The sequence below is a fragment of the Planctopirus limnophila DSM 3776 genome, assembly GCF_000092105.1.
GTDB lineage: Bacteria > Planctomycetota > Planctomycetia > Planctomycetales > Planctomycetaceae > Planctopirus > Planctopirus limnophila.
Genome location: NC_014148.1, coordinates 3,737,058 through 4,659,803, shown reverse-complemented (window position 1 = coordinate 4,659,803; position 922,746 = coordinate 3,737,058). Strand labels below are relative to the sequence as shown.

Genomic DNA, 922,746 nt, shown 5'->3' with positions numbered 1-922,746 from the left:
TCCCCATGCAGGCAATATGCAATTTCGGCAGCGAAACTCCTAAATCGCAGTTCCCTTCATTCGTGCAGACGACAAAGCCGCCTGTCTCGGCAATTGCGAAGTTCACCCCTGTGATGCCGGCTTCCGCACCGAGGAACTTCTGCCGCAATTCGACACGAGCAGCATTCACAAGGTAAGGAGGATCGGTGGCTCCCTTTTCCGTTCCCAGATGTTCATGGAACAGCTCGCCCACTTCTTCCCGCTTGATGTGAATGGCGGGCATGACGATATGGCTGGGTGGTTCATGCAGAAGCTGGACAATCCATTCCCCCAGATCGGTATCAACCACTTCGAGGCCATGCCGCTCGAGAAACGGATTGAGATGGCACTCTTCCGTGAGCATCGATTTGCTTTTCACGACTTTTTTGACGCCGTGCTTCTGCAAGAGGCTTAAGACGATCTCGTTATGCTCGGCGGCATCCTTGGCCCAATGGACGACGGCTCCACGTTTGGTGGCTTCGGCTTCGAACTGTTCGAGATATCCCGCAAGGTTCGAGAGCATGTGTGTTTTGATTTGTGAAGCCCGCTCACGCAGCAGCTCCCATTCCGGCAATGTCCAGGCGGCTTTATCCCGCTTGGAGCGCACAAACCAGATTGCCTGATCGTGCCAGTGGGCACGCGGCTCATTATCGGTGAACTTCTGGGCGTTGGTCGGGTGATCGTGCTTGGCAGCAATCATCTCGGGCTCCGAGGAATGTTCGATATCTCTGAGTAATCGTTGTTTAAAAGGGCTTGAGGCAGTCTCGATGAATCAAAAATCGTGCATTAGGTCACGGCTCGACCGGCAAAAATCTGAGCGAGATGCATGATCTTGATCGGTTTTTTCTGACGGACCAGCAGTCCCTGTAAATGCATCAGGCACGACATATCGCCAGCGGTCATCACTTCGGTTCCAGCCTCTTCGTGATCGTGAATCCGGTCATTCCCCATCATGCACGAGACGGCCTCTTCGTTAATGGCAAATGTCCCGCCAAAGCCGCAGCATTCATCCACCCGCTTCAGTCCCACCAGTTGCAGCCCGGGCATGGTTTTGAGGAGTTGTTCGGCTTTGCTGTAAGCGGGTGAGACCAGTTCACTGCACTGGCCCAGCCTTAATTCGCGGAGGCCATGACAGCTTTGATGCAGGCCGACCTTGTGCGGAAAGGGAACATCCAGCGACTCGACCTTGAGGACATCGACCAGAAACTCGACGAGTTCGAGTGTGTTCTTTTCGACGTGTTTGAACTTGGCTCGATCGACCCGGCCCGCTTCAATTTCATCGTGAAGCAGATGTTCGTAATGACTGCGAATCATGGCCACACAGCTTCCCGAAGGACAGACAATGTGGTCGTAACTGGCGAAGAGCTCGATGAATTTTTTGGCGACCGGGATGGCGTCGACGGTACAGCCGGTGTTGGCCATGGGCTGGCCGCAGCAGGTCTGGTCTTTGGGGAAATCGACTTCGCAGCCAAACCGCTCCAGCACATCGCAAGTGGCGAGGCCGACATCAGGGTAGATCTGATCGATATAACAGGGGATGAACAAACCAACACGGTGCATGCGCGAATTCCTGTGGTGCGTACCATTTGCAAATACATTGTAGACCACACCCGGCCCCGCTGCATCCATAGAGTTTGATTCGTTGATTTGCCGGTAAAACGCAAAGACCTCACATCGCGAGGATATGAGGTCTTTAACAAGCGCTGGATCAGCAATTATCGGCCATTGAGTTAGAACTCGCCGACGACGTTGCCATCACGAATCGAGATGATGTTGTCGAAGAGGCTGTTAGGAGTGTCCGTTCCGTCAGTTCGGCCCGGGGAATGGTCGATGTTCTCACTCACGAAGCGGACTGATCCATCGAACAGGACAAAGTGGGCTCCACCCGTGTGAGCACTGCTGAAACTGCGGACCCAATCCCAGTCGGCTCCGGAATTGCTGTCTTCATTAATACGGTTGCGGCCAGTTCCCGCAGTGTCGTAACCGAAATCGTTCTCATGATCTCCGTCGATCGTGCCAATCCAAACGGCTGCGGAAGCATTTTCGTTCTGTTTGTAGCGGCGTTCGCCTGCTGCGACAGTGTTGGAAGTTCCATCCGTGATGTCGCGTGTCGAAGTGCGGCTGTTGGGGAAAAAACCACCGGTGGGAGTTTTGCTGCCGCGATCGGGATCAGTAGCGACCAGCGGGTTGATGGTGGTTTCGTGATCGTGTGCCGCCACATAGTTGGAGGTGGCTGCTTCCCAGCCATTTTCGGTCTGGCGAGCCCACATCGAACCGGCATTAATCGGGCCGGCAATGTCCGATGGGCACATATAGCCTGCAATGGGAGTACGAATCAGGTTTTGGCTGTCGAGAGGGAAGCGGGTCGAACCCACTCCGAGGGAGGAATAAAGTGGTGCCTGATCGATGTAGGGCAAAAGAAACGCCATCCAACCCCAGCCAGGTGCCATATTGGCCGAGTTCGCTCCGGTGGCCGTCGCGTGATTGGTCGAATTCGTTGGAACTACGGGCATCACAAACAATGGCGGGAAAGCCCCGTAGTTGTCGTGGTAGTTGTGGAGTGCCAGGCCCAACTGCTTGAGGTTGTTACGACATTGTGTTCGGCGGGCGGCTTCGCGTGCCTGTTGAACTGCTGGGAGCAGCAAGGCAATGAGGATCGCAATAATTGCGATGACCACGAGCAATTCAATCAGTGTGAATCCTCGCCGATGAGATGATTTCGACTCGATCGTTTTTCCCGGCATGAAAACTCATTCCTTATAATTTGATATTAGTCCTGGATCGAATGCTTGATCCTCTTTTCATTACACCAACACATGATAATACACTGATTGTTGCCGTGCTATCTATTCTGGAAAGCACTCATTGCTGTCGGTAATCACACGTAACACACAATTTTTCATAACATCATGAAATACAATCGGTTACGAATCTTCATGTTGCCCAGGTGCGACAAGCGGCCGGGCATATGATGAAGCTCAGACGGCGAAAAGTCGCCACATGCCGGGTTCAGTCGCTGAGATGCTAAGTGGAGGAAAAGAAATTTTTCCTCTCCAACAGTCACCCGGCAGAAGCCGTAAATCTAAGAGCGTCGGTCATCACAACTCCAGTTCACCTCTGGCCAGAAATGGAGTTGCCACAATGAGTTTCGTTCCAAACGGACTCTTGATGACTGGTCGATGGCCAAAAGATAACAACCTCGAAAGTTTTTCTGGTTGAAGTCGGTTCTGGCTGAGTTTTTATGATGAACGGAAGTTTCAATTACCAACACCAGGCCGCTCGGGCGGTTTCTGAGTTGTGAAGGAGTGACGGATGAGTTTTCTCTCTCGATTTGGCGGCAGTCTGGCCACACTTTCCGCTGGAGCAATTGTCGCGGTGGCCTCGATGCAATACGCAGAACATACCCAGGCTGTAGCGGTTCCCCGCGTCCTCACGCCGGGCGAGTTTTCGATGGCGTTTCGTGAAGTCGCTTCGCAAAGCCTGCCAGCGATTGTCTCGATTCGGACACTCAGCAAAGGGAACGCGGCTAACGTTGGCAGCCTTCCGGGCGGCGACGACATGCCACTGCCAGAATTCTTCAAGAACGATCCCCGCTTCCGTGACATGCTCAAAGCACCGCGCCAGCAGCGTGCACCCATGCAACGTGGGATGGGGAGTGGCTTCGTGATCGATGCCAGCGGGATCATCATGACCAATAACCATGTGGTCGATGGGGCCGACGAAGTGATCGTGACGCTTCAGAACGGTAAGGAATACGTTGCCAAGGATATCAAAACTGATCCTCGGACAGACGTGGCCATTCTGCGGATCGAAGGAGCCAAAGACCTCGTCGCACTTCCTTTAGGTGACAGCGACTCGGCACAGCCGGGCGACTGGGTGATGGCGATTGGTTCTCCCTTTGGACTCGATACCAGCGTGACAGCCGGGATTGTCAGCGGTAAAGGCCGTGGGATGGGGATTACCGAACGCGAAGACTTCATTCAGACCGATGCGGCTGTGAACCCTGGCAATAGTGGCGGGCCGCTGATCAATCTGCGTGGTGAAGTGATCGGTATCAACACCGCGATCTCGTCCCGCAGTGGCGGTTACGATGGTGTGAGCTTCTCGATTCCAATCAACATGGCGCAGTGGGTCAGCAAGCAACTGGTGGCCAGCGGACAGGTCAAGCGGGCTTATCTGGGCACATCGATTGCCCCTGTGGCCGAATCGATTGCACTCAAGCTGGGTGCCAATGCGGGTGAAGGTGTTGTGATCCAGATGGTTCGCCCCGATTCACCTGCTGCCAAGGCAGGCCTCGAACCAGGCGACGTGGTGATCTCGGTCAATGGTGTGAAAGTGAACGATCCACGTTCCTTGCAGTCGGCTGTCGAACGGCTCGATATCGGCAAGTCCTACCCGATTGTCGCCAAGCGGCAAGGTAAGGAACTCAACCTGAGTGTGGTGGCCGAAGAAATGCCCAGCGATTTTTCACGCTCGCAACTGGCTCAGTCGGGTAAGCCCAAGAGCCAGTCGCTGGACAACATCGGGATGTCGATTGACCGGCTGACCCCATCCATTGGTCGCCAACTGGGTGTGACTGGTGAAGGTGTCGTCGTGACTGAAGTGGCGGGTGATTCTGCCGCTGAAGCTGCCGGTGTGAAGGTGGGTGACGTGATCGAAAAGATTGGCGACAAAACGGTGGCTCAGCCCGAAGATGTGAAAGCCGCTCTGGCCAATGTCGATCTGAAAGAAGGGGTCATCCTGCACCTGCGAAATGCGGAAGGCAAGCGATTTGTGATCCTCAAGAGTGTCGATGAATAGTCTTCATCACACCTGAAAATGGCTTGAGTGAGCCATTCTGATCACAGGATTGACACCACGGAAGGTGTCCGGCAAGGACGCACAATTTCGACAGACCCGGCGGTTTTTCGCCGGGTCTGTCACTTCCCACCCAGTCCGCCACCCCCTGGCGGCAAGGAAGAGGCAGGCTCACCTAACCAGTGACCTGCCTCTCTCTTTTTGGATTGAGGGTTGGCGTTTGGTGCTCGGTATTTGGTATTTGGTATTTGGCGTTTGGTATTGTTGATGAAGACTGAGAACTCATCGATTTCAAGTGCCCAACATCAAACATCAAATACCCAACATCAAATACCAAACCTCCCCATGACCCAACAGCTTTCCGACATGTTCGATCACGTTTTGCAGCCTCATGATCGATGGATGCGGCAGGCGCTCGATCTGGCTCAACAGGCCTTTGCCGAAGAAGAAGTGCCGATTGGTGCCGTGATTGTCAAAGACGATCAGATCATTGGAGCGGCGTGGAATCAGCGTGAGCAGCTCAAAGATCCGACGGCCCATGCCGAGATTGTCGCGATTACTCAGGCCGCCGAAGTGATTGGTGACTGGCGGCTGGAAGATTGCACGCTCTATGTCACACTCGAACCATGCCCGATGTGTGCCGGTGCGATTGTGCAGGCCCGCATTCCGCGCGTGGTGTATGGGATCACAGATCCGAAGGCGGGAGCTTGCCATACTCTCTATCAGATCACCGACGACGCCCGGCTCAATCATCGCTGCGCTGTTCTGGGCGGTGTACTGGCTCAGGAATGCAAAGAGATTCTGCAGGAGTTTTTTCGATTACAAAGATCCCGCGGAAAAAAGTGAGCCGCCGGATGATCAAGTAAGATTGACGAGTGGCCCAGGTCACAGCAAACACGCGGGAATGTGCGGCATGATTTTGGTGGGGTGCATGAAACATGCCTTCGCGAAGACATTGGTGGGTTGCGCAGAGCCTTAAGCCACCCTACTCGGCTATGATTCCCTTACATGACAATACCCCGTAATTCTCTCAACATTCACGAATCGGGCACAGCAGTTCATTTGCATCGATGTACCCACAAATTTCACACAGACGCCTTCATCACTTCTGCTCATCATTATGTCACCAATGTTATTCACACCCCAGCCAAGTACATTTAACTGACTGACATCTGTAAGGACCAATGTAATTTGTGCCTGATCGAATTTCTGGACAATCCATTTCCGGGGAGGATTGTCAGGGTACTCAGCAGGATCGAATCGTAACGATACTCTTGGCCCATCTTGGTGGAACTGCATTTCGTGCAGTCGTACGTCGACCAGCGACGGAATCTTTGTGTAAATGGATTCAATTGGGATCTTATTGAGAAGAACGTCCGTCCATTTCATTTCATACACCCTCATCAGGGCCAGATAGTGGTTACATACGATAAAAGCTGATGGGTAAAGGCGTGGAGAAGACCTGGTGGGTTGCGCAGAGCCTTAACCCACCCTACGCGGCTACGATGGAAAGGCAAGTATTTTGTTAAGGTTGAGGTTTGAGTAACTCGCATGCCTCAGTAAACTCATACCGTAGAGCCATATTATATGGTGTGCCATCTCTATTAGTCGCGTTGCGGTTTGCGCCATACTCTAGAAGCAATCGAATAATCTCTACGCTCGGGACTGTTCCCATTTGGTATGCACCGTCAGCTTCCGTGTCAACTGCCCAATGAAGAGGAGAGATCGTCTCAGCGGCTTGATAATTGACGTCCGCACCATGTTCACACAATAATTTTACAAGGTTTACATCGCCTCTTTCTATTGCGCAGTATAGCGGAGGCATGTTTTTGCTGGAGTACACATTCAGGGGGGCTCCACTATCAAGAATCTGTTTTATTATTTGTGCGTCTCCGAGCCTTGTGGCCACTGACAATGCATAGTTAAGCTCTGTTTTATTGTTTACGTGGGTATTTAGGTAGTCGTGCAGTAAGTCAGTGTTGTTGTTCATTACAATATCCTCGATGTTCATTATTGAGCTCCTGGAAGGGGTGTGAGCCGCTGTCAGGTGTGAAGACATGCTTGCCCAGAGCTGCAAGCATGGCACATAGAGCAAGATGATTTCTTGGAAAGCGTGTCAGCCAGGTGAATCAGACGCGGGGATTAGTATTTGAGCGAAAGGCCTATCGTACGCCGAGTAAGCGGAGGCGGAGCATGTTGAGGGCGGCTTTGGCTGTGCGGCTTTTGGCAATAGCCGGGTCGCCGAAGTGAGTGACTTCTTCGAAGATCAGATCTTTCTTCGTCGCGAGGGCGATGTACGAAGCGGGGACGGCCTGCGAAGCGTCTTCGGCCTTGAAGCTCGGCCATTCCGTTACTGCCAGTGCAAAATCCGAAGTGAACCGACGGCGGCAGGCACTGGCCAGTGCCATAGCGGTTTGCGGGCTGATGGCTCCGTAATGCTGCATGACCCGGGGGTCGATTTCGAGCATTGACAGTCGGGCCGCTGTGGTGGGGACGACATAGCCGCCGCCATAACTGGAATCGAACCCGGGGACACTCGTTAATCGATGCGCCAATAGACCGCCAGTCCCGGATTCTGCGGTCGAGAGTGTCTTGCGCTGCTGGCCCAGCAACCGAATGACGGCATGTTCCAGCTCTTCATCTTCTTCGCCAAAGACGAGTGTTCCCATCCGGTTGAGAATGATTTCACGGGTCGAACTGATTTTCTGTTCGCATTCGTGAGTGCTGGTCCCTTTGGCGACGATCCGCAGGGTGATGGTCGCTTCATGCACAGTGATGCCGACTTCGGGATCGCGGCCGCGCGCTGTCAGATCTCCCAGAAGCTGTTCGGCGGCAGATTCCCCCACGCCGAAGCAGTTGATTCGCGCCCGGCGAATCATGTTCGAGCCGGTCTCCAGCCGGGGGACTACCTGCTCTTTGAACATCGGTTTCATTTCACTGGGAACGCCTGGTAAGGCGGCGACCCGGCAAGGTGGGCGGCCATTGCGGGGGATTTCCATCCAGAAGCCGGGGGCTGTGCCGCGGGCGTTGGGAATGGGTTCGGCTCCCTGAGGAAACTGGGCCTGAATCACATTCCGTTCGGGCATGTCTCGCTTGCGCCGGGCGAACATGGCCTTGATTTGTGCCAGTGAATGCTCATCGACCACCAGCGGGACGTCGACACATCGTGCGGCGGCTTCACGAGTCAGATCATCGAGAGTGGGCCCCAGGCCACCTGTGATGATGATCACATCAACCCGCTCGGCGGCGATTTTGAGTGCAGCCACCATCCAGTCGAGTTCGTCGGCGACGGTCGTATGAAACAAAACCGAGATGCCCAGATCGGCCAGCGCCAGGCTCAGCCACTGGCTGTTGGTGTCGAGCTTGGCACCCGTTGTCAGCTCAGACCCGACAGCCAAAATTTCTGCGTACATGGAGTCTTCTTCAAAAAATGATGCAGAAGTCGATCGATTTGGATAGCACCACTCGAATCATTAAACGCTGATGAGTCATCCGGCGGATTCATTTTTCAAGTGGCAAATGATGCATCTTGGCAACAGTGGGGCGTTCCGGCAACTTCGAAATGAAAGCGAAATTCCACTCACGAGTCGATCACGCTATACTTCTGTAATCGCGATCAACGGGGAATTTTCTTCGACGGTCGATTTGCCGTTTTGAGTGGTCATGGGATTGGCCACATTTTGATTCTATTTGCGAGGAATTCGACTTATGGCGACAGCCACACTTCACGAACAGGCCAAAACAGACAAGCTGCCCTACTGGGTCAAGGATATTTCTTTGGCCGAACTGGGCCGCAGGGAAATCGAACTGGCCGAAGTCGAAATGCCAGGCCTGATGGCACTTCGCGAAAAGTACGGCAACACCAAGCCACTGGCCGGGGCCCGCATTGCCGGCTGCCTGCATATGACTGTTCAGACCGCTGTGCTGATCGAAACGTTGACCGCCCTGGGTGCCGAAGTCACCTGGTCGAGCTGCAACATTTTCAGCACGCAAGATACTGCTGCTGCGGCCATTGCTGCCGCTGGTATTCCTGTGTACGCCAAGAAGGGGATGACCAACGAAGAGTTCGACTGGTGTATCGAACAGACCCTCTTCTTCCCGGATGGTCAGCCGCTGAACCTCATTCTCGATGACGGTGGCGACCTCACCAACATGGTTCACGACAAGTACCCCGAGCTGCTGAGTGGCATTAAGGGTCTTTCCGAAGAAACGACCACGGGCGTGCATCGGCTCTATCAGCGGATGGAGCAGGGCAAGCTGGGTGTTCCCGCGATCAACGTGAACGACAGCTGCACCAAGAGCAAGTTCGATAACCTTTACGGCTGCCGGGAATCGCTGGCCGACGGGATCAAGCGTGCGACCGATGTGATGGTTGCTGGCAAAGTCGTCGTCATCTGTGGTTATGGCGATGTGGGTAAGGGTTCTGCGGCTTCGATGAAGGGCCTGGGAGCCCGCGTCATCGTCACAGAAATCGACCCCATCTGTGCGCTGCAGGCCACGATGGAAGGCTACCAGGTCACGACGCTCGAAGAAGTCGCTCCTTATGCCGACATCTTCGTGACGACGACAGGTTGCCGGGATATTATCCGCGCAGAGCATCTCGATGTGATGAAGAACAACGCGATTGTCTGCAACATTGGGCACTTCGATCTCGAAATCGAAATCGCCTACCTGAATAACCGCAAGGATATCAAGAAGACGCGGATCAAGAGCGATCAGGACGAAGGCGGCCCTGTGGATCGCTATGCGTATCCTGATGGCAGGGGCATTATCGTCCTGGCCGAAGGTCGTCTGGTGAATCTGGGCTGTGCCAATGGTCACCCCAGCTTTGTGATGTCGAACAGCTTCACCAATCAGGTGATGGCTCAGTTGGCACTCTGGCAGGATACCGACCGGTTCGAGCTGGGCGTGCACCGCCTGCCGAAGGAACTGGACGAAGAAGTCGCCCGCCTCCACCTGGAAAAGCTCGGCGTCAAGCTGACCAAGCTGACCAAAACGCAGGCCGAATACCTGGGCATCCCGGTTGAAGGCCCGTACAAGCCGGAGCATTATCGGTATTAAGGGTGGCCTCTTCTAGCCTGTTTTGGCATTTTCCTAAATTATTGCCGGACTTTCGTCAGTTAACACTGATGCAAGTCCGGTTTTTTGTTGGACATTTACAACTTGCTCTTACCCCTTCAAATCGCACACAATAGCAGCTCAGTCGAATTGGTAATCTTAGTAAGTGGCGATCATGGAAAAAGTAGACTCATCTGTATCTTTTCATCCTGAGTTGATGATTGGACTTTTGCACGCTGTAGGGACAGATAGTGATCGATTCATCCGGGATCTACAAAAGTCACTGGAAAGAGCCTCCTATACAGTTGAAGTTATTCGCGTTTCTAGCGATGTGATGAGCCGTATGTCAGGTGACAATACGCCGTACAAATCGGAATACGACCGAATCAACAAGATGATGGATGCCGGGAATAAGTCAAGGGCGGAGCACGGTGACTCAGTGTTGGCACAAGGTGTTGTCGCGAACATATATTCACGGCGATTGAGTAGCAACGAGACAATTCAGCCAAAACAGAAAGCCGCATTTATAATCAGTTCCCTAAAGCGGCCAGAGGAGGTCGAATTTTTAAGGGTGACCTATCCATCCGGTTTTCTGCTAATTGGTGTTCATCAGAGCGAGCAGGATCGGCGTCAAGAGCTCACTCGTAAGGGGTTGTCAACCGAACAGGTTGATCGACTGCTTGATCGTGATGCTGACGAAAGTGAAGATCCGCATGGACAGAGGTTGCGGAAAACATTTCATTTGGCCGATTTTTTTATAGATCTCTCTTCTAATCAATCGCAGCTTGCGTGTGACATCGACCGTATTGTCGATCTCTGGTTCGGCAATCCTTTCCAGACGCCAACATTCGACGAGCATGCAATGTTTATGGCGTTTTCGTCAGCGCTTCGCTCCGCAGATCTTTCGAGGCAGGTAGGAGCCGTTGTCGCTAAGGATAAGCAGATACTTTCGACTGGAGCTAATGACTGCCCCAAGGCAGGCGGAGGTCTGTACTGGCCAGATCGCCATGATGGCCCGTGTATTCGAGATTTGGAAGATGGTAGAGACTACATGAGGAAGGATGGCGATTCTAATCGAGCTGAACAGGTAAGAATGATTAACAGTATTGCTAATTCAATCGGCCAGAAGTGTAATGTTGATACTAAGATGGTGGCAGCTTGCCTTGAGGGTAGTCCGATTCGAGATCTGACTGAATTCGGTCGAGTTGTTCATGCGGAAATGGAAGCAATTCTTAGCTGCGCCAGGAATTGTGTTTCAACTGTTGGAGCAACACTTTACTGCACTACGTTTCCCTGTCACAATTGTGCGAAACATATTGTAGCGGCAGGCATTGAGAGAGTCGTTTACGTTGAACCATATCCAAAAAGCAAGGCTTTGGAGTTTCACGACGACTCAATTGCACCTCCCGGAACAAAAAGTGAGCAAGTGAACGGACGAGTGAGATTCGAGCCGTTTGTCGGAATCGGCCCTCGACGTTTTTTTGACTTATTCTCCATGCAACTGGGGTCGAGCTACCCACTAGTGCGCAAAAATGATGAAAGTGGACAGAAGATAAACTGGTCTATTCAAGATTCTCGTTCTAGAATACAGATGGCGCCGCGTTCTTATTTGGATTCCGAAACGGAGGCGGCTACACTTTTCCTTCAGTCAATTAACGCCGCAACTGGGAGTGGAAAAAGTGACTGATGCCGAATTCCTTGAGAAGCTAGAACGTGCTGCGGCAGTGGTCAGAGAATGGCCAATTTGGAAAAGACACATCCTTTTGCAAAGTTTGCAACCATCTTCTGTGGCACCATTGGCACCGGAAGATATCATTCTCGACAAACCAAGACATGAGGTTGTTTGTCACCCTTGTGCACGCAATCAAGCTACTCACGATGAGTAGTAATGATCAATTGATTCCGTCGGGTGGTCAGGGTTGAGATTCAGATTTCTGTTGGGATGGCCACGTCGCAAAATGTTATGGATCTCTCTGCTTCACTGAGTTGAACTTGAGGATCTTCGGCAGGGAAGGACAATAGACGTTCTCTAGTAGCCGACTGTCTTCTGCCTAAGGAATACAATTAGGTCGGTGACAACAAGGCTGGGTCACTCTGGCATGTTGTGTGCCACGTACCAGTGTGGGTGCAATGCCAAGTGCATTCCGTGCTGCGTTATGGCTCTTGGGAGAGTTGTCTGGTGAAGCGGCAGCGGGGGTAGGATTTGCAGCCGAGGAAGGTGTTGCCGGCATTCGGGCCGCGTTGGGATTGCCGCTCGATGAGATCGTTGCCGCATTTGGGGCAGCGGGTGGTTGAGGAGTGGCGGTCTGCGAGTGAGGCCATGTGGGTGGCGTGGTTGAGAGTGCGATCGCGTTTCAGTTCCTGGATGGCGGCGATGATCCGCTCCACTTCGTCTTCAGATAATAATGGCTCGCGATGCCAGCGGATATAGCTCGACAGGCCGTGAGTGAGGACGTTGCTGGGCATGGGGGTCTTCAGTTCCGCGTCGCCGATGAAGAAGATAATCGAGTGCATGCAGGTTCGGGGCAGGCCCAGGTGCTCTTCGAGGCAGCAGAGATGCCGATAGTTCTGCTTGAGCGGGTTCTGGAAGCGGAACGATTTTTTATAGAACTTCTGCGTCCACTGGCTGTCTTGCTCGTTGCCATAGATCCAGCCATTCATGGTCTTGGTTTCAATGACGAAGAGGCCGTAAGTTGAAACGATCAGGTGATCGATCTGTGTCGTGCCGTTGGAGGTGGGGACGACGACGTTGTGGAACTGGCGGTAGGTTCGCGAAGGGAGCCTGAGCCACAGGCCCAGCCGGGTGCAGATTTCGCCAAACCAACCTCGGAGATGGCTCATGGGGGGCCTGATGTTGCTGTGAGCTGAACTGGTGGGTTGCGCAAAGCCTTAGTCCACCGTAGCTTTCCGCAAAGCTGCCATCAACCGCTTCCAGTGGAAGATCAGTCTCGATGGGTGGCCATGTACATCCTCGACTCACTTTCTGACGAGCACTGCTGGGCGAGCCAACAGTGGCACCCGGACGAGAAGGTTTCATTTGATGCCAGTCAGCTATAAAGAGGATGGCCGAACTGGTGCATTGGCATGCACCCTACTTATGAAGATGCTACCAGTGGAACGCGGGATATGGTCCGCATAGCGGACCCTCCGCGTTTGGCAGGCACACAACAAGTCGGCGATTACCAGGCGAATGTGCCGTCGGTTGTGGGTGGGGTGAGGTCGAAGTAGGAGGGAGAGATGGGTGTTTTTGTCAGTTTTAAACAGGCAGCGGCGAGAGCGAAGGCGCGGTCGTCGTGGAAGCCGGCTTCGTTTCGATGGTCAAAACGCAATCGGCCCGAAGGCGACTGTCGCAGCAAAAGTGTCGCCAGTTCCTGAGCCAGATCGTTCTCATCTCCCGGCTGCGTCGTCGTCTCGGGATTGATCAGCGCTTCTGCAGGAGTGGGCCCGTGGGAAAAATCGAGTTGATCGAATTGCGGTGAGCCGCAACCGGGGTACCAGAGCACCCGGCGTTCGATAATCAGTTGCCGCAATAACATCGCCAGAGCGTGATTCCCGGCTCCACCAGCGAACGAAAAGCGTTCGAGTGCGAGTTCTGCCGAGCGATGCTGGATGATGGACAATAACTGATATTCATCGAGCACGAACTCAATATCATCAAAGGCACCCGCTGCCCAGGTGAGCCAGTTATCGACCCACGCGACAGGTGTGGGCCGCCCGGGCTGTGGAATAGCGACATCCATGCGATCGACAATCAGGCGATCTCCCTCGGCATGCAGAATGACAGCGACTGTCCAGTCGTGCTTCTCGGCATAATCGATGGCCGCCACATAATGGATGCCTGGTGAACCATGCTCTTTCCTCGCGAGTGAGGGATCGATACAGGCCCGGGCTTCGTCGAGAGTGACGAAGTCGCCTTCCGCCTGTTGCCACTGATTGAGCCACAAGCGGGCAAAGACGGTCGCGGGGAGCAAACGCTGCTGCTCGGCCAGTGTTTCTGGGGTAATCCAGCTCGCCTGAGGGCCATGGAGCGATGAGAAGTACCACTCGGGAGAAGTGCGGGCAGCCTCGCGAACCTGCCATTGCCAGGTACGGCCCACACCAGCATTACTCATCACAGCGAGCAGGGTGTGCGGCTTTTTCGCCGATGCAGAAACGAGCGAATGCCACAGATCAGGCTTTGTCCAGTGGCAGAGTTCGTCACAGATGACGAAATCGGGGAGCAGGCCCCAGGAGCTGGCGACATCGGAAGAAATGACATCGAGCCGGCTGCGTGTGTGCGTGTGGATCACCCGTTCCTGCTGCACCTGCAGATGGCCCAGCAGGTGAGGATTGAGACGCACGAGCCTCGCAATGGCCTGCAGGAGCAACTGGGCCTGTTCACGATCAGCAGCCGCTGCAATGCCAGTGACGGGTTCCTGCGCGAAGGCGAGTATCCAGGCGCAGGAGAGAGCGATATCGGTGGTTTTCGAGTGGCCGCGCGGTCGCTCGAGATAGGCCCTTCGAAGAACGTGGGGAGCGTTCGAAGTGGTCGCGTCGGCCTGTGATAACGAAGGACGAGAACCGAAAGCCAATTTGCGCCAGGCGGGGTCGAGGGCTGCGAAATCGGCCCGTTGCCACGATTCGAGTGTGGCCTGCCGCGTTCGATCGGCGGCAGAAAGACGGACCACATGCCGGAAGCTGTGAGGATTATGCCTCGAGATCAGGAGTTGCCAGGCGCGCAGTGAGTTCAGGCGGGAAATCAAGTCCTGCCTCTCGGCAGCGGTCAAAGAGATCGGCATCGCTGAGGTCTTGTCCTTCCAGTGGGCTGGCAGCCAGTCGCCAGTCGGCTGGTGGCTGATGGCGCAGCCAGAATTGCTGAGCTGTGACATTTCCCTTGAGGGCCGCCTGATAGAGCATGGCCACCACGTTCTGGCCTTGAATCTCCTTGATCGCCTTGAGCTTCTCGGAAAATTCGGCATCTTGCGCGAGCGTGAGAGCCAGTTGCAGTTGCGAACATTCCAGCTTCTCACAGGCACCGAAGGGACTGGCTCCTTTGGTGAGAAGTTCGAGAAACTCCGCCTGTTGATCGCTGGTGAGCAGAGCGGGTTTCAGAAGCTGTGGTGTGGTTTCGAGTGATTCATTCCAGAGCATGGGATGGGGGACTGTTGGCGATTCTTCTCTGGCAACTGGCAAGGTAGGCGGGTGAGTTTCGATTATCGAAGAGGAAGTAGACGGGGTGAGCATGTTGGCTTTTGCGGAACGTTTCATGAGTGATCAATCGCTTGCGGCCCGAAAGTGAACGTGTGCCGTAGATTTGGGAGTGCTGCTCACGATGGTCTGCGGCAGGTGCCTTTGGGGAATGGGTTGCGGACTGACATTCCCCGAGATTGAGGAACCCGGCTTTCTCGAAGAAGGGGTGGAACTGCCCCATCTCGGCGAGCGATTCGATCCACGGCCAGGGAACATGCTGGCAACTGGCGCGAACAAAAGGAGCCGCCAGCCCGGCTCCTCGATACGTGGGATGAATCACCACGCGGGCCAATCGGCAGAACTGTCGATCGATGGCCTGGAGGCCGGTTCTTGTCCAGCGGCCGGAAAGACCAAAGTACTGGTTGCGCAAACGCAACGAGAGTGGGGCACTGGTGAAGACACAGATGCCTATGGGTTCGTGGAGATGCCAGAGGATGGTGACGAAGCGGACAATGCCGACGGAGTGCGAGCGGTAATGCCACCGAGCAAAATACGCCCAGTCGCGTTTCGTTCCGGTGGTGAGGGCCAGTTCGTGGAAAAAGCTGATTTCTTTTTTTTTACAGCGGGCGTGGGGGCGTCGGCCTCCCGTAGGGTCCGCTGTGCGGACGATGTTGCGGACGAGAATGTCGGCGAGGCGGCCAGGCCGGAAAGCTGAGGCGGCGCGTCGTGACTGCAGGTGACGATGAGGTCGGGCTCGAGGTCGTCGAGAATATCGGTGTGTGTGGTGGCCACGAGGCCACCGAGGCGATGTTGGCGCAACAGGGAATGCCAGTTGCGGGCCATCACTTTGGCTAGCGTGCGATCGAGTGGCGAAGTGAACTCATCGGCCGCGATCCAGGTGCCCTGTGATGAATGCTGACTTTGGCGACGAAGCGCCTCGGCCACACTTTGTGCGAGGCGAAAGCGAAATCTCTGGCCGTCGCTCAGTTCATCAGGTGTTCGCAAAAGAAGTTGTGGCTCAGCCAGACCGCACTGGGCCAGAAGTCGAAAGGCATCCAGTGGTGGAAGTGCCAGGGCGTCGGCCACGAGTGACGCAACCTGCGGCAGATGATCAAGCCACAGAACATCTCCTTGGCCCGATGACTTCAGCTCTGCAGCGACGGCCCGCATGAGTGACGATTTGCCAGAGCCCGAGGGGCCGACGAAGGCAATGAGGTTTCCGGAAGTGACCGGGAGTTCGAGATCGCGGGCAATCACCTGCTGCTGGCCATCAAGTGTCAGGCCGAAGTGATCGCAAACCATCGAGGCCTGAACGGTGGGTGCCTTAGGGGCGATGTGGTAGCAGATATTGAGCAGCATGTCGGGAGATCCAGTAAGACCGGCGTGAACGATGAACACAGAGAACTGATGGGGCCATTCCACGATCGGCGATTCAACGAGGGTCGATTAATCGAGCTGCCACTTGAGGTCAATCATGCGGGGCAACTCGATAGTGAGAGATTGCGTGGTGGCTGTGAGCCCTTCAATCGATTGTTCGACAGGAAAGATGTTCGACATCCGGAACTGGGGATATGGCTTCTCGAAATCGAGATGGAGCGAGTTTTGTTGTCTCGATAAGCGAAACACGAGTGGCCAGTAGAGCCGGATGGCTGCTGATTCGGTGAGTGAAATGGTGGTACTGGCTGGCAAGCTGCCTGAAGCCTTCTGGCTGGCTGGCAGGAGACGGCCTTCGAACATCAGTCCCGCTTCGAGCAGAGGCCGGGTCGATTCCAGCAGCAGGGCCACTTCCCGAGACGTATTGGACAAAGTGCCCATCGAGATCGCACTGACTGGCTCATGGCTGGTGAAGCTTCGCTGGTCACGAACTCGAGCAGCGGCTGCCAGATAGCGGTCTGCCAGGAATTGCCGCCCCGGATACGATGTGTGCCGCTCGAGGACTTTCCCCTCATGCATAAGCACAAAGGTGGGCCAAGCTTCGATCTGAAACTGTCGTGCCAGCGACTGTTCGCGATTGGCGTCGATCAAGCGGATATGAGCCTGGGGAACTTCGCTCACCTCCCAGCCACTGGCCTTCAACCAGGGCTGAAAATCGTGAATAGCGCGCATGCAGGGGACACACCCCGGGCCATAAAACACCAGCCACTGCAACGCACGAGAATTCTGAGCTGTATTCACAGGACTCGCGGGGCTTGCTGCCTCTGCAAAGAGTGATGGCCATGCCGCTTTCGTTGACTGCGAAAGAGCTTCTTCAGCCATTACATGAGGTTGGGCCCCTGCCTGCGGGCCAGTGGCCAGCCACATGATTAGCCCGGCAGGATAGATCAGCGAGAAGGTGATGCTCCGGAACATGATTCTCCCCTGAAACAAAGGGTGTGTGGAAACTGGATGTCAATAAAATCCGCGAGCCGCTCAGCAGGTGCGGGGCTCACTCAAAGATCGATTTTTCTCGCCAGGGAATGGGTCTTGGTGTCGGCAGACTGAGATCCGAGAGACCGACCATGACAGTCCGGCGATCAGCCAGCATCGATTCCACCGCCTGCGGAGCAACCTCTGCCCAGCCGTCATCTCCCCACTCCTCTGACCAGCTGTTGGCCAGCCAGAGATAAGGTCGTTGCTGGGCATCGCGCCGCCGGCTGTATCCCAGAAATGCGACGGCATGCCCGCCACCGCCCGGGCGATAACTTTCAATACGCCCCTGACGTGGCGTGAGGCTGCTGTTCCAGCCCAGGCCAGCCACCACACCTCCTTGCCCGGCTGCGAGAAATGACCAGACATCGTCATACGAGGTGCACACAGTGTGCGACCGGATGCGAAATGGTGCCGCTGCGGGCCAGGCTTCTTGAGGAATCACACCGGTGTAGCGCAAGGGGACGGGGTTCGGGAACACCTCCAGCGGGCAGAAGCCATATTGCCGGGCACATTGGACACCCCCTTGAATGGTGCTCCCCTGATCACGTCCTAAAAGCCCATCGATCTGCTGAGTGGCGTAATAGGCAAACAGAGGTGAGAACTGCGTCACGCGCCCACTGGCGAGGTGATAGGCCATTTCTCCCACGCTCGACAGGGCATGCCCCTGGCAGCTTCCCAAAGATCCCTGCATTTCAATGCGATGCCATGGGCGGGGATCGATTTCTTGTGGAGCATCGCTGACAGAGAATGACCTCGTCAGCGGAGCTTGAGAAGATGCCGACAACAGCAGACGCTCTTCCAGATCATCGCGCCAACCAAATTGATTCATGAAATGTTCCCCACAAAAAAGGCCGGGTGGCTGGGGTCGGATGTCTTCATTCGCCCCCAGGTCACTCGAGGACCACAGGACACATTGCATCCGCAATGTTCTTCATGACTCTCCATGAACGTCGCCATGAAGTGCCAATGTCAGATGACCCGGGGGCAAACGAGGACGTTTGACCCCTGCCACCCTTGGGAGCCTCCCCCTAGAAAAGTTGTGTGAAATCGACCGCCCCAAGCTGTCAGCAGGGCACTTAGAGGACTGTCATTTCGTGGAATGCTTCGACGTCAAAACGCGAAGACCATGTCGCGTGTTGTGATGCAAAAACTCACTTTGCTTCTGGGATCGCTGCGGCAAAGCCTTGAGAGAGTCCTTTCAACAGGTTGCGGGCCTGAAGCTCATCGATTGGCTGGCGATTCATGACCTCTTCGAGCCGGGCATCAAGGGGTGCGAAGGCGGCACGTCGGATGCTTGAAATGCGTGCGCTGAGATCTTCGTGCAACTCAGCCGGGCGAAGTTCTGATCGCTGGCTCGCTTCGTCAAAGGCTTGCTGCAGACCGACGGCATAGGTTCGCAAAGCCTTTCGGGCCAGCTCTTGATCAGCAGCCAGCGGAACTTCGGGACGCGGGTGATCATCGTGCAGGGCGGGTGTCAGGCAGCCAGCGAGGGATGCGAGGAGAAAACATCCCATCAGGCCGACGAGCAAGCGTCGGGCTGTCGCTGGAAGCACGCGTGTCGGGGCACAGGCAGGCCCGGGGGAGAAGGGAAACCCCATGGTGGGAACACGCGGCAACAGGCACGAGAGCAGGGCGCGTGGACTCTCGCACTTCGAAGGAGCGGCTTCGAACCATCCAGCGGCGGCAGCACACTGCACCCGCCCTGCACGAAAACAACGTCGAAAGACCATGAGACAGGTTCTCTGAGTAAGGACTGGGAGATGAAACCAGAGATTCAGGAAGCCGTGGATGAAGTCTTGGGTCCGCGCACGCAGCCGCGAACTGATTTCCTGGCTGTCGCGGATCTCTGGCGGTTGTCGTAACGCTGAGCCATGGCGGCTTTCGCCAGCTCCTGCAGCTGTTCTTGAGCCGGTGAGGAAGCGGGGAAGTAGTGATGCAGCACATCCAGTGATTGCACGACTGGCTCGAAGGAGGGCGTTTTCACATTGCCTTCTTCAGCATCAGGCGTGGGCTTGTCAGAGTTCAGCCAGCGAATGAGGGGCCAGAGCACGATCACCACCACCCACGGAAAAACGGTCAGCAGATAGTTGCCGAGCGAGCGCTCCGCCATCCCTGTGACCATTTGCATCACATGCCAGCCACCAGCCAGACACAAAATGACTGCCAGAACCGACAGACCACGAACAAACACCAGACGAGTGAACATGCTGAGAGCACCCCACGAAAACAGTGGCTTGACCAAAGAGACAGGCACAAAATCAACAGGCGGTTGACGACAACTGGCCGAACATCACGCTGGGTCAATCGCGCCAGGGGTGTGTCACGCGGCGGGTATCGGTGCTCCATTGCTGCACCAGTCGAATGACGACGGTGAACACAGCCGTAAAGAAGGCGTTCCAGGTGCCAAAGTGGAACGAACTGAGAATCTCCAAGAGCGCCACCAGTGCTGCCGACCCACCGGCAATCGCAACAGTGCGGGCAATCTCCCCCGCATCACTTGCCGCCAGCGCGAACCGGGCACTCCCGCAAAACTGTTCCTTTTCTCCAGAATTCCCCGGCTGGGGAACATTCGCTTCCATCGATTCATCAACCACAGGGCGCATGAGACAGGCCTCCCGAACAACCACGATTTTTCGGGCAGACACTTTTCCGCCCCCTCACCCTATCACCCCCTGTTGCGCCCCTCGCGGGGTTGGTGGCAGCGGATGGGGGCCTGTCGTTCACCCACGTTTGGGTCTTCCGCTGCCAGAATGCGAATCAACGGAGAGGTTAGAAGCGGGGCTGGTGGCAGCGGATGGAGGCCTGTCGTTCACTCACGTTCGGGTCTTCCGCTGCCAGAACGCGAATCAACGGAGAGGTTAGAAGCGGGGCTGGGGACAGCGGATGGGGGCCTGTCGTTCACCCACGTTTGGGTCTTCCGCTGCCAGAACGCGAATCAACGGAGAGGTTAGAAGCGGGGCTGGGGACAGCGGATGGAGGCCTGTCGTTCACCCACGTTTGGGTCTTCCGCTGCCAGAACGCGAATCAACGGAGAGGTTAGAAGCGGGGTTGGTGGCAGCGGATGAAGGCCAGTCGTTCACCCACAACTCTTCTCGCGGCACATGCCCCTCTGGAACCCTCGCCCGCGTCTTTGTGGGAGAGGGGAGAAGATCCTCATTATGTCAGATCGCGTGGTAAGCCCGCCTTGTGAGCGGCCAGTTGTTGTGAACAGGGGCGATCCGAGCGACTGAGCGATCTCAGCAATGTGCCAAACACACGCAAAGCATCGCAGACGGCGAGCTCTTTGCGCAAAAGCCACCATTGGGGAGAGCCATTAGTGCCGAGTAAGCATTTTCGACTCGTGAGTGCTTTCGTCATCGTCTGGATCGATGGGCCACCATCGAGACTCACAAATCCCCACCGTTCGAAATCGGTGTGCCAATGAGCCCAGGCCGTCGTTGTCAGACAGATTTCTAAAGGTTCTTGCGAGGGAGAAATCAGACGTTCCTGAGCCAGTTCGATCGCCAGTAACAACGTCACATCCGGCATCGAGAGCCACTTCCCCTGCTCATCGACAGCAGTCAACGTTTCACCATCCGGTGCGAAATAGCACCCCAGATGAGCCTGCTCCTGACGAACGGTCTCTTCCAGAACTCTCAGCGAGGCGGAAGTATGACTCGATAAATCCCGATGCACAGCCGGCAGCGAGAGCGGAATCAACCGGCACGGATGATGTTCCGTCAATCGCTTCAATCTCTGAAAAAGAAGTTCATTCTCACTCCCGCAAACCACAGTCAGCGGGCGCAGCGCATGAAACTCTTCCTGTAAGGTCTGATCCTGCTCAAAGTGGAGAAGAGGTGAGTATCGACCCAGTTGTTTAGCGTGAGCATAAATTCCCGTGCGAGATTCCCCACTGAGCCAGCGCAATTCCTCAATCGATGGCCAGGCCAGGCCATCCGGCCCGATCAGGTCAAATCCCGTCCAGGCAGGGCCATATCCCGAACCAGTAATGAAGATCGCCAGCACATTTTGGAACGATGACATCGCCAGGGTCAGATCGGGCTTTCGGCAGAACCCCAGGTCAGCAATATCCAGCCCCTGCTGTCTGAGGCCTTTCACCAGCCCGGCGGCAATCTCTGGCGAACTGACACGCTCATCATGACCAATCACCACTGTTAATGTCGTCCCGGCAGTCGAGGCTACTCCCCCGAACGCCCCCTCGCTCAAAGCCTTGCCAATCGCCCTGCCCCACTCCACCGCACGAGTGCGATGCATCACATTCAGATAAACCGCCCGGACGCCACCCTCCGAAAAAATCTCTTCCTCACGGTTTTCAAGGATCGGCGCTACAGGGAAACTGATGGGCAGCAGTCCTTGTTCGTCGCGAGCCGGGCAATTCCTACAGAGGGGATAATGAGCCGCCAGTCGCGCCAGATGCACACTGCGGCTGATCGAATACGTTTCCTCCGGACAGCGATACGTTCCCCCCGGTAAAGCGCCTGGGGCCAATGCATCGATGGGCTCAGCCACTGCATCGATCGAAGGAAAAGTTTCTGATGGCTCGTCCGCCGGTGCCATGGAACAATCTCTACAACTGCCGGCCACTCACAAGAACACACCCACACGATCACACAGAGGGAATCTTATACAAAAGCCGACAGGGTGGCTGGGGTCAAACGTCCTCGTTTGCCCCCAGTTTGTTTGACGCTGATCGCTTTTGACGAACGGCGTTAAAAGCAATAAATGTATGTTTCGGATGCATTTGCGCTGGTGAACTTGATTGACCAGGGGGCGGATGAAGACATCCGACCCCTGCCACCCAGCCGCGATCAATCTGTGACCGTAGCGCGTGACCATCGAAAAATTTCTCACGCAGGAGCTTCTTCTCCATCGGCTGGCTGTTCTGACTCTGTCGTGGCATGCACTTCTTCGGTGGGCTTCGCAGCGCGTGCTCTTTTCTCGGGCGGCAGTAAACGATCCAGAATGCCGTTCACAAACGAGCCGCTATTCGCACCGCCAAAAGATTTGGCCAGTTCGAGAGCTTCATCGATCACCACGCGGTGGGGCGTATCGGTCTGCAGAAGTTCATAGGCACCTAATCTCAGCACGTTGCGATCTGTGGGTGCCATACGACTGAGCGACCAGTTGACCGCTGCTTCTTCGATTTTCTTGTCCAGCGCCGGGCGGAATTCCATCGCCCCGGAAAAGAGCCCCCAGGCAAAGCGAGAGAGCGTTTCATCCGGCAACTCGGCCTGAATCATCTGACGAATCTGCTCGAAGCCCACATCGGGATTGAGATCCTTCAGATACAGCATCTGAAGCACGACTTCACGGGCTTTGTGGCGGCGGGACATTGACATGAAACATCCGAGGTACAAATCACGGGCGGAAACAAATGATGATAACAACCTGCAACCAGGAAGAAACTCTCAGCGATTCGGAGCATTCCTTCAGGCCGCTAAACAATATGGATTTGAACACGCAGGCTGTTCATGGTCACATCAGATGACGGGCCGGAATTGATGACCCTGAGTCGGCAGGCCATCGATCGTATTCCCCTGCAGATGATGTGCGCATGATCGATTCGTGAGAGTTATTTCTCATGGCGGGAAAGTTCGATGAGCACGTTGCGGGTTTCAATCGCTGCCAGTGCCGCCTCGACACCTTTGTTCCCCGCTTTCCCGCCCGATCGATCCAAAGCATGATCCATCGTGGGGCAGGTCAGCACACCGAACGCCACCGGGATACCACACTCCAGAGCAATCTTCTGCAGGCCGGCGGCCACCTGCTGATTGATGTATTCGTGGTGCGTGGTCTCTCCCTGAATCACAGCCCCCAGGCAGACAATCGCACCATATTTCTGCGATTGTGCCAGCTTTTGCGCGACGACAGGCAGCTCGAATGACCCCGGGACATACACCACCGTGATCTGATCTTCGGGCAAACCGTGTCGACGATACGTCGAAACGGCCCCTTCCAGCAGGCGGTTGGTCACGAGTTCATTGAACCTCGAGACGACAATCGCTACAGGTTCTTGAGGAGCAAGCAGTTGAGCTTCAATAGTGCGCGTCATATCAGTTTTGATACTGGAAAGAGTACGGATTCAACAAAGAGCCATCAGTATTCGATCGACTCGAACAGAACATGATTCTGCTCAGGTATCCATCAACTCAGGCATCCATCAACTTAAATTCATTGTATTCAGAAACTCTTCGTTCGTCTTGGTTCGCCGCAGCCTGGATGTCAGCAGTTCCATGGCTTCCACGGGGTTCATATCACCCACGACTCGGCGCAAAATCCAGATTTTGCGAAGTTCTTCTTCGTTAAACAGCAATTCTTCCCGGCGTGTCCCCGAACGATTGATATCAATCGCGGGCCAGACTCGCTTTTCAACCATCCGGCGATCCAGGTGCAGTTCGGTATTCCCTGTCCCCTTGAACTCTTCAAAGATCACATCGTCCATCTTGCTGCCGGTATCAACCAGAGCTGTGGCGATAATCGTCAGGCTGCCCCCTTCTTCGACATTGCGTGCCGCACCAAAGAATCGCTTGGGATGCTGCAGAGCGTTCGCATCGACACCACCTGTGAGGATCTTTCCCGAATGAGGAACTTCCGAGTTCCACGCGCGGGCCAGTCTGGTGATCGAATCGAGAAAGATCACCACATGCTGACCGTACTCGACCATGCGTTTGGCCTTCTCAATGACCATCTCCGAAACCTGAATATGTCGGCTGGGAGGTTCATCGAACGTACTCGAAATGACTTCGCAATTTCGCCCTTTGACCTGCCGTTCCATATCGGTCACTTCTTCGGGGCGCTCGTCAATCAGCAGCACAATCACATAGACATCAGGTTCATTGGCAAGGACAGCTTTCGCCAGATTCTGCAGCAGAATCGTCTTGCCAGCCTTTGGTGGCGAAACAATCAGTCCTCGCTGTCCCATCCCGATGGGAGCAATCATATCGACCACGCGTGAGCTGTAATCGGAAGATATTCCCGCCAGCTTCAGTCGACGCTCGGGATGCAAAGGCGTCAGGTCGTCAAAGAAGACCTTCTCCGTCAGCAGATTCGGATCTTCACCGTTAATCGCCTCGACCCGCAACAAAGCAAAGTAGCGCTCGTTTTCCTTGGGCGGACGAATCTGACCAGCGACAGTCGCTCCATTCCTCAGCCCGAAGCGGCGAATCTGGCTTGGTGACACATAGATGTCATCCGGGCAGGGCAGATAGTGATAATCGGGGCTGCGCAGAAACCCGAAACCATCGGGAAGAATTTCGAGCGTGCCTTCACCGAACATCAGGCCATGCAGCTTGGTGCGTTCTTTGAGAATCTTGAAGATCAAATCCTGCTTTTTGAGCCCGGTGTACTCGGTAATGTTCTCCGCTCGGGCAATGTCGATGAGTTCTTTCATCGTCAATCGCTGGAGTTCAGCGACATGGATTTCGTTTTCGCCGTTTTTCGCCTGCTCGTACTTGTCGTCGCCGGGAAGTGGCTGGTCGTCGTCATCGGGTGGCAGAGCCTGCGATCGAGCGAGTGGTGGCGCACTGAACTCTTCTGTTCGACGATCGGCACGATCCTGGTCTGGTTCGCGCACAGGTTCACGGCCGGCAGCAGAACTACTTGTTGCCGTTGCACGACCTGACTGAGATTCCCTGCGGAAGGAACCTAAGGGGATCGGCGGGGCCTCTCCGGTGGCAGAGGCTTCTGTCGAACGATTCATCGAGGCACGAGGTTTCATGGTCATGGCGAGGGCTGCCTGACTAACTGAGAGGTAATTTTTAGTGGCTGGTGCCAGATTGACAGGTTGGCACACCACCACGCGCTTTCAAAGTTTGTCAACGAACGTACGAGTGGCCAGGCCATGCCAGAAAAGGGCGCAGGCTCGTCACATGGCCAATTCACAACACACAGGCTGGCGGCATTTTTTACGAAAGATGAAACACCATTCTGAGAAGCCGCTTTTCCCGGCTCCTGCGCGATCGCCTTGACATCGGACATCTCCGCGTGAGACGACGTGACCGGTGGTGTTTTCAACCACGATTGAATCGCGTCTCTGAGAGCCGTTGTCGCTGCATTCGTTTTGAGGTCGTTGAAAATGACCAGATCGGCCACGGATCGCTTGGCATCCAGTGACCACTGGCTCGCTTCCCGTCGGGCCAGATCTTCCAACGACCAGCCACGCCCTGCGATCTGTGCATGACGATCGACTTCATTCGTATCGATGTAAACCAGCAAATCGCAAAGTGTACGCCAGCCAGTCTCCAGCAGGATCGCTGCATCGAGAATCACAGCCGCGTATCCGGCATGAGCCGCATGTTCGATCTGTTGGAGTAGCCGCGATCGAATCTGCGGATGCACCACCTGTTCGAGTTGTTTTCTCGCAGCCTGCTGAGTGGGGAGTTCTCCAAACACCTGGGCCGCCAATTGGCGACGGTCAATTTCACCATCGGCACCAAGAATCTGACTGGTGAACAGTTCGACCAGCCGGGCGCGAACAGCCTCTTCCCGTAGCACCTCATGTCCCGCACGATCTGCATCCAGCACCAGCCACGGCGGTTCCACATCGACGGCAGCACTCCGCGCGACGAAACTCTTCCCGGAGCCAATCGCTCCCAGAATTCCGACGACAGGGACTTTTCGAGTGCTGATCGCAGACTGCGATGTCATGGAAGATTACCAGCAGTGCTTAACTAAGGAAGGTGGTTTGGAATTGCAGCGAGAGATGACTGACGACGGGTTCGATGAATTCATCCAAGGTTATGAAGGAATGATGCCAATGTTGGACACGCAGGTGATGAGGTGCAGTTGAAAGTGCTTATGGGGCGAACTCTGGGAACGTTGATCAATAGAAATGGTTCGTTGTGAATGATTCGTTGCAGGTGGGTTGGTGCTGTATTGATATGGCAGGCGATGTTATCGACAGGTTCCCATTCAGGATTGCCAGAAGATGTCGTGAGAAGTCAGAACAGGATGGGAAAGTCGGTAGAATCGAGGGACAGATCAAGACGACACAAGGACTTGTGCTCAATTGGGTGAGTTGGACTGATTTCAGAACATGACCAGGGAATCACACAATACGGATGACTGCGTTCTCATTTGAAGTTGGCTCCTTGCCAAATTCAGCGACAAAACACTGGAATCACGTACCTTATTACCTATATCCTGCCCCTCCACACCGCGAGTGTCAACCAAAAAGCAGGTCATCTCACTCCGCAGCATCACACAATCACATGCTTAATCATTGATGAGTCTGCAGCGTATGACAGCCAGTAACATTGCTCGAACTTTGGAAACTGCTGCTGCTAACAGGCCAGATCAGGTCGCCATTTACGCTCCGCCATCCGGTCGAACACCACTGCGGGTGGAGAATTATCAAACGCTCACTTTTCAGCAGCTCCATGAATTATCTGTTGAACTGGCCTCCGGGCTGAATGCGATCGGCATTCGCCGGGGGACACGCATTGCGCTCATGGTGCCCCCTTCACCGGAATTCTTCGTACTGACTTTTGCCCTGTTCCGGCTGGGGGCCGTCCCCGTCCTCATCGATCCCGGCATGGGGCTCAAAAATCTGGCACAATGCCTGACCGAAGCCCGTCCCGAAGTCTTTATTGGCATCACCAAGGCTCACATCGCGCGCTCTTTGCTGGGCTGGGCGAAAGGCTCGCTGCGCCAGTTGATTACCGTCGGCCGTAAGCTTTGGTGGAGCGGGCGGACTTATGACGAACTGCGACGACTGGGCCAGAAAAGCTCACAGGTTCCCATGGTCGATCTCCCCCGGGATGAAACAGCCGCCATCCTGTTCACCAGTGGCAGCACAGGAATTCCCAAAGGAGCCGTTTACACTCACGAGATCTTCTTGAGCCAGGTGGAACTGTTGAAAGAGGCTCTGAAGATCTCTCCGGGCGAAATTGATCTTTGCACTTTTCCTTTGTTCGCACTCTTTGCCCCGGCCCTCAATATGTCCGCGATTATTCCGCGGATGGATTTCACCCGTCCTGCGAAGGTCGATCCTCAAGAAATCTGGCAACCCATCGAACTCTTTCAAGTCACAAATCTGTTCGGTTCTCCCGCTCTGATCCGCAGGCTGGCCATCGCTTCACAACAAGCGGGAAAGACCTTCCCCACACTTCGGCGTGTGGTTTCTGCCGGCGCACCAGTGAACCCGAAAATTCTGGAACTGTTCCAGCCCCTTTTATCGCCGGGGACACCCATCTACACACCTTATGGTGCGACGGAATCGCTCCCTGTGGCTGTTGTTTCGAGCCAGCAGATTTTAGGTGAAACCCAGCAGAAAACTGCCGCTGGAGCGGGGATCTGCGTCGGTCAAGTGGTGACCGGCATGGAGGCCCGCGTCATTCGCCTGAGTGATGAGCCGATCCCCGAGTGGTCGAACGATCTGATCCGCTTACCAGGTGTGATTGGCGAAATTGCCGTCTGCGGGCCAGTCGTCACCAAGTCTTACGATGCCCGACCCGAACAGACAGCGTTGGCAAAAATCATCGATCCACACACGGGGGAACTCTGGCATCGCATGGGAGATGCCGGCTACTTTGACGAGCTGGGCCACTTATGGTTTTGCGGCCGGAAATCACAGCGGGTTGAATTGCCGGCCGAAGCTGGTGTCCCTGCACAAACCCTCTTTGCCGATCAGTGCGAAGCGGTCTTCAATGGGCATCCCGCAGTCGCCAGAACAGCTCTGGTCGGTGCTCTCATTGACCAGCGAATCATCCCTGTCCTGTGTGTTGAAAGGAATCCGGGCGACCGCACACCGTTTGCTCAGCTCGAAGAAGAACTTCGCTCGCTGGCCATCAGTTGCCGGGTCACGGCAGCGATTGAACACTTTCTCGAACACCCGGCGTTCCCCGTTGATACCCGGCACAATTCCAAAATCTTCCGGGAGAAACTCGCCCCCTGGGCCGCAAAACAATTGAGCAAAAGTCAGCGTAAACCATAACCGCGCTATCAACGAATGCTGCGTTTGGGCAACCCGTCCGGATGGATCATCGAGTTCACTCTCAACTCAGTCATGGGTGGCACTGTCTTGGGTGGCACGACCTGAAGCCCCTAAAAAAACAAAACAGTGCGAAAGGGCGTGGTCTTTACGCTTTTCTACTTCATGTTTTCACATTGCCGGGTGGCAACGGTCGGATGTCTGCATCCGCACATTGGTGAATTCAGGTCACCGGCACGAATGCATCTGCAAACATGCTTCATGGCAGTTGAGAAAGGTCGTCAGGGATGACCAAAGTCTCATGACCTGGGGGCAAACGAAGACGTTTGACCCCAGCCACACAGCCACTTGCCACACCGCAGATTAATACAGATGCAAAGTTGTGTGTAAAAGACAGCGGCTCTGGGCAAGCATGCCTTCGCAACCATCACCACGCTGTTAGATCAACGGAACCGTATCGGCTGAAGACACACTATGTTCCCAGCTTCAGGCTGGTGACAGCTCCCAGATCATGCACGCACAAAGCCTCGCGACTCCCGATTGGCTCGCCATAAGCTTTTCCGATTGCCCAGCCCCAGTAGCGGGCCCGGTCACGAATATCATCCAGAGCCGTCGGAAAGGTGAGTGTGCGACCTGTGATGAACTGGCTGGCATAAGCCTCGACGGCCCGCATCTTCTCATCGATCGTCTCGCTGATATCGACGACAAATGCCGGCTCTGGCTGAATTTTGAGGTGAATGCTCCAGTAGTAGAAGATTCGGGGAGGGTGATAAGGCTCACCCGCCATGGTTGTTTTCGTCAGTTTCGACCAGAACCGTGCCGCCTCGATCATCTGTGTCGCTGCCACATGATCGGGATGGGCATCCTCAGGCCACGGTGCCAGAATGACCTTGGGACTGGTTAATCGAAACACCTCCGCCACAGCCCGACGATGATCCAGTGTGGCTTCGAGCGCGCGATTCGGTAAACCGAGGTTCAAACGAAAATCCAGCTCCAGAAGTTTCGTCGCCACCTGGGTTTCTGAGCGTCGAATTTCAGGTGTTCCGAAGGGGGTGGGTTCACCCGAAGTCAGATCGAGAACACCCACACGCTGCCCCATCCGATGCCATTTGAGCAGCGAACCTCCCACACTGATCTCCGCATCATCCGGATGCGGTGCCACACACAGGATGTCCAGCGGCTCGAAATCGACAGGTATTTCTGCAAGGCTCGAAGACAAGGATGACGCTTCCTGACAGAGATAAGGAATCTACGATTCAACGCTCATTCACACAGCTTGCTTTAGTATGTTGATTCGAAGTGAGGCTGGGGTCAAACGTCCTCGTTTGCCACCAGATCGGCTGACGCTGGTTATTCATTGCAGTTTAGCTCCTTCTCCCGTTCTGACGGGAGAAGGCTGGGATGAGCGGAGCTCGCACGTATCGGGCGTGCAATCCACGAGTCGCTTCATCGCAGGACGCTTTTCATCTCTGGCCTGGAGCAGACAATTGGCACTCCGGCGGAGGCCATTGTAGTTGTTGAAAATCGATGAGGAAGACCCTCACTGTGCCCTCTCCAACGAAGACGCGGGTGAGGATTAAAGAAGCAGCTTTATTTGAATTCTCAGCATTCTTCGTTGCATAAGTCGTTCAGGTCTGTTTCTGGAAATGAAATGGCCTTTAAGAGCGCCACACTGCGTCTTCGTATATTTTTTGGTATCTCTGCGTGCATATCACTCATTCTTCGTATTGTCCAATTGTCACCAGCAGGCACTCTAATTTCCTTCATGGTGTTTTCTGCGTTTTTGCCTTTAGGCCCTGTCGTCCAAATTTCAGCAATACATTTTTCAAAATGACGAGAATTGTCTTTCAGCCATTTCTTCAATGCTGGTACGGTTTCCGTAAAAAACTTTTTTACATCGGAGTCAAGAAGAGATTTTTTATGGTGATAGGCTTTACATTCCACAATTCTCAACTCATTATCCGCACGAATCCCAAAAACATCTACATCGCGAGATGTACTACCCCATGGAACGACTCGACCGAGCTCTAGTGAAGTGAATCCATTTGATTGCAGAATCAAAGCAGATATTAATTCAAGACCAATTGCTCGTAAATCTGCTACAATTGGATTCACCTTTAAGTCTTCTATCAGTGTAGCCACTTTATTATATTGATCTTGAGAGTTTTTTGGATCGGACTGGCATATTCCGCAAAGCAGTTGTTCAATCTGAATCATTACATTCAATGCTTCATCGCCGAACAATTGGCGAAAGCTAACAGTCATTAACGATTCTTGACGAGCTTTACTCCACGCCTCCGTTTCGAAGTCGCGTGCGGCAATTACGCCCAAGATGGGCTGCTGTTTGCGGCCTCGATAGGCTGCTCGTTGAATTCTTTGAAGCAAAGATTCAACCTGAGGTAGGGAGCACATATCGTGGTAACAGTCTATAACGACTGGACATGAAGTAGGAGTTCGGTTTCCATCTTTCCACCGCCTTAGAGGTCCAAGATAGGAAAACCCATATGCTGTGAAAACTTGCCCATTGAAAACAACGTATGGCTTGTCAAAGTCCGCGATATCGATGCAGTTCCATGATATGAGATTCTGCTTTCGAAACCGTTCAGTTAAAATCTTTGCGAGAAGTGTTTCAACTCGAATTCGGCTTAAGGCAATCACTGCAAGAGAATCTAGGTCTTCACCGGTTTGCACAGCCTGTGGTGCCACAACTGACTCTAAAGCTGTTCCACGCTGAATGATTTTTGCTCCAAGTTCTTCGAGCGAGCGGCACTCCTCCTCAAATGAGAGTCTTTGCCGACTTCCTGACAGGGCGGCATCCGTTGATGATGTCACAGCGAGGAGACGTAGCAGATCCATGCGATGAAGCAGCTTATGCGTACCAAGAGCTGCGACACTTCTCGCTATTCCATGCCGTTGTGTTGACCTTAGTTTTTCTCCGATTTGTGCGAAGAAGGATGGCGTTCCAACCAATCCCAATCGAGAAAATAGTCGTTCATCTCTCGGTAATTTGAGCGTTTCTGAACGCCAAAGGCTCTTTTTTTGTGACTCGCGACTGAGGATTTTGCGAGCATTTGGAGTGCTAAAACCTTCAGCGTTGAGCTTACCAATCAACTCTGAAGAAGTGTACACACGGTCATCATTTATGATTTCGATTCGTTGATCGCCCACTTTTTTTTGCATGACGTAACCATCTTGATTGTTGTCGTGTCACACTGCGCTTATTTTAATTATATCTCTTACGAGATATTACCGCTAAGCGTGTCGAAAAATCATCCTGAAAAAATGGCAAAAGTTCAGTTTTTTAACGGCAAGATGTCACGGTGATTTTGAGTGCAGCTCTCCAGATTCGTATAACCATTGTAGACGGTCGATTCCCTGCGCTTTTGGTTAGTTACGCGAAAGGTGGCGCAACAGAGTGGGATTGGGTAGAGAGGCTTCATCAGGGTGCACCTTGCAGGTGGGATCTGCCCGCTTGTGATTCCGGACCGAAGTTTCTCCCGTGGCTCGATCAGAGCCCATCCTGTGCGATTGACACCTCAAGGTGTCAATGGTGGGAGTACTGCTTGTGGGTACTTCCCCTCGAATTCGAGTGCTACGGTCAGTAGGGAACTGAGTCAGTGACGAACAGACTTTGTGATGCACTGAACGAAAATGGTCGCGAGCTGCATTCGGAAAAATCGACAGCGAATGAAGCTTGAACATAAGACGATTGAGAAATCGGGCTAGCTGGCAGTCATGACGGGCGAAGGTGACTTCGTTGGTCGTGGCTGTCCAGGATGGGCTGTGATTGAGGCTGGAATACGGATGACCCCTGACGACTTGTGAGAGTCGTTGGGGGTTGTTTTTTTTGGTGGTTGGGAGTTGGAGAAGAGCTGGTGGCCGGGTAAGCCAATGGCCAGGAAAATGTCTATCGCGAGCAGGACGTCGGCAATCTACAATTTCAGTTGAGGGGGACTGCTCCAGTGGTTTTCAGAGTCTCTTCCTCCAAAGAACATAGAAAGGAGTGCGGACTGATGACTGGTTACACGGTGCATACGGGGGCGACGGCTGAGTTTTCTGATGGGTGGGATCGTATTTTTGGCAAGACGACCAGCAGTTCGAAAACTGCAACGGGTGCTAAAAATTCATCGAAGACAAAAGCTAAAACGCCTGGCCAACCCAATGGCAAGCTGTCGAAATCTGCTTCAGGAAAGTCTTCTGGCAAAGCTGCCGCCAAGCCAAAGAAGAAAGCTCAATAGCGGGAGGTCGATCCCGGGCCGATCAGTCTGCCTGACCGCTAAAGTTTGACAGGCTTGTCAAAATGAACCTGTTCTAGCGAATGGATCGAAGCCAGAAGTTCGTTTCGCCGGGATCGTTGGTGGCGATGGTTTTGCAGTGCAAAGCCCTGAGAGTGACAGCCGATACCCAAGGCACTGCAGGTCTTCTCAGAAATGAAGGATATGTAGCCTTCGGTCAAGAAGATCTTGCTTCCAGTGATCTCAATGGAGGGAGAAACCTGTGTCTGAAGATCTCGAATTCGAAGAAATCTCGAGCGATGAAGTGGATCGAGTTGTGGCTGCTCTCGAAGAGTTAGCAGGATCGGTCACGAGCGAAACCATTCGATCGCACATTGAAGAGCTTTCGAACACGATTTATTACCTCGTCTACGACGAAGACGAAGAAGAGCTCTCAGAAGCTGCCTGATTGCTCTAACTGTTAAAAGAAATTGAGCCCGCTGATCGATCTTGATCAGCGGGCTCATCGCTTTGCCAATAATCGCTTTGACAGTGATGCTCTAGGTCCACTTGTAGAGGGTTAGTCCATTCAGGTCGCGGATCGCAATCTCTTGGCCAGCCACCGCCAGGTGAGCCCAGCTGTTGTCTTTGAGAGATCGAGAGCTGATCTGCTCGAACTTCTCGGGTGTCATGAGAATCAGCCGCAACTCACCGGTTTCGTCCAATGTCAGCAGGCGATTGCCGATGGCGACGAGGCTCCAATACTTGCCAAAGGGCTGCGTGATCCAGGCTTCTTTACCCGTCTTGAGATCAATGCAGGCAAATCGCTGATTCCGCAGATGCAGATAGGCATGGTCGCCGGAGACAATCGGGGTCGACATATATCCTTGAACTTTGTTCTTCCAGACTTCGTTGACCGTCCATTTGCCGGGCGAAGTCTGCTCTGGCTTCATGAGGAAGGAACCACCGCCATAACTGCTGGTAAAGACACAGCCATTCCAGACGACGGGGGTGGTGATGTTCATGCCGCGAAATGCGGGGATCGGAATCTGCCAGAGGACTTCTCCTGTTTGGGGGACCAGCCCGGCCAGTTTTTCGCGGGATTGAATCAGCAGTTGTGTCTGACCATCGATCTCTGCCAGAAAGGGTGATGAGAAGGCGCTGCCATTCATGCCGCCGCCATCATCGAATGATCGCCAGAGGAGGTCTCCCTTTTCTGGATCGAGAGCACAGACAGCTCCGCCCGCCTGCACGAAGACCATTTTTTCCGTTACCAGAGGTGAAGCCACAAAGCCGAAGGTGGGGAGTGCTGCCTTGAACTTCGACACGAAATCGAGCTTCCAGAGAATCTCGCCATTTTCTGCATTCAGGCAGACCAGCAGATCTCGAATCCCCGGGACATACAGACGCGAGCCAGCCAGGGCGGGTGTCCCGCGAATCCAGTCACCATTCGCTTTGGCAAAGAAGGGGACGGAGATGGCACCCTCCCACGATTGTTCCCAGATTTTTTTGCCCGTGGTTCGATCGAGCCGGTAGACGTGTTCGGTCTTCTGGCCCACTGTGGCGGTCGTATAAACGGCATTACCTGAAATCAGAGGGCCGGAATAACTGGGTTCGAGAGGGACATTCCAGAGGGTCTGCAGATGCGATTCATCGAGTGAATCGGGTGTCGAACTTCGGGTAGCAAAACCGGTTCTCTGTGGCCCGCGCCACTGATTCCAATGATCGCTGGCCGATGAATCGACTTCGGCTGCTGAAATTTGCCCAGCTGCAAAGCCGGCAGCAGTGCTGCTCAAGACTGCACAACCACCTAACCAGGTCAGCTGGCTGATGAATTCTCGTCGGCTCGATTGTGGCATGCGCTCGTCTGGGGAGTGTGCAGTGGGCATCCTTCAAGTCCTTAGAAGGGAGGATCGCGGATCGAATCACTTCATATTGTAGAGAAAAATGCCAATCGTCGATGCCAGGTTTTCCAATCGATGGTCCATCATCATCGATCAATCCGCATGGGCTGACAAACGCCCCGGCGAATGATTACGCTATTCCATCATGACGCCCGGCACAGAATTGTTCGATGGGAGCATACCATGCACGCGACGGAGTTTCTGGCTGATGCTCAACCGACGTTGCCGCCGGTGATCATTTGCGTGGGGACTCAATGGAAGCTGCGTCAGAATGTGCTGGCCCGGCTGATCGAGCTGGCATTGGGCGGAGACGATGCGTCTCTCACCAGGCTTACTGGTAAAACGGCAGAGTGGCCGAACGTCAAAGACGAACTTTCGATGGTTTCGATGTGGGGCGACCGCCGCCTGATTGTCATTGAAGAGGCCGACGATTTCGTCTCGAAGTATCGTGGCTCCATCGAGAAATATTTCGAGCAGCCCGCTAAAAAATCGATTCTGCTGCTGGAAGTGAAATCGCTCCCCAAGACCACGCGCATCGCCAAGCTCTGTGCCTCGAAAGGCCTCGAAGTTGATTGCAGCGAACTCAAAGGGCCGGCACTCAACAAGTGGCTGACCAATCTGGCCAAGGTTCAGTTTGGGAAAACACTCACGCGCGAGGCGCTCTCACTGCTGGTGGAACTCGTCGGCGAAGATCTCGGAACTTATGAGCAGGAACTCAGTAAGCTCTCTTCATACACAGGAGCGAGAACACAGATTGAACTTGAAGATGTCCGCAGTATGGTCGGGGGGTGGACCACCGAAACCACCTGGTCAATGACCGATGCAGCCCGAGATGGCCAATTGGCACGCAGTCTCGAATGCCTGGAAGACCTGCTGCGCGCCAATGAAGCTCCCCAAAAGCTGCTGGGTGGGATTTCGTTCGTTTATCGAAAACTGGCGATTGCAGCCGAACTTTCGCGATCGATGCCACTACCTCAGGCGATGAAAGAGGCGGGTGTTTTTCCGCGCGATCAAGGGGCTGTGGAGGCTTATTTCCGCCGGATTGGCAGAGCACGGGCCGATCGACTCTACCAGATTCTGCTGGAGGCCGATCTCGGTCTTAAGGGTGGCAGCAAACTCCCGGAACGGATTCAGATGGAACGTCTCTTGATGCAGCTTTCAGGGAAATAATGCCCATCGCTGAAATCAATGACATTTGGAGAGTTTATTGAGCATGCCTGCTCAGAGCCGCAAGCATGGCACAGAAAGCATGGGACGGGTTTGTCATCAGCTGGCTTTTTTGCGTTTGGCACTGGCTGGCTGTTTGATATCCAGATCTTTCACGCGAAAAATTTCGTCTTCCTTGGCCAGAGTGAAGACCAGAGATTCTCCCGACGTATTCTGCAAAGTGACCGTGCGAGTCCCTCCCTTGGGTTTCACACTGAGCAGACGAACTTCACCAAATCGCTTTTTCAGGCTCTGGATTTCGTCTTCCGATACGGCACCGTCTCGAATCTGTGCCAGCAATCCATCGGCTTTTTCACTGATCACGCCATCGAGCCCGGTGTATTGACCTGCCGCTACTGAGAGACAGATTTTCTGCACGGCATACTCGGCTGTCCCCAGAGGAAAGGTGGGTGCCTGAGGAATGCTGTTGGCAGGATTCTGGCCGTCAGCACCTGGAATTGCTCCACCCGGATTTGCGCCACCAGGGTTGGCAGGATTATTTCCTTCACCTGCTGGTGGAAGGCCGGCTGGTGCATTGGCCATTTCACCATGACCATTGGGAGTCTGTGGCCTGGGGATGTTATTCCCTCCCGGGGCCTGGCCTTCAGGAGCATGACCTGGCGGAGTGGCGGCCTGTTCTGGCAGCGGCATGGGAACCGGTGTCTCACTTCCATGACCTGCCGGTGTTGATGGAGGAGTTGTCGCAGGAGCTGCATGTGGGGCTGGAGCTGCCGACTCATTGTGTCCACCGGAAGGGGTGCCGGGTGTCGCTTGAGCGAGTTGCATCTCGGGAGCACCATGCTCTCCGTGAGGCGTTCCATGAGCGGGAGCTGAATTGGTAGAAACGGCGACCGCCTGATTCCCTGAAACCGGGCCACGAGAGGCCAGGGTATCTGGTGTTGAAGGAACCTGAGCAATGCGCCAGGTGCCTCCTTGCCGCACGAAATTCAGTGGCTCGCGATACTTTTTGCCATCGACGGTATAGCGGGCTTCGGCTGTACAGCGATCACCGTCGTATTTGATACTGGCCAACGTCGTGTTCGGATCCTGGCCGATGCGGGAGAACGACGCCAGAGCGGCTGCTCCGCCGGGATTCTGTTTTTGCAGGCGATAACTGAAACCCAACACTTCGACCAGGCACTGGTATCGATCTGTGAGTCGATCGACAATTTGGGTATTAGAGGTTCCGGGATCTAACTTCTGGAGATCGACGCCGTACCTCTTGAAGATATCGATAAACTCCTTGCCAGGCCCGGTCATGCCGAGAATCGCGATCTGTGGCCTGAGCGCTCGCAGCATGGTATCGAGCGTGTTGTTGACGGTCTCTGTCGACAGGCTGTCTACGACCAGCTGGAAGTTTTCACTCCGGACGCCATTAACGAGCTTCTGATACGCTCCATTGGGTGACTCCCTTGTGGAGCAACCTGAGATCATCAATCCCGACATCAAGGCGAGGAACATTGCCAGAGAGGTATGGATTGAAGGCCGATTTCCAAGACGACTTCGAAGTCTGGGGAGAGTGCATGGGCACATCATGTCAGTGTTCCGAAATGATCAGACAGGGTTTGCTGAATCCATGTCCCGTGGATGAATCCAAGTCACGGGATCGGTGCAAAGAAAGGAGAATTGCGATGAAATGTTCCGCAAATATGCAGATTCTTTGATGTTAAAGCAAGAGGCAAGTTTCCTTGATTTCGCGACGAGCAACCTGGCGTCAACTGAAACTTACAAAGACCAATCATCTGGCAAGCGATTTGAAGGGGTTGATGAAGTGCTGTGGGCAACCTATGGACTGGCTGTATGTGTTGCTATAGTCAATGACGACTGATTTCCAAGAGTTAAGTCTCACGCGAGACCTTTTGCATGAAATAACAGCACTGTGTTGGTTGAGAAGACATGCTTGCCCAGAGCTGCAAGCAGGGCACACAGAGCCAGAATCATTCTCTCCAGTAGTGCGATCGCAGCTTGTTACCGAAGGATCGTCGGCTTATGGGCACTAAGCCACTTCTGACTGGATCGCCGACACGAAATTCGAAATTTGTGGGTGTGAAACTCGCGATCCTTCTGCCGTGGTTTCTGCTGGTGGCGCTTTTGCTCTCTTGGGGAAGTGACCGGGTTCCTGCCGATCTCCATCAGCCAGTCGCGATTTTCCCGCCACCTGCCGATGGAGACTTATCTCCAACAGCGGTCGATTTGCCACAAGCGGACTCCACCAATCAGCCAGTTCTCTTTGAGGTGGCTACGTTCAATTTGCATCGCGGCAAAGGGGGTGATCAACCAGCGAAAATCGATGGCTTTCGCCAGCTGCTCGATGGCTGTGACATCATTGCCCTGCAGGAAGATGTACTGATCAATGGAAAAACGTTCTCGCGCCAGTTGGGCGCATCCATGGGACTGTGGGCCATGGAATTTCCCACAGAGTTTCAATGGGGCCAAGTGAATGGCGGGAATGGTCTATTGCTCAGCCGCCCTCCTGGCCAGATCGCGACGATTCCACTCCCTAATGCGAAAGGTAAAGCCTTCCGACAGATCGCACTGATTCCCGTCTCAATGGGTGAAGTTCGCCTGACAGTTCTCGCCACGCATCTCGACAGCACGACGGATCGACCCGCACAATGGCCCATTCTCATCGAGCTGTGGAAGTCACTGGCACCCCCTTGCATCCTGCTGGGGGATTTGAACACACGTCCCGAAGATCCTTTGATGAAACCGTTACTTGCTGTGGAGGGAACAGAAGATCCGCTCGAGATTATCGCCCGAAGAAATGGCAGCACTCAGGCCGCTCATATCGACTGGATTTTGACCCGCGGCCTGAAAACGATCTCGGCCGAAGTCATTCCAACCAAGCTATCCGATCACCCTGTCGTTCGTGCCAGGCTGGAATGGCCTGAAGAGCCGAAGCGATAAGTCGCTTTCGGTGAAATCATTGTGATGTGTTGGTTGAAGAGGCCATGCTTGCCCAGAGCTGCTGCTTCGTACACACAACTTTGCCGAAAGGTGTTTAGACGTGTGGCTGGGGTCAAACGTCCTCGTTTGCCCCCAGTTCATGGGGCGTTGACTGTTCATGGCAATAGTCAGGGGAAGGGACAATACAGGTGCAATCGTGCTTGCGAACTTTGATGACCTGGGGGCGGATGAAGACATCCGACCCCTGCCACCCGCGCAAGAACGACGCCCTTTCGCTGTGATTTGTTTTTTGGGGCCTCCAGGGTCGTGCCACCCATGGGTGGGTGAAAAGTTGTTTGTAATGGACAGCCCAGAGCTGCAAGCATGGCACTTAACAAAGTGCCTGAGCCATAAGTCAGCCGATTTCTGACTCAAAGATTCCTTAGAATCGTTACATCCGGTGGGCAGGTTGCATTCGGCAAGAGTGGAATTCCGCAGATTTTGCCGATGCGTGACGACCACCTTCCCGATACTTAGCGATGAAAGAACAGTCTGTATCACTCAGCAAGGTTCTATTTCCTGCGCATGAGTCTGACCTGTTGCCTGCCTTTCCTGCTTAAGCCTGAATGACGTTCGTTTTCAGCAGGCTTCAGCGAACCATCACCTGATGTTGACCGTTTTGAATGGAATTGATGCCCTGAATTGTGCAGGCCCCGCAACCTGTCCAATAACCTGGGCATCAAGTCCACTGACTGCCATCGTCATCCTTTCCCCCTCAGGATGGCGATGGCGGTCTTTTTTTGCGAGCCGTGCAAAGTTACTCTGATTATTGCTGTGGCAATCGTCTGGCCCGAAACGCATCACCAGCGGGGATGTTGTTCAAAGGCGGATTGCCAGGCCTTCTATCGGAAGGAGAAGTGCACCAATTGCAAACGCATGATCAATCCCTCAGAGCGATGAATCGCTGTGTCCCACAGGACGGCTCGACAAGAGGGTATGACCTCGGTGCCATTAGGGCCAAAGCGCGCCTGGCCTGCTCAAGCCTCTTATGGCTGGCCATGATCTGTGGTTTCCAATCGTTCGCTCTTCAGCCAACGTTGGCACAGCCGCCTGCCAATTCAGCAGACCTGAGTGACTTTAATAACGGCGTGGGATTGTACCGCCAGAGTCGTTGGGGAGATGCTGTCGAATCCTTTCGTCAATTCATCAAAGCCAACCCTCAAAGTCCGCGAGTCCCGGAATCGCAAATCTACATTGGTCTGGCTCTGATCAACCAGCAGAACTATGTCGAGGCCCGGACCGTCCTGCGAGAGTTTCTTAAAAACTTCCCCGAAAACAGCAACGTCGCTCAGGCACGTTACCGGGTGGCGGAATGCAGTTTTTTGCTCAATGATTTCCCGGCTGCGAAGCAGGAACTGCAAAGCTATCTGGAAAAGTATCCCCAGGATGCCCTGGCACCACGGGCACTTGCTTATCTGGGAGATGTACAGCTCCAGCTCAAAGACCCGCAAGCTGCGATCACCACCTTCGAGGAAGCCCGTAAGCGTTTCCCAGCTGGTGCCCTTGCGGATGACATCGAGTATGGACTGGCTCAGGCCTATTCAGCGGCTGGCAAAACCGCAGAAGGACAAAAGCTGCTCGATGCCATCGCCGCCAGACAGAATCATCCTCATGCAGCTGATGCTTTACTGCTGCTGGGAAATCAAGCCTCGACAGCCAAGGATTATCCCGTTGCCATTCGCCAGTTTGAATTGCTGGCCGAGCGATATCCTCAAAGCCCGCTCGCAGAGACAGCACTCACTAACCGCGGCTATGCGCTCTTTCAGACCGGTCAGTTCGATGCCGCAGCCGCGCAGTTTGAAAAACTTGCCGCTCAGTTGGAAAAGACGTCATCGACATGGACGCCTCAGCAGAAGCAACAGGCGGCGAGCTATCTGTACTGGCAAGGGTTGAGCCAGAAAAATGGCAATCAACTGGAAGCTGCCCTCGTTACTTTTGCAAAGAGCTTTGACCTGGCCGGTGGATCGTCCATCGCGGAAAGCGTGTTGTATCAGCAGACACTTACCGCCAGACAACTGGGACAAACACAAAAGGCAGAAGCGCTGGCACTCCAGCTTGTAGAGAAGTGGCCGCAAGGTGATTCCGCCGATGATGCGTTGCTGATGGTGATTGATCTCTCGCTGGATCGTCAGGATGCCGCCAAGACTCAGAGCTTGATCGCGCAGTTTCGCAAGTCCTTCCCGGAAAGCTCACTCAAATGGCATGTGCGACTGCTGGAAGGTCGGCGGGATCTTGAAGAAGGGACCCGCACGAGCAATGTGGAAGCTCTCCAGCGGGCTCAAGTGGCCTTTGAAGAAACGCTTCAAGGAGCCACATCGATCGAACTGAAAGATCAGGCCAGATACTTTTCAGGACTGGTTCTGCAACTGCAGGGCAAACTTCCCGAAGCGCGGGAAATGATTGCCCCTCTGGCGGCACAGATCAATGCACAAAGTGTTCGCCCGGAGATTATCGAATCGCTCGTGATCGAGATGTCAGTCCTCTTCAGCCTTGGCGACTTTGAAGCCAGTGCTGCGGTCGCAGGTAAATACCTGAGTATGTTCCCTCAGGCCACTCAGCGAAGGCGGGCCTATGCGCTGCAAGGCCTGGCATACGCCAAAGCGCAACAGTGGGCCAAGGCCGAAGCTGTGATCAAGCAGTTTGAAGCCGAGTTTCCTGGTGATCCTGCGGTCGCTGCCGCTTTGATGGATCAGGCCGAAGTGGCAGAAGCTGCCAAGCAATGGCCAGTCGCTCTCGCTGACTTCGAGAAACTGAAGCGACTGGCCGCAGGTACGACCAATGAACCATTTGCGTGGCGAGGAACAGGCTGGTCGAGATTTCGTCTGGGCGATTACAAACTGGCGGCTGAAGAATTTGCCCAGTTATCGGCAAAATTCCCGCAGCATCCGCTTCAGGCCGAGGCGATGTATTACGAAGGGGAGTCTTGGCTGCTGGCGAAAGAGACCGAGAAAGCACTCAAGGTCTTTCAACAGGCTTTTGATCGCTTCACGCCCAAAGACGCCGCCAGCGTGAAAGAGGAATTGAAAGCCCCGGTGCTGTTTGGATATCGCTCGGGCCTGATGATGGCCCGCACTCTCGAACAGACCGGGCGACTTGAACAGGCCGATCAAGCGTACGAAACCTTGCTCAAGAAGTTTCCCAAAGCGGAAGTGTTTGATCAGTTACTCAATGAATGGGCTCTGATCAATTATGAGGCAGGTCGATTTGAGCAGGCCGACAAGATTTTTGCGCGCTTAGTCGCTGAATGTCCGGAAAGCCCACTGGCTGATAACGCGAAGCTGAGCCTGGCGGAGAGCGACTTGATTCAAGGTGAATTTGCGCGGGCGAGAAAATCACTCGAAGAACTGCTGGAAAGTGAACAGTCCGATGTCAGTGTGAAAGAACGGGCTCTTTATCAACTCGTCGTGCTCGCCATCGAACAGCAGCGCTGGGATGACGTCAGAAAACTGGGTGGTCAGTTTGTGGCCACCTATCCCGAAAGCCCCCAAAAGCTGCAAGTCGCAGTGGCACTCGCTGAATCTCAACTGGCCACTGATCTCAGTGTGGAAACTGCCACCGCGCTACTTCCCCAACTTGATACTCTGCGCGAAACCATTCGTGCTGCGAGAAAACAGGGCGAAATCGAAGACTGGCATGGCAGGCCCTGGGTACTCTGGGCAGAGGCCCGGTTACGCCATCGCAACTATGAAGGTCTGACAGACGCTGCGGAAGAACTTGATGGCTGGCAACCACCCGGACCTGCCCGCTGGCAGATTCGAGAAGTTCTTGGCCGAGCCTACAAACAGCAAGCCAAATTTGATGAAGCCCGAGCAGCTTTTCAGATCGTGACCAAGGACCCGCAAAGCCAGCAGACAGAACTCGCTGCCAAGGCCCAGTTTCTGCTCGCAGAGACCTACTTTCTCCAGGAGAACTGGAAGCAGGCATTCCTGGAATACCAGAAGGTCTACTCCAATTACGCCTTCCCCGAATGGCAGGCGGCCGGTTTACTTCAGGCAGCCAAATGCGACGAACAGCGTAGCCAGTGGAAGGAAGCCATTGCGACCTACGAACGGCTGCTGCGCGAGTTTCCGAATGTCAGTTACGCCACCGAGGCGAAAGAGCGACTGGAAGCGGCTCGCAAACGCAATTGAGCCGATGTTTTTCAGTCGTCTTTCAGCCTGCCTGCGGGATGCATGATCGATGTCATCCCACAGCAGATTTCATCACGACGCTCATCGACCTATTCGACCTTGTAACCCTTGGCCAGTTCTTCGAAGACATCGATGTTCTGGTCTGTCAGGCCCATATCCCGAACGATTTCAGTCGAGGCGGCCTTGCCACTGACAAGTTCCCGTGCAGCCACAGCAATTCGACCTGTCGATTCGTAACTGTAGGTTACTTCGACTGGTGAACCAGCCGGGAGATTTGCCGGCAAGCCTGTGATGCGGAAATCACCAATCTGCGTACAGGCTGCGGGATCTTTCGCATCCCCTTCGAGAATGTAAACGTGAATCGTTTTCTGATTATCAGCATTCGTGCGGAAGCGCTGCGTCAGGCTGTAGGGAATGTTCGTGTTCTTGGGAATCATGATGTGATTGATCTTCTTGGCCCGGTCTTCCGGACTGGAGACCTTCACTCCCAGCGAATGGGAGTTCACATCCAGAGTCGTCACGTTGTTGAGCCGCTTGCGAATGGCATCGACCACTTGCGAGTTCTGGACACCAGCCCGCGCTTCCAGAATGGCCGCATGAATAGCAGCCCCCTGGGCGACCGCTTCTTCCGGCCTGAGATCTCGCGAAGGTTTACGGCCGCAAGTCTCTGCCAGCATCTTCTCGACAGCAGGCATGTAAGTCGAACCGCCCACCAGCACAACATCGTCCAGTTGCCCCATGGCTACGCCGGCCTGTTGCAGCACGAGTTCGGTCGTATCCTGTGTTCGCTGGAGCAGATCAGCCGTCATGCGTTCAAAATCAGTGCGTGTCAACGAGACTGACAGCGTTTTCCCGCGGAAGTAAACGGTCACCGGGACTTGTGGCTTGCTACTCAGATCCCGCTTGGCCTGTTCACACTCCCGGTTGAAATCGCGAATGGCGTCGGCATCCTCCCGGGGATCTTCGCCAAACTTGCGCAAGAACTGTTCCGCCACATGGTCGACAAGTCGTCTCGTCCAGTCGAGACCACCCAGCATCACGTCACCGTCCGTCGCCAGAACCCGGAATTGTGTTGGCGTGTATCGCACGACGGTCACGTCGAACGTACCACCACCCAGGTCGTACACGAGAATGGTCTTCGGCTCCTGGATCAGATCTGTCCGGCCCAATTCCCCCTTCATCCACGCATACGCAAGCGTCGCGGCTGTCGGTTCGTTGATAATGTCGACCACGTTCAGACCCGCAATACGACCTGCGTCCTGTGTCGCTTTACGACGAACATCATTGAAGTAATACGGGACTGTTACGACGGCATTGGTGATCGGGCCGATCTCTTTTTCCGCGTCCTGTTTCATCTTTTTGAGAATCAGGGCCGAGATAAACTCAGGTGTCAGCTTCTTACCCTGATAGACCACATAGTAGTCTTTATTGCCCATCTGCCGCTTCACAGCTTCGACAATATGATCGGCCGATTCTAACGAGGCACGCTCAATTGAGGGGCCGACGACTACTGAGCCGTCGTCAGCCAGCAGCACCACCGAAGGCGTAATGTTGCGACCATCAGCATTCTGCAGCGAGGTCGGCTGGCCATCGGCACCAATCCGTGCCATCGCAGAATAAGTCGTGCCAAGGTCAACGCCAACGGTGTTTCCTGCGAGGAACTTCATGAGTCTTGCTCTATAAATGTTGCGAGGTTGAAACCTGTGACATACAGAAGGTCAATCGAAATGATGCATTTCGATCAAAGTGGCGTTGCAGCTTCGCCACGTCAGGACTGGTCTCGACAGACCGTTTGAGAGCATCCTGTGGGAAGCCAGCTGGCTGAAATTGACTTCGATCATTCTGCTCCCGGAGAACCCCCAAACGCAAGTATGGCCTGTCTCGACTTGCCGTGAAATTCCTGCACTCCAGCCCGATTGATCCTTTTAACCGTTAATTTGCCCCTGTCGGTCAGCTCTCGATCGAATCACCGTCCCTTCGACATCTGATGAACTGTACACAGCAACCCCTCATCGAAACACAGGTTCAGGTCGCTTCCTGTCTGCCGCCGATTCGAACAGCTGACAGATTCCAAAACTCCTCCCCCAAAACACCTCTTGGAGATCTGCCTCAGGCATGTCAAGATTCCCCTCGCCAGGGAACCGGCTGCAGGAGAGCAATCAACTATGAAATCCCATCCATCATCCAAGCATCGAAGTGAAGCCATGGCGAGTGCTCACTCGCTTGATCATTTGGCATGCAGAGCTTGTGAACATCAGAGCAAATCCACCTTACAGGAATCATTCCCTGTTGCCGGGCGAGATATTCTCTTCGCTGATCGTTGGCCCAATCGATGTCGAACCCAGCTTGCATTCATCCTCATGCTCGTTGTCGGCATGGCGGTGGCTGGTTGCCAGCAGGCGGAAGATCCCGCTTTCAGTGCCAACTCATCAGAAGCGCCCACTCAGGAAGACGCTTCCGTGTCAGGTTCGCAGGCTTCACAAGATGACTTCCCTGTGCTCACCATTGCACCAGTCACAGAAGCCAACTCAGGTTCGGCAGTGTTGACGATCCCCGCCGCTGTCCCTGGCCAACTCCTGTTGCCTGTGCCAGAAAATCCCACCATGGCGACGGGTATTCGCAATAGTGGATTGCCAGAAAGTTCTCCGGCAGCTGAAGCAGCCTTTGCTGAACTGCTGCAGGCTGCACGCGGAGGTTCGACTCCCGATCAATGGCAGATTGCCGAACAAAAACTGACACAACTGGGAACCACAGCCCTTGGAATTTATGTTCGCCACTTGAAAGACGACGATCTGATGGTTCGCGAACTCGCCTCGATGTTCCTGGCTCAATTGGGCCCCGAAGCAGAATCGTCGGCACCGGAGATTGTCAGCTCATTGCAGGATCAGTCTCTGTTTGTGCGGGCCAATGTGGCTTCCGTCCTCTCTTCGATTGTCGCATACGAATCGAAGGTCGCACCTGTGCTCCTGGGACTTCTCGAAAGTGATGAAGTCAACATCCGTATGATTGCTGCGACCTCGCTGGGCAATCTCACTTCACAAGCTGATCTCGTCGCTCAGATTGAGCCTGCACTGCTGAAGCTGGTTGATGATCCTGCTGTCGAGGTCAGGCAAGCCGCCATTCGCAGCCTGGCACAAAGTGGCTCAGGGACTCCTGCGATCCGCAGAACATTACAAGCCATTGCCAGACAACCCGCCGATCCTCTACAGGAAGAAGCAGCCCAGGCCCTGCGTCGGCTGGATGGTGCGCCCAAACCGGGAGACGCCACACCCGCCAGCAATAGTGACGAATAAGGATTTTTTACTCCTTCTCCCGTTCCGACGGGAGAAGGCCGGGATGAGGGCGAGCTTGTGCTGCGATCCAACAAGCAGGCCCGGCTGCAGATTTTGCAGCCGGGCCTGCCGGGACAGTTCAGCGGTCGTGATGACGGGTCGCGTTCAGGTGACCTTGGTGCAGTGATAAAACATCATTGCATCCACACGATTTAACAACACGATCGCTTAACGAGACAAACACTGGGTGAGAACATGAAATCTGGCTCAGGACACAGAACAAATCCTGTGGCCTAAAGATCTGCTGCCATCGCCAGGCGGCGACCCGGCTGCCGCGATGCTCGCGAATGATGTTTGCGATGCAGTTTGGCCAGGGCCTGTTCCATGCGATCGACTGTCCGCGAAAGAACACGCTGCAGATCCGATCCGGTTTCCTCAATGAGAACTCGTGTGCGTTTGGTGTTACCGACCCGCAAGCGACATCGCTTATCCTGACCGCCCCGAGGACCGTTGATATCTTCGAGGGTGATCTCGACATCAGCCGGCGAAAGCTGAAAACGGTCGAGTGCGAACTCCAGTTTGCGATCGACAAATTCTCTGAGACCTTGAGGAAGAACCAATCCACGCGTGATGAGATTCGTATGCATTCATCGCCTCTCTCTCGAAAACTCTGGAAGATAAACAGCCGCGAATTACGGAAGACTTCACAGAAAACCGACTCGAGTTCCTGCGGGCTGACGAAACGATCTGTTGTTCAACTCCCCAACTTCCAGGATTCCCACGACCTGTCACATGAAACAAGCGTTGAGGATCGCGAAGACATGCTTGCCCAAAGCTGCAAGCATGTCACGACAAGCACTGCGCATTGATCACTACTGGAAATAGAAACGTTGAATCAGAGATTGAAACGACACTGCCCGCTGATCAGAAAGCTGGCTGATGCGGCCACATCTTCAATCGACATGCTCAATCAAAAGCATGTTTGTTGAGTGAGGCAGAGAACCTGCCAGCTTGCACGATCACATCAAAGGCAGGCACAACACGGAAGGATGTCTTCGCTCGATGAATGATGCCGCAGAAATAATCCGGGGAACGTCATCCGGCCTGCCTGGTGTGTCGCATGGCGAGGCCTGGCGTTTCCTGGCGTGTTGTGTCTGCATGTAATCTTAACGTACTAAGATGCTGGGGTGGATGACGAAAATCAGGGAACCGATCAGAATTTTTTGATATCGACGGAACTCCCCAATTGGCATTGATTTGTGTATGACTGCTGGTCACATTTTCATTTTCAAAACCCTGAAGTTCTCGCAAGGCACGGATGCTTACCATGCATGTTCTCGTTACCGGTGGTTGTGGATTCATTGGTTCAGCCCTTGTCCGTCATCTGGTGAGGAACACCGATTGGACAGTGGTGAATGTCGATTGTCTCACTTATGCGGGGCATGTTGAATCTTTGGAAGAAGTAGCGACCCATCCGCGACATCTCCTGATCCAGAAGCATATTGCTGACCGGGAAGCGATGGATGCGGCTTTTGCGAAGTATCAGCCAGCCGCTGTGATGCATCTGGCAGCTGAGAGCCATGTGGATCGATCGTTGACCGGGCCGGCAGAGTTCATCAACACCAACATTGTGGGAACCTACACATTGCTGGAAGCGGCCCGCACGCATTACGGGAAGCTCGCGGCCAGCGACAAAGCGAAGTTCCGCTTTCTGCACGTTTCGACGGATGAAGTGTTTGGTGCGCTGGGGGCTACCGGCCAGTTTACCGAAGAGACCCGCTACGACCCGCATTCCCCTTATTCGGCCAGCAAGGCCTCTGCCGATCATCTGGCGCGGGCCTGGAATCATTCGTATGGGTTGCCAGTGCTGGTCACCAACTGCAGCAACAACTACGGGCCCTTCCAGTTTCCTGAAAAGCTGATTCCGGTCGTCATTCGCAAAGCGCTGGCCGAAGAGCCGATCCCTGTTTATGCCAAGGGAGAGAACGTGCGCGACTGGCTGCATGTCCAGGATCATGTTTCGGCTCTGCTGCGAGTTCTCGAAACCGGCATGATTGGGGAAACGTATGCGATTGGTGGCCGGGCGGAAGTTCGCAACATCGACCTGGTCCATGTGATCTGCAAAGTGCTGGATGAGTTGCGCCCCAGGCCACAAGGTGGCCGGCATGCCGACCTGATTACGTTTGTCTCCGATCGTCCCGGTCACGACTTCCGCTATGCGATTGATTGTTCGAAGATCGAGCGGGAACTGGGTTGGAAACAATCGGTCACATTCGAGCAGGGGATGCGGGCGACAGTCGAGTGGTATCTGGGCAATCAGGCCTGGGTGAACGCTGTACTGAAGTAGGCTCCTGGGGTATCTCGCAGACGGACAAGGTTTAAAGATGGCGAATGAAATCAGCCTGGAAGCACTGTGCCAGGACGTTGTCGCGAGTGCGGAAGCGCAGGTTGGTCGAGAAATCAGCGATCGATTGAGGAACGCATTCAATGCGTTAGCGGAGCATCCCGATCGTCGACAAGCCGTCACGATCCTTGCGGACGCGATCCCACAGGTCGGATCGCCGGTGGGATGTGGAATTCTGGCTGTCAGTCTCGGGGCGGGTGTCGAGCATGGTGCTGATCCTGACTACGCGATTCCACGGTTGATCGAAGCGTTACGCGGCTGGATGGGCAAGATCCCGGACGATCTTTCGGAACCTGTCTCGTCCGAGTTATCGAGTGGTCTGGAGTTTCTGGGGCAAGGGATTGTGGCCCATATTTCACGCAGTCCCACACGCTGGGCGCAGTATCGCCAAGACGAACAGTTGATGCAGGAACTGCAACGTGTTGAAGGGGTGTCGGCGGGTTGCAACTGGGTCTATGAACTCCTGTCTCGTACCAGTGGTTCATTGATTGCCATCGATGTCGCGGAACGTCGCGCCTTTCGCGTGGAGTACAAGAACCTTTCCAACTGCTTTCATTTGTTTACACTGCTGCAGATCGAGCTGGCACCGCGTCTGACTTACGCTCCACGTATCTCACAGGAACTCGTGGAAGTGGCGACTGGCCCGGCTATGCACGATGTGACCGATGCGGCGTGGTGGCATTACGGAAATGGAACCAGCAGCCAAGCGAATATTCTCGCCTCGATCTGGGGAGAATTGAGCCCCAGCACGATCCCGATGATCGACTCACAGCAGATCGTGCTGTTATGGCCACCGATGCTGGAGAGCCGGCAGTGGGATGGCAATTTCTTCCGGCCGTTCCTGATGGCAGCACCACCATCACTGCGGATTGTCGAAGAGCTACCAGCCCCGGAAGTCGATCAATGGTGGCAAACCTTAGAGCTTCCCGCACGCCTGCCGGAAGGAGTCGCCAAGGCCAAAACATCACCTACTGAAGAACTGAAACGGCCCTGGTGGAAGTTCTGGTAACGTCTGGGGTTTAACGAATTGATACTGCCGGGTGGCAGGGGAGGTTTTGCTGCCGGATGAACGGTTGTGGGGGTTGCTGAAAACTCAGTTGGGATTCTGTGGGAGGTGTGGTGGTGCAAGAGACCTCTTGTGGCTTGGCAAACCTGGTAAAAATCAGAATTTCAATCGGGGCCAAACTGCGATGTGGTATGGGCCGTAAGAAGGAAATCTGACATGGCAATCGATTTATGCAAGACAAACAGAAAGAGCGGTGAACCGACATTCACCCCAGTTTGCGCTGCAAATACGTTTGTCACCTATTGGTTGCCGCCCGCAAAGGAACTTGGGCTACAGATGATAGAATGTCTTCCGGCGTTAGTCATAAGGCAGGAGTTTAAGGATCAGTTTATCGAAGAGATTTCTCAACTTCGCAATTGGATCGATTTGCATGCTCCCGTCGGCATTCGAGAGTCAATATTGGAATCCATCGACCGGGTTATGGATATTGTAAGTTCTACCTCGCTTGATGAATATGAACTTTCGACGGGGTAGAGGTAGTGGTGCCGACAAAATCAATGAGTTCTGACCCCTTCGTGTTGTCTCAATCCAATGAGTCCTCCCTACCCCTGAAATAGTTGCTGATGGGTTTGGAGTCTTCTGAGTTGGTGGGTTGCGCAAAGCCTTAACCTACTCTATTTGACTAAAAGTCTTCAGGCGCAGACCAAACGAAGTCACTTTCAACAAACCCGTCGGGTGGTAGAGCCTCACGAGCTTCCGCTACGAATCTTGTAAGCAAGTCAGTTAACGCTTCGTCTGGAGTATCGCCAAGTCCAGCAGTGCCATCAGGTTGTCCGGTTACACGATCACATCGTCGCAAGTTCGTGAACGCGGCAAAATCATTCCGTCGTTGAATGACTTTCACTCTCATTTTGGGGACTGGAAAAAGACTGGCATCAAGCCATGCGTCGTATTCGGCTACAACCCTATCAAGCCGAATGATTCCAGTTGTTGCATTTATGTTCATAGTCATCGTGATCCAGAAGAAGAACTTGTTCTATTACTGTCGATGCTACTTTATGGTTACTATGATGTATATATTTAAACCTGCGAGGTTAACCCGCTGTGGGTTGCCGGAGGCAGTTGAGATTTGCTGCTGGAAGGACTGTATTACGTATTTTTGAGAAGCTTTGATAAGATTCTGTACGAGGTGCGGATCTGCCAGTGACCTCGTGTAGTGTGGCTACTTTGGTAGACATCAGAATATCGGCCCGTGGGTTCTACGGGAATTGGCGTATTTTGTACAACGATTTCTTGTGACTGGCGTCACCCAGACGTGCAGAGCCACGTCTGGGCCACCCTGCCAGCCTGCGAAACGGGACACAGCGACCTCGTTTTGCATGATCTTTCTATTGATCTTGGGTTATTCGACTTTGGCCAGGAGTGGCAGTCGTTCGCGAGAAGATACCACCACGCCGCCTGGCTTTTCGATCGTAACTGCGAACATATACGCGTCTTGAACATACAGCTTCGCGTTGATCGGGATGACAACTTCTTCGGTCGATGTGATGTCGAACACCCCGCCATCAATCGGCGTCGTGTCACTTTGATTTCTGGCGAAAATCCACAACTGATACTGCTCCTGGCTGGGCGTGTTGACCGGCAATCCTCGAAAGCGCATGAAACCCTGTTGCTGCGAAGCACTCCAGACGATGTCGCCTGTGGCACCTTCGCTGGGCGTCGGCCCTGGTGACCATTTTGCCTGCACAAGCCCCTGGTTCGCAGTGAGCAATTCAGCTTGCAGTTGAGCGACGTCAGGGCGTACTTTCTCTATCGGTCGGTTATCGAGCCAGGCAAACACCGCAAACATCAGGCAGAGAGCTGAAACAAACCAGGGCAGATATCTGTTTCCGCGAAGGGTCGCCATAGCATAGGTCGAGGGCTTGGCCAATGACACAACAGGCTTTGCGGCCAATTCCTGCGAGGCTCGAATTCGGATTGCGTGGCGTAGATGTTCAGGCAGTGGTTCCGTTTGCATGTCCGCCCAAATCACATCAAGAGAAGCGACAACCTGATCCAATTGTTCGAGTTCTTCGACAGGGATTCGACTCGCAATACTGTCGTACTCCGTCTTCTCTTCCTCGGTCAGACCAAACAGCAGTCGTGTCACCTGGATTTCTTCCCAACGATTCGTCTCAGGGTTTGAATGCCTGCTCATACGACCTCAACTTCATTCGCACGTCGCTGGTTGCGGACTTGCATGCAAACTCGGAGTTGTAACAACCCGCGTCGTGCAATGGTTTTCACTGTGCCCAGTGCCAGCCCCGTTTGGTTGGCGATTCGCGTTTGCGGCAAGCCATGATAGATCGAGAGTTCCAGCACTTTCCGTTCATCTTTTCGCAGCCTCTCCAGACAAGCCGCAGCTTGGGCTACTTCTTCCGCCAATTCTACGGGGGAAGTCTGCAGGGGAGCCGCATGTTGCAAAGCAAGCTCATCGATCGGTCGTGATTCCAACTCGCGTCCGGACTTGCGGAGCCGATCAATCAAACGCCGCCGCGCTATCATTGCCACAAAGGTCGCCTCACCAGCAATCTCCCCGCGATAACGATCCGCATTCTTCCACAAGTCCACGAAGACTTCCTGAACGGCGTCTTCAGCATCAGCTAATGAAGAGGAGAGTCGGCGGGCGAGCGACCACACGAGCCCACCATAGCGGTCGATACATTCATCAACCGCTCCGGTATCACCGTTGGCAATGCGGGTTAAAAGCGGGACTTGCAAATCAACCTCCTCTCACTGGGCGTGCAAAGGGACGGGATCGGTAAGCAGACCGACCCCGTCCAAGTTGCGTTAAGAGCTATGAGGCATACTACTTGGGCAACATGACTGCGTCGATCACGTGAATGACGCCATTGCTGGTCACAATATCGGTCTTCACCACGTTCGCACCGCCGACGCTCACTTTGCCACCTTCAACAGCAATTTTCACGGCAGAACCTTGCACTGTCTTCGCCTCGGTGAGATTGACAACGTCTTTGGCCATAACTTTGCCGGGGACCACGTGATAGGTCAGGATAGCAATCAGTTTCTCCTTGTTTTCGGGTTTCAGCAACGATTCCACCGTACCTTTGGGAAGCTTGGCGAAAGCTTCGTCGGTCGGTGCAAAGACAGTGAATGGTCCCTTGCTCTTCAATGTATCCACCAGATCAGCCGCCTGGACGGCAGCGACCAGCGTTTTGAAGCTGCCTGCACCTACCGCAGTATCCACGATATCCTTCTTGTCCTGGGCAGCGGCAAATGACGAAGCTCCCAAAACAACAGCCAACGACAAGACAGCGGCAAAAAACAATTTCATGTTCAGATTCCCTTTGACAATGGTTCAATAGCTTGAGATTCGAAAAACGATGCTGTCGACAGTTTTGAGCGGCTCATGTTTGCATTCGCTGAGATCTCATTGGCGGATTCAAAATAATTCCAGAATCGATTTCTTTTCGCAGATTCAACACCGGAACCCCGATGCACCCTCACGAGGGAATTTCGAAAGACCTGGAACCTGAGGCTTTCTGCCTGGCATTGCTGTGTCAATTCGGCATGGGGCGCTTCGCGGTGATCCCATGGCGGACCGGCATCCGGAAGTTTCGCCACGCCGCGGAGATCGGGTTTTCGACATGCCAGAACTCCCAAACCTGTTAACAATCCTTCCACGTGAAAGACTCGATAAGTGGTTGGGCTCGATTTTGATTAGACTATTGTCTTGGGACGGAACGAAGTCTTGCTCCTGTATCGACGAATGATACGCATGCCAATCTATTCGGTGGGCTACCTGAGGATCAGCAGTCACCTTTCTTCGCCGCCGCATGAGCTCACCCCTGGGCAGGAGTTCTCGCGGGGCGTTTGATGCGCGGTCGAACAAAGCAAGCCAATGGCCCTTGTCATGAAATCGATTCCTCACACCTTTTTTCCGCCCTAACAGTCAGACGAAACCATTGGCTACTTTTTGAGAAACGAACTTTTTTGAATCCGCGCACATGATTTCAGCGAACTCATGCGCATAACCCTCTTTGGGGTTCGAACGGAAGTGCAAAGTAACTCAACGGAACCACAAAGATGAGAAGATCGAAAAGACTCGGTGAAATCATTGTCATGGCACTCGCGTTGATTTGCTTGGCCAGCACGCACGCGCAGACTACCGCCCCTTCGAAACCTGCAACCAACGAAAATCAACTTCCCGCCGGCGTTACGCCAAAGCGTGTTTCACCAGCCGAGTTCAAGAAGGAGTATGCCTTAATCGGAATGCCCCAAACGATGCACAGCATCACTTACCTGGGTCAGCGTGATGGGCGCTCTTACATCAATCATCGTTCCAAATCCGTTATCAGCGGGAAGTGGTCGGACCGCGTCATCTATGTGGACCTTGCTGAACTTGATGCGAAATTTCGGGACTCCCTCCCGAAGACAGAGATGAATGCACAAAGAAAAGAAGCCAATCCAGACACCGTCGATGCCGCTGGTGCAGAGGCTTACGCAAAGCTCAAGGGAAACCGTGCTGGCGAGGAGCGTGAGTTCGAGATCGCGCCCGGAATGAAGATGACCTTCTGCTGGTGCCCGGCGGGTGAGTTCATGATGGGGAGCCCGCCATCCGAGAAGGCCAGGGAAAGTCGAGAAGATCAGGTCAAAGTCACCCTGAGCAAGGGCTTCTGGATCTCAAGAACCGAGGTGACCCAGTCGCAGTGGGCGGCGGTGATGGGGAGCAATCCACTGGATGGCATTGGCCCCTACGGCAAGCCTCACCCCGAGAAAAACAAAGGGCCTAATCTCCCCATCGTGGGCGTCAGTTGGGACGACGCCCAACTGTTCATGGAGAAGGTCAATGCCAACCTTGGGAGCGACGATGGCGGAAAGATGTCTTTGCCGACCGAAGCGCAGTATGAATACGCGGCGCGAGCGGGTGAGACAGGAATGTACCCCGGAGGCAGCCTTGATGAGGTGGCGTGGCACGATGGAAACAGCGGCGGTTATTTGAAGCCGGTAGGCACTAAGAAGGCGAATGCCTGGGGCCTGCACGACATGAACGGGAGTACCTGGGAGTGGGTTCAGGACTGTTACTACGAGGAATTGCCGGGCGGAACGGATCCGATGGCGAAGGAAATCGGTGCGGATCGGGTGATCCGGGGCGGCTGCTGGTTCAAGGAAGCCACCCGCTGCAGACTGGCGACCCGTAGCTATCGGTGGCAGGGGGCTAGTCAATGTTTCAGCATCGGGGTCCGGATTGTCCGCAATAGCTGGCCAGCAGAGATTACAAAATCAGCCATCGACCCTGAGATCACCGGTCGCAACGTCTCGAAGGTCACCTATCAGGGCTCATCCCCAGAGAAGTCGCTTGAGAAATCGTTCGAGCAGATCGGACCGAAGAGCTGGACGAGCGGGGAGGTCATCTACAGCGAAGTGAAACGAAACGAGTGGAACGTTTACCTGAAGCGGGCCGCTGCGGTAGACGAGCGAGTGCAAATCGATCTCTCCCAAATGAAGATTCATTTTCGCAGCCAGGGGCCGAAAGAGGTCCTCCCGATCCTGAGTGCGTCAAAACAACTTTCTGCCGCTGCCGAGGCGGCGATTGAGCAGGATCGCCTGAGCAATGCTGAATCCGCACACGCTCAGGCTGATCATGGAATGACAAACAGCATGGGTATGAAGCTGGTACCGATCACCAGGGGGAAATTTCGGATGGGCTCGCAGGTTAGAGCTGTTAGAGAAGTGGGTTACCAGTTCACGGAGCGTCAGCACGAAGTGACACTCACTCGGGACTACTACCTGGGCGCCTTCGAGGTCACTCAGGCCCAGTATCTGAAGGTGATGGGCAACAACCCGAGTCACTTTCAAGGTGATCAGGTCAATGGCGTTGACAGCTCGAATCATCCCGTCGATCAGGTTTCATGGGAGGATGCTGTCGAATTCTGCAAGAAACTTTCGGAGTTGCCCGAGGAGCGGGCGGCCGGTCGGGTGTATCGCTTACCGACAGAGGCGGAGTGGGAGTACGCTTGCCGTGCTGGCAGCAACGCGCCGTTCGGGTTTGGAGGGCTGGAATTAGCTGATGATTACGGCTGGTTCAACTCGAACAGTCAAGGCTTGTCGCAGCCGGTCGGCAAGAAGGAGATGAACGCCTGGGGACTGTATGATATGCACGGCAATGTGATGGAGTGGTGCAGCGACCGGGCCGGTGATTACCCCGAGGGCGCGGTCAGCGATCCCACTGGCGCAAAGGAGGGGATCAACCGCATGATCCGTGGCGGCGCCTGGTTGACTCCCGCCGTGTTAGGCAAGTCAGGGAGCCGGGCCTTTCATTTCCCTCCGGACACTCGCTCCAACTACGTCGGCTTTCGCGTGGCTGTGAGTTCGCCAGAACTTTCCAAGTAATAGAAGCCGTCGCAAGACAAGTCCCGTAGTCACGCTGGGTGCGTTAAGGCTTTGCGCAACGCACTATCTTCCTTCGCAGCATCTTCCTGATCACTGAACTCGTTGCAACTCGATTGATACGTGCGGCTTCATTTTAGTGGGTATTCGTCCGCCTGCGCGAAACCTGGAATGAACTCCAAGGCCACGCGGTGACGCGGTTCACCAGGCCGTGCTTCAGTGGATTGGGCATTTCGATAGGAAACAGAATATCAGCCGGGGCGTTCCACGGGAATTGTTATGTTTTGCGCGACGATTTCTTGTGACTGGCGTCACCCAGACGTGCAGAGCCACGTCTGGGCCACCCGGATGGGTAAGAATCGGGTGCAACACGAAGGTCGCGAAGAGCACGAAGGTTGGAGGAGCTTCAGGCAGGCAGGCGGGAGCCTGCCCTACTTGGGCGGGAAGAAGTGAGTCATGCTGATCTTCTTCGAGAACTTCGCGGCTTCGCGTGAGGATGAATTGGAAGTTCGGGGAGCTCGCGCGAAGGCAGAGAAGGGGGAAGAGTTGGTGCATTTCGCTGGCGCTGCATGGCACCCTACTGTCGGAAGAATTTTGAAGACCCTCGCATTGCCCTCTCCGACGAGGACGTGGACGAGAGTTCCAGAAATGGCGGGCCGCTCTGGGCTGATGGTGCAAGGATGTGTGTCATCGACAGGGATGAGAACAGGAATCAGCGAAGTGATTTCCGCTGTTTGCCTTTGGCGGTACTGGGGGCACTCATGGTGGGTTCGGCGGCACCGTCGAGGGGATCGCCTGGTTCGATCGATTCGAGCCGCTTGAGGCCGTGAGTCACGTACTGCTCGCTGATATCGAACCCGAGATAGTTGCGGCCCAGCTTCTTAGCCACGGCCAATGTGGTGGCACTTCCTGAGAAGGGATCGAGCACCAGTTCTCCGGGATTTGAGCACATGCGGATGATCCGCCCCAGAAGCTGTTCGGGCATCTGGCAACCATGAAAACCTTCGCGCTCTTTGAAGGTGCCGGCCACACGCGGGAAGTACCAGGTATCTTCCGTGGGAGTAAAGCGATCGGCCAGATCCTGTGGCCGGAGAACCCAGGTGGCACTGGTCTGGCGGGCCATCTCTTCGACAGTGGGGGGGATGATCCAGGTATCGTCTGGCAGGCGACCTTTTGGATTGGCCCGCTTATCGGCATAGACCAGCTGCCTGGCGGAAGGGATGCGGTTGGCAGGATCTTCGCTGTTGAAGGTGAACTTCTCGCGATCCTTCACAAAGTAAAAGATGTGTGCATGCGAGCGGGTGAATTTGAATTTGCAGTTCACCCCAAAGGTGTAATACCACACGACCCAACTGCGCGTATGAAAACCAATTTTCTGGGCAGCAACTTTCAGCTCGGCCGCATATTCATCGCCAATGGCCAGCCAGAATGTTCCATCAGGCCTAAGTGCCCGGTAGACGGCAGCGATCCATTCTTCGCACCAAGCCAGGTACTGCTGGCTTTCTTTGGAATCGGCATAAACGTCGTAAGTGTAGCCAATGTTGAAGGGAGGATCGGCAAACGCCAGATCGACCGATCCTGCAGGCTGTTGAGCCAGACCCGTGATGCAGTCTTCCAGCAGCAATTGATTCAATGGAGACTCCTGCAATCGTACACCGACCGGGCCACGAAAAGGTCTGATGGCTTTGAGCAGATGCCGATCGTGGCCGCTGATGGTAAGAAAATCAACAAGCCAGAGCACTGGACATTTAACCACATCTGGAGGTTTGGGTAAGCCGGGTGGGTCTGGAGGAGCTTACCGAAATGAGGCAAAGTCGGTCAGTTTCTGGCGGTTTAGCGGTTGCTCGTGGCATTGACAATTTTTTTTCGCTAGCATTTCTGAGGCCAGTCTATATCCCGATATGTGGCGGCTGAAGACTGGATGACAGCCCCCCACAACGAACGATCGATATTGGTAAATTACGATGAGCGGTGACGGTGAAAACAAACCTGTGGATGCCAGCCTTTCGCCTGAGGCATCTTCTCCAGCAGAACCTGTCTCTCCGGCAGAACCTGTCTCTTCTGTAGAGGCAGTTGCTCCCACAGAGCTTTCGAGTGCTCCCCAGGTTGTTCCCGGCGACACCCCGGTCGCTTCTACTCCAGCGGCAGAAGCTGTTTCACCAGAAACTGCGCCAGTGGTCACGGCTGCTGCGGAAGCTGCACCAATCGCAGCAGAGGCACCTCGCAAGCGAGTGGAACTCAATCCGACACTCTCGTCCAAAGATGGACTGGCCATTCCCACTTACGCTGCTGATGGACAGACGCCGGGCGTGCCCCAGGTGGCGACGATCCCTCAAGCGGGCCCGGTGGAAATTCCCCGGACCGAAGAACTTGACCCCGCACTGGAAGCAGAACTGGCTGCCGCGATGTCGGGTGGAGCACCGACAGTGGCTGGTGCCAGTGAGATTGTGGGTGCGGGCGATAACGCTTCCGTCGCTGCACAGATTACTTCCGAAGACCAACTGGCACCGGGCATGAAGCTCAAGGCCAAGGTGCAGTCGGTCTCACCCGAAAACACGTTTGTCGATCTCGGCTTCCGCTCGCCCGGCATGCTCCCCACGCGAAACTTTCCCCAGGGAAAGCCGCCACATCCTGGTGAAGAGCATCTGGTCATCGTGGAAAAGTACGATGCCGAGCAGGGGCTGATCTACGTCAATCTGACCAAGTCGACCCGTCGGGCCCGTGGCAACTGGGATGAACTCCAGAAGGGTCAGATCGTTGAAGCTTATGTGACCGCTGTGAATAAAGGCGGGCTGGAAGTGGCTGTGGGCCAGATTCGTGCCTTCCTGCCAGCGAGCCAGGTGGAACTTGGTTTTGTCTCCTCAATGGATGCTTTTGTGGGGAAGAAGTTCCCGGTGGAAGTCACAGAAGTGAATCCCGCCAAGCGGAATCTCGTGGTCAGCCGCAAGGCGATTCTGATTGCGGAGCGTAAAGAAGCTGCTGCCAGTTTCTGGGATAAGGTCGAAGTCGGCCAGAAGTTCACAGGGACGATCAAGACGATCAAGGATTACGGGGCGTTTGTTGATCTCGGTGGGGTCGATGGCTTCCTGCATGTGGGCGAGATGAGCTGGACTCGTATCAAGCACCCCACAGATTGTGTGCGTGAACAGCAGACGGTCGACGTGGTGGTGCTGTCGCTCGATCGCGAAAAGCAAAAGATCGGTCTGGGCATGAGGCAACTCGTGCAGAACCCGTGGAACTCGGCCCCTGAGACATATGCCGTCGGCAAGACTGTCACAGGTAAGGTGACACGCATTACCGATTTTGGTGCGTTCATTGAGCTTGAGCCGGGTGTGGAAGGAATGATCCATATCAGCGAGCTGGACTACAAGCGGGTCAAGCGTGTGGCTGATGTGCTTAAGGAAGGTCAGCAGGTCGATGCTCAAGTGCTGGAAATTCAGCCTGAGCGTCAGCGGATCAGCCTGTCGGTCAAAGCCCTCAAGCCGAAGCCTGAAGTGGTGGCTCCACCCAAGGATGAAGACCTTGCCCCCGGTAAAGGCCAGCAGTACGAGCGCAAACGCAAAGAGCCGCTGCGTGGTGGTACGACAGGGAATACTGGATCAGGTGGTCTGTTTGGTGACCCCAACTCCTTCCGCTAAGTATTGCTGCCTGATTTCATATTTCGCGCACCCTGAGCTGAACATCGTTTGGCTCAGGGTGTGTCATTTGCGGCGGCGGTCGCTTGATCGTGAACGCTGTGCAGGCTGACATGACATGTGACGTTGAAATGCTTAATGACCACGCCCTTTCGCAGTGTTCTAACCTTTGCGCCTGCAAAGCGTGCTACCCGTGAGAAGGCGATGAACATGCTTGCTCGGTTTCACTCAAGACGGGCTGCAAGCAGGGCGCGAAGCCTGATCAAGACGGTTAGGAGATGCGGAAAAGGCCCTCACCTTGCCCTCTCCCACGCAGACGCGGGCGAGGGTTCCAGAGGACGCTGGGGCACCCCAACTCCCAACTTCATTGAACACGTTATGAGCGGGGTTGGTATGGTAGTTTTCAGCATGGAAATTGTATCAGTTGCCGTCGGCGGGGGGATTTTCGGCGGCTGGTTCGGTGCCGGGTTCGGGTTCGAACTCGGGCATCAGTGGCAGGCGGTCTGGATAGCGGTGGAATGTGGGATAGGGCCGCCCGGTCGGACGCAGGCAGACCACGGTTCCATTGGCGGTTGACAGATACAACCTGTCAGTGCGGTCATTGGCCACGCGATAGGTGTAGTGCCGCACTGGCAAAGAACCTGTCACTTTACCATCAGATCGGGAGAGCATCAGGAGGTTCATATTGGCATCGCTGGCATAGACACTGTTGCCACCAACTGCGACAAATTGCGTGATCGCTTTGTTCCACCATCGCTGGGTTCCTGCGGAGGTTGACATGCAGTACATGCCGCCGCGATCTGGAGTGACAAAGAGGTCGTTTCCGACGACATGAGGTGCCTTGCGGATAGGTAACCCTGTCGAGAAATCCCAGTTCACACTGCCGTTTTCTGCATCGATGGAATAGAAGGTGAAGTCTTCGGAAGCGAGATAGAGCGAGCGGCCGGAAAGTGCCATAGGAGCGACAATGGGTGCGTCGGTCTCGAACTGGAAGGCTAATCGACGATCACGGGCTGAGACAGCATAGACCGAACCATCTCGACTGGCGAACTTCACCAGGCGGCCACCGGCAATGGGTGTCGAGGTAATTTCACCAGCGGCTTTGTACTTCCAGACAAACGCATCATATGACCATTGAGGCAACCGCTGTTCGAGATAGAGTTCGCGAATCCGCTTCAGGCTGAAAGCGTAGACACTGCCGTTGAGTGTCCCGTAGTAGACATGGTCATCATCGACGGCGGCACCTGTCGAAGGGGCACCTGGCAGGCGAAGCGTCCAGAGGATTTTGCCTGTTCGTTTCTGCAGGCAGACCATTTTGGTACCGACGATGACAATGCATTCGGTCTCGTTCGCAGCGACGGGAAACATGGGGTCGTCATTTGAGCCCAGAAGAACGGCCCAGAGCTTGCGGCCATCTTCGGCATCGAAGGCGGTGACGTGGCCAGACGTGGCCTGCACGTAAAGGTTGTCTTCATCAATGACGATGTGGGCAATTTTGTCGCGCGAAGGATTGAAGACAGCCTGTCCCCACCAGGCACGCTCCAGACCAATGGCCTGTGCCTGATCCTGTGTGATGAGACCTGAAGTCTGCTGGGCCTGCACTGGAGTCAGATCACCGAAGCTGCTGACCAGCAACAGTGCGGGAAGGATGGCCCAGACGGCGCGGCGAAACCATACAAGGCTGCGAAGTCCGGGCAAAGAGGCCAGAACACCCCAGTTCGCCAAGCGGCGACTCTCGACGGGAATGACTGCTGTACCGAGAACGTCTGCATTCATAGAACAACCTGAACCGTTATATCTGGCAGGAATCACTTTGCAGGAGATCAAACTTTCCGCCACACACAGGCAGCCGGAAAATCATGACAAACCACTGGATCCGTACGACTGAATTCACCCGGAAACTTCTGGCCATCGACTCAATGAGAGAATCTCATGGATGCTGATAGCCTTGTGGAAGATCCCTTTCGAAACCTACCACAGAATCGACTGTACAAGAGCAATCCCAACCAAAAGGGAGTCGGGCCTTGAAAAAACCGCGCCTCCAGGCTGCAGATTTCCACCAATCCCCCCAGCTCGACATGAGTGATTCTATCGCTCGCAGAACACCAAACGCCAGCCGCATCCATCGGTGAATTTGAGCTTTCATCCAGTTGTTCCGGGCTCGATTCGCCCGTGGTTTGGCAAAATTCTGGCGCTTTTGCCGATTGTCGGGTTCTTGCGGGTTGTCTGGTGTGAATTTGGAGTTTGGCCTTCTCGAAATTTCGGGTGATTCTGCCGGTGGAAGTTCATGGTGAATTCGCTCTTCTGGTGGAGAGTCGAACCGTTTTTCCATGACTCAGATTCCGAAAAGTATTTACAATGCGGTTGGCTTTTTCAGGCATGTGGATTTCGTCATGGTTCGAATGCTTCGCGAATTTTGGGACCGAACAGCAGGGTCATTCGCCTGCGGCATGGGCCGCTGGGTGCGTGGCCATGTCGTGGGTGCGCTGTGCGCGCTGGTGGGTATGGGATTGCTGGTTTCTTCGGCACAGGCAGATGTGATTAAGCTGGTAACCGGAGGTGAGATTCGCGGCAAGCTCAGCAAGCCGCTGTCTGTTGCCAAAGCGGTGACTCACAGCAAGCCGGCTCCCAACAAACCCGATCCAGGGACTCCAGAGTCTTCCTCGTCGGCACAAACTCCACCGGTTCAACCTGCGATGGTCGATGAGCCGGTCACGATTCTGCTGGCGACGGGTGGTGAGGTGACAATTCTTCGGTCGCAGATTGCGTTTGTCACGCCGCGTTCACCAGTGGCTGAGGAGTATGAAACCCGGGCCGAGGAGGTCGCTGATACTGTTGAAGCGCGGTGGGAGCTGGCCAACTGGGCACGTCAGCGTGGTCTGACCAAACAGCGGGAAGAACAACTGCGTGAGATTCTTCGTCTCGATCCTGAGGATGAAAAAGCTCATCAAGGGCTGAACCATACGTTTCAGGAGGGCAAGTGGGTCGATCGCGATGAATGGATGATGGCCAAAGGTTATGTGAAATATAAAGGTCGCTACATCACTTTGCAGGAGCTTGAACTTCTGGAGCGGAGCAAAGCCGAACTTGAAGCGGAGCAGGCCTGGTTCCCGAAAATCCGTTTGTGGATGAACTGGCTGGCGAGTGAAAATCCGCAGCGGAATGCCGAAGGTCTGTTCCAGTTCGAGCAACTGACTGACCCGGATGCCACAGCGGCGATTGAACGCTTTGTGATGAAAGATGCCCGCAGGAACTTTCGTCTCGTGGGGATCAGTTCTCTCTCGAAGCTGAAGGGAGAACGTCCTGCGACAGCACTCGCCCGTGCTGCCCTGTTCGACGACGATCTGGAGATTCGCTACAGCGCTGTCAGTGGGGTTGCGGAAGAGTTTCTCCCCCAGGCGCGCGGCTTCTGGGCTCGTCATCTCAGGCATGATCTGAATGCGGTGGTGTGCCGGGCAGGGCGGGCATTGCTGGTGAAAGGGGATGATTCATCCATCGACCCGCTGATTGAGGCTCTGGTGACGAGGCATCGATATCAGGTGCAGGTGCCGGTGACAGATGGTGCCAGTGCTACTGGTTTGCGTTCGGGTGGATCGACATCGTCACCACTCATACCAGGGGCCAACAACCGGATTTTTCTGCCTGATGGTCAGGTCATCAATGGAGGGGGGACCATTGTTCCCGATACGATGACGCCCCGTCCGATGAAGACGATCACTGTCGAGCAGGTACATCAGAACGAAGAAGTCCGCGAGGCGTTGATGAAGCTGACGGGCCAGAATTTCGGGTTCGATCAGCGGACCTGGCGCCTGTGGCGATCGGCTCAGAAGGCAGGGGCATTACCCCCAGCGTGATGCCGGCATTGTTCTGCAGTGGCTATGAGATGTTCGGCACAAAGAGATAGGGAAAAGCCGTTCAACCGGCCCTCTCCCACGCAGACGTGGGCGAGGGTTCCCGACTTGGCTCTTTCGCGAAGACTGGGCGAGGGTTCCCGAAAGAGTTCTTCCGCGAGGAGACGCACTAGCCGATCTTGTGCGGGACTGATATTTTGACAGTGCGCTCAGGGAGGTTGAGGGATTGATCAGATTTGACGATCTAAGGAATAGTGCAAGATGACTGGTTTGCCTGCGACGACTGCACCCGCAAAGCCTGAGACATTTGACTTTGATGTCCTGGTGATTGGCTCTGGGCCGGGTGGCGAAGGGGCGGCCATGCAGGCCGCCAAGCATGGCAAACGGGTGGGGATGGTCGAGAAGTACCATCAGATTGGTGGCAACTGCACTCATCGCGGCACCATCCCTTCGAAGGCTTTGCGCTATGCGATCTTCCAGATGATGGAAGTGAATTCGAACAAGCTGTTTGCGGAACATGGTCTGTCGGCTCATTTGAGTTTTCAGAAGCTCCGCCGGACAGCCCGGGCAGTGATTGAACGCCAGGTGCAGATGCGCAGCACCTTTTATGAGCGGAACGACGTGCCTGTCCTCAAGGGGACTGCCAAGTTCATCGATCAGCATACGATTCTGGTTACAGAACATGATGAAGGTCATAAGCTGGTGACCGCTGAACATATTGTGGTCGCGACGGGTTCGCGACCTTATCGACCGGCCGAAGTCGATTTCAACCACCCGCGAGTCTTTGACAGTGATACGATTCTTGATCTGGCTTATGACGTGCGCTCGGCCACTGTCTATGGTGCGGGGGTGATTGGCTGTGAATATGCCAGCATGTTCCGGAACCTGGATTGCAAGGTGAACCTTGTCAATACACGCGACAAGCTCTTGGAGTTTCTCGACGAGGAGATTGTCGATGCTCTCAGCTATCACTTCCGCGATCGCGGCATGCTGATTCGCCATCATGAAACACTCGACTTTGTGGAACCTCGCGAAGATTGTGTGATTGTCCACTTGAAGTCGGGCAAACAGCTCAAGACCGATATCCTGCTGTACGCTGCTGGGCGAACGGGTAACACAGATGATATGAACCTGGAAGCGGTGGGGATCACGCCCGATCAGCGCGGGAATCTCAAGGTCAATGACCATTACCAGACGGCTGTCCCCACGATTTACGCAGTGGGAGATGTGATTGGCTTCCCGGCTCTGGCGAGTGCGGCCTATTCGCAGGGCCGACATGCCGCCTCGCACCTGTTGGGGGAAGATCAACTGGTGGGGATTGGCGAGATTCCTACCGGGATCTATACGAGCCCGGAGATCAGCTCGATTGGAAAGACCGAACGCGAGTTGACGGAAGCGAAAGTCCCTTATGAAGTGGGACATTCGCAGTTCAAGAGTCTGGCTCGTGCACAGATTACGGGGCAGACGACGGGGATGCTCAAGATCCTGTTCCACCGCGAGACGTTGGAGATTCTCGGGATCCACTGCTTTGGTGCCAACGCGAGCGAGATCATTCACATTGGTCAGGCCATTATGGCCCAGCCGGCCCCGAACAACACGCTGCTCTATTTCATCAACACAACGTTCAACTATCCGACGATGGCCGAGGCGTATCGTGTGGCGGCATTGAATGGGTTTAACCGGGTGGCGTGAAGGTGGGTGGGGAGTTGATGGTTGGGAGTGGGGATTGTCTCACGCGAAGATGCGAAGGCTGCGAAGGGAAGAAGGCGGAAAGGCAGGAAGCGTAGGAAAGTGAAATGGAACAGAGTTAGTGGTGATTGATATCGCGGGGACGTAGGGTGCATGGAGTCCTCGGAATGCACCAGCCATGTAGAATTAAGCCGTGATTGGTGCATTGGCATGCACCCTACTTTTGAAGATGGCGCGGGTGGTGGTGGGCCGAATATGGTCCGCACAGCGGATCAAACGGTACCTTCGATCAGCGCATTCGATGATTTTGAAGAGTGCGACGAAGAAATCTGTGATTGTTAATCATCGATCAAGTTTGTCATTGCGAACGTGGTGCAGTTGACAATGCTCGTCTATATCACTTCTTCGGTGATGAAGGATTTCAGGCTGGGATAAAGTGCTTCATAAATTGGAGAGATGATTTCAGGTACGTCCAGTTTCGATCGGGTAGGGCCTGAGAAGCGGGGATTACTGATAATGACGTGGATGAAAGCGGCCGCTGGACGAAGATTGCATGCTTCGATGACTCGTTGAAGTGCGGTTAAATGAGTTCCATTTTCTATCGTTAAGTTTCCGTTCGCAAACGACTTCCACTCGGTCTCGCTATCAGTGCCTGCAATCGCTGCTTGTAAATGAAAATCTTCGAATACTGCATTGAACCACCAGATTCGATCAGGATTTGGAGAGTTCTTCTCGTGTGCTACGTTCGCTGCAAGATCGGCGAGACCGCGAAGAGTTTTGAAGTGAAGTCCCTGAGATTTGACAAGCAGACCAGGAAATAAGTGGGCCGCCTCAATCAATCGCTGATTCATTCGATGTTGGCACCAGTCACCCGAGAATAGGTCTCGGTCAATTGACAATCGGAAAGTCGTTCCTCTTTCTGAAGTATGTCCTACGATATGCGGCGGGCCATTACTTATTCCTCTGGAGAAAGACTGTTTCCAAGCAAGATGATTTCTTGAGCTGGTCACTTCGCATGTTTCTGTCAAGGCAGTGATTATCCGAAGCCCACACCCCCATCCACTCAAGTGGATATGCGGGGTGTGATTGTCAGCTGTGGGTGTGTCGAGACGAATGTGAGTAAGGTAATAATCTGCTAGAGATCCTGAATGAGGACCCGGCTTTTCGAAGGGTAAGCCTGGTCCATCATCAGTGAATTCCAGAATCTCGCCACTGGTGTGAACTTCGACATAGGTTGCTTGATTGGCAAGATACTGATCAATAGCGTTGTCAAGCAGCTCATTAAACAAATGATGCAGGCCGTTGACGTCCGTACTTCCAACGTACATGGCAGGGCGTTTGCGGATTGCTTCGAGGTCTGTGAAGTCCATTGTCTTTATCTCGCAGTCTGACAATCAGAATCGACTGGTAGGTCTTCAACAGAAGATGATTTATTCATGAAGGTTTTTGGGAAATTACCGACGAGACCGAAGGTTAAGGGCCGTGTTTCATAGAGAATTTGTTTAAGCAACAATTACAGTAGCATGTGTGCTTTATGAATATGGAGAAACTACTTACAAGTTTCTAATGATGTCTTCATCTCAGTGAGCTATCCATCATCGCATAAAAAAAAGTGATTTACGGCTCTAAATTGTCGCATGCTAGCGGCTAGGAGCAAGCATGTTTTCTTATTTCTGCGGGAAGTATTATTCACGCAAACCGGCATGCTCACTCCGAGCCGTGAGCATGGCACGAAGATGCTGAAGGCCCTCACCCTGGCCTCTCCCGGCAGAGCGGGTGAGGGTTCAAGACGGGGGCAGGAGTGGCTTGAGGCGGGTGGCGAAGGCGGGGAGGGAGAAGTGCTTTCTGGCGTGGCTTTCCAGAGTCTGGCGAAGGGATTGGCAGGGGGCGGGCTGGGTGATCATCCAGTCGAGATCGGCGGAGAAGTCGGTGGGGGAATGGCATTGGCCGCGTTGGCGTAAGGTGCGGGCTTTCGCTGGAAAATCGTTCAAGGGTGGGAACTGTTCGCAGAAGCCGCCCTGGGCATCGCAGATGGGAAATGTGCCGGCGAGCATGGCTTCGGCCAGGACGCGGCCAAAGCTCTCTTTGATCGCGGGCTGTGTGTAGAGCCAGGCGTCCCATTCACAAAGCCAGTGCCGGGCGGACCAGCCGGCGGGATGGAAAGAGATGCGTCCCATGCAGGCTTCGGTCAAGGCGGGCTGGCGAAGAGTGGGGCAGCCGACGAATTCCCACCAGATCTGCGGGAACTGTTTCGCCCAATGGGCATAGAGCGGGATGAGTTCTACGGGAAATTTCTTCACTGTGGGAGTGCAGAGGCGGCCCACGCGGAATGCACCGGCTGGCGGGGTGATGGATGAGGCGATTGGTGGTGGAATGTCGTGAGGATCGGGCACACCTTGCCAGAGGACTGTTCCTGCGAGCCGGGCCTGTTGTTTGAGCCAGTGGGAACAGACGACGAGTTGATGGGCCTTGACCAGTGAAGTGTTTGAATGCGCGTAAATCAGCGTGGGGCAAGGCCAGCGTGCGAGTTGCCAGCGGGCATGAGTGTTGTGCAGGAGGAGTTGGGGCTGTTGGCCCGCGTCTCGAATTTGATGGACATGTTCGCACAGTGCCGCTTGAAACTGGGAGAGATTGCCACCGGCGAGTGATTTGATGGGAACGGGAGCAAAGGCTGCCTGAGTTTCGCGTGAGATGGGACTGAGTGAAAAGAGGCTGTGCTGAACATCGGGAAGTGCCCGCGTGACAGACCAGGCACAGGCGGCTGTGCCACCCACAATCTGGCCGACGTTGATGACTTGAATCAGGTGCATGGTCGATGGCCTTCAGGCTGCCACTTCTGGAAGTAAGCGGTTCGATCGAGAGCGTAGAGTTGTGAGCGAGCGGGGAGATGTCGGGTCGAGGCGTGGAGTGCGTGACTCAATGGGAGTGTGTCGATGCAGCGGATAGGACTTGTGGAAGTGTGATCTGCGGAGGAGCTGGCCAGCAGACGCTTTTGGAAATCGGTATCGGAATACCAGTGACGGAAGCGTTCGTCGAAGTGTCTTAAGTAGTGCCAGAGTGACTTGCGGAAGGCGAGGCACCAGCCGGCGAGCAGGCTTTGGGCCGGCATGCCGACACTGGCTGAGGCAGTGGGCGATTGCCAGGCAGCACCAGTGAGTTGAGCGGGCACAAAGTGTGGTGATTCTGACTTCTGCAGTGGTGCGAGGATCTGGTCGATCCAGGGGCCGCTGGTGATGACATCGCTGTTGAGCAGGATGACGAGGGGTGTGCGGACGACGGCGATGCCGTTGTTCCAGGCCTGGGTGACGCCGCAATGGGGTTGCCGGATGATTTTCAAGCCGGGCATTGAGGCGAAGTGCTGGAGTGTGCCGGGTGGGTTTCCGTCATCGATGACGACGATGGGAACATGATGCCAGGCGAGGAGTGAAGTGAGGCATTTCTGGAGATGATCGAGGCTGCCATAGACCGGGATGACGACTGTCACCTGGCGGGCGAGGGGGTTGTGCATGAACGGGGGCCGGAGAAGGGAAGAAGGTTGGAAGAGAGGAAGGTCGGAAAGGCAAGAAGGGAATGAGGTGGGAAGGCAGGAAGGTGGTGCATTCCGCTGGTGCTGCATGGCACCCTACAACAAAGGCAGAAGACCCTCACCCTGCCCTCTCCCGGAAGACCGGGCGAGGGTTCCAGAGGGGCAGTTGGACGGGCCAAGCGGCTGGACATCAGAGTTGATGTAGAAAAACCTAAAGACCACGCCCTTTCGCAAAGCCTTCAGGGACGTGCCACCCAAATTCCAAATACCGAATACCCCATGTCTCGTCACGCGTCAGAAGGTGAAACGCATGCTGGTGACTCCTTACGCGATGGGGGCTTTGAGGTCGCGCATGGGGCAGGTGAGTTGTGGGGCCAGGATGGGTTGGCCGGTGTAGAGGCCGCGGGTTTGCTGATGTGCGGGTGGGCCTTGGATGTGGGCGAGATCTTCGAGGGCGTGTGCGATGGTCTGATAGGGGAAGAAATCGTTGAGGCGACTGTGAGGTGTGACGGAGATGAGCTTCAGGCCCGTTTGGGTCAGTGCCTGGCGTGAGAGTCTGAGGAGTTGAACGGTGCGCAGGTAGTGGTCGTCGGTACGAAGGGTCGCTGCCAGGGGCTTGGCTTCATCAAAGTGATATTGAGGGCCGGTGATGGCGGTTTCCGTGAGTTCCGGGGCGATGTCCTGGCTGCGGCAGGCTTCGAGAAAGAGCCTTAGCGATTGGCCGGGCTGATAAATGAGGCCGTGTTGCTGAGCCTGTTGCTGGAGTTCCGTCGAGGGAGCGATGTAGAGTTCGCAGCCTGCGAGGTAGATGGTGCGAAAGCCGAGATGCAGGAGCAGATCGAGGGCCTGAATGAAGGAATCATTCCAGTCGAGAATGCGTGTGGCGGCTGACGAGAAGGAGCGGGAGTGGTTGCGTTTTTCGTGTTCGAAGAAGACCACACCTGGGCATTCGCAGAGTTTGAAGGTGTCGCCGGGAAGGAGATCCATGGCCCGTCTTTTGTGAATGAATTTGAGAGTGCGGGGAGTGCGATAGTTGGCCGGGAGGAAGCGTGTGGTGGGGTCGTAGGCTGTCCAGAAGTCGGGGATGATGTGGCCATGACCTGCGAGGTTGATGGCCATGATAGGAGCGAGCGACGAGCGAATTTTTTCGAGTGGAAGAGTGGTGAGTGAAGGGCCGCCACCTAAGAGCCAGCAGGCGGAACCTTGCGGTCCGGCGTAGAGGTTTTCGAGATCGAGCGGCGACCATTGCTGATCGGTGGTCGAACGATAGAACATGTCCGTGGCGCTTTCGAGGTGGGAAAAGAAGATTCCGAGAGAGGTTGCTGATTGGCTTAAGGGAGATCTTCAGAAGGAGCGCTCGCGGGGGGTTCTAACGATTCGCTGGCGGTGGATGCGGAGGATTCAGTGAAGGGAGATTCGGACTCTTCACTGCTGATCGTGAGGGGAGCGGTCTCTGTCGAATCGAATGAGTGAGGGGGTTCGAAGGATGTGGGTGAATCGGTGGGAGGTGAGAGGGTGGAGGTTGGTTCGTCCGTCGGAAGTGCGAATGATGTGGGGGTGGCTGCTGATTCTGTGCTAGAGGGTGTTTCTTCGCTGGAGGTGGTTTCTTGGTTGGAGGATTGACTTGAAAGGGGATCGCTGGAGAGCGAATCGCTGTTCGATGATGAATTTTCGAGAGACTCAGAAGAAGACCAGAGCGAAGAGGAGTGCCAGCTGGAGGAGTTTTCTGTGCTGCTGGATGTGGCCGATGAGGAGTGACTGGCATCGCTGCTGGTGAAGGTTAAATCGCCAGTTGAATCGCTGGTGAGCCACGAACTGGAATCCGAGGAACTGTCGAGAGTGGATGAGGCCTCACTCGAAGAGAGCTCGAGCGAGGAGGAGAGTTCGTCGGAGGTGAGAGAATCGTTGCTGGAGGAAGAACCGCCGCCACCACCACCGCCGCCGGGAGGCCAGGGGAGGGGGATGTCTTCGCCACCAAAGCCAGAGGGGAGTTCGCTGGTGGGTGCGAGGGGCCAGCGTTCATCGTGATCGGGTTCTGGCCAGAGAGTTCGCGGATTAACGGGCCCGAGTTCGAGCCTGTAGACGGGTGTTTCATTGAACTCGATGCGGAGCTTGTCGGCCTGCCAGGTGGCTCCGGTGGATCCCGAAAAGCCTTCCATCTGATAGCGCGTTTTCCAGGGGGGCAACCATTGGGTCGAAGCGACCGACTCCACCTGCAGGCGGCCTGTGGGAAAGGCATATTGCGAAAAGAATTCCTTGAGGAAGCCACGGGCATCCTGAGCCGTACGAATCCAGGGCACCCACAAGCGAATGCGGCGTTCGCCATACAAAGCCCGGCTGGTGGGTTCTGTATAGTTGCCGCGCCAGCGATAAGGCTGGCCATTGGGAAGATAAAGGTAGGCCCCGGTCAGCAGGACGCGATTGAAGATCTGATCGAGACTGCGGGAGTGTTCAAGCTGGATGATCGAAGTTCGAGGAATGGTCTGTGTCGCGAATTCCTGCCCGGCACGGAAAAAGAAGCGGCCCATTTCATCGACACCCCAGGGAGCATTGCCAGCCCTCAGAGCGAGATCTTTGAAAATCGAACGGAGCGATTCTTCCCCATGGAACTTGAAGCTTTCCAAAGGGACGGGAGTAGTGGTGTTGGTGATTTCTTCGGACGGGAAAGCGATCTGGGTGCTGGCAATCTCTTCGAGTTCGAGCAGTTTGCGGACGACGTCTTCGGGCCGTGAGGCGAAGGCGAAGGATTCGTTGCCGTAATCGGGATCGAAGGAGAATCCACCTTCGGTGAGGCCCAGTCGATAGGGATCAGGAGCATCGCTTTCGTTGTTCGCGAAGCCACCGGGGAAGACTTCGCCCAGTTCAACTGCGAGGCCTTCCAGGCGAATAATGGCGCGGTTGGGCCAGCGGGTGAGATGTTCTTCAATGCGTCCGAGGTACCAGCGGGTGCCGAGATGATCTTCGATCGAGACGAAATCGCCAGGTGCGAAGAGTGGGCTGTCGAGCGGGAGATTGCATTCGAGTTCGCCTGGGCCGCAGCCCCCTTGCCGAAGCCATTCGAACCAGCAGCCAGAGACGAGGCGATGGTCGATGAGGAGAGGTGCTGCTGAGGGGCTGCCGGCATGGAGAAAGATGTTGCGCATGAAGTGAGCCGGGGTTGGGGGAGTTGTGGGTTGTTGGTGGAGGGTTGGGAGTGGATGGTTTCGCGCGAAGGCAGCGAAGGGAAGAAGGGGGAAGTTTGATGTTTGATGTTTGAAGTTTGAAGGTTGGTGCAGGTTACTGGCTCTGCATAGCGCGTTAGATCAAGACGTTTAAGAAATGGGGAAAAGACCCTCACCCTGCCCTCTCCCGGCAGACCGGGCGAGGGTTCCAGAGGGGGACATGAGACACGAATTCTGTGGCATGCGGGAGCATGCCCTACAGAAGAGTCGGCTGATCTTTTTGGAGAACTTTGCGGCTTCGCGTGAGGATGATTTTTCGTGCAGAGGTTTCTCAGGCAGTGTGAATCTGGGGATCGTCGGCCTGGATCGTGAGGGAATAGGTGTAGAGGCTGGCTTCGGAGAGATCCCATTCCAAACGGGTCGTCGAGCACTCCTGGAAGTATTGCCGCTCGTGGGTGACGGGATCGAAAAAGAGCACAAAGTCGAACTTGGGCTGTGACTCGCCCACATGCAGGGCCTCACGCAAAGAAAGCAGTGTGGCCAGCATCTCGGCTTCCGTGAAGCGAACTTCGCCCGCCTGGGCAGCGACCTGTCCTTGAATGACAATCGTCGAGCCACCTTGCGAATGACCGACCGTGCGCTGGCCATCAATCAGTGGAGACTTGAATCGCTCGGAATCCCAAACGTCCTGCACACGAAGAGAAACGATGGGCCGCGGGAGCGAGAACCAGGCGGTCGATCGGGCGATCGCCGGGTGGAATTGGAGGGGCATGATGTCGTGAGCCGATGAGGATGGGGGGAAGAGAAGAGATGAATTCAGAGGTCTCTCGCGAAGCCGCAGAGGCAGGAAGGGCAGAAGGCGGGAAAGCAGGAAGGAAGAAAGGGACAGAGTCGGTGGTGAAAGTGGGGATTAAGAAGCGTGGCTGGGGTCAAACGTCTTCGTTTGCCCCCAGGTCTTTTGGTGTGAGTAGTGAGGAACGTACTGAATGCATTCGTGCTGGTGAAATCGAAGGACCAGGGGGCGGATGAAGACATCCGACCCCTGCCACCCGGCGCGAAGACATGCTTGCCCAGAGCTGCAAGCATGGCACACAACACAATAAGAGAGTGAAAAGACCCTCACCCTGCCCTCTCCCACGAGGACGTGGGCGAGGGTTCCAGATGGGACATGAGACACTCATACTGATCTTCTTGGAGAACTTCGCGGCTTCGCGTGAGGATGAGTTTTCGTTCGATCGTTTCGCGCGAAGACGCGAAGGCTGCGAAGGGAATCAAGAGGCAAAATTTGGCGACAGGTAGAAATGGGAAAAGGATCTTAGCCGCGGCGATGGCGGAGTCTTTGGGCATCGGCGGCCAGATTCTCGGTGAACGATGCGAGATCCAGGGTCTGTGCCATGTGAACGTGCAGTTCGCCAATCGATTGATGATGGGAATTCTGCACGGTGGCTGGTGGAGCGATGGCTCTTGAAGAGCCGGAAGCAGCGGCTGAAAGTTGAGACAGATTTCCGAGCCCGAGTCGCTGCACGACTTCGGAACTCAGGACGTATTCACCAGCCGTGAGGAGAGCCGGGATGCGGTCGATGCCGGGTGGGCCCGTGACGAGGCCACCCGTGGCAAAGCGGCGTGTGTTCGTCGTCGAGCCACCACCATACGAGGAACCGGTGCCAGTCGGCAGGAAAGAACCTGTGCCCAGGGGGAGATAACCTGAGCCAGTCATCGAAGGGAATGTCGAGACTTGTCGGGCCAGTTGACTGAGTGCTCGGCTGACGGAAGCAATGGCCGCCAGAGCCGGGCTGACATTGAGGTTGAGGGGTGTGCCTGAGATCTGCTGAACCTGGCGCTGGAGGGCTTGCAGGCTCCGGCTGAGACGTTCGACAGAGTTCATGGCACTGGTCATTTGAAACGCGCCAGTTAGGCGGGAAGCAGATGAAGAGAGCCGATCTGTCGAGGATTGCAAAGAGCTGAGTTGCCGCCCGAGATCACCCAGCCGCGATTCCAGCTCGGAGCTATCGGCGAGAATGCGGAGGGTTAAGGATTCGGAGTACATGGGGTGACTCGATGAGGGAGTTGTGGGTTGTTGGTGGATAGTTGGGAGTGGGGATTGCTTCGCGCGAAGACTGCGAAGGGAGTGAAGGGAAGAGGGCGGGAAGGCAGGAAGGCGGGAAGGAAAAAGGGGGAAGTGTTGGTGCATTTCGCTGGCGCTGCATGGCGCCCTACGGGAAGAGGAAAACGAAGTGTTCATTCCGGGGTGGAGCGGGTGATTTGTGGTGCTGTCTGGAAGGCGCGGCCGGCGAAGGCGATGGTGTTGGCTTCAGCCCCTTCGGAGAGTGTGAGAGTTTCGCGATAGACATTCAGAAACGTGACGACTTCGCTGGAGCCGCCCGCGGGATCGTGAATGGTGAAGACGAGTTCGAGTGTCTGTTGCTGGCCGGCGGGTGACGTGCTGGTGATGTTGGCTGGTGGCTGAAAGGTGAGGAACTCGTAGAGTGCCAGGGGATCGGTTGGTTCAATCGATTGACTGAGCAGCTGTGTCCACTTGGCAGTAAACGAGAGCGAGACCGATTCGTCGTCCCCTTTGCGGAGATGGCCTTGTGCAATTGAGCCACGATCTTTGATCTCGATGGTGCGTGAGCGTTCTGTCCAGGAAAGATCCCCTTCATCGAGCAGGACAATGAGCGATTTGGGTGTGGGAGTCGTGCCATCGCGAATGAGAAGTTCCCCATCGCGAAGATTTCGAACGAGAGCCGAGGTGGGCATAGAGTGCCTCAATAGGAAGAGATATTGGGGGTGGGAATTGACGAGGATCGCGAACGATCCTCAGGACGTCGACTTCAGGAGGTGCGGGCCGTGATGAGGAACTCGCGCCCCAGGAGTGTGGGAGATGATGTTTCGATCGATCGAGACGTGAGGTCGGCCACGCGCAGATAGCCGATGATGCTGGCGGAATTCTCAGGAAGATCATCCACGATGGGAATCGTCTGTTCGTGCCAGGCCTGAGTGACGACTGTCTGAAGTTGTTCCAGTCGGCTGTGCAGAGAAGGGAGAGTTGCCTCCGGGGAAGAGGCGATCTGCCTGACAAAGAGCCGGAGAGTGATGACGCAGGCGATGTGAGAGCGACCGAGCCTCTGGATGGGCTGTGTCCAGCTATCGACGCGGAGTTCGCACCATTGCTGCCACGATTGAGGATCGGCTTTGCGGCCTGGCCAAAGCGTGGGGAGTTCATCCGGGCAGACCGATTGCCAATAGTCGATGAGACTGTGCTGGAGTTGGGCAGGTGAGGGCATGAGGGGAGTTCGCCTCCAGTAAAAGATCAGCGGATCTGTTCGAGTAGTGCCCGCCGGATCATGGCGAAGGGAGACATCTGGCTGGTTCCCAATTCGAGAAAGGGCATGTAGGGCACCTGATTGACAATGGTGATGATGGAAAGCGAACCAATTTTTCCTTCCGTGATCTGCAGATCGGGAGTTGCGGTATTGGCGGCTGTTTCGGGCTGGAGTTGTTGGGCAGCGAGCAGCCAGCTCGATTGAGCCCGGCCTGTATCGACAGGAGTCAACTGGGCAATGCGCTGCAGCAGTTTTCTGGCTGTCTGACGAACGAGTCGCTGGCGGAAAGGAGTGAGCTGATCGCGCTGAAAGTCGGGAAAGATTCCCGGAGCGGGTGGAGGTTGGAGCACAATACGGAGTGCCAGGGGTTGGTTCATGGTTGGATGAGATCGATGGGGAAAAGAGAGAGAAGAGATCTTCAATCGGCAGGGGCCAGATCACGGGCTGAAATCACCAGGAGTTCGGAATCCGGGAGTGGATGGATCTGGGTGACGGCCCAGCTTCCATGGGGAGTCGATAATTCCAGCAGTGCGCCGGTGGGCAGGACAGGCCATGTGCTGGCTCGGACGAAGAAGCGGGTTTCTGGCGTGACTGCTGATAATGTGCCTTGAGGAGAGGACGCGGGCTGATTGGCCAGTGTGTGATCGGGCAGGACAATGAGTGGCGCGTCGTTCGTCGTCAGCCAGGTGCGGCTGGGTGGCTCGTGAGGCGACGTTTCGAGCACAGCCAGCAATTGGGCGGGTTGGCCCCAGTCGTGAAACATGAGGAGCAGATCGGCGGACACCAGATCTGTGAAGGCAAGTGCGGGCATGATGACCTTTGAATCGAAAGCGTCGAAGAATGCTCAGATGCGGGTGAACCACTGCGTGATGGCGACAGTCGCCATGGAAGTGATCAGAAAGACGAGGCCACCCACGAGTGGTGTCAGCCTGTGCTGATGAGTTTCTACGAGGCGCAGGCGTGTTTCGTGGTCTTTGGAAAGCTCGACCAGCACTTCGAGTGAGACCCTGAGCTGTTCGAGCTGAATGGCCAATGACTGCAAGGTGTCGAGCAGGCGATCGAGTCGTTCGTGAGCCGGTGGGGGTGGCATGAAGTGAGATCCTGAAAAGAAGGGATGTGCCGGGGAGTTGGCGTTCAGGTGTGGCTGAGATCGGCGGCGGAGGTTTGCCAGAGCGGCAGACTGTGGAGGAGTTTCTGATAGCTTTCGCGGGCATTGAGGAGAGCCTGAAGGTTGGCGGCACGATCGGTCTGCGGGCCGGCTCCTGGGGCTGAGTATTTGAGAGCGGCGAGTTTTCCATCACGGAGGAGATTGAGGATATCGAGATCGATCTGGGCGAGGATGCCGCAGATTTGGGACTCGGTGAGTGGCTCGCCTGTGGTTTGTGAGAGATCGGGGAGATCGGTCATGCTGAGGCCATGGGAAGGTGATGGGATGGATGGTTTCGCGCGAAGATGCGAAGTGGGAGAAGGGAAGAAGGGAAGAAGGGAAGAAGGGAAGAAGGAAAAAAGGGATGGCAGAAAGGGGGGGAAGGGAAGAAGTTCGAGGTGAGCGTGGTGATTAAGAAGCGTGGCTGGGGAGTTGTGAGGAAGGTTGCCGATGCATTTGTGCTGGTGAACGCTTTTGACAATGGGGGCGGATAAAGACATCCGACCCCTGCCACCCGGATGAATTAGAGATCGGGAGATTTGCGGAAGTGGTGAATCATGCAGATCTTCTTGGAGAACTTCGCGGCTTCGCGTGAGGATGAGTTTGAAATTCGGAGAGCTCGCGCGAAGACGCGAAGGCTGCGAAGGGGGAAAGGCGGGTAGGACAGAAGGAAAAATGGGGAAGAGTTGGTGCATTTCGCTGACGCGGCATGGCACCCTACGGGAGAAGGGGGATGTTGATTCTTAAATTGCATCTTCGGCCTGGCGGAGGAGTTCGTAGCCGAGGAGGCGGATTTGTTCTTCGAAACTCAGTTCGTAGAAGCTGGCTTCTACAAGATGGAGTCGTTCACAACAGCGGAGGATGTAGTAGTTGATCGAGCGGGTGGTCGATGCAGGGTTCAGCCGGTCGAACTCCCACTGTCCGAGAAAGAGGCTTGAGCTGCCACCAGTCGATCGCTGATCAGATTGCTCAGACGTGTGATCTCTGTGCAGGACGCCAGGAGATCGCCCGCCAGCCAACCAGCAGAGACCAGCGTCTCGAAGAGTTGATCCGCCCAGGCCGTCCATTCTCCGACGGGCGGTTGCTGCAGCACTGGCCAGCAACCTGCTAGAGGTGATGTGGGGTCGTGCCTTAAGGCAAAAGCGACCGCCAGGACTGCGATTCGCTGGTGATAGAGTTCACACTCATTCTGATAGGTGTCGTTGGTTTCATCGATCAGGCGGACGGGCTGACCCTGGGCATCTTTGACCGGTTTGCCATGACTGTCGCGAGCCAGACGCATCGGTGGAGTCGGGGCGATGATGCCATGCCGCTTGAGCAATTGCTGGAAGCCGAGTGGCAAGGGCCTCAGATCGAGTAGGACGGGATCACTGTGGGGTCGAGGAAGGCAGAACGGCATGGCCCAGAAACCTGCACGAGGATGGTTGAAGAGTCTACAACAGAGGGATTGAAAGGTTCAGTGAACGATTATTCTTCGCTGCCATCGACCTTGGTGACAAAGACGGTATCGACGGCTGAAACTCCGCCGAAGTAACGGGCTTTCACCCGCAGGACGACATCGCGATCGAAAGCCCCTTCGCTCGTTTCCCGCTGGAGGAAGGTTTGCACGGGCCAGATTTCTGTCCAGACGAACTGGCGCTTGAAATCGCCCAGATACCACGCAGAGAGGGCACTGCCTCCCTGCTCATCAATGAACGGGGACGAGAGGACTTCGAACTGATCGCGAATAGGGTTGGCGAGGCGGGTTTCGCGGTCTTCGGTGGTGACGATGATCTCGCTGGCATGCACGAGGCTGCGCGCGGTGCCGCGTAGTTTTTCGGGGACAAGTATCTGCCGGGCAGGAACGAGAATGGGTCGCGGAGCACCATCGATGCGATCGTCTTTGATCTGTGTCGCGCGGTAATTGAGCACTTTGTCGATGTCGTCCCAGTTGGTGAGCGGGAGACTTTCGGCAAAGTCGATCGAGGTGATGTTGTCTGGCCCGATGACGTTCTGATGCGAACCATCAGCCTTGTAGAGCACCTGGCCCTGCCCCGAAGGTCGATAGACAAATCGCTGCTGGCCCGCGTCGGCATCGGTCACTGCCCGCACAATCGTCCGCTCTCGCTCCTGACGCAGATAGAAGCCCAGGGCCAGTGCCCGGCGGTTGATTTCGCCCGTCTGGTCAAAAGCAATCAGCTCTTCATTGATCGAAAGAATGCGGCCGCGCTTGGCTTCTTCGGTCGTGATGAATTTTTCACTGAAGGTCGATTCTTCATAGGGATGACCTTCCGAGACTTCCGTCGGGCCGCTCAAGGCGCGAAAGCCCGCGAGCTTCTGCGATCTTCCCCGGCTGGGAAGAACCGTGACAAGACGATCGCCAATGAAACCGGAATCATCTTCGTAGCCTTCGAGAACTTTGCGGCCAATGAGTTCGGCCGTAACGACTTGAAAGAGCGACGAGTTCACGCCCGGGTTGGATTCTCGCAAGAGTGCAGGAATGGGTAGATCGGTAGCGAGTGGTCGCGTCGAGCGCAGCTCCGGGAGGACACCACAGGCCTCGGCAAGTTCGTAATAACTGAAGTCATCGACAGAGAGCTGCTTCTCATTGAGCAGCGTGCAGACCTTGTGATAGAAGCCTTCGGGGCCCAGTGAAGCGATGAGTGGTTGCAGGTGTGGCATGTGTGGGGTTCTTGGTAGGCGAAAAGAGGGGAAGGTGAAAAGGGGAGAAGCCAGAGGGATGAATCAGGTGGATGAGAGGCAACTGCGAGAGTGGTTTACGCTTCGGATGCAGGAATTGGACCGAGCTGAGCGTGAATGTTGCTGCTGGCGACGCTGTACGCACTGGCAAAATTGACACGCAGTGTCGTCGCGCTGCTCACCGATTCAGCCGCCCGGGCCATGGCAGCCGTACTGACAGAAGGGGCTAACTGCTGCTTCGACAAGGCACTGGGAGCCCCATGAACTGCGATCGTCTGGCCCACGGTGTAGTTGCCGGATGAGACCGCATATTCGTAAGTGGCGAGCGGGCTGATATCGACTGAGACGGGAGCATTTTGCCCCGCTGCCGAAGCCTGATGAGCCACACCCACGAAGGCAGCGGCAAAGTTTGTCTGAGTGGTGACGAGATTGGTTGTCCAGGGGAATGACGAAGCGGGCTTGATCGAGGTGCCATCGAAATAGACGAGATCGCCTGGCTCGATGACAGTTTCACTGGCAACGGGCCAGCGCTGGAGCTGAACCTGACCAGAACGGAAACGAAGTGCTGGAAGCATGAGAAGCCTTCAAGAGTGAGAGAAAGGAATCAGGAGATGAGCATTGACTGAGAGGGCGTGACTAGCGGGAGAAGCGTTTGCGGATGGTTTCGATAATCGAGGCGTCCGTCGGGTTGGCAGAGCTGTGAGAGGTTCGTGAAAGGCTGTGCGGGGTGGGTCTCCATTGTCGGGCGAGAGTGATGCGTTCCTGGATGAGAGCGGGCCTTAGGCCCAGAGGTGTTTTCTCCAGCAGTTGGCGGAACTCGGGAGTGAGCAGGTCGGGTGGCAGTTGGGCCGCTTCGAGCAGCGTCTGGACTTGTTGAGTTTGCAGCAGGTCGCGTTGCGATTCCTGCAGTCCCTGGATCTGCTGTCGCAACTCGGCATTCTCGTGCTGCAATTGCGTCAGTTCACTGATTTGCGGCTGGCAGGCGGCACACGAATTCGCACAAGACGGGTTTGCGTGACATGTGGCGCTGGAAGTGGTTGATTCAGGCGGAATCGCACTTTCCGATTGCTCGGCAAAGGTGGCGGCTGTGGCGGGAAAAGCGACAGCATCGACACTGATGACATCGACAATCGCTGTAATGGTTTTGGCAGCCGGATCCTGCTGGGCAAGCACGACATGGCTCATCCCCAGGGCCGGGCTTTGAGTTTCCACGAGTCCTAAAAAAATGCGGCCTGCTTCGGTATCGACCACTTCAATGTCGCCGCGAATGCGGCCTTCGACGTAGCGTGCCGCACGAATGGTTCCCACCAGATCGCGCATACTGCGATCGCGGGGACGATGGGCGGCGGGAGCATGATCAAGAAAGACAGGCTTTCGCTCGTAGAGCGGGACTGCACTTTCCAGAGCTTCGGGGAGATAGCGATAGCCATTGGCCGATTCAGCGGCCGTCAAAGCGACGTCATAAACCATGCGGGCATCGCGATCGACACGGAGGCTGGCCGAATGCCAGTCGTGCAGATGTTCAACAAGTGGTGTGGGCATGTGGAGACTTTTGACAGGAAGTGAGGTGGTGGAAGGTGAAAAGGAGAGAAGGGGAGAAGGGAAAGAAGGAGGAAAGGAAAAGAAGGGGAGTGGGAGAGTTTCCAGCTCGTCTGGCGGGCATCAGGAGACGGATCATACGGATGTCAATAAACAACTACGCGGTGGGTGGCTGGGGTTGAGTCTTCGAACCCCCAGCGATTTTCGGCATGAACTGGGGGTTCGCGAAGACGCTCAACCCCAGCCACCCCATACCAATGAACGCAGTTGAATACTGCAATGGGTATCATGCAACTGGTGCGGCTTCTTCATTGAGTTCACGCCGCATGGTCTGTGGGTCGGCGTGATCGCGGCGGGCGACTTCAGCCCGGCTGAGAATCCCTTGCTCAACCAGTTGCACATCAGCCAGCCGTTCGCGGGGACGATCTCGATTGACGAGCTGTGGAAATGACCAGTGAGGCACAATTCGATCGAGCAGATCTTCAGGCCAGCCGCGTGTGATTGCAGCGGCTCGTAACACGGCCCTGCTCAACTGCTCGAACTCACGGGCAAAGAACTGCTGCTCACTCTCAAAGAGCTTGACGGCCGGGCCTTCCGCCACCATCGTCGACGAGTACGAGGCATTCGAGGCGTCGCTCGAAAGCATGAACTCCGGCAGACCTGCACCAGCCGCCACACAAAGCAGCAGCAATCGACCCAGCGGGACGGCATCACCAAAGTTTGTATTGGGCGAAAGGAACTGCAGATCGGTGGTATGGGATGTCGTCAGGATACTTCCCGGCAGATAACGTTCGCGGGGAGTATGGCCACTCTCAGCCATTTGAGAGAGCTGGGCCGGTGAACCCTGAATCTTACGCCATAAGACCAGCGAAGCCTGCAGCTTGCGGGCTGTCAGTTCGGTCTCCAGCCAGTGATCAAATCGGGACAGTGAATCGATGATAGGAGCGAAGAGACTGATGCCGCGCCGTTCGTTGGAATCGATGCCCATTCGCGTGTGAATCACTTCTTCCGCAGGAAGGTCACCTTGCCACTGGCCCGTGAGTGGATCAACATGATGATAGGCCACCACCGATTCGACATCGCCAGGTAAAGTCACAATCCCTTCGTCTTCCGGAGCATGAGGCAAAGGAGCGATCGCTTCGGGGTCGATAAATCGAACTTCGAGTGAACCATCGGGCATGGGGAAAAGTCGCAGGAAGACTTCACCATCACGCCAGGCTCGGCGGGCATATTCGCGCGGCGAGAAGTGGCGGGAGTTCCGACTGAGAAACTCCTTCCACAGCCGGGTGGCTTGATTAGCAAGTTCCTGATCTTCCGGACGATGCGCCTGAAAAGTGAGTTCAAGACCGGCACCCACCACATAAATCTCCATGAGCCTCAGCAGGTTGCGAGCATGGGGATTTTCCGTCACCAGTTGCCGGGCTTGATCGCGCAGATGCAGCTTGCGGGAGGCCCGCCAGGCACTTGCACTCCCGACGGGAAGCGAACTCTGCGGTGTGGAGCCCGAGATCTGCTGCCATCCAGCCACATCGTCGTCTTTCAGCGAGGTTTTTCGCTCGACCAGTTGAAGCAGCTGTTCACTCACACGGCGCCGGTAACGGGCCTGTGTCTGCCAGCGAGCCAGGGTATCTGCCAGAAATGTGAGCATGGAGCTTTCCGCCGTTAGAAGTGTGAGTGAACGGGCCTCTCACCCTATCAGCGGTTGTTGCGCAAAATCTGGCGGCAATGTCTCCTTTCTGGCGATTCCCTTGAGTGATCGGGCGAACCTTTCGAGAGCTGCATCTGTCAGTGGCGAAAAGCTGTCCGGGAAACTTTTTGAAGAGGATTTCATCACGTATGACTATCCGCCGGAGTTTCCCTCCAGCGTTATTGCGGATACAACAAGAGGACAAGTTCACCATCCCGACTGCCCCCAGGATTGTTCGTCATGCCTTTGAAAATCTTCCTTTCGGATCGCCTGGTTGACGAGGCCGATGCCAAAGTCAGTGTCTTCGATCACGGTTTGCTCTATGGCGACGGCGTCTTCGAGGGGATTCGGGTTTACGGCGGCAAAGTCTTCCTGCACGACGAACACATCGAACGCCTCTACGAAAGTGCTCGCGCCATTCGTCTCGTCATCCCCATGGAAGCGGCTGCCTTGAAGAAGGCGGTCGAAGAGACTGTCGCCGCCAACAACCTTTCGGATGGCTACATTCGTCTGGTCGTCACCCGTGGTGCAGGGAGCCTGGGCCTCGATATTCGCAAGACGTCGAATCCGCAGGTGATCATCATTGCCGATACGATCACGATGTACCCTCCCGAGACCTACACGAATGGCATGAAGCTGGTGACCGCCAGCACCATTCGTAATCATCCCGGTGCTCTCAGCCCGCGGATCAAATCACTCAATTATCTCAACAACATCATGGCCCGTATTGAAGGGACAGATGCCGGCATGGTCGAAGCGCTGATGCTCAACCATAAAGGCGAGGTCGCCGAATGCACGGGCGATAACATCTTCATCATCAAGAAGGGAGTCCTGCTGACTCCTCCCAAGGATGCAGGCATTCTCGAAGGGATTACCCGCAATGCCGTGATGCGCCTGGCTCGCGAAGCGGGCTATCCTGTTAAGGAAGAACCACTCACCCGGCACGATCTCTACGTGGCTGACGAATGCTTCCTCACAGGGACAGCGGCCGAAGTGGTGGCTGTGGTGAGCCTCGATGGTCGCCCGATCGGCACTGGTAAACCCGGCCCCGTCACTAACGACCTGCTCAAGCGATTCCAGGAACTGACCAAAAAGGGCGGCTTCTAAATCAGCCACTCACTCCACTCACCCGATTCACAAGCGTCGGGTGGCTGGGGTCAAACGTCCTCGTTTGCCCCCAGGTCATTGGACTCTGATCGTCCCTGGCAAACTTTCTCAACCGTCATGAAGCATCTTTTCAGATGCAATTCTGCTGGTGACCCGGATTGACCAGGGGGCGGATGAAGACATCCGACCCCTGCCACCCTTCGACATGTGAAGGCTGGGATGAGGGCGAGTCCACACGTATTGGACGTGCCATCCACAACCGGCTTCATCGCGGGATGGGTGGCTGGGGTCAAACGTCCTCGTTTGCCCCCAGGTCATTGGACTCTGATCGTCCCTGGCAAACTTTCTCAACCGTCATGAAGCATCTTTTCAGATGCAATTCTGCTGGTGACCCGGATTGACCAGGGGGCGGATGAAGACATCCGACCCCTGCCACCCGTCGACGGGATACTCTTGACCTTTTGCCACTGCCAAACAATCAGCGCTCCAGCAAAAGCCTGGCTAGTTGCGTGGAGGGGCCATGTTGCTGCTTTGACGGGGAGCATTGCCTGAAGGGGCGGGCTGCTGATTACCTGCCGGGACAAGCTCGGCATCAACCTTGGGAGCCACTTGAACCATCTTGTAGCCATTCAAAGCCGGCTTAAACGGATCGCGTCCCCACAGATTGGCCATGGCGGCTCGAATGCCCGCCTGGTTGGGCTGGAGATCGCTGAAAACGTAGACCGTTTCGAGCGTACCGGCTGGATCGATCAGCTTGACAGCACTGGGCAGGAACGACTTGAGATCGAGCATGATCTCGGCCCGTTTGTAGTTATTGGCATCCATCTGCAAGCGAGGAATGACTTCAATCTTGGCCAGTTTGTCATTGGCAGCGAGTAAGGTCAGCGAAAACCTGCGGCGAGCTTCATCGACCTTCATACCAAACAGAAAAGGCAAAGGCCCGTTGATGATGTTCTGACCCTGCATATTGGGTGGCAAAGGGTAGATTTCGTAGGTTTTTTCCGTGTCGTTGATCTGCAGAACTTCCTGGCCGGTGCAGATCCAGCGTTCCTGCTTGTCAGCTTCGATGCGAAAAGGCTTACCCGAAGCGCCGACGCGGCGTGAGACCGCATCACGTGTGGGCTCAACACCTTTCATGTCGATACGGCCCTGATCGGGCTGTTCGTAGAAGAACTGGCCTGTCGAGCGACGTTCGGTTTCAAAGACAACGTTGTAAACAATCCGGCTGTGCTTACCCGTGAGTGTTTGAATTCGGGCCGAGTTGTATTCCCAGTCCTGCATGATCTTCAGCAGGTCGGCTGGCAATTCTTCGACCACCATAGGATTGGGAGCAGGTCTTTGCAGGCGAACTTCACCAGCAGGGGTTGGGGGCACCTGTGCGGTGGCCTCCCGAATTCCGCTGCCGGAAAGGTGCATCATGCCTGGTAAAACGGCGGCGAGTGCCAGACCAAGGAACTTGGCTGACGATTTTTTTGGCGCATTCATCGGAGCGCGGATCCTTCCGTAGCCAGGCAGGAAATTGACCGAATCCATTCGGAAATCTACTGCCTGCGGCCCGACAGTCTGTGGTGAATTTGATTCTCCAGAAAGGAACCAGAAACTGGCGCCTCCCTAGAGAACGGTGAGTTTAGCAGCGCACTTCAAAACCGGCCAACCCCACTTTTGACAACTGAAAGCTGGATCTTTCGCGAGGCTGGTGCATGGCTTTGTCAAAACAAATGAAGACAGTGGAAATGATGTCAGCGATGGGAGTTCGGTGAGCTAACGAGGTGTTTCCGGTACCAGATGACTGGCTTGTCGCAATGGTGCTTCCAGAGACGGTGGTACAGAAAAATCTGTGGGAACTGGTTGATCAAAAAGTAACTGCACATTCCGCAGCCAGTTTTCTTCAGACGCTGTCTGATCAGGTAAGGCATCGATGGCGAGGAGCCGTGGCCTGTTGAGATCTGACGTGGGCGTTGCCTGTTGAATGGCAAAGGAGGCTGGGGTTAGATCAGGGTCGGGATGTTGTATCTCAAAAGTATCAAGCGTCCCTTGAAAGGCTCTGGAAAACGCATCCGACAGCGGGAGTTCTGCCGGCTGACTTTCCAGCATCGCGATATGAAACTGAAGAGGTTCAATGGCGGAACTGGAACTCCAGTTCACAATCACCGAGGGCTCAAATTGTGCGTTGGGAAAGCGCGCCTTAATTTGCGTTGCAAAATCATCGGCATCCTCGCCTGCTTCCCAGACAATCATCCCGCCCGCAGATAAAAAGGCTTCGTCGTTGAGCCAGAGGCTCTTTTCAGGATCAAGATCGACATACACGCGCGATTGACCTGGTAAATAAAAGGCCACATTCCCTGCCGTCCACCAGGGGCCGGCAATGATCGGCGGTGAACCTGTGTGATTGCGTGCCCAGATGCGATCAATTTCCTGAGCGAGTTGTTCGCCGGGAAAATTGACGCGGGAGCCTTTACCAAGGACATAAGGAGAAGCCATCCGCGAGGTGGTAAAGATGGCCACAAAGATCAGACTCACCACGGTAAACGAAGGCCAGAGCTGCTGTTCTTTCCAGGAAAGGTGATGGGCTCTGGTCACGACCAGGAATGTCAAAGGTGCGAACGTCCACATGGGTGCTCCCCACATGGTGAGAATTTTGGCACCCGTGACAAACGACAGCAGCAGGACGAATCCGCAGGGAACAAGCGTGACGAGCAGCAGGTATTGTCGAATCCAGAGCTCATGGCTGCCAGTGGGATCCTGGGGATCGGGATCGATGTTGGAAGTGGCCAGAGTGACAGCCGAGAGCTGATTGTGCCGACGAGTCCACCACCAGCAGGAGGCAATCGACGGGCCAATCGCCAGAAGTTGGGCGATGAAGAACTTGGACGGATGTTCGAGATGATCAAACCAGTTTTTGCTCCCTCCTGATCGCGCGAGGAAGTAACGAAACGTGGGGAAATCGTTGGCTGCCACCCAGATGAGATGCGGCAGAAAGACAACCAGAGAGATCGCGAGCAACAGCCAAGGGCCGGATGTTCGCCAGCACGATCGCCCTTTATGGGTGAACAGGGCAAATCCAAGGATGGCCATTGCCAGAAGTGCGGTGTCGTACTTGCTGAGCATGCCTAAACCCAGGCCCAGCCCTGCGAGCATCCAGTATCTGGGTTGTTGCCTGAGAACTCCAAAAAACAAACTGCTGATAGTGATCGCCCAGCAGCAGCGGGAGACAATATTGTTATTGAATTCAGGCGTGGTGAGTGTGAAGTAGTAAGACAGTTCCAGCGAAACCACCGCCAGTGCTGCAATGGACCGGGGGGTAATGACTCGAGCCACGCACCAGACACACCACATCGTGATAACAGTACAGATTTGAGAGGCCAGGTAAATCGGCCATTCGCTGTTATCGCTCAGAGAAGAGAAGGCCTTGGCGATCCAGGCTGGCAGAGGCGGATGCTTGTAATAGCCCAGTTGCCATTCATGCCCCCAGATGGCCATTTCGATGCAGTCAAGAGGCAGATTGGGCTGGATCATCGCGGGAATGGCAGTCCAGACAACGAGATGCCCCAGCAAAAAGGCAAGGAGAATACGGGAGTATTTCCCCTCGAACATCTAGGCGGCCCTTCGCTCGGGGTTTGCAGAAACTTCTGCAGCCGGTGGAAGTTCAAAAGTAACTGGCGATGTTCCCGATTCCTTCTCAATCACAAATTCGGGTGCGGGAGTAAAACTGCCTCGCGACAGATAGATCCGCGCCAGTTCGCCAATCGCTTTGAGAAAGTCACTGGGTTTCAGTTTCGATCCCGCTACTTCCTGCCACGAATCCAGTGGGAATTCGTAAAGTCCCTGCTGGCTTTGCGGCTTCAGATCAATCAGCCTCGAAATCACTTCCACATCGAAAATCCAGCGGGAAAGAAACGGTCGGCTAAACGCCATCTGCATTTCCGGTGTCACTCTAAAGAGTTTGGCACCACACTGGGTATCTCGAAGTGCGACTCCCAGCACCTGTGATGCGACTGTGCTGAACAGCCTGCCGAGAACACGACGCTGGCGGTTGCGATCAATGTTCCGCCCCTGGAGTTTGAGACGGGTTCCAATAACGAGCTCAATCTGAGGAAGCCGGTGGAGGACATCGATAAAGCTGGGAATCGCTCCCAGTGGCGTCGCCAGATCGGCATCCCAGTAACCGACGAAATCGACCGATGTTCGACAGGCGGCGAGCACACCTTGCCGGACAGCTTCGGCTTTCCCTCGATTCTGAGGGAGATCGAGCACCGAAATGCGGCCATTCGACGCCGAAGCCATATCTTCCAGCAGCGTAATGGTTGCATCCGAACTGCCGTCGTTCACCATAAGCAGGTGAACATCCGTCGATTTGCGAATGAACTGGAGAAATGCCAGAGGCTTCAGTCGCACCGCTTCATTGAAGCAGGGGATGACAATGGTCGTGGTGGAGTTTGACACAGGTCATCCTTGACGGCTGAGTCGGATCGGATAGAAAATTCATAGCCAAGACGGGGCGAATTGCCATTACTCAGGCCATTCTTGCCTGAAAGTACTTCGCTGTAGCAGAGAATGCCCCAAAGCTGCAAGATCAGGTTTTTCCGACATGTGCGGAAAAGTCAACGTCGGTCGTGGAAACACTAAGATTTCCGCGTGTGCGACTGAGAATCCGATTAGCCCATAGCTTCCAGTGTACTGAGCGAGATTTCGGCGTCGTCCATCACCGGGAGCGTGCGGAGACCTTTGGGTTCGAGCCGCCACAAGCCAGCCGCACATGGTTCAAAAAACTGCCGGAACCAGAGCATGCTCTGCACATTCGGCTGAGGATTGAGCAGATAGAACTGCACTTTGCGTTTTTCGAACCAGTCGAAAAGCATGCCAAAAAAGCCGCTGGGAATGTACTTCACAAAAGTCATATCCACAGCAATATCGCGATCGCGGTCGCGTTCAATAATCTGAGTGAGGCCTTCGCGCAAGAGAGCCAGATCGGCACCGTCCCAGATTTCCATATCGCCGATGTGCAATAAGGTATGCCCGGCATGCGGTTCAATTCGCATCCGCTTAAAGAATCGCTCAACCTTCATGGTGGCGTCTTCCGTCACGTTTATCGCCTTGTGTAAACGATCGTTCGAGCGAGCAATCATGGTTATTCCTGACAGCAAACGTTGGGCCGACACATCACAAGCTGCGATTTCACGTCGAATCGAGCGGCAACGTTTAACTTTAGCACTGGAATTGCCGCGTGCTGGAAATCTGCGAAAATGTCTGATGTTGTTTTTCAGGAACGGGATGTTGCTGAATGACAACACCCTCCGATCAATCGATCCTTCGTGCTCAACAGGTAGATACGTCACGATCCGCCAAATCGTTGGCCACTGCGAAATTGGTGCAGATCGCATAAGCTGTCGAACGAAGGCGCAAACGCAGGAAGTGGAGCCGCTCAGGATGGAGACTCTGATTCGGACAGGGCGGACACGAGTGGGATCAGGCAGGGAATAAGTCATGACGCGCGGTCAACGACTGGCAGAAACGAATCCGGAATTTATCCACAGGCTGGCCAGTCTGACTCTGGAAGAGGCCCGGCAGATGCTGGGCCCTCAAGGCGATGCCCTGCTGAAGGAGGTTGAAACAGAACCTTTCGACGGTGAGCAGGCTTATCTCGCGGATGGTTTGTTCCGCGTGATGATTCCTCAACGAAAAAATGATGGCAAAGCTTCCCGCCGCAAGGTGGTCGTGGCTGTCCGGCCTGATCGCAGACAACCTTCTGGCCTGGCACTTTCCTGCACAGCGTGCAGCGATGGTTGTACCCATCAGGCATTAGCCCTGCACTACCTTCTCGCTTACAAAGTCGAACTGGGGCTCATGCCCCCGACTGAAGAAGCGTTGCTGCAACTGGCACCGGAACCAAGTCCCGAAGAGTTGCAGAATCAGGCGATTTCGGATCGTCGTGAGCGCGCCCGACTGGAATCGATGGAGATTCGCCCCCTCGCCCCGGATGTTGTCTGGAGTGATTATCTGGTGACCAGCCGCAAAAGCGGGCGGAGCTATCGTGTCGCCCTTCGCGGGATGGAACCGGGAGAATCGTATTGCAGTTGCCCCGACTTTCGCGCCAATACGTTAGGCCTGTGTAAGCATCTGCTTCGAGTCCAGGAACATGTGAAGCGAACTTACTCAGCCGAAGCCCGGTCGAAGAAGTTTGTTCCGGAAGAGATTGCTGTCCATTTGACGTATGGCGAGCTGGTCGAAGTTCGCTTGCTGATCCCTGAAAACTTACCAGTCGAGATTGCCCCGTTACTGGAGTTGTACCGTGATCGTGCGGTGACCGATTTGAGCCATCTGGTGCATACTCTCGCGAAGGTTCGCATGGCTCAGGTGCCCGTGGTGATTTACCCGGATGCCGAAGAATTTCTGCAGCAGGAGTTTGATCGCCGCCGGATGAAAGCGATGACGGAATCGCTAGGTCATGACGCGGAAAATCACCCCTGGCGGACGGAATTACTCACCACACCTTTACTGGGATATCAGTTGGAAGGGGCCGCGTTTCTCGCCTGTGCAGGCCGCGCCATCCTCGCCGACGAAATGGGGCTGGGGAAAACCATTCAGGCACTGGCGGCAATCGAGATTCTCTTTCGAGAACTCGATATCTCGAAGGTGCTCGTCGTTTGCCCGGCTTCTGTCAAATCGCAGTGGCGAAATGAAATTTTGAAGTTCACCACGCATTCCGTGCAACTGGTGGGTGGCTCGATAGAAACCCGCCACGAGCAATATGGGGCAGCTCCGTTCACGATCTGCAATTACGAGCAGGTGCTGAAAGATCATGTCAGCATTGCTGCCAAACGCTGGGATGTCGTGATTCTCGATGAAGGACAGCGCATTCGTAATTGGGAAACCCGCACTGCCCAGGCCATCAAAAGTTTGCGATCTCGCTTTGCCTTCGTACTGACGGGAACACCGCTGGAGAACAAACTCGACGACCTCTATTCGATCATGCAGTTCATTGATGATCGCCGACTCTCACCCGCCTTTCGATTTTTCCCCAGGCACCGCATGATCGATCAGAAGGGGCGATTTGTCGGCTATCGCAATCTTGACGAACTGCGCGAGAGGCTGGCACCGGTCTTTCTGCGTAGAACAAGATCTCAGGTTCAACAGCAGTTGCCTCCCTGTACTGTGCATCAGGTGCTGATCGCCCCGACATCGGCTCAAAGGCAGGTGCATGCCCGGCATTTTGCCCAGGTTTCGAGAATTGCCCGCAAGCCGCACCTCCATGAACTTGACCTGATGCTCTTACGGAAAGAGCTGTTGTATTGCCGACTGGCGGCGAACAGCCCGGAACTCGTCGATGATCAAATCGTGGGAGAATCATCGAAACTTGACCGACTGAGCGAGATGTTCGATGAGATGTTTGAAGGGCACTTTGAGAAAGCGATTGTCTTTTCCGAATGGACACGCATGCTCGATCTCATTGAACCATTACTCGACAGCCGCAATCTGCCGTATGTCAGGATCGATGGACAGGTCTCGCAGCGTGAACGGGCAGCATCTGTCTCGCAGTTTGAGGACGATCCCGGAACCCGCGTGCTGCTGGCCAGCAATGCGGCTGCGACGGGTCTCAATCTGCAGGCCGCCAGCATTGTGATCAATGTCGATCTCCCCTGGAACCCGGCAATTCTGGAGCAGCGCATCGCGCGGGCGCATCGCATGGGACAGGAAAAACCGGTTCAGGTCTATGTGCTCGTGACGGAAGAGACGTTTGAAGAGCGGCTGCTCAAGACACTGGAAGGGAAAGAACAACTCGCTCGTGCTGTGCTTGATGAAGGTGCCGAGATCAAGGAGGTCTGGCTGACCAGTGGCAGCGACAGTTTGAGGGCTGAATTGCAAGGCCTTCTGGAGCCTGATCCCGCGACGACCGGTGAACGACAGCCAACGTTTCCCTCTGCGGGAATGCTCGTTGATCAGGCAACATCAGCCCAGGTGCACGCCATTCGCGACCGGTTGAAGCATTATCTGGAACGCGATCCCCAGGGCCGCTGGCAATTACGCATTCCTCTCGCCAGTGAAAACGCCCTGGATGAACTCGCGAAAACATTCCAGCAATGGGTGGGCGAGGCGATTGATTAAATGATCAGTCTTGCAGTCTGCAAGTCATGTAGGGTGCAAGCAGTTCCTACGGATTGCACCATCTTCTACTGATACAGAACAAATCAGCTAGCGCCATGATTCTCGACATGAAACTTAAAGCGATTCAAGATCGCCTGCCAGCCATCTCGCTGCTGTTCAATACTGTGAGTCTCTTCGCTATCAAAGGAGACCTGGACCTGCACGCCTGCGGGGACTTCCTGGAATTCGACCACAGCTTGCCGATCACCAAAGGCATATTCGATGCGCTCGTTGGTGATGATCGTGGTGTAGGTCCCCTCAAAATCAAAGCCGAAGCTTCCGTCTTTGGCCTCCATCCGCGAGGAAAACTTTCCGCCGGGACGAAAATCGACAGTCGATTTCGTCGTATGCCAGTCCTCCGAGGCGGCATTCCACTGCACGATATCGTCCGGATTACTGTAGGCTTTCCAGACCGCATCCATGGGGGCAGCAATGGTTGTGGCCACGGTGATTCTCATGAGGAACTTTCAGTTGGCTGATACCCGGTGGAGTACTAACGATTGACGACCGGGTGGCAAGGGTTAAGTCTTTGGTCGGGTGGCTGGGGTTGAGTCTTCGAACGCCCAGCAATTCACGGCACGATCTGGGGGGTTCGCGTATACGCTCAACCCTATACACTTCATACTAGGGATTGCAGTTGATTATTGGAATCCGTAGGAGCTTTCCCGATGAAAGACTCATCCTGAATCCATACAAAACAACCTCTTGAGGTGTCGTAGCATTTCGATGTCACGATTATAAACGATCCTGAAGAATCCATGTCAGATGTCAGCCAGAGGTTGTTCGTAGTCTCATTTTTCCAAAGCACGAGTGACTTGCTCATAAGTTTTCCCGAGGTCGCGTCCTCGAGCAAAAACGCTGCTCCAAGCGATTTCTCGAACCGTCGGGGCACATCCATCATGTTGTCTGCATCCGCCATGGACGATTTGTAAAAGCGAGGGATTCCCCTCTTGCTTCTGGACTCCGCTGACTTTCTGATGACAGTTGAAATTCACGTCAAAAACCTCAGCGAGAGACTTCTGATGATGGGCCATCGATTCGCCAGACCTGCCTTGTTATTCACCATCTTGCTCTTGATCAGTCATTCCATGACGGCGTACTCCCAGGAAACGGCAAAGCGTGCCAAAGGAGTGAACGATCTGCTGCCGGATCCCGACCCTCGACCCGCCGAGATGACTAAGCCCGTGAAGGTCTTCATTCTCATGGGTCAGTCGAACATGCTCGAAATGGGGAAGGTCGCAGGTGATACCGATGGAACACTTGAGCACGCTGTCAAACAGGAAGGGCTTTACCCCTTTCTCATCGACGATGCGGGGAAATGGAACACCCACGCCGATGTGCGGAATGTCGCGGTGATGGGGAGTGGCGGGCCTGGCAAAACGCAGTTTCGCATCAATGCGTGGCTGACCGTCGGCAACAAAATCGGTGTCGAGCAGGGGATCGGGCATCAGTTGGGGAATGCTCTCGATGAACCTGTGCTGCTCTTGAAGAGTGCCATTGGCAATCGAAGCCTCGGTTGGGATCTATTGCCTCCGGGTTCAAGTTCTTATGAATTTGTTGATCCGAAAGATGGCAAGACCTACATCTACGCAGGTTATGGTCAAAGCCCCGATCGCTGGGAAAAAGGGACCGAGCCCAAGGCCATTAACTGGAAGGCAGGCCTGCAACTCGATGGCGATATTGCTCGCGCTAAAGAAGTTCTTAATGATCTGGGAAAGTATTATCCCGGGGCGAACGAGTATGAGATCGCGGGCTTCTTCTGGTGGCAAGGTGATAAAGACCGGTACAACGCCGGCCATGCCAGCCGCTATGAACAGAACCTGGTCAACCTGATCGCCACACTTCGCAAAGAGTTTAACGCACCTCAGGCGAAGTTTGTTTGTGCCACCTTGGGCCAGACCGATCGTGACAATCCCACGGGAAATGAAAAATATCTGCTGGAAGCCAAGCTGGCCATCAGCGACCCGCAGAAACACCCGGAACTTCAAGGGACGGTCGCCACGGTTTATACGCACCCCTTGAGCATGGGAAGCAGCTCGAATGCCCACTACGGCAACAACGCCAAAACTTATATGAACGTCGGACTGGCGATGGGCGAAGCGATGGTCAAGCTGCTGAAAGAGCAGAAGTAGTCATCGACCTTAAAAAGTGGACAGTCTTGAAAACAGATCGTGAAATCCTTGGAGCAATTTGTATCGTTCAGTCAGCCCCAGGGTGAACTTTTGATCGAGAGGATCTGATCATGCCCAACACCGTCCGCCTGCATCGTGTCCTGCGAGCCGATCCAGAGCGGGTTTACAAGGCTTTCATCGACGCTGATGGCCTGTCGAAATGGCTGCCACCATTTGGATTCACTGCCAAAGTGCATGAAATGGATGTTCGTGTCGGAGGTGGCTATCGCATGTCATTCACACACTTCGCCACCGGCCACACACACTTTTTCACGGTCAAGTTTACAGAACTTGTCCCTGGTGAACGCTTGCAACACATAGACCGCTTCGATGATCCGAATCTGGCCGGTGAGATGCAGGTGACGGTGACGTTCACAAAAGTCAGTGTGGGCACAGAATTGCAGATCGTGCAGGCTGGGATCCCGGATCTGATCCCAGCCGAAAAGTGCTATCTGGGCTGGCAGGAATCGCTGCTCCAACTCGCCCGCCTCGTCGAACCAGATATCCCCGGCTAGATTTACGAAATCAATTTGTATAGCCAACCTGGAGGCGTTTTCATCGCAGGTTGTGATTACTTCAGCAACTCCCTGCGAATCACATCGAGAGCACGTTTTAATAGTAGCGTCTGGAAGCGGTAGCTGTTCCAGACGAGGGCAATGGTGCGTTGCGGGCGGTCTCCCTGAAGTGGGCGATAGGCACAGCGGCCTTCACGATCGAACGCCTTGCACATGTTCGGAATAAAACTCACACCCTGCCCCCGGCTGACAAGCTCCATAATCGTCGTCAGTTGCGCCAGGCGGCCTGTTTCCAGAGGTGCCATGTCTTTCCGGCGGCAATACTGCGCGACGTGCTCCGTCAGGCAATGAGCTTCACCTAACAGCAGTAATGTCTCGCGGTCAATCTCTTCAACAGGAACTTCTGTCAAGTGTGATAATCGATGCCCCGGAGGGACCGCCAGCCATAGCTCTTCATCAAATAACGGCTCAACTTCCAGATGCTCAATCCGTACCGGGAGAGCCGCAATTGCCAGATCCCATTCACCCGCCTGAACCTTTTTGAGGCATTGCTCGGTGACATCTTCATGGATCTTGAGGGTCACCCTTGGCACCACCTCACGAAACCGGCTGACAATCTGTGGCAACAGATAAGGCGCAATGGTGGGGATTGCGCCGATGGTGAGCTGGCCTGTCTCGCCATCATCGGTGATCTCCCGCCGAGCCTGATCGACGAGCGAAACAATCTGCCCGGCCCGGCTTTGCAGCAGCTTTCCGGATTCGGTGAGTTCAACACCACGCCCCGAACGCTCGAAGAGTGGCTGCCCCAGTTCCTGTTCGAGCTTAATGATCTGCTGGCTGAGTGATGGCTGAGAAATGAAACATTCAGCGGCAGCCAGTGTAAAGCTTTTGAGTTCAGCCGCCTTGAGAAAGTACCGCAACTGGTGAAGTTCCATCCGGCTGACCTTCCTCACTTCTGGATTGACGGGTAATTGACTGTCAAAGGGAGAGGCGTGTTGCCAAGAGTATACACTCTCCAGAAATCCGTGGCGCTTGGAAGAGTTTTTAAAGGCAGCCTTGCTCGGTATTCACTGAAGACAGGCCGCACGCACGGTACGAAGTGGAGGTGACTGGAAGAAGTCTGTCGGGGATTTCTTGGAGAACTTCGCGGCTTCGCGCGAGGATATCTTTTGTTTGGAGGTCTCTCGCGAAGGCGCGAAGGGAATTCAGAGACAAAGTTCTGTTGAGTAGCAGAAACAGGGAAAAGACCTTCACCCTGGCCTCTCCCACGCAGACGCGGGTGAGGGTTTCAGAGGAGATAGGCATCACACTTGAATCGCTATTCAGTTCCCGAATCCCGGAGATCGCGTGCAGAAAGTTCTAAAGAAAGCAGGCGAGGGGTTTAGCCTCGCCTGCTGCAGAATCGTCGGTATAAAGGGGAACCAATCGAGTGGATTAGCACTCGACCAGTAGTTTGAAGGCATCGCTGAGGAGGCTGGTCAGTTTCACGACAAAGCGGGCCGCATCAGCCCCGTTGACCACGCGGTGATCGTAGGAGAGCGAGAGTGGCAGCATCAAGCGTTCTTTGACCTGCCCATCGACCAGTTGCAACTGATGGAAGCTGCGTGACATGCCGAGAATGGCCACTTCGGGGTAGTTCACAATCGGTGTGAAGGCCGTTCCGCCAATGCCACCCAGGTTAGTGATAGTAAAAGTACCGCCCTGCATATCCTTGATTTCGAGCTTGCGATTGCGGGCCTTCTCGGCGATTTCGGTCAGCTCGGTCGCCAGTTGCAGAATCGACTTCTTATCGACATCGCGAACCACCGGCACGACGAGGCCATTGGGGGTATCGACAGCAATACCGATGTTGTAATAGCTCTTGAGGATCACTTCGCCACGAGACATATCGATGCTCGAATTGAAGTTCGGGAAGGCCTTGAGAGCAGCGACGGCGGCCTTCATGGCGACTGCTGTCATAGTGACTTTGGGGCCACCTTTAGCCACTGCTTCCTGGAATCGCTTGCGGGCCGATTCAGTCTCGGTGATGTCAGCGAGATCGTGCTGAGTCACATGCGGAATGAGTTGCCACGCTGCCGAGAGGTTGTTGGCACTGGTCTTCTGCAGCTTGGTGAGAGCCTGGGCAGTGATCGGGCCATACTGAGAAAAATCGGGGAGAGGCGGAGCGACGACACCACCACCGCCGCCACCTTGCTGGGCAGCGTAGGCGCGAGCCACATCTTCCTGAGTGATACGACCACCGGGGCCAGTGCCACGCAGACGTTCGAGCTGCATGCCCAGTTCACGAGCCAGGCGGCGAGTGGCCGGGCCGGCAGCAATGGGAATCTCGACAGTTGATCGAGTCGGTGCAGCCACGGCAGCAGGGGCTGGTGCGGCTTTAACCGGTGCAGCAGGAGTGGCCTTCGCCGGTGCTGCTGGAGCACTGGAAGAGGCGGCTGGGGAAGCGGGCTTGGCCGATGTTCCGTTACTGGCTCCGGAGGCTTCGATGCTCAGAAGTAACTGACCGGTTTTGATCGTTTCGCCAGGTTTGACGTGGATCTTGCCGATCTTGCCCGCATGGGGGCAAGCCAGCTCCATGACAGCCTTATCGGTCTCCAGTTCCATGACGATCTTGCCGGCTTCGATCGTGTCGCCAGCCGAGACCAGGATCTGTGCGATATCTGCACTGTCGATACCTTCCGCCAACTGAGGCAGCTTGAATTCAACACTCATGGAAGAGAACCCGCTTTCGCGCAATAGTCAGGAAAAAAGCTATTCGAGTTTACGTTACAAAAGACCGTTGATCAGGCGGAGAGTTTATGCCGTGGCGGGATCGACCTTTTCAGGATCGATACCGAGTTCCTGCAGCACCTTGGGCAATCGCTTGGCATCAAAGTGCCCGTCTTTGGCCAGAGCCGACAGAGCCGCGAAGACAATGCACTCGGCATCGACTTCGAAATGGCGACGCAGCACTTCGCGAGCTTCACTCCGACCGAAGCCGTCACAACCCAGAACAGTGTAGCGCCCAGGGAGATACTGCCGAATCTGCTCAGCCACGAGTTGAACGTTTTCACTGGCCGAGATGAAGGGCCCCGTGACTCCAGCCGTCACCTGATCAATATGGCTCTGCTTGGGTTTCTTGTCGGGATGGAGAGCGTTCCAGCGTGCGACTGCCTGAGCATTGCGCTTCAGTTCGTTGTAGCTGGTCACACTCCAGACATCCGCTTCGACGCCGTACTTTTCCGAAAGGATCTGCTTGGCTTTGAGAACGTACTGCATGATCGGCCCGCTCCCCAGCAGCTGCGGCCGGTGCGTCCGCTTCTTGGCAGTGACGCTCGGCTCTAAGGGATACAGACCGGCACAAATCATTTCCTGTGTCACGCCAGCAGGGATCGCGGGCATGGGGAAGGTGCCATCGTTGTAGACCGAGAGATAATAGAAAACGTTCTCGTCTTCGGCATACATGCGGCGCATCCCATCCTGAACGATGGCCGCCACTTCATAGCCAAAGGCCGGATCGTAAGCCAGGAGGTTCGGTACACTCGATGCAATGAGCTGTGAGTGTCCATCCTGATGCTGCAGACCTTCGCCGTTGAGCGAAATGCGGCCCGAGGTTCCACCGCACAGGAAGCCCTTGGCGCGGGAATCGCCGGCCAGCCAGATGAGATCGCCAACTCGCTGGAAACCGAACATCGAGTAGTAGACGTAGAAGGGGATCATGTTCAGGCCGAGGTTGGCATAAGCCGTTCCCGCAGCCACGAATGACGACATGGCACCGGCTTCGTTGATCCCTTCCATGAGAATCTGGCCGTTGGTTTCTTCGCGATACCAGACCATCTGACCGGCATCAACCGGTGTGTACTGCTGGCCTTTGCTGCTGTAGATCCCCACCTGAGCAAAGAGGGTGTGCATCCCGAACGTCTGGGCTTCATCGGGGATGATGGGGACAATGCGTTTGCCGACATTCTTGTCGGTGCAAAGCCAGCCCATAATCCTGCCGAGAACCATGGTCGTGGACCATTCTTTGCCCACACTCCCTTTGAGTGCAGTCTGGAACTGGTCAAACGAGGGAATGGTGAGCCGCTCGCTCGTCGGCTTGCGAACGGGGAGGAAACCCCCCAGTTCTTTTCGCCGTTCGAGCATGTATTTGACTTCGGGGCTCGAAGGATCTGGCTTGTAGAACTTGGCGGCTTTGGCCTCTTCGTCCGAAAGTGGCAGTTCAAAGCGGGTGCGGAACTTGAGCAGATCGTCTTCTTCGAGTTTCTTCTGCTGGTGTGTGGTGTTCTTGCCTTCGGCAGATTCACCCAGGCCGTAGCCCTTAATGGTATGGGCAAGAATGACTGTGGGGACACCCTTGTGATTCACAGCCGCATGGTAAGCGGTATAGACCTTCTGGGCATCGTGACCACCACGACGGAGATCTTTAATCTGGTCGTCGCTCAGATGCTCCACGAGCTTGAGGAGTTCGGGGTTCTTACCGAAGAAATCCTGCCGGATGTAGCTGCCTGATTCGACAACGTACTTCTGGAACTGACCATCGACGATTTCGAGCATCCGCTTTTTGAGCTGGCCCGATTCATCATTAGCGAGAATCGGATCCCAGTCGGCACCCCAGATGACCTTGAGAACATTCCACCCGGCACCCCGGAAGAGGCCTTCGAGCTCCTGAATGATCTTGCCATTCCCGCGGACGGGACCATCGAGCCGCTGCAGGTTGCAGTTGATGACCCAGGTGACGTTGTCGAGATGTTCGCGAGCCCCCAGAGTGATAGCACCCAGAGTTTCGGGCTCATCGACTTCCCCATCGCCAATAAAGCACCAGACGCGCGACTGGCTGGTATCGAGCAGGCCGCGATGCTGCAGATAACGAAGGAACCGGGCCTGATAGAGCGAGCAAAGTGGCCCCAGACCCATCGAAACCGTGGGGAATTGCCAGAAGTCAGGCATCAGCCACGGATGCGGATAGGATGAAAGACCCTGGCCACGCGGTAACTCGCGACGGAAGTTTTTCAGATGGCTTTCGTCGAGACGGCCTTCCACGAAGGCTCGTGAATAAACGCCCGGCGAAGCATGCCCTTGAAAATAAACAAAGTCGCCAGTGTGCGACTTTGAAGGAGCATGAAAGAAATGGTTGAACCCGGTTTCTACCAGGCACGCCGAAGAGGCAAATGTCGAAATGTGACCACCAACACCGGTGCCACTGCGCGCAGCCTGTACGACCATGGCCATCGCATTCCAGCGGACAATCGAGCGAATCTTGCGTTCGATCTTGCGGTCACCCGGATAGCTCGGCTCAGCATCGACGGGAATCGTATTAATATAAGGAGTCGTCAGACTGGCAGTACCCGTGACACCTTTGGCCGAAGCCCGCTGCTGCAATTCGAGCAGCAGAGCGCGAACTTCTTCTGGCCCATAACGATGGAAGACATCATCGAGTGATTCGTACCACTCGGCCAGTTCATCGGTATCCAGCCCTACCGCAGGGAGTTCGCCTAACTCTGTTTGAGACTCGGAAACAGCATGTCCGTTAGAAGCTGCGGAACGGCTCGAATCTGTCATCATACCCGCCATGTGTGTCGTACTCCCGAGTCGTTGTGACAGGCCATGCCAACCGGCCACAAACTTCCAGCAGTGATCCCCTTAGAACGAAGAAGGGATCGCCGCCCATATCGAATGACTGATGTGATCTGGTTTGTAATCTTCTTGATCGTAACGGAGAGGCCCCAGTCCGCACAGTGAGGAACAGGCAGACTGTCTGGCAAATTATGACGATTCTCTGCGAATCTGGCAAAGCCGGGAGAACAGGATTCGGTGTTCACCAGAACAGAGCAGCGACAGCTTAGTCAACGCAACAAACAGGCTTCTGGCTCAAAAACAGCCTGATTTCAGGGCTGACAAGGCCGCATTTCTCGCAAAATGCAGCCTTAAGCCCCATAAGCACTGTATCTGCGTGCACCAAAATAAAACGCCAGGCGAACCAGAGCCCACAAAAAGAGACACCAGCCACAGGCCGCCAGCAGTTCCATGGCCATTTCTTCGTGGGAATATCGCTGCAAGGCGACTGCCGCAGGAAAGTAGGCCAGGTATTTGAAGGGCAACCACTGGACGATCTGGCCGAATGTCCCCGGGAGCCAGTCGAGGGGAATCATGTGCCCACTCAAAATGTAATTGAGGAGCATGTAGACAAAGACGAGCGAACTCACTTCCAGAAACCAGAAGGAACAGAGGCCCAATAGCGTCTCGATGAGAAACCCCAGCAGAAAGGCCAACACGAGCGAAGCCACGAGCGTCGCCCAGGTGGCAGCATCGGGCCAGCCGGGGAAATAGGCCCGGCACAGCCAGAAGACCAGTGCAAAGGGCCCAGCGGCGACGGCGTAGTAGACCAGCTTATGTGCCGCCCGGTGCCAGAACAGAAACTCGACCAGATCCACAGGCTGGGTGAGGAATTTCTTGATCGTGCCATCCCGCACATCGCGGGCAATTCCTGTCGTCAGGCCCGGCATACTGCTGAAGGCGCGGCCCAGCATCACCAGCAGAAAATAGGCCACCATGTCGGCATAGGTGTAGGTATTGATCTTCCGGGAATCACTCGCGGACTTCGCATCGAAGATCGCGCTCCACAAAAAGATCTGCGTGATAATCGGCAGAAAGCGAATGAGTGTCGCAAAGGCAAAATCACCGCGATAGGCCAGACGCTCCTCAATGCTTGTCCGCAGAATAAACCAGCGCAAACGCCATTGCGCCAGCCATTCGGCAGACCATGAATGCTCATGAGCCTCTACGCTTGCCGGTATTGCTCCAGAATTGGTGGTTGGCAATGACATGAAGACTCACAGATCGTACGAAAATGACCAGTAGCTCAAAAATCTCACGGTCGCAGGATTCGAAGTTCAAGTAGTCGGCTATTCCGCTGGTTTCATTTTGGCTAAACGCTGAAGAACTTCCACCCCTCGCTGGAGTGTGGCATCTTCTGTCGCGAACGAGATGCGGAAGTGGGTATCCCGCTGGCTGAAGACGTTGCCGGGAATGATCAGCAGTTCATTTCGAATGGCTTCTGCGACAAACGTGCTCCCTGTTCCCCAGGGGGCTTTCAAGAAGAGATAGAAGGCTCCCTGAGCGCCATGAATTTCAAAGTACGGGCTGAGTTCGCGCACCATAAAATCCCGCTTGCGTTTGTAATCGGCGACGCGGTCCGTGATGTCGGTTGTCCAGGCTTCCACACCGGCCCACTGCACAGGCTGGGGGGCGCAGACAAAGGTAAACTGCTGCAGCTTGATCATCTGCTGAATCAGTTCTCGCGGTCCATGGGCAAAGCCGAGTCGTAAACCGGTCATCGAGTGCGATTTGCTGAAGCCATCAATGACAATCGTTTCGCGATTCCACTTGGCCGGGCTGATGAACTCATCGTCGTATTGAAACGCGCGATAGATCTCATCACTCAAGAGAGCGACATTGTGGCGGGCTGCCAGTTCAGCCAGACCTTTCAGTTCCGCCGCCGTAGCAACAGCACCGGTAGGATTCCCTGGCGAATTGCAGATGATCACCTTGGTCTGTGGAGTGATGGCTGCTTCGACCTTCTCCAGATCAATCCGGAAATCAGGGTAGGTATCAATCAGCTTCACCACACCGCCACAGAGCGTCACAATGTGCTTGTACATGACGAAGTAAGGGTCGAAGACAATCACTTCTTCGCCCGGATTGACCAGTGTCATTAAAGTCAGCATGAGGCCGCCACTTGTGCCGCTGGTGACGAAGACTTCGCGATCAGGATCGTGGTATTCGGCCTGAACGCTGGCATTCAAAGTCTCCAGCAAGGGCTTGATCCCTTGCGACTGGCTGTAAACATTTTTACCGGCATCGACTGCCGCCTTGAGTGCCAGTTTGACATTCTCTGGGGTATCGAAATGGGGCTGCCCGATGCTCAGGTTGATCGGGTTCTTCATCGTGGCTGCCAGATCGAAAACCTTGCGGATTCCCGAAGCATCGATCTTGCGCAAACGATCCGAAATCCATTGTTCGCTCATTGTGGGCTCAAATTCCTGTGTCGATTTCATCACCAGAATTCAGGAGGCGATGAGGAAAACTTGGTGATCTACTGAAGGCAAAGTATGCAGCGTTATTTCCAGGGATGTTCGATCCGCTGTTCATCGAGGAGTTCAATCCACATCTGCTGGTGGGCCAGGGGGACTTCAATCGTGTCTGGTAACGTGGGTGATTTCTCAAGGTGCTGAATGGCACGGGGATGTTTCATGGAACTGACAAAGGCCGCGAGCCGCTCGGGCGGGAAGCGTTCGGCCATTTCACTCGATGGCTCGATTGCCAGCAGAAGATGTTCGGAGTCATCGCCGAAGGGAGATTTCTTGGCTCGTTCGGTGGGTAAACGGCCATCGCTCAGTGCCGCCAGCAGCAGGCCACATAACAGGCCGTACTGCAGATCATGCTCACCAGTTAACAAGCCGAATGTGCGAGCAGAGTTCCAGCTTCGGGCGGGCTGGCCTTCTTTATCAAACGCGAGATCAGCCGCTGGTTGGCCCTCGGTTTGTGCCGGGTCGAGCAGCATGAGCGAATCGAGACTCGCCACCTGTGTCGAAATGAGAGTCAGACTGCTTGCGGCTGGCAAGCACCAGGCACTGCGATGCCCTGCCACTCGCGGCGTGCGATCTCCCACCGGGCTGAACTCGGCCCGGCCTGTACTTGAGACCATGAAGCCGATCAACCCGCGGTGTGCGAGATTCGCGACGACAGCTTCTGGTCGATCAATGGCCGAGCTATTGCGAATGACGGCGCCTGCGATACCGGTGGCCTTTGCCTTTTCAACGAGCAGTTCTGTCGCATAGGCCATCGCCACCGACCCTGCAGCGCGACTGCCATCGAGATGCACCAGCGATGGTTGATCGCGTACTGTCAGAATGCGTCCGCGGGGATCAATTTCCCCCAGATCCATGGCCCGTACCATCGACGACAGGTAGGGGAGATGGAGCCCACCCCAGGCAGGCAACCAGGGCGAGAGGATATAATCGATGACATGCTGCGAATCGGCCCCGAACAACCCTTGCCGGGTGAGAACCTTCAGGATGGATTGCTGGAGATCCGCCACCTGAAGGGAAACGGTTTCTACCGCACAGACTTCTGGCGGCTCCACATGATCAGAGGGGTTGGAGGCTTGATTCATGGGAATGTTGCTTTCTGAGTTCCAACCGGCACTGAATTCCACAGACTAACAGGCAGAGATCGATTTCCAGACACAGGGCCAACCTATTCTCACTGACCTGAGGCCGTTTTGTCGAGTGGATCGAAGCGATAGGCCCGAATTCTCCAGGGGCCTTTGCCTTTGACAGACAGGCGGTACTCGCCCCCTTGGCCGATATAAACGCCGCTGCCGGTGCGGATCGGCTTGCGGTGCATGGCGACGACTTCGTTCGATTTCCCCTCAGAATTCGTCCAGCGGATCATGTCCAGCACCGTAGCGTACTTATCGTGGCCATCAAAATCCCAGCGCAGCTGCCAGTTGTCGGGTGCCTGAAAACTCTGGCTGCTTTCGAGACTTCCTTCCCCTTCGATCTCGAAAATCAATTGTTCTGGCTGAGGCAGAATCGGCTTTAACGTTCCGGCCGAAAGAGTGATGGCGACGACGACCGCAAACGACGCCATGGCCACACCGAAAGCGATCAGCAGTTTTTTGTTGTTCGACATGCAAGGCATCCAGAATTCGAAGCAGCGATGGAAACCGGTGGGCGTGGCGAAAGTCGATCAGGAGATCGAAGTTGCCAGTATCTAATTCTAGCCAAATCCTCTGGCGGCAGCGCTGGCGGAGGTGGTTGATCTACGTGAGGATCACGACATCTCATACCCTTTCCATGAAACTATGGCGCTCTGTGTGGCATGCTTGCAGTTCTGGGCAAGCATGTTTTCGCAACCAAAAACGGGCTTTTGTTTCCTGGGCACCGTATCACATACAGCCGCCCTGAGGTGTGGCTTTGCACGGAACCACCAGATGGGTTTTGTCCTGCACAAATCTTGTAATGCATCGAGGTCAGGTAACGGGTAAAGTGCCCGGGTCATCGCTGCTGCCATTCCGGCTGGCGAATCTTTTCTCAGGCATTCATGACGAGGTAAACGATGGGTCTCATCCACGAATTCAAAGAGTTTGCCATGCGTGGCAATGTGATCGATATGGCTGTGGGGATCGTCACGGGAGCGGCCTTTACCAGTATTGTCACTTCGCTGGTGAAGAACATTATCACACCGCCGATTGGAGCGCTGCTCAAAGGGGCGGACTTCAGCAAGCTTTCAATCAACATTCCCGTTCCTGCAGTGGCAGCCGGGGAAGTGGCTTATGTCCCGATCAGCTATGGGCTGTTCCTGCAATCTGTGTTTGATTTCGTGATCATCGCCATGGTGCTGTTTATGGTGCTCAAGGGGATCAATACGCTGAAACGCAAGCAGGCCGCCGAAGAGGCGGCACCACCCGTCCCGACCCGCGATCAGGAACTGCTGATGGAAATCCGCGACCTGCTCAAAGCCCAGTCGAGCACAAGAGAGAACGAATAAACGTTGGTTTCGCAAAGCCTGCTGGCTTGAGTGAAGGGGCGAAGGCTGGAAGGAAAGAAGGGGGAAAAGAAAAGGAGAAGCCCGGGTGGCCCAGACGTGGCTTTGCACGTCTGGGTGACGGCAGTCACAAGAATTACCTATCACAACGCAGCATGGATTTGGTCATGTAAATGGTATATGCCTTCCCGAAGTCCAGGTGGGTTGCGCAGAGCCTTAACCCACCCTACATGGCTGATCTCACGATCATATACATTATTTTTCAGTGACGAAGAGTGAGTGACAGATGGGAGAGATCCAACAGAATCGAGTAGCTTGCAGTGCGAATGGCCGTGTGATGGTCATCTCGCATTTACAAGAGATCCTGATTTACTCGGCGATTGATGGGTCACCAATCTGGCGACAACAATGTCAAACAGAAATCAAGAGCGTAAGCGCTAATGCCGGTTTTGTTTACGCGCTCGACAACAGCAAACAGATTCATCGATGGGAAGCACTTAAAGGCGAGATTCATGAATCGCTTTCCCTACCCGAACAGCCCTTGGGAATGGCGGTTAGTGCGGAAGGAGATTGCGCCGTCTTCTCACCAAATCACTTGTTTTTGCTGCGCGACCTCAAGATCGTGCAGTCCATTGATCGTTCATCGATCAGTGCCGTCGGTTGGGTAGACGATGCTGGAGACATCCTTGCAATCGGCGACCAAACAGGGCAACTCTGGTTTTTTGAATGGCGTATGGACTCAGGGATGAATCTGCATCCCGCTGGTTACCTGAAGTTGAATTGTTCGGTCGAATATATCCATTGGGATCATTGCCAATCCTGGGTTGTGGTCGCCGGAGGAGAGATCTGGCAAATCAGTCGCAATGGACAAAAGTCGAACAAAATCATCGATATGTTTCAGCAACCAATACATCATTTAGCAATTTCAGTTGATGGCAATCACCTTGCCGTCGCCGTTGGTCAGCAAACTGTACTGGTTTTTCGTCTGGGTAAGGCACAAATAGGAAACCCTGGTCAATTCGATTATCAAGACCGAACTATTGCCGGTCTCGGGTTTGGATTGGATGCCACACTATTCATTGGTTTGGATACCGGTGATGGCAATATCTTTGACCTAAGTACATCAGAACTAACTTTTATTCGCACGGATCCGCATCCCGGTCGCCCACTGACCCTATGGACACTGTCATTCGACTTACTCAATGTCCTTCCGAACCCAGAAGTGAGTTATGATCGAAAGTCGAAAAATCCGCTGACTGCCTATCTCGCTACGAGAGAAGAGATATCCCGGCAGGTCAGCACGAAAAAATATCCGGCTTGGATTGGCCCAATCCTCGGAATGATTGCAGGTCTCGTCTTTGGTGCCCGTCTGGCCAAAGATCTTCCCGGCAACGAAGTATTGGCTTTTGCGGTGGCGATAGGGATTGGCGGTTTCGCTGGCAGTATTGTCATGCTGCTCGATCTCATGAAAAGGAAATGACTTGAGTCTCCCCCAAGCAGACTATTTCTGGCGTAACTCCCTGACAAACCCGGTGGCCCAGGCGTGGCTTTGAACGTTTGGGTGATGAGATAAGTGTTGGTGGATTGCGCAGAGCCTTCATCCACCCTACGGGGTTTACCCTGTGCGGCGATGTCATATCCTGTATGTAGCAAGACGGAAAAGACCCTCACCCTGCCCTCTCCCACGAAGACGTGGGCGAGGGTTCCAGAGCGGTGTTTGCTAAACGCTGGCGAGGGTTCCAGAGGGTGGCTTGGGGGATTGCTTGCCAGCTTGCTACGGATTACGAACGAGGGAGTTCGTCGAACTTGATCGCGGGCTTCTGGTCTGCGGTGGATTCTCGTGTAAAGATCTCGCCCACTTTGCCGGTCTCGTTAAAGAAGCCGCAGTTGGACATGAAAAACTGTGTCCCTTTAGCGCCGCCGTTGTAATCGAGCCGATGTCTGCCGCCGCCTGTGGGATCCACACTGAAACGGGCCTGGGTGCATTCGTGCCACTGGCCATCGACATCGCAGACCCACACGTTTCCATACAGAGCCCCGCGGGTTTTATGCCCATAGCTGGGGTTAAAGTTCTCCAGAAATGAGTGGAACCGCCTCAGATACGTCTGTGTTTTCGGTCGGCGGAAGCTGGCCATGAGCTTCCAATCCTGCTTGTCTTTTTCACAAAACCACGAGGTATAAAGCGTACTGTCCGGCCCATCCGGTTTCACTTCGGTCAGGAAGCTGTAAGTGACGTCAGCCTTCCAGGGATAGACCATAAAACTTTGTCCGCCCGAACCTTCGTTGCCAAACTCACCCACGCGGACGTTGGCCCCCGAGGCGAGTTTGACAATCCGTTGATCTTCGGGAATATCCTTCGGGTTGTCGGTGCTGAAGGGACTCCAGATGGAAAAGAGGACCCGCCGCTCGTTGGGCCCGTTGACTTGAATACCGAAGTATCCTTCACCAAATCCATTGGCCATGAAGTACGAACCCATCGTATCCTGGCCTGCGGGGACGGTGAGTTCGCTGTAGCCGTACTGAACCTTGATCTCCTTGGGCATCTGATAAGTAAGATGAACAGAAGGCCCCCGGCGGCCCCAGTAGAACATGTTCCCTTCGTTGTTGCGGACATATTCGACCTTGAGCCCCGGTGTTTCGGAGGTCACGACGACGTTGGCGATTTCGGCAAAGACTTTGCCTGTGCGTGCTTCGCCCTGGAGATCGACGCGGACATAGCCTGGCTCGGTGATTGTGAGCTTTCCGACCACATGATTTTTGAGTTCGTTGCCGGTGAGCGTGATGGTCCATTTCTGGTCACCCGAAGAGACCAGCAGGCTTGACGTTCCCTCGGGAATCAGTGCATTCAGTGACAGTTGGACTTCGGCCGGCTGATCGACGCGAAAGTAAATCGAGTATCGGTCGCTGGCATTCGACCAGGAGAAGTTGCCGCCACGGCGGGAAATACGGACTTCATTCTCTGGATCAATCGAATAGATGTTCCCCGCAATGGGAACTTTCCATTCCGCAGCCTGGGCCAAAGCCCCCAGCGTGCTCAAGGCCCCTAGCGTGCTCAGGGAGAGTACAGCAAAGCCCATGAAAATAGATCGCAGCACGGCATTTCTCCCTTGGAATTCGCTCATCGAAACCTGATGAGGAAATCATGGGGCGAAAGCGCGCCAGGTGTCAACCATTCGGCAGGCAGGTAGGGACATAATATCAATTGTCTTGACTTTACGTGGGTGTTCGTTTTGGGAAGAAGATGGAGATTTTTCTTGTGCCAAAAGATTCATAGCGGTGGGAAGATGTTTACCAATCGCTTGGAAAATAGAATTGAACGATAACGGCCACACAATCGATTCTGAAAATGCAGTCGATAGAAATCATCCAGTTATCGTCGATCATCGACGTACTATTTCCAAAGGACGTGAGATTCCCATTGGTCGATGAAGCCCATGGAACGTAATGGAATCTTGGGGAACTCGTTCAGCAACCCCTTGAGACCCTGCCCCCATTGACTGTCGGGTGAGATCAGATTCAAGCAGAACTTAAGCATGGTGAGTACTATAAACACACGATTGTCCGGTAGTGGTTGCGCACTGGCACCAACTCCATGTCTCCATTGATGATCCTTATTGGGAACCATGGGTTTGACGCCCAATTCACGATTCCAAAGACGACCGTGGTGTGCACAGACATTGCGAACCATATTCAGCGTCACAAGCCATGACTCAAAAACGATATCAGAAAGCTTGTATCGCCTGGCGACGATCTTTTGGATGTCCCGGTGGCTAGCTCTGTAGAAAGTCAGCAGGTGGCCAAAAGTCATAACTTCGCATGCGGCCCAAATGGGAAGTGATCGATGATGTGAGCCGTACTTTGTCTTAAAGTGTTTGACAAAATCTTCGTGAGGCTTGCTTTTGGCCAACGGCTCTTTCAGTGCTTCGAGCAGCCTTTCGCGATCTTCCTCACTTTGCACATTAGGCAGCGTACCAGTGTCATCTGCGTAGCCAAATGGGCCGTGCTTTTCAGCATGCAGGTATGTCAGGTTTGTCCGAATATCGACTTCAATGCGTTCGATCGCATCCATAACTAGGAGTCGTAACCTGCGGTCGAAAACATATCTCGACCAGATGTCATCGAAAGTGGTTCCGGGTACCAGGTCTTCACGGATGGGGTCGTTCGGGGAGCTTTTCTGACGAAATGGTCGAACGTAAGCACTTATTCGGTAATAACTTACTGACTGAAGATGCTGAATGAGAATTTCACGATCTGCTTTCAAACCCCGTTGAATCAGAAGATCGGCTTGCTCTGAGAAGGTGAGAAATTTTTTCTCGTACTCCATTGTCAGGCCCGATGAATGGAGAGGATTCAATGTAAAAAATTACATCTGAAAACGAAAAGACCCTCCGAAGTGTGCATGCGTTGCCGCAGAGGCCCGGAGGGTATGCTGTATAGTAGATTATCGGTTTCTTGAAGCGTTGTCTAGAGTATACGTCGAAGATGTACCGGATGTTTGGAAAAGTGACTTATCTGGTTACGCTTCTAACCTAAGCGATTTTGGTGCGCAATTGTCAATTTTACCAGATACTTTTCTGTGCACAATATCAATTCAGTCTTGAGTTGTTTTGGTCACAGAAGGCCTTGCCATCCCAAGTTGCCCATACAACTTATTTCATCGCCCCACAAAGAGTTCTGTCTGGTACTTCATCAGCACCTCGCCATCTTTGGCATGGCGGGCAAAAATGGAACGTAAGTCAAGAAGCATATTGGCATGTCCCGGCTGGGCTTCGAGGGGCACATACGAGGCCGACATCAGCAGCCCTCGCAAATCTTCATAGGTGAGCCACTTTTCGTGGGCGACTTCGAAGGTTTGGTAGCCGCCGTTGCTGCCGCTTTGTCCATTGCCAAAGAACTCTTCGAGACGCCGCTGGTCCCGATGAGAATCCCGGATGGCGGCGTAATCCCGGCCGTAGGTACAGAGTAGTTGTTCGTACTCTTCGAGAAACTTTGAGCCCTGCGTTTGTCGATGATTCCAAATGAGCGCCACCCAGCCTTGCGGTTTGAGAATTCTTCGAACCTCCAGGCGAGTGGCCGGTATGTTGAACCAGTGAAAAGCCTGCGCAGCGACGACCAGATCGATGGCAGCATCTGGCAAAGTGGTCGCTTCCGCAGTTCCTTCGACGATGTGGAGGCGCGCCTGGTCACCGAAAAGCTCCCTGGCGGCCTGACGCATCGATCGATTCGGTTCGACAGCATAAACCTCGTTCCCATGCTCCAGAAAAAGCTGCGACGAAATCCCCGTTCCCGCACCGAGATCCGCCACCACCCACTGCGTGTTGAACCCCGTCACCCGCTGCAGGACCGATAGCACCTCTGGCGGATACCCGGGTCGATACTTACGGTAGTTTTCGACTCGATTGGTGAATCGATTCAAAGAATCGGTCATGTCAAGTTTTCTTCTGGGATGACTGGCGGAAATGTCGGGCGAGTGATCGATATCATTAAAATTAACGACGATTCTGCTAACTGGATTCATCGTATCGTTTGTGGGTGTGTCTCGTTCTCAACGAAGAATTGCAAGTTGAGTATAGTTTTCAATAGGTTCAGAACCCGTGAAGCAGTTGAAGGGAATGGAGTCACCACAAGCAACATTGATAACCACTCGTTCGTACCACCAGTTACCTGTGTCGATACAAGGAAAGCGGCCATTGTATTCCACTGAAGCCCAACGGTTCCATGGAATCTTAATCGAGTGCTCGGGTGCGACGGGAGTTCCTGATTGATCAAAGAACTGGCGTGCTGGTGCCCCTGTCTGATATCGGTAAATCAGGATTGCATAATCATCGTGTCGTTCAACCTCTGCGTTTTTGCATCCAAAACGATTGTCTTCGCAGTGTCCTGTAACGCGTACGCTTGTCGGAACAGCGAATCTGTTGCATTCAGAGTATGCAACCGAGTGCCAAACAACGTTTCTAAAGTCATCTGGCACACTTAATGGAAGGCGTTTGGGTACGCAATTTCTCAGCATGGCAAGTGAACCGCCACGCGACGATTTTGTCCACGACGTTGAGATTGTCTGTACCGCGATCATGTCAATAAGGTGTATTCACCTAACGTGTGATTGTTCCGAAAACTTGCGACGAGAATACAAGGCGGACTTTGGCAGTCAATGTCAACAGGTTCAGTGGGATGTGTTGAGTTATGCCGCATGAGTGAGCTGCAAATTTCTTGCTCGGAAAAATCCATTGCATGCAGCTCGTCGATTCATCGTTCGCCGACTTTAAGCAGGGTCGATACTTACGGTAGTTTTCGACTCGATTGGTGAATCGATTCAAAGAATCGGTCATGTCAAGTTTTCTTCTGGGATGACTGGCGGAAATGTCGGGCGAGTGGAACTGATGCATCGATTGTACGCTGAATCCCCAAGTGAATCGTAGGTGATGGCCTGCGGATTCTCGTGCAGAATCAGCATGAGGGGCTGTTCACAGGTCGGGCGGGGACTTTATGATCTTGTCTTGCTGGTTGATTGCCCCGTGATGGTCGACAGGTCGCTTACTCCCATCTTTGACTGCTTTCTGAAAGCCATGTTGCCATGCCTTCGTCTGCTTGCCGAACTTTGCCTGGGGATTTTCGCGCCTGGTGCTGCTCCTGGATTGGTGCCATGGTTGTGGCCTCGATGGTCCTCGGGTCGATGATCCTGGGGTCGCGGAGCCTGCAGGCTTCCGATTTGAATCTCACGCGAATCTCGGGGACATGGCAGGTTGATTCGGCCACGACCGATGTGCTGCGTTCGACCGTCCTCCCTTACAAAGATTACCTGCTCAAGATTGATGGAAACAAAGTTCGGATTGAAAGGCCCGATTCGATTCTGCCCGTTGCGACTTTAGGTCTGCGGGTCAAGCCGGGTCGTTTGCTTGATGAGCCGATGCAGTTCGACTTGTACGATGCCCAGAATAACCATGTCTATCAGGGCATTTACCGACTGAACGGTTCGCAACTGGAGTTGTGCCTGGCCCCGTACGGAAAAACAGCAGTGGATGACAACCGACCCGAAAACTTTATCCCCAAAACGGGCGATGGTGCGACACTCGTCCGTCTGCACTGGGTGAGAAGATAAGTCGGCGTGAGACGGTAAGCCGGGAATTCGACGGCTGACTATTCGATACAACTCAGCGTCGATATTCGTGAACTAAAGGCCCGGCACGAAAGGGTTACCGAGCCTGGTGCATTCCGTCGGGACTGCATGCACCCGACATGAGGAAATGCAGGTTCACCACTGCGTTTTGCAGAGTGTTTCGAGTGACCGTTGTCATCCAGGCTTTCAAAGCGATGTTTGAGCCACCCAGTCTATGGGTATGCGGGAGACTGTATTGCTCCTTCTCCCGTTCCGACGGGAGAAGGCCGGGATGAGGGGAACTCGAACGTATTCGGTGTACTATCCACTAGCGGTCTAAACGCAGCATGCTCTTCATCTCTGGCTACCAATCGTCAATCAGCGCTCCTGCGGAAGCTGTGGTGACTGTTGCACATCGCTTGGCAAGACCCTCACCCGGCACGGAGGTATGCGCAGGGCACGCTCAGTGAGGTCGATGCTCGAAGCCGAAGTGATAAGAGTGGCGACGATTTACGCCGGCTTGAAGCAGTGCTGGATCTCGTGCTGATGTTCGAGTAACCAGTCGATCGACGGCTCGTGCTTCATGGCTTTGGCAATCGCTTTGGCTGTGGCCTGACGGTGAGTGTCGAACAGAATGTTATGGTCAATTTCGACCGAGGTGACCGACGGGTCGAGCCAGACCGAGATGATGATCCCCAGATCGTTGGCCTTTTCTTTCGGAATATCTCCCTTGCGAACAGCATCCAGCACACCATTCGCAATGGCGGCCTGCACTGTCCCCATCAGAATGTTTGTGTAAGCTTCACTTTTGACAGTGACCTTACTGACCATGAGTGTGGCAGGACGGACTTGAACATCGCAGTTGAGAATGGCGAAAACGCGTGAGTGGCCTTTGATCTGGTCACCTAACAGATTGGCCATGGCATAGCCGACTGGCCCATCGAGTTCCCCAATCACGACTTCGGGTTCAGCAGCAGACCAGGCGGGCTCAGCCTCGACCAGTGCTTCGCCAGTGCGCATGACAATGCGATCAACCGCGGCAGGTTTTGTTGGTGGCGCAACCGCTTTGAGCTTTTCGGCGGCTTTAGCTGTAGTGGTTTTCGCAGGTGCGGGAGCAGCCTTTTTAACAGCTTTTTTCTTAGCCATGCTGGTCTTTCCTGTGTATTCAATGGATGCGGTGAGTCTCTGGCAGCAATTTGATCGTTGAAAATCCCGCTCAAGCATGTGAGCTGGCTACAGGATTTGTCAACATTTGCCACAGCAGATTTGCCACAGAACTGTTGTCGTTCAGAGGCTGTGGCAAAAGATCAGAGAGATTATCCATCGGCTAACCGACACTCACACTCCGCATCTGGATGAGTTCTTCGTAGGCTTGAAGTTCTAGCAGTTTCCGGCGTTGTAAACGGCGGTACTCGGCCAGTCGATTGACGGCATCCCGATATTGTTGTGTCGCCCGGTGCAAAGCCAGCCCGGTATTCCCCTGGACGACCAGATGATGGAGTGTTTGAAACACGGGAAAAAACTCATTGTGTGCGTATTCGAGCATCTCGGCCGTATTGACTTCGATCTGCCGGGCTAACTCTCGTACCGATTGCCGGTCATGCAGGCGCTCGGCATTGGTCATCTGACGCATCACGCCGGAACTGTCGGAAGTGTTGCCTTGTGCGGCTTCCTTCGGATCGACCAGTCTGCCGAAAGGGCTGATTTTGTTCTTCAGTTGCTGCGACAGACTTTCTGCTTTTTCTAAACCCGAGAGGGCTTTGGCAAAGCCCGGCTTGACTTCCAGCGACTTTTTAAAGTTCTGAATGGCCAGTGGATAGTTCTGCATTTCGAGATAGACGTTGCCCAGGTTTTGATAAGCCTCAGCAAAGGCTGGGTCGAGGCGAATCGCTTCCCGATAGGAAGAAATCGCCATCTGCCATTGTGACTGCTTGCGATGCGCGATCCCCAGATTGTAATAACCTTCGGCACAGCGTTTATCGCGATTCAAACCTTTGCGAATGATCTCGACCGCTTTGGCATATTCACCCATGCGATTGTAGATGGCACCGGCATTGAAGAGCGGCTTACCATCGACGGGCTTGAGTGCCGCCACTTCCAGAAAACAGTTGATGGCTTCCTGATAAAATTCTTGCACGAAGTAGATCGTTCCCAAACCATCGTAAGCCGCAGTGTTGGACGGATCCTGAGCAATGACCGCCTGATAGATTTGCGTGGCGGCAGCAAATTCTCTCTGGCGGGCGAGTTGCCTGGCCTGATCGAGAAGTTCATCAATCGAGGGAGCGGACATGAAGCTTCCTCCCGAGGAATCGTCCTGAACTGCAGATAGGTTCTCAACACCGAGGGGGAGTGGATGTTACTACAGAGTTTTCATCCACACGTTCAAAATATGTAAGATAGAGATGTGACGTTACGGTCAGAAAGTAAATTTTTCGTGGAGAACGTACGAAATCCTGATCGTCTGGACACGTGACCATTGACTGTTTTGAACCCTAAAGGTGTGTCCTGTCAGGCATCTTCGAGCGTCGGCTCCTGAGTCATGCCATCGTCTGCCTGGACACTTTTGGCAATCGCTTCCAGCAGTGGACTGATTTCTTCGAGTTCTTTATCGGGCCCCTGCACTAAAGTCAGCAGGGTACGCTCTCCCGTGCGGAATGCGTGCAGAGAAACAGTCGTCACCAGATCGAGGCAGACAAAATCAAGCTCCCGTGCTGCATGCATCCCCGGGGCTGCCGACGGGGTAAAGAGCGGATACTCATCCATTTCGGGATAGATTTCGCGGTAAGTTTCGACAATCTGCTCGATGACATCCTCGGGATCCTGAGGGGGATCCATCACGACGACCGAGAAAAACGAACACCCCTTCGAATTGACGGTGATGGTGACCGTTTCGTCGTTTCCCTCTTCACTGACAGGCCAGCTGACCGGGTAAACGAACTTGATGCCATGTCCTTCGAACGTCGCCAGATCGCCAGTCATACCAACAACCTTCTATAAATTCGCCCATTCATGATCCATCGGGCAGAAGCTCGACGGATTCTCGCTGACTGGAGATCGCCGAGAGAGTTCCTGCCAGTGGATTGATCACTCGCAGACTCGCCTGCTGCCGGTCGTCTGGATCCTGCTGAGGTATTCCGCAGAGGTATTCCACAGCCCGATACGATAACCTGCGGGCTGATCTCTGAGGAGTGTGCCGCCATGTCCAAGCATCGATCGCAGACAATTTCGAGACCTCCCCAGGAGACGCCTGCCACAGGCCGGGCCATGGTTTCTGTGCTGCCCACGCGTGAAAAGATGCTCCTTACGGCCAGAGATCTCTGGCCAGCCTGGGTTTTAGGAATTGTGGCCACTCTCTGGGTGCTGTGCCAGCTTGATGCGGGAGGTCTACACCCCACATGGCCCGAAGGCCCTGGCCTGACGATTGATGAATCGTTCAATGTTCAGCAGGGTGTATTTCTGAGTCGAGCTTTAGGAGCTTATGGGCTGGCGCTGCTGAATCCCTTGAGCCTGTGGGAGATTTTTCAGGATGAGATTTATCTGGCCGATCATCCCCCTCTGGGCCGGCTGTGGCTGGGTCTGCATCATGATTTTCTGAGATATGTCGTGGGGATCGAGAGCCTCGGGCAGAAGCGGTCAGAGATCGACTACACCCTCGGAAGAGCTGGTTCTGCGACAGCCTTTGGCCTCACTGTCATGCTCGTTACCTGGTGGGGCATGAGATGGGCTGGTCGATGGACGGGCATTGTGGCAGGGTTGGGTCTGATGACGATGCCACGAGTCTTTGCGCATGCCCATCTGGCTTCTCTGGAAACGGTGACGAACCTGGCCTGCACGGGCTTTGCACTGGCGGCTGCGAGCTGGTGTCTGCGTGCACCAGCAGCAGTTTCCAGCCCTCTGGATGAACAGAGCGAAACCGTCAGGCCATTACCCGACTGGCTGCCCGTCGCTGCGGCTGGAGCGATTTACGGTTTAGCGTCACTGACAAAAATACAGGCCGTCCTGCTGTTACCACCGATGCTGCTCTGGTTGTTCGCGATCTATCGGCTGCGGGCGGTGCGATTGATTCTGGTGGCTGGGCTGGCTGCGGGTGTGGTCTTTTTTTGCTGGCCCTGGTTGTGGAGTGATCCTGCCCACAGGACTTTGGAATACCTGGGCCGCGCAACGAAACGGGCGACGTTGTCAGTCTGGTATTTTGACGAGAAGTTTTCGGATCGGTTGACTCCGTGGCATTACCCGTGGGTGACCACCGCCATCACGATTTCCTTACCTGTGCTCATCCTGTGCTTGTATGGTTCGTGGCAAGTGATTCGTGGCCAGATGCCACACTCGGTGCAAGACAAGCAAACCGCGACTCTCCGTGGTCGTTTGCTGCTGATGTTTCTTGTGACGCCTTTGATTGTCTTCAGCTTGCCTGGCGTGGCCGTCTACGATGGAGAGCGGCTGTTCCTGACGATTTTTCCACTGGTGGCGTTACTGTCAGGTCTGGGGCTGACCACACTTCTAGAACGCTTCAAGAAGTTGGAGAATTGGCCATTCCCGAGGGCGATTGTGGGCTCATTGTTTGGCCTGCTGGCGATCGTCCAGTTATCGTCCAGCCCCTTCTGGTTATCGACCTATAGCGGCGTGGCAGGAAGTACTGCGGGAGGTGCCGCCCTGGGCATGGAAGCCAGTTACTGGGGAGATGGTCTCACGCGCAGTTTCTGGAAGGAATGCGAAGGAAAAATTCCACGCGGAGCTCTAGTCGCTGTGGCCCCGGTCCTGCATCAGTTTCAACTCCCGGATTGGAAATCGCAGGTTCCTGCCATTCTGAGGAATGACTGGAAGCTAATCCCTCTGGCGGATGTTTCTGGTGCAGAGTTCACAGCCGTCGAGCAGCCGAGGTTCGTCGTGATCTTCTGGCGAAAAGCCGATCTTGCGGCCCCACTGCAGCAACAGCTGCTTGCGCACACCCCACTGGTGCAGAGGAGTATTGGCGGTGTGCTGATCGCTGGTTTGTACGAGCTTCCTGCGATCACGTCGACCACGAATGAGAAATGAGGTGAGTGGCGCCGCAGTCTGCAAGTCATGCTGGCCCTGTAACCCTCGCCCGCGTCTTCGTGGGCGAGGGTGGCACGGAGTGCCGGATGAGGGTCTTTCCCATCGATGTGAATTGATCACAAGAGTTTCAGAACCAGTGGCGACCCGCTGAACTGGCATTGACTCACCTTTCGAGGTGGATGATAAGAACAGTTTCAAATTCCTTCTCCCTGCCATTTTAACTGTCCACGAAACGGCTCCCATGGCCACGCACTCCTCGACTGCCGATGCCCATGGTCAGCATGGCAAAAAAGAAGGCCATGAGCAGTCCGCAAAATCAGCCGGGAAGATTCTGGGTCTTCCCAAAAGGCTAGCCTTTCTGGGAGCTGGTTTGTCAGGAGGGATTCTTCTGCTGGCACTCGTTTGCTGGTGGCTCTTTCCGGGCGAATCGACCGAAGCGATCCATCTGGCGAATGCCGTCAAGTTATTGGAGGAAGGTCATTTTGAAGAAGCGACCGAGCTGCTCCAGCCACTGATCGAATCGCAGTTTCTGGATGATGAGGCACCGGGTCGGATGGCTTATGCCCAGGGGTTGCTGGGATATCAGGAGGCACGAAACTCCGAAAAAGAGATGGAGTTACCCAGACTGGCATCGGCCATTGCTTTCTTGCGGGATGCTCAATCCCGCGAGCCCGAGATCAGAAAGAACCCGACCTGGCAAAATGCCATGGCTCAATCGCTCTACCGCACGGGTGCCATCGAAGAAGCCCGCCCCTGGCTGGTTCAGCTCTCGACCATCGAAAACTCTTTTCAACCCCAGTCTGTTGATACGCTCTGCGCGCTCGATCTCTCTTTGGTCGATATCAATCGTGTTGCACCACCAGCCCCAGCTCCTGCTCCGGAAGTTCATTCATCACAGCCCCACGCTGCTGATGCCCATTCCCAAGAGCCTCATGCCGACTCACACGATTCGCACGCTTCCGAAAAAAGTCACTCGCACGAGCCTGCAGCAGCGGGCCACAGCAAAGCTCATCCTCCTGCTGCCAAAACAAAACCCGCTTCAGATCATGGCACTGGACATGGAACTGGGCATAGTGAGAAACACAGCCCAAATGAGCCGGAGGGCCATGGCCACAGTAAACATGACGGACATAGTGACAGTGGCGGGCATGGCCACAGTGCAGGACACGGGGATGACGCCGCCGAAGCTGAGCCGGAGGAACCTCCGTTTATCGATCCTTATGCCAGCCTCCCCATGCTTGAAGGAGATCTGAAGCGTCTGGCCAATCTGCTCGAAGGCCAGAAACTTTCTCCCGAAGATCGCACAATGCTGCTCCTGAGACGTGCCGATGTCCTGCTCGCACTCGAACGGACTCTCGAAGCCGAAGCCGCCATGCAACTGGCGCGGAACTCTTCGACCGATCCCGATGGTCTGGCAATTCAGGAAGCCCGCCTCGCGATGGCCAAACGCAAGTTCGCCGACGCAGAAAAGCATCTATTGCCACTGACGGAAGGGAAGCGTCCCAACCTCCGGCATGTCAGTACCGCTCTCTATCTGCTCGCTCGTTGTGCGCTTGAACAATCGTCGGCCGAGAGTGCTCTCAATGAACAGTTAGCCCTGCGTGGTCAGGGAATGAAGCGTTTACGCGATTTACTGGTGCGTTTTGTCGGTACCGAAGAAGCCGTCGTCGGAATGCTCGACATGGCCGACATCCATCGTCTCGAAGGGAACACGGAGCGGGCCATCGAGCTCTATATCGGTGCTGTTCGCACCATTGTGCGGCTGGAAGACTATCACAACCGCTGGCTGAGTCAGACAGCCTTTCGCGATCGTCTGCGAAATGCGTGGAAACTCTGGGTGGAAGGTGGCAAATATGCGGAAGCACTGGCCCTGGCAGAATCGCTACCGCCACTTTTTGATCGAGTCGAAACCGCCGAACTGGTCGCCAATACCACCCGTGCCTGGGCCATGACTCAGCAGGAGGAATATGACCAGCTGCCAGAATCTCTCAAGCCACCCAAACTGGCACAGGTGCGAAGTCGTTGGAAAGCCAGCGCTCGCGCCTGGTATCAGTTGGCACAAACTCGCAAAATGAACTTCAGGTATCCCGAGGACCTCTGGGAAAGCTCTTCGGATTCCATCGCTGCCGCAGATTACAAGTCGGCACTCGAGCGTGTTGATGAATATCTGGCCACTCTCCCGCGCGAAATGCTGGCGACGGCACTCGTGCGCAAAGCGGGCCTGATGATGGATCTGGATCGACTCGATGAGGCGATCCCCATTCTCGAATCTGTCCAGCAGAAATTCCCCTCCGATCCTTCCAGCTACAAAGCACAGGTACGACTGGCCAAAGCCTTCACCGAAAAAGGGGATCTCTTCCGTGCTGAGACTCAATGGCGTGCCATTCTGGCCTCAGAAACTCTGACACCTGAGGCTTCTGAATGGAATGAAGCACTTCTTAAACTTGGCTGTCTGCTGGTGGATCGCGGGATCCTGCTGCGGCAGGAAGCCGACAAGAAAGGGGCGAAAGGAAATTCACCCACCCCGGCTCAAACAGTTTCCGTCTCGTCAAATGCCAGTGACTTGCCAGGAACCTACATTCCCGATGCCGGGATCGACAGCATTCGCGCTGTTCAAATTGAAGCCTCCTCCCGCCTGACAGAATTCCTGGCACGTTATCCGAATGATCCCTCCGAAGTGCAGGCCATGTATCAACTCGCCCGTTCCCAGCGGGAGCAGGCCCGGCTGATCCGCAATGCCTTGAAATCACCACTGGCTGAAGCCGTCAAGCTCCGTCTGGCCGAACAGCAGAAGATTCTCGATGAGCAATCTCTCGATAATCTCGTCAAGCTGCGCGACACTTTGAATAAGCAGGCCAATCAGACAGGGTTAAATACGCTGCACGAAGCGATTCTGGCCAATACGGCTTTTGATGTCGGGCATCAGCTCTTTGAACTCCGTCGAGATAAAGACGCCATCATGGCGTACAACACAGCGATCAATCGATATCGCAACAACCCGCAGGTCCTTTCGGCATTTCTCCAAATGGCCGAAGCTTATCGCCGCATGGGGAAACCTGCCGAAGCCCGCAGCATGCTCGAACAGGGGCGGGTCATCCTCCGGCAGAAGCAGATTCCAGACAGTGCCTTCGACAACCTGGGTTCAAGCCTCACTCGCGAGGAATGGGAACTCTGGCTGGAAAAAATCAGCCAGCTGGGTCACTGACATAATCTTCCCGGCTTTCTCTATTCTTTAAGTCGTCCGCACGACAAAGGTTGGCACCACGTATCGGGTGGCACGCCCCGGGAGCCACAAACATGAAAACAGTGCGAAAGGGCGTGTTCCCCTCAAAAACCCTCGCCCGCGTCTGCGTGGGAGAGGGTGGCACGAAGTGCCGGGTGAGGGTCTTGCCGCTGGGCATGGATTAATCGCCAAGACTTCCGCAGGGGCGCCTATTGTCTGTCAGTCGCCGGAGATGAAAAGCATCCTGCGACGAGGCCGGTGGTGAATTGTTTCCCCCATAGGTGCGAGCTCGCTCTCATCCCGGCCTTCTCCCGTCAGAACGGGAGAAGGAGAAACAGCCGCATTCATATTAAGTGAGGCAGAGGTCAGATCGATGCCACAGGATCCACCGGAGCAAAAAGTCTTCAAATGATTCGAGGCCAACGGTACTGCAATCTGTACTGCTCATGGCCACTTCCATTCGCTTTGGCAGGATCTGCCGGAGTTTCAACCACTTGATTGGCAAGGTCATTCCACCCTGCTTAGCAGGTACAACAGGAACTCTGGACGAAGGGCGGCGAGCACGCTTCTTACCCCTGTTACAAGCGGCACTGTGGGTGCATTCGCTACACCAGCAACAGTCACACACAAGAGCCCCGGTCTCGTTAATCGTTAAGGTCAATGGAGTGTTGGTAAGCTTTGACGACGAAAATTGCCCGCAAAGTCACCCTTGTTTTACGGAACCGGAACAACCGGCATATTTACATGGCCGGAAGACACAAATCCTTGCTCAATTAGCGGTTTGGGAAACTCAAGCGATCGTTCCAGTGGGGCCGATGGAATAGGCAACTTCGCCCGAGCAGTCCGTATCACCGGGTGGTGATGCGAGGAACTGCTCGGAAGAAGACAGCGACCTTGCCACTCGAGATCGCCCGCAACGATCGAAAAGTGGTACGGGGCCTGGTCAGCCGGACATGTGAAGGATTCAGTTTGGTGTGACGCGACACGGGTCGCGGGGCGGGGCTGACAGCTCGGCGCCTTAGGTGAGCACCGCCTGCCAATCCACTGCTGACCGACACTTGTCTCGCGGGTTGGGAAGACCCTGTTTTCGAATCCCTAGGGAAGGAGATTGAGACTCATGCGATGGATCAAGTTTTGTGGAACCATGCTTGCTGCGATGAGCATGGCCTCGCTGGCTGAAGCCGGCCTTTTCCGCGGCCATGGCTGCGGTACCGAAAAGGCTTGTGGTTGTGCTTCGACCAGTCAGCCTGCCTGCTGTAAGCCCGTTATTGTCAAGCCTTGCTCGCCAAACGTTTACGTTTATCAGCGCAAGTGCTCCGACATTAAGCCCCCCTGCTGCGATACATGTGCTCCAGCGACTTGCTGTGCACCTGCTGCCGCCGCTCCTGCTTGTGCTGCTCCTGCAGCCTGTGCTCCAGCCCCAGCCGCTTGTGCTCCAGCCTGTGCTGCTCCTGCAGCCTGTGCTCCAGCTCCAGCTGCTTGTGCTCCAGCTTGTGCTGCTCCTGCAGCCTGTGCTCCAGCTCCAGCCGCTTGTGCTCCAGCCTGTGCTGCTCCTGCAGCCTGTGCTCCAGCCCCAGCTGCTTGTGCACCAGCCTGTGCCGCTCCTGCAGCCTGTGCTCCAGCTCCAGCCGCTTGTGCTCCAGCCTGTGCTGCTCCTGCAGCCTGTGCTCCAGCCCCTGCTGCTTGTGCTCCAGCTTGTGCCGCTCCAGCCCCAAGCACCTGCGCTCCAGCCACCTGTGCTCCCAGCTGCACTCCAGCTGCCAAGCACTGTGGTCTGTTCGCTCGCTTGAAGGCTAAGTGCGCCAAGCCATCGTGCGGTTCAACATGTGCACCTGCTCCTGCAGGCTGTGCTGCTCCCGCTGCCTGTGCTCCAGGCTGTGCTGCTCCAGCTCCAACCAGCTGTGCAACCACAACCTGCTGTGACGTTGACCCTTGCGAAGTTGCCAAGCTGATCTACACCTCGCAGACAGCTTGCTACGCCAAGGATCGTCGTCATGCCATCCACAAGCTGGGTGACAAGTACAACTGCGTCTGCAGCCCAGAAATCATGTGCGCCTTCATCTACGCCCTCAACGATACCGATGAACGAGTTCGTCTGAAGGCTGCCGATGAAATCGGTGACCAGATCCGCAAGCACTGCTGCTGCTCGCCAGAAGTTGTCGCTGCTCTGACACACGCTTTGGGTGATTGCCACAAGCCAGTCGTTCGTCAGGCCAAGCAGGCTCTGGAACTCTGCGGCTACGAAGTTGTTGAAGGTAACTGCGATGCTGTCTGCTCGACAAGCTGTGCACCAGGCACCTGCCCAGGCACTGCTCCAGCAATGGCACCAGCCCCTGCCCCAATGGCTCCCGAAGCTATCCCAGCTCCAGTTCCACCTGCTGCTCGCAAGAACAGCGAATATCGCCAGCTCTTCAGCTTCAACAACTAGTTTGTGTCGGCTGAACAGTGAATCGATAACGGCAATAGACTTCTGACGGTGTTACAACGAACAGCAGCCCCCGATCGCAAGACCGGGGGCTGTTTTCATTTGTAAGGGAGGTGTTGGGTGTTTGGTGTTGGGTGTTTGTCGAGCCAGCTATTTCAGCGATTTATACAGCATCTTTCCAACAGACAAATACCAAAGACCCAACACCAAACACCAATCCATCCAATTACTTCAGCGACCACGGTGCCCGATACGGACGATTCACCAGAGCGATGGCTTCAGGATCATTGCCCACAATCTTTTCGTTGACGGGATCCCATTCAATCTTGCGGCCCAAACGAATCGCAATGTTCCCCAGGTGGCAGGCACTGGCAGTCCGGTGGCCAATCTCGACATCGCAGATCGGCAGTTCGCGCGACTTGATGCAGTCGAGAAAATTCTTGTGATGATTGCTCGAAACATAGAGCGATTCGTCACCGCTCGAAAGTTCCTGCTCGATCAACTCGGCTGGAGTTCCGCGCAGCACGCCGCGATTGACGAAAATCGTCCCTTTCTCACCAATGAATGTCGTGCCGCCAGGAATGTCTTTCTGTTCCTGTCCCACAACGATTTCGACGCCGTTGCCATACTTGTGAGTGATGCGACAAGCCGTCGAGACTTCAAACCACTTCTCGGGATGGAACTCGGCTGTCCCTTCTGTGCTGACTGGCCCGGTATGGTCAAAACCGAGTGCCCAGTGAGCAATATCAATGTGATGGGCACCCCAGTTGGTCATCTGCCCGCCCGAGTAATCCCAGAAGAAGCGGAAGTTGTAATGGACTCGCTTCTGGTTATATGGCCGTTGTGGTGCCGGCCCGAGCCACATGTCGTAGTTGAGTTCGGCTGGCGGCTCAGAATCAGCAACAGGTGGGCCACCAAAGTTCGACTTGGCCAGACCGACCAGAACCTTGTTCACCTTGCCAATTTTTCCATTACGCACCAGCTCACACGCCTTACGGAACTTGGCATCGGATCGTTGCTGTGAACCAGTCTGCACAATGCGGTTATGAGCACGAGCCGCTTCCACCATGGCCCGGCCTTCGGGAATCGTCAGCGTGAGTGGCTTTTCGCAATAAACATCTTTGCCCGCCTGGCAACCATGCACGGTCGGCAAGGCGTGCCAGTGATCCGGAGTGGAAACGACAATGGCATCGATATCTTTGCGTTCGAGCACCTTGCGGTAATCGTCGTAACCGTCGACCTTGAAGCCCTTCTCGCTGACCATCTTGATCGTGCTGGCCAACCGCTTGGAATCGACATCGACAATCGCGGCCGGGGCGACACCCTGACCCATAAACGCCTTGAGATTTCCCGAGCCCTGACCGCCAATCCCGATGTGTGCAGTAACAATTCGCTCATTGGCACCAAACGCCCGCGCGGGAATAATCAGTGGAGCCGCAAATACGGCGGAAGCCGCCAGGAAGGTGCGTCGGGAAAGCTGCTGTCTGCTCATGAAAATACCCTTTCCAGTTGTCAATACCCGGTTGTCGAGAGTTTGAAAAGATAGTGCCTGCTCGGGATGTCTGCCGTCCGAAATTGACGAAAAGTGCCAGCTCGATGAATGCCATATCAAGGAATCGTCCTTCATCCTAACAATCGATTTCCACCCATCGCTACCCGCTGATTGGCAGTTCGAGGAAATCTTGGGTACGGAATCCAATAATCAACTGGGCTCCTTGGTATGGGGATGGCTGGGGCCACACGTCTTCGGGAACCCCCAGATAGTGCCAAAGATCGCTGGGGGTTCGAAGACTCAACCCCAGCCACCCGCCGCGCGGACGTTTATTGGAATCCGTAATGGGGAAGGTTTTTCCCGTTGATTTCCACAACAGATCGCCGGGTGAAGGGATTCACAGAAAATTTTTCCAGTGGTCGATTCGCCAAAAAGGATTCCTGCGGGTATTCTTGACTGATTGATCCTTCGCCGCTCTTTGCGAGTGGCCAGAGTACTTGCCCCAGAACCTATGAGCGAAGACCACCGCCAAACGCGCACACATCTGACGGAGCTGTTTCATAAGCTCCGGATTAATCCGCGCGGTGATCTGGGTCAGAATTTTCTGATTGATATCAATCTGGTGGAACTGGTGGCCCGCGAGGCCCAGTTATCCAAAGATGATGTGGTTCTCGAAGTGGGGACCGGGACAGGCGGTCTCACGATTTTCCTCGCTGCAGAAGCGGGCGAAGTCGTCTCGATCGAGTACGACCCGAACATGCATGCGATTGCGACAAAACAGCATGCCGGCTTGTCGAATGTGCAGTGGGTGAATACCGACGCTCTCAAGAACAAAAATCAACTCCATCCTTTGCTGGTCGAAAGTGTCAACACCGCCCTGGCCAGACGGCCCGGCTCGACCTTAAAGCTGGTGGCCAATTTGCCTTACAACATTGCCACTCCGGTCATTTCCATGATTGTGGGAAGCGAGTGGCCCTGGTCGCGGATGGTGGTGACTGTCCAGTGGGAAATGGCCGTGCGGATGCAGGCAACGCCAGGGAGCAGCGATTACAGCGGGCTGTCGATCTGGTTACAGTCGCAATGCGATATCGAAATTCTGCGCAAGCTCCCTCCGGATGTCTTCTGGCCCAGGCCCAAGATTGATTCTGCCGTAGTGCTCGTCACACCGGCACCAGCCAGGCGAGACCGCATTGCCGATCCGGAATTCTTCCATAACTATCTGCGAGCGATCTTCATGCACCGGCGCAAGCTGTTGCGTGGTGTCCTGTGCAGCACCTATTCCCAGGTGGCTAAACCCCGCATCGATGAATTGCTCCAGCAGGCAGGGATTACTCCACAGGCACGGGCTGAAGAACTACCGACTGAGATTCATGTGGCCTTGGCCAACCTGCTATACCACGAAACTAATCCATCAACACCCGCCGCGGGTCTTGATTCACTGAAAACTGCGAACTGAAAACTGCCTCCTGCCAGATTCTGGCAGCAGCCGGCTCTGTCGGAGAATCTCATTACCATGCAAGATCGAATTGCCTATCAGGGAATCACCTTCGACGATGTTCTGCTCGAACCGGGCTATAGTGAACTCGTACCTTCCGATGTCGAAACATCTTCTCGACTCACCCGCAATATCCGGCTGAATGTGCCGATTGTTTCCAGCCCCATGGATACCGTGACGGAAAGCGACATGGCCATTGCCATGGCGCAGGAAGGGGGCATGGGGATCATTCATAAAAACCTCTCGATCGAACAACAGGCGTTGCATGTCGAGCGGGTCAAACGCAGTGAACACGGCGTCATTGTCGATCCCGTGACTCTCCCGCCAGAGGCGACAGCGCTGGCCGCCTGGGAAATCATGGAGCAAAGGAACATTGGTGGTGTTCCGGTCACTCAAAACGGTCGGCTCAAAGGGATTCTGACACGTCGCGACCTGCGGTTTCTCGCGTCGAAAGATACGCCGATTTCCGAAGTGATGACCAAAGAGAATCTCGTGACGGCGAAAGAGAATACGACTCTCGAAGAAGCCGAGCGGATTCTCCTCGAAAACAAGGTTGAGAAGCTGCTGCTGGTGGATGACGAGTTTCAGCTCAAGGGGCTGATCACGATCAAGGATATCGATAAAAACCTGCGTTTCCCGAAAGCGAGTAAAGATCGACGTGGACGTTTGCGCGTCGGTGCCGCCGTCGGCGTGTTTGACTTTGAGCGTGCTGCGGCCCTTATCGACAGGGGGGTTGATGTGCTTTGTGTCGACAGCGCACACGGACATAGCCAAAACGTGATTCAGACCGTTAGCGAGGTGAAGAAACGCTGGCCAGAGATCGATGTGATAGCAGGGAATGTTGCCACAACGGCAGGAGCCCGAGATCTCCTGATGGCGGGGGCGGATGCAATCAAGGTGGGCATTGGCCCAGGCTCGATCTGCACGACGCGAATTATTGCCGGTGTGGGTGTTCCTCAGTTAACGGCGATACACAATGCCTCATTGGCAGTGGCCGGGACTGATGTTCCGATCATTGCCGATGGTGGCATCAGGTATAGCGGTGATATCACCAAGGCTTTGGCTGCTGGTGGTCATTGCGTGATGCTGGGAAGTTTGCTGGCGGGTGTGGATGAAAGCCCCGGAGAAGTCATTCTTTTCCAGGGCCGCAGCTACAAACGCTACCGGGGCATGGGCTCGATGGGTGCCATGGTCAAAGGGAGCAGCGAACGCTACCGGCAAGGGAAAGTTGACGAAAGCAGTCCAGGGCGTGGAGCAGGGAAGCTCGTTCCCGAAGGCGTTGAAGGGCGAGTGGCTCATAAAGGCTCGCTCCACAATCTGGTTTACCAGTTGATCGGTGGCCTGCGGGCCGGCATGGGATACTGCGGTGTGCCCACGATTGATGATCTGCGGACAAACACGCGGTTCATTCAAGTCTCGGCTGCCACAGTGAGGGAGAACCATCCCCATGACATTACGATTGTCGAAGAATCTCCGAATTACACCGTTGAGCACGCCCATCGCGAAGGCTCGTAAGCAGAACTGGTATCAGCCGGCTCTGGCCGTCGCACTGGCAGGTGTGCTGATCACTCAGGCACCAGCCGGCGACGCCTCCCGCAGTCCGCTGGATACCTTGCGCGAACGTTCTCCGGAACAGCGCTGGACCAAAGTTCGCGAAGAGGACGCCGTGCAGAAATTGTCCCGGCAGACAGTGATCTCCAGCGAGACACAAGCCTTTACGAACGTCGGTTCGTCAGGTTCCGGCACTGCTCCAGAGCGTCTCCCTGTCGATCGAATCCAGGAAGGCAAATCGGCTGCGCCCGACATGCCAGCCTCGATTATCGATGCGGCTCCCACAGCAAACTCCAAAGCTGTCGTGGCGTTCCCTGAATCAAACACTCCTCCACAAGCCGCCACTACTCCTCCGGCCTATCCATTTCTGGATCAACCCGAGGTACTCGTGCAGGGTGATCATCAGTGGATCTTGCCAGCTCCTTCAGCGGAGCAGATCGTCGCTGCAGTGAGCCAGAATTCTCAGGCACCAGTTCCAAATGCCGTTCAGTCGGGCCCGACACCAATTGAAGTGAATGCAAATACTTCTAACGGTGTGAATGCTCCTGCACAGGTCGAAACACAAGCCACTTCGCCATCAGCCGCCAACTTGCCACCCGTTCCACCGCTGCAAAAGGAGTCGGAGCGGGCCATCATTGCTGATGAACGGCTGGCACCAGCCCTGCCGAATCTCGGGATTCGCCGTATTTATCAGATTGTTCCCTTCGGTGATCCCGTGGCGGATGAAGATATTCGTCGATATGCCCTTGAGCAGCAGAATAAAGTGGGTCTGCATATCGATAATAGCCCTGCGCCTCCACGGAACTATCCTGACCTCCTGGCCTTGTGGGAACCACCCAACCTTTATCACCAGCCACTTTACTTTGAAGATGTGGCACTGGAGCGATATGGGCACCACTATCCACCTGGTATTCAATCCGCCGTGTCACTCGGGAAATTCGGTGTTCAGCTGATTGGCTTCCCTTATCAGGCGGTCATTCATCCCCCAGCATCCAAGCAGTATGCTCTCGGCTATTACCGACCTGGCGAAGTGGCACCCCGGCTCACCTATCAAATCCCCTGGAATGCTCACGCCGCCGCTGTGCAGGCCGGAGCCGTGGTGGGCTTTATCTACATGATTCCGTAAAAGTCACCACTTCAGAGATGCAAGCAGCTCTGCTGCAAGCAAAGGCTTTTACTCCTTCTCCCGTTCCGACGGGAGAAGGCCGGGATGAGGGGAACTCGAACGTATTGGGCGAGCAATCCACAACCGGCTTCATCGCAGTACACTCTTGGCCTCTCGCCACTGTGAGTCAATCAGCGCTCCTGCGGCAGCCCTGCTCTCTGGCCTTCTTCCCCTTCCGACCTTCAACCCTTTTCACCTTCGCCCTGACTCTCTTCAACGGATTCACTGCAAGGCACTCTCTCAATTGGCCGAGGGTTTCCTGCCGACCTGATAGAGGTTCGTTCGCGAGCGGAGATACATCAGGTCATCACTGACTGCGGGCGATGCCATAAAGCCGTCGCCCAGCTGGCTTTCTCCCAGTTCTTCAAACTCACGAGACGCCTTGAGCACCTTGATCTTTCCCTCCTGGCTGAAGAACCAGAGTTTTCCATCCGCATAGAGTGGTGTGGCGGTATAGTTGCCACCGAGCCGCTCCTGCCAGAGCTGTTTGCCAGTGGTGGCTTCGAAGCAGGTGGCGGCACCACCATCGTGCACCATAAAGAGCAGATCGTCGACCAGCACATGCGTGGGCTTGGAAGGGATGCCTTTGGCAGCACTCCAGCGAACGTGGGTTTCGGTCACATCGCCTGTTCCTGTCGGATCGACAGCATGCAGGGCTGCCTTCCCGAAGCCGGTATTGATAAAGACCAGACCATTCCCGTAGACCGGCCTGACAGTGGCTGAGAATTCCTTAAAGCGAATCCGCCAGAGCTCTTTCCCCGTCCGCGGATCCAGGGCCAGACTCGCCTTGGATGTGGGGCTGATCAGTTGTGGTTGCCCGTTGACCTGAATGATGGTGGGAGTACAGAAGGCTTTCTTGAAGTCGCCATTTTCAGAGCCATATTCGACCTGACGATCGACTTTCCAGACGGTCTGGCCTGTTTCCTTGTCGAGAGCTACCACATACTGAAAATCAAAGCCGTCCATGTGCAGAATCAACAAATTCTCGAAAAGGATGGGCGAACTTCCCGGGCCACGAAAATGCTCGCAAGGGAGATCACGCCTTTGCCAGAGCACTTCACCCGAGCGGCCCGCCAGGCAGGCCGTGCCATAGCTGCCAAAACTGATCCACGCCTTCCCGTCTTCCAAGACGGGCGTGGGTGAGGCGTAGCTGTTGAAATCGTGGATTTCGCTGGGCTTCTCGACTTCGAACAACAGCTTGTCGAGCACAATCTTTCCCGAGGGCTTATCAACGCAAATCACCGAGAGCTTGTGTCCATCGGGAGTCGCCGTCGTCATCCACAGGTCATTGTTCCAGATGACGGGCGAAGACCAGCCTTTTCCATGAATGGCGGTTTGCCAGAAGATGTTCTCCTCGCCGATCGTGACGGGAAGTTTCGTACTCTGAGCATAAGCATTTCCTTCCGGCCCGAGAAACTGGGGCCAGTTGTGCTGCGCCTGACTCGTGGACAATAGCCCAATCGCCAGCACCCACAAAGCCAGCAGCCCGCGGCTCAAAAACAGTCCCGCCTCAAAAAACCGCAGATCAATCAATGGACGTCGCATGGAGAAAATCCTTGAATCCGAAAGCAGCCACAGCTTCAGACCGTGGACTGGACAAAGTCGCGATGGCTTTCTGCAGTTCGATCATCCCGGAGATCGGGCCAGTCGGTATGCTTTAAGAACGCTGTTCGTGAGAACATATCAATAAATCCTTGCGCAGAATAATCGGCGGCATGATCTGACGCCACTGGAATGGTTTTCTCTGATGGCCAAGCGACCGAATGCTCGACTTCTGGAACTGCCTCTCCTGCAGAACTGGAGCTGCCACAATTGCGGCGGCTGCTGCAAAAAACATCTCATTGAAATCACGGAAGCTGAGCGCCAGCGCATTGACAGCCAGGGCTGGAATGCAGCCGAACTTCCGGAAGGCTTGCCTCCTTATGTTCCTCTGGGTCGAACTTCCGAAGGACGTTACCGATTATCGCAGCGAGCCGATGGCGCGTGTGTGTTTTTGACGGATGAAGGTCTCTGCCGGATCCATGCGAAATTTGGAGAACCCGCCAAGCCTTTACCCTGCCGGCTCTATCCGTATGTGTTTCATCCGACAGGGAAAGGGCTGGTCGTCGGCTTGCGCTACAGTTGTCCTTCTGTCATTCGCAATGCCGGTCGTGATCTAGTGTCTCAACAGGATGATCTCAAGCAACTGGCCCAGGAGACGATCGCCGATTGGCCCGAGGAGATCCCTGCACCCAGGCTTTCCGATCGCTCACCTGGAGCCTGGCCATTGGTCGATGTGCTGATCGCTGCGCTGCTGGACGAACTGCAGCAACGCGACGTCCCTCTGCGTTTGCGCCTGGTTCGCATGGCGGCATGGACGGAGCTGATTTCAACGACCAATCTGACCGATCTGACTGTCGCTCAATTGCGGGAGACGATCCGCGTGGTTCGTGAAACAGTGGCTCAGTTGCTCCCGGACGAACAGACGGTCATGGTCGCTCCGGCTGATCGTTTGACGCTGGTGGGCTTTACGCAACTGGTGGCCTACTACACGCGCGAAGATACCATTGTGGACCAGTCGAAGGGCTGGGCTGGTCGCTGGAAACTGCTGCAGGACATTCTGGTTTACACCTTTCGCAGAGGTCGCCTGCCTGATCTGGCGACTGACTGGAAGGGAATTCCCATTCGAGATGTCGAACAGGCATTACCCTGGAAGACTCCCGCCGCCGACGAACTGCTGACGAGATACGTGGTCACCAAGCTGCAGAGCCGGGCCTTCTTCGGGCCGGCTTATTATCACGAACCAGTCATCGAAGGGTTCTGGAGCCTGTTGCTGACAATTCCTGTGACGATCTGGCTGGCCCGCTGGCATGCTCTGGCCCGCTGGCAAACTCAGGCCAGGCGGCAAAACGCCGGGCCAGACATCACCTCCGAACCCTGCTCGATTCAAGCCGTCGATCTGGAAGCGGCTCTCGCACGCGTCGATCATAATCATGGCTATTCACAGGCTTTAGGGATGCGCAGTGTCAAATCGCGGCTGCGCAGTTTTGTCCGTCGTGATCAACTCACCAGCCTGATCTGGGACATCACCCGGGAATCGTGAACACTTAAGAGTCAGGATTTTAGAACCTGAAGAATCCTGGCGATCCTTGCGGGCAGGTTCTTCGCTGCATTCGAATAATGTGCTGGTGCACGATCTGGAAATGCGGCAAGATAATTCGCGGTCGATAATGTAACGACTCAATCCACTCGAACCCGTTCGCGGCTGCCATTCGGCTGAGGAGGAGACCATGAAAAGACTGCTCCTGTTACGACATGCAAAAGCCGTCGCTGAAGATGCCAGCGGACTCGACCATGAACGTGCTCTGGCACCGCGTGGCTGCGAAGACGCGACCCGCTTGGGAGAGTGGATTGTCCGTCAGGGTCTGATCCCGCACTTCATCATGTCGAGCAGTTCACGCCGCACAGTCGATACATTGCGGCTGGTGGGGAGTGCCTTTGGACATTCTCCTTTAGTGATGATCCGACGCCGGCTCTACATGTGCCACGAAACGGATTATCCGCCACTCCTGCAGGAAGCACCTTCCGATTGCGAACTGCTGCTGGTTGTGGGGCATAATGAAGGGTTGCAGGAGTACCTCACCCGACTGACAGGAACGGGCCGGGCGGTCCCCACCTGTACGCTGGCTGTCGTGGAACTTCCGATTTCGGAATGGCCGGAAATGACGCTGGCTGTGCGTGGGAAACTGGTCCAACTGGTGACTCCCGACGATCTTGATCCGAAGTGATTCAACGGCCTCGAACGGGTTGCCAATAAGGTCTCAGCTTTCAGTTTTTCCGGGCAAGTGGATTGGTTATGGCTCGTCGCTGGAATCATTACGATCTGTCGTTCGAGATGTACTTGAGAGACAGAGGGATTCCGTACATTGCGGTCGATGAAACCCGCCGGGCGCTGCTGGCACAGGCCAGTCTGAAATCGATGGATTACATCGTGTATGGTGCGCGGGGCCAGAACCTGCTGGTCGAAGTTAAAGGTCGCAAAGCGCGCACCAGCCAGCTCTCAGAGAACTGGGTGACTGCCGACGATCTGATCAGCCTGAGGCGGTGGGAAGAAGTCTTTGGGAAAAGTTTTCGGGCCGTGATGGTCTTCGCCTACGATGTGACTGAGAGAACACCTGCACTGCAGCGACTGGCCACCACTTCCTCGCATGAAGCGGTTGGCGAGCCGAATCTGGCCAGTGAACCCTGCTTTACGCATCAAGGTCGTGACTACATTTTTCATGGCGTCTGGATGGAAGATTACGAGCGGCAGGTGAAAGTGCGCTCGTCCCGCTGGGAGACGCTATGGGCCCCGGCGGCGGCCTATCGGGAAGTTCGTTTCTCGATGGAAGATTTTCTGGTCGCCCCGGTCCTGTCGTCAGACACCTTGTCCGGGGTTCATGCTGCCAGGGCAACTGTGCCATTGCCAGCCGCCGCCCAGTTCCACTTGCAGGCTGAGTTGAATGAGTGATTTGCCTGAATCGAGTAAGTGTTAAGTGGGCCTCGTGATCAATCTGGCGAGGGTTCTTTGCTCCTTCTCCCGTTCCAACGGGAGAAGGCCGGGATGAGGGGAGCTGGGACGTATTTGGCGAGCAATCCGCTACCGGTCTCATCGCAGCATGCTCCTGATCTCTGGCGGATGACAGTCAATCAGCGCCCCGGCGGAAGCCGTGATGACTGTTGCACATTGCTTGGGAAAGACCCTCACCCAGCACTCCGTGCCACTCTCTCCCACGCAGACGCGGGCGAAGGTTCAAGATGGAAGCGAATTAGTTTCCGAGTGCTGGGGAATCGTTGACTGTGCCGGGAGGGCGGACTCCGCTACCTTTGCGATTGGTCAAAGCGTCACCCAGTTCATTACGGGCGACCTCAGCATAGGCCTCCAACTGCTTGACGATTTCAGGGTGCTGGCTGGCCAGATTCGTCGTTTCGCCAATATCAGAATCCAGATTGTAAAGTGCCAGCTCCGTGAACTTCCGGTTGACGAGCTTACCGCGCTGGCCGTCGTTTCCCCGTTCGACGGGATGGACGTAAGTGTGCGGGAAGACGAGCTTCCATGGGCCCGAACGCACAGCAATCAGATCGCGGCCATAGTAGAACCATAGCGCCTGGTGGGGTTGAGCTTTCGAGGCACTGGTTAACTGAGGCCAGATATCGACGCCATCAATGGGATGATCAGGAAGTTTAGCACCGAGCATTTTGGCAAAGGTGGGAAAGAGGTCGTAGGTGGCCATGGGAAGATCGACCGTCGTATCGGGCGGAATGACACCGGGCCAGCAGGCCACAAACGGAACGCGGGCACCACCATCCCACATTGTTCCTTTCCCTTCGCGGAGCGGCCCTGTGCTGCCGGCATGATTTCCAAAAACCAGCCACGGGCCATTATCAGAAGTAAAAATCACCAGTGTTTTGCGAGTGAGTTGATGCTTTTCGAGTGTCTGCCGAATGGTTCCGACCGACCAGTCAATCTCGCCGATGACATCTCGGTAAAGTTGGGCTCTCTCACCGCTGTTGCGCTCTTCGCTGACAAAGATCGGCGTATGGGGCATGGGGTGAGCCAGATAGATGAAGAAGGGTTTGTCGGCGTGCCGGTCGATAAAGGAAACGGCTGCCATCGTGAAGTCAGTCGTGAAGCGGGATTGATCGGTGTCATGGCCAATGATCTCAGCGGGTGAATCCCCTTTTTGACGGAAAAGAGGCAAGGGCGGGAACTTGCCATAAGGGTTCTTCGACCACATATCGTTCGAGTAAGGAATCCCCAAGGCTTCACCAAATCCATGGTGACCCGGCAGGAACTGAGCCTGATAGCCCAGGTGCCATTTGCCATACATGGCGGTGGAATAGCCTTGTGACTGAAAGAGTTCGCCCAGAGTCACTTCGCTGTCGGCGATGCCGTTCTTCGAAACATGACTCAGCGCCCCGAGAATTCCGATACGATTCGGAAGGCAGCCTGTGAGCAGGGCTGTGCGAGAAGCCGAGCAAACCGCTTGCGCCACGTAAAACGAAGTGGCTTTCACCCCTTCTCTCGCCATCCTGTCAATCTCAGGCGTCTTGCAGATCGTAGCACCAAACGCCCCCACATCGGCATAACCCAGGTCATCGCAGTTAATAATGACGACATTCGGTTTTTCAGGCCGAGCCTCGGCTGCCATCACTTTTGTGATCGAGTCAACCTGCCAGAGACACAGCGATAGACTGATCGCCAGGTGACACAGGAACCAGGAAATTCGATGCCCACCCCGGTCTTCTCGATGATTTACGGGCTGGCGGGTCATCAATTCATGACGCATGGAAGTCTCCCGGTCTAAAATCTGCAGGGGTGCGAGTTTTCGAAAGTCAACACATCTCAGTCGGTGAAATCGCCCTCGTTCACGACTTCCCTCTGGCAGCCACTCAAGTTCTCGATCGTTATCGGATCTGCTGAGTGGTTGAGACCGTCTCGACATCATGAGTGATTTTTGCATGCATATCTACACGACTGAACGATTTGTGCTCCCTTTGCCGCCCGGCCATCGATTTCCCATGCGGAAATATGCCGCCCTGCGCGAGCGGATTGATCTGGCTCTGCAAAGTGGTGAAATTGATCCGCAGACCATCGAGCTTTTGGAACCACCCGCTGCCACCGATGCCCAGATTCTACTGGCGCACAATGCCGACTACTTATACAAGGTGTCGGCAGGTGAAATGACTCGCGACGACATCAAGCGGCTGGGGTTCCCCTGGTCGCCCGAGTTGATTGAGCGATCACGGCGATCCTCAGGTGCCACCATTGAAGCCGCCCGCTCGGCTCTAGTACATGGGTTTGGCGCGAATCTGGCCGGTGGAACTCATCATGCCTATGCCGACCGGGCCGAAGGTTTTTGCATCTTTAACGACAGCGTGATTGCCGCCCGAGTGCTGCAGAAGGAACAATTGGTTCAGCGAGTGTTGATTGTCGATGGCGATGTCCATCAGGGGAATGGGACAGCTGCCATCACCCGGCAGGATCCCTCGATTTTCACCTTCTCGATTCACAGCGAACGCAACTATCCGTTTGTGAAAGAAACCAGTGATCTGGATTATGGCCTGCCCGATGAAACCGGCGATGACGCCTATCTGGCGGCTCTCGATGAGGGATTAGCCGCCTGTGCCAGGCGCTTTCCGCAACCCGATCTGGTGTTGTTTCTGGCGGGTGCTGATCCCTTCGAGGGAGACAAAATGGGACGGCTGGCGTTAACGAAAGCCGGGTTACGGGCTCGCGACAGGCTGGTGTACCGATTTTGTGAGCAGTACGGCCTGCCCGTGGCCATCAGCATGGCGGGAGGGTATTCGCCTCGAGTGGAAGATATTGTCGAGATTCACTTTGCGACCGTTCTTGAGGGGATTCGCTGGAATCTGCAGCGACGTGACAGGCGCTGACCAGTTTGTGAGAATTGAGATCCTGATCCTGAGGGAATACCAGCAAAATCGTTCTCAGGAGTTGGAAACGTGCCGTTGATCCCAATTCTGACGTGCAGTGAGGTTGTTTTTTCAGTCATAATTGGGGCATGCAAGAAAATACGATCCAGACTGACGCACTGCTGAAGAACCTCCGGGAAGGGAATGACAAAGCTGTCAATGAACTTCTGGAGAGACACCGTACACCCTTGCGCCGGATGATTGAATTGCGGCTGGATCGGCAGATGGCTCGCCGGGTCGATGCCAGTGACGTGGTCCAGGATGTCTTTATGGAAGCCTCCGGGCGACTGCGGGAATATCTGGAAAATCCCCGTCTGCCATTTCATGTCTGGCTGAGACATCTGGCGCGGGACCGCATGATCGATCTGCATCGCCGGCATCGCGGTGCACTCCGGCGGAGCATGGATCGCGAGCAGGCCTTGCCCGTCAGCCAGGAGAATTCCGGCGATCAACTGATGGATCAGTTCAAAGATGATGAACTGACACCGGCGGCTGAGAACATTCGCCGCGAGTTCGAGGAACGATTTCTGCTGGCACTCGAACAGCTTGAAGCGGATGACCGCGAGATGATCCTGATGCGTCACTTTGAACAATTGGGGAATAACGAAGTGGCCGAGATTCTGGGGCTCACGCCACCAGCCGCCGGCATGCGCCATTTGAGAGCCCTGCGCAAATTGAGAAATGTTCTGGGAGAAGATGGACTCAGCCTCCCAGGGACCTGATCACTCGGATCAACACATTTCCTGTAGAAATACCCGTTTACTGGCTGTGTGCCATGCTTGCGGCTCTGAGCAAGCATGCTTTTGTGACGATCAACGCGCCAATAAAGTTGTGATTCGTTTTACCTGCTGTCCGGCAGTGGGCCGTAGCTCTGGTCGAGGATGTCCATGACGTGCATGACGGGGATGCTGGAATTGGCTTCCGAGAGGCAGGCTGCCATTTGCAGCGCACAACCGGCATTCCCTGTCAGCACAGCCTGCACGCCTTGAACTTCCAGGATATGCCGCACTTTCCGTTGTCCGAGTCGATCGGCCATTTCCGGCTGAGTCAGATTATAACTTCCTGCTGCGCCGCAGCAGATTTCGGCCTCTTCAATCGGGGCGATCGTTAATCCGGGAATCATGCTCAAGAGTTGTCGGGGCTGTTGTTTGACCTTCTGAGCATGGCAGAGATGGCAGGCATCGTGATAAACCGCTTTCAGGTGCACCGGATGCTGCGGCTCGATTGGCCCCAGATCGACAAGAAACTCGGAGACATCTTTGATCTTATGGGCGAATGAAGTCAGTTCTTCCAGCAACACAGGATCAATCTGCGGATCTTCTTCCCCAATGTGGCCATAGTCTTTGAGCATCGCACCGCAGCCAGCGACATTGGCAATCACGGCATCAATATTTCGCCACGGAAAAGCCCCCAGATTCTGACGTGCCAGACGCATGGCCTCGGTTCGATCGCCATTGTGATAATGAATCGCACCACAGCAGGCCTGCGTCTTTGGGATCAGAACTTCACAACCGTTGTGCTGCAGGACGCGGATCGTGGCTCTGTTGGTTTGCGAGAACATCGCTTCAGCGACACAACCTGTCAGCAAGGCGACGGTTGCCCGCCGGGGGCCCACCGGGGCGAAACGATCCGGCAGCGCACCTGCAGGGGGCGACAACTTCGGCAACAGGCGGTGCATCCGCTGCAGAATTTGCGGTGTGACTGCTCGTGCGGGCCAGCTCTTCGCCAATCCATCGACACCCAATGCCTGCATCCAGCGGGCAGGCCACAACGCCCATTGGGTGAGACCTGCAGAAGGAAACAGCTTTGTCAGTAAGGTACTTGTCAGCCATTGGCTGGCCTGACTGGCCAACCCCGGTTGCTCGTCTGTGCGCGTGGCTTCCATGGCCACGCGGAAGGGCTCGATGAGCCGCCCGTACTGGACTCCTGAAGGACAGGCCGTTTCACAAGCCCGGCAATCGAGGCAGGCTTCGAGATGGGAGGCGATTTCATTGGTCAGGCCGGTCCGTCCTTCGGCCACAGCACGCATGAGATAAATGCGCCCTCGCGGGCTGTCGTTTTCATCTCCGGTTTCGAGATATGTCGGACAGGCCGAAAGACACAGCCCGCAATGCACACAATCAAGAAATCGCTTCTGCGGGATCGAGGCCTGCAACTGAGTCTGCAAACCGGCAGGCAAGCTGCTGTTTGCTGGACTTTGTCCCGATGCCGGCACAGCCTGATTGGTACTCATGTGAGAAACTCTTTCGCTGCATCAGGACGTTTTTCCAAGTTTGCTGACCTGATGATGACGATGTTTCATGGCTCAATGCAAACTCCCGAGACTCGAAAGAGTCCCGGGAGTTTGGCGTTAATGGTTCAGAGTTTCACGCAGATAGGCCAGCTGTGTGCCATGCTTGCGGCCCAGTGCCATGCTTGCAGCCCTGGGCAAGCATGTTTTCGCACTCGTCAGAACAACTGGTGGCAGGGGTCGGATGTCTTCATCCGCCCCCTGGTCAATCAAGGTCACCCGCACAAATGCATCTGAAACATGAATTCATGACTATTAATGCTGTTCACCAAAAACGCTGTGAGCCAAATGATCTGGGGGCAAACGAGGACGTTTGACCCCAGCCACCCTGAGACGTGCACACAGGTAAGGTTATGTGTACGAGCAACACTCTGAGCAAGCATGTTTCTGCACTTTGTCAACTCGCCATATTCAACAAACGACTCGATTTACTTCCCACCAGCGGCAGCAAATCGCTTCGAGACTTCAGGCCAGTTCACAATGTTCCAGAATGAAGCAATGTAATCCGGGCGGCGGTTCTGATACTTCAGATAGTAAGCGTGTTCCCACACATCGAGCCCCAGGATCGGTGTGCGGCCTTCCATCAGGGGGCTGTCCTGATTGGGTGTGCTCTCCACGACCAGACCACCCTTGGAATCCACACTCAGCCAGGCCCAGCCACTGCCAAAACGGGTGGTGGCGGCAGCGTTGAACTTTTCCTTGAAGGCGTCGAATGTCCCAAACGTGTGGTTAATCGCCGCTTCGAGTGCTCCGGTCGGTGTACCACCAGCACTCGGTGCCAGGACTGTCCAGAAGAGCGAATGATTGGCATGACCACCCGCATTATTGCGGATGACTGTGCGAATCCCTTCAGGAACCTTGGAAAGATCGGAAATGAGCTGCTCCGCGGTGAGCGCAGCCAGTTCGGGATGACCTTCCAAAGCCTTGTTGGCATTGTTGATGTAGGCCTGATGATGCTTGCCGTGGTGGATTTCCATCGTCTGGGCATCGATGTGCGGTTCAAGAGCTGCGGGGGCATAGGGCAAGGCTGGCAATGTGAAAGGCATAATCGATTCTCCTTCAATTTCGTTTCGATGGCTCAAGCAGATGCATCTCTTCAGACGGCAGGCCACCTTCAGGTTCATAACTGGCGGGAATCTGCCATAAACCCTCAGGCCTTATCGAACCCTGTGGGCGTTTGTCAGGCAAACGTCTGGTCGTACAGCGATGGTTCCAAAGGCAGTATCAGGCGACAGATGCCTTTTTCACCACGCTCGCGACTTGTGCTCTATTCTAGGGAATCCCACCTTGTGAACAACACTCTCAAGAGGCATATCTCATAAAGCTCTCCAAAGTTCTGCTGAGTCTCGCTGGCATGAAAAAGCCCTTTTCAGCAGATTGACGGGTGTTGGAAACCTTACCAGAGGAGCGGTCGAAGGAGATTTTCACGCGAGGTACCGCAGGCGGCAGTGAGGATGAAACTCGCCCGAAACGGTCTGATCGTTCGCCAGCGCAGGTAACTGGCGATATATTCAATGTATCAGCCGGTTTCCGGAAGGTTGACGGTGCGTCGATCGTCCGTCAGCCTGAGGAAGTTCTGGCTGCTCGCCAGAGATTGGCCATCCACCTGTCTGTCGATGTCACTGCGGTTACCATTACTTTCATCGTGAATCTTTCATCAGGAGACAATCAAGCATGCGACAAGTCAGGGCGTGCGGAGTCATCCTGTTTCGTAAAACTCCACATCTGACCTATCTTCTGCTGAAGCATCGGCATCGTTTTGACCTTCCCAAGGGGCATCTGGAAGAGGGTGAGAACGATCTCCAATGTGCCCTGCGCGAGATGGAAGAAGAAACCGGGATTCCCCGGACAGATGTCGTGCTTGACCCCACTTTCAGTTACTCCGAGACCTATCATCCCGTCGAAGCGCGCTTTGGTCCCGAGCCTGTTGAAAAAACGCTGATGATTTATCTGGGCTGGCTGAATCGCGATCGGCCACTGAAGCTCACGGAGCATGTCGGTTACGAGTGGCGACTCTGGACGCCGCCTCATCACATTCAGCGGTACACGATCAATCCGCTCCTGGCAAAAATTGAAGAACATTTTACCTCCAATCCGGAAGTGCTGCGTGTCGATCCTCCAGCGGCCTCGTGAATTGTCACAGGTGGCGCGATGTCCTTGATGATCGACGGTGATCGATCGAACCCTGGAAAAGTGATCATGTCATCTCCTCCGAAGATTGATCCGCTGTCGATGCTCCAGCCGGGCAGAACCATTCGTGGAGCGTCGGCCATCCTGCTGCCCATGAGCGACCAGACCACCATCGACTGGGACGCCTGGGAAGCTCATTTGATCCGTACGGTGGAAGCTGGTCTCACTCCTGCAGTGAATATGGATACGGGGTATATCAACCTGCTGGGAGTTCCGCTCGAAGACGAGATCCTGCAGCGAACGCAATCGATTCTGGGTGGGAAACCATTCATTGCGGGTGCCTTTGTACGTGATGAGCCGGGTGCGCCATTTAATGGTGCTCATTATGCATCACGCATGGAGGCGATTGCTCGAGCCGGTGGGTTGCCAATTGTGTTTCAATCGTTCGGACTCACCACAGGGACCAGCGATGAAATCCTGAGTCGCTATGAGCAACTGGCCCGTGGCTGCGATCGGTTTCTAGGTTTTGAACTGACGACCGATCTCGCCCGCTTTGGCAAAGTTTACGATCTGGACACATTCCGTGGCCTGCTGAAGATCCGGCAATGCGTCGGTGCCAAGCATTCATCGTTTCACAGGCTGCCTGAGTTCGAACGACTCGTGATTCGTAATCACGAGCGGCCCGATTTCATCCTCTATACCGGGAACGACCTCGCCATCGACATGGTGATGTATGGCAGTGATTATCTCCTGGGCCTGAGCACATTTGCCCCCGATCTGTTCGCTTTGCGCGATCGTTACTGGGCCGAGAGTGACGCCCGGTTCTTTGAACTCAACGATCAGCTTCAATACCTGGGAGCGTTTGCTTTTCGTCACCCGGGGGCGGCGTACAAGCATACGGCTGCGCAATTCCTGAAATTGCGTGGCTGGGCGAGGACTGATCTTACTTATCCAGGCAGCCCGACACGACCTGCCTCCGATCTGCCTGTACTCGAGGAAATCGCGAAATCGATGGGGCTTGAAATCCTCACGCCTGCTCATTCAGCACCTGCCGGTGGAATGGCATGAATCTTTGGCTGCCCGATGTCATTGGGCCTGACAAATGACCGGAGAATCGACGCTTTTTGCTTCCAATCGGTCTTGAATCGATACAATGAATGTCATGTTCAAGCGAGCCTCCCTGCTGAAAACCAGTGAGTTGGCCGCACGAATCCTGGAATTGTGAGCCCTGCGATGACTGAAGAACTCCCACTCGAAACGAACTGTTCCCTCGTTAAGCAGTGGCTTGACGAAGGAAAGCCATTTTTACTGATCGACTGTCGCGAACCGGATGAACATCTGATTGTGCATCTCGAAGCAGCACTGCTGCTACCGATGAGTCAGTTACAGGAACGAGTGAGCGAACTTGCCGGGCAGAAGGAAAACGACATTGTCGTGCATTGCCACCATGGTGGCAGGAGCCTGCGCGTGGCCCAATGGCTCAGGCAGCAGGGTTTTCCGAAGGCTGTGAGTATGGCTGGTGGAATCGATCACTGGGCAACGGCCATCGATCCGACACTCCCTCGCTATTAAAGATTTCCGCGAGACGTAGTGAAGAGGATTCCGCCACTCAATTGAAAACAGCCTGGGTCTCTTGCGGCGGGTGGCTGGGGACAAACGTCCTCGTTTGCCCCCAGTTCCTTAGACTTGGGTCGTCCGTGGCGAACTTTCTCAACTGTCATGAAGCATGTTTTCAGATGCAATTGTGCTGGTGAGCTCGATTGACCAGGGGGCGGATGCAGACATCCGACCCCTGCCACCCGCCGTAGGAGATACAAGCCAGCTCGCCTAAAGCACGAGTGACAGGCCGACGGCACTCTTCTTCACCCCTTCTCCCGTTCCGACGGGAGAAGGCCGGGATGAGGGCGAGTCCAAGCGCAATGAGCGTTCTATCAACCTGCGGCTTCGTCGCAACATGCTCTTGACGTCTGGCCGAAAGCGACAATCAGCGCCCCAGCGGAAGCCCAAGCGATACCTATCACCCGCCTGCAAATAAAAACAGCCTGGGTCTCTTGCGAGATCCAGGCTGTCTTGGAGTCGATCATTTGCCTGTCCCAGCCCGCAGCCAACTTCTTGAGAGTTGACCACGAGAGTCGGGCTTAGTGGAAGCGGTCCATTTCGCAGTACTCGCCACCTGCTGCGGGAATGTAGCCCTTCATTACGTAATCCATAACCTGACGATCGCTGTTGAATCGCCAGCCAAGGGTACGGACTGACCGCTTCATGTGCTTGATCCAGTTGTGTGGCTGGCCATGCTCGTCGCGGTCGTAGAAGAGCGGAATCACTTCTTCCTGAAGAACCTTCATCAGCGACTTCGCATCGCGCTCATCCTGAATTTCCTGGTTCGAATGAATACGACCATTCCCAATCGCGAAACCGTTGAGACCATCGTAAGCCTCCGCCCACCAGCCATCGAGAATCGAGCAGTTAAGGCCACCATTGAGGACCACCTTCTGACCACTCGTCCCCGAAGCTTCCAGAGGACGTCGTGGGTTATTGAGCCACACATCCACACCTTGAACAAGGTGCCGGGCCAGGTTCATATCGTAGTTCTCGACGAGAACCACTTTCCCCTTGAACGCCGGGTCTTGCGACATCTTGAAGATCCGCTGCAAGATCCCCTTGCCGAAATCGTCGGCCGGGTGGCTCTTACCAGCGAAAATCAGTTGCACAGGACGCTCGGAATCGGCCACGATCCCTGCCAGCTGAGCCACGTCTTTCAGCACCAGATCGGCTCGCTTGTAGGGAGCAAACCGGCGGGCAAAACCAATCGTTAATGCTTCCGGATTCAGCAGCGATTCCAGCTCGATCAACTCTTTCTTGTCGTGGTTGAGCCTTTGAGCACGAGTGATCATCCGGCGGCGAACCATCGCAATCAGACGCTGCTTGAGAGCTTCGTGAGCTTCCCAGAATTCCCCGCTCGAAATGCTCTCAAAGTTCTTCCAGGTGTCGGCTTCACCACTGCGCTGCTTCCAATCCGGTGGCAGCACGCGGTTGTAGACTTCGGCCAGCTGCGGCGCCAGCCACGTCCCCAGGTGCACACCGTTCGTAATGTGACCAATGGGGATTTCGTGCTCGGCTTTATTGGGCCACAAGCCCGTCCACATGCGGCGACTCACCATACCATGCAATGCCGAAACCCCGTTCGCCCGGCGACTGCACTTGAATGCCAGCACTGTCATGGTAAATGGCTCATTGGCATCAGCCACATTCACGCGGCCCAAACCAATCAGCCCCACCGTGCCAATACCCAGTTGATCAGCCGTTGGCCCCAGGTGCTCGTCGATCATGTCGTAACCGAAACGGTCATGACCTGCGGGCACGGGCGTATGTGTGGTGAAGACACACATTTCCGTCGTTTCACGCATGGCGTCTGTAAAGGACATGCCATCATCATTCATCCGCTGGCGAATGAGTTCGAGTGTGGCAAAAGCCGAGTGGCCTTCGTTCATATGGACAACATTGGGAACAATCCCCATCTGTGCCAAAGCACGCACGCCACCAATCCCGAGGATGACTTCCTGACGGATACGAATCCGCACGTCACCGCCGTAAAGACGGGCTGTCAGGCGGCGATCTTCGGGTGTGTTCTGCTCGATATTCGTATCCAGCAGGAACAGACGCACGCGGCCCACATTGACTTGCCAGGCCTGCGCGTAGATTGAACCCGTGCGGGTATCCACTTTGACGATCACATCCTTGCCATCCAGACCTTTGGCTTTCTGGATGGGGAGCCGGTGATTACTGACAGGATCATAAATTTCGCGCTGCCAGCCATCTTCATCGATCTGCTGCGAGAAATAGCCCTCATTATAAAGGAGCCCCACCGCCACCAGAGGAACACCCAGGTCAGATGCACTCTTGAGATGATCCCCGGCCAGCACACCCAGACCACCGGAGTAATTGGGCAGCGATTCGTGAATGCCGAACTCAGCCGAGAAATAGGCCACCGGCTTCTGACCCAGAATACCGGCATTGAGCGCCCCCCACGTATTCTTATCGTGCAGGTATTCTTCGCACCGGCGGTAAGCGTAGTTGACGCGTGAATGCAGCACAGACTCGCGAGCCCGCTGTTCGAGGAGATCTTCCGTCAAACTCTCCAGCAGCAGAACCGGGTTGTGATCGAGTTCGCGCCACTTGGCAGCGTCGAGATCACGAAAGATCGAGGTCACATCTGGTTGCCAGCACCACCAGTAATTGCGTGCCAATGCGCAGAGCTTGTCCCGAAATGTCTTGGCCATGTACAGCTCGTCCTCTTTTGCAGGGGTGTCTTGTTTCCAAATGTCTCTTGCTGAGCCAACTGCTGTTCACAGGATCTCCGGGAGACTGCCAGGTCGAATATCCACAGTCGAATGCCCACAGTCGATTCTGTGACGGCAGTCTAACGGCGGGAGAAAAGGATTTCTCCCGGAAGATTGGGAAATCGACGTGAAAAGTCATCAGTCGCAAACGGAATGCCTATTCATCCAGCAGTCAGCGCTCCATCAGGTCACGATTCGCTCTGACAGCCAAGAATTCAGCCAAATTGACCCCATAAAAACCGGGCTCAAAGAAAAGTGGCAGAGAAATTCGCACAAAACATAGGCACAGGTGCGGAGATGAGTTGCAGCTTCGAAACCCGAGGATTTCCCGTAAGGAAACTCAATTGGGGAGACTGAAAAACACAAGTTTTCGAAAAAGTTCCGCGCAAATTCAGGGATTAAAGGTTTTTTTACAAAAAAAATCGGGATGTGGCCTCCAACAAATTGACGCATAGATCACTATCGATACGATAAGGAGATGCTTTATTGGTGATTCCACCATCTTCCATTCGGAAATGTCTTCTCTCCCTACTTTTCTTCGGAGTCTCACATGTCCCATTTCCCCCGTCTTAACCGCAGAGGGTTCACACTCATTGAACTCCTCGTTGTGATCGCGATTATTGCGATCCTGATTGCCCTGCTTCTACCTGCCGTTCAGCAGGCCCGTGAAGCGGCTCGCCGCACGCAGTGCCGCAACAACCTCAAGCAATTGGGTCTGGCCCTCCACAACTACCACGACACTTTTGGTATGTTCGCCCCAAGGCAGGCAGGTCCCGGGATTCCACTGGGTGGTCAGCCTGAATCTCACCTGCGTTCACGAATTAGTGGGATGGTGAGCCTGTTGCCATATCTTGACCAGACCCCTCTCTACCAGCAGATTCAGACAGGAACTCAGGTTCCCTGGGCCGGCGGAACTTACTGGGTGCGCGATCTGCCCGCTATCATGTGTCCATCAGACACGCTGTCTGGCCCACCGGCAGGTGGTCTGATTGGCCGGTACAATTATATGTTCTGCAGCGGTGACAGCATTTCTTCATCGGGTGGAAATGGAAGTTCAGCCACTCCAATTGTGGTTCAATCCCGCGGCATGTTCGGCTCCCTTGTCTGCTACGGTGTTCGCGACGCCCTTGATGGTACCAGCAATACCATTGCGATGGCCGAAGGTGTTCGACCTACCGGTACCAACACCCGCGGTATGGTCTCAGCCACTGCCGGTATTGCTAACCCGGCAGCCTGCACGGCTCTCTTCGACCGGGCCACAGGGACGTTCCCTGGTGGTGGCTGGACGGGCGATACTTCGTGGGGTTATCGCTGGGGTGATGGAGGCGGCTTCTTTAATGGCTTCACCACCGCCATTGCTCCCAATGGCCCTTCCTGCACGCAGAATGCTGGCCACAGCCACTGGAACGGCACTGTCAACACGGCTGGCAGCCGACACACAGGCGGAGCCCATGCTCTCATGACTGATGGTGCCGTCCGGTTCATCAGCGAAAACATCAACACTGGCGATCAGTCCGCCGCCTGGATGGGCTCGACCGCTGGCGGCCCATCGCCTTACGGCGTCTGGGGCGCCCTTGGCTCTCGCGCTGGTGGCGAAACCACAGGTGAGTTCTAATTTCGCCGGTTGACTAGTCTCATTTATCCTGTGCATGTTTACCCAGGGTGCCATGCTTGCAGCATAGAGTTCTGCTTGCAGAACAGTGCCATGCTTGCAGCCTTGGGCAAACATGAATAAGTGATACTCGACACATACGATGCGTATCAACCCGCGATGATCATACGGCTTAACGACCCTCGCGATTGATACGTATCAGCTTCTCGACCCATCTCACCTCGAGCGTTAAGGCATGTCCCCTTGGATCATCGAGGGGTATGTGCCTTAACGTCTTTCTGACGTTTCTATACGAATAACACCGATGGCTATCGATCGATCCATTGGCAGCTCAAGGATCACCTGATGCGAAACCTTGCTTTACTCGTCTGTCCTCTCGCCATCGTCCTCAGCCTGGGTTGCGGCGGTGGTAATGATAAGTTCAAAGCCCAAAGACCGAAAACCGTTCCCGCCCAGGGGGTTGTCACCTATAACGGCGAGCCACTCGCTGGTGCCATTGTGATCTTTGTACCACCCACCGGCGGCACAGCGGCGTCCAGTGCCACCAACGCCGCGGGTCAGTTTGATGCGAAGGCTTTCCCACCTGATCCCGGTGCAGTTCCAGGGACTTACAAGGTGACTGTCACCAAGAATGCCCCGATGCCGGAAGCCCCCTCGACACCGGCCAGCCACGATTCACCGGCCATCCCCGAAGCCAAACCCGTCTCGCTCGTGCCTGCGAAATACACCGACGCCAAGAAAACCCCATTAACCGTCACCCTCGACGAAAAAGGGAACACCGACATCAAGCTCGAATTAAAAGCCGATTGATGGCCAGTAATGTAGCAAGTAGGGCAGCAATGTAGGGCAGGCTCCTGCCTGCCGATGGAATTGAAGGCCTTGTGCCAGCACGTGGCCTTCACAATTGAGAGTGATCACGTGTGGTTGCGCCATCATTCGTACCAAGGCGTTTGACAATCAACCGAAAGCTGCCGATTGCGATGATTCCAAACAGAATGGAATTCACCTAGATATCGTAGGGGCAGATTCTGCGCTCACGTTGTTCCCGGTTCCCCCATTGTGCGAGCATGATCCAGCATCGCCGCACTAATATGCTGTTCTCCCAGCGCCTGGAGCGCTTCCCCCGCACCGAGGATGTCCCGCACCTCCTTGTTCTGGCTCAGCTTCGATTTGCCAATCAGGCGGGTGACTTGGATCTCGATGCCGACGATCCCCTGGAGGAGCGTGTTGATGAAGCTTTCGGAACTGTCGCTCATGCTCCACGGGATGGCCTGCGACGCTTCGTGCCGGCAGGTCAACCGCTCGACGACTCCCCGGATGTACTCAGCGTTGTCGCGGATGGTCACCTTCCCATGGGCGTGCGCGACGATGTAGTTCCAGGTGGGAACCTGCTTGTGGCGTTCGTGCTTGCTGGGATACCAGTTGGGCGATATATAGGCCTCCCCCGCCCGGAAGACGACCAGCACCTCGTCGCCGTCAGATAGCTCCCGCCAGACCGGATTGACCCGCGCGACATGGCAATGCAGCACACCCAACGGCCCCCCGTCGCGTTGCAAATCGAACGGCAGATGATTCGCATCCAACCCGCCGCCGCCATGCGTGACGAGCACGCCGAGCGAGTGCCGCTCGATCAAATCGTGCAGAACTCCCACCCGCGTCTCCTCGAAGTACGACGGCGTATACATTCTCATTCCTTGTTGAGTGCAGCAACTTCGTCGGGCAGGCTCCCACCTGCCGGTTCGGCTACACGACTATGCAATATAAGGCTTGCCGGCATATCTTCGTAGAAATCACCTTTTTTGATGAGGCCGAATTATTGCCGCAGGCACGCAATCTGGAATCTCGACGCTGCGTCGTCCGTTGTAAACGAACACATCCATATCGAGGCGGTCTGCCACAACCTGTGGCAACCAATCCGGGAGTTCATCGATGTATGAGTCTGTCGAGCGATCCCAGCCAAAAAAGTAAACGGGTCCAGGTTTCACAAGAGTATTCAATCCTTCAGTGGTCGCGGTAGATTCGGTCTCATCGTCAATGCCAGCCCATCCATGTTCGCGAGAGACATTCAACGCAAACGGCAGATTTTTAAGAGTCAACCACATCCACTCGTAGACATTTTCAGAGTCATGCTCAAATGACTCCGAATTGGTTTCTTTAGTAAGCCGCATGCCCATGAGGGGGAGTTCAAGAGCACAAAAAATCTTTAGGTACACGAAGACTTCCACAATTGTGTGACAATAGTAATATTTAAATTATCGATTCACTCGAGTAATGAAATCATAGCTGCCAAACTCCGGATAAGCTTCCCAGTTCCGGTCGACATTCACCTATGTCTTCTTGGTAGAAACCACAGCGGTCGAAAAATCTTCCGTCTCTATGGTTAAACCGCCGTCCGCTTGAAAGTAGTACGTCGTCCCTTCGATGATATGGTCGCCCTCGCCTTCGAATTTTCGATGGTTTGCCATAGTGAGAAAAAGACGTCCGGCTTCAACCTCCTGAAACTGATAGCTCAGAAACTCTCTCTTATGCTCATCCAGAAATCCGACACCAACATAATCGCCTCCTATCTCCAGGAAGCAACGCGGAATATTTCCACTTTCAATCAGGACTGCATAGGGTTGCTTCTCCCAATGAGCTCGCATCGCCTTTTCTTCGTCCCAAACTTCAATCATACGATTCTTCGCCCGAAACCAGCGACTTCCATAGATCATCGTTATTCTGCTTTTGTTTGCTCGCACCGTCGTTTTCTATAGCTATCTTGCGAATCGTGTATTGCCTCTTCGGCCATCCAACCCGGCAGGGTGCCGTCCTCTTCGAGCAGTTCAATCGCAGCGTCACGGCAAATCGCGCAGGGCGTGTGGAAGTAAATGACTTGCGCGAGTTCCTCCACTCGGGATTCCATGTTCTCTTGCAGGATATTCCGAATATCCATCAGAAGGCTGTGTCGTTCTTCCGCGTCATCGGGAGTCTCCACGAAGTCACAGAGGAGTTGTTCGTCACCGGCTTGGAAATTCCGTTGAAGCAGTGGAACGGCATGGATGTTTCGATCAGGCCCTGTGATTTCTTCAACAGCGAACAAGCGAATTCGGGAGTCAGTGTTTTGCCCCAAAGCGATAAATGCCCGCTCCCGCACATCGCCATCAGAATGTTCGCAAAGTTCAATCAGCCGTTCATCAAATTGTGGCAATGCCCGTCTGCGGAAGACCTTCAATAAGTGGGCCAGCACCTTTGGCTCGGATGCGACTCGAATCACTTCCCAAACCTGATTCAAGTCATCTTCACTTGCGGATTGGCCCCAAGTGATTAACCAATGGCCGCGAGGTTCCTCCCGAGCTGCGGCCACGACATCGGCCACCGATTTGACTTGCGTATCATTCAACCTGGGACGATCTTTCTGTTCCTCTTCGGCTTTCTTTTCGCAATGGTATATCTCCGCGAAACGCAGTCGGTCAGGGTCGGAAAACGTCGCCATGATCTCAAGGATCCGCTCTTCGCCGCAGATTTCCATCGCCTCCGTCACCACATGAGCATCGTCCCAGTCGGCGGCATTTGTCTCCAGATATCGCCCGCGGGTGAAGGCAATCAACCGGAAAGCGGCTTCGCCATCCAAAGCGAGTAATTGACTTTCCCCGATCGACCGATTGTCGGGCAGTGGTGTTGTCGCGACAATGGAGTAGAGGACATCACGAAACTCTTGTCGCCCCCTCTTTGCATAGTGGAACGCCAACTCACAGAGCTGTCTCGCGGCTTGATCATTCTCAGGCGATAGACTTCGCAGTGCTTGAAGAAGTGGTGCTTCGAATTTTTCGATCACGCCAGCGGCGGTAACCAATCCCCACAGCCATTCACCACGACAACCTTCACATTGGCGATCGTATCGCAAGTCTCGCAGACAAGCATTGATAAGCACATCATGATCAAGACATCCCCGCTCGGCCCACAACCGGGCTCGACCAAGTCCCTTTTGCAGCGCATCCCGCTGTTGCTCTAACGTGGGCATTGGCGGCGGTGAAAAGTCGACAAACTTCAATCACACCTCACTTCAATTAACGATCATCACATTGTCGGTAACGTTTTGATACCTGACGCAAAAGTTGTGTCAAGGTTCACCTTGCACATGCTCCGGCAGTGTCGCCTACAACTGTGATGATCGCTGAATTGGTGCATTCCGGGGACTTCATGCACCCTACAAATGGCACTCCACAAACGGCTCAACCGCCCTTCTTCTGGATCTTGGCCCATTCATCCTTCAACGTCACGGTGCGGTTGAAGACCAGCTTTTCGCTCGTGCTGTCGCGGTCGAGGCAGAAGTAGCCGAGGCGTTCGAATTGGCAGCGGTAGCCGACGGCTTGCGTCTTCACCGAAGGTTCCAGCTTCGCATCGGGGATTACCACCAGCGACGTCGGGCTGAGGTAGGTCTTCCAGTCCTCGGTCTCGGGGATCGAGGCCAGATCCTCGACACTGAAGAGCGGGCTGTAGAGCCGCACTTCCGTGCTCAAGGCGTGCGGGGCCGAGACCCAGTGGATCGTCGATTTGATCTTCCTTCCGTCGGGTGTGTTCCCTCCCTTGGTCTCAGGATCATAAGTGCAGCGCAGCTCGACGATCTCGCCCGTCGCGGGATCCTTGACCGCCTCTTCGCACTTGATGACATAGGCCCAGCGCAGCCGCACTTCCCGGCCGGGGGCCAGACGGAAGAACTGCTTGGGGGGATCTTCCATAAAGTCATCCCGCTCGATATACAACTCCCGGCTGAACGGCACCTTCCGGCTGCCAGCCGACGGATCTTCCGGGTTATTGATGCAGTCGAACTCTTCGGTCTGACCTTCGGGATAGTTCGTCAGCACGATCTTGAGCGGTTTCAACACACCCATCACACGCGGGGCGGATTTGTTCAAATCATTCCGGACGGCATTCTCCAGCACCACGAGATCGGTCATCCCGTTAAAGCGGGTGACGCCGATCGTTTCGCAGAAGTCGCGCATCGCAGCCGGTGTGTAGCCGCGCCGGCGGATACCGGCGATGGTGGGCATACGGGGGTCGTCCCAGCCGCTGACAATCTTCGCCTCGACCAGTTCGAGCAATTTGCGCTTGCTCATCACGGTGTAAGTGAGATTCAGCCGGGCAAACTCGATCTGCTGGGGGTGATAGATCCCGACGGCTTCAATCAGCCAGTCGTAGAGTGGCCGGTGGATTTCAAATTCGAGCGTGCAGATCGAATGAGTGATCCCTTCGATGGAATCGCTGTAACCATGAGCGAAGTCGTACATCGGGTACAGACACCAGGCATCCCCTGTGCGGTGATGGTGGGCGTGCCGGATGCGATAGATGACCGGGTCGCGCAGCAGCATGTTGGTATGGGCCATATCGATCTTCGCCCGCAGCACATGCGCACCATCCGGGAATTCACCGGCCCGCATGCGGCGGAAGAGATCCAGGTTTTCCTTGACCGACCGACTGCGATACTGATTCGCGATACCAGGCTGAGTCACTGTCCCGCGCTGTTCGCGAATCTCGTCGAGTGTCGAGCTGTCGACATATGCCTTACCCTTTTCAATGAGCAATTCCGCCCACTGGTAGATCTGTTCGAAGTAATCGCTGGCGTAGTACAGGCCGTCCCATTCAAAGCCCAGCCAGCGGACGTCTTCCTGAATCGAGTTGACGTACTCGATGTCTTCTTTGGTGGGGTTCGTGTCGTCGAAGCGGAGATTGCATTTGCCGCCGTACTTTTTGGCGATGCCGAAGTTCAGGCAGATCGACTTGGCGTGGCCAATGTGCAGGTAGCCATTGGGTTCTGGTGGAAAGCGGGTGTGCACTTTTCCGCCGAAGCGCCCCGAGGCGTTATGGCCATCGATGATCTCGTGGATGAAGTTGGTAGGGGCGGCGGGAGGAGTTGTCGGATCCGTCGACATAGTAAAGCTTTCCGAACGGGCATGGGTGTACTGCAAAGATATCGTACACCGAACCGGCTGAATTTTCTGAATCGGCAACACACAAAAAACGGTGCTGTTGAAGCTGTTGTTGTGGCCGAATTGGCAGATCGAATCAAGCACGGCTGGTCGAGAGTACCGATTGCGCTCGATTTTCCTTCAGTTACGAAGGGTTGGGGGCCGAAATGTTAAGGGCTGAAGGGCATTGATCGCAGCGTACGGCAAAAACTGCCGAGGTGGTCAATTTGCCTGCTCTGCAAATGGAAATTGTCCCGTGGAACATCTCCCGATCACTCCCATGCTCTCGGCAGATCAAGTGCTGGAGCTGCTCTTTCGCACATCGCATGTGTTGAAAATGGAGCTGGATTCTCAACTCGGCGAATGGAACATGACTGAGGCCCGCCATGGGCTGATGAAGCTGCTGGTGGATCGCCATCCCGATGGGCTCCTGCAAACAGAACTGGCCCGGCTGCTCATGCAGTCGGAATCGAACATCTCGATGCTGGTCGATCGATTGCAGGCCGACGGCATTCTCGAACGCATTACACCCAAGGGTGATCGCCGCAAACGATTACTCTGTCTGACACCGGCTGGGCTCGAACTGTGGAACGTGGTCGAGCATGTCCGTCAGCGGTGGGCCGAATCGTGCTTCCGCAGTCTGGGGGAAGATCGAAAAATCCAACTGGGCGTCTGGCTGAAGTCGATTCTGAGAGAAGTGCGTCCTGAAGAAGTTCCTGCACTTCCAGCAGCCAGATTCTGGCGACGGGAGGCTTCCTGATGTCTAGCAAGTCGCGAGCAAAATACGGGCCTCGTCCCGCGCGAACAGCAGGGCTTTCGACACGCGCCGCCATTGTCGCAGTGCTCAGTTCAGCGCTGTTGGTAAGTCTGTGCACAGGCTGCTCGCGAAACTACTGGCGGACTCAGGCCGATTTCGACACTTACAACGAAGTTCTCAAGAAGACGCGCGATCCGCGCTGGGATCTGCCGCGAGTGACTGTGGAAGCTGATCCTCGCAGCCGGTTTTTTGATCCATTTGACCCGGATCATGAGCCGTTGCCGCCCGATGATCCTGCGGCTGCGCAGTACATGGTGCGCGCCAGTGGTTGGAATGGCTACAAAAGCTGGCACAAGCTGGGTGAATCGCTCACCGTCGAAAACCCGCAATGGCTGGCAAACTTTGGCTTCTCACCGGAGATGATTCCCGGGAAGAGCAATGAGTTTCTGGCCACGGAAAAGCAGGCGGCTGATGTGCTCGATGAAGAGACACCCGGCCCGCTCCCGATGAATGCTCCTAATGGCATGACACCTGGACAATCAGCCCAGGGCTCGCCAGCAAGCAGTCAAATCGCAGCGCTGGGTGCAGGATCGAAAGCAACGACACAAAAGTCAGCGATTCAACTGGTGAATCACGAAGTGATGGAAGTGGCTCAGGGCGGGGCGGAATTGCCACCACCACCTGTGCCACCAGTTCCCAATGCTGACCCGTTCCCGGAAGTTCCTGGTGCTGCACCTGCAGCGAACGAGGGGAACATGCCCGCCATGTTGCCGGGAGCCAATGCTGATGGTCAGGTCGCTCAGAACACAGATGATCCCATCACGACCGGCCGGCAGGTTCCGACCATTGATCGACTCACTCTGGAGCAGGCGATTGAACTGGCGAATCTGAATAACCGCACGTACCAGTCGATTATTGAAGATGTTTATCTGGCGGCACTGGATCTGACATTTCAGCAGTTCCAGTTCAACGTGCGCTATCTGGGCTTCAGTGGTGAACCGAATGGTGGGCTGGAGTATCGCAACACGCCGGGCGGGCCCAATAATCTCGCGATGAACGGGCGATTTGGAGTCAGCCAGTTGCTCCCCACCGGGGGCCAGTGGGTGGCTGAGTTAACGAACAATACGTTGTGGCTGTTCTCGGGGCCTAATCAGACAGCCAGCGTCTCGGTGTTGAGTTATTCGCTGGTGCAGCCTCTACTTCTGGGTGCTGGTCGAAAAGTGGTCATGGAAAACCTGACGCAGCAGGAACGTCAGGTGCTCTATTCTGTCCGAACTCTGGCGCGCTATCGGAAGATCTTCTTCAGCGATACGGTCATCAACGGGCCGGGTGGCGGCTTTCTGGGGCTCTTGCGTCAGTATCAGCAGGTGCGTAACCAGAAAGACAACATTCAGGCGTTGATTGTGCAGGTCGAACGATTGCGGGCTTTGAACTCGGCCAAGCCTCAGGTCTTTTTGCAACGCGTTGAACCGTTCCCTGTCGATCTCAATCCCCCCGCTGAGTTTGCAGCACAGCTCGTGTTGAACCCGGCTCGATTAGAAGTGGGCTGGCGCGGCCCGATGACTGCCGAAATGCGTGATCGGCTGATGGCACTCTCCACCAGTACTGCCTGGCGTGAAGCGATCAACAATGCCTACCGTCAGCTCGAGACCGAAACCATCAGCCTCGATATCGCACAGCTCGTCACCCGATTGGCGAACTCCGAAAACGCACTTCGGTCGGCAGAGCGTTCCTTTCAGGACAATCTTGATCAGTTCAAGCTGCAGCTCGGCGTTCCGACCGATTTCCAGATCTCGATCAAGACCGATATTCTCAAACAGTTCGAGTTGATTGATCCTCTGCTGAATGCCCGCGAAAACGAAGTGATCGCTTTCGTGAATGATGTCAGCCTGCTGGATGATTCCGTCGTTGATGTGGCCACGCTGGAACGCGTCACCAGCCTCTTCGATGAGATGATGGATCGGATTGAGAAAGACAGCTTAGAGACGGTTCGCATCGATTTTGAACGTGTGGCAGCGAACGAGGCTTATCGACTGGCTCATTTGCCGACGCTGAATCAACGGGAACAATACCGCAAGAACCTGGAGCGCGACGCTCAGATTTTTGCCTCACAACTGAAAGATTTCGCCGGTATTCGAGAACGTATTGATATTGTCCGCAGCCGACCAGCCAATACTCCGTGGACACCTGCACAATGGCGGGATGCGGTTTTTGAAATTAAGAACTGCCGCGAAGATTTATTACAGGTGACACAGAGTCTGAAAGTGGTTCAACTGGGTTTAAGAGTGGAGCTGATCAAGCTGGCCGATTTCGACCTGGCATTTGATCAGGTGGTCGAACTGGCCATGGAGAACCGGCTCGATCTCATGAACCAGCGAGCCTTTGTGGTCGACAGCCGGCGGCAGATGGAAGTGGCTGCCAACCGCCTCCAGGCTCAGGTCAATCTGGTGGCAGAAGGAGATGTTGGAACATCTGGCGGGAATAAACCGTTCGATTTTCGAGGAACAAACAGCCAGTACCGCGCGGGTGTTCAGGTTACTGCGCCGCTCGATCAAATTATTGAGCGGAACAATTATCGCGAATCGCAGATTAATTATCAGAGAGCCCGTCGTGCGTACATGGCTCTGGAAGACGATGTGAAAGCTGATGTTCGTGCCGAGTGGCGGCAACTCTCTGTTTTGAGGCAAAACTTCGAAACAGCCCGGCAAACACTCCGTTTTTCGGCCATGCAGCTCGATCTTGCTATTGAGAACAATAACGCTCCGACGAATGCGGCTGCCGCCGGGAATGCCGGTCGTACCAATCAGGGCGGAAATACAGGTTTGAACCTGCTGAATGCCTTGAATGCGATTCTGGGTGCTCAGAACGACTTGATTGGAATCTGGGTCGATTACGAACGGAATCGCATTAACATTTACCGTGACATGGATATCATGCAGGTGGATGAACGGGGAATCTGGATAGACGATATCTACCAGAACCGGACATCTCCTGCCGCATCTGATAACAACGAGCCCGCCTATGACACCGCCAGCCTCCCCCCAACAGCCGCACTCCTCGTCTCCGTGGGAACTGAAGAGCTCCTCCAGCGGGAGCGAAGTTCCCGCGTTCGAACTGGGCGAATCAGCCTCCCTGCACCCGGCGTCGTCGCCGCGGTCAGTGGATACGGAAACGGCTCCACAGCGGACAGCAGCTTTGACCAGCGAAACTCTGGTGCCATCCAGCAAGTCCGCTTCGAAGAACCCTCCCGCAGCGCCAGCAACTCCCATCCGGTCTTCGACAGTCGAAGCACCCAAACGGGAACTGGCCAAGAAGCGCAAAGGGGGCTGGGGCAAATGGATCGCACTGACACTCCTGCTGGCAGCCGGAGTGGGTGGCGCCCTCGCGTTCCCACAGTTCGGGATGATCAAAGCCGCCCCTGATGAAGCCGAAGACGGAGTGATGACCACTCCCGTTCGCAAAGGCGATATGCAGGTGACAGTGACGGAAACGGGGACACTCGACAGTGCCCGCAATGCCATCCTCACTTGCCAGGTCGAAGGCTCGACAACAATCATCAGCATTGTCCCCGAAGGCACCTTCGTAAAGGAAGGGGATATCGTCTGCGAACTGGATGCTTCGGCTCTGGTGGATCGCGAAACCACACAAAAGATCAGTCTCACGCAGGCCGAAGCGCTGCTTTCACAAGCCCAGGAAAATGTCGAGATTCAGAAGACTCAGAACGAGAGCGATGTGGCGGCTGCCGAACTGAAGCTCTCGCTGGCACTTCTCGATCTGCGCAAGTTTGAAGAAGGCGAGTTTTTACAACAGGTCAATGAGCTTTCCGGAGCAGTGACTCTGGCGCGAGAAAACCTTTCGCGTGCGGAAGAGTCGCAAGCATTCGTGAAGCGAATGGCCCAGAAAGGCTACCGCAGTCAGAACGATCTCGAAGCCGAACGGATTGCCGTGACAAAAGCCGAGATCGATTTGAAGGTGGCCGAAGAAAAGCTCAAGGTGCTTAAAGATTTCACCTATGTGCGCACGCTCGAAGAATTGCAGGCCAATGCCAAAGAGTTTGAGCGGGAAATTCAACGCGTGAAGCGAAAGTCTGTGGCCGCACTTTCTCAGAAGCAGGCCGAACTTTCGAAGTGCGAACTGACATTCAAGGTCGAGAAGGACAAGTACGAACGTATCGTGAAGCAGATTGAAGCCTGCACGATCCGTGCGCCGCAGGATGGGCAGGTCGTCTGGGCCAATGCCCGTGATCCCCGGCGTTCGGATGCTCCCGTGATCGAAGAAGGGGCTGTGGTTCGTGAACGACAGGCGATTATCAACCTGCCTGATTACGATGCGATGAAGGTCAATGCCCGGATTCACGAAAGCCGTATCAGCCTCATCAAGACAGGTCTGCCCGTACGGGTACGCATCGATGCCTATGCTGGCGAAGTCTTTGCCGGTGTGGTCGATACTGTTTCTTCAGTTCCACTGTCGAACAGTTCGTTCTCTCGTGGCGACGTGAAAGAATACGAAGCCAGCGTGCGACTGACCGATGCCGTCGAAAAGGTGAACAAGCTGAGGCCCGGCCTCTCCGCCAACATCGAGATCATTGTGGCTGAACTGAGCGATGTGCTTCTGGCTCCCGTCCAGGCCATCGTGACGATTGGTCGCGATCAATACGCCTGGGTACGAAGTGGCGATAAGTACGAGCGGCGAACGGTGAGAATTGGTCGCACCAACGAACGTCAGATCGAGATTAAAGAAGGTCTGGCCGATGGCGAGAAAGTGGTCATGAATCCTCGAACCCTCTTCGCCAAAGAAGTGGGTCAGCTCGAGAATGAACTCGCGAAAAAGGAAGCGGAACAATCGGCCGAAGGTGGCCCACGCCGTCCAGGTGGCCCGCGAGGTATGGGTGGTGAACGTCGCGGCCCCGGTGGGCCAGACGGTGCCGATGGTTCCAGCCCAATAATCCCGGGTCGACCTGGCATTCCCGGTGAGCGTGGCAGTCGTGAACCTGGTGCAGGTGAATCTGGCCGACCACAAGGCGGGCGTCCGGATGCTTCCCAGCTCGACGCCGGTCGGGTCCGTCCCCAGAATGAAGGTAGTGCGGGAACACGTGGCCCTGCCGATTTTCCTGTCGAGACAAAACCTGCGGAAGCCGGCGCGACGTCATCAGAAAATCGCCAGGCACCCGCTCTGCCTTTGCCCGCCGCCACGAAGTAACTCCCGCCATCGATCAGCGATTTGCATCCGCTGGAGAGGGTTCAATTCATCAACGATTTCGAAAACTTTCCGCATGAAGTATGCCGCCCGATTAATTGACATTCACAAGACTTACCAACTGGGCGAGCACCTGGTGCGGGCCTTGCGCGGTGTCTCTGTCGATTTTCCCGAAGGCGATTACGTGGCCATCATGGGTTCCTCCGGAAGCGGCAAAAGCACCATGCTCAACCTGCTGGGGGCTCTTGACCGCCCTACCGATGGACATTACATCCTCGCAGGTCACGATGTCAGCGAACTCGATGACGATCAGCTCTCTGAAATTCGTAACAAGCTGATTGGCTTTATTTTTCAGTCGTACAATCTGATCCCGCAATACACGGTGCTCGAAAACATTCAGGTGCCTCTGCACTACCGCACCCATCAGCGCACTATCAGTTCGTCCGATATGAATCGTTGTCTGGATCTGGCGGGACGTGTGGGATTAGCCGAGCGTCTTGATCATCGACCATTCCAGCTTTCGGGTGGTCAGCAGCAGCGTGTGGCGATTGCTCGCGCACTCATCAACGATCCCGAAATCATCCTCGCCGACGAACCGACAGGAAATCTCGATTCGACAACCGAGCAGGAAATCATGCAGCTTCTGGGCGAACTCAATGCCGAGGGCCGCACGATCATCATGGTGACGCACGAAAACTCCGTCGCACGCAAAGCCAAGCAGCAGATCATTATGAAGGATGGCCTTATCGCCGGCTTTGGCCTCTTCTCGGATGATACTCACAGCAAGTAGCTCGTCCGCCTGCCGGGTATCTATGTGTGATGCTCTGTGCCATGCTTGCGGTTGTCATTACTCTTCACACGCCACTGTGTGGCACGACCCTGGAGCCCCAAAAATCAAAACAGTGCGGAAGGGCGTGGTTCTTTACGCTTTTCAACTTCACGTTTTCATACTGCCGGGTGGCAGGGGTCGGATGTCTTCATCCGCCCCCTGGTCAATCGAGTTCACCAGCACGAATGCAGCCGTGACATGCCTTCATGGCTTTCAAGCACGTTCGCAATCAGCAATGAGAGTCCAATAACCTTGGGGGCCAACGAGGACGTTTGACCCCAACCACGCAGATCAGTTGAACCATACCGCAAAACCAAAGAACTGCCCGCCAAAGACTCGCTGCAATTCGTTCCAGCTGGCCTCTGACGAAAGTGGCCCTTCTTCGATAAATGGAGCGGCCCCTGTTCCTGATATCCACAGCACCATGTCAAAACGCTCTGGCTTTTGAAACACTTTGGCCAGATTCACTCCCCGCCCCATCACTCCACTCGAATTGACCAGGCTTCCGCGCCAAAACGGAATCAGCTTCTTCCCCAGCAGAATCGCCTCCATCTCATCCAGCGCTTTGTGCCAGCCCGTGATCTGCTCGCGTGAGACTCTCAAACCAATGACGACATTCTGCTGACGATCATTCGGAATCCACTCGGCTTCATCATCAGTTTCAGCCTCATAAAGCTTCCAGCAGATCCGGCTCAACCGCACCATCTCCAACAGATGAGCATGCGCACTGGCCATCCGGCTCGCATCGACCACTTCAAAATTCACCAGATGAATCATCGCAATCAGGTCAGCAATTCGAGAGAAGGAAAAGCTGCCATTTTCGTTGGGTTCTGGTTCCTGATTCCAGGGGTAGGGCGTCACGGGTTTGGCGTAAATCATGTGGCCAGCACGTTCAAACATCTCCTTCGTGTTGTAGGCAGCTGAAAGATCACAGATCGCCATCAGGAAGTGGCAATACCCTCGCAACCAGACGGCATCCCCTTCATCAATCTGCAGGAGAAACTTGTCGGCAGGAATCTCTCGTATTGCCGGATTGACTGCTGAAAGGAGTTGCCAGAATGATTCGTCATCACCCACTTTTCCATCTCGATTGAAGTCGAGCGAAATCTGTCCCGGACGGAAAGGAAGTTTCACTCGCTGCGTTTCCAGCCCGGCCAAAGTCTTTTCAGCCACCGCGATCTGCTTCCCGAGTTTCGAGAAAATCTCCTGCGTTTGAGCAAAGGTCACCGGGGCTGGTTGCGGATTTTCAGGGATGCCTCGAAAAAACGGTAAACTCAAACTTCGAGCAGTTCCTCCACCCGCCCCAAAGTGGTATTGGCTGGCTGCAAACTCATCGACGGCCCCCAGAAACTGCAGCAAACCCAGCGCAAAACGCAATTCGGCATCTTCGGGTTTCTGTTCTAATTGGGCCTGTAGGCGGGCGATACCTTCTTGAAATCGAGCCTCTTTCCCTGCTTCTGCCAGAATGTCGGCAGCCGTCTCAGCCCCTTGCAATCGATGGAAATCTCCCCCACTCAGGATCATCGTCACGACCGTGATCACATAAGCCATTCCCGTCATCAGTCGCGACATCGTCAACCCTCCCAGGTGAAACAATCAGCACAGTTTAACCACAGTTTACTCGCGACTTGTCATTTACGTTTCGTCGCTTCTTCGCGGCACAAGCTTATGGAGAATTCATGTGCACATTCTGGCTCGGTGGTGTACTTTGCAGAGAACTGATAAAGATCGTTTGACGCCGGTTTGAGACTGGTGTCAGAAATTCAAAGCTGGATTTGTCGTTTCGAAAAGGGAAGTGATCATGGTCAATGCCGTCGAACTGGTTGGGTCTGGCAATCTGCTGATTGTACGCGTGACAGGTAAACTCGATGCCGCCGCCTATGAGCAGTTCGTTCCAATGGTCGAAAAGATGGTCGCGGAGCACGGCAAACTGCGACTGCTCTTCGAAATGCACGACTTCCATGGCTGGACCATGGGCGCCTTGTGGCAAGACATCAAGTTTGATTTCAAGCACGGCAAAGACATCGAAAAGCTCGCCATTGTCGGCGAAAGCAAATGGGAAGAAGGAATGGCCGCCTTCTGCAAACCATTCACAGGAGCTTCAATCAAGTACTTTGATATCTCCAAGCTGGAAGAAGCCAAAGCCTGGATTGTGGCCTGATGCGAACGCCTCGCGTGCCGCCTCAAGCAGCTGAAGTTCGACGCTGCCCAAGGTTTTTTCAGTAAACATTCATTAGAACTCATTGTGAAGTTGCATAAATTTTACGTGAGGACGAAACTTTCCCCCGGATGAATCGGCAGTCGGCTGAATCCTTCATCCGCCGGGGAGAGTTCTGATGTCGCTGTGGTTTGGCTTGAGCAGTCTGGGGTGGCAGGGAAACTCTCTGGCCGTGGCAGGGAGCGGTATTTCTGCAGTCCTCATCATCTGGTGTGTGCTGGTCGCCTGCAGTTCACTTCTGGGTGGCTGGCTTCCATCGCTGATGCGAATCACCCACCAGCGCCTGCAACGCATCATCAGTGCTGTCGGTGGTTTCATTGTCGGCGTGGCTTTGTTCCATCAGGTGCCCCATGCCATTCATGCTCTGGGCGATGGCGGGGTCAAAAACCCTGTTGATCTGACGATGCTCTGGGTCGTCATTGGCCTGGTGGCCATGTTCGTCATGCTGCGAGTTTTCCACTTCCACTCGCATTCACATGGGGAAGACGACGCAGGACATGCACACGACCATGGTCATTCTCATGATCACTCTCACAATCACGACCATGGGCACAATCACGACCATGCTCATGATCATGCCCACTGCCAGTCTCACTCCCACAGCCACGATCCTCACGTGACATCGGCTGCAAACGCTCCCGACTCTCAGTACGCTGACCAAAACCTCCTGCCGATCGTCTCGTCAGCCGTCGTGGCGGATACGTTACTTCCAGTGCTGGATCCATCCTCCAGTTCGGCAACTCAGGCTCCTGTTCCTCCGGCGGCGCACGATCTCAGTTGGGTCGCCATGACATTCGGCCTGGTCATTCACACGCTCGTCGATGGCATGGCTCTCGCTGCTGCTGTCAAAACGGATCAGTTGCATCTTCCGGCAGGTTCTCTCTTTGGGTTGGGAACCTTTCTCGCCATTGCTCTGCATAAACCTCTCGATTCCCTCTCGATCACTTCGCTCATGCTGGCCGCTGGCAGCCCCGCCAGGTGGCGAACTCTGGTCAACTTCGGTTACGCACTCATGTGTCCAGCCGGTGCCCTCTTGTTCGTACTCGGAGTGGAACAGCTTCAAGGCCAGCAGGCTTTGATCGTCGGTTGTGCCCTGGCGTTTTCTGCGGGCTCATTCCTGTGCATTGCCCTGGCCGATCTTCTCCCTGAAGTGCAGTTTCACTCCCATGATCGCTGGCAACTGACATCTCTACTCATCGCAGGCACCATTGCCGCCTGGGGGATCGGCTTCCTTGAACCGGCTCACTCCCACGGCAATCACGACAGCCACGATCACACGGGCCATGATCACACGGGCCATGATCATGCTCACGGCTCTGGCGAAGTTCAGCAGCTCAGGCTGAAGGTCAAGTAAGCACCCATCCCAGGAATCATCGCTTTGTCCCATGCTTGTCGCTCTGGGCTGTCAATTCCAAAGAACTCTCACCCAAGCGTGGCACATCCCTGAAGGCTTTGCGAAAGGGCGTGGTCTTTGCACCCTTCGACCTCAAATTCTATGTAAGAGCAGGGCGTTTCGGGTTGAATGTCTTCATCCGCCCCCTGGTCAATCGAGTTCATCAGCCTGAATGACAGCCGGGTGCGCCACTCAGCCCGGTTTTCAAGCCTGTTGATCACCAGTCAGTTTCCATAAGATCGCCTCCAACCGGCGGGTGGCCGTTTGAATCGAATACTTTGTGGCCACGTGTTCCTGGGCTCGAATCGAAAGCGCTCGCGCAGGTGCCGGGTCGTTAAGAAACTCTTCTATCGCCTGGGCCAGTTGAGCTGGTGCCTGAGGCTCAACGAGGCGGCCGTATTCACCACCTGCCAGAATCTCTTGCGGGCCACATGGGCAGTTGGTGCTGATCACCGGGCAGCCAAGTGCCATGGCTTCCAGCAACACATTGGGTGAACCTTCGCTATGCGAAGGCAACACAAACAGATCGGCCCAGCGGTAACAGGGGAAAGGATTCGACAGTGACCCCCAACAGGAAAGTGTCAAATTCTGAGGAAACTCCTTCGCCAATTGTTGCAGTCGTTCCTGCAGCGGGCCTGTCCCAACGATCGACCAGATCAAATGCTTCGATGGATGTCGTCTGGCCACTTCGATGAGTGCCTGAGCGAGATCCAGATATCCCTTGGCTTCGTCAATACGCCCCACAGTCAGGATCTTGAGTGGTTCTGCATGACCCGCCGTCGAGGCAAAAGCAATCTCGGGTAAGGGGATAACCTGCCGGGAGAGTTCCGAGATCTGCTCAATATCAATCCCATTGACGAGCACCACCAGCTCTTCGGCGGGCAGGCGCAATTGACGGGCAACCTGGTCTTTCAGTTCATTCGAATTGGCAGCGATGACAGCCGCCGTGCGATAAGCCCATCTGGCAAAATGCCACGACACCCACGGATGGATTTTCGCATAGCGTTCAATTTCTGCCTGTTGATCCCCCACACAGACCGAAACTCGCGGAATCCGCCTCCACCACGTCGGCCACGAAAGATCCAGTGTCAGGTTATAGACTCGCTGATAAACGATATCGATCTTTTCATCCATCAGCAGTCTGCTGTAAGCCAGCCAGCGGGATAACCGGCCGCAACCCGGCAGTTTTCCCAGCCAGCGGCTGAGGCGATGGTTCTGCACGATGGGGGCCAGTTCCATCACCTGCACATCCTCCGGTACAGAAGAACGCAGCGGCCCTGTGCCATCGAGCACGACAATCAGTGGCTCGAACAGCCTTCGATCCAGATGACGGATCAGTTCAATCGTCTGCCGCTCAGCTCCACCGGGATGAAACGACACCAGTGCAAACAGCACTCGCCGGCGAACCTGCTGGGACTTTTTCGAATCGGCGAATGCAACCTGGGGAGATTCGTCGCTCATCGAGAGCCCTGAACATCACCACGGGTCATCGGTACGGCTGGTGGTTGAAAATGTTCCGCCAGAAACTTTTCCACCAGCCGTGCATGTCGCCTGGCCTCCACCTCACGCCGCTCCAGGGGATCTTCTCCCTCCCATAACTCCGGGGCCAACCGGCTGAAGAGATAAACCTTCAACAAAGGTTCCGTCCCCGATGGTCGCAAAGCCAGTGCGACTTCGGCACCCTCGATCGTATGGCCAAACAGCCAGCACATATCAGCCACCGGATAAGGCTCCACCAGTGGTCGAGCATCACCAGTCGATGTGACGGAAGTGGCCTGTGCTTCCCAGGTCTTGCGTTCCAGCAGATCATCCATTTGTTGCCACGAAACATCATCGTCGAGATGACAGACTGCTCGACTCACTGGTGGATTGAGTCTTAACTGCTGCATGCGCAGGCGGATCTGCTCCACCACCTGATGAGCCGCTGACGGAGTGGCCTCTTGAGGTTGTGCGCTATCTGCAAACTGGCGAATCGGCCAGAGCGATTCCACATCGAGCCCATGACTTTTGTAGATCTGCCGCAAGCGGTCCAGCAAGGTTTCGCCCCGGGCTTTCAACATCGCCGCCAGTTCGGCAGTCCATAACGTTGCTAAAGCTGCGTCTTTATCGCGAGCATAATTCCCTGCCAGATACCCCAGCGATTCCTCGGCTCCAAAAACGAATCCCGCCGGGCCTTCGGCATCAATCGTTTCGCCAATGTATTTGAAACCGACCGGGAGTTTATCGATCACTCGCACTCCCTTCGATTTCGCAATCCGGCTGATCAACGGAGACGTCACCATCGTCTGCACAACATACGCATCCTGGGGCCAGTCGCGATATGACAACGCAAAATCAACCAGCAATGCGCCCAACTGATTCCCCGATAGGAGTACCCAGGGTTTTACTTTCTGGCTGCTGGAAAGATCGCGCACAGCCACCCGCAAGCGATCGGCGTCTGGATCGGTCGCCATGATCAGATCAAAACCCTGCCCCTGGGCTTGGCTTTGATTCGCAAACTCGATGGCATCCTGAAACACGGCATCCCGCTCAGGATTGGGAAGATGATCCTTCACGAAGGGAAAGCCACCATCCAGCGCGCTTTGCAATTCGAACAGCTTCGTCCCCGAAAACCCTTCCCGGCGTAAAACTTCACCAGCCGAACTGTTCCCCACTCCATGCAGCGGCGTGTAGAGAATCCTGATGGCTGCGCGATCCTCATCACTCAGGCGAAGAATCGATTGCTGGGCCAAAGCTTCGAGGTACGCATCGTCGAGATCACTCCCCAGGAAGTCGATGAGTGCTGATGCTCCCACCTGTTCCGTACGAGGAGGTAACGACTGGATCTTTGCAATGCGCTCGAGAATCTGCCGATCATGGGGCGGCACAATCTGCCCGCCATTCGACCAGTACGCCTTGAATCCATTATCCGCGGGCGGATTATGCGAAGCCGAAATGACAATCCCGGCATCCGCCTGGAGATATCTCACGGCAAAGGAAAGTTCGGGAGTCGCGCGTGGTTCTTTGAAGAGTTTCACCCGGCAACCAGCACTCGCACAGACTTCGGCAGATAACCGGGCAAACTCCAGCGACCGATGCCGCGAATCACAGGCAATGACCACCACCGGTGGCTGAGCTTCGCCACGCTGGGAGAGAACTTCCCGCAGATAACTCGCCAGTCCATAGGCCGATTCGGCAATCGTGCGGCCATTGATGGTGGCTGTCCCATAAGGACTCATCACTCCTCGTCGGCCACCTGTGCCAAAGGGAAGAATTGTCCCAAAAGCCGCCTCGAGTTGGGGCCAGTGTTGCCTTGCAAGATCCTCTTCGATGGCCGGCTGGTACTCCGCATACTGGTCGTCTGCCAGCCATTTTTCGATTCGCAACCGTGCCGATTCCGAGAGTGCCCCCGAATCCAAGGCACTCTGACAAAGTTCGCGAATACGGGCAGATCGTTCCACAGCCAAAACCATCTCTTGCCAGGTGATCAGTACCAAAACTCAACAGGACCAGTCGAGATTCCACGCTCGGGATTCGACACGAACATCAGCGATTTCGAGAATTGATCTGCCCGGCAATCAGCAGCACGATCACGGCACCAATAATCGACATGATCCACCTGGAAGGCTGCAAAGCGGGGCCACTCCCGAAATTACCGAGTTCAGCAGCCCACCGGCAAATGAACCGGCAATCCCCAGCCCGATGGTCAAAAATAACCCCAGTCTTTGCCTTCCCGGCACAAAGAAGCGGGCAATCAGCCCGACCACCAGTCCAAAGCCAATCCACAGGAACAAGTCGATAAGGTTTTCGAACATTGATTCTCTCCAGTTTTGGGGGTGAATGACGTTGGCCGAGCCACGTTGAGAATTCGCCCAATTGCTAAGCTGCCTCCAGCTGAATTGATTGTCCACATCGAAACCAGACTCGGCCCAGATTTTTGCTTTCGTCTCATCGCGAGAGTGCGATTTTTCAGGAGACAACGATTTCAGCAACTCTCAGACCACTCATAGAACGGGCATTGAAGGGGACTTCTAAAACCGGAAAGCTCAACTCTTCTGCTGCCTGAGCGACCACCTCGCCTTGACAGCTGTTTTCGTGCCGACTGATTTTCGGCCATCGACTGGCGGCTCGTCATTCAGCACTGCGGTTCTGAGGTTAATAACAAAATATCACGCCCCCATCGAAAATGCCGTACCTTCATACCTGACAATCGTTTGCGTCAATCATTCTGAATTGACAATCAAGTTTGGCACCGCGGTTGCATCGGAAAGTAACTTCGCAGCAGGGAACCAGTGATGCCCCATCAACGACTTGCTGATTCCGCAAACCGAAGAACACGAAAACCCATCTAAGCCAGTGGCAGGTCGCCAAAACTTATGGCTTTTCTTATCTCCGTGACTGACTTCCGAGGCTATTCAGAGAGTGGATCATGCTTCACTGGGCGCTGACATTCTTCATTCTTGCGATCATTGCCGGGCTTCTGGGCTTCAGTCAGATTGTCGGTACTGCGACATGGATTGCTCAGGCTCTGTTTGTGGTTTTTCTGATCCTGGCAGTGATCTCGCTCCTCACGGGACGTAAGCCCGTGATGTGAATTTGCCCATAGGCTGAGGGGCCGTGAGGTGATGATCACCTTTCGCTCGTCAAACTTCAGGCTCGTCAAATTTCCAGGTGCGAGTTCGCTTCTGAATTTCTCGCATCATTTCGAAGTCGCCCTCGATCGGCTACTGGTTTTCGCTATAGGAGCGATGGCCTGTCTCAACACTTAATGGGAAGGGACGAAGCCCTATGATCAGCACTCTCCACAGTTCGGGAAAATCTCTTGACCGTCATATCGCGACGCTGCATGTGGCCCGGGAGATCGATAAGAGGCTGCATCGATCCCCTTACAAGGAGTTGCAAAAACTCAACGTAACCTGCGAAGATCGCGTGGCCCGCATAACCGGCTTCGTCAGTTCGTACTTTACGAAACTTATCGCTGCGGAAGAGATTCAAATGGTGACACCAGATGGTTGGCGCGTGTACAACCATGTAGTTGTTCGCTCACAGTCTGAAGAGACAAGGTCATAAGGATGTTCGCGGAGCAGTGAAATGCTCAGCGTGAGACCTGCCGGGAAGGTCTTCACCCTCAGGGTGTTGGCAAAGGAATGCTCCCTTTCCATAACACTCTGGCGGTGGGCAGAAACTTTCACCTTGATTGTTACTTTCGGTTTGAGGCCTCATTCGTCCGGTATGACAATGACCTCAACCGAACCTTCCCGGAGATTCCCGTCATGCGTAAGTTTTCGATGTCAGCCGCCCTCCCGGCTCTGTTGTGTGGATTCGCCCTGATTGCTGGTTGTGCCGATAAGCCAGCCGCCACCATCGACAAGGCCGCCGAAGGTGCCAAGCAGGCCGTTGATGGTGCTGCAGAAGCTGCGAAAGAAACTGTTGAAAAGGCTGGCGAAGCTGCGGAAGCCGCCAAGGAAACCGCCGACAAGGCTGCTGAGGCCGTGAAGGAAAAGACCGGCGAAGCCGTTGAAGCCGTCAAGGGAGCTGCTGACGTGGCTGCCGAGAAGGCCAAAGAAGGCGCTGAAGCCGCCAAGGATGCTGCTGCAAAGGCCGTCGATGCCGCCACTCCAGCAGAACCAGCCAAGCCCGAGTAATCAGCCAGTCCGTGAAACCTGTCAAATGGTTTTCTGGCCAACACTGATAATCTGAACGAAAAGAGCCCGGCGTGAATCTCACGCCGGGCTCTCTCGTTTTCTGACATCATTCTTTATCGAGAGATAACCAACCCTGGCAAAGACGACATCGTAAAGTCCACCATCAACTCCCCACCATCCACCCACAATCCCCTACTACCCCGCCTGCCCTAAGAACTGATTCTGCGGGGCATAACGCCTGGCAATCGTCTCAGCCATGTTGCGGGTGGTGCTGTCTGTGGCCAGCTTCACAGCCGCCTGCATATCGTAATCCACCGTATCCATTGCATTCTGTGCCAGAGGAACTGCGACATCTGGAATCACACCCTGACCTGCCATTTCCCGGCCCGAAGGAGCGTAGAATTTGGCCGTCGTCAGCTTTAATCCTCCATTCACCGTCTTGAGTGGAAACTGTGTCTGAACGGAACCTTTACCATAAGACCTTTGACCGACAACCACGCCACGCTGATGATCCTGAATTGCGGCGGCAAAGATCTCACTGGCACTGGCACTGTTGTTGTCGATCAGCACCACCAGTGGCACTTTCCAGGTATTCGGGTAGTTGGCCACTTCCTGACTGTTATCCGCCTGGTTACGCCCTTTCGTACTGACAATCGTTCCACCTGGCAGAAACCGGTTGGTCACTTCGATCGCTGTGGTCAATAAGCCGCCGGGGTTTCCCCGCAAGTCGAGAATCAGCGATTGCATCCCCTGCTGGTGCAGATTCATCAAAGCCTGATCCAATTCCCGGCTGGTTGTTTCGGCAAACTTGTCGAGCTTGATGTACCCCACCTTGTTGACCTGATCTTCCATACGAACTTCAGCCACGCTTTGAATCTGCACTCGGCTCCGCATCAACGACATATCGGCAATGTAGTCACCTCGTTTCACCTGAAGCTGCACCATCGATCCGAGTGGGCCCTTGATCAGATTGGCCGCTTCATCGAGTTCCATACCGGCAATCGACCGCCCGCCAATCATCGTAATAATGTCGCCTCGCTTGATGGTGGCCTGTGCTGCCGGCCCGCCAGTAATCGCCTTGAGCACTTTGAGTCCTAAAGGATGAGCTTCGATTTCTACGCCAATCCCCACCAGGCTTTCACCCAATTGTGTACTGGGCCCGCCACTGACTTCATTGGGCATGAAGGTCGAATATTCATCGAGTGTTTCCAGTGCACCATAGGTAAACTCCATCGCGACAACTTGAGGACGCAAACCGACGATTTGCTGACTCATTTGTGCCACCTGCCGCATGACCTGAATCGCTTCCTGTGCATTGCGTGGTTGAGCTTGTCCACCGATCTGTGAAATCGCCTGCTGAAAGGCAGCCCGCTGTTGAGGAGCAACCTGCAACCGGTTGGCATTCACGAACTCCTGGTTATCCACCGCGACATACAGGTTTTCTAACGCTTTTGCTGTTCGAACCGGATAGGCCGAAGGAGCTAAGGCCCGGGCATCGATCAGTTGAGCCGTTTCCAGATAGAACGATTCAGCAGCCTGTGGCGACATCGAGCTTAAAGTCTGCAAGATTCTCTGATCACGATACCGCCTCGAAATCAACTGCTGGATTGTGGGGTGATTCTTCTGCAAAGTGGCAGGAGCGGGTTCCAGCCGGGGATCCTGCGGCATGTTGCTGCTATTGTTCCAGTTGCTGTTCCGATCCCAGCTGCTGGGAGCTGTCGGCACAAAATCTCGGCTGCGATCACGGGCATTGTTCCAACGGGAATCAAATGGGAGGTTCCGAGAATCATCGTTACGGTACAGCTCTTCGCGATAGCGAGTTTCATAGCGACTGCTATCGTAGCGGCCATTGTCGTTAGGACCCGTATCATAGCGACCGGTACCATAGGGCTGAGTGCTATAGGGAAATGCATCGCGCTCACGATCGCGGGAGTCGCTGATCAGATCCGACGATGGCCGACGGGCCGGCTGTTGCCAGTCATTTGATCGGACAGGGTCATTCAATCCTCCATAGTTCCTGCGATCGTCGAACAAACGGTCTTCGATCTGCTGGCGAGAAAGCGAATTGCTCACCGGGTTCGGCCAGTACATCTCATCGCGTGGATCAACAGGGCGATCCAGCTGCGGGCGTGTCCGCTCAGATCGATCATTCGACCAGGTGCTATTCCGCCCTTCATAAGCAGGAAAGTCGTTGCGACTTCTGGTCTCATCGGGCCCATAGTTTTGAGCCTGTGCCTGAATCCCCAGCAGTGCCACAACAGCCCCCGCGAAGATCAGTCGAGTTGCGAAAACCCCGGTTGTGCGTGCCATGACTTGAAACAGCTTCATGATGCATCCTTCCTTGTCAAAAGGGCCCATTGATCTCAATGGCCCGAAAGTGAAAAACCCGAAACAGAAACCAACCCCATACAACCCCTGCATTTCCGACCGTCCACAGCAGTCCCTGCGAATTAACCAGCGGCCAGTAACGTGGCGGCGGCTTCGTGGCTCACTTCGACTCCCTGGGAACCCAGTGCCGCAGCGAGTCGCTGCTGAGCCAGTTCACCACGCACAACGGAGACTTCCCGTGGGGCTTCAATACCAATCTTGACCGCACCTGTGCTTGTGTGAATCACTCGGATAACAATATCCTGGCCAATTTGAATCGTTTCATTTCGTTTGCGTGTCAGTACCAGCATGATCGCATCCTCTCGTCTTGTTGTGGTTCCTGGCGAGGCTCCTTGCCGTTCGCCATGCCTCCACCCTAATGCAGAGACCGTGCCATTCGCTTTGGCACAGCGATAAATCCCCTGAAAACGTGTCAAAAAAGCAATTTGTGATGAGAAATCGGCAGGACCCGCCGAACGACTGACACCCGGGTTGTAACTTTGGAAATTCTGCCATCCCCTCCCTGAAAGAATTACGAACCACCAAAATAGGGGTGTTATCAATACGATATCTTCAAGACGTGGTGGTGTGTATAAATGATATTTGCAAGTGTAAGAAGTTCAGTGGGTCTGTGAGGATGGAGGGGAGTGCGTAGAGTTTGACGGTGCGTACACCGCTGCGGAATAGTCGTCGAACGGATTTTTTCGATTGGCACAGATGGTGCATAAAGGATTCGACGTTCCCGCCAAGGAGACACCTGGCGAAAGAACATCAGTCGCAGCTCTTCGGCCTGTGCTGCATCACAGGGAAGATCCACGCGGCAAACTCTTCATAGAGGAAGCGAATCATGACCTTCAAGACACTCTTCTCAATGGCCGCTCTGACAATCGGATTGGCTGCATCGTCAGCTCAGGCTCAATGGTTGCCGAACATGGGGCTGGGCATCCTCCAGCCACCTGCTAATAACTGCAATACCGGGAACTGCCCACCAGCCGTGAATCGCTACCAGCCAGTCAGCTATGCACCAGCCTATAACAATGGCTATGCCCGTCCTGTTTCGTACGCTCCTGTCTCTTACCAGAACAACACAGGCGTCTATGGAAACTGCCCGGGCGGTGTCTGCCCACCGGTCAACTGCGCCAACGGCCAGTGCTTCCCCGCCAACAACGGGTACTACGGCAACAGCAGTAACTTTGGCCAGCCGGTTTACGCTCCCGTGAATTACAGTCGGCCATACCAGTACCAGGCACCGGTCAATAACTATAACTATTCGACACCTTCGAACTACTACAGCAATGACCGATACCGAACCTACCCATCGGCCAACAACAGCTACCGCAACAACAACAGCCCGTTCTATCCATAACTTGAAAGAGACTATTCTTGAGAACGGCCGCATTGATATCTGACAAGTGATCTGAAAACTTCCATTAAAAAACGCCGCGTGGCCTGAGCCGCGAGGCGTTTTTGCTTTTTACCAATTGTATGTCGAAGTCACGATCACATGGCCGCCCTCAACGAGGAGGAAGTCGCTGGTCGAGTTCTTTCAGCAATGCGCTGACAATCTCAGGTTGAGTCTCGGCGATGTTTCTTGTTTCACCCGCATCAACGGCATGGTCGAACAATTCCATCGTTCCGGCTTTGTCGGGATGAGCAATCAAGCGGTAGCGATCTGTCAGTATCGTCCGGGTTTTCCCCGAGTACGAGAAAGCGGCATGTCCCGTAGCGTTCGGATCATTCAACTGGGGAACCAGGCTCACACCCTGCACAAACGCGGGCTTTTCCAGCCCGGTCAGCTCGCACAACGTGGGGAAAATATCGATCGTTTCGACGACGGCTTCCGTCGCTTCCCCCGGTTGTTTCAACTGACCGGTCGAGATCAGCAGCGGCGATCTCAACGATTCTTCAAACAAGGTATGCTTTCCCCACACCGCATGTTCACGCAGATGCCAGCCATGGTCTCCCCACAGCACGATAATCGTATTGTCGGCCCCTTTCGTGGCAGCCAGCTTTTCCAGCAGGCGGCCCACATTCGCATCGGCATAGGTCACACAGGCGTAGTAGTGCCGACGAATTTCATCAGCAAATGATGGATCTTTGAGAGGATCTTTCTCCCACAACTGGTATTGCCTCAACTCATTCGAGCCATGCCACGTCGATGGCCAGGTCGGCTTTTCCGGATGAGGAATGGGCAATAAGGGGAGTTGGCTCACTTTCTCGAAGTATTTTGCAGGAGATCCAAACGGCAGGTGAGGCCGAATCAATCCCACCGCCAGAAAGAACGGTTTGTCTTCGCTGGTCAGCACATCCAGTTGTCGGAGTGACTCTTCGACAATCAGACCATCGGGATAAATGTCATCGGTCCCTTCAGTCGCCTGAAAGACCGCCATTTTCCCTTTTTCCGATGCCCGAATTTCACCATGTGCCAATCCGTGCATGGCTCCCCGGGGATGCTTCCATAGGCCGGTGGGCATGAGATGTCGAGTCCAGGCGCCGGGCATTTCGTTCAGGTTGTCATCATCCCAGTTGGCTCCGCCGCGACCACCGGGATGATGCGAAACTTTTCCGACCGAAACCGTCGTGTACCCTTTTCCACGAAAGTATTCGGGCATGGAAGGTGGTACCGCTTCGCCATCCTGTTTGCGGCGTTTGGCCAGTTCAAAGAGTGCATTGTTTCCAGCCGGGCCATACCGGCCGGTGAGCAGCGTACACCGGGAGGCCCCACAGGTCGGAGCCTGCACATAGTGCCGGGTAAACAACCGGCTGCGACTCGCCAGCGCATCGATGTGCGGGGTCGAAACACTTCGCGAACCATAGCAACCCAATTCAGGCCGCAGATCATCGACACAAATCAACAGCACATTCGGCTGCGCAGCCAACGCGTAAGAGATCAGGGAGACCCAAGCCAGCACCATCAATGCGAATTGTCTCATGGGGATTGTCTTTTAAGAGATTACAGTCAGAGATCGCTCGGACCGTTGCCTGTCCGATTCATTCACACAGGTTCCCATGAATGGGCGTGCATAGTCAAATCGATAAGCGTTTGCAGAGACACAGAAACAAAGGGGTCAGCAGAAACAGAGAAACAGCGCAGAAACAAATGGGTCACAGAAACAAATGGGTCAGGACTGATTGTTTTGTTTCGGGTGTTTGAAAGCCTGCTGCGATACCAGGAATACTAGGAGCCTGTGAGGCGGGTGAGTTGTATCATGCACTCGCAGGGTGGCCCCGGTTGATATCCTGAGTTCTACCGGGGTGGTGAAGCCACAGGAGGGTTCTGGCTCTATTGCAGTTCTGAAAGATCACGATCTACCATGAACAGTGATCCGCATCCGGACTCTTCCGGCAACGAAGCCTCTTTTGCCTCCGGCACACAGGGAGCTCGCGGACGAGCAACCTGTGCCACCCTGCGAGGGGACAGAAGTTATTGTTATCTATATGAATAAAAGTGGTGAATAGATAGAGCTGACGTACAAATGGAAGCGAGTATTCCATGATGCATCACTATCATGACGGGGGAGGCTGATATGTCGCTATTTGACTCACTGATGTCTGCTGGAGGGGCTGTTGCGTCAGTCTTGTTAACGCTCATCAACTTATGGCTTCTTTTTTGGTTATTCGTTGCGACGATCTTACCCTCATTTGTGGTAGTCATGTTGGGTAGATCTGGATTGATTGCTAGTCTTCATTTCTTGGTTCAGGGTTCTATTTATACGGTTATATATATAGTTATTCTCTATATTTCCATCTTAGTTGTTGGCAGATTTGGGCCTCCTGATGATAGATTGTGAAGCACTGCCTAGCGGCAAGATGGTATCGTGGGCGCATGTTATTCGTGGGAAGGCGGGATCCTTTATTGTCTTGCGAATGTGAATAGCGCTTTGATACTTAGGCAGAGACAAAGGGGTCAGGACTCATTGTGGTGGTGGCCGCAGCCGGTCGCAGGAATTCACCACCGATCCATGGGTCAATCTCGCAGGCTATGGGAACTGGGCGATTCATGCCATGCAACTGGGAGTGGCTGAGTTATCTGCTGGAAGGACGGCAGGCGGGAGCCTGCCCTACTAACTACTAACTACTAACTACTAACTACTAACTACTAACTTTCATCTCTCGTTCCGGCGATAAGCCCAATATGGTCCGCACAGCGGACCCTACGGGGGACGGAACGGTCACCCCTACTCATCATTCCCCGTGTCCAGCACGGAGAGGAAGGCCTTCTGGGGGATCTCGACAGAGCCGAACTGCTTCATGCGCTTCTTGCCCTCTTTCTGCTTTTCCAGCAGCTTGCGCTTGCGGCTGATATCGCCGCCGTAGCACTTGGCAGTCACGTCTTTACGAACCGCAGAAATAGTCTCACGGGCGATAATTCGTGCCCCCAGTGCGGCCTGAATGGGAATCTCGAACTGATGCCGGGAGATTTCCTCTTTGAGCCGCTTACACAAAGCCCGGCCCCGCCTTTCTGCCGACGTCCTGTGGACGATTGTGGAAAGCGCATCGACCCGCTCGCCCTTCACGAGAATATCCATCTTCACGAGATCAGCGGCACGGTAGCCGATAATCTCGTAGTTCATAGTGCCATATCCCTGAGTGATACTCTTGAGCTTGTCGTACATGTCGAACACGATTTCAGCCAGTGGAAGTTCCCACACCAACTGGGCCCGCTGCGGGCCTAAGAATTCGGTGGTGACAAAGACACCCCGGCGGTCGGCACACATCTGCATCACCGCGCCGATCTTGTCACTCGGCAGAATGAACGCGACTTTTGCAATCGGCTCGCGAAACTCAGTAATCGAACCCGCATCAGGGACTTCCTGAGGATTATCGATAAAAACTTCTTCTCCATTGGTCTTGAGAATCTGATACGTCACGTTGGGTGCCGTTTGAATCAGATCGACATTGGCTTCCTTTTCGAGCCTCTGCTGGATGATCTCCATATGGAGCATCCCCAGAAATCCGCAGCGGAAACCAAAGCCCAACGCTTCGCTCGTGTCGGCGGCAAAACTGAAGCTGGCATCATTGAGGCTCATGCGGGCGAGTTCTTCCCGCAGATGCTCAAAATCTGAGGCATCAATCGGGTACATCCCGCAGAACACCATCTGCTGAGGAATCTCATAACCGGGAAGTGGAGCGGCTGGTCGCCTCAGATAATCGCAGACGGTATCCCCGACATGCACGTTACCCAGCACTTTAATGCCAGTGACGATGTAACCCACCTGGCCAGGTCCCAGTTCTTCACAAGGGAGCATATGGGGCCGGAACTGACCGATTTCCAGAATTTCATGGGCTGTGCCTGCCTTCATGAAATAGATTTTCTGGCCCTTGGAAATCGTCCCTTCCTTCACACGGATGTAAGTGACCACACCGCGGTAATGATCGTACTTGCTGTCGAAGACCAGTGCCCGTAATGGATCGTCCGGCTTCCCCTTGGGTGCTGGTATTCGCTCGACAATGGCCTTAAAGACATCTTCAATCCCGATCCCGGCTTTTGCAGAGACTTTGAGTGCATTCGATGTATCCAGCCCCACCACCGATTCAATTTCTTCCATCACTTCCGGAATGCGGGTGACCGGCAGATCGATCTTGTTGAGCACCGGGATGATTTCCAGATCGCAACCAATCGCTGCATATGCATTGGCGACTGTTTGAGCCTGCACTCCCTGAAAAGCATCCACAACCAGCAACGCCCCTTCACAAGCGGCCAGACTTCGCGAGACTTCATAATGAAAGTCCACGTGACCGGGCGTATCGATCAGATTGATCTCGTATTCCTGACCGTCCAGCGTGTAATGAATAGCCACCGCCCGGGCTTTGACCGTGATGCCGCGTTCTCGTTCCACATCGAGATCATCGAGAATCTGCTCGCGGAATTCCCGCTGGGTAATGGCTCCACTTTTCAGCAGAAGCTGGTCTGCGAGTGTGCTTTTCCCGTGATCAATGTGGGCAATGATCGAGAAGTTACGAATAAATCGCTGATCAAACATGGACTGCCTGAGCCGGTTTTGTGTGGATAGTTTTGTTCAGTGGAACCAGAGTTCAAGATGAATTCGGGTTCGTGAAAAATGATCTAAATGATGATACAGGAATAGTTTGCGATACCTGGCCATGGCCGAGATGCTGGCTGCACAAAAGTCTGCTATCCAAGCCGTTTCGTAGACAACGTCCACGCCACAGCCTGGATTTCCCATCGCCAGGCCAACTTCAGTGTCGCGAGCCTGCCGATTGGGGTCAAGCAGCCTGGCTGGCTCCCCACCGACAGATTCTCTGTTATCGCGAAGTATTGTAGCGGATCGGCTCCGATTCACAGGCCTCTTTTATTGGCTGGCAGTTGTTAGAAGTCAGCCGATTTCGGGGTTCGCGGGAACGGAATGCAGTCGCGGATATTCTGCATGCCGGTAATCATCTGCACGGTTCTTTCCAGGCCCAGCCCGAAGCCACTGTGAGGAACTGTGCCGTACTCCCGCAGTTCGAGGTACCACCAGTAATCGGCCGGATTCAAACCGCATTCCTGCATGCGGCTGATGAGGACTTCGTGTCGCTCTTCACGCTGACTCCCACCAATGATTTCGCCAATTCCAGGGACAAGCACATCCATGGCCCGGACGGTTTTCCCGTCATCGTTCGCCCGCATGTAGAATGATTTAATCTCTCGCGGATAATCCGTCAGGATCACTGGCTGCTTGAAGTGTTTCTCGGTCAGAAACCGTTCATGTTCCGATTGCAGATCCTTCCCCCAGCCGACTGGATACTCAAAGCTCTGTCCCGATTTCAGCAGGATCTCGACCGCCTCGGTGTATGTCAGCTTGATGAAGTCATGTCCCGAAATGTTCTCGAGTGTCGCCAGCAGCGTCGGCTCAATGCGATCATTGAAGAACTGCAGATCATCCGGGCAGCGCGCCAGCACATTCTTGATCACTGACCGGACAAAGTCCTCGGCCAGAGCCATGTTGTCTTCCAGCTCATAGAAGGGCATCTCTGGCTCAATCATCCAGAACTCGGCCAGATGCCGGGTGGTATTGCTGTTCTCTGCCCGGAACGTCGGCCCAAACGTGTAGCAATCCCCCACAGAGCAGGCAAAGATCTCGCCTTCGAGCTGACCACTCACTGTCAGACCGGCTTTCTTGCCAAAAAAGTCTTTCGTGTAATCAATCTCGAAAGGCTTGCCAGCTTCACTGCTTCTGGAACCCTGCAACTGTCCCAGTTTTGCCAGATCGAGCGTTGTCACCTGAAACATGTGACCGGCTCCCTCACAATCACTCGTCGTGATGATCGGCGCGTGAATGTAAAGAAAACCGCGATCCTGAAAGTAGCGATGAATGGCGTCGCAAATCGCATTGCGTACGCGAGCCATTGCACCGAACGTATTGGTGCGCGGCCGCAAATGAGCTTTTTCCCGCAGAAACTCGAAGCTGTGCCCCTTCTTCTGCAGCGGGTACTTCGCGGCATCGGCCTGTCCCAGCACTCTCAAAGTCCGGGCATGCAGTTCCACCTTCTGCCCTTGCGCTGGCGACTCCTTGAGTTCCCCTGTCACTGCCAGACTCGCCCCGGTCTGCACCAGCTTGATCAATTCCTCGTAATCCGGCAGCGACTTGTCGGCCACAATCTGCAGATTGGCAAACGAACTTCCATCATTGAGTTCAATGAAGGCAAACCCCTGTTTCGACTCCCGCCGCGTTCGCACCCAGCCACGCACATCGACAATCGTTCCAGGAGCAGTTTTCTTCAGGCAATCAGCAACTTTCGTCCGCATGGCAGGCACACTTTCATCCGTGAGGTCGCCCCTTAAGGGCAACAGGCATTGAATTCTTCGAGCCCGAAACAAAACTCACACCGGTACGAACTCACACCGACTTTGTCCAGATTCTCCCGCGAAGTGAGTCAAAAGAACAGCCTTGGCAAAGCAACGTTTCGCATCGACAAATCTTGTGAGTTCGAAAGTGCTTTTCGAGCAGCATTCGGTTGGCACCGATTGAAAAAAACTGTTTCGAATATTTCGAATATTGCGTTGGCTTCGATTGTGTGTATGATTGTCCTCTGAGGAGTGCGTGCTGATGTCAAAACAAAAAAACGTCACTACCGAGATGATCACACCGTCATCCGTCGATGCACGACTCGCGCTCGAAGGCTGCCGGCAATTGGCCCATTACGATGTGACCAGCCCCAACTTGTCGCTGCAACTGAGAATTCAATCTCAAGAACTACCGGAAGAGACGCTTTCAATTCCAGTGGCAGCGTTGCAGCTTCTCAAGGATATCCTGGCACAAATGGCTCAGGGGCATGCTGTGATGCTTGTTCCCATCCATGTGGAACTCACCACTCAGCAGGCAGCCGATATTCTCAATGTTTCTCGGCCCTATCTCATTGAGCAATTGGAAAACAATCTCATTCCCTACCGAAAAGTTGGCTCCCATCGCCGGATTCTGTTCAAGGATTTAATGGAATACAAACAGGCGATGGACCAGCAGCGACTGCAAGCACTGGATGAACTGGCTGCCCAGGCTCAGGAATTGGGGATGGGTTACTGATGTGGCAAACCTGACGGTTCTTTGCGATGCCTGTGTGCTTTACCCGGCTCCATTGCGCGATCTGCTCATGCATCTCGCTGTGATGGGCCTGTTTCGACCCCAATGGACGCCGACTATTCACGAGGAGTGGATCAGGAATTTGCTCATCAACCGCCCCGATCTGAAGCCCGAGCAACTTCAGCTAACTCGAGCACTCATGGAAGCCTCTGTTCCGGACGGGTTAATCACAGGCTACGAACAGCTCATTGAAACTGTCGCACTGCCAGATCCAGATGATCGACACGTTCTGGCAGCAGCAATTTTCTCCAGAGCCAACACAATCCTGACATTCAATTTCAAGGATTTCCCTGAGACATCTTTGAAGCCATACGGCATCGAAGCATTACACCCAGACAACTTTCTTATAAGTCTGTTTGAAACAACGCCAAGTCAGGTTTGCATCGCTGTCAAAAGGCATCGATTGAGTCTCAAAAACCCTCCGAAAGGTGTCGAGGATTATCTCACCACCATGAATGCGCAGGGGTTAACTCAGTTAGTCACTCAACTGCATAAGTTCACAGAATGGATTTAACCGGATGAACTTATGGTTGATAGTTAACAATTGACACGAATCGAGGAGCAGCATGGCTCAATCGTTGCCATCCTACGTCAAAGGATTCAGCACCATTCCCGAGCGCAACTTGGGGTAGAAGTAGGTCGATTTGGGAGGTAGCACCTCTCCGCCCTGGGCAATCATTTCCACCTGGGTGACACTCGTCGCAGGAACCAGCACTGCCAGACCGGCACTCTTTTCTTCGATGGCGCGGGCGGCTGTCTGATCTTCGTGGACGTATTCCAGATTGGCTTCTTCCCGTGGATGCACCAGTGGTGCCAATCGTGGCAGCACCAGTTGATGCAGCACACTGACTGGTAACTGGCACCACTCAGCCGATTTGCCGGGAGAAGCCAGCCGCATCGAGGCCACGTCTTTCAACTCGGCCACCACCCACGTCGAATCCGCAGAAGTTCCCAGAGCGAGGGCACAGCCATTCCCACAGGATTGTGCCAGATCCCACGCATCCTGGGCTGCTGTCGCATGACTCCCGACCACATCCACTTCAAACACTGGCGTTAATGCCATGCCGATCTGCTGAGCCGTCAACCCCTGCCAGTTTTTGACGATGCGATGTGTCGGCAACACGATGAGCCCGTCATCTTCCGAAGCGACGAACATGCACATTACCGAGTTCGCGGCATGCAGTTCATTTGTGATCGTGCCTGTTGCCACCAGTTCCTCGCGATAGGCGAGGGCGGTTTCATAGCGATGATGTCCATCCGCAATCACCACCGGCCGACTCTTCATCAGCGAGGTCACTTTCGACATCACCTGCGGGTCGGAAATTGGCCAGAGCTGGTGCAGGACTCGCTGTTCGTCGATCAGCTGTACCCCCGTTTGACCTGCCAGGGCTGTGGTCAGCACCTGCTCGACCTCACCGGCCGGGTCTTCATACAAACCGAAAATGGGCGAAAGATTGGTCTTTACGGCACGAAAGAGCTTCAACCGATCCGCCTTCGGTGCGGCCAGCGTGCGCTCATGCGGAAAGACCTGACCTTCACCAAATGGCGAGAGCTTGAGCCGCCCGAGAAACCCTTTTCGCACATATCTTTCACCAGCGATCTCGAAGGTCTGGTGATACACGTAATAGGCATCTGCATGATCACGCGCCAGGATGCCATCGAGCTTGAACTGTGCCAGAAGTGCAGCTGCCCGTTGATAACGTTCATCGGGACCAGGATCATCAGGCAGCGATTCCGGCAGGATCAAATGGACGATATTCGCCGGATGTTTCTGCCGGAACTGGATGAGTTCCTCCGGCCCAATCACGTCATAGGGGGGCGCTGTCACATCGGCCAGATCACCGACTTGACCCAGTTGATAACGCCATCCACAAAACGGACTCACATCGACCATATCAACCTGGCACATTTCACAAAGGACAAACAAGCGGCCCACAATCATCCACGATGGGTCACTGCGGCCAGATAACCCTCTGCGAAGTGTGGCAGAAGTCAGCCAAAAGTTCGACCCTGTCGCTCCGGGTCAGTTTTTCCAGCCTTTACGAGGTGACAGGGCTCAACCACGGCAAACGATCAATCGCCACCCGGCGAATTCCATGGAAATACGCATCTTTGTCGATCGTGGTAAACTCCCCCGAAGCAAACTCTTCACCGTCGAAAATCGTCATTCGCCCTTTGCCCGCAATGGGTGAAGCAGCTGCCGATCCTCCCACCAGTTTCGGTGCAATATACGCATGCACTTCATCGATCAGATCCAGATCCAAAAATGATCCCAGAATGCGTGCGCCCCCCTCAACCAGAAGATGGGCCATGCCGGCAGCGCGCATCTTATCCAGCAGATGAATCAAGCACGGGTGATGCGCCAGACCAATATCTGTCGAGCCACAGGGCAGCGACCACACCTGGCAACCCGCGGCCTCCAGCACTTGCCGCCGTTGCTGCCAGTCGGCTTCTCTCTCGGCCATCTGCAGATGTTCCGGGCCGATCGTGGCCACAATCGTGGGGATCTTCCTTGCTGTCTGCACCAGTTGACTATGCGGGCTGATCGATAGCCGCGAGTCGAGAACGATTCTCGCGGGTGTTCGTCTTGGCCCTTTCCAGTCTTCCGGCAGGCGGACATTGAGTTGGGGATCATCCACCAGCACAGTGCCAATCCCGACCACGATGGCATCGACACGCCCCCGCAGTTCGTGGACAGTCCGCCGCGATGCCTCGCTCGATATCCAGTGGGAATGCCCGGTCTTCGTCGAGATTTTTCCGTCAAGCGTCATCGCCCACTTGGCATGCACCCAGGGCCGATTGGCACACTGAAAGGCGACAAACGGGGCCAGCAGTTCACGGGCTTTGTCCGCGCAGCGACCAACATTCACCGTGATGCCGGCTTGTCGCAATTTTTCAATTCCCTGGCCCGAAACATGAGCCGCAGGATCGATCACTGCTGTCTCTACATGTCGAATCCCAGCCGCAATCAGTGCGTCGGCACAGGGAGGTGTTTTCCCAAAGTGAGAGCAGGGCTCGAGAGTGGTGTAAATCGTGGCGCCGCGCGCTTTCTCACCAGCCTTGGCCAGGGCATGCACTTCGGCATGAGGCCCGCCAAACTTTTCATGCCAGCCCTCGCCCAGAAGTTGCAGATGTTCGTCCACCACCACTGCGCCCACAGCCGGATTGGGCTCGACAAACCCGACACCACGACGAGCCAGCATCAGGGCATATTCCATCACAGCATCTGGGTTTGGAAATCGCATGTTCTTCCTTTGGCCCCGTTATTGGTTGCCCGTGATCAGTGCCATGCCTGCTCAGTGCCAAGCTCTTTCAGTGCCATGCTTGCGGCTCTGTCTTAAGTTAATACCAAGCAAGCATGCCTCCCACGACTCGGAGGCTGGAATCAAACGTCCTTGTCCGACCCCCAGGTCATTGGACTCTGATTGTTAATGACAAACATGCTCTCAAGTCAGGAAAACATATCGCGGATGCATTCGTGCTGGCAACGCATTGTTACTGGGGGCGGATGAAGACATCCGACTCCCTCCTATGCAGTGTTACATTAAATGTAACGTTGAAGGGCACGAAGACCACGCCCTTTCGCACTGTTTGGATTTTTGGGGCTCCAGGGTCGTGCCACCCTTGGGTGACGTTATGTGAAAAAGACAGCGGCTCTGAGCAAGCATGCCTCCCACAATGTCTTGGCTTCATCCTGTCAGGACTGATGGACTCTACGTGCAAATCCTAAGCGAGATCGTCTCCAAAGGAGGGTGGCTTCATGAGAAATTCCTTGAGATCCAGTTTCCCCGCTTGCTCCGCTTCCATCAGATGCAACCGCTGTTCCAGCCGCGAAAGCCGCATCTCCAACTCAGGATGTGTCTGGGCCAACTTGAGAGCACGTTGCGGCCTGGGAACTGCCGGATATCCCAGTTGCCTTTGCAGTGCCGCGAACAGATAGAGCGGATCCTTGCCATGATTCGCTTTGGCAATTCGCCCAGCCGCATCGCTGAAGAGAATTTCTTCTCCTTGAGGTGCCCGACTGGTCGTCGAATTCACCTCGGCAGCCTCATTCCCACTTTCCTCAGGCTGCGAAAGCTGTTGGATCGAGGCCTTCTGGGCCGCTTGTTTCTCGCGATTCTTAGCTGCCAGTTCCGACCGATGATACAGCAGGTCCGCGAAATCGACAGTTCCCAGGAGCGCTCTTAAACGCTTGATCCAGATCTTCCATGCTTCGTTATAAATCGGATCACCAGCGATCGCATCGAGGCCGCGATCATACCCCAGCCGATTGCGTGCCAACGATTCAAACTGAAACACAAACAATCCCGAAGCCAGCGACTCTTTCGATTTATAGTCGGCTTCACGTTCGAGAATTTCGAGTGCCAGCCAATGATCAAACCGACTCCCTTCCTGCTCGGCCTGCTCCATCACAAACGCCTGGAAGGACGTAAAATAATGGCCCAGTTGCCTCATCCCGGTGAAGATCACACCACTGTGCAATAACTCGGTTCGCAGATGATTGACCGCCATGGGCAGCCTGGTCGAAGCGAGCAGTTCGTCCTGCAGCGCCTGGAGAATCTCCTGTGTGGGCAAATCCTCTTTCAGCCGCTCGCGGAACGTCCGAAAGAAGTAAGCCTGCTCGATATATTCTTCCCGAGCCAGCAGGGCAGGCATCTTGGCACCAGTTCCATTCAGTCCAGAAATCAGACATCCATCAGATTGGCGATCTTCAACACAATCATCGCAATCACTTGATTCACGAAACAGGATCTGCAGCAGACTCCGGCTCGCCGGATACCGAGGCCTCTGCCGGAGCAGCGTTCTCAGCCGAAAGATCCCGATGAATGTTCGACAAGGCGAAATCCCACTCCATCCACATCCGCATGACAGACCACAGGCTGCGCATTCTTGTCAGTTGAGCCATAGGGAGCTGAGCTGCCTGTGTCAGCCAGGTCTGCGCTGCCGATGTCAAACCCCACATGGCCGCCAGTTGCTGACAGATTCCGTCAGCCGACAAATCGGGCGTTGCCTCTCCACTGGTCAAACCCGCTTCGTAAGACAACTTGAAAAGCTGAAACAATTCGCGATGGTAAGGATCCACTTCCAGCGGGCGCGTCTGCGATTCCGCCAACTGAATCAACCGGTCAATCTCACCAAGAATTCTCTGGGCAAATAGATCACTCGCTGATCGACTCATTCGACGGCACCCTGTTCAAAACTAACGTCATCCAACCCATCACGGTCCATCAGTTCGCACGGAAAACAGCCCGTATTCTGCCTGCAGAATTCCATTGTAACGTCCGGCCGCTGGTTGTTCCGCTCCACCACATTTTTCACTCTTCAAACAGAGCATTCATGTCTTTGAACCATGAGTGACAGCTCCGATCATTCGCAAAAGTCCAACAGACTTCGCAAAATCTCTTTTGATACGGATTCCAATCAACAACTGCGGGGCGGGTGGCTGGGGTTGAGCGTCTTCGCGAACCCCCAGTTCGTTCCGAAAATCGCTGGGGGTTCGAAGACTCAACCCCAGCCACCCCATACCAAGGAGCGCCGTTGAATATTGGAATCCGTATGAGAGCAGTATTGCAGGTCATCGACTCGATGAAACTTTTGCATCATCGATCGTCATTCCACTATTCCCGATCCTTAAGGCAGAAACTGTCCATGCCGCATTTCTCGACCCAGCGCCGAGTGGAGTTCTATGAAACCGATATGGCCGGAATTGTCCACTTCTCCAATTTCTTCCGGTACATGGAGCAGGCCGAGCACGAATTCTTTCGCTCGTTAGGGCTGAAGATTTCAGGAAAGACGGCCGAAGGGATCGAGATCGGCTGGCCGCGAGTGGCTTGCCAATGCGATTACCGGGCGCCGGCCCGGTATGAAGAAGTCATCACCATCGATGTGACCATTATCCGGCAGACGACGCGCTCGCTCACCATGAGTTACGTTTTCTCGCGAGATGGCAAAATCCTGGCCAGCGGCGAAATGACCACGGTCTGCTGTACGATGCAGGAAGGGGCCTTAAAAGCCATTGAGATTCCCCCTTCGTATCTCGATCGACTTCCCGCTGTGAATTTTGCCGGCACTTCAAACGATGCTCCATAAGGTATTGCCCAGACAGGTTTGATCACTCTTGACGGATTGAGTGCATCGATTCAGGCCCACAGTCACGATCACGAGTTCACGGATGACAACCGATTCCCCACAGACAGCCAGCCCTCCATCAGTTCCTTTAGCAGATCTTTCCCGTTGGCAGCAGGATCTCAATCCCGAGCAACGGGCCGCTGCTCAGGCTGGGCCGGCTCCACTGCTCATTATTGCCGGTGCCGGGACAGGCAAAACCACAACTCTCGTCCATCGGGTCGCTCATTTGATCGCTACAGGGATCGACCCTGGCGAAATCCTGCTGCTGACTTTCACTCGTCGAGCGGCTGCTGAAATGATCCGCCGGGTCGAGCAACTTCTCGCGGTGGCTGCAAAGTCGCCGGGCATTGCACGCATTCATGGTCGCCATGTCGTCGGTGGGACGTTCCATGCCATTGCCACCAGACATCTGCGTGAATTCGGTCAGTATCTCGGACTCGACGCCGACTTCACGATTCTCGATCGCAGTGACGCCGAAGATCTGATGAACCAGCTTCGCTCAGAACTCGACATCACACGCCAGGAAAAGCGGTTTCCTCTCAAAGGCACCTGTGTCGAAATCTATTCCCGCTGTGTTAATACCCGTCAGCCCTTAAGCCTCGTTCTGAAAGAGACTTTCCCGTGGTGTGCCGAGCATGAGGCCGGGCTTAAAGCCTTGTTTCAATTATTCACCCAGCGAAAGGAAGAGCAGCGGATCCTCGATTACGACGATCTCCTTCTTTTCTGGCTGGCACTCCTGCAGGATAGCCCTGCTGTCCCACTTTTAAGACAGCGGTACAAAGCTGTCCTTGTCGATGAATATCAGGACACCAATGCCCTGCAGGGCGAAATTGTACGGGCACTTCGTCCCGATGGTCAGGGTCTGACGGTCGTCGGAGATGACGCCCAGTCGATCTATTCGTTTCGAGCCGCCACGATTGAGAACATTCTCCGGTTCGATCAGGAATATCCCGGCACCAACGTCCTTACGCTCTCACAAAATTATCGCAGTTCTCCCGAGATTCTCGCAGCCAGTAATCTCGTGATGTCACTGGCGACCGAAGGCCGCAAAAAGCAACTATGGACCAACCGTCCACCACAAGGGAAGCCGCTACTCGTCAATTGCCGCGACGACAATGAGCAGAGCACACTGGTCGCCGAGCGCATTCTGGAACTGCGAGAAATGGGGGTTTCCCTCAAAGGACAGGCCGTCCTTTTTCGTGCTTCGCATCACAGCGCCACTCTCGAAATTGAACTCTCTCGCCGAAATATTCCCTTCATCAAGTTTGGCGGGCTGAAGTTCGTCGAAGCAGCTCATGTGAAAGATGCCATGGCCATGCTGAGGCTGGCCGAAAATCCGCGAGACATTGTCTCCGCACTGCGTGTGTTATTGCTGCTGCCCGGGATTGGCCCTAAAACGGCCCGTCAACTGACAGAACGCCTGGGATCAGGGAGTTCTGCCTTTGAACCCTGGCGCGAACATACCCCAGCCGCAGCGACGAAAATTCATTGGCCGGTCTTTGTGGCTCTGTTACGGACGTTGGTCAAAGGTGGTCAAACCACAACTCCTCTTCCCCTGCAACTCGCGCAGGTTCGCCAGTTTCTCGCTCCCCTGTTAGAACAGAAGTACGATCACGCACCCGCTCGCCTGCGCGATCTTGAACAACTCGAAATCATTGCCGCCCGGTATGAATCCCGCAGTCAATTTCTCGCAGAACTGACTCTCGACCCACCCACTTCCACGCAGGATTTTGCTCAAGACCCACTGCTCGATGAAGACTGGATCACACTCTCAACGATTCATTCTGCGAAAGGTCTTGAATGGGATGCCGTCTATGTTCTGCATGCGGCTGACGGAAACATCCCGGCCGATATGGCGACACGCAACCCGCGCGAAATCGAAGAAGAGCGCCGCCTGTTTTACGTCGCTCTCACGCGCGCGAAAACGCATCTGCAGGTTTATCATCCACAGCGATATTACTTTCACGGCAAGAATCAGTCAGACCGCCACAGCTACTCCCAGCGCACCCGCTTCCTGCCGGATGACATTCTGACAGCCTGGCAAGTCGTCACACCCCGCATTCAAGAGCCTGCAAGTCAAACCCACATCGCCAACGGACTGACAACCGCCGATGTCCGCAAAAAAATCGGCCGCATGTGGGAATAAGCGATGTCACGGGTTCTTAAGGTGATGAGCAGACCTGTTGCCAGCGTCAATGGCTTCACTTGCGTGCTTCTGAAGCCTTTTGAAGAGATCCAAGCGGCAGAGAAGAGGCCATTTTCAATGCCAGTTGTTTTACTGGCTCAATAAAGGTCTGATTTGATTCAATCGCATGAAATACTTTCTCGCGAGTGCTCTTTGGCTGAAATACCGAATTCAGCAGGCACATGGCTTGTTGCTGCAATCGCAATTCATCTGTCCATGGTCTTGCATCCCAGATGACTAGCGAATTGTCCATATGCGCCGAGAAAAGTCGTGTGCCGTCAGGGCTGAAAGCGACCTCATTGACAAACTTTGGAGAGGTGGCCTTCTGATGGAATTTTTTGAGTAGCAGTGTCTCCTCGCCTGTCGAAATATCCCAGAGTTTGATTGTTCCATCTGTGGACGCTGCAGCAAGACGAGTACCAACGGGGTTAAATTCGAGACTATTAATAAATCCCGCATGACCCGTAAGTGTTTTCAATTCTTGACCAGAGATCGGATCCCAAAGCTTAATGGTACTGTCCCAACTTCCAGTCGCGAGCAAGGTGCCATCTTTACTAAACTGTAAAGCAGAGACGACTGCTTCATGCCCATTAAATGTCATCAATTCTTGACCGGTACGCGCATCCCATAGTCTCGCAGTTTTGTCATCACCTCCAGAAGCAACCCTGTTCCCATCGGGGCTGAATGCGACAGACATGACGAGTTTATTGTGTCCTTTGAACAGACAAATCTGCTTCGCCTTTGCAACATCCCACACTCTCGCCGTCATGTCATTCGATGCTGATGCAATTCTCTGACTATCGGGACTGAAAGAAATATCATCTATAAATCGCTCATGACCACTCAGTGTAGCGATCTCCTGATAGGTGGTTGAATTCCAGATCTTGATGGAATGGTCGCGACGGACTGGATTTCTGCGAGTATCCATTCCCGCAGCAGCAATCATGGATCCATCAGGACTGAATGCCACAGCCCGAACAGACCCTGGGTACCCTTTAAGCGTCGCAAGTTCAATGCCGGTAGAAGCATCCCAGATCTTTACCAGTTCATCCTGGCCGCCGGTAACAATTCGGCTGTTATCAGGACTGCATGCGACACAATTGACTGATTGAGTATGCCCTTTACCGACAATGGAATTGAAAGTCAGCGATGCATCCCAAAGCTTGACGGTTCCGTCATCGCCTGCTGATGCGATTCTGGATCCATCAGGGCTAACTGCGACTCCGAGAGTCGCACCACCCATCGGTGCATTGGAAGCACTAGCAAAAGAAACTAATTCGCTCCCTGTCACTACATCCCAGACTTTAATGGTTCTGTCCACACTCCCAGAAACAATCTGGTGACCGTTTGGGGTGAAGACAACATCGGAGACAGCGCCCAGATGTCCCTGGAACGTCTTGACTTCTTCATACGTCTTTGTGTTCCAGATTTTAATAGTGCGATCCGCGCTGGCTGAAGCAATTTGTGCTCCATCGGGGCTAAATGCGATATCAAATATTGCGTAGGGATGACATTTGAAACTTGTTATCTTTTCATAAGTGGTTGCATTCCAGAGAGTTATTTGACCGTCACCACCTGCTGCGGCAATGATCCTGTCATCGGGACTGAACTCAATATCAAGTACCCCATCTGTGTACCCTGAAAGGGTAATAATTTCATTTCCTGTAAGGACATTCCAGATTTTCACTGTGATGTCTTTATTCGGGAAAGACAGTATGTCTCTACTCGAAGAGGCAAGCCGCATTCCATCCTGGCTGAATGCCACTTGCGATACTTCATTCGAGTGCCCGATAAGTGTTCGAATTAGCTGCCCGGTTGATGGATTCCAGAGTTTAATGGTCTTATCGCCGCCGGCAGTAGCCAGAAGGCTTCCATCCTGACTATAAGCGACCGTCTGTAGGTAGGAAGTATGACCTTGCAAAGTCACGATTTCCTGCCCAGTCGAGACATTCCATACCCTGGCCGTTGAATCACCACCTGCTGTAGCGAGTTGTTTTCCGTCAGGACTGAACGTAACACTATGCACTCCAGAGGCATGCCCCTGCAGAGTCTTGAGCTCTTCCTTTGCCTTGCGATCCCAATAGTACCATTCAAAATCACGACATTGATCAGCATATGTTCCGGGGGCAGTCTTTTCCAGAATTTGTGTCAGCTGAAATAGTCTGGCTTCTTCCCAGGCATGGCGAGCGAAGTTCATGTTGCCGATATAAAGACGACGGCGAGACTCGAGCTCTTTCTCTTCGGCAGTTTTCTTCGCATTGAGGGCGTTGTTCTTGGCAAGCTCTTCTGACCTGGCGTACTTGTCGGTTCGTTTACGCTCAGCGTTGATCCACAGGGTGGAAATCAGAGCCAGAATTGCAATTAAGGAAGCAGAAACCAGTCCAGCCCGGAACCATGCACGATGCTTTCTTTCAAGACGCGATAACTGATCGGACCAGGTGTCCGAATAGGCACTGACTGGCTCATCAGCGAGCCATCGTTCAATGTCATCTGCAATCTGCTGCGGAGAGCTATAGCGTTGCTGAGGATTGTGAGCCATCGCTTTCAGGCAAATAGCAGCCAGGGCGGGAGGAACGCTCGAGGCGATATCTCGGGGATGAACAAGCTCCCCTTTCTGAACCTTATCGATCACTTCATGGATCTTACCATCGAATGGCGACTGGCCTGTCAGAAGATGATATAAGGTAGCCCCCAGACTATAGACGTCTGTTTCCGGGCCAAGTTCATCCAGCTTCCCTGCTGCTTGCTCAGGACTCATATAGGCGGGAGTTCCTAATGCAGATCCCGGGCGAGTCTTTCCGGAACTGCTGATGGACGACGAAGGAACTAAAAGCGATTCTTCAGATTGAATTTCCTGATGCCCGAGAACTTTGGCGAGTCCCCAGTCTACAACCAGAGTCTCGCCATATTTTCCCAGCATAATGTTGCCGGGCTTTAAATCACGATGCAGAACTCCTCGACTATGGGCGTACTGAATCGCCTGGCAGACATCAATGAAGCGTCCCAGTAACTCTCGGAGTTCCAGTCTTTTTTCTGACGGAATTGTTTGTCGCTGTTGATTGGCTTTGTGATGGGAGTCGATGGCATCTTTCAGGCTGTGACCGCGAATAAAACGCATCGCATAAAAAGGACTTCCATCCGGGAAGGTTCCCAGTCCATAAACGGGAACAATACCCGGATGCTGCAATCCACCAGTGATTTCGGCTTCCTGTAAGAATCGCTCACGACTGGCAGGATCACCCAGATACTTTTTCTGAATCTCTTTTAAGGCCACTTCCCGATTCAGTTCTTGATCTAAAGCGACAGATACCTCACCAAGACCACCTTTAGCATGCGGTCGAATGATTTTAAAGCGAAGTTTCGATGAGTCAGAAGTCTCTGATTCTTTGTGAACAGAGAGAGAGGAAGCTGGTTCTAAAGATAAATGCCGCTGAAGGCGAACAGTAAGTTCAGGATCCTGCAATTGATCGAGATCTTCCCTGATCGACGAGATAGAACTTAATGCGTCCAGACATTTGTGCAGGTCGTTTTCATGTTGTTGAAGCAAGGCATTAATGAGAGCTTCGAGCATCTTGTGGTGCTCGACGGTCATTGCGCCAGTTGCGACAAGAATCTCACCTAGTGGTCGCGCATCGTTGGCTGACGACGCTTTCATTGCCGAAAGAAAATGGTCACGTGTCACGAAATTCATCTGAACAGCAATTATCCCAAACAGCAGGTTCCAATCTGTGTTTTGAATCTGGCTGCTTGGTTGATCAACGGTTTTCTCAATTGATCGAGCGGAATCTGTTTGATCGTGAGTCATCGTGTGTTTTACGACATGAAATCATAAGCCAGGCAAGGCGAGCTCTCGGCATAAAGCTCAGGTCGTGATGAGATACCATAAAAATATGGCATCCGATATAAAATTCTTATTTTGGAATAGTGCCCCGAAGGCGTGCCAATTCGACACTTAACCTGGACTTTCTGATTTCCAGAGTCGATCAAATATCACTTGACATTCGATACGGAACAGTTGTGCTGGTAGAGCATTCTGGAATTTCTGAATGGACTTTTAGACGAAAACTCCCGTTGAAAAGTCCTCCAGAATGCCGGCAATTACTCTATGCGCAACTTCTGCAAGGCTCGAAGTTCCTTAGGCAGCGGAAAGGAGACGTGCTCTTCGCGGATGGTGCGTTCATCCACCTTCGCACCGAAGTTGGTTCGCAGGTATTCGATACAATCCTGAACAACAACCTCGGGAGCACTGGCACCAGCCGTGATTAGCACGCATTCGACATTCTCAAACCAGGCGTGATTGAGTTCGTGAGCGCCATCCACCAGATACGAAGGTTTGTTGCCTCCACTGCCAAGTTCCATCAACCGGCGGCTGTTCGAACTGTTCTGGCTTCCCAGCACAATCACCAGATCGGCCTCGGCCGCCAGTTGAGCCACAGCTTCCTGTCGGTTGGTCGTCGCGTAGCAGATATCTTCTTTTGGCGGAGATTTGATGTGCGGATATCGCGCCTTCAGGGCGGCTACCACTCTCCCGGCTTCCTCGACCGAAAGTGTTGTCTGAGTCAGGTAAACCAGCGGATCCTCTGCTGTGAAGGGTAAACTGGCCACATCTTCGTCGGTCTCGACCAGGGTAATACTCTCAGGAGCTTCACCCATCGTGCCGATCACTTCGTCATGACCTTCATGGCCGATGAGAATAATATTGTACTTTTCCCGGGCGTACTTGATGGCTTCCAGATGCACCTTGGTCACCAGCGGGCAGGTGGCATCAATCGTCTGCAGTTTTCGCTCACGGGCTGCCTGCCGAATGACAGGCGAAACACCATGGGCACTGTATAACAGCACTGAACCTTCGGGGACTTCTTCGACCGAGTCCACAAAAGTCACACCCTGACGTGTGAATCGATCGACGACATACTTGTTATGAACAATCTCGTGGTACACGAAGACATGCGGCCCGAACATGCGGATCACTTCGTCCAGGCACTCAATGGCCATGTTCACACCAGCACAAAAGCCACGAGGATTTGCCAGAAGTATCCGCATCCGTCTTTCCCGCCAGGCCATCACTTGGTTCGTTGAGGCCAACTTGGGACACTTTTCATACCCATGGCCTGCAAAACTTTATTACCAATATTCTAGCAGGAAGGGCTCGTTTCCAGCAGAGATCCTGTCAGTCCAGATGAGATTTTCCTGGCCCAGGGATCACAAATCGAAGCCACTCCTGGCTTTTCAAGACTGAAAGGGGCAGTTTCTCACTTGAGAAAGTCAAAACAGGACATTGCTCTCTTGCGTTGCCTCCAGCAGATTGATTCGATGATAATTCAACGCGAAACCGCCCTGTTCGCAGTACGCCTCTCCAATTTGCTGAACGATTGCGGTTGACCAAATCAGACTTGACCCCTCGACGAAACAACCAGCCGGAGTGAACCGTGGCCATTGACGTTTATAAGGAATGGTTGGGAATTCCCGAAGGTGACCGTCCGCCCGATCATTATGCTCTTTTGCGGGTCATTCAATTCGAGGATGACCCTGACAAAATTCGCAAGAACTATAAAAAACTCAACGGCCATGTCCGCAAGTATGCCACCGGTCAGTACGCGACCGAATCGCAGGAACTGCTGAACGAACTGGCCAGAGCCATGCTCTGCCTCACCGATCTCGAACGCAAACTCGATTACGATCGCTCACTGGGAAGGGAGATCGACGACCGCGACCCCAGCACCGGCCGGCGGCCAGTAACAGCCTATCTGGTGGATCAAGGTGTCATCTCGCAGGATCAGGCCAAAGAAGTCAAAGCCTTCGCAGATCGCTCGGGTCTCACACTTAAAGACGCTGTCGTTCAATTGAAACTGGCCGACGGTGAAACCGCGGCCCGGGCGCTGGCCAGCGAATTGGGGCGACCGTTTGTTGACCTCAATGAAATGCTCCCCGACGATTCCATTCTCGATCTTCTCCCCCGGCAGGTGGTTCGCCGGCATACCTGTCTGCCGTTGTTCGAAGACGACGGACAGATTCTCGTGGCCTGTGCTGACGATCCCCCACAAGAACTCGAAGACGAAATTCGCCTCCGCTACGACAAGCCCATGCGGCATGTCATCGCTTCCCAGCTTGGCATCAATCAGGGCATTTCCAAATACTATGCCAACGGCATGCGCAAGGAAGTTGCCGAACCCACCCGCAAAAAGGGGAGTAAGTCATCTGCCAGCAAGCCCGGCGCTGCCGCACCTCGCAAACAGGCTGCTGAAAAGCTCACGGATGATGAATACGTCGAACAGCGGAACATGGGGATTCTGATCATCTGCGGCACATTGATTGCCGGTTTCAACCTCGATACCTGGATCCTTTGGCCTTACGTTTACCAAAACCGTATTCCAGGCTGGGTCTTTTTCCCACTGACATTCCTGGTCGCACCACCTGTGATCTTTTTTGCCTATATGAACTACATCAAACGAAAGTGATCTCGCTCACACAGCATGTTCATCGGGCTGGACAACCACTTTGAGCCGTTTTCCAGCCTGATGCCGCTGTTACTAAAATCACATAAGTGGAATCAAATCGCGTACGGCAAGAGATAAACACCTGCTGCCGCGTGATCGACTCACAAAGCGAGTGGCTGCACAGATCTGCTGAAATTCAAGAGGCTATCTATGACCAATGCACAATCTGACCGTTCGATGGCGACTTTAGCAGGTGGCTGTTTCTGGTGCCTCGAAGCAGTTTTTGAGAATGTCATTGGCGTCGATCGTGTCGTTTCTGGCTACATGGGTGGAGCCACCGTCAATCCGACTTATGAGCAGGTCTGCACAGGACGAACCGGACACGCGGAAGTTGTCCAGATCGAGTTTGATCCTCAGATCATCAGCTACAGCGACCTGCTGGAGATTTTCTTCGCCATCCACGACCCGACCACAAAGGATCGACAGGGAAACGATATTGGCACGCAGTATCGCTCGGCAATTTTTTTCCATGACAGCGAACAGCAGACGGTTGCTCAATCCAGGTTCACTGAACTCGAAGCGGCTGGGATCTGGCCTGGAAGATTTGTGACGCAGATCGTCCCCGCGGTCACTTTTTACCCGGCAGAAGACTACCATCAAGGCTACTTCCGCGCTCACCCGGCTCAGGCCTATTGTGCGGCTGTCGTGGCCCCGAAAGTCGCCAAGTTCCGCCAGAAGTTCAGCCAGCGGCTCAAAAGCCGCTAGGCTGAATGGTTGCAGGCGTTCCATCAATCGAGACGAACGATGTGAGGCGTTTGTTCGATATGGCCATTGATATCCTCAGAGATGGCCGTCAATTCCATGGGGCCGCTAGCTGGAGCTTCCAGCACAATTTCCCATTCGGCAAAACTTCCCCGTAACGAGCGGGCTTTTTGACCATTGACGAGCACGTGTCGAATATCGCTGGTATCTGCGACAGAGCCGCAGACTTTCAATAACTGTCCCTGGCGTACAATGGAAGTGATGACGGTTACGGGCGGTAATTGATCTTTAAAACTTGAAACTGAAGCTGGCTGCAGCCGAGCTTCATAGGCGTATCCTTCGTCATTTTCGCTGGCTGTTGAAGTAGGAACAGCACCCATGCTGATCGGGCCATGAATATCGTTCACACGCATTTCACGGGAAGTCATCCGGCGGAAACCTGACCGATCCATCACTGAACGCCAGATAGCGACATCGCAGCGGTAGGAGTTGAGCCCGTCGATAAAGACACCTGTCGTTCCTAAATGGACGGACCAGTTGGCTTCCCAGGCTTTGAAATCTTTAATCCAAAAAGGTGTTCCATTGGGTGGTAGAGCTTCAGCAGCTTCGCGTGCCAGCGTTTGATTCTGCTCGACAAAGTTCAGGCGGCCACCCTCCGGACGAGCGATTCCCCGCAGATTCAGGCAGAAGAATCGCATGGTGTGGGCTTCGTTACCTTCAAAACGTATAAAGGGCAGAATACGTGTATCAACACTCTTGACCGATCCATCCGGCTGACGGACAGACAGGATCGGATCGAAGTCTGCAGTTTTCTTGTTTTCAAAGCGATAGCCATACTCGGCACATTCTGCAGCAACATTTCGAGTGAACTGATTGTGACAATTCGCCCACCAGAAGCCTGCACCTCGATTCAGATCGAATGGTACCACCTGATCCTTTTGAGTTTTGGCAGGGAATACGAGAGCTGCCAGGTTATGATCCAGGATGTTATTGACCTCTGTGCCATCCTCCAGAAAATACCCATGTCCGACACTCTTGTAGCCCACGCAGTCACGAATCACGAGAGCATTCGTACCGTGAATCGTAATCCAGCGGTTATGGCTGTCCCAGATGGATGCGCCAATCACGGAACTGCCACGCATCGTTTCGCCACAGAGATGGAAATGAATGCTGTATCGACCTAGCTCATCTCGCTTACCGAGATGTCGGAATTCGGCATAGCTGATTGAACCCGCTGAGTGCCTGTGGTACATCGTATGCCCTCGAACTCCATCTGGTTCCGCTGATTCAACGACGACATTTCGAGTGAGATTTGCAACTTCGGCCTGAAAGTTCTCATCAGCGAAATGAGCATGCTGCAATGGTTTATCGAGAGTTAATGGATATCCGCCCGTAAAGTCCTGGCTGCCTGTCCGCACGACCCTGCGAACTTCTGTTTGTGCACTACTGAGAAAATCGCCGTCTTCGCGATCCCGCTGACGATGTGTGCTGGTGACTATAACCTGGTCGCCTTCTTTCCAGCCTTCGACATTCTCCATTAAAGAGAGCGTCGTGGCACCACGTCCGGTCGATTCCACTGGATTCACAGAGCGTTTCAGCTTGACCCAGGTGCGTGCGATTGGCTGACCATGAATTTCCATACGTCCGCCGCAGCACACGAGAGCCGGGCAGGAAAGTTTATTCATACCTTCAAAGTACCGTAGACGGATCTTGGCCGTATATTCAGCCGGTAAAGGAGCGCCGGGTTTGCCGACATAAAGTGCCGGACGCCTGCGACCTTCTCCTACGGGAGGTGGAGTTGCATGACAGTCAAAGCCTTCTTCGGAGGGGTCTTCACTGGAGATAATCGTAATGAGTCCTGCTTCGAGCAAGGTATTCTGATCAGTAGCGAACTCGAGTTCTCCTGCAATCTGAACCAGTCGAAAGCTGGGAGTTCGGCCCTGGTGGCCAATATCATAAATCACATGGTGGCCTGAGCGGATCACAACCCGATCTCCCGTTTCCGGGAGATTCCCTGAACTCCAGGTTTCTTTTGAAGACCACCTTCCCGATTGTGTGGAAAAGATCGTTTTAGAGTCATTGCTGAATGCTGCTTCTTCGGAAAGCATTATGACCAAAAAAGCGAATAGAGCATAAATGGCATATCGATTCGTTATCATTGAAAGATCCTAAAGAGAATATTCTTTTGCTATCGAGAGGAGATGTTGATCGCAGGCGGGTAGTTCTCGCCAGTGGAAACAGTGATGAGAGTCAACGGGTTCAAGGAATCACGGTACTTTCCCCTCAGGCGATCTTCACCCTCAATCGTTTCTTCAGTATTTCGGATAATCTTGGGCCAGAACGCTGTCACAGCATAGCGCCCCGCGACAGGCAGCTTGGCGAGGTAATGTCCCGAATGATCAGTGCGGGCTGTTCCAACGACATTGCTGGAATGCTCTTGATGAAAGAGCAGATAAACTCCATCAACGAGTTGGCTGTCGATGGTCACCTGGCCTGAAACGAGGCATTTCTGATCATGTAGAGAACATCCCGAACTGATCATCACCAGGTTCAATGAGACGAGGGCTGCAAAGAGAGGTCGACATTTCATTCAGAAATCACCTCGCCACCGTCGCGGGTCACCATCCCCATCAGAATCACGTTTGATAGACTCTCGGGCAAAAACCGTACGCTTCCATCACCCATGGCGACAGTGGCGCCGCCGGCATGAAAACCAAAGATCCCCTGTGAGTTGTTACAATTCACAGTACAGCCTGTTCCCGACGGGATGTTAGATAAGTTCGTGGGATAGGTATCGACTGTATAAACTGGATATGTCTGAATCATATAGGCACACCAGCCAAGCCATGTTCCCCATGCGCCGGGCTGATCAAGAGTCAAGTCTGTGGCCGGCATGGGCATGCCTACTCCACGTACATAATGAACATCATAGCCTGCATGCTCACTGACGAGGATTGTGTTCGACAGGCCATCCGTGACGTCACGCATGCGAGGGCTTGTCCCCTTGAGGATCGGGCTGGGAGATATCCCCGTCGAATAGGCAAGTGTATAGCTGGAACTGTTAATCCCATGATTGACCCAATAGTCGTTGGCCCAGCCTGTCATAATCGACGGATCGTTAGGATCAGTCGTGGAGCCTGTGCTGGTGATGAAAGATCCGTAGCTTGTCCCTGTGGAACTGCTGTTCCTCATCTTGATCAGGCCCGGGACAGGATTTGATGGACAGCGAATCATTGAAACCGGTGTATTCGCGACCTTCTGGTTCACAGGGTCTGCGAACCCCCCTGGTGCTGTCACATCGAACAGGCGAGAGAGATTCCCGCCTTCGAGATAGGGGAGCAAGGCCACCATCTGACCATACTTGGGAGTGCTCGAAAGCCGAGCCGCCGGAAAGCAATTATGCACATCATGATAATTGTGCATGGCCAGCGCAATCTGTTTGAGATTGTTCCGGCATTGGGTTCTACGGGCTGCTTCCCGCGCCTGCTGGACCGCCGGCAAGAGCAAGGCAATCAGCACGGCGATAATCGCAATGACGACCAGCAACTCGATCAGTGTGAAACCTGTCTTTTTCTTCATCGAGACGATATCCAATATTCAGGACCTTAATTCAGGAGTTCGAGTGATGGCTCGTGAGCCTTTGTCGAACAAATTGTCGCTCGCAGTGCCTCGCCTGTCGTAAATTCTGACAGGCTGAGCCCCTCAAACACTCGGGAAGTGTTTGAGAGTGAACCCCATACAGACAAAGCAACTTTCAGACCTTGAACCGGAGGTCTGGATGACAATCTCGTGATCCGGGAATGGCGACGAGTGATCGACATGAGCTGGTTGTCGATGAAGCTCATGCAGAGATCGCAGTGGCCATCTCCCATTCTTCCAGGCCTGTGGATGGTTGACTTTGAGAAGTCCTGCTTTCGCACCAGCTCGATGACAATCGTGATTCGTACTGAGAGATCGAGAACCTTCTCACATCGTGACTTATGGATGCGACCTGTCAGGAATAGCCGCAACATCCACAGCGTTGGGGCTTTGCGATCGTTTTCGGCTTGCAGTCAGATCGGGAAACTTCAATACTCTTGCGGTTGCAAAGTTTGGGCGGGCGAAGACTTGTGCTCCCTTTTCCCGCTGATTGAAAGCCGCCTGTCTTCTTGCGGGCTTTTTGATCGTCGATGCAGAGGTTTTGGGTGGGCTGGCTGCTCCAGCCCTGTTGAGTGGGCTCCATCAAGGGGATGTGTCAGTGCTGATTGCGTGCGTGATTGCATACATGGTGGGCACACTGGCTTTAGGCGCGTATGGCGCCCGCATGGTGGGGAGTGCCAAAGACTTTATGGTGGCTGGTCGTTCACTCCCTTTGGGAATGAACTTTGCCTGCGTGTTTGCGACGTGGTTTGGTGCGGAAACCGTGCTTTCGGTTTCTGCTCGTTTTGCTGATCAGGGACTGGGATTTGTCTCGGGTGATCCCTTCGGCGCATCGGTTTGCCTGGTGCTCGTGGCCATCTTCTTTGCCCGCACCTTTTACAGTCTCGAGCTGTTAACAATTGGCGACTATTACCATGTGCGCTACGGCCGATTTGTGGAAGTTCTCACGTCGCTGGGGATCGCTGCATCGTACATGGGCTGGACGACAGCACAGCTCTCGGCCTTCGGGCTGGTGATCAATGTCCTGTTCCCCGAATATGTCACGTTGAATCAGGCCATCATCATTGGTGCGGTGATCGTCACGCTCTACACCTTCTTTGGCGGGATGTGGTCGATCGCTCTCACGGATGTGGTGCAGACTGTCGCCATTGTGATTGGTCTACTGCTAGTCGCATACATTCTGGGTGAAAAAGCGGGTGGATTTCAGCCCGTCGTGGCCGCCGCCGCTCAGGCAGGGAAGCTGAATCTGTTTCCACACGTGACAACTGCCGCCTGGCTGATTTTTATTGGTGAATTTCTCACGATGGCACTGGGTTCGATTCCCCAGCAGGATGTGTTCCAGCGTGTGACCAGTGCCCGTAACGAAGCCACCGCCCGAGCGGGGACACTGTTAGGCGGGCTGTTCTATTTCGGCTTTGCTTTTGTGCCGATGTTCATCGCCTTTTCGGCCACGATGATTGACCCAGCGGCGGCTGGCCATTTCGCGTCCGAAGACGCCCGCGAAGTCCAGAAAGTCCTGCCAGTTCTGATCCTGAATCAGACTCCACTCTGGGTCCAGATTTTGTTCTTTGGAGCCGTCCTTTCGGCCATTCTGTCAACGGCAAGTGGTACCTTGCTGGCACCAGCCAGTATTCTCACAGAAAACGTGCTGCGTCAGTTCACTCTCAAGATGAGCGACAACATGCTGCTGTGGCTGGTGCGTACCATGCTGGTGCTCGTCTCGATTACTGCCACCACCATCGCCGTGAACTCGGAAAGCACCATGTATGAGATGGTCGAGAGTGGCTACAAAGTGACTCTGGTGATCGCCTTCGTGCCCCTGGCCTTTGGCATTTACTGGTCGAAAGCCACCACTCAAGGGGCGGTTTTTTCGATCCTGTTTGCTCTGCCAGTCTGGCTGGGAACCGAGTTCATTCATGATGAAGAAAGTGCCAATCTATGGCAGGTGGTTCCACCACAGATCTATGGCCTTGTGGCATCGATTTTCGGAATGATTATTGGTTCCGCCATGCCCAACTGGATCAAGCACGTTCCTCGACATCCCGCCGATCTGGCACAGGAACGCCGCAGTGTGGTGAGCCACTGATCCTGTCATGACGTCGATCTTCGAACAACTGCACGTTTCAGAGGAGATACCGGAGCGATGTTAGTTGCCAAGACATGCTTGCCCAGAGCTGCAAGCATGGCACGCAGCAGGCATGGCACGCGGCAGGCAAACGTTCGCACGCATCACGTTGTTAATTCATCCAGCCCGAATGTCACAAAGACGATCGACTCGGCGTAGTTGGCTTCACCCGCTTCAAACAGGCAGCCGACTTTTCCATCAGGAAGTAAAGCCAGGTCAGAATAAGCCGCTGGGCCCGTATACAGAACTTTGCTGACAGGCCAGGTCTGGCCGTCATCCCGACTGCCGCGAACTGTCAAATTTGTGCGGCTAGTGGTGCTGGCAGGGTTGCTGAAGAGGATCCAGCCCGGCTCTGACCTGGCAGGCCAACTGGCTCGCAGGATGGCTGCCTGGCAGACAGGCTCGATGAGTGCCGCGTCAGATTTCAATTCACTCCAGGTGAGGCCGCCATCCTCGCTCATACTCGTTTGCCTCTGCCTGCTGGCACTGGCATTACGCATATTGAGCAGCAGTTTTCCCCCAGTCAGTTCGACAACCTCGCATTCATTCACACCGGCGGCTGGCGTGCTTCCGCCAAGTTTCCAGGTCTGCCCATGATCATCCGAGTAGATCACGTGCGAGTAGTACTTTTTCGTTCTGGCTTCAATATGGTCACAGGGTATGACCAATCGACCCGCGTGGGAGCCCTGCTGAATTTGAATTCCGCCACCCGGCCCTGTCGCATACCACGTCCAGTCGGGTTGTTTCACATCTTTGGTGATCTCCACCGGCTGGCTCCAGGTCAAGCCGTCGTCTTTGGATCGCAGAACGTACACACGCCGGGTATCGCGGCTGGTTTGGGCAATGATCTCGCTCTCGTGATCATCACCCAGGTTCCAGGTTGCCAGGAGCAATAATTCTCCGGTCGTTTGATCGACGACCAGGCACGGATTGCCGCAAGTATTCTCGCCATTATCCCAGAGGACGACGGGCTGGCTCCATGTCTTTCCTCCATCGGTCGATCGCTTCATGACGAGGTCGATATCGCCGCTATCGCCCGTCGAGTTTTTTCGTCCTTCGCAAAGGGCCAATAACGTTCCCGAGCGCGTGGTTGTCAGAGAAGGGATCCGAAAGGTGTGATAGCCCTCCGTTCCACCTGCAAAGCCACTTGGAAACAAAGGCTCAGGTGGTGCTGGCAACTCGTAAAGATTTCCTTTGATCGAGAAGTCAAACACCGCCATCTCATTGCGCCACGGCCGCAACCCCACTCGACCGACAGAGCCTTTCCAGCCATCTAGTGTGTAGACCGACTGGCCATTGATCAGAAACCGGGTTTGTTCATCCTTTCGAATCACTTCAAGCAAGAACGGAGCACCCGGCTGTACCAAGTCTGCGATTTTGAGCGTCGCAGCTGGTTGATTGCGAAAGAGTGGCCCTTCAACAAACAGCAGGCCCGCTTTGCCATCGAGACCAAAGCGGCTGCTTCCGAAATCGAAGGCGGCAGCCGTTCCATCCAGTTTGGCCAGCTGCAGCCGCACTCGAATCTGAAAATCACCTGCGCCAATCCCGCTTCGAGAGAGCAGCCATCGATTCTGACCACTCGCCAGCAGTGCGCTCGTTGAGCCCTTGGGATCCTCGATCGATGCCCAAGGCTTACCAATCCATTTCAACTCAGCCGCCTTGCCGGAATAGACAACGACCGAAGTTGTGACCTCTGGCTCTGAGGCCATCAAACCAAGCATGTTCATCGAGGTCATGCAGCCCAGTGTGACCGCCAGGCAGATCCTCGTCAGCAGGCATTGCATGCGCTTCCTCTCCGAAGGCAGGTTGGGTGGGGGAGTTCAAGTCAACTCATCGTAATCATCGAGCATTAGCCAACTGTACTGGGCTGACGGTTTTTGAGCGAAAGTGTCCTGAGTGCCAGCCAGGCACAAGCACTCAGTATCATTTGTGCTCCAAAAATCGCCAGCAGCAGGACGAAGACGATGTCCCGGGCTTTGTCATCCGAGTAAATCGCGGGATAGGGCGGCGTGATCCACCTTGCCAGGACCGACCAGATGAAGAGTGTCAGCACGGCTCCACTGATGGTGGAAGCCATCGCTGCCCAGAGCGACTTTCGACCAATCAGATATCCCAGAACAACCATGAGAAAGTGGAAGATCCACAATGGCGCTGTATGGGGCATCAGTTGGCCGAGTTCAACAGTGTGGGTGAATGCCAGGCCCAGCAAAATCGAAATGGGAAAGATCGTAATCCACGCCATAATGGCGAGATTACTCATGATGATAAACGTGGCGGCATCGGCAATTCGCGCGGGATGCCGGGCTGCTCGCCAGAGGCGTGTCTGCCAGTTGGGCCCGGTCGCCAGCACCGATTCATGCGACAGAAATCGCGCCAGATCCTGTGCCAGTTCCTGCGGCGTGGCATAACGATCTTCCGGCAAAAAGCTGAGGGCTTTATCGCAAACTCTGACGAGATCCTGGGGAACATCCCGACGAAACTGGCTGACGTGCGAAATTTCGCCCTCACGGATCGAAGCCAGAATCTCAATGACAGTTTCTCCTTGGTTAGGCGGCTTTCCTGTGAGACATTCAAACAGAATCGTCCCCAGCCCGAACACATCTGTCGCAGGGGTGCAACCGCGAAGCCCTTTTTCGAGTTGCTCCGGCGCCATGTAATGGGGCGTTCCCATAATGACGCTGGAGCAGGTTTCGACCAAAGTTCCTTCGAGCACTTTTGCGAGACCAAAATCAGTCAGTCGCGGAATGAATGGAAACTCTGCTTCGGAATTTGCGAAAGCATCTGTGATCGGGAACAACAGCACATTTGCCGATTTCAAATCGCGATGAAGCACACCCTGCTGATGGCTGTAAGCGACCGCTCGGCTCAATTGCATCACCAGTTCGGCAGCCGCACGCGGGGACAATGGCCCATGGCGATTTAACCAGCGAAACAATGTGGGCCCATGGCAGAGAGCATAAGTAATGTAGGGCAACTCACCGGCTGAACCCGTTTCAAAGGTGGGCACAATGTGCGGATGATCCAGCCTGGCGGCTGCCTGAGCTTCGAGAAGAAATCGCTGCCTCGCATCGGGTGTCAGTTGCCGATACGGCAAAGGCACCTTGATGGCCACTTCACGGTTCAAGTGCGGATCATGCGCTGCATAAACGACTGCAAACCCGCCTCGCCCCAAAACCTTGGTCACTCGATATCGACCGATCGATGGTGGGAGATCGACCACATGCAGTTCTTCGGTCGAAGGAGGTGTCAATCCGGGAGCCAGATTCTGCAGAATCTGCTGCATACGCTGCAAAGTTTCCGGACTGATTTCAGTCGTCAACACTCCAGGCTGTGTCATGAGCAGCGTTTTTTCGATATCGCGACTCAAGGAAGCGATCTGCTCGATGGAAACCAGAATTCCCTGTGCTTCTCCATTTCCCGAAAGCACCTCATGACCTGACTCAACATGTTCCGTGCGGAAATCTTCCGGCATTCAAGTTCCTGGTCAGTTGCAACCGCCGCCACCAAATTCACAACAGTGATCACTCGACGCTTTGAAAGACGACATCCTGATCAATCATCAAGAGGAAGTCCCAGATGTTCAAATGTAAACTGTGAGTGATGGGCAATTCAACCACAATTGGATGAATGCCAAGAGTTCGTAGTGAGTAGGCTTTTGCTGATGACAACCCGTGAGCTGCAGACTGCGGCGCCTGCCTATCGGCAGGAGGAAGATGTTCGGCTTCGATCAAAAATCATAGGTCGTGCGAGATTTGTCGAGAAAATAGAGCCCTAACATCATCGACACAAAGATATTGAACAGCAGCCAGGCGGCAATCACCGGTGCAGTTTCCAGAAATGCAAAGAATGACTGCTGACGAATCAATGGAAAGCAAACGAACCAACCGAGGTGATTCATCAGTGAGATCAGTTGAACGGCCACTCCCCAATTCCGAAAGAAACGTCCTCGAACGGCATACAAGAACCAGTTTCCCCAGACAAAATAGCCGGTGATCGCCAATGGGGCGCCCATGACTGACAATAGGACATCCCGGAGATGGTATTGGTACTCAGGGGAGAATATACCCAGAGGTGCAAAAATCAGCACCCAGGTGAAAGGTGCGAATACAATCCCACCGAGAAACTGGAAGCCCGCAAGCAGTCGCAGTGGCAACCCAAAGCCATTTCCAGGCTGATCATCAGTGACGATCTCTCGAGGTGACATCAGGGCAGGTCCTGCGGTTCATCAGCCAGGAGGTCTTTGGGGACTATTGAAAGATCTCTCTCCTGGAGTGCCTGCTCCAGGTGCTTCAGTGCGTCATCAACTGGTAAACCCATGATTTTCTGCTTGCGGAGAATCTGAATCTCCAGTGGAAGTATATACAAGAAATAAGATTTTGGCTTTGGAATGCCGATTTTCTTCTCTTCACCAAGTAGCCATTTCAGACTTTGAATCTGCATTTCGATATAGCAGAAATGAGAATTCTGCTTTAACCACTGGTCGATTCCCCCAGCATGATCAAAAAGATTGGCACAATCCTGGGGTTGGCGATGAATCTTGCCACCTCGTCCTAATCGAGAATATCCATGCCTTGAGTATTCTTCGGGGAGATCCACCAGTTGAGAATAGATATTCCAATAGCAGGCGTTTCCAACAGTAAACCTGCCTCCCATGGCACCGTAAGGGAAACTGAGTGAACTGCGCTTGTCTTTCAAATGCTGAACCAGCAACGGGAGTGATTGCACCCGATAATCTTTGAGTTTCTGGTAAGCATTCTGCACCTTTTGATATGCGGCATCCGATCCGTCATACGGATATTCTGCAATCAGTTCATCGAATGAATCTGATTCCTCCCCGTCCGAAACAAACTCAAGCAGGTCGATCAGTTTTGTGATCTCTTGTTGTTCTGCGTGTGTGAGTCGGATTTCAAGGTATTGAACCTTCAGAGGATCACTGGCTTCGTCGGCAGATAGAGCAACCAGTATGAATGCTGTGACCACCAGAATCAGCGGGTTAAGGATTGATCGTAGTCGCCAGAAGTAGAAAATTGGTCTCGGGAACTGATGAGAAAACTTAGCAGCCCATATGACACAGCGAAACATGGACTGAACTCCACAGGACGATGGCGATAGTTTCTATTCGCAATCTGTATCATCCAGATTTGCAAATGATTGGACTGCTGCCGGGACAAAGCGGTCTTGCATCTCCGGATCCGTCAAGAATTTCAATCATCGGGAGAGCAGGGCACTCAATGTCAGCGAGAGGGCCACATTGATCCCCAGATAAATACTGGCAGCGATGGCCGCACGCTGGACAGACATGCCACACAAAGCCGATATCGCACAACCGGCGCAGAAGGCACCGACTGCTAAACCGACGAGGAACAATTCGGGCGGCAGGAAGGCATTCAAGATGGCGGCTGGGATAACGGCGGCCAGCACACAAACGATCATTTTCCCCCAGCCGGGAAACTCTCCTTCCTCCATGATCGAGATGATCAGGCCCAGAATGGCAGCACCAAGAAACAGACCCAGCATCAGTGATCCCCTGCCACAAACGACTGTGTTTTTAAAAACTGACTATCGGAAACAAGCTAGTCGGTGAGTGTTTATCGGTCCAGTGTTTATTTTGTGGATTCATGAGAAATCTGTGGACTGGATCAGCCAACGTCAAACGCCGCAATGGGTGGGCAGGGTGCGCTCAAAGATCACGGCGCAAAGGCCAGAAGAAATGCTTGAAGAGAGGTGACTCGAAAAGGAAAAGCCCGAGACCACAATCGAGTGATCTCGGGCTTTTCAAGTGGCGGGGGCAGGATTTGAACCTACGACCTCGAGGTTATGAGCCTCGCGAGCTACCGGGCTGCTCCACCCCGCGTCAATGTTGATGAAACAATTAGATTTCTTAACTGTCCACCGTGTTCGAAGTGTATCGGCATGTCAGAGAGCCGACAAGGAACTCACACACGATTCCCCGGAAAAGTTCGCCGAGAACACCAATTCGAACCGGATTCATCGGTGCGAAGCAGGTTTTGGACGTTCATAAACAAGGCTGCGATGCAGAAGAATGTCGTTGGGTGTTCGTTCTGTCAGGAGAATGGTGTATTCCGCTGCGCTCCAGGAGACCCGACGAGCGTTCAGTGAGTGACCATGGCTAATTGAGAGTCTCTTCCAATGAGAATAGGCGACCTGTCTGGGCACTTCGTGCGACGGCTTCGGTAAACTTCATATACTCCAGTCCGGTCGCAAACGATGTGAGGCGGACAGGCTCTTCCCCCCGAATGGCACCAATGAACTCCGCTTCCACACGCCATTTGCCGAGTCGCTCGGCTGGAATTTCCACCTCGACCAGTTGCGGTTGACCGGGCCTGCCCACCAGCAGTTTCTCAGTGGCCCCGAACTCCACACGGATTGTTCCCGTACTGCCATACAGGTGAATCTGCTTGACGGGGGCATGGAGAGCCATCCCTGAGAATTGATAAACTCCGCGGGCGTGGCCTTCCAATTCTGTCAGTACGTGCACCAGTTCGGGTGTGGTGACAGGGAGATTTTCGTCGGAATGGGGGTTTGGCCGGGTGGGTTCAAAGATTTGAGTTTGTGCAAAGACCTTGTTCGTGGGAGGGATCCAGCGCATGGCGGTTTCATGCAGAATCCCCATCGTCAGTGCGTTCAAACCACTTTTTTCGGAATCCTGACGCCAATGCAGGTTCTGCGAGTAATCATAAAACTGATCGTCGAGACCAATCACGACAACCTGCCGTAAATCTCCAATAAAGTTTCGTTCGAGGAGACTTCGAACTTCGGCATCAACCCGCAAGCCGAAGGGGCTGGGAACCAGCATCGCCACCTGTTGGGGTCGTTCCTGACTGGCATGTAACATCTGACGGGCTTCGGCCACATTGCGAGCCATGCGGGCTTCGCACAGCACATGCTTACCAGCCTTTAGTGCCGCACAGGTGATCTCGGCATGAGTGTCGGGCCATGTCCCGATACAGACAGCGTCGATTTGAGGGTCTGCCAACAACTCTTGCCAGGTGCTGTACGTTGTCGGGATCGCATGCTGCGTGGCAATTTTCTGGGCCGAGGCCAACGTTCGATTGGCGACAGCCGCGATCGTTACGCCGGCAATTGCTCGAAAACCGGGAATGTGCCTGGCGACAGTATTTGCTCCAGCACCGATTAGACCAACGCGAACAGGCAAGGCAGTCATGGAAACATCATCCTTCACAAAGTGATGAGGATTTTAGCTTTGTCGAGCGGCTCTCGCCACGGTGAGTTGCGAGTGCTAGCACCACTCAACGTCATCTCTGAAGTGCAGCGATTGGCTGCTCACTTGGCTCGGGCGGATTTTGTGACGCAAATTATTTCTGCGCAGTGTTTTATGTTCAAACACCCAGTGCAGAAACGAGCTTGGCGACACATCAGATTTGGCAATCGTCGCATCAGGCCGGAAGAGGCCGGGGAATCTTTTCGTTTTGGCCAAAGCGATTGCAGGGTTTCATCTGTTCATGTTTTCTCGGATTGAAGTCCGGCTCCTGCCGCCAGTTCTGCCGATTTTCAACAGTTGGTGGCAATTCTTGCTGAAACCACGCCTGGCACGACTTTCACTTCCGCAAGGTTGGGTTCATTCCTGGCTTTATGCCGGTGGACAGGTCTGGGCAAGAAACCTGAACTCCGATAGAACAGGATTGCTCGACAACCAGCTTTTCCTGTCTTCATCCTCAACATCCTGTCCTCCCTGCCGGCTTCTATCGATCTTCAGCGATTTCAAAATCACTGCGCGGCTTGGTCATTCCCGTCCGAACCTTTTCCACAATCCATTCCCTCCAGATATGTCTCTGCATGGCAAGACCAATGGTGGTCGCTTCTGTAGCCTGCGGCACATCTGCTTTTGACGATGAAACCAGCATAATGGCACACGACTGGTCACAGCGGTTTATTGCCGCCGCCTGTTGCAAGGTAATCCTGGCGGGGCAGATGCGTGCATTCGCAGGTTGCCTGGCCATGATTCCCGCGCTCCTGCTGTTCAGCACAGCGTCGATGGCACTGGCACAAGTGAACGGCCCGCCATTGCCTCGAAATCCGCAAGGGCGCAATTCCGCTCTCCCTGTGGATCCCCGCTTCAAGCGGAGTCCAGTTGCAGAAACAAGTCCGCGTTCAACAGCGATCCCATCGGTCGGTAGCAATGATCCGTTCTCTGGAGAGTATCAGACACTCCCCACCATGGAACTGAATCTCAATGAAGTCGGGCAACGAGAAATTTCGCCAGTTTCCTACCGGCAGATTCCCGGAAATTCAGAGAGTGGAATTCCTGCACCACCAGGTAGCTATGACGAGACGACAGCAGACGACTCCGGATCAATTCTCAATCCGTTGAGTTCTCCGGCACCAGCCTCATCGATGAATGCCGGGCCGTGGGCTCCAGCATCTCCGAATGCCTACCTGCCCGAAGCTGCTCAACCGGTGTGGGATGCTGACGAACCCTGGTCATGGCATATCGTCCCAGAAGGTTTGATGTATAAATCGTATATCGCCGGTGAAAAAGAACCTCGCATGTCGACGTCGTGGCTATTCCCCACCAATGGCGGCCAATCGTACTGGGATTCTGTGCTTGGCGGTCGATTTGGTCTCTTGCGCTATGGTACAGCACGCGGAATCGATCCCGAAGGTTGGCAATGGGATGTCGAAGGTGGTGCCTTCTTGCGAATGCTCCCCGAAACTGAGCGGGATGTCATGGCGACTGACTACCGCATTGGTACACCAATTACCTATCGAGAAGGTCCCTTCCAGTGGAAGTTCGGCTACTACCATATCAGTAGCCACCTGGGTGACGAATTTATTCTGAAAAATCCGACTTTTGTTCGTAGGAACTACAGCCGGGATTGTCTGGTAACAGGCGTGGGATACTTCCCCGTTCCTGAGTTAAGAACCTATTTTGAGGTTGGCTATGGCTTCTACCTGACTGATGGAGCAGGCCCCTGGGAAGTTCAGTTTGGGGCAGAGTATAACCCGCCTGGTCCTACGGGATTTCGCGGAGCACCGTTCGCAGCCTGTAACGTCCATCTCATGGAAGAGAATGACTGGGGCGGGAGTATTAACATTCTCATCGGCTGGCAGTGGCGCGGCGACACGAGTGACCACACCTTTAGAGCTGGCTTCCAGTTTTACAATGGTGCCGATAACCAGCTTTCCTTCCTGGGGAATACGACTCAATTGACTGGCCTGGGAATTCGTTACGACTACTGATTCTGGAAACTGCCCGAACTGACCTCGTGCATACTTGTCGCTCAAGACCATGTGTTGAATCATCGTATTTACAAATGACTCAACTGAATGACTGTGGCGATCTTTCATGAATCGATCTGAATTAGAGCGAAACTATGGGCCTTACGATCACCATCTGCCTGTTGATCGCACTACTGTCAATCGAAGTTGTCATTCGTATTATTTATGTACGAATTGTCCTTTCGACATTTGATATCAAACCGCCATTTAACGTGGCACAGGTTCTTCCTGATCCTGCAGCAGAAAGAATCACATTCAAAACGACTCTCGGTCTGACGTTGCGAGGTGCGGTTCATCGACCGCCAGCTGGTCTGCCTCGGGGAGTGATTTTGTTCTGCACCGAGCTGGATGGCACGCACTGGTTGGCGCGTCATTATTGCGATGGCCTGATCCGAGCTGGTTTTGCTGTGATTTCATTCGACTTCCGCAGTCAGGGAGAGAGCGACTCTTTAGCAGGCTATGAACCCAACCAGTGGATGACTCGCTATGAGATCGACGATACGATTTCAGCACTGGAGTGGATCGAGAGTCATGCGGAATTCAGCAGTTTGCCACTGGGTGTGATGGGGGTCAGTCGAGGTTCCACAGCGGCACTCTGGGTCGCAGCTCGATATCCGCATGTTCTCGTGGCCTGCTGCGATGGTGCCTATTCGCTTTCCATGCTGGCATTTCATTTTGTTTCCCGCTGGGCATCGATTTATATGCCTCAATGGGCCGAATCGTTGATTCCCGATTGGCACTACCGTTCCACAGTGGCGATTGTCCAGTTTTTGAGTGCCCGGCGGAGAAAGGTTCAATATGTCCACATTGAATCTTACTTAAAGCGACTCAAGTCGTGTCCGACGTTGTTTATTGCTGGTGAGAAAGATAATTATGTTCCTTACTACTTGAGTCAGGAACTGATGCGTCGGATCCGTTCGCCTCTGGCAAAAGTCTGGATTGTCCCCAAGGCTAAACATAACAAGGCCCGTCATACAGAACCCGGCCAATATGATCAAATTCTGGTTCAGCACTTCGAACAGATGTTGCCTCAAATAGCAGAAGCACGACTCTCGAATCATGAATCAACTCATGCGTTGAAGCCTCATTTTGCGGATGCGTTGAGAAATGCAGACGCGAAACGTCGAGCGATGTAGCAAACTGGTGGAACTGTGTGCTGGAGTCGATCAGCAGAGGTTTGATCACTCTCAAGAGAAGCTGTCGAAGCAGCCGTCTGGCACGAAAATGACACATCGCGGATTCAGCGAGGTGGTAAACCGGGAATCGTAGCAGGCTTGCCAGTGTTCGTGGATTTCAGTGGGGTTCCTGGCGCGTCAGTTTCTGGTAATTCCAGAGTGACATCACCACGATCGCCGGGTCGAAGTGACAATTCCGGGTTGGGAAGTTCGATCCAGATCCGCACCTGTTGACCGACAGGATCGACTTCGGGATTGATAAAAGTGATCTTCCCTTCCAGTGCTTTCACTTGGGAAGGCTGATTTCCTGTTTCTTTCGACGGATCGATGGGAGATTTTTTACCGGCCACAGGGAGGAATTGAATTGTCTGCCCGATCCGCAACAGTCGGGCCTGGCTGGATGGCAGAAAGGTGTCAATCCGCAAAGGATTTAATCGCACAACTCTCACGACAGGTGTCCCGGCATCCACCCATTCGCCGCGCTGTTTTTTCCAGTTCACCACTGTGCCAGAGAGGGGCGATTTGATTTCACGTCGGGCGACCATTAACTCGGCTCCTGCCAGTTCCTGTGCGCGAATCTCCTGTTGGAGTGCCAGTTGCCGCTGATCAAACTCAGCCTGCTCGACCTCGAGTTCGGCCTTCTGGGCAGCCAGTGCCAATTGGTCGAGTTCGGTCTGCGAAACGCTCTTCGGATAACGCGCAACCGATTCAAGTGATCGCGTCAGTTCGGCTTTCGAGACTTCGGCGTTCTTGCGGGCAAATCGCAGCTTGAGGTCACTCTCTGTCAGTGCCTTGGCTAAGGCCAGTTCGGCACGGGCTTTGGCAGCCGCCAGTCTGGCGACCTGGTCATCAATCTGGCCGATCTTCTGACCTTCTTCGATGACTTCGCCTTCGCGAAAAAGTCGCTCGACGAGTGTGCCTGATTCTAAAGCCGGAATTTCCAGCTGCTCTGCGACTGTGATTTGAGCTGCCCGAATGGTGATGGTTTCTGCCAAAGCTGTTGAAGCATTCATCGCTAAAAACAGACTCAGGCCAAACGTAATGGCTATAGCAATCCGAGGGAGACGGTCGCTCTCAGAGTTCAATAGAAGTTGGTAAGAATTTGGCATGATCGCAGCTCTCGCACCAGACAGTCTGACCCATCGCAATCATAATGAATGCTTTAAGTCTACCGACGGACTGACTCCATCAGAGCGAGAATTAGAAGTTTCGCCCAGAAATTGAACTCATCGATGTGAAAGGGTCGGTTTGTGGAAGCTGGTAGAAGCTGGGAGACTTTTCGGGACAAACTCAGCGGGGCGCGTGGCCATTCGATATCGACGCCATGATAAAGGCGAGTCGCTAGCGGGCGATGGTTTTCGTCTGCAATCGGGCAGCAGTGAGTGTGTTTTTGAGAAGCATCGCAATGGTCATGGGCCCCACACCACCTGGAACGGGTGTGATGGCAGCCGCCTTTTCAGACACTTCAGCGAAATCGACATCGCCGACCAGTTTGCCATCGAGTCGATTGGTTCCCACGTCGATAACGACTGCTCCTTCACGAACCATATCGGCTTTGACAAACAGCGGCTGGCCAATGGCTGCCACCAGAATATCAGCCTGACGGGTGAAGCTCGCAATGTTGCGAGTGCGGCTATGGCAAAGTGTCACTGTCGCGTTACCACCGGGCCCTTTGAGAGCCAGCAGATTGGCGAGTGGTTTCCCCACGATGTCACTACGACCTAAAACGACAACGTGGGCACCATCGGTCGAGACGCCACTCGCTTCAAGAAGAACTTGAACACCGTGAGGTGTGCAGGGAAGATACCTTGGGCGACCTTGAATGAGCAGCCCGACGTTCTCGGCATGGAAGCAATCGACATCCTTCATAGGATGTGTCGCATCGAGAACGGCTTCGGGATCAATATGCGAGGGGAGCGGCAGTTGGACGAGGATGCCGTGGATCGACGGATCGTGGTTGAGGCGATCCACGAGTTCAAGTAACTCGGCCTGAGTGGTCGTGGCTGGTAAACGAAACAGATCAGAGGCCATGCCAACATTGGCACAGGCTTTCTGCTTGCTGGAAACATAGACCTGGCTGGCGGGATCATCGCCCACGAGAACTGCAGCCAATCGAGGGGTCACGCTTGTCGCGGCGGTGAACTCAGCGACCTGAAGAGCCAATGCTTCGCGAGACTGCTGGGCAATCAGTTTTCCATCAATGATACGGGCAGGCATGTCGATTCCAGGGCTGGGGCAGAACTGTCGGCGAATAAGAATCTGCCAGCATGTTCTTGCACCAGCCTGGCGTCGTCAATCGAGGTGCCATTTTCCTGAGGTTCGAAGCGATGAAACGAGCGATTTGCCTTTGGGAAAATGACACAAAGTTCTGACAATGCCACTGTGACTAGGCCACTGTGACTAGGCCACTGTGACCGGGCCGTGATTATCGCAATGGCCTGCGTGCTGATGATGCAGGTGGCCATCGACGAGGTAATCGACATGATCGCCGTGAGGAACGGCTGGGTGGCCACAGTTTTCACCATGGATGTGATCGGCTGCATGGCTGGTACAGGCATGGCCTGATGTGCAAGCTGCGGGATTGGTCGCATTGACTTCAAATTGATGTTCAGTCACTTGGCCTGCTTGTTCCTGATGATGCAGATGGCCGTCGTGGAGGTAATCGACGTGACCATTGTGCTGAACGGCTTTGTGGCCGCAGTTGGGGCCGTGAACATGATCGTGGCTGGTGCATGAATGAGCCATTTGTCTGGTCTTTCTGTTGGGCGTGTTTTCAGGAATGGTCGTGAGGCTCCGTAACGTGCGCGAGCGCATTGGTCACGAGGTCTTTCACATGATGATCCGAGAGGCGGTAGAAGATGTGCTTGCCTTCCCGGCGGGCACCTACGATGCGCTCGCTTTTGAGAAGCTTGAGCCTTTGTGAGACAGCCGAGAGGTTGTCTCCTAAAGCTTCGGCAATCTCAGTGACACAGAGTTCATCGTGGATGAGCAACGAGAGCATCCGCAGACGGCTGGGATCTCCCAGAGCGCGAAAGATATCAGCCGCCATCTGACAGGCTGCCACATCGGCGATGGGCAGCTTGCGTGGAGAATGTGTGTGCTCGTGAAGAACTGGTTCGGCTTCATCCATTCAGGCTACCTCACTCTGTCGATTCATCAATTGAATAATATCTAAAGTGTTCATGTGAGTCAAGGCATGATTTCTCACTATGCGTTGCACTTGCATAGCACATCGTTTTTTGGCTGTGTGTGCCAGACGAACACGGACTTTTCGTGGCAGACTGGCAATTCACAACCCGAGCGAGCAAGCTCAACTGCGAGGATCATCTTACTCTTCCAGAGAAAATTCGTACGTCGGGATGGAAATTTCTATGACGAATCTATCAACGCCGTCAGGTCACCCGGCACTCGTCGTCCAGGATCTCTCGCGTGAATTCTCGAATGGCTCCGAGACGCTGCACATTCTTCAAGGTGTCGGATTCACTGCCAATACAGGAGAGGCGATCGCGATTACCGGCCCTTCAGGATGTGGAAAGAGCACTCTATTGCAGATCCTGGGTGTGCTCGATCATCCGACATCGGGAACAGTCAGTCTTGATGGCGAAGATCCCTTTGCGATGGATGTGACTCAACAGGCTCAATTTCGAAACGAAAAGATTGGCTTCATCTTTCAGGATCATCACCTGTTGCCTCAGCTCACGGTGCTGGAGAACGTCCTGTTACCAGCTTTGCCGCATCGTGGCATCTCGAATGAAGTCCGAGAGCGGGCTTTGATGTTACTGGATCAGGTCGGGCTGACAGCGCGGATGGACCATAAACCGACCCAGCTTTCAGGGGGGGAACGACAACGGACGGCCGTCTGCCGGGCGCTGATCAATCGCCCGCGGCTGCTCCTGGCCGATGAACCGACAGGGAATCTCGATCCTGCGACGGCCGAGACAGTGGGGAAGTTACTGGTCGCTCTGGCGCTGGAGTCACACAGTATTCTGCTCTGCGTCACTCATAGCGAAGCCATGGCTCAATCGTACCCCCGCCGCTGCTATTTGAAAGCAGGTCAACTCGTTGAGAATCAGTGACGCACTCCAAGTTGACTGCAAGCGTGCTGCGATGAAGCTGCTTGTGGATCGATCCCCAAGTACGATCGAACTCGCTCTTGTATCTTGAATAAGTGTGCGTCATCGCCTTAGATGGAGTAGGCCCTGACTTAGCCTGCTTCGCTACACTCAGTAGGCTCCGTCCGGGTGGCAGGGGTCGGATGTCTTCATCCGCCCCCTGGTCAATCGAATTCACGAGCAGGAATGCATCTGCCAAATTCCTCCGCATGAAAAACAGTATGAACAACCAGCGGCAAACACCCTGGGGGCAAACGAAGACGTTTGACCCCAGCCACCCGGCTCGCGATGAAGCTGCTTGTGGATCGATCCCCAAGTACGATCAAGCTCGCCCTCATTCCGGCCTTCTCCTGTCGGAACGGGAGAAGGGGGCATGAAGTCTGGCTGGACATCTTGAAGTCCATGTCTGCTTGCCAGTTGTGTTTCGTAGAAAAGCCAAACACCCGAAGCCTCGCAGATGCGAAACTTCGGGTGCTAAGAGTCTGATGCTCTGTCGGACAAATTGATTACTGAGGAGTGGCGGGGCCTGCACAGCGGATGAGGTGATCATGGTCAATGTAGACCACTTCGATCGATTCATCCTTGTGAGAGAAGGGAACTGGCCAGCCTGAGCGAATGGTCTTGTCGAAGTAGATGGTCGCTTTGTAGTGGCAATGCTTGAGACGAGCAGGGCCTACCATCGGGAAGAACCGGCAATCGTCGATTCGGTCAACAATCGGTTCCACCACGATGCGTACGTTGTTCATGCTGGTCTCAGCCAGGAAGACCCACCCACCCGACGTGATGTTCGGCATGGCCCGCATGACTTCGTCTTGTGAAGGAGGATCCTGACAGAAGATCGGAGCATGCTCGCCTTCGACGGGATCGAGGACGGGCACTTTCTCGTAACGCTCTTCGCGGATGTAAGCATCCTCGATGAGTTCACTGTAATAAGGGCTGACAGGGATCAGCGGGGTGGTATCCCAGAACCCAGCAAACTGGAAGGCAGTCCCCAGGAAGCCATCCCAGAGAAGGAGCTGGCAGCCACTGCTGGATAGCGTCGTCATGCCAACGACGACGACGAGCGCCAGGCGCTTGAGCCATCCGTACTTGGGCATCTTCTCACTCCGAAGGGGCAAACTTGACGATGAATGGTAGATTGAGCGATCTCAAAGCTGTTGGATCGCACCGATTGCACCTTCTGTATCGATCACTCTGCCTGTCAAACTGTGGGGTTTTTTCGGATTTAACGGCTGGGAGGTCGCAACTGCCCTTGACGCAGAGTTTCTTCGGCGGTCATTGCCGGGTGCTGCATTCAAGACGACGGGAAAGAAGATGTCTGCCATCAGTCGTCTCGAAAGTGAATCGTTTTTGGCTGATGGCAGGAGCAATGCTGGACGAGCCAGCAGTGGCACCCGGCTAAGAAGCGAAGAAGGGAAGAAGGGGGAAAGGGACGAAGGGAAGAAGTCGGATGTAAGAAGACGATGTCAGGGCGGTGATGGGAGATGGTGGTTGAGACCTTAGGGAATGCCATGGAGATCCAGGATGCTTTGCTTCCTGTTGATGGGGAAATTCAGCAGGCAGGGAAATTCAGCGGACGGAGATATAGAAGAAGAGAAGAGAGAAGTGAACCTGATGGCCAGCGACGGGGCTTCAAAGCTCGGGCAGCTCACACACGCTTGCTCTCCGCTTCATGACATCGCTCTTCTCGCCGCCAGCGTTTTCCAACAACCCTCCGGCTTCTCCCCTTCTTGACTTCTTTCCTTCTCTCCCGCTCTGCTTTCCAGCTTCTCTCCCGCTCTGCTGCGTGCCAGTATCCCCACGCCGCGCCCGATCTTCTCCGGCACATGCTGCCGTTAACCGGCTCTGGGAGGTGGAGGATGGCTGAACATCGGCGAATCCCGCAGGCGTTACAATGGTTAGCGTCGAAAAAAACGGAATAGTCTGTGCCTGAGGAACCATCCCACCCGATGTAACGTGACAGGTAGAGATTTTGCCCGCAGGGATTGTGAGGCAGGCTCTTCTGAAATCATGACAGAGGCGAACTCGATCGCCTTTCCGCCCGCAGCAGAATTCGACCGAAGGCCATTCTCGGTGTGTTCCGTCTGCACGGAGTTTTGAGATCGAGACATCCCGGCAGTCGGATCATAACCGGTAAGGAGACCAGTTCATGCGTAAGTACGGTCAGTGGGTGTTGACGCTGGGATTGCTGGCAAGCATCCCGAATGTCGGCACTGCCGCCCCCTGGTCGTCGAAGGACGAGCCAGCCGCAACCAAGTCGACAAGCAGCAATCAGAAAATGGCCGAAGATGTGGCCGCCGCTCTGAAGCAGGCTCGTCTGCAGGGTTTCGACATTGAAATTGCCTGTAAAGGTGGTGTGGCCACTTTGAAGGGTAAAGTGACAGACCCCAAGCAGCGCGACAAGGCCTCACAGGTCGTGGAGCGCGTGCCCGGTGTCAAGAGTGTGAACAATGAACTGGTGGTGGTCGATGCCAAGGCTGTGGCCGCCCGCAAGGGGGCACAAGCTGCCGGCCCGTCTGCTGCACCTAAGCAGGCCGTGGCCCGTAATGAAATGCCACCTGAAGATTTCGGTCGTGGTGTGCAGCAGGCCGGTGGTGCCATGAATGCCCCACGTCAGAACATTCAGCAGGTGAACTTCGAAGCTGGTGTTTCGAATCAGCAGATGGCTGAGCAGATTGCACAGTCGCTGACTTCCGCCCAGCTCGATGGATACGATATTGAAATCCGCTATCAGAGTGGTGTGGTGACACTCGATGGTTCTGTGCCAACCATGGCTCAGAAAGCCGCTGCCACCCGTGCCTGTCAGGCGACTTCGGGTGTGGCCCAGGTTCAGAACAATCTGGTCTGTACAGAAGAACGTGCTCCTGCCGGTGGTGCTCAGCCTGTGGGCTATCCACAGATGGCCCCTCAAATGGCCCCTCAAATGGCACCTCAGATGGCGCCACAGATGGGTCGGCCAATGGCCGGTCCTGGAATGCCACCACAAGTTTACGGCGCTGCCTATCAAGGTGCTCCACAGGGTGGCCCTGGAATGGGCGGCCCTGGAATGGGTGCCATGCCCGGCCCCATGGGTGGCCCAGCCGGTATGCCGATGGCCATGGGCCCCGGGATGCCAGGTGGCGGTGCCCCAGGTGCGATGTATAACAACGCTTCGATGCCAGACCATGCCTGGCCAAGCTATGCCCAGTATCCCAACTATGCTGCCGTGACTTACCCACAGCAGTACAGTGCCAGTGCCTTCCCTTACATTGGACCGTTCTATCCATATCCTCAAGTTCCACTGGGATGGCGTAAGGCCAGCCTGGAATGGGATGATGGATACTGGAACTTGAAGTTCCGCTCACGCACCGACAAGTGGTGGTGGTTCCTCAGCCCGAACAACTGGTAATGCATGATTGACTCTCCTCTTGAGGAGAGAAATCCGAGAATGGCCGGCCCGCAACAGTGATTCACTGCTGCGGGCTTTTCTCGTTTTCCAGCCTTTGCATCAGGAAATAGATGCAGATAACTGAAAATACAGCCTGTGGAGTTGGGCCTGTAGCAGTCGTGACAAGATGTTGCTTTTCTGCACAGCGGAAATGGTGCCCTTCGAGGTAAAACTGAAGAAATCGAAAGCTTCCAACTGCATATTCATTGTCAATGTGATCGTCATGAAACTTGATGACTGGCGAAACGTCACCTGACAAGGAATGAAGCATGTCGATAGCGATTGATGCAGTTGCCGACAAACGGAAGAGTTCTTCGGAATGGTGGGATCGGGCTTATTTTGAGCAGGGTCCGACATCGATGGACAAGCTGATCTCGAAGGATGCCTCTTGGAATGAGATCGTCGATTCGGCTGAACATGATCTGGTCGATGCGTTCGCCGTCGGCGGGATGAATCTCGACAACCAGGGCGACGTGCTCGAAATTGGTTGCGGTGTGGGCCGGTTGTCACATGCTCTGGCTCGTCGAACCCGGCATGTGTTCGCTGTCGATATCGCCCAGAAGTTGCTGGAAGAGGCACGCAAGAAACAGACACTGGCAAACATAGACTACTATCTGCTCGATGGTCAGCGACTGGTGACTAATGAACTGAGAAGTGCATTGGCTGTCTCTCGGCAGCAGGGGCATGCTCTGCAAACCGTTTTTTCGTACGAAGTGCTCTACTATGTCCCAGTTCCGCTGTTGAAAACTTATTTTGCAGATGCCTTCGAAGTTCTGGCGCCTGGTGGAGAACTGGTTTTTCAATTGAACTGCGAGCCGATCAGTGCCAGAACCCGAGTGGGGTTCAAACTTCGTGACTGGCTCTATGCCTGCGGGATTACCCAGTGGCGCGGATGGCCGACGCATCCTGATTTTCGCCGACTGGTACACCCTGCTGCCGATGTTTGCCAGTGGCTCAAAGAAATTGGCTTCGAGCAGATCACGTCGTGTGGTACTTTGCGGCAAAAATGGTTCCGCGGTGTGAAGCCTGCGTAGAGTGATGCCGGCACATAGAGTGATGCCTGAAAAAAAGAAAGCCCCCGTCTAATTTCGGGGGCTTGACTTAAATTTTAATGAGCTTATCGGCCGACGAAAACAACTCGACCTCGCTGCCAGCGATTACTGTCTTTCTATGTCATGGTTCATGTGAATTCAGCAGTTGATAAGTGCCACTAGCTTGTGAAACGGAAATCGAGAAGGCGAGAGATGTTGACTGGCAGTATTTTGCCTTTGACAAACTCAACCGTGCACCCGATCCCCAGTACGAACTGAAGTATGGCCAAATGGCCAAAAGTTCCTAACAGCAAGATGGACACAAGTCGTCACTAGACGAGTTCTGGTGTGCGACTATGAGATTCAATTCCCAAGTCACAGCTTCCACTCAAGTGTTCGACCTCTGGCAGATCGAGGACAATTTCTTGCCGTCGAATGCTGACTTCAGCGGGTGCAGTAATCCCGAGCCGCACACGGTTGCCTTGGACAGCGACAACAGTGACCTGAATCCCTTCGCCCAGAAGTCCTTGGCCGATCAGCAGTGACTCGCCAGCTTTTCTTGATAATACGAGCATCTTAACCTCCTTGTCCGACATTCAAACATTGTTACCTGCAAAACATGACCACAGCGGTTGTGTTGCAGGCAGTGGCCAGCACTCCTTTATGCCAGCCGCTCAATAAGTTCACAGTGAATGAAAACAATTCATTAGCCGATCACTTATCCTTGGATCGGTGTACATTCCAGCACCCCGGTCCCAAGCCTCAGGACTCATCGCATTCCATCGATTCATCCTGCATTAGTAAACGTACCCGTTCCCTTGTAAGGTTTACGAGATTTTCCAAGATTTTAGTAGAAAATCCGGAAAAAACTGCCGATTCACGGAAAATTTTTCCTGCGACATTAATCTGAAGTAACCAAGAGGCTTGGATTATACAGGGACTCTGGAGAAGCTGCGTAAGCCGGGTTCTGTCGTGGGCAATCATTTCTCTAGGACGATTGTTGCCAACCGTCTCCTGCAACCGACCCGGACGGTGAGGCCAGATCGGAGAGATCTGGATCAGCGTGAAGCTGAATTCCGTCCTGCTTGGTCTTGCTCCCGGCGGGGTTTGCCCTGCCAGTCTGGTCACCCAGACTGCGGTGCGCTCTTACCGCACCATTTCACCCTTACCCCCAGCGAACTGGAGGCGGTATCTTTTCTGTGGCACTTTCCCGATCCTCACGGATGGTGGACGTTATCCACCGCCGCCTCCTAAGGAGCCCGGACTTTCCTCTCCATCACGAACAAATCACAGAACTGTGTTTTGCCGCATGCAGCGATTGCCTGCCTCTTCTCCAGAGTCAAACTGATAGTAACATATTCTCAAGCGCCATGTGCTCTGGAAGATAAAACCTGGAAAGATCGAGAACCTTCGACAGTATTGACTGCTGAGACAATAATACGAGGAACTCTTTGCGGAGATCAGAGAGGTTGACCTCTACCGTATTCGATGGTCTGTCAAGTTGCTCTGGATCATGCGCCAGCTTCATCGCCAGCACTGGATTTCTTTCTATGTCTTTTTCTTTATTGCCTTTAGCACCTGTTGATGTCGCGCAGATTGCCGAAGTGCAAGCTCTCGTTTATCCCGCGGAATTCTGTGAATCTGGCGATGTCTTTCGCAAAAAACTGGCTCTTTCCGATGCATACGGCCGCGCCCCGATCGCGTTTGGTCATCGAGATGAGGAGTTCGGACTATTGGTCAGCTATGCCATTGCTCATCCCTGGCATGATGCCGCCCCGCCTCCTTTGCACGCTGATGACTGGGAATTGCCTGCGGAATGCAATGTGCTGCATGTGCATGATGTGGCCGTGGCACCCACCTTCCGTGGACAGAAGCTGGCCACTTACCTGGTGAATCGCATCTCGGAAGAAGCTCAACAGGCAGGCTGGCAAAAGTTGACATTGGTGGCTGTTCGCGATTCGTGGCCTTTGTGGGAACGTTTTGGTTTCCGCACCATCAGCCCTCATCAGTATGCCAATGAGCCTGGCTTCTGGATGTCGCGCGAACTCAGCCCCGGCAACGGCTGACGACCGACAGCATTCTGGATTTGTGTCTGTATTAACCGGGAGAAGATTTCGCCTCTCGAGCCTACACCCACTTTGTTTGTGGACACCTGTCCCTCCCCTCCTTTACAGTCAATTTGAGGGTTGAGGGTGGTTTTTGGGGGGGGAGCTGACGATGTTCACAGGAATTCAACGCAAAGATCCATGGTTCGTTCCCTGGAACAGTTTTGCCTGTTTGTTATCGATGATCTTCAGTGTGGTTTTGTCTGGTTGCGGATCGAACGAGTTCCGTGCAACTCAGCCCGAATCTCGATTGACCATCGATCAGCCTTTGGATCTCTCGGCTTCAGCAGTCACGACTCCTCATGGAGCAGATCCGCACACTTCGATGAAGTCCAGGCTCTGGCAAAACGTCGGAGATGCCCTCGTCATCGAGGCCGACATTCCTGAGGATGGCGATTATGCTCTGGTTCTTGATGGAACGGTGGGCAATGCCAAGCTCCAACTGAAGTCCACTTTGGGAGAAACCACTCGAAAAACGCACCCCGAACCCCACAGTGCCTGCACCTATCTGGGCCGCTTTCCTGCCAAAGCCGGTGTGCAGCCTGTACGCATCGTACTGGGTTGGATTGATCCCAATGCCACTTCATCCACAACCCAGGCGGCTCAATCGTCGCACCAAACCCCAGAAGAAACAGGCTCACGGTTCACCGATTTACAGCAACTCCGCCTCGTCAAACTGGCGGGAAGTCAGGTCAGTGGGCCTCTTGCACCATTGGGATTCACCTGTCATATGGGTTATCCCGATCAGATGAAGCGTGCACCAAAATCTGTGGATCGCATCGCCGAAGTGGGGAGTCCAGCTGTCGAATTTGCGATTGGGATTCAATGCGAGCTGGACGAAAACCAGCGGGTGCAGCGCTGGGGTCTGCGATTCCCTCAGCCTCCCGATTGGAAAAAAGACATCCTCAAGCCTCTTGAAGGGCAGACGGCTGCTGACTTTCAAACGTGGATGAAAACAGCCTTTGCCCGTGCGGTCGAAAAGCAGCTCGAAATTGCGATTCTGCTCCACGTGAATACCAGCGGCCCGGTGTACGTCTGGCGGAATGATTTCGATTTCGATCCGCTAATCCCTTGCGAAAATCAGGCATATGTCGATGTCGGGCCGCTGGCGGTCATCCAGGCTTTGAACGAATCAGTCCCTCCCGATTGGCCCGTCCGGTTTTCGATTACTGGTGAGATGGGGACGACGATTACCCGTTATCCCCAAGCGTGGATCACTGTGATCGAACGTCTGCGAGCCGCCTCGAAACTGAACAACCTCCAATTGGGGATTGGCCTCAACCACACCTTTAATCGCGGGAAAGTTCCCTATAGCGAAGCTCAGGGTGCTGAACTCGCCCGGCTGTGGCAAACGTGCGATTTCCTGGGGGTCTCTCTCTATAAAGATCTCGAAATTCCCGCGACTCCTGAGGATTTTCTGGGCCACCTCCTTTATCTGGATTCCGAAATGCAAGCTCTGGGAGCCCCTTTGCCTCGCAATAAACCGCTCGTTGTGACCGAGTTTGGTGTGGGTGGATCGGGCATGCTCGATGGGGGAAAAGTGGTGCACCCCGCCGAAAAAGTCGAGCACATTGCCCGCACTCCCTGGGCGATGACGATGAAGATTTCTGAAAACCCGTGGACAAATTCAGAGTACACCGCGTACCGCCGGCAGGTTCACGACGCATTTTTAAGGTTTCTTGCCGATCAAAAATCTCCCTGGAAAATCCCCGTCGCCTACTTGTGGGCCTTAGGTTCATGTGATCCTGTAGGGATTGAAAATCCGGGTTTTGAAGATCCGGAGATTGCCCGGATGATCCGAGCTCACAATCAGAAAATCGCTGAAAAACCGGCAAAAACAGCAGAATCAAACGGCGCAGATGAGTAGCTCAGCTCTCTCTCAATGACGCTCGTCACGCCGGCGGATTGCAATGCCTTGTGTAAAGCAGGTCGCATCAAGTCATCAGTGACTTTTGATCACCTGTTCGAAAAACCAGGTGTGCGTACACTTGATCCGCAAAGTTTTTGTGGTTTACCGTGTTTGACAGTCGCGTCAGGTCGTCTGACACGAATTGGACTTCTGAGCCTCACTTCCTGGTCACTCATCGATCAAGGTTGTTAAGGATCGGCAGTCTTCTTCCACAGGGAGGGATATCGAATGAAGTACGGAATCGTTTGCGCGGCGCTGGTTTCAGTGGCATGCCTGTTCGGACACACCACCAACGGTGTCGCCAATGACTACAGCTATCTGACTCAGCACCCAACGATTCAGCGACTGGTGCAGCTCACCAACGCTCACCGCGGTCGTATGGGGCGGGCTCCGCTCGCTCTGAATCCAGTCATGTGCGCGCATGCCCAGCAGCATGCTAATTACATGGCGACAACTGGTGTGTTTGCTCACAGCGGTCTGCCATACATGGAAGTCATCTTCCAGGGTGTGACCTCGGCCGATGCCGCAGTTCAGGGGTGGATCTATTCACCTGCTCACCACTCGATTCTTTTGAGTGGTTCTGAATGTGGCTTTGGGTACATGGTCTCTGGCGGGCGTTACTGCTGGGTGGGCGTTGTTCGTTAATCGATTCCGTGCAGTCGGCTCTACGATCACGAAACCAATCCTGGAGAGTTCGCCTCTCGGGTTAACTCTCAATACCCGTTAATGTCCCAAATCGAGTGATCTGGCGAATTTTCGTTCGTCAGATCACTTTTTTTCTTACCTGGATAAGACTCGATAGCGCCAGGCTTTCGTCCTCTCCTGTTGTTCAAACTGGGTGGATTTGAGAGACTTTACCGCCGATCCACGAATCTGGTCTGTTGATGAGAGCCTGCCGAGGAAACGAACATGGTGCGATCTGATGTCGTCATTATTGGAGCCGGAATTGTCGGCCTGGCGACGGCGTATCGCCTGCTCGAACGCTTTCCCAAAGCGGTGATTACAGTCCTCGATAAAGAGCGCGAAATCGCCCAGCATCAAACCGGGCATAACTCGGGCGTCCTGCATACCGGTATCTATTACAAACCCGGCACCATGCGGGCCATCAATGCCCGGGAAGGGAAGTTACTGCTCGAACAATTCTGCGATCAGCACGATATTCCCTACGAGTGTTGCGGCAAGGTGATCGTGGCTACTCAAGAGGCCGAATTGCCACAACTCGACAAACTCTTTGAGCGCGCCATGGCCAATGGTGTCCGGGCGGAAAAGATCACTGCCGAACGACTTCGCGAGATTGAACCTTACGCCAGCGGTGTGGCCGCACTGCATGTGCCGGAAGCGGGCATCATCGATTACCGGCAAGTCTGCGACAAAATGGCCGAAATGATCCGACAGCAAGGAAACACAATTCTGACATCTGCCCGTGTCTACGGCATGTACCGCGACGGGAATTACATGGTCGTCGAAACCACTCGCGGCCCTGTGGAAGGCAAAACCGTGATCAATTGCGGGGGCTTACAAAGTGATCGACTCACATGGCTCTCCGGACAAATGCCACCCGCTCAGATTGTCCCGTTCCGAGGCGAGTACTTTGAGCTGAAACCTTCAGCGCACAAACTCTGCCGGGGCTTGATCTATCCAGTTCCCGACCCGAATTTTCCCTTTCTGGGTGTGCATCTGACCCGCATGATTCACGGCGGAGTCGAGTGCGGCCCAAACGCTGTGCTGGCCTTTTCTCGCGAGGGCTACCATAAAACCAGCTTCAACCCCTACGATCTTTTCGAAACGATCACCTATCGTGGCTTTTTGCTCCTGATGCTCCGTAACTGGGATGAAGGGTTGCGGGAACTCTGGCGTTCACTCAGCAAAAAAGCCTTTGTCACAGCGCTTCAAAAGCTGGTTCCGGATATCAACTCCGACGACCTGATCCCGGCACCAGCCGGGGTGAGGGCACAAGCCTTACTGCCGACGGGCGAACTGGCGGATGATTTTCTGATTCAGGAGCGCGACCTGGTTGTCAACGTCTGCAATGCTCCGTCACCGGCAGCGACGGCTTCGCTCAAAATTGGCGACTTTGTTGTCGATCAGATTGCCAATCGGCTGGCCTCCTGAATATGGCCCGCTCTTCCGTCACCGCTCCCATCACTGGATCGGCCCGGTGAATTTGACGGCTTTTCCACCTGTAGGGTTTGTGTGGGCTTGATAGCCACTTGAGTGGCTTGAATAAAAATCGGTCGAACGGACTTCGCGTCAGGATCGAACAACTTTCCGGTGAGTTTTTCACTTCCCCATTTCCCATCTGGCGAGACGTGTTTTCTATGGGGTATCTTATCGATAAGAGAAAATGTAACGCCTCAGGGACGGGCACCTCCACACCATCCAAATCGCTCCTTTCAGGAGTCTGAAGCGACCCGTTGGTATCGAATAGCTCAGAATGACCGTCACTTCGGCCTTAAAGGGCTGACTGACAGGCATCGTTCTGAGTGAAGTTGTTCCACCAGGACTTGCTCTGATCTCTCTGGAATCGCGCTGGCACCGAGTATTTTTTGTGTAGCTGATTCAGCCCTCAAGCTGCTGAATCAGAGGATTGACCATGGAAAAAAAGTTCTTCACTGCCGACGAAATCATCTCCACGTTTGGACTTTCGCGAGATCAGATTGAATCTCTCGTGCAAGAGGGCCAGCTCAAAGCCCTGGCCGATCGAGGGACATTCAAATACAAGCGTGAGGAAATCGAAGCACTGATTGCGGGGGGATTGACTCCGGCGAATCCCGTTGCGAATTCAGGCAACTCCGATTCGGATGTCATTTCGTTCGATTTTGATGGAGATTTTTCTGCCAGCCCGGATGCCGTCTCGTTCCTGGAACTGGATGAAGATGCTTTGGCGACCGCTCCCGTGAAAGGGAACGATTCTTCGAGCGATGTCTCTGTTGTCGATGACGGAGACGATCTTATGGATTTCCTGTCTCAACTCGAAGATGTACCCGCTGCTGACGAACCCACGATTGCCGATGAACCCGCCCAGGTACAGACGAAAAACAACTCCCTGACAGATCTGTTCAGTGACGATGATTTTGATGAAACTGCCGGCGGTACGGACCTGGATCTCGGTGATGCGGCTGCTCAAATCCAGCCCACCCCAGTTGCAGAAACCTCCAGTGGTTTTGTCCAGAACCTGATGACTGGCAGTGATGATACCTCCAGTGTGCATGGTGACGAACCCGCGCTTCAGGATGAATCGGGCATCGGGCTCGACTTTCCTTCGGAAGCGGCTGCCATGTCCGCCAACAATCTGGATTTTGAAGATTCCAACGAAAGCGAAGAGACTGGCATTCGTCTCGAACTTCCCGAGGAGGCGGGCACAATCATCGATGATGGCTCACTGGCCCTGGGGATGGAAGACAGCGGACTCTCGCTCGATACGGGCGAACCAGCGGCCGACGAAAGCGGTTTCATTCTCGATGCATCGAGCGATAGCAGTTTGCGGATGAGCACAGCCGACAGCGGGCTTTCACTCGATACCGGTGATAGCGGATTGTCTCTCGACACAGGCGACAGCGGTCTCTCGCTTGATACTGGTGACAGCGGCTTATCGCTCGATGTGGGCGACTCCGGCCTTTCGCTCGATATGGGCGATTCGGGTCTGTCTCTCGATCTGGCTGCTGACGATGCGGCTCCCGCACCAGATACCACCGGCACACAGCGTATGACGGTCAGCTCATCAGCCGATGATGATTTTGATCTCAGCGATGAACTTTCGCTGCAGGATGAAGAATCGCTGGTGGAATCTTCCTCGACCCAGCGTCTGGCACGAGAAGAGCAGTTCCAGGAAGAAGACCTCTTTGCCACTCAATTGCAGCAGGACTCTGCTGACGAAGTCTCGGAAGAAGACGTGACTCAGATGTTGATTCTGGGTGAAGACGACGATGCTGAGCCTGTGACAAAAGGGAGCGGCAAAGCGAAAGGCCGCAAGCAGGGCATCTCGGATCAGTTCACTCTGGGCGAAGAAGTCGAAGATCTCGAACTGACAGACGACCTCGAAGAAGCCGTCATTGACAGCTTCGACGATGACGACGAAATCGAATCTTTAGGCGGTGACGATCTCGTCATGGAAGACGATGATGAGGATGCGGTTCTGGCTGATGACGAAGACTTCTCGGAAGAGGCCATGCCGACGCGAGGTTCTGCACGAGCCGAGTCGGCAGCTTATGCACTCCCTTCGTTCGGTGTCCCCACGACCATTGCCTTGTGTCTGGGTGGACTATTCGTCGTCCTTAACGGCTGGCTGGTCTGGGAAGCGACTGCCACCATGTGGACAGGGGCCGAACCATCGGCTGCAGCCGCCTCGATCATTAACTCGCTGGCAGGTCTGATTGGTTAATGAACGCGAGTGCCCGGATGGCCAGCTGATGGGGGGCCTTAGATTCCCATTCACGATCGGGAAATGCACTCGTCAGACAATATCTGGCACAAACTGGCGATTTCGGGTACATCCACATCATTCAGCAGATTCCGTCCTGTTGACGACTGATTCTGCCGGCAGCGAGCAAGGAGGCTCGAACCATGTGTGGGATTTGTGGTTGCGTCGAAACCATTGGTCATGATCAAGCGGGAATCGCCAGCACAAAGGCCAAATCCCGTGTCGAATCGATGCTGCGCCAACTCGCTCATCGCGGCCCGGATGGTTCCGCGACTTTCTCGACGAACTTTGCCAGCCTGGGTCATGCACGTCTTTCGATCATCGATCTCGCGGGTGGTGCCCAGCCACTCTTTAACGAAGACCGCACACTCGCACTTGTTGCGAATGGAGAAATTTACAACCACCAGGAAATCCGCCAGGAACTCCTCTCGCGTGGTCATCACTTCCGCACGGGGAGCGATTGCGAAGTCATTGTCCACCTGTACGAAGAAGTGGGCACTGCCTGTCTCGATGAACTGCAGGGGATGTTCGCCTTCGCGATTCTCGATACCAGGCAGAAAACACTCTTTGCTGCCCGCGACCGCTTTGGTCAGAAACCGTTCTATTACTCGTGGCAGGCTGAACGATTCTCATTCGCCTCAGAAGCTTCAGCACTGCTCCCAGTCGGCGAGGCAGTATCTCAAGAACCCGCTCCCATCGATCCTGTGGCGCTGGATCAATACCTTTACTACCAATTCGTCCCTGCTCCCCGGACGTTGTTTGAGAATGTCAAAGCACTCCCTGCCGGTCATGCCCTTAATCTCCAGTTCAGCGAACCGGCAGCCGATACAGCCACTTCGGAACTGAGAACCTGGGCGTGGTGGTCGCCTCCTGTCCCGAGGCGTTGTTCTGCGACGTCATCGACCGCAGACTTCTGGCTCAACGATCTTGAAGCAGTCATCGATGAGGCCGTTCGCTCACATCTGCTGGCTGATGTCCCTGTGGGCCTCTACTTGAGTGGTGGCATTGATTCTTCACTTCTGGGAGCGTTGGCCTGCAAGCATATCCATGGCCGGATGCCGGCCTTCTGCATTTCGTTCCCTGGCTCATCGATGGATGAACAGGCCGCGGCTCTCTGTGCCGCCCGGCATCTGGGGTGCGATCTGGAAGTGGTTGAGTTTCACGATGAAGACTTTGTGGAACTCGTCGAAACCAGCGGGCAGCTACTTGATCTTCCCCTGGGAGATGCGGCGTTACTTCCTTTACTCAAATTGAGCCGCGTCGCCAGCCAGACAGTCAAGACAGTGCTGACAGGTGATGGTGGTGATGAACTGTTTGGTGGATACCGCAAGTACCGCGAGTCCGCGCAAGTTCCTCAATGGTGGCAGAATCTGCATAACATCTGGGGAGCTGCGCTCCCTGTTGAGCGACTCCTCTCTGTCGACGGCTCCTTCAGTGTATTCCGTCATTTCGTCCTCTGGAGTGCGCGGAACATTTTCTCCAGTCGGCGAGCTGATCTTCGCAAGCGAGGTTTCGACCCTCGGCAGCGTGCCAGCCTTTATCGATCAAGTTTTAAGGCTTTGCTCGGAGAGACGTTTGAGCTTCCCGAGCGAAGTCGCCATGAGGGCTTGACGTGGCTCGATCGGGCATTGCTCGACGATCAAGGCACGAATCTGGCGGATCGACTCCTCTTCAAGGGAGATCGCGCGACGATGGGCTATGGTGTCGAAGCCCGGGCACCATTTCTGGATCATCACGTGGCCGAATTCGCTGCGACACTTCCGGCGAACTGGATGATTCGCAGCAAAGAAACCAAGTACGCTTTGCGAGCACTGGCCCGCCGCCATTTGCCTGCCGAGATCACCGAGCGACGCAAAAAGGGTTTTTCGTTGCCACTCAAGACGTGGTTTGCCACATCGCTGGCCGATTGGCTGCATGACAAACTGCTGGCTCCTCACTCACTTTGGGATGAACTCTTCGAACCCTCTGCCATTGAGCAGCTTTTGCGCGAGCATCGCTCAGGCCGCGATAACCACGCCGACAGACTCTATAGTCTGCTCGTACTCAAAAACTGGATGTGCCAGAAGGCGACATGTGCAGCCACCGATCAGCACTCGCCGAGCTTCATGCCCGTCGAAAAACAGGCCGCATAGAGCAACTCGCCAGTCATCAAGGCGTCAATTCGCTGGCCTTGCGACCCACTTTGTCGCACAAGAAACGGGTTTTGGCTCGACAGTGACAGTGCAAACTTGCATCATCGTAGATTGATGTGAGTCTGGCAATTTCCCGTTAGCGATTCTCCAGCCCGCATCAATGTGTCTCCCGCTACGAAATTTCATTTGAGATGACGCGTATAGAGGCATGTAACAACATGCTTGCCCCAGGCTGCAAGCATGGCACAAAAAGCAGGATCGACCGGGCGAATGATCGATCTTCATCTTTGAGATCACACTTTTGAGTTCACAGTTGTTGTAGGGCGAGGGTTATGGCCGAGCGTTGTTATCTGGCAATCGATCTGGGTGCCGAGAGTGGTCGTGTCATCGCTGGCCTGCTGGATGGACGTAAAATCCGTCTCGATGAACTCCACCGGTTCGCCAATGGCCCGGTTCATCTGGGCGATACGATGCGCTGGGATGTCGTGCGCCTGTGGTCAGAAATCCAGACGGGTCTGGCCAAAGCCGCCCAGAAGTATGGCGACTCGATTGTTTCTGTCGGCGTTGATACCTGGGGTGTCGATTATGTCCTGCTGTCAAAAAAGGACGAAATCCTCGGCCAGCCTTATCACTATCGCGATCCGCGGACACGCGGCTTGATGGATGCAGCGATCAGCCAGCTCTCCCGCAAAGAGATTTTCGAGAACACAGGTCTCCAGTTCATGGAGATCAACTCGCTTTATCAGTTGCTGGCTTCCCGCCGATCCAGTCCCGAACTCTTCGATGTGGCTGATCGTTTCCTCATGATGCCCGATTTCTTCCATTGGCTGTTGTGTGGCAGCCGCGTTGTGGAATTCACCAATGCCACCACCTCGCAATGCTTTCACCCCACACAAAAGACATGGGCGTTCGACATGCTGCGCAAGCTCGATATTCCCACGCACATCTTCCCGGAAGTGGTGGCCCCCGGGACATCGCTGGGCCAGCTTCGCGAAAGTGTTGCCCGTCGCTCGGGCTTACCAAGGCTGAATGTCGTCGCACCCGCGACACACGATACCGGTGCTGCCATTGCTGCTGTTCCCGCGGCACTCACAGGAAGTACAAAATGGGCCTACATCAGCTCGGGAACGTGGTCACTCATGGGGATCGAATCGGCTCATGCCATTCTCACACCCAAGGCTCTCGAACTGAACATCACCAACGAAGGGGGCATTGATAACACATATCGAGTGCTGAAAAACATCATGGGGATGTGGCTCGTCCAGCAGTGCCGTAAATCGTTCGAAAGGCATGGTGCCAGCTACGATTATGGTCTGCTGACACAGATTGCCCGCGATGCCAAATCGTTCCGGGCCTTTATCAATCCCGATTCTCCCCTCTTCGTCGCCCCGGAGGACATGCCCGCAGCGATTCGGACTTACTGTCAGAAGACCAATCAGGAAGTTCCTGATGACGAAGGAGCTGTCATTCGCTGTGCACTCGAATCGCTGGCACTTAAATACCGGCAAGTCCTCGAAAGGCTGGAAGGACTCTCGGGCGAAAAGACAGAAGTGATTCACATTGTGGGAGGTGGCTCGCAGAATGAACTGCTCAATCAGTTCGCTGCCGACGCCTGTCATCGCCCTGTGATTGCCGGCCCGATCGAAGCGACAGCGTTAGGGAATGTCCTCGTGCAGGCACGCACCTCGGGAGAACTCTCGAATCTGGCCGACTTAAGAGCCGTCGTCCGCGAATCGGCCAGTGTCCGGCATTACGAACCTCAGAACTCAGCGGCCTGGGATGACGCCTATGCCCGGTTTATTAATCTCCCCGCTTTGCCAGCCTGAAAATCACCGATTCGCCTCACTTCAAAACACGACGACTCTCGAGCCTGCATCACGATCAGCACTCCAGCAGAGTTCCTATCGAAAGAGAATTTATGAATACCGTCCGATTTGCCTTAATTCTCAGTCTGGGCTGGCTGGCTCTCTTCTCTCCTGATGTTCAGATCTCACCTGCTATGGCGGCAGAAAAGGCGGCACCGCCCAACATTCTGTTCATCTTCAGCGATGACCTTGCCTATCAGGCCATCAGTGCCTATGGAGACGAGCGAAAGCTCCTCGAAACACCTCATATCGACCGTGTGGCGAAAGAGGGGATCCGCTTTGATCGCTGTGTCGTCACGAACTCGATCTGCGGGCCTTGCCGTGCCACCATTCTGACAGGCAAGTACTCGCATAAAAACGGGTTCTACAACAACACCAACTCACGCTTTGACAGCACCCAAACGACATTCCCTAAGCTGCTCAAATCGCAGGGGTACAGCACGGCACTCATTGGCAAATGGCACCTCATCAGCGAACCCACAGGCTTTGATCATTGGGAGATCCTGCCAGGGCAGGGCATCTATTACAACCCGCCCATGATCGCCAATGGCCAGAAGGTGCAGCGAGAAGGCTACGTCACCGACATCATTACGGATCGATCGATCGACTGGCTGAAAAATCGCGACAAATCCAAGCCCTTTCTGCTGATGGCACAGCATAAGGCTCCGCATCGCGAATGGTCGCCTGCACTCAGGCATCTGGGGTTCAACAAAGACAAACCGTTTGCCGAACCCGCGACGCTCTTTGATCAGCACAAAGATCGCGCTCAGGCAGTCGTTGATCACGATATGGGGATCGACCGCACCTTCACCAAGCTCGATGCCAAACTCGTCCCGCCTCCCGGCATCAACAGCACTCAACTCGAAGAATGGAACAAGTACTACCTGCCGCGTAATAACGCCTTTGAAGCAGCCCATCTTCAAGGTCAGGATCTCGTGCGCTGGCGCTATCAACGGTACATGCACGATTATCTGGCCTGTGTGAAGGCCGTCGATGAAAGTGTGGGCCGATTACTCCAGACGCTCGATGAAGAAGGCCTTGCCGAAAACACACTCGTGGTGGTTTCATCCGATCAGGGCTTTTATCTGGGTGAACATGGCTGGTTCGATAAACGCTGGATCTTTGAAGAATCTCTGCGGACACCTCTGCTCGCGCGCTGGCCAGCCGCTATTCCTGCAGGCCGCACGAATGGACAGATTGTCTCGCTGCTCGATATTGCCCAGACATTCCTCGATGTCGCAAAAATCGACGCACCAAACGACATGCAGGGGGCCAGCCTCCTGCCACTGCTGAAAGGGGATACGCCCGCTGACTGGCGAAAATCGCTCTACTATCGCTACTACGAATACCCTTCACCTCACCGCGTCAAGCCGCATTATGGCGTGGTGACTGATCGTTACAAACTCGTGCATTATGAAGGGACTGGTGAAGGCGAATGGGAACTGCTTGATCGACAGGTTGACCCCCAGGAAGTCAAAAGCTTCCATAACGACCCGGCCTATGCCCAGACCATGACAGAACTCAAAGACGAAATTCGACGTCTCCAGAAAGTGGTTGACGATCAGACGCCACCTCCCGCTAAGGCTTATGGGAATGCTCCGCTCGAATGGTCCCCCTTCGGCCCATTGAAGTAATTCGCATTCCCTTTGAAATAGCGATCTTTGTGTTCTGAGTGCCATGCTTGCAGCTCTGGGCAAGCATGTCTTTGCAATCTTCAACACGCGATTTCATTTTGCGATTCGTATATCTTGCCGGTTGATTAACCGTTTGATGACATTCAGTTCTCACAGAGTCGGAAGTTTTTCTCTACACCATGATCGATTATTCTCACGAGTTATCGCTGGCGCTCACCGCTGTCCGCAATGCAGCGGAAATCTGCCAGCTTGTCCAGCGGCGGATTGGCCATTCTGCCATGGCCAAGTCTGACAAAAGCCCCGTCACGATGGCCGACTTTGCCAGCCAGGCGGTCATTCTCGAAACCATCGGCCGAGCCTTCCCGAACGATTGCCTCGTCGCTGAAGAAACTTCGACCGAACTGCAGCAGGAGCCGGAGCTGCTTGGTGAAGTGACGGCTCTCGTTCAGCGATTTCATCCGCAGGCGACCAGCCAAAATGTCTGTGAGTGGATTGATCGTGGCGACGGCGAGGGAGGTTCTCGCCGCTATTGGACACTCGACCCGATTGATGGCACCAAAGGCTTTCTTCGCAAAGAGCAGTACGCGATTGCTCTGGCCCTGTACGATGATGGGCAGCTCGTTCTCGGTGTGCTGGGTTGCCCCAATCTCCCGGCTGATCCCGCCCGAAATCTCATCAATCCCGAAATCACTCCCATCAATCAGGCTCAGGGAGGATTGTTTTATGCTGTCCGTGGAACAGGGGCCTTTGTGACCTCGCTCGATGGCCATCATCTTCCCCGGCCCATTCATGTTTCCACATCGCACAATCTGCACGAGTACCGCGTGTGTGAATCCGCCGAGGCCACCCACAGTCGGCACGATGCTTCCGCCACGATTGCCCAGTCTTTAGGAGTCGCTGGCGAACCCGTGAGAATGGACAGCCAGGCCAAGTATGCCTGCGTGGCCAGTGGCAGGGCAGAGATCTATCTTCGCCTGCCCACTCGCGCCGGTTACAGGGAATGCATATGGGATCATGCGGCTGGTGTGATGGTCATTGAAGCCGCCGGTGGCAAAGTGACGGATACCACAGGAAAAGAACTCGACTTTTCACAGGGCCGGCATCTTTCCGCCAATATTGGAGTTGTTGCCACAAATGGAATTCACCACGAGAAAATCGTGGCCGCCGTCGTGGCACAGCAGCAGAGTTTGGCAGCTCAGCAATAATCCGTAGTGAGCAGAACGGGCAGTAAACTTCGCATCTGTCGTCTGATTGAGAATTATCCATGTCAACATCGCGTGCTGAAATCCTGAAGGCGATTCGCCGACACCTGCCGGAATCTTCCCCTTTGCCACCTCTCGACGGGCCGTGGATTCAGTACCCCGATCCCAGGGATCAATTCGGCAATGTGCTGCAGATGATTGGCGGCCGAATGGTGCATGTCCCCCATCTGGAAGCTGTCGCGAACGATCTGCAAAACCAGGCACTCTTCGCTCAGTCAAAAAAGGTGCTGTGCGAAGTGGAGGGTTTAACATTCTCTCCAAGTTCAGCGATGAGCCTCGTGGATGTCGACTCCGTGGTGGCTGCCGGCACCATGGCCGATGTTGATTTTGCCATTCTTCCGGGCGAGTTCGCTGTGGCCGAGAATGCCGCTGTCTGGTGTGAAGGGAGCAAAGTGCGCCATCGGGCTGAATACTTCATCTGCGAACATCTGGCTCTCGTGGTGCCAGCAGGAAAAATCGTGAACAACATGTTCGAGGCCTACCAGCACCTGAGCTTTCTCACACGCGGGTTTGGTGCCTTTATTGCCGGGCCATCGAAGACGGCTGATATCGAGCAATCACTGGTCATCGGCGCCCATGGCCCGAGATCGCACACGGTCTATTTTGTCGATCAGCTCTCAGAGAGATAATCGACATTCATGGGACGCTTTGTGCCATGCTTGCAGCACTGGGCAAGCATGGCACAAATAACACCGCGTTATGATTTCCACGAAAACGTGTAATGCAATTAAGGGGCTGTGGTGGCCAGGTTGTTTTGCACGTTTCTCACGCCGGGCTCCAGCCTGACTAACTGTTCGGCCAGACGCCTTTGATCTTCACTGACCACGTTGCCAGTCAGTACCGCGACACCGTCGGCATTCATGGCAATCTGCACACCAGCTAAAGCTGGCTGCTTATAGGCCAGCTTGTTGAATCGGGCTTGCGTGTTCAAAATGATCTGGTTGGCGACAGGCTTGGGGAAATCAAACGCAATTCGCTGCTGAGGGCGAATGACAATCTGCTGGCTCGCGCCACCACCGTTCTGACCGCCAAAATTGTTCTGGCCACCAAAGCCACCACCATTGAGCTGCTGCTGAATCGCGCGATCAACGCCGCCCCGCTGATTATTCTGGTTACCACGCTGGTTCTGACCCTGGCCATTGGCGGCATTGGCCTGGCCCACAAAGTTAGTGGCGCCAAAGTTCTGCCCCACGAAACCACCGGTCCCCGTCCCCTGTTGTCCAAAGGCCGAGAGACCAGCCCCAATTCCTGTCAGTGGAGTGCTCCCAAAACCTGTCCCGGCAGCCGACTGGGTACTGCCGCCACCGCCACCCATTCCGGGCATGGAGCTGCCACCAAAAGCTGAGCCTTGACTTGCGCGCGGTGCGGAAGAACCACCGGTCGTACTACCGCTGGAACGATTCATCTGTTGGGCGTGACAGGTCGTCATGAAGGCTGAGGTCATGGGCAGCAATAAGGCCGCCGCTAATCCGCAGTTCAGGATTCCTCGAACCATTTTGGCATTCCTACAACAATTCGCACTATCCGCGACCAAAATCCCGCACGTCTGACATTCAGCACTACCTTCATCGGATAGTCTCGCGCGCGATCCCGGATTTGAACACCTGAATTCGGCCTCTGTTTCGAGAAATTCCTGTAGTCGCCCCATCACTCACGCAGGTTGATCACCCACGTGTCACACTGTGAGGAAAGTTCTTTTCGACAATTCGTCGGCAGCATTCGTGGAATGGACACTGTTTTGAGAGTTTGCAACATCATGCTTGCCCAAAGCTGCAAACATGGCACAAAGATTGATCCTTGTTTTGTAACATTAGGATTCAATAAAGGTTACGCAGATTCAGATCTACTTGATCTGGTCAATCAGAGCGGCGGTTTTCTCGTCATTCCAGAGGTTGGCCTCAATCTGGAATTTGATGTCGATGTCACCCACTTTTCCCGGGAATCGAGCCGTGATCTGCACATAGCGTGTCCGGGAGGTCATGGCTTCCCCTTCGAGAATTCGAATGGGAACCTCACGATTGCCAATCAGTCGCTTCACGATCTGCTCTTCGGGAGCATTGAGTGGCTCCAGTTGTGGATAATTGCTGTCCACCTGTTCGAGCGCCGCTTCGAAGGGTGTTGGCTTTTTGCCTATATCCGGGCCAATGGCTCGCGGCTGGAACTGGAAGATCCTCAACCAGCCCCGTCCATCCTGCTGGCGGTAGAAGATCGCCCGCATCAGAAAGAGAAAGTTATCCATCGACTGTGCAGAGTCAGGTGTAAACCCTTCTGGCACATTGAGTTCCATCACCTTGGCGAGTTCTTCCTGAACCTGCTCAGGCTGATTGACCAGACTGGGATTCATGACGTTATTGAAGATCAGGCCCATGCCGCAGCAACCCACAATCCCGACGCCCCCCACGATTCCGAGGATCATCAATGTGCGGCTGACTCGGCGTTTGGGCCGTGGTGCCAGAATCACGTCTTCGGTTCCCGTCGCCATGTCGAAATTCCTTCGTAACATTTGATTGACAAATGTTTTATATCGATTTTCAGGTGCTGAATGCTGCTGATTTGTCGCTGCCGGTGACCCTGCTCAGTTCTTTCAGATCACTTTCATGGAGCATATCGCCCCTTGCCAGAGGCTGCCAATCTCGTCCGCGCGGCTGGGAGTCTTCGTTTCGTCACCCGTTCAGCGAACAGGGAAACGTTCAATCTCATCCAGGATTGTAGCCCGCAGGTTTTGTCGAGAACCTGGCACGGGCTCGTGGCGTCTTTTTCTATGGAGGGGAAGGGCTGTCAACGTAGGCCAAATGGCTTCCAGAGACAGAAGTTCCTTGGCGATCTACAATTCTTGCGGTTTCGCAGAGCGGTTTGCCCCCTGCATCAAGAACTGAGACAATGGTAAAGCGACCTTCCGTCCCGAGTTTTTCGAGACAGGGAAAGATGATTCCCTGTTCAAAATCTGAGACGAAGTACAACTTGAAATGAACCTCAAAAAGCCAGCAAAACCCCCAAGCTGCAAGCATGGCACACAGCACTGTTGGCTTGTTTCCCGTTGGAATGCATCGAAGTTTTCACGAGTCTTTGACCTTCAAGGCCTGTTATGAGTCTTTTTCTGCCGCATATTGAACGAATTTCTGGCTATGTCCCGGGCGAGCAGCCTCAGGAAACAGGCTGGATCAAGCTGAACACCAACGAGAATCCATATCCCCCTTCACCCAGAGTGGCAGAAGCCATTCAGGCTGCTGCGACCAGTCGGCTGAATCTCTATCCCGATCCTTTAGCCACCAACTTCCGCCGCATTGCCGCCGAAGTTTATGGCGTTGATCCCGATCAGATTCTCCCCACAAATGGCAGTGATGAAGTCCTGACCATCATCACCCGTTCGTTCACCGGGACGGGTGATCTCATGGCTTATCCCTATCCCAGTTACATTCTTTACGAGACTTTGGCTGATCTGCAGAATGTTTCTCACCAGCGGCTGATTCTCGATAATCAGTGGAACTGGTCGAAAGAGCGTGTCGGGCCGGTCGTTCACCGGGCCAAGGCCGTCTTTGTCCCCAATCCGAACAGTCCTTCCGGGAACTGCTGGACGACTTCTCAGATTGCGGAACTGGTGCCGCCGGAAGGTGTGCTGGTTCTCGATGGGGCCTATGCCGATTTTGCGGATGAAGCTCAAACAACAGAGATCCTCAACGCCGATTTCGGCGACCGGGTGGTCATGACACGCACCTTCAGCAAATCGTACAGCCTCGCGGGGATTCGTTTTGGCTTTGCCATCGCCCGGCATGACATGATTGCCGGCCTGCGCAAGGTGAAAGACAGCTACAACTGCGACAGCATCTCGCTGGCAGCGGCCACCGCAGCCATTGCTGATCAAGCCTGGATGCGGGCCAACGTCGCACGAATCCGCGAAACACGAGCCTGGCTGACAGATCAATTGATTCAACTCGGGTTCACTCCCACGCCCAGCCAGGCCAACTTCGTCTGGACGACACACCCCAGCAGCAAACATCACGACATTTATCTGGCACTGAAAGCTCAAAAAATCCTCGTGAGATACATGAAGTTTCCCGGCGTCGATTGGGCGGCAGATCGCCTGCTCGATGGCCTGAGAATCACCATCGGCACTCGTGAAGAAGTCGCCGCCTGTGTCGAGGCGTTGAAGCAGATCGTCTAGCTGGATCGCGCCAAAGAGAGAAACCACGAACTATTGAATAACATCCCGATGAATCCTCTTTCCTGATGAATCCCACGTCAGGTAGTCTGCCGTGTAGTCCGCAGCTGATTGACCCGGGACGGAAAAATCTCAAATTCCTTCAACGAAAATCGAGTTATGTCTTCTCCACGCCAGGCCACCATTCAACGCAATACGTTCGAAACCAAAATTCGGCTGTCACTCAACCTCGATGGCAGTGGCCAAGCCCAGGTGGCGACTGGCGTTGGTTTTCTCGATCACATGCTGACGTTATTTGCTAAGCATGGTCTCTTTGATCTCGAAGTGACCTGCGATGGCGATACTCACATCGATGACCATCACTCGACCGAAGATATCGGAATCTGCCTCGGCAAAGCTCTCCTTGAGGCTTTAGGCAACAAAGCGGGAATTGTCCGCTATGGCAGCATCACCTTGCCTATGGAAGAAACACTCGTCACTTCGGCACTCGATTTGTCGGGGCGTGTGAAATTCATCTACAAGGTCGAATTCCCCACCGAAAAGATCGGTACGTTCGATACCGAACTTGTGGAAGAGTTCTGGCAGGCTGTGGCGGCCAATGCACTTATGAACCTGCACCTGGTGCTGCATCACGGCACCAACAGCCATCACATCAGCGAGGCCATTTTCAAAGGCACAGCCAGAGCCTTAAGACAAGCGGTGGCAATCGATCCTCGACAAACAGGTGTCCCTTCTTCCAAAGGGACGTTATCAACTTAGGCCTGACTTCAAGACCCTTTCGTGAAGTCTGTTCGCTGACAGCCCGGACGAGTCATGGTCGGGTTTTGTACGAATTGCGCATCGTTCATCAACAAACCGTACTCGCCTCCCCATTCAAAAAACGAGTAGTCTCGTTCTCATTCGCGATATTCGAGTTTGATCGTGAGCTGAGTGAATCCGGGGAGCAATATGGTGATTCGATGGAGCTCTAATACGCTTTCCATGAAAAAATGGCGCTCTGTGTGCCATGCTTGCAGCTCTGGGCAAGCATGTCTTCTCAACCAACACCGCGCAATTATCTCCCGGGAAACATGTAAGCGAGCGATTTACCTCGCTGCTTTCCTGCTCATCCTCGTGTGTCAATCAGATCGATTCACGCAGGCTGACGATGTGACGGTCATCGCGGCTCCCATCCCCGTGGTGACATCGGATCGATCCGGGATCTTCCCAGAATCCTGGCTGAAGCCTTCCATTGCTGCCAGTGGTGGCGCACTCCCGGCAGCAGAATTTGAGCGTGTCCAGCGGATTCTTGTCCCGGCACTGGCGAAGTACCCCGAAGCACTTCTGAAGCAGCACCTCAAAACGATTTATGTGCTCTCGGAATTGAAATACAGCGGGGTCATTACAAGTGGTACAAACTCGCGGAATGCGGTCTATCTCAAGATTGGCGATGTCAATAAAGGCTTCACCGATGCTCATAACGAAGCCGTCTTTCATGCGGAGTTATCGAGCATTCTGTTGAGGAATCAGTCGAAATTCCTGGCTGAAAATGCCTGGAAGTCGGTGAACCCGCCCGACTTCAAATATCTCGGGAGTGGTGTGGATGCTGTCAAGCAGAAGAAGGCCGGCTTGAAGCTCGATGAAAAACTTCACGAGCAGGGGTTTCTCAAGGAGTATGCTCAATCCAACCTGGAGAATGACTTCAACGCCTTTGCAGCAATGATTTTCGCCGGTGACGGATCGATCTGGCCGATTGCCGAGAAGCATGCCGCCATTCGCAAGAAGCTCGATCTGACCATTGGCTTCTACCACCAGCTCGACCCGGTGTTTACCGAAGACTACTTCCGTAAGCTCGGCGCGTCATCTGCTGCTCCATAGCCTTAAATCGCAGATTGGGCCGCTTCTTTCTGGGCCAAAGCCAGATCGGCTTCAACCATCAGTCGTACCAGCTCTTTAAAGTTCGTGGCAGGCTTCCAACCCAGCTCTTTCTCGGCTTTGGAATAGTCGCCTTTGAGGACTGGAACTTCACTAGGTCGAAAGAAAGCCGGGTCAATCTCGACATACTCTGCCGGGTCGAGATCCAGCAGTCGAAAGGTCTCTTCGAGGAATTCCCGCACCGTGTGTGTTTCATTGGTCGCCACCACGTAATCGCCCGGCACAGGTTGCTGCAGCATCAGCCACATCGCTTCGACATAATCTTTCGCAAAGCCCCAATCACGCTGAGCATCCAGATTTCCCAACGCCAGCTTCTTCTGCAGGCCCACTTTAATGCGGGCGGCACCCAGAGTGATTTTGCGCGTCACAAACTGCTCACCACGCCGGGGTGATTCGTGATTAAACAGAATCCCGTTCGCCGCATAGAGCCCATACGCTTCGCGGTGATTGATCGTCTGATGGTAGCCAAACACTTTGGAGCAGGCATACGGGCTGCGGGGATGAAATGGCGTTTCTTCGTTCTGCGGAACGATGGTCGCATGGCCAAACATTTCGCTGGAAGCGGCATTGTAAAACCGCACTTCCTGTGTTTTTGCGAGCTGAATGGCCGATTCCAGAAGCCGCAATGTCCCCAACGCGACGACGTCTGCGGTATAGAGCGGTTGCGTGAAGGAATGATGGACATGGCTTTGTGCCCCGAGGTGATAAATCTCATGGGGCTGAGCTTCTTTGAGCACACGCTGGATCGAGGTGGTGTCGCCCAGGTCACCAGTGTGCAGCACGACTCGGGGTTGATTCCCACAGAGAAGATGCTCGATCCTTTGTGTGCTGATGGAACTTGTCCGGCGCATCAAGCCGTGAACTTCGTAACCTTTTTCCAGCAATAGATCGGCCAGATAAGAACCATCCTGTCCGGTGATTCCAGTGATCAGGGCTCTCTTGGCGGAAGTCATGCTGCAGAATTCCTGTCTCTTGGCAAGATGTCAACTTTATCGATCAGGCTGCGTAAAAGGCAAAGTGTAACACGATGCCCTCAGGATATTCAGTCATTGGCACATGTTCGTCGAACAGAAGTTCGGACCGTTCAACTTCTCGATTTTTGGTGAAGCTAACCCGTGCGACTATGGCTGGCCGGGAATCGCCCACGGATTTTCTGGAGCACCTGCCTTAATGTCGGTGCCCCGGGTAAGAGTTCTTCGAGTTTCGCGCATCCATGCGAGACGGTCGTATGGTTTCGATCACCAAAGAAACGCCCAATTTCCTCGAGTGTGGCAGCGGTCATCTGCCTGGCCAGCAGCATGGCACAATGCCTCGGGAGGACCACCGATTGATGGCGGGACTTACTTTTCAGAGCTTCGATGGTGACGCCGAACTCTTCCGCAACCTGTAAAGCCACCTGATCGATGGTAATTGTGGGAACAAGAAGTTCACCCTGCAGATACCGCTTGATCAAAGAGAGATCGGCTGTCGAATGTTCCCGTCGCGCCATCAGTTCAATCTGCTGGATGGCGATAATCAACTGTGCTGGTGAGCCTGCCAGATTCTCCGCTAGTTCCAGAGCGGCGGCTTCACTCATCGGGAGATGCTTCTGGTGAGCGAAATGGAGAGCCAGTTGCTTGCGGCTGTCAGTGCCAGGCCACTTGAGTAACGCACACAATCCTCCGTGACAACGGTTGACCAATCGAGTGGAAAGCCCGCGCAGCTCACCCGGTGCTTTTTCACTGACGATGAGGATATGTCCGCCGGCATCGGCCATGAGATCAATGACACAGAGCAATTGCTGCTGCAGGTCGGCGCGATCCTGCAATTCATCAAAGCCATCGAGAATCAGAACTTCGAGACTGCGGAGTTTCTCGTGGGCTTCGACGACAGCTTTCTGATCGTGAGCTTCCAGCAGCCACTGGCAGAACTCATGGGCATTAGCCAGGAGGAGTTTGCCACGGGCCAACCGCTTCAAAGTTTCGCGGGCCACATGACGCACCAGATGAGTTTTGCCACCACCCTTGGGGCCGTACACCAGCGTGATGCGTGGCCCTTGCACCGCCATCGAACCCATCGGTTCGACAATTCGCATCGCTGCCGTATAGGCAAAATGATTCTCCGGGAGCACGAGAAACGGCTCCTGAGAGGCGAGTGCAGATTGGCTGCGCGCCAATAGTGCGGCGAGCATGATCCGGGTCCGACATCATTGCGGACTGAAGGTAAGGTCTGGCAACCGTCCTTTTGCCTCGGATCATCCCTGGAGCGAATTCGATTGATCGGCACTTTCACCCATGCCGATCAAAGTTTGCCAAAAGAAAAAAAGCTGTCCTGGCTTTCTCTCAATACAAGCACATCACCGATCAAAGATCGTCCGTCAACAATCTTCTCACAACTCAAAAGCGAATCACAGACTGGCCGCTGAATAAATCGATGCGGCTGCACACGGATTGTAACGATTTCGCAGCCCACCACTTCACTCGAACCTCCCAGAGGCAGCAAAGTGGCTCACTCAATTCCTCAGAAAACCCTGATGATCAGTTCATGTCAGGGTACTTCCCAGGGATTTGAGAAAAGCGAATTTGTGATTCATTTTCGCTTAACGGGCGAAACGGCGACCAGCACGCGGCAGATTGGCGACGACTGGAATTTCTGATTTCTGACCAGTGGGTGCAAAACTTTTGAGCAGTTTGTGATGAGTCTGCATGGCATTATCTCGCAGTTTTCTTGGAAACACATTGCCAAGTGCCAATGATGCAAGCGACATGCCAATTGAGCTGGCAATTGTAATTTGTTTCAATTGTGAAACATCGAGACGACTCGCCGGACATAGCCAACCTTCTCCCGTTAGAACGGGAGAAGGGGTCAGGGCTAGAGCAATCAGTGAGTTACAGATCGAACATCGGTCGTTGAGTGGGTAGCTGGTTGAGCTGCTCGACGAGCTGGCGGATCTTGAGTTCACTCGAAAGTTTTTCCTGCAGCCAGCGCTGCCGCTCATTTTCGCGAATGGCGTCGGCCTCGGCCTGTGCAATCGCTTTGGTCGCGAGTTCACTTTCTCTCAGACGAATCGATTCATCGCGTTCAGTAATCCAGCGCATGAGCTGTTGCCGCTCCTGCTGGAATTCGAGCCTTTGCTGTTCAAACCGCTCGAAGGCAGCCCGCATTTCCATACGCTGTTCTTCGAGTGAGTTCTGCAGCATCTCGTAATGCTGAGCAATCGATAATCTTGAACGTTCAACGCGTTCTTTCGTGCGCTGTTCGCCGAGGCTTTCCGAAAGCTGCATCCAGGTCTCTTCCAGAGCCAGGCGTAATTCGAGTGTCGAGCGATGAGTCACTTCCAGCTCAGCCCTTAACGCCTCCAAACGCACCCGGCGTGTTTCGAGACTTTCTGCATGAACCGTGAGCAACTCCTGCTGACGGCGAACTTCGGCCTGCTGGAGTGAACGCTCTTGTTCCCAGGCCTGCTTCTCCATCAAAAAGCTCTGGCGGTCTTTATGGACGCTGTTTTCGATCGAACCCCGCTGCTGTGCCAGCAGTTCGCGTTCACGAGCCAGTGAACCAGCTTTTTCGTCGAGCGCTTCCCGATAAGCCGCCAGTTGCCTCGAACGCCGTTCGAGCTGCATTGTGTCGTCTTCCAGCCGCTGACGTTCTCGCTGTCGCGTCTCGCGGAACTGGTTCTGTGCAGCTTCCAGTTCCTGTTTGACCTTTTCGAGATGATCCTGCTGAAACTTCAATCGATTGTCGAGCAGTGCCCGCTCGCGATGATAGTTCTGTTCATCCAGCGCGAGCTTTTGCTCCCAGGCGACCTGCTCTTCGCGCAGTCGAGCCGTTTGCTCTTCCCGCAACGCGGCAAATTCCTGCAACTGAGCCTGTCGGGCAGCACTCAGTTCGTTATCGATCTCGCCTAATGCTCGATCGTAAATTTCTTTCTGACGGTCGAGTCGCTCGCGTTCGGCATCCCGTTCGGTACACCATTCGGCCTGCTGCCGTTCGAATTTGATCCGCTGTTCTTCCCATTCATCGGCGAGCTTTTTCCAGAGATCTTCCCGCTCCTTGCGGAAGTCTTTTTCCAGCTTCTCGGCACGTTCAGCCAGTTGCAGCTCGTGAATCTCGATCAACTGGTTAAGTTGCTGCTGACCACGCGCGAGTTTTTCTTCCCCTTGCGCCAGTTCTTTACGCCTTGTTTCCAACTCGGCCTGCATCTGCTGACGCAATTGCGAGCGCTGACGTTCGACCTCTCCGGCAGCAGCTTCCAGTTCCCGGCGTCGCTTCTCGAGCTGGCCGATCTGTGCTTCAAAACTTCCCCAGCGAATTGCCACTTCTCGTTCCCGCTCGCGCAGTTCGAGTTCGCGTTCATGCAGGCTCGCCTGCTGACTGGCCATGAGTAACCGGAAGTGACGCTGATCTTCTTCGAATTGCTGGATCTGCGAGGCCACCAGTTCTTCACGGCGGGCGATATCAGCAATCTGCTGCTGTAACGTTTCGACAAGCTGCCCGGCTTGCCACAAAAGCTGTGAATCTGGTCTCTGGGGAGACTCCGGATATGGGGTGGTCTCGGGATGATGAGATTCGTGGTGTTGACGCGTGGCCAGAGTATCCGCTGAAGATGCACTGGCGTGGCGTGAGCCGCGCATCGAAAAGTGCGGGCCGTCAAAACGCGGGGTCAATTGACCATCCACAGCGCGTGTTCCCACTCGCTGCGAGCCCGCTGGGAAGGCACCTTCCTGGGAAGACGTTGAATCAGAAACAGACATAAGGGAATCCTTTCCCTGAAAAGATCAGTCGGCCTGCCCAAAGCTTTTGCGCTGAGCCTGGCCAAATAGGAATTCGTCAAAATGGGGCGTCGTAGCCTGTAGTATGGCCCAGAGACCTGTGAATCGACAATGAGAGTTTCGCTCAGAGGGAGAGAGATTCTGCCCGGCCTGCAGAATCAAGCCCTCGACCGGCGATTTCTGCCGGATTGCCGTCAGGTTCCCTCGGGAGTCTTCGCATCCACAGGGATGTTCGGCAGCAGTGCTCCATCCTTCTGCAGCACGCTATACCACTTCTGGAGAGCCGCTTCCCGCCGGCTGGGATTGTCGAGTGGACGGTAATCGAGGCGTTTTCCCGTGAGCTTCTGGATGTAATAAAACGCCATCTCGCGGATCTCGACGCGGCCATTCCCCAGGTAATCCACTAATTCCTGAGATGTGAGGCGATTGCGGGCATCGGCAGGAGAATAACCCCACAAGAGCCGGTAGACAGAATTGGCCTCGGCTTCCGCATATTCGCTGGAGAGTTCTTCGCGAATCACGCTTCCTGCCGCTGGCAAATGCCCCAGCCATTCCCGCAGCATGATGAAGGCACTCATGCGGGCTTCTTCATGTTCGGATTTTGCCAGAGCTTCCACCAAGCCATCCATCCGTCCCATGAGCCCTAACGTCTGCACACCAAGTTCAGCCATTTTAGGGCGGGGATCGACGACCAGTGCCAGCATATTCAGATCGATCGCTGCACCTACTGCGAACTCCTTTTCGAACAGTGATGCGAATCGCTTAATCGCGGGAGAAAGAGGTCGCGAATCGACCGTCAGCCATTCGGGCAATGCCGGTGAAATTGGTGGTGTGGCTGAGAGATATTCCGGCTGCTGGCTGATATTCGTCAGCGTGGTGAACATCCCCTGGGAGACTTCTCGAGCTTCACCTTGCCCGACGATCACGTTGGCGCTTCCCCGGGCGATGTACAACCCACCGGTGAGCCGATTCGGCCCCAAATCCTGCTCAAATCGCGTCGGCTCGCGCCATTGAACTTCAACACCCGCAATAAGATCGGCTGATGTGGGGACAATTCGTACGACGGTCGAACCGACCTGAAAGGCCCACTCGATTTTACCCAACGCAGCTTCCTGCCTCGAGATCCCTTTGAGGCTCACACGTCCTCGTTCAACCAACAGCGAAGCGGGAGCATTGCCGACGGCTCCGCCCCACCGAATGACAGAGCCCGGGAGGACATCCAACTGCAAGTCTGCAGCTGGGCGAGCTTCCGGGGAAACAGCCGCCCCTGCACGTGGATTGACTGCCACTTCAAAGCGGGCCTCAAAGGGTTCTGGCACCACGAGCACAGTCCCCACAGTCATCTGTTGTTGAGGAACGACCCGCTTCCAGCTGGCGGTCTCTTCATCACGGGTAATAGCCACGCTCTCGGTCGAGGCATAGGTGATCGTGGTTCCGGGAAGGAACGATTCGCCGGGAATTTCCGGCCTGGCTGTACTCGTAGACTTTATTGAATTCACAGAGTCAGGGGCTGTCGTGGCAGGGAGAACTGCGGCGGGTAAAGCCGCACTCTGCATAGCTGCCGGGAGATTGGCAGATGCTGTCGCTGCATTGCCTGTATTGGCGGCTACCGGAGTGGCATTGGCTGGTGAGTTGACGGTCGATGGTTTTCCGGCCTCCGGGTTGGAAGTCCCGGGAGACATCGCCACGACATTGGCTGGATCTGGGGTTGCCGTCGCAGGATTGGCTGGAGGATTGACCGATGAATTGCCAGCGACAGCCGGTGCTGTGCCACCCTCGACTTGAGGAGTAACCGCTCCTGCTGGCCCATTCCCACTGGCTGCCGCTACTTCAGGGCGATTGATCTCTGGAGCATTCGCTGGAGAAGCCGCATTGGCAGCCAGTTCGCCTCCAGAGCTTGCTGTTGTGGCAGAGCTTGCTGTTGTGGCCTGAGTTCCTGCGGGCTTGCGTCCGGTGACACCTTCTTTAAGTCCCGGATCACGCAACAGGATCGCCAGCCAGGCCACACCGACGGCGGCAACAGCCACCATTGGAAGGACCCGGCGTGACCATCGGGATTCCTCGACTGGACGGGAGAAATCCAGTTCAGCTTGAGCACTCAACTTGTCCCGCTGTGGCTGTTTGCCTTCGCTCCCTGTTGTAGCAGGCGACACTTGCCGCGAAGTGGCAGCGACACCCGCGGAACGACCTGCGTTGGTCCCCAGCTTTTCCAGATCAATCCCTGTCGTTCTGCGGGAATCACCAATTTTGAAGCTATCGCCCGCACCATTTGCTGGAGAATCCGCCTTGGCTTCATCTGCGGCCTCAATTGCCGCCGGACGACCAGCAGTGGAGGCACTGGTTGTGGCAGCATTCTCGACTTCGATGGGTGTCCCATCCATGAGGGCGTACAAACGTTCGCGGGCCGCCGTGGTGAATGTCACCGGTTCGGCCGCAGCAAGTGTGAGAATCTGGTGGCAGGCTGCCACTTCTGCTAGATGGACATCCGATTCCAGGCACAGGCTCTCAATGGCCACAACCTGTTCAGGAGTCAGAAGATCGTTCAGATATTCGGCCACAAAATTTGCATCGACATGATTCTGACCCGAACCATCAGGAAAGATCGCGGGGGCGTTCAGACGCCGCTTGCGGATCACTTCTCGAATGCGGCTGACAAGTTGCTGGACGTCATCACTTTCGCGAATCCGCTCTCCCAGGGCTTTCGCTGCAGCGGGTGGCAACACATCATCCAGATAAGCCAGAAGTGTCCGTAAAGTCAGTCGCATCATTGCGCCCCGCAAAATCGTTGTCATCGACAGAATTTGAACTGGCATGCTCTCCAGCCAGGCTCCACACTATAGAAGTGGGGATCGACCAGCCGATCCGTTCAAAAATCCGTAGAGACAGCACCGATTTTCAGGAAATCCAGCTACGACCGGTTCCACACCCGCAGGAACTCTGCAATTCGAGAGGAGTTGCGACGATCGCGGCTTGACCCCCTCTGGCTGACGTTTCTATATCTAGGAAGATCGTCCACCTTGAAACTGAGTGAGATTGGTTGACTACTCTGCTCAGGTCAGAAGTCAGGTCAATCGGGTTTCGCAGACATTTCCTCGCTATGACTGATTGTGAGACAGCCAGACCCGCACAGGATCTGCTGATCGGAGCTTTGCATGACACGCTTGAATAACGACCAGACAGCAATCTGCCGGGCGAACTCTCTCGTGAACACAATTGTTGGCTCTGCCCCATGGGCTGGAAAAGCTGTGAGAAGCCTGCTGGCTGTGACTGCACTCAGCACAGGCCTGCTTTTCACGCAAGAGGTATCAGCCCAGGTGCTGCTGGGTGGCGAGCAACTCGTCAAAGGTGTTTCGACAGCCGAAGAACGTGTGGCCCAGAGTGATCTGTGGGTCATGGATATCGCTTTCAAACCCATGCGGCAGATCGTGGTCGAAGTGACAGATCCAAAAACGGGTGAAAAGAAGCCCGAATACATCTGGTACATGACGTATCGCGCCTTCAATCGTCCGATCGCTCAACGGGAAGTCGACAACCAGCCTGTCAACGAGTTTGATCCGCCCGTTCTGCCACCCATGTTCGTTCCCGAATTCACATTGGTGACACAATCGGAAACTCCCGAAGTGATCCAGGATACCATTAGCCCCGAAGCACTGGCTGCCATCAACAAACGCGAAAAGTTCACCTTCCAGAATTCTGTGGAAGCGGTCGCTCCGATTCCTCCCGCCGCAGAGCCCAAATCACCCGATGAGCAGGCGATCTCTGGTGTGGCGATTTTTCGCAACGTGAATCCGAAGGCCAAACGCTATACGGTTTATCTCACCGGATTTTCCAATGGGATTCGTACCATTGAGGGGCCCGACGGACAGCCACTGGTGCAGCACAAAACTCTGATGCAGAAGTACTGGCGTCCCGGCGACGAATTTGATCAGAAAGAATTCGAAATCCGCCTCGATGGCGAACCCGAGTGGATCTACCGCTGAACCTGGGCAGATTGATTGTCAGCTGCTCAAAAACATCAGTCATTCCGTCAGCTTTCCTGCTTCGATCCTTCCATCGATGGCATGGAAGAATGCACCTCATTTGCAAACATCCTTGACAAGTGCCGCGAACTCTCGCCAATGTCGCTGAGAATTCGGTCGTGGAGGATTCTCCGACCATCTCTCTTCCGATCACTGCCATTGAGGTTTCGCCCAGATGACACTTCGACAGACGACCACCTGGATTCTGACCATCTGCGCCCTTGCAGTGATGCACGGCAGCGAACCTCTTGTCGCTCAGCAGGCTGTCAAACCCGGGCTCATTGGTCGCTGGGATGTGACTGTGAAATCTGCCGATGGTGCCACGTTCCCTTCGTGGCTGGAGTTCGAGAAATCTGGACGTAAAACCATTGTGGGTCGATATGTCGGGCAGTTTGGCTCGGCTCGTCCGATTTCGGAAGTTGTCGTCGATGGCAACAGTTTCCAGTTCGTCGTTCCTCCTCAGTGGGAAGGGGGTTCGCAGAACATTCAGATCAAAGGTTCGCTGCAAGGAAATCTCCTGCAGGGCGAACTCACAGGGAGCCAGGGCGAAGTCCTGACCTGGAATGCCGAGAGAGCACCGGCCCTCGATAATGCTCCTCCAACCGCCTGGGGCACGCCAATCAATCTCATTCCCAAAGAAGGTCTTGCCGGCTGGAAACCACAGTTTCCCAAGGCCGACAATGGGTGGCAGGTCATTGACGGCATCCTCACCAATGCCAAGCCGGGGAATAACCTGCTGACCGAACAGACGTTTGAAGATTTCCAGCTACTGGCCGAATTTCGTTACCCAAAAGGCAGCAATAGCGGCATCTACCTGCGCGGCCGCTACGAAGTGCAGATTGAAGACCATTCGGGAAAGGCCATCGACAGTCATAACATCGGCGGGGTCTATGGCTTTCTCACACCTTCCGACAATGCAGCTCTCGGGCCTGACCAGTGGCAAAAACTGGAGGTCACACTGGTGGGCCGCCGGGTGACTGTGGTGTTGAATGGCACACGGGTCATCGATCGTCAGCTGATCCCGGGAATTACCGGTGGAGCACTCGACAGCCACGAAAGCGAGCCCGGCCCGCTGATGCTCCAGGGAGATCATGGCCCGGTCGAGTTTCGTCAGCTTCTGATCACGCCAGCTGCCAGATAGCTCTGTGTGATCGGTCTCGGAATGACAGCGACTTTCGAGGTTCAAGACGCATCGCGAAAACATCAATGATTCGTTATGCTTGCCGGGATTTCCTGTGGACTTCTCGAAGAAAACGAACTCTTTGATGTTCAGCGAGTGGCTATGTCTGAAGAACTTGCGGCTTACGATCCTTATGCACTCCCGCCGGAAGATGTGCAGGAACCGCCCAGGTCACTCGGGGCGGCACTCCTTAAGATTGGCCCGGGAATCATTCTCGCTGGAACAATCGTCGGCTCTGGCGAGTTGATTCTCACCACATCTCTCGGCGCAAAAAACGGCTTTGTCTTCTTGTGGTTGATCCTCTTCAGCTGTGTGATCAAGGTCTTTGTGCAGGTTGAATTAGGCCGATATGCCATCTCATCGGGAAAGCCCACACTGGGGGCGCTCAACGAATTGCCGGGGCGCATCTTTCCGACGCATTGGCTGGTCTGGTGGTGGTTCGGGATGATGCTCTGCACGGTCATGCAGTTAGGAGGCATGACGGGCGGTGTGGGGCAGGTTTTACAGCTGGCATTCCCGGGATTTTCCGAACAGATGACAGCGGGTATTGTGCATCTCGTTCCTGCGGCAAAAGGGTTGTTTGCTGCTCGTCCAGAAATGATCTGGGCGATTGTCACCTGCCTGGCAGCCATGCTGCTGATTTATCAGGGCGGTTATCGGCGGATTGAATGGCTCACCACGATCATTGTGGTGAGTGTGACGACAATCACCATGCTGGCTGTCGCAGCTCTGGCGTGGACAGACTACTCGATCTCCTGGAATCAACTGGCGAGCGGCTTTCGATTTCAAACGCCCCCGGCAGGCATGATGACTGCTTTTGCGGTCTTTGGCATTACCGGCGTGGGTGCAACGGAGCTGTTTTATTATCCCTACTGGTGCCTGGAGAAAGGCTATGCCCGCTTTGTGGGCCGGTGTGATGGCTCGCCGGAATGGGAGGCCCGGGCGAAAGGCTGGATCAAAGTCATGCAGCTCGATGCGTGGGTCAGTATGGTGGTCTTCACCATTTCGACTGTGGCGTTTTATCTGCTGGGAGCTGCTGTGCTGCATCCACAGGGCCTGCATCCCGAAGGGAGCCAGCTCATCAATACGCTGGCCGATATGTATGCCGGGCCCTTCGGCCAGTGGACGCGGATTCTGTTTCTCGTGGGAGCAGGGGCCGTCCTCTTCAAAACGCTTTACCTGGCCTGCGCAGCCAATAGTCGGCTGGCGGCTGATTTTGTGATTCTGGCAGGTGCAGCTCCTGCCGGAGTCGCACAAGTGCGGCTCAAGATCATTCAGCGGTTCTGTCTCTTCTTTCCTGTGCTGGCGCTGGTCTTCTACTTCATGCTGCATGATCCGAAGCTGCTGGTGCAACTGGGCGGGATTGCTCAGGCGATTACACTGCCGATGATTGCTGCCGCGACGATTTACTTCCGCTACCAGAAAATCCACCCCGCACTTCAGCCCAGCCGGTTCACCGATGGACTGCTCTGGGTGGCGACGATCGCCATCTTTTTCGTGGCCTCGATGATGATTCCTCAGCAATTCCGTGAGCTCTCGAGGCTCGTCGCCAACCTGTTCTGAGAGATGATCGACTGGTGAAAATGATTGCATCTCGCTTGTGTGTTGATAGTTACGACAATTTTCAGCGATGATTGTGACTGAATGATTTTTGACAACAATCGCTGTTTTTTTTCGTAAAGGTGTTGACGATCCTTCGTGGAACCCCAATACTCAAGGGTGACTTCTGACACTGAGTCTCAATTGCAGTCTCCAGCCTGATTCTCCCGCCTGTGTTGGACTGAATTTGTTCATGACGATTTCTTTCCCCATTGATGATGGTCATGTGCCACTCACCGAGGCTTGCGCTACGGTGAGTCACTGTGATTCTTCACAGAGTTCAGCGACTCTGGATTCATCCTCCGCACCATTCGCCGCGGGACAATCGTCCGAGTGTCCCAGCCCGCAATACTGTGAGATGGAAGGTACCTGCGGAGCCAGCACTCCCTGTGGATCAAGCACACCTTGTGGTGCCAGCACTTCCTGCCTGACAGATTCAACGTACGGGCGAGAGTCGGCTTGCCGGGTTTCTCAGGTGAGCCAGAGGCGGTACCTGTGCCATTGCCTGCGAGTCTCGGAAGATCAGGTGCGCGAATCCGTTCAGATCGGTGAATTGCAGACGGTACGGCAAGTGATTTCGGCATGTGGTGCAGGGGGTGGCTGCATGGCCTGCCACCGGCACATCAAACGAGTCATCTCCGAAGAGTCAGCCAATCGGACCTTGGCCATGGCTGACAGCTATGCGCTGCAAACTTCGTCGCTGTCCATCAGCCAGTAATGGCAAACGCTCGCACTGACCTCGCTGGCCTCAGGTCTTTCGGACGTCGCCCCTCAAGATTGTTTGACAAGTCAACTGCGCCTTGAGTGCCATGCTTGCGGCTCTGAGCTGTCTATTACACATCTTTTGCCGAAAGGCTTTTTGAAGTGTGGCTGGGGTCAAACGTCCTCGTTTGCCCCCAGTTCTTTGGACTTTGATCGTTTTTACGAACAGCATGAAAAGACATGAATCTATGTTTCGGATGCATTTGCGCTGGGGAAATCGATTGACCAGGGGGCGGATGAAGACATCCGACCCCTGCCACCCGGGCAAGAACCACGTCCTTTCGCACTGTTTTTATTTTTGGGGCTCCAGGGTCGTGCTACCCATGGGTGGGTGAAAAGTTACGTGTAATAGACAGCGGCACTGAGCAAGCATGCCTCACAGAACCTGAGCGCACCATGTATCTCTGTCCGAGTCATCTCGATCCGGGTGGCCCGGCCAACTTGTGGCCGGGTTGTCGTGAAAGCCACGACAACAAGAAGCCGCGCCATGCGTGTACCATTTGTCTGGCAACTCCTCAGTGTAGCTGGCGTCAAACATCACGCCGTCTTACCCTGCAAAGGCTGCGCGGAGCATCGCGAGGCTTTGTGGTATGGCTACGGAAGCATTCGCTTTGCCCTCGAATTCCAGCGAGACAAATCCGCGGTATCCTGAGGCCTTGATTAACTGTGCATAGCGGGCGTAATCGAGGTCGAGTGTGTACCAGTTCCCGCCGCCGTAATAAGTCTTGGCCTGTATCAGCACGGCGTGCGGCAACAGTTTTTCGAATTGCGTGTACTGCTCTTCCAGAAAGTTGCCCGTATCGACCGTCGCCTCCAGCCACGGAGATTTGACCGCATCAATCACCCGCAACACCCCTTCGGCCGTGCGGCCCAGCCCCCAGTGATTTTCCAGTCCCATCACCACACCCAGCTTTTCCGCAGCCCGGGCACATTCACCAAACGCATCGATCACCCATTCAAAACCTTGATCAACGGTGTAGCCTTCCAGAACTTCCTCGATCCCTTTGTGAGCCATCAGGTCGTCGAAGTTCTTGCGTGTTCCCCAGGTGCCGGTGTTGACGCGAATGGTGGGAATGCCCAGGTCGTGTGCCAGTTCGAGGCAATGAATCGTGTGCTCGATATTCTTTGTACGCACTTCAGGCTTGGGAGAGACAAATGTCTGATGGGTCGAAAGTCCAATCAGCGGAATGCCTTCTCGCAGGGCCACTTGCTTGATGGAGCGCAAGCCCGCGGATGTTTCGTCAGTCATCTGCCGGTGCAGAATCTCGACACCATCAAAGCCGTAGGCGGAAGATTTCTGAATGCACTCTTCAATCGAAAGTTTCTGATCTGGTTTGAACTGCCAGAAGGAATAGGTCGAAACGCCAATCGGTTGCCTGCGCGCAGCTTTTGGGGGGGCATCTTGCACTTGCCAATCGACTCCGGCGGCATGAGCTGGCTGTGAAGTGAATGCCGCTCCTGCAGTGATAGCAGTCGCTGCCGTGGTGGCGATCCATTCCCGGCGTGAAAGAGGTGCAGGCATTTCGAAAGAGCTTTCTTTGAATTGGAGTGACCTGATCAAAAAAATCTGGCGGCTCCCACTCTGGTAGCCGCCAGGATTTTCTCAGCCAGCGATGAAAACATGTCGATGGCCGGGCCGTTAGAAGTTGTCGCCAACATTCTCGCGGCCATTGCGTGTCTGCAAAGCGCGGAAGATCGTGCTGTCGATGGCTTTTGAGATCGACTTACCAGAACCATCGGCCATTGCAAAGTTAGCAATCTGGCCATGATTGCTGCCAAAGGAGAACAGGTTGATTGTTCCATTGGCGGCATGGAAATCAAACAATTGTTGCTGACCATCCGGGTAAGAAACGCAGCAGCTGTAACCATCCGACCAGAAGCCAAAGAGCGAATCGCCAACGACAATCGTCTGGCCCAGGCCATCTGTCACATCGCGCTTGCCGACGGCACTGTTGCGATAGAGCATGCCATTGTAGCGGGGGCCATTGGAATCCGAGGTACCGGCAGCACCACGGTAGGTGGAGTAACCGTAGTTGTTCGGGCGAGCATTGGGCAATGTCGCACTGGGGCAGATAAAGATATCGATCTTGGTCTGTGCGGCCTGCAGATTCTGGGCGACTGGCGTGCAACTATTATTGGAATCGAGCCGGGGGATGCCAAAGTTGATATTGATGGTCGATTGGTCGAGCTGTGCCAGGACCAGAGCATTCCAGGCCCAGAAATCGGGCATGGTCCAGTTGGTCAAAGTGAGCACCTGATTGCCAGCGAGGGGAATTTGAGCAGGTTCAGGAAAGGAAAGTGCTTCGGTACACACATTGCCAGAATCGAGCCACCCGGAAGGATAGGAACGATGGGCACTTTCGTAGTTCTCGAAGGCCAGAATCAGGTTATGCAGAGCACTCAGGCATTGAGTACGCCGAGCGGCTTCGCGTGCCTGTTGAACGGCAGGTAATAGCAGGGCGATCAGCAGGGCAATAATGGCGATCACCACCAGCAGTTCAATGAGAGTAAATCCACTGCGACTTCGGGACGGGCCACGTTGTGCCAGAGCCGAAGGGAAAAGGGGATGATCCGCAACGGGTGAGCCATTCATAGAAGATTCTCCGCAGTGAAGATGAGCTGGTGACTGTTGAATTTTTGAAGAGCATCGAACGGTCGATGGCGGTTGATAAATCATGTGGACTACTGAATTCTGGTCAAAGTTTAGCGGTAAATCAAAAACAAACCTAATCTGAATTTCATTCTCATCATCCTCTATCTCCTCAGGAAAGTTTTTGTTCGAGGATGAGGCTGGTGATCGACTCTAAAAACCGGGATTGGTTTTGGTATTCGACTTCTCTGTGTTGGTAGCGGCGGGCTTCCCTTTCTTGAGCGGGCCAATTTCCTCCAGCGCCTCCATCGTGACACCCAGGGGGAGTTCTCCCTCGCCCGCTTTAGCGGCTTTGGCAGCAGCAGAAAGCTGGAATTGGCTGGCGAGCAACTCTTTCCATTCTCGCGGCTGCGAGGGCCAGTTTTTCGCAAACGTCACGAACCCGGGTGACATGATCAGATTGGTGTTCGAGGGGTTCGTCCACGCTTTTTGCCACGCAGTGGATTCCAGGGGAATCTGTCGTCTGGCTGAGCGAATCAGCAGATCAGGGAGTGGCCCGATCGCTGTTTCACGACTATGCCATTCAGCCCAGCGGGTGAGATCGGCCAGTTCGGGAACTTCGATCAGTGCCGCCGGCTGGCCCGAGCGGCCAAAGCCACTGAGTTTCCCCAGGATACTGGTATCTGTCACGATGCGAACACTGCCCTGGGGCTTTGACTTCCGCTGATCATCCGGTGTGATGACCGGTGGATAGCGAAAATCCTCTGCGGTGCCAAACAGGCGAAAAACACCTTCTCCTGCCAATAACGTCGCATGCCTGAGATCGATCTGATGCCAGTCTGTACCACTCGAAAGACCCGGCTCCACATGAAAATTGGCCACACCACTCACAATGCCAGATTGCAGCAGCAGGGCTGAAGATTGCACACCTTGCAAAGCTGCAAATCGACCGGGAGATTGAGCCACGGATTCGACAAAGCCCAGATTGAGTTCGCCTTTGCCACTGCCGGTCAAATGGAAGATATCTTTCGGTTGCCAGTCTTCGGTCATCCCGCCTTCGATTTTCACATGGCGGCAGATGATGGTGCCACCTCGACTGACGAAAAAGTTCTCGGGTGCCGGTTTTCCACCGCCAACTCCTCTTAGAACTGCATGACGAATTTCCAGCGAGCCTCCCTCGACTTCAAAGAGGCCTTTCTTATCACCAGCAGGTTTGGGTTGGATGACCAGCGGGGCTTTATCCGGCGGAGAGTTAAACGTGAGGATCAGCCGTCGATTCTTGAGAATGACAGGGGTCATCGTCCTGATGCCAAACCCGGTGATTTCCAGATGCCCGTTCTGAGGTATATCCGACCGCGAAAGGAGCTGGCCCAGATCGTTCCCGTAAGTGGCAAGATCGAGTGTGGTCGTCTCTTTAGGATTTGCAGGGTCCAGTTGCTGCCTGAGTTTGAGCAGTGGTGTCGAAACTTTTGACCAACTCTGATCGGTCAAAGCTGGGGTCGAAAGAAGAGTGACATCACAGCCCAGTATGGCTGAGATTTTCGAGAGCGGAGCGTCTGGGATGGCCGATGTATCGACCAGTGCCGGCGACCATTTTTCGATTTCAGCAGGATTCACCGGGAGTGAATTCCCAGGCCACAACTCTGGTCGAGCCTGCCCATCAAAATCAGTGGCAAAGAATCTTCTCCAGGTCAGAGGGTCTGTCACCTGCAGCCCTGTGCTTTCACCCGAGTCGTATAATCTCGATAATCCACAACACAGGTTGCGTTCGCTGGCAATCGAAAAATCGACAAGGCGCGATTCATCGGCCTGACGATTCGGATTCTGCGGCCAACCAGCCGCTCGAATCAGCGATGAAGTCTTCTTACCTGTCGACATCCCAGCAAACACGCTCTCCGACAGACCCAGCCACAAACCATCAACAGGTTGACCATCGGCAGGTGGCTTAATCTCAACGATCGAATCACTCGTCAAAGCGGTGACGTGCTGGAGAAGCAATGCCCGGCGAACTTCGGACCCATTGGTGCCGACATTCGGGCTGCCGTTCGAACCGGCAGGATTCATTCGCACCAGCGGAACAGCACCACCTAAAAACAAGGATTGCCTCAGCACGCTCTGGCTGGCACCGCCAGAAATGGAGACTGCCCCCAGTTGTGCACCACGAGTGAACAACGTATCGATCAGCAATTGTCCGCCACGGTCGAACGTGGCACCGTTCGCTGTGTTCTGCCAGTCAACTGCAGTGAGCAGACTCTCCGGCGCACGCTCTTGATTGGCATTGGATCCGAGGAGGGCCGTCATTGAGGATTCACGGACTGTCAGCCGGGGGGATTCAACACGAACCAGTGCATTCAGGCTCGTTGAGACATCCGCCTCCGCCAGCCAGTGCAATTTTTCCAACTGCACTTGTTTAGAAATGATGGTCAGGCCAGAGACGAGTGGCTTAACGCCATTTCCTGGAGCAGCTTCGCCTGTGGTGTTTTTCTTTCCCGAGGTCTCGGATGAAGCATCAGATTCGGGGAGCAGATGAATTGTGGCAAAGCCTTGATCACCCGTAATCAGCAGCCGTTCGGTGCGAATGGATAAGCCAGCGGGAAGGTCGTGACGCTCTTTCGAGGAGAGCTTCAGGATCGCGCCTGCCGGAGGAATTCGTTTGATCGCTTCAGTGATGGTTTTGGCTGTCCCCGGGCCGGTTGCCGAGGTAGAGACAGTAATCACTGGCAAACCGGTTTGAGAAAAAGGTTCGAGTGTCCAGCGGGGAAGTTCTGTCAGCGAGGGTTTGGGAACTTCCGCAATTCTCGCTTGCTCAGGCACGATGAGCGGAGCCGTCGTGGCCGGAGACATGTTGTTGCTTGCCCCGGCCTGTTGAGCTTGAGCGGAATTCTGACCTGTCGATGGATTCGTACCTGTCGCAGACTGGTTTGCACCGGCTGCAGCTTCAGCCGGTGTCACCTGAGTGGGAGTGGTGACTTCCGTCTCTGATCCATTGTTTTCAAAGAATGAACCCTGTACGGGTGCCGGTACGGGTGTGCTGCCAAGTCCAAAGACATTGCCAAAATCGGCCAATGTCTTTCCGAACCAGATGAGTGCTCCCACACCTGCAATCGCCACCAGTGGGATGACGAGCTTGCGGAAGTCAAAAGAAATCGGGGTGGAAGGATCGCCCCCAGCCGGTGCACGCCGGGGTGGCAAGGTCGAGGGCTTATGACCTTCTTCCCGGCCATCGGCATTTCGGGATTCTCGATGTTCAACGGGTCGCGAGTACCCACCCGACGACGATTGTCCTCCAGCAGTGGCAAGTTTTTGTCGACCGGAACTGGAAACGTTTTCCCTGGCAGGCGTCAGAGCTTCATCAGATTCCAGTTCTCGCGCCACTTCGCGGGCAATTTCATCAGCCGCACTGACTCGCTTCAGTGAAGGGGCATCGAGATCTTTGAGAAGTTCAGCAGGCGTCTGATATCGGTCGGCTGGCTTTTTCGCCATCATCCGCTGCAGAACCGCGACAAAACCTTCAGGAACCTCGGGATTGATATCGCGTGGATCAGGAATGGGTTTGACCGCATGTGCATGCAATTTGTTGGTGACAGCACCTTCGGCATAAGGAGCTGTCCCTGTGAGCATGTGATACCAGGTGCACCCCAGTGAATAGATATCACTGCGGATATCGGCCAGCTTGCTGTTGCGGGCTTGCTCGGGAGACATGTAATCGACCGTGCCGACCGTGGTACCGGCACGCGTGATATTTGTTTCGAGTGTTTCATCAATCGAACGGGCCAGACCCAGATCGGTGATTTTGACAACACCATCCCGCCGGATCATCAGGTTCGAGGGTTTGATATCTCGATGAACAATATTCTTTTCGTAAGCATGCTGCAGCGCCAGTGTGGTCTGGCGGATGATGTCCAACGATCTGCGGGGAGCAATGCGTCCGCGCTTTTGAATCAGGTCAAAGACATCCGGGCCATCGACATATTCCATGGCAATGTAAAGCAACCCATCCTGCTCACCACTGTCATAGACTGTCACAATGTTGTCGTGTCGCAGTTGAGCCGCTGCCTGGGCTTCGGCACGGAAGCGTTTGACAAGAATCGGGTTCTGGGCTTTGTCTTCGGGTAGGATCTTGATCGCAGCCAGACGTTTCAGTTCCGTATCCCTGGCCAAGAAGACAGTTCCCATGCCTCCCTGACCGAGCTTGCGCTCGATTTTGTAGCGGCCGAGTTCTTTGAGAGCATCCAAACGTTCGCGGGCAGAGACAATAGGAATAGAGACAGGCGTCGCATCTTTGGGCGCGCTCTCGGGAGACTTCGGTGATGCCGGTCTATTCTCGGCGGGCATTTCTCGTCCTGACGAGTCGGAAAAGGGGACTGCATTGCTTATTGGGAGTCAATGAACCCCGAAACCAGATTTTCACTTTGAAACAGAAGGCCAAATCGACAGGAACAACCTCAGCATGGACGACAGAAACATGGTCTGAGGAAGCCTTCCGTTGCCAGTCATTGACCAAACTGACAAGTGACTTCCCCACAAATCAGTCTCCAAAACTGCGCACTCCGATACAAGCGCCTGGGTTCACGAAGTTGCTGGAGCTGGAAGAATTGACAGCCTTTGTGGCACTTTTGCTCCGGGGAAGACTCTGTATCGATGAATTTTCGAGGGATTGTCTTTGACGATGGGATCGAACAGTTTTCTGCATCGCGATTAGCATCTGTAGAGACTTGTTGATCAGGCCCTGCTCACTGGAGTTGCTGATCCCACGAGATGGCCCGATCACTTGCTCCTGAAAAAGTTGTCATCGAGACGATATTCGGTGAGAGAACAGCCGTTACAGACGATTTTTCCGGTAAAGTGTCAAGAGAACTGCACAAATCTGTTCAGTCGTGCAGACACAAGACTGTGATAATTGCGCAATTCTGTAAAGATTCGCTGACTTTGACGCCGTGTGGTGTTTTGGCAACATCTCAAAGAAGACGGAGCCTATGATCTTACGCATCGGGCTCCAAACGCCAGAAACCTGTCAGGCGGCCCCAAAAATCCTTTTGAATCAATCTGTGGCACTGCGAGAACAATGTAACAATTTCAGTGGTGTAAAGGTTGTGAGGTGAGATCGGTATTTCCCCGTAGAATGCTCTTCTGCCAATTCAGGAAATGATTTCTGACCAGGCCGGCAGTCGAATCGTTAGCCCGGTGGAATAGCCTGGTGGGAATAGCTAGAAAACTCTGAAAACTGGCACCTCTGATTCGCAGCGAAAACATGCACCCAGCGGAAAACATGCACATCAGGAAAGATATCATGAGACAACTCTGGATCTCCTTGAGTCTGACAATCAGCCTGCTGGGCTTTTCCGGTAGCCGCGAGGCCTTTGCACAACCATTCCCGGCTGATCCGGGCCTGCCGCTGACTATTGAGCAATTGGCAGTCGCACAGGTTCCAGCCGGGCTGGCAGCCAGCGGCCAGTTCTACACACGCGAAATCAAAGACGATTTGGGAACCCACAAGTACACGGTCTTTCTTCCCAAAGGCTACGAATCAACCAAACGATACCCGACTGTCCTCTTCCTCCATGGAGCCGGTGAGATTGGGAAAGATGGTCTGAAGCCACTCTCTGTCGGTCTGGGACCAGCCGTAACGGCCCGACGAGAGACCTTCCCGATGATTGTGGTCTTCCCGCAAAGTGAAGATGAAACCGGTCGATTAACCGGTGGCTGGCTGGCCGGAACACCCAGCGGCGAACGCGCCATCGCCATTCTCGATGCAGCTTCTAAAGACTTTGCTATCGACCCGAAAAAGATCACACTGGCCGGCTGGTCAATGGGTGGCTTTGGGGCCTGGTCGTTGGGCGAAAAGTATGCGGATCGTTTCCAGAGTGTGTTGATCGCTTCCGGCGGTGGAAACCCGGCAGATGTCGGCCCGCTGAAAAATACACCCGTCTGGGCACTGCACGGTGCCAAAGATAAGCTGGTTCCTCTAGCCAGTGGCAAAGCCATGGCCGATGCTCTCGCCGCAGATGGCGGATCTGTGACATTCACCGAGTTCCCGGAATCTGGCCACGATCTGACGAACGAAGTCTTCAATAATGATTCGGTCATTGAGTGGCTGAAGAGCCCCGCTGCCAAACCCGCCTATCAACCCACGACCGCAGCTGCCAAGGCGAAGCTGGCCGCTTCACAAGCTGCTCGTCCCTTTACACCGGCTATCGAAATTCCCCGTGCCATGGCGGTGCGATTAGGCAATCGCGTGCTCGACAGCGTCGCAGCTTCGGCACCACAAATGGTGGGTAACAACGGTGTTATCTATGGACGAATTGCCGATATCTTTGATTCGACAACAGCCTCAGGCCGACAGTTCAGCGTCCAGTTCTCGAATATCAGCTATAGCGCTCGACTGGAACGAGTCGTGGTTCAAGGGGTTGCTCCCGAACGACTGCGGATTCAACTGGGACTGCGGAACGCCACCCTCACCATTGGTGGAACTTACATTAACGGTGCCCGGCATGCCGCCCAGACCAGCGCTATTGGAATCTACATGGGCTTCAACCGACCCGAGTGGCTGACTGTCGATGTGCGGCCTTATCTGGAAAATGGACGCCTGCGATTTCAGACATTGAATGTTTTTTTCAGCATTGCTCCCGATAACTGGTCGATCTCGCAGCCCGGCTATGTTTCCGCCCAGGGATTTGGTCTGACGCAGGAGATGGTGCGAGAAAACCTGATGAGTGGTCTTTACAGCCGCAAAGGACGCATTGAAAGCGAAGTCCGGAATGCCGCACCTACCATTGTGGCTCAACTGGAGAACCAGTTGAATCTCAATGCGTTTGGTGATGCCAGTGCACTGGTCTCAGCCGTCTGGCCATTGCCCACCAGCACTCCGCAAGTGCGATTGATTCCCCAGGAGATTGTGACCGACGCTCAGGGAGTTTCCATGGTGATGGCACTTCAGGCCGCATCGCTGGATCCTTTGGCGAAACCAGCTCGTCCCGAAGTTGTCAAAGGGGGTGAGTTATCCGTCAAGAAGATCGATCCAGGTCTGGATCTGCGTGTGGCCGTTTCTCCAGAGGTTCTGGGGCCACTCACACAGTTGGCGATCGACAGCGGTCTTTCGCGGGTCAACGTGATGGATGCACCGGAACCATCGTTTGCCAAACTGGCTGATCCTGAGTTCCTGAAGACAATCCTTCCAGGGTTACGACAACTCCCCGCAGGTTGGGAAGCGAACACTGTGTTTGTTCTGACGGAACCGATTCAACTGGCCACGGCGAGTGATCTGGCGGGAGCCTTGCCAGCCTCAGAAAAGGTCTCGGCTCCGCTGGTTCTCAAGGTCAACCGGGCTTTACTGAAAGTGGGGACACGCACCGACGCGACCGCTGCTTTCAAGCCCACAGCCGAGTTTGAATTGTCGATTGCCATGCCAGTACAGGTTGTTTTGAAGGACCTGCCGAATGGCACAACGACGCTGCAACTGGTCTACCCCGCGGAGACTCAGGTCACTGCGAATGGCAAGTATGCACCCGACTTCAAAACGGATGAACAGACGATTGAGAATCAGTTGCTGGCTGACCAGCTCTCTTCGTCCTGGACCAAGTGGATTTCCACAGGAGAGGCAGCGGCCTCGGCACTTCCTCCGGTCCAACTGGGGCAGGCGAGTTACCAGATCAGTCAGATTCAGGCCACGAACGAAGAACTGGCAGCGACTCTCGAAACCCCCAGCATTCGCATTACCAACAAGTCCGAGGAAGCCTTTACATACGAAACCAAAGGTCTGGGTGTCGCCTGGGGTGGGCCTTACACACTCAAACCTGGTGAGACACACCGCTATCGCATTGCCTCACCTTTAACCTACCGCCGGCTGGTGGGCTCGACCTACGAAACCTACACCTTGATGCCCGGCTCACGTTCCGAATTCCGCGTTCCGAGAGAAGGTGGTGCTCCCCGGTTATACGAAGCAAAAAAGTGAGCCAGCTTTTCTTGGAAGATTGACTGAGTGCCATGCTTGCGGTTCGGAGCAAGCATGCCTGATCGACTCTCCACGTACCATGGATCTCTTGGGTCGGTGGCATCGTTTGGCGGTACCCCAGACCTCCCCAAGGAACGGCTTTAGGTAAGACGACTCAATCAAGGGGTGCTGGCTCATAGTCTGTGGGATCAACCCAGCCGGTATTCAGCTTCTCGCCCTTGATAAATCGTTCGTAAAAGCCGCGATGGATTTTGTTCGAGTGCGGGTATTCATCAAAAAGATAACCCTTGCCATCCATGCGAGGATCCTGCTCCTCCTTCAACTGGGCAAAGAGACGGTTTTTGAGTGCTTCCATGCGAGCTGTCAGAGTCGGGTCATCAGCCAGATTTTGAATGCAATCGCGGTCCTGCTGGAGATCATAAAACTCTTCCCGTGGCCGCTTGCCAAAACAGAGTGACCAGTAAGGATCGCTTCCAGCTTTCCGCCGGGCTTCCAGAATGACCGTTTTCGTCGCACCCGCATCACAATTGAGATAGCCCGTTTCCGGATTGCACGCGGGCCAGCGATCAGGCTCAAAATTGTGCAGATAGAGCGACTCATGCGTGATGATGCCACGAATGGGATAACCGACATCGAGCGGGCGACCGATATCGTGCCGCTCCATACCAATCAGCACATGATCGCGCGCTGCATCGACCCGGCCTGATTGTTTCGATTCGAAGATGTCTCTGAGTGATCGACCGGTCGCCGGTGCCATCCCGGTTTCATTCCACGGGATTGATGCCACATCAAGAATGGTCGGTGCCAGATCAATAAAGCTCACGAAGTCGTCGATGGAGCGCCCCGGTGCTCGAATTCCTTTGGGCCACATCATGGCCAGCGGGACATGATTGGACGCTTCGTAGGCGCCTCCTTTGCACCTGGGAAACGGCATGCCGTGATCAGAAGTGACGATCACCAGTGTATTTTCCAGCAGCCCCTTCTCTTCAAGAGCCTTCAGCATCCGCCCCAGATGTTGATCGAAGTGTTCCACCTCATAGGCATAATCAAGCAGATCCGTGCGAACCGTTTCATTGTCGGGCCAATAACCCGGCACATGATCGATTTCACTCAGTTTTTTGCCCGCTTTTTTGATCCCCGAACCAAACTCATAATCGCGATGGGGCTCAATGCTCCCATACCAGAAACACCATGGCTTACCAGCAGGTGCACTCGCCAGAAAATCCCCAAAATTCGAGGCATAATCATTAGGCCCAATTCCCTGGGCAGGCGGTGTGAGCTTCTGCTTGTTGAAGGGTTGCCCTGTCATAGCTCGGGGCTTGCCAGTCTCGTCTTTCGCTTCGCCAGGCCCCCAGCCTTTGGTTGTATAGCCCACATGCCAACCCTTCTCGGCCAACGCTTCCCCCCATGTTTTGAACTCCGTGGGGAAGTAGCACAAATGGTTGGCCGCCTCTTTGAGTTGCCACGAGTTTCGGCCGGTGAGAATACAGGCTCTCGAAGGTGCGCACTTGGCATTGGGCGTATATGCCTGCTGAAAGAGTAACCCCTCGCGGGCGACACGATCAAAAGCGGGTGTCTTCACCCACTGGCAGCCATAAGCACTCGCATGCCCATAACCCCAGTCATCCGCAATGGCGAACAGAATATTCGGTGGCGCCGGCTCCGCAGCCATAGCACCCCGGCAAGTCAACAGGAGCAATATCGCCAGAATCAGTCGATGAATTCTCATGTATGTATCTCCAATCCCGTAGGGTCCGCTGTGCGGACCATGTTTACCGCCCCTATGTTTTTTCAATATCGAGCTGTATTTACGCAATGGCGAGTATTAAACAAAAAAATACCTAATATGGTCCGCACAGCGGACCCTACGGTGATCGCTTCGATTATGGTGGGTGGAGTCGATACAGCTCGAAGAGGGCTGTTTCTTCCTTTGATTCATCATCTCTCCGCACAATATCGCTTACTCGAACTGATGATTCGTTTTCTTTGGTGAACAGCATCCCCGACTGCTTCCACGCTTCGAGAAATTGCGAGTTTCTTCGGGCGTGCGGCCCCACGACCAGCCAGACCTCAGCCGGTGAGTCGCGTTCAATAAATCTTAAATCCTGCACCGGGCCTGTGAGTACAAATCCTTGCGCTCGCAATTGCCAGAAAATGGCGGGCTCACCGTAGACGTAAATGATCGCTGGCTTGCCGGAAGGTGTCTGCCTGCGAACCGTCTGCAGGAATGTGCGACTTGTTTCCAGCATCGCAGTCCGATCCTGCCACGCATGGAACGGAAACTCTTGCTTCTTCAAAAGTGGTGAAAAGCTTCCCAGCAGGAGCAGGGGTGCCAGGACCAGAAGCTGCTTAGCGCGAGAGAGCATCTTCCCAATCAGCACTCCTTGATTCAGATAAATATTGGTTCTCGTGGCGATGTAGCGATGGTACCCGTACGAAAACAGGAGAAACGCTGGTGGCAAGATCGGTGTCAGCAGTCGTGGATAGGATCGATACATCGGGATCGAGAGCAATAACCCGGTCATCCAGGTCAGTAAAAACAAGACGGCGATCCTCGTAACTTCGATGGGTGCGACGGCTTGTGTCATGCGAATTTCGGGGATTTCTGATTCCACTGCCGCAAACTTCGGCTGCATCAGTCCCCAGTAAGCACCGATGAAGCCGCCAATCATCCAGATGGTGAGATCACCTGTTCCCAAGGCCAACACGCAAAAAAGTAATAACCAGTTGCAGTGTAAGATTGTGAGCCCGCCAACTCGAAGATAACCCGCAGCGACAATGCACGATGCCAACAGAGCCAGCGAGAAGTAGGTCGAGTAGTGCCGAATCGTCTCCCATTGATTCTGGAATTGCGTGAACCACTGCCCCAGACCCGTCACATATTGGGCATGATTGGCCGAGACGGCTGCATATCCACCAGTGGCTTGCAGTCCCCAGAGCACAGGGAGCCACAGCACGACGGCAATCGCACAAATGCTGACGGTCATCTTCTGCACCCGCGCAGCCGGCAGGACATGGCATTTGAGGATCCAGCCGGCAAACTCAGCCGCCAGGAGAATCGCCAGTGGCAGCCAGCCTGAGTATTTGATGCTCCATCCGAGAGCGGTCCAGCCTCCCGCAGCGAAGATGGATCCCCAGGGGAAGTTTTTCTGTGCCGGAGTAGTGAGCGAGCGGATCATGGCGCGAACCGCCAGCAACATGCAGAGAGTCACGGGAATATCGGTCAAACCTGTGCGTGAGTAACTTGCCAGCAGATCCGAACAGGCGGCCATCAATCCCGCGATCAAACCCACTTGCTCACAGAAAAACTCTTTGCCAAAAGAGTAAATCACTCCACACAGGGCAATACCGCAAAGAATGCCCGGCAGCATGACCAACCAACCGGGATGCCCAAGGCCCAGCATGGCACCGATCAGTTGTGTCCATTCGAGCACCAATGGCCAGAGTGGGGGCGCATAGAAAAACCGGGCCGGATATTCGTAACCCTGGTCAGGCCCGAACCAGATGTTCGAAGCGTAAACTCCTTCATCAAAGTGTTCGACGCTTTGATTCCATATTCCCCAGCATCGAATCACTGTGGCGAGGCCAATCACCAGCCAGAAAGCCGGCGTGAGCTGTGCCAGCTTCGACAACATACCGGGTGCTGGTTTGTCGCCCGCTGAGCGGACGGGGCGTTTTGCAGGCTTGCTCTCTTGACGCGGATTCACAGGTCTCGCCACTCAATCAGTCGTTATCGCACACGCCATCCCGTGAGCTTCATGCTGTCCATGACACATAACCTGGTGCCATCGTACTTTGTACGATGAAAGGAAGCCGCGCCATGCGCATGTCCTGTTAGGTGAACCATGAATTCCAGCTCCCCTTGAGAGAGCTTACCTAACAAAAAAGCCCTCTGCCATTACCTGACAGAGGGCTTGGAGAGTACTTACCATCCGCGTGGTAAGCAGAACTCAGTCTGAACTACTTGGGATCTGCTTCCTTGAGAGTGAATTGCACGCTCAGTGAGCCACTGTCGTCGTTGGTCGAGTAACCTGCGGAAGATCGCAGATACTTGGCCAGTTTTTCGAAAGGTGGCAACTTCTTGAAGTCGAGCCCTTCCGCTTCAGCAGCAATCCCTTCACCGGCTCGGAGTTGCTCGTAAATCGTCTTGAGCTGTGCATCACCCTTCTGGAAGGTGATCGCCGAGACTTTCGCCGGGAAGAACTTCGAGAGCTTGCTGTAAGTTGGCGAGGTCGACAAAGGAGTGCGCGTCCCGCGAACAATCCCTTCGATCACTTTGACGTCGGCTGTGATCACAATCGCGTTCGCAGTGACTGCCAGAGCGGGAGTGATGCCTTCCTGAGGAGTTTCGAATTCGTAAATCTTCTGACCTTCGAAATCACGGGTTTCGTGTGGGGCCAGTCCCAGATCGAGCAGCTTCGCAATCAGCTTGGACGCCGCACTGGTATCTTTGACTTCGATTGCCAGCGTCAGGTCACCAACAGGATTCTCTTCCGAGATCCCGGTTCCTGTGGAAGTGAAGTGCAACTTTCCACTCAGAAGATCAATCACATCCTTCTTCAGGTGGATATTCGGTGGCTGCTGGGCCACCGAATCCATAAAACGGGCGCAGGCACCACCACCAGCAAATGAGTCATACAAGGCTTCGCCAGCAGCATACGCTGCCTGGAAATCCCAGTTCAGACCGGTGTACATCGCGGCATTGGCACCGACCCACTTGGGAGGTGTCATCGCAATCGCAGGGAACTTGAAGAAGTTGATCACGCCGGAGGTTGGCTGTTCCACATGGACATAAGTCTTGACGATCGAATCGAAGTCGTCTTCGTCGATAATCATCGAACCGCCCACACCCTTGAGCTTGTCGAGCCCCAGCACTGGGAGCATACCAATGACTGACTGAGCCTGTGGCTGCTGTTCCTGAACAGCGGTAGCAATCTGCTCGGTCAGCAGAACGGGATTCACGAACCACTTGAAGTCGGGCTCAATGCTGTCATCCTTGCGACCGACCTTATCCATCACCAGAGTGAAGGCTTCGTTCTTCGCAAACACGTCTTCGTTCTCACCATCCCAGCGATCCAGAATGGCCGCAGCGGCATCCTTCGAAGTGGCGAACACAAAGGTTCCTTCGCTGAGGAAGTATGCCAACTGCTTCACAGGGCTGTCTGCCACTTTCTCTTCTGGCAAAGTGACAATCGTCACGCTGACATCATCCATCTTCTCGGCAGAAATCTCGGCACCTTCTTCTTTGAGGGCCGCTTCCATCTTGCCGATGAGCGTCTTGATGGTCTCTTCCGAGTCACCATAATCCGCCATCAAAATCCCCGAGATTTCACCACTTTCCGTGGGAAATACGGCAATCGCCACCTGACCTTGAGGGACTGAAAGAAGCTCTTCCAGCGTCAGTCCCAATTCTTCCTTCAGCTTGCTCGAACCTTCTTCAATTTTGGCCTTCACATCGTTCAGAAATGGCTGAAAATCAGGATCCGCCAGCAGCTTGCCAAAGGTCGAAGCCTTAACACCTTCGACCAGGCCGGGAACATCAGGAAAGGCCACGAAAAATGATGTCTGGGGCGGCACGAGAAACTCGGCGGCCAGATAATCATCCTCTTCTTCGGCTGCAGCGGCGGCAGCACCTTTGGTCGCTGTCCCTTTGGTTGCTGTCCCCTGGGCCATGGCCTCAGGAACACTCCAGAAACCCGTGGCAGCCAGCATCAGGCTAAGTGCAGACATCCAGAACAGTTGTCTCATGAAACCCATTCTTTCGAATCTTCAGGAATCGTGTGGAATTCAAACCATTTGCTGCATGATGGCAAACATCCGCTGCCCAGAGAAAACTCTGCTGGAAGCTCTGTGTCCCCATCAGCGAAATCACCAGTAGCATGGCGTGTTCAGAATGTGAACACAATTGAGAAATTGTTGAGACAATCGATCGTCGCAAAATCTCTCGGTTTGTTCACATTTCGTCCACACACTCCAACAACTCTCGATTTCGCGTGATCAACTCGATCATGCATGCCACAATTTCTGTTTACCCATAAGACTCAGCTTCGGTTTCATGAAATACAATCTCAAGCTGGTTCAGCAACAGAGGACTCTTCCAGTAGCGAAACCGGCTGAATGACATCCATCGGAACGTGCTTATCCGATGTCCGGGTGGGTGTTGAGAATTCCACTCGCGCCCCATGAAGTCAGCTTCCCAACTTCGATCAGAAGTCACTCGGCAACAACCGCCCGTCCTGGCGATCCATCAACATGCGAAACGTCTTCATATCGATGTTTTCGCTTAAGAACCGCACACTCCCGTCACCTAGGGCAAAATGACAACCCCCGGTGTGAAGACTCGAAAAACCACCGGTTGCAGGCCCTATCTTGGCCACAATTCTGTCGATTTGAGCCTGTGTAATCTCCTCAGGTGTCAATGTCTTCTCGGGTTCACCGGCCGATTCCCCGGGTTGAGCCACAGGATCGCTCGTTGCCTCGTCGGGGGTCTCTTCGCTGGTCGTTTCGTCGATCCAGCCCGGAAGCATTTCACCGGCATTCTCTTCGCCTCCCAGTGGATTCATCGGCCCCTGGAACTGATTCGATATTTGTGATCTCCACTCATTGATTCTCAAACCACCATTCCTTAGTGAAGCCCGAGTCCCCGACATCCAACTCAAATTGACCAAGAGAGTCCCAGGGCCATAATCACGCGGGTCTTCATACTCACCCAGAAACAACGTATTCGAACTCCCGTCTTCAATTTCTTCATAGCGGACTGAACTATTTAAAAAGAAAACTCCCAATTGACCGGAGTTGACATACGCCCCGACAGGGTGATGCACTCCCGCATACGATGTACTCCCCCCCCAGCTTTGCGGCAGGCTTTCGTCAGAAAATGTATTTACAGAACTGGGGCACTGCATCACGCTGAACGCTCTCCCCCGCACTGGCTGGTTGGCTTGTGAATAGACTGAGCTGGTAAAGTCAATGTGTCGAAAAGCTGCTGGTTGCTCAATATAGGGCAGAATCTGTGTCATCCAGCCCATGTGATAGCCATCTGGCAGGTTATGCACCGGCCCTGTCGCATTCTGACTCCCGGGCGGCAAAACTTCATGTGCCGCCATATAGTTGTGGATCGCCAGCACCAGTTGCTGAAGATTATTACGACATTGAGTTCTTCGAGCCGCCTCACGAGCCTGCTGCACTGCCGGCAACAGCAACGCAATGAGTATGGCGATAATCGCAATCACCACCAGTAACTCAATCAAGGTAAATCCCGTGCGGATAATCTGCCTCTGCCGAGCTGTCACGGGCGTTCTAAAAAATAAGAGTCCTCTGTGTGCCATGCGTGCAGCCCCGGGCAAGCATGCCTTCGTCAACTTATGCCTGGTAATCATTGACTGCATCCATAATCTGATCATGAGAGACGACCTTGATCTGTAAACTATTATTGAATGTTGATCTGTTTTTTAAATGTCAATCGATTCGCAAATCACTGATTCGGTGATAACCATAAGTAAGATCGCCGCGAAACAATCTTTTTCTCACGAATCATGAGTTCAACCTGGATTTCACAAAGTTGGCTCTCAGGCTTTTCTTGCGGAGTCAGGTGCTCCTCCCGGATCAGGCGGTAAGTAATGCGCGCCCGTTCCTGCTCGCGTCCGGTCGCGAGTTCCAGAACCTGCTGTGGTTGACTCATCACGCCATCTCGCTGCTGGCTCTCCGCAGAGAACATCCCCTGGGGATTTTGCCTGAGTACCTCTTCGGCTCCCCGCTCAAGATAATCCATCTGGAGTGTCCGGCGCGTACTTTCACCCTGCTGTAATAACATTACGGCTGAAATCACCAGAGCAGTGGATGTCAACCCAAAAAGCACCAGTGCAGCGACAACAAACGTCGTCGCCGATCCACGTCGCGACCGCGTATCAATTCGTACTTGACCCTCAGAGAAAGACTTCATGGCTTGACTCCCTGAAGATTCTGCGCTGGTGGAGCCTTTTGGCCCCGGTTCTCGGGAGTCGTGGCGTCGGCTGGCTGCTGAATTAGTTCATCCTCGTGAACCTTCGTTTGATCACCCAGCCATTCTCGCTTGATCGGGGCACGAATCATCTGAGATTGCCCGGCTGTCGCGGAGATTCGGGTCTTCCACAATTTCGGAGTGTCCGCACTGCCGCTCGATCCCGTGCGAGTAGTGACTAAAGGAGGTGGCAAGGAGATTTCCAGACTGACGAAGGCCGATTCAGATCCTTCACCGGCCCGCACCTTTACATCAGAAACAATCCATTCCGCAGTCGCATAGGGAAAAATATAGCGATCAGAAGTTGCCGTACCGCGAGCATCAGCGGGCGAGTTATCATCCGTCTGGCTTCCTGAAACTTCTCGATGAACCACAAGCTCATGGGGCCGTTGTTCAATGCGGTAGGTAATGGGGAGATCGGCTTTTCGCGTCATTTCGGGATGAGTGATGGCCGGAGTCTGGAGCTGAAGGGTCTTGGCTTCAGCCGAGATCTTGACTTGTGAGGCACTCCAGACATCCCGCCGGAAATCTGTCGCCAGCCGACGCAGGCTGATCATGCTCATCATGCGATCTGCCTGCCCTGCCTGGGCCTGCAACATCGTCACCATCATCGTGAAGACGAGTGGAATAATCATCCCGATCACCGAGATCGCCACCAGCATCTCAATCAAGGAATGCCCACGCCGGGGCGAAGTTCGCGTACGACTCACTGCTACATCGGCACACACCAGCTTGCCAGTCACTTTCCGCTGCTGCAAAAGAGTTATCTTCAGCATGCTCATTGAACACCCTCCTCAACAAACTCCTTGCTGGCAGTGGCTGGTGGCTGAGATTTCATCTCTGCCGATGTGGCCGGAATCCAGCCACTCAGTCTGAGTGGAGCATGCCTCTCGTGCGAAGTTTTTGCACCTTGTGTGATCTGCCAGTCAATCGCGACCTCCCATTGTTCAAGTGGCCCTGCATCGAATGGAGCCACCTGAGCATCGTGCTGCCACTGGAACTGACCCGGACTCCGGGTCAACTGCAGCTTTGCGACTGGCAATCTTTCGCCAGCAAGAAGACTGGCGAGCAGCCGCTCGCGAAACGAGTCACTCAATCCGGCCTCAGGTTGGAGAAACTGAGCCGGCAATTCCTCCAGATAACACCCTTTTTCCAATACTTCATACACGGCATCGCGATCTTTTACTGAGGCAGCGATGATGTCATCGAGACAATTCGCTGCGATCTGACAGGCGAGCTGTTCCTGATACGCCAGCCGCCGCGAACGGGCGACAAACGAAAACATCGGCACGAGGCAGCCCACCATCACACTGAATAAGATGATCGCGATGAACAGATCCTGCAGAAACAGACCCGCTCTCGCTCCTCGATCAAGGTTTCGAGAAACCATCACTGACTGACCTGCGCTATGGCAATGAAGCGAACCATGAATTCGCGACTCCCCGTCGTAGTTTTTTATGAGTTGTTGATTCATGACAGGCTGCTCATCATCGTCGTTAAGCTGCTCATAATTCCGTAACCGAGAAACAGTCCACACACACCAATCATGATCACAAAGATTGGACCGACAAACTCCGCATACCAATTCCAGATGCGACTTTGTTGACGCAATTGCATCTCGGCGATTTCCCGCAATGTAAATGCCACCTGCCCAGCTTCCCGTGCCGTCAATATCAGCGGTAACTCATGACTTTTCAGAAATCGATACTTAACCAGTGCCACGGGCCAGTCATATCCCTGGCGGATCGCCTGTGCCACCATTCGCAATCGATTCGCCAATCGCGTAGAAACCTCGACATCGGCCAGACGATCAAGGTCATCTTCAATACTTCGTCCACCCTGAATCGTCGCAGCCAAACCCCGCAAAATTAATGGCCGCTTCAGTTGATAAAAGATCTGCCCAAACACGCCCAGCACCCACGGTTGCTCGCCGGTAAAACCGCGATGCAGAATCCCCAGGACAAGGATTGTCGCCAGTAACGACGAAACCATAGCACCCGCGAACAAGAGGATGTGACCTTTCACAGAGATCAACATCTGCAATGACCACGGGGTCTCGATATCAAAGTCGTTAAAGATCCTGAGTATCTTCGGAATGATAAATACACCAATAAATCCATAAACTCCCGCAGCCACCAGGAGCGTCATCAGAAAAATTTCATAAAGCTTATGAGACGATTGTCGCAATTCACTCTGGAATTCATTGAGACTCTGCTGCACATCCTGCCGGAGCGACTTGGCTAAGGCCTGAGGCGAAGCATTCGCTGCGAGAAACGTATCTGGCGAGTCGAGAATCTCTGTACTGGCCGCCAACGCAGGCACCCATTCAATCCCGTAATCCATATCTCTCGAGATCGCACTCATCTGCCGACGGACTCCCCGTGAAGGGAAATCATCCCAGCCCACAAGTTCATCGCGCACATCCTGCCCACCGCTGAACACGCTGACCAGTGCCCAGCGAGTGCCCAGTTGTTCCACCCGATTCTGGAATCCATACCAGGTGATGACACCCATCAAAACGGTCATCAGCAGAATCCAGAACATAAACGCCCCCAGACCCAGCACGGGAACGATACTCAGGCAGATCACCAGCAGACAGATTTGATTGACCGCCAAAAATCGCAACTTGAGCCGGGCACTTTTCAGAGTGCGGTGGTGGAGTAAATCGTAGCGCAGGGCAGGATCCCGCTCGACGTTCCAGCGGATATAGGCGGCACGCCAGCCAATAATCCCGATGGCGATCCCCGGAATCGATAAAAATACCGCCAGCAACAACTTGAGGAGAAGCCAGACATCGACCAGCATCCAGGGAGTCATGAAAGCCAGCATTCCCAAGATAAAGACAATCGCACTCCCTGCAAACAACAGGATTGAGTTAATGATTGGCCAATGGGATCCCTGGATCGTTAATGATCTGCCTGCCGCAGGGAGACGTAAACCGGCTATCATTAAAAAAGAAATGAGTAATAGCGGCACGTTGAGTAATACCAACATCGCTAGCAGCTCAAACAGATTTCGAGGACTCAGTCCCGTCGAAAAGCTGATCAGGTCCATAATGATTGATCCACAACCTCAGTACTCACGACGACCTCCTCAGTAAAATCCTGCCCGAAAGCCTTAACAGACGTTGCATTATGACAAATCGTTCAGCAGCATAAACAATGGTGAAAACATGGCGAACAACACAATCCCGACGGTCAGTACGCAAGTCAGTACCATCAATTGAGGCATACAGAAGACGCCGATCTTTACATGGGCAATGGCCCGGATGACAAACGAGGCTGCTAATAACTTACAGGCATCCTGCAAACCATGAGGCGAAGTCTTCAGGCGGAATAAACTGGCAATTGAAGCGGGAAGAAAGGTCTTTTCACCAAACGCATCCTGAGGAGCTTTTCCCTGTTCCATCTGTTCAATCCACTCTTCGGTCGACTCTTCAAAAAGCGGCTCTTCGGCGATCAAAGCCGCAAGCCGGGCCACCACGGGGAGCGGTAATGACCAGGGCAAAGTCAGGCTGAAGACTTCTGTATAGGTCGCTGACTTTAAATGATATATCGGGCGGCCTATTAGAGGAACATAGATCATCAACCGGCGGTATAAACGCCCGAAGGTTGTGAATCGCGTCAGGATCACGCAACTGCCGATTGCCAGTGCGACCAGGAAAAGCAGTATCAGCGAATAGCCAGCCAGAAAATCATAAAATCCGATCACCAGGCTGGTAAATATCGGGAGGCGAGTTCCGAAATCATCAAACATCATTTTGAATCGAGGAACAATAATTGTCCCTGCAGCCACCAGAATCATGACGGTGACGATATACCATAAAAACGGGGTTCCAATCTGAAAGAAAATCCGCTGGCGAAACAGTTTTTCTCTGGCCCGTGCCAGCATCAATTCGCGTAAGAGGGCCGTTGTCAGACGACCATCTTGTAAATAGTTAAGGTAGACTCCCAGATCGGCTGGTAATGCCGTACCGGCAAACTGAATCGTGGCCGCGAGATCCTGATCATGTCGATAACGTTTCCAGGCATGCAGCAGTTTTTTGCGGTCTTTGCGGGACGGGCTTTCTTCTGCCAGCAGGCGTAAACAGAGTTCCGGCGGGATCTCCGTCTGTGCCGGATGATCGGTCGTGACTTCAGGGAAAATCGGAAGTACTGCGAGCCCGAACGACTCCAGGCGATCGGCGCGCTCAAAACTGATCAGCTCCAATCCCTCTTCACGCAGCAATTCCCCCAGCAGATTGTCGCTGGCCGCTTTCATCCTCCCGCGGATGATTTCGCGTGTTGCCGTTCTCGACAATGCTCCAGGCGAAGGATCGCTCGCCTTGATCGCTTGATAGAGATATTCAGGCATCTCACATCCTCTGTAAAACCCCACCCGCGAGATCGCCGATGATAATTATTGACTCAACGTTCGATGGGCATCTGCATACATGTCTGTCTACTACATACTTGGCTTTTTTATTGATGACACTGGATTTCCTTGTCACGATTGGAGCGATAACCCTGACCAGAAGACCATGAGTGGCCCGAAGACCGCGACGACATAAAGCACTCCACAACCTCCCCCGATCAGCAAGGTTAACACCAGCGGAATCAATCCCGATAACCATTCGAGGCGGGACTGCAACTGACGAAACATCACACCGGTCGACAGCTCCAGAGCCACTGGGAGCGAATTGGTACGCACGCCAATCTCAATGGCATCGGCCACAAAGGGGGGCAGATCACGAATTCGCAACAACGCTGCCTCCGGGCTGATACCGGCGGAAATGGCCTGCAACGCTTCCCGCGAATCTTGCTGCATACGCCCCGTTCCCAACAGATAATTCGATGATTTTAAACATTCTTCTATGGGCAAGCCTTCTTTCGTCAGCAGGCCGCAGATATGCAGCCATTGCACCCACCGCACTGCATCCGGAAGACCGATCAGCCATGACAGTGCGCCACTCACCACCTGCAAACCAGGCCAGACACTGGCTCTCGTCTCCAATAGACCTGCCCGGACAATCGATGTCCTTCCCGCAGCCCAGAGGACAATCATCGCCAGGATCGGTATCGCAGGCATCCAGTAACTGGCGTAATCATGGATCAGGCGCAAAGCGACCTCGATCCAGCCCCCCTGAATACGAAACATCTCCAACGTCAGGAGCCAGCGGGGTATAAACCAGATTGCCAGTCCGCAGATTAACAGATACGTCAACACGACAACGATTGTCGGGTAGATCGCGACTCTGTGAAACTCTTCACGAACGGCTGACATCTGATCACCCAGATGTGCCATCGATTCGAGCATTTCCGGAAGCCGACCACTGCGAATCCCGAGTTGGACAATCGTGGCGTAGAGCCGAGCTTCCGGCGTGTTTTCTGAAGCAATCGCGAGATCGAGGGCCTGTCCCTGCTGCAATCGCTCGCCAATGCGTTCTGCGAGGCGGGCCAGATCACTCGATGAACCTCGCCCCAGTTGCTGAAACCCGATTTCTAAAGGAATTCCTGCCCGAATCAATAGGGCCAGTTCTTGATTCAGAGCCCTGAGTGCCGCAGAAGAGATAACAACAGCCGGTGTGGCAGACATGATGCGCCCGCAGATTTTCTAATGGGTCACGGTATATCAATAAAATATGTATGTTTAACTTATACAGATGGCAGTGTTCGACTGCGCTCCTTGGCATGGGGTGGCTGGCGCCAAACGTCTTCGCGAACCCCCAGTTCGTGCCGACAATCGCTGGGGGTTCGAAGACTCAACCCCTGCCACCCGCCGCCGTTGTTTATTGGAATCCGTATGATGTGTTTATCTTATCAATATTGAGAGTTGATACCATCAATGCGATTACATATCCATGATCTGAATCTATAATTCCTCAGCAACATCCCGGCGTTCTTCCACTGGTCGAGTCCCGAGAATTCGATAAACTTCGGGCAAGTCGGTCTTCCCGGTACGGACAGCCTCTTCGAGCGCCTCCCGTAAGGGAACGAAACCATGCCGGGCTGCCAGTTCCTCAAGACGCTTGCCATTCACTTTGCGCATAATGGGTCGAGCCAGGTGATGCAATTCCGGCTCCATCAGTTCCGCAGCGACAAAACGCCCCTCATATCGCCGGGTTGATAAGGGAGTCTCTCGATCTTTGACCAGTCGTTTGACGAGTCGCTGGCACAGCACGGCAATCAAGCCGGTGCGGAGGAGAAAAGGTTCAACTCCCAGATCTGTCAGCCGGCAAATCGCATCTCCGGCTGAGCCCGCATGAAACGTGGAAATCACCAGATGACCCGCCAGTGAGGCCTGAAAGGCCGTCTGTGCCGTCTCGGCATCGCGAATTTCCCCCACAAAAATCACATCGGGATCTTGCCGTAAAAGTGACCTTAATCCGAGGGCATAATTGAATTCCGTGCCCCTGCGAACCTGTGTCTGCGAAACTCCCGGAAGAAACGCTTCGACGGGATCCTCCAGCGAGACCAGACTGCATTGCCCTTTCCGATAGGCTTGCAGCCACCTCAAACAGGCATAAGCGCTCGTCGTTTTTCCACTCCCGGCTGGCCCGGTCAACAGCAGCATCCCGCTGGTCTGCAATAATGCCTGCTCCAATCCGAGTTGCACCTGAGGTGTATAGCCCAGCTCATCCAGCACTCGATACTGCCCGGAACCAATAAAGAGGCGCACCACTACCTTTTCGCCATGAATGGTCGGGAAAGTACTCGCCCGCAATTCCCCCGGAAACTCGGGAAGCCTGAGGCGGCCTTCCTGAGGCAGATCCGTCCGATAAGTCAGCAGTTGAGCCAGAACTTTGATGCGATTGATGATCAGTGGCGAAACCTCAGGTGGAAAGCTCCCCATCGGCTCCAGCAAACCATCTTGCCGGAAGGCAATCTGCAATCCTGCAGGGGAGGGAACCAGGTGCACATCACTCGCACGCTCATCAATCGCCAGGCGAAGCAATTGTTCGACGGCCCGCACAGCAAAGTCAGCGTCCTGCAGATTCAGGTTCTCCCACGGCAACTGACATCGAGCCAACGAGCCATCAATCTTCAAATCGTTTTTGGTTAATGGATGGAGAGAAATCGACATGCACATACCCAGCAACGGTTCAACGCATCACACGCAAAGACTACGGCCCAACTCTCTAGAGATCTCTGCAGAAATCAAAATTGTTTACCAATCCCTCCAAAACTCATCATTATTGCCAAAATGAATTTTTTCGTTCTTCGTTCAATAACACCCCTCCCTTCTTCCGGGTGGCAGGAAATGTGGTTTTCAGCGAGCATGTTCTGCAGAATTCCAGCAAAGTCTGGCAATTGGTCGTCCCTCTGGACGGTTTCCTCAGATTGAGACGACGCTAAACTCAGAGGCGGCCGATGGACTGCAACGATACGAAGACTGCAACGATACGAATCTGAGAACTCAGACTTCAGGCGAAGGAACAGAGTGACGCACACCACACAGGAGCCAGAAACAACACCTTCACGAACGCATCTTTCACTGGCGGATGGTGTCAATCTCATCGTGGCGATTGTGATTGGCAGTGCGATTTACTTCACCTCGCCCACAGTTCTCTTTTTGAGTGGCAGCCCTCTCATGATGATGGGCCTGTGGGTTGCCGGCGCACTCATCTCACTGATGGGCGCTTTCTGTTATGCCGAGCTGGCCACCACTTATCCGCGAACAGGGGGCGAATACTGGTATCTCACACGCGCCTATGGGCCTGTCGCAGGTTTTCTGTTTGGCTGGTTGCAGCTCACCGTCGTGCAGACGGGCAGCATTGGGGCTCTGGCGTGGATTTTCTCCGAGTTCGCCAATCGAATGTTCTTAACGGATCTCGCTACCACCCCGGCTGCTTCTCAAGTCGCCTGGGGTGCCATGCTGGCAGTCGCCCTCTTGACGGTGATCAACCTCATCGGGATTCAGGCCGGTGCTCTGGTGCAATGGATTCTGGTCTCGCTCAAAATCCTTGGGCTGAGTGCCTTGATTGTCGCAGGTCTTTGTTTCGGCAGTGCCGATCCGGGATTCAGCCAGCCGGTCGTCATCAGTGAGATTCCCAATCTGGGAGTCGCCCTGCTGCTGGTGATGTACGCCTATGGTGGCTGGAACGATGCGGGCTTTGTGGCAGCCGAAATTCATCACCCGGGGAAGAACATTCCTCGCGCGTTGTGGATTGGGCTGGGGCTGGTAGCAATCCTCTACCTGTTAATCAATCTGGCTTATTTACGAGGGCTGGGGGCCGCTGGTTTGGCCGCATCCAAAACACCACCCAGTGATCTCTTTCGACTGATGCTGGGGGATTACGCCGCCCGGGCCATGCATGTCGTTGTGGCGATCTCCGCCTTCAGTGGATTGAACAGCTTGATTCTGGCCGTCGCACGTGTCCATCAGGCGGTTGGTCAGGAACATCGGCTACTCGCGCCGCTGGGTTGGCTTTCACGACACCGGCAATCGCCCTATATCTCGTTGATTGTGCAGGGGATCGTCAGCAGTGGGCTGATTCTGCTCTTCGGCACGAAAACCGGTCAGGAAGCACTCAATCAACTCCTTGAAATGGCTTATCTTCCCACGATCACCTGGAGCAACTTTGACAGTGGTTTTTCGACGCTATTCGCCATGTCGGCCCCACTTTTCTGGCTGTTTCTGGGCCTGACGGGTCTGAGTGTCCTGATCCTCCGGCAAGTCGATCCGCACCGCGAACGTCCCTTCAAAGTGCCTGGCTACCCGATTGTGCCGATCCTCTTCGTCGCGGTCTGCATGGCCATGCATCATCTGGCTGTCAGTTATGCCGATCGACTGCTGCTGATTGTCCTTCCTGCCGTTGCATTGGGACTGATTCTCTCCATTTTCAGTGGCTATCACTCCACAGAAGAAACCACAAATATTCCCTCATGAAAAGACCTGGTGAACCTCACCAGCTTTTGCGCTGTCCACTGAATTCAAATCGGCTGGCTACTATCGACTGATGGATCAATACCAACGGAACATCGACGACAACTTCACAGCATTCCGTGCTTGAGGTGTCTGTTTCACGCTTCTTTTTGCCTAACCATGGGTGGTATGACCTTAGAGACCTCAAAACACAAATGACAGCGGAAGAGGCGGTTCTTGCCCGGGTGGCAGGGGTCGGATGTCTTCATCCGCCCCCTGGTCAATCGAGTTCCCCGTCGCAAATGCATCCGACACATGAATCCTTGACGTTTCACGCTGTTCGTCAAAAACCATCAGAGTCCAATGGCCTGGGGGCAAACGAGGACGTTTGACCCCAGTCACACAGTCTTCAGCCACGAATCCAATCAGCCTCCCGCAAAGTTGTGTGTCACAGACAGCATGCCCGCTGAGGGCCAGTCCAACAGAATTCGGATGATCAAGATGAACACTTCTCAACTGCATAAAATCGGTGTTCCCGATCATGCGATCGTCCCTGCCATTCAGACCATTCAGCAGATCAAGGCCAGCGAACACGGCCGCGAAATCAATGTCAAAACTCTGCTGACCGAAGTCGTGGCCAATCCCGCAGCTTTTGTCGAACACGAGTTCTGTGGCGCTTTGGCCCAACTGCTGATCAGCGAACCTGTTACCAGCAAGCGCGAAGTTCCTGCCGCTTACAAAACCTGGGGTGAGGAGATCGACCCGGCTGCACATGCCCAGATGCGGACGGCCTGCTTGCTGCCCATGGCTCACGGTGCCGCCCTGATGCCAGATGCTCATGTCGGTTACGGGCTGCCCATTGGAGGTGTCCTGGCTCTTGAAAATGCCGTCGCGCCTTATGCCGTGGGTGTGGATATTGCCTGTCGGATGAAGCTTTCCGTACTGGATGTTCCACCATCGGAATTGGCGACGAATTTTGAACGCTTTCGCCATGCGATTGAAGCTGGTACGCGGTTTGGTGTGGGATCTGTGCACGAAAAGCCGCAGGATCATGCCGTGCTGGATGCCGACTGGAACATCACGCGCATTACCCGCGAACATAAAGACAAAGCCCGTCGCCAACTGGGAACCAGCGGCTCAGGCAATCACTTCGTCGAGTTCGGCGAATTGACTCTCGCAGCAGCCAGTCCGGAACTGGGCCTGGAGGCTGGAACTTACACCGCTCTGTTGAGCCACAGTGGCAGCCGTGGCCCGGGAGCAGCGGTGTGCGATACCTACAGCCGGATGGCGCAAGCCCGTTTGCCGCGTGGCTGTGAAGATTTTGGCCGCCTGGCCTGGCTGTCGCTCGATAGTGAAGCTGGCCAGGAGTACTGGGCTGCTATGAATCTGATGGGAGATTTCGCTGCTGCGAATCACGATGTGATTCATCGTCTGGTGAGCAAAAAGCTTGGTGGACGGATTATTGCTGGAGTGGAAAACCACCACAATTTTGCCTGGAAAGAAGTCCATTTTGGTCGCGAGTTGATTGTCCATCGCAAAGGAGCCACTCCTGCAGGTCAAGGTGTTCTCGGAGTGATTCCCGGCTCCATGGCCGACCCGGCGTTCATCGTGAAAGGGAAGGGGGTCGTTGAAAGTTACGAGTCAGCTTCTCATGGGGCTGGCCGGGTGATGAGCCGCACCAAAGCCCGCGATCAATTCAACTTTTCCAAAGTTCGCAAAGAACTCGAAGCGAAGGGCGTTCGCGTGATTTCAGCCGGTTCTGATGAAGTGCCCGGCGTTTACAAGAACATTCTCAGCGTGATGCAGGCACAGTCTGATCTCGTCGAGATTCTCGCTCGCTTTGATCCCAAAATTGTGAAAATGAGCGACGATGGCAAAGCCGAAGATTGATGAAATCCCCATCGACAACTTCGAGCCCACGACCATTCCACTCCGTCAACAATTGGGAAGTCAGCCTTTCACTGGATATACTCCGTGATGAGTTCGATGTGAAAACATACTTCTCGTGGGCCTGCAAACCGCTGGTGCATGAGAAGTGTGTTCCCAGTTTCTCAGTGGAAACGTCCCATGATCCGGCCCACCACCTGCCCGATTTGTCAGCATGTGGCTCCACAAGCCAGTGTGAATACGTATTTCCCGTTTTGCAGCGAACGGTGCAAGCTCGTCGATTTTTCCCGCTGGTGGGATGGCAAGTACCAGATTGTCGATCATCTCGACGAAGACCGCCTTCTCGAACTTCAGGAACGGACAGATTCCAATTCCCAACACGACTCCGGAGATGCCGAAGAGTACTGATCACATCCTCAGGTGTTTTGTGCCAATTGCATCGCATTGAAACACTTTTCCTTGGGGAAACTTGCTCGGGCAGATCGTCGAACCCTCTTGTCTGCCTCTCCTGCTGGTACAATATCTTTAAGAAGCGTTCGCCTGATCCAGGTTGAACACGACTTTGCCTATTTGAATTCACCAGCCAGATTTTTCCATGCCCACCCCGACCCCGAATTGGAGCCAGATTGCGAGATCGTCGTCGGCGCTCCACTTCCATCTATTGGGAATGGTTGACTTCGACTCGGGCCAGAGGCTGCAGGAACAACTCCTCGAAGAACTCTTCGCCCGCGATGACACCAAAGGCTATGCCCTCTTCTGTGAACATCCCGCCACTGTCACGATTGGCAGGCAGGGCAGCCGGGCGGATCTCCTCGCCGAGCCCGTGGATTTCACCGCTCGCGAAATGCCCACACATTGGCTCAATCGACCGGGCGGAACCTGGGTTCACACTCCCGGCCAGCTCGCTGCCTACGTGCTCCTGCCCATCGACCGTAAAGGCTGGTCACTCCTCGAATACCGCACCAGACTCGAGACTGCTCTGGTGGGATTAGCCACCGAATTCAAAGCCCCCGCTCTATCACACCCTGAATCACCTGGACTGGCCGGCCGCTGTGGACAGTTTGCCTTTATTGGCACAGGCTGCCGAAGGGGCATCACTCATCAAGGTATGTTTATTAACGTCTCTATCCCCCCGCCAGCCTTGCGACTGGTGGATTGGGGAACCCATGATGGACGTGTCTCCACGCTGGCTGCTCACCGACGGGCACCGACAGCTCTCTCGAGTGTTCGCGAAGCTTTTGTGCGTCATTTGGCTGCCGCTCTCGATTATCCCCGCTATCATTTGACGACCGGACATCCTTCACTCCGGCGTACTGTCAGGAAAGTTTATGTCTTCACCCAACCTGCTGCCCATTCTGCCTAACGGTTTCGAAGCCAGTGGTTCTTCCGCCAGCAGTTGCGGAAGCAGCGGCTGCGACAGCTCCGCCACTCCGGCTTCAACCGCTCAACCCAGTTCCTGCGGGTCAGCAGCCAGCCCACATCTCGAAGCGGTGACTACGACGCGTCTCAGGCTTCCCAAGTGGCTCAAACGCCCACTGCCGCAAGCCGGCATGCAGTACACCTCGGATGTGATCGCCGACCTCAAACTTGAAACGGTCTGCGAAAGTGCCAAGTGCCCCAACCGCACCGAATGCTGGTCGGCCAAGACCGCCACATTCATGGTGCTGGGGAATGTCTGCACCAGGCCCTGCGGCTTCTGCTCCGTCCCTCGCGGCAAAACCGAAGTCGTCCAGCTCGATGAGCCTGGTCGCGTGGCTGAAGCCGCCGCTCGCCTGGGGCTCAAATACGTCGTCATCACCTCGGTCACCCGTGACGATTTGCCCGATGGTGGTGCCAACCACTTCTATGAATGCATTCTGGCTGTCCGCGAGCGAACGGGGGCTCAGGTCGAAGTTCTCACTCCCGACTTCAAAGGGAACCGCGCTGCGATATCGAGAGTCATCGAAGCCCGGCCCGATGTCTTTAATCATAATACCGAGACTGTCCCCCGGCTGTATCACCGCGTTCGCCGCAATGCGGAGTACCAGCGCACTCTCAATCTGCTGGCACAAATCAAAGAAGAGGCTCCCGATATGCTCACCAAGACGGGCCTGATGCTCGGTCTGGGCGAAACCCGGGACGAACTCCTGGAAGTTCTGGCCGATCTCCGGGCCGTCAATTGCGATATGCTCACGCTGGGCCAATACCTGCAACCAACCCCCGACATGCTGCCGGTCGAGCGGTATGTCCCTCCCGAAGAATTCGACGAACTGGGTGAACTGGCTAGGGGCCTCGGCTTCTCGATGGTCGCCTCCGGCCCCTTCGTCCGCTCCAGCTACCACGCGGGAGAAATGGCCCACGTCGCTGGTCAGGCGTAACTCCGTCCACCCTGCTGACAGCGAAAATGCAAATCCGTCTGGACGGATGTTGAGCAGACTTCGTAAATTCCCGGCTCGCAAGGCCAATTGCACCGGGAAGGAATCGCGATGCCCAATCGTTTCGCTCTGTTGAACGCAACTCCAGTGAACGCAGACCATACTTCGGGCGGAACATTGCCTGACGATATGCGACCTGAAGGCTCAGCCTCACTCCCCCTCTGGACACAGTCTTCACGCCGCTGGACTCCGGCTGCCACCTGGGCCTTGTGGGCGATCCTTGCGATGGTCATTTGCGGCTTTTATCTCAAGCAGCAGTATCGCTCGGTCGCCATTAACTATCGCAATGCCGCCATGGCGTGGCGGGCCAGCGAAGAGATGTACAACACCCACGGCGACGGCTTTCTTTACTTCCCCCAGGCGGCTCTCGTCTTTCTGCCACTCACTTATTTGCCGGTTCCCGTTGGCGATGTCATCTGGCGATTGATCGGCATGGCCTGGCTGGCTCTGGCATTGCGTGGTCTATGCCGGCTGCTCCATCCTGCCGCCAGCGATGCCATGTTCTGGATTGTCTCACTCGTGACGTTGCCTCTCGCCTTCAGCGCTTTGCGCAATGGTCAATCGACTATCCATATGACAGCCGCCATGCTTTCGGCCTCCCTTGCGCTGGCTCAAAAGGAATGGACGAAAGCCGCCTTCTGGCTCTGTCTGGGTATGGCCTTCAAACCACTGATTGTCGTCATGCTCCTCCTGGCGGGTGCCGTCTATCCCGCTTTGAGGCTCCGGCTGGTCGCGGGAATCGTGCTGCTCGCTCTCTCTCCTTTCCTCATGCAATGGCCTGCTTATGTGGTGGATCAATATCAGGATATGCTCGCCATGCTGCGCATTTCGTATCAGGTGGGTGAATCCCAGGCCCTCTATGCCCACTTTTTTGGGGCCTTTGCCGCGTTTGGCTGGAATGCCCCGGCATGGTTACAAACGGCTACCAGGCTCTTCGTGGCAGGTCTTACGCTGGGTGGCTTCTGGCTGACTCATCAGAAGCTCTCTCAAGTCCGTACAGCCGCCTGGCTGTTCCTGATGAGTGCGACATACCTCATGCTGCTCAATCCACGGACGGAACCGAATACCTATGCCTGCATTGCCCCCGCCGTCGGCTGGATGCTTTTTGAAGCGGCACTCCGTGGCTCACGTGGCTTAACGATACTCTATGCGATTCTCGCAGTGCTGATTGTGGGCAATTTTGAAATTGGTCGACTCATCACCGCTCAGGAGCGCGCTGTCTGGCTCGCCCCTCTCGCGACGACCCTGTTCGCCGCTCTGGCCTTTCGGCAATGGCTCCAAGAACTCCGCGAGGCTTCGAGGGTATCCGAAACAGCCACTTCGTTAACCCCAGCCAAAGACCTCGCCGCTTGAGTATGAAAGAACGATAGCCATGCGATAGCAGATCAATACTCAACTCCTGGTAACCTCTGAAGTAGGGTGCATGGAGTCCTCGGAATGCACCATCTTCGCTCTTCCCTCTCACATATTGTGATACCAGTCACGTCAGGCTGTATGAATGATATCCTGATCCGTCCATCGCAAGTCGTACAGGCGAGGATGATTCACTCCGGCAATCTCCTGAAAGAACCACCTCAAAGGCTGGCGGCTTTTCCCTATTGTGCAGCCATCGATGATGTTGAAAGCCAGGAACAGGTTCCAGTCTTCAATCGCCTCGATGAGAGCCTGGAGTCTCTCCCGGTTGTAGGTTCCTTTGGAACTCACCTGCCGCCAGAGGGCAAAGGGTTCATCGTGATACTGCACCATGGCCAGCAGGTCAGCATCGTCACAGAACTCCGCGAGGAACGACCGGGCCAGTGAGGCATGGCTCGCCGCGTGAGTAATTGGCACCCCGCCTTCTGCTTCGGCTTTGAATGAGTCGTGCGTATGGATCAGCAGCCGTAATTTGTCGATCTCGACGGGGCTGAGTTTCGGCGCGAGCCGCTCCAGATGGGGCTCAATCTCGGCAATATGAGCACGAACCGTCCCCTCCGGATGCCCCGCCCGCGGCTTCCCCCAATCCAGATTCCGCTGATAACGCGCATCAGCCTGCACAGCTTCCAGGGCAGCGGCATAGTTCATGGGTGGATGTTGTAGTTGTTCGCTTGAATGGTGGGTGTTCATTGACCACGTGGAGGTATCTCAAGACGAAAGGTTCGCTACTTTTTCGGAAATCGCAAGGTCTAGTCCCGCTGGAGATTTCGAATGCGGTCGGTGTCAAGGAGTTGATGCCGTTGTTGGGCTTCAGCCCAGGTGTAGGGGAAGTCGCAGCATTCGTGCAGCACCGCTGACAATCTGGGAATATGGCCTCCTGGTCGTCAGTACGATATTCTTTTATATCGTAATTGGATTATGAATGGTAGAAGGTGTCTTTTCAGTATTTCACATTTGCTGGAGAACGTCGCGATGACGACCATTCCGCGAAATTTGCAGAAATTTACACGTCCGCTCCGTTCGTTGATCGTGCTGGTGGTTTGTCTGGTGCCGACGACCGTGTCGTCGCAGTTTCGCGTTGCGCCAGCGGCCAAGGACTTCAAGTCGGTCCAGAGGTCGCTGTATGGCTTTGATAAGGATTACGTCGCGACGATCGGAGGCGAAACGCCACTGCTCAAACCCGGCATGACTGTCGATGTGACGCTTCTGAACGGATCGACGCAATCATCGGCACTCATCACGATCATCAAGTTCGGCAAGGAGCCGACGGTGCTGCAGACCCTGACATTCAAGCCGGTGTCGCACCGAGCGAAATTCACAACCCGAGATATTCGCTCACTGACCATCGACGGAAAGTTATACGATATGGTCTTCGATACGAAATCCAAGGGGTGGGCTCTTCTGGATCGTGCGAAACATGATGAAGTGGTGTCAGAACGGTTGAAGTCCCGCAATTACCAGCTTTATCGCCCCGATACTCCGGAAGAGTTGGAGAAAAAACAGTCTGTCTACACCTTGAACATCAAAGCGCTCGAGACACATTGTCCGGGCGTCGACTTTGTATCCTACGAAAGCCGCGACTTTCAGATTTATAGCGACTTACCGGCGAAGGATGTGGAAGTTTTTCAAGATAAAATGCTGGCAAGTTATCAGCTTCTTCAGAAGATGTATGGCATTCCCGAAGATTCAGTCTGTTTTTTGCGGAAAACTCCATGTCTTCATTTTTAAGAGTCGTCAACATTTTATTGACTATGCTAAAAAGCAATGTCATTGGGAAGATCAAAGCGCCGAGGCTACAGATATTGGCTATCCAGGTGGCCAGTTTTTCGTGTTAGCCAGCGGTGAACGGGAAGTCGATTCGATCGTCTGTGACATTGTCTGGTATTTGACCAGTGTGTTTCAATTCCGCATCCGTTCAAACAGTACTCATATACCGAAATGGCTGTTCTATGGGACTAACGATTTTGTCTGGCGCATGGTGCTCTATGAAAAGTATTCACAAGAGTCATCCCTCAAGGATGTCTTGCCTCACATTCGCAACGATAAGAACCTGGGAGGGTTGATTACCGAAAACGAATATGCAATCGACTATCAGCCCGTGTCGGGAATGTTGGTGGAGCTTCTGGTTGATCGTGATGCAAATGCCTTCCGCGAGTTGTTCGTCGCCGTTAAGGAAGGAGTGGATGTCAAGGTCGCTCTCCAGGATATCTACGGATGGAACGACGAAGAGTTGGTCGAGGCCTTCGGTCGAAAGATCAAGGTTCCGAATTTGAAGCCGTAGTCTGATGCGGATTTCTTGTGGGGTGAGCCCAACAACCCACGCCGATTTCCGTTGACCCTCCCTCCGAAACTGTCGGTGACTCATCGAACTCAGGTGAGTCGCAGGTTGCAGACGATGGCGTCATCAAGATCCTGGCCACCAAATCAGCCAGCATTGATAAACCATTTGAAGTTCGGCCCATTGAGGTTTGGACACTCGGGGCATCGTTCTCCCCGGATGGTCGCTGGTTGTTCACTTCAGAAAACAGGTTGTGCTGGTATTGAATGACAAGGAAATCCGGGTATGGAACATCGAGTCGTTACTCAAGTGAGCTTGCGCGTGGCGGGCGTTTGGTCTAGTCCCGCTGGAGATTTCGAATGCGGTCGGTGTAAAGGAGTTGATGCCGTTGTTGGGCTTCAGCCCAGGTGTGGGGGAAGTCGCAGCGTTCGAGGAGCACCTCTTCGATGGCGGCCCGCATCTGATGGGCGCAGGTGTTCGGGCCGACACGACCAATCCCAGTCCCCAATCCCGGAAATGCGACCGTTTGCACGGCTGAGGCCACCGGTTCGCCTGCCAGAATCCCCGTGGGTACAATGCCATGCCGAATGAGGAGTAGCACTGCCCGGGCGGCGAGGTAAGGATTGACCGTCTCGGTAAGAATCATCGGCACCCGCATTGTGGGGGCCGCGATGACGTACGGGATGTGATTGGATTTCGTTTCGACAATCTCGGCAGCACCGACGAGCAGTTCTCCATGATGCCTGGTGCGAATCAACTCCTGCAGCCGTTGCTGAAGCTCCCAACCGAAGCGCTCGGAGTAGCGGAGATCGATCCCGCCATCCATGAACCCGAAGCTGTTGGCCGGACTGACCACGGCATCAACCGCAAGATCAAGGATCGATCCGCGATGAATGGAGACGCCAGGAAGATCGCCACAATGCTGCTCCCAGGCATCGGCGAGATCGTGCTCAATGGCCGCGAGAATGATCTTCAAGGGTCTTTCGTCTTGGGAACTGCTGGCCATTAATCCCTCAGTAGAATCAATACTCAGTGAAATTGAAGATCACAAACGATGATTCGACCATTCACAGCTGTACTCTATCCACTTTAGTTTGGAAAGCTGCTACTTGGTAAGGGTTTGCCGCCGTTCACTACCGACAATTTCTTTTCTGCCCATCTTCCTTTCAATCGGCAGGGAACAAATTTGTCAGGGAGAATCTTGTATCCGCCAGACGACAGCTCACTTGAATGAACGCTGGGCACTCAGGTCGGAGTCACCTTTTTCAGGCGAATGTCAACTTCTCGATCCACAAAACTCCACTCGCGAGTCGAACGCAGCCTTTCCAGCATGCGATCGAATAACGGTTCGTCGCTGGGTGCGAAGTCAAAAAACGTCAGGAAATCAAAGGGCTCTTTGCTTTCAAGATCCCGGCAATGATGCAGCCGGCGGGCAATGGCCGGGAGATAGTCCATACCGATCTTGATGTGATGTGACTCTTCCTCAAACATGGCACGCCGCTCGTCCTGAGTCATCGCCCACCAGGGGGCGGACTTTCGGATGGGAATCAGCGCTGCGTGTGTGGCTGTCGCTCTCCCAAGTGGTGCCTGCTTCGCTAACAGGAGTTCTTTCTCGGGTCGTGTGACATAGCGGTCGTTACTCGTCACCCCGCGAAGACACCACTTTGTGCCTGATGACAGAGCTTCATGGGCGGCACTAACTCCCTGATGAATTTGCACTCTTTCCGCATCGGGCAGCGTTTCACCACAAATTGCCCGGATAGAAGTCACCATCCAGTCACCTGCCAGCCCTCCGCAAAAACTGAACAAACGCGAGTTCACGGCATGCACGACTTCCACCTTGCTCTGGTCAACGCCTGAAATGTTGGTGGTGGCCGACTTTCCCTCAGGGGGTGACGCAGCCACGCTGGCAGAGGTCTGTAAGCCGACCACCAGCCCCGCCACTCCCCCGCCCAGAAAACTTCTTCGCGAGGAGTTCGTGTTTTCAGAGTCCTGTGGTCGTTCAGTCATTTGGCACCCTCCTGCAGGTGAGATGCCGCCAGAAGATGGCCGGTGACAAGAAATGCGGCAGAATCTTTCTGATTTGAAAACACCAATGACGATTCCTCAAACTCTTTTGTATGGAAAGTCATCATGCTTTCGAATTCCAAAGAAGAGCAGCATTGCGATGTCAGAGATTCATGTCGGCGACACGATCTTTCTTCATGGCCGGGAGACCGGTCTGCTGGGTGAGTTTGTGATCAGGGAGGTCAGATCAGGCGTCTGGTGTGGCGACCTCACTCCGGCACCGGGATACTCGCAAGTCCGAGATCTCTTTATGGAGTGGACGCAACTGGTCAATGATCAGTGCTTCAGTCTTTTGGATGAAGTCGATGACAAGATGACCGCGATTGGCATTGTCGCAGTTCGGAATGGCGAACTATTACCAATCACTGATTTGCAGCTGCATGACGAGGGACGTTCCGTCAAGGGAAGCTTCCGATTAGTGATATTGCAGTAAGCTTCGTCAAATTCGACAGTCACCCTCTGCACCCGCGCGCATGCCTTTGACGGTAAAAACTCGCCCTCACCCAAGCCCTCTCAGACGATTGGGCGAGGGTGGGAATGCAGGTGCCCAGCGTTTGGGGCAATATTTCGGTACCTGAATATCGACGGATGTACTCCTTGCGTAGGCTCAAACATCGTCGTCAGAAGGAATAACTTGGACGCATGGATGGTGCTGGGATGGAAGCACTTCAAGTTCAAATGTTACCACACTCACTGCCAAGCGAATGTATATCACCTGAGATTAAATCAAGGCAAATAGCAGTGATTTCGTTGTCGTGGTCTTCGAGCCAATTGTTAAGATCGCGATGCAGTTTGTCGCTTGTTCCTGTTTCTATTTCCATTCCGGAACGGTATCTGTCAGCCAATTCATCCAGGCCATATCTCGTTAGTGCCTCCAATATGTTGATATAATCCTCCTGTGAAAGTGCCTCGTAGTACTGGGATATCCCGTATTCGCTCCAACAACACCATGCGTAAAGGCGTTGTGCCAGCCAAAGCCTTTCGGGAAGTGCACGCAATTTGCTAATGGTGTCGATTATTGAGCAAAGTTCATGCACATCGCCGCTATGGAATAGTCGTTCTATATACGTTTTGCTAAAACGAACTTCCATGTTTAGAAATTACCGCTGGTCAAGATGTGCGTTGATGAGCAGATCTTAGCGGCAGAGCTACAGGTGCCGCCAAGATCTGTTGCCGTTATGTGCGGGATGATTGCTGTTTAGCTGGAGGTCCGAAGGAAATACTGATTGCCTTTTTGGTCACCGCTAAAGCAAATCGGTGGCGAGTTCGGCGAGTTGGGAGCGTTCGCCTTTTTCGAGCGTCACGTGGGCGTAGAGCTTCTGGCCGACCATGCGGTTGATGAGGTACGACAGCCCGTTCGAGAGCGAATCGAGGTAGGGATGGTCGATCTGGTGGATATCGCCCGTCAGGACGATCTTTGTTCCTTCGCCTGCCCGCGTGATAATGGTCTTCACTTCGTGCGGTGTCAGGTTCTGCGCTTCATCGACAATGAAGAAGACCCGCTGCAAACTGCGGCCGCGGATATACGCTAGTGGCGTAATTTCGAGCCGATGATCTTCCTGCATCTGCTGGACGAGTTTCGCCGTATCGCCTTCATGGTTCTGATGCTTGATGACCGAAAGGTTATCAAAGAGTGGCTGCATGTAAGGGTCGAGCTTGGCATGCACATCCCCCGGCAAATAGCCCAGGTCTTTATTCGAAAGTGGCACGACAGGCCGGGCGAGCAGAATCTGGCGGTAGTTGCTCCGGCATTCGAGAGCCGCTGCGAGGGCGAGTAACGTTTTCCCCGAACCGGCTTTGCCGGCAATCGTCACCAGCTTGATGTCATCATCCAGAAGTGCCCGCAAGGCGAAGTGCTGCTCGGCATTGCGAGGCACCACGCCCAGTGCGGTGGTTCGTTCCACACGGTGGAATGCATTTTCTTCTGCGTTGTACATGGCCAAGACCGAGCGCGAACCATTCCGCAGAATGAAGTTCTCGTTAGCGCGAGGTGTGGTTACTTCCGGCAGGCTTTCTGCTGACACGCGGCCACCTTCGGCATAGAAGGCGGAAACACTTTCGCAAGGCATGTTCGTGACGAGCCGCTTTCCGGTGTAGAGCTTGTCGAAGCTTTCGACCTTATCGGTCGAATAATCTTCGGCGGGCAGCCCGAGGGATTTGGCCTTCATCCGCAGGTTGGTGTCTTTTGAAACCAGGATAACGGGCTGGGGAGCTGACGTTTCCTGCAGAGTCAGTGCGGCATCGAGAATGCGATGATCGGGGCCGTCGGAGAGAAAAGTTTCCCGCATGCGGGCGGTAAAGTGGCCACGCAGCACCACACGAATGCGGCCTAAGCCATCGCCTAAGGCTGCGCCATCTGCAGAAAGAACATCGCCCGCGAGTTCGTCCAATCGTCGGAGGAACGCACGGGCCTGAAAGTTGATGTCGTCGTTACCTTTTTTGAATCGATCGAGTTCCTCCAGCACAGTGATCGGTATGGCGATGTCATTCTCTTCGAAGTTAAATAAACACCCCGCATCGTGAAGGATGACGTTGGTGTCGAGAACGAAGAGCTTGCCTTGCGTCGAACTGTGCTCCAGTCGCATGCACTACCCCTGTGTGTGTCGAGCCGCATCATTTCGGCCGGGCCATCCGGCCTGCTTTCTTCAGTATGACTAGAATCGTCAATTCAGCAACAGGGGATTTTCTCCAGGCGTGAATTTCCAGTGAGAAAAGTAAAACTCCATCAGAAGTTCGCGGGAGTTTCATCAAAGAAGATCACACACTCGCGGGAAGTGATCCGCCAGTTCTCAACAAATGCTCCGAAAGCTCAATCAGCGATTCTTCCAGCCCTGCTTCTCGCATCTGCTCCACGGCCCGGCTGATATCGTAGGGGACTGTCCGGAAGGAGACTTTTCCCTGCTCGATAATGGCGTAATGTGCCTCAGGAACTCCATTGCGCGGCTGGCCCACACTGCCGGGGTTGATCACTTGTGTCTGGCCGAGATCCAGCTGCATCGGCTTGTGGGTGTGGCCTACGCACACAAAGTCGGCTTCGATAAAGGAGAGCCGCTGTTGCCAGGCATGAGCATCCTCGGGCAGGTACTCATCCATGGGGTCGCGTGGAGTCGCGTGCACGAGGAAAAACTTCTGGCCGTCGAGTTCGAGACTTCTCGTCAGTGGCATCTGCGAGAGAAACTTGCGGTGTGAAGCGGTGAGCACACGTTCGTTGATCGCTCGTGTGGCGGCTGCCAGCCTTCGTAAAGGAGAGGCCCCTTGTGATTGCACTCTCTGGGCCGTTGAATGATCGTGATTGCCCCGTACGACGGCTGTTGCATGCCCTCTGATCCAATCGAGGCAAGGGGCTGAATCTGTGCCGTATTCGACGGCATCTCCGAGAAACAGGCAGGCGTCGAACGATTCCTGAATGGCGGAAAGGGCCACAAAGTTGGCATGAATATCCGCGATCAGAAGGATTCTCATGTCAATGGGCCATAGGACTCGACGAGGATTTGATGAAGTCGCCAAAAATAAATTAGCAATTCTGCATACAGAGTGATCTAATTTTTACAGAAGTTTGCAGATGATTGAAACACCCAGGCTGCGGGATAGATCTTTGCGGTGCTGAGAACCAGCCGGATGTGAGCAGCGGGAGTGATGCCGATGAACGTTCCACGATCCAGCACTCTTCGATTGGAGGAGATGACTCTGCGGGAAAAACTTCGCGAGGCCGAGCGCCTTTCACGCGACTTTGAAGAGCATCTCAAACAGGGCTTTTCTCCCAAAGTTCACGAACTGCGAAAACTCTGCAAGCCTCAGGAATCTGATCTGGGCGGCATCCCTGATATCTCGATTCGTCATCAGATTCAGCAGGTACTGGCCAGCGAGCGCTACAGCGGTGAACTCTATGCCACGCTGGAGCATGGGCTCGTTCTGATTGCAGAAGATCTTCATACGCTTCTGGAAAGTGACCAGTCGGCCTGACCAGCGGCTGTGGATTCTCTGAATTTGTGGTCTCTGTGCTTTCCCCGGCTCGATTTGCTGTCACCGTACGCAACCGTCGCTGCACAATCTGATCGGCGAGAAGGTCATTACCCTGCCGGATGTTCGATTTTGCAAATTTTGCCATTTTTAAGGCTGCCACCTCGGGCAGAAATCGATGATTCCGCAGTGATTTCATCTTCTGAAGCACTAAGTCTTTGTTTGGCGCAAAGATTGCAGCCTATAATTGTATTGTCCTTTTGTCGGCTGTCTGGCAATCGCCCATCGACGAGTATTTCCCGCTGATGTCCGTCCCTTTCAAAGCAACTTTGCTCACAAAATCAGTTCGACAAATCAACATGCAGTAACGAGTCGATCGTTCCAAATCACCACTCTTGGGAATTTCACCCGTTGAAGAGAACTTTCTGCGGGTCTTTCGCGTCCATTTGTCGTTAAGAATCAGAATTCAGGAGAGCTTCCTCTGCTCTGAGGGGGTTCTTCATCATGCAGAGTCAACTACAATCTTCCGAACGGGCGAAACAGTTCTAATCGACGAAAGGCAACAGGTTCTCGCATGGCGGATCGTGGCTCCAAATCGCAACTCGCCTTCCCTCACCGGGCAGGCGAAGCTGCATCTGGATTTTCACCCACTTCCGCTCCACCGGGCTCAAGTGATCCTCATGCCGAATCTGGTGTTGATCCTCAGGCCGGGCAGTTCCCAGGTCAGTTCCCCTGGCAGCATGACATGGCCCCAGCCGAACCTGAAACTGTCGTGCGGCTTCCTCAGCCCGAACAACTCTCCCGGAGCCACTCAAAAAGTTCTGCTGTGACTTCCCGTTCTGGTTCCAGAGCTTCTGATCCCCGATCAGCCGGTGGGAGATCAGCGGACGGGGAGCCTGTTGAAAACGGTTTGCAGGACGAGCCGGGCGAGCTCTCGGGAACTCGCACTGTCAATGCGGATTCCTATCTGCTCAAGCGGCTCTTCCCCAACTTGGCAGAGAACAACGCCGGTGCTGATCAGCAGCCCTTCGAAGAGATGTCACTGGCTCACTTCCAACTCATCTCGAGGCTGGGTGTCGGCGGGATGGGTTCGGTGTTTCTGGCAGAAGACGAAGTTCTGCGGCGTCAGGTAGCCCTGAAGATTCTATCTCCTGGACAATCGCGCGATGAGTCGAGCGTCGCCCGCTTTCAGAATGAAGCACGCGCTGCTGCCTCACTCGATCATCCCAATGTGGCCCGTGTCTTCTCGAGTGGTGAAGATCGTGGTCTGCATTACATTGCTTACGAGTATGTCGAAGGTAGAAATCTGCGAGATCGTATCCGGCAGACAGGCCGCATCGATCCTGAAGAGGCCGTCTACTACACGATTCAACTGGCCGAAGCGCTGGTTCATCTTTCGGCCATGAATGTCGTGCATCGCGATATCAAACCCTCAAACATCCTGATCAGTCGCAATGGTCGGGTCAAACTGGTTGACCTGGGGTTGGCCCGCTGCCAGCTCAGTGAGGAATCGGTAGAACTCACGGTCGCGGGAACCACACTGGGCACGTTTGATTACATCTCACCGGAGCAGGCCAAAGACCCCCGCACTGTCGATGTCCGCAGTGATATCTATTCACTGGGGTGCACGCTCTATCATATGCTCACGGGTGAGCCACCCTATCCTGAGGGGACCGTGCTGCAGAAGCTGCTGGATCATCAGGGCCGGGAATCTCCTGATCCTGCCGTCAAGAACCGCCTCGTCTCACCGGCACTCTCGATGCTGGTCCGGAAGATGATGGCCAGTGACCGACGCAAGCGCTATTCCTCAGCCGAAGAACTGCTGGGCGATTTGACAATCCTCGCTCGGCAGATGGGTATTCCCACTTCGGGATCGGTGGTCATGGCGCCGCCGCGCAATCGTCTGCAGGATGGAATTCGACAAAACATCGGCTGGCTGGCCACGGTCGCCCTGCTGGTGATGGTCGTTGTACTCCTGGATCGCTTTCCACAGCTCTTCCCCGTGAAGAAAGATGCTCGTAACAACACCTGGCAGTCCGATGGCCAGAGCGATTCTTTAACTCCTGTTCAGGTGGGAGCAACCCCTCTCAACCCGCTGGAGCGACGTCCCCTTCCAGACACGCGAAGTCCTCTGCTGGCAAACACCCCGACGGGTGGTACTGCGCCTCTCGCTCGTGCTCAATCACAAATCGCTGAGGGGCTCAGTTCCCGTAGCAATACTTTCTCGCAAGACAGCAATCTCGGGGCGAGCAACCCGGTTTCTGGCCAGGAGCGCCCGCCAGTTCCGGCACCTGTTGATCTGACAGGGCAGGGTGGAGCAAGCACTGGTCTTGCTCCTCAACTCCCGGCTGATCAAATTCGTTTTCCCGCCGAGATCACATCTGGAGCCGTACGTTTCCCGATCACGTCGCAGCGATCAAACTCAGAGGGGATCACTTCCACTGACTCGACGAATAATCCTGAGGCTGCCATCTCGCAGAATTCCAGTGGCAATTCATCAAGTCGTGTGAACCCGATTTCGCCACTGCTGATCCCATTCGATGATTCATTCGGCACTTCCAGTTGGCTGGAGAACATCTTTTCGACCAAGCCTTCCTCCAGCGCAGGTCCAGCCAATTCAGGGGGATCACTTCCCAGCGTAGCACTACCCAGTGCAGGAACCGGCCAGTCGAGATCACAGACAGAAAATCGAACCGGTCTCCCCGAGAGTTCACTTCCTCGCTCTCTCAATGGGCTGTCGGAAAGCACGAATTCGGGGAAGTCAGTTGCTGCGACAACGGGTTCTTCCAGCACTGCACCCTTAATGGGTAGTTCTGCGGCGACGGATCTGAATGGCAGCCCAGATCGCACTGGCCCAGAGCGCATTGGCCCAGAGCGCATTGGCCCAGAGCGTGCTGGCCCAGAGCGTGCTGGCCCTGATCAAAGTCTGGCGGAACGATCTCTGATCGATCGCTCGACAGCGGCCTCCAGTCTCGTGGCGGCACCAGTGCGGATTGTCGATGGCAAAAGTTTTGACAGTCTGGAAGCAGCCTGTGTCTCTGCCAGATCAGGCGATGTCATCGAATTGCGGTATCAGGGGCGTCTGCTCCCTTCCGAGAAACCGATCCGACTTTCGGGAAAATCACTCACCATTCGGGCAGCGAAAGGGTTCCGCCCCACAGTCCGATTTGCTCCTCAAGACAGTCTCCAACCCAGCATGATCACCATGACGGGCGGGGCTCTGGCGGTTATCAATGTCGATTTGGAATGGGATCTCCCGGAAACGGTCACGGCCGATTTGTGGTCTCTATTCAGTACGCAGCGAATCGACAAACTCTCATTGCAGAATGTCCGGATCACAGTCCGCAATCCTCGTCAATCGGCTGCCACTGTATTGAGGCAATCGGCACCCGCCGGGCAGGCTCCTACGATGATTGCAGGGATGAAGACTGGTCCCGGAGCAGCCAGTACTCCCGAAACCACATTGTCCAGCTGCCTGATTCGTGGCACTTCAAGGTTCTGCACTCTCGATGATCCTGCCCCCGCCCGGTACGTCGTCGAGAATTCGGTGATTGCTGTCGATGATGATATTTTTCGCTCGATGGGTCTTATGGATGTCATGGCGGAAGTGGACCGCGTGGAAATCAATTTCAACCACGTGACCGTCTTGACCCGACAACACTTCCTGAAGCTGGGGAGTGGAGATGATTTCTCTGTGAGCCTGACTCCACTGGCAGTCACGCTGCGCAATTCGATTCTGGCGGTCGGGCATGGAAAGCCACTGATTCTGCAGCAGGGAATGGCTGGTGAAACCGATCTCCGCAGGTTCCTGTCCTGGTCGGGTGAACGAAATTTCTATGATGCCATCGAGCCGATCTGGCAGACTTCCAACGCGGCCTACAAAATGAAATTCGATAAATGGAAGCAATTCTGGAGTGTCGGTGGAGAACTCTCATCCTCACAGAACCTGGCCATTGAATGGCGCGGACGCTGGATGCTCAAACCCTTCGATACGCTCATCCCTGAAGATGTGGAACTCGACGCCACCAGTGATTCCAACCCGCTGCTCAATGCTGCGACCGATGGCACTGATGTCGGTGTCAACTGGCAGACACTGCCACATCACTACCCCATCGAAGCCCCATAAACTTCAACTAGCGAACTCAGGCAATCCATCGCTTCCGGGCTTTTTGTCACGGCTGGATGATGACTCTGCCGCCAATCATCGAGCGCAGTGTTGTCGCATAGCAAAAGTACGCGCATGGCGCTTGCCCTGCCACCACTGTCGACTTTGTCTTGGTTGGCACGACTCTGGAGCCCCTGAAAAATCAAAACCATGTGGCATGGCTTGGTCTTTACCCGGGTGGCAGGGGTCGGATGTCTTCATCCGCCCCCTCGTCAATCGAATTCACCAGCGAAAATGCATCCAAAACATGCCTTACTGACTTTCCACATGTTCGCCATGAGTAATCAAAGTTCCATGACCTGGGGGCAAACGAGGACGTTTGACCCCAGCCACCCCGTCGCAATCACTTTTGTCGGGGTGACGACGACACAAGGATGCGTGTGCATGGACATGCTCGCTCAAAGCCGCGAAGCATGGCACTGGAACGTACCGCAGGGCACAGAGCCGGACCGCAAGGCACGCTGTTGCAAAGCTGCATGAGATGTGGCTGGCTGTCGCGAGGTCGTACTGAATTCTAAGCAACCAGCTCGGAACGATGGGCTCATGGAGCGCAGCGTTTCTTTTGCAGAGCTGACTCTGCCTGTCTGTTGTCGCGTAACTTCTTACCTATGCAGTTTTTGGAGATTTTTCCTGGGATCCAGCGGCAGCACTTTCTGGTGGATTTGGTCCTCACTGACTGATTTGCAACGCAATGGCGCGCGATTCGCGAACTCATTCAGTTCAGATTTATGCAGGATTCGTGGAGTCGAAATTTCACTGGCTCGTGAATTCAAGGATCTGATGTTGAGGTGCCATTATGCGTACTGTGCTGGTGGTCGAAGACACGCCCGCCATGCAAAGATTTCTGGGGGAAGTCTTTGTGCGGAATGGAGATCGTGTCGAACTTGCAGGGAATGGCATTGAGGCAATTGCCAAAATTCGCAGAAAGCCATTTGACGTCGTTATCATGGATCTGCAGATGCCCGTCATGAATGGCTTTCAGGCCGCCATCGCGATTCGACTCATGCCCGATGAGACGCGAGCATCGGTTCCCATCGTGGCGATCTCGGCGCACAGCGAACCAACTCTGGCTGTCTCCTGTATTGATGCCGGTATGGATGATCTCTTGTTGAAGCCACTGACAGCCGAAGTGCTCCTCCAGAGTGTTGAACAAATCGCAGTTCGATCACGTCAGCGGGAACAGTGGAGATTACTGCACCCGGATTATATTCCTCAGGCGAAAGCATTCGCAGAATCTTTAGGCGGCCGAAATCACTCCAGCAAAGAACCCGCAGATCCAACTCGCTTAGTCAAAAAGAAGTCCTTTTTCGACAACAATCATGACTCACTCCGGCAGCAAACGATGAACCAAAGGCCACAGGAATCAAGGCCTTTGCAAAATCGATCGCGCGAAGATTGGTCGGAGAATTCCGAGTCGCATTGTCGAGAATTGCAGGAATTCACACCTCGCTTCTCGTATGAAATGTCGGATCGGCAGTCTCAGTCTGAGACCTTAACGACCAGTCAGCCGCTCTTCGATGCGGAACGTGTGATGAGGAATCTGGGAGTCGACCGCAATCTGCTCATGATGCTGGCGGGTTTCTTTATCGAATCTGTGCCACCTATGCTGCAGGATCTCACATCAGCAAATGAACGGCAAAACGCTGCTGATATGCAACGGAAAGCTCATAGTTTGCGAGGACTTGCGGCCACATTCAGCCCGCCAGAGATTCTGGATCTGGCCCGACAGATCGAACTCGCTGCTCAGAACGGCCATATCGAGGAAGCCGCAGAATTGTTGCCGTACCTTCGTCAGGGATTAGCACAGCTCACAACCGAATTGCAGTCTTATCGACAATCGGAACTCGATGACTCTCAGTCGTGAGTGAACTCAACCTGTGTTGATAGGTTTCTGCAAATCGGGGTTCGGCATGGCACACAGGCCAGTGGACGATCAACTGGGTTCTTGAGCCGGTTCGACCTTTTCTTCGTGTGGCGGAGCAGGGACCACAAACGAGGCTCCAATTCCTAAGCCCAGGAAGACCGCAATCACAAAGAGCGAAACAAAAGGCGAGAAGACGATGTAATGGTGAGCCAGCATTTTGGAGCCGACAAAGAACAGAATGGCAACCAGGCTGTACTTCAGAAACCGGAAGCGATCGAGCAGATCAACGAGAGCAAAGTACAGCGATCTCAATCCCAGAATCGCGAAGACGTTCGAGCTGAAGACCAGAAAAGGATCCTGGGTGATGCCGAAGACCGCAGGAATCGAATCAACAGCAAAGAGCAGGTCAGTGCTTTCCACCATCATTAAAGCGACAAAGAGTGGGGTGACAGCCAGTTTGCCATCGAGTTTTGTGAAGAAATGATCCCCCACAAAACCGGGGTACACGGGGATGATCCGCCGGATGAATTTGACGAGGCGATTCTGCTCAAGATCGAGTTCTTCGTCGTGAGCAAAGAGCATCTTGACGGCAGTGTAGATCAGCAGAGCGCCGAAGATGTAAATGACCCAGTCGAAGCGCTGAATGATGGCTGCTCCCAGGGCAATCATCACTCCACGCATGACCAGTGCACCAATGATTCCCCAGAAGAGGACGCGGTGCTGATAAGCCGCGGGAACCTGGAAGAACGACAGAATCAGCGCAATGACAAAGATGTTGTCCATACTCAGGCTCTGTTCGACCAGATAGCCCGTAAAGTACATGATGGCTGCTTCACTGCCATTTTCTGGCAAACCTGTCGGCTCTTCGTCGCTGTCGCCACTGCTGGCCGAAGGTTCGAAGGGAAACGCAATCTCTAACCGGTGATGTTTCGCACGGCCCGAAGAATTGGAGTGGGCAGGAGAGGACTCGGCAGATGTGGAATGAGCATCCGTGGGATGAGCATCAGTCGATGGCCCTCCAGCCGATTGACTCTCGGTGAGCTGGCCAGATTCCGGTGGAGTGGCGGCAGTTTTTTTGTCTGCTGTGCGGTTCTCGACGGAGGCGGTGGCTTCGGTCGAAGTGGTCGTCAAGGCCTTTTCGCTGGAAGATTCCGGGCTGGCTGCGGCTTCTGCGGTCGAAGTTTCCCAGCGGCCCAATTCAAACCAGTGATTTTCGTACGCGTAGTAAACAAAGACTGTAAACAGGCAGGAAAGTGCGAAATAGACACCTGTGCGGAAGAGGGCTTGCCGGGCACTGATGACTCGATGCGAGCCTCGACTGAAGGCCCCCAGGTCGAAGGCCAGGATCAACAGCACGAGGATGATGAATCCAGCCCAGACCAAAACCGTCATGACAAATCCTGCTTAGAGTATCTTAGGTGTCTCAATGTGTATCAAAATCAGCCATGGAACTGATTCGGGATTCCGACGATCCGCCTTAGGCCGTGGAGCAGGCTGGTCACCAATTTCCAGAGGGCCTGATTCACTCACGGGCCACGCCGGAACAACTGGAATTTCCCAAACTTCTTGTCAGCCACAGCTTTTCTTCCGCGAACGGAAGCTTCCAGATGATAAGCAGACAGCGTCTCAGAATCTTCTGTCAGGCCAGAGAACGGCTGTTTTGCCTGAAAAGATCACTGACAATCCAGGCTGCTCCACGAGTTTTTTCAACCTAACAGTAAGTCTGGCAAAGAGTTCCTGACCTGAACACCACGTGATTGAAAGTGCTGAAATCGAAAAATTCAGATGAAAAAGACAAACGTCATCAACACGAAAATCGGCAGCAGAATCAATCCCGAGTAGGCCATATATCCAAAGAACGAGGGCATGCGGATGTTGTTTTCCTCGGCAATCGCTTTGACCATAAAGTTAGGCCCGTTGCCAATATATGTGTTCGCCCCCATGAGGACGGCTCCACAACTGATGGCCGCCAGAATGGCGTGAGCCTCGGGACCGGTCTCCAGAAATAGCCTCAGGTAAGGCCCCTCCAATGGGACATTGGCAATGCCGGCGGCAGTGGCGGCAAATGTGAGGTAGGTCGGCGCGTTATCCAGAAAGCTGGAAAGAATGCCCGTCGCCCAGAAGTATTGCCACTCGGTCGAGAGCCCCAGGTTCTTGCCTTCAGAGTTCAGAATGGCCAGAGCCGGAATCATCGTGACGAAAATACCCGCAAAGAGCACGGCCACCTCGATAATCGGCCCGAATCCGAAATGATTTTTTGCTCGCAGAGCAGGGCTGGTCATGAAGTAACTACCCAGCAACAGGAGCAGCATCAGCAGTTCCTGAATTCCCCATGGCCAGGCTTTGCCTCCATTCCCCAGGCCCTGGCCGCTGGCATAGATCACGACGACAATTCCCAGCAGAAAGGCCAGATTGTGCCAGCCTTCGAGCCCCAGGGCTTCTTTGGGGGTTTGCGACTCGCTGGACGTGCCTGGCAGATGAGACTCTTTCCGAAAAGCGATCTGATCCCACAGGAAATAGACCACCAGCAGAATGAGATTCACCATGAGCCATTGAGGCCAGAGTCTGAGTGTCCATTCAAAGGGAACACCCTTCAAGAATCCAAGAAACAATGGGGGATCGCCCAAAGGTGTCAGCAGGCCGCCACTATTCGAGACCATGAAGATAAAGAACACCACCGTATGCGTGACGCGTGTGCGGGAACTATTGGCCCTGAGTAGCGGGCGAATCAGCAGCATCGATGCGCCCGTTGTTCCGACAAAACTGGCAATGGCGGTTCCAAAGCCCAGGAGCAGACTGTTCACTACGGGCGTACCGGCCAATGACCCACGCACATAGATGCCCCCACTGATGACAAACAACGAACCCAGCAGCAGCAGGAAGGAGACATATTCTTTACCACTGTGCTCGAGGGTATGCAGACCGGCTTCCCCAAACATGGTGAGATAAATCGCCACGGGGATCGACAGGATCGCGACCACAATCCCTTTGTTCGAATTGTGCTCCCACCAGTGCGGATTGATCAGCGGGAAGGCGGCAATGGAAAGCAGCAACAGGGCAAATGGAACTGTTGAGAACTTCGAAACCAGCTTCCCCAACGGTTCATGCCCGGCATGTGCATCACCCGTATGAGAATCTTTTTCAGAATGGTGTTTATCCGATTTTGTGTGATCTGCCGCATGAGGTACAGATTCCTGAACCGGTGACGTTTCCTGCGCTAAGGCCGAACTTCCTTCACTCAAGAACAACATTCCTGCGAGCAGCAGGCCCATGATTGCAAGGCTCAACAAAGTTCGCGGGAAAACGCGTGTGGCTCCTGCATTGCAATTGGCCAAGGGGTTCATAGATCTTTCAGGCAAAGCCGAATTCAAGGCGATATCCTTAGATTCAGTGGTTTCAAACGAAAACTCCTCAGGGATGATCTACAACACCCCGCCTCTCACAGCAACTCCCTGTAGATGTCATTCTCGTGAATTCGAATAGATAAACCGACACTTATCAAAGAAGCCATATCCGGCCTTGTCGACTTTTTTCAGGTTTCCTAAACTTTATAGATCATAGAAGTTACAGTGTTTTGTCCAATTCCGAATAGGCTGTCCCCAAAGCTGATCAGGCAACTTGGCTTTTCAGCAGATCGTGACCGGAGAAGCCATGGCCTTTTGTCTTCCTGAAGGTTGTACCCATTGATGAAGCAGATTGCCCTGCTGGGTTCAACTGGTTCGATCGGCTTAAGCACACTCGATGTGGTCCGCAGTGACCCAGCATCGTTTCAACTCTTTGCACTTGCCGCTCATCGTCGCGTGCAGGAACTCGCCTCGCAATGCCACGAATTTCATCCGCGCTATGCCGTCATTGCCGATCCATCGCTGGCGGGTGAGATCGATCGATCGCTGTTTCCCCCTGAGACTCAACTGCTGTTTGGCGAAGAAGGGATCGAGCAGGTCGCAACCGATCCTCAGGTCGGGATTGTCGTTTCGGCAATTGTCGGGGCCGCCGGCCTCAAGGGAACCTGGGCCGCCGCACAATCGGGCAAACGGGTCGCTTTGGCCAATAAAGAAAGCCTGGTTGTCGCTGGTGCACTCGTCACCAATGCGGCGAAGGCTTCTGGCGGTGAAATTCTGCCTGTTGACAGTGAACACAGCGCGATCTTTCAGTGCCTCGCTGCCGGGAATCGCCACGAGGTGGCCCGCATTCATTTGACGGCCAGTGGTGGGCCTTTTCGCAAGTCCTCACGTGCCGAACTCGACAAGGTGACAGTTGCTGCTGCCCTCGATCATCCCACCTGGAAGATGGGTCCGAAGATCACCATCGACAGTGCGACAATGATGAACAAGGCCCTCGAAGTGATCGAAGCCCGCTGGCTGTTCGATGCCAGCGTGGACGAGTTAAACGTCGTGGTGCATCCCCAATCGATCATTCACTCGCTGGTGGAATATGTGGATGGCTCGATTTTGGCTCAGCTTTCTCCGCCCGATATGCGCCTGCCCATTCAATATGCGTTATCATGGCCCCAGCGAAAATCTGGTTTTGCTCGTAAGATGAACTGGTTCGAATCTCAGACGATGGAGTTTTTCCCCCCTGATTTCGACCGGTTTCCTGCCTTGAAGCTGGGTTTTGAAGTTGCTGCAGCCGGTGGCGGCAGCGGAGCAGTGCTGAATGCGGCCAACGAAGTCGCTGTCGAACGATTTTTAAATAACGATTTGAAGTTCATGAAGATTCCCCAGGTTTGTGGGGAAGTACTAGCCGCGCACACGCACTCCACCAATCCTTCACTGAGTGAATTGTTGGCACTGGATGCCTGGGCACGCGAGGAGACGCGACGTTGGAAAGCTTAGATTTGATCCTTTTGCTCAATCCCTGCCTGATGGCTCTCACTCTGGGCAGCCTTCAGAATATCTTGTACGTCGCCCTCGGCCTCGGGATGGTGATTTTCTTCCACGAGCTGGGCCACTTTGCCGTCGCCAAGTGGTGCGATGTGCACGTCGAACAATTCAGCATTGGCTTCGGCCCGGCGATTCTGGCCAAAAGATGGGGCGAGACTGTTTATGCACTCAGAGCCATTCCTTTTGGTGGTTATGTGCAGATGCTGGGGCAGGACGATGCCGACCCCAGCCAACTGACCAGCGAAGAAATCGCGGCTGATCCGCGGTCGTTCTCGTCCAAACCCGTCTGGCAACGCATGGCGATTATCTCGGCTGGTGTGATCATGAATCTCATCACGGGGCTGATCTTCTGTGCGATTGCGTTTGCCATGGGTGTGGAATCTGTCCCCGCGATTGTCGGCAGTGTAGAACCTGGTCATCCCGCCTGGGTGGCTGGGCTCGAACGTGGCGACAAGATTGAGAAAATGGGCGGGCGAACCATCCGATCGTTCGAAGAAGTTTCCATCAGTGCTGCTCTTTCGACGGGCCCGATTGATGTCGAAGGTCGCCGACGTGACGACACACCGTTCAAAACTGTTGTCGTCCCCGATACCAGCGGCAACCGTCCATCGATTGGTGTGAGCTTCAGTTCTTCTTTGCGATTGATGAAGTTCTTGAATGGTGATCCCACTGTGATGCCGGGTACGCCCGCCGCAGCTGCCGAGCCACCACTTCAGGGGCTCGACCTGATCACACACGTGGATGATGTTGAAGTGAAATCCTTCCAGGATCTCGAAGATCGACTTGTATCTAAAGGTGGTGAAACGGTCACGCTCACCGTTCGCCGCCCTCCCGTGAATGCCGCCGGCGTTCCCGATCTCGATGCTCCTGGTGAAGAGATCAAATCACGCGTGGGCCCAGGTTTCTTCCGCACTCTGGGGCTCTCGATGGATACCGGCCCAGTTACGGCTGTCCGCCTTGGTTCCCCTGCACAAAAGGCCGGTTTTCTGGCCAAGGATAAGATTGTGAAAGTGGGCGACCGGGCGATTGGCACGGCTCTCAATCCGTTGCGTCTGCCTGACGAATTAAGCCAGATGGCTGGTAAAGAAATCGAAATCACAGTCGCTCGTCAGAAGGATGGCGGCGGTAATCAGGAAGTGGTTCTCAAGGTCACTCCCGAGTCCAGTCCTGGCTGGCTCGATGCGCCTTTGCGTGCCGGCGATGCACTGGCCATTCCTGCGATTGGTGTCGCCATTCAGGTTGTGCCCGTCGTCCTGAGTGTTGATCCCGGTTCTCCTGCGGAAGCTGCGGGGATCAAACCCGGTCAGCGGATCCTCAAGCTGGCTCTGCTTCCTCACCCGGATGAAGGATCAGGCCCGGATGCCAAAACGGTTGAAGTCGATCTGGGGAGCGATAAAGAGAAAAACGTCAACAACTGGGCTTTCGCCTTCGTGCAACTTCAGAGGTATCCACTTCGCAAAGCGACGTTGACCATCAAGGAAGATTCCGAAACTCGAACGATTGATCTCGAACCTGTGGCCGATAAGGAATGGCCTTACCCACGCCGTGGATTTGCGATGTATCCGGCTCGCACGACCCAGCAGGCGAAGTCTTTCAGCGAAGCGTTCAAGATGGGCTATGCCAACATGGAGAAGTCTGTACTGAATATCTACATGACTTTGCGCAGCCTCTTCACCGGGCATTTGAGTGTCTTTGAATTGCACGGCCCCTTAGGGATTGCCCGCGCTGCTTATGAGATTTCCAAACTGGGAATTTCGTCACTGCTGATTTTCCTGGGCTTTTTGAGTGCGAACCTGGCGGTGATTAACTTCCTGCCGATTCCGATGCTCGATGGTGGACACATGGTCTTCCTGGGTTACGAAGCGATCACCCGCAAAAAACCCAATGAAAAGGTGCAGATTGCTGCCACTTATGCCGGCATGGCCTTTGTCCTGGGACTGATGCTCTTTGTCATCTGCCTCGATCTGTTTGTCCACAAGTTCTAAACCTGATTTCAGGTCGGTGTAACGGCTAAGTGCCATGCCTTCTCAGTGCCATGCTTTCTCAGTGCCATGCTTGCGGCTCTGAGCAAGCATGCCGCTAGACTTCCCGTAGGGTGTCATGCAGCGCCAGCGGAATGCACCAGCTCTTTCTACGAGTGGTTCAGCCATCGCTGAATGTCACATTGATAAAGAATCAGATCCGGAACCGGAGCCATGCCACCACTTCTGGATATTCCTGCCGCCTTAGAACTCATCAGTACCTCGGCGCATGCACTCGCCGAAGAGACCGTGCCTCTCCATGAGGCTCTCGGGCGAGTGACGAGCCAGGCGATTCTCAGCCCGGAACCTGCGCCTCTCTTCGATAAAGCTCTGATGGATGGCTATGCCATCCGGGCCGAAGATCTCGCACAGTCTGCCGGGTTATCTACTTCCTCTCTGAGCCCATCACTTCGCGTGACAGGTCTCATCTGTGCTGGCCAGACACCTTCCAAGAGTCTCGCAGCGGGTGAAGCGATCCAGATCATGACGGGGGCACCGCTCCCGTCCGGAACCACTGCAGTTGTCAAAATCGAAGGGACCACACGGAAAGAGGATCTGGTTTTCATTCACGAATCCACAGCCGTCGGTGCTAATCTGATCCGGCGTGGAGCCGTCATGCAACCGGGCCAGCTGGTATTAAGTGCTGGTCAAAGGTTAGCTCCCCAGCATCTGGCAGGTCTGGCCGAACTGGGGATCGTGACCATTCCAGTCAAACAAAAGCCAACACTCGCCATTCTGGCCACGGGGGATGAACTGGTTCCTCCCAGCGAAAAGCCAGGCCCCGGCCAGATTCGAAACTCGAATGAGACTTTGCTCGCCAGCCTCGCGTTGCAAGCCGGCTGTGAAGTGCAGAGACTCGGCATCGCCTCCGACTCGTTGGACGAACTCACGCTCAAGATCCGCCAGGGCTTGGCAGCCGATCTTCTCCTGTTAACCGGGGGTGTCTCCGCAGGTATGCTCGATCTCGTCCCACAGGCACTCACTGCTGAAGGTGTCGAAAAGATCTTTCACAAAGTCGATATCAAGCCTGGTAAGCCCATCTGGTTCGGGATCAAACGGCAGCCAAAAACCTGCCTCGTCTTCGGCCTTCCCGGCAACCCGGTCAGCAGTCTCGTCTGCTTCGAACTGTTTGTGAAAACCGCCTTGCGAAAATTTTCGGGGATCACTCCCACCATTGCTCCAGCCATCGAAGCTCTGGCTGCGGTCGACGAAAAGTACACGAGTGACCGGCCCACGTATCATCCCGCCTTCATCGACTCCACCGGCTCATCCACCACGGCCCGCACCATCCCGTGGCAGGGCTCATCTGATCTGCAGGCCACTCTCTCAGCGAACGGGATGATTTACTTCCCGGCGAATTCCCCGCCACCAAAAAAGGGCGAAACACTCCTCGCTTACCGCTGGTGCTGATCTTCTCCACTCAAAGGCCTAATTGCGGCGAAGATCGCAGAATTCTGCGAAGGCATGATGACAGATTCTCGCCACACCGTTACATCTATTAGTCTTGGGGAATCGCTGTCATCCCCTGGTCATCGGACCAGCCCGTGGGAATAAATGACGTTAAAGACGACAGCTGGGCCGTAGGGATCATTCGGCTCGCCAGAGAAGTTTTCGCAAAACGCTTGCTCGATAAGGCGTTGTTCACCAATACATGGAGGTCGCCTCGAATGTCGGTTCCTGTCCGTCAAATGTGGACGATCGCCAGCTATGTGCTCAAACAGCGAATGCTGGGCAACAAGCGATATCCGCTGGTTCTGATGCTCGAACCTCTTTTTCGCTGCAATCTGGCCTGCGCTGGATGTGGCAAGATCCAGCATCCCGTCGAGATTTTGCGCAAGCACCTTTCTCCCGAAGAATGCTTCGCTGCCGCCGATGAATGCGGTGCGCCGGTCATTTCCATTCCCGGTGGAGAGCCACTCCTGCACCCGCAAATCGGCGAAATCGTTGCCGGGCTGGTGGCTCGCAAAAAGTTTGTTTACCTGTGCACGAATGCCATCCTGCTCGAAAAACATCTTCACAAATTCCAGCCCAGCCCGTACCTGACCTTCTCGATTCATCTCGACGGCCCGCAAGAAGAGCACGACTTTGCCGTATGCCGTGAAGGGGTGTACGACGTCGCCATCAGTGCGATCAAAACAGCCATCGCGCAGGGCTATCGGGTGACGACGAATACGACGGTCTATAACAACGCTCAGCCCGAAGCCCTGCGGGAAATGTTTGATACTCTGGCTGATCTGGGTGTCGAAGGGATGATGCTTTCCCCGGGGTACCAGTACGAGAAAGCCCCGATTCAAACGTTGTTCCTGCAGCGACAGCAGACGGTTTCACTCTTCCGGAAGCTCTTTTCGAATGCCAAAAAGCGGTGGAAATTCAACCTTTCACCACTCTTTATCGAGTTTCTGCAAGGTGCCTGGAATCTGGAATGCACACCGTGGGGGAGCCCCACCTACAACCTCTTTGGCTGGCAGAAGCCCTGCTATCTGATGAATGAAGGCTACACCAGAACCTTTAAAGAGCTGATGGAAACTACTCACTGGCCAGATTATGGCCGCGCCAGTGGCAACCCCAAATGTGCCAACTGTATGGTTCACTGTGGCTACGAACCGACAGCCGTCGCACAGACATTCGGTAGCTGGAACGGCTTGTATCACACAGCCATCCGCACCTTTTTCGGCCCCCGGCAAAAGAATCTGCCGCCACTCGACGAACCCCCTTCGAGTGCTGATTCAGGGTCTGGAACTCGCCAACCTCTGGGAGAGTTCGTTGCCTTATCGCCACTGGGCAATGCGTCATCTTCGGGATCTTCATCGAGATCCAGCGAACTTGCGGGCGTGGCCTCGTGCCAGTTGAATAGCTCGCCAGCAGCGGCCTCTTAAAGCTTTCACACCTGAACTCTCACTCGCCATTCTCTCAGAAGTTGCTCCCATGCCGCTCATTCCGGTGAGTGATCTGCTCGACAAAAACCTGGATGTTTATCGCGATGTGAAAGCTCAGAACGCGATGCGACATGGCAAGTACTTCATTGTCGAGGGTGTGCGTACTGTCGAGAGATTACTGGCCAGTAAGTTTGAGACAGCGTCCATTCTCGTCACTCAGGAAAAAGTCGCCGCCTGGGCAGGGCTGATTCCACCCGAGATTCCCGTCTATATCATGCCGACCGAGATGGCCTCTCAACTGATTGGCTTTCATCTGCATGTGGGTGTCATGGCTTGTGGTCTACGGCGACGGACAGCTTCTCTGGAACAGCTCCTGGGGCTTCCCGAACCTCCCAAAGATCAACGACTGGCCACAACAACCTCTATAGAGAAGTACCACGAGCTAACTGCCTTCCAAAAGCCGCTTCTCATCGTCTGCCCGAATTGCGACAACCCGGAAAATCTGGGTGCCATCATTCGCATTGCCAGTGCTTTTCGAGCGACAGGTCTCTTATTGGGCAAAGCCTGTTGTGACCCGTTTTCCCGGCGGGTCATTCGCGTTTCGATGGGCAATATCTTTGGCCTGACGATTCGCGAAAGCCGCCATCTAGACCACGATCTGCAGCGTCTTAAAACTGAGTTCGGGTTTGAAACGATGGGCGCAATTCTCTCGGAATCGGCTGTCTCCCTGAAGAACGTCCAGCGGCCCCATCGCCTCGCACTGCTGCTCGGGAATGAAGCTGAGGGGTTAACGACTGAGTGGATGGACCACTGCAATCATCTGGTCACGATCCCCATGCCTCCCGATGTGGACAGCCTCAACGTCGCTGTCGCCGCCGGCATCTTCCTCTATCAACTCACCAACTGATACGGCTTCCAGGAAACCATTGCGCGTTATTGGTTGCGAAGACATGCTTGCCCAGAGCTGCAAGCATGGCACACAGCTGCAAGCATGGCACACAGGCCAACTCCCAACTCCCAAACACCAAAACAAAAAAACACGTCCCTCTTTCGAGAGACGTGCTTGATTTCCCATCGTTGCCGTCTGTTAAGAACGACTTCGATTACCGGAGGAGCTGGGCGATGGTGCTGGGCCCCTGATTGGCAATCGACAGCACCGAGATACCAGCCTGTACCAGAACCTGAGCCTTCTGCAGGTTGGCTGTTTCAGCAGCAAAGTCGGTATCGACAATCTCGCTGCGGGCAGCAGAAATGTTTTCCAGTGCCACACCCAAAGTCGAGATGTTGGTATCGATCACGTTCGACTGCACAGCACCAATCTGAGACCGGAGAGTCGTCACTCGTTCCAGCGATTCATCGATGATGCTCACAAGATCATCGTAAGTGATCTTCGGGCCCGAACCATCGAGGCTCTTGCGAACGTCTTCGAGGCTCTTGCCGCCACCGGAACCCAGTTCGGACAGTTTGCCGGTGATACCACCCAGGCGAGAAGTGTTGACCGCTTCAATCCCCAGGCCAATCTGACCGGCGGAAGTGGCCTGTTCACCAATCTGGAAGAGTGCACCACCACCGACGATGTTCAAAGTCGCTGTGGCGTTAGCTTCGTTGGAATCAGTCGCAAAGGTGAGCGAAGCAGCGACGCTGGCAGTGCGGAAGCTGGCCTTGAGACCATCACCACGGGCTGCCTGGCCGTTGATTGTCACGCCGATATCAGCACCGAAATCGCGAGTTGTATAAGTCGTGTCGTTCTTGCCTGTCGTCTGGAAGCTGCCAGACAGGGCGGTCACGTTGACCTTGGCTGAAGAGCCATACTCTGAACTTTCAAGAATGATATCGCCATTGGTCAAGCTCAGAGCTGTGCTCGCCACATCATCACCCAGTGATGTTGAGTCGCCACGTGTCGAAGCCAGCAGCACTTCCGAAGCATCTTCATCATCATTGATCAGAGTCGCGATGTCTGCGAGAGTCGAGGTCACGACACCGTTAGCATCTGTGGCTGCAGTAATCGTGATGACCTGGTTGCCATCGTTATCTGCTGCACCCACGCTGACACCCAGTGTCTGGCTGTTGCCAGTGGCATCGACGACAACACTCAATGTGCCGTTGGTTCCTACCGTGCGGTTATCTCCCAGCCGCAGGATGCCCTGATCAGTACCACCTGTCAGCGTATCAGCGGCTTCAGCGGCCTGAACACCCGAACCGTCGCCACTGGCCACACCCGTAACAAGCGAACTGGCAGTCGTATCACCAGCGACAATGGCAACCACGTCGTCGGCAGTGGCACTGACAGCACCGTTGGCGTCTGTTCCCAGAGTCACAGTTACAGTGCGATTTGTTGTTCCTGTAACAGCCACCGATGTCGCCACGTTGTTACCTGAACCGGCGACGTAAGTCACCGAAACAGTACCACCCAGCGAAGCATTCGTTCCCAGCTCGGCAGTCCTGCGAGCGTCAGTGAAGGTCACCACACCGTTGGCGCCTGAGCCTTTTGTTGCGGTGTTGGCAACAGCATCAACTGTCAGCTCAAAACCACCGACTACTGTAGCCACAACACCTGTGGTGTCCGCAACGTCGTTGATCGCGTCAGCAATGTTGGTGACCGTGCTGCTGCCACCCAGTGAAATCGCCTGGTTGCCGGTAGAACCGCCAATTTCCACTGTGGCAGCTGAAGTCAAAGCCCCGCCGCTGTATCGCAGCGATGCCTTTTCGGCGGCAGTGTTCACTGTCGCATTCAAAGCAATGCTGGTGCGTGAGCCGAAGACAGCCTGGTTCACCTGGAAATCACTGAATTTGTCCAAATCGCCGACTGAAACCGATGTCTGGAAGCCTTTGCTGCCGTCAATCAGTTTGTCACCAGCAAACGTGGTGTTGGACGAGATACGGTTGATTGCAGAAAGAATTTCGTCGATTTCGCCCTGGTTAGCCGTTGTTTCGCTGGAGGAAAGGGCACCAACGTTCAAACCTTCCTGAACCAGCCCGCGCAGCTTATTGAGCTGACCGCTGATTTCGCCCAGAGCGGCATCAGCCGTTGAGAGCACATTGTTGGCTCGATTGCTGTTCGAAATCGATTTCTCAATGGTGGTCGTCTGCAGTTTCAGTCGCTCACCAGCGAACAGACCGGCGGGGTTATCCCGGCCACTGTTGACCTTCACACCGGTCGAAAGTCGGGTCAGCGCCGAGTTCTGCTGACTGGTGGCTTTCTGAAGGTTGCGCAACCCACGGAGCGCATCAATGTTTGTGTTAATTCTCGTCATCGCACTTAGCCTTTCGGGGGGTGAGAGCGCTCCGTCGTATGCTTGGCCCGCCGTGCGCGATGTAAAGCTGCGCCTGCGCGGTTGTCCTTTGAAATACAAAGTCTCATCTCTGGCTTCGTCCGGAAGTTCCTGCCGAATTCACCATTGATTGATCGCCTCTCACAACCCGATTCGTCGAAATCGTCGGGAAGACACGATCGATCGGCATCGTCGTCATAGCCGGAACCTCAGTAGTTCCACCCACGAGAAAAACGCCTTGATAAACTCAGCGAAATCGTTAAAGCCTTGCGTGAGTACGAACAAACCCTAGTTCGCATTTCGCCACACGTCGGTCGGTATTGAAGATTTTTCGCAACATCTTCGTATTTGCGGGTAACGCCGCAAAACCGGTCAAATTGAACAGGCTGCTCTCAAACGATCACTCACGAGCTTGCCCTGTTCGCGCTGACTGCTATACACACCTTCCCAGTGAGCCCATTTGATTGATGGATTCAGGTGGCGTGGCTGGGGTCAAACGTCTTCGTTTGCCCCCAGGTCATCTGAGGTTGGTTAATCATCTCAAAGTTGGCAGGAAGTTCTGAGGAGCGCTACGGATGCATTTGTACTGATGACCTCGATTGACCAAGGGGCGGATGAGGACATCCGACCCTTGCCACCCGAAAGTCAAAACTTCGCATCACTCAATACAAAGAAGTGTGGGCAACCAGCCTGTTGTGGTGGCAAGTGACCTGATGCTGCGAGAATCAGCCCTTCAATAAGGGAGCGAAGTGCCGCACCACTTCCCGGGCACTGCGCAAGCCATCGACGGCTGCACTCACAATCCCGCCCGCGTAGCCGGCTCCTTCACCGACTGGGTACAGCCCGGGCATTCCCGGTGCCACACGCGTCTGCCGGTCTCGATCAATCCGGACAGGTGAACTTCCGCGCATCTCCGGCCCGACCAGCACGGCATTCTTCAAAAAGTTTCCATGCAGCTTGGCATCCATCAAGGGCAGGCTTTTGCGAATCGCCTGAGTAATCACCGGCGGCAACACCAGATCCAGTGCCAACGGCTTGACGCCACGCTCGTACGAACATTCCACGCGATCATCGGCACGCGGGGCTTTGCCATTCACGAAATCAAGTCCCCGCTGAATGGGACACGCGTATGTCCCTCCCAGAAGCTCGAAGGCGGCTGATTCATACTGCCGCTGTAAATAGACTCCCGCCAGAGGATGATTCGATCCGAACTCATTCGTCTCCAAAGTCACCACAATGCCGCTATTGGCAAATGGGGTATCGTGACGACTGTTACTCATTCCGTTCGAACAGAACATGTTCGGCTCGGAAACACTCGGAATGATGATCCCCCCCGCACACATGCAAAACGTAAAGACATCGCGAGTCGAGCGGGCCTGCAGGGTGTAATCAGCTGCTCCGAGCATCTCCAGATACTCGGGCCGGCCATACTTATGCTTGTTCACCTGCTCCTGGGGCTGTTCAATCCGTACACCCAGTTGAAAGGCTTTCTGCTGAATCGGTGCCCCTTGCTCCAGCAGCTTTTCGTAGGTGTCTCGCGCACTGTGGCCGATCCCTAAAATCACCACATTCGAGTACATCGGCCCGCTCGAAGTCTCAACTCCGATCACCTGTCCATCCCGCAGGATCAGACCTTCGAAGCGGCAATCGAACCGATACTCGCCACCCAAAGCTTCAATCTTGCGTCGGAAGTTCCGGCAGATCATCGGCAGCTTGTTACTTCCCAGATGGGGGCGATTCTCATAGACAATCGATTCGCGACCGCCACACTCGACAAAGCGCTCGAGCACCCAGTCAACATCCGGCCCTTCCATGCGGCAGGTGAGCTTGCCGTCACTGAAGCAACCGGCCCCGCCTTCGCCAAAAAGATAATTGTTCTCACGGTCAAACGCACCACCGCGATCAAACTCCCGTACGGCAGGGACACGTTCTTTCACCGCTTTGCCACGCTCGATGACAATCGGGCAATACCCCTTCATCGCCAGATAATGGGCAGCCAGCAATCCTGCCGGTCCCGAACCAATGACCAGTGGCCGACCGTGCAACTCTCCTTCGCCAGGTGCGGGATTATCAAACACCGGCGGCTCAAAAAACATCAGTTCCGGGCCCAGCCGCTTTTGCAAAGCTTTCGACTGCGCTATTTCGGAAGAGATATCGACCGATGTCGTATAAACAAAGTGCAGTTCGTCGCGCTTGCGCGCATCGAGACTCCGCTTTAAGATCCGATACCGGGAAAGATTTTCCTTCGGTAAACCTGTGGCACGAGCCAGATAACCAGGAAGTTCGGCTTCAGGAGTCCCTAAAGGGAGACGAAGGTTGGCAATTTTCAGTGGCATAATGTTTCATAATCAGTGTGCGAACGAGCTATGTCCGGACTAAGCGATAATATCGCACGCCACCCCACGGCGCACAAGTCGCCAGCTCTTCTGCTCACCAATGAGTCGATCACACTACCTTTGACCTCTGTTGATGGTTCGCCAGTATGCCCAGGAAGTCCAAAGCTCAACGGTCGAGTCTCAGCGTCAATCCCTCGCTGGCTGCCAGTAAGCCTGCCCGCCGCCGCTCAGAAGTTTCGCCAGAAACCCTCGCAGCTCTCGAAACGGGAAAGCTCGCCACACGGAATCTTGTCGAGTGGCTTGCTATGGATCAATTGCGATTGTTCACGCACCTGCTTGATGACCTGAAGCTCGAAACCACTCCTGAACTTGAGCAGGAACTCGAATCGCTGCGAAGCGTCGGGGTCATGCAAAAGTCGTGGGGATTGGGATCGTTACTCGCCCGGTTCATCACCCGGCATCCCAGACACCCGGTTATTCTGGAGGAGTTGACGACTCATCCCTCCGATGCCGTCCGCATCTGGACGATGACCGCGATCCAAAGCCCGACAAAGCTCACTCTTTCCCAGCGGCTTACAGCGATCCGCCCTTTTGCGGCGGATGAACATTTTGGTGTTCGCGAATGTGCGTGGATGGTCGTGCGACCAGCACTTGTTAACGACTTGCCCAAATCGATCCATCGCCTGCTCCCCTGGGCAAAACATCAGGATGCCAATCTGCGACGGTTCGCCATCGAATCGATCCGGCCTTGCGGCGTGTGGTGCGCACACGCCCCTGTTCTTAAGGCCGAACCGGAACTCGCACTACCGATTCTGGAGCAACTCCGTAGCGACGAGGCCCGCTACGTCCAGCTTTCCGTCGCCAACTGGCTCAACGACAGCAGCAAGTCACAACCCGAATTCGTCACCAGCCTGTGCCACCGCTGGCTCAAAGAATCTCCGACCAAAGAAACTCAATGGATCACGCACCACGCTCAACGCACTCTCAGGAAGCAGGGAGTGGGGAGTTGATGGTTGGAAGTTGGGAGTTTGGAGTTTGGAGTTGGGAGTTGGGAGTTGATGGTTGGGAGTTGGTTACCAGTGTGCCACTGCTGGCTGGCCAGCAGTGCTCCTGGCACTTGCCCAAAATCATCTCAAGCTAGGGCGGTTGAAACGAAGTCAGCTCGTTGGCGAAAGTTTTATCGTGCTTCACGAGCGCGTATAGGCTTACGGATGACCAGTCCCACAATTCCCCCCAAAAGTGCACCGAATGGAGCGGCGATCCTCGTGATATGCATCGTCGATTGAGAGGCCGCTCCTTTGCCCTGGTGATACGGCCAATCGCCATTCGCGAACGCCGCCGTATGTCCTGCAAGGACGGTAAGTGCCAAACCAATAACCGCTCCCCAGATGAATCCTCGCATGAGATCGGCCTATGCAGCTTCAATAGTCCGCCGATATGCGTCGGCTAGAATGAGAAGACAATTTGACGAGAAGGCTCACCACTCACTCTTTCTTCGGGGCTTTCTCCAGGAGGGCTTTGAATTCGGGGTCGTTTTCTAATGGCTTTAAATCCGGGTCTTTTTTCACCCAGTCGAAGTCATCAAAACCGCGCTCAATACTCGCCTTCAGGTCTTTGAGTGCCAGCCCCTTGTAGCGGTTGATCACCTCTTCTCCCGCCATAGTCTTCATCGTATGCTCCATCGCCCGGCTGTAAACGCAAGCGGCATTGTAGAGGTATTGATCATCCTGCTGATGCTTGGTGCGAATCTTCTCCAGTGTGCTGATTCCCTTGTCTGTCTCACCTGTTGTGACCAGGCAGATGGCATACCCCGTGACTGCCAGCGCATTCGTCGGGTCGAGTGCTACCGACTTCTCAAAATCGCCCCGCGCTTCGGGAATCTTGCCCTCCTGCAACCGCAGGTTTCCACGACCTGCCCACGCCTCTGGCAGATACTCATCGACTTCCAAAGCAATCTCAAAGCACTCCAGGGCCGATTTTTTCTGCTTCTGCTGGAGATAATGCTGGGCCTGATAAATGAACTGGTAGCCGGGCGACCTTTGCCGCAGATTTAATAGTGCGGCATTGGCATAGTCGCGGCGAGTATCGTCTTTGGCTTCATCACGCAGCTTGAGGAGCAATTCGCGTGCAGCCGGTGTTCCCACCTGACCAATCATCTGCATCAGCTGCTGCTGCATGTTATTGCTGTCCTGCTTGCGAACCGCTTTTTCAAGTATCGCCAGCAGATCTGGCGGAGATTCCTGCATCAATCCTTGCAGTGCACTCGAAGCCTGCGAAAAGTCGCCCGATTCAATGCAGCGAATCGCCAGGGGCAAGAACTCGGGTGCCTTGAGTTCTCTCAAGGCCAACATGAGCTGATTGCGTTCTTGTGGCTTGAACGAATCAAATCGATCGGCCAGTTCCTTACCGGCCGAAGCATCCGCAATCGCACCAATGAGTCGAATGGCTCCGGAACGATCGGCAGTTGAGTTTGTACTGGAGTTATCGAGCCGGGCCATCAATTTCGGCAGCACGCGCGGATCGCGCACCTGTCTCAAAAACTGTTCGAGCAGGGGATCGAACTCTCCTCGATCGAGCGAAGCGAGGGCGTAATCCATCGCCAGTTCCCGGCTTTTGCGATCGGATCGGCGAGAGAGGACATCGAAGGCAAACTTCCGTGTGGTCGCATTATCGCTGCGAATGGCTTCTTCCAGAAGTCCTTGTGCCGCTGGATGCCCTAGCACCACCAGAGCCGAAAGGACTTCTGTCCTGATTCCTCCCTGAGGCTGATGCGTATAGTTCGCCAGAACATTGGCCCAGGCAGCCTTCGGTGTTGCCGAGAGGACGGTCAATATGGGATCTCGACGCTCAGGTTGCACATCCTTTAATAGCTGCAACAGGACATCCTGATGCTGGCGATATCGAGACGTGGCTAAAGCCTCGGCAGCATCCGGCACGAGTTCCAGCTTTCCACTGGTGATAATCGCTTTCAGCTCATCAATCGCTGGTTGCTCGCTGAATTCTCCCAAAGCCAGCACTGCCGACTTGGCCAGTGGCTGATCCTCACTGCGTGTCAGTGCAATCACACGCGGTACTTCCGAAGAGGGCAATCGAGCCGCCCCATGCAGCAGGGCGGCTGGTTTCGCCAGAGGATGTCCACTCTCGATCTCACGCAGAATTTCATCGGCAGGTAAAAGTCGATAAGCATCGGCCAGCGCTGCAGAGATCGCATCGGCTGCCGTGGGATGCACGACTTTGGAACTATTCCCACGCTTCGACTGATCACGCTGGTTGGGGATGCTTGCCAGTTGAAGTTCCTGAATGGCGGCAGGAACTTCCGGCAGATAATTGATCTGTGGTCGGTTCCCTGGTGGTTGCTGGGCCGTGGTCATCAGCCAGCTCAGCAGCTGCGAGTTGACCTGCTTCACACTGAGATCCCAACAGGTAACGGCCCGCTCGACCTTCTTCAGCGACAGCTCTTCATAACCCCGGCACAAATCCTGAGCATTGACGGTATTCAGAATCCCCGAAATCGTCATCAGCCCCAGGACAGCACGCGGGCCCACCAGTTCGATCCGGAGCTTCAAAGCCGACCTCATCTGCCGATTGACATCAATCACAACGGGGCCAGCCGACGACTTCATCGTAATGACGCTGGGAGGAACATTGTTGTCTGTTTCCAGTTTGGCGAACACCAGCCAGACATTGCTGGCTGTTCCGGGAGCGATGCTCAACTCTGCAAATGGTTCAGCCCCTTTGAGAGAAATCGATTTCTCTTCGTACTGGAACTGCATGAGCTTCAATCGCTGCGGGAGATTACCAAACGGGTAATCCTTTCCTCCAATATTGGCACTGACATCGTCTTTTCGAATGACAATTGGCTCGGCACCGCCGTTGTAGATCGAAACATTGACTGCCAGATAGCGCATCAGGCCGGTTCCATCGTTCCACCAGCCATAATTGGCCATCTCAACGAGGGGAACAATCTGTTTCTGAAAGGACGTCGCCTCCGCCACTGGTCGTGGTGGATCGAAAAACGATGGGCGATCCCATGCTTCACGCTGTGCCCAGCTCTCCAGCAGTTTGCGGATCTCTTCTTCGGTGTTGATCGATTTGATCTCACTGGCCGGTGCAGCGGGTTGGCTGGGGGTAGCTGCACTGTTGCTACGCTGCGGTATTTCATTCTGAACCAGGATCACGTTCCCAGCTACGGCTCGAGCTTTGCGATTCGCCGGAACCACATCACCAGCGGCACTCACTTCCTGTCGTGCGCTAATCAACGTCAGTAATACAGGCAGCAGCACGACAAGCCTGCGAACTGACAGCAACAGCAGATACCGAGGGTGGTGACACATGTTCGAGTCATCTCGCTGTAAAAAACTTCTGTTCAGAAAACGATCGTTCGGACGGAATCAAGCCGCGATGAACCTGTCGGTCGCTCTGTGTTCCGCGTGATCTTTAGTAGCCGTGGCCAGCTGTTTTGAGGATGGCCATCTTTATTAAAGATTCTCACCATGCCACCGCAAACTTGCCACCAGAATCGCTGGATTCATCCCTGACGGTTTCTTCGTTTTCTTCAACAGGCACTGAACTTGTATACATGTTCTGCTCGCCCCTGTTAGTATTTTTCCCGATTTGGTTCATCAAGATTTGCTCGCACGCTTCGATTTCTGGCCTATGTTTCCACCGCAGGGCGTTCTCGAGAATCGCGGGCCACGAGTTTCGACACCCTCTTATCGACCTGGATTGGAGCAGCGGATGTCGGCTGAAGGTAAACTCTCACCGGCTGAGTATTTGCGTCGTGTCGGCATGGGCGTCGCCAATGCCCTGGGGCAAACTCCAGCCGGACCTCGGAAAGATCCCGTCGCATCTGGTGAAGGGCACCGCCAGCCTCCCGTAAATTCTCCAGCCACCAAATCTTCCCCACCAACTGACAATTCGCAGCGATTTTCCCCGGAGCGTTCTGCTGGCCAAGCCTCCGCTCAAGGGCCACGCACATCATCGCCCGCTTCGGCTGAGACACCAGAAACTTCGATCAACGCACTGCAGGCTGATATTCGCCAACTTCTGAAATCGAATGCTCAAACTGTTCGGCCCAACATCCCGCTCGATCCGATCAGTTCACGCGAGACTGAAGCTCCGCCATTAAGCCCTGCTTCTGGTGATCGAAAGCTCAATTCCCTGTTCGAGAGAGTTGAGAATTTACTCGGGCCACGCAAAACAGCTGGCGAGAACGAATACTTTCCTCCCGAACCCACCACGCTTTACGAAACTCGACTGACCGAAGACGAAGTCGAACGATTAATTCTCAAATTCCTCCTTGCCAAGGGATCCTCAACCGGCAGGCAAGTGGCTGGTCAGCTCAAACTTCCCTTTGCGCTCATCGAACCGATTGTCAAAGGTCTGAAGCAGGACACTCTGCTGGCTTACCGCAATACTGCCGAGATGGGCGATTACGAGTACTGCATTACCGATGTGGGACGCGAGCGCGCCCGCAGGTTTATGGAAGAATGCACCTATTTCGGAGCTGCTCCCGTTTCGTTACGAGATTACCTCCACGCGATGGAGGCTCAGTCGATCACTCGCCATTATGCCACCGAAGAGAGCCTCAAAACCGCTTTCAAAGACCTGCTGATCAATCCTTCGCTGCTGGAACGCCTGGGGCCCGCTATTAACTCAGGCCGCGGGATGTTCCTCTTCGGCGAGCCTGGCAATGGAAAAACCAGCATTGCGGAACGTATCACACGCTGCTTCGGCAGTACCATCTGGATCCCTCGAGCATTGGGGATCGATGGTGATGTCATCCGCCTGTTCGACCCTGGTATGCATGATGAAGTCGAAACGCCGCCTCAGGAACAAGGGCTTTTCAATCTCACGGGGATCGATCAGCGCTGGGTGCGGATTGTCCGCCCGACCATTGTCGCTGGTGGTGAGCTCACCATGGATCAACTGGAAGTCACACAAAACCAGACAACCAAAATCTGCGAAGCCCCACTGCAGCTCAAAAGCAATTGCGGCACATTTGTGATCGACGATTTCGGTCGCCAGCGCATGCCAGTCACCGAACTGCTCAATCGCTGGATTGTCCCGCTCGAAAAGCGCTACGACTTTCTGAATCTTCCCAGTGGTAAGAAGATTCAAGTCCCCTTTGATCAACTCATTATCTTCTCGACCAATCTCGAACCGCGTGATCTCGTCGATGGGGCCTTTCTACGACGAATTCCTTACAAAATTCAGGTTCCTGACCCGACGGAAGCCGAGTTCCGCGGCATTCTTCAGCGGTTAGCTCCTCATCTGGGTTTTCAGTACAACGAACAGGCCGTCTCGTACTTGATTCAGAAACACTACTTCGAGGTCAAACGTCCCTTCCGGTCGTGCCAGCCGCGCGATCTGTTGCTACAAGTTAAAAACTACTGCACCTACAAGAACATTCCCAAGCAGATGACCCCCGAGGCATTTGACTTTGCCGTCGCTAACTATTTCTCGGTCATGTAGTAACGCCCAGTGCATTGATCAGTTTTCTCATATCAGCCTATCGAGAAAGTCTCCACGAGATATGATCGATGAACCTCTGATAATCAACTGCACTTTCTGGCAATTCAATAACATTCGACAGCATCAATCGTCATTGAGTTCTCGATAGTTTTTTACATCAGCAGACTTGACAGTTCAAAATTGAGACATAGGTTTCGTAATGTCCACATGGGGTTAGCAGCATCATATTCTGCAACCTATCACAAGTTTTCTTGAACCAAACTCGGAACCCACTCGGAACCACATAGGGAGCTGCTCAATGTTTGTCGGAACTCGCATCAAGAAGTCGAACCCCCTCACATCATCACGCCGTAAGGGGTTCACACTCGTTGAAGTGCTGATCGTGGTCGTGATTCTTGGGATTCTGGCTGCAACGGTGTTGCCTCAGTTCACAGCAGCCACTGATGACGCCAAAGAAGCGTCGCTGCGTCAAAATCTCTCGCTGATGCGCAGCCAGATTCAAATGTTCCGGTTCCAGCATGATGGCAAGTTCCCTGGCAGTGGCTCGACAGATCCCACAAAGATTGTGGAACAACTCACTCTGGCCTCCAAGGCCGATCTGACCACTGCTGCACCAGGAACAGCCGGTTATCCATTTGGCCCGTATGTGATCGGTCAGTTGCCAGTCAATCCTTATTCCGGCGGACGGGCCGTGAAGATCGTGACCGACGTGGCTGCTGCCACTCCTGATATGGCCGAAACCATTGGCGACGAAAAAGTAGGCTGGATCTACAATCCTGCGACTGGTGAAATCAAGGCCAACGCGACTGGCAACAGTGCTGACGGTAAAGCTCTCGAAAAGATGTAAGACTGACAGCCATCTTCTTATCTGAGCCAATAAATAAGTAAGCCGCATTCGGTTCATAGCTGAATGCGGCTTGGCTATTTCTACCAATAATAATCGTGCGAAATGAGGTCTCTACTTTGCGTAGGGTGCATGAAGTTCCGACGTAATGCACCAATCATTCCTTGAACTTCTCACCTACTCCAGAAACTATGTTGCATAGGGAGTCTTTTAAACATGCTTGCTCCGGGCCGCAAGCATGGCACACAAAATGTAAGTAGATCGTGAAAGCCATATCTATTAAATGCTCATCGCATCATGTTCTTGAGCTTCTGCCACTGCTTCACCAGCTTTCGAGTGGTCACGGGCACGGCCAGCGAATCGAGCGATTCACACCCAAACCACCCGCCATGCGACTTGAGCTGTTCATAGAGTGCTTTGCTTTGTCTGCTGGCCACTCCATCCGAGAGATCGCAGCCAAAGGCATGCAGAGTGATGCGATAGCGAGTCACTCCATGAGTCAGCCGTGAAAATTCAGTGACTTCGCCTGGATGTACCGCCAATTGTTCCTGCACACGAGCCTTGAGTGACAAGGCCAGTGCTGATGTCGAGACGTCTTTTTCTTTCTGAAACTCTTCGCTGGTATTCTCGGGATCAAAAAGCGTATAGCGTGGAAAATCCCATAATCCGGCCCATCGCTCAGGCTTCTCGCGTTGCCGGAGAAATAGCTCCCCCTGATACTCGATCAGCAATGTGGCATCAACCAGCGGTGTAATGACTGGTCTGGCCTGTGCTCGGGGAATCTCGGCTTGCCTTGCTTCCTGAAATGCGCGGCAATGCTGCTGGACCGGGCATTGATCGCACAAGGGGTCGATGGGTTTACAAACAAGTGAGCCCAGTTCCATGAGGGCCTGATTGATCAGATCGGGTTCTTTCCCTGAAACAATCGATTCTGCGAATCCCCATAAGGCTTTTTGTCCTGCTGCATTTTTCAAGTCGCCATCATATCCCAGAATGCGGGCATACAACCGCTGGGTATTGGCTTCGACAATGGGAGCCGGCAGGCGAAAAGCAAAGCTCGAAATGGCGCCAGCCGTATATCGACCAATCCCGGGCAACTCGAGCAATTGCTCGACACTTTGCGGAAAAACCCCTTGGTATCTTTCCATCAACACTCGGGCAGACTGATGCAGATTGCGGGCTCTTGAGTAGTAACCTAACCCCTCCCACAGTTTGAGCACCTCTTCTTCCGGAGCACTGGCCAGCGCCTGCACACTGGGGAATTTCGCCATGAATCGTTCGAAGTAAGGGATCACAGCGGTCACGGTGGTCTGTTGCAGCATGATCTCACTGATCCAGATCGAATAAGGATCATGTGAGGCTCGCCACGGCAACGGGCGACCATGCTTTGCATACCAGGCGAGAAGTTGCTTTTGAAACTTTGTCTTTTGCATCCCGTCTACTGTCTATCGCCATGGGCATCAGCAACGCATCAGGCAACGTGAGCTGGATGCTTCAAGATCCTCGGCTCATCATCGTCGGTCGCAGTTTCGTCCGCGAGTGTCGGTACTGGATGTGTCCCAAAATCGGCGTCATTAACATCGATCGTCATCTCGGGCTCAGCATCGTGCAGAATCGACGGGCTTAAGCGGGCCAGGAGTGCCAGAATCGCGGGTAATGGCACCAGCGAAATGAACAGGCAGCAAGTCACGCCGATCGTCAGGACAGCCCCGAGGCTGAACAACCCCCTGTGCGCAGCAATCATCATTGCGCCAAAGCCCACCATGGTCGTCGTGACTGTCAGCACAATCGCATTCACCAGGCTGGGAGTGACTGTGTATGGGCCAGGTGCGCGATGGCGAAAATCGTGAAGTAGATGCACTCCACTATCGACACCCAGCCCGATAATCAAAGGCAGCACAATGAGATTCGCCGGGTTGAGAGGCATCTTGATAAGTACGAGAATCCCGAAGGTCATGGCGAGGCTCACCACAGGTGGCATCAACGCGAGAAGCGTCAATCCCACGCTTCCTGGTGATCGCCACATGGCGGCCAGCATCGTTATGAGACTGGCGGTTCCTACCATAATCAGTGGTGTATTCTCGAAGAGCCAACGCTTGCTCCAGAGTGGCAACTTTGCAGAGAGTTCAGGGACTGCCTGGCAAAGTACGGCCAGCACACCCACACCTAGTGCGAACAGCATCCCTGGGATCAGGCAACGCCAGATCAACTTCCCAGGCAGGAAATCAATCAGCAGCACCAGCACAATCACTGCCAGTGCATACATGGCAGCAATCTCATAACTGTGCTTGATCTGCAAAGCCGCTTCAAAATTCTGCAGCGGTGTCCCTGTGATATTCGGATCGACTTTTCGCACAGCTGTCACAAACTGCGTCAAAGGTTCCATATCCCAGATCTGCTGGGCGGGATAAACCTGCAAGAGCCACTGGTCTTTCCCATTTTTGGGCTGAGCCACAAATCGGGAAGTCAATTCAGCAGGCAGATCATTCAAAGAGACTGGTGCCGGGTTGGCTGCGGCCCGCAAGGCCTGAAACTGAGCCAGTAAGGCGTAGGACATGCGATACTGGAACTCACTCAAAATCTGCATCTGTTCTGGCAGCTCTTTCTCGGCCAGTTGATTGAGCGTTTGATCGAGCTTCTGTGAAAGTGCCAGAGATTTTTCTTCGGGCCGGCTCTTCAGATGGGCAAAGAGATCATCCAGGGCATGCCCGACTCGACCAGGATTTGAAGTCTTGGGTGCGGGCAGTTTCTCGGGAAGATGTTTCAGATGCGCATGAAACCCTTGAACAAGGAGTCGGGTTTCATCGGCCGAGTGATCGGGAAGTCTGGTCGCGATTTCTTCGACCTTGCGAACTTCTGGTAGCGCTTCAAACTTCGCCTTGAGTTCTCGCACCTGAGCTGGCGAGTCTGCCAGCGAGATCGCGAAGAGTAACGAATGATCGGACGAGGCAAAAATGCGATTCTGCGTCTCGACCGATTCCAATCCTCGCGCCTGCAGGTTGAGCAGATTGTGATCGTATGTCACCAGGCTCGTCAGTTGGCCATCTTTCCAATCCACGACCTGCACGACGAGCAGCAGTATGACCACGGCTGAAAAACTCGCCACGGTTCCGGGTGCATGGAGAATCGCCTTGCGAAGAAGTTCACCTTGAAACGGAGTTGGTAATTGTGCAGCCGATCGATGACGATCAGAGATCACCAGCATGGCCGGCAAGAGTGTAAACGTCGCCACCACACAGAGCAGAATTCCGGCTCCAGCAATCAGCCCCAGTTCAGCAACACCCAAAAAATCGGTGAATGCTGCACAGAAAAACGCCAAAGCTGAAGTGATCGCCCCCGTCAGGATGCTGACACCCACTCGACCGGAAGTATTGACCAGTGCCGAGCGAATCTCCATCCCTTGTTGGCGATGTTGAATGTACCTTGCGAGAAAATGGATCCCAAAATCGACACCCAGCCCGATGAGAATTGTCACAAACGAGATCGAGAGAATATTCAGATGACCAATCGTTAATGTCGTGAAGGCAAACGTCCAGGCGGTTCCGGCTGCCAGCATGATCATCCCGATGATGGGATGCCTGACACCTCGAAAACAAATCAGCATCAGAATCAGCACACCGGCTTCCGAGATCATCGAAGCCCAGCCCATGTCGGCTTGTGACCTTCGCATTTCGTCATTCTCAAGGACCGGGATACCCGTCAGGCTCATCTGCACTTCCGGAAGGTTCGATGTCACATCCGACATCAGTTCCCGCAGTCGATCAATCGATCGCGTGTGTCCTTCAAACGAACCGGCATCTTTCTGAACGGGTGAGGTTTTCAAAAACCCCATCGTTCCCGCGTCATTAATCAGGTAAACCGTCTGGTTCCCCTGGGCCTTCATCTGCGGGTCGAGTGTCAGCAAGTCGGGCCAGGGGTTGGTGAACTCGCCATCTTTCTCGACACCATGTGCCAGGCTGCTGACCAGTCGATCCACATGGTGGAGCAATCCGTGGATCTGCTCTTTCGTCGTCGCACTTTCCAGTTGCGTCTTGAGGATCAGTGCGACAGTTTCCAGCCGTACCAGATCCCAGTTGCCAGCCAGAATGGGACGATACTCGTCCAGTCTCTCGAGGCCCATGGCCAGTTGGGCGGGTGCCAGGTATTGCAGTCCTTTGCTGCGAAGCTCTCCGGGCTCGACCTTGTACAAAATATTACTGAAGAATTCTGGTTCCTGATGGAGCAGGGCCGCCAGTTCATCGAGCGACTGCTTGATCCGTTCGGGAGACTTCCCTTCGACGACGACCACCAGGTCGTTGGCTTCGCCGAAACTCTGCGTATACTTCATCCATCGCTGATGAAAATCTGCCGAAGGATTGATCAGATCGGATCGATCGGTTTTGAACTGGAGAAAGGCGACGCTGATCAGTGCAGAGATCACTACCGAAACGGCAGCAATGCCAATTGTGGCCCATGGTCTTTTGACACATGACCCGGTCACTTTCGAAAGGAAATGACTCAGTCGCGAGTGCTCTGGCTGAACTGACTCATCGGTGCGCATGGGCATCACACCGTTGGGGTTCGATCCCAAAGGTCGTGATGGATCTGTTGGTGGAACATCACTCTTCATCAGGCGATCCGGTGCCTCTGAAGGTGTCTGGTGGTGATGATCATGTCTTCACTGGATCTTGCGGCCACTGGCCAGGCAGACTTTGGTGGAACTTCTGGATGACCAGAAAAGCCGAAAGGGATCAGAACATTCAGGAGCTGACTCAGGTTTATCCTAGAAGAATGTGACGTTCTCTGTCATCACCACTTCTGTCAATGTGGGTGTTTTGTAAGCTCCGTGGCAGCCTTAGCATTTGGTAATATTTTTCGCAGATTCTGGAGCGATTTTCGTCATTAGGGCCCAAGATTTTCCTGCGCATGGCAACCATAAACCTTATTGCCAGCAATGTTTCGATAAATGGCTTGGTTCCGGAACGTCCAGTGGCTTAGTATGAATTGATCCCCGCAATCGCATTTCGAACGGCAAAATCTGCAGATGTCTCAAGGCCCCGCGACAACTCCTGCGCAAGTTCCGCCACTCCCTGCAGCAGCGAGTGCGGATTCTCATCCTGCAGGCAGCCAGGCCCCGGCGTGGCTCAAATCGAAACAACAAAAATTGTCGAATAAGCCGGAGACCTCTCCTGGCATCGATCTTTCCGGGGTTGCACCACCCTTAAACGATCAAACCTGGGCCCGCCGGCTGTTGAATTACTCGTTGACCTCTTATGGCCTGTCACTGCTGATACATCTGGCAGCGTTGTTTGTCCTTTCGTTCTGGTTCTTCAGCACCAATCTGCCTCAAGGGCTGCAGCTTTTTGGGGGATTGGCGAATGCTCCCGAAGATCAATTGATCCTCGATACAGCCCTTTCAACCATCGATAACACACCGGCTGCCCGTATTGATATGGCCCCGATTGATGCCCTCACACAATCAGCCGTCGGATTTGATCCCCTCGATGCCGCAGCCAGCGCCAAAGAAGGGACAGGCGATAACCCCGACGGTGAAGGCGTTGCCATGCCCAGTGTCGGTGTCCCCAGCTTCGCCATTACCAAAGGGAGTTTCAGTGTCTGGACAGAACCGAAAGACCCCAAACCCCGGCAGAATTACTACATCATCGTGCATATCAAACTCCCGCCCAATCAGACAGTCTATCCCAGCTCTGACCTGACGGGCGAAGTCATTGGAACCGACGGCTATCGTCTGATTATCCAAAGGGCAATCAAGGAAGCCGACACCCCGGCTCGTATCAAAGTCAAAAATAATGGCGTTCAACTCAAAATCTTTGTGCCTGGTGCCGAGCGGTTGCTACGCGATGAAATCCGTGTGAACTCGCGGGTTCTCAAAGAAAAACAAACGATTGAAATCGAGTTTTAAGCACCCGCCCTTCTTCGCACGTTCTCGCAAAGCCTTGTTCCATGTCTTCCCCACTTGAAGTTCCACACATCGGCCCCATCGTCTGTTTTGGGGAAGCACTGCTCCGCCTCGATACACCTGGCAACAAACGTTTCATCCAGGCCGATCAATTCCTCGCCTCGTATGCGGGTGGTGAAGCCAACGTGGCTGTGGCTCTTTCCTATTGGGGATTACCTGCCCGGTTGGTCAGTAAAGTTCCGGCACACGAACTTGGTGCCGCCTGCCTCAAGGCCTACCAGGCTTATGGAGTCGATACCAGTCACGTCATTCGCGGCGGGAAGCGGCTGGGCATCTTTTTCGTCGAAAGCAGCACCTCTTTGCGCGGGCCGCAAGTTCTTTACGATCGCGCGGGAAGCAGTTTTGCCGAATCGAAACCCGAGGAGTACCACTGGCCAGATCTTCTGGATGGGGCCCGTTGGTTTCACTTTACTGGGACTGTCCCCGCAGTTGGCGCAGAGACCAAAGCTGCACTTCTGGCAGCTCTCAAGCTGTGCCGCGAGCGAGGCATTGTTGTCAGTTTTGATGTCGGTTATCGCAGTGCGCTGTGGTCGGTCGAAGAGGCGGGGAAAGTCTTTCGAGAACTCATTCCGTGGGTCGATGTCCTCATTGGTAGTGAACAGGATGCGACTCAGTTCTTTGGAATTCCCGCAGCGACGGCCGGCCTTTCGACACCGGAGAGCCGGGAACTGAGCCTGCGTGCTCTGGCAGATCGCACTTCACTTAAGGCGATTCTTTACTCCCATCGCACAGTGAACAATCTGGGCGTCCATCGATACTTCGCTTCGTTACTCACACGCACCAGCTCTGAAGAACCAGCCTCGGTGGTTCATACGGCGAATCAGGAGCTGATGCCCGTCGATCGGATCGGCACTGGCGATGCATTGGCCGCCGGGTTGATCAGGGGCCTGTTGCTGGGCCATGCTCCGCGCGAAGTGCTCGATTTTGCCTTTGCGGCTGCTCTTCTGAAGCATTCGATCGAGGGGGATTTTGCTCTAGTCAATGTGCCAGAAATCCAACGCCTCGCCACCGGCGGCTCCCTTGCTCAAGTCCGCCGCTAAACTTGCAAAACGCGTATGATGTTGCCCTGAACATATCATTGATTGTCAAATGATGTTGGGCGATATGATTGCAACAGTTCGAAGAGTCAGGCTGTAAAAGCTTACTTTCCGCTTCGATTCAGAGTTTTCAACAAGTTCAGTTTGAATTCAGGAAATAATCCTTCAACTGAAGCATCCTCATATCTGTAGAATCACATGTGGATATTCCGATTGAGCATTTCCACAGACGTTCTTGAAAAATGATCTCCTTTCCAAATCTCATCGACACTCTTGGTCGAAATCGGTGATAAGTTTCCCATCAGTCTTTTTCCATGTCTTCACATCTTCGGAAAGGAATGCAATGCGTTTCCCAGCGTCTATTTATCGTCGAGGTTTCACGCTCATTGAGTTGCTGGTGGTCATCGCCATCATCGCCATCCTGATTGCACTGCTTCTCCCCGCCGTTCAACAAGCCCGGGAAGCAGCACGGCGGACACAGTGCCGCAACAACCTCAAGCAGTTAGGTCTTGCCTTCCACAACTACCACGATGTCCACAACCAGTTTGCCTTGTCACAACTGGGGCCTACGACGACTGGTAACGAAGACTGGCGCGGGAACGGCCCACATGTTGGCATCCTGCCCTTCATTGATCAAACTCCGCTCTACAACACCTACAACTTCAATGCCAATGCCTGGTGGAGTACCTCAGCTTCCGGCCAAGCCCACAATGTCTCCGCTGGTAACAGCCCCGGACGTCAGGCCATAGCTGGCTACCGTTGCCCGTCGGATCCCGCCGTTAAGTCCGATGGCACAGGTCGCCGCCCGGGAAACAACTATCCCGTTTGTCAGGGGGCTAACGCCGGCATGTTCAACGATGGTGTCGCTGGTGGCTACAACGCCTCGAAAACCAACGGGATGTTCAACATGCGTGTGCCCGTCACCATGGCGAGTGTCACCGATGGCACATCGAATACCATCCTGGCTGGTGAACAGGCTCTTTCTGGAGGCAGCGGAACGATTGGAACACTGGCGAACCTCCGTCAGGCAATTGCTATTCCTTCGGGATGGGACGGAACATTCCTCACACAGGCTCAGGTCGATGACTGGGGCAGTCGAGCAGCGGCTGCAACAAGCAACATCCGCTCAGAAACGGGAGACTTCTGGAACGCTGGTGTGCATGAACAAGGGACATTCAATACTCTGTTCCCCCCGAACTCTCGTTATCCGAACGTGACGGCACACTGCGCTGGCTGCGCTCCCGATGGCCCCGCCTCGGTCCCAGCTCGCAGCTATCACACAGGTGGCGTGCATGTGCTGCTGGCTGATGGCACTGTTCGATTTGTCAGCGACAACATCGACCTGACCACCTGGCAGCGACTGGGCGCCCGTAATGATGGCCAGCAACTTGGTGAGTTCTAAATCTTCCTGAATCAACTTGTTTTTCTCAACAACTCATACGCTTTCTATGAAGTAACAGCGATCGTTGTGCCATGCTTGCAGCTCTGGGCAAGCATGTCTTCGCAGCCAACTCAGCGCTGTTATCTTCTGAGAAACATATCATCAGGAAGTTCCAGAAATGAATCTTCGATATCAGATCCTCTGCTTGGGTTTGGGACTCTCTTTCTGCGGAGTTGCACTCTCGGGCTGCGGCGGTAGCACCGTCAAAGTCGAAAGTCAGTCTCAACCTGCCGAAACCAGTGGCAAAGAGAACCTCAAGAAACGTCTCCAGGCCATCGCTGAGACCGGCTCCGGGGGAAGTGGTCTTTCGGGTATGCGCGAGTCCATTCTTGAACTCAAAAAGACGGAGCCCGAACTGGCTAATCAACTCCTGACAGAACTCGGCAAACTCGAAAAGACATCCAATGCGGATGTGATCAAGAAAGTGGCTTCTGGCATGATCGAGAAGCTTTAGTCTGTTCTCTAGCTTCCTTGAGTGATCAGCAGCCGGGCTTACTTCAAACATGAGGTAAGCCCGGCTTTGTTTTCATAGACAATTAAGTCCAGACAGGTTCGATTTTGTTGATCATCCCCGCATGGGATCGACATCATCTTCCCAACCATTGATCCCAGATTTCTCTCGGGAAGGTGACTGGGTGTTTGGGAATCTTGTCCCAGGCGAAATCAGCAATCAGCTCTGCAGGAGAAATCGGGGCGTCGTTCTCTCTGAGTCCCAGTGAACAGGCCAACCAGCCCATCACCACGCGAGAGTCCACATCCGCTTCCCGCAAGATTGACAGTCGCGAATCGCCGTGCCGCTTGGCCAGTCTTAAACCATCAGGCCCTTTTACCAGCGGCACATGGGCGAACTCTGGCGCAGACCATCCCAGCACCTGATACAAAGCCAGTTGCCGATAAGTGCTCGGGATCAGGTCATCACCCCGCACCACTTCTCTCACCTCCATGTCGTGATCATCGACTACGACGGCCAGTTGATACGCAGGAGTTCCATCCGCTTTGGCAATTACAAAGTCGCCCAGAGCGTATGGAAGCATGGCACTCTGCTCACCGGCAATTCGATCCTTCCAGCCCATGAGCTCAGTAAAGCCTGCCGTGCGAAATCTCCAGCAGTAGGAACCCTCAGCCAGTTGATCGGCATCAGCCGCTTGGCGATGCCTGCATGTTCCCGGATAAATCGCGGGCTCGTGCCCCTGATGGGGCGCACTGGCGGCCTGGCTCACGTCAGCCCTTCTGCAAGTACAAGGATAAACCCATTCGGCATCCCGCAAGGCGTGGAAAATTTCCGCATATCGAGCCAGTCGCCGCGACTGCACAAAGCCGTTCGAAGCGGGATCATCAAACCAGTTCGATGTCTTGCCGCTGTTCGGATCGCTCGCAGAAAGTTGGGTGTTGGGCCCCTCGTCCCAATCCAGCCCCAGCCACGCCAGATCCTCAACCGCCTGTGTCATGGCCCAGGGCTTGACTCTGGGTGAATCGAGATCCTCAATCCGGAGAATCAACCGCGAACCTGTCGATCGCGCCGCCAGCCACGCCACCAGAAAGGTGCGGGCATTCCCCGGATGTTGTGCCCCGGTGGGTGATGGTGCGAGTCGACCTGTCGCCATATTCTTCCTGAGACCATGCCTCGTTTCACCCGCAAGCTTCAAAAAGCCACGCAAGGTTTAATGCTATGGTTGCAGCTCTGGGAAAGCATGATCAAGCCATCACGCAACGCATCTTGAATGACTGAACGACTGGAAAGTGAAATTCGTGACTCACCTTCTGAACTCTCGATCACAGTCTTTGGCATCTTGCTCGGCTCGAAAGCGATAGAAAACTGTTCACCAGTCCACACCATTTCGGAAACTTCACTTTCGCTAAAGCCAGCAAAAGCGGTAAACTGCGAACAACTGGCAGAAACTGCCGAACTTCCCTTGGACGGAAAGGATTCCGATGACACAGTTCAGGCCCATGCGGTTTCTGCATGCCGCCGGCTTGATGCTGGAGCGGCCACTTCTCGAAACGGGCGAACTGGCCGGAGATCTGGCAAAGACGGCCGCCCATGCCACGCTCTTTGCCTGGGAGCGACTGGTCGATCTGGCCATTGCCAAAGATGTCGATTTCGTCCTCCTCACGGGTGACACCTTCGACTTCCGTGAGGCCTCACTCGCTGCCGAAGTTGCTTTTCGACAGGGCGCCCAGCGATTAGACGCCAAAGAGATCCCTCTCATTATCGCTCCCGGCCAGCTCGATACAGCCAGCGGCTGGGCCGCGATCCCCGCACTTCCGGAAAACGTCACACTCTTCGAACATGCCGAAGACCCGGCCATTGATCTGACTGTCGGCGGACAGACTTACTGTGCCATCGTGCCCATTACAGATTCCACCAGTGTCGATCCGCCTGAACTTGAACGCTTGCGCGCCCGTGTGCCGAAAAAAGGGCAGGTGAATCCTTTTGTCGTCGGGGTTGTCTGTCATCGTCTCCCCAGCCAGAGTATGGCGGAAGCCGGGGCCACGCATGCGGCTCGTCGATATGTATCGGTTCATTATCTCGCGCATGGTGGCCGCCAGTCCCCCGAGTTGTTGCCGATTACCGAAGGGCTCGTGCACTCCCCGCCATTACCAGTTCCGTTTCGACGGCGCGACCTCACCACAGGTGCCACTCTGGTCGATGTCGATTCGACAGGTCGCATTCAACTCACGAATCAACCACTTTCTCCTGTGCGTCGATTCCAGTTCACGATGGATATCAGCCCACTGAAGTCACGGTCACAGCTTGTCGAAAAAATGTTCGCCATTGTGCAGGAGCAGCAGCCTTTACCGCACGAATCTCTGCGGCTGGCTCACTGGTCATTTGTGGGGACCAGCGACGTGCTGCAGGATCTCGCCAGTGATGCGGCCATTGCCAATTTATTGCGACATCTCACCGACTGGACTGATCAGCTCGAGACCGGCAAGTGGCGACACACCTGTCTCCCACGTTATGGCAGTCACTGGTACTGGCTGAATCAGGAGAACTCGCTCGAAGCCAATGCCCGGGAAGTGCTCGATCGAATTGAACCTAAAGATGATGACACCTGGCAGACCTGGATGCTCGATCATCTCCCGGAACAGGATGACTTTTTCGCTGGCCTTCTGGCCAGTGTTGGCCCCCTCGACGAAGAACGAATTGCCGGTCAGGCTCGACAACTCTGTCATGAATGGCTCAGTGACCTTGCCGATCTGACTGCTGCTGGAAGCTCTTCTGCGGACGGACAAACGTCGGGAGATGTAACCCCGTGAAGATCTCGAATATCCATATTGATCGGTTCGGAGTCTGGGAAGATTTCGACCAGACCATCAAGCCCAATGGCCTGACGGTTTTCTACGGAACAAACGGCACTGGTAAAACCACACTGCTCAGGTTCCTCCGTTCCATGCTCTATGGCTTCACCATTGATGACCGGCAGATTGCCGACCGCTGGCGAGACCGCTTCAGCCGGGAAGGTTCGCTGGAAGTCCAGCATCAGGGGCGGACGCATCGACTGCATCGTATGGCGACACTCGAGGGCGATGCCGGTCGTTTAACGATTGATGGCCTCGATACCGCTCATGCAGCGAAGCCGCTTTACGAAGAACTCATCGGCCATCTCGACGCCCGCTTGTTTCAATCGGTCTTTGCACTCGGTCTGCCAGAACTTCAACAACTCGGCACTCTCGAAGACGAAGCGGTCGCCCGGCATATCTACGCCATGACTTTAGGCCCACAGGGTCGTCAGTTACAGGATGCTGTGCCCAAGCTCGAAAGCTATCAGCGAGCCATTCGCAATCCGCAGGCGATGTCGGGAAAACTCCTCGAACTGGCTCAGCAGAGAACACGTTTGCGCGCTCTCAATGAAGCCGAATCGACTCGGCTCAAGCGGCACCGCGAACTTCTCCGCAAGCGGGAGCAACTCGAAACCCGGCAGGAGAATCTCACTTCCCGGCAGACCAATCTGCAGGCCGCGTTGCTCGAAGCCCGCCATCTGCAACGTGTCTGGGAACCGTGGCGACTTGTCGGCCAGTGTCAGCGTGAGCTCAGTGGTTTGCCAGAACTGCAAGCTATTGCTCCGGATACGATCTCGAAGCTCGATCGGATCGAAGCAGCCATTGTGACGCTTGGGCAGGATCGCGACACAGCCAGATCGCGTGCGCTTGCCATCGAAGAGAAGCTCAAATCGGCCCGCAAACTGGCTGATTTCGGACGTTTTGGCCCGAGTCTCCATGCTCTCTGGGAACATCAGCCAGCCTGGCAGAATCAGGATACCCATCGTCTGGCGGCCGAACAGGAACTCAATACCGTCGAGCAGGATCTCACGCGGCGGCTTAAAGAACTGGGCCCCAAATGGACCAGACAGCGGCTCAGTGAAATTGTCGATACTCCCGCGACTCATGCCGAGCTTCTCAGCTCGGCCCGTGGTTATCAGGATATGCGGGCCCGGCAACTGGCCAGGCAGCGTCGCTATCGCAAAAAGTCGAGTGTCTGCCACGACCGCGAGTTGGCGCTGCGTACGACTCTTCTTGAACTGGGCATTCAAAGCGAGACCATCGAAGAGCCTTTGCACTTTGCTCGCCAGAGACTGGCTCATGTCGTCGAACTGGGCCGCTTGCGGATTGCTGCTGGCGAACATCTCGAACGAATTCGCGAAATTGAAAAGCAGCTCGAACGGATTCGCGTTCATTCCAGCATGCCCCCCTGGATTTTTACACTGCTCTTCCTGTTTCTGGCGGCTGGCGTCGGGCTCCTCTTCTGGGGAGCATTAACGTCGATCACCACAGGTGTGCTGGTGGGGACGATCTATGCCCTGGTGGGGGTCATGGCCATCAGCCTCTCGTATGGACTCAAGGTTCAATTCGAGCGTGATGCGGAAGATCAACTGCGTGCCATTCGTGAAAGTCGCCGGGATTATCAGGTGCGTCTGCACGAAGCCCGCGAGCAGATGCGCGATCTCGCCCAGACCCACGACCTGATGGATGCTGCTGAACTCGAGCAGTGGATGCAGGGGGCCAATGATGGCGGTCTGATTGCGCAGGCCGCTGCCCGCCTGGCGGATCTTGAAAAACTGCAGCGGCAATTTCAGGAAATTCGCCGTGTCCGCAAGTCGTTAAGTGCCGCTCGTAAGAAACTTCAGGAAGGCCAGCGCGAACTCGCTCAGGCCCGGCACGACTGGAGCCGCAAACTGGCGGGTATCGGTCTGGATGAAACCACTTCGGTCTCCAATGCCTACTCCAGTTGGGAAAGAGTCCATGGTGCCTTCGAGCAATTGGCACGTTCGCGAGAGCTGAGTCATCGCCTGAACGGGATTCGTGCTGAGCAGCAGGTCTTTCGGCAGAAAGTTGAAACTCTTGCTAAACGGATGGGCCAGAGTCTGCCGGCCAATGCCAATCTCTGGCTGCCACTGGAGAACTGGCGTAAAGATCTCACGACCGCCCTGGAAAAACGGAAGGCCAAACGCAAGCTCGACCGCATGCTCGAAAGTCGGCAGGAACTTCGCTTCCAGCTTGATCGCAAACTTGAGCAGCAGCATCTGGATCGTACGGCGATGCTCAGTGCTGCCGGTGTCCGCGACCGCGAAGGCTTGATTGATCGAATCAAGACTTGGGAAAAGCGTAAAGAATGGGAACTGCGCCTCAAGCAGGCTCAGCATGATCTTGAACAGGCTGTGCAGTCACAACCCACACTGGCCATCACCGAAGATGTGCTGCAGAAATTCAATCGCACACAGAACGATCAAAGGATTGGTGAACTCACCAAAGATCTGGCAATTGTCGAGCAGGATCTCAAGAAGCTTTACGAAGAACTGGGAAGTGTCAAACAGGAGACCAGGACTCTTGAAGCGGATACTTCCGGCATGACGCGCCGGCTCGAACTGGCCACACTTGAGCAGCAGATGCGTACTGGTCTTGAGGACTGGTATGCAGCGGCTCTTGCCGGTCAGAGTATGGAAGAGTTAAGGCAGCGCTTCGAGCGCACCAATCAGCCTCAATTGCTGGCCGAAGCTTCGCCATTCCTCTCGAAGCTCACCTGTGGCCAATACCCGAATATCTGGACACCACTGGGACAGCATGCGCTGTGCGTCGATGATGATCGTCAACAGCCGTGGCCCGTCCAGATGCTTTCTGGCGGCACCCGTGAACAACTCTTCCTCGCCATTCGACTGGCCATGGTGCGAAGGTTTACGGCCCGAAATATCGAATTGCCCATGATTCTTGACGATGTGACTGTCAACTTTGACGAACACCGCTCAGGTGCTGCCGTCGATACGCTCATCGATTTTGCTTCGACTGGGCAGCAGGTCCTGGTCTTTACCAGCCACATGAGTTTTGCCGAGCAGTTCCAGTCTCGCGGGGTTGAACCTGTCTGGCTCTCACGATTGGAAACGCAGGCCCGTCGGGCTGGTTGACCTCATTTTGCAGTTCGTACAGATTCCACAATTCCACTGCGTTTTGCGTGCCATGCTTGCGGCTCGGAGCAAGCATGTTTGATTGCCTTTGTGTATCGAGTCTTCGGAGCAGTTGATACTCAAATCCGTGAGGAGAAAAGAACGACAGGAAACCACACAGGAATCCTCGAAGTTCTTAAAGCCCCTGATCCTGAAAGGCTTTCAAGAGTCCATCCCAGAGTGCAAGGCGGTGCTCAATGGCTCTTCCGGCGGCTACGAGTGCCTGTTGTTGCCATTGAGCATTCCCTTCACAAAGATGCTCCATGGCCAGACGAGCCAGTGGCCCGTGACGATCTCCGTCTAACTCAACATGTCGATGAAGATAATGCAGCAGGCGACCGACAGGAACCTGCTGCGGTTCGAGTACAGGAATCAACCGGCTGAACATCTCGGGAATGATGTCTTCCCGGCTGTAAAAGAAGACCGCGGCAACCTCATGAGGCTGCCCCACCCGGCACAACTGCAACGTAAAGCGGACAAACTCTTTGGTCGCGGAAAGCACGGGCAGCTGCTCAAGGACTCGATAGGTATCGGCACCGTTCCCGATACGGGAAACCAGTTGCTGAATCGGCTTCGGATCCGCACCCAGTTCGGTCATGGCTTCAAGATACAATGCGTAATGGCTGATGTAGCCACCACGACCATCTTCATCACACTCTTCACCGAGCACAATTTCATTGATAAAGCGGCTCAGTTCCGGTCGAGGCGAAGGGACCCACGGAACTGTGGTGCAGGTACAAAGTTGCTGCATCCGTTTGAGTAACGACATGAAATCCCACACAGCAAAAGCATGTTCTCTCATGAACAGGCGAATGCGGCCCAGCGAGTTCACCTCCTGATAGATCGGATGCTGGATCAACCGCTCACGCAAAGCTTCCAGTCGATCGAGAGGATTTTCCTCCGGAGCGGGTTCACTGGCAGCAGCCGATGTTTTCAATGAGCCAATGGCGGTGTTCATCGCGAAATCTTCGAAGATTGTTGGAGATCGAAAAAATGGCTTGCAGGCGAGTGTAAAAATTGGCTTCGCTAAAGGAATTATCGCAGAAAGCGACTCAGCGTCGACTCTGTGGCCGATTTTTCGAGGATTTCCAACCATTGGGAAGTTCTTTGGATCCGCATTCTCCAGTGCTCGCGCAGGGCCGAATCGTGCTGAGCCAGCCGAAGATCCTGAGCAAAGAGTTCGACTTCACTGGCAGGTGAAAATTCTTCGGCACGCGGAATCCCCCGGGCATCATGCACCCAGAAGCGAGGCTTGGCTGCTAAAGAAGGGTCAAGAAAACCATCGACGACTAATGAACCCGCAGGGCCAACTGCTTCACACCAGGCACGCGGCGGCAAGCCTGTGGCCACTTCCAGCGTGATAATTTGTCGAAGCGTTGAGATCGTCCACACAATCAGGTGTTGGTTCGATGCAAGGACCTCGGGCGTCATAGCAGTTTGAATGTTGACGGCAGCGACTTTCTCCAATGGCCCCCAAAAGTGGGCCAGCGTCGCGGCCCCTTGCCACTTCAATCGATCGAGGTGGCCAGGGATTGCTGAAGGACCAGAAAGAGCAATACTCATTCTTCGCAACAACCCCAGCGGTGATGACTGCTCCTCCGAAAGCTGAGGATCCAAATCGGGATTGATCCATGTGGCTAACTGCTTCGCCAATGGATGCGAAAGCCAGGGTGTGACATCGACCACGATCTGATAAGCAGTCGAATGTTCGACAAATCGGGCGGCATCCTTTCGGCCATCCAGTAAATGAATTTGTCCTGCCTTCAACCGCGCTTCATCCCAGAGATCTTCTGGTGCCCACCATGTGATCTCTACAGAATCAAGCATCTGGCTCAAGTCAGACTGGAGTTGGCGACAGGTCATCTCTGGCTCTCCGCTCAAGTGGCTGAAACGACGATCTGCATGATTTTCGAACCACAAGCACTCTCACACAAAGCAAAAACTCCCTGGAGGACTATAGGAGCCTTTCCAGAGAGTTCATGAAATTTATAGAAACACGCAATGAGCGATTAGCCTTGAACGGCAGGCGATGCGGGCATCTTCTCAAGGATTTTATCGATCAGGCCATAGGACTTCGCTTCGTCCGGCATCATGAAATTGTCGCGATCGGTGTCTCTTTCGATCTGGTCATAGGTTTGCCCGGTATGCTTGAGCAGAATCTCATTCATCCGGCGCTTCACGCGGAGAACTTCCTTCGCGTGAATCTCCAGTTCGGTCGCAGTCCCCTGCATCCCCGCCAGAGGCTGGTGAATCATGATGCGGCTGTTGGGTAGAGCATGACGCTTACCTGCAGCACCGGCAGTCAGCAGCAGAGCACCCATACTGGCACACTGGCCAAGGCAATAGGTGGCGACATCACATGAGAGATACTGCATCGTATCGTAGATGGCCATTCCTGCAGTGATCGATCCACCTGGCGAGTTAATGTAGAGGTGGATATCCGCTTTGCTATCTTCAAATTGCAGAAAGAGCAATTGAGCGACGATCGTATTCGCTACGGTATCGTCAATACCACTGCCGAGAATAATGATGCGGTCGCGGAGCAGACGGCTATAGATATCCATCGCCCGTTCGTCGCGACCGTTCTTCTCGATGACGTAAGGAACCAGATTAGTCATGCTGAATTCTCGCACGAGAAAGGGACGGTGATGAAAATACGATCTGAGAGAGTTCTGTTGGTGCCGGGTCACCGATGGACATCGCGCACCACAAATGTTCGCTACGAAACGGTTGTGCCGGGAGCAGATTCACCTTCAACAGGCTTATTAGCTGGGATCGGGATACCGACTGGTGGCTTCTTCGGGTTCGAGAGGACTTCATCGACGATGCCGTAATCTTTGGCCTGATAGGCATTCATGTAGTAATCGCGTTCGGTATCCCGAGCGATGATTTCGATGGGCTGATTGCAGTGGTGGGCCAGAATCTCATTGAGCACGCGGCGTGTATCGAGAATATCGCGTGCCTGAATTTCGATATCAGAAACCTGTCCGCCAACTTCACCGTAAGGCTGGTGAATCATCACTTTGCCGTGAGGGAGGCAATATCTTTTGCCTTTGGTTCCACCGGCCAGCACAATCGCCCCGCCACTGGCCGCCAGGCCAACGCAATAGGTGGCGATATCACATTGCAAAAACTGCATCGTGTCGTAAATCGCCATGGTCGCTGTGACAGAGCCACCAGGGGAATTGACGTAGAAGTGGATATCCTGGTGGCGATTCTCTGCCTGCAGGAAGAGGAGTTTCATCACAATCAGATTGGCACTCGCGTCATGAATCGGGCCATCGAGAAAGATGATCCGATTTTCCAGCAGCAGGTCACCCAGACCCATCTGACGCTGCCGGGAATACCCCCCGGATGCACTTGCTGCCATCCACTCACCCAGACCGGAATCAGGTCGTCCCACGAGAGGCACTCCTTCTGAATGTTGCTGGTTGTCGTGGCCAATACCATCGACTGTCACGAGTTTAAATCATCAAGGCTTCGAGTTTTCAGATTGTCTTTATCAGCATGTCTTCATCGGAATGCAGGTCGAGAGTTATCACCTACTTACTCGACTCATCAGACCGAGCGATTCGAAAAACTCACTCCCGATTTTCGCGATCGCATGGGCTTTCCGTCTGATCATGGCTGCATTCGCCGTTCTCAATTCACTCGTGGAGTTTCGAGAACATTGATCAGCCGGAAAACTTAAACGAATTGTCTCTGATGCCGGTTTGTGAATCGAAAAGTGCCACTTCTTCCGAAGTGGCACTTTTCCAGATCGGCGAAGGATTATTCCTCACTGTCCTCTTCCTGACTATCCTCAATTGTTCCAGCGACTGATGTCCCGGCAACTGAGTAAGGCAAGGCGAAGGAGGTTTCCGTCTCAGAGATCTCCATCGGGATATCTTCAAAAGTGGCATGAGCCAGGATGTGATCCACAGCCTTGCGTTCGCGAATCTGAGCTTCGAGATTCTCAATCATGCCGTTCTTCTGCAGGCGGGCACGCAGCTTACGTGGTGTTTCCATCTGCTGGTAAGCCATGAGGCCAATCTCGGCATCAATTTCGTAAGGCTCGACTTCAATCGATTCCTTCGTAGCCACACGATCGAGAACAAAATGTTCCTTGAGTGCCTGGCGAGTGGTTGTCAGCGACTTCTGACGCAGTTCGTTTTCGCGAGCACGAATTTCATCGAAGGAAAAACCAGCCTGCTGCATTTCGAGCATTTCGCGACGCAGGGCGTTCTCCACCTGACGGCGAACCAGCGATTCGGGCAGTTCCCAATCAGCAGAGGCCGTCATCTGTTCGAGAACCTGACGACGTGTTTCCTGCCGCTGACGATATGTCACCTGGCGTTCCAGCGTCTTACGGACTTCATTGCGAACTTCTTCAGCCGACTCCAGCGCGAATTCCTCGGCAATTTCATCGACTGACTTCAGATCGAACTCAACGACATTCACCACGGTGACGTTGACCTGGATGGTTTCGCCACGCAGTTCCACGTTTTCCGCTTCCGGTGTGACCACGAGGCTGGTGGTCAGGACATCGCCAGCCTTTGCTCCGATGAGCAGCTGGTCAAAACCGGTAATCTCGCCATCACGCAATTTCAGTGAGGGCCGAACGACCACGCGCTGATTGGAAACTGTCGAGAGTTTGTTATCAGCATGTCGGAATTCAAGAGTCACGCGAGCGTAATCGCCGGCAGCGACAGGTCGATCAACGACACGTTCCGTGGCCCGTTCGATCTGGTAATCGCGAATTCGCTTCTCGATTTCGCTTTCTGACACAGTATGCACAGGTCGCTTGATCGACAGGCCCGAGTAAGCCGGAATTTCAAACTCGGGGCGAACTTCGACATCGAATTCATATTCAAAATCGCCAGTGTCAGGGATCTGCAGGCTGGCCACATCGAACTGTGGTTCGTCAATCGGTTCAATCGACTTATCTTCGCCCAGCTGCTCGAGGCTCTCGATGAGGAGCTTTTCGCGAATTCGCTCGGAAATCTCTTTATTGAAGCGGCGTTCAATCAATCCTGCGGGAACTTTGCCGACGCGAAAACCAGGGACAGCAGCAGAAGTTCCAAACTCTTTCACACACTGCTTGCGGGCTTCCTGAATTTCTGCTTCCGCGATTTTCACGCGAACATGACGCCGACAGGGCCCGACCGTCTGAACATCGACTTCGAGTGCCAGCTTCCGCTTGTTGTCCGCATCAGCCACTGCCGCAACAGTTTCAGTCGACATAAATGCCACCTTCAAATCAAGAATTTCATTCGGCAGCAGTCGTCGACTCCTGCCAACATTCCCAGTAATTATTGACTGTACAAAGTCTTTGACGAGCATCCATGCAGACAGCGTTCAATCAGCCGGAAAAATTCCGCCTGAAAACGATAAAGGCGACCCGGACCTTGCTTTCCGCAGCTGACATCACGCCAACATGCGGTCAACTTCGTGCCAAGCCGCCTTCCTGCATCCGTCACGCAACTTACTATGGAAGAATTGCCCTACAACAATTCATTCCATAAATCTCAAAGCGGACGAAGGGACTCGAACCCTCGACATCGACCTTGGCAAGGTCGTGCTCTACCAACTGAGCTACGTCCGCATTCATGAGACTTGTCACAGGCCCTCGCCTGCCAAAGTCCACCACGCATGATACGCACAGGATTTCATCCGTCAAGGCAACGGGCCAGGGAGACTTCACCACCTCGCCAGATTCCACCGAATTGGCTCCCAGGCTCTGAAAGCTCGATCCTCTCGGAATGAACGATGCGTGGCGGATCGACAACATGGTGTCATTCGTAAACATTCGCCGCAAGTCAATACAAAATAACATGTTGTGGAACAACGCTCAGATGCAGGCGAGTTCCTGTTTCCCTTTGGCATCCTTCGTTGACAGAATCATGCACGGCATGCCGAACCACTTCGGCACCATCTGAAGATGTCCTAAAATAATACCCAGAAATAACTTATGGAGAAGTGTTGTGCCTGCCGGAGAGGTTTGTTGTTGATGCCGACAAGAATTGGCATTCAAGCTGCTTTACAGATCATTCACTCTGCGAAACAAAACGTCTCATCGCGAGTCACACACAATTAGCGACGATTGTCGCCAGAAAGGTCACTCTCATGTCTCTGATCATCAACGCTCTCTACCGTGACGAAGCCGGTTTCATTGTCTCTGCCGAACTCGTGCTGGTTTCCACCATTGCAGTGCTCGCCATGATTGTCGGGCTCTCTGAGGTCGCCTTGAACGTCAACAACGAACTCGAAGATGTCGGCAGTGCTTACGGCAAAATGTCTCAAGCTTATCAGTACTATGGTCTCGAAGGTCACAACGCCTGCTTCAGCGGCAGCAGCTGGTACGAAGTCATCGACTTCTGTGACGAAGACAACAACATTGTTCCCAACAACGACTTCCTCGGCGAACGCATCTAAGCGAAAGTTCTGGCAATCGTTGTGATTGGTCGATTCGTGATGTCAAACATCAGGCCGGAGAGTATCTTGTTCACAAGGGACTCTCCGGCCTGCCGCGTTTTTGGTCATTCGTTTCTGCATCAGATCTCACCCGAAAAACACATCGGCAAGGGGGTCGAGAGTGATTCTGAGATCATCTCACGATGGATTTTTGTGGAGTAACGAGTGCCTTCCTCCCGGTTCCGCATGACTCGCACCCATCTGGTGCTCCTGATCGTTTTCGTGAGCTTGAGTCTCGCGTGGCAGTTCGTCGTGGAGCGACAACCTGCCACATCGTCGCCTCCATCAACAATTCAGAATCCTGCACCAGCGACTGAAGCTGAATCCGAAGAGAATCACACCTTGACGGAGGCTTCGAATCCGGCAAATGCCGAGGTCCGACAAGGTGCCTCACAGTCCGTTCAGCAACCAGAGGCATTGAGAAACTCTCCGGCTGATGCATCTCCCGTCATACGACCGAATGCAGGGAATTCACTCGGGAATTCCAAGGTCGCTTCGCCTGAGAAATCGCCCACTCCCTCTGCTGAAAAGCGCTGGATTGTTGCCAAGCAGACGGTCAAGGATTTGCAGGGGAAGGTGGTTTATCGAGGTGATATTGATCTGACCGAAACGATCACCCGGATCGAAGCGGGCGAGAAGCTGCGGTTTCGAAATGATGGTTCTGTGTTTCAAAATCGCGAACGCCGGTTGCCAACTCGAGAAGCAGGTTATTATCGCGAGTGGGTGCATCCCACAGCGGAACTGGATGGGCCTGGCCCTCAGCGAATCATTACGGGAAAATCGGGTGAGATTTATTACACTGCCGATCATTACGGCAGCTTCAAGAAGTTGAAATAGTTCTGCTGCCAACTCGCCTTCCCAAGCCCGAATTACGCGATGGTTCAACGACGTCAACCGGCAGTGAGGACTCATGTCATCTGAAAATCTTCCCTACGCCCGTTGCTTTGAGCCACTCAGCCCGGTACAGCTTGCAGTCGGTGTGTTCATAGTGACCATTCCTGCAAGAATTTCCTCGAAGCAGACACTTCTGGATATTTACAGCCAGCAACTGGGCTGCCCCTGGTTTGGTCACAACTGGGATGCTTTGGCAGATGCCTTGAATGATCTTTCGTGGCTGCACGATCGACCGGTGGTGATTCGTCACGAGGATTTGCCCTTTGGGCCAGGACGACGGAGCAGAAACGTCTATCTGGATGTCCTGGCGGAAGCCGTCTCCCGCTGGCAGGTTGATGATCCCGGGCGATTGCGAGTATTGTTTCCAGAAGCTGATCTGGCAGATCTTTGTGATCTCGCACATCGTTTCGATCAGTCTCAGTGACAGACTGTCAATGAGATTTCTGTACGGGCATTGAGAGATCTCTCGGTCTCGACTGGCACTGCAGAATGGGATCGATCCATCTTTTCAGGTCGACACCCCGCACCGGGTTGGTCTCAAGATGTGCCACTCCCAGTTCGCGAAGCACCCATTCAAGTGGAGCCAGACGTTCATCACCAATCAGTATCAGTCGAGCTTCTGGATGACGATGGCGTAATTCTTCGACCAGTTCGACGCAACGTTCGGGACGCCTGCGCAGATCGACAACGACGCAGGCCGTCGTTTCATGCGGTGGGCCTGCTCTCTCTGCTTGAGAAGCGACATGTCTCTGCCGCTCGTTCCCGGCAGTCATCGAGACGTTCTCACCTCCGTACTGCCTCTGCAATTCCGGAAGAAACCACGGCGACGGCTCATAAACGAGAATGCGGGCCATGAAAAGCGATTTCCTCAAACAACATCGATCTCTGAATGCTGTTCGACCTTTTATCAGGTGAGAATGGCTGATGCGTGGAGTTACAGCCAGAAAACGATGAGTCTGAAGACTCATGCTGATTGGATACTCGATTGCTCTGAATGATAGACCGAAAACGACTACAAGTTTAGGGTCGAAATCATCGGTCTCAGTCGAATCTAAGATTTGAGAACTAGACCCAATAGCAGACCCAGAGAGCTTCGCCTACTTGGTGGCGTTGTTTGCGCCAGCCTTCGCGGTGTCGAGGCCGAGTGGGTAATCGGTTTCGATGACGGCACTGGCGAGCATGGCGTCGAGGATTTTGCGGGGGTTGGGAAAACGGGTCGGCTCGATTTTCTTGTGGATTTCCTGCTGGACCTCTGCAAAGGGTCGCATGCCCGCCGATTCCCGCTCTTCCACAAACACAACCTGATAGGCCCGGCCGATAATCGTCACATCGCTCAGTTCGCCAACTTTGGCTGTGAAGAGGATCTCTTCCAGCTTTTTATCGCTCAGGCTTCCTTTCTGGGTCCAATCCCAGTGCCCACCCTCTTTCGCAGTTACCCCATCGGAGTACTTCCTGGCGACATCCTCAAAGGACTCGCCATTCGCGAGTTCTTCGAGTGCCGATTTCATCTTCACCCGGGCCTGCTCCTGATCGCTCTTCAGGAACGAACATTGAATCTGTTTCCACTTCACGCGGGATTCAAGGCGGAACTCTTCGGGATGCGATTCATAGTACTCCACCAGATCTTTACGATTGATCGGCTCAGGCTTGCCGGCCTTGACTGCCAGATACTCCATCGCAATCCGGTTGTTCTGGAAGGATTGCCGGACATCTTCCAGGCAGGTCCCGCGCTTGTTGAGTTCGTATTCCAGCTCGGGCTTGGTTTGAACTTTCAGCTGCTCTTTCAGCTTGACCATTTCTTTTTCGAAGGCGGCATCAAGATACCCATCCAACTGCTTCAGTTGATCGGGCTTCATGTCCGCTCGCATGCGCTCGACAATTAACTGTCGCTCAACATGTGCTCTCAGATTTTGGGCGATAATGTTTTCGCGCAGCAGATTGAATTTATCGGGCGGGAGTTTTTCGCGGGCCTGAGCCAGAACTTCGCCATACCGCTCGAGGACTTCACTGGCAAAAATTGGGGCGCCATTTACCCTTGCCACCACCTGGGCACCGAAGACCGCATCATCATTCTGGGCCAGAATCGTTTCTTCCCCCGATGTCTGCACGATATCGCTGGCAGCCGCCTGCTTCAGCTTGAGGGAACCTTCGGCCAGCGCTTTATCGGCGGCATTGGCTCGCTCATCATTCAGTGACACTCTCCGGGGAGGAGGAACCATCACGGGATTATCGACTTTTTTGGTCAGCGAATTGCAACCACAGGGAATCACAGTCAAACAGAGGATCGTTCCCAGAATGAGGCTTCTGGTGCAGGGCGGGACGATAGGCAGCATTCGGTCTATCATCGAGGAAGCTGCCTCTGCAAAAGAAGGAATGTTGACAGTAAGTATCTTGGCATTGCCGAATTCGATGAGCCTGCCGGGGGATACAGATCGGCGAACTGTAGATCGATCAAAAGAGTGCTGCAATCCCGAGTTCACGCCCGAATGTCAGGTTTCACCCGCAATTTCTGCCTGTCGCGATTTCTTTCGCCATAACACAGATCAGGTTGTTGATGGAAAGTCGATAGGTGTTCATGCGATAAGTATCTGATGGTTCCAGTGGGGATTCTCGCTGTTTCTCATGAAAGAAAGCCGATTGCCGGTGGAATTTCCTCATAGGGGAACAAGCCTGGCAAAAACTTGCGAATGTTTGGCCAGGAACCGTTTGCCTTTGGCCCGCATGGCTTTTATGCTCGCCAGCGACAATTCATCAACAAGTTTGGATGAATGAGTGGGTGAATCCTGTGGAGAATCCTCAGGTTTTCCCGCGACCGAATTGTCTGATCATCCGTGTACAGGACTTTCGGCGATTCGAATTCAGCTTTAAACTTGTTTAGACAACTGTTTGCATCGCCAGTTCTGACTGTAGAATTTCAGTCTCGACTTTGCCCCACACTTTGTTGCCTGCCTGGAACCAATGCATGTCTTCTTCACCTGCGGGCCTATTGCCACCTCCGCCAGTTCCCATGGATATGACCCGCTGGCTGATTTGCATCATTGCAGCCATTGGCTTTGCGTTCGACATTTATGAACTGCTGATGTTGCCACTGATTGTCCGTCCTGCACTCTTGGAACTGGTGGGTGCACAGCCTGGCAGCCCCGAGTTTTTGATGTGGGTGGGGCGACTTTTCTACATTCCTGCATTTGCCGGAGGAGCATTCGGCCTTCTGGGAGGATACCTGACAGATCGCCTCGGTCGCCGCAGTGTGTTGACCTGGAGTATTCTGCTGTATGCGGGCTCAGCTTTTCTCGCTGGCTTTTCCACGAGTATCTGGATGCTGCTCTTCTTCCGCTGCACCATGTTCATTGGTGTGTGTGTCGAGTTTGTGGCTGCGGTGGCGTGGCTCGCCGAGTTATTCCCGAATCCTCACCAGCGAGAAAAAGTTTTGGGTTATACCCAGGCATTTTCATCGATTGGCGGCTTGCTAGTCGCCATCATGAATGGTCTGGCGATCCGTTTTGCTGCTGATTTGCCACCAACGTTCATTCCCGAATTTGCCGCAGGCTTCTGGGGAACTATTGAACCGGCACATCATCACGAAGCGTGGCGATACACGTTGATGTCGGGGCTGATCCCTGCCATTCCCCTCATTATCATCAGGCCCTTTTTACCAGAATCGCCCGCCTGGAAAGAAAAAGCCACTGCAGGAACTCTCAAGCGGCCCAGCATTGCGCAGCTCTTTTCGCCTCAGTTGCGTAAGACGACCATAGTGACCACGTTAATGTTCGCCATGAGCTATGGGGCAGCTTTCGGTGCTATTCAACAGATTCCACAAATTGTCCCTGGCCTGGCTGATGTGAAGGAAAAAGCGATCGCTGCAGCCGACAAGGCCAAGTTGCCACCTGATCCTGAACTGGCGAAAAAAGCCAAAATGGGTGCCATGCGGCAATACGAGCAGAAGATCGCCAGTGAATACACCAAGGTTCAAGAAATCGGCGGTCTGGTTGGTCGCTTCCTGCTGGCATTACTGGCTGTGCGAATTCTCAGCCGGCGTAAACTCCTCTGGTGCCTGCAGATTCCCGGCTTGATCATTCTCCCGGCCGTCTTTGCCCTGTTTTTGCAGGTGGAAAATCAAACCTTCTTTGAAATCAATCTCGAAGCCATCTTTTTGGGTGTATTGCCCATTACCACCGTCTCACTGGGTGTCTTTATGGCCGGCCTGTTTGTCGTGGGACAATTCAGTTTCTGGGGGAACTATTTGCCTCGCGTCTATCCACTCCATTTGCGTGGTACGGGAGAAAGCTTTGCTGCCAATATTGGTGGCCGGATGATCGGTACCAGCTTTGCCCTGGTCACGACCACGATTGCCGGGTTTTTGACAGCCAATGCTGGTGCCGCCGGTGGTTTCTCGCCGCCGATGGCCTTCTCAATCGCAGCGGCCAGCGTGGCCGGATTTGTCACGTTGGTGGGCTTTGCTTTGAGTTTCTTCCTTCCCGAACCATCTGCAACAGATATGGATTAACTCAGTGATTCAGCGTTCGAATTCGGGATTTTGATAATTCTTCGAGACGCTCAATTCCTGACTTCTAAAATCAGACAATAGTCAAAGTTTTCAAACACAAAACCAACTCTCAGGAACTGTGATGGCTATGGTTGATTCTGCCAAGATTGCTGCTGCCAAAGATCGACTTGATCAGCACACCGTGGAAACGATTCACTGGCATTTCAGCCCGGAGACAGGTTCTCCCTTCTGGCTGGAAAAGGCCAAAACTTTTAACTTTGACCCTGTTAAAGAGGTGAAAAGTTTTGAAGACCTCAAAAAGTTCCCTCACTTTGAAGACGACTGGCTGCGTGGCGGGCCGATCAGCCGCTGGGTTCCCAAAGGCCTGGCCGGTAAACCTGTCTATGTTTTCGAAACAGGCGGAACGACAGGTCTGCCCAAAAGCCGCATGGTCATTGAAGATCATTGGATCGATTATGAAGAGTTTTCCAAAACCTTGGACGACAAATGGTTTCCACCAGGATCCAACTGGCTGATGCTCGGCCCGTCAGGCCCGCGTAGACTGCGGCTGGCCATTGAGCATCTGGCTCAATATCGCGGCGGGATCTGCTTCTGTATTGATCTTGACCCACGGTGGGTCGTTAAGCTGCTCAAGCAGGGACGCATTAAAGAAGCCGAAGATTATAAGAATCACTGCATTGATCAGGTGCTGACAATTCTCAAAGGTGGGCACGATATCAAGTGCGCCTTTATGACTCCTAAACTGCTCGAAGCACTGGCTCTCAAGCTGATTGATAATGGGAGCAGTATTGCCGAAGAGGGGATTACGGGGATTTTTGGCGGCGGGACAGAGTTTTCTCCCCAGTGGTATCGCTACTGCTGTGAAGAACTTCTCGGGCCGGATGTTTTCATGACCCCTACTTACGGCAACACGCTGATGGGCCTGGCCTGTAGTAAGCCGTTCGATCCTGCAGATAACTATAAAATCACCTACCATGCACCCCAGCCGCGGGCAGCCATCGAGGTGGTCGATTTCAAGGATTACAACAAGGTCGTGGATTACGGCCAGACAGGCCGCGTGAAGCTCTACACGATGACAAAGGAACTCTTTGTGCCGGGCTTCATGGAACGCGATGAAGGCGAACGCGAACTTCCTTGCGATAAGTTCCCCTGGGACGGCATCAGCGGCACCCGCCCATTCCATGAAATTGCGAAGAGTACCACTGTGGGGGTTTACTAGGCCATAGAATCATCCATTTTTGCCTGGAGGTTTTACATGTCCTCTGCAACAGACGCGACGGCCGATAAGGCCAACTGGCTTTTCGAGCATCGTATCGCTAGTCAGTTAATTGGCGAAAATCCGGAACTGTTTATCGCTATCGATGTCGAATCTGGTGATTATGAAGTCAACTCCAAAGGGATATTGGCAATACAGCAAGTTCGTGCGAGACATCCGGAAAGTAAGCCATTTCTCAGGAAAATTGGTAGCCCTCTGGCTTTCTCAATGGGCTCGTGGCGTCGTGTTTCGTAGTTGATGGAAGGATCTTGCTTGAAGGGATACATCAACGACCGACTCGAACCAGTACTGCCAGTGTACTTGCTGGGGAATGACGATCGATCTCTTCGGGTGGAAGCGATCATTGATACAGGTTGTACAACCTATCTTGTGCTAGATCATGGCGTCATACAGGAACTGGGGCTAAGTCCAATTGGCACTGGCCAATATCTCACTGCTGATGGAAGTCTGGCTATTGGAGACATCTTTCAAGTTGATGTTGTTACTGAGTTTGGTCGTGCCACTGTCGAGGCCTATGGTGGCGGCACCACTACACTCATTGGTATGGCTTTGCTGGCAGGGTTTTCACTTCGAATGAATATTTTCGCAGGTGGTGAGGTTGTACTGGAAGCTCTTGAAGACATCTGAAGGTTGAGCTGAAATCACTCCCACACGATCATTTTAAAAAATATATTTGCTTACTCTTACATATCGAGTACCACCATGTTCGACGTACCCATCCTTCGCTTTGGCAAACCTTACGACAGTATGGAAAAAGTGGATATTAACCACTTTGAAACCGGCGAAACTCTGGCCAGACTGCATCAGGCCACAGGGGCCATGGTGAAGATGGACCTGCGGAAAGCCCAGCAGTCGCGCGAAGCACTCCGCCAGTTTTCGATCGACGATCTGATTGAGAAATGCAAGAAGGCGGCCGACCTTTACCTCAATGCCGAACTTCCCTGCGGCACCGGGAAACTCACTCCTGAGCAGTTCTGCAACATGCAGTCCGCAACGACCGGTATTCCCATTTCGCTTTGTGCCTTCAATATGCGAAAGAATGCGTACGTTCTCTCGCACATGGGCGAAGTGATCGACGCTCTCACACGCGGCCTGCCCCACGAGATTCTCTCGAAGGGCTACGGCATGGAATCGCGGGGAGTCATGGTCAGCTATCAGGCCACAACGCCGATTCTGGGGGCTGTTCTCCCCTCGAATTCGCCGGGAGTTCATACACTCTGGCTCCCAGCGATCCCCATGCAGATTGGTTTGATGCTCAAGCCCGGCTCACAGGAGTTCTGGACACCTTATCGCATCACGGAAGCATTCTTTGCTGCAGGCATTCCTCGCGAGGCCATTTCGCTGTATCCCGGTGGTCATGATGTCGGCGGTGGACTGCTCAGCGACGCTCATCGCTGCATGATCTTCGGCAGCCAGCAGACTGTTCAGCAGCATGCAGGCAATCCCCGCGTCTCTGTTCATGGCCCGGGCTTCAGCAAGATCATTCTGGGCGACGACCTCGTGGATCACTGGGAAGATTACCTCGATACCATGGTCGATAGCGTGGCGGCCAATGGTGGTCGCGGGTGTATCAATTGCTCCAGCATCTATGCCTCCCGGCACACGAAGGAAATCGCCCAGGCAATCGCGAAGAAGATGTCCGAAATTGTGCCTCTTCCCGCAACGGATCCCAAAGCCATTCTCGCAGCATCCACAACAGCGGGTGTGGCTGAAAGTGTCTCGAACCAGATCGATGAAGGTCTGAAGGATGGCTACTCAACCGATGTCAGTGCGGCTTTCCATGGCGGTAACCGCATCGGGAAACTGGGGAAGTCCGAATACCTGCTCCCGACGGTCATTCACTGCTCGTCGCCCGAAGCCAAACTCGCGAATGCCGAGTACATGTTCCCCTTTACTTCGGTTGTCGAATGCCCGCAGAATCAGACGATCAAGGCCATTGGCCCCACACTGGTCTGCACAGCGATCACGGAAGATCCCAAGTTCAGCCAGCAACTGCTCGATGCGTATAACATCGACCGGCTGAACATTGGCCGGGTCAAGACGGTCCAATTGAACTGGCTCCAGCCGCACGAAGGAAACCTGGTCGAGTTTCTCTTCAGAAACCGCGCCTTCCAGAACAGCCCGCCACCAGCCCATTGATACCAACGTATCAAAAGGTAAAACGCCATGTGTCACTTCAGGAATCATCCTGTGATGGCATATGGCGTATTTCCTGGTAGTCAGAGGCATTGTTTGACGTGTATCGTCACTACTTGGTCTTCATCTCAATGTCGAGATTGGGCTATCCAGAAGTTACATAAACAGTGAGATCACTCGCAATTTGCATCGAGGTGCCTTTTAGGCACGATCTGAGCCATTTCGGTATGGCTGGCATATCAGCATCACCCGGCTTACAACCAAAAGCACAACGTTTGTTTTAGAAGAGAAAGTCGCAGTCTTGTTAGAAATTGAGCAATCGACGAATTCTCAAATACACTTAAAGATAATGATGAATTGCTCATACAACTAGGGTATGAGCTTTGCGTCAACAGCCAATGTATAAACACCCTCAACAGCAGGATCAGCTGATAATATTGTATAATTAACACCGATTTGTCCTGTAATGGAAACAGAATCACCATCTTCGAGTACTACGTTCTTGCTCACTACAATTTCAACATCGTCATTGCTGGGGTATGATACAGAAATAACACCATTATTCGAAATCCATTCACCTTCATACTCATCAAAAGTCACTTCAATAACCTCACCCCCTGCCTCTATCTTAATAAAGAAAGAGTCGCCATACTTTATCGAACTACCCGCATAACCAACTTTTGAAGGGAATGCCATCATCTCCATTGTTGACATACCTCCCGTCGCCAACATTGAATGAGAAAGCGATATTTCGCATTGCACTGTGTACTCATGAGAAAAATCGCGAAGCCCACCCTCATCATCTACGACCCACTCAACATCCCATTCTGTTAAAACCCCCACACTTCCATTGACGGTTCCGGTCCCCGAATCCTCAAGTAGAATAACTCCTTGAGATAATAAAGGAGTTGAGATTAATGTTTGACCATCAAGACCTACGCCAATTGCAGAGTCCGCTGTAGAGAATGAAGAAACACCACCTGAATCAATCGCTGCTGTCGCATCCCCAACAGCACTATCAACCCATCCACTATTATATTCAACAGTGTCAAATGGAGTGCCGCCGTAAATGATTCCACCTGCGGTACTTTTGATTCTTGTACGCATTCCGTCGCCTGCTGCCCTGAGAAAACGCGGAAGAGTAGCTTCAGCATCACTAACTACAGTGACAACATGGATGAGTAGCGCCAGACCAATAAATGCATGTTTCATCATCGCGGGCTCCTGAAATTCTTGTGAACACAATTTCTTTTGGTGAGCGTGGGAGTGATCATTTCACAAGTAATTTAAAAGTCAACGACAATTCCTATCTCATTTAAATTTTGTTACTAAACAACAAATGAACAAGAAAACATAAGATTAAAGCATTGACTTTCTAGGCTTTGGTGCTGACCGAATGGGCTTGTGATTGCATGAAGTCGTCAGATCGTGGACGGCTTATCTCACGAGAGATAATTCCGCCCCCATTAAAAACTGCGAAAGAAGCGTGGCTGCTCTCTCGAAGCGATCTCCTCGTGTGTGAGGCGGTTATTGACATTTCGCCTTTTGTTTTGCTAAGGATGCGCGTTGCACTTTTCTTCCCTTAGAATGAGCCCTGCCAGTCGCCTGAGGTTTGCTGTCTGGGTAGACTGGGGGGCTGTTGCTGCCAAGAGCTACGCCTGGATCTATGAACAGACGTGAGCCAGTTTGAAATTCGACTTTTGAATGATCTGACGCCCAGTGTCTCAACGTTCCCCAAGCTCTGCTGATTCCCATGAGAAAATCGCCATTGTCGGCCTGGGAGGGTACTTTCCCGGAGCGGGCGATTTGCGTGGCTTCTGGAGCAATATTCACTCAGGTGTTGATGCCGGGAGAAATGTTCCGCAGGGTCGCTGGAGGTTGGAGAGCCGCTATGCACTGGGGCCGTTTTCTCAGCCGGATAAAGCCCTCTCGACCTGGGGCTGTTATCTCGATGAAGGGGTCTGGAATCTCTTTCCCCACCGGCCGTCCATTTCCCAACATCTGCCCTCCATCACTGAAGCCGAATGGAACGGGCTCGATCCCCTCTTTCGCCTCGGGCTGAAGACGGCCTTCCAGACGATCGAGAGCACACAAAACTCACTGCTGCGGGGGACAGATCAGAACAGGCCAGCCGGCTCGCTGAACCTGCAGACGTTTGACCCGGCCCGCTGTGGTGTGATCCTCGGCAGCATCGCTCTCCCCATCGAATCCATCAACGATCTGTGCTGGGATGTTCTCGGTTCGAGATACCTCTCGAAAGTGCTCGAGGCCTCCACGGGAACAAAATCACCTGGGCCCCACGGCTCGGCAGATTCCCAGCGCTGGTCTGAGCAGAACCGATACGCGCTGAGCTTGCCTGCAGCGATCATTGCTCGCGAACTCGGCTGGCGTGGCCCGGCATTCACACTCGATGCCGCCTGTGCCTCATCGATCTACGCCGTCAAGCTGGCGATGAATGAACTCCGCGCGGGACGGGCCGACGTGATGCTGGCGGGAGGGCTTTCCCGACCCGATTGCCAGTACACACAGATTGGATTTTCACAGCTCAAGGCGCTCTCTCAAGGGCAGAAGTGCCGTCCACTCGATGCCCGCGCCGATGGGTTGGTCGTCGGTGAGGGAGCGGGGATGTTCCTGTTGATGAGGCTCCAGGATGCGATTGCAGCCGGCCTGGAAATTCATGCCGTGCTGGTGGAGGCGGGGCTTTCGAATGATCGGGGTGGCAGCCTGCTTTCACCTCGGGCGGAAGGCCAGTTAAGGGCCATGCGGGCGGCTTATCAGCGGGCGGGATGGTTACCCGAAAGTGTTGATCTCATCGAATGTCATGCCACGGGAACACCAGTCGGAGATCAGGTCGAGATTGCCAGCCTGCATGAACTCTGGCGGCAGGCAGGCTATCGCTCATCCCGGGCTGTGCTGGGAGCAGTGAAATCGAATGTGGGCCATCTGCTGACGGGTGCCGGTGCGGCTGCTCTGATGAAAGTCGTGCTGGCTCTCAAGCATCAGATATTGCCCTGTACTGCCAATTATGAGCAGCCAGCCGGTCTGCTCCAGGAACCACATTCTCCCTTTGCAGTTTTGCGCGAGAGTCAACGCTGGGAAGCCCCAGGTCATGGTCTCCCCCGGCGTGCCGCTGTGAATGGTTTTGGATTTGGCGGCATCAACGGGCATCTGCTGGTGGAAGAGTTTCTCGACGAAGAATCTGGAAAGGAGACAGATTCCCCCTCAACTCATCACCCGGTCCAGGTGAGTGTCGCCACCGAACTGACAACGCCACAGCCGGAACAAGAGCCAGTCGCGATCATCGGTTTCTCGGCAGCACTTGGCGAAGCATCGATCGAGCAACTGTTCGAGCGGTGGCAAAGCCGACATCCCGAACGGGAAGCTGTACCAACGGAAGATCCTCAACTCTCCTGGCCTGTGCAGCGTTTTCGGATCCCTCCCGTCGAGCAGCAGGATATGCTCCCTCAACAGGGTCTGATGCTCGATGTGGCCAGCGAAGCCAAAGCACATGCGGGTCTTGAAGGCTCCTTAGGAGATCGCTGCGGGCTGTTTGTCGGCATTGCCCTCGATATCGAATCGTCGAACTTTCATTTACGCTGGCGACTCGAACAGGAACTGCGCGACTCGGGAATCTCTGCGACCGAAGATCACGCAGCCGTCATCGAATCTTTGGTGAATGGGCTGCATCCTCCGCTCACCCCCAATCGAGTGATGGGAAATCTCGGTGGGATTGTGGCCAGTCGCGTCGCCCGCGAACTCGATTGCGGCGGCCCCTCGTTTGTCCTTTCGAGCGAAGAGGCCAGCAGTTTTGAAGCCCTCCGTCAGGCCAGCGAGGCGCTACGATTAAGAGAAATCGATCTGGCTCTGGCGTGCGCTGTCGATCTGCCGGATGCTGATCAAACCGGGTTGTGGAAGAGTACGCTTCCCGACAACTCGACCTATGGTGCCGGTGCTTTCGTCCTCAAACGGCTCTCGGATGCCCAGCGCGATGGTGATCAGATCTATGCCTTGATCGAGAATATCACGTCTGGTGCCGGTGAGGCTCCATCTCAGGAACTACCACACGTCTTTCCTTCAATCTCGGCTCTTTTGGGGCCTGCGGGTGTGGCTTCCGGGATGATCGACGCGATTGCCGCTGTGGCTTGCCTCGCGACGCGATCACTCCCACCCGGTGCAGCCGATGCCCTCGGGAAAAGCGCCAAGGGCTGGCAATACTGGTTGAGAAATCGAGCTGAAGGTTCGCGCCAAGCCACCATCAGATGTGAATCTCCGACAGGCTTGTGGAGTGTGCTTCGGCTTAAGGAAGCTCCACAGCCGGTGTTATCATCGCTGGAAGCGACCAGGCCACACTTAACCGAATTGCCGCTGGTGATCTGGCCTGAGCCACAAACATTTGGTAACGAGGCAGACAGCATTGCAGAAGCTTCGCCTGCTCACCTGACAACCCAACATCAACTGGCAGAGCGGGCGCGTTCGTTACTGACTGCGTGGGAGAACTCGGCTGTCAATGGTTTGAGTGGGCGGCATGTGGGGCCCAGCCGGTGGCGGCACTTTTGCGAGGTGTATGCAGTCCGCCCGCAAGGAGTAACGCGACCACTCGCCATTCTGATGGTTTCGTCGAATGCATCAGTGGTGAGCTTGCTGGAGCAAATCACGACCGCTTCAGGCCAGGAAGAGTTGAGCCAGGAGGGTGTGCTCTACCTTTCTTCAGCACCTCAGAATCCTCAGCTGGCCTTTGTTTTTCCAGGTTCGGGGAGCCATTTTCTGGGGATGGGACGAGAGCTTGGGCAGGCTTTTCCGGAGATCCTCGAACAGCAGGATCGCGAGAATCTGCGACTGGCCGATCAGTACCGGCCTGACTTGTTGTGGAATGGTGAATCGTCAGCAGCCATAGCGGGCGATCATCGGGCGATGATTTTCGGACAGGTGACGCTGGCCACATTGATGTGCGATCTCCTGGCCCGCTTTGGAGTCGTTCCTCAAGCCGCGATTGGTAACAGTCTCGGGGAATCCTCAGCACTCTTCGGATTAAGAATCTGGACAGCCCGCGATGAAATGCTGTCGCGCATGCTGGCCTCGCGACTGTTTACCGGTCTATTAACACCACCGTTCGATACGGCCCGCCAGGCATGGAACATTCCTCCCGATGAACCTGTCCCCTGGACGAGTGGAGTGGTCGAATGCCCGGCTGATCGACTCTGGCCAGCCATTGCCAGAAAACCAAAGGTGGCATTACTGATTGTACTCGCTCCGCAAAAATGCCTGATTGGCGGCGATGCAGCGCAAGTGACCGAAATGCTGGAAGAGCTTTCGCTCTCGATCACACCTTTGCCGGCGCCCAGTACAGTCCATTTGGGTTTTGTGCAGCAGGTGGAAGATCAGTGGCGGGCACTGCATCTGTTGCCTGTTCAACTGCGACCAGAGATCACGGTCTACAGCACAGCGACATCGAAGGCCTACATCCCTTCCACGACGGCCTGTGCGGAAGCAATCACTTCGCAGGCACTGCATACGATTGATTTCCCGGCAGTCATTGAAGCCGCCCGCCAGGAGGGAACTAATCTGTTTCTGGAGATTGGCCCGGGCAGCACCTGCACGCGTTTGATTGAAACCATTCTCACAAACCGTGATCAACAAGTTTCCGTGCGGAGCGCCTGCCCGCTGACAGCTCATCCCGTGCGACATTTTGTCCGTACACTCGCGTGGCTCGCTGTCCGGGGAGTGGCTGTCGATTTGGCTCCACTCTTCGCACCATGCCAGCTCACGAAGCTCTTTGAAGGAAAACGAAAGACTGCGAGCCTGCCCAACAGCCCGCAGATCGAGATCCCGATCCGACGCTTGAACTGGAAGCAGATCCCCGTTGTGACAAGCGAAGTCGCGGGTGTTCTGCAAGAATTACTGCGGAATGAAAGTTCTCGCTCAGAGTCTCACCCTCACCCTGGCCCTCTCCCTGAGGGAGAGGGAATAAATAATCGGCCTCTCCCTGAGGGAGAGGAGATTGCTGCTGAACAACTGATTGATACCAAGACATCAAGTGCGACGCCCATGACGATGAATTCCCCAGAAACTCTCGATGCTGCTGAAGCGGCCTATCTGGCTTTTGAAGAGCGGTTAGCCCGTTTGCAGGCAGAAGGTGAGTTCGAGCTCGCTCCTCATCAGGAAGTGGTTCTGAGTACGAATTCGGCTGCCTCGAAACGCGATAAATCGACACCGCCGCGGAGTCTCTCGCGCGAGGAGTGTCTGGAGTTCGCGATTGGGAAAATTGGCGAGGCACTGGGGCCACTCTTTGCAGCGGCCGACCAGTACCCCACGCGTGTGCGGCTGCCGGATGAGCCACTCATGTTGGTGGATCGAATCACGAACATCGAAGGCGAACCACTGTCGATGTCGCACGGCTGCGTGGTGACAGAACACGATGTGCACGCAGCGCGGTGGTATCTGGATGGTGGACGAATCCCGACCGCGATTGCGGTAGAATCAGGTCAGGCCGATCTCTTTCTCGCGGGCTGGCTGGGGATAGATCTGCAAACCCGTGGCCTGGCGGTTTATCGTCTTCTCGATGCGATTGTCACATTCCACCGGGGTCTGCCAGTTCCTGGCGAAACGATTGTCTATAACATTCGCATTCTCAAATTCTTCCAGCAGGGTGAGACCTGGCTGTTCAAATTTGAATTCGATGGAACAGTCAATGGCGAGCCACTGATTACGATGCGCGAAGGGTGTGCCGGGTTCTTCACCGAATCGGCGTTGGCAGCAGGGAAAGGGATCATCCACAGCACACTCGATCTCGCACCGCGGCCTGGCAAGCTCCCGGCCGATTGGCTCGAACCCGTTGCCATCACACCAGGGAATCTGAGTGACGCACAGGTCGAACAGCTGAGAGAGGGAGATCTTGTCGGTGCTTTTGGTCAGGCATTTGCCGGGCTGCCACTGCACAAGCCTTACACCATTCCGGGTGGCAAGCTGAGACTCGTGGATCGAGTCCTCGAGATTGAACCCGGTGGTGGGAAGTATGGGCTGGGACGGATTCGTGCCGCACTCGATATCCATCCCGACGACTGGTTCCTCGAATGTCACTTCTGTGATGACCATGTGATGCCGGGGACGTTGATGTATGAGTGCTGCCTGCACACGTTGCGGATTTATCTGCTCCGCATGGGGTGGGTGGGGGAAACGGGTGAGGTGGTATCGGAACCGGTCGTGGGGATCGAAAGTCGGCTCAAGTGCCGGGGGCAGGTGCTGGCCTCAACGAAAGAGGTCTGGTACGAAGTCACGATTCGCGAGCTGGGTTATGGGAGAGAGGGTTCCCATGGAGATGCCTATTGCCTGGCCGATGCGCTGATGTTCGCAGATGGCAAGCCGATTGTGGAAATCAGCAACATGTCGCTGCGGTTCACGGGGCTGACGAAAGCCCGTGTGGAAGCGATCTGGGCGGGAAGGAAGATTGAAGACCCTCACCCTAACCCTCTCCCAGAGGGAGAGGGAATAAGAGAAGTTAAGAAGAGCGGGGCGAGTGGAGGAAACACTCCACTGTACGATGTGCGGCCAGCCATCTATCCTCTCGAAAGGATTACGGCTTATTCGATTGGCAAGCCTTCGGAAGCTTTCGGGCCCGAGTACACAGTCTTCGACCACGATCGCAAGATTGCGCGACTGCCCGGCCCTCCGTTTCAGTTTCTGGATCGGATTGTGGAAGTCGGTGGGCCACCTTTTGTCATGAAGGCTGGCTGTCATTGCGTTGCCCAGTACGATGTCCCTGTCGATGCCTGGTATTTCAGCGCGAATCGACAGCCCGAAATGCCATTTTCAGTGCTGCTGGAAACAGCTTTGCAACCTTGTGGCTGGCTGGCGGCTTATGCCGGCTCAGCACTCACCAGCGAAACCGATCTCAAGTTTCGCAATCTCGGGGGCAAAGCGACTCAACATCGGCCCGTGACTCCCGAGATTGGTACGTTGACCACCACAGCCCGCATGACGCAGGCTTCGATGTCAGGCGGCATGATCATTCAGCACTTCTCGATGGAGATGTTTGCCCGGGATGAACTCGTCTACTCGGGAACGACTTACTTCGGGTTCTTTTCAGCGGCATCACTCGCCAATCAGGTCGGCCTGCGAGATGCCAAGCGTGTGGTGCTGGAAAATTTCGCTGCCTCGGAAAGCTTCTCACAAGCGCCACCTTTTCCTGAAGCGAGTTATTCGTTTGTCGATCAGATCACACATTGTCTGGTCCAGCAGGGCAGTGTTCCCGGACGGCCCGAGCTGGCTGGTTTTGTCCGTGGGGAGGCGCAAGTCAATCCGGCAGCATGGTATTACAAGGCGCACTTCTACGAAGACCCGGTGATGCCTGGATCGCTGGGGCTGGAAGCCTTTTTGCAGGTGATCAAGCACTGGATGGTCAAAGCCGAAATCGTGAGTACGCATGGTGGAGTGAACTTTGAAACACCTGTGTGTGGTACGCCGCAGGCATGGGTCTATCGTGGTCAGGTGATTCCCAAAGACAGCCTGGTGACGATTGATGCCGAGATCGTTTCGATTGATCGAACAACCAATACGGTCATTGCCAATGGCTGGCTGGAAGTCGATGGGCGGGTGATCTACCAGATGACAGGTTGGGCAGTGCGGGGTGTCGGTTGATTGTCGAGTCCCTGCGATGAGTTGTCAGGCGAGGGCACACCTGCGAATCTGTACGCGGTTCGAGCGTTGAATCCTCCCTTGTGGAGATTCGAAACGACCGGCTCCGATTCCTGAAAACGGATCCTTTCATCGATATGCGTTATTCCAAAGTCTTTATTGAAACCATTGGTTACGAACTGGCGCCCGAAGTTGTTTCTTCGGTTGAGCTGGAAGAACGCCTGGCACCGGTTTACGAGAAGCTCAAAGTGAGCCCCGGGCAGTTGGAAGCCTGGACAGGGATTAGCGAACGCCGCTGGTGGCCGGAAGGCTATAAACTCACCAGTGGAGCGACAGCAGCGGCCCGCAGGGCACTCGAACAATCGAACGTTTCGACGCGCGATCTTGGTGTGCTGATTTATGCGGGTGTCTGCCGGGAACAGTTTGAGCCGGCAACCGCCTGTGGCGTGGCAGCGAACCTTCGTCTGACCGATGACGTGGCGGTCTATGATCTCAGCAATGCCTGTCTGGGTGTGCTCAATGGAATCATCGATATTGCCAACCGGATTGAACTGGGGCAGATTCGTGCAGGGATGGTTGTTTCCTGCGAATCGGCTCGCGAGATCATCGAGTTCACGATCCAGCGGTTGCTCGAAGACCCGACGATGGAGAATCTGACACACTCTCTGGCCACGTTAACGGGTGGGAGTGGTGCCGTCGCTGTGATCCTCACCGACGGATCCTTCTCGCGAGCGCGTGGGCACAAACTGCTGGGTGGCAGCTTGTTGGCTGCTCCCGAGCATCACGAACTCTGCCGCTGGGGTTTTGAATCTCTTTTACCTGCGGCTGTGAACAAGGTCGAGCAGGTGCTTCCCAGTGCTGTGACACAAACGAGGCTGGGGTCACTCATGCCGCAACTGGTGCAACAGAAAGTGAGCGGGATCTTGCCCGCCAAGCTTTCGCACGCCTTCCACCAGTTTATGCAGACCGATTCGATTTCCGTCATGAAGTATGGTGTCGAACTGGGAGTCAAAACGTGGGCTTCGATGCTGGCCCGATTTGGGCTGAAGCCACAGGAAATCGACAAAGTCATCTGTCATCAGGTGGGGAAGGGACATCGCGAACAGGTTCTGAAATCGCTGGGAATTCCGCTGGAAAAAGACTTCCCGACCTTTCCCTTTCTCGGGAACATGGGGACAGTCTCTTTGCCAATGACCGCTTCACTGGCGGAAGAGCGTGGTTTTCTGAAGAAGGGCGACCGCGTGGCATTTCTCGGGATTGGGAGCGGTCTCAACTGCCTCATGCTGGCGGTCGACTGGTAGTGGTGGAAATGTCGGCCAGGCCACTCCCGTGATTGGTCTAAAAAACTCTCATGTTTCGTAGAACTCGTTCCAGATAAGTCCAGTTGATATGTCGCGAAACTTCATCAGCGAAAGCCTCTCCCACGATCCGATTCACGGTTATATTCCGTTCATTTCGCGTGGGGGTCTGCCAGCGGGAGAGACAGCTGAGCAGGATATCATTGATCATCCGTGGGTGCAGAGGCTCCGGCATATTCATCAGTTACAGACGGCCTGGTGGGTTTTTCCGGCGGCTGAGCACATGCGGTTTCAGCATGTGATGGGGGCCATGCATCTGGCCTCTGTGGCCATTGACTACTGGTACGATTCACTGTGCGATGCGTGCCGCAATGTCCCTTCGCGGCCTTATGTCGAATCGCTATTGCGCATGGCGGCTCTGCTCCACGACGTAGGGCATGGGCCGTTCGGCCATTTCTTTGATGATCATTACCTGGCACAGTTCGGTGTCACTCACGAAGATGTGGGAGGCGTGATTATCGAGCAGGAACTGGGAGAACTGCTGCGGGGGATCCGGCGGAATCCCAAAGGAGAACTCAAGCCCCTGGAAGAACTCGATCCCCGGCAGATTTCGTGGCTGATCCGCCGGCCCAGGCCAGGTTCCCCCGATGACGAAGGCCATCCCGACTGGCTCAAAAAACTGCGGGCCATGTTCAGCGGTATTTATACTGTAGACAACATGGATTTCGTCTTGCGCGATGCCTACATGACGGGCTATAACGTGCGGGCGTTTGATATCTCCCGGTTGCTCCACTATTCGTTCTTTACTCCTCAGGGCTTAACGATTCATATTCGTGGCTTGCCCACATTGATCAATTTCATCGAAACCCGTGCCAACCTCTTTCGCACCGTCTACTTTCATCGCACTGTGCGGGCCATCGATCTGGCACTGGAAGATCTGTTTCCCGAAACGATGCCTCACCTGTTCCAGGGGAGCCCGATTGGTCAGTTGGAAAACTACCGCCGGTTGACGGAATCGTCATTTCTGGTCGATGTGGATCGCTTCTCGCAATCAACCGATCCTGCGACACGCCAGTTGGGCGAGCGCTGGCAGAAGATTCTTTCGCGCGAAGTCCATTGGAAGATGGCGACAGAGCGCACCATGGGGTACTACACCAGCAGTGCCGAGCGGATGTCGATCTTCTCGGAACCTGACCTCATCGAGCAGCGCTTGCGCGGCCGGTTGCCAGAGGATAAGAAGTCGATTGAAATGCGAATCGATGTGGCCCGGCATTATCATCGGCCCAGTGGCAGGCTCCCAGTGGGTGGTCAAAATCATCTGTTTGATCCAGCGGCGAATGGGATCACAGAACTGTCGGATGATGAACTTTTCCGGCAGTTGCCACTGAGTCTGTCGGTATTCCGCGTGTACAGTCGGGATCACGCGAACGATAAGGCCATTACGATGGCTTTGCAGAGCCTGCTGGGCGATGCCGGCGACGCCAAGACAAATATGTAATGTGTTCACTTCGCGTGGAGAGCTGTCGAATTCTTCAGTCTTCCGCGAAACTCGTCTTGTCGGGTTGGGCATCTTCTGCTATTCCCACCCGTTGATCAATAATTACATGCCTTTCTTTCGACCTTCGATCTCACCTCCATTCACTTTCATCGATCAAAAATGAGCCTGCATACAGGCTCTACTCCCCGGCTTTTGCTCTCCCTACAGTTCTGAACCCTTCCTGATCCCTTGCCCTACATCTCAATGACTGGCAATCAATCGAACCAATGGCTCTCACCAAGAGCGATCGGTCCGAAGTTGTTTGTTTTTGAGTTAGCAATCCTTTTCTCATCTCCTGCCCAGTTGTCCCTTCCTATGAAACTCTGGCAACACCCTGCTTTTGGCATGACGATTCTGACAGTCACTCTTCTCGCGAGTGCACTGGCGGAAGAAGTGCGCAGTGATGCCAGGTTTGTGGTACTCAAATCGGGTAAGGTCATCGAGGGACAGGTGCGGCCTGTGACCGGTGGTTATGCTGTCGAGCGAGGTGGCAGCACAATTTCGCTGCCGGATGAGCAGGTGACCTGCGTGGCCAGTTCCATGGCAGATGCCTATCAGCAGATACGAGCCCAGCGGAAAAAGCCAGGCGAGCGCATTCCGACGGTCGAAGATCATCATCAACTGGCCGAATGGTGTCTCTCGCAAAACTTGTATCGAGAAGCCCGCGATGAGGTTCGACTGGCGTTGAAGCTCGATCCCGAACGGACTGCCTTGCGCCGGTTACTCATGCGCATTGAAGAAATGCTCGATCCTGCTCCTGTGGTTCAACAACCGGCCTTACCCAGAACAGACGCTTTGGGTTATCAGACCCGAAATGTCGAATCGCTGGGTGGCTTAACAAGCGCGACCGCGACCGAGTTTTCACTCAAAGTTCACCCGATTCTGATGAACAAGTGCGGCTTGGGAAGTTGCCACGGAAACTCCTCGAAGTCCGAGTTCCGCCTGAGTACCACACGCGTTTCCGGTGGGAGCCATCGCTTGTACGCCGAGCGCAATCTGGCGGCTGTGGCGAGCCTGATCAATCTGAGTGAACCCGAACAAAGCCAGCTTCTACTGATGACTCGCCAGATGCATGGCGGGATGAATCAGCCTCCACTTCAGGGGTCTGCAGGCCGGCAGCAGATCGAAACACTGGAGCGGTGGGTGCACCGATATGCTGTCGAACGTAATCCGAAACTGAGTGAAATGAATGCTTATGCTCAAGGCGGATTGAATCGCCCGCAGTCCGCCGAAAGCATGGAATCGACCGGGCAGATGCAAGTCAAATCGGGCGTGATCGAGGAGGGAGGCCTGCTTCCCCCTGTTCGCCAGACGCCACCTGATGAGGTTCAGCCGAGCCATCCGGGTCGTGATGCTGATACTGCAAAGAATTCAGTTTCCTCCGAGGAAGAGGCACCCCGCCGACATCGTCCGGATGCTTTTGATCCCGATGCGTTCAACCGCAGGTATCACGGCCGTGAGGTACTGCGAGACCGAGCTTTGCGCGATCGCCAGAGTTCTCAAGCCGCTGGACAAGCCGCGGGTTCAGCCCCGCCTTCCGCTACCAACAACGAATCGTCTGCTTCGAAAGGTCAGCCATGATCACCAAGGTCAACACTCATCCGCTTGTGGTTTGGAGCGTCAAATGGCTGATGCTGGCTGTCGCTTTTGCCTGGCTGGTCGGTTGCTCGACGATGACGAAAAGCATGCAGGATCCATTTCTGAGTTCCACGAACCCTGATGAGTTTTCTTGCGGAGAATCGCACAAAGCTTCCGCTCGAAGTTCGCGCAAAGCCAACGCCTCGCAGCAGGCATCAAAGCAGCCAGGCTATCCACCGATGGGTGCTTATCCGCCCGTTGATGGTGCCTATGCGCGTTCGGCTCAGGCCAATCGTGCGGGAAGTATGCAGTATGGTATGCAGGTTTCGAGTGGTATGAATCCTTCCATGCCCGGGCAGATGTCGGGTGAGTATGGTGCAGCTCGTCCTCCCGCCAAAACAGCCTCGACCAAAAAGAAAGCGAAGGGAGACTTTGAAGACCCCTTCGCCACAGAAGAATTCGCCGCCAGCGAAGAGACCGGCCGGGCCTCTTTATGAACTGAACACGACTTGAGGTACGCATGGCTGAATTCGTGCTCTGCAAAGTGAATTCGCCAGCATGCCGACACAGGACATGCCGACATGAAGTCTGTTCGTTTGCCTGCATTCCATGATCAACCTTCGATTTTCCGCTGGCCATTGACCCGCATTGTCATGGGCTATTGCGTGGCGATGGTCGGGATGAGCCTCTGCCCGGCAGTACTGTTAAAATCTCTCGTAGCGAGTGAGCCTGTACTTTCAGCAGTCACTCCCCTGCAGGATGATGCGACGTTAAGGGCGGTCTGCACTGTAGGCAAAAAACATATTTTCGCGGTGGGTGATCGTGGCGTGGTCTGGATCTCGAATGATGCCGGAGCCACGTGGCGGTTCTCACTGGCTCAGAGTTCATTGGCTCAGAGTTCGCATGCCCAGGGAACGGGTTCACCCAGGCTGATTCATTTGAAGTGTGCCCAATTCGTGACAGACCAGATCGGCTGGGTGGGCGGATATGTGGGTGAACCTTCCGATCATCATCTGCAAGGTGTTCTGCTCTCGACCACAGATGGCGGCATGACCTGGCAGGAACTGGGGGCTGGTCAGCTTCCGCCTGTGCAGCATGTGCAATTTTTTGATATGGATCAGGCCGCAGTGGTCGTCGCTGCCGACGATGATGTCCCCACGGGTGTGATGCGGACTGTCGATGGTGGCACCACCTGGCACCGGTTAGCTGGTCAACGGCAGGGCCACTGGAAAACAGCCGCCTGGTTCAGCCCGGAAATGGGGCTGGTTGCGGGGAGTGACCTGAAGATTTCACTGGTGGGTGATGAGCAGCTGTTGCCTTCCAAGATGCCGGGTGGCAGCTTGCGAACACTCCGCGGAGCTTTCGTAACGAAAGATGAACGCGGCTGGCTGGTGGGTGATGGTGCCACCGTGTTGACAACCACGAATGGTGGGATTGTCTGGGATCTTCCTCAGGGTGAGTTTCCGCCAGCAGCACGCAGGTTAATGGATTTTCGAGGCGTACATGGTCTGGGTGAGCATGTCTGGATTGTGGGTTCTCCCGGCTCTGTGATCTGGCATTCCTCCAATGCAGGTCAAGCTTGGGAGAACATCAGCACGGGCGAGACGGCTCCTTTAGAAGCCGTCCGTTTTGTGCCGACGACGGCCGATCAGTTGGAACATGCCGCCACGGGCTATGCCGTCGGACATCTCGGGTTGATTCTCAAGACGACCGATTCGGGCAAAACCTGGAAGGCCTTGCGGGGCGGTGGTCGCCGAGCCGCACTGACGATCATGCCCGCTCGCACAGAACGCATCTCTTCGTGGGCATTGGCGAAAGCCAGTGGTGAGCAAGGGTATCGATCGAGTGTGATTCTGCTTTCGGCAGGACTTGATGCAAAACTGGAGCATGAAGAGGGGCTGATTCACAGTGCCAGCAATGAAGAACTCCGGCGGGCAGGCGTGCTGCTGGCCGGTGGTAACGCACTGGAAGAAGGCTGGGCCTTCCCACTTTCGACACCAGGCATGCAGCACAATCGCGACGCTCTCTTTCGTGACTGGATGCTCAAGACAGAAAACAAACTGCCCGAGATGTTGCTGGGACAGATTGTGCGTCATCTGCGAACCTGGCGGCCCGACGTGGTGATGCTGGATCAACCGGCGGCTGATGATGCGGTCGCTCAGTTGCTGTTTGCAGCGATGTGCCGGGCCATTCCTTTGGCGGCTGACGCCACGCGATTGTTCGAGCAACAGGAAGTTGTCGGGCTCGCACCGTGGTCTGTCTCGCGGGTTCTTCTGCGATTGCCGGATGGCAGTGTGGGTGATGCTCAACTGGAAGCGTTTGAGTTTTTGCCGCGAACGGGTGTCTCAGTCAAAACAGCAGCGGCGAGAGCCGATGGGCTGTTAGAGATTCAAAGGCAAGGTCTCCTGCAGCGCGAGGCTTATCGGCGACTTGACCCGGCTCAGCTTGTGGGTGGCATTGGTTCGTTGCCAGCCGTCAGTGCACAGGCTTCGCAGGATCTGTTCGCGGGGCTGTCGATATCCCCTGGGACGGCGGCTCGTCGAGGCTTACTCCCTGTCGATGATCAGATTCTGGCTGAGCGCATGAAGGCAGCCGCCAAGCTGCGGAATGTCGAGTCGTTCACTGGCCAGCAACTGGGTGATCCCCGTGTGGCGGGCCAGATGCTGGCACAGGTGGGGCCCATCCTCGCTGGTCTTGATCAGGCTCAGGGAGCCGCATTTCTGGCACAACTGGCCCGCGATTATCGACAGCATGATCAGTACGACCTGCTCGAGCAGACTCAACTCGAATTGATTCGCAGATACCCCACTTCGCCAGAACGGACTTCAGCATTGCGATGGCTGGTCGCTTACTGGACGAGTGGAGAAATGATGTACCAGCTCTCACGAAAAGAAGGTTCTCTGACCAGTGTGGTGACAGCCGATACAAGGCCCACGATTCGCCGGGTGGGTGCCAATGGTGAAGAACTCGCGAATGACGATGGTTCGTATAGTTCGCGGGATCGCTCGCCCATTGTGCAGGCTCGGGCAGAAGGTCGAATCCAGTCGGGTCGGGGAGATTATCAGAACGATCAGCTCAAAGGACGACAAAAGCGTGCTGCAGAACTTCTGGCAATGCTGGAGCTGCAGGAACGGAGGGTGTTTCAATCCAGTGAGGTTCAGTTTCCACTGGCGGCACTGAAAAGACATCGAGGATCCTTTGGAGAAGCCGATAGTATTTATCGCTCGCTGTTGATTCGCCAGCAGGCCCAGAGTGCAGAAGCGTCGGCCACAATCTCGACAGATCCGATTCATCAGATTGCTGCCATGGAGATGTGGATCACGGCGGCGACGGGAGCATCGCCGGGAACAATTGCGACCTCACAGTATGTTTCGCATAAGCCCGTGCTGGATGGACTCCTTTCCGATGATTGCTGGCAAGTGGCCAAGGATCTGTCATTACAGAAGCCCGGGTTATCGAACCTGGAACTGGCGGATCAGCCTCGCGATTTTGTGATGATCGCTCACGATCGGGAATTTCTTTATCTGGCGGGGAAATGTCATCGACATCCCGGGCATCGAGCGAACCCGGTCGAGACGAGTGGCCGGACGTATGATGCTCCTTTAGAAGAACTCGACCGGGTGAGGATTTCGCTCGATATCGACCGCGATTATGTCTCGGCTTATCACTTTGAGATTTCGGAAACAGGTGCGGTGAGTGAGAGTTGCTGGGAGCGGGTGCGCTGGAATCCGGCCTGGTTTGTGGCCGTCGATGGCGATGCTGAAGGCTGGAGATTTGAAGCCGCCATTGCGTGGAGCGAACTGGCTGCGCAGGCTCCGGCGACCAATCATGTCTATGCCGCCAAAGCGATGCGTATTCTCCCAGCCATTGAAACCCGCCACTGGCCCCCCGCGACGACCGATTCCTCGGCCAATGTGCCGATTGGCCTCATTCGATTTGAGTAACGATTCCTGCAGATGCGAAGGGTGACGTTCCTGAGTAGACTGGTGTCAGAGAGAAGTGAGCACCATGACACTCGTCGATTCTTTTGGACGCACGCACAATAACCTGCGCATCAGTGTAACGGATCGTTGCAATATCCGTTGCTTTTACTGCATGCCCGAAGGGCCAGTGCAGTATCTGCCGCGGCAGCATCTGCTGACTTACGAAGAAATCACTGAACTGGTGAAAATCTTCGTTTCCCTCGGGATTGATCGAGTCCGTCTGACAGGTGGCGAGCCACTTGTCAGACAGGATCTTCCTGTATTGATCAAGTCGCTGAAAGCGATTGATGGACTGGTCGATATCGGTCTGACGACGAATGGCATTCTGCTGGCCGATCAGGCTCAGGCCCTCAAAGAAGCTGGGCTTTCACGGATCAATATCAGCCTGGATGCTCTGGATGAAGCCTCTTTTCGCGAGTTTGCCCGCAGGGATGGTTTAGAGGCTGTTTTGCGCGGGATTGAAGCGGCTCAGCGCGTGGGGCTGGATCCCATCAAGATCAATGCGGTCGCTGTTCGCGGACTGACGGAAAAGCAGATCATTCCTTTTGGTGAATTTGCACTGAAGACCGGGATCGATGTCCGTTTTATTGAGTACATGCCACTGGATGCTGAGAATCAGTGGGAGCGGGAGAAGGTACTGTTCGCGAGTGAGATCCGGCAGGCACTGATCGAGCATTTCGGGCCGCTTACCGCAGAATCAACAGGTTCTCGCGAAGCACCAGCCACCGACTACACGTTTGCCAGCGGAAAAGGCCAGATCGGGTTTATTGCCTCAGTCAGTGAGCCTTTCTGCAATCGCTGCAACAGACTCCGGCTGACAGCCGATGGCAAACTGCGCAATTGTCTGTTCAGCCTGGAAGAAACCGATTTGAAATCGCTTCTGCGTTTAGAAGAATCCGTCGATCATCGACAAAGATTGATTGTTGAAGCTATTCGAGAGTCTGTGGCTCACAAGAAGGAAGGCCACGAGATCAATACCGCGCGGTTCATTCAGCCAGCCAGACCCATGCATTCGATTGGTGGCTGAGGCCATTCCGCAGGGAGATCAAATCATGCCGTTTCTGGGCCTGAACTGGGATTGGATACTGGCGTTCAAGTTGGGCATACCCGCTTTGATGGCCTGCGTGGGAGTCATCTCGCTGATTCATCAGTTGTTGAAGCGGATGTCGCAAGTCTCAGTCAATGCGACCGTCGTGCGGCAATTGACTCATCGGGACAACGAAGGCGATCTCATGACGAAAAGTGTCTTCCAGTTCGAGACGGAAGACGGTGTGCATGAAATTGAAGACGTGATGGCTTTCCGGCCACCGGCTCACAAAATCGGGCAATCGATTACAGTACTGTACCCGATTGGCCATCCCGAGCAGGCGACTGTCCGCAGGGATTGGGTGCTGGTCGTTCTGGTGGGGATGATTGTGATCGGTACGGTGATCGTCGTGTTTGTCGTCCAGCAGGAATGGAAGATCATGCGGGCTGCCGATCCACTGCTGGGTCTCGCAGCAAGTGGAACATTCTTACGGGAGGATGCTTTTGATCCGGGTGGTTCAGATCGAGAAAGTGACGGGCTGATGGCAGCAGTCCTCTCAGCATCCAGATCGAATCCTCTTGCCGATCTGGCTGAGGTGCGTCACAACTGCTGATTCGATCTGTGATGAATACGTCGTGATGAACAGCAATACAAATGGCTGTTGAGTGAGATTTTCAGCCGTCACCAACTCTCGAAATGAGCCTCCTGATGAAGCTGGGTTATAACACGAACGGGCTGAGTGATCACCGCTGGGAAGACGCATTGGAACTCATTGCCAAAGCGGGTTATCGCTCCGTGGCGATTACGGTCGATCATCACTGTCTGGATCCTTTTGCTGTCGATTTTCCCCGGCAGCTCGAGCGATATCAGCGGGCACTCAAGAAGCTCGGCCTTTCATGTGTGATTGAAACCGGTGCGCGGTTCCTTCTGGATCCTCTCAAAAAGCATGAGCCGACACTCATCAGCGGTGATGCCAGAGCCCGCCAGCGACGCATTGATTTTTTGAAGCGGGCGATTCACCTCGCCGATGACCTTGAAGCGGATTGCGTCTCGTTCTGGTCGGGAATTCTTCGAGAGCCCTGGCCACGCGAAAAGACGATGGAGATTCTCGCGGAAGGGATTCGCGAAGTCTGCCAGCATGCTGCCCATTACGGGATCAAGCTCGGATTTGAACCTGAACCCGGCATGTTTATCGAAACGATGGCCGACTTTCGCGAACTGGATGAGCGGGTCGGGCAGCCAAATCTCGATTTAACAATCGATGTCGGGCATCTGTACTGCGTGGAGAAGCCTGTGATGAATGCTAAATCCGTGCTTTCAGAATCAACATCGCGATCAGAAGCTGGACAGAAACAGGAGCGTATTACAACTGCCGAGACCTGCTCACTCCGTCGGCGGCAGACCGAACTGCTGGTCATCCCGCATCTATTGGAATGGGGCCCGCGGATCGTGAATGTCCACCTTGAAGACATGCGGCGTGGTGTGCATGAGCACTTGCGTTTTGGAGAAGGTGAAATCGATTTCGCCGCCGTCATGCAGGCCGTTCGCGATATCTCGTATCAGGGCGGCCTGCATGTGGAACTGAGCAGGCACTCTTACATGGCCCCACAGGTGCTGCAGGAATCGTTTGAGTTCCTGAGCCAGTTGTAATCGCATCCTGGAAGTCATACAGCTTCCCAGGAAGCTATTGCGCGTTGCCAGTTGCGAACACAGGCTTGCCCAGAACTGCAAGCATCGCACACAGATCGCTGCCCCCTCAGCGTGGCCCGGCCAACTCGTGCCCAACGAAATGTCACCGGGTTGTCGTGACTTTCCACGACAAAAAGAAGCCGCGCCATGCGTGTGCCCTGCAGAGCATGCACGATGCTTGAGGGTTAACAACTCATCAGGCTCCGGGGATTTTCCAGGTCGCCAGTGGGATGGCCTTCCACAGAATGTAGGCCACTGGTGCGGAGTAAATAATGCTGTCCAGCAAGTCGAGTAAGCCGCCAAATCCGGGGAGCAGTCCTGCGGAATCTTTCTTGCCGACATCCCGTTTGATCAGTGATTCGCAGAGATCTCCAATCAGGCCGACAATCCCGATAATCACACCATAGAGGACTGTCCAGTACCACTCTGGCGGCTGCCATGTCGCATTAAAAAATGGTGTCGCAAAGGTGAGCCATAAGTAAGCCCCCAGTGCTGAGCCCAGGAGTGCACCACCAGCGCCGGCATACGTCTTGCCCGGAGAAAGCAAGGGCACCAGCTTTCTACGTCCAAACAACCGGCCCAGAGTATACGCACCTGCATCGCCGGCTTTCGTCACAATGACCAGCGAGGCCATAACGAGATAACCGGCTTCAGCACCTGCCACCCATCGTAACTGGGCACAGACCCCCAAGAGCACGCCCACATAGCTGACAATCATCAGTTCGGCACCAAGCGTTTCCATACTCTTGCCGGGCTCGCGATACCGATATGCCGAGACAAAGAACATGATCAGAATCGACAGCGAATAGGCCAGCATGACTTGCGCCAGCGTGTTGCCATCATCAGGCACATCGATGGGAAAGATCCTCGATCGACCAAACCAGGCAGCCGATGTCACCAGCATGCTCAGTGCACACACCGTGAATCGATGGGGTGTGAAGTTTCGGGTATGCAGAAGATCGCACAGTTCATCGGCCCCGCGATAAGCCAGCACGCAGCCAAAGACCAGCAGAATAGGTGCTGAGCTCCCGAATGAATGATCGAGTGCGAAGATCCCCGCCAGAAGTGGAATCAGCACGGCAGACATGGCCAGCCGCCATCGAAGCATATTGAGCCCGCAGTTTCCTGAAAGATGGTCCAGCAAAATCGTCTGGCATCATTGTCTCTCAGCCAAACGGCTTCGGATGGCTGATTTCAACAATGATCTTGTGCACGAAAGTTTGCTCCATTCTGCGTCGTTTCGCTACTCTCAACCACTTCGCGAGTCGAAATTGCAGGGAATGTTTCGTCGTCATTTTCTGCATACAACTCTGCCAGGCGTCCGTTTTCACATAGGCCAAAGAGGCTTGCCGTAGCCTGATTTTCTGATCGCGCCGCTTTCGAGGCTGCCTTCTTTCGCCGTCGTCTTGAATTTGGCAAACTTCAGTCACGATTCCGGACAGTACCCATCGCGATTGACTTCCCTGCTGACATGAGGCCCACGATGAAAAACTTAGTTTCCATAAAGCTCGATTTAAAGAACTCTGTTGTTCCTGTGCTGTGGCTGTGTCTCCTGGCGACAGCGGTAGAAAGTGCGGAACCCTTGTCCACAAATTCTCAGGTCGGCACTCAAGAGGCATCCCCAGGTACTCCCGCGATCAACTGGGACGCATATCCCGAATCGACTGCACTCCCTGAACTTTTGAAGCTGAAAAATGGAACGACAGTTAAAACACCTGAGGACTGGATGAAGCGGAGGCGGCCAGAACTCCAGGAACTTATCCAGCGTGAGATGTTCGGGTATTTGCCGGCCGCGCAGCCATTCACAGCTACGGTTACGAAAATGGTTCCCGATGCTCTGGCTGGCAAGGCCACGCTCAAAGAGATCAGCCTCAATTTCACTCAGCTTCCTCCAGAGGCACCCGAGATCCGCCTGGCACTCTGGATTCCCAACCGCCACCCGGCCGGAAAGATCCCGGTCTTCCTGACGCTTAACTATTGCGGTAACGCCAACGTCACAACAGATCCGCAGACGACCATTCATACCGATCGCTATTGCTCGAAGAAAGAATGGATCGGGCAGCGTGGTGGACAGGCCGATTTTTGGTGTGTCGAGCAGGTGATCGACCGAGGTTATGCCTTTGCGACCTACCACGAAAGTGACACGAAAGCCGACAAGAATGAGTGGACCGATGGCCTGTTTCCTTATCTGAAAAGCGACCAGGTTCCCGCAGGCTCACAACCCGCCACAATTGCCCTGTGGGCCTGGGGGCTGCTGCGTTGCGTCGATCAACTGGCTCAGGAACCACAGCTTGATCCGCGGCGTATTTGTCTACTGGGCCATTCCCGCCGAGGGAAAACCGTCCTGTTTGCTGCTGCCATGGATGAACGAATTGCCCTTGTGGTGCCCCATCAATCGGGAACGGGTGGCATGGCTTTGAGCCGGGAGAATAATCAGGAGACTGTCGAACGGATCAATCGAGTGTTCCCCCATTGGTTCTGTGGCGAGTTCAAGAAATTTGGCGGCAACGAGCCACGGATTCCTTTCGATCAGCATGCGGTGGCTTCGCTCGTGGCGCCACGATTACTGCTCGATACGGAAGGTGATCAGGACGCGTGGGCCAACTTCCCGCGATCTCTGGAAACACTTAAGGCAATTGACCCCGTCTGGAAGCTGCTCGGGAAAACCGGCCTGGTCGGATCGGGGCTCATCACTTCAGTCACAGAGATTCAACCTGGCAAAGTGGGCGAACTGCTGCAATTACGGCTGCCAGAAAAGCACACACTCACGAACGAGTTCTGGACCGGCATCCTGAACTATGCGGATCTCATGCTGCCCAAATCGACCACTCCCTGAATTATTCGAGAGGACATCAAGGCCGGCAGCAACCATGATCGCCAGGCGACCGACACGCAGGCTGCCGTCTCAATCGATCTTGTTGAGTGGTTGATCGCCCTTCACTTCTCATGAAGATCTTCTCAGGGAGACTCTTGATGAAGTGCCTGAAGTTCACTTCGCCCAAGATTCTCAAAACTCCAGAAACCAACTCTCAGCGATTGCGAAAATCCCCTTGTTCGTTGCGTTAAACGAAATCATACCAACCGATGGTTCATCCATCAGGCGAGCCATCTCACGTCAAAAGCCCGTCGAATGGCCTCAACCATCACTTCGAGAATGGCTTGCGGCATGTATGTTGCGACATAGACCTCCGCACAATTCGCCTCTCCAGGAGATACCGGATGATTGCTCATGTTGGGTGCATCATCGAGGAGTGGCGATTTTGTTTTGCTTTGATCACTGGAGGTTCAGCATGCACGTTTTCAAGACAATTCTTACGACAGGCTTATCGATTGGCCTCGCAACCACAGCCTTGGCACAGGCCAAGAGCGCTTCAACGCCAGCAAATGTCACTCCTCCGACGAAGAACGTAACCAACGTCGAAACACCGATCGGCAATGTCCAGGTGCAGACTAATACTCCACCGCGGGGTACGACAGCGATTGATCCCAATCAGGTCGATCGGATCCCTGGTAACGTCTACACGCCTGGCGCTCAACTGGTGGCCGGGCAGGAACGACCAGGCGTCAATGCGAGAGCGGTACAACAGCCTGCGATGAATATCGAATCGCATATTCTCAATTGCCTGATTCTCAAAAATCAGGAAGAAGTCGAGTTGAGCAAGTTCATTGAAAACGAACTTCAAAACGAGAAGGTGAAGAAGTTTGCCGAACAGCTTGTGGCCGACCATCAAAAAGCCGTCCAGAAGCTTCAGGCCATGAAAATGACCCAGACCACACAGTCGGAACAACCCCGGCCCGCCACATTTGTGGCGACGGAAGTTGTCACGACTCCCGTTCCTGCGACACCGGCCCAGCGGCGTGTGGAACGCCAGAACGAAAGAACCGAACGTCAGATTGAGCGGACAACGGGAGTCAATGTTGATTTGACACCCAATGGGCCTGCTACCGGACGGCAGGTAGTTGGTTATCGAAATCGAGTTGTGCTTCAGCCGCAGTATGCTGGGAAAACCAGTGAAGGCGACCAGTTTCTGCAGATTCATCAGGAGGCCACTCAGGAATGCCTGAACCTGGCGATCGCCGAGCTGATGGAAGCTAAGGAAAACAAGCAGATCGATGAGGCTTTTCTGGGTATCCAGGCGGGGATGCACATGGGGATGCTGGCACAGCTAACAGTGCTCGAAAAGCATACGACCGGAGAGCTGCAGCAGTTCGTTGTGGAAGCCAAAGCGACCACACAAAAGCATCTGCAGATTGCCAAGAATCTGATGCAGGAAGTGAATCAGAAGTAGCTGCCACAGGGGCTTAAAGGCTCCTGTACTGTTCAGACATTATGATGGGCATCAAGGCTCCCGGTGATTGCAAAATCGCCGGGAGTTATTGTTCGTTGATTATCGAGTCTCAGTGACTTTTCTGCGCTGCCACATGGACCCGCGCCGAATTAAAAGTTGTCGAGGCTGTCGAGCAGGTCGTCGAGATTGTCGCGAGGAGACTGGGCTTTTCCTTCCTGTCGCTTGGGGATGCCCACCTTCATACCGACCGCTTCTCGACCATCGGCCACAAGTTCCTGATCGCGTTCTTTGACAGCCATTTCGAGGGCCGATTCGGCGGAATCGTTCCCTCCGCCAAAGAGCTTCGACAGATCGACCTTGAAAGCTGCAGGGCCGTCACCATCGGCACCGGCGATCGCCGCTGTCTTGTGTTCAGGAAAGATAATCGCATTGGCGGGGCAAACTCTGCTGCAAGCCGGACAACCTTTTTTGCAGCTATCCTGCTGCTCAACGAGAATCCGGTCGAGCGCATCCACGCCATAGACACCAAAGAGGCAAAAGTCGATGCACTCCATGCAGTTGGTACAGCGGCTGTAATCAATCACGGGATACCAGCGCCGCTTTGTCAGCTCTTCGGTTCCTACATGAACGGGTATTGGTAATGAGACGGAACCATTCGCCTCGGAACTGCCGTTGGCCATGGAATGAACTGGCGGATTGATGACAGGCAAATCCACAGAAGCCTTTAGAGGCGTTGCTTTTGAGGGAAACGATAATCCCAATGAAACCACAGGGACGGCCATCTCGGCGGCAATCCGCTGGATTTCTTCGACGTAGGCCGCAGCATCTGACCGGACTCTCAAGTCGATGGACCAGATGGTGCGAGACGACTTTCCATGAGTTTCGGCGGCAGTTTCGGAATGGGCTCCGTTCATTTCTGCCAGAATCTTTGCCGAGTCGTCATCGGCTTCCGATTCGTCGTCGTCTTCATCAACAAGACGGGTATTCCCCAGTCGTCCCTCAATTTTCTGACGATCCAGAACCCAGTGGGCCGCTCGTGGATAGAGCCACGAAAGAATCACAAAGTGGCCCGGGAGCGACCGCAAAAACATCAATCCCGTATGATCGGCAGGGAGATCGTACAGGTGAGGAATGACCGAGACATCGACCTGACCACCCAGCATAAGCTGGACAGCGATGTCTTCTTCCAGGGCTCTTTTGACCGGGTTTTTGCCCGGTGCCTGTGAGATCACGACTGTCAGTTTTCCTGAAGCCATATCACTTCTCCGACATGCGACTGTCTGGCCATCAAGATCGTGTGCACAGCCTGATCGTTAAGCTGCATCACGGTTGAGATCTGCGATGTTTTATGGAAATAGTCGCTCTAAACCTTCGAAATTGAAGCGTTGAGAGTACTCGCCATCTTTGGAAATTCTCGACTCATTGATCATGTCGAACCACTCCACCAATGGCAATTCGACGCTGTATCCTTTTCCGACACTGATTCGTTTCCACCCACAACTCACCAGACGAATTGGTGATCACTGATTCATCTGCCCCTTGATGATGGCCTGCGTTTTTTCCCAACTCGCAGCGAGGACATCCATATATTCGGCAGCACTCAATAAGCTGGCTGTGGTTCGCAGTTCATAGAGCCAGCCTTCGCCATAAGAATCGGCGTTAATGGCACTGGGATCAGCTGCCACGACGGGGTTGATTCGCAGAATCTCGCCCGCTTCTGCCGAGTACATGGTACTCAGAGCTTTGGAACTCTCGATCTCGCCGATCTCGGCTTTTCTACCAACCATCGCCCCATCACTGATGGACCAGTCGAGAAAATAGACATCCTGCAGGAGTCGGACGGCATAAGCTGTAAACCCGACACGATAAACCCTAGGCTCGATTGCCTGCAGCCAGAAATGTGTGGCCACATAGTTGCGGTCGGTCGGTATCCGGGCCGGAAACTGCCCCATCATGAATGTCAATTCGTCCGACATGGCGAGCCTTTGCGAGTCGTGTGCGCTGCTGTGGAATCAAGGCCGGAGAACCGTGTGGGTGGGGAGTTGTTGGTTGTCGGTTGGAATTTCCTGCTGGACAGTGATTCCCAAGTCTTTCCAACCACCAACCCACAACCATCCTCGCGCAGCAAAACGCCTTGAAGGCACGAACCTTCAAGGCGCAGTGATGAATTGCGAAATCCTGTTTCAGCCTACTTGTTGAAGCTGGCCACAGGAACCTTGATCGCACCGAGATCGTTAGCACCTGCCTTGAGAGTCATTTTTGCAGGCTTTTGCACATAGCCAGATCGTTCCTGCCACATCCGGACTTCAATTTCTTCACCGGCTGGGAGGTTTTCAATGGTGAACTTGCCATCAGCCCCGGTCACAGCGAAGTAAGGGTGATCGCAGACCATCCAGTGGCCGAGCATCCAGGGATGGATGTCACAAGTCACTTTGAATGGGACTCGTTCCTGTTCAGTTCCCTTGAGTGGTACGCCGGTCTTGTTCCCTGGCTGAACGAGAAAATTCACAGCAGTATTCTTTGTTGAATAGGTGTGCACGTTATGGGCGACGGCGTCGGTGTTCAGCACCTTAATCGGCTGGCCCGTCTGCACGGCAATCACGCGGGGAACAAACAGACAAGTCTGATTATCAAATTCGACAGTGGCGGTCTTGCCTGCCTTGAGGTCGGGATGGATCGACTTGGGAGCCTTGGTGAGATAGATCACCACATTCGCAATCCCTTTGCTGGCAGGATCCACCACCAGACTCTGATCAAGCAAATCTTCCTTGGCGCAGACGGCAGCATCGCGAACTGTGGAGTCGCCTTTGCGAACCAGCACTTTTGCATCAGGAACAGCACCATCCAGCACAATCTGACCACTCAAAGTTCCCCAGTCGGCTGCAGCAGCCCCCGTGGTCACGGCGAGGCAGGCTGTGGCACTGATTGCAAAACAGGCGAATGATCTGAATAAGGTCTTCATGGCGCAATCCTCGGAAAAAAATCTGGTACGCAGGGCAGGTTGTGGGTGAGAACGATCTTCTCATCGGTGAGAATCTTAGAGTAAACCAGCCACATGGCTTGGGCAAGCGGTTCTGCAGCTTCGAGAGGCTGAACAGATCAAATTTTATCAGAATGATCTTGTCTGAACCACAAATTGAGTTTTTTCACGTCGAAAATGAGAGTGACCCGGCAATCATGGGGGTTGCCGGGTCACTCTCGATGTTCAAAAGCTGGTTCTAGCAATTAAAAGTGAATGGCTCGTCCATCCACGGCCAGCGCCGCTTCTTTGACGATTTCGGCCAGTGTCGGGTGAGCATGTGAAGTCCGGGCGATGTCTTCGCTCGAAGCCCCGAATTCGATCGCCAGAGCCGCTTCAGCAATCAGATCGCCAGCATGTGCCCCAATGATGTGGACACCCAGCACGCGGTCGGTTTCGGCATGTGCCAGAACCTTGGCGCGGCCCTCATTTGCGGCAATCGCTTTGGCACGTCCATTCGCCATGTAAGGGAAGCTTCCCTTCTTGTAGGGCACACCGGCTTCTTTGAGCTGGTCTTCTGTCTTGCCCACGCTGGCAATCTCAGGATGGGTATAGACAATGGCGGGAATGGCATCGTAATTGACGTGGCAATGACCCCAGACAATCCCTTCGGCAACGGCCATCCCTTCCTCTTCGGCTTTGTGAGCCAGCATGGCACCACCAATCACGTCGCCAATCGCGTAAATGCCCGGGATTGTCGTCTGGAAGTGCTGATCGACCTGAATGCGGCCACGGTTGTCGTAAGCCACATGCACTCCATCGAGATTCAGGTTCTCGGTGTTCGGGATGCGGCCCACAGCGAGGAGCACACGATCGGCGGTGATCGGCTCGGCACCTTCACAAGTCACCACGCACTTTTTGCCCGAAACCTTGGCGCCGGTCACTTTCATCCCCAGGCGGAACTCAATCCCTTGCTTGGTGAAGATCTTCTGAGCTTCGGTGGCAATTTCGCTGTCCATGCCGGGAAGAATCCGGTCGAGGTATTCCAGCACAATCACTTTGGCACCCAGCCGGCTCCAGACGCAACCCAGCTCGAGGCCAATCACCCCCGCACCAATGACCACCATAGTTCCAGGAACTTCCGGGAAGGCGAGAGCCTCGGTGCTTGTGCCAATTCGTTCGTTATCGACTTCCACACCTTTGAGCGGGGCGGATTTGCTGCCTGTGGCAATGACGATGTTCTTGCAGACGATCTCTTCGGGTTGAGCCCCTTCGACCAGGACTTTACCTGGGGCGACAATCTTGCCGTGGCCCAGGTAGCGGGTGATTTTGTTCTTGCGGAAGAGGCCGTCAATTCCTTTGGTCAACTGGGAGACAATGCCATCCTTGCGCTTGAGCATGGCAGGCAGGTCGAGCTTTACGGAGTCGGCATTGATGGAAACACCATGCTCAGCCAGATGATTCTTGGCCATCTGGAAGAGTTCGCTCGATTCGAGCATGGCTTTGCTGGGGATACAGCCCACGCGCAGACAGGTGCCCCCTAAAGCTGATTCTTTCTCAATGCAGGCCACATTGAGGCCCAACTGTGCTGCACGAATGGCAGCGACATAACCTCCGGGGCCACCACCAATTACGACCAGATCATGCTCTTTCATTGACGCCGTCTTTCCCGATATCGACATTTTTATGACTTGGTTATCCAGCTCTCTCTCGATTGTGGGGGGGCAACGGACGAATTGCAAACCGGCAGCGTTGATCAAGTGGCCAGAAGCCCTTTTTTCTCGTTTTCAGGGCAAGTTCTGGAGTTTGCAGGCTGGTAAAAGAAAACAGGCTCTGGAGGCGAATCGCTACTTCCAGAGCCTGCAAAAGGGAAGAATCGTCAGTTTCCACTGGGTTTGCCAGCAAACATCGCGTGATCGCGTTGTCCCTTGGAGAGGATATAGGCAATCAGATCGGCAGCTTCTTCGACATTACAGGTGTTGATCAGACCCGCCGGCATCATCGAGATTTTCGACGGGACAATCTCTTCAATATCTGCCCGTTTGACACCCGTCTGGTTGTTCGGCTCCAGCATATTGGTCATCACCTGGAACGACTCTCCATTGTGATTCGCAATGCGACCACTGATGGAGCGTCCGTCGTTGAGGACAATTGTGACCGCTTCATACTGATCGCTGATGGCCTTGCTCGGTTCGATGATGGACTCCAGCAGATCTTTGGCACTGAACCGGCCTCCTGCCATTGTCAGATCCGGGCCATAAGCACCACCCTCACCCTCGAAACGATGGCAGGCGAAGCAGCTGGTGCCAGCAAACAGCTCGCGACCTTTGTCAAAACTGCGTGCGGTGAGTTTTTCGCTGACAAGTGGTGCCAGCTCTGCCACTGACCACTCCTTCACGAAGGCCCGCGGTGGAACTACAGCCGGTGGAGCTTCTGTCGGTGTGGCATCGAGAATCGGCTTCAATTGAGTTCGCTCAGCATCGGTCAATGTGGCTTCGGCATCCTTCCGAATGTTCTCGACAAACTTCGAGAAACTGGCACCACCCCGATACCCGGCCGCTTTGCCAAACCACTTGAAGTAGCTCTCTCGCAATGGTGTCGTCCAACCCTCTTTCAGCACACGCAGAGCGCGGGCATACTCGATCTGTTCTTCCTGAGTGCGGGCTGTCCCCAGAGCGGCCACAATCTTGTTGGCGGCCTGTGGCGACTGCAGATAGACGAGCAGGTTCGCCAACTCGGCATCAAGAGGCTTAAAGCCCGAGGGAAATGCTGGCTCAAGCCGCTTCAAGACCTGTTCTCGAACATTCTCGCTGGGGTAACCATACCTGTTAAAAAGAATCTCATACACCCGGCAGAGATCAACTTTCTGCTCGTTCGAAAGTCGATCCCAGGAGATTCGATCGAGTGCGGCGGCGATCTGCTCGCCCAATGGCTTGTTGACGGGGGCATCGCTTTCTTTGCGATGGAATGGATCAATCCCGCCCGCCCTTGTGAGAGCTAAAAGAGCTGGGATTGCAGAAGATGGTGAATTCTCGGCGAGCGCCAGCTCCTGCCAGCTTTCCAGTGGCTGATGTTCAATCGCAACTCGTGCAGCCCAGCGGATGGCCCGGTCTTCACTGGCCAGATGAGGCCAGGCGGTTTTCACAGTCTCTGCATCGACTTTGCCATGCAGCGCTTCGAGGCTTTTTCGAAGTTGCCGCTGGGCCAGGGCATCATCCTGGACGGTGGCAGTGACGGGAGCCGTTGAATCTTTGCCGACATATGTGACGCGGTACAACCCCGATTGTGTCTTGCGGCCGCCAATGGTGAAGTACATGGCTCCGTCATGTGGATTGATGAGGACATCGGTCAGCGGGAGTGGTGAGCCAGCCACCAGTTCATCGAGCTTACCTGCATAACTGGCACCCTTCGTTGAGAGATGCACTGCATAGAGCTTTCCATAGCTCCAGTCGCAAATGAAGAGTGCTTTCTGGTAGTCAGCCGGGAACTTGGCTCCCTGGCCACTGCAAACACCCGTGGGTGAACCAGGGCCGATATTGACGACAGAGCCAAGGCTATCGGGATAGTAAGCTGGCCATTTTCCCGCACCATTGCGCCATCCGAATTCGGCACCACTGACGGCATGGCAAACTCGTGTGGGGCGATACCATGGGGTGTTCCAGTCCCATTCCATATCGGCATCATAAGTGAAGAGTTCCCCATCCTGGTTGTAAGCGGCATCGTACTGGTTGCGATAACCGGTCGATTGCAATGTCCAGGTCTTTCCATCGGGACTAACTTCATAGATGCTCCCGCCGGGGCCCATCACACCTTTCATGAAGCCGCGACCATCCGGCATGCGGGGCAACAGATGATCTTCACCCCACAGACGAGGAACTTTTGAACTGGCCAGCTCAGGCAAAACCGGCACCTGATTGCCAATCAAAACCGTCAACGATTTGCCATCCGGCGCGAGCAGCACGGCATGCGGGCCATGCTCACCAGCTTTGGGGAAGGTGCGAATCTTCTCAACTGTATCGAGCTTGTCGTCGTGATTGGCGTCGGTCACCCGGTAGAAGCCACTTTCGTATTTGCCCCCTGAGTTCACGACGACATACAGGCTGTCAAACGCCCAGAGCAGCCCCTGTGCTTCGCCCAGCGGAATATCGATCTTTTCGATTTGCACCTTATCGGTAGCGGATGTTTCGTTGCTTTTGGAACCTTCCGAGCTTCCTACCGGCGGGACGGTCACACGGTACAACCCGCCGTACTGATCGCAGACGATCAACCGCCCTTTGGGATCAGTACACATGCTGACCCACGAGCCCAATTGCTCTTTGGGAACCGAATAGAGCAGTTCGACTTTGAAGCCGGGCTTCACCTTGAGCGAGGCGACAGGAGTGGCTCCATCGATGGCGAAAGCAGTGGAATTCGTGGAAGCTGCCAAGAGAGTGAGGCAGGTGGCGGCCAGCCAGAGGGCATTTTGTCTCATCGAGAATGGTAAGCCTGTGCCCCACAATTCTGCGGGAAGATCGGTCGCCGGTGGGCTTTGACCTGGTTCGCGGGAAGATCGCAGAGACTGGCAGAGAATCCCCCAGAATTGAAGAGTTTTTGTCTTCCATGAAGAACCGTCCGCGGGAGTGCCAAGAGGGTTGGCTAACACTTTTTCTGTCATGCTATCGATCTCGAATCTTCTAAAGATGAATGTGAGAAGCCACATCAACATATTCACAGTGGTTTACATGTTATAGCCTGATGTGGAACCGGGAGCGAGTACAAAAGTCGTCGTGCGCGTGCCGATGGTGGGCGCTGGAATTGGCTGACAAATCTCGATTCGACGAACTGGAGAGCTACGGAATTAGGGTAAATCTGGTAGAAAAGATGTTTGTTGTTCACTCGGTCGCGAGGAGCAGCGACAAGACGCGGGCGGTGGGTTTCTGAACAGGAAAGTAATCATGCGATTCGGACGCTCATTTCAGGATGTCACCTGGCTGCAGCGAGGATTTCAGGCGAGACTCTTCCGCTGGGTTGGCGTACTCGTGGTGATCCTGGTGGTCTCCCAGATCATGTGGTCCGCCACGCGCAAGTCTGCCGATCCTGCGGCGACACTCAAATCCACCGCGGAAGACCGGCGTGTGGTGCTCGAAAGCAACGAGCAGTTACCGCCCGAAGTCGTCAAGATTCTTCCGGAAGCCACCACCGCTGCACCTTCGACTCCTAGAAGTTCGATCACTGAGGAAGGGCTGCCCGATGTCTCGTTAGGTTCTCCAACAGATACTGTAAGGTCTGGTACTACGGCAACGTCTGGTGGTGCTGGGCCAGCTGATGGTGCCACCACGCCGAACATGCTCGCAGGCGCTGGCAATCAACAAAGTCCGCCGGCGTCCGTGGATGTTTTTGCCGAAACGGCGATTGATCCGATCATTCTGCGCGACGTGGTGGATAACACACTGGGTGTGAGAATTTCCGAAGCGGATGCATTTTATCGTCTGCTTTCCCATGCGAGGTTGCTCCCGGCGGAATATCTGACGAAAGCTGCCCGTCATGATCTGACTTGGGATAATCTCATGGCTGATCCCAAAGTGCATCGCGGTGAACTGGTCGAGATTCGTGGTGATTTACGGCGACTTTCCAAGATCCAGGCCTCGCAGAATTCCTATGGGGTGGTCGAATACTACGAAGCCTGGATTTTTACAGCCGACTCCAGCAGTTTTCCCTGGCGAGTTGTGACGGCTCAGATCGATCCCGATTTGAAACTGGGAGATCAACAGATGACTCCTGTGCGAGTAGCGGGCTATTTTTTCAAGCGGGAAGGGTACGATGCCGCTGGTGGTTTGAGAGTGACACCGCTTTTAATTGGCAAACGGCTGGATCTGGTGCGTGCGACATCGGTGCCACCGACGGATATGACATCGTTCTTCTATCTGGCGGCTGTGATTGGTCTGGTGCTGCTGGCGGTTCTGGCAATGCTCGGTTCTATCAGTTACAGCGATATGAAGTACCAGCGCGAAGTGCTGATGACTCGCCATGAATCATCAAGAGAAGCCCTGGAGTCGATCCCGCCAGTGAATCTTCCTTCGGTCTTTGAGCAGCTCGAACAGATTTCGTCACAAGAGATCAAGGAAGATCTTCCCGATCTCGATGAAATGACCTCTTCCCGACGAAATGGTGCAGCCCCTTGAAATTGAGTATATGCCGATCATCGAATGTTCCTGCTGCAATGGCCATACGCTGTCGAATTGTCGATCAGGAATGGCAATAATCTTCGCTCCCCACGCTTGCACTCCAGATCAAAGTTATTGATTTTAAGCAACATGCACTCGGCTGCTGTTCAATTCTGATGTCGCTCCATGAATTGATGATTGATGAGCAGTTCGTTGGATCGACTGAAAATCGCAGGTTTGCTTCTAAGGATGTTTCATGACTCACCCGGCCACCACGGCAACTCGTGGCGGACATGTACCGCCCTTCTCGACGCCTCCCAGTGCTCCTGCGATCTACATGACCACGGCGTTTGATTTGCCGGGACTGGCCGAGTTTGAAGAGGTGCTGGCAGGCCGGGAACCTGGCTACTTCTATACGCGGGTTGAGAATCCCAACCATGAGGCATTTACGCATGATGTCGCCCGGCTGGAAGGCTTTGAACATGGCGTGGCGTGTGCTTCGGGGATGGGGGCTCTTTCCGCAGCAGTTCTCAGCGTTGTGAAAACTGGCGATCACATTGTTTGTGCAAGGGCGATTTACGGCAGTACCCATCAATTCCTGCTGCAACTGCAGGCCAGCTTTCAGGTGAATGTCACCTTTGTGGATCTCAATGATCTGGAATCGGTGCGCAAGGCCATTCGACCCAGCACGAAGATGATGATCTGCGAATCGGTCTCGAACCCGCTGCTCGAAGTGACCGATCTGCAGGCTTTGCGGCAGATCGCAGGCAGCTCGATCACGTTGCTGGTAGATAACACATTCGCCACACCCTGTGGCATCCGCCCGAAAGATTACGGGGCAGATATCGTCTGGCACAGTGCTTCCAAGTATCTCAACGGGCATGGCGATGTCATGCTGGGAGTGATCGTTGGTGGCGAAGAAGCGATGCGCAAAGCCCGCACCTCGATGCTGCTCTACGGGCTGAATGCGAATCCGATGGAATGCTGGCTGGCGACTCGAGGCCTGCGAACTTTACCACTGCGCATGGCCCGGGTAACACAAACGGCCCAGCAGTTGGCCCATTGGCTGGCCACTCATCCCCGCGTGAAAAAGGTCTTCTATCCCGGCCTTACCAGCCACTCCACACATCAGCTCGCTCAAAAGTATCTGCAAGATCGCTTTGGTGGGATGATTTCTATCGAAATTGAAGGGGGTGTCAGCGAGATCGATGCGATCTTCCACAAGCTGGCTCCTGCGATTCCCTTCTCACCCACGCTGGCTGATGCCCGCACCACTGTCTCTTATCCGGCGGGAACATCTCATAAGTTCATGGCTGCCAAAGATCGCGAAGCCTGCGGCGTGACCGCAGGGATCTTCCGCCTCTCGGTGGGTCTCGAAGACTTTGAAGATCTAAAGCAAGAACTCGACCGGGCACTGGCGCCTACCGGGTGATTCTGACTCAGAAAATCTTTAGCGATGGCTTGAACGCGCTTACCGCCGGATGGGCATGGTTTCGTCTGTCCAGTTGACAGAGGTGGGACCGAGTTCTGCAGCGCGTTCGAGGGCTGAGTTGTTCCCTTGGGGGAGTTCGGGCAAAGCTAACTCACCAGCCGAATAATCGGGGCGCTGTGTCTGCTGGGAGTTGGTGAAAGATGCTGGTGTTTCCCGACGGGAACGAGTCGAGGCCAGACCAGCCGCTTCAGAAAATGCATGAGTCGCCGAGATCGTGGTGCCTGCATGATCGGTGTATGAGGCATCAATCAGGATCGATTGCGGATCGATTGCCTGCTGAGAACGGAGAGTGATCTGGTAGCCACTCCCCAGAAATCCGCTGTACCAGTATCGAGCCAGGTGAGGGCCTTCGGCGTACCAGCGGGCGACGACAGCGTTCGTATTCACATCACGGGCAATCACTTCGAGCTGACCATCAACGGTGGTTGGTTGCAGGCTGGCATCGCGAGGAGTGACAAACGCCACAATCGTCTCTGATCCCGCGGTCTGATCGTCATCCTGCAGGGCGGTGAGACGTGTGTGAAACTCGAGCTTCTGGGGCGGGGCGGTGTTTTTGGTCGATTTGGCCATTTGAGCTTCAGTGGCCGCTGAGTTCATGCGGGCAATTTTATCGTTGGCAGATCTTAACTCGTCACGAGCTGCGATGAGATCCGTTTCCAGTCGATGAATCTGCGAATTGGTCTGCCGCAGCTTGGCCGAGAGCAGGTCGGATTGCTGGCGACCGACAGCGCAGCCGCCCAGAGCCAGACACCCCACGAGTGTTGACCAGAAGCCGAGCAGTGTCCATCGCTTGAGAATGTGCACGATTCGCCCATCCTTGGGAGACGATTCAGCCAGGATACTGAATCGATTACAGTGCGAACCTTAGTTGATTTGACGAAAAATCGGCAACGGCAGTTTCGTCTTGTGATGCGTTTCTCAGAAAGTAATTGAGTGCTTTTGATGGCGAAAACATGCTTGCCCAGAGCTGCAAGCATGGCACGCCGAACGATCTGATTTCATAAAAGGTGTATGGAGAGGGAGTTCGGCAGGCGGGAGCCTACCCTACGAAGATTGGTCAGGAAGCGGTAAGCAAGGTGGTTTGCGTAAGCTGTGGAATGTTGAAGCAGGCTTAAGGTTGACTCCGGGGGCATCATCCGGGATACCGGGACTGTAGAAAACTGGCGCTCTCTCTTTATGGTTGCGTCAGTCATGCTGAGATTCTGATGCTCTGTTCAGCAGGTCGACTTGCATCAGTAATGCTTTCAAAAATACAGGGTCACAGGGTGAACTGCTGACGCTTGTCGATATGGACTCGTGGATGAGTCACGGAAGGTTCGAAATGCTCAAGGATGGTCAGCCTGAAGTAATCCCTCACATGTTTGAAACGACTCGCACATCCGCCGTGCGGATCATGGCGATGACTGTGCTCCTTTTATGGAACCAGGGTGTGCTCACCGGGCAGGAGGGCACAAGACCTGCCACAGAAACTCCACCACCTGCGGGATCGACCAACGCTTCCACACCTCCCAGTGCAGCCCCACTTTTAACAGCTGCTGCTGATGAACCGCTCACACCGGCGGTGATCGAACGTCTTTCGAGACAAGCCGCTGATCTCACGGATCTGGATGCTGCCACCAAAAAGTCGATTGCTGATTTCTATCAGCAGGCCATGGATTCCTGGAAACAGGCCGAAGCCAGGCAGGTTCGCCAGAAAGAGTTTGACCGGCTCGTGGGGACAGCCGAAGGGTTGCTCAAAGAGACTCAAGCCAAACTGGTAAAACTCCCCAAGGAAATCACGTTACCACCGGCGGCTGCCAATGCCGATCTCGAAGCTCTCACCAGTGATATCGCCACTCTGAAAGCGCGTATCGAGCATCCTGAAACCGGCCTGACGAAAAGACTGGCGGATCTCAACGGAGAAGCTGCGCGACGATCGAATCGTCTGAAAGAAATCCCCACGCTGATTACGACGGCTCAGGCTCGACTCGAAGAGCTGACCAAACAGCAGGAGCAGGCCCCCGCCGAAGGCGAAGCCTCAGCTCTCACTCAAGCCCGTCGGATCGCCATTTATGCCCAGCGTATGGCCATTCTCCGGGAGATTGGAGCACTCCGGCAGGAGCAGTCGTGGTACGAACTTCCTGCGAGCAGTGCCCTGGCCCGCGAACAGCGAGACTTAGCGGCTCGCGAACTCTCACTTTCGCAGCAGGAGGTCGAGCAGTTGCAAACGATCCTGGCACGCCGCAGGCAGCAGGATGCCGAGATGCGCGTCAAGCAGGCCCAGCGCGAAGCAGCTTTGGCTCATCCCATTCTCAAACCATTAGCAGAAGTTAATGAAAAACTGGCCCAGCAGGATCAGCAACTGGCCCAGAAGACACAGCGGGCTGTGCGTGACCTGGCCGAGATTCGCCAGCAGACTCAGCGATTAAAGGATGATTTTCGCCGGGTCCAGGAAATGGTCAACACCGTCGGATTGACCGAATCGATTGGGCTGCTGCTGAGGAAAAAACGCTCTTCGTTACCAGACCTGGGAGCCATTTCGGAACGTCTGACGGCCGATGCCGATGTCTTTCGTGAACTGCAATTGAAGCTCTTTGAAATCGACGATGAGCTGACCACTCTTCGATCCCCGGAACTGGTGCTGGGGCAGGTGCTTGCCAGCCTCAAACTGACATCGAACGATGTCCCCAAGGAGATTCTGGAAGCCCAGGCCGAGATACTTTTGAAGCAGAAACGCGATCTGCTGACGACACTGGATCGAAGTTACACCACTGCCTTTGAGAATCAGGTGGCACTGGATGCTGCCCGGAGAGAGCTTGTCGAGCAGGTGCAGCAGTTCCGCAGCTATATCGATGAGCGAGTCCTCTGGATTCGCACCAGTGGTCCGATCTCGCTGGAAACTTTCCACGATGCCAGGGCTGCTGTGAAGTGGCTCTTCAGTGTAGAAGACTGGCAACAGGCTTCTCAGGTGCTCATGAAAGATCTCTGGCAAAGTTTTCCTTTGTATCTGCTCGCTGCTTTGGGGCTGTTTCCGCTGTTGTTGTTGAGAAGGCGGATGGGTGTTGAAATCCGCCTGCTGGGTGAGCAGTCGATTCTGCCTTCATGCCGGACATTGACACCGACCATGAGGGCGCTGACATGGACGATTCTGCTGGCCATTGGCTGGCCCGCCTTTGTGGGATTTATGGCGTGGCGGCTGGCTGATTCAGCGAGTTCGTCACTGACGACGGAAGAAATCGCCCGCTGCTTAAAAGTCTCAGCGATTTTTCTGCTGACACTTGAGTTACTGCGGATGATTACCCTTAAAAAAGGACTGGCTTCGCACCATTTTGGCTGGTCTGAAAGCTTTGTGCGTCGTTTATATCGTGGGATGACAACTCTGGCTGTGTGTGGAACTCCACTGGTCTTTGCGATCACATTTCTCAGTGTTCATCAGCAGTCCGACACGACGGACGAAAAGTATCTCGATGCGCTGGGCAGGCCGCTGTTTCTGCTGCTGTTGGCGATGATCTCTGGAGTTTCGTGGGCGACGATGTTCCGTCAGGTTCCCGGGACGCACCTGCTGACTGGCGAGCCTGTCGAAAGTCCATTGATTCAACGGGTGCAGACTCTGGCCAAGTATCTGGCCGTCGTGATTCCTCTGCTCCTCGGTGTGCTGGTGGCGATGGGTTACTTCTATACGGCAGGGCAACTGGCGATTCGTCTGCACTGGACATTCTGGCTCATTGTGGGACTGATCATCCTGCAGGCGATTGTCATGCGCTGGATTACCATTGAGCGTCGCAAGCTGGCCCTCGAACAAGTCAAACAGATGCGTCAGGCGGCTGAAGAAAGTGTGCGGCAGGTTCCAGGAAGTCTGGCGACAAATCTTCAAAGCCTGCTGTTTTCTTCGTTTAAGGTTGATCTGGCGGCCATCGTCAATCAGGTGCGATCACTGCTCAGGACGAGCCTCGTGATTGCCGGGCTGTGCGGAGTCTGGTTCATCTGGGCCGATATTGTGCCCGCATTAGGGATTCTCGATCGTCTCGAACTGTGGGAAACCACGCAAACTGTGGCTGCATCTGCGGCTGCTCCGTCTGCTTCCTCATCAGCCCCAGATGGAGCAGCGGGCAAGCCTGCCAATAATACTTCAAGCAGTTCTGTGAGCGGGTATCGCAAAGTTACGGCACGCGATCTGGCAGTGGCGATTCTGATCTTCGCAGCCGCATTGATTGCGGGGCAGAACATCCCGGGCCTGCTGGAAGTCGCCCTGCTGAGAAGATTGTCGAGTGATCGGGGGCTGCACCTGACGGTCATTACGCTCGTTCGCTATCTGATCTTTACGCTGGGAGTGATTCTGGCCTTCGGTCAGATCGGTGTCAGTTGGTCGAATGTGCAATGGCTCGTGGCGGCTGCCAGTCTGGGACTGGGCTTTGGTCTGCAGGAGATTTTTGCCAATTTTGTCTCGGGTATTATCATCCTGCTCGAACGACCCATTCGTGAAGGGGATGTCGTTACTGTTGGAGATGTTTCCGGAACGGTTTCCAAGATTCGATTTCGAGCCACGACCATTACGGATTGGGATCGTAAAGAGCTTCTGGTTCCGAACAAAGAATTTATCACCAGCCGCGTCTTGAACTGGACGCTCTCCGATAAGGTGAATCGACTCACGATCAAGGTGGGAGTCGCCTACGGCTCAGATCCATTCAAGGTTCAAGAGGTGCTGATGAAGTGTGTCACCAGCATTCCCCAAGTATTGCAGAACCCACCCCCCTCAGTGGTTTTCGACGAATTCGGCGACAACGCCATGCGGTTTACGATCCGCTTCTTCCTGCCGGATCTTGAAAATCGACTCACAGTCACGCATCAATTGCATATCGCGATTTACCGTGAACTGGCTGCTGCAGGGATCGAGATTTCGTTCCCGCAAATGGATCTGCACGTGCGCTCGATTCCCGAAGACTGGAAGATCGCGGCTGCCAACGTCGCTCACGAAGCCCATGCGAATCCGACAAGAGAAGGTCAGCCACGCTCGTCAACACCACTCGACATTGCAGATTCCGACGGCTAACGACCTTGTTAGCCAGGTGAATCAATGAGTCTGCAACAATTGTTCGGCAATACGAACGTTAGCTATTTATAAGCATAAAAGTTGAAGAGGCGAAAACCCGCGCGACAGCCTTGAGTTTTCGTCAGCTTTCGCGAGTCGCTTTCCTGATAAAAAAGCCTTATCGTTTTAGCCTATGCGGCTGGTGATTCACCAGTTCGAAGTTCCACGATCAGTTCAGCGACACTGGAAATCAACATGAGCCTGGTATCGTTTCGAGTCATGGCGAGCAGACTATTCATTGCCTTCGTTGTGTCCGGAGGCTTGGGAATATTCACGCCAGCGCTGGCGCAATCTCAGGAGAGTCCAGCGCCCAAGTCGGCAGTACCCATTGGCTCTCCTGCAGCGACCACGACCATTGATGGCAAGCAGCTTCCTGCACCTGATCCGGCATTCGGGGGTGTGATCAAGAACATCGCTTCCGAATCGAAACCGTGGTGGGCACCTCGAATTGTACCACCAGCTGGTGCACCGAATGTGCTCCTGATTATGACGGATGATTCGGGTTATGGAGTCCCGAGTACATTTGGCGGGGTGATCCCGACGCCTGCATTAGATCGCGTGGCCAAAAATGGCCTGCGATACACACAGATGCACTCGACAGCACTCTGTTCACCCACGCGCGCAGCGATCATTACGGGCCGCAATCATCACTCCGCAGGCTTTGGTGTGATTTCCGAACAATCGACAGGATTCCCGGGTTACAACAGTATCATCGCTAAGGATAAAGCCACGATTGGCCGCATTTTAAGAGACAACGGCTTTGCGACATCATGGTTTGGCAAGAACCACAACACCCCCGCATTCGAAGCCAGCGAGATTGGGCCCTTTGATCAATGGCCTGTCGGCATGGGTTTTGAATACTTCTATGGCTTTGTGGGGGGGGATACCAACCAGTGGCAGCCGAATCTGTTTCGCAATACGACACAGATCTTTCCGTACCGCGGGAAGCCAGACTGGAACCTGACGACAGGCATGGCCGATGATGCGATTGCTCATTTGAATCATCTGAATCAGATCGATCCCTCCAAACCATTCTTCTGCTACTACGTTCCCGGTGGTACGCATGCACCGCACCACCCCACCAAAGAATGGGTCCAAAAGATCCGCGATCTGCACTTGTTTGATCAGGGATGGAACAAACTGCGGGACACGATATTCGCCAATCAGAAAAGGCTAGGCGTCATCCCACCTGAGACCCAGTTGACACCCTGGCCTAGCGAACTCCTTAAGAACTGGGATGACTGCACTCCCGAAGAAAAGAAACTCTTTATTCGACAGGTCGAAATCTTTGCTGCTTATGTCGCCTATACCGACCATGAGATTGGTCGCGTGATTCAGGCGGTCGAAGATATGGGCAAGCTCGATAACACGCTGATTATCTATATCAATGGCGATAATGGAACCAGTGCCGAAGGTGGTCTCCATGGAACACCGAATGAAGTTGCTTTCTTTAATGGCGTGGACGTCCCGGTCAATGTGCAGCTTGAGAAGTATTATGAAGACTGGGGTACTGATAAGACTTATAACCACATGTCCGCCCACTGGGCATGGGCCTTTGATACCCCGTTTAGCTGGTTTAAGCAGATTTCGTCGCATTTAGGAGGCGTCAGGCAAGGGATGGCCGTTTCGTGGCCAGCGCGTATTAAAGACCGTGGAGGAATTCGCCATCAGTTCCATCATGTGATCGATGTCGTCCCGACAATTCTTGAATCCACCCGTATCAACGCGCCTCAAGTGGTGGATGGGATTCCGCAAAGCCCCATTGAAGGGGCCAGCTTTGCCTATACATTCGACGAAAAGAATGCGAAGGCTCCCTCGACACATACCACTCAGTATTTTGAGATGTTCGGTGACCACGCCATTTACCATGAGGGATGGCTCCTGAGCACCAAGGTAACGCGTCCTCCCTGGGAGGCCTTTGGCGTGCCCAATCCCGATCCGCTGAATAACGTGACCTGGGAACTTTATCATCTCGAGAAAGACTATTCTCAGTCGAAAGATCTAGCGGCTCAATATCCCGAGAAGGTGGCCGAACTGAAGCAGAAGTTCCTCGAAGAAGCAAAGAAGTATCAGGTGTTGCCGCTCGATGCCTCTGTTGCCTCACGATTAGTCGCACCGCGACCTAATATCACGGCTGGTCGGACGGAGTTTATCTATACCTTCCCGCAAGTGGGGATTCCGCAAGGGGATTCTCCCGTCCTGCTGAACTCCTCGTTCAATATTACCGCTGAGATTGAAGTCCCAGCCGGTGGTGCCGAAGGGATGCTGCTGACCTCGGGTGGACGTTTTGCGGGCTACGGCTTTTACCTGCTTAAAGGGAAACCCGTGTGGATCTGGAACCTGCTCGATCTCGAACGCGTTCGCTGGGAAGGGACGGAACCACTCACTCCCGGCAAGCACACACTCGAGTTCGATTTTCAGTACGAAGGGAAGGGCGTGGGGACGCTGCTCTTCAATAACTACAGTGGCTTAGGTCAGCCTGCGACAGGCATCCTCAAGGTCGATGGCAAAGTGGTCGCCACGAAGAAAATGCCACGCACATTGCCGATGATTCTCCAGTGGGATGAAAGTTTCGATATCGGTTCAGATACACTCACCGGTGTGAATGATGCCGACTATCAGCCACCATTCCCGTTCACTGGCAAGCTCAAGAAGTTGACCCTCAAAGTTGACCGCCCACAACTTTCTGAAGCCGACATTAAGAAGCTCGAAGCGGCTGGCCGGAACAATCGAGTCAGCGAATAACGATCGCTGGCTGTTTGACTGCAAGTGAGAAGTTCTCTTCAAGATTCACGCGGCTGGCCCCCTGGAGGTGTGCTGGCCGCGTGAATTTTTACATTTTCAGGCTCAATTCGCGGGAATTTACGTCGAGAAGAGTGCGCGATTTCCACGAGAAAGCGTCACTCGATATTCCCGGCGGCCGATTCCTTCTATAATCCCGATTCGCGAAATTGCTGGCAGATTCTGCACCTTGTTTTCACATCGGGTGTCCATCATCTGCCAGAGTGGTATTGGAATGCCCCTGACGGTATTCCATCGCCTTGATCGACTGACGAACTGAATTATCGAAACTGCTTTTATCGAAAGATGGCCCTGTGTACCGGACCAAGACCTGCGGCGAACTGCGTATCGAGCATGTTGGACAAGTTGCCACCCTTTGTGGCTGGGTGGACAGCTACCGCGATCACAAGGGGGTTGTCTTCATCGACCTGCGTGACCGTTACGGCATCACTCAAGTTGTCTTTCAGGCCGACACTCCCACTGACATGCAGACCATCGCCCGTGGCCTTCGCAGTGAAGATGTCATCCAGGTGACAGGCGAAGTCCTCGCTCGTGGTGCCGGTCTCGAAAACCCCAAGCTCGTCACGGGGCAGGTGGAAGTCCGCGGCCGCGAGTTGACGCTGCTCAACAAGAGTAAGACGCCTCCTTTCGAGCCGCGCACGCAGGATCTTCCCAACGAAGAACTGCGGATGCAGTACCGCTATCTCGACCTGCGGCGGCCCGTGGTGCAGCAGGCAATTATTCTGCGGCATAAGCTCGCTAAAGCGACGCGCGATTACTTCGACCGTCACAACTTCCTCGAAATCGAAACGCCCATTCTGGGTCGTTCGACACCTGAAGGGGCGCGGGATTACCTCGTTCCCAGCCGGGTGCACGAGGGGAGCTTTTATGCGCTGCCGCAATCGCCGCAGCTCTACAAGCAGATTCTGATGGTCGCCGGCTACGACCGTTACTTCCAGATTGCCCGCTGCTTCCGCGATGAAGACCTGCGGGCTGATCGCCAGCCCGAGTTCACCCAGATCGACGTGGAAATGGCCTTCGTCAAGCAGGACGACATCCTTTCGACCATCGACGGCCTCATGGCGCACCTGCTCAAGGAGCTGCGCGGCGAGGAACTGCCGCTGCCACTCCCAAGGCTCACGCACCGCGAAGTCATGGAGAAGTACGGCTCCGACAAGCCTGACCTGCGGTTTGGTATGGAACTGATCTGCCTCAAGGAGATCGCTGAAAACTGCGGCTTCAGTGTCTTCAAGAACACCATCGCCAACGGCAACCGCGTGCGGGGGATTGTTGCTCCCGGTGCTGCCGAGAAATACAGCCGCAAGCAGATTGATGAACTGACGGAATTCGTGAAGCAATACGGGGCGCAGGGCCTCGCCTTCTTCCGCGTGAAGGAGGAAGGTCTCGATTCGCCGATTGCCAAGTTCTTCTCGGCGGAGGATCAGCAGAAGCTGATCGCCAAGCTGGGCGCCAGGGCTGGCGACCTGATCTTCTGCGTGGCCGACACTGCCAAGGTTTCCTCGGCGGCTCTGGGTGCACTGCGCAACCGGCTGGCGAAGGAACTGGCCCTTTACGATCCGAAGGAAATGAAGATCGCCTGGGTCGTCGATTTCCCCATGTTCCAGTGGGATGAAGACGAGCAGCGGTGGGTGGCTGAGCACCATCCCTTCTGCCAGCCGCACGAAGAGGATATCGACATTCTGGAAACCGACCCGGGCAAGGTGCGGGCTCAGTCGTACGACCTGGTCTGCAACGGTTATGAGGCAGCCAGTGGCAGCGTCCGTATTCATGATCCCGCGGTCCAGCAGCGCATTTTCAGCATGATGGGGATCCAGCCGGAAGAAGCCGAACTCCGCTTTGGCTTCCTGCTGGAAGCATTGCGATATGGCGCACCTCCTCATGCCGGTGTGGCGCTGGGTCTGGATCGCTGGTCGATGATGTTCTCGGGCACGGACAACATCCGCGACGTCATCGCCTTCCCGAAGAACCAGAAGGCCAGCGACCTCCTCACCGGCGCCCCGGCTCCCGTCGACACCAAACAACTCCGCGACCTGCGGATCAAGGTGGATGTGCCGGTGAAGTAGTTTTGTCTCGCAATATCTGAGCATCCGATTCCCGGCGTTCGCCCTGAACGTCGGGAATCTGTTTTTACTGGGCGTGCCTATTCCTCTTGGATTTCTTCGCGACTTCGCGCGAGCAGATCTTGTCCTGAAAGCGAGATTCAAGAGGGCTCACGCGAAGTCGCGAAGAGCGCGAAGGAAAGTCGACAAAGTTGGAGCGTTTGCAGCGAGAGACTTGCCGGGTTGTTCCAAGCTGCCGGGTGATTCATGTTCCGATGGGCCTATTGACAACGATTGGTCGAAACCGTCTGAGCAAATCAAAGGGGTCGGTGCTTATTGTTTGTTTTTGAGTGCTAGCCTGCGACAATTTCACGAGCACTGCGAGCGGATGGAGCGGGAGGGTTGTATCATGCACCCTATTGTCACGAAGCCGGGGTTTGCAGAGTATTTCTTGTGACTGTCGTCACCCAGACGTTCAAAGCCACGTCTGGGCCACCCCGCCACTCTGAGAAAGTCTTACTGGAAATCTCCAGAAACTCAAACGGCAGGTCTCATGGACAACGAAACCTCCCGTCCTACTGCATACACATCGCCCGCAGACGGACAACTTGTGACATCCTGTAAGTGTCCGATTGGCAAGCATACCCCAAAGCATGTGACGCAGCGCGTGATCGTATCAGGGGTTGTATTACTCCCCAGTAAAAGGAGCACTGCTGGCAAGCCAGCAGTGGCATGCTGGAGTTGGCCCTGAGTTACGAATTTCGGTATCTGCTAGCGTGGCTGATTGTCGAGCTTCATGAGAAAGATTCCCAAACCGGCATCGCTTTCCTGACTTGATTTCTAATTCTGAATGAGTCGATGCAGATCAGGCAGGCGATGGTTATCGGGAATCCGATGGTGTGATCACGGGTGCCAGGCGCATGGTGGTGGCGGCTACTGGCAGGGTGTCTGGCTCGATGGCTTCGAGAATCTCCTGTGTTTCTGCTGACGCGACTGGTTCCAGAATTTTTCCAATGGGTGACAGCATTAAGAGGGGCAACAGAATCAGATCGCCAAGCATGGCGACGGCGACCAGGGCGGCCATCAACCAGCCAAACCGGCTGATCAGCAGCAGTTCCGAGGGCATAAGCACCAGCAGGCCGAGACTCACTGCGACGCTGGTTTGCCAGATGGCGGGGCCGCAATGTTCGAGTGCTCGAATCGCTGCTTCTTTGCGGGTTTGGCCGGCCAGCATCTGCTTCTGGAACCAGGCGATGTAATGGAGTGTGCCATCGACGGCAATCCCCAGTGCGACTGAGGCAGTGATCATGGAGCCGATATCGACCCGCTGTCCAAACCAGGCCATGAGCCCAAAGACGATGGTAATGGGCAGGACATTGGGGATCATCGAAACCAGGCCGGCCATGAAGTTTTTCAGCAAGATCACCATCACAGCCAGAATCAGCACAAAAGCGAGCCCGAAGCTGGAAATGAGACTTTCCAGCACAGCCTGCTGAGTTCTTAAAAACAGCGGAGCAGTGCCCGTCACGACGTGCATGGCACCGGGGTGTAGTTTCAAAATTTCCTGCGTGGTGCCATTGAGAGAATCGACGACCTGCACATAGTCGATGGGTGAGAGAATGGAGACCTGTGCGGTGATGCGCCACAACTCGTCGCCAGGACGATTGAGTTTGTAATCACCGGGAGTGAAGAGATCCTGACCTGATTCGGCCATCGTGTAGAAGGAGGCTGAGCCGGGAATTTCACTATCTCGAATTTTCTGCTCGATCGTATTTGCGCGTTTGTTGTAACGCGCATTTGCCAGGACGGAGGCATTGGCTTCGGGCTTCTCACTCACGGGCAGAAAGTCGGCCAGCCCCACAGCACCGCTGATTTCCGGGTGCCGCTTGATATGGGCCTCAACTTCTCGAACCGCTTCCATGCGTTCCAGAAAGTTGGTCTGCTGCTGGGCGGCATCATCGAAGCGAACAATCACTTCGACCGGCGTGATCCCCGCCAAATGATTTTCAATCGCGCGATAGTCCTGTACGACACGTGATGACTCTGGGAAGTAACGAATGACCTTGGTTTCGGTCCGGAAGAAAATGAGGCCGTAACTTGCGACTAAACTCAGTGCGAGACAGGCAGCTAACTGAAGGTTGGTACCCGTGGCGAGCTTGTTGCCCAGCCAGCGCCAGGCATTCGAGTTTGTCTCGGCTGTGGGAGCCACCTTATCGGGCCAGAGCTGTAACAGCGATGGTACGCCGTAGACAATCATGCCGAGTGAAACGACCATCCCAATTGCAGAATAGATGCCAAAATCCCGCACGGGAGAGAGTGGACTGGTCACGAGGGATAACAGGCCAATGGCGGTTGTCAGAGCTGCTAAAAAGCAGGGCATGGCGGCATGTCGAAAGGCTTCGGAAAGTGCGAGCGAAGGATTGGTTTCTGCGCACTTGTTGTAGTAATTGACAATATGGATCGCACCGGAAAGTGTCAGGACCATCAGCAGAGATGGCATGACGACCAGCACCATGTTCATGCTGCCACCAGTAACAGGAACAATGGCAGTCGTCAGAAAGGGAACGTACATCGACACAAACAGGACAATCAGCGTCTGACTGACGCGTTTGAGCATGACAAACGCGAGGGCTGTTCCTACCAGAGCGGAAAACAGCAGAACTGATTTTCGATGCGGGAATCGCCACGGCTGAGACTCATCCCAGGCAGCGCGGGAGACAGCGCCATTGAGTTCTGTCCCCACGACAGCCGAGCCGCCGATATGCATTTCCTCTTCGCGAACACCTGAAGAAAGGACCGCTTGCCGAATGGCAGCAAGTGTCCCTTTACGATCGGCTGTGCCGGCTTCGGAAAGACTCACAGCCAGAGCGACGGGAGAACCTGGAATGAAGAACGCCTGCTCAACGAGGGGGTGAACCACTTCATTGGGTCGCGTGGGCTTACTCTGGAGGCTGGTGAGCCACTCGGCAATTTCGATGGTTTGTGGATGACCGAGTCGCAGACCATTCCAGGAGATTTGTAAATCGTGGGCGTGAGAGGCATCTTCCAGAAGTTCACCTTGCGGTGAAAGAATCGTCGGAGTTGTGGCTGGTTCGGTTCCGTCTACATCAACGGCTGTCGCGAGGACGTTGGCCGCTTCCTGATCCACAGCTTCCGCTTTGGCCATGGTCACCTGTGAAGGTGTGGAAGCTTCGACGGAAACAGAAGCTAACGTCGCTGCTGAAACCGCATCCGACATCGCAGGCTGGATCGTCACGTCAATGTGGAATTTTTCGCGAATCGCTTCGGCGAGCTGACGTTCCGTTGTCCGCAAGCGATTGCGGCCTTCGGGTGTCAGCCGCAGCTTGAGTGGCCCGGCACCGATGATCGTGCCTTCGAGCCTGCGAACGGCTTCATGAAATTCGACCCCGTTTTCAATCATGGATCGCAAGACTGTTCCGGGCTGGACAACCCGGGAGATGCAGCTCATGCCATCACGACGAATCCCTTCGGCATCAGCCACCCCCTCGAGTTTTTGGGCGAGGCGTGCAATGCGAGGATCGCTGAGGGAACTCGAATCCCAGGTGATGAAGATGCGATCTTCGACTGGGAAACGTGAATGAGCCCACTTAAGGATCTTCAGTTGTGGGTCGTCAGAAGGGAGCCAGTTTTCGACGTCATTCTGCAGGTTTGTCTGTTTGAGACCCCACAAGGCTGGTGGAATCAGAAACAGCATCAGCAGAAAAATGTAAACTCCGTATCCGTGGCCCCAAGGGTCGCGACGGTCGAAGAAATTACTGCTCATGCCCGAATTTCCTGTTGGTCAAATCTCTAAAAGATCTTCCCATCACGAAGTGTTGATGACTGGCGACGCGGCCGGTTGGATAACACTGTCTTAGCTTACTTAAACAACTAGAGGAAGACATGTTCGGCATTTCGACGTCTCGGAAACTGGCATCGCTGTAACCTGGGTAAAACAGACAGTCTATGCGTGCCAGTGAATTGAAGCGCCCCTGTCCCTTTGCGGACCTTCCTGTTGTGGACCTTTCTGCGTTCCCAGAGATTTCCAGTCCATCCGCAGGTCTTTTTACGCTAAGATAGGGACTGCGGGTGTTTTTGTGAAGTTAGATCCTTCATAAATACTTTTCATTTCAGGACTTAAAGCACAAATTGTCTGAGGCAGGACTCGACGAGACAAGTCGATCAAACGCCCTTTGGCTTTTGTCTGGGCCGGATGTTGTCGTGTCGGTAAGGATCATCATGAAATCTGAGTTTCGATTCCAGGGGATGACCTGTTTGTTTTTTGTAACTTGTTTTGTGGTAGGTTTTTGTGGTTTTTTTGAAAGCCTGTCGGCCAATGATCAGCCCGCTGCGGAAAATCCAATTCGGCAGATCTTCACAGCCGGTTTTGCGGAAATCGCCCTGTTCGATCTGAACAAGGTTTCTGTCGATGAAGCTCAGTCGGCACTTCCTCCCCCACTCTGGAGTTGGAAAGCGAGTGGTCGCGAGGAGTTGCCAGTTGTGCGGCAGAAGCAGTTTGGCACAACGGATGAAATCAAGCTGGTGGATGGCGGGAAGCAGTTGCTGGTCACTTCGTCGGGTGGTGGCTGTGCCTTGATTCAAAGGGTGGCGACGCCTCAAGTTCCCACAGGGACTGTCCTGTGGTCAGCCACGGTCGCGAATGCCCATTCGATTGAACCCTTGCCAAGCAATCGAGTGGTAGTGGCGGCCAGTACCGCCAAAGCTGGTAATAAACTGGTGGTTTTCGATCTGGCGAAAGGGGATGAGCCGCTGGCTGAGACCCCGCTGTATTCGGCACATGGCGTGGTCTGGGATCATCAGCGGCAGAGGCTTTATGCCGTCGGTTTTCGCGAATTGAATTGCTACGAGTTAACGACTGATGGCGATGGCAAATGTTCACTGCGTCTCGATGAAACCAATCCGCTTCCCGATGAAGGGGGGCATGATCTGCAACCTGTTCCCGATTCCCGGGATCTGAGTATTACAACTCACGATCATGTCTATCTTTTCGACCGGAACACAAAGTCATTTCGCAAGCATCCCGTTCTGGGTGATTATCAGCACATGAAATGTGTCAGTTTTCGGCGGGAGGGCCAGCAACTGGAAACTTTGTTCGTGCAAGCGAGTGACGAACATTGGTGGAGCCACTCGATGGGTCTGTTCACCCAGCCTGTTTCCATCACGATGACTGAAGCTGGTCAGGAATCGATCCGTATCGAAGCGCAACCCCCGGTGGGCATCACTCAGATTCCATTAGGTAAGCTGGGGGTCTACAAAGTTCGCTGGCTCGGGAAATAGCATTTCTCGGTGAATCACAACGCTTGCAGTTTCTGAGATCTCGATCGATGTCAGCTTTTATGAGACCCCTCTCGACGATCGTGACAAGACACTCTTCATTCAGTTTTTTCGGTTGAATATGGCGAAATCGCTGCTTCAGTACATGCAGATGCTCGATGATCCGTCGCGAAGGTGGCCGGCTCCTCCCAAAATCGAGGAGATCAAAGCGACGCCTGCGATCAAGCCTCTGGTGGGGGTTAAGCTCCTTGCATGGGATCCTTATGGGACGCTGATCCGGATTGCCGATGGCCAGTTGGAACCCATTGTGCCGCAAATGCTGCGTATGGAGATCGCCCTCGATAAAACGCTCAAAGAGTTCAATATGTGGAACAGCATGACGCGCAAACCTGGCGCGCCATGGGAGTATCTCTGGCAGATCTATCAGAAGATTGTCGAAGACTCGAAACTGCAGGCCAAAGTCAAAAAGGGGGAAACACCGGACCCGAATATGGCCAGTTACTGGCGAAAAGTCCTGGGGAAGCTCGAACAGAAGAGTTACAGCTACGACGAATCGATCTATGGCGATCTGGATGAACTGAGTTTGAAAATTGCCTGGTTCTTTCAAGCGTCTTTACAGGGCTGGGAAGTGACGGAAGATATCGCCCGGGCCTTCGAACTGTCACCGATTTCTCAGACTCTGGCAGGAGATGGACAACCTTTTACTGTCGATCAAGTGACTCTGGGCATGTTGAGGAAGTCAGCATCCATTGCCACCCTCAAAGAAAACTGGGGACAGCTTTCCTGGCAAACGGGCATGCGGGCTACAGCTCCGGGTTTCTGGGAGAAATTCGCGAAAAGCCTGCAATCCCATGGACTTGAGTCGGATCGTGTCGCCATGATCAGCTCCCGTATGCCAGTTCTGGCGGCCGCGAAAACCTGTCATTTCAAGACAATTCTGTACGCTGTAGAAAAGTCAGGATTGATCGCTTCCAACGAAGATTTTCGAGATCCCGCGAAGAAACCTGACCGACTCTTGACGAATCCCCGTCAGATTCTGGACATTATGGCTTAGTCGATCGAGTAATTTCTTTAGTCCAGATCTCTTCGCAAGGAAGGGAACTGGATTAATTCTGGCAGATTTTCAACGGATAGTGAGTTTCGCGATGCCCGCACCATCCATCTACAGCATGGACCTGGTTGATTTCGACCGCCCCATTTTTACCCTCGAACAGATTCGGGAGATTAACCCCCAGCGGTTCGAAATGGAGCAGCTCACGTCCATTCTGTATGTCGATACTGAGGGGCACGGCATCATCGGCTACAAGCAAGTGACTGACCAGGAGTTCTGGGTGCGCGGCCACATGCCTGGCTTCCCCCTGATGCCCGGAGTGATTCTTTGCGAATGTGCGGCCCAATTGGCTGGCTTTTATGCCCGAAAATACCGTCTGCTGGATGGTGATTTCCTGGGCTTTGGTGGTATGAACGAAGTTCGTTTCCGTGCGCCAGTCGTGCCCGGAGATCGCCTTCTGATTATGGCGAAGCTGACTCGACTGAGAACTGGCAAGCGGGCCGAATTTGATTTTCAGGGCTTTGTGGGCCAGAAGATGGTCTACAGTGGCCAGATGATTGGTGTCCCCATTGAGAAGGATCCGGCCAAATCCACCAGCGATGCCAGCGAATCGCTGGTCTGATGGTTCGTGGATTGTCAGCGTTTACCGGGATGCAGTGCTTCCACGGAATTCATCACAGCGGAATTCATCACAGCGGCTGACAAGACAAATGGCTGGCAAGACAAAAGAGGGATTTCTCATCGTGCCTGCCGCCCATGCTGATCCGGCGATCACCAGATAACGAAAGTGTTTGCATCCATTCGAAGCATTGATCTCTGCAATACACATCCATGTATTGTCGATTCTCAAGTTCTCTTTTCATTCCACGCTTGTGGATAGTATGCCCACGTTATGAATGTTGACGATGTGATCTTTGATGGCCCGGTCGTCCCTGAACCTCGCCGTCGGCAGCCAGCCGAAGATTTAAGCCCCTGGTTTCAGACCGTGGAAGATGTTGGCCCAGCCATTGACCCGCAGACGTTTTTCACCACGCCGGCCCCGCTCGAAGTCGATATTGGCTGTGGTCGCGGCATGTTCATGTTCAAAGCCTCAACCACCAGGCCCGACACAAACTTTCTTGGTCTCGAAATCGATTTCAAAGAAGCGCGGAGAGCTGCCAGACGCCTGGTCAGGCGTAAACAACCCAATGCCCGCATTGTGGGGGGAGATGCTCGCGAAGTGCTCTCGAAAAAGCTTCCCGAAGCTTCTGTCACCGCTGCACATGTCTACTTCCCCGATCCCTGGTGGAAGAAAAAGCATATGCGCAGGCGTTTGTTCAACGATCAGTTTGTCGATCTTCTGGCCCGCATTGTGATGCCCGGGGGTCATGTCCACTCATGGACTGATGTGGAAGACTACTTTGTGGTCATCAAAGGTTTGATGGACAATCATCCGCTGTTTGTCGCGCTTCCGCCAGCACCTGAGAATGAGGCGGAGCATGATGACGATTATCACACCAGCTTTGAACGCCGCAAAAGGCAGGATGGCTGGGTGATCCATCGGGGCCTGTGGCAACGTCGATAAGGCGTCAACCAGTGTACCTCTAGAGCGAACCAGTTCGCTTAGCGAGGGACGTGGGGTTGAATGTTGACAGGGAGTGGAGGCCAGGCAGCGACCCTAGGTTCCATCGAGGTCGGAGTGGCTGCTGGTACAATTGCGGGTAGCGGACGAGCACTTCCTGGCATCATCGGCATCACTTTTGGAAGCGGAGCAGGGGTTTCGCCCGCAGGTTGTTTGAATGCTCCCGTATCCAGACTTTGGCTCACAGAGGAGTCTCTGAGAATCGGAAGCGCCGCTGGTATCTCCAAAGAAGGCAAGTGAGGCAGCGGAGGCATGGCTTCTTCAGTTGCCCGAGCTTGATTGACAGTCTGAACCTGCCCGACGGGCTGAATCTGTGCGACAGACGGTGTCTGCGGATTGTGGTTGGGCGACGCGATCTCTTCAACACATTCAATCTCACCCAGTTGAATCGACAGCTCTGTTGTTGGCGCGGGCTCGACGCTCAAAGGCATGAGTGGGTTGGTTCGCAAGGCGGCTGGAAGTTCCACCGGGCCAGGAATCATTAAAGGCCCATCATTCGAAAGCTGTGCAGATTCGTACCGTTCTGAATCCACGCTCCCTTTTGTCAAAGCGACAGACTGCGAAGTTGTCAGAATTGTGCTCTCGGCCAGGCCCAGATCTCCCTGGAAGTTTTCCAGTGCGTCCCCTGTCACTTGCTCAATCACTTCCTCGGTCCTGCGATCAGTCGTCTTCGCTACGCGAGATTCCCCAGCGCTTGCCACCGTGGATGGCGGAGATGATCGATACGGAAGGAATCGATCCTTCCATGATCGTTTCTGTGTGGTCGAAGTTGGTTCAGGAATCGGTTTGGGTTTAGGCCATGTCGGTAACCAGTCTTTGGCCTGATCAAGGAGTTTTTTGGGTGCTGAAGGATCAGCTTCCGGCTGCACTTTCGATTTGGCCCCAACTCCCGGCAAAGGTGGGACATCATCTTTGACAGGGGGAAGAGGAGTGGGCGTATTGGCAGGTTCTTCACGCAACATCTCGGGTGAAGGTGGTGTGTGCCCGCCTTGCCAGGGCGATGGAGATAAGTTCGCATCGGGAGGCAGTGGCTGCATGTTGACATCGGGCAAAGGCGATTGCCACGTGGGAGCGACGACTCCATCACTGTTGCAGGAAGCCGATGAACCGGAAGGCAAGGTGCTGTCACAGGCCGGTGTATTGCAAACCTTAGGCCCGACAGAAATCGAGCAGCAGCCTGTGGTTGCCAGCAAAGTTCCAGCGCAGAGAACTGACCAGTTCCGTGTTCGCCAGCCACCTGTACGCCAATTCCAGCTCAGCATGTTGCTCACCTTCCATGAGACCCTTGGGCAGGGCGGAGCAAGGATCAACAATGTCGAGATGTTCAGGCTGGCTGATGCCTTGCCTGGCTCTCGCAACATACGCCATCCGTGCTATTCCAAGCCGCAAGGGGGAACGCGGGTTAAATAAAGACCCGGCTCATGCCTGCGACTTCTTTAGATTCATCGATCGAATCGATTTCCAAAAAGCGGCAATTTTGACCGCGAAAGCAACAACATGACGAGGAGTCGCACATCCTGCCTGATGTAGGTATAGGAACAGTCGTACCGGCCATGCCCACTTGCTGAAGTTTATCGATCAGGTAAAACGTGCGTGCCGGGTGTCAGTGCCATCAGTTCCCTGAACTTCTCAGCCAGACTGGATCAGCAAAGAGATCCATCACCAGCAGATGCAGGTCTGCAAAGTAAGGGTAGCCATGCATCGTTTCGGTCTCTTTGATCATTTTCGGAGGGAGCCCCTCCGAAAACTGATGCACATGCCTGGTCACAGGATCGATGACCCAGACGCCTTGAACTCCTTTTTGCAGATAGCCTTTCACCCGAGCCGACATCGAATCCCGGCGAAGTCTCGATGATGCAATTTCCACAACGAGGACTGGAATCTCTGTGGTCATCAGCTCATCCATCACGGCAAATCCTGTTGCCGGTGGATAAAAACTGATCGCGGGGATGCGAATGGTCAATCGCTCTTCATCGAGCAGGAGTGGCAGTTCAAAACAGGGAATCGACCTGGCGTCACTTTTCAGAGAAGGGCCCAGGGCGGTTGTCAGGTTACGAATGATGTTGCCGTGCATTTCGTCGGGAGGGTCCTGACGTAAGAACGTTCCTTCCTCGATCTCAATCCAGCGTTCCCCATTTTCCAGAGCCGCCAGATATTCGTCGCGCGTTTGAACCGTACGTTGTGAGATTTCTTGGGGCACGACGGGCCGAAAACCATGGCCTGTTCCAAAACCTGTGGGCTTTTCTTGTGACGCGTCATCGGGGCGGTCATTCAGCGACATAGGCAACCTTGCTGACTGCTCATGGGGACAGGCGGAACGATCAGGGCAACCGCAGGGAACGATCTTGCAGGCTGAACCCATTGCCTGGAGTTTTTGCTCTGCAAAGGATTCACATTCTGGTGAAACGAACCACCTGATATTATCGCCAACAGGAGCGATTTGCTTGGTTGCCCATGATGATTTCTACCGCGTGATGAATTCTTGATGTGCCGAGCGAAGTCATGCCTTCCTCACGTTATCGATGGCTTTATCTCCCGAGAGAATTGTTGGATCTCTGTTGAAAGTTTTTGTACCCATGGTGGAATCTGTCGCGATTTTAGGTGGCCAGGGTCAACTGGCTTTCGAACTTCAGTGTCTCCTGGCACCCGACTCAGGCAGATCGCTTTCGATCCTGGGAAGAGAAGATCTTGATGTGACCAACGCTGCCCAGGTCGATGCGGTGCTCTCGGGGATTCATCCGCAGATTGTGATCAACTGTGCTGCTCAGACTCAGGTCGATGTGGCTGAATCGACGAGCGAAAACACGTTTTCCATCAACGCGACCGGTGCGGGCCATATCGGCAGATGGTGCGCTGCAAATCGTGCCAAGCTGGTTTATATCAGCACCGATCATGTGTTTGGCCAGACCATCGATCGGGCTCATGCGAGGCCGTGGCGGGAAACTGATCAACCGCAGCCCGTTTCGGTTTACGCACGCAGCAAACTGGCTGGCGAACAGGCCACTCTCGAAGCCTGCCCGCACAGTGTTGTGGTGCGCACCTGTGGCCTCTATGGGCAGCGCCCAGCAAAGGGCAAGGGAAACTTCGTTCAGACCATGCTCAGACTGGCTCAGCAAAGGCCTGTGCTCAAAGTGGTCGATGACCAGTGGTGTACGCCTTCATCGGCTCAAGACGTCGCGCAAGCCATTCGTTCACTTCTGGTCGATCCCGATGCCTTCAACCCCAAGACCAATCTCACGTCACGCATCTGGCATATCACCAACACCGGGAGTACGACCTGGGCTCAACTGGCGCGTGAGATCTTTTCACTCCAAGGCCTCACGACCGAAGTCATTCCGATCACGACAGCCGAGTTCAATGCCCCGGCCCACCGGCCAGGTTACAGCGTGCTCGATACTTCTCGCTTTCATCAAAGCTATGGAGCGCTGCCGAGTTGGCAAGAAGCACTCGCCACTTATCTGCAAAGGCTTCAGCGTTCGGAATAACCCATCATGGCGAAGTCACGAATACGACATCGTCATGTTTCAGACATTGTCACTGAGATCATCAGCTTGAGGGATGCAGCTTCAGGCCTGACTCAGTAATCGTGTAAGGCACAATCGATTCTTCACAAGGACTGCCGCGATGCTTGGCCACATAGAGCGCTCGCGACATGCGGGTTCCTTCGTGGATCTTCCCCATGAGGATAATCGTATTCGCGTTCGAGAGTTCATCGCCAGTCGCAATTGGACGACGAATCAGATCTTCCAGCATCACTTCGTGCGACGTTGCCAGCAGGAGACATGAGATCTGGCTTTTCTCGTAAGCATGCTGCATCACCAATGGTTCCAGCTCTCGATAGCGGATGCGGAACAGGTCGCGGGCCAGCCAGTCATGATCTTTGCGTAATACCTGATGATAGATGTAGGAGAACATCTCGAACTGCTGGGAATCTGCCGACCGGGCCGCTGGCTCGATACCGTCAATCACACAACGGCGGGTGCCACCCACAAAATTGCGATAGAAAAAGGCAATGGCCCTCTCCAGACGATGATTCCACTCGGCTTTCCAATCCTGCCATTCTTCTGCCGTGGTCGATTCACGAGTCACCCGGCGACCCGTCATCTCCAGCAGATTCAAATACTGGGCACGATCTTCCAGGTTCTCAAAGACCTTCTCCCCGTAGAGCAAGTTCTCACTTGATCCATTTTCTTCAGCACTGTCAGTCGTTTTGAGTTGCCAGTCACGCATGCGGGCTGCATAAGCCAGATGATTCTGGGAGTCGCCGCGCGTGGTGAGATCAGCTATACAGCCGGGTGCTCCTTCCTGATGAATTCCTGCATCTGCGAACTGAATTCCCAGTTGGGTTTTGCCAATCCCGGTCGCACCGAGAATGACTGTCAATGTTCCCGGAATCAGGCCACCACCCAGCAGCTGATCAAGTTCTGGAATCCCGGTTGAATGGCGCGCAGACATTTTGATCCTGAAGACTTATAGGTTCATCGCGACGAAATCGGCCTGTTGGAACTATGACAAATCCACTCGGTGCGCACCATGGGCGAAGATGTTTCAGTACCCTGGTTCACCTGGCTTTCGGGTTCACTTATCGGCCGGAGTCACTCAGATGACGGAATTCGTTGAACCGCAGGTACTCCCAATGGCGGTAAATCGGCGATTCTTTGACCAGCACGCTATGCGGGCCCTGAGCAGCGACGCGGCCTTGCCCCAGCACGATAATCTCATCGACTCGCTTCAGTGTGGCCAGCCGCTGAGGCAGAAAGATCACGGTTCGCCCGGAGGTGATCCGGTCGTACGTATCATCAAGCAAGGCTTTCGTATCGTCATCGAGAGCGGCTTCAGGTTCTTCGATAATCAACAATGCCGGGCGTCGAACCAGTGCTCGCGCCAGAGCCAGTTGAAAGATCTGGCCTTCGCTGAGTTGATGATCGCGCGGATCAAGCACTGTTTCATAACCGTTCATCAACCCGACGATGAACTGATGAGCGTGAGCTTCTTTGGCGGCATCTGTGCATTGCTGGAGTGTGAATTCTCCACCGGCGGCAATGTTATCCAGGATCGTGCCCGGGAAGACCGCTGCGTTCGAAGTCACAAAAATGATTTCTGAACGCAAAGATTCCAAAGTCGCCCAGGCGACATCTTCACCATCAATCAGCACTCGCCCGGATTTCAATTCAATGAATCGAGGAATGGCCATGGCCACAGCCCGGGCATCCAGCTCGTCAATTCCCACGAGGGCATACTTGTGATTGGCATCGATAATCAGATCGAGCTTATCGAGAAGTTCCTGATCGGAATTCGGAACTTTATAGGTCGCCTGATCGATTTGCAGCCGCTTGCTCAGCGGATTCAGGAATCTGGCACCCACAGCCTGGCTGACCTGAGGAATCTGATCCAGGTACTGAAAGATATGCGTCGAGATCTCCGCCGCCTGTCGACGAATCCCCGGGACGCGGGCAAGCTCCCGCGCGGCATACATGAGTGCCGCTGCTGCCGAGAGGAAGACCAGCACATCTGCCAAGGAAAGTAATGGGGAGTCGATGGCCAGTTGTACCAACGTAATGAACAGCAGGAAGACCATCACTGCGACAACCGCCATATAGACGAAAATCCTCAGCCACAGTGCGTCATCCTGAACGCGGGCCTTCAGTTTCATATTCTGAGTGTATCGATCCAGATGGTTGAGAAATGCTTCCTGCTCAGTCTGTTCGAGCCCGTAACTGCGAATGAGTTGAGAACGATTGAGACCATCGGCCATCACCTGCAGCTCATGATTTCCACGATCCGCCGCCAGTCGCCTGGCGGATTGGGCACGAGCATTACCCTGTGAAAGCAGATACCAGCACAATGCCAAAGGTGGTAACCATTCAATCGTCAAGAGTGGATTGATCAGCAGCAATGCGGCCAGCATGACCACGATCTCTACCGGCAGTCGCAAGGTTCGATCGATGTACTCGAACAGCAGATTCTGCAGGCTTTCAATTTCCTGGACGAAGATCCGACGAGCCCTTTGTGTTGTGTGGCCTTCGATATCCTCGACGCCCAATCGCAGGTTAGCGCGGTAGATATTCCTCCGCATCTGAGCACTCATTTCGAGAGCGGCTTTGCGGGCACTGAGTTTCACTTGTCCGATACAACCCATCCGCAGCAGAGTCAGGACAGCACCACTCAGCAACAATGTCACCAGCGCCGGGACTGTCGATTGAAGGGTCATGATCGACTGGTAGCACCAGGCCAGAGCCGGGCCATACCAATAGTTTCGACGATTCCAGACGGTGGGCAGAATTCCGGTGTCATCACGAATAATCGGAATCAGTGGCGGAGGAGAGGCCGAGGGATTGAGCGTCATATCGAAAGGGGGCAGCTCTGAGATGGCCTTGAATTCGGGGGGAATCAGCCGCTCACCAGCCAGCTTTTCCAGTTGTTTGGCAGCCGGGCCATCGAGTTCCAGAAACAGCTTTCCGTGATGAATGCACAAGCCAAGGATTAATCCTGCCACAGCGACCAGCAGGAGCGTGAGTACAGCCGATGCGAGTGACCAGAATAAACCGGATCGAGCCGCACCTCGAAACAGATCTCGGTTCGCAAAAGCACGTTCAAATGGCCCGGGGGCAGCATTACTCAAAATACGTCTCTTGTCTTGAGAGAGTTCATCCAGATCGGCCAATCGATCGACGCGGTCTTCCATTACAGCACGCACATCGGGGCGTCGCCAGACCACACTCGCAAAATCACTCGCCTGTTGACCTTATCCACGCAGCGCAATCGCATCGAGCACTACAACTGAACCCCTTAACGCAGGCAATTCCTCTGGCATAACTCCGCAGGCTTAACTCAGTTTCCTGCGCGACTCGAAGTGTTCGCTCAACGAACAACAACACAACGAAATCGCGACTTACGTCTTTGATCAACCATTAAATGGCTTCCCCAAATTCAAGGCGTCGTGATGTCGCAACTTCTGGATTCCTGAGTCGATTTGCAAATTTTTTTGACACACGCCAACCATGTCCTATGTTTCCCACATGCAAACAACGCCGCAGCAATCAACGAGCTGACGAGGCGATAACCGACTACGAAAGAACGCGGCAAGGAGGAGCTAGGAGCTTCGAGGGGACCTTGCCGCGTTCTCCGTTTTCATGATGTCCAAACGTCATTACCGACGGCCTGCCATCATCCTGCAGATCCATCATTTTCACGCAGTCGCTAACTATGGATTCAGTCAAACCCCCATCACTCAAGCTTCAGATGACCCCACGAAACGGCTTCTCACTGATGGAAGCCCTCGTCTCTGTCACTGTCACGACGATGGCTTGTGCAGCACTTGTGCAGGTGGTGTACGGACTGGGGCAAGCCTCTTCCAGTGCCATCTCGACCACTGTCGCTCGAGGCATCTGTCAACAACTGATGGATGAAATCTCGCTCGCGAGGTTCCCTCTTCTGGCCGACTCCCGGCCCACCGTTCGAACGATGGGAACTGTGCCCAGTCGTCTGGAATTCAACGATCTTGACGACTATGCCGGTTATGTTCAGTCGCCGCCGGCAGATCGACATGGACGACTCTTAGGTCATTTGGCACTGAATCCATCGGCGACATTCATCGATAACGGCTCTTCATCGCCAGATCTTCCAGCAATGAACCGTTTTGTGCAGGAAGTCTTTGTTGAACGAGTCCAACAGGGGACAGGTTCGACGTGGCCAGTGGCAACCAGCGAGACAGGCTTCCGCCGGGTGACAGTTCGTGTGCGAGAACTGACGGCACCACTCGCCATCTCAGAAACTGGCACGACGCAAAGCGGGCCTTTGCCACAAAGTTTAGCGAACGCCCCAATCATAACTCAAAGTGTGAGGATCATGGCTTATGTTCCTCCCGCCCCCTGATCTCACTGCGCTAGGAAATTGTGGCTGGCTTCCGGGAACCCGTTCGTTCTCTACTCAGCGAGTCCGTCGTTTTGGAGGTTTCACTCTTCCCGAACTGCTGGTTTCGATGATGATTTTTTCACTGCTCAGTGCTGTGATTGGATCACTTTCGCTGGCAGTCCATACGGCTTGGACGTTCAGCGAATCGATGGAAAGGGCAAGGCACGAATCCGATGCCTTCCATCAGCGTTTAAACTGGATGATTCGGCAAGCCGCCACCTATCGCGATTCATCGGGCGTGCGACAGCCTGGAATGTTTGTGATCGAGCAATGGGGTACAGCGGGACTATCCACAGACTCTTCAGGCGATCTGCTGATCCTGTGGAGTGGTGGTGCGAATGGCAATCTGGCGGGGGGCGACTTTCCCAATCGAACACCGCTGTTGAGTGAACTGGTGGTCTACACCTGGGATGCGGCTCCCGCTCCAGTCCTCGAATCCCAGTCGGAAAGCTCTCCTTTACAAACCACTGCCCGCCGGTTGGTGGAAGTTACGTTCCCTGAGGATTCTCAGACAGTGTCATTTGATGCTGCCAACTTTGCAGCCACTATTCGTGAAGCTGTCCTGTCACCCGCTGCGCGAAGGCTGCCGATCATCACTCGGCTGGCCATCACTCCTTTGGAGTCGACTGGCAATCCGAGTGCACCCTCTTTTCGTGGAGCGATTCGCTTTCAACTTCGGCAATCTCCCTCGCCCAATGAACTGGCGTCGGCAGTGCGAGGGAGTCAGGCCTGGAAAGAACTTCCGTGGTATGGAGGGTTCTGTTCCAACTCAGCGGGTCAACGTGTCAGCCACATCTCGTGGCAGATCGCGATGGATCCGCATGCGTCCTCCGCGGTTTCGCTGGCATCTGGGGGCGCGAACAGTGCCTCGACCGGACTGTTGTCGGGAAGTCAGGGAGTGAATTTGTTTGTGGGTTCTGCTCTCAAAAGTTGGCTTCATGAAGGGAGTTAACCCGATGAGAGTGAGACAAATTCTTCGATCGATGGGCCGTCATGGGGAGGTGCCGGGCATTCAGCATGCCCGCAAGGGGGCCGCACTTTTGATGGTGGTCGTTGCGCTGGGGTTAACTTGTGCAGTGACATTGGCTTTTCTGGAAACCCAGGCGATCTCGACCCGTGTGACGAATAACTCGATTGGGAACCGACATGCGGAAGATGCTGCAGAGACAGCCGCTCGCCTGACTTTGCGACAAATGCACTCTGCCAGTTGGGCGGGGGTTAATCAGTCACTATCGGGTCAGTTGTGGCAAACAGCCGAAGGAACAGCCAGTTACGAAGCGACCTTTCATCCCATCACGGTCACAGCCTCGACACTCTCACAACTGCTGCGTGTGGAAGTTCGCTGCACAGGACGCTTCACGCCGGCTGTGAATAGTTCCATCCCCTCGCAAAAGACGATTCGACTGATTGTCGAAATGCGTCCTCGGGTCGAGCTTCCAGGTTCCAGTACCAGCCTGCCTGCCGATTGGAATCCGCCCTCGAATGAGTCGATCAGCACCCGACCGTATTCGCTGACACTGGCCTCCAACTCCAACAGTGCTCTCGTTGTTGACCCCAGTAATCGCGTCGAAGGCCCTTTGTGGCTCCGAGGACGACCGGTCATTTTTGGCGATCCCTTGTGGTCAACCTCCACGCGGCAAATCTATCTGCAGCATCTGGCTCAGGATTATGGGGCACTGAGCAATATCGAGAAATTCCCGCATCCGTTTGCCCAGAAGTTTGTTTTCTCGAATTCAGGTTCTGCCAACAATTCAACTGTGGCGGAAAGCCTTGCATTACTGGGTGTGCCAGTCGAGATCAGTGCCTCTCATCCGCCGACGCCGACATTTTCCATTTCATCGTGGAGCCAGTATCGCCTGTATGACAAAGGGTTTGTCTACAACGCACAAGCACTGGGAAGTTCCATTTCCTGGAGTGAATTACGCCCCACGCCCGCCAATCCTTTGGGCATTTATATTCGTCAGGGCGATCTTCGAATTCAGGGGAACACCACGATTGTGGGGACGTTGATCGCCACGGGTCGAATCACCATCGAGGGCACTAATAACATCATCGTTCCTGTCCGGCTGACGGACTTGCTGCCAGCCGATCTTCGAAGCAGTGCTCTTTCGACGACATTGCCAACCGTCATGGCGCAGTTTGTCGAATTCGACCGCGAATGCTTTTGCCATGTGGAAGGTTTTGTCCAGGCCACAAGAACGATTACTGGTGCCGGTGCCTCGTGGAGACTTCGCACGAATAGCACCGCCATGGGCCTCACAGGAACTCTGGCAACAGCTTCCGTCAGTACTCAGCCATTTTCCTCAATTCGAATTGACGACGACGTGAACTTCGACGCCATCAATTCGGGTTGGCGACATCAGATGACATTATTCACGGGCGGGACAGGTCGTACTCTGCCGATCGTTTCTGTCGATAAAAACGCCCGAAGAGTTACGGTCGCGGGTCAAGTCACTACGACGGGCCCCGTGGCCTGGCGAATGTCACGTACTCCTCAGGCAGAAGTTCGTATTCTCGGCAGGCTCTGGGGCGATACGGCGAATTTCAATCGTGCCTCACATTGGGATCTCAGCTCATTAAGCTGGACACTCCTTAGAACGCAATGGGAACAGACCAACAGCCTGCTGGCTGCGACTGGTCAAGCCGAGATGACTTTGACCCGATGGCTCGCCAACTCGGCAAATGTCAATTGGTTAGGAAGTTACCAGGCGACTTTCGCACAGAACATCGAACCCACACTTCATCTGCATGATGTGCCTGTGGTGAATGAAGTGACTTCACTCCCGATTCTGCGAGCCTCGACGATCACTCCACCAGGTGGTGTGATCGTGGGTCTGGGCACACCCGGTTATCAGTGGCTGGTCATTTCGCGGGAGATCCTCCCATGAAAAGTACCTGCTCTCCACGACCTGCCCGAAAAGCCTATACGGTTGTGGAATTGCTGATCGTGATTGTGATTGTCGGGATTCTGGCCTCTGTGGGGATTTCCGCCATGGAGTCCTGGGGAGAGCAAATGCTGCCGGTGGCAGCCCGCCGGCTGGCGGCCGATCTTCGTCTGGCCCGGCAACTGGCGATTGATCAGAACACGACTTATGAAGTTCAGTTTGATCTGACAGGCCAAAGTTATCGAATCGTCCATACCGGCACGGCCACAGTCCCACTGCTGGTCGATCCATTGGCTCCGCCGGGAAGTTCGCAGAGCGGTTATGTGGTGCCGATGGCCCGATATCAGAGCCGCTCGTCACAGGCGGCTGGAGTACGCTTCAAGTCTGTCAAGGTTCCTGTAGAAAACCGGACTGTAACGAATATTCCGTTCGCATCGACTGGAGGCACGGGGCCGACTCGAAGTGCCGATACAGAGATCACGCTCATTCATGGAAGCGGTGCATCCGAAACGAGTCTGATCCTGACTGTCTCGTGGCAAACAGGGCAGGTCTGGATGCCTTAACAGGATCTCCCATCCATGTGGTATGGCAAATCGACCCAGTATTCACCTGTCGGACTGCTTCTGCAGGCAGGGTCGGTGCGTGCCATTCAACTGGATCGATCAGGGCGAGTTTGCGGCGCTGCGGTAGAAAATCTGGCCAGCCAAACATCAGATTCTCCACTCGATTATGAACGGGCCGTCATTGCCATTCTCAAACGCTGGTGGAGAAATCGACTCTTCCGTGGCTGGCAGGTGGTGCTGGGAATTCCTTCGCACGAATTGTGGATTCATAATGCTCGACTGCCACAGGTTCCCAGTGAAGAGTTGCCACAGGTTGCCCGTTTCGAAGCCGAAGAACGATTGCCTTACGCCGTCGATGAGGCGGAGTTGCGACTAATCGTAGCAGGAGATGTCAAGCAGGATGGGGTTTCCAAACACGAAGTGATTCTATTGGCTTGCCGCAAGACAGCCATCCAGCAGCAGATCCAGATTTGCGAGCATGCGGGCCTGGTACCACAGGCCATTGATACGGAATCCCACGCCCTGATTCGGTTTCAACGGGCGGTGGACAACTCCGAAAAACGAACTGTCTTTCTCCATCTCGGAGAAAAACTCTCGACCGTCATCTTCGCGGAAGGCGATCGAATTCTGTTCCTCAAGTACATCCTTGTCGGAAACTATCAGTTTGACCGGGCGATTGCCGAGGAACTCGAACTTACCGAGTTGGAAGCGAGGCAACTGAGAACCTCGGTCAGCCATGCTGAAGAACTCAATGCCGATGACGATGTGCATCGCTCGGTGATTGATGCCATTCGGTCGCTCCTGGAAACTGTGACCAACGAAGTCGAGATGTGCCTGAGATATTGCAAAGTCACGTTTCGAGGCCGACCCGCGGGACAGCTCTGGTTGAGTGGCGAAGGTGTTTCGAGCTGGCTGGCGGATTATCTGGGTGACCGGTTTGGCATGCCAGTGACTTTATGCCGGGACACTCAGCCCGAAAACCATTTGACGGAATCATTGGCCGATCAACTGCCTCGCCATATCGGACAGATTGTCCATCAATCCAATTCGACGCCACATGGCCGGAGTTTTTATCCGGATGGTGCGTGGGTGGTGGCCTTGGGTTTAGCCTTGCGACAGTTTTCTCTGACGACGAACTTGTACCAACTCGCTCCATCGGTCAGACCAAAAAATCACCAGTTGGCTGCCGCACTTGCGGGTGAAGCCAGCGATGCCATGACTCCTTCGGCAGGTGAGCCTCCCGCAGGAGTGCCGCATGAGTGAGATCGATTTTCTCCCTGCGGGATATCATCGCGATCGAGAAAAAAGGCTGCGTCGCCGTTGGCATCGCGTGGTTTCCATCGTATTTGCCGGGCTGGTCATTGCCGGGACGGTTGGCCAATGGTCACGAGTTTCGCGAGATCGGACACGACTGCTGCATTTGCAGAGTTCCGTCGCGACTGCCAGAGCGGGCGTGCCAGAAGCGGCTCCTCTTCAGGCAGAACTCGACCGACTGATTGAGCATGAGCGGGTGATCAAAGTTCTGGAACAAGATCATTCACTGGCCAGCATTCTCGATGAGGTCAATGGACTCAGACCACCTGGCGTTTCACTAAGCGAAATCCATTGGCAGAACCCCGTGAGCACAGCGGGCATAGGAGGCACAGGGGGTAGCAGTGCCAGCAGCAACTCGGGTTCTCCTGGCCGCTCGTCGGCGACGTCACAGAATTCACAGCGTCCTGAAAGCCTCTTTGCACCCGGGGAGTTACTGAATCGCACATTGGCAGAACTTGCCCAGAGACAGCCCACTTTGCAGTTGATCGGGTTAGCCCCGGATCATCTGGCCATGGCCAATTATCTAAACGCTCTGGAAGCGTCGAACAACTTTGTTGAAGTCCGTCTGGAACTGAGCCAGGCGCAACAACTGAATGATCTGGAGCTACAGCAATTTCAGATCCTGCTGAAACTCAGGCCCCTGGGGCAATCTTTGACAGATGCCAAGGATCTTTCTTTCGACAAGCACCCTGCGCCCGCAGCAAAACCTGTCGAACGAATCGTGCCTGCTCCCGGGCCTGACTTCACCAATGAACACGAGATTGCGAGGGATATTCTGCCTCATCAGACCGCCGAACAATCGAAGCTTAACAAATCGACGAAAAACTAATGGATCATCCTTCGCAACTTGTCGCTTGATCAGGGCTGCTGTCATTTACACACAATTTCGCAGGAGTTCTGATTTGAGGTGTGACTTGAGACCGGGTGGATGAAGACTGGGTGGCTGGGGTCAAACGTCTTCGTTTGCCCCCAGTTCATGGGGTGTTAATTGTTCATGGAAATGATGGTTGGGGGGGACGATGCAGGTGCAAACTTGCTTACGAACTTTGATGACCAGGGGGGCGGATGAAGACATCCGACCCCTGCCACCCGGGCAAGAACCAAGTCCTTTCGCTGTGTTTTGCATTCTTTGGGGCATTTAAGGTCATACCACCCATGGTTGGGTGAAAAGATGTGTGTCATAGACAGCTCAGTGCCGCAAGCATGGCACTTTATGCTTTAAAAACCTGGATCGACCTCATGCACGATTCTCGAACATTTGAACTGGCGCGAACCGGCGGATTGCTTCTGGCAATGACGCTCGCCTACCTGTTCTTCGTGCATCGACCGGCTGAAAATGAATGCCGACGACTTGAACAGCAGATTCAAGCCCAGCATCTCGAATTGCAGCACATCCCGGTTCAGTTAGCGGAAGTAGAACATCTTCATGCAGAGATTCGCCAGCGGCAGCAAGCCAGTCCAAAACCTGTCGAAACCAGTGGTATCACAACGAAGATTCTCAAATCGATCAGTCAACTGGCACATACCCATCAGCTCTCGATCGATCGACTTGAACCACTGGCACCACAAGATTTGAGCACACATCATGTGGCTTCAGTGCGTGTGCAACTTTCGGGAGAATATGATCACTGGAATCTGCTGCTGCAGGAACTTGATAACTCACCCGATGAATTCGAGATTCTCGACTTTCGACTCTCCATGAACGATGTTCGAAGTTCCCGGCAGAACCGCTCGGCGAAAAACAGCGAGGGTTCACCGATGATTCATCGCATGTCGATAGGAAGTGACTCTCGACCCGAAGCTCGATTCATCTCGCTGGCTGGAAGTCGATTGTCGAGTTCGCCTCATGCTGCCATCTCGGGTGAGATGCATATTGCCCGTCGTCTGCTTCCCGAAATGCCAGCAGCAACTCTCGGCATGCCTGGCAAAAATTAACCCCTGCAGGTGAACGCTGACCACCCGCAGAATTTGCCGATCTCGAACCATCTTGCAGCAGTGTTGAGGATTTGAATCCTTTGCGACGACTTTTCTGATTTTGACGAAAGTTCAAGCGTCGTCTGGCCGATGGTTGCGATAAGTCTGTCTGCGCAGCGATGCGCACCCACGTCCATCATCTCTCCACCGAATCACCTTTCCCTTCCCACTGGATGCCTGCCAGCTCCATTCCCTTCGCTGGTTTCACCAGGTGAGCCTGATGTCTGCCAAGACCATCTCTCTAAAACTGCTGGCGGATTTGAAAACGAGTTGGCCGAAAACGGCCATGCTTCTGGGCTTGCTGGGCGTCGGGTTCTGGATCTGGACACCCATGTTGCTCAAGTCGCTCGGGAAGGGGAATCCCGTTCGACCAGAGAATGCGGCTGCTTCCGTCAATACAGCCACTGTTCCGCCAACCCCTCCCACAACGAGTTCCATTGCTCCCGGCAAAGGTTCAGAAATGCCAGCCGGTGCTCCCGAAGTTGACTGGCCTAGCTGGGAAGAACTTCTGGCACGCGACCCGCTGGCAGGGAAAGGGCTTTCGAAGACCAGTGCGAATCCTTTTCTGAGAACATTGGACAACGACCCTCTCTTCCCCCTCTTTGAACCAGAACCGATCTCTCAAGTTGTTCGTCAGGATCATGACTCCGGGCCGACAACACCCGTAGAGATGGTCAAAGCTGCTCCCAGGCCCCCATTGGAACTGCAGTCGACGGTTGTGGGAAGTCAGCGTCGGGCTGCCCTGATCAATTCCCGACTGGTTCTTGAAGGTAAAACATTCACGATTGCCGGCATCAAGCTGCGTCTCGTGCATGTCGAACCTCAACGAGTCATTGTCGAAGATGCCCAGGGCTCCTTTGAAGTGAAACTCACACGATCTGTGCAGGTTGTTGTGGGGCATGAGACCACCAGCGAAGAACTTCCTCTTGAAGACTATCCCGCACTCCCTGAACTTTGACCAATCCGTCACTCTTTCCCATCATTGATTTCAAGTCACCTGCCGCCAGCCAGCTCGGCAAAATTCATGAGAACCTTCGCCACGTCACGGAAGACGTTATGCCAACATCATCATTAAATACGGCATTTCGCGCCATGGCTTTGGGTTTCGCCCTGCCAGCAACACTGTTTGTCGGATCGGAATTCTGGCCTGCCGAATGGAAATCGACTCCTGTGGTTCGAGGTAGCACAGCCGCCACCCGCAGCGCAGCGCAGTTCCCTCAGACGGACGTGCCGCCGGCTTCAGAGACTCGTGCTGCATCGGATACTCGCTCGACTCCAGCGACGATGTCTCCAAAGGTGGTCTCGCTCTCGAATGTCAAACAGCCAGTGGAGCAAACAACGGCTGCAGATCGGCTCAGCTCACCGACTCAGTCGAGCATTTCCCGACCGGCACAGTTTTCAAGAAAAATTCCCGATTCGAGAAACATACCCGATTCGAGGAACATACCCACAGTTCCAGAACCTCACGATCTTCCCGAAGTTGATGCTGAAGATCTTCCCGTCATCAGTTTCCATACGCTTCCCGTGGATGAGCCGCCTCTGCGGCAACCCCATGCCAGCAAGTCCTCGGCTCCGGCAAATCGGCAAATCGAGGCTCAGCTTTCCGGATTGGAGCGAAAGATCGAAATGCTGGCACAGGCCCAGACTGATCGCCAGCAATCCGACCTCGAGCGGGCCCGGGCTTTGTACGACCAGATGCGGAACAGTCAGCAATTGCAGCAGATCGAGAATCGGCTCAATGAGCTCTCACTCAAATCGACACAGGCCCAACTGACCGCACCAGCCACTTCCACTCAGTCGCCCGCTGTTCCAGGCGAGAACAGATCAACTGCTGATACCACACCTACAGCTAATCCCTCGAAAAATGATCTGCTCCAACAGCCAGTACTTCCTAATACAGCGACACCTTCGGAAGGGGAATCGTTGCCGCAGATTCGTGTGATGCCACAAATCCCTCACGGGCCGGATGGTCCTGGGGGAAATGTTACCAGTGATGAGAAGTTCGATCTGCAGGTGGAGCAGGCCGAACTTCCCCGTGTGTTGGAACTGCTGGCTCAAATGGCGGGAATCAACATTCTCACCAGCCCGGAAGTTGTGGGAAAAGTGACTGTCAACCTGCAGGGGGTCACTCTGGAAGCAGCGCTGGATGGATTGTTGAGAACCCGCGGATATCTGTATCAGCGTGAAGGGGACATGGTCTTTGTGATGACGGCTCGCGAAGCGGAAGCCCGCCGGCTGGCTTCACGAAAAGTGCTGACAAAGATTTATCAGCCCAACTACATCAACGTGAAGGAACTCCAGCAGCTCGTTCAACCAATTCTGACACCGACACTGGGCAAAGTTTCCATCACCTCTCCGTCTTCCGTCGGGATCGCTGAGAACGCCACCGATGCAGGGGGTGACAGTCTTTCCCAACGGGATGCACTGCTGGTGCAGGATTACGAAGAGGTCATCAACGAAATTGATCGCGTGATTATCGAGATGGATATTCCTCCATTGCAGGTGATCATCGATGCCAAAATTCTCAGTGTGAAACTGACGGATGACATGGCGTTTGGAGTCAATCTGGCTTTGTTAGGTGGAGACAAGAATCTCGCCGTCACTGGGAACGGAGCCTCGATTGCGACCAGTAGTGGCTTTCCTGGGGGAACGGGTTCGATCATCCCTCCGGGTGCTCAATTTCTCGCGAACACAGCGGGGCTGAAGTATGGCTTTATTGCGGGTGACATCACCGGGTTTATCCGGGCTCTCGAATCGATCGCCGATACCAGCCTCGTGGCCTCTCCACAAATTCGGGCACTCAATAAGCAGCGGGCCGAAATGATCATCGGCAATCGATTGAGCTATAAAACGTTAGCGTTCAACAGCACTCAAACCATCGAAAACGTCAACTTCCTCGAATCGGGCACCAAGCTGATTATCCGGCCGTTCATTGCTCCCGATGGACTGGTGCGGATGGAAGTTCATCCCGAACGATCGCGTGCTGTGATCAATCAGTCGACGGGATTGCCCGATCAGGATACGACGGAAGTCACCACGAACGTCATGGTTCGCGATGGGCAGACCGTCGTCATTGGCGGTCTCATCAGTGAAGAATCGACAGAATCGATTGATCGGGTTCCAGTTCTTGGGGCGATCCCGCTGGTGGGAGCGGCCTTTCGAAATAAAAGCAGCCGCATCGAACGGACCGAGCTGATTGTGCTGATCACGCCCCGCATTGTCGATGAATTCGCGGCTGCTGCCGAAGGGGATATTTTACAGGCAGCGACGGAAGAACGGGCTGCTCACTTTCGCGATCATCTCTCGCCCGTCAATCGCAACAGTCTGACCAGAGCCCACTATGAAAGAGCCGCTTTTTATCTGCAAAAGGGTGAGCTGATGCGCGCTCGCCAGCATATTGATGCCGCACTTCATCAGAACAGTGCCGATCTCGATTCGCTTCAATTGCGCAATGAAATCAACACTCAGATCGAAGCCAAAACCGGGGAGATGTTCCGCTGGCCTGGTCGCAACAAAAAGAGTGCCCGGCAAGCGGCTGCAGCGGCCATCACGCCGTCGCCGATTACACCCACGGTATTGCTTCCTTCCACGGGCAGCACAAGTGTCAGCCAGACCACAGACACATGGGTGATGCCTGCGGAACTTCCACCACCTCCAGCGCCAGTTCAGCTTCCTCCACCAGTTCCTGCGCCGGGATTTTGATGTTAATCTGCCGTCGTGCCAATTTGCCGACGTTCCAGGATTGCTCATTATTCCAGCCGATAAAGCTATGATCGCCGCTCGTCTGAAGCAGACTTTGCTCGATGCAGGTTTTGCCCTGGTCGGCATTGCACCGGCTGTCAGTCCCTTAGGGCTGGGTCGCCTGCAGGATTGGATACAGGCAGGCTATGCGGGCGAGATGAGTTACATCGAACGTCGGCAACACGCCTATGCCCACCCCGAGAACGTACTTCCTCAAGTCGCATCGATTGTGATGGCTGCCTGGAATTATCAGCCACAAGGATCACCAGCGGGGTTCCACGAATCTCGCCAGCGCGGCCGGATTGCTGCATACGCTCAACTTCCCGAAGACTATCACCAATGGCTCAAGGAAAAGCTTCAGCCCGCCATCTCTATCTTGAGAGAGCACTTTCCCAACGATCGCACGCGCACTGCCATCGATACCGCTCCCCTATTGGAAAGAGAATATGCCAGCCTCGCTGGCCTGGGATGGTTCGGCAAAAACACGATGCTGATTGACAGGCAGCAAGGGAGCTACCTGCTGCTCGCTGGCATCCTCACACAGACAGACTTGCCACCTGATGCACCGCATCAGACGCATCATTGCGGAAGCTGCACTCGCTGCCTCGATATCTGCCCGACTGAGGCCTTCCCACAGCCCGGAGTCCTCGATGCCAGGAAGTGTATTTCGTACCTGACGATCGAACAAAAGGGCTTGCCAGCCGAGCCACTGAGAAAAGGAATCGGCCCGTGGCTGCTGGGATGCGATCTGTGTCAGGATGTTTGTCCCTGGAATACCAAGCGGCAGAAAGTCTGGTCGAGAGCGCAATCTACGAACGAACAGCAGCTAACAACGGTGACCGACAATGAGACGAGTGAAGCGGCACTTGTCGAAGCGGAAAACGACCCTTCACTGTTCCTCACCATCTCCGAAGAGGAGTTTCAACAGCGGTTCGGGAAGACTCCCTTAGAACGCCCGGGGCGTTCTGGAATGGCCCGCAATGCCGCGATTGTGATGGGGAATATCGGTACCTGCGACGATTGGCCTGCGATCGAACATGGTCTGGCAGATTCTTCGGCTGTCGTGCGCAGTGCCTGTGCGTGGGCAGCGGTCGAACTGGCTTTGCGCGAACCACTTCTGAAGTCAATTGCGGAGACTGCATTGCGAAATCGATTGCCTCTCGAAGATAATTCACTAGAAACATCCGCCACATATCGGGAACTTCAGGCAGCACTGGATCGACTGACTATTCCACCTGCTTAAGCATTCTCGTTGAGTGATTGATCCAGCACCTTTGTTGAAATTCCCGGGGTAACAACATGCCTGTTCTCATTCCCTCACCCACGCAGATTGAAGCGGCTGGAAACAAACCCAAGCTGATTCGTGAGTTCATTGGCCGCGTGAATACCCAAGAGTCTCACATCAGTATTGCCCACATGCAGAGCCCTGGCGGCTGGGTGGAACCTGGGCAAACACCCGAGTTCGACGAATACACACTGGTTCTGAAGGGTTCGCTGCAGGTCGAATCCAATGATGGCACGCTCTTTGTGGCAGCGGGACAAGCTGTGCTGGCCCGAAAGGGCGAATGGGTGCGCTACAGTACACCGGAGGAAAGTGGCGCGGAATACATTGCTATCTGCCTGCCCGCTTTCTCGATGGAAACTGTTCATCGCGATTAGAATCAAACCGGCCTCGAACACTTTTTCTTTAGAGATCTCTGCGGAAAGTCAATCATAATGGCAGTGACCACAATCGGCGTTTTCGGTGCGACAGGTCGTATGGGCCAGCGAGTTCTGGCCTGTGCAGCGACTGATCCATCGCTCAAGGTTTCAGCGGCTTATGAGCGTCCCACTCATCCAGCGATTGGTAAGGATGTCGGTGAGATTGCCGGCCTGGGTACAATCGGCGTCCCGCTTGCGGGGGAAATCGGGACGCCTCCCGATGTGATTATCGATTTCTCCACGCCCGAAAGCTCGGTCGAGCTTTCCAAGGTCTGTGCCGAGCGGGGATTGCGTCTGGTTCTGGCGACCACTGGTTTCTCTACTGAGCAGAAAGAGGTGATTACGCAGGCGGCTCAGAAAACCGCCATTCTGTGGGCACCCAGCATGAGCCTGGCTGTCAATGTGGCGATGAAGCTGGTTGCTGATGCGGGCCGCGCTTTGAAAGATGTTTCCAGTGGTGTCGATGTCGAAATCATCGAGAGGCACCATCGCTTCAAAGAAGATGCTCCCAGTGGAACCGCTCTCAAGTTTGGTGAAATTGTCGCACAAGGGATGGGGCAGACCGAGCATGTGCATGGTCGTGAAGGCCGGATTGGCCAGCGACCTCGCAATGAGATCGGTTATCACGCACTGCGCACTGGCGATAATGTGGGCGAACACACGATTGTCTTTGGCCTGATGGGCGAAACTCTGGAAGTGACCGTGCGCGGGAATTCTCGCGACAGTTACGCCCAGGGAGCATTGACTGCTGCCAAATTTCTGGCGGGCCGGCCGGCTGGTCTCTATTCGATGGCCGATGCTCTCGGATTGAATGCCTAGTGCGCGGTTTGTTTCCATCGATGAACGTTGCGTTCTGTTCGCGCTGGATGATCCATCGAAAGTAGATCGCCGCGTTCGATTTTGTGCCTTGTATTTGCTTTCACTTGCTTCAAAGCTGTTGACATGAAAATCGCTCTCCTGCAAACCAATCCCACTGTCGGTGATCTGGCGGGGAATGCCCGGCTGGTGCAGGAGGCGGCACATATGGCAGCATCGAGCGGGGCTGATCTGCTGGTCACCAGCGAGCTGGTCCTTTCGGGTTATCCACCCAAAGACCTGCTCTCGAGACAAGGATTTGTGGCAGCTTGCGATCGATGGGTCGATCAACTGGCAGGGGAGCTTCCTAAGGAACTGGGTGTCGTCGTGGGACATCCGACTCAGCGGGATTGCCCGCAGGGACGCATTGCCAATGCTGCCAGCCTGATCCATGAGGGAAAAGTTCTCGCCACCATCCATAAGCGGCTCTTGCCCAATTACGATGTCTTCGATGAACGGCGATACTTCCGCCCCGCTCAAAAACTGGCACCCATCCCGTTTCGTGGTGAAAAGCTGGGAATTCATATTTGCGAAGATGCCTGGTTTCATGACCCGGCTACGTTCTATGCGACAGACCCGGAACTGCTGGGAGACCCTGTGGCGGAATTAGGGAAGCAGGGAGCGACTCTGCTGATTAATCTCTCAGCCAGCCCGTTCGAAGTCGGCAAGTCGCGGCGGCGTCATGAACTGATGGCCTATCATGCCCGGCACTGGTCGATTCCGTTTCTCTTTGCCGATCAGATTGGCGGCAATGACGATCTTGTATTCGACGGGCAGAGTTTTGTTCTCGATGCGAATGGGTCGTGTGTGGCGACGTTGCCCGCTTTTCGAAGGGGCTTGTTGCAGGTTGATACCCAGGCACTTCCTCCGCGGCAGATTTCTCTGCAGATGCCCGTCGAGTCTGATCTTCATGAAGCTATGGTGCTGGGCATTCGCGATTATTGCCATAAGTCGGGTTTCACGGATTGCGTTCTGGGGCTTTCTGGAGGTGTGGATAGCGCGCTCGTCGCGTATCTGGCAGCCAGAGCTTTGGGGCCGGAACATGTTCATGGCCTGCTGCTTCCCAGCAGATACAGCACAGACCATAGCCTGGAAGATGCCATCCTGCTGGCAGAACGATTGAAAATCGATCATTGCACCATCCCCATCGATGCTGTGCACCGGGCGTATGAAATGATTGCAGTGCTGGGAGAGGAGCTGGCATCTAAGCCAGCGGGGCTGGCTGATCAGAATCTGCAGTCACGAATTCGTGGTGCCATTGTGATGGCACGCAGCAATCATCACGGCTGGCTGGCTCTGGCGACAGGCAATAAGAGTGAACTCGCCATGGGGTATTGCACACTCTATGGCGATATGAACGGTGCTCTCGCACCCTTGAGCGATTTGTACAAAGGCGAGGTCTATCGGCTTTGCGAGTTCATTAACCAACAGGAAGGGAAGGAGATCATTCCGGCGAACATTCTCACAAAACCTCCTTCCGCAGAGCTGGCCCCCAACCAGTTCGATCAGGACACGCTTCCCCCCTACGACATGCTGGATGACATTCTGCGGGGCCTGATTGACCGGGAAGAATCTGTGGCGGCTCTCAGCGATAAGTTCCCCGCGACGACAGTCGAGTGGGTCGCCAGACGACTGGATCGGAACGAGTACAAACGCTGGCAGATGCCACCGGGGATTAAAGTCTCACCACGCGCCTTTGGGGTTGGTCGTCGCATGCCGATGGCGGCCAGGTGCGATGGTGACTGGGCATGATCGCCACGTGAATGACAGTGCCGCCCGTCTTTTTTTGTGACTGTGTCGCCCGATTTTGTACGGGTTAGAATAAAAAACTGCGCGGCGGGTGGCTGGGGTTGAGTCTTCGAACCCTCTGCGATTTTCGGCACGAACTGGGGGTTCGCGAAGACGCTCAACCCCAGCCACCCCTTCGGGTCTTCTGCCGATCCCCGAAATCAAATACGCATGGCAAGTCGATCAAGCATGCTTGCTCCGAGCCGCAAGCATGGCACACCAATGGTATTCTCGAACCTGTCTTACAGTGTTGTTCCTTCGATTGCAGAGTTTGGCGAATCGTCTGGTAATCCGCTGGGTTTGTGTGGTTCGACAAATCGTGGCCGAACCGTTTCAATCAGGGGAGATCTCATCCATGAATCGGGGTTTTGCTGAGACCAATCCTGCAGATCATCTTCCATGGATGGGCCAAGACTGTTTCGTGCCAGATGTTCATCAAACTGCTTGAGCCAGATGGACGAATCTTCGCCGAGTGTCTGCACTGCGATCTCAGTGGCTAACGGCTCCAGATGCAATCGTTTCAACAAACCCCACTGCTGACTGGTGGCATCTAACAGTTCGAGACTGTTGCGATTGATCAGCATCCCTTCGAGAAGAGTTTTCCACGCATCCATGGGCTGTTGCGAAGACTGTTGTCGTTCGGCCAGTTCCATCCATGCACCTGGAAGGCGGGGGTCATACGAGATGGCTCTTCGCAGCAATTGTATGCGTGCTGCCGAATCGGGTTTGTCGAGTCGCGACAGATACCAGTGATACCGGCCCAGCCAAAATGGATGAACGGCTCCATACCCGGCAGCCACGAGCAGCACGAATGCGGCTGTTATGAAGACCATTCGCCAGGGCCAGGACCAGGGATTGATGACAGCCCAGGCGACTCCCACCAGCAGGCCGCTGACATGGGCGGTATTTCCGATGTTCAGGATTTCCAGAGCCGATAAGCCGGCCATCACCGCAGCCATCAGCAGGTAAAAGATCCAGCGTTCATCGGGGAGCTGCCGGGCGAGTTCTTCGTCTCGAAGTCGTGCGATCACGAGATAACCAAGCAGTGCAAAGAGACCTCCCGAAATCCCGACCACATTCTCACCCCAGAAGAGTTCGGCACAGACTGAAAAGATGATCGAGAACACGAAGAACAGGCTGAAGGAAATCTTGCCCAGGCGTTGTTCCACCAGCGGGCCCAGAAATGCCAGTACCATCAGATTCAAGGTGAGGTGGACAGGATCTCCATGATGAAACCCTGTCACCAGCAATCGCCACCATTCTCCCTTCCATAATTCAAAGGGCCCATACAACTCGGGGGTGACATTTTTCCAGATCTGTGGTTCGACTTCCCGAAAGAAACTGAGTGTCGAAATCGCACCCCAGTTTCTCGATTGGCTCTCGGTCGATTCCCCTCCCGCGATGAAGGTGAGCAGAAACAGTATCGCCGACAACAGCATGAAACTGAGTGTGACTGGAAATTGCCTCGCAAACAGGCGGATCTGTCTGGCAATACGCACAGGCGTAGGAAACTCATGCAGCGGAGCGGTCGTCACTCGGAGTGATCCTCAGGGCAGGAAGAAATGACCGTTCATCACAGTTTAGTCCGCACGAGTTCAGTCCGCATGAGTATCACTTCTGACTGACTCACTGGGCCGCTCAGAACTTCCATAATGCTTAAGCAGTGCCCGCAGAGAGTCAAGGCTGGTGGGTTTCGTCAGATGCTGATTGAATCCCGCAGCCTGTGTGCGCTTGCGATCATCGGGTTGGCCAAAACCAGTGAGTGCCACCAGGACCGGGCGCTGGGGGCATTGCGCGCGAATCTGTCGGGCGACCTGATAACCATCAATCCCGGGCATGGCGATATCGAGAAAGACCAGATCGGGAGGATTGGCAAGAACTCGCTGGATCGCTTCATGACCATCGAGACAGATTTCCGCAGGCTGTCCAATCGCGCGCAGCATCATCCCGAGAGTTTTCGCACTGGCAGCGACATCATCCACGATCATGATGCGTAAATTGCCCGCCGGTTGTTCTGCAGTTTGATCCTGCAGAGATCCATTGGTGTTCAACGTGTTGATCTGAGTGGCTGTGTCTTCACGATCGCTGGACAGATGGCCGTCTGCCTTTGCCGAATTCTCAGGCTTTTCGGTGGAATTGTTATTCACTGGAGGTTCAATGGCGACAGGTGCCGGGGACCGGGGCAAAGTGATGGTAAATCGACTTCCCTTGCCGAGTCCTTCGCTGAAGGCCACCACACTTCCGCCATGCAGTTCTGCCAGTGAGCGAACCAACGTCAGACCAATCCCCAAACCCCCTTGAGCTCGATCAAGCGAACTTCCCACCTGCTCGAACATGCCGAAAATCTGTTCCAGCATGTGTGCCGGGATTCCTGCACCGTTATCAACGACCTGAATTTCCACCTGATGCTCAAACGGCACGACCTGGAGGTGAATCCTGCCCTGGGGATCGGTGTACTTGGCCGCATTGTTCAACAGGTTGGCGACGATCTGCACGATGCGTGTGGCATCGGCCTTAATCCAGACAGGTTCGTTCGGTAAGTCGGTGGTCAACTGATGACCCGCCTGTCGAATCAGCGGCTGGGCGACTTCTATGGACGTCTGGATGCATTCACGAAGATCAAGAATGGCTGGCTTTAACTGGATTTTTCCCCCACTGATGCGTGAAACATCCAGTAGATCGTCGATCAGGCGCACCATCTGCTTTGTCTGGCGACTGAGCATCTCACGCACTTCTGTCAGTTCTTCGGGAGATAAATCTGCAGCCCGCCATGCTTCCAGAGCATTCGAAATCGGTGTCAGTGGATTTCTCAATTCGTGTGACAACGTGGCGAGAAAAAAATCCTTCCTGCGATCGGCAAGTTCAAGCTCCTGTTGAGCCTGACGCAGCGCGTCGATGTCGGTCATGGTGCCGATCATTTCCACCACGACGCCATCGCTGTTGATTTGTGGAACCCCTCGCAATAAATGCCACCGGCTCAATCCATCTCTTCCGCGGAGTGGAAGTTCAAACTCACAGGTTTCCGGCTTGCGGGAAGCCGTCGACCATTCACGCGCGACCTGTCCCTGATGTTCTGTTGGGACAGCACGCAGCCAGCCCATGCCACGGGTTTCGTCGGGTGTCAGCCCTGTATATTCGTACCAGCGGTCATTGCAGTAAAGATTGTCTTCGCCGGGCCGGGCAATCCAGACGATCTGTGGCGAGGCATTGGTGAGCATCCGATAACGCTGTTCGGCAGCCCGCAGTTGTGACAGGTTGACGGTGTAGATCGCCACCTCACTTTCCTCGTCATCAAGCAATTTGACAGCGGCAATCAGCACTGGAACCCGCATGCCGTTTTGTGCGATAAACTCTTTCTCGAACGGTCGGCAGCGACCTGTGGCTCGTAACTCTTCCCAGGCGCCGGTATCCAATCCCGAAAACTGCGTGGGTGTGATATCGCCCCAACTCAGGTCAGCGCTATAAAGCCCTTCTCGCGAATAACCAATCGTTTCAAGGTAAGTTTCGTTCGCATCAATAATGCGACCATACTTGTTGCACAGCGCCATACCCACCAGACTGCTGTCGAACACTCTGCGAAAACGCTCATCACGACGTCGAATGGCCTGTGCCGCTTTGAGCTTTTCCGAGATATCCCGCACAACGAGGACTGTCCCCTGCAGCTTCCCTTTGGAATTACGAATCGGCGAAGCCCGATCATCGACGGCAACACGTGTCCCATCAGCCCTGATGAGCCAGTTGGTTTCCGTGGCAGCCAGTTTCTGGCCCGTTCGAAGAACCTGATGCACCGGGTGCTCATTGGCTGTCGTGCCAGAATCCTGCTGGATCTGAAAAATTCGATCAACCGGCTGCCCGAGCACATCATCGCTTACTTGAATGAGCGACTTTGCAACTTCATTCATCAACGTGATACGGCCCTGGGCGTCGGTTGTCACCAATGCATCGTCCACACTGTGAATTGTGACACGAAAGTTTTCGCTTGTCAGACGAGCCGACTGCTCGGCCACAATTCTGGCGGCCAGTTCCTGATCGATGGATCTCCAGGCACCAATTGCCACTCCTGTTGAGATCAGCACGGCCAGTAACGTCGTCATGATGGCCACGTAGTAATTGAACTCCACGCCAGCCGAACGCTGATCCAGCAATGTCCTTTCGGCCTGAATCATCTCAGCCACGCGCGAGCGGATTTCATCCATCTGCACACGGGCTCGGCCTGTCCTGGCAATCTTCATCAATTCCGCTTCACCAGATTCGATAAAAACCTGAATCGCATTGGCAGCCACTCCCAGTCTCTCGGCAATGATTGGTGCGAGTTCGACTAAACGTCGGGTTTGCTCGGGATTATCAGCCAGTTGATCCGAAAGATCCGCATAAGTTCGAGGGAGTTGCTCAAGTGCGACCAGGCCGCTATCGAGGTAAGTCGATTCTCTGGCGATTACAAAACCCCGGCAACTCGATTCAAACGTCACCATTTCTTCCTGCAGATTGGCCAGCAGTCTCAGCACTTCAAAAGTGTGCGAGACATCCCGCTGGGCATCGAACAGCCGACCGATATTCACACTGGTGACGAACCCGTTGACAGCCAGTAAGACGATCACGAGGACGAGGTTGATTGATGTGATTCTCCGCTTCGTCTGAGGCATGATTCTGCACCACCATACATTCGTGTTATTGCAATTCACCTCGTCACGATTGCCCGAAGTAGGTTCTACAAAGAAAGAACTTCATTGGGGGTCATCCGGTCAGTGCTTCTTGCCAGGTCAACGACAAAAAGGAAACGACAAAAATTGATCAATCTGGGCGAAAACCGGTCATCTGCTGGAAGCTGATCGAACGGGGCGGCACTTTTCAACTCGGTCGAAGTGATTCTGTCAATTATGTTAAGCGAATACCGTACCCGAGAGATCTCCGTGAAAATCGAGCAAATGGCGCGCTTCCCGGACTGCGCGAATTTCTCCGGATGTGCTATCCTGCCGCCTCAAACGCTCATCTTTCGACTCTTCAGGGGATTGCTCGTTTCAATCTCTGGCCCATGAGGAAGTTCCAGATATGTCTTACGTACTCCGTTCCGAAACGCCGTTTGCAAAAACCAAGATTATCGCGACAGTGGGTCCTGCCTGCTCGTCTCCCGAAAAACTTCGCGAGCTGGCGATTGCCGGGGTGGACATTTTCCGGTTGAACTTTGCTCATGCCAAGTACGACATTCTCGAAGGGGTGCTGGATTCGATTCGGAAAATCTCGGTCGAACTTGGCACACCACTGGGAGTGCTCGGTGATCTTTCTGGCCCCAAAATTCGTCTGGGTCTGTTGCCAGAAGATGGCATTCGCTGCCGATATGGTGCCAAGTTTGAATTCGTCAGACAGGTTTCCGCCGGTACAGACAACCAGCTCACCTGCACCTATGAGCAACTGATCGACGATCTGAGGCCTGGCGACCGAGTGCTGCTTGCCGACGGAACGGTCTCCATGAAGGTTCTGGAGCAGGATGCGACGGCCGGAAAAGTGGTTTGCGAAGTCACCCAGGCGGGCATGATCCGCTCCAAACAAGGGGTTAATCTTCCCGGCGTGGCGCTGAGCACACCTTCGTTGACAATCAAAGACCGCGAAGATCTGCAATGGGCTCTGGATCATCAACTGGATTATATTGGGTTGAGCTTCGTGCGTTCCGCCCAGGATTTGCGAGATCTGCGGAAGGTGATTGCCGAGCATCCCACGACGACGCCTCCGTGGATTGTCGCCAAGATTGAAAAAGTCGAGGCGATTAATGATCTGGAAGCGATTATCGGTGAGACGGATGCTGTTATGGTCGCCCGCGGTGATCTGGGTGTCGAAGCTGATGTGGATCGTGTTCCCGTACTTCAAAAGCGGATTATCCGCCTATGCAACGAGCATCGAATTCCGGTTATTACCGCCACACAAATGCTCGACAGTATGCAGAAAAATGAACTTCCCACGCGGGCTGAAGCGACGGACGTGGCGAATGCCGTCCTCGATGGAACCGATGCCGTGATGCTTTCGGGCGAGACGGCCGTGGGTGATCATCCCGTGGCGGCTGTTTCCATGATGAGCCGCATTGCCGGACATGCCGAGCGGCTGCTTGATCCTCATAAGTTCGTCGACAAGTTGGCTCTTCCCCGCAATCGGGCCACCGCCATTACTGAAGCGGTGGTTTGTGGTGCTGGCAATGCCGCCGAGCAACTGGGAGCGAACCTGATTGTGGTCGCCACTCGCGGCGGCAAAACAGCCATGGCGCTTTCAAGACAGCGCGGGACGGTTCCCATTCTCGCTCTGACGGATCGACCGGAAATTGCCCGACGGATGAAGCTCTACTGGGGGGTCACGCCCCTCGCGACAGAAGCGGTCAAGTACCCACCCAGCGAACTTCTGGCGTTCGTCGCCAATTACGGCAAAGAGCATGGCCTGCTCTCATCTGGCAGCAAGCTCGTTCTGGTCGGCAACTCGGACTGGAATCAGGAATATCATGACGTGATGATTGTGCATGTCATGCCTTGATGTTTTCCAGCTAGAAAATAGCATCCGTGTGGCTGGAAATCCGGTTTTTGTGTAACCGTGTAGCAACGTGATTGGGTGGCTGGGGTCGGATGTCTGCATCCGCCCCCAGGTCAATCGAGTTCACCAGCATGAATGCATCCGTAAAATTTCTCACAACTCACCAGCACAATTGCCACGAACAAGTAACATCAATCGACCTGGGGGCAAACGAGGACGTTTGACCCCAGCCACCCAGCCGTAAGCCTTGTTGACGGTCTGGGTTTGGTCTGCCTGTCGAAGCACGGGCTGGCGACTTTCCGCCAGTCACACAAAAGAGTATTCTCTGAAGTTCTGGTTCTGATCAACTTTGGATGCCCAAGCTTTTGAGAGGCACTTTCATGGATCCCGATGAAATTCTATTCGATGCTGAAGAACGCATGGACAAGGCCGCGCAGGTGCTGCAAGACCAGTTGGTGGGCTTGCGGACAGGTCGGGCGAATGCCAGTCTCGTTGATTCCATTCGAGTGGAGTATTACGGATCACCGACGCCTATCAAGCAGTTGGCGACAGTGAGTGTTCCCGAGCCGCAGCAGATCATGATCAAGCCGTTTGATCAGTCGATTCTCAGTGAAATCGGCAAGGCGATTCAGGCGAGCGATGTGGGCCTGGCCCCCAATAACGACGGCCGTGTGATCAGACTTAACGTGCCACCGCTTTCGACCGAACGCCGCAAGCAGATTGTGGCTCGTGTGAAGGAAATGGCCGAGGATGCCCGCGTGGCCATTCGCAACATCCGCCGCGACGCCAACAAGCACGCCGACACCGCTCTGAAAGACAAGCTGATGAGCGAAGACATCCACGAATCGACCAAAGAGTCGGTTCAGGAGCTGACCAAGAAGTACGAAGGCAAAGTCAACACCGTCGCGGAAGCGAAGGAAAAGGAAGTGATGGAGCAGTAGGAGTGATCACCTGCTGGCCGATATGATCACTGCCATCAAACACAACAAGCCCGCCTCATGCTATCATTGCTAGAGGTGGGCTTTTTTACTGAGCTACACGGCCTATTGCCTTTGACCAATTCCCGATGATGTTAGTTGTCTTTGGGCGTCTCTTGAAGAAGTACGATATGACGCAAATCACTCGAGAACTTACCTTTAGTCAATCGCTCATTCTCATCTTCAAGATTTCGATGTTATTGCAGTGTCTTACTCTTAACACTGTGGCCCAGGCCACTGACCAGGCTTGTCTGGTCGTGGAAATTTCTTCGGGCCAAGTCGATCGGGCAGCGATGCCACTATGTGTTGAAGTACCTGCGGCACTGCAAAAGGCGAAAGAGCTTTCATTAAGGGAGGTCACAGGGAGTGGTGATGCTGCCATCGGTAAGTCTATTCCCTGCCAGATTGAAGCAGGTTCGCCGCTGAAGGTCTGGTGGATGCTTGATCATCTTCCGGCTGGCGAAACTCGGAGGTATCGGCTTACTGCGGTTGATTCTGACAATTCAAAAGCTGAAGACGGCACCAATGCTCCCGCTCCCGACATGACCGCTGCTGTTGATGGGCAGGCTTTGGCCATCTCGGTCGAAGGCTTGCCAGTCCTCAAGTATCAGCAGGCGGTCATGCCCTCGGCTGATCCTGCCAAGCCGTTCTATGCTCGCAGCGGGTTTATTCATCCAATCTTTGACCCGGCTGGCCGCGCGGTCACGGAGGCGATGCCCGCTGACCATATGCATCAGCACGCCCTCATGTTCGCCTGGGTGAATGCCGAGTTTGAGGGCCGCAAGGTTGATTTCTGGAACAGTCATAAAGAGCAGGGGCTTGTCCGGAATGTGCGTTTGGACGATGTCCAGGTGGGCCCGGTCTTTATCCGCTTCAAAGCCCGTCTCGAACATGTGGATCAGACTCCGGAAGACGGCCCTCGAGTCGCACTGCATGAGGTTTGGGAAGTCAAAGTGTTCCATCGAACGGATGGATTTCTCTTCGACTGGCAATCGACCCTCACCTGTGCGACGGAGTCTCCTCTCAAACTCTTGAAGCATGATTACGGTGGCTTATGCCTGCGTGGACGCGACGAGTGGAATATCGCCGACGGTGGCGAATTCCTGACCAGCGAAGGCAAAACACGAGCCAATGGGAACCATACGCGGCCTCACTGGTGCGATCTTTCCGGCCCTTTCCCAGTCACTCCCGTCCCTCAATCGCCGGCAGCATTAAAGGCGACTCCAGCGATAAACGGTACCCAAGAGCCAGCGACGTCACCTGCTCCCTGGGGCGGGATTGCGGTTCTCGACCATCCGTCGAATTTTCGCTTCCCGCAACCTGTCCGGCTGCATCCCAACATGCCTTACCTTTCGGTCACACCGGCACCTTTGGGCCCTTTTGAGATCGAACCGGGGAAGCCTTATGTCACCCGCTTTCGATTTTTCACACATACGGGCAAGCCTGAGGCCGCCGTCATCGACCAGCTCTGGGCGGATTACGCACAGCCTGTGGCCAGCCGGGTGATTGAGTAGCCTCAAGTGATCTGCGTGCCTGGGGTCAAACGTCTTCGTTTGCCCCCAGATCATTGGAAGCTGATCGTACATGGCGAAGTTCCTCAAACGTCATGAAACATGTTTTCAGATGCATTTGTGCTGGTGAAGTCGATTGACCAGGTGGCGAATGAAGACATTCGACCCCTGCCACCCGACCTGACATCGAATTCGGCGTGAAATGACACAAAGACCACGCCCTTCCGCAAAGCCTGCAGGGCGTGCCACCCAAAAGCGAGAGAAGAGTGGTGGCAGGACATGCGCATGGCGCGGCGTCTTGTCGTCGTGGCTCCGCACGATGACCCGGCCACGAGTTGGCCGGGCCACCCGCCGCAAGCATGGCACACAGCGAGTAGCCTCAGGTGATCTGCACTCTTGTCGTTAACCCAGTTCTAAAGACGTGATCCCGAAGATCTGCTCATGCGCGAGCGTTGGGATGGGGCCGAAATACATACGTGTACATTCAAAGATCTGAGTCATCCCGAGACTTTGACAGAGTTCAATCGCAGCCTGGTTGTTCTCGGGAACATCCATGAGCAGCGATTGTCCTTCGGTATGCTGAAAGCTGGTGAGCAACAGCGCCCGGGCAATTTCAGGGGTCTCGGCATACAAAGGAGCCAGCTTCCAACCCACTCGGCAACGCCGCAAAAGACTGTAGCCACGAAGGTTTTTTCCCTCCTGCCATGCGAGTGAAACAATCCCCGGTTGTGTCAGCCAGCGATTCAGGAAATTCGGGCGTGCACCGGGAAAACAGCGAGCATCCAAAACTTCGATCCGTTCTCTAGGAATGGAATCCAATTCGACAATCTCACTCGCCTTCGCAACCACTGGCAACGAATGGGCCTGGGCCTCGTACCGGCAATGTCGATATTGGGGCACAAACCCGCCTTTGGCATAGAAGGGAATCATGTTGGTGACGGCATCGAGGCCGATCGTTCCTGAAGTGGTTTCTGGTAACGGTGTGAGTCTGGCCAGCAGATGATCCCGGCGGGCATACCACAACTGTTCGCCCAGGCCCTGGCCGCGAAACTCGGGGCGGAGGATGAACAGCCCCATGAAGCCGAAGTGGGGGTTGTGGCGGACAACACTCCCGCCTCCCGCCAGTTCGCCATCGACTTCAAGGCCTAGAAACCCTTCAGGATCAGCGGCCCAGAAGTTGGCTGCATCATGAACGCCCGGGTTCCATCCCTCCAGAGCCGCCCAGTTGACGAGCTGTTCCACTTCGGGGAAGGTCAGAGGACGAATCGAAGTTCTGGTCATAGCCGATTTCCTGTGTTGAACAGATTCGGCAGATCATAACCAGAGTGTTCGGGCGATCGCACCTTATCGAGATGTGGATTCAAAACGAATGATACGAGTCACAACTTGAAATGATGCCTTGAAATTCACAGGAGAATGTTTGCCCCAAAGCTGCAAGCGTGGCACACCAAGCGATGTTTCCAGGTTACCGCCTGGTGCTGATCGAGAATGAACCTAACCTTTGACATAAGCTCGGGAGGGAACTGCCATAAGATGGATGAAAGTTGCGAGTGCTGAAGTGACTGTGCCAGGTAGTGAAACGTCAAACGGCCTCGATAATCAATCGGGGATGAGGGCGAATTCGAAGAAGCCGAGCTCCGCCCACTGGTGGAACCAGGTTCTCAGTTCGTCGCCAAATGAAGCGGCGTGGAGATCGGTGTATGGAGCGGCGGCAGCGATCGCATCACCAATCGTCTGGCCCTGAATCAAAGCGTAAAGAATCTCATACGCGGCGGGTGTCAACTCAAGGGTCTTGACCTTGAAGCGACGACGACTAATGGCGATGAGCGACTGTTCCGGTTCGGGAAGTTCGGGCATTTCCTGGCGACGGAAGGCGGAGAAATAGCGGGAGACGGGAAATTTGAAGCGGAGCAGGCGAAGTGCGGGTGACACAAACAGCCGGGTTTCGACCAGCTGAACTGGCGTGAGTTGCAGCAGTTGGTTCACTTGGAAGGCTGATTTTGACTCCAGGCCCGGGCCGTCGAATACCTGATTGAAGACCAATTCCCACTCGGCCAGATCGATCAGAAAGTCGGCCCAGTCGGCTGATTGACTTGAGCCAACCGTTGATTCGGCGCGAGGGGGTCGGGTCTCGCGCAGATATCTGGGAAAACGCGACCCGAGTTCGAACAGCGTGTAACTGGCGGAGGGATAATCCTGCAGATAACCCACGGCGAACTCGTCGAAAAGTTCTTCTCCCAGAGAGTACCGGAGGGCAGGGAACTCTTCCCGTAGACAGTCGAGCAGCCGGGCGTAGTAGGCGTGGCTGTAGATCTCCATCCGCTGGACGGCGGACAGTGTCTCCGACCGAGTCACGACCTCCTCGGCGTTCGCAGGGTCAATATCGATGACGCGGCGGGCGGCCGTGGACGCGATGCCTTCGGCAACTCCGAGCGGATGCGTGATGACGGTCTGCATCCAGTACAAGGTTTGTTCGAGGCTATGCATGGTTATCCGATGTTCGTCGAATCTGTTTGAGACCATCCTGTGCAGGACAATTTCTCGGAGGGACCTCGGCCGCTCTGGTCAAGAGTTCGAAACTCAGGCCTAGGTCTTGGGTGGTGCTTCGCCAAACTTCTTGCCGGCTTTGGTCATCAGCTCTTCAAACTTTTTGCGGGCTTTGGGCCAGGTCTTGTCTGTCATGGGAACGGCGCAGGCCCCTTTCCCTTTGCAGGAGTTTTCGCCTGGGTGCTCACCGCACCCGCCCTGACCTTTGCACTCGTTAAAGCCGTTGCAGTCGTGGGCGACGGCAGTGGCGCAATGTGCGGTGCCTGCACACTCGTTTGTAGTGCCTTTCTTGCCCTTGTTCTTGCAGGTGTTAATCCCACGGCAAACATGGGGATCGAGCAGCAGATTGTTTTCGTTGTTGCCGGTCTCAGCAACCAACATGGTCTCGGCTGCCGTTTCGCCGGGCTTGGTTCCCGATGCGGTGCTGGCTGCGGGAGCCGGAGCGGTGCCTCCTGAGCAGCCTGCGAGCAGTCCACTCAGGGCGGCGAGGCCAAGTGCATTCAGTTCCCGACGACTCAAGCAATGAGTGAGATGATGTTCGAAAGTCATGCTGGCTATTCTCCAAATGATATCGTTTGAGATGTCGAGCTGAAGTTCATCTGTCTGAAGTCGCGTGCGGAGGCCATCGTTTCCATTTCGAAAGGTCAGCGAGAGCCGGGTTTCATGTCGGCGGTCAAGGGAGGTCGCATCGGCGAGGCACCTGACATCATGTCGTCGGCCGACATCGTGGGAGGCGGTGTCGCAGCAGACATCCCGGTGCCAATCGTCGTCTGTCGGTCGAGGAAGCGGGCCAGACACCAGTCGACCGAAAAGCAGCCGGGACCGAACAGCAGTACGAGCATTGAAGTCAGCAGAAATAGAAAAGGTGGTGCTTTAAGGAAGAGGTTGGTGTTTCCGAACAGGGCACGCAATTCGTCGGGATGGGCCGTCACATAGGCGACCAGCATGGTGCCGATGAGCGGGATCGTACTGACACGCGAGAAGAGACCCAGCAGCAGGCACGCGCCTCCCACGAGTTCCGTCATGCCGGCCATGACGGCGTTGATACCCGGTGCGGGGATCCCCAGGCCGGCGAAAAACTCGCTGGTCGATTGGAGGTTCGCCAGCTTCCCCCAGCCACCTTTGCTGAACTGATAGCCGAAATGCAACCGCAGAACGAGCAGCAGCACGGGTTGCAGACGATTCAGGAGCGATGCACCGAGCCGATAGTAATTCACCGATTTCGATAACCAGACAGGCATGTTGAGTAAGTCTCCGGAAGGTTGGACGCGTCGAACCGACGAATGCGGGAGTGTCTGTTTGAGGTTTAGCCGAGATGTGTTTCGAGTTCGGCGTCGAGACTGTTTTCTTCGTTGTCGCGGTTCACGACAAACGACAGCGGATTCGAGATGACACGTTCTTTGTGATTCCGGCTTTCCGGCTGATCCCGGTGATGCTCTGGAATGGAGCCATTGGTGCGGCGGTCGTCCTTCATCGCACGGCCTGGAGCGAGGGACGGGGTGGCCTCCATGAACCTGCGAGCTTTGAGTACTTCGGCGTGCACGACTGGGAACTCGGGAATGTTGGCATCCCATTCGAGCAGCGTGGAGACGCCAGCTGTGAGCTCGTGAGCCAACCGGTAGAGTTCCCAGACCGGGTCAATTACGTGGTCGTCATGGGTGTCTACAATGTGTGTGCCGCAATCGGTATGCCCGGCAAGGTGGAACTGAACGATATGTGCGTGTGGCACGGAGCGGATGTACTCCTCGGCACTGAAGCCGTGATTGACGCTCGATACGTAGACGTTGTTGACATCCAGGAGCAGACCGCAACCGGTGCGGGTGGCAAGTTGAGTGAGAAAGTCCCACTCGGTGATTGTCGAATCGTGGAAGCCTACGTAGGTGCTCGGATTTTCGAGGATGAGTGGTCTTTCGAGAAAGTTCTGCACAAAGTCGACCCGGCCCACAACATGTTCGAGAGTTTCTTCGTTGAGCGGAATAGGGAGTAGATCGTGTGCGTTGACCCCGGCGACCCCCGTCCAGCACAGATGGTCCGAGATCCAGCGGGCGCCAATTTCCCTGGAGAGTTTTTTGAGCTTTGAAAGATAGTCGAGATTGAGCGGATCGGTGCTGCCGATTGACATCGAGACACCGTGCATCACGACCGGGTAGCGCTCGGCGATTTGATCGAGGATGTAGCGAGGTCGTCCCTGCGAATCCATGAAGTTCTCGGAAATCACTTCGAACCAGTCGACGGGAGGCCAGTGTTTGAGCAGGTAAGGATAGTGGACGGTCCGTAGACCCAGCCCTAATCCGAGGTTCGTGTGTCCCAGCCTGGGGGAAATCATAAATAGCACGCTCCGGAGAAGGACATTCAGCTCGACGGATAGCCGGCCTAGGGAGGGATTGAAAAGGCGTGGCTGATCAAAGGGCATCAGTCACGCCACAAGAATCATGCGGAACTATCCCTACGTTCGCGCGGTCGTCGTCTTGGCGAGGGATTGTGGGGCCGACCCTACGATTTAGCCGGGGCGGGACCGAACTTCTTGCCAGCCTTGGTCATAGCGGCCTCGAAGTTTTTGCGTGCCTTCTTCCAAGTCTCATCGCTGAGTGGAATGGCGCACTCACCCTTACCTTTGCAGGTGTTTTCGCCTGGCTTCTCGCCACATCCACCTTCGCCAGCGCAGTCGTTGTGTCCCTTGCAGACATGCTCTGTGATTTCGACTGAGGCATAGTGCGCCTGTCCGGCGCAATCATGCTTCTTGCCTTTGATCTCACCCTTGCAAGTCGGGTTCAGCCCGCGGCAAATGTGAGGTTCCTGGAGGAGAAAGCTCGTCTTGGGATCTTTCTTCGCGAGGGCCTTTTCCTGGGCCATGCCGACATTGGCACCGGCGAGCAGGCCGCCGATCGCGGTTGCCGCGAGTTTGCTGAAATGACGACGATCCATACCGTTTGAGTCCATACCTTGCGAATCCATCTGAGTGCTCCTGAACAGTCCTACCACTCGAATCGGGAAGGAGGCAATCTCCTTCCCATGACGACCAGACGACACAGGGCGACTCAATCACGTCGCTGTATCGATCAAGTATTTCCCGCGAACATAACGGGGCTATTCCCTTCTGTTTGTCAGCTAGATGACAAACAGAAGGAATTTCTATGACTTACCTGGGAGTTATCTCGCCGGCAATTTCGAAAAGGCGACGGTAATCGGACACACGAATGTCTTGTCGCGTGTAAGAGATGATTTGCTGCTGCTTCCACTCAGCCAGGATCTTACTGACAACGGGGCGTGTGGCACGGGAAAGATCGGCAAGCTCCTGATGTGTTAACGGGACACTGACAGCACAATCTTGACTGGGTTGATGACATTCTTTGGTGACCAGATCACACAGAATTGTCGCAATACGCGCTCTCAGTGGTGAAGTGTTCTGCCAAAGCAGACGACGCTCCAGAATTCTGATTTGACTTGTGAATGATTCAATAATGGCAGCCGAACGATGTGACTCGATGCGGATCCCTTGCTCAACAAATGATCGATCAAGCTCAATGAGTTTTATACGGCCGTGTGCAGTCGCCTGCTGTGCCAATTCTCCCGTGGCTGAAGAGGGAGATCGATCCTGATGGAAAAGTGGTGCACCAAACAGGCCACCACGTCCGACGATTGCCTGCATCCAGCGATCACCAGTGTCGCGGGTTAACGTCAGCTTTACGAAGCCTTCTCGAACTATCCATACCGTTTCTCTGGGCTGAGACAAATAGATCACTGACTTCGTTTTGAATTCCCTCTGTCGGGCAGAAGGGCAATTCGAGCAGATCCTTATGAGTTCGTCTGCCGCCAGTACTCTAATCCACATCGACAATGATCCGGTCAGATGAGTTTTCGATGAAAGTTTTTCCTTCGTGAACTCTCTCGTTCCAGGAGAAAACTGGAAACAGCCTGAGAAGGAAGGAATGAGATGGCTCGAAAGACAACCCCTGCGATCCGCCTGTCAATTTCCACATCTCTCTTGATGGCTTAGATGCGGACTGTAGGCTGAGGTAACAACAAAAGAACAAATTTTCTGGCCATTCGTCGTAACAGTTCAGTCATCATCCGGAGACAAGTAGAAACTCGTACGGAATTCATTCGCAAATCCTTTTCTCACCTCTCTCAGAAGACACAGGTTTTCGTTTTCTGCAGGTTCATGGCTGCTTCTTGGAGAAAAGAACCAGTCCAGTGTTGTTCTCTCTCATCGCGCCGATCCGGAGTCACATGAATAAGCGATTCATTCGGACTTCATTCCCTTTACAAACGTCCAGAAAACGGCCATACCATTCTTATGTGCGACTCTTGATCTGTGCCGGAATCGGGTTTTGACCTTGGTTTTTGTTCAGGCGAGGGTCTGAAATTCCGTCATTGTTCTCTCGCGCCGAGGTCACGTCATGTCTCGTCCTGTCACGCTCTTTACCGGCCAGTGGGCCGACCTCAAGCTGGAAGATCTTTGCAAGAAAGCTCGGGACTTTGGTTTTGATGGTCTCGAACTCGCCTGCTGGGGTGACCACTTTGAAGTGGATAAGGCCCTTTCCGATGACGGCTATTGCCAGCGGAAGCGTGACTTGCTCGAAAAGTACGACCTGCATGTGTTCGCGATCTCGAACCATCTCGTGGGCCAGGCTGTCCTCGACAAGATTGACGCTCGGCACAAATCGATTCTTCCCGCCTACGTCTGGGGCGATGGACAGCCGGAAGGTGTCAATCACCGTGCGGCGGAAGAAATGAAAAACACGGCTCGCGCTGCCCGCAAGCTGGGTGTCAGTGTGGTGAATGGCTTTACCGGTTCCAGCATCTGGCACCTGACTTACGATTTTCCTCCCACACCCAAATCGATGATCGATGATGGATTCCAGCTTCTGGCCGACCGCTGGAACCCGATTCTCGATGTCTTCCAGGAATGCGGCGTCAAGTTCGCACTGGAAGTTCACCCCACAGAGATTGCTTTCGATATCTATACCGCTGAGCGATCTCTGCAGGTGCTCGACCGCAGGGAAGAATTCGGCTTCAATTTCGATCCCAGCCACCTGATCTGGCAAGGGGTGGACCCCGTCGAATTCATCCGCGCCTTCCCGGATCGTATCTATCATGCCCATATGAAGGATGCCAAAGTCACACTCAATGGCAAGAGTGGCATTCTTTCCAGCCACCTTTCGTTTGGTGATTCCCGGCGGGGCTGGGATTTCCGCAGTGTGGGCCGTGGTGGTGTGCAGTTTGAAGACATTATTCGCGCTCTGAATCACATCAAGTACGAAGGCCCGCTTTCGATTGAATGGGAAGACAGTGGCATGGATCGCGAACATGGTGCCCGCGAAGCGTGCCAGTACGTGAAGAATGTCGATTTCAAACCCAGCGGCCGGGCCTTCGATGCGGCCTTCAGCGACTGAAACTTGATTGATGAAAAGCCATGCGGCGTATGAGGCTTGGGTGTCATGACCAGAGCCTCATACGCCGCTGTTGTTTGGCTGGATGCAGGTGAAGTAACGCTATGCGACTATTTGAGGATGTCAGATGGAACAAGGTTAAAGTTGTAGAGTGGTCAGTGCCTGCCTTGAACTTCTCCACCCGGATAGAAGTCAGCATCTCAGCCGGGGTCGCCCTACGACACACCCAAGAGATATTTTGATGTTGTTTCACAACCACAAGCTAGTAAAGTTGGTAGTTCGTCATTGGCTTCCCAATCATCACTGTAAGGCTGTTTACAGGATGGGCATCGCCATGTGACATGCGATGTACCTCCATCTTCAGATATCTTGATGTGAACCTTGATGACAGGAACCGAGATCTTCCTCTCGACTATTCGCCATCCCTCAGCATTGTCGCCTGTAGCCCAATAATTGCCTAACGCGTACTCATCTTCTAAAGGATCACCAAAAGCAAAGTGTGCGTTAACGAGCGACTCAGCCTCCTCCTTTTCTAAGGAAAAAACATAGTCTCGGTTATTCCATTGTCCAACGTAAATCGTTATCGACTCGGTTGTCATTGTGTCTACTTAGTGTTGTTTAGTGCGATTCGAGCTAATCACTGAATGTCAGTTTGAAGTTGGCTGGATAATTCACTTGGCAGGGTGGCCCTGACGTGGATTTGCACGTCTGGGCCTCCCTTGCCAAAGAGTACTAGGCGGATCATTGGGCTATTCATCGGGGGCTAAACCCGTGCATACTCCGTTCGTGATTTGGAATGGCGTCAATGATGTGTATTTAATTGGCCCATACATGTCAGACCAGTCATACTCCCATACTTCGCCACCTTCGTTGTCTACAATACGATCCGGTTTTCCCAAAACCTGTTCGATTTCACTGCTGCCAACACTCCGTTCTTCCGCTGCAATCAGTAGTGAATGAATGGCATCAGCGAAAACCTCAGAGCTCCCTCTATCGTTGCCCAGTTCTCGTATTTTCTCGCTTGCAGACAAGAGATCGAACGAGCGGTAGTAGTGGATATCTTTAACCATTATAGTCATATTCTTACTTAAGCAAGTCGATCAGATTCACGTCTGGGTGACCATAGTCACAAGAGAGACTTCAAGGAACGCTTTTCAATTCAAACGGAGAAATCAAAGGGATTGATGTTACAGACCACTGGCCTTACACGCTCGTAGTGCTCTGGGTATCGCAGCAGGCTTACGACTGGTCGAAAAAAACAATGAGTGAGCCCTTTGATTTGCCCGACATTGGCTTAGGTCAATGCAACCCATTCACAAAATCGGTGAACGATGGAGCAATGAAGGCGATGTTATCCCACCACGGGTCGCCTTCAGTGTTCTCTTTCTCGTGATCCCAGAAAAAGATCGCACCGAACACCTTGGCTCCGAGGTCGAGAAGAACGAGATTACCAAACGGATCGGAAGCAATCGGAAGTAACTTAGGCGGAATTCGATCCTTGTAAGCCTCTATCCTCCGAGGGATGAAATAGGTTTGTTCGTCTTGATTTAGGGTAAAAAACCAATTCACTACAGAACCATCACCGGTTGGCCCCTCAAAATCAGAAGGTGATGGTCGCCCCCCGTTAAAGTCTGCTAGAAAGCGACAATAGTCGGATGGGAGAGCCGATCCGATCACTCGCTCCAAGTTGCCAATTTGGGTGGCTGTCGCACCACTCGTACTGAGCAGGTCCACAATTTGCATCACTTGCTCCTATTTGTTAAGTGGCGTTCATCTCAAGGTAGGACACGTTGGCACTCTGCTGTCTACCAGTGTGCCCGGAGGCTCGGGAGGGTTTATTGCGGTAAGATCCGCTAGGCAAGTTTCGGAAGATCTCTGATGAGACAAGGTTGAAGTTGCAGCGTTGACAGTGCGCTCCTGTGGCTTCACCACTCCGGTAGAAATCAGAATTTCAACCGGAGTTACCCACTGAAGACATGCTTGCCCCAAAGCTGCAAGCATGGCACACAGCCGTTCAGCGTTCGTCAGAAACTATCAAAGTCGAATGAACTGGGGGCAAACGAGGACGTTTGACCCCAGCCACCCAGCCGTAGAAACGCAGTTCGGAAAAACGCTTGAGATTAATTGAGTACAGGAAGAGCAGTGGCTTTTTCGCGTTTGACTTTTCGTGGTGGCAGGATGGCTTCGGCGTATTCCCAGAGTTGTTCCGGAGCTTCGAAGAATTTGTCGTAACAGCCGCCGACTTCGTATTCGCAGTTGTCTGTGGAGTAACTCCGGCAGATGGCTGGCCGGGTGTCGTAGACACCGCAGCGATTGTCGGGGAGCAGGTTTTTGCAGTCACCATAAACGAGCAGATACCAGGTGCCTCCATCGATAAAGATCGATGTGCGACCATGCATGATGTACCAGCGCATGTTGTCGAAATCATCCCAGCTGGTGGGAGTATCAATCGGCAGGGCAAAGTAACGGCAGCACTTGGCAGTGCAGTAACTGCAAAGGTGCTCACCCGGCGGCAGCTTCTCGCGCGTCATGCGTGTCTTACGAGCCATGCTCTTCCTCAAACTTCCTGACTCGACCAGAAAATCAAACTTTTGCCAAAATCATAACCAGAGCCTGCAGGCGATGCAGCTCTCATTCTCTGAGGATTCCGTACGATGAGTCATGAGGTTCTTTGGCCCCCAAGCGAATACGGATTTCAGTTTTCGACTGCGTTTTTTGGTATGGGGTGTCTGGGGCCAAACGTCTTCGCGAAGCTCCAGTTCGTGCCGAAGATTGCTGGGGGTTCGAAGACTCAACCCCAGCCACCCGCCGCTGCGCCGTTTTTTATTGGAATCCGAATAAACTGCTCTCGCAGCCATCACTGATGACGAGCAATTGTGGCGGAGGCAATCACAGAAGCCGTTCCGACCACGGCTACCGAAACCCAGGCACTGACGGCCACACGCTCGGAAGTGGTCATGCCCGTTGCAATGGTGGCTGCAGCCGCTAATCCCAGAGGGACCACTGCGAGAATAATCATCAACCACAGTTTTCCATTCGACAGGTTCATTTCAGGTCTTCTTCGGTAAAACCGCGCGTTTGCCAGTGCGGAAACTGCTTCGTCATCATGGGGCAGTGTCAACGATTTAGGGGTGGTTACTGAGGAGTTTCAGGTGTTGGCCTCGTGGTTCGCGCATCGAACTGTTCGACAATCAGATCGCCGATTTCACGGGCGAGGGGATTGATGACTCCTTTGCCATCGGGATAGAGCCTGCTGGAAAGAATGCAGACGAACAGTTTTCGCTGGGGGTCAATCCAGAGCGATGTGCCGGTAAACCCGCCATGACCAAAGGCGCTGTCGGACATTTTCGTCGGTCTGTTCGAGGAGTAGGTCGAGCGCATGTCCCAACCTAAAGCTCTGTGAACAGTCGTCGGCGTGTTGGAGCTGATCGCAGGAACTTCAACGGGTGTGACCATCAGCCGGGCAGTGACTGGAGTGAAGATTCGAGGCATGTTGGCCGCTGAAGAGTCTTTATTTTGAAGCGAAACCAGAATGGCTCGCGATAGTACGGCGATGCCCTGAGCATCGGAGAACAAGCCCGCATGACCGGCAACACCACCCAGCCGGGCAGCGCGGGGATCGTGCACGGTGCCGATGGGCCCTTCCGTTGGGACCAGTTGATCGGCCCAGGCGGCTGATGGAAGGTATCTGGTTCGCTTGAGAGCGAGAGGCTGATAGAGTTCCTGTGCGCAAAACTCAGCGAGGGACTTGCCACTGATCTTTTCGACCACCCGGCCCATCACCATCAAGCCGACATCGGAATAGACAAACCGGGTGCCTGCAGGCTGACGTAATGGCAAATTCGCCATTTTCTGCCAGGCGACCTCTGGCCCCTGGGCATAATCGGCCAGTGCGTTATCGGCAATCAGCCCGGAACGATGGACCAGCAGATCGATGGAAGTAATGGCTTCTTTGCCGTTTTGTTTGAACTCGGGCCAGTATTTTGCGACGGGCTGATCGAGTTCGAGCTTTCCATGATCGACGAGCTTCATGACGGCCAGGCTGGTGGCCAGTGGCTTGGTTAACGACGCCAGATCAAACACATCGCCGGGGCGCAGGGGGATTTTCTCAGGCGAAAGGATTCGATCGCCGACAGCGCCATGCAGCAGAGTTTCATCGAGCGTGCCCGCGATCACGACGGCGCCAGGGATCTCTCCCCGTTCGATCGCTTGATTGAGGCTGGCTGAAATTTTCTGACTGAGAGGGAGAAAATCGGGTGCAGCAATCTCCCAGGTTTCTGCCGCTCTGGCGGTGCCTGTAGCCGTCGCCGTGGTTGTTGCTGAGGGCGTAATGGGAGAGGCATTGTCTGTTGGTACGGACTGGGCCCAGGTCAAATCGGCTGCTGACGACCAGAGGATGGCAATCAGCAACGTCAGTGACTTTTTCACAACCACATTCCTGCCAGATGAAGAGAATCTGAGTTACCGGAGGTTCTCAAAAAGTGCCGTCGAGAGATAGCGTTCACCGGCATCGGGCAGGACTGTCACAATCGTTTTGCCAGCAAATTCAGGGCGTGCTGCCACCTTGAGAGCGCCAGCCATCGCAGCGCCGCAACTGATGCCGCAACTGATGCCTTCTTCCATCGCCAGCTTACGGGCGGTCTCGATGGCTTCATCATCGGTGACGCTCAAAATCTCATCGACGACTGAACGATCAAAAGTGTCGGGGACAAAGCCGGCACCAATCCCTTGAATCTTGTGGCGGCCTGCCGGGCCACCCGCCAGCACAGGGCTGGCTGCGGGTTCAACAGCGACCACATGCACCGGGTGTTTCTTTTCGTGTTTCAGGAATCGGGCAACACCTGTAATTGTGCCGCCAGTCCCCACCCCTGCCACAAAAACATCCACTTGTCCTTCGGTATCATTCCAGATTTCGGGGCCAGTGGTTTTGACATGAATGGCGGGATTGGCCGGATTCTTGAACTGCTGAGGGATGAACCAGCCAGGCTGTGCCGCCAGTTCTTCGGCTTTGGAAATGGCTCCCTTCATACCGTCAGCCCCGGGAGTGAGGACCAGATCGGCACCGAAGCTTTTGAGCATCATCCGCCGCTCAATCGACATCGTTTCGGGCATGGTCAAGGTGAGCTTATAGCCTCGGGCAGCACAGACAAATGCCAGGGCGATGCCGGTGTTCCCACTGGTGGGTTCGACAACATGCATGCCGGGCTTGAGCTTCCCGGATTGTTCGGCATCCCAGATCATCGCGGCGCCAATGCGGCACTTGACGCTGTAGGCGGGGTTGCGGCCTTCGATTTTGGCCAGTACCCGGCTCGAAAGACCGGCCGTCAAACGATTGATCTGCACCAGTGGCGTCCGCCCGATCGATTCTGAGTTGTCCTTAAAGATGGGCATTCGCCGGATCCTTCCAAAAGAAACGAGTGTTCAATAAACAGGCTGGCAACCGTCAGGAATGATGCCTGCCAGAAATCTATGTTGACGTGCAGCGCTTGCGCCTGCCAGAGTTTACATCGATTATGGCGCATCTGGGCAAACCTGCAAAGCCCGCTTCCTCGAGGAAACTTGTCAAAGTTCAGTTGGCTTGTGGTGCCAGAAGTTCGTCAGGTGGAATGCAGAACGTTTGCAGGCGTCCTTGCAGAATCTTCTGGTTTCGGCCTGAAAACTGGGCAAGAATTGCGAGAAGTCGGCTGTCAAAATCATGCTTGAGGAGTTTTTTGTGAGACATTTGCTGCTGGCTGCGGGCTGCGTACTGGGTGTGATGGCTTTGGCACCGGCTGCCGATGAGCCCAGGCCTTTCATAAAAATCAACCTCGACACCAGCGAAGTCCCGGAGCTGGAAACCTGGGGAAAAGAGGCACAAGACCTGATTGTGGAATGGTACCCACGCATGGTGAATCTGCTGGGCTCGGAAGACTATCAGCCACCTCGTGAAATGGGACTCAAGTTCCGCAACAGCAAAGAAGGAGTCGCCCACACGATCAAGGATCAGATCACAGTTTCGTCACAATGGGTGAAGGATCATCCCGAAGATGTCGGACTGGTGATCCATGAAATGGTGCATGTGATTCAGGCTTATCCACCTCGTTCAGGGCCGGGCTGGATCACTGAAGGAGTGGCCGATTACTTACGTTACGCGGTTTATGAAGGGCGACCACTGAGCTGGTTTCCCACCAGCGCCGATCCTAAAGGCTTCACCAAGGGCTACAACATGACGGCTGGCTTTTTCCTGTGGCTGGAAAATGGCCCTGCCCCCGGAATTGTTGCCAAGCTCAATGCTCACATGCGACAGGGGACATACAAAGAAAGTCTCTTTGAAGAAGCGGGCGGGAAGCCACTTCTTGATCTCTGGCAGGATTATTTGAGCCACCGGCGGCAGATGCGTTCGCGATAAGCTGGCAAAACTCTGTCAATGTTTTTCGCGGATCGAAGCTCATCATTCTGCCGACAGGATCGAATCGATAGAATTGATCGAACCACAGTTAATCAGGTTGGATCGCCGCAGGCAGGTCATGATTATGGAACAGGAACAGGCTGTTATCTGCATCACCCACCTTCCGATCGTGCCTCATCGCCGTGATGATGGACACAAGGGAGATTATGGACACGCGCTGATCGTGGCTGGGCAGGTGGGCATGAGTGGAGCCGCCTGCCTGGCTGGAAAAGCAGCTCTGCGAGGTGGTGCGGGGCTGGTGACAGTCGCTACGCCGATCTCGATTCAACCCACGATTGCGGCTTATGAGCCCAGCTACTTAACGTTGGGGCTGCCGGAGACACACGGAGCGATCGGCTTTGGAGCTCTCGAAACGATTCATCGGGCGTTACATGTCGCCACGGCTGTTGCCATTGGTCCGGGGTTGGGCACAGCCGAACCTGCGCGACAAATTGTGCGAGCGCTGTATCGCTCTTTGCCCATCCCGATGATTATCGATGCGGATGGTTTGAATGTGCTTGCTGCCAGTGGCGATGATCTCACACGAGACCCGGGTGCGGGGGCCCGGATTATGACGCCGCATCCGGGTGAGTTTGCCCGTCTGACGGGTGAAACGACTGCCACAATTCAAGCAGCCCGCGAAAAATTCGCCAATGAATTTGCCCGCAGGCATGGTCTGACAGTTGTTCTCAAGGGCAAAGAAACTGTGGTGACCGATGGCTATCGCATGGCCATTAACACAACCGGGAACAGTGGTATGGCCACAGGAGGAACAGGCGATGTCCTGACGGGCCTGCTCACTGCACTGGTGGCACAGAAACTCCCCTCTTTTGAAGCGGCACAGTTAGCCGTTTGGCTGCATGGACGAGCAGGAGATATTGCTGCTGAAAAACATTCGCAGCCAGGCCTCATCGCTTCTGACCTGCTCGATTATCTGGGTTCTGCCTGGCTGGAAATCGGGGCGTGACGAATGCGGATCGTCAGCTTCAACATTCACAAAGGGATCGGCGGACGTGATCGACGATATCGCCTCGAACGAATCATTGAGGCATTGCGTGCACTAGAACCCGATGTGATCTGCCTGCAGGAAGTGGACCATCATGTGGCGAGATCACGCTACGACCATCAGGCCAAACTCATTAGTGAAGCACTGGGTCTGGTGCATGCGCACTATCAGTTGAATGTGCGTCTCAAAGAAGGCGGTTATGGGAATCTCATTGCTTCGCGTTATCCGCTGGCTTCGGTGCATGCCATTTCACTCACCCGGCGACATTACAAGCCGAGGGGTGCGCAACTGGTCGTTGTCCAGACTCCGTTAGGCAGGCTGCATCTGATTCACTGGCATCTGGGATTGCGTGAAACCGAGAGGCATTGGCAGGTTCGTCGGATGTTTGAACATCAGCATTTTCGCGAACACAGACAATTACCGGCTATTGCGATTGGCGATACGAACGACTGGCGGAACACACTGGCCAACGGCCCGTTTGCAGTGCATGGCTGGAAACAGATTTCCAGCCCACCTTCCCGATTTCGATCTTTCCCGGCGTGGCTTCCTTTAGGAGCACTGGACAAAGTGTTTGTGAATTCGGGAGTGGCCATCGAGAGTTGTCATATTGCCAAAAGCCGACTATTGAGAGATGCCTCGGATCATCTGCCGCTGGTGGTTGATCTAGGTGGTTTTCATGAACACCCGGCGGATCATTTGCCGCGATTGAGTCTTCCTGTTCAATGATGTTCGGGAATGGAGTTCTGAAGGGACGCCGGGATTTCTACTGCTTCCATCAGGAGAGCAGCCTATTCATGTATGAACGCGTGATCACTTTTTGATTCTGGAGGGATTAGGCGTGGGTTTGTGAGGGCCGGGATTGCTTCTGGGGCTGAAAACATTGGCGGGTTGGCGCAAGATTCTGAGAGAATTTTCGCTTGATCGACAATTGAACATCCGGGGTCTTCCGCCGCATGGTGGCGATGAGTAAACTTCGGGCTAGTTTTCCTGCCAGCGATGCGAGTGGCATCTGTTTGCCGTCATCGTGATTGGCAGTCGGTCTGTTTGTGAATCGAGAATCTCAATGGCAAGTGTTGTTGCAGGTGACATGGTCACCATCAGTTATCGGGGAACTCTGGACGATGGAAGCGTGTTCGATGAGAGCACCCCTGATGAACCTTTACGGTTTGTCGCTGGCGGTGAAGAAGTCATCGAGGGGTTGACCAACGCCGTGATTGGCATGACGGTTGGCGAAAAGAAGCGCATTGTCATTGAGCCCGATCAGGCTTATGGCGATTACGACGATGAACTGGAACAGACCGTCGAGCGATCGGAACTGCCAGAAGATGCCGAAGTGGGCGATCAACTGACGGCTACTTCTGTCGAGGATGACGATGAAGAGTTTCCTGTCTGGGTGGTGGAACTGAACGAGACGGAAGCCGTTCTCGATGCCAACCATCCCCTGGCAGGTGAAACATTGATATTTGAGATTGAGCTGCTGGGGATCAATGAGCCTGAGCCCAGTTAATGGATGCTCTTCAATGAGCTGAAAGCAATCATCAGCCGGAAGAAATGCTGAGCCGGTGCGGATGGAAACATTCGCACCGGCGTTTGTATTCACACATTTTTAGTCAGTCTGAGTACGACTGGATCAATTTCGACGAATGAAAGTTCAGCCGACGGGGTGAACTTTCAAGCTTCCAGAGCGTTTCATTGTGGTTGAGATTCTCTGGCCGGCCTGCCAACCGGAACAACGGGCCCTGTTGTTTATCTGAAGGTCAATCTGATGACGACTCAACTTCGATTCTGCTGCTCTCTGATGATTGGTCTGGGATTGATCTGCAGCCTGGGGGTTCCCTTGTCTGCTCAGCAGAGCAAGACCAGCGGGACTTCGACGAGTAAGTCCAAAACGAAAACCAAGCCGATTTCTCCGGCCGCTCTCAAGCAGATCGATTTGAAGGCCGATCGGCTGAAGGATTCGATCACCAAAGATGCTGCGGCGGTTGCGAAGGAATATGAAGAGGCGGGTTTTCTGGAAAAAGCCAAGAATCTTTACGAGGTGCTCCTTAAGCTCGACCCCGATCAAGCGGGCCTTCAAGCCAAAGTCAAAGAACTGAATGAGCAGATTCTTTCGTCCAATGAAACGGAAATCGAGTTTGATGTGAGTCGAGGCTGGAGCCAGCCTTTAGGTGCCGTTTTCAAAGATCGTCCCCTGCGGATTCAAGCCGTGGGCGATTACAAGTTCAGCATTTCGGCTGATGTTTCTGCCAATGGCTTACCCACATCCGATAATGGTCAGGAACTGTATCCGGGAGCGCCTGCTGGTGCATTGATTGGGGTTGTGGTGGCTGACAAAAAACCTGGCAAGCCTTTCATGATCGGCGATAACAAGGATTTTTCGCCCAATCAGGATGGTATTCTGATGGTCAAGATCAATGCTCCTTCCAGCCAGAAGTGCTCAGGAAAGCTCTCTCTTCGCTTGAGCGGATACATTCGTGCTCAGTAAGTTGTGGGCAAGTCAGGTTTTTGATCCTGGGAACAGTTCAAAGATCTTTCCGTTGTCACAACCATGGCTGGCGCAGTCAGGTCGACCAGGCTTCAACCATGGTCTGCACTGCGAATTGCTAACGGAATCAACAGATGATGAAGGAGACCACTCCCGTACCCATTGAGATCCTGGGGTCGGGATTATGGGTGGGGTTCTTCCAAGACCTGCAGCGATTGGCAGCAGAAACACTTAAGGCCACTCCTGAGGTGCTTGCGCATCGACCAACCTGCACCATTTGCTGCGGCCCTCTGGCAAGCTATCAGGAGGGTTTGATTCAAGCTCTTCTCGATGGTCATACCATCTGGCTGGTGACGACTCATCTCTGGCAGGCAGACGAAATCGAGTCGATTTCTTTGGCCACCAAAAATGCTCAACAGCCACCCTATCTGGAACTTATCTCTCCCCGGCAGTTTGATACTGATTTTCTGCAGGCACGGCTGCTGGCACAGCGAGGGGAGCTGGGAGAACTCAAGGCGGTGCGCTCTCTGGCATGGACACCACCTTTTGCCGAAGAAGCCGCTTCGCCCGAAGCAGCCACCGATAGTACGACCCGTTTTATGGAAGAGATCTCACTGGTCCTTGAACCAGCCTTGGAACTGTGTCCAGGCAGGTTCTTGTCGTGTCAGTTCCGCGGTCTTCCCGGAGACTGGTCCGTTTCGCTCCTGTTTGAAGGCGACGTCCGAGCAGAAATCGAATTAAGGAAACGTGGGCATCTCCCCTTTGCCACCGGTTGGATGGTCGATGGCACTCTGGCTGGCTATCGGCAGGGACGTCTCTATCGCACAGCGACTGATGGTGAAACGATCGATGTTCCTGTCCCGGGTTTCGAGTCGATGCCGACCTTCGTCGAAGCCATGTGTGATCAATGGGTTTCTGCCCTGACCATGACGACTGGCCGCAAAGAAGGGACTCAACAGACGCTGAGCAAACTGGCGGCCAGGCTCCCTGTCTATCAGTCGCTGCTCGCCCAATTGCCGAGACAGAGCCTATAGGTACTATGTTCCTTTCCCCGGAATTTATTTCATAGTGGCAGCATGGGAAGGGATGGTCTGTCAGGCTCTTTCTGTTGTCGAGCGGCCCAGCGCCATATCGAAACTGTTGATTGCCGGTATGAGCATGGCCAGAGTGGTAAACCCATAGGCGGCGGTCAACGAGATACAAACGCCCAAGGTCTGCCCGAGCAGAAAACTGGTAATGGCGTAGAACGTCAGAAAGGGGAGAATCCCGGCAGCCAGCGTGAGTGCCGGCGAGGGATTGTGATGAGTCAGTGAGACCCACAAGCCCAGGCTCCCCCCCAGAATGAAGACCAGGAAGGTCGGCAACTGCAACGAGAACGAAGATTGAGCCTGCACAATCAACATCAGGCAGATAAAGATCCCGATGAACAGAAAGAAGATGGTTCCCAGACTGTTGGAAATGGCAGTGCGTGAGCTGAAATAACTCAAACCGGAGTGCAATCCCAGCATCGCTGCAAAGGTACAGAGCACAAACAGTCCGATCACCAGATAGACGAAATTCTCGAAGGTGATCTGTTGCTGCAACATCAGCCAGATGAGGAAACCGACGGGAATGATCAAGAGTTCCATCGTGTTATAGAGCACACCCAAGAGCTTGCCGTAGATGAACTCCTTGGCCGTTACGTTGGTGACGAGCAGCAATTCGAGCGTGCCGCCATCCCGTTCACTGGTGAAGGCGGTAACGGCCTGGGCGTTGATCAACAACATGGAAACGAGGCTCATTCCGACAAAGGCAAACCCAACCGGGGGGAGCATTCCCAGCAGCTTGCGAGAGGGATCGATCGAGAAGACCGCCGAGGCGATCATCAATCCTGCCAGGAGGATGTAGGCGAGTTTGATGAGCACGATTTTTCGGCCATAAGCCCGCGTGCAGATTTCTCTCCAGACGACAGGATTCTCCCAGATTTCCCGATGTTTTCGAGCGGGTGCTGCCAGTCGATCATCCTCAGATCTGGCGGCTTCACCCATCGTTCGAGAAGGATTCCAGATGCGTAATCGAGCGGTCGTTGTGGCGAGTAAAAGGGCACCCAGCGTGGTCATCAATGCGGCTGAAGTGAGGACAGCCGCAATCGCATTCTGTCCGTTGGCCTGCATCGTCAAAGGCTGAAAGAGTGCCGACAGCCCGCGATACGGATTTAACAGGATCACCGTCCGGGCGAGACCACTCTGGCCAACGATGGAAAGCAGAACTCCGAGCAATTCGACAGCACCGAAGAACAGCACAATTCCCAGGACACTGATGGCGAGTGTCTGAAACGTTTTTTCCCGCCAGAAGGCGACCAGATTTCCCCACGCTCCCGCAGCCAGACCCACCGCAGCAGTCAGCAGCAGCGATCCAAAGATTTGCCAGGGAGAGACTCCTCCCAGGAGTAACATGCTGGCCAGCACTGGCAGAGAAGTCAGGAGGAGGACACCCACCAGCAGCAGGCTGGCACCCAGTTTACCACCCACCAGTTCGATGCTTTTCAGATCGGTCATGAGGAGCAGCAGCAGTGTCCGGCGGTCTTTCTCCTGCGCAACCCGGCCTGCGGCAAAGAGGACGGCAAAAAAGATGATCAGAGTCATCTGCACCAGCGAGATCATCTGGAACATTAATGCACCAAAGCGTGCCAGTTCTCCCAGACGACTCACCTGCTGCAGGCCAAATGTGGCCTGGACTGCGGTGTAGAGCAGCACAAACAGACCACCCACATAGCCCGAGCGAATCAGAAAATGTTTGAGTTGGCGTGGTGCCGTCAATGCTTCGCGAGATACCAGGGGGCCAGCAAACACTCGAATATCCCTCTGACGATGGATCCATTCCCGGAACAACCGCGTGCCGGCGACGGACAGGAATTCCCAAATTCACAGCAAATGACTATAAGACTCCTGCGGTCGTCTACCAACTGACCATCATGTGGATTCTGTGAAGTTGACGATCTCAAAAAGCATTATCGTTCGATTTTGACAGTTCCAGATTAGCGTTTTTTCCTTTTCGCAGCCCTGTTGATCGGGCTTTCCTGAGTCAAGCGATCCCCAACATGCCAGAGACACAGTTTGTGAGCAGTACAACTTCACAGCCTCGCGCAGGCCTTCTGTTGGCTGGTGGGGCCGGTACCCGGCTGGCTCCTGCGACAAAAGCCATCAGCAAACAACTGCTCCCTGTCTACGACAAGCCGATGGTTTATTACTCGTTAAGCGTTCTGCTCCTTTCGGGGATTCGGGAAGTTCTGATAATTACCACGCCTCATGATCGCGCTTTGTTCGAACGCTTGCTGGGCGATGGTTCGCAGTGGGGACTGAAGATTGGTTATGCCACGCAATCGGCTCCGCGTGGCATTGCAGAGGCTTTGGTGATCGGTGAGGAATTCATTGCCGGGCGTCCTTCCTGCCTCGTGCTGGGGGATAACATTTTTTATGGCGATAAGCTAAGTCATTCGTTGCAGACAGCCAGTGCCCTGACGACCGGTGCGACAGTGTTCGCCTACCATGTGAGTGATCCCGAGCGCTATGGCGTGGTGACGATGGACGCTGATGGCAAGGCGATTGAGCTGATCGAAAAGCCACCCGTGCCACCTTCCAACTGGGCTGTCACTGGGGTCTATTTCTACGATGCCACTGCCTCGCAAAGAGCACGTTCGCTCAAGCCTTCCCCTCGCAATGAATTAGAAATCACTGACCTCAATCGCAGCTATCTGCACGATGGATTACTGCGCGTCGAGAAACTGGGGCGTGGTGTGGCGTGGCTCGATACCGGGACACATGAATCGCTGATTGAAGCTTCCACATTTGTCAGTGTCATCGAAGCCCGGCAAGGTTTGAAGATTGCCTGCCTGGAAGAGATCGTCTGGCGCATGGGCTGGATTGATACGGCTCAACTGCTGAAGCTCGCTGCAGAATTCGGGAAGAATCATCCCTATGGTCGCTATCTGCAGCAGATCAGTGATGATCGCCGTTAGATGATCACGGTTCATTGTGTTGACACGTTGTGATTCAAGTGGCGGCCGGTTGTGATTCAAAACGAGCAGGTTTTACTGGCGATCATCCAGCAATCGATGATCCGCTCGATTCTCCGACACGATGCACTGGTGATATGTGATTTTGAACCCTGCGGATGAAATCGAACCCTTCGCTTTTAAGGAATGGGCAGCGATCTGTGCCGCTTTAGTGGCTGGCCGGCAGTCGATCATTCTCCGCAAAGGAGGGATTCACGAAGGGCCAGCCGGGTTTCAACCTGAACACCGGGAATTCTGGCTGCTGCCGACGCAGTTTCATCAGGAGGCAGGTCAACTGACCGAAGAGAGCTGGCCATTTCTGAACGCAGCCAGGATCTGGGGCCCATTTCCCGGGGAGATTCTCTTACCGGCCAAAGCTCAGGTGCAAGAGTGCCGGCGCTTAACAACCTGGGAAGAAGTGACAGCACTTCAAGGTGAGCATCTCTGGAGTGAAGCAACTCTGCGTAATCGCTTTGAGTATCGGTCGCCGGGATTAACGTATCTGCGAGTGACGATCACCAGCGTGCAACCACCCATCCGTTTGCCCACCTGGCCCGCACTTGAAGGCTGCAAGAGCTGGGTGCGTTTGCCCGACAGCATGCGGGGCCGGTAAGGGGTTGCTAATCGGCTCGTTGAAGATCCCGGCAGCGATTGGCGAGCATCGTCAGCCCGGTCATGAGAGAAACGACGCCCACACCTCCCACAAGCAAACCTAACCCTTGAGTCATGAGAATGAAGTAGTTCATGTCACTGCCGGAAAACATGCTGTAATCTGAAGCCAGTAAAAAGGCGATCTGGACAAGCGCCGAAACGAAGATCGTCAGTCCGGACAATCCCGTTCCGAAGGCGAGGAAACCACCGGCAGCGGAGTACCACTTCATGACTCGCAATGAAACCATAAAGCCATAAATCCAGATAGCCAGTAATGCGAGGTTCAGCAGACCAGAAGCGATTTGCCAGACCACCAGAAACGTTTCGGAAGTAGAGGAAACCATCTGAACCCTCGATTTTATTGGCGAAGCAGTCAACTGAGCCACGGCAGGTGGCCATACTCTGCGAGTTCAGCCGCAGAGAATCCAGCCAGATCGACGACAAACCCTCACGATAGGATCAGCACAGCCGCCGGGAATTGAGCCCAGAAGTTTTTCGTCGGGCAATCGACACTCGAGATTGAATTTTGTGACACATTTGCGAAGATACTGTACACATCAGAGCAAGTGAATGTGATATTTTCTGCTCGTCGATTCATTTCTTAAAATTCTTTTCTCACGATTTCTCTTGTGAGGTGCCTCATGATCAGCAGGCTGCATCTGTGTGAATTCTTGCGGTGTAACAGGCAACAAACTGTTGCTGCATGCCACAAACGAATGACGAATTTTGCGGCCTGGCTGAGTTGGACAGCCGGGCTCTTGCTGGTCTTGTCGAGCAGTTTGTTGCCAGCACAGGAATCCCGCACCTGGACCGATGCGACAGGCAAGTTCAAGATTGAAGCCAAGTTCGTTTCGCTCGAAGGCACGAAAGTCACTCTGCTGCAGACCTCGGGAGAAGAGATCGAGATCGATCTGTCGAAGCTGAGTCCCGGGGATCGGAAGCACGCACAGGATCTGGCCAAAAAGGCGAGTGAAAATCCCTTCCAGGTCAAAGAAACCAGCCCCTTTGCCCCGAAAGCTGGCAAAAGCTCAACCGGTGGAAGTCCTGCTGGACCCAGCATGCCGGATCGTACGGCTCCCGGTGGAACAGAGCCGGCGCCCGCTGCAGGAAATGGAACCTACACGGGTCGCGATGCGCAATTGACTTCCAGTGTGGACGGCGTGACCGAACTTCTGCTCACGCCCCAATCCGACAAGCTGGCTCTTCCCCGGAACGATGCCGTTGTGGATCGTAAGCTCCCCTCGCGTGGAATCGCTCTCCCGAAAAAAGCCAACTTCTTCGAGAAGGCCAATAGCATGCTGGTGCATTCCAGCAAGCCCGAGGCTGTTGTGCTGTACCACATTGCTCCGCCCGGCCAATCTCCCATCACTCGGGTGGTGGTGCTGAATCTGGAAACAGGAAAAATCACCGCTCAAGGCCAGGTTCCGAATTTGTACACCGGCGTCGCTTATGGCAGTGATGGATTGATTCTTGTGCGTCAGGTGGAGCATCACGGGAAAGGCAATAAAGGCCTGATGGAAGGCTGGATCGTCAAAGGCAAAGATCTGGCGCGTGAATGGTCGTGGGAACCAGCCAAAGGCCAATCGGGCCGGGATGAGGAACTCGTCTGGGGCGAGATTCTGCCTGATGGCCGGGTTTTGACAGCGAACGAAGGCGGAAAGATCACCTGCTGGAAAACCGAGGGGGATCAGATGAAAGCTCTCTGGCGATTGCAGGCACAAGGTTCGAGCAGGCCCGACGTGACCCGTGATGGTAAGTACATGGCGATTGCCGCCGATAAGCAATGTGCGGTGATGGATCTAGAGTCGGGCGAGGTGGTGGCCACTGTTCCCACAACGGGGAGACATCTTCCGTGGCCACGCATGGCGATCTCGGCAGAACATTCGCGCATGGCCTGTTTTGGATTCGACAAGATCATTGTGTGGGATCTTCAGACTGGTGAAGAGATTCGGGAGATTGCTACCGGGCCGATCTCTGGTGGTGCTGCTCCCCTTTGGCTGGATGATGACTTTCTGTTGCTGGGTGGTCACCTGCTGGTCGATGTGAAAAACCAGTTGCGCCTGTGGGATTATACCGGTGCAGAAATGACGACTTTTTATGACCGGACTGGTCTCTTTGTGGTGGGTGGGCCCTCTCAATCCAGCAGCCTGATTCCCATTGCCTTACCACATCCAGCAGCGAAGAATTTTCTGGCCAGAGCGCTGCAGGATCCGAACCTGTTCATTCTCAAGGAAGGAACACAGGTAGCGATCGATGTCTCGGGCATTCAGGATGCGGCTCAGCAAGCGGCGATCAAAGACAAGCTCACTGCCAAGCTCACTCAGCGAGGCTTTGTGGTGGGAACTTCAGGCAGCATTATTCTCAAGGCGAGTACGGAATCCGGCAAATCGGAGAAGATGTCGTATCGATCGTTTGGAGAGGCTCCCTGGAATGCCAAAGAGTACAACGTGCAGTCGTACATCAGTCGATTGAAGTTTGTCTGGAATGGGAAGGATGTCTGGGAAGGCTCAGGAAATAACATTCCGGGCTTTTTGTCTCTCAGCAAAGACGAAACGATTGAGCAGGCCCTCAAGAAGCACGAAAAGCCCAATTACCACTTTTTCGAGCATTGTGAGATTCCCAAGCTGCTGACGAAACCCGCAGAGAATGCAGCCGCTGGAAGCTCTACAGCTGCGTTGGGGAAATCGACCGTCACAATCAGCGGCTTGCAGTAGTTGCAGACCAAGCCCGTCATGATGGATCGCAATTATGACGGGCTTTGGCTCAAGCAAAACTACTTATTCTGTGACTGTGTCAGCAGGCGTATCGCCACTTCGCGGCCTTGAACTGCTGACTTCAGTTGCGGGTCCAGCCGGAGTGCTTTTTCGAAAGCCGCGACCGCTTCCTGATAGCGCTTCGTCCGCACGAGCAGATTGCCATAGCTATTGTAGGTATTCGGATTATTGGGGTTAATGGAGAGTGACTTCTGAAAGCAGACCTCCGCTTTCACAAAATTCTTTTCGACCTGCTGGGTGAGAATCCCGAGGTTGTTGTAAACCTCGCTCGACTCCGGAGGGAGTTCCCTAGCTCTTTCGTAGCAGAAGAGTGCTAACTCGGGTTCGGTCGCTCGATTGGAATTTCCAAAATCAAGCAGTTCCTGTTGAGTCATTCTGGTCTTCAGAATGCGGGCCATCTGCACATATTTTTCTCCTTCCTCCTTACGATTCGCTTCCCCTAACACAAAGGCCAGATTTTGATAGCTGACAGCATTGAGGGGATGAATTTCAAATGATCGTCGCGCCATCACAATCGCTTCTTCCAGCACCTTCTGTTTATCGAGAGATGCACTCTCTCTGGATGCCCGCTTCACGATCTGAAGTGCCAGATTGGTATAGGCCCGGCTGTTATTCGGTGACTTCGCAATCACATCTCGCCAGAAAGCCTCGTCGCTTAAATAGACGGTGCAGCGATAATTGTTGATCAAAATCAGCAAGCAGATCATGCTCCCTACGAGACCCCAGCGAAGTGCCTGAGATTTGAATTGCCAACGATCTGTCAATCGTTTCAGCATGAGAGTCGTGGCAACAGCCAGGAACATGCTGGGTAGGTACATCCGGTGTTCGAAGTAAAGATCCTGGATCGGGACGATGGAGCTGGTAGGAAGTAGTACGAGCAGCCAGGCTCCCAATAGAAAACCAAGTGCCGGGCGATGGAAGCTCATTCGCCACAGGATGATCAGACAGAGGCTTGCAATGACGAGACCAGGCCAGTAGATCGCCGGATTGTTGATGGGAATCAGCAGGGCGTCGGCACATTGCCCTGTGGGCCAGAACCAGAGTTTCACGTATGTCGCTACGACCCAGGGTTGTGATCGAAAGTATTGCCAGCGCGAAACATCCGGAACATCTCCAATGCCTGCCTGAGCATACTCCCCCTGATGCGATAACATCACCAGAGCGAGCAGACCCAGCGTCAGCCAGAGGGCCAGATGCCAATACCAGCGGCGAGTCACTTCGCGCCAGGATTTTGACAGCACAGCCAGATCGAGCCACAGAACACATAAGGGGGCTGTCACCAGAATCTCTTTGGAAAACATTCCCAGCGCGCAACTGATGCAGGCGACGAGATACCAGGAACGCTGCTGATGGAGTACGGCAGAGGCAAACGCGGCCATCGTTCCAAGATAAAACAGACTGGCCAGGGATTCCTGCCTTTGAATGAGATAAGCCACTCCCTGGGAGTTCAGCGGATGAACGACCCACAACAGGCTGGAGACCAGCGCGATGGGTACTGCCGCTCTCGAAAGGGACTCAGGAATCCGAGGGGCTTTTTCGAGCACAATCTTGACAAAGGAATACAAAATCTGCGCCGAGGCGATATGAATGAGGATGTTCGTGAGTGCGAAGCTGAATGGTGCCGGCCCGAAGCAAACCTTATTGATCGCGAATGTTAAAAAACTGAATGGCCGGGTGTACTTTGATAAGTATTCCGGCGGCCAGAGCCTGTCGAGAACCTGATTATTCGCGACAAATTCGACACCATCAAACGTGAAATCTGCCGCCAGCCCGACGAGATAAGCAGCGATTCCCGCCAGCAGAATCAGAAGTCGTGGGAATAGATTGGACATCGAAGCCGACACACTCTGGGGTTTCGAACCGAGCATTGGAACAAACGAAGTGGAAAGCCTGGTCGAACAATACAGATTCCAAGAAACAACTGCGCGGCGGGTGGCTGGGGTTGAGTCTTCGACCCCCCAGCGATTTTCGGCACTATCTGGGGGTTCGCGAGGACGCTCAACCCCAGCCACCCCATACCAAGGAACGCAGTTGAATACTGGAATCCGAACAAGAAATTCCTCCAGACATCTCGTGATATCCAGAAATGAATTCTGCACGACTGATTTCCCTCAGGACTTTCCTGCATGAAGACAGCGAAAGACCGCCTCTGAATCTGTTCACCGATTCTCGGCTGCTATAGAGTGAAAACTGTCGATGAAGACTTGATGAAGGCGGGCTGTCATGTAGAGCCGATTTTCAGCGGACGTTTTCACGAACCTCATTTTCTGCTTCGTTACGATTCCGTTGTGTTACGATTGAGCTTGTGATTTTGCAGAGTCATAGCAGTCCGTTTCTTCCCGAGCTGCCAGCCAGATTTTGTCCAGAGGAGATCGTGAATTGACTGGCCCTTCCGAAAGCTCCGATGCCGACAATGGTCCGGGAGATAATCTTCCCACTCCATTTGGCCAATCCTCCGAACTTTCTACAGCCGAGACTTATCGCCTCTCAGATCCACCAGCCCGCTGGAGCGAGCCGGTTGTTCCAGTCCGGGCTTTGGCACCTGTTGAAGAGGCTCCTAAGCGACCGCAAAAGTCGCGAGTGAAAAACGCAAGCACAGATTTCATGCAGCCATTACAGAAGCTGGCCAGTCATGAAGTCTCGGCACTCATCGGTTTCAATGCGATTGTGTTTGTCACCAGTGTCTGCATTATGACGCTTGAACTGACTGCCTCCCGGTTGATTGGCAAGCATGTCGGCAACTCGCTCTATACCTGGACGTCGGTCATTGGCGTTGTGCTGGCGGGCATTACAGTGGGTAACTACATCGGTGGCTATCTGGCCGATCTTCCCCGTCCTCGTCGCTCTCTCGCCTGGACGTTTCTTATTTCGAGTATCACCTGCTGGTCGGTCTTATGGCTGGATCAACTGATTCCCTCCTTTACCCGACCCGCATCAATTTCGTGGCCCCTGTGGGTGCTGATGACCGTCTCGCTGATTTTCTTTCTGCCCGCCTGTGCCATGGGGACAATTTCTCCCATTGTGGCCAGCCTGGCGGTCGCTTCATCGTCGCGCACAGGGATCACCATGGGCAATGTCTATGCCTGGGGTGCTCTGGGCTCGATTGTCGGGACATTCCTCACCGGCTTTTATCTCATTGATCAGTTTGGGACACGGGCTATTGTCGGGCTAGTTGCGATGACGTTGGCAGCCATGGCTTTGATCATCGCCTCGAAAAATAAAGTCTTTCGCACAGGTGTGGCTCTGGGCTGGTGCCAGCTGCTGGCTCTGACATGGGGATTGGCGACATTCACAGAAACCAGCGTCGCTTCAGCAGCTGGTTTCTCGGCACGTATGGTGGGGGTCTGGGAAGATCCACAGACAACAGATGCCCGCACTTCACGCTGGCGAACCTATGGCGAAACGATTGGCCGCCAGGTGCACGATCTGGGACTTTCACTTGCCTTACGAGATGACCGGCAAGGCGAATATCACGACGAAAGCTCCTACTCATATATCAACGTCTCAGAAGATTACAGCGAGGATGGTCGGCCTATCAAGCTGTTAAAGCTCGACAAGCTGATCCATAGTTACTATGACCCGGCTGATCCGAACCGTCTCGACTATGATTATGAGAAGGTCTATGCAGCCATTACGGAAATGCTCGCTGGTTCTTCCGAAACCGATATCGAAATTCAGGTCGCGAATTTCCCGGGCCGAGAGCAGGTGGTGGCTCAGCTTCCTGCAGGTCTTTCCTGGAACCCGGATCGGCAGTCCATTTCGCTCAAGCCACGAGCGATTGTCGATTGGTCAGCGCTACTGAAGCTGGCCCCGGATGGTGCTTATATTGCGGCTGTGAATGAGCTGTCAGATCTTTCAACCAGAGCCGACTGGGGAGGGTTTTCTTCAGTCGCTGTGACTGAGTTGCCGGAAAACTTCAGGATCCCTCAGGAAATCAATGAGATTCTGCGTTACGACCGCACACTCGAAATGCTGAGTGTCTGGAAGCCTTTGGATGAAAAGTCCCGCAGGCTGGCACTGGCCACCAGCCCATCCATGCCCTGGATCGATGCGATTGACGAACTTCGCAAGAAATCGAGAAAGGCCAGCTCGCTGTTTATTGGGGGAGGGGGATATATCTTTCCCCGCTGGATTGAAAGTCAGTTCCCAGGGAGCGAACGCATTGATGTGGCTGAACTCGACCCAGCCGTACTGGCGGCTGTGGAAAGTGAAATGGGCCTGGCCAAACCACCGGCCACACGCGTTCATTCCCGCATTGGTGATGCCCGGAATGTCGTGGATGACCTCCTGCGGGAATCGAACCAGCAAGGAAAGATCGCCTACGACTTTGCCTATGGTGATGCCTTCAATGATTTCAGTGTTCCCTGGCATCTCACGACGAAGGAGTTCGCCGAGAAGATTCACCAGTTGCTTTCGCCGGAAGGGGCTTACCTTGTCAACGTGATCGATGTCTATCCGCGAACTGCCTGGCCACGTATTCAAGACGAAGAGCAGCAGGTGACCTTCGATGGTGAGCCTCCCTTTGCCGGCTGGAATGAATGGAACAATAGTGGATGGATCGATACACCAGGCTTTCCAGGGTTTTCGCTCCATCGACACGGCACGCGCATCTTCTCTTTACGCTTTCGAGGAGAGATGCCTGCTGCTGTCGAGAACCGATTGAAATCGTTAAGCAGCGCCTCACCGGCATGGAAAAATGCCGTCACTGAACTGGCAAAGAAAAGCCGTCAGCCACCCAGGCTCCCATTCGAACTCCCCGCGATCCTCATCCCCTCATTGCTGCTGGATGACGAATGGACGCCGGCACCGGCACCTTTTGAGTTTGTCGAGATTCGACGTGTCGGGACGGGATATTCTCTAGCAGTCCGGGGAGCTCTGACACGAGACCTAAAACAACGTCTGCTGTCGCTCGATCCCGAGAATGCTGCCTGGAAACAGGGGCTGGAAGGTCTGGCAAAGCGTTCGGAAAATCTGGCTTCAGGCCGCTTTCTGGCAGCGTTTGTCGCGACCTTGCATCAGGTCTTTCCCCATGTGGCAGTGTTCAGCAGTGAAGCGGGAAGCCCGAATGATAATCGAGATACTTTCGTGATTGCTGCTTCAAAAACTCCTATCGACTGGGCACAACTCGAGGCGTCCGATCACTGGACGGGCCTCCCCTTTGCGACTTCGTCAAAAGTTGATGAGACCGTCAAGACGACGGGCCAGATGGAGTCGCTCCTGGGGCTTGCGCGCGGCTTGATCCTGACTGATGATCATGCCCCGGTGGATAACCTGTTGTTGCCGGTCTTTGAAACCAACGACTGATTTGACACCTGTTTGATCGACCTCATGATGACCGGACTTGCGAGAGACCATGGAGGAAACTGAGAACGTCGGCACGATTCGAATTCGTGGTGCCCGCACCCACAACCTGCAGAATCTCACTCTCGATCTTCCACTGGGAAAACTTGTGGGAGTCACCGGGATCAGTGGTTCCGGCAAGACATCGCTGGCCCTGGATACTTTGTTTGTCGAAGGACAACGGCGATATCTGGAGACATTGAATCCTCAGATTCGTAGACAACTTCGCAGGCAGTCGTGGGCCGATGTGGATGAAATTCAAGGCTTGCCACCGACGATCTGTCTCGATTCCCGCACGTTATCGGTAGGTCCGCGGGCGACCTTAGCCACTCTCACGGAGATTCATGATCTTCTGCGAGTGGTCTATTTTCGAGCCGGTGTACTGCACTGCCCATCGTGCCAGTCGATTGTCGAGCAGTCGACACACGATGAAATCCTCGATGACCTGGTGGCTTTGCCCGAGCGAACGAAACTCCAACTGCTGGCAAAAGTCGATGATGACCCTGGCATCTCGCCTCAGGATCGACTCCGGCAGATTGCACAGTCAGGCTTTGTCAGAGCCAGGATCAATGGGAAACTGATCGATACTTCAGATGTCTTTGTATTGCCTGAAGATGCCCCTCGGCCGGTGATTGAAGCCGTGGTCGATCGAGTGATCATCAAGGACGGAATCCGTAGTCGACTGGCCGAGTCGCTCGATGTGGCTCTGCGTCTGGGGCACGGCTGTTGTCTGGTCACGATCGATGGTGCCCCGGATCGTCACTATGCGACCATCCGTTTTTGCGGTCCCTGTCATCGCTCGTTTGCTGATCCACAGTTACGTACCTTCAGCCACTTCAGTGCTGCCGGTGCCTGCCCTGCCTGCCTGGCTTTGGGAGTTTGCCTGGCCGAAGAATCACCCAAACCCAAACGACAGCAAAAGTCGGCCTCCAAGGCCCAGTCCCAGCGAGCTGTTGCTCAAGTGGTGTCGTCCGAGAAATGTGCAGAGTGCCAGGGGAGCCGACTGGGGGAAGTCGCCCGGCATACTTTCTGGGAAAAGCGAATTCTTCCCGACTGGTTAAAGCTCAATGTGGATGATGCCTTGAAGGCCATGCGGCAGATCGAAACGGCATGGCAACAGGAAGCTCTTCCGGAAAGAAGGTCAACTCATCAGGGGCTGCTCCGGCAGAACCTGATCCCCGAAATCATCCGCCGGCTCGATGGACTCCAGCGGCTGGGATTGGGCTATCTCACACTGGATCGATCAGCACAGACCTTATCGGGAGGAGAACTGACCCGCAGTCGATTGGCGACATTGATTGCCAGTCAGCGGAAGGGCTATTGCTTTGTGCTGGATGAGCCCTCCAGCGGGTTGCATCGTGCCGATCTGTATCGTGTTAAAAACGCTTTGAACGCTCTGCGGGATGTCGGCAACACGGTTGTCGTTGTCGAGCACGAAGTCGATCTGTTGCAAGGGGCGGACTGGCTGGTGGAACTTGGCCCCGGAGCTGGCCATCTCGGGGGAAAACTCGTGACAGCCGGTACGCCGCGAGCCACTGCGGAAGCTCCCGAATCGGTGATTGGCCCATGGCTGAAGGGATGTCGTCAACTCATCCGGGCGACTGACTCACCTGATGATCGACAGCACGATCAATCGTCGATTAACAAAGCTTTGCCTGAGTCGATTATCCTCGGTAGTTGTGACGCGGGATTCATCACGATACCGCCCATACGGGTGCGAAATGTGCATGTTCCGGCACTTAAACTGGGGATGGGGCAAGTCGTATGTTTCACCGGAGTTTCCGGCTCGGGAAAAACCACCTGGCTGATGGAAGGGATCTTGCCTGCACTTCAGCAGGCGTTGAATGCTCGACATCAGCGGCCCGGTTCAAAAACTCTCGCCAGTGGCGATCGCAGTTTGATGGCCACGATTCCTGACGAACTGATCGAGGTCGTCACGATTGGTCAATCACCTGTCGGTCGTGGCTGGAAATCATTCCCGATGACAGTCGCCGGTCTGTGGGATCTGGTGCGTAAAATCTACGCTGCGACGAAAGATGCCAAACTGAGAGGCTTTACCCCCGCACGCTTCAGCCCCTGGCACCCCGAGGCCCGCTGCCCGGTGTGTCTGGGCCAGGGTGAAGTGACCTTGGAGGCCGATTTTCTCCCCGATTGGAAAACGACTTGCGAAACCTGCGCGGGAGATCGATTCAACCCGGCCACACTCGCGATTCGTTTTCGTGGGAAATCGCTGGGTGACGTATTACGCATGGAGTTCTCTGAAGCCGCCGAGTTCTTTGCGAACTTTGAGCGGCTGGCCCGTCCGTTGCATCTGTTTTGTGAACTGGGATTAGGCTATTTGAAACTGGGCCAGCCCATGCGCACGGTCTCAACTGGTGAAGCTCAGCGAATCCGCCTGGCCAGCTATCTCGCACGCCCCGATTTTCAAGGCCAGCGCTGCTTTGCTCTCGATGAACCAACCACCGGATTGCATCCTGCAGACGTGAAGGCCTTGCTGAAGGTTTTTGACCGGCTGGTGGCGGCGGGTCATCTGCTGCTGGTGGTCGAACATCACCTGGATGTCATCCGGGCTGCCCATCAGATTCTCGACCTGGGCCCAGGTGCCGGACAACAAGGAGGACAACTCGTGGCCTGGGGCAACCAGCATGATCTTCGCCAGAACCCAGCCAGCCTGACTGGTCAAGCCCTGCGCCGCGACTCAATCCCGTAGGGTCCGCTGTGCGGACCATATTGCGTGCTTTTTTGCCTGAGATTCTCGAATTACATCGACAGGGCAGGTCGAACATGGTCCGCAGAGCGCACCCTACCGGTTAAGAATCCGATTCATCCTCCCCATCCCCGCATGGCACAATCCCATCGCAATTCCCCATGCCATACATTACATTAATGTATGCTTATCAGTGTGTTCACATTGTATTGGCCAGAAAATGTCGATCTGGCCCATGTTGAGGTTTTGTGATGCTGAGGGTCTTTGTCCTCGTTGCCGGATTGTTTCTCGCGCCCTCCGCGCGGGGTGCAGAGGATTTGACGGCCCTGCTCAAGACCAATTGCCTCGCCTGCCATGATGCGACGAGTCCTTCGGGTCAGCTGAATCTCTCCGCTTTGCCACTCCATCCGACCGATCCACGGAATGCCGAAGTCTGGGTGCGGATTCATGACCGCGTTCAATCGGGCGAAATGCCACCCAAGGATGGCGATCCGATCACACCGTCGGATCGCACCGCGCTGCTCCGCGTCATCAACGAGGCGATCACCACCGAGGAAGAGCGGCAAACCAAAGCCCAGGGCCGTGCCACCCGTCGGCGCCTCAACCGCATCGAGTTCGAGAACACATTGCGAGATCTGCTGGACGCCCCGTGGCTGCCGATTCGCTCGATCCTTCCCGAGGATGCCGTCGCGCATGGCTACAACAAAGTCGGTGATGCGCTGGATGTCTCCCACGTGCAGATGGCCCGCTATCTGGAAGCCGCTGATCGGGCCCTAAACGGCGTTGTGGTCGAACGACCGCAGTCCCCCGAGGTGCCCATCCGGAAGTATTATGCGCGTGAACAGAGTTCATTCGCCCGCAAGATGACCTTCAGCCAGTTCAACACCGCCCCGGAGCGGGCCGCATTCCCCGTGATGGGATACACCGCCCAGCCCAAGGTGCGCGACGGCACCGAGCCGATGTCCGTCGGTGCCGCCGATCCGGTGGCGCGGGAACTCGAAGGGATCGGTCTGGTGCAGGGGGCCTATGAACCGGTCGAACCGAAGTTTGACCAGTTCCGTGCTCCCGCTTCGGGCCGCTACAAGTTGCGGATCATGGCCCATTCGGCATGGGTTGGGCCAAATGGCTCCAATCACAATCTCAAAAATCCCAAGGCCATGTCGCCCAAATGGTTCATTCCCAATCTGGATGATGTCAGCGCGGGGCGTCGCTCCGAGCCTGTGACCATCTATGCCGAAATGCCACCTCGGCAGTTGCGACGTCTGGGTGCATTCGACGTTCAGCCGGAAGCAGGTATTCATGAGTTGGAAGTCGATCTTCTGGCAGGTGAAACCATCCGTCCCGACGCCTCCCGCTTCTTCCGCTCGCGCCCCGGCGAAACACGTTGGCAGAATCCGTTGGCGGAGGCCGACGGGCAACCCGGAGTGGTTTATCGCTGGCTGGAGGTTGAGGGTCCCATTCACGAGATCTGGCCACCGCGGGGGCATCAATTGCTCTTCGGCGACCTGCCGATTCGCCTTCCTCCGGGAAGCAAAAAGAAGAGTCAATCGGTCGAAATCGTCTCCACGGATCACCAGGCCGATGCGACACGGCTGCTCAAACAGTTCGTCGAGCGGGCCTACCGTCGACCGGTTCCTGAATCGGAACAGCTCCGTTTCCTCCCCGTGATCCAGCAACAGCTCGCTTTGGGAGTCTCCTTTCGCGAGGCGATGATCGCAGGCTATACGGCGGTCCTCTGCTCGCCCGAATTCACCACCTGCCATAGCGAACCCGGCCCGCTCGACGACTTCGCGCTCGCTTCGAGGCTCTCCTACTTCCTTATCAACTCCGAACCCGATGCCGAACTTCGCGCCGTGGCCAAGACCGGTCGATTACGCGATCCCCAGGTCCTGCGCCAACAGACCCAGCGCCTGCTCGACGACCCTCGCCGGGATCGCTTCGTGACATCGTTCATCGACTACTGGCTCGATCAACGCAAAATCCTCAACAACTCCCCTGATGCAGGCCTTTACGGCGACTACTATCTCGACGACTGGCTCACCGACTCCGCACTCGAAGAAACCCGGCTCTACTTCACAGAGATGCTGACTGGCAACCTCCCCGTGAGGAATGTCATCGACTCCGATTTCACCTTCGCCAACGAACGACTCGCCATCCACTACGGTCTCCCCGCCATGGAGGGAACCACATTGCGGAAGGTGATGCTCCCTCCCGATTCGGTACGCGGCGGCCTGCTCACACAGGCCAGCATCTTGACGGTCACCGCCAACGGCACCACCACCTCGCCCGTCGTTCGCGGGGCCTGGGTCATGGATCGCATCCTGGGTAAGACACCGCCCAAGCCGCCCCCCGTTCCCGCCGTCGAACCTGATCTCCGTGGTGCCACCACCATTCGGGAACAACTGGCCAAACACCGCAATCAGGTCTCGTGCAATGGCTGCCACGCTCAGATTGATCCACCGGGCTTCGCCCTGGAAAGCTTCGATATCGCGGGCGGCTTCCGCACGAGATACCGCGCTCTGGCCGAGAAAGAGACCCGCGTTGCCGGTCTGGCCCGCAGCGGTCAGCCCCTCCAGTTCAAGGAAGCTTTGCCCGTCGATGCCAGCGGTCAATTGGCCACCGGGGAATCGTTCCAGGACATCACCCAGTTCAAAAAACTTCTCCTCGCCGATGAACGGCAACTGGCCCGCAATCTCGTCGGTCAATTCACCGTTTATTCCACCGGAGCACCGGTTCGATTCAGTGATCGACCGGCGATCGAGTCGATACTCAATGAGGCGGCGGCAAACGGCTACCGCACTGCCGATCTCATTCACGCACTCGTCCAAAGCCCCCTGTTTCTCAATAAATAGTTAATGTTTCGCGATAGTTTGTTCACGACCGAGGATTCCTCAATATGAATCGCATTACCGGAATGGCCGTGCCACGGCGTCTGTTTCTGCAAGCCGCCGGTGTCGGCTTGGCGCTGCCGCTCCTGGAATCGATGACACCCGCCTTGGCGAAGACTCCCAGGGAGTCGGAAACACCCCGGCGGTTCCTCGGCATCTGCAACAACCTCGGCTTGCTTCCAGAGCACTTCTTTCCCCAGGGGACTGGTCGTGACTACGAGGCTTCGACCTACCTGAAGCTCCTCGAGCGCCATCGCAACGACTTCACAGTCTTCAGCGGCGTTTCCCATCCCGATGTCGATGGTGGCCACCCCGCCGACATCTGCTTTCTGACTGCCGCCCCCCATCCCTCCAGCGGCGGCTTCCGCAACACGATCTCGCTCGACCAGTACATCGCCGAGCAGATCGGCATCAAAACCCGCTTTCCCTCGCTGACGCTGGGCGTCAACACCTCCGGTGGCCTTCGCAGCCTCTCCTGGACGGGATCCGGCGTGCTGATCCCCTGTGAGGAGAAGCCCTCTGCCATCTTCCGTGCCATGTTCACCCAGGGGTCGCCGGCGCAGATCGAGGCCCAGGTGAGGAAACTCGAGCAGGGGCAGAGCATTCTCGATGCCGTCGCGGGACAAGCCAAAGATCTCCAGAAGTCGCTCCCCGCACGAGATCGCGAGCGGCTCGACCAATACTTCGGCAGCGTGCGCGATCTCGAACAGCGGCTGGCCGTTGGTAAGGAGTGGGAACGCAAACCCAAACCCACCGCGCCCGGCCCCGTCCCGACCGATATCTCCACGCCGGCGGAATACATGGCCAAGACGAAGCTCATGTACGATATGGCCCGCCTCGCCTTCGAGAGCGATTCGACCCGCTCGATCACGTTGATGCTCGACAGCGTCAACTCGCCGGTTCTTGAGCTGGAGGACCACGAGATCACCGAGGGCTACCACAACCTTTCGCATCACGGCAAATCCCCCGCGAAATTGGCCCAGCTCCAGGCGATCGACGAGTGGCACATGAAGCTCTTGGACGGCCTCTTCACCTCGCTCAAGGATTCCAAGGAGGATGGCCAGCCGCTCCTCGACCGCACGATGATCCTCTACGGCTCGAACCTCGGGAACGCCTCGACCCATGTGACGACCAATCTCCCCACGCTTCTGGCGGGTGGCGGATTCCGTCACGGCCAGCACCTCGGCTTCGACCGCGACCGCAACTACCCGCTCCCCAACCTCTTCGTCAGCATGCTCCAGCGCATGGGCCTCGAAACCGACCACTTCGCCAGCTCAACCGGCACAATGCGCGGCCTCGAACTCGCGTGATAAGTCAACCAAGCACCTCTTCCCAACCAACAACCTTCAACTCCCCACCATTCACCAACAAACACCAAACACCAAATACCCAACCCCCAACAAAAAACACCCCCAGACCACTGTGACCAGCAGCCTGAGGGCGTCTTGAAAATGTCCCGGTTCGTGTCAGAGCCCGCGCAACATCCCATCACCAGGTTCCCCTCGAAAGAAGGGCCCTGAAAAGTGGCGGAAAGCCGTTGCGGGTTGGATCTCACCCAGGCGATTGTTGTCACCTTGGCAATCATGATGCATCTGAAGTGATCGTGATCACCGAAAGCCGAACAACCGCACACAAACGTCTCGAATTCGAGTGAAGCACTGCGCGAACGCAGCACTCCAACCGGCAGCGACTGTCACATCACCCCGGCAAGAGGCCCTGACCGAGCCCAGGCGAAGCACTCTCTGTCCGGATTCACAAGTGGAGTCTTTCGACCCCAACCATGAGGCGCGCTCAAACGAAAGCCTTCACCCTATCACGCCCTGTTGCGCTGACTTCAACAAACGACGATGATTTCCCCTCGCGGTCACTTGTAGTTTGATTAAAGCTCCTGCTCTCATCTGTATTGAAGACTGAGCATCAACTCGGCTGGCAGTCTTCAAAGTCCCATTCATCGCTTCTGCATTTCAACGATGTATTGAACCAAGCAGCTGAGATCGAGTTACAACTAATCGACCGCTACGACCTCGTACTCACTGATGATGGAATCAGATAAATGGCTAAGGTGTGGAAGATTCATGATTTCCTTCAAGTCCTCGTACGCGATGAAAGTGCATTGTTCCACGAGCGGCTTTCCTTCTAGCATGGAGAAGACAGGTCGTCGAATCTCTGTGAAAACCTTCTCCTGTCGTAGCATAGGGGCAACAATGTGGAGCAAGATATTCATGTTAGGCTGTAAGGCCAAAAGATCGGCCATGCGCAAAATTCCCGAGTAGATCGCCGTCGTGTGCTCGACTTCGAAAGCTCTCCTGATTGAACGTCCCTTAAGCCAGAGGACATCAATCTGCTCTATCGTGGCGATTGTCACATTATCGTAGTTCAGTGGCAGAACGTCGATCAGTGTTCCTGCTTGAGGTTTCCAGTTTGCGCAGACTGCACTCCGGTCGTTTTTTGGAAGCCAGATACGAAAACCCATCTCCTCGCCCAACTTGGCAATCGCTGCCTGCATCCTGATTGATTCCCAATCCGACTTTCCTTTGCTCGAGGTGACGTCCGTTTCATCGTCGGGGACTGTTACGGTCACCGCTCCGTCCGCACGATTGACGGTCGTTCCTTGAAGTCGATCGAACTTCTTCTGGTCAAGGGGATACGTCCTCTTAACGGCTAATTGTTCCATCAGCGCAGCTTCCAAGAGTTTCCCGTCGGCATCGGAGATGTGTTGCAAGCTGCGTCGAAGGGGCCCAAGCCAGTATCCGTCTCCCTTTCCCTTGGTGAAACTGAGATTATCGAAAATGTTTTCCGTGCGAATGGGTATTGCATTTTCCAGTGGAAGCGAGCAAACGGTCTTAACGGGAACTCGTACGGCGAAAGGGTCGTTGTCTTCGACGAACAAAGGGGTGCGGTCGATAAAGGCCTTATCCGAAACCTCAAGCACTGCAGCCCACCGCGATAGACCGTTGACATAGCAGAGGAGTTTATCCCCGGGCTTTAGTCGATCTGCCATCCTTTGCTGTGATTCGCGAAATCCAGAAAACTCACGTGGTGAATTCAGGAACGCTTCGTAGGTCTTAACGGTAAAGAGGTCTGTGAAGTAAGCCATTGCAGTTGACGATCTTTATAAATTGTTAAAGGAGGCTTGCAGAATTTGTTCTATCATTAATTTGGTTACTCTTCCTCTTCCCCATCCCCCGCTTCCGCCATATCGAGCTGCCGCATTTTGCGGTAAAGATTCGAGCGGTGCAGGCCTAATAGCCTCGCCGCTTCGCTCATGTTGTTGCGCACCCGCTTGATCGCCCGGCGGATGTATTCCTGCTGAAAGGAGTTCGTCGCCTCACTGAGACCCATATCGAGCGAGGGCTCATGAAAACTGTCGCGCTCAGGGCTGAGAATGAAGGCCAGATCTTCGACTTCAATCCGCTCAGCCGGTGCCAGAAAGGCCACGCGTTCCATCAGATTCCGCAGCTCACGCACGTTGCCGGGCCAGGCATGCGATTGCAGGCGGCGCCTGGCTTCAGCCGAAAGATGCATCTTCCCGCGGCGGGCCTGCACCGCAAACTGTTCGAGAAAGTACTCGGCCAAAGGCAGAACATCGTCCGCTCGCTCACGCAACGGCGGGATTTCTAATGTGACAACATTTAAGCGGAAGTAGAGGTCTTCGCGAAACTTCTTTGCACGCACAGCTTCGGCCAACCGGGCATTCGTGGCGGCAATGACACGCGCATTAATCGGAATCGTCTGCGAACCACCCACGCGTGTGATCACTTTCTGCTCCAGAACACGCAAGAGTTTGGCCTGACCACCCGCACTCAGATCACCAATTTCATCGAGAAAGATGGTTCCCCCTTCCGCGAGTTCAAACTTACCGCGGCGCATTTCGTGGGCATCCGTGAACGACCCACGCTCATGCCCGAAGAGTTCGCTTTCGAGAAGTGTTTCCGTGAGAGCTGCACAATTCACAGCAATAAACGGCCGGTCAGCCCGCGATCCCTGGTAATGCAGTGAGGAAGCCACGACTTCTTTCCCCGTGCCGCTTTCTCCGAGAATCAGGACAGGAAGATCGGTTCCCGCGAGACGGCGAATGGTGCTCCGCATAGCGACGATAGCCGGGCTTTCGCCAACGATGTTGACCCCACGCGAGACCTGCTCGGTCAGTTGACGATTCGATGTCACGAGCAGTTCGCGTTCTCTGGTGTTCTGCAGGGCAGCGGCAATCTGAATGCACAGGTCGAGAAGTGTGATCTCATCTTCCTGCGAAAAGGGGCCCTGGCGATGATTAATAACTTCAAAGGCACCGAGAACTTTGCCGTCGAGATCGCGTAAGGGGCCGCAGAGGAGATTGCTGGTCTTGTAGCCACTGGAAGCATCGACTTTGCGATGAAATCGCGGGTCGGCGTAGGCATCGTCCACGCGAATCAACTGCACCTTGGCAATGACTTCTCCCACGACACCCACTTTGTCAGAAAGTCGGAGTGAGCCCCCTTCGACACCCAGTGCAGGGCAGGCAATCACTTCGTGATGTTCACGATCCCAGATGAAAATGCTGGCGCGATCACAGTCGAGCAGGCGGGTCGCTTCCTCGGCAATTCTTGTCAGAAGTTTTTCTGTCTGTTGCTCATTGGCCAGTTGTGCAGCCAGTTTGAGAATCTCGCGTAGCTTTTCGGCTCGCTCTTGTGCCTTGATCGTCTTCTGGCACACTGCCAGCGCTGTCGCGAACGTTTGAGCTGCGAACATCGCGGAGGGCAACTGCTTGTCATGCAGGTTCTTACCGTGGATCACAAGGACAGCCGTCCCCAATGAAGAGAGCCCATCTTCCTGAGGCAAGGGGGCGACGAGACAGCTTCCACTGGCTTTAACACCGATCGTCGCTGCATCCCGGTCGAGTGCTTCGATCATCAGGCTCTGGGGCAGATCGTCGTTGGCCAGTCGGCCGTATTGAACCATCGAGGCCCAGGCAGGTGATCTTTGCCAGATGGCGACATAGCTGACCCCCAGCAGGCCAGCCAGTCGTGCCGCGACCTCCCGCCCGAATGCATCGATGGACGTCGCCCGGGGAAGTAACTGAAAGACCTCCTGCTGCCACACGGAGAATTCCGGCAGATCAGGGAACTCAGCGGCCTGACGAAACTCATTTCGAGACAACCAGCCAGCGGCCATATGTGTTTCTCTCTGTCTATCTTTTGCACCCAGAATCCCGAAGACTCGTCAGTGTATCACTTAGATCAACAAGCATTGTTACTCTGTGCGTTTTGATTCCAAAACGTAGATGTGCGCAATCATTATGATGTCGGTCTCTGCCAAGTCAAATCGCATTCAGCCACAATGATGAACAAAGGCAGATCATTGACCGGTCCACGCCGCAGAATTTCTCGCATTGTCGCATCGTTTTGAAGCCGCAGCACAGCCAGTGTGTACTAATTTACACATACTCATCTTCGTCACAGTGGCGGCGAAACACAAAGACGGCCGTTATGCTACATTCCACGAACTTTTAGCGATGGAGTGCCTCAGGACTTCCAGCCAGACGGTTGCTCCTGTCGGCCAGCTCTCAGTCACCCATGATTATTCGGCGGAGTTAGCATGATTTACGTCAATGTTCTTCTGACAGTCCGCGAAGCCGCAGATGTTCCCGAGATCCGCCAGTTGCTCCAGAAGCAGGGCGAGCTTTCACGAGCCGAGCCCGGCTGCCTCAGATTCGAAGTGTATCAGTCGAAGAACGACTCGAAAGTTTTCATCCTCAATGAACACTGGGAATCTCAAACCGCCCTGGATGCCCATCGCCTTGCCGAAGCCTATACGACCATTTATGTACCTCGCGTGCTACCCAGAGTCGACCGCGTGCCTCACCCCAGCGGCCTTGTTCAATAGTTGATGACAGCCGGTATTGTTTCCACTTCCTCACGATCTCCAGATGAATTAACGGTTATCCCATGCTCAACAAGTACTCGTCACGAATCACCCAGCCACGCTCGCAAGGTGCCTCTCAAGCCATGCTCTACGCCACAGGCATGAGCCGCGAAGATATGGATAAAGCCCAGGTTGGCATTTCGAGTGTGTGGTACGATGGCAACCCGTGCAACATGCACCTCAATAAGCTGGCCGACAAGGTGAAAGAGGGCGTCGTAGCCGCCGGCCTCGTGGGCATGAGATTCAACACCATTGGCGTTTCCGATGGCATCTCGATGGGCACCAATGGGATGTCGTTCTCGCTGCAGTCGCGCGATCTGATTGCCGACAGCATCGAAACGGTCATGTCGGCCCAGTGGTACGACGCCAACATTTCGCTTCCCGGTTGCGATAAAAACATGCCTGGCTGCATCATGGCCATGGCTCGACTCAACCGCCCATCACTCATGGTTTACGGCGGCACCATCCGGGCAGGTTGTACTCCGCGACATCCCAAGCTCGATATTGTCTCGGCCTTCCAGGTTTATGGCGAATACCTCGCTGGTAAGCTGAGCGACGAAGAGCGGCAGGAAGTCATCGAACATGCCTGTCCCGGTGCCGGTGCCTGCGGCGGCATGTACACCGCGAATACGATGGCCAGTGCGATCGAAGCTTTGGGAATGTCATTACCCTACAGTTCATCGATCCCGGCGGAAGATCCTCTCAAAATGGGAGAATGCCTCGCCGCAGGCAAGGCTATTCGCACTTTGCTCGAAAAGGATATCAAGCCCTCAGATATCATGACGCGAGCCGCCTTCGAGAATGCCATGGTGACCATCATGGCCACCGGGGGTTCAACGAACGCCGTCCTCCACTTGATTGCCATGGCTCGCGCGATTGGCGTCTCGCTCACCATCGACGACTTCCAGAAGGTTTCAGATCGCGTGCCCTTCATCGCTGATCTCAAACCGAGTGGTAAATACGTCATGGAAGACCTGCACAACGTGGGCGGAACTCCCGCGGTCCTCAAATATCTGCTCGAAAAAGGCTTGCTGGATGGCAGTTGCCTGACGGTGACTGGCAAGACCTTGGCCGAAAACCTGGAGCCACTCCCCGGTCTGGCGGAAGGCCAGCGCGTGATTGTGCCAATTGAGACACCCATCAAAGAGACTGGCCACATCCGCATTATGCGCGGCAACTTCTGCCCGGACGGGGCTGTCGCCAAGATCACTGGTAAAGAAGGGCTCGTCTTCAAAGGCCCCGCTCGCTGCTACGATCAGGAAGAAGCGATGCTCAAGGGGCTGGAAAACAACGAGATTCAGAAGGGTGATGTGATCATCATCCGCTACGAAGGGCCGAAGGGCGGGCCAGGTCTTCCCGAAATGCTCACCCCGACCTCCGCCATTATGGGAGCCGGTTTAGGGAGTGATGTCGCACTGCTGACCGACGGCCGCTTCAGTGGTGGATCACACGGATTCATCGTCGGCCACGTGACACCCGAAGCCCAGGAAGGGGGCCCGATCGCCCTCGTGAAAAACGGCGACATCATTACCATCGACGCCGAGAAAAACAGCATCGACGTCGATTGGACAGAAGCCGACTACCAGGCCCGCAAAGCCGCCTTCGTCGCCCCACCCTACCTCGCCACCCGCGGCACATTATATAAGTATATTAAGAACGTGAAAAACGCGAGCGAAGGCTGCGTGACAGATGAGTAGGTGTTTTGTAAACTATTATAGCGTATATACATTTATATATAGTAGGTATATATGACAAAGAAATCACCAATCAAAGACGCTCCTATTCCGTATGCGGGTTCTTCACTTCGAGTGCAAATGCGCGATCTACTTGATGATGCTTTTATTACATGGATTTGCTTGCCAGTAAGCCTATGTATGCTCGCATTGCTAGAATGGTATCGATGGGTTTTCTCAGTTCCACCAATGCCGGTGCTTATCACTGTGATCGCGGCTGTTGCTGTGATCATTTCAATAATCATGTTGCGCAAGGTGTTTAAGAAACTCTCCCAAATGCGACTTGGCCTTGACGGTGAAATGGCAGTCGCTCAGGAACTTCAAGAAACGATAGTTCCTTTAGGTTACATGCTTCTTAATGATGTTCCGGGTCCCTCATTTAACGTAGACCATGTTCTAATAGGTCCAGCTGGAGTATTTGTCATTGAGACCAAGACTTACTCGAAGCCCGTTAAAGGTAATCCAAAGGTGTTTTTCGATGGCTCAATGGTGTTAGTGAACGGGGTGTCCCCAGAAAGAAACCCAATTGAGCAAGCTGAAGCCGGCTCGAGATTTATTAGTGAAGTCATCTACAAACAGTCTGGAAAGAAGATTAATCCACGGCCAGTATTGGTGTTCCCTGGTTGGTTTGTAGAGGCAGCTTGCCAAGAATCTGCTGTTTGGGTGATTAACAATAAACAGCTCCCATATAAGCTTAAGATGATTAAATCTCATCTTTCAAATGATGAAATTATTGCGATTTCAGAAGGAATAAAGCGACATATTAGAAGTAATTCGTAGTATTGAACCACACGTGTTTCGCATGATCTGTTTCAGCGTTGAGATTACAACCGTAGCCTTGATCGAATTGTCGTTGCGTGGAAACACGGTATGAAACGAATTAATCGTAGAATATTTCTTAGGCGTGCCGGGTCATGTTTGCTTGTCGCAAGTTCGCTTCAGCGAGTTTCATCGGCTGAAGTGCCCACCCACAATCCCAAGATTCGTATCGGTCAAATCGGCGTCGGGCATGCGCATGCGGACAAGCTGGCCGTTTACCGCAACTCGCCCGATTACGAAGTCGTGGGGATTGTTGAGCCGGATGAAAAACTCAGGCTGGCAGCTCAGAACAAACCGGCTTTTCGAGATCTCCCCTGGATGACTCGCGAGGAACTTCTATCCCAGCCGGGCTTGCAGGCGGTCCTCATCGAGACCGAAGTTCGTCACCTGCTGGATCAAGCGGAAGCCTGCATTGCCGCTGGCCGGCATGTGCATCTCGACAAGCCAGCCGGAGAATCTCTCGAACAATACCGCCGGATTCTGCAAAGCGCCCAGCGGCAATCTCTCCTTATGCAGATGGGCTATATGTTTCGCTACAACCCGGGCTATTTACTTCTCAAGAAGTTTATTCAGCAAGGATGGCTGGGCGAGATCTTTGAAGTCCACGCCGTCATGAGTAAAGTCCTCGATCCCCGCACTCGCGAGCAACTGGGAGCCTATCCTGGCGGAATCATGTTCGAACTGGGCTGCCATGTGATTGATCTGGTGCTGAATATTCTTCCGCAACCTGATCGCATCACGTCGTTCTCCAGGCAAGTAGTCACTGGTCAGGATCGTCTGATCGATAACATGCTGGCGGTGTTCGAATACCCGAAAGCCACTGCCACCATTCGCTCGACAGGCGTGGAAGTGGAAGGTTTTGCCCGCAGACATGTCACTGTGTGCGGGACGCGAGGCACCTTTCACATTCAACCGCTCGATAATCCCTCTATCCGGCTCTCTCTGGCCGAATCGGTGACCGATCCAGACACTGGAAAGGTCTATCGCAAAGGCGTGCAGGAGATCGAACTCCCCAAATATGCCCGGTATGTAGGTGATGCCGACGATATGGCGAAGATTATTCGCGGCGATAAGCCCAGCGACTACTCCTACGCCCACGATCTTGCCGTCCAAACCGCTGTGTTGCAGGCAAGTGGCTTACTCAAATCCCATTAAACCAGCCTGGCCTCAGCGAATCTGAAAGAGACCCGGCTTTTCACAGACCAGGCCACGCATTGTCGCATTCTCACCAGCCAGCACTCGGCGCAGATCACTGATCATACGGGGGGAATCGCCGTAATAGGCGTGCTGTAAGGTCATCATGGGCTCCTGACTCATCGCCGTGGCATCGATGCAGTCGATCCACTCGAAGCCCGTCGTCGTCAATGAGACAGGTGTGGCGGTTCCCAGTCGAGTGCCACCATTGAGGCCTTGCGAGAGCTTCAAAGCCAGATCCTGCTCAGAAGCGTAAATCGTCAGCCTGCGGGAGGCCTTCTGAATCGCCGGTGCGATCTGCGTGCGGAAGATCTCAGCATCGAGATCAGGAGCCGCCAGCACCACCTGATTAAAAAGCGGCTGGTTATCGAGCACTGGCAACTCGCGCAGCAGCTCTTTGAGTGAAAAAGTCACCACACGGCTGCCCATGCTATGAGCGACAATATGAATCTTGTCAGCCCTCGAGAACAACGCCAACTGCTTGAGAACATGCAGGCAATGCGGCAACGACCATTCCGCATTGGTCCAGTCAGTCGTGTAAACCATGCTGTTCCCTGCCGGCCAACTGAAGCAGACGGCTGCCCCCGGGAAATTGAGATCATAAGAAAGCTGAGCCGTCCGGCGCACGGCATTCTCGAATGTCACGTTGTAGCCATGTACAAAGACCAGAATTTCACTCGAACTGGCCCCCGCCAGCTTCTGTCGAATCCGAGTCATCCAGTTGGCTTCCGAAAGCTGTTCAAGTGGATCCATCAGGATGATGTGCTGCTTGGGATCTTCACTCCACTGGTACCATTTGGGCGATTCCATTTCGCCAGGCTTATGCTTGTAAGGAATGCTGACCTGGCACATTCCCCATTGCAGTTCGCCTCGATGGGAACTGTATGCCTCTTTGGCACTGGTTGAACCCGTGCGTTTTCGATTGGTCGCAAAGTAGATGGTTTCGCGTGTAAATCCGCTATCTGTCGATTGCCTGGCTGTGGGTGACATCGCGGGCCGGGGTTGGATCTCGTAAGCAGCAGCTTGTGACGGATCGAATTCTCCAAACTCGATGGTTTTGGGTTCGATCGCAGCTTTTCCATTCACGGTGACAGTTACCGTTTCCATACCTGGCTCGTTGGCAGGAAAAGGTGGGGCTTCGCTACCAGCAATCGCAGGTTCCGACTGTGCTGGAAGATCGGGCAGAATCGGGCCATCGGAGATGGATGGCGCCGAACCTGTCGAGCCAGCGTCAAGTGGGAAGTCGGCTGCACCAGCCGGGCCACCCGAAGCCGTCAACGGAGAGACGACAAATCCCTTATCCGAGGAATCGGTGGCTGTCTTGGCATCCTGCGGAGCTTTTGCGCAGCCAGTCATTGCCAGAACGAGGCACAGAATCATGACTCTGCCACAACGTCGGGCAGTCGTGAGGCAGATCGAAACGAAATAGGACATGTGGCATCACTCCTGATACAGGCCGATGCCGTGTTTTATGTCGTTCTGACGAATCGGGAAAGATCGGTTACGCCTTTCGATGCCACCAGGTCTGGCAGCGGGTGACGATCTCAGCTGTCAGCAGTATTCCCACCAGTAACCCACACAAGGCGGTGAACCAGTCGCCATATTGCACATAGAAACTGGTGCGGTCATCGAGTGGAACCGTACGGATCTGCGCACTGTTGACCTGCTTGAGCCAGGCTCCGGTTTTCGGGTCGCGCGGGCTGGTTCTTCCTAACCGATCACCATCGAGATAGACCTCAGGATCGAGAATCGCCCCATCGCCATCGATAAATGCCGAAATCCCAGTATTCACCGCTCGAACAAGTGGTGTTCGTGTTTCAACCGCTCGAAAAGCCGCGGTAATCAGATGCTGCTCCAGTTCACTCGATCCGTGAAACCAGCCATCGTTCGAAAGATTGACCAGGACATCGACCTGCCGACCCTGCTCCTTCTCACTGACACTCCCCACGATATCCCGCACCAGATGGGGCACGGTGTCTTCGAAACAAATGACAGGCACCATGCGCCATTTGCCGTACTCAAAAACAGCTGCCGATTTGCCGTCATCGAGCCCAAACGAGTTTCTCATCGCAGGAGGCAAGAAGAACTTCAGAGCCGGTATCGTCTGAGCCAGTGGCAGATATTCGCCAAAAGGAACCAGGTGAATTTTGTCGTATCGCCCCATGACTCCCAGATCGGGCCTCACAAAGGCCGCCGAGTTGTGTCGGAGAATCTTTTCTTCGCCCGGCACAATCGATTCCAGGCCCAGAATCATGGCAGCGCCGGCTTTCTGGGCTTCACCTGCCAACGTCTTGCGAATGGTCTGATCGCGCCAGGCCGCCACAGGCGGGCCATTTCTCAGCGACTTCAGTTTCTCATCCGTCCAATCGGCAGGGACATCAATCAATGGCCAGCGGAACATGGTTTCAGGCCAGACGATCACATCCGGCCGATGAGCCACCGACATCCCCGTCATCCGCATATGTGTGACAAACATCGGGGCAGAATCGTCGGCTCGCGCGACCAGTGAGGCCGGATAATTGCCCTGTATCAATGCCATTTTCGGCCCAGGAGTAAAGTTCGCCTGCGATCGTCTCAAATACCCGTAACCGAGTGTGGCTGAAATCAGTACGGAAGCCGCCAGAATCTGTACAACAGCCGACTTGCCCATGGCCCATTCGATCGAAATCGCAGCCTGGGCGGCCGACTTTCGACGACTGAGCCATGTTCCCCACAAGCGAGCTAAAGCCATCGTGATGGCACAGGCACCAGCCACCACCACAAAACTGACCAGATAGGCCCCGCCCAGATCGCTGACCTGAATCATTTCCAGCCAGCGATATTGCGAGTGGCCCATCAGGTACCACGCAAAACCTGTGAACAAATGGGCCTTCACAAACTCCAGTGCCACCCAGATCACGGGGGCAGCCACCACCAGCGGGACTTTCCACCGGTGAACAGCCAGCCGGGAGAGCATCAGAAATACAGGCAGATAACAGGCGATGTACGCCGCCAGAGCGACCCAGGCCACATACATGGTGGGATCGCCCAGCCGCATCCATTGCAATGAAGCCAACTGGCTTACCAGCGACGTCACATACGCCGCAGCGATCGTGCGTTTCGTCCAGCGTGGTCTCTGCACCAGCCACAGGACAGGCACCAGAGCCAGCCAACCCAGATACCCTTGATCAAGCGGTGCAAACGTGGCCCACATCAAGACAGCCGACACCGACAGCAACCCCCAGCCCGCCGAGACAGGATTTTCAATCTCGTCATCAGGCCGCTCAATACGGCTTCTCGCCTGGGCAATCAGCCGCCGCACCTCAGCCTCATGACCCGAGTCGCTCGATGGACCTGATCCTCGATTCAAGGCACTCACTTCAGTCTTGGTATCCGGTTCCATCAGGGTGGCAGGTGAGGGAGTCATCGCGTTCCTTGCGATCAAAAATCATCCAGAAAACAAACCTTTCCCTCAAGTTTAACAAACTCCAAAAAACTCCCCTATGCCAATTCCCCCCCTTGCGGGTTTGTGGCAGCGTATGGGGGCCGGTCGTTGATTCACGATTGGGTCTGACGCTGCCAGAACGCCGAGAATCCACGATACCCCTTGCGGGGTTTGTCGCAGCGTGTGGGGGTCAGCCGTTGATTCACGAAGGGGGCTTACGCTGCCAGATCGCACAGATCTCAAGTATTTCGGTCGGTGGCTGGGGTTGAGTCTTCGAACCCCCAGCGAGTGTGCCATGCTTGCGGCTCGGAGCAAGCATGCCAGTTCGACTTTCTAGGCGTATTGGATTTCTGGGATCGGTATCAGAATCCGCGATTTCCCTGGCGGGATTTGTGCCACTGTATGGGGGCCAGTTATTGATCAACGAAAAGGTCTTACGCTGCCAGATCGCTCAGAAACTGGATTCCGACGGATTGAAGGCAGGATCACCACGAAGGTCGGAGAAGTCGGGGAGGGAAGTCGTTACGAGCGAACCTTATACGCAAACTGTTCAAGAGCCAGTTGACCGGCAACTTACCAGAAGTTCTGCATTATTCGCTGCGGCTGAGAATCGCTGTGACCGGGACGTGGCTCCCTTTGATTTCGACATCCCAGGTGGGCCAGTCGCCGCTGTGAGTGAGGACTCGGGCTCCTTCTTCCGTTGCCAGAACAGTTTCTCCCGCCATCGCCATGGAAATCGACGGTCGCCAGAAAATAGCTCCGCGCGCGGGGACAGCGACTTTGGATTGTGGCGTAATCAGTGCCGAAATGCGGCCGTAGTCGAGCAGCTCTCCTTGAGGAGCCATTTCCCATTCATCCGCACAGCCAAATTTTTCGTAAATGCGAGCGACTTTGCCCCAAATCTGGCTCAATGGCGTGCTGCCCAGTGAGAAAAACATGGCTGTCCCCAGCACCAGTGCCAGCTTTTCCCAGGCTTCGGCAAAACTTCCTTCCAGCGGCCCATCGAGAACCGTCCGGCTGACTCCACAATGCATCCCTTTGTAGCGACCAATTGCAACGATCGTGACTGTACTGGTGGTTTCATCTTCAGACCACGCCCAGTCGCGGAAACGTCTGGCCCGGCCATCAGCGAGTATCTGCACACGGACAGGAGTGACTTCGTGCTTGAGCAGGCGATGAGATACTTCGCCAGCCAGTTCGCATTCCCGTTTTCCCGGATACCAGCCGCGGCAAGTCGCTTCAACGGCATGAGTTATGATTTTTGAACCCATTTTGAGCTGTTCCACATCGTGGTCATCGAGTGGCCAGCGAAAATTACGAAATGCCTCTGTGCGGGCTTCGCCCAATGGGCCAAAGCGATCCAGCACCACCTTCCGGCTACGGCACAAATCCGCCAATAAGACTTCAAGTGGTTCGTACCACGGACGCTCTTTGATCTGGAATCCCATGCCACCAATACAGGTTTCGAACACTCGAGAAGAGGCCACGTTATGGCAGACAATCACACGCGATTCGGGAGTCACGAACATCGCCGTCGATGGGCCGGACATCTCGGCACCAGAAAAATCGGCACCCGCCGAAAGCCACGACTGATTGGCGGGATCCGTCAGCAACGCAGCGTCGAACTGATGAGATTTGAGCCAGTCGGCAATTTTGCGATGACGCCTGTCGACCAGTGCTGCCATCGCAGGGTCAACTGTCACAAACTCAGCAGAGGACAAAGGATCCGAACGATCGACAATTGTCGCCATGAGGGGAGCCTCAATCAGCACTGGCAGAAGGGTGTTACGCTTGAAGCACTTAACGGAGATTCGACTGGCCCAGAGAAGGCATATTGATAGTCTAACATGACAGTTAGGGATTTCTCCGTAGAAATTCGTTCGTGACTTGAGTTTTACAATCGAGGTTTCGCACCGGGAAAGCACGCCCCTCTTCTCAAGAGGTCAATAGGATGTAACGTGAACAGATGTTTGGGGGCATGGCTTGAGATTGAAGGCAGAGGCGGGCCCATCAAAAGGGAGAAATTCTCTGGAGAGTTCTGTAGCACACCTTCCTGCCCATAGGTGCTTCTTGGGAATTGATCAGGCAGCTTGATCTTTTTCCTGTTTTCAATCCCTGAAACTTTGTGATATTCTGACATGACCTGATTGTCCTCTCCGGCAGCTTCTGGCGAGATTTCTGCCAAATTGAGAGGTGGTGGTAATGCGAGCCGGTGAACCGACTGCTTTCCGCCGAGCGATCAGCGAATCTCCCACCGCCGCAAGATGATCTGACGATTCTCTTGCGAAGAACGTAATGATCGGTACTGGCTCCATATGAGCTTGCTTCCGAACCACGGTGTTCCTCTTGACCTCGCACCCACGACGAATCATTTTTTGAGAATTTCTATGGCTCGTTACAGCACCAGTCACTGGTTGGGATCATTCATCGGCTGTGGAATCGCGTTTCTAACGTTCGTGCCATCCGCCCAGGCCGAATCTGTCAGCTTTGTGCGCGATATCAAGCCGATCCTTTCCAATGCCTGCTTTCATTGCCACGGCCCGGATGAAGCCGACCGCAAGGGAGGCACCGATGGATTGAGGTTAGATACATTCGAAGGAGCCACTGCGGATCTGGGTGGGGGTGCTCAGGCCATCAAGGCGGGCCACCCGGAAGCCAGTGGGATGATCGAGCGCATCCTTTCGACAGACGCAGATCTGGTAATGCCGCCACCTTCCGTGGGGCGAAAACTCAGTCCCCGCGAAGTGGATCTGCTCAAGAAGTGGATTTCTGAAGGGGCGAAGTACGAGCCGCACTGGAGCTATGTCAAACCCGTGCGTCCGGTCATCGTGGCCACGCAGCATCAACCGGATCAATCGCCAGCGGTGATGGCCGGCGCAATTGATGAACTGGTTCAGCGAAAGCTCAAAGAGTTGAATCTCAAACCTGCTGCGGAAGCTGATCGCGAAGCCTTGATTCGACGGGTGAGCCTCGATTTAACGGGCCTGCCGCCGACGCGTGAAGAGCTGCAGGCGTTTCTTGAAGATACCTCTTCCAACGCCTACGAAAAGGTCGTCGATCGATTGCTGGCCAGTTCCGCTTACGGGGAACACTGGGCTCATCGCTGGCTCGATCTGGCGCGATACGCCGATTCCGCCGGCTATGCCGATGATCCACCACGAACCATCTGGGCCTATCGCGATTATGTGATCGAATCATTGAATCGCAATAAACCGTTCGATCAATTCACCATTGAGCAACTGGCGGGCGATCTGCTTCCCAATGCCACCCGGGAGCAGCGGATTGCGACGGCATTTCATCGTAATACTCTGACCAACAACGAAGGGGGCACCAACGACGAAGAGTTCCGCACTGTGGCGGTGGTTGACCGTGTGAATACCACCTTTGCCGTGTGGATGGGGACGACGATGGCGTGTGCTCAATGCCACACTCACAAATACGATCCACTTTCGCAGAAGGAATACTTCGAGTTTTACGCACTGCTCAACAATACAGCCGATGCCGATCGCCGGGATGAATCTCCGCTGGAAAGCTGGTACACGCCCGAGCAGGAATCGGAGCGCCAGCGCTTGAAGGATCTGATTGCCCGGCACGAACAGACTCTCTCGACACTGCCAGAAAATCTTGTGGCCGAGTTTCAGGCCTGGGACACCGCTTTTCCTCGAACACTCCAGTGGCATGCTCTGATTCCCGAGAAGCTTTCACGGGAAAGTGGCTTGGAACTGGCGGTACAGGCTGATGGGCGAATCGAAGCCCGTGAAGCGGCCCCGCAGGATGTCTATACATTGTCGATCCCAGCCAAAGCGGGCCAGTCGATCGGCGGCTTGCGATTGGAAACCATTCCCGATCCCGCTTTGCCCGGTGGTGGTGCCGGGCATGGAGGCGGGAACTTTGTGATCTCCCGCATTGAAGCTCAGTTTGAACCAGCCGACCGCACGCAGGCTCCACAGGCCCGTTTTGTGCGTATTCGTTTGCCGGGCGCAGGAAAGATGATTCACCTGGCCGAAGTCGAAGTTAAGGGCCGCAACGCTTCTGTTCCCGATACCAGTAATCTGGCTCTCCACAAACCCGCCCGGCAAAGTTCCACCGATTTTGGAGGTGCTGCCGAAAGGGCCGTGGATGGAAACACCGGGGGAGATTTCTATCAGAATTCCGTCACTCACACGGCTGTTTCACAAGATCCGTGGTGGGAGGTTGACCTGCAGCAAGTCTCCGAGATCGATGAAATCGTTCTCTGGAACCGCACCGACGGCTCTCTCGAACAGCGACTCGCCGGGTACATCGTCGAGTTACTGGGTGAGAATCGAGAAGTCGTTTATTCTCAAGCTCCCGCGACAGTCCCCTCGCCACAGATTTCGATTTCTCCGCGAGGGAAAACCAGTCTACCGATTTCCATTGCGGTCGCCGATTACTCACAAAAGGGGTTCTCTGCCGAAAGCCTGCTCTCTACGGGGCAAATTGATCCCAAACAAGGCTGGGCAGTCGGCGGGCAACATAAGAAACGTCATCAGTTAATGCTCTTGCCTCCAGAACCGTGGCAGGCACCGGGAGATGGCTCATGGGTCATCACGATCCGTCAGCAATCCAGTCAGGCCAAACATCTCCTGGGGTCATTCCAGATCATGGCCACCTCCGATCCTCAGGTCACCGCCTGGATGAAATATCCCGCTGCGGCCCGCGAAACTCTCTCGAAAGCTGCCGATCAACGCACCGATGACGATCATCAACTGCTCGTCAAAACGTTCCTCGAAGCGCACCCTGCGTTGGAACCAGTTCGCAAACAAAAAGCCGACGACGAAAAAGCTCTGGCCAACATCCGCCAGATCACAGTCCCGGTCTACAGCGAACTTCCCCAGGGCCAAACGCGAGAAACCCGAGTCCAGCTCCGTGGCAATTACCTGGATCTGGGTGAACCTGTTTCGCCAGGCATACCGGCAGTCTTTATGTCGCAAAGTCATCAGCAGATCAATAACCGCCTGGAAATGGCCCGCTGGCTCGTGAGTGCAGACAATCCTCTCACGGCCCGTGTGATTGCCAATCGATACTGGGAAGATCTGTTTGGCGTGGGTCTAGTCTCAACCAGTGAAGAGTTCGGCTCACAAGGCGAGCTTCCCAGCCACCCCGAACTTCTCGACTGGCTCGCCACAGAATTGCATCGTGTGAAGTGGGATCTGAAGGCGTTTATCAAGACCATCGTGATGAGCCAGACGTATCGGCAATCATCCCGCACAACTCAGGAAGCCTATCTGGCAGATCCCGAGAATCGCTGGCTCGCCCGCGGGCCCAGATTACGGCTCAGTGCCGAAATGGTGCGGGATCAGGCGTTGTTCGTCAGTGGCTTACTCTCGCGCAAGATGGGCGGGCCACCTGTTCGTCCTCCACAGCCGAAGCTGGGTCTGAATGCCGCTTTCGGTGGCAATACCGATTGGGAGACCAGTCAGGGTGAAGACCAGTACCGCCGGGCGATTTACACGCAATGGCGGCGGTCAAATCCTTATCCGTCGATGATTACCTTCGATGCTCCCACGCGGGAAGTCTGCAATCTCCGGCGGGTGCGAACCAATACACCGCTGCAGGCTCTGGTGACACTCAACGATCCGGTGATCATCGAAGCGTCACAGCATCTGGCGCAACGCATGCTGAAGGAAGCTCCCGCCGATCTTGAGGGACAGATTGCGTGGATCTGGTCGACAGTTCTCTGTCGACAGCCCACACCGGAGGAGTCGAACAAAGTCAAACAGCTCTACGAATCGACACTGCAGACATTCCAGCAGGATCTCAAGCAGGCCCGCCAACTGGCCGGAGATTCACAGATCGAAGAAAGCCAGGTCGCACAACGAGCGGCCTGGACGACAATTGCCAATGTGATTCTCAATCTGGATGAAGCGTTAATGAAACGGTGATCATCCATCTGAGAATCGACTCCCAAATTCGCTCGAATACCCTGGCCTCTATTGCTCGATGTTCTGCCCCGGAGTTTGATCATGACCGAATCCACTTTCCTCGCTCAACAACTGGCATATCAAACCCGGCGGTATTTTCTCGGGCAAACGGGCCTTTCATTGGGAAGCATGGCGTTGGCCACACAACTGGGAGGTTTTCCTCGGGCGGCGTACGCTGCGGATGCCAGCAATGCTGCTGGCGGAGTCCCTGCCGGGATGGTTGTGAATCCGATGTCACCCAGACAGCCGCATCATCAGGCCAGTGCCCAGCGAGTCATTTACATTCACCTGACCGGTTCACCTCCTCATCTTGATCTCTACGACTACAAGCCCGAGCTGGTCAAACGGACGGGGCAGGAATGTCCCGATGAATATCTGAAAGGTAAGACATTCGCCTTCACCTCGGGCACTCCCAAACTCCTCGGGACACCACGCCAGTTTGCTCAGTATGGCGAAGGAGGCGTCTGGCTGTCCGATGCGTTGCCTCACCTGCAGACAGTGGCCGATGAGCTGTGCATGCTCAAAGCCGTAACGACCGATCAGTTCAATCATGCTCCAGCCGAACTCTTGTTGCTGACCGGGTCGCCGCGTGCGGGCCGGCCTTCGCTCGGTTCTTGGGTCACCTACGGATTAGGATCGGAAAGTGAAAATCTGCCTGGGTTTGTGGTGCTGATTTCCAGTGGTGTGCAGCCCAATGGTGGCAAGAGCAGTTTTGGCAGCGGGTTTTTACCTTCGGTCTTTCAGGGAGTGCAGTGCCGGTCCAAAGGCGATCCTGTCCTCTATGTTTCCGATCCGGCAGGGATGGATCGCCAGCTTCGCCGGCAGACACTCGATACGCTGCGCGATCTGAATCAGTTGCAGGCCCTCGAAGGAGGTCATCCCGAGACATTAACACGCATTGCGCAGTATGAACTGGCCTTCCGCATGCAGGCCTCAGTCCCCGAGGTGATGGATATCTCTAAAGAACCCGCCGATGTCATTGAGGCCTATGGCGCCAAACCCGGCGAATCCTCGCTGGCCAATAATTGTCTGCTGGCCCGCCGCCTCGTCGAGCAGGGAGTCCGTTTTGTGCAGCTCTTCGACTGGGGTTGGGATTTCCACGGCACAGGCCCCGGCGAAGATATTCGTGATGGGCTCACCAACAAATGCCGCTCGATGGATAAGCCGATAGCCGCTCTGCTGAAGGATCTTCGTCAGCGGGGCATGCTGGATGACACACTGGTCATTTGCGGCGGCGAATTTGGTCGAACACCTTTCCGCGAAGGACGAACTTCGGGCGGTGGCATCCTGGGCCGCGATCATTATCCCGATTGCTTCACCATGTGGATGGCAGGTGGTGGCGTAAAGCGCAGCTTCTCGTATGGAGCCTCCGACGATCTGGGCTTCCGCGTGGCGGAAAACAAAATGCACATTCACGACGTGCAGGCAACCATCATGCACCTGCTCGGCTTTGACCATACGAAACTGGTTCATCGCTTCCAGGGTCGTGATTACCGCCTGACCGATGTCCATGGCGAAGTCATCCACCCCATCCTCGCCTGACTGCCATCGCCTGACCGTCATTGCCCGTGAAAATCTTCCATTGAGCGAGAGCAAATCGACCTCCAACTCCTTCTCCCGTTCTGACGGGAGAAGGCCGGGATGAGGGTGAACTCCAACTCATTCGTTTTCCATGAAAAAAGACCGCTTTGTGTGCCCTGCTTGTAGCTCTGGGCTGTCTATCACACACAACTCCCACCTTAGGGTGGCCCGTCCTTAGGTGGTACGCTCTTGGGTGGCACGACCCTGAAGGCTTTGCGGAAGGGCGTGGTCTTCACGCCTTTCTACGTCATGTTTTCATATTCGGGTGGCAGGGGTCGGATGTCTTCATCCGCCCCCTGGTCAATCGAATTCACTAGCACAAATGCACCCAAAACAAGCTTTTCTGATTTTCTACAGGTTCGCCATGAACAATCAAAGTCCCATGACCTGGGGGCAAACGAGGACGTTTGACCCCAGCCACCCCGTACTAAGCCACGCAGTCTCCAGCCACACTTGAATACAGAGATGTGTGTAAAAGACAGCAGCTCTGGGCAAGCATGTTCTCACAACCAATAACGCGCAGTCATTTTCTGGGAAACGTATGAGTTGGCGAGTAATCCCCGCTCGTCACACGAAATCCGCCGGTTCCTCAATTGCCGTTGACCGGCAATCAAACCTCTTGTTGCTTCACCATCCTGATAGAAATCAAAGAGTCAATCCGGGCCTCTCTGCAAGCATGCATATCAAAACCCTATGTCTGACGCTCGAATTCAGTGGCTTTTTGAGCCAATCTTTTTGCTGTGAAGAGTTCATGGAATTGAGGGTGGTTGACTCGCCAGGCTTGTGATTGCTTCACGCACACGCTCGGGCCCGCCTCGAGGGATCAGATATCGATGCTTGCCTTCGTTGTCTTCCTTCAGGCGTGTGACGTTTTCCGAATCCAGATCAATCTTGCCCGGCTTGGACATATTGAAGTAGTCGCGATCAGGTCGGACCGCGTGCAGGACAGCCACGAGATCCCAAGCCATGAAACCATTGCGCTTTCCACCAAAGGTTGCCAGGTCGGCAACAAGCAAGGGATGGCGCTCCGGAACTCGAAAATCCTTTTCCAGGCTCATTTCCGGGTAATGCATCCATTCACCCATTTCAAATGGGCACGCCACAACGTCGCCAGGCCAGTCGTTGAAGACTTTCGCGGCAGCGATTGAATCGCTAAAAATATTGAATTCCGCTTTAGGCTTGCTGAAGTCTCCAGCCATGACGACAAGCAACCGAACCTTTGCAGCCACAAGTTCCCGGCCATGAAGAGGACTGTGTTCATCCGGTCGCGATTCGAGCAGGTCGCGAATGTTCGTCAAAGGGCCAATCGCAACAACGACAGCAGAGGCATCTTGTAGGCCTGCCAATCCTCTCCGCAGGACAGCAACAGCATTCGGCGCGTCATTCGACGTTTGCAGGCGATGTGCGAATGCGGGCGAACCATTGGCAAGTGGTTTCATAACTTGGGCGAGATAGGGGCCGTCACCACTGGTTGTGCCGGTTTGCAACACCCCGATAGGAATATCTGCTCGTCCGTAAAACGTATTCAAGACGTCGCAGAAGGGACCTGAAAGGGGATGGTTTTTGCTTACGGTAGTGGCGACAATCTTGCATTCGCCGCGACTGTGGAGGGCGTGCAGGATACCCATCGCAAATACATCATCAATATCGTTGCCCATGTCCGTGTCCAGAATGACAGGAATGGGCTCAATCTCGGCCGCAACGGCCCTGTTGGTGATGGTGAATAACCACATGCACGGCAGGACAGTGAAACATACGAGTCGTCTCAATAGCACACGAATCTCCCTTTGGTTAAATCCCATGGGCCTTACGCCTTGCCGCTCAAATGCGAGCAGCGAGACCCTATGCTGAATCCGCTCCCGGCGCGTGCCCGCCGCTTTTCGGCTGCAGCGGCCTGTTGGGCAGCACTTCTACGACAAACCCACTCAACTCACGATACCACAAGACGGCACAGCTTGTTCATCGGCGAGCGGCCTCTGTGCCGCAGAAAAAAACTTCCAGGACCAGACAGCGAGCGATCACCGTTCATCACATGAAATCCGCCGGTTCCTCAATTGCCGTTGACCGGAAAACATATCTCATTTGTGTTAAGAGGTAGGGTCACGACGATGCATACCATGCGCTAGTGATTTTCTGGGCAAGATCTGCAAGTAGCGCCTTTGATTCTTCTGGGGATTGATCGATGTTGACGAGGACACATGGTTCCGGCAAAAGTTCGTCATAAAATCCACGGGTGTATCGTGGATTCAGCGAATCAACTTGATGTTGCAGGCTTGCTGCTAAAAATGATTCAGGATCCAGTGTGATCCAAATGGTAATCTGATTTTTTGGAAGTTGAACGAGTGGCTGGATACTGCCAGATTGCTCACTTTCCAGTGAAGCCAAGTAGAACGGCCCTAATCCGGGTGTGCTGAGACGAAAAAACTTCTTGGCGCGATAGACTCTTTCAGCCGTAGAGCCGATAAGTGCGACAAAGATCGGTTGAGGCATACTCATGCTATTGGTATTCGAACCCCACCGTTCACCGGGGCGCGGCGAACGACATTGATCTCAGGATTCGCGCGACCCGCGGCTCCATGTGTAACGGTTCATTATGTTGAGTTTATAGTATCGGTAGTGCCGGTGCGGGGGATTGCACTTCAGGGATCAATTTCCAAATCATTGGGTTCCCTGGCCAAGTGCGAGAGTGAGTCGGTTTAGGTTCTCTTCGTTCGCGGTTCCCACTCTGGCTTTGACGGCTTGAGCTGTCGCTGCGTCATCAAAGGTTTGATCCCATGTCAGGTTCGTGCCTCCATCGACTTTCGACAGGCGCACTGTGAGTGTGAAGTAGGGCGGACAGTCATGCCGAATGACAACAAGTTTGCCCGGCTCAAGTGCCTCGAAGTAGCTCGTATTGGCGTAGTTGGTACCATCCGGCCCATGCATGGTAAAGATCCACTTGCCACCCACGGTGAAGTCAAAGGCGTCGAACGTGTTTGTAAATCCATCGGGCCCCCACCACGATGCCAGCACCGGCGCCGATGCAAATGCCGAGAAGATCGCCTCCGGTGAATAGGGCAGCACTCGTGCGGTGGAAAGGGTTCGTGAGTCTTGCATGGTTTTAGTATGAGATTGGGCAGCGGCGGGTGGTGCAGCTTTACATTGTTTATCAAAAGAAACTACGTTGAGGATGGAAAATGGACCTTACGAACGTCTGAGTTCACTCTCCGACCCTCGGTCAAATGCAATGCCAGGTCCTTCGCTTAGTATATACATGAACCATGGCGGTGTATTGTCCCAGAGTAGCATTTTGGGCATGAAGCATTCTCGTCAAACCACTGTCTCAGCGAGCCAAGACTTTCACAATGGGGACACGAAACAGGATCAAACGCCAATCGCGAAACGCCATACTTTTCCGGCAGGTGTGCGTTCTCCGAATTCCTTTCCAGCACTGTAATAAAGACGCCGGTTGGCACATCATGTTCGCCATCAACCGTAAGCAATTGAAGTTGCTCACCAATTTTCGCGCCCCATTCTGATTGGCCTTCGCCAAGAATGAAGTGAGCGGCGCAGTTGCTGCACACCACATGTTGCCCAGCAGAGTGATGCGACCATCCCGAGCAGAACGTAAAGTCGCAGGAATCGCATCGGTAGCTAATGCCAAACATTCTGCTCTCTTATCGACGAACTCTCTTTGTCAAAAGAAACTTCACTGAGACTACCAGACCCATTTCACTTATCAATCTCAATTTTACCAGCGAGTTGCGGCGGAGTGGCACAGGTTGTTCGTCTTCGAGCTACCTGTGGGCCGCAGGCAGGAGAGGTTGAAGGCATCAGCCAGCAAGTGACTCTCGTTTCTCGCATGAAATGAGGCTGAATAAGAACTGCCTTCGTTGACGGGGAATCAAACCTTGTGTGTCTTTGCCACCCCGGTAGAAATCAGAGTTTCAACCGGGGCCACACTGCGAGTTTCCGTGTCAATCCATGCTGTTCCGCCACTTTGGCTCAGGAACTTCTTCGGCCCTTCAGTGCGACTCGCCAATCCGAAGAAGCGTGTCACAAATCAAATCCCAGCCAAATTCTGTCAATCCAAGATCCTTCGGCGTACCCGAATCGAGCCATGTAGAAGCTAATGATACAATGACTCCCTCTTCGGGTGCCCCCAGTTCAATGAGCACTGTATCAGGCGAGTTTGGATGCCGTGCTCCATCGAACAATCGATAACGTGTTTGACTTCCGTCACGTCCGTCAATACAGATATGCGCGATACGACCTTCCGAATCTTCGAGCGAGAACCACACTGTTCCATCGCCATACGCCGCACCGAGTCGGATCGCGGTACGCGGGTTGAGTGACTGAATCGGTGACAACATTTCTGGTCCCATCCTGCCAGGTCCTCCAGTCGGAACAGGGAGGAACAACTTCGACTTTCATGCCTTCCCCTACAATAAAGGTAACCCGGTGGCGACCATAGACCTTGTTTCCCTGAATTCGCTCGAATCGCAGGGTGGCACAGGTTGCTCGTCTTCGAGCTATCTGTGGGCCTCAGGCAGAAGACGTTTAAGGCATCAGCCAGCAAGTGACTCTCGTTTGTCGCTTGAAATGAGACTAAATCCGAACTGCCGTCGCTGACGGGCAATCAAACCTTACGTGGCTTTGCCATGCCGGTAGAAATCAGAATTTCAACTGGGGCCACCCTGACGCTCGGGTGCATTGGATGGTTCTGCATCTGCTACGCATCCGATTCGAGGCTGGAGTCCAGTAGGTCGATCATAGCGTAGACGAACTGGCGTTTGGACTCGCTTAAGTATAAATGATTACCGATGGTCTTGTCCGCCCATCCGCGCGCACTACCTTTGTCTTCCCCGAACTCCAGCGACATCGCTGTCCAATCGCAGACCATTTCGATCAGGTCGACATCGGTCATGTCGTTCGGGTCAGTATGAAAATCGGGGTGATGGCGGTTCGTCGTCACGTGGTGATGGATTGCCGATCGAACACGTTCTTCCATTCCGTCAGGGTATGAGAATGGTTCGCCAATGCGGCGGCAGCGATGGAATTCGGTGAGCCAGATGTACGGTATCCGTTCTTCGGTTCCGTATTTTGACGCGTCATGAATGCGTGCACGCTCAATGAGTTCAGCGGCGTATTCGGTTAAAGATGCCATCACATTCAGGCATCGACGGACACGATCGATGTGCTCCTGGGTTCGCCGCTCGTAGAAGGCGACCATTTCTAGAGTTGGTTCAGATGTTGTCATTCCGTGTTTCGCCTGATGGCAGAACGACCGAGATCACCGGGCCGCGGCGAACGACATTGATCTCAGGATTCGCGCAACCCGCAACTCCCGTGCATTTCTTATGTTATTCTGCATCATCGCAGCGAAGTTCATCCAGCCAGAGACGACGTGTCTCACCGTGTTGATTGGATTGCCAGATCATACCCGATTCCACGTGCAAACAAGATAGCCATCCGCCGCCATGGGCCCATGTGTCAATACAAACGGCATTTGAATTTGCTATCGGTAACCCAGACTTCTGAGACGTGTGACCGCAGACCATGATTTTGCCTGATTCGTGTTTCGGTGGATTATCGTACGGTTCCCAGTACAACATAAAATCAGGTTGATCGGCTAGCGATATCTCCGGGTACGCATTGGCATGAACAAAAAAGTGCGTTTCTGTTTCAAAGTAGGAGAGCAGGTTATTTTCGAGAAAGTCCCAGTGCGACTCGGGTATGTCACTGAGTGAGCCGGTGTCGCCATCAAAAGGCGCGTACGATTGAAGAGTTTTGTCACCGCCGACATCAATCCATTTGCGGTAGCTGGAATCGTCTTCACGAGCGTTCAACATCATGATGTCATGGTTGCCGCGCAGTGGCCGAATATCGTAAGCAGACTGGAGATAGATAAGCCAATCCAGAACGGCATTTGTGTCGGGGCCGGGATTTGGATAGTCCCCAAGAGTAATGATCGTGTCTTCAGGTCCAAGCTCGACGAAATCGCAGAGTTTTCGCAACGCGTCATAGCAGCCATGAATGTCGCCGATTGCGAGATGACGTTTCAATCCGGATGCCTCGACTTCAGCTACATAACGACCAAAATCACCCGGTTGCCGCCAAGAGACTTTTGAGTTCAGGTAACGCCCGATCCGCAACTCGGGTGCATTGTCTTGTTATGGGCCGTCTGGTTCATCGAGCAATTCTCGAATCACCTCTTCGGATTCCACTAACAACTGATCGCTATTAGTGAACTCGCCCAATAGCCTATCAATCGCTGCAACAGCTCCACGTTTTGCCTTGTTAAATGTGGTCGTCATTCGTGGCAGTGAAGCAATAGACTCGCGAAACGTAACTGTAGATTGTCTTGATGTCGCAAGACTGCTTCGCAAGGATATCACTGCATCCAACCCCTGTTGTAACTCCTCTGTGTCGTTTTCCAAATCTACAGACATAGTTGCGGCTTTGATAAACGAATTCATTCCAGTGTTCATGGCATCGTTGTAGAAAGGCAATTCAGCATCGATTCGAGCCGTGAATTGGTTCATGTCCGTTGCCGCCTTAGATATAATTCGCTTGGCTTCTCTTGTGTTTATATTGCCCTTGGGATCTCTACGAAGCGAGTTCATCTCAGCGGCTCGCTGCGTCATTTTCGTGCCGACATCTTCCGTTGCCGTCGTAATTCGTTGTATTATTTCAAGAAGTTCCGCGAACTTGTCTTGAAACACCTCCATCAGGTCGAGGATTCCATCGTCGTCATGTTCGTCAGACGGTTTGTCGGCCTCGTTTGGCGAGTGTCCATAGTTTATGGACGTGTCTTGCGAAGTCTGCCGAGATTTCCATGCTTGGACCTGCCGGGTTAGGTGCAGTCGAATCAGTTTTTCAAAATGATCGATGTCTGTAAACTTCCAATACAACCCTCCTTCATTGCCCAGAGAACTCCGGAAGCTATTGACTTTCGCAAGTTGTGCGGGATCCAATTGGCTCGGAGGTATAGGTTCATCTTTGAAGTAGACCATCAGCTGAACGGAGTTTTTGTCCGCATCGTAACGGGCTTTAGCACGCTCGAATTCTTCAACCGTCCCCGATCCCGCACGTCCAGTGGGGGTTCCATATCGACACCACATGATTCCAACAAAGAGGTCGTAGTCTTCAGGAATTTGTTCGTTAATTACATCTTGAGCGTCGACGCCGAATCCTGGGTATGCGTGGGTTTCCCATCGCACGAGATCGAGACGAACACCCAGTTCACGGCTCCAAGAAATATTTAATTCACGAATTGCGTCTTCAATCTTTCCGCGTTCAGTCTCGACGTCACCTGGTGAAGCCACGAACACAGTCAATACATGCTCTTGTCGCACCACAAAGGCCACCTTTCATTAGGCAGATAACAGGTATTCAACCGCCGAAGTGCGGTGAAACATTACCGCACTTCGGCGGTGCGGCATGCACTTATCAATCTCGATGCGTGTTATCTCAAACGAGTTGTGACGAATCGCCCTTTGTCATCTCACGCTACATCGCACCCGGCCGCCATGCTATACCGCATTCTTCAACATCGAGATGAGAACGAGGGCACGATCCTCTGGACGCCATTTGCCAAGGTCAGGCTGGGTGAACTTGGTATCGAGAGCCAACAATCACCCGAAAAACGAAAAAGCTCTTCGATGGAAATATCGAAGAGCTTTGGCTTTGCGGCAAGCGGAGAGGGCGGGATTCGAACCCGCGGTAGGATTTGACTCCCACGCCGCTTTAGCAAAGCGGTGCTATCGACCACTCAGCCACCTCTCCAGCATCGGCGGGAAGTGGTCGCCCCACCGATCAGCATAGTCTAACGAAAACCGATTCCGTGGCAAGAGAGTGGACCTGAGGCCGGTTTCCTCTCGAAAGCTGCGGTCGGCAGAAATCCCTGCTGGCGGTAGAATCCGCAAAACCGGCAGGCTTGATACTCCCTTGTTCGATGAGGAACACTGAGAATCATTCGTGCCGGGGCCTGATTTCTGATAGGCTCTTTTCCACGAAGTGACTTACAGCGAAAAGAGTTACGCTGCACCGCCGGTGGTTGACGGCTGGCCCATTGTCAGGTTGACCAAGGATGGAGGGAGACGCGGGATTGAGTGAAAGTGTTGCCAGGGAAGTTCTCGCCTCGGCGTCAGGGCCACGGGGATCATCGCCAGGCAAAAAAATCTGGCAGCAGCGATTGGCACTGCTGGCGGCCCTGGTGGCGGGTGCGATGCTCGCTTTTCAGTGGGATTTGCCGGTGGCGAGGTGGGTGCATGCGCACCGGGCACCGGGGATCGTCCGCGAGTTTTTTGAAGCAGCCGAGTATTATGGCCATGCGGTTGGGACGCTGCTGATTATTGTGACGGTGGGTGTTCTGGATCCTGCGAAGAAGCGGCTGTTGCCCTGGTTATTGGCTGCATCGCTGGGAGCGGGGCTGACTGCTGATGTCGCCAAGCAGTTGATCGAACGGCAAAGACCGCGCGAGCTGGATTTGGCGAACGTCGAAATCACGACAACCATCACCTCGATACTCCCATTTCTGGAGGGAAAAGTGGCCAGCCACAGCTTTCCTTCCGGACATACTGCGACAGCTTTCGGGCTGACTGTCGCACTTTCGACGTTGTATCGTCGAGGAAAAACCTGGTTTGTAATTCTGGCATGCCTCGTGGGAGTGCAGCGAGTGCAATCGCTTTCTCACTTTCCCAGTGATGTGCTGGCCGGGGCGGCCATCGGTCTTTTAGTGGGCTGGCTGATTGCCGACTGGAAGTTGAAAGACGCTTATTGAATGTCGCGGCAAGAGTTGGACTGCCTCTGAGTGGCATTTTGGGTTAATCTAATTCAAGTCGTTTCGCCACAGGCGGAAGTCTGTCAGGTGGCAGGCAGTCAAAATGGGCAGAACCCGTCGAGTTGTCGCACTGTTCCCGGGAGCAATGGAGAGTGGCCAGTCTGAAGGTCATTAAAGGGCCGGTTGTTGGTCAGATCGTCGAGTTGCGTGAGCCTCGCATGATTCTGGGTCGGCACGCGACAAGCCAGATCGTGCTGGATCACCAATCGGTCAGCCGGCATCACGCACAGATCTTGCGAGAGCATGGCCAATATCGGGTTGAAGATCTTCGTAGTCTGAATGGAACGCACGTCAATCATGAATTGATCCCCGGCCCGCGCGAGTTACGGGATGGTGATCTTCTGCGCATCTGTGACTTCGTCTTCGAATTTCAGGCAGGCCCGTTAACACGCCGGATGAGGCCGCGAGATTTGGGCAGCCGGTCTGCTGATGGAGAGCAGGGCGGGTTATCTTCTGTTTCGAATGAATCGATCGACCTGACAGAATCTGGTCGCTCGAAGATCGCCAGGTCGGAAAGCGGCAAAAATTCCGCCAAGCCTGCCGGGCGGCAGACGATTCCCGAGACCAGCGATGAACCTTTCGCAGGCATGGGCGGCGAAGATGGCAGTTCGTCGATTATTTCGACGTTAGATGCAGCCACAGGGCATGGCATTCGAATTAACGTCCGACCGGAAGTGAAGCTCAAGTCGATTCTGGAAATTGCATCGGCATTGGGCGGCATGCTCGATATCGAGGATGTTCTGCCGGCTGTACTGAGAGCGTTATTTCGCATTTTCCCGCAAGCCGAGTATGGCTTCTTCCTCTTGCGAAGTGACGACGAAGCCGAGGGGAGTCCTGCATGGGATCACAATCCTGCAGAGCGGCTGGCCATCCGCGCAACGTGGTCGCGAATGGGAGATCAGCAGGAATTCGTGCCAGTGAGCATGACCATCATCAACAAGGCCCTGGAAACCGGGCAGGCCATACTTTCGGCTGATGCTTCGGAAGATGGAAGATTTCAGCGGAGTGAATCGCTGGCCTCGATGAAAATTCGCTCCGTGATGTGCGTGCCATTGATGCGAAGTAACACTCAGACTTTAGGCGTGATTCAATTAAGCACGCTGGATCTCATGCAGCCATTTGGCGATGAAGATCTGGAATTGCTGGTGAGCGTCAGTAAGCCCGTCACGCTAGCGCTGGAAAATGCCGCGATGCATGAGGCCGTGGTGCGCCAGCGGGAGATGGATCGCGAGCTGCAGTTTGCGGCACAGGTACAACTCGGATTTCTGCCCTCATCGAAGCCCACCCTGCGTGGCTGGAGATTCGCCGATTTTTATGAAGCAGCCCGTAAAGTCGGGGGCGATTACTTTGACTATATACCACAGCCACCAAAGTCGGGTTGTGATGAACTCGCTGTTGCGATTGCGGATGTCGCGGGGAAAGGAGTACCCGCTGCATTACTCATGGCAAGACTTTATGCAGCGACCCGCTACCGGGTGATCGCAGAAGCGAACTGGCCGGATGTGATGCGGGCACTCAATGGAGAAATGAGTGCCGGTGGCCTGGGGCATCGCTTTGTGACGATGCTGATGGTGATTATCCGCCCTGAAAGCGGTACGGGAAAGGTGGTGAATGCCGGTCATTTACTACCGCTGATTCGTCGGAAGTCGGGCGAGGTCGAACTATTGGGACTGAAGGCTTCGGGAATGCCTTTGGGGTTAGCACCTCTCGAAACGATTTATAACGAACTCGAGTTCCACCTAGAACCCGGCGAAATGATCGTGATCTATACCGATGGCGTGACCGAAGCTATGAATGCCGAAGAAGAGATGTTCGGTCGCGATCGCATTGTGGCCATGCTCAAAGAGCAGGAATGGAAAGCCGAAGAGTTTGTAGCCAATCTGGTCGAAAGGATTGAGGCCTTCGCCGATGATCGATCGCAACGCGATGATCTGTGCATCGTCGCCATGCAGTATGCTCCTGAGATGACGGATACAGGAGTTTGATGCTGTCATGTCGTATCGCTCGATTAAACGCATGCTGGGAGAAACCAGCCTCGAACGCAAATGCCGACTCCTCTTCGGTAGCGGTCTGTTACTATTGATTACCGGCAGCTTCTATATTTATGCCAGGCAAACCACCGATCTCGTGTTCCGGCAGAATCAGACCACCGCCCGGTTGCTCGTGGCTCCGATCGTCATGGAGAAGCACTGGAAATGGTCGGATAGCGGGAATATCGGTACCGATAACGTCGAGCGCATGGCAGCTGAACTGAAACCGGAAGAACTCAAGGATTATAGCTGGACGCTATTAAACGCCGAGCTTTCGAATCCTTCGGCCAGGCCCCTCGATGGTGAGGGGCATATTGCTCTCGAAGCGATTCGCGGCGGTGAATCGGAAGTCATTAAAGTCATTCGAGATCGTTCGAGGCAGCAATATATTTACTACGGCGGTGTCTATGCGACAGATTCCTGTCTCGATTGCCATCGGCAGCACAATAAAAACCCGAGGCTGCGGGCGGGTGATCTCATCGGCATGGTGAAGATTTCGTTCCCTTTGGAGAAGACCCAGCGATCGCTGGCATGGAACAATGCCATTCTGCTGACGACGGCCATTGTGACGGCATTTCTGGCCATGCTCGCTGCTTATGCGATTGTGCGCTATGTAATTGTTAAACCCGTACTGCACTTAAAAGATGTGAGCGATGCGATTGCCCGTGGAAGTCTCGATATGCGGGCCGATATTCGTACGGGCGATGAGTTTGAAGAACTGTCGCATGCTTTTAACCGCATGCTCAGGCATCTGGTGACTGTGCAGGAAGAGTTGCAGCATGTGAATCATGATCTTGACGGTAAAGTGGATGAACTCGCCCAGGTGAACTTGCGACTGTTTGAACTGAATAAGATCAAGAACGAGTTTCTGGCAACGATGAGCCATGAACTGAGAACGCCGCTCAATTCGATTCTGGGTTTCAGCGAAGTTCTGTTATCGACCTCGACACTCCCGGATAAACAGCGGCGATATGTCTCCAACATTCAGACGGCTGGTAAGAATTTATTGAACCTGATTAATGACGTGCTCGATCTGGCGAAGATTGAAAGTGGCCGGATGGAACTGCACCCGAGCGACTTCTCGATTTACGATCTGGTCGAGCGGCAAGTGGGTTCATTGATGCCACTGGCGGAAAAGAAGCATCTCGAGTTGACGAGCGAAGTTTCTCCCGAGGTCCCTTTGCTATGGCAGGATGCAGGCAAACTGCAGCAGATCCTCGGAAACCTGCTGTCGAATGCCATTAAGTTTACGCCGGATGGTGGCAAGGTGCGGGTGAAGGTGGATCTTTGCCCGGCCGAACGATCTCCTGAAGAACAGACGGAGACCATCGAAGCAGGTGATGCGCCTCCAGTCCTGGATCATTTCGCATTGATAGTCGAAGACACCGGGATTGGTATTCCCCTCGAAGAACAGGAGCGGGTCTTTGAAAAGTTCCGGCAGGGGCAATCAACACCTGGTCAGAAAGATCTTCTGACACGCGAGTATGAAGGGACGGGGCTGGGCCTGTCGATTGTTCGTGAACTCTCCCGGCTCATGGGTGGCGAAGTCAGATTGCAGAGCGAGTTTGGCAAAGGGAGTGTGTTCACCGTTGTCTTGCCACTCAAGCTCAAGGCCCAGTCGGAATCGGAGACAATCCTGCCGCTGCCTAAGCTCGAATCGAACAGCAAGCTGATGTTGAAGCTGACCCGTTAGGACGGATTTCGGTGAATTGTTGCAGCAGCTGTGTTTCGCCAGTCAGGAAGAGTATGCCACGGATTCGGTGTTTGTGGTGCTGGGATGTGTGGGGCTTGCCACTTATTCGAGTAACTCGACGGCCTCTTTGGCCTCTCTGAGGCCCATGCCGGTGGCATCGCGGAGGAGTTTGATCGCTGCGATCTTCTGGCGTTGACCGATGAGGTCGATGATCTCGTCTCTGGTCGATGTGGGGAGATCTGTCAGCAGTTTTTGAAAGCGGGCTTTTCGTTCATCACGCCTTTGCTGGAGTTCGTGCTGATCGACCGGATCTCTCTCGGCAGGTGTGCTCAAAAGCCTGAGAAGAAACAGGGCCATCACAGCCATCAGACCGAGAACAAAAATTCCTCCACCAATGAGGACAATGGGCATAGCTTCCAAAAGGTTTTCCTGTTTTTTGAGAACGTGGCGGTGAACCTGTAAAGGTTACAGCAATCAGGATGCTTTGAATCTGGAGTTTCTCGGATTTTCGTTATTCACACAAAAAAATCTCGCACCTGGCGAGTCGTTGAGATTCAATCGGCGGATGTCATTGAATGAATCTTTGCTCTGCCAGACGTAAGGTAAAATGACGTAAGGTAAAATATGGAGGAATCAATTGCTCCACAGCAAACTTGGCATCGACGTATCGCAGTGGAGGCCAATAACCGGGCCTGGGAACTGACGAATCGAGAGCGATCTCACGCAGAAGATCTGGAGATGCTGACTGCCGCTCACATATCGGCATGGCACTGGTCACAGATCGGTACAGAACTGAATCAGCAGCGGGCGACGATGCTGCTGGCTGAAGTGCATGCTGTACTTGGTCATGGAGTCGTCGCACGATCGCTGGCAAATTCCATGCGGAACTTTTTCGTCAATCGGGCAGAGACTCCCGACTGGGAGATGGCCTTTGTCCACACGATTCACGCCCACGCCGCTTATGTGGCCGGTGAGATGGAGGACTACCGTAACTCCTATGCCACTGCACGACAGGTCATTGAGAACATCGAAAGTGAGGAAGATCGGAGCATCGTGTGGCAGACTTTCCGCCTGGTACCGCAGGCATGACGTACTGCCGCTCATGAAGGATACTGGCCATGGACATAAAATCTCCCGCACTTCTCAAGATGAAAGGAGCATTGTTTGCTTTGCTGGCAATCATCTCTGGAGGTCTGCTGCTGGCACCGCAGTTCTCGTTGCAGGCCCTGATCTTATTGCTGATCACCATCTGGGCTTCGTGCAGAACCTATTACTTCTGCTTTTATGTTCTGGAGCATTATGTCGATCCGAGCTTCCGCTATGCGGGGCTGTGGGATCTGCTTCGGCATGGCATGCAAAACAGAAAAGAAGGTCAACAGAAAGTGTCGACAGATGAGTGATGAAGAAAGCGATATGCCAGACAAGCCCTTCGATAGTCGCGCGGCAATCGTCCTCGTGGCAGTAGCGATTCTATCCAAAGCCTTTGTTTATCTGTATATGCCAATTACGGTACTTACTGATCTGTTAAGAACGTTGACTCCCTGGTCTTTTCTTGCAAGAAGCGCCGTAGCCACAGTGACGTTATTATCACTGTTGATAGTCTTCTTTTGGGTTCGATTCAGGAGAGGTCAGCAAGTAAGTATTCAGTTTGATCAAGGAGTTTCGCCAATCTTGTTTTTTGTCGTGATGTTAACAATATATTATCTGAATCGACTCATCCAATAACCTTTTTTGCCTTGGAATAAACCATTGAACTCCTTGTGAAACTGGTGTCACCTCGTCTTTTCTTCATGAAATGCATACTAAAAAACGGGAAAGGACTCTAGCGCATCTCACTGATTTCCGCTTCACTGGCGGAGATTCGTAATGCGATCAATCGCAGGATGTATAACACCACTCCTGTGCCAAGAAATATGAACGCGGCCTGTGCTCCAGAAAACATAGGCCCCAGGGTGAGATTGGCCCCATCAGTAATCAACGCATCCTGTTGACGAGGTGTGAGCTGTTCCCGATGGGCAGCAGCCCAATTTCGACGCAGTTGCCACTTCTCAATAATCTCGAGGCCTGCAAACTCCGTCGCCAGGATCGTCAAAACAATCGCGGTGATCACTTTCAGGCTTCGTCGCCAGGCAGGCGAACGAATGCATGAAAGGGCCATGAGGAGCAGCACACCGCAGATGACGACTGTGGGGTAACCCCATGACCAGGAATTAGTGCGGGAGAATTCCCAGATCTGCTCAAAGGTTTGCATGAGTCATGATTCCGAGAAGTTCAAGGTGGGTTGCGCAGAGCCTTAACCCACCCTACATAGATAATATTCATGCTAGAATAGTATTTACCTTTTCCGGAAGACGTAGACGACGTCTTCCGTATCGCCGGAGATCGTGATTTCGCCGTCGATATCATAGCGGAAGTCGTGGACGGCAATCAGCTCTAACTGCGGAACCTGCAGCAGCAGCATGGCCATCTGCTGGGCGGTATACGTACGGAAGGTGGTTTCGTCCTCGATGCGAAACTGCTTCGTGGGTGTATAGACATCATAGTTCATCCCGATCCGCTCAATGCGCGTTTTAGGATTGATATCAATTGACCATAGCCGCGAGTTAACCGTCAGGCTCCCCTTGGTAGCCGACCAGCACTCTTCCGTACAAACCTGCGGCGTGAGAGGTGTCAGATGCAGTCCCAGCAGGTAGAGCCCCCCTTTAACGAGGTGATTGGCAACACACTCCAGATGACTTTCCGCAGCCGCCTCATCGGGCAGGTGACGGAAGGTGTTGATCATGTTGAACATGGCATCCACCTTTTTGGGGAGCTTGAAGTTGGCCATGTCCCCCACGGTCGCCACAGGTTCAAAGCCCTTGCGCACAAACCGGTTGTTACAGAATTTGACGGCGTGCGGATTGAGGTCGTTCCCGGCCACTTCATAACCGGCTTCGGCCAGCTTGATGAGCAGGCGGCCTGTGCCGCACGCTGGCTCGTACAATCTTGTCACCGGTTTCTTGGAATAGCGCTCGAAAGCGGCCTGAAGAAAGTCGAACTCGGCTTTCCAGTCGGAGCCGAAGATCAGGTCGTAGTACTTGGGAAAGTCGTAGAGGTGTCCCTGAATCGTTTCCATGCCGAACGCTGCTTCCGTGTATTGAGGTGAAGGCTGAGTCTGAGTCGTTGGATTGTATCGTGGAAGGATAATGGATGTCAGTGGATCGCGGTGGGTTGATGAAGAGAGGGTCAGCCGAAGTTGATGTTGACGGAATCTGGGAAGGAAAGGATCTTTGCGTCTTGTTCGACACGTCAGAAGTTCGGTGATTTTGCCTTGACCAAAAGGAGATGACGAACATGTTACGGATAATGATCTCGGCATGTGCGGCGCTCGTCGCTGTGGTTTCCGTGACCATGATGACTCATGAGAATCGGGCGGGGGCTGCCGAAGAGCCTCAGCCAGCATTTGTGGTCGAGTGCCTGCTCGAAGAGACCATTCACGGAAAAACGCAAACTCTCGCCGCACCGCAGATATTGATGAGACCTGCGAGTACCGGGAATTTGTTGATGGAGAATCCGAACGAGAGCATCGAGATCGCTGTCACCACGGGAACAATCGAGCCCCAGACGACCCATCAAGTCAGTTTGCAGATGAAGAGCAAAGGCCACACGCTCCTGGCACCAAGAATGACACTCAGCACTGGCCAGACGGCTAAGGCTCAATGGGTCATTGGTGAAAAGACCTGCACATTCACCTGCAAGGTCTCGAAACCATAGCCTTTTCGCCTCAATTGTGGGGATTCGATACCCAACCTCTGCTCAGAGATGTTTCCGAGTCTGAGATGTTTCCCGAGCAGAGGTTTTTGCGTTCCTGGGGCGTGACAATCGCTGCTTGCATTTTCCGCCACTCGATGATCGAGCGGAAATTGAATTAATGCCCCGCAGGCTGGCCATGCTTTCTGGGATCGCTGACGGCCCACAGCTTGCCATCTCTTCTCGTCACGAGTTGGGTAATGGCGAGAGATGATCGCTGCGAAATTTCGTGGCCAAAGGCAGCCAGTTCTTCGCCGAGATCTTCCAGTTTGTTCTCAATCACCAGCGTATTCGGCATCCACTGGTGATGGATTCTTGGGCTGGCCACCGCCGCAGCAGGTTCCAGTTGATGCTCAGTGCTGTTGAGAAAGACCTGGATGGTCGAGGAGATAATCCTGGGCCCACCGGAAGCTCCAACAGCCACCTGTACCTGGCCATCTTTGATAAAGAGTGTGGGTGTCATGCTCGAAAGTGGTTTCTTGCCGGGCTGAACTTCATTGCTGGCACTTTGAAGAAGACCAAACGCATTGGGCTTGCCAGGGACAGCGGCGAAGTCGTCCATTTCGTTGTTCAGGATAATGCCTGATTCGGGAAGAACCACATAGCTGCCATAGGTGAGATTGATGGTCTCGGTGCAGGCGACGGCATTCCCATCGCGATCAATCACCGAAAGGTGGCTGGTGCCGGCATCATTCAGAGGGGCGAACTTGCCGTAATGTTCGGGTGGAAATGTCTTCGTCAGATCGACGCGGCTGGCCAGATCGCGGGCATGCTCACGCGAGAGAAGTTTCTCCATAGGGACTTGGACAAAGTCCGTATCGCCCAAAAACTCAGCGCGATCGGCATAGGCATGCTTCATCGCTTCTGTCAGTAGATGCAGGCCTTTCGGGGTGTTATGGCCCAGTACCTTGAGTGATTGTGCCGGGTGCTTTTCACCATAGGCATCGAGAATCTGCAGGACTTGCAGCAGGCAGATCCCGCCACTGGATGGAGGAGGCATGGTATAGACTTTGCCTCCCCGCCAATCGAGCTGCAGAGGAGTGCGTGGCCGGGGTTTGTAATTGGCAAGATCTTGAGCCGTGATAATGCCGCCATGCTCTTTCATCCACTGGGCCATTTCGCGGGCAATGGTGCCTTCATAGAACGCCTGGGGGCCATCTTTGGCAATCGCTTCGAGTGCGGGGAGTTGGGGGGAGTAAAACTTCTCGCCGAGCTTCCATGTTTTGCCGGCATTGAGATAGCGATTGTAGAGTCCGGCATACTCTGCATCGCGCTGGCCTAACGTCTTGAGAGTTTCGGCCTGAATTGCAAGATCGTGCTCGTCGATGGCGTAGCCTTCGCGTGCCATCCGAATGGCAGGTGCCAGAACTGTGGCCAGATCGAGCGTGCCATGTTCTTTGAGAGCCTGGCAAAGACCGGCAACTGTACCCGGAATGGCGACAGCCTTCGCTCCGCGGCGACTGCTCATCGGGGCCTCGATAAACATCTCTGGCGTGGCGGCTGCCGGTGCGATCTCACGGTAATCGAGGGCGAAAACTTTTTGCTCTTTCGCCTTCCAGATGACCATAAATCCACCGCCCCCAATACCACAACTGGCAGGCCTCACAACCGAAAGCGCGAACGACGTGGCGACAGCAGCATCGACGGCATTGCCACCCTGACGCAGCATTTGAGCGCCCGCTTCACTCGCTAAGGGATGATCAGCGGCGACCGCCCCATGCTCGAAAGAGGCGGCAAAGCGATCAGCAATGGCATCATCTGCGAAAAGTGAACCAGAACAACTCACAGCCAGGATGGCGAGGCAAACGGCAGCAAAAGGCTTGAAACGGCCCACGATCGGTAAGGATTTCACAACAACTCCGCATGAATCAGTTCAAAAAGGGAACATTGCTGCGAGCGTAAAGTTACTCTGCCACATAGAGAAGTCGTTCGCAACCAAGCTCGACGGGGATCGCTTTAATCCACTTAGACGGAAAACTTTCGCTGGCTGATTTCCCATGACATTCTGGAGAACTCAAAACGACAAATCTTCTTTTAGCAATGTCGTGAATCGGCCAGCAGGAACTCATGTGGTACGTTTCACCTGAATGCCCATGAATTTCCATGAGCTGCATCGACTTCACCAGGAAGCCTGAGTTTCCTGAAAACGCCTCTCAAGATGGAGGAACTGGCTTGTTATCCTTTCGAACCGAACATTTTCTGAACTGGAAGCGGGCCTGCCTGGCAGCAGCTCTACCAGTGGTCACGCTGGTGATTGTCGAGCACGTCCCTGCACAGGATGCGGGGTACAACCCAATTCCTGCGGTGCGACCTGTCGTCCCTCAGCCTTTAGTCCCTCAACCTGTGCCTCCTCAACCCATGCCCGCTCAGTCAATGATGGCTCCCGGCGTCGTCCCACCACCTGCAATGGCGCCGGCAGGCGTCCCGGGATCGACGGGCGTGTTTCAGCCTCCAGTGGCAACCCCTACCGAGATGTTGCCAGTGCAGCCACAGGTGCCGCCGGGTGCCGGTCTGACGGTTCGGCAGGGAATCCTCTCGCCAGCAACCAATCGCGATGGAATTTCGCCACCGCCAGGAACTCTGGGAACGACCTATCAAAGACGTTCGCGACTCGTTCCCGACGATAAGCATCCGCGAACAGCGATTGTCGATTTGTGGAATGTCCCTGAATCAGCAGATATTACTGCCCGTGGATTAAAACCACGCTGGTATCAGGATCACTGGCGACTGGAATCTGAAACACCACTCATCCCCGGAATTCCACACATCTACGGCATCCAGGTCACGAAAACGATCGACGGCCAGAAAACAGTCGATGTGAAATGGGTACGGCTGATCATGGGCCGCATTGTGGATCTCGACTTTTAAGGCGGATAATCAGCATTGATGAGTACCTCGTTAACTTGCCTCGAAATGAACGCAACTGCAGAGTCTCGATCTCGATACCTTCATGAATTCCGAATATGCTTTTTAAGTTTACTGAAGTGCAGTCGCTCATTGAGAAAGTCAGCATTCATCGTCAGGCTTTCAAAGTGATATAAGCTTTCCTAGTAATCAGCCGTGGAATCGATCATCGCTCTCAGCGCGTCATGCACTGAGAGCGATCTTTTTTTAAGTAGAGAATTTCTACGGGGGTGACTCATTTTCCCGTGTCTGAATCTCGCCCTGCCTGTGCCACACAATCCAAGAATCAGCCTTCCGCAGTTTTTCATGAGGTGATATCCCCATACACCTGCCCTCAGTAGGTCAAGCTCTTGACTCGTGCGACAAATCAGACTCTTCTCGATGTCGGCCCAGTGAACGTGGCATCCGTGCTCTCAATTCACCACTTCTGGCCCTGTCCCTTCATCACGCATTGAGAACCTCTATGATTCACAACCATTGGCTCGACCACCTTCTCGCGCTGCGATCGATCCTGTTGCTGCTGGCCATCGTCAGTCCGTCGATGGGCCTCAAGCTCGTCGCGGCAAGCGATAAGCCGAATGTACTGCTGATCTGCGTCGACGATCTCAAGCCCACGCTGGGTTGCTATGGCGATCCTCTGGCAAAAACGCCGAATATTGATCGACTGGCTTCCCGAGCCGTCCTGTTTGAAAGTGCCTATTGCAATCAGGCCGTCTGCTCGCCCTCACGCAATGCACTCCTCACAGGCCTGCGCCCGCAGACGCTGGGCATTTACGATCTGGGTACCAACTTCCGGAAATCCCGGCCCAACGCCATCACCATGCCCCAGTTCTTCAAACAGCAGGGCTATCACACCGCAGCACTCGGAAAAATCTTTCATGTCGGTCACGGCAACGGCGAAGACCAGGCCTCCTGGAGTGTCCCGCACTTCAAAGCCAACGTCGTCGGTTATGCCTTGCCAGAAAGCAAAGCCCCACAAGGTTTGACTCGCGAAGAAGCTCTATTTGATAACAAATCAGCCGCCGGCCTCCCGCGCGGTGCAGTGATCGAAGCTGCCAACGTTTCCGATGAAACCTATGCCGACGGAAAAATCGCTCAGGAGGCAATGCTCCGTCTGCAGCAGGCCAGCCAAAAGCCCAATGAACCCTTCTTTCTCGCCGTCGGCTTTGTGAAGCCGCACCTCCCCTTTGTCGCTCCCCAGAAGTATTGGGATCTTTACCAGAGAGATCAGTTCTCCCTCCCCAGCATCACTAAAGCCCCGGCCGGCGCACCGGCTTATGCCCCCACCAACTGGGGCGAACTCCGCCAATATCAAGGCGTGCCACAGGAAGGCCCACTCTCCGCAGACCTGCAGAAGGAGTTGATCCATGGCTACTACGCCGCCACCAGCTACATGGATGCTCAAGTCGGTCGTGTCCTCGATGAACTCGATCGCCTCCAATTGACCGATCGCACGATCGTCGTCCTCTGGGGCGATCATGGCTGGCATCTGGGTGATCACGGCATGTGGTGCAAACATTCCAACTATGAGCAGGCCACTCGAATTCCTGTCCTGTTTTCCATTCCCGGCGGTCAGAAAAATGTCAAAACCAAGGCTCTGCTTGAAACCGTCGATATCTATCCCACACTCTGCCAGCTCGCTGGCTTGCCCTCACCTGCCGATATCGATGGAAGCAGCCAGATTCAGGTTCTAAGCCATCCCCAGTCTCACTTGAAGGATCACGTGATTCATGTCTATCCCCGTTCGCCTCAGGGAAAAGGGCCGATTCTGGGCCGGGCGATTCGGACGGAGCGTTACCGCCTCGTCGAGTGGAAGGGCTATGGTGCCTCGCCGGAGACCGCAGAGTATGAACTCTATGATTATCAGGCCGACCCACTGGAGAGAGAAAACCTGGCGAGCCAGCAGCCCCAGGTTGTCGAGCAGCTCAAATCACTCCTGGCTCGCCATCCAGAGGCGAAACCTCAGATTAAAGCCAACGCCACGCCAGCCAAACCTGCTGAGGCCACGTCTCCACAAAAACCCACAGCAAAAATCGATCGCAACAAACTCTTCGCCACGAAAGACAAAAACGCGGATGGCAAATTGACCCACGAAGAGTTCATGAGCAACCAACCCGACGGCCCCGCCGCCGCCCAAAGGTTTATTAAATTCGATATCAATAAAGACGGAACCCTGAGCCAGGAAGAATTTGTCGGCAGCGGTTCAACGCGTAAAACCCAGTAATGGGGTCATCGTATGAACCTAGAAGCCATGCACCGCACTCTCGGCATTTCACAAATGACTTGTCCATAGACTGAATGGTGTTGGAGGGTTGCGGTAAGCCTTAACCCACCAACACTCAATTCTTCCACAATGACTATTATTGATTAGCCAACTCGCCATACAGCATACATTGCGCATGCTAGATCAGATTGGCTCTCTTAAGTGAGTCGATTTCCTTGACGGCGAGGGATTCGACCTGCCTGAGTCCATTAGGAGCCTGCAGGATTGCAATTTGGCGCCAGATGATAATGTCACCATCTTTAAAAATGTCTTCGATGGGCTCTCCAAAAGTGTTAGTACGGTTATTATTGTTAACTTGCTGCATATTGGCACGGAAATGATAGAACTGAAATGCGAGTATCGGATTCCCCATCAAATTTTCTTCCAGGTGATAGGTGCCTGGGCTATAAACGCCATTTGGCCCTTCTGAGTACTTAATCGTAATGGAACTAAGTGTCTCAGCGTCCGATGGATTTCGTGGACTAAAAATAAATGATTCAACTCCAGGAACTCCTCCCTCCTCAACGAGCTTGGAAACCTTCAGCATCACGTCTCGTACTGATGATTTTGGATTATCAATCTCCACGACGATAGGTTTAGCCGACCCAAAAAACATTCCGGTGACTCGAAAGCCGATTTTAATTGACATGAAAACACCTTCTGAACAAAAAAACACAAACTTCAACACCTCCCGGATGTTAAGGGTGATTTAACTAAACACATAGTGAATAAAAATTCAAATATGAAAATTTAGTCACTAGCCATGCTAATTGTTGTGGCAAGCAAGATTGTGAAGGAGATGGTTTAGTGAGATGGATCTGATTTTGGAATTGCGCAAAATCAACAGCGGATGTCGAGGAGAAACGCCTTAAGACAACCTTCCCCAGACCAGTCTTGGCAGTCGGCTGGTGGGGAGGTCTTCAACTAGCACTTTTGCCGGTTGATCCAGGCGGCGGAGGACGTTTTCTGCAGCGAGAAAACCGCTTCTGACAGCCCCTTCCATCGTCGCAGGCCAGCCCGTCTTGGTCCAGTCGCCAGCCAGTTGCAGATTCGCAATTGGCGACTGCTGTGCGGGCCTCAAAGCTTCACTTCCGACCAATGGCGAAAAGACCGCTTTATGCTCTGTCACCACCCGGGCATGGACTCTATGCGCATCACCAAGAGCAGGAAAGTATCCCCTCAACTCATTTTCCACCTGCTCGATGATCTTCTCCTGTGATTGCCCCGCCAGCACTCGACTCGCACTGATGACCACCTGATAGCCATAGTGGGCAGCCTCCTGGGCCTGCTCCGGTGCACCCGCTTCCCGGGGCTTGATGAACAGCCACTGGCATAAGCCACTCACAAAGGTCGCATGCGGCAAATCTGTGATCGGCCTGTCATACCATAAGTGAACACTCGAAATGGGTGCCGCCTCAAGCTGCCTGGCTTGGGCAATGATCTCCGCCAGCGGGCTCTCTTCGGGAAAGATTTCTCCCAGTCGATACCACGGGAGCGCCACAATCATTTCCCCGGTGGGGATCATCCGCGAGTCACGCATAGTCAGGCCGGTGACTCGCCAGCCATCGGCCTGTGAATGCGGATGATTCACATGGCAAAGCTCGACTTTTGCCACACCTTGCCCCACTTCGACCAGCCCGTGGTTGGCTTCGAGATATTGACGGACAGGCCCAGCCCAGAGTTCTTCCAGCGGCTGCTGAGGAATCTCGACCACCCAGCCTTGAGGGTTCCGCAAGAAACCATCGACAAACACCTTCCGTGCCTGTTGCAGACCAATTCGATCCAGTGACTCCGAAAGGGCACTCACCAGCACCACATTCCAGAAGTGATCAATCACCCGTGGTGGCTGATGTTGGTTCTTGAGCCAGTCGGCAAACGTGATCGATGTTTCCGTGGCAACTGCCAATCGCGACAACGCACGGCCCAGCGCCAGCTTTTCCGACAGTGAAAGATAACTCAGCCGGAAAAATGCGCCCGCCAGATGCAGTGGTGCCGGCAGGCGACTGGCGGCAAACTTTGTCATCTCTCCCTGAGGGCCAAAAAAGTAAAGCTCCCGGGCAGGTTCAAAGTGCTGCCGAATCCCTGTCATTTCGCAGAAGCGGATGAAGTTCGTGCAGCAGCCCATCGCGACATGCTGGCAGTTATCGATCGCTTCACCCGTGACTTGATCGCGAAAAGAACTTGCCCGGCCACCCAGTCGTGGACGGGATTCGAGGAGCCTGATGGGCACCTGGTGATGCACCAGCGCAGCGGCAGCCGCCATGCCTGCCAGCCCGCCACCCACAATTGTCACTCGCTCCACAGTGATTGCTCTCCCCGGCGAAGTCGCCTGGTGTTGAACCCCGATTTGTTCCCAGTGAATTGTAGCGTGTGCCGATCCATCGCGAGCGAAACCGCCAGCCATCGGCAAATTTTGATTGCGAGAGCCACCGCTGCATTGTGGAATCCCGTGTATGGATCAAACCCCTCAGCACCCGAAACTCACCAACCCACGACTGCACGGCTGGAGCCGCACGTTGCGTGATTGGCTTTTTCCTCCGGCATGTGCTCTTTGCCATCAGGAAAGCGAGCCATCGACGAGTCATGCGGGCGGTTCATTCTGCCACGACTGTCGCCAGCAGTTGCATGCCGCCAGTGCTTGGTACTGCCCGCGATGTGGTGCTGTTGTCGGGCCTTATTCGGCCACCAGCGAAGGCTGCATTCATTGCCGCCACGACCGGCTCGACATGCAGCATGTCTGGTCGATCGGGAATTACGAACCACCCCTCTCACACGCAATCTCTCGCGCCAAGCAGGGAGATCTCGCTTTGATTCAAGGATTGACGGAACTCCTCTGGGAGATCCACGGCCCTGCGATGATTGCGTGGCAGCCCGATCTGGTGATCCCTGTTCCCGTGCAGTGGATTGATCGACTGACGAGAAGTCGCATTCCCACCGATGAACTGGCTCTGCTGATCAGCCAGCGGCTGCGAGCGAGGCTCCTATTGAGGGCTTTGCGAAAGCCACGACGCACCATCCCGCAGCATCAGCTTTCCGGGAAAGAGCGGCGGAAAAACATTCGTCTGGCTCACCGGGCTGGCTGGCGAACACGCTTCACCAGCCAGAGAGTCCTGCTGGTCGACGATGTCCTCACGACAGGCAGTACAGCCAACGATTGCATTCGCGCCTTGCAAGCCAGCGGCTCAGGCCCGGTGGCGGTGGCTGTCTGGGGTCGCGGAATCGGACAACAGCATACCCCACATCCTCAAGATGAGGCCTCATCGATCCCGCCCATCTGAGTCGATTCGAACCCCCTTTTCCCTGTGATCATTTCAGCGACAACGGACAATCCTGCCGAACTCGATTACACTGTTTCCAGTATTCCACCGGTCACACGGTCTTAATTTGCTGAGAATGACCTTCCCATGCCTGTACTTCGAATTGCCACGCGTGCGAGTCAGCTTGCACTCTGGCAGGCCAACTTTGTTGCGGATTCGTTACGATCGCTGGATCCTGAACTCACAGTCGAACTCGTGCATGTCACCACGACGGGTGATCGAGTTCAGGGGGAGCCTTTGCGTCAGTTTGGCGGGCAGGGCGTCTTTACTCGCGAAGTTCAGGCGGCATTACTCGAAGGCCGAGCGGATATTGCTGTTCACAGCCTGAAAGATCTGCCGACTGTCCCCACAGCCGGGCTGGAACTCGCCGCTGTCCCCGCGCGAGCACCGGTGGCCGATGCGCTGCTGTTACCCACAGGTCATTCCGGCCCCGCTTCACTCGCCATGTTGCCTCGTGGCGCACGGATCGGGACCGGCAGCCCGCGCCGGCAGGCACAGCTCTTGAGAATTCGCCCCGATCTTGTTTGCTCCGAAGTTCGCGGCAACCTCGACACGCGCATCAGAAAGCTCGATGCCGGTGAGTACGAAGGACTGATTCTGGCAGTGGCTGGATTATCCCGCCTGGGCTGGAGTGATCGCATCTCGCTGATTCTTGCCCCCCCCACGATGTTTCCAGCGGCTGGTCAAGGTGCCCTGGGATTAGAATGCCGCCACGGGGATGAAGCGACGATCCGCTGGGTCAGCCAATTGGAAGATCGCCAGACACGACTGGCTGTTGATGCCGAACGTGCCGTCTTGCGTACATTGGAAGCGGGTTGTCATGCTCCCGTGGGGACCTGGGCTTCGTGGAAGTCGCCCGAAACTCTCCATCTGGAAGCGATTCTCATCGCACCCGATGGTTCTGAAACGTTAGCGGCTGCAAGTTCGATGCAAGGGCCACTTTCTCAATATGGCAGTGGGAACGCTCTTGATGCCGCTCATGAACTCGGGGCGAACGTGGCCCACCTGCTATTGAAACAAGGTGCCTCGCGGTATCTGGTGTGAGGCCTGTCGTCAAACGCCGAGCCATCAAACGCCGGGTCGTTGTAGCGGTTTAATCAGCTTCAGCCGCTGAAAGGGAAGCTCTTAATGAGATCAAAGATTTTTATTGACGGTGCTTACTAACACCGTTAGCGTCCATGAGTTCATTGCTCACAGCGCTGGCGAGCATTTGATCCAAGACTCACCTCTCCCTGGGAGTACTTCATGGATCTGCGCGCAGCGTCTGCCTTCTGGCCCGAACTCGGCGTTATTCCCAAGCTGGCCTCCGTGCTGATCAGCGGTCTGCTGATACTCTCAGCCGCTTTGAAATCGTATCAGTCACTGCACGATCTGCTCTATTTCGAGCCAGCCTCGAGTACGACCGCTTTTGAGCTCTTTTCGGTCTCAATCCTCGTCTTTGTCGCCACTCTGGTTCTGACCAACTTTCGATCCCGCGAGGTCTGGATCCTGGCGGCACTCCTGATGACGATCCTGGCAGTTTTTGCACTCTCGGCAGCTCTCGCGGGGGAAACGACCTGCGGCTGCTTCGGAAAACTGAGCTTTCGCCCGTGGAGTATCGTGATTCTCGATGTCAGCATCATTGCGGTCTCCTATCTGTGTGCCATCGTTTCGAGGCCTCACACGGGAAGCCTGTTACGACCGGTGGCCCGAGCAGCGGGAGAATCGCTCCTCATGGTCACGCTGATGGTTCTTGCCATGGTGCTGGCGTTATCGATCAGTTGGCCGCATGCGATCTCAGCACAGGCACTTACCAGCAGTCATCACCCCATCCCCGCCACGCCGATTGAACCCTCGGTGGAATGGGTCGAGGCCCGCATCCCTGTCCGCAATGTGCGCAGCACACCTGTGGCGATCGTCGGTAAAGAATCTGTTTGCGGCATCATTCTCGTGACACCGATTCCGCTCGTCATTCCCGCCCAGGAGACCATTTTCCTGGAAATGAAGTTAAAACTTTTTCCGCATGCCCAGCGGGGCGATGGCTCTCTGGCGTTATTTGTTGGCGATGAGTCTCACAATGGAGCAGAACTCGTCAACTCTTCTTCGTTCAACGAGCTGAATGCGGTCAAGTCTCCCGGCCCGATTCAAAGTCCCTTCGCCGAGGCACAGCCCGCGACTGAAACGGTCAACACGACAAAGCTCCATCAACAGCGCCTGCGCCAGGAGCGGCTTTCTTTTTCGGTGGTTCGAGACTCGCCACCACATGCGACCATTGCCGAGAAGTTGAATGAGGCCAGTGTAGAGAAGCTGACAGGTGATCCTGTTCGCTAGATGTGTTCGGAATGTTCTGGAAATTAAAGGAAAACGCATGAAAAGACTCTTCTCACTATCTGGATTTATCTCTGTGTCTGTGCGATCGCACTGATTGCGAGCGTCTCCGCCGATGATCCTGTGAACGAAGAACCTGGCGATGATCCAACGACTTATGATAATCCTTCATGTAAAAACCCTTCATATCATTGTAATCAAAGGGGTTTCCCCTTCAGTGGGATGAACAATAGTTGTCATGTGGGTGATCCTAATATTTGTGGAGCCGCCATTCCTCCCCGAACAGATTGCGACTGCGCCGTTCTTCCGACTTCGCCAGAAAACGCCACGTTATGCTATTGCCGGGCGAGTTAGCAATAAGCATTCTTCATTTACAAAAATAGATGATTTTAAAAGCTGTTTTCTCCTGACCTGATCCCTACGACATTTCCGCAGATAGTTAGACTGCGGAAATGTTGTCCATACATATTCAAGATAAGGGTTGAGATGTCCAGGTTGTCTGTCGGAATTCGATTGAGACTACGACAAGTGCTTTGGACTTTTTTGTTTTTCCAGTTTTTCGCTGTCGGAGTGGCGGCGCCCGGCGAATCCATAAATTCTGGAAAGTGGGCTCCAGCAATAATTGAGGATCGCTGGAAGCTTCCGGAACTTCCGGATCGTTTCCAGCTTGAGGTGAAACGCACCATTCGTCTGGATCCGGAGAATCCGCAGGATCAGCGAGTCGCTACCACCATCGGGCGTTACAAGTTCCAACCAGGGTATTATGTCTGTGAGTCTCCCTCGCCTACTGGTGCAACTAGTACAATAACCAGGCTCGTGATCTGTAATCCAGAGTATGCCGCTATGCTGCAAAAAATCGATAATGGTCGCTGGGTCGTCAAAAGGCTGTCGCCAGGGCGAAATCATCCGCCGGAACTGACGGTCAACCCCAAAGCGATGCTCTCTCAGCATTCTGGTACAAATGTAGGTATTCGCAATCGTCTGAAAGAACCTGGTGTTTCCATCACAAAAACGTGGACGGAGAACTGGAATGGCGAAGATGTAGATGTGCTGGATGTCGCTTTGCCCGAAGCTTCAGAAGAGCAAAGGATAGGCAAGGGGCCGATCGACTTTCCTCCATCGGCACGACTGTATTTCAGGAAGTCAGAACCGTCTGGCCCTGCGCGAATGGATTTTGAATTGAAATATACACTCGACGGAAAAGAATATGTAAGACCCCTTTCTTTTGCGTATAGTCAGTGGAGTAAGGTCGGCGATTTAACAATTCCGTTGAGATTTGAGGCATGGCAATTGTGGAGAATTGCCATCAAAGACGTTCCCAGCGAGACAGCAGAATTAAACGTTGGCAACTGGGACGCACCCTTCCCCAAGGAACAGGCGTATTTAACTTATTACGGCTTGCCAGAACCGGAGGGGATCTCACGACGCATGAGCTGGTGGTGGTGGGCGGTCGCAGGATGTTTCGTTATCGCTATCTGGCTGGGCTGGAAAAGAGTCTCGGTATGAATCGCCCCGGCTACACATTGATCGAACTGCTTGTTGCGATGGGAGTCATTGGCCTGCTGATCGCCATCACGATTCCCGCTGTCCAGCGGTCTCTCCCACCGCCCCCTCTGTGTCGAGGTTGGCCATCCGCTGAAGGGATTGTCTCTGAACGAAGATTTTGTCACTCAACTAGGAAACTTGCCATGCGAAGATTTTTGACCCTCGGTTTCGCCTGCTTTTGCCTCTCGACCGCCGCCTTCATCACCAGCGTTTGGGCCGATGACAATACCCCGGAGGATGGCGAAGAAACGGGAGATGGAGCAACCTACCACATTAACTGTAGCGGAACTTCCGACGCCTGCAAAGATCGTCGATCAGTAAACGGAGGACCTCGAACGTGCGGAAACGACCGGTCAATCTGTGGAAACCCCATTGGAGGCGCGGCCTTCTGCGAGTGTCGGGATTCCCCAACCGACAGTATCAATTGCTATTGCCATGCCGGTTGAATCGTCCGGCTCCCTGATTGACGATAATTTCCACAGGATCGATGTCCGGTATGCCATGTGGTCGGGCGCCTGAATTCTGGACTTCACCACTCGACCCACGAACGTCCCGGCTGGATCATTTCATATGTCCTTATGGCCACAGCGACCGAACCACCACCGTTTTGCAATACGTCTCATGTTGGCATGGTTACTCTTCAGTGCCGTGCCGTGCCGACATGTGCAGTGTCGTGCAGGCGACGATGTGGTGGCAAGCCGACGTTTGGACGAGCTTCTTCGGCGGTGGTCGAACGATGATCGCCCCGAATCTTTTCAAATGAAGATCGCATCAACCCAATCCCAGTTCAAGAATCAGCTTCCAACAGAAGTATTCAAGAGATATGTATCAACGGTGCGATCGGACGGAGGACACTGGATCCACGACTATCGCCCGCTGGATACGGAAGGGGCGATGGAGGCCATCGAGATTGTCAATCCCGACTACGCCGCCAAATTGCTGCGAATCCCAGGTGAAAAAGTGGGTGCTCAATTCTCTGGCACTTCGGCATCAGAAAGCTTACGACACGCTGATCGATGCACGGTGGGAATCGTTTCATTTTCCCACTCATGTCGGTCTTGGACTGAAGGAACGGTTTGAGGAGGGCGGCCTCCGTATAGACGATTATCACGAAGGGACTGCCGACGGCGTCCAACCGAAGATGTTTGAAGTCACCATTCCGCCTCGGTCCGGCACGCGTCAAGAGACTTCGCGGTATATTCCTCACATTGTCTGGGCCCGCGTTTTTTCCGGGAGAGGATTGGGGAATGCGATACAACGTCTCGACCAGACTTTTTTACTTGGCGACTCGCCCGGAGCGAAAACAAGGAATTCCACAGTCCGATACACCGACTGGGTCACTCACGGTGGATTCCACCTTCCCCGACGACAAGAAGGCTGGTACAGCGACACGTTCGAGCCCCAGGGAAAGCCGCACTGGAGCGCCGATTTTGATTACTCGGAATGGGACTCGCCGTTTCCGAAGGAACAGGCCTATCTGACCTATTACGGCCTTCCCGAACCGGAAGGTGTCTCCAAGGGATGGGGCTGGTGGTGGTTGCTACTTGCGGGAGGGCTGCTGGTAGTCGCGATGACGATTCTAATCCGCCGGAGGTCTTCATGATATCGCTCCGCAGACCATCCGAAGCACATGAAACGCGGAGTGATTGCGACACGTTATGTAAAATCACCTGCATGCGACTTTCCGATGGCGTCAGCACGCAGGATGATCCTCAGGATGTGGTTATGATCAAGTATCTTCTTGGCCTCTTGCTCCTATCGGCGATTTGCTCCGCAGTATCGACCTTCATGGGCTTTGCTCCCGCCTGCGAGGCGGCTGACCAGCAATCCAATCCTACTCATCAGCAATGGACGCCTGCTGAACTTCTGAACTGGTGGAAGATTCCGGGCTTGCCGGATAAGTTCCAGTATTCGTTGACACTATCAACCCGTGTAAACCCTGAGAATCCAGGTGATATGCAATTTGCTTCCACCATAAGCCATTTGAAGAAAGCGGCGAGCTATCACATTATGGAGGATCCTTTCCCTACAGGACCAAAAACAACTCTAACAAACTTGTTGATCCGCAACTCCCATTACGGGGCCTTATTGAGACGGGTGAACAATGATCGCTGGGTCTTGAAAAAGCTGGGACTGGGGTCGAATCTTCCACCCGACCTGAGTCGGGAACATGATTTCAACGAGTTGCCGCACTTAGGCCAAGCCGTCATCCTCCGCGACCGACTCGGCGAACCCGGTGTCCTGTTGAAGGAACTGCCGCGAGAAACATGGCGGGGTGAAGAGGTTCGGGTGCTCGAAGCAACCTTTCCCGATGTGCCTGAAGAGCGCAAAAAGGCGTTACTACCAGTCAACTATACTCCTAAAGCCAAATTCTATCTCTCCTCCAAGGTCGATGGAGCACCTGTCCGTATCGACTTCGATTTGAATTTCAGTTCTAATGGGAAGTCGTATCATCGTCCGATCGCCCATGCGTATAGCGAATGGAGTGAACTCGATGGTTTGAACATTCCCTTGAAGGCTGAGATTTGGCAGTTGTGGATTTCACCCCTCGACGGACCGCCGATGCAGACTCTCACGTTCGACCACTCGAACTGGGACGCTCCCTTCCCCGAAGAACAGACGTATTTAACGTATTACGGCTTGCCAGAACCGGAGGGTGTGTCCAAGGGATGGGGCTGGTGGTGGTTACTGGTTACGGGAGGACTGGCATGCTTCGCGGTTTGGGTCATCGCCGTTAGGCGGCACACATGAACGCAGAACTGCGCAGATCCGTGTCTTGCCGCTCGCTGTCAAGCGTTTTAGCGGACTTCATTTTCCAGCAAAGCAAAGCCGCAAAGAGCGGCTTCACATTGATCGAACTGCTTGTGGCGATGGGAGTCATTGGCCTCCTGGTCGCCATTACGATTCCCGCTGTTCAGTGGTCACGCCATGCCGCCAAACGTCTGGAATGTCAGAACAAGCTCAAGCAGATTGGTCTGGCACTCCACACGTTCGAAGCGTCACATAGCCAGTTGCCTGTGGGCAAGACCGGCTTAAAAACCAATCCCAAACAGCATTCCATGTCCTGGATGATTCCCATTCTGCCCCATCTCGAACAGGCCACTCTCTGGCATGAGTCTCAAGCCGCTTATCAAATGAAAGCCAGCCCCTACTCCAACCCGCCCCATTATCCGTTTGCCCAGGTCGTGCCGGCGTATGTCTGTCCACTCGACGAGCGAGCGTCAAAAATTCGCAGTGCCTCAACTCTTGACGGAGGTTTCGTCGCCCTGACGAGCTACCTGGGAGTCATGGGAAGAAACCACATGACCTCGGACGGTGTGCTGATCTTTGATCAAGTGATTCGGTTTTCTGATATGACCCGCGGCACGAGCCAGACGTTATGCGTGGGCGAGCGTCCGCCGAGTCCTGATCACAATTTTGGCTGGTGGTATACGGGAGTTGGTCAGGAGGGGAGTGGTTCAGCCGACATGCTGCTGGGAGTTGAAGAGCGAGTGGCCCAGACGCCGCACAACAAATTTATTACCGATGGTCATTGCCCGGACAAACCATATCCCTTTGCACCGGGCCGACTCGACGAGCTTTGCGATTCCCTCCACTTCTGGAGCCTGCATGCCGGCGGAGGAAATTTTCTATTCTGCGATGGCAGTGTGCGGTTCATGGCGTATGAATCCGCCGAAATCCTGCCGCTCCTCGCCTCCAGAAATGAAGGGGAGAATCGCGTGGAGTAAATCTTGATTATCATCAATAGCATCGCATCAAGCGATGCTTGCAGTTTCTACGTATTGCTGTTTTACATGGAATAACAATCTACCATCTATGAAAACCCATCCGAATACAAAGGCATCTGCGAAGGTTTGATTCAGCCTGCTGTCTCTCGCCAGACAATGGTTGTTCAGTTGCCCCGTATACGCTCAATAGAACGAGAATAAATTGTTGATTTACCCAACAAAAACGGCATGTATGATAACGGTTATGTTCTTCGCAGCTTTTTCAGCAGTACCTGCTGTAGTTTCAGCGCAGAGCAAGCCGCACGATCCTTTGCTTTCCGGTCTCCTGCAGAAATGGGCTTCGTATTCGGCAGGGGATCGCTATTCTGTAAATATCACGAGTCCGGAGATCGATCGTGAAACCGGCAAGGTTCTCGAAACAAAGCCCGGAAAAGTCTCTATTAAGAGAGACGGTCAGTATTTTTTTGTTGAGTCGGTTCTGCCAGGCAGCAGTGAAAATCATCATTATATGATGATTTCTAATCCTGGTTATCAGGCGCGACTGGAGCGTTACTCCAATGACCCCTGGGTGTTGAAATCGCTCGTCCTTTCTACAGACCGTGGAGGGTTGTCCCCTCTTGATGAGTCTGATCGACTGCAATGGAGAACTCTCAAATGGTTAGCTAATAAGTCGGATAAGCTTAGCCAGAACTTTTCTCGGGTTATTGATCAGGGAAGTGCAATAATTGAGGGTGCCGAGGTTAAGTTTATTGAATTTGAGTTGAAAACGTTGTCAAGGGAGGAGGTGCTCTCTCGCCGTATCTATAGTTCTGACAATCCTTCAAGGGTCAAAATCTACTACGCACCTCAGTACAACGATTTTCCTGTGCGCTATGAATCGTGCTATCAGGTGCATGAGCCGGATAAAAGCATTCCAGTGTGCAACGGAGTTCGATTTTCGGGATGGCAGACTGTGCAAGGTATGGCATTACCTTCTGTGGTTGAAGTGTTCTTAATTGATGACAAGGGGAATGCGAAGCCTGCGAGTCAGCGAGATGAATTTGACTATTCGCAGTGGGAAGTACCTTTGGATCGGAAAGAGGCCTATTTGACTTATTATGGATTACCCGAGCCTGAAGGAGTTCAAACAGGCTGGGGCTGGTGGTGGCTTGTTTGCGGAGGGGTATTGCTATGCGCTGCCGTCGCTTTGATCGCACGCCGTCGTGCGAGTGTTTAGCCGCCAGAGGCTTCACGATGATTGAATTGCTGGTGGCCATCGGGGTGATCGCAATCCTTCTAGCGATCACTTTGCCAGCAGTTCAGTGGGCAAGAATGGCAGCAGCCAGGCTGCAGTGCCAGAACCAGTTGAAACAGATCGGTGTGGCACTCCACACGTTCGAGGCGGCTCAGGGCTTTTTTCCCGCAGGAAAATCGGATTCTTCGACCGATCCGAAACACCTGGAAATGTCGTGGATGGTTCCCATTCTGCCTCATCTTGAGCAGACATTCCCATGGCAGGAATCTCAGCGTGCTTACCGGATCTATAACACACCGTACCTGAATCCACCCCATTATCCATTTGCGAAGACGATGGCCGCTTACGTCTGTCCGCTTGATGAAAGAGCCTCGCGCCCCCGAAACGCACCAACACTCAATGGAGCGCTGGTGGGGATGACCAGTTACCTGGGGGTCTCAGGTGTTGATTATCGAAGTTCAACCGGCGCACTTGTCTATGGCAAGCGCATTCGACTGGCGGAGATCACCGATGGCACAAGCCAGACCTTGTGTGTGGGGGAGCGTCCGCCGAGCCCTGATCACAATTTTGGCTGGTGGTATACCGGAGCAGGGCAGGAGGGGAGTGGCAGTGCCGATATGCTGCTGGGCGTAAGAGAGCGTGTGGCTCAGGTTCCTCACAATAAATTCGTATCCATCGGACAATGCGAAGATCGGCTCTACCCTTTCGCACCCGGCAAGTTGGACGAATATTGCGATGCCCTCCACTTCTGGAGCCTGCATGCCGGGGGAGGAAATTTTCTATTCTGCGACGGCAGTGTGCGGTTCATGGCATACGAATCCGCCGAAATCCTGCCGCTCCTGGCCACTTGGAATGAAGGGGAGGTTCACGGAGAATGATTTCTCGCAAAATATTTACGGAATATAAACTTACGTACACTTAATTATCCCGGCAGGTTTGACGGTCTTCTGGCGGCAGACTACCATCACCACATATCAATTCAGAACCGAAGGCTGTGCCTGTATGGCTTTTGGCGGTGACTGGGAGGCTCCCACGTCGGCCGGCGAGGAGAGTGGCAACGTTGCTGCACTCGTTTCTCAGTGATCGAGCCCTGCCTTAAACGGCAGTAGTTGGGTGATTTCATGAGCGATATTGTCGTCAAGGATTTTCTTGAAGCCGGGATTCATTACGGTCACCGTACCAGCCGCTGGAATCCCAAAATGCGGCCTTACATCTACGGCCGCCGCAATCTGATCCATATTATCGACATCAAGGAAACGGTTCGCGGTCTGTTGCGAGCCAAGCGATACCTGCAGAAAGTGGCTTCTCAGGGCAGCCTGATTCTGTTCTGCGGCACCAAAAAGCAGGCTTCGGATGCGATCCGTGAGTATGCCAATCAGGCCGGTATGCCATTCGTCGATTACCGCTGGCTGGGTGGTGTCTTTACGAACTTCCGCACGATTCGTGGTCGTATCAAGCGTCTGGAAGAGCTGGATCAGCTCTTTGAATCGGGCGAAATCGAGACTTATTCGAAGAAACGCCGTTCGACGTTGCTCCGCGAACGCACCAAGATGACACGCAACCTCGATGGTCTGCGGAACATGAACCGTCTGCCAGAGGCGATGGTCATTGTCGATCCTCGGAAAGAGCACAACGCGCTGCACGAGGCCAAGCTCGTGGGCATCAAGACGATCGCTCTGCTTGATACGGATTGCGATCCTGATCAGGTCGATCTGCCCATTCCCGGCAACGACGACAGCATCCGTTCGATTCAACTCGTCCTGCAGCACCTGACAGAATCCATTCTGGAAGGCAAGAGCGTTCTGCCACAGGAAAAGGTTGAGCCTATGGTCGAAGAGCAACTCAAGCCACGTCCATCGCTGTAAGCCGATTCAGGCGGAAATCCTGCGAGTGACGGTTGGGGTTTCGAGTGCAATTGGCTGATCAAAGACCCGCCAGTTTCGACTGGGAGTGGGAATGTGATTTGTGGACTTCTGGCGAAGAATTGGTTTCTTTGCCAGAAGTTACTTTTGCAAATGAACCCAAAGGCTCATATTTGAGTCTGGAATCCAGAATCGACCAGTTTTTGATTCTGATTTCAGAGCATTGAAACCCAAATCATTTGCGACCAGCTGGTGAGCTGGAGCGTGAGAAAATTCAAGAGGTCAGCCTCACAATCGAGTGACTGACTTCATTTAACGAGATTGATTCGGCTTGTCCCGACAGGAGAGAGAAGATGGCGGAAATTACTGCTGCCGCTGTAAAACAGTTACGCGAGATGACCGACCTGCCCATGATGGACTGCAAAAAGGCTTTGACTGAAGCCGGTGGCGATCAGGAAAAGGCGTTGGCTCTGCTCAAGGAGTGGGGCAAGAAGGTGATGGTCAAGCGGTCAGAAAATTCGACGCAGGAAGGTTTGATTGTTATCGAAATCAAGCCTGATGGCAGCGAAGCCGCCATGATTGAACTGCAGTGCGAATCGGCACCAGTGGCTGTTTCGGAAGACTTCAACTTTTTGGCCAACCAGTGCATCAAGCAATTGCTGAACGGGCCTGGTGCAGCGACTCCTGAAGAACTGCTGGCACAGGCAGCCCCTGATCGTCCTGGTCAATCGTTGAACGATCTGCTGGGCGAAGTCGTCAACAAGATTCGTGAGAAGATGGTGCTGGCCAAGATCGCACGAGTGACTGGCCCTGTGGGTGGTTACGTTCATCACGACAAGAAAAACGGCGTTTTGTTCCGGGCTGAAGGAGCCGGCAAGCCGTCTGAAGTTCTGCGTGATGTTGCCATGCACATTGCCGCACTGAAGCCCAAGGCCACACATCCGACCGAACTGCCACAGGAACTTGTGGCTGCTGAACGAGCCAAACTGACGGAAGAAGCTCTCAAGAGTGGCAAGCCGGCAGCCGTGGTCGAGAAGATTGTGGAAGGCCGCCTCAAGAATTTCTATGTCGAGCAGGGTGTGCTCGTCGAGCAGCCCTTTGCCAAGGATGACAGCAAGTCTGTCAGCCAGGCATTGGCGGAGCAGGGATTCAAGGCTGCCGGGTTTACTCGCTGGGTCATTGGTAATTAATTGACCCCCGTGGTGAACTCCACACCTGAGAATTGTTGAATTTGCAGCGGGGGGCATCCGGAATGGGTACCCTCCGCTGTTCCTTTTTTCATAACATGTTTTTGAAGTCGGGTGCATGAAGTCTTCGGCATGCACTCATATGATGTGATAAGACGCTTTCCATGAAATAATGGCGCTCTGTGTGCCATGCTTGCAGCTCTGGGCAAGCATGTTTTCGCAGCCAACAACGCGCCGTTGTTCCCTGAGAACCGTATAAGACATTGGCAGGCGGGAGCCTGCCCTAAATTCTGCTAACATCTACGGAAGCTAATATGCCCACATCGCTCAGCAGCACATCCAAGCCACCCATCCAGCGCGTGCTCCTGAAGCTGAGTGGTGAGAGTTTTTGTCAATCGGGCCAGTCAGGGCTCAGTGTTCCCGAGATTGTGCTGATTGCCGAGCAGATTAAGCGAGTTGTCGCTTCCGGTGTGCAACTGGCAGTCGTTTGTGGCGGAGGGAATATCCTGCGCGGCCGCGATCTCGATGGCTTCAAACAGACGATTTTACCAGCCACAGCACATTACATGGGTATGTTGGCGACAGTGATAAACGGGCTGGCACTGCTGGATACTCTGGAAAGTCTGGGTGTCCCTGCACGGTTGCAATCGGCCATTCGTATGGAAGGCGTGGCCGAGCCATTTATCCGGCGTCGCTGCATTCGCCATCTGGAAAAGGGCCGAGTCGTGATTCTCGCTGCTGGCACAGGGAGTCCCTTCGTGACGACGGATACGGCCGCCGCCCTGCGTTCGCGCGAGATTGATGCCACACTGCTGATCAAGGCCACCCGTGTTGATGGTGTTTATTCGTCCGATCCCCTCAAGAATCCGCATGCTGTCAAATACAGTGAGATTTCCTATCAGGATGTGCTGCGTCAGAATCTGGGGGTGATGGATGCTCAGGCGATTCATCACTGCATGGAGCAGAATATCCCGATTGTGGTACTCAACTATCAGAAATCCGGCACCATTGAGCGGGCCATTGCCGGTGAACGACTGGGAACTCGCGTTTCGACAGTTTCCGAATTGAATACTGGTAATCAGCCGGCGAGTTGATCAGACAGCGAGTTAATCAGACCTGAGTTGATCGCAGAACCAGCTCAATGAAGTCGTCAATCGCTAGCCTGGGTGAGTTTTGACGAAAGAGAACCCTGTTCCGGGTGGAAATCGTGCGAACGCACGGAATACTTCTAAGTACGATGAGACAACAGCGGGCGAAGAAATAGTTTTAGAGGAAGAAAGCGACGTCCACATGTCGGCAGCCATCACTCATCCGATCTCTCAGGTTCCCGATGCCCAGGGGCGTTTTGGGGAGTTCGGGAGACGATTTGTCCCTGAGACCTTGATGTACGCCCTGGAAGAACTGGCTCAGGCGTACGAGAGTGCGAAAAAAGACCCCGAGTTTGCTGCAACACTCGAAGGCTTACTCAAGCACTTTGTGGGCCGGCCTAACCCGCTCTACTTCGCAGAACGACTTACCCGCATGAGCGGTGGTGCGAAGATTTATTTCAAGCGGGAAGATCTCAACCATACGGGTGCCCATAAGATCAACAATGCTCTCGGGCAGGCTCTCCTGACGATGCGGATGGGCAAGACCCGCATCATTGCTGAAACAGGTGCCGGCCAGCACGGTGTCGCCACCGCCACCGCCTGCGCTCACTTCGGTATTCCCTGTACGGTCTTTATGGGCGAAGAAGATGTTCGCCGACAGAAGCTGAACGTCTTCATCATGCGAACGATGGGAGCCGAAGTTCGACCTGTGACATCGGGTTCGCGAACTTTACGCGATGCCATTAACGAAGCGATGCGTGACTGGATGTCTTCGGTCAAGAATACGCATTACATCATTGGTTCGGTGGTTGGGCCGCACCCCTTTCCGATGATCGTTCGCGATTTCCAATCGGTGATTGGCCGGGAAGCCCGTGCTCAATGCTTTGAGATGATCGGTGGATTGCCGACAGAGATCGTGGCCTGTGTGGGTGGCGGCTCGAATGCTGCCGGCATGTTTTATCCCTTTGTTGACGATGAATCGGTGCGAATTACTGGCGTTGAAGCGGGTGGCCGCAGCCCTAAGCCCGGCGATCATGCCAGTGCCCTCTCGTTTGGAAACAAAGGGATTCTGCATGGCAGCTACAGCTACGTTTTGCAGGATGAAGATGGCCAGACCTCCGATGTCCATTCGGTATCGGCCGGGCTCGATTATCCCGGTGTCGGCCCCGAACATGCCTACTGGAAAGATTCCGGCCGCGTGCAGTACACCAGTTGCAGCGATGACGAGGCTCTGGCGGCCATGCAACTGATGGCACGAACAGAGGGCATTCTTCCTGCACTCGAAACATCTCACGCCATCTCTTACACACTCAAGCGTGCCAGTGAAATGTCGCCGGATGAATCCATCGTCGTCTGCCTTTCGGGCCGTGGCGATAAAGACCTCAATGAAGTCGCACGGCTGACCGGCCAGCAGATTTAACAAAGCCGTTGCATGACAGAGAGCGGTTCTGGTTGGCCAGCCCTCGCTCTTCTTGCTGGCAAACATCACTGGCGAGAGAACCTCCTTCGAGAAGCTGTTTCATGTCCGAATCACCAATCACCAAAGCACTTTCCGCCCGGCGTCTTGCGGGAGAGATGTCATTTATTCCGTTTATTGCCGCTGGCGATCCCGATCTTCCCTCGACCATCCGGCTGATTCAGACACTCTCAACTGCCGGAGCCGATCTCATTGAAATCGGGTTCCCGTATAGCGACCCGATTGCCGACGGTCCGGTGATTCAATCGTCCTATACGCGAGCATTAGGGAAACATCTCAAGCTGGCCGATCTCTTCGCGACCATCGAGCAGGTCTCAAAAACGATTTCGACACCACTCGTGGGGATGGTGTCGTTTGCCATCATCTTCCGCACAGGGACACGTTCCTTTCTCGAAGCCGCAAAGAAGGCTGGCTTTGCCGGTCTGATTATTCCCGATCTCCCTGGGGATGAAGCCACAGAATTTGCGGCACTCACGAAAGAGTTCGGCATCGATCTGATTCAATTGGTCGCCCCCACGACACCCGCCGCCCGGATGGACAAGATCCTGGCCACAGCCTCAGGATTCATTTACTGTATTGCCGTGGCAGGAACGACGGGAGTCCGCGATGCCGCTGCCCACGAGATCGAGGCGGGACTTAAGCTCCTGCGTGAAAAGACGCAGCTTCCTTTGTGCGTGGGCTTTGGAGTCAGCCAGGCCGCCCAGATTGAAGCCCTTCGCGGGAAAGCCGACGGTGCGATTGTCGGTTCTGCCATTGTGAGGCATCTCGACGGTGCCGAGACTCCCGCAGGCTTTGAAAAGTCGCTGACCTCGATCCAACAGTTCGCCGAGCAACTCGCCGCCGCCGCTCATCACTCGTGAAGCGTGTTTATAAACTGCCTGCTGCTCTCTCTACCGATTCTGAAGTAGAAGTAGGGCAGGCTCCCGCCTGCCGCTGCCTTTGCGTTGAGATGAATCATGGAATACGCCGTGTATGCCGATTCGCCGCGCCGACTTTCGGTGCAAGAACAGGCAGGTCTTTCTGAGGCTCTCGAAGCGATTGTACCCAGCGGTGGATGCATCGGACCGCGAGGCAGTCAACAACAGGAGGAAGTGTATTTTACAGTTGATGCAGCTACCGAGGAGGAGGCAAAGCAGCAGGCCGGTCAATTTATGAATCGAATACTCCAGGAAGCAGGGCTGGAGATCGCGTTTGTACTTGAGATAAGTCAGAGGTAAATAAGGCCGCTCTTGATCGGGGAGACCGGTAAAGACTTCTTGTTCGATTCGCTGGCGTTTTGAATGTCCTTCATACTTCGTGGTAAGCTCGTATCTCCATAAGCAGCAAGCCATGCTTCGTCTGACGCTGGTACCTTCCAGACGAGCGTCGCGACCATGAGCAGGCGGAACACGGGTTTCGGGTTGGATCTTGACGGTCAAGTCGAGCAGTGGCGGGTCGCGGAGGGGGTGACGCGGTTGTTATGATGGCTGTATGACGCCACACGAAGCCATGAACCGCTGTCAGCAACTGATGTCGCACGCCTGGATGGTGCGTACATTTATCAAGCACTCGCCCGAGTGCGAAGACTTTCCAGAACTGATGGGGATTGTCCGCAGTGTGTTTGATCTGTCTCGGGCACTCGAAACACAGATTGAGAACCCGGAAAAATATCTGCTGATGCTCCGCCGCAAGCTGTCGAAGTTCAAGGCGAGTGTCAGACAGTTTCGAGAGGATGCGACCCGGATCAGTGATCATACGAACTTCAAGATGGCAGTGCAGTCGATTGAAGTCGTCACGAGTGACCTTGAGGCGATTCTGAAGGCATGTCCGGTCGGGCCTCAGGCACCGCCCCCAGTGCGTTTACCTGGACGTGTGGGTGAGTCACCAATTCGACCTGTGGCTGGGCCAATTCGACCTGAGACCGGGAAAGTGCCAGATCGTGTGGATGCAGAGCCTGCCAGCCTGGCGCCCCAGCCTCGACAAGAGCGGCAGGTCATCGATGTCGACTGGCTCTTTGAACCTGATGTGAGCACAGGGCGCCGAGATGCTACAGGTCGCTTTCGCATTCGTGATTGGAAGGTGGTCGAAGGGTGCCGGGTGATTGTCGAAGATGGTCTGGTGGTGGATGTGACCACGCAGCCGAAAGGGGCACCCAAAAACGGTCGAGCGATGTTGCCCCGGCTGGTGAATGCCCATACCCATCTGGAGTTTTCCTCTCTGGAAGAGCCATTTCCTGCCCAGAGAGAGTTTGCGGGCTGGATCCGCCAGGTGGTCGCCAGTCGGCAGCAGCAGAGCGTTCTGCCCGCTGAATCGATTCGGCGAGGAATCGAAGAATCGCGACAAGCTGGCGTGGGAGTCATTGGAGAGATTGCGACCAATGGCTGGCTGGAAGTTCTGGGAGAGACAAGGAGTGCATCGTGGAATGCCTCCGGAAACGCTGCGACTTCTCCGCAGCGAGTCACGAATGCCAGGGAACTGCAGTTTGTGCTGTTTGCCGAAGTGTTGGGATTTTCCCGAGAGAGGCAAGAGCAGACATTGGATCGAGCACGAAGACTGGCTGCGGGTTTGAGGGCAGCCGACGAAAAGGCGGTCAGGTTCGCTTTAAGTCCTCATGCGCCTTACACCGTCCCTTTGGATCTGCTGGAGCGGGTGGTGGATCTGAGCCGGTCGATGGGAGATGTCCCGGTAGCGATGCATCTGGCCGAAAGTCTGGAGGAGATTGAACTTCTGGAGCGCGGAACGGGCCCCCTGGCGACCATGCTGCAGGACTTCGGACTGTGGCAGGAGGGGCTGTTTGGCGGACAATCGATCGATGATTATCTCGATCGAATGCAGTCAGCCGCCTGTGGCTTGATCATTCATGGAAACTATCTCACGTCGGCCCAGATGGATCGGATCCAGAATCAGCCGCAATTGTCAGTCGTCTGGTGCCCTCGAACCCATGCGGCTTTTGGACATGCCCCGTATCCACTGCAGGAATTGATGAGTCGTGGCATCAATGTGGCTCTCGGAACCGATAGCAGAGCATCCAATCCAGATTTGAGCCTGTGGAAAGAGATCCAGTTCATCGGCAGTCGGTTCCCGGAGATGTCGAGTCTGCAATTGCTGGAACTTGCAACTGAGAATGGATTTACGGCTCTCGGATATGATCTGGAGACCTCTTCAGGAGGTCTTGTACCGGCTTCAAAGGGACAGCGTCCCGCATGGACTTGTATTCAGGCGGATCAACCTTCTCAATTGCATCCGCATGTACTGCACAAAACGCAGATCATCTCTTGGCAGGGATAGTTACTGGCGAATTGTCGGAGTCGCAATTTGAGAGACAGGGATCTCCCGTCAGGCCAAAACGTCACTGAACATTGACATTTTTGCCCTGGCAGCGATAAATTCCCACTGCATAGGTGATGATTCCTGTTGGTGGGCATGCCTTCGTTTCGAAGTGCGTGGTAGGGGAAGAGATACGCGATGAAGCTTTCGCGGAAATCTGATTATGCCTTACGGGCACTGGTCACGCTGGCGATCCGTCAGCGGGAAGGCGGGCCACCCACTCCTGTGCGAGAGCTGGCCAAGATCAATGATATTCCACGGCGGTTTCTTGAAATGATCATGCTCGAGCTGAAAGCGGCTGGCTGGGTGACGAGTGTGGCTGGCCGGATTGGCGGGTTTCATCTGGCAGTTCCGCCTGAGCAATTGTCGATGGGGCAGGTGGTGCGTTTATTTGATGGCACTCTGGCACCTTTGCCGTGCGTTTCAGTCACACACCACGAGGTTTGTTCACAGGAAACATCCTGTCGATTTCGTCGTGTGCTCCTGGATATTCGCAATTACACCGCCCGGCGGATGGATCAGGCCACACTCCAGGCGGTCGTCGATTCACAACCCGTGATGAGAGAAGAGATCTTTGCAGTCGGGTTTTCTGGTGGGGATGGAATCTGAGGTTTTCGTTCCATTTCCGGAATGAACGACATACGAACTGCGATCAACAAGAGGCCATAGAAGAGATGACAATCCACTCGTTCAAGACAGGCTCTGAGAAGAGTTTCCGCTGGTTGGCAGCGCTGTTGACGTTGACCGCCATTGGCATGAGCCTGGCCACTTCCGGGTGCACGAAAAAATCCTCGAACAGCCAGGAACTCCTGCACGTTTCGTATGACGTCACTCGCGAAATCTGCACTGCGGTGAATGAAAAATTCATCAAGCGTTATGAAGCCGAATCGGGCAAAAAGCTGACGATTAAACAATCGCACGGTGGATCTTCGAGCCAGGCACGATCTGTGATGGATGGTTTGAAGGCAGATGTGGTTTCACTGGCATTGTGGATCGACATTAACGCCATCGCAAAATCGGGATTGATTGAACCCGGCTGGGAAAATCGATTGCCCAACGAGTCGATTCCTTACTTTTCGACAGTCGTGTTTGTCGTGCGAAAAGGGAACCCCAAGAACATCAAGGATTGGCCCGATCTTGTTCGTGAAGGAGTGGAAGTGATTACTCCCAATCCCAAGTCTTCGGGCAATGGCAAACTGAGTTTCCTCGCTGCCTGGGGAAGTGTGACCACACGCGGCGGGAGTGAAGAAGAGGCGATGAAGTACCTGACCGATTTGTATCGGCATGTCCCTGTGCTGGAATCGGGTGGTCGTGGTGCGACGACAACATTTCTGAATAAGCGAATCGGCGATGTGCAATTAGCGTGGGAAAACGAGGGCTATCTGGCGGTCAAAGAGAGTAAAGGGGAGGTCGAAATTGTCTATCCTCCGGTGAGTATTCGAGCTGAACCGGTGGCGGCAGTAGTGACATCCAACGCTAAAAGGAAAGGAACTACAGAGACGGCTGAAGCCTATCTGAAGTTCTACTTTGAACCTGAAGTGCAGAAACTGATTGCCGAGAACTACTTCCGGCCCATCGATCCTCAAATTGCTGAAGAGTTCAAAGAGAAGTTCCCTCCACTGACCATGTTTCGCGTGACGGATATTTCGAAGGGCTGGGATGACGCACAAACGAGGTTCTTTAGTGAAGGGGCCTTATTTGATCAGATCTCGAAACTGGCAGCCAAACGATAGATCAGATCGATAGTCATATTTTGGATCTGTCGAAGATGATCAGCCAGCTTGAGAGCTGGAAGAGAGAATCACCCGGGGTTTGACAACGAAAAAGCGGTTGAATGCAGCCGGTGGACTTGAGGCCAATAAGTTGATGTCTTCTGCCATATCATCTTCTCCGACAGGGAGTCTCAAGAAACGCCGTGTCCTTCCCGGACTGGGGTTAAGCCTGGGTTATTCCATCACGGTTTTGACTCTGCTCCTCTTTATTCCACTGGCTGCCTGTTTTGCGAAAGCCGCCACACTCACACCATCTCAATTTTGGGCCGCCGCCTGGAGCGAGCGAGCCCAGTCAGCATACTTTGTGACGTTTTTCTGCTCGCTGATTGCCGCGATCATCGATTCGATTATCGGTGTCATTCTGGCCTGGGTGCTGGTGCGGTATCAGTTTTTCGGGAAACGGTTTATTGATTCGCTCATCGACCTGCCGTTTGCCTTACCGACCGCCGTTGCCGGACTGGTCTATGCGAACATGTATGCCGAGCACGGCTGGTTCGGAAAGTGGCTGGTTCCTTGGGGCATCCATGTGGCGTTTACCAAGCTCGGGATCATTCTCGTGCTGGTGTTTGTGGGTTTGCCTTTTGTCGTGAGAACAGTTCAGCCTTTGCTGGAGACTCTCGATGACGATCTTGAAGACGCCGCCGAGTTATTGGGCGCCACGCGCTGGCAGACACTTTCGATGGTGATCTTCCCAGCCATTCAGCCGGCTTTGCTGACGGGTTTTGCATTGACGTTTGCCCGGGCCATTGGCGAGTTCGGCTCGGTGATCTTTATCTCTGGTAACCTGCAGTACAAAACAGAAATCGCTCCGTATCTGATTGTTTCCCGGTTGGAAGAATATGCGTATGCCGAAGCGACGGCTGTTGCCGTTGTGCTGATTGTGATCTCACTGATCCTGCTGGTGATCATTAACGGACTCGAACGCTGGAACCGCCGCTATGACTGAACCCGCCCGCCGCGGCTTCAGCCGCTCACGAGAACCCGCCTGGTTGAAATGGCTGCTGATCGGGATTGTGTACCTGATTGTTGTGGTGCTGATTATTGTGCCGCTGCTGCAGGTCTTCTCGATTGCCCTTTCTGCCGGGTGGAATGCCTTCGTGCAGAAAGCACTGGTCGATCCCGATTCGCTGCATGCGATGTGGATGACATTTGTGGTCAGCTCGATTTCGGTAACGATCAACATCTTCTTTGGTGTGGCGTTGGCATGGGCTGTGGCCAGGTTTCAATTTCCGGGCCGGACACTATTGATTTCGATGGTGGATCTGCCATTTGCAATTTCGCCAGTCGCCGTGGGCCTGATGTTCATGCTGCTGTTTGGCCGGCAAGGTTTTTTTGGCAGCACTCTGGAAGAGTGGGGGATCGAGATTGTGTTTTCGACCCCGGGGCTGATTCTGGCGACAACGTTTGTGACCTTACCCTTTATCGCGCGTGAATTGATCCCGGTGATGGAAGCCATTGGCCCGGATGAAGAACTGGCAGCGATCACGTTGGGGGCATCCGGCTGGCAAATGTTCTGGCTGGTGACGATCCCGAACATTCGCTGGGCGCTGCTCTACGGTGTGATTCTCTGCACAGCCCGAGCGATGGGCGAATTCGGTGCTGTTTCGGTGCTTTCCGGGAAGATCGCCGGTTCGACCGAGACGATGCCACTGCGCGTTGACAAGCTCTTTCATGAACATGATGAGCCTGGTGCCTTTGCAGTCGCCTCGATTCTGACATTGTTTGCGTTGATGACACTCATTGCCAAAGCGGCACTCGAGCACTGGGTGCTGGCCTCGATCAAAAAACCTGATGCCGACGAGTTGTAACTGCAAAGAATCGGATCACTGGAATACAGACAAACTTTGACTGCTAACAGCAGCTTGAATATCTGGAATAGCGTATGTCCATTCGTGTTGAACAGGTCACAAAACGATTCGGTGCTTTTACGGCACTCGACCGCTTGACCGTAGAAGCCAAAGGTGGCGAACTGCTGGCGCTCCTGGGCCCCAGTGGCTCCGGGAAAACCACGCTGCTCAGAATCATTGCCGGTCTCGAGCATGCTGATGAAGGGGTTGTGCGTTACGAAGAGGAGGATGTGACTGGTACTCATCCCCGGCAACGCGGGGTGGGCTTTGTCTTTCAGCACTATGCCCTGTTCCGTCACATGACCGTCTTCGACAATATTGGCTTTGGCATGCGGATTCGGAAAGAATCCAGGCAGATAATTACTCAGCGTGTCCGCGAACTGCTGCATCTGGTGAGGCTGGAAGGGCTCGAAAATCGCTTCCCGGCACAGCTTTCGGGCGGACAACGACAACGTGTGGCTCTAGCTCGCGCTCTCGCTGTGCAGCCGAAAGTGCTCTTACTTGATGAACCCTTTGGCGCTCTCGATGCGAAGGTTCGTCAGGAATTGCGGCAATGGCTCCGCCAATTGCACGATGAAGTACCGATCACCACGATTTTCGTGACTCACGATCAGGAAGAGGCGTTTGAAGTGGCCGACCGGGTGGTGGTCATGAAATCAGGAAGGATCGAGCAGGTTGGCTCCCCGCAGGAAGTGTTCGATCACCCGGCTAACCCGTTTGTGATGGATTTTCTTGGGCATGTGAACGTGTTCCACGGACGTGTCCACGATGGCAAAATGGTGGCGGGTGGAATTGAGTTCAATGCCCCAGAAAACTCTGCCAACGCTCCCAACGCAACGGCCTACGTACGACCGCATGATGTCGATCTCACGCGGATTCCTGAAAGTACCGAATCAATCCGCGTAAAAATTCTACAGATCAACCCTGCGGGAGCCGTCGCCCGCGTCCGCTGCTATTCGGAAGAGTTCGGGATCACCCTGCAGATCGACTTGAGCCGAGATCGCTACCTGGCGCTGAAGCCTGTCGCTGGCGAAGAATTGTTCGCCTCACCACGCCATGCCCGGATCTTCTCGCCTAAGGAAGATTACTCAATCTGATTCGCTTTCCATGAAAAAATGGCGATCTGTGTGCCATGCTTGCAGCTCTGGGCAAGCATGTTTTCGCGACCAACAACGCGCAATTGTTTCTTGGCGACCGTATGAGATGCCGCCTTAGAAGATTACCATCTGTTGATCGAATGATGGGTGGCAAAGATCGCGGAGCGATGCGATTCAGGTGTGCTATTTGAGTTTGACTCGCTTGAACTCATGGTCACGAGCCCCCTCGCTCGTCGGAGCAAAATCTTCCCAAACCTGGCCAGTGGCGGTATCGAGCACATACGCATGGCCAGGAATTCCTGCGATCTGATACCGGCCAATCACAGAGGAATTACCAGTTCCCACACGCGGCACAGCCATCGGTTGAGCCTTGGCGGCCACATACGAAGCCAGAACCACCGCTCCGCCCAAAGTCAGCCCAAAACTGATCCCCAGAACCGCCGCACTTTTCGAATCCACGGTGTATTCCTCGCGAGAATAGAGTTCAGCCACTCGCCTGCTCTCAGTAGAATTGTTAAGTTCATCCAGAGCAGAGCCTTACAAAACAGCCTGCATATTAGACCGATCTTGTGTTGGCACTGAAAAGACACAATATGAAACTTCTTGGCAAGAATGCATTGGTCACTGGTTCGTCTCGCGGGATTGGTCGAGGTTGTGCGATTGAGTTGGCACGGGCCGGGGCCAATGTGGCGATCAATTATTTCAGCAATCGGGACGAAGCCGAATCGCTTGCTCGGGAGATTGAAGCACTGGGCCGGAAGGCAGTGATCTTTCAGGGCGATGTCTCACAGCAGGAGGTGATTGAACGAATGATCGACGAGACCGCCCAGGCGCTGGGCAGTCTGGATCTGTTTGTCTCGAATGCGGTCTATAGTGATCGTGAGCCGATGCTTAAAGCCAATCTCGATGGGTTCCGTCGCACGATTGATGTCTGCATGTGGGGCGCGTTCTATGGCGTGCGTGCTGCGGCACTGAAAATGGTCGCTCAAGGGCAAGGCGGAGCAATGGCAGTGATCAGTTCACCCCACGCCGTCATCGCCATCCCGACAGCCATGGCCTATAACATGGCGAAGGCGGCGATCGACCACATGGCCCGCACTGCGGCTATCGAACTGGCACCCCATCGCATCCGCATCAATATCATTCACCCCGGCTGGATTGATACACCCGGCGAACGTAAGTTTTTTACCGAAGAGCAATTAGCCGAAGGAGCCAGAAAACTCCCCTTTGGTCGGCTGGGACAACCCGAAGAGATTGGAAAGGCAGTAGCCTTTGCACTCAGTGATGACGCCGCCTATATGACGGGTAGCACACTCTTGATCGATGGTGGTGTCAGCCTTCCCTGGTGGTCAAATCGGGAATCTGGCCAGCAATAGTTCTCTCAACGTGTCGATAGAGTGTGTGACTATAACTGTCTATTGAACATGCACTTTCTGATTGATAACTCTTAGATCTTGACTTGTGAGTAAATTATTGGCGGGAGACGGCTGTGACGCTGATGCTTTGCCGCCAATGTCTGAACTGGGAGTCACCTCAATATGGACGGTGTCCCTTCTGTACAAGCGTATTGAATCTCTCTGAACCTGACCTGACAACCAGTGAGCTTGCTGACCGATTTGGTGCCGTACTACTCGAACAACCATCGATCGCTATTCAACGCAGGCAGTCGTTGGTCCATGGGTCATTGATTCTGACATCGATTGGTTTGGCCTGGCTTCCCGAAATTGAATGGCTTGAGACGCATAAAATCAGTTTCAAAACAGCGTCGCATCGAACCTGGTGGAGTCTTGGTTTCTGCTGGCGGCAACCGGGTTCTTTACCACAGCGAAAATCACCAGAACAAGCGTTTCATCCTGCAGGTCAAACATCGTTTACGAATGATCTGCCGCCACAAACGCTCGACTCTTCTCCTGAAAAGAGTGCATCGATAACTCTTCCAGGAACCATCACACCGATCGAGCTTGCCACCCGCTGGATGGAACGTCCGACAGCCTTGTGGTTACCTCGCACCAGGATCGTGAGTTTGAAGATCCAGGGACGCAGGATGTCGCTGGTGATCCAACCCAATAGCAAGGTCAGTTTTTATCAATTCGGTCGGCCAACGACGATGTGGCCAACACAGTTTGAGAACTGGTTCAAAGACAGCCTGAGTAGCTCGTATTGAACATCGCTGAGAGTTGATTATATCAAGTGCATCTAATGTAGGGTGCATGAAGTTCCGACGGAATGCACCAGAGACTCGCTAAATATCTCATTGGTACATTTGTATTCACCCTGCGAGACGAATGCCACTAACTATTCATCGGCCGGTCGCTGGTCGCCGGTGAGTTGAACTGAGCCTTCCTCATTAACCTCCCGGGCAATGGCCGAACCCATGGGCCGTGTTCCACGAAAAGCGACTTGCGAGGGGAGTTGTTGAGCGGTTGTGGCAGGTGGTGTGGCGGTTCGCTCCACTTCCTCTTTGACGGTACCGTAATGATAAGGCCCGACACCGAAAACGAAGATGTTGTTATCATCCGATTGTGCTGATGAAACCCCACCCTGGCCCAGAAGCTGCTTACTTTTGGGATCGTAAGCCAGTAACCCCAGTTTCGCGGTCGCGGTTTGACGTGACCGGCTGACAAGTCGCACTTCAGGAAGTGTCAGCATCCCAGGGAGTGTAATCTCGGGTGAACCGATAAATGAGTCTGCCGAATCAGTACCGATAGAACCCGACCGCAGTTCGAGGACAATATCAGCGTCTTCAGCTTTCGCGACGATATTCGCCCCAGCCAGCATGGCGCGATGACGTAGCGAACCGACGAGGTAGGCTTTATCGACCCCTTCGAGATATTTTTCCTCGATATAGAGGTTCGCTCCTTGAATTGTCGACAAATCGACCTTTTCGAGAGCATGATCAATTGCGTTGGAAATCAGTAACTGCTCACGTGCCGTACGGGACGTATTTGTCGTCTTGGTCGATGTGCAAGCCAGTGGGGTTACAACCAGACCGCAGCAGATAGCCCAGTTTAATATCGTCTGAGTTTTCATCATGTTGTTCCTGTTTCACCCTGATCACAGGTGAACTCCAGACGCATATACGCAGAGTCTGTTATAATATTTATAGATAATTGAGGATCTGAAATACGAGCTTTACTCTTCTTCGCGGCGGCGAACAGGCCGCCCAGCACTCGACTTGGTCTTCGTACGCAGCCGACTGCCGGCATAATGAGGAGCCTGCAGATGCGACTCTCTCTGTGCGATTTCCAGTCGCAGGATCTTTTCGCCCAGTGTCTGAATGCGCGTGGCCACTTCGTCTGTCGTCTGTTCCATCCCGGAGGAAACTAATGTCACAACCCCCAGAAAGAGCAGCATCTGGCCTGCTGTGGTCATGAGCCAGCCAGTCGGTGCATGCTCGACGGGGCCACCAAAATGACTCCAAAGCACAAGCGACGTTCCACAGGTCAGTAAGGCCACACCCAGATAGGCACAGACCTGACCAGAGACAATTCCCCAGTTAAATGGCTTTTCGGTTTTCGCTTGTTGCAGACTGGCCAATTCTTTCTGTAGATGAGCCTGAGTGGGCGATGCGTGCATAGCGTGGGAAGAGTACTGTCCCTGCTCAAGTTCCCTCAGAAGTCGCACATCAAAATGCGGACCTCTTCCGGCCATTCGCGACTGCTGTTGATCAAAGCGACGCTGAACCGCCTTCGTGTCGGTTCGCCGTTTGGGGCGATGTTTCGGCTTGGGTGGTGCTCCCTCACCATGCGAAAGATCAACCCGGCGAGCAGCCTGCGGATGAACGGGAAGCGTCTCTGCCGCATAAGGAGGAGTTGGAGCATCGTTATTTGGGAAGTTCGATGCAGCGGTGGAAGTCTTCGTAGGCGGCTCAGCGGCAGGTTCGCGAGTGATGGAATGAGGTGCTGGCGTCTTGCTGGTTCGTAATGGGCTGGCAGAGAGATCCGGGAGAAAGGGACGATCCAGGGATTCCAAAGCCTGTGGCGTCGACCAGCGGGCCAGAACGTCGCGCACATTACGCGTTGATGTTTCGTCTCGAAGAAGATTTAAGCTCGCTGGTGCAGGCAAAGTTCCTGGCGGATTAGTTTCTTGATCCTGCGGTATCGTGGGTGTCGAGAGCCGGGCGGCCAATGTCATTCCGCAATGCGTGCATCGTGAATGCCGGTGATCCGGCATCAACACAGCAGCAACATCGGCTTGGCACTGAGGGCACCACATGGAAATTTTTCCGCAGAGCGGGGCGAAAGCGTAGGAGAAGAGCGGCAGACAGGAAGAGCAGTAGGCAGGGTAGGTGAAAGGTGGGATTACATCGTCTGGAAAGGCCGATGACGATCACTCACAAGCATTTGGCATGATGAGAAATCTCCTCGGAAGGTTACGAGACAATGCCTTGGGGCAGCAAGGTGAACTCACCCCAGTAGGAGCGGCAGTTTTTGCGGCCTGGCTCAGGGTAAAGATTGCGGTTCAATAGTTTTGAAGAGCCGAATTGAGCCTTGGCAAAGTTCGCATGGCCGTCCAGAACTGTTGAAAACACCTGAAAAACAAGGTGTTTTCAACAGTTATACCCTTCATCCTGCAGACTGTTTTTGGCCAAAGCAGCGTTTTTACGAGATCACTTGAAAGTCGTCTTTCGAGAACCTGGGAAAACTGCGCAATCCTTCTCAGGGAGTGTTTGTGAAGCGATCTTCACGGCCAGAAATTCTCTCACGGCTGGTAAATCCAAAATCCACCATCACTTGTGGTTGATTGAGCCACTTGACCCACAAGATTGAGTGCGAAGAGAGCTTGACAATCTTTTCTGGCGGGGTATCGTGGGGATCACAGTAGCAGTCAACATCTTGTTGAAATGGCTACTGTTTCACACAAGAGGTTGTGGTTTTCTGTCGAAATACTTCTACTGGGCAATCTGCCCGAATGTCGGAGCAAGGACTGCGTTCTGTACCGGCATCGAACAATTCACGAATTGTGTTTTGAGCACCTTGGTAGTTCCCTGGCTCCTCTCTCGAGTGGTCATGGAGATGACGACGCAGCGTCGCAGTGATGCGACGCCGGTTTTGTGAGTTTCCACTGTACTGAAAAGCAGGCACTGGCCGATAGATGTGTCTATTTGTGCGCAGTGATATAATGTATAGTCTGCTGGTATGGCAGGCTGATTTTCAACCCCTAACCCATGGATATGGAGTGCACGATGCACGAACAAAAAGGACTTGCGACGTCTGAACTTTCCCCCGTCGGCCTCCGTCCGACAAATGCCCCCAGCTCCCGGCCTAGTTTTCCGATGGGAACATCGCGACCACTTCCGGAAGCTGCACCCATGCGGATTCGTCCTGAGTTCTGTCCCGAAGGTGTCGATCCTTTTTCGACCAGTGAATGGGAACTCCGTTCCGCCTTCATTAAGGACGAAAACGGCAAGGTGCTGTTCGAGCAGAAGGATTGCGAAATTCCTGCTCACTGGAGCCCACTGGCCACCAACGTCGTCGTCAGTAAGTACTTCTATGGCGAGCACGGCACCTCGGAGCGCGAAACCAGCGTCCGCCAGGTGATCAATCGCGTGGCCCGCACGATTGCCGACTGGGGTATCGCCGATGGCTACTTCGCCAGCCGGGAAGATGGCGAGAACTTCTACAACGAACTCGCCTGGCTCTGTCTCCATCAGTACGGCAGCTTCAACTCGCCCGTGTGGTTCAACGTCGGGCTCTACCATCAGTATGGTGTGGCGGGGTCCAAAGGGAACTACCGCTTCGATCTCAAAACTCAAGAGGTCGTCCGTGCGGAAACTTCCTATGAATTTCCTCAGGCCAGTGCCTGCTTCATTCAGTCAGTCGATGACAACATGGAAGACATCATGCGCCTCGCCACCAGCGAAGCCATGCTCTTCAAGTTCGGCTCCGGCACCGGGACTGACCTCTCCTCCATCCGCAGTGCGAAAGAAAAGCTTTCGGGCGGTGGAACTCCTTCCGGCCCACTCTCGTTCATGAGAGTTTACGATCAGATTGCGGCTGTTGTGAAATCGGGCGGCAAGACACGCCGGGCAGCCAAAATGCAGTCGCTCAAGGACTGGCATCCAGATATCCTCGAGTTCATCCAGTGCAAGCTCAAAGAAGAGAAGAAGGCTCGCGTGCTGATCGAATCCGGTGAGTACGATTCGAACTTCAACGGCGAAGCCTACGGCTCGATCATGTATCAGAACGCCAATCTCTCCGTTCGCCTGAGCGATGAGTTCATGCGGGCTTACGAAGAAAACAAGAAATGGGTCACTCACTGGGTCACAGATGCCACCAAGCCCGGCCCTGCCTACGAAGCTCGCTACGTCATGCGGCAAATGGCCGAAGGTGCCTGGCATTGCGGTGACCCTGGCGTTCAGTTCGATACGATCATCAATCGCTGGCACACCTGCCCGAACGATGGTCGCATCAATGCATCGAACCCCTGCTCGGAATACATGTTCCTCGATGATACCGCTTGTAACCTTGCCAGCTTGAACTTGCGCAAGTTCCAGCGGGAAGATGGTCGCTTCGATGTCGAACGCTACCGTTCCGCGATCAATATCTTCCTGACAGCCCAGGAAATTCTGGTCGATCACGCCAGCTATCCGACTCCACAGATCGCTGCCAACAGCCACAAGTACCGTCCGCTTGGTCTGGGCTATGCCAACCTGGGCAGCCTCCTCATGTCGATGGGCATTCCTTACGACAGTGCGGCTGGCCGCGGGATTTGCGGAGCACTGACCTCTCTGCTCACCGGTCAGGCTTACCTCACTTCTTCGCGAATTGCAGCTTTCGCCGGCCCCTTCGAGGGCTATCGCAACAATGCCGATCCAATGCTCCGCGTGATGCGTATGCATCGCGATGCCGTCGATCGCATCGATTCGTCTTGCCCCGAAGAACTTCGCAAGGCAGCCGAAGAAGTGTGGGATGATGTGGTCGATAGTGGTCGCCGTTTCGGCTTCCGCAACAGCCAGGCCACAGTCCTTGCACCGACGGGAACCATTGCCTTCATGATGGATTGCGATACCACGGGCATTGAGCCCGATATCGCTCTCGTGAAGTACAAGCAATTGGCTGGTGGCGGCTTGATGAAGATCGTCAATCGCACTGTGCCACTCGCTCTGAAGACCCTTGGCTACGATTCCCCCGAAGTCGAGCGGATCGTCAAGGCCATCGAAGAGCACGACACCATCGAAGCGGCGACCGATCTTTCACCAGATCATCTCGCAGTCTTCGACTGTGCCTTCAAGCCTGCCAGTGGAACACGCAGCATTCAGTGGCGTGCTCACATCAAGATGATGGCGGCTGCTCAGCCGTTCCTCTCAGGTGCGATTTCCAAGACGGTCAACATGCCTGCCGATTCGACAGTGGAAGACATCGAAAAGGCTTATGCCGAAGGCTGGCGACTGGGCCTGAAGGCACTGGCTGTCTATCGCGACGGTTCCAAGCAAAGCCAGCCACTCAACGTGAAGAAGGGAGGCGATGGCAATAAGGAAGTGGCTCCAGGCCAGCCTGTCCGCCGCCGGTTGCCCACCACCCGCCACTCGCTCACGCATAAGTTCTCGGTGGGCGGGCATGAAGGTTACATCACTGTCGGTCTGTTTGAAGATGCCACACCGGGCGAACTCTTCATCAGTATGGCTAAAGAAGGTTCAACCATCGGCGGCCTGATGGACGTCATCGGGACGGAAACCTCGATGTGCCTCCAGTACGGCGTACCGCTGGAAGTCCTGGTCGAGAAATTCTCGCACAGCCGGTTCGAACCTTCGGGCTGGACACAGAACCCGGATATCCCGAACGCGAAGAGTGTGGTTGACTACATCTTCCGCTGGATGGCAATCCAGTTCATGCCTGGCTTCCGTGAGGCTAACGTCCCGCGGCGAGCCGAAGCGGCCTCTGCTGAAGAAGGCGAGAGTGCCGAAAGTCATCGCGTGGCCGGGGCCGCACCTGCGACTCCGGCCGGCAAAGCACACGGCTTGAACGGCAGCCTGAAGCCGGAGATCAAGGGGAGTGATAAGCTGCCAGCTTCACTGGAAAAGCGAATTCACGCACCTCTGCCAACCTCCGGGACAAACGGCAGTCATACCACCAACGGGCATACGTCTAACGGTCACGCCAACCATGGCAAAACGAATGGAAGCACGCACGCTGAACTCCATGTTCTGGATCAATCCCGGAGCCAGCAGTTCAGCCGCTTCCAGACCGACGCCCCCGCCTGTAGCAATTGCGGCTCAATCACCGTAAGAAACGGAGCCTGCTACCTCTGCCACAACTGCGGCACCAGCCTCGGCTGCAGTTAGTGCCATGCGAATAGAAAAGGCCCCGACCAAAAGTCGGGGCCTTTTTTCACGTCCAGATTGAGGTAGAGTGCATGGAGTCCGCGGAATGCACCAGGTATTTGAATCTCACGGCGAATTAATACTGAGGTTCCACATAGGTTTCTCTATATTTTCGGCGAACGTTTGTCACACCAATGGTGTTATATAGGTGATGGGCCTGCAGATTATGACTATTCAATTGAATGTCGCTGCTTGGTTCCTCTGTTCTAGACAGCCATAATTGAGCTGTTGCCTTATCGGAGATTTGGAATGACTGATAAGAAGACTAGCGACAATGCTGCATCAGCCGCCTCTCGGGTTCTGAAAGATGGTCGAACTGGAAAGGATTCAAAGTCGGCTGCAGGATCGGCACTTTCTCAAAAGGGTAGTGCAAAAAAGAAGTAATGCTCTGTCTTAAGGGTTGAACTGTCCACACTTTAACTTTTAATGCGTGGCAAGCCGTGGTAGATAGACGCATCACCACGAATCACGATTTTATTGTGGTAAGATAGATTGCGGCGGCAGGCTTCCAGCTTGGAATCTGTCGCCGCATTTTCTCTAATTAACTGAAATTCTTGATGTCACGAAGGCTTGAAAAGACTTCTCCGAAAGATATGAACGCGATGCAGCAGCGGATGGGCGTCGTGGGGAGGAGTCGCTTTCTTCAGCAGCTTGAGAACGGCAGTGGCGACTTTGCGACAGAACGCCACAAATGGGTAGATCGCCAGACTTTTGAGACTATCGAGGAGCAGTTTATCGTTCTTCAAAACAATGCATCTGAGCCTATCAACGATCTATGACCCGCTGGCCATCTCGCTCTTCACTTCTTCAAGCTGCACAAGCGAAAGCCGGTCAATTCCGATGATTGCTGCACTGTAGATATGATCAAGATAGATGCTTCGTACTGATTTTTCTTCTAGAGAGGCATCACTGTTGTCGATCTCGTCTTTGAGAATGCGATATTCATTTGCAGCAGCCAGCTTCAGTGATTCCCGAACTTCTTTACGCCGCTCAACAACACTTTTTCTGCTGTTTTCCGCCTCCAACACCCTCGTTGCTGGCGATGCTTTCGCTAATTGCAAGATGAGTGACTTACGAATAGACAGTGAATACCGTTCTTGCCAGTTCTGTTTTATGGTTATGGCGTTCCGCTCCAATTGGTTGGCATCGCCTAGGTCTGCCTCTAGAAGCGATCTGCGAATATCATTTACAATAGAAGACAGTTCGATTTCATCTTGAATCATAAGTTCTCGCATGCGTGCAGTGGACAATTCCTCTTTTCGTAGTGCGGATTCAGACACCTTCTCGATGGCCAATGCGGCTTGTAATCTTGATTCAGTGATGATTCCTGCTTTGATTTCTCGATCAATTTCAAGCTGAAGCAACTTTCGGTACTCATGCAGAGATAGCCACACAACTATGGTAAATGCCAGAATTGATGCACTGGCAATTGCAAATCGACCGAACAGAGGAGTCAGCCAGCGACACCTAACTTTTGTGTATAACGCAGCTTTTCGAGACTCATTAAGCCATTCCTTTTGCCGTTGCTTTTCTCTCTCCGCCCAAGCAGCCGCCTTTTGCTTCTCCGCTTCCACCTCAGCAGCCTTCACCTCCCGTTGGGCATCTGCCCACACTGCAGCTTTTTGAGCTTCACGGCGACCAGATTGGTTGGCGGAGGACGACTCTGAGTTCCACTCCTCAGGACGCGTACGTTCAATTAACTCAATTGCTGCGTTCACTTCCTTCAACTCTGCTTCAGCCGCTTTCCGAGTCGATGAGTTTTCTGAGAAACGATCCGGATGCCAAACCTGAACAAGTAACCGATGACGCTTTTTAACCGAGTCGAGCTTGCAACCCTTCGTTACTCCTAGAATTTGGCATGCTTCATCGAGATTCATTATAGCACTTCCGACTTTTGATGATCACTTGTCTAAATGCTACTATAAAGAAGAATCTGCGAGTCGATCAATCCTCTAAGTTGTCACGGTCTTCGAAATGGCGTCTCTTGAGATCTGTTGTGCTTCTAATTAGCTCAACTCAAAAGTTTCAGCCGAAGGAAAATCAGCGAAGAATCGGCAACGTCAAGTAATCGGCTGCGGCGTGGAAGCAAGGGTATCTGGCAACGACGATTTTGGGAGCACCTAATCCGCGATGAACAGGATCTGGAAGCCCATTTTGACTATATCCACTACAATCCGGTGAAACATGGACTCGCCGCTAGGCCGTGGGACTGGGAGCATTCCACATTCCGTAAATTTGTTCGGTTAGGGCATTATTTCAAAGAATGGGGACGTACCGAACCAGTCCACGTCAATGGCATGCATCTGGAGTAGGGTGCATGGAGTCTTCGGAATACACCAGCATTTGCATTTCACCCTGAGCTGGTGCATTGGCATGCACCCTACTTTAAGAGACAATACTTCACCCGCAACGAGTTTGTCCAAACTACCGTGTATTCACCGTCACATCGACCGGAAACGCCGGGTGAGGTTCGAGTTGTTCGCGGGTGGCTGGAGATGACAGCCAATCGTTGAGTTTCTCAGCGATATGTTTTGGTGACTGGGCGAGTTCCACATCCGGCAGCGTAATGTGTATGCCGCCAATGATCTCGTATCCTGCGGTATCTTCTGGAACTCCACGCAGGACATGCATCTTGATGACAAGCGTGCTCTGCAGGAGATTCTTATCAACCTTGATCTCTCGGATGAGATCCCACGGAACCCAGATGACCTCGGCATCCCCATCGCGATCAAATAAATCGAAATTAGGTGAAGGCTGCGAACCGAGAGTGGATTGCAATTCTTCCAGGTAACTGCTCGAAAAAGTCCTCACGCGCAGACCTTCGCAGCAAACGAGAATCCTCGGTTCTCGCATGGCCCGTGCCAGCGTGAAATGATGTTTAGCCGCCAGGTGATACAGGCCCCAGGTGATCAGCCAGAAGAAAAGCGTGATCCCGGACAGGACGGCGACCCCAGGACCAAATGGCTTGTTCGAAGTCAGCAGAATCCATACGAGCAATCCACCACACAGCGCAAACAATCCGCCAGGGACAACCAGGACCATATAGCCTTGCATCTGGTGCATCCAGGCGCGACCACGAAATTCCGGGTATGGCATTTGATGAAAATCTCGACAAAGCGAATGGCCAGATGTCACCCACGGCAGGTGAAATGGCAAGTAGAATGCCGCAGCCGCCTCCATGAGTCAATGATCAGTAAGTCAATCACCAGTTGGGTGATCGATCGTATGATGACGCATGGTCCTGCCGGGAATGACTGATCGCGTCGCAAAGCGGCATGACATGGCTTTAATCGGGGAGCTCTGTCAGATCGTGATAGCCGACCATATCGATTTCGTCGGCATGATCGCGGGCCAGGCGGCGGAGCTGTTCAAGACTTGCCCGGCGTAGACGATCGTCATCGGCGCGTTGAGTGGCCATGGCATCCACGGGGTGATTCTCGACGGTGAGTTCGGCCTTAAGGTAGTAGGCATCGCCGACATGGAGCATCCAGCGGTTTCCCTGGGAAATAGCAACGCCGCAATGGCCACGGGTATGGCCAAAGAGTGGAATCAGCAGGACCTGCGCTTCAAAGCCCAGAGCGACTTCGCGGGCTTCGAGGCCGAACCACATTTGCGGGGATGAGCTGTAGGTCTCCCACTGAGGGCCATGGGCAAATTGAATGCGGAGATATCGCCAGTGGCCGGTTTCCAAGGCGGCCCGCTCTTCAGCTGCCAGATGGACTTTCGCTTCAGGGAAATCGGCCAGGCCCCCCGCATGATCGGGATCAGCATGAGTGAGCACAATATGTCGGACATCCTGCGGCTTAAGCCCGAGCGCTTCGATCCGGCGGATGGCGGTATCGTGCTCATGGAACTGAAAGCCTGCCAGATCAATGAGCGGCTGCCCCACACGTTCCAGCGGGTTCTGAACATCGAGGAGGCCGATACCACTATCGACAAGTGCCAGCCCTTTCGCGTCTTCCAGCAACAGGCAATGGCAGACGACCGTGGGATACCCCGGGACGAGAAGAGTGCCGCAGTTGATGTGATGGATACGGGTCATAGTTACTTTGACAATGATCGGCAAAAGTTAGCTAGACGTTTTCCAGGGTTTTGAGCATCCTGATACAGTGTGTTTTATCAACATCACTGTCAACGGAGTCAGCGAGTGTTTCCACCAACCATTGAACAGCCACCGATTCCACGCATTGAAATCGCTGTTTCGCACGTAGAGGAAACCAGGACAGTGCTTCCTGTGAGAGAATCTTCTTCCGTGCGACGATTTGTTGAAGGAAGACGACAAATTCTGGAAAGCTCTCCCTTGGGCCAAGCTTACGAGGAGGCAAAGATGTCGGAAAGATTTCGAATAAGGATGGAGAAACGGTTACAGGTATTGGCAGAAAATCGCATGGAGGAGATGCCGAACTCCAATCAACTCGAAGGCGAGGAGGAGACCGGAACTACTTGGCTTTGCAATGTTACTAAACGCAATTTCGAAGGAGTTGATGATTCAACAATCGAATACCCAAAGAATTGGGAAGAGCTGACAAATCGCCGCAAAAAAGGTAGTGCACCAAAAGAAAACAACGCCAAGTAGGGTGCATGAAGTCTTCGGAATGCACCAGCACAGACGTCCTATGTGCATGTCGTTCCCGATTGGTGCATTGACATGCACCCTACAAAATGCAGCGTATTAAAGTCCACGCCCTTCGGAAGACCTCAGGGCGTGTCACTCGATTGAAAAACGGGTGCTGTTATATAGAGATAATGGATCATTTAGCGGCTTTGAGTTCGGTGATCAGCGAATCGGTGATCGAGGTGAAGGAAGGGTCGGGTTCGCCGGGGGATGTGACGACGCACTTCACACCCAGTGGATCGAGTTTTTCCTTAAGGAGTTTACCCAACAGAATCGAGTGAGTCGGATCCTTTTGCGTATCTCCCTTCTGGGCGGGCTCTTTCTGGCCATAGAACAGGACGATCGTGGGATCGTCTTTCGAGGAATGGGAGGCGGGTGAATACTCCTTCAGCCAGGGTAGCACCTTTTCGCGACCTGCGAGGAACTTCTTGAACTCGGCTGGCCGGGCCTGACCCGCTTCACGGAACCCATACGCATGGCCGCCATATTCCATGTTGGGAATCCAGGCACTGGTTTCCGCAGGATCGAGCGAAGTCTGTGCCCCGCTCACAACAGCACACCACAGGCGGGTCGATTCGCGTTCGATGGGATCATTGCTATCAGGGACCACCATATCGTCATGCATCGCCAGCCAGAGCGACGAGCAGGCACCGGCAGAACCACCACAGGCTCCAATCCTCGCCTTATCGAGATTCCACTCGCTGGCTTTGGACCGCACAAATTGAAGGGCTCGTGCGGCATCCGAAAGTGGCCATTTTACAGGTGGTTCGATGCCGGCTTCATACGCCTGAGGAACCAGCCTGTAATTGATCGTCACCACGGAGATCCCGCTGTCGAGCAGTTTGGGAAGGTCGAGAGTGCGGACTGCCGACGATTTATCGCCATTGTTCCAGCCACCGCCATGAATGAAGAATACGACAGGAGTGGGAGTGGTCGACTTGGCCTGCCAGAAATCGAGGACTTGTCGAGGATGAGTGCCGTAAGGCAGGTCTTTGGCGGTCGGCGCGATTTTATAGGGGACAATGGGATTGTTCGCCGCCTGTGCCGCACGCTTGGCCTGAGCAGTCTTCGCTGCTGGTTTCGCTGTGGCTGGTTGCTCAGGTTTTCCAGCGGCTGTTGGCTCCTGGGCGAGAGCCAGAGGCCCGGCTGCCAGAGCAAGGGAGAGCAGGGCGGCCAACGTCGCGCGACGCTGAAGTGCTGCTGGTGAAAAGTTCATCGCAAGGTTCCTGCCAGTGGGTTCTCAAAGAGGATCATCACTGCTGCGCAGACTAACCCTCAGACAGGATAGGGTTCAAGCAGGAAATTGCTTTTCAGGTTTTCCCTTTAACCCGATGGCCATGAACAGCAGCAGTGAATGAGGAAGCCAACTCTTCAACGATCCTCGTCGATGGATGCCGTCAGTTCGACACTCTGGATCCCTTCGATACGGCTCAACTGCGTATGCAACTCGCGCGGCGAGATCGCGCGGTTCAATTGCAGCGAGTAGGTCGTTTCCATCGCACTCCCCTGACGAACGGTACTGAGACTTTCGAGGTCATAGCTCCGGGCAACCTGCTGAAGCAGGGCATGCACCTGTGATTCCACTTCTTGTGCCAGCCCCATCCGCAGGATTAACCGGTAACGGATCAGTGAAGTCGAAGGGTTATAGGGACGGTCTCGATAAATGGCCGCGACCAGACCAACGAGGATGGTCCCTCCGATCGCCAGCCAGCCGCGTTCCGCACCGGCACACATACCAATCACGACGGCGAAGATGACGAACGCTGTATCTTTTGTATCGCGGACGACAGTGCGAAAGCGAACGATCGACAGCGCTCCCACGAGACTGAAGGCCCGTGCGACGTTATCGCCGATGACTTGAGTGACCAGCGTAATCAGAATCGTCATCAAGACCAAAGTCGCGTGGAATGAGGCACTCCCGGGGTGAAGGGGACGTGTCCAGCGGTGGATCTGGCCAATCGTCATCCCTAAGAGAACCGATAGCACCATCGAGGCTACGATAGTCTTCCAGTCCTGAGGAGGTGCCGACGGTAGCGAAAAAGCGGTCAACCAGTCGGGCATGCAGAATCCCCCATGGATTGATCCATCAAAGTGGAAATCGCCCGGCGATACTTAGAATACGAGCCGGGAACTTGAGGAATTAATTCCACGAGCGATCTGAAGAAGAGTGGGAAGTCGCCCTGATACTTTAATTCCAGTATGGCGTTCTCCGCATTCAGAATCCGACAGTTTCCAGCTTCGACAGGAGCCTTCCAGCCATCATGCGGCTGTGAAAATGCCTCGCGATCAAGCGTGAGTCGATAGACCCCGTGCGATGTCCGGCATAGATAAGCCTGTCGCCGATAAGTGATCTGGCAGGCGGGTTGTAACTGGTAGCGATCAATCCGACTCGAAAACCAATCATACTCCTGAGATGAATTGGCCATGATCAACGGCAGCTGATCCTGATGAATCACGGTACGACGCTTGCGGACTTTTTCTTTCCGCTTCCACTTCATTTCCAACCAGAGTTCAGGAGAGCTCCCATATCCTCGAATACGGAATTTGCGGCTGCGACCAACCCCTCGGCGGTGATAAATGTCAGCCCCCGGCGTATCGAGATATAAAGTACGCACCCAGTAGCCATCTCCTAATGCAGGATCAGCATGCTGGTCGGGCTGCATATAAACTTGTGCCCATCCAGAAACAAGATCAGCGACCGATCTTGAAATGAGATACTTCGTTTCTGAGACGGGAGAGGTTAACAGCTTTTGAGTCAATTCACGAAACGAAAACGGGAGCTTCGGCTGCCGATCAGACGATGGCAGCGATCTCTCTCCAATTGACGATACAGGGAACGAGACTGCATCGCAGTCCGTATCATGACCTGAGTTTGTCGCAAGATACATAAGGCATCCTTTGCTATCAATCGGTTGAAATACGGATTTCAACTATAAACTGCGCTCCTTGGTATGGGGTGGCTGGGGTTGAGCGTCTTCGCGAACCCCCAGTTCATGCCGAAAATCGCTGGGGGTTCGAAGACTCAACCCCAGCCACCCGCCGAATAGTTGTTTATTGAAATCCGTGCAAGGTGCGACATAAGCAAACGGTTCAAGAAGTGATCGCGGAAACCAATCACACTCCATACCCAAAGATTGCCACGAGCTTTTAACGGGCTGACGACAAGGGAGCCGGTTGTCGGTTGGAGGATCGCTGATTCTTGATCGCCGATGTTCGTCCATCGGTGTTCTGCTTGCCAAGGGCGGCTCGGACTTCCGCGTGTTTCATCAGAAACTCCCGTCGTTTCTGAATCTGATCCCACAGCGTCGAGCGAGCATTTTCTGAGGAGTTCTGAATCTCAATAAACTTCGACTCGCGCACAAAGTCGGCTGTGGTGAAGAGCTTCTTCTGATCCTGAGCCACCAGTGGTGAAATCAGTTCAAACTCCTGCTGCATCCGAGGTTTGAGGAATTCGGCTGCCAGGTACTGATCGGCAATCTGTCCGACATACTTCAGATAGCGAGCCTTGAGTTCTGGAACAGCAAGGAGTTTACTGCGCAGTGGCTTTGTCGAATCGTTGAGCCCAACCAGAGGATCGAGTGTCGGCCCACCATGACCTGGCCCACCGCCACCGGGACCACCGCCACCAGGCCCACCACCACCGGGGCCTCGTCTTGGGCCACCCCGCGGATTTTGCCCGCCACCCGGCCCTTGAGGAGGGCCATTGGGATTACCGGCAACTCGTCCCTGAGGAGGAGTGCTATTCCCATTGGGAGGTGGCCCGAATCCATTGGGTGCACCACCCGGCGGTCCGAATGGGGGTTGGCCTTCGGGTGGTGGACCAAATGGAGGAAAACCAAATGATGGGGGCCCAAATCCACCCGGCGGTCCGCCACCTGGTGGGCCGCCAGGGCCACCCGATTGAAAGATCTCATTGAAGTCGTGCGGAACCAGTGTAAATTTCCCTTCGGGTGTGCAGTAGAGACTGTAATCACTCGCGCGAGTCCAGTAGCCATCACTATTGCAGAGCGCGACATCCAGCGCCAGAAACGTCAGGGTCTCATCAATATCGAGGACTGGCTCCAGCTTTTCGACCAGTTGCTCCGCAGGTGTCTCATTCAGAATGCGGCATAAAGAAATCAATCGCTCCCAGGCCTCAGGAGTATCTTTACTTTTGATCTCGTAAATTCGCTTGTAGGCGTTGGTATCATCCCCTAAATACTCCAGCCCACCGCGACCCATAGGACTTCCTGGAACCTTCCACCGATAGCCATTGCTGTTCTCAAAGTGTCTTTTGATAAAATCTTTGTTGAATTGTTCGACGTTTGCAAAGACACCCCAGTCTTCGTGATTTACAACGACACGAACAAAGTTCACGCGAGGGACGGGGATCATTTCCGTGGCGATCTGAGAGTAGACAAAACCTCTTAAAAATGAAGTGTCGCCATTGCAGTTAAGTAAATTCAGCGTTTTGTAGCCGCCGAGCTTTTGCTGGTCGTTAAAGGCATCGATGGAAACATTGAATGACCGCTTAAAGCCGGCTGGCACCATACCGTAGGATGACATGCCGCGGAAGCTGACGCCGACGTCGGGGTAGTCTTTACCATCAACCTGCATCATGGCGGGAACTTCGACATCCGTGTTGTGAAAGTCCGAGAGTTCTGTTTCCCAGTCTTTGCCTTCAAAGTTCAGAAATATTGTCCGGACGATCGACGGATCGTACAGATCAGTATCACCGGCTGACGTCACATTCTCGGGCAGGATTTTCTTCCCTGCTTGTGGCGTACGATTGGCTCCCATGCCAGGCATACCGCCGCGAGGCCCTCTGGGACCGCCGAAGCCAGCACTTCCCTGAGCGGATTCTTTTCGAGCCAGTTGTCGCTCTGCGAGATTCAGCTTGCCGTCTTTGTCAGCATCGAATTTCGAGAGCAGCTTGCGTTCCTGTCCACCTCCGGGCGGGCCGCCGAAGCCGGGTGGTCCGCCAAAGCCAGGGAATCCGCCCGGAGGGCCGAAGGGTGGAAAGCCGCCCCCTGGGCCATTTTCTCGGGGGCCATTTTGGGGTGGGCCATTTTCCGGAGCGCGATCACCCGTCTGTGGCCAGACCGATTCAATCGCGATGGCAATCACCAATAATAGAACGCTCCCGACAACCATCGTCCGCATCTCACACCCCGCTATTCATCTTCCCCGAGGATTGGCTCTCGATTCATGCTGAAACCGGCGACTGATCAAGACCTGAGCATTGTTTCTGTGGATGCTCAAGCTCGGCAGGTAACAGGTCTCTTGGGAAGGTGTATCAGAAGAACCTGAATGGAAGATGAAGCGATCGCCGTTACGGATGTTTTGAGTGTGAGGAGAGCGTCGCCAGAGTTTCCCGTGTCAGCGCAGTGGGATCGGGCGAAAAGTCGCAAATGCACCTCAGTCAGTGCTGGACTTCAAGAACGGATCTAGTTTTGAGGCTTGGCAGCTGGAGAGTTGCTCGGTTCATAAACCAGAATCTTGCGATAGCGGAAGGCGCCACCCACTCCGTCGATTGCCAGATAACCACGAGGTTCGCTTTTGGAAACAGGCACATCGGTTTCGAGCACGACTTCATCGTTGATCTGGACAGTCGTCTTAGGGCCGACGACTGTCAAACGGAAGCGGTTCCAAGCATTCTTTTTGGCGACCTTCTTTTTGGGTGCATCCGATCCAAAGAGGGCACCCGTTGAATATTGATCCATTCCCTGCTGATCCATGTCGCCAGCAAGATGGATTTTATAGCCAAATTCAAAGGGGTTTCCTTCACCGGCATAATGAAAGTAAAGCCCACCCTGTGCACCGGGTTGATCGGCTTTCCATTCAAACTCGCATACGAAGTTTTCGTAATCACTTTCGGAAACGAGATAAGCCCCGTCGATCCGCCGGGCATCAGCACTCCATTCACCGTCAGGGCCGCGAGCCCAGTCACGCTTGCCGACAATCTTCCAGCGAGTGCGATCATAGAGCTGGGCTTTTTCCTTTTCGGCTGCCTGTGCGGCGGGTCTTTCCGGCCCGGCGGCAATCGTCTTGCCAAAATGCTCGATCGCACTGCTTAACCGATTTTCGGCCAGAGCCAGGCGGCCTTCTTCAAGTTCGCGAGTGCTGAACGCTTCGAGAAAATCCTGTCCGCCGGGGCCCGCACGGCCCAGCCACAATTCGATGACTCGTGCTGGAAGAACAGGATCTGCCTTTACGAAAGCGAGCGTCTTCAGCGCGGATGCCTGATTCGTCCCACCCGGCAGAGATTCGGCCAGTGCCAGCAGATCGCCCGTCGACATTTCCCACAAAGGTTTTTCAATGGTCTTCAGTCGCGACTTCAAACTCAGAACACCCTCTTTGAGACCAATCAACTCCAGCTTGGCAGAACCGACGCGTACTGTGGTGCCGGGCTCCAGCTGGCGAACACCATCGTTCACCATGACCTGAAACTCATTGAGTGTTTTCAGCCAGGCCAGGTCGAGTTCTGTCAGTGGATTCAATGCGGTCGCAAACGAAGTTTCTCGCCGCTGCTGGAGGATTTGTGCCGCCTGTTCATAATTTCGAGCTTCCAGAGCCTTGCGAAACTCAGCCAGAGATTTCTCATAGGTCGAATAGGCCGTTTGAACTTCCACTGGTTGCACAGGCTGGTTCGCGACGGTCGCTGCGGGATCGGCGTTCGTCTTCACGGAGGGATCCATCTCCTCACGAACGGGAGTTGATGGATTCGTCGTGGCTGGTGATGAACGGTCTTCTGCATTCATGACTTTCGAGGCTGACTGATCAGCGACTAATGTCGGCGGTGTGGTCTCGGTGGAGGGGATTGGCTTCAGACTGCGCCCCTGGAATTTCCAACCCCATTGCGGGCCATCAGAGAGACGAAGCAGCATGAGATCGCCCGGCTGTTGTTGTAGTGTGGCTTCGCTGGCTGCGGATGTGACGGCAGCGACAGCCCACTGCTCATCATCGGTAATAAACAGCGATCGTTCGTTGGCGAGTGGAGGAGGAAATCCAGCGGGAAATTCTCCAATGGGCGATGGATTTCCATAGAGTGCCGAGGCGACCGGCCCAAGAGATTGTTCACGAATCCACCTCTGCAGAACATGACCATCGAGACTGAATTGACGATCCGTCGAAGCGGTAAACCAGGGCCGGTCTCCGGGTAAAATGATCGCTTTGCCCTGGGCTTTGGACAAACTCCCCAGACTCGGCCCTTCGGCGACAAAAACCTGCTGTTGACCTGCGGCGTTACGTTCGATCCAAGCTAACTGGAAGTTTGCCGAAGCTTTGAATTGCGGTGTCTGTGAAATGGCCTCTGGGAACATCAGTTGAGCCCCGATCCATTCGAACCCCGGTTGATCGATGCTCCTAAGAGCTGTCCGTTTGACAAAGGGATCATCGACGGAATTGCGTTCCAGCAGCCAGATCCGCGTGCGGGCGGGGTGCACATAGATCAAACTCAACCCATCCGGTGAGAGGACGGGCGTGGCCACGAATTCGCCCGACCGTGTAATTTCAATTAACTCGGCAGGCGAGAAGGCATGGTATCTTGTGGGACGTGTCGCCAGGTAAACGCCTCGGCCTTCCGCTCGATCACCGGCAAAGACCAGCGTGAGTCCATCAGCAGAAAGCCAGGGGTCGTACTCTTTCCCGGCAGTGTTGAGTTCATCGAGTGGAAGGAACTCGCCTCTTGCCAGGTCAAAGAGTGGCCCCGAAAGCGAAGAGGCTCCACGCACCGGCTTCTCGGGTCGTTCGAAACTGACTTTGCGATCCTGCCGGATCTCCACTTTTTTCGATAGATCAACCATTCCCGGCTGAGCCAAAGTCACTTCATGAGGACCAGGAGGGACACGGACTTCACAAGGGATCGACAACAGGATCCCGGTCTCGTCTCGCACGGGCTCACCGTCAATCAGCACATACCAATCGGCCTGAGACGATTGGCTCACGCTGGCATCGTCAGGTTTCTCTTCGTTGGCAGCACCAAAAGCGTTGTCTTTACCTGTGGTGACCTGTGACGAGCCCGCTGGCAAATTCTCGGCCATCAGGGGATCGTTCGCGTCTGCTGGATCAATTGGGGACGTCACATCGCGATCTGCCATCGAGTCGTCGTCGTCATCGCCCTCCATGGGATCGCGAGTGGCGTCTTTCCAGACGATCTGCAATCGACGCCCATACCGCCCGGACAAGTCGATGGCCTGAGGATTTTCGAGCCAGTTGGCAACTGCCTGAGGCTGTGCGGCTGTGGTGGCATTCGCAGTGGGTTCAGTGGAAGCAGAGCTTGCATTCGATGTCACCTGCTCGGGAGTCTGGCTGCTGGATGGGCTTTGCCCACATCCCGAAATGATCGAGAGTGTCAAAGAGCACAGGATCATCCAGTGAATGCCCATGCCGGGCTTGTGGCGGACAGGGCCTGGATGGTGCGAACCGCGAGGTCTGATCCAGAAACTCATGAAACACCTTTTGCGGTACAAATCGAGAAAGGTTGATATGACATTTGACCCAAAGCGGAGGCAGGCCGGAACTTGATTGTCCGAATAGACCTGACTCTGCCCACCTGTCTCAACCACTGATTTCACATGGAAGATCATTTCGAGGGAAAAGTTCCCAGAATTACTCGCGCTGGGCGTATGGTCATCAATTTCTTAACAAAATCTCAAAAACCAACACAAATGTCCATCGATTCACAGATACTCAGACGTCTTCATGATGACTTTCCATGGCACCGCAGAACTTCTCCCATTGATTTGGTATCAATTTTCAGAGAATTCTCGTAACCCATGATGTTCGATCGGTACTCTGTCCTTAAGCAAACTTAGTTATGGCATTGCTTGCCATTGAGAGCTTTCTGACAGAGAACGCCGCGAATCAAACCGTCCTAAAATCACCCGGATATTAAAACAGATTCTGCTGCAGGAACATACGCGTGGTGGCTTCCCGGACAGATTGTGTCATCGTTGATCATGTCGCCAAATCGTTTCGTCGCGGAAGTGAAGAAGTTCATGTGCTGGATGAACTCTCTTTGCGCGTCCCGGAAGGCGAGTTTCTGGCCTTAATGGGCCCCTCAGGCTCAGGCAAAACCACACTTCTCAACTTGATTGCCGGTCTGGATCGACCGACATCGGGCGAAGTGACAGTGCGTGGTGAGCCGATCTCCCGCCTCTCCGAAGGCAAACTCGCCCTGTGGCGCACACGGAACATCGGCTTCGTGTTCCAGTTCTATCACCTGCTCCCTGTCCTCTCCGCATATCGCAATGTGGAGTTGCCACTTTTACTGCTCCCGATGACAGCCGCCCAGCGCCGGCAGCAGGTCGAAATGGCGCTGAACATTGTGAATCTCTCGGATCGTATGCATCATCGCCCCGGTCAACTTTCCGGCGGTCAACAGCAGCGCGTGGGAATTGCCCGGGCGCTCGTTACCGATCCCGCCCTGATTGTGGCGGACGAACCGACGGGCGATCTCGACAGTAAAGCGGCCGACGAAATTCTTGCCTTACTCGTCGCTTTAAAAAGCTCGCTGAACAAAACCATTGTCATGGTGACCCACGACCCGAAAGCCGCTGCCCGGGCCGATCGCACTTTACATCTCGAGAAGGGGAAACTCGTCGATGAAGTTTATGGAGCCCACACCTTTTCCGGTGTTCATTAAGCCCTGTGGATTATTTCAGACTTCAGACTTCAGACTTCAGACTTCAGGCATCAGGCATCAGGCATCAGAATAAGATATTTTGGCAACTGCTCGGTAGATAACTAGAAAAACAACGATCGTGTTTTCATCGCCGGGGTTTGAAACTTGCTCCCGATGATGCGGATGAAAATGACCGGATCAAGCGAATAACAATATGGGTTTAACATTACGGCTGGCATGGCTGGTGCTGGACAATACGTTCCGGAATCCCTTGCGCACTTTATTAACCGCACTGGGGACCGTCGCCCTCGTACTGGTCGTCACGCTCGTCTACACCGTCCTCGATAACCTTGATCGAATCACGACGGAAAAAAGTGCGAATCTCAAGCTGATTGCGACCGAGAAGTGGCAGATTCCCAGCCAGTTGCCATACCGATATGTCGCTGGTCTGGCCCAGGGTGCTGCCAAAAATGAGACAGATACTCGACCGACCGATTATATGTCCTGGGCCTTTTTTCTCGGTTCACTCGAAGCGGATCAATCGAGTCGCGATTTCAACTCTTTCATCTTTGCCTTCGTGATGGAACCTGAAAAAGTTCTCACCATGATGGATGAACTCGATGAGCTTTCGCCCGATTCCAGTGACTATAAAAATCTCGCGGCGGCCGTCGAGAAACTCAAGCAGAATAAGCAGGGGATCATTCTCGGCCAGAGCCGGATGAAGAAGCTGAATAAAAAGGTCGGCGACCGCTTTAAACTCTATAGCCGTAATTATAAAGATATTTCTCTCGAATTTGAAATCGTAGGAACTTTCCCTCAAGGCCGATATGATGAATCGACCACTTTTCGTCGTGACTACCTGAATTCGGCACTCGATCAGTATCAGCGTGATAAAGGTAAGCCTCATCCTCTGGCAGACAAATCGTTGAACCTTGTCTGGCTGCGTGTCCCGACTCGCGATGCCTTCAATGAGGTCGCTAATCAAATTGCCGAGGCTCCTGAATTTTCTGCACCAGCAGTCAAAGTCGAGACCGCCTCTTCCGGCATCGGCAACTTTCTCGAAGGTTATCGCGATCTGTTATGGGGGGCCCGCTATCTCCTGGCACCGGCATGTATGGCCACTTTGGCGTTAGTCATCGCGAACTCGATCAGCATCAGCGTGCGCGAGCGGCAACAGGAGTTCGCTGTCATGAAAGTGCTCGGTTTTCAACCTTATCAGATTCTCCTGCTGGTGCTGGGTGAGGCTTTATTAGTAGGTGTCGTGGCCGGCTTCTTCAGTGCCACCGCAACCTACGCCTTTGTGAATTACGGGCTGGGTGGTTTGCCCTTCAAAATTGGATTTCTACCCACTTTTGATGTCCCTGTCAGTGCCATATTTGTTGGTACATTAATGGGTGCTGGCACCGCCCTCCTGGGGAGTCTGATTCCTGCCTGGTCAGCCTGCAGTGTCAAAGTTTCGGAAATCTTCAGTCGCGTCACTTAATAAATTCTATTAATTGACATAGTGGCTATTGAAGAGACTGTTCAATAAAGAAGTGATTGCCTGCGGATCATCATGATTAATACTGGACTGACATTCGCAATCGTCGATTCCTGGAGGCTGCCAGCCTGGCTGGCCTTTACTGTCTGGGGTATGGGTTCATTCCTGGCAATTCTGCTGGTGATCAATCGCGTCCCGGTCATGTACAACGTGTTGAATATGGTCGTGCGCTGGAGGAATACGCTCCTCTCGGCCATGGCCTTTACTATGGTCATTGGCCTGTTGACAGTCATGCAGGCTTTTGTGAATGGCATGTACCGCCTGACGGAAACCAGTGGTCAGCCCGGCAACGTGCTGATTCTGGCTGAAGGTGCCTTGGATGAAGCCTTCAGCAGTCTCGCCATGGCCGATTCCAACGATATTGCCAATCAACCGGGGATCTTGAAGGATGGCGAACAGCCTCTGGTCAGTTGCGAAACGTATCTCCTCGCCGCCCAGAGTGTTCCGCAACCTGAAGGGAAAACGAAACGCCGCTTTCTACAGATCCGTGGCCTCGTCGATCCTGTCATGGCTGGTCGAGTGCATGGCATGACTCTCGATTCTGGTGAATGGTTTTCGGAAGCCGGGATTCGCCCTGACCCGGATGATGTGAATGCGGCTCCACTCGTCGAGGTGGTGATGGGAGCTGGCATGGCCACGGAAATGGGGCGAGATCGAGGCACGATTGACGGCCGTTCCCGCAAAGAATTCGTTGTCGGCGACCGTTTTGAACTGAATAACCGCGTGTGGTATGTCACCGGGATTCTTAAGCGGACTGGTTCATCATTCGATTCAGAGATCTGGAGTAAACAGAGTGTCGTCGGCCCGATGTTCGGTAAAGAACGCTACACGACCATGGTCGCGCGGACGGCTGACAACGCCAGTGCTCAAAAACTCAAGGAATTCTTTAATACCGAATATACCAAAGCACAATTAAGTGCCGAAGTTGAATCGGAGTATTACAAGAAGCTGTCGCAGACAAATGAGCAGTTTCTATATGCCATTATTATTGTGGCATGCATCATGGCGATTGGTGGCAGCTTTGGCGTGATGAACACCATGTATGCGGCTGTCTCTCAGCGAATCAAAGATATCGGTGTCCTGCAACTTATGGGCTTCAAGCGCAGGCACATCCTTGTCTCGTTTGTGCTGGAATCGCTGCTCCTGGCACTGTTCGGAGGGCTGCTGGGTTGTTTGATTGGCTTGTTCGCCGATGGCTGGACAGCCAACAGTGTCGTCTCAGGGAGCGGTGGCGGTGGAAAATCGGTCGTTCTGGAACTGACTGTCGATGGTGCTACGCTGATTTCAGGACTGATGCTGGCCATGGTGATGGGCCTCATTGGCGGGTTTCTTCCTGCGATTTCAGCACTGAGGCTTCGGGCACTCGATGCTCTCCGCTAAAGTTTACTGTAGAGTTCATTTCTCAAAGCGGCATGCATGAGGCTGCCTGACTGAGAAACTCTTGAGCCTGCCCTCGACGCGAGATCACTTTATGGCCGATGGACCATCCCCCGAAGATCGACTCATGGCTGTCGAAATGGCACTGGCCCATCTGCAGCATGATGTCGAACAGATGCATGAGGTCCTCATTGCCATGCAACGCGAACTGAAAGCGGCCCATCGGCAGGTTACTCTGCTCGAAGGCAAAGTCCGTGCTCTGGAATTCCCCGATGCAGACGCGCCCATCGACGAAAAGCCGCCTCACTATTAAACACATCTAATACGGATTCCAAGAAACGACTGCGCGGAGGGTGGCTGGGGTTGAGTCTTCGAACCCCCAGTGATTTTCGGCAAGAACTGGGGGGTTCGCGAAGACGTGTGGCCCCAGCCACCCCATACCAAGGAGCGTGATTAAATCCTGAAATCTATATACATAGATGCAGAAATACTATACATGGCACATCGAATGATTTGTCGCTGTCAGATCGAAACGAGCCAGTCCTAAAACTACTCTTTGGCGGCCGGGAGCAGCTTGGTTTTCACTTCACTCTCGATCGTAATGTCATTCGTCTGACCACCGGCGGCGACAGTCACTTCCAGGACTTGTTTGATCTGATTCGATTCAACCCGCCCCGCCACTTTGTCGAACAGCACCACTCCCGAAAGCTTCTTCGAGTTCAATGTCACTGCCAAAGGTGACTTTTCTGCCGGTGTCATCTCGATATCACCACCGACGGCAATTCGCTCCAAAGTCTCGTTCTCAGGCCCTTCGTAAGTGAATGTGAGATGACTGACAATCTCGCCAATCGGAAGTTTTACATTTGTTTTTCGGTTCCATGTGGCCCCCTTGTTAATGGGCCCCTGGGGAAGTGAAACACTCGTATCTTCAAACATCCGGCGTAGACTCGCTTCCGACAGGCTGTCTCCCATCAACCCCTGCGGTTGAGCCTTGGCGATTTGAGCTAACTCTGGCGGGATGACAAAATCACTGAATTCTCCCCGAGGTGAGACCGTGAACTGGAACTTGGCGCCATCCAGTAATCCCAGTGTCTTATGTAAGGCAGTCAGCAGTGGATCAGAAAACTCTTTCTGGTTCGAATCGTAAGCGACCGATTTTCCATTCGGAAGGTCGATATCCAAGGTGATCTGGTCAATCACCTGACTCAGCTTGCCAGCTCCGCTTTCTGTAACTGCCTCTACTTTTGTCGTGATCAGCATTTCCTGTTGAAGCGTCGTCTTCACCGGCTTTTCGGCTACCACTCCACCAGTGATTGTGCTCGTCGTCACCTTCTGCTGATACACATCACCCGCTTTGAACTTCAGGATCAATTCTGTTTGAGCCACAGCCGCATTGCTGGTCATGAAACTGAGACAGCACGCCAGTAAAGAAGTCAGGCACCCTATCACAAGTCGGGAGTGACTCAGATCTGTTGAGGTGCAGGCCATACCGAAGCAGAGAGTTCTCAAGAGCTGGAGCATGATCATGGTCTTTCTGGTGGGTCAAGGCCTGAGACCGAAGTGGCCCATCCACATCAGTTGAATTCTGATGGTACAGGAATTGTCTGCGTCTCGTGACGGGACGATTCTCGAAAAAGCTAATACACGCAGGGGAAACCGACAATCGGGAAATGGGAAATTGAAGCTTGATGGATGAACCTCAACAGCGGTGATCATTCAGGGAATTGAACTTGAACGAAAGCGAGGCTGGCCAGCCAGTCGAGCCAAGTTTCAGACTCTGCTGGTCAGATCGTCAGTGGATGTTTAAACTGCGATTGGCACGAGCCCGGGCTTCTCCTGTGTTCAAACTGTGCTCATGTTCCGCTGTTCTGCTGGCAGGGAAGAGATGACCGAATCGAAAACGAATGCCGCCTCTCCAGAAATGGCCATGGAGCCGCATCGCGCGCTCTGGTTAGAGGCCAACCCGTGGATTGCCGGCGTGCTGGCCTTTCTCATCCCCGGCGCTGGTCATTTTTATCAGGGGCGGTGGTTCAAGGGGACGATTTACTTTTTCTGTATTCTGGGCACATTTCTGGGTGGTATGAAACTTGGCGATGGCATGGTCGTGTACCATAAAGCCGACACCCGCCTGCCCACAGTCTGGTATGCCACGCAACTGTTGACAGGTGCTGTGGCTCTTCCCGCTTACTTTCAGGGGCTGCGTGCCGCACAGCCCGCCAATCGACCACTCGAACTTTCATCGATTTCCGGCACACTCACACTTCCTTTCGAAGGTGAGTTGAAAGCTATTGGCCCAGGCAGAGAAGGTGTGGGTGGCCCTGCCAAAGGAACTTTAACCATTACGTCCGAGCGAACGGCCTTCAGCTATGAACTGGGCGGCCGCTTTGTAGGAACGGTGGGAGATCGTCAGGTCGATCTGCCTCTGGGTGGCAGCCGGTTTCTATTGGCTCCCCAGATTGGAGGAGGTTCTGGCAGAACGCTTGAAGTCAGCATTGGTCGCAATCCGAACGATCATCCCGACCTGCAGAGGCTACTGATTGGCAGCACTCCCAGATCATTCATGGATTCGTTTGAAGCACCACCTGATCAGCCAAGTCTGAACGATGTCTATCGGCGTCTAGGCGCGAAATATGATATGGCAGTTGTTTTCACATTGATCGCCGGTTTACTCAATCTTTTCGCGATCTGGGATTGTGTCGAAGGGCCGGCTTATGGCTTTGGTGATGAACAGCCACGACCTGCTCCATCGGCAGAGAGTTCTTCAGCGACAATTGCGACGGAAGCGACCAGTGGAAACTCAGCCACGAGTTCTGAAAGTCGAACTGCCAAACCACCTCAAGCCGTTCTCAAAACCTGACTGGCCTGTCGCCAGTTCTCAGGACGACCAAGCGAGATGCCGTCTCGACATGAAGCTCTGGGATGTTTCGGTTGTTCGTCGGGTAGGAAATCTTTGACTGTTTTGTCATGCTGACGGTTGAACGAGGTAGACTCATGCTGCTCGCCGAAATTGTTCCCACCTGGTATCTCCTCCCACTGGCGATGGTCATCAGCCTCGTTTATAGCGCGAGCCGTTATGAGCTCCCTGATGTCATTCTCCGTCGGGCTTTTCGTTTGTGCGTCACCATTCTGACCGCCATGCTCCTGGCCTTTGCCGTCCTGTGGATCCTGTCATACAAGCTGTAGTTTTCGGGCCGAATGACGAAACGCTGACTCTGCGAAATTTTGATGTAGCCGGGTCTGTTCCAGCCCTTTCACTTGCGGCCTGCCAGACTCCTTGTCACTCTCAGTAGCACCTAAAGATTTGTCGCAAACGATCAAATCCATCAATGGTTTGCCCAGAGATAAAAGCCAGTATGTTTGATCCTGCCGGTTGCCGCTTGGCGGCAGGTAACGGGGAGTGGCGACGAAGGCCAGTTGCGACCATTCGCACTGTGATTTTTTGGAAGCACAGAGATTCTCTCGAAGCACAGAGATTCTCTCGAAGCACAGCAATTTCTGGAAGAAGTTGGAATAGCCTCATGACCAGACCGAATTCGATCCATAATCTTTCCAAGCTGTGCCTGTTGATGCTGCTGATGACGGGAACCATTCTTTGGGCAGCCGGTGAAGAACCAGCCCGAAATGATCATATTCGCGAACTGCAGACCATGGCGATTGGCCGCAATCAGGCCGATTTTGGTCATTGGGGCTACAAGCCTGAAGAATACACACAGTGGGGCAGTCACTCGAATCGGTTGATCCCGATCTACACGTTCGGCACGCGTCCACTTCAAACTCAGGCTGGGCAGAAGCCGGCCCCGACAGAACTCGCCGCCTACATGGGAGAAAACAGCCCTTATCGATCCGCCGACGCTCTGCGGAAGATCTATGGTTTTCTTCCTGAAGCGACAGTGAATCCCCAGGCCAGCTATTGCGATCAGACCAATCTGTACGACCTCCAGAAGGCCGCCGCACAAGCCGGGAAAAAGTATATCTTTCTCGTGGTCTTCGATGGCATGGATTGGCAATCGACGTGGAATGCGTCCATCGATCGCAATCAAAAGGTGGCCTACAAAGAGGGCCGCGGAACAGGCTTTCATTTCCAGGATTACACAGCCGGCGGAACAACCGGATTCGGCTACATGGTCACCAGCCCTCATAACGAGGGGACTCAGGTCGATGTCGATCTGCAAACGGTCAAAAACCCCGGCGGAAAAATGCTGGGAGGCTACGACGTCACCCGTGGCGGCGAATTTCCCTGGTCGATTGCTGCAGACCCGAAGTATCCCATTGCCAGTGCTTCTGATAAACGAGTCAAGCACGCTTACACTGATTCTTCCAGCTCAGCATCGAGCATGACTGCCGGTAAAAAAACCTATAATAACGCCGTCAACGTCTATCCTGATGGCAGCCAGTTTGAAACGATCGTCCATCAGCAACAGAGGCTCGGCTGGAGTGTCGGTGTCGTCACCAGCGTTCCCGTCCCACATGCCACACCCGCCTGTGCTTACGCACATAATGTTGACCGCGACGACTATCAGGATCTCACGCGTGATCTGGTCGGTTTACCTTCGATTGCACATCCTCAGGCACCATTACCTGGGATGGATGTCGTTATTGGCGGTGGAGCCGGGACAGATGCCAAACAAGCCTCTGCCCAGGGGAAAAATTTTGTTCCGGGAAACCTCTATCTGACTGATGCCGACAAACAAACCATCGATGTCACTCATGGTGGAAAGTACCGAGTGGCCGAACGTCTGCCAGGCATCGATGGCGCCAGTCACCTGATGGAAATGGCTCGACTGGCGGCAGAAAAGAACGAACGCCTGTTCGGTATCTATGGTGTCGGTGCTTACAAAGGGCATCTCCCCTTTGCCACAGCCAATGGAGATTTCAAACCGGCCCCGGGACGTTCCGGCTCGGCCGAAAAGTACACACGGGCCGATCTCTCCGAGAACCCCACGCTCGCACAGATGACGGAAGCCGCTCTCGTGGTGCTCGAAGCAAAGAAGAAACCTTTCTGGTTAATGGTCGAAGCGGGAGATGTCGATTGGGCCAATCACGACAACAATCTCGACAACTCGATTGGAGCCATCGAAAGTGGCGATAACGCAGTTCGCGTCATTACCGACTGGGTGGAAAAACACAGTAACTGGGAAGAGTCGCTGGTCATCGTCACAGCCGACCATGGGCATTACTTCCATCTGCTTCAGCCGGAGGCGCTGATTGCACCCAATAAAGTCGCCAAGCCTTGATTTTCAAGGCCATCTGTCGATACCCGACCATCACCGGCTCAACTGCCCTTTCAGACATTTCTGGCGTCAATCCCATGACGTTCGCTGCAAAATTGCGCATGCTATCTAATCGGCAGGATGAACTGTGATGGATCACTGCTGGACACTCAGCGATGAATGGCCAGCTTGCGGGAAAGGTGTGTTGTGGCGACTCCTTTGAATCAGATTTTTCCTGGTGCTCCTCAGGAGTGGCAGGAACGTTTGCGCACGATCGTCGACATGATGCGCGAGATGAGTCTGCAACACGATCCTCAGGCCATGGTTCGCGCCTACGGTCGCCGGATGGTTGAACTCATGCCCAGCATGCGGCGTATTTCTCTTTCGAGACGAGATCTGCCGCCAGGCCAGGTACGTGTCACTCGCTTCAGTGGCTGGCAGCATGAAGTCAATCCGTGGAAGGAGCCCGAAAAGCTGCCACATTTGAAAGGCGGTCTCCTCGCAGAACTCATCTGGGCCGATGAGCCACAAATTCTCAATGATTGTCATATCTCGCAAGATGACCCCTCTTATGAATTCCTGAGTGGCCAGCGCAGCATCATGGCGATTCCCCTGTTCGATAAAGGAACGGCTCAGAATATGGTGGTGCTCTCGAATGGCGAGCCCCATGGCTTCTCGCCCGATGAACTTCCCGAACGTGTCTGGATGGCCAATCTCTTCGGGCAGGCGACACAAAATCTGGTCTTGGCCGAGCAACTTGAGGCGGCCTATCAGCAGGTCGAACGCGAACTTCAGGTGGTCGCCGACATTCAAAGATCCATGCTCCCCAAGGAACTTCCACGCAGGGCTGGCCTCGAAGTCTCGGCTCACTACCAGACATCCCGCCAGGCCGGTGGCGACTATTACGATTTCTTCAATTATCCCGATGACTCAATGGGCATCCTTGTGGCCGATGTCAGTGGTCACGGCACACCTTCGGCTGTGATGATGGCTTTAACTCATTGCATTGCCCACATGCTTGCCGGCCCACCGACAGAGCCCAGTGAACTCCTGGCTCATCTCAATGACCACCTGACGAGCCGGTACACACTCGAATCCAATCACTTTATCACAGCTTTTTTCGGCATCTATCATCCGCGCACCAGGTGCATTGAGTATTCATCGGCAGGGCACAATCCGCCCCGGCTCTGGCGCGCGCGAACTGGCGAAATCATCTCTCTCGAAAATGCCACCTCGCTACCCTTGGGAATTGCTCCCGATTTAACATGGCCGAACGCCAGTTTAGAACTGCAGGAAGGAGATCGACTCGTCATCTATACCGACGGTATTGTCGAAGCCGCTGATCCGCAATTTGAACTCTTTGGCATGGAGCGACTGGACGACCTCATTCGTCAGGTGCAGGGGACACCCGAAGAACTTCGCAATGCCATCCTGACTGCGGTCGATGTGTTCACGCATCACGCTCCGGCTTCTGATGACCGCACGCTACTCGTTATTGATCAATTGACGTAGCCTCGATTGGAATCAACGACCCAACCCACTGGCAATAAGTATGGCTATGATCAACCCTAAAGGGAATATCAGCAGCAACAGAAGTATCGTTTGCGCGAATGGATAGTCGTACCAGCGCAGAGCGGATTCTGAAACAGGAAGCTGCTGTAAATAGTTCTGAAGCTCACTAAAGCCGCGTGCTCGAGCAGGCATATGGATTCGGCCTTGTTGCGTGACAATGACCAGAAACGGTTCCTTGTACCATGTTTGACCCCAATACCCCGCATCCCAGTATGTTCCACGGATATCCTGCACCGGGAGACTGCAGGTGGGTTGGCGTCTCCACATGAGATATGTTCTTAAATAGCAGCATTCGTGGCATGTCATCTGCCCGCTGATCTCATCGATCACAATCTGGCACCAGAATCGACTTCCTGATTCTCCAAATTCTGCTGAAATCAAAAGTGATCCTTTACGGTATTGGTTCACTCATCGTGAGGGGTGGTCGCCGTCTGGGGAATGGCGATTTCAATATTTCCTTCGTGTATCCGCACGGGAAAGCATTCAAGCCGGGTTTTGGACTTGGGATTATCGAGCCAGCAGCCATCGCTCAGGCGGAACTTCCAGGCATGCCAGGGGCAAACCACGCCGCCATCGACATCCACATAGCCGTCCGCAATCGGTGCTCCCATGTGGGGGCAAAAGTCACTGGTGGCGAAGTATTCGCCAGCCCGGCAAAAAATCGCAATCTGTCGGCCAGCCACCACAAACGAACGCCCCTGGCCTTCCGGAATCGTTCCCACTTTGGCAACGGCCACAAAGCCACCCATCGCTTCCGAATCAGTGGAAGATGGTGGAGTCTCTTCAAAAGGCAAACCACTGGCTTCCGTCATTTCCCATCCATCATGCTGGAGAATCGCGTTTCTCTTCTCGATGATAGCTCGCCCAGCGGCTTTGATCATCCCTGTCGGCAATGTATCCTGCAGGCTTACGAATCTCACTGTGACGATCATCATTGATCCCCTGTAACGAAGGTAACCCGATGTGGAAGAACCCTGTCAAACGTGCTTTGGCCAATGGCGAGCCACAAATTGGCACATGGCTTTCTTTAGGGAACGTCTTCGCCGCTCGTTTAATGGCCCGCAGTGGCTTTCACTGGTTGACGGTCGATCTGGAACATTCGCCCATCGGGTGGGATAGTGCCGGGCTTTTGTTTGGGGCGATTGCCGATGCCGGTGGCGTTTGCCTGGCCCGAGTTCCCCGTGGCGATCACGATTACATCAAACGGGTGCTCGATGCGGGGGCACATGGCATTGTCGTCCCCATGATCAACACTGTGGAAGAAGCCAAAATTGCGATTGCTGCCGCCAAGTATCCGCCTGCCGGAAATCGTTCGGTGGGTGGTTCGATGCATGCGCTGAACTTCGGCACCAGTGCTGGCGATTACTACCAGCATGCCAATGATGAGATTCTCGTCGTCCTGCAGACAGAATCCCCCGAAGGAGTGGCTAATGCTGACGCGATCTATTCGCTGCCGGGAGTTGATGCGATTTTCGTCGGCCCCAATGATCTCGCAGCGCAGATGCGTGCTCCCGATGGTACCGAAGCGACTCAAGAAGAGTTTGAGGTCATGCTCGGCCGGATACTGGCGGCTGGTCAAAAACATGGCGTGCCTGTGGGCATTCACACTCAATCAGTCGAGCAGGCTCAGAAGCGGATTGATGCCGGCTGGCAATTCATTGCTGTGGGCAGCGAGCTGAAATTCATGGTAACTGGCGCGCAGGAAGTCGTCGCCAACCTCGGCCTCCAAGCCGCCGGCGACCTCGCCCGGTATTAATACTTTTATGACGGCCAGTGTGGTTGTTTGTCTGCAGACACGGAAAAAGGAGATCACGTTCCTAAGCAGATCGTCCGCTAAGTTTCATGCCCTAAAACCGCACGGTGCGAAACAATTGTTGACGGGAAACAAAACCTCTTGAGGCTTAACCACACCGGTAGAAATCAGAATTTCAACCGGGGCCACCCTGCGATAGACCAAGAGGTAGATTGTTTTGGCTCTAAAGTCAGGAGCGCCCATGTTGAGACGTGTTCTTCACGTGAGTTGAGATCGAATGCCATAATCCATCAGACTTGCCCAACGCCATCGCGCTTTCAACCCGCTGCAATCGCAACAGACCTGCTAAAAGACAGGCCATGTGCAATGGATACGTTGCAGAGTATTTGTCATGTCTTTTTGGGAATCGGCGTCAGTATCTTTCCAGGGTACTGTAGATAGTGGCACGGAATGTCTCTGATAATACTATCGAGTGTTTCTTTGTCTTCACTTGTCGCAACGATCACTTGCTGCTTTGACTCTGCACATTTCGACGCACGCTTTAGCAAGGCATCGAAACTGAGTTTCTTCGTGCCTTGCTGGCGAGGCTCGTCAAACACCAGCATTCCAAGGTGGTTTGTCTGAAACTTCCGGTCCGCTTCGAGCATTCCGATGAGATAGGCCCAGATAATTCGGATTGTGTCGCTCGCGGAAGTGAGACCCACATCAAAATCGTTGCGCGCAGGTCGATAGCTCTCTCTGCTGATGCTCATTTGATCAATCGGAAAACTGCTGAACTGATACTCTTCGAGCTGTTGGACAAACATCGTTTGAAGGTATGCGATTTTCATTTCATCCATGTCCGTGAGGCCGATTTTCGCCAATGACTTCAATCGAGATTGAATCTCTGCCCACTCGTTGGCGAGATTCTCGAAGACGGTGTCAAATTCCGCGAAGTTGTCGGACACGTTTTGAAGCGAGATTGCCGACTGTTCGAGAAGCAGACGCTCCTGAATCGCAGCGGCAGATGGAACTTCACCACCGGAATGAAGCGTGTGCTTCAGTGATCGCATTGTCGAATTCGTGTCGTAGATTTTCTGCCTAATTGCATCGAGTTGCCGTTCCTTGGCCTCGACGACCCCCTTCGTATCTTCGTACATGTCCCGGAATGTCGCAATTTGATCTCTGATGAAGAGGATATTCTCTTCGAGGGTCATTGGCGGACTGGCATGCTCTTGTTCCAGAAGAACATCTTTGATTGGTTGATGACAGGTCGGACAGTTTCCGGAGGCAAGTTCAATCGGGATGTTTCCACCGCGATCCTCCACCTTCTTCGCGTCTTGATACTTCCGGTAATCCTCCGCGAGTGCTTGGAGTCTTTTGAACACCGAATCCCGGTGAGCGCGTTCAGCCATCAAGTCCCGCGTCAGCGCTTCTAGGCGGCTGGTGAGACGAGACAGTTCTTCTTCGGTTCTTTGAAGGTCTTCGATCGCCGACTGAGCCACCTGTTCCGCACGGGGAATTTCCTTCTCGTCGATCTCCTTCAATCGCGTTTGCAGTGACTTGATGCTATCCCGAACAGACTTCCAATTAGTTCCATCGGTGATGAGCAATTCAAGCGGAGGCGTCGGAGGCCATGTGGCTGTAGGATCTTCGGGAATTCCACGAACTATAACATGACTGGCTGCGGTAACGGCTTTAGCTTTGCTGGCAGTCGTTGTCCATTTTTCCTTCAACTGTGCCTGCTTTCGCTCATTCTCTTGCTTGTCGATTGCCCGCCGCAAGATGTCCAAACTGAGCACGTATTCCGCACTCCGCTTCCCCATCTCCATGATGCGGAGATACGTCGGCATTCTCGCCTTGATGTCCCGCCAGCCAGTCATTTGATCGACGAAGAAAAAGGGAAAGAGACATTCGAGGTACAGCGGGACAGTTTCATTGTCCGCAGCAGGAATTTGCGGAAGTATGTATCCGATGAACTCAGCCAGGAATCTGTGAAATCCCGATGGGTCCGTAGCAGCACGTCCGGTCCGAACGTAAAAGTCGCGACGCTCATACTGACCGTCTGGCTTGGTCATGTAGGGGCCAAGCAGCACACGAACAAGCTGTCGGGAATCTTTGGGGTTGCTCGACTCGACCTGACGCTGAACCGTAATGCGTTCGCCTTTGCTGTTCTCTATCTCCATGCGGACAAACGACTCCACGACCGGAATTTCGCTGGTACCGGTCATGACATGCGTTCGCATCGCGTCAGGCAGTGGGGGCTGATGGCTGGGGCCAAGCATGCCCTCAAGACCGAGAGCGTAAAGGATCGACATCATCGCTGTTGATTTGCCGCTTGTATTGGGAGCCCAAAGAACATTCAGGCCATCTTCAAAGGGAATAGTCGCGCCGAACCTGCCCTTTGCAGTCGTCACAGCCATTAGGAGTCGTCTGATTCGCAGGCCCATATCAACTCCAGGTGAAAAGCGATTTGACTTGCTTCTGGCTTATCTTTGCTCCGATTTCCTGCAAAAACTGCTTTTCAGTGGTAAAGCAGTCATCCATCTTCTTGATTTCAGCGACGAGCTTGTGGCCTTTTTCTGTCAAGATGACGCGGTATGCAGGAGCGCGTTTTTCATCTTCGTCTTCGATTAGGCTCGGCTCCGTCTCGTGATGGACAACAAGACCTTCAGCGAATGCGAAACGCACTGCTCGATTGAGGCTCGGATCGTATCGAACAATGATATCGTTCGGTGCCCGCTTGCCTTGGATGAATTGCAGGAAGGCCCTTCGCGTTTCTGGTGATCGGATCGCCCAATTGAGTACGTGAATTTGCTCAAAACCAGCCTTCGCGCCACGGCATTGATTCAGGAGCAGAACGAGGACGTGCATCCGCCACACGGGTCGCACATCGCACGGCATGGGCGTCGGCCGACGGAAAAACGTGAAGGGTACATCAAGTGCGTTTTCCAGAGTAAGTTCAGTCATTTCCGTTCTCCGGAAAATCCAAGGGGCAAATCCCTAACCAGAGTGCGATGGTTCCCCAAGAGACAATGTCACGATCTGCTTGAAAGATAAATGGCATTTCTTGTTCAAGCGTTTTTGCGAATTCCTTACGAGTCTCATTCAATCTCGTTCCCGGCATTCGGGAGTCCAAAGGTCCTTCCGACTCAATTGATTCCCCTGTCGTTGATATCAGCTCCTGCAAGTCTTCCCACTGCGGAGGATACAGGCGTTCGAGGCCCTTCTGGTAATTATCAGAGCGAAGGTGCCAGTTGAGAAGCTTTTCCCGATAAGCCTCCCGCTCTGTATCGGTTGCGTGAGGCATCGCTTTCTTCAGTTTTTTATCAATCATCTGTACAAAGTGGGGTTCCTGCATTTTGAATTCGATGACCTTGTTGGCAGAGACCGGCTTTCCGTCGCCCCTTGGCAAACGAGGATCACGGACAATCAATGTCGCAGCAGGAAAATCCTCGATCGACTTCACATACACGTCGAAATTGTCGTCGATAAATGGCAGGTTGAGCTTCCGGGTTTCCTTCGCTCGCTTCTTCGCGTATTTCAAAACGTCCTTGTCTTCAAACTTGGGAACTAGCAACGTCCAGCGTGTGAGCTTCCGATCCTCGAAGTAAGCGGTCCAAAAGTCTTTGTAGGTCTCCAGCTTCTTGAGATCTATGTAGATCTTGTTCTTCTGTTTTTGAATTCTCTCGTCGGCATCTGCGGTGCCTTGATCCGCGTATGACTGGTATCCGTCGCCGCTATCCGCGACGCCTTCCAATCCGCAGTCACCATTTCGGTCCGGAATTCTCTGGTACGATCCTCCACGCAAACCGTGATCTATCGAGACAAGCTCGTTTGCATACCGCTCCCACTCTTTTTCTTTCCAGGCATGGGAATCACCAACCATCGCCGCACCGTGCTTCAAACAAGAATTAGGTTAAGAGGAGAATAAACTTAAGCCTTAATTTTTAATCGATTTGTATACTTCTCCCCACCACGTCCTCGTCGCAGATTAAACACTCGTCTTCTGCTGGATTGGTGAAAAGAATGATGTGTGCCAATAAATATAGCGAGGCCTCTTGAGACTTCACCACTCTCAAGAGGCGGTTTTTCCGTCCCAGCACCGACCTCATCTTGAGCAATCATCTTCAACAGGCATGTCGTGTCGCCTTGGATGCGAACGCAGGCATCGGCCTGTCGCTGGACACGACTCCTGCCAAATCACTCGTCGAAATTGTTCCACAGGCCAAGCTGTTGCAGATTTCCCCGATTTCTGGCGTAACCCATCCTGTTGTTGCGTACAATTACAGTTTGTACTGCAAGTCAGTTCGTCAAACTGCGGCATGATCGATTGAATCCCGGCCCCTGTGGGCTTCGTTGAATTGGCAGCCAGAATCGACTTTCCCCACTTATTAAAAAGTCATCAGCATGCAAATCAGACTTAATGTCCTCGTGCTCACGGTCTTATTTGCAGTGGCTGGCTCGTGCGTGGCTGCCGACCAAAAGCATGACTGGAATCTCGGTGCCACGGGCCTCCGCGGCTGGATCCGTTGTGACAAACTGGTCACTTCCGATGCCCGCGAGATCAGGATCACCAAAGTGGAGAAAGGGTCTCCCGCTGAAGGTGTTCTCCAAGTTGGCGACGTGATTCTCGGCGTCGGCAGCAAGCCGTTTTCCCATGACCCACGCACCGAAATGGGCCAAGCACTCACTCTGGCAGAATCTGAAGCCGGCCAGGGCCACCTGACTCTCACCCGTTCACGCAATGGTCGCACAGACGAGGTTGTGGTCCAGCTCCCCATCCTCGGAACCTACAGCGCGACCGCTCCCTACAATTGCCCGAAATCGAAGCTCATTCTTGAACAAGGTTGCAGCGAACTCGCCCGGCGGATGGCCACTCCCGATTATGCTCAGCATCTCGATCCCATTCCCCGATCACTCAATGCCCTCGCTCTGTTGGCCAGCGGAGACCCAAGCTTCCTGCCACTCATTCAGAAAGAAGCCCAGTGGGCCGCCAGCTACCGCAACGAAGGCATGGCGACCTGGTATTACGGCTACGTCACGATGTTCCTTGCAGAATACAAGATCGCCACGGGCGATGATTCCGTGATGCCTGACTTAAAGCGACTCGCACTCGAAGCCGCCCAGGGGCAAAGTGCGGTCGGCTCATGGGGTCATGGTTTCGCTAAGCCCGATGGTCGTCTCGGCGGCTATGGCATGATGAACTCTCCCGGTCTGCCGCTGACAATCTCACTGGTGTTGGCTCGCGAGGCAGGCGTCAAAGATCCTGCTCTCGATCTCGCGATTGAGCGCAGTATGAAACTGCTCCGCTTTTATGTCGGCAAAGGTGCCATTCCCTATGGCGACCATCATCCCTGGATTGAGACTCACGAGGATAACGGCAAATGCGGTATGGCCGCCGTCTTATTTAACATACTGGGGGAATCCAAAGGGGCCGAGTTCTTCTCGCACATGAGCCTTGCCTCCCACGGACCGGAGCGTGATTGCGGACATACGGGCAACTTCTTCAACATCCTCTGGGCCATGCCCGGCGTTGCTCAAGCCGGACCAAACGCGACTGGTGCCTGGATGAAGGAATATGGAAACTGGTACTTCGACCTCGCACGCCGCTGGGATCACAGCTACCTGCATCAAGGCCCGCCCGAACCGGGAAGCGATAGCTACGCAGATTGGGATAGCACGGGCAGCTATCTGCTGGCCTACGCCATGCCGCTAAAGAAGATTTACCTCACTGGAAAAAAGCCGGGTACAGTGACCGAACTCGACGCCACCGCCGCCCAATCGCTGATTGTTGATGGGCGTGGCTGGGATAACAAAGATCGCAAAAGTTTCTACGATTCACTCAGCGATGAACAACTGATTGAGCGTCTGGAAAGTTGGTCGCCCGTCGTGCGCGAGCGCGCTGCCATGGCTATGGGACGCCGCAAGAACCCTCCCGTCACGCGCTTGATCGAGATGCTCGACTCTCCAAGTCTCGATACTCGCTATGGTGCCTGCCAGGCGTTGATCTTCCTCCGCAAACGCGGAGCACCTGCCGTCGATACCCTCCAGAAGACCTTGCAGCATCCAGACCTCTGGCTCCGCATCAAAGCGGCTGAAGCACTGGCTGCCATCGGTGCCCCTGCCACAAAAGCTGTCCCTCAACTCCTCGAACTGCTCGCTCAGGTCGATCGAATCAACGACCCTCGCGGCATGCAGCAGCGATATCTCTCCTTCGCTCTGTTTGATGATGACGGCATGCTCGGCCGCTCGCTGGATGGTGTTGATCGCCCGGCACTCTACAAAGCCGTGCGTGCAGGCCTCAAGAACGAAGATGGTCGTGCTCGCGGCAGCATTGGTTCCGTCTATCGACACCTCTCACTTGAAGAAATCAAGCCTCTCCTCCCTGCCATCTACGAGGCCATCATCCAGCCCGCCCCCAGCGGTGAAATGTTCGCCGATGGAATTCGCGTCGAAGGTCTGCGCCTCCTCTCGCAGCACCACATCGAAGAAGGCATGCACGCTCTCGTCACCTATACTCGCGATCAAAATCCCTGGGCCAGTGAACAACGCACTCCCGAACTTATGGAGATCCTCCTCACCTATGGTTCCCATGCCAAAGCCGTCATTCCGGAACTGACTCAAATCGCGAACTACTTCGAGAAGGACGAAAAAGACTTTCCCAGGCATCTCATGCGCATGAAGGCCAAGTGCGTCCGAGAAACGATCACTGCGATTAAAGCCTCCCAGGCATCCCCGCAACTTGTCCGCATTGCCGCCAACTCCGAAGCGAAGCCTCTCAAGGTCTTCATCCTCGCCGGTCAATCCAACATGGAAGGGCACGGCGTGGTCTCGATGGATGGAAAGAGAGACTACAACGGCGGCAAAGGAAACCTCGTCTGGTCGATGAAACACTCCCAGAGCGCCGAAAAACTCAAACGCCTGAAAAACGAAAAGGGCGAATGGGTCATCCGCGATGATGTGCAGATCTCCTTCAAGGTCGACGATAAGGTCCGCAAAGGGGGGCTGACAATAGGCTATACCGGCTATGGCGGCAGCAGCCACATCGGGCCCGAGTTGGGGTTTGGTTTTGTGATGGGTGACTACCTTGACGAACCCGTCCTGCTGATCAAAACCGCCTGGGGCGGCAAAAGCCTCTTCGTCGATTTCAGGCCTCCCAGTTCCGGCGGCCAGGTCGGGCCTTATTACACAAAGATGGTCGAAGAAGTCCGTGCCGCTCTCGCTGAGCTGGGCGATCAGAAGTACGAAATCGCCGGATTTGTCTGGCAACAGGGCTGGAACGATATGTGCGAAAAGCCAGCGATTGCCGAGTACGCACAGAATCTCGTCAACCTCGTCAAAGATCTCCGTAAAGAATTCGATTCGCCAAACCTGCCGGTCGTCGTGGGCGAGCTCGGCAACGGGGGCCCTGTCACCAGCGGCGATATGTTCGAGTTCCGAAAAGCGCAGGAGCAGGGGACCGGGCAAATCAACAATGCCCTCTTCATCAAAACCACCGACTTCGCACGCCCAGCCGAACTCTCCCCCAACACCACCCACGGACACCACTGGTTCGGCAATGCCGAAAGCTACTTCCTCATTGGTGAAGCACTCGGCGAAGGAATGAAACAACTACTGAAAGAATCCGCTCCGAACCGGTAACTCTGTGCGCCCTGCCCGAGTCCCACGATCGTTGCCTTCGAATAACAACGAACCGACAACGACGGGACGAGGCGGAAGCGTCAGCGACGGTCATTTTCAGAAGGGAATTCGCATCAATGATCTCGTGATCGGGAGCGAGTTCGAATCAAGAAAAAAGATCCGGTTTGCAAAGGGTTGAAGCGGAACCTGTGGTGATCAAGCGATGAATTGAATAGGCCCGTCGCTGACGCTTCCGGCTCGTGTACGAACTTCAGGTACTGACGAAAACTCATCGAGTGCTGGCAGGAATCCGCCATCTTCATTACATCGAGCAGGGAAAAGTCAAATCAGCTTTCCCTTCACTCAGGCCATGACTTCCACTCGCAGAGAACAAATCCCAATCGTTGCTCGTTGTTACGCAAAATGTAGCAGCTCGCAACCAGACTTTTACCACGAACAACCTCACTCACTCACCCTCTCCGCAGCAAACAACCCCAGCCCATAGTGGCGGCCACCTCCGATGCAGAGAACTCCGGGGAGTTTGAGAGGTTCCTGCCCCAAGGCGGGCCATTTCAGCCGAACGTGGTATCGAGGATAAGCTTCGAGATGCTTGGGAACTCGAAAATGGGAGGCGAGGTCACTACCTGGCCAGAACGAAACATTGCGCAATTCTAACTCGGCATTCTGAGCAAGAAATTCAGTAAAACCTGCCTGCAACAGTGCTTTTCGAATGAGCTTTTCTGCCTTGCGTGGATTGCGATCATCACGCCCGGGGAGGATGACCGGCGTGACCGTTGCCCAGGTATTGGCTGCATTTGTGTAGCGTTGAACCATTTTCTCAGAGTTTGGGATCGAAGCCATCATTCCCGTGGCATGCCCATTGTGTTCACTGATCAGATCGCGACCATTCAAGGCTCTTCGAGTCCAGGCGACTTCTTCAAAACAACCTTGACCAAACGTCGTGATCAGGACTCGACGAACACTGCCGACAGATAAACCCTGGCCACGAAACTCGATTGAGGGAAGAGGCAGGTAGGCGAGTCGATCCGGGCCAACAATATCCTGGCTTTCCTGCCGTTGCGGGTTGTGCTGATGAACATGCCGCTCTTGATTTCCATTGGAATTGCGGAGAGTGGCGTGACCAAAAATCACGCTGCTAATCTTGGCATCAGACCAGCGGGATTCTTGAGCGGCCTGCCCAGCAAGATGGCGGAGCATACCCGCGACAACCAGAGATTTTTGAGTGGTATCGAACAGTCGCATCCGCGAACCGTCGATCGTGAGAATTTGAAAGGCCGCAAATGGTTGGGCCTGTCTCAGAGAATCCGGGCGATATCCCTTGAGTTGAAAAGCAGTGAGTGGGGGAACAGGGTGAAAAAGATCCTGTTTCAATCGATTCAAAAAGGCCCCGTGCTTGGCCGAAAGTGCGAGCAACGAGCCTTTGATAGGGACTCGGAGTTGAGTGGCTGTCGGGTCAATGACTGGTAACCACAGTTCTTCGCCCGCTTGAGACGCAGGCATGGTCGCGTGAAGCGTGGCATTTCCAAAGGCCTGATCGATCCCCCACCCGAGGTGTGTAATCGAACGTGCCAGCCTCCCAAGAATCTCCAGGTAGGGAAAAGGAGCCTCACCGATATCATAAAGATAGTGAAGAACCGGTTCTGTGAGATCAGCTGGCCGAATGAGATGAAGCGGCCGGATATCCTTTTCAACCCTGGCGGTGATGGTATCGGTGGCTCCGCGTGACCAGGAGGAAGCCGCCAGATCAGCCGTATTGTTGGGGACATACATCCGATACGGAGTCACGGAAAGCCGACTCTTGGCAGCGATAATCGCCGGTGCAGGCTGCCGTTCCAGCCATTGTAAGGCGTCTCCGGCCACTGCCATCGGGTCACCATCCGGTGTTTGTGCTGCCGCTGCAGCGACAAGGCTCTGATAAAGACGCAGAGGTGAAGGAGGCCACTCTGGCTCACCACCATCCCGCTGGCCATGGAAGAGCGGTTGATGAAGTCGGACAGTCAAACAGAGATACGACACGATCAATGCTCCAGCTACAGGCAAGGAACGAGAGGCTGTTTATCGAAGATGCAACTCAGGCGGTCGCTGCCAATCAAGACTTGGCGGCTTTCGGCTTAGACTTTTTCTCTTCCTTGTCCTTGGGGCTGACATCCTTGAGTGCCCGCTGCTTGTCGAAGGGGACAACCCGGCTTTCGCCGACGCCGAAATCGTGGGCGGCCTGCTGGGCGAACGCCAGTGCGTCTTCATGGGTGAATGTGACGGGTTTTCGTTCTCCCGTCGGCAGGACTTCAACAAATTCTCGTGGTTTGGAAGGATCCAGCACCAGATTGCAGCCCTGTCGCAAGTCACCCGCAGGATTCTTAGTAAAGGCGACGAGGGAGAGGCCAAGAATGTAGCGGCGGAGTTTGAGCGTCTTTGCGTCATCCTTGCCTGCGAAGAGGCGGCGAATAGCTGTGAGTGCTAATGTTGCATCGCGACGAATACCGCCGTGGGCAATGATGCCGCCATGGGAGCCTGTGGCTGGAACATGGATAAATCCTCGTTCAGCAAAAGCATCTTTGGCCGTTTTATCCGCTGGCTCAGGGAGTAAGCCTTCGTTGACATACTCTGTTGCAGGATTGAACTGGGCGGAGCGCTTGAGTCTGCTCACATCATAAGCGCGGATGGTCGAGCCAATGATACGTGGAAGTTTGGCCTGGGTGTCGCGTGAATCCCAGACGCCGAAGACTAAGGAAGTGGGTGCGATCTTGGCGAGTGGCTCGGCATCACCTTTGAGAACAGACTTAAAGGCATCCTGTAAAGTCTGCTGAAGTTCCGAACAGCGAACGAGTGCGTCACCCGCCCGATGACCAGCTTCAAAAATACTGACTTCCTTTTCACCCGCCTTGACGACAATTTGTGGAACGAGGGACGAGTAAGGTTCTTCTTCGAACATCGGTTCGATGCGATTAGCCTGAGCACCGACACTGTCGATGAGACAAATCGACTGCCCTTGTGCATCTGTGTCGATGTTGTATCCGCCGGGTTCGCCAGACTTTTGGGCGGCATAAGTTGGAGGAAATAGCACACCATCTTCGCCCTCGACGGGCGTCAGGTGCTCGCGAATCACCAATGCGGCAGGGCCATTCAATGACAGAAACTCATCAATTTTCTTAGACAAGGACATTTGTCGCTCCAGAATAGGGTGTGGCGTTTAGAAAACTCTTCAGATACTTAGTTCGATACAAGAGTCGAAACTCGAATGTCAGGTGCGCAATCGCGTCAATGGTGCAAGAGGTAACTCCAGCCGCCAGAAGTGGGTTGAGTGGAGTTGTCCAAGCTTGATACAAGAACCGGTTCTCGTTGGAGACTTCTAATGGTCGAAACCGCTGAAGGCCGACGAATGTAAGAAATTCCTGGTATGGTCTGGCACCTACGGTAATTCTGGTCGTCGAGTTTGTAGACAGTGAATCAAGGCTGAAACCAACATCAAGAGCAGATCCTTGGCTACTTACATGGGAATCAAAGTTGAAGCCCAATCCATTTTCGTGAGAGATTTCGTCCAGCAGTGTCTTCGGAGGGTGTGGCCACCAAGTAAAAGTGCTCAGTGCGTGTTTCATGGATGTTGAAATTGATTCCACTGATTGCTGGCCAGCCCATGTCTTGAATCGACCACCCCCAGAGAATTCATCTTCAAACCAGTCAAGTCGGATTGAAAATGGAGCCAGCAACACTAGAGGCGATTCTCTACGCAGTTTTTCAAGTTCCTTTTTCTCGTTTTCCAGTGATGGCTGTTCCTTCAACTCTTTTGCTTTGAGGGAAGATAGCTCTTCGAGTCGACGACGCTGCGGTGCCGTCATGGTGCTTACCAACTTTGCTTCGTGCAGTGATATCACGAGAGTCTGGAGCGTCCCGACGCAGTTAATGTTAAATGTGCGACTTCCCGGTTCAAACCAGCCTTCGGCACCGGGCCAGAGGCGGTCGGCGAGTTCCAGTAAGCCGCAGCAGGCGAAGAATTGGCCGGGGTTGGTTACGTCCACATCAACGCGAATTCCGGGTTGATCGTTACTCATGAACAGGCTCCTCGCGTGAAGAAGGGTGAGCACTGGCGGCGTAATCGGCTGCCCTTAAGATCGATTCCAGATAAGCCAGACCCCAGCGGCCGTAGTGGCGTTGTAACCTTGCAAAGCGACGGGGGATTTCTGTAGCGAAAGCGATGGATTCACTCTCCAGCGCAAAAGGATCAAAGGCTTCATCAGCCGAAAAATGAGGCCTGGCCCGGCCATGGTGGGCAGCAATCAAATGAAGCACGATATCTTGATCATGGGGCTCCAATGCGTTGAATTCCGCATCATGTGTGATATCTCTGAGTGAACCGAATTCGTGACGATAAGTTTCTGTAATTCGCCCAGTGCCGGTCTGAGACTTGGCCAACAGAACATCGGGAAAATTTCGATTTCCCAGCATCATCTGAAAGAAAGGTCTTCGTTTGCCTTCATCGTGATACTTCGCAGCCAAGCGGACAGCAGCCTTCAACTTCTCAGGGAGCTTCAATTCTTTGAGAATCTGTTCTGTTTCACGCACGACATCGTCCACATGGTGTTGCAACCCGATGGGTGCCTTTGAACCCAGCGTTCCTAAGCCTGTTCGAGCAGGGGTTGCCAGCCAGAGCCAGATTTTTCCGTTCGCGGGTGAAGTGGTTGACTCGGTTTCCAGATCATCAAGCGTCGATGATTCCTGGGTATTAACTTGTGATACGGGCGTGGTCGTATCCGATTCATCCACTTCCAGCACGATCTGTCGAACGACTCGCATCTCCCTAGTTTGTTTGAGGAAAGATGGGAGTTCATCTTCTGTAACCCGCAGTCGTGAGCGTTGCTTGTTTTCTGAGGTCGGTGATTTGCAGGAGACATCAAGTGCAGGTGCTTCAGAGTCGCCATCGAGGAGGCCACTGTTCAGGCCGCCAATCGAAGGTGGCAGGAGGATGGTGCAGTGTTCAATGCGTTCCTTGCGATCCTTGTTGGCTACTTCCTTCAGTGGGACGAGCGTGAGTTTCTCTTTGCGGTCGATCATCCACACGATGGTTTCGGGATGTCGTTCGGCCAGCTTTGCCAGATGCTTGAACGCGCGCTCGCTGGTATTGACGACGAGTTCATGAGGCAATAAGGGAAACTCTTCGAGCAATTGTTCGGGAGGGTGCTCTTTGAGAACTTCTGCATTCAGGAGATCGACTTCCTCGCGCCACGCGATGGTGGTTTGTGGTGGCTCCCAGGTTTCAATTCCATGGAGGTAAGGTTCGACGGGTGGTCTCCCCGGGAGTTCTCCCTTGATGGATGTCAGTGCCCAGGTATCAAAGAGAATATCGGTTGCGGGAAGTATGGTCGGAAGCGGGGTGAATGCTTGATGAACCTCTTCTGATCGTGCATTGTAAAGCTTCGATAGAGCCGCCGGGCTGGCATCGCCTTCAAGTTGCCGAAGGAGCAGAAGTGTCTTTTCCCGTGGTGGGCTAAATACATCTTCGCCGGTGAATGTCGAGGGATAGATCACGTGAATCGAACTGTCGTCACGATCGCCGAACCGATTTACGCGGCCGAAGCGCTGGGCCATACTTTCATAGGTGGAAAGATCACAAATGAGATGGTCGGCAGAGAGATTGACACCCACCTCACCGGCACTGGTACAGATGAGGTAAACAGTCCCTGCTGCAGGCGTTACCTTCCACGATGGACTTTGCGAGTCATTGGCTTTGGGGGGGGGCAGAAAGCGGGCGAAGATCGGGCAGCCGGTGGGTGATGTCGGATCGGCCATCTGCTGACGTTCGTAACCTCGCTGTGTCCCTGTCAGAAATTGTACCGAAAGTTTCTTCTTTTCGAGTTCTCCTTGAACACTTTCAACATGGTCAAGTTTGCGAAGGAAGATAATCACTGTGCGATTTGAATCCCGAAGTTCGAGAGCGCGAGCGACAACGGCCTCCACGAGAGGTTTTTTCTCATCAGCGACTTCCTGCAAGGTCATGGTCTTAGTGGCTTGAAGACGCTGTTTCACAACCGGATGTTTTTCATCCGACGGGCTGAGCCCGAAGGGGGGCGATTTCTGGCTGCTTTTGTCATCATCCGAACGGATGGTGGCTGAAAGTTGCATGACTTGCAGCGGTCGCCAGGGAACATCCGAGGTCGATCGTTCTCGCTGCTGCTCACTCATGATCGATTCAAGCAGTTTCTGGAAAGCTGGTTCCAGGTGCGCTTCATCGTGAACTAACAGTGTGTCCTGTCCGAGAAAACCGGCATGGAGTGGCCGCGCCTTAAAGCCAACACCGTAGCCGGAGAAGAGGAGCCGACTGCCGATCATATCCACAGTGCCAGAGATGACAGCGGGTAAGGCGGGATTCTTCGACCACTCCCGATTATCGGCAAACTGCCCTCTTAATGTGCTGATCATCAGATCGCGGATGCCGAGGTTCGCCGCAGAGAGATTTTTCTTAATGCGTTCCACTTCGGTCGTTGTCTGATCGACGACTGTGCGGCGGTTGACGACATAAGCCAGGCGTGTGGGAAGGTCATTCGGTCGTCTGGCAAGAGCCAGCAACCAGATGGCAATGATCGAGGTTTTGCCTAATCCCGTGGGAATGTGGCAAACGGAAGGGATATCGACCTCCTTGCCGGTGGTCATTCTTTCGAAAAGAGCTGCTTGCCACGGGAAAGGTGGGCTGCCAGTCAGTTGTTCGAATTTGGCGCTGAAATCAAACATCGGGGTAGAGCCTTGGTACATCGCAGATCGAGTGGATAGGCATTATCTATAAAATAAACAGTCAGCTATTTCGCTTTCCGCTTGGCTGATAATGAAAATTTAGGTGCTAGTGCCGAAGTTGGCGGTAAGCCTGGTTTTTCGTAGTGATGGATTGTCTGCCTGAGGGAGTCGATGACTCGTGTTCTCAGGTGTTCAGGCTCCAATACTTCGACCTGGGGGCCGAAGCTGAGGAGCCAGGAGGTGAATTCTTCCAGGGGGCCGAGTTGGTATTCGGCCAGAATGCTCCCATCTCGCTGAGTGCTGAGTTTCTGGCTGGGGTGGAATTGTTTTTCCTCTAAAATGCGGCTGACACCAGGAGCAAAGCGGACTTTCACAGTTTCTGGTGCTTTATCGCTCGAGAAGATGCCGAACGAATGTTCTAGGTGGGCTGCCGGGTCGAAATCCTCGGGGCGATTGAATTGCCAGCCGTGGAGTTCGACGTGGCTGATACGATCCACCTTAAAGGTGCGGATAGCCTCGTGATCCCGTGACCAGGCGATGATATATAAAGCATGCTTGTGATGAACCAGGGCATAGGGGTAGATGTCTAAAAGTGTGACCGGTTCCGTCGCCCGAAGTGATTGATAGGTAATTACTGTGAGTCGGCGTTCTTCGATCGCGACCATTAAATTGTCGATCAGTTCGGCCCGCGATTCATAATCCACGACTCTGGCGTTTGTGAGATGAATGGCTGTGGCCAGTTTCTGGAGGTGTTTGAGTGCCGGTGCTCCTAAAGCTGTGCGGATTTTCTTGAGAGCCGTACGTGAGCCTTGCCAGAAGTAAGTGCCAGCCAGCCCTTCGAGGAACTGACTTCCCCAGTAAAGAGCGGCCGCTTCTTCGAGAGTGAATGTGAGGGCTGGTATGCCGGTGGTATCAGTCATTTTCCAGAGTTTGCGTCCGTGCGAAGAGACCTCCTGGTCAATGGGGAAAGCCAGTTGCTGGAGCAGTGCGAGATCGCGTTGTATGGTTTTGGTCGACGCCTTGAGTTCTTCGGCCAACGCCTTGAGAGTGACGCCTTGCCGACGGGCAGAGAGAATCCGCAGCAACATCCATTGGCGCAGGATTTGAGTCGTGTCCGACATGCGTATGTGGCCCTTGACGCACCGGTAAGTGGGTGAAAACAACTGTGTGGAAGATCATGCCTGAGTGAACGCCCGCGCACAAGTGGTTTATTATGCGAACGTTTGTCTGAGTGAAGAGTTATTCATCCGCCAGAATTCGCATCGCGTCGGTGAATTCGATTTCACTGAGGAGTGGGTCAGCCTCGTCGTCATCGGCCATTTTCGCAGCGCGAACCTTCTGCATTTGTGCGTTCATAATGTCAAAAGTGGCGGCTACTTTTTCGGGATCGCTGGCAAAACGGAGTGCCTGGCCGGCACCGATCCCCAGGTTCGCTGCCGTGGCAATCGCATCCTGATTGGCTGCGAGGAAAACAAACTGCCACTGATAGACCGACCGCTGATGGCTGATCTGCTGATTGATGGTCGCCATGTCGAACTGCAGACTCGAATTCTCTTCACCATCGGTCAGCGTCACGAAGATCACCGTTCCCGGGCGATCTGCTTCGGGCAGCTTTGAAAGTGCTTCCCCAGTTTCAGCAATCGCCCGGCCCATGGCATCAAGTAATGCGGTCGAACCGCGGGGGATGAATGTCTCAATGTCGAGTTCAGGTATCGCGTCGAGTGGCTGCATATTGGCCAGGAGTTCGTAGGCGTAGTCGAACTGCACCAGAGTCATCGTGGCGCAGCCGGGCAATGATTTTTGGGAATTGAGAAAGGCATTAAAACTTTCGATGGTGGCGGCTTTGATCGATGTCATGGAACCCGATCGATCGAGCACGAACGTAATGTGTGTGAGATCGCGACGCGTCATCTTGATATCTCCATAAACTCCACGATTTCTACAAAACATCACCTCTCGGCATGCCTGCAGATGTGATCGTGATGATGGCTGAGGAGACCAGTTCCCGAATCTCGAAAGTCCTTCGAGGTGCCCGGCTCACTATGGCTGGGACAGAACTGGCGTGTTGGAGATGACATTAACCAGCCAGGTGGTCAACCCATGTCTGTCGTGACGAATGTACAGATGGATTGGGCAGCATGTGCCAGATCAGTTCGCTGGTGCGGGGGAATCTTCACGAGGTGGATATGGCTGGCTGACGAGCCAGGTGAGTGCCGCCATGGCAATCAATGCACAGAGGAGGAGCAGCAGCGGGCGGAAGACAAGTTCGCCTTCAGAGACCGTGATGAAAGTCTGATGGAACCCGGGTTTCGTCAGTTGAGTTTGTATTTGACTCAGGCCCACTTGCATCCCGTTATGCAGGAAGTGATAGAGCATTCCCGGATAAATGCTCCGGCTTTGAACGGCCAGAAGACCAATGATCAGCCCTAGAAGTGCGGCATTGAAAACCTGCTGTGAAACCATGTGAATGATGCCAAAGCTGATGGCCGAGATGACGATGGCGAGGCCATGTCGGCCGCCCTGCCTGAGGCCACTCAGGATAAATCCTCGGAAAGCCAGTTCTTCGCAGATCGCAGGTGCGATCGCAAAGGCGACCAGGAGTAACCACAGAGGTTGCTCATTTTTCGAGAGGAGTTCGCCGACCAGCTTCATACTTTCTGGTAACGGTGGGAAGAACCAGGCCAGTCGATGGGAGAGTTCCAGCGACAGGGGGAAGACACTCAATGCCAGTATGATTGAGGCTGCCAGATAGCGCAGCTTCGGAAAGCGGAATTGAAAGGTCTGCCGTACGCTCGTTGTGAGGATGATTCCCATCATCAGGGCGGGAGTGGCAATGATGGCGACCTGTTGAACAATCATCAGTTTGAGCATGATCCCGCCCAGTTCATCGGGCTTGGCCTGACTGAGTGGTTGCTGGAACATTTTGAGAGCTGCAAACTGCAGCAGCATGATCACGACAAAGCAAACGCCGGCTTCGGCAAAGGAAGGTGTCGGCGTTTTGTCACGGAGGAGTTGCCTGAGCCAGAGTTTGAGTTCGAAGCGTTCGGATTCGCGGAAGAGGACTTCCTCTCGACTGAACTGATCAATCGCCCACCAGAGAGCCAGCAGGCTGTAGCCGGCCGACGTGATCAGTACCGGTATGGAATAGAGCCACAGAAGATATGAATCGGCAGTCCCGAGGAGTCGCTCTTTTAACAGCAAGGCTGGGCCAACGACTGGCAGAATACTATAGAACGGCTGCATTTCGACAGCGGGTGAGAGGCAGAAGACCGTGAGTCCTAACGTCACCATCAAAAGTGGGGTGAGGTAGTATTGACCTTCTTTAGAACTTCGCGCGAATGTCGCCAGTGCGAGGCAAAGTGCGCTAAAGAGAGCAGCAATGGGGATGAGAAGAACGGCAACCCACACAAGCGATGAGAATGCCGGGAGTGTCAGATCGACATTGCGAGAGAGATTGGATGCTGCTAGCGATGAGACATACTTGCCGGTGAAGCTGAGGCTTAAGAGATTCAGCACGGCCGTGGCCATACTGAAGCCCATGACAGTGAAGAATTTGCCAATCACGATTTCGGTGCGGCTGGCCGGACAGATAAGAAGGGTTTCCATAGTGCCGCGTTCTTTCTCACCCGCAGCCAGATCGATGGCGGGGTAAAACGCGCCGGTAACAGCCATAATGATCAGCATGGCCGGGAAGAGCTTGCTCCAGACGTTATTCGCGACCTGTTGAGAATCGGCCAGTTCGACGACGTGGGCGCGAATGGGTGTGGGCAATTGTTCGGGAAGACCACCGGCTTTCAGTTGATCGCGAAGGATCTGCCTTTCCCACGATTCCATCACTTCAACAACGCGTGTGTAGGCAATCACCGATTTGTCATCCGCACGATTGCGAATAATGAGTGGTCGGGGGTAGTCGAAGTTGTTCGCAGGTGTCAGTGGTGTGGTGGGGGCCAGTGGTGCAATGGCATCCTTTGCGCTGTCTTCGCCTGGCTGGCTACGTTGACTGGCAAGTTGCTGCTTGACGGCTTCGATACTCTGGTCAAAATCGGGCGGGATGATAATGAGAACCTGAATGCCGCTTTGCTTAAAGAGCTCACTCATCGTTTTGCGAAGTTGAACCTGAGTGGCTTCCAGTTCGGGGGAAAGTAAAGTTGCAGGGCGACCTCTTTCGACCGCAGCGGGATTGAGCAGTTTAAGTTGTTCAATAAGAACCTGAAGTTCTTTAGCCTGGTTGAGGATTCTTTGTCGGCGAGCCAGATCGGCAGGTGAAGCGGCTGACTTTTTTGTGGTATTCGTCGGCTGCTCAGCATCGGCAGATGAAGCTTTGGAGTTTTCTGTGTCTGCGTTTTCTGGTGGCAGATCGGTAATGACTTCGAGCTTGTTCCGGCTCTCGGTATTGGTCTCGAACCAGGCTTGAGCAAAGCGATGACCATCGAGCAGTTGAGGCGGAGGAAGATCAGCAGCTCCCAGAATCACGACCGTGCGAGGCTGCTCGCTGAAGAGTACAGTCAACTGCATCATGCCGATTCCCAGTGCGGGATACAGCAGTAATGGTAAAACAGCCACCATAAATAATGTGCGGCGATCGCGCAATTGATCGAGAACTTCGCGGCGGAAAATCAGCCAGACATTGCGCCAGTTCATGGTCTCACCTCGACGTTCGTGCTGGTGTCGTCGAGGCCGGGATTGATGGAGTCTTCATTGGCACGAAGGTGCTCAGCTTCTTCGGCATCGCAGGCGGAAATCAGTTCAAAAAAGAGTTCTTCGATATCCCGCTGATGATGTGTATCGCGCAGTTCTTCAATGGAACCCTGAGCCAGGATGCGTCCGCGATAAATGATCGCAATGCGGTCACACAGTTTCTCGACTTCACGCATGATGTGTGTCGAGAAGATGATGCACTTGCCCTGATCTCGCAGTGATTCGACAGCGTGAATCACTCTGCGGGCGACAAGCACATCGAGTCCACTGGTCGGTTCGTCGAAGATCATGACGGGTGGATCGTGCACAATGGCTCGGGCGATGGAAACCTTCTGTTTCATACCGGTCGACATTTTGGAGCCGAGCACTTCGCGAATTTCATTCATCTGCAATGTGCTGAAAATCGTTTCGAGTCGCTGAGTGAGTTGTGCCTGCGGAATGCCATAGAGCCGACCATAGTATTCGACAAGTTCCCAGGCGGTCATGCGGTCGTAGATGCCGGTGTTATTCGACATGAAGCCGATGCGGGCGCGAACTTGAGCAGGATGAGTGGCGACGTCGTAGCCGGCGATGATGGCGGAACCGGAACTTGGTTTAAGGACAGTACTGAGAATTCTCAGGCAGGTGGTTTTACCTGCGCCATTGGGGCCCAGTAGTCCAAAGATTTCGCCGGGTTTGACATCGAAGCTGACGTGATCAAGTGCCAGACGTTCACCCGTCTTGAAGTCTGAGAACTTTTTCGTCAGTCGATCCAGTTGAATCATAAGTTGCCAATGGTCTTCGCGGCAGAAGCCCCTCTCGAGAGAAAAGCCCGGCCCCGCTCGGATAATCATTAACTTCGTGTTGATTGTTAATCGCGATACAACGTGACCAGATCATCTGGTCAAGATCAGGGTTAACAATGGCGTCTGCTGAGAGAATTCCACAATCCATCGTCCTCGTGTGGATAGTCTACCTCGTGAAATTCGACTGATGTGGCTGGTTTTCAACCAATGTCTCAGTTTCGCGGCAAATCCGATCCGTTATTCGTGGCAAATCCACCTTGTTGAACGGACGTTTCTTCCGCAGCTTGAATCTTGTGCCGGCTTCATTTGCTGGCAGAGGTGAGAACATCGATCCTGAACAACCGGTAAGCCAGATGATTCTTTCGTCATATTCCGATGCGAGACTCTGACGGCTGGGGCATGTGTCCCGAGGAGTCTGGTCGATCAGTCAGAGACAAACGGGGTGCGGAAGTTCTGCAAGGTTCGCCGATTCTCTTTGTGGTGGGCTCTTTCCTGGCAATTCTTTCTCGCTGATCGGCAGTTCATCTGGCAAATCCTGCGGATGTCATCGACTCGTGCCTCATAACCAGCTTGCTTATTTGCCGATGATGAACTCGGTGAGATCTGGGCAAGGCTTGGCTTGGGCCAACCTGGTCGCATCCTGGTTTGGGTCGAAACTGTGAGTGCGCATCCTGTCTTGTGGAATCTGCCCCCGACGCAAATTGCCTTTCGTTTCTCCGTGATCGACTGTGGCTCCCCAACCAGGAAACCCCATGTATGCGTCGAATGATTCGTCTTTACTGGAGTCTGCCGACTGTTCATCGTGCTAATGGAACAGCCGTGGCTCTGGCTCTTGTGACCTTGATCGGGCTTCGTCTCGAATTTGATCCCTCGATTGCCGGTGCTGACTACCGCCAGATCGTGGTCAAAAAATCTCAGCCACTCAAGATGTCGTTTGCTAGATCGACACCTGAGAGTAAAACGGATTTAACTGCAGAGAGTTCGGCCACTTCTGACATGAATCCTGCGATTGAAGTGGCCATGGCGACAGCGACCACTGCCGATTCGATGGGGCGGAGCGTCATCGAGAAGGTTGAGCCAGTGACCGCGGAGACTCCTGAAGCTGCGAATCTGCGGCGAAAAGTGAGCATGCTGCGTGAAGGATTGGCTTTTCTGCAGCAGACACCGGATTACACCGCCCAGTTCACGAAGCAGGAGCTGGTGGCTGGTGAGTTGACGGAAGAGCAGTCGATTTACGTCAAGATTCGTCATCAGCCATTCAGTATTTATCTGAAATGGCTGACTGGTGATGCAGGTCGAGAAGTGCTGTATGTCGCCGGTGAAAATGCAGACAAGATGATTGTGCATGCCGGTGGTTGGAAGGCCCGCTTACCAGCGATTTCGATTGAACCTGAAAGTTCGCTGGCGATGGCCGAATCGCGGTATCCTGTGACAAAAGCGGGGTTACTCGAGCTGACGAAACTGATGCTTCATTATCACACTATGGATTTGCAAGCGGCTAATTTTGCCAGTTGTGATGTGCTGGAAGGCGAGACGTTTGGGGATCGTCCTTGTACGGCATTCCAGGTGGAATACCGTTCGAAAGACGTTTCGCCGGATTATCGCAAGACAATCACGATCATTGATAACGAGTGGAAAGTTCCCGTTTGCATTCGAAACTTTTCCTGGCCATCGAGTGGTACTGCCGACGCGGAGACTGTCGATGAGGAAACCTTACTGGAGGCCTACAGCTACACAGAAATTTCTTTTGGCCAGCAGTTAGCAGCAGCGGATTTCGATTCGAAAAATGAAGAGTATCGATTCCGTCGGCAATAGTTGGATGACTTCTGAAATGGGCTCATTCGTGGGTCAGTAATCGCTGCATCAGTTGGATGCCGATATCGTCCAGCGAATGCGGGACATTGGCCAGCAGAATCACACCGACACGATGTTCGGCATCGAGAGCGACAAAACTTCTTGAGGCGGTTGTCGCCCCAGCGTGAAAAGCGATCCTTTTCCTGCTGGGGCGATGTTCATTTTTGTGGTTGTCGGGCATCGTGTTTTTCGGCAGAGGAATGGTTATCAAGTGCCATCCCAGTCCCATTTGAAGCTTTTTCGACAACGGGTCGGGATGTTGGGGAAAATGAGTCTTTAAACTGTTGGCGAACGCAGCGGAAATCTCTGGGGAAGAGTGTCGCTGTGGAAGCAGGCTTTCGTCGGTGTTGGGATTCTCAGTATCTTTCGGGGGTGGAAAATGGGCTTTGACCCACCTTGTCAGATCATGGATGGAGGAGTGGAGCCCGCCACAGGCTTCTAAAGTCGCAAACGACCAGGTGGGTGCAGCGATCCCTTGTTGATTGAAAGTCGGAACTCGTCGCGTCTGCATTTCTGGTGTTAAATGGACCCTCGTCTCGTGAAGCTCGAGTGGTTCCAGCAGATGAGTCTGTAAAGCGGATTCAAAGGTCGCGGTGTTGGTCGCATTGGCCAGTGCATGCCCTAACAGGCCCATCCCCAGATTCGAGTAGAGGTACTTTTCGCCCATCGGATGGCTGAGCTTGACTCCGGGAAGAGACTGTTCGAGAGCCTTGCGGTCATACAGAGAATAGGGATTGTTTTCGGTCTGGTGTTGCCTGGCAAAACTCACAATATCTGGCGGTTGGACAGGAAGGCCGGATGAGTGTGTGGCCAGTTCCAATAGTGAGATTTTTCGCTCGATACCCGCCTGATGTTCGCTCGGGAGCTTCCAGGCTTGCGGCAGATAATCGACGGCAGGATCCCCGAGGGAGAGAACCTGCTTTTCGGCAAGAAGTGCCAGAAGGACCCCAGTGAAGGTTTTGGTCACCGAGGCCAGGGCAAAGAGGGAATGTTCATCAGCGGAACGTGCTGGTTTGTCATTGGGTTTTTGAGTGTCAGATCTTTCAGTGCTGGACTTGTCAGTTCGGAGGACTTCCTCAGGAATGAACTCTCCGGAAGTCACATAGAGGTCACCTGCGGGCCGGATGATTTTAGCTGCGACAACGGCAGCGGGATGCTTGCGGGTGTAGGCATCAATCAACCGCTGCACTTCGTCGACTTTCAGTTCGTCTGCCAGAGCTGTGATCGATGTGAAAGCAGAGCACATCAAGAGAGTGAAAGTCAGGAATCCGTGTCGGAGTTGACAAAAAATCCATCTGCTGCAGTTAAGAATTGTGGTGGAAGGCATGCGGAACTCTCCCAATGGTCTGACAGGCATTCGCTGATGACCATTGAATATATCCCGCCACTTCGCCTGATCCATCTTTGTTATTCGAGATTGCGCGGTCTCTGCGAGATGGCTGGCGCGAAATCGAAAACAGGTCAAGCCTAAGTGAATGGCAGACTTTGCCGATTCAGGAAAGGCATGTTTCGCCGTTAGATTCGCTATAGACGGTATTGCCGGAGTTTTTTAACAGCCCGGGACGGGAAAGCGGCAAGTCGATTGGCTCTTACAACCGATACATACGACACATTCGGAATTGTCGTGTGCTTTGGGACCAGGGTATCTCTGGTGAGACCAGTCGAGCACACATAGTCTTGTCGCCAGCAGGATGCCCCTACTGTGGACACTCGACCTGGGAAGGTGAACATGCCGGTGCGGTACCTTTTCACCACATTATGCCTGCTACCACTCGCGATGAGCTCGAATGCTTTCGCGCAGGATGGATCGTTTCCTCAGGCTGACAGCGTTTACGGCTCTGGGGGGTATGCCCAGCCATCGTTTGGTCCCGGCCCGCAAGGGCAGGGTCAATACGGGCAGGGGATGATGCCTCAGGGCCCGCATGGCGGGTATCCCAATGGATATGGCCCGCAGGGATACTCGGCGCCATTTCCACCAGCTTATGGTTATCCAGGGAATGGCTTCATTGATGGGAACATGCCGAATACGACTTACACGCAGTATCCGGATGACGGTGGCTGGATGTATGCCGATTCGCCGATCGAGAAGGCCTTGAAGAACACCTTCCGCCACGGTTTCTTCCGTCTCGAATATTTGCTCTGGGATGTGGAAGACCCTGGAAATACGGTCGTGGGTACTGATCTTTCGGGCTTTCGGAATAATCCCGGGGCATTAATCCCTGCGACTGATCTGGTGACTGGTGCACTCATTGGTCAGGGTGTGGTGCAAAATCTGGATACCATCTCGCTGAAGGATAACAACGGTATTCGTGGGACGTGGGGCTTACCGATTTTTGAAGGGACATTGGAAACCAGTGTCTTTAGTTTGCAGACAAACACTTCAAGCATTGTTGGTGGCGTGCAGATCCCATCCGGCACGGGGACATTGGACGGGATTTTCCCACTGATTCCACTGGATGTCGATGGCAGTAACGCACTTCTCAGCTTTGATCGTTCCTACCAGGCGACATTACGAACTGGCATCTGGGGGACTGAAGCGAATTATGTGGTCGATGCACCTGATCCAAATGCCTTCTTTCAAGTGCGACCCATGATTGGTTTTCGCTACATGAATTTCCGAGAAACATTTTCACAGGTCGGTGTAAATACATCGGCGGGTGAAGATCCTTCCGATCCTGCAGCGACGACCTATACGACGACGATTGATTCCAGCGTCAATAACAACTACTACGGGCCACAGGTTGGTTTGCGGGCCGAGTTAGTCGGCAAGAGGTTCTCATTGGCTGCGGAACCTAAAGCCTTGATTGGTTTGAACTCCTACAAAGCCACCTTGTCGGATCAGAATGTGCTTGAGGGCGAAGGACTTGTGAGTCAAACTGTCACAGACACAACCTTCGGTCCCATTCTGGATCTGCAAGTCTCGGGTAAGGTTCATGTCACGCAGAACTTCTCGATTTTTGTGAGCTGGGAAGGGATGTGGACAGGTATGGTCAGTCGGCCTTACATGAATGTGGATTACAACGCGACCACACAGACTAACCCTCCTGAGACAAATTTGAGATTGAATCCTCGATTTACAGATGCCTTCCTGCAGGGACTGACGGTCGGTGGTGAAGTTCGCTATTAAAGAATGATCGATAGCTTCCTACGAAGCTCAATATCACTCTCGCAAAAAATTGACAGGCCATGAGGTGTATTCCTCATGGCCTGTCTGTATTCAACGGGCTGAAAGCGACTCTCGCTAGTCAATAGAGGGTTGAATAAGTGTTATTAAAACTGTGGTAATGCCTGTGGTGATGGGCCAAAGGGGATGAACGGCTTGCCATCGGGCCCATACTGAGGAAATTGCGGAGCTACCGGGCCGTGGACGTTTCCTTCGGGAGGACAATTGTCGCAAGGAGTTGTCACAGCGGGTGGCGGGCAATCTTCGGGCTGAGGTGTCAAGGGCGAGGGTGTTACTGTCTTACTATCGCCAGGAGCAGTGTTGATCACAGGTGGTGCGGCTGGAACAAAATCGCTCGTTCCCCAGCCACCCTGGATCTCGGTCGCTAGAGGATACGATGCGAAATAGCGACCATCGCTATAGAATGAACCCGCTGTGAAACTGGTGCGTCCCCACCACTTGCGGCAACCAAAAAATGCCGGCGTGTAATAGGTCTGGTTCATGCCACGGAATGCGGCTCCCAGCGAAGCGAGTTCATCGACCACAGCTGAACGAAGACAGACAAGACCTGTGATCATTCCCAGAACAACCAACGTGCCAATCAGTACCAGTTCGGCACTGACAATAAAACCGCTTTCATCTCGAAAAAATGACCTCAACATAACCATTCCTCTCGTGGCAAATAGGGGAAAACACAATCCTTCAGTTCGTTCATGGGCAGAGCACGACTCTCAGGTCGTGAGTGATGTATGGTGCAATCCAGACAGGCCTGACTTTCAAAGAGTCGTTATGGGCTGACTGGTCGTCATTGATCGAAGTCGTGGCGTTTATTGGTCTTGGTGTGATGACTCGATGTCAGGCTGGCGGTTGGTTCCAGCACGCCGCAGGGTCTGGGGCACGTGCTCTCTTCACTACAGTTCACGAAAGTGATGAAAGCCCGTTGTGCCGCCCCAGACTCCTGGCGGCCGGAAGCCTTCCACGCTTGCCACAGACGCGGAAGGCATGCATCTCAAGGCGTGATTCCGGAGGTCTCAGGTCTCCATCACACGCTCGTCACACAGACAGGGCGTTATCAGCCCCGATGGCACTACAATCAGCACAGGCCGTGCCACTGCTATAATCGCTGCAATCGCTACAAACGGGCCTCGTGCTGTAACACTCAGCCCTCATTGTGGTTACGAGGAATTTGCGAGAGTGATGCAGGTTTGATTGTAGTGGTTGTAGCGATAAAAGTGATTCTGTTGCTTATCGCGATTCTTTACACTTTGTATCAATCGCTGAACAACTGGCTGTGCCGGGTGGCTTTCCAGCCCTTTTGAAATCAATGATTGATTCACGAGCGGATCTGATGACCACGCTTCACCAGCATGTGGCGAAATGGCCACATGCTGGTACAACCGCGCCAGGTGGCCAAAGAACCACGACGAGCCTCTGGAGATCGGCAATGAGATGGCCTCCTGCGGCGATCATGCGACGTAAGCTCGATACGAAAACACAGGCTCTGCCAGAGAGCTTTGGCCCATTCGTACGGGATTCGAATGGCTGACATTCCCTTGTTTCAGCAGGTGCCTTGATCAGAAATCAAGGCCAGGTGCCGATGCCATGAGCGCGACAATTCTCGAGAAGCCACTGTCCACCATTGCGACTCCTCAAGATCAGATCTCGACCACTCTGCCAAATCCGTCGGCCAGAGAACGGGATGATCATGCAGGAAGCGATTTTGCGGATTTGTATGATCAGTACGTGGCTGATGATTCGACAATTCCTCCCCAATGGTTGACACAACTGAAGCTGGAAAAAACCCGTCGAAGTACGAGGTGTCTCAGCGAAGGGACGCGCCTGGCCAAGCGGATAATGGACATTGTGGGAGCACTGGTATTAATCGCTGCGACCGCTCCGCTGATGGTGCTGGCAGCCATCCTTGTTCGAGTTTCTTCTCCTGGGCCGATTATCTTCTGCCAGACGCGCGTGGGATTGAATCAGCGGAAGTCGGGGCGTCGTGATCGCCGCAATCAAAGGCAAGCGGCTCTTCCGCCGGGTGTTGAACGACGTCATCCTGAGAACAACCGTCGGAAAGAAGATGGGTACGGAAAGCCGTTTACGCTTTATAAGTTTCGCACAATGCGCACAGACGCTGAGAAAAATGGTGCCCAGTTTGCAGTTCAGGGTGATCCTCGAGTGACACCGGCGGGACGGTTCATGCGGAAAACCCGCCTTGATGAACTGCCTCAGTTATGGAATGTGCTCAAGGGCGAAATGTCACTTGTTGGGCCACGTCCTGAGCGGCCGGAATTCATCGAAAAGCTCTCAGCTGAGATTCCCAACTACATCAATCGACTGGGGCTTAAGCCCGGACTGACCGGCCTGGCACAGGTGATCAACGGTTACGACAATGATATTGAAAGCTTTCGCCGCAAGGTGAATCTCGATCTGCTGTATCTGCAGAACTGCTCGATCTGGAATGATTTCAAGATTCTCCTGCGAACTGTTCGCGTGGTGCTGACAGGGAGCGGCGCGCTGTAAAACTCATGTAGATTTCTATCTCTCTGTTCTCGATCTGTGGTGCTGCTAGAATTGAGCAACCACGCTGATCTGGTGAAGGACAGGGGATGCGCCGCTTTTCTCAACTTTTCAAAGAACTGGATGCGACGACACGCACCAGCGAGAAGTTAGCCGCACTGGAGAGATATTTTGCCCAGGCAGAGCCAGTCGATGCCGCTTGGGCCGTTTGGTTTTTGAGTGGCCATCGCCCGGCGCAGCCTGTTCCGGTGAAGCGTCTGAGGCTCTGGGCAGCCGAACTGGCTGAACTTCCTGAGTGGTTGTTCGCTGAATGCTATGAAGCGGTGGGTGATCTGGCCGAGACGATTGCGCTGCTGCTTCCGCCACCTCAGGAGAGTGAGGATCGACCCTTTTCATGGTGGATTACTCAAGTACTTCTCAAACTGCGCAATGCCGGCGAATCTGAACAGAAATTGATGCTCAAGCACGCCTGGAGATCGCTGGGCACGACTGAACGGTTTGTCTGGAACAAGCTGATAACGGGCGGTTTTCGTGTCGGGGTTTCGCAGCAACTGATTGTGCGGGCGATCTCTCAAGTGACAGGGATAGCAGTACCCATTTTATCTCATCGCCTGATGGGAAACTGGCAGCCGACAGCAGAAAACTATCGCGCCTTGATCGAGCCGGAAGGGCAGGAGCTGAATATCAGTCAGCCCTATCCGTTCTGTCTGGCTTACCCTTTGGAGGACGAAATTCAAACGCTGGGTGCGACCTCCGATTGGCAGGTTGAGTGGAAGTGGGATGGGATTCGAGCGCAGGTGATCCATCGACAGGTCATGGGTTTCGACGGTGGTGAGGTCTTCATCTGGTCGCGCGGTGAGGAGTTGATTACCGAGGCTTTCCCGGAGTTGATTCCTGAGATTGAGCAGTTGCCTTTGGGAACGGTGCTGGATGGAGAGATTCTGATCATCAAGGAAGGACAGCTTCAACCATTCTCACAACTGCAGAGGCGGATTGGCAGGAAGACCGTCGGGAAGAAACTGCAGCAGGATGTTCCTGCGGGAATGATGATTTTCGACTTGTTAGAGCACAAAGGGCAAGACCTGAGAAATGAGCCTTTAGTGCGCCGCAGGGAGTTACTGGAGAAACTGTTTGAGGGGTTGCCGCTTACTCGATTGCAGTTGGCACCACTCATTCACGAATCGAGCTGGGAAGAGATGGCGAATGTGCGGGCTACGAGCCGGGAGCGAGGTGTCGAAGGCTTAATGCTCAAGCGAAAGAGTTCGACTTATCAGGCTGGTCGAGTGCGTGGTGACTGGTGGAAGTGGAAGATCGAACCGATGACGATTGATGCCGTGCTCGTCTATGCCCAGCGGGGTCATGGGCGAAGGGCCAGTCTTTACAGCGATTATACATTTGCTGTCTGGGAAGGGAATGTGCTGGTACCGTTCGCCAAGGCGTATTCGGGTTTGACCGATGATGAAATGCGGGAAGTGGACAAGTTTGTTCGCGAACATGCCATTGAGAAATTTGGCCCGGTTTGCAGTGTGAAGGCTGAGCTGGTGTTTGAAATTGGCTTTGAAAGTCTTCAGGAGTCGCCCCGGCATAAATCCGGGATTGCCGTGCGATTTCCTCGCATGCTCCGCTGGCGAAAAGATAAGACACCACTGCAGGCAGATCGGATGGAAGAGATCCGGCAGATGTTGAGATCGATGAATCTCCGTGCCGATCCTCAGAGAGAAGATTCATCAACTCTGGTGGCCCGGCGAAAACTCAAAGCCCCCCAATCGATCAGGGCCGAGTCTCAACTGCTGTTGTTTGGTGATGATTTCGACTTGATGGATGATGATCCGCCGGAAGCATGACGAAATGCCTGGCAAGAAATTCGTTTCGGCTTACTGTCGCTCTTTCGATAGACAGCGAGCGACAGATTATCTCTCAGCGGATGGAGGTTTGGGCCTTGACGGCTGAGCGAAGAGATCAATTCCACCGGAAGTTTGAGCGGTCGAATCGGACACATTGAACCACGCCTGATCGTTCGAGGCCGAGGGCGTTTTCTCTGCGTCTGGCAATGGTGTCAGCGTATTGTTCAATTCCGTGGATGAGCTTCTTTCTTGAGGTATTTGTGTGAGCTGATTCTCGAACGTTGGTGGAGTTGAAACTGTTGGAGCTTCGGTCTGCTCCACAAGACTGGGCCGAATTGTCTCGCTGTTGTTGGAAGTGGTGATCACTGGCAGTGACGGATGACTCTGGCGGAACTGGCGTATCCCGAATGCGATGGCAAGACCGATAGCCGCAAATATGCCAACTGCCCATAGAATCATTTCTCGTGGCTTGGGCCATGTAGGAGAATTAGTTGCTGTGGGTTGGAGCAGGCGAAGTTGCCCAATCAGTAAAGGGGCCCCGCGGCGAGTTTCATAAGCATCGTAGGCCATGACCTTCAGGAAGTAGCCAGCGAACTCGACCTCGGCGTTGACATCAGCACCTAAAGGGAGGCCGGCCGGCAATTCGGGGAAGACCACGACGTAAGGAAACGATTTCGAGTCTGTCGTCCAACCCCAAGCCTCATAGAGTTGAGTAATCCCCAGGTTGTTCTCACCCGCCTGATAGGAAAGGACGCGGCGGACATTGAGCCGGAGCCGGACAGGCTGGCCCCGGTGAACCTGCGGTTCTTCCCAGAGATTCACGAAGAGGACCTGCGGATTGGCACGCTGGAGCAGATCGAGAAATGATTCACTTTTGGTCCAGCTCATTAATCTCCAATAGGCGGGCATATCGACTTGTTGCAGAGCCTGCCGATCTTCGATGGGTTGAGCCTCGTTTGAGAAGCTCGACCATTCGTCGGGTAGGGTGTTGTTGATCACCTGAGAAGCTGGACCGGTTTCAGCGGATGCTTTGTGGGCTTTGACCGTTGTGTGAAACTGGTTTTGTGGAAGATCGTGGTCAGTGAGAACTAACTGGCGGGAATCATCGATGGCGAGCCATGTCCAGAACCCGGGCTGCCTGGCGCGTAGTACGCAGAGACCGACAATGAACAAGAGGAGCACCAGCGAAAGGGTTCGCCCCGCTGGTATGCCGGCCCCAAAGGGTCTGACTCTTGTTCGACGTGCCATGTTCCATCCACTCAAGCGCTGAATCGATCCGCTGGTCCATTGAGAAACCAATTCATTATCTGGTGTTTCGTTCGCTAAATCCAATTTCCCGCAGATATTTGCCATTGGCCAGTTTCTGTCGGGAAACGACTTCCACGACTTTCATCATGTCTCCGTAGTGCAGAGTTTTGTCCGAGATGATCTGAATCTGGTGAAAGGGAGAATCTGGTGTTTGAAAGATCTCTTTCAGCTGATTGTTCAGGAGTGTCGCTTGCTGGGGTGTCCAGTCGCCCTGGAACAGCGGTTGATCTTCCAGCAGAACTGCGTTCAATCGGCCTTCGGGATTGGCCAGTAACGTGAGATGGATCGCCTGCAGATCGAGCATCGCTTCGGCATCATTGCTGGCGGGAGTCAAAGTCTCAGGTTGCGTTTGCGCTACAGGGGGTGGCAGTTTGAGTGCGAACTGTCCTTCGATGGGCGACGGTGTGAAGGTGAGAATAAAGAATGCCAGAAGTTGAAACGCCATGTCGAGCATGGCGGCCATGTTGAGTTCCACATTTCCGTGAGAGAATCGATTCCGATGCCTCATGGTGAACCTCCTGGCTCTCTGGTTGCGGGTACCTTTGGAACAGACTTGGAACGATTTCCAGGGCCAGTCTGAGCGGAAGGTACCATGGCACTGAGTGCGAAATTCTCAAATCCATGTTCACGGCTGAGAGTCATCAGTTCGTTGATCCGCGAGAAAGGAACCCGCTCATCCGCACGGAGAATGACAGGTCGGCTTTCGGCCTCTGCATCGGGATTTTTAGCATTGGAGACTTGTCGAGCCATGGCTGCGAAAAACTCGGCAGGATCGATGGGTTCGCCGTAAACCTGGGCAGTCCCATCGCTGCGAAGATTGATCACGATGGGCTCTGTTCCTTTTTTCCATTCAATGGGCCTGGCTGAGCCCAGAACAGGGAGTTTCAGGCTTAAATCGAGAGATGCTCCTTTGAAATTGATCACGAGCATGAAGAACGTGATGAGTTGAAACACGAGATCAAGCAGTGGTGTCAGATTGGGCTCTAGATTCATCTCCGAGCCGTGAGCATGGCGCTGAATGGGCATGGTGGATCTGTTCCTGAAGAATCTGGGTGCGAAGGATGCTCAGGGACTGAATCAGTTGTTTTTGGCAGCGAGATAAACTCGTTTGACGATTTCATCGGCAGTGTTCTGGACAGCGACTGTCAGGTTGGCGACTCGATTGCGAAAAAACGCAAAGAAGTAAATCGCGGGGACTGAAAGGGCGACTCCTTCGAAGGTGAGAATCAGTGCTTCCGAGATTCCGCCGGCGACGGCACTGGCTTTCATCTGTTGATCGGAAAGCGCAATGACCGAAAAGCTGGAGATCATCCCCTTGAGCGTGCCCAGCAGACCAATCATCGGGCCTAAAGAACCGATCACGGCCAGCATGCTGATTTTGGTTTCCAGGTTAACGGCCAGTGTGTCGGCACCACGATCCACCGCTTCACGCGCTTCGGCGATGCCAATGGATAAACCAGAGAAGGCAGTGGTCAGTACGCGGCCAATCTCAGAATTTTCTGCCTTGGCAGTCGCCAGCAGCGTGGTGAATTCCCGCTCCGCAATCAGTTGATGGCATCTGGCCACAAACTTGGGCGGCATGAGGACGGACTCTCGCAACTCGAGGAAGCACTGTGTGACTTTGGCGACGAAATAGAGGGAAATAATCAAGAGTGCCAGACCAATCCAGCCGGAAGTTTCGATCAACCACCAGAACGTCGAGCGTCCTTCTGCAAGCCCATTTTCCTGCGGGTCGAGGGCACTCGGAGAGTTGGCAGATTCATTCTCGCTGGCAACAGTTCCGCCGGATTGTGCGAGAGTGGCTGGTAAGAGTTGGCACCAGCCGCCACCTGTCAGGATGACACCTATCAGAACGATGTGAACAAGTAACAGCCGCAGATAAGACGTGATCGACGAAGACATACCGGTCTGCCTCTTGAAGTTCGATGGCTGCGATTCGATGGGTGAATAGAGCATGATTGCCGGGCCAGTGGGAATTGCCAATTCTGCCTGCGAGAAATGAATGCCGTTGTCCTGAGACTATGAATCCAAAGGGATTTCGACACAACCCGAGTTCTGTTACTGTTCTGGCGAATTGATTCTCGGTGGTTGGACAGCATGTTTTCCACTTGAGATTGATGGCCAGCCTAGTTTATTTGCCAGAATCGACGAAGAAAGACGTGAGCGTGGACAATACCGGTCTTCCCTCGACCACTCCTAACGATGTGGTCAATCATGAGCCAGCAGCCTCTGTAGCAGCGGGGGCGAACGAACCGGCGGCTGTTTCTGCGCCATGCCAACAAGTTGCTGAACCACAACCTGTTCCACCTCCCGGGTTGCCGCTTGGAGTTCAGCGGCATCGGGTCTGGTTTTATTGCCAGATGGTCTTCCGAATGGTGTTCTACCCCTGGATGGGTTACCGGGTGAGTGGATCGGAGCAGTTCAATAACTTAGAGGGTGGGCTGATCTTGAGCAATCATCAGAGCATGCTCGATCCTTTGCTGTTACCACTGGCGTTTAGTCGGCCCGTCACCTATCTGGCGCGCAGCACCTTGTTTGAAAAGCGGTTTCTGGGAGCCTTCTTAAGGAAGGTTTATGTGGTGCCGATTGATCGAGATGCGGCTCGTGCGGGAAGCCTGAGGGAAATGCAGCACCGTCTCGAACAGGGGTTTCTAGTGGGAATTTTTCCTGAGGGGACACGATCGGTCGATGGAGAAATGGGGCCACTGAAACCAGGTTTTCTGGCCCTGATGCGACGCGGGAAAGTCCCTGTTTATCCTGCAGGGATTGCGGGAGCCAATCTCGCTCTGCCACGAGGCAAACTGATGTTGCGTCCCCGGCGGGTGCGTGTCGTCTTTGGGAAGCCCATTCTGCCCGAGGAGATTGCCGCTTACAGCAAGCAACAGGATGCCGAACTGATTGAACTCGTCCGGCAAAGAATCGCAGCGTGTGCTCAAGCCGCAGAAGCCTGGCGGCGCGGTGGGCCTGCTCCTGAAGGGCCCCTCTGAGTTTTTTATCAGGGTGAATTTGTTGCAGAGAGTGCGCGATGGTTTTTTCTCAGATCGAGATCACAGTCTGGAAAAGACTGGGTAAACGGAATCAGGTTCTTTCGAAAGAAGTCCGGGCGGAAAGATGATCTCGTTGGCTTTGAACATCACGGAACAAGTCGAGCTCTTCTGGCCAGTGGTCGTCGGGCTGGCGTGGGGAGCTGCCAGTTGGTCACGTCGGCTGGTGGTGAGTTCTCTGGGATGTGTGGTCGTCGTCATGGGACTTATGGCCATACTTTGGGAGCTGACTAAAGGTCAAAGCTCCACATTCGAGATTTCCCGCCCGGCTGATCTGTGCTGGTTCGCCACTGTGGCACTGGTGGGTGCGTGGGCGACGTATCGCTGTGCCTCCCCTCGATCGAGAATCGTCAGTTTGTTGTTTCTGGCGGGGGGAATGATCTGTGCCGCCTTAGGGACACTTCTGGAAGGAAAAGTTTGGGAAAGTGGAGTGATGGCTTTGGCAGGTACGATGGTGCTGTACATCGTCTCTGCTAACACTCCGCAGTTTTTTCCGGTTGCATCGCACGCTCCATCGGCAGTTGCCCAGGGCTCAATGAACCTAGTGAAATCTCCTGCGATTCTGGTGCGATTTCGTATGACGATCAGTGCTCTGGCGGCAGCGATCCTGTTGTTTTCGGCCCTCATGATTTCGGCAGATGGTCGTATGCATGAAAATTCGCCCGCTATCGAACAGAGCGGGTTTCGCATGGATGAAGAATGGCCAGCCGGGCTGTTACTCCTGATGATTGGAGTGGGCATTGTCTGGAAGTCCGGGCGATCTTCGGCAGGGATGGCCGAGGCGGAGGAGTTGCCATGCTGATGGGAAGTGCCGGTCTGGTCATGATTTGTGTGGGACTTTCCCGTGGGTTGGCTGGAAGATTTTCAGAGCAGGTCAGCAGTCTCGCGGTGGCATTTCTGGGAATGACAATCCTGATGCTCAGCCGGCCTGCGGCCCATCCGGATGGGAGGGGGCTCCTGTCGGGCGTTTTGCTGTGTCTGGGTTGGCTGATGATCCTGCGGGCTTGGAGTGTTTCGAAAGTATCCCCTGGGGATCAGCTCGCAGGAACCTCCGCAGAACCCGAAGAAACTGATCGCGGCCTATACCAGCAGCAGGCTTTACAGTACGAAGAGTCAGTGGCTCAGGAAGGAGCCGCTCGGCTGGCTGATCGAGCTGCGTTCCAGTAGGCCCGGTTTCCGGACAGGAGGGGATTGTCAGTGGTCGTGCCGTCGATTTCAGGGATGATCTGTCTCACTCTGCTGGCGATTCCCCTCTGTTGGGTAGTCATGCTGGCGTTGTTGCCTGCGAAGCCGACGATTTCTGCCAATCGCCGTCTGCAGCGGCGTGAGGAAATGACTCTGCGCGTGGAAAACGGTGGGGACGTGCTGGCTCCAGGCTTCCAGCAGGTGACACAGCACGCGACTTCTGAGGGGGACGTGTCTTACAGCCTGAGTTGGGTCTGGAGGGGAAGTCTGCTGGTCTGGTTCATCACCGGTGTGCTGGCTCTGGCGAGTGCCGTGTGGGAGGGTGGATGGGACCGAAATCCAGCTCAATTCATTGCTGCCAATGAGACTTCTCTAGAGATTTCGAACGAAGTCTGGAGGGTGGTTTCTCGCGTCTTGCCGATGGTCGAATCTGGAGAAGTGAGGATTGAAGACGGCAACTCCAGTCACGCAGTCAGATTTCTGGAAATCAGCCCTCTTCGAATGGCGATTCTGGCCATACTTTGTGGAGTAGGCCTGGCATTGATGATCGGAGAGCATGGGGCTCGATACCGGGGCCTGACCCGTTCTGAGAATGCAGCCAGTGCCGACATGGCACAGGTTCCGACAGCCGTCGCCGGAGAGATTCCTGGCAAGATGGCTGCCCTGGGTGTTTCCGTCGGTTTGCTGGGGCTGGTGCTGCTGGCGATGGCCAGCCCGCTGGTGTTGCTGATTGTGGGAGCCCATCTGATCACCTTGGCTGTGTTGCTCTATCAGTTCGCATGGGGAGATCGAACCACATCGATTCCACGAGTGCTGATCTCGCTGCAGAGATGGCTATTGCATCAGTTGCCGGGAGATTTGCTGCTGCTGGTCGCTGCCATGCTGCTGGTGCAGGGATTTCGCATTCATGGGTTTGAAGATCTGGAGAGGGTGAAGGTCGCGCTGCCGGGGAGTTATGAGTTTGGGCTGCTGGAGATGGGAATTCTCTGCTGGTTTTTGGGGTGTTTACCGAAGCTGTTTTTGTTTCCGGCGATGTTGTCTGCCGGGGCGATCGCGGAATTGCCTGCAGGGGAACGTGGGACCAAGGTGGCGGAACGAGCCCCTTCCCGACTGGCATTGGCAGTGGCTGTGTTGAGTGCTGGTGCGGGTGTGTTGCTGCTGGAGCGCAGCTGGCCTTTGATGGCTCAGGCTTCGCTGGCGGGAGGTTCAGCGGGGCGGGAGTTGGCATCACAACTTAGTTCGATATCGGTGGTTTTGTGCGGCTGGATGTTTCTTTCTGGAAGAGTGCTGGCTGTACCTGCGGATGAAGCCAGAATTGATCGTGTGCCGGGTCGGGCCGGAGTGCTTGAACAGAATCTCAGTGGAATTCAGGGGCCTCAGAATAGCGCTGGTTGGAAAAACGCTGGCTGGAACGAGCAGTGGTCCGATTCTGGTCGATGCACTTTGTTGCTTGCCACTTTGTTGAGCCTGGCAGTTTTTCAGTTTTTTCAACTGGCTGGTCAGGCGGGTGAGGGAGGTGTCGCCGATTTATCATTCACGGAGATCGACTGGAGTGAAGTGTGGTCTCGATATTCGTGGCTGTCAGGCTGGGTGCTGGGAGCATGGTGGCTGATCAGTCCCGTTGGACAGAATCGATGGTGGATGGGCGTGGGGTGGTTGAGTCTGGCCTGGCTGCCCATCGATCTGGAAGGAGTCAAGCTCTGGCAGCAAATGGCAATCCTGCTGGGCATGCTGTGGCTGACAATGGGTCTCCTGTGGCCTGCCACCCGAGAGGTTGAGCGTGGGTCAAGTTCTGGAGGATGGGCCCTTTTCGTGGCGAGCTGTTTCCTGATGGGGGTTTACATTTTGCTCGCAGTCCCTGGGGAATTCTTCCTCTCCTTCATCGAACACGGTCAAGTTCCGTGGCGTGTGGGACATCTGCTGATTGCGAGCACGGTACTGACAGGGGGTCTACTGGCCATCCTTTTAGGAAGCGGAACCGTCCCTAAGCTCGCATGGCGAACCTGCGGAGAGATCATGAAGCCATTTCTGGAACTGGGGCGAGACCATCTGCTGGTGGAGAAGTTGTTCTTCTGGGGAATCCATCTCCCGGTGCGAGGGATCGCCCAACTGGTGCGACTGGGTGATTGGTTGGTCATTGATGGTTGCTGGCAACGGGTCGGCTCGCTGGGAGTACAGGCTGGAATGTGGCTCAGAGGGTTGCACACTGGCCAACTGTCGCTTTACATGACCATGCTGGTGCTGACTGCCAGTTTATGGCTGCTATTGTTTGTGAGACGTTGAGTTTGAGGACTGCTGGCTGCCACCTGCTGTGACAAAGGAATGATCGTGCCAGAATGGCTATTGCTGATGGCACTTTTAGCCAGCCTGCTGCCACTTGTGGGGATACTTATCCTGCTGGTAACAAAGGTCTGGCCAGCCTCAGCAGGGGGTGTGCGGTGTATATTGCCTCTGCTCCCGTGGTTCAACGTGAGTCTGTGGTTTGTGGCATTGCTGTGGGCTCCGTGGTGGCATGGTTCTGGGTTCAGTGGCTCTGGCGAGTTGAGCCGTTTGATATCGAGCGATGATTTCTCCTGGCTGATGGTCTTTGTGCTGTCGTTGCTGGTGGCTTTGATCAGCTCGACGGAGAAGATTTTTTCGAAGCAGCGTTCTCTACCGAAGTGGGAGAGGGGCGATGATTTTTATGAAGACCGCTGGCTGGTGATTTTTTTTGTGCAGACATGCTGGACCGGGAGCTGGCTGGCCACGGACTGGAGATGGAGTCTGTTCTCTTTCGATGTGGGCTGGCTGGTGGGGCTGTGGGGGTTGATGATCGAGCATAAGGTGGCTCGTAACGATTCAGCCGGTCGGGCTGTGGCTGTTTCCGGAAGAGAGTCGAAGAGTGAACTGACAGCGACGTTGATCTGGCAGGGGGTGGCGAGTGTATGCCTGATGCTCGCGATGCTGCTGCTGTCGGCGATTTCTTCTCCGCTGAAGGCTGATCTTGTGCCAGTGGCACCACCGGCGGAGTATCGCTGGAGTGAACTGATCAGCCAGATCGCGCTGTGGAGTCAGCAGAATGAAATGTCATCGCGAGTGTGGTCGACAACTTCGGGCATGGTTCTGTTTCTATTAGGGCTGGGCCTCTGGATTCGTGCCGGATTATTCCCGATGCATGGCTGGTGGGGATCGCTGGTTACAGGTCAATCTTTGCCACTCACCATCTTACTGACCAGCGGGTTGGCGATGAGCAGCCTCTGGTATGTATCGACTGTGCTGGTCCCTTTATTTGCCGGTCATGGGCAGGGATTGCCGGGTTGGTGGGGTGGTGTGGCTTTGTGTGGTGCTCTCTGGATGGCGTGTCTGGCGATTTCTCAGAGTGATCTGCGGAAGATTGTGGGCTATACAGTGCTGGCAGTGCAGCAATTGGGAATGGTTGCCCGATGTATTGGGGCGGGTGGTGATACTGTCGGTGATGTGGCAGCTCTCCTGGTGCTGGGTTCGCTGTTGAGCGGGGCTGTCATGCTGTTGCTCCTGCACCATCTGGAGAGGCAGTATGTGGGCCGGGAACTGGATGCCTGGGGTGGGTTATCGCAAAAAATTCCGCGCTGGTCGCAGATGCTGGGGGTCGCCGGTTGGTTGCTGGCTGGGGGAGTTCCGGGAGCAATCGGTGTGGGGATGTGGCAACTGTCTGGTTTACTGATGAATGAGTCCACATGGTGGGTAGCTGGTGTGTTGGTGAGCTGGATGATTCTGATTTCGACGCTGCTGAATCTGGTGTTGAAGCTGCTCTGGGGAAGGGCAAGAATCCCGGCTTTACCAGAACTGGAAGCGAAGGGGATCAACCTGGGTCAACCACAAGCAATCCGTGTCGATCGAGTCAATGATTTGTCGCTGGGGACCTTCTTAGCGATGACGATGGCGGCATTAACCAGCGTGGGATTGATCTGGCTGATCGAGTGTTGATGGATGAACCTGCTTTAAGTGATTGTGGGTTTTGTTGAGAGAAGAGGGCGAATGACATTTCCTGTCACGATGAACTGGAATCTGGCGGGAGGAGTGTGGATTGTCCTGGCGATGGTCGGAATTCTGGTTTTTCCAGAGGCCAGGCGCTGGCCTTTCTCTTTGCTGGCGTGGCTGGCAGGAGTAGTGAGTCAGGGAGCTCAAGGCTGGCCCGGAGTGTGGAGCCAGGCAGCAATGCCCCACCCGCTCACGAAGGGGATCTTGATCTGCCTTACAGCCGGTAGTGGCTTGGTATTGGGTGCCAGTGCTCTTTCGTATTGGTTCAAAGCCACAGATACTGACGAGATAGATGCCTGGGATTGGTGGCTCCTGCTGACGATGGGGCTGGGAGTCGTGATGCTGAGCGCGCCGCATCTGGCCGGGGCTTTGCTGGCGTGGGAGTTGATTCAGCTCACTTCGTTGAAATTCATTCGCTGCGAGGCTGCTGAAGATCAATCCCGTCGTGTGGCGATTCAAAGTCGGCTCAAAGGCATGTTGATGTTATGGCAGGGCACGACGGCGGTCTTTGTCTGGACGGGTTGGTTGCTGCTCATGAATCAGCAGGAGAGCCGATTGACGTCGATGTCAAACCCCGTCGCAGGCTGGCAGGGAGAGTCTTGGGGGCAGGTAGGCTGGGTACTGATGGTGGCCGGTTGTGCTGGAAGGCTCTGCCTGATCCCTGGTCATTTTCTGTGGCTGGATCTGGCAGCGATGTTGAGCCCATGCAGACTCTCACCGAATGTTGGCGAGACCGCCAGGAGATCCCTCCACGGAGTGCTCAGCGGCCATCAACTCGTTCGCTGGCTGTGCGGACTCTGGGTGCTGAGCTGGTTGGCGCCGAGAAATACGCCCGGAATCGCAGCCGATGCTCTGCCAGTCTCGATGGAGGCGCTGGCCTGGTCGCTGATCGGAGGTTGGACAGCCTTGGCAGCGGGTTTGATGATTTTGAAGCAGGAGGAGTGGAGTCGATGGGTGGCCACGATTTTGATGGCCGGGACGGGTTGGTGGGTCTGGTCGTTATGTTTGCTGGAGCAGGTCCCGGTCGAGGCTCAAGTGGAACGTTGGGAGGGTATGTCCCGGCAACTGACAGTGCTGGTGCTGGGCTATGGACTGATGGTATGGGGGGTGGGTGAGGCATTCCGCACTGGTCGTCGGTTGCAGTATGTTGAAGAGTGGGAAGGCCTGTTTTCCGTTTGCCCCAGTGGGGTGCTGGCAGTCACCGGCGGCGTATGTCTGTTCCTGTTGAGTAGCCCCTGGCCCGGCTGGCTGATTGACACACAGCCATTGTTGTCGCTCTGGCAGGTGAGCATAGGGCCCGATGATCGTGTGGAACTGGGTTCACTGTCGCTTTTGCCTGGAGCTATTTTGGTGCTGACTTCGAGTTTATTGGTCTGGGTGGGCTTTTTTCGGTGGCTAGTACTGGTCTTTACCGGGTTGCCGATTGGAGCCAGATCCGTTCCGTGGAGCAGTTTGGGTGTGGTGATTCTGGTGAGTGCTGCACTGATGTGGTTGGCGATGGGGTCACGGTTTATGGCTTGAAAGCGAGGACTTTTGTCCCGGGTCACGCGGCTTACGGGCCGTTTGGTGATCATCTGTCAGGTCATGGCAACCCAGAGTCGCATCCTCGGGCGTCGAAGGTCGAGAGTTCGCAGATCTTGCAGGTGCGTGAACATGTGTTCATATTTTGTGGCGAGAAGGGTTGAGGCAGAGTTGCTCAGACCCTATCATGCTGGTTTTGCTGGCTTTACAACTCGGGTGATCTCCAGGAAATCTGTGGGGATACTGAGCTCGAATCTGCAAGCAAGTGGTGCAGCATCGAGTGGCCGGAGAAGTCGTTCTGTTATCAACCATCCCCGGATAATGAAACACTATGCGTTTTCAGTTGATTGATCGCATTACGAGTCTCGTGCCCAACGAGTCGATTACGGCGGTCAAGAACGTGAGTATTGCCGAGGAATACCTGGCGGATCATTTTCCGGGTTTTCCGGTGCTGCCTGGGGTTTTCATGCTGGAGGCATTGACTCAGACCGGCGCGTGGCTGATGCGTGCCAGTACCGACTTTTCTTGCAGCACGATTCTGCTGAAGGAAACCAGGGCTCTGAAATACAATGCGTTTGTGGCACCGGGCGATCAACTGCAGCTTTCGATGAAGGTGAAAAAGATCGGTCCACAGCATTGGGAGTTTGCCGGGTCTGGCGTGCTGGCCAGCACGCAGGAATCGGCAGTCAGTGCCCGAATTGTGCTGACACAGTTTAATGTGGCAGATCGTGATCCTTCGGCGCGAGCCAGTGATGAGGCTCGAATCGTGTGGTTAAGACAATTGTTTCCCACGTTGTGGTCTGCAGCTCCTGCCGGGCAGGAGTTGGCGTCGTGAGTTGAATTCGCAGGATTGAATTGCCGTGCAGTTGTGACTGGAAAAAGCGACTCAGTGAATCTGAGGCATCCAATAGGCTTGAGCACTCTGAAAATCAATTGATCGATCTGCATCGCATTGTACGGCTGCAGATTGAAGAACTTAAGACGAGGAATGAAGCATGGATTTGACTGGACGCGTCGCACTGGTGACAGGTGGCAGCCGAGGGATTGGTAAGGCGATTGTGCTGAAGCTGGCCCGCGCCGGAGCCAAGGTGGCCTTTGTGTATCAGTCGAGTGAGGCTCCAGCTTTGGCGATTGTCGAGGAGTTAGAGGCTTCAGGTCATGAAAGCTGGGCTTTGAAGTGTGATGTGGCCAACAAAGCGGCTTGTGATCAGGTGGTTGAACAGGTGATCGAGAAGTGGGGTAAGGTTGACATCCTCGTCAACAATGCCGGCATTATTCGAGATGGACTGCTGGCCACAATGACAATTGAACAGTGGCAGGCGGTGATTGATACGAATCTGACCAGCGTGTTCAATTTCTGCCAGGCAGTGACGCGACCGATGATGTCGGCCCGGTATGGTCGGATTGTGAACATGTCGAGCGTTTCCGCAGATTTTTCGAATCCAGGTCAGGCCAATTATGCTGCCAGCAAGGCCGGCATTGAGGGGTTCAGCCGGTGTATGGCTGTTGAGCTGGCGAAGCGGAATGTGACTGTGAACTGCGTGGCGCCTGGGTTCATTGAGACTGATATGACGGTGGCTGTGGTGAACGCAGCCGGTGAAACGATTAAAAAAGCGATTCCCTGCAAGAGGTTGGGTCAACCAGACGATATTGCCTTCGCCGTTCATTTTCTGGTTTCGAATGAAGCCAGTTATATTACAGGTCAAACTTTGAAGGTTGATGGCGGCTTGACTCTGGGTGGTATGGGTTGATTGCGGGGTTGGTGTTGCTCCTTGACGATAGTTTCGAGGGGTGTTGAAGATAAGTTTTCAGCAGCGCTGACGTGGGTTCGATCTGGCAGAAGTCCGTCCGAAATGCCAAGATCTGTGAGCGACTGCAAGATACGGACGCGACAAGCGGTATTGTTCGAGAGAAGTCAACTCGTAACGTGCTGCTCAAGGAGTGAGTGGATGCCATCGCGCGATGAGATTTTCGAAAAGGTCCGGGAAACGCTGTGCGACGCCCTGGGAGTTGATGACGACGAAGTGAAAGAATCTTCGACGCTGTTTGGCGATCTGGGTGCCGAGTCGATTGATATTCTCGACATTCTGTTCCGGCTGGAGAAGGCTTTCGGGATCAAGATTCCCCGATCGGAACTTTTGCCCGAGAACGTGACAGCCGCTGATCCGAACTTCGTGGCCAATGGTGTCTTGACTCCCGCCGGTGTGGCTGAGTTGAAAGCCAAAATGCCACACGCAGATATTGACTCATTTGCCAAGGATCCTAAGGTTGAGAAGCTGACCGATCTTCTGACAGTGAAGATGATCGTGAATTTTCTTGAGAGTAAATTGTCCTGATTTTCGGAGTTGATCTCTCGTAGTCGATCGGATGTCGTCTGATCGATTCCGGTGAGAGTTCCGAGGGTCATGGGAACGAACAGCAACACCTTCCGCATGCATGGCTGGGGAGCTTCTCGCATGCGGAAGGGGCTTTGCCTTGTCGTAGCTTCCCCTATTCGTTTCTCGAGATTGCCATGCGTTGGATGTGGGTTGATCGCTTTGTCGAGTTTGAAAGCGGCAAGCAAGCTGTTTCGATCAAGAATGTGAGTCTGGCGGAGGAGCATCTCCACGATCACTTTCCGGGTTTCCCGGTCATGCCTCACTCGTTGATCCTCGAGGGTCTGGCGCAGACGGGTGGCATTCTGCTGGGAGAATCTCATCAGTTTTCGAAGGTGGTTGTTCTGGCCAAAGTGCCGCGAATGACCTTCCACAGCTACGTCACGCCTGGTGAGACGCTGACTTACCGGACGACTCTTGAAGAAGCGAATGCCGAAGGTGGCATGGTTTCCGCGACTGCCAAAGTCGGTGATCGACTGGTGGCCGAAGGCGAGATTCTGTTTGCACATGTGAATTCCGAGCAGAGCGGCAGTGTGCGTGTGGATCAGAAAAGTTTTGTTTTTGAACTCTTGCGCGGAATACTGGACGTGGGGAAGACGGGTGACCCCACTTTGCCTGTAGCGTGAGGTTCCGGGCCTGTGGCGTAAGTTTCTGGTGAACCCAGCGTTGTGAATCGAACTTTTCATTTCACCAGTGACCAGATATTGCCAGTCACCCGAGATGACAAGCTGGCATCAACAGCAGACTCGACGATTGCGTATGACACTTAAGAGTCTCCATAAAATTTGAATGGATCGTTTTGTCAGCTTGCTGGCAGATAAGTTCACCTGAGGTTTTCGATATGCGACGTCGAGTAGTCATTACAGGTATTGGTGCCATTACTCCCATTGGTAACTCGATTGAGGAGATGTGGAAGGCCCAGCAGGAAGCCAAGTGCGGCATCAGCACGATTACGCATTTCGATGCCAGTCGATTCCCGACGACTTTTGCTGGTGAAGTGAAGGGCTTCAAGCTCGAAAATTATGTTGCTGACACGACGCCGTTCCAGTTCAGCGGCAAGAACATTCATTACGCACTGGGTGCAGCCCGACAGGCTTACGATGATTCGGGTTTATCGGACAGTGATCTCGATCCGGGTCGTCTGGGAGTTTACCTGGGTGCCGGCGAAGGGCAGCAGGATTTTCTGATGATCATGAGCATTATTGCTCAGGCCCAGAACACCGCGACGGGAGAAGTCGATCTGGAAGTCTTTACGCGGGAAGGATTGGCCCGCATGCATCCCCAGAAAGAAATGGAGCAGGAGCCGAACATGACAGCCGGACATCTGGCTGCGGTGTTTAATGCTCAGGGGCCGAATCTGAATTGCCTGACGGCATGTGCTGCTTCGAGCCAGGCGATTGGTGAAGCGACAGAAATTATCCGCCGGGGTGATGCCGATGCGATGATTTCGGGTGGTGCTCACAGCATGATCCATCCCTTTGGAGTGACCGGCTTTAACCTGCTGACAGCTCTTTCGACTCGCAACAGCAGCCCACAGACAGCTTCGCGGCCGTTTGATAAGGATCGTGATGGATTCGTGCTGGGCGAAGGTGCCGGCATTCTGATTCTGGAAGAACTGGAACATGCCAAGAAGCGTGGGGCCCACATCTACGGTGAAGTCGTGGGTTATGGTTCAACGGCCGATGCCTACCGGATTACAGATATTCATCCAGAAGGGCGGGGAGCCATTGCCTGCATGAAGATGGCATTGCAGGATGCCGGGCTGAATACCGATGAGATTGACTACATTAATGCTCACGGCACCAGCACTGAAGTGAATGACAAGGTCGAGACGCTGGCCATTAAGCAGACCTTTGGTGAGCAGTCCTACAAGATCCCGGTTTCGAGCATTAAGAGCATGATGGGTCATTTGATTGCTGCCGCCGGGAGTGTGGAGGCAATTACCTGCCTGCTGTCGATTCGCGATGGTGTGGTACCACCGACGATTAACTACACCACTCCTGATCCCGATTGTGATCTGGATTACATTCCGAATGCTGCTCGTGAGCGGAAAGTTCGCCGGGCGTTGTCGAACAGCTTTGGATTTGGTGGTCAGAACGTTTCGCTGATTTTCTCGGAGTATAAGGCGTAAAAACTGATTTGTACGCCGTTGATACTTGATAGATGTTGTTGCAGCGTGAGTGACGATTCATGGACGGCAGATCGCCAGGGAGTGGTGATTTCCTTAGATCAAGAGATGTATCGCCATGCTTCGAATGACTCGCAATCACCCGGTTTTGATGCGTCAAACCGTTTGGACAATTCTCAGTTTTGTACTGCTGGGTTCTGGACTGGCCTGTGATTCTTCACCAGTGATGAAGGATGCGAAGGCTCCCGTCGCACCGGCTCTCGAAGGTGCGAATGCTGAGCCGTTAACACCGGATGATGAGCGGGCACCGGATCTGTTTGAAGTGCTCCTAACGACAACCAATGGCGATGTCGTCGTGGAAGTGCATCGCGACTGGGCTCCGCGCGGGGCTGATCGGTTTTACACACTCGTGAAGAGTGGTTTCTACGACAACGCGAAATTCTTCCGAGTGGTCCCTGGATTCGTGGCTCAGTTCGGGATTGCGGCTGATCCTCAGGTGCATGCCAAATGGAATGCTGCTCCACTGCGGGATGACCCCGTTAAGCAAACAAATGGCCGAGGAACGGTCACGTTTGCGACATCGGGGCCCAATACTCGCACGTCGCAGTTGTTTATCAATTTTGCTGATAACAGCCGGCTGGACTCGATGGGCTTCAGTCCCTTTGGCATTGTGACCAAAGGGATGGAATACGTTGATCAGATCAACCCGGAGTATGGCGAATTTCCACAGCAGCCACTGATTGAGAAGCTGGGCGATACTTATCTGTCGAAGGAGTTTCCGAAGCTCGATGGGATCATTTCTGCCAAGGTTCTGACGCCGGAATCGGCAAAACCTTCAGCGGATCCACAGCCGGCAACCACAGAGACCACAGAGTCGTCTAAGCCATAACCCTCTATCTGGATAATAGATACGAGGATTGTTGACGCCAGAAAGTCCGTTGCTGGTTGCGAAAAATGTGGTTTTCCGTACACCCATAGCTTGTGGTCAATGCGGTCGTTATACTGTTGTCGTTCATTGGAACCAACGACGCTTTTGCCCACTCCAGCTGTGGCTGCACGCATGAAATTGAAGTGCCTCCCCGAAGATTTCCAGGTTGAAGAACTGAGTGAGTTTGAGATTCAGGGCGGTAATTATGCCGTCTATAAACTTACGAAGACATCGCTGGGAACTCCCGAAGCCATCGAAGCGATTTTGCGCCGATGGAAAATCAAGCGAGAGCACATCAGTTATGGTGGTCTCAAAGATCGTCATGCGATTACCCAGCAATATGTGACGATCAGTCGTGGTCCTAGGCGGGATTTGAATCAGCAGAACTTTACGCTGGTTTATCAGGGGCAGACGAAGCAGCACTTTGGCCCGACCGATATTTCCGGCAATCGCTTTCACATTGTCATTCGCGATCTGCCTCGGAATGTGGCTCAAAAGTATGTGAATCTGCGGGAATCGCTGCTGGTCGATCGGCTGCCGAATTATTTTGATGATCAGCGATTTGGCTCGCTCGGTGCGTCGCGGGAGTTTATTGCTCAGCCTTGGTGCGCAGGGAATTACGAGCGAGCGTTATGGCTGGCACTGGCCGAACCGAATCCGCATGATCGGCCTGATGATCGCGAAGAAAAGCGTATTCTTCGCGACAACTGGGGCAACTGGGTCGATTGCAAAGCCAAGCTGGCCCAGTCGTCGCGTCGCAGTATTGTGACTTACCTGTGTGATCATCCCACTAACTTCAAGAATGCTTTCGCACTCATTCGTGTCGATTTGCGAGGGTTGTTTCTGTCGGCTTACCAGAGCTATTTGTGGAATCATATTCTGGCAGAATTGATTCGCAGTAAGGTCTGGCATGAGCGGGTTTACGAAGTGGGTCTTTCGGCTCAGCAGGTCGCCTTCTGCACGTCGTTGACGATGGAAGAGCAGGACGAACTGTCACGAGTCAAACTCCCTTTGCCTTCCGCACGGATTGATCTGGAAGGATCGGCTCTCGAAGCGCATTATGAGAATGTTCTGCGGGAACTGGGGATTGAGTTACGCGAACTGCGGGTGAAGTATCCGCGGGACAGTTTCTTCTCCAAGGGAGAAAGGCCGGCGCTCATTGTGCCACATAATCTGCAGATGGCGATGGCCAGTGATGAGCAGTATGCAGGTCGATACAAAGTGACGTGTGACTTTGAGTTGCCGCGTGGTTCGTATGCGACGATTGTGCTCAAGCGATTGACCCTCGACCCGACGGCTGTGAGTGAGCGCACACACGAGGCAGCCGGGAGTTCGGTCGCTGTGGCTGAAGAGGACTAACGGGACCTTTGCGTTGCGTTAGGCATCGATCAAAAGCACTAAATCTTTGGCGATGGTTTGTTGAGGTGCTCTGCCTGGTACCACGCGAGAATCGTGCGAAATGGCTGGGAATAGACTGATGGCCGGGCAGCGACGTCGGCCATGATTTCGGGGAGAGTGCGATAGCAGCCCTGTGCAATTTCGCCGGGATCGAAGACAGGTGGCTGGTCGGTGACCGTGCGATAAACTCGTGTGTGTTCGTAAGCGAGTTTGGGCGAGGCTGGGAGCTGTCCGATCGTTTCGATGGGTGTGTCGAGCCCTAGCTCTTCCTGAAGTTCACGTCTGGCGGCCAGGTCGTAATCTTCTCCTGCCGAGACATGGCCTGAGCAGGAGGAGTTCCAGGTGAGTGGCTCCTCATCTTTTTGTGCTGACCGCTGATGAATCAGCAGTTCGCCCGCTGAGTTAAAGACCAGGACATGAACCGCGCGATGCCAGAGCTTACGGGCATGGACGACTGATCTGGGCAAGACGTCGATCACTTCGTCAGCCTCGTTGACCACATCAAAGAGTTCTTCTGTGGAGTGAGCGTGTTCCATGAACGGCTTTCTGTAGATCGAGCTCTGTGGATGTTTGAGTTGCTGCAGCGGATTGTAGCGGTTCTGTCGCGATGGGAAGTGCTGGCCTCGTTCACAGCACAAAAGTTATTTTGGTTTCGTAAGTGTTTATTATAAATGGAGTTGCGTAATTTTATGACAAGTCTGGCTAACATGGCAATCAGTCATGAAAAAGTTTCCTCTTGCCGATCGGGGGAGTTGCCGACAAAATACTTGTTGAAACAATTGTTAATTGTCGGCGACTTTGGCTGACAAGGTCTGTGAATAAGTTTTGATCTTCTGTTGGATGGTGGTCTGCGATGATCCAGAGCCTTGATCCTGAAGTGATTGTGATTGGTGGTGGCCCGGCGGGTGCAACAGCGGCGACACTTCTGGCGCAGGCTGGTCATCGCGTGCAGTTGTTCGAGCGGGAAGTTTTTCCGCGATTCCATATCGGGGAATCGCTGATTCCCTGCACCTATGGAGTTTTTGCACGCACGGGGCTGCTCGAGCGACTGAAAGACAGCCACTTCGTTAAGAAATACAGCGTGCAGTTTGTGAGTGATACGGGCAAAGTCTCGGCTCCATTTTTCTTTACACAGTACAAGCCCGTCGAATCTTCGCAGACATGGCAGGTGCGCAGAGCCGATTTTGATCTGATGCTGCTGGATCACGCTCGCGAGGCGGGCGTGCAGGTTCATGAGAATCATCGTGTGCTGGAAGCGATCTTTGAAGACGATCGATGCGTGGGAGTACGCGTCAAAAATGAGGCGACCGGTGAAGAGCGTCAGGTGCGAGCCCAGGTGGTGATTGATGGGAGTGGCCAAAGCTCAGTGCTGCTCGATCGCCTGCAATTGAGGACATGGGATAGCGAACTGAAAAAAGCCGCCGTCTGGACCTACTACAAAAATGCCTGGCGAGATGAGGGTGAGAATGGCGGTGCAACCTCTGTCATTCAGACAGAAGGTAAGAAAGGCTGGTTCTGGTACATCCCGCTGCACGACAACATTACCAGTGTGGGTGTTGTCGCAGATTTCTCGCATCTTTTTAACAAGCAGCGCACAAAAGACCTGGGAGAACTCTTCCAGGAAGAGGTGGATCACTGCCCGGGTGTGAAAGTTCGATTGGAGGGTGCCGAGCGATGTGATCAGTATCGGGCTGCCAAGGAATATTCCTATCGGGCAAAGCAGGCAGCAGGGCAGGGGTGGGTGCTGATTGGTGATGCCTATGGTTTTCTCGATCCGCTCTATTCTTCCGGTGTGTTGCTGGCCGTGAAATCGGGTGAACTGGCGGCTGATGCCGTCCATCAGGGCTTGGTCACCAATGATTTAACCCGTACGACACTCGGTGCCTGGGAGCCCGAGTATGTGCTAGGCATGGAGCGGATGAGAAAGCTGGTGCTGGCCTATTATAAGGGTATGAACTTTGGCAAGCTGATCATGAAGTATCCGGAAACCAAGGACGATATTACGGATCTGCTGATGGGCGATCTCTTCCGCGCTGAACTGGATCTAACACTCGATAAAGTCGATTCAATGCTCGAGGAAATGGCTGCCCAACCCGTGGTCGCCTGATTCGCAAGGAATCGTTTTTCCCAAACATTGATTTTTGAACTCAGGGCAGACGGCACCAGTCGTTCTGCCCTGAGTTTTTATTTTTGGAAGATTTTCTTAGACAATTTTTTCGTCGTCACTCATCCTGTATGGAGAGAAGTAAGTAGCGGCAACCAAAGTCCGCTCTGTTCGCTCCTGTCTGTCTGAAGTCTTCACTTCCTATCAATGCTTTCGCATCCCTCGTGACCATCTGATAAGGGCTTGGTATGGCACAGCAACTCGCACGTCGTAAGGCTCGTCGTTCGCAGGGACAGGTGGTATCCAACCGGCCAGAGTGGGTCACAGCCGATTGGCTGGATGATGTTTCCTCTTTTGGTTTGCAGGCATTTTTGCGGCAGCCACTCACCATATTGAAGGCGGATGCCATTCAGACACTGGCCGTCGCATTGGCGCTACGCGGCAATCGAAAGCAGATTCGTGATCCTCAATTTGTAAACCATGTCCTCTCTCGAAACCCCCAGTTGGTCGAAGAGTATCGGATTGTGCACCTGATCGAAAAATCGCTATGGATCCAGGGGCATTCGGATCTGGTGATGACAATGGTACGCAATCCTTCGCAGATTCCTGATAATCCTCCGGCTCTGGTGATGGATGCTGTCACACGGGCTTACCAGCAGCATCCGGATTCCACCGTCTGGTTTGGCGTGCCACTCTTCAGCGATCGAGTCAATCAGGACGGGCTTCCCATCCCTGTCACGGCTGAAGAAGTTCAACTCGAAGCGCAGAAGCGGATCCAGTCGGCTCAGAAGCAGGCTCTAAGGTACGGCTGGCTGTTCAAGCTGGTGGCGGGTGTGCTGGCAATTCCCCTCATGTCGTGGGCCGCTGTCCAGGCTGTTGCCACCATTGTGGAGAACATGCTGAATGGGATCAAAAAGTCGTGGCAGATCGCTCGTCGAGATGCGCGGCAACGTTTGCGGGCGATGGCCAAAGCCGAAATCGAGCAGTGCCGGTATGGCTGTTCGTTCACGAAGATTCCTGAGCATACCACCCGACTGGGGCAATCGATGGAAACCGGGGCCGAAGCACTTCTGACACTCGAAAATTTTGCGAAAGCTTATACGCCGACATTTCTGGCAGGATTAGCACCAGGTGGACTGGTCATGCCTGTCATGCTTCTCGCGAAGCTTCTGCCATTGCTCACAACTCCAGCGGTGATCATCACGGCTGATCCATTTCTGTTCATTGAATTGCCGGAAGAACCGGGCAAGTTGCGACATCTGGCTCACTGGTACTGGCAGGGAGAAACCTATGGTCAGCAGAGGTTGCACCTGCATGTTTAGACCTCGCTTATTCAACAGCCTCTTCGAGCAGCACCCAGGTTCTGCTGCGTGGGGGAATTGCCAGTTCAAATGCAAGCTGATGTTCAGTGCTGATGGGCATGACCTGTGACGAGCCTTTTTCCATCGTGACACGGGCCTTCGCTGTGAGACCGGTGTAGTAGACGGGGAGCTGTATGGTCTGGCGAACTTCTGTTTCGAGCGGGTTATAGAAAAAGGCCAGGCCTCGTTCACGACCTGCCGGATTCACCGTCATCCAGCCATCCCAGTCGCGGCCATTGGCTCGCCGGAGATGAATGAGATCGCCGCCGAGGACTTCACGATGATCTTTAAAGAAGCGTGTCCATTTGCAGACAACCTCACGCGTGGCCTGCGTGTCGTAAAGTCTGGGACCGCGATAGCAGGCTTGAGTTCCTGAGCCGATCAGATTGGCGAGTCTGGCTTCGTAATGGTCGAGATGTTCAGCCAGTGGTTCAATGGTGGCCGCTGCACCACCGCCGTGATACTGGCTGAGTGGTACGAACATCCAGCCCATCGACTGCGTTTTCGTCCACGTGCCATCATAAATGTTTTGACGTTCAATGATTTCCTGCTCGGCTCGTGGAAGCGACCAGTTGGTTTCGCGGTAACCCATGCCCGTTTTGTTGCCACCATTCAGGAAGTACCAGTCGGGCTGATTGACATAGATGCCTTGTCTTCTGCACCAGCGGTACAGATCTGACTGTGCTTCCCACTGCACCCATTGCGAATCGGCCAAACCATGATGATGCGGGTGTGAGGTGGCATGACAAAGATCGCCCGGGTAAGGCCCGTCGTTTTCGAGGACACTCAGGCCGGCATCAAAGAGAAAATCTTTGACCCGCTGGAGATAATCGCGTCCCCAGGCCGAGCCCAGGCAAGGCATGACTCCGAAAGCTGCCGGAGCCCCTTGAGTGTTGTCTGCGGGTGTTCCGGCACTGCGCGAACCGGTGAGTGTATAGCCACCTAAAGCAATGCCTTTCTGGCGGGCGTCATCGGCGAGTTGGCGATACTTCTGGCGGTAGGCGGCATTCGAGTTTTCGAGGTTCACCCCGGAGCCAAACGACATGATGATCATCTCGAAGCCTGTATCGGCACATTGGGTGATGGCTTCGCGGATTGATGTCGGATCGCTTTGAACTTTGTGGAACATGAGTGGGTTTTCGGTAACCCAAGGTGCGAGGGTGCGATACATCCGGCGTTGAGCCAGGCCGCGTCGCTCGCGATCGGTTGAATCGAGCAGCAATTCATAAACGCGGTAAGTGTTGAAGCGTTGGCCGGGAGGTAAGTGAATCCCTGGGCCTAGAAGAGGAGAGGCTTCAAGCAGGCAGCGCGTCTGTTTGCGATAGTTTACCTGAGTGGGATAATCGGGATCGGTTTGAATGCGGACACCCGCTTCGCAGGCATGGGCGGCATCCATGGCGTGGAAGGCATACTCACTTTCAACATGCAGATTGTAGCGCTCGGTGAGTGTGGCATCTTCGACACTCGATTCGACTTCGACCAGACGCAACTCTTCGGAAACAAATTGATCGATCACCACCGGGCGTGAGGTCGTGTTGTTGACCACCATCCACTTGGAAAAAAGAGGCAGTCCGTCGTAGATCTCGTAATGCATCTCCACCTGGGGAAGATCGGCAAGAGCTGGTTTCGCTAACGAAGTGGGTTTTGCGCGGAGAATCACTTCGTGCAAGTGGCTGCGATATGGTTCGCCGCGGGCCGTCGGATAGTCTTTACCGTCGCCATGTTTGCCGATCTTTCCGATTCGCAATGTCTGTGGATGAGAAGTGACGGGGATACGAGCCAGTGATTGAAACGAGGCCCCCTTTTGAGCTGCTTCGCACACAACCTCGTTTTGCTGGAGAGAGAGTCGTAAGGTGATCGCCTGAGTGCGATCGAACTGACCCAGCAACTGCTCGCCCCCCTGGAGACCATAGAATTCAAACTGCTGGCTGTGTGGTCTGGCGACGAGGCTGATGGTTCCTTCTGGGAACTTCCAGGCGAGGCCGGGGCCCCAGGAGTTGGCTTGGCTGTCGTCGCCACAGTCGATGGTCAGTTCAACGCTGGCAGCTTCTGTGGGCCATGCGCGTTCGAGATAGACGCAGGTATCGGGCAGAGCCATCAGCTCGCCGGCTTTGCCTTCATTGTGGTACGACGTGCGCGGATGTTTGGTACTGACCGTCGGTTTCCAACCGGCATCGATTTTGGAAGCGGGGGAGTTCTCGCCAAAACGTTCTTGAAAGAGGACTTTGCCAGTTTCTATCTGTAGTGGCATGGCTGGTGGTGCGAATTGCAGTGTGAGGTGTTGACCCGGAGGAGGCCATGGGAGGTCGCGGGGCATCCATTCGGGCCGCTTCTTCCAGGCAAATCGCTCCTCGATCGGGCCTGTCTGATAAGCGACGAAGGTGTAGCTGGCTGGTAGTGGTTTCAGTTGAGAAAGCCATTCTCGTTTGAGGTAATTCTTGACGGGCTGGCCCGTTAATCCGCCGATGGGATAACTCTGGCCATCGATGGTGAGGCGAGCTTCCGGCCCCACAGCCCGCACATACTCTTCGCCCGTGGAGAGGAGCTTCAGGCTGGTGGTGGCCACTTGAGGTGAGACCAGCCAGACACGTTCGGCCAGTCCGTTGGAAAGGCGAATTTCGGTGGGTGGATGGGCCTCGGTTTGAAGGGGATCGACAGGCGGAACTGTCTGGATCTGGCTGCGATAGGGAGCCGGATTCAACAGCCAGTCGGCATTTGCTGTGGCCGTGGAAGGTCGCGGAGGATCGCTGGCCTCAAGCTCAGGGCTCAAGTCCAGGATCGGGAGGCAAAGGCCCAGCATATGAAGTGCGGATATGCAGATAGCCAGCGTGGGAGTTCTCATCAGTATTTCCGGGTGGGCAAGTATTGAGCGTAAATGCGGAGGGATGACTGCGTGGCAAGGAATTGCAAACACGAAAACAGGTGAGTGCGTGGCGGCCTCTGGATGAAGATACTGCGTGGACAATACTGCATGGACAATTCCACATGGACAATACTGTGAAAAAGGTCAGTTCGCCAGATGATAAGTTCACAGTTTTGTTGGCAAGGGGCGACGATGAGTGGCTGTTGATCAACGATGGGAGTGAGTAGAATCAGTCGGCAAAGTGAACAATGTCCCGCAGATGATGTCGGGCGACGCGTGTGCTGGCGAAGGTGCGTAATCATGCAGGTCGATATCCAAAGGCAACTCAGTATTGCCATTGAAAATCAGCCCGGAAGACTGGGACAGGTGGGCCGGTTACTGGCTGGCAGGAACATTCACATACGAGCCTTCAGTGTGATTGATAACGTCGAGCAGGGGATGGTGCGGCTGGTGACCGACAACCCGACCGCGACGAGAGAAGCGCTGACGGGTGCCGGTTTGCCCGTTGTGGAAGCGGAAGTCGTCGTTCTCGAAATGACTGACGGCGTCGGCAATCTGGCGACGGTGGGTGAAGCCCTCGCGGCGGCCGATATCAACATCGAATACGCCTATGCTTCGACAGCCGAACGCGGCCGACCAGCGATGCTGATTCTCAAGACGGCCTATCCTGCTGCCACACGCGATGCCCTCGCTCAAATGCAGGAGCTGTCATGACGGGCTCAAGCCGGGCGAACATTGGCATTCTCCCTGTGGGTGCTCTGGGAGCGGCTTACTTTTATCATCTCACACGCGGGCTTTGCCGGCTGGATGGAAGCGTGCAGTTCATCCAGAGAAAGGGAGCGACGCGAAGTGCATCGTGGGGAGCCGGAGGGATTCTCGCATTCGCTGCGGATGGTACGACCTATCCGTTGACGGTCGATGAGGTCTGTCGGCCCGAACTGCAAAAGTGTGTGGAGCAGCAGTGGATTCCTGAGATTCTGCTGGTCTGCACGCAGACCGATCAACTGCTGGTGGTGATGCAGGAGTATGTCCAACTTCTCGAGCGACTGGCGGAAACATCACGATTGGATGTGGCCGTGAGCCGCTTGCCCATTCTGGTGCTGTGCAGTAACGGGATTTACCACGAGCGCGTGCGGCGGTTTCTGGTGGAACTGCTGGAAGAGTCGATGCTCTACGGTCGTTTGCCCGATCTGTGGAGTGGTGCCATGGGCCAGATTGTGGGCAAGCTGCTGCGTGGTGTGACGATGCAGACGGGCCATCGGGAAGGGACAGGTGCCGAGGCGATCTATCATTGCGGCCCGGCTGGTCGCACAATTCTAGCCGGTGGAGATCTGGCACATCGCCGCTGGTGTGCCGAAGTACTGACGAATCTGGGAGGCTGGTTCGAAGTTGCCGAATCGGCACCGGCTGTCCGGGCAGAGTTCGATAAGGCTCTGGTGAATCTGTGGGGGAATCTGCTGGGGCAGATCAAAGCCATTGATGCGGATGGGACGTTCCATTTGCTGAAGATTCGAGAGATCTATCCCGAAGAGGAGTGGGTGGAAGTTCGTGAACTGGCCCGGCATGTGGTGGCTGTGGGGAGAGCACTCAGGGCCTACAGGCCAGACGAATCTTTCGAAGAGATCTACGAAGAGGCTTTAAAGATTGCTCAAGGGCCCCGCGAGCATGTCCCTTCGAGTTTGAAATGGATCCAGTCGCAACTAGAGGCTGGGACATTGAAACCAGAGCTTTCTCCCACCGAGTTATGGCTGCTCGATCCACTGATTCGGTTTGCCAGCACAGCAGGCCTCACAGAAGATGCCCACTACTTTGTGGCACTGAAGGAGCGGGTCGAACAGAAATTGAAGCTGGCGATCCAGAAGTGGATGGACCGTTGAGAGTCATTCCAGCATGCTTGCTCGGAGCAGCACTATGCATGTCACAGGGATCGCTGCTTGACTCTTGAATCCGAAAAGAAACTCCGGGTGTGAGAACTTTCTGAAGGCAAGAAAATTTCGATGTTGTGAAACTTCTGGCAGGACCAAAGCGATCACGAGTTCTCGCGGAACTGCTGGGGAGTAATGCCTACATGCTCAAAAAATGAGCGAGTCAGATGCGTGCCATCCCAGAATCCGCAGGCTAAAGCCACCTGGTCGAGAGTCATATTGCGGCCATACTGAATCAGGAGCTGTTTGGCTCGCTCGATACGAAGTTCAATCAGGCGGGCGTGCACACTTTTACCTGTCGCTTGAGCGAAGACGCGAATGAGGTACGAGCGGCTGACCCCGGCAGCCTTGGCAATCTCTTCCAGCGTCAGTTTTTCGCTGAGACGATCCTGCATGTAGTTCAGAGCTTTGCTGGTGATGAGCGAAGCACTGCTTTCATATTTGGGAATGGCCAGTCGTTTCTGCTGTCCGGAGAGTAACAGGCGACCCACAAGAGAAATAAATGTCCCCTCGATCAACACAGATTCGGCCGGTGCCGAACTGCAGGAAGACTCCCACAGTTGCCTCATCAACGTTGAGATCGATGTATCGTGGAGTTCTTTCGATGGTGGTTGCCATAGGTGTTTACCCTCAGCGTCAAGAAGCTCCCCGGCGACTTGCCGGAGTTCTGTTTCGGGGAAGACCAGAATGAGGCTGGTGAAATGGTTCTGGAGGTTCCCGCGAACACGGGAATCGACGTTTGGTGGTGCGAGAACATAGGAATCGGGCATGCGTTTCAGCCAGCCACCGCCGTAGTTGACCTCATGCTGTGCGGGGAACTTATTGAGATGCAGCCTGAGCATGAAATCGGGCTTGGGAGTCGAAGGTGTGGCGAAATCCCGAGAGCAGCGATAGAGGGCCACAGATCTGCGGTTATGGAGGCGGTATTCGACATTTCTGAAGTCACGATCAGAGACCGCCGGCTGAACGTATTTCGACATGAAATGCGAGGAAAACGGCTGCTGATTCGGACCGCTGCTGGCAGGTGTTGGCGAGGGAGACTGATTCATCTTCGAACTCTGGAGTGCATTGGGAGGGCATGCCGAGGGCTGGAGTGCACGGAGAGAAGTCGATTTTATGACTCGCCCCATAAGGCAAGAGCTGATTTCACCTTGATGAAGCAATGCTGCGGTTCAGGCAGTGGTTATTCTCAAAAGATAAATATATAACCCATCAAGTCGTGATTTCAATTCCCGATTCGGTGGAAATTCGACGGATGACGGTTTTTGGCGTGTTTTGAAGGGGTCATCAGCAGATTTCTCAAGCGGGACATCGAGTTGTCTTTCTGAGAGTTGGTTTGGCGAGCAATAAGTTGGAATTCCATAACAGGTTTCGGGAGAGCCTCTCGTAACCCGATTGAGCGGACTCTTTTTCAAGCAAGAAAAGGCTGCATTGCACGGCAAAGATTGTGAGAAACGGCCTTGTGGGGAGTCCTGGAGTTTTTTTTACCGGGCGAACCATAACGGAGACTACAGTTCTTGAAATTCTGACAGCAAATAGCAGACCACCCGATTGTTGGAATCTTCAAGTGGCTGTATCACACCTTTGCGCTCCCCGTCGAATTCATCTGGTTATTCGTTTGTCAAATTCGCAAAGGCTCTGCCGGGTCGTTTCGTGCCACCAGGAGAGCAGAGTTTGCAAGGGCTTCAAAATCTCAAGGGGATCAAGATGCATCGAGTTTGCCATCAGGCTCGCGTTATTCGCCGAGGGTTTACGCTTGTCGAATTGCTCGTGGTGGTCGCCATCATTGCCATGCTGATTTCTTTGCTGTTACCCGCTGTGCAGCAGGCCCGCGAAGCAGCCCGCAGGGCACAGTGCCAGAACAAACTCAAACAGATTGCCCTGGCGGCATTCAACTTCGAAGAAACTTTTGGCTATCTGCCCCCCGGGTACAACGCCGCTGGTACGGAACCTTCAGGGAATATTATCTCAGCCACGGGGATTACCGGTTCACGGACAGGGCCGTTTCCTCACATGCTCCCCTTCTTTGATCAGGGCGCAGTTTATAACACGATTAACCGCAATCAGATCGATCCCGATGTCAGCACGACCACGCAGACATTCTGGACTAACGAGGCCACGACCCGCACAGCGGCGTTCACCCGCTTGCCAATTCTCATCTGCCCCTCGAGCACTCCTAATCCTTACGATTCGACGTTACAGGTGAATACCGCCCTCATTACCTTTCGCAGCACCAGCGGAACTGCCGCGACCTTTGTGGCCAATGGCACGCCCGTGGCATCGACGCTGGGCGGGCAACCTGCTCGAAATCTGGGTCGTACCAGTTATGCGGGAGTCGCTGGCTGGGCAGGCTTTATCGAAGCCCCCACGCTCGATAAGTACAAAGGTGTCTTTTTTCGACGTAGCAAGACCAAGCTGCGTGACATCACCGATGGCACCACCAACACGCTACTATTTGGAGAGGTGCGCGGAGATTGGCGGAACGAAATCCTGTACCAGTCCTCTGCCTGGATGGGCACCAACTCGATGCCAATGTGCTTCGGCACTGTTGCCAATAATTATTACGCAGGATCGGGCCAGACTTTGCTCTACCGCTTCGCCAGCGCACATCCCGGAATGGCGATGTTCGCTCTGGCTGATGGCTCGGTCAGGCCGTTCAGTATCAATATGGATCAGGTAATACTCAGGCAGTCGTTGTCCGGGATTGGTGATGCTGATGTCGTGGGTGAATACTAGGTTCAACTCATAAGTCGTTATCTCGATGGCCTGAGGAATTGGTGCGGAGCCACAGTGGACTATGCGGATTTCTATTAAGCCTCTCTACATTGTGTTCGGACTGATCTTCGTCCTTTGGCTGAGCAGTTTCTGGTTCCTGGCGCCACCTGAGGATGGCCCGCATCCCCAGGATCAGCAGGCCAGGACATCAGAAGATGGCCAGCCTCTTTCGGATGAATTGATGCCGGTCAATTAGCTTGTGATGAAAAATAGATATCTGTGAGATTCGTCATTTATAGTTTATTCGGATGTTGTATAAACGATAGTCATTGCTGTATTAGTAAGCAATCTGGCCTTTAGAGGCCGTTGTGGTTTTTCCTTGAAATCGATTCCCGGTGACATTGTGTCTGCTCTATCAAATGAAATGGACTAAGTAGTTATGTTATCAAAAATGTGGCGGCTCTTGAGTGTTATGGCATTACTTTCTTATGCTGTTTGTCCCGTGATGTATGGACAGGATACGGCTCCTGATCAACAGAGCACAGATCAGAAGACCGTGCCTGAATCGATTGCCGACATGCAGAAGCAGTTGCAATCACTGGGGAGTCGGGCGAAGGTGGCGACGCTGAAGCCCAGTGAGCGTGTTGAGCAACTGGCAGGTTTACTGGTTCAGGCTGAAGAACTTTCTGGGAAGGCTGTGACTGAAGTGGATCAACGAGCCCTGGTATTGGCCAGAGTTCAGATTCTATTGGGCCTGATCAGCCTTAAAAGTGCGAGATCGGAGGAGAAGCTGGAGGAGTTGATCAGCGGCCTGCAGGCTCAGGAAGACAAATCACTTTACCGCATCGCCAGACTGAAGTGTTTAGAGGTGGAGTTGTCGAAACCCGGGACGCCGCTGGACCGCACGATTGCGAAGTTAAAGGATCATCAGAAATTGCTGGATGAGGCCTCGTTCAGTGAGAAGATGGGCGTGATGGCTACGATTGTGCAACTGGCAAATTCAGCCTTGCCTGCTCAACAGAAGGCCGCTGCTGAGCTACTGGAAGGTTATGTCGCCGATTTGAAAACGGTGACCGATCCTAAAGCCGAAAGACTCCTGGCGTCGGCTGAAGGGGTGTTGCGTCGTTTGCAGTTGCCAGGCCAGGAAATGGTGCTGACTGCCGAAAAAACGATCACGGGCGAGTCCTTCGACTGGGCGGCTTACAAAGGGAAAGTCGTGCTGGTCGACTTCTGGGCGACATGGTGCGGCCCTTGTGTGGCTGAGTTTCCCCGCATGACGAAATTCTATGAGACTTATCATCCCCATGGGTTTGAAATTGTTGGGATCAGTGTGGATTCCAACCGCAAAGCCCTCGATCAATTTCTGGAGAAAAAGCCGCTCCCTTGGACGATTGTCCATGATCATCAGGAGGGGGAAGGTTCACCCAATGCCCGTTACTATTCGATCAACTCGATTCCCCGCATGATTCTGATCGGGCGGAATTTCGAAGTGATCTCGATTAACGCACGGGGTCAGGCACTCGAAGAGCAGTTGAAGAAGGATTTTCCTGGAGTTGAACTGCCGGTCGAGAAGGAACCTGAGTCTGAAGCGGTTACAGATAAATCATCCGATAAACCATAAGGAGTCGTGGCTCGGTATCTGACATGTGGGTCGATCTCTCTCCCGTTCCTTGATGAGATGGACGAGCACTTTCTGAAATGTGCGCGCTCGAGATGCTTTTTTCTGTACTGACCCGTTGGTCTTGATCACAATTTGAAAATGAGTTCATCAGGTCTTCATGATTCGGGGGCTCGCCGAGTCATCGGACAGATCTTGTCGGGATGGGATTGTCATGCTTCGAACATCTTTGACTGCGGCTGTTATGATCTCCTTGTCAATGCTGGCAGGGGGGACACTCTGGGCGAGCGATCATCTGCTGACCATTGGCGGCGGCCCCCGGCCTGAGAGCAATCAGATTTCTCTCGAAAACAACGTTCGCTATCTTCAGCGTGTGCTTGAGCGGCTGAAAATCTCAGAGATCCACCAGAAGATTCTCTTCTCGGATGGTGGTGATGCGCAGACCGATCTGCAGTTCGATGCTCAGCGAGACCCTGAAGATCTCCGAATGCTGCTGGCGGATCTCATTGGCCCCGCCACCGGGGTGAACTTCGATTATCGCACCAGCCTGCTCCCTGTCGTGGATGGAGCGGCTGATCCGACGACAATCGAGAACACTTTGAAGGACTTTCGTGCACAACTGGCCGGTGGCGACCGCCTGATTGTGTATTTCACTGGCCATGGCGGGAAAGCTCGCGGGGAATCGACATCTTCACGAGGCCCATTCCCACGCTCTGGCAATGAACCAGGCACGGGCTCTCCAGCGGCGGCACGACCAACCCGGATGGAGCCATCTGACAGTTCCGAATCCAAATCGGATGAGTCCAGCAAACCCGAAGATTCAGCCAAACCAGAGACTGTTAGCGAGGCAGAGACCAGCAATAAGGAATCTGTTTCAGACAGTTCCAAAACTGTGGCCGATTCAGAGCGTGAACCACGTCCGGCGGATCGGCAGCGTCCCGACGGAGGAAATCGCAAGCCAGCTTTTGCTAATAACATTATGCATCTGTGGAAAAGTACGGATATGTCAGTCACGGAGTGGACTGAGAAACTGGATGAGCTTTCGCCCGATGTGCCGGTGGTGGCCGTCATGGTGCAATGCTACAGCGGTGGCTTTGGGAACTTTATTTTCAAGAAGGGGAACCCTGCCCATGGTCTGGCAGAGCATCCCCGGTGCGGGTTCTTCTCGACAGTTCCTGATCGTGTGGCGGCTGGCTGTACGCCGAACATCAACGAGGCCGATTATCGAGAGTATTCGTCTTACTTCTTTGAAGCTCTCTGTGGGGAATCGAGAACGGGTCAATCGGTAACGAGCCCTGATTATGATCAGGACGGCCGTACCTCGTTTCTGGAAGCGCATGCCTATACGGTGCTGACAGCACGCACCATCGACATTCCTGTGCGCACCACTGACATTTTTCTGCGACACGCTTCCAAAACTAAAGGTCAGGATGGCTTACTGACACCAAACTCACCGGTTGATGAGTTGCTGAAGCATGCGACAGTCGTTGAGAAGTCGGTGATTGAAGGGCTGAGCCGGGAGTTCTTGCTCACAGGGACTGATCGTGCGGACGATGTCGAAAAAGCGATTCGTCACAAGCGTGACGAGAAGGCACGGACAGACTCGGAAGTCCGCCGCCGACGGACGACGGTATCGAGCATCAAGCGGGAGATTGGTGCGGCTGTGAAGAAACGTTGGCCAGTGATGGCAAGCCCCTGGCATCCCGAGACGGCTCGTTTGATTTCCGAAGAGGCCGATGCTGTGCGGCAAGTGATTATCGAGCATCCGCGCTACGCCGAAATGAAAAAGGAACTCGCGACAATCAAGCAGCTTTCGAAAGAGAGCGAGCAGAAAGAGCTGGATGTCGTCAAACTCGAACGACTGAAATACTGGCTCGAAACTGTCGCACTCTCGGCCAATTTGAAGTTGATGGAGGACACTGCGAATCTGGCCTCACTCAGCCGCATTGTGGAGCTGGAATCGACCTTCCTGACGAAAACCGAGCCTTTGGCCAAGCCCGCCACTTGAAGATCGGGCTCAGGCAATGCTGGAAGAAGGTTTGTCAGAGTGTGGATCATGGCTGAGGTGGAATGAAAGCCAGTAAGCGGCAAAACTTCCCACCCAGTGGGTTGTCATGTAGCTGTCACTGGTCAGGGAATTCAGTCCGCGTCTTCCCTGCTGATGACTGGCCTCGATGAATGCCGGTTTGAGGTGGTGGTCGTGGGGAAGTCGCTGAGCAATCCGCAGCAACATCCAGGCCCGGCTGAATGCCAGACCATCCCAATGGGCGTTTTTCCCATCGATGCGATCCAGGGATTCAACCGTGGGCCATGCGAGCAATGTGGCTGAATTGTCATACCACTGAGGAAAGGCGTTTCGCAGCCACTGGCTGAACTCCTCGGGATCATCGATCGTGCGGCTCAGGAGATCCGCAACGGCCAGTGAAGGCGAGAGAAAATCGTGAGCCGACGGTTCTAATGCCCAGGGGAGATGGGTATCGCGAGCATGCCAGGATAATGATTTCCGTTTGATGAGCATGCGCAGAGCATCATCCCCCATGCCCTTTGAGTAGTCGTAAATCATTCCGAGGCTGAAGGCAGTCTGATTGTGTTCCCCAGTACGTATCGGGCGATCAAGAGATTCCAGCCAATCCCGAAAGCGACCTCTCAAGATCTGTTCGAGTGGTTGTAAATACTGGTAGAGGTTTTGCAAGGCTGGCTCGGGATGAGAGGCCAGTTCGCTGCAAAGTGTCAGATACCAGGCCCAGCCATAGGGCCTTTCGAAACTGGGCCAGTTGGATCGAGTAAAGAAGGCGAATTCACCTGCCATCCCGGATGGTGTGATCTGATGTTGCAGCGTTTCGATCCAGGATGTCGCTTGCGGGTGAGAGGGAAGCCAGCGCACGTAGCGCGCGAGTGCCCAGTGGCTGTGGACTGCCGAGTGCCAGTCATAGCAGCCGTAGAAGACAGGCCAGAGTTCACGCGGGGAACTGATCTTCGAGGGTTGCTGCAGAACCTGTGGCAAAAACGAGGGAAACTCGCGGACAATTCCAGCTTGCGCCCACCGACTGATGATCGTGATGATCTCTTCGATATCCATACCGGATGGAGAAGTCGTGAGCATGCAGAATTCGCCGTGGAGTGCGGGATCATCGTGAGCGAAACGTGAGGCAGTGTGCACTCATGGTGCAAGAGCAGGATCACTAATGCCAGCTTTCGTTTCGTCAAGTGGCTCGATCATCGAACTGACCTGAGCGAAGAGCAACAAAGCGGTAAGAGCTGCACCAATCACAAATACAGGAATTCCCACGACATTCACCTGGCGTTGAAAACCGAGTTGAACTGGAGGCGACGACATGGGAGCTGCGGGAGGATTCCATTCTTCTCCCGTGGTGTTCACATACCGGGTTCGGTTTTTATGGAGCAGCCACAGAGCGATCGAAGTTCCCAGCAGTGCAATGCCAGACTGTACTACCAATTGCATGGTCTCGGCGTTTTCGAGCACCTCTTCGAGACTTCCCTGCCAGCGCATCACCAGGATCGAGCAGAGGTTGTTGAGCAGATGCAGCCACATGGGCAACCAGAAGTTGCGCGTGGTGTAGTAGATCCAGAAGAGTGCCATGCCAATTGGAAAGACAGCCATGACATGCAGTGGATGAAAATGGATCAAGGCGAACAGGAACGACGAGATCAGCATTGTCCACAAGACACCCCAGCGGGCCAGTAAACCACGGACTAACAGGCCTCGGAAAACCAGCTCTTCACTGATGGCAGGTGATACCGAAATTGCCAGAATCAACAGTGGCAAAGGGATCGAAGCTGTCATTTTCTGCATTTGCTCGACCATATTCACTTGGTCGAGTTGGGCAAATAAGTCGCTTTGATTCTTGAGAAAATCCCACGGGATCGAAGCGAGTCGATAACTGAGATCGGCGATGCCACCCAGAGGGAGCACCAGGCAGGTGACGATCAACAGCTGGTAGGGGTGCGGCAGATCGAGGTTGAGTTGCCGGGTGGTTTGTTTCCCCATGCGCAGCCAGACAGCCACGATGGTCAGACCGACCATCAACCACTGCTCACCACAGACGAGAATGGTATTTCCCATCGAGCCCATGGCGAGCCGTTGTTCCAGTTGCTTAGGGTCTTTAATACCCTCTGTGCTGACGAGATAAATTGCAGAGACGATGGAGATGACTAAGACCAGCCCAATGCTCAAGAGAAGGTGACTGCCGAAGACACCAGCCGTCCAGCCAACGGCTTCGCCAAGACCAGGGCCAAGTGACTGTCGTGAACGGACAAATGCCGGCAGACTTTCGTCATTGCTGACTAAGGAAGTATCGACCACCGGCGGAGCAGATTCCTCATCGAGAAAATCCGTCAAGGAAAGAGGCGGCCCTACCGGTTGAATAGCAGGAGTTGCCATATCACCTGGAACTGGCTGGGCGAACTGAGAACTGGCTGGTTCAAGGTCATCGGACATGGAGATTCCATGATGAATTGTCGAGTTGGAAGACGGCTCTCTGAGGCAGGGGCACTACGAAGACACAATGCGATTGGATCAAAGAGCAGTGATTCTATGCTGCCTCATCTCCTGAAAAGTACCGTTTGAACATAAACAAGATGGTCGGTCTTCGCGATGAAATGCGAGCCAAATTCAAAGGATTATGGTCTTTTCCTGCTGGCTTTGATTACCATAACTTTCATGTCGTGTTGAAGCAGGTTTGATCGCACAACGCAAATTCGACAGAAAGACCCTGGAGTTAACCAAAGGGCTTCCAAAGTTTCTTACATAGCCATTTGCTGATGCGTGGTGGGAATAAGCTGCATGGATTCAACGCCTCAACCCTCTGTCGGAATTACGCCTTCGGAAAATGCGAGGCTCCTGGCTGCGGTCTTTTGTCCGGATTGTCAGTTTTCTTTCCACCTGGATCTCGAAGAGGCTGAACCTACTCGTGTGGATCGAACCAAGGCGACCACGGGTGAGAAGCAGCACGTGGTTTGCCCCCGTTGTGGAGCAATGGTGGATCAACATCACTCACCCGAGTGCAGTACACACCTACATATCGATCCTCTCGCACTTGTTGATCCTCTTGCACATGCGGAATCTCGGCACAAGACTCCGCCTGAGGGAGGCCAACCCGAAGGAGAACCCAAGCCGGCAGCTTTTCGTTCCAGAAACTTTGTAAAAGCTTCGACCGAAGCCGGGCTTGATCAAAAATTGATCGGGCAATGTTTTGGGCCTTATGAATGCGAAGCTTTGCTCGGTGCAGGTGCCATGGGGCGGGTCTATCTCGCCCGGCATCGAGTACTCAAACGCTTCTGTGCCCTCAAGATTCTGCCACCCGCACTTGTCGAACAGGATCGTGAGTTTGTCGATCGCTTTCATAACGAAGGGCAGGCGGCAGCAGCCCTGAATCATCCGAATATAGTCTCGATCTATGCCTTGGGAGAAATCGACGGTCTGCATTATCTCGAAATGGAATTTGTCCCCGGCATGTCGATTCGTCAGCGAGTGGAGGATGAGGGGATCCTGGCGGCCACTCGCGCGACCTCGATGGCCTTACGCATTGCTGAAGGCTTGGGAGTGGCCCATCGACATGAGATTCTACATCGCGATCTCAAACCCGATAATGTGTTGTTGACGCATCAGGGGGTTCCCAAGATCGGCGATTTTGGATTGGCCCGCCGGACATCCGTCGAGGGAGCACTTCATGGTCGCCGGGAAATTGTTGGCACACCTCAGTATATGGCTCCGGAGTTATTTCGAGGCGACCCAGCCACACCTGCCAGTGATGTCTATTCCCTGGGAGTGATGTACTACCAGTTATTGACCAGTCAGTTGCCATTTCCGGCTCACGAAGTTCCTGAACTGATTCAACAGGTTTCGCGCGGAGAGTATCGACCGGCCCGGGAAATCAATCCGCGCGTCACGCTCGAAATGGCAGAAGCCATGCATCAGTTAATGGATTCTGCTCCGGGGAACAGGCCTCAATCAGGAATTGAAGCAGCGCGACTGCTGGAGGCCATTCTGGGACATGAGGTCGATCTGGAAGCGCTGGTAGAGGAAGCGTTCCGCCATCACGCGAATGTGCGGTGGTCAAGGCATGGCGAAGAAGGTTTTCGTATCGATATCGATTTACCGGGTGGTCGTAAACAGGCGGCCTTTATCGAACCGAGCCAGCATGCGGCTGTCGATCGACTGGTGACGATCTCGAGCATCTGTTGCGAAGCCACGCCCTCATACTTTGAAACAGCACTCCGACTGAATGCTGTCATTCTGCATGGAGGACTGGCTATTCGTGAGATCGACGGAGTCAGCGTGTTTGTGATGCTCGATACTTACCCTCGCTCGACCATCGATCCTGAAGAAATTCGCCGGAGTGTTCTCGAAGTTGGCCATCAGGCCGATGCGATTGAAAAACTGCTGACGGGTATTGATAAGAATTGATACAGATGTCGCTTGTGGTGGTGCCATCTGCAGAAACTTCTTGCATCCCCCAGCGGAACGTATGCAAGTCCCCTTTTTGGCCGAACAAGCCTGTGCATGGCCCCAGTTCCCGCGATCAAGCCCCAGTCATCACAGCAAACGTTTGCTCAATCATGAATTGAGACTGTCCCGCAAAGTTGCGAAACCACCAACAATCTGCCAGAATCACCTCTGGTTCAATATTCTCCTCGATTCATTGAACGTGACACAAAGGTCGATTAACTCAGTGGCTAGAGTGCCATCTTCACACGGTGGAAGTCACAGGTTCGAATCCTGTATCGACCAATCCTGTAAGTCCTTGCTGAGTCAATACTTGCGACTACCCGCTATGCTTGGCGGTGCAGCAGAAAAGTGGGTGACTACCACTTTTCTACCACTTTTTTTGTGGTGGCTGCTGCCATGTCGCTCAGTAAACGAAAACCGGCTTACCTTCTGCACCGTCCCACGGGACAAGCTCGAGTCCGTATCGCGGGAAAAGACACGTACCTCGGCAAGTTCGGCACGCCCGAGAGCCGCGAAAAGTACGAGGAACTGGTCACAGCCTGGCTTTCGGATCAGGATCCACGGCACGTCGCCCTGACGGTCGATGATCGAGGACTTTGAGATCATCCCAGACGCGACGAGTGCTCTGAATCACTGGGTTTGTTTTGTTCTGCACCTGGAGCAGTTCACGGGGCATTATGGCAGGCTGGGGCGGGGGATCCGTCTCTGCGCCTGACAGTGTTCCACCCGGAGTGGGGAGGTCTGTCAATGAGGATTTTGCCCAAACGATCAGGACTCGTTGGTGACGTCAGTGACGTTTGTGAGCGGGACTTCTTTGTCACCGACCACCAGAAACGATGCTTTGTCTTTCACATAGACTCGGTCAACGACTCCGCTCACTTCCGTTCCATTAGCCGTCGTGCCTTTGATCTCTTTACCCAGGAACGCTGTCGAACTGTTGAGCTGCTGACTCAAAGTCAGGCCTTCCAGCGCATCGGTCAATTCGATGTCAGATGTCAGATTCCGCATTTGCGAAATCTGGGAGAGTAACTCCTCGTTGGACATCGGATTGGAAGGATCCTGATTCTGAAGCTGGGTAATGAGCAGCTTCATGAAGGCTTCCGTATCCAGAGCATTGAACCCCTGCTTGTCTTTGGGAATGACGGGGACTTCTTTGGGTTTGCCAGTGACTGGATCGATGCTCGACATGAAATCCCTCTCTATGATTTGAGCCGTGGGCTGTTCATGCCCGAGCAGACGCCACCATACCAGTACAATACTAGCGAGAATCAGGCCCGGATCGATTTCAAATCTGGATATTCACGTGATCCCAGCGGACAGGTCTCGCAGTCCCTTCATTAGCAAATCCGGAAGATTGTGTCGATCTGGCTTCCTGATTGTTCCGGGCCAGATGGTCGGTGCGAGGTTCTTCCTGTGGATCGAGTCGGTTCCAATTTTCGCGAGGAGTGCCAGAATCTGGTTGACGATCGCTGCCCGAACTCGAAGAACCTTCCTGGCCTGTCAGGAGATTCTGGCCCGTAGAATCAGGTTGTTCACGATTCGATGATCGATCGTTCGCTGGATCGCTGGTCGCGATGACTTCTCGGGGAGTTTCGACGCGTTCAAGCGAGATCTGATCAACATCCAATCCACGCTGGTCGAGTATTTCGCGCAGCTCGGAAAGATGCTCGCTCAATAACTCATGCCCCGCCGATGTGGCCGCTTCCAGCCGCACCATCACTCCCTCTTCATTCTGGCGGACATCGATCGACAATTCGCCGTAACTTTCAGGGGTGAGGACAATCGAAAACGTTTGCTCGGTTCGTGCCGAGTTCAGAATATGGCTGGCCGTCATGTTCAAGATGCCATCAACGACAACTCTCTGCGCAAAGGGTGGTTGTGTGCTGTTTGATGTGATTGTGCTTGCCTGGCGGGTCTGAGAATCATTGTTGGCTATCAGATTCGCTGCCGGCCCACCGGCTCCCGGATGTTTGGCGACTGTTTGTATTGTGGTTTCCGCATCAGCAACCGTTGCGGGAGATGCTTCTGCGATCTGGCCCATGGCGGGATTTTGGGAACCTGCCAGAGCTGCCGCGAATGTGCCTGGGGATGCCCCGGCGCGGGATGAAAGATTCAGACTCGCACTGAACGAAGAGCCCGTAGAAGCATCGCCAAGTCCGGGCAAAGAACTCCACGGTGGCAATCCGCCCACGGCACTCCACGAAGTTTGCCGCTGACTGAAAGACTGGTTGCCATTGCGAGCCCCGGAAATCTGGGAACGGGAAGTTTCTCCCGAAACCGACCGCTGGTTGATGATCGATTCGGACTGAGCCTGCAAACTGGGTGTGGCTGAGATCTGTGGATCAGTGTTGGCGCTCACTGGAATCGAGCTTGAAGTGGCCAGCGAGGTTTCGTCAGTCTGCGAAGAATTCAGGATCAATGCTCCAGCTTCTCCCTGACGATTCCCTGGCACCTGTCCTGCTGCCAGTTCGTCACCTGCACCTTGAGAATTTGATCGCTGTTCGTGAGTGGTCATTGCCGGTGGCAATACTCCGGCAGAGAGACCGGCTAACGAAATCGAGGTGGTATCGCTCGACGTGAGATCTGTTGACGAAGAATCGATCGTCACATCGTCAGGGTTCGCTGTCGATTGAGACGATTGATCATTAACCGCTGGTTGCAGTTCCCCAGCCGTCGCGGAATTCGTCTCATCGCTTGTGACAGCAGACGAGGTGTTGCCAGAAATTGACTGCGATGAGGGATCTTGCGCCAGGAGTTGCTGGAAAGATTGCAGTGAGCGAATCGAGGCTGCATCAGTCGATTTTGTGCTCACCAGCCGGGAGGCGATGTGGTGATATTGATTGGCAGCAGCAGGATGGGCGACGTTTGCGGGCACAGAATCCGGTTCCTGTGTGACGAGGTTAAGCTCGTCATCGACTGGAACGATTCCGCTCGATGGAACCTGAATTTCGGATCCCGCGAAGCTGTTAGAGACGTTTAGAGCGGCATTTTCCGCAGCAAAGTCAGAACTGTTGGAATTGGCGTGCGTCAGGTTCTCGTGGTCGATCACAGAGATCGATTCTGCCGCCTCAACTGTCAGTTTTTCAGCAAGGCTGTGTTCTTCAGTGAAATTTGCCTCAACTCCGGCATTAGAGACATCAACAAGGTTTTGTCGAAATGGCTCTATTCGATCAACCTGCGTTTCAGAGTTCTCCTGCAAAGAGGCAGGTGCTGTTCGATCCGTATCAGACGAATCCTGTTCGCGATCTACCGGTAAAGCCTGGCGTTCATCCCTGCTCAAATGTTCCTGGAGTGTGGAAGAACGGACTGTCGATTCGTCGTTACGCTGTGTTGCCTCCGTGCGACGATCGATAAGTCGATCCATGAACGATGGCTCGGCATCGTCCGAATGGCGTGAGCGTGCCTTCTGAGAGAGGCGATGATCATCAGCAAGGCTGCGCAAGCTCGACTGTGAATTTCCAGTCACTGAGGATCTTCCGTCGAATTGCTTGCTGGCCTCGCTTTTGTCGCTGGTTAGACCTTTCGCGCCGGTCAGACTTTTCTGGCTTGTGAGAGTCTCAGCAAGGGTTCCCTGATTCAGCAGGTATTGCCGGAGCAGACTAGCACTGAATTCGGAAGAAGACGAAGTTTGTGAACCCTCGGCCTTGAGCGAGTCGCTTTCGGCAGAATTGGCGGGTGTCGCGAGGAATCCTGCCAATCCTGGAGCAGTCCATCGTCGAGGATCACGGATTTCCATTTCTCATCCCTCAATAACGACTTGCCAGCAATCTGAAGCATCTTGAGCTTAAGGAAATTGCTGCAAAAGTGTCGTATGAGGATTATCGGCCACAAACCTAAAGGCCGCTAGAACTGTCAGGGTTCGGCGTTAGAGCTTGTCTGGCCTGATCGATCAGTTCACGCTCAGGTCGTCCCTCCGCCAACGCTTCGAAAATTTCTCGCCCTCGTTTTTCTCTCTCGGGAGTCCCGGTGAATTGCTGCAGAATTTTGGCAATCTGCTTCTCGGGCATGCCGCGGGTGAGCACAATTGATTCATCCAGCGAGAGTTCCATCAGACGGGAGGCTGCGACTTCTGGAGGCGAAGCCAACAGAACCGCTCTGGCCTGTTCGGTCGCATCACTTTGCCGCTGCTTGCCTTGTGCCAGGAGTTCATTCGTAAATCTGGATTTCAATTGCTGAAATGCATCTCGTTCTTGCGAGAGTTGATTCATCGAAGCGGCAATGGCTTCTTTGACCACATCGAGTTCTTTCTCCCGGGCTTCCAGATTGAGAACTCGCATGACACGGGCCGTTTGCACTTCATCGGTAGAAACTGCGGGTGGTCCTTCCGGTGTTTCCACGGCAGGAGTATCGATCAGCGGTTGCCCGGAGACAGCCAGTCGAATCTCTGCCAGTGTGCGCGCTGAGAGATTTCCTTGTCGCCAGAGAACGGCCAGCATAGCCAACTCTCCCAGCACAATGATCAGCGACAAAGCGCCACCAAGAAACAACAGTGTTTTGATCAGACGCATCATGGTGAGAACTGTCCCGCCTGCCAGGCTTCCTGCTGTTCAAAGGTCTCTTTTTTGATCGCCTCCTCAAGAGCTTCCTGCTCTCGTCGATCACGAATCTGCTCGATGGCTTTGACCTTTTGATCGGCAAGAACCAGCAGTTTTCGACACTTTTCCAGAATTTCACGCCCTGCAGCGAGACGCGATTTAATGACCTGAATTTCGATTTCCGTACGCGTGAGGTGATAACGACGGAGATTGACCGCTTCAATAGAGATCGGGTTGTGCCTTAATAAATCATTCAACTCTTGTGAGTATAGCGAGTGGATATCAATAGAAGTCTGTAATTCCTGCTCGATTTGCTCGATCACCTGAATTGCCTGAGCCATCTGCTGCCTGGCCTGGTCTCGCTCGCGCTCCCGCAGCAGCAACACACTTTGCAGTGAAAATCGGGAAGCGGCCATTTTGTCTTGCCAGAAAGGTTATGAGCAGGCCTTACGGAGGATGCATGAATTCGGCAGGGTGCATGAAGTTCTTACGGAATGTACCAGTCTTAAATCTGCAAAATTCTTTAGAGGAATATCGATCAAAAAATGAGTCAACAATTGGTGCATTAGCATGCACCCTACGTGATTAAGTCGGTGCCGGTTTGCGGGCCAGGAGATCTTTTAATCGCGCCAGTCGTTCGAGCATCGATAGGCTTTCGAGGAAAGTGGTCTGTTCCTGAGGTTTCTGCCCCAGATATCCAAGAATTTGCGGCCTTGCTTGAATCGCCGAATCAATGAGAGCGTTCGAGCCATTCTGATAGGCGCCAATTGAGATGAGATCTTCGTTCTGCTGGTAGGATGACAGCAGCTGACGAACAGTCAGGGCCCACTGGCGATGTTCGGTCGTCGTAATGTCGTTCATCGATCGCGAAATACTCTGCAGGACATCAATCGCCGGGAACTGCCCCTGTTGAGCCAGCTTTCGCGAGAGCACAATATGCCCGTCAAGAATCCCGCGGACAGTATCCGAAATGGGCTCATTCGTGTCGTCACCATCGACCAGCACTGTGTACAATCCGGTAATACTTCCTGCTGGCGAGCAGCCACTGCGTTCGAGTAAGCGAGGCAACAAAGCGAACACACTGGGTGGATAGCCACGCGTTGCGGGAGGTTCGCCCGCCGCTAAGCCAATTTCTCGCTGAGCCAGCGCAAAACGGGTGACGCTATCCATCATCAGCACGACATGCTGGCCCAGATCGCGGAAATGTTCGGCAATCGCGGTCGCCATCCATGCGGCCCGTAGTCGCAAAATGGCCGGTTCATCACCTGTGGCGACAATCACCACACTTCGTTTCAGTCCTTCCGGTCCCAGGTCGCGATCGAGAAACTCACGCACTTCACGGCCTCGTTCACCAATCAGTGCGACGACGTTGATATCCGCTGAACTATGCCTGGCAATCTGCCCCAATAGCGTACTTTTGCCGACACCACTGCCAGCAAAGATCCCCATCCGCTGGCCCTCGCCCAATGTCAGCAGACTATCAATCGCTCTGACTCCCGTCTGCCAGATCTTGGCAATGCGTGGTCTTTCCAGTGGCCCCGGTGGTTTGCCATGCAGATCAGCTCGATGCGCCAGAAGTGGCTTCGATCCTTCATCGAGGAACTCTCCGCGGCTGCCAATAATGCGCCCCAGCAGCCCAGCACCCACATTCACACAGGGCACAGATTCCACGAGCCGCACTCGTGCACCCCGGCGAACGCCAGTGAGTTCGCCTAATGGCATGAGTAATGTTTCATCGCCACGAAAGCCCACAACATCGGCTTCAATGGGAAAGCCATGATCGCGATCAATCGCACAGCGTGATCCTAATGGAGCTGGAAAACCGACGACGGCAGCTGTGAGCCCCACCACCCGGTCAATGCGACCAGTCAGGCCCAAAGGCAGAACTTGTCGGGCATGTTCGACAAGTGTGGTCATGGCGAGGTTCCCGAATTCGATGTGCTGCTGGCGGCCTGCTGGTGTGGGAGCAGTCGATGGGCTGTACCTAAAAGTTCGCTCGTCATGCGGTCGAGCATCGTTTCCAGACGGGCATCGATTTCGCCATGGCGAGTTGTAACGACGCAGCTTCCGCGTGAAAGCGACGCATCGTGTTGAATCGAAACTTCGCCGCAACCCGCCATTGAAGCCAGTAGACGCAGCCCCTCATCATGCCCCAGGACTTCCCAATCGGTGGGATGAATTGCCAGGACAATCTCTTCTCGCGAGGCCAGTTCGAGCGCACTCTGAATCATGGGCTTCACTGCTTCCGGGTCGGCCGCAATTTTCTGCCCCATCAGCCGCTCAGCAATCGCGAGCGAAAGCTCAACTGCCAAAGTCTCCCAGCGGGCGATCCAGTCGGCTTTCAATTGTTCGATCTGTCGAGAAACCTGCTCCAGGGCAGGGAGCAATTGACCAATTCGCTGGTTGACCTGATGGTTGACGTTCGACTGCAGGCGCTGATCCATCTCGCGCATCGCCATTGCCTGGCCAGCCTGATACCCGGCTTGTTCTGCCTTCGAGTGAGCGTTTTTCACCAGCTCATCGGCCTGCTTCCGAGCGTCATCAATCATCTTGGCCGCTTGTTCCCGCACACGGGCCAGATAGCTCTCACCTTGAGCCTGAAGGTCGTCGTAATTGAAGACGACGGGGCCCTGGCTGCCAGGAGCCATGCCGGCTTTCAGAACTCGGGAACTGGTGGACATGTAAGGGCCTTAGGTATTCGGTGTTTGGTGTTGGGTGTTAGACATTCAAATACCAAACACCCAATACCAAACGTCACTAACTCACAAACTGTTCTCCGCCGCCGGCTGCGACTACGATTTCACCCGCGTCTTCCAATCGCCGCACAGCATCGACAATCTGCTGCTGCATCTGTTCCACATCAGAAAGTCGCACAGCACCCAGATACTCAATTTCTTCCTTGAGCATTTCTGCCGCCCGTTGAGAGAGGTTACCGAAGATCTTCTGTTTGATTTCTTCGGAAGCTCCCTTGAGTGCCAGAGCCCACTGACTGTTATCCACTTCTTTGAGCAGTGCCTGAATCGACTTGTTGTCAAGCTTGAGCAGGTCATCGAAGACGAACATCAGTCGGCGGATTTCGTCGGCCAGTTCACTGTCTTCCTGATCGAGGCTTTCCAGAATCCCTTTGTTCGTCATCCGGTCAGTCACGTTCAAGATCTGGGCCACCATTGGCACACCCCCGGCATTTTCCAATTGCTGGTTGAACATGCTCGTCATGCGGCTCTGCAACGACTTCTCGATCGTGGCAATCACTTCCGGACTGGTTTGCTCCATCCCCGCAATGCGACGGATCACTTCCAGTTGCCGGAGTGATGGCAAACCACTGAGAACTTCTGCCGCCAGGGCCGCCGGCAGGTGAGACATGATCAGTGCAATCGTCTGTGGATGCTCTTCCGAGATAAACGTCAGCAAGTTCTCCGCACCCACTTTATGCAGAAAAGAGAACGGAACTGAGTTCATCGATTGCCGGACGTTTTCGAGAATCTGCCCGGCATGTTCTTTCCCCAGCGATTGTTCGAGCAGTTCGTTGGCAGCGCCTAAGCCACCCCGTTCAATTGGTGTGAGCTCATTGACACCCTGAAAGAACTCATCAAAAACACTTTCCTGCTGTTCGCGAGTGACATCATCAACCTTCGCAATTTCCAGAGTCACACGCTCGACTTGTTCACGGGTCATGCTGGCGAGTACCTCGGCAGCCAATGGCTTTTCCATGCTGAGCAGCAGAATGGCAGCTTTGCGTATGGCGTCCATTATGTGGTGACCTTGTGAACTGGATGACGAGAGCTGAATCGAACAGAAACACGAAATAGCTATTTAGCAGCCTGAATCCATTTTCCTAAAAGGGCTGCCGTTGCTTCCGGATTATCGCGAACAATCGCCTGTAACTGATCACGCCGCGTGGCAGGTTTGGGGGGTAAAGCGGCACTGGCACCCTGAAGTGCATTCATCGCCATGGCAGCTTCCGGGCCACCTGAGGGATTCAAAGGATTCATGCCATTTGCATTATCGGTACGGCTATCACCGGGCGAGGCATTGGCCTGAGCCAGGCTTCCCATCGATTTCCGCAGCATCATGGCCACATAGATCGCAAAAGCTCCCAGAGCCATCGTGCTGCCATATTCACGGAAGAATTGCCACGCGGTTTCAGTCCACGGGATGGTGACTGTCGGAAGTTCCTTTGCGAGTGTATCAACGGTACTGACAACAATGGCATCATCGGGAGAATCCGCCGGGATCAGGCGGTTGACGCTTTTTGAGACTGAGGCGAGCACTTCTTTTTCAATGGCCGGGATCTCCGTCAGTGCCGGATCCTTCTCACCGGCGGCAGTACGCTGGGCAGCAATCCCGCGGTAGTAATCTCGCGGCACACTGATGCTCACCTGCACGGCTTTGGGCATGGCCGCCAGAAGCTGCTTTTCGCTGATCTCAAAACTCACACCATTCACAACCCGGTTATCGGATTCTGTCATCTGGCGATTGCGGTCACTGCCGGCACTGCCACCCACACTGGCAGGACGATTGGCCACCTGCCCGGGTTCACCACGCGGTGCCCTCTGGGTTTGTGTATCGTTGACAGTGAACTCATTGGAAATCACAGGAGCCGATTTCTTGGGATCGATCTGCTGAGTCCGAATGACCGATGATTTCAGGTTCTCGATATCAACATGCACAGTCACATTCACACCTGGAATGTAAGACAGGCTTTTCGAGATCTGCGATTCGTACTGTTTCGTCAGTTCGCGAATTCTCTGAACCAGTTGGCTGCTGAGAGGATCGTCCGCTGCATCACCGGCATATGTCACTTCATTCACGGGATCGAACACCGTCACATCGGAGGTCTTCAGATCTGGAACCATGCTGGCGACCGCTGCCCGGATTGAAGCCACCAGCCGGGTCGAAAGCTCGCGTCCTTTTTTGGGAGTGATCGTCACGTTGGCGGTGACAGTTCCCTTCTGGCTCCATGAGTTTCTTCGATTGGGATTGGCAATCACGACGCGGGCATCTTCTACATTGGGAATCGCCTTGAGCGTCTGAGCGACTTCTTTCAGCAGCATCGCTTCGCGCATTTCATGACGCTGCTTTTCCGTGATGAACGGGCTCAGCGATTCATAATGCTTGAGTAGCTGAGACCCGAGATCTTCGGGCATGGCATCGAATTCGAGCAACGCCGCGTTGTAGCGGTCTTTTTCAGCCGCTGGAACCAGCAGCATGCGGCCCTGTCTCTGAAAATCTGTGAGGCCAGCTTCCATCAGAGCATGTTCGGCGGCAATCAGTTCTTCGGTGGTAAAGACTTTGCCCCACGAGAGTGCGACCATCCCAGACGTGTTGTTCGACCAGTAAAGAAAACCAAAACCGGCCAGCAGAATCAGGGGCGCAACGATGAGCGAAATTCGCTGTGCCGAGTTCATCGAACTCCACAGTGAACTGAACTGCTGCTGCAGTGATTGAAGGAAATTCATAGGAAAAATCGTGCTGTAGGAAGGAAGGGCACGTTGGAAATAGAGAGGAGCAGGCGATTGCCAGGAGGCGGGAATTGCAGGCGGTCATCGCGTGGTGTACCGAATCGAGCCCAGTTCTGTCGAGATCGGATTTCAGCGATTCACTCAGCCGAGTGAGAAAGACTTGAGAGAAACCGCGCGGGTTCGAATTTTTCAGGAAATTGTGGTTGACGAAAAAACCATCTTGCAGCAGATTCCGTGCTCTTGAGTGAATTCTGTCCGTGTTGTTTCGGCACAGTCTGCTCCAAGGGCATTCTGTGAGAGTCACTACTCGATAGTTCTGCCCCAAGCGATTTGTCCCAGAGTGCACGGCAAGATTCCCAAGATACCTCGATTCAATACCCTTCCAATAGTTCTCCCTGTTTCACTGTGAATCCGTGTGCTTCTGAGTGAGTCTGACTCATTCGGTATGAACGCTGCGATGTCCCTGATCTCACATTTTGTTACCCCCCCTGGCGATTTCAAACCAAGGATTCTGGCCTGCGAAAGCTACCCGTTCAGGGTGGTCTGTCCATTCCGTGGTGCTGAAGTTTCGACTCTGAAATTTCTCTGAGATCGCTCTTTTTGCCCGTTTTGTTCTCAAAGGATCGATGTCATGCGAACCACGAAATTTTACCGAGCTGCTCTGGTGGCATTGGTTGCTGGCGGAATTCTCTGCCCACACAGCCTGGCACTGGCTGGCAATCAGGCACCCAGTGCAGGTTTCTCAGCACCCGCAGCACCGGCTCTGGAAAATTCCCTCCCCGCAGCGGCACCTGCACCTGCTGCTCAGGCTCGTGCTATTCAGGCTCCTGCCAAGGAAGTTGCTCCCGTTGTGGATGTAACGCTCGTCGGCAGTGAACTCCAAGGTCGTCTGGTGGATACCCAGGGACAACCTCTTGCTGGGGCCGTCGTGGATATTCAGGCTGGAAACAATTCGATTGCTCAGACCAACACTGATGCCCAGGGACAGTTTGCCGTCAAAGGGTTGAAAGGTGGTACTTACCGGATTGCTGCCGGGAATGAAACTCGGACCGTGCGTGCCTGGACTGAGCGAACGGCACCCCCCGCAGCGAAAACCGGCTTCACCATGGTGGCCCAGTCGCCAGCAGTGCGTGGACAGTTTGGTGGCGTCACTCCCGGCATGGTACTGCTCACCTCGGGTGTGATTGCCGGTGTGGTGCTGGGAGCTGTGGCCGTCAGCCAGAATGACGATATCAAGAACCAGAACAACCAGATTCTGAATCAGCTGAATCAGATTCCCAAGACACCATAATCCAAGTGGTTCTCAGAGAATGAATATTCCGGGAGCGATGGGTGGATAGCCTGTCGCTCCCGTTTTTTTAAGTGATTTCTCATTGATGCCAGCATGAACACCAGCGCAAAAATCCTCACAAGGATTGGGGTTGCGGCAAAAACTTGATCGCTCCCTGCAGTCGAGGATTGATGGCTTGCCGCTCTCGCCAGAGGGCACTACACTCATTTCAGAGGTGATTCCTCACTTCAGGTACCCCGTAGTGTAACGGTAGCACAGCAGGTTTTGGTCCTGCACGTTCAGGTTCGAATCCTGGCGGGGTAATCATTTGACTCTTCACCAACTGTCACTAGTCCGCAAAACCCCTGTTTTTCAGGGGTTTCTTCGTTTCTGGTCCAAGCTGTCGAGGACCCCAGATTGCCTATGATGGCCAGTGATTGCCCGGATTGTGCCCGGATGTTTTCCATCGCTTTTGAGGTCGTCTCCGCCGCCAAGCGAAAATGCTCCTCCGTCACCTGCCGATAATGTTCCACCGCAACTTCGTTTGAATGCCCTAACCATCGGGAGACCACATGGCCGGGGAATCGTTCGGCAAGTTCTGTCGAACACGATGATCGAAGATTCACCCAGAGCCGTGGCCACGGTGTCAACCCAGCCCGTTTGATGATGCGAGTGAATTGCGTCCGCAGGTTCACCGCCTTCCAGCCAGTGTCTGATTTGGCCGCATCTCGCCGCAACCGGTCGAATATGAATTCACTCCCATCTTCCGCCAGTTCCTGCCGCTCCATCAAGGGCGTCAGCAATTCAGGGAACAAAGGAATCTCTCGGGACTCGTGGCCGACATGGTGTTCTGTTTTCGGCGAAGCGATTCGGACCCGGTTTCTAGCCCAGTCGATATCGCTCCATCGCATGTCGACGGCTTCAGACGGGACACGAACACCACCGAATCGCGCCAGTGCGACCAGCAGTCGCCATTCGGCATCCGGGCAGGCTTCCATGATCCGTCCGATTGTCTGTCGGTCGATGAACCGCTGGCGGGATGAATTGGCTTGTGAACCACCCTTGATGTCCGCGAACGGATTCTCTGAGATGCACTTCCGCTTGACCGCATCGGCAAAAAGACTCCGGCACGTCACCAGCCGCCGGGAAATTGTGGCCGTGGCGAGTTGCTCTTTGGACTTCAAGTAGCGAGCGAAATCATCCGCACAGCCAGGGGTAATCGAATCGAAACTCCGGTCATCGCCGAAGTACGTCCGTAGGTCCTTCAGCGCGTATTCGATCTGCTGCCGCGACCCGCCCTTGATGTCTCCTCGCTTGGCCAGGAAGGCATCGCAGGCCGCCCCCAGATGGACCGTGGCCGTTTTCGCCCGTGGCTGGAGTAATCCTGTTTCCACGATCTGAGCGTGGAGATCGTCGCTGATTTCAGCCGTCCATCGAGCCAATTCAACCGGTAAAGCCACAGCCCCCGCCCGATGGCTTTCAAGTTCGTTGATATGAGTTCGGATGGTTCGAGCAAACTTGAGTGCAACCCTGCCAAGCGGGATCCGTCTTCGCTTGCCATCGGCACAGAGAACCCGAATTGTTTTATTGCCAGACTTATCCGTTTCGAGAGATGCCATTGAATGAACCCCTAAACTTCGAGTGAGCTTGATGAATCAAACGACATTACGAATCACAGACAGTGAGAAAAGTTCGTCAGTCGATTGAATGCTTTACGAGTCAGCCGCGGCGGCCAGTTTACGTTCCTGAATTCTCAGCGATTCCTCCATCACGTAAACGGTTCGACGCCATACGCCCCTGTCGAGAAGTCTGGAATCTCATAGCGAAAGACATCTTCCAGGAAGATGGCCCTGCTTGTTTTGTGAGCTGGCAAATTCACTTCTTCCCACTGCCAACCATCAGTTCCTGATCGACAGGGCCGTGTTTAGAACGTGGATGCCGGGACTTCTCGGCTCGATAAACCCTTCAAGACGTATTCTGGCTCCCCACCAGAATACAGCTGAGCTGTTGAGTATCCTGCGAGGTCGACTCGAACCTCTCTGTAAGACTCAAAACAGATCAGCTGTCTTCTGTGGGAGATCCGGACAACTTCAATCACCTCGTGGACTGACCCGCGGAACGCAACAATTCAAGGAGTGTTGCCTGATCGAATATGACACGTCGCCCCAGCTTCCAGGAGGGAATTTTTCCAGACCGTACATGGCGGTCGAGTGTGGCGAGTGAAATTCCCAGGATTTTTGCTGCGGTCTGGCGATCCACAGCGACAGATTCAAAGCCTGGCTTGTGTTCATGAAAAATGTCATACATGGTGATATTTCTCCATATGGGCTGAATCCATTCCGAGAATGCTGCTGCACAAGCTGGCATTCACTCCCTGTTTAGAAGGGACATTCCTGGCTGTTCATCAGGGAACGAGCACAGAAGTCGGGAATGGCTGTCTCAATCGAACCTCCTCTCGGCATGGCGTGATATGGCACAAAGCTTCAAGACTCATCGTAGCGCAGAAGGTTGATCCGCGCTAGTGAGGTTTTTGATGTGTCGTGAGAATTCCCGGCATGACTTTCACGGCGGCTGTGGAAGGCAATCCGGCCATTCATTTCTCGAACGGGACGCGACAGCTCTTCGCCCGGGCGGAATCTTTTCCTCTTGCGCTCACGCCCGAGATATGCGGGAATAGCGAAAGCTCGCTGTGTGCAGATGTAGTACATCGCGCTGTTCCAGACCCTCATTTTTGAGCGAAAAAGTGATGCCGCGCTCTCCATTTGGCGACTATTTCTTCTTCGAAAAACAGATTCCGGGTCCCACTTCCCCAATTCGGGAGCCAAATTGGCGGGAATTGTGGTGCCTTCTGGCCAGGAAGCACCCTGAGAAACGCCTTAAAGACCCCTGGTGTCTCAGTCTCCTGAAGTGCTGGGAGGTGCGGGAGCGCGCGCCAACAGTGAACGATCACATCGATGAAGCCGTGCTGATGGCCGTTTCCTTACGAGAAACGGATCCGTTCGTATCGGCTGAAATCGAGGCGCGTCTGCTGGCTCATCAGACAGTGAGTGAGGTGGCTTCTGTGGTGCAATGGCCAGAAAATGCCATTGTGGCTTATGAAGCCCTGTTCTTTGAGGTGTTGCCTCTTTTGAAGACATCGATCTCCTGGATTCAGCATAACGCTGTCAAATTTCGGCCTGTGGAAATCACAAAAAGCCATGAATACAGCTATTTCTGGAAGCTTGTGGCCTATCAATCGGGTCTCACAGAACTGGAGCGATATCTGACTCCTGAGTTGCGCACACTGGTGCGAAGGTATGGGCTGTTGGGATATCTGCGAGAAGAGAGCCAGCTGACACGGGAAGAGAAGCTGAGAGTTCTACGGATCCTGTCTCCCCGCGATACGCCCCGGCATCCCCGGCCACAAACATGCAAACTGGTTTATGCCGCTGAAAAACTGCGGGAATTGAGAGCTCAGTGTCAGTGGCTTCAAACCGTCTGTAATTCCCAGCCCTAAGGGTTCGGTAAGGGTCTGATGACTCCTGCGCAGGACTTGGCTGGGGGGGGCATCTCCCCCCAGATCATCGTTTTAGCACAACTCCTCAAACAAAAACTTGGAGAGCAAGTGATCACATGGCATGGGAAAGGCGTCGAAACGGAAACAGTTACTATTACCGCTCAGTTCGTCGCTACGGACGTATTGAGAAAGAGTATTACGGCAGTGGTTATGATGGGATCGCAGCAGCGCAGATGTTCGCAGCCATCAACCAGGCTCGGCGGAAGCTGACGTGTTTTGAAAATCAGGTGCGGAATCAGGCCAAAATCAGCGCCAGAAAGCTTCAGCAGCTGCTGGAGTTTCCACTCCCTGTGCTGGCCGGGTTGTTAGCACCAACAGACTATAAGCTGCCAGAACTCACGGATCGCCAGAAGCGACTGATAGGAAAGGCGAAGGCACGGGAGCTGAAACAGTGGGGCAAAACCGCCTTGTATCTGCAGCTCGTCACGATGTCCGGGCATTCTTCAACGCAACTGGATCAAATGAAGCAACTGGTGGAAAGCAAAGTCGCGCTTCCCGAGGGGATGCATGCTCATCCCATCCTGGAGTTGTATTACGAGCAGCTGGTATTGATGAATCTCAAAGATGCCTCCAGGACGCTGAAAAAATCAGGGCACCGGGCACGTCAGACGGCTCGCTATCACTATGAATATCCGGGACTCTATTCTCGATCCTATAAGGCGCGGGCAGCCATCGACCGTGTCGCGATGGCTGTCCGAAAATTTCCCGTGAGTCATGTGTCTCCGCCAGAAACATATTCGCTCGATCTGAAAATCCAGATCAAACTCAATTTTCCCGAAAAAGAGATCGAGACAGAGAATCTGTACTGGCCTCTGTATCAACATGAACATGCACGTCGACTGTCAGAAACTGCCTTAGTATCGTCCCCAACGTCATCTCCCACAGAGGTTAACGTCGAGGAGTCGGTAGTTCCGCAGGCTGTTGACAATGGCCAGGTTCTGGAGGACACAGCGGCTATCGACCCTCTCTCAGAGAAACTGTCGATACTCCGTATTCCCCGCATTGATGTCGACGGCTTGATCAACCAGCTGCCACCATTTCTCCACCTGACAAAGGCCAGTTAACACTACGACCTGCAAGTTCGAAACAGGATCCACACTACACACGCGACCTATAGTTCAAGACGGAGTGTCTTGAAAGCGCGCAAATTTTTGATTCTCGTTGATTTTCATGGGTTGCGTGAGTTGACGGAATGCAAGACATCGACAATCTTTATTGTCAGGGTTCTGGCGTTAGCAAAATGCTCTTCAGATCATTTGTAATTGAAGACAGCGACTCGCATCTCTCCCTCCCGAGCATTGGAATGCGGTATCCCAATGCAGCAGACCGAAGAATTATCCATGACAGAAAAAGGAGCTCATATCGACTTTTGATTTTACATGCAATCCGACTCTAGTGGCCGATTCGACCAATTGAAACTTATTGGAGAATGCGTTGCCGCTCGCCGAAAGTGGCGAATTCTGCTTGCCGAACTCTGTCGGTAAGACTAAGCGAGTTTTAACTCACCTGGGTATAGGAATTTTAGTAGAGGCCATTCAACCATCTTATCGTGTTGAGAGCCTTTCCTAACTACTGCACATTGTATCTCTGCTTACAACAGCGGCCCGTGTCTGCTGTTCTAAAGTTAATTGATACCAGTACTTGTGATCCTTGGCCGCTTGATATGACCGGTAGCTGCGCAACTATCATTGCGCCCTTACTGGGACCCCCGTGAGATTTCTTCAACTCGTACTGCGTGTGCTCACGCCGATTGTCCACACTTTCCCATGTTTCCACGGTGCTATTCCGACTCCAAAGTCATTGCGCCTAGAAAAGACGATGATGATTGCATCAAATTCGAACAACGATTCCCGTCTTTCTGCTCAAGTTCCACCGGAATCTGAAGCCTCATTATGGGGAACTCTCTTGCCGGGAATGAGCCCGTCGAATCCGGGGCCTGATACCAATCCACCCAGTTCCGAAGCCAATCAGCACGCTTCGAGTTTCAATCGCCCAGAGTCTGACCCTGAGCAAAGCGGCCCAAGACGCATTCGTGAAATCTTGCGGCAGCTGGATATTCACGACAATCGCATCTCCCTTGCCGAAGATATGGAGCTTCCGCAAAACTGGTCAATCAACTTTGATTCAAGTATGCCCGTTCTTGAAATGAGATCCGCGACCAGACGAAACGCCGAAGTTGAGAGCTTACCACAGTTGGCTTGGCTGTCCGAAATTCGCATCGATTCGATAAATAGAGAACAGGCTGTCGTTGTCCAGTGGTTAGACGACGGTCGATTAGATCAACGTGAGATTTCTCGTCGAAGTCTGGCTGATTCGAGAGGAATCTTGGAACTTTCCCGTTTCGGGATGAACGTGAACTCTTTGAATGCTCGTCGATGGGTCGGGTACTTTGGTGATTTCCTTGGTGACAACAGCATGGTCCTTCCTCATCGTCAGGTACTGAGACAGCTGGGGTGGGAAAGAGATCTCAATCAGTTTGCGTGGGGACGAACTCTTATCGCGGCCACACCTGAGGAACCAGACGGTATTGACGTCGTCATGCCCGATGACGGTTTCGACAGCGCTCTCGATGCCTTTGTGGCTGGAGGAAGTTTTGAAGAGAGCCTCGCACTTTTCCGTGAGGTAGCTGAGTCTCCGATCGCTCGTTTCATGCTCTACTCGTCGCTGGCAAGCGTCCTGCTCCCAATACTCCAGCGCCCCGGATTTGTGGTCGATTTATCAGGAACCACGAGCCTAGGCAAAACCACGACACTTGAAGTCTCGGCAAGTGTTTGGGGGCGGCCTGATGCCCAGGCGACTGGTGCAGCCCTGATCCATTCCTGGAACCAGACACGTGTCTTCGTAGAGCGCAGGGCCGCTTTCCATAACCATTTGCCGTTATTCCTGGATGACACCCGACAGGCCAGAAATGACCAGATCAGCCAAATCGTTTTTGACCTGGCGAATGGAATCGCTCGCGGAAGAGGAACTGTTGCCGGAGTCCAGCAGACAGCGAGATGGAGACTGATTGCTCTTTCAACGGGCGAGCAAGCGCTCACCAGCTTTGAAGAGCAGGGGGGGACCTGGGCACGAGTCGTTCCACTCAACCGTCCGCCCTTCGCCAATCTGATCAGCAATGCTCGAGAAACGGTCGATGGCTATAGATCACGGGCTAATCGCCATTTCGGCCATCTGGGACCACGGTTTGTGCGACAGGTTCTTCAGCAGCAAGCGAGTTGGGAACAGTGGCGGGAACGCTATCGTGAGATTCACGAGACGCTGGCACATTCCGTCCAGAACAATCCGGTTGCGGGACGAATGGCGGGCCATCTCGCGGTCGTCGAACTCGCCGCCGAGCTGGCAGGAGAACTCTTCGATCTTCCAGAGAGACTCCGGCATCCGGGCCGGGATCTTATGGCCCTGCTGGCTGGTGAATTGATCGAAACAGATCGCCCCCTTGAGGCACTGCATCACGTCCTTGATGAGGTTGGCCGACGGTGGTTCTTTCCAGTTAACAATATGGCTTCACTGCAGGAGGGTCTGTTCCGATCATCCGAAGGTCAGGGAGACATTGTTGGACGTTGGATCGTAACGCGTGACGACGCTAATCGACGTCCATCTCTGGCCCTTACTCTCACCGAACTGGAAAGAATTCTTCAGTTAAGAGGCTTCAATTTCCAGGAGACAATCGCAGCATGGAGAAATCTTGGCTGGCTTCATGTCAGCGGGGGTCGTGGGAACCTTCAAATGGTGCGATTGTCGAGAAATGGCCCTACAGTACGAATGGTCTGCCTGAAAGGCAGCATTCTGGCGCCTCTGTTGGAAGAGCGAGCCGCAGGCACGGAGGAAGTACCGGAGTGATCGTGGGCAGTCTCATCATGGCTGATTCCACCTGTTGAGGTGGCTTAACGTCTTTCGACGAGCGGCCATACAGCTTGTAAAAAAGAGCTTGTCAATGAGTTAAGAGCTTCCGATGCGGTTTGTTACTGAGGTGACTTAGCTTTCTGCAGATAGCTCTCAAGGTTTCCATCTGACAGCTCTTCCGTTCGGGTCGTTAGGGAGGAGGGACTATGCCCTCCTCCCTCTGTCTGAAAATACGTAAGAGCGCGACAGCAGCAAAAGGCGGCATCGCTACAACCCGAAAACCAGATCACCATTCATCGCAATGAAAGTCCATCATGCATTCAGTGCTTTCGATTGTCTCACCACCATCTCCTCCACCATCTTCAATCAGACCCCGCAACGTCGGTCTCGCTCGGGCTCTTCAAATAGCTTATCCCGAGCAGACTGCGCACATGCGCATCGCGAATCCGGGTCAGAGAAGAACTGTACGTTTCGATCCGCAGCAAGGGCGTGAGGTTATCACAGGCTTTGGCGAAGAATTCGTGCTGAATTGCCCGTTCTGTCGTGACCAAAGAAGTCGCATGCGTGTATCGGAGACTTACTACCCGACTGACCAGTCGAGATCCCACCGCTGGCACTGTTTTAACGAAAGCTGCCATACAAATGGAGTACTCGCAACTCGATTCAATTTGAGAATCAGTTCTGTTTGGCGAGAGGCTCAACGATCTTGCGCCGGGGATCTCTGGCTGCCCACCACGACGGTATTAACCCCGGGCGACGCAGTGGTACCGATAGTACTGCCGCCCGAGTTCCTGTCTCTGACTGACTCGACCTCGAATCATGATGCGCGAAACTATCTTACCTCACGAAACTTCGACCCCGAACAGCTCGCACGCGACTGGAATGTGGGGTACGTAGATGAGTCCGATTCCTCACAGCCCAGAATTGTCCGTCGGCTGATTATTCCCTTCTACCAGATCGAAACCTTAAATCTTGTCGGGTGGCAGGCGCGCGCAATTGAGCAGAGTGATCAGCCGAAGTATCTCACGGCGACGGGATTCCGGAAGTCGTTACACTTGTATGGCATGCCGGGAGTTACTGATCGCTCGGAGATCGTTGTCGTGGAGGGTGTGACCGATGCCTGGCGGATTGGTCGGAATGCAGTTGCCCTTCTGGGAAAGTCGGCCAGCCAGACCCAGCTCGACCTCCTGGTGGATCTGGCCTCAAAAGCGTCCGCCGTCCTGGTGGCGTTGGATAGAGATGCTGAAACCGACGCCATGGAATTGATTGGGCGATTGCAGAGACAACTCAGCTTACGAGCAGTTTCGAAACGGGTCTTGCGCTGCCTGCCACCAGATGGCCGTAAAGATTTCGGGGAATGCCGACCTGAGGAAGTTGAACACGCCTTGAGGCAGGCGAGAGCGGATGCCGGGCTTCTTTCACAGTCTGCTGGGACGATCATCATCCCCCCCGCGAGGGACGTATCACGTCTTCCGATCGCCAGTGCGATTTCGCGTCCCCCGGGCATGAACCCCCTCCAGGTCATCCAGCATACGGGACGAGAGCTTACGGCGTCCGCACGACTCGATGCAGCGATGAACCCGATCCTTCGAAAGATTGAGCAGCATGGACTGCTGCTCGATGAAAGGTGGAATCCTTCATCTACCAATGATTTGCCTGAACTGAAGAGAATGCGGCTTAGCGCCGCCCCGACTGGAGGACGCCTCCGTACGCGCCTTTCGCAAAACAGATCCCGGACAGGTCGAATTACGGCTTCACAGTATTCGTGCCAGTCGATTCCCCTACGTCTACGTCCAGCCGTCGTTGTAGGCGAAGGCCGGACTCTTATCTCCGCAGATTACCGGGCGTTCGAATGGCGTGTGGCAGCAGCGCTGAGCCAGGATTCGCAGTTGCTCACTGATTTTGGAAGTCCTGATTTTGATCTCTATGCATTCCTTGTCAGCCAATTCGATGACTTGAAGCATGATGTCAGTTCCGCTCGGCCTATAATTAAAGGGGACTCGATCCAAGCACTCTACGATTTCATTGATGATGGCACAGCATCTGACGGCAAGACCTCTGTCGCGGAAGCCATCCAGCGGCTGTTCCCCCGGCTGATGACCTGGCGACAATCCGTGGCAGCGGAGGCTCTCAGTAGCGGGTTTGTCACGACTCCGTTGGGGCGAGTCATAGACCTCACGGAAGGCCAGGACGACTTGAATCGCCAACGCCAAGCAGTGAACAACCTCATTCAGGCCCACGCTGCTGAACTCTTCAAGCAAGCGCTGATTGCGATGGATCAGAGGCTTCCTCCCGGTGCCCGCATCCTACTGCCGATGCACGACGGCGTGCTGGTAGACTGTCTGACGCACCAATTGGACGCGGTCGCCCGCGGCATAAGAGCCGCCATGACCGGATTCTCAAATCCTATGCCCGTTCCGCTTCAAGTGGTGATTGAAACCGGACAGAACTGGGGGGCTTTGCAGCAGTGGATTGAAACACCTTCCCAATAGTCAGCCAGGGAGCAAAGGTTGTTGGCGTTATGCTCCGGTGTCTCTCAATGAGACGCCGGAGTGCTTTCGCCAGAGACCCATTCCCGCTCGAAGAGTCGAAGGTGGTTTTGAGGTTGAGGGAAGTATGGCCGTTGAGTTTTTCGCAGGGCTCTGATTTCGGAAAAATCGAAATCGTCGATCAAGTGAGAACGAAATCGAGCCTGCTCTTGAACTGCTGTCAGGTGCTCACCCGATGGAAACAACCGTTGCACAGTCGTTCAAGAACGAGCGTGGAGAGAGCTGTCCATCGCATTGATCATGGAGCGTAGACAGGCCCGGATCATTTACGAGCTGATTAGCCCGTCTCCTCTGCATTCGATAACGACGGCTGTTGCATTCGATAACGACGGCTGTATCTCGAATGTTGTGAACAGGGTTACGGAAGCTGATGAACAGCTTGAGCACTGACAGGTCATCAAATCGAGGGATACGAGCACAAAATCTGGTTTTTAACGATCGTTTGTTGCAACCGTTGACAATCAGTTACCAATGTGGGGCAGAACACAGGTAACACTGTAAGTGCTGTCTATTGCACTGCTTAGAACTTCTTTGGAGATGCTTGTTACGGTTGTTACACATAATTAAACACTATATCAGGAAAATAGAATTGTTAGTCGCTGTCTGATGGATGAGCCTCCAAGAGCCAGTACATACCTCTTTCTGAAACACTGAAACAAGCGTAACAACAGCAACTGACGACTTCGCCTGGCATCTGGACAATCAATTGAACAGATCACCGACTGTCTTCGCCTGCATGAACTTCGCCGGGTTTGATTCCACTGCGATCGCCTCGAAATGGGCTTTGCCGCAATCGATTTTGGCTCCCTCTTTATCGCGGAGTTCGTCGACATACAGAGTACCTTTGGTTTCAACAACCAGGTGCAGCCGTCTCCAGCAACTCCATTATGAGATTGACACGCAGATTCGACAGACTCCTGCCTGACAGGAAAAAGTCGAGCTGCTCAAAAGTGTTCCCGGGATTGGCCCGCAGACAGCCCGCGTTCTGGTGCTTGATTGACCGGAACTGGGCGAGTGCTCGCGGGAAGAAATCGCAGCTCTTGTGGAAGTGGCTCCCATGAACTGCGACAGTGGTGAATGTCGTGGCCAGCGGATGATCCGTGGCGGACGAAAAAATGTCCGCACAGCTCTGTACATGGCCACATTGGCCGCCACCCGGCATAACGCCGTGATTCGCGGCTATTACCAGAAATTAAGAAACGCGGGGAAGGCCTTCAAAGTGGCCCTGGTGGCCTGCATGCACAAGCTGATCACCACCCTCAATGCCATCCTCCGCGACCGGAAACCCTGGCAACCACAACCCGTCATTGTTTGAAATTCATCATGGTCGCTTGTATCGCCACTCAATGAACAATTATCGTCTCTACACGGGAAACGATTTGGAAGCGTTGCTTGAGTTGACCGAGTGGTCGATTGAGAAATCTCCGAACCGTTTATGAACAGGACTCAGGCAAAGGAGCCGCCACGATTGACACATCAGCTCGGACACAGATTCCGTTGTCCGTTCTCGACTATTTGCTCACTGCCCAGTTCGCCATCGCTTGGGCAGGAGAAGGCGGGGAAGAATCCCGGCTTGACTGGTGGCGTACTGACCTCCAGAGTGAGTTTGGTGGGGAAGATCTTTTTCGTCGCTTGCTACCACATACTTGGGAGTGGGCCATCTTTCAAAGTGTGCGCGAAGCAGCACGGAGGAGAGACGCCGATCTGCGTGGGCACGCTCACGACGCCGAAGAAATTATCTCACTTTTTTATTTGGGATTTGATGTAGATGAGCGTGTCGATGATCGACTTGCCGACCTCAAACGCCGTCAGGTCACTCCGACGATCGCTCTCCCTGGATTGAAGGAAATCGTTTCCGAAAGTTGGAATCCAGAGCAATTTGTGGAGTGGCTTGAAGGACACCATCCTGCTGAATTCACGAATGTTCCGGCGGGCCGCCGTTTGAAAGGGAAACAGCCGGATTCGCTTGAACTGACGGTTTCCAACTTGATTTCCGCATTCAACCCGCTGTCGGATTCCTATCCATTGCCACACTATCGGAGGTCGAGTTGATGCCTCGGCCTTCGGAGACCACGGCATTTCACACGCGACTCCTCAAGTGCTCGCTTGAGGTTGAGCATTGTCGCGCTTACTGGCATCGTGTTGCCGAAGCCGCCGATGACACTATCACCCAAATCGCATTTAAAGAGTACTGGTTTGGGGCGAGGAGTTTGCCACGTGTCACTCGGCTTATCAATGATTTCCGACATCGATTTGACCAGTTCCCGCCTGCCATGTCGATCCTGCATCGATGGGGGACAATGGACTCAAGCACTCGCCGCTTGATCTGTCATTGGCACCTGCAGTTGGCTGATCGGCTCTACCGCGAATTCACCGGCGGCTTCCTAGTCGATCGCTATTCTGCCGGGCGAACCGAAATGACCAGAGATGTTGTTGTTCGCTGGATCGATCATTCCGCTCCCCAGCGCTGGACTACCGCCACACGGATACAGTTTGCGAGAAAACTGCTCTTTTCGGCAGGCGAAGCTGGCATCCTGAAGGGAACCCGAGATCCACGTGAATGGCAGGCGCCGCGAGTGACCGACGAAGCACTAAGCTACATTTTGTATCTGCTGCGTGAAATTCAGTTTCAAGGCACGCTGATTGACAACCCGTATCTGGCTTCGGTTGGCGTGACCGGTCCGGAACTTGAGCGACGATCGAGAACGTTCCCCGACTGCCCTCTCCGAAGACAGGGAGAACTCTTTGAGTTCTCATGGCGATACAAGGATCTCGCGGAGTGGGCTGAGGCGAGGATCCTCCATGGGGAATCTCAACTGCGGGAGACAGCATGACAGCCGATCTTTTCTCTCAAACTCCGCTTCAGGAAGCGATTCATGCGCTGCGGTCGGACCTCATCCAGGAAGATGGCCCCCGCATCAGCACGATGCGGAACTATCGATTCGCGATTGTTCAATACGATCCCAAAGACGAATTCCGTCTTCGGCGTGAAGTTCGCCGGCTCAACACCGAACTCGTATCCGAAGGTTGGATGGTGCTGACGATCAATCTGCAGAAGCTCCTCCTGGATCGCGTTCGGTCGCAGGGTGAGGATTTCATTCAACGGTTAGTCGAACGCGAAAAACGAACTTCCCAAAAATCGATCGAGCGTGGCATCCAGGACCTTCAGACACGGCTTGCCCCGCTGATAGAGGGGCCGGAAGGCATCGCAGCCGACTGCAGTCGAATCATTTGTGATTATGCCGATCAGAACGCAGAGACCATTGATCGAACGGTCGCCATCGTTGGTCGGGCCGGCGCACTGTATCCGTTCTTTCGATCATCAGCCCTACTGCGCCATCTGGATGGCAGAACACGGAACGTCCCTGTCGTTTTGCTATACCCCGGAGAACGGCGTGGAGAAAAAGGACTCTCTTTCATGGGAGTTGTTGACCCAGACAGCGACTACAGACCACGGATTTACTAACAGCAGATGGGCCGTCCATGAGCAGTCCCGCTTTAATCAGACACTTGTTTCGCCAGGATGTCACTCGCGACATTCCTCCGGTGGTGTATTTTCACGAGCAGAGTCCTGGAAAGGTTCAGGACGAAGTCTCGGAGTACATTATCACTGGTGGTTGGAACAAAGATCATCCCAACTTCAAACGAGTGCCTGATGGAATTCACGAGCAATACGTCAGGCTGCTGAACGCCATTTCCCGCGAGATGGAAAAGAATGGCGGCCCCTCGCTGCCTGCAGCATGGATCTCCGGATTCTATGGCTCTGGTAAATCCAGTTTTGCCAAACTGCTGGGGCTGTCGCTGGATGGGCTTGAACTGCCCAATGGCCAGTCGCTGGCCGAAGCGCTACTGGCGCGTGACCTGTCTGATCGAGCACAGGAGTTTCGCGACGCCTGGAAGAAGCTGCGGCAACTGATCGCCGAACCGTTCGCCGTGGTGTTCGATATCGGTGGATTTGCCAGGGACAACGAACACATTCACACGGCCTGTGTGCGTCAGGTACAAAAGCGACTCGGATACTGTGCGAATCTGCCGTTGGTGGCCAACTTCGAACTGCGTTTGGAAAAGGCTGGCGAATGGACGCGGTTCCTGGAGGTGTCTGACCAGATCGGTCACCCCTGGGAACAGGAAAAGGACCAGCCGTTTGCCGACGAAGTCTTCTCCGAAATCCTGCATCACTTCGACAAAGACCGCTACACCAATCCGATGAGCTGGATCGACAGTCGGGCCGGGACGACGGTGACCGACTCCCCCACCGAAGCAGTCTGTGCCATCAGTGACATGATGCGGCTTCGCAAACCCGACGGCACTTTGTTTATCGTCGTGGACGAAGTCTCGCAGTACGTGCTGTCTCACGAGCAGCGGGTCGACAAGTTGAGGGCATTTGCATCTGAGCTCGGTAGCCAGTTGAAGGGCAAAGTCTGGCTGCTTGCGTTGGGTCAGCAAAAGATCGATGAGGACGCGGGCGACGCTTTCCTCGTCTGGGCCAAGGATCGTTTTCCACAGCAGCTCCGCGTCCATCTTGCCGCCACGAACATCCGGGACGTCGTCCATCGCCGGTTGCTGCAGAAGACCGAAGCGGGCGCGAAGGACCTTCGCAAGCGATTCGAGAAACATCGGCCGGATCTCAAGCTCTTTGCGTTCGGCTGTGAAGACGTCTCTGCTGACGAGTTCGTTGAAGTCTACCCGTTGCTCCCAGGCCAAATTGATTTGCTGCTGCAAATCACCAGTGCCATGCGCATCCGGTCGGCTCGCGCCCAGGGAGACGATCAGGCAATCCGTGGTCTGTTGCAGCTGTTGGGTGAGCTGTTTCGTGACCAGAATCTGGCCGATCTGCCCGTTGGCAACCTGATCACACTCGACACGATTTACGAGATTCAAAAAACCGCGCTCGATTCCGATACGCAGGCCAGCATGGCCCGCATCCTGAACGAAACCGCCAACCGTGCTCCTATGCTGCAGCGCGTTGCAAAGGCGGTCGCTCTGCTCGAACTGATTCAGGATACCCGACCGACCGACGCCAAGCTGGTTGCCCAGTGCCTGTACGATCGCATGGATCGCGGCAATCAGGTCAACGAAGTCACAGAAGCGCTCGAAGAACTCCGTCGTGATAACCTTCTTGCCTTCTCCGAAAAGCTGGGCTACCGCATCCAATCGACGGCTGGTGAGGAGTGGGAACGCGAGAAACGTGAGATTCGCGCTTCCCGTGAAGTCATCAGTGAAATCATTCGCGATGCCTTGCAGATGGTGATGGAGAAACCGGAAAAGCCCGCCTTCAAAAAACGGCCATTTCCCTGGGCCGCTCTCTTCTCTGATGGCAAGGGCATGGATGACGACAAGCTGGTGCGTGCCAAGGACGAAGCCGTCGTCTGTGTCGACTTCCGTTTCGCCCAGCCCGATGAACGATCAGAATCGGTTTGGATTGAACGCAGCAACGAAGTGAATCTTCACGACCGCCTGATCTGGGTGTGCGGCGACACTAACGACCTGACCGATCGGGCGCGTGCGTTGGCCCGCGCCCGAGGAATGGCCAAGCGATATGCTCCCCGCCGCGATTCCCTCAGTGAGCAGCGAAAACTGCTCCTGCAGCAGGAAGAGGTCAAATCCGAAACGCTGGAATCGGACATCCAGGACATTGTGGAGTCCGCCTGGCTGGCCGGTACCATCTACTTCCGGGGCAAGACTTACAAGCCGGACGACTTCGGCAGCAAGTTTGCCGGCGCACTGCTGAAGGTCGCTGAACGAGTCATGCCGATCCTGTACAAGGAATTTGATCCGATCACCCTCCAGCCATCGGAACTGGATCAGTTGCTGATTCAGGAACTCAGCGGTCCGTCGACACGGTTTCTCAAGGATGAACTCGGCATTCTGGAACTCGATGCCGGCAAATACGTCCCCACCTGCAGCGGCCTGATCCCCACGCGCATTCGCGAACTGATCGAATCCGAAGACGGTGCCACCGGTGCTCATCTCCTCTCGAAGTTCGCTGGCCCGCCTTATGCCTACCAGGCCGAAGTCATTAAAGCCTGCGTCATAGGGCTGCTGCGTGGCAGCAAAATTAAAATCGAAGATGGCGAAGGGAACGAAATCACCGCGGTTCGCGATGCCGGCGTGCGAGACGTCTTCGAGAAGCCTACCGCCTTTCGCAAGGCTCAGTTCATCCCGGTGGGAGACGACGACATCGGTGTGCGGGCACGGGCTCGGATCTGCAAGTTCTTTGATGAGCAACTCGGCACGCCGCTCGATCGTGAAGACAACGCGATCGCCGATGCCGTGGAGAAGAAGTTTCATCCGCTCGCGTCCGATCTGCGCGACGTCCTGGTGCGGTTTGACCGCGTGCCCGGCAATCGGGAGACCCCGACGGAACTCACCCGACTCAATTCTGCTCTGGAACAGTGCCTTTCCAAAATCCGTAACACAAAGGAAACCCTCAAGCGGGTGAAGAAGCATCTCGACGATCTGGTCGACGGTGTCAAGCTGCTTAAACGCTTTGGGGCCGAACTGACCGAAGACTCGCTGCGCCTGCTTCGCGATGCCCACAACGTCGCCACGAATCAGGCCGCCCAGTTGCGCGAACTCGGTACGCTGACCGGCCCCGCCCAGGAATGCGCCGAGCGGATTGCCGAACAACTCGCTTCGTCGCGTCCGTGGGTGGATGCCCTGGCGATTCAACCGGATCTCGATGTGGTCTGTCAGGCCTACCGCGAGGAACGGACTCGTCTATTGGAATGGCAGGAGCAACAGGCTGAACAGGCGCGGGCCCGTATCCGGATGCGGGATGGCTACAGTACGCTCCCCTCAGAGAAAGGACACAACGTCCTTCGGCCCATCAACAACTCATGTAGCGACACCACCGCGGCGGCCATCGCCCCGGCGCTGCGGGATCTCAAGGATCCGTTCACCGTCCGGCTGCAGGCCGCCGAGGAGCAGGCGAACAGGCTGCTGGATGAGTATCTCAGCGGAGGATCGAAGCCGATGATCGTCCCGGTCGATCTTTCGTTGCACAACCGGGAAATCAAATCGGAAGCCGACGTCGACGCCCTGGTCGAAGAGATTCGCGAACGCCTGCTGCAGCAACTGCGGAGCGGTCAGCGAATCCGGTTGTTGTAGGAGCACGGGCCATGACGATGACTCCCGACGCCAAGACGAAACTCTCCAAAACCATTCGCGCCCTGCGCGAACGCCTGCTCACCGAGCTGAATGAAGCGGTTGACCGCGAGTACAAATTTACGCTCAAAAATCCTAAGCTCGACACCAAAACGAAGATCAAACGGCAACGGCTGGAGGACTGGCTCGCCGAGCAGGTCCGCACGCAAACAGGCAAAGTCAAACGGACGAAAGAGGTCTTTCGTTCCGACGCGGAAAAGCAGGCCGCCTATACGCTGCTCAACCGGCTCGTCCTCCTGCGGATCCTGGAAGCCGTCGGGTTGCGGAAGCCCAAAGTTGTTACCGGGGGCTGGAACAGCCAGGGGTACAAGGACTTTCGCGAACTCGCCCAGGCACTGGTCCAGTCCGATGATGGCGAAGGCTACCCCTTCCTGCTGCAGCTCATCTTTGAAGACCTCGCCATCGACCTCCCCGGATTATACGGCTCCGCCGGTGTCGCCGATCTCATTCCGGTTCCGTCGCCCACGATTCGGGCTGTCGTTGAAGCCCTCGATGATGAGGCACTGGAGACTTGCTGGACTGACGACATGACGCTCGGCTGGGTCTACCAGTACTGGAACGACCCCGAGCGGGAAGCGCTGGATGCCAAAATCAACGGCGGCGGCAAAATTGAGCCACACGAGATTGCCTCAAAAACGCAGATGTTCACCGAACGCTACATGGTCGACTGGCTGCTGCAGAACAGCCTGGGGCCGATGTGGCTCGCCATGTGTCAGAAGCATGGCTGGACTCCCGGGGTTGTCGCCGATGGGACGCTCGACCGGCTCGAACAACGCCGCTCGGAGTGGCGCGCGAAACGCGACGCCGGCGAAGTCGCGCTCACCGACCTCATGCCACTCGAAACCGACGCCGAGCGGCGCTGGGCGTATTATGTTCCCCAGCCGATTCCGGAAGATGCGGTCGATCATGCTCCCCCGTCCCTCCGTGACGTGAAGATTCTCGACCCGGCCGTCGGGTCCGGGCACTTTCTCGTCGTTGCGTTTGACCTGCTGTTTGCCCTCTACAAAGAAGAAGCGAAGCATCGCGGACAACAGGCGGGGGAGCAGTGGACCGATCAGGCGATTGTCGAACGCATTCTCGAACACAACCTGCATGGGATCGATCTCGATCCGCGGGCGGTGCAGATTGCGGCGGCGGCGCTGTGGTTGAAGGCGCAGCTCGTCGCTCCGTCGGCCCAGATCAAGCAGCTCAATCTGGTGGCTTCCAACCTGGGGATCTCGCGGCTGGCGGACAACGATCCCTCGCTGGTGGAACTGCGGCGGGCGATCGAGGCGGAGACTGGCATTCCGGGCAAGCTGACGATGCAGATTGTTGACGCACTCAAGGGGGCCGATCATCTGGGGAGTCTGCTTAAGATTGATCAGGCGATTACTGAAGCCATGCATTCCTTTGAGAAATCACTCGGGATGAAGGACAAAGTCGATCGGGTCCTGTTTGGTCCGGAACTCGGTTCTGAGATCGTCATTCAATCGGGCGGCGTCGACCGCGCGGCCACGGAAGCCGGCATCCTCTCCGCCCTCGAAAACTTCCTCAGCCGGCATACCAGCAGCGAGGAACTGGGGCTGCGGCTGGCGGGGGAGCAACTGGCGGCGGGAGTGCGGTTTGTGCGGCTGGTGAAGGAGGGAGCGTACGATCTGGTCGTCGCAAATCCGCCGTATCAGGGAACGTCCAAGATGGCGGACGTGAAGTACGTCGCCACGCACTACAAGCTGGCCAAGGCGGACCTGTTCGCGGCGTTCCTGCTGCGGGGCCTGCAACTGGTCCGCGAGCACGGCGTTTCGGCGATGCTGACAATGCGGAACTGGATGTTCATCAAGCAGTATTCCGACCTGCGGCAGCACTTGCTTCAGACGTATGACTTGCGGGCACTGGGAGACTTCGACCGGGGCGCGTTTGAAGAAATCCTCGATGAAGTCGTGGCAGTCGCGGCGGCCTGCTTCGCGCGGGCACCGCACCGTAGTGAGAGCGTGGCTCAGTGCCCGACGCCGCGTGAGGATCGGTCGCGGGATAACGAACGGACAAAACGAAAGCGGGCGGCGACGCTCTGCCAAGTCGGCCGCCACACGTTCGACCCCGCCGCCCTGAAAGTCGTCCCCGAATGGCCCCTCGTCTACTGGTGGGATAGGGCATTCTTAAAAGCATACAGCGAAGTTGGCACGGTGGGAGCCAATAGCCCCGCACGGAAGGGCGTTTGCACTTCGAATAATGGATGGTTTATCCGCCGGCCATGGGAAATCTCGGTAAACAGAATCCGCCATCCTCGAAGTGTGGACCCGACTTGCCATTGGGCACCCTATGTAATGGGGGCTGCTGGTAAAGCTTGGATCGAACCAGTCTCGTTTGCTCTCGAATGGTCACGCCATGGACTCATGGTCAAAGTGTTGAACGACTATATCTATTCAAGCTATTCGAGGACCATACAGAATCAGCATTTGTACTTTCGGAAAGGCGTCGCGTTTACAACTATTGGCTCAGCATTCACAGGACGCTCTTTTCGAGTTCCGTCAATCTTTGACACGACAGGATGCAGTGTCTTCGGGGCAGACATCGCGAATACGACGGCCTTGTTCAATTCATCGAAGGCGCGATCAGTATTGACCAGCTTAAACCCCACGATTCACTTTACAAATGGAGATGTCAATCGCTTACCGCTATTTCCGATCGAGAATGCTGACGACGTCTTCAGTCTTGTCGAGACAGCATTCACGAACCACGAATCTCACCGCGAGCCGTCCGTCGAGTTCAAACGGCCGGGGCCGTCGCCGTGGCGGCAGGCTCAGGAGTGGGCGCAGCTGGCGGTGGATCGGCCCGAGGGAGCGCCGCTGCCGGAGTATATTGAGGAACTCGATCCCGAGCCGCCGACCGATCATCTCAGCTTCGCCCTCGGCGTCGCCCTCGGCCGCTTCGGTGCAGGCGGCGAAGGAATTCTTGATCCGACCAAAGACGACCTCTCCAAAGCACTGCCAGCGGGCATCCTGTTCCTCGACGGGGCTTTGGGCGATGACGACCGCCGCGACTCTCTCGGTCATCACGCCGCCCAGATCATTCACGACAACTGGAGCGAATACGGACCGCAGATCGACAAGCGGCGTTCGCTGCGGGACTGGCTCCGCGAAAAGTTCTTCCCCGATGTTCACAAGGGGATGTACGAGAACCGCCCGATTCACTGGCCGCTTTCGTCTGGCAAGAAAACATTCGTCGCCTGGGTGACAATCCACCGCTGGAACGACCAGACGCTACGGGTGCTGCTGGCCGATCATCTGGAACCGGCCCTGAAACGGCTCGACGGCGAAATCACCGACCTCACCGCCGCCCGTAACAGTGCCGACAGGAAACAGGCCCGCGGGGCCGAAGACCGCTACGCCGACGTGAAAGCCTGGCGCGACGAACTGGCGGAGTTCATTCACCACGTCCAGGAATGCGCCGAACGGGGCCCCGAGCCTCCCGATGCGAAGAAGCCGGAACGGGAAGTCGACGCCCGTTACATTCCCGACCTCGACGACGGCGTGATGATCAACAGCGCGGCCCTGTGGCCGCTGCTCGATCCGCAGTGGAAAGACCCTAAGAAGTGGTGGAAGGAACTGGTCGCTGCCCAAGGGAAAAAGGACTACGACTGGTCGCATCTCGCCATGCGGTACTGGCCGACCCGTGTGGATGAAAAGTGTCAAAAAGACCCGAGTCTCGGCGTCGCCCACGGCTGTTTCTGGAAGTATCACCCCGCGCGAGCCTGGGCCTGGGAACTGCGTCTGCAGGACGAAATCGGCCCGGAGTTTGAGATCAAGGAAGCCTCCTATCGAGGTGACGGCGGCGACTCTGAACACCGTATCAATTACCTGCACAAGGAGCCGACCGAAGCTCTGGCAGCGATTGAAAAGGAAGTCCTGCGTCGCAAACGGAAGCAGAAGCAACCGCAGTCGGAACTGACAATTCTGGAACCCATATTGTGGTCCATCGTTCCGGACGAGTGCTGGGAACTGGAGTTGAGGCTGACCGAAAAACAGCAGGTCGAGTTTCGCTTGCTCGCTCCCGATGAACCTGAGTGCCGTGCCAGGTTTGAGCAGGCTCATCCGGATCGAGTGAAGTCCCGCTGCGCCCTGGTGAGCAAGTTGAGTCCGCCAGATCTGTACGTGGATCTGGAAGACGAGGATGAAGCGGCGAGTGCCGACGCCGAAGATCTCGATACGGAGGATGCCGACGCGATTGATGCCAACACAGGGGAGGTGGAGGCATGAGCGATCTCTTTGGGCCAGTTTCTCGTTTGCTGGAAGCCGAAGTCCGTGACTGGGTGACGAAACACAACCTCGTCTTCTGGCTGGACACGGGCAGCCACTACGTCGATCTCGTGAACCAGCTCCGCGCGCTGCGGAAACAGGGAGAATTGAAGTACGATATCTACACCTTCAACGGCAGCTTTCTTGAAATGCTCTTTGAGCTGGAAGAGGTGATGGGGGGCGTCGATGCGACGCGGGCCGTGATCCATTTGCCGGGCTTCAACGAAGAACTGGTCAAAGCGACCCCGCTGCTGGAGCTGTACAAGGCGGGTGCGCGGTATCGCAAGGCCCTGGAGACGCTGGTCCGCGATGCGGCCGCGGGCAAGGTGCGTCCCGATCAGATTGATGAGTTCCTGCAGCGCGGCAATTTGTCGCTGGCAGGGGCGGACATGTGGCTACACGATCTGCAGTCAACAGGCGCGGAAGGTCTGGCCAGCCAGTTACGCAACGTCTCGCTAAACGAACTGGTCGACGACCTGCTTCTGAACCGGTCGCTAGCCCAGCGGATCGCGACGATCGATCTTCGCGCCGGGACAATCTCTGATGGGGACCCAAGGGCGATCCGGGACCGGATCGTGTCGCTGACCGGGATGCCAGAGTCGTGGTTCGACGTGAGCCTGCAAAACTCTTTCTCCAGCGGCGCGGAACCGACCTCCGTGGAAGCCGTCGCGTATGCCATCTGCAGTTGGGCCGCCTGCGTCAGTTATGTTCACGACCTACTGGTGCCCCCTCTTTCCCCACTGCTGGAACCGGTCCCCCGTCTGCCGCAACTCGTGCGGGACACCTGCCACGAACTGGTGGTCCATCTGCAGAACGGGAACGAACGCCAGCGATCGTTCTACCGTCAGATGGCCCTGGAAACAGAACTCCGGTTGACCGACGACGTGGGTCAAATTGCAGCTACCGACCTGGGACGATTCGACACATTCTATTTTGAAGAGGAGACCATCCTTAAGGCGTCCTTGCAGGCTCTGCAGGACCGGCGCTGGGACGCAGCCCAGGATTGGGCCAGCCGACGCAGTGATCCCAATTCATTCTGGTTGGTTGACGACGCGCTGCGGAGAAACGTCTGGCAACTGGTCGCGGGTGCGGCACGGCTGGGAGTCGCCATTCAGACGGCTGGTCCCGCGCTCAAGGCGACCGACAGTGTCGCGAACGCCGCTCAGGAATACGTGCAGCTTGGAGCGAAAGTCGACCAGGCCCAGCGTCACCTGGAACAGGATCGTCAGAAACTGCTGCGATCCCAAATGCCGGAATTCGAGCAGGTCCGCTCCGTGCTGGACCAGATGCAGATCGTCTGGCGTGACTGGGCCAACAGCTGGGGCCAGGGGTTCAATGCCGTCTGCAAGACGCATGGATTTCTGCCTGACTCGTCCCTGCAACAACGCACTCTGTTCGACGAGACCGTGAAGCCGCTGACAGCCGGCGATGGAATCACCGCGTACTTTGTCGTCGATGCCTTGCGGTACGAAATGGGTCAGGAGTTGCTGGAGTCGATCGGAGACACCGCCAAGACGGACGTAAAGCTGGACTGGCGGCTTGCAGAATTGCCGACAGTTACGGAAGTCGGCATGAATGTCCTTGCCCCGGTCGCCAAAGGAAGCAAACTTCAACCAGAGATCTCCAATGGCCGCATTGCTGGATTCTCGACGGGTGAGTTCCGTGTCCATGATCCGGACACACGGCGCAGAGCCGTGCATGACCGGGCTGGCGGACGGACGTGTCCGCGCATCGAACTTGAGGAAGTTCTTCGCCTGGAAGCTATCACGTTGCGGAGAAAAATTGCTGGCGCCAGGTTGGTCATGGTTCACAGCCGAGAGATCGACAATTCGGGCGAGGCGGGTTTCGGACCATCGGTGTTTGAAACGGTGCTCAAGGATCTTCGCTCGGCCTGGCATCTGCTGCGCGAGGCCGGCGTTCGGCACTTTGTCTTCACTGCCGATCATGGTTTCCTGTTGGTGGACGAAAACTCGCACACGGCGCAATCATATGGTCGTAAAATCGACCCCCATCGTCGGTACGTGATTGCGGACCGGGCTGCCAATCATTCTGGCGAAGTGCGGGTTGCCCTGCGCGACCTCGGCTATGACTGCGATGATCTACACCTGATGTTCCCTGAAAGCGTGGCGGTATTTGATACTGGTAAGCAGCGCAAGGGTTTTGCCCACGGTGGAAACAGTTTTCAGGAAAGGGTGATACCAGTGCTGAAGATCTCGCACCGAGTGGCAGTGGGTGGTAACAGTACTGTGTACAATTTGAGTGCAGCACGCAAACCAGCCGTCGCCGGAATGCATTGCCTCGCCGTCCGTGTGGCCCACGCTTCAGGTAGTCTTGATTTTGCCAGCATCTTTGAACTCGACCTGGCACTCCGTGTCCTTGATTCGCCTGATGTACGCGTCGAACTGTGTGAGATCCGTGGAGGAGCCCGACTTTCCTCCGGGACCGTCATCGCGACCGTGGGAGAAGAGTTTGAACTGTTCTTCCGGTTGGCGGGAGGTACGGATTCTCGCGTCTCAGTCGAACTATACCACCCCAGCCGGGAAGCCAGTGTCGAACCCTGCGCACTGAAGGAGCGATTTGATGTGGTTAGACGAATCGCCATCGCGACGTCCACTCGCACCGATGAAACACCTTCACAGTCTGAGGTCTGGCTCGCCGATTTGCCTGGTGCAGAAATTCAACGAGTCTTCCGGCACCTGGCCCAACATGGCACAGTGACGGAAACCGAAGTCGCCGAGATGCTCGGCAGCACCCGGGAGTTCCGAAAATTCTCCCGCCAGTTTGAACAACACGCGGCAAGAGCGCCATTCACAATCCGGATTGACAGTGTTTCAGGAGTGAAACGATATGTCCGGGAAGGAGCGACCTTATGACATCCATCACTGGCCGCGACGTTGAACATATTTTTGAGTCATTGCGCAAAGGGCTTGTTCCCGAGCGTGGAATCGATACGTTCGCCGTCGGGATTGAGAAACAGCGAAACGAACTGCATCGCCAACTGGAACTGGTTGGCAGCCACGAAGGGTCGATCAAGTTCCTGCGTGGTGGCTATGGCTGCGGCAAGACCTTCATGGCTCGCCTGGCATTGCTCGATGCTCAAGCACGTGGATTCGCAACCAGTTTCGTCGTCGTCTCCGACAACGATTTGCACTTTCATCGATTTGACGATGTGTATCGAAAAGTAATGACCGAGCTGGGCACAGCGTCCTGTCCGCGGGGTGCATTGGGGGACATTCTGGATCGCTGGATTGGTGCGGTCGAAGAAACATTGGTCAATGCCGGCGTCGATGACACTGCTGACGATTTCGATGAGCGTGTCCGGAAGCGACTAAACGAAGACTTGGTTTCGTTGACGGGCGGGAACGCCCCGGAAGACTTCATTCGCGTAATTCAGACAATCTTCGATCTTAAACAGGACGGAAACGTCGTTGACGCTGGAGCACTGATCTCATGGCTGTGCGGCAGTGGAAACGTAGCGGCCTCCGCGAAGAAGGTAGCTCAAGTCAAAGGTGATATCGGTAGCCGCGACGCCTTGCACTACCTAAGGGGTGTTCTGGAAATCGTGAAAGCGGCCGGCTACAAGGGGCTCGTCATCGTCATTGACGAGGCGGAAACGATTCTTCGCATGAGAAAGGACTCACGTCACAAGTCATTGAATGGGATTCGGCAGATTGCCGATGCGGCAAGCTCTTATCCAGGACTGCTGTGGCTGTTCACTGGAACTGCGGAGTTCTTTGACACCCGGCATGGAGTAGCAGGACTGACGCCTCTGCATGATCGAATTCGATTTATTTCCAGTGGGGGATTCGCCAGTCTCAGGCAGGCGCAACTTGAATTAAAACCGTTCGATACAGAGCGACTGAAGGCGGTCGCGTTACGCTTGCGAGAAATCTATCCGGGACAGGATCGTTCGCGGCTCGAGTCTGCGGTCAGCCAAGAATTTATTGAGCGTCTTGTGGCAAATGTGACAGCCGGTTTCAAGGGAGATGTCGGAATCGTCCCTCGACAGTTTCTCCGTGAGTTCGTCACACAGATGGATCTCGTCGAAGAAAACAAAGATTACAGCCCAGCGGAACAGTACGGTTTCAAACCAACTGAATTGAGTACGGAGGAACAGACTGTGTTATCCGGTACCAACGGCAATAGAGAGTCTAAGGACGATGAGCTGGTACCCACGGAGGACGCATGGTAAGCGTTTTTTCAAGACTGGCTCCGCGACTCCAGCAGGCCATCGTTGCCCGACTTGGCTGGTCCAGCCTACGGCCTGTCCAGGAACTGGCAGGTGAAGCGCTACTAAGCGGCAGAAACGCAGTGATTCTGGCCCCGACTGCGGGGGGGAAGACCGAGGCGTCGATGTTTCCGACGCTGTCGAATCTGGTCGATCAACAGCCGGTCGGAGTCGGAGCAATCTACGTCGCTCCGATCAAAGCGTTACTGAACAACCAGGAAGACCGTCTCGGGCTTTATACCGAGATGGTCGGACTTCGACGTTTTGTGTGGCATGGGGATACCACGACCAGTGCCCGCAAACAGTTCCTGGACGATCCGGCAGAACTTCTGATGACGACTCCGGAATCATTGGAGGTGATGCTGGTTTCTCAGCGCGTGGATGAGCGGGCTCTCTTCGGTGACCTGCGGATGATCGTGATCGACGAAGTGCACGCGATCGCGGGCACTGACCGTGGCGCGCACCTAATGAGCGTGATTGAACGCATTCGGCGAGTTTCCCGCCACGACATTCAGAGAGCCGGACTCAGTGCGACGGTTGGCAACCCAGCAGCGATTCTTGAATGGCTCAAGGGAACATCGGAACGTGAGGGAGTCGTCGTTGATCCGCCCAAGAGGCCCTCTCGAAGGCAGCTGCTGATCGTCCATGAGGCCGACCAGACGCAGATTGCTGTTGCGGCGGCGCAGGTTGCCCGAGGTTGCAAGAGCCTGTTCTTCTGCCAGTCCCGGGCCACGACCGAGGCTGTGGCGGAAACGATGCGACGATCCGGAACGACCGTCTTCGTCCATCACAGCGCTGTCTCCAAAGAGGAACGGCTCCTGGCAGAACAGGAGTTTCATCACGGATCCGGTGCATGCATTGTCTGCACGTCAACGCTGGAACTCGGCATTGACGTTGGTGACCTCGATAAGGTCTTGCAGGCCAACGCACCTGAGACCGTCGGGTCGTTCCTTCAACGAATGGGGAGAACTGGCCGTAGGGAGGGACAGGCGGCCAACACCACCTTCTTTTGCGAGAGCACGGACTCAATATTGCAGGCCATCGCCCTGATCGAACTGGCGAAGGCTGGTTGGGTTGAAGATGTTCCGGTGAACCAGCGTTGCTGGCCGGTCCTCATTCATCAGTTGCTGGCGATGTCGCTGGCTGAAAACGGTATTCCTACCGACGTGGCTTGGAAACACCTTTGTGGCGTGCCTGACTTTCAGCGGATCAGCCGAAAGGAGTTCGATCGGCTGATTGAGTGGATGATACAGGATGGCTCATTGCTTCTGATGAGTGGCCGACTGATCCTGGGACCCCAGGCGGAGCGACGATTTGGCCGCCGCAACTTCATGGAGCTATACGCAGTCTTTTCGAGTCCCCAATCGTACAACGTAGAAACGGTCAACCGGCAGGTCATCGGAACCTTGACTCAGGATTTCGTTGATGGGCTGGTTGATGGCGTGAGTTGTTTCCTTCTGGGCGGGCGTGCGTGGGCGGTATTTCAGGTTGTCCATAAAGATCGACTGGTCGTTGTCGAGCCAGCCCCGCGAGGACGACAGCCGACATGGGGTGGGTACCTACCCCAATTTCTGGGGTTCCACCTTTGTCAGAAGATCCTGGAGATAGTCACCGCCGACGACGAATACCAATATCTTATGCCACCAGCCGCTGATCTGGTTACTCAAGAACGAAACCGAATGGAGTGCCTGGTTGAGCCGATTGTTGGTGGAATCAACTTCAATAAGGATGGGAATGAGGTCATTTGGCACACATTTGCCGGAGGCAGGGTCAATTCGACGATTCGGTATGCGATTGGTGCGCTTCAGCCGACATGGACCATCACACCTGACAACTTCTCCGTGAGATTTAGAGACTCGGATATAACTGAAACAGCCTTCAAATCAGTGATCCGAGAACTGGCATCCACCGACTTCTGGAACGATGATTCTGTCTGGCAAGAAGTCCGGGCTGCACTGCCGGGTTATCGCCTCAGCAAGTTCCAACCGTTAATGCCGGCGTGTATCGAGCAAGAGGTTCTGTTCGATTATTTGTTGGATCGACATCAAACGGCTGATTGGGTCAGGAGGATTTTATGACCGCAATTTTTGACTCAACTGAGTTCCGTGATCCCGGTAATTGACTTGTTCGGATTGAAACGCATCGCCCACCAACTGCAAATACTCACTGTGTACTATATTCACGTTTGCTATGCGTATTTGATCGAAAATTATCCCACACAGCCAATTCACATTGAAATAGATTTTCAGACCATATGTACTTCGGTCTTGCGCGGATTGTGCCGCTTTATAGAGTGGCCGTTCACTCAAGGAAGAGGGATTATGCTCAAGCGACATGCACTTTCGGATGAGCTTTGGAAACGCTTCGAACCGCTCTGTTCCGGCAAAGCCGGTGATCCCGGTCGTACTGCAGCCGACAATCGACTCTTTGTCGAAGGTGTGATTTTTGTACTCAAAACCGGGATTTCGTGGACAGATCTCCCCGAATGATTTGGTTGAAATCACTCGGTTTGGAGGCGGTACAACCGCTGGTGCCTGACAGGAACATGGCAGAAAATTGCCGAGGCTCTGCAAGATCCAGAACTGGAAGATGTTCAGATCGATTCGACGACGGTCAAAGCTCGTCCCATCGCTACGACAGGGCGCCGTCAGGCCGGGGAAAATCCGGAACAGGTGGGTGACGCCCATCTGCCCTATTCTTTGGGGGAGAGAAACAGCTGGAAGGTCTTTGTGCGCATCATGTCTTGGCAGACGCGGCCTACGACAGCGACGCGATCCGGCTGCGTGTAAAGCGGATGTGGGCGCAGGCGTGTATCAAACCGAAGGGGAACCGGAAGGTGAAGAAACGTTGTGTCGAGGAGCGCTACCGGCATCGAAACGTGATCGAGAGGTTCTTCGGGGCCCTGAAACGCCTCCGCCGCATCGCCACCCGTTAAGATAAGAAAGCCGAGAACTTCGCGGGCTTCCCCTGGCTCGTTTCCCTCTTAACTGATCCATTCTGAGTGTCCATACGGCTTCGTTGTGATGTCTTACCATAATGAGCACATCCACAATTGCTTACTCAGTAAACACTTAAAATCTGCTGTGTTACTTCTGTTTTGACAACGAAATGAAGAGTCAAGGTACGACACGGGGATACTGACCGTCTTCAATGTTGCTGCTCTGATTATTATTTCCCAACGTTGTTTCTCTGAAATTCTGAACAGATTTTCGTTGGCAGGATGATTGACAGTTGGATAGATTTTCTTTGAAGAACTGCCATGTGTGGCGGTGCGAGTCTGTTTCTACGGAGTGAATTGTCTGTTCCCGAGGTTGCGTGAATGCGGCCTCGTTACATCGTGAAGACGCGCGAGCGTCAAGAACTGCTTCTCTCAAAACCGCCAACCTGGGCTGTAAAGCCCTTGAGTACAAGAGCAGTGCTTGGACCGCGCCCCCGCACGGGGGCGTCGGCCATGTACTGTTTTGTACGCCCCTTGGCGGGGGTTGAGAGAGCGGTCGTGGTTCGGCGCTCTCTTTTTTCTGCCAGGGGTATTTACGATGCAAACATGGCTCGTCCATCTGGACAATGCCGTTCTGGGGCCCATGACGCTTCAGGAGCTAAAACAGCTGTCTCAACAAGGTGCGTTGAGGCCGGAAACCCGTATTTCGGCGGACGGTCAGAAATGGCAACCAGCCAGCAGTCTGCCTGAACTTTCATTTTCCGCGTCAGCATCGTCGCCCCAGCCTCCTCGCCTACCACAGTTACATTCATCCGCGCCAAAAACCATTGAATGGAATTCAATGCTTGTTGGAGGCTGCGCGGCCATTGGAGTCTTGGGGCTTCTGTTAATTGGGATGTGCGGTCTTCTGGCTCTCATTATGCCAGTGTCAGGAGTTACATCAGGATCTAACACAAATCTTAGTGAGACGACGTCATCATCTGGCTTCTACACGGATGCTTCTCAGCAACAAGCCGTTAACGATCCCGTGCCTCAAGCGACTTATGACTACTGGGAAAAGTTAGCCAGCTGGATTCATGACGCTCCACCGACAAAGAATGTGAGTGATCAGGAGGAGTACCTGAGAGGGCTTATTGATGTCCTTGAAAGGGAGGCGGTGGTCAATGTCGACCCTGCTGCAATTCAGTGTGCATTGAACCTCAGTCAAGCACTTAGAAAGTACCTGGCTGTCCTTCTGGAATCTAACGATCCGTCAATTGTTCTGGAAGCTTTCATTCGAGGAGCTACTGGAGATCCTTTTGGCAAAGCCCAGGAAATGGCCGCCAAAACGAAGGACGCTCAGCGGGAGCTGAGTGATGCACTCCATCGCTCAGTTCTTGTTCGAGCAGAACTCTCTCAGCGTTACGGCGTCGAATTCACTCCCTGGAATCGATAAAGAGACATCATGCCACAGAGTACTCCTGAAGAGACTGATCGATGGTGGGTTGCTGTCGATCAGACTGTGACTGGTCCATATAGCACTGGATATGTTGCCGCCGCTTTACGGTCGGGAATGCTGCAGGCCTGCCAGCATTTCTGCCCGGTGGGAGGCAAAGAATGGAGGCTTGCAGGTCAATGGCCACAGCTGGCCCCACATTGCATCGAAACACCTCGTTCATTCAACGTGCCACCTGAGAATCAGAGCGCTCTTGGGCATCTGTTGCCACCCATACAGATCGTTCGCATTCTGGCATTTTATGCTTTGGTAATAAACCCTGTTCTTTGGCTTGTGAATGTTGTGATAACAATCATGGTCGATCCCAAATCACCTCCGGATTCAGTCGTTTACCAATGGGATAATTTGATGGCATTTGTAGGGATATTCTTCAATTCGATCATTGCAGCGGGCTGGCTGATCACGGGCTACCTTCTAAATTCTTATGATCGTCGCTCCGTATGGATGGCCTTGGCTACATATGTCGGCTCCTGGAGCCTCTACATGTTTTTCATAATTCTTGTAATCGTGATATATCAAAACCTGGAAGTTGTGGAAGTTAAGCCAACCCCGACTTATGAAGTTCTTATTGACATGTCAACACTACTGATTGGATCTATTGAACTGGTCTTCCTGACTTTGATGACTGTTCTGTTGGTCTCCAAAAGACAGGAAATTCCCTGGAGAGCAGTTGCCAATCAATCCAGATGATGAGTCATACATCTTTCCTATATCGATAGAGTTGAAAACATGTCAACAATTGGACCATGGTATTGCAGTCGGGGGCAAAAACGGGCGGGACCTTTCGAAACAGAACAGCTTCATGCGTTGATTCGTGCAGGGAAAATCAAATCGACGGATCTGATTTGTCCAAAGAACGGCGATGATTGGAAACCGGTATCCGATTGGCCAGATTTTTGTGCAGATAACTCCGTCGCTAAGGGAAGTGCCACGGCCCGTCCGCGTTCTCAGAAATCGCCAATTCAAAGCATGAACTGTCCTCAATGTTCGCATGCAATCTCTTCAAACGATATTCGAACTGGATTGCCGCCCGAATGTCCTCAATGTGGGTTGAAACTGATGATTTCAGGAACTATTCGGGCGAGTGGACGTCAGCTCGAGTTGCCAGAAAAGTCTCGACAACAGTTCAATTCAACAACACGTCCCGTTGAGGTGACGCGCCAAATGGCGTCAGCACAGAAACAATCGATCAATTTAAGAGACGTTGTCATCGCTCAGAAGCTATTGATTCTCTCTCTGCTGCCCCTCCCGATTGCGATGTTTTTTTGGCCACAATTACTCATTCTCTGGCCACTTCGAATCTTGGTCTTGCTATTACAGATGGCCGCCATCATCCGACTGTGCCTGGTAATCAGGCTTCCGGCGTGGAAGACCATCGCTTCACTAGTTGCCGCACTTGCTCCATTTCTGGCGTTGGTTCCGCTTTTGAGCGTCTTCTCGTTCTTTTGGCTCAATATGCAGGCGAACCGTGTGCTACGTAACAGTGGACTGCGAAGTGGATTTCTGGGTGTCTCACTCTCTCAAATGAAAGACTTTCCCGGGTAGATGTCCCTTAGAGAACTGGTCTAACTCCACGAAGTGGGTTGATGAACACGGCATCATTCCCTGGAGAATGACGCCATGTGATTTTGTGACGCGGACCGGATGATACTGCGAGGTCGGATTCTGAAGTTGTGAAAGGGTATTCAGATGAATAAATGGGGAATTTGGTTTTGGTTACGGTCTCTCCTGATAGAATGGAAACAGAAGAAACTTTTTAGTCCCGAGGTAACTGAATGGCTCATTCTAATTGCGATTTCAGGCATGGTGATATCAGCCATTTTCTTCTCCAGACAATCCAGCGAAAAAGAGACAGAAGCCGATGAAGAGCAAAAGTAGAATGCCTATAGGCTGTTATGGGCTTACGTGAGAGCTGCATTTTTCTTTAGCGACCATGGACACATCCCGGAAGGCTTATCCACAGAAGTCATGGATGACGAATGGGAATTGTTGGTGGGTTATCTGGCTCTCGTGTGCGAGGATGCTCCGCAAAGCAAGCATTCTTTGCGAGAGGTGTTCAATGCGATAAGTTATCTCGTTCGCACGGGTGTCCGGTGGCGTTTTCTGCCTCATGACTTTCCTCCATGGGATGCGGTCGATCAGCAGGCCCGGCGTTGGCTGGATGCGGGAGTCTTCGAGGCCGATTTAAGGGCCATTTTTCGACTGGTCGCCGATCGCGGGACTGAGCCCACAGCCGTCATTCTGGATGGACGGACGTTACATCCGCCTCTGAGAGCGGCGGCAGAGCGGGCAGGATGAAAGCCCCTGCCGGAGAGTGATCCCGGGCAGGGGTGTGGGAGAAACGCTTTGCAGAGTTGTCAATGAGCAGAGAGGTCATGGTCGAGGGAGGCAACAAAATCTTGTTGTACTTTGCGGTTACCCTGAAATAGTGACATGGACATTGCCATAGATAGACGAGTTTCCGCAGCAGTCAAACAGTGCGGCAGCGCTGAATTCAAGTGATATTGGGGAGCAACCTCCGGATGTTGAACACTCAAGTTCTCCCTCACAGGGACTCATCTGCAATTCCCATCCACTACTGCATTCTTCGCTACAAGCGAGGGAAATGTACCATGTTTTTGAGTTGCTCTCCTCCAATACTTCCGGGCAGGGGTAGACGTCCGCAGTTCCTTCCCATTTCTGGGACGCTGGATTGTAGTCCAGCGCTACAGAGATTGGTTCGTCGCATGGACACAGAGAATCAAAATCCAACCGAGCGTTTAGAGATGCAGGGATTTGTTCCGTACAACAGGGGACAGAGACAAAGGTTTGTACGCAGGCTTCGAGTTTAAGTTCACAGCCTGTGAGTTGCGTGGCTGGGACGTTGAGTGAGATCGTTTCTTGAACGTCGGGTGCGGCGACAGTGGTCGAGGCGATGGTGGCGCCTTGACGACGGATCTGAACGGTATAGGGGCCGGTGTAGGAGGTGTCACGATCGACGGTAACTTCGACCGTTGCATCGCCTGCGAAGGGCTTGAGGAGCGGCGTCATTGGAAGACAGGAAACATTGGTAGCGGGATTGGGTGTGAGAACATGGCGTTCATTGGACATGGCGGTGTGCCTCGAAGAGGAGATTTGAAAGGGAAAAGAGAGAATGGGTCAGTGGTGTGGTGGGAAAGGTCAAAAAAGGCCCGACGAGAAAGAAACCGGCCGCCAAGGATGAAGGCCGGGGTTGAGGGTGTGGGGATGGAAATGGGGCAGCAGGACGTTTAGGGGTGTTTTGAACTGGGTTCTGGTGGTGTCTATGGGTTGGAGCAGTTCAAAAGATGAACAAACAGTGGGAAGTAGACTTATATCCATGCCCTTGAACCATGAATACCTCGATTCAATGTACGCTGTGACCTCCTTCGAGAATAAGCTTCGTTACTCCGTGATAGTTCCGGTCACTACCATGTTTTCCTCTGGGCTATAGATGCCTGTCGCGGTGAATGTAAACTCGATCAATAGCGGAGAGCACGAGACAACTGTTACCTCATTGTCAAAATAAGTGCCCCTGTCGCATGTTCCCTGAACAACGAGCCGTAGTTCATCGGAAGCCCAGGAAGGACTACATAGCAGTACAACATCTTGGCAATCTCCTCCCGCGGAGGGTTCAGACCACCATTCAGCCGGTGCGTAAAAGGTACTTTCTGGCCTATACTTAATCTTATAAGTACCTCCGACGTTGCTAGTGTCACCAGTGATTTCAGTCGTCACCGTCAACGTTCTCGGAATTGGTTGTTCACAACACGAGGTTAAGACTGGCGGCTCTGGCGTGCATTCGATCGTGGGTTTGACTTGGCAGGTTTGTATTGCTGTTGCGGGGATGCTGATGTTCGCGGTCAGGTTTCCTGGCGGTGTGGTCAGGGTTGTTGATCCCAGCGTAGCGCCGGTTTGATTTTTCACCGTGACGAGAGTGGGGGTGTCGTCGCCGGAATCACGGTAAACGGTGGCGGTGAGGGTGAGGTTGCCGGAGGCGGGTTTCAGGAGGGGGACCAGGGGGAAACTGGCGGAGGGTGTGGCGGGGTTGGGGGTTTCGACAGTTCGTGTGGTCATGGGAGAGGCTTTCGGGAATGGGGTGGGGGATGGATTGGGAGAGAAGGGGTTGGGGATGGGTTTGGTTCGAGGTGGATGGGGAGGGAATTGTGAAGAGAGGAAGGGAAATGGGAGAGGAAAAGAAACCGGCCGCCAGGGATGACGGCCGGGGTTGAAGGGATGGGGGCGGAAATGGGTCAGGAGAAAGTTTGGGGTTGGTTTGAACTGGGTTCGGGTGGAATCAATGGGTTTCGGCCGGGCACAAGCGAAACGATCGCAGGCGAGCCAAAACCGCCTGTGCCGCTGGCACACAGGTAGCTCGAAGACGAGCAACCTATGTCACCCGGCGGGACTGCCGTACCTTGCTTGTGCTCGCATCATTCATCGCCTACAGCTGTAACAGAAACATCATGCAACACCCCTTTAATGGGAGATTTTGGGATCGACTGACCTGGAAGCATTTGCGAATTGGCCTCTAAAACGAGTTGCTCTGCATGTCTAGGCGTGGGAACCATGCTCACTCCAATCACATCGCATTCTGTGTTGAGCACCTGATTGGCAGGAACCCATTTGTCAAGTGCATAAAACTCACCGGTGTCGCTAACTAAATAATACTTATGCATCTTGGCAAGATCATGCCTTTCTACGATTTTTCCGCGTAGTCTCGTGATCTTTGGCTCATAAAGGCTAAGAGAAGGGATTGCTGAACGGAAATCGCTCTTATTCTTCGTATCATGCTCTTCCAGTGTGGCCCCATCTGGATTCGATTCAACTGCCTTGGGATTGTAATAGGGTGGCTGCGAGGCCGTGGTTTTCACCGCCTTAGATTCGTCGATGCCACATCCAAAGATGCATGCTGCAAGGGAGAGGTGCATTACAAACTGACTTCTCATTTTATTGCCTCGTTAGTTTCACATGCGACACACCACACCTCGTAATTAAAGTCCGTATTATTTACCATCCAGTCTTCGACGGAGCTCGTTAGCACTGTCATCGGCCCGACCCCTGGGAGATCAGGTCGGTGTTCGTGATCAGCGTGTACCATCATGCCGTCATCGTTAAGATATCCATAGTCAAAATTGACCCAGTTAGAATCTCCAGGTAGTTGAGGCCTTCTCACTCGATCCCAGTTAGAAAGATCAATCTTACCAGTCGAAGAGTTCTTACTGGCGTCAGGCTTCGTTCTGTTCTTTCCCCGATTGTTCCAGAAATGGATCGAGTAAATTCTAGGCCTTGCTTTCTCGTGATTGCAGTTTTTTCCTTTGCAGATATTTTGTTCCTCCATTACGTTCTTTCTATCCTTCGCTTCGGATAGAGTGGCGTAGCAATTTCTCATATCTGGCCATGTTTTGTCCCCTTTGCCTTCTTTAATTCCAAGTTCTACACAAGTAAGTCCGACACAGCCTCGCCTTACGGTGGAAGTCAAGTATTGGTTAACTAATTCTTTCTTGCGAGGGCTTAGGCCTTTATCCCATTTGGGATTGCGTAGCACCCACTCGGCCATCCAATCCTCATGTGAACTTTCCTCTTGAAGTCCAAAAGGGTCGGAAAAACTAGTCGGCATTGATAATGCGTACTGGTACAAATGCGAACCCGCAAGGCTACCCAGTGGATCACGAGAAGTCCATTGCCCGAGTCCGTGAAAGTAAAATCGGTGTCGTATGGCACTCAGTCCAGTGCGTAGATCGTGCCAATATCCGCAGCACGTTGTTTCCCAATTGAAGTCGCTGGCTGAAAGGCTGTCGAAATATGGTGAATTAACGGTTGCCACTCCATAAGCGTCATACTCAATGCGTTCCTGAGGGTCGCCGCCTTCGCCTGCGACCGCCGTCACGTTCCAGTTGGCGTCTTGGAGGGCGTAGAGGCGTTCGTCCAATGTGGAAGCGGTGGTGCGGTCGCGGAGGATGAGGTCGTCGATGTATCTCAGGCCCCAGATGTGGTGTTGGGAGGGTGTCGAATTGGAGTCGATCCGTTCCTCGATGTTTCGCCAACCATCTGTGAAGTAGGCGTGGGTGGTTTCGTCCAGCACTCCGGAGTTGTAGGTTTTGACAGCCACTCGGAAGTTCCGCGCGTCGTAATGGTACTCGGCGACGGTTTCCAAAGTGCTGGAGACTTCTTCTTCCAGTTTGACGAGCCGGTTCCAGGCGTCGTAGGTGGCCGTGTAGGCTTCGTCCATCTGCTTGGGTTTGGGGATGGTGGTCATGTTGCCGACAGCGTTGTAGGCCGGGTCGGCCCAGGCACTTCCCACCGTGTTGGTGATGTCGGTGATTTCATTGACCGGGTTGGCGGTGCGTTCCTGTTCCATGCTCCAGGTGGAACCGTTGTCACTCTGCTTGAATCCTTCCCAGTTGCCGGTGGGGTCGAGATTCCAGTCCTGCTTGAACGCGGTGGAGGTGAGGGCGGTTTGGGTGCCGTTGAGTGTGCCGCGGTTGGCGGTTTTCAGGCGTTGGAGGCCGTCGTAGGTGTAGAGCCAGTCGTATTCGGCACTGTTGGCCGTGGCGATGGGGTTCTTCCGCCAGATGCGGTTCGAGGCTCTGTCGTAGCCGTACTGGATGCGGGAGAGGTCGTCGTTGGTGGAGGTGCTGTACCAGCGGGAGTCCTTCACCCGGCCCAAACGATCCAGGCCGGTGTAGATGTCTCCAGTGTCAGGATCGTTGGAACCTCCCGCCAGCGTGTACCGTAGATTGGGTTGGGGGCTGGTCTGCTGGATGACGCCTGCCAGGCCGAGGAACTCGTAATCGGCCAGGTGGGTCGTGTCATCATCCACAATCGAGCCAATGCGGCTGAGGGCATCGTTGATTTCGTGGGTGGTGCCGTAGTCGTAGGTGAGTTCCCGGCCGTTGGGGTAGGTGAGGCTCAGTGGGCGCACTGTATTTGTGCTGCCGTTGGCGTAACCTCGCTGCACGCTGGGTGAAGTGCCGGTATTCACGGTGCCGCCATGCTCCTGGAACGTCTGGATCGACTGCCCGAAGTCATTGTACTTGAACTGCACCTGATTAACAGCATTTCCTGAGGTGGCGGCATCGAAACTGGTCAATTGATGCACCAGCCCGCGTTCGTCATAGGTCGTCGCCAGACGACGTATCGCACCATCGACACCTGTGCCCAGGGTGGCGACTTGATCTTCCGTCAAACGTCCCAGTCCATCGTATTCGTAGTGGTGGACAGTGCCGATCTGATCGGTGAGTGACAGCCGCTGGCCCTGACGGTTATATGTCAGAAAGACCTCATCGCTGCTGCCGGTGGAATCGGGATAAGCGACCGAGCGCAGCAGGCTGCTGGCGGCGATTTCGGAATCTGCCAGCGTAGTGCCGTAGGTGTAGGTGGTGGTTTGATTCCCTGTGGAAGCATTCACCGCAACCAGTGTGGCGAGTTGACCATCGGCACTGTAAGTCATATTCGTGGTGCGGTTTTCATCACTCCCCACAGGTGAAGCGACATAGTTTTCGATGGCCTGCGTGCGGCGACCGGCATCATCGTAGATGAAGCGTGTGGTCATATCAGCGGGATCGGTGGTTTCGAACAGGTTGCCCGCTTCGTCGTAAGTTTGGCTACTGACAAGGATAGTATCAGAACGAGCAGGAATGAGTGCAGGCCGAGTAAATGCTGAGCCGCCGTTGGTGCCGTAGTTGGCGGTGGCGAGAGTGCGGCCGATGCCATCGTGCCAGAGGGCTTGATGGGTGACGCGTGCCTGGGGCTGGGTGGTGCTGGTGGGGTGGCCGAGTTCGCCGGGTTCGGTGTCGTCGGCGGTGTGGTAACGCTGCTTCGAGGTGCTGGAGAGGGCGTGGCCCGCCAGGTCGAAGGTGGTGTGGGAGGATTCGATGACGATGTCGTCGGAGAGGTCGAAGGCGTCGGCATAGGCCGATTCATCGAGATCGTAGGCAGCGAAGGTGGCGACAGTGCGGCCCAGGCCATCGAACTGGCTCTTGGTGAAGAGTTTCGAGCCGGAGGGGAGGGATTTGACGACCTGGCCGGAGGCGTCGTACCAGGTGCGGTCGATGAGGGCGTTCCCCACGCTACCAGTGGAGGGGTTGACGGCGTAGCGGCGGGATTGGTAGGGGCGGCCGAGGGCGTCGTAATCGGTCTCGCTGCGGCTTAAGAGTGTGCCGGTGGGAGAGCCGTCGTAGCGTTCGCTGCGGATGAGCTGGCCGCGGAAGTCGTAGGTTTCTTTCTGGCAGAAGTTTTCTTCGCCGTGGGTGACGAGGCGGCGGCCACGGTAATCGTAGCTATAGCTGGTTTCCCGTGTGGTGCTGCTATCGACGTGTTGTGTCGAGAGAATCGGGCGGCCCGCGATGTCGTACTCGGCTGCGGAGACGAGAACCATGTTGTTCGAGGGATGGCTGCCGCCGGGAGCCGTGGCGCCGGTGGGATCCTGTTCGGTGGCGCCGGTATCGTTGGTGCCGATGTAGGTTGATAAGGTGAGACCGCGGGGATCGAGAACGACTGCGGAGATGGTGCCGCCGGGAGAGACCGTGCGGACACGGCGTTTGAGGGCGTCGTAGCCGAAGGAGGTCTGGTCGTAGTGGGTGCCGGGGCTGCCTTCGCCGGTGGTGGGGATGGTGTGATAGGCCCGCTGAGAGGCAGCGAGGCAGCACTCGGTGTACTGGAAGGTGCTGAGGCGGGTGTAATCGGCCTGGGTCACGGCACCGTGGGTGCTCAGGCAGGTGGCGAGATCGCCTGCAGTGCTGGAGAGGGTGGCGTGAGCCGAGACGAGAGTCTTTCCGGCACTATCGGCAATGGTGATCGAGATGGGGTTGACGAGTGTCGCGGAGGAATCGCTGGTCTTGATGTAGCCCTGGGCGCTGTAGGAGGTGTGGTTGGCGTCGTCGTAGAGCATCCAGGAGGCGGTGCGGACCGCTGTTGCCGTTCCGGCGAGGTCGATGTTGTGGACGGGGCCGAGAGATTGGATTGTGCGGCCCTGGGGATCGACCGTGAAATCGGTGATCGCGTGGAGGCCGAACTGCGGGAGAGTTTCCCAGAGAGACGATAGAGCTGTGGGGACGCCGGTGAGGAGCGCGGTGTCGGCGTCGGCGATCCGCTGGATGAGGGAGCCGGTGAGTTCATCGTAGACGAAGTGGGTGATGACGCCGCGTTCGTCGCGACTCCAGGTGAGGCGTCCGTAGAGGTCGTAGACTTCGCGGCGGGTGTTGTTAACGCCAGAGCCGTGTTCGACGAGAGAGACGAGCGGGAGGGTGGTGACGCGTTCGTGGATGGCGCAGGTTCCCTCGTAGAACGTGTAGTCGTAAGTGGTGATGGCGGCGGTGGTGGCGTTTTCGTCGCGATAGAGAGTTTCCTGGGAGAGGAAGTAGCGGCAGGGTTCGCTACTTGAGCTACTACCTCCACCACTGCTGCTGGAACCGGAGGAACTGCTGCTGGAAGTGCTGCCGTGGCAGCAGGGAATGTATTCCATTTCGCGAACGACACGCGGCGTACCTGCGAGACCTTCCTGCACCGATTCGCTGGTGAGCCAGGCGGTGGGAGCGTGGTAGGTGTAGCGTTCGATGAGGCCGGTGTTGTTGTAGAGATAGGTGGCAGTGTTGGTGGAGGGAGAGTATTCGACGAGATCAGGCAGCTCTTCGTCGTAGCCGATGACGGCATCGGGATGGGCGTGGAATTCGACGTAGCCATTCGAGTTGTAGCGATAGTAATCGATCCACTCTTCGAGGGCGGGGCTGACACCGGTTTCGAGCGATTTCAGCAGGACGCGACCATCGGCATTCGTGAAGACGACGTGGCGTGAGCCATCGGGCCGGGTTTCGACGGTTTTCGTGTGCCAGTGGTTGTGGGCGGCTGAGAAGCTGCTGGTGGTGTATTCGTAATCAAAGATCTGCGAGCCACTGGAGCGGACTTCACGGGTCGCGCGGCGGGCTTCATCGAACTCGAAGTAGTAATCGGCATAGAGGGCGACGAGACTGTTGGCAGCGGTGAGCGGATCGCTGACTGCGGGATCGGCAGCGAGGCGGTCGAACGAAGAAGGTTTGACGACATAGCGGAGGAGATGGCCACGCTGGGCGGGAATGGCACCGCTACTTCCCGAAGAAGCTGCTTGCGGCAGGTAATAGCGATAAAGAGTCGTGCCGGTGTCTTGCCAGGCGTTGTTCTGCCAGGAACGAGTGGTGACTGTCTGCAGGTCGTCGGTATCGCCAAAGGGATTGCCACTGGCGTAATAGGTGTAAATAGCAGAGGCGACATTTTGCCAACTGCCGGAACCGACTTTGCGGCGAAGGACGACTTCGGTGAGAAGTGAACCTGCGGGGCCGCCCGAGGTGTAGCTGTAGGCGTATTGCTCGGTGACATCGCCGGTGACACGTTTGATCGAGGCGGGGAGTTGAGTGCCTGTGAGCAGAGCTTCGACAACGAGTTGATTCCCTGCGGGATCAACCTGGCGGAGGAAGAGACCTTCATTGTCGAAGATCTGGAGATCGCCATCGACAGAACGGAGCGTGTAGTTTTGAGTGGTGGCGTTGTAGGTGAGTTGCTGCTTGATGCCGAAACGAGGCGCAAAGGTGTTTTCATCGCGGTCGAACCAGAGTTCGGCGAGGCCGCGGCCCATGACGATGACTTCAGTGTCGCGGAGAATCAGGTAAGGGACATGGGCGACGTGCCAGTTCCAGCCCTGGCCAACGTTCTGATCGAATTCGAGCTGCGGCGTGAAGCTGCGGCTGTGTCCCCAGGGAATACCACCGGCTGTCAGCGAAGGAAGATCGTTCACGCGGTAGGAGATTTCGCCCGTGGAGTAGCGGATGGACTGGTCGGTGGTGGATTTGGGCTCGGTTTTCGCCGGGCAAGTGGGCGGACATTCGCAGCTACAGCCGGGAGCTTGAGCCGTATCGGGCGCGGAGCAGTGCTCGGAGTTGCCTGTAGTAATGGAAACGTCACTGACGAAGGGTTCTGTGGACATGGAAGAGTCTTTCTGGGAGAGGACACAGTGCGGGAGGGTGAGAAAACAGGCGAAAGGGCGAGAAGGAGCAGTGGCAGAAGATTCGATCAACCGATGGGAGAATCTCAGGTGGTGGCGGGCGGGGTTTCTTCGGTAAGGGCGGGCCATTTGGCGAGAGGGCAGGCTTCGGATCGCCAGGCGAGTTTGTTGAGAAAGGTGTTATTGCCCGAGCACGAGCAGCCGCATTCCCGGCAATGAGTTCCGGTGAACGAAGGGCATTGCTGGCAGATCGAAAGCCGCTCTTGCAGTTGTTCTTCCGAGACTTTTTCGAAGCCATCGGCAGCATGTTGTGTAAGGGCCGAAAAGAAATGCTTCAGACGAGTGACGAACGACGGGAGCGGTGGGGTGTCGGTGGACAAGGGATGGGCTTTCTAACGAGGGGAAGGGGAAGAAGGCGGGAAGTGCGAGACAGGCAGAAAATCACAGCCTTCACCTAATGCGAAAATGTTGCGCTGGCATCGGTGATGACATCGCGAGCCTGGCGTTGTCCCGTGGCGGTGGCGTGTGGCCACAACGTGCTGGTTTCGCCCAGATGGCGCACCAGACTGGGCTGATGCACGAAGTAAGGGACACCGGCCCGGCGACACCACCAGCCCACGACCGAATCGATGTTCTTCAGCCCGGCAGCTGCCCCATGGGGTCGATGGTCAAGAATTGTGCGGTCGGTGAGAAGACGCCGGGCGGTGAGAGGTGAGACGAGATACGCGAGGGCTCCCCAGGCTTGCCAGCCAGGATCAATTGCGACAAAGCCGCGAGTTTGAGGCCGGGCTTCATGAGCTGGGCAATAGAGGGAGTAAATCCCCTGCGGCAATGGGCATTCGGGGAAGTTCTGCTCCAGATAGGGCACCAGAGAAGCCGCGAGTTCCGCATCATCCTGCAGGAGTAGATAGCCCTTCGCTCTTGGCTGCGACAACACCAGTTCCGTAAGCGAGACATACCAGTTGGGGAATGCTCCGAGCGTGGTGCCGCGTTGAGAGATGGTGACGTTCTGTCGATGAGAACTCTTGCGGGATAGCAGCGGTGTGTCTGGTTCTGCGAAGAGTTGTACCTCTGTGAAACCGGCACGAGATACAGAATCCAGCGTGGCATCTAATGTGGGAATCTCTCGTGGAGCCGTGGTGATCCCTACGCCCCAGTGGGATGTTTCGTTCGATTCATGGGCTTGAGCTGCAGAGAGCATCTATTTCCTCGCAGAAAGAGGCTGGGAAAGCGAAAAGCGGATAACGGCTTCGCGGAGGCGAAGAAGGCTCAGTGAGCCTGGATCTGGGGGAGATAGGCTTGAGGAAAGTCATCGCGGCTGAATTCGTCGGCAATTCCCAGGGCGTCGAAATGTTCCCGCCACCAGCGTCCCAGAAGGGCGTCGGCTGCTGGCTGGAGATTTTGTGCTAGGCCGGAAGCGAGGCAGAATTCACCAAAGACCACACTCTCAGAAGTGATGTAGGCATCGACACGCACAGGAAAATCAAAGAGCCTCGAAAGTTGGCGGGCCATTGCCAGAAGTTCGGGTAAGCGTTCAGGCCGTGCGTGATCCTCCCAGGGGCGGCCGCAGACATCGTGGAGCGCTTCCCAATGAAGTGGATCATAGTAAGCGAATGTTTTTGTCAGGCGATTGATGACCTGAATCAGTTTGACTTCGTACCCAAAGCAATAGCATTTGAAATCCCGAGGTGGTACCTGCCCATTCTCATCGACAACCAGCTCTTCCAACACATTGCCATACTGCTGTCCAAAGCGGATTTGTCCGTTTTGCACGACCACGACGTTTTTGGCACAGCTTTCGGAGTTGGGTTTCAGGACAAATGATAGATCATCTCCTGCTAATGAACGTGGGACACGGTAACCTTGATTAGCCACCACATTCTTGGCGAACAACTTATCGATACTCAGCCTGTTATCGCGAAGTTGTGAGCGAATGCCGTTTACCCGCTCACGCTGCCAGCGGTAACTCCACCGATCTGGTATCTCGTTTGATTTTGCTTCGCCCACTGCACCTGAGGATGCTGAGGGGGTGCAGACAGGGGGGTGTGCGGGATTCTCGATGTCTTTCGAAATTGAAACTCTGATCGCATCGTGTGGTGGAACCGGGCCATCATCCTGCCGGATCTGAAAATAGCGGCGAATGGCCGAATGCATGGCGGGTTTGTGAGAACTCCAGGTCCACAACCCCTGGTCATCGAGCCTCAGGTCTGTCGCAGGGTCGTAATCGTGCTCTGTGAGCCAGCGCATCCGATCAACGTAATGACGATTTTTGCGGTCACCGTGCCACAGATGTTGAATGGTGCCACACAAAGCTCCCAATTCACCGTTGACTGCGGGATAAGCGTGGTCTTCCCAATGAGAAATCGCCCTCCGCCATCCGGCAGATCGCAATTCATCGAGGAATGGAGAAGGTGTTTTTAACCAGCCATGGAGCATGGTGGTGTCGCCTCCACCGACGACATCCTGATCGAAGAGACCAGCGGTGAGCGCGTTTCTTCGGGCCGCCCAGGCGAAACCGGGGTGGGCCAATTGAACAGAGGAGTTCCGCGTTTCGAGATACTTGGCCACGACTCCCGGGCGACGTTCAAGCAGTTGCCTGCTGGCATCGAGTAACTCGACGTTGTCAAAAAGCTGGACAATCGGAAATCGTTCGAGAGCTTGTTCGGTTTGTTCCAGCCAATCAGGATCCGTGAAGAGCACGTCGGCATCGATCCAGGCAACGGCATCAAAGGATTCTGGGACAGCCTGAATCGCCAGGTTCAGCAATCGCTCTTTCTGCCAGAGCGTGTGCTTTGCAGGATCGCCTTGCAGTTGAATGGCATCTGGCACATGAAACGTTCCGTCGAATGAGAGCTCGACGGTGGTCAATGGAGCCTTCAACTGTTCACGGAACCGGTCATAATTGTTCCAGATCCGCTGATACCGACAAGGATTAAACAGACAAGTGACAACATGCAGCACGACACACCTCCAAAACAGGGCTCTCACCCTAACGGAGGTTGTTGCGCTATTCGGTCAGTGGGTTAAATCTGCGGAGAATTGTCAGTCCTCGAAGACACACCAAAAAATTTCGTTAACGACGCCACAATTTGGTGGGCCGCGTGAGTTCCACACGATGCTCCGGATTATTGAGGTGCTCAAATCCGTATCGAGAGAGAACGTGTTTCTGAACTCGTCAGCAGATCAGATTGGCCCGGGTGACTCGGTCTTCATGGAACGGGCCAGATGATTTCCATGAGCGACTCACCTTCACATAGGGTGCAAAACATTCCAGTGATTCAGCCCGATGCAATTGCAGCCACAATTCTGCGTTGTTCGTTGAAACAAAATCAAACCGATCAATCCGGCCACGTCGCCCGTTGGCTCAAGCCATTGGTTTAGAAATCAGAATTCGATTCTCTGAACATCATCTCAAGGGAAACATGCCGAGAGTTTCAGTGGATTGCATCCGTCTGGAAGTGTTCGGCAACTTTGCATCCAGTTGAGTCTCAAATAGGAATCGAAACCCGAATTGGAGTGCTTATGGGTTCCTGGGCTTTCAGGAAGCATTCACTTTCGAGCTCATCTGCCCCCGGTCGCTCCAGCGATTCTCAACTCAAAAAAGCCCGTTTTGCACGGGGCCCAGAATCCAACACGGTATCCAGAATCCAAGACTCTGCATGGCGAATCCCAGATGATCAAACTACAGTTGTGCGAGTAAAGTTCGGGATGGGATGGGCCAAATTTTGATATGACACAGAACAGCGGAACCAAAGAACGTCTTCAAAGACTGATCAAGCTGGTCGTTTTGTTGCAGACGGGACGTCGAAGATGCGTTGCCGATCTTTCTGTAGACCTTGAGGTCAGCAGAAGGACAATTTTTCGAGATATCGCACTGCTCCGTGATGCTGGATTGCCAATCGTGCATCAAACGGAAAATGGCGGTATCTGGTTGATGAAATCTCGGTTCAAATTGCCAAGAATTCGGCCTGAAGATACCGCCATGCTGTTAATGGCCGTTTTGTCATCAAATTTGCAATCTCTACCAGCCGTCAAACAACTGACGGATGCATTTGTAGCAGAAGTTCTTGAAGGACTCTCAACGAACCATAAGGAGTTCATGCTCCGTGTAATGCAGGCAATTCAGTTTGAACCACCTGCCAAAGATGTTTCCATACATGGCTGTCTGGCCTCTCTGGTAAAATCTATCGAAACACGAAAGAAAGCACGGCTTTGGGTCTGCTCACAAAATCAGAGTGGCAGTTGGTCAACACTTTCCGCACCACTTTGGCTTGAGCTGAGTACTCAAAACTGGAAGGTTTTCGCACACTCATCTTTGCATCAGAAAGTTTGCGGTTTTCACATCGAGAATCTTGAACGCGTTCAACTATTAGACGAAGATTTCGATCCCCAGACCATCCGGCGACCTCGTGATCAGGAAGCTATTCCCATCTACTAATGTTCTTTTCGAATGTCTGTGATGCTCTCAGCTGTACTAGAGGATGTTTTCTTGCGAAGAATCGATGAAAACGCCATCAGGATTCTTTACCTTGATGGAATCTACAGTTGCTGATTCTGATTCAACTTGATCATTCCGAAAATCACCACAACAAGGAATCATGATGGCGAAGATCGGAAAGCTGGCTGCCGACAATGTCGTCAGTTTTAAAAACTGCCAGGGAACGGCAGCAATCGGAACAATTTTGCGGCTCAGTCGAGCAGCGATTGTGTTTGAGGTCTACAACCCTTATTCGATTGTCCAGGTCAGTGAAGTTTTGCAGCAGGTTGTCATTCGCCGAGGCGATCGCCCCATCTATCAGGGTCGCGCTGTTGTAACAACCCTTGTGAATACAGGGCTGCTGGCGGTTGTCTCCGCATCATTGGTGGAACCCTGGGCCGATTTGACCGATCTGCACCCTGGGCCTGCACTTCGCAAAGAGGTCGAGAATTTTCTGGGTGATTGGTCTGCTGCTCAGGAGCGCCTTGAACCCACTTACCAACAACTCGTGACGACAATTCGAAATTTTCTGGGGGATCTGAGCCGCTGGCTATCGCATAGCGAGGTGGTTTCTGGTCTGAGTGAGCTTCCACAATCCAATCATCTTGTCACAGAATTCACTGAGGATGTCGCTAGCCAGGTTCTTCCTAAGTTTTATGAACTCTTCGATCAATTCGAGCATGTGGCAAAACTCGTTGATCGTAAGGTCGTGAATACCCATAAGTCGTTTGTCCAGCGGGAACTCCACCCGCTGCTCATGTGCTCGCCCTATATTCACCGCACATTTTCAAAGCCATTGGGATATGCAGGTGATTATCAGATGGTGAATATGATTGTCAGAGATCAGTGGGAAGGTGCCAACACCTATGCGCGGATTGTCAATTCGTTTCCACTCAAGATTTCGACAGCCCAGGCCCACCGCAATCGGATTGATATTTTACTCAATAAACTTAAAGAGAATTCCCAAAAGCATGCCTCCTCGGGCCGTCGCTTTCGAGTGTTAAATGTGGGCTGCGGGCCTGCCGTCGAAGTTCAACGTTTCGTACAATCGGGTGAAGGCGCGAATTGGACGGAGTTGGAACTCCTTGATTTTGATGCACAGGCTCTCGAACACGCAAAGTCGACCATTTCGCAGATTCTGGCCTCCTCGAAGTCATCCCTCGATGTGAAATTCACAAGACGGTCAATTCACGAATTGCTGGAAACTATGGAGGAAGAGCCTCCATTCCCCAAGGAACACTTTGATTTAATCTACTGTGCAGGACTGTTTGATTACCTCAGTGATCCGATATGCCAACGCCTGGTTGAACTCTTTTATGACTCGGTTGTTCAAGGAGGGACAGTTTTGGTCACCAATGTCCATACCAAACATCCCAGCCGAGGATTTATGGAGCACATTCTTGAATGGACTTTGGTTCTTCGTGATGAATGTGGGATGCGTGCCATGGCACCAGAAAACTCCACATGTGTCGTTTACGATGACACAACAGGTGAAAATCTGTTTTTGGAAGTCAGAAAGCCGATGGAAGGGGAAGTTTAAAAATGTCCACTTCCTCAGAACTTGATCTCGATTTCGAACGACTTCAGCGTGACCTTTGGCTACGCCGTACGCGCATTGGTTGCGTTCTCACATTGACGTTGATCCCTGCGGGGATTCTCCTTGACTTGGCAGGCTATCCTGAAGCCTTTTATTCGATTCTATGGGCGAGAATCGTATGCGAAATTGTTGTTGGTGTCGTTTTAGCAACGCTATTTATCATTCCCGATAAGGTACACGTCGGCCTCATGAGTACCATCTGGGCCTATTCTCCAACTGCCGCGATCGCCTGGATGCTTTATGTCACTGAAGGTTCTGTATCACCATTTTATGCGGGCCTAAATCTGACGATCCTGGGCACCTGTGTATTGCTCCCCTACAACGCATGGCAGGCTCTCGCATTCTGCTCTGGTGTTCTGGGGATGTATCTCATTGCCTGTATTGCACATAGTCGAATTCCCTTGCGAATCGATGCACTCGTCATGAACTCGACGTTCATTGCCATGACATCCATTATTTGTGCAACGGCCTGCCATATTTTCTCTCAAGCAAGACGACGAGAATTTGATCTTCGACACGACCTGGAAGTACGCAATTCAGAATTGACAGCTGCTGACGAGATGAAGGGGCGATTTTTTGCAAACATCAGCCATGAACTTCGAACTCCACTCACTCTCATTATGGCACCCGTCGAGGAAATGCTCGCATGGCCAGCAGAACGCCTGGCGCCGACAGTCAGAGACGCTCTCAGACTCATACAGCAGGGTGGCCTGAGACTGCTTGGGTTGATTAATGATCTTTTGGAGCTTGTTCGTTTCGATCAATCGACACATGCAGTCATCAAGAACCGCTATTGTCTTTCCCATCAATTGAAAACTCTGGTCGAATCAGCACAGCCGCTGGCCCGTGGTAAGGGCGTCTTATTGAGTCTGGATCTTCCTGAAGACGATGTAGAAATTGATGCAAACGAATACCTCCTTGAGCGAGTGATTTTGAATCTTCTTTCGAATGGCATCAAATTCACACCGGAGGGTGGCTCTGTTTCGGTATCTGCTGCCGCTGATTCCCAATGGACGACTCTTCGTGTCTGCGATTCCGGGATTGGGATGGAAGCCTCCGACCTTCCATCACTCGGACAGAGATTCGTCCAGGTAGATAACTCAGAATCTCGAAAATATCAGGGCTTAGGTTTAGGGCTTTCGCTCGTGCGTGAGATTACAACAGCTCACAATGGAGAACTCCTTTTAGAAAGCCAGCCGGGAAAAGGCACGACTGTCACAGTTCAGTTTCCGGTCGTACACGCACCCCCCAAAATTGCTGGAGAGCCAGAATTTGACAGTTGGGCAGACTTACGACGTGCTGCTGCACTCGCCTCAGTTCGCCAGCAAAGTTCTCAGAATGATCGTCAGCCCAGCAAGGAAGTATCAACCGCCACCATTGTACTCGCAGATGACGATGCTGATATGCGGCTTTGCCTGTCTCGCATTCTCGACGTTCTTGGGAACGTGATTGTTTGCCGGGATGGGATTGAGGCCGTGTCAGCGGTCGAAACGAAGAAGCCAGATTTACTCATTCTCGATGCGATGATGCCTGGCAAAACGGGTCTTGAAGTTGCGGAATCAATACGGACGTCAGAAGCGGCTAAAGACACAAAAGTTCTCGTTCTAACGGCTCGTGTCGACGACTCGTTCAAAATCAAGATGCTCGAAGCCGGGGTCGATGACTTCCTCACTAAACCATTCAGCCCTACCGAGTTAACGACTCGATGCCGAAATCTGATTGCAGCGGCAACTCTGCAAAGCAGTCTGCGCCAGCGATCGATCGAACTCGAACAGGCAATTATAGAGCGGCAAAAAGTCGAAGCTCGACTCATTCAATCGGAGAAAATGAACGCGATAGGTAGTTTAGCTGCCGGGTTATTACATGAATTTAACAACCCTGTCAATCATGCCCAGATGGCGATTGCCTATGCCAAGAATGTTATGAAAACTCGCAGTCCAACGACTTCAAGCATCGCATTGGTTGATGAATCACTTGATGATGCTACCAGCAGCCTGAATCGGATTGGAGATATTACTCGCGATTTGCGAACATTTGCTCACCCGGATGCTGCTCCACCTCGTCGTCCGGTCGCACTTTCAAGAGTGGTGGAAATGGCGAGGCGTTTTGTCTCGCACGAGTTGAATCAGTGCGAAGTCATGATCGATGTTCCAGATGAAATCGAGGCCATGATTGTTGAAAGCCATGTCGTACAGGTTTTTGTAAATCTTTTGACAAACGCAGCCCATGCGGTTGTCGAACGTCATGGAGATAAAGGTGGCGTCATTAAAATCGTGGCTGCAGAACAAGAATCACGAATTCTCATCAAAGTTCGCGATAACGGCGTCGGCATATCAAGCCAGGTTCGCTCACGATTGTTCGAACCGTTTTTTACGACAAAAGATGTCGGTAAAGGGACCGGCCTGGGGCTCTCCGTTTGTCACACGATCTTGAATCAATACGAATCGAGCATCGAGGTTGATAGTCAACCTGGAGTGTTCACCGAATTCACGTTCTCCCTTCCTTCCGTAAAGATGGAAACAGCCAATGTCGCTTAATACTCCCGCCAGTTCACCGCGTGTGCTTTATGTCGACGACGAGGCTCCTGCGCTCAAGTATTTCGACCGCGTTTTCAACGATGAATTCTCGATTGTCACAGCTCAGAATGCTGCGGATGCGAGACAGATACTGGATAACTCGGAGGCTCCCATCGGAGTCCTGTTATCAGACCAGAGGATGCCGGGTGAACAGGGAGTTGACCTTCTGGACTACTCTCGTAAACAGCACCCTTTGACCGTGCGGATCTTGACAACTGCGTACTCAGACTTACCCAGTGCGATTGCTGCGGTGAATACCGGAGGTGCCTATCAATATGTGACAAAACCTTGGGATTTCGACTCACTCAGAATATTGCTCAGGCAGGCTCTCGATCTTTACCAACTGCGCGTCAGCCACGATGAATTGCTGGCTCAGAAGGCTTTCATCTGGCAACAGTTATCTCACAGTGACTCCATGCGAGGACTGCTGGGGTTTTGTGCGGCAGCAGAGCGTTGGAATCCTCAGGCTTTGCATGGGCTTTGGGATTATTCGCAAGCTGCAAAGAAGCTGCGGGAGAATCAGGCCTCTCGTAATCATTCGCTCGTCACAAATGACAAAGGGGCGGCGGAATACGAATTCCTGACTCGATTAGCACGTATGATCCATCGAGTCACCCCCACAGATCCTGTGTCGATCCAGGAATTGGATCTGAATGCTGTCTTCTATGAGTCGATTCATCGATTTGAGCAAATGGAGTCTCCGGAAGGTGTTAGCGTTTTGTCGAGTGATATCACACCCGGAGTCAAAGTGGTCAGTGATTTGACAAGGCTGGTAGCAATAATTTCGCTCCTGTTGGGGCGAATCTCCAATCTCGATGGAGACGATATTGCCATTCAGTTGAGTGTGAAAAATCACGACACTGCCTATTTAATACTGACCATGATTGCTCGTGAAAAGATATGGACTGTCGACCAATCACTACCTTTGTTTGCCGCTGTGGATGCCTTCATTTCCGACTCCAGCGATCACTCCATGGATCTCCTCCCCATCTACCTGATGGCTGCTGAGCTTGGAGTCAAACTTGACACGGTGCATCCAGCACCAGGCGTTTTCGCAGGATTCCAGGTCATGATCCCCAAACAGTTGTTGATGGGGGCACCTCAACTGACACCTTTTGATGTTGCAGCGATGCTGACAAATGAGCCTTACAGCTCAGAATTGTTGATTCCCTCGGCAGATTGAGAATCGCTCAACAGGTCGATCGATTCAGGATTACTCTGCTACTCAAAAACAACGCTTGAGCCATCCGGAGAAAAGCAGTGACTCGAAGGGTCGATTGTGTCGATGGACACGATTGCCATAGATCACAATATGGTTGACCGATGAAATGTTCCGGGTGGAATAGAGATTGTGTGATCGATGAGGGGTTGAATTCACCCTTCCTTCCATGACATTCTCGCAATGTCATTGGTATGCACCGTCGCTTGGTAGCTGACAACGCCTGCCGCCGATGCCAGCATACTGACTTCCGTTCGTGCTCTTATAATGGCAGTAACGGGTAGACGATTCTTTTTGAGAACTTTGTACCATCGAGGGATTCGTGGGCTCGGCGTCCACCCTTCTTCCGAAAGATACTGGCGAAATTTTTCTTGGCTGGCAGTGGGATGCACGACTCTCAGATCAAGATCTAAAACAATGTACATCGCTGATTCCTTCCATAAGATCAGGAAGTGATCCCTAACCACACTCATGGACCAAACAGCCATTAGAGCATTTTCTGTATGAACGTTCCATCAGTTCTCAGGTTCTGAGACTGTTTTGGCCCGCGTGTGTTCACTTTGGAAGCTGGTAAGAATTCCTTTGTCAGGCGTGCTACCCGCCTCCCCAGTACGTCAAAACAGTGGGCTGCGTGGGTCAGGTGGGATGATCTGCTGATGGCGGTCGTAGCGAACATGGAAGCGGCCACGGCCTGCCAGCCAACTGATGGTGCGTTCCACCACCTCTGTATTGTTACTTTCCGGAGTTTTTCCCAGTGCACTTCCATGAGCGGTGTTTCTGCGGCGAATGTGGGGGATGATGCCACGAGCCAGGGGTATCTGACGAGCGGCTTCACTGTCATTGCCTACGTCGGAGAACAGCATTTTTGGGCACCTACGCGATCCGGCTGCGTGTGAAGCGGATGTGGGCGAAAGCCTGCATCAAACCGAAGGCCAACCGCAAGGCAAGAAAGCGGTGCGTCAAGGAGAGCTACCGGCATCGGAATGTGATCGAGAGGTTCTTCGGAGCCCTGAAACGCTTTCGCCGCATCGCCACCCGTTATGATAAGAAAGCCGCGAACTTCGCAGGCTTCCTCTGGCTCGCATCCCTCTTAACCGATCAATTCTGAGTGTGCAAAGGTTCTAGTAGACGTCACGACAGTATCGTTGACACTGGATCATGTTGGCCACAAAATCTCCTGTCTCTTCCTCACTAAGCATACCATACTGACCAATAATCTGGCGAAGTGTCTGATCAACATCTACAGCCATCCGCTTAGCGTCTCCACACACGTAGATGTGAGCCCCATCTTGGAGCCACTTCCAGAGTTCGTCTCCCTGCTCGAGCATTCGGTGTTGGACGTAGATCTTCTCCTCCTGGTCGCGGCTGAAGGCGCAGTCAAGCCGTGTTAACAGGTTACACTTCTGTAGTTCTTCAAGTTCTTCACGATACAGAAAATCGGTCGTTGCCCGTTGATCACCAAAGAAGAGCCAGTTTTTCCCCGGAGCACATGTCACCCGGCGTTCCTGCAGAAATGCACGAAAGGGGGCGATTCCTGTCCCTGGCCCAATCATGATCACAGGCGTCTCTGGATTTTCTGGAAGCGTAAATCCATGCGATGGTTGTATGAACACCCGCACGCGACTGCCGGGTTTCAGACGATCGGCGAACATTGTCGAAGCGACCCCCTTGCGCTCACGACCTTGAAACTCCCATGCGACACGTCCCACGGTCAAGTGAACCTGGTCGGGGCAGGCCTTCAGTGAGCTGCTGATGGAATAGAGTCTTGGCTTCAAGGGCGAGAGGACCGCGAGCAACTCCGCCGGTCGTAATTGCGACGGAGAGATCCGCGTGAGTAGTTCGAGAACATCCCAGCCATCGATCAGGTCGCTCTCGGCGATCACTTGCCGGAGCCATTCCTGATGCTCGGGTTCCCATGTGACAGCCAGCAATCGCTCGATCAATTCATCGGTGATTTCTGAAAGACAGAATTTTTCCGCCAGCGCAGTCGAGAGCGGCAGCGTCTGTTCGTCGACGACCGCCATTTCGTCTCCTTTTGCACCAACAGCCTGAACCACTTTAGAAACCAGCTCCGGGCAATTGGACGGATAGACTCCTAACGAATCGCCGACACGATAGGTCAAGCCGCTCCCTGTAAGGTCAATTTCGACATGGGAGGTTCGCTTGTCGGAACCTTCGCCATTAAGTTCCCGTACAAGACGTAATGGGGCTTGGTACGGGTTCTGCCGATTCCAGACCGATTGTCCTTTGGCCGAATGACCTGTTAGAGCGTCGAGGATTTCGTGGGCCACCTTCCCGCCGGACGTGTTCCCATTGGCATGACCGTTCGTATGACTGTTGGTCCCTGATTCGGTAGGCCTGGTGAACAACTCCTTGAGGACTTTCGCGGTCTCTTTCCCTCCGGGGGTGCAAAGTTTGAGACTCTTCTCCTCTCCGCTGATGATGGCCTCGGCATAACGCTGACAGTTGTAACCGCAAGTGCCACAATCGAGCTGTGCCATCGCTGCCATCATCAGCCGTTGTAATGGTTTTCCTTCGGCCAGCCGCAACCGCTCGTCGAGTGGAAGCGCCGGGTCGTGCCAGGGAAAATCCTCTTCCACTTTCTGTGTGGTAGAGAGTTCACTTTCCGGTGAATCGGCCAATGGCAAAACTGCTTCAGGCGAGCAACCCGGCGTTGTGCCTGTTGATTGCAGTCCGATCCATCCTGCCAGGAAACCATTCAGCCAGGCGCGCTGCTCTTCCGTGAAGGGCGCGCTTTCGGGAAGAATCGAGAAGGTTTGAGTCATATCTTGTACTCCCAAAGATGTGGGGAAACTGGTCGGAGATTATCGGCTTATGGAACCAGCACGGGATGGAAGTGAGTCACTTCCCGCAGTCGCTCAATGGAATGCCGATTGATGAACTTCGAGAACGGCTCGCACTCGTCGCGGGCATCGACATAAAAGCCGAGAAGCCGCTCAACAAGGCGGGGAACTTCGGTAAAGGGAACCTGGGGAAAAAGCTGGCGGCCGATGGCCTGCTGGTCTGCATAGCCGCCACCAACGACGATCTCGTATCCGTCGACCAGATCGTCGTCGACTTCGACCTTCGTCCCGCGTAAGCCGATGTCGCCAATGTAATGCTGAGCACAACTATGATGGCAACCGGTGAAGTGGATGTTGATCGGTGCGTCGAGTTCGATCCGCTCATCAAGATGATCTGCCAGCAGCAGCGCGTGGCGTTTGGTGTCGGCAGCGGCGAATTTGCACCCCGCGCTTCCCGTACAGGCAATCAGTCCACTACGTACAGACGTAGCGCGCCACTCCAACCCCAGATTTTCAATTCCCCGCTGGACGGCAGGGATGTCAGCAGTCGCGATATCTGGGATGAGCAGGTTCTGCCAGACGGTTAATCGGATGCGGCCGGAACCATGTTTTTCCGCAAGCCTGGCCAATCCCCGGGCCTGGTCGCAGGTGAGGCGACCTACAGGCAACACGACGCCGCAGTAATGGCGATCCTCTTGCAGCTGGGCATGGAACCCGATATGAGCCCAGCGATCAACGGGACGGGCTGGTTCGCAACCTTCGCTACTCATCCGGAGGAGAGGCCTTCCCAGTTCCCGCTCGACATGTTCGATGAATTTCGCGAAGCCCCAATCATCGAGCAGATACTTCAGCCGGGCCTTCTTGCGGTCGGTGCGGTCGCCGTGATCGACGAACACCTTCACGATGGCCGAAGTGACGGCAATACTTTCACTGGGCTTGATGAGGATGCCCGTATCGCGGGCGAAATCGTGGTGCCCGGTGATGCCACCGAGCGTCAAGCGAAAATAGATGCCAGCTGGGCAGGCGTTCGTCGCGTTCACTTCGGCGACTCGCACTGCCTGGAAGCCGACGTCGTTTGTATCTTCCAGGGTCGCGATGCGTCCTCCGCCGTCGAAGCTGATGTTGAACTTTCTTGGCAGGCCGTAACACTCCCGGTCATTGAGAATATGGTGGTGCATTGCCTTGGCATAAGGGAGTGTATCGATCAGCTCGTCTGCATCGAAGCCAGAAGTCGCCGACGAAGTCACATTGCGGATGTTGTCGGCTCCTGAGCCTTTATTGACGAGTCCCAACTCGATAAGGCTTGTATGGACTGCGCAGCCGTTTTCCGCCGAAATCTCGCGAAGTTGCAGGTTCGCCCGCGTCGTGACATCCAGATAATGGCCCGCATGCTCCTGGGCCAGATCGGCAATGCCGCGAAGTTGCCAGCTCCTGAGTTCGCCCCCCGCGATCCGCAGTCGGCACATGAATGAATCCTGAGCGGGGGCCACCTGGAACAACCCGTGAAACTTCCATAGAAAGACATCTGTTCCCTTGGGAAACACGCCTTCCGCCGCCGCCGCCTGCATTTGCGGCCAGATCGACAATGGATCCTTGTCTCGCTTCGCCTGCTCTTCATTTGAGAGTTTTTTGCCTTGTGCCAGAAACCTTTCCTGAGCGGCGAGTTCTCGATTCCTTCCCGTGGCAGGCAATGCGGCTTGTGTTGCCCGCGGCCCGATTTGAATCGTTGTCGCCAGACTGTTAACAGCTTCCACACAGCCACCCCCGCTATCTGCAATGACAGGCAAGCCTTTCACCTTGCGGGCCACGTCGGCACCCAAAGCAAACCCCTGGAGATAACTCTTCTGACTATCAGTGAAACCGTTGTTTTGGGTCATGGAAAAGCACCACTTGAAAAGGGATCAATTCACGTGATTGGAATCGGCGGCCAGGGTCGACGGGTGGTTGTCAGTGAGTCTTCGAACCCTCAGCGCTGGTTGGCAGGAGTTAGGGGTTCGCGAAGATGCTCAACCCAGGCCACCAATTGCCCAAGACCACACCCTTCGAGGATTCAGGAACGTACTACGCGACGAGGAACGAAACGCGTCAATATTCACTCCGCACCTCCCTTGACGTTGACGGCGCAAGCCTTGTACGAGGGCTGCTTTGAGTACGGGTCGAACACCGCGTCGGTTAACTGGTTCGTCCCCTCGTAATGCATCGCAATGAAGACCTGTCCTTGTCTCACAGCAGGAGTCACGAGCGCCATCGCCCGCATGCGGCCTCGTCGCGACTCGACGGTGACCCAGGCGTTATGGGCGATCTTGAGTGCTCGTGCATCAGCCGGATTGATTTCGATAAACGGTCGCTCGGGATACAACTTCCTGAGGACCGGCGACTTCGCAGTGCGGGTCTGCGTATGCCATTGCGAAGCGCTTCCCCTTCCAGTCAACAAAATGAACGGATACGCCTCGTTGGGCAATTCCGTCAAAGGGCGGGAGGCCTCAAAGAGGAATTTTGCACGACCGTCGGCATGATAAAAACAACCATCCTCGAAGAGACGCCGCTCTTGTACGGGGGCGGTCATCCCTTCAGGGCAGGGCCATTGCACCCCCCCTTGTTCTTCGATCCAGCGGTAGTTCTGAACGCCCGTGAAGTCGCAGGGCATACCGCGCGAACACTCCTTCAGAACTTCAAAGACGGCTTCGGGCGAAGACCAGCGCCGGAATTGCTCTCCGCAGCCCCAATACTCAGCAACCAATTGAAAGATGTGGAAGTCGGCCAGCGCTTTCCCCGGCGCACGCCTGACCTTCTTGATACGACCAATGCGCCGCTCGGAATTAATAAACGTCCCCTCTTTCTCGCCCCAGCCAGCGGCTGGAAGGACGAGGTCAGCCATCTGGGCCGTTTCCGTATTGTGGTACATGTCCTGCACAACCAGGAAATCGAGCCGCGAAAGCATTTCACGGGCCAGGTTCTGGTTGATCCACGAGTGGGCCGTGTTGGTACAGATGATCCACAGTCCTTTGATTTTCTCTTTGAGAATTCCCTCCATGATTTCGTGGTACGACCAACTGTTCTCGGTGGGGATGACACTCTCATCCATGCTCAGAATGCCCGCGATCTTCGCGCGGTGATCGGCGTTCTTGAAATCGTGTCCGCCCAGAAGGTTGGTCGTGTTGCTGAAGAGCCGCGAACCCATGGCGTTGCACTGGCCCGTGATCGAATTCGCTCCGGTTCCGGGTTTGCCAATGTTCCCCGTCATCAGTGCCAGATTGATGATCGACTGCGCGGTACGCACCCCCTGGTGGCTCTGATTGACCCCCATCGTCCACCAGAACGAGACTCGCTCTTTCTCGTGGATCGTGCAGGCGAATCGCTCAATCTGGTTCGGCTCAAGACCCGTTTCGGATGCAGTGCGGGCCAGGCTATAGTCGTTCACGAAGCGGGCGAATTCCTCGAATCCCGTCGTCGATAGCTCGACGAACTTTTCGTCAATCCGGCCTTGTTCGATGAGGAGGCGGGCCACGCCGTAAAAGAGTGTCTGATCGGTTTTGGGCTGGATGGCCAGATGCTGGGTGGCGTACATCGTCGTTTCATTGCCGCGTGGATCAACGACGATGATCTCCGGCGAACGGCGGTTCCGCATGACGCGCTCCCACATAATGGGATGGGCAATGCAGGGGTTACTACCCACGAACACCATGGCGTCCGATTCTTCGAAGTCGGCGTAGGTGTAGGGAGGCGCATCGAAACCGAACGCCTCTTTGTAGGCGACCACTGCCGTCGCCATGCACTGCCGCGTATTGCCGTCGCCGTGCCTGAGGCCCATGCCGAACTTGGCCACCGCGCCGAGCAATGCCATCTCTTCGGTGGGCATCTGGCCTGTGCTGATGAACGCCACTGAGTGGGGCCCGTGCTTTTCCTGAATCTGTCGAAAGCGGCCCGTGAAAAGTCTCAGCGCTGCATCCCAGTCGACAGGTTCCAGCCTTCCGTTCTTATCAGCTCGGTACAGAGGTGTCGTCGCGCGGTCGGGAGCGTCGAGGACACGCAAGGCTTCCCACCCCTTCGGACAAGCCATGCCGAGGTTCACCGGATACGAAGTAGTTGGCGACAACCCGATCGCTTCACCTTCCTTCAAATGGACTTTGAGGCCACAACCCGTCGAGCAGAAGCCACAGACCATGTCCGTCGTTGCGTCGGGCAACTGGCTTTGGGGCAGTTGGCCCAGTCCAAAGCCTGCGGGTTGTTGCAGTAACGCGCGCGTCAGGGAACCCTCTCGCTGATGGAGAAGTGTCTGTAATGGCTGCATAATGGGGTTATCCTGATACCAGCTCATGAACGCACTCCTCCGGGCATACGCGGGTTCGACACAGCGGAGAAGAACAGATAACGCTCGAGCAATTCTCCCCCCAGGCAGGCAACCCACATCTGCCCCACGAAAACGGCCGATGTCGTTGTGAACTGGATCGGGTCATGAATCGGAACGGCCGCAAAGGCTGCGGGGATGACCACGCCTCCAACGACTCCCAACACGAGCCGTCCGATGGAAAAACCTCTCAGCGGGCCGACAACCAGGAGTGCCGATCGCTTGAGCGGCGAATTGCGGAATGTCGCCAGATGCCGCAGCAGCGAGATGTCGTAAAGCAGCTTGAGTGTGGTCAGGATGATTACCGAGCGGGCCAAAGGGCGAGTCAAGTTTTGAGCAAGCTGATGCCACTCGTCATCGCTCAAAAAACCAACGGCCAGCCACATCATCAGCCAGATTGTCGCCACGCCCAGAAGTATCGTCGTGAGGCTAAAGCGGATCAAAGTTCGCTCCAGCGACCAGAGTTCCCTTCTGGTGAAGACGTAGATCATCACCGAACAGAAGACACCGATAACTCCCACGCACGCGACACTCGGTGACAATGTCGGGAGGAGTTCACCAGCCAGTTTCCCCCAGGGACTGCCCGAGACCTCCAGCAGTGGCAATCCCCAGCAAAGCCCGGCAAACGGTACAGCGAGACCTGCAAATAATCCAAAGGCCACGATTTCCCGGCTGAGCCAGGAATGCCGAAATCCCAGAATCCCTCGGAAAGCGTAGAGTGGCCGTCCCAGATGAAGCGTGCTGGCTCCCAGTGCCAGCAAACCCAGCACGAGTGCGCCTGTTGCATGAATGGGACGAAAAGCGGTGGCGAGTTCTGTATCAAGTGCCTCTTCCAGGAAACTGCCCGCTGCGAATGCTCCAACCGAAAGCTGTGTCAGCACCAGCATCACGATTAATGGCCAATGGGGATGTTGCGGGCTGACCGAATAGTAATCCGCCGGGAGCATATTGCGGGGAAAGACCCGCGTCGTCCTGTACGTGGTTGTCGGTAGAGTGATGTAAGGTTCGGGAGCAGCGGGGAGGAAGTGGTCTGCCTCCGCATTTTCGGTGACCCGCGACACATCGACGATTCGGATAGAGATGGCCTCATGAGGGCATGCCTGTACACAGGCCGGTGCTTCGCCATTTTTCAGGCGGTTGGAACACATGTCGCACTTGCGGACGATCCCCTTGGCAGCGTGGTACTTGGGGACGTTGTAGGGACAGGCCAGCGTGCAGTATTGGCAGCCGAAGCATTGATCATCGAGATGCCGGACGATACCCGTGAAGGCGTCTTTTTCGTAGGCGTTTACCGGGCAGGCGGTCATGCAGGCCGGTTCAAGGCAATGATGGCAGGCGGCTGTCACATGCTGCATCACGGGAAGCGTCTCGGTTCCGCCGATGAGTAATCCTACATCGCGCCAAGTCTCCGAATCATCCAACCCGTTCAGAGAGTGGCAAGCTGTCACACAGGCCTTACAACCCGAACAGCGATCGAGATCGACTTCGAAGCCGTACTGCTGCCCCGGGCCCACGGGCGTCGCAGGCAGCAGACTGGCATAGAAACGGGCCTGATCGGGTAATTTGCTGCCGTTGATCGTCCCACCGGCGTGCTCCTTTGCGAAGAGTTCGACGGCCGAGAGCTCCCGCTGTTTTTGCAACAGTCGGTGAACCATCTGCTCGCCTTTCGAAGGCGGCGCGGAGACCGATCCGAAGCCTTCCAGCAGATCTTGCAGACTCAGAGGCCTCGTGATTGGCAACGCGTCGCTCATACGACCGGACTCTCAAACGGAGGTCTTTTCGAACAAAATGGTTGCCCAGGGGTGGCACGTCTCTGAGGTCTTCCGAAGGGCATGTGATTCGCGAACGCACGATTCAAAGTTCACATCCTTCCTCAAAGCTTCGATGAGTGTCCTTCTCATGAGGGATTTCGAGTGCAGGATCCGCGAACGGCGCGAGCGACTGCTCCGATCACGGGATCCTGCATCAGGAGACAGGAGTGATTTCATTGAAGCTCACACAGCTTGGACACCGGCTGGTAAAACGGGGGCCGCCTCGTCTCCTGTCAGGATCGGAAGCGTGGCCTCTTCGCTTTCGATTTGAGGCGCGAAGCGGATGGCTAGTATGCTGACTGATACCAGCGTCACGATCACCCCGAGAATGAACAGAGCCGTCGGCCAGGACACCACCGAACTTTTGAAAAGAAATCCAGCCGCGACAGCCGCCGCATTTCCACCGGCTCCAACGATCCCGGAGACCGAACCGAGTGCCCGCTTGTTGATGAATGGCACGACCGCATAAGTCGCCCCATTCGACATTTTGACAAAGAGACCTAATAGCAGCATCGCGGGAATGGCAAACTGCAAGGTTCGGGCCTGCGAGAAGAGCATAAGAGCCATCCCTTCCAGCAGGACGACAATGAACAGACAGCGGACCCGGCCCGACAGGGCCCACTTCGCCGCACACCGATCTGAAGCGATGCCGCCCAGCGCGCGGGCGAAGAGGTTCATTGAACCAAAGAGTCCTGCAACGAACCCTGCGATGCCCAGCGCGTAGACTGGATCAGCCGTTTTCAGCTCTTCGAAATAGTCGATGAAATAGAGTGCCGCGATGTTGTCGAGCGTCAGTTCCATCCCGAAACAGGCCCCATAGACGAGAAACAGAATCCAGACGCGGTAGTCGCGACAAGCTTCTTGAAACGTTCCCTTGACTGCCGACTTTTGAGACATTTTCCCAGTAGCGCGAAGCTCTGCAAAGTTTCCCTCTGGAGTATCCTGCGTGAGGAAAAAGTAAGCGATCCCCGTGATAGCGCAGACCACTCCGGCCAGCAGCATACAGAATCGCCAAGAACTGGCCGTTGACAACCCGAACGCGACCATGAGAAGTGCAAAGAGCGTGGGCATGACCATTTGCGTCACCCCGCCCCCAAGATTCCCCCAACCGGCAGTAGTGGCGTTTGCTGTGCCAACACAGTTCTTTGCAAACATGATCGAAGTGTGATACTGCGTGATCACAAACGACGCACCGATGGCACCGATCGCGATGCGGAACATTAAAAACGTCGTGAAATCGTGGGCCAGTCCGATTCCCATCACAGGGATTGAAGCGAGCACCAACAGCCCGCTATATGCCAGACGGGGGCCGATCCGGTCGCAAAGCCAGCCGACATAGAGCCGCGCAAGAACTGTGATCGCGACCGATCCAATAATGCACCAGCCCACCTGATCCTTGCTGAGGTGCATTTCATCGCGAACGACTGGCATCAGTGGTGCGATGCCGAACCATGCGAAAAAACACAGAAAAAACGCGAACCAGGACATGTGGAACGCACGCATGGGTGGGGTCTTGAAATCCCACAGCCGGATCGATGTCGCTTTGGCGGAGGTGGTCATTGAATGAGCCTTGTCGTGCGTGAACAACTTCCTATCCACCCTGACGACGAGCGACTGTCGTGCTTCCCTCGGAGCAACACCCCAGATGGAAGACCGGTGGATGACTCACTGATCATTGATTTCGGCTCACTCTCTCTGGAGGGGCCTCAAGGGAGAAATGGTCTAGATCTGATGCAGCGGCAACTCAGATTCAGGCAGCTTTGATTCCAAAGAACGAAGAAGGCTCCATTTGTTCGGTTAACCGAACTCAAACTCTTCAATGAACCATGTGAAAGCCATTCGTGGTGCAATCCATTGAGGCACGATTGCATGGTTTTGGAGCGGAGTTTTTCTGCTGTTTGAAAACTTCAAATGCCAGTTATTCCCGTGAATCCACGGGAAAATGTAATTCACACTCGATCGAGGCATGTGTTCATAACGGCTTCGGCACGCAGTTTTCATCGATAATTATTCAGCAATGACTGGTGGAAAGTTGGATTCACGAAACTGGTATGTCTCCAACGGTCAGTTCGTTTTTCAATCTCTCGTAAGAACGCACGCTGGACTGTCCTCAGAGAAACGGGTTGATGACGCAGGAATCGGAAAAACTGATTCAAGGCCTGGGGCGGCGATATTTCGTTGTCTTGGTGGTAGTCGCTTCGTTGCTTCTCGTCGATCAAGCCCTGCTGCAACCATTGCTTTTTCGGCTCAACGGCTTTGGGCCGGTGATCAATCTCGCGGGCCGACAGCGCATGCTCAGCCAGCGGATGACCAAAGCGGCCCTTGCCATCGATCTTGATCCTTCGAAGGCGGAATATTGGCGAAGGGAATTGCGGGACTCGTTAGATCGCTGGAAGACTGTTCACACAGGACTTTTGCTTGGCGACGCTCAATTGGGGTTACCTCCAGTCAGGGATGCCAGAATTCTCCACGCATTTGCCGAGCTTCAGCCTCACTTCCAGAAGCTGTCGCAAGCGGGGGAACAAGCCATCCAATCCGCCAGCATCCCGGGCGAGAAGCGATCTACCATTGATAGTGATGTTTCCGGCACTCCTCAGATACCCGTTTTGACAACTGATGACCAGAGGGTCGCGATCCAGTTGTTGGCAGCCGAGCCCGGGTATCTTGAGCAGATGGAGCGGGTTGTTGATCTGTTCCAGATCGTGGCAATCGAGCAGGTGAGTTGGCTCAGGGGTTTGAGCCTTGCGTTAATGCTGGGTGCGCTTTCTGCCATGGTGGCGTTGTCGTGGCTAGTGCTCAAACCGGCCAATGAACTGATTCGTTCGCAATGGCAGCGAATGAGAATCAGCGAAACACAATTTCGTTCGCTTATCGAGCGAATGCATGACGGACTGGTCGTGCTCGACAATGATCATCGCATCCACTATGTGAATGACCGATTCGCTCAGATTTTGTTTCGAACTGTTGATGAACTCAAAGGAAGCGACATCGTCAGTTTGGCGGCTCTTCCATCTCAAGCAGAACTGAAGATGCTTTTGCTCAGTGCCAATGTCTGTTCCTCATCTCCCTGTGAAATTGAGTGGCAACTCCCCGCGTCGCTGAAATGCATCACTTTGACAGCCGTTGGATATCAGGAACTCGACGATCATGGTGCCAAGGCGTTGTTCCTGATAGTGACAGATATTTCAGATCGAAAACTGGCGGAAGACCGGCTCAAGGATGCACACCGCGAATTGGAAGAACGCGTGGCACTGCGAACAGGTGAACTCCGCGACGCCAACGACGAACTGATGCACCAGATTAAAGAACGGAATCTCGCCGAGGAAAATTCCCGGCGATTAATGATTCAACTCGCCCATGCCAACCGCGTCACCAGCCTGGGCCAATTGGCCACGGGTATAGCACATGAAATCAATCAGCCGTTGGGCGCGATTGCGGCCTATTCTGAAGCACTCCCTCTCGTACTGCAAAACCCGGATCAGCAATCTGATGAAGCCGCACGGATCGCCAGTCGTATTCGCGATGCCGCATTGAGAGCGGGATCGATCGTGAACCGCATGCGGTCATTTTTGCGCACATCCAAAAGTGAAATGAGATTGTTGTCGATCAACCCGCTAATCGAAGAGGTTCTCGCACTTTGCTCGAACGAATTGTCTGAACAACGAATCGAAGTGGCGAAAAACACCAGTGATTCCGAAGATCTTTGTTTCCAGGGCGATGCCGTCCAGATTCAGCAGGTTCTCATGAATCTGATCCGCAATTCGATTCAGGCCATGAGTGGAGTTTCTGATCTTCCCCGGCGATTGACGATCACCTCTTTCCAGGAAGATAAAAAACTCGTCCTGGTGGTTGAAGATACAGGCCCGGGTTTCCAGGACAATTGGCTCACGACTGGACCCTTTCCTTTTCACACCACGAAATCGGATGGCCTCGGCATGGGGTTGTCGATCAGTCAAACTCTCATTCATTCACATTCCGGTGAGTTGACCCTGGAAAACAATTCCTCAGGTGGTGCACGCGTCAGTTTCAAATTGGCAGTTATTCATGACAATTCCCCCAGTAATGTCGCCCACAGTTTTTGTCGTTGACGACGACGAGGATCTGCGCGATTCCGTTGTGACGTTGCTCCGCGCTTCGGGGTATGTAGTGCGTAGTTTCGTCAGCGGAGATGATTTCGCTTCGAAGTATCAACAGACACAACCCGGCTGTTTGCTGTTAGATATCCGCATGCCGGGAATTGGGGGCCTGGAACTCTATCAACAGCTCCTGCTACAAGGCCGACGTCTGCCGGTGATTTTCATGACAGCACATGCGAGCGTCGAAATCGCGGTCACGGCCATGAAATCAGGAGCTATAGAATTTCTGGAGAAGCCATTTGAGTCGCAGCGACTATTAAAGCTCGTCGCTCAAGCCCTCGAACTGGATGCAGCATGGCGGCAAAGTGAGTCGCGATTCGAGCGGCTCGAAACCGCCGTTCAAGAATTGAGTGCGACAGATATCGAGACGCTGGATCTCATCCTGCAGGGAGAAAGCAATAAAGGTATGGCTACCAGACTGTTTATCTCTGAACGAGCCATTGAACTGCGTCGTCAGCGCCTGATGAGAAAACTCAAAGTTCAAAGCCTGGCAGAACTGCTGCAACTTACGATTACACATCGAGTGCTCGCAGAAGTCCGCCAACTTCAGAGAAATGAGCAAGGAAGAGTACCTACGCTAAATCGTATTCAATGAGGGCTTAGGTATTTCGACTTTTGGGGGTATTGTGCTGTTTTGTCGAATAGCAGCAGTTCACTCTTAGAGCCTGACAAAAACCGCTTTGTTGATTAAAAGTTTGGGTTGGTGTCCTGATCAGCACGCAATAACAGAGGGCAGCGAGTGCCAGGTGGTTCCAGGCGTGGATGATTTGCTGATGCCGGTCGTAGCGAATGCGGAAAATGCCCAGCCCGCCGTGCCAACTAATGGTACGTTCCACCACCTCTGTCTTGTGACTTCACAGGAATTTTTCCCAGTCTACCTCCGTGGGCGGTGTTTCTGCAGCGTATGTGGGGGATGATGCCGCGACCTTGGAGTGCCTGGCGAGCAGCTTCACTGTTGTAGCCTGCGTCAGCATACAACGTTCGTGGACGCTTCCGAGGTCTTCCTGAGGCCTCGTTCAAAATCAGTAACGCTGGTTGGCGAAGATTGCCAGTTTGCGTGCAACCTGTCTCCTTAAGGCAAACGACAATTCGTCATGGAGAACTCGCGCGCGAAACCCTGAGAATCTCGATCTTAACTCATTGAAGTGGGACGAGATGAACCCTTTTATGATTTCATCTTCTGCAGAAGCCCAATCTTCAACGGGACCATGCACAGGAGATTCATCATCGACCATTTAGCCTGATTCCAAATTTTTGTGCCTTGATGACATTCAACACGTGGATTTTGGTAAGACCCTGATTTGTATTGGCACCTCAAGCCGATTCCAGCGGTTGTAAGAGCCTTCCAGAGCAACTCACTGACAGCTAAAAAGAAACCAGCCCGGGCCGCAGAGGGATCCCTCTGCGACCTGAGCAGGTGTGACTGTGTAGTGGACGATCTGCAGCAGCGATTGATTTAAGCGATTGCCAGTTCTGTACGGCGGAGGGGTGATTCCTGTTTCTGATCGAACACAGGGGCTCGATCCACCTCCTCCGCTTCCGGACCGGTGGTGATCACATGATCGTCACCCGGTGGGATCAAGCTGTCGGGGTCGAGTGGCATGAGGATGTAGATCCGCTGGTGCTGGTCCAGCCGCACAGGCGAGTCACTTTTGTGGAATGCCAGTTGTTGGAATCCCATTTCGAGGGCCGATACCAGGAACCGGGTTTCCAGACAGACCTTTCCGGGCAGGCCATGGCGTGAGGAACGGCTCAGGCGGATTTCCGTGGCCCGGGGAGAGTGATTCGTGCGGCAACGGACGATCGGGACATCGCCCGTAAGATCGACTGTCAGCGGCTGATGCATGGTGGGCAATCGGCTGGAACAGGTTTCGAGCATCCGGTGCAGCAGTTCCTCCAGCCGGGTGGCATCGAGCGGATGGAGTTCCAGCCGTGTCGCGTCGTCAGAGAGCCACGGCACCACACGATCCACCGGCGGATAGTGGGACTCCGTGTTGAGCTTGAGCCCGACTGTCCAGTGCCCCAATTGCAGCACGAGATCGTGTTCTGTCCGGCCCATTCGCACCGTTTTGACTCGCTGCAACTCAAGAGCTTCGAGCAGATCTGTACCCTGCACAAGGAGATCCTCAGGCCACGGGAGCTGAATTCCCCGGTGAATCAAGAGTTTTTGGCTATCGGTCCCCGCCAGCTGCTGACGGGAGCCACTTAGCTGAACGCAGTTGAGGGCATACCGCGTGCTGGCACTGTCTCGGACTGCCATCACCTGCCGCAAGGCACTCAGGAACTCTGGCGGACACGAGAAGTATTCCCGGGGATGCTGGAAGAGATGCTCGTCGGGGGCATCGAACACCGGAAACTCCCGCTCGACCGCAAATCCCGAAACAGACCAACTTGCCTTCACGATGTCCTGATCGATTTCCAGTGTGACGACCTCGGCATCAGACCCCTGACATTCCCGCAGGAGTTCCGCCGAGACAGTGACGCGGGTGACAGGTTCTGAGGGTGTGCTGGAGCGGGTTTCGTGAGAGCCAGGTTCGCGTTCCCAAAGGCCCCAGCAGTCTTTCGTGGCACAGAGGATTCGCAACTGCGATCCGGCTTGCACCAGTGTGATTGGGGGTTGAATGCGGCGGGAGAAGTTGACCAGTCCCGCTTTACGAAGCACTGCCAATACCCGGCGGGCTTCGCCGCGTGTGAAGAGCAGCATGGAACACCTTTCGAGGGAAGAGATTAAGCAGGATGAGAAACACAAACACCCGCCCCCACTGTGTCAGAGTGAGAGCAGGTCGGTTCAGGTGATCGACAGGTTGTTCGAGTTCAGCCGTTACGACAGCCAGCGACTGACAGGTGAAGGGCATCCCAGTCGAGGTAGAGATCCAGCAGTTCGTCGTCGGCCAGAGGTGGCGAAAGATCAATCAGTTCGAACCCTCGCTGATGGATCACCGCGAGGTCATCGCCCGTCGTTTCAGAAATAGCTCGTTCGAGTTCATGTCGAGTCATGAGGGAGAGGCTCCTTTCGAGAAGCAGTGTTGTTTCAGCCAACAAAAAAACTCCCCGTCTCTCACGCTGCCGAAACAGCCGCGAGAACCGGGGAGTGAAGAACCGTCTTTGAGAAGGAAGAATTCAGTGCTTCAGGAGGCGATGCTCCAGCAGCCAGTCGACTTCGGCCTGCAGGGCCTGGTTCCGCCGATCAAACGGCCCCAGCTTCGGCCCTTCCCGCAACTGGGCCCACCAGTGGCCCGTGCTGTCAGGTTCGACATCACTGGCCCGTTCGATCTGCAAGAGGCCCAGAGCCGCCAGATCGATCACTTCCGTGTAGAGGGTCGTCACTGAACCATCGGGTTGAACCAGCAGGTCCGTGGTGCGCAGATCCATATCAGGCCTCCTCGGAAGATCGAGGACGAACGATGGAGCGGCGGGGTCGATCAACAAGGAGTTGATCGAGCTGCGACTGAACCGCTCCCATCTGCCGGGAGAGCTGTTGCCGCAGGCTGGGTTGATCCCGCAGCGCCTGCGGAGACACCCCTTTCAGCAGCCCTTGAGCCTGCTCAACGAGCGTTTCGAGCTGGTCGTGAGAACCAATCTGGAGTTCTTTGAACCGCTGGAAGAACTCATGCAGCCGGGAGACAGCCGAATCCCGGAACACTTTTGGGGCTTGATCCCCACTGCCAGAGATCCGTTCGCACAGATGCGACACCAGGCTATTAAATTCATCCAGAAAGGCCGTCTCTGCCAATTGGATCGCTTCCTCGAACCGGGCCGAGACCCGGGCGCATTCCCGCTCATAAAGCTCGGGGGCGATCGATTGGAGGTGTTCGGGCGGGGCAACACTGGGATAATCCCATTCCACCCCAAACTCGTGTCTCAAAGCGGTGGGATAATCACTGGGATCAAACAGCGAACCCAGCCGCTGCCGGGCCTGCCGCTTGAGATCGTCGAACTCGGCATCCAGTTCCCGCACTGCCCGATCGAGTTCTTCACGGAATGCTTCCAGTTGAGCATCGAAAGTATTGATCCGTTCCTTGCGGATCAGCCGCAAGCCGGGTTCAGGGAACGGGAGTGAAGTGCTTTTCCAGTACTGGATGATCTTGCTGCGGACGGCGGTCACATTCCGGTAAGCAGGAGCACTCGTGTCAAAGAGCTTCTTACCCGCTGACAGGAATTTCTCAGCCGCTCCAAAGGGTTCAGCGGCCTGAGCCTTCTGGCTGTGAGTCAGTGTCCGGCTGGTGCCCAGCCAGTGAAAGCTGACGCGTACCGCCGTCGTCAGTTCGCGGAGTTCCCGCGCCAGAGGGCGGGAAGCGGGAGTCGAAGTGTCTGTCTCAGATTCGGTGGCCAATAGTGTCATCAGGAATATCTCCTTTCAGGAGGGGAAGGTTGGTATCTGAATCCAGGGGAACAAGTTCGTAGTGCGTCATGAGCTGGCCCAGTTCTTCACAGACGTCGGCTCCCTCCCAGGTACGCTCTGGGTTCCAGAACGGCATGCCTTGCTCATCCTCGTCGCGATAGAGAATCTCCTGAATCGCTGTGACGAGTTGCTGGAGTTCGGGGAGCGAGAGTTCGCGGGCACGACGCATGGGAAGATCTCCAAGGGAAAAAACATTCAGCGGAAAAAAGTTCAGTTGGTGGAAGGCGTCACCTTCCGCCGGGAGGTGGCAGCCGGGGTGTGGGTATAAATCCCGGCCTGATCGGCCGAGAGGCAACGCCCATGGGCCCATTGTCGCAGCTGTTCGATCACCTCAGCAGACGTCTTCGAAACCGGGACGACCTGCTGGGCCGCTTCTGTGAGGGAAATCCCCAGCAAAGCCGAGAGTCGGCAGCAGGACTTAATCTCGGCACCCGTCCAGCCATCGTCAGCAGGAATCGGCTCACTGGCACTGATGTCGTACTGCCTTCGGTAGAGCGTCCAGATCTCATGCCGCTGGGCTTTGGTGGGGAGATCGACGAAGAAGATCCCATCGAGTCGCTCCGCACGAGTGAACTCGGGCGGGAGGTGCTGGATGTGGTTGGCAGTCCCCACGAAGAACACATCGCTCGTGTGGTCGGAGAGCCAGGTGAGGAGTGTCCCAAACAGCCGGGTGGCGACCCCGGCATCGCCAGTTCCACCGACTCCTGCGAGTCCTTTCTCGAGTTCATCGACAAACAGCACACAGGGAGCCATGGCATCGACGACCTGCAGGGCCTGACGGATGTTGCGTTCTGTCTCCCCCACAATCCCGCCCAGCACGGCTCCCAGATCGAGCGTGAGGACTGGTCGCCCGGTCTCATTCCCCAGCGCCCGGCAGAAAGCCGACTTTCCACAACCAGGCGGCGAGAGGAGCAACACGCCACGGGCTTTCACTGTCGAGGCTGATCGCCCAGGCCGCAGGGCCTGGCGGCAAAAGGTTTTTAACGACGCCAGTCCCCCGAGATTCGCGAATGACTCGTTTCCCCGGTGAAGCCGCAGGAGGTTCTGCTGGCGAAGGAGCTGGGCCTTGAGTTCCCAGATCACTTCGGGCTGGAAGTTCCCATGCCGGGTGAGTGAGAGAGCGAACGCCCCTTCGGCTTCAATGCGGGTTAATCCCGCTGCCGCATCAAGAAGCTGATTCCAGGCGGGGCCTGTGGGAAGGAGATCGGGAGTATCCGAAACCAGTTCCCGGGCAATCTCACCCAGTTCAACAGCCGCAGGAAGGGGAAACTCCAGTACCACAAACTGCCGGGTCAGCTCCACGGGGAGTTGAAGGACCGGGGAAACGATCACCACAAACATCCGCTCCCGCTTCCCCAGCTTGAGGAGTGATACCAGTTGCTGGATGATCTCGGGGCTTTGGAGGAAGCGGTGAAAGTTTGGCAGGACCAGCAGAGTCGCTGAAGCCGTCTCGTGATCTCGCAGGGTGGCAAACGCCTTGAGAGCTGAGAGAGGATCGGCGACCTCAGGGCTGGCAGTACCCCCCATGCGCCAGAACCCTTGCGCCAGATCCCAGACGGCCAGGTTCCAGGACTGGGAGGGTGCGAGGCGGATGAGTGTCCGCTCGACTTCTTCCACTTCAGGGGACTGAATCCAGATTCCGCTGAAGGCGGCCCGGATATGTTCGATCAGCTGTTCCGAAAAACTCATGGAGTGCTCCATAGGAAAAAAGGCGATGAAAACAACACGACCCCACGAGGCTTACAGGCCTGGCAGGGTCGACAACTCAGTAATGCGATGAGAAGCCGAAGACTCAGGCTCCCTGCGAAAGCTCCTGCGAGGCGTGGGTGGTGGGCGTCGCGTAGAACTCGGGCTGAAGTTGCTCCTGAGTCGGGAGCCCTAAGGCCGCAATGAGTGCCTGAGTGGCTGTGCGACAGCTGGCCCCTTGAAAGCCCTGGGCTTTCACCTGGACTGAGCCATCGGGAGCGACCAGCACTTCAAGAGTGGGAGGCATGGCAAATCCTTCAAAAAGGGAATGAGCTGCGAAGTAACGACGGTCGATGACGAACAGGTGCTGTCAGGCAGGCAGACCGATTGTCAGGCGGATGGCCCCATTCTGTTCCAGCCGCTCCTGAACGGTATGGCCCTGACGATGAGCTTCCAGCGTGGCTTTCGCGACGGCGTAATGCTGCAGGAAGGCGTCGAGTCTCTGGGGATCGCCCCAGTGACCCTGGAAGTTATCGTATTGAAGGTCGCCAGTTTCGGTCTGACAGACCACGGGAAACCGCCATCCCGGCAGTTCCACCAGCCAACCGGAACACTCCTGGTTGTAGATGCGGGCAGTCCCTGCCTGCGGAGCCGGTAGTTGAAGCCGCACACACGCCTGGCGAATGGCCGCAATGTCTTTGACTTGGGTTTTTATGGTTACGAGATGACTCATCCAGTGGTTCCTTTCGAGGGAGTGGTGCCGGGTGCGGCACTGGGAAGAGAAGGGGCAGGACGCTGAGGATCGCGAGGCAGTGCCAGCGGGGCAGCAGCACGTCGTGAGGTTTCTTCTCGAAGCAGCAACACTTCTGCCAGCTGATCCGTACTGGTCAGAGGGGTCGACATCTTGAGAAACATCCCGGCCAGCAGCAGGGGGCTGAGGCACAGGATCAGCTCTCCAATCGTCAGGATGGCGGCTGCCACAACCGGTTCCTGATTGCGAAGCCGTGCCAGTTCCACTCGTTCGGCTTCGAGTTGATCCCGCTGTTCGAAGAGTGTCTTCCGCTCTTGCTGCCAGCTTGCCTGCAGTTCTGCGAGTCGCTGGTTCTGCTGGGCCTGGGCCTCGAGAAATCGCCCCACATCGGGTGGAATCTGAGCAGGCGGTGGAGCCTGACAGCTACTGGCCAAAACCAGCATCGTGCCGATCAGTAGTGACATCAGAAGACGCATCGGGAGTATTCCTTCGCGAGAGGATCTGGGCAGCGAGATGTTGCCAGGCCTGCCGGAGCACACGCTCCCGCCGAATCACCAGACAACTCACCAACACCAGGAAACTGAGCAAAGCCAGCAGCATGAACATGAACGTTTCTCCTGAAATCAAAAGGAATGAGCCGTCTGCTCCCAAATCGGGGGCAAACGGCTCAAAAAATGGAAGGTCGGCGACCCTGGGACACCTAACCTTTTTCCGTCAAAGATTCATGACGCAAAATTGGCGGAAATTCAGCTCACGATCACTCACGAGCAGTGGCTTACCGCCGCCAAGGTTTCAGCATGACTGGCCAGGGCTCGCCGGTCATCGGGAGAGAGTCGTCCCCAAACCGCCGCCAGTCGTCGGAGATCGGCGTCCGTGGCAACAGAATGCATCAACCCAGCCACGAGAGCATCCGCCCCGCTGGCCGCTGCCCCGTTTTCCAGTCGTGCCTCGATTTGCCCGGTTTGTGCCCGGAATTCCGCTGGAAATGCGTTTTCTACTTGGAAAAACTCATTCGTTCGAATCCTGGCGGGGTAATTTCTTGACTCTTCAAAAACCGTCATCAGTTCACACAACCCCTGCCTGGCAGGGGTTTTTGTGTTTCGGGCCTCTTGAACGCAGGTCGCCATCCACGAGGCGGAAGCGTCAGCGACGGGCACTCTCATTTTCACCGCAAGAACAATGACAAGTCGATTTGATAGGCAAACTTGATTGTCAAGAGGAATAGGAAAAGGTCCGTCGCTGACGCTTCCGGCTCGTGACCCTCGTGATGCTCGTGAAACTTATGGTGAGGTGGATGATTCGATAAACCTCCCCTTGTGTCCTGGACCCGCCAATGCTTAATTGTTGGCGATGCCAAACTACAGTCGATCCGTTGCTGTTCTGATCGAAACCGGCGACAGCTGGGGGCGGAATGTCGTTGAGGCGGTCGCGCGGTATGCTCAGAAATCCCGCTGGGCACTGGTCATCTCCCCTCGCGACGAAGACGGCCGTCTGCGGCTGCCCCACCGTTGGCAAGGCGACGGCGCGGTCGCCATGCTCCGCGATGTCCCCATGGCCCGCAGCCTGCAAACCGCCGCGATTCCCGTGGTCGATGTCGATGTTCTCATGCGGCAGGAGACGTGGGTGGGCCGCGTCGTTACCGACGACCGCGTCCGCATTGCAATGGCCTTTGAACACTTCCGCTCGAAGAACTTCACCCACTTCGCCTGCTTCGCCCCACATGTGAACCGCTACCCCGATCAGCGTTCACAACTCTTCCAGCAGGTCGCCAGGAAGGCCGGCTTCTATTGCTGCGGCTTCGACAAGCTCGAGCGGAACGAACTGGGGTGGTACGCAGACCCCCAACTTGTCGCCCAGTGGATTCGCTCCCAACCCAGCCCGCTGGCGGTCTTCGCTCCCGATCCCGTCCCAGCCCGTCAACTGGCAGAGATCTGCCAGTGGGAAGGGATTCACATTCCAGACGAAGTCGCGATCCTGTCTGGTGACACCGACGATCTGCTTTGCAGCATCGCCTCGCCGCCCATCTCCAGCGTCGAGCTCGATTGTGCCCGCATCGGACATGAGGCCTGTGCTTTGCTCCACCGCATGATGAACGGCCGCCCCGCCCCCAAGCATCCCAAGCTGATCCCGCCGCTGCGCGTCATCGCCCGGCACTCGACCGAGATCCTCGCCGTCGCGGACCAGGAGATCGGCGACGTTCTCCGCTTCATCCGCTCACACGCCTGCGAAGGGATTCGCGTCCCTGACATTCTCAAGGTGTACCCTATTTCCCGCCGTACGCTGGAGCAGAAGTTCCAGACGATTCTCGGCCGAACTCCCTCCGAGGAGATCCGCCGCACCCGGCTCGAACAGGCCCGCAATCTCCTTGTCGATAGCGATCTGCCGATCTCGTCGGTCGCCACAAAATGCGGCTTCTCCAGCAGCGTCGAATTCTCGCACGCTTTCCGCAAATACCTGGGTATTAAACCGTCCGATCTCCGGCCGCAGCGTTGATAAGCGGGAAGATCTCGCCAAATGTTCCGCGCAAACACCCAACTGTTCTGCGCAAGATCCCATTGAATGCTGTCGCTTGCGAGAGAAGAATCTGCTTTTGTTCGGGTAGTGCTCATCGTTCCCTGCTCAAGAACGAACACGACCTGCCGTTCAACTGGCGCTCCAGGTTGACGGCCCCCATCGCGTTTCGGTTCGCCCTGCGGCGAACCCGTAATCCCTTTTCGCCGGGAGGTCAGCGTCGTGTCCTATTCTTTTCCTACAGACTTTTCGACAACCGCACTCCCTCCCAACTCTCGCAGGGGGTTCACGTTGATCGAACTACTGGTTGTCATCGCGATCATCGCCGTCTTAATCGCTCTGCTTCTCCCCGCCGTCCAGCAGGCCCGTGAAGCCGCCCGCCGCAGCCAATGCCGGAACAATCTTAAACAGATCGGCCTGGCACTCCATAATTATCATGATGTCTATCAAAGGCTGCCCGCTGGTTACGCCTACGACGCCAACAACCTGATCCCGATCTATGGGTGGGCCGTCTCCATCCTTCCCTATCTGGATCAGGCTCCTCTTTACAATGCCCTGAACCCGGGCAACATTCCCTTAAGTGCCCGCTATGTGGCGACATTCACTGCGCAGGATCAGCAACTCCTTCAGACGCCGATCTCCGTCTTCCGGTGCCCATCGGATATCGCCCCGCAGGTCCATGATTTTCCCTTCGGCGCGACGAATTTCTTTTATCCGGGCACCTCCAACTATGTTGCCTATGGTGGATCGGGACTGACCACCGAGACGCTGACCAACAACTACGACGCCCACGGCACTTTCTTCGGCAATTCTTATCTTCCGTTCGCCAGGATCTCTGACGGGCTCTCGAACACATTCTTCGTGAGCGAACGGGATGCCTCTCCCGTCGGCCCCGCCACCAACGGCTTCACCACGAATTTCGGCGCGGCCGTCTGGGCCGGGATCGCCAGTCGCAACAACGCCATTCGCCCCTATCGAACTTTGACTCATGCCGTTTATCGCATCAACTATGACTACGTTCAGGCGCTGAATGATACGACCAGTGCCTACAACGGGCGCGGAGTGAGCAGCTATCACACAGGGGGCGTCCACGTCCTGATGGGTGACGGCGGCGTTCGATTTGTGAACGAGAACATCGAGCACACCACCACCTACCGCTACCTGGTCTGGCGGGACGACGGTCTGGTCAATGCCGAGTTCTAATCCGCTCCGATGTGTTTTCCTTGATTGATGACTTTCTCTTTCACGTGTCCAAGTATTTCTCAGGAAGACGCCACGATGCGATTCCATCCGTACGGTCTCAAGACCTATCGACTCCTGCCCCACGCATTACCGCTGTGGCTCTTCCTTTGGTTCGCCAGCGGTTGTTCTCAGCCAGTGGGAACGATTGAAGGTTCTGTCACGATCAACGGCGAACCCGCCAAAGGTATGGCCGTCACCTTCAAGTCGACCGACGACAATTTCGAAGGGTTCGGCATGACCGATGAACAAGGCCGTTTCCGTATCTTCCGGGGTCGCGGCAAACAGGATTTCCTCCCCGGCAACTACAAGGTCGCCATTGGAGTCATGGAAACCGAGGGGGACAGCAATCGCGGCAAGAAAATCCCAGAAGAGGTCTCTGATATCAACCAGACGACGCTGGTCAAAACCGTTCAAGCCGGGCGGAACGACATCAAGATCGATTTGAATCCCGTACTGCGGACACCTTAGTCGTTTTTCGTCGAGACGACTCATTATCAACAGCCTGGTTCTCGATGGACTCTCACAGATTCTTCTACAAGGTTTAGTACGATCATGTCAGCCACGATCGAAGCCCCCGCGCCAAGTCAGCAGATGACGATTAACCGCAATCCCGCTAAAGCCACCACGCCTGTCTATGTCGTGGGTGCCGGCGTCGTTGGGGCCGCCTGTGCCCACTATCTCGCCGAGGCGGGTTGCCAGGTCGTGTTGATCGATCAGGGCGAATTCGGACGGGGTTGCTCGCATGGCAATTGCGGCTACGTCTCCCCCAGCCACGTCCTTCCGCTCTGCCGCCCGGGGGCGATCAGTTCCTCGCTCTGGACACTCTTCCAAAAGAACTCCCCGTTCAAGATTCGTCCCCGCCTCGACCTGCAAATGTGGATGTGGTTTTTAAGGTTTGCGTTGCGTTGCAACTTCAAGGATATGCTTAATGCTGGGCAGGCCCGCCATGCGATGCTGGCTTCCTCCCGGCGGCTCTATCAGGAATTGATGGAGATCGGCAAGCTGGGGGATTGCGACTGGGAAATGAAGGGGCTGATGTTCGTCCATCACAACGAACGCCATTTCGAACACTTCGAGAAGACCAACCGCCTGCTGACCGAACGATTTGGAGTTTCCGCGGATCGCCTGGATCGCGACGAACTACTAAAGCGTGAACCTGCCCTCAAACCTGTGGTGGCCGGTGCCTGGTACTACGATTGCGATGCCCACATCCGCCCCGACCTGCTGATGAAATCGTGGCGGAAGCTGCTCCAGCAGCAGGGTGTCGAAATTCGCGAACATTGCCAGTTCCTCGACCTGGAGGTGCAATCGAAAAAGATCACCCGCCTGTTCACCAGCCGCGGCGACTTTCCTGTCGATCATGTCGTCTTCGCTACGGGGGCCTGGTCGCGGCAGTTGCAAAAGAAGCTGGGTGTGGCAATTCCCATCGAGCCGGGCAAAGGCTACTCGATCACCATGCCCCGCCCCGCGATCTGCCCCAGTCATTCGATGATCTTCGAGGATCATCGCGTCGCCGTCACACCCACCAAGAACGAATATCGCATTGGCTCAACGATGGAGTTCGCGGGTTATGACAACACGCTGCGGCCTGATCGCTTGAGCCTCCTCACTGAAGGAGCCAAGTTCTATCTCCGCGATCCGCAGACGGAACCGATTGTCGAACGCTGGTACGGTTGGCGGCCCATGAGCTGCGATGGCGTCCCCATTGTCGGAAAACTGCCCCGCATGGACAACGCCTGGCTCGCCGCCGGTCATAGCATGCTCGGCTTGTCGATGGCGACGGCCACCGGAAAGCTGGTGGCGGAAATGCTGGCCGGCTCTACGCCCCATATCGATCCCCACCCCTATCGCGTCCATCGCTTCTAATTCTGAATCACAGCCATCTCATGACCATGAATTGTGGTGAAAGAGTCTCCATGCGGCATACGGCCCTCACCTTATTGATCTGTTCGCTTTTGCAAGGGAGTGATCTCCTCGCGAAAGATGCTCTCGTCTTCCGCAATGCCACCATCTACGACGGCGGCGGTGCTCCTCCGGTTATTGGTCATGTGTCGATCGACAAGGGGAAGATCACCTCTCTCGGCCAAGGCGACGGCCCAGAAGCCACTTGGGTGATCGACGCCAAAGGCCTGGTTATCGCGCCGGGATTCATCGACCTCCATACGCATAGCGATCCCAGCGTTACCTCTGTGAACAGCCGTGCCTGCACCAATTACATCATGCAGGGCTGCACGACTTCGGTTACCGGCAACTGTGGCAGCGGCCCGGTCGATGTGGCCGACTACTACAAGAAGATCAACACGCCCGGTGCAGGGACGAATGTGGCCCATTTGTTGCCGCAAGGCTCGCTGCGTTCCCAGGTGGTTGGCTCGGAGAACCGCAAGCCGACGCCCGAAGAACTGGCCAAAATGCGGGCTCTGGCGAAGAAGGCGATGGATGACGGGGCCTGGGGCATGTCCACCGGCCTCATCTACCTCCCGGGCAGCTATTCCAGTACCGAAGAGTTGATCGAGATCGCCAGCGAGATCGCTGCCGGTGGCGGATTCTACGCCAGTCATATCCGGGGCGAAGCTTCTACGCTCCTCCCCTCCGTCCTGGAGGCGATCGAGATCGGCGAGAAGGCGGGCTGCCCCACGCATATCTCGCACATCAAGGCCGCGGACACCCCGAATTGGGGCAGCATCGGCCAGGCCATCGCCCTTATCGAGACAGCCCAAAGGAAGGGACTCAAAGTCACAGCGGATCAGTATCCTTACACCGCTTTCAGCACGACTCTCGAACCCACGATTTTCCCCAATTGGGCTCGCTCTGGGGGACGAAAAGAATTGATCGCCCGACTCAACGATCCCGAAGCCGGACCGAAGATCCGCGAGGAGGTGGCTCGGGAGATCAAGACTTCCGACGACGGCCGACAGATAGTGATTTCAAGCTGCAGTCGCTATCCGCAATACGTCGGCAAAAACCTCTATGAGATCGGCCAGATGGATAAGATCACCGCGACGGAAGCGGTCGAGAAGATCACCCGTGCTGGCGGTGCCCGGATCGTCAAGTTCGCCATGAGTGAAGACGATGTCCGCACGGCGATGACCTATCCCTGGGTGGCGACAGCATCGGATGCCTCGGCGGGGCTCCCCACCGCCGACCGTCCCCACCCCCGCGGCTACGGCACCTTCCCCCGCAAGATCGGGCATTACGCGATTCGCGAACAGGTGATCAGCCTCGAACACGCCATCCGCAGTGCGACGGGCCTCCCAGCCGACATTCTTGGCTTCAAGGACCGGGGCTATTTGAAAACTGGCTACGCCGCCGACATTGTCGTCTTCGATCCGCAATCGTTCATCGACAAGGCAACCTTCGAGGAACCCTATCAATACGCTGAAGGAATGCAATACGTGTTGGTTAATGGCACTATGGCTGTCTACAAGGGAACTCCGACGGGTGCCTTGGCTGGCCGAGCCTTGCAAAAGAACGCCGATCAAAAAACGGCAAAATAAGTTAAAAGTTGTCAAAACCACCAGGTAGAGACAGGATGTGACGGTAGCTGGGGAACGGGATGAATGAGCTTCGACCTTCCCTTTGGGTGCATGCCAATGCACCAATTCAGTGTCTATGTGATCAACGATCAAAATGGTGCATTTTTTCGGAACTTCAGTCCACACAACCCCTGCTTTGCAGGGGTTTTTGTGTTTTGGGCCTCTTGAACGCAGGTCGCCATCCACGAGCCGGAAGCGTCAGCGACGGGTGCTCTCGTTTTCCAAACATGATCGTCAAGAGGAATGGTAAATTCTCGTCGCTAACGCTTCCGGCTCGTTGAACTCATACGATGCGTAATTGTCTAACTCAAACGTTAAAGTTCTGGCTTCAAGTGGCGGATGAGAAACTCTTTGCGGGCTCGGCTGCCTGCGGGTGTTTCTGCGGCTCCGTGGTTGGCGTTGATGATGGGTTGGAAGTCGAATGATTTTCCCGCTTTCTGCAAAGCCGCGACAACCTGCATCGTACTGGCAGGATCGACGTTGGAATCGAGTTCGCCAACAATCAACAGCAATTTGCCTTTGAGTTTGTGGGCATCGACTGCGTTCGAGCTGGCTGCATAACTTTCGTCGACAGGCCAGCCCATCCAGAGTTCATTCCACCAGATTTTGTCCATGCGGTTGTCGTGGCAGCCGCAATCCGCCACCGCGACATGATAAAAATCTGAGTAATCCAGAAGCGCTCTCATGGCCGACTGCCCGCCGGCACTCCCGCCGTAAATTCCCACGCGGGTTAAATCCATCCAGGGACGGGTCGCAGCGGCAGCTTTGATCCAACGGATACGATCCGGGAAGCCGGAGTCTTTGAGATTCTTCCAGGCGACGTCATGAAATGTCTTGCCCCGATAGTTGGTGCCCATGCCATCGGCCTGCACCACAATAAAGCCCAGATCGGCAAACGATTGCATTTGCCGGGCTGCTCCAAACCGTTTGGGTGCAAAAGCTCCATGAGGGCCAGCGTAGATGTTTTCCAGGACAGGATATTTCTTGGCTGGGTCGAATTTTGTCGGCTTAAAGATCACGCCATAGATGTTGGTCTTCTCGTCTCGTCCGGTAGCGACAAATCTTTCCGGAAAGGTGTGGCCTGCGGCTAAATACGCCGTTGCGTCGGCACGCTCCATTTCACAGATCAACTGGCCGTCAGCACTCTTCCGAAGTTCAACCACAGGAGGATGATCGATCCGCGACCAGGTATCGACAAAGTAGGTCGATTGAGGAGAGAACTGAATTTCGTGAGTCCCATCGCCTTGTGTGAGCTGTTGAAAACCGGTGCCATCGAACGAGACTTTACAGAGATAGAGATGGTAAGGATCTTCTTCAGGACGCAACCCATTGGCTGTGAACCAGATCGTGTTTGATGCTTCGTCGACGCGCTGAATCTCTCGAACGACCCATGGGCCAGAGGTCAGTTGTTGAGGTGACTTCTGCCCGGAAACATCAAACTTCCAAAGGTGACTCCATCCATCTCGCTCGCTCTTGCAGAGGAGTTCTTTCGTCTTCGGCAACCAATGTCGCCAGGAGAGATTGCGGTAGTCGACAAACGTCGGGCTGACCTCTTCGACGACAGGACGAACCTGCCCGGTCTTCACATCAACGGCGAGAATTCGATAGCACTGATGTCCCCGCTGATTAAAATCGAAGTAAAACTCGCGACCATCTTCCGACCAGTGAAAATTCATCGAGGGCGAACTGGTAAACTGATTGGTAAAGAGCGTCGAATCCAGCACGACTGGCTTAAAGGAGCCGTTCTCGAGACGGAAGAGCACAGGGACTGGCTGGTCCAGTTCATCGCCTGGTTTGGCATAGTTCAACTGACGTACCTTGGGTTGCAGTTGATCTTTGGGTGAGGTCTCGACAATCGAGATTTGCCGCACCTTGACAGGTATGGCTGACGAAAACACAAAGGCCTCAGAATTTGGCGACCACGAGGCTGTCCCAAAGATTTTGGCATCTGCCGGGATTGGCGGCGAAATGCGAACTTCATCCTGCATCTCGCCGTTTGTGAGAATAACCTGATTCCCTGATCCGCGAGCAAACCATTTTCCGTCGGGAGAGAACCCTTGAGCAGAAGATCTGGGCCTTCTTGAGGGAGAATTCCTCGGTGCCTTTCCGGAGATGCCATCGATCAAGATGCGTGGGGTGGCAGGGTCCGCAAATATTGTGGCCAATGGCTCGCCATTCTGCCTGGTGATGATCCACTGGTGCGTTTGGAAAGTGTGCTGGGTGTGGCTGGCGTTTGGCTCGATCACCGCATACGGAATCGACTCCCCTTCAGCTTTTACCCAGTCCAGTTTGACTGGTTCATCCATCTGATTTTTAAACTCCAGATGGCAGGAAATCTCTGATTCGGCAGGACCTTTGCGTCTGCTGGTCGTGAGTGTCGAGGTGCGAATCTCCGCAGGGCCTGGCAGATTCATTGATTTGAAATCTTTGTGAACACTCCGGAGGCCTGTTGCCGCATCGATGCGAATGTACTCTTCCTTCTTCGGAGCCACCTCCACGCGATACCACAGAGCCGATTCGTCGGGCAGCCAGGTGGGCGAAATCCGATCACGGTAGATTTTCGCCTCAGGCGCGGTTTGTGGAGGTTGATCCTCACTGATCAATAACGAGCCCCCAGGGCAGGGCAGAGACCACACCATCATCATCAACCAGACATAAGCTTTCATACACCACTCCCGAAGACATCTGGCAGATTTGTTTTCAGCGATTGAACGCTCGAACCGCAGGAAGGATCTTCACAAAATCACTTGTTTTGTTAGCCAAGCCCGTCCCATACTACGATAATGTACGCAATATCAAACCAAATCGGGTTTGTAAATTACACTCTCCAATCTGGAATTCTCAAGAATTTCAGCCTTTTTGTTGAGAGTGGGCTTTTTGCAGAAGTTCAGAAGTGATCTGCACTATCAGGATTTGGAAATGTGAGCGTTGTTTTCCCGACTGCGCAGATAAAGCACTGACCCGATTACGCAGATCGCGAATACGCAGGCCGTTTTCCAGACGAGCAGCCACCAGGGCCGCCACCACGCTCCCGACCAGATTTCCACGGCGTCTGATAAGCCAAACAGCACCAGCGCAAACGCCATCCACCGGCGAAGTCGGGCCTCGCTTGGCAATTGTGCGGGTTGAACAGGCGGGAACAGCGGTCTCAAGGTGACGACGACAGCCAGGCCCATCCAGATCAGCACTTCGCACGCATTGATCAGTACTGCCAAATCCCAATCTTCAAATCGCATGATGAGTGGCTAGTCTGTGATTTTTAGGAAATTTTTTGTCTCTTTAATCGATTTTTCATCGTCCCCGAGCATGATCGCTGTCATAACATTGGTTGATTGGCACTCTCAAACATCACCTGGTAACTGCTCGCACAAGATCGGGATTCAGTAATGACGAATGCAACAATTTCAGCCGGGTGGAATCGCCGAGAGTTTATGACCGCTGCGGGCACTTTGGTTGTGGCCACAGGCGTCAATCCTTTGCTGGCTGCCGATCAGCCCATTCGCGAAGTCATCGGGCCTGTGTTGGGGCATATTGATCATCGTCAAGCCTACTTATTCTGCCGCGCTCCTGGTGCGACATCCGTTCGCCTGAGCCTCGAGAATGCACAAGGGCAGAGAATACAGCAATTGGAATCGGCTCCCGAGAAAGTTCACGATGATTGTGTGACCTTCTCTCTGCAGAACCTCCAGCCCGGTACGACCTATCGCGGCCAGTTGGTGACCACGGGTTCAACCTCACTGTTCGGTCCTGATAACTTTGATGGAAAGTTCACCTTCACGACACCCGTAGCACCCGAAACGCCTGCCACAATCACGCTGGGGCTGGGTTCCTGTGTGTCGAGCACCGAGTTCGATGATTTATGGAGCCAGATCGCCGCTCATCAAGTTGATGGCTTCTGCCTGTTGGGCGATACCCCTTACATCGATACCAACGACCTCAGCAGGAACCGACTCGCCCGGCGAAAGTTCTGGGGGACACTCCCCACCCTCAGAATGCTCGCTACGAAAATCCCCTTCTGGAACACCTGGGATGACCACGACTTCGGCAAGAATGATTCCGATGGACTGATGCCGAAAAAGGAAGATATCCGCCAGGCGTTCCTCGAATACAACGCTCTGGCAAATTACGGAGAAAACGACGAGGGGATCTATACCTCGTTTCGCCGAGGGCCTGTCGAAGTCTGGCTGATTGATGATCGCTGGTTCTCACAGACAGCCAGTTCCTGGGCCGACCCGGCACAAAAGACCTGCCTGGGCCAAGCGCAGTGGAATTGGCTTCAGCGAACATTGAAGGCTTCGACGGCCCCATTCAAAATTCTTTGTACCGGCATGGTCTGGTATCCCAAGGGGAACAAAGAGAAAGATCACTGGGAGACCTACAGTGCCGAGCGCGAAGCACTCTTTGCCTGGATTAAGCAGCAGCAGATCAGCGGCGTCATGCTAATCTCGGGAGATATCCATGTCAGCCGGCATCATATTTATGGGCCGGAGCGAGTCGGTTATCCACTCCACGAATGTGTTGTTTCGCCGATGCACGCTTCGGTCATCCCTTCGCTCGATGTGCAGCATCCAGCCCGTGTCTGGAGCAAACCCGCTCCGAATGTGTTCCTCAAGCTCGTTGCCAGCAATCTGGAAAGCCAACCCAAACTGACTGCCACCTGGATCAACAGGCAGGGCGAAGAACTCCACTCTTTTGAATGGATTGCCTGATTTCAACCGCATCCCGCCTACCGCTGGAGTTCAACTTCCAGGCCAGAGGAATCAAAAGCATCTTGCGATGACCGTTCTCTGAAGATTAGCCTCAAGTAACAAGTGGGCGCAGGGTCAGTCGCCAGTCGACTTTGGGACACGGTTTCTTCTGGAACCTGTTGCCTGCCGGTGTGTCCTTTGCCGCAGAATCTCGTGAGATTCAAGGCTGTGGTGAGTACTGACAGGATCAGATAGAGACGATATGAGTCGCATTGTTGGCATTGATCTGGGAACGACCAATTCACTCATTGCCATTATGGAGGCGGATGGCCCGAAGCTCATCCCGAATTCACTTGGCCAGAAACTGACTCCTTCTGTTGTGGGGGTTGAAGGCGAGCATCTGCTGGTCGGAATGACGGCCAAAGAGTATCAGGTCTCACATCCGGATCTTTGCGCGAGCGTTTTCAAACGCTACATGGGAAGTGACTGGAGCGTGACTCTGGCTGGCCGCAAGATGTCGGCGATCGATCTGTCCAGTTGTGTGCTTCGATCGCTGGTCGCTGATGCCGAGCATTATCTGGGCGAAGCCGTAACGTCGGCTGTGATTACCGTCCCTGCCTACTTTAATGAAGAGCAGAGGCGAGCGACGATTGCTGCCGGTCAGATGGCAGGTCTCAAGGTTGAACGGATTGTCAACGAGCCCACGGCTGCAGCCATAGCGTACGGTCTCCATGAAGCCGATTCTCAAAAGACAGCCGTGATTATCGACTTAGGTGGCGGCACGTTTGACGTTTCAATTGTCGAAATGTTTGAAGGTGTGCTTGAAATTCGTGCTTCAGCCGGCGAGATCTTTTTGGGTGGAGAAGATTTCACCGACGCCTGTGTCTCCCAGATTCTCAATCAGGCCGGGATGAAGTTCGAACACACCGAAATGCAGGAGCCACTGCGAGTTTCTCGCTTACGTCGGGAATGCGAACAGGCCAAACGCCGGTTGACAAATGAAGCGTCAACAGAAGTTCGCCTGCCGAACAGTCAGGGAGAAATCGAGCCCGATGCACCGCGTTATGCGATCACACGGGAAATGTTCGACCTCTGGACGAAACCGACGCTGGATCGCATTTTAAGCCCGATCCGCAGGGCGCTAGGCGATGCCGGGCTGAAACGGCAGGAGATCGACGAAGTCATTCTGGCAGGCGGTGCGTCTCGCATGCCGAGTCTTATTAAACGTATTGAAGAGCTGTTCGAAAGACCCACACGCTGCACCATCAATCCCGATGAAGTGGTCGCTTTAGGTGCCGCCGTCAATGCCGGGATTCTGGATCGGCATGAGAGCCTTTCCGAAATTGTCGTGACCGATGTCGCTCCCTTTACCATGGGCGTGGAGATCTGTCGTGAAATTGGTGGCGAAGATCGGGATGGTTATTACCTGCCGATCATCAATCGCAATACAACCATTCCTGTCAGCCGGGTCGAACGCGTGGCCACCCGTGTGGCCAATCAATCCAAAGTGAATGTTTCGGTCTATCAGGGTGAATCCCGATTGGTCAAAGACAACCAGCTATTGGGTTCTTTCGAAGTCACTGGTATTCCCCCCGGCCCACCTGGACAGGAAATTGATATTCGATTCACTTATGACCTCAATGGCATTCTCGAAGCCGAAGCGGTGATTGTGAAGACACAAAAGCGGGCCACTCAGGTCTTTACCCGCCATATGAAAAATCTGAGCGAAAGTCAGATGAAAACGGCTCTCGATAAGATGCAGGCTTTAAAGGCTCATCCTCGCGATGAAGAAGAGAACCGGCTACTGCTTAAATGGGCCGAGCGACTCTATATGGAACTTCCCCATCGTGAGCGAAACCGCCTGGATCAACTGATCACGGGGTTTGAAGAGGTACTGGAATCTCAGGATCAGGCACAGATCAAACTCTTTGCTGAAGAACTGGGAGCATTTCTCAAGGCATTCGATTCCTTTGAAGGCGAACAAGGTGACTACGGAACCTCTCCATCCGACGAGTAAGAGCCTGCAGGTGGAAGAGCATCATCGAGCCTGGGCAAGAAATTACCTCGATCTGGAACCCTCCCTCGATGCCACCGTCTGCGCGACCCGGGCCTTAAAAACTCTGGAAACCGCCGATTTTGAAGGGCATGCCGATTTTGACCGAGCCGTGAAATATCTGGCGGGCGGGCCGGAGACATTATGGACAGCCGCAGACCACGCACATTCCCAGCAGCTCACGGAAAAAGAAACCGAGCAGGTCCTTCGTAAATTTTACAGCCGCTACTACAGCCTTCCGCCGCAATTGAGAAAGCATGAGTACGAGAGGCTCAAGCCCTTGTGCGAACCTCATCCGCGACTGAAACGTCTGCTGAACCATCTTGAGCGTGGGCTGAATCTCAGCCTCAATGTCGATCATGTGGGAACAGAGTATCAGCGGTATCTGGGCGATTGTATTCTCCGATCCTATACCACCTGGCCTACCGAAAAGGGACATTTCTATCGAGAGAAAATCGTAGTTCTCTTTGATCGAGCGAACGAATGGCATGCTGCTGCGCAGATGTTGAAAAGACAAGACCCCAGGCTGGCTTCTCTGGGAGGCAACTGGTTTCAGGAGTTACTCAACATCCAGGATCCTCACTACTGGTACCGCATGCACTTTCCAGATCTGGCAGAGAAAGATACCGGGCTACAGTGGGTCACACCCCAAAAAGCTTCGTTTTTTGATCAATGGGGCTGCCTGATCACCGCGATCCTGTTTGTTATCAGTCTGATTTCCGTATTGATCAATCGCTAGCTGACGCATCAAGGAGTGCTGTCGAATGATAACAATTCGATAAACAATGATCTGCGAAGATTGATCGGCGATCTATATAGTTATGGCAGATCGTGTAAAGACGATTCACAACAATTCAACTGAAATCACTGATGAATATGGACTCTTTACCGGACGATGTTTCCCAATGGCCTCAAGATCCCTGGCGGATTCTGGGGATGGAAAGATCATTTACCAAAAAAGAGTTAAAGCTGGCGTACTCGCGGTTAATTAAACGATATCGCCCCGAATCGGCACCGGAAGCATTTCAAAAAGTCAGGCAGGCGTATGAAACCTTGCAGCATTACGCCGATGCCGATGCGGACACTGCCGCCGTGGCCCATCTGATATGGAATCATCTTCAAACAACGGATGAGAAATCCGTCGAGGATGATGGCACTTCGGCAGAAGATCATTCGGCCGAGACTCCTGAACATGACGACGCGGGACATGAATCATCATCCCAGAGATCCCACCATCGGCGGCAGGCTCACCGAGATGTCGATCCGTGGCAACTGGCGAAGGCGGGTGAATATGAGAAGGCGTATGCCGAACTTGCCAGAAGACGTTTTACGAGACCTCATTTTGAGCGGGAAATGCTGCAGCGCTACTGGTTGCTGACACTTCATCCCGAGCTGGATCGTTCGACAACGGCCTATGATCAACTTCTGAATTTCGCCATCACTTATCGATTGAGTGATGAGGTGGAGCGATTGCTCTTGGCTGAAGTGTCGAACCGGCCGGAACTGGCGATGAAAAACCAGATCTGGAAGCTGATCTCAGGCCGCTACAACCAGAGTTTCCGTCTCTCGTTGTTACGTCTGAGGTGGAAAGGGCTTCTCAAAGACGACGGCGATGAAGTTGTGCTGCAGGAGTTTGAAGAACTGGAATCGCAGTATTTCGACGATCCTGCTCAATGGTTAACGATTGTGATCCAACTGCTGGAACTGGTGGTGGTCTATCATCCCCGTTTGCGTCAGCCGATGTTTGACCGCTGCCAGACCCTTCTGAAAGAATTGGAATCACAAGGGGTTCATCAACAGGAATTGTTTGATCGGGCAGACTATCTGATATCGAATTACCATGACTTCTTTCGCTCGCCTTCATCACTCGTCAGAACCTCTAAATCGATCCGTTTTCTTTATCGTCGCTGTCTGGAGGTCGCTACTGAGTTGGAACATATCGAAAGCCCGCGCAGGCGGGAGATTTTGTTGCCACTGATCGATCAGATTGTGAATCACCCGCAGAGTTCACTGATGTGCCTGGATGAGCTGTTGAAAAAAGGTGCACCCTGGCTGCAGATACTCAGTCAAGCGATCTATCAACTCTGGTATGAAGAATATTCACAGTACGAAGCCCTTGAATTTGAGGGACTGAAAAGCGAGGCCCAGCGCGATACGGTTCTTATGGGTCTGATGTCCGCATCGCAATTCAGCTACAACTCATTGCGAGGACGCGTCCTGCGATTCTGTCTCGTGCACTGTATTGACATGACAAAACTGGTCCCTGTACTGCAGATGATCGAAATCTCCAATAAAGCGACAACACCCCGGGCCGACATGTTGCTCAAAGATAAACCCCTGCGCAGCCTGGTTCAGGCATGTCAGATCGGTATTTAGAAAGAGCCCTGTCGATGATCGTCTTCTCAAGCTTATATGATGGGGAATATGCCGCTATTTATCGGATTGTAATGTAGCTTGAATGCAGGGTACACTACGGGGAGTGAAGTAGAAAAGTGTTAAAGAGTCCCAACGATCAGTAAGTTTTATAAAAAATGCAATCTAGAACCTTGTTGAGTGGACAACAAACTTACCAGCGCGATGAGGGAAGTTGAGGTAATAGTATAAGGAATCATGTCGGAGTGTTCTTTGCTGAAAGCAATCTCAATTATCGATTCATGAAAGTTCATCAGAATGGATAACGATCCTCTACCTGAAACCAGAGACAATTTTGTGATCGATGAGCACCATCTCGCCTGGGGGAGGTCTGTTCTGGGCCTGGAAACAGGAGCGGAAGTGGATGATATACAAGCCGTTGCTTTAAGCGCGTTGGAGAAATCTGGATTTACAAGTAATGAGGCATTAGATCATGCCGTTAAGTATCTGGCGGGAAAGCCGGAGACATTATGGACGCCGACTGATCGATCGCACTGGGAGCAGCTCAATGAAGCCCAGGTTGAGGTGGAACTTCGCAGTTTCTTTTCTCGCTATTTAGGTTACCCTCCGAAGGATCGTAAACGGGAGTATGAGCGGTTGAGGCCTTTGTGTCAGCCACACCTACGCTTGAAGCGACTGCTGGAACATCTTGAACGCGGGCTCGATATCAACTCTGAAATCAATCATCTCGGATCAGTGCACCTCAAGTATTTGGGCAAATGTATCCTGAATTCGTATGTCACGTGGCCCACCGAGAAGGGGGACTTCTATCGCAAGAAAATCGATGTATTCTTTGATAAGCCGATGGAGTGGCAGGCTGAGTCGCAAAAGTTGAGAAGGATTGATCCGAAGCTCGCATCGCTTGGTGGAGACTGGTTTGGCGAGTTATTACATTCGGACAATCCAAGCCATTGGCATCGCAAATATTTTCCTGATGTCATTGATCCGGAATGGGGGGGCACCTGGACTCATCGCAAAAAGGAGTTTGTAGTAAGTAAGACTTGTGTTGTTTTTGTTGCGATCATTTTGTTGGCAGGTTCGGTACTGTTTATCTGGCTTTGTTGATCCTTTCCCAGATTGATAGTGGTTCAAGTCTTAGTGTCAGTATGGTGCAGTTAGTTTGTGTTTTCGTAATGTGATGGTGCCTCTGGCGTGCAGGTAATAATGGGTACCGATGCTCACTCGCTCCCTGATGATTTCTCGAAGTGGCCAGAAAATCCCTGGGAGTTAATGGGGATGGGACGATCATTTTCAAGTGGTGATCTAAAGCGGGTCTATTCAAAGCTGATTAAGCGGTTTCGGCCTGAAATCGACGCTGAGGCCTTTCAGAAGATTCGGAAGGCGTATGAGGTACTTCTTCCCTATGCTGATGCGAAAAAACGATCAGACGATTTTGCTCTTCTTCTCGGCGAGCAAATGCAGACTCCTGATATGATTCGTCCATTTAAAGATGAAGTTATCCTTGAGTGTGATTCAAAAGATGCTTTTAGAGGTATGGAAGCTTCTGTCAAGGACGCAGATCATTCATATCTGTCATGTCTTGATAGTGATCCGTGGCAATTGGCGAAATCCGGGAAAGTCGATCTTGCTTACGAAGTTCTTTCGCGAAGAAGTCTGACTCATCCTCATATTGAGCGGGAGATGCTGCAAAGATACTGGTTGCTGACGCTTCAGCCGCATTTAGATTCATCGACGACATCTCTGAATCTGCTGTTGAGTTATGCATTGAAGTATGGCTTGAGCTTACAGTCTCAACGGCTGTTGACGAGGGAGTGTTCGAATCACCCCGAATTAACCACAGGAAGAGATTTTTGGAAGCTGATATTGGATCCTGCGTTTCGTACACTTCAAACACAGCTTCTGCGAGTGCGATGGCAGTTGTATTTTAAGAGGGATCAAGACGAAATAGTTATTCAAGAGTTTCATCGACTTGATGAAATGCTTGTGGATGACTGTTCTTATTGGTTAGCTATCATTGTCTGTTTATTGGAGATGTTGATTGTTTATGAACCAGTTCAGAAAGACGAGCTTATTCAACACTGTAAAAGTGCTCTGAGTGAGTTTACTGTTAGTGGGTTTTATGGTGATCATCTTTTGGATCGTGCAGATTGTCTTCTTATAAGCTCTGAGCAACTGAGTTTCACGAACCCATCTATCGTGAAGGCATCACAATCCGTTCGATCTCTATGCCGAATGTGCCTTAAAGTCGCTTTTGAAATGGAATACGAGAATGAGACGCTCCAGAATGAAATGGTTGACGAACTTCTATTACAGTTATTGATTAATCCGCAGGATACGCTTCTATGTCTGGAAATATTGCGGGATAAGGGGACTATTTGGTTTCAGGCGATAAAAGTCAAAATTGAACAACTGTGGTTAAGTAAGTGTGGTCATTACATTGCTCTGGATGGTGATGAGATCCGTCGCCATCTCATTCGTGACCCAGTGCTTCGTTCTGGACTGAAATCGTGGCATTTTTATTATCAGTCACTTCGTTTTCGATTACTGAGATTCTGCCTGTACCAACAGTTAGAGTATTTCCAGGTTCTTAATGTTCTCAAGGATTGTGTTCCAATTGATTCAGAGGTTATAGAACGGATAGATAAACTTTCAGCGGACGACCCTCTGTTGTGTCTGCTTAGGATCTGCCAGATCTATCGATAAGTAATAATTCGTGAAATAGTGTTTGTCTCAAGAAGTCTCAACGCGTTCTTCCTGATTAATCTCGATTGGCACCGCTGTGGTCGGTACGAAGATGTGGTTCAATGGATTGGTATGACATTCTCGAAATCTTACGACGAATGAGTGATGCTCGGGTATTGAAAGGTGTATCAGAAGTATACGGGAAAGAAAATAATGAGCGATTGTGATGTCTTGCTTAGAAACGTTGAACGAAGATCGCCTGAGATATTCGCTTCAAGCGACAAAAGTAGCACATCAGGCCGACCTGCGCTTCAACGAAGGGCCTGACTTCTCTGGGACATAATAGCGACTGGGGTAAGTTCAGCCTTTGCGGATAAAATGAGCGGCGTAGCTGCGAACGCTGGTTCCATTAAGTACATGGAAGACGCGGAGCTTTTCGATTGTCTCCTGGCTGAATCTCGAAAGGGGCAGGTGGATCAGTTTTTTGCCGTAGCGCTGGGCAATCTTCTTCCATGCCAACCCGGGGGGAAGGGGGCTGAGCATGGCGATATGCTTTTCCCGCGAGTAATGACAAGCCGCCATAATCAACCGCTCTTCAAGAGTGTCGGCATGATCGAAATGCCTCGACCGCCAGATATCGGGAATCGGCCGGGGCGGAAATAAAAACATGGCACCGCCATAAGTCGCCATGCCAATCCCCGGGCCTTGCATACTGGCGCGGTAATCGGTCGCAAAGAGTGAAAGCGTCGATTCATCGTGATGCTCGGCATGCCACGTCACCCGCCAGGGATAAGTGCGCGGGTCGGCGGGGGAATCAAACAGCATAATCACGCAATCGAGATTCCCGCGGGCGGGCGGATTAATACGAACATACAACTCTCCCGAATGCCAGTTGCGAAGCGTCTCGCGCATATCGAGACCATCCTTCAAACTGGTTGTGAACTTTTCACTGCGGGCCAGATCAGCACCCATTAACGCGATTGCAGAATCCTTGATATGCGTGCGGAATTTCTCGATCGCCAGATCTTCTGGTGGCCAGCTGCACTGGCGAAATGGATTCCATCGCGACTGCCAATCCTGCTGCTGGAGTTGAGGTGGCTTGGGTGTGAGCTTTAGGGTACACCAGACCCGGGTCTGACCAGGCAGACGCGTTTTCATGCCATAGAAAGTTCCATCCGGCAGGGCGGCTTTATTGATGCCCATGCGCAAAGGGGGAACACCGTCCAGAGGTGGATAGCCGTACTGCTGAGCCACATCGGCCAGTTGCACGGCAAACAGATCTCCAGCAATCTGCTGAGCCGCTGAGATCAGCGTATAGAGCGAAGGAGTGAGATGTTTCTGAATCAGTGTGAGATTACGGACATACTGAAAGTACGTCTTGAGAAGCTTAGGGGTAATCTTGCGTGCGCGGGAACCCAGGTCTTCGCGATATTCATCGCGTGTCGCGAGCAGCATGGTTTTGACGCCGTCGATGCTCAGGTTCTCATCGGATTCCAACTCGGCTCGTGCCCGCTCATAAAGACCGGTGATATAGGGCAGCTCACCCATCATGAAATGTAGTGTTTCCGGAGTGACTGCAAACGTTTCGACCGATTCCACCTGGTCGTCTGTCACTTGGGGGAGGCGATCCTGGTACGCTTTGCGAATCCATGGCCAATCTGTCAGCGAGCAGATACAGAGAATCGAGTTGTACCGCTGTTCGAGTTCGTGCAGGCGATGAGCCATGGTATGAATGCGGGCGTAGGCTTGTTCTCCCGGTGGTGGAGGAATCGCAGGGAGAATGGCTGCAGCAAACGCTTCAGGAGTCGTATGCTTGAGTGAGTAAGGATCGGGATAGACGGCGGTATGACATTCAAAGTGATCGGTTTCGAGGTCGATGAATGCCCGGGGAATCCGTTCTTCCATGGCTGCACGAAGAGCGGCAATGACTGGTTGGCAAGGTTCAACCGGCACATAGCTGGCGGCACGGGTAAAAAATTCCGGCTGTTCATCGTCATCCCGCGTCTCAGCAGGTGGTGTCCACGATCTCACAGTCGGAATGGCGGTTTCCCGCTGCAGGACAATCGAAACCGAAGGCAATTGCAGAATGGCCTGCTCGACAGCTTCGGCAAAGGAAGGTGGCAGCGGCACAGCGAGGCAATCGAAGCTGTGGTGTAGTAAAAACCGGCGAATAGCGACGGAGAAATCACCGCTCTCGTGAATGACCGGGAAGAGCGTGGTCTTGTCACTCAGTCGAAAGACCGGCGAGATTTCTTCGGGAGTAGGCGATTCAGCAGGACGACTCATGGTCAACCATTGGCAGATGGACAGCGTAAAACATGAGAAACTTCTCTGCTTTACGTTGACGATTTTTCAGCCAAATGACCAGTGACGCCTCAAGTGGGAGGAATTCTTCACCCACGGTCAGCGCAAGAATTCGTCTTAACGCCAATCCACAGCAATCGTGAATCCTTCTGATTCAATTCGTGGGAAGCAAGCCGCCAATTTCTGGCGAGGGCTCGGAAGGGACTTCATCTGCCGGAGCCGATGGCCTCGTCTTCGGGAAGACTTTGTCGCCTGTGGATTCTCCCCGGCCGTTCACACCAATCAAGGTGAGCACCAGAAAGAACATGACACCCATCCCCACGAGCAGATACATGAGGCTGGGCTCGATGGTATTCGACGCGTAGAGGTTGCCGTCATTCCGGTTGGCCACTGGTTCCATGGCAAACACCTTCTCGATCAGAGAAAACCAATCACAGAAAACAAAAGACTCCCTTCGCCTTTTGAAACATTCAGACCTGCTCCGGTCACTGCTACCAAATCAGTGCATTTCGCATACCTAACCGGCCAGTTGAGGGGAAACACTCGATTTAACGAGGATTTACGGAGGAGAATGAACGCAGTGACGAGCGAGCATGTTTCAAAAATGAAACATGCTGTTGCCAATTGTTAATAGGAAGAACTGACAGGGCTTGCATGCCTTGCGATCAAGAACTCGCTCAACCACGGAAAACTGCGCCCCAATCAGCACAGCAGCCACTGGTCAACTCCCCTGCTCATGGGAAGCGGCGCAGTATCTCGCTGAAGCTTCGCAGACTGTACTCAGCCCTGCATCGAGACTGGAAGTTTCGTCTTGTTCATCGAGCCCGCGCTAATACCACTGAAACGAAAACGAGCGAAACCGGTCTTCCGCGCCGGGCTTGATCGGCTTTCGCAAGCTATCGTTTTCAGGGAGTGCCACGGCTCGCAGGAACTGTTCGTCCGCCAGTTGCCGGGCCGTCCAGTCGATGGGCGTTACGTCTTTGAGGCGGCGTTCGTGATTGGTCAACATTTCGACCACCCCTTCGCGAATGACTTGGTTCTCGGCCTGTTGCAGGGGGAGCAGTGCCAGCCAGCCTTCGGTCGTGGTGGGATGGTGGGCAATCTGCACGCTGGGTGGAAGGTTGCCCACCAGCACCTGCCGCACGTTGTAGGTCATTACCCAGCCATCCACTGGCAGCACGGCATATAGGTAGGCAGCGACAGCCACCACGAAGATCTGATTCTTGAGCAGCCAGCCGAAGCTGTGCCCCCGCGAAATCTTGATCATCACCAGCACCACTCCCGCCAGAACACTGGTGACACCCAATATCCCCACGACCCGCATTCGCGTCATGCCGTTGAAGCCGACATAGATTAAGAGCCGGTTGTAGACCGCCAGCGCCAGCAGGATGTTCTCTGCCGCCCAGATCATGGCCAGGTTCCGCAGTGCGGGCATGCGCGGGTCGGTCATCATCGAGGCATTGAAGATGATCGACAGCATGATCGTCGCCAGCGCCAAGGCCACTGTCAGCCAGGCGGCCCCTTCATGCGCATACCCCGAATAGTGGAAGCCCGGCGGGAAGGTCCGCGTCCACATCGTCACGAATTCAAAAACGAGATACATCGCGAAGAGGACAATCAGCACGAGGATCGTATTGCGATAGGCGGGGTAGAGATCGGTCCGCGATGTGTTATCAACCTTCAAGTCTTCCAATGGTTCTGTCTGAAAGACCTCATAGAGGGTCATCAGGTGCGGCCGCATGAGTCCGATCGCCACGGAGCCGCAGATCAGCCAGAAGCCCATCCGATAGGGAGAACCAATGATTGACCAGACCTGCGACCAGAGTTCCTGAAAGGAGAGCAGGCGTTGCTGAACCCAGAGCGAGACATCGGGGTTGGCCTGGATGAACAGCCCGAGAAAGATCACGGCGCAAATCGGCGGGAGGAGGTAGGCCCACAGGATCGCCTGGGCCGGCAATCCCCAGCGGAGGCTCACCCGCTGACGGAAGGTCGCTTCGTAATCGGCCAGGCCGCGAAAGAGACTGGGAATGAACGAAGCCAGCCACCTGAGGACATCTCCCAAATACATCCCGGCACCGGCAAGACTGGTGGAAAGGCAGATGAGGAGTACGCCACCGAGTGCGAAGGCGAGCCAGTTGCCGCACCACGCCAGCCGGAGGGCGGCTCCCCAGATCATGACCGTGGCGGCGAGGACCTGCCAGGGGCGTTGATGCCGGGCGGCACCCAGGAGCAGTGCCAGCGGAGCCGCCGCGAGCAGCAGGGCATACCCGCCAAACCCGTGGCCCCGGTAGAGGGTGAGATCGCCCAGAACGACCAGCAGCAGAACCGCCAGCAACTCCCGCCAGGCCACCCCAAGCCGGGCGGGGGATTGTTCCTGAGCAAGTCGCTCTGTGGCCTGTCTTTCGGCGGCAAGCTGCTCCGCCGCGATGGAGTTCGGCAGCACGCGGGAATCGGTCAAAAACGACGGCATGCTGATCGGCAGCCTCGAACGCTCCTCCATGCTCCCCTCCCGTGACCATCCCGCCACTGCGAACACGACCAACAGACGCTCAGCCCATCATGACAATCCGTTCAGAAAGACCAAGTATATCGTACTCGGCAAGCGGAATGCCACGGGTTGGCTGGATGGGATGTTGCGTCAAGACGGTGGAGTTCAAGGGAGTGTGGGAAGCGAGCGGTGGGCCTGACGCGGAAGGTGAGTGCCTAGCTAGATTTCGTGGGCTTAAGAAATCTCGCCAGGTTCATCATGATTTTTTCTTTATCTTCAGCGTTAAATGGTGGCTCGCTGACTTGCAGGTAGACAACGTTCATCAGGTCTGAGGGTACAGGAGCATCACCAATGCGGATTGGAAACACCTTTTTGTGCGCTCCAAAGGCCCTGCCGATTTCAAAGTGAACCCAAGAAGACTCCCCTGACTCTTTTGACAGAATAACAATGAAACAGTCCGCCTCGTCGATACACTTGGCGATCACATCAACCAAACGATCGCCCACAGCGATCTCTGTCTCGGAGTACCACACATCAAAGCCTACCTGCCTTGCTATCTCGGCCACTTCGCGAAGCATGCCTATTTGTCGAGAACTCCCAGATATGAACGCGCGTTGTTTGTTCTCGTCTTTAGCAAACGGCGTGTTAACGACTGCCTTTGAAGTTAACCGCTGTGACAGCGCCCAAAGAAATTCGACGACTTGTGAATGTGAGGCATCCCGTCGATACGTAATGCAGTCTAGGCGCTTGTCTTCAAGTAGACGCCTACGTTCGAGCGCAGTAAATTCATCCTCAGAAATCAATATGAAGTGCTGTCCGATACTATGTTCGTAGATTGTGGATAGTCTATCCACTATTCCATCAAGATCTGGATCATTCCCGCCAAATCCTACAAATAGAACGGTATAGTTTGAAAAGATAGATTCAAGAAAAGATCGGTAGCCGGGGCTCAAATATAGAAGTCTTGAATAGTCTCGGTTGCTTAACACTATTGAGCCGGGGAGATTGACATCGCCATGCACTTTCAAGACGAAGAAGCGGTTACTTCGAAGGCAATCGAGAGCCTGACCAATTCCGGCAGGAGAGAAAACTGGTGGGACGATGCCACCAGTTTCAAGTGCATAGGCCCCTTCAATCAGTCCATCATAGTTAGACGAAAGCGCAGCAACCCAATCAATTCTCGATACCAAACGATGTGCTTCACTTGGTGTTGTCTTGCCGGTATGGAGAATTGCTGACAAGCAAGTGTTTAGCTGGCTACCGAGACTCTGCTGAAGTTCTTGAGCAACAACGAGCAACCTCCCACGCTTCAGTACCTCTTTGAACTCTGCTGGATCAGCCCGAAGTGGAACTCGATGATCGATACACCAGTTCAGCATTCGCTCGAGCAGAGCACTCCAAGTCGGGAGGCGTGTGCCGTCTTGAGTTTGAGCTTGGGCTGACATCCCGGCGCCAGCGAAAAGCACGCACCGATGATCGCGGATACTCTGTATGAGCATTTCTGGCACCAAGCCTTCAAAACGATGTCTGCGCTCCGCCATATGTTCAAATACCTTTGCATTTCTTAGAAGAGAATTCTCATTTGGATGGATCGCAAAAAACTTAGATGCCGTCCGCTATTTAATTCCAGTGACCAGCGATACGCCGCCAATTGAAACTATCGTATTCCACTCAACGTGATTCGCTTCGCTGTCAAAACGGAATGTCATCGTCGTCAGGCAGGTTGACTTCGACTTCTGCTGCTTTGAATGCTCCAATGCGAGCGATCAGATTCTTCGCCGCTTGCTTCTCAGCCCCTGACATCGCGGCTTGCTCGACCACAGTTTTCAACTGAATGTCGGTAAGAATCGACCATTCGTCTAGCGTGTTAATATTTTCGATCTTTTTCTCGGAAGCCAGTGTTGAAAAGGCTATTGATATGCTTTGGATGAGCCTCTCTCTATATTGAGGTTTCTTGAGAAGAACTTGTGTAATATCGCATGCCACCTGCTCGGGAAGTCGCCCTTTGATCTGAATTCCTTGAAACTTTCCAAAGAAACCAAAAGGGTCTAATCCTGCTCGTAGTGGAATTACATCGATTTTGCGGCCTAGGGCGTAACCGACCTCTTGTACGCACCAATCTGATTCCTTGAATCCTGGTTCTACGACGGCCGCAAGCACATCCATCGTTTCCAAGCCGGCTTCGACTTCATCCCTCCATTCACGAGATGCCTCGATATCTTCGTGTGCGATGAAGGCTGAAATTCCCCAAGTCGCCAGCCCAGCTTTGAGTGCAGACATTCGAGTCTTATTGGATGAAAGATGGCTAACGAATAACTTAAGAAAACCACTTTTCCAAAAGTCCGCAGAGGACGAGGCCGCGGCGGAGAACAGTCTGTTGTACTTTTCAGGACTTTTCTGCTGGTACCAAAGGTCGATGTCGAAGTGGTCGATCACCTCATCAATGGCCGATTCATTTGCGGAGAAGATTCTGTCAAGAACTTCCGCTGCGCAACCAGAATAGTCGTCGTCTCCAAAATTCAACGCTCGCAAGAGCCTCGAGTGACCTGAGATTGTGTTGAGTTGACCTGTAAGCTGCCCAATCGCGTACCAATCACTTTCGGAAAATGATTGCTGAACATATGAAGTGATTACTGCGACCTTCTTTCGATTGGCTGAATTCATTGCCTTTCCCAAACGTTAAAATCTTATCTAAGTGAACAGCGTTTAGGTTATCTTGTGGGTTTTCGCTGTCAATTCCATTCAGGCAGCTAAATGCATGCTGAACTGCAGCATGAAATGACCGGGCATGTTTTCGCTGGAGGCACCCACACGTTGTCGCCATTCCTTCGAGATCTTCGCGCCTTCGCGTAAGAATAGACAGGTAGCGACTGTCTTGAGAATCAAGCTGTTGGTGCGGGATTTTTCCATGGGGTTTGATTTTTAATCATGGCGTTGAGGATGGTCAGGAGCTTTCTCATAGCGGCAATCAGGGTGGGGTAAGGCTTTGCGCAACCCACCAACTCGGACTGAGCGACAGGTTCACGTATTGGAATCTCTATTCACAAGCTATTGCCAGAGTCGAATGAGGCGTTTTCAGCTCTTGAAAGGAGGTGTGCGAAGGCGCTGGAGGGAGTGGATCTCGTATTGGTCGGGTTCCAGCGTCTGTTCGACCAGTTCCTTGAGGTGTTCATGATGCGTGAAGCACAGGATTTGAGTGCGGCGAGAGAGTTCTCCCAGCACCTCCAGGGCATAACGCGTGCGCTCATCATCGAACTGCACCAGCACATCATCCAGCACCAGCGGGAAGGGGGGGTGCTGATGCAGGTACTCTTCAATCCACGCCAGCCGGATGGCCAGAAAGAGCTGGTCGGCGGTGCCTGTCGAAAGTTCAGTCACTCGCAGCGTGCGCCCATCGTGACAACGCACCAGCAGTTCTTGAGAACCATCCTCGGAATCAATCTGCAAACCTTCAAACACACCGCCCGTCATGCGTGTAAAGATCGACGCAGCCAGGGCAAAGACCGGCCCCTGATGCTGCTCTCGATAGGTTTTGATCGCGGATCGCAAGAGCTCGGCGGCAGTCACTAATCGCAGATACTCCCGGCTATCCTGTATAATCAGCCGGCGAAGATCACTGGCTTCTTCATTCAATTCCGCCGCTTTCGATTCTCCACTCATGCCTGCCAATGCCAGGCGGGCGGCTTCCAGGCGCGCCGTCGCTTGTCCCAATTGCTCTCTTAAGGAACTGATTTCCTGTCCGAGTGATTCAATTTCCGGAGGGAGTGTCGCTGGGTCGACTTCGAGTGCCTGCTGAATCAGCTCTTCGACCGAATTGGTACCGCATTGCCGGGCCAGTTCGAGTTCGTGGTGAACGGCATCATCGATCAGTTTTCTACGAAGGCGGCATTTCTCTCGCAGTGCCGTCAATTCGGAGGGTTCTTTGAGCCTGGCCTGCCTGAGAGCCTGGTTCAGTTGTTCCTGGGCAAGTTCCAGTGCATCACCCAGTTGTTCCACAGCGGCAGTCAGACGCTCGATAGTGGCCTGCTGCTGTTGATATTGAGCCTGCTGCACGCGGGCGGAATTTTGTCGAGTCTCGATGGCTTGCGAAAGTTCAACGGGCGGGAAGCTGGCAATCAGGTTCTCGGCTTCAAGGGGAATCGACGTGCGGACAAAATCGAAGATCTGTTCCTGAAAGGTCGATTCATCTTCGGCCATACCCGAGAGTCTCTCCTCGAGCTTTTGAATTGAGTTCTGTGTCTGCTCAAGAAGTTGAAACTGTTCTAACAACTCCGCGAGTTCATCGGGTGTGGTCGACTCTTCCCAGCCAGTGGCCAGGATGGCGGCTTTCCACCGGAGTTCCCACTCCTGGCTGGTCGATTGCCAGGCTTCGAGATCGTGTTGATAGGCTGTCTGATCATCATTCAGACGTTGCCTGTCGAGTTCGAGCAGGTCCGCAGCACGAATTCTTTCCAGCAGGTTCTGGTCGTCGATCTTGAGCCGTGCATGAATTGTGGGCAAAGGTTGAGGTTCGGGAGCATCGGACTCGATGCTCTGTGAAGTGTCGAACTGGTGGCAGAAGATTTCGCACTGTTGATCGTGAGCGGTGAGTTCGTCGTTGATTGCCGCGAGCTTTTCGCCGAGTTCGATCAACTCGTGTGCCATGCGAGACCAGACCAGCATTTCGCGAGGGGATCGGGGCGAGATGCCTGTTGAACTCCACAAGTTTTCCCAGCGATGAACTGCCTGGCTTTCGAGATCTTTCTGGGTGGTGAGTCGCTCTTGCAGTTGCTGGATGGAAGTTGAGAGTTGCTCCGTTCGCAGGGCCAGCTCTTGATCGCGATAGACATTGGTGGCCTGCTTGAAGAGTGCATCAGCCAGTTGATCGGCCTGCTGTATGGATTGCTGCACGATCTGAGCCTGTTCGATCAGCTGCTGATGGTCTGGTCGCGGTTCACTTTCCAGTTGTTGCTGGAACTTTGCCCAGAGCTGGTCACGTTCACTTCGAGCGGCGGCCAGATCTTCGGGCGTGGCTTGCAGAATCAATGTGCGCAGTCGTTGCCGCTCTTCGATGGCGTGTGACTGTTCGAGCCGTGCTTTTTCGAGAGCGGCCACCGCTGAGAGGACCTGTTGGTGCCAGGTGTCGATTTCTTCGCGGAACTGTTCGATCACGTCGTGAGGGGGAATGTTCGTTGACGAGAGCAGTGCGATCTGTTCCGAAAGTGTGTGTGCTTCCGCCCACTGGCTCATGAGCGTTTGTGGTTCAAGCTTCTGCCAGGCCTGGGCGACGTTTCGTTCGAGTGTCGTCTGGCTGATGCGGAGAGTTCTGATCTTCTGATCGGCTTCGAGCAGTGAAGCGGCTGTTTGCAGCGTCGCTTGAGTTTTCGCCAGCTCTTGCCGCAACGTCTCTCGACGATCGACTGGTTCGCTGGCAATTCTGGCTGTGGTTTTGGCCAGGGCCTGTGCACGATCTGTCAGTGCTTTTTTGCGTTCGGAGAGTACCAGCCACTCGGCCTGAAGTGCTTCGAGCTCTCTACGGAGTCTCCTGGGGATCGAAGCGGATTGATCCGCAGGAGCCCATTTCCACTGATCGAGGATGGTCTGTTGTCTGGCTTTTGCCAGAAGCAGCTCTTTTTGAACTTTGGGAGTGTCTTTGCGGGCCTTTTGAATTGATCCGCGTGTTTCGACGAGTTCGCGAATGGTGCTTTCGTGTTCCAGCCAGATCGATTCGACAGGAGGCAATTGATCGAGGGTGGATTTCAATTGCTGCAATTCGTCGAGCTTGACTCGTTGCTCGTGAGCAGCACTGAAGATCTTCTGGCGAACAGTTTCCACCTTTTCAAAAAATTCTTCATCGAGCATGGGCAAGTCGGCATAGCTTTTCAGTTGCTGCCTGATCTGCCGAAGTTGCCGGGCCGGAGTACAGGCGGCATTGAGCCTCGCCAGATGGCTGACTCGTTTTTCCAGCTCTTTGAGTTGTGACTGCAGCTTGTCTTTGGTGGTACTTGCCTGATCAAACTCGGTTTGAACGTCGCGCCAGGCCTGTGGCTTGACCATCAACTGATTGACTTTGGCAATCAGGTCGGCATGTTGGCGGATCTGGCTGTTGATGGGGGGATTCTGTGCTCGAGGGGCGAACAGGCTGGCTGCCTCCTGGGACAGCGCTTCAAGAATCTGCGGTGCTCCTTGTAGCTGAGAACCTGCGAAGAGGATGGTCCCGATATCTCCTTTCGAGTTGAGCAGTTCGTTACCACCTTGAACCAGCCGGGCATGGTCAAGCCCGAAGAACTGTTCAAAGCGGGTACGATCCACCTGTTGCAGCCACCGGCTCAATTCGGCTTCGTCGACCACCGTTTTGTCATCCAGGCCACGCAAGGCCTGTTTGGTTGCTTTGCGGCGGAGAAAACGGAGCTGCTGGCCATCATCGCTGATCAAAGAGAGACCAACACGACGATCCCGATAAGGTTGAAAGGACTCACCATCCGGCAAGGTATGAGGAAAGCCGTACAGAGCATCAGCCAGGGCCCTGAGTGCGGTACTTTTGCCCGCCTCATTGGGCCCGATAAACAATTGAAAACCTCGGGATGGATCGAGGTTCCAGGTCGTCTTGCGGAATGGGCCGACATTTTCCAGATGGAGTGAAGCAATCCTCATGACCGCCCCTTTCGACCTGTGGAGACTTGTGTCTGGGGCTGCTCCAACCGAGCCGAAAGAAGTGCTAAAGATTCTTCCAGGAGTGGACTCCACTCGATTCCAGCATTAGTTGATGCCTGGTTTGTCGTAGAGCCTGCAGCGTGCGAAGAGGTGGGGCCAAGGACATCACTCCACGAGATTTCCGCAGGGAGCTTCTTCCGCAAATCCTCAGTCAGGTTTTGCATCAGACGATGCAGTTCGGGAGAGGAATGGGCTGCCTGCAGTTCCGACCGGGCCAATGCCAGCAATTCCTGAGAGGCAGCACTGGTCAAAGCGGCATCGATGGATGCCTCTGGAAAAGTTGTGCGGAGCGAAAGGTCTTCGAGCCACCAGTTGCCACTTCCTGACTGTACCACCAGGCTCTGAATTTCGGCACGAAGTTCCCGCTGGCGGTCGATGAGCTGACCATGACAAGTTGTGGCCCCCATCAGTTCGATGCGCAGGGCATGTGGTTGGGGATCTGCGGAAGTGCGAAAAGCGCGCAGGTGATCTTCAATCAGTGCGAGAATTTCGTCTCGGGAAGATAATCCGTCCACTGAAATCGAAAGCAGTTCCCAACGAAAGACATCGAGGACAATTGACTCTCGCTGGAGAATTCCATTCGGTTGATACTCGATGATTTCGCAGCCTTTGGGCCCGCATTCACGAATATGGCGCCCCTGCAGATTTCCTGGAAAAACCGCCATCCCGCCACTGGCCAGAGGAAATTCCTGCCGCTTATGAATATGGCCTAAGGCCCAGTATTCGTAGCCGGTCCGGGCCAGATCGCTCAAGCTGCAGGGGGCATAAACTTCGTGCCCTTCGAAGCCTGTCAGCGACGTATGCAGGAGCCCTATGTTCAAGAGGCTGTTGATTTTAGCGGGATAGTTCGCCGACAGATTCTGCGGCACGGCCCGGTTCTTGAAACCTTGCCCATGCAGTGCCAGACCGCAATCCTCGAGCAGGAATGTCTCGGGTGCATCGACACTTAAAACTTTCACGTTGGGGGGTAAAGGAAGCTGCTGGGTGATGACTGACTGGGCATCGTGATTGCCGGTGATCATCACCACCGGGATCCTGGCGTCGGCCAGCTTCTGGGCCTGCCTCACGAAGAAGAGACCCGTCTGGTGGTCTTTCCAGTCGCCATCGTAAAGATCGCCAGCAATCACGACTGCGGAAACCTTTCGCCTTAAGGCTTCGTCAATCAATCGCTCGAGTGCTCTGCGAGGAGCCTGCTGAATTTCAGAAACCGGGGCACTGGCATCGCGGGAAAGTCCACTTCTCGGACTGTCGAGATGCAGGTCGGCTACGTGCAGAAAAGAGGGCATGGGTTGAAAACGTCACTGCAGGGAGGGAATCAGTATTGAACCCGGACAAGAACTGGGCACTCGTGCAGTATAGCCGAAAGAAGATCGAAGTACCTGGTTCGAACAGTTCTGGGAGGAATCACAATTGGAAATGGCGGGCGAAAAGTTGTTGAACATGCTTGCGCAGAGCCGCAAGCATGGCACACAGCACACAAAGCATGGCACACGGAGAGATTAAAGTTTGCTGCCCAGGGCCTGCAGACGCGAAGCGATGACGGCATGGAAGACCAGGCTGATCAGCGCCATGGCCATGATGTTGATCAGAATCCCTGCCGCAGCACCCAGCGGGTCGTTGGCGGCACCGGCAAAGGCCATGAGAATATATGTCAGAGGACAGCAACTGCTGCCAAAGAAGACGATGACAAAACTCAACGGGAGAGCCCCCCATTTGAGGAAGAGCGAAATCGTGGTGACAAGATTCAGGAAGATCACCACCAACGTGACTCCACACCAGACTATCGGCTGACCAAGGACTTCAAATGTCGATTCGAGTGTGCGATCGACGTACGCCGAGGATGCGAGAATTCCCACCCAGGCGAAGAAAATCGAGATGAACGTGGGAACCAGTCCCAGCAGGCAACCCACTGCTTTCGAATAACCCAGGTAGGCGACGGAGCAGGGGAGCATCAGCAATGCCGAAAGTGTCTGGTTCTGCAATTCGGTTTGGAAGATGCGAGAGCTGTAAATCGAGGCTTCGATAATCAGGACAAGAATGAAAATCGTCAGCGCGATCGCGAACAACTGGTCGAGTTCGAAGTAACTGCCACTCCCGAAAGCACCGGCAAATGACATCCAGAAATAAAGGACAATCACCACAATCCAGATGAGCAACTGTCGAAAAAAGAGCCATCGTGGCCCGCCCGCCACAAAGTAAAAGTCTTTCCAGATGAGCGGGTTCTGCCAGGCCTGCCCCAGAGGAGACCGCTGAGCACGACCGATTTTTATCGGCATGAACAAATTGCGTTCGGCGACAAAGCCGGGACGTTCGTAACGTGTCAGCCGGTCAAAGAGAATCCACGAAATCGCAAAGAAGAGTAAACCACCAATAATGTTCGAAATGACCTGTGTTGTGGCCAGCATTTTGAAGCGAATCTGCCAGACGGCCCATGACCAGGAGGAAATCGGTTGCCCATCCTCATCCACAGGGAGAACATCACTCAGATCGCCATAGCCCGAAGAGACAATCTGGCTGAGTTCACTCGCCACGGAAGTCTGTTGCAGCAGATCGCTGGTGGCGACTACCCAGTTCGAGATGGTTGTTGTCGGGCCACCGGCAGTTCGAATCTCTGACGAAATGTAAAAAGCGAACCAGGGCATGATGAAGTAGAGACCAACCCAGAAGCAGGTCAGAGCAGCGGCTGTTCCACCACGAGCACAGATGACCGAAGAAAACAGGCCCGCATTGGCGAGAAAGATAATAAAGGCACCTAGAGCCACATACGCCGCCAGAATCTGGTCGAGAGTTGCCCCACCCAGCGTGATTGCCAAGAGTGTAAAGGGAACTTGAATCGTCAACAGAATCAGAGCGCTGATCAGTCGGCTGGTCGATTTGCCCAGCAGAATTCCAATCGGACTGATCCCGGCCATGCGCAAGAGGCCCAGAGTGGCCTCTTCTTTCTCTTCAGTAATGGCTGTCGAGAAGTAAGTCACTCCCGAGAAGAGAATCACCAGAAAATTCAACCAGGCGATATTCTGAAAGAACCTCAGCCCGGGAGCACCGAAGCTCCCTGCTTCGAGCTGTGCAATCAGTAATGCACCGTACAGAGCCAGTACAAATCCCAGTCGAAAAAGATTTGGTGGCAGTTGCCGGGCGTCGAGTTTCATCGAACGACCCAGGAGTGCAGCAATCCCGTGATACATCTGTGATTCGACTCCCCAGGTCTATCGAACAAGGCGAAATGATTTCAATCACTTCCAACAGATATCGTTAACGAACACCAGCCGTTGTCAGATCCATGAAGGCTTCGTTGAGTTGTCGCCGATCTTCACTGAAGCTGACCAGCGGGACACCCAGAGAAGCGACGCGCACGACGAGTTGATTGGCATCGAGCCGGGCAGGATCAAACTCGACGCGATAGCCGGCCCCTTCGCCCGATTTTTCCGCCGAAACAACCCCTTCGATCTGAGCCAGAGCTTCTCGCATTTCGGGTGAACCAGGAGCAAACTCGAATCGCAACGTGTGGCGATTCTGGGGATTGGTCAGCAGATCACCAATGCGGCCTGAGAAGCGAATTTCTCCCCGGTCGATGATCGTGACGGCATCACACAGTTCGGCCAGTTCCGAAAGAATATGCGAGCTGATGAAGATTGTTTTGCCCATGCTCCGCAGGGCTCTCAAAATATCCATCAACTCAATACGTGCTCGCGGATCCAGCCCTGAAGCTGGTTCATCGAGCAGTAAAAGTTCCGGATCATTGACCAGCACTCGCGCCAACCCCACGCGTTGCTGCATGCCTCGCGAAAGCCCGCTGATCAGATCGTTCTGGCGATGGTTCATATCCACCAGCGACAGCACCTGCTCGATCACTTCGATGCGGCGGGCTGGTGGCAACCCATAGGCCGCTGCAAAGAAATCGAGATATTCGTTGACAGTCATCTGCCGGTAGGTACTGAAGTGATCGGGCATGAAGCCGATCATCGTGCGGACTTTACGAATGTTATCGACGACATCTTCGCCAAAGACGCGCACGCGCCCGGCTTGTGGCTGCAATAACGTGCAGACCAGTTTCAGCGAAGTGGTCTTACCCGCTCCATTGGGCCCGACGAACCCATGCAGCGCTCCTTTTTCAACGACAAATGAGACGCGATCCAGAGCCTTCTTTCCCTGATAACGATGCGTGACGTTATGCAGCGAGATCGCATGGTTGGGATCGGCCCAGGCAATCTGATCTGACGCCTCTTCAGCAGCACCAGCGGGAGAAGACGCCGCTTTTTCAAAGTCTTCATTGTCCAGTGGAGTCGGCTGCTGGACTTGATCAGGAGGGACCGCCTGAGTTTCATCATCCGACATGTGATTCATAAATTTCCTCGGTGACGTATGGATTCAAAACGTCATGGATGGGGCTAAAAGTGTTGTCGTATTCTGTGCGGGTCCGTCGCTTGGAAAATCTATCGCTCCAGCGGAACTGGCAGCACGTAAGCCGCCCAGCCTCGCTGGAGGATTCCATCGCTGGATTTCAGTTCCAGTTCGGGTGGCGGGTCAGCGAAGAAGATCGCGTAAGCTTTACCTGCGGGGAGAGCCATCATCCCGTCCGATGATTTTTCAGAGATGTTGGCCGCTCGGACGGTCAGCAATGGCTTGAGTTTCTCGAGGATCTGTTCCCGATCCATTTTTCGGGATGATTGACTCGCAAAGGGAAAGGGCGTGCCATAGTCGCCGCCGAGAAACGCGGAGAGTTCTCCCCGTTTTTCACGGACATTCCACACCTGGGAACCTGCGGAGGTGTTCGCATCAGCTTTTTCATTGGTGGGAGCATTCACTGGAAAGAGTGACCTCACCTCTTTGCCACACACGAGAAAGGCACTGCCGGGTGTCGTGGGAAATTTCCCACTGACAAGCAAGTCACCCGAAACCAATTCGGGTGGCGACACGTCCTGATTCACATTGAGCTGGAGCCATTGCACTTGAGGAACTGGCTGAAGAATTCTCTGCCGGTAAGAAAACTCACGGTGAGAATAAGGCGGAAAGTTTACATTCATCGAACCATCGGTACCGCTGCGAACAACTCCCTGGACAGCTTCCTGAGACTGGCAGGTGGCATACGATAAACCGGTTCCCTGATGGCGAATTGATCTTTGACCGCTGGAGGTCACGAACATACTGCCCCAGCCTTCGACAGCCCAGGCGTTATCAGCGACGGGTCTTAAGATCGCCACGCTGTTGATCTGGGTTTTTTCGCCATAACCGCGCTGCCCCAGAAATTGAAAGAGCCCGCCAAAAATCACCACAGCCCCCAGCGTGACGGCAAAGGTGATCTGGTAACTCTTCCACTTCAGCCCGAGCAGCCAGGCGCCGGGAAAGACGAGAGCAATGTATGCCAACGACAGCAGATGAATCAGAGGCCATAAATGCTTGGGCTCGCTGATCTCTTTGAGCGTACTGAAGAAACCGCGGTTGTAGTATTCACCGCCTTCGTAGTCGATGGTGTTGTAATAGTTATTGGGGTTATCGGGAGTCGGGTTCTTGCGGCCAATCTGCGCGAAAATCTGTTCGGTATTGAGTTTCGTAAAACTGTTCTGATGCTTCACCACCTTGCCAGCCTGAATCCGCTGGCTGTCAAGCGGCGCATTGAGGACAGCTAGAGGGCCAGTCAATGTGGGTAACGAACCCGAACTGCCGGGAATGAGATGCAGTTCTCCACCTAATGCAATCCAGTCGAGCAGTGTCCGGGCTCGTGCTTCTTCCCAGTTGGGTTGATGATCCAGCAGGATATGGGAGACATCGTTCAGACCGGCGGTCGAGACCGGAAAATAGGTGTCGGCCACCTTAGGAATTCCATTCAGTGTCTGGCTTAAGGCCGGGTTGCCAACCAGATGCACCACACCGGGAGGAGCAGGGGCTGGTGATGGAAGTGTGATCGAACCTGGCTGATCGGCAATTGTCAGTTGCCAGGTCTCGTTCCATTCACCTGCATAGACATACAACTGCACGATTCTCTCGGAATACGGGCTGAGAAACACCGGCTCGACATAAGAGACATCGACAGGAGAGGGGCCGATGTACTTTCTCACGCGTACATAGCCATCGTACGCCTCAGGACTGTTATTACGCAGCACCAGCGAAAGCAGGTTGAATTGCCGCTTGGCGACATTTCCGCTGAGCCCCCATTTGGAAGATTCGAGGTCAATAGCGTACGCCGATTGCGCAGCCAGCACACAGGTGGCAATGACCAGAGCTTTATTGAGGAGCTGCTGGCTGTTGGCGAAAGATGGCCCGATCCATGCCCAGCAGCGACGAATCATCGAAGCTGCCCGCAAAGGAAACAAACGAACTGGTCGAAGGATCGGCTGGTTCATGAAGCCTTTCGTATCTCGCTTGATCGTCAACAGATCTTCAAATCACGACTTGGTAGCAAGTTCGACGGGCAGGTGTTCGACACGGGAACTCTCGAAGAAGTTCGAGCGATCACCATGCTGAACACGCTACTCGATGAGACACTCTATCGAAAGGTTTTGTCGAGAATTCCGATTGAATTTGTTGATGAATGCCGGAAGGAAGCTGTCCCTTAAAGATTTCAGTAAATGTTTATTGAGCGTCGAGCCAGTTGGTACCAATGGCCACATCCACTTCCAGTGGGACATCCAAAGGTAAGGCCTTTGTCATTTCTTCACTGACGAGGGCACCCAACTCTTCTGCCAGATGAGCAGGAGCTTCGAGAACGAGTTCATCATGAATCTGTAACAGAAGTTGCCCCGGATGATTCTCGCGTTCGAGCCGATGATGAACTCGAATCATCGCCATTTTGATCAGATCAGCAGCTGACCCTTGAATTACCGTGTTGATCCCCGTGCGTTCGGCCATGTTTCGATTTCGATTGCGTTCACGGGGGCCGCGTACTCCCTCAATGGGCCGGCGGCGACCAAGGATTGTCCGTGCATAGCCAGTTGCGAGGCATTCATCGAGCACGTTTTCCATAAAGGTCGTGACACCTGCATACCTCGTAAAATACTCATCGATAAAAGTCGTGGCGGCTTCTCGGCTAATCCCGAGTGCGGCACTGAGACCATAAGGGCTCTGGCCGTACATCACGCCGAAATTCACCGCTTTCGCAATGCGGCGCATGTCACTGGTGACATCTTCCAGGGCCACCTGATGCACTTGAGCCGCCACGAGGCGATGGATGTCCTCACCGTGTTCAAAAGCGGAAACCAGTGCCGGATCCTGGCTGAAATGGGCCAGCATGCGTAGTTCGATCTGCGAGTAATCGGCACAGACAAGTCGCCACTCCGGGTCGCACGAAACAAAGGCCCTGCGAATGCGGCTCCCTTCTGGAGTCCGAATAGGGATATTCTGCAGATTCGGATCGCTGGAACTTAACCGGCCGGTCGCAGCCACCACCTGATTGAACGAGGTATGAATACGCCCCGACTGCGGATGAACCAGGAGTGGCAGTGCATCGAGGTATGTCCCTTTGAGCTTGGTCAGATGCCTGTGCTCGGTAATTTTCGCAGGCAAAGGATGCAAGGGTGCCAGAAGTTCGAGCACTTCCTGATCGGTACTGGGGCCAGTCTTGGTTTTCTTTTGAACTGGCAGCTTTAGTTCTTCAAAGAGGATTTTTCGCAATTGCATAGGGGAATCGATATTGAACTCCCGGCCCGCCAGTTCATGAATTTCGGACATCAACCGGGCCAGCGTGATCGATAGCTCCTGGCTCTGCCGTTCGAGTTCAGGGACATCGACCTTGATCCCTTTGAACTCCATATCGGCCAGTACCGGAATCAGCGGCTTTTCAACTTCATCGTACAGCTTCCAAAGTCCAGCCTCCTGGAGTTGTGATTCAATGATGGGTGCCATGCGCACGACCAGTTCAGCATCTTCGGTGGCATACTCGGCGACGCGCTCGATCTCGATCTGATTCATGGTCTTCTGGTTTTTGCCACTTCCCAGCAGATCCGAGATCGGAATCGTGGCGGCAGAGAGATACTTTTGCCCCAGAACTTCCAAGTTATGCGAACGCGCTCCCGCATCGAGCAGGTAGTCACCCACCATGGTGTCCAGCCCGATGGTGGCGGGTCGAATCCCCACCTTGCGCATGGCCAGCAGGTCAAACTTCACATTCTGATTGATCAGTTGGCATTGGGGATTTTCGAGAATGGGCTTGAGCGTCTGAACGACTGCAGTTCCGTCAAGCAGCACGCTTCCTGGAGGCCCGAGGACAGGCAGATAAACCGCCCTGCCTGGCTGGCCATGCTGGGCTGCCCAGGCAATGGCCCAGCCCACGATTTCATCTCGCAAAGGGTCGAGCCCGGTTGTTTCCAGATCGATGCAGATTTGCGTGAGCAATGGCAATTGCCGGGAGAGCGCTGCGAGTCCTTCCGGAGTGTTCACCATTTCCCAGGTTCGCTCCAGCCTTTGTAAAGGCTTGGATGGTACCACAGTGTTGTTTTCAGGCGCTGAGAAGAGTGAATTCTCAGCAGGATTCCCATCATTCAACGATGGTGTAGTGGTCGCCGAATTTTGAGTTGTGCTCGCTGCGGAGGATGGAACCTGTCCCAGGACTCTGGCGGCTTCATCGACCAGTTTACGGAAGCCTAAGCGCCGGAACAGTGCCTGCAGCTTTTCTACATCGGGACGGAAGTGTCGGCCCGCTTCCGGGTCAAAATCGAGTTGAAGTTCTGTGTTGAGCCGGACGAGTTTCTGGCTGAGCCGGGCTTGTTCCGCAAAGTTCTTCAGGTTTTCTTTCAGCTTGGCACCCGGGGCCTGATCGGCATGGGCCAGAACCCCTTCCAAAGTCTCAAACTGCTGCAAGAGAGCCGCTGCCTTTTTGGGCCCGACCAGCGGCACACCGGGTACGTTATCGACGGCATCCCCGACCAGTCCTTGAAAGTCCACTACCTGATCAGGCCTGATGCCCCACTCTTCGAGCAAGGAGGCTTCGTTGAACCAGGTCATTTTCCTGAGGTTATAGATCTGAATTTGCGGCGTCAGGAGTTGGCGGGCATCTTTATCATTCGTGACAATGGCGACATCTGTTCCATGCCTGGCAAATTGTGCAGCCAGCGAAGCGAGTACGTCGTCAGCTTCCCAGCCATCCTGCTGAATGATGGGGAGTCCAAAGGCTTCGAAAACCTCTTTCAGGAGAGGGATTTGTGGTCTGAGATCTTCGGGCATCTCGGTACGATTTGCCTTGTATTCTGGATACCACGATTCGCGAATCCCGGGGCCCGGGCTATCCATGGCGCAGATGAGCCAGGTGGGCTTCTGCTTTTCGATGAGCCACAGGAGATCGCGGCAAAAGCCAAAGACCGCATTGGTTGGCTGACCAGCAGGGCTGGTCATCGGCGGGATGGCATGGAACACCTGGAACATGACGCCGAACACATCGATCAGCCAGGCGCGTTCCCTGGGTATTGTGGGAACAGCGGTGTCTTTAGTGCTCTCTGTGCCTGGAGAATTCATCGCCGCTGGAGATTGCTCGGTTGTTTGAGAGTCTTCGGGCGAAGGAGTGATTGCAGGTGGGAGCTGAGATTGTGGCTCGGGTTCAAGATCGGAAAACAGATCGCGCGGATTCACTTCATCGGCCGTACGGTTTTTGGAAGTTGGATCTCGACGCATGAAGAGGTTCTTTGGCAGGAGGATCATTCGAGGATCAAAAGTTGGCTTGTGGCAGACTCGCGACATGAGCGATCGCCAGGAAAACTCATCATGCCAACACAGGGAGCCTGACATTTCAGACACAGGGCCACGAGCACGGGAAACAGGATCAGGTCAGATACACTGATCTTTTGTCTTCGCGGTGACAACCATGCCCAGCCCACAGCAGGTTCGTGGATGAGAGCCCCAATGATTTGAGCAAAGTTGCGGTTCGATGCCTTGCCGACGATACAACCGACAGCCTCTGCAAGAGTTTATCAAAAGCTGGTCGTCCCAAAGAAATCAGACCAAATCAGGGATTGTTTGTGGTCGATAGTCGCAGGGGAGAGTCTGCACAATTCAGTGCGGCCTGTTCGTCATTTGGCAGCAGCCAGTCACGAGTAGGAAATACAGGATTGTGCTCATCGTTTAACCAGGCTGCAGAATCGTTATAACCGTTTTTGCAGTAACGCCTTGACTCGACTCGGTGGCCTATTAGACTGGTGTAAACAGGTAAAACATTCCGGCAATCGTCACGATGGGTGCGTAACTCTTGTTCGAGTGATCGCTCAAGGTGGTTGATTCCGGTCTGCCTGCTGTTTGCGGGAGCAACAGTCGCGTATTCGCCACGGAATGGCGTCGATTTCGAGGTGGAGAACAGCATGGCTGAAAAGCAATCCCCTGCAGTGGTTGGTTCGCTCATTTTCTTTGTGATGCTCAGCATCATTCTGGGAGTGACGACCTACATGTTTCACAGCAACTGGTCGACAGATCAGGCGAAAACTGCTGCTGCAGAAACGAAAGCCAGGCAGTCTGATACGGCTTTCAAAAAGGTCGAAAACGATCTGATTGAGCTGAAGAAACTGGTGGGGCTCGATCTGGCCGAGGTGGTGGATCCGGCTAACCCGAACAATCCGCAGACTGTCGCCGGCAAAATGCGCGAGGAAATGCGGAATCTGGGTGGATCACTCGCTCAGCCCACTTTCCTGGCCACTCTGCAAAAATTGCGGCAGGAACTCGATACGACGGCCGCTGATCGTGATCAGATTACAGCGAACCTGAATAAACTTCAGGCTGATCTGCTGGCGTTGCAGAAGGCTTATCAGGATCGATCCGATCAGAACGATCAGAAGCGGCTCGTGGCTGAGACTCAACTGCGCAACAAAATTGACGAAGTCGCCGAGACCGTCAACGCCAAGAACAACGAGATCAACCGTCTGCGCAACGATTACAACCAGATTCAGGTTGAGATGGATACCGTCAAGGATCAGGCGGCCCGCGATCTCACCAAGCGCGATAATCAGATTCGTAACCTGAACATCATCAATCGCAATCTGGCTGATGAAGTCGACAAGGTGACGCAGATCAGTTTCGAAGTTCCCGATGGGAAAATCACCCGCGTGGATAACAACACCCGACTCGTCTGGATCAACCTGGGTGAGACTGATCTGCTCAAGGTTCGCACCACATTCAGTGTCTACAACAAAGACAATTATGGCGTCGGTCGCGGCAAGGAAGATGTGAAGGGCAAGATTGAAGTGACCCGTATTGTCGGGCCACATCTTGCCGAAGCTCGTATCATCGATGAAGACCTCTACCGCCCGATTGCGCCTGGCGATCTGATTTATACACCTCTCTGGAGTCCTGGTCGGCCTGAAGCATTTGCCTTTATCGGCGGGATCGATATCGATAACGACAAGCGTAATGATCGCGATCTGCTGCGAGAAGTGCTGACTTCTGTGGGAGCATCCATCGCTGCGGAAGTCGATGACAACGGCGAACGGACAGGCGGCCCCATCACTGAGAAAATCAAGTTCCTGGTGATTGGCGACATCCCGGATGTGGCCAGTGCCAGTGCTGACGATGAACGGGCTCGCTTCGAAAAGATTGCCGAGCATCTCAAGGATATGCGTAATGAAGCTCGTACTTACGGTGTGCGAATTGTGTCGTTGAGTGACTTCATTGCCTATGTGGGCTACAAGCCAAAACGACGTCTCTTCACTCCGGGCGACGACCGTCCTTACACGCTGAAAGCTGGAGCAGCCAGTGCTTCGACGGCAGATCCTTTGGGTGAGCGATCATCTACGGGTAACACATCAAGTGCCTTCCAGGGTGAACGTCGTCTGCCACCTCGAACGTCCACGGGCCAGACCAGCGGGGCTTTCGGCAGCAAGCCATAAGGTCTGCCGATGGTTCGTAACGAATGATCGACCCCAAGCACTCCGCATTCACATCGAATGGCGGAGTGCTTTTTTTCAGGTCTGCTCAAAGTTCGATCAATGGCATGCTCCGGGCAAAAGGATCGAGTTCTGATTCCAAGCATTAACTATGCGTCGTGTGCCATGCTTGCGGATCGGAACTGTCACTTATGCACAACTTTTGCGTTGCGCTGATCTCGCGTGTCGCTGGAAATTGGGTGGCTGGGGTCAAACGTCCTCGTTTGCCCCCAGGTTATTGGAAGATGATGACATCCGATGCCTGCCATCCCTGCGTGTCATTAAATGTGAATTGGATGGACTTAAAGACCACGCCCTTCCGCAAAGCCTTCAGGGTCGTGCCACCCAAAAGGGTGCCTACTCAACCCAAGTTAAGTGTGATGGCAGGCATGCGCATGGCCCGGCTTCTTGTTGTCGTGAAAAGTCACGACAACCCATAGATAAAGAGTTGGGCACGAGTTGGCCGGGCCACCCGTCATCACTTTTGTCGGGCTGAGCTTTGGCGCAAGGCTGTGTATAGAACACAGCGGCCACGATTCTCATCCAGATGTAATCTCTGACAATTGACTACTTGGCCGCAGGTTCGACAAAGAAGCGATGAATGGTCGTCTGCTTGTAGGTTTCACCTGGCTTGAGTGTCGTTGTGGGGAACTCTGGACGATTCGGTGAATCGGGAAAGTGCTGCGCTTCGAGGCAGAAGGCACCATGTTGGACGGCGTTCCCGTTTTCGGCCGTGCCATTGAGGAAATTCCCTGTGTAGAACTGAATCCCTGGTTCGGTTGTCAGAATTTCCATCCCTCGGCCTGAAGAAGGGTCAATCACTTTAGCGGCAGGACGCAACTCGCCGGGAGTCCCATTGACCACATAGCAGTGGTCGTATCCACCGTGGCCATTGACCGTCTGGGCGATCGCATCGCCGATGGCGTGGGGCTTGGAGAAATCCATCGCTGTCCCGTTGACGGCAACCAGTTCTCCCGTGGGAATCCCACCTTCATCGACGGGGAGGTATTTTTCGCACTTCAATTCGAGGATCTCGCCCAGAACTGTGCCATTCCCGGCACCAGCCAGATTCCAGTAACAGTGATTGGTCAGATTCAGAACGGTGGCTTTATCCGTGGTTGCTTCATAGCTGATGGCAAGTTCGTTCTTGGTGTTGAGTGCATATGAGACTCGAACCGCCAGTTGACCGGGATATCCTTCATCTCCATCGGGGCTTACCAGCTCAAAGGTGACACCGGCAGAGCCTGGGGTCTCAAACGGAGCAGCTTTCCAGACCAGTTTGTTGAAGCCTGTTTTGCCGCCGTGAAGTGTGTGTTCGCCATTGTTCTTGAAGAGGTTGTATTCGTTTCCTTCAAGAGTAAAGCGGGCATTGGCGATTCGATTGGCGAACCGGCCGCAGATTCCTCCAAAGTAAGGGCCATTTTTGAGGTAGCCATCCAGGTCGGGGAAATTCAGCGTCACATTGGCCAGTTTGCCTTCACGATCCGGCACTTCGACAGAGGTGACTGTGGCCCCCAGATTGATCAGCGAGACTTTCATTCCGGATTCGTTTTGGAGCGTGTACTGTGTAATCGCAGCTCCTTCTGGTGTTGTTCCGTAAGGCTCGGATTGCACAGTCAGCATCGGTTGGCCTTTCATGGCGGCGGCTTCAGCCGGGTCAGCAGTGGTGGATGATGTGGCCGACTTTGTGGGGTCGGTAGGAGTTGTTTTCAGAGGTTGTCCGGGACAACCCAGCAGTGTGGTCAATGTGAGGCAGCCCAGGCCAAAACCAGTGATCCATAATCTATCTGGAAACGATATGCGACGACTCTCCTCTGATGAGGCAGAACTGTGGCTATCTTGAGAATGAAGAAACGCGTGTTGTCGATCCATGAGTTGATCTCCAGAGAGGTCTGCGAGGGTGCGTACCGTGCTTCAGATGTGGGATTGAAAAGCTGAGTGTAAATGAACTTGAGGTTGATCCAACAACCCTTTCCAGATGGCTTAAACGTCGCTTATCGTGTGGTGGCGATTGGTGTTCCGTCAAGCACCAGTCTTTCTACACCTCGCAAGAATTTTCGTAGAACTGACGCTTTGGCCTGATGACCCGGCCGCCAGAAATCGATTCAAACGGCTGACATCACCCTTTCTTCATGGCAGCATTTGCCAGATTTTGCGTGAACTTTCGCGCGACAAATGCGATCATACTGGAACTGGGCTTGGCTTAGGTAACAGGTGCAGGCCGCTTTGAAGTTTTGAGCCGGATATTCAGCTTAAGTGATTTTCCAGCAGCGAGTTATGTCCGTGCTACTGGATTAACTAAGGCTTTTTTCTGGTTTAACGATCGATAAAGTTGCCATGACAGAAAATTCTTGAGCAGTTCTTTCCCACATTCTGGCAAACCTTTTCGTAATTTGCTGTACGAGAGGAATGCCCATGAGCCCAACCATGCCGCGGATTGACGTTCCGCAAGACACGAGTGACGACTTCGATTCCAGCGGCTGTGAAGCTCGACTGGTGGAGTCTGCACGCAGTGGCAACGAGGACGCTTTCGCCGAACTGGTGCATCGCTACCAGCGGCGGGTACAGCGGGTCATTGGCCGCTTTGTTTCGGACGACGAAACTGTCGCCGATCTGACGCAGGAAACCTTCCTGCGCGCCTTTGTGCGGCTCTCTCAGTTTGACCCCTCGCGGCGGTTTGGGCCATGGCTCTTCCAGATTGGAGTGAACCTGACGCTCGACCATTTGCGGCAGAAAAAACGCCGCATCTGGTGGTCGCTCTTCAGCCAGACTGGTCAGGAGAAATCTCCTGACCCGGAGATGGCCGATCCTCGGGTGAAGCTCGATTTGCAGCAGGAAGTGCAGACTGTGCTGGAGCAGATTCCAGAAAAGTACCGCACGGTTCTGGTTCTGCGAGATCTGGAAAACTTTTCGACATCCGAAATTGCCGCTGTCCTCGGAAGAACCGAAGCGACGATTCGCTGGAGGCTGTCTGAGGCCCGGCAGCGATTCAGTATCTTGTGGGCCAAACGCAGCACTTTGGCAGGTACAACTTTGCCCGGCTTTGCCGATGATGGTACGGCGGCTTCCTCGGAAGCAGAAGTGGAGTGACATTCGCTGCCCGCGTCTGTGCAGCATGAAAGCTTGATGGCAGCCAGGCTCAACGATTGATTCAGGTGGAATGATGGACTGTAAACAATTTCGACATGAGCTGGCACTCGCTGCAGATGCCAGTGATGACGTCGCGACAGAATCGGAGGCGGCTCTAGCTTCGCGTGTTTCTCCAGCAGCTCGATTGCATTTGCTGAGTTGCACGGTGTGCCAGAAGTTTGAGGCCGAGTTGACCACCGCGATGCAGGCCTTGCATGCCGTGGCCTTAGAGTGCCGGTTGAGTGATCTCTCGAGTTCTCAGCGGGAACGATTTCTCAGTGATGATTCCAGGCCGCCATTACCGGTGGCTGGCCATGGGATTCCTGTCACCCTCCAGCTATTGGCGGAACATCTGCCGGATCGAACGGAAGAGACGATTCCGCTTAAGTCATGGGCCGAGATGAAGCAGGCCGCCGGGCTGACATCGGGTGTTGATGCCATGATGCCAGCAGTGATGCCCGCAGCTCAGGGGACTGGTCATGAGCACCTGTCGCGTCGCAAAATGTCTTCGGCTGGCTGGTATCCGACAATTGCCGTCATGGCAGCTTCGGTGCTCATTGCGGCCAGTCTGACGAATCCACTCATCGTTCCGGATGGCGATGCTTCGGGGCATCGTGTGGCAACGAGAAATCTGTTTAACGATCCACGCTTTCTGAATCAGTCAAGCGATTTTCAAAGCCGAAATCTCGTGCCTGTGAGTCTGGAGCAGCAATGGACGACACCACCTGTCATGCCCGAGTTCCCTCAGGAAGCTGACGTGGAAACTACACCGAAACCTAAGAGAAGAAACCAATAGTCTGTTTGTTGGGATTATTGATAACGGCTTCTGGCCCCAGGTCAGCTATAAATTTGATTTGATGAAATGTCGGTGCGTGACCGACCAACGGAGAGGCGGGCGAACTTCGGTTCGCCCGCTTTTTTTCGTCTCAGGCCATGTCGCGAGAATCCCATTCGGCGAGGAAGCGATTGTAAAACTCTTCGGTGAATTGATGCCGTTGTTCGGCCCAAACTCGTCCGCTGGGAGTCTGCATGCGCTCTTTGAGGAGCAGCAGCTTCTCGGTGAAATGATTGAGCGTGGCACCGCTTTTCCGTTTGTAGTCTTCAAACGACTGGTGCAGTTCTGGTTTGACTTCGGGATCGTGCATGGGTCGGCCGCGCGATCCGCCGAAGGCAAAAGCTCGACCAATGCCAATCGCTCCAATCGCATCAAGTCGATCAGCGTCCTGCACGCACTTTCCTTCCAGTGTTGGCATTTCTGTAGCGACACCGGCTCCTTTGAATGAGATCCCTTCAATGATGTCGGCGACATGTTGAACGGTCTCTGGCGAGAGTCCGAATTCTTCCAGCCATACGCGCGAAAGTTCTGCCCCCCGATCCTGTCCATCGGTCTGATTCTTCCAGTCTCCGATGTCGTGCAGCAGGGCAGCGAGTTCGACGACAAACGCATCGGCACCTTCTTTTTGTGCCAACTGTAAGGCAACGTGGCGCACCCGTTCGATATGCCACCAGTCATGACCACTCGCGTCATGTTCGAGCAGTTGTCGAACTTTGTGTGCCACCTGTTCGATGACATGCTGTGGGTCGGGAAGGGTTTCGCTTTTCATCGCTTCTCAACAATCCAGTGGCTGTTATTTTCAATGGTTGATGCTCAGTTCTCACTCGCCCGGCAGAAGATCTCGCAGATTATCGTCCTGATCAAACTCCATCTCTTCCCAATCCGTCATCTGTTGAATTTGATCATGCTTGATCAGCTCCGGGGCAAAGGCTTCGCTCACTAATAACTCACCCAGATGCAGCGTATCACGGATCTGAATGACTTTCGCCAGATGAGGTGGCACCCAGCCAATCGTTTTCAGTGCTTCCTGAATGGCCTGTCGGTCGGTTTGATACGAGGCAGGGATCATGGCCCCGGTGGGGTGGCTGGCTGTTACACAATTGATCTGAGTGATTTCCCGATCGATGCTCGCGACGGTGCGATGATTGGTGAATTCGGCAATGCCAATTCCCGTTGCGTTGCCATGCGTCGCGGCGGTTAATCCACGCACAAAAATCCTGCGGATCGACACATCATCTTGAGGAGTAGCCGCATGATCGTTGTACTTGCGGCCCACAATATTCGTATCCATGCCTGTTCCACTGATGTTTTTTCCGATCTGGTCGACAATGAGCAGGTCGATCTCTCGAAAAGGCAATCGGGGAAGGTAGGCTTTGGCCAGCTTCAAGAGTTCTGCTTCTTTTTCGGCAAACTCTTCGACAGGGACACCAGCGATGAGGGCCGTTTCATCGAAGGCATTCTCGACAATCCCTAAGCCTGCTAAGACTTTGGCTTTGGAAATGACTATGGGGGCCACTTCCTGCCAGATCTTGCGGAAGCTCGAACGGACAATCGCCTGGTGATAGACCGTCGCCCCCAGATGTTTGCCCAGGCCGATCAGCAGCATCTTGTGCAGGCCCGATTCAATTTCTCCCACAAACCCGGTGTGAGGCTTGATGCGATTCACAACCAGGACATGATCAGCGGCCAGTGCGTGTTGATCGACATGAATGGGAATCCCGTCCATCGTCTCTCCGACAACGCTCGTGGCCATGGAGGAGCGAATCTCACAACCCATGGTCGCAGGGGTGATCCCATAGCCCGCGAGAACTGCGAGTTGTCCTTCAGCAGTGGCACCGCCATGGCTCCCCATGGCCGGTATGATGAAGGGGAGTCCGTCCAGGCTTTGAATGAATTCGACGACTCCTTTGATGATGACATCAATGCCCGAGATCCCTCGGCTGCCTGCCGTTATGGCCACTGTCTGGCCCGGAGCGATCTTTTTTTCGAGGTGCAGAGCCGCAAGTTCGCGAAAGACCGCCTGGCGAAGATCGGGCTCTTGCGGCCTTTGAAACTGCTGTTTCAGCCTGGCCATGCGGGGAAGTTGATACTCCCCACCAGCAGATGATTGGCTGCGAGAATTCTGGTGATTGGGCAAAGGATGAAGATCCATTCCAGAAGGTATGTCGATGTGTGAGCTCTTGAGGCCGGATATCAGCAATCACATTTTCCGATGTGACAAGGAGACTTGCAACAAGTGATTGAATTCGCTGGTGAGCCTTTCCTGGTGGATGGTGTTGAGCTGCCAATCAGACGGAACAGGTGGTTGTCGTGTGGATGGTTCGCATGGAATCGAACTCGATTTCGGCAGTCTTTGCCAGTGTCGCAATGAGCGAACTACTCTTGGCCACAGGCTTTGCATGCGACATGTGCAGAGAGTGGAATTCAGTCATTGAGAAGAGGTGGAGAATTGGTTATTATTCTTGATGTGGATAACGTCGTGAGAGGGTTCTCTCTTTCGATGTGATTGAGGCGACCTTGAAAATCGCAAGTGCTCAAGGTCACTGTTGCCAGGAAGGCCATTTCCTCGCCGGTTTTCTATTGTTTGTTGGAGATTGAACATGGCCTCGACCCGTGCCGATGCACTCGCGGAAGTGATCTTTTCTTTGAAGCGTGCCGATAAGCTCGCCACTCATAATGATGCGGCAGCCAAGTGTGGCTTCAAACCCGGTGCTGGCAGCAAGGCTTTGCTGACTGCTTTGAATGCCGTCCGTCGTGACTGGCCACACCTGCAGTGGTATCGCATTGTTGGTAATGAAGGAAATGTTCCTGCCGAATCTGAGCAGGCCGGTCTCCTCGAAGGCGCCGGTGTCGAACTGGCACCTTCGCCATCGAACCCTGCGGAGCTGATCATTGTGGATCAGGAGCGCTGGTTGAGCACGACCGTCACTGCGACAGTTTCTTAGGTCACATCACCCAGTTCCATTGATGGCCCTTAAGATCCATAGATCTTTAGTCGTTCAAAGGTTGAACTGGGCCAACTATTTTAGAGTTTTCAGCCAGTTGGTGGCGTCTTTCCCGTGTCGGGTCGAGGCGAACCGCTGGCTGATTTCTTCGCCCATGGTTCTGGCAGCGGCGAGCTGTCCTGCTTCCTGGAAAGCGATGGCACCGCGCAGACCTGCATAAGCTGCCAAGGCATCGACATCTGGAAAAGCCACCGGCAGTCGGATCCAGGCGGCTGCTGCCTGTGGCCACTGACCAAAATGTTCGTGCCCTCGGGCAATGACAGTCCAGGCTCCGGGTTGCAATCGATCAGGCCATGACCGGATCGTTTCTTCCCAGCGAGCGACCTCGGTGCTGGTCAATTCCAGTGCATTCAAGCGGTGCTTCCAAAGTTGCCCTTGAGCCAAAGTGCGAGCCGCGATTTCGTCGGATCTCAGGATGATCTGCAGTTCAGCCACAGCCTGCGGGCCGAGACTGTTATCTCGTATCAGATGACTGGCTCCCAGCAGTCGCGTCAATCGATGCGAACTTTTCAACCACTGCTGGGCTTGTAACAACAACGGTTCATCGGGAATCTGATCTGTCCAGTCGAGCGGTGCGACGTGAGCATGAATGGTCTGTGGATCGCTTTGCACCAGAGCTGCAAAATATCGTCCCGCAGCCAAAGGCTCATCGAGGGCAGCGGCACAACGGACCAGTTGCGAGAGGATGATCCGGCGAACCCACAGACGGTCTTCCTTTTCAACCGTGGCGGTCAACTGGGCCCGAGCAGCTTTCCAATCGCCGCGGGACATCAGATCAATGGCGAGTTGATGCTCTGGCAGATACTCCGTGGTCACTTCGATGACATCGCTGGAGACATGCCTGGCAATCGTCCCGCCTTGTCGGGGCCGAATGGTGATCGATTCGCCGGTGTAGTCGAGAATTGTGCCGGTAATCGCAATCTGTCCGCCACCTGCAGGCTGCTGCAGGACGACCCGATCGATGGCCTCAGCTTGACTATTTCCCAGAAGGACTGTTCCTGCCGCTATCAGCCAGATGATCAGAAAGGATCTGATTATCCAAGAGGAGACGTCGAAGTTTACGCCTCGAGCTTCTTGCCAGTCAGCGATGCGATTATCGGGAAGTGAAGCGGGTGACATCTTCATATCGATAGCTTCCTCCGTTCTCGCGAGCGACTTTCTTGAGGAAGTTCTCCGTCTTCAACTCCGGCCCTTGACCGAACTCAATCGTATGAATGCGGCTGCGACCTTGATTCAACCGAATCAGTTCTTTCCGCTCAATCGATGTTAACTCGGGTTCATCCGCATCTGTGAGGAAATAGATCACCTCAGGAGAAAACTTGAGAGCGAGCTTCAGTGCCGGCAGATGTTGTGTTCCCCGGTCGGGCTGAACCGCACTGATTTGCTGTGTTGCCAGAGTTTTGTTGATCTCGGTTGCAAACCACAAGCTGGCCTTTCCGTCGCGGCTGGTCCCTTTCAAAAACGTCGGGCTGTCGTTGTAAAAAATGATCTGGAACTGCTGCCCGGTATCAAGTGCCTGCAAGCTGCTGACCAGTGCCGTCTTCGCGACTCGCATCGCGTTGTAGTTGGTCATGCTTCCCGAGCAATCGATCACAAACACGACCCGGCTTCCCTGATCTTTGATCCCCATGAAGCTGGTGCCAGGTGTGGCAGCACCGAGGCCAGTTCCCGGTTTTCGTGTTCCTGTCCCTTCGATCAGATCCCGCAGATCACCACTGGTTCCTGTCCCTGTCAGGCCGGTTCCACTATTGCCAGTTCCCGCCGTGGGAGAGAACTCTGAGGCGAGGTTGCCGCGGGCAGAACCCAGTCCTGCTGCACCAGCTTTCGGCAAGGAGAGTGGAACTGGTGGTACATCAGCCGGGAGTTCTGTCGATTGAACTTCGCGACCAGTCCCGCTGCTCCCTGCTGCCGTTCGTAATGGCCGATTCCCATTTCCAATTTCTGATGGTGCGGCTTCTTGCGTCAACCCACCATCACTGGCATCCACCATTACGAGACCGGGTGGACCTTCAGCACCATTGCCGAAACCAACGCGTTCAACACTTTGTCCTTGAATGACAAAGAGGAGCAGGACGATAGCGATCAGATGGAGACAGCCGGAAAGGAGCCAGCCTACCAGCGCACTTTGTCTGGCTGCTCCCTGTGAGACCTGAATTACTGGTTCGGTCACAGCTCTTTGAGGGGTCGTCATGTTTCAATCTCCCTCAATGCAAACCGCTGGCTTTACCATCCGTGGGTCGGGAAAAAGACATCTACTTCGAAAAACGATGCACTTGAAATGATACGGTGACAGACTGCGAATTGTGGGCTCAAGTTGTCTGTTTTCAACAAGTTATGTCCACGACTTTCATAAGGTTGATCGATGTTTCAAAATCCCGCAAGGTGATTTGTGGTCTCAGCGTCAGAAACTCAACGCCTTGTCGAACTTGTCTCCCTTTCCAACAGGATGCATGTGACTACGATCTCTTATCGATTGCTCGCCACGGAGCAATCGATGATTTCGTGCCAGGCAGCCTTGTGAACCTTGTTTCTGATTCAAATGACTCGCCCTGTTGAGACTTCTGAAAGGTCGTTGCCCATGAAGCCGCCGCGGCCCGGAATCTCGCGAAAGTCAGCTTCAACGGCGGAGCATCTGGCCAGCAGTTTCGATTCAAAATCTGCCCACGGAGCCGATCTTCTGCAGCCGATGAGAGACTGGTTCACTTCCCGGGGCTGGCAGCCATTTCCTTTTCAAGAAGAAGTCTGGCAAAACTATCTGGCGGGTGAGAGTGGTTTAGTTCATGCCACCACAGGGACTGGAAAAACCTATGCCGCGTGGGGAGGCCCACTTTTACGTGCGCTTCACGAAGAGCAAAAACTCGTCGATGCGGGCAAAAAACCTTCACAGAAAGCACCGGGCCTTAAGGTTTTATGGATTACGCCACTGCGTGCTCTGGCAGCCGATACCGAAAATGCATTGCAGGCAGCTGTTCAGGATCTGAACCTCCCGTGGCTGGTGGAACGCCGGACCGGTGATACATCAGCCACAACGAGACGTCATCAGCGCGAACGATTACCCACAGCTCTGATTACCACGCCCGAAAGCCTCTCACTTCTGCTCGCTCGTGCAGATGCTCAGGAGCAATTGGCGAACCTGGAATGTGTGGTCTTCGACGAATGGCACGAGCTGCTGGGCGGAAAACGAGGCACGCAGGCTGAACTCTGCCTGGCTCGACTGAGAAGCTGGCAACCTCAGTTGCAGGTGTGGGGATTATCGGCCACGCTCGGGAATCTTGAGCATGCCTGTGATGTCTTGCTGGGGAGGCCGACTGGTCAGCGAATGGCTGCGTTTCAGACCACCGCTTCGCAGGCTTATGTGGGAAAGATTGTGCATGGCGCCACGAGTAAATCGTACGCCATTGATTCCATGATCCCACCTGTGATGGAACGATTCCCCTGGGCTGGCCATCTGGGGGTTCGTCTGTTGCCACAGGTCATCGAAAGGATCGAAGCGGCTCGTTCGACGCTGGTCTTCACCAATACTCGAGCCCAGACAGAACTTTGGTATCAGGCGATTCTGAAGGCTCGGCCCGACTGGGCGGGCGAACTGGCACTGCATCACGGTTCACTCGATCAGGATGTTCGCCGCTGGGTCGAGCAGGGGTTGCGTGAGGGAAAGTTAAAGGCTGTGGTCTGCACTTCATCGCTCGATCTGGGAGTCGATTTTTCACCTGTTGATCAGGTGCTGCAGGTGGGGAGCCCCAAAGGTGTGGCCCGTCTGCTGCAACGAGCTGGGCGGGCAGGGCATCAACCGGGGGCATTGAGCCGGGTGGTGTGTGTCCCCACTCATGCTCTGGAGCTCGTGGAGTTTGCCGCTGCTCGCGAATCGCTCGAAAAGGGCCATCTGGAGGCGAGGATCCATCGTTCAAAGCCACTCGACGTGCTTGTTCAACATGCTGTGACGGTTGCTCTGGGAACGGGCTTTCGTGCTGAGAATCTATTGCAGGAAGTCAGACAGTCGTCGGCCTACCATGATCTGCAAGCAGACGAATGGGAATGGGTTCTCGACTTTATCCATCGTGGTGGTGAGGCACTCAGGGCTTATCCTGACTATCAACGGGTCAATGTCGTCGATGGCGAGTATCGCGTGACCAGCCAGAAAGTGGCCCGTCAGCACCGCATGGCGATTGGCACAATTGTGGGAGATGCCAGTCTTTCCGTGGTGTATCGCAGTGGTGCACGATTAGGCACGATCGAGGAATCTTTTGTTTCCAAAATGAAGCCCGGAGATCGCTTTATCTTCTCGGGTAAGCTGCTCGAATTAATTCGTGTCTACGATATGAAGGCTTATGTCAAACCCGCGACTGGCAAACTCGGGCCAGTACCCCGCTGGATGGGTGGCCGCATGCCCCTTTCGACAGAACTTTCCAAAGCTGTGCGTAACAAACTGGACGAAGCACGTCGAGGTCTGTTTCTTGGCCCTGAAATGGAAGCTGTGCGGCCAATTCTTGAAGTGCAGGCTGACTGGTCACTCATACCGGCTATGGGCGAACTGCTGATCGAGACACTCAAGTCGCGTGAAGGCTACCACTATTACTTCTATCCGTTCGAAGGGCGGTTGGTGCACGAAGGTCTGGCCAGTCTGTTCGCCTATCGACTGGCTCAACGACTGCCCGTCACATTCACGATGGCGATAAATGATTATGGCTTTGAACTCCTGGCGACAGAGGCCATTGATGTTGGTAGGGCGATCCAGGAGGGATTGTTCTCGGAAGATCAACTCGAGGGAGATATTGAACAGAGTCTGAATGCCGTCGAAATGGCCAGGCGGCAATTTCGAGAAGTCGCCAGAATTAGTGGGTTGATTTCTCAGGGCTTTCCCGGTGCGACCAAATCGACCAGGCAGCTGCAGGCATCGGCTGGTTTACTGCACGATGTCTTTACCGAATATGATCCCGACAATCTGCTGCTCAGGCAGGCTCGGCAAGAAGTCCTCGAACAGCAACTGGAATCGAATCGACTGCGGGAAACATTAGTTCGATTGCAGGGAGCCACCATTCAGCTTGTGGAACTTCCGCGATTTACTCCACTGGCATTTCCACTGATGGTGGACCGTTTGCGCGAGCGATTAACCAGTGAAAAGCTCGAAGATCGCATTCGCAAAATGCAGATTCCGCTGGAGAAAGCCGCTACCTCCCGCCGGAAGTGAGCTAGGAAAGCCGATCAGCCGCCGTTGGGGCACACTGACCATTGAAGACGGTCATGCCGGGAGACTTGTACCACAGCCACATCAGTCGGCAGGCTGGCAAAAGAAGGATCGCGTAAACCAGCGCGCCGATGAACATCGGTGAAGCAAGAGTGACGACAAATGCCCAAAAATTCGCGAGGACTCCCAGCCACGCAATCTGTCGAAAACCAAACTTCATAGCCATACCACAGACAAAGAGGATCAGTCCAGTGACGATGAGACTCAGCATCATGCTGGCTGTGTGCAGACTCATCCACGATTGCTGAATGAGTGGCGTAACAGTGATGCGGAAATTCCGGATGATGACCGGGCTGATGGAAAGCATCACGATAAATTGAAAACTTCCGAGCATTATCCAGTAGATCGAAAGCTGGTCTTCCAGCCGCAGAATTTTTTCGCGGTGAGCATCTCTTTGCAGGCGAAGGATTGATTGGCCGTCTGACCCTTTGGCAACGACCAGTGGTTCTTCGCAACTGGTACAAACGGCTGATACCAGGAGTGCCTTTTGGCCGCAGGCTGGGCAATGGCCGGCAATCCCCGCGACGTCGAGAATCGAATCCGCTGCTGGCCGCTGGTGATCTCGAAGAGGCTTCGGCTCACCCGGCTGTTCAGAGGGAAGAGGCAGAGGATTGGACAATGTCTCTGGCATCCCAGAATCCTCCCGCCAGGTTTGATTTCATCGTCAGGTCAATCAGCAAGCGTTACGTTTGCCAAGAATGCACTTTTACCGAAAGCGGCTTACGAAAAAACCCGAGACGGCTGTGGCCAATTCTCGGGTGAAGGTTATGCAAAAATCATCGGCAAGGCTTGGCATCGACCCAAAGATCACTCGCTAGAAAACACGCGGGTTGCTGAGTGATCAGAACCAGTCAAAAGGATATCGCTTCATCAGCAGATGTGTGCTGACGAAAAGTGACCACATCAGCACAGAGATGGATATCACGGGCATTAAGCGTGATGGACATCAATTGTGTGTGTAGTGGTCGGAGCGGAGTCTTCACCTGTGCAGAGTTCTTCTCGCACAATGTTCATATCCCGCGGTGCCTCAATCCCCAGGCGGACTGTGTTTGGCCCAATGCGGACGATTGTCACAGTGACATTCTCGCCGATCAGGATTTTCTCGCCTGGCTTTCGTGACAACACCAACATAACCCACCCCCTTCATGGACCGAATTCGCATCCCTGTGAATCAATACCAGCGATCTGGCAATCGATGCCGCCCCAATTGCGGCTGAGGCTTTCCCCCGAAACCTGCAATCATTCCGATGGCGTCGTCAAGAAGATATCAACACTGGGCACTCAGAATCCAGTGCAAAATCGGCCAAATTCGCCACTCTTAGTGATCGGGGGCAATGTGGCAGGACTATGCACAAAAAATGGGCTGCCTGTTTTTTGTGCAAAAGGCAGAGAAATGCCATTTTGGCAGTTTTCGTGGGCTGGGTGTGACGTGTTTCGTTCAGCCGCTTGATTTACGGCTCCGCATTGGGAAAGCTGCCGGGACAAACCTGGAGCGCCGACTGAAAACGGGTGCATCAGAATTTCGTGACGGCGTGCCACCTCAGGAGATGAGCGAATGATTCGGATCGGTATTCTTGGTATTGGCTTTATGGGTTGGACTCACTTTGCCGGTGCGACAAAGATTCGCGAGGATGGCACGCTGGCTGGATCCAGGCTCAAAGGTGGGAGCGTGACAGCGATCTGCACACGCAGTGCAGAAAAGCTGGCCGGAGACTGGACGAGTATTCAGGGAAACTTTGGCCCGCGTGGCCCGAAGCTGGACCTCAGCAAAATTGGTGCGTACGACCAGCCCCACGAAATGTTTGCCGATCCCGAAATTGACCTGATTGATATCTGCCTTCCGAACGATCAGCACGAAGAGATGGTGATTGCCGCCCTGAAAGCGGGTAAACACGTACTGGTTGAAAAACCGATCTCGGTTGATCTGAAATCAGCAGATCGTATGGTTGCTGCTGCAAAGAAAGCCGGGAAACTGCTGATGGTGGCGCATGTGCTGCCATTCTTCCCTGAGTTTCAGTTCGCTGCGGAAGCGGTCGCCTCCAAGAAATATGGCAAGCTTCTCGCTGCCAGTTTCAAACGTATTATTTCGAGCCCCAAGTGGTCAGGAGGAATGTCTGACTTCACCAAGCTCGGCGGCTGGGGGATCGATCTGCATATCCATGACAATCATTTCATTTCCCTGATCTGCGGAATTCCACGCCAGGTCTTCTCGCGCGGGTTTTTGCAGGAAGGTTTCGTGAACCATGTGCACTCCAACTATGTCTTTGACGATGCTGGTCTGGCGGTTTCGGCAGTCAGTGGCGGGATGGCAGCTTCTGGTCTCGATTTTGCGCATGGGTTCGAGTTGTTCTTTGAGGAAGCCACACTCATTTATTCTGCCGGGACATTGGCGGGCCAGTGGTGTGCCGACAGACCTCTGACTGTCCTCTCGAAAGGAAAGGCGACACAACCCAAGCTGAAGGGAGGCAGTGAATGGTACGCCGCCTTCACAGCGGAGTTGCAACAGGCAGTCGTGGCAGTGCAAACCGGGGAAGTTCCTCGTGGCCTGTCTGCCGATCTGGCTCGAAGTGCCCTGGCGCTGTGCCATGCTGAACTGGCGAGTGTCGAGCTTGGAAAACCAGTCAAGGTTTCCTGAAATCTGGCGAGATCACTGGTTGCGCATTTGACTGGTTTTACAAGGCGAACGGACTGACATGCTTGAAAATCTTCCCGTTCATTCGATGCCTTACAAAGACATCACTATTGAAGGCTGGTCGCGGGCGGCTGTTCAAAGCTACTGGCGAATTCCCGAGTTAAAAATTGGGTTTGATCTGGGAGGCTCGCCCTGGGATTTCATCGGCATTCCCACCTTCTTTATTACCCACGCGCATCTGGATCACATGGCGGCTCTGCCGGCTTATGTGGCCCGTCGCCGCATGATGAAGCTGGAGCCACCGACGGTTTATGTGCCTGAGGCCGTGGTGGAAGATGTCGAGCGCATGCTCCGTGCGTGGCAGAAGCTGGACCGTGGGCGGATGCTGGTCAATTTGATTGGAGTGGGCGAGAACTCGGAATTCGAGTTAGGTCGCGAGTGGGTGGTCACATCGTTTCCGACGAAGCATACCGTCCCTTCCGTGGGATATGTTGTCTGGAATCGCCGGATGAAGCTCAAGCCGGAATACCATGGCCTTTCCGGTGATGAGATTCGAGATTTGCGATTAGCTGGGAATGAAGTCACAGCCGAAGTTCGCACGCCATGGATTGCCTATACAGGAGATACAGCTCCCGCCGGGCTGGATGCCTGTGAAGCGATCTATCAGGCCAAGGTATTGATTACCGAGATGACCTTCTTCCGGCCTGAGCATCGGCGTGAAAAAGTGCATAAGTTCGGCCACTTGCATCTGGACGATTTCGTGGAACGAAAAGACCGCTTCCAGAATGAGGTGATCATCGCGATGCACTTCAGCACACGCTATCCCACGCCGACCATTGAAAAGGCGGTGATGAAACGTCTGCCCGCTGAGCTGAAATCAAAAATCAAGCTTTGGTTGTAGTACCGCACCAGAGTGCTCAGTCAAGTAGGGTGAGGTTAAGGCTTTGCGCAACCCACCTTTGCCTTTCCTTTTCCACGGAGGCGGTGGTTCCCATTCCAGATATCGTCAATCATGATCAAGAATTATGTGGGTGTTGGATTAAATCCTGCTGTGTCAATGAATTTCAAGTTGATGGGTTTCGCAAAGCCTTAACCCATCTTTCCCGACTATTCTGGTGGGCGGGTCGAGCTGTTTATTCTGCCGCCGGACTATCAGCGGTTCCGGGTTCAACAGAATTCGAATTCGCTTGACTATTGTTCGGCCCATCAGGCTGCGGAAACTTTTCGATGACTTCACTCACAGGCATCGTCACCGATCGGCGAACAACGACATGCTTGGGGGGGAAGTAGAAGACATGCAGCTCAATATCCTGAAATGGCTTGAGATTCTGATGTTTCACACAGGTGGCCAGCACCTTATCGCGAAAGGTTTCAAAGGCGGCATTATCTTCCTCGGGATGAAAGGGGACTCGAATGGCGATTCTCAGGACCGCGGGCCCTTTCTTCGGCAGGCCCCCTTCCACCTTTGGTAGTGAAGCCGGGAATTCCCTCCCCAGTGCCAAAGTTAAGATCCGGAAGGGCTTCGTCTGATAATTCCAGAAGAGAGCGACCGCAACGGCCACGGTTAATCCAAAAACGATCATAGCGACCACCACGTAGCGGCCATCGACCGCTTTGCCACTGATCCCCTCACCACTCACGTTGGAAGAAATGTCTGTGAGTTTAGGCGCAGAGTGTTCCCGGTCGGAGTGGGAGGCATCGTGAGATGGGGAATGTGTCATGGTGAGTCCTGCCATTCGGGCCGTTCGGTGGGTGCTGATTGTTCAATGGCTGCTGAGTTGTCTGGATGATCTTCTCTATTATAGAGCAGCAGCTCGTGGCGGGCCTGGCTGGCTCGATTGATATGAAACAGCGTGGGGAAATTGCTGACATTCCACAATCGTCGAATTTCGCCGGTCGCGTCGCTGAGAATCGTACCACCAAACTTTCCCGTTTTTTCCAGCTCCGCTCGAACAATTGGCGGCAGCGATGTTGTGACGACCACGAGTTGAGTCTCTTCCCAAGCTGTATTTGACCGGACTTTCGCAGGCGAAGAGGTCACACGAGCCATTCGTTTCAAAGCTTCGAGAGCCGCCCGGGAGCCGGGGGCATCGAACTCTTGAACGAACAGCAGGTAGATCTCGTGGCGTCCCAGGATCGAATCGAGACGAAACATGCGGTTCTGCTGATCGATCCCTTCGAATCGTGGTGTATTCCTGAGTCGAAGTGACGTTTCATGCGAATGATTCGAGGGGAGAACCGGCGTCAGCGACCCGCTTTTTGAATGGGACGTAACCTGCTGAATGCGAAACAGGCAGATCAGTGCGATCGTCCCTGCGATGATGCCGAGAATGACCAAATCTCGAATCCAGCGTTGTTGCAAACCAATGGCCACTGACCTGCTCTCGAAAAAACGGACTTCGACTGCTCATCACAGTAAATGGTTGCGTTAATCCATTTTCCGTTGATTATTCAGCTGTTGAGGGATGCGACTCAGTCTAGCATATGTGCGGTCTGAGACCCATCCTTTCCCGGTTAGGTCACGCACAGGCGCTAATGCCTTTACCAGAATTCGCTTCAGAGCCACCAGAGAATTTCAGCACGCACCTAACTTTGAGAAGCAATTTTGGTCTGATGAGAATGCCCGTCATAAGAGATGACTGTGGGCTTGTCGTCGACGACTGTTTCAATGTGCACAGGGCGTGCCCAGAGTTTCTGGAGATTGACCAGAGTATCCTGGGTATGCCCCTGTTTGAGTTCAACACCCTGATATTGATGCTGCAGATAAAGCTCACCACGATTGCGATAGTTCCCATCGACCACATAAATGAATGGCCGGCCATGATTTGTCAGACTGGTCAAGAGCTGCTGTTTGATCTGATCGAACTCTCGCGAGGCAATTTCGTACTGATCTGCTGAAGGGTTATAGGCAAACGAGAAGAACTTGTGCTGGGCACAAAACTCCGGCGTCAGGAATTCATCGATAAATGTGATATCGTTATGAATCCGGCGAACTTCAAAAATCTTCTGGCGGCCTAACCCGACATCTTTCTTCCAGCCGGCTTTTTCTTTCATGTCAGTGCAGTTGTCGTACTCAGCGCCGAATTGGCCATTGTTCCAGCGCTCTTCGATATTGCGGAAGAGTTCAATCCCGACTTTGTAGGGGTTCAGTCGTTGAGGTGTCATTGCGACTGTCCCACTGTGATGGTCGGCATAATCGATGACTTCGGAATCATTCATGCCGTGACGGGTCATGAGAAAGGTGTGCCAGTAACTGGCCCAACCTTCATTCATGATTTTGGTCTGACCCTGGGGCGCAAAGTAGTAAGCCTCATCGCGAATGATCGATAGCACATCGTGCTGCCAGTCACGCAGTGGTGCGTGCTGTAATAAAAACTGCAGCACATCGCGCTGGGGTTGCTCAGGGAAGGATCTTTTCTTGACGCGTTCGACTTCGCGGTCTTTGCGCTCTTTGGCCTCGCGTTCGAGCACTTCGGGTGGATTGATGAATTGATCCATATACCCTTTAGAAGGGAAACGTCCTTCCGTGGCGAGGTATTCAAAATCCTCATCTCGCAACAGGGCTGCATGCGGCATAGCCGAGATATCCGGAGCCCTCTTAATCTGGACCGAATGGGGGTCAATCAGATCTTCCAGAGAGAGGCAGGCATCAATGAACTGCTCCACCTGCTCATAACCAATGCGATCGATGTAACGACTGATTCTGGCGGCATGATTCGCCATCTGGTTGAGCATTTTGCGATTGGTATGCGAGAAGAAGGCGTTGTTCTTGAAGAAGTCGCAATGCCCGTAGACATGGGCGATGACCAGTTTCTGATCGATCATCATGTTCGTATTAAGCAGATAGGCGTAGCAGGGGTCGTTGTTGATGACCATCTCATAGATCCGCTGCAGCCCGTACATATGAGTCTTCACTAACTCATCGTACTCAGCTCCAAATCGCCAATGCGGGTATCGGGTCGGAAAGCCACCATAAGCAGCGAACATGCAGAGCTCTTCGTGATCGAGCACCTCGAAAATCGTTTCGTAGAAATCGAGCCCATAGCTGCGTGCATAGTCTTCCGTTCTCAACTGGATTTCACGCAGTTCGGCGGGCAGTTGCCGGTGTGTGGAGATCGACGTAGCCATGGGAATCCTTCACTCCTGGCGGTCTTCCGACGTAATCTACTTGCTGGCCGATCGAAAATCGTGGCAGACAACCAACTGGCTTCGGAAATGAAATCCACGGTCCTGAACCGGGGGGCGATAGATGTCGCCTTGCGGACTGCCAATAAAATTGCCTGTTTCGTAGGCAGCGAGGTGGACTTGAGTGCCCACTGGCGGAAGTGGGGATTCTTCGAAGCGATTTGTCCTATCGCGAAAACTAATCTGGTCGGCGGCAAAGTAGCGAATACCAGTGACTGGCTCACCATTTATCGTTTCAATGACGAGGAAACTGGATTGTTCTATTCCCTTGGCAGCCTTGTTACCTATGGCGATTCGTCCTGTGAGTTCAAAGCACTGACCCAATTCGACACCACTTACCCCGACCAGAGTTACTCGTCGATTGGTAATGTCGCTGACATTGAGCGAAGCAGAGGTTGGTGACTGGCTTTGATCCGCTGAAGTCATTGCTAGTAGCCCGGTCAATAAGGCCGCAGGTATCACGAACAATGTTCTATATTTGAAATGACTCATCGAAAACCCTTGTTTGGCTGCCATACAGAATTCGGTGAACACCACAGGAGCCGTGCTGTGCTGAGCGTCTTGAAAATGATGATGGTATCCATGAAATCGTTTCGAATGAAAAGATCTCAGGCTATTTTCCCTTCCCGAGAAACGTTTTGATCGAATCGTAGATTCCCTCGCGGTTCTTGATCTCTGAGAGAATCAGATTTTCAAACCGGGAGACAATCTTCTTCAGTTCACGCAGGTAATCTCCCGTGCCATAGGGGCTTTCGACCTGACCATAGCAGAAGAGATTACAGACGGGGATCAGATCATTCTGCAGTTTCTGCATGCAGAGCGTGTTGTCCTCGCCCCAGTTGTCGCCATCGCTGAATTGGAAGCAGTAAATGTTCCAGTCGGCGGGAGGAAAATCGCGATCGATGATTTTCTGAGCCATCGTATAGGCTGAGGAAATTCTCGTGCCCCCACTTTCACGTGTGCGATAGAAGGTGTCTTCATCCACTTCATGGGCGACGGCATCGTGCACGATATACCGACGCTGAAGGCCGTCGTACTGACTGCGCAGCCAGGTATCAATCCAGAAGGACTCTGTACGGACTATCTGCTTCTGGTCGTCGGTCATTGAGCCGGAGACATCCATCATGTAAATGACGGCGGCGTTCGCATGCGGCAACACCACTTCTGAGGAGGAGCGGAAGCGTTCATCTTCATGTGTTGGGATAACGACGGGAGTTAGAGGATCGTAGCCTCCCGTCGCAATGAGCCGCCGCAGAGCCCGCTTATAGGTGCGCTTGAAATGACGCAGCGATTTGGGACCTGTCTGGCGGATACTGTTGTATCGCAGCTTTTTGGTCTTAAGTGTGCTGTCTCCTTTGGGGGTGATCAGTGGCAATTCCAGCTCACTTCCCAACATGTCAGCCAGTTCATCGAGAGTCAGTTCGGCTTCGCGGATGTGCTGGCCTTCCTGATCGCCGGGTTGGGCCAGGCCACCTTCCTGGTCTCCTCCCTGACCGACAGGCTGCCCGGCCTCTCCTTCGCCTTGGCCCACTCCTCCAGAACCTTTGCTGCCGTGACGAAAGCGGGGAATATCCAGATTTGGAATCGGAATACTCACCACCTCCCGGCCCTGGCGTCCCAGAATTTCTCCCTGAGTGATGTACTTCTTTAGTCCGTCGCGCACTTTCCCGCGGACGATTTCTTTGAACCGCTGGGTATCAAGATCGATCGGTCGAGTCATGGACTGGCCTCATGCCGGCATCAGGATGGAAGGCTTCCCATTATTCTGGAAGTGATCACTCAACTCATGGCAGTTCCCTAGAACTGCTGAATTTTTCATTCGCGAGTCGTTTAATCACGTTTGGCATCGCCGCGGGCGAAGATGCTTGCGACATATTGCAACACGTCATGGGCTGATTCATCGTTATAGCCAAAATCACGAATCAGTCGGCCCTTGACGATATCGATCTTTTCCTGAGTATCTTTATCGACCACATTGGAAACCAGGCTGGTGAGTTTGATGGTGTCCTTCTGGTCTTCAAAGAGCTTCATTTCCAGAGCTTTGTGCAAGCGTTCGTTGGTCTTATAGTCAAACTTTTTCCCATCGAGCGCTAGAGCTCCAATATAGTTCATGATTTCCCGGCGGAAGTCGTCCTTACGTGTTTCCGGGATATCAATGCGCTCTTCAATCGACCGCATCAGGCGTTCATCCGGTTGCTCATCCTGGCCGGTAAACTTATTGCGAACCCGTTCACGCTGAGTATAGGCCTTCACATTATCGATATAGTTGCCGCAGAGTCGTGTGAGAGCCTCGTCGTCAGCAGCAATGGCCCTTTGGACTTCATTCTTCACCACGTCGGTGTATTCTTCCTTGACAATAGAAATCAGCCGTCGGTAAGCATCGCGGGTATCTTCATTCGGAATGAGCGAGTGATGCTTGAGCCCACCCTCCAGTTCGTTAAGCATCATGAATGGGTTAATACTTGTCGCATCGGCATTATTCACCAGTGCATTCGAAATCTTATCCTGCACGTAGCGCGGTGAGATCCCTTGCATTCCTTCATGCTTTGCTTCTTTACGCAACTGATCCACGTTATCCATCGTGAAGCCCGGCAACGATTTTCCGTTATAGAGCTTCAGTTTCTGGAGCAGTGTCAACCCGTGATGCTTGGGTTCTTCCAGTCGGGTAAGAACGGCCCAGAGTGCTGCCACTTCGAGAGTATGAGGAGCAATGTGCTTCCCGCGGACGCGTCGGCTGTTGTAGTCCTTTTCGTAGATCGAAAGTTCCTGGCTCAACTTGGTGACGTAGGGAATATCAATCTTGACCGTACGATCACGGAGCGCTTCCATGAATTCGTTGGACTGCAGCTTGCGATATTCCGGTTCGTTTGTATGGCCAATAATCACCGTATCAATATCGGTCTGGGCAAACTTCTTGGGCTTAATTTTATGTTCTTGTGAGGCCCCCAGCAGATCGTAAAGGAAGGCGACATCGAGTTTGAGGACTTCGATAAATTCGATCATCCCGCGATTGGCGACGTTAAACTCACCATCAAAGTTGAACGCGCGCGGGTCAGATTCACTGCCATACTCGGCGATTTTGCGATAGTTAATGTCGCCAGTCAGCTCTGTTGAGTCCTGATTTTTCTCGTCTTTGGGCTGGAAAGTACCAATCCCGATCCGATCGGCTTCTGATAGAAAGAATCGCCTGACGACAATCGATTCCAGAACTTTCGTCCAGTCACCATTTTCTTCAGCGAGACGCTCACGGAAGTAGAATCGAGAAAGAGGGCAGACATCCCCTTTGATCTCGATGGGATAAGTCGCGTTCTGAACTTCCTCATTCAGTTGATCGCACAATTCCTGGCGATAAGCATGGGGGATCAATTGCAAGGGGTCGCCATTCATCGGATCCCAGGTAATGCTGCCATCCTTTTCCTTCCATCCAAAAGTGTAGAGTGCTCCTTCGGGTTGGAGGGAATAGCGCTCAATCCCTTTTTTCAGCAGTCGGGCAATGGTCGATTTCGAACTCCCCACTGGGCCGTGCAATAGCAAGACCCGGCGTTCGCTGCCGTATTTGAGAGCCGCACTGCGAAAGACAGAGACGAGTTGTGCCAGTTCTTCGGTGAGGCCGAAAATCGCATCGCGCCCCCCGTTGTCGGGATCATCAAAAAATGCATAGCGTTTCAGGCCACCCCGGCGGCCTTCATCGACAGAATAATCACCATAGGAAGTGATCATGTCGTACATCCGCTGATGAGCCGTCCGCACGACACCGGGATTTTCGCGAACGATATCCAGATATTCGGCGAATGTCCCCTGCCAGTGTTCCTGCCAGAAGGTATCGGCATTCTGGCGGGCAGAGAACTTTTCCAGCAGATCTTGTCCTGTCGTCATGTTTCACTCCTAATTCGAATCCGTTCGGCGAAACTGAAATTCTGCAATATCAGTCGTTAAGTCTGTGGTTCTTAGCGATGAAAAGTTTGTGATATGAGATCTCCGAGGTGCCTGCATGTTCGTGAGCTGCCGGTCTGTTCAACCAGCCAGCCACTGACATCATGAACATCAGGGAGGTTCATGAAATGGCAGTTCCATTCCTGTCGCGCAGGCTGTGACTAGCCTTGGTGAAGAGGGAGAACTGCACATGAACTTCACTTAGTCATAGCTATGGGCCAAAGCTATGGTGAGAGTTCGTCAATGGTTTCGATGTGGGAAAGAGCGATCGACGAAAGTTTGCAAGGCAGGCTGAGAAGTCCCATCTCGAGTCAATACTGGCGAGAGTCTGACACGCTGTAGCAAAAGGAGCTTTCAGAGCCCCCGAATCATCGATTGCAGTGAATTCACTGCCAATCACATCACCAATTGCGACAACAAATTTTGCATCAGCACTCTGGACTCATAGAACCCAGAATGGCGTTGATCATCGTTGGGGAATATTTACAGTCGACATGCGAGGAACGTCAGCCTCGCGGCATCTTCCAGTGATCGACAACATCACTTCACCTCATGCTAACATGAGATCGACAACACGCGTCAAAAGAAATTCTGAGAAATCGAATCACACTTTCCAGAACCATGAATTTGCCAGAACCAGGGGTACCAGAACAGACACGCAATCGATTCACGGAGGTATGTCGAGGAGGCATTCTAAGGCTGTCCACACAATTCAATTATCTCTGCATCCGGGTTGGCGACAAGCCCAACTTTGCAAACTCTTCACTTCCTGCACACAAATCCTTCATGGCCCGGCTCTCATCTACCAGGAAGTTTTCTGAGTTTTTGTGTCGGAAACTGTGATTGCTTTGATTCTCATGGCGTGTCGCCGACAAACTGGCTCAGGCTGAAAAACGTTGCCCGCAGAGTTCCTTTCGAGGTGGCCCGCACATCATGTTTTCCTGCTGTCTCTCTGATCAAACTCTGCGTCGTCACTGCATCCTGTGGTGTTGTCTGGTATTGAGCCTGATGTCCGGGTGTGAGACATCAGTGACTCCCATGGCGGGGCCGGCGTCAGCGACCGGTGCGAAGTCCCTCGCTAAACTTCAAAAAATTCCCCTCGATGTGCAGTCTGCCGTACAAAGTTTGCAAGACGATTCTGCGGCAGCACGTCCGGCCGATGCCTCACTCGATTCCCCTGTGTGGCTGCTGGTCGAGCTAGACCCCGAGATGCTTTCCGCCTGCCGGAGTGACCTGCGCGATCTGCGCGTGGAAGTCGAAGATCCCGCAAAAAAAGAGCCATTCATCGTCCCCTCGATCGCGGCTGAAGCTGGCTGGATTGTGCGGAATCTGCCACGATCCGCAGTGGCTGCATTAGTCAAAGAGAGCGGATCCTTCGAAGTTCAAAGGCGTTACGAGCCCCATCAGGTTTCTGACCAGTGGGATGAGGCTTGGCGGGTATGGATGGTCTTGATCGAGACGCGCAACCTTCCCGTGGGGGCCGTGGAGTGGAGTTTTCCTGCTGCCGAGTCAGCGACCGGTGTGGGGGTAGAAATTCCTGTCGAGGTCGAGCGAGCTGTGCCGGAAGCGGGAGTTTCACCCTGGGATTGCATTCTCCGCACGCGAGTGGCCCGGCCCGGCCAGCCCTCAACTGCCGGCCAGCCATCCACAGCGGGCAAGCCAGCGGCTGTGGATGTGTCGTTCGTGGTTTCCAACATCAATCAGCACCGCCTCTTGCTGGGAAGCATCCCGCCCGAGTTGGATGAGGCTGCCTTTCGGCCCGAGTCTATCTCGTTGCGCGGGCCGCGCCTGCTCCTCGCGTTTCCTGTCCAGCGACCTGATCTGGCCACCTGCACTTTCTCACTACGCTACGGCGACCGCCAGGCCCTTTCCCCCGGCTTTGAATTGGGCCTGAATGGGGAAAGCCAGTTTCTGGATCAGCTCGAACAGGCGTGTGAACCTCGAAAGGTTGACGACGTGCTGCAGCAATTAGGTCAAGGGCTCAAATCGCCGCTGGTTCCGAATGCTTCCAGAGTATTGAAGAGTTCTATCGATCAACTCTGATTAATGAATGATTGATCATATCAAGAGGATGTTAACCAGTTGTCGATTTGGAGATCGGCGATGCGGGCGAAATCATCGACGTTGTTCGTTGCGAGCACGAGATCATTTTCGATCGCAGTCGCTGCAATGAGAATATCGGCGTCTGGGATCAGTGCTCCGCGACGGTAAAGATCAGCATAGATTTCGGCAGCTCTCACAATCACGTTGTCATTGAGCGGAAGTACCACATTGTTATTACAGAACACTGCAAATGCGGCGAGTTGTGCTGATGCCTGTTTGACCTGCAAACCACGCATTAACTCAAATCGCGTCATCAGGGAAATCGTGAATGACTGATGAATGCTGAGATACTTTCTCGCCCGGTTTAATGCTGTCTGATTTCTCTTCATCAAGCCCGAAAGCACGTCCGTGTCGAGTAGTGTTCGTGGATGCATCAGGATGGGTTCCTTGAGCCGAAAAAGTGATCGCGTTTCAAAGCGATCTCTTCGATTTCCTTGATTTCTGATTCTGTGAAGTCTGCGAAGACGTTTAAAGCCAGTTCCAGGGCCTTGGGTTCGGGTTCATTCTCCACAGTAAGCCGCACCCGGCTCCCTTCAGAAATGGTGAGATTTCCACCAGGGAGTGGCCGGAACGTGCCATTCTCGTAAATCGCTTCAAACGCCTGCTGCATGGATGAAATCTCCTTGTAGAGATGAAACAGTTTGATACTCATAGCATATCATTATTCGTCCTCAATAAGTCAATTTTTCTTGATCCGACATGAGGCTGTGGCTCTCGCGAAGTCGCGAAGAGCGCGAAGGAATTTCGTAGGGTGCATGGAGTCTTCGGAATGCACCAACTTCAGGTGCCGACCCGCCCGCAATAGGAATCGCACATTGAAGATCGCAAAAACATGCTTGCCCAGAGCTGCAAGCATGGCACCAGAGCATCAGAGCACCAGAGTGTGAGCGCCTTTGATAAGGCGAGTTTCATGAACTGGGGGCAAACGAGGACGTTTGACCCCAGCCACCCACCCAGAGCGCATGCTCTTCTTGGAATCCTTCGCGCCTTCGCGCGAGACTTTCTGTTCTACACGGCTGTGAACTTGTCGTCGCCAACTTGCCTGGCTTTGCCGATGGCGACGAGGGTTTCCAGGAGTTCGTCGATCGTGTCGGCGTTCGCGCGGGTGAAGGCTTTGGCGAGTTCCTGGGCAGTCAGCGGGCTGTCGGCGGTTTGCAGTTTCTGAATGAGGGCCTGCACCTGCTCAGAAAGTTTGGTGGGCCAGGGCTGCTTTGCGGGGGCTTTGGTCTTGCCGCCTGGGGCTGTTTTGCCAGCTCCCTTTTTGGCTTTGCCGCCTTTCTTCGTGGTGGCTGCGGCGGTTTCTTCTTCGTCCTCGGCTTCGGTTTCGAGTTCGAGTTCGAGTTCGGGCTGGATCGCCTGGCCGCCGGAGGGGTTTTGGAACTCGGGGCGGAGCCAGCGGATGAGCCCGCGTTTTTCCTCTTCGGCCCGCTCGGCATTGAGGGCGACGAGCCGTTCGAGGATCTCTTCGTCGGTGAGTGTCACCGGCCAGCCATAGGCTTCGAAGACGGCGGCGTCGAGGTCGTCATGAATCTGCTTGAGAACCGACACCAGCCCCTGCTCATGAATCACCTTCTCCTTGGCCGTCAACAGTTCGCCGGAGCGGAGCTTTTCGAGGACGTTGTACATGCCGGTGAGCGTCAAGTCAGGATGAGCGGCTTGTTGTCGCTTGCGATGAGCGTCGAGTTGCTCGCCAAGTTCGCGGATGCGTGGCGTGCGTGGATTGGGCATTTCGGGAAATGGAAATGGCTCGAAACAACGCGATTTGTTGTATCGGGGTCGATCTTCTAATGTTCCACCAGCGGCCAAAGACCAAACAATATGAATACGGGAACTTAGTACACCTAAATGCAACGATTCGTTTAGAGCAATCACTACGAGCATGTTGTCGGGCAATATCGAAGCATCAAGAAACTGAAATACCCGATGCTTGGCAGTTTCTACCGTGGCAATATATCGTGCAAGGCCCTTCAGTGAAGGCCTGAATGCAGCTCGCGGCTCTCCAAACATCCACCAACTATCGCGGTAAACTGCACGATTGTTCTGATCGCGTTCAGGTTTCACATGGTCGTGGACGTGCTGATAAACAGCTGGAAACCGCTGCCGCAATTCGTCAACGCCCAAGCCGAACAAGTCAATTACCATGACCTCTCTTGGACTAGCAGTAAGGTCACGCCCATTACGATATTGTCGAATATGAAGCTCTAGACCCGGCACGCTACCTAAACCAAGATGCCTCGCCTCTTCAGGAGAAACGATGAATCCGGCACCATGCAATTTAACTCCGGGGCAACTTAGTCCCTGTGTTGCTTTGAGAGTGAGTGTACCAGCGACATTAGCGCCGATTGTCAAGTCAGTTTGGATACGACCAATCCGCTCTCGAAGATTTACTTCTGCGACGTCATCAACGCCGATCGACTCAGAAGCAACATTGTTTAGACGACCTACTTTAGTTCCAGGAGCGGCCACTGTCATCGCAATTCTGACCGCTGCGCCATCGGAGGAGTCCACCCAAGGGTGGTCGGGGATCGCGAAAATGAGAGAGAGTGCAGCGACAGGACCGTTGATGTATTGCTCCAGTATTCGCCTGCTGAACTTTTGGCGAATACTATTTGTCGTAATGAATCCAAAACGATTCACCTGATTGTCAGAAGTAAATTCTGCTGCGCGATCCCACCAATACATGACGAAGTCACAAGTCTCAGGTAGGCGATTGTACGTCTGGCGGATGCACTCAGCGTATCCATCTCCCAACGCGTGACGCATCCTCGAATTTCCGATAAATGGTGGATTCCCAACAATGTACTCCGCCTTTGGCCATTCGGCTTTTCTAGGGTTGATGTATTTCACCACCGGTACGCGGGCGGTGTCGTCGGGGACGTCTTCACCGGTGACCGGATGTTTCTTCATCGTGCGGCCATCCCAGCGGGTGACGGGTTGGCCGTGTTCATCGCGGACTTCCTCAATCGCATCCCAGGCCAGGACCGCGTCGCGGCATTCGATGTTATGAAAATTCTGGATGATCGGCTCGGAGATGTCGTCCAGGTTCCGCGTGCGAGTGTGCCACTGGAGATAGCCGATCCAGAGGACCAGGTCGGCGATGGCCGCGGCCCGGGGGTTGACTTCGATCCCTTTGAACTGGTGGGGATCAACCGTGATGATTTCCCGCTGTTTATAGCCCAGATCGTGCAGCGTGTTGAGGACTTCCCCCTCCAGCCGCTTCATATGTTCCAAGGCGACATAGAGGAAGTTGCCACTGCCGCAGGCCGGGTCGAGGACGCGGGTTTCGCACAATTGCCGGTGGAAATCGCGGAGAATCTGAATGGCCGCTTCCCGGTGGCCGCGACCCGCCTCGGTGAAGGCGGCGGCCCGGACGGTGTCCCATTCCTCGCGGAGCGGCTCCATGATCGTGGGCATGACGAGCCGTTCGACATAGGCGCGGGGCGTGTAGTGCGCACCGAGCTTGTGCCGCTCGCGCGGATCGAGTGCCCGTTCGAGGAGTGTGCCGAAGATCGCCGGTTCGACATCCCGCCACTGGGCCTGGCTGGCTTCGATGAGGAGTTCGAGCTGGTCGCGGGTGAGGGGAAGGGCTTCGCAGTCCTCGAAGAGACCCCCATTGAACCGGCGGAGCTTCTTCCGCAGCACGGGATCGAACTGCCCCTTGTCCATCGACACCCACAGTGAGCGGATCATCTCGGGGAAGTTGGCGACATCATCGCGCAGGCTTTTGAGGAGGTTGGTGAAGCTCTCGCGCGGGATGAGATCGACATCTTCAGCGAACATGGTGAAGAGGCACCGCATGAGAAACTGCGCCACGCGCCCGGGGTCAAACTTCGAGGCTTCGAGCGATTTGGCGAGCCGGGCGAGACGATCGGCGAGTTCGCGTGTGACTTTGGCAGCCCGGCGGGAGGGGTCGAGCGAGACGGGATCGGTCCAGACGGTTTTCAGCGTGTGGCGAATGTCGTCATGCGCCAGTTGATTGAGCAGGATGCGGTAGGACTTGGGATCGGGGAAGGGGAGGTAGGTCTTGCCGCTGCGGGTGAAGTCGGCGAAGAGTTCGATCGAATGGCCGACATCAACGACAATGAGGAACGGCGGCCAGCCTTCATCGGCGGGGAGGGCTTTGGCGTATTGCTCGGCCTGGCTGCGGGCGCGGAGCATGGTGTCGTCGTAGGCCTTGGTGCCGCGTGTGCCGTGACCCTTTCGGCGCTTTGCGGGAGTGGAGGAGAGGATTTCGACGGCATCGGCCTGCTCGACCCCTTGCTTGGCTTCGAGGATGAAGCAGCCGCGTTTGTAGAGATCGATGCGGCCGGTGCTGGTGGTGCCGTCGCTGTTGTGGAAGGTGACATCCCGCTCGAAGACATAGAAGCTGCGGGAGGTATCGGCCTGGGCCGGTTCGGGCCTCGGGACGCCCAGCAGGTCGCACAGTTCGGAGAGAAAGAGCGTGTAGTTCGACCGCTCGGAACCACCAGAAGGTGCCCAGCGGGCGATGAAGGCGGCGGGATCAATCGAAGCAACAGAAGCAGCTGTCATGGCAGGCCAGGTTTCAAACGGTGTGCAGTGATCACAATCGAGCTGTGGTGATCGGATTCAGTTATTCGACAAGCGGGGAACATGAAAACACTAAGTTTTGTGCCCGGCGACGTCAAATGGTGTGTCGATTCGAGGCGAATTTTCGAGTGATGATGGATCGATGCGGCGAGTAGACCGGCGGGTGTCTTGACTCATAAGATCGATGTCTGCGCCCAATTGATGGTGGCGTAGGTGATGTTTGGAGGGTGGGGCGAGTCGAGGAAGAGGGCGGCTTCGTACTGGGGGTGGGGGGAAGTTTCGAAGAGTTGCCAGCGCTGCACCTGTTGAACATCGGCGGCATGCGAGAGGAGTGCCCGGTGGCTGGTTCCCGGTGGCAGGGGATCAATCGGGACTTCAAACGCTTCCAGCGAGTAGGCCAGGCCCACGCCAATCGCCTTCACATAGGCTTCTTTACGTGTCCAGCAGCGGAAGAACGCCCGCTGGACCTCTTCTGCGGGAAGAGCTTCCAGAGCAGCGACTTCGCCGGGTGCGAAGAACCGGCGGGCCAGGCGCAGGCAATCAGTCGTGCGGGCCGCATGTTCGAGGTCAATTCCCAGTCGCAACGGTGCGGGGGAGTGATCTGTTGTGGAGGTTGAGCAGGGGAGCTGGAGGGCAATCAAGGCCATTTCGCCCGAATGGCTGACACTGAAATCGCTCTGGCTGCCGGCCCAGGTGGGTTTGCCGCTGGCTGTGGGGATCAGTTCGATCGACCGAATATCTTTGGGCTGATGGCAACCTTGCATGTGCATGGCCAGCAATGTTTTGAGAGCGGCTCTGCAGGCAATGAACCGGCGACCGACTTCCGGAAATCGATACCGATCGGCCCGTGCCAGTTCTGAGGTGGAAAGAAGTTCCCGCAACTGAGTCTGGCGGCCAGGAGAGATTTCGAGCGGGACGCGCACCACCAGGATGTGGCTGGGCGAGTTGGACAGGATCTCTGGCGACCAGTCGGGCCACAGAAGCGGGCTGCAAGAAGTGTTGGCTGCTGTGGAGAGCGTCACGAGGTTCTCGATGGTTCACAGACGATCATGGTTCGCGGTGGGATTTATTCTGTGTGAAATTTTCCACAAGGGTCGATCCCCGGATCAAGTCACTGGCGATGTTTTGCGCAGAACAGGTATTCTGTAGTGGCGCGCATTGTGCTGGCAAACGTCTTTCCTTCAGCGATGGTATGACCCGGTGAGCTCTGTCGTCGATTGTCGTCAGTCTATGTTCCACAGGTGGCAGGACGTGACCTCGATCGAGGGATGGATGCAGGGTCTTGTGATCTGGGGTGATGGAAGCCAGCGATTTGAAGTCAAGGAATCATGTTTCGCTCTGTATCATGTTTCGCTCTGTGGAAAGTGCCAGTTATTGAGTTGATGAGGGCCTTGCAGAGCTTACATTCACCAGCCGTAAAGGTTGTTCATGCGGATTCAGCAGTTTCTCGAACATCATGGGCTTTCTCAGAATCCATTCAGTCAGGAAGACGCACAAAGCGATCCGCTGTTCAAGCGATTTTGTGCGCAGGCCACGTTCCATCCTGCCTGGGATAAAATCTGCGGCAACCCGGGCGAACCATCGACAGCCGTCGTGTTTGGTGAAAAGGGAAGTGGGAAAACGGCACTGCGCCTGCAGGTGGTGGATCAGATTTCCGAGCATAACGTTGGGCATCCGAATGATCGGGTGTTTGTGGTCGAGTACGACGACTTCAATCCATTTCTTGATAACTTCCGCCAGCATGTGGCGCCCCATTCTTCCCGCCCTGAGCGGGCTTTGAGTCAGTGGAAGCTATGGGATCACATGGACGCCATTCTGTCGTTAGCGACGACTCGGCTCGTGGATGATGTGCTGGAAGAGAGCCATACGTCCAAGCCTGGCGCTTTTGAGATTCATGCGGATCGACTGGCGAGCCTTTCGCGTTCACAGAAGCGGGATCTGCTGCTCCTGGCCGCCTTTTTCGATAAAGCGCGCAGTACACATCCCGCCACACGCTGGAATGCTTTGCGTCGCAAATTGAGGTTTGCCAACTTTGTGAGCTGGTGGGAACTGGGACTGGGAGCACTGGCCACGCTGGTCCTCTTTGGGGTGCTGGCACAGAACGGCTCGCTGAATCAGTTGGGCAGGCCCTGGCCTTGGCTGGTGCTGCTGGTGGCGTGGGGGCCGTGGCTGATCAAGCAGACAAAATTGTTGTGGCTGGCCTGGCGCGTTTGCCGACAGGTGCGCGTGCTGAATCATCCTTTGATTGCACTCAAGCAGGTGCTGGCGGGTTTTGAATCGAAAGACCTCGTGGCACAGCCTGTCCCTGCCAAGGACCGCAGTGATGACCGCTATGAATTCCTCTCGAAATTACAAAGCGTGCTGAGAACGTTGGGCTTCACCGGGATGGTGGTGATTGTGGATCGTGTCGATGAGCCGCATCTGATCAACGGCAATGCCGAGCGCATGCGTGATCTCATGTGGCCGATGTTCGATAACAAGTTTCTCAAGCATTCGGGACTGGGCTTTAAGCTGCTTTTGCCTGTCGAGATCAGTCATTTTCTCAGCCGGGAAAACCCCGAGTTCTACGAGCGTTCGCGGCTCGACAAGCAGAATATGATCCGGTCATTGGAGTGGACGGGGGAATCGCTGTACGACCTGGCTAACGATCGGATTAAGGCCTGTACAAATGGCAGTACCAATCCGCCCAAGCTTCTCGACTGGTTCGACAGCAGCGTGACGGAAGCAGAACTTGTCAGCACATTGTCGCAAATGCGCGTGCCCCGGCACCTGTTCAAGTTTTTGCATCAACTGCTGGTCGAGCACTGTAATCGATTCACGGATGGCAATCCTCAGTGGAAGATCGACCGCTCGACGCTGCATGCGGCACTCGCTGTCTATCGCCAGAATCTGAAGGCCTACGACCTGGGCATGGGGCCGGGTTAGGAGGCTTCTTTCTCTGCGTCCTCGGGTGATATTCTCAAAAATTCGGATCCGGCAGTACTGTTCATTTTACTGTGCTACGTATAAGCTCAAGACCTACATAACAGGCGAGTGGCTTTAGCGGAGCACAGCATGGCGTCACTGCGGATTTCGTGCCCTGACTGCGATTCAACTTTCAAATTGGCTTCATCGGAAAAACTTGGCAAGAAAGTCAAATGTGCCAAGTGTGGTTCGATATTCGTAGCCAAGTTGTTTCCGGAGGAAGAGGGGGGCTTTGGTTCGGACTTTGATGAACCGATCGCTCCACCAGCGAAGTTACCGCATAAAAAATCAACCTCAAAAGTTCATGGGAATGGCTCGACAGCGAAGACTCGTCGCCAGCCCGTATCCCAAAAGCCGCCAGTGGTTGCTCTGATTGCAGGTGCGTGCCTACTCGTTCTCGTTGCGGGCACGATAGTGACCGCCATGTACTTCCGAGGCTCATCGAGCAGAGAAGTCACGCCGGTGGTTGCAGCGCCGGAACCTGCTTCGCCACAAGGAGACGCATCGACAGAGACTTCGATCAGTGCGCAGATGCTCCCCAGTAAGGAAACAGTGGCACAAACGGCTGACAATGAGAAAGCGACCGTTGAAAAATTTCTTCCTGGAATGGGGTGGTTTGATCGCGATATCGATCTGCTGATTCATGTGAATTCGGCGGAGATTAACAAGTCACCGATGGTTGTTTCTCTGGGCAGCAAGTTTGGAGTCAGCCCGGATCTACCTTTCGGAAAGAGCTCACTCACTCAGAAGGATATAAAGAGTATCACTATTGGATTGAAAATGATTTCGGCCGCTATAGAAAAGGCCGCACCACTGCCGGAGGATTCGATGGAAGTGCTTCTTCCAAGGATTGCTCAAGCGATTGGATCGTCAACTCAGGAGTGGACGAAGAGCACTCTGGGTGTCCTTCATCTCAATAGACCTGTCAGCTATGACGATCTCCGGTCCATCGATGGGAAGGGAGAGATTAGAAAACATGCTGATCGCGACTATCTCTACTATGATCCCAATGGCGATCGATCAGACGCACGCGCATTCTATTTGAGTCAGCCAGATGTTCTGTTAGCTGGTTCTGTCGAGACTATTCAGCGGGCCATTGCCGAGGGTGAGTCGATCAAACCCCATCCCATGTGGGCGACACTCGATCGGGATGCCCACCTCCTCGTAGCGGTGATTGATCCATCAAAAGCCTCTTCGATCCCTGGTCAGGTCGAGAGCACAAGCCCGATGACTCAAGGGAAGTGGCCTTATGATCTGAGTGCTGCGCAATTTTCGGTCAAGGTTGGGGAAGATCTTTCAATAGGTTTTCAACTTCTGTCGAAGAGCACTGATGAACTCCCAAAACTAAAAACCTTGATTGATAATCAGATCAAATACATTCAGACATTTCTCCGGCCCAATATTTCGAACTTTACCGAAGATCTGGACACGATCAGTAAGCATCTCATTGAGAATCTGAAAACTGAACAGAATCCGGGTTCGCTCAGACTTATGACCAGCATTCCGGCAACGGATGAAGAAAGGTTGATGCAGCTCCCTTCGAGTTTCATGCTGCTCATGGCTATGGGCGGGCCGAAGAATTTCGCTCCGGGAATGAAACTGCGTGAAACCAGAGAATCGAATTTCTTCACACAAGGTGCGCCATTTCAGCCAGCTGTCGAAGCTCAGGGATTGGAGCCTGGTATCACATTGAACGCTTCAGCCATGAGATGTATCTATCGAATTGATGACGGAGATACAGGGAAGCAGTACGTCCCCCATGGAGTTGTCTTTCGCGCCAAAGGAGAGAGGTTCAACCGGCTCAGCGGGATGGGGAAGATCAAAATTCATAGCATCAAGGTTGATCAAGGTCAGGTAGTGATCGATTCAACCGATAAAGTGAATGGAGAGTCGCTGAACATTTGCAAAATTCTGCGACATAGTGGCCAGGTGGAGCCCGACGAAAACAATCTGGCTCTTCTATTTACGAATCAACGCTTTCAGGCGTCACGGATCGTTTCTATGGAAGGAGAAATCACCTGCCTGATTGGTGGCAAACGAATGGTGCATGAAATCCCAGGCCTGTTTGATAGTAAATCATCGAATGATGCTTCCCCATTGATAAAAAAGCTAGGATTAAGGAAGGAGATTAAACCTGATATGAATGACTATGAAGACTACCCGGATTATTTATTTTCAGCAGACTCTATGCAGTATGTCAAAGAGATGAAAGTTCGTTATTTTGAGCTAGAGGGAAAAGTTCGTACTCCGCATGAAATAACCACGTCGAATCGATTCGAGAATGGACGTTGGTGGCATGTTTTCGCTGGATTGAAATCTCTTCCAATTCATGGTGATGAGGTCTTACTTGTGGAGGTGATCGATCAACCTGAGGAGCAGGTGGTATCGTTCAAGTTCGAGAATCTGCCTTTTCCCAAAGAATAAATCAGTTTCATCGTTCGGTTATGTTAGACGAAAGTTCTGCCTCGTGTTGAATGATCGCTGGGAATCGATCATCGTCAGATAGAGCGGATGAAGAAAAGATTCTGGTTGAGGCTAGTTAATCCATGCGAGTTCTGGTTTTGGGTGCGGGGGCTGTGGGTGGGTATTTTGGTGGGCGGCTGCTTGAAGCGGGGCAGGATGTGACCTTTCTGGTCCGGCCGGCGCGAGCACAGAAGCTGGCTCAAGCCGGTTTGGCGATCACCAGTTCCTTCGGGAATGCGTTTCTCCCGGCACCTGCATGTCTGACGGCGAGCGAGCTTCGTGTTATGGCAGAGCGGGGTGAGCCTGCCGCACGATTTGATCTCGTGATTTTGACCTGCAAAGCTTATGACCTGGAACAGTCGATTGCTGATATTCGACCAGCTGTTGGGGCTGAGACGCTCATTATTCCCATGCTCAATGGCATGCGGCATCTGCAGGCTTTAGATGCAGCGTTTGGGCCCCGGCATGTGCTGGGTGGTAAATGCCATATTTCGGCTCGGTTAAACGCTGCTGGTGAGATTGTGCATCTGAGCAATGTGCACGATTTTGTTTATGGAGAACGATTTGCCGGGCAGGCCGAGCGGGTGGATGTGATCGATCCGATTTTTTCTCAGGCGAAGTTCACTGCTGTTCATAGTCGCCAGATCTTGCTTGAGATGTGGGAGAAGTGGTTTTTTCTGGCAACGCTGGCGGGGATTAACTGCCTGATGCGGGGTACGGTGGGGGATATCGTGCAGGCTGGTGGTGGTGTTTATGCGTTACAACTTCTTGAGGAATGCCGGTCGATTGCTGAGGCGGCTGGGTATCCGCCCCGAGATGCTGTGTATCAGGATCTGAAGTTTCGCGTTCATAACCCCAAATCGACTTTGGCGGCTTCGCTGATGACAGATCTCGAAGCGGGGGGAGCGAATGAGGCGGCACAGATTCTCTATGATCTCAAAAATTATCCATCGCCAGTGCTCACGGATGGTTTCAGCTTGCTTGATCTGGCAATCACTCATCTGAAAGTGGCTGAAATCCGCAGAGAGCGCGAACGTGCTTCCTCCAAAGATTGATCTGTGGCTGGATCGCAGTGAACCCCCTGTAATCAACTGGTTATGTTGAACTGGTGTGGGAATGGTGGCAATCCCCGTAGCTATTTCGTAGTCGCGCTGGGCATTTCCTGAGGCAAGTGACGGCTGAGGTTGGTATGGTTGCCTGTCGCATCCGATGGGGACTGCCATGTCCCGCTGTATGATGGGCGACCATGATTTTTGAACAACCGGGAGAAAAGGCAATGACGTTCCAACAGATGACTGGAAAGAGGGCTTTACCAACGGCTGGTCAGTTTCTCTGGTGCATCGCAGTGATCTGCAGTCTGACGCTGGGCTCGACCACGACTTTTGGTGCTGACGGTGGAGTCGTTGCTCAGCAGGAGGGAGATCAGATTGCGATTACCATTGATGGGCAACCCTTTACCACTTTGCATTTGGGAAAGGATTTGAAAAAGCCCTATTTCTGGCCACTCCTGGCTGCCGATGGGGCCATACTCACCCGGCCCATTGAACCGGGCGAAAAAGAGCATCCGCATCATAAAGGATTGTGGATCAGCATCGATGAAGTGAATCACAGTAAGCACTGGATGGAGAGAGAGCCCATCGTGAATCGCGGGGCGACGATCGAGAAGGCGGCTGGCGAAAAGGTGGTGATTCGACTCGAAAATGAGTGGCTTAATGGAGAAGGGCAGGCCCAGCTGCGAGAGACCACACGGTGGACGATCACCAGGAACCGCCTGATTGCAGCAGAGATCCTGCTGGAACCATTGGTTGATGATGTGGTTATGGGAGATACCAAAGAAGGATTTTTCGCTGTTCGAATTGCTCAGACAATGCGGGAACTGCAGGGAGGAAAAATCCTGACTGCCAACGGGAAGACCAAAACCAAGGAGGCCTGGGGCAAGCCAGCGCCGTGGATTGATTACTCCGGAAAGGTGAACGAAAAAACTTACGGCGTGACAATTCTCGATGACTCGGCCAACTTTCGCCCCGGCAGATACCACGTTCGGGACTATGGTCTGTTCACCGTAAGTCCTTTTGGAGAAGGGTCTTATCAGAATGATATGACGCTGGCAAGACCCGTGGTACTGGCGGCAAGGGGAGCATCTCAAACCGTCAAGCTGCGGTACGGCTTATGGGTTCATACGGGGATTCCGTCGGCTGAAGAGATTCAGAAAGTCTACGAAGGATTTGTGACAGAAGGTCGCCCAGAGAATCTGAAAAAGGCTGGTTGATTGTCGCATTGCTCGATGGTGTATAATGTTGTGGAAGGTGGATTGTTCGGTGAAGCCACTTTCCATTCTGCATCAGGTCACGCAATGCCCCTTGTTGACTTGTGACGCCGGGTTGTATAATGCAATTGAATTTCGCTTTCACTTGTGAAACAGCGATGCCCTTATTTGAGGAATGAGAACATGCCAGTCACATTGACCGAAAGTGCCGCTAAGGAAATCCAGCGGATCATCAGTGAGCAGCAGATGAGTGAGAGCACGCTGGTTCGAGTCGGTATCGCCGGCGGCGGCTGCAGTGGCTTCAAGTATAACTTTGGTTTCGAAGAAGCCGCTGATCCAGTCAACGACCATCTGATCGAATATCATGGTGTGAAGGTTGCTATCGATAAGAAGAGTGCGTTGTATCTGGATGGTACCACCATCGACTTCTACAGTGGATTGGATCGTCGCGGATTCGTGTTTGAAAACCCGAATGCTGTGAAGAGCTGCGGATGTGGCAGCAGCTTCTCCGCTTAGTGGTTGAGAATCAGTTCTCACTGCCAAGACAAAAATTCATGCGACTTCGGGAGGTCTTCCTGGAGTCGCATTTTTTGTTTGGGTGTGAGACGCATCGTAGAAATCGACAGCGATATGAGAGATGCGAACTTGCATGCTTGCTCCGGGCCGCTGTCTATTGCACACAACTTTGGTGGAGTGCTCATTGAATGCGTGTCTGGGGTCAAACGTCCTCGTTTGCCCCCAGTTCGTTGGACGCTGATCGTCTTTGACGAACAGCGTTAAAAGTCATGAATGTATGTTTCGGATGGAATTGTGCTGGTGAACTCGTTTGACCAGGGGGTGGATGAAAACATCCGAGCCCTGCCATCCCGGCGTGACATTAAATGTGATTTGGAAGGACGCAAAGACCACGCCCTTCCGCAAAGCCTTCAGGGTCGTGCCACCCAAAACCAAATTAAGAGTGGTAGCGCGGCACGCGCATGGCGCGGCTTCTTGTTTGTCGTGCAATGGCACGATAACCCGGCCACCAGTCGGCCGGGCCACCCTTACGGTCAATGTCCCCAGGTTGCACATCAAAGACAGCGCCCGGCCGCAAGCATGGCACATCAGGTGATCGTCATCCTGAGATCGGTAAGCGTTGCCGAGTGGTGCGCTTTTGACCAACGAAACAGCCCTGTGGAGATCGGGGGGATTTCCACAGGGCTGCCAGGTGCGACAGGAACGTTATCAAGCTTGTTCAACAAGGATCGGAGGCCAGGTTGAGCAAAGCCAGGTGATATCCCGCCTTATGGGAAGATTTGAACTCCGTTGACACGGAGTGAGCCAGTCGATGTTCCCGAGAGGAACTGGAAGGCAGTGCCTGTACCTGTGGTTCCGGTGAAGTTGACCAGGTTATTGGTTGTGATATCGGCACCGCCGATGAAGTTGACAGTTCCGGTGACTGTTTCAAAGACGATCCCTTCTTCAAAGAATCCGAAGAAGTTATTGGTAAAGGTCAGATCGTTGCGGGCAATGAAGAAGGTGCTGCCACTGCCCACGGTTTCAAACACGAAGCCTTGTGATCCATCATCGGCATCGAGGGTCACGTTGTCTGTGAGATCGACGACCGAGTTGTTGCCGATGTTGAATCGCATCGCCCGGTTGAAGTCGACGAAGACATCCGGCGTATTAAAGTTCACGTTATTACGGGCAATAATCGCGTTGAGAATTCCGGCTTGAGAGAATTCAAAGCCAGTCGAGTTCTCGCGTGTCGAATTGATGGTGTTGTCGAGAACGTTGATTACATGTGGCTGAAGGGTATTGGTGGTGGCAAACCGCATCCCGATCCGCTCGGCACCGTTGTTGGCACCTGTGATCGTGATCAGGTTCCACTGAGCAGCAGCCGAGAGAGCATTGTTCCACTGAACGTTGACACCAGCTGCACCCGGGGTGATGGAATTGAGTACGATCGTATTGCCATCGCTCGTGGCTGCTCCAGGCAGGAAGTTCACCAGATCGCTATTGTTCGGGCCACCCACTGTCAGGAACAGAGTGCCGACGTTGGTGTTTTCCGACTGAAGGCGGACCGCGTCAACACCGTTCTCGGTGATCACGTTGCGTTGAATCAGCCATTGGTAACCAGTGCTGGTCTGTCCGGTGGGAGTCGTTTGCGAGAGTGCATTCGCCCGGAGCAGGATTTCCGGATTGTCCGTATTGACAGCGCCGTTGTTGGTGAAGGTCATGTCGGCAATCTGGACAACATCCACATTGAGAGTTTCGACGCCTGAGAAGCCGTTGGCAAAAATGTCACCTGCTGTGGTGCTGCCAAAGACATTGAGCTGTCGCAGATTGCTGGCGAACACACCACGGCCGAGATTGTCGTTGATGGTCATCCCGGTGAGGCTGACTCCACCGGAGTTCACCGCGAAGACACCATCTGCGTTACCATTCTGGATGGTACCCCCGTCGCGGGCGACATCGGTGCCGGTGATCACGAACTGAGCATTGCCAGTCCCGTTGATCCCCGTGTTGTCGACCAGCCGGATACCAGCCCCGGTGGGTGTGTCGGCCGAAGCTCCATCGAGCGTGATGACGTAGCCCGAGTCTTCAATATCGATGGCCGAGCGACCTGTCGTAGCGAATGTGGAGTCGATAAAGCCATCGGCAATCGTGAGGCTTTGTGAATCGCGAACGAAGAGGCCGATACCGTCGATGGTTGTGACGCTGAGTGAGTTAAAGGAGATATTCGAAGCATTGCCGATGATGTTGGCACCGGCACCCTGGCCAGCCGGCCCGGTCGCATCAGTAACAATCACGTTACCAAAAACAATATTCGCGTTGTCGTTATCCTGCAGATCAATGGCTGGGCTGGTGCTTCCGCCAGGGTTACCAATGCTGGTGGTTCCCAGAAAGTTAACATTGGCGTTGTTGTCAATGACGCTGATGCCTGCCAACCCGCGACCGTTGATCCCGGTGGTTGTGGCGGCATTCCCGAAAGTGACAACAGCACTGTCATCGGTAATGGCAATACCGTTTTGTGCGATGTTCCCGGTGATACTGGTGATCCCAGTGACAGTAAAGGTTCCTGTGTTATTACTTCCCAGTGCGGTTTCACCAATCCGGATACCATCGCCCGCACTGTCTTGAATCGTAATGTTCTGGAACAAGGCACTGCCGGAGTTATTCTGGAAGTCGATGGCGGCATCACCCACTCCACCCAGACCGGCAATGCTCAGCGGGCTGAAGAAGTTGACGTTGCCCGCATTATTGTTGATGTTCACCCCCTGTCCGCCGCGACCACTGATCGTGACGCCGGTCGTATTTGACAGATCAGAGAATGAAACTGTTGAGCCTGCCGCTGTATTCTGAATAAGAATGGAGTCGTCGCCCGCATTCGAAATAGTGAGCGGGCCACGGAAGGTCACATTCCGGGAGGTATTGTTGACGAGTACTGCATTGCCGGTGGCATTGGAAATTGTGGCAGTATCGACGGTCACAATGCTGGCGTTGTTCTGAATCTGGATCCCCAGGCCCGCATCATTCGAGATCTGCGAGCCAGTCAGGTTGACAGATCCACCCGTCATGCCTTGAACGAGCAGTGCGGCACCACCGGTACTGGTGATATCGGAGGCGGTTGAGCTGGAGTTCCCGGTAAAGGTAACGGTCGAGTTTCCACCAATGATTTCCAGAGCGTTGGCATTGCCATCAGGATCGGAGATGGTCGAGTTCTGAATACTCAATGCACCTTGAGTATTGTTGAGAGAAATTCCGGCTGAACCACTGCTGGAAACCGAGGTGTTGCGAATGAATGACAGGCCGAGATCGCCTGTCCCAAAGATGCCAAAGGCACTTGGGTTATCGACGACAAAGCCGCTGAATTCTGAATTCGCAGCCAGTACGACACCATTACCAACGGTGTTCTGGATCAGTGGGCGATTCACACCGGCGGTGGCCCGTGGCAAAAGGATGTTCCCCAGCCCCTGAACATTCACGAGGTGGTTAACACCATTTCCTTCGCCGAGAACTCGAACACCGGATTCGAGATTGATGGTGCCGGGATTATCAAACACGCTGTCGGCATGAACGAAGACGATATCTTCACCCACAATTCCTTGAGCTTCCTGGATGGTATTCCAGGGATTCTCGACGGTACCGTCTTCAAGGCCTGTGGCGAAGCTGGCCACGTGTTGTACGTTGTAGGGGTTGCCAGTGGCCGGGTTGATCGCGACAACATCTTCATCGACCACGCGATTCTGGGCCACCACCACGTTGTAGCTGCGGCGGACAGGTGTGGTCATGCGATTGATCTGAGTGATCCGTTCGCTTTCGCCCTGGCGGAAGCCACCAAATGTCCATTGGACATTGAACGCGACGTTTGTCTTGAAGACCTGGTCATGAGCAACTTCAAGGCCGACGTTAATGCTGGGGATGACATCGGCAGCGAGTCGTCCCTTCCAACCCCAGAGAGTGGGCAGATTTTCTGACTGATAATGGTAGAAACCGCCAAAAGCGCGGAGATCGTGCCGCTCGAAGAAGCTGTTGAAGAATAACGGCATGCCGAATTCGGCATCGAAACCTTTGGGGGCGAGACCGACAATTCGCTCGCGGTCAAAGAGAATCCGAGTATCCTGGAATCGCTGACTGCCAGTGACGACGCTTTGGCTGAGGAGCTGCTCTGTAGGGCCTACGGGGAAGTAGGCGTTGACTCGTGCATCCCAGTAGCGGCCTAACGTTTCAATACCGAAGCCGACATCACGGAAGGGAGCACCACTGGTTTCGTCGTAATCAAAATAAGCGTTCGCACCGATAATTCGGTCGTAGTTTTCCAGGTAGTAGCGGGCACCACCACCGACGTTGGCTCCATAGCGATCCGAATTCGAGCGGAAGCCGCGAAGATCACCGAAGAGCATGAAGTTTTCGATAAAGCCGTAGGGCATTAATTCGACAGGAGTGATGGAATCTTCGCGTCCAATCCACGGACCTGTGAAGTGCCCGACGCGGAAGGCAGTTCCTAAGGCCTGGCCTTGCTGCGTTGAAGTGCCACCTTCATACAGTGACGATCCGACATTGATGGTCGAATCGGCCAGCCAGTCCTGCGCCTGCACAGTGTTTTCGTATTCCACAGGCAGTGAGGAAGCAGCCGTCAGGCATAATCCAGCCGAAAGCCAGCGAGTACGATGCTGGATCGCATGGGCGAACAATCGGCGCGCAAAATGAGACATCGAGACACCTCAGATGGTGGCGAAGGGCAGGCGCGAACAGGTGAGATCGGAAAGACTCATCCAGTTGAAGAAGAGGAACTCGACTTTTGACTGGAAGGGTCGTGATCGGGACGGGAGTGAAAACTGAAAGATCGGAAAAGCATTCGAAAGGCAGGAACCTGAAGGCCGGGTTCCATGGATCGGAGATCCAGGCAGGCAAGAGATGGCAGAAGGCAAGTTGTTGAGAGTCACTGCCGCCGGTTCATCGCCTGGGGCGAATCACCATGGCAGGAACAATCAACGTTGGCGTTTTAGCGAGATCGAAAAGAAACGGGCAACGGCAATCAGGCCGGATCAAGCCCAAAATTCAGGATTCTTTCAATCCGAAATTTCAGGACTGAATCGTTTTCGGCGTTTTCAGCCGATGACCTGCCCATCGTAGTGCTTTAGGGCTGTTTACAGGCAGAAATGACCACTTTTGCAAAAACAGCAAACGGCGGTCAGCAAAACGATCGACGACTTAATGAAGAGCCCGGCACAAATGCTGGTCGTTGTGCCGGGCTCTGTGTGGAAATAACATAAAACTATGCTGTGAATCGGTTTGTATCTATTTCCAGTCGCTCTCCAGCACAATCCGGTAGCGGGCCTGTCCCGATTTCAGATGATCAAACGCTTGGTTGATCTCACTGAGAGGGAATGCTTCCGTGACCGGAGCGATCTGGTGCCGCTCGCAGAAACTCAACATTTTGGCCATGGAGACCGGGCTGCCGGTGGGGGAACCTGAGAAGGATTTCTGGCCCATAATCATCGGAAACGCAATCAGAGCAACAGGTTCCGCTATTGCACCGACGGTGTGCAACCGGCCGCGAGGGGCGAGCAGATTAATATAAAGTGGCCAATTCAAAGAGACGTTGACCGTCGAAATGATCAGATCAAATGTTCCGAAATGTGGAGCGAGAGCGGCGTCGTCACGAGAATTCAGCACGCGGTGAGCGCCCAGCTGCATGGCCTCATCACGCTTGGAATCGCTGGAGGTGAAAGCGACCACTTCGCAGCCCCAGGCCCGCGCGAATTTGAGTGCCATGTGCCCCAGGCCACCGATTCCGACCACTCCCACGCGGGCGGTTGGTTGAATGCCAAACTGAATTAAGGGATTGAATACTGTAATTCCACCGCAAAAGAGCGGCCCGGAGGTCAGTGGATCCAGTGCTTCTGGCAGTGGAAGAGCCCACTGGGCCTGGCAGCGCACTCGTTCGGCGAACCCGCCGTGCCGACCCACAATGGTCCCTTCGGCTGTGGCACACATATTGTGATCGCCACTCATGCAGGTGGAGCAGGTCATACAACTTTGAGATGTCCAGCCCACCCCGACACGCTGCCCGATTCTCGTTATATCGACACCTTCACCGACAGCGACGATTTTCCCAATCGCTTCATGACCGCCAACAAACGGAAACTGCGTCATCCCCCATTCATTGTGGAGCATCGAAAGATCCGAGTGGCAAATGCCGCAAGACTCGACCTGAACTTCGACTTGTCCAGGGGGCAACTCCCCCCATTGGAATTCCATCATTTCAAGCGGCGCATTCGGACTTTTGGCGGCATAGGCTCGTACAGATTTTGTCATGAGGATTCCCAGCAATCACAACCGTTCGACCGGGGCAACTTACCCTCGCTTATTGTTTCACACTTGAATAATCATTCAAGTGAAAATCTGGCGAGGATCTTCCTCAATGTCTTTCAATACGGCCTCATGACAAAGCCGTAGAAATCAAAAGGACCAATCCGCTGGGCGAGGTTTGAACTGGTGATCAGTGGTTTTTATGGCTTTGGGGCTGGCTGGTCTTTGGTGAGTTCGAAGGTGTCGAACAATCGTCCTTCGGTGTCGTAGGCTTTGAACTGAATGGTGTTCTCGAAGGCCGTGACATAGCAGTAATGGTAAGCTCGTTTGAAGTGGAGGCTGAACCAGGCACGCTGGGCAGCGGCTTGTTCGAGATGACCGCCACCGCCGCCACTGGTGATGTAGCGAACCCCTTTTTTCTGATTGATGGTCATCTGGTAGATGGGCCAGGTACGTTCGTATACGTGAATGTGCCCATTCCATGCGATGTCTACACCATACTTCTCATAGAGCGGAATGAGTTTCTGGGCATTGCGGTCGCCGTAGGTGGGTTGCCTTTCGCCAGCGCCAGTTGTCAGGTTTCCATAATCGTCCGAATCGCTGGTGAAGCAGGGATGATGGTGGCAGGTGAACTTCCAGGTGGCTTTCGACTTCGCCAGTTCTTTCTCGAGCCAGAGATACTGTTCCGACCCAGGATCGAGAGGCTTGTTGGAATCGATCATGAAAAACTGGGCATTGCCATAGGTGAAGGTGTAATAGTATTCGGGCTTGGGAAGGCTGAAGTAATCGTAGTACCAGTGGGCATTCTGTTCGTGATTGCCAATCGTGGGGAAGACGACCGTGTGTGCCATGAGATTGTGGGCGGGTTCGAACAGGTCTTTGATCCACTGGTTTTTGGCAAAGCCATTATCGACGACATCGCCGCAGTGAATGACGAAGTTGGGCCGGAGTGCATAGAGTCCGTCGGCACAGGCTGCTGTAATGACCGGGTTGCGCTGGGTATCACCCACAATCCCGAAGGCCCAGGGGCGGTCAGCTCCAAAGGCTGTCTGAAAGCTGTAAATTTCACTTTGGATCGATTGACCATCGGGAGATTCGCACTGCACCTGATAGTAGTAGATCGACCCGGGCGATAGATCCTTGAGAGGGACTTCCTGAATCAGCGATAACGTTTCGCTGGCGGCCTTCAAAGTGATTGGCTGGCGTAAGGCAAAGTTGACCTTTGTGATGGCCGGTCGCGATGTTTCGCACATGACCACAATCGATGTGGAAGTCACATGCTGCAGGTAAGGCTTCACGAGAAATTCGAGCTTGGTGTTATTGGGAGGGTTCCAGTTGATCAGGTTCTCGTTCTTTTTGGCGACCGCTGCAAAGTCGTTGGCAGGTAGCACCCGGCTGTAGACTTTCACTTCCTGAAAAGCGCCCTCCCAGCCGTGAAATTCGTTGGAATCCTTGTAAGCCCCGATCACATAAGCTGACTTGGGTTCATAGAGGATCTCACCAGATTGTGCTTTGGATTCACCAGCCAGCTTGCCATTGACGTAGAGCTTCATCGTCTGGCCATCGTAGGATCCGGCAATGTGGTACCAGCGGCCCAGTTCGATGGATTCTTTGGCTGTCAGATAGGTCATCAGGCCATTGCCGTCATCACTCCCTTTACTGGCGAGGGCGAAGGAGAATTTTCCATTTTCGTAGCCCAGGAGCCAGCCCTTCTCGTAATTGCCAGTATCTTCGAGGCAGCCGGCAATGGCTCCCCATTGGCCTATCGATTTGAGGTTCACCCAGGCCGAGACAGTCATTTCTTTTTTGGGGAGCAGCTTGCCAGCCGCTGCCACATTCTCGGCAATCAGCAGGTACTCGTCTTTTCCATTGAAGACTAACCCCTCGGCTGGGCCGATGGTGACCGGCTGGGGTTTACCGACAAGCGTGGCTTTGGCCGAATGGGTCTGGTCTTCGACACGGCCATTTTCAATACGATGACCACCAACCACAAAATGTGTCAGCAGGCCATCTTCTTCGAGATCCGGATGGGCCAGTAAAGAGTTGCCCATGATGACAACCGATAGACAAAGTGTGAAACAAAGCCGTGTGGCCAGATGCCGCCGGAACCAGGAGGATCGTGTGGAAGCCATAATCATTCTCTCGGGCATGAGTGCGTGCAAATAATCATTCTGCATGATCTTTAACGAAGATGTTCATTTCTGATGCTGCTGTCAATTGGTGGATTCAGCCATCGCGAAAATTTCACAGATCTGGCAAATGGCCGTTCTGCTCTGGCGATCAGGTTTCTGAATGGCTAAGACGGAAGGCGATGAAGTATGCCATGGGGCTGGGGATCGATCCGAAGAGGAGTCAGCAGACGAGATGACGATATTCAAAAAGATCATTGATAAAGAGATCCCGGCTGACATTGTGTATGAAGATGATCAATGCCTGGCCTTCCGGGATGTGAACCCGCAGGCTCCAGTGCATGTGCTCGTTATTCCCAAGCGGGAGATTCGTTCGCTGGCCGATGTGGTGGAAACGGATCGGGAACTTTTAGGGCATTTACTGGTGGTCGCCAGTCGGATTGCCGCGAAGCTGCATCTGCATGATGGATATCGCACGGTGATCAATTGTGGCGCCCATGGGGGACAGACCGTGCATCATCTGCACATCCATCTGCTGGGGGGCAGAAATCTCGACTGGCCGCCGGGTTAATAAGCACTCTGTTGGAACAGGCCACATGATTGCTTCAGGTTCAGAAGATCGTCTCGACGATCGCGACCCAGTCAAAACGGAAGTGATCTCACAGATATTTATCTATCGAAAGGCACTCCGGAATACACTCTGGATCTCTTCCATTGCAGGTGTCATTCACTTATTGCCATCGTTGTATATACTGACATTTGTCGCTTTGCATTTGATCAATAGGGGCGTGGCAAGTTTCTCGATGACTCTTCTCAGGAGACCAGAAGACGGTATTCTCCTCGGGTATGTGACTCTGATGTTTGCCTGTGGTGCTGCTCTTGTCGTTTGCCGATTCTGCTTTAAGAGCCAGCCATGGAACTCACTGCAGGTCAGTTATTGGAGCATGGCTGTTCTAATGAGCGTGATGGTTCTATCGCCCTGTTGTATCATGGCTCCATTCTTTCTGTTTATGTTTCTAGAAGTCCGTGAATGCTATCTGGCTGGGCGCTTTTTAGTTAACAAAGGTTTTGATTTGAGGAATCTACCTGATTACTAAAGGGCCTGATCAGCATCATAGAAAGACTACAGGAGTGGGTCAGGACGATGTCGAAAAATTTCTTGATTATCAAGACCCCGAGGATGCGCACATCGTTTCGGAGTTGTATGTCTACCGTAAAGCACTCTGGGGGAAACAGGCGATCTGTGTTTTCGTGGGGTTATCTCACATCGGATTGTTTTCGTTCCTTTTTCTGTGTGTGCTGAGTTTGAGTGGCCTCAGCATTTCCTCTCTGCTGATGAACGTCTGGTTTCATACCGAAACGGTGGGGATATTGGCCTGTCTATTCGGGCAGATTATGCTGGGGGTGGGGCTGCTGATCAGTCGAATGGGTTTTGAAGTCAACCCTTGGGCTTCCATACAAGGCGGGTATTGGATCATGCTGCTGGTGTTGATTTCTTTGATTCTCTCACCTTGCTGCCTCGTTGCACCGGTATATCTGTTTATGTTTCTGGAAGTGCGTGAATGCTACGTTGCCGCAGGATTCCTGAAGAATAAAGGCTTCGATCTGAAAAATCTGCCTGACTAATAACTGGCTTGATCATGTCGGATCCAAAGTTATTCCGCTTTGACGCCATCCAGATCGACGCGATACATCAGCTGGTTGTATTCGTAGAGTGGGACGCTTTCGGTCAAGCCGGAGAATGATTTGGTGAATGTCCCTTCGAAATAAATGATCCGGCCATTTTGCTCAGAAAACTCCGGGTGTTGCAAGGGGTTATAGAAGGAGTAGGGACCGTGAGTGGCCAGGAGGGTCGCTTTGCTCCAGGGGCCGGTGAGCGAAGGGGCTGTGGTCAACCAGACATTCCCCAGCGTCGAGGCGGGCCGATCTTCTGATTTCTTGCCATGAAGCTGTGAGAAAATGGTGATGTACTGTTTGCGATAAGGGTTCCAGCTCGTTGAACCATAATGAACTTCGATGGGCTCACCAGTGAAATGATCCGTGAGTGCGATGAGGCTTTCCTGTTCTTTGAGCAAACCCAGTGTGATCCATAGTTGAAGTCGAGCTGATGTGAGTGGTTTAAAACCGCGTTTCCACTCGTACTTCAAATGCCCGTTGGCATCGCGATCCAAAGCGGGCGATTCTTCTGTCGAGTGGGCCGCTTCGCAGGTATAGCTTTCGTAGCGATCAATGGCTTGAATGGCTTCCCAGCTTTTCAGGACTCGCACGAGGGGGAAGGGCTGGCAGAAGTAAAGATAGCGATCGTCTTCAGGTTCGATTGTCGTCTGCAGCACATGATGTTGCGAGATCGGGTAGAACGATTTTCCCGCGGGAAATTCGCAAAGTGGTTCAAACTGGTTCTGAGTATCGTTCCAGACGGCTAACCCCCTGCGGTACGATTCGAGACCACTTTTGATCTTGGAATAACCGGCCACCATACGCTCCTGGCCGCTTGTATCGCGAATGGTGAATAAGCCACCCATCCAGGTGGGGCCATCTCCGGGCATGGGCATCATGGGTTTGACGGCACCATCCGGTTTGACAAAGTAGTGATAAAATGGCGGCTGCTGATCGAGAGGCGGTACTTCCGATGGTAAAGGTGTGGTGGCACCCGTCATATGAAAGTTGCCGAGAGGATATTCGAGAACAGGGGTGTCTCCCCAGAACCAGTGAAGCTGATTTCGATATCTGGTGACAAGCACACTGTCGCAACCGGCAATGCGGGCTGCTGCGGCTGGTTCTGAGGGAAGATCAGGGATTTCCAGTCTGCGAGCGGCTCGAAAAATGCCATGGCCCGTGGTGCGATAGAGTCTTTCGGCCAGTTGCTGGCGCTCGAGTGATATCGTCACTTGTTTGCCAGATTCAACTTTGACCCTCTGGCCCGTGAAGCCAAATCCATCTTTGGGAGCGAGATAACCGGGTGACTCGATGGTGAGGTGAAGTTCCCGCCCCATGAGATCGGGTTGATCGATCACCACCCAGCCAGCACTGTCGGTGAACCACTTTTCGTGAGTGGTGGAAGTCAGTTCCACCAGAGGAATTCCGCGACCAGTCGCACGGTCGGTCATGCGAATGCCGAAGGGTTCGTGGGCCGCTTGGCAGGGCTGGACGAGGGACATGCCTGCCATCAGACAGAAGATCAGGCTCCAGGCGAAGTATGCCAATTGCCGCTCCATAATCAGAACCTTTGATGTGCCGTGAAACTCGTTCGATAGTGAGTGGCTCTCGGGCATGTTAAATTCAATGGACTGTTTCGAGGTTTCTCAGGGTCGTCAGTTTCCGTTTGAGTTGTTGGTTGGCATGTCAGTTTACACGAATATTTCGACTTATCGTTTTGCCCCGTTGGCGGATTTGAAGCCCCTGCGGGAAAAGCTGCTTTCGTTTTGCCATGCCCGGGAGCTGAAAGGGACAATTCTCCTCAGTACTGAGGGGATCAATATGTTCATCGCTGGCTTCCCGGAGAAAGTGGCAGAACTTCTCGAAGAGGTGCGGAAGATCCCGGGGTTGGAAGGTTTGCCCGCCAAGTACAGCCCGAGTGATCATCAACCCTTCACGCGGATGCTCGTGCGGATCAAGCGGGAGATTATTGCCTTTGGGCTCCCGGAGATTGACCCCAGTCGGCAACCCGCACCCAAGCTTTCACCCAAAGAGCTCAAGGCGTGGCTGGATGAAGGCCGCCCGGTGACGTTGCTCGACACACGCAACGATTACGAGGTGAAACTCGGGACATTCGAAAACGCGATTGATCTCAATCTGGCGACATTCCGTGATTTTCCCGAGGTGTCGCGCCAGAAGCTGCCGCCGGAACTCAAGAAGCAGCCCGTGGTCATGTTCTGCACGGGAGGGATTCGCTGCGAAAAGGCTGGCCCGTTCTTCGTAAAAGAAGGTTACGAGCAGGTCTATCAGCTCGATGGCGGCATTCTGAAATACTTTGAAGAGTGTGGCAGTGCCCACTATCAGGGGGAGTGTTTCGTTTTTGATCAGCGGGTGGGAGTTGATCCTAATCTGGAGGAATCATCGACGACGCAGTGTCTCAGGTGTCAGACACCACTGGTGCCGGAGGAACAGGCCGATCCACGTTATGTGATCGGTCAGTCGTGCCCTTACTGTTTCAAGACGACAGCCCAGGAAATGGAAGACCGGCTGCGGGAACGTGAACGAATGCTGCAGGGATTGATTGATCCCTTGCCCGGGTGTGTGCCTTATGTGAATGATCGACCTTTGCAGGTGTCGCAGAAGCATGCGGGGCTGACTGTGCGGGAATTCCTGCAGCAGGTGCTGCCTCATCTGGAAGCGAGCTTGTGGGAAAGTGCGGAGTCGGAAGGTCGGCTGCTCAGCGAGACCTTCGCGCCCATGCGGCTCGATGAGACGGTACAACCTGGCCAGCGGATCATTCATCGTTTGCCAGGCACGCTTGAGCCAGCGGTGAATGCCGATATTCGCTGGCTGTATGAAGACGAGTCGATCGTGGTGATCAACAAGCCGGCACCACTCCCGGTGCATGCCAGTGGCCGGTTTCATCGCAACACGCTGCAGTACCTGCTGGCACAGATTTACGATCCGCAAAGTCCACGGGCGGCCCATCGGCTCGATGCGATGACGACGGGAGTGCTGGTGTTGTCACGAACGCGGCACATGGCGGGGCGCTTGCAGCCACAGTTCTCCCGGCGGGAAGTCGAAAAAGTCTATCTGGCCCGTGTTCAAGGCGAGCCTGCCGAAGAGAGTTTTGAATGCCATGCACCGATGACGGATGTGGCCGGTGTGATGGGTTCACGCGACATTGATGAATCGGGGGGAGTCGAGGCGAGTACTCTCTTTCGACTGGTGCAGCGGCTGGAGGATGGAACGAGTCTGTTGGAAGTTCGGCCCATCACTGGCCGGACCAATCAGATCCGAGTGCACTTGTGGCATTTGGGACTACCGATTCTGGGAGATCCGCTTTATCTGCCTAGTGGTGAACTGGCGACAGAACCCAAGGATTCTGAGCAGGTCATGTGTCTGCATGCCTGGCGCATTTGTTTCCAGCATCCAGTGGATCGAACAACGATGGAGTTTATGGCTCCACCGCCGGCATGGGCCGGTGAGGCCGGAGCAGTATCGTGATGAGTCAGCCGACAGGAACGATTTTCGATCGCTGATCAATTGTTATCGGGCGGGCCATTCGTTGTCGCAGGCATCGCAGCGGAAGCCTATGAGAGTGGCTGTCCCGGGGATGGGCTGGCCATTGCGATTGACCATGGCGTCGTCGAGTTCCACGGGCTCGACAATCGGATGGGAGCAATCGGGGCAGCAGCGGTTCAGGTAGAGCGTGCGGGCACGGTCGAGCACAGAGCTGTTGACGGCATCGTGCGTTGGGTACGAATCACTCACAGCCAGAAAATGAGGGGCGCGGAGGGTCATCTGAGGAAACCGACTGGAACGGGATGGCAGCTGAGGACGCCGCGTGGTTCGCTCGGGAGCGACATCCATCTGCAGCGGAGTGAAGGGCACAATCAACTCTTCTGCATCGCTGACAGCATCAGGCCAGTAAACACGCAATCGGCTCATGGTCGGGCATCCTTGCCAAAAGTGACTTTGAAAGCACCGGGATCATCTTGACCTTGGTACACGCCGCTGATGCGACGAGTCTTTCTTCACTTATGAAGGAAATATCGCCCATCGAGCGTGCCCGCAAGAGCGTCAATGGCAGTTTTTTTGGTAAAAGTTGCAAAAACCGCCGAGTCGTGTTTATCTATTTGTGCCAAACCCCCTGTATTCGCAAAAATCTGGTTTTCTCAACCTCTGAAGGTGAGATTTTGCTGCCCAATGGCGAGACTCTCAGGGATCGTTAACGGATGACTTTGGGCGAGGCTCGCACGTGAGGTAGGGGCGAAAGCGTTCGATCATTTTTTCGCCCAGGCCACGGACGCGAACCAGATCGTCAACGCTCTGGAATGGGCCTCGTTCGTCACGGTCGGCCACAATCCGACGAGCCAGAGTTTCGCCAATTCCATCTAACTGCAAAAACTCGATCCAGTTCGCTGAGTTAATGTCGATCTTCAGCGGAATGGGTTCTCCCTGGAGCGTTTCGACATGCACCAGTGGATTCCCCCACACTCCATGCCACACAAATCGCCCACCCGCGAGGCCGAGCAGCAGAAGAGCCAATCCAAAAACCACCAAGGCATCGCCATGCGTCATGCCGCAATAGCGAGCGGTAGTTTCGCTATTGCCAGGTTGCGCATTCAGATTCGTGCTGTTTTGTTGACTGGGCGAGGTCTCAGAACCCATGACAGTTTTCCTGTTACAGGATTGCCAGTGGGTTGCGACGTTCTTCGAGCGTGCCACGAGTGACACCGACGCGATTCATCGCGCTCAGCGATTGCCAGACTTCGCGGCCTCTTCTTTGACCATCGAGCAGTGCCTGATATTCACAGATCGTTCGGCGGATGGTTTGACGATCCTGATTCAGAAACTCGAGGCGGAAGTTTCTCACCCCATGCTCGAGCAGATCCGGAACGACCTCGGCAGCACTTTGAGGCTGGGCATTGAACAGCGTGTTCCGGCAACCGACATCGGCTGTCAGGGGATGTTGCATACCCACACGATCACGCAGCTCGACAAAGTGGTTGTCACAAGGGCGGCCGCAGTTCGTTTTATTGGTTCCCGGCGAAAGGACAGCACAGAAGACACAATGCTCCATATGGAACATGGGCATCTGCTGGTGAATGACGACTTCGAGTCGTTGCGGCCGGGCGGCACGCACGAGATCGAGAAGTTGTTCACGGTTGAGATCGTAGGAAAGGGTCAGTCTTTCAGGGCCAAAGCCTTCCAGGTACTCGGCTGTCAGTTCGTTCGCGCAATTGAGCGAGAAATCGATTACGAAGGGAATGTTTTTACGAGTGCAGTAATCAATTCCCGCGAGATTTCGTACCAGAAAACCAGCGGGAGCATGTTTGGCCATCGCGGCAAAAATGGGGTATTCACCCGGCTTCTGAATGCGCGGCGTGGCCAGCCAGACCTTCACTCCATGAGCGCGTCCCCAGTCAGCAGCCTGGCGGTACTCGCGAATATCTGCGAAGTCGACATATACGCCACCAAGTTGTGCCTGGCCAGGGAGCTCCAGCTCAGTGGGAACGAGATGCTCCAGTTGCGCGGGCTGACGGACCATGACGAAAAGTTGCGGGAGTAGAGTTTGATTTGCTGTTGTCGAATTCTCTTCGGGAACGAGGCTTTCGATGCGCGATTGCTGCAGATGCTGGCGCCAGGTGGTGAGAATGGGCTGGGTGGCTGCTGTACGAGTTTCCGGAATGGCCAGAGCTTCGAGGAGTTGGCGGATGAGTTCCTGCCTGACTTTGGAAAGCAGGCTCATGGGAACCATCGGGCCGCCCACAATCTCGGCAGAGAGATCACGTATCGCGAAAGGGGTATGCCCAAGGCGTCCCAACTGTTCGAGCAGATAGGTTTCCGTGACGGCATGTTTTGTGGCCACGGGAAGTGGTTCGGTCGAGGTGACGACCACGGTCGGCAGACTTGTACCATCCTGACGATAGAGACAAGCAGAGACTTGCAGAGCTTCGCCCGCTCGAGCCACGACTTGCAGATCGAGTGGCATGCGGGCCAGAGCTTCCGGCCCGGTGAATGTACGGCGAAGCTTTTGAATCAGCTGAGGGTCATCGGTTTTCCACAGTTTCTGCTCGGGCGCGATCTTTGCAAAATCGATCGCACCGGTGGCGAACTCCACTTCGACCAGGCCAGCTTCCGCAGTCCCTTCAAATCGTAATGACTGGCCATTCTGCCGAGGTGTGAAGAGTTCATAGACGCGGCCACCTTGCTCTTCACCTGTGGTGCGGTCGCCATCGAAGACGACGCCATCGCCACGACTGAGCGGGCTTTCGAGCCTGAGCAGAATGCGCGGTGGAGCCACTCGCAACACTTTTCCCAGCAGTACACCTCGCTTACTTGAAGAGAGGCCCGGGACAAGTTCTTTGTGATCGCACCCTTTCAGCCAGCCTGTCGAAAAGCCTCGCGAGAAGCTCAACTCCATTTCGCGACGAACGTCAGGTGTCCATTGAGGAAGCTCCCCCATGGTGCTGCGATCAATCGCATCACGATAATGCTTGGTGATGTTCGCCACATATTCGGGAGTTTTTAAGCGGCCTTCAATTTTGAATGATATCACTCCAGCCTCGATGAGTTCGGGAGTGAGTTCATAAGCAGCCAGATCCTGCGGGCTGAGCAGATAGCGGACATTGCCGAGATCGACATCCTGCCCATCGCAGATCAGTTCGTAGGGTAAGCGGCAAGCCTGAGCGCATTGACCCCGATTGGCACTGCGGCCACCCAATGATTCACTCGTCAGGCACTGGCCCGAATAGGCAACGCACAGTGCTCCATGCACAAAGGCTTCCAGTGGCATACTGGTCGCGGAATGCAGTTTGCGGATCTCATCGATGGAGAGTTCACGGGGGAGTACAACCCGGCTGATTCCCAACTCCTTGGCAACTTCGATGCACTCCGCGCTGGTGAGTGTCATCTGGGTCGAAGCGTGAATGGGGAGAGCGGGGCAAATCGCCTGACAGAGACGGGCTGCACCTAAATCCTGTAGAAGAACAGCATCGACTCCTGATTCGGCACAAAGCCTGACGATGGACTCAAACTCTTCAAGCTCGTCGGAAAAGATGAGCGTGTTGAGTGTGACATAGCCGCGAACACCGCGACTGTGCAGTTCCTGCATGACTTCGGGGAGATCGGTGGTGGCGATATTGGTGGCTCTAGCCCTGGCGTTGAAGCCGCATTGCAGGCCGAAGTAGACAGCAGTGGCGCCATTTTCGATGGCGGCTCGAATGGCTTCGCGGCTGCCTGCCGGTGCGAGCAACTCGGGACGTGAGCCGAGACTTTTGCCAGTTTCATTTCCTGGAGCGGAGAGCAGAGTCACTATCGGAAAGCTTTCTTGTCACGGAACGTCGAATTCGCCCGGGAGAATCATTAGGCCTGGAAAATCGATGTTTCAGTCAATTCCACATGGAATTGCGAGGGGATTGTCAAAGTCTCCGGCATCTGGCGAAAAGAGAGCCCAGCCCGGAACCAGACTGCTCCGGAAGTATGCATTGTAACGAATTCCCGACCATGCGGGTGATGATTCTCGCGTTCTCCGGGAGTGTCAATTGTGGAATTCAATCGGTCGAGTCGTCAAACTCCCCACTTGTGGCCAAAGGGCCTGTCGTCGAATGGATCGTGGGAGAGTTGTATTATGCATAAGTATGTCATCATGGGTGTTCAGGGTTGCGGCAAAGGTACGCAGGCCAAACTCCTCAAGGATGATCTCGATCTTGTGCATATCAGCGTGGGAGATATTTTTCGCTGGCATATTCAGACCCACACCAAGCTGGGTGCGCGAATCAAGCGGCAGATTGCGGAAGGGCAGCTGGTTCCCGACGACACGGTCGAAGACATCATCCGGGCACGACTGGGCGAACACGACTGGAACTACGGCTTTATTCTCGATGGTTTCCCGAGAAATCTTGTGCAGGCGAGGTTCTTTCTCGAGAGCTACGACATTGATGCCGTCATTCATATCGATGTGCCCGATCAGGTGGTGTTTGAACGCGTGCTGGCGCGAAGGCTCTGCAGCAACTGCGGGCTGGATTACAATCTGATTTTCCATCGCCCTGCACAGGATGATGTGTGCGATGTCTGCAATGGCAAGCTCGTTCAGCGGGATGATGACAATCACGATGCCATTCGATCGAGGCTAAACGACTATCGCACGAAAACCGAACCGGCGCTGGAACTCTTCCGCAAAAAGGAACTTGTTATTGATGTCGATGGGCGCCTGACCCGCGATGAAATCCAGGCCAACATCCGCGCAGGGTTGGGGATAGCGCCTAAAAATGACTGAGTCGGACAAACAAGCGCGATTGGCAACTTATACGGTTCCAGGGAAACAACTGCACTTGGTTGGTTGTGAAAACATGCTTGCCCAGAGCTGCAAGCATGGCACACAGAGCGCTATTTCTTTACGGAAAGCGTATTAGTGTGAGGTGGCCTGCACGAGTTGCGAGAAGAGCAGACGCAATTCGGGTTGATGTCTGAGTGCGCCGATCAAGGTGTGCTGATCAATTCGCGATTGCCGGAGTTGGCGGGCCAGCGATTCATGATGAATCTTGCGGAAGAGCTTCCACTGGCGGTACTGAATCCACGAACTGATTGCGACACCAATCAGCAACCCGAAGCCCACATCCAAAAACCAACCCGAGACGCCGACATCCATCGCTTGATGGTGGGCTACACACAGCCAGAACCAACCCAGCACACCAATGACAATTGGCCGTACGGAAAGACGTTGCAAACGCTCGTTGATCTGCACGAGTCGACCGTAGAGAGCCGGGTCGTCCAGAGGATCGGATTTCTGCAGATTTTTGACAGCTTCGCAGACAAGTTCCCCATCGCGGCGGGAAACCACAATGGATTCTCCGTTTGAAGGGAGAAAATCCGCCAGATACTCAAGTTCTTCGAATGGTGATTGAGGCATGGCTGACATGTCCGGGGGAGGGACGAAGTCTCATGCAACTGGCTCTGCCATTTGCCTCTGCCAGTCCAACAGATGAAGTCGCATCCTCCGGCTGATCCTCACCAGAATCCTGGGTGCTGATTTCATCTGAAAGGCAGGTGACGAAAGTCTAATCGAGCCGGGCGAGGAGTTCCAGAATCTTCCCCAGATCATTCTCGACACCCTGCGGCATATTGCGGAAGGGTGTTTCGGTCACGCCACGGCGAGCCAGCTTCGATTCAAACATGTCACGATTCCCCGAGTGATACGCGACGGTGGCATCGGGATCTTTGAGTTGATGGCCAGTGAGAATGCACACCACTCGGTCGGAAGGCGCGATTACACCTTGTGCCCGCAGAAGACGGGCACCGGCCACACTGGCAGCACTGGCTGGCTCGCAGCCGAAACCGCCTGCTCCCACCTGCGCCTTGGCGTCGAGAATTTCCTGATCATGAACATCGCGAACGACGCCGTCACAGGTTTCGAGAGCTCGCAGGCACTTCATCAGATTGACGGGGCGGTTGATCTCAATGGCACTGGCAATGGTATCGGCACGGCGGGAATTGAGATCCATTTCGGCATAAAACCGGTTGATGGTCTCCAAAGGAACATTGCCATTATTCCAGCGGACATGATGCTCATTGTAAAGCTGCTGCAGAGTGTTGGCTCCGTGAGCGTTGATGACGGCCAGTCGCGGGATGCGATCAATCAGGCCCAGTTGCTTCAGTTCGGCCAAGGCCTTGCCGAACGAACTGCTGTTCCCGAGATTACCACCGGGAACCACAATCCAGTCAGGAACTTCCCAGCCGAGACCTTCGAGAACTCGATACATGATCGACTTCTGGCCTTCGAGGCGGAACGGGTTGACACTGTTGCACAAGTAGATGCCTCGCTCGGAAGAAACTTCGCGAACGCGAGCCAGGGCGTCGTCAAAGTCACCCATGATCTGGACTGTGCAGGCATCGTAATCAAGAGCCTGTGAGAGCTTCCCGAAGGCAATCTTGCCACTCCCGATGAACACCACAGTCCTGAAGGCTTTGGTCGAGCTGGCGTAGATGGCCAGTGATGCGCTCGTATTGCCTGTCGAGGCACATGCAGCCACATGAGCTCCCACCATGCGGGCATGTGTGGCGGCGGCAGTCATGCCGTTATCTTTGAAGCTGCCGGAGGGATTGAGCCCTTCGTACTGCAAAAACAGATTTCCGTGCTGCACACCGACGTAACTGGCTACAGCGGCTGAGTTCTGGAGAATCGTCTGACCTTCTCCAATGGTGACAATCGACTCTTCGGGAGCGAAGGGGAACAACTCGCGAAAACGCCAGACGCCGCTGAAATCGAGAGGCTGATTGCGGCGGCTCCAGCGCTGTTCGAACCAGCGCATCGAGCCCGGCACGCGGATTCGATTCCAGTCGTAGCCAATATCGAGCAGACTTCCGCAGGCTGTGCATGAAGTGAGTGTCTGATCGACGGCATAGGTCGCCCGGCAAGTCGGTTCAATACAGACCTGGAAAGCCGCATCGGTCGGTGAGGAGCGGAAAAGTTTGGCGACAGGGGGAGTGATGGCGGCAGTAGGTGGGGTCATACAATCAACCTTTGCAGAGCGGGGATGATCAATGGCCTGCGGGACAATGATCTGCTCCGAATGTGGGCTTTCTTCGTGGAGACTCTCGGAAGGAAATCGTGACGTAATGGTTGTGAAGGTTTGGGAGTTCGTTTTCGTATTCAATTGAGTGATGAAGGAACCATTCCATTACTCTTCAGGGGTATGAAATCGGGGAAAATCTTTTCTGAAAATTTGTGTTCCCATCATCGGACTCAACTGTTGTTATGCACTGCGGTCATCAACGGGTAAAAACTGCAAATCGGTTGGCCCGATGTAGGCTCCCAGCGGTCTCAGCTTCCAGGTGGTGCGGATCTGTTCCATGTAATGAGCCATCCAACCGGCGACGCGCCCTGTGGAAATCACGACGGGAGCAGCATCCACTGGTAATCCAAGATACTTCATCATTCTGACGACGGCCCAAAGAAGTGTGGGCCCTTGTTCGGCAACTTCCCAGGCGGCGGCTTCGATCCAGTCGGCATGCTCCTCCCAGACCTCAAAATCGGGCTGATCGGAGAGCTGATCGGCCCAATCGCTAAGAACACAGACACGGGCATCGCCTCCGCGGGGAATGCGGGGCCCGAAGCCGGGAAGAATGGCTCGTTCTTCCCAGAGCCTGTGAATCAGATCGCGGCTCATTTCCGGGCTATGAACTGCATCCAGCAGATCGGCAATCGCGCGGGCTTCATCGAGTGGGCATTCACCTGAGAAGATGCTCAAGGCGGCCACCATGGCTCCCAGAACATCGACGCGACTGCCAGCCGCCAGGCGTGCTGCCAGAGTACTGGGTTCGTATTCGAAATCGGCGGAAGTGATCAGCAGTGCATCCATCGCCATGGAATGTTCATCGCGTGGCTCAATGCCTGAGGCGAGGCGGAGGAAATTTCCACCATAGGAGAGTTCTGAGTGGTATTCGGCGTCGTCCGGTAACGTACCCCCAGCCACAGCGGCAGCCATAATCGGGTAGCGTGCGAGGAGCCGATAGGCTTTTTCGCGTTGAGCAGCCAGTGAGTTATCCTGAGCCTGGGGGTCGAGCGTAGCCGTGAGGCTGACGGCTGTTCTTAAGGCATCAAGACCGGGAACATGCATGGGAAGATTGACCAGCCAGGTGGTGACTTCGTCATCCAGGCGGCCGTCTTCAGAAAGTGCGGCTTCGAGATCGGCCAATTCTTCCGGGCTGGGCAAAGAACCTTCGATGAGCAGCCAGGCCACCTCAGGAAATTGAGCATCGCGCGACAGATCTTCAACACGGTAACCACGGTACTGCAATGACGGTTGTTTTACCGTGATCGAGGTATCGCCCACGACGAATTCGCCTGGAGAAAGCTGTGGTGGTCGCGATGCCATAAATTCCAATCCGAAACGGAAGAGCACAAATTTGAGCGGCTACCTGAATGGTCAGCCCTGACTTAACCGGCAGTATCTCCCAAACTCAGTTTCAGGCGTAGATAGAAATCGATGATTTCGCAGCAACCATTGATTTCTCGGAAAATCGATTTCTCTCGACAAAACAGTCTATAAGACAGAGACGCTCCGTCACGACTTTCCAAAATTGATCATATCCACACGAAAGGGGGCTGACCAGACTTCCTGATCCTGCACTTTTGCAAGTATCAAGAGGGTTGACTTTCTTTCCCCGACGACTGGAGAGATTTACTCATTGAGTGCAGTATCAAATTTTCAGGGGGTTGGTAAAGGCAGAAATGGAGATTTGGGCAATGGATTCCGGTCGATAAAGTCTTGAACGGCCTGGCGGGATTGGGGATCACCCCAGTTCTGGTCTTTGAGCATGGTCTGGGCGAACTGGATGATTTTCTGTTTTCCCGTCGTGTTCGAGAAAGCACCCTGTCCCCATTGAGCTTGAATCATCGGCCAGGCTCCCCAGTCTTTCCAGCGGGCCAGATCGACTAGCGCAACTTCACCTAATTCTCTTTTGGGTAATAGTTTGCGTAGCTGGTTGCGGAGGATCTCGGGTGGCAGATGGAGGGGATTCTCTTCCCAGAGGAAACGGAGTAGATTCACGGTGGCGTAGAGTTCGGCAGGTGAAGTCTGAGGGTTGTCGAGTTTGGCGTGGCAGATCTTTTCGAGGCCCGTCTGACCTTCGAGCAGGACGAAGCCTGCCATCATGCCGTCAATTCCGAGGCGGGTTTCCTGGGGCTGAACAGGACGCAGGATTTCTTCGAGCATCCAGGCGGCATCTTCACCGTTACCAACAAGCCCTAACATCATGGCATAAAGACCTTTCCGAATAGGGAGAACCTGTTCGGATCGCAGCCATTGCCGGAGTTTCTCGGGTTGATAAATGGCTTTGATGGAGGCGACATCGGCATAGGTGGCCCGACTGAATTCGGCAAAAGCATCGTTGCCGATTTCCGGATCGAGAGATTCAAGCCCCTGCCAATAAAACTCCAGCCGCTTGGCATTCTTCTCCTCAAGTGGGGGGGCTTTGCGAATGTATCCATAAAGCACTTCATTGACTTCTTGCACGAGAAGCCAATTCGTGTTTTTTTCTTTCGGACTGGCATCGGCCTGCCCCATGAGGAGGAGGAGATCGCCTGGCTGTCCATCTCGGGCATAAGGGACGGAGACTTTTCCCTCCTTTTTCCAATCCTTCGGGTCCCCCTTGAGGAGATCGACAATTTCAAAAGTTGTCGTGGCTTCCTGTTCAGAATGCACCTTCTGGCCTTTCCATTGCACCAGAATGGCGACATCACTGTTGGCCAGATGTTCGGCATAAGTCGGTTGCGATGGCGGGCAGAATGGGCAATGGGCAGTCCATGCACCATGAGAAGTCATGCCGAGGATCAAAAATGCGACCCAGGAAGCGATACCAGTCAGCCAGCTTCGGAACAACGTAAGTGGAATCACAGAATCTCTTTGCGGTCTGGAGAGTGGGTTGAAGTTCATGGCAGAGATGATCCTGTTTCCCGTGGATGACAGCCATTAGAGTTCGTTGCGTATTCATGATGCACAGGCTGAACATCTGTTAGATCAAATTTTTGTAGAGTAAGATATTTTACAGTAATGAGTTACGGTGTTTCTCGTGAGGGCCTGGCTGCCAGTTCAACGGAGGGGGTGGCTCCTGAAAGCGAAAAAGACTGCCCGGGCCGACATGCAACCTTTTTGATTCAGGGAAATCCTGGTTTGAGATTTTGCGCAACGTCAGATGAGATTATGTCTTCAGTCGAGTTCATAGTCGCCAGATTCGCCCGAATTGACGATATAAAACTTCTTGGCTTTGGGAAACATGGCAATTGGCAGCCACAATCAGTTGTCACTGATTTTTCGACAGGCCACAATCCAACAATTCGACCGACGTTGATCTATCGATAAGGGAGTGTTCTGCATGCTGCATGATGACCATTGGGCTGCCCGTCACTCCCGCTGGTTTCGAACTCAGGTGAACTTCTTCGTACTTATGGGCATGATGATCAGTTGCACCTCTGGTTGTGGAGGTGGTGCTACTCAAATCCCCACAGTGAGAAGAATTGCGGAAGATGTCATTCCACCACCCGCCGAGGTGGCTGCACCAGTGATCGCGACCTCACCCCAGCCTGCAAATGCGGCATCTGCCAATGAGCAATCGACTTCGACGAAAGCTGCTGACTCCTCAGAATAACTGACATGACTTGAGCATATTGAACTCAATCGATTGATCAAGAATATTCACCATTCATTCGCCTGAGATTGATTGCTGACAACGCCCACCTGCTCACCCCTTAAGTTTTACAGACTCCGCCATGCCTGACAGCCTGTTGAAATCGATGCCTTTCGCCTCCTTTGCGAAAACTGCTGACCAGCCAGTTGGCTGTGGCCAATTGCAGGATTCATGGCATCTGGCAGGTCTGCTACGTTCCTCATTGCACTCCCTGGTGTGGGGCGTGATGTTGCTGCTCGGAGCTTCAGGGTGTACCCCGAATCCTGCGGTCGAGTTTACTCCTCGCACATCGACCACTCTCCTGGCGCCCAATGCCCGGCAAGCTGTCGAGCACACTTTGCTGACTCACTTTGGAACTCCTGACAATCTTGTCGTGTGGGATCGCCTGAGTGTGATTGATTTCGGCGGGGCCAAAGCCACCGTCGAATCGCTGGATGCAAAAGCCAGTTCGTCTGCCAAGGCCGTGATGGTGGTGACTTTCGATAATCAGTCTGACCTGGCAAAAAATCTGCGAGTGGGTGCCCCTGTTCGCTGGGTCAGCGGTGCTCGTGAGGGTATTCAGGGGGATCGGGTCGCGGCCTTCGATGCAGCCACCCGGCAGGTTTCAATTGCTCTGGAAGGAAAAGCAGGATCAGCACCTGCTGAAGAATCACAGGAAGAAACGTCCTCTTCCAGCAAGCCTGTCGGTGAGATTGCCGCCGGTGATGCACTGGTTGTTGACGATGGTGGCCTGCTGGCTCAAGGCCGGGTTGTTTATCAAAGAAACTGTATGCACTGTCATGGATCGACAGGCGATGGAAAAGGGCCAACGGCTAAATATATGCAACCACCGCCGCGTGATTATCGCGACGGGATTTTCAAGTTCACTTCGACACAGGCTGCGGAACGTATCACGCGTGATGATCTGACGCGTATCCTCGACGATGGCATCCCCGGGACATACATGCCTTCGTTTCTATTGATGGATCCCACTGAGAAGAAGGCTGTGATTGAATATGTCCGCTGGCTTTCGATTCGAGGTGAGATGGAAAAGCGAATTACGGACGACCTGGGCGATTTTTCCACCAAGGATTTAAAGGCCGAATATACTCAAAGTGAAGCTGCCTATCAGGCAGCACTCAACAAGGGTGAAAAAGCTGAACCTCCAGCACCAATCACGCCTGCGGTGGATGCACTGCAAAAGGACTTTGCTGAGTTTTTCGAAACCGATTATCAGGGTGTCGTTGAGGATACGGCCGACTTTCTGGTGTCCGCCTGGGAACGAGCTGAAACGCCTGAGAGTGTGATTACCCCTGCCAAAGCACGCGTTCCCGATGATGCGGCATCTCGTGAGCGAGGGCGTTTGCTGTATCTCTCTGATAAGACCAAGTGCTACACCTGCCATGGTGCACAGGGCCGAGGTGACGGCCCGGCCAATTTTGAATATTGGAAAATGCCTTCCGGCGATGGAAATTATCCACGTCCAGGCCTGCATGATCTCTGGGGGAATCTCCTGCCGGCCCGTGATCTGACACGAGGAATTTATCGAGGAGGACGGCGTCCTGTCGATTTGTATCGCAGGCTGTATGCAGGGATTAAGGGCACACCCATGCCAGCCTTTGGTGGCGTGACTTTAACAGACGATGAAATCTGGGATCTGGTGAATTATGTCCTGAGTGTCGAGTTCACTGCCAATGGAACGAGTTTGTCTGATGCCGAATCTTCATTAAGGAAACTGCCGGCAACAGACAAAGCGCAAGTTCAAGAAACGAAGGCTGAAAAAATCACTGAGGCCGAGCCGGCACGTTCTGCCAGCTAGTTGAATTGAGAGTGGAAGTCAGTCGATGTGATTAGATATCGTTGAGTTTTAAATTTCAGTTGTAAAATAACAATTCGATTTTTTGCCAATAAAGGCTGATGTTCTGTGGCAAGATTCTGGTCAATTTACTTTATGAGCTGGGCAGCCTTGGCAGTGGCTTTGTGCCTGGCTGCGCCGTCACTAGGCTGGTGGTTTCCGGATACTGGCGAGGCGATGTCGAGCATTGGCCGCCGGATTGATGGGCTGTTTTATATCATTTTGTGGATCACCAGTATTGTCTTCGTAGGGACTCAGATTGCACTGGGTTATGTACTTTGGAAGGGGGCTGTTAAGCCTGCCCACGAGAAAGCGACGTACTCCCATGGTAATCATACCCTGGAAGTGATCTGGACGGTGATCCCCGGGATCGTGCTGTTGTTCATTGCGATCTATCAGATGGATGTCTGGGCGGCTTTCCGTATGCGGAATTATGCCCCGGGGGAAATTGAAGCGATTGCCGAAGTGACCGCTCGTCAATTCGAGTGGCGGATTCGTTATCCCGCTCCCGGCAAGCCACTGATGCCCATGCCTCAGCCCGATGATGTTTATACCGTGAACGACCTGAGGATCCCGGTGGGGAGGCCGGTCTCCATCAGTTTGAGATCAGGCGATGTCCAGCATTCGTTTTTTGTGCCTGTATTGCGTATCAAGCAGGATGCCTTGCCGGGAACTGTCATTCCCGTCTGGTTCGATGCACTTCAGCCGGGAAGCTATGACCTGGTCTGTGCTGAGTTGTGCGGTTGGGGCCACTACAAAATGAAAGCCCGAGTTTTAGCGACTTCAGAAGAGTTATTTCAAAAGTGGAAGCAGGAAGCGGTGCTGCTCCAGGCAGATGACGGACTCCGTTTGGCCAGCCCACCGCAAAATACGGCCGCTGATCAAGCCCAGACTTCGACTCCTTAAGTTTTGCTGGACGATTTATCTCTGATGTTGAGTGACTGATATTGTTTTCGACGTTCCCGTAATTGCTGGCAAAAGTCCGTTTGTTAGTTGACATAGAAAAAGGACGTACCATTGAGTGCGACCATTACACCACCTGCTGTCTCTATTCCTCCTGGAGATGAAATGCACGCTGTGCATCATCAGCCGGGCTGGATTCGTCGCTATATATTCTCAACCGATCATAAGGTGATCGGTATCCAGTTCTTATTCACGACTCTGTTGATGCTGATGGTTGGCGGAGCGTTGGCTCTGGGCGTGCGCTGGCAACTGGCGTGGCCGTGGGAGCGGATGCCAATTCTGGGGGACATGCTCTTTCGCACAGATGGCGGGCAGATCACTCCCGAAGCCTACACCATGCTGTTTACGATGCATGCGACCGTCATGATCTTCCTGGTGGTCATTCCCATTCTTGCGGGTGCTTTTGGCAACTTTCTGATCCCACTGCAGATCGGTGCCGAAGATATGGCCTTTCCGACACTCAACATGTTGAGCTACTGGTTCATGTGGCCTGCCATCGGCTGCTTCATGCTGTCGTTTGCTTATGATGGCGGCCCGGCGGCAGGCTGGACGATTTATCCAGTCCTGGCGGTCCTTCCCCAAGCTGCTCCAGGTTCAGGCTTTGCACAAACACTCTGGCTGTTTGGACTGACATTTGTCGGTTTCAGCTCAATGTTCGGGTCGATCAACTATATGACGACCATTATTAATATGCGTGCCCCGGGCATGACATTGTTCCGCATGCCGATGACGATCTGGGGAATGTTTATTACCGCAATTCTTCAGGCATTTGCTTTGCCTGTTCTAACCGCAGCCGGTTTTATGATGCTGGCTGACCGCATGCTCGGAACCACGTTCTTTATCCCGGGCGGGCTGGTTGTCAATAACGCTCCGGCAACCGTGGGTGGCGGACAACCGCTGATGTGGCAGCATTTGTTCTGGTTCTATTCGCATCCGGCTGTTTACATCATGTTACTACCAGCCATGGGGATGGTGAGTGATATGCTGGCCTGCATGAGCCGCAAGCCTCTGTTTGGCTATAAGCCGATGATTTTTTCCATGGCGACAATTGCGGGCCTGGGATTCATTGTCTGGGGGCACCACATGTTTACCAGTGGGATGAACCCGATTGTCGGCATGACGTTTATGGTTTCGACGATCCTGATTGCGCTTCCATCAGCCATCAAGACGTTCAACTGGATTGGCACGATGTGGGGTGGAAAGCTCCAGTTTAATACGGTGCTATTAAACTGCGCGGCTTTTGTGTCGATGTTTATTACCGGCGGACTTTCGGGCATTTTTATGGCCGCTGTCCCTGTCGATGTCTATATCCATGATACTTACTTTATTGTCGCTCACTTTCATTACATCCTCTTTGGATCGACTCTGTTCGGGATTTTTGCGGCGATCCATTTCTGGTTTCCAAAAATGTTCGGCCGCATGATGAGTGATCGCCTGGGGCAGATTCACTTTTTTATTACCTTTGCGGCTTTCAACTGCACATTCTTCCCCATGCATCTGTTAGGGATTGGTGGTATGCCCAGAAGGTATGCCGATCCTTATCACTTCCCTTATCTGGAACATCTGCTGCCGCTGAATCAGTTCATGACTTATGCGGCGATCGTGATGGGGTTTGCCCAGTTCATTCTGCTGTTTAATTTTGGCTGGAGCATTTTCTTCGGCAAGAAGTGTGGAAGAAACCCATGGAATTCGAATGGGTTGGAGTGGCAGGCACCTTCGCCACCGCCACATGGGAATTTTGATGTGCAGCCTGTGGTCTATCATGGGCCTTACGAATACAGTTCGCCCGTATCTGGCGAGAATGATTTTTTACCACAGACGGAATACATGCCACGTCGGCCCGATCAGTCTCAAGGGCATTGATACGACCGATTTTGTTATGTGAGAGATTCAAGAGACTTATTAATAGAGACATCGAGAGAAAGTCATTAGCCGGTTTTTAACTTACAATTCGAGTCGAGTGCCATTATGAAAAATCTACCCTCCATATTTGCGTGGTTGACGCTGATTTCGGCGTTACCTCTCATTTCGATGGGGGCTGTCGTGACGACTGTCGATGCGGGCATGGCCTTTCCAGATTGGCCAACTTCGGATGGCTACAGCATGTTGGCTTACCCTTGGCTGCAATCGATTGGGGAGCCAGACAAGTTTCTGGAGCACGGGCATCGTCTGGCGGGAATGCTGACAGGTTTTTTCGCACTTCTACTATGCGGTTCAGCTTTTCTGACACCACAACGACCGGCTGTTCGCATTCTGGCAACTTTGGTTTTAGTGCTGGTGATTGCCCAGGGATTGCTGGGCGGGATGCGCGTCAGTCAGGTAAGTAAAGTTCTGGCCATGATCCATGGGAACTTTGCCTGCTGGGTCTTTACGGTCATGGCGATCGCTGTGGCAGTCATGAGTCCTCGCTGGGCGAATGTTGAGCGATTGCCGACAGGCACGCGAACCCGGGCAGCTTTTTCGGCTACAGTCGTCCTATGTCTGGTCTTCTTTCTGCAGTCGGTTCTTGGAGGGATGCTCCGACATCTCGGTGCAGCTCATGCGTGGCGAGATCATCCCTACTTTGCATTTGTGGTTCTGGGAGTCGCTGCGATCACCTGGGTACTGATCCGCCGACTTCATCATCCCTGGCTCAGCAGTTGGGCCAATCTGATGCTGCTTCTTGTGAATGGGCAGTTCCTCATTGGATTGGGGACCTGGCTGTTTCGCTATGGCTGGCCAGATGCCGGGATTGTGGCCATTCAGCAGACGTCGGCTTTGAGTGCTTTGAGATCGCTCCACACGCTGGGAGCTGTGCTGGGTTTTATGGGATTGGGTGTGATGATCGCACGCTTGATTCGGACAGCCCCAGTCCACGCCCCGGTGTCAGAAACTACAGTGGAAACAAAAACTCGCAATAGCTCGCTGACAACCCCACTCGATGGTTCCAGCCGACTTGCTGGAGGTGCTGTTTAACGATGTCGCAGAACTCCCCGCTGTTACCAAATTCATCGCTTCCACAGCATTCATCACAGAGCATTGTGCTCGATGAAACCCGCATCGAGGCTTTGGGAAGCCGGCTGGCTGACTGGCTGGCAATTTCCAAGCCGCGAATTGCGGTGATGGTGCTGATTACGGTCACTGTCGGCTACACGCTGGCGCCCCGCGAGAACTGGGACTGGGCCGTGTTGCTCTGGACCTGGGCTGGCGTGGCTCTGGTTTCTACGGCCTCCTCGGCTTTGAACCAGTGGCTGGAGCAGGAGACTGATAGTCGAATGCGGCGGACGCGAAATCGTCCGTTGCCGGCAGGGCGAATGTCCCCCTGGGAAGCCCTGGGTGTCGGTCTGCTCATGGGATCTGCCGGCTGTACAATGCTCGTGGCGATGGTCAACATCCAGACGGCAATTCTGACAGCCGCCACCTGGGCACTTTATGTCGGTGTTTATACGCCACTGAAGAGAGTCTCGCCGATCTGCACAGCGGTCGGTGCCATTCCTGGAGCGTTACCCCCTGTCATTGGCTGGGCAGCGGCTGGTGCCAATCTGGATCTGGCTTCGTTCTCGCTGTTTGCCATTCTCTTCTTATGGCAGTTCCCGCACTTTATGGCCATTGCCTGGAAGTACCGCGATGAATATTTGCTGGCTGGTCTGAAGATGCTTCCGATGGGATTGCCAAAACCCCATGTGACAGGGTTGATTGCGACCGCGTATGCCACAATTCTGATTCCGATCAGCCTGTTACCCGTTGTGGCAGGTGTGGGTGGCATGACCTACTTTGTACTGGCGATTGTGCTGGGGCTGTGCTATCTCGCTGCTTCGATAGCGTTTGCCTGGCATGAACGACCAGCGACGGCCCGCCGGCTGATCCTGGTATCAATTGTGTATTTACCTCTGGTGCTATTGGCCTTGGTGGGAGATCACCTGGGCCTGCTTTCAATGTCGTCTTCTGCCATTAACTAATGACGAACTGATTTGAGTTCTTTTGTTTCCCGGCCACTGAAGAAAACTGCACTCTATGCACTCCTCAGCACCAGCAACTGCTTCCCAGGCCGGAACTCTTCCGCGTATGGGTCTCCCCATTCCGAATTCCAAACTGGGAATGTGGCTGTTTCTGGGGACCGAGATTATGTTTTTCTCGGCCTTTATCGGTAGCTATATCATCAGTCGAAATGGTTCTCCCGGCTGGCCGACCGATCCGCACGTTACACATATCAATGTCTGGCTGGGCGGGCTGAATACCTTCGTACTGATTGTCTCCAGCTACTTTGTCGTCGTCGCTCATGAAAAGATGCTGGTGTCGAACTTCAAGGAGGCCCGCAAATTTATCGCCTTCACTCTGCTGCTGGGACTGGTTTTTCTTGGGATTAAATCAGTCGAGTACGCGGGTAAGTTCGAGCACGAAATCATCCCGGGAAAAATTCCGGAAACGCCGACGGAAGCGATGTTCGCCACAGCCAGCCGGCTGCAACGTGTCGTGGATCGTGAACTGGCAGCGATCTTTCCTGGTTCACCTGCTGCTGACCGCCGAACTGAACTGGGCAATCGCATTGCCAGTGCCGGAAACGAAACCGCGACAACCGATCCCAAGGATGCTCCCCCAGCAGGAAAAGCTGCAACCGTGGCACAGCTCAAGGCACTTTCTCGCCTGAATGAAGCAGCGAGCAGTCTGGAAAATCATGTTCGATTCGGTTTGGCCATGTCGGTGACTCCCGAGCAGCTGATTGAGTATCGGAGTTCGCCGACTCCCGGCCAATTTCCTGCGATTACACTTGCCGACGTGAATTCGTTTGTGGAGTCACTGAAGAAGGATGTCGAGTTATCGCCCATACTGGGAAACTTTCATCCCGCGGTGCCGATACTCTATGGAAACCTGTTTGCTTCGAACTATTTCCTGATGACAGGTTTTCACGCACTGCATGTGATCATCGGACTGATCATGTTCCTGGTCCTTCTGGCGATGGGCAGTAAGCTGGCATTCCGGCATGCCGTGGTCGTTGAAAATGTCGGGTTGTACTGGCACTTTGTGGATCTGGTGTGGATCTTCCTGTTTCCATTAATCTACATTATCTAATGATTGATATTTGATCTTAATGTCTGTTTAGAGCAGGGTCATTCCAACTGGTGAAACATGGCTGATATGGCACATCTGCACGGAAATACTTACTTTCGTGTTTTTCTCGCTCTTTGCGGGCTGACGGTACTCTCAGTCGTCGCTGATCTGCTATCACTGGCAGACCGCCGCATCATCGTGGCGATTGTGCTGGCTGTCGCGACGGCCAAGGCGCTCTGTGTGATGCTCTACTTTATGCATCTGAAGTTTGAGAGCGGCTGGAAGTATGTTTTACTCGCACCGACGATTGTGCTGGCCCTTGCTTTGCCGCTGTCGCTATTACCGGATGTGGGCATGCACTATTACCCGCAGGATACCCGGCAAAGCCGGGAGTATGCCCGTCTGCAGGCAGATGGTGATTCAGGTCACCATTCCAGCGAGCCTACGAACGCCCATTAACGCTGCTCTCCTTTTCTTCCAGATGATGTGTGAGAATGGCTGAAGGATTGGTGCATACGACTGCGCTAAGTGATGCTCTACTTGATGGAAGATGCAATTCGACCACGAAGGTTACGAAGGTTGAGGAAGAGTCAGCAGTTGAAGGTGTTGACGCTGGGGGCGTATCAGCAAGTTAACCTTGGTCAGTCGTTGTTTTTGACAACATGATTGGTGATCAGAAAGAGTCCGAAGACCATAAAAAAACATTCCTCGATCGGGTGAACTCTGAAAGAGGACTTTCAGCCGATCGAGGAATGTTCGTTAATTCTCTTCAAGTGCAACAGGGCGTGTGGCAAATCGCTATGTTAACTCGCTGAGAATGTCGATGGTTCAAGAGAAATCAGGCATCGCGTGGGCTGATGCGGATTTCATTTTGAGGCAAAGCGGTGCCTTGACCCATTTCCGGGGTCATTTCTTCGGGAGGAGCAGGTTCTTCAGCAGGGACAGGTTCTCCGCGCTGGCTGCGAATCTGCTCTTCAAGGACATCGCGGTCAATTTCACCGTTGGCACAAATCGATGCCACCGATTCTTCGACATGCTTTTGGCGGTAGTAAGAGCCAGCTGTCCAGGCTCCACAGGACTGATGACCCCGCACCACGTAGCTTTGGTCAAGACTGCGGAAAGCCTCGGCCAATTCGACCATCTCGGCGTTAATGGCATTTGTGGCGGCGTTCAAGCCAACGACTGTGCCCAAAACTCCGACTGTGCCCAGCAGCACGAGTTCGGCAGAGAGAACTGCCCCCTGACAATCATCCCAAAGTGCTTTGAAAATCTGCATTTGCGTCTCCTCGATGGGTTGCCACCCGGTTGATCCGACCACATCGGCGACGAGCCGGTGCGATAATGCGGTTTACGCCGCTTGTGCGGATTGTAACGAATATGGACGCTTTGTAAAGAATGCGTAGTCTGGGTTGTTTAGAAAAATTGACAGTTTGTTTCAGGAATGAGTCGGCCTGAAGAGTTGTAACCGTGGCGAGGCAGGGGTGATCTGTTATGCCCGTTGATTTTCTGCGAAGAGTTGAGTCGGGGAAAACTATCAGGAATCGGAGTTGCCCACTTGCGAACAGCAGAGCTCGCGCGGATGATCTCGGGATCGTTGACGATGCGCATCGAGAGTTTTTAACGATTCAAATACAAACCCTGTTTGGAGTCGCCTGGCATGGCCAGTGATGCTTCTGTGATTTCGACTGCTCCGCCCTTAAGTGGTAACTTGAGATTTCGGTTATCACTGATGATGTTCCTCGAATTTTTTATTTGGGGAGCCTGGTTGCCAGTCAGTTTCGGGCTGTTTCCAGCGATGGGGTTTGATGAGACACAGCAATCGCTGTTACACATCTGTTTTCCGATCTCGGCGATTCTTGCCATGTTCTTCGGGAATCAATTTGTTGACCGGAACTTCGCTGCAGAGAAATTCCTGGCCTTAAGTCATTTATTAGGCGGGGGGGCACTGCTCGCCTTTGGAGCGTTGGCCTGGCAATCATTCCAGCCGGACGCAGCACCTGCAAACTTCTATATCTTCCTGGCTTTGATGGCTGTGCATTGCCTCTTTTATGTTCCGACCATCTCGGTCACCAATACTTTGGCATTTGCAAACGTGAATGACCCCCAACGGGATTTCGGAACGTTGCGACTGTTTGGAACCATCGGCTGGATTCTTGCGAGTTGGCCCTTTGTATTCATTCTGGTTGACTGGGCCAAAGTGCCAGATATGGCAGCCGCCGGTGGAGTGATTGGCTGGCTGGGCAAAGCACTGGGAACGCCGCTGGAAGGGCGCGCACTTTCGCAGGGAACCAGCTGGGCCTTTATGACAGGTGGTCTCGGTGCTCTGCTGTTAGGTGTTTTCAGCTTTTCTCTGCCGCATACACCGCCTAAGAAAATCCATGAGCCGGGTAAGAGCCTGGCCTGGGTGGAGGCATTTAGTTATCTGAAGAAGCCATTCCTTCTGGTGCTGTTCTTTACGACTTGGATTGATGCAACTGTCCATGATGGATTTTTCTATTATGCGAACAGTTATCTGCAGCATGTCGGTGTTCCCAGCAACTGGACACAGGTGGCCATGAGTGTGGGCCAGATTGCCGAGATTCTGACGATGTATTCGCTGGGATATGTCCTCAGTAAGCTCGGCTGGCGATACACCATGATTATCGGAATTCTGGGCCATACACTGCGATTTGGCTTATGGGCTCTGGCTCCGAATCCTTACGTTGCAGTGAGTATGAATCTGGCTCACGGAATCTGCTACGCGTTTTATTTTGCAACGCTATATATCCTTGTCGACGAGTACTTCCCGAAGGATGCGCGAACGAGTGCGCAGGGGCTCTTTAACTTCCTGATTCTGGGAATGGGCCCACTCACTTCGCGGCTGGTCTGGGGTCGGCTTCAGGCCCTGTTCACAACGGGAGATACAATTGAAAATAAAGTTGTGAACTGGAGCCAGTTACTGCTCGTTCCGGCCGGAGCGGCATTCTTTGCTGCCATTCTGCTATTACTCTTCTTCCATCCACCGAAGTCGAGTGGTTCGATCAAAGTCAGTCACTAATCAGGGTTGGTCGATGATGCCTGGTTTTTGAAGCCGGGCGATGAATTCGCAACCATATCCCATGAAATTCTGAGTGAATCATCAGTCTATGGATGGCTTGAAGTGCGTGCTTCAAGCCATCCATTGGCTTTTTGACAGGCATGGGCGGAGGTTTTGCCGAGGTGATTCACTGCTGGAAATTGCCTGGGGAAGATTGATCGCAGGTCGAGGCAGTTCCGCGAATTTTGTGGACAATTCCACCATCATATGTTGCAATATGGATTGATCCGCTGTTCGGATGATCTCAATGATCGATCATCTCCCGCCTGCTGAAACGTCAAGCTGACAGGTGCATTTACGGGATTTCATGACTTGAAGTCTGTTTCTCCCTGAGTGCCTCATCCCTGAAAGAGCATCCCCTATGATTTTTGACCTGCGCGGCAACAGACTTTCTGGCAAGTTATTGGCGGCTGTGTGCCTGGTAACAGCTCTGGAAATGACCATTCCGCAGCTTGCCAGTGCCAGTGAAAAGCTGCAGTTCAATCGGGATATTCGTCCGATCCTGTCGAACAGTTGTTTTCAATGTCATGGCCCGGACAGTGCGAAGCGGGAAGCCGGGCTGAGGCTGGATCAGCGGGCAGCGGCTGTCGCGCAAACTGCTTCCGGAGTGCAGCCGATTGTCCCGGGCGATCACGCTGCCAGCGAGATCATCTCGCGGATCCTCTCAGATGATCCCGATCTGAAAATGCCACCGCCTGAGAGTGGCAAAACAGTGACTCCCGAACAACTGGCGACACTCAAGCGCTGGGTGAGTGAAGGTGCGGAATATGAATCACACTGGTCGTTCCTGCCGATTCAAAGGCCTGCTGTTCCCGCTGTCAAAAATGACAGTCGAGTGCGTACTCCGATTGATCAGTTTCTACAGGCCCGTCTCGAAAAAGAGGGTTTGGGCTTAGCCGATGATGCTGATCGGGTGACGCTCATCAGGCGGGTCACGTTCGACCTGACGGGTTTGCCTCCCACACCGGCTGAGGTCGAGGCTTTTGTGACGGATCCTGCGCCAGATGCCTATAGCAAAGTGGTCGACCGGCTGCTGGCTTCGCCGCGTTATGGAGAGCACATGGCCCGCTACTGGCTGGATGCCGCCCGCTATGGGGATACGCATGGTCTGCATCTGGATAACGAACGTTCGCTCTGGCCTTATCGCGAGTGGGTCATCAATGCCTACAACAATAATCTGCCGTTTGATCAGTTTACGATTGATCAGCTGGCGGGAGATCTTTTGCCAGCACCGACGCTCGATCAGCGGGTAGCGACGGGGTTTAATCGCTGCAATGTGACGACGAGTGAAGGGGGGGCGATCGACGCCGAATGGTATGTCCGTTACGCCATTGATCGTACGGATGCCGTCGGGACTGTTTGGATGGGTCTGACACTGACATGTGCTTCGTGCCATGACCATAAATTCGACCCGATTTCCCAGAAGGAGTTTTACTCACTCTATGCCTTCTTCAACAGCTTGAGTGATCGGGCCATGGATGGAAATGCGTTGCTTCCACCACCTGTGCTCAAATTGCCGACGGCAGATCAAGAGGCTCGAATGGCGGAGCTCAACAAAGAAATCGCGACCTTAAAACAGCAACTGGCGCAGAAGCGCAAGGAGACTCCTTATGTCGAGCCCTCGCTCGATGCCCCGGCTGATGCATTAACTGTGACCCGCAGGGACTACATCTGGATCGATGATGTTCTCCCGCCAGGTGCCCAGCCCCAGTCGAACACGGGGTCGTGGAAGTTTATTTCGGCTGCTGAGGGCCCGGTTCTCGCTGGAAATCTGGCATCAACGCGTACCTCCGAGGGGCTGGATCAACATTTCTTTACCGGGGCGACTTCCCCACTTGCGATTGGTGAAGGAGACGAGCTCTTTGCGTATGTCTATCTCGATCCTGCCAATCCGCCAAAAACGATCATGCTCCAGTTCAATGACGGCACATGGGAGCATCGCGTTTACTTTGGCGAAGATGCGATCCCTTATGGCAAGGCAGGAACTGTGGGCCATCGACACGGTGGGCCCTTGCCACCCGTCGGACAATGGACACGAATTTCTGTCAATGCCCAGCATGTGGGCCTGGCTTCGGGTGCAAAGCTGAATGGCTGGGCCTTTACGCAGTTCGGTGGAACTGTTTATTGGGATAAAGCCGGCATTCGCACGTTGACACTTCAGAACGGTGAATCGTTTAATTCGCTATTGGCATGGGAAAACTATCAGAAACAACAGAAGAAGCCCGCACTTCCGGACAATATCGCCAAGCTGATCAAGATCGAATCTGACAAGCGGAATGCTAATCAGCAGAAACAGATTGTCGAGTACTTTGTCGAGTATGTGCATCCGGAGACTCGCCAGCTCTTTGAGCCGCTGAATGGGCAGATTGCCAAGCTCCAAAGCGAAATCGATGCTGTCGAAAAACAGATCCCAGCCACGCTCGTGAGTGAAGATATGGCACAGCCACGTGAGGCTTTTGTGCTGATTCGGGGGGCTTATGATAAACCGGGCGAGAAGGTCTCCCGGGCGACACCAGCAGCATTGCCATCCATGCCCGAAGACTTGCCACGCAATCGGCTGGGGCTGGCCAAGTGGCTGGTTTCGCGAGAACACCCACTCACTTCGCGAGTGACGGTGAACCGGATCTGGCAACAGATTTTCGGTATCGGGATTGTGAAATCGAGCAACGATTTCGGATCACAAGCTGAATGGCCGACGCATCCCGAACTGCTCGACTGGCTGGCCTCCGAGTTCATAGAGTCTGGCTGGGATCACAAGAAATTCTTGAAGCTGATCGTGATGTCCCAGGCTTATCGGCAGTCCTCCAAAGTCACTCCGGCGCTTTATGCGAAAGACCCTGAGAATCTGTTATTGGGCCGTGGTCCACGTTTCCGGCTGGATGCAGAAACCATCCGCGACAGCGTGCTGTTTACCTCGGGATTGCTCGTGGAACGAAAGGGCGGCAAAAGTGTGCGGCCTTATCAGCCCTCGGGAATCTGGGAGCCAGTCGCATTTCAAAGTAGTAACACGCGGACATATACCCGCGATCAGGGAGAGGCGCTCTTTCGTCGCAGCCTCTATACCTTCTGGAAGCGGACAGCTCCACCACCATCGATGACGACATTCGATGCTCCATCCCGCGAGACCTGCACAGTCCGCAGGGCGAGGACGAATACACCCCTCCAGGCGTTGGCGCTGATGAATGATGATCAGTATGTCGAAGCAGCTAGGCATCTGGCAGGGCAGATGATCAGTCAAGGGGGCGAGACTGCCGCCGAAAGGCTGAACTTTGCCTGCCTTCGCGTATTGAGTCGCAATGCGAAAGCCGATGAGTTGGCAGTCCTTGAGCGAGTTCTGGAAAAACAACTGGAAATTTATCGTGCGGATAGTAAGGCAGCTGAGGAACTGCTGAATGTCGGCACACTTCCAAAACCTGGTCAGATGGAAGCACCGGAGCTGGCGGCTTATACCATGGTGGCCAATCTGATGCTGAATCTCGATGCGGCGATTACGAAGGAGTAGTTGCTGAGAGTATTTAGTTCAAGCGTATTTTTCGAAATTGCCTGTCCTTATGGAGTCAAATAGATGTCAACGGTTCCTCTACAACCATTTGACTTGGGACGGATCGAGATGGCAATTAACAAGATTCAAGAACGTCTTCTTCGTGCCACAGCAGCCCTTGAATGTGCGCGTGTTCCTTACGCAGTTGTGGGAGGCAATGCTGTCGCGAACTGGGTTTCTCGCGTTGATGAAGCGGCGGTACGATTCACCGCTGATGTGGATCTATTGTTTAGGAGGAGCGATATACCGGCTGCCACAGAGGCGCTGAGAAAAGCCGGTTTTATTCACCGTCATGCAGCTGGTATTGATTTCTTTACAGATGGAGCTGATGGTAAGTTTCGAGATGCGATACATATCGTAAAGGCTAATGAAAAGGTGCGAGAGGAATACGTTACCGCTGCACCCGACGTTGATGAATCAGAAGCCGGGGCAAACTATCGTGTGATTTCGCTTGAAGCTCTTGTCCGAATGAAACTCACATCATTTCGTGATAAGGATCGGACGCACCTTCGGGACATGCTCGATGTCGGGCTCGTTGACGCGACCTGGCCGAATCGATTTCAACCAGAACTTGGCAATAGATTGCAATTACTGATTGATGATCCCCACGGTTGATTGAGTTCAATCTGTCCTGAATATCATCAAATGAATCTTTCGAATAAATCTTCCTTTGGATGGCCATTATGTCGCTTCAGAATATGGTTTATGAACAGCTTCGGCAGCAGATGGTTCGTCGGTACTTTTTCCAGCGATCTGCGGCCGGGCTCGGTGGGGCGGCTTTGGCTTCGCTGCTGAATCCGCAGTTGTTTTCCGGTATGCCGGCACTGGCTGCGAATCCTGAGGTCAGTAGTACAGTTCCGCCTGATCTTTCATCGCTGGGGGCATTACCAGGGCTGCATCATGCGCCAAAGGCCAAACGGGTGATCTGGCTCTTTATGGCCGATGGCCCTTCTCAACTCGATCTGTTCGACTACAAGCCCAAGATGGTGGACTGGTTTGATAAAGATCTTCCCGAGTCTATTCGTAACGGTCAGCGCATTACGACGATGACCTCGGGACAATCGCGGTTTCCGATTGCGCCTTCGGTATTCAAGTTCAATCAGTATGGGCAGAACGGAACCTATATCAGCGAGTTACTGCCACATCTGGCAGGCGTTGTTGACGATTTAACGATTGTCAAAACGATGTACACCGAAGCGATCAACCATGATCCCGCGATTACATTTATCCAGACCGGGAGCGAACTTCCCGGGCGACCGAGTCTGGGGGCATGGCTCTCTTATGGAATTGGGAGTCCGAATCAGGATTTACCGGCATTCGTCGTGCTGCACTCGAAGATTGCTGCCGGTGCTCAGACGCAGGCCCTCTTCTCGCGGCTATGGGGTTCCGGATTTTTGCCCACGAAACATCAGGGAGTCGCCTTGCGTTCGAGTGGTGACCCAGTGCTCTACTTATCCAATCCGAAAGGTGTCAGTTCGCAATCTCGACGCACGATGCTCGATGGATTGGCGGAACTCAATCAGCAGCATCTGCAGGAAATGGGAGATCCGGAAATTGCAGCCCGTATTGCCCAGTACGAAATGGCCTTCCGGATGCAGACCTCGGTTCCGGATCTTGTCGATTTGAAGGATGAATCGAAAGAAACGCTCGAGATGTATGGGCCCGAAGTGAATGAGCCCGGCACCTTTGCCTATAACTGCCTGCTCGCACGTCGATTGGCAGAACGTGGCGTGCGATTTACGCAGATCTTCCTGCGGGGCTGGGATCATCATGGGGGATTGCCGGGGCAGATCCGTCAGCTGGTGAAATCGGCGGATCAACCTTGTGCGGCCTTGATTAAAGATCTGAAGCAGCGAGGGATGCTGGATGATACGTTGGTGGTGTGGGGTGGCGAATTTGGCCGCACGATCTATAGCCAGGGGACATTGACTAAAGAAAACTACGGTCGCGATCATCATCCGCGCTGCTTTACGATGTGGTTCGCCGGTGGCGGTATGAAGCCCGGCACCGTCTACGGCGAGACCGACGACTTCAGCTATAACATCGTGAGTGAGAATCAGAAGATGCATATCCATGATCTCAACGCGACGATACTGCACTTGTTAGGCATTAATCACGAGCGGCTCACCTACCGCTCCCAAGGCCGCGACTTCCGGCTGACAGACGTGGAAGGGAATGTGATCCGCGAGATTCTGGCGTGATTTGCAGAGATATTCATCGATTCGTCGAAGATTTGTTTTGCCATTCTGAAATAGAAGTATTGTTCGATTGATTCTCACTTGTGGTGAAGGTGAAACTCTTTCGTATAACGTCCTAACCACTTTTAATTGGGAAAACTGCGTATGAATCAGGCGACAGATAGGAGGTTGACTACCAGAGTTGCATGTCGCTTGATCTTCTTGTTCACGATTGGTTACTGGATCGCGGAATCGCAAGCGGCCGAACTTCCAGTTCCAGCAAAATCAGACATACTGAGATATGACAGTGTCAGGCTGGTCTACAGTTCTGATAAACCTGAGTTCTTACCTTGGCACCCATCGGCAAAAGGGTCGCTTTATACAGTCGATTTTTTATGCGTGGATACCAACTGCGATTTGAAGGGGGAACTTCCTGATGACATGGTCGGCCAAATCGATACCTTGCGCGGTTCGTCAAGTATACTGCTTTATAGGCATTCCAGATTAGTAACCAGCAAAGGAGTTCATTGCCACGAGAGTAGTGGGCATTTTGCGAGGGTGGACAATGAGGGGACGATCCATCGACGTCGACTCGACGAGGAGGAAGATAGTCACATCTGGCAATTTGTAGGCGAGACTTACAGGGTCAAGTTGACGGCGATCGAGATGGGCAAAGTTAGAGCGGATCTTCTTGTCAGTACATCCCATCTTCAAGGTGAGCCGTTTCGTCTACACCCTGAGGATGACCATAACGAACCGCGATGGAGTCTGCTTCTGGGTACAGATAAAACCACGGCAGAGCTAGTGCTTCCAGACGATAAGTATATGCTGATTAGCCGCTCGATATCCAGCCAAAAGACAAACGATATCGAGACAGTCACATATCGGTATAAGTTTGTTAGAGTCTCGGCATTCGAGCAGGCAGCACCTTGAGTTGTTTCATAGCCGCCGTTTGAGAAGTGGGGTGGGAGATCAACATCGAGATACTGGCTAGTTTGCTTCAAATGAAACGAGACTGGAAATGCTCGGCGCGACCATACAACTGAATCGATTGTCCGTTCTACGATTGGTGATCTATTGATTTTCTTCGCAAACTTCGCGCCTCGCGTGAGTGCTGTATGAAGTTCCTGTTCGGGAGAGGTTTTTCTTTCGCGAAGGTGGGAAGGTTTTCAACAGGAAGTGGCGGCGACTTCGTGGGCTTCGTGGGCCGGTCGGCAGGAGCACTGCTGGCGAGCCAGCAGTGGCACACGATTTTACATTACAATTTTTAAAATGACTTATGCCTGGGTGGGGTCGAAGCCGTGGATGAGTTCTTCTTCCCACTCCTGGAGGAGTGGCCAGCCTGTGGCGCAGGTGCCGAAGTCGGCGAGGTTGAGGTAAGATTTCAGGCGGTCAATCGTCTTCTGAATGTGGGCTGGCTGCTTTCTGAAGACCGGGCCGTGGCTGGGGAGGAGCCATTCGATCTTCGAATCGCGAATACGTTCGAGCGATTTGATGAATTCCACGAGGTCGGAACCATGGTGGGCATCGATATTGCCGACACCACCGTCGCGGTAAATGTTGTCGCCTGAAAAGAGGTAGGGGCCCATTTCAAAAGCGAGCTGGCCATTGGCGTGGCCTGGGGTACTCCAGACTTTGAGTTTCAAGTTCCCCACAGTGAGGAGATCCCCTTCATCGATCGATTCATCCACAGGGATGGGGCTCAAATCGATGGAAATTCCCTGGGCGCTGATTTCGGCGTACGTTTCGATTCGATCCGCTTTTTCCATCAGTAGCCGGGCATGGGGATGAGCCACCAGCCGGGCTTGAGGCATGAGTTCTTTCGCTCGCTTCATTCCCTGGATGTGATCGACATCCGCATGGGTGCAGATCAAATAGCGGCACTGAGACAGGGCAAAATCCATCTGGCGGATGGCGTCGATGATTTCGTCAGTGCTGTCTTCAAAACCAATATCAATCAAAGCCCATTCGCCGGCATCGTGAACGACATAGACCGAGCAGCCCATACGCTGTCGGAACTGGTAGTTCATTTCGAGGATATTTGGAAAAAGTTCTCGTCGAGCCAGCATGCCACACCTGTCTTCAGAATCGGAAAGCCCGTTCACTTTCATAGCAACTGTCAGATTCTAGGCAGGCTGCTCACCAAGTCGAAGTGAGTGAAGGATGAAGTTTTGATTCCCCTCAAAAAATTTGCACATTTCTGAACGATTTTCAAAGAGGCTCCTGCGTACTGCACAGAAGTCGTCTGGAGAGTGACGGTCTGGAGCTTTCGTGATGGTTTCATGAGCTACAAAAAGATTTGAGAGTAAGACTGCAGGATCGCACCACCTATCCCGGAAATTCTCTGTAGTTTGCCTGAAGGTGTCAAAAGAGCCGTGGTTTGTGCCTGCCGAGTCTGCGCAGCCGGATAAACTTACCAACAGCAGGGATCGAGCGGCAAATTTTGCAGGTGCTCCCCACGATTTGTCTGAGACGGGCATGGAGTCTGGTGCGATGGCGAACCGATTTTCTGAATGGCTGAGGAGTTGTCACTTTACACTGGCCGATTGATCGACAGTGCCATCAGCCATTCCCGCCAACAGGACGTTGGAGTTATCTCGATGAATTCCATGCTCACCAGCCTGCTGGCTCAGCCCCAGGTTGAACCGATCCGGGTTTCTCGCATCATCCTGAATCTTGGCACTCGTGAAGTTGCCATTGAAGAGGATGAGTTTGTGATTGGCAGAGCCGAGTTCTGCGATCTGGTAATACCCGATCCAGCTGTGGCTGATTTTGCGGCCAGGATTCGCCTCGATGGTGGAGCTGCCTGGATTGAAGCGACCGAGTTCTCTTCCGTCGTGATGATTGATGGCCGCCCTTATCAGCGACGAGCCTTGAGAGACGGTGATCGATTGCAGTTCGGTGGCGAGGTCTGGTCCGTCAGGTTGCAGACCAATCGCGAACCAGCGACGCAAGTTGAAAACGCGGCTGTTTCTCGAGAATTGCTCGAACAGGAAATCCGTGAGCTGTTCGAACTGATGAACTGGAAAACCAGCGGCGAGACATCATCGACCCAGCGTCTGGAAGATTCCCCACGATCCTTGCCTCCGCAAGGTGTCCAGGCACTCTTGCGTGCGGCACTCTCTTCCCAGCGTGGGCCAGCGGCCGATGCACTCGAAATGGCAGACGAACTGCCAGTTGAGACTCATCTGGCAGCGGGGATCGATGAGGTCGGACATCCAGAATCTGACCTGCACGATCTTCGAGTGGATCTCGATGAGCGAACACGCGCTGCCCAGCGAGAACTGGAAGCAAGAATTGAAAGCTTGCTCAATCATCTGGGGGAAAGTGCTGCTGCACTCAGGGCTTCAGCGTAGCAACCAGCTTGTGATCGAAGGAAATTTGCAGCCGAGACCTGGCAAAAGTCTCGGCTGTTTTCGTTTCGTGTGGGTGCTGGCTGGCGAGTGCTCGCCGGACACACAGGGCCTGGGAGCCTGTCTCGATTCGGCGCTTGCCTGAGGGTCGGCTTTGCAGTATGGTCGATTAGTTGTGAAAACAAGTGTTTATGATTTGCTGCAGCCTCGGGACGCCGCATTTGTACGATGAATTGCCGTGAACCGGAGAGACTTGGCCGTTGACGATGATGCCGCAGATCGATTGTTTCGACATGTTTTCCCAATTGTTTGGAAGATTTCTTCGTAGACAGGGCAGTCAAGTCCTGGGCATGGCTGGGATTCGAGTTTGAGGCCCTGAGGTTTGGCTCTAGATCTTACAGGTAACAGAGCGGCATGCGGATGCTCAGCACGTTTGCCAAGTGGAAATCCAGATACCGTTTGTTGCGAATTGCAGTGACAAAAAGACACTGAAGACTCTCATGGTTGTGGGAGTGCTCTGGCCACATCATGATAGACAAACAAGTGTTAACCTGATGAGCAGCACTAGCATGTATCGTGAAAGGTTGAGGCGACTGGTGGAGTATGTCATGCACGACCAGTTGGGAAATCAACTCAATGAATCACCGTCAGAAGGGGCAACCGGATTGATCGCACGACACACCCACAAGCTTAATATAGCGGTTCATCGACCGCGATTCGCATGGTTGACCCGCTCGACATGGGCCTTGCTGTTTACGGTGGCGCCAGTTCTGGGCATGGCCCCGGCAATCTCTTTTGGACAAGCGGAGACACCGGCTGCGTCCGAAAAGGAAGCAGCCCCTGTTAGTGAGTCGAAGGTCAATCCAAATCGGCAGGTTGCCATCAGCCCCCTGGGAGTGATTCATGCGGGCGACTGGCCGCATTGGCGCGGGCCGGAGATGAATGGCATTTCCCGGGCGAAGAATCTGCCAGCCACGTGGTCTCCTGATGGGGAAAATGTGCTCTGGAAGAACGACGAACTGGCTGGCCGATCGACTCCGATTGTGATGAATGGCAAGCTCTTCACGCTTGTACGGCACAAGCCTGCCACCCCTGAGGAAGCGGAAAAAGTCATTTGTGTCGATGCAGCCACCGGTAAAAAAATCTGGGAAAACGTTTTCAACGTGTTTGAATCCGATGTTCCCGATACACGCGTGGGCTGGTCGAGTGTTGTGGGTGACCCTCACACCGGAAAAGTGTTTGCTCTGGGTGTTTGCGGGCTGCTACAGGCCATCGATGCAGAGACCGGAAAGACTCTCTGGCAGCGATCGATGAGTGAAGAGTATGGCATGCTGACCACTTACGGTGGCCGTACTAATTTTCCCATTGTGTTCGAGCACCTCGTCATTATCGGTGGTGTGCTGATCAACTGGGGTGAAAACGCTCAACCCGCCCATCGTCTGATGGCGTTTGATCAACGCAATGGTGAACTTGTCTGGCTGGTTTCGACCAAGCTTCGACCGGAAGATACCACCTACAGCACTCCCACATTTGCCGTGATTGATGGCGAAGTGCAACTGGTGCTGGGGGCTGGTGATGGAAGCATGTACGGCTTCCAGCCACGCACTGGCAAGCAGCTCTGGAACTACGATGTTTCGCCACGAGGTATTAACACGTCGCCCATCGTGATTGGCAGCACTGTGATCTGCGGGCATAGTGACGAAAATCTTGATGACACAAAGATGGGTGCCTTGTTTGCCATCGATGCGACCAAACGCGGCAATCTGACCAAAGCTGGAGAACTCTGGCGGAATAAAGAGCAATACATTGGCAAGTGTGCTCCTGTCGTCGTGGGTGATCGTATCTATGCGATTGACGATGGCGGGATCTTCTTCGTGGTCGATCTGAAAACGGGCAAACTGATCGGCAAGCAGAAAATTGGCACCATGGCCCGGGCCAGTGCTGTCTATGGTGATGGGAAGATTTATGCAGTGGATGCCACAGGCCGCTGGTTCACTTTTGAACCGGATGAAGCCAAGGGGCTGAAGAAAGTTCACTCAATGCGGCTGGATGCCGAAGTGAATGCGTCGCCCATTATTGCCGATGGCCGGTTGTATGTGACGACCGATACGACAATGTACTGTATTGGCAGTGCCAACCCTGAAGTGACTTACGACGCTATTCCGCCCGTTGCTCAGGAAGCACCTGCTGGTGCCGAAGATCAACCTGCTGCGGCGACAATTGTCCCAGCCGAAGCCGTGATGAAGCCCGGGCAGAAGCTCGCCTTTCAGGTTTTGCTTTACAACAGCAAAGGCCAGTATCTGCGCCCAGCGACTGAGAAAGAAATTGCCTACACGATCACCGGGACTGGCAAGATTGATCCTGATGGTGAATTCAGTCTCGCGACTGATACGGCTAACACAGCATCGATGGTGACAGCCAAAGTTGGTGAGATCTCGACCACGGCCCGGATCCGGGTGATTCCCGATCTTCCACTGGAATTTGCTTTCTCCGATGGTGTTGTGCCCATCACCGGGATTGGGATGCGGTATCGGCATATTGGCCTCGATTATGACCTGTGGAAAAGGCTCTATGCCGAGAATGTGCTGGCTGCCAAGTGCTACGTGTACCTCACAACGCAGTTCAGCAATCTGGGGCGAGATCAACTCAAGATCGATGACAGCACACCCGTTCAGCCACGGACGACTTTCTTCCGTTATCTGGGTCTGCTGGAAGAGTTAACGACACAAGAACTGGCTCAGGCCAAGCTGAATCCCGCTCTGGAATTGCTGCAGAAGGAAGGGGTTCTCGCCAGCTTCAAGTGGGTTGGGACTCCCGAGACCGGAGCGACTCTGGTGGTGGCTAAGGGCCCGCGGAAGGTCGAAGGGAATGGCGTGCTGTGCAAGATCACGACAATTCCTAAGGGGACACGCAGCCAGGGGTGGATTGGTCGGCCTGATATGGCCAACTACACGATTCAGGCCGATGTCGCTTCGGCTCCACTCGAAGTTTCAGCCAATGCTGACCCGAATGCCCGTATGCCGGATATCGGCATCATGAACCAGCGTTATCGGGTCGAACTGATGGGAGCGAGTCAGCAGGTGAAGGCCTATTCGTGGTATCCGCACGATCAGAAGGTGCATACTGTTCCTTACGCATGGAAACCGGACACCTGGTACACGATGAAAATGGTGGTCGATACCGTTGAGCACAATGGTCAGCCCGCATCGAAAGTCCGTGGAAAGGTCTGGTTGAAAGATCAGCCTGAGCCTGAAGCGTGGACGATTGAATGGATCGATCAGCCCGCCAATTTCCATGGCAGCCCCGGGCTGTTTGGAAATGCAAAAGACACGGAGATCTTCTTCGACAATGTGAAGGTGACTCCAAGAAGTTAAATGGATGGGCTTACCTGAAACCCATTTGATCAGTCGTCAGCACGACCCACGTCTGGCGACTTCCGACTGAAATCAATTCAAAGATTTTGCACATTCGCACAGAAATGCCTGCGGGCTCGATGATAGGAATCTCATATGACTCAACTTCGTTGGCTGACTGGTCTTCTCGGCGCCTCGTCTTGTCCTGCGGGATTGCTGGAATTGGGGAGGGCAGCCATTGCCGGCTCGTTAATGATCTCGGCAACTCTGGGTTCTGAACCATCGGGAACCAAGTTTGATCCGACGGCTGCTGCACTGAAGGAAATCGCCACTTTGAAGGTGCAGGCAAAGGACTGGCCTCAGTGGGGTGGCAGCACCTATCGCAATAACACACCCGAGGGGAAGAATATTCCCACTCAGTGGGATCTGGAATCGGGAGAAAACATTCTCTGGGCAGCCGCGCTGGGTTCACAGACCTACGGCAACCCGGTGGTCGCCAACGGAAAAGTTTACGTCGGCACGAATAACGGATATGGCTACATCAAGCGATATCCCAAGAATGTCGATCTGGGGGCACTCGTCTGTTTTGATGAGAAGACCGGGAAGTTTCTGTGGCAGCACAGTAATCCCAAACTGCCCACTGGTCGTGTGCACGACTGGCCTTTGCAGGGAGTGTGCGCTGCCGTTTACGCCGAAGGAGATAAGCTGTGGTATGTCTCCAATCGTGGAGAGGTTGTCTGCCTCGATGCCGAAGGCTTCCACGATGGTGAAAACGATGGGCCCTATGTCTCAGAGCCCAACTCGAACAAAGACGAAGCCGACATCATCTGGCGCGTCGATATGATGGGTCAGCTGGGTGTGTCTCAGCACAATATGTGCAACTGCTCGATTACAGCCGTCGATGGTGTGATCTTCGTGAACACCTCGAATGGTGTGGATGAATCGCACATCAACCTGCCGGCTCCCAATGCACCCAGCTTTATTGCTTTGGATCAGGCGACTGGCAAAGTCCTGTGGACGGATGACAGTCCTGGGGCCAACATTCTGCATGGTCAGTGGTCAAGCCCCTGTCACTTTGTGCTGGATGGTCAGGCTCAGGTGGTCTTTGGCGGTGGTGATGGCTGGGTCTATAGTTTTGATCCTAAAGGTGATGGAGCTGGCAAAGCCAAACTGCTCTGGAAGTTTGATGCCAATCCGAAAGAGTCGCTCTATCTGCTCGGTGGACGGGCCACACGCAATCATATCATTGCGACTCCGGTGTACTACGATGGCTACGTGTATGTGGGTGTTGGCGAAGACCCTGAACATGGGGAAGGGCAGGGGCATCTTTACTGCATTGACCCAAAGAAACGGGGGGATGTCAGCCCGACTCTGGCATTCGATAAAGACGGCAAGCCACTCGAAGCACGTCGACTCCAGAATCTCGAACCGAAAAAAGGTGAGGTGGAAAAGCCGAATCCCAACTCGGCAGTCGTTTGGCACTATGACCAGATCGACAAGAATGGCAACAAAAAATTCGACTTCGAAGAGACGATGCACCGCACCTGCGGCACAGTCGCCATCAAGGACGATCTGCTCTTCGTGGCTGACTTCAGTGGTCTGTTCCATTGCCTCGATGCCAAGAAGGTCGACGCCAATGGCAAGCCTGTGGTCTACTGGGTTCACGACATGTTTGCCGCTTCGTGGGGTTCTCCACTGATTGTGGAAGGCCGCGTCTATATTGGCGACGAAGATGGTGACATTTCGATTTTCGAACTTTCCAAAGAGATGAATCTCATTGGCGAGATCAATATGTCAAACGCGGTCTACTCGACGCCAGTGGTGGCAGGTGATGTGCTGTACATTGCTAACAAGTCGACATTGTTTGCCATCAAGGAAGGTGCCAAGCTTGAGGGTGGCTTCAAAGACACCCCTCGTAACGACGAAGTGGCTGATTAACTTCCGGATTCATCGCTGGCTGGAGCAAATCATGCCTGATTTGCGATTTCACTGCTTCAACCAGCGATGCTTTCGAGTAGGTTAGGTGTTGAACAAGACGTTTTGGTGTTGAAAAAGGCTTTCGTTACCACATGAAGAGCCTGCAAGAAACTCCGGGGCAACGAAACTGTTCTGCGCCTGGACTCCCGATATTACCTGCGAGTGCCCATATTGCTCTTACAGCCAGCTGATGGAACTGTTCCTGTATGACAACGCGCGCTCTCGGCAGCGAACTTCTTGAGCCCTTTGACTATAACCCACTGACTCGTGTGGTTTATGGGCCGGGCTCAATCCTGCAGCTCGGGAAGCTGGCCAGGGATTATGGTGCTTCGCGTGTGGTCCTTTTTACAGATTCTGGCATTCTGGCCACGGGTCATATCGACCGCTGTCTGCAAAGCCTGCAGGCAGCCGGTATTGCTACGACACTTTTCAGCAGTGTGCAGCCGAATCCTTCCTCGGAGGATGTCGATCTGGGAGTACAGGTTGCCCGTGAAGCTCAAGCCGATTTTCTGATCGCTGTGGGTGGTGGCAGCAGTATCGACTGTGCCAAAGGGGTCAACTTTGTACTGACTGGTGGTGGCACAATTCATGACTACTGGGGTGTGGGCAAAGCCAGAGGGCCTATGCTCCCGTTAATCGTAGCGCCTACAACTGCCGGGACAGGGAGTGAAGCTCAATCTTACGCGCTGATCTCGGATGCAAAAACCCACGTGAAAATGGCGTGCGGCGATCAACGGGCCTCATGCAAAGTGGCCATTCTCGATCCTGAGTTGGCTGTCAGCATGCCACGTAGTGTGACAGCTGCGACAGGGATTGATGCTCTCAGCCATGCGATTGAATCGCATGTGACGACACGCCGCAACAGTGTCTCGCAATCCTTCAGTCGTCGCGCCTTTCGACTATTGGCACAGGCGTTACCTGTTGTGCTGGATGAACCATCTCACCTTCCCGCACGCGGTGCAGCACTTTTGGGGGCTCACTGGGCGGGAGCCGCGATTGAGAATTCGATGCTGGGTGCGACCCATGCACTCGCCAATCCTTTGACAGCGACTTATGGCATTACGCATGGCGTGGCGATTGGCATCATGTTGCCTCATGTGATTCGATACAACGAGCCAGTCGTCGCCAACCTGTATGCGGAACTTGTCGCTTCTATGCTCTCTGATGCGAAGTTCGATCGAGCACAGGTTAGTAAAGAATTGACTGCTGGCGAAGTTCTGGCATGCTATGTCGAACAGGTTGTCCGGCAGGCTGGCCAACCGACGAACCTGCTGGAATTGGGAGTCGAAGCCAGTCGTCTGCATGAACTGGCTCAGGCGGCATCAGTCCAATGGACAGGAACATTCAACCCGCGGCCTGTCGATGCAGCCAGTCTTGAGGAGCTTTACCGATGTGCATTTTCCGCCTGATGACGACGTTGGTATTAAGTATCGCTGGCCTGTTGATCACAGGCTTGTCAACCTCGTCTGCCAGCGAAGTTGCACCGATCTCCTCAGTCACCAGCCCTGCCGCCGAGTGGCCCAGCTTTCGGCAGAATCTCCTTCAGACAGGAGTGGCCACGAGCACATTGCCTGAAAAACTCGAGTTAGTCTGGGAAGCTCAACTGGGTGATCAGATTGAGGCCAGTTGTGCGATTTCAGGCGGCAAGGTCTATGCACCCTGTTTATCGGGTCATATTGTCTGTCTCGACTTGAAGTCTGGTCAGAAAGACTGGTCGTATCAGTCGATTGATGAGATTCCTGCAAACAGCTTTGCCCCCGGTTTCAAAGCCCCCGTCACGATTTCCAATGGCATGGTCTATGCCGGCGATGAAGACGGGGTGATGCATGCGATTGATGCCGCGACTGGCAAAAGAAAATGGATCTACAAGACGGAAGGTGAGATCTATAGCGGGGCTGTTGTCGTCGAAGATCGCCTGCTGTTCGGTTCTTATGATAACGCCCTGCATTGCGTAAAAATCGCTGATGGTTCCGGACTCTGGAAATTCGGGACAGATGGCTATGTTCATTGCACGCCGGGTATTGTCGAAAACTCAGCCTTCATTGCCGGTTGCGACGAACACCTTCGCCGGATTGATCTGCAGACCGGTAAGGAACTGTCCGTTCTGCCGCTCTCGACCTATCTGATTGCTTCGCCCGCGATTCGTGGTGATCTGCTCTATGTGGGGACTTATGCGAATGAAGTCGTCGCGGTCAACTGGAGAGAGATGAAGATTGCCTGGCGTTACCGCCCCAGTGACAAAGAGTTTCCTTTCCATTCGTCGGCAGCGCTGGGTGATAAAGTGCTGGTGATTGGCAGCCGGGATAAGCAGATTCATGGAATAGAAATTGCAACAGGCAAAGGTTTATGGACAACTCCGACGCGGGCCCGGGTTGACAGCAGTCCGGCGATTGTGGACCAGCGAGTTTTTGTTGGTTCCGATGATGGGAATCTTTATCAACTGGCCATTGAGAGTGGTGAAGTGCAGTGGAAGTTCAATCTCGGCAAGTCGATTCATGCCGGGCCGGTGGTTGGCGAAGGATACCTCGTGGTGGGCTCGACATCGTCGGATGGGCGACTCTGCTGCTTTGGGAAGAAGTAGTTCTTCCATCGAAACCTGCCAAAAGAAGTGATCCTTCATTTCGCTGCTGGTGAGAGAGTGAGTTAGGGATTAGACTGCAATGCATCAATAAGTTCTGATCTGCTCAGCAGACAGAATAGCCGCCATTTTCTGATTTAGGAGCAGTTTCACACCATGATTCGCATGACCAAGGCTCTGGGCACTCTGGCCATACTCGCTGTGATGTCATTCGTCGGCACAGCGTTTTCTGTCGCAGCCGAGACCGAAGAAGGCTTTAAGCAGCTCTTTGATGGCAAGTCTTTTGAAGGCTGGAAGATCAATGAGAATCCCGATAGCTGGAAGATCGAAGATGGTGCGTTTGTCTGCAAAGGCAATCGCAGCCACCTGTTTTATGTGGGTGATGAGAAGCCCTTCAAGAACTTCGAATTGAAGGTCGATGTCTGGACAGAACCGAACAGCAATGGCGGGATCTATTTCCATACGAAGTATCAGGACACTGGCTGGCCCAAGCATGGCTTCGAGTGCCAGGTCAACAACAGCTATAAGAGTGATCCACGCAAGACTGGCAGTCTTTATGCAGTGAAAGACGTGCTTGAAGCCCCCGCGAAAGATGGCGAATGGTTTACTGAGCATGTCATCGTCAAAGACAAGCATGTCGTGATCAAGGTCAACGACAAAGTCGTCGTCGATTACACAGAACCTGCTGATGCCAAGCCGGGCAAAGATTTCACACGCGTTGTCGATGAAGGGACTTTCGCACTCCAGGCACATGATCCTGGCAGTGTGGTGCGATTTAAGAACATTCGCGTGAAGCGGCTCGACTGATCGACGACTTGTAAAGCCTCATGGCTTTTTACAGCGAGCAGATACTTCTCTTAAGAGAAATGTCTGCTCGCTGATTTTTTATGGCCATCAGGCCTGTCGCTTTTCGACTTCTGCGACGAGAGCTTTAAGCCCGGCTTCGTCACCGCGACGGGCAATCAGAGTGGCCTGAGGCGTATGGACAATCACGAGATCTTCCACGCCACAAGTGGCAATCAGGTGTTGATCGGTTGAGTGGATGATGCAGTTGGCAGTCTCTCGACCGACATGCTGACCACGGATGACGTTGGCATGCGTATCGTGAGGGAGATGCCGGGCGGTTGCTTCCCACGAGCCGAGATCGTCCCAGCCAAAACTGGCCCGGACAACACCCAGCCTTGGGGCATGCTCCAGGACGGCGTAATCGACAGAGATCGCACGGAATTTCAGGAAGACTTCGTTCCATGCGGCGGGTGATTGGAGTCTGTCAATCGCCATCAATTCATCGAGCACTGCCGAGAGATCTGGCGCACTTTTTGAAAGCACATCAAGAAAGGTTTTCGCCTTCCAGACAAAGATCCCGCAACTCCAGAGGAACGAACCGGTGCTCAAGTATTCCTTGGCTGTGGCCAGATCGGGCTTTTCGCGGAAGGAACGAACCTGATGGACACTGGGAGAAGCCGTGGAATCATCCGCTGCTTCGGAGTTCAGGTGAGGGCCCATTTCGACATAGCCGTAACCTGTGGCTGGCGAGGCTGGAACAGCTCCAATCAGGACCATGCAGTCGGGATGTTCATGGACTGTGTGTGAGGCCAGTTGCAACGCCTGCTGGAAGGCTGGCACATCTTCAATCATGTGATCGCTAGGGAGGATGACCAGCGTGGCTTCCGGATCGCGCTGGGCGATTAATGCCGCAGCGACGGCGAGGCACGGTGCTGTATCGCGTGGTGCAGGTTCCAGCAATAACTGGCCTGAGGAAAGTTCGGGAAGTTGCGACAGAACCAGCTGTTGAAATGCCTCGCGGGTGGAGATCAGCACACGTTCGGGAGGGACCAGTCCAGCCAGCCGTTCCATCGTTTGCTGGAGAAGTGTCTGTTCACCAGCGAGGGCCAGAAACTGCTTGGGGTGATTTCTCTGGCTGACGGGCCAGAATCTGACGCCGCTACCTCCCGCCAGAATGACAGCATGGAGCATGTTGCGAGGCCTTTTGCTTCCGATGTATGAAAAATCAGTCCGTGTTCTATTCGAGCGAGCTTTTCGACAAAGGCTCGATAATAACTTCCCATCGCCAATACGCGACACATCCCGCTCGTATGGATTAGTATGATGGTCTGTGGTGAGTACGAACCACGCGAAAATGCACGTCACCTGATCCTGGTGAGTCCGGCAGCCACAATTCTCAGGGTCGTAGGAATTGCAACGGCAGATGATGGCCGTGTCTGGTGTTCGTTCGCACCAGCCTGACAAGATCGACTCGGCGAGATCGGTCAGGCGAAGCGTGATCGAAAAGACAGCGAGGCTACGCTTCGGCTATGATCGAAAGTTGCAGGAAAAGGATTGGCGAAGAACTGTCTCGACAACTGTCGTCGAGTGTCGTTCAGCCGATCCTCGAGGAGAGCTGCCAAATGAGTCATGTTCTGATTGTCGACGATGAACCGGCAATCTGCTGGGGGCTGGCGCGGCTTTGCCGTCAACTGGGTTGTACGTCGACGATTGCTGCGACAGCCGAAGAGGCACTGGAATGCAGCCGGCGTGAGAGTTTTGACGTGGTCTTTCTGGATGTTCGGCTGCCGGGGAAATCGGGGCTGGAGATCCTCGAAACGATCCGGCAGCAGAGCGCTTTCCCGAGAATTATTGTGATGACCGCTTATGGCCAGCTTTCGACAGCCGTTGATGCTGTGAGAAAAGGGGCCTTTGAGTATCTGGTGAAGCCATTTTCGCTCAGCCATGTGGAACGACTGCTCGAACGGATCATTCCTGCCACCAATGCTGCATCGGCAGGAACTGATCAGGCGGCTGATTCCACGCCCTCGTTGAACAACGCACAAAAGCTCGACGAGAACCGTTTTGAGCTGAAACCCCATGAAGCCAAAGTGAATCAACTGGTGGGTTCTTCGCCCGTCATGCAGGAAGTTTTTCGACAGATTGCCCTGGTGTCGGCATCGGAAGCCTGCGTACATATTCATGGGGAAAGTGGGACAGGCAAGGAACTCGCGGCCCGGGCGATTCATCATTACAGCGGGCGAGAGAAAGGGCCTCTTGTGCCGGTCAATCTGGCGGCACTGAATCCCGCATTGGCTGAAAGCGAGCTGTTTGGCCATGTAAAAGGTGCCTACACCGGAGCCGATCTCTCGCGCCGGGGAGTCTTCGATCAGGCGGCTGGCGGTACGGTTTTCCTGGATGAAGTGGCCGATATTCCGCCAGCCTTGCAGGTGAAACTTTTGCGAGCACTCGAAGAGCGTGAGATCTGGCCTGTGGGGGCGGATCAGCCTCACCGCGTCGATTTTCGCTTGATCTCGGCGACCAATCAGAATCTGCTGGATGCTGTGCGGAGTGGTCAGTTCCGTCACGATCTGTATTACCGGCTGGTGACGTTCCAGCTGGAGCTTCCTCCATTGCGTGATCGCGTGGGCGACATTCCTGATCTCGCCCGGCATTTCCTCAGGCAGGTCGCGCCCAAAAGATCCCATCTGGAATTCACCACGGAGTTTCTGGCAGCTTTGCAAGAGCGGCCATGGCATGGGAATGTGCGAGAACTTCGCAATGCGATTGAACATGCCCTGATCATGTCGCCAGTGGCCTCACCCGCACCTTGGCACCTACCGGCAGCTATGGCACCACTTGAAGTGCCGCCCGGTGCTGCGTCGCAAGTGAATTCGGCGGCCTCGCCATTCCACCAGGCCATTCCCACAGCTGAAACAAAGGGAGAACAGGATCCGCTGACAGTCGCTGTTCGGCAATGGGCGAAGACGAGGCTGCAGGAAGCGAAACTGCAGGCCAACCTCGCGATTGAAGCTGCACCTCAACTCGAAGATGCTGGATTGCATGCCCGCTTTCTGGCTCAAGCAGAAGCGGAACTGTTTCAAACAATTCTGCATCAATGTCGGCAGAATATGTCCGAAGCCGCGAGACTTTTGGGAATTCACCGCACGACGCTCAAGCGAAAACTCGAAGAGTTTGGGCTGATGGCTGATGATTGAAATGTCACTGAATCTTGCGGGAGATGCTCAGGAAGCTGCTTTGCCAGTCACTTCTTCGGGCAATCGTTGAATGCGTCCTTCGCGATCGAGGCAAGCCAGCGTACTGGTGCCTGTGGCGATTTTCACGTCGCCGCGCAGGAGCTGATACTCGTGCTCGATCTTGCACATGGAAACCTGGGTCACGATCGTCCTTAAGGTGAGGACATCATCGTAAAACGCGGGCGAATGGTATTGGCACCCGATGCGGGCCACCACCAGAAAAATGCCAGCGGCTTCCATCTCTTTATAAGAGCCGCCCTGAGCGCGGAGCAGTTCGATGCGGCCCATTTCAAAGTACTTGAAAAAGTTGGCATGGTGCAGAAAGCCCATCGCATCGGTCTCTGAGTACCGCACGCGAATCTCAATGGTGTGTTCCTGAAGCATGCCCACAAGTTCTCCTTCCGCGATTTTCAGTTTGCCTGAGGCGATGGAAGCCACCTGGGCACCGATCGGCAGGCGATCATAGAAAGTTCGTCGCTGGCTGTCTCGGAACGTGGCAGACCGAGCCCTTTTTCAACCACACCGACCAGAGGTTTGATTCCCGGCAACACTGCTCAAATAAAATGCTTTTGCATACATAAAGATGCTGATTTTCTCCGCACGCGCTCACCTTTTGTCGGCCTGCCTAATGAATTTCATGAAAGTAGATGTTCTCGACAACTCATGAGAATCGTCCATGAAAAAGCCCGTAAATACATACAAATTATTGTGTTAAACAAATTTTATGTGAGCTGTTTCTTGAGCCTCAAATCAAGTTCACGAATTTGATTATGAATACAAAGTGCATGTCGGCATGTTCTTTGCAGCCAAAATCAATTTGTTGTTTTTCCCATTTTTCCCGAAACTGGAGTTTGAGGATGAAGTCTGAAGCTGGTCTTCGCCGTGGTTTTACGTTGATTGAATTGCTGGTGGTAATTGCCATTATCGCGATCCTGATTGCGCTCCTCCTGCCCGCTGTTCAGCAGGCTAGGGAAGCGGCCCGCAGGACACAGTGCCGCAATAACCTCAAGCAGCTGGGTTTGGCAATTCACAACTATGCCGACGTGTTTGGTTGTATGCCGTCGAACCTTCGTCGCGACTCGCAGTCGTGGACATCCCGCTCGTGGCTCTGTGCCATTCTTCCGCAGATCGATCAGGCAGCGGCGTTCAATTCGCTCACTTTTTCGGGGACCGATTTTGACAATCGATCCGCTGGTGGGCCGAATCTCAACTGGCGCATTGTTTCCTCATTGCGAGTCCCGGGCGTGAATTGCCCCAGCAGTCCCCTGCCGACGACTTACACCGCCACAGCCAGTACAGGATCGACCACAGCCGGTGCGCCGGCCACGTACCCATTTCAGATTGCCGATTACGTGGGCATTTCGGGTGCTTACTTTGTGCCCGGAACATCCACAATCACTTCGCCCAATTTCTTTGCGAATGGCTATAAGAATGATTCGGGGATGATCACCCAGGTGGTGGGAGCGACCGGGACGACCTGGAGTGGACGCGGCCCTGTCCGTTTTGCAGATGTGATTGATGGGACATCGAATACCGTAATGGCGGGTGAAGTTTCCGATTTTTTCCGGTCTTCGAATGGCAGCCAGTGGGATGTTCGCCCGGGTTTTGAAGCCGCCGGTTATGCTTACAACAGTTCGTGTGGCTATGGCGCAACGACAGGTGTTTTCTCGGGCGGAATGCTTTCATCAGGCCGCTTCGTCGGTGCCGGGAACTTTTCGAACGAAGTCACATTTAACGTCGCCATCCCGATGGCTCCCATCAACGATACGACGAACTCGGGCTGGCAGCGTTGCCTCTCCATTTCCAATAACGGTGCACTCCGTTCGGCCCATACGGGTGGGGCACATGTCCTGTTGGGTGATGGTGGCGTTCGCTTTCTGTCTCAGAACATCGACTTTAATGGCACCTTTATGGCTCTGATGGGCAAGAGCGATTCAGCCATTGTTGGTGAGTTCTAGGTTGCGATGGATCCCTTTCGATGCTCCCGGCGGTGCCCATCAGCGGGCACCTTGCCGGAGCTGCTTTCTCATCTTGGAAATACTCCCAGGCAATTTTTCATTTCGGAAACTGTCAATGTCCATTGCTTCCCTACGGTGCCAGTTTTTGGTCGTGATGATCGGTGCGATGTTCCTTGGGGGTTGTGGCGGTGCACCGACTCCCACACTGGCACCAGTTTCTGGTCGCGTTTCGAAAAATGGGGCTCCGATAGCGAATGCGAATGTGACGTTCGCTCCGCTGACCAAAGGCCGACCCTCTTCTGCAACAACGGCGAGTGATGGGTCATTTACTCTGCTCTATGTGGCCAATCAACCCGGTGCCACTTTGGGGAAGCATCGGGTCACGATTGAGTTTCCTACAATCGCATCGAGCAACAGTCCCGATGCAGCGCCACTTCCTCCACCACCGCCGTATCTGGTTCCTGAAGAGGTCGAAGTGGTCACGGGTGAGAACTCATTTCAGTTCACGATCCCTTGAACAATTTCTGAGAGTTGCCATCGCCACACGTGGGGTTCACATCGTTTACACAGAGGAGCGTCTGGAGAATTGCTGCCAGGGGGATTAGTCTAAAACTGAAATCTCGGTGGACACGATCTGGCAGGTCATGAAATCAATTCGTCGATCCGCATGGCCAGGTTCCCGCTGGCGGAAGCAAACTGATGTGGACGATGGAACCTCGTGCAAAGACATCTCCTTCACGAAGAACGTTGTGGCAACTCGTTCCACAAAACTTGCGCTATGCCCGTTTCAATCGGCATGAGATTGCGGGTTCGCTGGGGGACTTGGGGACATTTCTGCCGCTGCTGGTCGGGATGTCAGCGCAGAATGGTTTGAACTTCGCCTCGGCACTCTTCTTCGCCGGTCTGTTCAACATTGTAACCGGGCTAACCTTCTCGATACCCATGGCTGTTCAGCCCATGAAAGCCATTGCAGCAGTCGCTCTGACAGAAGGGCTTACCACACCTCAGATTCTTGCGGCGGGAGCGACGGTCAGTCTCATCATCCTCATCCTCGGATTATCCGGCGGGATCAACTGGCTCAATCGGATCGTGCCCCGCTCTGTGGTGCGTGGTTTGCAACTGGCACTGGGCCTGACACTTCTCATGAAGGGGATGCAGATGGTTTCGGCCACCAGACAATGGTGGGGACTGGATAGCTATCTCATGGGCCTCGTGTGTGCAGTGATTGTGCTGCTGCTGTTCTTCTCGCGTCGAATTCCTGCTGCGTTATTGCTGTTTGGAATCGGGATGATGATCACGGTCATCCATCAGCCGGCCATCTGGCAGAATCTTGGGTTGGGCCTGACATTTCCTGCCTGGTCGCCCATTGCCATCAATGATTTTGTCACGGCATTCCCGAAAGCGGCTCTCCCACAGATTCCATTGACGACGCTGAATTCGGTCATTGCGGTCTGTGCTCTTTCGGTCGATCTTTTTCCTACTCGCGCCGCCGATCCCCGCAAGGTATCCATCAGTGTCGGCATGATGAACCTGGTGGCCTGCTGGTTTGGTGGCATGCCGATGTGTCATGGAGCCGGAGGGTTGGCAGGGCAGTACCGCTTTGGCGCCCGGACGAATGGTTCCATCCTGTTTCTGGGGGCTGTCAAAATCGTGCTCGCGATCACCCTGGGGGCGTCGCTCATGGCGATTTGCCAGTCCTTTCCCCAGAGTGTCCTGGGAGTGATGCTGGCCTTCAGTGGCATGGAACTGGCGCTTGTCTGTCGTGATCAGACCAGCCGCAGCGATGCCTTTACGATGCTGCTAACGACGGGAGCCTGTCTGGGCCTCAACAACATTGCCATTGGCTTTGTGCTGGGCCTGGCGATGGCCTATTGCCTGAAGCTAGGCTGGTTTCGGCTGGAAGATCGTGGTGAAGATGTTCACTCTACGGCACCATCCCTTCCCGGTGACAATGCCAATCAAGCAACACCAGATTCCCTTGATTCTGCTACTGTGAACCATTCTGTGGAGATTCCACGATGAACCGCCTCAATTCGTTTCGCTATCGCTCTATGGCATTACTGACGTTGTGTTGGAGTGGATTTTTTGCAGCGGCAGCCAGCGGGCAAACGAACCCGGAGCCGACTTCCAATGCACCAGCAGCAGTTCCCTCGATTGAGCAGAAGCCGGTCTATTTCGAGCAGGATGTGACAGCTTCGAATCCACTGAGAAATGCCCAGGCAGCCGAGCTCGAACGCTACATCGCTTACCTGAAATCCGACACATCCCGGCTGCATCAGATTCTCCAGCCAGATTATACCTCAATCGAGAAGTATCAGGCTTCGGTCGAACCTTACCGCCGCGCCTTTGCTCAATCGATTGGATATCCCCCGCCGGGTGCAGTTCCTGCCGAGCCGGCTCAATTCGAGAAGATCGGTGAAGATGCGATCGGCATCTACTACCGCGCTACAATCCCCGTTCTGCCCGAGGTTCATGCGGAAGGAATCTATATCACGCCCAAGCATGTGACAAAGCCGGCACCACTGGTCATCGCCATGCACGGTGGAGGGGGCTCTCCAGAAGTGGCACTTTTCAAAGGAGGAGCCAACTATCACGATATGGTGCGTGGCGGTGTCAAACGCGGTTATGTGGTTTTTGCACCGCAGCATCTCTTTAAGGCGGATGCTTATCCTGCCGATATCCGCCGCCAGATCGACAATCGGCTCAGGCATCAGGGAACGAGCATTACGGCTGTCGAGATCGCGAAAATCACACGCAGCCTCGATGTTCTCTTGCAGCGTCCTGAAGTTGATCCGACGCGAGTGGCGATGGTCGGGCTGTCGTATGGAGGTTTCTATACACTCGTCACGACGGCACTTGAGCCACGGATTCATGTCGCAGCATCGAGTTGCTATTACGGCGTGCAGGAGAGCCGGTATCGAGAAAATGAGCTTTCCGTCCCGAGTGATTTCTGCTTCATGGATCGCTTTTCGCTCTTTCGAGATGACGATCTTGTGGCCTTGATTGCACCTCGCCCGTTGCATATTCAGGCTGGGAAAAAGGATGGAGTTCATCATCGGGAAGCTGGAATCGAGATGGCGCCACGCTCAGCGAGTTACTACGAAAAACTGGGCAAGAAGACAAACTTCGAGCATCTCGTGTTTGAAGGGGGCCACGAGTTTCACGATGCCAGCGCCTGGGGATTTGTGGATCAACATCTCCAGCAACTTTCGCGTTGACAGACGTGTCACAGTCTTCAGGATGTCTCTGTCGGTGATTCCGTTATATAGCCCGGGGTCTGCCAGATGGCATCCTTTGCTCACATCGCAGGCTTATGGCGAGATTTTCGGGGAGTGAGTTGAGGATGTATTTTCGTCTACTGGCCTTGATGGTTCTGCTGATTGGTCTCGTGGCTCCATCAGGAGCGGCAGAGATTGTCCCGACGTATGCGAATGTACGATATGGGCCGCACGAGCGGCAGGTTCTGGATTTTTACCAAGCCAAGTCACCAGTGACTGGTATTAAGGAAGCGGAACCGGCAGAGACCTTTCCCGTCTTGTTTTTTATACATAGTGGTGGCTGGAATGTCGGTGACAAGGCCCGGCCCGATTTTCTCGAACTGGCCTTGAAATCCGGTGTCTCTGTCGTCTCGATTAATTACCGGTATATACAGCATGGAGTTGCCGGTGGGATCAAGCCACCCGTTAAGGCTCCTTTGGAAGATGCGGCTCTAGCCCTGCAATTCACCCGGAGTCAGGCTCAGGCGTGGAAGATTGATAAGCAGCGTATCGCGTTATGCGGTGCCTCAGCCGGTGGCTTCAGTGCGTTGTGGCTGGCCTATCATGATGACATGGCTGATCCTAAAAGTGAGAACCCTGTTCAACGGGAATCGACGCGGGTCACCTGTGTCATGGCGTTTGTGCCCCAGACGACACTCGACCTGAGTCTGGCGCGCGAATGGATCCCGAACAATAACTATGGATATCACGCCTTTGGAATCTATAACCAGGAGCAGTTTCTCAAGCAAAGGGAGGAGCTTTTGCCCTTTATTCAGGAGAACTCACCTTACTCGCTGGCGACTCGCGATGACCCTCCCACTTATCTGTTTTATGGTGCTCCACCCGAGATGGGTAAACCTCAGAATGATCCGCCCCATTCTGCCAACTGGAGTGTCAAGCTGGCAGAGAAACTGCGTGCGGATGGAGTGGAGTGCGAGTTCAGCTATCCGGGGGCTCCGGATGTGGTGCGGCCCAATATCTTTGATTTCTTCAAACATCACTTGAAGGTTAAAACACCATAGTTGAGTTATTCTCGCCAAAATGATGGGCGCTATCGCGGCTATATGAAAAACCTCTGACAGAGAGAACTGCCAGTTTTCAAGCTGGAAATCAACGATTCCACTGCGATGGATGGCCCCGGTTCCCGTTGGCTGGGTGCAGGTGGTCAACCCGAGTGAAAGAAGTTTGTCCGGGGGTGGTTATCCATGCATGACGAATGACAGGTCATGATTCAGGTTCCCTTTGATCACCTGAGGCCAGTCGTTCCTGGAGAATGGATGAATCATGTCTTTCATGCTTGTCTTTCATGTCGGGATCAGTCTGATTGGAATTTTGGCCGGGTTTGTCGTTGCTCAAGGATTTCTGAGCAATCGTTCGCATAAGGGGTGGAATGCCCTCTTTCTGGCCACGATGATTGCGACCAGTGTGTCCGGCTTTCTGCTGCCTGCCGACCGATTTTTGCCGTCGCATGCGTTCGGCATCATTTCGCTCGTCGTGTTGGGTGTGGCGCTGGTGGCTCGCTACGTGAAGCATGAAGCCGGTCGCTGGCGTGCGACTTATCGAGTGAATGCACTCGTGGCTTTTTATCTCAATCTGTTCGTACTGATCGTGCAGATGTTCTTGAAGATCCCGTTCTTAAAGGCTCTTGCTCCGACACAAACAGAACTTCCCTTTGCCCTGGCTCAACTGGCATTACTGGTGGCTTTTCTGGTCGTCACTGTGCTGGCACTCAAAAGCTCACGCAATCAGATTGTGCCGAACGTTGTGACGCAAGTTGTCGCTTAGATACTTAATGCGATTCACGCTACGGTAATGATGCCCGCCTTTTCGAAGGCGGGTCTTAAGGCGGTCCAGGTGTTGGTGATGGCTTCTTTGCTGCTGAAGCCGGGTTTCGAGAAGACCTGGCTGGAGACTTCGACGCAGATTGGTCCGCGATAGCCGGCTTCTTTGAGTGAAGTGAATAACGTCGCGTAATCGGTTGTTCCCTGGCCGGGGAGGGCGAATTGCCAGCCGGTTCCTGCCGGGACGTTATCTTTCACATGCACAAAGACCGAATAACGGGCCAAGGTTCGGACGGCGACATCGATGGGGATGCGCTGTCGTTCGAGGTGACTATAGTCAAAGGCCAGCCGTAAATAGGGGCTGCGAATTTCGTCGAAGACTCCGGCAATATCGTCAGGCCTCTGAAGTGCGTTCGAGATATGAGGCTTGATCGCGATCACTGCGTCTTCCGACTTCGCGAGTTCTGCCCAGCGGCCCAACTGATCGATCGCGAAGTTTTTGAGTTGCGGCCAATCTCCCGGTTTACCGCCGAGAATCGTTTCCAGCAATGGCTGTGTCTCAGGAGAAACTTTGCGTGAGACATAGAAAGCTCGCTTCAGACGCTGCTCGTCATCTGCGGCTGAGAGGTTCTGGTTCAAGAGGGGCAGGTTCTCCATGACAGCCTGCAGGTCGAGAGATTCGGCTTCGATCTGTGAACGGATCACCTGGCAGTCGACAGCCGACAGCTTGAGAGGATCGAACAAACCGCCCGGAAGGAGAGGAAGTTCAATCCCTCCGTAACCAGTCTCGGCAATCTGCTGGAGAGCGGCGGTAAGTGGCTGGTCGGTAACTCCATACAGACTGAAGCCGGTTTGCAGCTTTGCGGGTAAGGCCAGTTCGTTCCCTGCGGCAGGCTTTGAGAAAAGGTGGCCGAATTCCGGGGTGGGTGGTGAGTTCAGATTCAGCAGGCAGGCCACTCCTCCCGTCAGCAGAGATTTCAGGCATTGGCGTCGGTGAAGCATGGAGCATCTCTTCAGGGGCAAAGGGTGTCTTGGGGAGTTTGTGAAAGCCTATTGTGCTGTCAAGTTTGGCAGAAGTCACCGCTTTTCTGACAGTCCGAAACTCGCTGGAAGCCTCGATTCTGCCAGTTTGGCAGATAATCTCAAAATTCCTGACTCCAGCAATATGGGTCGCAAAACTATTTGTGGAAACATGTTGCGTCGAAATATCCGCTATGGGCACGCGAAATGCTTTGCGAAGAGAGCGTACGACGGTGGGAGGTTTGCCTGCCTGCCGCAAGTTTGTTTGGGAGTTGCGCGATGGTGAGCTGGGAAGTGACAATCGCCAGGTGGGCGGCTCCCAGTGACCTGAATCGACATAAGACGCACTTGCTGATTGAGGAGTAACTGTGGCCAAGCTAATTAGTTTCGACGAGGAAGCGCGGCAAAGTCTCTTGGAGGGTGTCTCCAAGTTGGCTCGCGCGGTCAAGAGCACGCTCGGGCCTCGTGGCCGCAATGCGGTTCTGGATAAGGGGTGGGGTTCACCCAAGGTCACGAAGGACGGTGTGACCGTCGCTCAGGACATTGATCTCGAAGACAAGTTCGAGAACATGGGGGCGCAGCTTGTTAAGGAAGCTGCCTCGAAGACTGGCGACAGTGCGGGTGATGGCACAACGACAGCCACAGTGCTGGCCGAAGCTGTTTATCGCAATGGTCTGCGTTACCTGGCTTCTGGTGCTGATCCTGTGGCGATGAGCCGCGGGATTCAGAAGGCTGTGGAAGCTGTGGGTGCTGAACTCAAGCGGATTGCCAAGCCCGTCAAGGCTGATGACCGCAAGGGGATCGAAACTGTTGCAGCTATCGCAGGCAACAATGATAAAGAAGTCGGAAAGATTCTGGCTGATGCGCTGCTCAAGGTTGGTAAAGACGGTGTGATCACTGTCGAAGAAGGTCGCGGCGTTGAGACAGAAGTCGATCTGGTTGAAGGGATGCAATTCGATCGCGGCTACCTTTCGCCACACTTCGTGACCAACGCCGACGATCAGGTCGTTGAACTGGATAATTGCCGCATTCTGATTTTCGAAGAGAAGATCAGCAGTGCCAAGACGATGGTTCCGCTGCTCGAGAAGATCTCGAAGTCCAATCTGCCGCTGCTGATCATTGCGGAAGATGTCGAAGGTGAAGCACTGGCCACTCTCGTGGTGAACAAGCTTCGCGGCATTCTCCGTGTTTGTGCCGTCAAGGCTCCTGGTTATGGCGACCGCCGCAAGGCGATGCTGGAAGACATTGCGATCCTTACGGGTGGCAAGGCGATCTTCAAGGATCTGGGTCTGAAGCTCGAGAACATCGAGTTGAGCGATCTGGGTGTGGCTAAGAAGATTCGGATTGATAGCGAAAATACGACAATCGTGCAGGGTGCTGGCAGCAAGACGGCGATTGAAGGTCGTGCTGAACTGATCCGCCGTGAAATCGAAAAGACGGACAGCGATTACGACCGTGAAAAGCTGCAGGAGCGATTGGCAAAGATCGCCGGTGGCGTGGCTCAGATTCGCGTGGGTGCCCACACCGAAACCGAAATGAAAGAGCGTAAAGACCTCATCGACGATGCCCTGGCTGCTACCCGTGCAGCAATTGAAGAGGGGATTGTTCCTGGTGGTGGAGTTGCTCTTGTTCGCTGCAACGGCGTTCTCGAAAAGCTCGACGTCAAGGGTGACGAAAAGCTGGGTGTTGATCTGATTCGCAGCGTGCTCGAAATGCCTTTGCGAACGATTGCTGAAAATGCGGGCCTCGATGGCTCGGTTGTGGCCAATCACGTTCGCAAGTCGAAGGATAAGTCGCACGGTTACGACGCTCTCAACGAGCGTTACGGCGACATGTTCGAATTCGGCGTTGTCGATCCTGCCAAGGTTGTCCGCAGTGCACTGCAGAATGGTGCCAGCGTCGCCTCACTCCTGCTGACCACTGACTCGATTATCGTCGAAGAACCCAAGGCCCCTGAAAAGGGTGGCGGGCACGATCATGACCACGACATGGGTGGCATGGGCGGAATGGGCGGCATGGGGATGGGTGGAATGGGCGGCATGGGCATGGGCGGCTTCTAAGCGAAGTTTGGTCTCCCTACGGTGTTATCGCTGCCTGCTGCTGAATGTCTTTCAGGTTCTCGGAGATCCACTGACTGTTGGTGAGCCGGGACAATTTTCAAACAAACAAGCTGGATTCAAAGCTTTTCAATAAGAGGAGAATATCGATGGCCCTGAAGCCTCTGGATGATCGTGTTGTAGTGCAGCCTCTGAGTGCCGAAGAGAAGACTGCTGGCGGAATTGTTCTGCCCGATGCTGCTAAGGAAAAGCCACAGCGTGGCAAGGTTGTCGCTGTCGGCCCAGGCCGCCTGCTCGACAACGGTGAGCGTCATCCGATTTCGCTGGTGGTTGGCGACGAAGTTCTGTTCGCCAAGTACGGCGGAACTGAAATCGAAGTCGATGGTGAAGATGTCAAGATCCTGCGTGAAGCCGACATCCTCGCCAAGATTACTGCCTAGTTATCATCAGCAATTCGAAGTCTGGCAGGTTTTTCGGCTCGATTGACCTGCCAGACCTTCCACGGGATTGGCTGATTCTTACTGTGTTTTCACTTCAAATTGAATTGATAGTTCGCCGCCTGAATCACTGCTGCGGCTTCTCAATAAGGAATTTCTTCTGTGGCTAAACAACTGCTGTTTGAAGATCTCGCCCGGGTTAAGCTGCAGCGCGGCGTGGACACCCTTGCCCAGGCTGTTGCGGTTACCATGGGGCCGACAGGTCGCAATGTCATCATCGACAAGAGCTTTGGTAACCCTGTGGTGACCAAGGACGGTGTGACTGTCAGTAAGGAAGTCGAGCTGGAAGACCCCTTCGAGAACATGGGTGCCAAGCTGGTCAACGAAGTGGCTTCCAAGACCAGTGATATCGCTGGCGATGGAACGACCACGGCCACTGTGCTGGCCCGTGCGATTTACTCTCAAGGTCTGCGCAGCCTCTCGCTGGGTGCAAACCCAACGGTCGTGCGTAAGGGGATTGAAAAGGCTGTCGATGCTGCCATCAAGGCCATCGAAGAGCTGGCCAAGCCTGTCGCCACCAAGCAGGAAATCTCCCAGGTGGGAGCAATTTCTGCCAATAACGATAAGGCCATCGGTGATCTCATTGCCGACGCCATGGAGAAGGTGGGACGCGATGGTGTGATCACTGTCGAAGAAGGTAAAGGGAACAACATTACTCTCGATCTTGCCGAGGGGATGCAGTTCGACAAGGGTTACATTTCGCCTTACTTCGTCACCAGTGCCGAAGAGATGAAGGTGATTCTTGAGAACGCTTATGTTCTCTTCTACGAAAAGAAGATTTCCAGCCTGCGGGAATTCGTGCCTCTGCTGGAGAAGGTCGCCCAGACCGGACGGCCACTGCTGGTTGTGGCTGAAGATGTGGATGGCGAAGCGTTGACTGCCCTGGTGGTCAATAAGCTCCGCGGGATCCTGCAGATTGCGGCTGTCAAGGCTCCTGGCTTTGGCGATCGTCGTAAGGCCATGCTGGGTGATATGGCTGTTCTCACGGGTGGCACGCTCATTTCCGAAGACCTCGGGATCAAGCTCGAAACCGTTGAACTGGGTCATCTGGGTCAGGTCAAGCGGGTTGAAGTCGATAAAGACAAGACCACTCTCATCGACGGTGCCGGCGATGCCGAAGCGATCAAGACTCGTGTCGATCAGATCCGCAAGCAGATCGAACAGACCGATAGCGAATACGATCGCGAGAAGTTCCAGGAGCGATTGGCGAAGCTCACCGGTGGTGTAGCGATCATCTCCGTCGGTGCGACGACTGAAGCTGAGATGAAGCAGACCAAGGCTCGTCTCGAAGATGCCCTGCATGCGACTCGCGCTGCTGTCGAAGAAGGGATTCTCCCCGGCGGTGGTGTTGCACTTCTGCGAGCGATTGAAGCTGTCAGCGAAGTGAAGGCTAAAGGCGACGAAAAGATTGGTGTCGAGATTGTCACCAAGGCACTCGAAGCCCCGATTCGCCAGATTGTCACCAACTGCGGTCTCGATGGAGCTGTCGTGGCTGATGAAGTGCGCAGCTTGGGCAAGAACCACGGCTTCAATGCCCAGACTGGCGAATATGTCGATATGTACAAGGCCGGGATTGTTGATCCAGCCAAGGTGGTAAAGAGCGCATTGCGATTTGCTTCTTCGATTGCCGGTCTGATGCTCACCACTCAGGTTCTCGTGACCAAGGGGAACGAACCTGGTGAGAAGAAGAAAGCCATCGAAGGGGCTGTTCACTAATCGAGACTCAAGGCTCGACTGCGAATGAACCATTCCTGAAATGGATTGATCAATGATACTGAGGTAAGCCCGACTTCAATTGAGGTCGGGCTTACCGTATCAAATGGCGAATGACCTGAGGCTTGCCAGGATCCGATTTATTCAATCTTCGGTCATGCTCCAAAGCTTTTGTAGCGGACCGAAGCCTCGATTCATCTGACCGATAAGACATGATGACTTCGAAACGCGACTATTACGAAATTCTGGGCGTCGAAAAATCCGCGACAGCCGAAGAGCTGAAAAAGGCTTATCGGAAGCTGGCGGCGAAGCATCACCCGGATCGCAATCCTGGGAGTGAAGAGGCGATCTACGCCTTTAAGGAATGCTCCGAAGCTTTCGAGGTGCTGTACGATTCGGATAAGCGCGCCCGCTACGACCGCTATGGTCATGCTGGTGTTCAAGGCGGCAGTGGTGGCTTCCAGGATGTCGATGATATCTTCGGGGCCTTTGGCGACTTGTTTGGTGATATGTTCGGCGGCGGTGGCCGGCGCAGACCTGGTGGAAATCGTGGCCGCCGAGGTTCTGACCTGCGGTCGAAACTGGTCATCGATCTTGTCGAAGCGGCTGTCGGCTGCGCTCGCGAACTCGAGATTGAAAAGCACGAACGCTGCAAAACCTGCAGTGGTTCTGGCGCAGCACCTGGCAGTTCTCCCGAAAAGTGTGAGTATTGCGGCGGGCGTGGGCAGGTTGTGCAGTCACAGGGCTTCTTCCGCGTTCAGACCACTTGTCCTGTATGCCGTGGTGAAGGGACTGTCGTCCGGCAGAAGTGCGAGACTTGCCGGGGATCGCGATTCACACCCATCAAGGTAAGGCTGGAAGTCAAGGTTCCTGCCGGTGTCGATAACGATATGCAGCTATGCATTCGCGGCGAGGGCGAGCCGGGCGAAGGTGGCGGGCCACCTGGCGATCTTTATGTCGATATCGTTGTGCGTAAGCACAAGCTCTTTGAACGCATGGGCCGAGATCTGGGATTCCGCCTGCCTGTCACTTATGCACAAGCCTGCCTGGGGACAGAACTGGAAATCCCGATCCTCACGGGGAAACACAATCTGGTGGTTCCGGCAGGGACACAGCCTGGCGACGTGATTCGAATTCGAGGCCACGGTATGCCCGATCCGCATTCAGGTCAGCGAGGTGATCTGCTGGTCGAAGTGCAGGTGGAAGTCCCCAAAAAGCTCTCCAAGAAACATGAAGAGTTGCTGCGGCAAATGGCCGAACTCGATAGCAAGCAGGTCTCGCCTCATCGCAAAACATTCTTTGAAACCATCAAAGATCTCTTTGCAGGTGGCGACAGCAATTCGTAACGGCTTAGTGTTAATGACGTTCCTTCAGGTCGCCATGTGGCTCACCTGGAGATTGAGTTTGACTTGAAGAATTGATCATCGAGCGAACCGTCTGTGTTCGTCAGAACATCGGGTTTGCCAGAGAATAAGGTGCGGGAACCGTGAATACCGAGAACCCAGAAAACACCGAAAACACGACTGAAAGTTCGACTTCTGTGAACATGGTGCAGGCTTTGGCAGAAGAGCGCGATCAGTTCAAGGAGAAGTGGGCGCGTTCGGTCGCTGATCTCGAAAACTACCGTCGGCGTGTGCAGAAGGAAGCTGAAGAAGAGCGGAAGTATGGCGCTGCCACCTTCCTGCGAACCGTGCTGCCGGGATTTGATAACCTGCAGCGGGCTATTCTGGCAGCCAAATCTCCTGCGGCGAAGCTCGAAGATCTCGTCAAAGGGGTCGAGATGGTCAGCCAGCAGTTTGAAACTCTCTTTGCTGGCATGGGAGCTGTGGTCATTAAGACAGTGGGTGAACCCTTCGACCCCAACCGGCATGAAGCGATTACCCAGGTTCCCAGTGCAGACTATCCACCGATGACTGTCATTCAGGAAGTCGAGCGAGGCTTTACGCTGCACGACCGCGTCATTCGACCCGCCAAGGTGATTGTCTCGGCGGCTTCAGCTGCTAGTTAAAGGCGAAAAATTGGAAAGGGTGGCTGGGGTCGGATGTCTTCATCCGCCCCCAGGCCTTACGACATCGTGAATGATTTGCACGGATGATATCTTAGTTAGCGACTGCAAGAAGCGATTGATATCCCGTGACCTGGGGGCAAACGAGGACGTTTGACCCCAGCCACCCGCCGGCTGCTCAGTAACAGAGTCATTTTTTAAACCAGTCCCGGAACTTGAGTCCCTTCCTGAGAACGATCATGCCCACCTACGAATACGCTTGTGATGCCTGCGATCATCGCTGGGAAGAGTTCCAGTCGATCAAGGCTGAACCGACGAAGAAGTGCCCTTCGTGCAATAAAAAGAAAGCCCGCCGGCTGATCAGTGCAGGTGGCGGCCTGCTGTTTAAGGGCTCGGGTTTTTACCTGACGGACTATCGCAGCGAAGGCTATAAAAAAGCCGCCTCAGCCGACAAACCGGCGTCGTCGGGTGATAAGGGAAGCTCCGGCAGTTCGTCTGGCGGCAGTTCCTCGGGCGGAAGTGGTTCCAGTGGTGGCTCTTCCGGCAGTGGATCAAAACCCAGCTAAGCAGACATTGACTGACAAAATAAAACGCACAGCAAGGAGCTTTCCTGCTGTGCGTTTTTGATTTTCCACCAGGAATACTCGACTGTTAATAAGAACCTATGCTGTTTGCCAGTTATTAAGTTGTTTCGAATGACAGCAGTCTCTACGGTGCGGTAGATATTTGCGAGCTATCTAGGCTACCATCAGATTTTATGTATGAGCTCAGAGTGGCCTTAATTCGATCAGCAAATGAGTAGATATCATCAACGGATTCAAGATTCATAAGCTCTTCTTCTTTATTGTCTTTGAAGAGGCCGATACGCAATTTCTGAGTGTTGTTGAATCTGAGTCTGCAGATAGGTTTCCGATTGTTGTCATCGAGTAGAATTGCGCAATAACTTTGGGCGTCTCGCATGACGACACGACGAGGTGAGATCAGGTCTCGCACGATTGATCTGACGATATGAAGGCCTTCAATTTCTTCGGAAGTGGTTACAATTGCTGGTTCGGTTTCGGTTGTAGCAATGTCGTTGGTGGCTGCTGATCGTGGGGATTCTGCGATTGTTACGCCTTCCGGTGCCATGGCCCCTTTAAGGCGTTCATTGATCTTTTCTCCGAGAAGTTGATCAAATGCCCTTTTGGTGATCAATGTAAACTGATCTTTAACTGCTGGGGTAAATCTTCGATTTCCGATGAGATCAGCGGAAAGCAGTCTCACAAAATCTTCCGAAGGGTTGGTCATCCATTCTGACAACAGCGTTTGAATTGATCGTGTGTATTTGAGATCGTTGGCTGTAGTCAGAATCGTGTCGATATCAAAAGCACTTTTGGTAAACTTCTTGAGTTCCTCAACATCTCGGTCTTTGAAATCAAGAATGTTAAACTCAAAGAAAGGCTTTTCATCCATCTTGTTTGGTTGTTCAAGATCAGTGAAGAATCGATAAACCAAACCATTCGTCAGTACGCCAAAACGTGCTTCAGTCACATGAAAGTAGCGAAACAACTGGCTGGCGTGGTTGATATGCAGATCGCCTCCGCATTTCTTGCATTCAAATAGAATGATGGGTTTCCCATCTCTTAAGATCGCATAATCGACCTTTTCACCTTTCTTCGTACCAACTTCTGCGACAAGTTCGGGTGTCACTTCAAGTGGATCGAAGACGTTGTAGCCCAAAATCTGAATGAAGGGCATGATCATTGCGTTCTTTGTTGCCTCTTCAGTCTGAACCAATGTTTTTGTCTGGCTGATGCGACTGGAAAGAATTCGCAACTGATCTATGAGATCCATCTGAGATTTGCCTTTCAGTTACTGAATAACGTGTTTTGATCGATCACATCGCGTTGGTACCGATGGCTTGTGAACAGGATTTAACTAAGTCTGTTCACCTGATTGTGCGAGATCGTATCAGTGGACAATACGTCACGCCATGCTTTTGTTGAAAATTGCGAGAAGGTAGTGTTACGAAGCTGATCAAATCACTTATCTAACGAAGAGTTTGATAATGCTGACCCAAGGTCGTGAGCGATGATTTTCAACTACCGAGGCAGATTCTCGGTATGTGAGAATTGCCGCCAGTTCTACCGGGAGCGGCCTTTGGGGGTTGTGGGATTACTGCGGCCTGGATTGGTGGGATTGTTGGCAGGCCCGCGGGTGGTGATGATGGGGCGGGGTTTGGGGAGTTTCCACTTCGGGTTTTCTTTCACCCGCTGGGTCGCCGCTATTAGTTGAGTCTTGTCACCGGCGGCGGGTTTTACTCGTACCGGGCGTGAAGGTTCACGCACGCTCAATCGCGGAGTATCGAAGCTCTCGCGGTATTCGAACTTGCCCTCGAAGCCTCCCGTTTTCGTTAATGAGAGCATGAAGCTGGTGGCGTCGGGGGAAAAGGGGTCTGCCTGTAGCCCATTGCGTGCTGCTGCTGTTGGTTCGGTCGCGTTATCAAGCGGCACCAGGTACAGAAACTCGCTGTTGTTTCGCGGGTCATGCGAAATAAATCCGCCCCAGGGACGTGTTTGCGAGGGCTTCTGCGGGTCGAAGAGTTCGACTCGAATGGCTTGCCCAGCAGCATCGCATTCGATGAAGAGCAGGCCCATTTCGATTTCGTGGTCCCGGTCGCTGTAGTTGCCCAGATATCGTTTGCCAGCACTGCAAGCTGCCAGCAGATCGGTTTTGCGTTTCTTGATGATCTCTTCGCGCACATCGCGAGGACTGGCGAGAATCTTGCGAATTCTCTGGGCCGATGGCGAACCCTCGGGAAGTTCGGTCAGCAGAGGTTCCAGGTAAAGCGACAGCATTTCGCGAGCCCGCTCTTCCATGGAAACGGGGGGCTTGGGAGTTCCCTTTTTGTCGGAGTCTTTTCCAGTCGTGGAAGATTTTGGCTTGGTGGTCGAGCTTTTGGATGTGGCGCTCGTGGCCTCAAAGGGATACATCGAACTGGCCAGCGTGATCTCAGCACCTTCAATGAGAGCGGGCACGATTTTCTGGAGCCGCTCGGGAATGCTGATGGAGGTCGCGTTCTGTTTCCCTTCGTTGGCCCAGACAGTGAGTGTGAGTTTGACGACGCCGCACATATCGGGAAGTTCGAGATTGGGGGCCGCGTTCATTCCCCGGCCGTCGGGAAACTTGGGGACGTAATAGCGTTTGCCAGTCCCCACCAGATCGGGGAAGAGGATGGTTGAGAGTTCGACTTCTTCGCCCTGCTTCCAGCGGGGGATGTAGTAAACGTGCCGGGTGGTGGGCTGGGGGAGTGTGGAGAAGTGATGAAAATCGACAGCGAATGTCACATGCTGCAGCTCTTTGCCAGAGACGTTGCGAGCGAGATACTTACCCTGAAAAAACTCGGAGAAGCCCGTGGGCCAGTAGTTATCAAGGAGCAGCCGATCAAACGGTTTTTCCTGAGGGACGAACCGCACGTTGACTAAGGGACGCGATGAAACCTGGCCACTGAAGCGGTCTGCCATCGCGGGGAGGAGTTCTTTCCAGCTGGCGGCTTTGGCCTTCTGGAGCATGATGAACTTCTGGCGTTCAATCCGCTGGCGGATCATTTCATTCGACGTTCCCTGAGCCATGAGCATCTGGCCCATCGACAGGTAGGCGACAGTCGGGTTGTCGTCAACTTGAACGTTCTTCTGCACCCACCGGCCGGCTCCTTCGTCGTAATACTCGTAGGTTTCTGTGTGGGTGTAATCGCCACGTTCGGCCCGGGCGAGTTGAGCTTTGGCACTGGCTAACGACTGGTCGCGGCCCTGAACGGCTTTATCGAAGAGGCTGCTCGTTTTCTGATCGTAGGTGACAAGATGGTGAGCGGCTTTCTGGAGGGCAGGCTCACTGCTGTTCTTTTCGATGGTGCTCATCATTTCGGGGATAACTTTGGCGACGACATCGTTGCCGGAAAGGGCGTAATCGTTCGAGAGAACTTTGGCCAGTTCGGCATAGGCGGATTGTGCTTTGTTTTTGGTGGCCGGGTCGGGCTGAGGAGGTTTCGGCATCAGTTTGGGATCGGGCGGTACATAAGCACCAGGGGGGACTCCGTCGCCTCCCACCATGTATGGGGCTGGCCCCTGCGCCACCACGATACCCGCAGCGCGCCGTTTGTTGTGTTCGGTACAGAGGTCTTCGAGGTATTTGCCGGCCTTGGCCTGGGGTAATGCTCCAAACCGGTTCAATTCGATATCCAGCACCGCAATCGGTGGTTTCTCGAGGAATTTGCCGCCGGGATTCTGGGAAGGGTTTTTGAGTGGTCGGACAATCTCGCGACCTTTCTGGTCTTTGCAGAGGTAATAGTAGAGCTCGGGGTGGTTGTGCATCGCGTTGGCGACCGTGAAGACCAACCGCTGGTCACCTTGGCTGAATTCCGTGGGGATAACATTTCCGGGAGGTTTGGATTGTGCCCAGGCATGGGGGCAGGGAGACCAGATTCCCGCCAGAGACAGGTTCCACAGCAGGCAGGCAGTGAAAAAGTGAACTCGGCCCCCCCCGACGAAACCCGTGAGTCGGGAAAGGAGTGGTTGGTGACTGGAGGTTGCCATTTGTGGCGAAGATGGGGAGATGATTATTGGCTGTCGATCAGTCATTTCAGATTTTCACCCTTCAAATGGCCGAACTGGGCGTATCACTTTGAGTGAATCAACTCTGGAGGGAGTCTCACTTCGTATAGTGCGAAAACCACTTGCGCATGATGCCAGAAATTTTCCGGATGTGTGTGTGAGAACTTTTTCGGGCAGGTGACGATCGAGCACTTTTCATCCATAATTCATGATTGGCCAGTACTTATGGCAAGTGGATCATGTGCGAAGAAGCGGGGTTCCGGTTATCATTCTGGCGTTCTCAATGACAAGCAACCATGACAGAGAGCCCGTGAGCTGCGGGTGATCTGGATTGAAATTTTCGCAGGACTTTCAGCATGTCGTTTCCGATTGATCGATCATCGTCGAGCTTCCAGTGGACATGGCTACTGCTTTTCGCGCTGGTTGTGACCAGTTTCGCCGGCTGTGGCAAGAAAGCCGAAGTGGCGGAAGCGGGTAAAGAGGCCACCAAGGCGGAGGAAGCTCCCAAGCCAGCGGTGCAGATGCGGGAAAAAGTCACGGTGCTGGATGGTCGCTGGATGGTCATCTTTACCGAGCAGCGCAAAGACTTCATCGTGGGGTTGTGGGATCTTGATCCCAAAGCCGATCCTCAGGTGAAGGTGTTCGAAGATCTCAAGATTCTGCAGAACGCATCGATTCTGTCGTCGAAAATCGATAGCGATCAGATGACGGTCGAACTCCAACTGGCGGGCGATCAGAAAGCGTTACTGGAAGGCAAACTGCAACAGGGTGTGTTTTTTGGCACGCTGACCACAGAACCTGCGGGGATCGCCTTTGTGCGTATGTTCCCCGTTAGTGCGGAGATGGAAACTGCCAAGGAGTTGCGGAATTCCCTCCCCACGATTGGAACTGAGCAGTTTAAGCAGGCTTCCGAAAGCAAAGCTCCCGTGACCAATATGTGGTCATTAGCGACTCAGGCCCCGCAACTTCCCGTCAGTTTTGAGGCGATGACGGCGATTCTGGCCCAGATGTCGCAGATGAGCGATATGAAGTGGACCGCCGAAAAGTTTGCCGATTTTGAGAAGGATTATCTGGCCATGGCCGCCATCTGGGGGCCGCGGATGGAATTGACAGCCCGCGTGAATCTGGCCATGCAGCTCACCATTCAGAGGCTCTTCCCAGATCGCGCGATTGAGCAGTTTGCTGCCGCTGAGAAGCTGAACCCGAGTGAACTGATGGCGGAGCAATTGAAGATCGGCCGCCGGGCACTGGATATGGTGATTGCGCTCGAGGCGATTAACAAAGAAGGCCCGGAAGCGGAAAAAGCCGCCCAGGAGCTGAAGACCTTCCTGGCGATTGAGCCTTACAACCCGGAACTGCTCGATGCACTGGCTGAGTACAGCCTGAAGACCAACCAGAACGAAGAGGCGATCAAGTATCTGTCGAGCATTGTGGCGTTGCCGCAATTGGAAGGGATGATTCTCAGTGCTCGGTCACGCCAGGGAGTTCCTGCTGGCCAGCCGGGCCCGCGTGAGAGTCTGATCAAGCTGTGGAAAAGCAGCCATAATGATACGGTCGATGGCCTCGATGAGATGCTGCAAAAGCTGTATGACTCGACGTTGGAGTCTCTCCGCAAAGAATCGATGAAGCTGATTCCGCCAGTGACACTCAATGCCGGTCATCATGTGCCGCTGATTGAATCGTTTACAGGCGTGGGTTGTCCACCCTGTTTAGGGGCGTCGTTGGCGCTGGAATCACTGGTCGAGACTTATCCCATCCCGGCGATTGCTGTGCTGCATTATCATCTGAATATCCCCACGCCCGATCCGTTAACGACTCAGGATGGGGAGGATCGATTTGCCTACTATAAGGGCGAGGCGGCTCCTTCACTGTTTGTGGATGGTCGATTTGTCCCGGGGGTGGGGGGGATTCTTCAGCATGCATCAATGTCCTACGCCCGGCTGCGTGGAGAAGTGGATGCCGCTCTTCAGGAGAAAGCCCAGGTTCTGGTTACCGCTCAGGCCAAGGTTGAAAATGGAGAATTGACGGTTTCTGCCAGTGCAGACTCCCAGACACTTCCTGAGGAACGTGATCCGCTGCGCTTGCGGGTGGCGCTGGTTGAAAATACCGTCACGCTGCGAGCTCCGAACGGTCTCGTGGAACATCACTTTGTTGTCCGCAGACTGCTGGGTGGTGCGAAAGGGACTGGCCTTAAGGGAGATGAACTCAAGTATTCCACCTCGATGACGATGGCAGACCTGAAGCAGGGGCTGGAAGACGGGATTGCCGAAATCGAACAGAACCGCAGTGTGAAGTTTGAAATCAAGCCTTTGCTGCTGGAAGGGCTTTCGCTGGTGGCATGGGTGCAGGATGATTCGAATAAGCGGGTGCTGGGTTCGGTAATTGTGCCTGTTGAAGGGAGTGGGGAATCAAAACGTCGAGCGGCTCCAGCAGCTGGTCAGAAAGTCGAAGCCGCTGCTCCGGCGGTGTCGCCAGCGACTCCAGCAGAACCAGCGGCTGTTGACCTACCCAAGAGCGAGACACCCAAGTCCGAGGCACCAAAGATCGAGACTCCTCAAACAGAGGCGCCCAAATCGGAAACACCCGAGGCATCGCCACCAGCCAACTCGAATCCTCCCGCGTCCAGTGAATCGGGTCGAGATTGATCGGGAGTCTGGGCTGGTTGGCAAAACATCCCTTTAGAAATGCGTTCGACAGAGTTCGAAGCAATTTAATTCTCTTTATGGCCCGAGAGTTGCTCATGTGATCTTTTGAGCCGGTTGTCGTGTCCTGAAACAAGAATTCATGCGGAACTCCCCTCGGCAGATGAGAGGGATCAGGAGTATGATTCTCAAAGAGGCGAGACCGTTTTGCTGGTGAATTTCGTCAGGAAGACCATTCACTTGAGGTTGGCGATGCTCGGACAAATTTCCCGCTCATCTCGACAGAATTTGCAGGGCGAAACCTGGATGTGCCGCTCTGGCTGGCGCTTTACGCATCGTTATGGTGCTGCGTCATTGGTAGTGAAAAACTCGATCAATACTGCATTTTGGGCAAGCTGGACAGCTTTCTGTGTACTGCTATTCGCTCTTTGCGGGCCGAATCTGAGAGATTTGCCTGCCGCCGAGATTCCGGAGACTGTGGGTTCGCTGATGATCATTGGCGGATCGGAGCGGTTCGATCAGCGGGAATATTGGGAAGAAATCGTGAGGCTTTCTGGAGGGCCGGGAAGTCGGATTGCGATCCTTCCCCTGGCGACTTTCGACCCGATAAGAAAGTCGAAATGGGTGGCTGAGGCGATTGAGGCCGCTGGAGGAGAGACGGTCACCTTGCCGGTGGCGTGGCGGCAGATGTCTCGTTCGCCGCGCGAAGCAGCAGCCGATCCTGATGTTTTGGCACTCGTGCGGGAAAGTAGTGGAATTTACATTCTGGGTGGCTCGCAGGATCGAATTATCCGCGGGCTCCATGGTGAAGACGGTGAACCATTGCCTCTGCTGGGTGCGATTCACGACCTGTACCGCCGGGGAGGTGTGGTCGCGGGAACGAGCGCTGGTGCGGCTGTGATGAGTAAAGTGATGTATCGCTCGGCCAATTCTGTGCTGGATACCTTGCTCACGGGAGTCACGATGGGCCGGGAACTGGGAAATGGCCTGGGGCTCTTGGATGAGCGGTGGTTTGTCGAGCAGCACTGCCTGGTTCGCGGACGCTTTGCCCGCTCGCTGGTGGCCATGCACTCCGAAGGGATTCGTTACGGGATTGGCGTGGATGAGAACTCGGCCATTGTCGTGCGAAATGGGAAGGATGTCCGTGTGCTGGGTTATAAGGGGGCCCTGGTGATGGATCTCTCCCAGGCCACGACGGAAAAGGCGTTAGGACGCTTCAATCTTTCCAATGTGAGGCTGACGTATCTTGATCGAGGTGACCGCTTTGACCTATTGACCATGGAAGTGACCCCTTCACAGCAGAAGCTCGACGATGAGTTTCTCGATCCGAACTCACCGGATTTTCGACCGGCTCACCGCAGACGACTCTTCTTCAACGACATTCTCGCCAATATGGCGGTCGCCGATCTGATGGGCGAACTCATTGACAGCACGCAGCAGGAGGCGATTGGCCTGGCCTTTGATGGTGGTCGAGCGAGGTTCGAAGCGGTCGATGGCTTTGAGTTCCGCTTTTCGCGGGATGAACGGAGTCGCGGCTGGTATACCGAGGCGTTTGGTGGTGATGACTACACGGTCGAGAATATCCGTCTCGATATCCAGCCGATCCGGCTGACAGGCCCGTTGTATCAAAATTTCCAGCAGGCACCGGTTGCTGAAGCCTCATTCACTGCCGACTGATGCGGTGAGAGTGGGAGCCGATTTCTCATCGAAGATGCAGATCTCGGGCAAGTGGCGATACTGGCCATTGAAGTCGAGTCCATAGCCGACGACGAATTTATCAGGAATCTGAAATCCGAAGTCATCTGGCTTGAGATCGACATCGCGGCGGGCCGTTTTCCAAAGCAAAACCAAGGTGCGCAGCGAGGCGGGCGAAAGCAATTGGACTTCTTTGGAGATTCGTTCCAGGGTGCGGCCAGTGTCGAAAATGTCATCTACAAGCAGCACGTGTCGATGGCTGAGATCGGGGAGCCCCATGAGATCTGTTACCAGTGCCTGAGCCGAAGTGGTCGCACCGCGATAACTGCTGGCGCGGACAAACGCCACTTCGTGAGGGATGGAAAGTTCCCGCATGAGATCCGCCACAAGAATGACACTCCCCGTCAGAATGGCGACGACTGTAAGTGGCTGGCCGGCATATCTGTGAGAAATCTCAGCGCCAAGTTCGCGGACTCGCTGTTGAATCTCGGCTTTGGAGAGAAGAACTTTCATGGACAAAGACTTTCTCGAAGGACGATTGTCGGCGATTTGGAAGCAACCCGGGTCTCTTATTAACTCTGCTGTGGGCCCACACATTCCGGTTGTTCAACTGATGTTATGCTGTGCCGGGTTTGTACTGTAGCGGCGGGTGCGATTTCACGGGAAAATCTCCCTTGCGAAAGTCGTTCGATCGTTCGAAGTCAAGACAGCATGCCGGAAATCAAGAGGCGATGAGAAATGTCCGACGGTGAAGATCCGCGTGTTTACTTTGCGGCTGAGCGTACACTCCTGGCGTGGATTCGCACGGGACTGGCGATTGTGGGGATGGGGTTCGTGCTGGCGAGGTTTGGAGTTTTTCTGCAGTTACTGCACCGGCAGGAGGCTGTCAGGCCCGGGGTCGGTTCGTGGTTAGGGTTGGGAATGGTGGCTTTGGGAGCCTGGACGTTTGCCATTGCGGGATGGCAGCATTTTCGCTTCGTGCAGAGTTTATCACCTCAGGAAAAGCCGAGAACCTGGGGCCTCCATTACGGTCTCGTTCTGGCCGGTGCGCTGTCGCTCATTTCGCTTTTACTGGCAGCTTATCTGCTCCTCTCACAAGGTGAGGCTTCGTCTGAGCAGGTCGAGCCACCAAAGAAAGCCCAGTCACCTGTGGTCTCAGCTTTATCATCGACAGAGATGAGCACACAGATCCTCGGGTGACGCATGTCGCTTTGAGGTTACAATACTTGGGCAGGGATGATCACTTTGTGATTGAGCTGAGTGACCTTTTTGTAGTTTCGAGCTATCTCTTCAGACACAATTTCGCTGGTGTGCTGATTTGAAGTGTGGCTGGGGTCAAACGTCCTCGGTTGCCCCCAGGTTATGTGACGCTAGTTGTTCATGGCAATGATCATGGGAAGGGTTGTTACAGATGCAATCGTGCTTGCGAACTCTGTTGACCTGGGGGCGGATGAAGACATCCGACCCCAGCCACCCATCGATGTGACCTGCTTGCAGCAGCACAGGGCCAGCCTGTCCAAAAGATGTTAAACCCAGGTTTCAAGTTGTGATTGATCGATTGAACGAATGGCTCCAACACCCCTGCTGACTGTGAATGATCGAGGTCTGTACTGCGAGGCGGGGGATTTCTATATCGATCCATGGCGGGCTGTCCCCAAGGCGATCATTACCCATACTCATGGAGATCATGCGCGGCGGGGAATGGGCTCTTATCTGACGGCGAACGAAGGGCTGCGTGTCCTGCGCACACGGATGGGAGAGGATGCTCTCATCGAAACGGTGGGATATGGAACCGAGTTCTCGATGGGACCAGTGAAAGTTTCATTGCATCCTGCCGGTCATATCCTCGGTTCGTCGCAGGTTCGAGTGGAGTACAAAGGAGAAGTGTGGGTGGTCTCGGGTGATTACAAGGTTTTCCCGGATCGAACCTGCACGCCGTTTGAACCTGTGCGTTGTCATACGTTCGTCACGGAATCGACCTTCGGCATGCCCATCTATCGCTGGCCCGATCCTGCCGTTGTCGCCAGTGAGATCAACACCTGGTGGCGCGAGAATCAGGCGGCAGGTCGTACCAGCGTGCTCCTGGGCTATGCTCTCGGGAAAGCTCAGCGGCTGATTTCATTATTGGATCCATCGATCGGGCCCATTTATACCCATGGAGCCGTTGAGAAGCTCACTGCCGATTATCGGCAAAGTGGAATTGAGTTACCGCCCACAGAGCAGGTGGTGGGTCATCCCAAAGGCGTTGAGTGGTCGCGTGGGATTGTCATCGCGCCACCCTCCGTGCAGGGAACTGTCTGGCTCAGAAAGTTTGGCGATGTGTCGATGGCTTTTGCTTCGGGCTGGATGACGATACGGGGGACACGCCGGCGGCAGGCCATGGATCGTGGTTTCGTCGTGTCGGATCATGTCGACTGGCCCGAATTGCTGTGGGCGATTCAAGAAACAGGTTGTGAGCGGGTGCTGGCGACACATGGATCAGTGGCCATTCTTGTCCGCTGGCTGCGAGAGCAAGGTCTTCAGGCAGATGCTCTGCAGACACAGTTTGCTGGTGAAGAAGACCCTGTTGCCGGTGAAGAAGACCCTGTTGTGCAGGAGCCTGTCCAGGACTCTGAGTCAAAAATTGATCAGCCGGATGAACAGGGGGCGGATTAAGTCGGCTCCCTGGAAGCGACAGTACGTTGTTGGTGGCGAAAACATGCTTGCCCAGAGCTGCAAGCATGGCACACAGCACACGGAACGCATGGCACGCAGAGCGTATGGTACACAGAGCGATATCATTTTATGGAAAGCATGATGAGACGCTGCTGGAAATCGACTGGGTTTCTGTACAGAAGGTACGACTGAAGCTGGTGCCACCACATTTCCCATGTGGAATTTACCAATTGTTCGGTCTCTGCCGGAGAGGTCAGCGTTCATGAGGAAGTGCGGGTCAGTGGATGGCACACTTCTCGACTTCATCAATAGAACAAACGTACCCATTTTGCCAAACTTCCTGGGCAGCCCCTCGTTTCGGTATACAATCCCGAGTAAGATCTGTGTTGAGCACGGGTACTCCTCGTGTGCTGAATCCTCTCAGTGTGAACACCTTATGAGGCGTTCCATTTGGGCTCTGCAAGCGGACTTCACCTGGTGAAACAGATACCTATGTCGATGACTTCTACGCCGGCATCACAAGTTATTGTTCCCGTTGAGGAGCATCCCGAAGCCGATAAGCCCAAACGCCGGAGCACGGCCCAATTCAAGTTCGTTCCGGAGACGCTCGCGCATCGCGAGAAGATCCGCTCTGATGCGGTGGCTTTTGGAAAGACACTGGATCGCTCGAAGCCATTCACCCGCAATCAACTGGAAGCGATGGCGCGGGAGATGCTGGCCACGCATGGTGAGCCCGAGAAGTTTCTCGGCTTTGCGATGGTGATGCTGGGGAATGTCTTCTGGCGCGAACAGTTTCTGGCCATTCCTTTTGAGCGGCGGATGCTGCTGTTGCCCCACTGCTTGAAGCATGCCGAAGGTTGTCCGGCCGACTATGACGAGTTTGGTCTGGATTGCGAGCGCTGCGGTGCCTGTTCGATTGCAGATTACAAGGTGAAAGCCGAACAGCTGGGCTACAAAGTCCTGGTGGCTGAAGGCTCGCCGATTGTGCTGAAGATTATCGTCTCCGGGCATATCGATGGCATTCTGGGAGTGGCCTGCCTGAATGTGCTGGAGAAGGCGATCGACAAGGTGCTGATTGCCGGCGTCCCTTCGTATGCGGTGCCGCTGCATTCGGGTGATTGTAAAAATACGACGCTCGATGAATCGTGGGTCTGGGAATGTCTCGATAAGTATGAGCCATTGCCCGATCATAAAACTCGCAGCTTTGTGCCTTTGATGCGGGCCTCGAACCGGGCCTTTGATGAGCATTTCGAAACGCTGACTCAACCCATTCGCACGGATGCACTCAAAGGTGATCGAGTGAAAGCAGCTGGCGGAGCTGACACTCAGGATCAATTGTCACCACTCAAGTTTACGGAGACGGTGGTGCTCGACTGGTTGCAGCATGGGGGCAAGCGGCTGCGGCCTTTTATCACCCTGGCTGCCTACGATGCCCTCACGGGTGCTGCCGGGCTGACGGCTGATCATCAGGATCAGGCCCTCGAATACCCACCGGCTGTCAATCGTGTGGCCATGGCCATCGAAGCTTTTCATAAAGCCTCGCTGATACACGATGATATTCAGGACAACGACCAGTTCCGTTATGGCAAGGAAACTTTGCACAGGCAGTATGGTGTCGGGCCGGCCATTAATCTGGGTGATCATTTGATTGGGGCAGGTTATCGACTGGTTTCTGCCTCACGAAAAGAGCTGGGTGCTGAAGTCGCTGCCGATATTCTCGATGCGTTTTCGGCAGCTCATATGAAGCTGTGCGAAGGGCAGGGAGCTGAGTTACAGTGGTCACGTTCTGGCCGACATGATCTGACTCCTGCTGAAGCGATGAAGATCTATGCGCTGAAGACCTCGCCGGCGTTCGAAGCGGCACTGTATGCCGGCATTCGCATGGCGGGGCCGGTGGATGACTACGCCGAAATGATCACACAATTTTCGCGTCATTTAGGTGTGGCCTTCCAGATTCTGAATGATCTGAGTGACTGGCTGGGTGATGATCACAACAAGCTGGTGGCTGGTCAGGATGCTCAGTCCATGCGACCGACGCTCTTGTGGGCCATGGCCTGGGAAGCGGCGGCGCCTGCTGATCGCGAAGAGTTGCTGCGCGTGGCCAGTTCGACTTACAGCCCGCATGCGAAATTCGAAGCCTTCAAGCGGGTTTTTGAAAAGCTGGGGATCTTTACCAAAGCTCAGACGTTGGTCGAAAAATCGCGAGCCCGGGTGGAAACTCTGGCCGACAGTGTCCATCCCGATCCGTTGCGGGAGCTGCTCTATTTCGTGATCGATACCGTCCTCTCGGAAGAGCATCTGCCTGCCGCACCGGCACCGGTGGTTGTTTCGATGGAGACTGTGCGTAAACCCGTCCTCCATCAATTGCAGGTCAATGCCTGAAAAATGTGGTTGCTTTGTTCATGACATCCGCGAACGAGACATCCGTCCGTTTCATCAGGATCGTTGATCGATTGCCACGCCTCCACCAATCGGCCATGCTGTGGCTTTGAGATTGTCACCACCTTGATCGGGAGTCTTCTGCCGATCATTGCCCGAGAGCCGAGCGTTCTGCATGAGATGGACACCTCCACTGGCACCTGGCGTTGCCGAAGCGATTCCTTCACCTGCGCTGATTATTGATCTCGATGCAGTTCGAGAAAATCTTGACCACATGCTGGCGGTCAGTGGTGGGCCGGAACGACTCCGACCGCACTGCAAAACTCACAAGATGCTGGAGCTTTCGAAGCTGGAAGTCGCGCGGGGAATTCGCCGGCACAAAGCCGCCACGTTTGCGGAAGCCGAAATGCTGGCGCGAGCTGGTGCTATTGATGTGCTGCTGGCTTATCCTCTGGTGGGGCCGAATTTGCGCCGGGCGGCGGAGTTTCGTCATCGCTTCCCGGGAACAAAGCTGACAGTGCTGGCTGATGATGCGAGGACGCTCGATGCCATGTCCGAGATGACCAGTACGGCCGGGATTACACTGGATGTGCTGCTCGATTTGAATGTCGGGATGAACCGCACGGGGGTTGATCCCCGCTTACCTGAATCGCTCAGTCTTTATCAGAAACTGATAGCACTACCTGGTCTGAATGCGGCTGGCCTGCATGTTTATGATGGCCATTTGCATCAGACGAACATTGAAGAACGTGCTGCTTCCGTAAGGCAGGTCTGGGAAATGGTGCAGCAGTTACGCGAGCGTCTGCGTGCTGCAGGTATCGAAGTCGGGCAGATTGTTTGTGGAGGGACAGGAACGTTCGATCTGTGGAGCCAGGTGGACGATCCCGCGATTGAACTGAGCCCCGGAACGTGTGTGCTCCACGATTGGGGGTATGCCCTCAAGTTTCCTGAGATGAATTATCGAGCCGCAGCCTTTGTTCTCAGTCGAGTTATCAGCCGGCCAACTGCTGATCGGTTGACGCTTGATTTGGGTCATAAAGCGGTGTCACCTGACCAGGCGATGGGACATCGTGTGTGGTTACCAGAACTGATCGATTCGAAGCAGGTTTTGCAAAGCGAAGAACATCTGGTGATTGAATCTCACGATCGTGATCGAATGAGCGTAGGAGATGTGGTCTGGGGAATCCCCAGACATGTTTGCACAACGGTACCTCTCTATCCTTATGCAATTGTTGCCCAGGGTGGGGAAGTCGTCGACCGATGGGAGATTTCCGCCAGAAATCGACAATGGACGATCTAGGTCTGGACGAACAGACTCACCTCACTTGAAGAGCCTTGAAAGTGTTGATTTTCCGATCAGGAAAACGGGCCAAGCACTTTCTTGCCATATCTGAAAGAGAAATCCAAGACGTTCTTTTCGCTTCAATTGTCTGTTGCCAGACGCTTCTATCAGGGATTGTCTCATTATTTAACAGATGGGAACTGTTCTGATCATTGGCCCGTTCGCGTTTGCGATGTGTGAAAGCTTGTGAACTATGCCTTGTTTTCGTGCGCGTCATTATTCGACAGGGGAGCCGCTGGAAATCACGATTCAGGGCGGGCGCATCGGCTCTGTGAATTCGTTGAGAACAGAGCTTTCGGAACTCGAATCGATGGTTCTGCCATTCGTTTCTCCCTCTTTTTTTGACCTGCAGGTGAATGGTTACGGAGGGCAATGGTTCAGTGACCTGAGTCTGACAACCGGGCATATCGGCCAGATTGCCAGTCAATTGGCCCGGTTTGGAATTGGTCAGTTCCTCCCCGCTGTGGTGACGAACACGACCTGTGCCATGCACCACAGTGTGCGGACAATCTCGCGGGCGATTGAGGAAATGCCCTGGCTGGGACAGCAAGTGGCAGGGATTCATCTGGAAGGGCCATGGATTTCATCGCGGGATGGTGCCCGCGGTGCTCATCCACTCCATGCGATTCGTTCGCCCGATCTGGATGAGTTTGATTCTTTGCAGGCCGCTTCGAATGGCATGATCAAGCTGGTGACCGTGGCCCCGGAACTTCCCGGGATGAACCGCTTTATCCGTGAGCTTGTCTCGCGTGGAATTGTGGTGGCGATGGGGCACACAGCCGCCAATGCCGATGAGATTCAGGCGGCTCTGGATGCGGGAGTCACGCTGGCGACTCATTTAGGGAATGGTCTGGAATCGAGAATCCATAGACATCACAACCCGCTGTGGCCACAACTGGCGGATGACCGGTTGTCGTGCAGTCTGATTGTGGATGGTCAACATCTCCCGGCGGCGTTTGTCAAAACGGTGATCCGCGCAAAAACTCTGGATCGGGTCTTGTTGACCTGCGACATCAGCGGCTGGGCTGGTCTTCCCCCAGGGGCGTATGTCTCAGACTGGGGAGGTTGTGATGTGCTCGATTCAGGGAAACTGGTGGTCGCAGGTCAGCCGGAGTTTCTGGCGGGGAGCCACCTGGGTTTAGGGGATTGTATTGCGACAGCGAAAGTTCTGGGGGAGATTCCGCTGGCCCATGCCGTTGATCTGGCGACTCGCCAGCCACGAAAGCTGTTGAGTCTGACGATTCCCGAACTTTCAGCAGGTGGCCTTGCCGATCTGACGATTTTCCAGGAACCGAGGACGCTCCCTCAAAAGTCTCATTCCGAGCTGCCCATTCTGGCCACGATGAGTCAGGGGAAGATGGTTTATCAGGCTGAAGGCTTTCATTTTCACAGTGCCTGAGAGCCCCGTTGGATGAGGATCATGGCTGAAGAATTGTTCTCATCGGTGGAGAATTCTTAAGTAATGAGTGCTGGCATTATCAATTGCCAAACTGGTATGAATGAATCTCGTGCTGCTTGCGCCACAAGTTGTGAAGAGCTGGTGTTGGTGAGCAGCTGAGGACGTTCATCTCACTCAACTTGTCAGGCACCACCGATGAAGCGAATTTTTCCACAGTTCTCAGGGGCATCACTGAAGACGGCATCACTGGCGACAGCACTTGTGCTCTCGTCGTTAGTCTCTCAAGGTTTTGCCCAGGCTCCTGCAGCCCCGGCAGCGGCTCCTGCGGCGGCTCCGAAAGCCAACCCGACAACCACACCTGCTCCCCGCAATGATCAGTGGTGGCAGAATCGCCATGCCTCTATGAACAAGCGTGTCGCTGAAGGCAAGGTTGATCTGCTGTTTATTGGCGATTCGATTACTCAAGGGTGGGAAGGGGCTGGTCGTAAGGTTTGGGAGCAGCGATTTGCGCCAAGAAATGCCGTCAATCTTGGCATTGGTGGCGACCGCACTCAACATGTTCTCTGGCGTCTCGAGAATGGCAACATTGCCGGTATTGAGCCGAAGCTGGCTGTGCTGATGATTGGAACCAACAACTCCGGTTCTGATTCGAGCGAAGCGATTGCCGAGGGTGTGAAGGCAATTGTCGAGAAATTGAAGACGAGCCTGCCGAAGACAAAGATCCTGATTCTGGCGATCTTTCCCCGTGGGGCCACTCCGGATACGCCAGGTCGCAAGGTGAATGAAGGGGCGAATGCCATCATTGCCAAGCTGGCCGATGGTGATCGGGTTGAGTTTCTCGATATTGGCCCGAAGTTTCTGGAAGCCGACGGGACGCTGAGCAAAGAGATCATGCCTGATCTGCTGCACCTGAATGAAAAGAGCTATGGCATCTGGGCGGATGCTATTGAGCCACAACTCACCAAGGTTTACGGCCCCTTGCCAGAAGCTGCTAAGCCATAAATTGAAAATTGAACGATGAAGAGATTGATGACCGTGAAGTGCCGATGGAGTTCCGTCGGCTCACTTCACGGTCATTTAATTATGCGAATCGCATTTTGAAATGGTGTGTTCAAAAGCTGAAAGTCAACTTGCTCATAACTGCTGTCTTTGACACACAACTTTGCATGCCTATTGACCTAAAGTGTGGCTGGAGACTGCGTGGCTGGGGCAAACGTCTTCGTTTGCCCCCAGTTCATGAGACGCTTTTGAATTCAGTCGAACGTGCTCGAAAGTCATGAAGGCATCGTTCCGGATGCAATTGCGCTGGTGAAGCCGGTTGACCAGGGGGCGAATGACGACATTCGACCCCTGCCACCCGACCGATGCCACACCATCGGTTCGCTTCACGGTGATTTGATGAACGTCAGCAGTTTCGGCGCAAAGATCAGCGCTCCAATCAGGACGGCGATCATTGAAGCCAGAAGGACGGCACCAGCCGCGAGATCCTTGGATCGGCCGGCCAGGGGATGAATTTCGGGTGAGGCCAGATCGACAGTACACTCGATGGCTGTGTTGATGACTTCACAGCAGAGGACAAGTCCGATGGTCAGTAGCAGCAGGCACCATTCCGTCAGGCTGCAACTCAGCCACAGGCCCAGGAGAAGCGGAACTGACGTGATGGCCAGATGCCGCTGCATGTTTTTCTGTGTGGTTGTCACATCGACGAGGCCTCTCCACGCATGACCAAGTGCTTGCAGAAATGCGGGCTGTCGCAACAGTATGCCTTTCGAAGATGAAGCCTGGCGGTTCGAAGTCAAACACGGGCCAGCGAGATTACGAACCATTTTCGTGCGAAGCTTCGGCTGCCTTAGGGCGAGTCAGTTCTGTTCTGGGGCTGCATTTGAGAACAAAGCGGGTGATTTCTGGCAGACAGCCAAATCGCAATCGATCCTTCCCGGAAATGCCTCGGGAAACGTGCAGATACATCGAGTTCTTTTTGTAGAGTCCACCCGCATATTTGACACCATCAACACTGGGAGCAAAGACCGGCCCCAGGATCGGCAGGCGGACTTGCCCCCCATGGGTATGCCCGGCAAGCATCAGGTGGACATGTTGATCGACAGCCCAGCGCCACAGGTCGGGCGTGTGCGATGCAAGAATTCGGAAGCGATCATCCGGCAAAGAGGCGAACGGCGGGAGATCGCCCATCCAGGGGAATTCTGTCCCCGCGATGACAATTTCACCACTGGGGTCTCTCAGTGGTAATACGCGGCCTGCCAGATCAATCCAGCCGGCATCTTCAAGAGCAATCCGGGCGTTGACATGATCGGCATGCCAGTCGTGATTGCCAAGTACAAAGTAGCATCCCAGCGGCGCGTGTAACGAGCCAAAGAGTTCTGGAACCCAGCGCAGACAGTCGGGGTCATCGTGGAGATCGCCAGTGAAAATGAAGAGATCCGGACGAAGCCGTCCCAGTTCTTCAAACACCGAACGGAAGTATTCCAGCGGCATGCCTTCGCGAAAATGAACATCCGAGAAGTGGGCAATCGACAGTCCACTTGCGACCTCGGGCAGTCCTTCGCAACGAATAATTCGCTGGGCCACTTCGAGCATCAGCACTTCGTTACCGGGCAAGCCCAAGAGTCGTGAAGCACCGGGATGATGCTGGAGTGCGGTCTTCCAGGAAAGGCACTGGAGATGACATTCTTCATCGACCGATCTCCGGCAAGCCCGCTGCCATTCGATCACATCTGCGATCCACCAACCCACAAGACCAACGCCACAGATCAGATAACCAGTTTCAAGGATCGATGGCGCGAGTGGCTCAATGCTGAGTAAGCGGATCGCGAAGACCGCTGCGCCAACAAGGCCCACAACTCCGGCACAGACAAACAGAAGACCATGAATCCATTGAAGTGTTCGCTTGGAATAAGGCTTGGCCGACAGATAGTTGATGGCTGCCACGATAGGTCTGAGCCACCCGAATGTGGCCATGATCCAGCCAGCGAGCAACAGAATCTGCATACTTCGCCCGATCAAGAATCGCCTGGGAACCCGTTCGCACGTGATGTCCGGGAATCAACAATGTTCACTTCAGCATTTGCCGATTCTCAACGACTTGCAAGCAAGAATTTCTTCTGTCGCCCAAATGGGTCATCGAAAAAGCGTAACGATCTAGACCAGAGGGTTAAGGAGATTGGAGAATGCAATGGCCCATCCCGACGGGATGGGCCACAATGATCTCTATCTCGGTTCATCGATGCCACTTTAGGTCAGAAGATTGCTGACGCCTGTCACGCCCAATTTGACATCAAGGGTCGGACTTACTTCTTAGCCAATTCGGCTTCAATCGCGGAGACCAGTTCCTTGGAATCTGGCTTGACGCCCGACTTGTAGCGGCCCACGACTTTGCCATCACGCGAGACGAGGAACTTTTCGAAGTTCCAGCCGATATCACCATTGCCATTGGGGCTCTGGGCCTTCAAATCGACATAAAGAGGAGAGGCCTTGGGGCCATTCACATCGGTTTTGGCCAGCAGGTCGAAAGTGACACCATACTTGTTTGAGCAGAAAGTCTGAATCTCATCGGCTGATCCGGGTTCCTGTCCGCCGAACTGATTGCAGGGAACGCCCACGACTTCCAGACCCTGATCTTTGTACTTTTCCGAGATGGCTTGCAGTGGCTTGTATTGGCCTGTGTAGCCGCAGGCACTGGCGACGTTGACGAAGAGGATCACTTTGCCTTTGTACTTGGAGAGTTCGACGGGTTCACCACTGAGAGTTGTGAGTTTGTGCCGATAGATTGAACCGGTTGCATCAGCCGCGACGGTTGTCATTTTGTCTCCTTTTGTCATCAGACCAGTTACAACTGCTGCACTTACGAGCGCTAGAATCATTAGACCTCGAACCAGACTTCTCATCATTGAACTCCAGGCAGAAAACAAACGGCGACGGGCCAGTGAGGAACAGTTTGTGTGATGTCGGGCTTTGAGTCAGTCAGATTTCACACTTCACCAATAACTTCCGGGGAAGTTCTTAACTCATTCAACCTACTCACCCGAGCTCTGAGTTAGCAATCCAGATTGTCAGTGATCGAGCGTTTGAAAGTCGAGTTGAACAAGTGCAGCCGATCCGTGGTGTGCTGTGATCAGTACACCCACACTAGACAGTTTAGACGCGACAATCGGACCGCACAGCAAGATTTTGCAGATCCTATACCATTGTGTTGGCTCTCAGCTGGCTGAAAACATGGTTTCTTAAGCTGAAACAAGGCTTCGGATTGATCCGGAGAATGCGGTGAACAGTCGTATTAGGATATCGAGATTGCTGCCCGGATGGGGATGATCAGGTGATCGAAATGACTGCCAGCCCTGCGAGTTTTTCTGTCGGAGATGATTTTTCTGGAGAAATCCCGCCCGCTGTGTGAGTGCACAGATTGTGAGGCCAGTTCATGTGCTGCATACTCGCCGCGATCGGTGAGGCATGGTCACGGGCCAGAAGGGCAGTGGCAGCATTCTGCGGGAATCAGAACTTCTTCGAGTAAGGTCAGCGATGACAGAGAGTCAGGAAACTCAGACACCGTCGGACATTGATCGACGACTTCAAGAGTTGGGGCTGGTCCTGCCGCCTCCACCACAGCCAGGCGGAGTTTATGCGCCCGTCGTGATTGTGGATCGCTGGCTGTATGTCTCGGGGCAGGGGCCCAGGCTGGCTGATGGTTCGCTGATTGTCGGGAAGGTGGGCGTCGACCTGTTCGAGACAGAAGCCTATTCTGCGGCTCGTGCTGTCGGTCTGACAATGCTCTCTACGTTGAGGCACGAACTGGGGTCTCTCAATCGGATTGAGCGACTGGTGAAAACTCTCGGGATGGTTAACTGCGTCTCGGAATTTACCAATCATCCCCAGGTGATCAATGGCTTCAGTAACCTGATGGTCGAGATTTTTGGCGAAGTGGCAGGCAAAGGGGCTCGCAGTGCTGTCGGTATGGGTTCACTTCCCAGCAATATCCCCGTGGAAGTCGAAGCGGTGTTTCTATTGAAGCCGTAGATCTCGTTTTGATCATTAGCGGGCTTTGCCGACCAGCGTCCAGTGGCGATCGCTGTTTTTTGTGACCGTTGTTTCGATTGGAAGTTCTCTGGCAATCGCCTCGACTTCTTTCAGGCTGAGTGAGGCTGCGAGAGATTGCCGGAACAACTGCTGCTGGCGCGGGGTATCCTGACCTGCATGAGTATTCACGAGTTCCTCAATGGCTGCTGAGGTCTCTGGCCTCAGGAGATCACGGACAAACAGCACGCCACCCGGGGCCACGAGCATGGCTAACTCCCGGAGCAATTGGGCTGCGTCTGCCACATGATGAACGAGGCTGTTGGACATCACAATCTGAAATCTGGCAGCCTCTGCCAGAAGTGGTGTGGTGGTGGTTTGCCTTAACGTGATGCGATCCCGATAGCTGGAAGCGTGGACATTTTCCTGAGCGATTTCGAGCATGGCGGGTGAAAGATCAACAGCCAGAATATGGCCCCAATCCACCTGCAGGCAGAACTCGAGAGGGATTCTGGCAGTACCGGTTCCGACGTCGAGGATTGTCGGTGGAAGGCTCGTTGACAAAGCGGGCGTGAACACAGGTGTCGTGGCGTCCCGGGGTAACGGAAGATCGGCAGGAGTCAATGCCGCCACCAGGTCAGCGACAAAAGCGGCGTTCACTGCGGTGAAATCCATCTCATCGTAGGCGCGGGCCTCTTCGGGCGTATCCATGACTTCGGGTTCAAGAACTCTGGTCAACATGGCGGTAAAATCCGTAACAGCCGAATTGGCAAGTGAAACTGCAGAGGAATAGATCTGGGCGAGCGATCAATGAACCCGAACTGTTCCATGATCAGTTTGACAGATCGCCATCGGAAAGCGCCAGTTTCCAGTGACCAGAACATGGTTGCTTAAGGCTGGTCAGCCTAACCCAACCCGCTCGACTCCGAATCGGAATGGATGTTGGAAGATCTAAGATCATGTTCCATATTCTACGTTTATTGGAATCTCTTCGATGGAATCTTCGCCAGAAATGTTTTGAAATTGAAATCTATAGAGTGTGACGAACCTGAAGAGAGCGACGGAAACTTTTGATGCGCACAATTGCCGAGCTCATGCAGATTCTTCCACAAACAGGGACGGTTCGCTGGATGGGACTTAGTTCCGCACGGCGGTCGAACATTGTGGCTGTTGAAGAAGTGCTGGCGATTGCGGGCTATGGTCTGGAAGGCGATCACCATGCCAAACGCCGACCCGACACCAAACGGCAAGTCACGCTGATTCAGGCCGAGCATCTGGTCGCTGTGGCAGGTTTGATGCAGATCGAAAGGCTGGATCCGGCACTCGTTCGCCGCAATTTTGTGGTCTCGGGGATCAATCTGCTGGCTCTGAAAGGACAAACCTTTCAAGTGGGAGAAGCCATTTTTGAAGGGACTGGCTCATGCGATCCTTGTTCACGTATGGAAGAAAACCTGGGCCCGGGAGGCTATAACGCCATGCGAGGACATGGCGGTTTGACGGCCAAAGTCCACACTGGTGGAAAAATTCGACTGGGTGACGAGGTTCGACTGCTGCAGACAGGGCACCTGATGCCGTAGGCTGTGAATCCTCCGTCTCATGACTTTTCGTGGAAGTACCTGCCGATGAAAAACAACCTTCTTTGCTCTGTACCTCGACGCTCTGTACCTCGACGCTCTGTGCCTCGACGAGTGGCCCGCTTTGGCATTTTGAGAATCACGACTGTGATTACGGGGAGTCTGCTGGCGCTGGTGAATCTGGGGAGTGCCTCTGCTGCTGAACCGAAAATTATAATCCCGCTGTGGCCCGAAGGTTCGGCTCAAGTAGCCCTTTTACCACAGCCTGAAGGGCTGGCTGCTCCTTTGACAGCCGGTCGGCAAGTCCCCAGGCTGCAAAATGTGGCTAACCCGACTCTTGCCGTTTATGAGCCACCAGCAGACATCAAAAATGGGACAGCGGTGATTGTCTGTCCTGGTGGTGGTTACAGCATTCTGGCGATTGAGCACGAAGGGACGGCCGTTTGTGAGTGGCTGAATACCTTGGGTGTGACTGCCATTCTTCTCAAGTATCGAGTCCCGGCCCTTAAGGATCAGCCGAACTGGAAAGCTCCCCTCGAAGATGGGCAGAGAGCGATTGAACTGGTGCGGGCGAATGCCAAAGAGTGGGGATTGAATCCGGAACGGATCGGGATCCTCGGTTTTTCCGCAGGGGGGCATCTGGCAGCACTGGCCAGCACTCGCTTTGAAACACCCGAGTTTTCCGACGACAAGGCCACGACAGAGAAGGCGAACATTCGGCCCGACTTTACGATTCTGGTCTATCCCGCTTATATGACCAAAGGAAAAGAACTTTCGGAACTGCTGCCGGTCACTTCGAAGACGCCACCGGCCTTTATGGCGCATGCTTTTAACGATCCCGTGACGTGTGAAAGTAGCCTGTTCTATGCGACAGCGCTTAAGAAGGCGAATGTGCCTTTTGACCTGCATATCTATTCTAAAGGTGGGCATGGATTCGGGATGTTCCCTGATGCCGGTGCTGCTGCTACCTGGCCGGCTCGCTGCGAAGACTGGTTACGAGCTTCGGGTTTGATTCCCGAGAAGCCCCTGGCACCTAACCCGAAGAAGTAACATCCTGCAGTTCAGGGTGCTGTGGTGATCATTGAGTTTTCTGTAATGTCAGGTTATTGAATGGCCTCGTTTGTCTCGCGTCTGCATCAGGCAATCCGCACGAAAAAAACTGCTGCACTGGTCGGGCTCGACCCGCGCTGGGAGCAGTTGCCAGTCCGAATCCGTCGGGCTGCCGAAGAAATGTATGATGACCCGGCAGCGGCAAAAGCGGCGGCTTTCGAAGAGTTCTGTGTGCGGCTGATTGACGTCGTGGCTCCACTGGTGCCAGCCATCAAGCCACAGGCGGCTTTCTTTGAAGAGTTGGGGCCCGATGGTTCAGTGGCGCTGGCCCGAGTGATTCGATATGGGCGAGCCCAGGGCTTGATTGTGATCTGCGATGCCAAGCGGGGGGATATTGGCTCGACAGCCGAGGCGTACGCCAAGGCTTATCTGGCTGGCGAAGACCCACAGGCAGCGCCCTATGCGGCTGATGCACTCACGGTGAATCCTTACCTGGGGGAAGACACACTTCAGCCCTTTGTCGAACTGTGCCAGAAGCGAGAGGCTGGGATCTATGTTCTGGTGAGAACCAGTAATCCCGGAGCAGCCACGTTTCAGAACCATCAAAATAAAGAAGGTCAAACGCTTTACGAACAAGTTGCTGAGACCGTCGAGAAACTGGCTCTACAGGCGGGGTTTGATGGCAATTATGGTTCGATTGGCGCTGTGGTGGGGGCGACTTATCCCCGTGAACTAAAGGATTTGCGAGAGAAAATGCCCCATGTCCCACTTTTGATTCCCGGGTACGGGGCACAGGGTGGGAATGCTGCGGATGTGGCAGCGGCCTTTGATTCCGCAGGGCTGGGGGCGATTGTGAACAGCTCGCGGGCGATTAACTTTGCCTTTCGCAGTCTCGCTTATGCAGAAAGTTTTGGCGAGAAACAATGGGAAGCCGCTGCCGAAGCGGCCACCCGGGCTATGATTGCTGATCTGGCAGCCAATACACCTGCTGGTCAGTTAATGGTCGATTCGAAAGAGGCTTAGGATGGATTTGTTATCGACTGGAGATGAATCAACAGCGGTACTGCTGATTGCGCATGGCAGTCGCCGGCCTGAAGCCAATGCCGATCTGCTACAGATTGCCGCAGGTCTGCGGGTGGCGGGTTATGCTGGTCCAGTTGCCTGTGGTTATCTGGAATTGGCCGAGCCTGATATTCCCACAGCGGCGAGAAGCTGCCTTCTGCCTGGCATTCGCAGGTTACTGATGCTGCCTTACTTTCTGTCGGCGGGAGTGCATGTGAGTGCTGATCTGGAAGAGTTTCGCCAGCAGTTGAGAGAAGAATTTCCCCAGGTCGAGTTTGTGCTGTGTCCGCATCTCGGATTGCATCCACTGATGATTCAGATTGTGCAGGATCGCCTTGCGGAGGGTCTGGCACGCGTCTGAAGGTCTTCTTGCGATTGTATTGGTGCTCGCGAGAAAGCCTACACAAAGAATTCATAATTGGCGGGGGATATTGTTGCCTCGCGACTTGTGCTAGTATCTAAAGCATGAATCTTGTTGAACTTGCACAGCGAATTAAGAATCACCGGATTGATCAGCGGCTGACGCTGGATCAGGTGGCGTCGCGTACCGGACTGACGCGCAGCTGGTGGTCGAAGGTTGAGAACTTTCGCATTACACCGTCTCTGCAGTCGCTGGGCCAGATTGCGGCTGCTCTGGGAGTGAGTGTCTCCGATCTGGTCGAAGGGCTGGATCGCAAGCCACAGATGGCGGTCATCCGGAAATCTGAGCGTAAAGTCGTGGAGCGAAATCCCGAGACGTCAGATATTGTTTATGAATCGTTGGCACATGTTCGCCCTGATCGAGCCATGGATCCTTTTCTGCTGACCGTGCCCGCCGGAGGTCAGAGAAAAGATGCCTTGGGCCATGAAGGCGAAGAGTTTCTGCTGGTGCTCTCCGGTAAAGTGCAGCTCGAATACAACAATGAGATGCTGGAGCTGGAAGAAGGGGACAGCCTTTACTTCGATGCCACCACTCCCCATCGGCTGGTCAATCCCTTTACGACCGATACCCGGGTGCTGTGCGTTTTTTACAGCGGGCGCCAGGCCTCCGAGTGAGTCGCCTTTCATGGCTGACCACTTTTTGAACCCGTTTCTCACGCAGGCAGCATCATTCCCGTCTCTTGTTCATCGATGATGTTCCGTCGTCTAGTGGACTGAGTCTCGCAGCTTGTGGCGTCTCACCAGGGTCAGCCTGCAGGCGCACTTGGATCGATTCCGAGTTGATCAAGTACGCATCGATTCATTTCGGCCTGATTTGTCGGCGTGCCGGGAATGGTCACGGTTACAACAGATGGCCTCGTCGGTCGGCTTCACAGCGATCGGTGCCAATTTCAGCAGCACCTCAGGTGAGGTCGTGGTTCGGGGGTGTGTTGACTTCTGGGAAACTATGATCAAGCTGTCATAAAAACTGGGATGCTCAGATGGCAGAACAGTCTGTTCACTAGTGACTTTTGGTTAACAATAGTTCTTCAATGGAAAAATAACATCCCGTTAATGGAAACTTAATCGACTAAAGGTTGAATATCACGCTTGATTAGCCGAGAGAAGCAACTGTTGATGTGGATTAAAAGTCAACATTGTTCGGCGTGTGATTTTCGGCCTGCGATTCGTTTTGCGGGCGATGTTCTTTTCAGGAAAAGGATGACAAATGTTGATCGTGAAACAGAACCGGAACACGAACCAGCCGCGCAGGCCAGGTTTTACGCTGATCGAGTTGCTGGTGGTGATTGCCATTATTGCGATCTTGATTGCCCTGTTGCTTCCGGCCGTTCAGCAGGCGCGTGAGGCGGCTCGTCGCAGTGAGTGCAAAAATAACCTGAAGCAGATGTTGCTCGGTCTGCACAACTACCACGATCAGCATTCGGTCTTTCCGCCGGGTGGTGTAGCCCCTCAATGTGCCGGAAATCCTCCCGTGAATCTTTCAGGGATTCAGGAATGCACAACACCATTTGTGGCTGCTGCGGGGCTCAACTGGGCGCTGCAGATTCTTCCCATGGTGGATCAAGGGCCACTCTGGGGTGAAGTCAAGCGAATTGTCGACACGAAAATTGATCCGCTGGATGCCATGAACAATGTCTTCGGGCATTACAGCCCTTCGATGTATCGTTGCCCCAGTCATCCATGGGATAACCGGGCGAACGTTGCGTTTCGGGCCCTCGAGAATATGTCTCGTGGCAATTATGCCGCCAGTTACGGGAATGGGACTTTGTTGCAATCGATGACCGTGAATGCCAACAGGGGTGCCTTCACGATCAGTTCTCGCATTTCGGCCAGAGATTTTACCGACGGGATGTCAAACAGCGTGGCCCTCAGTGAGGTGATATACGTCGTTGGTAACACTGCCGATGCCCGGGGTGCCTGGGTCTTTCCAGGGATGGGGGCTTCCGCCTTCAGTACAGGTCGTGGCCCGAATGATCGTACTGCTGACATTCTTGCGAGTTGTGCAAACACAACCAATGAGCCTTGCACCCAAATTTCGACGACGAGTGATCAGGGCCCGACGATCGCCGCTCCGCGCAGCTATCACACGGGTGGAGTCCATGTGGGGATGGCTGATGGTGCGATCCGCTTTATCTCGGAAAACATCGATCGCACGGTATTCTCGAATCTGGGGACGATCGCCGGAGGTGAGATCATCGGTGAGTTTTAACTGCTAATAGCCAATCGATTTATTCAGTCTGAAGTGTGAGCAGTCGAATGTTCTTCGCTGCACACATTTCGGTTCTGTTCGCTACCAGGTTTTCGTGTGGACCGGCAGTAAGATTTCATCTTTTATGGCAGAAAGTGAAGCGAATCATGCGTCAAATCGGTAGTGCATTACTATTAATTCTTGTGCTCTGTGCAGGTTGTAGCGCTAAAGCTCCTGATGGTGCGACCAATATTGGTGATCAGACACCGACCCCGGAATACACCAATCCATGAAACTGGTCGCTTATGTATCATTCGATCAATGATTGAGATTCTTCATGGCGTCAGATTCGCTAAAATCAAGCAAATGGTTGCTATCACCTTCGCTGGACTTGCTGCTGATTGCGAATATCGGATGGCCACTGCTGGTGCTGGTAGCCTGGCTGGGCTCGGGGCCTGCCCAGGCCGACTGGCAGTTTCTTCAGGTCTACTTTCTCACGACGCCGCACCGCTGGTTGACGTTATTCTTGGTATGGGGTGATGCCAAACGTCGTGAATCTCACTGGGTTTCCTACCTGGGTGTGCTGCTGGCCGTTGTGCTCGTTTGCGGACTTGTGCAGGCCGGGACAGGGGCGTTGACCTGTCTGGTGGCTGCTGATTTTCTCTGGAATATCTGGCATTTTGCAGCTCAGCATCATGGGGTTTATCGAATCTATAGTTCAGCTGCCTATCCCTCCGGGCGCTGGACCGAGCGCATGCTGCGAATCGGCATTCGCGGCAGTATTGTTTATGTGGCCTTGAGGGCTTCGGGCTGGGTGGTACTCCCGTCTTCTCCAGGAATGTCTCTAGCCGATGTTGTTGCTGTCGCCAGCCTCTCGATGATCGTGGTCGTCGCGATACTACGATACCGCGTATCGATGTCTGGGAGTATCTATTTAGTCAGCATCTCGATGTTGTACCTGGCATGGCTGCTTGCTGAAATCTGTGGGTTTCGTGACTGGATTTTACCACTGGCCATTGCTTCAGCCTGGGTGCATGCCTCAGAGTATATGGCTGTTTGTAGCTGGTCTGTGAGGAATCAGGTGGCGAGATCAACGATTCGAGATGATGGTGTCAAGCCGTCAGCAGCAGGTTCATCGAGAGGATTGCTTGGTCAGTTGGCTCCGGTGTGGGCGGCCACCATTCTGACTTATCTTCTGGTGGTGGGCCTGGGTGGTTGGTTCTTAAGTCAGCGAGTCGCGGAAATCTGGCTGGCACTGAATCTGGTCGCTGCTTTTCTACACTATGCCTATGACGGCATGATCTGGAAGCGTGGTGCTTCCAAGTCGCGTGGCGAGGTGGCTGTCGGGCATGTGGCGGTGTAATCATCTATCGTAAGTGATACATTGTGATAGCAGCCTGGGGTGATGATCTGAGTTTATATTTATGGAGTCTCCTCGCGGGGCTTCCTTTGGCTTATGCACTGGTCGTGGCAGTCCTCAATAAGCCAGAGAGTCAGTATCGCTCAATAAGTTTGTGGTACGTTGGTTGCTGTGGCCTGTTTTGCCTGGTACTGATCAAATGGCTGGGCCTGCCGCAAAGCTGGTTCTTGATCATGCTCGGGCCTGCGGCGGGGTGTTTACTGGCTGTCGCAATTCTTTGGTTGAACTCGAGGTTTGTGCGACTTAGTCGCAGCGAATTAAAGCTGTCGGTATCAAAGAAAAATGCGTCGAGCAGTCAAGTGACTTATTCGGAGCGATTGAGCATTCTCATGGCGCTGGTGCTCGCTGTGGTGCTACCATGGCAAATGACGACACAGCGGGTGCGCACCTGGGCCGATCTGGCAGTCACCCGCATGCATGAGGGCCGTTTTGTCGCGGCTTATGATCTGCTCGATCGTATCGATCAGCTTTCCGGCCCGAGGACAGCGTCTACACTGCTGCCAGAAATGTCGAGGCTGCAACTGGAAGCACAGATTCGCCAGGTGGTCCAGTCAGTCAACAGTATTGAGATCACGCAGGTTGAAGATCAGCTTCATAAAGTCAGGTTACTGCTCGGATTGGATGAGTTTGAGCTGGCTGAAGAATTACTGGCGAAGATCCTTCGTGATCATCCGGAATCTTTCGAAGGCTATGAACTGACAGGTTTGATGTATCAATTCAGGGAGCACTGGTCGCTGAGTGAGAGAAGTTTTCTACATGCTGTAGAACGTGTTCGGCCGCGAGAGAATCGAAGTGCGGCAGGCAATCAGATCTTCGCAAATCTCTCGCGGTTATGGTCAGGAGCAGCGTATGCCGCCCGCAAGCGAGGCGCTTTTGACTGTGCCGAAAATTATTATCTGAAGGCGCTAGAGATCGCGCCAGGATCTGACAAAGCGAGAATTCACTACGTGTTTGCCCAGTTTCTGGAGGAGTCTCAGCAATCGATGAAAGCCGCCGAGCATGCCAGGCAGGCTGCGCTGCTCGAACCTGCTCTTTATCAAGTCTCTGCTCAAGAGCTTCTTCAGCGATTGCGGACAGCACACCTGGGATGTTTTTTGCTGCTGCCAAGTTTGACTGGCGATTAAGCAGTGCTAAAAAAGATGTCGCCAGTGGCCAATAAAGACGACTGACGACATCTTCGCTGATTCGAGAACTTTGGCGTTAAGCGGCAATCCTCTGGAGTGAGCCCAGAATGCGCTCGAAGTCGTCGTTCGAGGTGAACTCGATGACAATGCTCCCTTTATCTTTAGCTTTGCCTTTGAGCTTAATGGCGACCTTGGCACCCAGCATGCCCTGAAGCTGTTCCTGCAGCATCAGCACATGATTGGAAAGACCTTGCTGACTTCCCGAACCGGCCTCGTTGCCAGACTGCTGGAAGGGGACTGTGGCGCCCTCTTCGACGGTCCCTTCGGCCTGCAGGCTGCGCACGGCATCTTCGGTCTTGCGGACAGAAAGTCCCTCACTCGCGATGCGCTGAGCCAGTGTGACCTGCTGATCATGAGAGAGGCTGAGCATGGCGCGTGCATGGCCACCAGTGAGCTGGCTTTGCCGGACCATTTCCTGCACCGGGCCTGCCAGTTCGAGCAAGCGGATAAAGTTGCTGACTGTCGAGCGATCCATGCTCAATCGTCGCGACAGCTCTTCAATCGAGCACTGGAACTGATTGAGATATTCCTGGAACGATTGTGCCTTTTCGAGCACATTGAGATCTTGCCGCTTGAGGTTTTCTTCGAGTGAAACTTCGAAGACCTGCTGATCGGAAAGTTCCAGCACCCGGCAGGGAACCGTTTCGCAACCGGCTTTGCGAGCCGCAATCAGGCGACGTTCACCGGCAATCACCTGATACATGTCGCCAATCTGGCGAACAATGATTGGCTGGAGAACGCCGTGCTGACGAATACTGTCGGCCAGTTCGTTAATGGCCTGTGAATCGAAGTCTTTCCGTGCCTGGAAGGGGTTACGCTCGAGAAGATCGATATGAACTTCTGAGTGATCACCTACGTTCGAGACAGGCTCATTCTCGTGATGATGCCCACTCCCGAGCAGTGCATTGAGTCCACGGCCAAGACGACGACGTGAAGGTTCGGGGGTCAGTTGATCATCCATGATCTTTGTTCCATCCGATCAAATTGTGAACTCCGGCACAGCCGGATTAATCGCTCCGCACACCGTTATTCGGCAGACCGTGAGGGAGAGATTGATAACACTTCGTATTCCGTGAAAACAACCTCGCAACCGTTTCACGCTGCGCTTCACAATCGTTGCAGTTTACACTTGAGCGAATTCTTCGGCAGAAGTTGCAGTGCAGGGAAACGTCTATGGAAATCTGCCCATTTGTTCGCCTTTTGGACTGGAGAACCTTGCGGGCGGCTGATTGCCTGACTGCCCGGCAGAGCCGGGAGGTGGATCGTTTTGCCATTGAAGAATTGGGCATCAGCAGCCTGGTGTTGATGGAAAATGCGGCTCGATCCGTCTGTGATTGGTTCAGCCAGCACGTCCAGGCTTCATCAAGCGAAGAGACATCGTTCGTCGTGCGTGTGGTCTGCGGGCGCGGAAATAATGGTGGAGATGGATTCGCGATCGCGAGACTCTTATGGACCATGGGCTATGCTGTGGAGATTTTTGCGACGCATCCGGAGGCTGAACTTGCACCGGATGCCCGCGTGAATGCGGCTCTCGCGAGGAAGCTGGGAATTCCGTGGCGAGAGATGCGTGAGTTTGGTGAAGCTGCTGCGAGCGCCCGGGCCGAGGACTGGATTGTCGATGCCATTCTGGGGACGGGACAAAGTCGCCCGTTGAGTGGTGTGCTGGCGGAACTGGTGCAGGGGATGAATGCCAGCCTTTCGCGAAGGCTGGCGGTGGATCTTCCCACAGGTTTTTCGGCAGATGCAGGCCCAGGTTTGGGAAATCCGTTGACTGAACAGCCGCATGAACTTGTGGAGCTGTGTGTACGAGCGGATGTGACCGTCACGTTTGTGACACCGAAAATGGGAATGTTACATCCCGGGGCGCGAGAATATCTGGGTGAGACTTTTGTCGCTTCGATTGGATTGCCTGAGAAATTGCTGCGAGAGGCTGTTTCTTTGCAGTGAAATCCGGTCGTGAGATCACGAGGGTTTCGGGTGCGGGGAGGAGATTGCTGGCGAGCAGAAAAAACTTCCCACGAGGAGTGAGGAGCACCGAATCTTTTGCATCTGCCGGGTGTTTACGACAATATAGATGAGGTTCTGACTTTGTATTGATGACCCGCCATGGCCAGCTGATTGTTTCTGCCCACGCCATATTTCTGCTGCGACTGTTCGACATTGAAAGGCCTGCCCTATGATTTCCCATCCGCTGTCCACTGCGAGACGATCAGCCAGTCGCCTGGTGCGAAAAGGCTTTACGCTGATTGAAGTTCTGCTGGTGCTGGCCATTCTGGGTGTGATTGCCGCGATGGTTGTTCCCCAGTTGCTTGGGCGTCAGAAGGAAGCCATGGTCAAGGCCACCAAGGCGAGTATCAAGGGGTTGGAAGATGCCCTGCAGCAGTATGCTCTCAGTCACGATGGTGAGTATCCTCAGGGATCGCGTGATGAGGCTTTTTCGCTGTTGATCAAGCCGGGCAACGATGCCGACGGCCGACCGATTGCACCGTATCTGGATAAGGTGCCGCTGGATGCCTGGGGTCAGGGCTTCTATTACGAGAACCCCAATTCGAAGGTTCCCAACGCGACTAAGCCCGCGATCTGGTCAACAGGAGCCAACAAGCAGAACGAAGACGGCAGCGGTGACGACATCAACAACTGGGCGAATCTGGCCCTGTAAGTGATTCGGCCCTGTAAGCGTTCGGCCCAGTAAGCGATCTGGAATTGCGACGGTGTGTCAGCGAGAGTGTCGAAGTGCGATCGCTGCTCGATGCACCAGATCAACCTCATCAATTCAAGAAAAGGCCCGGCTCCTCGCAAGAAGACCGGGCTTTTTTGTTGTGTTGTCTAGCACGAGAAAACTTACATGGTTCCCGGGAAACAACAGCGTGCTGTGGGTCGTAAACATGCTTGCCCAGAGCTGCAAGCATGGCACACAGAGTGCTACTTTTCATCGAAAGCGTGTTACACCGTCGCGGCGGTTTCGGGTTTGAGGCATTTGCCGATGGCGATTCTTTGAGACATGCGAGTCTAAGCTAAATCATCTTTTCTTGACGTGATTTTGAATGTCTGTAGCCGATTCAGCGAGAACCGTCAGAGATGTCGAGAAGCGAAATCCGAAACCGGCAGCGCCCGCGAGGGGGACACCCTTGGGAAGATTGTCCGGGATCCCTGCGTAGCCACCCTCTTCGTAAACCACCAAGCGGTGTGTCTTCCCCACATATTCCTTTTCGATCTCTTTCCGATTGGCGGCTGGATTTTCCCCGTCCTGATTGGCCCCAAAAAGTAACGGCGGCTTGTCGTGGGGGAGGTTCACGGTGGAGGACAAACTGTCGACCACAAACCTCATGAGCGGCGGCTTCTCCAAAGGCTGGCCATTCACATGCGTGACAGTAAGAAGGTAGAGGCCCTGATAAGCCTTCGCCCGCGTTTCATTCCCTGAAGTTATCACGGCATCAATGGTGGCCACAGTCCCTAACGGCAATCCCAACCTGCCCATTACGTTGCGTCGATGAAGTTCTTCCAAAGTGATGGGTGTTTCAACAGACTCGTTTTGAGCCAGCAACGAGCCACTGAAAACCAACAGGCCAATGGCAAGCAGATAGGGTGCTTTCATGAGAAGGTTTCCCTTTTAAGAGCGGCAACTGGCGCGACACAAAGACGTGCCGAGACATTCCATCTTACAATAGCTCCTTGCACATTCTAACGAGGGGAACCGCGCCGATACCGTAAGCCAAATCACTACGAAAAAGCCCAGTCTCCTAACTGGAAACCGGGCTTCGATTGATCGACTTCGCCAAATCAAACCTCATACGCTTTCCAACGAATAACAGCTCATTGAGAGCTTGCGAAAACATGCTTGCTCAGAGCTGCAAGCATGGCACACAGAGTGCTACTTTTCATCGAAAGCGTGTTACACCGTGGCGGCGGTTTCGGGTTTGAGGCATTTGCCGATGGCGCGGACGGCTTGCCTTAGGCGCTGGGAGTTCTCGACGAGGGCCAGACGCAGATAGCCTTCGCCTTCTTCGCCGAAGCCGCGGCCCGGGGAGACGGCGACGCCGGCTTCATCCAGCAGCTTCATCGAGAAGTCGATGGAACCCATCTGGGCCCATGGCTCGGGGATCTTGGCCCAGACAAACATGCCGGCTTTCGGTCGTTCGATTTCCCAGCCGAGGCGAGTCAGGCCGTCGACAAGGGCATCGCGGCGGTGCTCGTATTCTTTGGCAATGCTTTCCACCGCCGATTCACAGTGACGCATGGCGACGATGGCCGCGATCTGGATCGACTGGAAGATGCCGTAGTCGTAATAGCCCTTGATCGTGGCGAGAGCGCGAACCATTTCACGGTTGCCACAGCAGAAACCGATGCGCCAGCCCGCCATGCTGAAGCCCTTGGACATGGTCGTCAGTTCGACACCTACGTCGATCGCGCCAGGTGTCGAGAGGAAGCTGGGGGCCTTGTAGCCGTCGTAGCAGATGTCGGCGTATGCGAAATCGCTGATGACGAGGAACTTGTACTTCTTGGCGAGCGCGACCAGTTCATCAAAGAAGCTCTGCTCGATGCAGGTGCCCGAAGGATTGTGCGGGAAGTTGACGATGACCAGCTTCGGCTTCGGGAAGAGGTGTTCGCAGGTGTAGGCGACGTTTTCGAGGAACTTGTGCGGCTCGCGGACATCGAGCTGGATAACGTTGCCGCCGGCGAGCATCACCGAATAAGCATGGATGGGAAAGGTTGGTGCGGGGACGATAGCCGTATCGCCGGGCCCCATGAGTGCGAGGCACATGTGGCTGAAGCCTTCCTTTGAACCCAGGCAGGCAATGACTTCGTCGTCCGGGTTGAGTCGGGCACCGTAGATGCGGTGGTAACGGGCGGCGACTTCTTTGCGGAGGTTCCCGATGCCGTTGGCGACCGAGTACCGGTGATTGCGGGGATCGGCGAGCGACTCCTTCATCTTATCGGTAATGAGCGGGTCGGGCGGATCGGTGGGATTTCCCATGCCCAGATCGATGACATCGATCCCTGCCTGCCGCTTCTGATACTTGAGCTTGTTGATCTTCCCGAAGAGATAGGGCGGCAGACGCTTCAAACGATCAGCCACGGGGATCGAGAAAGCGGAGTCAGACAGTGGAACTTCGGATTCGTTACGCATGGCAAACTGGGCCTGATGATACAGTTATGAAAAGCTCGAGGTGACTGGCGGACACAGAGATCAGGAGCAAGGTTCTCTTGAATCAGGTCTACCCACCCCGGAACGGAAAATACCGTCACTGAAGATTGTATCGGCGGGATCGAGTTTCGGGAATGCGACGACTTTTTGGTATGGCGAAGTTTGCATGTTCAATCGGCAAAAGCTGCAAACGATTGTTGAAGAATGTGTTCATAAGAACACTTTTTATCGATCCTCAATCAAGACCTGAATGGCATGACTCCATAATTGACAAACCCCCGGCCTGAAGTCAGACCGGAGGTTTGTATTGTTGTTATGTTACTGAATCTGCACTGCTTTGAAGGTTCAGGACTTACTCAGAGCGGGGCGGAATCGGTCGCTGAATTACTGAGAAAGCATGGTTCGAAGTTCGACCAGGGCTGGTGTGGTGCGGGAAGCCAGGCGACCAAGTTGTGTGCGGTCTTCTGTGCGGCACTGCACCAGATAGCTGTAAACTCTTCTCCAGCTCTCATAGAGTTGTTCGGTCTGCTGGCGAGCCTGTGCGGCAGTTGATCCCCGCACCAGACTATCATGCAGACGCATGGCTCGCTCGGAAAACGCAGCGATTTCCCGCTGAGCTTCAGCGGCATACACAGGGCGTTCTGCCTGAAGCCACCTTTGGCTGACGAGCTGCAGGTTGTAAGTGAGTCCATCAATCTCAGCAGCGAGATCAATGGCGGCCTGCCGGCTCAGATCATCACGCTGAACCATGAGAGTTGAGCGAAGGGTGCCAATCGTCTGCTCGATCTTGCGGAGAATCGACTGGGCCGATTCGCTCTGGATAGGGCGGAACGTGGCAGCAAAGTTACGCTCAGCGGCTTCGATGTAGCGGAAGGCTTCGACGACATCGGTCATACTCGCGGTGTTCGAGCGGTTCACAATATCGACAAAGTATTCGCAGACGCCGTAAAACTCATCAGCCGTGGCGAGAACAGTGTTCGACTTGGGCAAATGCACCAGCAGCAGCAGTGGCGTGCGCTGGAAGAACTCATCGATATCTTTCTTGAGCGAATTGGTGAGATAGACCAGCTGCTGCTTATCGAGTTGCTGGGGCATCATCAGCAACTGGCGGATTTCGCTGTCGGTCTGGGCGATGCGACGCAGATCGCGATCCATGGCAGAACCGGTATAGGCCTGCAGCTTGGCGGCTTCCGGATACCAGAGTTCCTGAAAACGCTTGTACTGATCGACCACAATGTTACGGTCTGCCTGGTCCTGTACGGCCAGCGACATCGTGCGAATCTGCTGATTGACCCGATTGAGAGCAAACGTGAGTTCATCACGAATACGGCGGTCACTGACTTCATAGGCGACATCGTCAGTGAGGTTTCGCATGTCGGTGCTCATCTGGATGAATTTCTCCATCAGAGCCCGGGAATTGACCTGCGGCTGGATCAGCAGCACTTTCCCAATCGACTGGGCAATCCCATCGAGATTAGCAGCGCGTTGCTGGGTGCGTTTGCTCAGATCGGTCGCCAGGCTCATCCGATAGGAGAGTTCTCGCCACTGTGCATCGAGTTCACGAAAATCTTCGGTGAGATAGCGGTGATCGTTGGTGCGCTGGGCCTGCTGCACGATGGATGTCAGCCGGGCCTGCAAATTCATGGCATCGACGAGCAGGGATCGCAAAGCGGGTCGGCGGGCTGATTCGTCACCCAGATCAAGAATCAGATCCGAAAGTTCATCCTGGGCATCGCGAACGAGTGGCCGCACCCTTTCGAGTTCAGTGGTGGGATTCGAGAGATCACTGTTGGCGGGTGGCCGCAAACGAGAGTTGTTGTACTGATCAAACTCCATCATGGGAGCACTGAGATCATTCATTAATCGATCGCGCTCTTCACGACTGATCGAAGCGGGAATGGTGCGGGCCTGGGCCAGTGCTTCGCCCATTTCGGCCACGAGACCTGTGCTCATGACGGCTGCCGCGAAGAGCCATCTCTTTCCGGCAGTCACAGTTTTTCCAAAGTACGAAGTTCGTACTGCGGGTTTGTCTGAATAAGAGTCATTCCGGTTGAAGTTACCCATGCTTCGGAATCCTTTCAGGAAGCAATCGCTAGAAAATCTGCCTTTTCTCTGCTGGATCGGGCCATCGATCCGATGCCTGAAACTGTCCAGCGAGCCTTCTGTCCGTCAATTTTGTGGGAGTTTCAGCGATGATTTCTGCCCACGGGCGGCAGAAAACGCCACTGTTCCAGCACACGCGCTGCAAAAACTAGCGAAAACTGCTGAACGGGCCTAGCTCAGTTTTCGGACGCCTTCGCAAATCCACATCGTACGAGAGTCCTGCAATTGTCCTGAGAAGCTGCTCTCGGCAGAGGGGATGCCTGATTCCAGTTGATGAATTGCGCTCTCGCGTTCGACTGGCTGGAGTTTTAGTCTAGAGGGCGTCGGGCAATCAGAACGCATGATGTTCACCTTCAGATGGCAGATCGTTATGTCAAACAAACAACTTTCACTTGGTGTCTGGCTGTGTGTACTTTCGATGTTGTGCGTTTGTACTCAGACAACCGTGGCCTGTGCCGACCAGAAAAGTCGCGCCAACTCTCGCGATGAGAAACGCGAAAACGAGGCGGTGAAAGAAGCCCGGCAGGATCTCGATAAAGCCAAAGACCGCTTGAAAGACGAAGAGAAGCAGTTGCGGGCTGCCAGGGCTGATTTTCAAAAGGCCGAGCAGGAACGGAAGCAGGCGGCCAGCGCGCTCCAAAAACTTCGTGAGCAGATGGAAGAGAAGTATGAACAGGAGACCGGTCTACAGGCTGCCCGGCAAAATCTGAAGCAGCTGACGATTGAGAGAGATCGAGTCCTCGGGCCGATCGTGCAGGCGATTCGTCAGCGAGAAACGGGCTTGAGTGCCGGGCTGAAGCAGGCCGAGGAAAAACTTTCCCGAGCGACGACTTTGGATGAGCGAAAGGGAGCAGCGAAGCAGATCGCTGAGTACCAGGCACAGTTTCGACAGCTCGAAGCGACTGCTATTGAAGCCGATCCACGAGCGAAAGAACTGTCTCGGAAGGTCGCTTTGCAGGAGCAGCAGGTGCAATCGGCCAATCAGAAGCTGGATCGAATCATCGAGCGGGACAACCAGCTCAAAGCGGCCGAGCAGAAGTTTGCAGCGAGCCGCAAAGCTGAAGATGTTGCAGAACAGGCGGTGAGCAAGGCATCGCGGGATGTGGCCCAGGCTCAAGCCAGTGTGGACCGTGCAGAGAAGCAACTCGCTCAAAAAGTGGCCCAGGATCGCAAGGATAAGAATCGCAAATAGCAGACTACAGATTTTAACTCGCGAGAAATGTTCATATTGATGGTAATGAAACCATTATCTGTATCTGGAGCCAGCATTGGCATGGATCTCAGCATTACACGACTGATTCGTACCATCCGCATGCTGACACCATTTCAAATGATGTCGCATTCTTTTAGTATATTTATAGCAGTATTATTGGTCACTGGTTTTGTCCTACAGACTTCAGTATTTCATGAGAGACAAGAAAAACACTCTGTACCACTCTATGTATGGTTATTTATCGCTGTTCTGTTCTTAACAGCGATGTTTCTGGTAATCATCTCGCTGATTGCCATGGGAGTAATGTTCTATCGCGCGTTTTTCCCGCGGAAGGTGATTGTCTATTCCAGAAATGAGAAGACCTTGATCGAGAAGACAGTCACCTCCAAAGCCGATGCCCTGTTTGACTCCGCTGATAGCCACCGCATCCGCATCACCGACTGATTCCTCACAGGCGACCGCTCGTCATTATGAAGATCTTCGCAGCTTCTTAATGATCCTTGCTATCTGTTTGACTCAGTGTCGCATTCGTTGACTGCCGCTACGCGCCAACTGCTTGCGCGTCAAGTGACATGCGAAGTTCCTAACGTTTTTTCAAAGAACGTTCACAAGATCGTCACAATTGGCTTCTACAGTCTTGCCGTCGTGATAGGGGAAACACTGAGAAGTGCTTGTTGAGCAATTCTTGGATTTCCAGCGAAACAGCAAGTTTCAAATATGAAAAAGATTTCCAGTCTTGTTCATCAAGTCCTGTTGTTTCGCCACTACTTTACAACAGTCGCAAAGGTCAGACGCAGGGATGCTGACCTTGCCTTTGCGTGGCGAAGGTGCTGACCGGATGGATTGACTTGGACGTCAATCGCTGCCGGGCCAACTCTCTGCCTTTGTTCAGCAGGGAAGATGGCTCATGCAGTTGAGAGATGATGGGTCTGGATTTCGATGAGTCGCGCGGCATCGAACGATCGTTGAGCCCATCAAGTGCTGAGTCGAGAAGTATCCGTTTGTTGGTAGTGCTTTGTGTCTTTTCCGTTGGTTTCACGTCCCTTTTCACTGAAGAAAGACTCGAATGAAGAAGTTCTCGCTGAACGCTCGCAAGGGTTTCACCCTGATCGAGCTCCTCGTGGTGATCTCGATCATCGCGATCCTCATCGCTCTCCTGTTGCCTGCACTGCAGTCAGCTCGCGAAGCAGCCCGTAAGACACAGTGCAAGAACAACCTGCGTCAGGTTGGCATTGGTCTCAACGCCTTTGCTGATACCGATCCAGGCGATCGTCTCTGCACCGGTCAGTTCGACCGCTTCCGCGATGGTTGCGTTGATACCTACGGCTGGACAGCCGACCTGGCTCGCGTCAACGCTGGTAAGGCACACGAAATGCGTTGCCCAGCTAACCCCATCCGTGGTTCAGAAAAGCTGAACGACCTCCTCCGCGGTAACGTCACTTCGAACAGCTCGATTCCTCTGGCTGATCGTCTCGACGCCTGTAACATTGACAGCGTCTGCTACCAGATGAACGCTGCTGGTGTTTCCGGTACAACTGCTGCTCCTTTCGTGGCACGGTTGATCAAGGACGGCCATAACAGCAACTATGCTTCGAGCTGGTTCATGAGCCGCACGAACTTCAAGACCACCAACAGCGGCAACGACCCATTCGTGCTCGCCGACTTCACCACAGTCGCCACCATTTCCGTCGGTGGTACAGCTTGCCCAGCAGTGACTGGCACACAGATCTACCGCGATGGTCTGAAAGAGTTCCAGAACACAGTGGGCCCCCTCACACGTCGTTTCCTCGAAGGTGCTGACGTTCCTTCGAACAACGTGCCACTCCTGGGCGATGCTTCTCCTGGTGACATCAACGAAGCTGTTCTCTCGGACAACATCGTTGACAGCGAAGGTAAGCTCGTTGATCCCGCTTTGACCGCTGGTGCTCGCCTCGGCGAAACCGCCAACGATGGTCCTGGCCAGATCACCAGTGCCAACCGCCTCCGCCTGCTCGTCACCAACGACGTGGCAACAGCAGCTCTGGCTTACACCGGTTATCCAACAGCTGGTACAGCTGTCACCAGCACCGTGATTTCTGCTTATGCTCCAAGCGCAATCTGGATGCTGCAGGATACTCGCGACTGGTTCGCTGTTCACCAGTCATCTGCCAACATTCTGATGGCCGATGGTTCGGTTCGTGAAGTTGTTGACCTCAACGGAGACAAGTTCTTCAACCCAGGTTTCAACTACGACATGGCCACTCCACCAGCTGCTGAATCACAGGGCTTCACCAGCAACGTTGTTGAAGTCAACAGCTTCGAAATCTTCTGCGGTCCAACACTCGCCATCCGCGCTGTGACCAAGGGTCGCTTCGAAGAGTAATTGTAATTATGTTTGATTGGGCAACTCCTCGGGAGTTGACGATTTGAACAGTCTCGAGGAGCCTGCGGCGATCCATGCGGTTGTCGCAGGCTACCTCGTTTGATGGATCGCCCTGCGAATCGACGGTATCCCCTCAAGATCATCGCAGAAATTGACAGGTCATCTGGATGATCCCATCAGTTGGTGTTCCCTCCACACGGAGAGAGTAGAGCCATGTCCGACGCTGCACCCACCTGCCCGAAATGCAACGAACCTCTTCAGCCCGGGATGCTCCGTTGCCGTGCCTGTGGCGAAAGGCTGACCCCTGCGACACGGCAACCCGTCGCAGCTGCCGCGGGAATTGGCAGTTCAGTCGCCGGTGTGACAAACGCACCCGTAGCGACACAACCTTTGAATTCTGCATCGACAGCTCGACCATCATCGGCTGCTGGTCCGAAGACAGGGACCGTTCTCAACCTAAACAGCTTGCTCAAGACAGGGGCAGTCCCTGCCGGAACAACTGGCCCTGTCGGTTCAAGTGGCCCTCTCGGCTCGACTAGCACAACGGCAACAAATGCATCTCCTGTGGCCACAGGAGGCTTTGATCAGGGACGTACCGCGAATGGACTTCCGTCTGGTTCTTCAGGATCGAGCCTGCGTCTGAAGAAGCCGGCTGGTAATACGCCCATTCAAACGTCACCTGCGGCTGCCACGCCGCAGGCAACCGTCACAAAGACTTCTACGCCCGCTTCGACTTCCTCGACCCCAGGATCGACTGACACCGCCAAGGTCGCTTCGGCCGCCTCCAGCAAGCTTCCATTGCCTCCCACCAGTGCCAGTTCCCAGTCGGGCAGCATGCGATTGGCTCGGCCCAGTGGCTCCAGCGGTCGCATGGAAACCTTTGGTAATGACGCCATTCGAGTCTCCTGCGAATGCGGCGCCAAGTTCCGTACCAAGAGTGAAACGGCTGGCAGAAAGGTCAAATGCCCCAAGTGTGGTTCAGCAGTGGTCGTACCCGGTGGTTCGTCGGAAACGACTGGGCCGGCACTTGTTGAAAAACGAAAGTTTGCCGATCTGGCGAAAGAAATTGCCAGTTTGCCACCTCTGGTCACGACCGAAAATGAGCCCTCGACCGGCGTGAAAAACTCCGCAGAAATGCCCGCTGTCGAATCGGGAACCAAAATTGAAAGTGGTTCCAAGCCCGGGCAAACGTCATCGGGTAGCACGACCAAAAGGAAGAAGTTATCAAAATCACGCCTGACGAAGTTGTTAAAAGCCGTTGAACCCAAAGAGAGCGCCAGTTCGGAAGATGCCGAAAAACGCCGACAAGCCGTTTTAGAATTGGGCATGGCCGAAAATGAAGGGCTGTGGGCCGAATTGGAGAAACTTAAAGGCGATAGCTGGATTGTCGTTCGTGAGGCTGTCGCTACCGCATTAGGTGATCTGGGGCAACCGGAAGCGACGCCCGCCCTGATTGAAATGCTCGACGATGAAGTTCCCGAGGTCAGGCGCAATGCGATTGCCTCTGTGGGAAAACTGCGCGATGCCAGAGCCTGTCGAGCGATGATTGTGATGGCTTTGCAGGAGCCTCACTTCCGCTTTGCCTCACTCGACTCCATCACCAAAATGGGGAATGCGGCCACTGCGTCGTTGCAACAGATTCTGCAGGAGAAAGACCCGGGCTATGCTCTCGAAGCCGCCGTTGTAGCTGGGCGGACACGCGATGCGAAGCTGATTGAACCATTACTGAAACTGCTTGGAAATTCGTTTGCGATTGTTCGTGGTCAGGCTGCGGAAAGCCTTGGTCAGATTGGCGATAAGAAGGCCACGGGGCCACTTTGTAAACTTCTGGAAGATCCTGAACAGGGTGTGCGAGTCGCAGCAGCCGGTGCCTTGGCCAGGCTGTCTGATCCACGCTCAGTTCCCAGTTTGCTCAAGGGATTATCACAGGATGATGCCGATGTTCTGGAACGCGTGATTACCGCCCTGGGAGAGATCGGTGATGCCCAGGCGGCTCCTCATCTATTGCCACTGATTGATCATCTTCAAGCGGAAATCCGCGGAGCTGCCGCCGAGGCACTGGGCAAAATCGGCGCTTCTGAATCCGCTTCGCCTTTGACACGTCTACTGCACGATACCGATGAAGCTGTCCGTCTGAAGGCGATTGCTGCTTTCCGTAAGTTTAAAGCAAGCATCGCGGTCGATCCTCTGCTGAACTTGCTGATGGATCCGAACGCTCAGATCCGCCTCCGTGCTGTCGATACATTAGGTGAGATTGCTGACGAATCGGCCGTCGATAACCTGATCCACACTCTGCACAATGATGGCACGATGGAAGTTCGGCAGATGGCCGCCAAGGCTTTGGGGGCGATTGGCTCTGCCGATGGAATTGAACCTCTCGAACAGGCATTGGAAGATGAGTTCCCTGTTCGTTGCCGCGCGATCACCTCTTTAGGTCAGATTGGCGCATCGGCTTCGTTGCCGGCCCTACTGGCGATGCTCAAAGATTCTGTACCGGAAGTGCGCTATCACACGACACAGGCGTTAGCCGATCTTGGGAATGCGAATGCTCTCAAACCCCTCGAAGAGCTCCTTTCCGATGAACACCCCATGGTTCGTCGCGGGGCTGCCAAGGCTTTGGTCAAGCTGGGAGATCCTCGGGGGGAATCGCTACTCGATGAGAAGAAACTCGCCAGCTTCAAGAAACAACGCCCAGGGTTCAAATTCAATTTCTCATCACTGGAGCCGACGGCGTTCATCGAAGCGATCAAAGCGGCACCACCAGCAGTGGCGATTGGTGCCATTGCGGTTCCGGCACTGCTGCTGATTGGCTTTGCCGCTATGAGCCTGGGTCTGCTGAGTGGCGGAGGTTCCAGCGTGGTGGTACGCGGCCGACCGGCTTCGCTGAACTTCACTCTCGACGGGAAATCTGTCGTTATCGGATTCAATAAAGGTGTGGTTGAGGTCTGGCCAGCAACGGGTGGATCACCTTCATCGAAATCGGTCTACGGGAATTATGCCTCCAATCTGCTGGCGACTGGCGTGGAAGGGACTTTCTTAAGTGTGGCGGACAAACAGATTTCAATGCTCGCCGGCGGCAAAGTGACCCCCATGGCCGGTCTGCCTTCGATTGCCGCCTACACGATTCAGTCACCCGACGGAAAGCATGCGGCTGCCATTGGCTCAGATGGTTCAATCACGTTTCTTGATCTGGAAAATGCCAAACCAATGCAGGCCATTCAACTCAATACAAAAGCTGTGACCTGCATGGGCCTTTCGAATGGTGGTCGTGAAATTGTCGGTGGAAAGAAAGACGGCAGCATCACTATCTGGGAAGCTCAATCTGGTAAGCCCGTGACTGAACTCAAACTGGGCACCATTGTCCCGGCTGCCATCGGATTCAATTCCGCGGGTGACAAACTCGTGGTCGCCAATCTCCGCGGTGGAGTCGGCATTTATGATATCAAGACCCGCAAGCGGCTGAATGACTTGCCATTCGAAGGCAAAACAGCACCAATCTTTGCCGGTGCCAGCTTTGTGGGAGGTAACGATGATCTGGTGCTGCTCTCAGCGGGCAGTTCTCTCACCACCTGGAAGGTATCAACCAATGAAGTAAAGGCTTCCCCTGCTTACGATCTTGTGGGCGGCATTGGAGGTCTTGCCATCAGCCCGACGGGCGAACACATGGCCTTTATGGACACGGAATCGGCCGATGTCGTGGTTGTAAGCCTCCCCTCACTCGAAGAAGCAGCCGTCCTGAGTGTCCCGGCTGGTCGTTAATCGCTGAGATCAACGCTGAATGGCTAAGCTGTCTGGACACAGGTTCTGTCAATCACGCCCTTGCGCAAAGCCTTCAAGGCGTGCCACACTTTTTCGCATGTCTTAATATCGAGCGTGCCAGACTTTGAAGCATGACAGACACACGCTGACAGAATCGCGTACAAACGTCGTGCTGAGGAATGTTCACCTGGAACAATATCATTCGTTCCATCAGTGGCTCGCCGGCTGCTGGTCGTGAGTCGCGGCAGGCTGGGCAGCTTCGGTTGATGGTGGGCCAGTGCGGACGGGTTTTCCTCGCAAACGGGCATAGCCTTCACTCAAACTCTGCATCACCACATAAAAGACCGGCGTAAAGAAGACCGCGAGTATGGTTGAGGTAATCATCCCTCCAAAGACAGCTGTCCCTAAAGCCTGACGACTGGCCGCTCCAGCCCCCTGGGCCACCACCAGTGGGTAGACCCCGAGAATAAACGCAAACGAAGTCATCAGAATCGGGCGAAAGCGCAGTCGCGAAGCATTGACAGCCGCATCGAGAATACTGGCCCCTTTATGCCTCAAATCACGGGCAAACTCGACAATCAGAATCGCATTCTTACTTGCCAGAGCAATGATCAGTACCAGCCCGATCTGAGTATAGACGTTATTGTCCATCCCGCGCGCCAGAAGTGCCAGTCCCGAACCAACCAGGCCCAAAGGGACCACGAGAATCACAGCCGCTGGACTCGTCCAGCTTTCGTACTGAGCGGCCAGCACCAGGTACACCAAGAGCACGGCGAGCCCCAGAACATAAACGGATTCATTCCCGACTTTACGTTCCTGATAGGAAATCCCGGTCCATTCAAAGCCCATCGTTTTTGGGAGTAGTCGCTTGGTCATCTGCTCCATGATATCGAGTGCCTGACCTGAGCTGAATCCGGGAGCCGCCTGACCGTTAATCGCTGCTGCCGGATAGAGGTTATATCGGCGGATGATCTGTGGCCCTAACGAATCGCGCACTTCCACCAGTGAGCCCAAAGGAACCATCTGCCCGGCTCGATTACGCACCTGCAGTCGAGTGATATCTGTTTTTTCCACGCGGTATTGAGCATCCGCTTGGATACGGACCTGATAGGTTCGGCCAAACAGATTGAAATCGTTCACATAAGCTGAACCGAGTTCTGCCTGCAATGTTCCAAAAATTTCAGCCAGCGGAACATCGAGCGATTTGGCCTTCACGCGGTCGATATCCAAATAGATCTGTGGGATCTGTGCACGGAAGGTGCTGTTCACCTGCGTCAGCGCTGTCTGCTGATTGGCATCAGCCGAAATGATCTGCGCCATATTCTGCAGTTGAACCAATCCGGCTCCACCACGATCCTGCAACTGCATTTCGAATCCACCAGCCGTACCTAAACCTAAAATAGCCGGCGGTGGGAAGGCAAAGGTAATCGCGTCATCAATCGTCGCGAACTGGGCATATAGTGAACCCAGGACGCCGAACAAACTTTCCTGTGGCGACTGACGATGGCTCCACTCTTTCAACGTGACGTAGATCGTGGCGGCATTGGACGAAGCGGCCTGATCAAGCAGCGATTGACCACCAATCGTCACCCAGTTTTCAATGCCGGGTGTACTCCCCAGAATCTTGTTCATCTTCTGGAGCACAGCCTTAGTTCGCTCTTGAGAAGCCCCATCGGGCAATTGGCAACCCACAACCAGATAGCCCTGATCTTCCGTCGGCAGAAAGCCTGTCGGCAAACTGCGGAAGAGCAAAACCGTGCTGGTCACAATTGCTAGATAGGCAATCATCGAAAAAAGTGGTGCTCGCACCAGCACCTTGACAATACTGACGTAGATACCTTCAAAGAAATCATAAACAGCATTAAACCCGCGATAGAAAATATTCTTTTTAGGAGCGACAGGCCTGAGGTACACCGCACATTGAGCTGGTTTTAATGTCAGTGCATTCACCGCACTGATCAGCGCAGTCGCCGCGATCGTTAACGCGAACTGACGATAAAGCTGGCCGGTAATCCCCTGCATACCGGCTGTGGGGAGGAAGACCGCCATCAGCACTAACGTAATGCCAATAATCGGCCCCAGAATTTCCCCCATCGCCACAATCGTCGCTTCGCGCGGTGCCAGATGGTCGTGCTCGATGTGATGGGCCGCGTTTTCGACGATCACAATGGCATCATCGACAACGATCCCAATCGCCAGCACCAGTCCGAACAGCGTCAGCATATTGACAGAAAAGCCCATGGCCCACATAAGGGCAAAGGCACCAATGATCGTCACGGGTACAGTGGTCGCTGGGACCAGCACGGCCCGCCAATCCTGGAGGAAGACCAGAATTACAATCAACACCAGAACGCCTGCTTCAAACAGCGTTTTATAGACTTCGGCAATGGCCTCTTCGACGAACTTGGTCGTATCGAACGGAATGTCGTAGTTGAGCCCCTTGGGGAAGTCCTTCTCCAGTTTCGCCATGACTTTCTTCACGTCATGGGCCACATTAAGGGAGTTCGCCCCGGGAAGCTGGAAGATCGCCAGGCCGGCAGCGGGAATCCCGCTCTTCTCGCAATATAGGTTATAGAGCTGCCCGCCCAGTTCCACGCGGGCCACATCTCGCACACGCGTCAGGCGGCCACCATTCCCTGGTGCCGTCTTGACGATAATGTCGTTAAAGGCTTCGACATCGCTCAATCGACCCAGTGTGGTAATTGTATATTCAAAATCCTGCCCCACTGGCGCAGGAGCAGCCCCCAATTGACCGGCTGCCACCTGGACGTTCTGTTCTTGAATGGCAGCCACGACATCAGAGGCCGAAAGATTGCGTGCCTTGAGTTTGTTGGGGTCGAGCCAGACACGCATCCCGTAATCGCTGGAGCCGAAGACCTGAATTTCGCCGACACCATAAATACGGGCCAACTCATCGCGAATCGATAAGGTGGCATAGTTCGACAGATAGAGACTATCAAACTTCCCCTCATCGCTGGTCAGCGTCACCACCTGAATAATGGCTGTGGACTGTTTCTTGACGTTGATCCCCTGGCGGCGAACATCCTCAGGAAGTCTCGGCTCCGCTTGAGAGACGCGGTTCTGTACCAGCACCTGCGCCATATCGAGATTGGCCCCCACTTCAAACGTGACCGTCAGAGTGTAGGTGCCATCACTGGCACATGTCGAAGACATGTAGAGCATGCCTTCGACACCATTCACCTGCTGTTCGATGGGCGCAGCGACGGTATCTGACAGCACCTGAGCATTGG

Annotated in this window: 694 protein-coding genes, 5 tRNA genes, 1 other RNA gene and 5 pseudogenes (2 of these 705 running past the window's edge); 366 read left to right on the top strand and 339 right to left on the bottom strand. The window is 54.2% G+C overall.

The annotated features are described in order from the left end of the window. The 3 genes from PLIM_RS18615 to PLIM_RS18605 form a co-directional block, all read right to left on the bottom strand. On the bottom strand, positions 1-718 hold the 5' portion of the coding sequence (locus tag PLIM_RS18615) for a lactate utilization protein B (protein WP_013111866.1). The gene continues 680 nt to the left of window position 1, outside the view; the window shows 718 of its 1,398 coding nt (coding positions 1-718); its start codon is at positions 716-718; its stop codon lies beyond the left edge, outside the window. A gap of 86 nt (positions 719-804) precedes the next feature. Further along, on the bottom strand, positions 805-1,578 hold the full coding sequence (locus tag PLIM_RS18610) for a (Fe-S)-binding protein (RefSeq protein ID WP_013111865.1): 774 nt from the start codon (positions 1,576-1,578) through the stop codon (positions 805-807). A 170-nt stretch (positions 1,579-1,748) separates the two neighbouring features. Next, positions 1,749-2,762, bottom strand: coding sequence for a DUF1559 domain-containing protein (locus PLIM_RS18605; RefSeq protein WP_013111864.1), 1,014 nt, complete (start codon positions 2,760-2,762; stop codon positions 1,749-1,751). A 568-nt stretch (positions 2,763-3,330) separates the two neighbouring features. Here PLIM_RS18605 and PLIM_RS18595 point away from each other — a divergent pair. After that, positions 3,331-4,818, top strand: a complete 1,488-nt coding sequence (locus PLIM_RS18595) for a Do family serine endopeptidase (RefSeq protein ID WP_013111863.1) — start codon at positions 3,331-3,333, stop codon at positions 4,816-4,818. Between the two features lie 363 nt (positions 4,819-5,181). Beyond that, entirely contained in the window at positions 5,182-5,661 is a 480-nt protein-coding gene (tadA, locus tag PLIM_RS18590; RefSeq protein WP_041403890.1) for a tRNA adenosine(34) deaminase TadA, read from the top strand. A gap of 147 nt (positions 5,662-5,808) precedes the next feature. Here the strand turns inward: tadA and PLIM_RS25095 are convergent, their stop codons facing one another. The 3 genes from PLIM_RS25095 to PLIM_RS18575 all read right to left on the bottom strand — a co-directional run bounded on the left by PLIM_RS25095 (position 5,809) and on the right by PLIM_RS18575 (position 8,228). Beyond that, positions 5,809-6,204 carry an immunity 50 family protein gene (locus tag PLIM_RS25095; protein ID WP_013111861.1) on the bottom strand — a complete coding sequence of 132 codons (396 nt, stop codon included), beginning with the start codon at positions 6,202-6,204 and terminating at the stop codon, positions 5,809-5,811. Between the two features lie 136 nt (positions 6,205-6,340). Next, the gene (locus PLIM_RS18580) at positions 6,341-6,826 is read right to left on the bottom strand and encodes an ankyrin repeat domain-containing protein (RefSeq protein WP_013111860.1); all 486 of its coding nucleotides are present in this window, start codon (positions 6,824-6,826) and stop codon (positions 6,341-6,343) included. 151 nt (positions 6,827-6,977) lie between these two features. Beyond that, on the bottom strand, positions 6,978-8,228 hold the full coding sequence (locus PLIM_RS18575; protein WP_013111859.1) for a CinA family nicotinamide mononucleotide deamidase-related protein: 1,251 nt from the start codon (positions 8,226-8,228) through the stop codon (positions 6,978-6,980). 295 nt (positions 8,229-8,523) lie between these two features. Here PLIM_RS18575 and ahcY point away from each other — a divergent pair, with 295 nt between their 5' ends. Beyond that, entirely contained in the window at positions 8,524-9,876 is a 1,353-nt protein-coding gene (gene ahcY / locus PLIM_RS18570; RefSeq protein ID WP_013111858.1) for an adenosylhomocysteinase, read from the top strand. Positions 9,877-10,048: 172 nt separating this feature from the next. Then, positions 10,049-11,560 carry an anti-phage dCTP deaminase gene (locus tag PLIM_RS18565; protein WP_013111857.1) on the top strand — a complete coding sequence of 504 codons (1,512 nt, stop codon included), beginning with the start codon at positions 10,049-10,051 and terminating at the stop codon, positions 11,558-11,560. Between the two features lie 467 nt (positions 11,561-12,027). On the opposite strand, the gene PLIM_RS18560 is transcribed toward PLIM_RS18565, so the two are convergent. The 15 genes from PLIM_RS18560 to coaE form a co-directional block, all read right to left on the bottom strand. Continuing rightward, a complete protein-coding gene (locus tag PLIM_RS18560) occupies positions 12,028-12,714 on the bottom strand; it encodes a nuclease-related domain-containing protein (RefSeq protein ID WP_013111856.1) in 687 nt (228 codons plus the stop codon). Positions 12,715-13,052: 338 nt separating this feature from the next. Beyond that, a complete protein-coding gene (locus tag PLIM_RS18555) occupies positions 13,053-14,651 on the bottom strand; it encodes a terminase large subunit domain-containing protein (protein WP_196349483.1) in 1,599 nt (532 codons plus the stop codon). Continuing rightward, complete coding sequence (locus PLIM_RS24610) at positions 14,560-15,003, bottom strand: hypothetical protein (protein ID WP_041402214.1); 444 nt, start codon at positions 15,001-15,003, stop codon at positions 14,560-14,562. Before PLIM_RS24610 ends, PLIM_RS18555 begins: the two co-directional genes overlap by 92 nt. Continuing rightward, on the bottom strand, positions 14,990-15,478 hold the full coding sequence (locus PLIM_RS18545; RefSeq protein WP_041402212.1) for an N-acetyltransferase: 489 nt from the start codon (positions 15,476-15,478) through the stop codon (positions 14,990-14,992). The genes PLIM_RS24610 and PLIM_RS18545 overlap by 14 nt, the downstream gene beginning before the upstream one ends. 32 nt (positions 15,479-15,510) lie before the next feature. After that, a complete protein-coding gene (locus PLIM_RS18540; protein WP_013111853.1) occupies positions 15,511-16,401 on the bottom strand; it encodes an ATP-binding cassette domain-containing protein in 891 nt (296 codons plus the stop codon). An 87-nt stretch (positions 16,402-16,488) separates the two neighbouring features. Further along, positions 16,489-17,391, bottom strand: coding sequence for a thioredoxin family protein (locus tag PLIM_RS18535; protein WP_013111852.1), 903 nt, complete (start codon positions 17,389-17,391; stop codon positions 16,489-16,491). A gap of 76 nt (positions 17,392-17,467) precedes the next feature. Then, positions 17,468-18,280: a C1 family peptidase gene (locus PLIM_RS18530; RefSeq protein ID WP_013111851.1), complete on the bottom strand. Its 813-nt coding sequence runs from the start codon at positions 18,278-18,280 to the stop codon at positions 17,468-17,470. Positions 18,281-18,602: 322 nt separating this feature from the next. Continuing rightward, a complete protein-coding gene (locus PLIM_RS18525) occupies positions 18,603-19,181 on the bottom strand; it encodes a hypothetical protein (protein ID WP_013111850.1) in 579 nt (192 codons plus the stop codon). Between the two features lie 44 nt (positions 19,182-19,225). Beyond that, positions 19,226-19,657 (bottom strand): hypothetical protein, encoded by a 432-nt coding sequence (locus PLIM_RS18520; RefSeq protein ID WP_013111849.1) that lies wholly within the window; start codon positions 19,655-19,657, stop codon positions 19,226-19,228. Between the two features lie 94 nt (positions 19,658-19,751). Next, positions 19,752-20,054, bottom strand: coding sequence for a hypothetical protein (locus PLIM_RS18515; RefSeq protein WP_013111848.1), 303 nt, complete (start codon positions 20,052-20,054; stop codon positions 19,752-19,754). A gap of 553 nt (positions 20,055-20,607) precedes the next feature. After that, positions 20,608-22,008 carry a phosphohexomutase domain-containing protein gene (locus PLIM_RS18510; protein ID WP_013111847.1) on the bottom strand — a complete coding sequence of 467 codons (1,401 nt, stop codon included), beginning with the start codon at positions 22,006-22,008 and terminating at the stop codon, positions 20,608-20,610. Between the two features lie 290 nt (positions 22,009-22,298). After that, entirely contained in the window at positions 22,299-22,790 is a 492-nt protein-coding gene (nusB, locus tag PLIM_RS18505; RefSeq protein ID WP_013111845.1) for a transcription antitermination factor NusB, read from the bottom strand. A gap of 233 nt (positions 22,791-23,023) precedes the next feature. Next, positions 23,024-23,503 (bottom strand): 6,7-dimethyl-8-ribityllumazine synthase, encoded by a 480-nt coding sequence (gene ribH / locus PLIM_RS18500; protein WP_013111844.1) that lies wholly within the window; start codon positions 23,501-23,503, stop codon positions 23,024-23,026. 108 nt (positions 23,504-23,611) lie between these two features. Further along, on the bottom strand, positions 23,612-25,174 hold the full coding sequence (gene rho, locus PLIM_RS18495) for a transcription termination factor Rho (protein ID WP_148227183.1): 1,563 nt from the start codon (positions 25,172-25,174) through the stop codon (positions 23,612-23,614). Beyond that, positions 25,171-26,097 (bottom strand): dephospho-CoA kinase, encoded by a 927-nt coding sequence (gene coaE, locus PLIM_RS23245; RefSeq protein WP_013111842.1) that lies wholly within the window; start codon positions 26,095-26,097, stop codon positions 25,171-25,173. The genes rho and coaE overlap by 4 nt, the downstream gene beginning before the upstream one ends. 592 nt (positions 26,098-26,689) lie before the next feature. Between coaE and PLIM_RS18485 the strand changes: the two genes are divergently transcribed. Beyond that, positions 26,690-28,384, top strand: coding sequence for a fatty acid CoA ligase family protein (locus PLIM_RS18485; RefSeq protein ID WP_013111841.1), 1,695 nt, complete (start codon positions 26,690-26,692; stop codon positions 28,382-28,384). 469 nt (positions 28,385-28,853) lie between these two features. On the opposite strand, the gene bshB1 is transcribed toward PLIM_RS18485, so the two are convergent. After that, complete coding sequence (gene bshB1 / locus PLIM_RS18480; protein ID WP_013111840.1) at positions 28,854-29,600, bottom strand: bacillithiol biosynthesis deacetylase BshB1; 747 nt, start codon at positions 29,598-29,600, stop codon at positions 28,854-28,856. 383 nt (positions 29,601-29,983) lie between these two features. Continuing rightward, positions 29,984-31,561: a hypothetical protein gene (locus tag PLIM_RS18475; protein ID WP_013111839.1), complete on the bottom strand. Its 1,578-nt coding sequence runs from the start codon at positions 31,559-31,561 to the stop codon at positions 29,984-29,986. Between the two features lie 833 nt (positions 31,562-32,394). On the opposite strand from PLIM_RS18475, the gene PLIM_RS18470 reads away from it, so the two are divergent. Together PLIM_RS18470 and PLIM_RS18465 are read left to right on the top strand one after the other, a co-directional pair. After that, positions 32,395-32,619, top strand: a complete 225-nt coding sequence (locus tag PLIM_RS18470) for a hypothetical protein (RefSeq protein WP_013111838.1) — start codon at positions 32,395-32,397, stop codon at positions 32,617-32,619. A gap of 259 nt (positions 32,620-32,878) precedes the next feature. Further along, on the top strand, positions 32,879-33,064 hold the full coding sequence (locus PLIM_RS18465) for a hypothetical protein (protein ID WP_013111837.1): 186 nt from the start codon (positions 32,879-32,881) through the stop codon (positions 33,062-33,064). A 91-nt stretch (positions 33,065-33,155) separates the two neighbouring features. Here the strand turns inward: PLIM_RS18465 and PLIM_RS18460 are convergent, their stop codons facing one another. Further along, entirely contained in the window at positions 33,156-34,484 is a 1,329-nt protein-coding gene (locus tag PLIM_RS18460) for a PQQ-binding-like beta-propeller repeat protein (RefSeq protein WP_013111836.1), read from the bottom strand. 198 nt (positions 34,485-34,682) lie between these two features. Between PLIM_RS18460 and holA the strand changes: the two genes are divergently transcribed. Continuing rightward, the gene (holA, locus tag PLIM_RS18455) at positions 34,683-35,669 is read left to right on the top strand and encodes a DNA polymerase III subunit delta (RefSeq protein WP_013111835.1); all 987 of its coding nucleotides are present in this window, start codon (positions 34,683-34,685) and stop codon (positions 35,667-35,669) included. A 96-nt stretch (positions 35,670-35,765) separates the two neighbouring features. Here holA and PLIM_RS18450 read toward each other — a convergent pair whose 3' ends face one another. Further along, positions 35,766-37,151 carry a hypothetical protein gene (locus tag PLIM_RS18450; RefSeq protein ID WP_148227180.1) on the bottom strand — a complete coding sequence of 462 codons (1,386 nt, stop codon included), beginning with the start codon at positions 37,149-37,151 and terminating at the stop codon, positions 35,766-35,768. A gap of 190 nt (positions 37,152-37,341) precedes the next feature. Here PLIM_RS18450 and PLIM_RS18445 point away from each other — a divergent pair, with 190 nt between their 5' ends. The 3 genes from PLIM_RS18445 (at position 37,342) to PLIM_RS18435 (ending at position 42,781) form a co-directional block, all read left to right on the top strand. Continuing rightward, on the top strand, positions 37,342-37,533 hold the full coding sequence (locus PLIM_RS18445; protein ID WP_013111833.1) for a hypothetical protein: 192 nt from the start codon (positions 37,342-37,344) through the stop codon (positions 37,531-37,533). 161 nt (positions 37,534-37,694) lie between these two features. After that, positions 37,695-38,612, top strand: coding sequence for an endonuclease/exonuclease/phosphatase family protein (locus PLIM_RS18440; RefSeq protein WP_041402201.1), 918 nt, complete (start codon positions 37,695-37,697; stop codon positions 38,610-38,612). An 896-nt stretch (positions 38,613-39,508) separates the two neighbouring features. Then, a complete protein-coding gene (locus PLIM_RS18435; RefSeq protein ID WP_196349482.1) occupies positions 39,509-42,781 on the top strand; it encodes a tetratricopeptide repeat protein in 3,273 nt (1,090 codons plus the stop codon). An 89-nt stretch (positions 42,782-42,870) separates the two neighbouring features. On the opposite strand, the gene PLIM_RS18430 is transcribed toward PLIM_RS18435, so the two are convergent. Next, positions 42,871-44,448, bottom strand: coding sequence for an Hsp70 family protein (locus tag PLIM_RS18430; protein WP_013111829.1), 1,578 nt, complete (start codon positions 44,446-44,448; stop codon positions 42,871-42,873). Positions 44,449-45,141: 693 nt separating this feature from the next. On the opposite strand from PLIM_RS18430, the gene PLIM_RS18425 reads away from it, so the two are divergent. Further along, entirely contained in the window at positions 45,142-46,074 is a 933-nt protein-coding gene (locus tag PLIM_RS18425) for a HEAT repeat domain-containing protein (protein ID WP_196349481.1), read from the top strand. A 272-nt stretch (positions 46,075-46,346) separates the two neighbouring features. On the opposite strand, the gene PLIM_RS18420 is transcribed toward PLIM_RS18425, so the two are convergent. Then, on the bottom strand, positions 46,347-46,700 hold the full coding sequence (locus PLIM_RS18420) for an HPF/RaiA family ribosome-associated protein (RefSeq protein WP_013111827.1): 354 nt from the start codon (positions 46,698-46,700) through the stop codon (positions 46,347-46,349). Positions 46,701-47,371: 671 nt separating this feature from the next. Here PLIM_RS18420 and rfbB point away from each other — a divergent pair. The 3 genes from rfbB to PLIM_RS18400 all read left to right on the top strand — a co-directional run bounded on the left by rfbB (position 47,372) and on the right by PLIM_RS18400 (position 49,997). Continuing rightward, positions 47,372-48,400, top strand: coding sequence for a dTDP-glucose 4,6-dehydratase (gene rfbB, locus PLIM_RS18410; RefSeq protein ID WP_013111826.1), 1,029 nt, complete (start codon positions 47,372-47,374; stop codon positions 48,398-48,400). A gap of 37 nt (positions 48,401-48,437) precedes the next feature. Continuing rightward, positions 48,438-49,466: a hypothetical protein gene (locus PLIM_RS18405; protein WP_013111825.1), complete on the top strand. Its 1,029-nt coding sequence runs from the start codon at positions 48,438-48,440 to the stop codon at positions 49,464-49,466. Between the two features lie 213 nt (positions 49,467-49,679). Then, entirely contained in the window at positions 49,680-49,997 is a 318-nt protein-coding gene (locus PLIM_RS18400; RefSeq protein WP_013111824.1) for a hypothetical protein, read from the top strand. 868 nt (positions 49,998-50,865) lie between these two features. On the opposite strand, the gene PLIM_RS18395 is transcribed toward PLIM_RS18400, so the two are convergent. From PLIM_RS18395 to PLIM_RS18385, 3 genes are all read right to left on the bottom strand, one after another. Continuing rightward, positions 50,866-51,612: an anti-sigma factor gene (locus PLIM_RS18395; RefSeq protein WP_230849344.1), complete on the bottom strand. Its 747-nt coding sequence runs from the start codon at positions 51,610-51,612 to the stop codon at positions 50,866-50,868. Between the two features lie 44 nt (positions 51,613-51,656). After that, entirely contained in the window at positions 51,657-52,223 is a 567-nt protein-coding gene (locus PLIM_RS18390) for an RNA polymerase sigma factor (RefSeq protein ID WP_013111821.1), read from the bottom strand. 88 nt (positions 52,224-52,311) lie between these two features. Continuing rightward, the gene (locus PLIM_RS18385; protein ID WP_013111820.1) at positions 52,312-52,797 is read right to left on the bottom strand and encodes a fasciclin domain-containing protein; all 486 of its coding nucleotides are present in this window, start codon (positions 52,795-52,797) and stop codon (positions 52,312-52,314) included. 752 nt (positions 52,798-53,549) lie between these two features. Between PLIM_RS18385 and PLIM_RS18375 the strand changes: the two genes are divergently transcribed. After that, complete coding sequence (locus PLIM_RS18375; protein ID WP_013111818.1) at positions 53,550-55,856, top strand: formylglycine-generating enzyme family protein; 2,307 nt, start codon at positions 53,550-53,552, stop codon at positions 55,854-55,856. Between the two features lie 709 nt (positions 55,857-56,565). Here PLIM_RS18375 and PLIM_RS18370 read toward each other — a convergent pair. Next, positions 56,566-57,594: a DNA-methyltransferase gene (locus PLIM_RS18370; protein WP_230849343.1), complete on the bottom strand. Its 1,029-nt coding sequence runs from the start codon at positions 57,592-57,594 to the stop codon at positions 56,566-56,568. Positions 57,595-57,817: 223 nt separating this feature from the next. Between PLIM_RS18370 and PLIM_RS18365 the strand changes: the two genes are divergently transcribed. Next, a complete protein-coding gene (locus tag PLIM_RS18365) occupies positions 57,818-59,491 on the top strand; it encodes a S1 RNA-binding domain-containing protein (protein ID WP_013111816.1) in 1,674 nt (557 codons plus the stop codon). A 417-nt stretch (positions 59,492-59,908) separates the two neighbouring features. Here the strand turns inward: PLIM_RS18365 and PLIM_RS18360 are convergent, their stop codons facing one another. Continuing rightward, complete coding sequence (locus PLIM_RS18360) at positions 59,909-61,264, bottom strand: outer membrane protein assembly factor BamB family protein (protein WP_013111814.1); 1,356 nt, start codon at positions 61,262-61,264, stop codon at positions 59,909-59,911. Positions 61,265-61,881: 617 nt separating this feature from the next. Here PLIM_RS18360 and PLIM_RS18350 point away from each other — a divergent pair. Beyond that, positions 61,882-63,342: a HEAT repeat domain-containing protein gene (locus PLIM_RS18350; protein WP_013111812.1), complete on the top strand. Its 1,461-nt coding sequence runs from the start codon at positions 61,882-61,884 to the stop codon at positions 63,340-63,342. Between the two features lie 258 nt (positions 63,343-63,600). Continuing rightward, positions 63,601-65,031 (top strand): Si-specific NAD(P)(+) transhydrogenase, encoded by a 1,431-nt coding sequence (gene sthA, locus PLIM_RS18345; protein ID WP_013111811.1) that lies wholly within the window; start codon positions 63,601-63,603, stop codon positions 65,029-65,031. A gap of 389 nt (positions 65,032-65,420) precedes the next feature. Here the strand turns inward: sthA and PLIM_RS18340 are convergent, their stop codons facing one another. The 13 genes from PLIM_RS18340 to PLIM_RS18275 form a co-directional block, all read right to left on the bottom strand. Beyond that, positions 65,421-66,398, bottom strand: coding sequence for an ATP-binding protein (locus tag PLIM_RS18340; protein WP_013111809.1), 978 nt, complete (start codon positions 66,396-66,398; stop codon positions 65,421-65,423). 414 nt (positions 66,399-66,812) lie between these two features. Beyond that, complete coding sequence (locus tag PLIM_RS18335; protein ID WP_013111808.1) at positions 66,813-67,838, bottom strand: glycosyltransferase family protein; 1,026 nt, start codon at positions 67,836-67,838, stop codon at positions 66,813-66,815. Beyond that, positions 67,829-68,536, bottom strand: a complete 708-nt coding sequence (locus PLIM_RS18330) for a glycosyltransferase family 2 protein (RefSeq protein ID WP_196349480.1) — start codon at positions 68,534-68,536, stop codon at positions 67,829-67,831. The genes PLIM_RS18335 and PLIM_RS18330 overlap by 10 nt, the downstream gene beginning before the upstream one ends. Positions 68,537-68,878: 342 nt before the next feature. After that, on the bottom strand, positions 68,879-69,829 hold the full coding sequence (locus PLIM_RS18325) for a hypothetical protein (RefSeq protein WP_013111806.1): 951 nt from the start codon (positions 69,827-69,829) through the stop codon (positions 68,879-68,881). Positions 69,830-69,885: 56 nt separating this feature from the next. After that, on the bottom strand, positions 69,886-71,697 hold the full coding sequence (locus PLIM_RS18320; protein WP_013111805.1) for a hypothetical protein: 1,812 nt from the start codon (positions 71,695-71,697) through the stop codon (positions 69,886-69,888). 349 nt (positions 71,698-72,046) lie between these two features. Continuing rightward, a complete protein-coding gene (locus PLIM_RS18315) occupies positions 72,047-72,487 on the bottom strand; it encodes a hypothetical protein (protein ID WP_013111804.1) in 441 nt (146 codons plus the stop codon). A gap of 543 nt (positions 72,488-73,030) precedes the next feature. After that, entirely contained in the window at positions 73,031-73,762 is a 732-nt protein-coding gene (locus PLIM_RS18305) for a hypothetical protein (RefSeq protein ID WP_013111801.1), read from the bottom strand. 191 nt (positions 73,763-73,953) lie between these two features. Continuing rightward, the gene (locus tag PLIM_RS18300; RefSeq protein WP_013111800.1) at positions 73,954-74,472 is read right to left on the bottom strand and encodes a hypothetical protein; all 519 of its coding nucleotides are present in this window, start codon (positions 74,470-74,472) and stop codon (positions 73,954-73,956) included. Between the two features lie 74 nt (positions 74,473-74,546). Beyond that, positions 74,547-74,999 (bottom strand): hypothetical protein, encoded by a 453-nt coding sequence (locus PLIM_RS18295; RefSeq protein WP_013111799.1) that lies wholly within the window; start codon positions 74,997-74,999, stop codon positions 74,547-74,549. 26 nt (positions 75,000-75,025) lie between these two features. Then, the gene (locus PLIM_RS18290) at positions 75,026-75,415 is read right to left on the bottom strand and encodes an HK97 gp10 family phage protein (protein ID WP_013111798.1); all 390 of its coding nucleotides are present in this window, start codon (positions 75,413-75,415) and stop codon (positions 75,026-75,028) included. A 41-nt stretch (positions 75,416-75,456) separates the two neighbouring features. Beyond that, positions 75,457-75,849 (bottom strand): hypothetical protein, encoded by a 393-nt coding sequence (locus tag PLIM_RS18285; RefSeq protein WP_013111797.1) that lies wholly within the window; start codon positions 75,847-75,849, stop codon positions 75,457-75,459. A gap of 33 nt (positions 75,850-75,882) precedes the next feature. Further along, positions 75,883-76,128: a hypothetical protein gene (locus PLIM_RS18280; protein WP_013111796.1), complete on the bottom strand. Its 246-nt coding sequence runs from the start codon at positions 76,126-76,128 to the stop codon at positions 75,883-75,885. A gap of 44 nt (positions 76,129-76,172) precedes the next feature. Then, positions 76,173-76,445, bottom strand: a complete 273-nt coding sequence (locus PLIM_RS18275) for a hypothetical protein (RefSeq protein ID WP_041402187.1) — start codon at positions 76,443-76,445, stop codon at positions 76,173-76,175. Positions 76,446-76,490: 45 nt separating this feature from the next. Between PLIM_RS18275 and PLIM_RS18270 the strand changes: the two genes are divergently transcribed. After that, positions 76,491-76,679 carry a hypothetical protein gene (locus PLIM_RS18270; protein ID WP_041402185.1) on the top strand — a complete coding sequence of 63 codons (189 nt, stop codon included), beginning with the start codon at positions 76,491-76,493 and terminating at the stop codon, positions 76,677-76,679. Between the two features lie 404 nt (positions 76,680-77,083). On the opposite strand, the gene PLIM_RS18265 is transcribed toward PLIM_RS18270, so the two are convergent. From PLIM_RS18265 to PLIM_RS18250, 4 genes are all read right to left on the bottom strand, one after another. Beyond that, on the bottom strand, positions 77,084-77,584 hold the full coding sequence (locus tag PLIM_RS18265) for a hypothetical protein (RefSeq protein WP_013111794.1): 501 nt from the start codon (positions 77,582-77,584) through the stop codon (positions 77,084-77,086). A 68-nt stretch (positions 77,585-77,652) separates the two neighbouring features. Beyond that, on the bottom strand, positions 77,653-78,846 hold the full coding sequence (locus tag PLIM_RS18260) for a phage major capsid protein (protein ID WP_013111793.1): 1,194 nt from the start codon (positions 78,844-78,846) through the stop codon (positions 77,653-77,655). Between the two features lie 95 nt (positions 78,847-78,941). Next, positions 78,942-79,439 carry a hypothetical protein gene (locus PLIM_RS18255; RefSeq protein ID WP_013111792.1) on the bottom strand — a complete coding sequence of 166 codons (498 nt, stop codon included), beginning with the start codon at positions 79,437-79,439 and terminating at the stop codon, positions 78,942-78,944. Positions 79,440-79,500: 61 nt separating this feature from the next. Next, positions 79,501-80,406, bottom strand: coding sequence for a hypothetical protein (locus tag PLIM_RS18250; RefSeq protein ID WP_013111791.1), 906 nt, complete (start codon positions 80,404-80,406; stop codon positions 79,501-79,503). Here PLIM_RS18250 and PLIM_RS18245 point away from each other — a divergent pair. Beyond that, entirely contained in the window at positions 80,405-80,674 is a 270-nt protein-coding gene (locus PLIM_RS18245; protein WP_041402182.1) for a hypothetical protein, read from the top strand. The genes PLIM_RS18250 and PLIM_RS18245 overlap by 2 nt on opposite strands. A 15-nt stretch (positions 80,675-80,689) precedes the next feature. Here PLIM_RS18245 and PLIM_RS18240 read toward each other — a convergent pair whose 3' ends face one another. Further along, positions 80,690-82,051, bottom strand: coding sequence for a phage portal protein (locus PLIM_RS18240; RefSeq protein WP_013111789.1), 1,362 nt, complete (start codon positions 82,049-82,051; stop codon positions 80,690-80,692). 279 nt (positions 82,052-82,330) lie between these two features. Here PLIM_RS18240 and ilvE point away from each other — a divergent pair, with 279 nt between their 5' ends. Further along, the gene (gene ilvE / locus PLIM_RS18235) at positions 82,331-83,197 is read left to right on the top strand and encodes a branched-chain-amino-acid transaminase (protein WP_013111788.1); all 867 of its coding nucleotides are present in this window, start codon (positions 82,331-82,333) and stop codon (positions 83,195-83,197) included. Between the two features lie 501 nt (positions 83,198-83,698). Here ilvE and PLIM_RS18230 read toward each other — a convergent pair. From PLIM_RS18230 to PLIM_RS18215, 4 genes are all read right to left on the bottom strand, one after another. After that, positions 83,699-84,682: a hypothetical protein gene (locus tag PLIM_RS18230; RefSeq protein ID WP_148227177.1), complete on the bottom strand. Its 984-nt coding sequence runs from the start codon at positions 84,680-84,682 to the stop codon at positions 83,699-83,701. A 276-nt stretch (positions 84,683-84,958) separates the two neighbouring features. Beyond that, positions 84,959-86,791, bottom strand: coding sequence for a glycosyltransferase family 39 protein (locus PLIM_RS18225; RefSeq protein WP_013111786.1), 1,833 nt, complete (start codon positions 86,789-86,791; stop codon positions 84,959-84,961). Beyond that, complete coding sequence (locus PLIM_RS18220; RefSeq protein ID WP_013111785.1) at positions 86,792-87,640, bottom strand: glycosyltransferase; 849 nt, start codon at positions 87,638-87,640, stop codon at positions 86,792-86,794. 212 nt (positions 87,641-87,852) lie between these two features. Then, positions 87,853-88,323, bottom strand: a complete 471-nt coding sequence (locus PLIM_RS18215; protein WP_013111784.1) for an STAS domain-containing protein — start codon at positions 88,321-88,323, stop codon at positions 87,853-87,855. Between the two features lie 358 nt (positions 88,324-88,681). On the opposite strand from PLIM_RS18215, the gene PLIM_RS18205 reads away from it, so the two are divergent. Continuing rightward, positions 88,682-91,300: a DEAD/DEAH box helicase gene (locus tag PLIM_RS18205; protein ID WP_013111783.1), complete on the top strand. Its 2,619-nt coding sequence runs from the start codon at positions 88,682-88,684 to the stop codon at positions 91,298-91,300. Positions 91,301-91,383: 83 nt separating this feature from the next. On the opposite strand, the gene PLIM_RS18200 is transcribed toward PLIM_RS18205, so the two are convergent. Continuing rightward, the gene (locus PLIM_RS18200) at positions 91,384-91,797 is read right to left on the bottom strand and encodes an SRPBCC family protein (protein ID WP_041402177.1); all 414 of its coding nucleotides are present in this window, start codon (positions 91,795-91,797) and stop codon (positions 91,384-91,386) included. A gap of 630 nt (positions 91,798-92,427) precedes the next feature. Here PLIM_RS18200 and PLIM_RS18190 point away from each other — a divergent pair. Then, complete coding sequence (locus tag PLIM_RS18190; protein ID WP_230849342.1) at positions 92,428-93,471, top strand: sialate O-acetylesterase; 1,044 nt, start codon at positions 92,428-92,430, stop codon at positions 93,469-93,471. Between the two features lie 110 nt (positions 93,472-93,581). Beyond that, the gene (locus PLIM_RS18185; RefSeq protein ID WP_013111779.1) at positions 93,582-94,025 is read left to right on the top strand and encodes an SRPBCC family protein; all 444 of its coding nucleotides are present in this window, start codon (positions 93,582-93,584) and stop codon (positions 94,023-94,025) included. A 56-nt stretch (positions 94,026-94,081) separates the two neighbouring features. On the opposite strand, the gene PLIM_RS18180 is transcribed toward PLIM_RS18185, so the two are convergent. The 7 genes from PLIM_RS18180 to PLIM_RS18150 all read right to left on the bottom strand — a co-directional run bounded on the left by PLIM_RS18180 (position 94,082) and on the right by PLIM_RS18150 (position 103,697). After that, the gene (locus tag PLIM_RS18180) at positions 94,082-94,960 is read right to left on the bottom strand and encodes a LysR family transcriptional regulator (protein WP_013111778.1); all 879 of its coding nucleotides are present in this window, start codon (positions 94,958-94,960) and stop codon (positions 94,082-94,084) included. 499 nt (positions 94,961-95,459) lie between these two features. After that, positions 95,460-96,737 carry a 2-oxo acid dehydrogenase subunit E2 gene (locus PLIM_RS18175; protein ID WP_013111777.1) on the bottom strand — a complete coding sequence of 426 codons (1,278 nt, stop codon included), beginning with the start codon at positions 96,735-96,737 and terminating at the stop codon, positions 95,460-95,462. An 84-nt stretch (positions 96,738-96,821) separates the two neighbouring features. Beyond that, entirely contained in the window at positions 96,822-99,575 is a 2,754-nt protein-coding gene (gene aceE, locus PLIM_RS18170) for a pyruvate dehydrogenase (acetyl-transferring), homodimeric type (protein WP_013111776.1), read from the bottom strand. 353 nt (positions 99,576-99,928) lie between these two features. Next, the gene (locus tag PLIM_RS18165) at positions 99,929-100,828 is read right to left on the bottom strand and encodes an ABC transporter permease (RefSeq protein ID WP_013111775.1); all 900 of its coding nucleotides are present in this window, start codon (positions 100,826-100,828) and stop codon (positions 99,929-99,931) included. Between the two features lie 78 nt (positions 100,829-100,906). Next, positions 100,907-102,028 (bottom strand): pyridoxal phosphate-dependent aminotransferase, encoded by a 1,122-nt coding sequence (locus PLIM_RS18160; RefSeq protein ID WP_013111774.1) that lies wholly within the window; start codon positions 102,026-102,028, stop codon positions 100,907-100,909. Positions 102,029-102,120: 92 nt separating this feature from the next. Next, a complete protein-coding gene (locus PLIM_RS18155) occupies positions 102,121-103,176 on the bottom strand; it encodes an Ldh family oxidoreductase (protein WP_013111773.1) in 1,056 nt (351 codons plus the stop codon). A gap of 89 nt (positions 103,177-103,265) precedes the next feature. Next, positions 103,266-103,697 carry a hypothetical protein gene (locus PLIM_RS18150; protein ID WP_013111772.1) on the bottom strand — a complete coding sequence of 144 codons (432 nt, stop codon included), beginning with the start codon at positions 103,695-103,697 and terminating at the stop codon, positions 103,266-103,268. Between the two features lie 426 nt (positions 103,698-104,123). On the opposite strand from PLIM_RS18150, the gene mscL reads away from it, so the two are divergent. Both mscL and PLIM_RS18135 read left to right on the top strand, forming a co-directional pair. Then, complete coding sequence (gene mscL, locus PLIM_RS18140; RefSeq protein ID WP_013111771.1) at positions 104,124-104,555, top strand: large-conductance mechanosensitive channel protein MscL; 432 nt, start codon at positions 104,124-104,126, stop codon at positions 104,553-104,555. A gap of 331 nt (positions 104,556-104,886) precedes the next feature. After that, the gene (locus tag PLIM_RS18135) at positions 104,887-106,032 is read left to right on the top strand and encodes a hypothetical protein (RefSeq protein WP_196349479.1); all 1,146 of its coding nucleotides are present in this window, start codon (positions 104,887-104,889) and stop codon (positions 106,030-106,032) included. Between the two features lie 301 nt (positions 106,033-106,333). Here the strand turns inward: PLIM_RS18135 and PLIM_RS18130 are convergent, their stop codons facing one another. The 3 genes from PLIM_RS18130 to PLIM_RS18120 form a co-directional block, all read right to left on the bottom strand. Continuing rightward, positions 106,334-107,647, bottom strand: a complete 1,314-nt coding sequence (locus PLIM_RS18130; RefSeq protein WP_230849340.1) for a DUF3472 domain-containing protein — start codon at positions 107,645-107,647, stop codon at positions 106,334-106,336. 296 nt (positions 107,648-107,943) lie between these two features. After that, positions 107,944-108,876 (bottom strand): Abi family protein, encoded by a 933-nt coding sequence (locus tag PLIM_RS18125; RefSeq protein ID WP_013111768.1) that lies wholly within the window; start codon positions 108,874-108,876, stop codon positions 107,944-107,946. Positions 108,877-109,206: 330 nt separating this feature from the next. Further along, positions 109,207-109,980 carry a class I SAM-dependent methyltransferase gene (locus PLIM_RS18120; RefSeq protein WP_013111767.1) on the bottom strand — a complete coding sequence of 258 codons (774 nt, stop codon included), beginning with the start codon at positions 109,978-109,980 and terminating at the stop codon, positions 109,207-109,209. A gap of 1,146 nt (positions 109,981-111,126) precedes the next feature. On the opposite strand from PLIM_RS18120, the gene PLIM_RS18105 reads away from it, so the two are divergent. Beyond that, complete coding sequence (locus PLIM_RS18105; RefSeq protein ID WP_041402165.1) at positions 111,127-111,651, top strand: hypothetical protein; 525 nt, start codon at positions 111,127-111,129, stop codon at positions 111,649-111,651. A 507-nt stretch (positions 111,652-112,158) separates the two neighbouring features. On the opposite strand, the gene fae is transcribed toward PLIM_RS18105, so the two are convergent. From fae to PLIM_RS24255, 4 genes are all read right to left on the bottom strand, one after another. Continuing rightward, on the bottom strand, positions 112,159-112,668 hold the full coding sequence (fae, locus tag PLIM_RS18100) for a formaldehyde-activating enzyme (protein WP_041403876.1): 510 nt from the start codon (positions 112,666-112,668) through the stop codon (positions 112,159-112,161). A 307-nt stretch (positions 112,669-112,975) separates the two neighbouring features. Beyond that, positions 112,976-113,938, bottom strand: coding sequence for a tetratricopeptide repeat protein (locus tag PLIM_RS18095; RefSeq protein WP_013111762.1), 963 nt, complete (start codon positions 113,936-113,938; stop codon positions 112,976-112,978). Between the two features lie 218 nt (positions 113,939-114,156). Further along, the gene (locus tag PLIM_RS18090) at positions 114,157-114,627 is read right to left on the bottom strand and encodes a hypothetical protein (protein WP_013111761.1); all 471 of its coding nucleotides are present in this window, start codon (positions 114,625-114,627) and stop codon (positions 114,157-114,159) included. Between the two features lie 28 nt (positions 114,628-114,655). Further along, positions 114,656-114,871 carry a hypothetical protein gene (locus PLIM_RS24255; RefSeq protein ID WP_148227176.1) on the bottom strand — a complete coding sequence of 72 codons (216 nt, stop codon included), beginning with the start codon at positions 114,869-114,871 and terminating at the stop codon, positions 114,656-114,658. Between PLIM_RS24255 and PLIM_RS18085 the strand changes: the two genes are divergently transcribed. From PLIM_RS18085 to PLIM_RS24820, 3 genes are all read left to right on the top strand, one after another. Continuing rightward, complete coding sequence (locus tag PLIM_RS18085) at positions 114,847-116,685, top strand: hypothetical protein (protein WP_013111760.1); 1,839 nt, start codon at positions 114,847-114,849, stop codon at positions 116,683-116,685. The two genes, PLIM_RS24255 and PLIM_RS18085, sit on opposite strands and share 25 nt — an antisense overlap. A 241-nt stretch (positions 116,686-116,926) precedes the next feature. Beyond that, complete coding sequence (locus PLIM_RS18080) at positions 116,927-119,890, top strand: tetratricopeptide repeat protein (RefSeq protein ID WP_148227175.1); 2,964 nt, start codon at positions 116,927-116,929, stop codon at positions 119,888-119,890. Between the two features lie 1,135 nt (positions 119,891-121,025). Beyond that, positions 121,026-122,336, top strand: coding sequence for a HEAT repeat domain-containing protein (locus PLIM_RS24820; protein WP_230849339.1), 1,311 nt, complete (start codon positions 121,026-121,028; stop codon positions 122,334-122,336). Positions 122,337-122,559: 223 nt separating this feature from the next. Here PLIM_RS24820 and PLIM_RS18065 read toward each other — a convergent pair whose 3' ends face one another. After that, the gene (locus tag PLIM_RS18065) at positions 122,560-123,825 is read right to left on the bottom strand and encodes a Gfo/Idh/MocA family protein (RefSeq protein WP_013111754.1); all 1,266 of its coding nucleotides are present in this window, start codon (positions 123,823-123,825) and stop codon (positions 122,560-122,562) included. A 511-nt stretch (positions 123,826-124,336) separates the two neighbouring features. Between PLIM_RS18065 and rsmA the strand changes: the two genes are divergently transcribed. From rsmA to PLIM_RS18050, 3 genes are read left to right on the top strand one after another with little or no spacing between them, the layout of a single operon-like run. Next, positions 124,337-125,281 carry a 16S rRNA (adenine(1518)-N(6)/adenine(1519)-N(6))-dimethyltransferase RsmA gene (gene rsmA, locus PLIM_RS18060; RefSeq protein ID WP_013111753.1) on the top strand — a complete coding sequence of 315 codons (945 nt, stop codon included), beginning with the start codon at positions 124,337-124,339 and terminating at the stop codon, positions 125,279-125,281. Between the two features lie 57 nt (positions 125,282-125,338). Continuing rightward, positions 125,339-126,835, top strand: a complete 1,497-nt coding sequence (gene guaB, locus PLIM_RS18055; RefSeq protein WP_013111752.1) for an IMP dehydrogenase — start codon at positions 125,339-125,341, stop codon at positions 126,833-126,835. Further along, complete coding sequence (locus PLIM_RS18050; RefSeq protein ID WP_148227174.1) at positions 126,768-127,997, top strand: hypothetical protein; 1,230 nt, start codon at positions 126,768-126,770, stop codon at positions 127,995-127,997. The genes guaB and PLIM_RS18050 overlap by 68 nt, the downstream gene beginning before the upstream one ends. A gap of 279 nt (positions 127,998-128,276) precedes the next feature. On the opposite strand, the gene PLIM_RS18045 is transcribed toward PLIM_RS18050, so the two are convergent. Then, positions 128,277-129,581 (bottom strand): outer membrane protein assembly factor BamB family protein, encoded by a 1,305-nt coding sequence (locus tag PLIM_RS18045; protein WP_013111750.1) that lies wholly within the window; start codon positions 129,579-129,581, stop codon positions 128,277-128,279. 202 nt (positions 129,582-129,783) lie between these two features. Here PLIM_RS18045 and PLIM_RS18040 point away from each other — a divergent pair, with 202 nt between their 5' ends. The 3 genes from PLIM_RS18040 to PLIM_RS23240 all read left to right on the top strand — a co-directional run bounded on the left by PLIM_RS18040 (position 129,784) and on the right by PLIM_RS23240 (position 132,525). Beyond that, positions 129,784-131,118 (top strand): YkgJ family cysteine cluster protein, encoded by a 1,335-nt coding sequence (locus tag PLIM_RS18040; RefSeq protein WP_013111749.1) that lies wholly within the window; start codon positions 129,784-129,786, stop codon positions 131,116-131,118. Positions 131,119-131,305: 187 nt separating this feature from the next. Continuing rightward, positions 131,306-131,803, top strand: a complete 498-nt coding sequence (locus tag PLIM_RS18035) for a SixA phosphatase family protein (protein ID WP_013111748.1) — start codon at positions 131,306-131,308, stop codon at positions 131,801-131,803. 68 nt (positions 131,804-131,871) lie between these two features. Further along, the gene (locus PLIM_RS23240) at positions 131,872-132,525 is read left to right on the top strand and encodes an HYExAFE family protein (protein ID WP_013111747.1); all 654 of its coding nucleotides are present in this window, start codon (positions 131,872-131,874) and stop codon (positions 132,523-132,525) included. Between the two features lie 298 nt (positions 132,526-132,823). Here PLIM_RS23240 and PLIM_RS18025 read toward each other — a convergent pair whose 3' ends face one another. Next, on the bottom strand, positions 132,824-134,344 hold the full coding sequence (locus PLIM_RS18025; protein WP_013111745.1) for a sulfatase family protein: 1,521 nt from the start codon (positions 134,342-134,344) through the stop codon (positions 132,824-132,826). A 172-nt stretch (positions 134,345-134,516) separates the two neighbouring features. On the opposite strand from PLIM_RS18025, the gene PLIM_RS18020 reads away from it, so the two are divergent. Together PLIM_RS18020 and PLIM_RS18015 are read left to right on the top strand one after the other, a co-directional pair. Further along, the gene (locus PLIM_RS18020) at positions 134,517-135,452 is read left to right on the top strand and encodes a histone deacetylase family protein (protein WP_013111744.1); all 936 of its coding nucleotides are present in this window, start codon (positions 134,517-134,519) and stop codon (positions 135,450-135,452) included. A gap of 128 nt (positions 135,453-135,580) precedes the next feature. Further along, positions 135,581-136,213, top strand: coding sequence for a sigma-70 family RNA polymerase sigma factor (locus PLIM_RS18015; protein ID WP_013111743.1), 633 nt, complete (start codon positions 135,581-135,583; stop codon positions 136,211-136,213). Positions 136,214-136,332: 119 nt separating this feature from the next. Here the strand turns inward: PLIM_RS18015 and PLIM_RS18010 are convergent, their stop codons facing one another. Further along, positions 136,333-137,724 carry a (Fe-S)-binding protein gene (locus PLIM_RS18010; protein WP_013111742.1) on the bottom strand — a complete coding sequence of 464 codons (1,392 nt, stop codon included), beginning with the start codon at positions 137,722-137,724 and terminating at the stop codon, positions 136,333-136,335. A gap of 485 nt (positions 137,725-138,209) precedes the next feature. Then, positions 138,210-138,827, bottom strand: coding sequence for a superoxide dismutase (locus PLIM_RS18005; protein ID WP_013111741.1), 618 nt, complete (start codon positions 138,825-138,827; stop codon positions 138,210-138,212). Positions 138,828-139,455: 628 nt separating this feature from the next. Here PLIM_RS18005 and PLIM_RS18000 point away from each other — a divergent pair. The 3 genes from PLIM_RS18000 (at position 139,456) to PLIM_RS17990 (ending at position 141,483) form a co-directional block, all read left to right on the top strand. Next, positions 139,456-139,914: a bis(5'-nucleosyl)-tetraphosphatase gene (locus PLIM_RS18000; protein ID WP_013111740.1), complete on the top strand. Its 459-nt coding sequence runs from the start codon at positions 139,456-139,458 to the stop codon at positions 139,912-139,914. 66 nt (positions 139,915-139,980) lie between these two features. Beyond that, positions 139,981-140,979, top strand: coding sequence for a dihydrodipicolinate synthase family protein (locus PLIM_RS17995; protein WP_041403869.1), 999 nt, complete (start codon positions 139,981-139,983; stop codon positions 140,977-140,979). A 165-nt stretch (positions 140,980-141,144) separates the two neighbouring features. Further along, positions 141,145-141,483, top strand: a complete 339-nt coding sequence (locus PLIM_RS17990) for a rhodanese-like domain-containing protein (RefSeq protein WP_013111738.1) — start codon at positions 141,145-141,147, stop codon at positions 141,481-141,483. A gap of 566 nt (positions 141,484-142,049) precedes the next feature. On the opposite strand, the gene glgP is transcribed toward PLIM_RS17990, so the two are convergent. Continuing rightward, positions 142,050-144,191, bottom strand: a complete 2,142-nt coding sequence (gene glgP, locus PLIM_RS17985) for an alpha-glucan family phosphorylase (protein ID WP_013111737.1) — start codon at positions 144,189-144,191, stop codon at positions 142,050-142,052. Positions 144,192-144,801: 610 nt separating this feature from the next. Between glgP and PLIM_RS17975 the strand changes: the two genes are divergently transcribed. After that, positions 144,802-145,866 carry a DUF1559 domain-containing protein gene (locus PLIM_RS17975; protein WP_013111736.1) on the top strand — a complete coding sequence of 355 codons (1,065 nt, stop codon included), beginning with the start codon at positions 144,802-144,804 and terminating at the stop codon, positions 145,864-145,866. 342 nt (positions 145,867-146,208) lie between these two features. Continuing rightward, a complete protein-coding gene (locus tag PLIM_RS23235; RefSeq protein WP_013111735.1) occupies positions 146,209-146,673 on the top strand; it encodes a hypothetical protein in 465 nt (154 codons plus the stop codon). Between the two features lie 224 nt (positions 146,674-146,897). Here the strand turns inward: PLIM_RS23235 and PLIM_RS17965 are convergent, their stop codons facing one another. The 5 genes from PLIM_RS17965 to PLIM_RS17945 all read right to left on the bottom strand — a co-directional run bounded on the left by PLIM_RS17965 (position 146,898) and on the right by PLIM_RS17945 (position 151,772). Further along, positions 146,898-147,548, bottom strand: a complete 651-nt coding sequence (locus tag PLIM_RS17965; protein WP_013111734.1) for an FMN-binding negative transcriptional regulator — start codon at positions 147,546-147,548, stop codon at positions 146,898-146,900. Positions 147,549-147,653: 105 nt separating this feature from the next. Further along, positions 147,654-148,076, bottom strand: coding sequence for a hypothetical protein (locus PLIM_RS17960; protein WP_013111733.1), 423 nt, complete (start codon positions 148,074-148,076; stop codon positions 147,654-147,656). A gap of 114 nt (positions 148,077-148,190) precedes the next feature. Further along, entirely contained in the window at positions 148,191-148,574 is a 384-nt protein-coding gene (locus tag PLIM_RS17955) for a hypothetical protein (protein ID WP_013111732.1), read from the bottom strand. 2 nt (positions 148,575-148,576) lie between these two features. Beyond that, entirely contained in the window at positions 148,577-149,893 is a 1,317-nt protein-coding gene (locus tag PLIM_RS17950; RefSeq protein ID WP_013111731.1) for a hypothetical protein, read from the bottom strand. Positions 149,894-150,074: 181 nt separating this feature from the next. Beyond that, positions 150,075-151,772, bottom strand: coding sequence for a glutamine--tRNA ligase/YqeY domain fusion protein (locus PLIM_RS17945; protein WP_013111730.1), 1,698 nt, complete (start codon positions 151,770-151,772; stop codon positions 150,075-150,077). Positions 151,773-152,064: 292 nt separating this feature from the next. Between PLIM_RS17945 and PLIM_RS23230 the strand changes: the two genes are divergently transcribed. From PLIM_RS23230 to PLIM_RS17920, 4 genes are all read left to right on the top strand, one after another. Further along, positions 152,065-152,568 carry a MarR family winged helix-turn-helix transcriptional regulator gene (locus tag PLIM_RS23230; protein WP_013111729.1) on the top strand — a complete coding sequence of 168 codons (504 nt, stop codon included), beginning with the start codon at positions 152,065-152,067 and terminating at the stop codon, positions 152,566-152,568. Next, on the top strand, positions 152,568-155,987 hold the full coding sequence (locus tag PLIM_RS17930; protein ID WP_013111728.1) for a TolC family protein: 3,420 nt from the start codon (positions 152,568-152,570) through the stop codon (positions 155,985-155,987). The genes PLIM_RS23230 and PLIM_RS17930 overlap by 1 nt, the downstream gene beginning before the upstream one ends. After that, positions 155,935-157,764, top strand: a complete 1,830-nt coding sequence (locus tag PLIM_RS17925; protein ID WP_196349477.1) for an efflux RND transporter periplasmic adaptor subunit — start codon at positions 155,935-155,937, stop codon at positions 157,762-157,764. Before PLIM_RS17930 ends, PLIM_RS17925 begins: the two co-directional genes overlap by 53 nt. Before the next feature lie 73 nt (positions 157,765-157,837). Continuing rightward, positions 157,838-158,551 (top strand): ABC transporter ATP-binding protein, encoded by a 714-nt coding sequence (locus tag PLIM_RS17920; protein WP_013111726.1) that lies wholly within the window; start codon positions 157,838-157,840, stop codon positions 158,549-158,551. 330 nt (positions 158,552-158,881) lie between these two features. Here the strand turns inward: PLIM_RS17920 and PLIM_RS17915 are convergent, their stop codons facing one another. Next, entirely contained in the window at positions 158,882-160,162 is a 1,281-nt protein-coding gene (locus PLIM_RS17915) for a hypothetical protein (RefSeq protein WP_013111725.1), read from the bottom strand. A gap of 229 nt (positions 160,163-160,391) precedes the next feature. On the opposite strand from PLIM_RS17915, the gene PLIM_RS17910 reads away from it, so the two are divergent. Beyond that, positions 160,392-160,751, top strand: coding sequence for a SpoIIAA family protein (locus tag PLIM_RS17910; protein ID WP_013111724.1), 360 nt, complete (start codon positions 160,392-160,394; stop codon positions 160,749-160,751). A gap of 175 nt (positions 160,752-160,926) precedes the next feature. Beyond that, a complete protein-coding gene (locus PLIM_RS23225) occupies positions 160,927-162,162 on the top strand; it encodes a ZIP family metal transporter (protein ID WP_013111722.1) in 1,236 nt (411 codons plus the stop codon). A 243-nt stretch (positions 162,163-162,405) separates the two neighbouring features. Here the strand turns inward: PLIM_RS23225 and PLIM_RS17895 are convergent, their stop codons facing one another. From PLIM_RS17895 to PLIM_RS17885, 3 genes are all read right to left on the bottom strand, one after another. Next, positions 162,406-163,662, bottom strand: coding sequence for a glycosyltransferase (locus PLIM_RS17895; protein ID WP_013111721.1), 1,257 nt, complete (start codon positions 163,660-163,662; stop codon positions 162,406-162,408). Beyond that, positions 163,659-165,641 (bottom strand): phospho-sugar mutase, encoded by a 1,983-nt coding sequence (locus tag PLIM_RS17890; protein ID WP_230849463.1) that lies wholly within the window; start codon positions 165,639-165,641, stop codon positions 163,659-163,661. The genes PLIM_RS17895 and PLIM_RS17890 overlap by 4 nt, the downstream gene beginning before the upstream one ends. Before the next feature lie 129 nt (positions 165,642-165,770). Further along, the gene (locus PLIM_RS17885; protein WP_013111719.1) at positions 165,771-165,995 is read right to left on the bottom strand and encodes a GlsB/YeaQ/YmgE family stress response membrane protein; all 225 of its coding nucleotides are present in this window, start codon (positions 165,993-165,995) and stop codon (positions 165,771-165,773) included. 614 nt (positions 165,996-166,609) lie between these two features. Between PLIM_RS17885 and PLIM_RS23780 the strand changes: the two genes are divergently transcribed. The 3 genes from PLIM_RS23780 to PLIM_RS17870 all read left to right on the top strand — a co-directional run bounded on the left by PLIM_RS23780 (position 166,610) and on the right by PLIM_RS17870 (position 167,825). Continuing rightward, positions 166,610-166,774 carry a DUF1328 domain-containing protein gene (locus tag PLIM_RS23780; RefSeq protein WP_013111718.1) on the top strand — a complete coding sequence of 55 codons (165 nt, stop codon included), beginning with the start codon at positions 166,610-166,612 and terminating at the stop codon, positions 166,772-166,774. A 194-nt stretch (positions 166,775-166,968) separates the two neighbouring features. Continuing rightward, a complete protein-coding gene (locus tag PLIM_RS17875; protein WP_013111717.1) occupies positions 166,969-167,250 on the top strand; it encodes a BON domain-containing protein in 282 nt (93 codons plus the stop codon). A gap of 203 nt (positions 167,251-167,453) precedes the next feature. Continuing rightward, on the top strand, positions 167,454-167,825 hold the full coding sequence (locus PLIM_RS17870; protein WP_041403863.1) for a hypothetical protein: 372 nt from the start codon (positions 167,454-167,456) through the stop codon (positions 167,823-167,825). Between the two features lie 195 nt (positions 167,826-168,020). Here the strand turns inward: PLIM_RS17870 and PLIM_RS23220 are convergent, their stop codons facing one another. Further along, positions 168,021-170,153, bottom strand: a complete 2,133-nt coding sequence (locus PLIM_RS23220; protein WP_013111715.1) for a S41 family peptidase — start codon at positions 170,151-170,153, stop codon at positions 168,021-168,023. 122 nt (positions 170,154-170,275) lie between these two features. Continuing rightward, positions 170,276-170,629, bottom strand: a complete 354-nt coding sequence (locus PLIM_RS24815) for a carbon storage regulator (protein WP_230849338.1) — start codon at positions 170,627-170,629, stop codon at positions 170,276-170,278. Between the two features lie 410 nt (positions 170,630-171,039). Between PLIM_RS24815 and PLIM_RS17855 the strand changes: the two genes are divergently transcribed. Continuing rightward, positions 171,040-171,558 (top strand): hypothetical protein, encoded by a 519-nt coding sequence (locus tag PLIM_RS17855; RefSeq protein ID WP_013111713.1) that lies wholly within the window; start codon positions 171,040-171,042, stop codon positions 171,556-171,558. A 148-nt stretch (positions 171,559-171,706) separates the two neighbouring features. Here PLIM_RS17855 and PLIM_RS17850 read toward each other — a convergent pair whose 3' ends face one another. From PLIM_RS17850 to asnS, 3 genes are all read right to left on the bottom strand, one after another. Next, positions 171,707-173,125 (bottom strand): sulfatase, encoded by a 1,419-nt coding sequence (locus PLIM_RS17850; RefSeq protein ID WP_230849337.1) that lies wholly within the window; start codon positions 173,123-173,125, stop codon positions 171,707-171,709. Between the two features lie 1,245 nt (positions 173,126-174,370). After that, on the bottom strand, positions 174,371-176,176 hold the full coding sequence (lepA, locus tag PLIM_RS17840) for a translation elongation factor 4 (RefSeq protein WP_013111710.1): 1,806 nt from the start codon (positions 176,174-176,176) through the stop codon (positions 174,371-174,373). 347 nt (positions 176,177-176,523) lie between these two features. Then, positions 176,524-177,942, bottom strand: a complete 1,419-nt coding sequence (asnS, locus tag PLIM_RS17835) for an asparagine--tRNA ligase (RefSeq protein WP_041402147.1) — start codon at positions 177,940-177,942, stop codon at positions 176,524-176,526. 301 nt (positions 177,943-178,243) lie between these two features. On the opposite strand from asnS, the gene PLIM_RS17825 reads away from it, so the two are divergent. Together PLIM_RS17825 and PLIM_RS17820 are read left to right on the top strand one after the other, a co-directional pair. Next, positions 178,244-178,717, top strand: a complete 474-nt coding sequence (locus PLIM_RS17825) for a helix-turn-helix domain-containing protein (protein ID WP_013111708.1) — start codon at positions 178,244-178,246, stop codon at positions 178,715-178,717. 1 nt (position 178,718) lies between these two features. After that, the gene (locus PLIM_RS17820; RefSeq protein WP_013111707.1) at positions 178,719-179,288 is read left to right on the top strand and encodes a PIN domain-containing protein; all 570 of its coding nucleotides are present in this window, start codon (positions 178,719-178,721) and stop codon (positions 179,286-179,288) included. Between the two features lie 72 nt (positions 179,289-179,360). On the opposite strand, the gene PLIM_RS17815 is transcribed toward PLIM_RS17820, so the two are convergent. The 4 genes from PLIM_RS17815 to PLIM_RS17800 all read right to left on the bottom strand — a co-directional run bounded on the left by PLIM_RS17815 (position 179,361) and on the right by PLIM_RS17800 (position 183,953). Continuing rightward, the gene (locus PLIM_RS17815) at positions 179,361-180,710 is read right to left on the bottom strand and encodes a DUF1015 domain-containing protein (RefSeq protein WP_196349475.1); all 1,350 of its coding nucleotides are present in this window, start codon (positions 180,708-180,710) and stop codon (positions 179,361-179,363) included. A 103-nt stretch (positions 180,711-180,813) separates the two neighbouring features. Beyond that, the gene (gene ribD, locus PLIM_RS17810) at positions 180,814-182,019 is read right to left on the bottom strand and encodes a bifunctional diaminohydroxyphosphoribosylaminopyrimidine deaminase/5-amino-6-(5-phosphoribosylamino)uracil reductase RibD (RefSeq protein ID WP_013111705.1); all 1,206 of its coding nucleotides are present in this window, start codon (positions 182,017-182,019) and stop codon (positions 180,814-180,816) included. Between the two features lie 481 nt (positions 182,020-182,500). Beyond that, positions 182,501-183,430, bottom strand: coding sequence for a hypothetical protein (locus tag PLIM_RS17805; RefSeq protein WP_013111704.1), 930 nt, complete (start codon positions 183,428-183,430; stop codon positions 182,501-182,503). A gap of 82 nt (positions 183,431-183,512) precedes the next feature. Next, entirely contained in the window at positions 183,513-183,953 is a 441-nt protein-coding gene (locus PLIM_RS17800) for a hypothetical protein (RefSeq protein WP_013111703.1), read from the bottom strand. Positions 183,954-184,423: 470 nt separating this feature from the next. Between PLIM_RS17800 and PLIM_RS17790 the strand changes: the two genes are divergently transcribed. Continuing rightward, a complete protein-coding gene (locus PLIM_RS17790; RefSeq protein WP_013111702.1) occupies positions 184,424-184,864 on the top strand; it encodes an acyl-CoA thioesterase in 441 nt (146 codons plus the stop codon). 82 nt (positions 184,865-184,946) lie between these two features. After that, positions 184,947-187,049, top strand: a complete 2,103-nt coding sequence (locus PLIM_RS17785) for an ATP-dependent helicase (protein WP_013111701.1) — start codon at positions 184,947-184,949, stop codon at positions 187,047-187,049. Positions 187,050-187,104: 55 nt separating this feature from the next. Here the strand turns inward: PLIM_RS17785 and PLIM_RS23210 are convergent, their stop codons facing one another. Together PLIM_RS23210 and ispH are read right to left on the bottom strand one after the other, a co-directional pair. After that, positions 187,105-190,893: a protein kinase domain-containing protein gene (locus tag PLIM_RS23210; protein WP_013111700.1), complete on the bottom strand. Its 3,789-nt coding sequence runs from the start codon at positions 190,891-190,893 to the stop codon at positions 187,105-187,107. Between the two features lie 293 nt (positions 190,894-191,186). Continuing rightward, positions 191,187-192,131, bottom strand: a complete 945-nt coding sequence (gene ispH, locus PLIM_RS17775; RefSeq protein WP_013111699.1) for a 4-hydroxy-3-methylbut-2-enyl diphosphate reductase — start codon at positions 192,129-192,131, stop codon at positions 191,187-191,189. A gap of 386 nt (positions 192,132-192,517) precedes the next feature. Between ispH and PLIM_RS17770 the strand changes: the two genes are divergently transcribed. Beyond that, positions 192,518-193,546 (top strand): GspE/PulE/PilB domain-containing protein, encoded by a 1,029-nt coding sequence (locus PLIM_RS17770; protein ID WP_041402141.1) that lies wholly within the window; start codon positions 192,518-192,520, stop codon positions 193,544-193,546. Positions 193,547-193,735: 189 nt separating this feature from the next. Then, entirely contained in the window at positions 193,736-194,290 is a 555-nt protein-coding gene (gene msrA / locus PLIM_RS17765) for a peptide-methionine (S)-S-oxide reductase MsrA (RefSeq protein WP_013111697.1), read from the top strand. 23 nt (positions 194,291-194,313) lie between these two features. On the opposite strand, the gene PLIM_RS17760 is transcribed toward msrA, so the two are convergent. The 3 genes from PLIM_RS17760 to PLIM_RS17750 form a co-directional block, all read right to left on the bottom strand. Further along, entirely contained in the window at positions 194,314-196,395 is a 2,082-nt protein-coding gene (locus tag PLIM_RS17760; protein WP_148227358.1) for a G8 domain-containing protein, read from the bottom strand. An 80-nt stretch (positions 196,396-196,475) separates the two neighbouring features. Further along, complete coding sequence (locus PLIM_RS17755; RefSeq protein WP_013111695.1) at positions 196,476-196,877, bottom strand: hypothetical protein; 402 nt, start codon at positions 196,875-196,877, stop codon at positions 196,476-196,478. Further along, positions 196,874-197,866 carry a DUF1559 domain-containing protein gene (locus PLIM_RS17750; RefSeq protein WP_013111694.1) on the bottom strand — a complete coding sequence of 331 codons (993 nt, stop codon included), beginning with the start codon at positions 197,864-197,866 and terminating at the stop codon, positions 196,874-196,876. The genes PLIM_RS17755 and PLIM_RS17750 overlap by 4 nt, the downstream gene beginning before the upstream one ends. A 658-nt stretch (positions 197,867-198,524) precedes the next feature. Here PLIM_RS17750 and PLIM_RS17740 point away from each other — a divergent pair. Next, a complete protein-coding gene (locus PLIM_RS17740) occupies positions 198,525-200,012 on the top strand; it encodes a sodium:solute symporter family protein (protein WP_013111692.1) in 1,488 nt (495 codons plus the stop codon). A gap of 143 nt (positions 200,013-200,155) precedes the next feature. Here PLIM_RS17740 and PLIM_RS17735 read toward each other — a convergent pair whose 3' ends face one another. From PLIM_RS17735 to PLIM_RS24600, 8 genes are all read right to left on the bottom strand, one after another. Then, positions 200,156-201,835, bottom strand: a complete 1,680-nt coding sequence (locus PLIM_RS17735) for a sialidase family protein (RefSeq protein WP_013111691.1) — start codon at positions 201,833-201,835, stop codon at positions 200,156-200,158. A gap of 65 nt (positions 201,836-201,900) precedes the next feature. Then, the gene (locus tag PLIM_RS23205; RefSeq protein ID WP_013111690.1) at positions 201,901-203,523 is read right to left on the bottom strand and encodes a serine/threonine-protein kinase; all 1,623 of its coding nucleotides are present in this window, start codon (positions 203,521-203,523) and stop codon (positions 201,901-201,903) included. 255 nt (positions 203,524-203,778) lie between these two features. Beyond that, on the bottom strand, positions 203,779-204,255 hold the full coding sequence (locus tag PLIM_RS17720) for a hypothetical protein (protein ID WP_013111689.1): 477 nt from the start codon (positions 204,253-204,255) through the stop codon (positions 203,779-203,781). Next, positions 204,255-205,133: a hypothetical protein gene (locus tag PLIM_RS17715; RefSeq protein WP_013111688.1), complete on the bottom strand. Its 879-nt coding sequence runs from the start codon at positions 205,131-205,133 to the stop codon at positions 204,255-204,257. Before PLIM_RS17715 ends, PLIM_RS17720 begins: the two co-directional genes overlap by 1 nt. Positions 205,134-205,259: 126 nt before the next feature. Further along, positions 205,260-205,568: a hypothetical protein gene (locus tag PLIM_RS17710; protein WP_013111687.1), complete on the bottom strand. Its 309-nt coding sequence runs from the start codon at positions 205,566-205,568 to the stop codon at positions 205,260-205,262. 263 nt (positions 205,569-205,831) lie between these two features. Continuing rightward, positions 205,832-205,905 (bottom strand) — tRNA-Met (locus PLIM_RS17705). Positions 205,906-206,181: 276 nt separating this feature from the next. Beyond that, complete coding sequence (locus tag PLIM_RS17700) at positions 206,182-207,237, bottom strand: Gfo/Idh/MocA family protein (RefSeq protein ID WP_013111686.1); 1,056 nt, start codon at positions 207,235-207,237, stop codon at positions 206,182-206,184. 538 nt (positions 207,238-207,775) lie between these two features. Beyond that, positions 207,776-208,033, bottom strand: coding sequence for a hypothetical protein (locus tag PLIM_RS24600; RefSeq protein WP_013111684.1), 258 nt, complete (start codon positions 208,031-208,033; stop codon positions 207,776-207,778). Between PLIM_RS24600 and PLIM_RS23890 the strand changes: the two genes are divergently transcribed. Together PLIM_RS23890 and PLIM_RS17690 are read left to right on the top strand one after the other, a co-directional pair. Next, positions 208,032-209,273, top strand: a complete 1,242-nt coding sequence (locus tag PLIM_RS23890; protein ID WP_196349474.1) for a DUF1207 domain-containing protein — start codon at positions 208,032-208,034, stop codon at positions 209,271-209,273. The two genes, PLIM_RS24600 and PLIM_RS23890, sit on opposite strands and share 2 nt — an antisense overlap. Positions 209,274-209,407: 134 nt before the next feature. Then, a complete protein-coding gene (locus PLIM_RS17690) occupies positions 209,408-210,448 on the top strand; it encodes an alpha/beta hydrolase (RefSeq protein ID WP_013111682.1) in 1,041 nt (346 codons plus the stop codon). Between the two features lie 104 nt (positions 210,449-210,552). Here the strand turns inward: PLIM_RS17690 and PLIM_RS17685 are convergent, their stop codons facing one another. The 4 genes from PLIM_RS17685 to PLIM_RS24800 all read right to left on the bottom strand — a co-directional run bounded on the left by PLIM_RS17685 (position 210,553) and on the right by PLIM_RS24800 (position 213,617). Further along, positions 210,553-211,596, bottom strand: a complete 1,044-nt coding sequence (locus PLIM_RS17685; protein ID WP_013111681.1) for an efflux RND transporter periplasmic adaptor subunit — start codon at positions 211,594-211,596, stop codon at positions 210,553-210,555. Between the two features lie 232 nt (positions 211,597-211,828). Next, positions 211,829-212,704: a bifunctional methylenetetrahydrofolate dehydrogenase/methenyltetrahydrofolate cyclohydrolase FolD gene (gene folD / locus PLIM_RS17680; protein ID WP_013111680.1), complete on the bottom strand. Its 876-nt coding sequence runs from the start codon at positions 212,702-212,704 to the stop codon at positions 211,829-211,831. A 183-nt stretch (positions 212,705-212,887) separates the two neighbouring features. Further along, positions 212,888-213,232, bottom strand: coding sequence for a hypothetical protein (locus tag PLIM_RS24805; protein ID WP_013111679.1), 345 nt, complete (start codon positions 213,230-213,232; stop codon positions 212,888-212,890). Positions 213,233-213,260: 28 nt separating this feature from the next. Further along, positions 213,261-213,617 (bottom strand): ArsR/SmtB family transcription factor, encoded by a 357-nt coding sequence (locus PLIM_RS24800; RefSeq protein WP_013111678.1) that lies wholly within the window; start codon positions 213,615-213,617, stop codon positions 213,261-213,263. Between the two features lie 241 nt (positions 213,618-213,858). On the opposite strand from PLIM_RS24800, the gene PLIM_RS17665 reads away from it, so the two are divergent. Together PLIM_RS17665 and PLIM_RS24250 are read left to right on the top strand one after the other, a co-directional pair. Further along, positions 213,859-214,563, top strand: coding sequence for an ABC transporter ATP-binding protein (locus tag PLIM_RS17665; RefSeq protein ID WP_013111677.1), 705 nt, complete (start codon positions 213,859-213,861; stop codon positions 214,561-214,563). Positions 214,564-214,742: 179 nt separating this feature from the next. After that, entirely contained in the window at positions 214,743-214,976 is a 234-nt protein-coding gene (locus tag PLIM_RS24250; RefSeq protein WP_013111676.1) for a hypothetical protein, read from the top strand. 129 nt (positions 214,977-215,105) lie between these two features. Here PLIM_RS24250 and PLIM_RS17660 read toward each other — a convergent pair whose 3' ends face one another. Further along, a complete protein-coding gene (locus PLIM_RS17660; protein WP_013111675.1) occupies positions 215,106-215,696 on the bottom strand; it encodes a hypothetical protein in 591 nt (196 codons plus the stop codon). Between the two features lie 1,052 nt (positions 215,697-216,748). On the opposite strand from PLIM_RS17660, the gene PLIM_RS23195 reads away from it, so the two are divergent. Continuing rightward, positions 216,749-217,987 carry a BON domain-containing protein gene (locus tag PLIM_RS23195; RefSeq protein WP_013111673.1) on the top strand — a complete coding sequence of 413 codons (1,239 nt, stop codon included), beginning with the start codon at positions 216,749-216,751 and terminating at the stop codon, positions 217,985-217,987. Positions 217,988-218,295: 308 nt separating this feature from the next. Next, a complete protein-coding gene (locus PLIM_RS17640) occupies positions 218,296-219,060 on the top strand; it encodes a class I SAM-dependent methyltransferase (RefSeq protein WP_013111672.1) in 765 nt (254 codons plus the stop codon). A 329-nt stretch (positions 219,061-219,389) separates the two neighbouring features. Here the strand turns inward: PLIM_RS17640 and PLIM_RS23765 are convergent, their stop codons facing one another. Together PLIM_RS23765 and rnpB are read right to left on the bottom strand one after the other, a co-directional pair. Next, the gene (locus tag PLIM_RS23765) at positions 219,390-219,632 is read right to left on the bottom strand and encodes a carbon storage regulator (RefSeq protein ID WP_013111671.1); all 243 of its coding nucleotides are present in this window, start codon (positions 219,630-219,632) and stop codon (positions 219,390-219,392) included. A 365-nt stretch (positions 219,633-219,997) separates the two neighbouring features. Then, positions 219,998-220,392: RNase P RNA component class A (gene rnpB / locus PLIM_RS23465), an RNA gene on the bottom strand. Positions 220,393-220,607: 215 nt separating this feature from the next. Between rnpB and PLIM_RS23185 the strand changes: the two genes are divergently transcribed. From PLIM_RS23185 to PLIM_RS17580, 10 genes are all read left to right on the top strand, one after another. Then, positions 220,608-221,123, top strand: coding sequence for a GNAT family N-acetyltransferase (locus tag PLIM_RS23185; RefSeq protein ID WP_013111670.1), 516 nt, complete (start codon positions 220,608-220,610; stop codon positions 221,121-221,123). Between the two features lie 151 nt (positions 221,124-221,274). Next, on the top strand, positions 221,275-223,029 hold the full coding sequence (locus PLIM_RS17620) for a hypothetical protein (protein WP_013111669.1): 1,755 nt from the start codon (positions 221,275-221,277) through the stop codon (positions 223,027-223,029). A gap of 270 nt (positions 223,030-223,299) precedes the next feature. After that, positions 223,300-223,716 carry a CAP domain-containing protein gene (locus tag PLIM_RS17615; RefSeq protein WP_013111668.1) on the top strand — a complete coding sequence of 139 codons (417 nt, stop codon included), beginning with the start codon at positions 223,300-223,302 and terminating at the stop codon, positions 223,714-223,716. A 264-nt stretch (positions 223,717-223,980) separates the two neighbouring features. Further along, entirely contained in the window at positions 223,981-225,183 is a 1,203-nt protein-coding gene (gene lhgO, locus PLIM_RS17610) for an L-2-hydroxyglutarate oxidase (protein WP_013111667.1), read from the top strand. A 481-nt stretch (positions 225,184-225,664) separates the two neighbouring features. Beyond that, a complete protein-coding gene (locus tag PLIM_RS17605; protein WP_013111666.1) occupies positions 225,665-227,452 on the top strand; it encodes an RNA polymerase I-specific transcription initiation factor RRN3-like family protein in 1,788 nt (595 codons plus the stop codon). 182 nt (positions 227,453-227,634) lie between these two features. After that, positions 227,635-229,623, top strand: coding sequence for an asparagine synthase (glutamine-hydrolyzing) (asnB, locus tag PLIM_RS17600; protein ID WP_013111665.1), 1,989 nt, complete (start codon positions 227,635-227,637; stop codon positions 229,621-229,623). Between the two features lie 332 nt (positions 229,624-229,955). After that, positions 229,956-231,449 (top strand): rhamnulokinase, encoded by a 1,494-nt coding sequence (locus PLIM_RS17595; RefSeq protein WP_013111664.1) that lies wholly within the window; start codon positions 229,956-229,958, stop codon positions 231,447-231,449. A 92-nt stretch (positions 231,450-231,541) separates the two neighbouring features. After that, a complete protein-coding gene (locus PLIM_RS17590; protein ID WP_013111663.1) occupies positions 231,542-233,122 on the top strand; it encodes a sulfatase family protein in 1,581 nt (526 codons plus the stop codon). Between the two features lie 179 nt (positions 233,123-233,301). Beyond that, positions 233,302-234,327, top strand: a complete 1,026-nt coding sequence (locus PLIM_RS17585) for a 3'(2'),5'-bisphosphate nucleotidase (RefSeq protein ID WP_013111662.1) — start codon at positions 233,302-233,304, stop codon at positions 234,325-234,327. Between the two features lie 59 nt (positions 234,328-234,386). After that, positions 234,387-235,013 (top strand): LutC/YkgG family protein, encoded by a 627-nt coding sequence (locus tag PLIM_RS17580; protein WP_013111661.1) that lies wholly within the window; start codon positions 234,387-234,389, stop codon positions 235,011-235,013. Between the two features lie 98 nt (positions 235,014-235,111). Here the strand turns inward: PLIM_RS17580 and PLIM_RS17575 are convergent, their stop codons facing one another. Together PLIM_RS17575 and PLIM_RS17570 are read right to left on the bottom strand one after the other, a co-directional pair. Then, positions 235,112-235,879 carry a BON domain-containing protein gene (locus tag PLIM_RS17575; protein ID WP_013111660.1) on the bottom strand — a complete coding sequence of 256 codons (768 nt, stop codon included), beginning with the start codon at positions 235,877-235,879 and terminating at the stop codon, positions 235,112-235,114. A 348-nt stretch (positions 235,880-236,227) separates the two neighbouring features. After that, the gene (locus PLIM_RS17570; RefSeq protein WP_013111659.1) at positions 236,228-236,866 is read right to left on the bottom strand and encodes a hypothetical protein; all 639 of its coding nucleotides are present in this window, start codon (positions 236,864-236,866) and stop codon (positions 236,228-236,230) included. Between the two features lie 603 nt (positions 236,867-237,469). On the opposite strand from PLIM_RS17570, the gene hisC reads away from it, so the two are divergent. From hisC to PLIM_RS17550, 3 genes are all read left to right on the top strand, one after another. Next, positions 237,470-238,546 carry a histidinol-phosphate transaminase gene (gene hisC, locus PLIM_RS17560; protein ID WP_013111658.1) on the top strand — a complete coding sequence of 359 codons (1,077 nt, stop codon included), beginning with the start codon at positions 237,470-237,472 and terminating at the stop codon, positions 238,544-238,546. 156 nt (positions 238,547-238,702) lie between these two features. Next, entirely contained in the window at positions 238,703-239,302 is a 600-nt protein-coding gene (gene hisB, locus PLIM_RS17555) for an imidazoleglycerol-phosphate dehydratase HisB (protein ID WP_013111657.1), read from the top strand. Between the two features lie 390 nt (positions 239,303-239,692). Further along, a complete protein-coding gene (locus PLIM_RS17550) occupies positions 239,693-240,400 on the top strand; it encodes a hypothetical protein (protein WP_148227173.1) in 708 nt (235 codons plus the stop codon). A gap of 2 nt (positions 240,401-240,402) precedes the next feature. Here PLIM_RS17550 and gmd read toward each other — a convergent pair whose 3' ends face one another. From gmd to PLIM_RS17525, 4 genes are all read right to left on the bottom strand, one after another. Next, positions 240,403-241,410, bottom strand: a complete 1,008-nt coding sequence (gmd, locus tag PLIM_RS17545; protein ID WP_013111655.1) for a GDP-mannose 4,6-dehydratase — start codon at positions 241,408-241,410, stop codon at positions 240,403-240,405. A 155-nt stretch (positions 241,411-241,565) separates the two neighbouring features. Further along, positions 241,566-242,627 (bottom strand): DnaA/Hda family protein, encoded by a 1,062-nt coding sequence (locus PLIM_RS17540; protein ID WP_013111654.1) that lies wholly within the window; start codon positions 242,625-242,627, stop codon positions 241,566-241,568. Between the two features lie 697 nt (positions 242,628-243,324). Then, positions 243,325-245,190: a coiled-coil domain-containing protein gene (locus PLIM_RS17530; protein ID WP_013111652.1), complete on the bottom strand. Its 1,866-nt coding sequence runs from the start codon at positions 245,188-245,190 to the stop codon at positions 243,325-243,327. Positions 245,191-245,402: 212 nt separating this feature from the next. Continuing rightward, positions 245,403-248,021, bottom strand: coding sequence for a hypothetical protein (locus tag PLIM_RS17525; protein WP_041402119.1), 2,619 nt, complete (start codon positions 248,019-248,021; stop codon positions 245,403-245,405). A gap of 339 nt (positions 248,022-248,360) precedes the next feature. Here PLIM_RS17525 and PLIM_RS17520 point away from each other — a divergent pair, with 339 nt between their 5' ends. From PLIM_RS17520 to PLIM_RS17505, 4 genes are all read left to right on the top strand, one after another. Further along, positions 248,361-249,188: a hypothetical protein gene (locus tag PLIM_RS17520; protein ID WP_013111650.1), complete on the top strand. Its 828-nt coding sequence runs from the start codon at positions 248,361-248,363 to the stop codon at positions 249,186-249,188. Between the two features lie 214 nt (positions 249,189-249,402). Continuing rightward, positions 249,403-250,368, top strand: coding sequence for a 3-keto-disaccharide hydrolase (locus tag PLIM_RS17515; protein WP_013111649.1), 966 nt, complete (start codon positions 249,403-249,405; stop codon positions 250,366-250,368). A 75-nt stretch (positions 250,369-250,443) separates the two neighbouring features. Continuing rightward, the gene (locus PLIM_RS17510) at positions 250,444-251,970 is read left to right on the top strand and encodes an Nramp family divalent metal transporter (protein ID WP_013111648.1); all 1,527 of its coding nucleotides are present in this window, start codon (positions 250,444-250,446) and stop codon (positions 251,968-251,970) included. A gap of 229 nt (positions 251,971-252,199) precedes the next feature. Beyond that, positions 252,200-252,724 (top strand): (2Fe-2S)-binding protein, encoded by a 525-nt coding sequence (locus PLIM_RS17505; protein ID WP_013111647.1) that lies wholly within the window; start codon positions 252,200-252,202, stop codon positions 252,722-252,724. A 591-nt stretch (positions 252,725-253,315) separates the two neighbouring features. Here the strand turns inward: PLIM_RS17505 and PLIM_RS17495 are convergent. From PLIM_RS17495 to PLIM_RS23180, 3 genes are all read right to left on the bottom strand, one after another. Beyond that, complete coding sequence (locus PLIM_RS17495) at positions 253,316-254,290, bottom strand: sugar phosphate isomerase/epimerase family protein (RefSeq protein WP_013111646.1); 975 nt, start codon at positions 254,288-254,290, stop codon at positions 253,316-253,318. A gap of 117 nt (positions 254,291-254,407) precedes the next feature. Then, positions 254,408-255,361, bottom strand: coding sequence for a DUF1559 family PulG-like putative transporter (locus tag PLIM_RS17490; RefSeq protein WP_013111645.1), 954 nt, complete (start codon positions 255,359-255,361; stop codon positions 254,408-254,410). A gap of 210 nt (positions 255,362-255,571) precedes the next feature. Further along, complete coding sequence (locus PLIM_RS23180; RefSeq protein ID WP_013111644.1) at positions 255,572-259,693, bottom strand: serine/threonine-protein kinase; 4,122 nt, start codon at positions 259,691-259,693, stop codon at positions 255,572-255,574. Between the two features lie 955 nt (positions 259,694-260,648). On the opposite strand from PLIM_RS23180, the gene PLIM_RS23175 reads away from it, so the two are divergent. Beyond that, entirely contained in the window at positions 260,649-263,309 is a 2,661-nt protein-coding gene (locus PLIM_RS23175; RefSeq protein WP_013111643.1) for a carboxylesterase family protein, read from the top strand. Between the two features lie 154 nt (positions 263,310-263,463). Here the strand turns inward: PLIM_RS23175 and PLIM_RS17470 are convergent, their stop codons facing one another. The 11 genes from PLIM_RS17470 to PLIM_RS17415 all read right to left on the bottom strand — a co-directional run bounded on the left by PLIM_RS17470 (position 263,464) and on the right by PLIM_RS17415 (position 278,370). After that, positions 263,464-265,038, bottom strand: a complete 1,575-nt coding sequence (locus PLIM_RS17470; RefSeq protein ID WP_013111642.1) for a sulfatase family protein — start codon at positions 265,036-265,038, stop codon at positions 263,464-263,466. 154 nt (positions 265,039-265,192) lie between these two features. After that, positions 265,193-267,016, bottom strand: a complete 1,824-nt coding sequence (locus PLIM_RS17465) for an ArnT family glycosyltransferase (protein ID WP_013111641.1) — start codon at positions 267,014-267,016, stop codon at positions 265,193-265,195. A 253-nt stretch (positions 267,017-267,269) separates the two neighbouring features. Next, a complete protein-coding gene (locus PLIM_RS17460; protein ID WP_196349473.1) occupies positions 267,270-269,057 on the bottom strand; it encodes a DUF3352 domain-containing protein in 1,788 nt (595 codons plus the stop codon). A 458-nt stretch (positions 269,058-269,515) separates the two neighbouring features. Beyond that, positions 269,516-270,601 carry a DUF1559 domain-containing protein gene (locus tag PLIM_RS17455; RefSeq protein ID WP_196349472.1) on the bottom strand — a complete coding sequence of 362 codons (1,086 nt, stop codon included), beginning with the start codon at positions 270,599-270,601 and terminating at the stop codon, positions 269,516-269,518. A 182-nt stretch (positions 270,602-270,783) separates the two neighbouring features. Continuing rightward, complete coding sequence (locus tag PLIM_RS17450) at positions 270,784-271,251, bottom strand: hypothetical protein (RefSeq protein WP_013111637.1); 468 nt, start codon at positions 271,249-271,251, stop codon at positions 270,784-270,786. Further along, the gene (locus PLIM_RS17445) at positions 271,248-272,084 is read right to left on the bottom strand and encodes a PulJ/GspJ family protein (RefSeq protein WP_196349471.1); all 837 of its coding nucleotides are present in this window, start codon (positions 272,082-272,084) and stop codon (positions 271,248-271,250) included. Before PLIM_RS17445 ends, PLIM_RS17450 begins: the two co-directional genes overlap by 4 nt. 2 nt (positions 272,085-272,086) lie before the next feature. Continuing rightward, positions 272,087-272,698, bottom strand: coding sequence for a hypothetical protein (locus tag PLIM_RS17440; protein ID WP_041402111.1), 612 nt, complete (start codon positions 272,696-272,698; stop codon positions 272,087-272,089). An 80-nt stretch (positions 272,699-272,778) separates the two neighbouring features. Continuing rightward, entirely contained in the window at positions 272,779-274,362 is a 1,584-nt protein-coding gene (locus PLIM_RS17435) for a type II secretion system F family protein (RefSeq protein ID WP_013111634.1), read from the bottom strand. 78 nt (positions 274,363-274,440) lie between these two features. Continuing rightward, a complete protein-coding gene (locus PLIM_RS17425) occupies positions 274,441-275,661 on the bottom strand; it encodes a type II secretion system F family protein (RefSeq protein WP_013111633.1) in 1,221 nt (406 codons plus the stop codon). Positions 275,662-275,793: 132 nt separating this feature from the next. Continuing rightward, entirely contained in the window at positions 275,794-276,882 is a 1,089-nt protein-coding gene (locus PLIM_RS17420) for a type II secretion system F family protein (protein WP_013111632.1), read from the bottom strand. Positions 276,883-277,158: 276 nt separating this feature from the next. After that, positions 277,159-278,370, bottom strand: a complete 1,212-nt coding sequence (locus PLIM_RS17415; RefSeq protein WP_013111631.1) for a GspE/PulE family protein — start codon at positions 278,368-278,370, stop codon at positions 277,159-277,161. Between the two features lie 357 nt (positions 278,371-278,727). On the opposite strand from PLIM_RS17415, the gene PLIM_RS17405 reads away from it, so the two are divergent. The 6 genes from PLIM_RS17405 to PLIM_RS17375 all read left to right on the top strand — a co-directional run bounded on the left by PLIM_RS17405 (position 278,728) and on the right by PLIM_RS17375 (position 285,806). Continuing rightward, positions 278,728-280,176 carry an APC family permease gene (locus tag PLIM_RS17405; RefSeq protein ID WP_013111630.1) on the top strand — a complete coding sequence of 483 codons (1,449 nt, stop codon included), beginning with the start codon at positions 278,728-278,730 and terminating at the stop codon, positions 280,174-280,176. A 477-nt stretch (positions 280,177-280,653) separates the two neighbouring features. Further along, on the top strand, positions 280,654-282,042 hold the full coding sequence (locus PLIM_RS17395; protein ID WP_013111629.1) for an RtcB family protein: 1,389 nt from the start codon (positions 280,654-280,656) through the stop codon (positions 282,040-282,042). 177 nt (positions 282,043-282,219) lie between these two features. Next, positions 282,220-282,447 (top strand): DNA gyrase inhibitor YacG, encoded by a 228-nt coding sequence (locus PLIM_RS17390; RefSeq protein WP_013111628.1) that lies wholly within the window; start codon positions 282,220-282,222, stop codon positions 282,445-282,447. 187 nt (positions 282,448-282,634) lie between these two features. Further along, positions 282,635-283,402 carry a lipoyl(octanoyl) transferase LipB gene (locus PLIM_RS17385; protein WP_148227172.1) on the top strand — a complete coding sequence of 256 codons (768 nt, stop codon included), beginning with the start codon at positions 282,635-282,637 and terminating at the stop codon, positions 283,400-283,402. A gap of 127 nt (positions 283,403-283,529) precedes the next feature. Then, complete coding sequence (gene lipA, locus PLIM_RS17380) at positions 283,530-284,396, top strand: lipoyl synthase (protein ID WP_013111626.1); 867 nt, start codon at positions 283,530-283,532, stop codon at positions 284,394-284,396. A gap of 108 nt (positions 284,397-284,504) precedes the next feature. Further along, entirely contained in the window at positions 284,505-285,806 is a 1,302-nt protein-coding gene (locus tag PLIM_RS17375; protein ID WP_013111625.1) for a glycosyltransferase family 87 protein, read from the top strand. Between the two features lie 132 nt (positions 285,807-285,938). Here PLIM_RS17375 and PLIM_RS17370 read toward each other — a convergent pair whose 3' ends face one another. Further along, positions 285,939-286,514, bottom strand: coding sequence for a hypothetical protein (locus tag PLIM_RS17370; protein WP_013111624.1), 576 nt, complete (start codon positions 286,512-286,514; stop codon positions 285,939-285,941). 381 nt (positions 286,515-286,895) lie between these two features. Between PLIM_RS17370 and PLIM_RS17365 the strand changes: the two genes are divergently transcribed. Both PLIM_RS17365 and PLIM_RS17360 read left to right on the top strand, forming a co-directional pair. After that, positions 286,896-287,594 carry a hypothetical protein gene (locus PLIM_RS17365; RefSeq protein ID WP_148227171.1) on the top strand — a complete coding sequence of 233 codons (699 nt, stop codon included), beginning with the start codon at positions 286,896-286,898 and terminating at the stop codon, positions 287,592-287,594. A gap of 100 nt (positions 287,595-287,694) precedes the next feature. Further along, the gene (locus PLIM_RS17360) at positions 287,695-288,147 is read left to right on the top strand and encodes a hypothetical protein (protein WP_013111622.1); all 453 of its coding nucleotides are present in this window, start codon (positions 287,695-287,697) and stop codon (positions 288,145-288,147) included. Positions 288,148-288,481: 334 nt separating this feature from the next. Here PLIM_RS17360 and PLIM_RS17355 read toward each other — a convergent pair whose 3' ends face one another. Both PLIM_RS17355 and PLIM_RS17350 read right to left on the bottom strand, forming a co-directional pair. Then, a complete protein-coding gene (locus PLIM_RS17355) occupies positions 288,482-289,150 on the bottom strand; it encodes a macro domain-containing protein (protein WP_013111621.1) in 669 nt (222 codons plus the stop codon). A 239-nt stretch (positions 289,151-289,389) separates the two neighbouring features. After that, positions 289,390-289,965 (bottom strand): chlorite dismutase family protein, encoded by a 576-nt coding sequence (locus PLIM_RS17350; protein WP_041403844.1) that lies wholly within the window; start codon positions 289,963-289,965, stop codon positions 289,390-289,392. 346 nt (positions 289,966-290,311) lie between these two features. On the opposite strand from PLIM_RS17350, the gene PLIM_RS17345 reads away from it, so the two are divergent. Continuing rightward, positions 290,312-290,644 (top strand): hypothetical protein, encoded by a 333-nt coding sequence (locus PLIM_RS17345; protein WP_013111619.1) that lies wholly within the window; start codon positions 290,312-290,314, stop codon positions 290,642-290,644. A 241-nt stretch (positions 290,645-290,885) separates the two neighbouring features. On the opposite strand, the gene PLIM_RS17340 is transcribed toward PLIM_RS17345, so the two are convergent. The 3 genes from PLIM_RS17340 to PLIM_RS17330 form a co-directional block, all read right to left on the bottom strand. Further along, positions 290,886-291,302 (bottom strand): hypothetical protein, encoded by a 417-nt coding sequence (locus tag PLIM_RS17340; RefSeq protein WP_013111618.1) that lies wholly within the window; start codon positions 291,300-291,302, stop codon positions 290,886-290,888. 153 nt (positions 291,303-291,455) lie between these two features. Further along, entirely contained in the window at positions 291,456-292,796 is a 1,341-nt protein-coding gene (locus PLIM_RS17335; RefSeq protein ID WP_013111617.1) for a PhoH family protein, read from the bottom strand. A 172-nt stretch (positions 292,797-292,968) separates the two neighbouring features. Further along, positions 292,969-293,673, bottom strand: coding sequence for a metallophosphoesterase family protein (locus PLIM_RS17330; RefSeq protein ID WP_013111616.1), 705 nt, complete (start codon positions 293,671-293,673; stop codon positions 292,969-292,971). A gap of 180 nt (positions 293,674-293,853) precedes the next feature. On the opposite strand from PLIM_RS17330, the gene PLIM_RS17325 reads away from it, so the two are divergent. The 3 genes from PLIM_RS17325 (at position 293,854) to PLIM_RS17315 (ending at position 300,200) form a co-directional block, all read left to right on the top strand. Further along, positions 293,854-294,174, top strand: coding sequence for a hypothetical protein (locus tag PLIM_RS17325; RefSeq protein WP_013111615.1), 321 nt, complete (start codon positions 293,854-293,856; stop codon positions 294,172-294,174). Between the two features lie 571 nt (positions 294,175-294,745). Continuing rightward, positions 294,746-298,297 carry a serine/threonine-protein kinase gene (locus PLIM_RS23170; protein WP_013111614.1) on the top strand — a complete coding sequence of 1,184 codons (3,552 nt, stop codon included), beginning with the start codon at positions 294,746-294,748 and terminating at the stop codon, positions 298,295-298,297. Between the two features lie 835 nt (positions 298,298-299,132). Further along, positions 299,133-300,200 (top strand): Hpt domain-containing response regulator, encoded by a 1,068-nt coding sequence (locus PLIM_RS17315; RefSeq protein ID WP_013111611.1) that lies wholly within the window; start codon positions 299,133-299,135, stop codon positions 300,198-300,200. A 69-nt stretch (positions 300,201-300,269) separates the two neighbouring features. Here the strand turns inward: PLIM_RS17315 and PLIM_RS23165 are convergent, their stop codons facing one another. Together PLIM_RS23165 and PLIM_RS17300 are read right to left on the bottom strand one after the other, a co-directional pair. After that, the gene (locus tag PLIM_RS23165; protein ID WP_013111610.1) at positions 300,270-301,592 is read right to left on the bottom strand and encodes a TerC family protein; all 1,323 of its coding nucleotides are present in this window, start codon (positions 301,590-301,592) and stop codon (positions 300,270-300,272) included. A 389-nt stretch (positions 301,593-301,981) separates the two neighbouring features. Beyond that, positions 301,982-303,544, bottom strand: coding sequence for a sodium:proton antiporter (locus PLIM_RS17300; protein WP_230849335.1), 1,563 nt, complete (start codon positions 303,542-303,544; stop codon positions 301,982-301,984). Positions 303,545-303,886: 342 nt separating this feature from the next. Here PLIM_RS17300 and PLIM_RS17295 point away from each other — a divergent pair, with 342 nt between their 5' ends. The 5 genes from PLIM_RS17295 to PLIM_RS17275 all read left to right on the top strand — a co-directional run bounded on the left by PLIM_RS17295 (position 303,887) and on the right by PLIM_RS17275 (position 310,887). Continuing rightward, positions 303,887-305,035 carry a 1-deoxy-D-xylulose-5-phosphate reductoisomerase gene (locus tag PLIM_RS17295; protein WP_013111608.1) on the top strand — a complete coding sequence of 383 codons (1,149 nt, stop codon included), beginning with the start codon at positions 303,887-303,889 and terminating at the stop codon, positions 305,033-305,035. Then, positions 305,023-307,068, top strand: a complete 2,046-nt coding sequence (locus tag PLIM_RS17290) for a site-2 protease family protein (protein ID WP_013111607.1) — start codon at positions 305,023-305,025, stop codon at positions 307,066-307,068. Before PLIM_RS17295 ends, PLIM_RS17290 begins: the two co-directional genes overlap by 13 nt. A gap of 210 nt (positions 307,069-307,278) precedes the next feature. Continuing rightward, positions 307,279-308,514, top strand: a complete 1,236-nt coding sequence (locus PLIM_RS17285) for a molybdopterin molybdotransferase MoeA (RefSeq protein ID WP_013111606.1) — start codon at positions 307,279-307,281, stop codon at positions 308,512-308,514. 257 nt (positions 308,515-308,771) lie between these two features. Beyond that, a complete protein-coding gene (hpnH, locus tag PLIM_RS17280) occupies positions 308,772-309,980 on the top strand; it encodes an adenosyl-hopene transferase HpnH (protein ID WP_013111605.1) in 1,209 nt (402 codons plus the stop codon). A 49-nt stretch (positions 309,981-310,029) separates the two neighbouring features. Beyond that, entirely contained in the window at positions 310,030-310,887 is an 858-nt protein-coding gene (locus PLIM_RS17275; protein WP_013111604.1) for a TrmH family RNA methyltransferase, read from the top strand. A 196-nt stretch (positions 310,888-311,083) separates the two neighbouring features. Here PLIM_RS17275 and PLIM_RS17270 read toward each other — a convergent pair whose 3' ends face one another. Together PLIM_RS17270 and PLIM_RS17265 are read right to left on the bottom strand one after the other, a co-directional pair. Next, positions 311,084-313,234 carry a flagellin N-terminal helical domain-containing protein gene (locus tag PLIM_RS17270; RefSeq protein WP_013111603.1) on the bottom strand — a complete coding sequence of 717 codons (2,151 nt, stop codon included), beginning with the start codon at positions 313,232-313,234 and terminating at the stop codon, positions 311,084-311,086. Positions 313,235-313,977: 743 nt separating this feature from the next. Next, positions 313,978-315,588, bottom strand: coding sequence for an NAD(P)/FAD-dependent oxidoreductase (locus PLIM_RS17265; RefSeq protein WP_013111602.1), 1,611 nt, complete (start codon positions 315,586-315,588; stop codon positions 313,978-313,980). 146 nt (positions 315,589-315,734) lie between these two features. On the opposite strand from PLIM_RS17265, the gene PLIM_RS17260 reads away from it, so the two are divergent. Further along, entirely contained in the window at positions 315,735-316,598 is an 864-nt protein-coding gene (locus tag PLIM_RS17260; RefSeq protein ID WP_013111601.1) for a DNA alkylation repair protein, read from the top strand. Between the two features lie 167 nt (positions 316,599-316,765). On the opposite strand, the gene PLIM_RS17255 is transcribed toward PLIM_RS17260, so the two are convergent. Together PLIM_RS17255 and PLIM_RS17250 are read right to left on the bottom strand one after the other, a co-directional pair. After that, a complete protein-coding gene (locus PLIM_RS17255) occupies positions 316,766-316,990 on the bottom strand; it encodes a hypothetical protein (protein WP_013111599.1) in 225 nt (74 codons plus the stop codon). An 82-nt stretch (positions 316,991-317,072) separates the two neighbouring features. Further along, positions 317,073-319,922 carry a TPR end-of-group domain-containing protein gene (locus PLIM_RS17250; protein WP_013111598.1) on the bottom strand — a complete coding sequence of 950 codons (2,850 nt, stop codon included), beginning with the start codon at positions 319,920-319,922 and terminating at the stop codon, positions 317,073-317,075. Positions 319,923-320,244: 322 nt separating this feature from the next. On the opposite strand from PLIM_RS17250, the gene PLIM_RS17245 reads away from it, so the two are divergent. Beyond that, a complete protein-coding gene (locus tag PLIM_RS17245) occupies positions 320,245-322,062 on the top strand; it encodes an AAA family ATPase (protein ID WP_230849334.1) in 1,818 nt (605 codons plus the stop codon). Positions 322,063-322,360: 298 nt separating this feature from the next. Then, positions 322,361-322,909: a type II secretion system protein gene (locus PLIM_RS24925; RefSeq protein WP_013111595.1), complete on the top strand. Its 549-nt coding sequence runs from the start codon at positions 322,361-322,363 to the stop codon at positions 322,907-322,909. A gap of 284 nt (positions 322,910-323,193) precedes the next feature. On the opposite strand, the gene mutY is transcribed toward PLIM_RS24925, so the two are convergent. Together mutY and PLIM_RS17230 are read right to left on the bottom strand one after the other, a co-directional pair. Beyond that, on the bottom strand, positions 323,194-324,339 hold the full coding sequence (gene mutY, locus PLIM_RS17235) for an A/G-specific adenine glycosylase (protein ID WP_013111593.1): 1,146 nt from the start codon (positions 324,337-324,339) through the stop codon (positions 323,194-323,196). A 38-nt stretch (positions 324,340-324,377) separates the two neighbouring features. Then, entirely contained in the window at positions 324,378-327,515 is a 3,138-nt protein-coding gene (locus PLIM_RS17230; RefSeq protein WP_013111592.1) for an MMPL family transporter, read from the bottom strand. 414 nt (positions 327,516-327,929) lie between these two features. Between PLIM_RS17230 and PLIM_RS17220 the strand changes: the two genes are divergently transcribed. From PLIM_RS17220 to PLIM_RS17205, 4 genes are all read left to right on the top strand, one after another. Beyond that, entirely contained in the window at positions 327,930-328,808 is an 879-nt protein-coding gene (locus tag PLIM_RS17220; protein WP_013111591.1) for a hypothetical protein, read from the top strand. Between the two features lie 41 nt (positions 328,809-328,849). Continuing rightward, complete coding sequence (locus tag PLIM_RS17215) at positions 328,850-329,905, top strand: sugar kinase (protein WP_013111590.1); 1,056 nt, start codon at positions 328,850-328,852, stop codon at positions 329,903-329,905. Between the two features lie 340 nt (positions 329,906-330,245). After that, positions 330,246-331,304, top strand: coding sequence for a DUF1559 domain-containing protein (locus PLIM_RS17210; RefSeq protein ID WP_013111589.1), 1,059 nt, complete (start codon positions 330,246-330,248; stop codon positions 331,302-331,304). Between the two features lie 157 nt (positions 331,305-331,461). Continuing rightward, entirely contained in the window at positions 331,462-331,797 is a 336-nt protein-coding gene (locus PLIM_RS17205) for a hypothetical protein (protein ID WP_013111588.1), read from the top strand. A gap of 133 nt (positions 331,798-331,930) precedes the next feature. On the opposite strand, the gene gluQRS is transcribed toward PLIM_RS17205, so the two are convergent. Further along, positions 331,931-332,947 carry a tRNA glutamyl-Q(34) synthetase GluQRS gene (gluQRS, locus tag PLIM_RS17200; RefSeq protein ID WP_013111587.1) on the bottom strand — a complete coding sequence of 339 codons (1,017 nt, stop codon included), beginning with the start codon at positions 332,945-332,947 and terminating at the stop codon, positions 331,931-331,933. Positions 332,948-333,275: 328 nt separating this feature from the next. Here gluQRS and PLIM_RS17190 point away from each other — a divergent pair, with 328 nt between their 5' ends. Both PLIM_RS17190 and PLIM_RS17185 read left to right on the top strand, forming a co-directional pair. After that, entirely contained in the window at positions 333,276-334,604 is a 1,329-nt protein-coding gene (locus tag PLIM_RS17190; protein WP_013111586.1) for a metallophosphoesterase family protein, read from the top strand. After that, positions 334,601-337,744, top strand: a complete 3,144-nt coding sequence (locus PLIM_RS17185; protein WP_013111585.1) for an AAA family ATPase — start codon at positions 334,601-334,603, stop codon at positions 337,742-337,744. The genes PLIM_RS17190 and PLIM_RS17185 overlap by 4 nt, the downstream gene beginning before the upstream one ends. Before the next feature lie 175 nt (positions 337,745-337,919). Here PLIM_RS17185 and PLIM_RS17180 read toward each other — a convergent pair whose 3' ends face one another. The 6 genes from PLIM_RS17180 to PLIM_RS17155 form a co-directional block, all read right to left on the bottom strand. Next, positions 337,920-338,741 (bottom strand): DUF3050 domain-containing protein, encoded by an 822-nt coding sequence (locus PLIM_RS17180; RefSeq protein WP_148227170.1) that lies wholly within the window; start codon positions 338,739-338,741, stop codon positions 337,920-337,922. Positions 338,742-338,818: 77 nt separating this feature from the next. Next, positions 338,819-339,610 carry a hypothetical protein gene (locus PLIM_RS17175; protein ID WP_148227169.1) on the bottom strand — a complete coding sequence of 264 codons (792 nt, stop codon included), beginning with the start codon at positions 339,608-339,610 and terminating at the stop codon, positions 338,819-338,821. Between the two features lie 182 nt (positions 339,611-339,792). Continuing rightward, positions 339,793-340,401, bottom strand: a complete 609-nt coding sequence (locus tag PLIM_RS17170) for an ATP-dependent Clp protease proteolytic subunit (protein ID WP_013111582.1) — start codon at positions 340,399-340,401, stop codon at positions 339,793-339,795. Positions 340,402-340,502: 101 nt separating this feature from the next. Then, entirely contained in the window at positions 340,503-341,153 is a 651-nt protein-coding gene (locus PLIM_RS17165; protein ID WP_052301699.1) for an ATP-dependent Clp protease proteolytic subunit, read from the bottom strand. 401 nt (positions 341,154-341,554) lie between these two features. Next, entirely contained in the window at positions 341,555-343,006 is a 1,452-nt protein-coding gene (gene tig / locus PLIM_RS17160) for a trigger factor (protein WP_041402083.1), read from the bottom strand. A gap of 288 nt (positions 343,007-343,294) precedes the next feature. Beyond that, positions 343,295-343,367: transfer RNA gene (locus PLIM_RS17155), tRNA-Gly, on the bottom strand. Between the two features lie 521 nt (positions 343,368-343,888). On the opposite strand from PLIM_RS17155, the gene PLIM_RS17150 reads away from it, so the two are divergent. The 3 genes from PLIM_RS17150 (at position 343,889) to PLIM_RS23155 (ending at position 345,554) form a co-directional block, all read left to right on the top strand. Then, positions 343,889-344,197, top strand: coding sequence for a hypothetical protein (locus PLIM_RS17150; RefSeq protein WP_041403832.1), 309 nt, complete (start codon positions 343,889-343,891; stop codon positions 344,195-344,197). A 204-nt stretch (positions 344,198-344,401) separates the two neighbouring features. Further along, on the top strand, positions 344,402-345,073 hold the full coding sequence (locus PLIM_RS23160; protein ID WP_013111578.1) for a ribonuclease domain-containing protein: 672 nt from the start codon (positions 344,402-344,404) through the stop codon (positions 345,071-345,073). A gap of 73 nt (positions 345,074-345,146) precedes the next feature. After that, complete coding sequence (locus PLIM_RS23155; RefSeq protein ID WP_013111577.1) at positions 345,147-345,554, top strand: barstar family protein; 408 nt, start codon at positions 345,147-345,149, stop codon at positions 345,552-345,554. A gap of 7 nt (positions 345,555-345,561) precedes the next feature. Here PLIM_RS23155 and PLIM_RS17135 read toward each other — a convergent pair whose 3' ends face one another. Together PLIM_RS17135 and PLIM_RS17130 are read right to left on the bottom strand one after the other, a co-directional pair. Further along, a complete protein-coding gene (locus tag PLIM_RS17135; RefSeq protein WP_013111576.1) occupies positions 345,562-345,984 on the bottom strand; it encodes a hypothetical protein in 423 nt (140 codons plus the stop codon). Between the two features lie 243 nt (positions 345,985-346,227). Continuing rightward, positions 346,228-347,463 (bottom strand): peptidylprolyl isomerase, encoded by a 1,236-nt coding sequence (locus PLIM_RS17130; RefSeq protein WP_196349470.1) that lies wholly within the window; start codon positions 347,461-347,463, stop codon positions 346,228-346,230. Between the two features lie 629 nt (positions 347,464-348,092). Here PLIM_RS17130 and PLIM_RS17125 point away from each other — a divergent pair. The 5 genes from PLIM_RS17125 (at position 348,093) to PLIM_RS17105 (ending at position 353,049) form a co-directional block, all read left to right on the top strand. Next, complete coding sequence (locus tag PLIM_RS17125) at positions 348,093-349,634, top strand: MFS transporter (protein WP_013111574.1); 1,542 nt, start codon at positions 348,093-348,095, stop codon at positions 349,632-349,634. A gap of 121 nt (positions 349,635-349,755) precedes the next feature. Further along, on the top strand, positions 349,756-350,853 hold the full coding sequence (locus PLIM_RS17120) for a hypothetical protein (RefSeq protein WP_013111573.1): 1,098 nt from the start codon (positions 349,756-349,758) through the stop codon (positions 350,851-350,853). Between the two features lie 36 nt (positions 350,854-350,889). Next, positions 350,890-351,144 (top strand): hypothetical protein, encoded by a 255-nt coding sequence (locus tag PLIM_RS17115; protein WP_013111572.1) that lies wholly within the window; start codon positions 350,890-350,892, stop codon positions 351,142-351,144. A gap of 96 nt (positions 351,145-351,240) precedes the next feature. Continuing rightward, positions 351,241-351,537 (top strand): hypothetical protein, encoded by a 297-nt coding sequence (locus PLIM_RS17110; protein ID WP_148227168.1) that lies wholly within the window; start codon positions 351,241-351,243, stop codon positions 351,535-351,537. 75 nt (positions 351,538-351,612) lie between these two features. Beyond that, the gene (locus PLIM_RS17105; protein ID WP_013111570.1) at positions 351,613-353,049 is read left to right on the top strand and encodes an aldehyde dehydrogenase family protein; all 1,437 of its coding nucleotides are present in this window, start codon (positions 351,613-351,615) and stop codon (positions 353,047-353,049) included. A 366-nt stretch (positions 353,050-353,415) separates the two neighbouring features. Here the strand turns inward: PLIM_RS17105 and PLIM_RS17100 are convergent, their stop codons facing one another. Then, positions 353,416-354,261, bottom strand: coding sequence for a hypothetical protein (locus tag PLIM_RS17100; RefSeq protein ID WP_013111569.1), 846 nt, complete (start codon positions 354,259-354,261; stop codon positions 353,416-353,418). A gap of 504 nt (positions 354,262-354,765) precedes the next feature. Between PLIM_RS17100 and PLIM_RS17095 the strand changes: the two genes are divergently transcribed. The 9 genes from PLIM_RS17095 (at position 354,766) to PLIM_RS23150 (ending at position 372,750) form a co-directional block, all read left to right on the top strand. Continuing rightward, positions 354,766-361,680 (top strand): type I polyketide synthase, encoded by a 6,915-nt coding sequence (locus PLIM_RS17095; RefSeq protein ID WP_041402075.1) that lies wholly within the window; start codon positions 354,766-354,768, stop codon positions 361,678-361,680. A gap of 134 nt (positions 361,681-361,814) precedes the next feature. Next, a complete protein-coding gene (locus PLIM_RS17090; RefSeq protein ID WP_013111567.1) occupies positions 361,815-362,978 on the top strand; it encodes a 3-oxoacyl-ACP synthase III in 1,164 nt (387 codons plus the stop codon). 88 nt (positions 362,979-363,066) lie between these two features. After that, a complete protein-coding gene (locus PLIM_RS17085) occupies positions 363,067-364,473 on the top strand; it encodes an HD domain-containing protein (RefSeq protein ID WP_013111566.1) in 1,407 nt (468 codons plus the stop codon). A 384-nt stretch (positions 364,474-364,857) separates the two neighbouring features. Continuing rightward, positions 364,858-366,093 carry a hypothetical protein gene (locus PLIM_RS17080; RefSeq protein ID WP_196349469.1) on the top strand — a complete coding sequence of 412 codons (1,236 nt, stop codon included), beginning with the start codon at positions 364,858-364,860 and terminating at the stop codon, positions 366,091-366,093. Next, on the top strand, positions 366,090-366,587 hold the full coding sequence (locus PLIM_RS17075) for a hypothetical protein (protein ID WP_013111564.1): 498 nt from the start codon (positions 366,090-366,092) through the stop codon (positions 366,585-366,587). Before PLIM_RS17080 ends, PLIM_RS17075 begins: the two co-directional genes overlap by 4 nt. 84 nt (positions 366,588-366,671) lie before the next feature. Beyond that, entirely contained in the window at positions 366,672-370,034 is a 3,363-nt protein-coding gene (locus PLIM_RS17070; RefSeq protein WP_013111563.1) for a YCF48-related protein, read from the top strand. A gap of 64 nt (positions 370,035-370,098) precedes the next feature. Beyond that, positions 370,099-371,100, top strand: a complete 1,002-nt coding sequence (moaA, locus tag PLIM_RS17065) for a GTP 3',8-cyclase MoaA (RefSeq protein ID WP_013111562.1) — start codon at positions 370,099-370,101, stop codon at positions 371,098-371,100. 25 nt (positions 371,101-371,125) lie between these two features. Then, a complete protein-coding gene (locus PLIM_RS17060) occupies positions 371,126-371,713 on the top strand; it encodes a DUF3592 domain-containing protein (protein WP_013111561.1) in 588 nt (195 codons plus the stop codon). A gap of 95 nt (positions 371,714-371,808) precedes the next feature. Beyond that, positions 371,809-372,750 (top strand): sugar phosphate isomerase/epimerase family protein, encoded by a 942-nt coding sequence (locus PLIM_RS23150; RefSeq protein WP_013111560.1) that lies wholly within the window; start codon positions 371,809-371,811, stop codon positions 372,748-372,750. Between the two features lie 235 nt (positions 372,751-372,985). On the opposite strand, the gene PLIM_RS17050 is transcribed toward PLIM_RS23150, so the two are convergent. Then, the gene (locus tag PLIM_RS17050; RefSeq protein ID WP_230849333.1) at positions 372,986-373,876 is read right to left on the bottom strand and encodes a phosphatidate cytidylyltransferase; all 891 of its coding nucleotides are present in this window, start codon (positions 373,874-373,876) and stop codon (positions 372,986-372,988) included. A 396-nt stretch (positions 373,877-374,272) separates the two neighbouring features. Between PLIM_RS17050 and PLIM_RS17040 the strand changes: the two genes are divergently transcribed. After that, positions 374,273-375,625 (top strand): glucuronyl esterase domain-containing protein, encoded by a 1,353-nt coding sequence (locus PLIM_RS17040; RefSeq protein ID WP_013111558.1) that lies wholly within the window; start codon positions 374,273-374,275, stop codon positions 375,623-375,625. A 454-nt stretch (positions 375,626-376,079) separates the two neighbouring features. Continuing rightward, positions 376,080-377,078, top strand: a complete 999-nt coding sequence (locus PLIM_RS17035; RefSeq protein WP_013111557.1) for a DUF4142 domain-containing protein — start codon at positions 376,080-376,082, stop codon at positions 377,076-377,078. A gap of 149 nt (positions 377,079-377,227) precedes the next feature. On the opposite strand, the gene PLIM_RS17030 is transcribed toward PLIM_RS17035, so the two are convergent. The 5 genes from PLIM_RS17030 to PLIM_RS17000 form a co-directional block, all read right to left on the bottom strand. Then, the gene (locus PLIM_RS17030; protein ID WP_013111556.1) at positions 377,228-378,334 is read right to left on the bottom strand and encodes an ATP-binding protein; all 1,107 of its coding nucleotides are present in this window, start codon (positions 378,332-378,334) and stop codon (positions 377,228-377,230) included. Positions 378,335-378,598: 264 nt separating this feature from the next. Further along, complete coding sequence (locus PLIM_RS17025) at positions 378,599-379,054, bottom strand: glycine cleavage system protein H (protein WP_013111555.1); 456 nt, start codon at positions 379,052-379,054, stop codon at positions 378,599-378,601. 212 nt (positions 379,055-379,266) lie between these two features. After that, entirely contained in the window at positions 379,267-380,040 is a 774-nt protein-coding gene (locus tag PLIM_RS17020) for a cupredoxin domain-containing protein (RefSeq protein ID WP_013111554.1), read from the bottom strand. Between the two features lie 263 nt (positions 380,041-380,303). Then, the gene (lpdA, locus tag PLIM_RS17010) at positions 380,304-381,692 is read right to left on the bottom strand and encodes a dihydrolipoyl dehydrogenase (protein ID WP_013111553.1); all 1,389 of its coding nucleotides are present in this window, start codon (positions 381,690-381,692) and stop codon (positions 380,304-380,306) included. Positions 381,693-381,916: 224 nt separating this feature from the next. Continuing rightward, entirely contained in the window at positions 381,917-384,691 is a 2,775-nt protein-coding gene (locus tag PLIM_RS17000) for a c-type cytochrome (protein ID WP_013111552.1), read from the bottom strand. Positions 384,692-384,971: 280 nt separating this feature from the next. On the opposite strand from PLIM_RS17000, the gene PLIM_RS16995 reads away from it, so the two are divergent. Both PLIM_RS16995 and PLIM_RS16990 read left to right on the top strand, forming a co-directional pair. Then, positions 384,972-386,198, top strand: coding sequence for a hypothetical protein (locus PLIM_RS16995; protein WP_013111551.1), 1,227 nt, complete (start codon positions 384,972-384,974; stop codon positions 386,196-386,198). A gap of 238 nt (positions 386,199-386,436) precedes the next feature. Beyond that, entirely contained in the window at positions 386,437-387,612 is a 1,176-nt protein-coding gene (locus tag PLIM_RS16990) for a trans-sulfuration enzyme family protein (RefSeq protein WP_013111550.1), read from the top strand. Between the two features lie 39 nt (positions 387,613-387,651). Here the strand turns inward: PLIM_RS16990 and PLIM_RS16985 are convergent, their stop codons facing one another. After that, positions 387,652-388,476: a hypothetical protein gene (locus tag PLIM_RS16985; RefSeq protein WP_013111549.1), complete on the bottom strand. Its 825-nt coding sequence runs from the start codon at positions 388,474-388,476 to the stop codon at positions 387,652-387,654. 496 nt (positions 388,477-388,972) lie between these two features. On the opposite strand from PLIM_RS16985, the gene PLIM_RS16980 reads away from it, so the two are divergent. From PLIM_RS16980 to aspS, 3 genes are all read left to right on the top strand, one after another. Then, positions 388,973-392,701, top strand: a complete 3,729-nt coding sequence (locus PLIM_RS16980) for a mechanosensitive ion channel domain-containing protein (RefSeq protein ID WP_196349468.1) — start codon at positions 388,973-388,975, stop codon at positions 392,699-392,701. Between the two features lie 234 nt (positions 392,702-392,935). Next, positions 392,936-395,485 carry a sulfatase-like hydrolase/transferase gene (locus PLIM_RS16975; RefSeq protein WP_013111547.1) on the top strand — a complete coding sequence of 850 codons (2,550 nt, stop codon included), beginning with the start codon at positions 392,936-392,938 and terminating at the stop codon, positions 395,483-395,485. Between the two features lie 350 nt (positions 395,486-395,835). Then, positions 395,836-397,605, top strand: a complete 1,770-nt coding sequence (aspS, locus tag PLIM_RS16970) for an aspartate--tRNA ligase (protein WP_013111546.1) — start codon at positions 395,836-395,838, stop codon at positions 397,603-397,605. Between the two features lie 856 nt (positions 397,606-398,461). Here aspS and PLIM_RS16965 read toward each other — a convergent pair. Further along, positions 398,462-401,365 carry an efflux RND transporter permease subunit gene (locus PLIM_RS16965; protein WP_013111544.1) on the bottom strand — a complete coding sequence of 968 codons (2,904 nt, stop codon included), beginning with the start codon at positions 401,363-401,365 and terminating at the stop codon, positions 398,462-398,464. A 455-nt stretch (positions 401,366-401,820) separates the two neighbouring features. Here PLIM_RS16965 and PLIM_RS23145 point away from each other — a divergent pair, with 455 nt between their 5' ends. The 4 genes from PLIM_RS23145 to trmB all read left to right on the top strand — a co-directional run bounded on the left by PLIM_RS23145 (position 401,821) and on the right by trmB (position 405,491). Continuing rightward, a complete protein-coding gene (locus PLIM_RS23145; protein ID WP_013111543.1) occupies positions 401,821-402,879 on the top strand; it encodes a DUF6528 family protein in 1,059 nt (352 codons plus the stop codon). Between the two features lie 118 nt (positions 402,880-402,997). After that, positions 402,998-403,930 (top strand): hypothetical protein, encoded by a 933-nt coding sequence (locus PLIM_RS16955; protein ID WP_013111542.1) that lies wholly within the window; start codon positions 402,998-403,000, stop codon positions 403,928-403,930. A 91-nt stretch (positions 403,931-404,021) separates the two neighbouring features. Then, positions 404,022-404,549, top strand: a complete 528-nt coding sequence (locus PLIM_RS16950) for a 3-hydroxyacyl-ACP dehydratase FabZ family protein (protein WP_013111541.1) — start codon at positions 404,022-404,024, stop codon at positions 404,547-404,549. Between the two features lie 270 nt (positions 404,550-404,819). After that, the gene (trmB, locus tag PLIM_RS16940) at positions 404,820-405,491 is read left to right on the top strand and encodes a tRNA (guanine(46)-N(7))-methyltransferase TrmB (protein WP_013111540.1); all 672 of its coding nucleotides are present in this window, start codon (positions 404,820-404,822) and stop codon (positions 405,489-405,491) included. Between the two features lie 38 nt (positions 405,492-405,529). On the opposite strand, the gene PLIM_RS16935 is transcribed toward trmB, so the two are convergent. Together PLIM_RS16935 and PLIM_RS16925 are read right to left on the bottom strand one after the other, a co-directional pair. Then, positions 405,530-406,810: a hypothetical protein gene (locus PLIM_RS16935; protein ID WP_148227165.1), complete on the bottom strand. Its 1,281-nt coding sequence runs from the start codon at positions 406,808-406,810 to the stop codon at positions 405,530-405,532. 350 nt (positions 406,811-407,160) lie between these two features. Next, positions 407,161-407,829 (bottom strand): Uma2 family endonuclease, encoded by a 669-nt coding sequence (locus PLIM_RS16925; protein WP_013111537.1) that lies wholly within the window; start codon positions 407,827-407,829, stop codon positions 407,161-407,163. 295 nt (positions 407,830-408,124) lie between these two features. Here PLIM_RS16925 and rfbD point away from each other — a divergent pair, with 295 nt between their 5' ends. Further along, positions 408,125-409,033 (top strand): dTDP-4-dehydrorhamnose reductase, encoded by a 909-nt coding sequence (rfbD, locus tag PLIM_RS16920; protein ID WP_013111536.1) that lies wholly within the window; start codon positions 408,125-408,127, stop codon positions 409,031-409,033. A gap of 61 nt (positions 409,034-409,094) precedes the next feature. On the opposite strand, the gene PLIM_RS16915 is transcribed toward rfbD, so the two are convergent. Continuing rightward, on the bottom strand, positions 409,095-410,003 hold the full coding sequence (locus tag PLIM_RS16915) for an RAD55 family ATPase (RefSeq protein ID WP_013111535.1): 909 nt from the start codon (positions 410,001-410,003) through the stop codon (positions 409,095-409,097). Between the two features lie 127 nt (positions 410,004-410,130). After that, on the bottom strand, positions 410,131-412,266 hold the full coding sequence (locus tag PLIM_RS16910; protein ID WP_148227164.1) for an ATP-binding cassette domain-containing protein: 2,136 nt from the start codon (positions 412,264-412,266) through the stop codon (positions 410,131-410,133). Between the two features lie 524 nt (positions 412,267-412,790). Here PLIM_RS16910 and PLIM_RS16905 point away from each other — a divergent pair. The 13 genes from PLIM_RS16905 to PLIM_RS16840 all read left to right on the top strand — a co-directional run bounded on the left by PLIM_RS16905 (position 412,791) and on the right by PLIM_RS16840 (position 428,247). Beyond that, positions 412,791-413,423 (top strand): type IV pilus modification PilV family protein, encoded by a 633-nt coding sequence (locus PLIM_RS16905; protein WP_148227163.1) that lies wholly within the window; start codon positions 412,791-412,793, stop codon positions 413,421-413,423. Beyond that, positions 413,404-414,414: a PulJ/GspJ family protein gene (locus tag PLIM_RS16900; RefSeq protein WP_013111532.1), complete on the top strand. Its 1,011-nt coding sequence runs from the start codon at positions 413,404-413,406 to the stop codon at positions 414,412-414,414. Before PLIM_RS16905 ends, PLIM_RS16900 begins: the two co-directional genes overlap by 20 nt. A 4-nt stretch (positions 414,415-414,418) precedes the next feature. Further along, a complete protein-coding gene (locus PLIM_RS16895) occupies positions 414,419-416,350 on the top strand; it encodes a hypothetical protein (protein WP_013111531.1) in 1,932 nt (643 codons plus the stop codon). Beyond that, positions 416,347-416,910 carry a pilus assembly FimT family protein gene (locus PLIM_RS16890; RefSeq protein ID WP_013111530.1) on the top strand — a complete coding sequence of 188 codons (564 nt, stop codon included), beginning with the start codon at positions 416,347-416,349 and terminating at the stop codon, positions 416,908-416,910. The genes PLIM_RS16895 and PLIM_RS16890 overlap by 4 nt, the downstream gene beginning before the upstream one ends. Before the next feature lie 15 nt (positions 416,911-416,925). After that, positions 416,926-418,173, top strand: a complete 1,248-nt coding sequence (gene pilM, locus PLIM_RS16885; protein WP_013111529.1) for a pilus assembly protein PilM — start codon at positions 416,926-416,928, stop codon at positions 418,171-418,173. Beyond that, positions 418,166-419,053 carry a PilN domain-containing protein gene (locus PLIM_RS16880; protein WP_013111528.1) on the top strand — a complete coding sequence of 296 codons (888 nt, stop codon included), beginning with the start codon at positions 418,166-418,168 and terminating at the stop codon, positions 419,051-419,053. The genes pilM and PLIM_RS16880 overlap by 8 nt, the downstream gene beginning before the upstream one ends. A gap of 410 nt (positions 419,054-419,463) precedes the next feature. Next, positions 419,464-420,159 (top strand): hypothetical protein, encoded by a 696-nt coding sequence (locus PLIM_RS16875; RefSeq protein WP_013111527.1) that lies wholly within the window; start codon positions 419,464-419,466, stop codon positions 420,157-420,159. Positions 420,160-420,418: 259 nt separating this feature from the next. Further along, a complete protein-coding gene (locus PLIM_RS16865) occupies positions 420,419-421,156 on the top strand; it encodes a hypothetical protein (protein WP_013111526.1) in 738 nt (245 codons plus the stop codon). Between the two features lie 98 nt (positions 421,157-421,254). Further along, positions 421,255-423,900: a secretin and TonB N-terminal domain-containing protein gene (locus PLIM_RS16860; protein ID WP_148227162.1), complete on the top strand. Its 2,646-nt coding sequence runs from the start codon at positions 421,255-421,257 to the stop codon at positions 423,898-423,900. 40 nt (positions 423,901-423,940) lie between these two features. Continuing rightward, positions 423,941-425,182: a tRNA epoxyqueuosine(34) reductase QueG gene (gene queG / locus PLIM_RS16855; RefSeq protein WP_148227161.1), complete on the top strand. Its 1,242-nt coding sequence runs from the start codon at positions 423,941-423,943 to the stop codon at positions 425,180-425,182. A 56-nt stretch (positions 425,183-425,238) separates the two neighbouring features. Beyond that, positions 425,239-425,598, top strand: a complete 360-nt coding sequence (locus PLIM_RS16850) for a cupin domain-containing protein (protein ID WP_013111523.1) — start codon at positions 425,239-425,241, stop codon at positions 425,596-425,598. Positions 425,599-425,655: 57 nt separating this feature from the next. Next, positions 425,656-426,459, top strand: a complete 804-nt coding sequence (gene dapB / locus PLIM_RS16845; protein ID WP_013111522.1) for a 4-hydroxy-tetrahydrodipicolinate reductase — start codon at positions 425,656-425,658, stop codon at positions 426,457-426,459. Between the two features lie 123 nt (positions 426,460-426,582). After that, the gene (locus PLIM_RS16840) at positions 426,583-428,247 is read left to right on the top strand and encodes an NAD+ synthase (RefSeq protein WP_013111521.1); all 1,665 of its coding nucleotides are present in this window, start codon (positions 426,583-426,585) and stop codon (positions 428,245-428,247) included. Positions 428,248-428,525: 278 nt separating this feature from the next. On the opposite strand, the gene PLIM_RS16835 is transcribed toward PLIM_RS16840, so the two are convergent. Together PLIM_RS16835 and PLIM_RS16830 are read right to left on the bottom strand one after the other, a co-directional pair. Next, entirely contained in the window at positions 428,526-429,818 is a 1,293-nt protein-coding gene (locus tag PLIM_RS16835; protein WP_013111520.1) for a rhomboid family intramembrane serine protease, read from the bottom strand. A gap of 60 nt (positions 429,819-429,878) precedes the next feature. Then, positions 429,879-432,926 (bottom strand): PAS domain S-box protein, encoded by a 3,048-nt coding sequence (locus PLIM_RS16830; protein WP_013111519.1) that lies wholly within the window; start codon positions 432,924-432,926, stop codon positions 429,879-429,881. A gap of 406 nt (positions 432,927-433,332) precedes the next feature. On the opposite strand from PLIM_RS16830, the gene pyk reads away from it, so the two are divergent. The 3 genes from pyk (at position 433,333) to PLIM_RS16815 (ending at position 437,284) form a co-directional block, all read left to right on the top strand. After that, positions 433,333-434,796: a pyruvate kinase gene (gene pyk / locus PLIM_RS16825; RefSeq protein WP_013111518.1), complete on the top strand. Its 1,464-nt coding sequence runs from the start codon at positions 433,333-433,335 to the stop codon at positions 434,794-434,796. Positions 434,797-435,173: 377 nt separating this feature from the next. Then, complete coding sequence (gene frr / locus PLIM_RS16820) at positions 435,174-435,734, top strand: ribosome recycling factor (protein ID WP_013111517.1); 561 nt, start codon at positions 435,174-435,176, stop codon at positions 435,732-435,734. A gap of 167 nt (positions 435,735-435,901) precedes the next feature. Beyond that, positions 435,902-437,284 carry a DUF6807 domain-containing protein gene (locus PLIM_RS16815; protein WP_041402040.1) on the top strand — a complete coding sequence of 461 codons (1,383 nt, stop codon included), beginning with the start codon at positions 435,902-435,904 and terminating at the stop codon, positions 437,282-437,284. Between the two features lie 399 nt (positions 437,285-437,683). On the opposite strand, the gene PLIM_RS16810 is transcribed toward PLIM_RS16815, so the two are convergent. The 7 genes from PLIM_RS16810 to PLIM_RS16780 form a co-directional block, all read right to left on the bottom strand. Beyond that, positions 437,684-438,562 (bottom strand): GNAT family N-acetyltransferase, encoded by an 879-nt coding sequence (locus tag PLIM_RS16810; RefSeq protein ID WP_013111515.1) that lies wholly within the window; start codon positions 438,560-438,562, stop codon positions 437,684-437,686. A 318-nt stretch (positions 438,563-438,880) separates the two neighbouring features. Continuing rightward, entirely contained in the window at positions 438,881-439,768 is an 888-nt protein-coding gene (locus PLIM_RS16805) for an HvfC/BufC N-terminal domain-containing protein (protein ID WP_013111514.1), read from the bottom strand. 99 nt (positions 439,769-439,867) lie between these two features. Further along, complete coding sequence (locus PLIM_RS16800; protein ID WP_013111513.1) at positions 439,868-440,377, bottom strand: hypothetical protein; 510 nt, start codon at positions 440,375-440,377, stop codon at positions 439,868-439,870. A gap of 95 nt (positions 440,378-440,472) precedes the next feature. After that, a complete protein-coding gene (locus PLIM_RS16795) occupies positions 440,473-441,069 on the bottom strand; it encodes a DoxX family protein (RefSeq protein WP_013111512.1) in 597 nt (198 codons plus the stop codon). A gap of 65 nt (positions 441,070-441,134) precedes the next feature. Further along, entirely contained in the window at positions 441,135-442,154 is a 1,020-nt protein-coding gene (gene bufB, locus PLIM_RS16790; RefSeq protein ID WP_013111511.1) for an MNIO family bufferin maturase, read from the bottom strand. A gap of 167 nt (positions 442,155-442,321) precedes the next feature. Beyond that, positions 442,322-442,783, bottom strand: a complete 462-nt coding sequence (locus PLIM_RS16785; RefSeq protein ID WP_013111510.1) for a hypothetical protein — start codon at positions 442,781-442,783, stop codon at positions 442,322-442,324. A 184-nt stretch (positions 442,784-442,967) separates the two neighbouring features. Continuing rightward, positions 442,968-443,570: a Crp/Fnr family transcriptional regulator gene (locus PLIM_RS16780; RefSeq protein WP_041402036.1), complete on the bottom strand. Its 603-nt coding sequence runs from the start codon at positions 443,568-443,570 to the stop codon at positions 442,968-442,970. Positions 443,571-444,228: 658 nt separating this feature from the next. On the opposite strand from PLIM_RS16780, the gene PLIM_RS16775 reads away from it, so the two are divergent. Next, positions 444,229-445,224: a sugar phosphate isomerase/epimerase family protein gene (locus tag PLIM_RS16775; protein ID WP_013111508.1), complete on the top strand. Its 996-nt coding sequence runs from the start codon at positions 444,229-444,231 to the stop codon at positions 445,222-445,224. A gap of 746 nt (positions 445,225-445,970) precedes the next feature. Here the strand turns inward: PLIM_RS16775 and PLIM_RS16770 are convergent. The 6 genes from PLIM_RS16770 to cysK all read right to left on the bottom strand — a co-directional run bounded on the left by PLIM_RS16770 (position 445,971) and on the right by cysK (position 450,612). Further along, on the bottom strand, positions 445,971-446,291 hold the full coding sequence (locus tag PLIM_RS16770; protein ID WP_013111506.1) for a hypothetical protein: 321 nt from the start codon (positions 446,289-446,291) through the stop codon (positions 445,971-445,973). 229 nt (positions 446,292-446,520) lie between these two features. Beyond that, positions 446,521-446,964, bottom strand: coding sequence for an SMI1/KNR4 family protein (locus PLIM_RS16765; RefSeq protein WP_013111505.1), 444 nt, complete (start codon positions 446,962-446,964; stop codon positions 446,521-446,523). Positions 446,965-447,341: 377 nt separating this feature from the next. Next, complete coding sequence (locus tag PLIM_RS16760) at positions 447,342-447,770, bottom strand: YkgJ family cysteine cluster protein (RefSeq protein WP_013111504.1); 429 nt, start codon at positions 447,768-447,770, stop codon at positions 447,342-447,344. A gap of 308 nt (positions 447,771-448,078) precedes the next feature. After that, on the bottom strand, positions 448,079-448,270 hold the full coding sequence (locus PLIM_RS16750; RefSeq protein WP_013111502.1) for a hypothetical protein: 192 nt from the start codon (positions 448,268-448,270) through the stop codon (positions 448,079-448,081). 86 nt (positions 448,271-448,356) lie between these two features. Then, positions 448,357-449,649 carry a serine hydrolase domain-containing protein gene (locus tag PLIM_RS16745; RefSeq protein WP_013111501.1) on the bottom strand — a complete coding sequence of 431 codons (1,293 nt, stop codon included), beginning with the start codon at positions 449,647-449,649 and terminating at the stop codon, positions 448,357-448,359. 33 nt (positions 449,650-449,682) lie between these two features. After that, the gene (cysK, locus tag PLIM_RS16740; protein WP_013111500.1) at positions 449,683-450,612 is read right to left on the bottom strand and encodes a cysteine synthase A; all 930 of its coding nucleotides are present in this window, start codon (positions 450,610-450,612) and stop codon (positions 449,683-449,685) included. A gap of 322 nt (positions 450,613-450,934) precedes the next feature. Here cysK and PLIM_RS16735 point away from each other — a divergent pair, with 322 nt between their 5' ends. The 6 genes from PLIM_RS16735 (at position 450,935) to PLIM_RS16710 (ending at position 456,173) form a co-directional block, all read left to right on the top strand. After that, complete coding sequence (locus PLIM_RS16735) at positions 450,935-451,609, top strand: basic secretory protein-like protein (RefSeq protein ID WP_013111499.1); 675 nt, start codon at positions 450,935-450,937, stop codon at positions 451,607-451,609. A gap of 73 nt (positions 451,610-451,682) precedes the next feature. Then, positions 451,683-452,615 (top strand): NAD(P)H-hydrate dehydratase, encoded by a 933-nt coding sequence (locus PLIM_RS16730; RefSeq protein WP_230849332.1) that lies wholly within the window; start codon positions 451,683-451,685, stop codon positions 452,613-452,615. Positions 452,616-452,618: 3 nt separating this feature from the next. After that, entirely contained in the window at positions 452,619-453,380 is a 762-nt protein-coding gene (locus PLIM_RS16725) for an endonuclease/exonuclease/phosphatase family protein (RefSeq protein ID WP_013111498.1), read from the top strand. A 337-nt stretch (positions 453,381-453,717) separates the two neighbouring features. After that, positions 453,718-454,161, top strand: a complete 444-nt coding sequence (locus PLIM_RS16720) for an FKBP-type peptidyl-prolyl cis-trans isomerase (RefSeq protein WP_013111497.1) — start codon at positions 453,718-453,720, stop codon at positions 454,159-454,161. A 258-nt stretch (positions 454,162-454,419) separates the two neighbouring features. Then, on the top strand, positions 454,420-455,139 hold the full coding sequence (locus tag PLIM_RS16715) for a hypothetical protein (RefSeq protein ID WP_013111496.1): 720 nt from the start codon (positions 454,420-454,422) through the stop codon (positions 455,137-455,139). 134 nt (positions 455,140-455,273) lie between these two features. Further along, positions 455,274-456,173 carry a hypothetical protein gene (locus PLIM_RS16710; protein WP_013111495.1) on the top strand — a complete coding sequence of 300 codons (900 nt, stop codon included), beginning with the start codon at positions 455,274-455,276 and terminating at the stop codon, positions 456,171-456,173. A gap of 60 nt (positions 456,174-456,233) precedes the next feature. On the opposite strand, the gene PLIM_RS16705 is transcribed toward PLIM_RS16710, so the two are convergent. Beyond that, positions 456,234-457,970: an ABC transporter permease subunit gene (locus PLIM_RS16705; protein ID WP_013111494.1), complete on the bottom strand. Its 1,737-nt coding sequence runs from the start codon at positions 457,968-457,970 to the stop codon at positions 456,234-456,236. 248 nt (positions 457,971-458,218) lie between these two features. Between PLIM_RS16705 and rfbA the strand changes: the two genes are divergently transcribed. Both rfbA and PLIM_RS16695 read left to right on the top strand, forming a co-directional pair. After that, positions 458,219-459,136 carry a glucose-1-phosphate thymidylyltransferase RfbA gene (gene rfbA / locus PLIM_RS16700; protein WP_013111493.1) on the top strand — a complete coding sequence of 306 codons (918 nt, stop codon included), beginning with the start codon at positions 458,219-458,221 and terminating at the stop codon, positions 459,134-459,136. A gap of 136 nt (positions 459,137-459,272) precedes the next feature. Beyond that, positions 459,273-459,785, top strand: coding sequence for a DUF1802 family protein (locus PLIM_RS16695; RefSeq protein WP_013111492.1), 513 nt, complete (start codon positions 459,273-459,275; stop codon positions 459,783-459,785). 7 nt (positions 459,786-459,792) lie between these two features. Here PLIM_RS16695 and PLIM_RS16690 read toward each other — a convergent pair whose 3' ends face one another. Next, complete coding sequence (locus tag PLIM_RS16690) at positions 459,793-460,167, bottom strand: hypothetical protein (RefSeq protein ID WP_013111491.1); 375 nt, start codon at positions 460,165-460,167, stop codon at positions 459,793-459,795. Positions 460,168-460,539: 372 nt separating this feature from the next. Here PLIM_RS16690 and PLIM_RS16685 point away from each other — a divergent pair, with 372 nt between their 5' ends. Then, positions 460,540-462,537, top strand: a complete 1,998-nt coding sequence (locus tag PLIM_RS16685) for an SHD1 domain-containing protein (protein ID WP_196349467.1) — start codon at positions 460,540-460,542, stop codon at positions 462,535-462,537. Between the two features lie 59 nt (positions 462,538-462,596). Here PLIM_RS16685 and PLIM_RS16680 read toward each other — a convergent pair whose 3' ends face one another. Beyond that, positions 462,597-464,429, bottom strand: a complete 1,833-nt coding sequence (locus PLIM_RS16680) for a tetratricopeptide repeat protein (RefSeq protein WP_196349466.1) — start codon at positions 464,427-464,429, stop codon at positions 462,597-462,599. A 547-nt stretch (positions 464,430-464,976) separates the two neighbouring features. On the opposite strand from PLIM_RS16680, the gene PLIM_RS16675 reads away from it, so the two are divergent. The 4 genes from PLIM_RS16675 (at position 464,977) to PLIM_RS16660 (ending at position 474,842) form a co-directional block, all read left to right on the top strand. After that, positions 464,977-467,901, top strand: coding sequence for a fused MFS/spermidine synthase (locus tag PLIM_RS16675; protein WP_013111488.1), 2,925 nt, complete (start codon positions 464,977-464,979; stop codon positions 467,899-467,901). A 49-nt stretch (positions 467,902-467,950) separates the two neighbouring features. Then, positions 467,951-470,647 carry an excinuclease ABC subunit UvrA gene (gene uvrA, locus PLIM_RS16670; RefSeq protein WP_013111487.1) on the top strand — a complete coding sequence of 899 codons (2,697 nt, stop codon included), beginning with the start codon at positions 467,951-467,953 and terminating at the stop codon, positions 470,645-470,647. A gap of 248 nt (positions 470,648-470,895) precedes the next feature. Next, on the top strand, positions 470,896-473,496 hold the full coding sequence (locus tag PLIM_RS16665) for a DUF1592 domain-containing protein (RefSeq protein WP_013111486.1): 2,601 nt from the start codon (positions 470,896-470,898) through the stop codon (positions 473,494-473,496). Between the two features lie 44 nt (positions 473,497-473,540). Continuing rightward, the gene (locus tag PLIM_RS16660; RefSeq protein WP_013111485.1) at positions 473,541-474,842 is read left to right on the top strand and encodes a DUF1552 domain-containing protein; all 1,302 of its coding nucleotides are present in this window, start codon (positions 473,541-473,543) and stop codon (positions 474,840-474,842) included. A 695-nt stretch (positions 474,843-475,537) separates the two neighbouring features. Here the strand turns inward: PLIM_RS16660 and PLIM_RS16655 are convergent. Together PLIM_RS16655 and PLIM_RS16650 are read right to left on the bottom strand one after the other, a co-directional pair. Continuing rightward, complete coding sequence (locus PLIM_RS16655) at positions 475,538-476,464, bottom strand: hypothetical protein (protein ID WP_315849968.1); 927 nt, start codon at positions 476,462-476,464, stop codon at positions 475,538-475,540. Positions 476,465-476,694: 230 nt separating this feature from the next. Further along, complete coding sequence (locus tag PLIM_RS16650) at positions 476,695-478,683, bottom strand: sigma-54-dependent Fis family transcriptional regulator (RefSeq protein ID WP_013111483.1); 1,989 nt, start codon at positions 478,681-478,683, stop codon at positions 476,695-476,697. Between the two features lie 423 nt (positions 478,684-479,106). On the opposite strand from PLIM_RS16650, the gene PLIM_RS16645 reads away from it, so the two are divergent. The 4 genes from PLIM_RS16645 (at position 479,107) to PLIM_RS16630 (ending at position 483,140) form a co-directional block, all read left to right on the top strand. After that, the gene (locus PLIM_RS16645) at positions 479,107-479,394 is read left to right on the top strand and encodes a putative quinol monooxygenase (protein WP_013111482.1); all 288 of its coding nucleotides are present in this window, start codon (positions 479,107-479,109) and stop codon (positions 479,392-479,394) included. Positions 479,395-479,456: 62 nt separating this feature from the next. Beyond that, positions 479,457-481,130, top strand: a complete 1,674-nt coding sequence (gene ilvD / locus PLIM_RS16640; protein WP_013111481.1) for a dihydroxy-acid dehydratase — start codon at positions 479,457-479,459, stop codon at positions 481,128-481,130. A 51-nt stretch (positions 481,131-481,181) separates the two neighbouring features. Further along, a complete protein-coding gene (locus PLIM_RS16635; RefSeq protein WP_013111480.1) occupies positions 481,182-481,946 on the top strand; it encodes a nuclease-related domain-containing protein in 765 nt (254 codons plus the stop codon). Between the two features lie 180 nt (positions 481,947-482,126). After that, a complete protein-coding gene (locus PLIM_RS16630) occupies positions 482,127-483,140 on the top strand; it encodes a Gfo/Idh/MocA family protein (RefSeq protein WP_230849331.1) in 1,014 nt (337 codons plus the stop codon). Between the two features lie 12 nt (positions 483,141-483,152). Here PLIM_RS16630 and PLIM_RS16625 read toward each other — a convergent pair whose 3' ends face one another. The 3 genes from PLIM_RS16625 to PLIM_RS16615 form a co-directional block, all read right to left on the bottom strand. Then, complete coding sequence (locus PLIM_RS16625) at positions 483,153-484,613, bottom strand: alpha/beta hydrolase (RefSeq protein WP_013111478.1); 1,461 nt, start codon at positions 484,611-484,613, stop codon at positions 483,153-483,155. Positions 484,614-484,680: 67 nt separating this feature from the next. Beyond that, positions 484,681-486,585, bottom strand: a complete 1,905-nt coding sequence (gene lnt / locus PLIM_RS16620) for an apolipoprotein N-acyltransferase (RefSeq protein ID WP_013111477.1) — start codon at positions 486,583-486,585, stop codon at positions 484,681-484,683. Between the two features lie 608 nt (positions 486,586-487,193). Further along, on the bottom strand, positions 487,194-488,354 hold the full coding sequence (locus tag PLIM_RS16615; RefSeq protein WP_013111476.1) for a M24 family metallopeptidase: 1,161 nt from the start codon (positions 488,352-488,354) through the stop codon (positions 487,194-487,196). A 636-nt stretch (positions 488,355-488,990) separates the two neighbouring features. Here PLIM_RS16615 and PLIM_RS16610 point away from each other — a divergent pair. Both PLIM_RS16610 and PLIM_RS16605 read left to right on the top strand, forming a co-directional pair. Then, positions 488,991-492,506 carry a DUF1553 domain-containing protein gene (locus PLIM_RS16610; RefSeq protein ID WP_013111474.1) on the top strand — a complete coding sequence of 1,172 codons (3,516 nt, stop codon included), beginning with the start codon at positions 488,991-488,993 and terminating at the stop codon, positions 492,504-492,506. Positions 492,507-492,587: 81 nt separating this feature from the next. After that, complete coding sequence (locus tag PLIM_RS16605) at positions 492,588-494,087, top strand: DUF1501 domain-containing protein (RefSeq protein ID WP_013111473.1); 1,500 nt, start codon at positions 492,588-492,590, stop codon at positions 494,085-494,087. 788 nt (positions 494,088-494,875) lie between these two features. On the opposite strand, the gene PLIM_RS16600 is transcribed toward PLIM_RS16605, so the two are convergent. The 8 genes from PLIM_RS16600 to PLIM_RS16560 all read right to left on the bottom strand — a co-directional run bounded on the left by PLIM_RS16600 (position 494,876) and on the right by PLIM_RS16560 (position 501,893). Then, positions 494,876-495,928, bottom strand: a complete 1,053-nt coding sequence (locus tag PLIM_RS16600; protein ID WP_013111472.1) for a nucleoside hydrolase — start codon at positions 495,926-495,928, stop codon at positions 494,876-494,878. A 298-nt stretch (positions 495,929-496,226) separates the two neighbouring features. Then, on the bottom strand, positions 496,227-496,622 hold the full coding sequence (locus PLIM_RS16595) for a hypothetical protein (protein ID WP_013111471.1): 396 nt from the start codon (positions 496,620-496,622) through the stop codon (positions 496,227-496,229). Positions 496,623-496,784: 162 nt separating this feature from the next. Then, positions 496,785-497,222: an SRPBCC domain-containing protein gene (locus PLIM_RS16590; protein ID WP_013111470.1), complete on the bottom strand. Its 438-nt coding sequence runs from the start codon at positions 497,220-497,222 to the stop codon at positions 496,785-496,787. A gap of 908 nt (positions 497,223-498,130) precedes the next feature. Beyond that, the gene (locus PLIM_RS16580; protein ID WP_148227159.1) at positions 498,131-498,478 is read right to left on the bottom strand and encodes a hypothetical protein; all 348 of its coding nucleotides are present in this window, start codon (positions 498,476-498,478) and stop codon (positions 498,131-498,133) included. 359 nt (positions 498,479-498,837) lie between these two features. Further along, complete coding sequence (locus PLIM_RS16575; protein WP_013111467.1) at positions 498,838-499,365, bottom strand: DUF5662 family protein; 528 nt, start codon at positions 499,363-499,365, stop codon at positions 498,838-498,840. A gap of 103 nt (positions 499,366-499,468) precedes the next feature. Further along, entirely contained in the window at positions 499,469-500,260 is a 792-nt protein-coding gene (locus tag PLIM_RS16570; RefSeq protein WP_230849330.1) for a metallophosphoesterase, read from the bottom strand. A gap of 18 nt (positions 500,261-500,278) precedes the next feature. After that, positions 500,279-501,466, bottom strand: coding sequence for a hypothetical protein (locus PLIM_RS23140; protein WP_013111465.1), 1,188 nt, complete (start codon positions 501,464-501,466; stop codon positions 500,279-500,281). Positions 501,467-501,804: 338 nt separating this feature from the next. Then, positions 501,805-501,893 (bottom strand) — tRNA-Ser (locus PLIM_RS16560). Between the two features lie 322 nt (positions 501,894-502,215). On the opposite strand from PLIM_RS16560, the gene PLIM_RS23135 reads away from it, so the two are divergent. From PLIM_RS23135 to PLIM_RS16545, 3 genes are all read left to right on the top strand, one after another. Continuing rightward, positions 502,216-502,890 (top strand): phosphatase PAP2 family protein, encoded by a 675-nt coding sequence (locus PLIM_RS23135; RefSeq protein ID WP_196349465.1) that lies wholly within the window; start codon positions 502,216-502,218, stop codon positions 502,888-502,890. Between the two features lie 152 nt (positions 502,891-503,042). After that, entirely contained in the window at positions 503,043-504,935 is a 1,893-nt protein-coding gene (locus tag PLIM_RS16550; protein ID WP_013111463.1) for a SpoIIE family protein phosphatase, read from the top strand. 7 nt (positions 504,936-504,942) lie between these two features. Next, the gene (locus tag PLIM_RS16545) at positions 504,943-506,673 is read left to right on the top strand and encodes an ATP-binding protein (RefSeq protein ID WP_013111462.1); all 1,731 of its coding nucleotides are present in this window, start codon (positions 504,943-504,945) and stop codon (positions 506,671-506,673) included. 102 nt (positions 506,674-506,775) lie between these two features. On the opposite strand, the gene PLIM_RS16540 is transcribed toward PLIM_RS16545, so the two are convergent. Then, entirely contained in the window at positions 506,776-507,084 is a 309-nt protein-coding gene (locus PLIM_RS16540) for a ribosomal protein L7/L12 (protein WP_041402023.1), read from the bottom strand. 213 nt (positions 507,085-507,297) lie between these two features. On the opposite strand from PLIM_RS16540, the gene PLIM_RS23130 reads away from it, so the two are divergent. Both PLIM_RS23130 and PLIM_RS16530 read left to right on the top strand, forming a co-directional pair. Beyond that, entirely contained in the window at positions 507,298-507,762 is a 465-nt protein-coding gene (locus PLIM_RS23130) for a hypothetical protein (protein ID WP_013111460.1), read from the top strand. Positions 507,763-507,791: 29 nt separating this feature from the next. Then, the gene (locus PLIM_RS16530) at positions 507,792-508,073 is read left to right on the top strand and encodes a hypothetical protein (RefSeq protein ID WP_013111459.1); all 282 of its coding nucleotides are present in this window, start codon (positions 507,792-507,794) and stop codon (positions 508,071-508,073) included. Between the two features lie 422 nt (positions 508,074-508,495). Here PLIM_RS16530 and PLIM_RS16520 read toward each other — a convergent pair whose 3' ends face one another. Beyond that, on the bottom strand, positions 508,496-508,924 hold the full coding sequence (locus PLIM_RS16520) for a hypothetical protein (RefSeq protein WP_013111457.1): 429 nt from the start codon (positions 508,922-508,924) through the stop codon (positions 508,496-508,498). 84 nt (positions 508,925-509,008) lie between these two features. Beyond that, entirely contained in the window at positions 509,009-509,788 is a 780-nt protein-coding gene (locus tag PLIM_RS16515; protein ID WP_013111456.1) for a class I SAM-dependent methyltransferase, read from the bottom strand. 218 nt (positions 509,789-510,006) lie between these two features. Between PLIM_RS16515 and PLIM_RS16510 the strand changes: the two genes are divergently transcribed. Then, on the top strand, positions 510,007-510,426 hold the full coding sequence (locus PLIM_RS16510) for a hypothetical protein (protein ID WP_013111454.1): 420 nt from the start codon (positions 510,007-510,009) through the stop codon (positions 510,424-510,426). A 154-nt stretch (positions 510,427-510,580) separates the two neighbouring features. On the opposite strand, the gene ggt is transcribed toward PLIM_RS16510, so the two are convergent. After that, positions 510,581-512,314, bottom strand: a complete 1,734-nt coding sequence (gene ggt / locus PLIM_RS16505; RefSeq protein ID WP_013111453.1) for a gamma-glutamyltransferase — start codon at positions 512,312-512,314, stop codon at positions 510,581-510,583. Between the two features lie 251 nt (positions 512,315-512,565). On the opposite strand from ggt, the gene PLIM_RS16495 reads away from it, so the two are divergent. After that, entirely contained in the window at positions 512,566-513,330 is a 765-nt protein-coding gene (locus PLIM_RS16495; RefSeq protein WP_013111452.1) for a hypothetical protein, read from the top strand. A 499-nt stretch (positions 513,331-513,829) separates the two neighbouring features. Beyond that, entirely contained in the window at positions 513,830-515,590 is a 1,761-nt protein-coding gene (locus PLIM_RS16490; RefSeq protein ID WP_013111451.1) for a sulfatase-like hydrolase/transferase, read from the top strand. Between the two features lie 178 nt (positions 515,591-515,768). On the opposite strand, the gene PLIM_RS16485 is transcribed toward PLIM_RS16490, so the two are convergent. Together PLIM_RS16485 and hpnE are read right to left on the bottom strand one after the other, a co-directional pair. Further along, positions 515,769-516,278 (bottom strand): hypothetical protein, encoded by a 510-nt coding sequence (locus PLIM_RS16485; RefSeq protein ID WP_013111450.1) that lies wholly within the window; start codon positions 516,276-516,278, stop codon positions 515,769-515,771. Between the two features lie 219 nt (positions 516,279-516,497). Next, positions 516,498-518,033 (bottom strand): hydroxysqualene dehydroxylase HpnE, encoded by a 1,536-nt coding sequence (gene hpnE / locus PLIM_RS16480; RefSeq protein ID WP_052301613.1) that lies wholly within the window; start codon positions 518,031-518,033, stop codon positions 516,498-516,500. 49 nt (positions 518,034-518,082) lie between these two features. On the opposite strand from hpnE, the gene PLIM_RS23125 reads away from it, so the two are divergent. From PLIM_RS23125 to PLIM_RS16360, 22 genes are all read left to right on the top strand, one after another. Continuing rightward, complete coding sequence (locus PLIM_RS23125; protein ID WP_013111448.1) at positions 518,083-518,907, top strand: ComF family protein; 825 nt, start codon at positions 518,083-518,085, stop codon at positions 518,905-518,907. 126 nt (positions 518,908-519,033) lie between these two features. Further along, positions 519,034-519,990 carry a hydroxymethylbilane synthase gene (hemC, locus tag PLIM_RS16470; protein ID WP_013111447.1) on the top strand — a complete coding sequence of 319 codons (957 nt, stop codon included), beginning with the start codon at positions 519,034-519,036 and terminating at the stop codon, positions 519,988-519,990. A 201-nt stretch (positions 519,991-520,191) separates the two neighbouring features. After that, positions 520,192-521,256 carry a MauE/DoxX family redox-associated membrane protein gene (locus tag PLIM_RS16465; protein WP_013111446.1) on the top strand — a complete coding sequence of 355 codons (1,065 nt, stop codon included), beginning with the start codon at positions 520,192-520,194 and terminating at the stop codon, positions 521,254-521,256. Positions 521,257-521,748: 492 nt separating this feature from the next. Further along, complete coding sequence (locus PLIM_RS24240) at positions 521,749-522,759, top strand: hypothetical protein (protein WP_148227158.1); 1,011 nt, start codon at positions 521,749-521,751, stop codon at positions 522,757-522,759. Then, complete coding sequence (locus tag PLIM_RS25090; protein ID WP_148227157.1) at positions 522,711-523,244, top strand: type II secretion system protein; 534 nt, start codon at positions 522,711-522,713, stop codon at positions 523,242-523,244. The genes PLIM_RS24240 and PLIM_RS25090 overlap by 49 nt, the downstream gene beginning before the upstream one ends. 518 nt (positions 523,245-523,762) lie before the next feature. Next, a complete protein-coding gene (locus PLIM_RS16445) occupies positions 523,763-524,401 on the top strand; it encodes a hypothetical protein (RefSeq protein ID WP_041402010.1) in 639 nt (212 codons plus the stop codon). A 122-nt stretch (positions 524,402-524,523) separates the two neighbouring features. After that, positions 524,524-525,549 (top strand): hypothetical protein, encoded by a 1,026-nt coding sequence (locus tag PLIM_RS16440; protein WP_148227156.1) that lies wholly within the window; start codon positions 524,524-524,526, stop codon positions 525,547-525,549. After that, complete coding sequence (locus PLIM_RS16435) at positions 525,546-526,526, top strand: DUF1559 domain-containing protein (protein WP_013111442.1); 981 nt, start codon at positions 525,546-525,548, stop codon at positions 526,524-526,526. The genes PLIM_RS16440 and PLIM_RS16435 overlap by 4 nt, the downstream gene beginning before the upstream one ends. A 244-nt stretch (positions 526,527-526,770) precedes the next feature. Next, positions 526,771-527,742: a hypothetical protein gene (locus PLIM_RS16430; RefSeq protein ID WP_013111441.1), complete on the top strand. Its 972-nt coding sequence runs from the start codon at positions 526,771-526,773 to the stop codon at positions 527,740-527,742. Beyond that, entirely contained in the window at positions 527,697-528,638 is a 942-nt protein-coding gene (locus PLIM_RS16425) for a DUF1559 family PulG-like putative transporter (RefSeq protein ID WP_081440293.1), read from the top strand. The genes PLIM_RS16430 and PLIM_RS16425 overlap by 46 nt, the downstream gene beginning before the upstream one ends. Positions 528,639-528,881: 243 nt before the next feature. Then, complete coding sequence (gene rpsB / locus PLIM_RS16420; RefSeq protein WP_013111439.1) at positions 528,882-529,625, top strand: 30S ribosomal protein S2; 744 nt, start codon at positions 528,882-528,884, stop codon at positions 529,623-529,625. A gap of 350 nt (positions 529,626-529,975) precedes the next feature. Further along, entirely contained in the window at positions 529,976-530,812 is an 837-nt protein-coding gene (tsf, locus tag PLIM_RS16410; protein ID WP_013111438.1) for a translation elongation factor Ts, read from the top strand. Between the two features lie 311 nt (positions 530,813-531,123). Then, positions 531,124-531,903, top strand: a complete 780-nt coding sequence (gene pyrH / locus PLIM_RS16405; protein ID WP_013111437.1) for a UMP kinase — start codon at positions 531,124-531,126, stop codon at positions 531,901-531,903. Positions 531,904-532,099: 196 nt separating this feature from the next. Further along, a complete protein-coding gene (gene trpB, locus PLIM_RS16400) occupies positions 532,100-533,317 on the top strand; it encodes a tryptophan synthase subunit beta (protein ID WP_013111436.1) in 1,218 nt (405 codons plus the stop codon). Between the two features lie 101 nt (positions 533,318-533,418). After that, positions 533,419-534,234, top strand: coding sequence for a tryptophan synthase subunit alpha (trpA, locus tag PLIM_RS16395; RefSeq protein WP_013111435.1), 816 nt, complete (start codon positions 533,419-533,421; stop codon positions 534,232-534,234). A 96-nt stretch (positions 534,235-534,330) separates the two neighbouring features. Continuing rightward, on the top strand, positions 534,331-534,591 hold the full coding sequence (locus tag PLIM_RS16390) for a hypothetical protein (RefSeq protein ID WP_013111434.1): 261 nt from the start codon (positions 534,331-534,333) through the stop codon (positions 534,589-534,591). 253 nt (positions 534,592-534,844) lie between these two features. Then, positions 534,845-536,641 carry an amidohydrolase family protein gene (locus PLIM_RS23755; RefSeq protein WP_013111433.1) on the top strand — a complete coding sequence of 599 codons (1,797 nt, stop codon included), beginning with the start codon at positions 534,845-534,847 and terminating at the stop codon, positions 536,639-536,641. 177 nt (positions 536,642-536,818) lie between these two features. Continuing rightward, positions 536,819-537,289 (top strand): RrF2 family transcriptional regulator, encoded by a 471-nt coding sequence (locus tag PLIM_RS16380; RefSeq protein ID WP_013111432.1) that lies wholly within the window; start codon positions 536,819-536,821, stop codon positions 537,287-537,289. A 65-nt stretch (positions 537,290-537,354) separates the two neighbouring features. Then, on the top strand, positions 537,355-538,413 hold the full coding sequence (locus tag PLIM_RS16375) for a sulfate ABC transporter substrate-binding protein (RefSeq protein ID WP_013111431.1): 1,059 nt from the start codon (positions 537,355-537,357) through the stop codon (positions 538,411-538,413). Between the two features lie 133 nt (positions 538,414-538,546). After that, the gene (gene cysT / locus PLIM_RS16370) at positions 538,547-539,398 is read left to right on the top strand and encodes a sulfate ABC transporter permease subunit CysT (RefSeq protein WP_013111430.1); all 852 of its coding nucleotides are present in this window, start codon (positions 538,547-538,549) and stop codon (positions 539,396-539,398) included. Then, on the top strand, positions 539,391-540,260 hold the full coding sequence (cysW, locus tag PLIM_RS16365) for a sulfate ABC transporter permease subunit CysW (protein WP_013111429.1): 870 nt from the start codon (positions 539,391-539,393) through the stop codon (positions 540,258-540,260). Before cysT ends, cysW begins: the two co-directional genes overlap by 8 nt. 74 nt (positions 540,261-540,334) lie before the next feature. Continuing rightward, positions 540,335-541,396, top strand: coding sequence for a sulfate/molybdate ABC transporter ATP-binding protein (locus tag PLIM_RS16360; protein WP_013111428.1), 1,062 nt, complete (start codon positions 540,335-540,337; stop codon positions 541,394-541,396). Between the two features lie 183 nt (positions 541,397-541,579). On the opposite strand, the gene PLIM_RS16355 is transcribed toward PLIM_RS16360, so the two are convergent. Then, positions 541,580-541,855 carry a hypothetical protein gene (locus PLIM_RS16355; RefSeq protein ID WP_148227154.1) on the bottom strand — a complete coding sequence of 92 codons (276 nt, stop codon included), beginning with the start codon at positions 541,853-541,855 and terminating at the stop codon, positions 541,580-541,582. A gap of 134 nt (positions 541,856-541,989) precedes the next feature. On the opposite strand from PLIM_RS16355, the gene PLIM_RS16350 reads away from it, so the two are divergent. After that, the gene (locus tag PLIM_RS16350) at positions 541,990-542,772 is read left to right on the top strand and encodes an SDR family NAD(P)-dependent oxidoreductase (protein ID WP_013111426.1); all 783 of its coding nucleotides are present in this window, start codon (positions 541,990-541,992) and stop codon (positions 542,770-542,772) included. A 113-nt stretch (positions 542,773-542,885) separates the two neighbouring features. Continuing rightward, positions 542,886-543,560 carry a hypothetical protein gene (locus tag PLIM_RS16345; RefSeq protein ID WP_013111425.1) on the top strand — a complete coding sequence of 225 codons (675 nt, stop codon included), beginning with the start codon at positions 542,886-542,888 and terminating at the stop codon, positions 543,558-543,560. 131 nt (positions 543,561-543,691) lie between these two features. On the opposite strand, the gene PLIM_RS16340 is transcribed toward PLIM_RS16345, so the two are convergent. Together PLIM_RS16340 and PLIM_RS16335 are read right to left on the bottom strand one after the other, a co-directional pair. Further along, positions 543,692-544,429 (bottom strand): DUF6655 family protein, encoded by a 738-nt coding sequence (locus PLIM_RS16340; RefSeq protein WP_013111424.1) that lies wholly within the window; start codon positions 544,427-544,429, stop codon positions 543,692-543,694. 99 nt (positions 544,430-544,528) lie between these two features. Next, positions 544,529-545,530, bottom strand: a complete 1,002-nt coding sequence (locus PLIM_RS16335) for a hypothetical protein (RefSeq protein WP_148227153.1) — start codon at positions 545,528-545,530, stop codon at positions 544,529-544,531. A gap of 1,141 nt (positions 545,531-546,671) precedes the next feature. On the opposite strand from PLIM_RS16335, the gene PLIM_RS16330 reads away from it, so the two are divergent. Next, positions 546,672-549,680 (top strand): vitamin B12-dependent ribonucleotide reductase, encoded by a 3,009-nt coding sequence (locus tag PLIM_RS16330; RefSeq protein ID WP_086003236.1) that lies wholly within the window; start codon positions 546,672-546,674, stop codon positions 549,678-549,680. Between the two features lie 599 nt (positions 549,681-550,279). Here PLIM_RS16330 and PLIM_RS24450 read toward each other — a convergent pair. Then, entirely contained in the window at positions 550,280-550,465 is a 186-nt protein-coding gene (locus PLIM_RS24450) for a hypothetical protein (protein WP_155523252.1), read from the bottom strand. A 27-nt stretch (positions 550,466-550,492) separates the two neighbouring features. After that, positions 550,493-551,596, bottom strand: a complete 1,104-nt coding sequence (locus tag PLIM_RS16320; protein WP_013111421.1) for a J domain-containing protein — start codon at positions 551,594-551,596, stop codon at positions 550,493-550,495. Between the two features lie 144 nt (positions 551,597-551,740). Here PLIM_RS16320 and PLIM_RS25140 point away from each other — a divergent pair. Then, positions 551,741-552,031: pseudogene (locus PLIM_RS25140) on the top strand (REP-associated tyrosine transposase); the annotation flags it as partial. A 112-nt stretch (positions 552,032-552,143) separates the two neighbouring features. Here the strand turns inward: PLIM_RS25140 and PLIM_RS16315 are convergent. Both PLIM_RS16315 and PLIM_RS16310 read right to left on the bottom strand, forming a co-directional pair. Continuing rightward, positions 552,144-552,815 (bottom strand): hypothetical protein, encoded by a 672-nt coding sequence (locus PLIM_RS16315; protein WP_041401995.1) that lies wholly within the window; start codon positions 552,813-552,815, stop codon positions 552,144-552,146. 190 nt (positions 552,816-553,005) lie between these two features. Then, positions 553,006-553,761 (bottom strand): MBL fold metallo-hydrolase, encoded by a 756-nt coding sequence (locus PLIM_RS16310; protein WP_013111419.1) that lies wholly within the window; start codon positions 553,759-553,761, stop codon positions 553,006-553,008. 105 nt (positions 553,762-553,866) lie between these two features. On the opposite strand from PLIM_RS16310, the gene PLIM_RS24235 reads away from it, so the two are divergent. Next, a complete protein-coding gene (locus PLIM_RS24235; protein ID WP_148227152.1) occupies positions 553,867-554,295 on the top strand; it encodes a hypothetical protein in 429 nt (142 codons plus the stop codon). Positions 554,296-554,470: 175 nt separating this feature from the next. On the opposite strand, the gene PLIM_RS16295 is transcribed toward PLIM_RS24235, so the two are convergent. The 5 genes from PLIM_RS16295 to PLIM_RS16275 all read right to left on the bottom strand — a co-directional run bounded on the left by PLIM_RS16295 (position 554,471) and on the right by PLIM_RS16275 (position 562,763). After that, entirely contained in the window at positions 554,471-555,550 is a 1,080-nt protein-coding gene (locus PLIM_RS16295; protein ID WP_013111417.1) for an alpha/beta hydrolase, read from the bottom strand. Positions 555,551-555,705: 155 nt separating this feature from the next. Then, positions 555,706-556,395 carry a DUF4956 domain-containing protein gene (locus tag PLIM_RS16290; RefSeq protein ID WP_013111416.1) on the bottom strand — a complete coding sequence of 230 codons (690 nt, stop codon included), beginning with the start codon at positions 556,393-556,395 and terminating at the stop codon, positions 555,706-555,708. After that, positions 556,380-557,222 carry a polyphosphate polymerase domain-containing protein gene (locus PLIM_RS16285; protein WP_013111415.1) on the bottom strand — a complete coding sequence of 281 codons (843 nt, stop codon included), beginning with the start codon at positions 557,220-557,222 and terminating at the stop codon, positions 556,380-556,382. Before PLIM_RS16285 ends, PLIM_RS16290 begins: the two co-directional genes overlap by 16 nt. A 259-nt stretch (positions 557,223-557,481) precedes the next feature. Then, entirely contained in the window at positions 557,482-559,476 is a 1,995-nt protein-coding gene (locus tag PLIM_RS16280) for a CotH kinase family protein (RefSeq protein ID WP_148227151.1), read from the bottom strand. 284 nt (positions 559,477-559,760) lie between these two features. Then, entirely contained in the window at positions 559,761-562,763 is a 3,003-nt protein-coding gene (locus PLIM_RS16275) for a family 16 glycoside hydrolase (protein ID WP_196349464.1), read from the bottom strand. 473 nt (positions 562,764-563,236) lie between these two features. On the opposite strand from PLIM_RS16275, the gene PLIM_RS16270 reads away from it, so the two are divergent. The 4 genes from PLIM_RS16270 to PLIM_RS16255 all read left to right on the top strand — a co-directional run bounded on the left by PLIM_RS16270 (position 563,237) and on the right by PLIM_RS16255 (position 567,168). Then, on the top strand, positions 563,237-563,959 hold the full coding sequence (locus PLIM_RS16270; RefSeq protein ID WP_013111412.1) for an ABC transporter ATP-binding protein: 723 nt from the start codon (positions 563,237-563,239) through the stop codon (positions 563,957-563,959). A gap of 193 nt (positions 563,960-564,152) precedes the next feature. After that, positions 564,153-565,421, top strand: a complete 1,269-nt coding sequence (locus PLIM_RS16265; protein WP_013111411.1) for an ABC transporter permease — start codon at positions 564,153-564,155, stop codon at positions 565,419-565,421. A 72-nt stretch (positions 565,422-565,493) separates the two neighbouring features. Then, on the top strand, positions 565,494-566,858 hold the full coding sequence (locus tag PLIM_RS16260; protein WP_013111410.1) for an ABC transporter permease: 1,365 nt from the start codon (positions 565,494-565,496) through the stop codon (positions 566,856-566,858). A 91-nt stretch (positions 566,859-566,949) separates the two neighbouring features. Further along, positions 566,950-567,168: a SlyX family protein gene (locus PLIM_RS16255; protein ID WP_013111409.1), complete on the top strand. Its 219-nt coding sequence runs from the start codon at positions 566,950-566,952 to the stop codon at positions 567,166-567,168. Positions 567,169-567,404: 236 nt separating this feature from the next. On the opposite strand, the gene PLIM_RS16250 is transcribed toward PLIM_RS16255, so the two are convergent. Next, on the bottom strand, positions 567,405-568,376 hold the full coding sequence (locus PLIM_RS16250) for a DUF6263 family protein (protein ID WP_196349463.1): 972 nt from the start codon (positions 568,374-568,376) through the stop codon (positions 567,405-567,407). 364 nt (positions 568,377-568,740) lie between these two features. Between PLIM_RS16250 and PLIM_RS23120 the strand changes: the two genes are divergently transcribed. The 4 genes from PLIM_RS23120 to PLIM_RS16230 all read left to right on the top strand — a co-directional run bounded on the left by PLIM_RS23120 (position 568,741) and on the right by PLIM_RS16230 (position 573,577). Next, positions 568,741-569,712: a TM2 domain-containing protein gene (locus tag PLIM_RS23120; protein WP_013111407.1), complete on the top strand. Its 972-nt coding sequence runs from the start codon at positions 568,741-568,743 to the stop codon at positions 569,710-569,712. A gap of 134 nt (positions 569,713-569,846) precedes the next feature. After that, entirely contained in the window at positions 569,847-570,038 is a 192-nt protein-coding gene (locus tag PLIM_RS16240) for a hypothetical protein (protein ID WP_013111406.1), read from the top strand. A 335-nt stretch (positions 570,039-570,373) separates the two neighbouring features. Continuing rightward, positions 570,374-572,089: an alkaline phosphatase gene (locus tag PLIM_RS16235; protein WP_013111405.1), complete on the top strand. Its 1,716-nt coding sequence runs from the start codon at positions 570,374-570,376 to the stop codon at positions 572,087-572,089. A 183-nt stretch (positions 572,090-572,272) separates the two neighbouring features. Further along, positions 572,273-573,577 (top strand): PP2C family protein-serine/threonine phosphatase, encoded by a 1,305-nt coding sequence (locus PLIM_RS16230; RefSeq protein ID WP_230849329.1) that lies wholly within the window; start codon positions 572,273-572,275, stop codon positions 573,575-573,577. Between the two features lie 12 nt (positions 573,578-573,589). Here PLIM_RS16230 and PLIM_RS16225 read toward each other — a convergent pair whose 3' ends face one another. After that, a complete protein-coding gene (locus PLIM_RS16225; protein WP_013111403.1) occupies positions 573,590-574,018 on the bottom strand; it encodes a hypothetical protein in 429 nt (142 codons plus the stop codon). 23 nt (positions 574,019-574,041) lie between these two features. Beyond that, the gene (locus PLIM_RS24785; protein WP_230849328.1) at positions 574,042-574,572 is read right to left on the bottom strand and encodes a Rieske (2Fe-2S) protein; all 531 of its coding nucleotides are present in this window, start codon (positions 574,570-574,572) and stop codon (positions 574,042-574,044) included. A 26-nt stretch (positions 574,573-574,598) separates the two neighbouring features. Between PLIM_RS24785 and PLIM_RS16215 the strand changes: the two genes are divergently transcribed. Further along, complete coding sequence (locus PLIM_RS16215; RefSeq protein WP_013111401.1) at positions 574,599-575,393, top strand: HpcH/HpaI aldolase family protein; 795 nt, start codon at positions 574,599-574,601, stop codon at positions 575,391-575,393. Between the two features lie 386 nt (positions 575,394-575,779). On the opposite strand, the gene PLIM_RS16210 is transcribed toward PLIM_RS16215, so the two are convergent. From PLIM_RS16210 to PLIM_RS16200, 3 genes are read right to left on the bottom strand one after another with little or no spacing between them, the layout of a single operon-like run. After that, positions 575,780-577,819, bottom strand: coding sequence for an ATP-binding protein (locus tag PLIM_RS16210; protein ID WP_013111400.1), 2,040 nt, complete (start codon positions 577,817-577,819; stop codon positions 575,780-575,782). 1 nt (position 577,820) lies between these two features. Beyond that, a complete protein-coding gene (locus tag PLIM_RS16205) occupies positions 577,821-578,339 on the bottom strand; it encodes a hypothetical protein (protein WP_013111399.1) in 519 nt (172 codons plus the stop codon). Then, positions 578,332-579,258 (bottom strand): hypothetical protein, encoded by a 927-nt coding sequence (locus PLIM_RS16200; RefSeq protein WP_013111398.1) that lies wholly within the window; start codon positions 579,256-579,258, stop codon positions 578,332-578,334. Before PLIM_RS16200 ends, PLIM_RS16205 begins: the two co-directional genes overlap by 8 nt. A 521-nt stretch (positions 579,259-579,779) precedes the next feature. Here PLIM_RS16200 and PLIM_RS16190 point away from each other — a divergent pair. Continuing rightward, positions 579,780-583,013 (top strand): DUF6288 domain-containing protein, encoded by a 3,234-nt coding sequence (locus PLIM_RS16190; protein WP_013111397.1) that lies wholly within the window; start codon positions 579,780-579,782, stop codon positions 583,011-583,013. Positions 583,014-583,454: 441 nt separating this feature from the next. Here PLIM_RS16190 and csb2 read toward each other — a convergent pair whose 3' ends face one another. The 8 genes from csb2 to PLIM_RS16145 all read right to left on the bottom strand — a co-directional run bounded on the left by csb2 (position 583,455) and on the right by PLIM_RS16145 (position 595,198). Then, positions 583,455-585,029, bottom strand: a complete 1,575-nt coding sequence (gene csb2, locus PLIM_RS16180; protein WP_013111396.1) for a type I-G CRISPR-associated protein Csb2 — start codon at positions 585,027-585,029, stop codon at positions 583,455-583,457. 73 nt (positions 585,030-585,102) lie between these two features. Further along, positions 585,103-586,176 carry a type I-G CRISPR-associated RAMP protein Csb1/Cas7g gene (gene cas7g / locus PLIM_RS16175; protein WP_013111395.1) on the bottom strand — a complete coding sequence of 358 codons (1,074 nt, stop codon included), beginning with the start codon at positions 586,174-586,176 and terminating at the stop codon, positions 585,103-585,105. After that, positions 586,163-587,062 carry a type I-G CRISPR-associated protein Cas8g2 gene (cas8g2, locus tag PLIM_RS16170; RefSeq protein ID WP_013111394.1) on the bottom strand — a complete coding sequence of 300 codons (900 nt, stop codon included), beginning with the start codon at positions 587,060-587,062 and terminating at the stop codon, positions 586,163-586,165. Before cas8g2 ends, cas7g begins: the two co-directional genes overlap by 14 nt. Next, complete coding sequence (gene cas3g, locus PLIM_RS16165) at positions 587,055-589,736, bottom strand: type I-G CRISPR-associated helicase/endonuclease Cas3g (RefSeq protein ID WP_013111393.1); 2,682 nt, start codon at positions 589,734-589,736, stop codon at positions 587,055-587,057. Before cas3g ends, cas8g2 begins: the two co-directional genes overlap by 8 nt. A gap of 65 nt (positions 589,737-589,801) precedes the next feature. After that, entirely contained in the window at positions 589,802-590,857 is a 1,056-nt protein-coding gene (locus PLIM_RS16160) for a helix-turn-helix transcriptional regulator (protein ID WP_013111392.1), read from the bottom strand. 118 nt (positions 590,858-590,975) lie between these two features. After that, a complete protein-coding gene (locus PLIM_RS16155) occupies positions 590,976-591,647 on the bottom strand; it encodes a vWA domain-containing protein (protein ID WP_013111391.1) in 672 nt (223 codons plus the stop codon). A gap of 237 nt (positions 591,648-591,884) precedes the next feature. Then, the gene (locus PLIM_RS16150; protein WP_013111390.1) at positions 591,885-594,377 is read right to left on the bottom strand and encodes an ABC transporter permease subunit/CPBP intramembrane protease; all 2,493 of its coding nucleotides are present in this window, start codon (positions 594,375-594,377) and stop codon (positions 591,885-591,887) included. Beyond that, a complete protein-coding gene (locus tag PLIM_RS16145) occupies positions 594,374-595,198 on the bottom strand; it encodes an ATP-binding cassette domain-containing protein (RefSeq protein WP_013111389.1) in 825 nt (274 codons plus the stop codon). Before PLIM_RS16145 ends, PLIM_RS16150 begins: the two co-directional genes overlap by 4 nt. Positions 595,199-595,975: 777 nt before the next feature. Here PLIM_RS16145 and PLIM_RS16135 point away from each other — a divergent pair. Then, positions 595,976-597,034 (top strand): DUF1571 domain-containing protein, encoded by a 1,059-nt coding sequence (locus tag PLIM_RS16135; RefSeq protein WP_013111388.1) that lies wholly within the window; start codon positions 595,976-595,978, stop codon positions 597,032-597,034. A gap of 22 nt (positions 597,035-597,056) precedes the next feature. On the opposite strand, the gene PLIM_RS16130 is transcribed toward PLIM_RS16135, so the two are convergent. Continuing rightward, positions 597,057-598,319: a serine hydrolase domain-containing protein gene (locus PLIM_RS16130; RefSeq protein WP_196349462.1), complete on the bottom strand. Its 1,263-nt coding sequence runs from the start codon at positions 598,317-598,319 to the stop codon at positions 597,057-597,059. A gap of 483 nt (positions 598,320-598,802) precedes the next feature. Here PLIM_RS16130 and PLIM_RS16125 point away from each other — a divergent pair, with 483 nt between their 5' ends. Beyond that, on the top strand, positions 598,803-600,200 hold the full coding sequence (locus tag PLIM_RS16125; protein WP_013111386.1) for a BBP7 family outer membrane beta-barrel protein: 1,398 nt from the start codon (positions 598,803-598,805) through the stop codon (positions 600,198-600,200). A 143-nt stretch (positions 600,201-600,343) separates the two neighbouring features. Here PLIM_RS16125 and PLIM_RS23115 read toward each other — a convergent pair whose 3' ends face one another. Then, the gene (locus PLIM_RS23115) at positions 600,344-600,898 is read right to left on the bottom strand and encodes a Flp family type IVb pilin (RefSeq protein ID WP_013111385.1); all 555 of its coding nucleotides are present in this window, start codon (positions 600,896-600,898) and stop codon (positions 600,344-600,346) included. A 513-nt stretch (positions 600,899-601,411) separates the two neighbouring features. Continuing rightward, positions 601,412-601,681 (bottom strand): hypothetical protein, encoded by a 270-nt coding sequence (locus tag PLIM_RS24230; RefSeq protein WP_013111383.1) that lies wholly within the window; start codon positions 601,679-601,681, stop codon positions 601,412-601,414. 157 nt (positions 601,682-601,838) lie between these two features. Between PLIM_RS24230 and PLIM_RS16110 the strand changes: the two genes are divergently transcribed. Both PLIM_RS16110 and PLIM_RS16105 read left to right on the top strand, forming a co-directional pair. Further along, positions 601,839-602,759, top strand: a complete 921-nt coding sequence (locus PLIM_RS16110) for a sugar transferase (protein WP_013111382.1) — start codon at positions 601,839-601,841, stop codon at positions 602,757-602,759. An 86-nt stretch (positions 602,760-602,845) separates the two neighbouring features. Further along, positions 602,846-604,600: an ATP-dependent DNA ligase gene (locus tag PLIM_RS16105; RefSeq protein WP_013111381.1), complete on the top strand. Its 1,755-nt coding sequence runs from the start codon at positions 602,846-602,848 to the stop codon at positions 604,598-604,600. Between the two features lie 66 nt (positions 604,601-604,666). Here PLIM_RS16105 and PLIM_RS16100 read toward each other — a convergent pair whose 3' ends face one another. From PLIM_RS16100 to PLIM_RS23110, 4 genes are read right to left on the bottom strand one after another with little or no spacing between them, the layout of a single operon-like run. Beyond that, on the bottom strand, positions 604,667-605,848 hold the full coding sequence (locus PLIM_RS16100) for a hypothetical protein (RefSeq protein ID WP_013111380.1): 1,182 nt from the start codon (positions 605,846-605,848) through the stop codon (positions 604,667-604,669). A gap of 55 nt (positions 605,849-605,903) precedes the next feature. Then, positions 605,904-606,416 (bottom strand): ExbD/TolR family protein, encoded by a 513-nt coding sequence (locus tag PLIM_RS16095; protein ID WP_013111379.1) that lies wholly within the window; start codon positions 606,414-606,416, stop codon positions 605,904-605,906. After that, positions 606,413-606,934 carry an ExbD/TolR family protein gene (locus PLIM_RS16090; protein WP_013111378.1) on the bottom strand — a complete coding sequence of 174 codons (522 nt, stop codon included), beginning with the start codon at positions 606,932-606,934 and terminating at the stop codon, positions 606,413-606,415. The genes PLIM_RS16095 and PLIM_RS16090 overlap by 4 nt, the downstream gene beginning before the upstream one ends. 51 nt (positions 606,935-606,985) lie before the next feature. Beyond that, the gene (locus PLIM_RS23110) at positions 606,986-607,810 is read right to left on the bottom strand and encodes a MotA/TolQ/ExbB proton channel family protein (RefSeq protein ID WP_013111377.1); all 825 of its coding nucleotides are present in this window, start codon (positions 607,808-607,810) and stop codon (positions 606,986-606,988) included. A 215-nt stretch (positions 607,811-608,025) separates the two neighbouring features. Here PLIM_RS23110 and PLIM_RS16080 point away from each other — a divergent pair, with 215 nt between their 5' ends. The 13 genes from PLIM_RS16080 (at position 608,026) to truD (ending at position 622,447) form a co-directional block, all read left to right on the top strand. After that, positions 608,026-608,895, top strand: a complete 870-nt coding sequence (locus PLIM_RS16080; RefSeq protein WP_013111376.1) for a lysophospholipid acyltransferase family protein — start codon at positions 608,026-608,028, stop codon at positions 608,893-608,895. Between the two features lie 124 nt (positions 608,896-609,019). Beyond that, positions 609,020-609,754 carry a hypothetical protein gene (locus PLIM_RS16075; protein ID WP_013111375.1) on the top strand — a complete coding sequence of 245 codons (735 nt, stop codon included), beginning with the start codon at positions 609,020-609,022 and terminating at the stop codon, positions 609,752-609,754. Beyond that, positions 609,748-610,119 (top strand): hypothetical protein, encoded by a 372-nt coding sequence (locus PLIM_RS16070; protein WP_013111374.1) that lies wholly within the window; start codon positions 609,748-609,750, stop codon positions 610,117-610,119. The genes PLIM_RS16075 and PLIM_RS16070 overlap by 7 nt, the downstream gene beginning before the upstream one ends. A 36-nt stretch (positions 610,120-610,155) precedes the next feature. Continuing rightward, positions 610,156-612,420, top strand: a complete 2,265-nt coding sequence (locus tag PLIM_RS23105) for a hypothetical protein (RefSeq protein WP_148227146.1) — start codon at positions 610,156-610,158, stop codon at positions 612,418-612,420. Between the two features lie 45 nt (positions 612,421-612,465). Continuing rightward, positions 612,466-614,082, top strand: a complete 1,617-nt coding sequence (locus tag PLIM_RS16050; protein ID WP_013111372.1) for a hypothetical protein — start codon at positions 612,466-612,468, stop codon at positions 614,080-614,082. Positions 614,083-614,133: 51 nt separating this feature from the next. After that, positions 614,134-615,657, top strand: coding sequence for a hypothetical protein (locus PLIM_RS16045; RefSeq protein ID WP_013111371.1), 1,524 nt, complete (start codon positions 614,134-614,136; stop codon positions 615,655-615,657). A 331-nt stretch (positions 615,658-615,988) separates the two neighbouring features. Next, the gene (locus tag PLIM_RS16040; RefSeq protein WP_013111370.1) at positions 615,989-616,492 is read left to right on the top strand and encodes a 3-hydroxyacyl-ACP dehydratase FabZ family protein; all 504 of its coding nucleotides are present in this window, start codon (positions 615,989-615,991) and stop codon (positions 616,490-616,492) included. Between the two features lie 160 nt (positions 616,493-616,652). Beyond that, positions 616,653-617,408, top strand: coding sequence for a 3-oxoacyl-[acyl-carrier-protein] reductase (gene fabG / locus PLIM_RS16035; RefSeq protein WP_013111369.1), 756 nt, complete (start codon positions 616,653-616,655; stop codon positions 617,406-617,408). Between the two features lie 198 nt (positions 617,409-617,606). After that, complete coding sequence (locus PLIM_RS16030) at positions 617,607-617,993, top strand: acyl carrier protein (protein ID WP_013111368.1); 387 nt, start codon at positions 617,607-617,609, stop codon at positions 617,991-617,993. Positions 617,994-618,169: 176 nt separating this feature from the next. Continuing rightward, positions 618,170-618,658 carry a 3-hydroxyacyl-ACP dehydratase FabZ family protein gene (locus PLIM_RS16025; RefSeq protein ID WP_013111367.1) on the top strand — a complete coding sequence of 163 codons (489 nt, stop codon included), beginning with the start codon at positions 618,170-618,172 and terminating at the stop codon, positions 618,656-618,658. A 215-nt stretch (positions 618,659-618,873) separates the two neighbouring features. Next, a complete protein-coding gene (gene fabF / locus PLIM_RS16020) occupies positions 618,874-620,163 on the top strand; it encodes a beta-ketoacyl-ACP synthase II (protein WP_013111366.1) in 1,290 nt (429 codons plus the stop codon). Between the two features lie 115 nt (positions 620,164-620,278). Further along, positions 620,279-621,049 carry a peptidylprolyl isomerase gene (locus PLIM_RS16015; RefSeq protein WP_013111365.1) on the top strand — a complete coding sequence of 257 codons (771 nt, stop codon included), beginning with the start codon at positions 620,279-620,281 and terminating at the stop codon, positions 621,047-621,049. A 171-nt stretch (positions 621,050-621,220) separates the two neighbouring features. Beyond that, positions 621,221-622,447, top strand: coding sequence for a tRNA pseudouridine(13) synthase TruD (truD, locus tag PLIM_RS16010; protein WP_148227145.1), 1,227 nt, complete (start codon positions 621,221-621,223; stop codon positions 622,445-622,447). A 38-nt stretch (positions 622,448-622,485) separates the two neighbouring features. Here truD and PLIM_RS16005 read toward each other — a convergent pair whose 3' ends face one another. Continuing rightward, positions 622,486-623,022, bottom strand: a complete 537-nt coding sequence (locus PLIM_RS16005) for an NUDIX hydrolase (protein WP_013111363.1) — start codon at positions 623,020-623,022, stop codon at positions 622,486-622,488. Between the two features lie 317 nt (positions 623,023-623,339). Here PLIM_RS16005 and PLIM_RS16000 point away from each other — a divergent pair, with 317 nt between their 5' ends. Together PLIM_RS16000 and PLIM_RS15995 are read left to right on the top strand one after the other, a co-directional pair. Further along, entirely contained in the window at positions 623,340-624,593 is a 1,254-nt protein-coding gene (locus tag PLIM_RS16000; protein WP_013111362.1) for an NAD(P)/FAD-dependent oxidoreductase, read from the top strand. Between the two features lie 245 nt (positions 624,594-624,838). Continuing rightward, complete coding sequence (locus PLIM_RS15995) at positions 624,839-625,912, top strand: hypothetical protein (protein WP_013111361.1); 1,074 nt, start codon at positions 624,839-624,841, stop codon at positions 625,910-625,912. Between the two features lie 7 nt (positions 625,913-625,919). Here the strand turns inward: PLIM_RS15995 and PLIM_RS23100 are convergent, their stop codons facing one another. Continuing rightward, complete coding sequence (locus PLIM_RS23100; protein ID WP_013111360.1) at positions 625,920-628,793, bottom strand: hypothetical protein; 2,874 nt, start codon at positions 628,791-628,793, stop codon at positions 625,920-625,922. A 321-nt stretch (positions 628,794-629,114) separates the two neighbouring features. Here PLIM_RS23100 and PLIM_RS15980 point away from each other — a divergent pair, with 321 nt between their 5' ends. Continuing rightward, positions 629,115-629,528: an amino acid-binding ACT protein gene (locus PLIM_RS15980; RefSeq protein ID WP_013111359.1), complete on the top strand. Its 414-nt coding sequence runs from the start codon at positions 629,115-629,117 to the stop codon at positions 629,526-629,528. Further along, positions 629,525-630,691, top strand: coding sequence for a hypothetical protein (locus tag PLIM_RS15975; protein WP_013111358.1), 1,167 nt, complete (start codon positions 629,525-629,527; stop codon positions 630,689-630,691). The genes PLIM_RS15980 and PLIM_RS15975 overlap by 4 nt, the downstream gene beginning before the upstream one ends. Before the next feature lie 152 nt (positions 630,692-630,843). Here PLIM_RS15975 and PLIM_RS23095 read toward each other — a convergent pair whose 3' ends face one another. After that, positions 630,844-631,788 carry an AraC family transcriptional regulator gene (locus PLIM_RS23095; RefSeq protein ID WP_013111357.1) on the bottom strand — a complete coding sequence of 315 codons (945 nt, stop codon included), beginning with the start codon at positions 631,786-631,788 and terminating at the stop codon, positions 630,844-630,846. 658 nt (positions 631,789-632,446) lie between these two features. Here PLIM_RS23095 and PLIM_RS15965 point away from each other — a divergent pair. From PLIM_RS15965 to PLIM_RS15955, 4 genes are all read left to right on the top strand, one after another. Beyond that, a complete protein-coding gene (locus PLIM_RS15965; protein WP_196349582.1) occupies positions 632,447-633,475 on the top strand; it encodes a DUF1559 domain-containing protein in 1,029 nt (342 codons plus the stop codon). Between the two features lie 61 nt (positions 633,476-633,536). After that, positions 633,537-633,710, top strand: coding sequence for a hypothetical protein (locus PLIM_RS24445; RefSeq protein WP_013111355.1), 174 nt, complete (start codon positions 633,537-633,539; stop codon positions 633,708-633,710). A 216-nt stretch (positions 633,711-633,926) separates the two neighbouring features. After that, positions 633,927-635,075 (top strand): TlpA family protein disulfide reductase, encoded by a 1,149-nt coding sequence (locus PLIM_RS23920; protein WP_196349461.1) that lies wholly within the window; start codon positions 633,927-633,929, stop codon positions 635,073-635,075. Between the two features lie 211 nt (positions 635,076-635,286). Then, positions 635,287-637,080 (top strand): hypothetical protein, encoded by a 1,794-nt coding sequence (locus PLIM_RS15955; protein ID WP_148227144.1) that lies wholly within the window; start codon positions 635,287-635,289, stop codon positions 637,078-637,080. Between the two features lie 9 nt (positions 637,081-637,089). On the opposite strand, the gene PLIM_RS15950 is transcribed toward PLIM_RS15955, so the two are convergent. Further along, the gene (locus tag PLIM_RS15950; protein WP_013111352.1) at positions 637,090-638,175 is read right to left on the bottom strand and encodes a DUF2891 domain-containing protein; all 1,086 of its coding nucleotides are present in this window, start codon (positions 638,173-638,175) and stop codon (positions 637,090-637,092) included. A 57-nt stretch (positions 638,176-638,232) separates the two neighbouring features. Beyond that, entirely contained in the window at positions 638,233-639,531 is a 1,299-nt protein-coding gene (locus tag PLIM_RS15945) for a CPBP family intramembrane glutamic endopeptidase (RefSeq protein ID WP_013111351.1), read from the bottom strand. A gap of 345 nt (positions 639,532-639,876) precedes the next feature. Between PLIM_RS15945 and PLIM_RS15940 the strand changes: the two genes are divergently transcribed. The 3 genes from PLIM_RS15940 to PLIM_RS15930 all read left to right on the top strand — a co-directional run bounded on the left by PLIM_RS15940 (position 639,877) and on the right by PLIM_RS15930 (position 642,141). Beyond that, positions 639,877-641,499, top strand: a complete 1,623-nt coding sequence (locus PLIM_RS15940; RefSeq protein ID WP_013111350.1) for a serine/threonine-protein kinase — start codon at positions 639,877-639,879, stop codon at positions 641,497-641,499. A gap of 251 nt (positions 641,500-641,750) precedes the next feature. Further along, positions 641,751-641,823: transfer RNA gene (locus PLIM_RS15935), tRNA-Val, on the top strand. Between the two features lie 114 nt (positions 641,824-641,937). Then, entirely contained in the window at positions 641,938-642,141 is a 204-nt protein-coding gene (locus PLIM_RS15930; protein WP_148227143.1) for a hypothetical protein, read from the top strand. Between the two features lie 168 nt (positions 642,142-642,309). Here PLIM_RS15930 and PLIM_RS15925 read toward each other — a convergent pair whose 3' ends face one another. The 8 genes from PLIM_RS15925 to PLIM_RS15890 all read right to left on the bottom strand — a co-directional run bounded on the left by PLIM_RS15925 (position 642,310) and on the right by PLIM_RS15890 (position 651,535). Further along, positions 642,310-642,729: a flagellar hook assembly protein FlgD gene (locus tag PLIM_RS15925; protein WP_013111348.1), complete on the bottom strand. Its 420-nt coding sequence runs from the start codon at positions 642,727-642,729 to the stop codon at positions 642,310-642,312. A gap of 97 nt (positions 642,730-642,826) precedes the next feature. Continuing rightward, the gene (locus PLIM_RS15920; RefSeq protein ID WP_013111347.1) at positions 642,827-645,277 is read right to left on the bottom strand and encodes a flagellar hook-length control protein FliK; all 2,451 of its coding nucleotides are present in this window, start codon (positions 645,275-645,277) and stop codon (positions 642,827-642,829) included. Positions 645,278-645,374: 97 nt separating this feature from the next. After that, positions 645,375-646,052, bottom strand: a complete 678-nt coding sequence (locus PLIM_RS15915) for a hypothetical protein (protein ID WP_013111346.1) — start codon at positions 646,050-646,052, stop codon at positions 645,375-645,377. Then, complete coding sequence (fliJ, locus tag PLIM_RS15910; protein ID WP_013111345.1) at positions 646,049-646,492, bottom strand: flagellar export protein FliJ; 444 nt, start codon at positions 646,490-646,492, stop codon at positions 646,049-646,051. Before fliJ ends, PLIM_RS15915 begins: the two co-directional genes overlap by 4 nt. Before the next feature lie 169 nt (positions 646,493-646,661). Beyond that, the gene (locus tag PLIM_RS15905; protein ID WP_013111344.1) at positions 646,662-647,993 is read right to left on the bottom strand and encodes a FliI/YscN family ATPase; all 1,332 of its coding nucleotides are present in this window, start codon (positions 647,991-647,993) and stop codon (positions 646,662-646,664) included. After that, on the bottom strand, positions 647,990-648,757 hold the full coding sequence (locus PLIM_RS15900) for a FliH/SctL family protein (RefSeq protein WP_013111343.1): 768 nt from the start codon (positions 648,755-648,757) through the stop codon (positions 647,990-647,992). Before PLIM_RS15900 ends, PLIM_RS15905 begins: the two co-directional genes overlap by 4 nt. A 76-nt stretch (positions 648,758-648,833) precedes the next feature. After that, on the bottom strand, positions 648,834-649,826 hold the full coding sequence (fliG, locus tag PLIM_RS15895) for a flagellar motor switch protein FliG (protein WP_013111342.1): 993 nt from the start codon (positions 649,824-649,826) through the stop codon (positions 648,834-648,836). Positions 649,827-649,885: 59 nt separating this feature from the next. Further along, entirely contained in the window at positions 649,886-651,535 is a 1,650-nt protein-coding gene (locus tag PLIM_RS15890) for a hypothetical protein (protein WP_041401963.1), read from the bottom strand. Between the two features lie 634 nt (positions 651,536-652,169). On the opposite strand from PLIM_RS15890, the gene PLIM_RS15885 reads away from it, so the two are divergent. Together PLIM_RS15885 and PLIM_RS15880 are read left to right on the top strand one after the other, a co-directional pair. Next, a complete protein-coding gene (locus PLIM_RS15885) occupies positions 652,170-652,829 on the top strand; it encodes a carboxypeptidase-like regulatory domain-containing protein (RefSeq protein ID WP_013111340.1) in 660 nt (219 codons plus the stop codon). Positions 652,830-653,061: 232 nt separating this feature from the next. Then, positions 653,062-653,132: transfer RNA gene (locus PLIM_RS15880), tRNA-Gln, on the top strand. On the opposite strand, the gene PLIM_RS23750 is transcribed toward PLIM_RS15880, so the two are convergent. The 3 genes from PLIM_RS23750 to PLIM_RS24225 all read right to left on the bottom strand — a co-directional run bounded on the left by PLIM_RS23750 (position 653,108) and on the right by PLIM_RS24225 (position 655,516). Beyond that, entirely contained in the window at positions 653,108-654,427 is a 1,320-nt protein-coding gene (locus PLIM_RS23750) for a tyrosine-type recombinase/integrase (RefSeq protein WP_081440290.1), read from the bottom strand. The genes PLIM_RS15880 and PLIM_RS23750 overlap by 25 nt on opposite strands. A 475-nt stretch (positions 654,428-654,902) precedes the next feature. Then, positions 654,903-655,115, bottom strand: coding sequence for a helix-turn-helix domain-containing protein (locus PLIM_RS15870; protein WP_013111339.1), 213 nt, complete (start codon positions 655,113-655,115; stop codon positions 654,903-654,905). A gap of 176 nt (positions 655,116-655,291) precedes the next feature. After that, positions 655,292-655,516 carry a hypothetical protein gene (locus PLIM_RS24225; protein ID WP_013111338.1) on the bottom strand — a complete coding sequence of 75 codons (225 nt, stop codon included), beginning with the start codon at positions 655,514-655,516 and terminating at the stop codon, positions 655,292-655,294. A gap of 230 nt (positions 655,517-655,746) precedes the next feature. On the opposite strand from PLIM_RS24225, the gene PLIM_RS15865 reads away from it, so the two are divergent. From PLIM_RS15865 to PLIM_RS15845, 4 genes are all read left to right on the top strand, one after another. Further along, a complete protein-coding gene (locus PLIM_RS15865; protein WP_148227142.1) occupies positions 655,747-656,304 on the top strand; it encodes a hypothetical protein in 558 nt (185 codons plus the stop codon). Between the two features lie 116 nt (positions 656,305-656,420). Then, positions 656,421-657,428, top strand: a complete 1,008-nt coding sequence (locus tag PLIM_RS15860; RefSeq protein WP_013111336.1) for a hypothetical protein — start codon at positions 656,421-656,423, stop codon at positions 657,426-657,428. A 754-nt stretch (positions 657,429-658,182) separates the two neighbouring features. Beyond that, positions 658,183-660,204, top strand: a complete 2,022-nt coding sequence (locus PLIM_RS15855; protein ID WP_041401959.1) for a DUF927 domain-containing protein — start codon at positions 658,183-658,185, stop codon at positions 660,202-660,204. A 764-nt stretch (positions 660,205-660,968) separates the two neighbouring features. Next, a complete protein-coding gene (locus PLIM_RS15845) occupies positions 660,969-662,699 on the top strand; it encodes a DNA polymerase (RefSeq protein ID WP_196349460.1) in 1,731 nt (576 codons plus the stop codon). Positions 662,700-663,458: 759 nt separating this feature from the next. On the opposite strand, the gene PLIM_RS25085 is transcribed toward PLIM_RS15845, so the two are convergent. Continuing rightward, on the bottom strand, positions 663,459-663,593 hold the full coding sequence (locus tag PLIM_RS25085; RefSeq protein ID WP_449300694.1) for a hypothetical protein: 135 nt from the start codon (positions 663,591-663,593) through the stop codon (positions 663,459-663,461). A 28-nt stretch (positions 663,594-663,621) separates the two neighbouring features. Here PLIM_RS25085 and PLIM_RS23085 point away from each other — a divergent pair. The 16 genes and pseudogenes from PLIM_RS23085 to PLIM_RS15765 form a co-directional block, all read left to right on the top strand. Beyond that, positions 663,622-664,071: pseudogene (locus tag PLIM_RS23085) on the top strand (transposase); the annotation flags it as partial. Between the two features lie 98 nt (positions 664,072-664,169). Continuing rightward, positions 664,170-664,808, top strand: a complete 639-nt coding sequence (brxE, locus tag PLIM_RS15835) for a BREX-6 system BrxE protein (protein ID WP_013111333.1) — start codon at positions 664,170-664,172, stop codon at positions 664,806-664,808. After that, a complete protein-coding gene (locus tag PLIM_RS15830) occupies positions 664,808-665,590 on the top strand; it encodes a BrxA family protein (RefSeq protein ID WP_013111332.1) in 783 nt (260 codons plus the stop codon). Before brxE ends, PLIM_RS15830 begins: the two co-directional genes overlap by 1 nt. Then, on the top strand, positions 665,587-666,222 hold the full coding sequence (locus PLIM_RS15825) for a DUF1788 domain-containing protein (protein WP_013111331.1): 636 nt from the start codon (positions 665,587-665,589) through the stop codon (positions 666,220-666,222). Before PLIM_RS15830 ends, PLIM_RS15825 begins: the two co-directional genes overlap by 4 nt. A 17-nt stretch (positions 666,223-666,239) precedes the next feature. Continuing rightward, positions 666,240-669,866, top strand: a complete 3,627-nt coding sequence (gene brxC / locus PLIM_RS15820) for a BREX system P-loop protein BrxC (RefSeq protein ID WP_013111330.1) — start codon at positions 666,240-666,242, stop codon at positions 669,864-669,866. An 11-nt stretch (positions 669,867-669,877) separates the two neighbouring features. Beyond that, positions 669,878-674,155 (top strand): BREX-6 system adenine-specific DNA-methyltransferase PglX, encoded by a 4,278-nt coding sequence (gene pglX, locus PLIM_RS15815; protein WP_013111329.1) that lies wholly within the window; start codon positions 669,878-669,880, stop codon positions 674,153-674,155. Then, positions 674,152-677,067 carry a BREX-6 system phosphatase PglZ gene (gene pglZ / locus PLIM_RS15810; protein WP_013111328.1) on the top strand — a complete coding sequence of 972 codons (2,916 nt, stop codon included), beginning with the start codon at positions 674,152-674,154 and terminating at the stop codon, positions 677,065-677,067. Before pglX ends, pglZ begins: the two co-directional genes overlap by 4 nt. Next, the gene (brxD, locus tag PLIM_RS15805; RefSeq protein ID WP_013111327.1) at positions 677,064-678,386 is read left to right on the top strand and encodes a BREX system ATP-binding protein BrxD; all 1,323 of its coding nucleotides are present in this window, start codon (positions 677,064-677,066) and stop codon (positions 678,384-678,386) included. Before pglZ ends, brxD begins: the two co-directional genes overlap by 4 nt. Beyond that, entirely contained in the window at positions 678,380-680,500 is a 2,121-nt protein-coding gene (locus tag PLIM_RS15800) for a DEAD/DEAH box helicase (protein ID WP_013111326.1), read from the top strand. The genes brxD and PLIM_RS15800 overlap by 7 nt, the downstream gene beginning before the upstream one ends. A gap of 243 nt (positions 680,501-680,743) precedes the next feature. Further along, on the top strand, positions 680,744-680,911 hold the full coding sequence (locus tag PLIM_RS23745; RefSeq protein WP_081440288.1) for a transposase: 168 nt from the start codon (positions 680,744-680,746) through the stop codon (positions 680,909-680,911). A 254-nt stretch (positions 680,912-681,165) separates the two neighbouring features. Then, positions 681,166-681,357: a transposase gene (locus PLIM_RS25075; RefSeq protein ID WP_196349459.1), complete on the top strand. Its 192-nt coding sequence runs from the start codon at positions 681,166-681,168 to the stop codon at positions 681,355-681,357. 601 nt (positions 681,358-681,958) lie between these two features. Next, positions 681,959-682,795, top strand: a complete 837-nt coding sequence (locus PLIM_RS15785) for a DUF4339 domain-containing protein (protein ID WP_013111325.1) — start codon at positions 681,959-681,961, stop codon at positions 682,793-682,795. A 9-nt stretch (positions 682,796-682,804) separates the two neighbouring features. After that, positions 682,805-683,545 (top strand): hypothetical protein, encoded by a 741-nt coding sequence (locus PLIM_RS15780; protein WP_013111324.1) that lies wholly within the window; start codon positions 682,805-682,807, stop codon positions 683,543-683,545. A 39-nt stretch (positions 683,546-683,584) separates the two neighbouring features. Beyond that, a pseudogene (locus PLIM_RS25070) lies at positions 683,585-683,740 on the top strand (DUF4339 domain-containing protein); the annotation flags it as partial. Between the two features lie 279 nt (positions 683,741-684,019). Next, on the top strand, positions 684,020-684,400 hold the full coding sequence (locus tag PLIM_RS24780; RefSeq protein ID WP_230849327.1) for a hypothetical protein: 381 nt from the start codon (positions 684,020-684,022) through the stop codon (positions 684,398-684,400). A 360-nt stretch (positions 684,401-684,760) separates the two neighbouring features. Continuing rightward, complete coding sequence (locus PLIM_RS15765) at positions 684,761-685,153, top strand: transposase (RefSeq protein WP_148227140.1); 393 nt, start codon at positions 684,761-684,763, stop codon at positions 685,151-685,153. A gap of 117 nt (positions 685,154-685,270) precedes the next feature. Here PLIM_RS15765 and PLIM_RS24215 read toward each other — a convergent pair whose 3' ends face one another. From PLIM_RS24215 to PLIM_RS15730, 6 genes and pseudogenes are all read right to left on the bottom strand, one after another. Next, entirely contained in the window at positions 685,271-685,945 is a 675-nt protein-coding gene (locus PLIM_RS24215; protein ID WP_013111320.1) for a hypothetical protein, read from the bottom strand. A gap of 1,340 nt (positions 685,946-687,285) precedes the next feature. Continuing rightward, positions 687,286-687,801, bottom strand: a complete 516-nt coding sequence (locus PLIM_RS15750; RefSeq protein ID WP_013111318.1) for a hypothetical protein — start codon at positions 687,799-687,801, stop codon at positions 687,286-687,288. A gap of 698 nt (positions 687,802-688,499) precedes the next feature. Then, positions 688,500-689,084 (bottom strand): annotated as a pseudogene (locus tag PLIM_RS25135) (RHS repeat-associated core domain-containing protein); the annotation flags it as partial. Between the two features lie 4,829 nt (positions 689,085-693,913). Further along, positions 693,914-694,207, bottom strand: a complete 294-nt coding sequence (locus PLIM_RS24210) for a hypothetical protein (RefSeq protein ID WP_041401947.1) — start codon at positions 694,205-694,207, stop codon at positions 693,914-693,916. A 74-nt stretch (positions 694,208-694,281) separates the two neighbouring features. Next, positions 694,282-695,028 (bottom strand): hypothetical protein, encoded by a 747-nt coding sequence (locus PLIM_RS15735; protein ID WP_013111316.1) that lies wholly within the window; start codon positions 695,026-695,028, stop codon positions 694,282-694,284. A gap of 68 nt (positions 695,029-695,096) precedes the next feature. Continuing rightward, positions 695,097-696,788, bottom strand: coding sequence for an ATP-grasp fold amidoligase family protein (locus PLIM_RS15730; protein ID WP_013111315.1), 1,692 nt, complete (start codon positions 696,786-696,788; stop codon positions 695,097-695,099). A gap of 769 nt (positions 696,789-697,557) precedes the next feature. Here PLIM_RS15730 and PLIM_RS25060 point away from each other — a divergent pair. From PLIM_RS25060 to PLIM_RS23080, 4 genes are all read left to right on the top strand, one after another. Beyond that, on the top strand, positions 697,558-698,265 hold the full coding sequence (locus PLIM_RS25060; protein ID WP_013111313.1) for a helix-turn-helix transcriptional regulator: 708 nt from the start codon (positions 697,558-697,560) through the stop codon (positions 698,263-698,265). 160 nt (positions 698,266-698,425) lie between these two features. Beyond that, entirely contained in the window at positions 698,426-699,844 is a 1,419-nt protein-coding gene (locus tag PLIM_RS15715) for a class I SAM-dependent methyltransferase (protein WP_052301604.1), read from the top strand. A gap of 2 nt (positions 699,845-699,846) precedes the next feature. After that, entirely contained in the window at positions 699,847-702,438 is a 2,592-nt protein-coding gene (locus PLIM_RS15710) for an ATP-binding protein (protein ID WP_013111311.1), read from the top strand. Continuing rightward, the gene (locus PLIM_RS23080) at positions 702,428-703,660 is read left to right on the top strand and encodes a response regulator (protein WP_013111310.1); all 1,233 of its coding nucleotides are present in this window, start codon (positions 702,428-702,430) and stop codon (positions 703,658-703,660) included. The genes PLIM_RS15710 and PLIM_RS23080 overlap by 11 nt, the downstream gene beginning before the upstream one ends. A 191-nt stretch (positions 703,661-703,851) precedes the next feature. On the opposite strand, the gene PLIM_RS15700 is transcribed toward PLIM_RS23080, so the two are convergent. Together PLIM_RS15700 and PLIM_RS15695 are read right to left on the bottom strand one after the other, a co-directional pair. Then, positions 703,852-704,121 (bottom strand): hypothetical protein, encoded by a 270-nt coding sequence (locus PLIM_RS15700; protein ID WP_013111309.1) that lies wholly within the window; start codon positions 704,119-704,121, stop codon positions 703,852-703,854. A gap of 189 nt (positions 704,122-704,310) precedes the next feature. Next, entirely contained in the window at positions 704,311-704,559 is a 249-nt protein-coding gene (locus PLIM_RS15695; protein WP_052301603.1) for a hypothetical protein, read from the bottom strand. 2 nt (positions 704,560-704,561) lie between these two features. Here PLIM_RS15695 and PLIM_RS24775 point away from each other — a divergent pair, with 2 nt between their 5' ends. Next, entirely contained in the window at positions 704,562-704,804 is a 243-nt protein-coding gene (locus PLIM_RS24775) for a transposase (protein WP_041401942.1), read from the top strand. A 13-nt stretch (positions 704,805-704,817) separates the two neighbouring features. Here PLIM_RS24775 and PLIM_RS15685 read toward each other — a convergent pair whose 3' ends face one another. The 5 genes from PLIM_RS15685 to PLIM_RS15665 all read right to left on the bottom strand — a co-directional run bounded on the left by PLIM_RS15685 (position 704,818) and on the right by PLIM_RS15665 (position 714,219). Then, entirely contained in the window at positions 704,818-706,482 is a 1,665-nt protein-coding gene (locus PLIM_RS15685) for a sulfite reductase subunit alpha (RefSeq protein WP_013111308.1), read from the bottom strand. 47 nt (positions 706,483-706,529) lie between these two features. After that, the gene (locus tag PLIM_RS15680; RefSeq protein WP_013111307.1) at positions 706,530-708,377 is read right to left on the bottom strand and encodes a NirA family protein; all 1,848 of its coding nucleotides are present in this window, start codon (positions 708,375-708,377) and stop codon (positions 706,530-706,532) included. Between the two features lie 215 nt (positions 708,378-708,592). Then, on the bottom strand, positions 708,593-710,818 hold the full coding sequence (locus PLIM_RS15675) for a molybdopterin oxidoreductase family protein (RefSeq protein WP_013111306.1): 2,226 nt from the start codon (positions 710,816-710,818) through the stop codon (positions 708,593-708,595). Then, on the bottom strand, positions 710,815-712,503 hold the full coding sequence (locus tag PLIM_RS15670; protein ID WP_230849326.1) for a DmsC/YnfH family molybdoenzyme membrane anchor subunit: 1,689 nt from the start codon (positions 712,501-712,503) through the stop codon (positions 710,815-710,817). The genes PLIM_RS15675 and PLIM_RS15670 overlap by 4 nt, the downstream gene beginning before the upstream one ends. A 339-nt stretch (positions 712,504-712,842) precedes the next feature. Beyond that, a complete protein-coding gene (locus PLIM_RS15665) occupies positions 712,843-714,219 on the bottom strand; it encodes an MFS transporter (RefSeq protein ID WP_013111304.1) in 1,377 nt (458 codons plus the stop codon). A gap of 566 nt (positions 714,220-714,785) precedes the next feature. On the opposite strand from PLIM_RS15665, the gene PLIM_RS15660 reads away from it, so the two are divergent. Both PLIM_RS15660 and PLIM_RS15655 read left to right on the top strand, forming a co-directional pair. Next, entirely contained in the window at positions 714,786-716,747 is a 1,962-nt protein-coding gene (locus PLIM_RS15660; RefSeq protein ID WP_013111302.1) for a type IV pili methyl-accepting chemotaxis transducer N-terminal domain-containing protein, read from the top strand. Next, positions 716,722-717,390: a response regulator transcription factor gene (locus PLIM_RS15655; protein ID WP_052301602.1), complete on the top strand. Its 669-nt coding sequence runs from the start codon at positions 716,722-716,724 to the stop codon at positions 717,388-717,390. The genes PLIM_RS15660 and PLIM_RS15655 overlap by 26 nt, the downstream gene beginning before the upstream one ends. A gap of 861 nt (positions 717,391-718,251) precedes the next feature. Here PLIM_RS15655 and PLIM_RS15645 read toward each other — a convergent pair. The 11 genes from PLIM_RS15645 to PLIM_RS15595 form a co-directional block, all read right to left on the bottom strand. Continuing rightward, positions 718,252-719,499 (bottom strand): hypothetical protein, encoded by a 1,248-nt coding sequence (locus PLIM_RS15645; RefSeq protein WP_013111299.1) that lies wholly within the window; start codon positions 719,497-719,499, stop codon positions 718,252-718,254. Positions 719,500-719,609: 110 nt separating this feature from the next. After that, positions 719,610-719,792: a hypothetical protein gene (locus PLIM_RS15640; protein ID WP_013111298.1), complete on the bottom strand. Its 183-nt coding sequence runs from the start codon at positions 719,790-719,792 to the stop codon at positions 719,610-719,612. A gap of 123 nt (positions 719,793-719,915) precedes the next feature. After that, on the bottom strand, positions 719,916-720,167 hold the full coding sequence (locus PLIM_RS15635; RefSeq protein WP_013111297.1) for a hypothetical protein: 252 nt from the start codon (positions 720,165-720,167) through the stop codon (positions 719,916-719,918). Position 720,168: 1 nt separating this feature from the next. After that, a complete protein-coding gene (locus tag PLIM_RS15630; protein WP_013111296.1) occupies positions 720,169-721,137 on the bottom strand; it encodes a hypothetical protein in 969 nt (322 codons plus the stop codon). Then, positions 721,112-721,366: a hypothetical protein gene (locus tag PLIM_RS15625; RefSeq protein ID WP_013111295.1), complete on the bottom strand. Its 255-nt coding sequence runs from the start codon at positions 721,364-721,366 to the stop codon at positions 721,112-721,114. The genes PLIM_RS15630 and PLIM_RS15625 overlap by 26 nt, the downstream gene beginning before the upstream one ends. 41 nt (positions 721,367-721,407) lie before the next feature. Then, positions 721,408-722,886, bottom strand: a complete 1,479-nt coding sequence (locus PLIM_RS15620) for an AAA family ATPase (RefSeq protein WP_013111294.1) — start codon at positions 722,884-722,886, stop codon at positions 721,408-721,410. 103 nt (positions 722,887-722,989) lie between these two features. Further along, positions 722,990-723,190 (bottom strand): DUF2997 domain-containing protein, encoded by a 201-nt coding sequence (locus PLIM_RS15615; protein WP_013111293.1) that lies wholly within the window; start codon positions 723,188-723,190, stop codon positions 722,990-722,992. Between the two features lie 63 nt (positions 723,191-723,253). Further along, positions 723,254-723,616 (bottom strand): hypothetical protein, encoded by a 363-nt coding sequence (locus PLIM_RS15610; protein ID WP_013111292.1) that lies wholly within the window; start codon positions 723,614-723,616, stop codon positions 723,254-723,256. Further along, positions 723,613-724,110: a hypothetical protein gene (locus tag PLIM_RS23075; RefSeq protein ID WP_013111291.1), complete on the bottom strand. Its 498-nt coding sequence runs from the start codon at positions 724,108-724,110 to the stop codon at positions 723,613-723,615. Before PLIM_RS23075 ends, PLIM_RS15610 begins: the two co-directional genes overlap by 4 nt. Then, entirely contained in the window at positions 724,058-724,240 is a 183-nt protein-coding gene (locus PLIM_RS15600; protein WP_013111290.1) for a hypothetical protein, read from the bottom strand. Before PLIM_RS15600 ends, PLIM_RS23075 begins: the two co-directional genes overlap by 53 nt. 155 nt (positions 724,241-724,395) lie before the next feature. After that, on the bottom strand, positions 724,396-724,791 hold the full coding sequence (locus tag PLIM_RS15595) for a hypothetical protein (RefSeq protein ID WP_148227139.1): 396 nt from the start codon (positions 724,789-724,791) through the stop codon (positions 724,396-724,398). A gap of 193 nt (positions 724,792-724,984) precedes the next feature. On the opposite strand from PLIM_RS15595, the gene PLIM_RS15590 reads away from it, so the two are divergent. The 5 genes from PLIM_RS15590 (at position 724,985) to PLIM_RS15570 (ending at position 730,881) form a co-directional block, all read left to right on the top strand. Continuing rightward, a complete protein-coding gene (locus tag PLIM_RS15590; RefSeq protein ID WP_013111288.1) occupies positions 724,985-726,127 on the top strand; it encodes an AraC family transcriptional regulator in 1,143 nt (380 codons plus the stop codon). Between the two features lie 240 nt (positions 726,128-726,367). Continuing rightward, the gene (locus PLIM_RS15585) at positions 726,368-727,348 is read left to right on the top strand and encodes a DUF1559 domain-containing protein (RefSeq protein WP_013111287.1); all 981 of its coding nucleotides are present in this window, start codon (positions 726,368-726,370) and stop codon (positions 727,346-727,348) included. 75 nt (positions 727,349-727,423) lie between these two features. Beyond that, on the top strand, positions 727,424-727,855 hold the full coding sequence (locus tag PLIM_RS15580; protein WP_013111286.1) for a carboxypeptidase-like regulatory domain-containing protein: 432 nt from the start codon (positions 727,424-727,426) through the stop codon (positions 727,853-727,855). A gap of 84 nt (positions 727,856-727,939) precedes the next feature. Further along, the gene (locus PLIM_RS15575; RefSeq protein ID WP_013111285.1) at positions 727,940-729,253 is read left to right on the top strand and encodes an NAD(P)/FAD-dependent oxidoreductase; all 1,314 of its coding nucleotides are present in this window, start codon (positions 727,940-727,942) and stop codon (positions 729,251-729,253) included. A gap of 20 nt (positions 729,254-729,273) precedes the next feature. Next, on the top strand, positions 729,274-730,881 hold the full coding sequence (locus PLIM_RS15570; RefSeq protein ID WP_230849325.1) for an N-acyl-D-amino-acid deacylase family protein: 1,608 nt from the start codon (positions 729,274-729,276) through the stop codon (positions 730,879-730,881). A gap of 353 nt (positions 730,882-731,234) precedes the next feature. Here the strand turns inward: PLIM_RS15570 and PLIM_RS15565 are convergent, their stop codons facing one another. Together PLIM_RS15565 and PLIM_RS15560 are read right to left on the bottom strand one after the other, a co-directional pair. Beyond that, entirely contained in the window at positions 731,235-733,586 is a 2,352-nt protein-coding gene (locus tag PLIM_RS15565; RefSeq protein ID WP_013111283.1) for a prolyl oligopeptidase family serine peptidase, read from the bottom strand. 240 nt (positions 733,587-733,826) lie between these two features. Next, positions 733,827-734,156 (bottom strand): hypothetical protein, encoded by a 330-nt coding sequence (locus PLIM_RS15560; protein WP_013111282.1) that lies wholly within the window; start codon positions 734,154-734,156, stop codon positions 733,827-733,829. Positions 734,157-734,306: 150 nt separating this feature from the next. Between PLIM_RS15560 and PLIM_RS15555 the strand changes: the two genes are divergently transcribed. From PLIM_RS15555 to PLIM_RS15530, 6 genes are all read left to right on the top strand, one after another. Then, positions 734,307-735,629, top strand: a complete 1,323-nt coding sequence (locus PLIM_RS15555) for an alkaline phosphatase D family protein (RefSeq protein WP_013111281.1) — start codon at positions 734,307-734,309, stop codon at positions 735,627-735,629. A gap of 241 nt (positions 735,630-735,870) precedes the next feature. Further along, positions 735,871-737,625, top strand: a complete 1,755-nt coding sequence (locus PLIM_RS15550; protein WP_013111280.1) for an Hsp70 family protein — start codon at positions 735,871-735,873, stop codon at positions 737,623-737,625. Then, a complete protein-coding gene (locus tag PLIM_RS15545; protein ID WP_041401934.1) occupies positions 737,594-738,400 on the top strand; it encodes a hypothetical protein in 807 nt (268 codons plus the stop codon). Before PLIM_RS15550 ends, PLIM_RS15545 begins: the two co-directional genes overlap by 32 nt. A 131-nt stretch (positions 738,401-738,531) precedes the next feature. Further along, entirely contained in the window at positions 738,532-740,037 is a 1,506-nt protein-coding gene (locus PLIM_RS15540; RefSeq protein WP_041401932.1) for a J domain-containing protein, read from the top strand. Positions 740,038-740,331: 294 nt separating this feature from the next. Then, positions 740,332-741,138 (top strand): hypothetical protein, encoded by an 807-nt coding sequence (locus tag PLIM_RS15535; protein WP_013111277.1) that lies wholly within the window; start codon positions 740,332-740,334, stop codon positions 741,136-741,138. A 99-nt stretch (positions 741,139-741,237) separates the two neighbouring features. Next, positions 741,238-742,737, top strand: a complete 1,500-nt coding sequence (locus PLIM_RS15530) for a J domain-containing protein (RefSeq protein ID WP_013111276.1) — start codon at positions 741,238-741,240, stop codon at positions 742,735-742,737. Positions 742,738-743,076: 339 nt separating this feature from the next. Here the strand turns inward: PLIM_RS15530 and PLIM_RS15525 are convergent, their stop codons facing one another. From PLIM_RS15525 to PLIM_RS15515, 3 genes are all read right to left on the bottom strand, one after another. Next, positions 743,077-745,002, bottom strand: a complete 1,926-nt coding sequence (locus tag PLIM_RS15525) for a hypothetical protein (RefSeq protein WP_013111275.1) — start codon at positions 745,000-745,002, stop codon at positions 743,077-743,079. Between the two features lie 172 nt (positions 745,003-745,174). Further along, positions 745,175-745,420, bottom strand: a complete 246-nt coding sequence (locus PLIM_RS15520) for a hypothetical protein (RefSeq protein ID WP_013111274.1) — start codon at positions 745,418-745,420, stop codon at positions 745,175-745,177. Between the two features lie 429 nt (positions 745,421-745,849). Further along, a complete protein-coding gene (locus tag PLIM_RS15515; protein WP_052301600.1) occupies positions 745,850-747,490 on the bottom strand; it encodes a DUF4153 domain-containing protein in 1,641 nt (546 codons plus the stop codon). On the opposite strand from PLIM_RS15515, the gene PLIM_RS24595 reads away from it, so the two are divergent. Continuing rightward, positions 747,489-747,707 carry a hypothetical protein gene (locus PLIM_RS24595; protein WP_041401930.1) on the top strand — a complete coding sequence of 73 codons (219 nt, stop codon included), beginning with the start codon at positions 747,489-747,491 and terminating at the stop codon, positions 747,705-747,707. The genes PLIM_RS15515 and PLIM_RS24595 overlap by 2 nt on opposite strands. Before the next feature lie 16 nt (positions 747,708-747,723). On the opposite strand, the gene PLIM_RS15505 is transcribed toward PLIM_RS24595, so the two are convergent. The 9 genes from PLIM_RS15505 to polA all read right to left on the bottom strand — a co-directional run bounded on the left by PLIM_RS15505 (position 747,724) and on the right by polA (position 763,801). Beyond that, entirely contained in the window at positions 747,724-749,049 is a 1,326-nt protein-coding gene (locus tag PLIM_RS15505) for an SIR2 family protein (protein ID WP_013111271.1), read from the bottom strand. Between the two features lie 151 nt (positions 749,050-749,200). Next, positions 749,201-750,172: a TIR domain-containing protein gene (locus PLIM_RS15500; RefSeq protein WP_013111270.1), complete on the bottom strand. Its 972-nt coding sequence runs from the start codon at positions 750,170-750,172 to the stop codon at positions 749,201-749,203. Between the two features lie 78 nt (positions 750,173-750,250). After that, positions 750,251-750,418 carry a hypothetical protein gene (locus tag PLIM_RS24440; RefSeq protein WP_155523251.1) on the bottom strand — a complete coding sequence of 56 codons (168 nt, stop codon included), beginning with the start codon at positions 750,416-750,418 and terminating at the stop codon, positions 750,251-750,253. 165 nt (positions 750,419-750,583) lie between these two features. After that, positions 750,584-754,141, bottom strand: a complete 3,558-nt coding sequence (locus PLIM_RS15495; protein ID WP_013111269.1) for a YhaN family protein — start codon at positions 754,139-754,141, stop codon at positions 750,584-750,586. Beyond that, entirely contained in the window at positions 754,138-755,487 is a 1,350-nt protein-coding gene (locus PLIM_RS15490; protein ID WP_013111268.1) for a metallophosphoesterase family protein, read from the bottom strand. The genes PLIM_RS15495 and PLIM_RS15490 overlap by 4 nt, the downstream gene beginning before the upstream one ends. A 213-nt stretch (positions 755,488-755,700) precedes the next feature. Then, positions 755,701-757,386 carry a hypothetical protein gene (locus PLIM_RS15485; protein WP_013111267.1) on the bottom strand — a complete coding sequence of 562 codons (1,686 nt, stop codon included), beginning with the start codon at positions 757,384-757,386 and terminating at the stop codon, positions 755,701-755,703. A 67-nt stretch (positions 757,387-757,453) separates the two neighbouring features. Next, entirely contained in the window at positions 757,454-758,545 is a 1,092-nt protein-coding gene (locus tag PLIM_RS15480; RefSeq protein ID WP_148227138.1) for an ABC transporter ATP-binding protein, read from the bottom strand. Between the two features lie 89 nt (positions 758,546-758,634). Further along, entirely contained in the window at positions 758,635-760,542 is a 1,908-nt protein-coding gene (locus PLIM_RS15475; protein WP_148227137.1) for a hypothetical protein, read from the bottom strand. Between the two features lie 229 nt (positions 760,543-760,771). After that, the gene (gene polA / locus PLIM_RS15470) at positions 760,772-763,801 is read right to left on the bottom strand and encodes a DNA polymerase I (RefSeq protein ID WP_230849324.1); all 3,030 of its coding nucleotides are present in this window, start codon (positions 763,799-763,801) and stop codon (positions 760,772-760,774) included. Between the two features lie 680 nt (positions 763,802-764,481). Between polA and PLIM_RS15465 the strand changes: the two genes are divergently transcribed. Then, positions 764,482-765,999 carry an intermediate filament family protein gene (locus PLIM_RS15465; RefSeq protein WP_013111263.1) on the top strand — a complete coding sequence of 506 codons (1,518 nt, stop codon included), beginning with the start codon at positions 764,482-764,484 and terminating at the stop codon, positions 765,997-765,999. 603 nt (positions 766,000-766,602) lie between these two features. Here the strand turns inward: PLIM_RS15465 and PLIM_RS15460 are convergent. Continuing rightward, entirely contained in the window at positions 766,603-767,781 is a 1,179-nt protein-coding gene (locus PLIM_RS15460; RefSeq protein WP_230849323.1) for an aldose epimerase family protein, read from the bottom strand. A 669-nt stretch (positions 767,782-768,450) separates the two neighbouring features. Between PLIM_RS15460 and PLIM_RS15455 the strand changes: the two genes are divergently transcribed. Together PLIM_RS15455 and PLIM_RS15450 are read left to right on the top strand one after the other, a co-directional pair. Beyond that, complete coding sequence (locus PLIM_RS15455; protein WP_013111260.1) at positions 768,451-769,125, top strand: RNA polymerase sigma factor; 675 nt, start codon at positions 768,451-768,453, stop codon at positions 769,123-769,125. A 70-nt stretch (positions 769,126-769,195) separates the two neighbouring features. After that, a complete protein-coding gene (locus tag PLIM_RS15450; RefSeq protein ID WP_148227136.1) occupies positions 769,196-769,960 on the top strand; it encodes a hypothetical protein in 765 nt (254 codons plus the stop codon). A gap of 130 nt (positions 769,961-770,090) precedes the next feature. On the opposite strand, the gene PLIM_RS15445 is transcribed toward PLIM_RS15450, so the two are convergent. Together PLIM_RS15445 and PLIM_RS15440 are read right to left on the bottom strand one after the other, a co-directional pair. Continuing rightward, positions 770,091-770,768, bottom strand: a complete 678-nt coding sequence (locus tag PLIM_RS15445; RefSeq protein WP_013111258.1) for an HD domain-containing protein — start codon at positions 770,766-770,768, stop codon at positions 770,091-770,093. 51 nt (positions 770,769-770,819) lie between these two features. Then, positions 770,820-772,136, bottom strand: a complete 1,317-nt coding sequence (locus PLIM_RS15440; protein ID WP_230849322.1) for a lactate racemase domain-containing protein — start codon at positions 772,134-772,136, stop codon at positions 770,820-770,822. Between the two features lie 463 nt (positions 772,137-772,599). On the opposite strand from PLIM_RS15440, the gene PLIM_RS15435 reads away from it, so the two are divergent. Next, a complete protein-coding gene (locus PLIM_RS15435; protein WP_013111256.1) occupies positions 772,600-772,944 on the top strand; it encodes a hypothetical protein in 345 nt (114 codons plus the stop codon). 75 nt (positions 772,945-773,019) lie between these two features. Here the strand turns inward: PLIM_RS15435 and PLIM_RS15430 are convergent, their stop codons facing one another. After that, positions 773,020-774,129 (bottom strand): tetratricopeptide repeat protein, encoded by a 1,110-nt coding sequence (locus PLIM_RS15430; RefSeq protein ID WP_013111255.1) that lies wholly within the window; start codon positions 774,127-774,129, stop codon positions 773,020-773,022. Next, a complete protein-coding gene (locus tag PLIM_RS23070; RefSeq protein WP_013111254.1) occupies positions 774,098-775,195 on the bottom strand; it encodes a VWA domain-containing protein in 1,098 nt (365 codons plus the stop codon). The genes PLIM_RS15430 and PLIM_RS23070 overlap by 32 nt, the downstream gene beginning before the upstream one ends. A gap of 387 nt (positions 775,196-775,582) precedes the next feature. Here PLIM_RS23070 and PLIM_RS15420 point away from each other — a divergent pair, with 387 nt between their 5' ends. Continuing rightward, a complete protein-coding gene (locus PLIM_RS15420) occupies positions 775,583-778,192 on the top strand; it encodes a ligase-associated DNA damage response DEXH box helicase (RefSeq protein WP_013111253.1) in 2,610 nt (869 codons plus the stop codon). Position 778,193: 1 nt separating this feature from the next. On the opposite strand, the gene PLIM_RS15415 is transcribed toward PLIM_RS15420, so the two are convergent. Together PLIM_RS15415 and PLIM_RS15410 are read right to left on the bottom strand one after the other, a co-directional pair. After that, positions 778,194-778,880 carry a hypothetical protein gene (locus tag PLIM_RS15415; protein WP_013111252.1) on the bottom strand — a complete coding sequence of 229 codons (687 nt, stop codon included), beginning with the start codon at positions 778,878-778,880 and terminating at the stop codon, positions 778,194-778,196. Positions 778,881-779,179: 299 nt separating this feature from the next. Beyond that, complete coding sequence (locus PLIM_RS15410) at positions 779,180-779,380, bottom strand: carbon storage regulator (RefSeq protein ID WP_013111251.1); 201 nt, start codon at positions 779,378-779,380, stop codon at positions 779,180-779,182. A 424-nt stretch (positions 779,381-779,804) separates the two neighbouring features. Between PLIM_RS15410 and PLIM_RS15400 the strand changes: the two genes are divergently transcribed. Next, complete coding sequence (locus tag PLIM_RS15400; protein ID WP_013111249.1) at positions 779,805-780,884, top strand: Gfo/Idh/MocA family protein; 1,080 nt, start codon at positions 779,805-779,807, stop codon at positions 780,882-780,884. A gap of 58 nt (positions 780,885-780,942) precedes the next feature. Further along, positions 780,943-781,782, top strand: a complete 840-nt coding sequence (locus PLIM_RS15395) for an MBL fold metallo-hydrolase (RefSeq protein ID WP_013111248.1) — start codon at positions 780,943-780,945, stop codon at positions 781,780-781,782. Between the two features lie 232 nt (positions 781,783-782,014). Here the strand turns inward: PLIM_RS15395 and PLIM_RS15390 are convergent, their stop codons facing one another. The 6 genes from PLIM_RS15390 to PLIM_RS15365 all read right to left on the bottom strand — a co-directional run bounded on the left by PLIM_RS15390 (position 782,015) and on the right by PLIM_RS15365 (position 788,942). Next, positions 782,015-782,602 (bottom strand): hypothetical protein, encoded by a 588-nt coding sequence (locus PLIM_RS15390; RefSeq protein ID WP_013111247.1) that lies wholly within the window; start codon positions 782,600-782,602, stop codon positions 782,015-782,017. Next, positions 782,599-783,255: a hypothetical protein gene (locus tag PLIM_RS15385; protein ID WP_013111246.1), complete on the bottom strand. Its 657-nt coding sequence runs from the start codon at positions 783,253-783,255 to the stop codon at positions 782,599-782,601. Before PLIM_RS15385 ends, PLIM_RS15390 begins: the two co-directional genes overlap by 4 nt. Before the next feature lie 212 nt (positions 783,256-783,467). Continuing rightward, positions 783,468-785,009, bottom strand: coding sequence for a SpoVR family protein (locus tag PLIM_RS15380; RefSeq protein WP_013111245.1), 1,542 nt, complete (start codon positions 785,007-785,009; stop codon positions 783,468-783,470). A gap of 36 nt (positions 785,010-785,045) precedes the next feature. Beyond that, entirely contained in the window at positions 785,046-785,558 is a 513-nt protein-coding gene (locus PLIM_RS15375; RefSeq protein ID WP_013111244.1) for a hypothetical protein, read from the bottom strand. A 121-nt stretch (positions 785,559-785,679) separates the two neighbouring features. Continuing rightward, a complete protein-coding gene (locus tag PLIM_RS15370; protein WP_013111243.1) occupies positions 785,680-786,786 on the bottom strand; it encodes a DUF444 family protein in 1,107 nt (368 codons plus the stop codon). Positions 786,787-786,896: 110 nt separating this feature from the next. After that, positions 786,897-788,942 carry a PrkA family serine protein kinase gene (locus PLIM_RS15365; RefSeq protein ID WP_013111242.1) on the bottom strand — a complete coding sequence of 682 codons (2,046 nt, stop codon included), beginning with the start codon at positions 788,940-788,942 and terminating at the stop codon, positions 786,897-786,899. 1,065 nt (positions 788,943-790,007) lie between these two features. Between PLIM_RS15365 and PLIM_RS15360 the strand changes: the two genes are divergently transcribed. Continuing rightward, positions 790,008-791,042 carry a hypothetical protein gene (locus PLIM_RS15360; RefSeq protein WP_148227135.1) on the top strand — a complete coding sequence of 345 codons (1,035 nt, stop codon included), beginning with the start codon at positions 790,008-790,010 and terminating at the stop codon, positions 791,040-791,042. A 20-nt stretch (positions 791,043-791,062) separates the two neighbouring features. Here the strand turns inward: PLIM_RS15360 and PLIM_RS15355 are convergent, their stop codons facing one another. The 4 genes from PLIM_RS15355 to PLIM_RS23065 form a co-directional block, all read right to left on the bottom strand. Next, positions 791,063-791,476, bottom strand: a complete 414-nt coding sequence (locus PLIM_RS15355; protein ID WP_013111240.1) for a type II toxin-antitoxin system VapC family toxin — start codon at positions 791,474-791,476, stop codon at positions 791,063-791,065. Next, positions 791,476-791,712, bottom strand: a complete 237-nt coding sequence (locus PLIM_RS15350; RefSeq protein WP_013111239.1) for an antitoxin family protein — start codon at positions 791,710-791,712, stop codon at positions 791,476-791,478. The genes PLIM_RS15355 and PLIM_RS15350 overlap by 1 nt, the downstream gene beginning before the upstream one ends. A gap of 398 nt (positions 791,713-792,110) precedes the next feature. After that, positions 792,111-795,632: a class I SAM-dependent DNA methyltransferase gene (locus PLIM_RS15345; RefSeq protein ID WP_013111238.1), complete on the bottom strand. Its 3,522-nt coding sequence runs from the start codon at positions 795,630-795,632 to the stop codon at positions 792,111-792,113. A 191-nt stretch (positions 795,633-795,823) separates the two neighbouring features. Further along, positions 795,824-796,672, bottom strand: a complete 849-nt coding sequence (locus PLIM_RS23065) for a 4'-phosphopantetheinyl transferase family protein (protein WP_013111237.1) — start codon at positions 796,670-796,672, stop codon at positions 795,824-795,826. A gap of 406 nt (positions 796,673-797,078) precedes the next feature. Between PLIM_RS23065 and PLIM_RS15335 the strand changes: the two genes are divergently transcribed. The 6 genes and pseudogenes from PLIM_RS15335 to PLIM_RS15315 all read left to right on the top strand — a co-directional run bounded on the left by PLIM_RS15335 (position 797,079) and on the right by PLIM_RS15315 (position 803,859). Then, on the top strand, positions 797,079-798,575 hold the full coding sequence (locus PLIM_RS15335; protein ID WP_013111235.1) for a P-loop NTPase family protein: 1,497 nt from the start codon (positions 797,079-797,081) through the stop codon (positions 798,573-798,575). A 129-nt stretch (positions 798,576-798,704) separates the two neighbouring features. Continuing rightward, positions 798,705-798,806: pseudogene (locus PLIM_RS25055) on the top strand (zinc-ribbon domain-containing protein); the annotation flags it as partial. Positions 798,807-799,841: 1,035 nt separating this feature from the next. Then, a complete protein-coding gene (locus tag PLIM_RS24770) occupies positions 799,842-801,038 on the top strand; it encodes a hypothetical protein (protein ID WP_230849321.1) in 1,197 nt (398 codons plus the stop codon). A gap of 122 nt (positions 801,039-801,160) precedes the next feature. Beyond that, positions 801,161-802,132 carry a ketopantoate reductase family protein gene (locus tag PLIM_RS15325; protein ID WP_013111233.1) on the top strand — a complete coding sequence of 324 codons (972 nt, stop codon included), beginning with the start codon at positions 801,161-801,163 and terminating at the stop codon, positions 802,130-802,132. Between the two features lie 221 nt (positions 802,133-802,353). After that, complete coding sequence (locus PLIM_RS15320) at positions 802,354-803,346, top strand: DUF6807 domain-containing protein (RefSeq protein WP_013111232.1); 993 nt, start codon at positions 802,354-802,356, stop codon at positions 803,344-803,346. A 180-nt stretch (positions 803,347-803,526) separates the two neighbouring features. After that, positions 803,527-803,859, top strand: coding sequence for a HesB/IscA family protein (locus PLIM_RS15315; RefSeq protein WP_013111231.1), 333 nt, complete (start codon positions 803,527-803,529; stop codon positions 803,857-803,859). 767 nt (positions 803,860-804,626) lie between these two features. Here PLIM_RS15315 and PLIM_RS15305 read toward each other — a convergent pair. The 3 genes from PLIM_RS15305 to PLIM_RS15290 form a co-directional block, all read right to left on the bottom strand. Continuing rightward, positions 804,627-808,541, bottom strand: a complete 3,915-nt coding sequence (locus PLIM_RS15305) for an inverse autotransporter beta domain-containing protein (RefSeq protein WP_013111229.1) — start codon at positions 808,539-808,541, stop codon at positions 804,627-804,629. A gap of 586 nt (positions 808,542-809,127) precedes the next feature. Continuing rightward, on the bottom strand, positions 809,128-810,147 hold the full coding sequence (gene ahr / locus PLIM_RS15295) for an NADPH-dependent aldehyde reductase Ahr (protein ID WP_013111228.1): 1,020 nt from the start codon (positions 810,145-810,147) through the stop codon (positions 809,128-809,130). A gap of 194 nt (positions 810,148-810,341) precedes the next feature. Beyond that, complete coding sequence (locus PLIM_RS15290) at positions 810,342-812,273, bottom strand: LamG-like jellyroll fold domain-containing protein (RefSeq protein WP_013111227.1); 1,932 nt, start codon at positions 812,271-812,273, stop codon at positions 810,342-810,344. A gap of 160 nt (positions 812,274-812,433) precedes the next feature. Between PLIM_RS15290 and PLIM_RS15285 the strand changes: the two genes are divergently transcribed. The 3 genes from PLIM_RS15285 to PLIM_RS15275 are packed head-to-tail and all read left to right on the top strand — an operon-like array spanning position 812,434 to position 813,896. Further along, complete coding sequence (locus PLIM_RS15285) at positions 812,434-812,841, top strand: histidine triad nucleotide-binding protein (RefSeq protein ID WP_013111226.1); 408 nt, start codon at positions 812,434-812,436, stop codon at positions 812,839-812,841. Between the two features lie 25 nt (positions 812,842-812,866). Next, positions 812,867-813,367 (top strand): hypothetical protein, encoded by a 501-nt coding sequence (locus PLIM_RS15280; RefSeq protein ID WP_013111225.1) that lies wholly within the window; start codon positions 812,867-812,869, stop codon positions 813,365-813,367. A 34-nt stretch (positions 813,368-813,401) separates the two neighbouring features. Then, a complete protein-coding gene (locus PLIM_RS15275; RefSeq protein WP_013111224.1) occupies positions 813,402-813,896 on the top strand; it encodes a hypothetical protein in 495 nt (164 codons plus the stop codon). Between the two features lie 29 nt (positions 813,897-813,925). On the opposite strand, the gene PLIM_RS15270 is transcribed toward PLIM_RS15275, so the two are convergent. Further along, complete coding sequence (locus PLIM_RS15270) at positions 813,926-815,542, bottom strand: hypothetical protein (RefSeq protein ID WP_052301597.1); 1,617 nt, start codon at positions 815,540-815,542, stop codon at positions 813,926-813,928. Between the two features lie 67 nt (positions 815,543-815,609). Here PLIM_RS15270 and trhO point away from each other — a divergent pair, with 67 nt between their 5' ends. Next, positions 815,610-817,412 carry an oxygen-dependent tRNA uridine(34) hydroxylase TrhO gene (gene trhO / locus PLIM_RS15265; RefSeq protein ID WP_041403744.1) on the top strand — a complete coding sequence of 601 codons (1,803 nt, stop codon included), beginning with the start codon at positions 815,610-815,612 and terminating at the stop codon, positions 817,410-817,412. A 42-nt stretch (positions 817,413-817,454) separates the two neighbouring features. Here the strand turns inward: trhO and PLIM_RS15260 are convergent, their stop codons facing one another. The 3 genes from PLIM_RS15260 to PLIM_RS15245 all read right to left on the bottom strand — a co-directional run bounded on the left by PLIM_RS15260 (position 817,455) and on the right by PLIM_RS15245 (position 821,226). After that, positions 817,455-817,856, bottom strand: coding sequence for a hypothetical protein (locus tag PLIM_RS15260; protein WP_013111221.1), 402 nt, complete (start codon positions 817,854-817,856; stop codon positions 817,455-817,457). A 270-nt stretch (positions 817,857-818,126) separates the two neighbouring features. Continuing rightward, complete coding sequence (locus tag PLIM_RS23060) at positions 818,127-818,579, bottom strand: ComEA family DNA-binding protein (RefSeq protein WP_013111220.1); 453 nt, start codon at positions 818,577-818,579, stop codon at positions 818,127-818,129. A gap of 13 nt (positions 818,580-818,592) precedes the next feature. Next, complete coding sequence (locus PLIM_RS15245; RefSeq protein WP_013111219.1) at positions 818,593-821,226, bottom strand: U32 family peptidase; 2,634 nt, start codon at positions 821,224-821,226, stop codon at positions 818,593-818,595. Between the two features lie 191 nt (positions 821,227-821,417). Between PLIM_RS15245 and PLIM_RS24895 the strand changes: the two genes are divergently transcribed. Together PLIM_RS24895 and PLIM_RS15240 are read left to right on the top strand one after the other, a co-directional pair. Next, positions 821,418-821,549, top strand: a complete 132-nt coding sequence (locus tag PLIM_RS24895; protein WP_261340081.1) for a hypothetical protein — start codon at positions 821,418-821,420, stop codon at positions 821,547-821,549. Then, complete coding sequence (locus PLIM_RS15240; protein ID WP_013111218.1) at positions 821,542-822,189, top strand: adenylate kinase family protein; 648 nt, start codon at positions 821,542-821,544, stop codon at positions 822,187-822,189. The genes PLIM_RS24895 and PLIM_RS15240 overlap by 8 nt, the downstream gene beginning before the upstream one ends. A 132-nt stretch (positions 822,190-822,321) precedes the next feature. Here the strand turns inward: PLIM_RS15240 and PLIM_RS15235 are convergent, their stop codons facing one another. The 4 genes from PLIM_RS15235 to PLIM_RS15220 all read right to left on the bottom strand — a co-directional run bounded on the left by PLIM_RS15235 (position 822,322) and on the right by PLIM_RS15220 (position 827,347). After that, entirely contained in the window at positions 822,322-822,822 is a 501-nt protein-coding gene (locus PLIM_RS15235) for a hypothetical protein (RefSeq protein ID WP_013111217.1), read from the bottom strand. A gap of 148 nt (positions 822,823-822,970) precedes the next feature. Next, on the bottom strand, positions 822,971-824,422 hold the full coding sequence (gene thrC, locus PLIM_RS15230) for a threonine synthase (protein WP_013111216.1): 1,452 nt from the start codon (positions 824,420-824,422) through the stop codon (positions 822,971-822,973). Positions 824,423-824,665: 243 nt separating this feature from the next. Beyond that, the gene (locus PLIM_RS15225; RefSeq protein ID WP_013111215.1) at positions 824,666-825,787 is read right to left on the bottom strand and encodes a citrate/2-methylcitrate synthase; all 1,122 of its coding nucleotides are present in this window, start codon (positions 825,785-825,787) and stop codon (positions 824,666-824,668) included. 333 nt (positions 825,788-826,120) lie between these two features. After that, entirely contained in the window at positions 826,121-827,347 is a 1,227-nt protein-coding gene (locus PLIM_RS15220; protein ID WP_013111214.1) for a hypothetical protein, read from the bottom strand. Between the two features lie 439 nt (positions 827,348-827,786). On the opposite strand from PLIM_RS15220, the gene PLIM_RS15210 reads away from it, so the two are divergent. From PLIM_RS15210 to PLIM_RS15175, 8 genes are all read left to right on the top strand, one after another. After that, positions 827,787-828,059 carry a hypothetical protein gene (locus PLIM_RS15210; protein ID WP_013111213.1) on the top strand — a complete coding sequence of 91 codons (273 nt, stop codon included), beginning with the start codon at positions 827,787-827,789 and terminating at the stop codon, positions 828,057-828,059. A 121-nt stretch (positions 828,060-828,180) separates the two neighbouring features. After that, positions 828,181-829,896 carry a c-type cytochrome gene (locus PLIM_RS15205; RefSeq protein WP_013111212.1) on the top strand — a complete coding sequence of 572 codons (1,716 nt, stop codon included), beginning with the start codon at positions 828,181-828,183 and terminating at the stop codon, positions 829,894-829,896. Between the two features lie 132 nt (positions 829,897-830,028). Then, positions 830,029-830,838, top strand: coding sequence for a cytochrome c oxidase subunit II (gene coxB, locus PLIM_RS15200; protein WP_013111211.1), 810 nt, complete (start codon positions 830,029-830,031; stop codon positions 830,836-830,838). 162 nt (positions 830,839-831,000) lie between these two features. Beyond that, positions 831,001-832,758, top strand: coding sequence for a cytochrome c oxidase subunit I (locus PLIM_RS15195; RefSeq protein ID WP_013111210.1), 1,758 nt, complete (start codon positions 831,001-831,003; stop codon positions 832,756-832,758). A 105-nt stretch (positions 832,759-832,863) separates the two neighbouring features. After that, positions 832,864-833,850, top strand: a complete 987-nt coding sequence (locus PLIM_RS23055) for a COX15/CtaA family protein (RefSeq protein WP_013111209.1) — start codon at positions 832,864-832,866, stop codon at positions 833,848-833,850. Positions 833,851-833,852: 2 nt separating this feature from the next. Beyond that, positions 833,853-834,833: a heme o synthase gene (gene cyoE, locus PLIM_RS15185; RefSeq protein ID WP_013111208.1), complete on the top strand. Its 981-nt coding sequence runs from the start codon at positions 833,853-833,855 to the stop codon at positions 834,831-834,833. A gap of 55 nt (positions 834,834-834,888) precedes the next feature. After that, positions 834,889-835,944 (top strand): cytochrome c oxidase subunit 3, encoded by a 1,056-nt coding sequence (locus PLIM_RS15180; RefSeq protein WP_230849320.1) that lies wholly within the window; start codon positions 834,889-834,891, stop codon positions 835,942-835,944. A 57-nt stretch (positions 835,945-836,001) separates the two neighbouring features. Further along, the gene (locus PLIM_RS15175; protein ID WP_013111206.1) at positions 836,002-836,382 is read left to right on the top strand and encodes a cytochrome C oxidase subunit IV family protein; all 381 of its coding nucleotides are present in this window, start codon (positions 836,002-836,004) and stop codon (positions 836,380-836,382) included. A gap of 379 nt (positions 836,383-836,761) precedes the next feature. Here PLIM_RS15175 and PLIM_RS23050 read toward each other — a convergent pair whose 3' ends face one another. After that, positions 836,762-837,199, bottom strand: coding sequence for a hypothetical protein (locus PLIM_RS23050; RefSeq protein ID WP_013111205.1), 438 nt, complete (start codon positions 837,197-837,199; stop codon positions 836,762-836,764). Positions 837,200-837,580: 381 nt separating this feature from the next. Between PLIM_RS23050 and PLIM_RS15160 the strand changes: the two genes are divergently transcribed. The 5 genes from PLIM_RS15160 to PLIM_RS15140 all read left to right on the top strand — a co-directional run bounded on the left by PLIM_RS15160 (position 837,581) and on the right by PLIM_RS15140 (position 845,650). Then, positions 837,581-838,960 carry an MFS transporter gene (locus tag PLIM_RS15160; protein WP_013111204.1) on the top strand — a complete coding sequence of 460 codons (1,380 nt, stop codon included), beginning with the start codon at positions 837,581-837,583 and terminating at the stop codon, positions 838,958-838,960. Between the two features lie 400 nt (positions 838,961-839,360). Beyond that, positions 839,361-842,501: a PSD1 and planctomycete cytochrome C domain-containing protein gene (locus PLIM_RS15155; RefSeq protein WP_013111203.1), complete on the top strand. Its 3,141-nt coding sequence runs from the start codon at positions 839,361-839,363 to the stop codon at positions 842,499-842,501. A gap of 63 nt (positions 842,502-842,564) precedes the next feature. Then, positions 842,565-843,155, top strand: coding sequence for a hypothetical protein (locus tag PLIM_RS15150; protein WP_013111202.1), 591 nt, complete (start codon positions 842,565-842,567; stop codon positions 843,153-843,155). Between the two features lie 68 nt (positions 843,156-843,223). Continuing rightward, the gene (locus PLIM_RS15145; protein WP_013111201.1) at positions 843,224-844,741 is read left to right on the top strand and encodes a DUF1501 domain-containing protein; all 1,518 of its coding nucleotides are present in this window, start codon (positions 843,224-843,226) and stop codon (positions 844,739-844,741) included. A gap of 141 nt (positions 844,742-844,882) precedes the next feature. Continuing rightward, complete coding sequence (locus PLIM_RS15140) at positions 844,883-845,650, top strand: hypothetical protein (RefSeq protein ID WP_013111200.1); 768 nt, start codon at positions 844,883-844,885, stop codon at positions 845,648-845,650. 344 nt (positions 845,651-845,994) lie between these two features. Here PLIM_RS15140 and PLIM_RS15135 read toward each other — a convergent pair whose 3' ends face one another. Next, entirely contained in the window at positions 845,995-846,786 is a 792-nt protein-coding gene (locus PLIM_RS15135) for an MBL fold metallo-hydrolase (RefSeq protein ID WP_013111199.1), read from the bottom strand. A gap of 531 nt (positions 846,787-847,317) precedes the next feature. Between PLIM_RS15135 and PLIM_RS15130 the strand changes: the two genes are divergently transcribed. From PLIM_RS15130 to PLIM_RS15105, 6 genes are all read left to right on the top strand, one after another. Further along, positions 847,318-848,073 (top strand): FHA domain-containing protein, encoded by a 756-nt coding sequence (locus PLIM_RS15130; protein ID WP_013111198.1) that lies wholly within the window; start codon positions 847,318-847,320, stop codon positions 848,071-848,073. Between the two features lie 566 nt (positions 848,074-848,639). Beyond that, positions 848,640-851,444, top strand: coding sequence for an outer membrane protein assembly factor BamB family protein (locus PLIM_RS15125; RefSeq protein WP_013111197.1), 2,805 nt, complete (start codon positions 848,640-848,642; stop codon positions 851,442-851,444). 135 nt (positions 851,445-851,579) lie between these two features. Then, a complete protein-coding gene (locus PLIM_RS15120; protein ID WP_013111196.1) occupies positions 851,580-853,361 on the top strand; it encodes an outer membrane protein assembly factor BamB family protein in 1,782 nt (593 codons plus the stop codon). 245 nt (positions 853,362-853,606) lie between these two features. Further along, entirely contained in the window at positions 853,607-854,809 is a 1,203-nt protein-coding gene (locus PLIM_RS15115; protein WP_013111195.1) for an iron-containing alcohol dehydrogenase, read from the top strand. After that, positions 854,791-855,981, top strand: coding sequence for a beta-alanine-activating enzyme beta-propeller domain-containing protein (locus PLIM_RS15110; protein ID WP_013111194.1), 1,191 nt, complete (start codon positions 854,791-854,793; stop codon positions 855,979-855,981). Before PLIM_RS15115 ends, PLIM_RS15110 begins: the two co-directional genes overlap by 19 nt. 153 nt (positions 855,982-856,134) lie before the next feature. After that, positions 856,135-856,785: a 3-keto-disaccharide hydrolase gene (locus tag PLIM_RS15105; protein ID WP_013111193.1), complete on the top strand. Its 651-nt coding sequence runs from the start codon at positions 856,135-856,137 to the stop codon at positions 856,783-856,785. A gap of 87 nt (positions 856,786-856,872) precedes the next feature. Here the strand turns inward: PLIM_RS15105 and PLIM_RS15100 are convergent, their stop codons facing one another. Then, the gene (locus PLIM_RS15100) at positions 856,873-857,955 is read right to left on the bottom strand and encodes a mannose-1-phosphate guanylyltransferase (protein ID WP_013111192.1); all 1,083 of its coding nucleotides are present in this window, start codon (positions 857,953-857,955) and stop codon (positions 856,873-856,875) included. 431 nt (positions 857,956-858,386) lie between these two features. Between PLIM_RS15100 and PLIM_RS15095 the strand changes: the two genes are divergently transcribed. Continuing rightward, positions 858,387-859,961 carry a sigma-54-dependent transcriptional regulator gene (locus tag PLIM_RS15095; RefSeq protein ID WP_013111190.1) on the top strand — a complete coding sequence of 525 codons (1,575 nt, stop codon included), beginning with the start codon at positions 858,387-858,389 and terminating at the stop codon, positions 859,959-859,961. A 27-nt stretch (positions 859,962-859,988) separates the two neighbouring features. Here the strand turns inward: PLIM_RS15095 and PLIM_RS15090 are convergent, their stop codons facing one another. Further along, the gene (locus tag PLIM_RS15090) at positions 859,989-860,384 is read right to left on the bottom strand and encodes an acyl-CoA thioesterase (protein ID WP_013111189.1); all 396 of its coding nucleotides are present in this window, start codon (positions 860,382-860,384) and stop codon (positions 859,989-859,991) included. Positions 860,385-860,857: 473 nt separating this feature from the next. On the opposite strand from PLIM_RS15090, the gene PLIM_RS15085 reads away from it, so the two are divergent. From PLIM_RS15085 to PLIM_RS15060, 6 genes are all read left to right on the top strand, one after another. Next, on the top strand, positions 860,858-861,958 hold the full coding sequence (locus PLIM_RS15085) for a DUF1559 domain-containing protein (RefSeq protein WP_013111188.1): 1,101 nt from the start codon (positions 860,858-860,860) through the stop codon (positions 861,956-861,958). A 115-nt stretch (positions 861,959-862,073) separates the two neighbouring features. Beyond that, positions 862,074-862,475 (top strand): carboxypeptidase-like regulatory domain-containing protein, encoded by a 402-nt coding sequence (locus PLIM_RS23045; RefSeq protein WP_013111187.1) that lies wholly within the window; start codon positions 862,074-862,076, stop codon positions 862,473-862,475. Between the two features lie 191 nt (positions 862,476-862,666). Beyond that, entirely contained in the window at positions 862,667-863,980 is a 1,314-nt protein-coding gene (locus tag PLIM_RS15075; protein ID WP_148227343.1) for a putative sulfate/molybdate transporter, read from the top strand. Further along, positions 863,977-865,176: an alpha/beta hydrolase family protein gene (locus PLIM_RS15070; protein WP_013111185.1), complete on the top strand. Its 1,200-nt coding sequence runs from the start codon at positions 863,977-863,979 to the stop codon at positions 865,174-865,176. Before PLIM_RS15075 ends, PLIM_RS15070 begins: the two co-directional genes overlap by 4 nt. A gap of 125 nt (positions 865,177-865,301) precedes the next feature. After that, complete coding sequence (locus tag PLIM_RS15065) at positions 865,302-866,237, top strand: alpha/beta hydrolase (protein ID WP_013111184.1); 936 nt, start codon at positions 865,302-865,304, stop codon at positions 866,235-866,237. A gap of 262 nt (positions 866,238-866,499) precedes the next feature. Next, on the top strand, positions 866,500-867,000 hold the full coding sequence (locus tag PLIM_RS15060; RefSeq protein ID WP_013111183.1) for a hypothetical protein: 501 nt from the start codon (positions 866,500-866,502) through the stop codon (positions 866,998-867,000). Positions 867,001-867,014: 14 nt separating this feature from the next. Here PLIM_RS15060 and PLIM_RS15055 read toward each other — a convergent pair whose 3' ends face one another. After that, positions 867,015-867,998 carry a sugar phosphate isomerase/epimerase family protein gene (locus PLIM_RS15055; RefSeq protein WP_013111182.1) on the bottom strand — a complete coding sequence of 328 codons (984 nt, stop codon included), beginning with the start codon at positions 867,996-867,998 and terminating at the stop codon, positions 867,015-867,017. A 386-nt stretch (positions 867,999-868,384) separates the two neighbouring features. Between PLIM_RS15055 and groL (PLIM_RS15045) the strand changes: the two genes are divergently transcribed. The 6 genes from groL (PLIM_RS15045) (at position 868,385) to PLIM_RS15020 (ending at position 874,854) form a co-directional block, all read left to right on the top strand. Next, on the top strand, positions 868,385-870,076 hold the full coding sequence (gene groL / locus PLIM_RS15045; RefSeq protein WP_013111181.1) for a chaperonin GroEL: 1,692 nt from the start codon (positions 868,385-868,387) through the stop codon (positions 870,074-870,076). A gap of 146 nt (positions 870,077-870,222) precedes the next feature. After that, positions 870,223-870,513 (top strand): co-chaperone GroES, encoded by a 291-nt coding sequence (gene groES / locus PLIM_RS15040; protein ID WP_013111180.1) that lies wholly within the window; start codon positions 870,223-870,225, stop codon positions 870,511-870,513. A gap of 159 nt (positions 870,514-870,672) precedes the next feature. Beyond that, the gene (gene groL / locus PLIM_RS15035; RefSeq protein ID WP_013111179.1) at positions 870,673-872,286 is read left to right on the top strand and encodes a chaperonin GroEL; all 1,614 of its coding nucleotides are present in this window, start codon (positions 870,673-870,675) and stop codon (positions 872,284-872,286) included. Positions 872,287-872,498: 212 nt separating this feature from the next. After that, entirely contained in the window at positions 872,499-873,629 is a 1,131-nt protein-coding gene (dnaJ, locus tag PLIM_RS15030; RefSeq protein ID WP_041401896.1) for a molecular chaperone DnaJ, read from the top strand. 140 nt (positions 873,630-873,769) lie between these two features. After that, positions 873,770-874,291, top strand: a complete 522-nt coding sequence (grpE, locus tag PLIM_RS15025; RefSeq protein ID WP_013111177.1) for a nucleotide exchange factor GrpE — start codon at positions 873,770-873,772, stop codon at positions 874,289-874,291. Positions 874,292-874,527: 236 nt separating this feature from the next. After that, complete coding sequence (locus PLIM_RS15020; RefSeq protein WP_013111176.1) at positions 874,528-874,854, top strand: FmdB family zinc ribbon protein; 327 nt, start codon at positions 874,528-874,530, stop codon at positions 874,852-874,854. Positions 874,855-874,996: 142 nt separating this feature from the next. Here the strand turns inward: PLIM_RS15020 and PLIM_RS15015 are convergent, their stop codons facing one another. Together PLIM_RS15015 and PLIM_RS15010 are read right to left on the bottom strand one after the other, a co-directional pair. Then, positions 874,997-876,121, bottom strand: a complete 1,125-nt coding sequence (locus tag PLIM_RS15015) for a type I restriction endonuclease (protein WP_013111175.1) — start codon at positions 876,119-876,121, stop codon at positions 874,997-874,999. Positions 876,122-876,411: 290 nt separating this feature from the next. Further along, on the bottom strand, positions 876,412-878,904 hold the full coding sequence (locus tag PLIM_RS15010) for a hypothetical protein (RefSeq protein ID WP_041401894.1): 2,493 nt from the start codon (positions 878,902-878,904) through the stop codon (positions 876,412-876,414). 329 nt (positions 878,905-879,233) lie between these two features. Between PLIM_RS15010 and PLIM_RS23040 the strand changes: the two genes are divergently transcribed. After that, positions 879,234-881,522 carry a hypothetical protein gene (locus PLIM_RS23040; RefSeq protein ID WP_013111173.1) on the top strand — a complete coding sequence of 763 codons (2,289 nt, stop codon included), beginning with the start codon at positions 879,234-879,236 and terminating at the stop codon, positions 881,520-881,522. A gap of 249 nt (positions 881,523-881,771) precedes the next feature. Continuing rightward, positions 881,772-883,196, top strand: a complete 1,425-nt coding sequence (locus tag PLIM_RS15000; protein WP_013111172.1) for a cyanophycinase — start codon at positions 881,772-881,774, stop codon at positions 883,194-883,196. On the opposite strand, the gene hpt is transcribed toward PLIM_RS15000, so the two are convergent. Further along, positions 883,179-883,727, bottom strand: coding sequence for a hypoxanthine phosphoribosyltransferase (hpt, locus tag PLIM_RS14995; protein ID WP_013111171.1), 549 nt, complete (start codon positions 883,725-883,727; stop codon positions 883,179-883,181). The genes PLIM_RS15000 and hpt overlap by 18 nt on opposite strands. A 225-nt stretch (positions 883,728-883,952) precedes the next feature. On the opposite strand from hpt, the gene PLIM_RS14990 reads away from it, so the two are divergent. The 6 genes from PLIM_RS14990 (at position 883,953) to PLIM_RS14965 (ending at position 891,991) form a co-directional block, all read left to right on the top strand. Next, the gene (locus PLIM_RS14990; protein ID WP_013111170.1) at positions 883,953-884,414 is read left to right on the top strand and encodes a YidH family protein; all 462 of its coding nucleotides are present in this window, start codon (positions 883,953-883,955) and stop codon (positions 884,412-884,414) included. 366 nt (positions 884,415-884,780) lie between these two features. Further along, complete coding sequence (locus PLIM_RS14985) at positions 884,781-885,869, top strand: ligase-associated DNA damage response exonuclease (RefSeq protein WP_013111169.1); 1,089 nt, start codon at positions 884,781-884,783, stop codon at positions 885,867-885,869. A gap of 498 nt (positions 885,870-886,367) precedes the next feature. Further along, entirely contained in the window at positions 886,368-888,251 is a 1,884-nt protein-coding gene (locus tag PLIM_RS14980) for a polyprenyl synthetase family protein (RefSeq protein WP_390416246.1), read from the top strand. Positions 888,252-888,423: 172 nt separating this feature from the next. After that, on the top strand, positions 888,424-889,548 hold the full coding sequence (locus tag PLIM_RS14975) for a D-TA family PLP-dependent enzyme (RefSeq protein ID WP_013111167.1): 1,125 nt from the start codon (positions 888,424-888,426) through the stop codon (positions 889,546-889,548). A gap of 235 nt (positions 889,549-889,783) precedes the next feature. Next, entirely contained in the window at positions 889,784-890,989 is a 1,206-nt protein-coding gene (locus tag PLIM_RS14970) for an N-acetylglucosamine-6-phosphate deacetylase (RefSeq protein WP_013111166.1), read from the top strand. A 195-nt stretch (positions 890,990-891,184) separates the two neighbouring features. Next, entirely contained in the window at positions 891,185-891,991 is an 807-nt protein-coding gene (locus PLIM_RS14965; protein WP_013111165.1) for a platelet-activating factor acetylhydrolase IB subunit, read from the top strand. A gap of 383 nt (positions 891,992-892,374) precedes the next feature. Here the strand turns inward: PLIM_RS14965 and PLIM_RS14955 are convergent, their stop codons facing one another. The 3 genes from PLIM_RS14955 to PLIM_RS14945 form a co-directional block, all read right to left on the bottom strand. Continuing rightward, on the bottom strand, positions 892,375-892,746 hold the full coding sequence (locus tag PLIM_RS14955) for a diacylglycerol kinase family protein (RefSeq protein WP_041403727.1): 372 nt from the start codon (positions 892,744-892,746) through the stop codon (positions 892,375-892,377). Positions 892,747-892,804: 58 nt separating this feature from the next. Next, a complete protein-coding gene (locus tag PLIM_RS14950; protein WP_013111163.1) occupies positions 892,805-893,995 on the bottom strand; it encodes a metallophosphoesterase in 1,191 nt (396 codons plus the stop codon). Between the two features lie 299 nt (positions 893,996-894,294). Continuing rightward, positions 894,295-894,807 (bottom strand): glutathione peroxidase, encoded by a 513-nt coding sequence (locus PLIM_RS14945; protein ID WP_230849319.1) that lies wholly within the window; start codon positions 894,805-894,807, stop codon positions 894,295-894,297. Between the two features lie 715 nt (positions 894,808-895,522). On the opposite strand from PLIM_RS14945, the gene PLIM_RS14940 reads away from it, so the two are divergent. Continuing rightward, positions 895,523-896,017, top strand: coding sequence for a RidA family protein (locus PLIM_RS14940; RefSeq protein ID WP_013111161.1), 495 nt, complete (start codon positions 895,523-895,525; stop codon positions 896,015-896,017). A gap of 15 nt (positions 896,018-896,032) precedes the next feature. Here PLIM_RS14940 and PLIM_RS14935 read toward each other — a convergent pair whose 3' ends face one another. Beyond that, on the bottom strand, positions 896,033-896,755 hold the full coding sequence (locus PLIM_RS14935; protein ID WP_013111160.1) for a class I SAM-dependent methyltransferase: 723 nt from the start codon (positions 896,753-896,755) through the stop codon (positions 896,033-896,035). 332 nt (positions 896,756-897,087) lie between these two features. Here PLIM_RS14935 and PLIM_RS14930 point away from each other — a divergent pair, with 332 nt between their 5' ends. The 9 genes from PLIM_RS14930 to PLIM_RS14895 all read left to right on the top strand — a co-directional run bounded on the left by PLIM_RS14930 (position 897,088) and on the right by PLIM_RS14895 (position 904,852). Then, positions 897,088-897,591, top strand: coding sequence for an MOSC domain-containing protein (locus PLIM_RS14930; RefSeq protein ID WP_013111159.1), 504 nt, complete (start codon positions 897,088-897,090; stop codon positions 897,589-897,591). Positions 897,592-897,636: 45 nt separating this feature from the next. After that, positions 897,637-898,638: an alpha/beta hydrolase gene (locus PLIM_RS14925; RefSeq protein ID WP_013111158.1), complete on the top strand. Its 1,002-nt coding sequence runs from the start codon at positions 897,637-897,639 to the stop codon at positions 898,636-898,638. 60 nt (positions 898,639-898,698) lie between these two features. Next, a complete protein-coding gene (pyrF, locus tag PLIM_RS14920; RefSeq protein ID WP_013111157.1) occupies positions 898,699-899,661 on the top strand; it encodes an orotidine-5'-phosphate decarboxylase in 963 nt (320 codons plus the stop codon). A gap of 1 nt (position 899,662) precedes the next feature. After that, a complete protein-coding gene (locus PLIM_RS14915) occupies positions 899,663-900,061 on the top strand; it encodes a sirohydrochlorin chelatase (RefSeq protein ID WP_013111156.1) in 399 nt (132 codons plus the stop codon). Positions 900,062-900,165: 104 nt separating this feature from the next. After that, a complete protein-coding gene (locus PLIM_RS14910) occupies positions 900,166-900,735 on the top strand; it encodes a helix-turn-helix domain-containing protein (protein ID WP_013111155.1) in 570 nt (189 codons plus the stop codon). 592 nt (positions 900,736-901,327) lie between these two features. After that, positions 901,328-902,329: a DUF1559 domain-containing protein gene (locus PLIM_RS14905; protein ID WP_013111154.1), complete on the top strand. Its 1,002-nt coding sequence runs from the start codon at positions 901,328-901,330 to the stop codon at positions 902,327-902,329. Between the two features lie 146 nt (positions 902,330-902,475). After that, entirely contained in the window at positions 902,476-902,601 is a 126-nt protein-coding gene (locus PLIM_RS24890; RefSeq protein ID WP_261340080.1) for a hypothetical protein, read from the top strand. 44 nt (positions 902,602-902,645) lie between these two features. Next, the gene (locus PLIM_RS14900; protein ID WP_013111152.1) at positions 902,646-903,671 is read left to right on the top strand and encodes a hypothetical protein; all 1,026 of its coding nucleotides are present in this window, start codon (positions 902,646-902,648) and stop codon (positions 903,669-903,671) included. A gap of 23 nt (positions 903,672-903,694) precedes the next feature. Further along, on the top strand, positions 903,695-904,852 hold the full coding sequence (locus PLIM_RS14895) for a tetratricopeptide repeat protein (protein ID WP_013111151.1): 1,158 nt from the start codon (positions 903,695-903,697) through the stop codon (positions 904,850-904,852). Between the two features lie 76 nt (positions 904,853-904,928). Here the strand turns inward: PLIM_RS14895 and PLIM_RS14890 are convergent, their stop codons facing one another. Beyond that, a complete protein-coding gene (locus PLIM_RS14890) occupies positions 904,929-905,873 on the bottom strand; it encodes a ParB/RepB/Spo0J family partition protein (protein ID WP_013111150.1) in 945 nt (314 codons plus the stop codon). A 212-nt stretch (positions 905,874-906,085) separates the two neighbouring features. On the opposite strand from PLIM_RS14890, the gene PLIM_RS14885 reads away from it, so the two are divergent. Further along, positions 906,086-906,859, top strand: a complete 774-nt coding sequence (locus PLIM_RS14885) for an NAD(P)H-hydrate epimerase (RefSeq protein WP_013111149.1) — start codon at positions 906,086-906,088, stop codon at positions 906,857-906,859. 229 nt (positions 906,860-907,088) lie between these two features. After that, entirely contained in the window at positions 907,089-907,571 is a 483-nt protein-coding gene (gene gspG, locus PLIM_RS14880; protein WP_013111148.1) for a type II secretion system major pseudopilin GspG, read from the top strand. A gap of 360 nt (positions 907,572-907,931) precedes the next feature. Here the strand turns inward: gspG and PLIM_RS14875 are convergent, their stop codons facing one another. The 3 genes from PLIM_RS14875 to PLIM_RS14860 all read right to left on the bottom strand — a co-directional run bounded on the left by PLIM_RS14875 (position 907,932) and on the right by PLIM_RS14860 (position 912,122). Beyond that, positions 907,932-908,507: a hypothetical protein gene (locus tag PLIM_RS14875; protein ID WP_013111146.1), complete on the bottom strand. Its 576-nt coding sequence runs from the start codon at positions 908,505-908,507 to the stop codon at positions 907,932-907,934. A 297-nt stretch (positions 908,508-908,804) separates the two neighbouring features. Continuing rightward, positions 908,805-910,040, bottom strand: a complete 1,236-nt coding sequence (locus PLIM_RS14870; RefSeq protein ID WP_013111145.1) for an aminotransferase class I/II-fold pyridoxal phosphate-dependent enzyme — start codon at positions 910,038-910,040, stop codon at positions 908,805-908,807. 402 nt (positions 910,041-910,442) lie between these two features. After that, positions 910,443-912,122, bottom strand: a complete 1,680-nt coding sequence (locus tag PLIM_RS14860; RefSeq protein WP_013111144.1) for a hypothetical protein — start codon at positions 912,120-912,122, stop codon at positions 910,443-910,445. 409 nt (positions 912,123-912,531) lie between these two features. Between PLIM_RS14860 and PLIM_RS14850 the strand changes: the two genes are divergently transcribed. The 4 genes from PLIM_RS14850 to PLIM_RS14820 all read left to right on the top strand — a co-directional run bounded on the left by PLIM_RS14850 (position 912,532) and on the right by PLIM_RS14820 (position 919,495). After that, complete coding sequence (locus PLIM_RS14850) at positions 912,532-913,353, top strand: coiled-coil domain-containing protein (RefSeq protein WP_013111143.1); 822 nt, start codon at positions 912,532-912,534, stop codon at positions 913,351-913,353. A gap of 36 nt (positions 913,354-913,389) precedes the next feature. Then, entirely contained in the window at positions 913,390-913,818 is a 429-nt protein-coding gene (locus PLIM_RS14845; protein WP_196349458.1) for a hypothetical protein, read from the top strand. Between the two features lie 622 nt (positions 913,819-914,440). Next, positions 914,441-915,736 carry a DUF1559 family PulG-like putative transporter gene (locus PLIM_RS14835; protein ID WP_013111141.1) on the top strand — a complete coding sequence of 432 codons (1,296 nt, stop codon included), beginning with the start codon at positions 914,441-914,443 and terminating at the stop codon, positions 915,734-915,736. A 213-nt stretch (positions 915,737-915,949) separates the two neighbouring features. Next, on the top strand, positions 915,950-919,495 hold the full coding sequence (locus PLIM_RS14820) for a HEAT repeat domain-containing protein (RefSeq protein ID WP_013111140.1): 3,546 nt from the start codon (positions 915,950-915,952) through the stop codon (positions 919,493-919,495). A 210-nt stretch (positions 919,496-919,705) separates the two neighbouring features. On the opposite strand, the gene PLIM_RS14815 is transcribed toward PLIM_RS14820, so the two are convergent. Next, positions 919,706-922,746, bottom strand: the 3' portion of a protein-coding gene (locus tag PLIM_RS14815) for an efflux RND transporter permease subunit (protein WP_013111139.1). It continues 157 nt past the right edge of the window; 3,041 of the gene's 3,198 nt are visible here — the last part of the coding sequence; its start codon lies off the right edge, out of view — the gene reads right to left on this strand; it ends in the stop codon at positions 919,706-919,708.

What these genes read in the sequence shown, in the direction of transcription:
- PLIM_RS18610 (WP_013111865.1), bottom strand. Translation starts at nt 1,578, where the DNA reads ATGCACCGTGTTGGTTTGTTCATCCCCTGTTATATCGATCAGATCTAC.
- PLIM_RS18605 (WP_013111864.1), bottom strand. Translation starts at nt 2,762, where the DNA reads ATGCCGGGAAAAACGATCGAGTCGAAATCATCTCATCGGCGAGGATTC.
- PLIM_RS18595 (WP_013111863.1), top strand. Translation starts at nt 3,331, where the DNA reads ATGAGTTTTCTCTCTCGATTTGGCGGCAGTCTGGCCACACTTTCCGCT.
- tadA (WP_041403890.1), top strand. Translation starts at nt 5,182, where the DNA reads ATGTTCGATCACGTTTTGCAGCCTCATGATCGATGGATGCGGCAGGCG.
- PLIM_RS25095 (WP_013111861.1), bottom strand. Translation starts at nt 6,204, where the DNA reads ATGAAATGGACGGACGTTCTTCTCAATAAGATCCCAATTGAATCCATT.
- PLIM_RS18580 (WP_013111860.1), bottom strand. Translation starts at nt 6,826, where the DNA reads ATGAACATCGAGGATATTGTAATGAACAACAACACTGACTTACTGCAC.
- PLIM_RS18575 (WP_013111859.1), bottom strand. Translation starts at nt 8,228, where the DNA reads ATGTACGCAGAAATTTTGGCTGTCGGGTCTGAGCTGACAACGGGTGCC.
- ahcY (WP_013111858.1), top strand. Translation starts at nt 8,524, where the DNA reads ATGGCGACAGCCACACTTCACGAACAGGCCAAAACAGACAAGCTGCCC.
- PLIM_RS18565 (WP_013111857.1), top strand. Translation starts at nt 10,049, where the DNA reads ATGGAAAAAGTAGACTCATCTGTATCTTTTCATCCTGAGTTGATGATT.
- PLIM_RS18560 (WP_013111856.1), bottom strand. Translation starts at nt 12,714, where the DNA reads ATGAGCCATCTCCGAGGTTGGTTTGGCGAAATCTGCACCCGGCTGGGC.
- PLIM_RS18555 (WP_196349483.1), bottom strand. Translation starts at nt 14,651, where the DNA reads ATGCCGATCTCTTTGACCGCTGCCGAGAGGCAGGACTTGATTTCCCGC.
- PLIM_RS24610 (WP_041402214.1), bottom strand. Translation starts at nt 15,003, where the DNA reads ATGCTCTGGAATGAATCACTCGAAACCACACCACAGCTTCTGAAACCC.
- PLIM_RS18540 (WP_013111853.1), bottom strand. Translation starts at nt 16,401, where the DNA reads ATGCTGCTCAATATCTGCTACCACATCGCCCCTAAGGCACCCACCGTT.
- PLIM_RS18535 (WP_013111852.1), bottom strand. Translation starts at nt 17,391, where the DNA reads ATGTTCCGGAGCATCACCTTCTCGCTGATCTATCCTGCCGGGCTAATC.
- PLIM_RS18530 (WP_013111851.1), bottom strand. Translation starts at nt 18,280, where the DNA reads ATGAATCAATTTGGTTGGCGCGATGATCTGGAAGAGCGTCTGCTGTTG.
- PLIM_RS18525 (WP_013111850.1), bottom strand. Translation starts at nt 19,181, where the DNA reads ATGGTCTTTCGACGTTGTTTTCGTGCAGGGCGGGTGCAGTGTGCTGCC.
- PLIM_RS18520 (WP_013111849.1), bottom strand. Translation starts at nt 19,657, where the DNA reads ATGTTCACTCGTCTGGTGTTTGTTCGTGGTCTGTCGGTTCTGGCAGTC.
- PLIM_RS18515 (WP_013111848.1), bottom strand. Translation starts at nt 20,054, where the DNA reads ATGCGCCCTGTGGTTGATGAATCGATGGAAGCGAATGTTCCCCAGCCG.
- PLIM_RS18510 (WP_013111847.1), bottom strand. Translation starts at nt 22,008, where the DNA reads ATGGCACCGGCGGACGAGCCATCAGAAACTTTTCCTTCGATCGATGCA.
- nusB (WP_013111845.1), bottom strand. Translation starts at nt 22,790, where the DNA reads ATGTCAATGTCCCGCCGCCACAAAGCCCGTGAAGTCGTGCTTCAGATG.
- ribH (WP_013111844.1), bottom strand. Translation starts at nt 23,503, where the DNA reads ATGACGCGCACTATTGAAGCTCAACTGCTTGCTCCTCAAGAACCTGTA.
- rho (WP_148227183.1), bottom strand. Translation starts at nt 25,174, where the DNA reads ATGACCATGAAACCTCGTGCCTCGATGAATCGTTCGACAGAAGCCTCT.
- coaE (WP_013111842.1), bottom strand. Translation starts at nt 26,097, where the DNA reads ATGACATCGCAGTCTGCGATCAGCACTCGAAAAGTCCCTGTCGTCGGA.
- PLIM_RS18485 (WP_013111841.1), top strand. Translation starts at nt 26,690, where the DNA reads ATGACAGCCAGTAACATTGCTCGAACTTTGGAAACTGCTGCTGCTAAC.
- PLIM_RS18475 (WP_013111839.1), bottom strand. Translation starts at nt 31,561, where the DNA reads ATGCAAAAAAAAGTGGGCGATCAACGAATCGAAATCATAAATGATGAC.
- PLIM_RS18470 (WP_013111838.1), top strand. Translation starts at nt 32,395, where the DNA reads ATGACTGGTTACACGGTGCATACGGGGGCGACGGCTGAGTTTTCTGAT.
- PLIM_RS18460 (WP_013111836.1), bottom strand. Translation starts at nt 34,484, where the DNA reads ATGCCCACTGCACACTCCCCAGACGAGCGCATGCCACAATCGAGCCGA.
- holA (WP_013111835.1), top strand. Translation starts at nt 34,683, where the DNA reads ATGCACGCGACGGAGTTTCTGGCTGATGCTCAACCGACGTTGCCGCCG.
- PLIM_RS18450 (WP_148227180.1), bottom strand. Translation starts at nt 37,151, where the DNA reads ATGTCGGGATTGATGATCTCAGGTTGCTCCACAAGGGAGTCACCCAAT.
- PLIM_RS18445 (WP_013111833.1), top strand. Translation starts at nt 37,342, where the DNA reads ATGTTCCGCAAATATGCAGATTCTTTGATGTTAAAGCAAGAGGCAAGT.
- PLIM_RS18440 (WP_041402201.1), top strand. Translation starts at nt 37,695, where the DNA reads ATGGGCACTAAGCCACTTCTGACTGGATCGCCGACACGAAATTCGAAA.
- PLIM_RS18430 (WP_013111829.1), bottom strand. Translation starts at nt 44,448, where the DNA reads ATGAAGTTCCTCGCAGGAAACACCGTTGGCGTTGACCTTGGCACGACT.
- PLIM_RS18425 (WP_196349481.1), top strand. Translation starts at nt 45,142, where the DNA reads ATGCTCGTTGTCGGCATGGCGGTGGCTGGTTGCCAGCAGGCGGAAGAT.
- PLIM_RS18420 (WP_013111827.1), bottom strand. Translation starts at nt 46,700, where the DNA reads ATGCATACGAATCTCATCACGCGTGGATTGGTTCTTCCTCAAGGTCTC.
- rfbB (WP_013111826.1), top strand. Translation starts at nt 47,372, where the DNA reads ATGCTTACCATGCATGTTCTCGTTACCGGTGGTTGTGGATTCATTGGT.
- PLIM_RS18405 (WP_013111825.1), top strand. Translation starts at nt 48,438, where the DNA reads ATGGCGAATGAAATCAGCCTGGAAGCACTGTGCCAGGACGTTGTCGCG.
- PLIM_RS18400 (WP_013111824.1), top strand. Translation starts at nt 49,680, where the DNA reads ATGGCAATCGATTTATGCAAGACAAACAGAAAGAGCGGTGAACCGACA.
- PLIM_RS18385 (WP_013111820.1), bottom strand. Translation starts at nt 52,797, where the DNA reads ATGAAATTGTTTTTTGCCGCTGTCTTGTCGTTGGCTGTTGTTTTGGGA.
- PLIM_RS18375 (WP_013111818.1), top strand. Translation starts at nt 53,550, where the DNA reads ATGAGAAGATCGAAAAGACTCGGTGAAATCATTGTCATGGCACTCGCG.
- PLIM_RS18365 (WP_013111816.1), top strand. Translation starts at nt 57,818, where the DNA reads ATGAGCGGTGACGGTGAAAACAAACCTGTGGATGCCAGCCTTTCGCCT.
- PLIM_RS18360 (WP_013111814.1), bottom strand. Translation starts at nt 61,264, where the DNA reads ATGAATGCAGACGTTCTCGGTACAGCAGTCATTCCCGTCGAGAGTCGC.
- PLIM_RS18350 (WP_013111812.1), top strand. Translation starts at nt 61,882, where the DNA reads ATGGTTCGAATGCTTCGCGAATTTTGGGACCGAACAGCAGGGTCATTC.
- sthA (WP_013111811.1), top strand. Translation starts at nt 63,601, where the DNA reads ATGACTGGTTTGCCTGCGACGACTGCACCCGCAAAGCCTGAGACATTT.
- PLIM_RS18340 (WP_013111809.1), bottom strand. Translation starts at nt 66,398, where the DNA reads ATGGACTTCACAGACCTCGAAGCAATCCGCAAACGCCCTGCCATGTAC.
- PLIM_RS18335 (WP_013111808.1), bottom strand. Translation starts at nt 67,838, where the DNA reads ATGCACCTGATTCAAGTCATCAACGTCGGCCAGATTGTGGGTGGCACA.
- PLIM_RS18330 (WP_196349480.1), bottom strand. Translation starts at nt 68,536, where the DNA reads ATGCACAACCCCCTCGCCCGCCAGGTGACAGTCGTCATCCCGGTCTAT.
- PLIM_RS18325 (WP_013111806.1), bottom strand. Translation starts at nt 69,829, where the DNA reads ATGTTCTATCGTTCGACCACCGATCAGCAATGGTCGCCGCTCGATCTC.
- PLIM_RS18320 (WP_013111805.1), bottom strand. Translation starts at nt 71,697, where the DNA reads ATGCGCAACATCTTTCTCCATGCCGGCAGCCCCTCAGCAGCACCTCTC.
- PLIM_RS18315 (WP_013111804.1), bottom strand. Translation starts at nt 72,487, where the DNA reads ATGCCCCTCCAATTCCACCCGGCGATCGCCCGATCGACCGCCTGGTTC.
- PLIM_RS18305 (WP_013111801.1), bottom strand. Translation starts at nt 73,762, where the DNA reads ATGTACTCCGAATCCTTAACCCTCCGCATTCTCGCCGATAGCTCCGAG.
- PLIM_RS18300 (WP_013111800.1), bottom strand. Translation starts at nt 74,472, where the DNA reads ATGCCCACCTCGGCTCTCGTTCGAAATCTTCGCGATGGGGAACTTCTC.
- PLIM_RS18295 (WP_013111799.1), bottom strand. Translation starts at nt 74,999, where the DNA reads ATGCCCTCACCTGCCCAACTCCAGCACAGTCTCATCGACTATTGGCAA.
- PLIM_RS18290 (WP_013111798.1), bottom strand. Translation starts at nt 75,415, where the DNA reads ATGAACCAACCCCTGGCACTCCGTATTGTGCTCCAACCTCCACCCGCT.
- PLIM_RS18285 (WP_013111797.1), bottom strand. Translation starts at nt 75,849, where the DNA reads ATGCCCGCACTTGCCTTCACAGATCTGGTGTCCGCCGATCTGCTCCTC.
- PLIM_RS18280 (WP_013111796.1), bottom strand. Translation starts at nt 76,128, where the DNA reads ATGCCACCCCCACCGGCTCACGAACGACTCGATCGCCTGCTCGACACC.
- PLIM_RS18275 (WP_041402187.1), bottom strand. Translation starts at nt 76,445, where the DNA reads ATGACCGATCTCCCCGATCTCTCACAAACCACAGGCGAGCCACTCACC.
- PLIM_RS18270 (WP_041402185.1), top strand. Translation starts at nt 76,491, where the DNA reads ATGCGAAGTGGGAGAAGGGAAGAAGGGAAGAAGGGAAGAAGGGAAGAA.
- PLIM_RS18265 (WP_013111794.1), bottom strand. Translation starts at nt 77,584, where the DNA reads ATGCCGTTCTGCCTTCCTCGACCCCACAGTGATCCCGTCCTACTCGAT.
- PLIM_RS18260 (WP_013111793.1), bottom strand. Translation starts at nt 78,846, where the DNA reads ATGCCACACCTGCAACCACTCATCGCTTCACTGGGCCCCGAAGGCTTC.
- PLIM_RS18255 (WP_013111792.1), bottom strand. Translation starts at nt 79,439, where the DNA reads ATGCTTCCAGCACTTCGTTTCCGTTCTGGTCAGGTTCAGCTCCAGCGC.
- PLIM_RS18245 (WP_041402182.1), top strand. Translation starts at nt 80,405, where the DNA reads ATGTGGAGACTTTTGACAGGAAGTGAGGTGGTGGAAGGTGAAAAGGAG.
- PLIM_RS18250 (WP_013111791.1), bottom strand. Translation starts at nt 80,406, where the DNA reads ATGCCCACACCACTTGTTGAACATCTGCACGACTGGCATTCGGCCAGC.
- PLIM_RS18240 (WP_013111789.1), bottom strand. Translation starts at nt 82,051, where the DNA reads ATGCTCACATTTCTGGCAGATACCCTGGCTCGCTGGCAGACACAGGCC.
- ilvE (WP_013111788.1), top strand. Translation starts at nt 82,331, where the DNA reads ATGCCTTTGAAAATCTTCCTTTCGGATCGCCTGGTTGACGAGGCCGAT.
- PLIM_RS18230 (WP_148227177.1), bottom strand. Translation starts at nt 84,682, where the DNA reads ATGAATGCGCCAAAAAAATCGTCAGCCAAGTTCCTTGGTCTGGCACTC.
- PLIM_RS18225 (WP_013111786.1), bottom strand. Translation starts at nt 86,791, where the DNA reads ATGTTCGAGGGGAAATACTCCCGTATTCTCCTTGCCTTTTTGCTGGGG.
- PLIM_RS18215 (WP_013111784.1), bottom strand. Translation starts at nt 88,323, where the DNA reads ATGATTGCTCGCTCGAACGATCGTTTACACAAGGCGATAAACGTGACG.
- PLIM_RS18205 (WP_013111783.1), top strand. Translation starts at nt 88,682, where the DNA reads ATGACGCGCGGTCAACGACTGGCAGAAACGAATCCGGAATTTATCCAC.
- PLIM_RS18200 (WP_041402177.1), bottom strand. Translation starts at nt 91,797, where the DNA reads ATGAGAATCACCGTGGCCACAACCATTGCTGCCCCCATGGATGCGGTC.
- PLIM_RS18190 (WP_230849342.1), top strand. Translation starts at nt 92,428, where the DNA reads ATGACGGCGTACTCCCAGGAAACGGCAAAGCGTGCCAAAGGAGTGAAC.
- PLIM_RS18185 (WP_013111779.1), top strand. Translation starts at nt 93,582, where the DNA reads ATGCCCAACACCGTCCGCCTGCATCGTGTCCTGCGAGCCGATCCAGAG.
- PLIM_RS18180 (WP_013111778.1), bottom strand. Translation starts at nt 94,960, where the DNA reads ATGGAACTTCACCAGTTGCGGTACTTTCTCAAGGCGGCTGAACTCAAA.
- PLIM_RS18175 (WP_013111777.1), bottom strand. Translation starts at nt 96,737, where the DNA reads ATGAGTGTTGAATTCAAGCTGCCTCAGTTGGCGGAAGGTATCGACAGT.
- aceE (WP_013111776.1), bottom strand. Translation starts at nt 99,575, where the DNA reads ATGGCGGGTATGATGACAGATTCGAGCCGTTCCGCAGCTTCTAACGGA.
- PLIM_RS18165 (WP_013111775.1), bottom strand. Translation starts at nt 100,828, where the DNA reads ATGTCATTGCCAACCACCAATTCTGGAGCAATACCGGCAAGCGTAGAG.
- PLIM_RS18160 (WP_013111774.1), bottom strand. Translation starts at nt 102,028, where the DNA reads ATGAGCGAACAATGGATTTCGGATCGTTTGCGCAAGATCGATGCTTCG.
- PLIM_RS18155 (WP_013111773.1), bottom strand. Translation starts at nt 103,176, where the DNA reads ATGAATCAAGCCTCCAACCCCTCTGATCATGTGGAGCCGCCAGAAGTC.
- PLIM_RS18150 (WP_013111772.1), bottom strand. Translation starts at nt 103,697, where the DNA reads ATGTCGAACAACAAAAAACTGCTGATCGCTTTCGGTGTGGCCATGGCG.
- mscL (WP_013111771.1), top strand. Translation starts at nt 104,124, where the DNA reads ATGGGTCTCATCCACGAATTCAAAGAGTTTGCCATGCGTGGCAATGTG.
- PLIM_RS18125 (WP_013111768.1), bottom strand. Translation starts at nt 108,876, where the DNA reads ATGGAGTACGAGAAAAAATTTCTCACCTTCTCAGAGCAAGCCGATCTT.
- PLIM_RS18120 (WP_013111767.1), bottom strand. Translation starts at nt 109,980, where the DNA reads ATGACCGATTCTTTGAATCGATTCACCAATCGAGTCGAAAACTACCGT.
- PLIM_RS18105 (WP_041402165.1), top strand. Translation starts at nt 111,127, where the DNA reads ATGCCTTCGTCTGCTTGCCGAACTTTGCCTGGGGATTTTCGCGCCTGG.
- fae (WP_041403876.1), bottom strand. Translation starts at nt 112,668, where the DNA reads ATGCGCACTGGCGAAGCACTGGTCGAGGCTGAGCCCGCCTGGTCTGCT.
- PLIM_RS18095 (WP_013111762.1), bottom strand. Translation starts at nt 113,938, where the DNA reads ATGTCCGCTCCCTCGATTGATGAACTTCTCGATCAGGCCAGGCAACTC.
- PLIM_RS18090 (WP_013111761.1), bottom strand. Translation starts at nt 114,627, where the DNA reads ATGACTGGCGATCTGGCGACGTTCGAAGGACATGGCATCAAGTTCGTT.
- PLIM_RS18085 (WP_013111760.1), top strand. Translation starts at nt 114,847, where the DNA reads ATGTCCAAGCATCGATCGCAGACAATTTCGAGACCTCCCCAGGAGACG.
- PLIM_RS18080 (WP_148227175.1), top strand. Translation starts at nt 116,927, where the DNA reads ATGGCCACGCACTCCTCGACTGCCGATGCCCATGGTCAGCATGGCAAA.
- PLIM_RS24820 (WP_230849339.1), top strand. Translation starts at nt 121,026, where the DNA reads ATGCGATGGATCAAGTTTTGTGGAACCATGCTTGCTGCGATGAGCATG.
- PLIM_RS18065 (WP_013111754.1), bottom strand. Translation starts at nt 123,825, where the DNA reads ATGAGCAGACAGCAGCTTTCCCGACGCACCTTCCTGGCGGCTTCCGCC.
- rsmA (WP_013111753.1), top strand. Translation starts at nt 124,337, where the DNA reads ATGAGCGAAGACCACCGCCAAACGCGCACACATCTGACGGAGCTGTTT.
- guaB (WP_013111752.1), top strand. Translation starts at nt 125,339, where the DNA reads ATGCAAGATCGAATTGCCTATCAGGGAATCACCTTCGACGATGTTCTG.
- PLIM_RS18050 (WP_148227174.1), top strand. Translation starts at nt 126,768, where the DNA reads ATGACATTACGATTGTCGAAGAATCTCCGAATTACACCGTTGAGCACG.
- PLIM_RS18045 (WP_013111750.1), bottom strand. Translation starts at nt 129,581, where the DNA reads ATGCGACGTCCATTGATTGATCTGCGGTTTTTTGAGGCGGGACTGTTT.
- PLIM_RS18040 (WP_013111749.1), top strand. Translation starts at nt 129,784, where the DNA reads ATGGCCAAGCGACCGAATGCTCGACTTCTGGAACTGCCTCTCCTGCAG.
- PLIM_RS18035 (WP_013111748.1), top strand. Translation starts at nt 131,306, where the DNA reads ATGAAAAGACTGCTCCTGTTACGACATGCAAAAGCCGTCGCTGAAGAT.
- PLIM_RS23240 (WP_013111747.1), top strand. Translation starts at nt 131,872, where the DNA reads ATGGCTCGTCGCTGGAATCATTACGATCTGTCGTTCGAGATGTACTTG.
- PLIM_RS18025 (WP_013111745.1), bottom strand. Translation starts at nt 134,344, where the DNA reads ATGCGTCATGAATTGATGACCCGCCAGCCCGTAAATCATCGAGAAGAC.
- PLIM_RS18020 (WP_013111744.1), top strand. Translation starts at nt 134,517, where the DNA reads ATGCATATCTACACGACTGAACGATTTGTGCTCCCTTTGCCGCCCGGC.
- PLIM_RS18015 (WP_013111743.1), top strand. Translation starts at nt 135,581, where the DNA reads ATGCAAGAAAATACGATCCAGACTGACGCACTGCTGAAGAACCTCCGG.
- PLIM_RS18010 (WP_013111742.1), bottom strand. Translation starts at nt 137,724, where the DNA reads ATGAGTACCAATCAGGCTGTGCCGGCATCGGGACAAAGTCCAGCAAAC.
- PLIM_RS18005 (WP_013111741.1), bottom strand. Translation starts at nt 138,827, where the DNA reads ATGCCTTTCACATTGCCAGCCTTGCCCTATGCCCCCGCAGCTCTTGAA.
- PLIM_RS18000 (WP_013111740.1), top strand. Translation starts at nt 139,456, where the DNA reads ATGCGACAAGTCAGGGCGTGCGGAGTCATCCTGTTTCGTAAAACTCCA.
- PLIM_RS17995 (WP_041403869.1), top strand. Translation starts at nt 139,981, where the DNA reads ATGTCATCTCCTCCGAAGATTGATCCGCTGTCGATGCTCCAGCCGGGC.
- PLIM_RS17990 (WP_013111738.1), top strand. Translation starts at nt 141,145, where the DNA reads ATGACTGAAGAACTCCCACTCGAAACGAACTGTTCCCTCGTTAAGCAG.
- glgP (WP_013111737.1), bottom strand. Translation starts at nt 144,191, where the DNA reads ATGGCCAAGACATTTCGGGACAAGCTCTGCGCATTGGCACGCAATTAC.
- PLIM_RS17975 (WP_013111736.1), top strand. Translation starts at nt 144,802, where the DNA reads ATGTCCCATTTCCCCCGTCTTAACCGCAGAGGGTTCACACTCATTGAA.
- PLIM_RS23235 (WP_013111735.1), top strand. Translation starts at nt 146,209, where the DNA reads ATGCGAAACCTTGCTTTACTCGTCTGTCCTCTCGCCATCGTCCTCAGC.
- PLIM_RS17965 (WP_013111734.1), bottom strand. Translation starts at nt 147,548, where the DNA reads ATGTATACGCCGTCGTACTTCGAGGAGACGCGGGTGGGAGTTCTGCAC.
- PLIM_RS17955 (WP_013111732.1), bottom strand. Translation starts at nt 148,574, where the DNA reads ATGATCTATGGAAGTCGCTGGTTTCGGGCGAAGAATCGTATGATTGAA.
- PLIM_RS17945 (WP_013111730.1), bottom strand. Translation starts at nt 151,772, where the DNA reads ATGTCGACGGATCCGACAACTCCTCCCGCCGCCCCTACCAACTTCATC.
- PLIM_RS17930 (WP_013111728.1), top strand. Translation starts at nt 152,568, where the DNA reads ATGTCTAGCAAGTCGCGAGCAAAATACGGGCCTCGTCCCGCGCGAACA.
- PLIM_RS17920 (WP_013111726.1), top strand. Translation starts at nt 157,838, where the DNA reads ATGAAGTATGCCGCCCGATTAATTGACATTCACAAGACTTACCAACTG.
- PLIM_RS17915 (WP_013111725.1), bottom strand. Translation starts at nt 160,162, where the DNA reads ATGTCGCGACTGATGACGGGAATGGCTTATGTGATCACGGTCGTGACG.
- PLIM_RS17910 (WP_013111724.1), top strand. Translation starts at nt 160,392, where the DNA reads ATGGTCAATGCCGTCGAACTGGTTGGGTCTGGCAATCTGCTGATTGTA.
- PLIM_RS23225 (WP_013111722.1), top strand. Translation starts at nt 160,927, where the DNA reads ATGTCGCTGTGGTTTGGCTTGAGCAGTCTGGGGTGGCAGGGAAACTCT.
- PLIM_RS17895 (WP_013111721.1), bottom strand. Translation starts at nt 163,662, where the DNA reads ATGAGCGACGAATCTCCCCAGGTTGCATTCGCCGATTCGAAAAAGTCC.
- PLIM_RS17885 (WP_013111719.1), bottom strand. Translation starts at nt 165,995, where the DNA reads ATGTTCGAAAACCTTATCGACTTGTTCCTGTGGATTGGCTTTGGACTG.
- PLIM_RS23780 (WP_013111718.1), top strand. Translation starts at nt 166,610, where the DNA reads ATGCTTCACTGGGCGCTGACATTCTTCATTCTTGCGATCATTGCCGGG.
- PLIM_RS17875 (WP_013111717.1), top strand. Translation starts at nt 166,969, where the DNA reads ATGATCAGCACTCTCCACAGTTCGGGAAAATCTCTTGACCGTCATATC.
- PLIM_RS17870 (WP_041403863.1), top strand. Translation starts at nt 167,454, where the DNA reads ATGCGTAAGTTTTCGATGTCAGCCGCCCTCCCGGCTCTGTTGTGTGGA.
- PLIM_RS23220 (WP_013111715.1), bottom strand. Translation starts at nt 170,153, where the DNA reads ATGAAGCTGTTTCAAGTCATGGCACGCACAACCGGGGTTTTCGCAACT.
- PLIM_RS17855 (WP_013111713.1), top strand. Translation starts at nt 171,040, where the DNA reads ATGACCTTCAAGACACTCTTCTCAATGGCCGCTCTGACAATCGGATTG.
- PLIM_RS17850 (WP_230849337.1), bottom strand. Translation starts at nt 173,125, where the DNA reads ATGAGACAATTCGCATTGATGGTGCTGGCTTGGGTCTCCCTGATCTCT.
- lepA (WP_013111710.1), bottom strand. Translation starts at nt 176,176, where the DNA reads ATGTTTGATCAGCGATTTATTCGTAACTTCTCGATCATTGCCCACATT.
- asnS (WP_041402147.1), bottom strand. Translation starts at nt 177,942, where the DNA reads ATGCGGACGAAAGTTGCTGATTGCCTGAAGAAAACTGCTCCTGGAACG.
- PLIM_RS17825 (WP_013111708.1), top strand. Translation starts at nt 178,244, where the DNA reads ATGTCAAAACAAAAAAACGTCACTACCGAGATGATCACACCGTCATCC.
- ribD (WP_013111705.1), bottom strand. Translation starts at nt 182,019, where the DNA reads ATGCGATTTCCAAACCCAGATGCTGTGATGGAATATGCCCTGATGCTG.
- PLIM_RS17805 (WP_013111704.1), bottom strand. Translation starts at nt 183,430, where the DNA reads ATGCCTGCCCTGCTGGCTCGGGAAGAATATATCGAGCAGGCTTACTTC.
- PLIM_RS17800 (WP_013111703.1), bottom strand. Translation starts at nt 183,953, where the DNA reads ATGAGTCGATCAGCGAGTGATCTATTTGCCCAGAGAATTCTTGGTGAG.
- PLIM_RS17790 (WP_013111702.1), top strand. Translation starts at nt 184,424, where the DNA reads ATGCCGCATTTCTCGACCCAGCGCCGAGTGGAGTTCTATGAAACCGAT.
- PLIM_RS17785 (WP_013111701.1), top strand. Translation starts at nt 184,947, where the DNA reads ATGACAACCGATTCCCCACAGACAGCCAGCCCTCCATCAGTTCCTTTA.
- PLIM_RS23210 (WP_013111700.1), bottom strand. Translation starts at nt 190,893, where the DNA reads ATGACTCACGATCAAACAGATTCCGCTCGATCAATTGAGAAAACCGTT.
- ispH (WP_013111699.1), bottom strand. Translation starts at nt 192,131, where the DNA reads ATGCGGATACTTCTGGCAAATCCTCGTGGCTTTTGTGCTGGTGTGAAC.
- msrA (WP_013111697.1), top strand. Translation starts at nt 193,736, where the DNA reads ATGACCAATGCACAATCTGACCGTTCGATGGCGACTTTAGCAGGTGGC.
- PLIM_RS17760 (WP_148227358.1), bottom strand. Translation starts at nt 196,395, where the DNA reads ATGCTTTCCGAAGAAGCAGCATTCAGCAATGACTCTAAAACGATCTTT.
- PLIM_RS17755 (WP_013111695.1), bottom strand. Translation starts at nt 196,877, where the DNA reads ATGAAATGTCGACCTCTCTTTGCAGCCCTCGTCTCATTGAACCTGGTG.
- PLIM_RS17750 (WP_013111694.1), bottom strand. Translation starts at nt 197,866, where the DNA reads ATGAAGAAAAAGACAGGTTTCACACTGATCGAGTTGCTGGTCGTCATT.
- PLIM_RS17735 (WP_013111691.1), bottom strand. Translation starts at nt 201,835, where the DNA reads ATGCAATGCCTGCTGACGAGGATCTGCCTGGCGGTCACACTGGGCTGC.
- PLIM_RS23205 (WP_013111690.1), bottom strand. Translation starts at nt 203,523, where the DNA reads ATGCCGGAAGATTTCCGCACGGAACATGTTGAGTCAGGTCATGAGGTG.
- PLIM_RS17720 (WP_013111689.1), bottom strand. Translation starts at nt 204,255, where the DNA reads ATGTCACCTCGAGAGATCGTCACTGATGATCAGCCTGGAAATGGCTTT.
- PLIM_RS17715 (WP_013111688.1), bottom strand. Translation starts at nt 205,133, where the DNA reads ATGTTTCGCTGTGTCATATGGGCTGCTAAGTTTTCTCATCAGTTCCCG.
- PLIM_RS17710 (WP_013111687.1), bottom strand. Translation starts at nt 205,568, where the DNA reads ATGCTGGGTCTGTTTCTTGGTGCTGCCATTCTGGGCCTGATCATCTCG.
- PLIM_RS17700 (WP_013111686.1), bottom strand. Translation starts at nt 207,237, where the DNA reads ATGACTGCCTTGCCTGTTCGCGTTGGTCTAATCGGTGCTGGAGCAAAT.
- PLIM_RS23890 (WP_196349474.1), top strand. Translation starts at nt 208,032, where the DNA reads ATGATTCCCGCGCTCCTGCTGTTCAGCACAGCGTCGATGGCACTGGCA.
- PLIM_RS24600 (WP_013111684.1), bottom strand. Translation starts at nt 208,033, where the DNA reads ATGGCCAGGCAACCTGCGAATGCACGCATCTGCCCCGCCAGGATTACC.
- PLIM_RS17690 (WP_013111682.1), top strand. Translation starts at nt 209,408, where the DNA reads ATGGGCCTTACGATCACCATCTGCCTGTTGATCGCACTACTGTCAATC.
- PLIM_RS17685 (WP_013111681.1), bottom strand. Translation starts at nt 211,596, where the DNA reads ATGCCAAATTCTTACCAACTTCTATTGAACTCTGAGAGCGACCGTCTC.
- folD (WP_013111680.1), bottom strand. Translation starts at nt 212,704, where the DNA reads ATGCCTGCCCGTATCATTGATGGAAAACTGATTGCCCAGCAGTCTCGC.
- PLIM_RS24805 (WP_013111679.1), bottom strand. Translation starts at nt 213,232, where the DNA reads ATGGCTCATTCATGCACCAGCCACGATCATGTTCACGGCCCCAACTGC.
- PLIM_RS24800 (WP_013111678.1), bottom strand. Translation starts at nt 213,617, where the DNA reads ATGGATGAAGCCGAACCAGTTCTTCACGAGCACACACATTCTCCACGC.
- PLIM_RS17665 (WP_013111677.1), top strand. Translation starts at nt 213,859, where the DNA reads ATGACGAATCTATCAACGCCGTCAGGTCACCCGGCACTCGTCGTCCAG.
- PLIM_RS24250 (WP_013111676.1), top strand. Translation starts at nt 214,743, where the DNA reads ATGTCTTCATCCGCCCCCTGGTCAATCGAATTCACGAGCAGGAATGCA.
- PLIM_RS17660 (WP_013111675.1), bottom strand. Translation starts at nt 215,696, where the DNA reads ATGCCCAAGTACGGATGGCTCAAGCGCCTGGCGCTCGTCGTCGTCGTT.
- PLIM_RS23195 (WP_013111673.1), top strand. Translation starts at nt 216,749, where the DNA reads ATGCGTAAGTACGGTCAGTGGGTGTTGACGCTGGGATTGCTGGCAAGC.
- PLIM_RS17640 (WP_013111672.1), top strand. Translation starts at nt 218,296, where the DNA reads ATGTCGATAGCGATTGATGCAGTTGCCGACAAACGGAAGAGTTCTTCG.
- PLIM_RS23765 (WP_013111671.1), bottom strand. Translation starts at nt 219,632, where the DNA reads ATGCTCGTATTATCAAGAAAAGCTGGCGAGTCACTGCTGATCGGCCAA.
- PLIM_RS23185 (WP_013111670.1), top strand. Translation starts at nt 220,608, where the DNA reads ATGTCTTTTTCTTTATTGCCTTTAGCACCTGTTGATGTCGCGCAGATT.
- PLIM_RS17620 (WP_013111669.1), top strand. Translation starts at nt 221,275, where the DNA reads ATGTTCACAGGAATTCAACGCAAAGATCCATGGTTCGTTCCCTGGAAC.
- PLIM_RS17615 (WP_013111668.1), top strand. Translation starts at nt 223,300, where the DNA reads ATGAAGTACGGAATCGTTTGCGCGGCGCTGGTTTCAGTGGCATGCCTG.
- lhgO (WP_013111667.1), top strand. Translation starts at nt 223,981, where the DNA reads ATGGTGCGATCTGATGTCGTCATTATTGGAGCCGGAATTGTCGGCCTG.
- PLIM_RS17605 (WP_013111666.1), top strand. Translation starts at nt 225,665, where the DNA reads ATGGAAAAAAAGTTCTTCACTGCCGACGAAATCATCTCCACGTTTGGA.
- asnB (WP_013111665.1), top strand. Translation starts at nt 227,635, where the DNA reads ATGTGTGGGATTTGTGGTTGCGTCGAAACCATTGGTCATGATCAAGCG.
- PLIM_RS17595 (WP_013111664.1), top strand. Translation starts at nt 229,956, where the DNA reads ATGGCCGAGCGTTGTTATCTGGCAATCGATCTGGGTGCCGAGAGTGGT.
- PLIM_RS17590 (WP_013111663.1), top strand. Translation starts at nt 231,542, where the DNA reads ATGAATACCGTCCGATTTGCCTTAATTCTCAGTCTGGGCTGGCTGGCT.
- PLIM_RS17585 (WP_013111662.1), top strand. Translation starts at nt 233,302, where the DNA reads ATGATCGATTATTCTCACGAGTTATCGCTGGCGCTCACCGCTGTCCGC.
- PLIM_RS17580 (WP_013111661.1), top strand. Translation starts at nt 234,387, where the DNA reads ATGTCAACATCGCGTGCTGAAATCCTGAAGGCGATTCGCCGACACCTG.
- PLIM_RS17575 (WP_013111660.1), bottom strand. Translation starts at nt 235,879, where the DNA reads ATGGTTCGAGGAATCCTGAACTGCGGATTAGCGGCGGCCTTATTGCTG.
- PLIM_RS17570 (WP_013111659.1), bottom strand. Translation starts at nt 236,866, where the DNA reads ATGGCGACGGGAACCGAAGACGTGATTCTGGCACCACGGCCCAAACGC.
- hisC (WP_013111658.1), top strand. Translation starts at nt 237,470, where the DNA reads ATGAGTCTTTTTCTGCCGCATATTGAACGAATTTCTGGCTATGTCCCG.
- hisB (WP_013111657.1), top strand. Translation starts at nt 238,703, where the DNA reads ATGTCTTCTCCACGCCAGGCCACCATTCAACGCAATACGTTCGAAACC.
- gmd (WP_013111655.1), bottom strand. Translation starts at nt 241,410, where the DNA reads ATGACTTCCGCCAAGAGAGCCCTGATCACTGGAATCACCGGACAGGAT.
- PLIM_RS17540 (WP_013111654.1), bottom strand. Translation starts at nt 242,627, where the DNA reads ATGCTCGCCGCACTATTGGCGCGCAGCCAATCTGCACTCGCCTCTCAG.
- PLIM_RS17530 (WP_013111652.1), bottom strand. Translation starts at nt 245,190, where the DNA reads ATGTCTGTTTCTGATTCAACGTCTTCCCAGGAAGGTGCCTTCCCAGCG.
- PLIM_RS17525 (WP_041402119.1), bottom strand. Translation starts at nt 248,021, where the DNA reads ATGCCAGTTCAAATTCTGTCGATGACAACGATTTTGCGGGGCGCAATG.
- PLIM_RS17520 (WP_013111650.1), top strand. Translation starts at nt 248,361, where the DNA reads ATGACACGCTTGAATAACGACCAGACAGCAATCTGCCGGGCGAACTCT.
- PLIM_RS17515 (WP_013111649.1), top strand. Translation starts at nt 249,403, where the DNA reads ATGACACTTCGACAGACGACCACCTGGATTCTGACCATCTGCGCCCTT.
- PLIM_RS17510 (WP_013111648.1), top strand. Translation starts at nt 250,444, where the DNA reads ATGCTTGCCGGGATTTCCTGTGGACTTCTCGAAGAAAACGAACTCTTT.
- PLIM_RS17505 (WP_013111647.1), top strand. Translation starts at nt 252,200, where the DNA reads ATGACGATTTCTTTCCCCATTGATGATGGTCATGTGCCACTCACCGAG.
- PLIM_RS17495 (WP_013111646.1), bottom strand. Translation starts at nt 254,290, where the DNA reads ATGCCTGCACCTCTTTCACGCCGGGAATGGATCGCCACCACGGCAGCG.
- PLIM_RS17490 (WP_013111645.1), bottom strand. Translation starts at nt 255,361, where the DNA reads ATGAATGGCTCACCCGTTGCGGATCATCCCCTTTTCCCTTCGGCTCTG.
- PLIM_RS23180 (WP_013111644.1), bottom strand. Translation starts at nt 259,693, where the DNA reads ATGCCCGCCGAGAATAGACCGGCATCACCGAAGTCTCCCGAGAGCGCG.
- PLIM_RS23175 (WP_013111643.1), top strand. Translation starts at nt 260,649, where the DNA reads ATGAGACAACTCTGGATCTCCTTGAGTCTGACAATCAGCCTGCTGGGC.
- PLIM_RS17470 (WP_013111642.1), bottom strand. Translation starts at nt 265,038, where the DNA reads ATGAGAATTCATCGACTGATTCTGGCGATATTGCTCCTGTTGACTTGC.
- PLIM_RS17460 (WP_196349473.1), bottom strand. Translation starts at nt 269,057, where the DNA reads ATGAGACAACTGTTCTGGATGTCTGCACTTAGCCTGATGCTGGCTGCC.
- PLIM_RS17450 (WP_013111637.1), bottom strand. Translation starts at nt 271,251, where the DNA reads ATGAAGTCTTTCTCTGAGGGTCAAGTACGAATTGATACGCGGTCGCGA.
- PLIM_RS17445 (WP_196349471.1), bottom strand. Translation starts at nt 272,084, where the DNA reads ATGCTGAAGATAACTCTTTTGCAGCAGCGGAAAGTGACTGGCAAGCTG.
- PLIM_RS17440 (WP_041402111.1), bottom strand. Translation starts at nt 272,698, where the DNA reads ATGGTTTCTCGAAACCTTGATCGAGGAGCGAGAGCGGGTCTGTTTCTG.
- PLIM_RS17435 (WP_013111634.1), bottom strand. Translation starts at nt 274,362, where the DNA reads ATGGACCTGATCAGCTTTTCGACGGGACTGAGTCCTCGAAATCTGTTT.
- PLIM_RS17425 (WP_013111633.1), bottom strand. Translation starts at nt 275,661, where the DNA reads ATGCCTGAATATCTCTATCAAGCGATCAAGGCGAGCGATCCTTCGCCT.
- PLIM_RS17420 (WP_013111632.1), bottom strand. Translation starts at nt 276,882, where the DNA reads ATGTCTGCCACACCGGCTGTTGTTATCTCTTCTGCGGCACTCAGGGCT.
- PLIM_RS17415 (WP_013111631.1), bottom strand. Translation starts at nt 278,370, where the DNA reads ATGTCGATTTCTCTCCATCCATTAACCAAAAACGATTTGAAGATTGAT.
- PLIM_RS17395 (WP_013111629.1), top strand. Translation starts at nt 280,654, where the DNA reads ATGAACACTTCTCAACTGCATAAAATCGGTGTTCCCGATCATGCGATC.
- PLIM_RS17390 (WP_013111628.1), top strand. Translation starts at nt 282,220, where the DNA reads ATGATCCGGCCCACCACCTGCCCGATTTGTCAGCATGTGGCTCCACAA.
- PLIM_RS17385 (WP_148227172.1), top strand. Translation starts at nt 282,635, where the DNA reads ATGCCCACCCCGACCCCGAATTGGAGCCAGATTGCGAGATCGTCGTCG.
- PLIM_RS17375 (WP_013111625.1), top strand. Translation starts at nt 284,505, where the DNA reads ATGCCCAATCGTTTCGCTCTGTTGAACGCAACTCCAGTGAACGCAGAC.
- PLIM_RS17370 (WP_013111624.1), bottom strand. Translation starts at nt 286,514, where the DNA reads ATGAACTATGCCGCTGCCCTGGAAGCTGTGCAGGCTGATGCGCGTTAT.
- PLIM_RS17355 (WP_013111621.1), bottom strand. Translation starts at nt 289,150, where the DNA reads ATGGCCAGCAGTTCCCAAGACGAAAGACCCTTGAAGATCATTCTCGCG.
- PLIM_RS17345 (WP_013111619.1), top strand. Translation starts at nt 290,312, where the DNA reads ATGTCAGAGATTCATGTCGGCGACACGATCTTTCTTCATGGCCGGGAG.
- PLIM_RS17340 (WP_013111618.1), bottom strand. Translation starts at nt 291,302, where the DNA reads ATGGAAGTTCGTTTTAGCAAAACGTATATAGAACGACTATTCCATAGC.
- PLIM_RS17335 (WP_013111617.1), bottom strand. Translation starts at nt 292,796, where the DNA reads ATGCGACTGGAGCACAGTTCGACGCAAGGCAAGCTCTTCGTTCTCGAC.
- PLIM_RS17330 (WP_013111616.1), bottom strand. Translation starts at nt 293,673, where the DNA reads ATGAGAATCCTTCTGATCGCGGATATTCATGCCAACTTTGTGGCCCTT.
- PLIM_RS17325 (WP_013111615.1), top strand. Translation starts at nt 293,854, where the DNA reads ATGAACGTTCCACGATCCAGCACTCTTCGATTGGAGGAGATGACTCTG.
- PLIM_RS23170 (WP_013111614.1), top strand. Translation starts at nt 294,746, where the DNA reads ATGGCGGATCGTGGCTCCAAATCGCAACTCGCCTTCCCTCACCGGGCA.
- PLIM_RS17315 (WP_013111611.1), top strand. Translation starts at nt 299,133, where the DNA reads ATGCGTACTGTGCTGGTGGTCGAAGACACGCCCGCCATGCAAAGATTT.
- PLIM_RS23165 (WP_013111610.1), bottom strand. Translation starts at nt 301,592, where the DNA reads ATGACGGTTTTGGTCTGGGCTGGATTCATCATCCTCGTGCTGTTGATC.
- PLIM_RS17300 (WP_230849335.1), bottom strand. Translation starts at nt 303,544, where the DNA reads ATGAACCCCTTGGCCAATTGCAATGCAGGAGCCACACGCGTTTTCCCG.
- PLIM_RS17295 (WP_013111608.1), top strand. Translation starts at nt 303,887, where the DNA reads ATGAAGCAGATTGCCCTGCTGGGTTCAACTGGTTCGATCGGCTTAAGC.
- PLIM_RS17285 (WP_013111606.1), top strand. Translation starts at nt 307,279, where the DNA reads ATGCCACCACTTCTGGATATTCCTGCCGCCTTAGAACTCATCAGTACC.
- hpnH (WP_013111605.1), top strand. Translation starts at nt 308,772, where the DNA reads ATGTCGGTTCCTGTCCGTCAAATGTGGACGATCGCCAGCTATGTGCTC.
- PLIM_RS17275 (WP_013111604.1), top strand. Translation starts at nt 310,030, where the DNA reads ATGCCGCTCATTCCGGTGAGTGATCTGCTCGACAAAAACCTGGATGTT.
- PLIM_RS17270 (WP_013111603.1), bottom strand. Translation starts at nt 313,234, where the DNA reads ATGACGAGAATTAACACAAACATTGATGCGCTCCGTGGGTTGCGCAAC.
- PLIM_RS17265 (WP_013111602.1), bottom strand. Translation starts at nt 315,588, where the DNA reads ATGCCACTGAAAATTGCCAACCTTCGTCTCCCTTTAGGGACTCCTGAA.
- PLIM_RS17260 (WP_013111601.1), top strand. Translation starts at nt 315,735, where the DNA reads ATGCCCAGGAAGTCCAAAGCTCAACGGTCGAGTCTCAGCGTCAATCCC.
- PLIM_RS17255 (WP_013111599.1), bottom strand. Translation starts at nt 316,990, where the DNA reads ATGCGAGGATTCATCTGGGGAGCGGTTATTGGTTTGGCACTTACCGTC.
- PLIM_RS17250 (WP_013111598.1), bottom strand. Translation starts at nt 319,922, where the DNA reads ATGTGTCACCACCCTCGGTATCTGCTGTTGCTGTCAGTTCGCAGGCTT.
- PLIM_RS17245 (WP_230849334.1), top strand. Translation starts at nt 320,245, where the DNA reads ATGTTTCCACCGCAGGGCGTTCTCGAGAATCGCGGGCCACGAGTTTCG.
- PLIM_RS24925 (WP_013111595.1), top strand. Translation starts at nt 322,361, where the DNA reads ATGTTTGTCGGAACTCGCATCAAGAAGTCGAACCCCCTCACATCATCA.
- mutY (WP_013111593.1), bottom strand. Translation starts at nt 324,339, where the DNA reads ATGCAAAAGACAAAGTTTCAAAAGCAACTTCTCGCCTGGTATGCAAAG.
- PLIM_RS17230 (WP_013111592.1), bottom strand. Translation starts at nt 327,515, where the DNA reads ATGAAGAGTGATGTTCCACCAACAGATCCATCACGACCTTTGGGATCG.
- PLIM_RS17220 (WP_013111591.1), top strand. Translation starts at nt 327,930, where the DNA reads ATGTCTCAAGGCCCCGCGACAACTCCTGCGCAAGTTCCGCCACTCCCT.
- PLIM_RS17215 (WP_013111590.1), top strand. Translation starts at nt 328,850, where the DNA reads ATGTCTTCCCCACTTGAAGTTCCACACATCGGCCCCATCGTCTGTTTT.
- PLIM_RS17210 (WP_013111589.1), top strand. Translation starts at nt 330,246, where the DNA reads ATGCGTTTCCCAGCGTCTATTTATCGTCGAGGTTTCACGCTCATTGAG.
- PLIM_RS17205 (WP_013111588.1), top strand. Translation starts at nt 331,462, where the DNA reads ATGAATCTTCGATATCAGATCCTCTGCTTGGGTTTGGGACTCTCTTTC.
- gluQRS (WP_013111587.1), bottom strand. Translation starts at nt 332,947, where the DNA reads ATGGCGACAGGTCGACTCGCACCATCACCCACCGGGGCACAACATCCG.
- PLIM_RS17190 (WP_013111586.1), top strand. Translation starts at nt 333,276, where the DNA reads ATGACACAGTTCAGGCCCATGCGGTTTCTGCATGCCGCCGGCTTGATG.
- PLIM_RS17180 (WP_148227170.1), bottom strand. Translation starts at nt 338,741, where the DNA reads ATGAACACCGCCATTGGCTCATTGAAAACATCGGCTGCTGCCAGTGAA.
- PLIM_RS17175 (WP_148227169.1), bottom strand. Translation starts at nt 339,610, where the DNA reads ATGCTTGATTCTGTAGAGATCACATGGTGGGCACCAGAAGATCTCTGG.
- PLIM_RS17170 (WP_013111582.1), bottom strand. Translation starts at nt 340,401, where the DNA reads ATGACTAATCTGGTTCCTTACGTCATCGAGAAGAACGGTCGCGACGAA.
- PLIM_RS17165 (WP_052301699.1), bottom strand. Translation starts at nt 341,153, where the DNA reads ATGGCAGCAAGTGCATCCGGGGGGTATTCCCGGCAGCGTCAGATGGGT.
- tig (WP_041402083.1), bottom strand. Translation starts at nt 343,006, where the DNA reads ATGTCGACTGAAACTGTTGCGGCAGTGGCTGATGCGGACAACAAGCGG.
- PLIM_RS17150 (WP_041403832.1), top strand. Translation starts at nt 343,889, where the DNA reads ATGTCTCTGATCATCAACGCTCTCTACCGTGACGAAGCCGGTTTCATT.
- PLIM_RS23155 (WP_013111577.1), top strand. Translation starts at nt 345,147, where the DNA reads ATGTCATCTGAAAATCTTCCCTACGCCCGTTGCTTTGAGCCACTCAGC.
- PLIM_RS17135 (WP_013111576.1), bottom strand. Translation starts at nt 345,984, where the DNA reads ATGGCCCGCATTCTCGTTTATGAGCCGTCGCCGTGGTTTCTTCCGGAA.
- PLIM_RS17130 (WP_196349470.1), bottom strand. Translation starts at nt 347,463, where the DNA reads ATGCTGCCTATCGTCCCGCCCTGCACCAGAAGCCTCATTCTGGGAACG.
- PLIM_RS17125 (WP_013111574.1), top strand. Translation starts at nt 348,093, where the DNA reads ATGTCTTCTTCACCTGCGGGCCTATTGCCACCTCCGCCAGTTCCCATG.
- PLIM_RS17120 (WP_013111573.1), top strand. Translation starts at nt 349,756, where the DNA reads ATGGCTATGGTTGATTCTGCCAAGATTGCTGCTGCCAAAGATCGACTT.
- PLIM_RS17115 (WP_013111572.1), top strand. Translation starts at nt 350,890, where the DNA reads ATGTCCTCTGCAACAGACGCGACGGCCGATAAGGCCAACTGGCTTTTC.
- PLIM_RS17105 (WP_013111570.1), top strand. Translation starts at nt 351,613, where the DNA reads ATGTTCGACGTACCCATCCTTCGCTTTGGCAAACCTTACGACAGTATG.
- PLIM_RS17100 (WP_013111569.1), bottom strand. Translation starts at nt 354,261, where the DNA reads ATGATGAAACATGCATTTATTGGTCTGGCGCTACTCATCCATGTTGTC.
- PLIM_RS17090 (WP_013111567.1), top strand. Translation starts at nt 361,815, where the DNA reads ATGCGTTATTCCAAAGTCTTTATTGAAACCATTGGTTACGAACTGGCG.
- PLIM_RS17085 (WP_013111566.1), top strand. Translation starts at nt 363,067, where the DNA reads ATGTCGCGAAACTTCATCAGCGAAAGCCTCTCCCACGATCCGATTCAC.
- PLIM_RS17080 (WP_196349469.1), top strand. Translation starts at nt 364,858, where the DNA reads ATGACGATTCTGACAGTCACTCTTCTCGCGAGTGCACTGGCGGAAGAA.
- PLIM_RS17075 (WP_013111564.1), top strand. Translation starts at nt 366,090, where the DNA reads ATGATCACCAAGGTCAACACTCATCCGCTTGTGGTTTGGAGCGTCAAA.
- PLIM_RS17070 (WP_013111563.1), top strand. Translation starts at nt 366,672, where the DNA reads ATGAAGTCTGTTCGTTTGCCTGCATTCCATGATCAACCTTCGATTTTC.
- moaA (WP_013111562.1), top strand. Translation starts at nt 370,099, where the DNA reads ATGACACTCGTCGATTCTTTTGGACGCACGCACAATAACCTGCGCATC.
- PLIM_RS17060 (WP_013111561.1), top strand. Translation starts at nt 371,126, where the DNA reads ATGCCGTTTCTGGGCCTGAACTGGGATTGGATACTGGCGTTCAAGTTG.
- PLIM_RS23150 (WP_013111560.1), top strand. Translation starts at nt 371,809, where the DNA reads ATGAAGCTGGGTTATAACACGAACGGGCTGAGTGATCACCGCTGGGAA.
- PLIM_RS17050 (WP_230849333.1), bottom strand. Translation starts at nt 373,876, where the DNA reads ATGTCTGCCGTGCTGATTCCACTTCTGGCGGGGATCTTCGCACTCGAT.
- PLIM_RS17040 (WP_013111558.1), top strand. Translation starts at nt 374,273, where the DNA reads ATGAAAAACTTAGTTTCCATAAAGCTCGATTTAAAGAACTCTGTTGTT.
- PLIM_RS17035 (WP_013111557.1), top strand. Translation starts at nt 376,080, where the DNA reads ATGCACGTTTTCAAGACAATTCTTACGACAGGCTTATCGATTGGCCTC.
- PLIM_RS17030 (WP_013111556.1), bottom strand. Translation starts at nt 378,334, where the DNA reads ATGGCTTCAGGAAAACTGACAGTCGTGATCTCACAGGCACCGGGCAAA.
- PLIM_RS17025 (WP_013111555.1), bottom strand. Translation starts at nt 379,054, where the DNA reads ATGTCGGACGAATTGACATTCATGATGGGGCAGTTTCCGGCCCGGATA.
- PLIM_RS17020 (WP_013111554.1), bottom strand. Translation starts at nt 380,040, where the DNA reads ATGAAGACCTTATTCAGATCATTCGCCTGTTTTGCAATCAGTGCCACA.
- lpdA (WP_013111553.1), bottom strand. Translation starts at nt 381,692, where the DNA reads ATGAAAGAGCATGATCTGGTCGTAATTGGTGGTGGCCCCGGAGGTTAT.
- PLIM_RS17000 (WP_013111552.1), bottom strand. Translation starts at nt 384,691, where the DNA reads ATGACAGAAAAAGTGTTAGCCAACCCTCTTGGCACTCCCGCGGACGGT.
- PLIM_RS16995 (WP_013111551.1), top strand. Translation starts at nt 384,972, where the DNA reads ATGCGATTCGGACGCTCATTTCAGGATGTCACCTGGCTGCAGCGAGGA.
- PLIM_RS16990 (WP_013111550.1), top strand. Translation starts at nt 386,437, where the DNA reads ATGACTCACCCGGCCACCACGGCAACTCGTGGCGGACATGTACCGCCC.
- PLIM_RS16980 (WP_196349468.1), top strand. Translation starts at nt 388,973, where the DNA reads ATGAGTCACGGAAGGTTCGAAATGCTCAAGGATGGTCAGCCTGAAGTA.
- PLIM_RS16975 (WP_013111547.1), top strand. Translation starts at nt 392,936, where the DNA reads ATGAGCCTGGTATCGTTTCGAGTCATGGCGAGCAGACTATTCATTGCC.
- PLIM_RS16965 (WP_013111544.1), bottom strand. Translation starts at nt 401,365, where the DNA reads ATGAGCAGTAATTTCTTCGACCGTCGCGACCCTTGGGGCCACGGATAC.
- PLIM_RS23145 (WP_013111543.1), top strand. Translation starts at nt 401,821, where the DNA reads ATGAAATCTGAGTTTCGATTCCAGGGGATGACCTGTTTGTTTTTTGTA.
- PLIM_RS16955 (WP_013111542.1), top strand. Translation starts at nt 402,998, where the DNA reads ATGGCGAAATCGCTGCTTCAGTACATGCAGATGCTCGATGATCCGTCG.
- PLIM_RS16950 (WP_013111541.1), top strand. Translation starts at nt 404,022, where the DNA reads ATGCCCGCACCATCCATCTACAGCATGGACCTGGTTGATTTCGACCGC.
- trmB (WP_013111540.1), top strand. Translation starts at nt 404,820, where the DNA reads ATGAATGTTGACGATGTGATCTTTGATGGCCCGGTCGTCCCTGAACCT.
- PLIM_RS16935 (WP_148227165.1), bottom strand. Translation starts at nt 406,810, where the DNA reads ATGCTGAGCTGGAATTGGCGTACAGGTGGCTGGCGAACACGGAACTGG.
- PLIM_RS16925 (WP_013111537.1), bottom strand. Translation starts at nt 407,829, where the DNA reads ATGTCGCTGAATGACCGCCCCGATGACGCGTCACAAGAAAAGCCCACA.
- rfbD (WP_013111536.1), top strand. Translation starts at nt 408,125, where the DNA reads ATGGTGGAATCTGTCGCGATTTTAGGTGGCCAGGGTCAACTGGCTTTC.
- PLIM_RS16915 (WP_013111535.1), bottom strand. Translation starts at nt 410,003, where the DNA reads ATGTCTGCGCGCCATTCAACCGGGATTCCAGAACTTGATCAGCTGCTG.
- PLIM_RS16905 (WP_148227163.1), top strand. Translation starts at nt 412,791, where the DNA reads ATGACCCCACGAAACGGCTTCTCACTGATGGAAGCCCTCGTCTCTGTC.
- PLIM_RS16900 (WP_013111532.1), top strand. Translation starts at nt 413,404, where the DNA reads ATGTTCCTCCCGCCCCCTGATCTCACTGCGCTAGGAAATTGTGGCTGG.
- PLIM_RS16895 (WP_013111531.1), top strand. Translation starts at nt 414,419, where the DNA reads ATGAGAGTGAGACAAATTCTTCGATCGATGGGCCGTCATGGGGAGGTG.
- PLIM_RS16890 (WP_013111530.1), top strand. Translation starts at nt 416,347, where the DNA reads ATGAAAAGTACCTGCTCTCCACGACCTGCCCGAAAAGCCTATACGGTT.
- pilM (WP_013111529.1), top strand. Translation starts at nt 416,926, where the DNA reads ATGTGGTATGGCAAATCGACCCAGTATTCACCTGTCGGACTGCTTCTG.
- PLIM_RS16880 (WP_013111528.1), top strand. Translation starts at nt 418,166, where the DNA reads ATGAGTGAGATCGATTTTCTCCCTGCGGGATATCATCGCGATCGAGAA.
- PLIM_RS16875 (WP_013111527.1), top strand. Translation starts at nt 419,464, where the DNA reads ATGCACGATTCTCGAACATTTGAACTGGCGCGAACCGGCGGATTGCTT.
- PLIM_RS16865 (WP_013111526.1), top strand. Translation starts at nt 420,419, where the DNA reads ATGTCTGCCAAGACCATCTCTCTAAAACTGCTGGCGGATTTGAAAACG.
- PLIM_RS16860 (WP_148227162.1), top strand. Translation starts at nt 421,255, where the DNA reads ATGCCAACATCATCATTAAATACGGCATTTCGCGCCATGGCTTTGGGT.
- PLIM_RS16850 (WP_013111523.1), top strand. Translation starts at nt 425,239, where the DNA reads ATGCCTGTTCTCATTCCCTCACCCACGCAGATTGAAGCGGCTGGAAAC.
- dapB (WP_013111522.1), top strand. Translation starts at nt 425,656, where the DNA reads ATGGCAGTGACCACAATCGGCGTTTTCGGTGCGACAGGTCGTATGGGC.
- PLIM_RS16840 (WP_013111521.1), top strand. Translation starts at nt 426,583, where the DNA reads ATGAAAATCGCTCTCCTGCAAACCAATCCCACTGTCGGTGATCTGGCG.
- PLIM_RS16830 (WP_013111519.1), bottom strand. Translation starts at nt 432,926, where the DNA reads ATGCCTCAGACGAAGCGGAGAATCACATCAATCAACCTCGTCCTCGTG.
- pyk (WP_013111518.1), top strand. Translation starts at nt 433,333, where the DNA reads ATGTCTTACGTACTCCGTTCCGAAACGCCGTTTGCAAAAACCAAGATT.
- frr (WP_013111517.1), top strand. Translation starts at nt 435,174, where the DNA reads ATGGATCCCGATGAAATTCTATTCGATGCTGAAGAACGCATGGACAAG.
- PLIM_RS16815 (WP_041402040.1), top strand. Translation starts at nt 435,902, where the DNA reads ATGACGCAAATCACTCGAGAACTTACCTTTAGTCAATCGCTCATTCTC.
- PLIM_RS16810 (WP_013111515.1), bottom strand. Translation starts at nt 438,562, where the DNA reads ATGACCAGAACTTCGATTCGTCCTCTGACCTTCCCCGAAGTGGAACAG.
- PLIM_RS16805 (WP_013111514.1), bottom strand. Translation starts at nt 439,768, where the DNA reads ATGCATAGCCTCGAACAAACCTTGTACTGGATGCAGACCGTCATCACG.
- PLIM_RS16800 (WP_013111513.1), bottom strand. Translation starts at nt 440,377, where the DNA reads ATGACTTTCGAACATCATCTCACTCATTGCTTGAGTCGTCGGGAACTG.
- PLIM_RS16795 (WP_013111512.1), bottom strand. Translation starts at nt 441,069, where the DNA reads ATGCCTGTCTGGTTATCGAAATCGGTGAATTACTATCGGCTCGGTGCA.
- bufB (WP_013111511.1), bottom strand. Translation starts at nt 442,154, where the DNA reads ATGATTTCCCCCAGGCTGGGACACACGAACCTCGGATTAGGGCTGGGT.
- PLIM_RS16785 (WP_013111510.1), bottom strand. Translation starts at nt 442,783, where the DNA reads ATGGATTCGCAAGGTATGGACTCAAACGGTATGGATCGTCGTCATTTC.
- PLIM_RS16775 (WP_013111508.1), top strand. Translation starts at nt 444,229, where the DNA reads ATGTCTCGTCCTGTCACGCTCTTTACCGGCCAGTGGGCCGACCTCAAG.
- PLIM_RS16770 (WP_013111506.1), bottom strand. Translation starts at nt 446,291, where the DNA reads ATGGTTAAAGATATCCACTACTACCGCTCGTTCGATCTCTTGTCTGCA.
- PLIM_RS16765 (WP_013111505.1), bottom strand. Translation starts at nt 446,964, where the DNA reads ATGCAAATTGTGGACCTGCTCAGTACGAGTGGTGCGACAGCCACCCAA.
- PLIM_RS16760 (WP_013111504.1), bottom strand. Translation starts at nt 447,770, where the DNA reads ATGGCTCGTAAGACACGCATGACGCGCGAGAAGCTGCCGCCGGGTGAG.
- PLIM_RS16750 (WP_013111502.1), bottom strand. Translation starts at nt 448,270, where the DNA reads ATGAACCTGTCGAATGGAAAACTGTGGTTGATGATTATTCTCGCAGTG.
- cysK (WP_013111500.1), bottom strand. Translation starts at nt 450,612, where the DNA reads ATGCCCATCTTTAAGGACAACTCAGAATCGATCGGGCGGACGCCACTG.
- PLIM_RS16725 (WP_013111498.1), top strand. Translation starts at nt 452,619, where the DNA reads ATGCGGATCGTCAGCTTCAACATTCACAAAGGGATCGGCGGACGTGAT.
- PLIM_RS16720 (WP_013111497.1), top strand. Translation starts at nt 453,718, where the DNA reads ATGGCAAGTGTTGTTGCAGGTGACATGGTCACCATCAGTTATCGGGGA.
- PLIM_RS16715 (WP_013111496.1), top strand. Translation starts at nt 454,420, where the DNA reads ATGACGACTCAACTTCGATTCTGCTGCTCTCTGATGATTGGTCTGGGA.
- PLIM_RS16710 (WP_013111495.1), top strand. Translation starts at nt 455,274, where the DNA reads ATGATGAAGGAGACCACTCCCGTACCCATTGAGATCCTGGGGTCGGGA.
- rfbA (WP_013111493.1), top strand. Translation starts at nt 458,219, where the DNA reads ATGCCAGAGACACAGTTTGTGAGCAGTACAACTTCACAGCCTCGCGCA.
- PLIM_RS16690 (WP_013111491.1), bottom strand. Translation starts at nt 460,167, where the DNA reads ATGGTTTCCTCTACTTCCGAAACGTTTCTGGTGGTCTGGCAAATCGCT.
- PLIM_RS16685 (WP_196349467.1), top strand. Translation starts at nt 460,540, where the DNA reads ATGACGAATTTTGCGGCCTGGCTGAGTTGGACAGCCGGGCTCTTGCTG.
- PLIM_RS16680 (WP_196349466.1), bottom strand. Translation starts at nt 464,429, where the DNA reads ATGTCCAATCTATTCCCACGACTTCTGATTCTGCTGGCGGGAATCGCT.
- uvrA (WP_013111487.1), top strand. Translation starts at nt 467,951, where the DNA reads ATGGAGGAAACTGAGAACGTCGGCACGATTCGAATTCGTGGTGCCCGC.
- PLIM_RS16665 (WP_013111486.1), top strand. Translation starts at nt 470,896, where the DNA reads ATGCTGAGGGTCTTTGTCCTCGTTGCCGGATTGTTTCTCGCGCCCTCC.
- PLIM_RS16660 (WP_013111485.1), top strand. Translation starts at nt 473,541, where the DNA reads ATGAATCGCATTACCGGAATGGCCGTGCCACGGCGTCTGTTTCTGCAA.
- PLIM_RS16650 (WP_013111483.1), bottom strand. Translation starts at nt 478,683, where the DNA reads ATGGCCGCTGGCTGGTTGTCTCGAAATGAGTTTCGTCAGGCCGCTGAG.
- PLIM_RS16645 (WP_013111482.1), top strand. Translation starts at nt 479,107, where the DNA reads ATGATTTACGTCAATGTTCTTCTGACAGTCCGCGAAGCCGCAGATGTT.
- ilvD (WP_013111481.1), top strand. Translation starts at nt 479,457, where the DNA reads ATGCTCAACAAGTACTCGTCACGAATCACCCAGCCACGCTCGCAAGGT.
- PLIM_RS16635 (WP_013111480.1), top strand. Translation starts at nt 481,182, where the DNA reads ATGACAAAGAAATCACCAATCAAAGACGCTCCTATTCCGTATGCGGGT.
- PLIM_RS16625 (WP_013111478.1), bottom strand. Translation starts at nt 484,613, where the DNA reads ATGTCCTATTTCGTTTCGATCTGCCTCACGACTGCCCGACGTTGTGGC.
- lnt (WP_013111477.1), bottom strand. Translation starts at nt 486,585, where the DNA reads ATGACTCCCTCACCTGCCACCCTGATGGAACCGGATACCAAGACTGAA.
- PLIM_RS16615 (WP_013111476.1), bottom strand. Translation starts at nt 488,354, where the DNA reads ATGGCGACAATTGTCGATCGTTCGGATCCTTTGTCCTCTGCTGAGTTT.
- PLIM_RS16610 (WP_013111474.1), top strand. Translation starts at nt 488,991, where the DNA reads ATGGCTCGTTACAGCACCAGTCACTGGTTGGGATCATTCATCGGCTGT.
- PLIM_RS16605 (WP_013111473.1), top strand. Translation starts at nt 492,588, where the DNA reads ATGACCGAATCCACTTTCCTCGCTCAACAACTGGCATATCAAACCCGG.
- PLIM_RS16600 (WP_013111472.1), bottom strand. Translation starts at nt 495,928, where the DNA reads ATGGGATTTAACCAAAGGGAGATTCGTGTGCTATTGAGACGACTCGTA.
- PLIM_RS16595 (WP_013111471.1), bottom strand. Translation starts at nt 496,622, where the DNA reads ATGAGTATGCCTCAACCGATCTTTGTCGCACTTATCGGCTCTACGGCT.
- PLIM_RS16590 (WP_013111470.1), bottom strand. Translation starts at nt 497,222, where the DNA reads ATGCAAGACTCACGAACCCTTTCCACCGCACGAGTGCTGCCCTATTCA.
- PLIM_RS16580 (WP_148227159.1), bottom strand. Translation starts at nt 498,478, where the DNA reads ATGTTGTCACCGATTCAGTCACTCAACCCGCGTACCGCGATCCGACTC.
- PLIM_RS16575 (WP_013111467.1), bottom strand. Translation starts at nt 499,365, where the DNA reads ATGACAACATCTGAACCAACTCTAGAAATGGTCGCCTTCTACGAGCGG.
- PLIM_RS16545 (WP_013111462.1), top strand. Translation starts at nt 504,943, where the DNA reads ATGTCGTATCGCTCGATTAAACGCATGCTGGGAGAAACCAGCCTCGAA.
- PLIM_RS16540 (WP_041402023.1), bottom strand. Translation starts at nt 507,084, where the DNA reads ATGCCCATTGTCCTCATTGGTGGAGGAATTTTTGTTCTCGGTCTGATG.
- PLIM_RS23130 (WP_013111460.1), top strand. Translation starts at nt 507,298, where the DNA reads ATGGAGGAATCAATTGCTCCACAGCAAACTTGGCATCGACGTATCGCA.
- PLIM_RS16530 (WP_013111459.1), top strand. Translation starts at nt 507,792, where the DNA reads ATGGACATAAAATCTCCCGCACTTCTCAAGATGAAAGGAGCATTGTTT.
- PLIM_RS16520 (WP_013111457.1), bottom strand. Translation starts at nt 508,924, where the DNA reads ATGCAAACCTTTGAGCAGATCTGGGAATTCTCCCGCACTAATTCCTGG.
- PLIM_RS16515 (WP_013111456.1), bottom strand. Translation starts at nt 509,788, where the DNA reads ATGGAAACGATTCAGGGACACCTCTACGACTTTCCCAAGTACTACGAC.
- PLIM_RS16510 (WP_013111454.1), top strand. Translation starts at nt 510,007, where the DNA reads ATGTTACGGATAATGATCTCGGCATGTGCGGCGCTCGTCGCTGTGGTT.
- PLIM_RS16495 (WP_013111452.1), top strand. Translation starts at nt 512,566, where the DNA reads ATGAGCTGCATCGACTTCACCAGGAAGCCTGAGTTTCCTGAAAACGCC.
- PLIM_RS16490 (WP_013111451.1), top strand. Translation starts at nt 513,830, where the DNA reads ATGATTCACAACCATTGGCTCGACCACCTTCTCGCGCTGCGATCGATC.
- PLIM_RS16485 (WP_013111450.1), bottom strand. Translation starts at nt 516,278, where the DNA reads ATGTCAATTAAAATCGGCTTTCGAGTCACCGGAATGTTTTTTGGGTCG.
- hpnE (WP_052301613.1), bottom strand. Translation starts at nt 518,033, where the DNA reads ATGGCTGGCGGTTTCGCTCGCGATGGATCGGCACACGCTACAATTCAC.
- PLIM_RS23125 (WP_013111448.1), top strand. Translation starts at nt 518,083, where the DNA reads ATGGATCAAACCCCTCAGCACCCGAAACTCACCAACCCACGACTGCAC.
- hemC (WP_013111447.1), top strand. Translation starts at nt 519,034, where the DNA reads ATGCCTGTACTTCGAATTGCCACGCGTGCGAGTCAGCTTGCACTCTGG.
- PLIM_RS16465 (WP_013111446.1), top strand. Translation starts at nt 520,192, where the DNA reads ATGGATCTGCGCGCAGCGTCTGCCTTCTGGCCCGAACTCGGCGTTATT.
- PLIM_RS25090 (WP_148227157.1), top strand. Translation starts at nt 522,711, where the DNA reads ATGTTTCGTTATCGCTATCTGGCTGGGCTGGAAAAGAGTCTCGGTATG.
- PLIM_RS16440 (WP_148227156.1), top strand. Translation starts at nt 524,524, where the DNA reads ATGATCAAGTATCTTCTTGGCCTCTTGCTCCTATCGGCGATTTGCTCC.
- PLIM_RS16435 (WP_013111442.1), top strand. Translation starts at nt 525,546, where the DNA reads ATGAACGCAGAACTGCGCAGATCCGTGTCTTGCCGCTCGCTGTCAAGC.
- PLIM_RS16430 (WP_013111441.1), top strand. Translation starts at nt 526,771, where the DNA reads ATGTTCTTCGCAGCTTTTTCAGCAGTACCTGCTGTAGTTTCAGCGCAG.
- PLIM_RS16425 (WP_081440293.1), top strand. Translation starts at nt 527,697, where the DNA reads ATGCGCTGCCGTCGCTTTGATCGCACGCCGTCGTGCGAGTGTTTAGCC.
- rpsB (WP_013111439.1), top strand. Translation starts at nt 528,882, where the DNA reads ATGAGCGATATTGTCGTCAAGGATTTTCTTGAAGCCGGGATTCATTAC.
- tsf (WP_013111438.1), top strand. Translation starts at nt 529,976, where the DNA reads ATGGCGGAAATTACTGCTGCCGCTGTAAAACAGTTACGCGAGATGACC.
- pyrH (WP_013111437.1), top strand. Translation starts at nt 531,124, where the DNA reads ATGCCCACATCGCTCAGCAGCACATCCAAGCCACCCATCCAGCGCGTG.
- trpB (WP_013111436.1), top strand. Translation starts at nt 532,100, where the DNA reads ATGTCGGCAGCCATCACTCATCCGATCTCTCAGGTTCCCGATGCCCAG.
- trpA (WP_013111435.1), top strand. Translation starts at nt 533,419, where the DNA reads ATGTCCGAATCACCAATCACCAAAGCACTTTCCGCCCGGCGTCTTGCG.
- PLIM_RS16390 (WP_013111434.1), top strand. Translation starts at nt 534,331, where the DNA reads ATGGAATACGCCGTGTATGCCGATTCGCCGCGCCGACTTTCGGTGCAA.
- PLIM_RS23755 (WP_013111433.1), top strand. Translation starts at nt 534,845, where the DNA reads ATGACGCCACACGAAGCCATGAACCGCTGTCAGCAACTGATGTCGCAC.
- PLIM_RS16380 (WP_013111432.1), top strand. Translation starts at nt 536,819, where the DNA reads ATGAAGCTTTCGCGGAAATCTGATTATGCCTTACGGGCACTGGTCACG.
- PLIM_RS16375 (WP_013111431.1), top strand. Translation starts at nt 537,355, where the DNA reads ATGACAATCCACTCGTTCAAGACAGGCTCTGAGAAGAGTTTCCGCTGG.
- cysT (WP_013111430.1), top strand. Translation starts at nt 538,547, where the DNA reads ATGTCTTCTGCCATATCATCTTCTCCGACAGGGAGTCTCAAGAAACGC.
- cysW (WP_013111429.1), top strand. Translation starts at nt 539,391, where the DNA reads ATGACTGAACCCGCCCGCCGCGGCTTCAGCCGCTCACGAGAACCCGCC.
- PLIM_RS16360 (WP_013111428.1), top strand. Translation starts at nt 540,335, where the DNA reads ATGTCCATTCGTGTTGAACAGGTCACAAAACGATTCGGTGCTTTTACG.
- PLIM_RS16350 (WP_013111426.1), top strand. Translation starts at nt 541,990, where the DNA reads ATGAAACTTCTTGGCAAGAATGCATTGGTCACTGGTTCGTCTCGCGGG.
- PLIM_RS16340 (WP_013111424.1), bottom strand. Translation starts at nt 544,429, where the DNA reads ATGATGAAAACTCAGACGATATTAAACTGGGCTATCTGCTGCGGTCTG.
- PLIM_RS16335 (WP_148227153.1), bottom strand. Translation starts at nt 545,530, where the DNA reads ATGACATTGGCCGCCCGGCTCTCGACACCCACGATACCGCAGGATCAA.
- PLIM_RS16330 (WP_086003236.1), top strand. Translation starts at nt 546,672, where the DNA reads ATGGGAACATCGCGACCACTTCCGGAAGCTGCACCCATGCGGATTCGT.
- PLIM_RS16320 (WP_013111421.1), bottom strand. Translation starts at nt 551,596, where the DNA reads ATGAATCTCGATGAAGCATGCCAAATTCTAGGAGTAACGAAGGGTTGC.
- PLIM_RS16315 (WP_041401995.1), bottom strand. Translation starts at nt 552,815, where the DNA reads ATGCCATACCCGGAATTTCGTGGTCGCGCCTGGATGCACCAGATGCAA.
- PLIM_RS16310 (WP_013111419.1), bottom strand. Translation starts at nt 553,761, where the DNA reads ATGACCCGTATCCATCACATCAACTGCGGCACTCTTCTCGTCCCGGGG.
- PLIM_RS16295 (WP_013111417.1), bottom strand. Translation starts at nt 555,550, where the DNA reads ATGAACTTTTCACCAGCAGCACTTCAGCGTCGCGCGACGTTGGCCGCC.
- PLIM_RS16290 (WP_013111416.1), bottom strand. Translation starts at nt 556,395, where the DNA reads ATGCCCGACTGGTTGACCGCTTTTTCGCTACCGTCGGCACCTCCTCAG.
- PLIM_RS16285 (WP_013111415.1), bottom strand. Translation starts at nt 557,222, where the DNA reads ATGTATCTTGCGACAAACTCAGGTCATGATACGGACTGCGATGCAGTC.
- PLIM_RS16280 (WP_148227151.1), bottom strand. Translation starts at nt 559,476, where the DNA reads ATGCGGACGATGGTTGTCGGGAGCGTTCTATTATTGGTGATTGCCATC.
- PLIM_RS16275 (WP_196349464.1), bottom strand. Translation starts at nt 562,763, where the DNA reads ATGAGTTTCTGGATCAGACCTCGCGGTTCGCACCATCCAGGCCCTGTC.
- PLIM_RS16265 (WP_013111411.1), top strand. Translation starts at nt 564,153, where the DNA reads ATGGGTTTAACATTACGGCTGGCATGGCTGGTGCTGGACAATACGTTC.
- PLIM_RS16260 (WP_013111410.1), top strand. Translation starts at nt 565,494, where the DNA reads ATGATTAATACTGGACTGACATTCGCAATCGTCGATTCCTGGAGGCTG.
- PLIM_RS16255 (WP_013111409.1), top strand. Translation starts at nt 566,950, where the DNA reads ATGGCCGATGGACCATCCCCCGAAGATCGACTCATGGCTGTCGAAATG.
- PLIM_RS16250 (WP_196349463.1), bottom strand. Translation starts at nt 568,376, where the DNA reads ATGCTCCAGCTCTTGAGAACTCTCTGCTTCGGTATGGCCTGCACCTCA.
- PLIM_RS23120 (WP_013111407.1), top strand. Translation starts at nt 568,741, where the DNA reads ATGACCGAATCGAAAACGAATGCCGCCTCTCCAGAAATGGCCATGGAG.
- PLIM_RS16240 (WP_013111406.1), top strand. Translation starts at nt 569,847, where the DNA reads ATGCTGCTCGCCGAAATTGTTCCCACCTGGTATCTCCTCCCACTGGCG.
- PLIM_RS16235 (WP_013111405.1), top strand. Translation starts at nt 570,374, where the DNA reads ATGACCAGACCGAATTCGATCCATAATCTTTCCAAGCTGTGCCTGTTG.
- PLIM_RS24785 (WP_230849328.1), bottom strand. Translation starts at nt 574,572, where the DNA reads ATGATGATCGTCACAGTGAGATTCGTAAGCCTGCAGGATACATTGCCG.
- PLIM_RS16215 (WP_013111401.1), top strand. Translation starts at nt 574,599, where the DNA reads ATGTGGAAGAACCCTGTCAAACGTGCTTTGGCCAATGGCGAGCCACAA.
- PLIM_RS16210 (WP_013111400.1), bottom strand. Translation starts at nt 577,819, where the DNA reads ATGGGCCTGCGAATCAGACGACTCCTAATGGCTGTGACGACTGCAAAG.
- PLIM_RS16205 (WP_013111399.1), bottom strand. Translation starts at nt 578,339, where the DNA reads ATGACTGAACTTACTCTGGAAAACGCACTTGATGTACCCTTCACGTTT.
- PLIM_RS16200 (WP_013111398.1), bottom strand. Translation starts at nt 579,258, where the DNA reads ATGGTTGGTGATTCCCATGCCTGGAAAGAAAAAGAGTGGGAGCGGTAT.
- PLIM_RS16190 (WP_013111397.1), top strand. Translation starts at nt 579,780, where the DNA reads ATGCAAATCAGACTTAATGTCCTCGTGCTCACGGTCTTATTTGCAGTG.
- cas7g (WP_013111395.1), bottom strand. Translation starts at nt 586,176, where the DNA reads ATGTCCTTGTCTAAGAAAATTGATGAGTTTCTGTCATTGAATGGCCCT.
- cas8g2 (WP_013111394.1), bottom strand. Translation starts at nt 587,062, where the DNA reads ATGAGTAACGATCAACCCGGAATTCGCGTTGATGTGGACGTAACCAAC.
- cas3g (WP_013111393.1), bottom strand. Translation starts at nt 589,736, where the DNA reads ATGTTTGATTTCAGCGCCAAATTCGAACAACTGACTGGCAGCCCACCT.
- PLIM_RS16160 (WP_013111392.1), bottom strand. Translation starts at nt 590,857, where the DNA reads ATGTCGGACACGACTCAAATCCTGCGCCAATGGATGTTGCTGCGGATT.
- PLIM_RS16155 (WP_013111391.1), bottom strand. Translation starts at nt 591,647, where the DNA reads ATGACGCGTCGCGATCTCACACACATTACGTTCGTGCTCGATCGATCG.
- PLIM_RS16150 (WP_013111390.1), bottom strand. Translation starts at nt 594,377, where the DNA reads ATGAACTGGCGCAATGTCTGGCTGATTTTCCGCCGCGAAGTTCTCGAT.
- PLIM_RS16145 (WP_013111389.1), bottom strand. Translation starts at nt 595,198, where the DNA reads ATGATTCAACTGGATCGACTGACGAAAAAGTTCTCAGACTTCAAGACG.
- PLIM_RS16135 (WP_013111388.1), top strand. Translation starts at nt 595,976, where the DNA reads ATGCGTCGAATGATTCGTCTTTACTGGAGTCTGCCGACTGTTCATCGT.
- PLIM_RS16130 (WP_196349462.1), bottom strand. Translation starts at nt 598,319, where the DNA reads ATGTGCTCTGCTTTCACATCGATCACAGCTCTGGCAGACGAACTGAAA.
- PLIM_RS16125 (WP_013111386.1), top strand. Translation starts at nt 598,803, where the DNA reads ATGCCGGTGCGGTACCTTTTCACCACATTATGCCTGCTACCACTCGCG.
- PLIM_RS23115 (WP_013111385.1), bottom strand. Translation starts at nt 600,898, where the DNA reads ATGTTGAGGTCATTTTTTCGAGATGAAAGCGGTTTTATTGTCAGTGCC.
- PLIM_RS16110 (WP_013111382.1), top strand. Translation starts at nt 601,839, where the DNA reads ATGAGCGCGACAATTCTCGAGAAGCCACTGTCCACCATTGCGACTCCT.
- PLIM_RS16105 (WP_013111381.1), top strand. Translation starts at nt 602,846, where the DNA reads ATGCGCCGCTTTTCTCAACTTTTCAAAGAACTGGATGCGACGACACGC.
- PLIM_RS16100 (WP_013111380.1), bottom strand. Translation starts at nt 605,848, where the DNA reads ATGGCACGTCGAACAAGAGTCAGACCCTTTGGGGCCGGCATACCAGCG.
- PLIM_RS16095 (WP_013111379.1), bottom strand. Translation starts at nt 606,416, where the DNA reads ATGAGGCATCGGAATCGATTCTCTCACGGAAATGTGGAACTCAACATG.
- PLIM_RS16090 (WP_013111378.1), bottom strand. Translation starts at nt 606,934, where the DNA reads ATGCCCATTCAGCGCCATGCTCACGGCTCGGAGATGAATCTAGAGCCC.
- PLIM_RS23110 (WP_013111377.1), bottom strand. Translation starts at nt 607,810, where the DNA reads ATGTCTTCGTCGATCACGTCTTATCTGCGGCTGTTACTTGTTCACATC.
- PLIM_RS16080 (WP_013111376.1), top strand. Translation starts at nt 608,026, where the DNA reads ATGGCCAGCCTAGTTTATTTGCCAGAATCGACGAAGAAAGACGTGAGC.
- PLIM_RS16075 (WP_013111375.1), top strand. Translation starts at nt 609,020, where the DNA reads ATGATCTCGTTGGCTTTGAACATCACGGAACAAGTCGAGCTCTTCTGG.
- PLIM_RS16070 (WP_013111374.1), top strand. Translation starts at nt 609,748, where the DNA reads ATGCTGATGGGAAGTGCCGGTCTGGTCATGATTTGTGTGGGACTTTCC.
- PLIM_RS16045 (WP_013111371.1), top strand. Translation starts at nt 614,134, where the DNA reads ATGACATTTCCTGTCACGATGAACTGGAATCTGGCGGGAGGAGTGTGG.
- PLIM_RS16040 (WP_013111370.1), top strand. Translation starts at nt 615,989, where the DNA reads ATGCGTTTTCAGTTGATTGATCGCATTACGAGTCTCGTGCCCAACGAG.
- fabG (WP_013111369.1), top strand. Translation starts at nt 616,653, where the DNA reads ATGGATTTGACTGGACGCGTCGCACTGGTGACAGGTGGCAGCCGAGGG.
- PLIM_RS16030 (WP_013111368.1), top strand. Translation starts at nt 617,607, where the DNA reads ATGCCATCGCGCGATGAGATTTTCGAAAAGGTCCGGGAAACGCTGTGC.
- PLIM_RS16025 (WP_013111367.1), top strand. Translation starts at nt 618,170, where the DNA reads ATGCGTTGGATGTGGGTTGATCGCTTTGTCGAGTTTGAAAGCGGCAAG.
- fabF (WP_013111366.1), top strand. Translation starts at nt 618,874, where the DNA reads ATGCGACGTCGAGTAGTCATTACAGGTATTGGTGCCATTACTCCCATT.
- PLIM_RS16015 (WP_013111365.1), top strand. Translation starts at nt 620,279, where the DNA reads ATGCTTCGAATGACTCGCAATCACCCGGTTTTGATGCGTCAAACCGTT.
- truD (WP_148227145.1), top strand. Translation starts at nt 621,221, where the DNA reads ATGAAATTGAAGTGCCTCCCCGAAGATTTCCAGGTTGAAGAACTGAGT.
- PLIM_RS16005 (WP_013111363.1), bottom strand. Translation starts at nt 623,022, where the DNA reads ATGGAACACGCTCACTCCACAGAAGAACTCTTTGATGTGGTCAACGAG.
- PLIM_RS16000 (WP_013111362.1), top strand. Translation starts at nt 623,340, where the DNA reads ATGATCCAGAGCCTTGATCCTGAAGTGATTGTGATTGGTGGTGGCCCG.
- PLIM_RS15995 (WP_013111361.1), top strand. Translation starts at nt 624,839, where the DNA reads ATGGCACAGCAACTCGCACGTCGTAAGGCTCGTCGTTCGCAGGGACAG.
- PLIM_RS23100 (WP_013111360.1), bottom strand. Translation starts at nt 628,793, where the DNA reads ATGAGAACTCCCACGCTGGCTATCTGCATATCCGCACTTCATATGCTG.
- PLIM_RS15980 (WP_013111359.1), top strand. Translation starts at nt 629,115, where the DNA reads ATGCAGGTCGATATCCAAAGGCAACTCAGTATTGCCATTGAAAATCAG.
- PLIM_RS15975 (WP_013111358.1), top strand. Translation starts at nt 629,525, where the DNA reads ATGACGGGCTCAAGCCGGGCGAACATTGGCATTCTCCCTGTGGGTGCT.
- PLIM_RS23095 (WP_013111357.1), bottom strand. Translation starts at nt 631,788, where the DNA reads ATGAATCAGTCTCCCTCGCCAACACCTGCCAGCAGCGGTCCGAATCAG.
- PLIM_RS15965 (WP_196349582.1), top strand. Translation starts at nt 632,447, where the DNA reads ATGCATCGAGTTTGCCATCAGGCTCGCGTTATTCGCCGAGGGTTTACG.
- PLIM_RS24445 (WP_013111355.1), top strand. Translation starts at nt 633,537, where the DNA reads ATGCGGATTTCTATTAAGCCTCTCTACATTGTGTTCGGACTGATCTTC.
- PLIM_RS23920 (WP_196349461.1), top strand. Translation starts at nt 633,927, where the DNA reads ATGGCATTACTTTCTTATGCTGTTTGTCCCGTGATGTATGGACAGGAT.
- PLIM_RS15955 (WP_148227144.1), top strand. Translation starts at nt 635,287, where the DNA reads ATGCTTCGAACATCTTTGACTGCGGCTGTTATGATCTCCTTGTCAATG.
- PLIM_RS15950 (WP_013111352.1), bottom strand. Translation starts at nt 638,175, where the DNA reads ATGCTCACGACTTCTCCATCCGGTATGGATATCGAAGAGATCATCACG.
- PLIM_RS15945 (WP_013111351.1), bottom strand. Translation starts at nt 639,531, where the DNA reads ATGTCCGATGACCTTGAACCAGCCAGTTCTCAGTTCGCCCAGCCAGTT.
- PLIM_RS15940 (WP_013111350.1), top strand. Translation starts at nt 639,877, where the DNA reads ATGGATTCAACGCCTCAACCCTCTGTCGGAATTACGCCTTCGGAAAAT.
- PLIM_RS15930 (WP_148227143.1), top strand. Translation starts at nt 641,938, where the DNA reads ATGTCGCTCAGTAAACGAAAACCGGCTTACCTTCTGCACCGTCCCACG.
- PLIM_RS15925 (WP_013111348.1), bottom strand. Translation starts at nt 642,729, where the DNA reads ATGTCGAGCATCGATCCAGTCACTGGCAAACCCAAAGAAGTCCCCGTC.
- PLIM_RS15920 (WP_013111347.1), bottom strand. Translation starts at nt 645,277, where the DNA reads ATGGAAATCCGTGATCCTCGACGATGGACTGCTCCAGGATTGGCAGGA.
- PLIM_RS15915 (WP_013111346.1), bottom strand. Translation starts at nt 646,052, where the DNA reads ATGATGCGTCTGATCAAAACACTGTTGTTTCTTGGTGGCGCTTTGTCG.
- fliJ (WP_013111345.1), bottom strand. Translation starts at nt 646,492, where the DNA reads ATGGCCGCTTCCCGATTTTCACTGCAAAGTGTGTTGCTGCTGCGGGAG.
- PLIM_RS15905 (WP_013111344.1), bottom strand. Translation starts at nt 647,993, where the DNA reads ATGACCACACTTGTCGAACATGCCCGACAAGTTCTGCCTTTGGGCCTG.
- PLIM_RS15900 (WP_013111343.1), bottom strand. Translation starts at nt 648,757, where the DNA reads ATGTCCACCAGTTCCCGAGTTCTGAAAGCCGGCATGGCTCCTGGCAGC.
- fliG (WP_013111342.1), bottom strand. Translation starts at nt 649,826, where the DNA reads ATGGACGCCATACGCAAAGCTGCCATTCTGCTGCTCAGCATGGAAAAG.
- PLIM_RS15890 (WP_041401963.1), bottom strand. Translation starts at nt 651,535, where the DNA reads ATGAATTTCCTTCAATCACTGCAGCAGCAGTTCAGTTCACTGTGGAGT.
- PLIM_RS15885 (WP_013111340.1), top strand. Translation starts at nt 652,170, where the DNA reads ATGCGAACCACGAAATTTTACCGAGCTGCTCTGGTGGCATTGGTTGCT.
- PLIM_RS23750 (WP_081440290.1), bottom strand. Translation starts at nt 654,427, where the DNA reads ATGGCATCTCTCGAAACGGATAAGTCTGGCAATAAAACAATTCGGGTT.
- PLIM_RS15870 (WP_013111339.1), bottom strand. Translation starts at nt 655,115, where the DNA reads ATGTATGACATTTTTCATGAACACAAGCCAGGCTTTGAATCTGTCGCT.
- PLIM_RS24225 (WP_013111338.1), bottom strand. Translation starts at nt 655,516, where the DNA reads ATGTACTACATCTGCACACAGCGAGCTTTCGCTATTCCCGCATATCTC.
- PLIM_RS15860 (WP_013111336.1), top strand. Translation starts at nt 656,421, where the DNA reads ATGGCATGGGAAAGGCGTCGAAACGGAAACAGTTACTATTACCGCTCA.
- PLIM_RS15855 (WP_041401959.1), top strand. Translation starts at nt 658,183, where the DNA reads ATGATGATTGCATCAAATTCGAACAACGATTCCCGTCTTTCTGCTCAA.
- PLIM_RS15830 (WP_013111332.1), top strand. Translation starts at nt 664,808, where the DNA reads ATGCCTCGGCCTTCGGAGACCACGGCATTTCACACGCGACTCCTCAAG.
- PLIM_RS15825 (WP_013111331.1), top strand. Translation starts at nt 665,587, where the DNA reads ATGACAGCCGATCTTTTCTCTCAAACTCCGCTTCAGGAAGCGATTCAT.
- brxC (WP_013111330.1), top strand. Translation starts at nt 666,240, where the DNA reads ATGAGCAGTCCCGCTTTAATCAGACACTTGTTTCGCCAGGATGTCACT.
- pglX (WP_013111329.1), top strand. Translation starts at nt 669,878, where the DNA reads ATGACGATGACTCCCGACGCCAAGACGAAACTCTCCAAAACCATTCGC.
- pglZ (WP_013111328.1), top strand. Translation starts at nt 674,152, where the DNA reads ATGAGCGATCTCTTTGGGCCAGTTTCTCGTTTGCTGGAAGCCGAAGTC.
- brxD (WP_013111327.1), top strand. Translation starts at nt 677,064, where the DNA reads ATGACATCCATCACTGGCCGCGACGTTGAACATATTTTTGAGTCATTG.
- PLIM_RS15800 (WP_013111326.1), top strand. Translation starts at nt 678,380, where the DNA reads ATGGTAAGCGTTTTTTCAAGACTGGCTCCGCGACTCCAGCAGGCCATC.
- PLIM_RS23745 (WP_081440288.1), top strand. Translation starts at nt 680,744, where the DNA reads ATGCTCAAGCGACATGCACTTTCGGATGAGCTTTGGAAACGCTTCGAA.
- PLIM_RS15785 (WP_013111325.1), top strand. Translation starts at nt 681,959, where the DNA reads ATGCAAACATGGCTCGTCCATCTGGACAATGCCGTTCTGGGGCCCATG.
- PLIM_RS15780 (WP_013111324.1), top strand. Translation starts at nt 682,805, where the DNA reads ATGCCACAGAGTACTCCTGAAGAGACTGATCGATGGTGGGTTGCTGTC.
- PLIM_RS24780 (WP_230849327.1), top strand. Translation starts at nt 684,020, where the DNA reads ATGGCGTCAGCACAGAAACAATCGATCAATTTAAGAGACGTTGTCATC.
- PLIM_RS24215 (WP_013111320.1), bottom strand. Translation starts at nt 685,945, where the DNA reads ATGTCCAATGAACGCCATGTTCTCACACCCAATCCCGCTACCAATGTT.
- PLIM_RS15750 (WP_013111318.1), bottom strand. Translation starts at nt 687,801, where the DNA reads ATGAGAAGTCAGTTTGTAATGCACCTCTCCCTTGCAGCATGCATCTTT.
- PLIM_RS15735 (WP_013111316.1), bottom strand. Translation starts at nt 695,028, where the DNA reads ATGCTCTCTGCAGCTCAAGCCCATGAATCGAACGAAACATCCCACTGG.
- PLIM_RS25060 (WP_013111313.1), top strand. Translation starts at nt 697,558, where the DNA reads ATGACACAGAACAGCGGAACCAAAGAACGTCTTCAAAGACTGATCAAG.
- PLIM_RS15715 (WP_052301604.1), top strand. Translation starts at nt 698,426, where the DNA reads ATGATGGCGAAGATCGGAAAGCTGGCTGCCGACAATGTCGTCAGTTTT.
- PLIM_RS15710 (WP_013111311.1), top strand. Translation starts at nt 699,847, where the DNA reads ATGTCCACTTCCTCAGAACTTGATCTCGATTTCGAACGACTTCAGCGT.
- PLIM_RS23080 (WP_013111310.1), top strand. Translation starts at nt 702,428, where the DNA reads ATGTCGCTTAATACTCCCGCCAGTTCACCGCGTGTGCTTTATGTCGAC.
- PLIM_RS15700 (WP_013111309.1), bottom strand. Translation starts at nt 704,121, where the DNA reads ATGTACATTGTTTTAGATCTTGATCTGAGAGTCGTGCATCCCACTGCC.
- PLIM_RS15695 (WP_052301603.1), bottom strand. Translation starts at nt 704,559, where the DNA reads ATGCTGTTCTCCGACGTAGGCAATGACAGTGAAGCCGCTCGTCAGATA.
- PLIM_RS15685 (WP_013111308.1), bottom strand. Translation starts at nt 706,482, where the DNA reads ATGACTCAAACCTTCTCGATTCTTCCCGAAAGCGCGCCCTTCACGGAA.
- PLIM_RS15680 (WP_013111307.1), bottom strand. Translation starts at nt 708,377, where the DNA reads ATGACCCAAAACAACGGTTTCACTGATAGTCAGAAGAGTTATCTCCAG.
- PLIM_RS15675 (WP_013111306.1), bottom strand. Translation starts at nt 710,818, where the DNA reads ATGAGCTGGTATCAGGATAACCCCATTATGCAGCCATTACAGACACTT.
- PLIM_RS15670 (WP_230849326.1), bottom strand. Translation starts at nt 712,503, where the DNA reads ATGGTTCACCGACTGTTGCAAAAACAGCGGGAGCTCTCGGCCGTCGAA.
- PLIM_RS15665 (WP_013111304.1), bottom strand. Translation starts at nt 714,219, where the DNA reads ATGACCACCTCCGCCAAAGCGACATCGATCCGGCTGTGGGATTTCAAG.
- PLIM_RS15660 (WP_013111302.1), top strand. Translation starts at nt 714,786, where the DNA reads ATGACGCAGGAATCGGAAAAACTGATTCAAGGCCTGGGGCGGCGATAT.
- PLIM_RS15655 (WP_052301602.1), top strand. Translation starts at nt 716,722, where the DNA reads ATGTCGCCCACAGTTTTTGTCGTTGACGACGACGAGGATCTGCGCGAT.
- PLIM_RS15645 (WP_013111299.1), bottom strand. Translation starts at nt 719,499, where the DNA reads ATGCTGCTCTTCACACGCGGCGAAGCCCGCCGGGTATTGGCAGTGCTT.
- PLIM_RS15640 (WP_013111298.1), bottom strand. Translation starts at nt 719,792, where the DNA reads ATGACTCGACATGAACTCGAACGAGCTATTTCTGAAACGACGGGCGAT.
- PLIM_RS15635 (WP_013111297.1), bottom strand. Translation starts at nt 720,167, where the DNA reads ATGGATCTGCGCACCACGGACCTGCTGGTTCAACCCGATGGTTCAGTG.
- PLIM_RS15630 (WP_013111296.1), bottom strand. Translation starts at nt 721,137, where the DNA reads ATGACACTATTGGCCACCGAATCTGAGACAGACACTTCGACTCCCGCT.
- PLIM_RS15625 (WP_013111295.1), bottom strand. Translation starts at nt 721,366, where the DNA reads ATGCGTCGTGCCCGCGAACTCTCGCTCCCCGAACTCCAGCAACTCGTC.
- PLIM_RS15620 (WP_013111294.1), bottom strand. Translation starts at nt 722,886, where the DNA reads ATGAGTTTTTCGGAACAGCTGATCGAACATATCCGGGCCGCCTTCAGC.
- PLIM_RS15615 (WP_013111293.1), bottom strand. Translation starts at nt 723,190, where the DNA reads ATGCCTCCCACTCTTGAAGTGCTGGTCGCTCCCGATGGCTCAGTCCAG.
- PLIM_RS15610 (WP_013111292.1), bottom strand. Translation starts at nt 723,616, where the DNA reads ATGAGTCATCTCGTAACCATAAAAACCCAAGTCAAAGACATTGCGGCC.
- PLIM_RS23075 (WP_013111291.1), bottom strand. Translation starts at nt 724,110, where the DNA reads ATGCGTCTTCTGATGTCACTACTGATCGGCACGATGCTGGTTTTGGCC.
- PLIM_RS15600 (WP_013111290.1), bottom strand. Translation starts at nt 724,240, where the DNA reads ATGTTCATGCTGCTGGCTTTGCTCAGTTTCCTGGTGTTGGTGAGTTGT.
- PLIM_RS15590 (WP_013111288.1), top strand. Translation starts at nt 724,985, where the DNA reads ATGCCAAACTACAGTCGATCCGTTGCTGTTCTGATCGAAACCGGCGAC.
- PLIM_RS15580 (WP_013111286.1), top strand. Translation starts at nt 727,424, where the DNA reads ATGCGATTCCATCCGTACGGTCTCAAGACCTATCGACTCCTGCCCCAC.
- PLIM_RS15575 (WP_013111285.1), top strand. Translation starts at nt 727,940, where the DNA reads ATGTCAGCCACGATCGAAGCCCCCGCGCCAAGTCAGCAGATGACGATT.
- PLIM_RS15570 (WP_230849325.1), top strand. Translation starts at nt 729,274, where the DNA reads ATGACCATGAATTGTGGTGAAAGAGTCTCCATGCGGCATACGGCCCTC.
- PLIM_RS15565 (WP_013111283.1), bottom strand. Translation starts at nt 733,586, where the DNA reads ATGAAAGCTTATGTCTGGTTGATGATGATGGTGTGGTCTCTGCCCTGC.
- PLIM_RS15560 (WP_013111282.1), bottom strand. Translation starts at nt 734,156, where the DNA reads ATGCGATTTGAAGATTGGGATTTGGCAGTACTGATCAATGCGTGCGAA.
- PLIM_RS15555 (WP_013111281.1), top strand. Translation starts at nt 734,307, where the DNA reads ATGACGAATGCAACAATTTCAGCCGGGTGGAATCGCCGAGAGTTTATG.
- PLIM_RS15550 (WP_013111280.1), top strand. Translation starts at nt 735,871, where the DNA reads ATGAGTCGCATTGTTGGCATTGATCTGGGAACGACCAATTCACTCATT.
- PLIM_RS15540 (WP_041401932.1), top strand. Translation starts at nt 738,532, where the DNA reads ATGAATATGGACTCTTTACCGGACGATGTTTCCCAATGGCCTCAAGAT.
- PLIM_RS15535 (WP_013111277.1), top strand. Translation starts at nt 740,332, where the DNA reads ATGGATAACGATCCTCTACCTGAAACCAGAGACAATTTTGTGATCGAT.
- PLIM_RS15530 (WP_013111276.1), top strand. Translation starts at nt 741,238, where the DNA reads ATGGGTACCGATGCTCACTCGCTCCCTGATGATTTCTCGAAGTGGCCA.
- PLIM_RS15525 (WP_013111275.1), bottom strand. Translation starts at nt 745,002, where the DNA reads ATGAGTCGTCCTGCTGAATCGCCTACTCCCGAAGAAATCTCGCCGGTC.
- PLIM_RS15520 (WP_013111274.1), bottom strand. Translation starts at nt 745,420, where the DNA reads ATGGAACCAGTGGCCAACCGGAATGACGGCAACCTCTACGCGTCGAAT.
- PLIM_RS24595 (WP_041401930.1), top strand. Translation starts at nt 747,489, where the DNA reads ATGCTGATCGGCAGCCTCGAACGCTCCTCCATGCTCCCCTCCCGTGAC.
- PLIM_RS15515 (WP_052301600.1), bottom strand. Translation starts at nt 747,490, where the DNA reads ATGCCGTCGTTTTTGACCGATTCCCGCGTGCTGCCGAACTCCATCGCG.
- PLIM_RS15505 (WP_013111271.1), bottom strand. Translation starts at nt 749,049, where the DNA reads ATGGCGGAGCGCAGACATCGTTTTGAAGGCTTGGTGCCAGAAATGCTC.
- PLIM_RS15500 (WP_013111270.1), bottom strand. Translation starts at nt 750,172, where the DNA reads ATGAATTCAGCCAATCGAAAGAAGGTCGCAGTAATCACTTCATATGTT.
- PLIM_RS24440 (WP_155523251.1), bottom strand. Translation starts at nt 750,418, where the DNA reads ATGGAAAAATCCCGCACCAACAGCTTGATTCTCAAGACAGTCGCTACC.
- PLIM_RS15495 (WP_013111269.1), bottom strand. Translation starts at nt 754,141, where the DNA reads ATGAGGATTGCTTCACTCCATCTGGAAAATGTCGGCCCATTCCGCAAG.
- PLIM_RS15490 (WP_013111268.1), bottom strand. Translation starts at nt 755,487, where the DNA reads ATGCCCTCTTTTCTGCACGTAGCCGACCTGCATCTCGACAGTCCGAGA.
- PLIM_RS15485 (WP_013111267.1), bottom strand. Translation starts at nt 757,386, where the DNA reads ATGTATCACGGGATTGCTGCACTCCTGGGTCGTTCGATGAAACTCGAC.
- PLIM_RS15480 (WP_148227138.1), bottom strand. Translation starts at nt 758,545, where the DNA reads ATGAATCACATGTCGGATGATGAAACTCAGGCGGTCCCTCCTGATCAA.
- PLIM_RS15475 (WP_148227137.1), bottom strand. Translation starts at nt 760,542, where the DNA reads ATGAACCAGCCGATCCTTCGACCAGTTCGTTTGTTTCCTTTGCGGGCA.
- polA (WP_230849324.1), bottom strand. Translation starts at nt 763,801, where the DNA reads ATGCGTCGAGATCCAACTTCCAAAAACCGTACGGCCGATGAAGTGAAT.
- PLIM_RS15465 (WP_013111263.1), top strand. Translation starts at nt 764,482, where the DNA reads ATGGCTGAAAAGCAATCCCCTGCAGTGGTTGGTTCGCTCATTTTCTTT.
- PLIM_RS15455 (WP_013111260.1), top strand. Translation starts at nt 768,451, where the DNA reads ATGAGCCCAACCATGCCGCGGATTGACGTTCCGCAAGACACGAGTGAC.
- PLIM_RS15450 (WP_148227136.1), top strand. Translation starts at nt 769,196, where the DNA reads ATGATGGACTGTAAACAATTTCGACATGAGCTGGCACTCGCTGCAGAT.
- PLIM_RS15445 (WP_013111258.1), bottom strand. Translation starts at nt 770,768, where the DNA reads ATGAAAAGCGAAACCCTTCCCGACCCACAGCATGTCATCGAACAGGTG.
- PLIM_RS15435 (WP_013111256.1), top strand. Translation starts at nt 772,600, where the DNA reads ATGGCCTCGACCCGTGCCGATGCACTCGCGGAAGTGATCTTTTCTTTG.
- PLIM_RS15430 (WP_013111255.1), bottom strand. Translation starts at nt 774,129, where the DNA reads ATGAAGATGTCACCCGCTTCACTTCCCGATAATCGCATCGCTGACTGG.
- PLIM_RS23070 (WP_013111254.1), bottom strand. Translation starts at nt 775,195, where the DNA reads ATGACGACCCCTCAAAGAGCTGTGACCGAACCAGTAATTCAGGTCTCA.
- PLIM_RS15420 (WP_013111253.1), top strand. Translation starts at nt 775,583, where the DNA reads ATGAAGCCGCCGCGGCCCGGAATCTCGCGAAAGTCAGCTTCAACGGCG.
- PLIM_RS15415 (WP_013111252.1), bottom strand. Translation starts at nt 778,880, where the DNA reads ATGCCAGAGACATTGTCCAATCCTCTGCCTCTTCCCTCTGAACAGCCG.
- PLIM_RS15410 (WP_013111251.1), bottom strand. Translation starts at nt 779,380, where the DNA reads ATGTTGGTGTTGTCACGAAAGCCAGGCGAGAAAATCCTGATCGGCGAG.
- PLIM_RS15400 (WP_013111249.1), top strand. Translation starts at nt 779,805, where the DNA reads ATGATTCGGATCGGTATTCTTGGTATTGGCTTTATGGGTTGGACTCAC.
- PLIM_RS15395 (WP_013111248.1), top strand. Translation starts at nt 780,943, where the DNA reads ATGCTTGAAAATCTTCCCGTTCATTCGATGCCTTACAAAGACATCACT.
- PLIM_RS15390 (WP_013111247.1), bottom strand. Translation starts at nt 782,602, where the DNA reads ATGACACATTCCCCATCTCACGATGCCTCCCACTCCGACCGGGAACAC.
- PLIM_RS15380 (WP_013111245.1), bottom strand. Translation starts at nt 785,009, where the DNA reads ATGGCTACGTCGATCTCCACACACCGGCAACTGCCCGCCGAACTGCGT.
- PLIM_RS15375 (WP_013111244.1), bottom strand. Translation starts at nt 785,558, where the DNA reads ATGAGTCATTTCAAATATAGAACATTGTTCGTGATACCTGCGGCCTTA.
- PLIM_RS15370 (WP_013111243.1), bottom strand. Translation starts at nt 786,786, where the DNA reads ATGACTCGACCGATCGATCTTGATACCCAGCGGTTCAAAGAAATCGTC.
- PLIM_RS15365 (WP_013111242.1), bottom strand. Translation starts at nt 788,942, where the DNA reads ATGACGACAGGACAAGATCTGCTGGAAAAGTTCTCTGCCCGCCAGAAT.
- PLIM_RS15360 (WP_148227135.1), top strand. Translation starts at nt 790,008, where the DNA reads ATGTCCGGGTGTGAGACATCAGTGACTCCCATGGCGGGGCCGGCGTCA.
- PLIM_RS15355 (WP_013111240.1), bottom strand. Translation starts at nt 791,476, where the DNA reads ATGCATCCACGAACACTACTCGACACGGACGTGCTTTCGGGCTTGATG.
- PLIM_RS15350 (WP_013111239.1), bottom strand. Translation starts at nt 791,712, where the DNA reads ATGCAGCAGGCGTTTGAAGCGATTTACGAGAATGGCACGTTCCGGCCA.
- PLIM_RS15345 (WP_013111238.1), bottom strand. Translation starts at nt 795,632, where the DNA reads ATGACAGCTGCTTCTGTTGCTTCGATTGATCCCGCCGCCTTCATCGCC.
- PLIM_RS15335 (WP_013111235.1), top strand. Translation starts at nt 797,079, where the DNA reads ATGCGGATTCAGCAGTTTCTCGAACATCATGGGCTTTCTCAGAATCCA.
- PLIM_RS24770 (WP_230849321.1), top strand. Translation starts at nt 799,842, where the DNA reads ATGACTCAAGGGAAGTGGCCTTATGATCTGAGTGCTGCGCAATTTTCG.
- PLIM_RS15325 (WP_013111233.1), top strand. Translation starts at nt 801,161, where the DNA reads ATGCGAGTTCTGGTTTTGGGTGCGGGGGCTGTGGGTGGGTATTTTGGT.
- PLIM_RS15320 (WP_013111232.1), top strand. Translation starts at nt 802,354, where the DNA reads ATGACGTTCCAACAGATGACTGGAAAGAGGGCTTTACCAACGGCTGGT.
- PLIM_RS15315 (WP_013111231.1), top strand. Translation starts at nt 803,527, where the DNA reads ATGCCAGTCACATTGACCGAAAGTGCCGCTAAGGAAATCCAGCGGATC.
- PLIM_RS15305 (WP_013111229.1), bottom strand. Translation starts at nt 808,541, where the DNA reads ATGTCTCATTTTGCGCGCCGATTGTTCGCCCATGCGATCCAGCATCGT.
- ahr (WP_013111228.1), bottom strand. Translation starts at nt 810,147, where the DNA reads ATGACAAAATCTGTACGAGCCTATGCCGCCAAAAGTCCGAATGCGCCG.
- PLIM_RS15290 (WP_013111227.1), bottom strand. Translation starts at nt 812,273, where the DNA reads ATGGCTTCCACACGATCCTCCTGGTTCCGGCGGCATCTGGCCACACGG.
- PLIM_RS15285 (WP_013111226.1), top strand. Translation starts at nt 812,434, where the DNA reads ATGGCTAAGACGGAAGGCGATGAAGTATGCCATGGGGCTGGGGATCGA.
- PLIM_RS15280 (WP_013111225.1), top strand. Translation starts at nt 812,867, where the DNA reads ATGATTGCTTCAGGTTCAGAAGATCGTCTCGACGATCGCGACCCAGTC.
- PLIM_RS15270 (WP_052301597.1), bottom strand. Translation starts at nt 815,542, where the DNA reads ATGCCCGAGAGCCACTCACTATCGAACGAGTTTCACGGCACATCAAAG.
- trhO (WP_041403744.1), top strand. Translation starts at nt 815,610, where the DNA reads ATGTCAGTTTACACGAATATTTCGACTTATCGTTTTGCCCCGTTGGCG.
- PLIM_RS15260 (WP_013111221.1), bottom strand. Translation starts at nt 817,856, where the DNA reads ATGAGCCGATTGCGTGTTTACTGGCCTGATGCTGTCAGCGATGCAGAA.
- PLIM_RS23060 (WP_013111220.1), bottom strand. Translation starts at nt 818,579, where the DNA reads ATGGGTTCTGAGACCTCGCCCAGTCAACAAAACAGCACGAATCTGAAT.
- PLIM_RS24895 (WP_261340081.1), top strand. Translation starts at nt 821,418, where the DNA reads ATGCGGGTGATGATTCTCGCGTTCTCCGGGAGTGTCAATTGTGGAATT.
- PLIM_RS15240 (WP_013111218.1), top strand. Translation starts at nt 821,542, where the DNA reads ATGCATAAGTATGTCATCATGGGTGTTCAGGGTTGCGGCAAAGGTACG.
- PLIM_RS15235 (WP_013111217.1), bottom strand. Translation starts at nt 822,822, where the DNA reads ATGCCTCAATCACCATTCGAAGAACTTGAGTATCTGGCGGATTTTCTC.
- thrC (WP_013111216.1), bottom strand. Translation starts at nt 824,422, where the DNA reads ATGACCCCACCTACTGCCGCCATCACTCCCCCTGTCGCCAAACTTTTC.
- PLIM_RS15225 (WP_013111215.1), bottom strand. Translation starts at nt 825,787, where the DNA reads ATGGCATCGCGACCACCACAGCTTTCTCCAGGCGAATTCGTCGTGGGC.
- PLIM_RS15220 (WP_013111214.1), bottom strand. Translation starts at nt 827,347, where the DNA reads ATGAACTTCAACCCACTCTCCAGACCGCAAAGAGATTCTGTGATTCCA.
- PLIM_RS15210 (WP_013111213.1), top strand. Translation starts at nt 827,787, where the DNA reads ATGCTGCATGATGACCATTGGGCTGCCCGTCACTCCCGCTGGTTTCGA.
- PLIM_RS15205 (WP_013111212.1), top strand. Translation starts at nt 828,181, where the DNA reads ATGCCTGACAGCCTGTTGAAATCGATGCCTTTCGCCTCCTTTGCGAAA.
- coxB (WP_013111211.1), top strand. Translation starts at nt 830,029, where the DNA reads ATGAGCTGGGCAGCCTTGGCAGTGGCTTTGTGCCTGGCTGCGCCGTCA.
- PLIM_RS15195 (WP_013111210.1), top strand. Translation starts at nt 831,001, where the DNA reads ATGCACGCTGTGCATCATCAGCCGGGCTGGATTCGTCGCTATATATTC.
- PLIM_RS23055 (WP_013111209.1), top strand. Translation starts at nt 832,864, where the DNA reads ATGAAAAATCTACCCTCCATATTTGCGTGGTTGACGCTGATTTCGGCG.
- cyoE (WP_013111208.1), top strand. Translation starts at nt 833,853, where the DNA reads ATGTCGCAGAACTCCCCGCTGTTACCAAATTCATCGCTTCCACAGCAT.
- PLIM_RS15180 (WP_230849320.1), top strand. Translation starts at nt 834,889, where the DNA reads ATGCACTCCTCAGCACCAGCAACTGCTTCCCAGGCCGGAACTCTTCCG.
- PLIM_RS15175 (WP_013111206.1), top strand. Translation starts at nt 836,002, where the DNA reads ATGGCTGATATGGCACATCTGCACGGAAATACTTACTTTCGTGTTTTT.
- PLIM_RS23050 (WP_013111205.1), bottom strand. Translation starts at nt 837,199, where the DNA reads ATGCAGATTTTCAAAGCACTTTGGGATGATTGTCAGGGGGCAGTTCTC.
- PLIM_RS15160 (WP_013111204.1), top strand. Translation starts at nt 837,581, where the DNA reads ATGGCCAGTGATGCTTCTGTGATTTCGACTGCTCCGCCCTTAAGTGGT.
- PLIM_RS15155 (WP_013111203.1), top strand. Translation starts at nt 839,361, where the DNA reads ATGATTTTTGACCTGCGCGGCAACAGACTTTCTGGCAAGTTATTGGCG.
- PLIM_RS15150 (WP_013111202.1), top strand. Translation starts at nt 842,565, where the DNA reads ATGTCAACGGTTCCTCTACAACCATTTGACTTGGGACGGATCGAGATG.
- PLIM_RS15145 (WP_013111201.1), top strand. Translation starts at nt 843,224, where the DNA reads ATGTCGCTTCAGAATATGGTTTATGAACAGCTTCGGCAGCAGATGGTT.
- PLIM_RS15140 (WP_013111200.1), top strand. Translation starts at nt 844,883, where the DNA reads ATGAATCAGGCGACAGATAGGAGGTTGACTACCAGAGTTGCATGTCGC.
- PLIM_RS15135 (WP_013111199.1), bottom strand. Translation starts at nt 846,786, where the DNA reads ATGCTGGCTCGACGAGAACTTTTTCCAAATATCCTCGAAATGAACTAC.
- PLIM_RS15130 (WP_013111198.1), top strand. Translation starts at nt 847,318, where the DNA reads ATGAATTCCATGCTCACCAGCCTGCTGGCTCAGCCCCAGGTTGAACCG.
- PLIM_RS15125 (WP_013111197.1), top strand. Translation starts at nt 848,640, where the DNA reads ATGTATCGTGAAAGGTTGAGGCGACTGGTGGAGTATGTCATGCACGAC.
- PLIM_RS15120 (WP_013111196.1), top strand. Translation starts at nt 851,580, where the DNA reads ATGACTCAACTTCGTTGGCTGACTGGTCTTCTCGGCGCCTCGTCTTGT.
- PLIM_RS15115 (WP_013111195.1), top strand. Translation starts at nt 853,607, where the DNA reads ATGACAACGCGCGCTCTCGGCAGCGAACTTCTTGAGCCCTTTGACTAT.
- PLIM_RS15110 (WP_013111194.1), top strand. Translation starts at nt 854,791, where the DNA reads ATGTGCATTTTCCGCCTGATGACGACGTTGGTATTAAGTATCGCTGGC.
- PLIM_RS15105 (WP_013111193.1), top strand. Translation starts at nt 856,135, where the DNA reads ATGATTCGCATGACCAAGGCTCTGGGCACTCTGGCCATACTCGCTGTG.
- PLIM_RS15100 (WP_013111192.1), bottom strand. Translation starts at nt 857,955, where the DNA reads ATGCTCCATGCTGTCATTCTGGCGGGAGGTAGCGGCGTCAGATTCTGG.
- PLIM_RS15095 (WP_013111190.1), top strand. Translation starts at nt 858,387, where the DNA reads ATGAGTCATGTTCTGATTGTCGACGATGAACCGGCAATCTGCTGGGGG.
- PLIM_RS15090 (WP_013111189.1), bottom strand. Translation starts at nt 860,384, where the DNA reads ATGCTTCAGGAACACACCATTGAGATTCGCGTGCGGTACTCAGAGACC.
- PLIM_RS15085 (WP_013111188.1), top strand. Translation starts at nt 860,858, where the DNA reads ATGAAGTCTGAAGCTGGTCTTCGCCGTGGTTTTACGTTGATTGAATTG.
- PLIM_RS23045 (WP_013111187.1), top strand. Translation starts at nt 862,074, where the DNA reads ATGTCCATTGCTTCCCTACGGTGCCAGTTTTTGGTCGTGATGATCGGT.
- PLIM_RS15075 (WP_148227343.1), top strand. Translation starts at nt 862,667, where the DNA reads ATGGAACCTCGTGCAAAGACATCTCCTTCACGAAGAACGTTGTGGCAA.
- PLIM_RS15070 (WP_013111185.1), top strand. Translation starts at nt 863,977, where the DNA reads ATGAACCGCCTCAATTCGTTTCGCTATCGCTCTATGGCATTACTGACG.
- PLIM_RS15065 (WP_013111184.1), top strand. Translation starts at nt 865,302, where the DNA reads ATGTATTTTCGTCTACTGGCCTTGATGGTTCTGCTGATTGGTCTCGTG.
- PLIM_RS15060 (WP_013111183.1), top strand. Translation starts at nt 866,500, where the DNA reads ATGTCTTTCATGCTTGTCTTTCATGTCGGGATCAGTCTGATTGGAATT.
- PLIM_RS15055 (WP_013111182.1), bottom strand. Translation starts at nt 867,998, where the DNA reads ATGCTTCACCGACGCCAATGCCTGAAATCTCTGCTGACGGGAGGAGTG.
- groES (WP_013111180.1), top strand. Translation starts at nt 870,223, where the DNA reads ATGGCCCTGAAGCCTCTGGATGATCGTGTTGTAGTGCAGCCTCTGAGT.
- dnaJ (WP_041401896.1), top strand. Translation starts at nt 872,499, where the DNA reads ATGACTTCGAAACGCGACTATTACGAAATTCTGGGCGTCGAAAAATCC.
- PLIM_RS15020 (WP_013111176.1), top strand. Translation starts at nt 874,528, where the DNA reads ATGCCCACCTACGAATACGCTTGTGATGCCTGCGATCATCGCTGGGAA.
- PLIM_RS15015 (WP_013111175.1), bottom strand. Translation starts at nt 876,121, where the DNA reads ATGGATCTCATAGATCAGTTGCGAATTCTTTCCAGTCGCATCAGCCAG.
- PLIM_RS15010 (WP_041401894.1), bottom strand. Translation starts at nt 878,904, where the DNA reads ATGACTGATCGACAGCCAATAATCATCTCCCCATCTTCGCCACAAATG.
- PLIM_RS23040 (WP_013111173.1), top strand. Translation starts at nt 879,234, where the DNA reads ATGTCGTTTCCGATTGATCGATCATCGTCGAGCTTCCAGTGGACATGG.
- PLIM_RS15000 (WP_013111172.1), top strand. Translation starts at nt 881,772, where the DNA reads ATGCTCGGACAAATTTCCCGCTCATCTCGACAGAATTTGCAGGGCGAA.
- hpt (WP_013111171.1), bottom strand. Translation starts at nt 883,727, where the DNA reads ATGAAAGTTCTTCTCTCCAAAGCCGAGATTCAACAGCGAGTCCGCGAA.
- PLIM_RS14990 (WP_013111170.1), top strand. Translation starts at nt 883,953, where the DNA reads ATGTCCGACGGTGAAGATCCGCGTGTTTACTTTGCGGCTGAGCGTACA.
- PLIM_RS14985 (WP_013111169.1), top strand. Translation starts at nt 884,781, where the DNA reads ATGGCTCCAACACCCCTGCTGACTGTGAATGATCGAGGTCTGTACTGC.
- PLIM_RS14980 (WP_390416246.1), top strand. Translation starts at nt 886,368, where the DNA reads ATGACTTCTACGCCGGCATCACAAGTTATTGTTCCCGTTGAGGAGCAT.
- PLIM_RS14975 (WP_013111167.1), top strand. Translation starts at nt 888,424, where the DNA reads ATGAGATGGACACCTCCACTGGCACCTGGCGTTGCCGAAGCGATTCCT.
- PLIM_RS14970 (WP_013111166.1), top strand. Translation starts at nt 889,784, where the DNA reads ATGCCTTGTTTTCGTGCGCGTCATTATTCGACAGGGGAGCCGCTGGAA.
- PLIM_RS14965 (WP_013111165.1), top strand. Translation starts at nt 891,185, where the DNA reads ATGAAGCGAATTTTTCCACAGTTCTCAGGGGCATCACTGAAGACGGCA.
- PLIM_RS14950 (WP_013111163.1), bottom strand. Translation starts at nt 893,995, where the DNA reads ATGCAGATTCTGTTGCTCGCTGGCTGGATCATGGCCACATTCGGGTGG.
- PLIM_RS14945 (WP_230849319.1), bottom strand. Translation starts at nt 894,807, where the DNA reads ATGACAACCGTCGCGGCTGATGCAACCGGTTCAATCTATCGGCACAAA.
- PLIM_RS14940 (WP_013111161.1), top strand. Translation starts at nt 895,523, where the DNA reads ATGACAGAGAGTCAGGAAACTCAGACACCGTCGGACATTGATCGACGA.
- PLIM_RS14935 (WP_013111160.1), bottom strand. Translation starts at nt 896,755, where the DNA reads ATGTTGACCAGAGTTCTTGAACCCGAAGTCATGGATACGCCCGAAGAG.
- PLIM_RS14930 (WP_013111159.1), top strand. Translation starts at nt 897,088, where the DNA reads ATGCGCACAATTGCCGAGCTCATGCAGATTCTTCCACAAACAGGGACG.
- PLIM_RS14925 (WP_013111158.1), top strand. Translation starts at nt 897,637, where the DNA reads ATGAAAAACAACCTTCTTTGCTCTGTACCTCGACGCTCTGTACCTCGA.
- pyrF (WP_013111157.1), top strand. Translation starts at nt 898,699, where the DNA reads ATGGCCTCGTTTGTCTCGCGTCTGCATCAGGCAATCCGCACGAAAAAA.
- PLIM_RS14915 (WP_013111156.1), top strand. Translation starts at nt 899,663, where the DNA reads ATGGATTTGTTATCGACTGGAGATGAATCAACAGCGGTACTGCTGATT.
- PLIM_RS14910 (WP_013111155.1), top strand. Translation starts at nt 900,166, where the DNA reads ATGAATCTTGTTGAACTTGCACAGCGAATTAAGAATCACCGGATTGAT.
- PLIM_RS14905 (WP_013111154.1), top strand. Translation starts at nt 901,328, where the DNA reads ATGTTGATCGTGAAACAGAACCGGAACACGAACCAGCCGCGCAGGCCA.
- PLIM_RS24890 (WP_261340080.1), top strand. Translation starts at nt 902,476, where the DNA reads ATGCGTCAAATCGGTAGTGCATTACTATTAATTCTTGTGCTCTGTGCA.
- PLIM_RS14900 (WP_013111152.1), top strand. Translation starts at nt 902,646, where the DNA reads ATGGCGTCAGATTCGCTAAAATCAAGCAAATGGTTGCTATCACCTTCG.
- PLIM_RS14890 (WP_013111150.1), bottom strand. Translation starts at nt 905,873, where the DNA reads ATGGATGATCAACTGACCCCCGAACCTTCACGTCGTCGTCTTGGCCGT.
- PLIM_RS14885 (WP_013111149.1), top strand. Translation starts at nt 906,086, where the DNA reads ATGGAAATCTGCCCATTTGTTCGCCTTTTGGACTGGAGAACCTTGCGG.
- gspG (WP_013111148.1), top strand. Translation starts at nt 907,089, where the DNA reads ATGATTTCCCATCCGCTGTCCACTGCGAGACGATCAGCCAGTCGCCTG.
- PLIM_RS14875 (WP_013111146.1), bottom strand. Translation starts at nt 908,507, where the DNA reads ATGAAAGCACCCTATCTGCTTGCCATTGGCCTGTTGGTTTTCAGTGGC.
- PLIM_RS14870 (WP_013111145.1), bottom strand. Translation starts at nt 910,040, where the DNA reads ATGCGTAACGAATCCGAAGTTCCACTGTCTGACTCCGCTTTCTCGATC.
- PLIM_RS14860 (WP_013111144.1), bottom strand. Translation starts at nt 912,122, where the DNA reads ATGGGTAACTTCAACCGGAATGACTCTTATTCAGACAAACCCGCAGTA.
- PLIM_RS14850 (WP_013111143.1), top strand. Translation starts at nt 912,532, where the DNA reads ATGTCAAACAAACAACTTTCACTTGGTGTCTGGCTGTGTGTACTTTCG.
- PLIM_RS14835 (WP_013111141.1), top strand. Translation starts at nt 914,441, where the DNA reads ATGAAGAAGTTCTCGCTGAACGCTCGCAAGGGTTTCACCCTGATCGAG.
- PLIM_RS14820 (WP_013111140.1), top strand. Translation starts at nt 915,950, where the DNA reads ATGTCCGACGCTGCACCCACCTGCCCGAAATGCAACGAACCTCTTCAG.